This window comes from Variovorax flavidus (genome assembly GCF_030317145.1).
In the GTDB taxonomy this organism is placed as follows: Bacteria; Pseudomonadota; Gammaproteobacteria; order Burkholderiales; family Burkholderiaceae_C; genus Variovorax; species Variovorax flavidus.
The window spans coordinates 281,306-988,892 of the sequence record NZ_JASZYE010000002.1; the positions used below are offsets into that span (position 1 = coordinate 281,306).

The following is a 707,587-nucleotide window of genomic DNA, read 5'->3' on the forward strand; positions in this document are numbered from 1 at the left end:
CGCGCCCTGCTCACGCGGCTGGCCCGGGTCAAGCCCTTCGCGCTGCTCGAACCGATGCTGCCGGCCGCCGCGCTGCAGCCCGGCGCGCAGGCCGCGACCGAGCGCTACCTGGTGGCCGGCCGGCGCGAGATGCGCGCGATGGTGCTGGGCTTCCTCGCCTGGCTGCACGGTGCGCCGGCGCGTCGGGCGAGCGCGGCCGAGGCGCAGCGCCGCTTCACGATCCTGCGGCTCAAGTTCAACGCGGTGCTGACGCAGTTCGATCTCTTCAACGACGTCATCTCGCAACGCAGCGAACACGACACGGGCGTCTGGCTCTGCGGGCTCGACATCGTCGCCGCCGACGCGCTGGCGCTGCCGGGCTACTACGAGGTGCCTCCCCTCATGTGCTACCTGGACCGCGGCGTCGGCGCCGCGATCCGGCGCGCGCGCACCCGCCTGCCGGGCGGCGGCGAGAGCCCGGTGGCGGTGATCCGCGTGCCGCGCGAGCGCATGGTGGGCAGCGGCATCGCCTCGTCGCTGATCCATGAGGTCGGCCATCAGGCCTCGGCACTGCTCGACCTCGCGAACTCGCTGCGGCCGCTGCTGCAGGGCATGCAGCGCAACGGCGGCAACGCATGGCGGCTGTTCGAGCGCTGGATCGGCGAGATCCTCAGCGACTTCTGGTCCTGCGCCCGCCTGGGCATCACGGCCACGATGGGGCTGATGGGCGTAGTGAGCCTGCCACGCGCCTTCATGTTCCGGCTCAACCTGGACGATCCGCACCCCGTGCCGTGGATCCGCGTGCGGCTCTCCTGCGCGATGGGGCAGGCGATGTATCCGCATCCGCAGTGGGCGCGGTTGGCTGCGCTGTGGGATTCGTACTACCCGCTCGACGGCCTGGACGCCGGCACCCGCCGCCTGTTCGACGAACTGCTGGCGGCGATGCCGGGCTTCGTCGGCCTGCTGGTGGACCACCGCCCGCGCAGCCTGCGCGGGCGTTCGCTGAGGGAAGCGCTCGGCGTGGCCGAACACCAGCCGGCGCGGCTCTCCGCACTGTTCCAGACCTGGCGCGGCGCACCGGCGGCGATGTACCGCGCGGGGCCGACGCTGGTGTTCGCGGTGCTGGGCCAGGCCCGTGCCAATGGGCAGCTCACGCCCGAAGAAGAAAGCCACCTGTTCGCGAAGCTGCTGACGCACTGGGCGTTGCGCGGTGCGCTGCGCGACGCGAATCCGGCATGACCGTTGTTCAAGGAGAACTCACATGACTACCACCCCCTTTGCCATCGGCACCGACCGCCTCGGCACCATTCGCTTCAGCGTCCACGACAACGGCCGGCCGGTGTCCAACGCGAGTTGCAGCCTCTTCAGCGTTGGCCTCGTCTCGCAGACAGGAAAGGGCGCGAAGGCGGCGGGCTACGAGGACCACTACGTGACCACCTCCGCTACGGACGAATGCGGCCGCGGCGAGTTTCCCAAGCAGCCTCGGGGCACCTACCACGTGGTCTGCCATCACGTCCCGAAGCCGATGGAAAAGGTGTTGTCCGTGACGGTGGAACCCGACTGCGTGCACGACGTCTGCTTCGAGCTCGGACTCCGCGCCACGGCGACGCCGATGCTGCTGAATCCCGACTGCACGCCCAATGCATGCGCCCTGCCACAGGTTGGCGACGTGGTCGAGGTGCGTGTCGAGTACGACTACCCGAAAGATATCGTTCTCGACATTCAGGCGCCGGCCGGCATGCGCCCCGTCCCGGGCGTGGACAACGTCTGGCGATGGAACGTTCCTTCGCCCGGCACGCACGAGCTTCGCTTTGCGGCGTTCGTGCCCTATGTCGATGTCCCCACCACGCCCACCGGAAGGGTCAGCGCGGGTTTCGGCGTCGTGGCCGAAGTCGAGGGCAAGGGGAAGGAGCCGCAGGTGGTGTCCGGTGACGTCGGCGTCGCGTTGCAGCGCACCGCCACCGTGACGACGTCGGACCTGTCGCTCTGGCAAGGCATCCTCAACAGCACGGGCCAGTTGGCGTTCAACAACTACCAGCACTACATGGACACGCTGTTCTGCGGGGAGTCGGACTCGCCGGACCTGCCCGGTTTCGAGCACAAGCGCTTCGAGGAGAAGCGCCGGACCTTCCGCGAGGTACTGCGCCCGAAGCGGCTGTTGCCGTTCACGGACTCGGACGCCTACCGCGTGGTCAAGGCGGCGACCGAAGCCTTCGTGATGATCAACTGCGGCGTGCTGAAGACGCCACGCCCGTTCGACGAAGACCGCGACCTCGCCTACCTGAAGCGCCGCGACCTGCCCCCGCCAGCGCTCGCGACCGTGGAGAAGGTATTCACCAACCAGTACCTGGTGCCGTTCCGCGCCGGCAGCGCGTTCGACAGTACGCTGCCCTACCTGGCGGTGATCCGCTCCAAGCTGCCCGACATCGGGATCAAGCTGCAGGGGCTCGACTCCGACCTCGAAAACGTCGGCCAGTGCACCGGCATCCTGCAGGACAAGCTGGCCAACCCGTGCCTGCTCGAACTGATCTGGTCCTACTGGCATGAGGAAGGGATGCTGGTGCAGACCATGAACAGCATCGCGCGCCGCTTCCAGAACGTGCGCTCGGGCGAGCGCGACCCGCTGGTCAACCTGGAGATCGATCCGCTTCGCCCGCTCAACAACGTGCTGTGGGGCTACGTGCAGGACGAGCAGCACCGCCTGAGCATCGTGCGCCGCAACTACGAGTACGACCATCACTACGGGCTGAGGCTCGAAGGCAAGGCGGTGCAGCGCATGCAGGCGGCCGACAGCCGCTCGCGCTTCATCGAAGCCTTCCACAACCTGCTGCGTTACTGCACCAGCTTCTTCAAGCAGGACGACGACACGACGGTCAGGGCCGACGCGTTCCCGGTGCTCAACGCGTTGAAGGAAGTGCACCTGATCCTCTCGCAGGGCGCACACAACCAGTTCGGCGACCTGCCGTCGACCGCCCGCATCGAGATGCTGATGCAGCAATGGCTGCTGGCGCGGCCGGAGTTCCGCGAGTTCCTGCCGACGCGCATCATGACCGCCTACCCGGAGCCCTGGATGGACCGCGTGGATGCGATGAAGAAAGTGCAGGGCTGGACCGACACCAGCGTGCTGCACTTCCGCAACCTGGCGATCTTCGGCGAGCAGATCCTGCTGTCGATCCGCTGGGGCCACTGGAGCGATGTGCAGGACCCGCTGCAGGCCTTCAACTGGGCGCGCTTCTTCCGGCCGCAGATCCAGGGCTACAGCCACGCCTACCGCTCGGTCACCGGGGTCGAGCTGGCACTGGAGTCGCCGGATGCGAAGGTCGATGCGACCCTGCCTTCGGTGCTGCTGCAGCGGCGGCTGGCAACCCAGCAGCGTGCAGCCTGAGAGCTCTGCCGGAGCCATGCCATGGCCGACTTCACGAGCGCGCTGTACCTCGGGCTGCGGCATGCGAGCGCCGGCCTGCCGCCCTGGGCCGCCCTGACCCGCGGACAGCCGGCGGCGCTCGCGGAACCCGAAGGCGCCGAAGCCGTCGCCGCGGCGCTGGCCAGGCTGCAGGGAATGGCTGCGGCGACGCTGCTGCCATCCACGCTGCATCTGTTCTGGGACCTGCTGCGGCAACTGGCACGCGAGACGCGATCGGCGCTGCTGCTCGACGCCGGCGCCTATCCGATCCTGCACTGGAGCGCCGAGGGCGCGGCCGCGGCCGGCGCCGTGGTGCGCCGCTTCCCTCATCACGACAGTGCCGCGCTGGAACAACGGGTCCGCTGCGCAGTGCGTGACGGCCTGCGGCCGGTGGTGGTCTGCGACGGCTTCTGTCCCGGCTGCAACCGGCCGGCACCGCTCGCGGCCTATGCGCGCATCGCCGGCGAGGGTGGCGGCACGCTGGTCCTCGACGACACGCAGGCGCTCGGCGTCCTGGGCCGGGGGCCTTCGGCGGCCTGCCCCTTCGGACATGGCGGCGGAGGATCGCTCCGCTGGCAGGACGTCGGCGGCGCGCACATTGCGGTCGGTGCCTCGCTAGCCAAGGGCTTCGGCGCGCCGCTGGCGGCTATCTCGGGCAGCCAGGCGCTGGTCGAGCGCTTCGTGCGCGACAGCGAGACCCGGCTGCACTGCAGCCCGCCGTCGAGCGCATCCGTGGCCGCCGCGCGGCAGGCGCTGGTGCTCGGCGCGCACTCCGGCGACGGCTGGCGCGCCCGGCTGCTGCGGCTCGTGCTGCAGCTGCGCGAGACCTTGGCGCAGGCCGGGCTGGCGCCGGTGGGCCGGTTGCCGTTCCCGGTGCAGTCCTTCGTGTCGCGCCAGGGGCCGGAGCTGGCGCACCTGCTGTGGCGCCGGCTGCTCGCCGGTGGCGTGCGCGCCCTGCTGACCCGCGGCTGCCAGGGACTGGCGCCGCGCCTGACCTTCATCGTCACCGCCCGGCACTGCCAGGCGCAGATCGACCGCGTGGCGCAACTGCTGGCCCGGGCCGGCCATGCCGCGGCGCCCTTCGCGTCGCCGATCCACGCCATCCACTGAGGAACCGTCATGGACCACCCCGCCATCTTTGCCGAGCAGCCTTTCACCGGCATGCTCGCGGCCGGACCTTCGCAGGAAGCGTTCGAGATCCTCGATGAAGCCTTCGCCGGCGAGGTCGGCCGCGGCCGGTCGCAAGCGCGGCGCCCGCAGAGGGCCGCGCCACGCCGGCCGCCCCGGCCCGCGCCCCGGGCGGCGCAGCGCCGGCCACCGCCGCGCCCGCCGCAACGCCCGCGACCCCGCCCGAATGTGCCGCGCCCGCCGATGCCCTGGCCGCCGGCCGGCGGCGGCTACGCGGTGCCTTTTGTGGCGGAGCCCTTTGGCATGCCGCCGGGGTCCGCCACCTGGCGCTGCGTCCAGGAATGCATGCAGCGCGGGCCCGCCGCCGCGGGTGCGGCACCGCCCGAGGCCGCGCCGCCGGATGCGCCTCCCGATACCGGCGGGGGCGCACCGGCAGATGCACCGGCCGATTCGTCGGCCAGCGCGCCGGCCGACACACCCAGCGACGCTCCGGCCGAGGAATTCGAGTTCAGCCCGCCCGCCCGCGACGGCAGGCCACAGTGGGCCAGCGCGCCGGAAGGCGAACTGGCGCCGGGGACCATGAGCCTGGCGAAGGCGATCGACGATCCGCGCTCGGACGGCGCCGGCATCTACACGATCTACAAGAACGGCGAGCGGCTCTACGTCGGCCGCGCCAATTCGCTGAAGCGCCGCCTTCAGCAGCACCTGTGGTGCCTCACGCACCTGAAGCTCGGCGTCGGCCGCTTCAGCGTCAAGCTGACGCCGATGCGCGGCGCCACGCCGGCGCAACTCGGCCGCGTCGAGGCCGCGGTCATCGGCCGCTACGGACGCCGCTCCCAGGGCGGCCAGCTGGCCAACGTCAAGTCGCGCGAGTTCGAGCAGTCCTTCGAAGCCTGGGCCTGAGGCCCTTCGCGAAGCCATGAATCCAAGGAGACCACCATGCACACGCCTTCATGCCCCTGCCACACGTGCCAGTCGCGCCGCCAGCACAGCCTCGCGGCCCGCGCGCCGATCAGCGAATCCGAGGAGGTCGAACTCGCGATGGAGCTGCTCAGCGTCTCGAACGAAGCCGAGTGGGAGCAGTTCCTCGGCAAACTCTTCAAGGGCATCGGCCGCGGCCTCAAGAAAGTCGGCTCCTTCGTCGGCAGCAAGGTGCTCAAGCCGCTGGGCGGAGCGCTCAAGGGGCTGGCGAAACAGGCGCTGCCGCTGGTCGGTGGTGCGCTCGGCTCCTTCATTCCGATCCCGGGGGTCGGCACCGCGATCGGCAGTGCGCTCGGCAGCGCGGTCAGCAAGGCGCTCGAGATGGAATTCGGCGAGATGGAGGCCGAGGAAGCCGAGTTCGAGATCGCGCGGCGCTTCGTGCGGGTCGCTGCCAGCGCGGCGCAGCAGGCCGGCGCGGCGGCACCCAGCACGCCGCCTGAAGTGGCGGTGCGTCAGGCGCTGCTCGCCGCGGCCCGGGCCCACGTGCCGAGCTTCGCGGCCAACGAGGCCGAGTTGCTGGGCGAAGCCGAAGCGGAAGCCGAATACGAGGGTGAGGGTGAGGGTGAGGGTGAGGGTGAAGGCGAGGGCGGATACGGCGGCGAGTTCGAGTACGAAGGCGAAGCCGGGAGCGGCCGTCCGATGTCCGGCCGCTGGCAGCGCCGCGGCGGCCACATCGTGGTGTTCGGCGCCTGAGATGCGCCGCAACCGGAGACCGCCATGTACCGCCCATTCCCGACGCTCGCCGGCCGATCGGCCGAGTTCGAGGAGGAGTTCAGCTTCAACGGCTTTCCGAAGCCGGTGATGGATGCGCTGCGCGCCAGGAACGAGACGCTGGCGATCCAGCGTGCCGCCGGCGCCGGCTTCCGCGACGAGAACACCTTGACCGACCTGGTGTTCTTCTTCCGCCATCCGGAGCGCAACGGAGCGCCGCTGCGCAGCAGCGAACCCGGCTTCAATTCGCTCGCCACCGAATGGGTGGCGATCCGCGACCGGCTGGTGCGCGCGACGCCGCGCCCCTCGGCACCGCCGTCCGCACCGTCCGCATCGGCGACGCCGCCCCCGGGCGCGCCCGACATCGTCAACGTGCGGGGCATCCTGGTGGCGCGGCAGATCGCGGCACAGGTCGACGCCTTGCTGGCGGCCGCCCAGGCCGACGGCGTGCCGCTCGGCGGCAGCGGCTTCCGCTCGCCGGACGAGCAGATCGCGGTGCGCAGGAAGAACTGCGGCACCACGCCCTACGACATCTACGACAAGTCGCCCAGCCAGTGCACGCCGCCGACCGCCAAGCCCGGCACCTCCATGCACGAGCGCGGGCTCGCGATCGACTTCAAGTACGCAGGGCAGATCGCCGGGCAGTTCAAGGACACGCCCGGCTTCGGCTGGCTGCAGCGCAACGCGGCGCGCTTCGGACTGAAGAACTACGCGAAGGAGCCTTGGCACTGGTCCACCACCGGCACCTGAGCATCGGGTGCGAGGAGACAACCATGAACGACGAAGCCATGTTCGAAATGCTCGCGCCCGCCAGCGAGGCGGCATTCGAGTTCGAGTTCGAATCGGGGAAAGCGAAGAAGAAGCCGGCGCCGACGGTGGTGCTGCCGACGCTGACGATCCGCGACCGGCCCTTCGTGGTGCTGGACCGCTTCGCCTTCGACGGCCCCGCCGTGCCCGCGGCGCACGACGCGATCATCGACCGCATTGCGCGGCTGATCGTCGCAAGCCGAGTCTCGGGCGATCCGATCCGGACCGTGCGGCTGGTCGGCCACACCGATCCGACCGGCAAGGACAACTACAACCTCGGCCTCGCCGAACGCCGTGCGAAGGCGGTCGAGGCCAAGCTGCGCGCGGCCCTTGCAGCGCTCGGCCCCGTGCCCGCCGGCGCACTCTCGATCGTGCCCCAGACGCTCGGCGAGACGAGGCCCAAGGTGTCCAACGCGACGGCCGACGGCCGCGCCATGAACCGGCGCGTGGAGGTCTTCCTCGGCACCGGCTGCAACGCCTTCTTCGCGCAGTACGACCTGCGCTTCCTGCCGGGCGACCCGAAGTTCGGCATTCCCGCCTACCCCAACCTCAACGCGGCGCAGAAGGCGCAGCGCAGCGCCGACGTCGGCGCGCTGGTGCCCGAGCTGCTGGCGCGCCGCAACCTGCGCGCCAGCGAGGCCCTGGCCGGCCGCGTGCCGCCGGCCAAGGCGCTGCCGCCAGGGGCGCTGCGCAACAGCGCGCTGCGGCTGTCGGCGGGGCAACTCGCGCTGTTCCGCGAGTACTTCGAGGATGGCCGCGGCGGCATCGAGTTCGGTGCCTTCCAGACCTGCTTCGAGCGCTTCGCCAACGGCCAGTTGCGCAGCCCGATCGCAGCCGACCGCAGCGCCGGCGTCGGCGAGCCCAATGGCGACTTCTTCTTCCTGTTCGCGGAGTTCGCCTTCCTGTGCATCGACTCGCGCATCGAGCCTGCGCTGTGGACCCGGGCACTGCGCACCTTCGTGAAGGCGCAGGAGATCTTCATGCACGTGTACCGGCCGGCGCCGGTGTCGCCGGCGCCGGCGGTCGGAGCCGCACAGCCGGCCTGTCCGCGCGACCCGCAGGGCAAGCCGCGGGCGCGGCGCCGGCTCGACAGCTTCCGCAACGGCAACTTCAAGGCCACCGGCGCATCGCCCACCGTCGGCGTCGGCCAGTCCTCGCCGACCCGTCGCCGGGCGCTGGCCGCCAAGTACGCGGCGAAGGACCTGGCGGCGCTGCGGCGCGAAGCGCAGGCCAACCTGCAGCGGGCGCAGTGCATGCCCTGAGCTGTATTGAACGCCACGCCCCGCCATGCTCCGCATCGACTGCCATTGCCATGCCGGCCAGGGCGACGGCCTGACCGGCCCCTGGGACACCGACGCGCCGCTCGACGCCTACCTGCGGCGCGCGGCCCGCGCCGGCATCGCGCGCAGCGTGCTGCTGCCGGCCTTCCATTCGGACTATGCGCAGGCCAACCTCGCGCTGTCGCGCATCGTCGCAGCCAGGCCCGAGCGCTTCATCGGCTTCGCGATGGTGCATGCCGAGCGCGACCGCGGCCGTGTGCTGCCGATGCTGACCACTGCCGTGCAGCGCTACGGCTTCGCGGGGATCAAGGTGCACCGGCACGACGCCGCCATCAGCCGCGAGATCTGCGATGCCGCGCGCCGGCTGCGGCTGCCGGTGCTCTACGACCTGGTCGGCGAGTCCTGGGTGGTCGAGCTGCTGGCGCAGCAGTATCCGGACGTCGTCTTCATCATCCCGCACCTGGGCAGCTTCGCGGACGACTGGCGGGCCCAGCTCGCGCTCATCGACCACCTGGAGCGCCATCCGAACGTCTATGCCGACACCGCGGGCATCCGGCGCTTCGACCTGCTGCTGCAAGCTGTGCGGCGGGCCGGGGCGCACAAGATCCTCTTCGGCTCCGACGGCCCCTGGCTGCACCCGGGCCTGGAACTCGAGAAGATCCGCCTGCTGCAGTTGACGCCGGCGGACGAGGCGCTCGTGGTGGGCGGCAACCTGTCGCGGCTACTGGGCTTCAATGCAAGGGACGCTGCTGCGCCCGCCGCAGCTGCAGCGCACGGTCGGTGACGCCGAGCCGCAGCGCGGCCCGGTGCAGGTTGCCTTGCTCGCGTTCGATGGCCAGCCGGATCGCGCAGTCGGTCGCGGTCTGGCCGATTTCCTTGAGGCCGAGGCCGAGGTCGATGGCATCGCGCGCTGCCTGCTCGAAGCAGCCCTGCAGCGCATCGCGCGAGGGCTCGGCGGTTGCCGGCCGCTCGTCCTCCGGCACGTCTCCGATGGTGATCAGCCCGCCGCCCGCGTGCCGATGGCACAGCCACGAGACCACGCGCCGCAGCTCACGCACGTTGCCCGGATAGTCGCGCGCCTGCAGGTACTGGCAGACCGGCTCGTCGAAACCGTCACCACCGTCGGCGCCCTCGAAGCCCGCCTGGAAATGCGCCGCCAGTGCAAGCACGTCCTCCTTGCGCTCGGACAGCCGCGGCGTGCGGCAGACCGATCCGGCGATGCGGTAGTAGAGGTCGGCGCGGAAGCTGCCGTCGGCCACGCCCGCATCGAGGTCGCGGTGCGTCGCCGACACCAGCCTGAACTCGGTGTGCTGCCAGGCATTGCTGCCGACCCGCTTGTACTTGCCCTCCTGCACCACCCGAAGCAGTTGGGCCTGCAGGGTTGGCGGCAGTTCACCGATCTCGTCGAGGAAGAGCGTGCCGCGATGGGCCAGTGCGAACGCACCCTCGCGCGGGTTCATCGCGCCCGTGAAGGCGCCGCGCTCGTGGCCGAAGAATTCACTGCCGGAGAGTTCGGGCGTGATGGTGGTGCAGTCGACGATCACCATCGCCCCCTTGTCGGGCCGGTCGTCGAGATCATGGATCAGGCGCGCGACCAGTTCCTTGCCGGTGCCGCTCTCGCCGGTGATCAGCACCGGCCCCCTGGAGAACACGGCCACCTCCACCACCTGCCGCACCAGCGCGCGCCAGGCCGGGCTCTCGCCGACCAGCACGTCGCGCACGCGCGGGCTGTCCACCAGCGCCTGCACCGTGCGCAGGCGCGACAGCCGGGCGCACACCTGCGCGGCATCGCCCGGCAACGGAGCCCAGCGCATCACGTCGGCGGCGCCGGCACGCAGCAGGGACCAGGCGTCGGCCGCCGACAGCCTGCAGGGGGTGACCACCAGCACCAGCACCACCGCGCGGCGGCTCGCCACACGCAGCCCATCGAGGATCCGCTCGTCGACCTCGCCCAGCACCATCAGACCGTAGTCCTGCGCGTCGGCGGGCATCGGCAAGGTCCGCAATCCCGAACGTTGCAGGACCGCCAGCACCGACTCGCGCACAGCCGCGGGCAGCGGATCGAAGAAATGGATCCACGCACTCGACGACGGGTCGGCTCGATGCATGTCTCCTCCATTCGAGCGGGGAGACAGTGTGAGCATTCGCTGCGGAAGGCGAAATACGACTGAAGCCTGTGATGCGTTGCAGACGCAGTTCGCAAGATGCGTGAGCGCTTGTTACGCGCGTGCCTTTGGCGCCGGCGGATTGGGGTCCAAAGTTTTCATTTCGCCCGCGCAGCGGTGGCCTGCGCCGGAGTGCGGGGTGTTTTCCTAGTCCTCCGCGAGGGCGGAATCAAGCCCCATCGCGCGTAGCGCTCGCGGGTTTTGGCTGCGCTGCGCGCTCTGGCATTTGGTCTACGCCGTAGGTTGCCGGCGTTGCATCCGCTTCGGGGTATTGACGCGTTCCTGGTCAGGCCGACCCGCTGAAAACCGGCCGGAAGAAGCTGCGCTCATAGCTCAGGATGCAGCGAGTGTCCTCCGCATACTTGAACGCAGCCTGGCACTCCGCATCGGTTGCGGACAGGGCGCGATATTCCTCGTATGCCGCGAGACTCGGGAAGGTGAACATGGCGAGCGCAATGTTGTTCGCGCCTTCCGATGGCAGGAAGTAGCCGTGGTGCTGCCCTCCGAACTTCTCGACGAGAGGAATCCACGTCTTGCCGTAATGCTCGAACTCCTTGAGCTTGAACGGGTCGATGACATAGCGCAGGTAGCAGGTGACCATGGTGGTTCCGGGAGGCTTGGTGTTTGACATGAGGGCTGGCGTGCAACGGCGCGCCGGCTTCGGCGGCGACGTCGCACCCGCGCGTTATTCCGACTGGGCGTCCAGCGCGATCGCGCGGGTCCGCCCGCGCTCGCTGTGCAGCATGTAGAGGCCGGAACCGACGAGCAGTGCGATCCCCAGCCAGGCCCATCCGGTGGGCACCTCGTTCCATACGGCATAGCCCAGCAGCATGGCGAAGAGAACCGCCACGTAGCGGAAAGGTGCAGTGAGCGACACCTCGCCGGCGCGCATGCATTGCACCAGCAGGAAGTAGCCCGATGCCAGGAAAGCTGCCGCGACCCCCAGCAAGGCCAGATCGCCCAGCGCAAACGCCTGCCAGCCGCTCAACAGCGTCAGGCACCCGGCCAGCAAGGTGACGGCCAGTGCCGTGGCCAGGGTGATGATGATCGACGGGATGGCCGGATCGATGCGCCGTGTCATCAGATCGCGTGCGGCGTGGAACAGCGTGCCGAGCAGGCACAGCAGGGCCCATGCGTTGAGGCCGTCCGCGCTCGGCTGCACGACGCACAGCACGCCCACGAAGCCCAGCACCACGGCGGACCAGCGCGCCACGCCAGCGCGCTCGCCCAGGAAGAGCACCGCGAACACCGTCATGAACAAGGGCGCGGCGAGATTGATGGCCGTGGCATTGGCAATCGGCAACCGGAACAGCGCCAGGAGATACATCATGGTCGCGCAGGCATCGATCCCGCCCCGCAGCGCCACCCGCGGATGCAGCACCGCGCTCGCCTGGCGCAGCGCGCCCAACCGGTGCGCGACCAGCAGCACGAGCACCGAGGCCATCACCCCGCGCACGAAGATCAGCTGCGCCGAGGGCATGGATTGACTGACATGCTTGACCAGTGCGTCGTTGAGCACGAAGCAGCCCATGGCACCGATCATCGTGGCGATGGCGCGCCCGTTGGCGCGGGACGAGGGCCTTGAGAACAGGATCTGCGAGGTCATGAAGGGCGATGTGGCGAGGCATGCGCGAGGACCGCGCCGTTCGATCCTGCCACATGCGCACTGCTCTCCAGAATCAAGGCCGCCGCCTCGCTCGCGCTGACGAGCGCCGAATCAATGACAAGGCGGCCCGTGGTCCAGGCCTCGTACTCATGCCGGAGCACGGCCTCCCAGGTTGGGAGGGTGAGGCCCGGGATGTCGGCTTCCCGGCTTTCCACGCGTCTGCGATGTTCGACGGGGTCGGAGCAGACGACCTCGATCTCGAGCAGGCCCGAGGACGCGCCGGCAGCCACAGCCCGCCACGCTTCGCGGGTGACCGATAGCGGATTGACGCAGTCGGCGACCACGGTCATGCCAAGCGCCAGATTGGACTTGGCGAGTTCATACGCAAGGACGTAGCCGGCCGGCCCCACATCTCCGAGCGCGCTCATATTCATCAGCGCGGCTTCGATGGTGTCGATGCGCAGATACGCAGACGGCAAACGTGCGACGAGTTCGCGCGCCATGGCGGTCTTGCCGGTGCCAGGAAGCCCGCCGAGAACAATCAGCATCGCCATATTCATCCAGGTTCACGAAGGAAGGGCCCGATTCTGGGCCGGGGTGTACTGCAACAAAAGTTTCATCTTGCATCGTTAAGGTCAGGCTCCCGTTAGCCAAGCCCTCACGATGAAAAACCTGCCCACGCCTCCCGCTCCGAACGAGTTCATCGATCCGGACGATCTGGACAACAACTCGAGTTCGAACACCAGTCTTCACGAAATCATCGCCTCGCGCATGCACCGCCGCCATCTGCTGCGCGGCGGTGTCGGCGCGCTGACGGCCGCGACGCTCGGCCCGCTGGCGCTGAGCGCCTGCGGCGGTGGCAGCGACGGGAACTTCCCCGTCACGCCGCCGGCACCCGCACCTGCCCCGGCGCCCGCGCCGGCTTCGGCTCCCAAGCTCGGCTTCTCCGCCGTCGGCAAGGATCTCGCGGACCGCATCACCGTGCCTGCCGGCTACACGGCCACCGTGATCTACGCGACGGGCGATTCGATCGACCCGGCCATCACCGACTACAAGAACGACGGCACCGACGACACCTTCAGCCGCCGCAGCGGCGACCAGCATGACGGCATGCACTACTTCGGCCTGACCCCCGACAGCAAGCCGTCGCTCAGCAGCACCGAACGCGCGCTCATGTGCATCAATCACGAGGCCATCAACGCCACGGTGATCTTCATGCATCCGAACGGACAAACCAACATCAGCACCAGCGCCGGTCCGCGTCCCGAAGCCGAGGCGTTGAAGGAAGTGGAAGCGCACGGCGCTTCGGTGGTCGAGATTGCCAAGTCGGGCGGGAAGTTCGCGGTGGTCAAGAACTCGACCTTTAACCGCCGCATCACGCCGCGCACGCCGATGGAGTTCGGCGGCCCGGCACGCGGCTCCGCGCTGCTCAAGACGGCCTACTCGCCCGCCGGCACCGGCACGCGCGGCATGATCGGCAATTGCGCGTCGGGCTACACGCCCTGGGGCACCTACCTCACCTGCGAGGAGAACTTCTCCGGCTTCTTCCGCCGCGGCGCGGCCGACGACGCGAAGCGCAGCGCCAAGGAACTGGTCGCCTTCAAGCGCATCGGCCTCGCGCAAAACGCCCCCGGTGGTCAGCGCTGGGCCACCGTCGTGCCGGCCGATGGCGCCAACACCGAATACGCACGCTGGGACACGAGCAGCATCGGCGCATCGACGGACGGCACGGACGACTTCCGCAACACGGCCAACACCTTCGGCTGGGTGGTGGAGATCGACCCGTACAACCCCACGTCGACCCCCGTCAAGCACACCGCACTCGGCCGCTTCGCGCACGAAGGCGCGTGGCCGAGCAACCCGGTGGTCGGCAAGCCGCTCGCCTTCTACATGGGCGACGATTCGCGCAGCGAGTACGTCTACAAATATGTGTCCAAGGCCGTGTGGAGCGCAGCAGATGCCAACCCCGCCGATCGCCTTGCCACCGGCAGCAAGTACCTCGACGAAGGCACGCTGTACGCGGCGAAGTTCAACGCAGACGGCTCGGGCACCTGGCTCAAGCTCGACCTGAGCAACACCGCCATCTCGGGCAACAGCGCGTACGCCTTCGCCGATCTGGCCGACGTGCTGGTCAACGCGCGGCTCGCCGCCGACGCCGCCGGCGCCACCAAGTGCGACCGGCCCGAGTGGACCGCCGTGAACCCGAAGAACGGCGAGATCTACATCACGATGACGGAGAACCCGGACCGCGGCTCCTTCAACACGACCAGCAGCAACAACGTGCCGAACCCCGACGTGGAGCCGGCCTTCCCGCGCTACTGGCTCGACAACAAGGGCGTGTCGACGCAGAACGCGGCGCCGTCGGTGTCCAAGGGCAACGTGAACGGGCAGGTGATGCGCATCCGCGAAACCGACAGCGATGCATCGGCCACCACCTTCAACTGGGACATCTTCCTGTTCGGCAGCCAGGCCAAGGCGGACGCCGGCCTGGACGACGTGAACTACCAGAAGAACGTGAACCTGTCGGGCCTGTCGGACTTCAACGATTTCTCCAAGCCCGACGGCTGCTGGTTCTCGCGTGCGAGCGGCATCCTGTGGATCGAGACCGACGACAACGCCTACACCGACGTCACCAACTGCATGCTGCTGGCAGCGGTCCCGGGCGAGTACGGCGACGGCGGCGAGATCGACGTGGTCAACCAGGCCAACGGCAAGCCCGGCACTGCCGGCACCGCCCCGGTCACCGTGAGAACGCACGCGGGCAAGAAGATGAACGACACGATCTTCAAGCGCTTCCTCACGGCGCCGCTGGGCTCGGAAGTGACCGGACTGGCCGAATCACCGGACGGCAAGGCACTGTTCATCAACATCCAGCATCCGGGCGAGAACACGGCCGCGGCCAACATCGCCGACCCGTCCAAGTACGAAAGCCACTGGCCTGGCAACGGTGCAGGCGTGACGGCCTATGGTGCGGGCGGCAGCACGGCGCGCCCGCGCTCGGCGACGGTGATGATCACCAAGAACGACGGTGGTGTGATCGGGCTCTGATCCGGGCGCATCACTGACGAGCAGGAGCTGATGCGACCGCGAGGCCGCTCAGCTTCGGCTCAGCACCACGACGCCAACCAGGATGATGGCGATTCCCAGCACGCGGCCCGGAGTCAATGCCTCACCGAAGAACTGCCACGCGAGCAGCGCCGCGACGACATAGCCCATCGACAGCATGGGATAGGCGACGCTCACATCCACACGGGTCAGCGCGACGACCCACAGCCCGACGCTGATGCCATAGCAGACCAGCCCGAGCAGGATCCACGGTTGAATGGCCGCGGCCAACACCGCCGAGAACAGCGAAGTCACGCTTGCCATGGAGATCGAGCCCAGCGTCCTGGCCCCGGCCTTGAGAAGCAGTTGCGCGACGGAGTTCAGCATCACGCCGGCAAAGATGATCGAGAAGGTGCTCAGGTTCATGGCGGCATCCAGGCGTGGGGTCTATTTGGGCCAGAGCGCCCACAGCCGCAGCGGCTGGTTCATTCGTGCCGCAAAGCGCCCGGCCTCCGCGCCGGTGCCCGCAAAGTAGTCGGCCCGCACTGCGCCGACGATGGCGCTGCCGGTGTCCTGTGCGACCACCAGCTTCGCCAGCGACACGGTGGGCCCGGGCGAGGCCAGCCAGACCGGCGTGCCGTAGGGAATGCTGTCGCGGTCCACCGCGATCGAACGGCCCGCGGTAAGCGGCACGCCCTGCGCACCGACCGGCCCGGAGGACGCATCGACCTCGCTCAGCGGCTCCTCCCGAAAGAACACATAGCGCGGATTGCTCCACAGCAGGGGCTGAAGCCGCTGCGGGTTCTGCGCCACCCACTGCTTGGTGTCGTCGGGCCATAGGCTGACCTTGGTCGCGCCCTGGCTCATCAGCCATTGCTGCACGCTGCGGTAGGGCTGCTCGTTGGTGGCGGCGAAGGCCACGCGCACCATGCGCTGCGAGCCGTCGGCTTCGGTGATGCGCAGGCGCCCCGAGCCCTGGATGTGCAGCATGAGCACGTCGATGGGGTCGGCGAGCCACGCGATCTCGCGTCCGCGCAATGCGGCCTGGGCTTGCGGCAGCGTATCGATCTCCTGGCGCGTGAACCAGGGGCGCTTGGGCACGAGGCCCATGGGCGCCTGGTACAGCGGCACGGTGTTCGTCGCGGTCGGCCGGCGCGTGGCGTCGAACACCGGCTCGTAGTAGCTGGTGAGCTTGCCGTCGGTCGGCCCCGAGGGCGACTCGACCCGGTACGGCTGCAGGCGCTGCATCATCCAATCACGCTGCTCTGCCGTCTCCGCGAGCGAGAGCTGGCGCACTTCGCGGCACAGGGGTGCGAAGGCGGCGTTGGGGCGCGTGCAGTTCGACAGCATCGCGACCCAGCCTTCGTGCAAGGCGTCGTCGTTGAAGCCCGGCAGCTCGGACCATGCGACCGGCACCCAACGGCTCTTCGGATGCGCGAGCGAACCGGTGAGCGGCCCCAGCTCGCGTGAAGGGCTGGTGCCCGGTGTCGTCGGCGTGGTGGCTGGCAGGTCGGGCTGCCGTGTGCCGGTGGAGCAGGCGGCGAGCGTTGCTACGATCGCGAGCCCAACCAGCCACTGGAGTCCTTTGTTCATGGGTCTGATTTTGCTTGAAGCACTTGGCGCGGGAATCGTGTTCATCCTGATCATCTGGTGGACCATGTTCTCCGGCCGCAAGCGCGGCGAGCTGCATGACGAGGCCGATGCCGATGACGACGCGGCGGCATCCAAAGAGCCGTCGCGGCGCGATTGAATTGGCGTAGTTCGATGCCGCTTCGCGGTGTCGGTCGACGGCCTGCCTGCTATTCATTCGATAGCACGAGCGTGAGATTTCGCACGCTTTTCCAGCGTACTGCCAAAATCGAACGTTACACGCGGAAACCTCGGATCGAGGCAATTCGCCTTGAGCGCTCGGGATAATCGGCGCTCTTTGTTTTGCATAGTCGAAAGGGACTGACATGAAAAAATTCGTACTCGCCACGTGTGCCGCAGCGATCGTGCTTTCGGGCTGCGCGGGCGGCATGACCGACACGCAACGCAACACGGCCATCGGCGCTGGCGGCGGCGCACTGGCTGGCGCGGCGATCGGCGGCGTGGCTGGCGGCAAGGCCGGCACGGGTGCGGCGATCGGTGCATTGGCTGGTGCGGCGGGCGGCTACCTGTGGTCCCAGCGCATGGAGAACCAGAAGCGCCAGATGGAAGCCGCCACCAAGGGCACCGGCGTCGCCGTGACCCAGACCCCGAACAACGAACTGAAGCTCGCGATCCCGAGCGACGTCAGCTTCGACGTGGGCCGCGCCGCGATCAAGCCGAACTTCTCGCCGATCCTCGACCAGTTCGCGAGCGGCCTGCGCAACAACCCGAATGCCGACGTGCGCATCATTGGCCACACGGACAGCACTGGCACCGATGCGATCAACAACCCGCTGTCGGTGGAGCGTGCTGCGGCAACGCGTGACTATCTGGTGGCGCGTGGCGTGTCGCCGACTGCGTTCCGTATTGAAGGGCGTGGGTCGCGGGAACCGGTTGCGGACAACAACACGGATGCGGGGCGTGCGCAGAACCGGCGCGTCGAGATCTTCGTCGGCGAGCGCTCGCCGGCCTGAACGCGATTCGCCCCGGATGAGTCTTTGCACACTCCGCGTGGCTAGCCCTAGCCTAGCCTCGCGCCGGGGCCGATAGGTTCGAGTTGGGGCTCACACGCCCCGCAAGAGGTTGGCCAGTTCGACGGCCGACTTCACTTCCATCTTCTCGAACACGCGCGCACGGTGAACTTCCACCGTGCGCACGCTGATCGCGAGTTGCTCGGCGATCAGCTTGTTGGGCAACCCTTCGACCACGCAGCGCATCACGTCGCGCTCGCGCTCCGTCAGCTCGTCGATGCGGTGCTTGAGCAGTTGCCGCGTGCGCTGCGCCTCGATGGCGCGCAACGATGCGCCAAGCGCATGCTCGATGCGGTCCACCAGTGCGTTGTCGGAAAACGGCTTCTCGCAGAAGTCGAAGGCGCCGCGCTTCACCGCATCCACGGCCGTCGGCACGTCGGCATGCCCGGTCAGGAAGATGACGGGCATCGTCTCCAGCAGCCCCCGCTCCTGAAGCCGGTCGAACAGCACCAGGCCGCTCGTCCCCGGCATGCGCACGTCCAGCAGGAGGCAGTGCGGCTGATCCCGCAGCGGCTCGTCCGCGAGGCGGGCCTCGAAGGCCTCGGCGCTCGCAAAGTTCTCGCTCACCAGCCGCCGCGACCGCAGCAGCCAGGCCAGCGCCTCGCGAACGCTGGCGTCGTCGTCAACAATAAAAATCAGCGCGTCAATCAATGGTTGCATGGCATCAGTCCCCATGAGGCGCCGCAAGGCCGCCTCCGTTCGGGAAATACCGCGGGACCGGCTCCGCCGGACCGCCGGTATTGCCCCCTGCAAGGGGGCGGGCGGCCACACGAAGTGGGCAAGCCTGGGGGTGTGTCATGTTACCGGTAGCGTGAACCGGAAAATGGTGCCGCGCGGGCGCTGGGCCTCGAACATCAGCACGCCGCCGTGCTGCTCGACGACCGTGCGGCACAGGCTCAGCCCCAGGCCCATGCCATCGGGCCGCGTGGTGAAGAAGGGCGTGAAGAGCCGCTCGGCCACCTCTGCGCTGATGCCGCAACCGACATCCGCGACGGAGAACTCGAGCCAGCGGCGCGCATCGACTGCGGCTGCGCCTTCGCCGTCCCGCCCGACGCCGCCCGCACGCACGACCTTCAGGCGCAGCACACGATCCGTCAGTTCGGGCATGTCCATCGCCTGCATGCCGTTGCGCGCGAGGTTGAGCAGCACCTGCTCGACCAGCGTGCGGTCGCAGAACACCGCAGGCAGCCGGTCTTCGAGCGCCAGTTCGACACGGACGCCGAGCTTGCGCGCCTGCAAGCGCACCAGGGGCAGCACGGCATCGACCAGCGCATGCGGCGCCACGGCTTCTCGCGTGCGATCGCGCCGGCGCACGAAGTCGTGCACGCTGCGGATCACCTGGCCGGCGCGGTCGGCCTGCTCCGCGATGCGGCGCACCGCCATCGCGACCTCGTCGTGGTCGCGGCTGCGCTGCTGCGAGCGATCGGCGCCCAGCAGGTTGAGCGAACCGCTCGCATAGCTGGCGATCGCCGCCAGCGGCTGAGTGAGTTCGTGGCTGAGCAGCGATGCCATTTCGCCGACGGTCGCCAAGCGCGCGCTGGCCTGCAGGCGCTCCTGGCTGGCGCGCGAGAGTTCCTCGATGCGGCGCTGCTCGCTGATGTCGATGAAGGCGCTCATCCATCCGGTCTGCGAGCCATGCGCGTTGATCAGCGGCGCCTCGAAGATCAGCACCGGAAAACGGGTGCCGTCCTTGCGCATGAAGACCGATTCGAAGCCTTCGCGCGGCGGCACCGCTCCGGCCATGCGCACCGCCTGCCGGCGCTGGTATTCGTGCGCGAGTTCGGTCGGCCAGTAGGGTGCTTCGCCATCACTGCTCATGAGTTCGTCGGCGCCGAAGCCCACCATCTCGCAGAACGCGGGATTCACATAGGTGATGTGGCCCTGCAGGTCCCGCGCACGCAGCCCCGTGATGACGGAGTCTTCCATGGCCTTGCGAAACGCGAGGGCATCGGCCAGGTCGCGCTCGGCGCGCAGGCGCCTTCGCGTGTCGCGCGCGAGCAGCACCAGCACCGACACCAGCGCGATCGAGATCGCCGTGACCAGCGCGGTCAGCATGTTCGGGAAGAGATCGGGCACCGCGCGCCAGCCGTCGACGCGCAGCATCATGGTGGCGCCGGGCAGGTCGATGATCTGCTGGGCCGTGAACACGCGCGTGCCCACGCGGCGCGGCGCGCCGATGGCGACGAGCCGCGTGCCGTCGGCTTCGGTGAACGCGACTTCCTGCCCACGGCTGAGCGTGGGCGCCACGAGTTCGATCAGCGTGTCGCGCAACGAATAGGAGGCCACGAGGTAGCCCCCGCCTTCCACCGGCAGGCACAACTCCATCACTTCGAAGCCGGTGCCCTGGGAGAAAGGGAGGTAGTGGCTCGGCGAATACGCCGGCGCGCCCAGCTTGCGCGCGGCGGCACAGGCGAGCTGGACGTCGGGCTGGTCGGCGCCTCTGCGGGCCTCTTCGAAGGCATGCCTGCGGTAGGGCGTATCGACCGAGCCGCGCAGTTGCAGTCCCGCGTCTCGCCATTCGAGGCGCAGCCATTCGCGGTGTTCGCGCAGGAGGTCGGCGGCACGGGCTTCCCACTGCTCGCGGTCCACGCCGTAGCCCAGCGATGCGCGCAGCGTCTGCGCATTGCGCTGCAGGCCGACGCGCAGGTCGGACACGGCGTCGGCCGTGTCGCGGTCGAGCACATTCTGGGTCTGCTCGACCTCATGCCGTCCGGCCAGCCACACCACGGTGACGAGCAGCACCAGCACGAGCACGGCCAGCAGCACCCACAGGAACCAGCGCCGCCACACGGAGCGCAGGAAGCGCAGCCGCGCGAACGCGGGACGCAGAACGCGGGCGACGGGCAACGGAGGCGAGGACACCGGGTTCAGAGCACGCAGTGCGACAGCACCGGCAGTTGCGTCCGCGCACGCTCGACCTGCTGCGCATCGATGTCGAACAGCACGACGGCTTCGTCGACGGCCTGCTGCGCCACCACCGTGCCCCAGGGATCGACCACCATCGACTGGCCCCAGGTGTGGCGGCCGTTCTCGTGCGTGCCGCCTTGCGCGGGTGCGACGACCCAGGCGAGGTTCTCGATGGCACGCGCGCGCAGCAGCACTTCCCAGTGCGCGGCGCCGGTGGTGCGCGTGAAGGCGCTGGGCACGAGCATCAGGTCGGCACCCTGCCGCGCCAGCGCGCGATAGAGCTCGGGGAAGCGAAGGTCATAGCACACGCTCATGCCCACGCGCCAGCGGTGGCCGTCGCGCGAGGGCAGGTCGAAGCACACGGGCTGCGAGCCCGGCGCGATGACCCGGCGCTCGTCGTAGCGCTCGCGGCCGTTGTCGAAGTAGAACAGGTGGATCTTGTCGTAGCGCGCGACGCGGGCGCCGTCCGGCCCGTAGACCAGCGAGCTGTTGAAGACGTGGTTGTCGTCGTCCGTCTCGAGCGGCAAGGTGCCGCCGACGATCCACAGCCCGAACTCGCGTGCGGCATCGGCCAGGAAGCTCTGCACGGAACCCGCGCCGGCGGTCTCGCGCAATGCGAGCTTGTCGGTGTCGCGCGCACCCATCATGCAGAAGTACTCGGGGAGCACGGCGAGTTCGGCGCCTTGCGACGCGGCTTCGCCCAGCAGCGCATGAGCGCGCGCCAGATTGGCCTCGCGTGCGATGGCCGACACCATCTGGATCGCTGCGACTTTCATGGCGAAACTCCTTGTCCGGGTCCTGTGGGTTGTTCTAGCGCAAGGTGGGCACGGCCGGCGGCGTGCCCAGGGCCTCGGGGGTGAGCCGTCGCGGCACCCTGGTGATCTTGGGGTCGGTCCAGGTGCCGTCGATCTGGAACTCCTGCGTCGCGGCGGCGACCAACGGCCGGCTCAACACCATCTGGGCGAGGAAGGCGCCGATGCCGATGGCCGGGTTGATCGCCGTCGCGACCAATGCGGCCGTGCCGGCACTGATCTCGGGCACCACGACGACGCGGATATTCTGCGTCTCGCGCGCGAGGTCGGCGGAGCCGTCCATCAGCACGGCGGCGTTCACGCCCTTCATCTGCAGGTTGTTGGTGGACGCCACGCCCTGGTCGATCTTGACGTCGCCACGCAGGAAGTCGAAGGCGAAGCCCTGGCTGAAGATGTCGCGGAAATCCAGCGTGAGCCGCCGCGGCAGCGCCTGAAGGCTGAGCACGCCGAGCAGCTTGGCCATGCCGGGGTCGGCCTTGAGGAACTGCCCCGATTCGACGTTGATCTGCATTTGACCGCCGAGGCTCGGATAGTCCAGCGAGAAGGGCGATCCGGTCCATTGCACATCGCCTTCGAGCCGGCCGCGTCCGCGCCGCACGACGTCCTTCATGCCGAAGCGCGTGAGCAGCGCGCCCGCGTCGGCGATCTCGAGCTTGAAATCCATGCTGGTGCGACGTTGGTCGCGTCCCGCCGCCGCGGCGCTGCCCGGCGGCGCGGCCCAGGAGCCCTGCGCGGTGAAGGTGGCGTCCGGATTGATGAGGGCCAGGCGGTTGAGCCGCCATTCGCGACCGGCGCCGCCACGGTTGACCGCATCGATCTCCGCACGCCCGAGACGATGGCCCAACAGCTCGAAGTCCTCGACGGCGATGTCGAGCGCGGGCAAGGTGCTGGGCTGCTCGTCGAGCAGCGACTCGACCGCCGTGGCCTCGCTGCGCGCGATCTTGAGCCGCGCGAGCCGCGCGTATAGGCGCCCGGCCTGTGCGTGACGGTATTCCGCGTAGCCGCTGAGTTCGGTGGCGTCGACGTTGGCGCGCCAGAGCTGGCCCTCGCGCGTACCGCCGAGCACCACGTCGTGCAGCGTGCGGCCGCCGAACACGAGCTCCTGTGCGCGCAGCGCGATGATGGTGGGCAGGTAGGACAGCGCTTCGTCTCCGCCGTCCGCAGCGGCAGCCGTCTCGGCCGCCTTGCCGGTCGCCGCGCCGAAGATCGACTGCCACGCGCCCACGTCGAGCCGCGTGAAGCGCAGGTTCGCGAAAACGCCGCGTTCCGGCGGGGCCGCGGATTCCCCGGCCGCCAGGCCGATGCCGATGCCGCCGCGCAGCACGCGGGGCTGCGCGCCGGAAATGTCCCGCACATAGACCACCGACGCCACGCGGCCGAGGTCGACCGAGATCTGGTCGTGGAGCACTGAAGGCGCAGATCCGGGCCGACCCTCGCGCGCCACGATCTTCTTCTCGACACGCAGCGGCATCGATTCGTCGGCGGCCTTGGTCAGCGGCGGCGGCAGTTGCAGCGCGAGCCCTTGCAGGGTGCTGGTGACCAGGAATTCGGTCGCGCCATCGCGCACCGAGAAGTTGAGCGCGTAGGGCGTGCTGCCGGTCGCGTTGGCCGCCACGCGCGAGAGCCAGTCGACCTCGCGCACTGCGCGCAGCCCGTCGGCGCTGGCAGTGCCCTGAACGCGGAAGCTCAGGTCCTGCGAAGCACTGCCGAAGCGGCCGCTGCCTTCGACGCGCATGGCGCCGCCGAGGGCGCGGGCCTGCACGCCCGCCAGCGAGAAGCCGCTTTCGGTGAAGCTCAGCGTGCCCTTGGCCTGCGACAGCGTCGGCGCCTGCGGCGAGAGCTGGACCTCGTTGTCCAACAGTACGACGCTGGCCTGCACCTTCGATTTGTCCAGGGCCGAGAGCGGCAGTTCGAGCCGGAGCTTGTAGTCGGCATTGCCGGTCGCGCGCATGCCCGCGAGAGTCGACTCGGCCTCGCCCGTCAGGGGGGCGCCGGCGTGCAGCAGTTCGTTGAGTGGTCCCTTGGCCTGGGCGTCGACCTTGAGCAGCGGCGCATGGTGCGCCATGTCGGCGATCTGCGCCTCGGCCTTCGTCACCTCGATGCCGGGCGCGCCGGAAATGCGGCCGCGCGCATTGCGCACCAGCATGCCGGCGCGCTCGAAGACCAGCTCGCCGGACAGGCCGCTGAGCGCAGGCCAGACCACCTTGGCGCCCGGCGCGGGTGGCACGTAGGCATAGGTGACGTCGGCGACACGCGCGACGATGCGGAAGTCGCCGTGCTTCGGGTCCATGAAGGGCATGTCGTGCAGATCGCCCTTGACCTTGAAGTCGACGCTGCTCGCGGTGCCCTTGGTGACTGCATCGCGCACGTAGTCGCGCGTGTGCTTGGGAATGTGCAGCGGGAGATAGCGATGGACGCGCGTTCCGTCGGCGCGCGTGAGCTTGCCCTGCAGGTCGAGCACGCCCGGGTAGCGCCCGGCACTGCGCGACACGGCGGGGTCGCTCGTGCGCCAGCTGGCCTGTGCCTCGCCCTCGGCGTCGACGTTGGCGAAGCGCAGGTTCGCAACCTGAACCTGCACGGCCTCGCCGTCGAGCTTCCACTGCAACTGTGTGGAGAGCTGGTCGATCGGAACCACGGGCTCCTCGAACACGCCGGGCAGATCCAGCGCGCCCTTGGCGATCGACAAGGATGCGCTGCCGCCCGCCTGGTTCGCGTCGAAGTCGATGGTCGCGCCTCGCACGCCGGGCGTTCCGACGGGCACGGGCGGCGGTTCCGCCGTCGCACCGCTGGCCGGCGCGGCCGGGCGCGGAACGCTCCGGCCCGCGGCGGGCGCTTCGGCCGCGGGTGCAGGGGCATCGACGTGCTCGCCGCGCTGCGAGGCGATGCCGAAATTGCTCATGCGGCCACGCAGCTGGTATTTGTCGGGCGCACCGGCCGAGCCTTGCCAGCTGGCGTCGATGTGCTCGACCAGTCCGTGCGGCTCGTAGGACTCGATGAGCTTGCGCGTGGCATCGCCGAGCGGCAGGCGATCGGCGATCAGCGCGATCGCGGCGAGATCGAGCCGGTCCGCGCGCACCGCACCGCGCTCGGGCACGCGGTCCTTGGCCGGCGTGTGCTGGAACCACAGGTTGCCGCCCGGCCAGCGCATGCCGTCGGCAGTGTCAAACTGCAGGTTGGTGGTGGAGAACTCCAGCGTCTGGTCCGTCAGCTTGCCGGCGAGACGCCCGGTGACGCCGCGCAGGACCAGGGGTTCGAGGCCCTTGGCGAGGGAAGCGTCGATCTTCGCCAGCGCCAGATCGGCCACGGCGCCGGTCAGCTTGCCGTCGTTGACGTCGAGCCACACGCGCATGCCGCCGCTGCCTTCGCGTATCCGCGCATCGAGATCCATGTACCGGCCGAGCCGCGTGACGTCGATGTACGGCAGGTCGCCGTACAGCTGGCCGTCCCACGTGCGCCAGTTGCCGCTGCGCACCGACAGGAGCGGTTGGCGGAACTTGCCGCGCAGCGTGAAGCGCTCGCCCCACCCGGCAGGCGGTGTGGCGTCGAGGCGCATCGAATGGCTCCGGCTGCCGTTGCGGGCGACGAACTGCACGTCGGTCAGCAGCAGCGGCGTCGTCTTGCGCAGGTCATCGGTCCAGCGCACCGTGCCGCCCTGGACGACCACCTCGCGCTGGGCGAAGAACCAGTCGGCCCCGTCGCCGCCGCCGGTGGTGTCGGTGGACATGTCGAGCCCGGCCACGTGCAGCTTGCCGAGCGCATCGCGCCGCACCTCGACCTGGGGACGCTCTATATAGAGCTGCTCGAAGCTCAGGTTCCACAGCGATCGCGGGGAGACGCTGGCGACCACGCGTTCGAGCCGCAGCGCCTCCTGCTTGCGCGCGTCCTGGAGCACCACGTCCCGCAGTTCGACGGTAGGAAAGAAGCTGCCCGAGCGGGCCGAGATCGACCCGATGAGAACCGGTACGCCGATGGCGCGAGTGGCCTGCGCTTCCAGCGCGACACGGTAGTCGCCGATTCGCGGCACAATCCAAATGTGTAGGACAACGACTGACAGCGCCAGCAGGAGCCATGCACCGAGCAGCAAACCCAACAACCAGCGCGCCGTCACAGCGGTGATCTTGAGCAGACGTGAAGGGGAAGACGTCGTGTCGTTCATTGAGGATCGCGCTGTGGCAGGAATTATGACCGCCAGCTCCCACCCGGGTTCCACCGATGCCAAGGCGCATCGGTCGCCACCGGCATCCATCTCGCCAATTCCGCTCGCCGAGTACTCGCGCTTCGTGCAGCGGCTCAGGCGTCGCTATGCGGGCGAGCTTTCATTGCTGCCGCCCGGCGAACCGGTGAAGGCGCTCATCGCCGAAGCCTACGATGCCCTTCGATTGCGCGGGGACAATGTGGCGGATGCGCTGCGCACCGTGAGGCAGCTGGTGATGGAGCGGCTCATCACGCTCGATTGCGAAGCCCAGGCGCCGCTGGCCGTCGTGACCACCGCCGTGACCGAGCTGGCCGAATTCGCGCTCGACGTCGCATGCCGCGAGGCCTGCGCCGAACTCGATGCCGCGCATGGCGCACCGCTGGGCGAGCAGGGCCAGCGCGCGCAACTCTGGGTCGTGGGCATGGGCAAGCTCGGCGCGCGCGAGCTCAATGTCTCGAGCGACATCGACCTGATCTACCTGTACGACCACGACGGCGAAACCGCTGGCGATGCCGACGGCCGCGCGCGGCTGTCCAACCAGGAATACTTCGCGCGCGCAGTCAAGCGTATCTATGCGCTGGTAGGCGACACCACCGAGCACGGCTTCGTGTTCCGCGTGGACCTGGCGCTTCGCCCCAATGGCAATTCCGGGCCGAGCGTGGTGTCGCTCGATGCGCTGGAGGAGTATTTCCAGGTTCAGGGCCGGGAGTGGGAGCGTTTCGCCTGGCTCAAGAGCCGGGTCGTCGCGCCCTATTCCGTGGTGGCCGACCGCTCGGCGCAGGCGCTGCGCGGCGTGGTGCTGCCCTTCGTCTTCCGGCGCTACCTCGACTACAACGTGTTCGATTCGCTGCGCACCTTGCATCGGCAGATCCGCGAGCAGGCGGCGCGCCGCAGCGCGGGCCGGCCCGAACGCGCGAACGACGTCAAGCTGTCGCGCGGCGGCATCCGGGAGATCGAGTTCACCGTGCAGTTGCTGCAGGTGGTGCGCGGCGGACAATTCCCCGAGCTTCGCACCCGTCCCACGCTCGATGCATTGCAGCGGCTGGCACGCGCCAACCTCATGCCGCAGGAAACGGCCGACGCGTTGGCCTCGGCCTATGAATTCCTGCGCCGCGTGGAGCACCGAATCCAGTACCTGGACGACCAGCAGACCCATGTGCTGCCGGTCAACGACGACGACGTGCGCTGGATCGCGCAGACGATGGGCTACGCGGACTGCTGCGCCTTCCTGGCGCAACTGGACGCGCATCGCGAGTTCGTGGCGCAGGAGTTCGACAAACTGCTCGGCGGCAAGAAGCCCTGCACGAACTGCAATGGCAAGTCCTCGGCCGGGCCGGTGATCGACCTGGCCGACCTGATCGAGGAACTGCCGGAACCCTTCGCCGGGCGCATCAAGGCCTGGTGCGACAACCCGCGCGTGCTGGCGCTGCGCGACGAAACGCGCGCGCGCCTGCGCCAGTTGGTGCAGCGCACCGGCCAGTGGCTGCGCGAACCCGACAGCGAAGCGCCGGGCAAGGTCGGCCACCACACCGACGGCGCGCTGCGCTGGGCCGACTGGATCGAGCCCCTGCTGCGCCGCGACAGCTACATCGCTTTGCTGGTCGAGCGGCCGGCGGTGCAGGAGCGCCTGCTGCGCCTGCTGGGCTCCGCCAAGTGGCCGGCGCGCTACCTCATGCAGCACCCGGGCGTGATCGACGAGCTGGCGAGCGACGAGATGCTGTCCGGCCGCTTCGTCGCGGCCGAGTTCGAAGGCGAGCTTGAACGCCGCCACGTCTCGCTCACGCGTACCGGTGAGGCCGACGAGGAGCGCCTGCTCAACCTGCTGCGACACGCGCACCATGCCGAGCTGTTCCGCACGCTCGCACGCGACGTGGATGGGCGCATCACCGTCGAGCAGGTGGCCGACGACCTGAGCGCCCTGGCCGATTCGGTGCTGCGCGTCACGGCGCGCTGGTGCTGGCCGCACCTGCGCAACCCGCATCGGGAGCAGCCGCAGTTCGCGATCATCGGCTACGGAAAGCTCGGCGGAAAGGAACTGGGCTACGGCAGCGACCTGGACATCGTGTTTGTCTACGACGACGACGACGAGCGCGCCGGCGAGGTCTACGCGGCCTATGTGCGCAAGCTGATCAACTGGCTCACGGTGAAGACGCGCGAAGGCGACCTGTTCGAGATCGACACCGCGCTGCGCCCCAACGGCAACTCGGGCCTGCTCACGACCAGTTTCGAGGCCTACGAGAAATACCAGCTCGGCCGCGGCAGCAACACCGCATGGACCTGGGAGCACCAGGCCATGACCCGCGCGCGCTTCGTGCTGGGCGAGGCGTCGCTGGGCGATCGCTTCGACCGCATTCGCGACGCGGTGATCACCGCGCCGCGCGACCGCGACGCGCTCAAGGCCGAGATCGTCGCCATGCGCGAGAAGGTGCGCGCCGCGCGTCCGGTGAAGCCCGACCGCTTCGACGTCAAGCACAGTGCGGGCGGCATGGTGGATGCGGAGTTCGCCGTGCAGTTCCTGGTGCTGTCGGAGGCGAAGACGCATCCGGAGCTGATACCCAATCTCGGCAACATCGCCCTGCTGGTGCGTGCCGAGGCCGCCGGCCTGCTGCCCGAAGGCATCGGCCAGAACGCAGCGTCGGCCTATCGCGAGCTGCGGCGCGTCCAGCACCGGGCGCGGCTCAACGAAGAGCCCACGCAGGTGCCGATGGACTCGCTCGTGGCCGAGCGCGAGGCCATGCTGGCCTTGTGGAAGGCGGTGTTTGGCTAAGCGGAGCCTGTCTTCGCAACGCGCCCTCGCGTGCATCGCGGGTGCGACGCTTCTTTTCCTGGCTGGCTGCGCGAGCGGCCCGAAGGGTGGGCGCGATGGTGCCGACGCCAATCCGCCGTCAGGCCTCAGCCAGGTGCCGGATGCCGAGCCGCGCGTCGAGTCAATCCGCAGCAGCGGCGGCACGAGCAAGCCCTACGTCGTGCTCGGCAAGTCCTATGTGCCGATCGTCGACGACCGGCCTTTCCGCGAAAACGGCCTCGCGTCCTGGTACGGCCGCAAGTTCCACAGCCAGTCCACCGCGAGCGGCGAGCCCTACGACATGTATGCGATGACGGCCGCCCACAAGACGCTGCCGCTGCCGAGCTATGTGCGCGTGCGCAATCCGGCCAACGGGCGCGAGGTGATCGTGCGGGTCAACGACCGGGGACCCTTCCACGACGATCGCGTGATCGACCTGAGCTACACCGCGGCGCTCAAGCTGGATCTGTTGCGCGGCGTCGCGCCGGTCGAGATCGAGCGCATCACCAACGAGGACATCCGCACCGGCGCATGGCGACGCGGCAACGTGGAGGCAACGCAGTTGGCACAGCGTGCGCCGCCCGCTGCATCCGCGACCCCCATCCCACTGGCGTCCGCCGCGGACAGCGTCTCCGTCCCCGCCGCCTGGACCGCCCCGGTCGCGGCGGCCCCGCGCATCGAGACGATGGAAGTCGTCGCACTCCCGCCCATGGCACCGCTCGCGGCACCGGCAGCGGCGCCACCAAGCGCTTCACCACAGCCATCGGCCGAAGGCTTCGCCACCGCCGCACAGCCGGGATTCTGGGTACAACTCGGCGCGTTCAGCCAGCGCGATGGCGCCTCCCGATTCCAGCAGCAGGTGGCACGCGACCTACCCGCCCTGGCGCCGTCCCTGAATGTATTTACCGAGCGCGGAACGCACCGCCTGCAAGCCGGCCCCTACGCATCACGCGAACTGGCGCGCAACACAGCAGATCAAGTCCGCAACGGCCTCCAACTGACCCCCGTCATCATCGAACGCCGCTAAACACAGCCGCCCCCCATTCCAGAAACACCGCGGAACCGGCTCCGCCGGTCCGCCGGTGTTGCCCCCGGTCAGGGGGTAGGCGAAGCGACACGAAGTGCGCGAAGCCTGGGGGCGAGCCCTTTCAAGCGCCTTGGTATTCGGGCTTGGGACCGAGGGAAGCCGCCAGCTCCTTGCGGTAGCGGTTCAGTTCCTGCACGGTCTTGAAGCTCCTGTTCATCAGGAGGCTCAGGTTGTGCAGGATGCGATCGCCGACCTTGTTTTCCCAGACGGAGTCGAACTTGATCTGCTTGTCCAGCCAGTGCTCCAGCCAGTCCGGATCGGGCACGCGGCTCTGGATGGTGTCGTTCGGGAACAGCGCCTTGTTGACGTGCAGGTTGGTCGGATGCAGCGCCTGCGCAGTACGGCGCGCGCTGGCCATCAGCACACCGACCTTGGTGAAGGCCGAGCGGGCCTCGTCGCCGAACTTTTCCATCGCCCGCTTCATGTAGCGCAGGTAGGCGCCGCCGTGGCGGGCTTCGTCCTGGCTCAGCGTGGTGTAGATGTGCTTGATGACCGGCTCCGTGTGCCACTCGGCCGCACGGCGGTACCAGTGGTTGAGGCGAATCTCGCCGCAGAAGTGCAGCATCAGCGTTTCGAGCGGCGGCGCGGGATCGAAGTCGAAGCGCACCTCGTGCAGTTCCTGCTCGGTCGGTGCGTGTTCCGGGCTGAAGCGCTTGAGGTATTCCATCAGCACCAGCGAGTGCTTCTGCTCCTCGAAGAACCAGATCGACATGAAAGCGGAAAAATCGCTGTCATGGCGGTTGTCGCGCAGGAACATCTCGGTGGCCGGCAGGGCCGCCCACTCCGTGATCGCGTTCATCTTGATGGTTTTGGCCTGCTCATCGGAGAGCCGGGTCGCGTCGAAAGACTGCCACGGAATATCCTTGTCCATGTCCCAACGGACGGATTCGAGTTGTCTGAAGAGTTCCGGGTACAGCATTGGTGTCTTTCTTGAGCCGCTGGATTTTAGTCGGCTGGTTTGGCGCACCTGTGACAAGAGCGCCATGATGCGTATACGCTTGCCTTGACGGCGCGGTTTTCGCGCCCCTTTGACAGGGAAAAACCGCCATGCGAATCCCCATCCGACTGACAGTGATATTTCTCCCGGCCATCGCGATCGTGGGGGCCTTTCTGCTCCCGGCCACCGCCCGCGCGCAGGCGGCCGCACCGGGTTGCCCGGCCATCCTGCAGCACACCTTCCCGAGGCTGCAGGACGAAAAGCCGCAGGCGCTGTGCCAGTACGCGGGCAAGGTGGTGCTGGTGGTCAATACAGCGAGCTTTTGCGGATTCACCCCGCAGTACAAGGGCCTGGAGGCGCTCGACAGCAAATACCGATCGCGCGGACTGGTGGTGCTGGGATTTCCTTCGAATGATTTCGCGCAGGAGGCCGGCTCCAACAAGGAAATCGCCGAATTCTGCGAAAGTACCTTCGGCGTCAAATTTCCGATGTTTGCGAAATCCTCCGTGCGCGGCGTCGACGCGAATCCACTGTTCAAGGAACTGGCGCGGGCTTCGGGAACCACGCCGAAATGGAACTTCTACAAGTACCTGATCGATCGCGACGGCAAGGTCGTCGATTCCTATTCGAGCATGACGGCGCCGGATGATCGTTCCTTCGTCCGGGCGGTCGAAAGCGCGCTGGGCCCGAGCTGAATCCGGCGAAGACGTCACAAACGCTTACCACTGTCAAGGGAACCGGGCCGCACGGCGCGGCCTCATACGGATTCGGGCCTGGACAGCCCGGCCGTTTTCATGTTGCGAGGTCTTCCTGGCGTCCCCGCCGGGTTGAAATCCCGAGGCGATTCTTCTCCTCCTCCCTCCCTCCCTCCTTCGTCTTGGGGCGCCTCGCAACGTTTTTATTACTCGCCCCCAGGCTTGCTCACTTCGTGTAGCCGCCTACCCCCTGACCGGGGGCAACACCTGCGGCCCGGCAGAGCCGGTTCCGCGGTGTTTCACGAACTAAAAAGCCCCGCTTGCGGGGCTTTTTGTTTGGGTGCTGCGTTCAGGGTTTGGTGTCGGCGAAGCTGGGGCGCAGCATCAGCTTGTCGTAGAGACGGGCGAGATTGCTGTGGTCGCCGCGCCAGTCGATCTCGGGGAAGCGGAGGCTGATCCAGCCGATGGCGCAGCCGACCGCGATGTCGGACAGGCTGAGGTGGATGCCGCTGCAGAAAGGCTTGTCGCCGAGGCCCTTGGCCATGGCGGCGATGCCGGCCAGGACCTTGCCGCGCTGGCGGTCGATCCAGGCCTGGCTGCGCTCGCCTTCGGCGCGGTGCGCCCAGGTGGCTTCGAGGCGCCACAGCACGCCGGCGTCCATCACGCCATCGGCCAGTGCTTCCCAGGTCTTGACTTCGGCGCGTTCGCGGCTTTGTTGCGGGATCAGCTTGCCGACGGGCGACAGGGTGTCGAGGTACTCGACGATCACGCGCGAATCGAACATCGCCTCGCTGCCGTCCATGATCAGGCAGGGCACCTTGCCGAGCGGATTGGCGCTGGAGATCGTGGTGTCGGCAGACCAGACGTCTTCGATCACGAACTGGTAGTCGAGCCGCTTCTCGGCCATGACCACGCGTACCTTGCGCACGTAAGGACTGGCAGCGGATCCGATCAGTTTCATGCGAGCTTTCCCCCCATCAGGGTCATCGTTGTAGCGCTTTGATTCTAGGGGAACGTGGCAGTGCAGAATCCAGCCCCATCACCGACAAGATGGAGCGAGAGTGAATCTGGAATCCGGCGAATCCGGCGCGAGCGTTCCGCACCGCCATCCGATCGAATTCACGGCGACGGGCAGCGAATACTTTCGCATCTGGATCGTGAATCTGCTGCTGATTCTGGTCACGCTGGGGATCTATCTTCCGTGGGCCAAGGTTCGCAAGCTCAAGTATTTCTACAGCAACACCTGGGTCGACGGCGATGCGCTCGACTTCCACGGCGAGCCCCGCAAGATGCTCCGCGGCACGCTGATCGCCTCGCTGTTCCTGATCACCTATTCGGTCGGCAGCAACTTCTCCGGCTGGGCCGCGCTGCTGGCGGCGCTGGCCTTCGTGGTCTTGTGGCCGGCGCTGTTCCGCGCCGCCATGCGCTTCCGCCTGGCCAACACGAGCTGGCGCGGCCTGCGCTTTCGCTTCGCCGGCGACATGGCGGGAGCGTACGCGTGCATGATGCCGCCGCTCGCCCTGGCATTGCTGCCCGTTGCCGTCGCCGGCGCGATGGCACCGCGCGGCATGCCGCCCGCCGCATCGGGCCTGATCGGGATCGGGATGCTGGCGTTCTTCGCGGGGCTGCCCTATTTCCTCTGGCGCGTGAGGCGCTATCAGCACGGCAACTACGCCATCGGACAGTTGCAGACCCGCCTCGAAGCCGACGTGGGCGTGGTCTATGGAATCTTCATCAAGCTGATCGGCATCGCGCTGCTGGCATTGCTGTTCGTCGGCGTGCTGGTCGCCGTGTTCGTGTTCACGGGGAGACGCGGAGGAAGCTCGGGATTCATCGGGCTGTCAGTGGCGCTGGGACTTGCGGGCATCCTGCTCCTGAACATTCTTCCCAAGTCCTACCTCCAGGTGCGGCTCCAGAATCTCATCTGGTCGAAAACGGGCAACGAGGTGCTGCGATTCAAGAGCGGCCTGCTTCTGGCGGCCTACCTGCGCCTGCAATGCAAGAACTACCTGCTGATCATGCTCACGCTCGGGCTCTACTGGCCCTTCGCGGTGGTGAACACCCGCCGGGCCCAGATCGAGGCGGTCGAACTGCGCACGCGCATCTCGCTGGATGAGATCACACAAGTGGCGGGACGCGAAAACCCAAGCGCCGCGGGCGACATGGCGGCGGACCTGTTCGGCCTGGACATCGGGATGTGACCGACCTCGACGTCCGCTACTTCGACGGCTGCAGCAGCAAGCCGCATGCGGCTAGCCTGCGCGTGCAGGACGACGTGCTGACGGTCGCCCCCCGGCCCGGCGAGACTTTCCCGCCATTGACGGTCTCGCTTGCCCAGGTGCGCTGGCCCGAGCGGACCCGTCACGGCAGTCGCATCGCCCAATTGCCCCAGGGCGCCAGCGTGCAGGCGCTCGATACGTCGACGTGGGATGCGTGGGTGACGCAGTTCGGCCGCAGCGACAGCTGGGTGGTTCGCGCGCAGCAGAGCTGGCGCGGCGCGGCCATCGCCTTCGTGCTGCTGGTGTGCGCCATCGCCGCGATGTACCAATGGGGCCTGCCAAGTGTGGCGCGCGGCGTGACCGCGATGGTGCCGGAGCGCATCGACGCGTTGATCGGCGCGCAAGTCCTCGAATCGCTCGACCAGTCGCTGCTCCAGCCCAGCGCGCTCGCCCCGGCGGACCAGGAACGCATCCGCAAGGCCTTCGCGCAGATGGTGCAGACCGCCCATGCCGTCGATGCACCGGCATGGACGCTCGAATTCCGGCGCAGCCGCGAGCAGGGCCAGCGGCTGGGCCCCAATGCGCTGGCGCTGCCGGGAGGCACGATCGTGCTGACCGACGAACTGGTCGCGCTGTTGCCGGGCAACGATGACGCCGTGCTCGGCGTGCTGGCGCACGAGTTCGGCCATGTCCGCCAGCGCCACGCGATGCGGCAGCTCGTGCAGGTGTCGGCGATCGGCTTCGCGGCATCGGTCGCGATCGGCGACTACGGCACCTTGATCAGCACCGCGCCGGTTGTTCTCGCCTCGCTCGGCTATTCGCGCGATGCGGAGCGCGAAGCGGATGCCGAATCGGTGCGCCTGATGCGCGCCGCCGGCATCCCGCCGCGCGCGATGGTCGCCTTCTTCGAGGCCATCGAGCGCTGGCGCGACACGGCGCAGAAAGGTTCGCAAGGCGACGACAACATCATCGGCCTCGCCTTCTCCTCGCACCCGGCGACAACGGAGCGAATCGCCTACTTCCGGGACGCGCCGGAGGACTGAAATTGCCTCCGGCGGGGCGCAACCTAAAATTCGCCCATGAGTTTCTCCACCGTTTCCGCACTTTCCCCCCTCGACGGCCGCTACGCGGCCAAGCTCTCGGCGCTGCGTCCGCTGATGAGCGAACAGGGCTACATGCACCGGCGGGTGCAGGTCGAGGTGGCGTGGTTCATCGCGCTCTCCGACTGCGGCTTCGCCGAATTCAAGCCCCTCACCGGGGGTGCCCGCAAGTACCTGCTGGGCCTGGTCTCGAACTTCTCCGAGGCCGACGCGGTCGCGATCAAGCAGATCGAGAAGACCACCAACCACGATGTGAAAGCCGTCGAATACTGGATCAAGTCCAAGTTCGAGGCCCGTCCCGAGCTGCTCGCAGCTTCCGAGTTCGTGCATTTCGCCTGCACCAGCGAGGACATCAACAACACCAGCCATGCGCTGCAGATCCAGGCGGCCCGCGAAAAGGTCATGCTGCCCGCCATCGACGGCCTGATCGCGACCCTGCGCGACATGGCGAGCAAGTTCGCCGGCGTGTCGATGCTCTCCCGCACCCACGGACAGACTGCAAGCCCGACCACCGTGGGCAAGGAACTCGCCAACGTCGCCGTCCGCCTGGTCAAGGCGCGCGAGCAGATCGCGGCCGTGCAGTTGCTGGGCAAGATGAACGGCGCCGTCGGCAACTACAACGCCCACATGGCGGCATGGCCCGGCTTCGACTGGGAGTCCTTCAGCCGCAAGGTCGTCGAAACCCCGGCGCCGCTGGGCCTGGGACTCACCTTCCAGCCCTACAGCATCCAGATCGAGCCGCATGACTACATGGCTGAGCTGTTCGATGCGGTGGCACGAGCCAACACCATCCTGGTCGACTTCTCGCGCGACATCTGGGGCTACGTGAGCCTGGGCTATTTCAAGCAGCGGCTGAAGAAGGGCGAGATCGGCTCGTCGACGATGCCGCACAAGGTCAACCCGATCGACTTCGAGAACGCCGAAGGCAACCTGGGCCTGGCGAATGCGGTGCTGCGCCATCTCAGCGAGAAGCTGCCCGTCAGCCGCTGGCAACGCGACCTGACCGACAGCACCGTGCTGCGCAACATCGGCGTGGCCTTCGGCTACGCAACGCTCGCCTACGCCAGCCTCGCAACGGGCCTGGGCAAGCTGGAGCTCAACGAAGAGGCCCTGGCGGCGGATCTCGACGCATCATGGGAAGTGCTCGCGGAGCCCATCCAGACGGTGATGCGGCGCTTTGGCGTGCAGGGTGCCTACGAGCAGCTGAAGGAAGTCACGCGCGGCAAGACCGTGACGGCCGAGGCGCTGCACGGGCTCATCCGCTCGCTCGCCATCCCCGACGAGGAAAAAGAGCGCCTGCTGGCCATGACGCCCGCCAGCTACATCGGCAAGGCGGCCGAACTGGCCCGGCGGGTCTGATGGCGCTCAAGTCCACGATCTTCAAAGCGAACCTGGCCGTCGCCGACATCGATCACAACTACTACGCCGACCATGCACTGACGCTCGCGCGCCATCCGAGCGAAACGGACGAGCGGATGATGATCCGCCTGGCTGCGCTGGCGCTCAACGCGTACAAGCTGCAGGACGTGTGCAATGGCGACGGCACGCTGGCCTTCGGCGCCGGCCTGTCGAACCCCGACGAGCCGGACGTGTGGCTGCGCGACTTCACCGGCGAGGTGAAGCTGTGGATCGAAGTCGGACAGCCGGAAGACAAGCCCATCATCAAGGCTTGCGGCAAGGCGGATGAAGTCATCGTCTACTGCTTCAACCACGCCGCCGAGATCTGGTGGCGAGGCATCGAGAACAAGCTGACGCGGCCGCAGAACCTCAGTGTGTTCCGCGTGCCGACGGCGGCCTCGCAGTCGCTATCGGCGCTCGCGCAACGGTCGATGCAACTGCAGGCCACGATCCAGGAAGGCGCGCTGATGCTCGGCGACGGCACGCACAACATCGACATCGAGCCCGTCAAGTTCAAATAGCTCGCCCCCAGGCTTGCTCACTTCGTGTAGCCGCCTACCCCCTGCCGGGGGCAACACCGGCGGACCGGCGGAGCCGGATCCGCGGTGTTTCTGGCTTTTTCAGGGGGTTGGCATCATGGCGCCGCATTTCCAGCATTGCTCGAATCCGCCTTCGACCAGTTCGCCGCAGACGCAATGCCAGCGGCGTTGGGGACGGTGACGCAGTTCGTGCAGCAGGCGCTCGGCGAGCGCGTATTGCTCGTCGTCCTCGATCCAGATCTCGGGCAGGCACTGATCGGGCGGCAACTGGCCCGCCGCGGCGCCGAGGTATTCGCGCTGGATGGAGGCCTCGACACCGTCCTCGCGCAGCGCATGCACCCACAGCGTGGCGATGGCCAGGTTGGGAGCTTGCACGAGGCGGCGCATGGCGTGGGTCAGTCCATCAGGCCGACGGGTCCGACGCCGCTTCGGCGGCATCGTCGTCGGGCCACACATGCTCGGCCTCGCGTGCGCGCTCGGCGTACTTGTTGAAGCGCCAGGCGCTGCCCTGCACGGTGATGCGGCGCCACGTCGATCGCTTCTCGGCCGGCGACATCGCGGGCCAGTGCTGCACTTCGTCGAAGCTGCGGCCGCAGCCCTTGCATTCGTCATCGCCCTGGCTGGTGGAACAGATCGCGATGCAGGGCGTGTCGGGGGTGCCGTGGTACCAGACGAGCCACGCGGCCCAGGCTTCGGACGGAAAGCCGACTTCGTCGACCTCATCCTCGTGATGAAACACCATCAACGCGTAGACCTCGGCGAGCGCGCGCAACTCGGGCGCCAGCGTGATGCCGTCGGGTGAAGGTTTCCTGTCGCGCCAGAAGTTGATGGCGGCCTCGATGTCGGTGATGTGAATGGCGGCCATGGGGGACGAAAAAATGCGAGCGGGCATCATAGTCCGGCAAAGTCCCGCAACCGGCGAAGGAATTGATTGCTATCAAATACATAGCATCAATCGCTTTAGCGATGCGGGATTTCAGCGCGATTTTCTTAAGGAGGCAGTCGTCGCGGGTTGCCACGCGGCGGCCTTCGATGCTTTAATCGCGACCACGAAGGGGAGTAGCTCCCGTCCGCTTTCACGAGAGCGGGCATCGTCAGGTCGTCAATACGAAGCACAACACTTCCGGCCTTTCGGGCGGCCATCGCGCTGCCGAGCAAGACCTTCGATTTGAACCCATGCTGGTTTGATCGAAGCGATTGCAAGTTCCTCGAGGTTCCCCTGATCCTCAGTCAGCCGCTTCATCCGACCCGCATGGGCGGACTCGAATTGAATGGAGGACTTTATGGAACTGTTGATGACCCCCGAGTTTTGGGTCGCTGTCGGTCAGATCATCATGATCGACATCCTGCTGGGTGGCGACAACGCCGTCGTGATCGCCCTGGCCTGCCGCAAGCTGCCCCCGGCGCAACGCACCAAGGGCATTCTCTGGGGCACTGCGGGCGCGATCCTGCTTCGCGTGATCCTCATCTTCTTTGCGCTCACGCTGCTCGCCATCCCGTTCCTGAAGCTCGCCGGCGCGATTCTGCTGGTGTGGATCGGCATCAAGCTGCTCGCGCCCGAGCATGACGACGCGCACGGAAACATCACCGCGAGCGACAAGCTCTGGGCCGCCGTGAAGACCGTGATCGTGGCCGACCTCGTGATGAGCGTCGACAACGTGATCGCCATCGCTGGCGCCGCGCAAGGTGCCGGCGAAGGCCACCAGATGCCGCTCGTGATCTTCGGCCTGCTGGTGAGCATCCCGATCATCGTGTGGGGCAGCCAGCTCGTCATCAAGCTGATGGACCGCTTCCCGATCATCATCACGCTCGGCGGCATGCTGCTGGGCTGGATCGCGGGCACGATGGCCGTGTCGGACCCGGCCGTTGCCAACGCAGCGGCGTGGACGTGGGTGCCGAAGCTGCCGCAAACCGACGTGGTTCGCTACGCTGCCGGCGTACTCGGTGCGCTGCTGGTGCTCGCGATCGGCAAGTGGGTCGCGGCACGCCGCCCCAAGGCCACCGCCGCCGTGACTGTCTGATCTCCGACCCGTTGCCTCTGCCACTCCAACCAATGAAAGAAGGAGCACCTATGGAAAAGATCATTCTGTACGTCGACGATGCGGCCTATGCGCGCGAGTTCCTCGCCAAGGTCGTAGCGGACGCAGGCAGCGCCGGGCCGCGCCAGTGGGTGGTCGTGGCTTGCGCGCCGCGCATGACGCACCGCATCAGCAAATGGGTGAGTCACAGCGCGCGCGAGAACTGGCGCGCCAAATGGTTCGCCAAGGTGCAGGAGCAGGTCGTGCCGCTGCTGGCCCACGAAAACGGACAAGTCATCGCGGTTCTCGCGAAGGGTCCGCTGACCGACCTGACCAAGCGCCTGAAGCTGGAGCACGGCGCTGCGCAGGTGGTCGATGCGCGTCGGCCCAAGATCGGGGTCGACCTCGAACCCGTGGCACCCGACGTGGCCCCGCCCGGGCAATCGAGCTGGGCGTTGCCGGGCGCCGTGGTCGGCATGGGCGCACTGCTCATGCTGGCCAACGAGTTGTCGGAATAGGTCCGCGACCCGCTGAATGCGACTGCTCATCAAGTGGCTGCTCAGCGCGCTCGCGCTGCTGGCAGTCACCTACTTCTACAGCGGCGTCCAAGTCACGAGCTACACCTCGGCACTGCTGGCCGCCGCAGTGATCGGCCTGCTGAACATGTTCGTGCGGCCAGTGCTGGTGGTATTGACACTGCCGGTCTCCATCGTCACGCTGGGCCTCTTCCTGTTCGTGATCAACGCCCTGCTGTTCTGGGCCGCATCCGGACTGCTGCCGGGCTTTCACGTCGACGGCTTCCTTGCTGCGCTGATCGGATCGCTGATCTATTCGCTGCTGGGCCTGCTCATCGAATCGGCGCTGGGCGGGCTTTTCTCCAAGCGCTGACGCATGGCGTTGCGGCGCGCCGGCGCCGCACGCCCTCCCCTTTTCCTACCTGAGCGGCGGTTCGGCCGCCTGCTCCTTGAAGAGTGCCTCCACCGCGCGTGCGCGGGTGTCGATGATCGACGCCTCGTAGTGATCGATGGGCACGCCACCGGCCTGGCCTTGCGCGCTCTTGCGGATCAGGTCCTGAGCCGCCCGGAGACGATCGCGCGCACCCGGATAGTCCAGGATCGCCACATTGGCCTCGGCATCCGCGCGCACCGCGCGAACCGTGTCGTTCTGCGCCCCGTACAGGTTGGCCAGCGTGCGCCAGGCTGTCGCATCGCGTGGATGGACGGCCACCCAGTCGCGCAGCGACGGGATCATCGGCGCGGGATTCCGCATGGCGACCGCCGCCTGCGCGGCGAGCAGCATTTCGGGGCGGTCCTTGGCCTTGGGATCGAGCAGCGCCGCCGCGGCAGGCGCCGCATTGGCCGTGAGTTCGATCTCGGCGGACAGCAATCGCGCGAGGCGGGAGGACGGCGCATCGCCCGCCGTGCGCGTGACGAGCCGCTGCGCCAGCGCACGGGCCGCCTTGAAGTCGCGCAATTCGCTGGCCGCCATCGCTGCCGCGTAGAGCGTGCCGGCCTGCTGGGCGGGCGAACTCTTCGCGAACTCGCCGCTCGACGCGGAGTCGACCCATAACCGCAGCACGTCGACGCCCGGGCGCGTGAGCACCCGTGCCCGGGACGCGATCATGGCGTGGTCCATTGCAAGGGGCAGCGCGGCGGCCGCCGTTCCGGGCTTGAACTGGAAGCGTCCCTGCATGTCGGCAATGCGCTCGCTGTTGAGCGGGTGGCTGCGCAGGTACGGATAGGACCCGTTGTCGTTGAGCCGCGATGCGTACTGCAGCTTCTCGAACATCGAGGCCGCGCCTTGCGGCGCATAGCCGGCCTGCGTCATGACGCCGAAACCGACACGGTCGGCCTCGCGCTCCATGTCGCGCGAAAAGCTCAGCTGGTTCTGCACGAAGGCAGCCTGGCTGCCCAGGATCACGGCCTGCCCGGCATCGGCGCTGCGGCTCTTGCTGGCGGCGATCGCGCCGAGGATCAGCCCGGCGAGCATCAGTGGCATCTGCTTGCTCTGCTTGGACATCTGCCGCGCGATGTGACGCTGCGTGACGTGCGACAGTTCATGCCCGAGCACCGTGGCGAGTTCGTCCCGGCTGCCGACCACTGCGATCAGCCCCAGGTTGACGCCGAGATAGCCGCCCGGCAGCGCGAAGGCGTTGATGCTGCGATCGCGCCCGAGCACCACGGTCCACGCGAATCGTTCGTCGAGCTCGGGGGTCAGATCGCCCCGCGTGCGGGCGGCGGCGAGCAGCCGCTGCCAGATGTCGTCGACGTATTCGGAGAGCACCGGGTCGTCGATGTAGTCCGGATCGCGGTACAGCTCGCGCGCGATCTGGTCGCCGAGATGCCGCTCGGCACTGGCGGTCATCTCGCCGCCGTCGCCCATGCCCGGCAGGAGTTGGGCCACGGCGGGTGCCGGCAGCGCCAGTTGCGCCGCGATCACCACTGCGGCGCACGCGCTCCTCAAGAGGCGCCTGGCGGGCCGCTGCATGCCGGGGGAGTGGATAACTGGAGTCAACCGCAACATTCCTCGTCAATGGTTCGGCCTCGTATGATGCGGCACTTCGCCGATCGTTCACCCATGAGTTCCCTTACACATTTTGACGCCCAGGGCCAGGCGCACATGGTCGACGTGGCCGCCAAGCCGGCCACGCATCGCGTGGCCGTGGCGACCGGCCGCATCGAGATGCAGGCGGCCACCCTGGCGCTGATCGAATCGGGTACCGCGAAGAAGGGCGATGTGCTGGGCATTGCGCGCATCGCGGGCATTCAGGCGGCCAAGAAGACCAGCGACCTGATTCCCCTGTGCCATCCGCTCGCCCTGACCCGGGTGGCAGTGGCTTTCGCCATGTCCGAGGGCGGATTGCCCCAGGTGACTTGCACGGCCACCGTCGAAACGGTGGGGCCGACAGGCGTCGAGATGGAAGCGCTGACCGCCGTCCAGGTGGCGCTGCTGACGATCTACGACATGTGCAAGGCGGTGGACCGGGGCATGCGCATCACCGATGTCCACGTGCTCGAAAAGCACGGCGGCAAGTCGGGCAGCTATACCGCCGGCGAATCGACGCCGCGCTAGGCACCGACAGCCCGTGTCCCGCGGGCCCCGAGCGCACCTCGTCAAAAGGCGCCCGACGCCAAAAATGCAACTTCGTGCAACTGAATGTGTACGTCTGTACACGCTCAGACGGAAGGTGTGCGCTCGCTGACAAACGGTCTGGGGCTTCCGGACCTGCATTCACACAATCAGAAAAGATCGTCACTGATTGCCACCGCGCGCACCCCACTTCGAGAGTCCTCACCGTGAAAAAACTGGCTTGCTTCCACTGCGGAAGAAGCCGGCCCTCCGCCGGCGGGTTCACCCTGATCGAAGTGATGATCGTCGTCGCGGTCATCGGCATCCTGGCCGCCATCGCACTGCCCGCATACAACGACTATGTGCGTCGGGGGCAGCTCCCCGAGGCGTTCACGCTGCTGTCGGAGTACCGGGCCAAGATGGAGCAGTACTACCAGGACAGCCGCAACTACGGCACGGCCGCCAAGTGCGCTGCCGATGCCAGCGCCAGTAGCTGGAACACCTTCCCCCGGACCGCGCAGTACTTTTCGTTCGACTGCGCCACGACGAACGCCCAGCAGGGCTACACGGTGACGGCGACCGGCATCAAGGGCGCCGCCGTCGGCCACGTCTACACGATCAATCAGAACGGCGACCGCGTCACCACGAAGTTCAAGGGCAGCGACGTGAATGCCGCGTGCTGGCTCACGAAATCGGCCACCTGTTGACCAGGACCCGCCATGAAGCAGCGCGGCTTCTCGCTGATCGAACTGGTCGTCACCATGGCGGTCCTGGCGCTGGTGCTGTTCGCGACGGCGCCGAGCATCGGCGCGTGGCTGGACAACTCACGCATCCGCAACGCCGCGGAATCCCTGCAGATCGGGCTGCAGACGGCGCGCAGCGAAGCCGTGGGACGCAACCAGAGCATCTCGTTCTACCTCGTCTCCCTGGCCGACCCCGGCGTGATGGACAACAGCTGCGCGCTGTCGGCCAGCAGCGGCTCCTGGGTCGTCAGCGCGGCATCGCCGGACACGCATTGCGCCAATGCGCCGTCGACCAGCGTGGCACCCAAGATCGTGCTCAAGCGCGCCGTGGGCGATGGCGGCGGCAAGGTGAAGGTCAGCGGCCTGCAGGCGGATGGAACCACGGGCGGCACCACCGTCACGTTCAACGGCTTCGGGCGCGTGGTCAACGCGGACCCGATCGCCCGCATCGACATCACCGGGCCGAACGACGGCGCCGCCTACCGCAACCTGCAAGTGCGCATCACCAGCGCGGGCGCGATCCGCATGTGCGATCCGCATGTGCCCGCGGATTCCACCGATCCACGCAAATGCTGAGCACGGAGCGACGAGATGCACGGCTTTCACAAACATCGGCGCCCTTCGCTTCCCAGAAGAACGGGGAGCGCGCCCCGCGGCGTGGCGCTGATCGAAGTGCTGGTCGCGATGCTGATCTTCATGCTCGGCGTGCTCGGCCTGATCGGCATGCAGGGCTCGCTGACGCGCTCGCAGACGGAATCGAAGATGCGCGCCGATGCGGCCTATCTCGCCAGCGAGGTCATCGGCAGGATGTGGACCGACATCAACAATCTCACGGGCTACGCGGGCGATGACAGTTGCAGCGCCGCGGGTTGCACCGAATGGCGCAGCAAGGTCACGCAGATGCTTCCGGGCGGCGGCGCGGCCATCGCGGTCGATGAGGCGACCGGCGACGTGTCGGTCACTGTCACGTGGGCCTTGCCCAACGGCGACACGCACAAGTACGTGACGCAGACCACCATTGCGGGCAAGACGGCTGGATGACCATGCTCACCCCCAGCCTTCGCAGATCTCGCGGCTTCACGCTGGTGGAAGTCATGGTCGGGCTGCTGCTGGGCCTGCTGACCACGCTCGTCATCAGCGAAGTGCTGACCATGTCGGAAGGCAAGAAGCGCACGCTCACGATGGGCAGCGATGCGCAGACGAACGGCGCGCTGTCGCTGTACACCCTTCAGCGCGACATTCAGGCGGCGGGCTATGGCACCGCCAATGAGCCAGCCGCGCTGGGCTGTCCGATCAAGGGGGAGTTCAGGGATCCGGCCGCGCCCGCGGGGACGCCGTCGATCGCCTTCACGCCGACGCTGGCGCCGGTGGTCATCGAGGACGGCGCTGGCGGCGCGCCGGACCGGATCACCGTGCTGCAAAGCCGCACGCCGGGGTTTTCGGCGCCCGTCAGCGTCACGCACGCGCATGCGAAGACCGACGAGTTCTTCGTGGTCAAGTCGTCGCTCGGCGTGGCGGCGGGTGACTTGATGATCGTCGTGCCCGCGGGCGGCGGCTGGAGCGTCGACAACTGGTGCACGGTGTTCAGCGTCACGGACGACGGCGCCTCGCCGGCCACCAACACCACGCTCAACTTCCAGCACGTGCCGCACGTGTCGGGCGGCACCAGCAAGTGGAATCGCAGCAGCGTCTTCCCGGATGCGGGCTACCCCACGCAAAGCTACCTGCTGAACCTCGGCACGATGTCGCTCAATACCTACGAGGTCGACGCCGAGCGCAACCTGGTCCTCACCACGCGGACCGCTGGCGCGGCGTCCACCGCCTCGACGACGCTCTACCCGCAGATCGTCAATCTCCAGGCGATGTACGGCAAGGACACCACCGGCGACGGCATGGTGGACGCCTACGACACGGTCACGCCGACCACCGCCATCGGTTGGCAGCAGGTGCTGGCGATCCGCATCGCCGTGGTGGCACGCAGCAATCAGTACGAGAAGGACGAGGTCACGCAGAACGAACCGCTGTGGGACGTGGGCGCCGGCACCACCATCGCCGGCACCGTCAATTGCCACAGCGGCAGCAAGTGCCTGACGCTCGGCATCAGCGCCGTGCCCGACTGGAAGCACTATCGCTACAAGGTCTACGACACGGTGGTTCCGCTGCGCAACATGCTGTGGAACGCGGCAGGGAGCTGACGATGGACGGCCGCCACCACCCGAACCCAAGGCAGCGCGGCGTGTCGCTGCTGTTCGCGCTCCTCGCGCTGGCCGCGCTGTCGCTCGCGACGCTCGCGCTGGTGCGCTCGGTCGACACGGGCGGACTGGTGCTGGGCAACATCGGCTTCAAGCAGGACGCCACCGCTGCCGGCGACCAGGCCACGCGCCAGGCCGTGGCCTGGCTGAAAGCCAACATCACGTCTCTCCAGAACGATGCGGCCACCAATGGCTACTACGCCAGCACCAAGGAGCTGAACGTCGACAAGACGATCACGCGCGTGGACGCCACGGGACAGCAGTTTCCTGCGGACCGCACCCGCAAGCTGATCGACTGGGACAACGACAGCCGCTGCGACTACGCGAGCGCCGGCACCTTTGCCAGCTGCGCGCTGAAGACCGTGAGCGTCGACGACATCAACGGCAACAAGACGCGCTACGTGATCTTCCGGCTCTGCGCATCCTCGGGCGATGCGAACGACGACCTCAACAACAGCTGCTCCAAACCGCTGAGCGGTGGCGGCGGCTCCTCCAACAAGGGCAGCATCTCCTACGGCCGGCAGCCGATTGCCGGCGGCTCCAGCCCCTACTACCGCGTCGTCGTTCGCGTGCTCGGCGCGCGCAATACGGCCAGCTTCACCGAGTCCATCGTCAGCTTCCAATAGGGTCATCTGCCATGAAAACGCACCCCACGCCATCCTCAGGGCGCGCGTGCTTGCCCCGGCGGAATGTCCTTGCGCAATGGGCCGTCGCGCTCGGTGTCTGCGCCGCCGCATCCGTTGCCTCGCCCGCACTTTCCGCGGAAACCTTCATCCTCGACGAACCGCTGGCAACACGGCCCAACGTCAAGGCGAAGCCGAACCTGATGTTCATCCTGGACGACTCGGGAAGCATGGCTTCGGAGTTCATGCCCGATGCCATGAGCGACACCGGCACCTACGGCTATCGGTCTGCGCAATGCAATGGCGTGGCCTACGACCCCGCCGTCATCTATGCGCTGCCGCTGGATTCGACCGGCCAGCCCCTGGCGACGCCCAACTTCGCGGCGGCGTGGACCAACGGCTTCGCCCAATCGGGCAGCACGAATCTCAACGGCTCCTCCGAGACCATTACCACCATCAACACGACGAGCAGCGTCGCGACCGGTACGGGGAACAAGAACTTCGTCTTCACCGGCAGCGGGTTTTCCGCCACCACCTTCACGGTGGGCGAAACCATCACGCTCAGCGCCAGCAGCGGGAGGTCGATGACCGGCACCGTCTCGGGCTGGAGCGCCACCAACTTCAACACGAGCGGCGTCAAGACGCTGGCGGTGTCCGTCTCGTCCGTGACGGGCAGCGGCTCGTCCTCGACCTGGACCGCGACCCGGTTTCCGGGCAGCTACTACTACAGCTACACGGGCACGCAGGCCCGGATGAGCTGGGCCTACACGAGCACGGGCCCGGTGCAGAACACCTTCTACAACGAGTGCCTGAGCACCGTCGGCAACTCGCCGGGCAGCGGCGTGTTCACGAAGGTGACCGTCAAGAGCACCTCGGCCGATGCCCAGAACTACGCCAACTGGTATGCCTACTACCGCACCCGCTCGCTGTTGATGCGCACGGCGGTGGGCCGCGCATTCAAGTCGCTGGACGACGGCTATCGCGTGGGCTTTTCGACCATCAACAGCAGCACGGATGTCACGACCGGCGACGGCTTTCATCCGGTGGACGACTTCGGCACGGCGCAGCGGGCATCGATCTACACCAAGCTCTATGGCGCCGCCGCGAGCGGCGGCACACCGCTGCGAGGCGCGCTGTCGAAGGCGGGCCGCTATTTCGCGAAGGGCTATGCCGGCCAGACCGACCCGGTCCAGTATTCGTGCCAGCGCAACTATGCGCTGCTATCCACCGACGGCTACTGGAACAGCGGCGGCAGTGTCGAGAACGCCAACTACGGCCCGCGCGATCTCGGCGGCAACCTCGTGGCCAACCAGGACGGCACCGAAGAACGCCCGATGTTCGACGGCACCACCACGACGGCGGTCACGACGCGAACGCTCTACATCGTCGGCACGCTCGGTTCGTGCCGCCGCAGCGGGGTCAACCGCTACGCCGTCACGGCGCAGCCGCAGACCTTCTCCGGCGGCGCCTGGTCCAACAGCGGCGCCGGCGAGGACAGCTGCGTGGTCGGCGCGACCGTCATCGTCAACGGCAAGACCGCCGCCGACCTGGCGGGCAAGAGCGAGGCCAGCGCCCCGACCACCACGGCGGTCACCACCGGCGGCTCATCCGACACCCTGGCCGACGTCGCCGAGTACTACTACAAGACCGACCTGCGCACCGAGGGCCTCGGCAACTGCACGTCCGTGGCATCGGGCACCAGCCAGAACGTCTGCAGCAACATCCTCAAGCCCAACGGCCGGGACACGGCGCCGCACCAGCACATGACGACCTTCACCATCGGTCTGGGTGTCGGGGGCACTTTGACCTACGACAGGAACTACCTGACGCAGACCGCGGGCGACTACGTCAACCTCACGAATGGCACGGTCACCTGGCCCGTGCCGACCACCACCATCACGGGCAGTTCGGGCGACGCCCGCAATGTCGACGACCTCTGGCATGCCGCCGTCAACGGGCGCGGGCAGTACTACTCAGCCCAGAACGCGAGCCAGCTGGGCGATGCGATCAGCGGCGTCGTCAACACGATCATGGAAGAAAACGGCTCCGGCGCCGCCGCATCGACCAGCGCGCTGGAACTGGTCGCGGGCGACAACAACCAGGTCTACCGGGCCAGCTACACGACCAAGACCTGGACGGGCGACATCCAGGCCTTCACGCTGAACGGCGAAACCGGCGCCGTCGGCTCGACACCCCTGTGGTCCGCGCAGGCCAAGCTCACCTCGGGCACGACGCCGAGCGCGCGCAAGATCTACTACCGGCAACCCACCGCCACGACGACGCTGCGCGCCTTCAACTGGACCAACCTGAACGCGGACGGCTACGGCGCCTCCTTCAGCAGCCTGTGCTCGCAGACCCTGGTGGCCTCGCAGTGCGCCAGCCTCACGACAGCCGAACTCACGGCGGCCAATTCGGGCACCAATCTCGTCGACTACCTGCGCGGCGTGCGAACCTTCGAGACGGCCAGCACGGCAAACAGCACCACGCGCGGGCTGTATCGCCCGCGCACCGGCGTGCTGGGCGACATCGTCAACGGTGCGCCGGTCTTCGTCGGCAAGCCGCCCTTCACCTACGCCGATGCCGGCTACGCGGCCTTCGTCAGCGCCAAGGCGAACCGCAAGCGGGTGGTCTATGCCGCGGCGAACGACGGCATGCTGCACGCCTTCTCGGCCGCCACCGGCACCGGCAGCGACGGGGGGGCCGAACTCTGGGCCTACGTGCCGAGCGCAGTGCTGCCCAACCTGTACCGGCTGGCGGATGCCAGCTACGAATCCCGGCATCGCTATTTCGTGGACGGCCCGCCTGTCGTCGGCGACATCAAGGTCGGCACCACGTGGAAGACCATCCTCGTCGGCGGTCTCGGCAAGGGCGGCCGGAGCTACTACGCGCTCGACATCACGGACCCCGCGAGCCCCCTGCCGCTCTGGGAATTCACCGACACCAACCTGGGCCTGAGCTTCGGCAACCCCATCATCACCAAGCGCGCGGACGGGACCTGGGTGGTTGCCTTCGCATCGGGATACAACAACGTCAGCAACGGGGACGGCAAGGGCCACCTGTTCGTGCTGAACGCGAACACCGGCGCCAGGTTGCTCGACATCTCGACCACGGCCGGCAGCACGACGGATCCGAGCGGGCTCACCAAGATCAATTCGTGGGTCGACGACCCCTCGGACAACACCTCCAAGCGCTTCTACGGCGGAGACCTCCAGGGGAATCTGTGGCGTTTCGATGTCGACAACCTGGTCGCGCCCAACCAGGGCGCGCTGCAACTGGCCAAGTTCCAGCTCAGCGCCACGACGCCCCAGCCGGTGACGACCATGCCGGAAATGGCCGAAGTGGCAGGCAAGCCGGTGATCATCGTGGGCACCGGGCGCTACCTCGGCACTTCGGACATCGAGGACACGGCCCAGCAGAGCATCTACGCGGTCAAGGATTCGCTGGCAAACACCGGCGTGGGCGATGTCCGCCTGAGCAACAAGATGGTGCGCCAGACCTTCACCCTCACGGGGGACATCGCCAACATCACGAGCAATCAGGTGAACTGGGGGACGCAGGATGGGTGGTGGGTCGACCTGCCGCATTCCGGCGAGCGGGTTGCCGCAGACATGGCCCTGCAGTTCGGGACCCTTTCCATCGATACGGCCATTCCCAACGGGGACGCCTGCAGTTCGGGCGGCTCGTCCTGGCGCTATTTCCTCAATGCGGCCAACGGCAACGGGTTCGAAAACGTTGCAGCCGGCGGTCTATGGAGTGCAAACGCGCTGATCGTCGGCCAGAGCTGGGTGAAGCTGGAAAACGGCGAGACCCGCATCATCCGGCAGAGCAGCGACGGCACGATCAAGACCGAGAGGCCGCCGGGTGGCGGCGGCTCGGCCGGGGTGCCGCATCGCAACTCTTGGCGTGAGTTGGCCGATTGATTGGTGCGAAAGTACGCATTTTTGGCGCTTGTGGGTGACGAAAGGATGTGAGCCGCTGACAGGCGGCGGGCTGGCTTCGGGCATTCTGGTGACAATTTGTCACTTTCGTAATGAATCAGCCCGAGGTCCTCACAGTGCCAAACCGCCCCCAGTTCCGCGCCCGTTCGGAAGGTTTCACGCTCATCGAGGTGATGATCACCGTGGCGATCATCGGCATCCTCGCCGCGGTTGCCTATCCCAGCTACACCGACTATGTACGCCGCGGGCAGGTGGTCGAGGCCACCAATGCGCTTGCCACCATGCGAGCGAACATGGAGCGGCATTTCCAGGACAACCGCACCTACGACACGGTCGGTACCTTCACCTCGCCCTGTGAAGTCGACGCATCAGCGCGGACTTTCGGCAACTTCGTGATTTCGTGCACCGATGCGGGCGCACCCAGCGCGACCGCCTATGTGCTCACGGCCACCGGCAGCGGCCCGGTCAGTGGCGCCGCCTACACGATCAATCAGGTGAACGCGCGCGGCACGACCGGTGTACCCACCGGTTCGGGCTGGACGAGTTCCTGCACCTCCGCGTGGATCTTGAAGAAGGGACAGGCGTGCTGAAGCGCATGACGCGCCCGCGGCTCGCGGGCTTCACGCTCATCGAGATGCTCGTGACCATCGTCCTCATGAGCATCCTCATCGCGCTCGCCATGCCATCGATGAGCGCGTGGATGCGCAACGCCAGGATGCGCACGGTGAGCGATTCGCTTCAGAACGGCCTGCGGCTCGCGCAATCGGAGGCGACGCGTCGCAGCCGCCAGGTCGTGTTTTCGCTGACCAACGACAAGCCGACGGCCGTGGGCCACACGGCCGTGGAGGACGGCAGGAACTGGGCGATCAACACGGTCCCGGCCATGACGGACGCAGGTGAAACCAGCGAATTCGTCGAGGCCGGCATCATGGCCGACGCCAGCACCGGCATCCAGATCGATGGGCCTTCGGCGATCTGCTTCAGCTCCATCGGCCGAATGGTTCCCAACAGCGCGCCGGGTGTGACCGGCGCCACCTGTGCGCTCCCGACCGGGACGCCGCCCGTGCAGGCCTTCGACATCACCGTGACCGGCGCGGTCGCCGGAGTCGACCGGCGGCTGCGCGTGCTGGTGGCGCTGGGCGGACAGGTGCGCCTGTGCGACCCGGACAAGACGCTTTCCAACGATCACCCAGACGGTTGCCCCTGATGATGAAACGCGAACGACCTCCTCTTGCCAACCGTCAGGGCCAGGCGGGTGTAGCCATGCTCGAAGTGCTGGTGTCGGTGCTGCTTTTCTCCTTCGGCATTCTCGGGCTCATCGGCCTGCAGGCACGCGCGGTCAGCTTCTCGGTCGACGCCGAAGACCGCAATCGCGCGGCGCTGCTGGCGAACGAGATCGCCAGCACGATGTGGATCACGCGTTCCGTCACCGTCGACGTATCGGACGGCTCGTCCTGGCAGACCCGGATCGCGGACCCGAGCAAGGATGGCCTGCCGGGCGGCGAAATCAGCGTGACGACTGTCAGCGGCACCACCAACAGCGCCGACATCGAAATCACCTGGCAAGCGCCGTCGCGCGGCACCAATGACCCCAACAAGCTGCGCACCCGCGTGGTCCTGCCGCAATGAGGCGCCTCACCATGTCGATTCGAGCCTCCCAACGCGGGCTGACCCTGGTCGAGTTGCTGGTCGCCATGGCGATCGGTCTGGTGGTCACGCTGGCGATCACCAGCGCGCTGACCATGGGCGAATCGCACAAGCGCTCGACCACCTCCACCAACGACATGAACCAGTCCGGGGCCTACGCGGCCTATCTGCTGGACCGTGCCGTGCGCAGCGCAGGCTCCGGCTTTGCCCAATCGTGGGACCTGGGCGTGTTCGGATGCAAGCTCAATGTCTCGCGCAGCGGGACTGCCATCCTGCCGCGCTCCGGCGGTGCCTTCCCCGCGCCCTTCGCCGGCTTCCTGGGCGGCGACGGCGCGACGAACCAAGGCAATCTGCGCATGGCACCGCTGCTGATCGCCAACGATCAGTCGGCGGGCGGATCGGACGTGCTGGTCGTGATGAGCGGCAATGGATCCTCCGGCGACGTGCCCCGGCCGATCCGGGCCAGCGGCGCCACTGACGAAATCGTGCGCGTGGACAACACCGTGGGCTTCAAGGCAGCCGACATGGCGCTCGTGAGCCAGAGCGGCACCACGGACTGCCTGGTGGAGCAAGTGCAGACGGGCTTCGCGGACTCCGCCAACAACGAACTGCTGCCGTTGGCCGGCACCTACTTCACCGCCGGAACCGGCACCACGCTGGCGGGGCTGGCCACGGGCGGGTCCGCCTACCTCACGCCGCTGGGCAACGCGAATGCAGGCAACGTGCAGTTCCAGCTCTTCGGCGTCGGCGCCAACCGCACCCTGTTCAGCTACGACCTCTTGCGCAGCAACGGCACCGATGCGGCTCAGGCCATCGCCGACGGCGTCATGGAGATGCATGCGCTCTACGGGATCGACAGCGACAACAACGGCGTCTTCGACGCCTGGGTCGCGCCGGACGCCACGGGCTACGACATCGCCACCATGATGACCACGCCTGCCAAGGCGCGTCAGGTGGTCGCCGTGCGCGTGGCCCTGGTGCTTCGCAGCGCCAACATCGACTCGAAGGACGTCTCGGCCACCATCCCCGCCCTGTTCAGCGACACCACGAGCCCACGCGCGGCTGTGGCTCTGACCGGCGACGCCCGGCGCTACCGCTACCGCGTTGTCGAATTCACCATCCCCCTCCGCAACATCCTGCTGCTGCCCGTAGTGGCGCCCACGCCATGAAGAACCACACAAACCTGGCGCGACCGCGCGAGCGCGGCGTCGTGCTCCTCTTCTGCCTGATCATCCTGGTGGTGCTGCTCGCGGGCGGTGTCGCCGTCATGCGCTCGATGGACACCGCACTGTTCGGCGCCGGCAACCTCGCCTTCAAGCGCGACCTGGTGAACCAGGGCGAACAGGCCGCGCAGGAAGCATTGAAGCTCTTCAAGAACTCGGGTGCGTTGTCGGCCGCCGGAGCCGACAGCGCGAACGTGGTCGGCTCCAACTACAGCGCGGTGCAGCTTGCCACCAATGACAAGGGCATCCCCACCATCCTCCTGGACGACGACACCGCGTTCGGCAGCGTGGGCCGGGTGGCCAACGACATCACGCGCGACGGCGTGAAAGTCCGCTACGTGATCGATCGGCTGTGCAACGCGACAGGCGCGGCTTCGCCCCAGAAGTGCGTCTTCGCGCCGTCGATCACGGAAGTGCGCGGCGGCAGCGTTCAGGAATCGAAACGGCCTCCGCCGCCGGCGGCGCTCGTCTATCGCCTGAGTGTGCGCGTGGACGGTCCGCGCAAGACGCAGGTGTTCCTGCAGACCTCATTCACCAAGCCGGACTAAGAAAAAGAGCAGGCGCAGCATGAACCCTACCTCCTATCTCCCATCCCACGCCCTGCGCGCAGCGGCCGCGGCCGCGTTGATCGGCTTGCAGGGAGCCGCGGGCGCCGCGAGCCTTGCGGACCAGCCGGTGTTCGCCAGCTCCAACGTGCCTGGCAACATGGCGCTTGCCTTGTCGGTGGAATGGCCAACCGCCTCCCGGACCGCGCATACCGCCACCTACGCGAGTACCTCCATCTTTCTCGGCTACTTCGACCCGGACAAGTGCTACACCTACCAGTACAACGCCGCGCGCAACGACACCGACACTGGCGATACCAGCTACTTCGAACCGACCGGCATCGCCGCTGCGCGCCGATGCACCGGCACCAACGACGCGATGTGGAGTGGCAACTTCCTCAATTGGGCGGCGACTTCCACCATCGATCCCTTCCGCTGGGCAATGACCGGCGGTCGTCGCGTCGTGGACTCGGTGAACGAGACGATTCTTGAAAAGGCGTGGCACTCGGGCCAGGGCCTGTTCGACGATCGCAATCTGCCACAGGCGGAGATCGCAGGCGCCACTCCGTTCAACACCGCGACGAACCTGCGTATCAGCATCAATGGCAAGGGCTTTCGCATGCGCTTCAGCCTCATGCCGATGCAATCGTTCCGGGGCGAATACTTCAACAACAGGACCGTCACCGGTGGCGCTGTTGTCACGCGCACCGGCGACACCGCAGACTACGCGTGGGGCGGGAGGCCGCATGACAACACCAGCATCAACGCCGACAACTTCTCCGTCCGCTTCACAGGCACCTTCACGGCACCGACAACCGGAAACTATGTCTTCCGCACGATCTCCGACGATGGTGTGAGGCTATGGATCGACACGACGGCCTCCAACAATTTCACCAACGCCAACCGTGTCATCGACAACTGGACCGACCACGGCGCAACCGAGAACACGAGCGCGTCCGTCGCCTTGACGGCCGGGCAGAGCTATTCCGTCAAACTTGAACACTACGACCTCAATAGCAGCGCCGAGATCAGGCTGTTGTGGCAGACCCCATCCTCGCCGGGAATTTTCAAGAAGTTCGCCAATCCGCTCGACAGCACGGGCGCCACGCCTTATCAGAATGCGTTCACGAACGATGGCGTCTATGACCTCACCATGCGCAACAAGGTCTGCGACCCCAACGCACCGGGTGGCGTCGAGACCAACTGCAAGCAGTACGGAAGCAACTGGAAACCCGAAGGGCTGGTGCAGAAGTACTCCCAACGAATGCGTTTCAGCGCCTTCGGCTACCTGAACGATGCCAGCGATCAGCGTGATGGCGGCGTGCTTCGCGCAGCCCAGAAATTCGTCGGTCCCACCGAGCCGGTGCCGGGTTTGCCCGACAAGGACAACACGGTCAAGGAATGGAGCGCCACCACCGGCGTGTTCGACCCCAACCCCAACGCCGGCGATGCCACCGCGACCACGGCGGCCACCGGCATCCCGATCACCAACAGCGGCGTCATCAACTACCTGAACAAGTTCGGCCAGTTGCTGCCGGGCAACTACAAGAACTACGACCCGGTGAGCGAGATGTACTACGCAGTGCTGCGCTACTTCAAGAAGCTGGGGAACATCAGTACCTGGAGCGACATCGGAGGGCCCAGTACCGACCCCACGACCATTCAGCGGCAGACGAAGTTGCTCGATGGCTTCCCGGTCGTCACCGGCTGGAAGGACAAGGATCCGATCCAGCATTCCTGCCAGCGCAATTTCATTCTGGGTATCGGCGACATCTATACCCACGTCGACAAGAACGTGCCGGGCAACAGCAGCTCCTACCGGGACCGCGAACCGGCCTACCCGGCCTTCTCGACCGAGACCGATGTCGAGACGGTCAACGCCATCACGGCGACCAACAAGGTCGGTGAACTGCAGGGCTTGGGCAACCTCGGCAACAGCAACAGCTACAGCGGACGCGAGAACTCCGCGTACATCGCCGGTTTGGCCTACGACGCCAACACAGTCGACATCCGCCCCGACGTCAACGACAAGCAGACCGTGCAGACCTACTGGGTCGACGTGCTCGAACAATCCTTCCAGTCGAACAACCAGTTCTACCTGGCAGCAAAGTACGGCGGCCTCAAGATCCCCAAGGGGACGATCTTCGATCCGTACACTGCCACTGCCGACGCGATCCCGCTGGACTGGTGGTCGACCTCCGGAGAGACGCTGACCGATACGCGTCCCAACCCGGACACGGTGCAGCCACGCCCCGACAACTACTTCACCGCCGGACGGCCCGACACCATGGTCGACGGCCTGACGCGCGCGTTCCAGGCCATCGTCAACGAGATCAAGGCATTCACCACATCGTTCTCGCTCTCTACGCTCCAGGTCGCATCGACCGGCGCTGCCTCCTACGCCACGCAATACGACGCTGACGGATGGACGGGCGTGCTCACGGCCAGCCGGATCACGTTCAGCGACGACGGCACGCCCAGTGGGACGGCCGTGTGGTCCAGCGCCGACGGCTTCGCTTCGCAACTGGCTGGAAGCGGCTGGAACACCAGCCGTCGCGTGGTCACATGGAACGGCACCACCGGGGTGCCCTTCCGCAGCGGCAATCTCACGAGCGCCCAACTCGCCGCACTCGACACAGTCTGGGCCACCGGCGACGACAGTGCGAACTACATCAACTACCTCCGAGGCGACCGAACCAACGAAAGGAGAACGGCGATCGATACGACGCGGCCGTATCGCCTGCGTCGCTCGCTGCTCGGCGATATCGTCGACGCCAAGGTGGTGCCCGTCGGCCCCCCGACCATGACCTTCTCCGAGGCAGCGAACCCAGGTTATGCGGCTTTCAAGACCGCCAAGGCAAGCCGACCCACGATGGTCTACGTGGGCGCGAACGACGGCATGCTGCACGCCTTCAACGGCGACCTGGACGGCACGGGCACCGAGCAGTTCGCCTATGTTCCGAGCGCGCTGTTTTCCGGGCCGAGCAGTCCCGCAACCCCGCAACTCGACGGCCTGGCCCAGTTGGGCAACCCCAACTACGACCACCGCTTCTACGTCGATGCCACGCCGCAGTCCTTCGACGTCGACTTTGGCAACACGAGCGGCAACTTCTCGACCACCCGCGACTGGCGCACGATCCTGATCGGCGGCCTCGGCAAAGGCGGCAAGAGCTTCTATGCGCTCGACATCACCGACCCCGGGACCGCGACCACAGAGGCCATCGCCAAGACCAAGGTCCTCTGGGAGTTCACCGACCCAACCATGGGCTACAGCTTTGGATCGCCGATTGTCATCAAGACCAAGAAGTACGGCTGGGTCGCGGTGCTCACTTCAGGCTACAACAACAGCGACGGCAATGGCTACATCTACTTCGTGAACCCGCGCAACGGCCTGTTGCTCGAGAAAGTGCAGACCGGCACGAGTTCACGAGGCCTGGCGCAGGCCACCGCCTATATCAAGGACTTCGCTGACGGAACCGCGGACGCCGTCTATGCCGGCGACCTGGACGGCCAGCTCTGGCGCTTCGACGTCACCGCCGAGCGCAGCGCCCCGGGCGCCTATCCGGCGCCGCTCATGCTGGCGACGCTGACCAACGGCTCGGCGCAGCCGATCACTACGCAGCCGCTGGTCGAAATCGACCCCCGCAGCAAGAAGCGCTATGTGATGTTCGGCACCGGGCAATTGCTGGACACGATCGACATCAGTTCGTCGGCGCCGCAGGCCTTCTACGCCATCCTCGACGGGAACGTGAACACCTTCGGCACCAGCGCCCAGCTACCGTCAGGCGTGAGCTACCCGCTGACGCGCGACAACCTGACTGCGATTTCCAACACCAACTTGACCAGCGGCACCGCCAACGACTTTGTCGACAAGCTCGGCTGGTACGTGGACCTGGGCGTCAACGTCAATGGCGAGACGCGGGTTGGTTGGCGCATGGTCGTGAACCCGACCGCGTACAACGGGCTGGTGGCGTTCTCCAGCCTGCTGACCACCGGCAACGCGTGCAGCCCCTCGGGCCAGAGCCGCATCTACGCGATCGACTTCGCAAAGGGCAAGTCGGTGCTGACACCGGATGGCGCCGCGTTCAACTTCTACGAACACGCGATCACCGACCTGAAGTTCCTGGGCGTCGATCGACACACGCGGCTGGTAGCCGGGGACGTGGAAGGAGATCTGAAGAAGGTGGGTATTGGAGAAGGGGCCGGGAATACGTTGCGGCTGTTGAACTGGCGGGAAGTGCCGACGGTGGATTGAGGAGATATCGAATGTGCTTCCGTCGGACAAGACTTCGGTGCGGTCCGACTCCTGAACGGCGCCAGCAGTCGCTTTTTGCCGTGACCACTGGCTGACCCACGGGCGTGAAGCGATACTGAGCTCACTCGACTGTCTTCTCATGAAAATTGTTGTCTTGATGTCGACATGGCAGGGGGAGCGCCATGTGGAGGAGCAAATCCGCTCCATCTTGGCCCAGCTTCCTCCGGGTGGGAGCATCCTGGTGCGGGACGATGGCTCCTCTGACACGACAGCGCAGCGGATCGAGAGCTTTCGGGATCCACGAATCACTCTGATCCGAGGGCCGAATCTCGGCTTCGTGCGGAGCTTCTTCGCACTGCTCGATGCAGCGCCTGACGATGCGGACATCGTCATGCTCAGTGACCAGGACGATGTCTGGTTGCCCAACAAGATCGCGCGTGCCGTAGCCCATCTACGACCGCTGGGTGACCAACCGGCGCTCTATTGCTCTCGGCTACGACTGGTCGATGAGGCTCTTGAACCGCTGGGACTGTCACCGGAGTGGAAACGCGCACCGTCCTTCCGCAACGCGCTGACAGAAAACATCGTCACTGGGTGCACTTGCGCAATCAATCGTGCAGCTTTGCCGCTCGCCCAGCAGTACGGAGACCCCGACGCCATCTACTTTCATGACTGGTGGCTGTACCTCGTCATCGCGGCCTTTGGCCAAGTCATCGTCGACCGTGAACCGACGATCCTGTATCGGCAGCATGGTGGCAACGCGATCGGCATGGGATCTGGCGCCAATCGGTATCTGGCAATCCTGCGCTTTCTGCGCAGGAAGAACTGGGTTCACATCATGTTCGACCAACTCGACAACTTCCGCGTCGTCCACGGTGCACGGCTCAGCAGGAAAGACCAGCTTCTGCTCGCCAGGTATTTCGAACCTCGGCAGCCCGCTGCGATTGCGCGACTGTTGTTGTCGCCCATACGGTTTCGCCAATCGTTGATCGGCGACGCATTGCTCCGCTTGCTCGTGCTGGGAAGCTTGGTGAGCGGGCGCGGGCTTGTAGCGCACTCCGCCAAGCACACTTGAAGCTGGCGAACTATTGCGGCGCTTGCCTTGAACTCGAACACGTGCTCATGGATCCTTTCGGAGAACTGTCAAGATCGCAAATCGCCACATCGCTGCGCAGACCAGGAGTTCAGTCAACAGCAGACATTGGGCTGCGCCGAGCTCAGCGCCCAACTGAACGAATGGCCATATGGACGCAAGACTGACAGCCCCGGCCATCATCAGTACACCGTTGAATTGCTTGATCTTCTGATTGGGCAACAGGATCTGCAGCGATGCTATCGAGGACATCGACACCACGAACGGCAACGGCGACATCCATTTGAGTACGCTCGTCGCGGGCACGAAGCTTTGGCCGCCGACCAAGTTGACGATCAGTTCCGCACCGAAGAAGAGCACGATGCTTGCGGCGCCGCTGACCCCGGCAGTCGCGACGATGGACCTGCGGAGAAGGATGCGCGCACCACGACGGTCGTGCACGAAAAGGTGACTCATTCGAGGCAGGAGTGCGGTGAACGCTGGCTGCATCGCGGAGGTTGCCGCCGCGCGTGCCTTGTCGGCAACATTGAAATACGCGGCCGCAGTCGCGCTCGACAGTGCGCCCACGGCCAGCGCCGGAAGGACTGTGTAGAAGCTCACGAAGATCGTCGATACGAAGACCGGAAATCCGTCCTTCGCCGTCTGCAGGAGTTCGGTGCGACTTGGAGCACTCCACCGCACGAGGCCCTTGCGCAAGATCCACCAAGTCAGCGTCGCATTCGTTGCTGCCAATGCGCCCCCGTAGATGACGAGCGCCAACGCAACGTCTCCAGGCCCATCCACGAACACGAATAGCAGAACGAGCGCAAGCAGATTTGCGAAGCCCTGCGAAATGGCCACTGCGTTCATCCGCTCGAGTCCGAGCAGCAACCACGTCGGTGCCGCCGCACTTCCGATAACCATTGAAAAGCCAGCAATGCATAACCAGAGACTCGGTCGAAGCGCTGGAATGCAAAGCAGGAGCGTCGCGAGGAGCACCGCGACGATCGCGACCAGCAGCCATTGCAGCACCCAAGTCCTCGAAAAAATCGCGGAGACCTGAACTTCGGACGCCCTCGAGGCAGCGATTTGTCGAGTTGCACTCCATAGGAAGCCAAAGTCGACGAAAAGTATGCAGTAGCGCATCGCGGCCTGCGTCAGCACGAACTCTCCGAAACTCGAAACGCCCAGAACCCGCGCCATGAAGGGCACGCTCGCCAACGCGATCAGGTGGCTGGCTACCTGAAAGAAACCAAGCGAAGCGATGTTGCGGGTGAGAAGGGACAAGAGAATTGAAGGCCCAAAACCTATGGCCGCACCATTTGTCGAAAACAATGACCGTCCGCTTGTAGCAGGACAGTGTCAGGTGAACAACCTTGAAACGCCGGCGGTAAACCGAAGTCTGTCGCCGGAAATCGATTTTCGATAGCTCTCGAATCTTTCGGACTGATTTGAAAATTCGCCAAATACCCCGGATGCCACGCGCTTGAACTTCTGAACGAAGTCCGGAGCTGTTTCGTCGATTTTATATTCTTCCGGAATAGCGATATCAACGCTGTTTTCCGCCGCACCCTTTCTGCCGGTGATGACACAGCAGCCGGCAAGAGCAGCCTCCCTCGGGAGCCGATCGCGGCCAGGATGATGCCCGAAGTCTATGTAGAGCATCGTGGACGACAACAAGTCGTTTACCTCCGATGCCGACAATCCTGATATGGGAACAAATTGCCACTCTGGACATTGGGCGATCAGCTGTCTCGTAACCTGAGCTCCCTTTTTCGGATTATACGCGATAGCATTTATGCGCCTGCCCTCGTCCGATTTGACGGGAAGGCTGGCGTGCGCGCGATTCAGATAGTCGCCAAGAAATTCTGCATCAATTCCTCTTTCGCGCAGGTGCTCGATTGCATACTGGCTTTGCGCAAAGTGTCTGAACGGACGAAGCAATCGGAGAGGTCGCCGGACCAGTAATCCGCCAACCATTCGCGTCAGCGCATCGGGGACGAATGACAGAATATTCGGCAAAGCATAGTAATTGTCTACCGATAGCCACCAGATCGCGACGCTGGCTCTTCGGATTCTGCGGCTTATTTTCGTACCTGACTCCGGCAAAATCACGAGATTTTCGGGCTCGTCTTCAATTTTCGATTGGAGAACGTTGTACTTGCGGTACTCCGGAGGAACATCGAAGGCTTTGCCAAACGGGAAATAGCAGATATACGCATCTCGCCCGGCCTCTCTCAATTCCGACACCAATTGATGAAGCACTTCCGGCCCCCCCGTGGTGACGCCGCCGGGACACACTACATACGTCTTAGTTGGCATTGATGATTGAACTCGCAGTTTTCAGGGCGGCTGCAACGACTTGATCCATGTTGTAGTAGCGATACTGCGCCAATCTCCCGACAAAATGCACATTCTCCAACTGATCCGCAAGAGTTTCGTACTTTCCATACAAGACGCTGCTTGCAGCCGTGGGCACCGGATAGTACGGAGAACCCACGTCACTTGGATATTCGTAGACTATCGAAGTTGAATTGCTTTTCTGGCCCGTCAGGTATTTGAATTCGGTGATTCGAGTGTAGTCACCGTCTTCCAAATCAGGATAGTTGATAGTACCTGAAGGTTGAAACTCTTCAACTCCTTGCAAATGCTTGTGCTCGAAGCGAATCGATCGATAAGGCAACTTTCCAAATCGACAATCAAAATACTCGTCGATGGGGCCGGAATAAACAACCGCCGTGTATGAATCGACAAGCGCCGACTCGAAGGCGGTGTTCAAGCTCAGCGTGATCCGCGGACTATCTATCATTGCCTCGAACATTTTCGCATAGCCTTCCGCCGGCATCGACTGATAGGTATCGGTGAAGTACCGAGAATCAGTGTTTGTCCGGAAAGGCACCCTGGCGGCCACTCCGACAGCGAGTTCGCGCAAATCCCTGCCCCACTGCTTCTTCGAATAGCCGCGGAAAAATCTGTCGGCGAGGTCTCTGCCAACAGTTGAGAAGAGAAAATCCTCACTATTTTCGATGTTTCCATTTGCGATGGCGACAGACGAAAGATATTCCGCTATGCCGCGCTCGCTCAGATCCCAACCATAAAGGCTGTTTATCGTTGTCCTGTTGATCGGGATGGGATAATTCTTTCCTCCATGCCTCGCGAGAACGCGGTGCTCGTAATCTCGCCATCTCGTAAAATTGGACAAGTACTGGTATACTTTTTCGCTATTCGTATGGAAGATGTGCGGGCCGTACCGATGAACCAGGATATCTCCTTCATCTCGCTCATCGTATGCATTTCCGGCAACATGCGATCTCTGGTCAATTAGATCGACCGACCATCCATCGGCAGCCAATCGCTCCGCGCAGACGCTGCCCGCAAATCCCGCTCCCACGACGAGTGCGCTCCGGCTCTTTTTCATCTTGGCTTCTCAATGAGATCTTGGAAAAACGTCGAAATCGGATACTGACGTTCGGGATTATTTCTCAACGGGCGGCGATCGCGGGAAGGTCCGCCTCATTCGTGCGAAGGTCGAAGGCACTGCGAAGCGCCGCGAAGAAGATGGAACCCAACAGCGACTGCGTTCCCATCAGGAGCAGCGCGACGCCGGGAATGATCTGCCGCATGGCAGTTTCCGGGTCCAGCACTCCGAAGCCCGAACGACCCCATTGCCAGGTGAGGCTGGCACACAACGCAAACCCTACGAGCGCAGCCAGCGCTCCACCGGCTGGCAGCCCTGCTCCACAAGCCATGCGCAGAGCCCATTGCTCGCGCGGATGGGGGGTGTTCAGACGCGCACAGTGGCGGGCAAGCACCGCGCCCATGGCGAAAAGCATGGTTTGATAGCCCAGCACCATTCCCGCGGCGGCGAAGAGCTGCGTATGAATGCCAACTGGCCAACGACCTATCCCGGCAGGGTGGAGGTTTGTAAAGAGAAGCTGCGCGAAACCGATCACGGCAAGCGCAAGGCCTGGATACAGGAACAGCCATCGCGGCGTGAACAACAGGAGAAACTGCAGGTGCCGCCAGCCGTCACGCCAAGTACGCAGATGTGGAGGTCGGTCGCGCCCGTCCGGCGACAGGATGGTCGGGACCTCGGCGATGCGCAGACCATGCAGCGATGCCTTGACGACCATCTCGCTGGCGAATTCCATTCCGTGGCACCGCAACCCCAGTTGCAGGATCGCCTGGCGGTCGAAGCCGCGCAGACCGCAATGAAAGTCCCCGATCTTGGATTTGAAGAACAGTCGCCCTATGAAGCTCAGCACCGGATTGCCGAGATAGCGGTGCAGCGGCGGCATAGCGGCGGGCCGGATACCGCCTTGAAATCGATTGCCCATCACGAGCTGTGTTCCGCGGCGCAACTCGGCAATGAAAGGCTCCAGCGCATCGAAGTCGTAGCTGTCGTCGGCGTCACCCATGACGATGTAGCGACCCTTTGCCGCCGCAACGCCTGCGATCAGCGCTGCACCGTAGCCTCGCACAGAGACATCGATAACCCGGGCCCCACAGGCCGCAGCAATAGCCTGCGAACCATCAGTCGAACCGTTGTCAGCTACAAGTACCTCGCCCCTGACACCCGCACGCGCCAAAAATTTGGTCGCCTTCGAGATGCAGGTCATGAGCGTCCGTGCCTCATTCAAGCACGGCATGAGGATAGTCAACTCGAACAGCGATGCGCCCGACGGCGCGGAAAGATGCCCAGAGCTGATCATGGAAGTCATTGTCGAAATCAAGGCCGCACTATCCAAAGTTGAACTCCGAGTTTTCGGAAATTTACCCAAACTTGCAGCACTACTATTAAGACCGCAGGGCTCCATAAATATCAGTAGAAAAAAATCTAAAATGCCATATTGCAGTGAGAATTAATTCTCGCCGAACAGTGATTGGAAAAAAGTCCTCCTGATGCGCGTGCAATCTAAACGTATTGAATTTTCTCCAGCCTTGCGAAGCACTACAGGATTGAGTTCATTGTAGTATTTATAGGCCACCTCGCCCGATCTGTACACATAGAGTCGCATATCTGAATCCGGATAGTCGAAATATACAAGGTCAACCTTCGCCGTTGGGGCGCCTCCCCCCGGCTTGAAAAATCGAGAACATTTTGACTCAATTTCTCTTGAGACCATCATGGCTTGCGGCCATACATCTGGGACTGGCGGTGCAATTACGGAGGGATCGAATTTTGTATCACAAAGCCAAAATCCCGGTGCACCTCTGACGGTGTCCACCGGATGACTAAATTTCACGTCGAACGTCGGGCCGAACGCCCTAGCAACCACCGGCCTACACTTATCTTCGGATGCAATATTCAGATGATGTTCCGAAAGTTCATGATTGATGTTGCTGATCACATTTTTTGGGGGGTGTCCATTTGCATCGGACAACCCAAAGTAGTTGGGATAAATTGTTTTTATGTCGATTGATTCGCGAAGCAGTCTCTGAAGATTTTCGCGACTCTCACCTTCCGCACCCTTTAGAAAGCTGAGATTTACCCATCGCGAGTCCGCGGGAAACGATGGCGCAATAATTGAATAGGAAGGCGTTGCAAGAGTAAGGAATGTCGCAGTGGTTCGCTCCGCCTCCGGTAGCTCCATGGAAAATGGCGGCGCACTGTCCCAGTCGGCCAAAGCCCAAGCGCGCAAAGGCTGTGCGGTGCCAATTAACCAAATCTGAACCACCAGCACCAGCGCGAGTGCCGAGCCCTTGAGGAACATAGAGAGTGGTAACCTCCAGAGTAATGCGACACATACGGGCCCGGCAAGTACCAAGATAGGCAAATAGTATCTGCCATTTCCCGAAGTCATTAGCCACGCGACAAATGTCACGCAAAAATAAGCCAGCACGCGACCCATTAAATCTGGTTTGTTTTTAGAATTTTTTGCCTTTATACACAAATAAATCAATGCGAGCATCACGATCAATGCAAATCGGACATCTGGGGTGCGGATTTCTGCATAGATGTTAGCGTCCGGCAGTGCCATTGCGAACGGCCTCAGCAACCCATCGACGATGTCATCCGGGATGAATCGAATCATTTCAGCACCGCCCGCAGAAGTGGATAGTAGGGATCTCCAAATTGGCTCCACATTTTCCAGCCCCAGTATCCGTACGCCAGCAAATATCCACAAAGAGACCAGAGTGCTAGCAGGAAGATGCGTCGCGCGCGAAAGCTCTCGACGCAGTGAAACCAGAGGATCGGGAACGCAACGGCGATGACAATATTGCTGACCTTGAATCCGACCGAAACTCCCATCAGGAACGCGGCCGCCAATCCGAAATTTTTCTCATCGCCAATTTCGGCGCGCTGGTAGCCGATCAGTGCCAGTGCAATCGCCCACAGCATCGGCAGGCCGGCGAAAAAATCGTTAACAGTCGTCGTAAATGTTGATAGCACCAACGCGCTGGAAAATGCTAGGAATACGGCCCCAAACCTAAAGATCAACGCAGTCCAGGACCTTTCAGCGACGAGGCTGTTCGATATTAGCCATACAGCGGGAATCGCAGTCGAATTCAACGAAATTACTGCCACTCCGGCAACAGTGCCCGAAACGCCGCGACTGTAGAGCTCATAAATTGGAAGGTACAAATATGGATATTGATAAGATTGCGACGCAGCAGGCCACAGGTCCAAATGCAGCCGCGATTGATGCGCCATCCACCCAAGATAGATATGATGATTGAGAGCATCCCAGCTAAATCCGAACGCACCAAATCTAAGAAAGATCAGAACCATTAGCGCCCAAGCAAGCAGCGTGATGATTGCGACCTCGCATTTTTCGGACGGAGGCATTCGATTCTTAATTGCTAACGGCATCATCGTGCTCGATCGGCGATTCGCTCAAAAAGAGATCAGCATATAAACATGCATGCCGATAGCATTCCGGACATGCAGTTTCGCGTCAGGGAAACCGTTGTCAAGATCAAGATTTCTTCGGACTGCTGCGTTCAGAAAGGCTTCAATGCCCGATATTCAAGGCTCGAATGGTTTGTCCACAGACAAGACGATCCGGCTGGCAAGTTCACCTTAGGCACTGGCAAATTCATCAAACTGTTCCGACCTGAAGGTCTGACCTCCAAACCATGGAAAAAAAGCCGCCCGAGGGCGGCTTTCCGAGGAGCGTGAAAGCTCAGGTGGTCTTGCGGCATTCAGCCGGGACGTACTTGGACTTGATGCTACCGGCCGAACCGGTGCCGTAGGTCGAGCTCTCCGACTTGCAGTTCCACGAAATCGAGCCAGCCGACGGGATGGTTCCAGCCGTGAGGGCCGAACCAGCCGGGCCGCCGTCCGTGGGCGTCAGAATTAGGGTAGCGCCGCCGTCAATGGAAGTGTCATAGGTGATCGTAATGGCGCCGGTAGAACCAATCGCCACGGAGGCGACGTTCTTGGTAGCAGCAGGCGAGCTCCAACCGGACGCAAAGGGCAGGCCATTGGCTGCGTTCTCAGCAACAGCGGTCTTGGCGCTGGCGGCGAGCGTGAGGCCTTCAGTGACCTTGGCACGCACGGTGTAATCTTGGTAAGCAGGCAGAGCCACGGCGGCCAAAATACCAATGATCGCCACAACGATCATCAATTCGATAAGGGTGAAACCCTTTTGCACATTGCGTGCGATGGAACGACGGTTCATTCAGTTACTCCAGGTTGGTTACAGAGGGCCCGAGGTGGGCCCCCGGTGCGCTCATGTATCCGCAGCAACTGTGCCAGCATTGTTTCGTCTTCCGCAGCCCACATTGTTGCGGATTTGTTCACGTTCCGGTTACAACGTGTGACGAAAACTGTTGCCCCAAGCTGACGGCGTCTGACACTTTTGTCACCTGCCGCGCAATCATGGTCACACTTGCAGGACTTCCGCCGCCTTCAGCCACCGGATGTCCCGTCCTGGCGCGGCCAACCCGTCCGTGAGGCCGCCGATCTGGCTCATGATCTCGGTCGTCTCTGCCGGCTTGGTGTGGGTGATATAGATCGGGTAGTTCCTTCCGTCGGCAATCTGCGCCAGTTCGCCCGCCAGCGTCGCGGGCGACAGGTGCAGGCTCCGCTGTGCCAGCGCCTGTTCCCGGTTGCTGAAGGCCGTCTCGATCACCAGCACGCCGACGTCGAGCTGATTCACTCTTTGCCAGAAGGGCGCATTGCGCTCGGTGTCGCCGCTGAACACCCAATTCGGCCCGCCTTGTGCGGAACGCACGGCGAACCCGCACGCCGGCACCGTGTGGACGGCGGGCAGCACTTCGATGTGCTTGAGCTTGCTCGTCCCGATCTGCAATTGCTGCCCGACCACGAGGTCGTGAAAGCACACGAAAGGCGCCTCGCGGGTGGGAATGCTCGCGAAGTCGGGCCAGATGACGTTGTTGAACACATGCGCCCGCAGCGCCTCGATGGTCGCGCGCAGCGCATGCACGCGCAAGGTCCGCGTGCGGCGGCTGGCGACGGCATCGATCATCAAAGGGAGCGCCGCGATGTGGTCAAGATGCGAATGGGTGATCACCACGTCGTCGATGGCGGTCATCTCGTCGAGGGTCAAGTCGCCGACACCGGTGCCGGCGTCGACCAGCAGGTCGCTATCGACCAGGAACGAGGTCGTGCGGCAGTCCTTGGCGATGGCGCCTGAGCACCCCAACACACGCACCTGCATTTTCGCGAGACCCTTCATCTGGCAGCCCTAGGGGGCCGCTGTTACTTTGTTTCGAACCGGGTTGCGCCATCCCAGTTCGGATTTTTGGGCTGCAACGTCATCGAGGCTAAACGCTGTGCATATAGCTGGTAAAGGACTTTTTTGGCATCCACAGAAATGAGGGGCGCAAGCAGGGCTTGGGCTTCTTCCCAATCCTGCGCCCGGTAGGCCGAAAGGACACTATTCCAGCGTTCGAGGCTCTCATACAGGCTCCGGCTGGCGTCTGCCCGGTGGCAGACGGGCGTGAAGATCCGCGCCACGCCCACCTTGCCCTGCACCCGCACGCAATCGAGTTCCTGCCAGACGAAGCCGGAGACCAGGCGCTGAGTGGCCTGGCTGGCCACGATCTCGACGCCATAGTGCCCCCCCAGGCCCTCGATGCGCGAGGCGAGATTGACCGCATCGCCGACGACGGTGTAGCTGCGCCGGACGGCCGAGCCCATGTCGCCGACGCTCATCATCCCGGAGTTGATGCCGATGCCGATGCTGATCTCGGGGCGGCCGCTCTGGCGGTGCGCCGCATTCAGTTCCTGCACGGCCGCGGCCATCTCGACGGCGGCCCGAACGGCCAGTTCGGCATGGTTGGGCATGTCGACGGGCGCGCCCCAGAACGCCATGACGCAATCGCCCATGTACTTGTCGACGGTCCCGCGTTGCGCGCTGATGACCTCGGTCAGCCGGCTGAAAACCTCGTTCAGGAAGTCCTGCAATTCGACGGGCGCCATCTGCTCGGCCAGCTTGGTGAAGCCGCGCATGTCGCAGAACATGACAGTCAGCTCCTTGCTTTCGGCGCGCATGCTGTAGCGCTCGGGATCGGCCCGCATCTCGTTGACCAGCTCCGGCGGCACGTAGGTGCCGAACAGGTGGGCCAGGTTCCGGCTGGCGCGGGTCTCGACGAGGTAGCCCCAGCTCATGTTGAGGACGAAGGCCAGCCCGACCGCGGCGAGTGCGGACGCCAGGGGCAGCACGAGGCCCGAATGGATGAAGAGCCAGGTGTTGAGGCCGACGAGCGCCGCCGTCGTGATCACCGCAATGAGCACGGCGCGCGGCGCTGCGCTCAGCGACAGGCCGAAGGCCAGCACGAGGCCTGCAGCCAGCACCGTGACGAGTTCGTAGCCTGCCGCGTAGTCGGGCACCACGGGCATCCGTCCGTCGAGAAGCCCGGAGACGATGTTGGCATGCACTTCGACGCCCGGATAGGCCGCGCCGACCGGTGCGGAACGCAGGTCTTCCAATCCGGGCGCGGTGGAGCCGACCAGCACCACCTTGTCCTTGAGTTCGCCGGGAGGCAGCCCGCCACGGACGACGTCGACAGCCGAGATGTGGCGGAACGAGCCTCCTCGCGCGCCGCCCGGACCGCGAAACGGCACGAGGGCGCTGGCGCTCGAATCCACCGGGATCCGCAGCGACTTCGGGCCCGCCTTCAGCAGCAGGGCTGTGAGGGCCGGCGGACCGGTGCTCCCACCCGCCGGTGCAAACACGGGCGTGACGGCGTCGGCGCCGACCGCCAGCCGGTACACGACGAGTCCCAGCGATTCGTAGTAACCGGGCTGCGCGTTGGTGCCGGTGTAGCGCGCGATGAGCGGGACCGACCGCACGATGCCATCCCTCTCCGCGTCGAGCAGCACGTTGAGGAATCCGGCGGCCGGCGCCGCCTCCTCCAGCTGCGGGATGCTGCCGACGAAGCCGTTCCAGCGCGTCGCGTAGGAGCGCCCTTCGGGGAACGCTCCGGGCAGCAGGAGCGGCGCGGGCAGCACGCCTTTCGCGCGCGGTTCGAGGGTCTGGGTGAGGTAGAAGCCCAGCGCAACGCGTTGTCCGGCCAGCGCATCGGCGAAGGCCGCGTCATGGTCCAGATGGGGAGCGAGGCGCTCGATTTCCTCGGCAAGACCGGTCTGGTGCTGCAGCGGTCCGTCCGCCAGCCGCCTCAGGACGTCGAGCCCTGAACTTTCATCCGGCTCGACAAAGAGGATGTCGAAGCCCAGCACCACGGCCTGCTGGCGGTCCATGACCTCGGTCGTGAGGCGTGCCAGGTGATCCCGGCTCCAAGGCCATTGGCCGAGTTGCTGGAGGCTTGCGTCGTCGATATCGACGATGACGATGCGCGGGTCCAGGGTGCGCGGCATGGTCGCGCGCAGGCGCGCGTCGTAGATGAAATTGTCGAGGCCCTCCAGGAACGGAAGGCGCCAGAAGCCCACCACATGCGCGAGGACCAGCGCAATGGGCACAAGGGTGATGGCGATTCGCGCCCAGCGCTGGCGCAGCGCGTTCATCGCGCCCCGCACGCGCTCATCCCCGGTGGCAGTGAAGGATCAGGTGACGACGAACTGCATCCGCGTGCCGCCGAGCTCGAGCACGTCACCGTCCTGGAGCGCCACGGCTTCGCTGCCGAGAGGTTCGCCGTTGAGGGCCGTGCCGCCGTCGATCGGCGCCACCACGTAGCCGTGCAGACGTCGCGTGACTGCGGCCACGGCCACCCCGGGCTTGCCGATGGTGGTGACGACCTTCTGCAGGGACAGCTCACGTCCGGCGCCGCTGCCGGAGAGCACGCGGATGACCGCGACCCCCGCGGTGCCGCCGCCGAGCGGTGCCTGCACCGTGGGCGCAGATGAAAGGGGGATCGGGCCCGAGGGCGCCGGCGTGACGATGGTGCGTGTCGCGGTCGCGGTCGCGCTATCGGATGCGCCGGCCGCCGCCACGTAGCGGACCTTGTATTTGCCGACCTCGATGATGTCGTTCTGCTCGAGCGCCTGCTTCTTGATGGCACGTCCGTTGACGTAGGTGCCGTTGGTGCTGTTGAGATCTTCCAGGTAGACATCGCCGCCGATCATGTGCAGCACGGCATGCTCGCCGCTGATGGCCAGATTGTCGACCACGATGTCGTTGTAGGGCCGCCGCCCGAGCGTCGTGCGGTCCTTGGCGAGCGTCACCTCCTTGATGACGACACCGTCGATCGAAACGATCAATTTCGGCATGGCCGACTCCTGCATCTCTTTTTTCTATTCACAGCGGGCCCTTGCGGTGGATGGTTCCTTGACGTTGCTATCCAGGGACCTCGGGCGTCTCGCTCCCACCTGCCCGGGCCAGGACAACCGAAATGTTATCCCGGCCGCCATTGTCGTTGGCAGTTGCAACCAAAAGTGTTGCTTTCTCAGACAGGCCGATATCTTGTAACAAAAGTGTGAAAAGCTGCGCGTCCGACACCATCTCGCTCAGTCCGTCGGAACAGAGCAGGAACAGGTCGCCGGGCTTGACGCTGTGTTCGTGCATTTCCAGCTCGACGTGGCGCTCGATGCCCAGCGCACGCGTGACCAGGTTGCGGTGCGGCGACTGCACGGCCTGCTCGGGCGTGATGGCCCCGGCGTCGAGCTGCTCCTGCAGGAGCGAGTGGTCGCGGGTGAGGAGTTCGAACTTTTCGTCGCGCAGCCGGTAGCAGCGCGAATCGCCGATATGGCCAATGATGGCGCGCTGCGGACTGAAGGCGGCCAGCACCAGCGTGGTCCCCATGCCCTGGAGCTGTACGTTCGCGATGCCGGCTTCGAGGATGGCCGCATTGGCTTCGTCGGTGCCCGCCTGCAAGGCGCGCCGCACCGCCTTCGGGTTGGCGTGGGGCCCTGCGTGGGCAAGCCAGCGGCCGAAACTGGCCTGCAGCAATGCGATGGCCATGCCGCTGGCGACTTCGCCGCCGTTGTAGCCGCCCATGCCGTCGGCCAGGAGCACCAGCCCCAGCGAGGCATCGAAAGCGATCGTGTCCTCGTTGTTGGCGCGCACCCGGCCCGGATCGGTGAGCGCGGCGAAATCCCAGGTCAGCACGCCGGATTCAGTGGAAACGGGTGCGCCGGGATTTGCCATGACTCAATCAGTTGAAATGCGAACGATCAGTGCTGGGTGTGCGCACGCTTCTGCAACCAGCGGCCCACCGCCACGACGAAGACCGCGCCAGCCACTGCCGCCGCGTAGTGCAGCCAGGGGTTGGCGACCAGCACGTCGCGCAGGATCGTGTCGCTCACGATCGTCTCGCCACCGACCCAGCCGATGAGGGCGGCGCCGAGCATGACGATGATGGGGAAACGTTCCATGAGCTTGATCATGAGCGTACTGCCAAAAATGACCAAAGGAATACTGATCGCAAGGCCGAGGATCAGCAGCACCATGCTGCCCTGCGCCGCGGCGGCAACGGCGATCACGTTGTCCAGGCTCATGACCAGGTCGGCCAGGAGGATGGTCCGCACGGCCGCCATCATGCTGCCGTATTCCTTGTCCTCGCCCTCCCCGTCTTCTTCCTCGCTGAGCAACTGCGTGCCGATCCACAGCAGCAGCGCGCCGCCGACGATCTGCAGATAAGGCAGCGCCAGGAGCTTGGCCGCGACCACGGTGAGGGCGATCCGCAGGACCACCGCCGCGCCCGAGCCGAACAGCACCGCCTTGCGCTGCTGGTGCGGCGGCAGCGAGCGCGCCGCCATGGCGATGACCACGGCGTTGTCGCCGGAAAGAATGATGTTGATCCAGACGATCTTGAGCAGGCCGATCCAGAAGTCCGCAGTTTGCAAATATTCCATGTCTCTATTCCACTGTTATTGATTGAAAAAGCGCCCGCAATTGGAATTGCGGGCGCTTTCTTCTTGTGTGGTTCAGCGAGGTAGCGGGCTGATCAGAGAAGTGCCTTGAGGCGCTTGGCGAGTTCCGAGAAGTTGCGCGTCACCGTGAAGCCGCATTCTTCCATGATGGCGAGCTTGGCATCCGCAGTGTCGGCGCCGCCCGAGATCAGCGCGCCGGCATGGCCCATGCGCTTGCCGGGAGGTGCCGTCACGCCGGCGATGAAGCCGACGATCGGCTTCTTCATGTTGTCCTTGCACCAGCGGGCCGCGTCGGCTTCGTCGGGGCCGCCGATTTCGCCGATCATGATGACGGCGTCGGTGTCCGGATCGTCGTTGAACGCCTTCATCACGTCGATGTGCTTCAGGCCGTTGATCGGGTCGCCGCCGATGCCAACCGCCGACGATTGGCCGAGGCCGATCTCGGTGAGCTGCGCCACGGCTTCATAGGTCAGCGTGCCGGAGCGGCTGACCACGCCGATGCGGCCCTTGCGGTGGATGTGGCCGGGCATGATGCCGATCTTGATCTCGTCGGGCGTGATCAGGCCGGGGCAGTTCGGGCCGAGCAGCAGCGTCTTCTTGCCGCCGGCGGCTTCCTTGGCCTTCATCTTGTTGCGCACTTCGAGCATGTCGCGGACCGGAATGCCTTCGGTGATGCAGATCGCCATGTCCAGGTCGGCCTCGACGGCTTCCCAGATCGCGGCGGCAGCGCCTGCCGGCGGCACGTAGATCACCGACACGGTCGCGCCGGTCTGCGTGGCGGCTTCCTTGACGGAGCCGAAGATCGGAATGTTGAAGATCGACTCGCCGGCCTTCTTCGGGTTCACGCCGGCCACGAAGCAGTTCTTGCCGTTCGCGTATTCCTGGCACTTCTCGGTGTGGAACTGGCCGGTCTTGCCGGTGATGCCTTGCGTGATGACTTTGGTGTCTTTGTTGATGTAGATCGACATGACGTTTCCTTAGGCTTTCTTGACTGCTGCCACGACCTTCTGGGCCGCTTCCGCCATGGTGTCGGCGCTGATGATCGGCAGGCCCGAATCGGCCAGCAGCTTCTTGCCTTCGACTTCGTTGGTGCCCTTCATGCGCACGACCAGCGGCACTTGCAGGTTCACGGCCTTGCAGGCTGCGATCACGCCGGTGGCGATGGTGTCGCACTTCATGATGCCGCCGAAGATGTTGACGAGGATGGCCTCGACGTTCTTGTTCTTCAGCATGATCTTGAAGGCTTCGGTCACCTTCTCGGGGGTGGCGCCGCCGCCCACGTCGAGGAAGTTGGCAGGCTCGCCGCCGAAGAGCTTGATGGTGTCCATCGTCGCCATCGCGAGGCCGGCGCCGTTCACCAGGCAGCCGATGTTGCCGTCGAGGCTGATGTAGGCGAGGTCGAACTTGCTGGCTTCGACTTCGGCCGCGTCTTCCTCGTCGAGGTCGCGCAGGGCCACGATCTCGGGATGGCGGAACAGCGCGTTGCTGTCGAAGTTGAACTTGGCGTCCAGGGCGATGATGTTGCCCTTGCTGTCACGGTTGAGCGGGTTGATCTCGACCAGCGAGGCGTCCGTCTCCATGTAGCAGGTGTAGAGCTTCTTGAAGATGTCCACGGCCTGGGCGGTGGAGCCGGCCGGGATGCCGATGCCGTCGGCGATCTGCTTGGCTTGCGCGTCGGTCAGGCCGTCCTTCGGGTCGGCGTAGACCGTGATGATCTTCTCGGGCGTGGAATGGGCCACTTCCTCGATGTCCATGCCGCCTTCGCTCGAAGCGATGAACGCCACCTTCTGGGTGGCGCGGTCGGTCACGGCCGAGACGTAGTATTCCTTCTGGATGTCGGCGCCGTCTTCGATGTAGAGGCGGCGGACCTTCTGGCCTTCAGGGCCGGTCTGGTGCGTCTTGAGCTGCATGCCGAGGATGTCGCCGGCGAGCTTCTTGACGTCTTCGATCGACTTGGCGACCTTGACGCCGCCGCCCTTGCCGCGGCCACCCGCGTGGATCTGGGCCTTGACAACCCAGACCGGGCCGCCGAGCTTTTGAGCGGCTTCGACCGCCTCCTGCACTGTGTACGCTGGAATGCCGCGCGGCACAGGCACGCCGAACTTGGCAAGAATTTCCTTGCCTTGGTACTCGTGAATCTTCATGAGGGTGTCTCTCGGATCGAGGTTTAGAGAACGGGAGAATTTGGCTGTTGTCCACGGGCCACGGCGCCTGACGGCGGGGGCGGCGGACAGCAGGGGACTGTATCATGGTGCGCCGCACCAACGACAGACCCGTCGCTGTGGTCAATACGTACTTTCTCCAGAAGCATCCCAGAGGCTCCCCGTCATGGTCAAGGTCTTCATCGATGGCGAAGCCGGTACCACCGGCCTCCAGATCCGCGAGCGGCTCCAGAAGATGCCGCAAATCGAACTCGTCAGCATCGCGCCCGAGCTGCGCAAGGACGTCGCCGCCAAGCGTGAGCTGATGGCCGGCGTCGACCTCGTCGTGCTGTGCCTGCACGACGACGCCGCGCGTGAATCCGTCGCGCTGATCGACCAGCTCGAAGGCCGCCGCCCCAAGATCATCGATGCCTCCACCGCGCACCGCACAGCGGCCGGATGGGTGTTCGGCTTCCCCGAACTCGCGGCCGGGCAGAAGGACGCCGTGGCCAAGGCAGAGCGCGTGGCCAACCCCGGCTGCTACGCCACCGGCGCGATCGCCATCGTTCGCCCGCTGGTCGATGCCGGGCTCCTGCCGCCCGATTTTCCGATCGCCCTCCCCTCCGTCAGCGGCTATTCCGGCGGCGGGCGCACGATGATCGAGGCCTTCGAGAACGGCCAGGCGCCGCTGTTCGAGACCTATGCGCTCGGGCTCAAGCACAAGCACATCCCCGAGATCATGAAGTACACCGGCCTCACGCGCCGGCCGGTTTTCATTCCCTCGGTCGGCAACTTCAAGCAGGGCATGCTGGTCCAGTTGCCCCTGCACCTGGACGACCTGCCCGACCGCCCCAAGGCAAGCGACCTGCACGACGCACTGGCCGCGCACTACGCCAAGAGCAACACGCCGGAGCAGTTCGTGAAGGTGTTGCCGCCCACCGAGGACGGCAAGATCGATGCGCTGTCGCTCAACGACACCAATCAGCTCGACATCCGCGTGTTCCCGAACGAAGACCATCGCCATGCGGTCGTCATTGCGCGTTTGGACAACCTGGGCAAGGGCGCGAGCGGCGCAGCCGTCCAGAACCTGAAGTTGATGTTGGGGCTCTGAGCCCTCACTCGTCCGGGTCGTAGCGCAGCACGCGCGCGACCACGGCGCCGGCGAATCCGCGGGCCAGCAAGAATCGCGTCTGCTTTGCCCGCTCGGCCGCATCCTGCGGCAGCTCGCCGAAGCGGCGGCGCCAGACTTCACGTGCACGGTCGAGTTCGCTGCCCTGCAGGCTGGCGACCGCTTCGGCGACCGCCTCGGGCGCGATGCCCTTGTGCAGCAGTTCCTGGCGCACACGCGCCGCACCGTGGCGCGCCGCGCGCTGATGCAGGACGGATTGCACTACCCTCGCCTCGCTGATGAAATCCTTGGCGGCCAGTTCGTCGAGCGCACGCGCCAGTTCGCCTGACTGTTCCTCGTACTTCGCAAGCTTGCGTTCGAGTTCGGCGCGCGAATGCTCCCGCTGGCTCAGCAGTCGCAGTGCGCGCCCCTTGAGGGATGGAGCGGCAAAGGCCATGGCGTACGTTGAATCGCTGCTGCGTGTCGAAGCGCACCCGCCGCCCAAGGCGGGTGGCACGAGCCCGGTCGGCTCTTACTTCTTCTCTTTCTCGACCGGTGCCGGTGCGTCGGCCGCCTCGGCCAGGAGGAGCGGAATGCCCAGCGATTCGCGCACCTTGTTCTCGATCTCGCGCGACAGCTCGCGGTTCTCGCGCAGGAACTCGCGTGCGTTGTCGCGGCCCTGCCCGATCTTCTCGCCGTTGTAGGCGTACCAGGCGCCCGACTTGTCGACGATCTTGGCGGTCACGCCCATGTCGATGATCTCGCCCTCGCGGCTGATGCCCTCGCCGAACAGGATGTCGAACTCGGCCGTCTTGAAAGGTGGCGAGACCTTGTTCTTGACCACCTTGACCTTGGTCTCGTTGCCGATCGCCTCGTCGCCCTTCTTGATGGTGCCGATGCGGCGGATGTCCAGGCGCACCGAGGCGTAGAACTTCAGCGCGTTGCCGCCGGTGGTGGTTTCGGGCGAGCCGAACATCACGCCGATCTTCATGCGGATCTGGTTGATGAAGATGACCATGCAGTTGGTCTTCTTGATGGTGGCGGTGAGCTTGCGCAGCGCCTGGCTCATCAGGCGGGCCTGCAGGCCGGGCAGCGAGTCGCCCATTTCGCCTTCGATTTCGGCCTTGGGCGTGAGCGCGGCGACCGAGTCGACCACGATCAGGTCGACCGCGCCGGAACGCACCAGCGAATCGACGATCTCGAGCGCCTGCTCGCCGGTGTCGGGCTGGCTGATGAGCAGGTCGGACAGGTTCACACCGAGCTTCTGCGCGTACTGCACGTCCAGCGCGTGCTCGGCATCGACGAAGGCGCAGGTGCCGGCCTGGCGCTGCATCTCGGCGATGACCTGGAGCGTGAGCGTGGTCTTGCCGGACGATTCCGGGCCGTAGATCTCGATCACCCGGCCGCGCGGCAGGCCGCCGACGCCGAGCGCGATGTCGAGGCCGAGCGAGCCGGTGGAAACCACCTGGATGTCTTCCAGCGCTTCGCCTTCGCCGAGCCGCATGATCGTGCCCTTGCCGAACTGCTTTTCGATCTGGGCCAGCGCGGCTTGGAGGGCCTTGGCCTTTTCGCTGCTGGCGACCGAGATGCTTGCGCCCTTGACGACTGCGTCCATGTGGAAAACTCCTTGAATATCAACGGGTTGAGTGGGATTCATCCCGCTGCTTTTAATTACAGGCTGGATGCTTGAACAGTAGTGTAGAGGCCAATGGATGCGAGTAAACCCATTTTTTGGTCAGTTTGCTTTACTATCGGCCGGACATGGCGGACCCCGTTTTCCCGATCGATCACGATGCCTGGCGCCAGACCCACCTGGGCCGCCTGCTCGGCCATGCCATGCGCCGTTTCGACGAGCGCGTGCTCGCGCTGATGGCCCACGACGCCGAGGTGCCGCTCGCGCTCTCCAACCTCGCCGCACGCGCGCAGGTGAGCGCCGCGCACATCCACATCACGCGGCACCTCGCACGCGACGGCTCGCGCCTGACCGAACTCGCCGAGCGCGCCGGCATGACCAAGCAGGCGATGGGCGCGCTGGTCGACCAGTGCGAGGCCTGGGGCCTGGTGACGCGAGGCCCCGATCCGCTCGACGCGCGCGCGCGTCGCGTGCTGTTCACGGCCGACGGCCTGGCATGGCTGGAGGCCTTCCGCAATGCCGTCGCGCAGGCGGAAATGGAGTTCCGCGCCAGCGTGGGTGACGAGATCGCCACCGTGGTAACCATCGGTCTCGAAGCGTATGCGGCGACCTAGAATTCGCACAGGGAGTCGATAGGTAGAAGAGCGCGGCAGCCTGGGCGAGCCGCGGTCTCCGGAGGCACGGCATGCGGATACTCATTGCAGAAGATGACCAGGTGCTGGCCGATGCCCTCCTGCGCAGCCTGCGCACCTCCGGCTCGGCGGTCGACCATGTCGCGACCGGCTCGCAGGCCGATGCCGCGCTGATGACCAACAGCGAGTTCGACCTGCTGATCCTCGACCTCGGCCTGCCCAACCTGCACGGCCTCGAAATCCTCAAGCGACTGCGTGCGCGCGGCTCGCAGTTGCCGGTGCTGGTGCTGACCGCCGCCGACAGCGTGGAGGAGAGGGTCAAGGGCCTCGACTACGGCGCCGACGACTACATGGCCAAGCCCTTCTCGCTGCAGGAACTCGAGGCGCGCGTCCGTGCCCTCACCCGGCGCGGCATGGGCGCCACCAGCAACGCCATCAAGCACGGCCCGCTGGTCTACGACCAGGCCGGCCGCGTCGCGACCATCGACGGCAAGATGATCGAACTCTCCGCACGCGAACTCGGCTTGCTCGAAGTCCTGCTGCAACGCGCCGGGCGCCTCGTGAGCAAGGACCAGTTGGTTGAGCGCCTGTGCGAGTGGGGCGAGGAAGTCAGCCTCAACGCGATCGAGGTCTACATCCACCGCCTGCGCAAGAAGATCGAGAAGGGTCCGGTGCGCATCGCCACCGTGCGCGGCCTCGGCTACTGCCTTGAAAAAATCCCCTCCTGATGCCTCATGGCGTCTCGCACAACCAGCGATCCATGAACCCGCCGGCCGGCGCAGCCAGGCCCGTTCGTGAAACACCGCGGAACCGGCTTCGCCGGGCCGCTGGTGTTGCCCCCGGCAGGGGGCGGGCGGCCACACGAAGTGGGCAAGCCTGGGGGCGAGCATGAAACTTTTTCAGCGCGCCCAGCGCTCCCTCTTCGGCGAGATCCTCGACTGGATGCTCACGCCGCTGCTGCTGCTGGTGCCGGTGAGCATCGGCGTCACGTGGCTGGTGGCGCAGGGCATCGCCAACGCGCCTTTCGATCGCGCGCTGGAAGCCAACATCCAGATCCTCGCGCGGCTGGTCGACGTGGAGAACGGTCGCATCCAGTTCGTGCTGCCGCAGCCGGCGCGCGAGATCCTCGGCGGCGACGACATCGACCGCGTGTACTACCAACTGCTCGACGGGCACGGCACGCTACTCAGCGGCGAACGCGAGATTCCGGTTCCCGGCACCGACGATCCTCCGATCCCCGGCGTGGTCTACCTGAGCAACGGCCAGATACACGGCAAGGCCGTGCGCGTGGCTTCGCTCTGGATCGCCGGCACCACGCCCGATGCGCCATTGACGCTGCTGCAGGTGGCCGAGACGCGCGAGAAGCAGTCCGTGCTCGCGACCGAGATCATCAAGGGCGTGCTGCTGCCGCAGTTTGCGATCCTGCCGCTGGCGGTGCTGCTGATCTGGCTCGCGCTGGTGCGCGGCATCAAGCCGCTGTCGGTGGTGGAGGCGCGCATCCGCGAACGCCGGCCGGGCGACCTGAGCCCGCTCGACGAATCGTCCGTGCCGCTCGAAGTGGTGCCGCTGGTGCTGTCGGTCAACGACCTGCTGAACAAGCTCAACGACTCGATCGGCACGCAGAAGCGCTTCCTGGCCGATGCGGCGCACCAGCTCAAGACGCCGCTGGCCGGCCTGCGCATGCAGGCCGACCTGGCGCAGCGCGAAGGCGCCAATGCCAATGAACTGAAGCAGTCCCTCAAGCAGATCGGCCGCGCGAGCGTGCGTGCGACGCACACGGTCAACCAGCTGCTGTCGCTCGCCCGCGCGGAAGGCAGCGGCGCCAACATCGGCCGGCAACCCTGCGACCTCGCCCGGCTGACGATCGAAGTCGTGCGCGAAGCGGTGCCGCGCGCGATCGACAAGCGCATCGACCTCGGCTACGAAGGCGCCGAAGCGGGCGCGCCCGGCGTGGCCTTCGAAGGCAACCCGACGCTTCTGAAGGAGCTGGTGCGCAACCTGCTCGACAACGCTATCAACTACACGCCCTCCACGCCGGAGCGACCGGGCGTCATCACGGCACGCGTGCTGGCCGATCCCTTCGGGCGCATCGTCGTGCTGCAGGTCGAGGACAACGGCCCCGGCATCCCCGAGAGCGAGCGCGAACTGGTGTTCCAGCCCTTCTACCGGGTGCTCGGCAACGAGGCGGACGGCTCGGGCCTGGGCCTGCCGATCGTGCTGGAGATCGCGCGGCAGCACTTCGCGACGGTGCGCCTGGAAGACGCGCACCCGGGCCAGCATCCGCCCGGCACGCTCGTGAGCCTGCGTTTCGACGCGAACGAAAGCGAGCGCCACGCCACCAGGCCGCGCGGCTAGGGCTTCGGCGATTCGTCCTTGCGGATCTGCAGCATCTGCGGCCGCACCTGTTGCGTCAGGCGCTGCGGCTCGCGCTCGCTGAAACGTGCAGGCTCGGTGCCGAAGACGGCCAGCCCACCGCGCGTCCAGGCGTAGTAGCCCAGGTTCGCCAGCAGCAGCACGACGACCAGCAACCGCAACATCATGGCCGTGCGCCCACGGGCCGCACGCTGACTTCCGCGCTGATGATCGACTTCACGCCCGAAGCCGTCCGCACCAGCAGTTCGCCACCCCAGCCGACGCCTTCGCACAGGCCTTCGGTGCCATCGGTGAGGCGCACCTCCCGGCCGCGCAGGACGTCGCGAGCGGCAAAGCGGGAGGCAAAGGGCACGAAACCATCCTTGTCGAAGAGCTGGATATCGCGCACCAGCGGCAGCGCGATGTCGCGCAGCACCTCGGCCGGCGTGGCGAGCGGGCGCCATTCCTGCACCCAGGCGGGCTGGGTGCTGAGCCCGGCGCCGTCGCGCGGCCCGATGTTGATGCCGATGCCGATCACCAGGTAGCGCTCGGCGGAATCGGGTTGGAGCACGGCGGTTTCGATCAGGATGCCGACCAGCTTGCGCTCGCGGAACCACAGGTCGTTGGGCCACTTGAGCGACAGGCCCACGGTGTTGGCGGGGTCGAGGCTCTCCGCCACGCTGACGCCCACGGCCAGCGACAGCCCCGACCAGTCGCGAGGTGCCAGCGGCAGGCCCAGCGAGAAGGTCAGGGTGCTCGGTTCGCGATCGCTTTGCGCGCTCTGCCAGGGACGGCCCATCCGGCCGTGCCCGGCGGTCTGCCGCTCGGCGGCGAGCAGCACGGGCGCCCGCTGGCCATCGCGGGCACGCCGCATGAGTTCGCTGCTGGTGGAATCGATCTCGGGGACGACCTCCACGGCGAATCCAGGCACCAGGGGCGCCAGCGCGCCGGCGATCTCGTCCTCGAACCAGGGCGCGGCCATGGTCAGCGCTTGCCGGTTTTCGCCGACTTGCCGTCCTTGGCGGCCTTGGCCTTCTTCTTGGCTTCCTTGCGGGCCTCGCCGTCCTTCTTGCCGTCCTTCTTGCTGAGCTTCTTTTCGGCCTTCCTGTCGCCGTTCTTCTCGCTCTTCCGGTCCTTTTTCCTGCTCTTCTTGGCCTTGTCGGACTTCGGGGCCAGCAGGGTGCCACGGCAACCCTCGGAGCCGCACCAGCAGGGGAATTCCGCCTTCAGCTTCTTGGTGTACGGCTCGTCGATGATGAGGCCGTAGTCGTAGCTCAGCTCTTCGCCGGCCGCGATGTTGCGCAGCGCCTTGATGAAGACACGGCCGTCCTGCTCGTCGGCTTCGCAGCTGGGTTCGCAGGAATGGTTGATCCAGCGGGCCGCATTGCCATTGACGCCGCCATCGATCACACGGTCGTCATCGATGTGGAAGTAGAAGGTGTGGTTGGGCTGGGCCGGGTCGTGCGGATGGCGGCGCAGCGCCTCCTCCCAGCTGATGACCTCGCCCTTGTATTCGATGAGCGTTTCGCCCTCCGCTATATCCTGCACGGCAAAAACGCCGTTGCCATGAACGCCGGAGCGCCGCGTCTGGATGCGGCGGCCGCCGGAAACGGGGGATTTGGATGGCATCGCGGAAGTCTGTTAGTTTGAATATGTACGCATGCGCGTGCGCGTACGCACGCGAGAAGCGCCAGATTGTAAGGATGTGGCCCGCACGCTCCCGCACTGCGTGTCGTCGCTGCCCCCCGAGGGGACGCAGGCCGCCTTGGGGCGGCCCGGCGCCGGCCCGTGGCCCGGCCTCGGCGATGGTGGGTGAACAGAATTTTTAGGATGACATGTCAATGAAGACTTTGGTGATTGCAGAGAAGCCGTCGGTGGCGCAGGACATCGTCCGGGCGCTCACGCCCGTGGCCGGCAAGTTCGACAAGCACGAAGAACACTTCGAGAACGAAAAGTACGTCGTGACCAGCGCTGTCGGTCATCTGGTGGAGATCCAGGCACCCGAGGAGTTCGACGTCAAGCGCGGCAAGTGGAGCTTCGCCAACCTGCCGGTGATCCCGCCGCGCTTCGACCTCAAGCCGGTCGACAAGACCAAGACGCGCCTGAACGCGGTCGTGAAGCAGGCCAAGCGCAAGGACGTGACCCAGCTCGTGAACGCCTGCGACGCGGGCCGCGAGGGTGAGCTGATCTTCCGCCTGATCGAGCAATACGCCGGCGGCAAGTCGCCGCTGGGCAAGCCGGTCAAGCGCCTGTGGCTGCAATCGATGACGCCGCAGGCGATCCGCGACGGCTTCGACCAGTTGCGCAGCGAGCAGCAGATGCAGGGCCTGGCCGACGCCGCGCGCTCGCGTTCGGAGGCCGACTGGCTGGTCGGCATCAACGGCACGCGCGCCATGACGGCGTTCAATTCGCGCGATGGCGGCTTCTTCCTGACCACCGTGGGCCGGGTGCAGACGCCGACGCTCTCGGTCGTGGTCGAGCGCGAGGAGAAAATCCGCAAGTTCGTGAGCCGCGACTATTGGGAAGTGCACGGCAGCTTCCTGGCCGAGGCCGGCGAGTACCCCGGCAAGTGGTTCGACCCGACCTGGAAGAAGCCGCCGCCCGGCCCCGACGGCGTGGCCGACCCCGAGCAGCGCGCCGACCGCGTCTGGAACGAGCGCGAAGCCCGCGAGATCGCCGAAGCCGCGCGCGGCAAGACCGCCACGGTCACCGAGGAGAGCAAGCCCACCACGCAGGCATCGCCGCTGCTGTTCGACCTGACCTCGCTGCAACGCGAGGCCAACGGCCGATTCGGCTTCAGCGCCAAGACCACGCTGGCGCTGGCGCAGAGCCTGTATGAACGCCACAAGGCGCTGACCTACCCGCGGACCGACTCGCGCGCCCTGCCCGAGGACTACCTGCCGGTCGTCAAGCAGACCATGGGCATGCTCGCCGACAGCGGCATGAAGCACCTCGCGCCCTTCGCGCAGCAGGCCATCGACGGCAACTACGTGAAGCCCTCGAAGCGCATCTTCGACAACGCCAAGGTCAGCGATCACTTTGCGATCATCCCGACCCTGCAGGCGCCGAGCGGCCTGTCCGACGCCGAGCAGAAGCTCTACGACTTCGTGGTGCGCCGCTTCATGTCGGTGTTCTTCCCGAGCGCCGAATACCAGGTGACCACGCGCATCAGCACGGTCGAGCACGCCGGCAAGAAATACCCGTTCCGCACCGACGGCAAGGTGCTCGTCAAGCCGGGCTGGCTCGCCATCTACGGCAAGGAAGCCCAGGACGACGAGAAGGAAGACGACAAGGACGGCAAGCGCCTCGTGCCGGTGAAGCCCGGCGAGAGGGTGAAGGTCGAATTCGTCGATCCCAAGGGCCTGAAGACCCGCCCGCCCGCGCGCTATTCGGAAGCCACCTTGCTCGGCGCGATGGAAGGCGCGGGCAAGACCATCGACGACGACGAACTGCGCGAGGCGATGCAGGAGAAGGGCCTCGGCACCCCCGCCACCCGCGCGGCCATCATCGAAGGCCTTCTGGCCGAGAAATACATGCACCGCGAAGGCCGGGAACTGATTCCGACCGCCAAGGCCTTCCAGCTCATGACGCTGCTGCGCGGCCTCGGCGTGGAGGAGCTCTCGAAGGCGGAGCTCACCGGTGAATGGGAATACAAGCTCGCGCAGATGGAGCACGGCAAGCTCAGCCGCGAAGCCTTCATGCGCGAGATCGCCGAGATGACGGAGCACATCGTCAAGAAGGCCAAGGAATACGACCGCGACACCGTGCCCGGCGACTACGCCACGCTCACGACGCCATGCCCCAACTGCGGCGGCGTGGTGAAGGAAAACTACCGCCGCTACTCCTGCACCGGCAAGCCGGGCCAGGAGCCCTGCGGCTTCTCGTTCGGCAAGTCGCCCGCGGGCCGCACCTTCGAAGTGGCGGAAGCGGAGCAGTTGCTGCGCGACAAGCACATCGGGCCGCTGGAGGGTTTCCGCTCCAAGGCCGGCTGGCCCTTCACCTCGGAGATCGTCCTCAAGTTCGACGAGGAGGCCAACAACTGGAAGCTGGAGTTCGACTTCGGCGACGACAAGAACGCCGAGACCGGCGAGATCGTCGACTTCGCCGGCCAGGAATCGCTCGGCCCGTGCCCGAAATGCGCCGCGCGCGTGTTCGAGTACGGCAGCAACTACGTCTGCGAGAAGTCGGTGCCGACCGAGGCGCAGCCCACGCCGAGCTGCGACTTCAAGACCGGCAAGATCATCCTGCAGCAACCGGTGGATCGCGCACAGGTCGAGAAGCTGCTCGCCACCGGCAAGACCGACCTGCTCGACAAGTTCGTCTCGATGCGCACGCGCCGGGCGTTCAAGGCCTTCCTGGCCTGGAACAAGGAAGAGGGCAAGGTCGCCTTCGAGTTCGAGCCCCGGACCAGCAAGTTCCCGCCGCGCAAGACCTTCACCAAGGCCGCACCGGCGGCGGCGAAGAAGACCGCGGCGAAGGCACCCGCAGCCAAGAAGGTTGCGGCCAAGAAGGCAGCCGCCCCCAAGGCACCGCGCAAGCCCGGCGCCGGGCTCAAGCCCAGCGACGCGCTGGCCGCGGTGATCGGCGCGGAGCCCGTGCCGCGCACCGAGGTCATCAAGAAGCTGTGGGACTACATCAAGGCCAACGGCCTGCAGGATGCGGCCAACAAGCGCGCCATCAACGCCGACGCCAAGCTGAAGCCGGTGTTCGGCAAGGACCAGGTGACGATGTTCGAGCTGGCCGGCATCGTCGGCAAGCATCTCGGCTGAAGAGACAGGAGATTCGCATGATCAAGCAGTTCTTCGCCATCTCGTTCGCCGCAGCCCTCTGCCTGCTCGCCGGCTGCGCCGCGCCGGGCGCCAGCAGCGGCTCGGCCTCCAGCGGCAGCACTGGCAGCAGCGGCATCACCGTATTCGGCACGATCGACGCCGGCGTCAGCGGCTACAAGAACCAGAGCAGCCGCTAGTTCATCAGCAGCGCCTGCCGCAGCAGCCGCGCCGCGCGGTTCCGGATGCGTCCGGGCGCGCTGCGCAACGGGCCCCGAGGGCTGACCTTGGCCGTCGCGCAAGCCCAGAGGAAGTCCTGCAGGATGGCCGTGTCGTCGACCGTGTCGGTGGCGCCGTACTGATGGAACTCGGGGTGCCACTGGGTGGCGGCGATGTAGCTGCGGCCGCGGTCGGGTCGGCGCCGGATGGCCTCGGCCACGTGGTCGGGGATGCTCCAGGCCTCCACCTCGAAACCGGGCGCGAGATCCTTCACGCCCTGGTGATGGATGCTGTTGACGCGCGCGGTCTCCATGCCCGGGTAGAGGTGCGACAGCCGTGATCCTGGCGTGACGCGGATCTCATGGAAGTTCTGGTCGTAGGTGACCGGGTCGCGGTGCCGCTGTGCGTTGGGGTGCTGCGCCTCGATGTCCTGGTACAGCGTGCCGCCGAAGGCCACGTTGATCAGTTGCAGGCCGCGGCAGACGCCGAAGATGGGCTTGCCGGCCTGCTCGAAGGCCTCCACCAGTGCGAGGTCGTAGAGGTCGCGGATGCGGTCGCCGATCCACGCGTCCTTGAGCGGCACCTCGCCGTAGCTGCCGGGCCAGACGTCGGCGCCGCCGTGCATCACGACACCGTCGAGCCACTCGGCGTAGTGCGAGAGCTTGGTGTCGCCGCGCGCCGTTTCGCCGGTCGGGCAGGGGACCATCACCACCATCGCGCCGGCCGACATGAGCCAGTGGGCGATCGACTGCTCCACGTACTGCAGCGTCTTGTTGGTGAACAAGGAGCGCGCGGGGTCGGCGTGGGAGAAGCAGGCAGACAAGCCGATCTTCAGACGCCCGGAAACCGTTTGTGACATCGCATTCGGGGCGCCGACCTGTGCCGCTTCGCCCTCGGTTGACAGAGCACCCATTGTGAAACGTTCCGGCGCAATACGCATACGCCGCGGGGCTTCGCGGCCTGTCGGACGACGCCTCGCGTTGCGTCGACGCAAATCAGTGCATCATTTGCGCCGATTGACCAGGAGACAAGCGATGAAGACGATCAAGGGGCCGGCCATTTTTCTGGCCCAGTTCACCGGCGACACCGCGCCGTTCAACTCGCTCGACAGCATCGCCGGCTGGGCGGCGGGCCTCGGCTACAAGGGCGTGCAGATCCCGAGCTGGGACAGCCGCATCTTCGATCTCCAGAAGGCTGCCGAGAGCAGGACCTACTGCGACGAGGTCAAGGGCACGCTCGCGAAGCACGGCCTCGAGATCACCGAGCTGTCGACGCATCTTCAAGGCCAGCTGGTGGCGGTGCACCCGGCCTACGACGCCGGCTTCGATGGCTTCGCCGCGGCCGAAGTCCGCAACGACCCGGTGAAGCGCCAGAAGTGGGCGGTCGAGCAACTGCACTACGCCGCGCAGGCTTCCGCCAACCTCGGCCTCACGGCCCACGCCACCTTCTCCGGTGCGCTGGCGTGGCCGTACCTCTATTCCTGGCCGCCGCGTCCACCGGGCCTCATCGAGGAAGCCTTCGACGAACTCGCGCGGCGCTGGAAGCCGATCCTCGATCGCTTCGACGAGGTCGGCGTCGACGTCTGCTACGAGATCCACCCGGGCGAGGACCTGCACGACGGCGTGACCTACGAGATGTTCCTCGACCGCGTGAACAACCATCCGCGCGCCTGCCTGCTCTACGACCCGAGCCACTTCGTGTTGCAGCAGCTCAACTACCTCGACTACATCGACCACTATCACGAGCGCATCAAGATCTTTCACGTGAAGGACGCCGAGTTCAACCCGACCGGCAAGCAGGGCGTCTACGGCGGCTTCCAGTCGTGGCTGAACCGGGCAGGGCGCTTCCGCTCGCTGGGCGACGGGCAGGTGGACTTCGGCGCGATCTTCTCGAAGATGGCGGCCTACGACTTCCCGGGCTGGGCGGTGCTGGAGTGGGAGTGCTGCATCAAGCATCCCGAGGATGGCGCGCGTGAAGGCGCGGAGTTCATTGCGCAGCACATCATCCGCGTGGCGGACCGGGCGTTTGATGACTTCGCAGGTGGCGGGGTCAATACGGCCGCCAACAAGAAGATGCTCGGTATCACCTGAGTCGCTGGTCCAAACGGGCTCTCTCGCATCGGACTGCTCCTAGAGACTGACATTCCCGCTTCCGCTCCACTTGGGACGCGTCAATCGCGACGACCAAGGAATGGAGCAAGCAGGGATGAGTGGAGAGAGCTACACGGAAGTCGGCCGCTACGAGTTCGCGCCGAACGGCAAGGTGATCCTGAGCAAGTCGGACACGCCGATCACCTACTACAAGACGAACTGGCTGCTGTGGACCTGGGTCGCGTGCGCGGCCTCGGACAAGAAGGGCTGCGCGGCGCTGGAGCGTGCCGCCTTGTCGATGAACCGGGCGCCACCGCCCTTGCGCGGCCAGCCGAAGCCTCCACCGCCGCCGCCCAAGACGCGGGAGCAGCTTCGGCTCGAGAGAGACCAGAAGTTCGTTCGCAACCTTCTCACGGCCGCAGATGCAGTTCATCACTGGTGGACGAAGCCCACGCCATCCCTGCTGCCGCCGAGACAGCCCAAGCCGGCGACGGCGGCCGAGCGGCCCATCCCGCCCTTCGATATCCAGGAGATTCCCGACGTGATGGACAGGACCAAGCGGCCCGTGTCGGCCAGGATGATGCGGCATTGGTTTGCGGGGGAGTCCAACTACTCGCGGACGAAGGAAGACGTGACCCATGCGATCGATCACAACGGGAAGCCCTTTGCGCCGAGCATGATTGATCAAAGCATCATCAAGCTCGACTGGGTGTTGGGATTCCCTCGGGCCAAGCGGAAGTACGACGAACTGATCGGGAACGGAATATTCGCAAGAGAAGCGGAAGTCTTGATCCGAGCAGCTTTGTTGCGGTTCTTTCGAAACGGCTTGCCGACGACTCGGTATCGCGGGGACTCCATGGCGGAGTCCGGCGGCAACGTTCATCTCCTGCATCCCGCCTTCCAATTCCAGCGGGCGCCGGTCGACGAAGGCTGGTCCGACAAGTTCGCCCTGTTGCACAAGGCCAAGTACGGCATCGCCATGGGGCCTGATGACCTGACCGGCGCTCTTGGCACCTTCTCCATTTATGCGGCGATCGGCGATTTCGTCGTGGACCGCAGCCACATCGCCACGGTGGAGTCCATCTATGTCTACGTGAAGGATTCGTACTCGTTCCTGGACCCCGAAGAGGGATCCATTCCGATTCACGTGGCCGCCGCCCTGGGTGCCTCCCAATACCTCGGCCACTGGAATCGGGACGGCGTCTACCTCGCGCCATTGCCGTTTCAGGGCGAAAGCCCGGTGCTGCGGGCCATCAGCAAGCCGCTGGTGGATATCAGCAAGAGCATCTACGAGAAGGGCGCCGTGATGTACCCGGTGACGAACAAGAGCTTTCGCGATTGGCGCACGCGGCACGGCCAGGGAGGCGACTTCATCGCCTATTCGGATGTGAAGAAGGTCTGGACGCGATCGATCAAGGTGAAGCTGTGACCGCGATTCCGTTCGAGTTGTTCGGCGAGCAGTACTACCTGCGGCAGGGGTTCTGGATGTTGTGCCTTCCCGTGCTCGCGTGGCTGCTCCTCATGTCGCCCTGGACGGTCCTCAAACACGCAGAAGGCCGCATGGAGCGCGCTATCGCGCGTGCAAAGAAGATCGGTCGATTACTGGTGCTGACTGGCGCTCTCTACATCGCCCAAGGCATGCTGGACCGCGCTTTCGCGGCGAAATGCTCCGTCCGGAGCTGGTCGCCCGATGGCCTGTACGCGCTGGAAATCTGCCTCATGGGAGGTTCGGTGGATTTCGACATCGAAGGGCTTGTGCGCCTGCGCTCGACAAAGGACGGCGCCCTCCTGGCCGAGGACGAGTTTCACGACCCGTCCTTCACCAACATCTTCTGGGATGACAAACAGGTGATTGTGGGCGCCAGCAGTGGGGCGGCATTCATCGACTTGCCCCCCACATGGCTCGACCGCCTCCGCGCCAAACTGCCCTGATCGACGAACATCAGGAGGCAAGCTCTAGATTCCCTGCGGCTTCCTCAACGTCTGCATCCGATCCACCGCATGCACCTTGATCTTGCGCACCTCCGACCCCTGCTGCACGGTCAGTTCCACATCCGCATCGGCGTCCGGCCGCTTCCACAGCTGCTTGTAGAAAGCCTCCAGCGTCGTCACCTGGATGCCGTCGATTTCCAGCACCACGTCGCCGGGCTGCAGGCCGGCTTCGAGCGCCGGTCCGGAGCGGTCGACCCGCACGATCTCGACGTGGCCGCCGCGCTCCGACGATGACAGGCCGAGCCACGGCCGCACGCTCGCGCGCGTCCTGCCCGTGGACTGCATCTCCGCGAGCACCGGGCGCAGCAGGTCCACCGGCACGAACATGTTGCCGGGCAGGGTGCGCTCTGGTCCGGCGGCTTCCAGCACGAACAGGCTGCCGATCCCGAGCAATTCGCCATTGGCATTGAAGAGCGACGCGCCGCTGTGATTGGCGACCGGCGGGCTGGTAAAGATCGCCGCCTCGATGTGATATTCCCAGTAGCCAGAGAAGGGACGCGAGCCAACCAGCCGCGTGAAACCCACCTCCGTGCCGCCGCTGCTGCCCGACGCAACGAGCAGGGGCTGCCCCACCGTCAATGTGGATACGCCAGCCAGCGGAACCGGCTCGATGCCCCGCAGCGGCACCAGCGGGCGCACCAGCCCGAACCCGGTCGCGAGGTCATAGGCCACCTGCCGTGCGGGCAGGATGCGTTCGTCCTGGGTGACGACCTCGATGGTTTCGGCTTCGAGCAGCAGGTAGCCGATGGTGAGGATCAGCCCGTCGGCACCGATCACCACGCCCGAGCCCGAGCGCCGCTGGCCCAGGCTGTCGGCCGATGTCGCGCCTTCGGTTGCCGTGACGTTGAGTGCGACGACCGCATCCCCCGCGCGCTTGAGCGCCCGGATCTGCGCGTTGGAGGCCGCGCTGTCCGGCGCATTGGTCGCCGGCGAGACCGGAAAGCTCAGGAGCAATGCGCCGCCAGCGAGCAATGCGCCGACCCAGCGGGCGAGCGCGCATGACAACCAGCCGGCCCGCGAAGATCGAACAGGTGATCCTTGAACTTGCATGGCCGCGCTCCTTGGAACGATGGTCCCCCATGGTGCGCCGCAAGCCCGCGGCTCGCAAGTCCGCTTCTTGCGCGGCGATGCCCAGCCTATTGCGGCTTGAGCGCGGGCCGCGCGACAGGCGCCTCGTCCCGGGTCACCAGCCAGATGCCCGCGCAGACCAGCAGCAGCGCGAGGCCGTTCTTCCACTCCAGGAAACTCTCGTTCAGGAAGAGCGCCGACAGCAAGGTGCCGAAGACCGGCACCATGAAATTGAAGACGGCAACCATGCTCACGCGGTTGTACTTGAGCAGGGTGGTCCACAGCGAGAAGGCGGCGGACGAGAGCACGACCAGATAGCCCAGCAAGGCCAGCGCAGCGGGCGTCGGGCTGCCGAGCGTTCCGCCCATCGCGAAGCCGATCACCAACAGCGCCGCGCCGCCGATCGCCAGCTGGTAGCCCGTGAGCACCACCGAGTCGATCCGCTGCGAGAGCTTCTTGCCGTAGATGCTGGCCGCGGACAGCACCAGCGCCGCCATCACCACCGAGCCCTCGCCGAGCAGCGTGAAGTCGAACTGCATCAGGCCGCTGCCGAAGTTCACCACCATCACGCCGACAAAGCCCACCAGGCAGCCCAGCACCTTGTTGAAGCTGAGCCGGTCGTTGTGATAAATGAAGTGCGCCAGCAGCACGCTGAAGAAGGTGCCGGTGGCATTCATGATCGAACTCTTCACGCCCGTGGTGTGCGCGAGGCCGAGATAGAAGAACAGATATTGCAGGCTGGTCTGCGTGAGGCCCAGCAAGGTGACCTGGCCCATGGTGCGCCGGTCGAAAGGAAAGACGTTCTTCCGGCCGGCCGCCGCAACCCCCAGCAGCACCAGCCCCGCGAACAGGAAGCGATAGCCCGCAAAGACCAGCTGCGACGGGATGTCGCCCGGCGCGATGTGGAACAGCGCATAGCCGTTCTTGATCGCGGGATAGGCACTGCCCCACAGCAGGCAGCAGAGCGAAGCGAGAAGAAAGACGACCTTGCGGTCGGTGAAGAAGGCACGGCTGTTCATGGGCGTGCTCCCGTGGCCTCGTGGCTGGCTCTCCGTCCGGACGGTTCATTCATCGTTGTTCTCCCCTCGAAACGCGTTTTGCCGGTCATGTTGTCGTACAACAAACCCGCAATTATCGAGGAAACAACGATGTTGTATGACAACCGTTGCCGGAGCGCCAACGGTGGCGATTCCGACACAGTGGGCCGATGCCCGCCGCTGTCACGGGACTGAAATAGCAACTGTCGTGCCAGATCGGTTAGAATCTGGGGTTCGTTTCGATACCACGACGAAGCACTTCGTCACCTCGCCGGCTGGCCTGGAATTTCCAGGCCCTTTCATTCCAAGCCGGCTCATACAGTGTGTTGGAGCGCCAGACCCGGCGCCCATGATTGCCACCACTGCCTTCGTACTTGTTGAAGCGAACAGCGCGCTGTCCGCTCCGGTGGGCGCCTTTTTCCGGCCGGCCTGCGCTCGTTTTTTCAATTATTTTCAGCGTTTCGCGGCGTCGCGGAGCGCAAGGCTTTTCATGGACATCATTCAACACACAGTGGGCAAGTACCTTGTCTCACCGCTCATCAAGGATCTGGACGACGGCCGCTTTTCGGCTTCAGTGTCGATCCGTTCCGGCCGCGGCAGCGGCACGCACGACCGCGTCATGCGCTTCACGCCGCGTTTCGGCAGCCATGCCGCCGCGGTGCGCTACGCCGTCGAGCAGGGCCTGGGCTGGGTGCGCGAGCGCACGGCCCCGCCCGCGCATTGCCCCGCTTGAACAGCCACCCCGATTTCCTATCCAATCACGACAACCATTTTCAAAAGGTAATTCATGCCCAAGGAAGAACTGATCGAAATGAACGGCGCAGTGACCGAAGTCCTGCCTGACTCGCGCTACCGCGTGACGCTCGACAACGGCCACCAGCTCATCGCCTATAGCGGCGGCAAGATGCGCAAGCACCACATCCGCATCCTGGCCGGCGACAAGGTGTCGCTGGAGCTGTCGCCCTACGACCTGACCAAAGGCCGCATCACGTTCCGCCACCTGGAACGCCGTGGTCCCCCGCCCGTGAACAGCGGCGGCAACAACTCGCAGCGCCGCTGACCCTCGCAGTGACCGGTCCCGCCACCGACTTCGCCTCGCTGCCGCTTTCGCCACAGACGCTGGCGAACCTGACGCAGCTCGGCTATCTGCAGATGACGCCGATCCAGGCGGCCAGCCTGCCCGTGGCGCTGCTCGGCAAGGACCTCATCGCGCAGGCCAAGACGGGCAGCGGCAAGACCGCCGCCTTTGCCCTGGCGCTGCTGGCCAACCTCAATCCGCGTCGCTTCGCGGTGCAGGCCATGGTGCTCTGCCCCACGCGCGAACTCGCCGACCAGGTGACCACGGAAATCCGCCGTCTCGCGCGGGCCGAGGAAAACATCAAGGTCGTCACGCTCTGCGGCGGTGTCGCATTGCGCGGCCAGCTCGCCAGCCTGGAGCATGGCGCGCACATCGTGGTCGGCACGCCGGGCCGCATCATGGACCACCTCGACCGCGGCAGCCTCGTCCTCGAGGCGCTCAACACGCTGGTGCTCGACGAAGCCGACCGCATGCTCGACATGGGCTTCTTCGACGACATCGCCAAGGTCGCGCGGCTGTGCCCCAAGGAGCGCCAGACGCTGCTGTTCTCGGCCACCTACCCCGAAGGCATCGCCAAGCTCAGCGCGCAGTTCATGAAGAGCCCGCAGCAGATCACGGTGCAGGCCCAGCATGACGGCGCCAAGATCCGCCAGCGCTGGTACGAGGTGAAGGACAGCGAGCGGCTCCACACCGTGAGCCTGCTGCTGAACCACTTCCGCCCGTCCAGCACGCTCGCCTTCTGCAACACCAAGCAGCAGTGCCGCGATCTGGTCCAGGTGCTGCAGTCGCAGGGCTTCAGCGCGCTGGCGCTCTTCGGCGAGCTCGAACAGCGCGAGCGCGACCAGGTGCTGGTGCAGTTCGCGAACCGCAGCTGCTCCGTGCTGGTCGCCACCGACGTGGCGGCGCGCGGGCTCGACATTGCCCAGCTCGAGGCGGTGATCAACGTCGACGTGACGCCCGACCCCGAGATCCACATCCACCGCATCGGCCGCACCGGCCGCGGCGATGCCGAGGGCCTGGCGCTGAGCCTCGCCAGCATGGACGAGATGGGCAGCGTCGGAAAGATCGAGCAGCTGCAAGGCCGCGAATCCGAATGGCACCCCGTCAGCGAACTCGCCGGCGACCCGACCCCGATGCAGCCGCCGATGGCCACGCTGCAGATCGTCGGCGGCCGCAAGGAGAAGATCCGAGCCGGCGATGTGCTGGGTGCACTGACCGGCGAGGCCGGCTTCACCAAGGAGCAGGTCGGCAAGATCAACGTCAACGAGTTCTCCACTTACGTGGCGGTCGACCGGCGCATTGCGCGCGAGGCCGTGCGCAAGCTTTCCACCGGCCGCGTCAAGGGCAAGACCGTCAAAGTGCGGCTGCTCGACGATGTGGCTTAATTACGTCCTTCGATTTCTTTTTACCGAGCTTTCCATGCCCAAGAAAATCCGCACCGAGGCAGACCGCATTGCCACCCCCCGCCCCGTTCCTGTCGCCGGCTACAACGTTCCCAAGACGGGCGGCGGCCAGAAGGTCAGCCTGGAGCGCGGCACCGCGACCCGCAGCAAGAAGAACCCCGGCAAGCGGGCCAAGAAGGGCGGCTGATCGCATCCGTGGCGCCCAGCGCCTTGTGAGCCTCGGCTCCCGATAAAACGCGCCTCCGGGCGCGTTTTTCATTTGCACCCTTTTCCTGCCACCATGTCCGACGACTACCAGATCGACATCCCGCCTTCGTTCTTCGCGGTGTTCACCGATGCGAGGCAGCGCCTGAGCGAGCCGATCGGCGTCGTGCGCGAGCGCTACGAAGTCTGCGAGGACCTCGCCAACCATCTGGTGCAGCACGCACAGATCCTGCACCACGTGGAAGTGCCGTCCGAGGACGAGATCCTGCGGCGGATCCTCGCGGGCCTGGAATCGCCTGATGCAGGCGTGTCGGCGGCCGAAGCGCAGTGGATCGTGCGCCGGCTGGCCGAGCTGCTCGGCTGGGCCTGCCCGCCGCTCGGCGACGAATCCGTCGCCTGAGCGCGCTCAGGTCGCGGCGCGCTTCGCTTTCTTCACCGGTGCCGCCGCCTTCCTCGCGGGTGCTTTCGCCCGCGCAGCCGGCACGACATCCATCGGCGGGAAGGGCGGCAATGCCCGCTGGGCCACCTGCTTCGCGTCGGCCCAATCCATGCCGAGGCCCCGCAGCACGCAGCTCGCCACTTCACGGCCGTGCGACGCGGGAACGCCGCCCAGAGCCACGGTGCGCATCGCCTGCTGCACCGTGCCGTTGATCAGGTCCATGGCCGCCGTCTCGCTCGGAACGCGAAAGGCCTTCTGCTTCACCCCGAGCCGCAGATCGGCCAGCACGTAGTCGCGGATTTCCAGCACCATCTCCGGCGCCGCTGCCGACACCTCCAGCATCATCCGCGCCCATTCCGGGCTCTGCTCGGCCAGCCAGATGTAGCGCTGTATGCCGATCGCCATACGCTGCGCGCCTTCCGCGACGCCCTGCTGGCTGTCGGTGATGCGGCGGCACAGCGTGTGCGCCAGCAGCAGGGCGACCGCACTGGCCACCTCTTCCTTCGTCTTGAAGTGGTTGTAGACCGTGCCGGTGGTCATGCTCGCGACGCTTGCGATCTCCTGCATCGTCGCGTCGGCATAGCCCCGCGTGCTGAACACCCGGATCGCCGCCTGCACCAGCTGCAGGCGCGTGCGCTCGCGCTTGAGCAGGCCGGGCCGCGGCGCCCACACACTTTCGGCCAGGACCTCTGGCAAAAGTGATATTGACCCTGCGCCAAAATTTACGCCATCATTCATTTTTGCACGTACAGTCTATTTTTGGTCAGTCCATCCATTCGAGAGAGTTTGCCATGCGCCCTGATCTCCGCCTCGGCTATCTGGTCTTTGAAGCCCGCCGGCTTCCCCGATGGATGGCGTTCTGCGAGCACATGCTCGGGCTGCCCGCGCCGGTGAGCAACGCGGACGGCAGCCTCGGCTGGCAGCTCGACGAGGCCAGCCAGCGGCTGATCGTGCAGGAGGGTGGGGCGGACGATCTCGCGGCGCTGGGCCTGGAGTGTTCGAGCGATGACGTGCTCGACCGTCTGGTGCGCAGCCTTCGCGCCGCCGGCGTCACCGTCACCGCAGGCGATGTCGCCTTGTGCGCCGCACGCCGGGTGAAGCGCCTGCAACGCTGCGTCGATCCCTGCGGCAACGTCGTGGAACTGTTCACCGGCCTCGCGCCGGCGACCGTGCCTTTCGAATCGGCCGCCTTTCCCGAAGGTTTTCGCACGGGCGAACTCGGACTCGGCCACGCGGTGCTGGTCGCGCACGACATCGCGGCCATGGAGTCCTTCTACGTCGACCTGCTGGGCTTCGGCGTGACCGAGCGGCTCGCCACGCGCGTCGGCCCCATCGACATCCGCGGCGTGTTCCTGCACTGCAATCAGCGCCATCACTCGCTCGCGCTGTTCGACATGCCGGTGCGCAAGCGCATCCATCACTTCATGCTGCAGGCCGAGCGCCTGTGCGACATCGGCCTGGCCTTCGAGCGCGCCCGGCGCCACAAGGTGCCGCTGAGCCTGGAGCTGGGGCAGCACCCTGATCCGGACGGCACCTTCTCCTTCTACGGCGCCACGCCCTCAGGCTTCGATTTCGAGATCGGCGCGGGCACGCAGACCATCGACCCGGCCGGCTGGGAGACCCACCACACCGACGTCACCAGCACCTGGGGCCACAAGGCGAAGCTGCGGCTGCAACTGAAGATGGCCGCGGGGCTGATTGCCCAGAAGGTTTCCGGCGCGCCGCGCCAAGCGAAGGAACAGGCATGACCGCTACCACGACCTCGGCTGGCCGGCGTTGGCTGAAACGCATCGTCCTCACCCTGGTGGCACTGCTCGTACTGGCTGCGGCAGCCCTCTTCATCGGAGACCAGCTGGCGCGCCACAAGATGCAGCGCAAGGTCGACGTCGCGGTGAAAGGCCTCCCCTACCGCGACGACGCGGCCTCACTCGAACGCGGGCGCTATCTCTTTGCCTCGCGCGGCTGCGTCGACTGCCATGGCGCCAAGGGCGGCGGTGCGGTGTTCGTCGACGACGGCAAGGGCCTGCGCATCGCCGGACCCAACATCAGCCCCGGCCCCGGCAGCGTCGTCGCGGGCTACACGCCCGAGGATTGGGTGCGCTCGATCCGCCACGGCGTCAACCCGAAGGGCCACGCGCTGATGGTGATGCCCAGCGAGGACTACAACCGGCTGACCGATGACGACGTGGCATCGCTGGTCGCCTACCTCCGCCACATGGAGCCCGTGACGGGCGGCACCGCCGTGCTCGACTTGCCGCTGCCCATGCGCGCCCTCTACGGCTTTGGCCTGATACGCGACGCCGCCTCGAAGATCGACCACACGCGGCCGCCCGAGCAACCGGTGCCCGATGGCGTGAACGTGACGCATGGTGCCTACGTCGCCAACATGTGCCTCGGCTGCCATGGCCCCAAGCTCAGCGGCGGCAAGATCCCCGGCGGCCCGCCGGACTGGCCCCCAGCGGCCAACCTCACGCCGGGCGAAGGGACCGCGATGACGCGCTATGCCGACGCCGATGCCTTCGCGCTGATGTTCAAGACGGGCAAGCGGCCCGATGGCACGCCGGTGAAGGTGATGCCTTTCGGATCGCTCGGCGCGATGAGCGACGTGGATGTGCGGGCGCTCTTCCTGTACCTCAAGAGCCTGCCGGCGAGTCCGCACGGCTAGGCGCCGCAAAGCGCGTCAATCGACCTTCGCGCCGGACGCCTTCACCACTGCGCCCATCGCATCCCAATCAGCCCGCAGCAGCTTCTGGAACTCCTCGGCGCTCTGGCTGCGCGGCTCCACGCCCAGGCGCTTGAAGCGCTCCTGGATCAACGGATCGGCCAGCACCTTGTTGGTCGCGGCGTTGAGGCGGTCGACCTCGGCCTTGGGCGTGCCGGCCGGCGCGAGCAGGCCGATCCACGAGTCGAAGGCATAGCCGGGCAAGCCGCTCTCGGCGACGGTCGGCAGGCTGGGCAGGAACGGGCTGCGCTGCTGGCCCGTCGAGGCCAGAAGTTTCATGCGGGGGTCGTTCTGGAAGCCGATCACGCCGATGCTCGACGAGATCACCGCCTGCACGCGGCCCGCGAGCACCTCGTTGACTGCCTCGCCGGTCGACTTGGTCGGGATGTGCGTCATCTGCAGGCCGGCCTTGGCGAGGAACGATGCCATGGCGAGGTGCGTGGCGCTGCCGTTGCCCGCCGACGCGTAGTTGTACTTGCCGGGGTTGGCCTTGACCTCCTTGATGAAGTCGGCCGTGCTCGACACGTTGAGGCCGCTCGCCACGGCGAGCGCATAACCGGCATTGCCGATGTTGGCGACGCCGACGAAATCCTTCAGCGGGTCGTAGGGCAGCTTGCTGTACAGGAAGCCCGCGATGTGATGGCTGGCCGCGGCCAGCACCAGCGTGTTGCCATCGGCCGGCGCCTTGGCCGCGATGGCCGCGCCCACCGTGCCACCCGCGCCTGCGCGGTTCTCGACGATCACGGCGGCATTGAGCGCCGTGCCCAGTTCGTTGTTGAAAGCGCGCGCAACCGTGTCCTGCACCGCGCCCGTGCCGAAGGGCACGACGATGTGGATCACGCGCTGCTGCGCCAGAACGGGTGCCGCGGCGCCGAGGGCCAGCGCGCCGGCCGCTGCGAGAAGGGCCGAACGTCGGGTGGGGTGAGGGGTCATCGTTGAAAACGCTTTCGGGTCAGGGTGGAGGTGATGGAGATTCAGGCGCCGGCGCCGACCGGGAGCCAGCGCTCCACCAGCTTCACGAAGTAGCTGGCACCGATCGGGATGATCTCGTCGTTGAAGTCGAACGAGGTGTTGTGGATGATGCAAGGCCCGGGCCCGTGGCCGTCCAGCCGGTGGTCGCCGTCGCCATTGCCCAGGAAGGCATAGCAGCCCGGCCGCACCTGCAGCATGTGGGCGAAGTCCTCCGCGCCCATCACGGCCGGGAAGTTGTCGGTGACCATGTCCTCGCCCACCACCTCGCGCATCACGCTGGCCGCGAAGCGTGCCTCGGCCGCATGGTTGACGACCGGCGGCGAGGCGCGGTTGAAGCTAATTTCCGCGGTGCACTCGTGCGCCGCCGCCACGCCCTCGGCGACTGTGCGCAGGCGCGCCTCGATCTTGTCGAGCGCGTCGATCGAGAAGGTGCGCACGGTGCCGCCGACCGTCGCCGAATCGGGAATCACGTTGGGCGCGTCCGAACCCTGCAGTTGCGTGACGGCGAGCAGCGCGCGCTCGGTGCTCGCGATGGTGCGCGGCACGATGGTCTGCAGCTGCTGTGCCAGCGTGATGACTGCGGCCACCGGGTCGATGCCGGTGTGCGGCATCGAGGCGTGCGTGCCGCGTCCGCGCAGCGTGATCTTGTATGTGTTGCTCGACGCCATGAGCGCGCCTTCGTTGAGCGCGAAGCGCCCGACTTCGCCCACCGGGAAGTTGTGCAGCGCGAAGACCGCATCGCACGGGAAGCGGTCGAAGAGCCCGTCCTGGATCATCTTCTTCGCACCGGCCTTGCCCATCTCCTCCGCGGGCTGGAAGATGAAGTGGACCGTGCCGTCGAACTGGCTGCCCTTCTGGGCCAGGTGCCAGGCTGCCGCCAGCAGCATCGTGGTGTGGCCGTCATGGCCGCAGGCATGCATGCGGCCCGCGTGCGTGGACTTGTGGGCGAATTCGTTGGCCTCGTGCAGCGGCAGCGCGTCCATGTCGGCGCGCAGGCCGATGGTGCGCTGGCCGGTGCCGCGGCGCAGCACGCCGACGAGACCAGTGCCGGCAATGCCGCGATGAACCTCGATGCCCCATTCCTCCAGGAGCTTCGCAACCTTCTCCGAGGTGCGGTGTTCCTCGAATCCCAGTTCGGGGTGGGCGTGGATGTCGCGGCGGATCGCGACGAAACGGGTGACGTCCGCAAAGGAATCGGCAAGGTTCATGAACGTGGGCTGGAGAGAACGAGCCACGGATTCTGACGCAGCGCAGCGGCTGCGCGCATGAGTAGTTGGCTCTATCGCCCTCAGGCCCTAGGATGGCTCCATCGCCCCCGATGGAGTTTGGACATGAGCAACGAGCTGCGCAACAAGCTGCACGAGCTGCAGGAGCTATCGAACAACGCCGCCGACCCGCAGACCCGCGCGATCATCGAGGCGCTGCGGCTGCAGACCGCAATCCTCAACGAGCGCCTGTTCCGCATCGAGCTTCAGCTCGGCGAAGTGACCAAGCGCTGGGATGCCGACCCGGCCTGAGCCGCAGGCGCGGCGTCCCGCCGGCACGAGGCGAGGGCGATCAGCCCCGGTGCTCGGCGTTGCGCTTGCGTGTGGCGGCTGCCTTCTTCGCCGAAGCGGAGCGCTCGGCGGCGCTGCGCGACGCGGAGGCCGCACCGCCCAGCTTTCCACCCTTGTGGGCCGGCGCATGGTTCTCGGCCTTGCCGCGGCCGGAGCCGCTCTTCTTGCCACCGCCCGTTTCCGCGTTCACGGTCGCCCATGCGCGCCGCTCCGCTTCGCCCTTGGCGACGCCACGATGCTCATAGCCCTTTTCGATGTGCTCGGCTTGGCGCTTCTGCTTGCTCGTGTACGACGACTTGTCACCCCTTGGCATGGTGCTGCTCCTTCTGATGCTGGAGTGCCCATGTTTCGCACCCCGCGCCGGAGACGGGTAGGAAGAAATGGGCGTTGTTCGTCAGCGCACGCTTTCATGGCTTGCATGCTGGCCGTTCGGCCGCTTCCTACACGGCAATGATCCCGCTACCTTTACGCTTGGGTCATTCGACGAGGAAAGAGCGTGAACCGCCAGAAGAACATTGCAGTGATCGCCGGCCTGTCCGTGCTGGTCGGCTTTGCCGCCGCGACGGCCGGCTATGCGGTCCTCCGGCTGCGGCAATCGGCCCGGCTGGCCCACAAGGGCCACCCCTTCGACAAGCTCGCGCGGGCCGAGGGCGCGCGGCTGCTGGTGGTCGGCGACAGCACCGCCAAAGGCACCGGCGCCAGCGGGCCGGAGTGCAGCCTGCCGGGGCTGCTGTGCCGCGCCAATCCGTCGCTCACCGTGGTCAACCACGGGCAGGACGGGGCGCGTTTCGAGGACTTCCTCGCGCAGCTGGAGGCGGACGAGCGCTTCGACGCCGTGCTCATCCTCGGAGGCGGCAACGACGTGCTCCGCATGACGCGCGACGCCGCCTTGCGCGACAGCATCCGGCGTGTGGCGCAGCGCGCGCGGGTGCGGTCCGACCTGGTGGTCTTCATGCCGCCGGGCAACATCGGCAACGTGTCCTTCTTCCTTCCGCCGTGGAGCTGGTGGATGACCTACCGCTCGCGCAGGCTGCACGCCATCGTCTCGGAAGAGGCGCGGGCCAACGGCGCCCTCTACGTGTCGCTCTTCCGGGACCGCGACGACGACCCCTTCGCCCGCCACCCCAAGCGCATGAGCGCGCGCGACGGGCTGCATCCAGGCGATGCGGGCTACGAACTCTGGCAGCGCGAGTTGGAAGCGCAGGTGCAGCTGTCGGCCAAGCTGCGCAAGATCGGGCGCAGCGCGGCGGCGCGCGGCCCGGCTTTCTGAGGCCGGCTCTTCCTAGCGCTGCGCCGCGAACAGCGGCTGCACGCTCCACCACGCCGGCAGCAGCGCACGGATCTCCTGCCGCGCGAACCGGTCGTCCAGCAGGTACAGCACGCCCGCATCCGTCTCGGTGCGGATCACGCGGCCGGCCGCCTGCACCACCTTCTGCAGGCCGGGGTAGACGTAGGTGTACTCGTAGCCGTCGCCGAACAGCGCGTGCATGCGCTCGCGCATGACTTCGTTCGGTTCGTTGTACTGCGGCAGTCCCAGGCTCGCGACGAAGGCGCCGACGAGGCGGTCACCGGGCAGGTCGATGCCCTCGCCGAAGGCACCGCCCAGCACCGCGAAACCGATGCCCTGGCCGCCGGCCGTGAAGCGGGCGAGGAAGGCATCGCGATCCGCCTCGCGCATGCCGCGTGACTGCGACCACGCCGGAATCTCCGGATGCCGCTCCGCAAACGCGGCGGAGGCGCTCGCCAGGTAGTCGAAGCTGCTGAAGAAGGCGAGGTAGTTGCCCGGCTGTCCGGCGAACTGGCTCGCGATGATGTCCGTCAGCGCCGTCAATGAACGGCCGCGGTCGCGGAAGCGGGTCGAGACGTCCATGGCGACGCGCACCGTCAATTGCTCGCTGCGGAAGGGCGAACCGACGTCGAGCGTGGCCGTGTCTTCCGGCAGCCCCAGCGTGTCGCGATAGAAGGCGAAGGGTGCGAGCGTGCCGGAGAAGCAGGCGGCTGAATTGCAGTCCGCGAAGCGGCTTTCCAGGAAGGGCGCCGGCACGAGGTTGCGGATCGCCAGCGTCCGTCCGCCGTCATCGCCCACCGTGCATTCGAAGACCGAATGCTTGCCAAAGGAATCCGCGAGGCGGCTGAACTGGAGCAGGTCGAAGAAGCACTGCTGCAGCAGGCCCTGCGCGTCGTCGGGCCGTGCAGTGAAGTGCTCGGCCATCACGGCGACCACGTCCAGCAGGGCGCGCGCGAAGCGCTCCGGGATGTCGTCGCGGGCGTCGTAGGCGGCCACCTGGTCGCGTTGCAGCAGTTGCCATTCGCGTTGCAACTGGCCGAGCGCCTTCTTGATGAATGGCGGCGCCTTGCCGCGCACGGCCTCCACGGCCTGCGCCTCCAGTTGCGCCGAGTACATGCCGCGTGCGCGGTCCAGCAGGTTGTGCGCCTCGTCGACCAGCAGGGCGACGCGCCAGTCCTCCTCCTTCATCAGGCCGAAGAGGAAGGCGCTGCCGTCGAAGTAGTAGTTGTAGTCGCCGACGATCACGTCGCTCCAGCGCACGAGTTCCTGCGCGAGGAAATACGGGCAGACCTCGTGCGCGAGCGCGATGCTGCGCACGGCCGCGCGATCGAGCCACGCGGCTTGCGCCGCTTCGCTGCGCGCGGCCGGCAGCCGGTCGTAGAAGCCCCGCGCCAGCGGGCAGGCCTCGCCGTTGCAGGCACGGCCGGGGTACTCGCAGACCTTGTCGCGGGCGGCGAGTTCGAGCACGCGCAGCGGTGCGCGCTCGCGGTCCAGCGTGCGCAAGGCGTTCAGCGCGATCGACCGGCCGGAGGTCTTCGCGGTGAGGAAGTAAATCTTGTCCAGCCTGCCCCCGGGCCGCGCCTTGAGCAGCGGAAAGAGCGTCGCGACCGTCTTGCCGATGCCCGTGGGCGCCTGCGCCAGCAGGCAGCGCTGCGAGACGGCCGAGCGGTACACCGCCTGCGCCAGATCACGCTGGCCCGCACGGAATTCGCCGTGCGGGAAGTTCAGCGCGTCGAGTGCCTCGTCAAGGCTCGCGCGGTGCGCGGCTTCCTGTTCGGCCCAGGCCAGGTAGCCGCTGCAGAGCAGCTCGAAATGCTGGCGCAAGGCTTCGCGCGTGCAGGCCTCTTCGAGCACCACTTCGCGTTCGGTGCCGAGATCGAGATAGACGAGCGCCACCTCGACCTGCTCCAGCGCATCGCGCTCGCACAGCATCCAGGCGTAGGTGCGCGCCTGTGCCCAGTGCAGTGCGCGATGGTTGGCCTTGATGGCTTCGAAGTCGCCCCGGAAGGTCTTGATTTCCTCGACGCGCCTGCGATGCGTGTCGTAGCCGTCGGCGCGCCCGCGCACGTGCAGCCGCTCGTGGCACGACGCGAGGGCGATCTCGCTTTCATAGCCCGCGCCCCGCCGGGCCTGCACCAGCCGATGCCCCGCCTGCCCCTCCTGCGCGCTCGGCGCGGGGACGAAGCGCAGATCCAGGTCGCCCGCCTTCGCGCCGAAGGCGCAAAGCGTCTTGACCGAAACCGTGAACGCGGAGGATGAGGAAATGGCGGCGGCCATGAGGCTGGCTGAAAGGACGTGGGCGGTATCCCCTTGGCTCCAGCGCATCGACACTGGATGGATGTACACATGTTAGCGGCGCCGCAGCCGCTCACCACGTGTACCTGGCGCCGATCCGGATCAGGGTGTTTCTGTAGCTCTGCTGGCCCCACTGGTAGCCTAGGTTGCCCCACCCGGCCCATCCGCGCCCCAGGTCTGCATTGACGCCCAGCTTCACCTCGTAGCGGTTGCTCGGATACAGATTCCCCAGCACCACTTGGTTGAAGGCCTCGGCGTTGTCCACATCGTCGTGCCACCAGTTCAAGGTGAGGTACGGCTGCAGCTTGCGGCCGTCTTCGCGGACCCAGGTGCGGTGCACGCGCACGCCCAGCCGCGAGACCCAGCCGCTGCCCTCGCCGCCGCTGATGCGCGTGCCATTGGGCTCGGCAATGTCGTCCTCGCTGTACCTGATGTACACCAGTTGCGCCTGCGGCTCGACGACCCAGTCGGTGGCGGCGAGTTTCATCGCATAGCCTGCCTCGCCGGAGAGCGTGAGCGCCTTCGCGTCGTACTTCACCTCGGGCAGCGTGTCGCCTTCGACCTTGTTCTTGAACCAGCCGTAGGTCCCCCAGACATCGGCGTACCAGCCCAGCCGGTTCTCGTCGTTCTGATACCAGGTCCCGTAGGCACCGGCGCTCCAGCCCTCGGCTTCACCCTGCGCGTGCGCCAGGTTGCCCGCCGCGGTCGCGTCGCTGTTCGCCTTGCCGTATCCGAGCATCAAGCCCAGGTGGAAGCGGTCGGGCGAGGTCGTGTCCCTGTCCTTCACCAGCGACCAGCGTGCGATGTCGCCGCCGCCCTGAATCAGCGTGCTGTCGGTGTCGACGGCGAAATTGCCGTCGCGGCTGTCCGACTTCCCGTCCTTGCCAACGACGCGCAGCCAGCCCGAGCGGCGCTGGCCGTCGGCGTTCACGGACGCCTGTGTCTCGGTCCACTGCGGCTCGCCCAGCCGGTCATGCAGGCTGTGCAGGAACATGCCGCCGGCCTGGCGTTGATTGGAGAGATAGGCGCCGACCTCGGGGCGGTACAAGGGGGGTCGCGGACCGGGGCCGGGACCGGGAGGCAGGACGTCCGGGAGCGGCGGGGGCGGCAGCACCGGCGGCTCTGGCGGAACGGGGCCAGGGGGCGGCGGGGGCGGAGGCGGCGGCGGAACGGGCGGCAGCACCGGAGGCTGCTGCGAGCGCAGGTACCAGGCTTGCGCATTCGAGGCATCGACGCTGCTGCGATAGAGCTGGTATTCGTAAGGACCGGCGACCACGCGGCTGCCCAGCACGAAGGCGCCTGGGGCGGTGGTGCCGCCGTTGACGGCATCGACGATCTGGATGCCATTGCCCAGCGTCACGGCGCCAGGGCCGCCTGCATTGGCGATGTGAAGGCCCGTCAGCCCGGTGGCCGTTCCGCCATTGATGACCAGGCGATCGGACGGCGAACCGTCGGCACCGAGAAAGGCGTTGAGGCTGACCGTGCCACCCGCGCCCACGTAGTTGACGGCCGTCAGCGTCTTGTAGCTCGACAGCAAGTTCACGGCGCCGCGCGGCGCGCCGAAGACGATCGTGCTGGGGTCATTGACCAGGCTGGTCACGTTGGACGAGCCCGTCACGTTCCACCGCGTATTGTTCTGCAGCGTCATGTTCGAGACGTTGCCGGCATCGGTCAGCGCGGCGCCCGTGAGCGTTGCCGAGTCCGTGACGAGGTTGAGCGTGCCGGTGCGTCCGCCGGCCCCGGTCACCTGGAAGAGCGTGCCGTTGCCGCCGGTCACCTGCACGCCGTTGGAAAGAGACAGGTTCAATTGCGAGCCCGCCACCTGGACCGCCGTCGATTGCGTGCTGGCCAGGCTGCCGCCCGAGATCGACACCTTGTTCTGCCGGGTGCTGGTCGTGGTGCCGGAAAACAGGCCATAGCTTCCGGAACCATCGGCCCGTATTGCGCTGCCCTCGGCGTTGATGGTGCCTCCGGTCAGGGCCGCCAGCCCATGGGCGCCACTGCCGGTGGTGATGACGGTCGCGTTCTGCAATTGAAGCGTCGGGGCGTCGGCGACGAAGGGACTTCCGGTCGCGACGGCGCCGTGCGATGCGAGCCCGGAGGTCGAGATCGTGCCGTTGCCGAATGTCAGCGTGCCGGCGGTGGCCGGGGAGTAGACGGATATGGAAGAGTGCACGCCATAGGCGCCATCGGCGGGCACGGAGACGGAGACGCCATCGGCACGGAGACTGCCGCCGAGCGCGAACAGGCCGGCGCCCTGGCGCAGGAAGGTCGTCTGGAACGTCGCGCCACTGCGTTCGATGGTCCTGACGATCCCGCCGTTCGAATCGGAGATGGTGATGCTCGAACCGGAGATGTCGACGCTCGACAGCGTGTCGGCCACCACGCCGATCCCGGCCCCCTGGACTCTCGCGCCGCTCACCGTGATCTGCGCGCCGCGGGTCGCCGTGATGCCGGTTCCGGCGATGCCGGCGAAGTTGATGGCGACGCCATCGATCGTGCCTGCCGGGACGATGGTGTTGTCGGCGACGACGCCTGCCGAGCCGCGGTTGACCGGGGCAAGATTGGTGAGGCTCAGTGGCGCCGTCGAGGGGCCCACCCGCACCAGGCCGCCCTCCGACATGTAGATCCCGGTCACGTCATAGCCCGAGTTGGACAGGGTCGTGCCGTCCCGGGCGTCGATGACGCTGCCCGCGTCCACGGCCATCAAGGCTGCTCCGCCGGGTGCGTCCAGGCCGGTCAGCACGATGCGGCTGTTGTTCGTCAGGGTGACCGAACTGCCGGTGTCGGCGCGAACGCCGTACGCGCTCCTGGAAAAGTCGGACGTCAGATCCAGGCCAAGCGTGACCGAAGAGTTCTGAACCGCCCGCAGGCCGTAGCCGGACACGTTCGTGCCGCTCGTCGTGTTGACCAGCCGGATCGGGATGCCCGTGCCCAGGCTGCCGGGGATCACGCTGTTGGTGATGCTGACGGCAAGGAGGCCGGTGCCACTGGCGTTCACCGTGATCGGGGTGTTCGCGCCGAGAAGGACCTTTCCGCCGTTGATCATGTCGACCCCGTGCCTCGTCGTGCCGGTGGTGACGGTCGCGCCAGGCGTGAGGTCGATCACGGTGCCGGCGTTGGTGGCGGAGACGGCCGCAACGGCATTCGTGGCAGTCAGCGCCGCGCCGGGCGCCACGGCGCATGTGCCGGAGGCCAGCGAGATCTGCCCCGCCGGCGTCAGGGTGCAAGTCTGCGCCTGCACTTGCTGCAGCCCGAGCCCCAGCCCCAGCGCAGAGGCCGTGGCGCCATGCATGAGACGCGTCACCTTGCAGATCATGGAATCTCCTGACCAGAGCCCTCCAAGGCGGTCCGGGATTCTCGGAGCGCCACGCATGCGGCGTCAATGTGCGCGGAACAGTTGCGCAACGGCGCCAGATGCGGTCTGCGCCGCGGGAGATCAGCTAGGCATCGCGATCCGAGGCGGGCTCGTCCGTCAACGCTTCCAGCAGCGTCTGCTCGAGCCAGGCCTGGAACGCGTCGGGCGACCAGCCCGACTCGTGTACGAGCTTGTGATAGACCTCGCGACTGGTCAGCATCCACAGCAGCGTCGCTGCCGCTTCCTTCGTGAGGCCTTTACGGGCGCGCTTCGCCGCGAACAGCGCGTCGATGCGCTCGCGCTGCATCTCCCGCCGCAAGGCTTCGAAGGACTGGTTCGTCTTGCGAAGCTCCGGCGAGAACGCCGACGATTTCATCAACAGGCTGAGCTCGGCGCTTTCGCCCTCGTAGATCGCTCGCGCCACATGGGCGCTCATCGCGATGCGCTGCACCGGGTCGCCCAGCCCCTCCAGCTTCTGGTGGGCGTCCTTGAAGCGCGGGCCGAAGATCGCGTCATGCATCAGCGTATGCAGCAGGCCGGCCTTGGACTTCACCACCGCATAGACCGTCGGCTCCGACACGCCGGCCCGCTTGGCAATCTGGGCGATGGTGGTGGCGTCGATCCCCTTGCGGGAGAACAGGAACTTCCCGGCATCCAGGATCCTGGCGCGGGTGCGCTCCGCCGCCTCCGAGCGAGTTTCCGAGTGGTACTGCCGCTTGTCCGGAGCTTTCATATTCACTATAGTGTGCTACATCCAATAGATGACGGATGGGACTCGCGCATGACGTTCGAAGCCTACATGACCAACATCCGGACCCAGACCGGCAAGGAGCCGAAGGATTTCTTCGACCAGGCCGTTCGCGAGGGCATCCTGCGCCCGGACACCCGAACGATGGAGTTCGTCGCCTGGCTCAAGAGCAGCTCGGGGCTAGGGCACGGGCATGCCATGGCGGTCTGGGAGGCGTTCAGGCGCAATGGATGGGTCCCCTTGCCAGGCGCGCCCGCGGCGGCCGTCAAGCGGGGCAGCCCATGAAGTGGGCGCGACGCATCGGCATCGGCCTCTCGGGCCTTGCCACGCTGTTCTTCATCCTGGACGCCACGGGCAAGCTGCTCAGGATGGAGCCGGTATTGCAAAGCACGCAGGAACTCGGCTGGCCCCCCAGCGCGGTGGTGCCGCTCGGCGTGGTGCTGCTGGTGGGCGCCGTGCTGTATGCCGTGCCGCGCACGACTGTGCTCGGAGCGATCTACCTGACCGGCTTCCTGGGCGGGGCGGTGGCAACGCACTACCGTGTCGGATCGCCCCTGGCCACGCACGTGCTCTTCGGCGTCTACGTGGGGCTCGTGATGTGGGCCGGCCTCGTGCTGCGCTATCCGGGCATCTTCAAGGCCGCTTTTTCCAGACGCCCGACCTCCGGCGCAACCTTGCGCTGACACCCTGTGCAACCGGCTGGACGGCGGCGCGCAGAATGCGCACAGAGCCATCGTCGAGGCCCCATGCCGACACACGCCTTGCGCCTGAAATATGAGACCGCCGTCGCTGCGCTCGCCGATGCAGCTTCGGAAATGCTTCGTTCCGGCGCGAGCGAAGAGGACGTTGCCCGTTGGGTGGTGGTGGAGCGCAACGTCCTCAAGCAGGCGTATCGCGACCTCACGCCCGCGCCGGTCCTGGCCCGCATCGACGCCAGGATGCTGGAGCGCTATGGCAACACCATGGGCCCCGATGCCGACCAACTCAGGGCCGCCGGAAAGTCGTGGAGGGAAATCATCGATTCCGCAACTCGCCCGGGTGACCACGGTGATACCTTTTCCGCGTCGCGCAACTCACGTCCATCCATGCCCGAACACATCCTCATTCGCCCAGCCGTCGAGGTCGACTTCACTGCGTGGCTGCCTCTCTGGGATGGCTACAACGCGTTCTATGGCCGCAGCGGCGCGACGGCGCTGCCAGCCGACACCACGCGCACCACGTGGTCGCGCTTCCACGACGTCGACGAGCCCATGCATGCGCTGGTGGCCGAAGGCCCGTCGGGCCTTCTCGGCCTGGCCCACTTTCTTTTCCACCGCAGCACCATCCAGCTCGGGCCGAGCTGCTATCTGCAGGACCTGTACACCACCGAAGCGGCCAGGGGAAGGGGCGTCGCCCGCGCGCTCATCGACGAGGTCTATCGGCGGGCGAAAGCCGCCGGCGCCCCACGGGTGTACTGGCAAACGCATGAGACCAATGCCACGGCCATGATGCTCTACGACAAAGTTGCCGAGAAATCGGGATTCGTTGTCTATCGGAAGATGCTCTGACCGGATATTCTGCGGGCCATTCGAACAAACGGAGACATTTGTGACAAATGACTGCGCCGATCGCCACTCGGGCTTCGCCCCATGGGCAGTGGCCCTCCTGCTGGCCGCTGCCGCCCCAGCCCATGCGCTGGTCATCGGCGTGACCGAAGGCGTGACCTATCAGGCCAGCGACAGCCAGATCGAGGCCAAGTTCGAGCCGATCGCGGAGGCGCTGAGCAAGGCGCTGAAGCAACCGGTGACCATCAAGATCCTGAGCTCGTATCGCAACGCACGCGAGGCGCTGAAGCAGAACCAGGTCGACCTGGCCTTCGTGCATCCGGCCCATGTCGCGTTCGAGGCGACCAAGGCGGGCAACTTCAAGACGCTCGCCTGGACCGCAGGCTTTACGGACTACAAGGTGTCGTTCCTGTGCAAGGACACGCAAGCCATCTCCAACTGGAAGGAGATCGCGGGCAAGAGCCTGGTCATGCCCGACGCGGACTCCATCACCTCGGTGATCACGCGTGCGATGCTGCGTGAGCAGGGCCTGCAGGACGGCGCCGTCAAGACCACCAACACGCGCTACCAGGATGCGGTGCCTTTCTATGTGCAGAACGGTTTCGCCGCCTACGGCGCCACCGCGTCGGCCAAGGTGGTGAAGGACTGGCAGTCCACCGGCGGCAAGACCTGCGCCGAATCGCGCGCCGTTCCCATCAAGCAGTGGCTCGCCTCGAGCAAGCTCGACGCGAGCACTGTCGCGACGGCGCGCGACACCCTGCTGGGACTGGGGCAGTCCGATGCGGGCAAGCGTGCGCTCGCCACCTCGACGTACGCCGGATTCATCGCGCCCTCGCCGGAAGTCGAGAAGACGCTCATGAGCTGGCTGGGGATCTAAGCCCGGCCCAAGGCAACCAGGCTCCAGACGATCGCTGCCAGCTGCGCGATGTTGATGAGGATGGCGGTGATGTGCGTTCTGCGGAACCCCGGAATGGCGTCCATGTAGTTGGACTGGATCTGCGCTCCGAGCGCGTCCATCTTGGGAATGATCTTCTTGCGCAGGACGATGGCAATCATTGCCAGCGCCGCCGCACCCACCGCGAGCCCTGGGCGGCCCGCAATCGCATAGCTGATCGCCGTCGCAGTCGCCGTCATGAATGCGGCGACGTAGTAGATGTTGAAGAAGCCGCGCACGAAGCGGGCGTCCAGCGGTGTGTCGTGCTTCAGGATCAGCAGCGGAATCGAGCCCATGATGAAGTAGGCCGTCGTGACGAGGAGTGCCACCGTGAAGCCCAGGGCGGCGAACATGGCAGGAGACATCTTTGTTTTCCTCGATTCACGAAGCGTGACCCGGCACCCGGTAGTGATAGCGGTAGAAGTCCTCGAACCCCAGCTCAGCATACAAGCGGCGCGCGGCTTCGTTCTGCTCGCGCACCTGAAGGTAGGCAGAACTCGCACCCGTTTCGCGGCCCCAATCCATCAGCGCGCGGGTCAACGCGCGACCGTGGCCACGCCTGCGCCGGGCCGGGTCCACCACGATGTCGTACAGGCCGACCGCGCCGCGCTCCAGCACGGCCAGCCCGAATCCGATGGCTTCGCCTTGTTCGTGCAGGGTGGCGAAAGCAGCCGGCAACGCGATGGAGCGCAGGATGGCGCGGTGCAGTTCATCTTGCAGGGACGTCACGCCGAGGGCGGCGGTGATGCCCTCCAGCCAGGCTGACGTCGCCGCGGTCGAGATGCTCACCGAAGGATGCCGCGCCGCCGCGGCCAGCGACGCACGGGCCACCTGCGTCGGATCGAAGAAGGCGTAGCCCGCATCCGCCAGTTCCTTGTCCGCCTCGGGCTGCGCCAGCGGAGAAAGGCGGAACACGGCGGGAAGGCCGTGCCGCTCGTAGAAGGTCTCGGCCGCGGCGCGCACCCCCTCGAAGGTCGCGCCCGGGTCTGCGGCATTGACCGAGTTGGCTCGCTTGGTATAGCCGCCGGCCAGCCGAAACACCCAGCCGTTGAAGAACACGGTCTGCCGCGCAGGCCACGCGTTGAAGCTGCGCTCCTCCAGGGCACGGACGGTCGCGAGGTCGATGTGGGTCATGGGCAAGTCGACGTCCTTAACCATCGGCCAGCGCACGCTGAAGGAACGCCAGCATGCGGGACCACGAGTCCTGGCGGGCATGGGCCGTTCCTTCGGGCGTTCCGCCCATGTCCATGTCCTCCCCGGAAACGGGATGCTTGAACTTCAGCATCGTCGTCGGTCCGTTGGGCCAGCCGATGCTGTGGCCGGCGTTGGCGTACTTCAGGTGTTCGACGCGATGGGGAAACCCCGTCTGCGTGAAGCGTCGAACGGCGAACTCCGCCAGTTCGCTGGACGGCCACAGTTGGTCGTCGGCGCCTGAGATCAGAAGGACCGGCCCGTTGATTCGTTCCACGGGGATGGCGGCCCTGTCCGCGAAGTCGGCGTCCTCCAGGGGAACGAGGTAGCAGTCGAACTTGCCCGCCTCGATGCCGGCGGAGGACCTGCGCGATGCGTCGTACGAGAGAGTGTCTGCGTAGGGAACCTCCTTGCCGTTCAAGGTCCATGCGCCGTGACCGGTCGGCGGATAGGCCGGCCACGCGATGCCGCTGGGGACATAGGCGACGACCGCCCGGATGCCGGGGTACGTCGCACCGAGCAGCAATGCCAGCTCTCCACCTCGAGAGATGCCCACGACGGCCAGATGCTTCGCGGCGACACCCGGTTGTGCCGACATCCACTCCAGGGCCGTGCCGAAGTATTCGAGCGGAATGCGGTCGAGCGTTGGCGGCAGGCCTTCGGCGGCGAAGTACGCCAGCGCCAATGCCGCGTACCCACGGGAGGCCAGCAAGGCGGCCATTTCCTGGGACCAGGCCAACCCACCGTTCGAGCCTCCGACCACGAGCACCGCCCGATGTGGCCCCTGGTGTGCCGGCTCGAACATCCGGCCGACGAGTCCGTCGACCTTGACGTCCCGCGACACGGCGGCCGGCCCGAGGAAAACTCGCCGGATGGGGTGGGAGATCGGTGGAGCGCCGTCTTCCCCCTCGGCAGTGAGCGTTGCGGTGAAGGGGTCCGTGCTCTTGCCCTCGAAGCCCTTGGCGACATCGCCATGCACGGGTGCACGGGACCAGAAGAGTCCCATCGCATCGACGCCTCGATAGGAGCCCGACACGGGCGCCTGGCTGCCGAGGTCCACGATCCCGTTCGAATCGGCGATGAACGTGGCGCTGGACAGGAGAACCACGTCACTGAAACTGCTCCAGAGCTTCAAGGTGATTCGCGCGCCTGCGTGGAGATCCAGAACACGAATCACAAGGGTCTCGTCGACGAGACATGTCGGAGGCAGCGTGTCGAACTTCATGCGGGGGCCGGCTTCTTTCAGGAAGTGCAGGATTTCGGAGGCGACCGCATTTTGGCGCGGCCGTCAACAGGCATCCTGATGATGACCGGGTGCGGTCGGCCCCCTAAGGTGCTCGCGGGACGGACCCGAAGGAGACACCATGAAGAAGACCTTTTCAACCCCGTTCGTGCTCTTGGCGACATCCATGGCCGCGATGGGCCAGGCGCCAGGATTTCCGGCGGACACGCCGATCCCGAAATCAGCGGAGATCACGGAGTTCGTCAAGGACAAGACCTTCACCGGCACGCGAAGCGACGGCATCACGGGCAAGTTCAACTACCGCTCGGATGGCAAGTTCGAAGTCATCTATCCGCAGTTCAAGGAGTTCGGCACCTGGCGCACAGAGGACGGAAACCTTTGCGTCGACGATCCGGTCAACGGCAAGGTTTGCAACCAGGTGCGGATCCTGGGCGGCAACCTGCTCTATCGCCGCAACAAGAACGGCGAGGTGGTGACGCTGAAGTCGGATTGACGGGCGGGCGGTGCCATGGGGATTCGCCCCCATGGCAAGGCCGCCCGGTCTCGCAGACTCAGTTGGCCGGCAAGCGGAGATCGGCCAGCTTGCGGTCGAAGCGCACCAGCCAGAGGCGTGTCGGCCGCTCCTGGTCGCTGCCGCGCACCAGGCGCGCAGCCACGACGCCGGTCGGGCATCCCTTGGTGATCACGCCGGCCGCGTCCACGGTGCAGTCCTCGATGCTGCCGGCCACGCGTTGGCCATTGGCGTCGAGCAGCGTCGTGGTGAGACCGAAGTCGTTGTCGTTCACGAGGGCGAGCGTGTTCTCGTCGACCAGCGTCATGCCCTCTGCCTTCTCGGCCAGCCAGCCGAGCGCGTTGAGGTCGAGCAGTTCGGTCTTTCGCATCGGGATCACCGTGGACCAGTCCGCGCCGCCGGCCACTGCCTGCGTGATGCTGCTGACCTCGAGGTTGTAGTCCAGCGCCGCGATATCGGTCGCGTTCGCGGGGATCTCGACCAGCATCAGCTTGTTCACCACCTTGGCGTCGCTCTTGCGCGCGCCCTGTTCGATGACGATGAAACGGCCGTTGCCCAGGCTCACCATGTCGCCGAGCTTGGCGTTGCCGGTGCGGTCCTTGTCGTACTGGCTGCCGTCGATGGGGTAGGCGTACAGCTTCGAGCGCTCGGTGGCCGGGTCGAATTCGAGCCAGCGCGCGAACTTCGCGATGTGGCGCACATCGGTGCTGCTGCCGCCCGGCGGCGTGGCCTTGATCGACTTGCCGCTGCCGTCCTTCGGATCGATCGGACTTTGCAGGAAGCCGTGCAGCTTGCCGCTGGCCACGTCGAGCGCCAGCCCTTCCATGCCGCGATTGGGACGGCGCTGCGACAGCACCGCTGGCAGGTCCGCCGCACCGGCACCGGGGCCGTACTTCTTCTCGACCACGCCGGTCGCGATGTTGATGCGAACGATGAACGGACCGTACTCGTCGCTGCTCCACAGCACATTGCGGGCCTTGTCGAGCACCAGCGTCTCGGGGTCGAGGCCATTGGCGTCGAAGCCGGCCTTGGCCGCGTCGTACACGTAGGCGTCGGTCAGCGGCGTCTCGCCCGTGGACCCCACGCCCGATTGCGGCGGCAGCCCCGTGAGCTTGCGGTCGGCGTCGAGCTTGAGCGGCAAGCTCGACTGCAGCACCGCGCCGTTCTTGCCGATCGTGACGATGCCGAAGCTCGGCGCGAACGACGGCGCCGGAAACACCTTGCTGATATTGGTTCCGCTGCCGCCGGGCACCGGCGCCGTCGGCCCATCGCCATTGGGGCCGCGGTCGGTGATGGCGTAGAACTCCAGCGTGCCGTCCGCCGCCGTGCCCTTGAAAGCCAGGCCGGAGCCGTACGCCGGCAGGAAGCCCTTGGGGAACTCGGCGCGGATCTTGTCGTTGCTGCCTTCGTAGGGAACATTGAACTTCACGTCCGCCTGCATCTGGTGGCGCGTGACGCTCACGGCGATGGCGCCGAGCGCGTTGGTCTGCGTGGCCGCTTCGCTCACGGGCGCGCCGAGTTGCGACGCCAGCGTGTTCTCGAAATGCTCGCGCGCCAGCGTGCGCCGGGTGGCGTCGGAGCTTCGTGCGCTGTAGGGCACCGGCAAGGACGCGAGCAGCGCGTTGAGCGCCGTGTCGAAGGTGGCCGCCGCTGCGCTGAAATCCAGCGCTCCGGCCCGGAGCGCGGCCTTCACCGCATCGGTGATGCGGATGCCGTTCGACGGATCGCCGTCATCGTCCAGGCTTTGCAATGCGATCAGGCGATTGACCACCGCGTCGGCCTTCAGGCCGTCTGCCGTCGGCTTCTGACCGGCGAGCGAGAGCGGCGTGATCGAGGTGCCGCAGGCGGCGCTGCCGAGCACGAGGCCGCCGAGGCTGAAGGTGACCGTCTCGCCTTCCTTGCAGGCGAACTCGCCCTTGGCCGATGTGGCCGCCTTCGCGGCCGTCCCGGCCACGTAGTCGAGCCCTTCGACGGCCGCGTCGAGGAAAACCCCGGCAACGCTGCCGGGCGTCGCCGTGCCACCGCCGGCCCCGGCGCCGCCCGACCCGCCCGCGGGCAACGTGAAGTTGCCGCCACCACCGCCGCCACATGCACTCACCAACAGGCCGGCGCCCACCACCGCCAGCCATGTCACCCTCGATCGATTGTTCATTGTTGTTCCTGCTGAATCACGATTGACGCGCGCGCACCATGCGCGAGCCCGCCGGATTAGCGCGAAACTTTGTGACGCGGCCGTGAAAGGTTCGGCGCTGCGGGACGACAGCAGGCCGGGGCGGCCGCACCTCGGGCAGCTTCAGTCAAGTGAGTTACCGCTTGCATCCCGCTGTGGAAAAGAAAGAAGGCGGCGCACCAACATGGCGTGCTGCGTTGCACGGCCCCGGCGCACACAAAACGTGCCGTTCCCAATGAAGAAGGGGGATGCTGCAGCGCACCAAAACACGAAAGTCAAGGCTTTCTTTTCCCCTTGGCCGGTGCATGACTCTGTGGATAACTAAGTGGGCATCTTGCCGGACCCGCATTCCGCTTGGCTTCCATTGCGATGCTCACCGAACGGGCAGCCGCTGCCGCCGATCAGGTTTTTTGCAGGACCGGACCCGAGCCCGGAGTTTTCACGGGCCGGCCGGCGGGCTCAGCCGCAGCATCAGTGTCAGCGGATGCCCTGGAGACTCCTGAAAGCCGTAGTGCTCGTAGAACGCCTTGGCGCGATCATGAAGTGCGTGAACAAGCAAGGCGCGCACCCCAGCGTTCTGCGAAACCGTGACCGCGCGAAAGACGGCGTCCTGCAGCATCGCCGCCCCCAGCTTCACGCCCTGGACGCGACGATCGACCGCCAGGCGCCCGAGCACCATCACGGGAATCGGATCCGGCATGTTTCGCCGAACGCCGGTCGTGGCCATCTGGTGCGCGACCGCTCCTGCAGCCATCGCGTAGTAGCCGAAGACGCGCCCGTCCTTGTCCGTCACCACGAACGTCCGGCTGGCACCGCTCGCCTGATTGGCCAACGCCCTTCGTTGCAACCAGGTGTCGAGACTGGCCTCTCCCGATTCGAACTCTCCAAGGGCGTGTGCGGCGATGAGCGGTTGTGGCGCGCCGAGCTTCGGCGTCATGCCGCGTCCGTCTCCCAGGGAGCCTTCACCGCCATGAGCCGCTCCAGACCGGGATTACGGCCGACCGGCGCATCCAGCATCGCGGTGAACTGCGTGAACTTGTCGTGATCGAGGCTGAAGAAGACCTGATCCAGCATCACTGCCTGCGCGCGCTCGCAAGCGGCCTCAAGCATGAAGTCCGAACGGTTCTTTCCGACCAGCCCTGCAGCGTGATCGATGAGGTCGCGCTGCTCGGGACGGGCGCGCAGATTGATGGGGGCGTCGCGCATCAGAGACCTTGTGTATAGACAATAGATACACAATTCTCGGCCAGACGTGTATCTGTTGTCAATACATCAGGAATCGGGCGACCCGATGATCTTCGCGGCCTGCAGATCTGCGATCTCGCTGTCGTCAAAGCCGAATTCCTTCAGCACCTCCCGGGTCTGCTGCCCCACCGTCGGCGCCGCCGACCGTGCAAAGGGAGCCTCGCCATCGAAGTGAATCGGCAGGCCGAGCGAACGCATGGTGCCCCCGTTCGGGCTGTCGACGTCGACCACCATCGAGATGGCGCGCGATTGCTCGTGTTCCATCGCCTGGCCAACGTCATGCACCGGACCGACCGGAACGCCGGCGTTGTCGAAGACCTCGACCCAATGTCCGGCGGGATGGCCGGCAAGCGCTTCTGTGATGAGCCCCGCCAGCACGGCCTGATGGGCCAGCCGGTCGCGCCCCGTCGTGAAGCGTTCGTCGGTGAGCCATTCGGGGTGGCCGAGCACCTCGGCGATGCGTCGCCAGTTGGCCTGGTTGCCGCCGCCGAGCGCAATAGCGCCTTCGCCGCATCGAAAGGTCTGGTACGGCGCGATCAACGGATGCGAGGTCCCCATGGGCTTGGCCACGGTGCCGTCGTGAAAGTACGCCGCTGCAAACCAGTACATCTGCTGCAGCGATGCCTGGAGCAGCGAAGTCTCCACCTTGCTGCCGACGCCCGTGCGCAGCCGCTTGATGTACGCCGTGAGGCTGCCGAGGGCGGCCAGGATGCCGGCGTTGATGTCGGCCACCGAGTTGCCCGGCTTGGCCGTCTCGCCGTCGATGCTGCCGGTCACGCTGATCAGGCCGGAAAACGCCTGCAGCACCAGGTCGAAGCCGCCGTTGTCGCTCATGGGGCCGTTCGGGCCGTATCCGCTGATCGAGGTGTAGACCAGCTGGGGATTGACTTCGCGCAGGTGCCCGTAGCCCAGACCCAGCGCATCGAGCTTCCCGCGGCGGAAGTTCTCGGTGACGATGTCGCAACTCGCGGCGAGCCGCTTGATGATCGCCTGGCCCGCAGGCTGGCGAATGTCGACCGCGATCGAGCGCTTGCCGCGGTTCAGCATGAGAAAGCCCGGAGCAAGCCCCGGATCGCCGGGCCGCGCGTAGCCGCGAGCATCGTCGCCCGCGGGAAACTTCTCGACCTTGATGACTTCGGCGCCCATGTCGGCCAGCATCAGGCCGCAGATCGGGCCGGCCATGATCTGGGACATCTCCAGGACGCGAACGCCTGCCAGCGGCAGGTCCTTGGCTTGTGGGTTCATTGCGCTTCTTTGTCAGGTGCCAGTGAAGACCGGTGCGCGCTTCTCCGCGAACGCGGCGAGCGCCTCGCCGATGTCGCGCGTCTTCAGGCTTGCCGCATAGGCCGCATGAGCGGACGCCTCGTCGTATTCCTGCCGCGCGACTTCGTTGAGCGTGGCCTTCAGGGAGACCAGCGGGATCGGTGCCTGCGCCAGCAGGTCATCGGTCCAGCTTTTCAGCTCGGCATCGAGTTGCTCGGGCTCCACCAGCGCATCGAGATAGCCGATGCGAAGCATTTCTTCCGCCGGGATCGGCCGGGACGTCAGGAAGAGCTTCTTGGCCGCGCCGAGGCCCAGGCGCGAAACCCAGCGACGGACTCCGTGCGGGTAGTAGTGCAGGCCGAGCCGTGCCGCCGGCATGAACATCCGCATGCCGGTGACGCCGATCCGGAAGTCGCACGACAGGGCCAGGTCAGTGGAGCCGCCGTACACGGGGCCGTGCAGGCGGGCGATCGTGACGGCGCGCGCGTTCTCGATCTCGTCGGTGAAGGTCTGGAACGCGTTGTCGGTGCTGTTGGCGGCCTTGCCCAGGTGCCCCAGGTCGAAGCCGGAGCTGAAGCTCTTGCCCGTGCTCCGGAACACGATCACCCGGACCGCCTTGTTGGCATTGAGATCGGCCAGGTAGCCGCGCAGCACCGGCAGGTCCTCGGGCTCGATCTTGTTGTGGGTGGCCGGGCGGCGCAGCGTGATGGTCGCGATCGCGCCTTCGATTTCGAGCAGCGGCGAAGCAGGGGCGACGACGGGAGGCGATTCGAGAACTGTGGACATGCGGGTTCCTGGTCGATGGTGAATGGAGGGTGTCAGGGCAACGGATCAGTCGAAGTGCAGGTTCTGCTCGCGGATGACGCGGCCCCACTTCTGCAGGTCGGACTTGACCAGCTCGCTCGCCGCTTCCGGCGTGGAGGGCACGACGTCGTTGCCCTGGCTGATGAGCTTGTCGCGCAGCGCGGGCGTGTTCAGCGCCGAGTTCAGGGCCACGTTGAGCCGCTGCACGACCTCGGGCGGCATGCCCTTGGGTCCCACGAGAGCGAACCAGCCCTGTGCGTCGTACCCCGGCACGCCTTGCTCGGCGACCGTCTTGACGCCGGGGAAGGCCGGCACCGGCTTGGTGGACGTGACGGCGATGGCGCGCGCCTTGCCGCTCTTCACGATCTGGACTGCGGGTGCGATGGTCGAGAAGGAAACCTTCACTGCGCCCGCCATCAGGTCCGTCAATGCCGGCGCGGCGCCCTTGTACGGAACATGCAGCATCGTCGTCCCCGTGCTGGCGCCGAGCAGTTCGGCAGACATCTGGTGGATGGTGGCGAGGCCCGAAGTGGAATAGGAAACGCCGCCCGGATCGGCACGCACGAGCTTGAGCAGCTCGGGCAGATTCGTTGCCGGGACGGACGGATTCACCAGGATGACCATCGGCGCCTTGGAGACGACGCCGAGGTAGCTCAGGCCATTCATCGGGTCGTAGCTGACCTTCCGCGCATTCGGAATGATGGTCAGCGGCGCGACGTCGGCCAGACCGATCGTGTAGCCGTCGGCCGGCGCGCTGGCAACGGTCTCGACGCCGATCGCGCCGCCGGCGCCCGGCTTGTAGTCGACAACCACCGGCTGGCCGAGCACCTTTTCCATGGCCGGGGCCAGGTCGCGCGCCACTGCGTCGGCCGCGCCACCGGGCGTGTAGCCGAGCACGAGACGGACCGGCCGCGTCGGCGTCCACGGCTCCTGCACACTGGCAGGCAACACAGCCGCCGAAGAAACTACGATCGCCGCTGCGGCGGCCAGTTTGGGGAGTGAAAAGTGCACGGCTTGTCTCTTAAAATATTTTTGATGATTTAAAATATACCAGAACATCGGATAAATATGCACAACACCAAGATGCCAGGAGCCCCCACGGCGACACTCAGCGAGGCCGTGCGGCAATCGATCATTCGTGACTTGTCCGTCGGCGCATTGCAGCCGGGCCATCCGCTGGACGAGCGCGCGCTGAGCGAGCGCTTCGAGGTGTCGCGCACGCCGATTCGCGAGGCGATCCTTCAATTGGCCGCGCAGGGTTTTCTGGTGATCAGCCCGCGCAGCGGGGCATCGGTGCCGCGGCTGTCGATCGTGCTGCTGCGGGAGCTGCTCGAACTACTGGGCGAACTGGAGGGCATCGCCGCCACCTTCGCCGCCAAGCGCATCCGCCCGCAGGAAAAGGCCGAGCTGGCCGAAAGCATCGCGCAATGCGCGGCGGCGGCCGAGGCAGACGACGCGGCCGCGTACCAGATCGCGAACGACCGGTTTCATGGAGTTATCTACGCCGCCTCGCGCAACGGTTCACTGGTGGAGCAAATCAGGTCGCTGCGCACGCGAAGCGCGGCCTACACGGTCAATCGATTCGACTCGCCGGGCCGCATGAAGCGGTCGGCGCTGGAACACGCGGCGATCGCCAAGTGCGTGCTGGACAACGACGCCGCGGCCGCGCATGCCGCGATGCTCAACCACATCTCCATCGGCGGAAAGGACTTCGCCGAGTTCGTCAGCGGCATCCCGACGGAGCTGCTGGATGGGGGTGGATGAACGCGGTCAAGCGTCGGCGCTGGCAGATTCGGGCCGGCACACGAACGATGACTCCGAGGGATTGAGGAAAGACGAGTCTCTCAACCACGCCGCTGGATCATCTTCCACCCGTTGCCCGACGGGTCCCGAAAGCCCGCGTCCACGGTGCCGTAGCGTTCCACCGGCTCCTGCGTGAACTCCACCCCCTGGGCAAGCATCCGGTCGTACGCGGCGCGGCAGTCGTCCACGGTCAGGACGAGCGGCGGCATGGCACCCTTGGCGACGATCTCGCGCACGGTCTGCGCCGTGGCCGCGTCGAGCACCGGCGGCCCGGGAGTGAAGAGGCCGAGCTGGAACGACGGCTGGTCCGGGTGCTGCACCGTGAGCCAGCGATAGTCGCCATTTCCCACGTCCGTGTGGACGCGGAAGCCCAGCTTCTCGACGTAGAAGGCGAGCGCTTCGCCTTGATCGTGCACGTACAAACCGACCACTTCAATGCCTTGATTCATGGAATCTCCTGTTGTTCGGGCTCGGTTGTACCGTTCATTTCCTGGCGCCGCTTCTCCGAAACTGCGGTCGTGAGGTCGGGCCGGTGCGCGGCGCTGACGATGCAGACCGGCACGCGGCCGAGTTCGTGAATCGTCGCCGTCGCGCGCGCCCGGATCGCGCTCGGACTGTCGCCGGTGATGTCGCGGAAGGTGCGCCCGAAGGTGCCGAGGCTCGACCAGCCGGTCGCAAAGGCGATGTCGGTGATGGGCAGTTCGGTGTCGCGAAGCAGCGTCATCGCCCGCTCGATGCGGCGCGTGAGCAGGTACCGGTGAGGCGGGATGCCGAAGGCCTGCTTGAACGACCGCGCGAAGTGCGCCTCGGAGACACCGCTCACCTGTGCAAGCCGTTCGACAGGCCATTCCTCGTGCGATGCGGCGTCGATCCGGTCCTTCGCCCGCAGCAGTCGCCGCAACAGCGCGGGGTCCTGGTTGGCTGGGGCCCCGCTCATGACACGCTCACCTGCAGGTCGGGAAGTTCGGCATCGTTCATCTTGGAGGAATGCTAAGCGCTGTCCATCCACGGTGATGGACAGCGCCCCTCACCCCACGGATACCACCCCCAGCGCCACCGAAGCCGCCGCCATCGCGCCCGTCGCCAGCCACCCCAGCACCTTCCACTTGCGCGGGAGCACCATCTCGCGCATCACCTTCTGGCTCGACGCCGCGATCATCACGGCCGCCATCACGGGCACGGAGATGACGGCGTTGATCACCGCGGCCCAGTAGAGCGCCGAGATCGGGTTGATGCCCGACATGCTGATGGCGACGCCGATCGCCATGGCCGCGGCGAGGATGCCGTAGAAGCTGCGGCCCTGCGCCAGCGTCAGGTCCAGGCCCTTGCGCACGTGGAAGTAGCTCGCGACCGCCTCCGCCGCGGAACCTGCGAGCACGGGCAGCGCCAGCATGCCGGTGCCGATGATGCCGAGCGCGAACAGCAGGAAGGCGGCATCGCCCGCGATGGGGCGCAGCGCGGCGGCGGCCTGTGCCGTGGAGTCGATCTGGGTCTGGCCATTCGCATGCAAGGTCGCGGCCGCGGCAGTGATGACGAAGAAGGCGATCAGGTTCGAGAAGCCCATGCCCACCGCCGTGTCGATGCGCAGTCGACGCAGCTGGTGCCGTGCCTGCTCGGGTGCGACGCGCAGCGGCCGGTCTTCGGGCACGCGCTTGATGTCCTGCACTTCCTGCGAGGCCTGCCAGAAGAAGAGGTAGGGGCTGATGGTGGTGCCGAGGATGGCGACGACGGTGGTCACGTACTCCCGGCTCCATTGGAACGATGGCGCGAACACGCCTCGCATCGCCGCGCCCCAGTCCACATGGACCACGAACACCACGCCCACATACGCGAAGAGCGACAGCGTCAGCCACTTGAGCACGCGCACATGGCGTTCGTACGGCATGAAGACCTGCAGCAGCAGCGAGACGACGCCGAAGCCCAGCGCATACCAGGCTGCATGGCCGGGCAGCACGAGCGCGGCGGAGTCGCCCATGGCGCTGAGGTCGGCGCCGAGGTTGATGACGTTGGCGACCAGCAGCAGCAGCACGAGCGAGGCGACCATCCATCGCGGGCAGAAGCGCGCGAAGGTCTCGGTCAGGTTCTTGCCGGTGACGCGGCCGATGCGCGCGCTGGCGAGCTGGATGCCCATCATCAGCGGATAGGTGATGAGCAGCGTCCAGCCCACGCCGTAGCCGAACTGGGCGCCGGCCTGCGAATAGGTGGCGATGCCGCTCGGGTCGTCGTCCGCCGCGCCCGTGATGAGACCGGGCCCGAGTTTGGACCACCAGCGCTCGCTGCCCTGCCGGGTACCTTGGGGCGCGCTCGTCGAGGGGATGCTCATGGACGGCTCCGCTAGTGAAACAGGGTGGGGAAGGCGGTGGAGACGTTGCCGCACGGCGGCATCGCGCCACATAGGTGCAGGCCCCAGCGCGCTGTGGGACGTCATCGACGTCTGCGCGGGGGATGCGGCCTTGGATGACACGGCGCATCGCAGCGGCTGTCTACGGTGGGGCATTCATCCCAGGAGCAGCCATGACCTCATCCCACGACCCGTCCACTGCGGATGCTGGCGACGTCGCCGTCCAGCACCGCAAGGTGCAGCGCGAGCAGGACGCCAAGGACCGCGCCGCCGCGCCCGAGTCGAGCAGCAAGAAGCCGATGCAGGCCGGCCACCGCCCCGAGCCGGAGAACCCCATGCCCGCGCACCACCTGAAGAAGCCCGGCATCGAAGCCGACATGGACCTGCAGCCGCGCTTCATGGCATCGGGCTATCTCGGCAGCGGCAAGCTCAACGGCATGGTGGCGCTGGTCACGGGTGGCGACTCGGGCATCGGCCGCGCCGTGGCGCTGCTGTATGCCCGGGAGGGCGCCCAGGTCGCGATCGTCTATCTGAAGGAAGAGCAGGTCGACGCCGAGGAAACCAGGCGCTGCATCGAGGCCGAGGGCCAGCATTGCGTGCTGATTCCAGGCGACGTGCGCGATCCGGCGTTCTGCAGGCAAGCCGTGCAGGAGACGCTGCAGGCTTTCGGCAAGCTGGACATCCTGGTCAACAACGCCGCCTTCCAGCTGCATGCGGCGTCGATCGAGGACATCACCGACGAGCGGCTCGACCTCACGCTCCGCACCAACGTGGTCGGCTATTTCCAGATGGCGCGGGCGGCGGTGCCGCATCTGCCCAAGGGCGGCTCGATCATCAACACCGGCTCGGTGACGGGGCTGGAAGGCAGCGCGCAACTGCTCGACTACTCGACCACCAAGGGCGCGATCCATGCCTTCACGAAATCGCTGGCGAGCAACCTGCTGGACAAGGGCATCCGCGTGAACGCGGTCGCGCCCGGGCCGGTGTGGACGCCGCTGAATCCTGCCGACCGCCCCGGCGAGGAGGTGAAGGACTTCGGCAAGCACACCGACATGCGGCGACCGGCGCAGCCCGAGGAGTTGTCGCCGGCCTACGTGTTCCTGGCCGCGCCCTGCTGCGCGAGCTACATCACCGGCATCGTGCTGCCGATCACGGGGAGTGTGGGCGCGGTGTAGCGTGGGGCGGGGTCGGGATGCGATCGGTGCCGGCCTCGGCCTCTTTCGCCATCACCTTGGTGGCCGCGAGGGCCTTGGCGCCTGCGACCGAGCCGTGCTCGTTGGCATACACCTTGGTGAACTCGGCGCCCAGCAGGAAGATCTGCGCGGCGTAGTAGACCCAGGCCAGCAGCACGACAAGCGAGCCCGCAGCGGCGAAGGATTCCGTCACGCCGCTCTTGCCGAGGTAGAGGCCGATCAGCAGCTTGCCGACCTCGAACAGCACGGCCGTGACGCCAGCCCCGATCCAGACGTCGCGCCAGGTGATGGAGGCGGTCGGCATGAACTTGAAGATCATCGCGAAGAGCAGGGTGGTGATCGACAGCGACACCAGGATGTTGAGCATCTGCAGCAACAGTTCCCAGCCCGGCAGCATGCCGCCGGCCCAGGTGCCGAAGGCCGCGACACCCGCGCTCACGATCAGCGACACCATCAGCAGGAAGGCCAGTCCCAGGATCAGCCCGAAGGACAGCAGCCGCGCCCGCAGCACGGCCCAGACGCCCGTGGGCTTGTCCTTCTCCGGCACGTGCCAGATGCGGTCGAGCGCGCTCTGCAGTTCGGCGAAGACGGTCGTGGCGCCCACCACCAGCACGGCGATGCTGACCACGCCGGCGATCAGGCCGCGCTCGGGCTCGCTCGCGCTGCGCACCAGCCCCTGAACGGCGATGGCACCCTCCCGTCCGATCAGCCCGGTGAGTTGCGCGACGATCTCGCCCTGCACCGCCTCGCGGCCGAAGAGCGCGCCCGCGATCGCGATGACGATCACCAGCAGGGGCGCCAGAGAGAACATCGTGTAGTACGAGATGGCCGCGCCCATGCTCGGCGCCAGGTCGTCGACCCAGGCCATCACGGCCTTGCGACAGAGGTCGAAGAGATGCTTGGGCTTCATGGCACGCGGGCGGAGTCGAGAGCGCCAATGTCGCTCTCGCACGCGCCGCCGCCATGCGCCAAGCTTGCATGTTGGAGTAGGCGCCGGCCCACTCCTCGATGCCGCAAGAGCGGCCGCCCCGATCAGCCCAGGACGCGGATCAGCTCGTCGTAGACCAGCCGCACCCTCGCCGGCACCGGCGAGCGCTGCGACCGGTAGACGTACATGGGCCAGGGCTCTGGCGCGTCGGCGTCGAGAACCGACACCAGTTCGCCCGCCTTCAACCCCGGCTCCGCCAGCGACGCGACCAGTTGCCCGAAGCCCAGACCGGCCAGCACGGCGGCGCATTCGGCGTCGGTGTCGTCGGTGATGAAGGCCGCGGGCGGCATGGTCACCTGGCGTCCCCTGCTGAACAGCCAGGGCCACGGCCTGCCGGAGTTGCCATCGATGAGCGCGGTGGTCGGCAAGGCGGAGAGCGCGTCGATGTCCTTCGGCACGCCGACCCGTGCAATCAGCGACGGCGCGGCCACCACCGTGAGCGGCACCTTGCCCACCGGCCGCGCGACGAAGCGGCTGTCGCGCAGCGGGCCGACACGGACGCCGACGTCGATCTGCTGGTCGACCACGTCGGCAAGCTGCTCGGAGAGGCGCAGGTCCAGCGTCAGGCCCGGATGCGCCGCCAGCATCGGCGCCAGCGCCTGCGGAATCCGGCGCCGCCCGAGCACCCCGGGCGCCGTGACGCGGACGATCCCCGCGTGCTGCGAGAGCGAGCGACGGTCGATGCGATGAAACAGCTCGTCCACGCCGCCCACCGCGACCCGCGCGCGATCGGCCAGTTGGCGCCCGAAGTCGGTGAGCTGCACGCCGCGGGTGCTGCGGTGGAAGAGCGGTTCGCCCAGTTCTTCCTCCAGCTCGCGCACGGCCCGCGTCACGACTTGCGGCGAGACGGACAGCCGCACGGCGGCATCACGGAAGTTCACGGCATCGGCGGCGGTGCAGAAAACGCGAAGGGTTTCGAGGCGGTTGGACATGAGTCGGGCGCTTGGTATTCCGAAATGAGGAATTCTGAACTCGCCAGAGTTCCATTTACGGCAACGGCTGGATTTTCCACACTGACGCCATCCCTTCAACCACTTTCCAAAGGAAGCCTCATGACTGCAACCATCGACAACAACATCGCCGGCAAGGTCGCCATCGTCACCGGCGCGAGCAGCGGGCTCGGCGAATCCACGGCGCGGCACCTGGCCGCGCGCGGCGCCAAGGTCGTGCTCGCGGCGCGCCGCACCGACCGGCTCGACAAGCTCGTCGCCGAGATCCGCGAATCGGGCGGCGAAGCCGTTGCCGTGGCCACCGACGTGTCGAAGCGCGCCGACCTCGAAAAGCTGGCCGCCATGGCCGTCGAGGCCTTCGGCCGCATCGACGTGCTGGTCAACAACGCCGGCGTGATGCCGCTGTCGCCCATCGAGAAGCTCAAGGTCGACGAGTGGGACCGCACCATCGACGTCAACATCAAGGGCGTGCTCTACGGCATCGCGGCCGTGCTCCCGCGCATGACGGCGCAGGGCAGCGGCCACATCATCAACATCGCGTCGGTCGCCGGCCTGAAAGTGTTCACGCCCATCGGCACGGTGTACAGCGCGACCAAGTTCGCGGTGCGCGCGATCTCCGAAGGCTTGCGCGCCGAAGCCGGCCCCGGCATCCGCGTGACCATCGTGTCGCCGGGCGCCGTGGAGTCCGAGCTGCAACTCGGCAGCAGCGACGCCGAAAGCGCCGCGGGCGTGAAGGCCTTCTACGACGCCAACCAGATTCCGGCCGACTCGGTGGCGCGGGCGGTGGTCTACGCCGTCGAACAGCCGGCGAACGTGGACATCAACGAGATCGTGCTGCGGCCGGTGTCGCAGGAGTTCTGAGTCCACGGGCCGCCGGTGTGCCGCGCAGGGGCTCCAGGAGCCGCCCTGCGCGGCATCGCCATGCTTCCTTTATGCTGCGCGTCGATATGAAGATTCAAAAAGACTCCGTCGTCACGCTGCGCTACAAGGTCGCAGACGCCACCACCCAGAAGCTGATCGAAGAGAGCCGCGACCCCATGGTCTACCTGCATGGCGGCTACGACAACACCTTCCCCAAGATCGAGGCGGCGCTCGATGGCAAGGAAACCGGCTTCCAGACCACGTTGAACCTGCAGCCCGAGGACGCCTTCGGCCCGCGCGACGAATCGCTGGTCCGCACCATCCCGAAGAGCGACTTCCCGCCCGGCGTGAAAGTGGGCGGCCAACTCGAAGGCCGCAACGACCAGGGCGAGCCGCAGGTCTTCAACGTCATGAAGATCAAGGGGCCGCAGGTGATCCTGGACGGCAACCATCCGCTCGCGGGCAAGGCGCTGAAGTTCAGCGTGACCGTGACCGGCGTGCGTGCCGCGACCGAGGAAGAAATCGCCCATCGCCACGTGCATGGCGAGCACGGGCACCATCACTGAGTCGGAGAATCACTGCGTCAGTTCGGCGGTGCGCAGCTCTTCCGCCAGCACCACTGCGCGGCCGAACTCCGTGCGCAAGGCCTGCTCGACCAATGCAAGCCTCGCGAAGCTTTGCAGGTCGTCGTCGGAGGGGCCTGGCCCCAGTCGCTGCAATTGATCCCGGAACGCCAGCACGATCCGGTCGTGCGCCTGCTCGCGCGACCGCCTCGCGGTTGCGGCGGCAAGCTCCAGGGCGCGCACTTCCGCGTCGAATGCAAGATTCATCGTTCTCTGGGATTCAGTGGACACGGCGGCGATTGTCTGGAGCGGCGCCGAGCGCGCCTTGTAGGCGAATACGCCGCGTCGCAGGCAGTCATGCCCTTCAGGACGGAATCCCCGGAGGCGTGCACTGTTGCGTGCACAAGACGACTGCGTTCCACGGGCGGCCCTTTCGTGGCGCGCCGCCGGCCCCATATTGAATAGACGCGCCCCGTCGTATCCAACTGGGCAACTCACAGGAAAAGCCCCGCCATGACCAACGCCAGCCCCATCATCCAGATCAAAGCCCTCGGCTTCCCGTGGGAGACGATCGATCCGTTTCTGTTCTGCGCCTATCACGACGACGCCTACCCGCGCGCCAACGCCCAGATGGGGCCGGACGCCTCGCTGGCAAGCCGCGACCTGGGCCAGGATTTCAGCCGCAAGGACGGCTGGAGCATGTATCACGGCACCACCGTGCCGGGCTTTCCGGGGCATCCGCACCGCGGCTTCGAGACGGTGACCATCGTGCGCAAGGGCTTGATCGACCATTCCGACTCGCTGGGCGCGGCGGCGCGCTTCGGCGGCGGCGACGTGCAGTGGCTCACGGCCGGCAAGGGCATCGTGCATTCGGAGATGTTCCCCTTGCTGGACGCGGGCGCGCCCAACCCGTTGGAACTGTTCCAGGTCTGGCTCAACCTGCCGGCGCGCAGCAAGATGGCCGAGCCGCATTTCACGATGTTCTGGTCGGAGGACATTCCACGCTTCACCGCGACCGATGCCGCAGGCCGCAAGACGGAGGTCGCGAGCGTCGCGGGCCGGATCGGGCCGGTGGACGGCGCGCCGGGCGAAGGCGGACCGCTGGCGCCGCCGCCGGATTCGTGGGCCTCGCAGCCGGATGCCGACCTCGCGATCTGGACGCTCCGGATGGAACCCGGCGCCCGCTGGACCCTGCCGGCCGCGACGGGCGAGGGCACGCGCCGCAGCCTCTATTTCTTCAAGGGCCGCACGGTGTGCATCGCGGGCCAGGTGGTGGACGGCCATGCGGCGATCGAGCTGCGTGCCGGCGCCGCCGTGGAACTGATCAACGGCGACGAGGTGAGCGAGTTCCTCGTGCTTCAAGGCCGCCCGATCGGTGAGCCGGTGGCGCAGTACGGCCCCTTCGTGATGAACACGCAGGCCGAGATCGCCCAGACCATGGCCGACTACCGCCGCACCCAGTTCGGCGGCTGGCCGTGGCCTGACATGGCGCCGGTGCATGGGCGCGACCCTGCGCGCTTTGCGCGGCATCCGGGCGGGCGCGAGGAGCGGCCCGAGAAATAGCGCCCGGCCGCTCAGCGCTCGCGGCGCTGCGCCGCCATCTCGCGGATCAGGTTCCACACGCGCTGCGCCAGCGGCGACGGCGCACGGTTGCGCCGGTGCACGAGCATGATCGTCCGCTGCACCTTGGGCAGCAGCGGCCGCACGACCAGCGCCTGCAGGCCAGCGGGCGGCATCGCGAGCGCGGGCATGACGCTGATCCCGATGCCCTGCTCGACCATGCGGAACACCGTCGCCGGATGGCCGACCTGCTGCCGCACCTCGCAGTGCGCGCCGTGCTCAGCGAGTGCTTCGTCGATCAGCCGCCGGCTGCCGGAGGCATGGTCGAGCAGCACCAGCGGCTCGCCGTCGAGCGCCGACCAGGCCACCGTCCGCTTGCCTGCCAGGCGATGGTCCGGCGGCATCACGAGGCAGAAGGGATCGTCGAGGATCGCTTCGCCCTGCAGGTCATCGGTGGCGGGCGGCTCGACCAGCACGCCGAAATCGACCTCGCCGGCGCGCACGCTGTCGAGCGCGGTCTGCTGCATGCGGTCGAGCAGCAGGAAGTCGATGTCCGGATCGCGCCGCGCGCACTCGGCAATGCAGGCCGGGATGAGGTTGGCCGAGAGCGTCGGGCTGCTGGCCACGCGGACCTTGCCGCGCCGCGCGCCCGCCATGCCGTGGACTTCGGCGAGCGTCTGGTCGAGATCGTCGAGCACCCGGTCGAGGCGCATGGCGAGCGACTGGCCCGCATCGGTGAGCACCACTTCGCGCGTCGTGCGATCCAGCAGCTTCAGCCCCAGCTGCGATTCGAGCTCGACGATGGAACGGCTGACCGCGGGCTGGGTCAGGCCGATCTGGTCGCCCGCCCGGCTGAAATTGCGGGTCTCGGCGACGGCCTGGAAAACACGAAGCTGGCGCAGGGTGACGTTCATGCGCCCGAATCATAAAACTATCAGATAAATCCATTTCTCTTTTGAATCGGGGCGCGGTCCAATCGCATCCATGTCTCGCTCACGCTATCTCCCCGACAACTTCACGCTGTCACTGGTCGTCGTCGTCGCTCTCGCCAGCCTGTGGCCGGCCAGCGGCGGCACCGCGCATTTCTTCGAACAGCTCACGATGGTCGCGATCGGCGTGCTCTTCTTTCTGCACGGCGCCAAGCTCTCGCGCGAGGCGATCCTCGGCGGCATCACGCACTGGCGGCTGCACCTGCTGGTGTTCGCCAGCACCTTCGTGCTGTTCCCGCTCCTCGGCCTGCTGCTCAAGCCGGTGCTGACGCCGCTGGTTACGCCCGAGCTGTACACCGGCGTGCTCTTCCTGTGCGTGTTGCCGGCAACGGTGCAATCGGCCATCGCCTTCACCTCGATCGCGCGCGGCAACATCCCCGCCGCGGTGTGCAGCGCATCGGCCTCCACGCTGCTCGGTGTCTTCGTGACGCCGCTGCTGGTCAGCCTGCTGGTCGTGAAGCATGGCGACGCGGGCGCATCGCTCGGCGCGATCGGCCGCATCCTGCTGCAACTGATGGCGCCTTTCGTGGCCGGCCACCTGCTCCGGCCCTGGATCGGCGCATGGGTCAAGCGCCGCGCGTCGGTGCTCACGCTGGTCGATCGCGGCTCGATCCTGCTGGTGGTCTACACCGCCTTCAGCGCCGCCGTCATCGAGGGCCTCTGGAAGGAAATCCCGCCCTCCGCGCTGGCCGGCCTGCTGGCCGTGTGCGCGATCCTGCTCGCCCTGATGCTGGTCGTCACCACCTGGGCCGGCCGCAGCCTCGGCTTCGACAAGGCCGACGGCATCACGATCGTGTTCTGCGGCTCCAAGAAAAGCCTGGCGAGCGGCATCCCCATGGCCAAGGTCCTCTTCGCCTCGCACGCAGTCGGCGCGATCGTGATGCCCTTGATGCTGTTTCACCAAATGCAACTGATGGTCTGCGCCGTGCTGGCACAACGCTACGCCCTCCGCCAGGCAAAGACCGAGGCCTCAAGCCCCGCCTGATTCGCGAAACACCGCGGAACCGGCTCCGCCGGGCCGCCGGTGTTGCCCCCGGCAGGGGGTAGGCGGCCACACGAAGTGGGCAAGCCTGGGGGCGAGTTCAGTACCGCAAGCCTGGGGGCGAGCTTTATCTCGTTGCGTCACCCTTGCGGTATTCGGCGGTCAGGTCGTCGAGTTTTTGCTTCAGGCTCGCATCCAGCTTGTATTCGGCGGCAGCCAGTGTTGCATCCAGTTGCTCGGGCCGGCTGGCGCCGAGCAGCGGAGCGGTAATCAGCGGGTTCGCCATCACCCATGCAACGGCCAGCGTCGCCAACGGCACACCCGCCTCGTCGGCCAGCTTGTGCAGCTGCGTCACCGTGCCGAAGCTGCGCTCGTTCCAGTAGCGGTCCTGGTACATCGTGCCGGCCGTGCCGAGGGTGAAGCGCGTGTTGTCTTCCGGCTTCGCGCCAGTCTTGTACTTGCCGGTCAGCAGCCCGCCCGCGAGCGGGTTGTACGGAATCACGCCCAGGCCCTCCTCACCCGCCAGCGGCAGCAGCTCGCGCTCGATCTCGCGGAACAGCAGGCTGTAGCGCGGCTGCACCGACACCAGCCGCGTGAGCTTGTGCAGCTCGGACTTTCCGATGGCGCGCGCCAGCCGGTAGGCGAGAAAGTTCGACACGCCGATGTAGCGCGCCCGGCCGGAGCGGACGATCACGTCCAGCGCCTCGAGGCTCTCGTCCAGCGGGGTCTCACGGTCGTCCTGGTGCAGCTGGTAGAGGTCGACGTGATCGGTCTGCAGCCGCTTGAGCGACGCGTCGATGGCGTCCAGCAGATGCTTGCGCGACGCGCCCTGGTCCCAGGTGTTCGGGCCGACCTTGCCCACCGCCTTGGTCGCGACGATGTAGCGGCTGCGGCCCTTGGCGCGCAGCCAGCGGCCGATGATCTCCTCGGTGCGGCCGGTGGTCTCGACCGTGCCGCCGAGCGGGTACACGTCGGCCGTGTCAAGGAAGTTGATGCCGCCGTCGGTCGCCCTGTCGAGGATGCTGTGCGACACCGCTTCGTCGGTCTGCAGGCCGAAGGTCATGGTGCCGAGCGCGAGGCGCGACACGGTGAGGCCGGTGCGGCCGAGGCGGGTGGTGGGAATACTCATGGGAAGACTCCGATCGCTGCTGCTGGGCGGAGGGGCATCATAGTCAGCGCCGCGATGTCCGGCATGGCGTGTGGGGTACGGTTGCTCTTGCACCGCGGAAGCGCGACCATCACGCGCACCTGCTTCCTGGCAACGATTGACCCCGATGAAGACGGCCGAGGCCCCAACGGTCGATGTGTTCAGCGCCACGTCCCCATCGCGCGCGGCGCTGGAGCTTGTCGCCAACAAATGGGCGATGCTGCTCATGCCGGCGCTGCGCGACGGCCCCATGCGCAACAACGAACTGCTGCGCCGCGTCGGCGGCATCTCGCAGAAGATGCTCACGCAGACGCTGCGCGAACTGGAGCGCAACGGGCTGGTGCTGCGCACGGACCATCACAGCGTGCCGCCGCATGTGGAATACGCGCTGAGCGATGTCGGCCGGCCGCTGGGCGAGGCTTTCGTCGCGGTGGGGCGCTGGGCCGAGGCACATCACCGGGATCTGGCGGATGCGCGAAGGGCGTTCGATGGACAGGAGCGGGGCTAGCGGTACGTCGCCAGATGAATGCTCGTCTCCGTATTGCGAATGCCCTTCAGCAACCGGATGCGCTCCAGCACGTGCGACAGCTCCGTCATCGAACGAGCGCGCAGTTCGGCCAGCAGGTCCCAGCGGCCGTTGGTGTCGAACAGCGCGGCCACGCCGGGTTCGCCCAGGAGGCTGGCGATGACCAGCCGGGTCTGGTTGCCTTCGACCTGGATCGCCATCCAGGCGCGGATTTCGTCCGAGCGCTCCTCGGGCCGAAGCTGCACCGCGTAGCCGACGATGACGCCGCCGTCCTCCAGCTTGCGCAGGCGGTTCGTCACCGTGCCGCGCGAGACGCCGAGCTTCTGGGCCAGCGTCGCGGCGGGCAGGCGCGCGTCTTGCCGCAGCATGGAGATCAGTTGATGGTCGAGTTCGTCGAGGTCCATGCCGACACTGTCGGTCAGTCCCGGCGTTTTGCCAATCTCAGCCGCTGGTGGCGGCCAGGTCCACGTAGCGCAGCGACGGTTCGGAGGACAGCGCGCGGGTGACGGCCTTCGTCTCCTCCGGGCTGAGCGGCACGAGCGTCTCGACCTGCCCGGCGACGCTGGTCGCCAGCGGAATGCCGTCGCGATAGACCACGCGCGAGCCCGCGACGCGGGCGACCTTCGGCCCCGGCACGACGGTGCCGAGGAGGTTGGCCGGATCGGTGGCGGCGAGGCAGACGAGGCTCTCGTCCGGCGCCTGGCGCCGCACCTGCCGCATGAGTCCGATGGCTTCGGGCAGCGCGAACTGCTCGCCCGCCACGCCGGCGATGAACCGGCCACCGCGGATTTCTCCGCGCGCTTCGAGACGGCGATAGGCGCGCACGAGGTCGCGCCACGGGGGCAGCCACGTCGGCTCGCGCTCCAGGATGCGCCAGCACACCACGCCGTAGCGGCGCAGCAGGATGCGCGCGACCTGCTCGATGGCGTCCGGGGAAATGGCGGGCACCGGACCCGCGGCGGCAGGCGGGCGCTGGCGAACCAGCGACCACCGGCCGGCGTCCTCGATGCCGAAGAGTGCGGTGCGGCGGCGTCGACGTGCGTGCGCCGACGAACGCTTGGATGGCGGAATCAGCAACGCACGCAGCCCTGCGTAGCTGTCGCAATGCGCGCGGCCGCGCACGACGAGTTCGCTCAAAGCATCTTCGAGTTCGGTGCCCAGCAGGTGCGTGCCTTGGACGATCTCGTCGAAGAAGGAAGCGCCGTGCTCTGCGAGATAGGTGGCAACGCGCTGTGCCCGCGAGCCCAACCCCGTGTCGTCTGCGGGCGGGGGCACGAGACTGGTCCAAAGGGAGGCGGTGCGCCGCGGCAGAAGCAGCACCGGCGTCGTGCGCAGCGACGTGCCGCCACCGCCCGCACGCGCATCGCTGGCAGCGGGGCGCAGGCGCGTCCACAAGGTGCGGCCGGCCGTGCACAGGTCGTCGAGCCACGCCGGCGCATAGTCCTTCACGCGCGCCGGCAGCAGTTCGGCCTCCCAGGTGCCCGCCGGCGCCTCGTAGCCTTCGAGCTGCGTGAGGATGCCGGCGAGGGCGTCCGGACCGCTGACCCGGCCCGCGCTGCCGACGCGCTGCCACTCGAACAGGAAGCGCACGAAGTCGCGCGGCTCGACGGGCTCGATCTCGCGGCGCAGCCGCTTGAGCGTGTAGCGATGGATGCGGGCGAGCAGATGGCGCTCACACCATTCGGCGGAATCGGCGCCGGGCGTGAAGCGGCCCTGCAGCACGTAGCCTTCGGTCTGCAATGCCGACAAGGCGGCGTCGATGTCGGAACGCGGCAGGCGCAGCTGCGCCGCGAGGGCGTCTGCCGACATCGGGCCCATCCCGGTCAAGCGCGAACGCAACAGTTCGCGCAGCGTGTCTTCGGCGCTGCCTTGCGCCTGCGCGTATTCCGCGGGCGCCTCGATGACAGGCTGCATCGCCGCGCGCGGGTAGAGCGCGAGGATGGGCGTCAGGCGTTCGGCCGCCACCCACAGCCCCGCGCCGCGCGCGTCGTCCGTCGCAGGCACCAGCCGCGTCGCGCGCCCGGCCTGCGCGAGCGCCTCGAGCCACGGCAACCATTCCGCGTTGCCAGCAGCCTCCGCGTCCGTCACGACACCGAGTCCGCTCAGCGCCTCGTGCATCTCGTCGGCGTTGCGCGCACGGGGCCATGCCTCCTGCCGCACGCTCTCGATCGCATCGGCGTCGAGCTGGCCGAGATCGTCTGCGCTCTCCGGATCGATGTAGCGCCGGTTCTGCACGGCCTGGGTGCGTCGCTCTTCGAGCGGCGCATCGTCGAGGAAGGCATAGGGCCGGGCATTGAGCGCTTCCGCCGCGAGCGGCGACGGCGCGGGCAGATCGCGCGCCACCACTTCGACTTCGCCGGATTCCATCCGGCGCAGCAGCCGCAGCCAGCCTTCTGCATCCATCGCGTCATAGAGGCAGTCACGCAGCGTCTGCGCCACCAGCGGATGCTCCGGAATCTCGCGCTCGCCGGCGAGGTTCTCCGCACAGGCGACCTGGTCCGGAAAGACGCTGGCGAGCAAGTCCTCCGACTTCATGCGCTGCAACTGCGGCGCCACCTTGCGCCCGCCGACGAAGCGCGGCAATGCCAGCGCGGTGGTCGCGTTCCAGCGCCAGCGCGCGCCGAAGAGCGGCGCATCGAGCAGCGCCTGCACCAGCACGTCGAGCGCGGTCGCCGAGTGAAGGTAGCGCGCCACTTCGTCCAGCGGAAAGCTGTGGCTCGTCGAGAGCGACAGCACGATCGCGTCCTCGGTCGCCGCAGCCTGCAGCTCGAAATTGAACTTGCGGCAGAAGCGCTTGCGCAGTGCCAGTCCCCACGCGCGGTTGAGGCGGCTGCCGTAGGGCGAATGGATCACCAGCTGCATGCCGCCCGATTCGTCGAAGAAGCGCTCCATCACGATGCGCCGCTGGGTGGGCAGCGCACCGAGTGCCCTCATGGCGCGGGCGAGATGATCGGCGATCTGGCGCGCGGCCTCGGTGTCCATGCCGATGTCGCGGGCCAGCCAGTCCACCGTCGCCTGCAAGCCCCGGGCGGCCAGGCTTTCGGCGATCTCATCGCGAAGTCGCGAGACACCCAGGGAGAGTTCATCCGTGCGGCCCGGCGCCTCGCCCAGCCAGAACGGAATGTTGGGCGCGGCGCCGTGCGCATCTTCCACGCGCACGCGGCCGGGCTCGATGCGCAGGATGCGATAGCTGGTGTTGCCCAGCTGGAAGACGTCGCCCGCCAGGCTCTCGACCGCGAAGTCCTCGTTGACCGTGCCGATCTTGTGCGCCTGCGGTTCGAGCATCACCGTGTAGTCGCCGGTCTCGGGGATGGTGCCGCCGGAAGTCAGCGCGGTCAGGCGCGCGCCCTTGCGCTCGCGCAGGCGGTGATGCACGGCATCGCGGTGCACATAGCTCGCGCGCTGACCCAGCCGCGTCGTGAACCCTTCGGCGAGCATGCGCACGACGGATGCGAAGGTCTCGCGCGTCAGGCCGGCATAGGGCCATGCACGCCGCACGAGCGCGAAGAGCGCCTCCTCGTCCCATTCGCGCGAGGCGGTCTCGGCGACGATCTGCTGCGCGAGCACATCGAGCGGCGCGGGCAGCACGTGCAGCGCATCGAGTTCGCCGCGGCGCACGCAGTCCAGCAGGGCCGCGCACTCGACCAGTTCGTCGCAAGACTGCGGAAACAGGCGCGCCTTCGGCACACCGCCCACGGCATGGCCCGAGCGGCCCGCGCGCTGCAGGAAGGTGGCGATGGACCGCGGCGAACCCAGCTGGCACACCAGGTCCACATCGCCGATGTCCAGCCCCAGTTCCAGCGAGGCCGTGGCCACCAGCACCTTCAGGTCGCCGCGCTTCAGGCGCTGCTCGGCATCGAGACGCGTCTCCTTCGCGAGGCTGCCATGGTGGGCAGCGACGACCTCCTTGCCGAGGATCTCGCCAAGGTGGCGCGCGGCGCGTTCCGCCATGCGCCGCGTGTTGACGAAGACCAGCGTCGTGCGATGCGCGTGCACCAGCCCCGCGACGCGCGCATAGACCTGCTCCCACTGCTCGTTCGACATGACGACGGCGAGCGGCGTGGGCGGCAATTCCAGGGCCAGGTCGCGTTGCTTGGCGTAGCCGATATCGACGATCTCGCAATCGGCCACGCCATCCGCCACCGCGCCGGCACCGACGAGGAAGCGCGCGATCTCGTCGATCGGCTTCTGCGTGGCCGACACGCCGATGCGGGTCAGCGGCTTCGCGCACAGCGATTGCAGCCGTTCGAGCGACAGCGCCAGATGGCTGCCGCGCTTGGTGGCGACGACCGCGTGGATCTCGTCGACGATGACCGTGCGCACGGTCGAGAGCATCCGGCGCCCCGACTCGGAGCCGAGCAGCACATAGAGCGACTCGGGCGTGCTGACCAGGATGTGCGGCGGCTGCCGCAGGCTTTGCTGCCGCTCCCTGGCCGGCGTGTCGCCGGTGCGCACGGCCGTGCGGATGTCGACGTCCGGCAGCTTGAGCCTGGCGAGTTCGCGACGGATGCCGGCGAGCGGCGCCTTGAGGTTGAGGCCGATGTCGTTGGAGAGCGCCTTCAGCGGCGAGATGTAGAGGACCGAGGTCTCGTCGGGCAGGCCGCCCGGCTCCAGCCCTTGGCGCACCAGGCTGTCGAGCGCCGCAAGAAAGGCCGTCAGCGTCTTGCCCGACCCGGTGGGCGCCGCGACCAGCGTGTGGCGCCTCGCGGCGATGACCGGCCACGCGGCCGCCTGGGCCTCCGTGGGGCCCGGAAAGGTGGCGTTGAACCAGTTGGCAACGGCGGGGTGGAAGTCTTGAAGCACGACGTGACGCGGTCTTGCTGCGCAACGTGGCGCAGGGGAATGAGATCAGGCTGGCCCTGCCGATGTCAAGGCGCGCAGGCGGCCGCGATGTATCCGTTCATGACGCGCCCAGGTCGACCAGCACGCGCCCGCGCACCTCGCCGGCCAGCAGCCGCGGCGCGAGGGCGGCGACCGCGCCGAGGCCGATGGTCTCGGTGTTGGCGTCCAGCAGATCGCGCGGCAAGTCATTGGCAAGCAGCTGCCATGCCGCGAGGCGGCGCGTCTGCGGGGCATGCACGCTGTCGATGCCCGCCAGCGTGACGCCGCGCAGGATGAAGGGCGCGACGCTGGCCGGAAAGTCCATGCCCTGCGCGAGTCCGCAGGCGGCAACGGTGCCGCCGTATTTCAGGCTCGCGCAGACGTTGGCCAGCGTGTGGCTGCCCACGCTGTCCACCGCAGCGGCCCAGCGCTCTTTCTGCAGGGGCTTGCCGGGTTCGCTGAGCGTGGCGCGGTCGATGATCTCCCTGGCGCCCAGGCGCTGCAGGTGTGCGGCCTCCTGCGGCCGCCCCGTCGATGCGTGCACCTCGAACCCGAGCTTCGCGAGCAGCGCGATGGCGATGGTGCCCACGCCGCCGTTCGCGCCGGTGACGAGCACAGGGCCCGCGGCCGGCGTCACGCCGTGGTTCTGCAGCGCCATCACGCACAGCATCGCGGTGTAGCCGGCCGTGCCGATCGCCATGGCCTGCCGTGCGTCGAGGCCCGCGGGAATGGGCACCAGCCAGTCGGCCTTGACGCGGGCCTTGCGCGCAAGGCCACCCCAATGCGTTTCGCCGACGCCCCAGCCGTTGAGCACCACGGCGTCGCCGGGCCTGAAGCGCGCGTCGCTGCTCTCGACCACGCTGCCCGCGAGGTCGATGCCGGGCACCATCGGGAACTTGCGCACCACGGGCGACTTGCCGGTGATGGCGAGCGCGTCCTTGTAGTTGACGGTGGAATAAGCGACGTCGACGAGCACGTCGCCCTCGGGCAACTGGGCTTCGTCGATGGACGTGACGGCGGACCGGGTGGCGCCGTCGTCGGCCTTGGTGAGCAGCAGGGCTTCGAACATTTTCCTGGGTTTCCTTGCGATTCGGTCTCTCAATCATTGCGCACCGCGAAGGCACGCACTTCGCCGGGCTTGCGCAGCATCTTGTCGACATCGGCGGCGTGGAGCTCTTCCGCCTGGATCATCTGCCGGGCGAACTCCTCCAGCGCCACGGAGTGGCCTTCGACCAGCCGCAGCAGGTCGCGGTACAGGTCCAGCGCCTTGCCTTCCGTCGCCAGCGACTCCTGCAGGATCGCCGACATGTCGTGCTTGTGCGAATCGAGGAGCGGCCCGATGCCCAGCGACGGGTAGGCGCCGAGCGTGGTGATCCATTCGCCGACCTGCTGCGCGTGCAGCAGCGATTCGTCGGCCTGCTGGCGCAGCCACGACACGATCGGGATGCGCGAGAAGCCGAAGACGAGGAAGGAGTAGTGCGTGTAGCGCACGACGCCGGCCAGCTCCGCTTCCAGCAGACGGTTCAGGACGTCGACGACCTGGGCCTTGTCGAGTTGGGACATGGAAAGGCACCTCCGCGAGCGAAGTCGGCGCCACCATCGGCGCCTCGCAAAGACTCGCACGATCCCCGCGCCGGCGCAAGCAGCGAAGCGCGTTTGACGCCGGCGGACGATGGGCGTACGGTTGCCGCCCGGCTCGCCCGCGTACACGAGACCGGGAACCAAGGAGACACATAGATGACGGATCTGTCCACTCATCCGACGCAGATCGCCAGCGCCTGGCTGGCGGATTTCTCGTCCGCCCTGGAGCGGCAGGACATCGATGCGGCGGTCGCGCTGTTCGAGCCTGACTGTTACTGGCGCGACCTGGTCGCTTTCACCTGGAACATCCGGACACAGGAAGGCCCCGAGGCCATCCGCAAGATGCTGGAGGCACGGCTGGCCGACACGAAGCCGGGCGCCTTCGCAGTCGAGGGCGAAGCGACGGAGGCCGATGGCGTGGTGGACGCGTGGTTCACCTTCGAGACCGCCGTCGCGCGCGGACGGGGCCACCTGCGGCTGCGCAAGGGCAAGGCCTGGACGCTGCTGACGACGATGACCGAGCTGAAGGGCTTCGAGGAGCGCAAGGGCGATCGGCGCATCAAGGGCGCCGAGCACGGCGCGAACCCCGAGCGCAAGACCTGGCTCGAAAAGCGCGACGAGGAAGCGAAGACGCTGGGCTTCACCGAGCAGCCCTACGTCGTGATCGTCGGCGGCGGGCAGGGCGGCATCGCCCTCGGCGCGCGGCTGCGCAAGCTGGGCGTGCCGACCATCATCGTCGAGAAGAACGCGCGGCCCGGCGACTCCTGGCGCAAGCGCTACAAGAGCCTGTGCCTGCATGACCCGGTCTGGTACGACCACCTGCCCTACCTGCCCTTTCCCGAGGACTGGCCCGTGTTCTCGCCCAAGGACAAGATCGGCGACTGGCTGGAGATGTACACCAAGGTGATGGAGCTCAACTACTGGGGCTCCACCACCGCGAAGAAGGCGCGCTTCGACGAGGCGAAGAAGGAATGGGAGGTCACCGTCGAGCGCGACGGCAAGGAGATCACGCTGCGGCCGAAGCAGCTCGTCTTCGCGCTCGGCGTCTCGGGCTACCCGAACGTACCGAAGATCCCCGGCGCCGAGACCTTCGAGGGCGAGCAGCATCATTCCAGCGCGCATCCCGGGCCCGAGGCCTGGCGCGGCAAGAAGTGCGTGGTGCTCGGCTCCAATAACTCGGCGCACGACATCTGCGCGGCGCTGTGGGAGACCGGCGCCGACGTGACCATGATCCAGCGCAGCTCGACGCACATCGCCCCTTCGGATTCGCTCATGGAGCTGGCGCTCGGCGGGCTGTACTCCGAGTCTGCGGTGAAGGCCGGCGTGACGACCGACAAGGCAGACCTGATCTTCGCCTCGGTGCCCTACAAGATCATGGCGCCGATGCAGGTGCCGGTGTACGACGAGATGAAGAAGCGAGACGCGGACCTTTACGCGCGGCTTGAGAAGGCCGGCTTCCTGCTGGACTTCGGCGTCGACGGCTCGGGCCTCTTCATGAAGTACCTGCGGCGCGGATCGGGCTACTACATCGATGTGGGCGCCTCGGAGTTGGTGGCCAACGGCAGCATCAAGCTGCGCAGCGGCGTGACCATCGAGCACATCAACCCACGCTCGGTGACGCTGAGCGACGGCAGCGAGTTGCCGGCCGACCTGATCGTCTACGCGACCGGCTACGGCTCGATGAACGGCTGGCTGGCCGACCTGATCTCGCCGGAGCTGGCGGACAAGGTCGGCAAGGTCTGGGGACTGGGCTCCGACACGCCCAAGGACCCGGGGCCATGGGAAGGCGAGCTGCGCAACATGTGGAAGCCGACGCAGGTGCCGCAACTATGGGTCCACGGTGGCAACCTGCACCAGTCGCGGCACTACTCGCAGTTCCTCTCGCTGCAGTTGAAGGCGCGCATGGAGGGCCTGTCGACGCCGGTGTACGAACTGGCGCCGAGCCACCACCGGCGCTGAATCAGGCGGCAGCGAGTGCGGCGGGCCAGCGCAGTTCGTGGCCCGTGCGCTCGGTGAACGCCCGGAGATCCTCCGGCGTGTCGATGTCGACCCGGTAGCGGCTGTTGTCGGTGTCGAACCAGCGCACGCGCTCCGGATGGGCATCGCGCCAGCGGCGACAGGCCGCGTTCGCATCGCCGGCCAGCCACTCGTCGCGCAGGGCGGATTCGAAGATCACCGGATTGCCCGGCTCGCCCGCCACGCGCGGCACGGCCATCGAGGCATCGCCGCGCTTCTTGAAGGCGCCGATCAGCGCCGTGATGTCCTGCGCGTTGATCATCGGCTGATCGGCGAGCGCGACGATCACTGCGTCCAGCTTCGGGGACAGGGCCTGCAGGCCGATGCGCACGGACGAGGCCTGACCGTCGTCCGGCGATGGATTGCGCGCCAGGGTGACGGGGAAGTCGCGCACGGCCGCTTCGATCGCGTCGGCATGATGGCCGAGCACGACGACGACCTCGTCCACGCCAGCGCCCGAGAGTGCAATCAACTGTCGGCGGATGAGCGGCACGCCGCCGAGTTCGAGCAGCGATTTCGGCCGGCCGCCGAGCCGGCTGCCGGAACCGGCCGCGAGCAGCACCGCGCCGATCACCATGCGTGCGTAGAGGCCGCCGCCGCCTTTGAGGATGCAGCCCATGTCAGTGCCCGCAGCAGGAGGATTTCGCCGCGGCTGGAACCGCGGGCGATTCCGCCACCGTGGGGGCGGCGGGCGATGCGCGCTCGGCGCCGCGCCGGTGCGAAACGACCGCGGCCAGCACCGACAAGGCGATTTCCTCCGGCGTGGTCGCAGGCATCGGGTAGCCCGCGGGCGCGACGATCGCGGCCACCGCCTCTGCATCGGCGCCCGCTGCCATCAACGATTCCTTCAGCACCTGCGCCTTGCGCGCACTGGCAACGAAAGACACCTGCCGCGCATCCAGCGCGAGCGCCAGCCGCAGCGCCTGCACATCGCGGCGGCCCTGCGTCGCGACGACCACCCATGCGCCCGGCGCGATCTGCGCGGTGGCCGCGGCCACGTCATCACTCGCGATGACGCGCTGCGCATCCGGGTAGTCCGTCGGCTGCGCCTCGTGTGCCACCAGCGTGACCGCGAAGCCCACGCGCGGCGCGAGCTGGCTCAGGCTGGCCGCGACCGGCGACGCGCCAATCACCACCAGTTGCGCCTGCGGCAGCACCGGGTCCACGAACAGCTCCAGCGTCCCGCCCGAGTGGCAGGCCATGCCGAATTCCAGCACGTCGCCGAGGTCCTTCTCCTGCCCGTCGGCGGTCGGCGCGATGCGGATCAGCCGTGCATGCCCATCGGCCAGCACCTGCCGCACCGTGCGGACGACGGCGGGCTGGGCGCAACCGCCGCCGATCCAGCCATGGAAGTCGCCATCGGCCGTGACGACGGCCTTGTCGCCGGGGTGGGCCGATGCCGGCGCGAGCGCCTTGATCACGCTGACCAGCGCATAGGGCTTGCCGGCCCGTTGCAGCCGCTGGGCGGCATCGAAGACCGTGTCGGCGTTGTTCATGGCGACTCCTTGGCGAGCGGGAAAGGGTTGGATCACGTTGCGGTGCCGGCGTTCAGTGCAGGTGCTGCGCGATTCCGGCCAGATCGCGCAGGCTGTTGAGCCGCGCGAAACCTTCGACCAGGCCGCCGTGTTCGACGACGCCCTGCATCGCCTGCGAGGCCGGCGGGCGTTCGGACGGATGGAACCACTGGATGCGCGCACCGCGCCGACGCACGCGCGCCAGTTCTTCGGCGAGCCGCTGCGGCTCGTCGGCATCGAAGCCATCCGACAGCACCCACACGCGCGCATTGCGCGTGAGCTGCGCGCGCGCATGCACCGCATGGAAGTCGGCGAGGCTCGTGGCGATGCGGGTGCCGCCGCCGAAGCCGGCGGTGACGGCATTGACCTTCTCCTGCACTGCGGCGGAGTCGCTCCGCAGCAGCGGCGTGACTTCGGCGAGCCGCGTGTGGAAGACGAACACGCGCGCGTTCATCGCCGCCACGAAGGCACGGGCGATGCGCAGGAAGAGCTGCGCGTGGGTCTCCATCGACCGGCTCACGTCGACGAGGATGAAGAGGCGCGGCCATTCGCGCCGTGGCGCGCGCCACACGGGATGCACCGGCAGGCCACCGGTGCGCAGGCTGGCGCGCAGGGTTCGGCGCACGTCGAGGCGGCGGCCTTGCGCGCTGTCGTGCCAACGGCGGGTCAGGCGCTTGCGCAGGCGCTGCGCGATCTGCTCGGCCAGGCGTTCGAGCTGCGCCAGGTCCTGCGGCAGCCACTCCGAGAGCGCGCGGTCGTGCAGGGCGTCTGCGCGGCTCGCGCCACCTTGGGCGCGCGGCAGGCCGGCGTCGTCCGCCTGCGCGGCGGCTGCCTGCAGGGCGGTGTCCTGCGTCGATCGTGTCGACGGCCGTGCGCCGTCCAGGCTGTCGTGCAGGCTCTTCACCATTTGCCGCAAGTTGCGGCTCGGGCGCGTCTCACCGCTCGTCCGCGTCTTGCCTTTCGTGCGCGTGGGGTGCCAGTAGCGCTCGAAGAGTTCGGGCCAACGCTTCCAGTCGCGGGCGTCGTGGCAGGCGATGGAGCGCCAGGCCGCATCGAGCCGCGATGCGCGCTCGATCGGCACGCGCAGGGCGGCGCTCACCATCGCCTGCTGCTCCGCCACGCCGACCTTCAAGCCGTGGTCGCGCAGCAGGGCCGCAAAGCCGGCGATGCTGTCGAGTGGGCGTGCGGTGGTGTTCATGTGGGCTGCGGCGCCTTCTCGGCCACGCCGACAGTGCGCCGGCCCTCGATGAGCTGGCGGACGCGATCCTCGCCGAACTGGAAGCGGTCCTCGCGCGTCTTGAGCAGGCACGCCAGCGTGCCGGCGAGTGCGTGCGGGTCGTCCGGCATCGCCTTGAAATCGAGCCGGTGCAGCGCGCGCACCCAGTCGAGCGTCTCGGCCACGCCGGGTGTCTTGGCGAGGTCTTCCCGGCGCAGGCGCTGCACGAAAGCCACCGCCTGCTCGACGAGCGCGCTCTCGGCCTGCGGCAGCGTGGCGCGCACGATCGCGATCTCGCGCGCGAGCGTCGGGTATTCGAGGTAGTGGTAGAGGCAGCGGCGGCGCAGCGCATCCGACAACTCGCGCGTGCCGTTGCTGGTCAGCACGACCTGCGGCACGTGCCTGGCGTGCACGGTGCCGAGTTCGGGCACGGTGATCTGGTAGTCGGCCAGCACTTCGAGCAGGAAGGCCTCGAAGGCTTCGTCGGCACGATCGATCTCGTCGATCAGCAGCACGCAGGGCGCGTCGCTGGAGATGGCCTGCAGCAAGGGGCGTTCGAGCAGGTAGTCGCGCGAGAAGAGATCCGCCTCCTTCATGCCCTGCGGCTGTGTCTCGTGCAGGCGGATCGCGAGCAGCTGGCGGCCGTAGTTCCACTCGTAGGCCGCCTGGGAGAGGTCCAGCCCCTCGTGGCATTGCAGCCGCACGAGCGCCTGGCCGCGTGCCTGCGCCAGCGCGGCGGCCAGTGAGGTCTTGCCGACACCGGCATCGCCTTCCACCAGCAGCGGACGCTGCAATTCGCCAGCCAGCCACAGCGTGGTGGCAAGGCCTTCGTCGGCGATGTAGCCGGCGCGGTGCAGCGATTCGCGCAGCTCGGCTTCGGTCATGGCGCGTTTCAGGTGCGCTTGCCGAGCAGGCCCGCGAACCAGCCCTTGACGAGGCTCCACAGCATGGCGAGCGCGTTGATCTCGCGCGCTGGTGCGGGTGCCGCGGCGGGGGGTGGGGAGGACGACGGTGCCGCCGCCGGGTCCGCAGTCGCCGCACCCGATGCGTCCGGCGCCGGCAGCGCCGCGGCGGCTGCGCGGAAGTTGTCGACGAACTGCGCCAGCAGCATCTCGGACACCGGCACCATCAGCCGGCTGCCGAACTGCGCGAACTTGCCGCTGACGGCGACCACGGCCTGCCCCGCCAGCACCGAGGTGGCCGCCGATTCGCCGGGCTCGATGGTGGCGCTGAGGTCCATCGAGGCCGACGAGCCGCCGCGGTCCGCGCCCTTGCCGAGCATCTGCAGCTTCATCGCGGACTCGTCGAGCGCAAGCACCTCGATGTCGCCCGCAAAGGCCGCGTTCGCCGGGCCGACCTTGACCTTGACGTTGCCCTTGTAGTGCGTGTCGTCGACCTGCTCGGTAATGGCCGCGCCCGGCATGAGGCCAGCGACCGCCTTGACGTCGCGCAGCACCTGCCACGCACGGGCCGCATCCACATCGAGCGGGTAGCGCTTGTCGATCTTGACTTCCATCGTGGCCCTTTCTCGGGATGATTCAGAGCGCGACGCCGCTCTTCTTCAGTTGCTGCCACACGCGGTAAGCGCTGTGCGGCATCACCATGTGCTTCACGCCCAGGTGCGCGAAGGCATCGACCACGGCCGAGGTGAAAGTAGGGATCGAGCCGACGTGCGGGGACTCGGCCACGCCCTTGGCGCCGATCGGATGGTGCGGCGACGGCGTCACGGTATGGTCGGTTTCCCATCTGGGCGTCTCCACCGCCGTGGGCAGGAAGTAGTCCATCAGCGTGTTGCCGAGCAGGTTGCCCTGCGCATCGAAGGGCATCTGCTGGCCCATCGCCACCGCATAGCCTTCGGTCAGCCCGCCGTGGATCTGGCCTTCGATGATCATCGGGTTGATGCGCGTGCCGCAATCGTCGAGCGCGTAGAAGCGGCGCACCTTGGTCTCGCCGGTGCCGCGGTCGATGTCGACCACGCACAGGTAGATGCCGAAGGGGAAGGTGAAGTTGGGTGGGTCGTAGTAGTGCACTGCTTCCAGGCCGGGTTCGAGCCCCGGCGGCGCCTGGTGGTAGGCGGCCCAGCAGATGTCCTTCATCGACTTGAACCGGCTGTCGTCGCCCTTGACCTTGAAGCGGTCGATTTCCCAGTCGAGGTCGTTCTCGCCGACTTCGAGCAGGTGCGCGGCGATCTTGCGCGCCTTGGCGTGGATCTTCCGCGCGGCGAGCGCGATGGCAGCGCCAGCCACGGGCGTCGAGCGCGATCCGTAGGTGCCCAGGCCGTAGGGCGCGGTGGAGGTGTCGCCTTCCTCGACCTGGATGACTTCGGAGGGGATCCCGAGTTCGGTCGCGATGATCTGCGCGTAGGTGGTCTGGTGACCCTGGCCCTGCGTGATGGTGCCCATGCGCGCGATGGCGCTGCCGGTGGGGTGCACGCGGATCTCGCAGCTGTCGAACATGCCGACGCCGAGGATGTCGCACATCTTGCTCGGCCCGGCGCCGACGACTTCGGTGAAGGCGACCAGGCCGATGCCCATGAGCGTCGGGCTGTCCGGATCGGCGCGCCTGGCGGCCTGCTCGGCGCGCAGGCCCTTGTAGTCGCAGGCGTCGAGCACCTTCTGCAGTGCAGTGTGATAGTCGCCCGAGTCGTACTCGAAGCCGAAGGCCGACGTGTACGGAAACTGCTCCTTGCGGATGAAGTTCTTCGCGCGGATCTCGGCCTTGTCCATGCCCAGCTTTTGCGCGAGCACGTCCACCATGCGCTCGATCACGTAGACCGCCTCGGTCACCCGGAACGAGCAGCGGTAGGCCACGCCGCCCGGCGCCTTGTTGGTGTAGACGCCCTTCACGCTGCACCACGCGGCGGGTATGTCATACGAGCCCGAGCAGATGTGGAACAGGCCGGCCGGGTACTTGGTCGGGTCGGCGCAGGCATCGAAGGCGCCGTGGTCGGCGATGACGTTGACGCGCAGGCCGAGTATCTTGCCGTCGGCAGTGGCGGCAAGCTCGCCATCCATGTGGTAGTCGCGGGCGAAGGCCGTGCTGGAGATGTTCTCGATGCGGTCCTCGATCCACTTGACCGGCTTGCCCAGCACGATGCTCGCGACGATCGCGCACACATAGCCGGGGTAGACGCCGACCTTGTTGCCGAAGCCGCCGCCGATGTCGGGCGAGACGATGCGGATCTTCGACTCCGGCAGGCCCGACAGGAGCGAGACCACCGTGCGCACGACGTGCGGCGCCTGCGAGGTCATGTAGGTCGTCAGCTCACCGCGCACTGGATCGAAGCTCGCGACGCAGCCGCAGGTCTCCAGCGGGCAGGGGTGCACGCGCGGGTAGAAGATGCGCTCGGCCACCGTCACCGGCGCGTTCGCGAAGGCTGCATCGGCGGCGGCCTTGTCGCCGGCCTCCCAGGTGAAGATGTGGTTGGGATGGTCGCGCTTGCCGTGCGCGCCGTCGGTCTTGCCGGCGAGGTCCTCGCGCAGCACGGGCGCATTCGGCTCCAGCGCTGCGAAGGGGTCGATCACCACGGGCAGTTCCTCGTACTCGACGAGCACCGCTTCCACACCGTCGGCGGCGGCGTAGCGGTCTTCGGCGATGACGACCGCGACCTCCTGCATCTGGAAGTGCACCTTCTCGTCGGCCAGCACCGCCTGCACGTCACCCGCGAGCGTCGGCATCCAGTGCAGCTTGAGCGGCTTGAGGTCGTCGGCGGTCAGCACTGCGATCACGCCGGGCACCTTCAGCGCCTCGGTCTTGTCGATCTTCTTCACGCGCGCATGGGCGACTGGCGAGCGCACGATGTCCATGTGGAGCATGCCGGGCATCTTGATGTCGTCGACGTAGTTGCCCTTGCCCTGGATGAAGCGCGCGTCTTCCTTGCGCAGGCGGCTGTCGCCGAGGCCTTGCAGCGCGGCGCTGCGCTCGAGCAGCGCGGGGTCGATGGGGGCGTTCATGCGGCCACCTTTTCAGTCTGCTGCAGCTTGGCGGCGGCATGCAGCACCGCCTTGATGATGTTCTGGTAGCCCGTGCAGCGGCACAGGTTGCCGCTCATGCCGGTGCGGACTTCATCCTCGGTCGGGTTCGGGTTCTCCTGCAGGAAGCGGTAGGCGCGCATCAGCATGCCCGGCGTGCAGAAGCCGCATTGCAGGCCGTGCTCCTTGTAGAAGCCTTCCTGCACGGCGTGCAGCACCGCGCCTTGCGCGAGGCCCTCGACCGTCAGCACTTCCGACCCGTCGCATTGCACCGCGAGATGGGTGCAGCCCTTGACCGACTGCCCGTCGATGTCGACGGTGCAGGCGCCGCAGTGGCTGGTCTCGCAGCCGATGTGCGCGCCGGTGAGGTGGCACTCCTCGCGCAGGAAGTGCACGAGCAGCATGCGCGGCTCCACCGCCTTCTCGACGCGCCTGCCGTTGACGCTGACGCTGATGAGTTGCTTGGTCATGGGTGTCTCCGTCCTCTGGTCGTCTTGTTGTTCTTCACCGGCAGCGTGCCGCGGCCTTGGCAATGGCGCGCTTCACCATCTGGCCTGCCATCGCGGTCTTGTAGTCGCGGTCGCCGCGCAGGTCTTCGGCGGGGTCGCAGATCGCCATGGCCTTTGCGGCGGCGTCGGCAATACTTGCGTCGGTCAACGGCTTGCCGAGCAACGCGGCTTCGGCGTCGGTGGCACGCAGGGCCGTGGGCGCGACGTTGGTCAGCGCGATGCGCACGTGGCTCACGTTCCCGCCACCGTCGAGGCGCAGCACCACGGCGGCGGCTGCGGTGGCCCAGTCGCCGGTCTTGCGCTTGAGCTTCTCGTAGGCGCAGCCGGTCTTCGGCGCGAAGGCGGGCACGCGGATCTCGACGAGGATCTCGTCCTCGGCCATGTCCGTCATGTAGGGCCCCTTGAAGAAGCCGTCCGCCTGCACTTGCCTGCGGCCGTTCGGGCCTTCGAGCACCAGCAGCGCATCGAGCGCGATGGCGAGCGCCGGGTGATCGTTGCCCGGATCGCCGTGCGCGATGTCGCCGCCGATGGTGCCTCGATTGCGCACCTGCGGATCGCCGATCTGGCGCGCGGCCTCGGGCAGCAGCGGCACCTTCTCGCGCAACAAGGGGGAGTCGATGAGTTCGTTCTCGACGGTCATCGCGCCGATCACGACCGTGCCGCCGTCCTCGCGGATGCCGCGCAGCGCGTCGATGCGGTTCAGGTCGATCAGGTGCGCCGGCTGGGCGAAGCGCAGCTTCATCATCGGCAGCAGGCTGTGGCCACCGGCGAGGAGCTTGGCATCGCTGCCGAGCGTGCCGAGAAGCTGGATCGCGTCGCCGACGGAGCGGGGCGCGTGATAGTCGAATCCGGCGGGGATCATCGTATTTGTCTCCTGTCGTGCAGCAGGCCACCGGGCTCTCCGGCCCGCAGGCAATGAACTTAAGACCACGCGATCGGCCGCAGAATTCCCGCGCACGAACCACGGGGACGCGCGCACGAAATGCGCGGCCAGCCGCATGAACTGCGCGCCGCCGGGCCGTGTTGCGGGTTATCCCGGATCAGCTGCGCAGCGCGTCGATTTCAGCGATGCCGAGCTGCTCCAGAAGGCGCGGCACGCTGGTGCGCGCGACCGGAAGGGGCGTGGTTTCGCCGCGCAGCTTGAGGCTGACCTTGCCGTTGTCACGCAGGATCTGCTCGGCAAAGTCGAGGTTCGCGAGGTAGCTGCGATGGATGCGCAGGAAGGACGCGCCGTCGAGCCGTTCCGCCAGATCGCTGATGTTGAGATTGCAGAAGCTCGACCCCTGCGCGGTGCTGACCCACGTGTAGTGGCCTTCGGATCGTATGTAAGTCACCGCTTCGACATCGACGAGCACGATGCGGTTCTGCGACACCGTCGGGATCTTCTGCAACTGGCGCTTGGCCTGCGGCTTCTGCACCGCGGGCTCCTCGCCGCTCACGAGCTCGGTGATGTCGTAGAAGATCAGCGTGTAGCTCGCGGTGTCGCCACGCAGGTCCGACAGCTTGGCCACCTTGATCAGCAGCACCCGCTCGGGGATGTTGATGATCATCGTCATCGGCGGCGGATTGCTGACCGGGCACTCCGCCTGGTCGAGCAGGAACTTCACCTTGGGCTGCGAGTGCTCGGGATGGAAGGACAGCACCATCTTCTCGAAGGGCTGCTTGTCCTCCACCGGCAGCACGCGGCGCGCGAAGCTGTTCATCGCGACGACCCGCAACTCGCGGTCGAGCTGGACCACGCCGACATCCGAGCGCTCGAGCAGATACAGGGGGCTGCGGCTTTGCATTCGTGTCTCCGTCGCCCGGCCGTGGGTGCCGGAAAGCTATTGAAGCACTGTTTGCGTGGTGTTGCGCAGCGGGGCCGGCCCTAACCCGGCGGGTGGCCTACAGCCCCTTCTCCACCATATCGAGCAAGCGCTGGCCCAGCGCATCGGTCTGCTCACGCGGCATTCCGCGCAAGGGCCCGTCGATGATGAGCAGTGCCAGTCCGTGCACGGCCGACCAGGCGAGGAACTCGGCGCCGGGGCGGCGCTCGGGCGGCATCACGCCCGCATCGACCAGCCGGTCCAGTGCGGCGCCCAGCAACTCGAACGGATTCAAGCCGCTCTCGCCGCTCTTGGTCTCGGCAGGCACGTCTTCCACATCCACGGCCGTCGCGAAGGCCGTGCGGAACAGGCCCGTCTCGGCTTGCGCAAATCGCAGGTAGCCGGTGCCCACGGCGCGCACGCTGGCGCGCGCAAAGTCGGCCGGCTTGCGCGAGGGCCGCAGCGCGGACAGCTCGGCCTCCATCGCGACGGCGACGGCCGCAAGGGCCGCAGCCCGCACCGCCTGCAGCAGCGCCTGCCGGCTGGCGAAGTGCCGGTATGCGGCATTGGGAACCACGCCCGCGCGACGCGTCGCCTCGCGCAGCACGACCGCATCCGGTCCTCCCGCGCGCGCGAGTTCGACACCCGCTTCCAGTAGCGCACGCCGCAGGTCGCCATGGCGGTAGGTGCTGCGCGGAGGAGGGCTGGGGGCGATTGGCACGGGCATCGAGTCTTTCATGTGGACAGCGTCCATTATCTTTGCTATTGTCTTGTGGACGTTGTACACAACGTGACACATCTTCCTTCATTCGAGCATCCGAAGGAACCCCATCCCGTTCCCCTCACCACCTGCAAGGAGCACCTCATGGAAGTCCAGTCCTATCTCTTCTTCGACGGCCGCTGCGAAGAGGCCCTCGAGTTCTATCGCAAGGCCGTGGGCGCCGAAGTCACGATGCTGATGCGCTTCAAGGAGAACCCCGAGCCCCAGGCCGGCGAGGGATGCGCCACCGATGGCACGCCGATCCCCGGTGACAAGGTGATGCACGCGAGCTTCACCGTCGGCGGCACGACGCTCATGGCCTCCGATGGCCGCAACACCGGCAAGCCCGTGTTCCAGGGTTTTTCGCTTTCGCTGCTGGCAGAGAACGAAGCCGAAGCCAACCGGCTGTTCGCCGCGCTGGGCGAGGGCGGTCAGGTGCAGATGCCATTGGCCAAGACCTTCTTCTCGCCGGCCTTCGGCATGGTGGCGGATCGCTTCGGCGTGTCGTGGATGGTGCTGGTGAAGAGCTGAGCGGGCTTGCGGCTCACGCCTTTGGGCTCAACCCGGTCTGCGTGATCCGCCACACATGGCCGATCACCTCGCGGGCCTTGTCCAGCCCCAGGGGGCCATAAAGCCGGGGCAGCAGATCCCTCCGGATGGCTGCTTCGATGCTCTGCGGGTTCAGCGAGTGCTCGGCCTTCGCGAGTTGAACCACCTCGCTGATGGCCAGCGCATCATCGACCAGGCTCTTGCGCTGCATCGCATCGAGCGATTCCACGGCCTCGTCGCCCAGCGCCATCAGGATCGCACCGAAGTACGCCCGCGCTTGCGGATGGGCGGCGAGTTCGTCCGGCATGCCGGGCGCAGCGTGGGCTTCCACGCGATGCTCGAGTTCGCGGAGAAGGGCGTACTGCTTGCGCGGGACGTCGAACATCGCCTCGGCCTCCTCGACGGCTTTCTTCAGCAGCGCGGAAAACGCGTTCTGCGCGTAGGGATCACCGACCAGCTCCAACTCGATGGTCTTGCGCAGACGGGTCCTGAGCAAGGCCGCCTCGCTGCGCGTCTTCGCGTCAGACCACGCTTCGGTGCTCTCCGCGCCGGCCGGCTGGTGAACCAGGTAGCTGCCGCCCGGCTCCCGCACCTCGGTGCCGATCACCTGCTGGTCGACCAGCTCTCGAAGCTGCGTCTCGTACTGGCCGGGCACGACTGTTTCCATGGCGTCGCGCCGCGCGGTCCGGCGCACATCGCCGAGCAGACGCAGATCCTGCTTGTAGCGTGCGATCAGCGTTTCGGAGACTGCACCGTCGTCGAAGAAGCCGCGCGATGACAACGCGGTCTGCAGGCACGTGCCGAAAGCCGTGAGCGCAGCGGAGAAGTCATCGCGCAGCTTCTGCCGGTCGTCGTATTCGATGCGGCCGTCGCTCGCGAAGCGCGGGCTCAGCGCCTGGCGCAATTGCTCGGGGTCGTCGAGATCGGCCACGCCCGCGAAGCACGACCACATCGCCCGATGCAGCGCCGGCAGTCGCCCGTACTCGGTGCCGATCGGCGCATAGAGGCCGGCGAGGTCGGCCACGTCGAAGCCGCCCTGCGTGCGCGTCTCCAGGTCCTGGTAGGCGCGAACCGCCGTGTCCAGTTGCCTGAGGATGCCGCGGTAGTCGACCAGCAGTCCATGGCGCTTGGCGTGGTGCAGGCGGTTCACGCGGGCGACGGCCTGGATCAGGGTATGGCCTTCGAGCGGCTTGTCGATGTAGAGCACGGTGTTGCGCGGTTCGTCGAAACCCGTGAGCAGCCGGTCGACCACGATGAGCAGGTCGGGATCGCCGTCCGAAGCGAAGGCGTGCAGCACCTGTCGTTCGTAGAGCGAGGCATCGCGGCCATGGGAGCGCATGTTCTTCATCCACCAGGCCTGGACCTCGGAAATCGACTCGTCATCCGTTTCCCCCGCGCTTGCGTGGCCCTCCGGCGCGTCCGGCGGCGAGATCACGACCGCGCTGGTGACCAGCCCCGTGGCGTCCAGCGCCTTCTTGTAGCGGATCGCATCGCGCTTGCTGGCCGTCGCGATCTGGCCCTTGAGTCCCGGCGTGATCTTCCGGATGCTCTCGCTGAAATGCGTGGCGATGTCCCAGGCGATCAACTCGATGCGCCGGGCGGCGCCATGCACGGCCACGCGGCTTGCGTACTTCTTCTTGAGATCGATGCGTTGCGTGTCGGGAAGGCCGGCGGTGATCCTGTCGAACCAGCGGTCCGCCGCTGCCGCATCGACGGTCAGTCCGGGCATGCGCTCCTCGTAGAGCAGTGGCGCCACGATGCCGTCATCCACCGCACGCTGCAGCGTGTAGGTGTGCACGATCGGGCCGAACCTGCCCGCCGTCTTCTCCTTTTTCAACAGCGGTGTGCCGGTGAAGGCCACGTAGGCGGCGTGTGGCAGCGCCTTCTTCATGCGCTCGTGCATCTCGCCCCCATGGCTGCGGTGGCCCTCGTCCACGAGCACGATGACGTTGGGCGAATCGTTGCGGCACTCCGGCAGGCGCGACGCCGTGTGGAACTTCTGCACCAGTGCGAAGGTGATCCGCTCGGTGCCCCGACCGATGCGACGCGCGAGATCTCGGCCCGTCACGGCCTTGCTGCGTTCGCCTTCCTTCTGCGTGGCGATCGACGAGCCGAAGGCACCGCCGGTCATGAAGTTGCGGGCCAGCTGGCGCTCCAGGTCCAGCCGGTCGGTGACCACCACCACGCGGCATTCACTGAGGGCATCGTCCAGCAGCAGGGCCTTGGTGAGAAACACCATCGTGAAGCTCTTGCCCGAGCCAGCCGTGTGCCAGACCACGCCACCCTCGCGCGAACCATCGGGCCGCAGCAGGGCGAGGCGCTTCAGCAATGCGCGCACGGCGAAGAACTGCGCGTGGCGCGCGACGATCTTTCCGGCCTTGCGGTCGAACAGCACGAAACCGCGAAGCAGTTCCAGCAGGCGTGACGGCGTGAGCAGTCCCGCGAGCAGACGGTCCTGCGCATGGGGCGACGCGGGCAACGCCCACAGCAGCTCGAAGCGCTCGCGCAGGTCGGCAGGCTTGCCTTCAAAGAGCGCCGCATGCGTCCCGGCGGGAAGCGGCGTGTTCTTCAGGGCATGCAGGTGCGCGTCGTCGAATTCCTCTTCCCTGTTCCACTGCGCCCAGAACTCGGCCGGCGTGCGCGTGGTGGCATAGCGGCCTTCGGTCCCGCCGATGGCCAGCAGCAGCTGCGCATAGACGAAAAGATGCGGCACCTCGTCATCCCGCTGGTTGCGCAGGTGCCGGCGGATGCCCTCGCGCACCGTCGCATCGCTGTCGCTGCGCAGGCTGTCCGGCGGCGTGGCCTCGATCACCACGAGCGGCATGCCGTTGACGTAGCCCACGATGTCCGGCGCGCGATGGTGCGTGCCCTGGCTGGAGAGCACGCACAGCGCCTCGGTCACATCGAAGCGGTTCGCGGCGGTGTCGGTCCAGTCGATGAGGGCGATGGTCGGCTGGTGGCGTTTGCCGTCAGGCATGAATTCGGTGACGGTGATGCCGAAGGCGAGCTTCGCGTAGAGGCGCTCGTTGGCGGCCAGCAATCCATCGCCCAGGCCGATGGCGGCGAGTTCGCGCAGGATCTGCTCGATCGCGCTGGCGGACAGCGGATACGGCGTGCCCTTGTAGTCGAAGCGGCGCGTCTGCAGGTACTCGACGAGCCGGGGCCGGAGGATGAGTTCGTGGGTTCTCCCGCCTCTGAGTTCGAGGCACGCCGGGGTGCTGAGATAACGCCAGCCCAGGTTGCAGAGCAGACGCAGCGCAGAGATCGACGCCGGACAGGGCGGTGCGGTATTCATCTCCATGCGCCCCTGCGTGAGCGCCGACCAATGACGTCACTCATAGCCGAGCTCCTTCAGGTAGCCGGCCATCTGTTCCTCGATCCCCGCCCACTCCTCCCGGATCGCGATGCGCTCCCGCCGGACCTCCGCCATGTCGATGTCCTGCGCGACGCGCGTGGCGTCGACATAGCGACCGATGTTCAGGTTGTAGCCCTGGTTCGCGATCTCGGCGAGCGTGACGAGGCTGGCGTACCGCTCCACGGGTTGCCGCGCCGTGCAGGTTTCGAGGATCCGTTCGAGGTCGGCCCTGCGCAGCGTGTTCTGGTTCTTGCCGGGCTGGAAGTCGCGGCTGGCATCGATGAAGAGAGCCTTGTCGTCCGCCTTGTTCTTGCGAAACACCAGCACGACGGCCGGGATGCCGGTTCCGTAGAAGAGCTTTTCGGGCACGCCGATCACGGCGTCGAGCAGGTTTTCGTCGATGAGTTTCTGGCGGATGGCGCCTTCCGCGCCGCCCCGGAACAGGATTCCGTGCGGCGCGACCACGGCCATGCGGCCGGTCTCCGGCTTCAGCGTCTCGACCATGTGCAGGATGAAGGCGAAATCTCCCTTGGTGCGCGGCGGCACGCCGCGCCGGAAGCGGCCGAAGCGGTCGCTCTCGGCGCTTTCGTGGCCCCACTTCTCCAGGCTGAAGGGCGGATTCGCGATCACGACGTCGAAGCGGCGCAATCGGGTGTCGCCCTCCAGCAGCTTGGGATTGCGGAGGGTGTCGCCCCACTCGATGCGATGGTTGTCCTCGCCGTGCAGGAACATGTTCATCTTCGCGAGCGCCCAGGTGCTGCCGATGGCTTCCTGCCCGTAGAGCGCGTAGCGGCGCGCGCCGGTGCGGCTGCGTATGAGGCGGCCGCACTGGAGCAGCAGCGATCCGGAGCCGCAGGCCGGGTCGCAGATTTCCTCGCCCTCCTGCGGGTCCATCAGGCGGGCCATGAGTTCGGAGATCTCGGGCGGCGTGTAGAACTCGCCGGCCCTCTTGCCGCTGCTGGCGGCAAAGCTCTTGATGAGGTGTTCGTAGGCGTCGCCGATGACCTCGGGCGTGCCCATGCGGCTCGGGCTGAGGTCCAGCTCGGGCTTGGCGAAGGCTTCGAGCAGGTGCCGCAGGATGTCGTTCTTCTGCTGTTCGTCGCCGAGCTTGTTGGCGTTGAAGGCGATGTCCTGGAACACGTCGCGCAGCTTGGCCATGTTGGCTTCCTCGATGGCCTGCAAGGCGCGGTCGATGCGCTCGCCGTTGCCGGGCTCGAAACGCGCGGCGTGCAGCGCGCGAAAGCTGGCGCCGGGCGGCAGCACGAAGCGCTCGGCCTTCAGCAACTCCTCGACGAGGCCGGGCTCGTTGGCGTATTGCTTCCGGTAGGCGTCGTGGTGGTCCTGCCAGTGGTCGGACACGTACTTCAGGAAGAGCATGGCGAGGACGTAGTCCTTGTAGACGCCCGGATCGACGGTGCCGCGGAAGGTGTCGCAGGCGGCCCAGACGGCGGCGTTGATGCTGTCCTGGCCGATGGTGGCTTGGATCATGGTTTTCTCCCTGTGTCGCTTCTGTTGTTGTGTTCTTCGTTTCCGTCAGGCGCTGCCCTCGGCGCTCACCAGCGATTCGGCGATCGATTCGAAGAGCCGCTCGCGATTCCGGATCATCTGCTGGTGCAACTGCCTCTCCCGCCGCGCGAGGCGGGCCAGTTCGACGATGCGCTGCTGGTCGTCCCATGACGGGACGCCGATGGACAGGCCTTCCAGCACAGGGCGCCGCACGCTCAGCTGGCTGGAGCCTTCGGCCGAGCGCCGCAGTTCGCGCTGGAAGGGCGGCTGGTTGATCTGCCAGGCCAGGAAAGCGGCGACGAGGTGGCTGCCGGGCTTCACGCGCAGGTGGAAGAGATGCGGGCCGCAGACGGCGGGCCCGGGCGGCGCATCGAGGCAAGTCGCGTAGAAGCGCGTCCCGCGCGAGACGAACAGCAGGTCGTCGGCCACCAGCCAATCGGCCTGGCCACGGCCGGCGAGCCGGGTGGGCGTGACCGTGTTCCAGTTGACGCCTTCGACCGGGTCGATGTCCTTCATCTGGACGGCACGCACGGGCCCGTCGGGCAGCTTTTCGATCGAGCCCCGGAAGGGATAACCAGCCTTGATGCCGACAACCTCGCCCAACGCGACCCTAAATGCATGAATCGTCATGATGCAGATACCGTCTTGCCAATGTTGGCGAGTACTCGCTAAACTGAATTCAGCAATCTAATGCATCAACGCATGTGATGCAATAAAAAGCGTTCAGGGAGTTTTTGCGAATGGGATACGAAGTCGATCTGCTGCCCGTCAGGGCAGGCGGCGCAGCCGCATGCGTCCGATGGGGCACGCCGGATCAATACAAGGTGCTGGTCTACGACGGCGGCACGGCGGTTTCGGGCGAGCGCCTCGTCGCTCACATCGAAAGGCAGTACATGACCTCGCGCGTGGACTACGTCGTGAGTTCGCACCCGGCCGGCGACCACGTGGCCGGCCTGGCCGTGGTCTTGCGAAAGTTGAAGGTGGGCGAACTCTGGATGCAGCGGCCATGGGCCTACGCGGCCGGCCTGCGCACGGAACTGCCCGCGGCGCGCGCCCTGAAGCAGCTCGCCGACTCGAAGCGCATCCCCGTGCGCGAGCCCTTTGCCGGCGCAGGGATCGGGCCCTTCATGGTGCTGGCGCCGCAACGCGACTGGTACGTGGATCACCTGATCCCGGAATTCGGCCAGTCAGGCGCCGCGCCGCGCTCCGGCCTTGCGGCAAGGCTGGGCCGATGGACCCGATCGCAACTGAGGGCCGATGCGACCACCTCGGCCGAGAACGAATCGAGCTCCGTGCTCTACGCCGAGTTCGAGGGGCGCGGCGTGCTGTTGACCGGCCGGGCCGGCATCCGCGCGCTCGACGCGGCCGCGAGCTTTGCCGAGCAACTCGGCCTTGACCTGCCCGCCAACCTCCGTCTCCTGCAACTGCCCAACGGCGGCTGCGCGGACCATCTGTCAGCGGAGGTTCTGGACCGCATCGTCGGGCCGAGCGGCGTGCGCGGGGACGACGACCCGACGAAATCGGCCTTCATCTCGATGAGCCTTTCGGGGCAACACCCCAGTCGCGCCGTGACCAGGGCGCTGGAGCAGCGCGGCGTCGTCAGCTTCGTGACGAACGGCATGAGCCTTCACCATTGGCACCAGATGCCCGACCGCGGGTGGTATCGGGCGCAGCCGGCCTACATGCGGGCCTGAGGCCACGGTGCATGGCGCGCCTCCGACGCGACAGCGCACGGCGCGCCTTCCCCGTAAATTCGGCGGTCCAACCACAGGAGCATCTGCACATGATTCACGTCGTCGCCGTCATCACCGCCAAGCCGGGTCAACGCGAGCTGATCCTCGAGGCCTACCGCGCCAACCGGCCGGCAGTGCTCGCCGAGAAAGGCTGCATCGAATACACCGCGACCATCGACGCCGCCGGCATGCCGGCCTCGCGCGGCTCCTTCGGCGCGGACACCTTCGTGGTGGTCGAGAAGTGGGAGACGCTGGCCGACCTGCAGGCGCATGCGGCCGCGCCGCACATGGCGGCCTATGGCGCGAAGGTGAAGGACTGGACGGAGAGCCGGCTGATTCATGTGCTCGAGCCGGTGTGACAACTTGTCATTACCGAGCGGTAATTTTTATTGACACATCACCCCCTTTGCCCTCAAAATTACCGAAAGGTAACTTCATGAGGTTTTCATGGCTGACTTGGAGTCGAATTTACCGAACGGTAATTTTCCCAAGACGGGCACAGTCGTCCGTTCGACCGCAGAGTTGGGCCAACTGATCCGGCAACGCCGCCGCGCGCTCCAACTCAAGCAGCTCGACATTGCCGGACTCGGCAACACGGGCAACCGCTTCATCGTCGAACTCGAAGGCGGCAAACCGACGGTCCAGCTCCAAAAGGCGCTGGATGTCCTCGGCCTGCTGGGACTGGAGGTCGTCGTGCGGCCCCGTGACTCGGGAGGCATGTGATGTCGCGGCCCGACCGCCTCGACCTCTTCCATGGCGAGGACCGCGTGGCTTCCGTCCACGACAGTGCTCCGCTCGAATTCGAGTACACGGCCGAGTGGCTGGCCCGCGCCGAGCCGCTGCCCGTGGCGGCCATTCCTCTGGCGCCCGGCCGCCAGTCCTCGGCGGCTGTCCAGGCATTCCTGGAAAACCTGTTGCCCGAGGGCGAACTGCGCGACTACCTTGCGCAACAGAAGAAGGCATCGACGCTGTTCTCGCTGCTCTACGAGGTGGCAGGAGACACTGCCGGGGCGTTCGTCATCCTGCCGGCCGGCGAGCGTCCAGAACCGCCGTCCTACGAGGCGACGAGCTGGCAGGCGCTGGCCGGCGTTCTTGCAAGCAAGTCGGCCTCCGCCATCGATATCAAGGGGCACCATGCGCGCATTTCCCTGGCGGGGGCTCAGGACAAGGCGTCACTCGCCTTGTTCGAGGATGGCATTCCGCGGCTTCCCCGAGGCACGTCGCCTTCAACGCACATCCTCAAGCCCGACATCCGCCGCCTTGCCAAGGTGTGGCACTCGGCAGCGAACGAGGCAGCGACGATGCGCGCGGCCGCGATGTGCGGTCTACCGACCGCAGATGTGTTCTATGAGCCGAACACGCAGGCGTGCGTCGTCAAGCGCTTCGATCGCATTGAGCGGGCCGACGGCACGCTGGGCCGACTGTTGCAGTACGACCTCTGCCAACTGGCCGGCACGGTGTCGGAGAAGAAGTACGAAGTCGAGGGCGGCCCGGGTGCCGGACGTTGCGCGGAACTGATTCGCCAGTACAGCACGCAGCCCGCGGTCGACCTGAAGAACTTCGTCGCGTGGATCTTCTTCAACCTCTACTCGGGCAACAACGACAGCCATGCGAAGAACCTGTCGCTGTACCGCGTGCCGGGCACAGGGATGAAGCTCACGCCGTTCTACGACCTGATGTGCACGCGGATCTATCCGGCGTTGTCACCGCAGTTCGCCTTTTCCATCGGCGGGGAGACGATGCCCGGTGCGATATCCCGGGCGCATGCGGTGGCGCTGGCCGAAACACTCGGGATGCGCCCCGCCTTCGTGCTCGGCATCGCCGAAGAACTGGCCGGCAAGATGCCGGGCGCGATCGGCGATGCTGTAGCGTCCATTTCGCCTGACTTGTCGCCGGGCGCCAGAACGCTGGCCAGAAGACTGGAGCAGTTTGTGGTGTCGACCACGCGCCAGATATCGAGCCGGCTTCTTCAGGCCAGTTGACGCGAGGCGCTGCTTTCTCTGGAGCCGACATAAAAAACGCGCCCGAAGGCGCGTTTTTTTCGAGTGCATCGAAGGATGCTTACTTCGCGATCACGCGAACCATCTCCAGGCACTTGTTCGAGTAGCCCCACTCGTTGTCATACCAGCTCACCAGCTTGATGAAGGTGCCGTCCAGCGCGATGCCGGCTTCGGCGTCGAAGATGGAGGTGCGCGGGTCGCCGCGGAAGTCGGTGGCCACCACCTTGTCCTCGGTGTAGCCGAGCACGCCCTTGAGCGCGCCTTCGCTCTGTGCCTTCATTTCGGCGCAGATCTCGGCGTAGGTGGCTTCCTTGACCAGTTCCACCGTCAGGTCGACCACCGACACGTCGGAGGTCGGCACGCGGAAGCTCATGCCCGTGAGCTTCTTGTTCAGCTCGGGGATGACCACGCCCACGGCCTTGGCGGCACCGGTGCTCGACGGGATGATGTTTTCCAGGATGCCGCGGCCGCCGCGCCAGTCCTTGTTGCTCGGGCCGTCGACGGTCTTCTGCGTGGCGGTGGCAGCGTGCACGGTGGTCATCAGGCCGCGCTTGATGCCCCACTTGTCGTTCAGCACCTTGGCCAGCGGCGCGAGGCAGTTGGTGGTGCAGCTCGCGTTGCTGATGATGGCTTCGCCGGCGTACTTCTTGTCGTTCACGCCGTAGACGAACATGGGGGTGTCGTCCTTGCTGGGAGCGGAGAGGATGACCTTCTTCGCGCCGGCGTCGATGTGCTTCTGCGCCGTTTCCTTGGTCAGGAAGAGGCCGGTGGATTCGAGAACGATGTCCGCGCCGACGTCGCTCCACTTCAGTTGCGCGGGGTCGCGCTCCTGCGTGAGGCGGATCTTCTTGCCATTGACGATGAGGGTGTTGCCTTCGACGTTGACTTCGCCCTGGAAGCGGCCGTGAACCGAGTCGTACTGCAGCATGTAGGCCAGGTATTCAGGCTCGAGCAGGTCGTTGATGGCAACGATCTCGATGTCGTTCTTGAAGTTCTGCACCGCCGCGCGAAGCACGTTGCGACCGATGCGACCGAAGCCGTTGATGCCGAGTTTGATAGCCATGTCATTTGCTCCTGGATGGTTGAAAACTGGGTGCGATCGACTTCAGCGCTTGAGCGCCGCTTCGACCGTGGCAGCGACGTTCTCTGCCGTGAATCCGAAATGCTTGAACAGGACGCCTGCGGGCGCCGACTCGCCGTAGGTGTCGATGCCGACGACGGCCGCGACGCCGTACTTCCACCAGCCGTCGGTGGCGCCCATTTCAACCGCGATGCGTGGCGTTCCCTTGGGCAGCACGCTCTTCTTGTAGGCCACGTCCTGGCGGTCGAAGGTGGTGGTGGAAGGCATGGAGACGACGCGCACCGCGATCTTCTTCGCGGCCAGCAGCTCCTGCGCCTTGAGCGCGAGCTGCACTTCGGAACCGGTCGCGATGATGACGGCCTTGACGTTCTTGTTCTTCAGGCCGACGGCTTCGGGCTCGGACAGCACGTAGGCGCCCTTGCTGATGTCGCTCAGGTCCTTCTTGGGCGAGTAGGGCAGGTTCTGGCGCGACAGCAGCAGCGCGGTCGGGCGGCTGGTGTTCTGCAGCGCGACGGCCCAGGCCACGGCGGTTTCGGCCGTGTCGCCGGGACGCCAGACGTCGAGGTTCGGAATCAGGCGCAGCGACGCGGCGTGCTCGATCGACTGGTGCGTCGGGCCGTCTTCGCCGAGGCCGATCGAATCGTGCGTGAAGACGTGGATCACCCGCTGCTTCATCAGCGCGGCCATGCGGATGGCGTTGCGGCTGTAGTCGCTGAAGGTCAGGAAGGTGCCGCCGTAGGGGATGTAGCCGCCATGCAGCGCCACGCCGTTCATGATGGCCGCCATGCCGAACTCGCGCACGCCGTAGTTGATGTGACGGCCCGGCAGGCCGTCCGGGAACTGCTCGTTGCCTTCGCTGCGAACCACGTTGCCGTGGTTGTCGAAGCGCAGGCTCGGCGTGCTCTTGGTGTTGGTGAGGTTGGAGCCGGTCAGGTCGGCGCTGCCGCCGAGCAGTTCGGGCAATGCCGCCGTGAAGGCTTCGAGTGCCAGCTGCGAAGCCTTGCGCGAAGCCACGGTCTCACCCTTGGTGTGGGCGGCGACCACGGTGTCGAAGGCGGTCTGGTGGAAGTTCTTCGGCAGCTCGCCCTTCATGCGGCGGGTGAATTCCGCTGCGAGGTCCGGGAAGGCTTGCGTGTACGCAGCGAACTTGTCGTTCCACGCGGATTCGGCCTTGGCGCCGGCGGCCTTGGCGTCCCATTCCTCGTACACGGCCGGCGGCAGCTCGAAGGGCGCATGGGTCCACTGCAATGCGCTGCGGGTGAGTCCGATCTCGTCGGCGCCGAGCGGCTCGCCGTGGGCCTTGGCGGTGTTGGCGCGGTTCGGGCTGCCCTTGCCGATCTGCGTCTTGCAGATGATGAGCGTGGGCTGGTCGCCGTGCTTCTTCGCCTTTTCGATGGCCTTGGACACGTCCTTGACGTCGTGGCCGTCGATCGGGCCGATCACGTGCCAGCCGTAGGCCTTGAAGCGTTCTTCGGTGTTGTCGATGAACCAGGGCTTGACCGGGCCGTCGATGGAAATGCCGTTGTCGTCGTACAGCGCGATCAGCTTGCCGAGCTTCCAGGCGCCGGCGAGGGCGGCGGCTTCGTGGCTGATGCCTTCCATCAGGCAGCCATCGCCGAGGAAGGCGTAGGTGTGATGGTCGACGATGTCGTGGCCCTTGCGGTTGAACTCGGAGGCCAGCAGCTTTTCAGCGAGCGCGAAGCCAACCGCGTTGGTGATGCCCTGGCCGAGCGGGCCGGTGGTGGTTTCGACGCCGGGCGTGATGCCGGTCTCGGGGTGACCTGCCGTCTTGCTGTGCAGCTGGCGGAAGTGCTTGAGTTCTTCGATGGGCAGCGCGTAGCCCGTGAGATGCAGCACCGAGTAGATGAGCATCGAGGCGTGGCCGTTCGACAGCACGAAGCGGTCGCGGTCGAACCATTGCGGGTTGGCGGGGTTGTGCTTGAGATGCTCGCCCCACAGTGCGACAGCCATGTCGGCCATCCCCATCGGTGCGCCCGGATGCCCCGAGTTTGCGAGTTGAACGGCATCCATTGCCAACGCGCGAATCGCGTTGGCCATCAAGGCTTGGTTGGCCATCTGTGGCTTCCTGGGAGCAAGTTAGGGGGAACCCGGCATTTTAGCGGCCGTGGTGGGCAGCCCCCGAAATGGGCGCAAAGGGGCTGCTAGAGTGCCGCCCATGCATGGCCTTCACCTCACCGCCGATCTCCACGATTGCCGCTGTGCCGCGCAGTGGCTGGTGGATGCGCCAGCGCTTGGCGCGGCCTGCGCTGAAGCGGCGGAAGCGGCGGGCCTGCTGGTGGTCGGCAAGCTTGCTCACGCCTTCCCCGCAACCACGGCAGGGCCGGGCGGCGTGACCGCCACGGTGTTGCTGGCCGAGTCGCATCTGTGCGTGCACACCTGGCCCGAGCAGGGCGGCGTGACGCTCGACGTCTATGTCTGCAACTTCGGCGGAGACCATTCGGCCCAGGCCAGGGCGGTGATGGACGCGCTGGAGGCGCTGTTCATGCCCCGCCACGTGGAACGGCACACGCTGCAGCGCGGCGCGATCAGGGCCGAGGCAGCGTGAGCATCAAGGCAATGATCCTGGCCGCGGGACGCGGCGAACGCATGCGGCCGTTGACGGACGCGACCCCCAAGCCGCTGCTCGACGTGCAGGGCAAGGCACTGATGCAATGGCCGATGGAGGCGCTGGCCTCGGGCGGCTTCACCGAACTGGTGGTCAACACGGCATGGCTGGGCGAGCAGATTCCGGAGCGCTTCGGCTCGCGGCATCAGGGCGCGACGCTGGCCTATTCGCATGAGGGTCGCGACTTCGGCGGCGCACTCGAAACGGCGGGCGGCATCGTCCGCGCGCTGCCGCTTCTGGGCGACATGTTCTGGGTCGTGGCGGGCGACGTGTTCGCGCCGGACTTCGTGTTCACGCAGGACGCGGTCGATCGCTTCGCGGCGAGCGGGCGTCTGGCGCATCTCTGGCTGGTGCCGAATCCGGCGCACAACCCGAAGGGCGACTTCGGCATCGGCGCCGACGGGTCCGCATTGAACGACGCTGCGCAGAAGTACACCTTCTCGACCATCGCGCTCTATCGCGCCGAATTGTTCGCCCCGCCTTTCTGCACCATCGAGCCCGGCAATGCCCAGGGCGTGAAGGCCGCATTGGCGCCGCTGCTGCGGCTCGCCATGGATGCGGGCCGCGTCAGCGCCGCGATGTACACGGGTCGGTGGGCGGATGTCGGAACGCCCGAACGCCTGCGCGAGCTGAACGAAAAAAAACGGCCCGCGTAGGGCGGGCCGTTTCGGTCTTGGCGCTGTGCGCCCAGGTCAGGGCACGTTCGTCGTGCTGATCTGGAACGGCGTTCCCGGCACATCCATCGCGCCGCCGTACTCGATGTTGTACGTGGTGCCGTTGAAGGTGGTCGGGTTGAGTCCGCAGCCGTTGGGCTTGGGGCACGAACCACCGTCGGTGCCGAAGATCACCGGTCCGTAGCGATAGTTGCGCACGGCCTTGCCCGTGTAGTCGATCACGCTGGTCAGGTAACCCGGGTTCGAGTAGTTGTCCGCGTCTTCCACGGCGATCGGGTCGATCATGCGCGTGTCCTGCAGGGTGCGCACGATCGTGCCGCTGTTGCCGTTGGCCGCAAAGCGTACCCACGAGACCTTGCGGTCGCCGCGCGAGTTCACCAGGACCTGCTGGTTGAGCGGTTCGATGCTGCTGTTGGGCTCACCCTTGGAGGTGCCCAGCGACGTCGGGTTGCGGCCGATGCCTGTCACCGTGCCCACTTCGGCAATGACGTTCGCCGACGGAGCCGCCGAGGCCGTGCCGCCCGGCGCGAAGCCGTCGATGCTGTAGATGTGCAGCGTGCCGTCCTGCGTCGCGATCCAGGCGCGTTGCGGGCTGCCGAACACCGTCGTCTTCACCGCGGTCGGCTTGGCCGGCAGCGACACCGTCTTCACCACCGTCGGCATCTGCGACGGCGTGTTGGCGAAGGTGTACGGCCACTGGCTGTCCGCTTGGCCCAGGTTGCTCGTCTGCGTCACGTTGGCGCTGAAGTAGACGCCGTTGACGAAGTTGAACAGCGGCCGCAGGTCGATGAAGGAGGCCTTCTGCTCCGACTTGGAGATCACGACGGCCATGCCGCCCTTGGCGTAGCGGCTGGCGTGCGGGCCCGAGCCCGTGAAGTTCTGCCAGTTGCTCGTCAGCGGCGTGCTGCCATAGCCAACGAAGTCGCCGCTCACCATGGTCTGGAACTGATCCAGGCCCGTGGTCACTGCGATTTCGGTCGGCGCCGTGACACCCGGCAGATCGATGTAGCCGAGGATCTTCATGAAGGCGATGTCGCCCATGTTCGGCAGGCCCGGATAGGTCGCCATCCATTCGTTCCACCACTTGTAGTAGGCGCGCTTGCCGTTGGTGCCGTTGCTGTAGGCGTCGCAGCCATCGCACAGGCCAGCCAGCGCGATCACCGCGACCTGGCCCTTCATGGCCGTCGTGTCCCACACCGTGACCAGCGCGAATTCGCTCAGGTTGGTCATCGCGATCGCGGTCGGCACCTTGTTGGCCGGCAGCTTGACCGAGGCGGGATTGCCTGCGGTGTTGCTGCCGGACGTGGCGATCACGCCGTTCTGGTAGGCCACCAGGCTCTGCGCGCAGAAGCCGGAGCGGCCCGAGCAGCGGCCCACGGCGATGGGATCGTTGCTGACCAGGAGCTGGTCCCTGTAGTTGATCGCGTTGGCACTGTCCATGCCGCCGCCGGGGAGCGCGTTGCGCGTCCAGCTCAGCTGGGGCAACTGGGCGAAGGTGTTGAACATGTAGCCCGACACCTGGAAGTCGGCCACGCCGATGCGCTCCGCCCGGTTGTCGGCCACGAACAGCATGTTCGCCTGGTTGGTCGAGTAATTGCCCGACGTGGCGGACGGCGGACCGCCCACCTGCCAGTAGAAGGCATAGGAGGGAGCGGGCGAACCGAGCGGCGTGCGGGCATCCCGCGCAGCCAGAGTCGGCAAACCGCTGTTGCCGACGGCATACGCGCCGGCGCTGGGGCCGTAGCGGTAGTCGATGCCCGCCGCCTGGCTCAACTTCTTCGCCATATCGCGGTAGGCGGCCGCCTCGACGTTCTGGCCGTTGTCGACGATGTCCGGGGTCGTGGGGGTAGGACTGTTCGAGCCCGGCCCCGTCACGCTGGGGCTGCTGCCGCCGCCGCCGCTGCCGGCCACTGTGCCACCCGAGGTGTCCCCTGTTGCAGCGCCTGTCGTACCGCCTGCCGCGGCCAGTGCAGCCGCCGCCGCGGCTGGATCGGCACCCAGTGCACCGCCGCCGCCGCCACCACCACCGCCGCACGCTGAGAGCACACTTGCGCCAACCGCAAGCAAAATCGCGCTCTTATGTAGAACTTTCAACAAAAAACACCTCCAAAATAACAAGTTGTGGGTTTTTACGTGGGATGGGTCCTACAGCGCAAACCATCTTGCAAATCTTTTCCTTGTGTTTTTGTGCTCCCTAGGAATCAATTACAAAGGTATCGGATAGTGACGTTATGACCGCAAATCATCAAGCCCCCCGTCGATTACATCTTTCTACTTATTTAGGCTCGGACGGCATCGCCATCATTCCGACCGCTCCCGAACGCCAGCGCAACCGGGACAGCGACTTCCTGTACCGCCACGACAGCTATTTCTATTACCTGACCGGCTTCACGGAGCCCAATGCTTGGCTGGTCGTGTCGGGCGATGGCCGCTCCACCCTGTTCTGCGCACCGAAGGACCTGGAGCGCGAGATCTGGGACGGCTACCGCCTCGGCCCCGAGGCGGCGCCGGCGGCGTTGGGGGTGGACGAGGCCTATTCGATCGACGAACTCGACACCCGCCTTCCGCGGCTGCTCGAGAACAAGTCCGTGGTCTGGTATCCCTTCGCGACGCACAAGGGACTGGAGACGCGGGTGGACGGCTGGCTGTCGGCCGTGCGCGCGCGGGTGCGCTACGGCGCGCTGTGCCCCGAGGAGCAGCGCGACCTCTGCGGCCCGCTCGACGAGATGCGGCTCGTGAAGGACGCCCACGAGCAGGACGTGATGCGCCGCGCCGCGCAGATCAGCGCCCGCGCCCACATCCGCGCGATGCAGCTGTCGGCGCGCATGCTGCGCGAGGGCAAGGACGTGCGCGAGTTCCACCTCGACGCCGAGCTGCTGCACGAATTCCGCCTGGGCGGCTCGCAGTACCCGGCCTACGGCTCGATCGTGGCGGCCGGCGCCAACGCCTGCGTGCTGCACTACCGAGCCGACACCGCGCCGGTGCGCGACGGCGAGCTGGTGCTGATCGACGCCGGCTGCGAACTCGACGGCTACGCCAGCGACATCACGCGGACCTTTCCGGCCAACGGCAAGTTCACCGGACCGCAGCGTGCGCTCTATGACCTGGTTCTCGCGAGCCAGGAGGCCGCTGTCGCGGCCACCCGCGCAGGGAACCGCTTCAACGATCCGCACGAAGCGACGGTCAAGGTGTTGTCGCAGGGCATGCTCGACCTGGGCCTGCTCGACGCGAACAAGGTGGGCAGCGTGGAGGACGTGATCGAGAAGCGCGCCTACTTCCCTTTCTATATGCATCGCACCGGTCACTGGCTGGGCATGGACGTTCACGACTGCGGCAGCTACGTCGAGCCGACGCAAGTGGGCGAAGTGAGCGAGCGCAGGGATCCGCTCTCCAACGAGCTGATCAAGAACCGGCCCAGCCGCATCCTGCATCCGGGCATGGTGCTGACCATCGAGCCGGGCATCTACGTGCGTCCGGGCGAAGGCGTGCCCGAGCAGTTCCACAACATCGGCATCCGCATCGAGGACGACGCCATCGTCACCGAAAGCGGCTGCGAACTGATTTCGCGCGGCGTGCCGGTCGACGCCGACGAGATCGAAGCGCTGATGCGGAACTGAGCCCCCAGCCCACTTCCCATGCGCAAACGCTCCTGGCTACTTGTTGTCCTGGTCCTGCTGGTCTGGTCGTACTTCGCGAGGCCCTTCTACGATTTCGCGTGGATCGCCTCCGGCCGGGTCTACGACATGGCGGCGCAAAGGCTCGGTTCGCCGACGCTGAGCGTGCAGCGGCAGGCCGTGATCGACCGCCACATCGACCAGGGCGAGGAAATCCTGGCCTACCTGCGGGGGCTGCGCGCCGCGGTGCCCGAGGTCGCTGCGTCGCCTGCGCTGGATTTTTCGGGCAAGGAAGCGTTCGCCCGCTCCGCCGAAGCCGTGCGCGAGCGGCTCCGCCAGAGCCTGCGCTACCCGCCGCCAGGATTTGACGCCGCGCCGACGCAGCCGGTCGTCGAAACCGTCGTCGGGGAGGACGAGTTCGCGACCTACCGGGAGCTGAAGATCCCGGTGCTTCCCGGCGTGTTTGCCACAGGCCTCTACCTGCGTCCGAAGAGCGCCAAGCCCGACCAGAAGCTGCCCCTGGTGATCTCGGCGCACGGCCGCGGCGGCATGCCGTCGCCCACGCCCGACGACAAGTTGCAGACCGTCATGAAGAGCCACCGCGACCTGGCGTGGGACGCGCTGCGGCATGGCTATGCGGTCTGGCTGCCCACCTACGTGCACTACGGCAAGGAGGGCGACGGCTTCAGGGACCGCCTGACCGTGCGCGCCTGGGAGGCCGGAACCTCGCTCCCTGCCATCGAGATCGCCAAGACCGTCAAGGCGCTGGACGTGCTGCTGAAGCGGCCCGACATCGATCCGCAGCGCGTGGCGATGATGGGCCAGTCCTACGGCGGCTTCTACACGCTCTACACCACGGCCATCGATCCGCGCATCCGCGTGGCTGCGGTGGCCGCGTATTTCAACGATCGCGAAGCGGTGCTGGACCACAGCGAACCCTTCGGCTTCCTGGACTGGCGGTTCCCCGACTCGCTGACGCTGTGGCGCGACCCGTCGGTCGCGGCGCTGGTGGCGCCCCGGCCGTTGCTGATCGAATCCGGGAGCCAGGATCAGCTCTTTCCCATCGAGGGTGCGCGCAAGGCCGCGCCGGAAATTGCCAGGCTTTATGACCGGCTGGGCATTCCGGAGCGCTTCGAGTTCAAGGAGTTCGTCGGCCGCCATGACTTCGATGGCGAAGCCGCCATGAACTTCATCGACCAGCACATGAAGTGACCCGCACGCAGCGCGCACTTCGTGTCCATGGAAATCACATCTCAGAGCATCGCCGTACCGGCCAGGTGCCCCCGCGTGAAGGCTTCCTCGAAGATCGAATAGCCGGACCAATCGCCGTGCGCAAAGGCCAGGCGTTCCGTCCCGACCAGCCCCGGCCCGCGCGCCGATAGCGCGCCAAGCTGGCGCAGAAGCCCCGGCGCGGGAATCGCCATGGCATGGCCGTAGCGCGTGATGTCGATGCGCGTCGCGACATCCGGAAGGTCGGGATGCGGCACCGACAGTTCCGCGAGCAAGTCATCACGCCAGCCTGTCCATGGCCGGTCGAGCAATTGCCGTCGGCCGTCCGCCCCGTCGAAGGCGCTGGGACCGAGCGGCCGGTACCAGCTCAACACCGTGGCACGGGGTGTCGGGTCGAGCGCCTGGTGACGGGCATCGACATAGCCGAGTCCGCGCGTGCCGTAGACGACGTTGTCCCAACTCGGCGCGGCGCCGGGCCGGTCGGCGAGCGGCGAGCGCACATGCACGTTGGCGACGAGCCAGGGTGAATAGCGCAGATGGGCCGCAGCATGGCGCAGCACTTCGGGCGGGTTCTCGACGACGCGCGCGGCGATGAAAACCGGCATCGCGACGATGCACCGCTCAGCCTGCCAGCGCACAAGCGACCGGGTGGCGACATCGAAGGCATCGACTTCGACGCCGCCGCGCGTTTCGGCAATGCGAGTGACGGCATGGCCCGGCTTCAGGCGCTCGCCCAGCGGCTCGGCCAGCCGCCGCGTCAGCCAGCCGTTGCCTTCGGGCCAGGTCAGCACGGCGTCGCGCTCGGCGTTGTCGTCGCCCGGCGCATGAAAGCCGTGGCGGCTGGCGAAGTAGTGGATGCCGGCCCATGCCGACACGTGGGCCATGCCCGCCCCATAGTCGTCGCGGCAACAGTAGTCGAGGTACCAGCGCAGGTGCGGATCGGTGAAGCCTTCGCGGTCGAGCCATGCCTGGAAGGTCGATGCATCCAGCGCCATCAGGAGTGGTGCCGGTTCGGCCCTCAGCGTCGGGATCAGGAAGCGCGCTTCGCGACGCAATGCTTCGACCCGCTGCGAAAACCGGCGGTACTGCGCGAGGGTTGCTCCATCCACGCCCTGCACGGGCAGCAAGCCTTCCTGCCAGGCGCCCTGAAAGAAGAGGCGCTCCTGCGGGCTGTGGCACAGGTGGCGCTCGTCGTATTCCCAGCGGCCCGACACGCGCCGTCGCAACCCCAGTTCTTCGAGCAGGTCCTGCACCTCACGCGCATCGTCGCCCGGCACCGGCAGGTAGTGCGCGCCGAGTGGGCAGGCGATGCCCTCGACCACGCCGCCGCGGCTGTTGCCCCCGGCCGCGTCCTCGAGTTCAAGCAGAACGAAGTCGTCGATGCCCGCCAGGCGCAGCGCACGGGCAGCCGCGAGGCCTGCGACGCCGCCGCCGGCGATCACCACCCGCGTGCGCCTCGTTCCATCCGGCGCAGTGCCTGTGCGCAGATTCGCGTCACGCAGCGCATGGCCGCGCGCCACGTCGACGCCGGCGAACCCGCCCGCGATATCGCGCCGCGCCTCGCAGCCTGCCAGCGTGGCCGTGCCCGCAATGACGGCACCCAGGAACTCGCGGCGCTTCATGCCTAGTGTCCGGAGACCTTGCCCCATTCCTGCTCGTAGGTCGTGACGAGTGTCTGGTTCGACAGCCGGTTCACTTCGGCTGGTACGCGCGCCATGTCGCGCGGAAAGTCGAAGAGCAGAGGCAGGCCCTGCGCCGACAGGAAGCGCAAGCCATCGGGCAGCGCATCGGGCTGCCGGTACGGTCGCCGGCTCGCGATGATGTAGCCCCATTCGCCGAAGCTCGGCACGTGCGCGTGGTAGGGCGTTGCGAGCAGGCCGACGGATTCGACCGTCGCGGCCACGGTCCAGAAGCTCTTTCGCGCGACCAGCGGCGAGGTGGTCTGGATCACCGCGTAGCCGCTCGCCGCCAGTCGCTTGTCGAGCAGCGCATAGAACGAGTTGGTGTAGAGCTTGCCGATCGCGAAGTTGGTCGGATCGGGGAAGTCGACCACGATGACGTCGAACATGTCGCCCGGCTGCTGGAGCCACTGGAAGGCGTCGGTGTTGACGATGTGCACCTTCGGCGATGCCAGCGACCCGCCGTTCAACGCGGCGAGCGTTTCGTGCGTGGTGAAGAGCCGCGTCATGTTCGGGTCGAGTTCGACCAGCGTGATGCTCTCGACCGACGGGTACTTGAGGATCTCGCGCACCGCCATGCCGTCGCCGCCGCCCAGCACGGCCACTTTCTTCGGCGCGCCGTGCGCGGCCATCACCGGATGCACCAGCGCTTCGTGATAGCGGTATTCGTCGCGCTCGGCGAACTGCAGGTTGCCGTTGAGGAAGAGCCGGTGCCCGGCGCTGCCCCGCGTCACCACGATGCGCTGGTACGGCGAGGTCTCGCTGAAGACGATGCGGTCCTGGTAGAACTTGTCTTCCGCCAGCGTCGTGATGTGCTCGGCGAAGACGAAGGCGCCGACCAGTGCGAGCAAGGCCAACGCACACGCCAGTGCGTGCGCCCCGACCCTCCTCAGCTCGTGGCGGAACAGCCAGAGCGCCCATACCGCCACGGCCGCGTTCATGAGACCGAACAGCAGGCCGGTGCGGATCATGCCGAGCTGCGGCACGAGCAGCAGCGGGAAGGCGACCGACACGGCGAGCGCGCCGAGATAGTCGAAGGTCAGCACCTGCGAGACCAGGTCCTTCAGCACGATGTTGCGGCGGAGGATGCGCATGACCAGCGGAATCTCCAACCCGACCAGCGCGCCCACCACCAGCACCAGCCCGTACAGCAACAGCCGGAAGGCGCCGGGAACGTACGCGTTGGCGATGAAGAGCACGGCCGGCAGCAGGCCGCCGACCAGGGCGACCATGAGCTCGATGCGCAGGAAGTGCGCAGGCAACTGCCGCTCGAAGTAGCGCGAGAGCCACGAACCCACGCCCATCGCGAACAGGTAGGTGCCGATGATGGTGCTGAACTGCAGCACCGAATCGCCGAGCAGGTAGGAACTGAGCGCCGCCGCGCTCAGTTCATAGACCAGCCCGCAGGCCGCCACGACGAACACGCTCGCGAGCAGCGCGATCTCCACAGGCTGCGGGCCGCTGCGTGCGGCCGTGGTCGCGGACAAGGCCGCGCCCCTCAATGGATGGCTGCCGCGACGATGATGCAGATGCCGAGACTCATCGCGGCAACGACCAGCCCCAGCGCCACGTTCTGCTTCTCGACGATCTCCTGCCACAGGTCGTAGGGCGTGAGCTTGTCGATGATGAGGAAGCACAGCCAGAAGACCACCACCCCGATCAGTGCGTAGACGAGCGATCCGAGGATGACCGCCGGCTTCAACCATTCAATGCCCATGATGAGGACCTCCGGAAAAAAACATTACTTGTGGCCGCCGCCACTGGAATAGCCGCCATAGGACCCGCCCGAGCTGCGCGACCCCCCGGAGCCCGACCCGCTGCTGCAGGTGCTCAGGATGATCAGCAGGATGATGATGATCACGACGATCAGGATGATGGTGCCGCAGCCCAGGCTCGACGCCGCGCTCACGGGGAGCGCGTCGTTGCGCTTGAACATGTCCTTCTTGCCGCCCAGTTTGAAGGCCGCCGCCACCGCCGCGCTGTCGATCTTGCTGCCGGACGACCAGGTCAGCTCGTTGGCCGAGCGCTCCATCGAGAGCAGCGCGGCGCCGTTGGCGAAGTCGCGGTTGAAAGTCTTCTGCCCGCGCTGGACCTGCCAGTAGAACTCGCCCGCGACATAGCTGGTCTCGGCGTTGTAGGCGTATTGCTGCTGGTAGACCTTGCCGAGGTAGGTCGCCCGCGCCGCGCTCTCGGCCATCGTCGGCGCGCCGGTGGTGGGCTTCACCATGCTCCAGCCGTCCTCCGCATCGACCAGGAAGCTGAATCCTCGCTTCTTGTTGTAGAGCAGGTATTCGCTCCAGCCGAAGTGCTCGTCGTCGCCGGGCGCCACACCCATGCGGTGCTGGAAGCCGACCACCTGCCAGTCCGCGCCTTGCAGCTGCCCGATCGAGCCGATCGCAATCAGCGGCTGGACCGGCTCGTCCTGTATCGCGTGCCGCAACTCGCCGCCGATGCCTTGCGAGAGATCGATGATGCTGTTGCACGCGGGGCAGGTGACGCTCTTGCTGTCGACCAGGTTGACGGTGACCGGCGATCCGCAGTTCGGGCAGTTGAAGCTGCGGCCTCTCTCCTCCTTGGCCGACTCGTCGCGCAGTCCGGTGAACTGCAGGTCTTCGAGCCGCACCGCGCGGCCGAGGTAGACACCGGGCGGATTCGTGTCGTAGTCGAGGCTGAGAACCTCCCCCTTGTCGCTGCGCAGCTCGACCACCGGGAAGCGGCGGCCGAGTTCGGGCAGGCGCGGCAGCTCGCCCTGCGCCGAGACCAGCGCGACCTGCTCGTTGGACGCGACCGTGTAGTTCTGGCCATTGAAGGCGGTGGTGGCGCCGACGCGCAGATCCGCGGCCGGCGGCGCCACGCGCTGAAGCGCGAAGGGCAGGGCAAAGACGAAGGCGCCGTTGTCCTCGCTCAGGATGCCGGTGCGGTCGCCGTCGAGCGCGGCGATCCATTCGGTCCAGCGGCCACCGTCGTTGCTGTACTGCAACCGGCCGACCAGCGTGAAGGGCTTGTCATCGACCCGGCCTGCGGCAAAGAGTTGCAGCGGGCTGAAGTCGTCGAACAGCTCCGCCATCTTGCCGGTGCGCGCGAGCGTCTCGCCCTGCCGCACCACGGTGCTCTGGCAATAGGGGCAGACGGCATGCGTCGATTGGGCCGAGCGGAATTCAACCGGCGCGCCGCAGCCGGGGCAGGGCGCCCGGTAATAGCGCTGCTGGGGGGAGTCGGAGGCCAACGGGGCGGATCAGACGAGCTTTTTCAGCAGCTCCGCCTTCTTGGCGTCGAATTCTTCCTGTGTGAGGATGCCCTTGGCCTTGAGTTCACCGAGCTTTTCGAGCGTGGTCATCACGTCGGCCGGATTGACGACCGCGACCACCGGTTGTTGCGCCGGAGCGCCCGCAGCGGCCGGGTTGTTCTGGCTGAGCCCCTGCGACAGGTTCTGCGCCAGCACCTGGCCCAACGCAACGCCGGCGCCCAGACCCATCGCATCGCCCGCGATGCCGCCGCCGCTGCCGGCGCCTTCGGCAAACTTCGGAATCGCCTGCGCCGTCTGGTACTGCATGAACTTGCCCATGTCGTTGCCGACCATGCCCATGCCGATCTTCTGGTCGAGAATTTTCTGCAGCTCTTCCGGCAGCGACACGTTCTGGACGGTGATGTTCTCCAGCTTGATGCCGATCTTCGCGAATGCCGGCACCAGTTGCGTCGCCAGCGCTTCCGCGAACTGGATCTGGTTCGCCGCGAGGTCCAGGAAGGGAACGCCGCTCGAAGCGATGGCATTGCTGATGTTCTGCAGGACCAGGCCACGCAGCTGCCCGTCGAGATCCGCGACCGTATAGATGTCGCGCGTGCCCGAGATCTCGGTATGGAACAGCTTGGCATCGCCGATGCGGAAGCTGTAGTTGCCGAAGGCGCGCAGCCGCACCGCGCCGAAATCCTTGTCGCGGATGGTGATCGGCTGGGGCGTGCCCCATTTCTGATCCACCTGCTGACGCGTACTGAAGAAGTACACGTCGCTCTTGAAAGGCGACTCGAAGAGCTTGTCCCAGTTCTTGAGATAGGTCAGGACGGGCAGCGTCTGCGTCGTGAGCTTGTACATGCCCGGGCCGAACACATCGGCCACCTGGCCCTCGTTGACGAACACCGCGATTTGCGACTCGCGCACCGTGAGCGAGGCGCCGTTCTGGATCTCCATCTCCGCCATCGGGAAGCGCCAGGCCAGTGTGCCATCACCGGTCTCGGTCCACTGAATGATGTCGATGAACTGCTTCTTGATGAAATCCATCAGCGCCATGGTCGCTCCTCGTTTCGCGGGTTTGCTGTGGCGGGCATATTGCCACAGCACCCAAAGGACAACTCTGGGGATAGTTCCGGCACAACGCAACACTTGTCCACAGGCTCGACGCGTTCCGCGAAGTTGTTCGCTTTGGCGCGACAGCACCGAAGCGATGCTGCGCACAGCACTGCGGCTACGGCAAACCCTTGTCGCGAAACAGGAAAATGACCCTGTCCACAGCGAAGCGCGGCCCTTACTACTACTACTAATCTAAATAAGAAGAATAAGTAGGAGAGATAGTAAGAGCCGTGTTTTGCGAAGCGTCCCTCGTTGGCGTGGCGCACCGGCGGGGCGCGGAATCGAGGTCTACAATCGGCGCCCTTTACAAGAAGCGTCCTAGGAGGCACGGCCCAATGTCCGATTCGACTTCGCAGATCCCCACGCCCGAAGACAAGCGCGCCGAACTGCGCCGGGCGGCGCTCGAGTACCACGAGCATCCGGTCCCGGGGAAGATCTCGATCGCCGCGACCAAGCAGATGGTCAACCAGCGCGATCTGGCGCTTGCGTATTCGCCTGGCGTCGCTGCTCCGTGCGAGGAAATCGTCAAGGACCCGGTCAACGCCTTCAAGTACACGGCCCGCGGCAATCTCGTGGCGGTCATCACCAACGGCACGGCTGTGCTCGGCCTGGGCGACATCGGTCCGCTGGCTTCGAAGCCGGTGATGGAAGGCAAGGGCGTCCTGTTCAAGAAGTTCGCCGGCGTCGATGTGTTCGACATCGAGATCGACGAGAAGGACCCGGCCAGGCTGGTCGACGTGATCGCCGCGCTGGAGCCGACTTTCGGCGCCATCAACCTCGAGGACATCAAGGCACCGGACTGCTTCTACGTCGAGCGCGAGCTGCGCAAGCGCATGAAGATTCCGGTCTTCCACGACGACCAGCACGGCACCGCCATCACGGTGGCCGCGGCCATGCTGAACGGCCTGAAGGTCGTGGGCAAGGACATTTCGGAGGTGAAGCTCGTCACCTCCGGCGCGGGTGCTGCGGCGCTGGCCTGCCTGAACCTGCTGCTCAAGGTCGGGCTCAAGCGCGAGAACGTCTTCGTGACCGACCTGGCCGGCGTGGTGTACGAAGGCCGCACCGAGCTGATGGATGACGACAAGCGCCAGTACATGCAGAAGACCGAGGCGCGCACGCTGGCCGAGGTGATCGAGGGCGCCGACGTGTTCCTCGGCCTGTCCGCCGGCGGCGTGCTCAAGCCTGCAATGGTCGCGAAGATGGCGGCCAAGCCGGTGATATTTGCGCTGGCCAACCCCAACCCCGAGATCTCGCCGGAAGACGCACACGCAGTGCGCGACGACGTGGTCATGGCCACGGGCCGCACGGACTACCCGAACCAGGTCAACAACGTCCTGTGCTTCCCGTACATCTTCCGCGGCGCGCTGGATTGCGGAGCGACCACCATCACCGACGAGATGGAAGTGGCGGCGGTGTATGCGATCGCCGAGCTGGCGCAAGCCGAGCAAAGCGAACGCGTGGCGGCAGCCTACGTGGGCGAGAAGCTGAGCTTCGGCCCCGAGTACCTGATCCCGAAGCCTTTCGATCCGCGGCTCATGATGAAGATCGCGCCCGCGGTCGCCAAGGCCGCGGCCGAGAGCGGCGTCGCGCTGCGCCCAATCGCGGACCTCGACGCCTATCGCGACAAGCTGCAGACGTTCGTCTATACGTCCGGCACGACGATGAAGCCCATCTTCGATGCGGCCAAGCGTGCGTCGAAGAAGCGGGTTGCGTACTGCGAGGGCGAGGAAGAGCGCGTGCTGCGCGCCGCGCAGATCGTGGTCGACGAAGGCATTGCACGTCCCACGCTGATCGGCCGCCCGGCCATCATTGCGCAGCGCATCGAGAAGTTCGGCCTCCGTCTCAAGGAGGACCTGGACTACGACATCGTCAACGTCGAGCAGGACCGCCGCTACCGCGATTTCTGGCAGACCTACCACCGCATGACCGAGCGCAAGGGCACGACGGTGCAGACGGCCAAGATCGAGATGCGCCGGCGCCTCACGCTGATCGGCGCGATGCTGCTGCACAAGGGCGACGTGGACGGCATGATCTGCGGCACCTGGGGCACCACCGCCATCCACCTGCACTACATCGACCAGGTGATCGGCAAGCGCCCCGGCGGGTGCGCGAGCACGCCGCAGAACGTGCCGATCTATGCCTGCATGAACGGCCTGCTGCTGCCCAACCGGCAGGTGTTCCTGGTCGACACGCATGTCAACTACGACCCGACGCCCGAGGAACTGGCCGAAATCACGACCATGGCGGCCGAGGAAATGATGCGCTTCGGGCTCAAGCCCAAGGCGGCGCTGCTGTCGCACTCCAATTTCGGCAGCAGCAACCTGCCGACCGCGGTCAAGATGCGCCAGACGCTGGATCTGCTTCGCGTGCAGGCGCCCTGGCTCGAAGTCGACGGCGAAATGCACGGTGACGTTGCTTTGGACGGCAAGCAGCGCGCCAGCGTCATGCCGCACAGCGCGCTGGCGGGCGACGCCAACCTGCTCGTGTTCCCGAACATCGACTCGGCCAACATCTCCTACAACCTGCTCAAGACCGCGGCGGGCGGAAATATCGCCATTGGCCCGGTCCTTCTCGGTGCGGCCAAACCTGTGCACATCCTGACGGCCAGCGCGACGGTGCGCCGGATCGTGAATATGACGGCTCTCACCGTCGCGGACGCCAACGCCGAACGCTAGGCGCAAAAGCGACAGCGGTCGCTAACTTCGCTTTCGTGCATATCGCCTTGCACCTGCTCAAAGATTGGGCAGGCGCTTGCTATTTGCGCGCCTCTGGTGCACACTTGCGGGCTTGAATTTGCGGGTTAACCCCAAGGTTAGACCCCCAGTTCGGCCCCCCGCTCTTTTTCCTCTGGTGCCCCATGGCGGTTTACGCCTCGATCACGTCCCCGGTTTCCAAGTTTGCGCTCACTAGCTTGTTGCTGGTCGGCCTAGCGACAGGAGTCCAGGCTCGCGAATGGTTCGGCACCCGCGCTGACCAACCGGCAAAGGAAACGATCGCGTTGGCCGAATTGCCGGTGCAGGGCCAGCGTACTTATGGGGCCATTTTGAATGGTGGTCCCTTCCGATACGAAAAAGACGGCGTGGTGTTCGGCAATCGCGAACGCCTGTTGCCGCAGGAACGGCGAGGCCATTACCGAGAGTACACGGTCGAAACGCCCGGCTCGCGTGACCGTGGTGCACGGCGCATCGTCTGCGGAGGCGAGCGCACGGCGCCATCGGACTGCTGGTACACGGCAGATCACTATGCGAGCTTCAGGCGGATCGTGCCATGAGCGATGAATTGAATTGGAGCGGCGCGCCAAAGCGCCCCGAAGTAATGATGACGACAACCATGGAAAGACCAGCGGAGATGACCTTATCCCTTCGTGCCGTGCGACCTAATATCGTGCAGTCGATTCGCGCATTTCGCGTGAACGACCTGCAGGAAGCGGCGCACGCGGCGGGTCAGCACTTCCTCTATGCCAACCTGGGCAACGCCCAGACCAAGCAGGACGTGCTGGACCTGATCGCCCAGCAATTCACGTTTCCGCAGCACTTCGGCAAGAACTTCGACGCTTTGTACGACTGCATGACGGATCCCTTGCACAAATCGGGCCCGCAACCGGGCTTCGTGATCGTGCTCGAGCAGATCCCGGCCAATGCCAAGTTCGACAAGGAAGCACGCGAGCAACTGCTCGACATCTTCCGCGACGCCTCGGACTACTGGGGAGACCGGAAGATACCGTTCAGGTGCTTCTATTCTTTTCTGTAGCCCGTTCTGCACACACCAGCCAAGCAGAACGGGCGAACGAGGCTCAGCAAAACGGCGCCGAACCGGCTCCGACCGTCGAAGTCCAGAACACCGACCCGACGGCAGAAAAGATGCCGACCGACAAGTTGGTCGACGTATCCCCGCTGGCGCTGCGCATGAGCAGCCCCTTCAACGCCGGATACTGGCTCGCCGCGGCGTAACTGTTGCTCGCCCCCAGGCTTGCTCACTTCGTGTAGCCGCCTACCCCCTGCCGGGGGCAACACCAGCGGACCGGCTGAGCCGGGTCCGCGGTGTTTCACGAACAAAAGCCCGTCAGTGACGGGCTTTTTTCATTTGGGGGCCTGTTGGGCCAGGGCTACGTATTCCTCGACTGGCACTTCTTCTGCGCGGCGCTGGGTGTCGAAGGTGCCTGCGAACTGGTGCTGGTCCAGCCACTTGCCCAGGGTGTGGCGCAGCAGCTTGCGGCGCTGGCTGAAGGCCACCTGGACGATTTCTCCCAGCCTTGCGGCATCGACCTTCGGCGGCTCGGCGAAGGGCACCATGCGGACTACGGCGCTGTCGACGCGCGGGGGCGGGTCGAAGCTCTCGGGCGGCACGAAGAGCACGTTGTCCATGGCGTAGCGCCATTGCAGCATCACGCTCAGGCGGCTGTAGTCGGAAGTGGCCGGCTTGGCCACCATGCGGTCGATCACCTCTTTCTGCAGCATAAAGTGCTGGTCGGTGATCAGGTGCGCAAAGCCCAGCAGATGGAACAGGATGGGCGTGGAGATGTTGTAGGGCAGGTTGCCCACGACGCGCAGGGCCTTGCCCGGTGACGCGACCAGGTTCGCGGCGAGGGCGGCGAAGTCCACCTTCAGCACGTCGGACTCGATCACGTTGAGCTGCCCGTGGCTGCGCAGTCGCTGCGCGAGGTCGCGGTCGAGCTCGATCACCGTCAGGCGGCCCAGCCGCTCGACCAGCGGCTGCGTCAGCGCCGCGAGGCCCGGGCCGATCTCGACCATGGCATCGCCGGGCTGGGGCGCGATCTCGCGCACGATCGCATCGATGATCCCGCCATCGGACAGGAAATGCTGCCCGAAGCGCTTGCGAGGGATGTGCTGCATCAAGCGCGGGCTCGGCCGGCCATCACGATGTCGATCACGATTGCGGCGGCTCGCGCATTTCGACGTAGGCCCGTGCGCGCACTTCCTGCGCCCAGGTTTCGGTGGATTCCGCAATCCGCTTCTGGCGCAGCAACGCCCGCGCGGCTTCGCGCTGTTCGGCCTGGCTCAGCTTGGCGTCGCGGCGCCCGACCACCTGGATCAGGTGCACGCCGAAGCGCGAGACCAGCGGGTCGCTGATCTGGCCCGGAGCCAGGCGATTCATGGCTTCCTCGAACTCGGGGACGAACTGGCCGGGGCGTGCCCAGCCCAGGTCGCCGCCGTCCTTGGCGCTGCCGTCCTGGGAGTTGTCGCGCGCGAGCACGGCGAAATCGGCCGTCCCGTTCTGCAACTGCTGCTTGAACTGGTTCAGCTTGGCGATGGACTCGGCCGTCGAGCGCTTCGAGTCGTTGAGCAACAGGATGTGGCGGACCTGCGTCTGCGTCACCACCGCGTCGCTTGCGCCGGGCTGTGCCTTGGACAGCAGCTTGAGCACGTGGAAGCCGGCGTTCGAGCGCACCGGCCCTGCGATGCCGTTGACCGGCGTCGATTGCGTCGCGTCGACGAGCAGGGGCGGATAGCGGTCCGCGCTGCGCATCCCGATGGCGCCGCCCGAGGCGCGGTCGGGCGCATCGGAGAACTCCTGCACGAGCTTGGTGAAGTCCTCGCCGGCGCGCGCCCGCTGGGCGAGGCCCTGGGCACGCTGCTGCAGCTTGGCCACATCGGCCTCGCTGGCGGACTCCGGCACCGCGACCAGCAACTGCGCGATGTTGATGTTCGGGGCAATTGCCGCGTTGGAGCCGCTGCGCTGGTCGCGAATGAACTGGTCGACCTCCACGTCGGTGATCTTGATCTTGCCTTCGATCTCACGGTCCCGCAGGCGGATCAGGGTGAGCTGCTCCCGCAGTTCGCGGCGGAACTGCTCTTGAGACAGGCCTTCTTCCGCCACCCGGCGGCGCAGCTCGGTCACGCTGATCTGGTTGTTCCGCGCGACGGTCTGTTCGGCCTGGTCGATCGCGATGTCGTCGATCTTGATGCCTTGTTCCTTCGCCACCTGCATCTGCGCACGCTCGTTGATGAGGCGGTCGAGCACCAGCCGCATCAACTCCTGGCGCGAATAGCGTGATGCTTCGGGGTTGTCGCGAAGAATGCGGACCGCGCGCGCCTGCACCTCGGTGTTGGTGATCGGCTCGGAATTGACCAGTGCGACGATGTATTCCGCCGAGCGCTGGACCGTGGGCGCTGCTGGCGCGCGGGGTGCGGTCGGCGGGGCGGCCAGACGCGGGCCGGAACGCATGATGTCGGTGATGCCGGTTCCTTGCGCACCGGAGGCCGTTGCCAGGGTGGCAAGGCAGGCCAGGGTCAGGATGGAGCGGATGTGATTCATGGCGGTGCTCGGTCTCAGTCGTAATTGGTGAAGCGGCTCGGCCCTGCGAACGGCTGGCGCAGGGGGGTGTACCGCTGAATGTTCTGCGTCAACGTACGTCTCGGGCTCGACCCGATGCTGGCAAAGCCGACAAGCTCAAGCTGGAACATGATCCGCGTGCTCGCGGTGACTTGCCCGGTCGTGACGCGTTCCAGCACCACGCGCCCGATCCAGCAGCAACCGTCGTATTCAAAGCCGAGAACGCCATCGGTCAGTTTGCTGTCCTGCAGACTGTAGTTAAGGCGACCGACCGCGTACCAGCGCCCGCCGCCTTGACCACGGCCGACGCCGAGGTCCTTGCCCTTGTCGCCCCAGAGGTCGTTCAGCGGCCATTGCCAGCTGACATCGATCGACTTGTTGCCGTCCTCGGATGTCGGCGTGGAGTTGGCCTGGTAGCGATAGGCGGCGCTGATCGAGCGATAGGACCCCGGGTTGTAACGCGCGCTGATCGCCGTGCGCGTCGACGTTTGCTGATCCGGATTGTATTGGACCGTGCCGTCCACGCTCCATTTCGGGGTCCAGTTGATCTGGGCGCCCAGGAGAATGTCGCTCAGCCGGTCGGTGACCGGCGCCTGGCCGGGCAGGGTGACGAGCTGGTCCTCGAAGCGCAGGCGCTGCGCGATGCCGAAGCGGGCCGCCTCGACGCCGGTGTCGGGGTCGATGAAGCGCGTGCTCACGCCCAGGGTGAGGAGGTTGCTGTCGGAGATGCGGTCGTTGCCGGAAAACGCGTTCTCGGTGTAGATCGTCGCGAAGTTGAAGTCGTTGGACGCCGAATCGTAGTTCGGCAGGTAGTTCTGGTTGCGGAACGGCGTGTACACGTAGTAGGCGCGCGGCTCCAGGGTCTGCAAGAAGGACCGGCCGAAGAAGCTGGTGTCGCGCTCGAAGATCAGGCCGCTGTCGAGACTGAAAGTCGGCACGGTGCGCGTGGCACTGCTGGTCAGGTCAAAAAGCTGCGTGTTTCCGAAATCGAAGGTCTTGCGCACCATCGGCGCATCGAACTGGTAGGCCGTGGCATTCAGCATGACCTTCGGAATGACGAACGTGCCTGGGGTCAGGAAGGGTCGGCTCAGGCTGACGATGCCGAAAACACGCTCGCCATTGGGCTGGCACTCGACGGACGCGCTGGACGGAATCGCTGCGGCGCATTGCGTGATCGGATTTGTCTCGAACCGGGAATAGTCGGCGTTGAACGAGAAGTCGAAGCCGTTCCAGTCGTACTTGTTGTAGTTCGCCGTGATTTGCGGCATGCGGTCGTACGGCGGAACGATCGGCGAGGGCGCGTACTGCAGCGTCTGGTAGCTCAGTGCGCGCGCCATCCCGCTCCAGTCGCCCTTGCTCCAGGCGAGCGTGCCGTCGTTCGACAGCAAGCGCTGCGTCAGCGAGGGCGTGCGTGTGAAGTCGCGCCAGTAGTCGTTGTCGCTCACGCGGTTGATGTTGAGCGTGCCGACCAGCGAATCGAGGCCGAAGTACGGGGCGTCGAACCGTTGCGTATGGTTCGTCCAGATGCCCCAACGGTCGCGGTCGCGCAGGCGGTCGTCGGGCATGTAGTCGGCCCGGATCTCGCCGTGATACTTTTCTTCGAGGTAGCGGAACTCGGTGCCGAGGTTGATGCCGCGCTTCGACATCAGCGTGGGGTACAGCGTGGCATCGCGATTGGGCGCGATGTTCCAGTAGTACGGCGTGGTGATGTCGATGCCGTTGACGCTGTCGATGCCGATGACCGGCGGCAGCAGACCGCTCTTGCGATCGTTGCTGAGCGGGAAGCTCAGCGAAGGGAACGGGGGCGTGCTGACGCCCATGAAGCTCAGCCGCGCGTTGGTCGCGACGCCGACGTTTTCTTCCGTGTCGGTGGTGAGCGTCGCGGCGCTCAGCAGCCATGCCGGCATCCAGCCCGGATAGTCCTCGGCCCGGCAGGTGGTGTAGGTGGCCTGCCGCGCGACCGACACGTTGCTGTCGACGAAGTCGATGCGTTCCGCCGTTCCGTGGCCGCCGTTCACCAGGAACCTGTAGCGAACGTTGTTGAAGAAGCCTTCGAAAGTCTCGATCCGCAGCTGCAGCTCGGGGCCTTCATAGACGTTGCCGGCCTGGTTGACGTGCACGTTGCCGGTCGCCTTGGCGAGATCCTCGGGCTGGTAGTACTCCAGCCGGTCGGCTGTGATCATGGTGTCGCCGCGGCGCAGCATCGCGTTGCCTTCGACCACCGTCTCGAGGTCGGGCCGGCCGGTAATGCGGTCGCCCGTCACGAAGCTGGGCAGTTGCCCGCGCTGATCCGGCGTGATGGTTTCGGTGAGCTGCGGCGTGCGCTTGAGCACGAGCGGGCCATCGAGATCCGCATCCTGTGCCCACGCAGCGTGGGCATGCAACAGGGCGAGCGACAGCACCGCCAGCGGCAGGGGCGGGCGGGACCGGCGCCAGGCGGCTCGGTTCAGGTCAGGCATCGGGTACGGGACAAATATCGTCTGGAGGGGGATGACGGCGCCAGGGGCCGGCAGGTTGCGAGGCTCCGCAGCAGGCGGATTTGTAGAATTGATTATCCATGACAGCCTCCCAGCCAACGGCCAACGGCGCCGCGACATCTTTTCATCCCCCCGCCTGGAGCGATCCGGCCCGCGCCCAGGCGTTCAGCCAGTGGATGGAGCGCGTCGCAACGGCGCACCAGCTGCTGCCGAATACCGTTCGCCTCGCTTCGGCCGACGCGAGCTTCCGGCGCTATTTCCGCGTCGACACCCGCGACGGCGCGCTGACCCGCATCGTGATGGATGCGCCGCCCGCCCAGGAAAACAGCGCCCCCTTCGTGCAGGTCGCGAAGCTGATGGCCGACGCCGGTGTCACCGCGCCGCGCGTGCTCGAATGGGACGAAGCCAACGGCTTCCTGCTGCTGGACGACCTGGGCCTGCAGACCATGCTGGACGTGGTCGACCCCGCCCAGCCCGATGCCGCCCGCCCGCTCTACGCCCAGGCGATCGATGCGCTGATCCTCTGGCAGAAGGCCTCGCGGCCCGAGGTGCTGCCACCTTACGACCAGGCCTTGCTGGAGCGCGAACTGGCGCTGTTTCCGCAGTGGTACATCGGGCAGCACCGCGGCTTGCCCGTGGAGGGCAAGCTCCAGGAGCGCCTCGAGCGCAGCTTCAAGCTGATCGTCGCGAACAACCTCGCCGCGCCGCGCGTCTACGTGCACCGCGACTTCATGCCGCGAAACCTGATGTTCACTGGCGGCCCCACCCTGGGCGTGCTGGACTTCCAGGATGCCGTGCACGGCCCTATCACCTACGACATTGCGAGCCTGATGCGCGATGCCTTCCTGAGCTGGGACGAGGAATTCGTGCTCGACATGACGGTGCGCTACTGGCAACAGGCCCGCAAGGCCGGCCTGCCGGTGGATGAGGACTTTGGCGCCTTCTACCGCGCGGTCGAATGGATGGGCCTGCAACGCCACCTGAAGGTGGCCGGCATCTTCGCGCGGCTCACGCTGCGCGACGGCAAGCCGAAGTACCTCGCGGACACGCCGCGCTTCATTGCCTACATCCGGGCGACCGCCAGCCGCTACACCGAACTCACGCCGCTGCTGCGCGTCATCGACGAGGTCGAGGGCACCCAGGCCGTGAGCGGCTTTGCCTACGGACGGGTGTGACGGCGCGCTTTCACTGCGCCATCGCGCTGACCGCAGACAGCGCCCTGACGTTGCCGCCCGGCGCCGCGCGCCACGTGCAGGTGCTGCGGATGCAGCCGGGCGACGCGCTGACCCTGTTTGACGGCAGCGGCGGCGAATACGCCGCAACAGTCGAGCGCATGGGACGCAGCGAAGTCGCCGTCCAGGTCGGCGCGCACAGCGCCATCGAACGTGAAGCGCCGCGCGCCGTGCACCTCGCCGTCGGCATGCCTGCCAACGAGCGCATGGACTGGCTGGTCGAGAAAGCGACCGAGCTGGGCGTGGCGAGCATCCAGCCGCTCATGACCGCCCATGGCGTGTTGCGTCTCATGGGCGAGCGTGCGGACAAGAAGCGTGCGCATTGGGAAGCCGTCGCCATCGCGGCCTGCGAACAATGCGGACGCAACCGCGTGCCGGTGATCCATCCGGTGCAACCGTTGGCCGGCTGGCTGGCGAAACCCGTCGCGGATTCGGAACGCTTCATCCTGAGCCTGGCCGACGGAACCCGGCCGGTCGCCGACATCGCCCACGGTGCATCGAGCGAGCCGCGCGATGCATGGGTGCTGAGCGGGCCGGAAGGCGGCCTCAGCGCCACCGAGGAGCAGGACGCGATCGCGCGCGGCTTCGCGCCGCTCACCCTCGGGCCGCGTGTCCTGCGCGCCGAAACCGCCGCGCTGGCGGCGCTGGCGTTGCTCGCCGGCCAGTAAGCGCCGGTTCCTTCTTCTCTTTTCGTCCTCATCACTGGATCGTCATGCCGACTTGCTTCATCCCTTCGCGCCTCGCACCCATCCTGCTCGCTGCGCTGTGTGCCGCGGGCGTCGCTCACGCCCAGGGATCGGCGGTTGCGCCGACCCCCACGCAGGTGAAACCGGCCGTCGATCAGGCCTACACACAGCTTCTGGCTGCACCCTCCATCAAGCAACTGCTCGACGCGGTGCAAGCCGACCACGAACGCTCGATCGAGGACCTGAAGCTGCTCACCGAGATCGAGGCGCCGCCCTTCAAGGAGCAGAAGCGCGCCGAAGCCTTTCTCGCGCGCCTGAAGGCCCTGGGGCTGTCGGACGCCCGGATCGACAGCGAAGGCAACGTGATCGGCCTGCGCAAGGGCAGCGGCAACGGGCCGAAGCTGATGATTTCGGCCCATCTGGACACCGTGTTCCCGGCCGGTACCGACGTCAAGGTGAAGGAGCGCGACGGCAAGCTCTACGCGCCGGGCATTTCGGATGACACGCGGGGTCTCGCGGTGCTCCTGTCGTGGCTCAAGGTACTCAACGACAACAAGATCCAGACCGTGGGCGACCTGCTGTTCGTCGGCAACGTCGGCGAGGAAGAGCTGGGCAACCTGCGTGGCATGAAGGCGATCTTTCGCGACCATCTGGATATCGACGGCATGGTCGGCGTCGAACCCGCGCCCGACGGCAACGTGCTGGTGCTCGGCACGGCGAGCCATCGCTACGAGGTGACGTTCAAGGGACCGGGCGGCCACAGCTATGCGGCCTTCGGCCAGGTGCCCAGCGCAATCCACGGCATGGGCCGTGCCATTGCCAAGATCGCCGACATCAAGACGCCCAGCTTCCCGAAGACCACCTTCACCGTCGGCACGGTGGGCGGTGGCACTTCCGTCAACACCATCGCGCCGGATGCGCGTATGGCGGTCGATATCCGCTCGGACGACATGGGCGCGCTGCTCGACACCGAGAAGAAGGTGCTGGCCGCGATCGACGAAGCGGTGGCGGAAGAAAACAAGCGCTGGAATGTCACGACGCTGAGCGTCTCCAACAAATTGATCGGCGACCGGCCGGGCGGACGTACCTCGGCGGACTCGGTGATCGTCGAAGCCGCCGTGCGGTCGAACACCGCCTTCGGCCACAAGACCCTGCTGTCCGGGGCGAGCACCGATGCGAACGTGCCCATGTCGCTCGGCATCCCGGCGATCATCATCGGCGGCGGCGGCAAGACGGGCGGCTTTCACGCACTCTCGGAATGGATCGACGTGACAGACGGGTGGAAGGGCGCGCAGAATGCCCTCGTGACCGTTCTCGGGCTTGTCGGCGTACAGGGTGTGAGCGAGCCCTTGCTTACGAAGCGCGCCCCGCGCCTGAAGTAGAGTTGCACCCAAGTCAACGTTCAGGAGGCCCATCATGGGATTGCTAGATTCAGTACTCGGACAAGTGCTCGGCGGCACGCAGGCTCAACCGCAGGCGGGCGACATTGGCAGTCTCGGCGGGCTTGGCAGCCTGCTCGGCAACAACGGTGACCTCGGCGGTCTGGCCGGCGCGCTCGGTGGCCTGCTCGCCAACAACGGCGAAGTCGGCGGGCTTGGGGGTCTGGTCTCCAAGTTCAACCAGGCCGGCATGGGCGACGTGATCGGCTCCTGGGTCGGCACCGGCGAGAACGCGCCCATCTCGGGCGGTCAGCTGCAACAGGCGCTCGGCAGCGACGTCGTCTCCGGCATCGCGCAGAAGCTCGGCATCAACGCCGCGACGCTGCTGCCCCTGCTGGCCACCATGCTGCCCACGCTGATCGACCACCTGACGCCGAAGGGCCAGGTGCCGGCAGAGGGTTTGGGCAATCAGGACGACCTGCTCTCGTCGCTCAGCGGATTGCTGCAGAAGGGCTGAAGCACCTCGCTCCAGAACCATGGCGCCTCCGGGCGCCATTTTTGTGGGCGCGGCACTGCGTGATAGAACCGGCGTCCACTCGCTGCCCGCCGTCTTCACATGAATCGCAATCTCTGGCTGCTCACCGTCTGCCAAGGCCTGTTCCTGACGAACAACGTCGCCTTCATCGCCATCAACGGTCTCGTCGGCCTGGCGCTGGCGCCGCGCGGCTGGATGGCGACCTTGCCCGTGATGGGCTACGTGGTGGGCGGCGCGCTGGCGACCAGCCTCGTCGCGCGCACGCAGAAGCGCTTCGGACGGCGGCGCTCGTTCCAGATCGGGATTGCCGTGGCGCTGGGCTCGGCGCTGCTGTGCGCGCAGGCCGCGGTCTGGAAGGACTTCTGGCTGCTCTGCTTCGCGACGGTGGTGGCGGGCTACTACAACGCCAACGCCAGCCTCTACCGCTTTGCCGCGGCCGAACTCGCTGCGCCGGACTGGCGCGAGAAGGCGGTGTCGCTGGTGATGGCGGGCGGGCTGATCGGCGCGGTGGCGGGTCCGAACCTCGCCGCCGTCACGCGCAGCTGGTTCGCAGTGCCATTCGCGGGCGCCTATCTCGCGCTGGCCGCGGTCGCGCTGCTGGCGATGGTGATGATGCAGTTCATCGACTTTCCCGCGCCGCCGCCCAAGAGCAGTGCGGCAGGCGGCCGGTCGCTGGGCGAGATCGCGCGACAGCCGGCGTTCATCGTCGCGGCCGTGTCGGGCGCGCTCGGTTTCGGCGTGATGAACCTGCTGATGGCGGCGACGCCGATTGCCATGCAGGTCTGCAGCCTGCCCTTCGAGGACATTGCCTTCGTTCTCGAATGGCACGTGATCGGCATGTTCGCGCCGGGCTTCTTCACCGGCCACCTGATCCGCCGCGTCGGCGTGCTGCCGGTGATGGGCATGGGACTGGCGCTCAATTTCGGCTGCATCGCCGTGGCGCTCTCGGGCGTGGACCTGCACCAGTTCCTGATCGCGCTGTTCATGCTGGGCGTGGGCTGGAACTTCCTGTTCACGGGCAGCACCACGCTTTCGCTCGCGACCTACACGCCAGAGGAAAGGGATCGGGCCCAGGGCGCGCTCAACTTCTGCATCTTCGCGACGCTGGCGGTGAGTTCCTTCGCATCGGGCGTGCTGGTCACGACGCAGGGCTGGCGGCTGCTGAACCTGGGCTCGCTGGTGCCGGTGGTGCTGACGGGCATGGCGCTGCTGTGGCTTGCTTACCGTCGGCGCACGGCGCCGGCCGCGGCCTAGGCGGCAGGGAAGCGCTCGACGAGCCAGCGCTGGAGCGCGTCGAAGACCGGGGCGGCGTCGCGCTCGTTGAAGATCTCGTGATAGTGCGCCGGAAAGCAGGTGGTGCTGAGCACCGATGCCGGCGCGGCGGCTGCAAAGGCCCGGCTCCCGGCGGGGTTCACCAGTCGATCGTCGCCGGCGTAGATCAGCAGCGTCGGCACATGCCACGTGGGCGCCGCTGCCTGCACGACGGCGCCTTCGTCGGCGAGAAATCGCGCGAGCCGCGCACCGATGCGGTCGTGGCACAGCGGATCGCCGCGATAGGCGGGCGCGATGGCGGGGTCGTGCGACAGGTACTTCACGTCGAGCCCGTTGCCCACGCGCAGGTCGGGCGCCAGACGTGACAGCGTCGCGATGAGAAAGCGCTGGAATGCGCTCAGGCCTGCATCCAGCGCAGGCGAAGACAGCACCAGCGCATCGACCGGACGCACATCGCGCGCAACGAAGCTCGCCGCGACCAGTCCCCCGAGGCTGTGCCCGAGCAGCACGAGCGGCAATCCCGCGTAGGCGGCGCGCGTGTCGTCGACGACGAGCGCAAGGTCATCGACCAGCCGATTCGCGGTGGGCAGGCCGCCGCGTGCGCCGCTCGACGCACCGTGCCCATGGTGATCGGATGCGCGCACCGCAAATCCCCATGCGTTGAGGCGCTCGGCAACATGCGGATAGCGACCGGCGTGTTCCCCCAGGCCATGCACCAGGATGACGACGCCCCTGGCGCGGCCGGATTCCAGTGGCCAGTCGTGCAGCGCCAGCGTCTCGCCGCCCGGCGCTTGCAAGGTGTGGAGTGCCTTCAAGCCGCGACGGCGCGGGCGACCGGCAGCGCGGCGATGACCTCGGCCACTGCCGCCGTCAGCTTCTTCGCGTAGGGCACGTGCAGGAACTCGTTGGGGCCGTGGGCATTGCTCTTCGGCCCCAGCACGCCGCACACCATCATCTGGGCCTTCGGGAAGCCGACGCTGAGCATGTTCATGAGCGGGATCGTGCCGCCTTGCCCGATGTAGCCGCAGTCCGCGCCGAAGTGCGCGCGCGAGGCGGCATTGAGCGCGCGTTCGAACCACGGCGCGGTATCGGGCGCGTTCCATCCGGTGGCCCCGCCACCGCCTTCGAACGTGACCTTCGCCTGGTACGGCGCGTTGTCTTCGAGCAGCGTCTTGAGTTGCTGCACCGCCTGGTCGGCATCGACCAGCGGCGGCAGGCGCAGGGAGAGCTTGAAGGCGGTGTAGGGGCGCAGCACATTGCCTGCGTCCTTCAACGCCGGGAAGCCTTCGGCGCCGGTGACCGAGAGCGTCGGCTTCCAGGTCCGGTTGATCAGCGCCTCCACCGGATCGGTGGTGGTCGGCAGCGCGAACGTGGTCGACCCGCCGCAGTCGAAGTGCGCCCACGGAAAGCGCTTGTAGACCTCTTCGCCCAGGATCGCGGCCGTGGCTTTCGCCTGCGCGAGCCGTTCGGCGGGCACCGCGCAATGGAAGCTCTCGGGCAGCAGGCGGCCGGTCTTGCTGTCTTCGAGGCGGTCGAGCACCTGCCGCATGATGCGGAAGCTCGACGGCACGAGCCCCGAGGCATCGCCCGAGTGCACGCCTTCGGTCAGGATCTCGACCTTGAGCGTGCCGCTGGCCATGCCGCGCAGCGAGGTGGTGAGCCACAGCTGGTCGTAGTTGCCCGCACCCGAATCCAGGCAGATGACGAGCGACACATCGCCCAAGCGCGGGCGCAGTGCATCGACGTAAGGCAGCAGGTCGTAGGAGCCGGATTCCTCGCAGGTCTCGATCAGGCCCACGATGCGCGGATGCGCCGCACCTTGCGCCTTGAGTGCCTTCAGCGCGGCGACGCTGGCGTACACGGCGTAGCCGTCGTCGGCACCGCCGCGCCCGTAGAGCAGGCCGTTCTCGTACTTGGGCGTCCACGGGCCCAGGTCGTTGCGCCATCCGGTGAACTCGGGCTGCTTGTCGAGGTGGCCGTACATCAGCACGGTTTCCTTCATGTCGGTGCCGGTGGCCGCGACTTCGAAGAAGAGCACAGGGGTGCGACCTTCCAGGCGCACGATCTCCAGCTTCAGGCCCTCGACCTTCCGCGCCTCGACCCAGGCGGCGGCATTGCGCAGCACCGTCTCGAGGTAGCCGTTCTGCACCCAATCCTTGTCGAAACCCGGCGACTTCGCGGGGATCGCGATGTAGTCGGTGAGTTGCTTGACGATGTCGTTGTCCCACTGGGTCGACACATCGGACAGCGCGCGCCCGGCGTCGAGCAGACCGGCAGGCAGTTCGCGGTGGAGGGGGGCGTTCATGGAGTTCTCCGCGGGGTTGGGGGAACGATGTTAGTACGTGCCGCCGGATCATGGGCAGATGACACCCGAGCGGTGGATGCGATAAAAGGCGTGCTTCGCCAACCTTGCCGAGGGACGCCATGAATGCGCACGCCGAAGTTTCGAGCCCGGGATCGCTCGCGCGGGGAGTCCGGCCATGAGCGGCGCGAGCGAACGCATCCGGGTCGGCGTCGGCGGATGGACCTACGAGCCCTGGCGCAACAACTTCTATCCGGCCGGCCTGCCGCAAACGCAAGAGCTGAACTACGCGAGCCGGCACCTCACGGCGATCGAGGTCAATGGCACTTACTACAGCACCTTCAAGCCGACGACTTTCAGGAAGTGGCACGACGAGACGCCGGACGGTTTCATGTTCTCGCTGAAGTCATCGCGCTTCGCGACCAATCGGAAATTGCTCGCCACGGCAGGTGACTCGATCAAGCGCTTCATCGACAGCGGCATCGGCGAACTCGGCGACAAGCTGGGCCCGATCGTGTGGCAGTTCATGCCGACCAAGGTGTTCGACCCCGAGGATCTCGCGGGCTTCCTCGAACTGCTGCCGAAAAAGGAGGGCAGCCGCGCACTGCGTCACGTGCTGGATGTTCGGAACGAGAGTTTCCGCACGCCGGAGTACCTCGCGCTCGCGCGCAAGCATGGCGTGGCCACGGTCTTCACCGACTCCGAAAAATTCCCGTCGTTCGCGGACCTGACGGGTGACTTCGTCTATGCGCGGCTGATGAACAGCGACGCCAGCTTCGAGAGCGGGTATGCGCCCAAGGCGCTGGATGCGTGGGCGGAGGCCGCGAAGACATGGACCAAGGGCGGCACGCCCGCCGCGCTGCCGCACGTCGAGGACGGCAAGGCGCAGGCATCGCGCGCTCGCGATGTCTTCGTCTTCTTTATCAACGGCGCAAAAGAAAAGGCACCGGCGGCTGCCGGTGCCTTGATCAAGCGCCTGGAGTGAACCGCGTCAGGCGGCTGCTTGCAGGGCCGTGGGCGCGGTCGTGGAGGCCGCAGTCTTGCTGCCGGGAGCGGCAGCGCCGAAGCTGATCTCGCCGGAGAGCTGGCCGCCTTCCTCAACGACGATCTTGCCGTAGCGGATCTTGCCGGTGACCTTGCCGGTCGAATGGATCACGAGCTTTTCGCGCACCGTGAGATTGCCGTCGAACAGGCCGCGGATCTCGGCGATGTCGATTTCAGCAGAGCCCTTGAAGGCACCTTGCTCGGCGATCTGCATCACGCGGGAATCCATGGTCGCTTCCACGAGGCCTTCGACGACGAGCGTGTCGCAATCGGTGATCTCGACGCCCTTGAGCTTGATGTTCGGGCCGACGGTGAGTTTGCTGCCGCCTTCCTTGGCGACGCTCGCGACGGCATTGGCGGCCTGGGTCGTGAGAGTGGAAGGGCTGACGGGAGTGCCCGAAAGATTGGTGCCGGAACCCATCAATGGCGCGGGACGGGAGGTGAGATTGTCGGCTTCGCGATCACGTTTGCCGAAGAAGGGGGACTGTGTGGCCAATGGGGAACTCCTCAAAACGCGTATCGTAAGAACCCCCTTACGCCTCGCGGCACTTCATTGCGCAAGAGGCGTAACTGAATAAATCGTGCGCAATTGCAAGTTTGAACTTTCGTGCTCCATATCTCGGGTATCTGGCTTCGCCGTCGCGAATGACCTGCCGATTTTTCTCGTGGCAATCATCGCCCGCGATGACGGCACCGGAGACCGCAACGCCGCGACAGTGCGTCATTCCGGCAGCCAGGCGACGCGCCCTTGCGCAGCATCGTCGAGGCGTGCGATGAAGGCCGCGGCCGACGGTTCGGGCAATGTGAACGAGAAATGCACCATGCTGTCGTGCCGCACTTCGTGGATCGTGGCGCCGGCGCCGGCGATCTCGCGGCGAAGAAGTCCTTCGAACGCATAGGGCACCGCGCAATGCAGGCCGCGCTGCCGTACCAGGGGCACGAGCGCCGCGCCCGCCAGCGCCTGCGCGACGCTGTCGGTGTAGGCGCGCACCAGTCCGCCCGCACCGAGCTTGATGCCGCCGAAGTAGCGCACGACGGTGGCCAGCACGCTTTCGAGGTCGTGATGCCGGAGCACCTCCAGCATTGGACGCCCGGCCGTGCCGCCGGGCTCGCCATCGTCATTGGCCGCGGACTGTCCGCCTGCCATCAAGGCCCAGCAGACATGTGCCGCACCGGGGTGTTCTCTGCGCAACGCATCGACCACGGCCTGCGCTGCGGCGCGATCGACCACCGGTTGCACGCAGCCGATGAAGCGGCTCTTCTTGACGATCAGCTCGCTGTGGAGCGGCGCGGCGAGGGTGAACGGCATGACTTCAGGGCTCGCCCGCCATCGGTGGCTACCGGTCGCGTTCGAACTTGAAGACCGCGGTGCTGGCGCGTGCGTTAGGCAGCCAGCGGATTTCGCGTCCCTCCTGCAGGCCGAACGCATCGAGCACGCGCAGGCGGTTCTTGCGTGCGAGCACTTCGAAGTCCTTGAAGGTCCCGACGCGGATGTTGGGCGTGTCGTACCACTGGTAGGGCAGGCGCCGCGTCACCGGCATGCGGCCGCGCGCGATGCTGATGCGGTTCGGCCAATGCGCGAAATTGGGGAAGGCGACGATGCCGATGCGGCCCACGCGCGCGGTTTCGCGCAGCATCACTTCGGCATTGCGCAGGTGCTGCAGCGTGTCGATCTGCAGCACCACGTCGAAGGACGCGTCGTCGAACATCGCGAGGCCTTCGTCGAGGTTGAGCTGGATCACGTCGACGCCGCGCCGCACGCACTGGAGCACGTTGCCGTCGGCGATCTCGATGCCGTAGCCGGTGCAGCCGCGCTCGCGCTGCAGCAGGTCGAGCAGGGCGCCGTCGCCGCAGCCGAGGTCGAGCACTCTTGCGCCTTCGGGCACGAGGCGTGCGATGAGTTGCTGGGTGTCCTGATCGCTCATGCCGATGCGACTCCTGCGATGCGGTCGAAGTAGGAGCGCACCACGCTCATGTAGCGCACGTCGTCGAGCAGGAAGGCGTCGTGCCCATGCGGCGCGTCGATTTCGGCGTAGCTCACGTTGCGGCGGTTGTCAAGCAGTCCCTTGACGATCTCGCGGCTGCGCGCCGGGGAGAAGCGCCAGTCGGTGCTGAAGCTCACGATCAGGAACTTGGCCTTGGCCTGCGCCAGCGCTGCACGGAGGTCGCCGCCATGCCCGCGTGCGGGATCGAAGTAGTCGAGCGCGCGTGTGATGAGCAGATAGGTGTTGGCGTCGAAATACTCGCTGAACTTGTCGCCGTTGTAGCGGAGGTAGCTTTCGATCTGGAACTCGACTTCCTGCGTCGAATAGAGGAATTCCGTGTGATCGACGCTGCCCTCGACCGCGCTGCGCAACGCACGGCCGAACTTCTCGTTCATCACGTCGTCGCTCTGGTAGGTGATGTGGCCGATCATGCGGGCGATGCGCAGGCCGCGTTTGGGGATCACGCCGTGCTCGTAGAAATGGCCGCCGTTGAAGTCGGGGTCGGTGACGATCGCGCGGCGCGCCACTTCATTGAAGGCGATGTTCTGGGCCGTGAGGCTGGGCGCGCTGGCAACGACCACGGCGTGCTGCACGCGGTCGGGATATTGCATCGTCCACGAGAGCGCCTGCATGCCGCCGAGGCTGCCGCCCATCACGGCCGCGAGGGTCTGGATGCCGAGGGCGTCGAGCAGCGCAGCCTGCGCGTTGACCCAATCCTCGACCGTGACCACGGGGAAGTCCGCGCCGTAGGCATTGCCGGTCGCAGGGTTGATGTGCATCGGCCCGGTCGAGCCGAAGCAGGAGCCGAGGTTGTTGATGCCGATGACGAAGAAGCGGTCGGTGTCCACCGGCTTGCCGGGGCCGATCATGTTGTCCCACCAGCCCTCGGACTTGTCCTGCCCTGCGTACACGCCGGCGACGTGGTGCGAGGCGTTCAATGCATGGCAGACCAGCACGGCGTTGCTTCGGTCGGCATTGAGCTCGCCATAGGTCTCGAAGGCGAGCGTGTAATCGCTGATCGACGCGCCGCTGGTGAGGGCCAGCGGGCCGGCGAAATGCATCGATTGCGGAGTGACGACGAACGACATGAATGAAAAACCCGGCCTCGCCAAAAACGAGCCGGGTCGGGCATCCGTCTTTAGCTGCATTTGTTAAGCGCCCGCAAGCTGGAGCAAATCGGCGCGTCTCGGAAGTATATGCCGGTCAACCCCAGCCGATCAACGCGGCCACGCCGAGCACCAGGAAGATCACGGCGGAGATGCTGTGGACGAGCTTGATCGGCACGCGCTTCACGATGCGTTCGCCCAGCCACACGACGGGGGCGTTGGCCAGCATCATGCCGAGCGTGGTGCCGAGCACCACCCACACGTAGGCATCGACGTAACGGGCTGCGAGCATGACGGTCGCGATCTGCGTCTTGTCGCCCATTTCCGCGAGGAAGAAGGCGACGAGGGTGGTGCCGAAGACGCCGAAATGCGAGGACTTGGGCACGTCGTCGTCATCGAGCTTGTCGGGGATCAGCATCCAGAGCGCCATCGCGATGAAGGAACCTCCGAGGATCCATCGCAGGACGGTGGGCCCGAGGAAATGCGTGACCCAGTTGCCCACGGCGCCCGCGAGCGCGTGGTTCAGGACCGTGGCCGCAAAGATGCCCAGGACGATCGGCCAGGGCTTGCGGAATCGCGCGGCGAGCACGAGGGACAGCAACTGGGTCTTGTCGCCCATTTCGGCGAGCGCGACCACGCCGGTGGCAATGAAAAAAGCTTCCATGAGAAAAAGGGATTCCAACGGCCGAAGGACGCAATTGACCGCACGACACCTTCGGCCGAATCCCGAAGTCGCGCGGTCAAAGGTCTCGCCAGGCTGGACACTGTCTGCGCCATGTCTTGCACAAGGGCAAGACAAGTCTGTTGACGCAAACCCTTCTCGTGATGGAAGGCGGCTACTCCCCAATGACTCCCGGATTGTAGCGCGTCGGCGAGCGATTTAGTAAGTGGGCGCTAACGTCAACAAAATTTCAGGGGGCGGTGGGGGTGGGGGCAAATTCCTACTTGCGCTTCGCGTATTTCACCCATAATGCGCGAGCCTCCCTGCAAATTCTGGTGGGAGGTGATTCGGTGATCGGTCAGTTTCGCGCAGCTCGGCGGATTCTTCCGTAGGGCGGTGCTCTCGGGACTCCATCGCTTTTCTTGATGTGTTTATAGGAGTCCCTTGATGGGCAACAAACTGTACGTCGGTAACCTGCCTTACTCGGTACGTGACGGTGATCTCGAGCAGGCCTTCGGGCAATTCGGTGCCGTGACGAGCGCCAAGGTCATGATGGAGCGCGACACAGGTCGCTCCAAGGGCTTTGGTTTCGTCGAAATGGGCAGCGATGCGGAAGCACAAGCAGCCATCAATGGCATGAACGGCCAGCCCCTTGGCGGCCGCAGCGTGGTCGTGAATGAAGCACGTCCGATGGAAGCACGTCCCCCGCGCAGCGGTGGCGGCGGCTACGGCGGCGGCGGCGGTGGTTACGGCGGTGGTGGTGGTGGCGGCGGCTACGGCGGCGGCGGCGGTGGTCGCAGCGGCGGTGGTGGTGGCTACGGCGGCGGCGGTGGCGGCTACGGTGGTGGTGGCGGCCGCAGCGGCGGCGGTGGTGGCGACGGCGGTTTCCGCAGCCCCTACGGCGCTGGCCCGCGTGGCGGCGGCGGCGGTGGTCGCGGTGGCTACGGCGGCGGCAATGGCGGCAACAGCGGCTATTGAACCGAACGCGCGCAACAACCGAACTCACGACAAAAGGCTCCCAAGGGAGCCTTTTTTCATGGGCCGTCGATGAAGAACAGGCCCGGCGTCACTCTCCGGCTCGCCGCTTCCGGCCCCGGCCCTGGACGGCCCGGTCGAACACGGCATTGGGCAGCAAGCGCATGATCTTCGCGACCACGCCCATCTGCCAGGGAATCACGCGGTAGCTGGCTCCCGCGTCGATCGCACGAAATGCGCGGTCGGCGAAATCCGCGGGCTGCATCAGAAAGGGCATGCCGTAGCGGTTGCCCTGCGTCAGCGGCGTGTCGACATAGCCCGGGCAGATCGTCACGACCTTCACGCCGCTCGGACGCAGTTCGCCCCGCAGGCTCTCGCAGTACGAAACCACGCCTGCCTTGCTGGCGCAGTACGCACCATGACCGGGTAGCCCGCGGATGGATGCGACGCTCCCGATTCCGACCAGACGACCGCTCCCTCGGGCCGTCATGGCGCCGATGAACGGGTGGAAGGTCGCCGCCAGTCCGATGTTGTTGATTGCCAATGTCCGGGCAAGCACATCGAGATCCCCGCGCTCGGCGGTGTCCATCCCGACGCTGATGCCGGCGTTGGCGATCACCACGTCGGGCACGCCCTGTTGCCCGATGCAGGCGGTGCCGGCGGCCACGATGCTGTCGATCACGGCCACATCGGCGCTGTAGATCCGGCAACGGCCGGCATCGATCTGCCGGGACGCCGCCCATGCCTCGATCTCGGCCGTGCGCCGGGCCACCAGCGCCAGGTCGTAGCCCGCGTCGTGGAAGCGCGCCGCCAGCGCCTGGCCGATGCCGCTCGACGCGCCCGTGATGAAGGCGAGGGGCCTTGCGCGCGGATTCGCCGGAGAAGTGTCGTTGGTCAGTGCTTTGCTCCCGGCGCCGCCGCGCGCGGCATCAGCACGCCACGCACGCGGCCCTGCAGGTTGGCGACGCCCGTGCCGCTGTCGTAGTCCAGCGAATCGGCCGTGAACTGGTCCGTTCCACGTATGAGCGTCACCGGCTTGTGCGACTTCACGCGCTCCGTGTCCAGGAAGGCGTGCAGGAACTCGCCACGGAACTCCAGCCGAGGCACCAGCTTGCCATCGGGGGTCTTCGCCGCGTCGCGGACGATGATGGCATTGCCGAAGAGCTGGATCTCGCTTCCGTCGCCGTTGGACAGGCCGCGCTTGGCGGACCCGTGCGTGACCAGCCCTTCCTCTGAAATGGCGCGCCACCGCACGTCGTCGACTTCGAGGGTGTCTGTGTCCGGATAGTGCCGGCCTTCCTTGCCGAACAGTTCGCTGCTGAGTTCGCCGTTCGGAAGGAAATTCTTGACCACGAAGCTGCGCATGAAGAAGTCGGGCTCGTGCGTCGGCGCTTCCTTGGCGGCCGGCTCCAGCAGCTTGGGCGCACTGCGCACCAGCCAATAGGTGCCCAGGGCCAGCGCCGCCATCAGGATGAGCGGCAGGTACATCGTTGCGCGATCGATGCCGATGCGCAGCAGGCTCCAGGCCGACTTCATGCGGGCAGGCCCCGCGCACCGTCCAGCAACCGGCGGTAGTGGCCGCCAGCGGTCAACAGCAGATCGCAGAACTCGCGCGCGGCACCTTCGCCGCCGCGTGCGGCCGTCACATGGTGTGCGATGGCGCGCACTTCGGCGTGCGCGTTGGCGGGCGCGGCCGCAAAGCCTGCGCGCGCCAGCACGGGCAGGTCGGGCCAATCGTCGCCGATGGCCGCGGCCTGCGCCCAGTTCAGGCCCAGCAGCGCGAGCATGGCTTCGGCGGCCGGCAGCTTGTCCTCGGTGCCGTAGCGGACATGCTCGATGCCGAGCGCCTGGAGTCGCACGCGCAGCGGCTTGGAATCGCGTCCGGTGATGACGGCCGGCGTGATGCCGGCCAGGCGAAGCAGCTTGAGTCCGTAGCCGTCGAGGATGCTGAAGCGCTTGAGCGTTTCGCCGTGCTCGCTGAAATAGACACCGCCATCGGTCAGCACGCCGTCGACGTCGAAGAAGGCGACGCGCACGTCCTGCGCGGCGAGCAAGGTCTCCGCCTTGAATTCGATCGGCATCAGATGACCTTCGCGCGCATCAGGTCGTTGATGGTGAGCGCGCCGATCAGGATGCCGGCCGCGTCGACCACGAGCACGCTGGTGATGCGGTGCTTCTCCATCAGCTCGGCCGCTTCGACCGCGAGCGCTTCGGCGCGCAGGGTGCGCGGGCCGGCATGCATCACGTCGCCCGCCGTCAGGGCGCGCAGGTCGGCACCGGTCTCGACCTGACGCCGCAGGTCGCCGTCGGTGAAGATGCCGATCGCCCGGCCCTCGGGATCGACCACCGCGGTCGCGCCCAGTCCCTTGGAACTCATCTCGCGCATCAGCTCGCTGAGGCTGGCGCCGGGACCGACGCGCGGCACGTCATCGCCGGAGCGCATGACGTCGCCGACGTGCGTGAGGAGCTTGCGCCCCAGCGCGCCGCCGGGGTGCGAGCGGGCGAAGTCCTCGGTGCCGAAGCCGCGCGCGTCGAGCAATGCGACGGCGAGCGCGTCGCCGAGTGCCATCTGCGCTGTCGTGCTGGCCGTGGGTGCGAGGTTGAGGGGGCAGGCCTCCTTCTCGACGCCGCTGTCCAGCACGATGTCGGCATGGCGCGCGAGCGTGGAGTCGGCGCCGCCGGTCATCGCGATCAGGGGCACGCCCTGGCGCTTGACGACCGGGAGGATGACGGTGAGTTCCTCGACCTCGCCGCTGTTGGAGATCGCGAGCACGAGGTCGACGGCCTTGATCATGCCGAGGTCGCCATGGCTCGCTTCGGCCGGATGCACGAACATCGCCGGCGTGCCGGTCGACGCGAGGGTGGCGGCGATCTTGCGGCCCACATGCCCGCTCTTGCCCATGCCCATGACGACCACGCGCCCGCGCACGTCGAGGATCTTGCGGACGGCCTCGACGAAGCTCGGCCCGACACGCTGCTTGAGGCCGAGCACGGCCGCAGCCTCGATGTCGAAGGTGATACGCGCCCGCGCGAGCATTGCGTCGGGTTCGGCCGTCGAGGCCAGGTCAGGGCGGGAACTCATCGACGGATTTTATCGGGCGGGGCTGGAGCGCACACTCCGGGCGCAAAGCCCGGGGAACATTCAGTAGCATCGCGCATGTCCTCGCTCGATCTCACGCTGATGTATTTGCTGGCTGCGGTGATCGGCGTGGTCGTCTGCCGGTACTTCAAGCTGCCACCGATGCTGGGCTACCTGTCGGCCGGCGTACTGATCGGACCGCATGCGTTCGCCCTGGCCCAGAACTCCGAAGGCATCCAGCACCTGGGCGAGTTCGGCGTCGTCTTCCTGATGTTCGTGATCGGGCTGGAGTTCAGCCTGCCCAAGCTGCGCACCATGCGCAAGCACGTGTTCGGGCTGGGCCTGTTGCAGGTCATGCTGACCATCGCGATCGCGACGGCCGGCGCATTGTTCATCGCCCACTGGCTGCCGCCGACCTGGCGCCTGGGCTGGAAGACTGCGTTCGTGCTGTCGGGCGCGCTCACGATGAGCAGCACCGCGATCGTCGTGAAACTGATGGCCGAGCGCCTCGAACTCGACAGCGAGCACGGCAAGCGGGTGATGGGCGTGCTGCTGTTCCAGGATCTGGCGGTGGTGCCCTTGCTGGTGCTGATTCCCGCACTCGGCGCGCCGCCGGAGACCCTGCTGAAAGCGCTGGGCTTCGCCCTGCTGAAGGCCACCTTCCTGATCGCGGTGCTGCTCTATGGCGGACCGCGCGTGATGCGCTGGTGGCTCACGCTGGTCGCGCGCCGGCGCAGCGAGGAGCTGTTCATGCTCAACCTGCTGCTGGTGACGCTCGGGCTGGCGTGGCTCACCGAACTGGCGGGCCTGAGCCTGGCGCTGGGCGCCTTCGTCGCCGGCATGCTGGTGTCGGAAACCGAGTTCAAGCACCAGGTGGAGACGGACATCCGGCCCTTTCACGACGTGCTGCTCGGGCTCTTCTTCATCACGATCGGGATGTCGCTCGACTGGCACATTGTCGTGGACCGCTGGCTGCTGGTCGCCGTGCTGCTGCTGCTGCCCCTGACCTTCAAGCTCGTGCTCGTGACGGTGCTGGCGCGCTGGTTGGGCGCGACCACCGGCGTGTCGCTGCGCACCGGTCTCTACCTCGCGCAGGCGGGCGAGTTCGGCTTCGTCCTGCTGGCCCTGGCCCAGGGGAAGGACCTGCTGCCGGCGTGGCTGGTGAACCCGGTGCTGGCCTCGATGGTGCTGTCGATGCTGTCCACGCCTTTCATCATCATGTACAGCAACCGCATCGTGCGGAAGCTGGTGGCGAGCGACTGGTTGCAGCAGTCGCTGCAGATGACGACGATCGCGCGCAAGACGATCAACACCGCCCAGCACGTGATCATCTGCGGCTATGGGCGTTGCGGGCAGAACCTGGCCCGGGTGCTGGAACGCGAGGGCATCCCCTACCTGGCGCTGGACCTGGACCCGGATCGCGTCCACCAGGCGACTGCGGCCGGTGATTCCGTGGTGTTCGGCGATGCGGCGCGCCTGCAGGCGTTGATGGCGGCCGGCCTGGCGCGCGCCAGTGCGGTGGTCGTCACCTATCAGGACGTGCCGGGCGCCCTCAAGGTGCTGGCCAACACGCGCGCGCACGCGCCGCAGGTACCGGTGATCGTGCGCACGCAGGACGATCGCGATCTCGAGAAACTGCAGGCCGCCGGCGCGACGGAGGTGGTGCCCGAGGCGATCGAGGGTTCGCTGATGCTGGCGAGCCACGCCTTGGCACTGGTCGGCGTGCCAATGCGGCGCGTGATCCGGGTGGTGCAGGACCAGCGGGACGCCCGCTACAACCTGCTGCGCGGCTACTTCCACGGCGCCGATGACGACAACGCCGACGAACTCGACCACGAGCGGCTCAACACCTTCACGCTGTCCGAAGGTGCCCGCGCGATCGGCCAGCCTCTGGCGCGGCTCGCGCTCCATGCGCTGGGCGTGCGTGTCGCGAGCCTGCGCCGCCGCGATGGCAAGGCCGCCGCTGCCACCGACGACACGGTGCTGGCGGACGGCGATACGCTGGTGCTGTCAGGCAAGCCCGGCGCGCTGGCCATGGCGATCGACAAGCTGCAGAAAGGCTGATCGGCGGAATTCGCTGGTCAGTTGAGCAGCGACGGGTTCCTCTTTTCCTCGTCGATCTGCTGCTGGCGACGCACGGCTTCGCACTGGGCGTGCGACTTGTAGTCGGCCTTGGCGCACTGCGTCACCATGCACTGGGCGCGCGCAAAGAAGCTCAGGCCCGCGCAGAGCGATTGCGGACTCGCGATGGCGACAGGCTCCGGTGCGGGCGCAGGCACGGGCTCCGGGGCAGGCGCCACCGGGGCCGGTGCCGCCGTGGCCACTGCCGGCGCCGGCTTGCGGGACTTCGGCGCCGCCGCAGCGACGGGCTTCACCGGCTCGACCGGCGGTTCCGCGACCGGCGGCACCGCAGGCGCGATCTGGACCGGTTCGGCCATTTGCACCACGGGCGGCGGCGCCGCCGGCTCGACGGGAGCCTGAACCGGCGACTCCTTCGCCATGGGCGGCACGGCCGAGTTGCGGGAGTTGTAGACGTAACCCCAGCCCATCGCGACGAGAAGCACGACGGCGATGAGGACGCTCCATATGCCGAGCCGGCGCGCCAGGGATGGCGGCTTGTCGGCAGTCCTCGATGAACGGGAAGAGCGCTTCGACGCGGACCGGCGGACGCTTCGGGGCGGCAGCGGGGAGGAAGGGTACGGGGGCGGCGGCGCCTTCCGGGGGCGCGGGAGCCCCATGCCGTCGGCCGACCCGGCGACCGCCAATGCGGGGACAAAAGGATCGAAAAGGCGTTCCGAAGCGGCGTCGGCGTGATACGCCATGCGCTGCGTCGCAGGCCACTCGTCGTCGACGTTCGGCAGGGCGCCGGCAGTCATCTGGACGGCTTCGGCGATCGGCGCTGGAATAGGAACTGAGGCAGTGATGCTCAACCGCCGCCCACAACCCTTGCAGAACTTGCCGTCGTCACGGTTGGCAGTCCTGCAGTCGGCGCACACCAAGGCCATCTCGCGGACCCGTGCTCAGGTCACCGCGACCCGCTTGGGTTTGTTCACCATGCGCTTGGCGATGACGGCGCCCAGACCCAGGGTGAGTTCAAGGGCGAGATTCGGTTGGCGGTTCGACATTTCGGCAAAGCGGATGGCCGTGAGCCGCCAGACGCGGGCCGACCCGGTCGCCACCACATTGGCCGAACGTGGCAAACGGGAGAAAAAGGCGCCTTCGCCGACCACCGAGCCGGGGTTGAGGATGGCCAGTTGCATCTGGCCCCTGTCGCCGATCAGATGGACGCTGAGCGCGCCGCTTTCGATGAAGAAGAGCGTCCGGTCTTGCGCGCCCTGGTCGATCAGCACCTGACCCGCCGACAGGTCGAAGGGCTGCAGGTAGCTGGCCAGCGTTTCCCATTGCTGCGCATTGAGCGCCGGCGCAAAGGCGTCATAGCTGGTGTTTTGCGCGATGGCGCGGCAAAGATCCTGAATGCTGGATGACATCGATATAAGCCTTGCTGTGGTGCGAGTATCCGCGAAACCGCAAATGCACGGTGACACATATCACACAAATTCACATTTACGCGTCTTACTTGCCAATGCAGAAGCGGGAAAAGATCACTCCCAGCAGGTCGTCGGCACCGAACTCGCCCGTGATTTCATTGAGCGCGTTCTGCGCAAGACGGAGTTCCTCGGCAAGCAGATCCAGGGATTGGGCGCGCGCGGCCAGGTGCTCCGCCGCCACGGCAATGTGGTGGTCGACCCGCGTCAGTGCCTGCACATGGCGCGCCCTGGCGAGGTAGACGCCCTCAGGCACGGACTGCCACCCCGCCACTTCCAGCAGTCGGGTCCGCAGCGCCTCGATGCCGTAGCCGGTCCGGGCGGAAAGGCTGATCCCGCCGTCCGGGGTCGCGGCCGGAGCCGCGTCGAACTTGCTCCAGATGTCGATCACGGGGACGCTGGCCGGCAACCGGGTCGCCAGCAGGCGCGCGATCTCCTCGTCGGCCTGCGCGTAGTCGGCCGATGACGCGCGCGTCAGGTCGTGCAGGAACAACACGGCATCGGCGCCCTCGATCTGCCCCCAGGCGCGGGCAATGCCGATCTGCTCGACCTCGTCGACGCTGTCGCGCAGGCCCGCCGTGTCGACCACATGCAGGGGCACGCCGTGGATCTGGATGGTCTGCGAGACCACATCGCGCGTGGTGCCTGCGACGGAACTGACGATCGCCAGCTCGGCGCCGGCCAGCGCGTTGAGCAGGGAGCTCTTGCCCGCGTTGGGTTGTCCCGCGATCACGACCTTGATGCCTTCGCGCAACAGCGCACCCTGGCGCGCGCGCTGTTGCACCGCGTCAAGTTGCACCTTCAGATCCGCCAGCTGGCCGATGGCGTCGGCTTCCTGGAGGAAATCGATCTCCTCGTCGGGAAAGTCGAGGGTGGCTTCGACCAGCATCCGCAGGCGCACGAGCGCATCGAGCAGGGTATGGATTTCCTGCGAGAAGGCGCCCGACAGCGAGCGGCCGGCGCTGCGGGCCGCGGCCTCGGTGCTGGCGTCGATCAGGTCGGCAATCGCTTCGGCCTGGGCCAGGTCGATCTTTCCATTGAGAAAGGCGCGCTGGCTGAACTCGCCGGGCTCGGCCACGCGCAAACCGGCGAGGCGGGGCTGCCCGGTGGCGAGCTCGAGCTCCTCGGCCGCTTCCAGGCAGCGCGCCAGCAGCAGTTGCAGCACTACCGTGCCGCCGTGGGCCTGCAGCTCGAACACGTCTTCGCCGGTGAAGGAGTGCGGCGCCGGGAAGTGGATGGCCAGCCCGTGGTCGATCGGCGCGCCCAGCGCATCGCGAAAGGGCAGGTAGGTAGCCTCGCGCGGTTTCAGCGGGCGTCCGCAGATCGCGGCGATGAGCGGCGCCATCTGTACGCCGGACACCCGCACGATCCCGACGGCGCCGCGGCCTGAGGCCGTGGCGATGGCAACGATCGGATCGGTGGTGCGCGCGAGCATGAAGCGATTCTTTCAGCAAAAAGGGCCGCTTTCGCGGCCCTTGAGGTCGGTAGGGAGTGACGCCTACTTCTTGCCAAGCACGCCCAGGCGCTTGTTGATGAACCACTGCTGTGCGATCGACAGCACGTTGTTGGTGATCCAGTACAGCACCAGGCCGGCCGGGAAGAAGATGAACATCACGCTGAAGGCCAGCGGCATGATCCACATCAGCTTGGCCTGCATCGGATCCGGCGGCGTCGGGTTGAGCCAGGTCTGGAACAGCGAGGTCGCGGTCATCACGACCGGCAGGATGAACCAGGGGTCCGGTGCCGAAAGATCCTGGATCCAGAGAATCCACGGCGCGTGGCGCATCTCGACGGACGAGAGCAGCACCCAGTACAGCGCGATGAACACGGGGATCTGGATCACGATCGGGAAGCAGCCGCCCATCGGGTTGACCTTTTCCTCGCGGTAGATCCGCATCATCTCCTGCTGCATTTCCTGCGGCTTGTCCTTGAGCCGCTCGCGCATTTCCATGATCTTCGGATTGATCGCCTTCATCTTGGCCATGCTGGCGTAGGCCTTGGCGTTGAGCCAGTAGAAGGCCGCCTTCAGCAGGACCACCAGGGCCACGATCGACCAGCCCCAGTTGCCGAGGATGCCGTGCAGCTGGTTCAGCAGCCAGTACAGCGGCTTGGAGATGATCGCGAAGATGCCGTAGTCCTTGACGAGGTCGAGGCCGGGCGCGATGGCTTCCAGCTTCTTTTCTTCCTCGGGACCGGCGAACAGGTTGCTTTCGATGGTCTGCGCCGCGCCGGGGGCCAGCTTCGGCACCTGGAGCACCATCGCGACGGAGAACAGGTTGTTGCCGAGATCGGCCACGCGGAATTCGCGCTTGATGGCATCGCTGCCCGGCACGTTGAGCAGCCAGGCCGACACGAAGTAGTGCTGGACCATCGCCACCCAGCCGTCGTTGGCGGGCGCCGGCAGTTCGACCTTGCCCTTGGCGATGGCCGAGAACTCGATCTTCTGGAACTTCTTCTGCTCCGTGTAGATGGCCGGACCGGTGAAGGTGTTGGTGCCGAACATCGTGCCGGCCGCGACGGTGCCGTGGCGCACGAACTGCAGGTAGAGCTGCGCGTCGCGCGGCTGGTCGCTGACGTTGACGATCTGGTGCTTGACGTGGATCGTGTAGTCGCCGCGCTGGAACACGTAGGTCTTGACGTACTTCAGGCCGCCGACGGGTTGCGACTCGAAGGCCACTTCCAGCGTGTTCTGGCCCTCGGCCAACTGGCGCGGCCCCGGGCGCGCGGTCATCAGGGTCAGGTGATTGGGGAAACGGTCGCCGGTGTCGATGGTGTTCAACAGGCCGGTCTGGGCGACGTAGCGGGTCGCGGGCGAGCCGTTTTCCATCAGCGTGACGGGGCGCACCTCGTTTTCCGCGACGGGCAGGCCGACCAGGCGCCGGAACCATTCGACCAGCCCGTGGTTGTTGGTCTGGTCGAGGAACTTCAGCAGTTGCAGTTCCGACAGGGTGCCGCCTTCGCCGTCGATCACCGCCTTGAAGACGTCAGTGGAAACGGTCACCTTCTCGCCGATGGCCGGTGCCACGCCTTGCGCAGGCACCGCGCCGCTGGCAGGCGCAGCCGCGGCCGGAACGCCGCTGGCCGACGTTGCCGCCGGCGCGACCGGCGGATTGGCGGGCGCGGCCGTCTTGGTCGAGGGAAGGAAGGTCGGCTTGTGGCCGTTGTAGACCTGCCATTGGTCCCACAGCAGCACCAGCGAGAAACCAAAAATCACCCACAGGATGGTGCGGCGGATATCGTTCATGAAGAAGACTTCTTGTCGTCGGAAGAGAGAAAGGCGAACAGCGAACCCGCGCGCGGGCCGGAGCGCTGTGCCTTCGGGGGGACCGGATCATGGCCGCCATCGCACCAGGGCTGGCATCGGGCGATCCGGCGCAGCGTGAGATAGCTGCCGGTGGCCGCGCCGTGCTGCTCGAGCGCGGCGATGGCATAGACGGAACAGGTGGGCTCGAAACGGCAGGACTGGCCGAGCCAGGGGCTCAGCAACAGTCGGTATGCCTTGACGAGGCCGATCAGCAGGCGCTGCATCATGCGCGCGCCACGGCAGCCCGCTGCAGCAGTTGCTGCAGTTCGGCTCTGACGGCGGCCTTGAGTTTGTCGGACGTCGCGCTCACGAATTCCTTGCGATCGAAACCCGCGCGCAGGCGCACGACATGCGCGGCCTGCGGCAACGAAGCTTCGGACGCGGCTGCGCTCACGGTATAGATCTGGCGTTTGATCGCGTTGCGGGTGACCGCGCGGCGAGCCCAGCGTTTGGGAACCATGGCACCGACCCATACGTCCTGCTTTTCGAACAGGGGTGCAGCGCCGGACGGGATGTCCAGCGCGCAACGATGCAGTGCAAAGTGGGCTGTGCGCGCCACGGTAGCGCCTGCGAGTACGGCCTGGAATTGCGCGCGGGTCTTGAGCCGCTGCATGGAAGCCGACCGCAAAGCGCCGTCAGGGTGTGATGGCGGCTGCGATTCGACTGGCAACGGCGCCGGCGTGCCGTTAGACGGCGAGGCGCTTGCGGCCCTTGGCGCGGCGTGCGTTGATGACGGCACGGCCGCCGCGGGTCTTCATGCGGACCAGAAAGCCGTGGGTACGGGCGCGGCGGACTTTGGATGCTTGGTAAGTGCGTTTCATGATGGTTTTCCTGATTCACCGGCTGGCCGGCAGTTTTCCCCGGCGAGATCCGAGATACCCCGAAACACACAAAGAGGCTTTCAGGGAAACCCGCGATTATCGCAAACATTCGGGCCGCCGACAATCCCGGACAGTTTCTGCACCCTTTCGGCCTCCGTTGAAATGGTGTGGATAAGTTTTTGACAAGTTAGAATCCAGGGCGCATCGCGGGTGCGACTATCCACAACACAAACACGACAGATGGCTGAGGGACAAACCACTTTTCAGAGCACCCATGCCGGGTGACGGCGTCGGTGACAGCCTTTGGCAGGCCTGCGTCGAGCAACTCGCGCAGGAGCTGTCCGAACAGCAGTTCAACACATGGATCAAGCCGCTGACCGCGAAGGTCGCGGACGATCTTTCGCGGGTCACGGTCTTCGTGGCCAACCGCTTCAAGCTCGACTGGATCCGGGCCCAGTACGCCGGCAAGATCGCCGCCATGGCGGAGAAGCTCTACGGCCAGCCTGTACTCATTGAGTTAGCGCTCGCTCCTCGGGAAATCGTCAACCGGCCTGTATCCATGGCCGTCGTTTCCGAAACCGACGTGCCGCGCGAAATGGTCAGCACGGGCGAGGACGTGGCCGCGGCCGCGTTCAAGAACCGGCTCAATTCGGGGCTCACCTTCGACACGCTCGTGGAGGGCACCGCGAACCGCATGGCGCGCGCTGCGGCCATGCACGTGGCGGGCATGCCGGGGCATCTCTACAACCCGTTGTTCATCTACGGCGGCGTCGGCCTGGGCAAGACCCACCTGATGCACGCGGTGGGCAATCGGCTGCTGGCGGACCGGCCCGATTCCAAAGTTCTCTACATCCACGCGGAGCAATTTGTATCCGATGTGGTCAAAGCCTATCAGCGCAAGACTTTCGACGAGTTCAAGGAGCGCTACCACTCGCTCGACCTGCTGCTGATCGACGACGTCCAGTTCTTCGCCAACAAGGACCGGACGCAGGAAGAGTTCTTCAACGCCTTCGAAGCCCTGCTCGCGAAGAAGTCGCACATCGTCATGACGAGCGACACCTATCCGAAGGGCCTGGCCGACATCCACGAGCGCCTGGTGTCGCGCTTCGACTCGGGCCTGACGGTCGCGATCGAGCCGCCCGAACTCGAGATGCGCGTCGCCATCCTGATCAACAAGGCGCGCGCCGAAAGCGCCGAGATGCCCGAGGAAGTCGCCTTCTTCGTCGCGAAGAACGTGCGCTCCAACGTGCGCGAACTCGAAGGCGCGCTGCGCAAGATCCTGGCGTACTCGCGCTTCAACCAGAAGGAAATCTCGATCGCCCTGGCGCGCGAGGCGCTGCGCGACCTGCTGTCGATCCAGAACCGGCAGATCTCGGTCGAGAACATCCAAAAGACCGTCGCCGACTATTACAAGATCAAGGTCGCCGACATGTACTCGAAGAAGCGCCCGGCCTCGATCGCCCGGCCGCGCCAGATCGCGATGTACCTCGCCAAGGAGCTGACCCAGAAGAGCCTGCCGGAGATCGGCGAACTCTTCGGCGGCCGCGACCACACCACCGTCTTGCATGCGGTGCGGAAGATTTCGGGCGAGCGCCAGCAGCTCACCGAACTCAACCAGCAGCTGCACGTACTGGAGCAAACCCTCAAGGGCTGATGGATGAAGGCGCTACGCAGATTCGCCATCGGCTGTCAAAGGACAACTCTGTGAGCAGTTTTGGCACAAGGCAGGGCTTGTCCACAGGCCCGGCGCGCGATCCGAAGTTGTTCGCGCCGCCGCGACAGCTCGGAAGCGCGGCTGCGCACAGCCTGCCGGGCGCCGCAAGTGGTTGTCACGAAAGCGGAAAATCGCCATGTCCACAGGGCAGTGCGTCCCTTATCTACTACTACTAAATTGAATTAAAGAAATAAAGGAAGAGGTAAGACATGATCGTTTTGAAGGCAACACAAGACAAAGTCCTGGCGGCGCTGCAATCGGTGGCGGGCATCGTGGAGCGGCGCCACACGCTGCCCATCCTGGCCAACGTGCTCATCCGCAAGACCGGCGGGCAGCTGCAGCTCACCACCAGCGACCTTGAAATCCAGATCCGCACGCACGCCGAGCTCGGCGGTGACGACGGCAACTTCACGACGACCATCGGCGCGCGCAAGCTGATCGACATCCTGCGCACCATGCCCTCCGACCAGACGGTGAGCCTCGAATCGAGCGCGAGCAAGCTGGTGCTCAAGGGTGGCAAGAGCCGCTTCACGCTGCAATCCCTGCCGGCAGAGGACTTCCCGCTGGTGCAGGAATCGGCCAACTTCGGCCCCGTGTTCAGCGTGCCGCAGAAGACGCTCAAGGACCTGCTGGGCCAGGTGTCCTTCGCGATGGCGGTGCATGACATCCGCTACTACCTCAACGGCATCCTGTTCGTGGCCGAAGGCAAGCAGCTGAGCCTGGTGGCGACCGACGGCCACCGCCTGGCCTTTGCATCCGCCACGCTCGACGTCGAAGTGCCGCGCCAGGAAGTCATCCTGCCGCGCAAGACGGTGCTCGAAATGCAGCGCCTGCTGTCCGACGCCGAAGGCGCGATCGAGATGCAGTTCGCGAACAACCAGGCCAAGTTCAGCTTCGGCGGCATGGAATTCGTCACCAAGCTGGTCGAGGGCAAGTTCCCCGACTACAACCGCGTGATCCCCAAGAACCACAAGAACACCGTGACGCTGGGTCGCGCGCCGCTGCTGGCCAGCCTGCAGCGCACCGCGATCCTGACCAGCGAGAAGTTCAAGGGCGTGCGGCTCAACATCGAGCCGGGCACCTTGCGCATCGCGTCGAACAACGCCGAGCAGGAAGAAGCGCAAGATGAGCTCGACATCGACTACGGCGGCGACGCCATCGAGATCGGCTTCAACGTGACCTACCTGATCGACGCGCTCGCCAACATGAGCCAGGACATGGTGAAGATGGATTTCGCCGATTCCAACAGTTCGGTGCTGATGACGATTCCGGAGAACGCTTCGTTCAAGTACGTCGTCATGCCGATGAGGATTTAGCACACCCCCAGGCTTGCCCACTTCGTGTGGCCGCCCACCCCCTTGCAGGGGGCAATACCAGCCGACCGGCAGAGCCGGATCGGCGGTATTTCCCGAAAATTGCGGTAGCTGCAGCTGCCGATGAGAAAGATTCTGATGAGCGAAGACAACAAGCCGGACGTGCCGCACACCGAGCCGGTCTACACACCCGAAATCGATAGCGCGATTCCGATCGAGGTGACGCCGGCCGATACGTCCTATGGCGAAGGCTCCATCACGATCCTCGAAGGGCTGGAGGCTGTGCGCAAGCGGCCCGGCATGTACATCGGCGACACGTCGGACGGCACCGGCTTGCACCACCTGGTGTTCGAAGTGGTCGACAACTCGATCGACGAGGCGCTGGCGGGGTACTGCGACGACATCGTCGTGACGATCCACACCGACAACTCGATCTCCGTCACCGACAACGGCCGCGGCATCCCGACCGGCGTGAAGATGGACGACAAGCACGAGCCCAAGCGCTCGGCGGCGGAAATCGCGCTCACCGAACTGCACGCTGGCGGCAAGTTCAACCAGAACAGCTACAAGGTCTCGGGCGGCCTGCACGGCGTGGGCGTGAGCTGCGTGAACGCGCTCAGCAAGATGCTGCGCCTCACGGTGCGCCGCGAAGGCAAGGTGCACACGCTGGAGTTCAGCAAGGGCTTCGTGCAGAACCGCATCGTCGAGGTGGTCAACGGCGTCGAGGTGTCGCCGATGAAGGTCACCGGCGAGACCGAGAAGCGCGGCACCGAGGTGCACTTCCTGCCCGACACCGAAATCTTCAAGGAAAACGCCGATTTCCATTACGAAATCCTGAGCAAGCGCCTGCGCGAGCTGAGCTTCCTGAACAACGGCGTGCGCATCCGGCTGCTCGACGAGCGCACCGGCAAGGAAGACGACTTCTCCGGCGCCGGCGGCGTCAAGGGCTTCGTCGAGTTCATCAACAAGGGCAAGACGGTCCTTCACCCCAACGTGTTCTACGCGACCGGCGAGAAGCCGGCCGACACCTACGGCGGCATTCCCGGCACGCACATCGGCGTCGAGGTCGCGATGCAGTGGAACAGCGGCTACAACGAGCAGGTGCTGTGCTTCACCAACAACATCCCGCAGCGGGATGGCGGCACCCACCTGACCGGCCTGCGCGCCGCGATGACGCGGGTCATCAACAAGTACATCGAAGAGAACGAGCTGGCCAAGAAGGCCAAGGTCGAAGTCACCGGCGACGACATGCGCGAAGGCCTGTGCTGCGTGCTGAGCGTGAAGGTGCCCGAGCCCAAGTTCTCCAGCCAGACCAAGGACAAGCTGGTGTCGAGCGAAGTGCGCGCGCCGGTGGAAGACATCGTCGGCCGCCTGCTGACCGACTACCTGCAGGAACGGCCGAACGACGCCAAGATCATTTGCGGCAAGATCGTCGAAGCCGCCCGTGCGCGCGAAGCCGCCCGCAAGGCGCGCGAAATGACGCGCCGCAAGGGCGTGCTCGACGGCATGGGCCTGCCCGGCAAGCTGGCCGACTGCCAGGAAAAGGACCCGGCGCTGTGCGAGGTCTACCTGGTGGAGGGTGACTCCGCCGGCGGCTCCGCCAAGCAGGGCCGCGACCGGAAGTTCCAGGCCATCCTGCCGCTGCGCGGCAAGATCCTGAACGTCGAGAAGGCGCGCTACGAAAAGCTGCTGACCAGCAACGAAATCCTGACGATGATCACCGCGCTCGGCACCGGCATCGGCCGCGCCGGCGCGACGACCTCGGGCGGCGGCGCGGACGACTTCAACGTCGCCAAGCTGCGCTACCACCGCATCATCATCATGACCGACGCCGACGTGGACGGCGCGCACATCCGCACGCTGCTGCTGACCTTCTTCTACCGGCAGATGCCGGAGCTGGTCGAGCGTGGCCACATCTACATCGCGCAACCGCCGCTCTACAAGGTCAAGGTCGGCAAGGAAGAGCAGTACCTCAAGGACGGCCCGGCGCTCGACGCCTTCCTGCTGAAGGTCGCGCTGAAGGATGCGAGCGTCACGACCGGCGGCGCCAACCCGACCACGCTCACCGGCGACGCGCTCGCCGAACTGGCGCGCAAGCACCAGCTGGCCGAAGCCGTCATCGCGCGGCTGGGCGTGTTCCTGGATGCCGCGGCCCTGCGCGCGATCGCCGACGGCGTGTCGCTGGATCTCGACACCACGCCCGCGGCCGAGGCCTCGGCCGTCGCGCTGCAGAACAAGCTGCGCGAACTGAACACCACCGGCGCGCCGGCGGACGTGTCGAGCGAGTTCGATGCGCGCACCGACAAGCCGCTGCTGCGCATCAGCCGCCGCCATCACGGCAACATCAAGTCCAGCGTGCTCACGCAGGACTTCGTGCACGGCGCCGACTACGCCGCGCTGGCCGAAGCCGCCAAGACCTTCCGCGACCTGCTGGGCGAGGGCGCCGTCGTCAAGCGCGGCGAAGGCGAGCGAGCCAAGGAAGAAAAGGTCAGCGATTTCCGCGAAGCCATGCGCTGGCTCATCGGCCAGGCCGAGAACGCCACCGCACGCCAGCGCTACAAGGGCCTGGGCGAAATGAATCCCGAACAGCTCTGGGAAACGACCATGGACCCCAACGTGCGGCGCCTGCTGCGCGTGCAGATCGACGACGCGATCGAGGCCGATCGCGTGTTCACGATGCTGATGGGGGATGAGGTCGAACCGCGCCGGGAGTTCATCGAGCAGAACGCGTTGCGGGCGGCGAACATCGACGTCTAGTTTCCGGTCGGCAGGGATGTGGCCGGAACTGCGGGCAATGGGCCTGCGCCTTGTTCAAGCTGCGGCCATGGCCTCCCTGGCGTGTGCGGCCGCTGCGGCCGCTGCGGCCGACGCGCCAGCGCAGGCATTGAGCCAGGACTATGGCTGCATGTCCTGCCATGGCCTGGTCCGCAAGCAGGTCGGACCGGGCTTCGCTCAGATTGCAGAGCGCTATCGCAACGACCCGGCAGCGCCCACCCAGCTCGCCAGCAAGATCCGCAACGGCAGCGTTGGCACCTGGGGCCGCGTCATCATGCCGCGGCAATCCAGGGTCACCGATCCGGATGCCAAGGCGCTGGCCGAGTGGGTGCTTTCCCAGCCTTCACCGCCCTGACGGCGCCAGCGACACGCGGCCCGGTGCGCGGCCCAGCGCGGCAACGATCGCCGCGGCCACCAGCACGAGCGCACCACTCAGCATCATGGTGTTCGAGATGCCGTACGCATCGACGGTGACGCCGCCGAGCAGGGCGCCCGAAGCGATCGCCACCTGGAATCCGCTCACGAGCAGCGCCTGACCGGCCTCGGGCGCGTCGGGCACCGCCTCCAGCATCCAGCCGGTGAGCGCGACCGGGATCAGGCCGAAGGCCACGCCCCAGATGACGACCACCGCGCCGGCGGCCACCAGCCCGGGACCGGCCACGGTCGACAGCAAGAGCGCCGCAGCGAGCAGCACGGCGGCCAGCAGCGTCGCGGTGCGCACGCTGCGCGCCACCAGGCTTCCGCCGAGGAAGGTGCCGACGAAGCCGGCCGCCCCGTAGGTCAGCAGCAGCGCCGTCACGGCCCCCGGGCCGAGGCCGAACACTTGCTGCAGCAGCGGCTTGAGGTAGGTGTAGGCGCCGAAGTGTCCCGCGATCAGGAAGAGCACCGTCAGCAGGCCGACCTGCGCCATGCGGCGCGTGAGCGGCGTGAGCAGGTCGCGCGGCTGGATGGCGCGGGCCGGCGGCATGGCGGGCAGCAACCACATCTGAACCAGCAGCACACCGGCCGCGAGCACTCCGGTGACGCCGAAGGCTGCGCGCCATCCGGCAAGGTTGCCGACCAGGGCGCCAGCCGGTACGCCGAACACGGTGGCGACCGAGATGCCGGCCAGCACGAGCGACATGGCGCGCGCCTGCGAGGCGGCCGGCACCAGCTGGGTGGCGGCGCTGGGCGCAAAGGTCCAGAAACCACCGACGCACAGGCCGAGCAGCAGGCGGGCGACGAGCATGGTCGCGAAGTTGGGCGCGAAAGCGGCGAGCAGGTTCGACGCGACCAGCAGCGCGGTGAGCCAGACCATCACGGTGCGCCGGTCGAGCCGGCCGGAAGCGACGATCAGCGCCGGTCCCGCGAAGGCGGCGAGCACGCCGGGCATCGTGACCATCAGGCCGGCCGTGCCATCGGACACCTGGAGGCCGCTGCCGATGTCGGTCAGCAGGCCGATCGGCAGGAATTCGGTCGTGACCATCGCGAAGGTGCCGACGGCAATGGAGCCGACCGCGAGCCAGGCGGATCGCGGCGTCTCGGTGATATCGGGGGACAGCGCATCGGCGCAGGTCGTGCAGGGTGCGTTCATCGGGGATGTCCTGGAAGAGGCCGCTGGCGTCGGAGGCGCCGACGGCTTTGTGGGGGAGGCACGGAGTGTGGAGGCGGATCGGGGCCTCCGAAGGCGGCTCCAGGAACATCTCAATTTCCGCCTTGCCAACAATTGGAAAGCGACGTTCCTTATGCGTTTTTTGACACCCGCCAGTAACGGGCCGCCTCGAAAATCCGCGTAAACGCTATTCCTAGCCCGACTCTTGCTAAGCAAAATCACCCGCGGCCAGACGCCACTTTTCGAGCAAGAGGACAGCACTGCAATGAACCCGATCCGGTTTTGGGGCCCCGTGGCGGCCCTGGCGATCTTTGGCGCGCTCGCCCCAGCCCATGCGCTCACGAACCCGCCCATCCGCGTGGCCCAGGGCATCGAGTACATGTGCGGCGGCAAGACCAGCGAGGAAGCTGCCTTCATGCAGACCGTCTCGCCGCGCTGGGCCGCCACGCTCGAATTCGGCGTCAGCCGCGCCAAGCCCGGCATCACCTTCCCCTCCGAAGTGAAAGTCTCGGTGCGCGAGCGCTACACGGGCAGGCCGATCATGGAAGCCTCGACCGGCGCACGCTTCATGCTGGCCCGGCTCGACCCCGGTGCCTACGAGGTCGAGGCCTCGATGGGCGGCGTCACGCTCAGGCAGCCGCTGGTGGTGTTCAACGGGATGGCCTCCAAGGCCGTGTTCATGTGGCCGTCGAATGTCGATTTCGCGGCAGCCATGGGCGTGCCGCGGGCCGAGCAACAGGCCTCGGTCAACACAGGGGACTGAGCCGCACAGATCAGGTTCTCCTAAGACTTGCCGGGGATAGTGGTCGCGTGAAATCTTCACGGCCATTCGAGCAAAGGACACAGCGATGAGAACCCAGCGGATCTGGCAGCCCGCAGCTGCCCTCGCCATCGGCAGCGCGTCACTTCTTGGTGCCTTGGCGGCACACGCCGTCTACAACCCGCCCATTCACATGGCGAATGGCATCGAATACATGAGCGGCGGCGTGAGCAGCGACGAGGCTGAGCTGATGGAGAGCGTCGCCCCGCGATGGCCCGCCACCTTCGAGTTCTCGATCCGGAACGGCAAGCGAGCGGATTTCGCCGGCGAGGTGCTGGTGACGGTGCGAAATGCCTCCGGCGATCCGGTGCTGAGCCGGGTGGTGGCCGATGGCCCCTTCATGCTGGCGCGCCTCGATCCGGGCCGCTACGAGGTCGAAGCCACGCTTGCGGGCCAGACGCTGAAGCAACAGGTGGAGATCGTTCCGGGCAGCGGCACGCGCACGCTTTTCGTCTGGCCGGCGGGGACCAGCGTCAGCGCGCATTCCTGAGGGCCGAAAATAGCGCCCTTCAGGGTGGCATGCACCTTGAATGTCGGGCTTGTCGCTCGCACATGGTGTGTCCGGGCGCGTGCCCGTCTTCAAGGCTCCGATGCCGCTTCGTCCCCTGATTGTTCTCACCACCCTGCTGCACGTCTACCTGGGCCTGCGGCTGCTGCCCTCGCTGGCGGGCCTGGCAGGCGGCGGGTGGCTGGTGCTTCTGCTCGCGCTGCTGGTGTCGGCCGCGACCATGCCCCTGCCTTTTGTCGGCATGCGTTCCGAACGCCGGCAGTTCGCCGACGTCTGGAAGTGGATCGGCCTGCTGAGCATGGGCTGGTTCTCGTCGATGTTCGTTCTCACCCTGGTGCGCGATGCGGGACTGCTGCTGGGCTGGCTGGCTGCGCTACCGCTCGGTATGGCGATCGACTGGCCCCGCTGGCGTGTCGCCAGCGCCGCGGCGGTGCCGCTGCTGGCCACGGCGATCTCGCTGATCGGCTTCCTCAACGCGCGCCGCACCGCGGGCGTGGTGCGCGTCGACGTGCCGATCCGCAACCTGCCATCGGCGCTGGACGGCTTCACGATCGCGCAACTCAGCGACATCCACGTGGGTCCGACTATCAAGCGCGGCTACATCCAGCGCATCGTCGAGGCCGTCAACGGCCTGGGTGCCGACATGGTCGCGATCACGGGCGATCTGGTGGATGGCACGGTGAAGGAACTCCGCGAGCACATCGCGCCGCTCGAAGGGCTGCGCGCGAAGCACGGCACCTTCGTGGTGACGGGCAACCACGAGTACTACGCGGGCGCGCATGCGTGGATTGCCGAGTTGCGCCGGCTCGGCCTGCGCGTGCTGCTGAACGAACACGTGGTGCTGCAGACGCGCGACGTGAGCGGCGCGCAGACCGACGAGGAGGTGCTCGAAAGCGCCCTCGTGGTCGCAGGCGTCACCGACTACACGGCGGTGCATTTCGATGCGGCGCACGCGAGCGATCCGCACCGTGCGGTGCACGATGCCCCGCCGCTCGTGCACACGCGGGTGCTGCTGGCGCACCAGCCGCGCAGTGCCCCGGAAGCAGCCGACGCCGGCTATCACCTGCAGTTGTCGGGCCACACGCACGGCGGCCAGTTCTTTCCGTGGAACCTGTTCGTGCCGCTACAGCAGCCCTTCACGGCCGGGCTGCACAAGCTGCGCGACATGTGGGTCTACACGAGCCGGGGCACCGGCTACTGGGGCCCGCCCAAGCGCTTTGGCGCACCCTCGGAAATCACCTTGATTCGCCTGGTTCCGGCAAGCTGAGCTTCAGGCCGGCTTGATGTTGCGCGCCGTGCCGAGGAGCGTGGCGCACAGCGTTTCGCCGCCCTCGGCATCGACTGCGAACACATCGGCCGCACACACGGTCAGCAACTGGCCCGCGCTCACGACGCGCCCCCGCGCTCGCACGGCGGTGCCCACGGCAGGCGCCACCAGCTTCAGCGACGTATCGACCGTCGCGTTGCTCCAGCCTTCGGGCAGCACGCTGCCTGCCGCGGCGACGGCCGCGAAATCGGCGACCGCGAAGACAGGCGTGGCCTGTAGCTGACCCGGCCTGAACGTGAAGGCCTCGGTGATCGGCATCTCGACCTCGACCTGGCCCGGCGCCAGCTGCGTGAAGCGCAGGCCCAGCGTGCGCGCCATGGGCATGGCGAGGACGGCGGTTTCGACTCGGTGAAGCTGTGCAGTGGTCATCGCTTTTCCTTTCGGGCTGTGGACTGGGGCCAGGGCCTGGAGGTCTTTGGCCGGGCGCGCTGCCTGGCTTCCTGCGCGCGCAGCCATGACACGTGGTCGAGCACTTGCGCACGCAGGGCTTGCAGGTCGGCGATCTGCCGGTCCAGCGCCGCCGCGCGCTCGTGCAGCGCATCCGTCATGGTTTCGATGCTGAGGCGGCCGGCACGGTAGGCCGGCAGCAGTTCACCGATCGCCTGAAGCGAGAAGCCGATGCGCCGGGACATCGCGATGAACACCACCTCGCGCCGCATCGATTCGGGATAGTCGCGATAGCCCGAAGCCGTGCGCGCGGGCAGCAGCAGGCCGAGCCGTTCGTAGTGGCGCAGCGCATGCACGGTCACGCCGGCGCGTTGGGCTAGTTCGGAGATCCGCATGCGCCAAGGCTAGCAAGCCTCGCGTTACGCGAAGCTTGTGCGTCGACGATTTTTTGCGCCGTGGGCCGCGATGCGGCGTCAGGCTTGCTGCACCAGGGTGAGGCGGCGCGCGTTCGACGTCGCCTTGGCGTGAATGGGCTTGAGGCCGCGCTGCACGATGCGCGCGCCGGCGCTGCTGAGTTCGCTGACCGCGGCGGCCGAGCGCATGGCGGACCTGCCGAGCGCTTCGGCGTGCGTTGCAGCCTGCTCCGGCGTCGTGCTCGTTGCCAGGGAGAAAAGCGCCACGCCGCCGCCGAGCCAATGCCTGACCATGCGCTGGACGACCGCGAACTGGGCGGTGTGCAACTGGTTCGCCATGGCGGCGCCGGCTTCGCTCACGGCTGCGAGTTTTTCGTGACCCATGAGTTGAAATTCGGCAAGATCTGCATCACTGGGAGCAAGGCCTGCCTTGGCAATGCGCTCGGTCCGCATCTGGATGACGGAGCCGGAAGACAGCAGCATCTCGTTGGTCTTGACGGCGACGTCGACCCACAACATGAGCGGGTTGAAGAAGCGGGGGGAAGAGAAGCTGGGAGTCATGGAAGCCACTATAGGCCTCCTGGTGTGCAATTTGCTGCAGTGCAGCATCGATTGGAGAAGAAGTCCTACTTTTCGGCACGGCAAACGCAACTTTGTCCGGCGACCGAAGCTTGAGATGCTTGTTACACGTAACTATCCGCAGGCAAAAGTCGAATGTCCAACTCATCGTCCTGCTTCAAGGCGCTCGTGTTCACGGGCTGCCTGTGGCTCACCGCCGCCGCCGCGGCCCATCCGGATCAGACGCGCGGCGTCTACCTCGAAGCGGGGCAGGCCCCCCACAGCGAGGGCAACACGGATTCGATGTCGATCGGCCTTGTCGTGCCCTGGGGCCGGTGGGCGTCCGAACCCCCCGGCGCCCTGTCCTTCTACTGGGATTTCTTCGCGAGTGCTTGGCGGGCGCCCGAACCGGGCGGGGACAAGCGCAACTACGCACAGGTGGGCGTGATCGCCAACTGGCGCTGGCGCTTCAGCCAGGGCGAGTCGCCCTGGTTCGTCGATGCGGGCATCGGTGGCACCGTCATGGACAGCCTCTACCGCACCACCAGTCGCGAGTTCAGCACGGCCTTCCAGTTCACTGAACAGGTGAGCGTGGGACGCAACTTCGGCTCGCAGAGGGAGCACGAAGTGTCCCTGCGTTTCCAGCACGTCTCGAACGGCGGCATCAAGGAGCCGAATCCAGGCGAGAACTTCTGGCGAGTGCGCTACCTGTATCGCTTCTGAGCCGGGTCACTGGCTGCGCGCATCGGACGGCTGGGCCTCTGGCCGAGCCATGCGCTGGGGCACCATGGGGTCGAAGACCTGGCGGTAGCGTGCGAGCAGCGCGTCTTCGTCCATCGCGTCCGACGGCGTCAACTCGCGCCGCATGCCCAGGCCGAATTCGAGACTGTCCCCCGTCCACCGCACGCTGCGTTCCGGCGTCAGGATGGCCCATCGCAGATGCGCAAGGCGTCGTGCAAAGAAGGGCGCGACGGCCTCGGCGATGTGGTGATCGGGCTCGAACCAGCCGATGTGCAAGGGCTCGGCGCCGGCCGTTTCGTCGACGGACTTGAAGCGCATCAGCGATTTCATCTTCTGCATGTCGCGGCGCACGGCCTGGGCCATGTGCAGCGCACGCATGCGGTCGCCGTCCAGCGGATTGCGGCGCAGGGCGGGTTCATGCACCAGGCGCCAGAGCAACCGGTAGAGCAGGCCGAAGCGCGCCGGATCGCTGTGGAGGATCACCGTGTCGCACAGCGACAGGAAGGAGCGGGGAAGGAAGAGGTTCGTGGTCGCATGCGCGTCGCGCGGGCCGGACAGGGCCGCCCGGCCGCTCTTCGTCATCCAGTCCGCACCGGCGACGGTGTGCCAGTGCGTGTCCTCCGGCGGCACGAGGCCTGCCAGCAGGGCCCGCGCTTCACGGCGAAAACCTGGCAAGTCGATCTCGCCCGAGAGGGTGACGGTGTGCTGCGACATGAGCACTAACTTAGGCCGCTGCCCCCATGCAGCCTGTAGGCATTCAGGCGGAAAAGGAGGAGGCCTGCTCTGGCGCGACCTCATCCGGCAGCGGGGCGGCGTCAGGTCCGGGGCGTTGGCGCCGTCTTGCGCAGCCGCTTGGCGCGCAGCTCCGTCACCACGTAGAAGAGGCTCGCGACGATGAGCGGCAGCAGGTAGTAGATGGCGCGGTACGCCAGCAGCGCGCCCAGCAGCTTGCCCTGCGGCACGCGGTGCGCGAGCAGTGCGATGAAGACGGCTTCGAGCACGCCGAGCCCGCCCGGCACGTGCGTGATGACGCCGGCCACGGCTGCGACGAGGAACACCGCCAGGACCGTCGGATAGGGCAGTTGCTGCTGCAGCAGGAACCAGATCACCCCGCCCATCAAGGTCCAGTTGCCGCAGGACATGGCGAGCTGGAGCAGCGCGATGCGCAGCGGCGGCGTGTCCAGCTCCTGGTTGCGGATGCGCCAGGTGTGCTCGCGCGCGATCGCGCACAGGGCGAGGTACGCGACCCCCACCAGCAGCAGCGCCGCGCCGAGGATGCGCAGGCCGCCGCTGTCGATCCTCCAGTCGGGCGGCAAGGCCATCGGCCAGAAGCAGAAGGCCGCGCCCGCGACCACGAAGTAGCCGAACCAGTTGGTCAGCATGCTGAAGCCGAGCACGCGCGTGATGGTGTTGTTGCCGAGCCCGAGCCGCGAATACAGCCGATACCGGAAGGCGACGCCCCCGACCAGCGCGCCCAGGTTGAGGTTGAAGGCGTAGCTGACGAAGGTGACGCCCATCACCGTGCCGGTGCCGAGCGTGTGCCCCGTCATGCGCCGGCCGAGCAGGTCGTAGGTGCTGTAGAGCGCATGGCTGCAGGTGGCAAGGAGCAGGGCCGCCAGCAGCATCGGCAAGGGGATCGCCCGCACCGAGTCGAGCACGTCGCTCCAGTCGATGGTGCGGGCCTGCCGCACGATCAGGAAGACGACGACGGCGAAGAAGAGCCATGCCGCGATGCGCTTCACCCACTGCCACCAAGCGTGCGCGGGACGAGCCTGCGGCTGCCCTGAGCTGTCCGGCGCGGCGCTCATGGCCGACCCGCTGCGGGTGGCCATCAGGCTACGTCCGTCTGGGTTGCCCCGCCGGCGCGCGACTCGGGTGCGTCCAGCGGCTTCAGGCGCGGCGCGTGCCGGGGCAGCCAGCCCGCCCAGGACGGATACCAGCGCATCAGGTGGAAGATGAAGAAGCTGCGCACCAGCCGCCAGCCGCTCCATTCCGTCAGGTCGGCCGCTTCCACCTGCTTGCAGCTGTGCCGCATCAGGTGATCGAGCCGCTCCGACAGCACCTTGTTGAAGGCCTTGTCGCGCACGATCACGTTCGCTTCGAGGTTCAGCGACAGGCTCAGGGGGTCGAGGTTGCTCGATCCGACGGTGCTCCATCGGTCGTCCACCAGCGCCACCTTGCCGTGCAGCGGCCGTTCGCAGTACTCGTAGATGCGCACGCCCGCGTGCAGCAGGTGGTGGTACAGCATGCTGGCCGCCACCTTGACGATCGGCATGTCGGGCTCGCCTTGCAGGATCAGCCGCACGTCGACCCCGCGCCTCGCCGCGCGCCGCATCTCCTTGATCAGCCGGTAGCCGGGGAAGAAGTACGCATTGGCGATGACGATGCGATGCCGGGCGCTGCGAATGGCGGCGCGGTAGTGCCGCTCGATGTCGTTGGTGTGCCGGCGGTTGTCGCGGGTCACGAACTGGACCTCGGCCTCGCCGGCGGGCTCGTTGTGTTCGTGCGTCGCCTTCAGCCGGCGCCGGAACCAGCCCGGACCCTTGCCGCCGACTGCGATCGCATGCAGCACGAAGCGATGGATTTCCGAGACGATCGGCCCTGCAAGCTCCACGGCGTAGTCCTGCTTGGCCTTGGGGCCGAAGTCCATCAGGTGGTCGGCCGAGTAGTTGATGCCGCCCACGAAGGCGAGCGAGCCGTCGATCACCACGATCTTGCGGTGCATGCGTCGGAAGGCGTTGAGCCGCTGGCCGAAGACGCGCGTGCCCGGATCGAAGACGCGCACCTTGACGCCCGCGGAGGTCAGCCCGGCGATGAACTCCGGCGACAGGTCGGGCGAGCCGAAGCCGTCGATCATCAGGTCGACTTTGACGCCCCGCTGTGCTGCCGCGCGCATGGCCGCATGAAGCTGGGTGCCGACCTTGTCCTCGAACAGGATGAAGGTCTCGACGACCACCTCGCGCCGGGCCTGGCGAATGGCCTCGAACACGCGCGGGAAGAACTCCTCGCCGTTCTCCAGCAGATCGATGCGGTTGCCGCCGATCCAGCGCTGGTTGCCGTTGGGTATTTCAGAGATGCTCACAGCTCGATCTCCGCCACCAGGGGCGCGTGGTCCGACAGGTGCGACCAGGGCCTGCGCGGCAGCACCACCGGCGCGTGGACGCCCGCGTTGCGCACGTAGATGCGGTCCAGCGGCAGCAGCGGAAAGCGCGCCGGAAAGGTCCTGGCCGCGCTGCCGTTGGCATGCACGAAGACTTCCCGCAGCGCGGCGCCCTGTTCCAGGATGTCGTGCGCGCGGCCGCGCCAGTCGTTGAAGTCGCCTGCAACGATCAGCGGCGCATCGGTCGGCACTTCATCGCGCACGATGTGGCAGAGCAGCTCGAGCTGCTGCAGCCGGTGCACTTCCGACAGGCCCAGGTGCGCGCAGATCACGTGCACGTCGACCGGCCTGGCGGGCAGCCGCAGCACGCAGTGCAGCAGCCCGCGCTTCTCGGGGCCGGTGATGGACACATCGTGGTTCCTGTAATGGACGATGGGGAACTTTGACAACACCGCGTTCCCGTGATGCCCCTTGGGATACACGGCGTTGCGGCCGTAGGCGAACTGCGGCCACATCGTGTCGGCGAGGAATTCGTAGTGCGGCGCCTCGGGCCAGTTGTCGACGCGGCGCGAGTGGCGCGAATGGGTTCCCAGCACTTCCTGCAGGAAGACGACGTCCGCCCCCACCGTGCGCACCGCCTCCCGCAACTCCGGCAGGATGAACTTGCGGTTCAGCGCCGTGAAGCCCTTGTGGGTGTTCACGGTCATCACTTTGAGTGACCTCGGCGGGGCCGTCACGGCGGCGGAATGGGAGGAAGGCTTCACAGACAAGGTTGTAAGGCGAGGGGTTCGTGGCAGGTGTAGGAACGCGCCACCTTCTTCATTGGCCTGCGCGGCACGGCGACTGGCTCCTACAGGGATGGCTGCCCCATCCCCACATGGCGCGGCCAGATGCCCTCCTACGGTGCATTCAGAGCTTGAACGAAGGGCTCGTATTCCGATTGAAACCGACAAGGAGCCATCATCATGAAGCAAGGATTTTTAGCAACCACCGTGCTCGCCGGCCTGATGGGCGTGGCGGGTATGGCCTCGGCCCAGACCACCTCGATGCCCGCGCAGCCGGATCCGGCCGTGGCTGGACAGGCGAGCACCAAGACCCCGGCTGGCGTGGGCAACCCGACCCAGCGGCCTGACGGCACCAATCCCGCCTCGCGCGACGCAGTGAAGTCCGAAGCGCGCGTCCACAACCGCAACAACGCCAACAATCCGGTGCCCAAGGGCGAAGCGACGACGACGGTGAACCATCAGCCGAACGCCATTCCGCAGCCTACCGGCGAAATGTCGCGCACCGAAGTGAGCCAGACGGGCCGCAAGGTCAAGCCGCGCTTCGGCGAGAAGGGCGAACGCCCGGAAGTGCCGACCAACCCGAAGGACAAGACCGGGACGCCGCAGTAAATCCCCGGTCGCCATGAGGAAAAGGCCCGCAACGCCTGGGCGTTGCGGGCCTTTTCAATGGGCCGACGGGATCAGCTCTTGGCCGGCGGTGCCGGGTGGCGGTGCTGGCCGCCATGCTCCCCGCGACCGAAGCGCGCCATCGACTCGGTGTCGAAGGTCTTCTGCTGGTCCGGCGTCAGCGCCGCATAGAAGCTGCGCGTGGCGTCGGCACGCTTGGCGAACATGGCGCTGCGTTCGGCCTGGCGGGCCTGCATGCGGTCCAGGCGCTGCGGCGTGGTCAGCTTGGCGAATTCGGCACGGTCCGCACGAGCCTGCTCAGGAGAGCGTGCAGGCGGTTGCTGGGCCGTCGCGAAGCTGTTCCATGCGCCTTCCTGCGCCGGTGTGAGCTTGAGCTTTTCCTTCAGCGCCGAGAGGCGTTCCGCGCGATGCTTCTGCATGCGTTCGAGGCGCTGCGCGCGGTCCTCGCGGGCATGCTGGTGCTTGGCCTGGGGCTGTGCGCCGGGCTGTGCCTGGGTCGTCGCCGGAGCCGCAGGTGCGATCTGCGGGGCCTGCTGCTGCGCGAAGGCACCAGCCGAGGCGAAGGTGGCGGAGGCCAGGAGACCGGCCCAGAGAAGGCTTTTGCGAGACGAGATCATGAGAGTGCTTCCTTTCGAAGAAGCCCGCCACCGATGGGCAGCAGGTGAAGGGAAGTGTGGCGACGGCATGTATCGCCTCCGTGAGGCGGGAGTTAGCGCGCGTAAAGAAAAATGAAGGGCTGCGGCTCAGCCGAGCTTGCCGCTCTGGAAGTCCTGCACTGCCTCCAGCACCTGCTCGCGCGTGTTCATGACGAAGGGGCCGTACTGCGCGATGGGCTCGTGCAGCGGCTTCCCCGCGATCAGCAAGGCCCGCGCCGGGCTGTGGTTGGAGGCGGGCGCATGCAGCACGACGCCGTCGCTGCCGGGATCGTTGGCAAAGATCGCCATGCGCTTGGTCGGGATCTCGCTGTTGCCGATGTAGAGCGATTCGCGGAACACGTAGAGCAGCGCGTTGTGCGTGTGCGGCAGCCGCTGCGAGAACTCGGTGCCGGGCGGCATCGTGATGTCGAGGTAGAGCGGCTCCGTGTGCTCGCGCTGCACGGCGCCCTGCACGCCATGGCTCTCACCGGCGATGACACGCACATGCACGTTGGCCGGCGTGGTGAATTCGGGAATCTCCTCGCTCTGGATGTCGCGATACCAGGGGTCGCGCAGCTTGTCCTTGGCCGGCAGGTTGAGCCAGAGCTGGAAGCCTTCCATCAGCCCCTCTTCCTGCTCGGGCAGTTCGCTGTGGATCAGTCCCCGGCCGGCCGTCATCCATTGCACGCCGCCGTTGGAAAGCAGCCCTTCGTGGCCGGCGCTGTCGCGATGGCGCATGCGGCCGGAGATCATGTAGGTGACCGTTTCGAAGCCGCGGTGCGGATGGCTCGGAAAGCCGCCGATGTAGTCGCCCGGGTTGTCGCTGCCGAAGGCATCGAGCATCAGGTAGGGGTCGAGCCGCTGCTGCAGGGTCTGGTGCAGCACGCGCGTGAGCTTCACGCCGTCGCCGTCGCTGGTGGAGACGCCAGCGACGATCTGGTCGATGCCGCGGGGCCGGGCGAGCGCAACCGGCTCGACGCCGTGCGAGTTGTGGGCGTTGCGTGGGGTGGTCATGCGGTGCATGGTCGCACGACCGTGACGACCGCGCTGTCGGTGGGGATGCCGCTTTCGCGGTAACGGACGGCGGGGCCTCAGCCCAGCGCCTCGAGTTCCCACGAGACGTTCTGCCAGGCCACGCCGAAGGCGCGCGTCACAGGTTGCGGCGTCGCGGACCGGATGGCATCGACCGCCCACACGGCACCGGCGCTCACGCTGTCGATGAGAGGCACCGGCACGCCGGGGGCGATGTCGGCCGCCATGCCGGCGAGGCCGGCGCCGCCGAGGATGACGGCCTGTGCGTCGAAGCGCAGGGCGGCTTCGCGGCACGCTTCGGCCAGCAGCGCGCGAGCGCCCTGCGGGTCGCTGGCGAGCTGGGCGCCCGTCGGCGCCACCGTGTGGATGCCCGCAAGCGACGGCGAGTAGCCGAGCGACCACGCCAGCCGTTCGAGCATCGGCCGCCACGCCTCGCCGCCCGTCACGATGGCGAAGCGGCCGTGCTTCGCCGCTGAAAGGAACGACGCCTCCGCCAATCCGCTGACCGGCACGCCGGCGCCTGTGCGCAGCGCAAAGAGGCCCGGATCGCCGAAGCAGCCGATCAGCACCGCATCGGGTCGCCCGCCGTGCGCGTGCGTCGCGGCCCAGGCATCGAGCGTCGCGTGCTGCGCCACTGCATAGCTGGCCTCGCAGGCGATGTACGGCGCGCCGAAGCGCGCGGTCACCGCTTGCACCTGCAGCGCGTCGCCCGCCTGCGTCTGCAGATGGCGCTGCAGCAACTCGCTGACCGAAGCCGAGGTGTTGGGGTTGATGACGAGCAGGCAAGCCATCAGCGACGGCGCGTGGACCGCCTGCGCAACAGGGCAGCGGAACCGAGCGCGAGGGCCATCACGGCGAAGGACACGACGGTGGTCACCGTGCCGAGCGCGTAGATGGATGGCGTGGTCACGGTCGATGTCAGGCCCTGGAGTTCGAGGGGCAGGGTGTTGACGTCGCCGATGGCTTGCGAGGTGCGTGCGATCTCGTCCCAGCTCAGCGTGAAGCCGAACATGCCGATACCGACGATGGAAGGTCCGATCAGCGGCAGCACCACGTGGCAGAAGCTCTGCCAGGGCGTTGCGCCGAGATCGCGGGCGGCCTCTTCGTAGGCCGGGTTGAAGCGGTTGAACACCGCGAACATGATGAGCAGCCCGAAGGGCAGCGTCCACGTGAGGTGCGCGCCCAGCGCGGAGGTGAGGAGGCCGAGCGCGGTGCCGTAGTTCTCCAGCGTGCTGGTGGCATCCATCGCGGTCAGCGCGCTCTTGATGCCGCCATCGAGCAGGCGGAACTGCAGCCCGATGCCGAGCGACACGATGATCGACGGCATGATCAGGCTCGCCACCGTGATGAAGAACAGGGCGTTGCCGCCCTTGAGCCGCTTGCGGAAGGCGAGGCCCGCGAGCACCGAGAGCACGACGGTGAAGAGCATCACCACCGCCCCCAGCATGAGCGAGCGCCGGAAAGCCGCACCGATGTCGACCGTGCCCAGCCCCTCGGCAAGCTTGCGGAACCAGTGCAGCGAAACGCCGCGCAGCGGAAAGGTCAGCCCGCCTTCCGGCCCCTGGAAGCTGAGCACGAAGATCGTGATCATCGGTCCGTAGAGGAAGAGCACGAAGAGCGAGAAGACGATGGCGAGCGGCCAGAAGCCTGCTGAACGTTGCTCGCCGATCCGATTGCTCATAGTTCCTTACGGATGTCGACGAGGCGAGTCAGGCCCCAGATGATCATCAGCACCACCGCCAGCAGGATCATCGCGTTTGCCGCCGCGAGCGGGAACTGCAGGTACGAGGTCTGCACCTGGATGATCTTGCCGATGGAGGCGATCTGCTGGCCGCCCATCACGCCGATGGTGACGAAGTCGCCCATGACGATGGTGATGACGAAGATCGATCCGATCAGGATGCCGGTGCGCGAGAGCGGCACGATCACGTTCCACAGCGTCTGCCAGCCCGATGCGCCGGAGTCGCTTGCGGCTTCGAGCAGCGAGCGGTCGATGCGCATCATCGAGTTGAAGATCGGCACGATCATGAACATCGTGTACAGGTGCACGAAGGCGAGCACCACCGAGAAGTCGGAGAACAGCAGCCACTCGATGGGCGTGTCGATCAGGCCCATGCCCATCAGGCCCTGGTTCACGAGCCCGTTGCGCCCGAGCAGCGGCACCCACGAGATCATGCGGATCACGTTCGAGGTCCAGAAGGGCACGGTGCACAGAACGAAGAGCAGCGTCTGGATGCCCGGCGAACGCACGTGGAACGCGAGGAAGTAGGCCACCGCGAAGCCGATCACGAGCGTGATGGCCCACACCAGGAGGCAGAACTTGAGCGTGCTGAGGTAGGTCGACAGCGTGACGCAGAAGTCGCCGTTGTCAGTGAGGTGCGAGCACCCTTCGAAGATGCTCAGGTAGTTGCGCGGCGAGAGCGCGGGGATGAGTTCGTACTCGTTGAAGTTCCACAGGCTGACCATCGCGATCAGCGCCAGCGGGATCAGGAAGAACAGCAGGAACACCAGCGCGAACGGCGCCGCCTGCCACCACGCGCCGAGGGTGCGGGTGGGCTGCGCGGCGGCGGCGGGCAAGCTGGCGACCTGCGAGCTCATGCTATGCCGCGACGAACTCGTTCCACTTCCGGACCATGTATTCGTTCTCGTCCATCACGGCGTTCCAGCAGGCGATGCCGCCCATGCGCTGCTCGTAGCTACCGCCGTCGCGCACCGCGCCGGCCTTGGCAATCACGTCGCCCTGCGGGCTCTTGATGTCCTGCGTCGCGGCCTTGCCCTCCATCCAGTACGCCCACTCGTACGGTTCCATCTTGGCCTTGGCCGTCTCCAGCACGGCGCTGTAGTAGCCCTGGCGGTTGAGGTACGCGCCGGCCCAGCCGTCGAGGAACCAGTTGATGAACTCGTAGGCGCCGTCGAGCTTCTTGCCCGAGAGCGTGGCCGGAAGGCCGAAGCCGGAGGCCCAGGCGCGATAGCCTTCCTTCAGCGGCTGGAAGGTGCAGGCGATGCCCTTGCTGCGAACGGCCGTCACGGCCGGCGACCACATCGACTGGATCACCACCTCGCCCGAGGACATGAGGTTGACGGACTCATTGAAGTCCTTCCACAGCGCGCGGAACTGGCCGGCCTTCTTGGCCTCGATCAGCGTCTTGATCGTGAGGTCGATCTCCGCCTTGGTCATGTTGCCCTTGTCGGCGTACTTGTGGATGCCCTTGGACTCCACCACCATCGCCGCATCCATGATGCCGATCGACGGAATGTTCAGGATCGCGGCCTTGCCCTTGAACTCCGGGTTCAGCAGCTCGGCCCACGAGCCGATGGGCCGCTTGATGAGGTCGGGCCGGATGCCCAGCGTGTCGGCGTTGTAGGTGGTCGGGATCAGCGACATGAACTGCGTCGGCGACTTGGCGAAGGCCTTGCTCTTCTCGCCTTCGAGAAAGATCACCTTGATCGGCGCGGTGCCCTGGTCGCCCACCTTCTTGCCGGCGACTTCGCCCTTGGTGAAGAGCGAGGTGATCTTGTCGGCATTCTTCACGCGCTTGGTGTCGATGCCCTTGAGGTTGCCCGTGGGCACGATCTTCTTGAGCGAGAAGTACTCGGTGTCGATCAGGTCGAAGCTGTTGGGCGCGGTCACGGCGCGCTTGGTGACGTCATCGGTGGTCACGGCCACGTACTGGATCTCGATGCCGGTGTCGGCCTTGAACTTCTCGGCGATCGCCTTGTCCTGGTTGACCGCGGTGCCAAGGTAGCGCAGCACGATCTTTTCCTGCGCATGGATGGCGGGGAACACGCCCGTCGCCAGGATGCCCGCGGTGCCCTGCAGCAGCGTTCGGCGCTGCACGCCGGTGGAGGTCGATTCGGTTTTTTTGGACATGGCAGGTCTCCTGGGAGGCAGTGATGAAGAAAGGGGTGGAGGGAAAAAGCCGGGAGGACGGGGCACGCGGCGCAGGTCAGGACGCCATCGCGGCCAGTGCCGCGAGCGGCTCGTATCGCGGCGACGGCGTGCCGTTGGTGGTGCCATGGGGCCGCGTCGCGCCGGGTCCGAGCCTGCGGGCGTCGGCCTCGGCCCAGGTCAGCCGCACGCTGTCGCCGACTGCGTAGCTGCGCGTGACGAAGGCCTTTTCGGACAGCAGCACAGAGACCCCGCTGCGCTCCGGCCGCTCGCCGGTGAGCCGGAGGCCGAGCAGCACGTAGGTGCCCTGGTATTCGACGTCGGTCACATGGGCGGGGATGCCGACCTCGCCGACCGCGCCCGTGGCCGGGGCGATCTGCATGTGATCGTTGCGCACCGCGACCAGCCCGTCATGCAGGGCGAACACGTTGTGCCCGCCCATGAAGCGGGCGACGAACTCGCTGGAGGGGTGGTTGTAGACCTCGTGCGGCGAGCCGACCTGCTCGATCAGCCCGTGGTTCATCACCACCATCGTGTCGGCCAGCGCCATCGCCTCTTCCTGCGAGTGCGTGACGTGGATGAAGGTCAGGCCCAGTTCCTTCTGCCAGCGGCGCAACTCGGCACGCATCTGGATGCGCAGGAAGGGGTCGAGGGCGGAGAGCGGCTCGTCGAGCAGCAGCACGCGCGGCTCGGTGATGAGCGCGCGGGCCAGTGCCACACGCTGTTGCTGGCCGCCGGAGAGTTCGCCGGGCTTGCGCTCGGCCAGGTGCCCCATCGCCACGCGGTCGAGCAGGTTCTTCGCCCGGCGGTGGCGCTCGCTCTTCGAGGCGCCCTTCATCTTGAGGCTGAAGGCGACGTTGTCGAGCGCCGAGAGGTGCGGAAAGAGCGCGAAGCTCTGGAACATCATCGCCGTGCCGCGGGCGGCGGCCGGCAAGTTGGTGATGTTGCGGTTGTCGAGCAGGATGTCGCCGCCCGACACCGACTCGTGCCCCGCGACCATGCGCAGCGTCGTGCTCTTGCCGCAGCCGGAGGGGCCGAGCAGGCAGCAGTAGCTTCCGCTCGCGATGCGCAGGTCGATCTGGTCGACGGCGGGAGGCGCACCGGCGGCGTAGCACTTGCTCAGTGCAACGATTTCAACGGCTGCGGGCGGAAGGGCGGTGACAGCATCCATTGATGCTGCTGGTGCAAGACATGTGCCAGCGATCCGGGGGCTGGCAGGCCGGTCGATGCTCCGAATTGGTGCGTACGGGGCGCCGCGTCAGGGTGGTGCGAAATGCGCGGTCGCGACGTTCCGGAGCAAGGCGTCGCGCTGCGGCTTGGTGATGCCGCGCACGCCTTCCGCGACCGTCTTGGCCCGCGCGGCATCGATGTTCCCGTCGCGCTGCCATTTCTCGATCGCCGCGTTGGGGTTGTTCAGCATCGCGGCGAGCCAGACGGCCTGGGCCGGTTCGAGGTTGCGGGCGCCGCGCTTGAAGTAGCGGCGCGCGGCGGCTTCGGCACCGCACAGGTCGGGGCCCCAGGGGGCGTTGTCCAGGTAGAGCTGGAGGATGCGGGCCTTGCCCAGCGTCTGTTCCATCTCGACCGCGTAGAGCAGTTCGCGCAGCTTGCGGTCGGCGCTGCGCTCGCCGCCGGTCACGAGCAGCTTGGCGAGCTGCTGGGTGAGGGTGCTGGCGCCGCGCTCCACCTGGCCCGCCTTCTGGTTGCTTTCGAGCGAGGGCACGAGTTCGGCGAGGTCGTAGCCGGGATGGGTGAAGAAGCGCTGGTCTTCCGCTGCGATGACGGAGCGGGCGAGCCAGCTCTCGTTCGTGAGCCGGCTTGGTGCGCCGCAACTGCTGCGTGCATTGAGCATCGCCTCGGTGCCCAGCCCTTCGACGGTGAATTGCGAGATGCGGGGCTGCAGCGTGAAGGTGCGGGCGGGCAGCGCGACCTGGGCGTGCAGCCCGAAGGTGCCGGTGATGCGCCCGCGTTGCAGTTCGGGAAGGCCGGGCGCCAGCACGGCATACCAGCGCGTGATGGGCGCGTCCGCCGCGTTGATGTTGAGTTGCAGGGCCTTCTGCGTGAGGCGGCCGCTCCACTGCGCGCGCAGCACCCCGTCGCTCGCGCCATCCGTGGTGGCCGACATGGGCCCGGGCGGGAAGGCTTCGAGCGTCCCGCCCAGCGCACCGCCATCGCGGCGCACCGTGGCGCGCAGGCGTTCGAGCCGGATGGGCGCCTCGCCCAGCGCAGGCACCGTGGCGCTGCAGGGGGCGCATTGCAGTTCGAGGGTGCCGGTGGGTTCGCTCCAGCCGAAGCGCACCGGGCCGAAGTCGGTGTTGACGGTGCGGCCCGCGATCCAGGGGGCGAACCACGAGGAGGTGGCCAGCCGGATGGCGGTCGGCACGCCGACGTCGATGGAAACGGGACCCACCTTGACCCGGGCGGGCCACTCGTCCGGGCCGGGCGCCAGGGCCAGCCGCACGATCAGGTACGCGGCGACGCCCGCCGTCAGCACCAGGGCCAGGGTTGCGAAAAGCAGGTAAAGCAGCGCTTTTTTTAACAAGTCTCTCTCACTCGATCCGTCTCGCCAGGGTCACAGCTTGCCACGGTCCGTGCGACCGGCCGCTGGCGGCCGCCCAGTACCAGGCTGAAGTGTCGGTGAAAGCATCCCCCTGGGCGTCGACGATGCGCTCGCAGACGCGCATTTTTTGTGCGCCGTGGCGTTCAGCGACGAAACAGCGCCACATCCGGGCATGCACGTCGCGCTCCAGGCGGGCCTGCGCGATGCCGTAGCCGAGGGCGCGGTAGCAATCGGCGGCCGGGTGCAGCATACGGGTGGGTGCGTGGACCTGGCGCAGCACCAGCATCTGCTCGCCATCGGTCATGCGCGCGATCGCGCCGGGAAACTGCCTGGCGAAGCGCTGCTCCACTTCGCTGAGGGCCAGGGGACGCAGCGGCACGCCGTCCCACTCGCTCGGCCATTCCTCGAAGACGGTTGCGGCGGCGGGTGGCCGTGGCTGATGCAGCGCGGAGGCCGCCGACCAGATCACGCACAGCAGCATGACCAGGGCGAAAGCCGCCTTGTGCGCGATGCGGTTGACGAAGCGATTGGCGAGCCAGCGGTCAAGAAGCGGTATCGACACGGCGGCCTCCTGCGGAAGTGATCAGGCCCGGGATGACGGCGCTCTCCGCGCCTTGCCGGGAACCCGGGTCGTACCCCATGACGCGCGCGATGCCGCCGCACACCAGTGCGAGCAGCACGAGGCCGAATGCGTCGTGCAGCCAGGGCGCGGGTGCATGCCCTGCGGCTTCGAACGCGACCAGCACGCTGTTGCGCACGATGTTCCCGCCCAGCACCAGCAGGCCGACGACCGGCAGGCGCGCGACAAAGCCGCGATCGTTGCGGCCCGCCCAGAGCGCGACGACGCAGGCCGTGAAGTAGCCGAGCCACACCATCTGCACGCCGGAGCAGGGCGCGTCGACGATGACCAGTTGCCCGTCGACCAGCAGGCTGCTGCCTTCGCGCGACACGCTGAAGCCGGGCGCCAGCAGCCATCGGCTGGCTTCCGCCGTGATCACGCGCAACGGATAGCCGGCATAGAACTGCAGCGAGGACAGCAGCGGCAATGCGAGCACGGCCAGGCCGGCCACAGGGAGCGCGGCCACGCGCCGCGGCAGGAAGGCGAGCAGACAGCAGGCGAAGGCGAGCACCGCCAGCAGGCTCGCGGCAAGCGGTGGCAGCGAAGGCAGTGGACCGACACCCGTGCGCAGCATCGTGGCAACGAGTGTGCCGACGGTTGCCAGCGCAAGCCAACCCAGACGCGGCGCGGGGCGCAGTTCGCGCCGCAGCGTCCACGTGAGTAGCGCCAGCGCCGCGAGCGCGAGCCGGCCCAGCGGATCGTCGGAACCATCGCGCATGCGCTGGGCCATCCAGATCCACACAGGCGTCAGCGCGGCGGCCTGCAGCGCGAGCCATCCGGCAGCCGGCGCGCGGTCGAGGTGGATGCCCCAGTCGATGACCCGGGGATGCGTGCGTGCGAGGAGAGCAAGCGACATGGCGATGCGTCCTCAGGAAGTCAGGCGGCGTGGATCGTTGCGGCGTGCGCGACGGCGCAGCATCGCCAGCATCGAAAGCACAACAGCGATCGCGCCCAGCGTCTCGGGCTCCGGCGTGCTCGGCACTTCGGCGCCCAAGCTCTGGGCGACAGCCAGCTCGCTCACGCCCTTGGGCAGCGGCACCGGCTGATCCACGCCGACGCTGTTCTGCGGCGCCGCGTTGCGAACCACCTGGTCCACCGCGATGAAGCTCGTGTACTGCGTGAGCAGGCTGTAGCGCAGGCCGAGATCGGTGATGCGTTGCCTGAGCGAGTCGCCGCCCTCCAGCGCTTCCTGGTCGCTCAGGCTCGCGATGCGATGGCGTGCCCACAGGCTGCGCAGCGCGGCCGCATCCTGGAGCATGTGCGGGTCCACCTTGAGTTCCTGCCGGTAGGGGCCTTCGGCGCCGCGACCCTCGATCACGACGCGGCCCTTGGCTTCGCCGCGCCACTTGCCGAACACGATCACCGGCCGCTCGCCGAGCACGTCGGGCAGCGCCGCGGGCTCCACGTCGTACACGTCGAGGCCTTCGAAGCGCGCCTTCACGCTGGTGAGCACGGGCGATTCGATCATCCGGCGGAAGCGCGCGGCCTGCTCGGGCGCCTGCACCGGGTCGGTGATGACGAAGGGCTCGCCCATGCCGGCGCGGGCCAGGCCTTCCATGAGGTGCCGGTTGACCGAGGACCCGATGCCGAAAGCGAACACGTTGGCCTTGGAGAGGTTCTTGCGCACCAGCTCGAAGGCTTCGCGCTCCACGGTGACGTAGCCGTCGGTGACCACAACGATCGTGCGCGAGACCTCCTCGGCCTTGGGTTCGGCATAGGCGCGCTTCAGCGCCGGAATCAGCTCCGTGCTGCCGCTGCCGTTGTAGTTGCGGATCGTGGCGAGTGCCTGAGCGATGTTGGCGCGCGTGGCCGGCACCGAGTGCGGCGAGAGCATGCGGTTGCTGCCCGAGAACAGCAGCACGTTGAAGGTGTCGCTGGGTCGCAGGCCGCCGATGAGCCGCTCCAGCACGACCTTGGCCGTGTCGAGCGGAAAGCCGTGCATCGAGCCCGAGATGTCCACCACGAAGATGTAGTCGCGCGGCGAGATGGCACTCGCGGCCACCGACTTCGGCGCCTCCACCATCGCGAGGAACAAGTTCTCGGCGTTTTCGCCCTGGCCCTTGTAGAGCATCAGGCCCGACTCGATGCGCTCGCCGGCGAGCCGGTAGTCGAGCACGAAATCGCGGTTGTCCGCGGGCTCGCTGCTGCGGGCGAGCGCGATGTCGGCATGCTCGTTGCCGTCGCGCTGGCGTACGTCGATGGCGTGCGTGAGCGAGCGGACTTCCCGGATGCCGAGCGGCGTGTCCAGCGCGACCTTGAGCCTGAAGCTGGTGCCGGGCGCGACGTCGGCGCGCAGCACCGGCTGCGCCACCCAGGCGGCTTGCGCGTTCTGCGATTGCGGGCTGTTGTAGCGCGGCCCCACCACCGTCGGAAAGACGAACTGGTAGTTGCCGCCCTGCGGCACGAGCAGCTCGGTGTAGCGCAACTGCACCTTCACGTCGTCGCCCGGCAGGATGTTGGCGACGTTCATCTGGAACACGTTGGGCAGGTGCTGTTCGAGCAGCGCGGCGGTCTTGCCTTCCTTCTTCGCGTTGTCGTATTCGATGCGTGCCTGCGCCTTCTCGCGGATCTGCGCGGTGATGAGGCGGTCGGCCAGCCGCACGTTGAGGCCGCTGACCGCCGCCCTGGTCGAGCCGGGGAACACGTACCGGGCCTCGATGGCGCGCTTCCCTTCGTTGCGGTAGGTCTGCGTGACGGTGACGTCGGCGATGACGCCCGAGATCTTCACGTCCACTTCCGTGCCCTTGAGCGGCAGGCGGTCCGTGTCCGGGTCGTCGCTCTTCACGAAGAAGTAGGGGCTCTCGGTCTTCAGCCGCGGGCCCGGCGCTTCCTGCGCATGCACCGGGCGCGCGATCAGCATGAAGAAGCCGGTGGCCGCAAGGCCCAGCGTGGTGAGCCAGAGCCAGCGGCCCGGGCGGGGTATGGAGCTTTCCATGACTTGGGTCCTCTTCCCTCGAAGGGTGTCGTGCAACGGTGCACGGGAGCCAATGTCACGGGCTGCCGAGAAGGCAGTAGGAAGCCTGTTCGAAGTGGGCGGCGTTGTGTGAAGTCTGTGTGAAGTCGGGTTGTGGAAGACTTCACACTGGCTTCGGTTCGCTCCCGGAGTATTAGGGCTTCATCCCTTATGCAATTCCGGCGGGGAACTCGAGGTGGCGGTGACGCTCCTACCTGGGTCGACGACGCTATTCAATTGATAGCAAAGTATGCCCATCCGCCATGGGATTTCCTTCGTTTTTATCCCGCGTCGATCCCTCATTTGCCATGTCCAAGAAAACATCTTCCAGCGCGCCTGCGCGCCCGGACCGGTCGATCCGGCTGCGTCGCGTCGCCCTGTGGGGCGGCGCCGCCGCCGCGACGGGCGCGCTCGTCCTGCTGATTGCCGGCGGCATCGCGGCCGTCACCATCTACCCCAAGCTGCCCAGCGTCTCCGATCTCGCCGACTACCGGCCCAAGCTGCCGCTGCGGGTCTACTCGGCCGAAGGCGAGCTGATCGGCGAGTTCGGCGAGGAGCGCCGCAATCTCACGCCCTTCGCGGAGATTCCGCAGGTGATGAAGGACGCCGTGCTCGCCGTCGAGGATGCGCGCTTCTATGACCACGGTGGCGTCGACTACAAGGGCTTCGTGCGCGCTGCGCTGGCGAGCTTCAAGGGCGGAAGGCAGCAGGGCGCATCCACCATCACGATGCAGGTCGCGCGCAACGTCTTCCTGAGTTCGGAGCGCACGCTGAGCCGCAAGACCTACGAGATTCTGCTCGCCATGCGGCTCGAACAGCAGCTCACGAAGGACCAGATCCTCGAGATCTACCTGAACCAGATCTACCTGGGCAATCGCGCCTACGGCTTCGCGGCCGCCTCGGAGGCCTACTTCGGCAAGCCGCTACAGCACCTCACGATCGCGGAGGCCGCCATGCTCGCCGGGCTGCCGAAGGCGCCGGGAACCAACAACCCCGTGAGCAACCCGCGCCGGGCACGCGCGCGCCAGCTCTACGTGATCGACCGCATGGAGGAAACCGGCTTCATCACCGCCGCGCAGGCGGCCGATGCCCGGAAGGAAGAACTGCATCTGCGCGATGCCGCCGACCCGAACCGCCTGCACGCGGAGTACGTGGCCGAGACGGTGCGCCAGATGATGCATGCGCAGTACGGCGACAGCATCTACACGAGCGGCCTCAAGGTCCAGACCTCGCTGGTCGCGGCTGACCAGGCGGCGGCCTACAAGTCGCTGCGCAAGGGCATCATGGATTACGAGCGTCGGCAGGTCTATCGCGGCCCCGAGCAGGTCGTGGACCTGCCCAGCGACCCGAAGGAACTCGACGAGGCGGTGGACGACGCACTGGCCAACCACCCCGATAACGGCGACGTGATCTCGGCCGTGGTGCTCCAGGCGAGCAGCAAGGAAGTGACCGCGGTGCGCGCGAACGGCGAGACGCTGCAGATCGCTGGCGAAGGCCTGAAGCCCGCGCAGTCGGGCCTGTCAGACAAGGCGGCGCCGGCCATCAAGATCCGTCGCGGTGCGGTGATCCGCGTCGCCAGGACGCCGAAGGACACCTGGGAGATCACGCAGCTGCCCGAGGTCGAAGGCGCCTTCATCGGCATGGACCCGCGCACCGGCGCCATCAAGGCACTGGTGGGCGGCTTCGACTACGGCAAGAACAAGTTCAACCACGTCTCGCAGGCGTGGCGGCAGCCGGGTTCGAGCTTCAAGCCCTTCATCTATTCGGCGGCGCTGGAGAAGGGCTTCTCGCCGGCCACGGTCGTCAACGATGCGCCGCTGTCCTTCGAGGCGGGTGCGGGCGGGCAGCCGTGGGAGCCGAAGAACTACGACAACACCTACGAGGGACCGATCTCGCTGCGGCGCGCGCTGCAGCAATCGAAGAACACGGTCACCATCCGCGTGCTGCAGTCGATCGGCCCCTCTTATGCGCAGGACTGGATCACCCAGTTCGGCTTCGACCGCGACAAGCATCCGGCGAACCTGCCGATGGCGCTGGGCGCCGGCTCGGTCACGCCGATGCAGATGGCGGCCGCGTATTCGGTGTTCGCCAACGGTGGCTATCGCGTCAATCCCTACCTGGTCACGCGCGTCACCGACATGAAGGGCAAGGTCCTGCTGGAGACCGAACCGCCGGTGCTCGACGAATCGAGGCGCGCCATTCCGCAGCGCAACGCCTACATCATGAGTTCGCTGCTGCAGAGCGTGGTGAAGAGCGGAACGGCCGCGAAGGCACGCCAGGCGCTCAAGCGCGACGACCTCTACGGCAAGACCGGCACGACCAACGATTCGATCGACACCTGGTTCGCAGGCTTCCAGCCGACGATGGTCGGCGTCGCCTGGGTGGGCTACGACACGCCGCGCCAACTGGGCGTGCGCGGCGAGACCGGCGGCAGCCTGAGCCTGCCGATCTGGACCGGCTACATGCAGACCGCGCTGAAGGGCGTGCCCGTGAGCGAGCCCGCGGTGCCGGGTGGCGTGCTCAATGTCGAAGGCGAGTGGTACTTCGACGACTTCGGGCCGGGGCGCGGTGTCGCGACCTTGGGTGTCGACACGCCTGCACCGTTGCCGGTGGAGGCGCTGGCGGGCGCATCCGTGGGTGCGCCGGCGGAGCCTGAGGAACGCAGTCGGATTCTTGATTTCTTCAGGTAGCAGCCTTCGCGGAGGAGGGATGTCGGCAGGTATCTACACTCCACATCCCCCTCCCCGAACGCAGTCATGGAATCTCTCACCCTGATGGCGCTGATCGTCATCGGCGCCTACATGCTCAAGTCCCACGACCAGAAGCAGCGCATCGCGCTCCTGGGGCGCCATCTGGGCAACTACCAGATCGAGAAGCTGATGGAGAACCTCACCGAGGGCTACCTGCGCTGCCTCGGCGAAGACGACCCCGCACGCCGCGAGCAGATCTGGGCGCTGCTCGACACCACCGAGGCCAAGCTCTCGGCGCAGTTCGACAGCTTCACCACCGAGTTCTCCCAGGTCGCCGAATCGGAAACGCGCGTGAGCAAGTTCCCGGTGGCCATCCCCTTCGCGCACCGGCTGTTTCCGGGCGCCACTTTCGACCTGCGCAAGGCCTTCGCGATCCACGCGCGCGGCATCACGGAAGTCATGAAGAACAATGCGGGCCGCTCGGCGAAGGCCAAGGCCTTCGCCATGTCGGCCGAACTCTTTCTCATGCAGCACACCTGCCACTGGTTCTGCAAGTCGAGGACGGTCGCCTCGGCACGGCTGCTGGCGCGGCACAAGACCTCGTACCAGCAGGTGCTCGACGCGGTGAGCCCGCAGACGCGCAATGCCTACCGCGCGCTGATCGGTCAGTGATGTGAGAGCAGCGGCAGCGTGAGGGTGGCGAGCGCGCCGCCGCGCGGTGCGTTCGCCAGTTCGACGCGGCCGCGATGCAGCGTCGCGATCTCCTTCACGAAGGCGAGGCCGAGGCCCGTGCTCTTCTTCTGGTTGTGCGGGCGCGCAAGCGAATAGAACTTCTCGAACACCTTGTCCTTGGCGTAGTCCGGAATGCCCTTGCCGCGGTCGCGCACGCTGATCCGGGCCTGACGCGAACTCGTCTCCAGCGCGAGCAGCACCTCGGCGCCGGAGGGTGAGAAATCGATAGCGTTGTCGAGCAGGTTGCTCACCGCGCGGCGCAGCAGGAAGGGGTCGCCCTCGACGCGCGCTTCGTTGTGGATGACCACGTTGATGCGGATGTCGCGGGCGGCCGCAGCGGCCTGCGCGCCGGCTCCGACGTCCTGCAGCAGCGGCGCGAGCGCGACGTTCTCGCTGCGTTCCAGCGCACGTCGCGTCTCGAGCGCGGTGAGCTCCATCATGCGGTCGACGATCTCCTGGATGCGCTGCGTCTCGTGCGCGATGTTGCCGAGGAAGCGCTCGCGCTCCGCCTGCGGCATCGAAGGCTCCTGGATCAGTTCGGCCGCGCCGCGGATCGCCGACAACGGGCTCTTGATCTCGTGCGTGAAGGTCTGCACGTAGTCGGCGACGTAGTTGCGGCCGGTGAGCGCATCGCGCATCTCGTGCACGCCGCTGCGCAGCGTATCCACCGCGCGGCGCACCATGCGCGAGAGGCTCAGGTCGCGCTGGCTGCGCAGCCAGCCGAAGTAGTCGGAGATCAGCCCGAAGGGCCGCACCAGCCAGATGGACACGATGATCGCCAGCACCAGCAGAGCGAAGGCAGAGCCCACGCCCACCCACAGCGTGCGCGCGCGCGCATCCTGCACGAACTGGCCGAAGCTCTGCACCGGCTTGCCCACGCTGACCATGCCGACGATCTCGTTGTCCCAGCGAATCGGTGCGCCGACGTACATCACCGAGGTCAGCGGATCGCCCGAGATGTCGCGCGAGGTGCGCGCGCCGTACACGCCGGCGAGCGAGCGGCTCACGTCGCTGCGTTGCGAGTAGTCGGCGCCGGTGCTGCGGCCCATCGAGTCGAAGAGCACGCGGCCGTTGCGGTCGGTGACGTACACGCGCAGCTCGACGTGGCTCTTGTGCAGGTTGTAGATCTGCGCCGAGAACTGGCGCGCGTAGACGGAGCGGAACAGCGGCTCCAGCCGCGCGGTGTTGATCGCGCCGGCGATCACGTCCTGCTCGATCAGGCTGGCGAGCAGCTGCGAAGTCTCGACCAGCGATTCCTCGGCCGATTCGCGGTAGCGCGGGTCGATGTCGGCGACGACGCGGTAGAGCAGAAAGGCGATGCCCGCCGTGTAGATCAGCAGGATGCCGACGAAGATGCGGGTTCTTCGGGTCACACGCTCGGCGGCAGCTCTTCGTTGAGCGCGTAGCCGGTGCCGCGCAGCGTGCGGATCGGCTCGACCTCGGGCGCGACGGCCTTGAGCTTGGCGCGCAGTGTCTTGATGTGGGCGTCCACGGTGCGGTCGAAGCTGTCGCTCGCCTCGTCCCAGACCAGACTCAGCAGTTCGTCTCGCGTGAACACGCGGCCCGGGCGCTGGACCATCAGGCGCAGCAGCCCGTATTCGTAGCGCGAGAGTTCGAGCAGGCGGCCGTAATAGCGGATCTGCATGCGGTCGGCGTCGAGCGCGAAGGGCATCGGCGGCGGCGTGCCGGGGGCGACGGTGGGCGTCGCTGCCGGCGCCTGCCCGGTCCTTCCGCTGCGCCGCAGGATGCTCCGCACGCGGGCCACGAGTTCGCGCGGCGAGAAAGGCTTGGCGATGTAGTCGTCCGCGCCGAGTTCGAGGCCGACCACGCGATCGATCTCGTCGCTGCGTGCCGTGAGGAACAGCATCGGCACCTCGGCGCCGGACGGCAGCTTCTGCAGTCGCTTGAACAGCTCGAAGCCGTTCATGTCGGGCAGGCCCACGTCGAGGATGGCGAGTGCCGGTGGCTCGGCGGTGAACTGCGCGATCGCCTCCTCGGCGGTGGGGCACCACACGGGCACGAAGCCGTCCGTCCGCAACACGTATTGCAGGGTGTCGGCGATGCCGGATTCGTCTTCGGCGATGAGGATCCGCGGGTGGGCGAGCATGGCCCGCATGGTAGCGGGCCGGAACCTTTGCGCCGAGAAGGAAACGAACGGGGCCGAGCATTCAGGAGGAACGTGTTCAATGAGCCCATCCGAAACCCGATCCATCGTCACGCTGAGCCTGCTGGCCGCCTTCGTCGACGGCGAGAAGCACGAGCGCGAGCGCGCCGAGATCAAGCGCATTGCCGAAGGCCTCTCGCAGGCCGACGGCGTGCAGCTGCCGATGCTGTACCAGGACGTGCTGATGAAGCGTGTGGCGTTGGCCGACGTGGCTGCGCAACTCCAGAGCGAAGAGGCCCGGCAGCTCGCCTACGAGATGGCCGTGTGCGTCTGCGATGCCGACGGCACGCAGTCGGAAGCCGAGCGCACGTTCCTGGCAAAGGTGCGTACTGCGCTGCAGCTCGACACGCCGGCGGCGCATCAGTTCGGCCAGGAGGCCGAGGCCATCGCCGCCGTATCGCTGGCGTCGGCGGCCGTGCCCGCTCCGGTACCCGCGCCTGTCTCGGCGGGTAGCCCGAAGGCCGCTTCGACGGTGCCCGACGCGGAACTCGACCAGGCGATCCTCAACGCCGCCATCCTGAACGGCGCCCTCGAACTGCTGCCCGAGACGCTCTCGACCATGGCGATCATTCCGCTGCAAATGAAGCTGGTCTACCGCATCGGCCAGGCCTACGGCTATCAGCTCGACAGCGGCCACGTGAAGGACTTTCTCGCGACGGTCGGCGTGGGCCTGACCTCGCAGTACCTCGAACAGGCGGGGCGCAAGCTGCTCGGCGGGCTGCTGGGCAAGGTCGGCGGCGGTCTGCTGCGCGGCGTCGGCAAGCAGGCCGTGAGTTCGGGCATGAGCTTCGCGACCACCTATGCGCTAGGCCACGTCGCCAAGCGCTACTACGCAGGCGGCCGCACGCTGTCGACGCAGATGCTGAAGGACACCTTCGCCAACGTGACGCAGGAGGCGCAAGGGCTCCAGTCGCGCTACCTGCCTGCGATGCAGGACAAGGCGCGCTCGCTCGATGCGGGGAAGATCCTGTCGATGGTGCGCGGCGCCTGAAGCGACGCTGCAGGCTGCTCAGTGCAGATCGAAGCAGCACCCCGCATAGAACGCCTTGTCCCCGCCCTCGACGAACGGCACCTCGATCGGCTTGCCCTCGTTGCGCCAGGCATCGCGCCGCTTGTAGCCGGCCTCGGCGAGTTCGGCCAGCAGCGCGTCGTAGTGCTGGATGCGGTAGGGGCAGACCGCGAAGCCGATGCTGTTGAGCGTGTAGAGCGTCTTCTCCTCATGCACTGCCGCGGTGTTGATGACGATGCGCCGGGGCTTGATCGGCAGCGTGGCGATGATTTCGGAGATGCGCAGGGGCAGGTACTGCAGGCTGCCTGAGGCATACAGCACGTCATAGCCCGTGGCGTCGTGGAAGTCGGTGGTGAAGCCCAGTTGGTGCGTCGCGTCGCGCTGCACAGCCAGGTCCTGCCCCGTCTGCACCACGCCGGGCACGTCGCAGACGGTCCAGCGCAGGTCGTTCGGAAAGGGCAGAACGCGGCGGAACGCGTAGTACTTGATGCCGACGTGTCCGCCCAGGTCGAACACGCTGCGCATGCCTTCTTCCAGCGCGCGGCTCAGCCAGAACAGGCCCGGGTAGTCGTAGAAGTAGAGCTGATGGCTGTAGAGCGTCTTGGCCGCCTCGGCGTTGTCGTAGCCGACCGCCTTGCTCGGCGGCGCGTTGGCTTCGGCGGCGGCAAAACTCTCGTAGGAGCCCATGAAGAGGTTCTCTTCACGGTTCTCCAGAAACTTGCGGCGGTACGCCGCTTCCCGAACGGAAGAGGGCATCAGACTCGACAGCATGGGACCCCTTTGGTGTCAATGTGAATTGCCTACGCATTTTGCACTTTGAAACACAAAGTATTCAACTATTTGAATCGTTTCGCACATTCCTTCGAGTTTTAAATGCCGGGACGGCTTGCCGGAGCGCTCCTATTGCGCTTTGTAGCCGGCGTTTTCGATTGCCAGGATGATGTCCTGTCGCGGGTGTCCGCTCAGCACGTCGACGTGGCCGGTTTCGAGGTCGACCGTGACCTGCGCCTCCGGATCGATGGTGTGTACTGCCTGCTCCACCATGCTGACGCAATGGCCGCAGCTCATGCCCGTGACCTGGAACTTCTGGCTCATCGTGGTTGCTCCTTCGTATGAATGAGCCGCCAGTTTGAACCTTCTCACGATGTCAATGTCCAGCGAGGGGGCGCTGGGGCGAAAGATGGGCGTGCGTGCCTTCGACCACCTCGCACAGGCGCTGCAGGGTGATGCAGCCATGGCGCGGATCGAGCATGGCGCCGGGAATGCGAAGCCGGAAGGCGTCCTCGACGGCAAAGACCAGCTCCAGCTGGTCGAGCGGCTGCAGGCCGAGCTGATCCAGGGCCACGCTGGGCCGCAGTGCGTCTCGCGGCAGGTTGAAGTCGTTCTCCAGGATGGTCGCGATGGTGTTGAAGGTCGGCGAGTTCATGGTCTGAATCTCCTTCGGGCTGAGGGCGAATCGTGCGTTCATGTCGCGGCCTCGGAGGCCGCCACGGCGCCCGGTGCGGCTTTCGATCTCGGTGCGAACCAGGCGACGTAGAGCGCGGGCAACACCACCAGCGTGAGCAGCGTCGCGGTGAAGAGGCCGCCGATCACTACGATCGCCAGCGGCCGCTGGGTTTCCGAACCGATGTCGTGCGACAGCGCCATGGGCAGCAGGCCCAGGGCAGCGAGCAATGCGGTCATCAGCACGGTGCGCAGGCGCTGCATCGAGCCTTCGCGCGCGGCCTCGAGCACGCCAAGCCCTTCGTTGCGCAACTGCTGGAACACCGAGAGCATCACCACCCCGTTGAGCACGGACTGGCCCGAGAGCGCGATGAAGCCGATGGCGGCCGAGACCGACAGCGGAATGTCCAGCACGTAGAGCGCCACGAATCCGCCGATCAACGCGAGCGGAACGTTCAGCAGGATCAGCGAAGCCATCTTGAGTGACTTGAAGGCGTCGAAGAGCAGCACGAAGATCAACAGCAGCGAAATCGGCACGACCACCGCGAGCCGCGACATCGCGCGCTCCTGGTTCTCGAACTCGCCCGACCAGCCGACGGTGTAGCTTGCCGGCAGCTTGACGTTCTGGGCGACGCGCGCCTGCATGTCCTTCACCACCGAGCCCATGTCGCGGTCCTTGATGAAGATGCCGATGGCCATCGTGCGGCGCCCCGCCTCGCGCGCGATGTTCATGGCGCCGCTGGTCTCGCGGATGTTGGCCACTGCGCCGAGCGTGGTGTAGTTGCCGTCGGCCGTGGCGATCGGTGTGGCCCCGAGCGTCGCGATGGCGCGGCGCGCCTGCGGCAGCCGCACGGCGACCGAGAACTTGCGCTCGCCCTCCCAGAGGTAGGTGGCCGACTTGCCGGCCAGCGCGGCCTCGATCACGTCCTGCACGTCGTTCACGTTGAGTCCGTAGCGGGCGGCGCGCTCGCGGTCGATGTCGACCACCAGCTGCGGCAGGTCGCCGAGCCGGTCGATCTCGGCGCGGAACACGCCGGGGACCTGCTTGACCTCGTGCTCGATCGACTCCGTGATGCGGCGCAGGACGCCGAGGTCGTCGCCCGACACCTTGATGACGATCTGTCCGTCGATCTGGGAGATCGACTCCAGCACGTTGTCGCGGATCGGCTGCGAGAAAGAGGGCTCCATGCCGGGCAGCGCCGAGACGGCACGATCCATCTCGTCGATGAGCTGCTCCCGGGTGAGCCCCTTGCGCCATTCGTCCGTGGGTTTCACGTCGACGAAGATCTCCGCCATGCTGATGGTCTTGGGGTCGGTGCCATCCTCGGGCTGGCCGGCCTTGGAGACCGTGGTCCGCACTTCCGGCACGGTGAGCAGCGCCTTGCGCACGTTGCGCAGGATGCGCGCGGCCTCGTCGTTGGAGACGCTGGCCGGCAGCCGCAGGTTGACCCAGATGGTGCCTTCGTTGAGCTCGGGCAGGAACTCCGAGCCGAGCCGCGACGCGGCGACCAGCGCCAGCGCGAACACGCCGAGCGCGATGGCGACCACCTTCGTGCGATGGGCCAGCGCCCAGTCGAGCACCGGTGCGTAGAAGCGCTTGCTGGCCGCGACCACGCGGTTGTCGCCATGCGGCAGCTTGCGCCGCAGCATGCGGAAAGCGAGCAGCGGCACCAGGGTGAGCGAGAACACGAGCGAGCCGATCAGCGCGGTGGTGACGGACAGCGCCATCGGCTGGAAGATGCGCCCCTCGTGCCGCTGCAGCGCAAAGATGGGGATGTGCGCCGCAATGATGATCAGCATCGAGAACAGCGTGGGCCGCCCGACCTCGGTCGCTGCATCGACGATGGTGCTGCGGCGCTCGTCCTCGCTCATCGTCTCCGGCTTCTGGGAGAGGCGATGCATGATGTTCTCGATCACGATCACCGCGCCGTCCACGATGATGCCGAAATCCATCGCGCCCAGGCTCAGCAGGTTGGCCGGCACGCCCATGATCTTCAACCCCAGGAAGGTCGCGAGCAGCGCCAGCGGGATCACCGCCACTACGGCGAGGCTGGCGCGCAGGTTCGACAGGAACAGGTACAGCACCAGCGACACCAGCAGCGCGCCTTCGACCAGGTTGCGGAACACCGTCGCGAGCGTCTTGCCCATGAGCCAGGTCCGGTCGTAGAAGGGCACGATCTGCACGCCGGGCGGCATGCCGCGCTCGTTGAGCTGTGCGATCTTTTCCTTCACGCCCTTGAGCACGACGCTCGGGTTCTCGCCCTTGCGCATGACGACGATGCCGGTGACCACGTCGTCGTCGAGATCCTGGCCCACGGTGCCGAGGCGAGGCACCGCGCCGACTTCCACCCTGGCCACGTCGCGCACGAGGATCGGCGTGGCGCCGCGCGCCGACACCACGATGCGGCCGATGTCGTCCGCCGAGCGCAGCAGGCCGATGCCGCGGATCGCGTACTGCTGCGCGCCCTGTGCCACGTAGCTGCCGCCCGCGTTCGAATTGCCGCGGCCCAGCGCGTCGAGCAGGTTCTGGAAGCTGAGCTTGTACGCGCGCAGCTTGTCGAGGTCGGGCTGCACTTCGTACTGCTTGATGAAGCCGCCCATCGCCACGACGTCGGCGACGCCGGGCACCTGGCGCAACTGGCGCTCGACGGTCCAGTCCTCGATGCTGCGCAACTCCGTGGTCGAGAGGCCGTCGCCGCGCAGGCGATAGCGCATGATTTCGCCGACCGGCGTGGCGTTGGGCGCAATGTCCGCGTCTACCCCCGCAGGCAGGTCAACGCCGCGCAGGCGCTCGTTGACCTGCTGGCGCACCTCCTGCACCTTGGCCGCGTCGTCGTAGGTGACGACGGTGAACGACAGCCCGAACTGCGTGTGCGAGAACACGCGAATCGCGTTGGGCAGGCCTGAGAGCGCCACCTCGATCGGCAGGGTGACCTGCTTCTCGACCTCTTCCGCCGCGCGGCCCGGATAGAGCGCGATCACCGTGACCTGCGTGTCCGTCACGTCGGGAAAGGCTTCCACCGAGAGATTCTTGAAGGCGACCACGCCCGCCAGCGCGAACAGCAGCGTGCCCAGCACGATGAAGAGCGGCTGATGAAGCGCGTACTGGATCAGGCGCTTCATGGCTTGCCCGCACCGGCCACGTTGGCGGCGGCCGTGTCCTGCGCCTGGCGCAACTCGCGCGCAAGGAGAAGCGCGTTCTCGCTCACCACCATCTCGCCGACCTCCAGGCCGCTGGAGAGCACGATCTCCGCCGGTCCCGAATAGCCGATGCGCACTTCACGCGGCTCGAACACGCCGGGCTGCACCTGGATCAGCACCGAATGCTGGGCGCCCCGGAGGATGACGGCCGATGCCGGCACCACGACGCCGCCCGACCCCAGCATGCGCTCGAACTGCGCCGTGGCGAGCATCTCGGCCTTCAGCTTGCGCTCGGGGTTGCGCACGATGCCGCGGACCTTGATGGTGCGGCTCGAGGGATCGATGAAGTCGGCCGTCGCCGTCACGTAGCCTTCGAAGTCCTCGCCGGGCAGGGCGGCCACCTTGAGCTGGAAGACCGCGCCGGGCCGCAGCGTGGCGACCTCGGACTCGCGCGCATCGATCTGCACCCAGAGCGAGGTCGGATCGCTCACCACGAAGAGCGGCGGCACGCCGATGCCCGACTGGTCGGGCCGCAGCTCCTGGCCGGGATTGAGATTGCGTTCCACCACCGCGCCGGCGATGGCCGACTGGATGGCGAGCCGCTGGTTGACGCCGCCGCCGCCGCCGTACATCGCGGTGCGTGCACCGGCGCGCGCCACCTCGGCCTGCGAGCGGGCCGCGTCGGCTTCGGCCTGTTCGAGGTCCTTCCTCGCGACGATGCCGGCGTCGAAGAGTTCGCGTTGCCGCTGCAGGTTCTTGCGTGCGAATGCCACGTCGGCCTGCGCCTTCGCGGTGTCGGCCTGCGCGATGCCGAAATCGGGCGACGCCAGCTGGGCGAGCACCGTGCCGGGCTGCACCGGTTGGCCGATGTCGGCCTTGATCGCGGTGACCCGGCCGGCGAAGGGCGCGTAGATGCGCTGCGTGCGCTCCTCGTTCCAGATCAGGCGTGCGGGCAGCTCGGTGCGCACGCTCTTGCCGGGCGCGGCCGCCGTGAGCGTGAGCAGCTTGAGTTGCGGATGGTCGGGCGCGAAGCGGATCTGGTTGTTCTGGACGATCGGCGACGGCGGCTCGGCCTCGGCGACCGGCGCGTTGCGATCGACGCAGCCGGCAAGCGTCAACGCGGCCAGCACGGCGAGCAGCACCGGGCGCAGGGGCGAGGGGAGAAGGGCGTTCATGGCGTGGGCATGGGTTGGGTTCGCAGGCGCCAGGCCAATGCGGCCTTGGCGTGATCGACGCGCGCGGCGATCGCATCGAGCTGGGTGGCGCGCAGCGTGCGCCGCGCATCGAGGAGGTCGCTGAGCGACATCGCGCCCTTGCGGTAGGCCAGCTCGGCGTTCTCGGCGACCTGGCGTGCGCTCGCGAGGATGTCCTTCTCGAAGATCTGCAGCCGGCGCGCATTGGCCTCGGCCTCGTCGCGCAGGCGCTGGAGCTCCAGCTTCGCGTCGTAGCGCTTGCGGGCCAGCGCGTCCTGCGCCTGCGTGTAGACGGCCTGGGCGCGGCCGATCTCGCCCTCGAACTGGTAGCCCCAATGCAGCGGCACGACGGCACGTACTTCGAGCAGGCGATTGGACGTGCCCGGGTAGCGGTCGAGCGAGACGCCCCAGACGACGTCGGCGCTGCGCTGGGCCTGCGCGGCAGCCAGCGCGGCATCGGTGGACGCGACGCGTGCCTGCGCGGCGCGCACGTCGGAGCGCGCGTCGACGAGGGCATCGAGGTCGGTGTCGTCCCCCGGCAGGGCGAGCGCGGGCCAGTCCGCGCTGGCGGCCAGGCCTCGGACCGCGGCGCCCGGCCCCAGCAATTGCGTGAGGGAAATCTGCGCGCGCTCGCGGTCGAGTTCGGCCGCACGCAGTTCGACGCGGCTGCGCTGTGTCTCGATGGCGGTGCGCGCCGCTTCCTGCGCGGGCAGGTCGCCGGCCTGGACGCGCCGCGCCGCAACATCCGAGAGCTGCTGGGCGCTGCGTTCGACGGCGTTCACTTCGACGATGCGCTCCTGCGCGCCGAGCAAATCGAAGAAGGCGTTGCCCGCCGCGATCAACTGCTGCACCTGCACGTCGTCGACATCGGCAAGCGCCGCGTCGGCCGCGCGCTCGGCCGCCGTGGTGCGGGCGCTGCGCTTGCCCCCGCGCTCCCAGGTCCAGTCGATGCCGAGCGAATTGTCGACACGCTTGCGGCCGATGTCGCCGGCGCCGACGCCGTTCTGCAGGTCGATCGAACTGGATTTGGCGGTGAGCAGCGGGGGCGGCGCATGGTCGGCGGCCAGCACGTCGGCGCGAGCCGCGGCGAGGGACTGGCGCGACAGCATCACATCGGGGTTGTCGCGCGCCGCACGCAGCACCTCATCGAGCGTGAGCTGGCGTTGCGAGGCCTGCGCCCACGCCTGCGCCATCAGCACGGCGCCCATGAAAAAGGCCGCGCAAGCGGCCCGCTGTCGTATCCTCATTGGCCGTTTATCGCGGCGAAGTACTGACGGCGTGCTGACCCTCGCATGTTGTAAAAACACGTACCTTTTTTCTTGTCCAACCCATGCGAATCCTCCTGGTCGAAGACGATGCCGTGCTGCGCGGCGTGATGTTGCGCAGCCTTGGGGACGCGGGCCACCGCGTCGATGTGGCCGCGAGCGTCGAGGAAGCCGACCACCTCTGGCGCGTGCAGCGCTTCGATGCGGTGCTGCTCGACCTGAACCTGCCCGCGACGGCCAGCCCGACCAGCGGCCTCGCGAGCGGGCTGACCGCGCTGCGCCATGCACGTGCACGCGGCGACCGCACCCCCGTGCTGGTGCTGACGGCCCGCGACCGCACCGAGGAGCGCATCGCCGGCCTCGATGCCGGCGCCGACGACTACCTCGGCAAGCCCTTCGACCTGGCCGAGGTCGAGGCCCGGCTTCGCGCGCTGGTGCGGCGTGCGCAGGGCACCGAGGACATCGCGCTGCTCGGCCAACTGCGGCTCGATCGCCGGGCCCGGCGCTTCGCGATCGGCGGCGTTCCGCTCGACCTCCCTGCGCGCGAGTTCGAGGTGCTCTGGGAACTGATGAGCCCCCCGGGCCGCACGATCAGCAAGCGGGAGCTGTCGGACAAGCTGTCGACCTTCGACGAGTCGCTGGGCGACAACGCGCTGGAGGCCTTCATCTCCCGCCTGCGCAAGAAGCTGGTCGGCAGCGGCGCGGTGATCCGCACCTTGCGCGGCATCGGCTATCTGCTGGAAGCGGACGTGTGAACGCGCGCGCGACGGCGGGCGCTGCCGCCGCGCCCTCGCTGACCGCGCGCGTGCTGCGGCGCGTGCTGCTGCCGCTGGCCCTGACCTGGCTGGTGGGCACGGCGGTGGCGCTGGTGGTCGCGAACTACTTCACCGAGCAGGCCTTCGATCGCGGGATGCTGGACGATGCCTATGCCGTGTCGGCCAACGTGCAGGCGGGCGAGCGCGACATCGAGCTGCTGCTGTCGCCGCGCGAGGTCAACAGCGTGCTGTTCGACCAGTCCGAGACCGTGTTCTTCGCCGTGCTGCGGCCCGACGGATCGCTGCTCGCCGGGCATGCGGGCTTGCAGGCGCCTCAGCCGGAGGAAGGCGCGCGCTACCGCTTCTCGCGCGTCACCTACCAGGGCAAGGACTTGCGCGCCGTGGTGCTGAACCACGATGCGCCCAATGCCTACCGCGTGGTGATCGCGCAGACCACGCGGGCCCGCGCGGTGCTCGTCGAGCGCTTGCTGATCTATTCGCTGGCCCCGCAGTTCGTGCTGCTCGCGCTGCTGGCGACATGGTTGTGGCGCGGCATCCAACGCGAGCTTCAACCGCTCGGCGAACTGCGCCAGACGCTGGAACAGCGCAATGCCCACGACCTCGCGCCCGTGCCCGTGGCGCGAAGCTCGCGTGAGCTCGAACAGCTGGGCGACACCCTCAACGCGCTGCTGGAGCGGCTGGCCCAAAGCGCATCGGCGCAGCGGGAGTTCGCGGGAAACGTCGCGCACGAGCTGCGCACGCCGCTCGCCGGCATTCGTGCGCTGGCGGACTATGGACTGGCGCAGCATTCGCCTTCGGTTTGGCGCGAACAACTGGAGAGCATCGCAGTGAGCCAGGCGCGTGCGAGCCACCTGGTGGATCAACTGCTGGCGCTCGCGCTGGCCGACGAAGGGCGCACGGGCCTGCAGCGCGAGGCGCTGCGACTGGATGAGCTGGCGCAGCAGGCGGTGCTGCGGCATCTGGCGCGCGCCGATGCGCAAGGGGTGGATCTGGGGGCGCTAGGCCTCGACGAGGCCGTGACGGTGGAGGCGAACGCCGCGCTGGTCGAGGGCATCCTCGACAATCTGATCGACAACGCGTTGCGCTATGGCGGGCGCACCATCACCATCGAACTGGCGGGCCGCACGCTGGCCGTGGTCGACGACGGCCCCGGCATCCCGCCCGAGGCGCAGCGCGACCTCATGCAGCGCTGGGCGCAAGGCCCTGCCGGCCAGAAGCTCGGACAGGGCGCGGGCCTCGGACTCGCGATCGTCGCCCGCTACGCAAAGCTGCTCGACGCCGAACTAGCCTTCGCAAAGGCATCGGACGAAGGCGGCCTGAGAGTCAGCGTAGCCTTCCCCCCAGCCTGACGCAGCCGTCTTGCCGGCCTCGCCAGAAATCCCGCGGAACCGGCTCCGCCGGGCCGCCGGGATTGCCCCCGGCAGGGGGTAGGCGGCCACACGAAGTGGGCAAGCCTGGGGGCGAGTTCAGAGAACGGGGTAGTCGATGTAACCGGCCTCGCCGCCGCCGTAGAACGTGTTCTTGTCCCACTCGTTCAGCGGCGCACCTTCGCGCAGCCGGCGAACGAGGTCGGGGTTGGAGATGAAGGGCTTGCCGAAGGCCACGAGGTCATCGCCTTCCTTCAGCGCTTCCTCGGCCAGCGGCTTGTCGTAGCCGTTGTTCACCATCCATGCGGCCTTGCCGCCCGCCTGGCGGTAGGCCGCCTTGAGGGCTTCATAGTCGAAGGGGCGATCGTCGATCTCGCGCGGGCCGCCGGTGGCGCCTTCGATGATGTGGATGTAGGCGAGGTTGAGCGGCGCGAGCTGCTTGACGACGTAGTCGAACAAGGGCTGCGGGTTGTCGTCGTGCACATCGTTGGCCGGCGTCACGGGCGACAAGCGAATGCCCGTCTTGCCGCCGCCCACCGCGTCGACCACGGCGCGCGTGACTTCGAGCAGCAGGCGGGCGCGGTTCTCGATGCGGCCGCCGTAGTCGTCGGTGCGCTTGTTGCTGCCGCTCTTGAGGAACTGGTCGAGCAGGTAGCCGTTGGCACCGTGGATCTCCACGCCGTCGAAGCCCGAGGTCTCGACCGCGTTGCGTGCGGCCACTGCGTAGGCGTGCACGATGCCGGGCAGTTCGCTCGCATCGAGCGCGCGGGGCTCGGAGGTTTCCGTGAAGGTGGGGACGCCGTTCTTGATCAGCACGGTCTTGGTCTTCGCCGTGATCGCGGAGGGCGCGACCGGCTTGCCGCCGTCGGGCTGCAGTTCCACGTGCGAGACGCGGCCCACGTGCCAGAGCTGCACGACGATCTTGCCGCCCTCGGCGTGCACGGCGTCGGTGACGCGCTTCCAGGCGTCGAGCTGTTCCGACCCGTAGAGCCCGGGCACGTCCGCATAGCCCTGGCCCTGGTGGCTGATGGCGGTGGCTTCGGTGATGAGCAGGCCTGCGCTGGCGCGCTGCGCGTAGTAGGTGGCCGTGATGTCGCGCGGGACCGCGTTGGGCGAGCGGTTGCGCGTGAGGGGCGCCATGACGATGCGATTGCTCAGCTTCAGGTCACCGGCCTGCACGGGGTCGAAGAGGGTGGACATTGTTTTGTATGGCTGTTGTGAGAACGAGGGCAAGGGTAAACCCCACACTTCAACCGCGCTGTCGCGAGGTTGTCGATTTGCTGGTAGGCGTTGCCGCAGAATGACCGCGCACGCATGACGCCCACGACCGCCGCCACCCTCACGCCCGCGCAGGCCTTGCGCCTTGCGCTCGCTCTGTCCCTGGGGGCCGCGGTGTCGCTAGGCATCACTCGCTTCTCATATGGGCTGCTGTTGCCGCCGATGCGTGAGGATCTCGGCTGGAGCTACACGCTCGCGGGCGGAATGAACACCGCGAATGCGGCCGGCTACCTGCTCGGCGCGCTGACGACGCCAGCGCTGATGCGGCGCTTCGGGCCCGTTCGATTGCTGGTCGGCGGCGCGGTGTGGGCGAGCCTCTTCATGGTGGCGAGCGGCTTCTTCACCTCGGCGCCCGCGCTGCTGCTGCAGCGGCTGCTTGCCGGGTTGGCGAGTGCCTGGGTGTTCGTCGCGGGCGGCTTGCTGGCGGCGCGGCTGGGCACCTTGCAGCCGTCGCGCTCGGGCTTTCTGCTGGGGCTCTACTACGGCGGCACCGGGCTCGGCATCACGCTGTCGGCGCTGCTCGTGCCGGCGGTGCTGCAGGCCGCATCGGGCGAGCCGCACGGCTGGGCCTGGGCATGGTGGGCGCTGGCGCTGGCCAGCTTCATCTCGACGGCGGTCCTGGCGTCGGCGATGCGGGCCTTGCCCATCGAGGCGCGCGCGCCTGTGCCCGCGCCGTCCTCCGATGCCGCGCCTCACACGGCGACGCCCGTCCGCCGCTTCGGCTGGGCGCTGGCCGGCTACACGCTCTTCGGTGCCGGCTACATCGGCTACATGACCTTCGTGATCGCGCTGCTGCGCGAGCAGGGGGCGAAGCCCGCCGACATTACCGTGTTCTATGCCTTGCTCGGCGTGGCCTGCGTGGCCTCGTCGCGGCTGTGGGCGGGGCTGCTCGACCGCTTTCGCGGCGGCGGGCCTCAGGCGGTGCTCAACGCCTTGCTGGGCGTCGCGACGATGCTGCCGGTGCTGAGCCCTTCGTGGCCCGTGGCGATGGCTTCGGGGCTGCTGTTCGGCGCGGTGTTCCTGTCGGTGGTGGCGTCGACCACCGCACTGGTGCGCCACAACCTGCCGGCCGCACAGTGGGCGACCGGCATCAGCGCTTTCACGATCGCCTTCGCGCTGGGGCAGATCGTGGGGCCCACCGTGACCGGCTGGATCTCCGATGGCGAAGGCGGACTGGCCAGGGGCCTTGTCGCCTCCGCCATCACCCTGTGGGCGGGTGCGCTGCTGGCATCCCGGCAGAAAGCACTGCCTGCACTACCTGATTCGTGAAACACCGCGGAGCCGGCTTTGCCGGGCCGCGGGTGTTGCCCCCTCGAAGGGGGAAGGCGGCCACACGAAGCGGGCAAGCCTGGGGGTGGGCCTACTTGATCAGTCCTTCGGCCTTCATGGCCTCCTGCACCGCAGGGCGGGCCGCAACGCGTGCATGCCAGGCGTTCAGGTTGGGGAAAGACGCGATGTCGACACCCGTCGGCTTCGCCCAGTTGGTGACGGTGAACAAGTAGCCGTCGGCCACCGTGAAGTGCTCGCCCATCAGGTATTCCTTGCCCTCGAGTTGGCTGTCCAGCCATTCGTAGCGCGACTTGAGCTTGGTCTTGAAAGTGCTCTTGGCTTCTTCCGGCATGTTCGGGTTGAACAGCGGCGAGTAGCTCTTGTGGATCTCGGTGCCGATGAAGGTCAGCCACTCCTGCAGGCGGTAGCGCGACAGCGTGCCGTTGGCCGGTGCGAGGTTCTTGGTGGGCGCCAGGTCGGCGATGTACTGGACGATGGCGGGGCCTTCACGCAGGCGGCTTCCGTCGTCGAGTTCGAGCAGGGGCACATAGCCCAGCGGGTTGATGCCGTAGTAGTCGGTGCCATCCTGGAGCTTGTGGCTCTTGGTGCTGGCGAGCACGGGTTCGAACGCCAGGCCGGCTTCACGCATTGCGATGTGAGGGGACAGCGAGCATGCGCCCGGCGAGTAGTACAGCTTCATGCGAAAAACTCCAATGAAAAAGCGGAAAGCAGATTTGGGAGGGGAGGTCGATGCTAGCGGGTTCGCAGCCATCGCGTTTTTGTCCTACGGCCGCTTGCGCGCCGCGACTATGAGTATCGGCGCGGCGGCTTTCTAAGCTTGCGCCGCTGCGGTGGATAGGCCATCGCCAGGAGTCTCTATGTTGAAGTACGCCATTGTTTTTGCCGTGATCTCGCTGATTGCCGGTGCCCTTGGCTTTGGCGGCGTTGCCGCGGGTGCGGCCGGCATTGCCAAGGTGCTGTTCGGTCTGTTCCTGATCCTTGCGGTCGTGTTTCTCGTGCTGGCCGCGCTGGGCGTGGGTGCCGCCCGGAAGGCGCTGGACCGATGATGGGCACGTCCCCGATGCGGTGGCCGCGCGTGCGGCCCCTGGTGGTGTTGCTCCAGAGCCCGGCGCATCGCGTGATGCGTGTGCTCCACGTGACGCAGTCTCATTGGCAATTGCCTGAGCGGCGTGGCCGCTCGGGCCGTTCGCTGCGCGGCCAGTTCAGCGCCCAGTCCTGATTCATTCAAACCTGTCCGATCAAATAGGCTGTGCCGCGGGCGCAGGGAGATCATGCATTTCTCACACGTGGAAGCGGTGCTCGAATACGAGGTCTCCGCGCCCTCGCACCTGCTGCTCAACATCGAGGCTGCGCGCAGCGGCACGCAGGCCCTGATCAGCGAGGATCTGGTGATCGAGCCGCCCGTGGAGATGCAGGCCTTCTGCGATGAAGGCAATGGCAACCGCTTCATCCGCTTCGACGCGCAGCCGGGGCCGCTGAAGATCCGCTACCGGGCCAGCGTGCAGCGCTCGCACGTCGACGTGCCGACCGATCTGCCGGAGGTGCCGGTGAACGAAGTGCCCAACGAGATCCTTCACTACATGATGCCGACGCGCTATTGCGAGTCGGACCTGATGTCGCGCTGTGCGCAGCAGCTGTTCGGCGATCTGCCGCCCGGCATCGGGCGCGTGCAGGCCATCGTCGACTGGATCCACGAGAGCATCACTTACGAGCCGGGGAGCAGCGTGTCGACGACGACGGCGAGCGAGGTGTTCGTCGAACGCGCCGGCGTGTGCCGCGATTTCGCGCACTTGGGCATCACCTTCTGCCGCGCGCTGAACATCCCGGCGCGGCTTGTGGTGGGTTATGTCTGGTTCGACGAGCCGCCGCAGGATTTCCATGCGGTGTTCGAGGCCTGGCTTGGCGGGCAGTGGGTGTTGTTCGATGCGACCCGCATGGCGCCCGTCGACCGGCTCGTTCGCGTGGGCACCGGGCGCGATGCCAAGGACGTCGCGTTCTGCACGATCTTCGGCCCGGTCAGCATGACGGGGAAGACCTTGACGGTGCGGGAGTTGCAGGACGAGGGCGTTCAGGCCTCGGCAGCGCCCGAGCCCAGCGGGCTGCTCGTGGGGATCGAAAAGCCGGTGCCGGTGATGCCGCACGACCCGGCGGACCAGCGGCAGGCTGCGGCGCATGTGGTCTAGCTCGCCCCCAGGCTGCACGCACTTCGTGTCGTTTCGCCTACCCCCTACCGGGGGCAATACCGGCGGCCCGGGCAAGCCGGTTCCGCGGTGTTTCTGAACTCGCCCCCAGGCTTGCTCACTTCGTGTAGCCGCCTACCCCCTACCGGGGGCAATACCTGCGGCCCGGCAGAGCCGGTTCCGCGGTATTTCTGGACTGGCGCCCTGGAGGGCCTGTGGGGTGGTTTAGGCGGTCTTGCGGCATTCTTGGCGGTTGCTATAAAAATGATAGCAACATGTCTAGGCGGGATGCCTGAAGGACGGGGTTCGGTGTGTTGGGGCTGCATGTCCCCAGAAGTCGCACGAAGGGGCTTGGGCGATTAAAATTGGTGCCCCCTTTCCGCAGCGCACGCGACAGTGCGCCCACTCCCAATGCTGTACCCCGAAGAATTCGATGTGATCGTCGTCGGCGGCGGCCATGCCGGCACCGAAGCCGCGCTGGCCTCCGCGCGGATGGGCGCCCGCACCTTGCTGCTCACCCACAACATCGAGACGCTGGGCCAGATGAGCTGCAATCCGTCGATCGGCGGCATCGGCAAGGGGCATCTGGTGAAAGAGGTCGATGCGCTGGGCGGCGCCATGGCCATCGCGACGGACGAGGGCGGTATCCAGTTCCGCATTCTCAATTCGAGCAAGGGGCCGGCCGTGCGGGCGACGCGCGCACAGGCGGACCGCGTGCTCTACAAGGCGGCGATCCGGCGCCGGCTGGAGAACCAGCCGAACCTGTCCTTGTTCCAGCAGGCCGTGGACGACCTGATGATCGAAGGTGACCGGGTGGTCGGTGCCGTCACGCAAGTCGGCATTGCATTCCGTGCGCGTGCCGTGGTGCTGACGGCCGGGACCTTCCTGGACGGGCGCATTCACGTCGGCCTCGACAACTACCAGGCGGGACGCGCGGGCGACCCGCCGGCGGTCAGCCTCTCGGCGCGCCTGAAGGAACTGAAGCTGCCCCAAGGGCGGCTGAAGACCGGGACGCCGCCGCGCCTGGACGGGCGAAGCATCGACTTCTCGAAGTGCACCGAGCAGCCCGGCGACGGCATGCCGGGCGGTGCCGGGCCGATGCCCGTGTTCAGCTTCATGGGCCGCGCGGACATGCATCCGCAGCAGTTGCCCTGCTGGATCACGAACACCAACGCTCGCACGCACGACATCATCCGCTCCGGCTTCGACCGCAGCCCGATGTTCACCGGCAAGATCGACGGCATCGGACCGCGCTACTGCCCGAGCGTCGAAGACAAGATCAATCGCTTTGCCGACAAGGAAAGCCACCAGATCTTCCTGGAGCCGGAAGGGCTGACCACCAACGAGTACTACCCGAACGGGATCTCGACCAGCCTGCCTTTCGATATCCAGTACCAGCTGGTCCGGTCGATGGCCGGTCTGGAGAACGCGCACATCCTGCGTCCGGGCTACGCGATCGAGTACGACTACTTCGACCCACGGGAGTTGAAGAGCAGTTTCGAGACCCGGGCGATCAATGGCCTGTTCTTCGCCGGACAAATCAATGGCACGACCGGCTATGAAGAGGCGGCTGCCCAAGGTCTCTTTGCCGGGATCAATGCTGCACTGCAGTGCAGGGGGGAGGCCGCCTGGTTACCCCGTCGAGACGAAGCCTACCTGGGCGTGCTGGTCGACGACCTGATCACCAAGGGTGTGACCGAGCCTTACCGCATGTTCACCAGCCGGGCGGAGTTCCGCCTCCAACTGCGCGAAGACAACGCCGACATGCGCCTGACCGAAGCCGGCCGCAAGCTGGGTCTGGTGGATGACGCCCGCTGGGATGCTTTCTCGCGGAAGCGCGACGCTGTTTCACGTGAAACAGAGCGCCTGCGTTCGATCTGGGTCAACCCGCGGAATCTGCCGGCCGCCGAGTCGGAGCGGGTTCTGGGCAAGGCGATCGACCACGAATACAACCTGGGCGACCTGCTGCGTCGGCCCAATGTCAGCTACGAATCGCTGATGTCGCTAGACGGCGGCAAGTACAGCTCCGGCGAGCCACTGGGCGAAACGGAAATCGAGCAGATCGAGATCGCCGCCAAATACTCCGGCTACATCAATCGCCAGCACGACGAAGTCGAACGGGCAGCGCATTTCGAGAACCTGAAGTTGCCAGTCGACCTCGACTATGGCCAGGTCAAGGCGCTGAGTTTCGAAGTTCGTCAGAAATTGACCAAGCATCGCCCGGAAACTCTGGGCATTGCCTCGCGGATTTCCGGCGTGACGCCGGCTGCGATTTCGCTGCTGATGATTCACCTGCGCAAGGGCGGACATCGCGCATTCGTGCAGGACGCGGCGGTCGAGCCCCAAGCTGCGGAATGAGCCAGGAACAACTGCTGCGCGATGGCGCAGGAAAGCTCGGCATCGAATTGACGGACCGGCAGAGCGAACAGCTGCTGGGCTACGGCGCGCTCATCCTGAAATGGAACAAGGTCTACAACCTGACGGCGCTGCGAGATCCATCGACCGTCCTGACCCACCATTTGCTCGACAGTCTTTCGGTCATCCTGCCGCTTCGGCGTGAGCGGCCCACGGCGGCCAGGTTGTTGGACGTCGGCGCCGGGGCAGGGCTGCCGGGCGTCGTGATCGCAATCCTGCGGGATGACATCGACGTCACTTGCCTGGATGCGGTCGCCAAGAAGGCGGCGTTCGTTCAGCAAGTCGCATCGGAACTGGGCCTTCGCAACCTGCGCGGCCTGCATGCGCGGGTCGAGTCCCTGACCGGCAGCTACGACGTCATCAGCTCCCGCGCCTTCGCATCGTTGCCGGATTTCATCACCGGCTCAGCGCATTTGCTGGCGCCGGATGGCGTCTGGCTGGCCATGAAGGGCAGGGCGCCCGACGATGAAATCGCTCAACTTCCGCCTGAAGCGGCAGTGTTTCACGTGGAACAACTGTCGGTTCCGGGCCTCGATGCCGAGCGTTGCATCGTCTGGATGCGAAAACCGGCCGCCTGATCAGCGTCCGCCGCGTCGACCTCGCTTAGACTCGACGCTTCCCATTTGAGGCAATTTTCATGTTCGGCATCGCTGATTACGGCGCGTTCGTCGCGGCCATCATCCTTTTCCTCGCGATCCCCGGACCGGGAAATCTGGCCTTGATCACCTCGACGGGCAAGGGCGGCATCCGCGGCGGATTGGCCGCCACCATCGGCCTGATCGCCGGTGACCAGGTTCTGATGTGGGCGGCAGTGGCCGGCGTGGCCGCCCTCCTGAACGCTTACCCGGCTGCCTTCAGCGCCGTCCAGTGGCTCGGGGCCGGCTATCTGGCCTGGCTCGGGTTCAAGATGCTGCGCGCCAAGCCGGGCGCTGCGCCCATCCTCAATATTCGCGCCGGCCAGTACTTTCGTCAGGCGCTGGCGATCACGCTGCTGAACCCGAAGGCCATCGTCTTCTACATGGCGTTCTTCCCGCTGTTCGTCGATCCGGCCCGTCACCAGGGCCTCACGACTTTCGCCGTCATGGCCCTGACGATCGCGGTCCTGACCTTCATGTACGGCTTGATCGCGACGCTGCTGACCCACTTCCTGGCCGAGCGCATGCGCGCCAACCCCCGCATTTCGGGCACCCTCAACAAGCTGGCCGGTGTGTTCCTGATCGCTTTCGGCTTCAAGCTGGCGATCTCCAGGTAAGCATGACAAGTCTCCCAGCCCGCATTCCACCGCTCGACCTCCGGCAAGGCGCCTGACCCATGGCAAAGATCTTCTGCATTGCGAACCAGAAGGGCGGCGTCGGCAAGACCACGACGACCGTCAATCTTGCGGCTGGCCTGGCGAAGGTGGGGCAACGAGTCCTGATGATCGACCTCGATCCGCAGGGCAACGCCACCATGGGCTCGGGCATCGACAAGCGCCAGCTGGAAACGACCGTCTACGACGTGCTGCTCGAATCGGCCTCGGTGGCCGAGGCGCGGGTGACGGCCGAAAAGTGCGGCTACGACGTCCTGGGTGCCAACCGCGAACTGGCCGGCGCCGAGGTCGAAATGGTCGCGCTGGACCGCCGGGAGAAGCGCTTGCGGACCGCGCTGGCTGCGGTCGGTGCCGAATACGACTTCATCCTGATCGACTGCCCGCCGAGCCTGAGCCTGCTCACGCTGAACGGGCTGTGTGCCGCGCACGGCGTGATCGTGCCCATGCAATGCGAGTACTTCGCGCTGGAAGGGCTGACCGACCTGGTCAACACGATCAAGCAGGTGCACGCCAACCTCAACAAGAATCTGCAGATCATCGGCCTGCTGCGCGTGATGTTCGATCCGCGCATCACGCTGCAGCAGCAGGTCAGCGAGCAGCTCAAGGGGCACTTCGGCGACAAGGTGTTCGATACGGTGATCCCGCGCAACGTGCGGCTGGCGGAAGCGCCCAGCTACGGACTGCCGGGCGTGGTCTTCGATCCGGGCGCCAAGGGCAGCCAGGCCTTCGTGGCCTTCGCCCAGGAACTGGTCGAGAAGATGCCGCCCGCGAGCGCACTGGCGGCTGAGGCACCGGTGCCTGTCGCCCCCGTCGCGCCAGTCCCGATGGACCCGCCCACGGTGACCGACCAGGTGCCCGAAAGCCCTTGAGCTCATCCCATCCTTCTTCGCCCCAGATGACCGTCACGAAAACCCTGCTGCTGCCTGGTTGGCAGAACAGCGACCCTGACCATTGGCAAAGCCGCTGGGAGGCGATCTACGGCGACCACCGCGTCGAGCAGCACGACTGGATGCGCCCACTGCGCGGAGACTGGTCCGCCCGGCTTGAGGAAGAAGTGCTCGCGGCGCCCGGCCCGGTCGTCCTCGTGGCGCACAGCCTCGGCTGCATCCTGGTCGCAGCGTGGGCAGCGCACTCGCGCCACACCGGCAAGGTCCGCGCCGCACTGCTGGTGGCACCCGGGGACCTGGAGCGCGACGACCTCCGCCAGATGATTCCCGGCTGGGCGCCCATCGTCCGCCAGCCGCTGCCGTTTCCGTCCCTGATGGTGGCAGCGCATGACGATCCCTATTGCGATGCGGCCCGCTCCCGGGAGATGGCGCGCGACTGGCACTCTATATATAGAGACGCCGGCGCTCGCGGCCACATCAACAGCGAATCCGGCCTGGGCGACTGGCCCGAAGGCCGCGCGCTGCTGAACGACCTACTGAAAGAAGACTGACCTCCATGGCCACCAAAAAACCCAAGGGCCTCGGCCGCGGACTCGAAGCCCTGCTCGGGCCCACCTTCAACGGGCCGGACACCGCGACCGCCGATGATGTCGCACCGCCCAACCCCACGACCCTGAATCTCGACCAGATGGTCCCCGGCGTCTACCAGCCCCGGACCCGCATGGACGAGGGCGCCCTGTACGAACTGGCCGAGAGCATCAAGGCGCAGGGCATCATGCAGCCCATCCTGGTCCGTCGCCTGGACGCCGAGATGGCGCGCGCCAAGAATGCCGAGTTCGAAATCATCGCGGGCGAGCGCCGCTTCCGCGCGGCCAGCCTGGCCGGGCTCGAAAGCGTGCCCGTGCTCGTGCGCGACGTGCCGAACGAAGCCGCCGCGGCCATGTCGCTGATCGAGAACATCCAGCGCGAAGACCTCAATCCGCTGGAAGAAGCTCAAGGCCTGCAACGCCTGGTCGCTGAGTTTGGGCTCACTCACGAGTCGGCGGCCCAAGCCGTGGGCCGGTCCCGCAGCGCTGCCAGCAACCTGCTGCGCCTGCTGAACCTGGCCGAGCCGGCGCAGGCCATGCTCATGGCCGGCGACATCGACATGGGCCATGCCCGTGCCTTGCTGTCGCTCGACAAGGGCACCCAGATCACCGCAGCGAACCAGATCGCCGCCAAGAAGATGTCGGTGCGCGAGGCCGAGGCGCTGGTCAAGAAGCTGGCGGCCGAGTTCAGCCTCACGCCTTCGCCGCGCCGCGGCGCCGGCGAGAAGTCGCGGGACCTCCTGCGGGTCGAGGAAGAACTCGCCGACCTCCTGGCGGCTGAAGTCGAAGTCCGCATCAAGAAGCGCAGCAAGCGCGGCGGCCGCATCGAGGAAAGCGGCGAACTGGCCATTCACTTCGGTTCGCTCGAAGCGCTCAACGGACTGATCGACCGCATCCGCCAAACGGCATAGTTCGGCTGCGGCGGATTCCTGGCTGTCCGGGCGATTGATTCATCCGGTTACTTCAGCCTATTCTCTGGTTTCGTTTTTAACCAGAAAGTATTAAGAGGGATCCAGCCATGGACAACACGAGACTTCCGCTCGCGGCCCTTGCCTTGGGCGCGCTGTTCCTGACCGGTTGTGAAACCACGGACATGCAAATGGGCAGCCAGAGCGCGAAGACGGTGGCCACTGGCAGCGCGGCCGGCAGTGCGTCGGCCAACACCAACACGGCGCTCGAAAAGTGCGCGTCGCCGCTGGGCACGGTCTCGCTGGTCGAGAACCAGTCGGCGGGCTGGTACACCATCATCCGCAACGAATACAAGCTGCCGCCCACGGCCAACCTGCTGCGCCTGCTGGTCCAGCAATCGAACTGCTTCGTGGTGGTCGAGCGCAGCGCGGCCGGCATGAACGCCATGTCCCGCGAGCGCCAGCTCATGCAATCGGGCGAGATGCGGCAGGGCAGCAACTTCGGCGCCGGCCAGATGGTCGCCTCCGACTACGCGTTGTCGCCCGAGATCGTCTTCAGCAACCAGAACGCCGGCGGCGTGGGCGGCGCACTCGGCGGCCTGGTGGGCGGCCGCTACAGCGGCGTGCTCTCGGCCGTCGGGGGGAGCATGCAGACCAAGGAGGCCAGCGCGATGCTCACGCTGGTCGACAACCGCTCGGGCGTTCAGGTGTCCGCGTCGGAAGGCAGCGCGTCCAAGACCGATTTCGGCGCCTTCGGCTCGGTGTTCGGCGGCAGCGCCGCGGCAGGGCTCGGCGGCTACACCAACACGGCGCAAGGCAAGGTCATCAGCGCCGCCTTCATGGACGCGTTCAACCAGATGGTCGTCTCGCTGCGCAACTACAAGGCACAGACGGTCCAGGGCCAGGGGCTCGGCGGCGGCGGCCGGCTGGGCGTGGACGGTGGAGCGGCCCCTTCACAGACTTCGGCGCCGGCGGCTCCGCGCTCCGGCTCCAACACGAAAAAATAAGGCAGCGCTCAGGGTGCAAAAGCCCGGTGGCTCTTTCGAGCCCCGGGCTTTTTTCATGGCGGCTGGCATTCGCCAACCTTGTCGCAAGTGAATTTGCGATTACTTCGAATGCTGCGTTTATTTCGTTTATGCTCGGTCATTCGTGTCAGCGTGCCGGCCTGAACCTGGCTGCCCGTTGATCTGCTCGAAGGAGATAGCCGCATGACCACCGAATTGCTCGAACCCGCCACGCAGATGGAGGCCGAAATGGCCGCCGTGGCCCACCGGTGCCTCGTGACCGCGCTCGACCACTCGAAGGCAGATCACATCGACGTGACGCTCGATCTGGACGATGAGAGCCAGACGGCGCCGGTCCTGAAACTGCCGCCCAAGGCCCTGCATCTGCTCGCCCACGTGCTGCGCTCGATGGCGGCGCGCCAGCCCCTCATGCTGGTGCCGCAGCAGGCCGAATTGACCACCCAGGAGGCGGCCTCGTTCCTGAACGTCTCGCGCCCCTTTGTCATCAAGGAGATAGAGGAGGGGCGGTTGAGGCATCGCAAGGTTGGCCGCCATCGGCGCATCGCGTTCGAGGACTTGTTGGCTTATCAGGTCGCGTCGCGCCAGAAGTCGCGCGACGCGCTCGACGAGCTGGCGCGCGTGTCCCAGGAAGCCGGCTTCGAGTTCTGAGTCGATGGCGGGCTCCGCGCGGTTCACCGCGATCCTCGACGCCTGCGTGCTGTACCCGCAACTCGTGCGCGACATCCTGATGCGGCTGACCTTCGCGGGCCTGTACCACGCGCGGTGGAGCGCGACCATCGAGAACGAGTGGACGCGCAACCTGCTCGAAAAAATGCCGGGGCAGGCGAGGGCGATCGAACGCACCGTGCTCCTCATGCGCGAGGCGGTCCCGGATTGCCTCGTCGTGGGTCACGAGAGTCTCATCCCCGGCCTCGAGCTGCCCGATCCGGATGACCGCCATGTCCTGGCCGCGGCGATCGCGGGCCACGCGGACGCCATCGTGACCTACAACCTGAAGGACTTTCCCGCCGAGGTGCTCGCCGTCCACCACATCGAGGCGCAGCACCCGGACGAATTCATCATGAACCAGTTCGAACTGCATGAACTGGCGGCGCTGACCGCGATCAAGGAGATGCGCGCGACCTGGACCCACCCCGCGCGCTCTGCCGAGGAACTCGTCAAGGCGTTGGAGCTGCGCGGCCTGCCGCAGACGGCGGTCTACCTTGCCGAAGCCTCCAAGCTGATCTGAACCCGGCGCGTCGAGGCGCGCTACAGGCTGAAAATCTTCCCGGGATTCATGATGTTCTTCGGATCGAGCGCTCGCTTGATCGTCCGCATCATGTCGACCGCACCCGCGCCGGCTTCGTCCACGAGAAAGCCCATCTTGTGCAGGCCGACGCCGTGTTCGCCCGTGCAGGTGCCTTCGAGTGCGAGGGCGCGCGACACCAGCGCGTGATTCAGCTTCTCGGCCGCGACGCGCTCTTCGGGTGCGTTGGGATCGAGCAGATAGCCGAAGTGGAAATTGCCGTCGCCCACGTGGCCGACCAGGAAGTAGGGGATGCCGCTGGCGTCGGCCTCGGTCACGGATTCGAGCAGGCAATCGGCCAGGCGCGAGATCGGCACGCAGGTGTCGGTGGAAATCACCCGGCAGCCGGGACGCGACTGCACGGCCGCGAAGTAGCTGTTGTGGCGTGCGGTCCAGAGGCGCGTGCGCTCCTCGGGCGTGCTGGCCCATTCGAAGGCCTTGCCGCCGTGGCCGCTCGCCAGTTCCTGCACGGTCTCGGCCTGTTCCTTCACGCCGGCCGGCGAGCCGTGGAATTCCATCAGGAGCATCGGCTCCTCGCGCAGCCCAAGCTTGGAGTAGGCATTGACCATGCGCACGGTGTTCACGTCGATCAGTTCCACGCGCGCGATCGGCACGCCGAGCTGGATGACCTCGATGGTGGTGCGCACCGCGGCCTCGATGCTCGGGAAGGAGCAGATCGCGGCCGACACGGCTTCGGGCAGCGGGTAGATGCGCAAGGTGACTTCGGTGATCACGCCGAGCGTGCCTTCGCTGCCGACCAGCAGGCGGGTGAGGTCGTAGCCCGCCGATGACTTCTTGGCGCGCGTGCCGGTGCGGATCACTTCGCCGCTGGCCGTGACCACTTCGAGCGCCAGCACGTTCTCGCGCATGGTGCCGTAGCGCACGGCGTTCGTGCCGCTCGCGCGCGTGGCCGCCATGCCGCCGATCGAGGCATCGGCGCCGGGGTCGATCGGGAAGAAGAGGCCGGTGCTCTTGATCTCGTCATTGAGCTGCTTGCGCGTGACGCCGGGCTGCACCGTCACGGTGAGGTCGTCGGCGTTGACGGACAGCACGCGGTTCATGCGGCTCACGTCGATGCTGATGCCGCCCTGCACCGCGAGCAGGTGCCCTTCGAGCGAAGAACCGACGCCGAAGGGGATCACCGGCACGCTGTAGTCGCTCGCGAGCTTGACCGCATCGGCCACGTCCTGCGTGCTCTCGGCAAAGACCACGGCGGAAGGCGGCGGTGCGTCGAAGGAGGATTCATCGCGGCCGTGCTGCGTGCGCACCGCCAGCGCCGTGGAACAGCGGTCGCCGAAGCGGGCCTTCAGGGCCTCGATCAGCGCGTCGGGCACCTCGCGCAGCGCAATCTCCGGCGTGAGATGGGAAAGGGCGGTGGGGGCGTTCATCGAGGCGATCTCCTGAAGGGTCTAACATTCTACGAACCGCACCCTCAAAAGCCACGGAAGACACCCTCATGGGCAACCGCCTCACACAGATCGCGACGCGCACCGGCGACGACGGCACCACCGGCCTCGGCGACAACACGCGCGTGCCCAAGGACCACCTGCGCGTGCACGCGATGGGCGACGTCGACGAACTCAACTCGAACATCGGCGTGCTGCTGTGCGAGCCGATACCGGACGGGGTGCGCGAGCTGCTGGTCGACGTGCAGCACCAGCTGTTCAATCTGGGCGGAGAGCTGTCGATGCCCGGCTACACGCTGCTCAAGCCCGACGCGCTGCTGCAGCTGGACAACGCGCTCGCCGAGCACAACGCGGCGCTGCCGCGGCTGGCCGAGTTCATTCTTCCGGCGGGCACGCGCGCCGCGTCGCTCGCGCATGTGTGCCGCACCGTGGCCCGGCGGGCGGAGCGTGCCGTCGTGGCACTGGGCGCGGATGCGCAGATCAACGATACGCTGCGCCGCTATCTCAATCGATTGAGCGATCTGCTCTTCGTGCTGGCGCGCGTGCTCAACCGCGTCGACGGCGGCGATGACGTGTACTGGAAGAGCGAACGCATGGCGCGAGCCGCCGCGGACGAGCAGGCTTCCGAAACCTGAGACAAAGGAAATTCAGCAGATGTCCCCAATGAAGAGAACCCGCACCATCCTGGCCCCGGCAGCCGCATGGATCGTGCTCGGCGCACTGGTGCTTCCCGCTCACGCAGCCACCGGCAACACGCACGACAGCAAGGTGCTGGGCGGCATCGAACGCGGTGCCGACGCCACCGGCCGTGGCATCGAGCGCGCAGGCAACGCGACGAGACGGGGCGTGGACACGACGGCCGAGCGCGCGAGCGCGCCGGTTCGGCGCTGGGGCGAATCGCTGGGCCGCAAGCTCTCGCCCCATTCGGGCGCCAGGCCGTCCGCGCCGGCGATCGGTCCGCAAGGCAACACGCCGTGACGCAAGCCGGGCCTTCGCCCGGCTTTACCTTGCTTCACCTCGCGCGTACATGCACCGGGTGAGCGCGATACATGCGCATTCCACACTGGACTCCTCATCAACGCAGAAGGAGTTCCAGAATGAACAAGTCAAAGAGCATGGCAGTCGCAGCCGCAGCGCTGGCGATGTGCATGGCGGGAAGTGCCTTCGCGCAGGACGGCCGTTTCGATCGCGGACCCGATCGCCACGACGACCGCCATGACCGCTACGAGCAGCAGCAGCAACACCACCGCCAGGGCGGCCCGAACAACGGCCACTATCAGCAGCGCCCCCAGGACTTCCGTCCGGGCCCGCAGTACAGCCGCCCGGCCTATCCCAACCCGCACGTCGAATGGCGCAGGGGCGGTCGCGTGCCGAGCGAATACCGGAGCCGCAGCTACGTCGTCAATGATTGGCGCGGCCATCGCCTGCACCAGCCGCCGCGCGGCTACCAGTGGGTGGGCGTGGGTGGGGACTTCGTGCTGGCGGCGGTCGCTACCGGCCTGATCGCGCAGATCATCGTCGGCCAGTAGGCCGGCGCAGGCTCAGGCAGCGGAGGGTGCCATCTGGGCGCACACGTTGCGCCCGGTGATCGTGAGGCGCAGCCCGCCGCCGTGCCATTCGAGCCAGTTCAGTCTCACGTAGGCATCGATGTCGTTATCGTCGATCTGGTCGGCCTGGTGCTGCTGCAGGTGCCCGACCGTGGCGGGCAGGGCCTGCCGCAGTCGTTCACGGGCGGCAGCGTCGGCGGCCGCCTTGAGAGAAACGCGCGTCTGAGAATTCGATGCCATGGCTGATTCGATCTGATCGCTGAGGAGATCGCACCAATGTACGCTTCCTGTACGTTTCGTCACGGACCTTTTTCTCGTTATCGCGCAGGACAAACCCCGAGGCTTGTCCCTATGGACCTTTACTTGCGCTGCTTCAACAGCTTGCTGACCTCGTCCACGTTGTCCTGAATGCGACGGCGCACCACGTCGAAGGCTTCGGACTGCGACTTCGCCGCCATCTCCGACAGCTCGCGAATGTCGTCGAGCGCCTGCTTGAACGCCGCCTTGCCCATGGCGTCGAGCTTGGCGAGGTTTTCGCGCGGGTCCGTGCCCGCCGCCATGCCCTTCACCGTGCCCTGCCAATCCTCGATCGAGCTCTTGAGCATCTCGGTCTGGCGCTGGACCACGGCCTGGAGCCCCTGGTAGGACTTCTCGTTGGCCTGCACCAGCGCCTGCAGGTCCTTGCGCCCGCTCTCGACGATGGAGCCCGCCAGCGGAAGGCTCTGGAGCCGCTCGGCCATGCCCTTCAGCGGCTTGATGAAAGCGTCCTGGACGTCTTCCGCCGTCGGGATGCCCGCGGGGCGTGCCTTCTTTGCGCTGGTGGTGCTCGATTTGCTGGTTGCCATTGCGTAGTCTCCAGATGGGTGTTGGGGCTGCCACGATAGCCCTCCGGGCGGTTTCGTGGAAGCCCTGCCCGCTACTTCACCAGCTTCAGCGTTCCCTTCATGAGCGAAGAGTGGCCCGGGAAGGAGCAGAAATAGGTGTAGCTCTCGGTCGCGCCGAGCTTGGACGGCGAGAAGCTGACGCTGTCGCTCTCGCCACCGCCGATGATCTTCGTGTGCGCCACGACGCGGGCATCGCCGGCCTTGACATAGTCCTGCGCCGCGCCTGCCGAGATGCCGTCGGCGGCAACGGCCGCCACGTCGGCCGTCTTGCTCAGCACCCAGTTGTGGCCCATGGCCTGCTTCGGCAGCTTGCCGGTGTGCTTGAGCTTGATGGTGAATTCCTTGCAGCTCTGGCTCACCTCGATGGCGGACTTGTTGAATTGCATGGCATCGTTGCCTTCGATCTCGACCGTGCAGTCGGCGGCGAGGGCAGGGACGGAGGCGAGCGCCAGTGCGGCGATGACAGCGAGGCGAGGGTAGTGCACGGATGGGTCTCCTGAGTCGAGGTCAGGCGGACGCACCGTGCGTCCGCGATCGCCGCATTGTCGGCTGCGGCGGTCCCCCTTTCCTGATCTGGGTCAACGCCGTTGCGATCAGGCGGCCGCGGCAGCAAGCGCTGCGGCAGCGCGATCCGGCGCGAAGCGCGTGCCCCGCAGGTGCAGCGCCAGCGCCGCATCCATGGTCTGGACGTGCTTGCAGTACCAGTCCCGCAACTGCCACGCCATCTGCCGGACGTGGAGCCACTGGCCCTCGTCGGCCAGGACCATGCCTTCGCGCATCACCTCGAGCACCACGCGGTGCTGGAGGTGATGGTCCCTGCGCGATGCGTGGCCGGTCGCGTCCATCCAGCTGTCTTCGCGCGCGAAACTCTCCGAGGCGCACGCCACGAGGTCGCGCCATGCGTCGGGCAGGTTCCGGTCGTCGGCCGAGTCGGCGATCGCGAGCAGGCCCATGAAACGTCCGTGGGCCTCGTCCATGAATGGCAGGTCGAGGGAGAGCGCGTCGAGTGCAGCCGTGGCAGCCATGTGATCTCCTTGATGGAAAAGCACAAGGCTATCTGCGCACCGCGTCCGCGCATTTGATGTGGGACAAGCATTGCGCGATCCCGCCGGACGGGATCGGCCGCTGCCCCGGGGATGCGCCCTCAGCGCGCCGCGAACGCAGCGTCGGGCAATTCGATCTTGACTTCCAGCACCTCGAGATCGTCCTGCTTCTCGAGGTGGACCTTGATGTCCTCGGCCTTGATCGACACGTATTTCGAGATCACCGCGATCAGCTCGCGCTGAAGCTCCGGCAGGTAGTCGGGCCGCTTGCCGCCCAGGCTGCTGCGCTCGTGCGCAAGGATGATCTGCAGCCGCTCCTTGGCGACACTGGCCGTTTTCTTCTTTTCACCCAGCAGAAAGGAAAAGAGGGACATTGGCTACCTCGTTCCGAAGATTCGTTTGAAGAAGCCCGGCTTCTCGGCGTCGACGAAGCGCATCGGCTTGTCTTCGCCCAGGAAGCGCGCCACCACGTCGGTGTAGGCCTGCGCGACGTCGGTGTCCTTGTCGTGGATCGCAGGCACGCCCTGGTTGGACGCCTGCAGCACGCTCTCGGATTCGGGAATGACGCCGATCAGCTTGATGCGCAGGATGTCCTGAATGTCTTCCAGCGACAGCATCTGCCCGCCCGCCACGCGGTTGGGGTTGTAGCGCGTGATCAGAAGGTGTTCCTTGATCGGCTCGCCGCCTTCCTTGGCGCGCTTGGTCTTGGAGCTCAGCATGCCCAGGATGCGGTCGGAGTCGCGCACCGAGGACACCTCGGGGTTGGTCACGACCAGCGCCTCGTCGGCGAAGTGCATGGCCATCAGCGCGCCGACCTCGATGCCCGCGGGCGAGTCGCACACGATGTAGTCGAAGCCCTGGTCGGCGAGTTCCTTCAGGATCTTCTCGACGCCTTCCTGCGTCAGCGCGTCCTTGTCGCGCGTCTGCGAGGCGGCCAGCACGAACAGGTTGTCGCACTGCTTGTCCTTGATGAGCGCCTGGCTCAGGTTGGCCTCGCCCTGGATCACGTTGATGAGGTCGTACACCACGCGCCGCTCGCAGCCCATGATCAGGTCCAGGTTGCGCAGGCCCACGTCGAAGTCGATCACCGCCGTCTTCTTGCCCGCGAGGGCGAGCCCCGATGCAAAGCTCGCGCTCGTGGTCGTCTTGCCGACGCCGCCCTTGCCCGAGGTCACCACCACAATTTTGGCCATTGCCATTCCTTCTTATGTTCGTTCAGTTGTTCAGTTGATCGAGGCGCCGGATCAGGAGATCGGGTCCATCACGATCTTCTTGTCGTCCAGCCAGATCTGTGCCGCCTTGCCCGCGATCTCGGCGGGCAGGGCGACTTCGACCGTGCGATAGATGCCTGCAATGGCGACCAGCTGCGCCTCCATGCAGGTCGTGAAGATGCGCGCCTCGGTGTTGCCGCGCGCGCCGGCGATCGCCTTGCCGCGCAGTGGTGCGTACACGTGGACGTTGCCGTCGGCGATCACTTCCGCGCCAAAACTCACGACGGCGGTCACGATCACGTCGCCGCCGCGTGCATAGACCTGCTGGCCGGAGCGCAGCGGGCGGTCGATGACCAGCGTGCCGTTGGCCGGCACCTGCACTTCGCGCACGATCTGCGGCGCTTCGCTCACGGGCTCCGCCGGCGGCGCGGGCGCGCGGGGCGTGGGCGTGGGAGCGACCGGCATCGCGGTGATCGAGAGGCCGGCGGCGCGCGCCGCGATGTTCTGCGCATCGCTGCCGCCACGCACGGCCACGGGCTGCGTCTGGTGGCGCGCGAGCAGGCCGCGCAAGGCGGTGAAGTCGAGTTCGGCGTCGGCGCCGGACTCGTCGTCCTGCAATTGCGAGAGGTCGATGACCACCGGCTCCTGTTCAAAGAAGTCGGGCGAGTCTGCCAACTGGGCGTCGAGCGCCTCCGCCAGCACATCGAGATCAGCCGTCTTGAGGATGACCGCGATCAACGGCAGCGTTGCGCTCTTGAATTCAAATACCGCCTTGGTGCGCGCGGCGGAAGCATCGGCCATGGAAAACGTAGGTACGAAAAGCGTTGGAGTCTAACGGGCACTGGGCTCCAATGACCTCCAACGCCCGAATATCGACGACGGTGCACAACAGCTCTTGCACGACGTTGCACTTTCCGGGGCCGTCACGCCCCTCGTCGATCAGTTGCGGGAGCGTCCGAGCAGCGCGTAGAGCAGGATCGCACCGAAGGTCGCGGTGCCGATGCCGCCCAGGGCGAACTGGCCGAACTTCAGCGTGAAATCCCCCGTGCCGAGGATCAGCGTGATGGCCGCGACGATCAGGTTCTTGTTCTGCGAGAAGTCCACGCGGTTGTCGACCCAGATCTTCGCGCCCGCCACGGCGATCAGGCCGAACACCACGATGCTCACGCCGCCCATCACCGGCAGCGGAATCGCCTGCACCAGCGCGCCGAACTTGGGGCTGAACCCCAGCACCAGCGCGATCAGCGCCGCGACGACGAACATCGCCGTCGAATAGATCTTGGTGGCCGCCATCACGCCGATGTTCTCGGCGTAGGTCGTCACGCCCGTGCCGCCGACCGCTCCACTCACCATGGTCGCGATGCCGTCGCCGATGAAGGCGCGGCCCAGGTAGGGGTTGAGATCGCGCCCCGTCATGGCGCCGACCGCCTTCAGGTGGCCGAGGTTCTCCGCCACCAGGATCACCGCCACGGGCGCGATCAGCAGGATGGCGTTGACTTCGAACACCGGCGACGAGAACGTCGGCAGCCCGAACCACGGCGCCGCGGCCAGCGGGCCGAGGTCGATCGGCTTGCCCAGCCCGAGGCCGTTGGTCAGCACCGCGTAGATGACGCTCGCCACGATCAGGCCCATGAGGATCAGCAGGCGCTGGATCATCCCGCGCGAATACACCGCGATCAGGCCCACGCACAGGAAGGTCAGCGCCTGGATCCACGTGTCGAAGCCCGTGGGCGCCATGTTCTTGATCGGCACGCTCGCCAGGTTGAGCCCGATCACCGCCACCACCGCGCCGGTGACCACCGGCGGCATCAGCCGCTCGATCCAGTGCACCGCGACGTCCTGCTCGACTTCCTCCACCTCGATGCCCTCGAGCCCGCGCACCGGCGCGCGCTTGGTGTGGCGTTCGTTCGTGAAGTGCACCAGCACGCCGATCAGCGTGTAGACCAGGCCGCAGGCGATGATGCCGCCCAGCGCCACGCCGAGGTTGCCGTTCGGCCCCGAGCCCGCGTAGCCGCTCGCCGCGATCACCACGCCGATGAAGGCGAAGCTCGATCCCAGGTAGCTCGGAACGCGGCCGCCCGTGATGAAGAAGAAGAGCAACGTGCCGATGCCGCTCATCAGGATCGCGATGTTGGGGTTGAAGCCCATCAGGATCGGCGCCAGCACCGTGGCGCCGAACATCGCGATCACGTGCTGCACGCCCATCGCCGTGGTCTGCCCCCAGGACAGGCGTTCATCGGGCGCGACGACGGTGCCCGCGGTGGCGGCGACCTTGCGCCAGCGGGGAAGGTAGGAATCGCTCATGTCTTGTCTCCTCGGTTGTTTGTCTTGTGGGAGGTGTGCGGAGGGGCCGTATCAGCCGCCGCGCGGCGCCAGCACGGCCATCGTGATGCGCGAGACGCAGGTCAGCTCGCCCGCTTCGTTCGTCAGGTCGATCTGCCACACCTGCGTGGTGCGGCCCCGGTGCACGGGCCGCGCGGTGCCGGTCACCCAGCCGCTGGAAGCGGACTTGAGATGGTTCGCATTGATGTCCAGCCCGACCGCGCGATGGCCCTCGGGTGCCGAGTAGTGGGCGCCGCACGACCCCAGCGTTTCAGCCAGCACCACCGACACGCCGCCATGGAGGATGCCGTAGGGCTGCGTGGTGCGCTTGTCCACCGGCACGCGGGCGCGGATGAAGTCGTCGCCCACTTCGAGAAATTCGATGCCGAGGTTGGACACGGTCGTGTCGACGTGGCTGCGGGTGAGTTCTTCGATCGAAATCTCTTTTTGCCAGATGGGCATGAGGGGGGTCTCCAGGTCAGATGGTCCAAAACTATAGCGATTGGCAGCGAAAACGACGCGCCCATTGCTGACAGTGCGCCCGCGCGCTGCCCCTAAGCTGGCGGCATGACCCGCGCTCGACGATGGATTGCCGGCTCGCTCGCTGCTGCGGCGCTGCTGCTCGCCGGCCTGGCCGTGCTGGTCAGCGTGCTGCTGCCGAGCGACGAACAGCTCGCGGCCGATCTCGGCGGGCGCTTCGAGAAGGCTTCCGGCATCGGGCTGCGCATCGGTGCCGCGCACTGGGCGCTGCGGCCTTCGCCCGTCGTGGTGCTGGAGGATCTCTCGACCGCGCAGCCGCAGCCGATCACCGTGCGACGCATCGTCGTGCGGCCGCATCTGTCCGCACTGTGGACCCGCAGGATCGCCGTCGACACCGTGGAGATCGACGGCGCCGTGCTCCCGCGCACCTCCGTGCGTGCGTTCCGCGGGCGCTGGCAGGCGGACGATGCCGCCGTCGTCGTCGCGGGGGCGTGGACGCTCGCGGAGATCCCGGTCGAACACGTGCGCTTGCGCGACGTGGTGTGGATCGACCGCCGCGACATTGCCCTGGCCTACGACGCCGACGTCCGCTTCGATCCGCACTGGCGGCCGCGCGAGGGGCAGCTCAGCCGGCCGGGCGTGACGCCGCCCGCGAGCCTGCGCATCGAGCGCGAGGGCGCGAAAGACCGCTGGCGCACGCTGATCGACGTCGGCGGCGGCACGTGGAACGGCAATGCCGAACTGCAGGAACTCGACAAGGGCCGCCTGCGCCTGACGGCGCAACTGGAGCCGAAGAACGTCGACGTCGGTGCGCTGGTGCGCAGCTTCGGCCGGCACAGCGCGGTCGAAGGCAAGTTGCAGGGGCAGTCCGCGGTCGATGCAGAAGGCGACAACCTGACGGAACTGGTCGGCGCGTTGCACACGCGCACCCGTTTCAGCATCGTGCCGGCGACCCTGGCGGGCTTCGACCTCGCCAGGATGGTCAGCACCGGCAGCGGCCGAGGCGGGCAGACGAAGCTCGACTCCCTCACCGGCACGCTCGACACGCAAGCCACGGAGGATGGTGCGATCCTGCGCTACAGCGGCATGAAGGCGCGTTCCGGCGCACTGACCGCGAGCGGCAGCGCCACCGTCATCAACCGGCGCCTCGACGGCGAAGTGGCGGTCGACATCGTCGACGGCGTGGTCGGCGTGCCGCTCAAGCTCGGCGGCTCGCTCGATGCGCCGCAGCTCTCGCTGACCGGTGCCGCGCTCACGGGCGCGGCCGTGGGCACGGCGGTGTTGCCCGGCGTCGGCACCGCGATCGGCGCGCGCATCGGGCAGGAGATGGACAAGCTGCTCGGCAACGAGGACGCGAAGAAGAAGCAGAAGCCCCGCTGAGTGCTGCATCCGCCGCCGCCGCTGGCCTCGAAGACAATCCCGGTTTTCGACGATCCAGCCATCCAGAGGTGACCCGCCATGCACGTCAGCTATTCGGTCTTCACGGAAACGAGCTTCTGGCTGATGGTGGTGGTTTCCGTCGTGCTGCCCTTCGGCATCTACGGCGTGCTGATCGCCAAGCGGGCGATCTCGCGCAAGACCGTGCTCGTGCTGGGCTTCTCGCTGGTGGCGATCGCGGGTGTCGATGTCTTCTTCCTGCAGCGGCTGGCCACCATCGCGGCCATCACGCCGTCACTGGCCGATGACGCGCTCTTCGTGTCGGAGGTGCGCGTCGCGCTCTATCTGCTTCCGGCGCTGTTCGCGGGGCTGGGCATCAACGTGATCTCCCATGTCCTGACAACGCATCTGGCTGCCGCGGAGAAGCGGTTCGCCGAGCAGCAGGCGGACGAATCGGCCTCCGAGGTCTAGCGGGAAGTGGGTCCGCAGGCCAGCCCCTTGATCTGCATCAAAGCCTGATCCGGAGCAATCGCTAGCCTCGGCGGCATGGAAGCTGCGCCCTCTCTGGCCCTCGCATTGCCTGCCGCGCAGCAGCCGGCCTGGTCGCTGCTCGACGATCCCGCCGAATGGCCGTCCTTCGGCCAGGCGCCGCGCGAGGGCGACGCGGCCCAGCGCTGGGAATCGCAGGTCGCCGTCGAGGGCATGCATTGCGCCGCCTGCGCCTTCGCGGTCGAGGCCGCGCTGACGAAGGTGCCGGGCGTGATCTCGGCCGAGGTCCATGCGGCCAGCCGCCGCGCCCGGGTGGTGTGGTCTGCGGCGACGGTCAAGCCGTCGCGCTGGTTCGCCGCCTCCGAGGCGGCCGGCTACCGCCTCGTGCCGGTCGGCGACATGCAGGCGGCCCCGCGACGCCGCCGCGAATCCCGGCTCGCACTCTGGCGCTGGCTGGTTGCGGGCCTGTGCATGATGCAAGTCATGATGTACGCCTACCCGGCCTACATCGCACAGCCCGGCGACATGACGCCCGATGCCGCGCAACTCCTGCGCTGGGCCTCGTGGGTGCTGACGCTGCCGGTGATGCTCTTCTCCTGCGGTCCCTTCTTCCGCAGCGCCTGGCGCGACCTGCGGCTGCACCGCATCGGCATGGACCTCCCGGTGGCGCTCGGCATCGCCATCACCTTCGTCGTCGGCACGGCCGCTACCTTCGATCCCGCGGGACCGCTCGGGCACGAGCAGTACTTCGATTCGCTCACGATGTTCGTGTTCTTCCTGCTGACCGGGCGCTGGCTGGAATCGCGGCTGCGCGACCGCACGGCCGGCGCGCTCGACGCACTGATGAACCGCCTGCCGGACAGCGTGCTCCGGCGCAACGCCGAAGGCATCTTCGAGCGCGTCGCGGTCCGCCGGCTGGCGGTCGGCGACATCCTGCGCATCCTGCCCGGCGAGGCCTTCCCGGCCGACGGCTGCGTGACCGCCGGCGACACCTCGGCCGACGAGGCGCTTATCACGGGCGAATCGCGCCCGGTGCCGCGCCCTTGCGGGGCACGGGTGCTGGCCGGCAGCCAGAACGTCGGCGCGATGGTCGAGCTGCGCGTGGAGGCACTCGGCGCGGACACGCGCTTCGCCCAGATCGTCGCGCTGATGGAAAGCGCATCGCTGCAGAAGCCGCGGCTCGCCCGGCTGGCCGATCGTGCCGCGCGGCCTTTCCTGCTCGCGGTGCTGGTCGCGGCCGTGGGTGCCGGCGCGTGGTGGTGGCACGTGGACCCGGGCAAGGCATTGATGGTCGCGGTCTCCGTGCTGATCGTGACCTGCCCCTGTGCGCTGTCGCTGGCCACGCCGGCCGCGATGCTCGCAAGCGCCGGCACGCTGGCGCGCAGCGGCGTGCTCGTGCGCAACCTGCAAGCCCTCGAAGCACTGGCCACCGTCGACACCGTGGTGTTCGACAAGACCGGCACGCTGACCCGCGACACGCCGCGCCTCGAGCGCGTCTACAGCCGCAGCGGCGTGCGGCCCGGCGATGCCGTGGAACTGGCCGCTGCGCTGGCCGCGCAGTCGCTGCACCCGGCCTCGCGCGCTCTGGTGCGCGCCTGGGAAGCGCAGCATCGCGCGCCACCCGGCTGGACAGTGGTGCGCCTCGTCGAGCGCGCGGGCGAGGGCCTCGCGGGTTCCGTGCGCCGATCCGCCGACGGCCCGGAGCGCGCGCTGCTGCTGGGCTCGGCCGCCCTCTGCGGCATCACGCCGCTGCCCGTGGAGGCCGCGCAGACGCATCTTGCCGATGACGAGGGCTGGGTCGCCAGCTTCGTGCTGGCCGAGGACTTGCGCGAGGATGCGGCGGCCGTGGTGTCCACGCTGGGCGAGCAAGGCCAGGGGGTGTGGCTCCTGTCGGGCGACCGCGGCGCGGCGGTGAAGGAAGTGGCACAGCGCGCCGGCATCGACCTTGCGGTGGGCGATTGCACGCCCGAGAACAAGCTGCGCGTCCTCATGGACCTGCAGGGCAGTGGCCGCACGGTCGCAATGGTGGGCGACGGCCTCAACGACGGGCCGGTGCTGGCCCACGCGCATGCCTCCTTCGCCTTCGGCCGCGCGGTGCCGCTCGCACAGGCCAACGCCGACTTCGTGGTGCTCGGCGAATCGCTGCAACTCATCCCGTCCGCCATGGCGCAGGCGCGACGCACGCTGCGCGTGGTGCGTCAGAACCTCGGCTGGGCCGCTGCCTACAACGCGGTCTGCGTCCCGCTCGCGATCGCCGGCTGGCTGCCGCCATGGCTCGCAGGGCTCGGCATGGCCGCAAGCTCGCTGGTGGTGGTGCTCAACGCCGCGCGGCTGGCCGGCCAAGGCAAGGAGCACTGATGGACATCCTGTTCCTGCTGATCCCGTTCTCGGTCGTGCTGGCGCTGTTCATCATCGCCGCGCTCTGGTGGGCCGTGGACCGTGGGCAATTCGACGACGTCGAAGGCGAGGGCGAGCGCATTCTGCGAAACGATTGACTTGCATCAAACCGGCGCGCACGCCGCGCCGGGACACTGGGCCCCAATCAGATAACAAGGCTCTGCGATGCATGCTTCGAACACCCCCGCGCCGGTCTACAGCGACACCGCCGTGCGGCAATTCGCCCTCATGTCGGTCGTGTGGGGCGTGGTGGGCATGCTGGTCGGCGTCGTCATCGCCTCGCAGCTGGCCTGGCCCGATCTCAACCTCGGCATCCCCTGGCTCAGCTACGGCCGGCTGCGTCCGCTGCACACCAATGCGGTGATCTTCGCCTTCGGCGGTTGCGCGCTGATGGCCACCAGCCTGCACGTCGTGCAGCGCACCTGCCAGGTCCGGCTGTTCGCGCCGGGGCTGGCCTCCTTCGTGTTCTGGGGCTGGCAGGCGGTCATCGTCGCCGCCGCGATCAGCCTGCCGATGGGCTACACCAGCGGCAAGGAATACGCCGAGCTCGAATGGCCCATCGACATCCTGATCGCGCTCGTGTGGGTCGCCTACGCCATCGTGTTCTTCGGCACCATCGGCATCCGCAAGGTGCGCCACATCTACGTGGCGAACTGGTTCTACGGCGCCTTCATCATCGCGGTGGCGCTGCTGCACATCGTCAACAGCGCGGCCATCCCGGCCGGCGCGATGAAGAGCTACTCGGCCTACGCCGGCGTGCAGGACGCGATGGTGCAGTGGTGGTACGGCCACAACGCGGTCGGCTTCTTCCTCACGGCCGGCTTCCTCGGGATGATGTACTACTACGTGCCCAAGCAGGCGGGCCGCCCGGTGTACTCGTACCGCCTCTCGATCGTGCACTTCTGGGCGCTGATCTTCACCTACATGTGGGCCGGCCCGCACCACCTGCACTACACCGCGCTGCCCGACTGGACGCAATCGATCGGCATGGTCTTCTCGCTGATCCTGCTGGCGCCGAGCTGGGGCGGCATGATCAACGGCGTGATGACGCTCTCGGGCGCCTGGCACAAGCTGCGCACCGATCCGATCCTGCGCTTCCTCATCGTCTCGCTGTCCTTCTACGGCATGTCGACCTTCGAGGGTCCGATGATGTCGATCAAGACGGTCAACGCGCTCTCGCACTACACCGACTGGACCGTCGGCCACGTGCACTCCGGCGCCCTCGGCTGGGTCGGCCTCATCTCCATGGGCTCGCTGTATTACCTGATCCCGCGCGTGTACGGCCGCACCGAGATGTTCAGCGTGAAGGCGATCGAGCTGCACTTCTGGATGTCCACCATCGGCATCGTGTTGTACATCGCCGCGATGTGGATCGCCGGCGTCATGCAGGGCCTCATGTGGCGCGCGGTCAATGCCGACGGCACGCTCACCTACACCTTCGTCGAGAGCGTGAAGGCCACCTACCCCTACTACGTGGTGCGCGTGCTCGGCGGCGCGCTGTACCTGGGCGGCATGCTCGTGATGGCCTGGAACGTCTGGATGACGGTGATCTCCGGCTTCAGCAAGCCCTCGCCGATCCCACAGACCGCCATCGCCCACGCCTGAGGACCACGCCATGAGTTCGAACCCATCCGAGGCCGGCTTCTCGCACCAGAAGATCGAGACCAACAACTTCCTGATGATCGTGCTGATCCTGCTGGTGATCGCGGTCGGCGGCCTGGTCGAGATCGTGCCGCTCTTCTTCCAGAAGTCCACCACAGAGGCCGTGCAGGGCGTGCAGCCGCTGACGCCGCTGCAGCTCGCCGGGCGCGACATCTACGTGCGCGAGGGTTGCTACAACTGCCACTCGCAGATGATCCGCCCCTTCCGCGCCGAGACGCTGCGCTACGGCCACTACTCCGTGGCCGGCGAGTTCGTCTACGACCACCCCTTCCAGTGGGGCAGCAAGCGCACTGGCCCCGACCTGCACCGCGTGGGCGGCAAGTACAGCGACGAGTGGCATCGCATCCACCTGAACAACCCGCGCGACGTGGTGCCCGAGTCGAACATGCCGGCCTATGCCTGGCTCGAGAAGACGCCGCTGGACCCGACGCAATCGGCATCCCACATGACCGCGCTGCGCCGTGTCGGCGTGCCCTACACCGACGAGCAGATCGCCGCGTCCGCCGCCGAAGTCAAGGGCAGGACCGAGATGGACGCGATGGTGGCCTACCTGCAATCGCTCGGGCTGGCACTCAAGTAAGGACAAGCGCGATGGACAGCATCACCACTTTGCGGATCGTCGCCACGCTGGCGTCGTTCGCCACCTTCATCGGCATCCTGGCCTGGGCTTTTTCCAGCCGCCGCGCCAAGGGCTTCGAAGAGGCAGCGCGCCTGCCCTTCGAGGAGGACCCGTCATGAGCGACTTCATCAACGACTTCTGGTCGCACTTCGTCACCATCGTCGCGGTCGGCAGCATCCTGGCTTGCGGGCTGCTGCTGTGGCTCACCGCGCGTTTCCGCGGCCCCGCCAGCGATGACAACACCACAGGCCACGTCTGGGACGAAGACCTGCGCGAGATGAACAACCCGATGCCGCGCTGGTGGATGGGCCTGTTCGTGCTGACCATCGTCTTCGGCCTCGGCTACCTCGCCGTGTTCCCGGGGCTCGGCAGCTACCGCGGCACGCTGGCCTGGACGACATCCGGCGAGTACGCGAAGGAAGTGGAGCACGCCAACGCCGAGCTGGCGCCGGTCTATGCCGCCTACGCCTCGGAGCCGGCAGAGCGCCTGGCCACGGACCCCGGCGCCATGGCGATCGGCGAGCGCCTGTTCCTCAACAACTGCGCCCAGTGCCACGCCTCGGATGCGCGCGGCAGCAAGGGCTTCCCGAACCTCACCGACCGCGACTGGCTGCACGGCGGCACGCCCGAGAAGATCCGCGAGACCATCACCCATGGCCGCACGGGCGTGATGCCGCCGATGGCCGAAGCGGTGGGCACGGCCGACGACGTGAAGAACCTCGCGAACTACGTCCTGAGCCTGTCGGACAGCCCGCACGACTCGGTGCGCGCGGGCCTCGGCAAGAGCAAGTTCACGGCCTGCGCGGCCTGCCACGGCATCGGCGGCGTCGGCAACACAGCCGTCGGCGCGCCGAATCTCGCCGACAAGGTCTGGCTGCACGGCTACGGGCAGGAGGCCATCATCGCGATGATCAACGGCGGCAAGACCAACCAGATGCCGGCGCAGGAGGGGCGTCTCACCGAAGCGCAGATCCACGTGCTGACCGCCTATGTCTGGGGCCTGTCGAACAAGCCGGACGTCGCGGCGGCGCAGTGACCGGACCCATGCCATGAGCCATGCGCGCAAGGTGGTCCCCATCGTTCCGGTCCCGGCCGAAGGGAAGGGCGTCGGCCTCTACGCGGCGCACGAGAAGATCTACACGCGCAGCGTCAGCGGCGTCTTCGCGCGCTGGCGCTGGGCCATGGTGTTCGTGACCCAGCTCGTCTTCTACGGGCTGCCCTGGCTCGAATGGGGCCAGCGGCAGGCCGTGCTGTTCGACCTGGCCGATCGGCGCTTCTTCATCCTCGGGCTCGTGCTCTATCCGCAGGACCTGATCTACCTCACCGGCCTGCTGGTGATCTGCGCGCTGTCGCTGTTCCTCTTCACCGCCGTCGCGGGCCGGCTGTGGTGCGGCTACGCCTGCCCGCAGACGGTCTACACCGAGATCTACATGTGGGTGGAGCAGAAGGTCGAAGGCAGCCGCATTGCGCGCATGCGCATGGACCAGGGCGGCTTCTCGGCGGAGAAGGCGATCAGGAAGTGCCTCAAGCACGCGGTGTGGATCGCACTCGGCCTCTGGACCGGCTTCAGCTTCGTGGGCTACTTCACGCCGATCCGCGAGCTGGGCGCTTCCATGCTGCACGGCACGATGGGCTCCTGGGAGCTCTTCTGGGTGCTGTTCTACGGCTTCGCGACCTACGGGAACGCCGGCTTCATGCGCGAGCAGGTGTGCAAGTACATGTGCCCCTATGCGCGCTTCCAGAGCGCGATGTTCGACCGCGACACGCTGATCGTCAGCTACGACGCCGCCGTCGGCGAACCCCGCGGCGTGCCGGCGAAGGCGCGCGCCGACAACGCGCCCGCGCTCGGCCACTGCATCGACTGCAAGCTCTGCGTGCAGGTGTGCCCCACGGGCATCGACATCCGCAACGGCCTGCAGCACGAATGCATCGGCTGCGGCCTCTGCGTCGACGCCTGCAACATCGTGATGAAGAAGACGTCGCAGCCGCCGGGACTGATCCGCTACGCCACCCAGAACAGCATGGCCGGCCACTGGACGCCGCGCCAGATGCTGCTGCGCGTGCTGCGGCCCCGGGTGCTGGTCTACGGCGCGCTGCTCGCGGTGCTGTCCATCGGCCTGCTCGCGAGCCTCGTGACGCGCATGCCGCTCAAGGTCGACGTGGTGCGCGACCGCGCTGCGCTGGCGCGCGTCGTCGAGGGCGGCCAGGTAGAGAACGTGTACCGCCTGCAGCTCATGAACGCGACCGAGGCGCCGCAGCGCTACCGCATCGAGGCCAGCGGCCTCGATGGCCTGCAGGTGGCCTCGGAACCGGTGGCGGACGTCGCGCCCGCGGAGTCCCGCTGGGTGCCCGTGCGGCTGCGACTGCCCCATGGCGCGGCAGCGGCCGGCTCGCACGAGGTGTATTTCAACGTCCGCTCGGAGGATGGCCTGGGCCACGTCTCCGAGAAGGCCGTGTTCCTGGTTCCCCGATGAAGCAGCGCCTTTCCCGAAGGATCGACATGACCGACACCCGCATCGACGACGACGCAAGCCGTCCCTGCCCACCCTGGTGGCGCTTCCCCCTCGTCTGGATGGTGATCGGAGGCCCCGGCATCGTTGTCGTCGCGAGCTTCGTCACGCTGTGGCTCGCGCTGGGCACGCCCGACCCGGTGGTCGATGCGGACTACTACCGCAAGGGCGTGGAGATCAACCGCACGCTGGTCGACAGGAAGCTGATGCCTGCGATGGCCGGGCGCAATCACGCGGCCACGCCGGGCGCCGACGTGGCGGTGCCGAAGAAGCGGGTCAGCAGCCCGGCGGATTGACGAGGCTGCGCAGCGCCTCGGGGTCGAGGATGCGCACGTTGCGCTGCTCCACCTCGACCAGCCCGTCGGCTGCGAACTTCGACAAGGTGCGGCTCACGGTCTCCAGCTTGAGGCCGAGGTAGCTGCCGATCTCGTCGCGCGTCATGCGCAGCACCAGCTCCGAACGCGAGAAGCCGCGCGCATGCAGCCGCTGCACCAGGTTCAGCAGGAAGGCGGCGAGCCGCTCCTCCGCACGCATGCTGCCCAGCAGAAGCATCACGCCCTGTTCGCGCACGATCTCGCGGCTCATGATCTGGTGCACGTGGCGCTGCAGCGCCGTCACCTCGCGGGACAGCTCCTCGATGCGGTCGAAGGGCATCGTGCACACCTCCGAATCCTCCAGCGCCACGGCGTCGCAGGTGTGGTGGCCGTTGACGATGCCGTCCAGGCCGATGATCTCGCCCGCCATCTGGAAGCCCGTGACCTGGTCGCGTCCGTCCTCGCTGGTGAGACGGGTCTTGAACATCCCCGTGCGGATGGCGTAGAGCGAGGTGAAGTCCTCGCCGTTGTGGAAAAGTGTTTCGCGCCGCTTGACCTTGCGCCGCGTCGCGACGATCTCGTCGATGCGCTGCAGCTCCACCGGACTGAGGCCAATGGGCATGCACAGCTCACGCAGATTGCAGTTGGAGCAGGCGACCTTGATGTGTTGGGGTGTCATGGGGGCAGTCTGGGATCGTGCGGGGCATTGTGGGGCGGCGGGCAAGCGCCTTGTTTGATGCAGATCAAGGTTTGCGGGTCGCCTCCGCCGCATAGTGTCCCACTCCAGCTGTCCCACGCCGCCCGCGATGCTTCTTGCCCCCGCCCCAGCCCGCATGCCGACCGTTCCCATGCCGTCGCCCGCCGTGCTGCGGCGCTTCGACATCGCCGGCCCCCGCTACACCTCCTACCCCACGGCCGACCGCTTCGTCGATGCCTTCTCCGCCGCCGCCTATGCGCAGGCGCTCGAACACCGCGGAGGGGCCGGCGCCGGCGCGCGGGCGCTGTCGCTGTACGTGCACATCCCGTTCTGCGAATCGCTCTGCTACTACTGCGCCTGCAACAAGATCGTGACCCGCCACAAGAGCAAGGGCCGCGAGTACCTGGACTACCTGGCGCGCGAGGTGGCTCTGCAGGTCGGCAAGCTCGGCCGCGGCGCCGTGGTCCGCCAGCTGCACCTGGGCGGCGGCACGCCGACTTTTCTCGACGACGGCGGGCTGCGCGAACTCATGGCGCTGCTGCGCGACAACTTCACGCTGACGCCGGACGGCGAGCATTCGATCGAGATCGACCCGCGCACGGTCGACCGCCAGCGGCTCGCGACGCTGGCCGAACTCGGCTTCAACCGCCTGAGCTTCGGCGTGCAGGATTTCGATGCCGAGGTGCAGAAGGCGGTGCATCGCATCCAGCCCGCCGGGCAGGTGTTCGACCTGATGCTGGCGGCGCGCGGCCTCGGCTTCGACTCGGTCAACGCCGACCTGATCTACGGTCTGCCGCGCCAGACCGCCGCGTCCTTCGACCGCACGCTGGAGCAGGTCTGCGCGCTGCGGCCGGACCGCATCGCGCTCTACGCCTACGCACACCTGCCGGAACGCTTCAAGCCCCAGCGCCGCATCGCGACCGAATCCTTGCCCGACGCCGCGGCCAAGGTCGAGATGCTGTCGCGCTCGATCGCGGCTTTCACCGCGGCGGGCTACGTCTACATCGGCATGGACCACTTCGCGCTGCCGGACGATGCGCTCGCGGTCGCCAAGCGGCAGGGCCGGCTGCACCGCAATTTCCAGGGCTACAGCACGCAGCCGGACTGCGACCTGGTGGCGCTCGGCGTGTCGGCCATCGGCCGCATCGGCGCCACCTACAGCCAGAACGCGAAGACGCTGGAGGAGTACTACGACCTGATCGACCAGGGCCACCTGCCGGTGGTGCGCGGCCTGGCGCTGTCGCGAGACGACGTGCTGCGGCGCGCGGTCATCATGGCGATCATGTGCCAGGGGCGGGTCGACTTCGAGGCCATTGGCGCGGCGCACCTGATCGACTTCCGGCAGTTCTTCGCCGCCGAACTCGAAGCGCTCGACCTGCTCGCGGCCGAGGGCTTCGTGCGCACGAGCACTCGCGACATCGAGGTCACGCCGCTGGGCTGGTTCTTCGTGCGAGCGATCGCGATGGTGTTCGACCGCTACCTGCAGGCCGATCGCAGGACGCGCTTCTCGCGCATCGTCTGAGCATGCAGGCGGCGCTGCTCGCAACCGCATTCGTCATGGGGCTCGCCGGCGGGCCGCACTGCGTAGCGATGTGCGGCGCCGCTTGCGCGGGCGTGATCCGCATCGTGCGCGTCGTGCCGGCCGGCGGTGCCGCCGCCATCGAGCCCGCACGGCCTTCCGTGCCCGCCGGCGCGGTGTTCCACGTGGGGCGCGTGCTGGGCTACGCCGGCGCCGGCGCAGTTGCGGCCGTCGCAGCGCAGGGCCTGTCGCTCGCCAGCGGGCAGGTCGCCGTGCTGCGTCCCGTGTGGATGCTGCTCCATGTGTTCGTGTTCGTGTGGGGCCTGCTGCTCGCGGCCACCGGCCGGCAGCCGCTGTGGGCGAGCCGCGTCGGGCGCTGGGCCGCAGAGCGCGCGCAGCGCGTGACCGGCCGCAGCGCCCTCGGCGTGCTGGCGAGCGGCGCGGCGTGGGTCGCGATGCCCTGCGGCCTGCTGTACTCGGCACTGATGCTCGCGGCGCTGGGCAATGGCGTGCTCGCGGGCGCCGCGATCATGGCGCTGTTCGCTGCGGGCAGTGCGCTGTCGCTGGTGCTGGCGCCCTACCTGTGGCGGCGCCTGTGCTCGGGCACGGGCCGGGTGCCGCGGCAATGGGGCACGCGGCTGGCGGGTGCGCTGCTCGCCGCCGTGGCCCTGCAGGCGGTGCGCATGGACCTGCAAGCGCAGATCGCGCTCTGGTGCAGCTGAGGCGCGCGACGCAAGCTTGATCGGGGTCAACACGCGGCGGTCCCATCTGCCCAACACTGGGTTCTTCCCAACAGGAGAGCCCATCATGTTCAAGAAGATCCTCGTCGCGACCGACGGCTCCGAACTCTCGGAGAAGGCGGTCGAGAGCGCCATCGGCCTGGCCCGGCAACACGGCGCCGAACTGGTCGCCTTCACCGTGGCGCGCCGGCAGCCCAGGAGCTACATGGACGGCGCGATGAACAACGCGGCCGCCGACGACGTCGAGCGGCAGCGGCTCGAAAAGGCGCAGGCCCTGGTCGACGCCGTCGGCGAGCGTGCATCCGCGAGCGGCGTGCCCTGCCAAGCGCTGGTGGCCCATTCCAGCCAGGTGGCGGATTCGATCATCGTGGCCGCCGAGAAGCAGCACAGCGAACTGATCGTGATGGCCTCGCACGGCCGCAAGGGCGTCGGGCGCCTGCTGCTCGGCAGCGAGACGCAGCATGTGCTGACCCACTCGGCACTGCCCGTGCTCGTGCTCCGATAGCGCCGCGTGAGCAGGGCAATCGACGCGGCCGCGGACGGGGCCGAAACCGCTGCCGGCCAACTCCGGGCGCTGGCCCGGGCCTCTGGCTTGCGCAACTGGACGCTGGCCGGCCGGGAGCTGCCGCCAGTGGTGCAGGGCGGCATGGGCGTCGGCATCTCGGCCGGCGGACTGGCGGGCGCCGTGGCCGGCTTCGGCTGCGTAGGCACCGTGTCGTCGGTCGACCTGCGGCGGCTGCACCCGGACCTGTGGGCGCAGACCTCGGGCCTCGAAGGCGAGCCGGATGCCGGCGCACGCATCGACGCCGCCAACCTGGAGGCGCTGGGCCGCGAGATCGCCAAGGCGCGGCGGCTCGCCGGTGGCCGCGGCCTGGTCGCGGTCAATGTCATGAAGGCCCTCGGCGCCTACGAGGCGCAGGTGCGGCATGCCATGGCCTGCGGCGCCGACGCGCTGGTGGTCGGCGCCGGACTGCCGCTGGATCTGCCGGAACTCGCCCGCGAGCATCCCGGCGTGGCGCTGATCCCGATCCTGTCGGACGCGCGCGGGGTGCAGCTCATCGTGCGCAAGTGGGAAAAGAAGGGGCGCCTGCCCGATGCCGTCGTCATCGAGCATCCGGGCCGCGCAGGCGGCCATCTCGGCGCTGCCCGTGTCGGCGACCTGAAGGACGCGCGCTTCGACTTCGACGTGGTGCTGCCGCAGGTGCAGGCCTTCTTCCGGTCCGCAGGCATCGAAGGCCGCATTCCGCTGATCGCGGCCGGCGGCGTCGAGAGCCTGGAGGACATCCGGCGCCTGCAATCGCTGGGCGCTGCGGCGGTGCAGCTCGGCACCGCCTTCGCCGTGACCGAGGAGTGCGACGCCGACCCGACCTTCAAGCGCGTGCTCGCGGATGCAAGGCCCGAGGACATGGTCGAGTTCACCAGCGTCGCGGGGCTGCCCGCGCGCGCCGTGCGCACGCCCTGGCTGGCGAAGTACCTGCGGCTGGAGCCACGCCTGCTGGCCAAGACCCATCGCGAGGTCGAGTGCACGATGCGCTTCGACTGCCTGGCCCATTGCGGCCTGCGTGACGCGACGCCGGGCTGGGGCAAGTTCTGCATCGACAAGATGCTGGGCCATGCGCTCGCCGGGCGCGTCGAGCAGGGCCTGTTCTTCCGTGGCGCGGGACGCCTGCCTTTCGGCAGGCAGATCCGGCCGGTGGAGGATCTGATGCGGTGGCTGCTGGGCGGGCTCGCACCCGACGCCGGGCCGGGCGCGCTCGCGGGGGCTTAGAACGCTTCCCAGTCGCCGCCTGCCGGAACCGCAGCGGGTGCGGCGGGCTTGCGTGGCGCTGCCTTGGGGGTGGAGGCCGGCCGCACGGGTGCGGCCCGCTGCTTGAGCGATGCGACTGGCCCGCCATCCAGCTTGAAGACGCTCACGACTTGCGAGAGGCTGCCAGCCTGCTCCTGCAGCGATTGCGCCGCAGCCGAGGCTTCTTCCACCAGGGCCGCGTTCTGCTGCGTCACCTGGTCCATCTGCGTGATCGCCTGGTTGATCTGCTCGATGCCCGAGGTCTGCTCCTGGCTCGCAGCGGTGATCTCGCCCATGATGTCCGTCACCCGCTTCACGCTGTCGACGATCGCTTCCATCGTCCTGCCGGCTTCGGCGACCTGCTTGCTGCCTTCCTCGACCTTGCCCACCGAGTCGCCGATCAGCGTCTTGATTTCCTTGGCTGCGGCGGCGGAGCGCTGGGCGAGGTTGCGCACTTCGGATGCGACCACCGCGAAGCCACGGCCTTGCTCGCCGGCACGGGCAGCTTCGACAGCGGCGTTCAACGCCAGGATGTTGGTCTGGAAGGCGATGCCGTCAATGACGCCAATGATGTCCACGATCTTGCGCGACGAAGCGTTGATCGAGCCCATCGTGTCGACCACCTGCGAGACCACGCTGCCACCCTTGATCGCCACCTCGGACGCCGACACGGCCAACTGGTTGGCCTGGCGTGCGTTGTCTGCGTTCTGTTTCACGGTGGAGGTCAGCTCTTCCATCGACGCAGCCGTCTGCTCCAGCGAACTCGCCTGCTCCTCGGTGCGCGACGACAAGTCCTGATTGCCCGTAGCGATCTGCGTGCTGGCACTCGAAACATTCACCACCACGCCGTGCACCTGCTGCAGCGACTCCTTCAACGCGGAGCGCATCGCATCGATCGCGCGCAGAAGATTTCCCGTCTCGTCATGGGCGTAGCTCTTCTGCGGTGCGCCGGTGAGGTCCATCTCGGCAATCGCCTTGGCCATCCTCTCGGCCCGGCGCAGCGGGCGCGTGATGCTGCGCGTGAGGAACCAGGCCAGCAAGGTGCCCAGGGCCAGCGTCAGCGCCGTGCACACCATCAGCAGCGTGCTCGTCTGGGCACGCAGGTCCTGGCCGCGCCCCGCGGCGGCATCGAGTTGCGCGCGCTGCAGGTCCACCATCTGCTGGACACCCGCGAGGTAGTTGACCGATGTGGGCTCGAAGCGCGACGTGAACACCCGGTTGGCGCCGTCGAGGTCGCCCGCCAGCTTGAGCTTGCTGACCTCCTCGCGTGCCGCGAGGTATTCCTTGCGCAGTTCGCCGACCTTCTCGAACAGCTGGCGCTCCTCGGGCCTGACCATCTGGCCTTCGATGAACTTCTGCAGCTCGTTGGTGCTCTTGATGGACGCCGCGGTGGCCGGCGCGAAGTAGGCAATGAGGCTCGGGTCGCTGCTCTTGGCGATCGCCGCGGCGCGTTGCACGCCCGATGTGGTGTGGCGCAACCAGTCGGAGCCGGCGCGTTCGGTCTTGACGCTGTCGTTGACCATGCCGTCGATCTCGACACCCAGTTGCCGCAGCTTCACCACCGCAAACACACTGCTTGCCAGGAAGAGGGCGAGGATGGCGCCCAGCACAAGGGCCAGGCGCCTGCCAATCGAGATATTGCTCAAAAACATGATCGTGATTCCAGAAGAAGCGAAGAGAGAACGCTGCGGTATATCGGCAGAAAACCGACGAACTTGAGCGGACCTCCTCGCATGCTTCCCACGCATGTCGAGCGGATGCGAACCTGCGGGTTCGCGGGGACCTAGAGACTTAGAACTTGTACGTCACCGCCAGGTACGGGACGATCGGGTTGACCTTGAGGCGCGATTCGCTCGTGGCGACCGGCACGCCTGCCACCGAGGTGGTCAGGTTGGCCGTGGTCTTCAGCGGGATGTACGACACCGAGAAGGACATGCCCCAGTGCTGGTCGAACTGGTAGGCGGCGCCGAGGTTGAACACCGGTGCGAACGAGCTGTCGAGGTCTGCCGAAGTGGTCGACCGTCCGGCGGGAATGCCCACGCGGCTGGCCAGGGCGCCTTGCAGGCCGGGGGTGAGCTTCACGTCGCTGTACCAGACGTAGGTCACGCCGAGGCCGACGAAGGGACGCAGCTTGGCCTCGCCTTCGAGGAAGTAGTACTTGGCCAGCAGCGTGGGGCTCCACTGGCGGGCTTCGCCGAGTTCGCCGATCGGGCCCAGCGTGCCGGCGCCCTGCAGCTTGAACTTCGGCGGAACGCCGAGCACGCCTTCGACCGCCCAGTGGCTGTCGATGAAGTACTGGGCGCTGAGGCCCAGCGTGTCGGAGCTGTCGACGTTGGCGCCGGAGCCGGGCACGACGGCCGCGCGCGGCGCCGTGAAGGTGAGGGGTTCGCTCGAATCCTGGGGTGCGAAATGGAGCCAGCCAGCGCCGACTTGCCAGTCGCCAGCCTTCTGTGCCAATGCGCTGCCCGATCCCAACGCTGCAATGGCAGCCAGCGCAAACAGTTTGGTCTTCATCATGAAAGTCTCATCTACTCTTGGTTAAGGGAATCTTTAGGATACGGTACCGTTTAATTAGTTCGGAACGTTCTGTCACATGTGCAACAGTGGCCGTCGCGCCGATCAACGGAACCGAGCCAGTGCTCACTTTACCCCTCTGGAACCCCAAACTTGGCAAAGCCCAAGCTTCGGTCGCCCACAATCGCGGCGTGTTTCACCCCCTCATTGCCCGCCGCCCGACCATCGTTCAGCGCGTGGTGCTCGCGCTGCTCGGCGCGTTCTTCCTGGTCTGGCTGGCGCTGCTGGCGTACATCTACATCGAGTTCCGGCAGGCGCTCGCGGTGGACCAGGGCTTGAAGAAGCTGGGCAGGGCGCTCACGGCGGCGCTGGCCGAAGTCAGGGACGACGCCGAAGCCCGCGTGGTGATGGCCGCCACGGCAACCCAGTTCCAGACCCTGCGCATCAGCGGCAACCCCGGCGGCAGCGTGCTGATGGAGCTGCGCGACCGGCAGGGCGGCGTGATCCATGCATCGCCCGCGCTGGGCACCCAGACGCTGGCGGGACGCCAGGGCGAGGTGATCGACCAGCAGATCGACGGCAAGACCTACTGGGTCTACCGGAGCGACACCGCGCGCTGGTCTCTGCAGGTGGCGGAGCCGCGCATCACCGGCATGTGGATCCTCGAGCGCAATGCCCAGCGCGTGCTGCCATACCTGCTGCTGGCCTTTCCGCTGATCCTCCTGCCGGTATGGCTCGCCGTGAAGCTCGGCCTGCGGCCGCTGCAGCGGCTGGCCGATCGCATTGCCGAGCGCGGCACGGCCGACCTCTCGCCCATCGGCCTGGACCCCAAGTACGCCGAACTCAAGCCGCTCGTCACCGCGCTGGAGCGCATGCTGGCCCAACTGCGAAGCACGATGGAGCGCGAACGCGCCTTCGTGCACGACGCGGCCCACGAGCTTCGGACGCCCATGGCGGTCATTGCCGCGCAGGCGCATGCGCTGTCGGGCGCAGGCAGCACCGAAGAGCGCGAGCGCGCACAGGCGCACCTGGAGCAGGCCATCGAGCGCGCCTCACACCTGACGCAGCAGTTGCTCGAACTCGCCTCGCTGGACGACGCGCGGCAGCGGTTGCCGAAGTCCATCGACGTCGCGCAATGGGCGCGGCAGATCCTGGCCCAGGCCGCGCCCGGCGCGCTGGCGCGCGGCATCGAACTCACGCTCGACGCACCCGACAGCCTCGAAGCGCAGATCGACGTGCCCGCCTTCCAGTCGGTCCTGGAGAACCTGCTGCACAACGCGATCCGCTACGTGCACGACGGTGCGCAGGTGGTGGTCACGCTGCGCGCCGATGACGAACGCCTGACCCTGTCCGTCGAAGACGACGGCCCCGGCATCGCCGAGTCCGAGCATGAGCGCGTGTTCGAGCGCTTCCACCGCGGCGTGGGCCACGACACGCCCGGCTCCGGGCTCGGGCTGGCGATCGTCAAGCAGGCCGTCTCGCGCATGGGCGGACGGGTCGCCGTGTCGCAGGGGCTGGCGCGGCGCGGCGTCGGCTTCCATGTGTCGCTGGCCTTGGGCCGGGTCGCATAGCGCATCGGCTGCGCCCTCAATTTTTCCGCTGGTCTGTCGATATAGAGGCTGGTACTCCAGGGATCTTCTTACCAAGGATCATTCGGCCCGCTTCGTGCGGGCTTTTTTTTTGCCCGCCGCCCGATCAGGACCGCCACTCCCCCGCGCCGTGCCTGCGCAGCTCCGCATGCCGGGCCACGCTGCCTTGCCGGAAGAAGGCCGCCCAGTCGCTGCGCTCGCGCGCCTCGATGTTGATGAGTTCGTCGGCCACGGTCACCAGACGCAAGGCATCCTCGCTCGTCAGCGTGTTCGACGTGAAGAGAAAGCGCAACTGGCAATCCCCCACGCCGATCGCGTCGCCGTTCCTCAGCGCGCGCTCCACCACCCGCGCCTTGTTGACGTAGGTGCCGTTGCGGCTCGCCATGTCGCGCACGACGAAGCGATCGCCCGTCCACCGGATGGCCGCGTGATGGCGGCTCACCCCCAGGCTGTCGATGTGCACCCCGCACGTGGGGTCGCGTCCGATCGTCGTGATCGGCCCCTTGATGTTGACCTGCCGGACGCTGCCGTGCGGGGTCAGGACGATGAGTCTGGACATTTCATTTCTCGCTGCTCGAAGGTTGAAAGTGATTGCATTTCGGCGTCCCGTCTCGTTTCCTGAAGTCCGGCAGTGCGTTGGAGGCGGTAACTTTTGGCAATCCGGCGCTTCGCGCAGCGGGCGGTAACATGATTCGGGCGGCGAACCCGCCGACTGCCTGCAACCGGACTCAACACTGGAGCCAACATGATTGGAAGATTCCTTGCCGTCGTCCTTGCCACCCTGCTGGCAGCCTGCGCAAGCACCGCGACCGTCAAGACCGACTTCGACCCCAAGGCCCAGTTCGGCAGCTTCCGGACCTACAGCTGGATCCCGTCCGACAGCAGCGATGCCCTGATGCCGCAGAGCGTCGTCGCTGGCATCGATACGCGGCTGCAGGCCGCAGGCTGGAAGCGCGTCGCCGAAGGGGATGTGCATGTTGCCGCTCACGTCACCCGCGTGCAGGGCCAGAACTTCAACAACTTCTACAGCGGCATCGGCCATGACCTCAACTGGCTCGGCATTGGCAGCGGCTGGCCGGGCTACGTGACCATGTCGGTCGACAACTATGAAAAGGGCACGCTGGTGGTCGACATGTTCGACGCGCGCACCAAGCGGGCCGTCTGGCGCGGCAGCGCCAGCGGGGTGCTGCCGGACGATCCCTCGCGCGTGAACGCCGCGGTGCAATCGGCGCTCGACAGGCTGTTTGCCGGCTTCCCGCCGGGCGGCGCGTCCTCGCGCTGAGGCGCTGCCAAGCGAAAACTGCTAGCCCAATCCGCGAAGCTTCAACTCCAGAGCCAGTCCGGCTGCATTGGCGAACTCGTACGCCTGCAGCCCGGCGCGCAGCGCACCGGCCACATTGCTTTCGACATCGTCGATGAAGAAGGTCTCGCCGGGCGATACGCCCAAGGCTTCCACGCAGCGCAGATAAGCCTCGGGCGCCGGCTTCGTCGCGCCGAACTCTGCGGTGGTGTGAATGGCGTTGCCGAACAAGGCGGCCACCTCGGGGCACAGCCTGCGCATGTGCAGCGCGAGCAGGCGGCAGTTGTTGGTGAAGATCGCGATCCTGCAGCGCGTGGCAACGGCCTGCGCCATCCGCAGCACCTGCGCATCGAGTGTCATCGCCGCGCGCCGCGCCTCCAGCCATGCATCGAGCGTCACGGGGCTTCCCAGAAGCCGGCCCAGCTCGTCGAGGTAATCGTCATCGCCGATCAGGCCCGCATCGGCACGCGACTCCAGCCCGGTTCCCCAGATGGCATGGCGCACCGCCTCGGCGCTCTGGTGCGTCGACGCGGCCAGATGCTCGACCCGCGCCGACCTGTCGTAGTGGCAGAGCACCCCATCCAGGTCGAACAGCACCAGCGAGATCGATGCGTTCATGGGCCTGCCCGGCGTGGCGCCTTTTCCGGCGCTAGCCGCCGGCGACCCGGCAGGCTGCGCGGATGATGCGGTTCGTGGGATTGGGCTCGACGTCGAGGAAGCGCATCGGCCGGCGATCCGTCGAGTAGTCGGTCACCTTGTGCGGCTCCCCTTGCCAGAGCGGCACCGGGTAGAAGGCCGCGTACAGGTACTCGGCCTTGCGCGCCCGGCAGTCGAAGGCCACCTGCGATTCGTACGAGCGGTAGGGCACTTTCTCCCAGTTGAGCCTTTCCGTTGCCCGGCTCACGCGAACGTTCATGGTCTTCACGGCGCCGCTGGTCTTGATCGCCACCGGGTCGACCTCCACCGTATCCACGGACGCATCGCGCGGATTGCCTGTCACGGTGAACCAATGGGTCTGAGCCTCAGCCTGGCAGCCCACGAGGCCAAGCAACACGAGCCACCTTCTCACGTCAAAAATCCTTTTGCTGGCGATCCTTTTTTGATTCTAGCCAGCGGCCGATGCGCTCTGAGCCCTCAAGCGACGCGCACAACCTCCGGATCAGCAGGGCCATGCAGCCGCTCCACCTCCGTCGCGCGCCGCGCCAGCACGGCCCGCTGGTTGATGTAGCCCTTGTCGGTGATCTCGCCTGCGTCGATGTCCGGCGGCGCGAAAAGCACCAGTGCCCGCACGGGGCATTGCGACGAGCCGCCACCCGCGTCGCGCAGCTCCCGCATCACGCGTTGCAGCGCGGCCTGCCATTCCTCGCGCGGCCGTGATGCGGCCTGCGGGCTCGGAAACACCAGCATCCCGATCTCGTCGCGGTCGTGCCCGGTGATCACGATGTCCTGCGCCAGCGGCGCGAGCCGCGACACGAGATCGACGCGCAGCGTGCCCACCGACACCCACGTCCCGCTCGTGAGCTTGAAGTCCTCCGCCACGCGGCCGTGGAACATCACGCCGCGTTCGGGCCGCTGCGTGTCCGTGAGATAGCCCGCATCGCCGATGCGGTAGTAGCCCTCGTCGTCGAAGGCTTCCGATGTTTCACGCGGCGCGTTGCGATAGCCGGCGAACACCGACACCCCCTTGACCCGCATCTCCAGCTTGTCGCCGTTGGGCACGAACTTCAGCTCCAGCCCCGGCAAGGGCGCACCGATGCAGCCCGCGCCATCGAGCCGCCAATGCGCAGTGGTGATGGCCGGCGAGGTCTCCGTCGCGCCCCACGACGTCGTGAGCCACAGCGGCCGCGCAGGGCGCGCACGCCGTGCGACGGCTTCCAGCCGCTGCCACGTCGAAGGCGCCAGCGCCGCAGCCGCATAGAAGGCCAGCCGCAGCCGCGACATGACCTCCGCCGCGAGTCCGTCGTCCGCTTCGAGGAAGGGCAGCAGCATGTCGTAGCCGCGCGGCACGTTGAACAGCAGCGTCGGCCGCACTTCGCGCAGGTTGCGCACCGTCTTCTCGATCAGCCCCGGCGCCGGCCGGCCCTCGTCGATGTAGAGCGCGCCGCCATGGCACAGCACCATGTTGAAGTTGTGGTTCGCGCCGAAGGTGTGGCTCCAGGGCAGCCAGTCGACCAGCACCGGCTTCTCCTCGTCGAGGAAGCGCCAGGTCTGCGCCATCATCTGCTGGTTGGCGCACAGCATGCGGTGCGTGTTGATCACTACCTTCGGCTTGCCGGTCGATCCCGAGGTCAGCAGGTACTTGGCATGGTCGTCGGGAATGATCGCCTCGAAGGCCTGCATCACGGCCGGCGTCTCCTGCGCCTGCATCAAGGGCTCGAAGGGCAGGGCGCCGGGGTGCGTGTCGGCATGGCGGCTGAACACCTTCACCGCATCGACATCGCAGCCCGCCAGCGACGGCCCGTACACCTTGGCGTCCGATGCGTAGATCAACGCCGGATCGAGCGCACGCAGCATGCCGTGCAGCCGCGTCGGGTCCTTCGCCATGCGCGAGTAGGCGCTGGAGAGCGAACACGCCGTGCGGCCGATGTGCATCGTCGCGAGCATCAGCACGGCATGGTCGATTGCGTTGTCCGAGAGGATCACCACCGGCCGGTGCTTCGGGATGCCCATGTCCAGCAGGCTCTGCGCCACCGCACCTACGGCACAACGCAATGCGCGGTAGTCGAGCTTGCGCCAGCCTTCGCCGCTGTCGTCGCGCTCCGCGAGTGCCAGCGCGTCGGGTGTTTCACGTGACCAGCGCTCCAGCCATTCGCCGATGCAACGCGCATAGGGCTTGAGCGCGATGGGCGAGCGCAACGCAAAGGAACCATCGTCGAAATCGATCCGCACCGTGCGTGGCGGCGCGAGCTGGCTTTCGTCTTCGAAGAAGCCGGGAGTGGTCATGGTCTTGTCGTCTCCGTTTGGTATGGCATGGCCCCTCCAGGAACCCCGCGGAACCGGCTTTGCCGGGCCGCCGGGGTTGCCCCCGGCGGGGGTGCCCGAGTCACACGAAGTGGTCGAGGCTGGGGGCGAGCCTATTTTTTTCGCGAATCAGGTTCAACAGCAGGGTGTCCCGGGTCGCTTCGAGATCACTTGTGCGCCGCGTGCCGAGTTCCTCCGCCACACCCTCAGCCACCTGCTGCTTGAGCCCGGCCGTCATCGCCGGCGCACCGAGGTCGTGCCACCAGTCCTCGATCGGCCCGCCCAGGTGGTCGAGCAGATGCGCGATGCCGCCCGCGCCGCCCGAGAGATGCAGGTTCATGAACGGCCCCATCACCGCCCAGCGCAAGCCCGGCCCATGCGCGATGGCCGTGTCGATATCCGCTACGGACGCCACTCCCTGGTCCACCAGATGGAAGGCCTCGCGCCACAGCGCCGCCTGCAGCCGGTTCGCGATGTGGCCCTTGACCTCGCGCTTCACGTGGATCGGCCGCTTGCCGATCGCGCTGTAGAAAGCCATCGTGCGCTCGATCGCATCGGCCGACGTGTGCTCCCCGCCCACCACTTCCACCAGCGGAATCAGATGCGGCGGATTGAAGGGATGCCCCAGCACCACGCGCTCCGGATGCCGGCATTCGGACTGCACGCCCGTGATCGCCAGCCCCGACGAACTGGAGGCGAGCAGCGTGCGCGGTGATGCCGCGGCGTCCATGCGCCGGAACAGGTCGATCTTGATGTCGATGCGCTCCGGCCCGTTCTCCTGCACGAAGTCGGCCCCGGCCACCGCGTCTTCGAGCCGCTCATGAAAACGCAGCCGCTCCACCGATGCCCCTTCGGCCAGCCCGAAGCGCTCCATCGTCGGCCAATGCTGCGCCACGGCCGCACGCAGCCGCGCCTCGGCGCCCGGCGAGGGATCGGTCGCATCCACATCCAGGCCCCGCGCAAGGAAGTACGCCGCCCAGCTCGCACCGATCACCCCGGTGGCGACCACCGCCACCCGCTTCACCACCGGACCCGCCCCCGCGCCCATCACAGCCCTCGCCGCGATTCGGCAGCCGCAGGAGCGAACTCAGGCAGCGGCAAGCCACGCCGCGGCAGCCCCATCATCTCGCGCGCCTCCGCTGGCGTGGCCGGCTCCATGTCCATCTCGCGAATCACCCGCACGATGCGTTCGGTCAACTGCAGGTTGGTCGCCAGCTCGCCGTGGCGGTAGTAGAGGTTGTCCTCCAGCCCCACGCGCGCATGGCCGCCGAGCAGCAACGCGCTGATGTTCGCCTCCAACTGCGAAGGCCCGATGCCGCTCACGCAGAAGATCGCGCCCTTGGGCAGCGTGTCCACCATCATCTGCAGATGGCGCGGCGAGAAGGGCATCGCGTTCTGGAAGTTGCGATGCACGTTCATCACCAGGTTGATGAAGTAGGGCTCCTCGTCCAGCCCTTCATGGATCAGCGTCGTCGTGTCCTGCAGGATGTGCGTGGGGCTGAACACCTCCCACTCGGGCTTGATGCCGCGCGCCTTCATGCCCGCGGCCAGCTCGCGGCCCTTGCTGAGCGGCGTGTCCATCAGGATGTCGCGGCCCTCGAAGGAAAGGTTGAGCGTCGTCGCGTCCAGCGTGCACATCTCGGCGCCTGCGTCCATGCCCTTGATGCGCTCGTCCCACGCGATCTCCCAGCGGTTGCCCGGCAGCGGCTTCACCATGTCGCCGTGCACGCCGCCGCCCGTGGAGTTGTTGATCACGATGTCGCAGCCCGCCGCGCGGATGCGCGTGTTGATGTCTCGGTACACGTCCGCATTGCACGTCGCGCCATCGTCGGGCCGGCGCGCGTGGATCGCGGCCACGCTGGCCCCGGCGTTCCAGCAGCGCACCACGTCCTCGGCGATCTCGGCGGGTTGCGTGGGCAGGTGGGGGTTCTGCGATTTGTGCGCCATCCCGCCCGTGGGGGCGATGGTCACGATCACCTTGCGCTTCGACATGAGGTTTCTCCTGTGAACAGCGCGCTATTATTTTTGGCTGCCCCCGCCGAGGCAGTCATCGCGACGACATTTGAGATCAGGGTTTACGAGGCGCCGGACCGTCCATGCATCAAGACAACCAGAAAAAGCCCCTGTCCCTTTCGATCCCCACGCTGCTGGAGCTGTCCGGCTGGTTCCCCCAACTGGAACCCGAGGCGCAGGCCCGCGTGCTGGACGAGATGCGCGAGCAACACGTCGCCGCCGGCGCCGCACTGTGCCGCCGCGGAGAAACCCCGCTGCACTGGTACGGCACGCTGGAGGGCTTGCTCAAATGGTCGCTGACCTCAGACGACGGCCGCTCCGTCACCTTCGGCGGCCTCTCGGTCGGCAGCTGGTTCGGCGAGGGCACGCTGCTGCGCGCCGTGCCGCGCACCGCCGACATCATCGCGCTGCGCGACAGCCGCGTCGCGGTGCTGCCCATCGACACCTTCGAGTGGCTGCACCGCACGCAGATGAGCTTCAACCACTTCCTGCTCGTGCAGATCAACGAGCGGCTGCACTGGTTCATGGGCAACTACGCGGCGCAACGGCTGCTGGACACCGACAGCCAGGTGGCGCGGGCGCTGGCGGGGCTCTTTCATCCGTGGCTGCATCCACTGGGGCAGACGCATCTGGAGACCTCGCAGGAGGAGATCGCGAATTTGTCGGGGCTGTCGCGGCAGCGGTGCAATGCGGCTTTGAATCGGTTGAGGGAGAAGGGGTTGTTGAGGATTGAGTACGGGGGGATTACGGTGGTGGATTTGGAGGGGTTGCGGGGGGTGGGGGAGGGGGTTTAGGGGCGACGTCGATTGGAATCACCTTGCCCTTGGATAGAGACGCTGGATCAACTCCTTGTCGCTTGCTGAAAGCTGAGTCTTGCCCCCCAAAGCCAGACCGCCCGTCCAAGTCGGTGGCATTTCGATGTTCATCACTGATAACGGATCAAAATCGCGATACTCACCCAGCTTTTCGGGTGACATCTTTGCGAACTGCATATCAATCGTCTCTTTGCTCCAGTAATTTGGCGGTCCAGATAGTTCGCGGACAATTCGATCCATATCCCACTTGATGTTTGCCTTGGGGTTCTGAGGTTCCTCGATTAGACCCAGGGCATGACCCCACTCGTGCAATAGAGCGCTTCGAGTCGGGAATCCAAAGTTTGCCGTTCTCTCATGTTGCGGGACGGCGAGGGCGTCCGTCCCGAGGTACGACCAAGAACCGGCAGTGGGTTCAAACGCAACACGAATCTCGGACGAACCGGTGGTCACAAAGTTGAACTTGAGATTCGTAAATTTCCCCCACTCAAGGAGCGCCAGACGTGCGTCAGCTTGTTGCGCTGATGTCCCGCCCAGGAATTTGATTCGCAGCGTCGAACCAACCGTCCAGTACTTGCTGTTCTTCCGTCCTTCATCCGGTTCAGCCTTCTTTCGCTGCACAACTATCGCCTGCTCGGTGACTGATAGAGTCAAATTCTTCTTCATTGAAAGAAAGTAGGCAACCTCACGTGTGGCAATCACATTTTGGTTCTGGATTTCCAATAGCGTGGCCTTGGCATCTCCAAGCATCGTCTCTACTTCAGTCTTCAAGTTGGTGAGGGCAAGCTTGGCCGATTGAAATTCCGTTCGCGATTTGTTTAGTTCAGCTGTAGTTGTTTCGAAATCCTTTTGCAGGTTTTGCATCTTATCGAGCGATGCTTCGAGCTTGAATCCGTACAGATACGCACCGACTACCAGGAATACCGCCAAAACGGCGACGGCGAACTTCGCGAAACGAACAAGGTCCGTGTCAACGACGTAAGTGACTCTACGGTCTTCACCGGGACTGGCAGCCGCAGAGCCTGCGCTTGGCAGCAGACTGGACTGGCAGTATCGACACTTGATTGCGTCGTCACGAACGTCTTCCTTGCAGTACGGACATGACTTCATCAAGGGTGCCTCCGTGAACTAGCCGATGCTTTGATTGCGCAGGGGTGGCAATAGCCCTGATTTTGATCAGGGCGCGGTGTGGATTGCTATCCCGACCGATCGTGTTCTCCATCCAATTGCGGAGGTGGGCCGCAGTTCGGCTTCTCTCGCTCCTCGTCGAGGACGTCTGACGCGCAGGCTTCGAGGCGGTCGTACTCATATACTGAGTACGAATTCAAACACACAAAATGAGTACGAAAAATCAACCTCGATACGCCGAGTTAAGTAAGCAACTACTTGGCCTTAGGGAGGCGGCAGGTATTGCTACGCAGGCGGAGATTGCGAACTTGTTGGGAGTCAAGCAACAAACGGTGAGTCGCTGGGAGGCTGGTACCTCTCGACCCAAGGCATCCGAAATTCCGAAGTTGGCTGCCTTGCTAAGGGTTGACGCGATCACCCTGTCCAATTCGGCAGGATATGCCCCTGAAGTTACGACCGTCTCGTTCGATCGCCCACTACCACTTGCTGGGCTGAGCCCTGAGAGCTTCGAGTACTTTTCGCTGGATTTGCTGTCGACCATCCATCGAGGCCAAGCGGACGTTCACCTTGCAGGGAAGACCGGACACAAACAGCATGGCATCGACATCGAGGCCACATTTCCGGACGGCACGTCCCATACCTATCAATGCAAGCGCGAAGCACAGTTCGGCGCGGCTAAGGTTCGTGACGCGATCAAGGCGCAGACAACTCCTGCGAAAAAGAAAATCATCCTCCTGTCGCGGGTTGCAAGTCCTGAGGCGCGGAACGAGATCAAGAAGGCTCGGGGGTGGAGCCTATGGGACCAGACAGACATCTCGCGCATCTTTCGTACCTTGCCAAAGGCAGAGCAGGTGCGCATCGCCGACATATTCTTTCCGTCTCAGCGCTTCGCCCTTACCGGCGAAAACGCCGCAGGCCCATGGCTCTCCGTTGCAGACTTTTTTGCACCGCAGCTTGCTGAAGGGCGAATCTTCAATCAACGTTGGGACCTCGTCGGTCGCGGCGTCGAGTTGAGACTGCTTGCAAGCGCACTGGCTAACCAGAGCATCGTGGCCGTAAGTCTTGTTGGACGGGCGGGGGAAGGAAAGTCGCGTGTCCTACGCTCCGCACTTGACGCATTCGTTGCGGCTCATCCGGAGACAGCCGTTCGCATGACATCTCCAACCGAGGAAATCAATGCGAAGAGTCTGGAAGACCTGGGCATTGGCGCAAAGTTGATCGTTGTTGATGACGCGCACGATCGAAGCGACCTTGGCCAGCTAATTCGCTATGCAGCAAACGGTGCGAATCATGCGCGACTGCTGCTCGCGTACCGCCCTTACTGGAGTGAAGTGGTCGAACGCGACCTGGCCAGGATGGGCATCACTGAAACACTTGCCGTGTCGGTGACGCTGCAGAAGCCGTCAAAGGATGAGGCAATAGAGCTCGCGCCACAGGTGCTAGTCAAACACGGCGCCCCTACTCACGCAGCCTCGGCGATAGCTGACCTCGCATACGACAGCCCTCTCGCGGTTGTTGTTGGCGCTCAGATTGTGGCTAAAGAGGGAGTGCACCCTCAGTTGTTCGGGTCGAACAATGAGTTCCGTGCGACGGTCTTGAAGCACTACGAAAGGATGATCGCAGAAGGCATCGCGGTGGGGAGGGACCAGGAGAAGGTCCATGCGATGCTGGGCGTCATCGCACTCGTCCAACCGGTAGTTCCTGACGATCGCCATGTCCTGGAGCTTCTCTCAAGCATTGAGGGCATCAGCGCGCCAGACGCCACGAGACTGGCACGACAGCTCATCGATTCAGGGGTCCTCTTCAAACGCGGCTCCAGATATCGACTTTCGCCGGACCTTCTCGCCGACTCGATCATTGAGACGTCTTGCATCACCTCCAGCGGCCAATCAAACGGCTACGCCGAACGCGTTCTCGCCGCGACGATACCCGAGCACAAAGAGCACATCCTCATCAATCTTGGACGGTTGGATTGGCGCCGTAACGAGGGGGACACATCTTCAAGTCGCTTGCTCGACGGCCTGTGGGGGCAACTCGCATGGGAAGACGGCTACGACCATCCGCAAGTGAGAGCCGCCGCTTCCGCCGCGTATTACCAGCCGCGACAGGCGCTCAAACTTGCGAGACGCCTCGTCGAAGAAGGTCATGGGCGGAACGAAGATGTCTGCACGATTGTGCGTAACGCGGCATTCACGCTTGCGTTCGTGCTGGAAGCTTGCGCCCTTCTTTGGGAGGTCGGTCGTAGCGACCCGCGTGCAACAAACCCACATCCAAGTCATCCCATTCGAATCCTGACTGAGCTTGCAACGCCGGAGCCTCGGAAGCCAATCGAGTTTGTCCATCGCGTGGTCGAGTTTGCGCTTGCTCAGCTCGACGAGCCAGAGAGTTGGACTGGCACCTACACACCCTTTGATGTACTCCGTGGCGCACTCGCGACCGAGGGAGATTTCACCTCTGCGTATTCGAGTCGACAGATAACCATCTCTCAGTACGCAGTGCAGCGCGACCGAGTCAAGGATGTACGCAAGCAAGTCATCGACGAGCTTTTCGCGAGCCTCACAGGTGCAAACGAGCGGCGGGCCTTCCTCGCTGCACAAACACTGAGCGACGCGCTGCGCGGACCGATCCGCGCCCACGGAGGCAGCGACGATGCTTGGGGCGAGGAGTTCGCCGCAACACTCAGTCGTCTCGATGATTACCTAGACACAGTCAAAGTTTCTGCGCCGGTTGTTGTCCGCATCGCTGAATCGGTGAACTGGCACGCCGTATATGGGCCGGATCGCACACAAGAAGTAGCGAAGCGCATCGTCGGTCGTCTCGATCGCGATATCGAGACTCGAACGGTTCGCGCCCTGATGGACGCTTGGGGCACCAACACCCGGCTCATTAAAGCCGGGGCAGGTCGTAGCCAGCACGAAACTGCAACCGATGCGGTCGTCCGAGAACTCAATGGTCGCTTCGCGGTTCCTGCCGAACTGACCAGTTTCCTCAATGGTCGCCTTTCCGACATCCGACAAGCGACAGGCAACGTCAACCTTGGACCAGCGCAGATCTTCATCGGTCGTGTCCTATCGTCAAATCTGGAACTTTCACGGCATGTCGTGGACGCTGGGCTAGTTGGCGACGCGTCTCCCATGGCGGCACATGCAGGGCGCGCACTCGGAGCGCTCTTAACGGCGAGCCACGATGAAGGGAATTGCGTCGTTGAGAAGATGCTCGGCGTCGGCGATACGCACCTACTTCTGATAGCTGAGGGCTACATGTTGTCAAGCCATCCGGTCACGTACTCGGAAACCGACCTGACAGCGTTGCGACGCATTTTCAGTTCGGAGGATGGCCTCGTGCTGCGCCACACGACAAACATAGCGATGGAGGTCGCACGCCGCGACAAGTCACTTGCGGTTGATCTGCTCAGCAGTGCGAACATCGAACTGGCGATGCTTTCTGCGCGGGACTACTTCATGTGGCTCTCGCACGAGGAAACGATTCCATTCGCCCAGATTCGGGACGATCAGTTGCGCAAACTCATCGACGGACTTCGTAACGTCCCCCGCCTTGATGATCACTGGGTAAACGGATTCCTCAAGAAGGCAATACAACGGGTGCCCGAAGCGGTGGTTGATCTCGCGAAGGCACGGATCGATGCTTCGATCGCCAACGAAGACTGGAACATGCAGCCGCTAGGTAGCGTGCTCCGAGAGCATGATGCACTCAACTTGCTTGCTCTTCCCGATGGGCCACGGCTGTTGCGTGGCCTGCTTGAATGGGCGCTAGGCCGTGTGGGGGACTACCAGTTCAGCTATCGTTTTGCAGAGTTGGTTCAGTCACTTTGCAGCCCGTACGACACGACATGTGTTGCGACGATAGAAGATTGGCTTACGGCCGGAGGAACAGCGGATCATTTCAAGGCCGTCACCGTCATCGTTAGAGATGCGGGACCATCATTCATCTTCGACCACGAAGCGTTCGTCGGACGTGCGCTGCGCGCAGCGCGAACGGTCGGTCGGAAGGACCACCGGGACCTTTCCTCAGCGCTCTTCGCCTCTTCGGTGAGCGGGGTTCGCACCGGGATTCCAGGACAACCATTTGAGGTCGATGTGCGACTCAAGGAACTCGCGGAAGAGCGGCTTGCACGGATTGCCCGCTCGGATGCGGCGTACGACTTGTATGTCACTCTTAGGGACCATGCGGGTCGCGACATCGAGCGACAGATCGCTGAAGGGCGCCGCATGGACGAGGAGGACTCCGATACATAGAGAGGTTCGATGCTGGCGGGCAGTGCGGTGCTTGGCTCCTTGGGAAGTACATTGTTCTCCCCTTCCGGTCGAATGGACGCCTACCGATCATGCGGCCGGTAGTCTTCTAAGCGCACTGTGCAACCGCGAGTCGGTGAGCGCGCACGCCTGTCCAGCGCAGGAGGCCAACGCCGGGCCAACCAGCATCATCAACTCGCATCCGTTGGCCCCTATAGCTATACTTTCCCGATCACGCCCAACCCGGCGTGATCGGGTTTAGCAGCCCGACCAAGCACCCCTGCGACGAAAGCCGCAGTGACCTCCGCAGGACCTGCGGCTTTTTCGTCCGCGCCATTTTTGGCGGCTCGGATGGGAGGGCTCACGCCCTGCCGGTTCTCGCAAGGGGTGCCCGGTCTGCTAACCCGTTCGAGTCGCCGCCATCGTTTAGCAGCGAGGGCGGCGGTTGTAGCAAACCGCACCCTTTGGAGGCCATTGATGGCACACCCTACTTGCGCGCTCGCGCGCCCCCCGGACTTTCCCTTCGCTGAAGACGACCCCGGCTATTCCGGCTCACTTGCCGCCGAACTCGTCGGCCATATCAATGCCTTGAAGGAGATGCACGAGGCCACCGTATGCCTTCGTGGCCTTGTCGATTCATGGCGAGCGGCGGGCGGCCGCGACTCCGGGGTCAGTCCCAAGGAGGTGCAAGCCTTGTTGAAGATGGTCCATGCGGAATACGACCGCCGCCTCAAGGCCTCCTTGGTCGTCACCGATGCCTTCTTGAACCGGTAGCTTCCGGTCCGAGCCGACTCACGCCAACTCGAACACCACGTCCTGCGCGCCTTCCCACAGCACCTTGTTCCCAAGCGCGCGCAGGTTCTCCTTCCCTTCCACGATCGTCAGGAAGTGGTTGCCGGCGAGCTGGCCCATCTTGCTCGCGAAGCTGCAGGCGCCGTAGGCCAGGATGATCTCGGTCTCGCTGTAGCCGCCTGGGTAGAACAGGATGTCGCCCACCGACGGGTGGCTGGTGTGGTTCTCGAAGCCGACGCCGAGCTGGAACTCGCCCAGCGGCACCCAGCAGCCTTCGCCGCTCCAGCGCACGTGGATGAGCCGTTGCCGGTAGGGCAGCAGCTTGGAGAACGCCGCCACGGTGAGCGGTGCGTCGGGATGCGTGACGGCGACGAAGTCGAAGCCGCCGGCGGTGATCTTGATGCGGGTCATGTCTCGGTGTTTCCTGGGGGTCAGCCGCAACAGCCGCCCATGCGGCCGTCGCGATAAAAGGGGGCAAGGTCCTGCGCGAGCGCGTTCACGGTGGCGCGCCAGCCGCCGTGCGCGGCGTCGGCGGCCAGGGCGGCGCGCATGCGTGCGAGCAATTCGGTGCGCAGCGCGGCCTCGTCGATGCCGGTCACGCGGCCTGCCTCGACCACGGTGCGGCCGCCGACGATCACGTCCGCAATGTGCGTGCCGTTGCCGCGCGCCAGCAGCAGGTCGAGCGGGTCCGTGTCGGCGAAGAGGGCGTCGTCGTCGAGCGCGTCCCAGTCCAGCAGCACGATGTCGGCCGGTGCGCCGGGCGCGATGCGGCCGCTCGACGCCGCGGAGGAGCCCGACACGCTGCGTGGGCCGTGGCGCGACGCAAAGCCCCAGAGCTGCCCCGGCGTCATGGTGGTGTCGAAGCCCCATCCACGGTGCAGCGCGTAGGCCAGGCGCGCCTCGCGCAGCGCGTCGTCGTCCTCGTCGAAGGCCATGCCGTCGAGTCCCATGGCTACGCGGCAGCCTTGCCGGAGCATCTCGGGCAGCGGAGCGATGCCGGACTTCAGGCCCAGGTTCGAACTCGTGTTGACCGCGATGGCCGCGCCGCGTTCGGCAATCAGGGCCAGCTCATCCGGTCGCGCCCAGGCGCAATGCGCGAGCGTGAGGCGCGGGCTGAGCAGTCCGATGCTGTCGAGGAATTTCACGATGCCGTCCGGATGCACCCGGTCGGCCCATTGGCGCTGGTACTGGGTCTCCAGCAAGTGCATGTGCACCGGCCGGCCGGTGTCGGCCGAAGCCCGCGCGATGGCTTCGAGCAGCGGCGTGCTGCACCACTGCACGGCCGTGGGGCCGTACTGCACGGTGACGTGGTCGCTGCAGCCGTCTTCCTGCACCATCGCGGCGACCTCGTCGACCAGCGCGAGTTGCTGCGCGGGCGCGACCGGTTGCACGCCGAGCCGTTTCGCGACTGCGTCGCGGATGCCGGGGCGCAGCGCCGTCAACACCGCGGCATCGTCGCAGTAGGCGATGCCGTTGCGGTCGCGCATCGCCACGGCGAAGCCGATGCGCACGCCGACATCTCGCGCGGCACGTGCCACGGCGCGCGCCTCGTCCACGTAGGGCATGCCGCCCTGCACGCGGGTGTAGTGAACCATCAGGTGCGCGACGCCGTTGCGCACCGAGCGTGCGAAGGATGTCGCGGCGCAGAGGTAGGGGTCCATGCCCGGCACCACGCCCAGAAAGGGCAGCCAGCTTTCCAGCGGCTGGTTGAACGCACCCAGCGTGGCGCTGCGAAATGTGCGCGCATGGTCGTGCGCGTTGGCGAGCGCCGGCAGTGCCAGCCTGCGACGGCCGCTGCCCGCGCCCGGCTGTGCCTCGATGGAAGCCACGCGCCCTCCCGCCAGGCCGATACGCACATCGCGGCGCGCAGCCTCCTCGCCCGGGTCGGCCAGCAGCCAGGCGCAGTCGAGAAAGGTGGCGTCCGCCGCGGGCGTCGTCATGGGGCCGCCACCTTGCGTTCGGCCAGCGGCGGCAGGAAGCGGCGGTCGAAGACCTCGGCAGCGGTCGGCACGCGGGGCAGCTCGAATGCCTCCTGCACCTGGATGAGCGAGCGCGCGAAGCGCGCATCGCTCACGTCGCCCAGGCCGATGGCGGCGGCTTCGGGTGTGAGCATCACGGTCTTCAGCGTGTACATGAGTCGGCGCTTCTCCAGGTCCTTGTTCAGCAGCGGCTCGCGCTTCATGAGGGCGGCGATGGCGGCGTCGGGGTTGGCGATGGTATCGCGCAGGCCCTTGTGGATGGCACGCACCAGCCCCGCGACGGCCTGCGGGTTGTCCTTGATGAGCTTCTGCGACACCAGCACGCCATTGCCGTACAGCTCGACGCCGAGGTCGCCGTAGTGGAACCAGCGGATGTCCTTGTCGGGGTCGATGCCCTGCGCCACCAGGTTCATGTAGCTGGTGACCGAGAACACCGCCGAGCCGTCGACGTGGTCCTTCAGCATCATCTGCTCCTGCAGGTTCGGCGCCACGTTGGTCCACTTGACCTTGCCCGCATCGACGCCGCCCTTGCCCGCGATCACCGGGAACATCCGCGAGGCCGCGCCGCCGGCCACGGTGCCGAGCGTCTTGCCTCCGAGGTCCTTCAGCGTCCTGATCGGGCTGGTCGACTTCACGATCAGCGCGAAGGGCGCGCGGTTGTAGATCATGTAGACCATCACCGGCGCCGTGCCTGGCTTGGCGACGGCGTTCTGGATGATCGCGTTGACGTCGCCGAAACCGGCCTGGTAGGCACCGGCCATCACCTTGGTCACGGCAGCGGCCGAGCCGTCGCCCTGGTCGATGGTGACGGCCAGCTTCTCCTGCGCGAAGTAGCCCTTGTCCTCGGCCAGGTAGTACCAGGCGTGGATGCCCTGCAGCTTCCAGTCGAGCACGAACTTGATGGGCGTGACGGACTGCGCAACGGCCGGGCCGGCCGGCAGCCATGCGGCGAGCGAAGCCAGTGCGGCGAAGGCGATGGCCGCGGACCGGCGCGAGAGTCGATGGTGCATGGTGGCTCCAGGGTGGGATGAAGAGGGAAATGAAGAGGGAAATGAAGTGCGAAGAGGCCGCGGCGTGCTCATGCCATCGCCATGTCGGTCTTGCGCTGCGCCCAGCCGGTCATGCGCTGTTCGACCAGCGAGGACACGGCGTAGAGCGCCACGCCCATCGCGGCCAGCAGGAAGAGTCCCGCGAACACCATCGGCACGTCGAAGTTGCCGCTGGCGATCATCATCACGGTGCCGATGCCCTTGTTCGACGCCACGGTCTCGGCCAGCACGGTGCCGACGAAGGACAGCGTGATCGCGATCTTGAGCGACGCGAACAGGTAGGGCAGCGTGCGCGGCAGGCCGACGTTCCAGAGGATGTCGCGCTTGCGCGCGCCGAGCACGCGCAGCACGTCCTCCAGCTCGGGCTCGGTGCTGGCGAGCCCGGTCGCGACGTTGACCACCACCGGGAAGATGCTGATCACCATCGAGGTCAGGATCGCCGGAACCGTGCCGGCGCCGAACCACACCACGAAGAGCGGCACCACCGCCACCTTGGGGATGCTGGAGAAGCCGACCAGCAGCGGATAGGTCACGTCGTAGGCAAGCTTCGACGAGCCGATGACGACACCGATGACGATGCCCGCCAGCACGCCGAGCACGAAGCCGGCGAAGGTGGTGTAGAGCGTCTGCACCGCGTGCGGCCACAGCAGCGACATCTTCTCGATGAGCACGCTCGCGATCTGGCTCGGCCGCGGCAGGATCAGGTCGGACACGCCGAAGGCCAGGCAGACCAGCTCCCACAGCACGAAGAAGCCGATGAGCGCGCCGGCGGACAGCAGGCGCTGACGGGTTCGAGGGGAGAGGTTCATGCCGTCACCTCTTCCAGCGTGGCGGTCGCCGTCGTGGTCGCGGCCGCAGCGGGTGGCGTCGCATCGCCGTCGCGCCGTGCATCGGCGATGCGCATGCGCAGTTGCTGCACCAGCGTGGCGAACTCGGGCGCGTAGCTGCTCTCCAGCGTGCGCGGCCGGGCGAAGCCGACCTCGCGCGTCTCCAGGATGCGGCCGGGCCGCGAGCTCATCACGCAGATGCGGTTGGCGAGATAGGCGGACTCGCGCAGGTCATGCGTCACCAGCAGCACCGTGGGGCGTCGGTCCATCCACAGCTTCTGCATGATGTCCCACAGCTCTTCGCGCGTGAACTGGTCGAGCGCGCCGAAGGGCTCGTCCAGCAGCAGGAGTTCGGGGTCGTGCACCAGCGCGCGGCACAGCGACGCGCGCTGCAGCATGCCGCCCGAGAGTTGCCAGGGCCGCTTGTCGCCAAAGCCCTTGAGGCCGACCTGCGCCAGCAAGGCCTCGACGCGGTCCTTGTACTCGCCATGCTTCTTCTTGCCGAAGTGCTGGCGGAAGGGCTCGACGATCTTGAGCGGGATCATCACGTTGTCGCGGATGGTGAGCCACGGCAGCATGGTCGGGTTCTGGAACGCGAGGCCGATGCGCAGCCGCGGCGCCTGCGACGCATGCGTGCCGCCACCGGGCTGCGTGCCGGCCGCGCCGACCTCGCGGCCGCCCGCGATCACGGCGCCCGCGCTGGGCCGCAGGAGGCCGGCCACGAGTTTCAGGATGGTCGACTTGCCGCAGCCGCTCGGGCCGACGAGCGCCACGAAGTCGCCCTCGTCGATGCCGAGCGTCGTGTGGTCCAGTGCGATGGTGCCGCCGCCGTAGCGCAGCATCACGTCGGAGAGTTGGATGTAGGCATTGCTCATGGCAGCTTTCAGAGGGATGGAATGGCGAAGATGGCTGCGACTGGCCCGCCGCCGGGCGGCCCCTGGTGCTCGGCACCGCCCGACACGTAGAGCGCCGTGGACCCGACCACCGAAGCCAGCACGCCGCCGACCGCCGCACGCGCGTGGCGCGTGGAGTTGATGTCGGAGTCGTTGAGCATGGTGTGGCGTGCCTCGCGCACGAGTCCGCCGGGGCTCGCCTCGGCCTTGGCCAGCAGGTTGACCAGCCGCGACGCGATGACATCCGCATCGCCCTCGGGGTCGAGCCCGAAGCGCTCGCGCAGCATGCGGCGCACGCTGTTGCCGTCGATCGCGTCCTGCATCACCGTGTGCGCGATGCGGAAGCGGGAGGCACTGCCGGCCGCCTCGCCGAGCACGATGACGACGTTGCCGTCTAGCTCGATGCCGGCCGAGGCCGAGGCCCGCGCCGAGAACAGCGCGCCGTCATGCAGGATCGCCGCGTCGTCGACGGCCTCGAACTCGCCCAGTGCAAGGCCGACGCCCAGCGCGGAGGCACCGCGCGACCAGCCCATCGACTCGTAGGTGTCGCGCGTGACGGTGGCCGCGCCGCGCTCCTGCGCCGCGCGGATCTTGGCCGACGTGAGCAACGGGCACTTGACCTGCACGAAGTGCACGTCCGCCGCGTCGTCGATGCCGGCGTCGCGCATCGCGGCCTTCACCGCCTCCGCGGTGGCCTCGACCTGCGCCATGCGCCCGAGTTCCTCCGCGGCGAAGTCGCGCGTGTGCGCGATGCCGACCACGAGGCGCTTCTCGTCCGTCACATCCGCCGCATGGGCGGGGCCGCGCGCGAACACCGTGAAGTGCGGCGACAGCACGCCTTCGGTGCCGCCGGACATCACGAGCGCCACGCGCTCATGCACCTGCGCGGCCGTGCAGTCGAGGTGAGGCGCCAGGAAGTGGCACCAGGCCGTGGCCGCGAAATCGCGCGTGTGGTCGTTGACGCAGCCGTTGCCTTCGGTCTTTCCCATCACGGCGACGATCTGCCGGGGGTCGAGGCGCTTCGCATCGACGAGCGCCTGCACGCCTGACAGGTCGGCCGGCCCGTCGCATGGCACGCGGAACACGTCGACTTTCTGTGGGGCGCTCACAGGGCGTCCACCAGCGGCACGGCGTTCGCCGGGATGCCCGCGGGCGCGTCGACGATGGCGCTGCTGTAGTGCTCCATGTTGCGCGGCTTCGGGGTCGGCATCTTCTGGATGCCCTTGACGGAACGGCCCCAGCCCGCCGCGTCGGCGACGAGCTTGCCGTCGCGCATCACGAAGCGCCCGCGCAGCAGCGTGTGCAGCGGATAGCCTTGCACGGCCCGCCCGTTCCACGGCGAGATCTTGCTGATGCTCTGCAGCTTGTTCTGCGACAGCGTGCCGGCGCGCGTCATGTCGACGAAGGCGATGTCGGCATGCGCACCGGGTGCGATCACGCCCTTGGTGCCATACAGCCCCCAGGCCCGGGCCGGCGCCACCGAACTCCACCGCACGTAGTCCATCAGCGAAGCCCGGCCGCGATTCACCTCGGTCAGCATCAGCGGCATCTGCGTTTCCACGCCCGGAAAGCCGCAGTCGCATTCCCAGATGCTCTCGCGCGTCTTCTCCTCGGGCGTGTGCGGCGCGTGGTCGGTTGCGATCATGTCCAGCGTGCCGTCCATCAGCGCATCCCACAACGGCTGGTTGTGGCGGGCTTCGCGGATCGGCGGGTTCACGCGCATCACGCCGCCGAGCTTCAGCATGTGGTCGGTGTTGAGCAGCAGGTATTGCGGGCAGGTCTCTGCCGTGACGTCGACGCCGCGGCGCTTGAACTCGCGCAGCAGGTAGAGCGAATCCGCTGCGCTGTGGTGCGCGATGTGCACGCGCGCGCCGGTCCACTCGGCGAGCGTCAGCACGCGGTTGATGGCCTCGATCTCGGCCACCGCCGGCCGCGCCGCCAGGTGCGCCATCGAGTCGATGCGCCCGGCGTTCTGCAGGTGCTTCTGGCGACGGAAGAGGATCGACGAGTTCTCCGCATGCACCACCGTGCGGATGCCCAGCGGCGCGAGGATCTCGAAGCCTTCGAGCAGCGCGCCGTCGGTCGGCGCGGGCAGGTTGCCGAAGGTGTTGCCGACGAAAGCCTTGAAGCTCGTCACGCCGGCATCGAGCAGCGCTTCGAGCTGGTCGATGCTCTCGTCGCCCAGCAGGCCGTGGATGCCGAAGTCGCAGTACGACGATTCGGCCGCCTTCAGCTTGATCCGGAGCGCCTCCACCGTGCCGGTCGGCGGGTTGGTGTTGGGCATCTCGAAGACCGTGGTCACGCCGCCCATCGCGGCAGCGGCGGACCCGGTCTTCCAGGTCTCCTTGTTCGGATAGCCGGGATCGCGGAAGTGGACGTGGCTGTCGATGGCGCCGGGCAGCAGGTAGAGGCCGTCGGCGCGCATCTCGGCGCGGGCGGGCGGCATCGTGTCGTCGTGGCCGACGGCGACGATGTGCTCGCCGGCGATGGCCACCGAGGCTTCGATGATCTGGTCCGGCGACACCACGCGGGCGCCACGGATGACGAGGTCGACTTCTCTGGTCATGGGATGTCCTCGCGCGTTCAGAGTGCGGCCCAGCCGCCGTCGACGGGCAGGTCGACGCCGGTGATCTGGCGCGACACCTCGCTCGCCATGAACAGGCAGGCGTTGGCGATGTCGGCATCGGTGGAGACGCGCTTGAGCGCGTAGTCGGCGGCGTGGCGCGTCATCGCTTCTTCGAGCGTGATGCCCAGCTTCTCGGCCATATTGGCGCACACCTTCTCGCGAAAGCGAGGGCCGTCGACCATGCCGGGCGCGACGTTGTTGACGTTGATGTTGTAGGGGCCGGCTTCGAGCGCAAAGCTCTTGGTGATGCCGCGCAGGCCCCACTTGGAAGCCGAATACGCCAGCCGCCCGGCGCGCCCGCGCAGGCCGAAGGTGCCGCCGACGTTGACGATCTTGCCGCTGCGGCGCGCGATCATCGACGGCAGGATGGCGTGGATGGTGTTGAAGCAGCCGGTCATGTTGAGCTGCACGATCTCGTTGAATTCCTCGGTGGTGGTTTCCCAGCCGGTCTTGCCGATCGGGCCCGAGCCGCCGGCCACGTTGACCAGCACGTCCACATGGCCGAAGACTTCGAGCGCATGCGCAGCCAGCGCCTCGGTCTGTGCGGCCACGGTCAGGTCGCAGGGCACCACGATGGCCTGCACGCCGAGCGCACGCGCCTCGGCGGCCACGGGTTCGATGGCGGCGGTGTCGCGGCCGGCCAGCACCAGCCTGGCGCCTTCGCGCGCGAAGGCCAGCGTCACGGCGGCGCCCATGCCCTTGGCGGGGCCGGTGATGAGGGTTACCTTGTCTTTCAGTTGCAAGTCCATGTGCAGGTCTCCTGTGCGGGTTCAGTTCGTGGTGGTGTTAGAAGGGCGATCGGCGCGTGCCGGCAGGAAGCTGCGGTCGAAGATCTCGCCCGGCTCGGGCGTGCGCGGCAGCGCGTTGGCTTCGACGACGATCGCGATGTCCTTGCGCAGGCGCGCGTCGTCGACGTCGCCCAGGCCGATGCGCGCGATCTCGGGGTGGCTCATGTCGTTCTTGAGCGTGGCGAGCAGCTTTTCCTTCTCGACCTCACGCTTGAGCAGGGGCTCGCGCTTGATCGCGAAGTCGACGCCGGCATCCGGGTTCGCGATGACTTCCTTCACCGCGCGGTTGAGAGCCTTCACGAAGCCGGCCACGGCCTTCGGGTTCTCCTTCACGAAGCTCTTCGAGAAGAACACCGTGTTGGAGTAAAGGTCCATGCCGTAGTCGCCGTAGCGGATGAAGCGCAGGTCCTTCGCCGGGTCGAGCCCCATGCCCTTGGCGCTGAAGCTCACGGTGGTCACGTAGCCGAAGCCGGCGTCGATCTGGCCGCGCGAGAGCATCTGCTCGCGCAGGTTGGGCGCCATGTTGGTGATGTTCACCTTGGCGGCGTCGATCCTGGCGATCTTGGCGAAGGCCGGGAACAGCTTCAGCGCGCCGTCGTTGGCAGGGCCGCCGACCGTCTTGCCTTCGAGGTCCTTCGGCGTCCTGATCGGGCTGTCGCTCTTCACCACGAGCGTGAACGGCGGCGTGTTGTAGAGCATGTAGACGCCGACCGGCGCGTCGGCCGGGCGCCGGGACGCGAGGTCGACCAGCGCATTGATGTCGCCGAAGCCGGCCTGGTAGGCGCCGGCGGCCACCTTCGGGATCGACGCGGCCGAGCCTTCGCCTTGGTCGATCGTGACGTCGAGCCCTTCTTCCTTGAAGTAGCCCTTGTCCTGCGCCAGGAAGAACCACGACTGCGGGCCTTCGTACTTCCAGTTGAGCACCACCTTGATCGGCACCTGAGCGGCGGCGGGCATCGCGGTCAGCGCCAGCGCGAGGCCGCAGGCGGACAGCAGGGCGTGCGGGAAAGGGAATTTCATGGTCAGGACTCCTTGGGTCTGGAAGAGATGGAAGAGGTGGAAGACGAGGCGGAAGAAGCAGGTGGAAGGGCGCGCAGCAACGACGCGGCACTCGCAACGAAGCCGTGCAGCAACTGCACGATGTAGAGCACGCCCTTGGTCACGTAGGCCGGCGACGGCGTGCTGCAGGCGTCCTGCAGCAGCACGCAGTCGTAGCCGAGGAAGTTGGCGTCCTGCAGCGTCGAGAACACGCAGCGGTCGGTGTTGATGCCGGTGAAGAGCAGCGTGGTGATGCCCTGCTGGCGCAGCAGCGTGTCGAGCTCGTTGTCCCAGAAGCCGCTGAGGCGATGCTTGTGCACGCTGATGTCCGAAGGCGCGACCTCAAGCGCGTCGATGACCTGCGCGCCCCACGAGCCTTGCACCAGCGAGGGGCCATGGTCGAGCGGCGAGTGCTCGGCATAGCCCACGCCATCGGCCGTGCGCTTGCCCTTGAACTGGACCGTGGGGCCGAGGTTGCGCTTGTCGGCGCGAATGCCCCAGTTGAGCCACACCACCGCGCCGCCCGCATTGCGCCAGGCCGGCAACAGCGCCTGCAGCATCGGGATCGGCTTGCGCGCGGCCTTGGTGCCCAGGCCTTTCTGCGCGAACCAGCCTTCGGGATGGCAGAAGTCGTTCTGCATGTCGACGACGAGCAGGGCGGTGCGCGCCAGGTCGATCTCGACGGCCTGCGGTGCGGCGTCGGAGATCAGCAGCGGCCGCGGCTTGCGCGCCTTGCGCACGAAGCTCACGCGGCTTCCGTCCTGCAGGTGCCAGGCGTTGTGCGCGGCCGGGCCGAACGATGCCCTCGAAGGGGGCGGCGTAGGCGCCAACCTGGGGCGTGAGGGACGCGATGGGGCTTTCATGCCCGATGCCATGCACGCGACGTGCCCGACAGTGCTCTGCTCCGACGCTTTATCGCGCTTGCTGCGTTGCCGAAACGGCAACGCTCGTTCGAGGCACGATCGTTGCAAGATGCGCCGCATGAACCATCTGCGTCTTCTGCGCTACGTCGACGAAGTGGCCCGCGTGGGCTCGATACGCCAGGCCGCCGAGCGGCTGCACGTCGCGCCCTCCGCGGTGAACCGCCGCATCCAGGACATCGAGGACGAACTCGGCACGCCGGTCTTCGAGCGCCTGCCGCGCGGCATGCGGCTGACCGCGGCCGGCGAGCTGTTCGTGCGCTACATCCGCGGCCGCGCCGCCGACCTGGAGCGCGTGCGCTCGGAGATCGAGGAGCTGCAGGGCCTGCGCCGCGGAAGCGTGTGGCTGGTGGCGAGCCAGGCGCTGGCGCCGAGGTTCCTGCCGGGGGTGATCGGCGAATTCCGCAAGACGCATCCGCTGGTCGCCTTCGACATCCACATCGGCGACCACGTGCAGGCCGCACGCGCGCTGCGCAGCTTCGAGACCGATCTGGCGCTGGTGTTCAACCTGGCGCCGGAGGCCGACATCCAGCGCGCGATCGTGGTCGAGCAGAAGCTCATGGCGATCCTGCATGCCAGGCATCCGCTCGCGGCGGGCAGCGCTTCGTCACTGCGCCTGCGCGACTGCGCCGAGTACCCGGTGGTGCTGCCCAACCGCGACACCGGCGGGCGCCAGCTGCTGGAGCGTTTTCTCGCGCGCAGCTCGACCAAGCTGAACGGCATGGTGGAAAGCAACAGCTTCGAGTTCCTGCGCGGTTGCCTGGAAGACCGCCGTTCGATCTCTTTCCAGATGGCCATCGGCGCCGCCCTGGACAGCCACATCGTGGCGCGCGACATCGAGGATCGCGGCTTTCCCAGAGGGGAGCTGGTGCTGGCGAGCCTGCAGGGGCGGCAGCTTCCGGTGATTGCCTATGCGTTTGCGGAGTTCCTGAAGAAGAGCCTGGCGAACCTCGGGCCTTAGCCAGGTCGTGGTCTCTGTGAGAGGATGGCAGCCGGTGCGTTGATGGGGTCGCGTGATGCTGAATCCATGGAAGCGTCGCTTCAAGTTGTTCATCCAGCGCTTCTGGCAGCCGACCAGCGCGTGCATGACCTGCATGCCCGGCAGCCTCGGCAACCTCCTGAGCATTCCTCACTGGACGCTCGCCTTGCAGACCGGCCTGTTCACCGGCCTGCTCGCGCTGCTCCTGACCTTCACGCCGGCCGCAAGGCTCTTCGGGAATCGCTATGGCAACGCGCTCCTCGTCGGCCTCCTCACGATGATCGGCGACACCTTCTCGCATCCGGGGCACTACGGCTTTCCCCGGCTGGAAGCGATCGTGACGGGCATCGTCTCCGGGATCTTCGCGCTGGCCGGCTCATATCTGTTCGAGGACCGCGCCCGGAGGCTGCGGGCGCTATGGGCGCGGGTCCGTGGGCGTCATCAGCAGATTCGCTGAACGCTCACTGGATCGGCACACTCACATCGAGGCTCGCGTCCTCGGAGGCGAGCACAGGCTTTCCGGCAACGGTGGTCGGTATCAGCCACGGCACCCATTGCGCCGGCCTCTGATTGAGCACGACGCTGGACGCCAGCCCCGGATAAGTCACCTTCTGCACGACCCGGCTCAGATAGAACGTGTTGTCGCCGCCGGAGGAGCGCGACAGCCACAGGGCGCGATCGGCGCCTGAGCCCGTCACGGTGAAGTCGAGCACCACGCCTTCGTTGGCGACGGCGGGCAGGATGGTCGGCGTCACCGCCTTGAAGTCATTGCTGCCGGGATTGAGCAGCAGCGCCGTCGACGAGCCGTTCGACCACTCGTGTCCTCCGACGAGCAGGTCGAGCTTGCCGTCTTCGTTCACGTCGATCAGCTCGACCGAGTAGTACTGCTTGAACCCCAGCGAGGCCGGGAAGCGTGCCGTGGCTTCGCGCTCGAACACGCCACCGCCCTTGTTGATGAACGCATAGATCGTCGCGGCATCGGCGGAATTCGCGACCACGACGTCAGGCAGGCCGTCGCCGTTCAGGTCGGCTGCCGTCGCGCCGTGAAAGAACCCCACGTCCTGGGCGGGCTCGACGATGTCGTACTTGCCGCCGGGTTTGCTCAGCACCAGCTTGTTCCTTTCGCCGGGGAAGGGAGCGGCGTCGAATCCGTGGCACGCGACAAAGACATCGGGGCGGCCATCCCCATTGAAATCCGCAACCACGGCCTTGCGCGGATGGATGCAGCCCGCCGAGGAGGTGAGCAGGGTCGTGTCCTTGACGTACGAACCGTCCGCCTGCCTGGTCCAGAACGCAAAGACGCTCGGCGATGCCGTCTGCGGCGTTTGCGTGGTCGGGGAGTAGGTCAGCGCAGCCGTGAACACATCCAGGCGACCGCTCTGCGAAAAGTCGCCAACGCCGCGGATGACGCCGACACCGGCAGCGCCGTTGGGCATCGTCTGAGGCGTCAGTCCCACTGTCTTGAAGTTCTCGTAGGAGCTTGCCTTGACCTTGAGCGGTGCAGCGGGCGCGGCCGGTGCGGGTGCGGGCGCTGGGGCCGGCGCAGCAGGAGCCGGCGCGAACGCCGGTGAACCGCCGCCCCCACCGCCACAAGCGGTGAGCGAAACCACGATGGCGAGCCACGCCAAGGTTCCGGCACGGTGCGTACTTGCCTGTTGCATTTGCTCTCTCCGTTGAATACGGGGAGAGTGCCGATCAAGCTGGCAGCTGCAAATATCTGTCTTGATCTTGACGACCGGGCCGGATTGTGATCGGCCTGTGGCCTCGGGCCGCTATGGACAGGCGTTCCCCAGCGCCTGAAGGTTGGAGAGTTTTGTGTAGCCTGTACTCGTGGACGTCAGCGTTCAGTCATGGACCTGCGGCACAGTGAAAACTGCTCAACCTTGGGAAGGAAGCAAATGCCTCACAGGAGAAAAGCACCTACTGACCGCATCGAGGTCACGGATCAGGTCGGCAAGCGGCACGTTGTCGTGCGTTATGCCGAATCCGTCGAAGCGAGCCCCGACGATACCGTTGCCGCCGACGACACGAGCATTCCACGCGAAGTCGCTACCGAGTACCGCCTGGAGACAGGCAAGAGCGTCGTCAAGACCGGCGACGACACGTTCCAGACCGATGACGGGATGCTGCAACTCAAGGTGCTGTAGGCGCGATGGGCGCAGCCTATGAGAACGGCAGTACCTTGAGATCGAAGGTCCGCTCCATGAACCAGACCGAGGCGATGAGGACCGCTGCGGTGGAGCCGCCGTGCAGCAGCACCGGCTCGTAGCGACGCCAGTGACGCATCGCCAGCAAGACGCCGAGCGCCACGAACACGACGACGAGTTGACCCGCCTCCACGCCGAGGTTGAATTGCAGCAGCGCCAGCGCGAACCCTCGCGTCGGAAGCTCCATCTCGGCCAGCGCGCCGGCGAATCCGAAGCCATGGATGAGGCCGAACAGGAAGCTGAACAGCTTGCGCCGTCCGCGCAGCAGCGGGTAGATGTTGTCGAGTGCGGCGAGCACGATGGTGATCGCGATGGCCGGTTCGATCACTCGCGGCGAGATGTTCACGATCTTCAGCGCCGCCAGCGCCAGCGTGATCGAGTGCGCAATGGTGAACATCGTGACGATGCCGAGCATCGGCAACACCGCCTCGCGCCAGGTCACCACGGGTTTCCACGCGCCGGCGCGACGGTGCAGCACGGCGGGCAGCAGCAAGCAGAGCAGGAACAGGATGTGGTCGTAGCCGATCAGGATGTGATGGACGCCATCGCGAAACAGGCTCGCGTTGGGCCACGCAGCATCCGCCGGAATCGCAGCTGGCCCGCCGTCGCGCGATGCGGAAGGCCCACGGACTTCGACCGGGCCGCCGGCCGGGTCCAGTGAACGCACCAGCGGATCATTGCCGGCCTGCGCCGCGACGCGCAACAGGCCGCGGTGCGTGGGGTCGACCTCGCGGAACAACTGGTAGTCGATCGACAGCGCCGTCGCGGCATCGCACCGGGCCTGGAACTGGAAGACGAGATAGGCACCGTCGATGCGATCGTCCACGGCCGGTGGCGCAGTCTGGGTCAAGGCGCAGCGCTCCTGCTGCAGCCGCAGGCGCGCGAGCGCATAGGCGCGGATCTCGTCCATGCGCCCCTTGACCTCGCCCCAGCTCAGTCGGCGGTCGCCGTTGCGGTCGAGGTCGAGCACTGCATCGAGGTCGCGCAACGCGATGTCCCAGCGCAGGTCCACCGCATCGCCGGCGATCTGCATCTGCAGGTAGGCGTCGCTGGCCTTGTGCGCGTGCGCCGTGCGCGGTGCGGCCGCGAACAGCGTGAGCAGCAAGACCACTGTGCATGCGCTCATCCAGCGCGTCAGGTGCGTGGACACGAGAGTCATGTCAAAGGACGGCGTCGATTCGCGCATCGCGAAGTCCCGTGCGTTGCATCAGCGCCCTGAGTTCACTGCGCGCTTCGTCGTCGTCGGCCGCGGCGGCTGCGCGTGCGAGCAGCAGCAGGTCGATCGGCTCGCGCTGCAGGCGCACGTTGGCGCGGGCGAGCTCGAGCGCTCGCCTGGTGTCGCCCTCGACGTCGAGCGCGAACAAGGCGCCTTCGCGGGCATGCGCTTCGGTATTTCCCGGCCTCAGCGCCGCTGCGTCGAAGCGGGCCTGCAGTTCCTCCGAGTCCTTGCGGGCGATGATCGCGCTGTCGGTGCGACGTGCGGCAATGGCCAAGCGCAGCAACACGGCATCGCTGCGAGGCTCCCTGGCGAGCAGCGAAGGCACTTCGGCCGGTCGCTTCTGGCGCAACAGGAAGTCGCTGTAGGCGATCAGGAGATAGCCCGAGCGCTCGGCCTGCAGCGCCTGTCTGTAGAAGGCTTCAGCCGCAGCCGGGCGACCCGCGAGTTCCTCGATTTCAGCCAGGCTGGTGAGCAGCCATTGGCGCGTGCGCGCCTGCTGCGCGCCCTGCAGGACCGGATCGCCGAGCAAGCTGCGCAGGGTGTCGCGTGCCGACGCATGGTCGCCGCGCAGACCGGCGTTCTCGGCGAGGCAGGCCAGTCCATAGAGTGCAGGCCCGGCGCGGCCGAGCGCCCTGCATGCGGCGTCCGACTCGGCATAGCGACCACGCACGCGCAGGATGGTGGCGAGCGTGATCCAGGCCTGCGCGTTGCCGGGCTGTACGGCCAGCGCCGACTTCAACGTGGCTTCGGCCGCATCGAAGTCATGCAGGAACTGCGCGACCGTGGCCCGCATCACCAGCACGGCGGGCGGCGTCTGCGCGGCCGCTGCCGCGTCCCAGGCCTGCAGGGCGCCCATGGCGTAGCCCGCATAGCGCGCATCGCCCTGCGTTCGCGCCAACTCCAGGTAGGCCTGGGCCGCAGCGAGCGCAGTGGCTTCGTCACGCGGATGTCGTGCCAACGCCTGCCGCAGACGTCGCGCTTCGAGCGACCAACCCGCGATGGCGGGCAGCGTCTCGACGATCGCGTCGTCGCTGGCCGGCACGCGCGGCGCAGCGCCGAGCGGCGCGCTGGCCGCGAACAGCAGCGCTGCTGCCAGCAGGCCGCATCGCACGAGGCCCGCCCTTGAACCATGCAGCGCGCGCATCACTGCGTGGCGAAGGGTTCCCGGGTCTCCGTGGTCGTCGGCGGATCGAAAGCCGTCACGTCGGCAGGTTCCGCCGTGTCCAGCGCGGTCGCGACGAGCGTCTTCACGTAGGCCAGGAACGCATCGAGGGTGTCGGTGTCCGCGGGCGGCGTCGTGCCGCCGACGGGCGGAAAGAAGCCGCCGCCCCCACCACCACCACCGCCGCAGGCGGCAACCACGAGCGCAGCAACCAGCGGCAGGCCGATTCGAATGATCAAGCGGTTCATGTCGTGCTCCTTACTGCGAGCCCGGAAGGGGCGTGTTCAGGTAGGGAAACGCATCCGGGAACTGCGCCGGGCTCTGCAGCGCGCCATCGGTCAACGCGGCACCGCCTGCAGGTGCATCGCCGGGCTTGCAGCCGACCTTCAACGTATCGAGCGCACCGGTCGCCACGCAAAGCGCACCCATCGCGACGCGCAACTCGGCGTCCACCACGTCGTCGCCGGGCCGGCGGCCATTGGGGAAGCCCGCGTTGTCCCCGGCCAGCACGCCGAGACCGTTCTGCTGGGCCTTGGGCGTCGGCATCACCGAGGTGTTGAGTCGCAGCATTTCCGAGGGCTTGCCATTGAAAGGCTTGTTGACGCCGTCCACGCCGGTGAGGAAGGCAGCGACCAGGTCGGTGCGCGGGAAATTCGTCGGCGCCGCGGCGCTCGGGAACAGGATCTGGATCAGGGCCGGCAGTGTCGGATTGGTCACGTAGTCGGCGAACTGGCCATCGTCTTTGGGCTTGGAACTGTTGAACTTGTCCTTGTCCTTCAGTCCGATCACGACCTCGTTGACCAGCGGCATGCCCAGGCGGGAGATCTGTGCCCATGGGCCACCGTTCAGCGTCGTCGTGCCATGGCCGCTCTTCGGCGGGCTGGCAATGAGCCGGCCCTGGCGCACGCTCGCAGTGGTCCATCCGCCGACGATGGGGCTGGCCGCGGTGGTGACGCAGGAGATCGGAATTTCCAGCGCCATCGTGGTCACGTTCCTGCCGGCGAGCGCGTCGGGATTGGCGTTCGTCGAGCCGAGCGGATTGAGATTGATCAGGTCGAACACCTGGCCCAGCGCGATGGTGAACGGGTCCTTCCGCTGTCCGACGAACACACGGCCGGGCGTGCTGCAGCCGGGGATGTTGACTGCATAGAGATGCTGGTTCGCATAGCTTGCATAGCCGGTCGGGCCGCCGAAAGTCTTGTTGCCGATGTTGTCCGTCGGCTTGTCGAACACCATGCCGCCGCCGGCCATCGAGACCGGCTCGACCCTGCCCGTGCGGCGATCGCCGCGCACGATGTCCAGCGTGTAGGTCTCGCGCAGGTTGCTCGTTGCTTGGTTGGGCGCGGAGATGGTGCCGGCCTGCACCAGCGGAATGGACACCTTCTTGTCGGCGACGGGCAGCTGGATGTCGCGCAGCGTGTGGGTGAACTTGAAGCGGAAGGTGATGTTCTCCACCGCGTCGCCGTCGGTGTCGAGATGGATCTCGTAGAGCGCATTCGAGTCCATCGTGAAGTAGTTCGGCCCGCCGTACGGGCCCTGATCGGGCTGGTAGTTGGCGATGAGCGTCACGAAGCCCTCGCGGCCCGCTTCATAGCTGCGAAACATGTAGAAGTCGGTGGCATCGACCTTCGGCATGCCCGTGATCGAGGGCGCTTCGCGGTGACTTGACGCCAATGCGCCGGCGGCGGCGATGGCGCAGGTGGCCAGCACACCGAGCTGGATGGACGGCTTCGAGAATCTCATGGCATCACCTCAACAGGTTGTCTGGGAAGGGGATGGCGAGGGGCCATCGGGTGCTTGGAGACAAGTACCCGACTCTTCTACGCAGCGGCGGCGCCGTTGGATGTGTAAACAAGTGCAAGACCACCGCGCGTCGCGCACGCGGACGGCCGCGAGCGGATCTCAGCGGCTCACTGTCACGCGCCGGATGCTGAACTGGGAATGCGCAGGGCCGTCCGCATAGAGGCAGAAGTTGAAGCCGAACATGCCGACGAAGCGGGCATTGGGCACGGTCCACGTCTTCTCGTGGAATCGGGTTCCGACGACGCGGTACCAGCCCTCGCTGGACGGCACGAGGCCATTGACGTCGCCCGAGGCGATCGGTGCGTCCGATTCGTACAGGAGATTGAAGCCGGGGTCGCCGTGCCCGTGGCCGCGCAGCACGGCGGTGATGCGAATCGGCGTGGTGGCATACAGGGGCAGGAAGGTCGGGTCCACTGCAAAGCAGGCGCCGGTCGTGCCTTCGAGGTTGAACTCGGCCACGTTGTTCACCACGGTGGCGGCGGGTGCGTCCTTCATGAACACGCCCTCGGGCGTCGCGCCTGCCGTCAACTGCACGGACGCCGAAGCGCTGTGGTCGCCATTCCACGGAAAGGGCTTGCCGCTGCTGGCGGCAGCGTCGCTCAGCCACTGCTGGGCCTGTGCCGAGCCAGCCGGCGCGATCCATATCGCCGGGGCTTCGGTGAGCGTCGGTGTGCGGCTCGTGGTGGTTGCGCCGGTGCGCGGGTCGACCACCGTGACGTCGGAGGCCAGCGTCAGCACCGTCGATTGACCGGGCCGCGACCATGCCGAGAGCACCACGCCTTGCGGGCCCGTGAAGACGAAGCCGTAGTACGCGTTGCCGGGTTGTGTCCAGCCGGCGTAGCGGGGCCGCGCGCCCAGGTACGTGTTCAGGCTGCGCAGCGCATGCCACGCCGGACGCTTCGTGCCATCGGCCGTCGTCAGTCCCATCGTCAGGCCTTCGCTGTCGCTCGGGTCGAACCAGTAGGTGCGCGCCACGCCCTGCGCGAAGGCCATCGTGTAGATCCTGACCAGCATGTCGGCCTGTCGCAGCGGGCCTTCGCCGCTCGCGGCGGGCGACGCGGCGTTGAAGCCGATCTCGGTGAACCACAGCGGTACCGCGGCCTTCGCGGGGTCCTTGTCTTGCAGCATGCGGCGCACGCGCGGCACGATGGCCATGAACTGTCCTTCCCAGCCCTGGGGAAGCAAGGAAGCCACTTCGTAAGGGTGCAGCGTCACGAAGTCGTACTTGCCAGCCGCACCGGCCGCGATGGTCTCGGCAAGGTAGTTGACGTGGTTGCTCTTGGCGGCAAGGCCGAGTTGCACGGTCGGATCGACGGCCTTCGCGGCATCGAAGGCCGCGGCCACCACCTTGGCGTAGGACACGGGCGACTGGTCGGCCGTGAAGTTGGGCGGCTCGTTCCACACTTCCCAGTACTTCACCCGGCCCTTGTAGCGCCTGACCTGCGCAGCGACGTAGCGCTGCCAGCCGGAAAGATCGTTCACCGGCAACGTGTGGACGGGGCCGGAACTCCATTGCAGGATGCCCACGGCCGACATGCCGGCAGCGGCGATCGGCGCCCAGCCGTTGGCGTTGGGCGCCGCATGGAAGCCGCGCACGCTCGTGATGCCGGCATCGGCCATCGCAGGCAGCCAGGGCCCGGGGTTGTACGACAGTGCTGCCGACGGCGCCGCGCCCCAGGCGTCGTCGCGGCTCGCGAGTGCAGCCAGGCTGTCGGGCGACCAGAGGGAAGCCGCGCCCATGCTCGACGCGAACGCCACCAGCGCAGCGTTGCGCGCGTTGGCCAGTGCACCGGGCTGCGCCTTGTCCAGCATGTCTTCCTTGTCCAGTGCGTCCGCCTTGGAAACGGCGTCGCCGGAGGACGCAGCCGCCGAGGCGCCCATCGCGCCCGATGACGACGACGCGTCGCCCCCGCCGCCGCAGCCTGGCGACGACAGCAGCCACACGAGCAACAACCCCACAGCGGCGAGATGGCGGCGTGGCGCCAGGAGATCGAGGTCCATAGTGTGGAGACTCCTGTTTCGACGTCGGCCGCAGGCTGAACGTGAAGATGCTAGCGGGGAAGTTCGCAACACAACGCATGCCACTCGTGAGAAGAAGTAAAGCATGCGGCCCTTGACGACCAATCCAGCACAAATGGAACGATTTCTGCAAGCATGGTCGGGATGCGCCAATCCCCCATTGCCTCCATGCCCGGTGCGCCCCAGCGCGTGCTTGCGGCTTCCGGTCCAGATACCGTCATGATCGATACAGAAGACGAGCCGCGCCTGTCCGAGTACAGGGACATCATGATCGACCACAAGTGGCTGATCGTCGGCACCGTCGTGTCGGCCCTGCTGGCCGGCCTGATCTACGTGACACTGGCCACGCCGGTCTATCGCGCGAACCTCTTGTTGCAGATCGAAGACTCCGTGCCTGACAGCAAGAGCAAGGGTTCGGTCACCGAGACGTCCGGCCTGTTCGAAGTCAAGACGCCCGCCACCGGCGAGATCCAGGTTCTTGCATCCCGCATGGTGCTGAACGCGGCGGCGGAGCAGACGGACTTGCAGATCAGCGCCCAGCCGCGTCACCTGCCCGGAATCGGGCGTTGGCTCTCGCGCCGCGCCACCGGGCTGTCCGACCCCGGCTTCCTGGGGCTTGGCGGCTTCGTGACGGGGACCGAGCGCATCGAGGTCGCACGCTTCGACGTGCCGCCTTCGCTCGAGGACACCGAGCCCTTCACCATCACCGCGCAGGGCGATGGTCGCTACACCGTGCGCCACGAGTTGCTCGATGCACCGCTGGACGGCGTGGTCGGGCAGCCGCTGCGCAAGGCGCTGCCCGATGGCGTGCTGGAGATCCAGCTGAGCGAACTCGCCGGCAAGCCTGGCGCCGAATTCACCGTCGCGGTGGCATCGCGGCTCCGCGCCATCGAGCGCCTGCAGGAGCGCCTGCAACTGAGCGAGCAGGGCCGGCAGTCGAACGTCATCGGTGTCACCCTCGAAGACAGCGACCGCATTCGCCTGGCCCGCGTCCTCAATGCCATCGGCGAGCAGTACGTGCGGCAGAACATGGAGCGCAAGTCGGCGGAGGCCGAGCGAACCCTCGCCTTCCTCAACACGCAGTTGCCGATCTTCCAGCGCCAACTCCAGGGTGCGGAGGATGTGTTCGCGCGCTTTCGCAACAGGAACGGCACCGTGGACTTCGACGAGGAAGCCAAGGTCTGGCTGAAGAGGACCTCCGACCTGCAGAGCAGCCTGCTGGAGCTGCAGCAGCGCCGTCGGGACGCGGATGTCGCCTTCACCGAGCAGAGCCCGCGCATCCAGCTGCTGAACAGGCAGATCGGTGCCGTGCAGGCCGAACTCAACACGCTCAACACGCGGATTGCCGGCATGCCGAACCTGCAGCGCGACGCATTGAGGCTGGAGCGCGACGTGCGCGTCAACAGCACGCTCTACCAGGCGATGCAGAACAACATCCTGCAGATGCAATTGATCAAGGAAGGAAAGATCGGCAACGTGCGCCTGCTGGACAAGGCCGTGGTGTCCAAGGTGCCGGTCAAGCCCCAGAAGACGCTCGTGCTGGCCTTTGCGCTGTTGCTGGGCGCGCTGCTGGGTCCGGCGCTCGCGATCCTGCGCACGCGCTTCAGGCCCGGCATTCATAACCCGGACGAGATAGAGGCCCACACGGGCCTGGATGTGCATGCCGTCGTGCCCCTCAGTGCCGAGCAGGTGCTGCTCGATCGGCGCGCCGACAGGAGCACATCCGGCACGCTGCTGGCCGATGCCAATCCGCACAGCCCTTCCATCGAGGCGCTGCGCACCCTGCGTGTCGGCCTCAAGCTCACCATGGCGGAGGCATCCAACAACCGCATCCTCATCACAGGTGCTACGCCCGGTGTCGGCAAGAGCTTCATCGCGAGCAACTTCGCGACGCTGCTGGCGCAGGCCGGCAAGCGGGTGCTGCTGATCGATGCCGACCTTCGCAAGGGCCATCTCGACAACGTGTTCGGCCTGCCGCGCGAGGGCGGGTTGTCCGAATTGATCACCGGCGAGATCGGCGCGCAACAGGCCGTGCATGCCCAGGTGCGCCCCCATCTGGACGTGATGACCACCGGCAAGCTGCCGGACATGCCCGCGGACCTGCTGGAGTCGCAGGCCTTTACCCAGGCGCTGGACGCGCTCTCAGAGCCCTACGACGTGGTGGTCATCGATGCCACGCCGGTGCTGGTGGCGGCCGATGCCGCGGCGGTGGCATCGGCGTGCGGCGTCGTGCTGCTCGTGGCGAGATCCGGCAAGAGCAAGCTGGGAGAAGTGAACGAGAGCATCCGGCGACTGGGGCAGGCCGGCGCGGCGGTCAGCGGGGTGCTGTTCAACGGGATGGACTTCAGCCGCCGGTACAACGGCAGCCACGGGTACCGCCATGGCGGCTACCGGCACGAGGAATACAAGCACGCGTAGCAGCTACTTGCGGGACCCGAGGCAGACGCCCGTGTAGCCCTCGGCCCTGCCGATGGCGACATTCAGGTAATAGATTCCGCGGTTGATGTTCCCCTTCAGGAGGGACAGGCAGGCACCTCCCACGGGCCTGACGAGGTAGTTCGTCAGGTACAGGATGCCGTAGCTGTGCTTTCGGATGACGTGCCCCATGCCCCTCGCGTAGCGGCGCCCCTTGGCCCGCATCGCATCGTCCGGATCGCGCGTATTGAGCTCCGGATGATGGGCGTACAGGTCCGGGTCGTAATAGACCTTGAATCCGGCCTGGATGGCCCGGATCGTGATGTCCGGGCCTTCGCATGATTGCCAGGGCGTCGACGCGCCCACACCGATGTCTTCGTCGAAGCCGTCGAGTTGCTCGAACACCTCGCGCTTGAAGAAGACAAGCCATTCGATCTGGGTGGTGAACACGTTGCGGAGATCGACCCGCTGCGCACTCGTCTCGAACCGGCCGTTGATGGAGCGGCCATCCGGTGCGGCGGCTCGCCCGCAGACGATGTCCGAACCCGTTTCATCGAATCGTCCCAGCACCTTCTTGATCAATGAAGGCGGGTACACGCAGTCGTCATCCGGAAAGCAGACGATCTCCCCGCTCGCTTTCGCGACGCCGATGTTCCTGCCGCGACTGGCGCCCTTGGCATCCGGGCTTCGGAGGTAGTGAACCGGAAAATCGACGCTGATGGCGCTGCAGGCCGTTTGCAGACGCTCATCGGCGTTCTGGTCGACGATGATCAATTCGAAGTCGTTGTGGTCGACCTGCTTCAGCGCGACGATGAACTCGACGACTTCGTCGATCCTGCCGAGGGTGGACATGACGAGTGACACTTTCATGGGGCTCATTCCTCAGAAGCGAAGAATGCGCTCGGGGTCGACGCGCCCCCGAACCCAGTCCCACACGGCCAGCGCGTTTCCTGCCAATCGGCCGCGCCTGTCGACCCAGGGCTCCGGCCTCCAGCTGCGCAACAGATTGGTGCCGATGTTCCTCAGGTTCCCGGTGAGGGCCTGGAGGGGCGACATGTGGCCCTTGCGCATGATGTAGATGCGGTTGGCCACTTGCGAGTAGCCGAGGCGCTTGCCCGGGCTGCGTCCCGAGCGCTTCGTGCCCAGGTGCACGCCTCTCAGGCTCGTCGCCTGCACGATGTCGCCATGGGGGGCCAGCTGCCTTGAGAAATCCACGTCCTCCAGCCAACCGTACAGGGGCAGCCGCTCGTCGAAGCGGATGCCGTGCAGTCGCACCGGTGCAAGCCGCACTGCCATGTTGCAGCCATAGGCGTTGAAGGTCGGCGAGAGCGACGGCGGGTCCGGGTCGGGGCTTGGGTTCGCCAGGAAGCGCACCCCTTCCTCGTGCGTGAACCCCGGCCCGAGGATGCCGTCCGCAAGCACCTTGCCGGTTGCGACGACGACCTTGGGGTGGTCGGCGAAGAGGCGCCCGGTTTCGAGCACGAAGTCTTCGGCTGGCAAGTAGTCGTCGTCGAAGAAGACCATCACATCCGCATCGGAAGCGTCGATGAGCGCATTGCGCTGCGCGGAGCTTCCGATCGGGCCGGAGACCACGCGGACGGGGCAGGGAAAGCCTTCCAGGCAAGCAGGGTCGACATCCTCCGGCCGGGCCGGGCAGATGAGCAGTTCGTCCGGCTGGCGCGTCTGCCGCGCCAGGAAGCGGATGGCGTCGGCCAGCACTTCGCGCCGGCCGGCAGTGGCAATGGCGACAGCGATCTTCAGGCTCATGGATCAGTACGCCGGAAGCTTGTCGGTGCCCACGACGCGCGTGGCGGGTTCGCGTGCCGGCGGCGTGAGGCTGTCGTTCAATGCGGCCAGCTCGCGGTCGTTCCATGAGGCTGCCGTCCGGAAGGCGGCTCGCCCTCGCTCGATGCGCTCCTGCCTGTCCCTGTAGAGCCGCAGCACGGCGTCGGCAAAGGCGGGTGCATCGCCGTCCGGCGTGACCAGCACCCCCTGCAGGTCCGAAGGCCGGATGCCATCGACACCCAGTTGCGTGCTGACCGCCGGAACCCCGTGCCCGAAGGCCTCCAGCAGCTTGATCTTGACGCCCGTGCCCCGCGTGATGCTGTTGACGAGGATCGGACCCTCGCGGAACGCATCGCGAACGCGCGGCACGACGCCGTACTTGACCACGCCCGGCGCGTCTGCGAGTTGGCGGCAGATCGTGCCCGAGACGAACAAGCGGAAGTCCGGCTCCTGCTGCCGCACAAGCGGCAGCACGTTGTCGACGAACCACGCGAGCGACTGGTTGTTCTGCAGGAAGTCCGACCCGATGAAGGCCGCTCCCGCGCATTCCGACAGGTCCAGGGGCTCGCCGATGTCGATGATGTGGCTCACCACCGAGACCGTGTTCGCAGAGGGCGGCAGCATGCGACGGAAATACTCGGCTTCCTGATCCTGGATCGCGAGCACCCTGTGCGCGCGCAAGAGCCCTCGACGCTCCTGTGCCATCGGTATGCCGCCGGCAAAGCTGTCCTGCGTGTCGATGATCCGGAACGCGCGCGGCCCGAATGCATCGAAGGCGCGCGTGAAGGTCACGTACTGCGCAATCACGGCATCGAAGCCGTGCTGACGTTCGAGCTTCCTGAGCTGCGACGTGAAGCCGGAAAAATAGGTCTCGTCGATATCGCTTTGCAGGTATCGGCTGCGGGTCAGCTTGCGCCAGGCCTTCCAGAGGGCCCGGCCGGCCAGGTAGGCCGCGTCCGCCACCTGCCCGCGTTCGAGGCAATGGAAGTTCGCGGGCCCGAGAAGCGCGACATGCGCTTGCGGGTCGAAGTCCCCCATCTGCCGCGATGGCAGGAACACGAAGTGCACTTCATGGCCGCGCTCCTTGCATGTCTTGACCATGTGCAAGGTCCTGACCCGGTTGCCGCCGGTTGCGGGATAGAGCGGGAATGGTGAGACGAAGACGATCTTCATTGGGCTCCTATGCCTTCGCTCAGAAGCGAAGAATGCGCTGTGGGTCGAGCTGGCCGCGCACGCAGTCCCACATGGCAAGGCAATTTCCGGCCAAGCGGCCGCGACGGTCGACCCAGGGCTCCGGCGAGAGGCTGCGCATTGAATTGGCCAGCAGGTTCTTGGCCATGTGTTTGAGCGCGAGGGACCAGCGCATCGTCCCCTTGCGCGCGAGGTAGAGCGGGTTGGCCACCTGCGAGTAGCCGAGGCGGCGGCCCGGGCTGCGGCCCGATCCCTTCGCGCCAAGGTGAACGCCGCGCAGGCGCGCCGCCTGGACCACGCTGCCATGCGACGCGAGCTGCCGCGAAAAGTCCACGTCTTCCAGCCACGCGTACAGCGGCAAGCGTTCATCGAAGCGGACGCCGTGCTGGCGCACGGCCTGCATCCGGATGGCCATGTTGCATCCGTAGCCGTTGTAGGTCGAGGTCAACGATCGCTGTTCGATGTTCGGCCCGGCCTGCGCGAGGATTCGCAAGCCCTCCGCGTGGACGAGGCCGGGGCCGAGGATGCCGTCGGCGAGCAACTTGCCCGTTGCGACGACCACCTCGGGGCACGTGGTGAACAGCATCTCGACTTCCGCGACGTAGTCGGACGAAGGCAGGAAGTCGTCGTCGAAGAAGATCACCACATCGGCGTCGGTCGCGTCGAGCAGCACGTTCCGCTGCATCGGCAAGCCGACCGGGCCGCGCAGCACGCGGACCTCGCCCGCATAGTCCCGCAGGCACGACGGATCGAAGTCCTCGTCCCTTGCCGGGCAGATCAGCAGTTCGTCCGCCATGCGGGACTGGTGGGCGAGCAGGCCGACCGTCTCGGCAACCATGTCCCGTCGTCCCGCCGTGGCAATGGCTATCGCGATCTTGAGGCGTGCTGACTTCATCAGGACGCAGGCTTCTTCGCCGACCGGGGATGGACGGGAGACCGGGTCCGTCGCAGGCACCGCCTGCATGAGACCGGTGTCGGCGAGCGCCTGGCCGAGCACGGTTTCGAGCAGTCGGCGTGCAGCCCTGTCCCAGGTGAATTGCGCGGCGTGCGTCCGTCCGCGGCTGCGCAGGTCGTCGCGCAGGTCATGGTCGTCGCACAGCCGGACGATCTGCGCGGCCCATTGGGTCGGGTCGTGCGGACCGGCCCACAGCACCGCGTCGCCGCAGACTTCGGGCAGCGAGCCGCAGGGTGCGGCGATCACCGGGCAGCCGAGCAGCATCGCCTCCAGCGGCGGAAGGCCGAAGCCCTCCGTGGTGGATGGAAAGGCCAGCGCAACGGCTTCCCGCAGAAGGCCTGCCAGTTGCTCGTCGCTGATGAACCCCAGGAACTGGACGTTGGGCGGCACCGCGTGACCCTGGCGCTCGAAGTCCTCGCGCGTCGCGGGGCCGAAGAGCGCAAGCGTCACTTCGCGCAGCGCGGGCGCATGGAAGGCCTTCAGCAGCATCGCGATGTTCTTGTGCGGCTGGACGTTGGCGAGCGCGACGACGTAGCGCTTGCCCGACAGGCCGGACGACTCGACCTTCGCGGCATCCGGCACGAGCCGCAGGACGTGGTCGCAGCCGTTGTGGATCACGCGGATGCGCGCTGCATCGGCCACGCCGAAATGCGCCAGCTGTGTGCGCGAGTACCCGGACACGGTCAGCAGGGCCTTGTTGCGCTTGCCGAGCCGCGGCAGCACCAGCCGGTACCAGGTCCTGAAGGCGCGGGAGTAGGAATCAGGCGCGCTGTAGACCTGCGCGTCGTGGACCATGGTGAACGCATTGCGATACGAGACCGGCGCGATGTTGCACAGGCTGATCAGCGTGTCGCCCTGGGTGCGCCGTGGCAGCACCATCTGTTCCCACAGCGCCCCGTGCAGCCGATCCATCAACGGCCCTCGTTCGCCCTGCCGGCGGTCGCTCTCCACGCGAATGCAACGAAGCCGCAAGCTGGCGTCCGGCTCGCCCGGCACGATCAGGCGGCAAGGCATGGCCGCGGCCAGCGCGGGGTTGTGGGCGAGCAATGTGTCCAAGCCCACCAGCAGTTCGCGGGCCACGCGATAGACGCCCGAGCGGCTGGTCGAGCGCTGCAGGAACTTGCCGTTGATGACGAGGCGGGGCATGGCCGGGCCCTGGGTGCGCGGCGTGGGGTCAATGGGGTTGCTTGGCATGGGCCTCCATTGCGTCAGTCGGGCTCGCTCGCGTGCGTGCGGCCGATGGGGAGCGGCGAGTGCGCGCCCGGGTGAACCGGGTGCGGATGGTGTCGAGCAAATACTGTTCCAGTCCCGCGGGCCGGCCCGCCAGCTGCCACGCCAGCAGGACGCCGAGTGCATAGACCAGCAGGTACAGCAGGCCGAGAGGCACTGCCCGCACCAGCAGTTCGGTCAGGCCCGGGGCTGCCATCACCTCGGCCTTCGTCAGCCACAGGAGAGCACCTGCGGGCAGCATCGCGATCAGCGGCCGCCAGAGAGTCATGAGCTGGGGCACCAGGCGGGTCGCGATCAGGCGCCGCACGATGAACAGCGCAGCGATCGTCCCGGCGGCCGTGGCGATCGCACTGCCCGCGATCGCGCCCGGAATGCCGAAGTGCACGGCGCCGAGCCAGACCAGCGGCAGCCTGACCAGCAACTCGACCAGCGTGCGGATGGCCACCCAACGCGTGCGGTCCAGCGTCATGGCCAGCGGGCCCATCAGCATGGCGGGAAGACCCAGCAAGGCGGCCGCGCTGATCCAGCGAAACCATTCCGCAGCCGGAGCCCATGCAGGCCCCAGCGCCACGCGAACCAGCACCTCGGGCCACAGCAGGGCCAAGCCCATGACGGGAGCCATCAACAGCGCAACGGCGCGGGACAACTGCAGATAGCGCGACCCACGCGCATCGCCGGCCGATGCCAGGGCCTGCATGACGGGGCGGCTCAGCGGCTGGATCAGGGCCTGCATGGGGATTTCCGACATCTGCTTGCCCATGGCGTATTCGCCGAACGCGGTGGCGGTCGTCAGTCGCGGCAGCAGCAATCGATCGATCTGCCAGTTGAGTGCCATCCCCAACTGCGATACGAAGTTCCACCCGATCAGGCTGGAGAAACGCGCCCAGTGGACGAAGGTCAGCCGAGGCCGCAGCGGCACGATGCAGTACGACAGGAGCGTCGCCACCAGCGGCGCGCATACGGTTGCGGCTGCAATGGCCCAGTAGCTGCGCGTGGTGACGGCAACGATGATCGATACGACGAGCGCGACGGTCTTGCCCGACAGTTCGAGCACCGCGTCGGGACGGAAGTCCAGCGCACGCGCGTACTCGACCATGCGGGGGTTGACCAGGCCGCGCATCACCGGCGCCAGCGCCAGCACCGCCAGCAGGGCGATCAGCCGTGGCTCGGCGTTGAAGGCGGCGAGCGGCCATGCAACCGCCAGCAGCAGCAGCCCGACGACGAGCCCGCGCAGCAGGCTGAGCGTGAAGGCCGTGTGGAGCATGTCGGGCGTCAGGGCAGGCACGCGGATCAGCGCGGCTGCCATGGGCAAGTCGAACAGCGCTTCGACGATGAACACCGCCGCCATCGCCATCGCCACCAGTCCGAACTCGGCCGGCCCCAGGAAACGCGCCAGGCACAGCAGCATCGCGAGGTCGATCAACTTGGCGGCCAGCCGCGTACCCACCGTCCACGCGCCGGCCCCGAGCGCCCGGCTGGCCATGCTGGTGTGTTCAGTGGCTGCCACGCGCGCTCCGCTCGATGGCCAGGCGGGCCGGCCTGTGGCGCCATGCATCGTTGATCGCGCCCTGTGCTCCCTTGCGCGCAATCGCCACGGCGATCCCGTAGAGGAACGCGTTGAACAGGCCGAAGTCCGGCGTGGTCCCGATCATCAGGCTCGTGAAGAACGGCGGCAGATAGGACCAGCGCACGGCCGAGAGCAGGGCATGGCCTTCCGCATCGCCCTGCGGTGCGCGCCGGACGAGCAGGGTCTGGAGCACGAACAGCGCGTAGAACGCCGCGCCGAGCACCCCTGCATTGCTGGCCAGTGCGACCGCGAAGTTGGAGGCGCGCGTGCCGCCGAGCCCGACGCCCAGGCCATGGGTCGCGAACAGCGCATGCAGGGAGACCCTCGTCCACATGCTGCGTTCCTCGAAGGAGTCGGTGGTGGACTTCTGCAGCACCATCACATCGAACATCTCGCGCATCGGGTTGAACACATGCGGCACCGCGATGACGATCAGGATCAGTGCGCACATCGCCGTGGCGCCCAGCCAGAACTCGCCGACGAGGCCGCGCTGGAGCAGCGGGTTGCGGCCTGCGGCGACCAGCCGCCAGAACCACTCCGCCGCCGCCGCTGCACCGAAGAGGCCCAGGCCTAGGTAGGCGGCCGACGAGGTCGACAACCACACCAGGAGCAGCAGCAAGCCCATCAGGACCGGAACCACGCGATTGCGCAGGCGGCCCGAAGGCATCGCGCGCCGGAAGAAGTACAGCGACGCCAGGAAGGTCAGCGCCAGTCCGCCGAAGGCCGATGCCTCCGGCATCAGCCCGACCACGCGCTTGCTGGTCAGCACTTCCACATCGGTGAGCAAGGCGTAGCTGGCGGTGCGAAAGAGTTCCAGCATCGGCTGCAGCGGCAGGTACTGCGAAGCCAGGTCGAGGCCGCCGGTGAGCACGGTCATGGCCGCACCCAGGCACAGCGCGGCCAGTGCATGCCGCCGCATGGATGGCGCGCGCAGCATGCGCGAGATGCTGAAGACGGTGAACACCGAAATGCTGATGTAGACGAACTGGGAGATGTTCTGCGTGGTGGGCACCAGCGTTGCGGTGTCCGACAACGCGCCGGCCCGAACCGGCACGATGTCGACCGCACCGGCGAAGAACCTCGGCATGAACAGGGTGACGATGCCGGCCGCAACCCAGAAGAGAAACAGCAGGAGCAGTCCGGAGGACTTCAGTGCGGTGTCGAGCGCGTAGCTGAGGCCGCGCACGCTGCCCAGCTGCCGCACGATCAGGAGGATGGCGACGATCGGCGCCGGCGTGAGCGTGAGGCCGCCGGTCAGTTCCGTGGGAACCGCCGCGAACGAACCGAAGGGCATGGCGGCGAAGAACAGGTACATCAGCGCCTGCTTCTGCCGGAAGATGGTCCAGACCGCGATGGTCCAGAAGACTGCGATGGGGATGGCTTCCATGGGCCTCCCGGGTCAGGTCACGGGGCTCGTATGACCGGCCACCAGCGAGTCGATGAGTTCGGCCATGCGCGTCCTGAACACGGCGGTATCGAAGGTGCGCGCGTGCGCCTGCATCACGTCCGGGCAGAAGGCGTCCTTCATGGCCTCGAAGCGCTCGATCGCCCCGATCAGTCCCTCTGCCGACTGATCGTCGAAGAAGATTCCGGTGCTGCCGTCGACCACCGTTTCAAGTGCGCCGCCCTTGCCGAAGGCGATGACCGGCCGGCCGCTTGCCATCGCCTCCAGCGGCACGATGCCGAAATCCTCCACACCCGGGTACAGCAAGGCCTTGCAATGCGCGAAGTGGTGCGCCATGGTCTCGTCGTCGACCGCACCGAGGAACTCGACGGTGGGACCCGCGAGGCGCCGCAGCGCAGGGTCGGCACCCGCACCGATGACGACCAGCCGCCTGCCCATGCGGGAGCAGGCCTCGACGGCGATGTCGACCTTCTTGTAGGGCGTGATCTGGCCCGCGCAGAGGTAGTAGTCGCCCGTCTCGGCCACGGGGGCGAAGCGCGGCAGGTTCACCGGCGGATGCACGACGTGCGAAGTGCGGCGGTAGTAGCGCTCGATGCGCCGCGCCACGTAGGCCGAATTGGCGATGAAGTGGTCGACGCGATGCGAAGTGCTCACGTCCCATTGGCGCAGGGAGGGCGCCGTCAGCGACATCACTGCGCGCGCAATGGGGCCGGACGCCGCACGGTACTGGGGATACAGGTCCCACACGTAGCGCATCGGCGAATTGCAATAGCAGATGTGGATGGCGTCGGGGCCGGGGATGATGCCCTTCGCGGGGCCGGACTCCACGGAAATGATCAGGTCGTAGCCGCTCAGGTCGAAGGACTCCAGCGCAAAGGGCATCAGCGGGAGCATCTTCTTGTAGTGGCGGACGCCGCCGATCCCTTGCAGGAACGAGGTCGTGATGCGATGGCGCCGGAGCTTTTCCGAGATGACATCGCGATCGCACACCAGCGTGAAGATGTCCGCATCGGGGTACAGGTCGGACAGCACTTCGAGAACCTTCTCGCCCCCGCGCATGCTGACCAGCCAGTAGTGGACCAGTGCGACCTTCATGAGAGACCCTTCGTTCGATGCAGCATGGCGATGTCAGTAGGCGTTCTTGTTGACGAAGCCCTTGACCAGCGTCAAGGCGATGATCTGCAAGTCGAACTTGAGGGACCAGTTCTCGATGTAGTAGATGTCGTACTCGATGCGCTTGGACAGGTCGGTGGAGCCTCTCCAGCCGTTGACCTGGGCCCATCCTGTGATGCCCGCCTTGACCATGTGCTTCTTCATGTAGTCGGGGATCTGGTGCTTGAACTGCTCCACGAAGACCGGCCTCTCGGGCCGCGGCCCGACGATGGACATGTCGCCGAACAGGACGTTGATGAACTGCGGCAGTTCGTCGAAGCTCGTCTTGCGCAGGAAGGCGCCGACGCGCGTGGATCGGGATTCGCCCGGCTTGGCCCAGACCGCGCCGCTCGTCTTCTCGGCGTCCACCGGCATCGACCTGAACTTGTACATCCAGAACGTTTTGTTGTTCCAGCTCACACGTTCTTGCCGATAGAAGACGGGTCCCGGCGAACTGAGCTTGACCGCAATGGAGATCGCGAGCATCAAGGGCGATATCAGCACGAGGATCAGCGCCGACAGCATCACGTCCTCGGCGGACTTGATCAGGCGCGCCGCGCCCTGCAATGGCGTCTGTTGCAGCGTGATGACCGGCAGGCCGGCGATTTCCTCCACCGAGTGGTTCAAAAGGTGGAGGCCGAACAGGTCGGGCACCAGCTTCACGTCCGCGGTGGAGTGCTTGAGCTGGCTGAGTGCGTAGGAAATCCGTGCCTGGTCGCGCATGGGCAATGCCAGCCAGACCAGGTCGACACCCCGGGACTCGACATAGCGGCCGAGCTTGTCGATTCCGCCGAGCATCGGCGAGCCGGTCAATTCGCTGCGGTCCGCATGCGTGGCGAACCAGCCGCCGACTTCGATGCCGCACGAATCGTCGCGGCGGATGGCATCGACCAGCCGTTGCGCATCGGGATTGGCGCCGACCACCACCGAGATGCGCTTGTCGATCCCCTGCGCGCTGGTCCAGCGCGCGATGGCGCGCACCACCACGCGCAGAAGCATCGCGCCGCTGATGCCGAGCCCGAGCCAGCCGCCCCACCACAAGCGGGATGTCTCGTGGCCATCTCTCATGGCCAGTGCATACACCGCCATGACGCAGAACATGAGCAGCCACAGCGTTGCGAGCTTGACGAACTCCGATGCGAGCGGGCGGCTGCGCCAGCGCCGGTACAGCGAACTGCCGTTGAGGACGATCACTGCAAACAGCACGCCCCGACTCAGAGCATGCACATAGTCGGTGCCCAGTTCGAACGAGCCGAAGCGCAGTGCGAAGGCCAGCATGCCGCTGATCACGAGAACGGCCAGGTCACCCAACCTCAAGGCCACATCCAGCACGGGATTGAATTTTCCCAATGCTGACAACGGAGTTTCGCGGAAGCCAGTTGCAGAGCCAGACAGCATCAGACGTTCTCCGGAGCTTTGGGTGGACGAGCGATGTAACCGACCGTGATCGGGCTTGGGTGTCTCCTTCCGTTCTTATGGCTTCAAAGGTGCACACCATCGGTGCGGGCCTCTGTTCGCGTTCATCCTACAACGCACAACATGACAGAAGTCCGATGTCTGAACGCAAGAATTGCAACGACGATGAGTGCTTCGCGATGTTTCCTCGCGATTGGAAGTCGCAATATCGGTGCCACAAAGTGGGCCGCGCGCCCTTCGCCTACAACATGTTCGAATGTGTCCTACAAGGCGCGACAGGCCATGCGCCCGATCCGGCAATTGGCACTACGATGAGCCCTTCAGCGACGATTCGCCATGCTCATCCGCATCGACGAGGACATTACCTTTCGCAAGCTCGAGATACTCCTGGCCTTCATGGAGACGGGCAATCTCGCGCGGGCCGCGGAGCGCCTCGACATCAGCACCGTGAGCGTGCATCGTGCACTTCACTCGCTCGAGACGGGCATGCGATGCGCACTGTTCCGCCACGAGGGCCGCAACCTGCATCCCACCGATGCCGCACGCTCGCTGGCCGAAACGGCGCGCGACGTGTTGCGCACCATGTCCGACGGCATCCGTGCCACGCGCGAGGTGGCCGGCTATTCGGCCGACCGCATCCGCATCGGATCGCTCTATTCGCTGACGAGCCACACCGTGCCGACGATCGTGATGGGCATGAAGGTGCGCAAGCCCGAACTGCACGTGGAACTGGTGCTCGGCTCCAATGCGGACCTGCTCCAGCGGCTGCGCGATGGCGTGATCGACGCGGCGCTGCTCGGCCGGCCCGAAGGCGCGGCCGATGTGGAATCGGAACTGCTGTTCGAGGACGACATCTTCTTTGCCGCGCCGACGGGCTCGCCTTACGGCGAGATGCAGGAGGTCGACCTCGGCGCCTGCGCCAACGAGCGCTTCGTGAGCCTGGGCGAAGGCTTCGTGACCTACACCGGCTTCCAGGACTCGTTTCGCATCGCCGGCTTCACGCCCAACGTGGTGATGGAGACGGGCGACATCTTCTCGCTGATGAACCTCGTGAGCGGCGGCATCGGCTACACCCTGCTGCCGGGCCGCGTGCGCGGCGTGATGCCGCAGCGCGTGCAGTTGATTCCGCTGCAGAAGCGCTATCTCATGCGCCAGAAGATCGGCGTCAGCTTCCTGCGCACGCGCGAGCGCGACCCGAACCTGCTCGCGCTGCTGGCCGTGTGCCGGATGGCGCGCGCAGAGCTGGCTTGACCGCAGGCGAGCCCTTCTCGGCCGTTGAGGGTTAACCCTCGATCGTTTCACTCCGCGCGTTCTGGCGCGCGGGTGGTTAATTGATCGCATCGGGGGCCCCCGATACCTTTCGTCTCCAGGGAACGTCGTTGTTTGTTCCTCCGGACCGCGCAGTCGCACGGGCCGAACACAGGAGACCCACCCATGATCATCTACGGCACCGCGCTGCTGGCCATCTGCCATCTGCTCGGCATCTTCATCGGCGACCTGCTCGGGCAGGCACTGGGCGTCAAGACCAACGTGGGTGGCGTCGGCATCGCGATGCTGCTGCTGATCTTCGCCCGCATCTACATGCAGAAGAAGAACATGCTGCCCAAGCTCACCGAGCTGGGCGTGGAGTACTGGGGCGCGATGTACATCCCGGTCGTCGTCGCCATGGCGGCGCAGCAGGACATGGTGTCGGCCCTGCGCGGCGGCCCCGTGGCGCTGCTGTCGGCGCTCGGAGCCGTGGCTGTCTGCGCCGTCGTCATCTCGGTGATCAATCGCACCGAGCGCCCGGAGCACGAGCCCGAGCCGGCTCCGATGCTGCACGACAACCCCTTGCTTGCCGAAGCGGAGTGAACGCCATGCTCGAAATCCTTGAAAAAGCCGCGGCCTACAACGGCCTCGTCACCGCCTTCGCCATCGTCGGCTTCGTTGTTCTCGTGTCGGGGCAGATCTCTCGCCGGCTGACCTTCGGCCGCGTGCATGGTTCGGCGATTGCCATCGTGATCGGCCTGGGGCTCGCCTACTGGGGCGGCACGCAGACCGGCGGCCACAAGGGCCTGGCCGACATGTCGCTCTTCGGCGGCATCGGCCTGATGGGCGGCGCGATGCTGCGCGACTTCGCCATCGTCGCCACCGCCTTCGAGGTGCAGGCGACCGAGGCACGCAAGGCGGGGTTGATCGGCGTCGTTGCACTGCTGCTGGGCACGGTGCTGCCTTTCATCGTCGGCGCCGCCATGGCCTGGAGCTTCGGCTACTCGGACGCGGTGAGCATGACGACCATCGGCGCCGGTGCGGTGACCTACATCGTCGGCCCGGTCACCGGCGCGGCCATCGGCGCCAGCCCCGACGTGATGGCGCTGAGCATCGCCACCGGGCTGGTGAAGGCGATCATCGTGATGGTCGGCACGCCGATCGCGGCGAAGTTCCTTGCGCTGAAGACGCCGCGCTCCGCGATGGTGTTCGGCGGCCTGGCCGGCACGGTGAGCGGTGTGTCGGCGGGCCTGGCCGCCACCGATCGCAAGCTGGTGCCCTACGGCGCACTGGTCGCGACCTTCCACACCGGCCTCGGTTGCCTGCTGGGCCCGTCGCTGCTGTTCTTCGCCGTCAAGGCCATGGTGCATTGAGGACATCACGATGGACCGCATGAACTGGAACACCAAGACCGCCAACCGCTCGGCGCGGCTGGCGAGGGTCTCGCAGGCGCTCGGCACGAAGCGCGCAGGCAAGGTGGTGGCCACCGAAGCCATCGCCTCGCTGCTCGAAGCGGTGCTCGAACCCGGCGACCGCGTCTGCCTCGAAGGCAACAACCAGAAGCAGGCCGACTTCCTGGCGAAGGCACTGGTGGGGCTCGACCCGCAGCGTGTGCATGGCCTGCACATGGTGCAGTCGGTGCTGGCGCTGCCGGAGCACCTGGACATCTTCGAGAACGGCATCGCCTCTCGCCTCGACTTCAGCTTCTCAGGGCCGCAGGGCGCGCGGCTGGCCAAGCTGGTGCAGGCAGGGCGCATCGAGATCGGCGCGATCCACACCTACCTCGAACTGTTCGCACGCTATTTCGTCGATCTCACGCCCAAGGTGGCGCTGGTGGCGGCGCAGGCGGCCGATGCCGAGGGCAACCTCTACACCGGCCCCAACACCGAGGACACGCCGGCCATCGTGGAGGCGACGGCGTTCTCGGGCGGCATCGTCATCGCGCAGGTCAACGAGCTGGTCGACGGCAGCACGACCACGTTGCCGCGCATCGACATCCCGGCCGACTGGGTCAGCTACGTGGTGAAGGCGCCGCGCCCGAACTTCATCGAGCCGCTGTTCACGCGCGACCCCGCGCAGATCAGCGAGATCCAGGTGCTGATGGCCATGATGGCGATCAAGGGCATCTACGGCGAGTACGGCGTGCAGCGCCTGAACCACGGCATCGGCTTCGACACGGCGGCCATCGAGCTGCTGCTGCCGACCTACGGCGAATCGCTGGGCCTCAAGGGAAAGATCGCGAAGCACTGGGCGCTGAATCCGCACCCGGCGCTGATCCCGGCGATCGAGGCGGGATGGGTCGAGTCGGTGCACTCCTTCGGCTCGGAGCTGGGCATGGAGGACTACATCCGTGCGCGATCCGACGTGTTCTTCACCGGCCCCGATGGCAGCCTGCGAAGCAACCGCGCCTTCTGCCAGGCCGCAGGACATTACGCCTGCGACCTGTTCATTGGCTCGACCTTGCAGATGGACCTCGACGGCAACAGCTCGACCGCGACGCTGGGCCGCATCGCCGGCTTCGGCGGGGCGCCCAACATGGGGGCCGACGCGCGGGGCCGGCGCCACTCCAGTCCCGCGTGGCTGAAGGCCGGCCGCGAGGCACGCGCCGGACGCAGCGGCGCCGCCGGCACGCCGAGAGGACAGAAGCTGGTGGTGCAGATGGTCGAGACCTTCCGCGAGCACATGCAGCCGGCCTTCGTCGACAGGCTCGATGCGTGGACGCTGCAGGAGCAGGCCGGCATGGAGCTGCCGCCGATCATGATCTACGGCGACGACGTGACGCACATCCTCACCGAGGAAGGCATCGCCAACCTGCTGCTGTGCCGCAGCGATGCCGAGCGCGAGCAGGCGATCCGCGGCGTGGCCGGCTACACGGCGGTGGGGCTCGGGCGCGACAAGCGTGCGGTGGAGAACCTGCGCGACCGCGGCGTGATCCGCCGTCCGCATGACCTCGGCATCGACCCGCGCGACGCCACGCGCAACCTGCTCGCCGCGCGCAGCATGCGCGACCTCGTGCGCGCATCCGGCGGGCTCTACCAGCCGCCCAAGCGCTTCCGCAACTGGTAAAGAGGCAAACCAACATGAGCGACATTCCCGTGGGGATCGAAACCCTGGACTTCTCCTTTTCAGGTGGCCGCCGTGTCGGCAACTTCGCACCGGTGCTCGTAGGCGTGGTGGGCTCGGGCAATCTCGAAGTGATGCTCGAAGCCGCCGCCGGCGATGACTGCGCGTTGCGTGTCGAGACCTCTGCACGTGGCTTCGGCCCGATCTGGCAGGCGGTGGCCGACGACTTCTTCGCGCGCCATCCGATCGGCGGCGTGCGCGTCTCGATCAACGACATGGGCGCCACGCCCGCGGTGGTGAGCCTGCGGCTGGACCAGGCCGTGGCCGAACTTCCCCCACAGCCCGAAGGAGTCTCCGCATGATCAGCTTCGCCGAATGCTCTGCGCGCGAGCGCCTCGCCTTGCTGCTTGATGCGGGCAGCTTTCACGAATGGATTCCGCCATCCGAGCGGCTGACGAGTCCGCACCTGGCGCAACTGGGCGTGCCCTCGGCCTTCGACGACGGCGTGGCCATCGGCCGCGCGAAGCTCGACGGGCATGAGGTCTTCGTCGCCGCGCAGGAAGGTGCCTTCATGGGCGGCGGCGTCGGCGAGGTGCATGGCGCCAAGCTGGTCGGCCTGCTCCAGCGGGCCTTGCGCGACCGGCCCGAGGCCGTGGTGCTGCTGGCGGAGTCCGGCGGCGTGCGCCTGCACGAAGCCAACGCCGGATTGATCGCGGTGTCCGAAGTGATGCGCGCGGTGCTCGACGTGCGCGCCGCCGGCATCCCGGTGGTGGTGCTCATCGGCGGCGCGAACGGCTGCTTCGGCGGCATGGGCATCGTCGCCCGCTGCGCCGACTTCATCGTGATGAGCGATGTCGGACGGCTCGCGATGTCGGGGCCCGAGGTCATCGAAGCCTCACACGGCGTGGAGGAATACGACTCGCGCGACCGGGCACTCGTGTGGCGCACTAGCGGCGGCAAGCATCGATGGCTGACCGGGGATTGCGATGCGCTCGTCGAGGACGACGTGCAGGCCTTCCGCACAGCGGCGATCGCCGCGATCGGACGGTCGCGGCCGGTCACGCTCGAATCGCTGGAAGCGGAGCACGCGCTGCTCGAAACGCGCCTGCATCTGCTTCCGCTGGAAACGGACGGCGCCGATGCGGCGACGTGGCTGTGGCGCGAACTCGGCATCAAGAAGGCCGAGCGCGTGCCCGAACTGGACGTGGACGCGGTGCGCGCATTGCGCACGGCATGACAAGGCGAACGAACATGAACTGGAACCAACTCGTCACGCGGCTCTTCGGCTCCTATCACGGCATGCGCGCAGCAGGCGACTTCCTGCAAGGCGACGTGATGTTCGAAGGCCAGCCCCTCACGGTCGTCGGGACTACCCATCACGCACCGATCGGCGTCGCATTGGCGCTGGCGCAGGCCCGCGTGATCCTCGACACGATCGCGCAGCATCCGGGCCGGCCCATCCTGCTGTTGATCGACACGCAGGGCCAGCAGTTGCGCCGGCGTGACGAAACCCTGGGCATCAATCGCGCGATGGCGCATCTGGGCATGTCCATCGACCTGGCGCGGCGGCGCGGCCATCCGGTGATCGGGCTGGTGTACGACCAGGCCTTGTCGGGTGGCTTCATCACCTCGGGGCTGATCGCGGATGGCTGCTATGCCTTGCCCGAAGCCGAGATCCGCGTGATGCGCATTCCGGCGATGGCGCGGGTGACCAAGCTGTCGGAAGAAGTGCTCACGGCCTTGTCGCAATCGAATCCGGTGTTTGCGCCGGGCGTGGGCAACTACGTGGCGATGGGCGGCGTTCGCGCCTTGTGGGAGGGCGACCTGGCCGCAGCACTGCGCGATGCGCTGGCGAACACGCCCGTCGAGGACACGCGCGCGCAAGACGGTGCCGAGCGCGGCGGGCGCAAGCTCGCGGCATCGGTGGTGCAGCGCGTGCTGGCCGCGGCATGACAGCAAGGGCCGGCATCATGGAAGCGCTTCGCAGGCATCGGCTGGTCCGCCTGACCCGCGAGGGCTGGGCCACCGTGCTGGCCCGGCCATGGGACGCGCCGGCGCGCGGCTGTCTGGCGCATTGGGCAGAGCACGGATTGCCGCTGGTCGTGACGCGGCAATCGCCCGAGGCGGGCGACCTGATCGCCCTTGGCTTGCCCGCGCCGACTCGCTGGGAGCGGCGGCGCATTGCGGTGCACGTTTCGCGCAGCGCACTGCTGTGCTTCGAAGATTTTCCCGGACTGGCCGAAGTGCTGCCCTTGCTGCCGGCAGCGGCCCGAACCTCAGTTTGCGATCTGCAGGATGGCCTGAAGGCCCGCGGCGCAAGTGCGCGTGTCCATGGCAGCTACGGCTGGCAAGTGCTCAGCGGTCTGGATCACGTTCGGGCCGATTCCGACCTGGATGTGTGCGTGCAGGTCGAAGACGCCGCGCATGCGGATGGCGTCGCGCATCAACTGGGCCTTCATGCGATGGCCCGACCGCGCCTGGACGGGGAACTCATGTTCCCCGACGGCGCCGCAGTCGCGTGGCGCGAATGGTCCGACTGGCGCGCGGCTCGCACGCGCGCCGTGATGGTCAAGCGGCTGACGGGCGCGGTGCTGTGGCGCGACGCCACGTCCCTTGCGGCGCTTGCAGCATGAACGCGGCCGCCTTTCCGCTCAGGCGCGAAGCGCCGCTCACGCCCGCAGCGATCGGCCGCGCCGCGACTCTGGCGTTGCACGACGAACTGGCGCTGGCACCCAAGCCCGGGTTGGTCACTCCGCTCGACAACGGCAGTCACGACGACATGGACGCACACACCTTCATGCGAAGCCTGTTCGCGTTGCGCGGCTACTTCGTACGGATCGCCGAGGCGGGGCATGCGGGCGCGGCCTTTGGCGAACTGGAGCGCTGCGGCATCGCTGCCGAAGCACGCATGCTGGCCGCGACCCAGGGCGTCAACACGCATCGCGGCGCGATCTTCATGCTCGGCCTGCTGTGTGCGGCAGCCGGCGCCGTGGTGCGCGAACGCGATGGCACGATGCAACCGGCGCAACTGTGCGAAGCATTGCGCACGCATTGGGGCGCTGCGTTGACCGCACGCAGCCTGCGGGTGCCGACGCTGCCCGGCGGCATCGCCACGCGGCGGCTGGGTTTGCGCGGCGCGTCGGAAGAAGCGGCATTGGGCTTTCCGGTGCTGTTCGAGGTCGCGGTGCCGACGTTGGCGAGAGGGCTGGCAAGCGGCCTGTCGCCACAGCTCGCACGGCTCGACACCTTGTTCCACGTGATGGCCGTCCTCGACGACAGCAATCTCGTGCATCGCGGCGGCCTGGCCGGGTTGCGCCATGCGCAAGCCGCTGCACGACGGTTCATCGACGACGGAGGCGCTGCCAGGGCCGGTGCGCTCGCGCAGGCCCGGGCGATGGCCGATGACTTCGTCGCCCGGCGGCTGTCGCCCGGCGGCGCCGCGGACACGCTCGCTGCGGCGTGCTGTGTCGTGCGCATGGGTGCGACCGCATGAGCTTCGCGCTGATCTTCTCCGGCCAGGGCACGCAGCACGCGGCCATGATGCCCTGGCTCGCCGAAGACGAGGGCGTGGCCGAGATGCGTGCGCGCCTCGGCGTGGACGATTGGCGACGCAGCCTCCAAGACCCCGCATGGGCCGCCCACAACGCCAACGCGCAGACGCTATTGACGGGCCTCGCGCTGGCAGCATGGCGCCAGCTTTCGCCGATGGTCCCGTCTCCCACGGCGGTGGCGGGCTACAGCGTGGGCGAACTCGCGGCGTTCAGTGCGGCAGGCGTGTTTGACAGCGCGACCGCGACAGCGCTGGCACCTCAGCGCGCTGCAGCCATGGACAAGAGCGCCGCGCAGGTGCCGGGCGGCCTGCTCGCCATCAACGGCCTCGCGGAAGCCGCGCTGGAACAGGTGCGCGCCGACACCGGCCTGGCCCTTGCCATCCGCAACGGCATCGAGAGCGTCGTGCTCGGCGGTCCGACGGCCGCGTTGGAGCAGGCGCAACGCATGGCCGCGGAGGAGGGCGGTCAATGCACCCGCCTGAAGATCAACGTCGCATCCCACACGCCATGGATGCGCGAGGCGGCGGAACGCTTTGCGCAAGCGCTGGCGGACTTGCCTTTCGAGTCTCCGCGCATCCTGCTGTTCAGCAACGCAGGCGATCGCATCCGCGATGCCAACGCCGCAAGAGCGGCGCTCGCGGCCCAGATCGCGCAGACCGTGCGCTGGGACGAGTGCATGGAAAACATTGCCGCGCGCCAGGTGCGTTGCGTGCTCGAACTCGGGCCCGGACAGGCGCTCACGCGCATGTGGAACCAGCGCTACCCGGCCATTCCCGCACGCGCCTGCGACGACTTCCGGAGCGCCGCTGCCATCGCAAGCTGGCTGCGAACGCATTCGGATGACTGAGATTTCCCCTTCACCCTTCATTGAACCGAAACCAAGGACCCAGACCATGAGCAACGTCGAAGCCATCGCCCGCCCCGCGCCTGAAGCCGAAGCGGAGGACCCCCACGTCAACGGCATGGCCGCCTACGACGCACTGGTGGCCGAGGCGGAGGCCGACTACGCCGGCTACTGGGCCCGCCTGGCGCGCGAGTTCGTGACCTGGAAGACACCCTTCACGCGCTCGCTCGACGACAGCAACGCACCCTTCTTCAAGTGGTTCGAGGACGGCACGCTGAACGTCTCGTACAACTGCCTGGACCGCAACGTCGAGCGCGGGCTGGGCAACAAGGTCGCGATCGTGTTCGAGGCCGACGACGGCCAGGTCACCCGCGTTACCTACAGCGACCTGCTGGCGCGCACCTGCCGGCTGGCCAATGCGCTGAAGGCGCGCGGCGTCAGGAAGGGCGACCGCGTGGTCATCTACATGGCGATGAGCGTCGAGGGCGTGGTCGCGATGCAGGCCTGCGCGCGCATCGGCGCCACCCACTCGGTGGTGTTCGGCGGCTTTTCGGCGCAGAGCCTTCGGGATCGCATCGAAGGCGCCGGGGCGGTGATGGTGATCACGGCCGACGAGCAGGCGCGCGGCGGCAAGCACCTGCCGCTCAAGGCCATCGTCGACGACGCCATCGCGCTCGGCGGCTGCGAGTCGGTGAAGGATGTCATCGTCTATCGCCGGACCGGCGGCCCGATCGACTGGCAACCGTCGCGCGACCACTGGATGCACGAGGAGACGGAGGGCCAGCCGGAAGTCTGCGAGCCCGAATGGGTGGGCGCCGAGCATCCGCTCTTCCTGCTCTACACCTCGGGGTCGACCGGCAAGCCCAAGGGTGTGCAGCACTCCACGGGCGGCTACCTGCTGCATGCCGCGCTCACGACGAAGTGGACCTTCGACCTGAAGGACGACGACGTCTTCTGGTGCACGGCCGACATCGGCTGGGTCACGGGCCACACCTACATCGCCTATGGCCCGCTGGCGCTGGGCGCGACGGAGGTGGTGTTCGAAGGCGTGCCGAGCTATCCGGATGCGGGGCGCTTCTGGCAGATGATCCAGGACCACCAGGTCAGCGTGTTCTACACGGCGCCCACCGCGATCCGCTCGCTGATCAAGCTGGCCGAGGGCGACGCAGCCGTGCATCCGGCGCGCTACGACCTGTCGAGCCTGCGCATCCTCGGCTCCGTGGGCGAGCCGATCAACCCCGCAGCGTGGGAGTGGTATCACCGGCATGTGGGCGGCGGCCGCTGCCCGATCGTCGACACCTTCTGGCAGACCGAGACCGGCGGCCACATGATCACGCCGCTGCCCGGCGCGACGCCTCTGGTGCCCGGGTCGTGCACGCTGCCTTTCCCGGGCATCGCGGCGGCCATCGTCGACGAGACCGGCAACGACGTGCCCCACGGGCAGGGCGGCATCCTGGTGGTGAAGAAGCCATGGCCCAGCATGATCCGCACCATCTGGGGCGAGGCCGAGCGCTTCAGGAGCAGCTACTTCCCGCCGGAGCTCAAGGGCTACTACCTCGCGGGCGACGGCGCGATCCGCGACGCCGAGACCCGCTACTTCACCATCACAGGCCGCATCGACGACGTGCTGAACGTGTCGGGCCACCGCATGGGCACGATGGAGATCGAGTCGGCGCTGGTCGCCTGCACCGACCTGGTGGCCGAGGCCGCCGTGGTCGGCCGCCCGGACGACACGACGGGCGAGGCGATCTGCGCCTTCGTCGTGCTGAAGCGTGCACGGCCGACGGGCGACGAGGCGAAGAAGATCGCCACGGAACTGCGCAACTGGGTCGGCCGCGAGATCGGGCCGATCGCCAAGCCGAAAGAGATCCGCTTCGGCGACAACCTGCCCAAGACGCGCAGCGGAAAGATCATGCGGCGCCTGCTGCGATCGCTCGCCAGGGACGAGGCGATCACGCAGGACACCTCGACGCTGGAAAACCCCGCCGTCCTTGCGCAGCTCGCGGAAAAGAACTGACGGGGCTGTCCGGGGGCGCGATGCCGGCCGGCAGCTGCTATTGCGTCGCGCCGGCCTTGAGGAAGGCGTCGCGTGACGCCACTGCCAGGTCCGCGTAGTTGCTGAACATGCCGTCCATGCCCATGTCGAGATACTTCTTGTACTCGGCTGCTGCTGCGGTGGCGTCTGCCTTCGCGAAGGTCCAGCCATGGACCTTCAACCCGGCAGCGTGAGCCTGGGTGATGAAGTCCTTGGTGATGGGATAGCCGTAGCTGTCGTAGTTGATGGCGGGTGCGATGCCGTCGGCGAAGGCCTTGACCTGCGCCAGCGTGAGCGTGCCCAGCGACCCGCTGATGACCTTGAATTTCGCGGTGCCGTCCGGATCCGTGAGTGCCACGCCCAGCAGGATCAGGGGCATTTCGGTCTTCTGTGCCAGCTGCTTGGTGTGCAGGCTGCTGATGGTCGTGTCGCTGAACGACTGGATGAAGACCTTGCTCGACGCCGCGCCGTAGCCGTTCGCCACCAGCGTCGACAGGATCTTGTCCTCCATCGCGACGTCGGACTGCTTGGCTTCCGGGTAGATGCCGACCTTGCGCTTGGCGGTGGTGCTGAGCGACTTGGCCAGCGTGATCACCTCCTGGAAGGTGGGCACGCGATAGGGGTCGGCACTCGAAGGCGTGAAGCCCGGGTACGTGGTGGCGGCGGTTCCGGTCGGTACGACGGTCAAGGTCTTGATCTCGGCGAGCGTGAAGTCGGAAACCTTGTAGCCGCCGTTGCGGGCCGCGAAGAGGGTCGCCACGTTGGTGGTGCGATTGAGCGTGTCGTCGTGCATGGCGACCAGCTCGCCGTCCTGCGTGAACTGGAGATCCGGCTCGATGTAGTCGGCGCCCAGTTTGACCGCCAGTTCATAGCCGCCGAAGGTGTGTTCGGGCAGGTAGCCCGTCGAGCCGCGATGAGCGATCACCAGGACGGACGGCGTCGTGTCGGCCGGCGCCTCGCCGCCATCGGTGGGCGCCGGGTCGGTGTTGCCGCTGCCTGCCTGGGGTGCCGTCGCGCCCTGGGTCGGGCTGGTTCTGCCGGCAGCGGAGAGGGCCGCGAGCGCGGCCGAATTGTCCGAGCCGCCACCGCCGCAGGCAGTCAATGCCAGGGCGCTGAAGAGGACCGAGAGAAGAGTCTTGATTGTTGTTGTGTTGCGCATGGATAGATCGAAGGCCAATAGGAGCGGCGACGATAGGTAGCCCCCATGACATCGATATGACGCGAACCGGCTTCACCCGGTGTGTGGCTGGAGCGTCGACAACCGACGCCGCGCCGCGACAACGTACGACCCGACAAAACGAAGGGCCCTCCGGAGACTGTCGTTCTTCCGGAGGGCCCTCGCGGCTTCGGAGTACCACAAGGGTTTTGCCGAGACCGTGAAAGGAATATCGCGCAAGCGATGGCGCAGGGCGTTCAGCGGGGGACTGAAGGCGGAGACGGACGGGTCCTACGGGCGGGGCGATTGCGGCGCGTTTCGATTGCTGGAGACGACCCGGCGTCCATCAGCGGCCAGGGCCGCCACCGCCGCCGGGTCCACCGCCGCCCGGTCCACCACCGCCCGGTCCACCACCGCCGGGCCCGCCACCGCCCGGTCCACCACCGCCCGGTCCACCACCGCCCGGTCCACCACCGCCCGGTCCACCACCGCCGGGTCCACCACCGCCGGGTCCGCCACCGCCCGGTCCACCACCGCCGGGTCCGCCACCGCCCGGTCCGCCACCGCCCGGTCCGCCGCCGCCAGGTCCACCACCGCCTGCACCGGCACCACCGCCTGCACCGGCACCACCGCCCGCACCAGCACCAGCACCAGCACCAGCACCGGCACCGCCGCCGCCGCCGCCGCCGCCACCACCGCCGGCACCACCGCCGGCACCACCGCCCGCACCACCGCCCGCACCGCCGCCGCCACCGGCACCACCACCGGCACCACCGCCCGCACCACCGCCCGCACCGCCGCCACCAGCACCGCCAGCACCAGCACCAGCACCAGCACCAGCAGCACCACCGCTAGCACCCGCACCACCAACTCCACCACTTGCGCCGGACCCACCACCGGCTCCACTGCCTGCACCGGTGCCGCTCCCGCCCGGATCGGCCGGGCTATTGGCGATCGCGAAACCGCCGAACGGGCTCGCGCCCTTGGACGCCGAAATCCCAGTCGCGGGTTGGCCCGACGATGTGCCCGGGACCGCCGCGACGGAAGAAGAAGCCGCCCCTTGCGTCCCCGGCGCCGGAGGGGTCACGCAGATGACTTCGCCGAAGGGGTTGTAGCGATCGCAGCGTGACGTGCTGCCCGCGATGCGAGCCGTGCCGGCTTGAATCGGCGCGGCCGTGCGCGTCACCGGCGCAGGGCTGTCGATGCGTGGCAGTTCCGTTCGGATCGAACGCTGAACATCGCTGACCACCGGCGCCGGCGCCAGTGCCTTCTGGCGAACGCCCGTGGCGGTGCGCGACGCGACCATGGTCCTCGTCGCGCGCCTGTCGGCCGGCGGCGCGCTCGCGCGAGCCCGCTGCGGCGTTGCCAGCGCTTGCCCCGACGGCTCCTGAACAACCGGCGCGTCCGTAACGATGGACTCCGCAGCTTGGGGTGCATCCGAAGTCTGTGGCGCTTCGGGGGCTCGTTCTTCCGACGCGACGACCTGCGGCTGCTCCTGCGGCTGCTCGACTGGAACGGGCGCGACGGCCTGTGCTTCAGGCCGAGGCTCCTGCGGCGGCGCGATCGGCTCGATCTTCTGCTCGACGACCGGTGCGACCGCGACCGGCGCATCCTGCAATCCGGGCGCCTGCCAATGGATCGCTGCCGCCTCCCGGGGCGGGGCCACGCTGCGCTCCACTGTGCGGTTCCAGTACCAGAAGACGAACGCGGCGATCAGCAGGAAGACCACCATCAGCAACAGCACGACCGGCACGTCGAGGCCGCCGGGGAGAACAGGCCTCCTGGCCGGTTCCCGCTTCTCGGTGCTGCGCGACACGACGAACAGATCGTTCGCCATCGCCGCCGGCATGCGCGCGGGTGCCATCATCGGCACGGGCATTGCGACCCGGGGCACTCGCGAAACCCGCTGAGGCCTTCCTTCAGGCACGGACCCCGCGGAGACATTGGCTGCCGTGCGAATCCCCGTGAACCTGCCCGCGCATCCCCGGCAGTACCTGGCGCGATCCCTGTTGGCAGTGTGGCAGGACTCGCAGAATTTCGTCATGGCGCTGGAGCGAGGCCCGGAGGCTCACGGAATCGGTATCGACGCGGTGATCACCACGAGCAGGTTGATCACCACCGCGAAGGCCGCGAAGTCCATCATGGACGCCCGGTCCGGCATGCCCAGCGAGTGCCACGGAAACACCGCGTCACGCACGCTCGAGCCCTTCGTGTTGTCCTTGGTGGCCGCATAGAACGCCGGCAGCTTGTGCGAGCAGCATTTGCAGTAGCGGGCCGACCCGATGTTGATGGTGTTGCATGCGTCGCAGATCTCGGCGGACGGCGTGCCCACTTGCAGCCTCGCGAGATCGACAAGACTTCCGAATGCGACGGCTCGCGGCGTGCCCGCAGGCTCGCCAAGGGGGAGGGCGGCGGCGTTCATGCGCGCTCTCCCCGATCCGGGGGGGCTGCGCCATTCGACGGGGCCGGAGCGCCGACGCAAGGCCACAGCACCTTGGCACGGCCAACGCCACGCTTCAATCGCCGCTCGGCGACGGCGAGTTTTGCAAACAGCAGCAGGTCGAGTTCCGTCGGCCCGGGTCCGACGCCCGTGATGCCGCGCCCGAACGCGCCGACGATGCGCGACTGCATCGCCTCCCTCGCGCGCATTGCGGCAACCCATGCCTTGCGTGCGCTCATGGCGTGAGGAGGCAGCGACATGCGCTGCGCCGCGCATCTCTGTCGAAAGTCGAGGACCGCGGCCCTCCCTCTGCGACTCGCCGTTTCCTCAGTTCGCTTCGTGGGTCTGGACATCGCACTCCCCTTGGGAAAAAGGAGATGTGAAACTTTCACATCTGTAGTGCTGTTGTCTTATAGTCAACGCGAAGAGCATGTAAGACAGAGGCTGATGTCGCTGTCCCCTTGGTAACCGATGGTTAATGCTGCCGTCTTCCACAAGGCCATGGCCTCGAAACACACTGGATCCAAAAACGTCAAGCACGATCGGGGCCGGCGGATGCTTCGGCAGAGCATGGCGCAAGGCCGGGAAGGCCAGTTGGCGTGGGTCATCGGCGCTTGCGCCCGCGTGCTGCGTCCGCTGGTGCGGCTCGCGCTCTCCTACGGCGTCAAGCACGCGCACCTGGAGGAACTGCTCCGTGACATCCTGGTCGACGAAGCACGGCGCGCGTGGATCGAGCAAGGCACCGAACCCAACATCAGCCAGTTGTCGGTGACCACCGGACTGAACCGCAAGGTCGTGACCACGAGGGTGCGCGAAGAGGCCGCCGCATTGCCCCGGACGGAAATGTCGGCGGAAGCCAAGACCCTGACGTTGTGGCTTCAGATGTACGCAGACAACCCGGCCCACCGCTCGCTGCCCATCGTGTCCGAAGATGAATCGGCGCCTTCCTTCGAGGCCGTCGCGCGACGCGCCAGCCGGGGCAACGTGCACCACCGCGTCATCCTCGACGAACTGGTGCGTCTCCACATGGCGACCGAAGGCAATGGCACGACCGAACTGGCCGTGGGCGGTTTCGTGCCGGCGAGCGACTTGAAGGGCATGCTCTCGTTCCTGGGCGACAACTCCCGCGATCACCTGCTGGCGGGCGTGTCCAATACCCTCGGCGCACGGCCTCCGATGCTCGAGCGATCGGTGTTTGCGGCGGGCATATCGCTCGAGGAGTGCGAGCGCATCCACCAGTTGGCGCGCGAACGCTGGGGCGGCCTTCATCACGAGCTCACGCGCGAGATGCGACGCGCCTACGAGGCAGCGGACAAGAAGGCTTCGGGCCGCATCCGGGTCGGCATCTATACCTACTACGAAGACGCAGCGGACGACAGCGCTGTCGCGCCTTCGAAGTCATCAGGGAGAAAAGCATGACGAGAAACCTGCTACGCAATGTGCTGCTGTCGCTGTCGGCCGCCTTGCTCCTGTCCTGCGGGGGCGGCGGTGGGGGAGGCGGCGCCTTCGCACCGGTCGGTGGCTCGGCATTCGGGAGTTCGGGTGCCGCCGGCCCGGTCGGCGATACGAGCGCGAGCGGTGCGAGCGACGGGAGCAGCGGTAGCGGGGGCATCGGCGGCATCGCGGCCGACGACGGAAGCTCGACGACGGCCGCGAGCGGCGATGACGGGTCGGGCGTGGGCTCCGGCGGCACCGGCGTGAGCACCGCGGATGCGACCGGCGTCGGCGCTGTCGATGGCGCGGGAAGCATCATCGTCAACGGTCTGCGCTACGACACGGCAACCGCTGTCGGCAACGTCCAGGATGCGCCCACGGGGCTGCAACTGGGCATGAGCGTGAAAGTCACCGGGCCCGTGAATGCCGACTTCACGAGCGGCATCGCCCGCCGGGTCGATTCCGCCGCCGACCTTCGCGGCCCGGTGGGATCGATCGACCTGTCGCAAGGCAGCTTCGTCATCCTCGGCACGACCGTGACGACAGACGAAGCCACTGTCTGGGCCGATGCACCGGGCCTCGCCGCGATTCAACCCGGACGCACCTTGCAGGTCTGGGGATTGCCGGCCGCGCCCGGGGTGCTGCGCGCGACGCGTGTGGAGCAGCGCGACGTGTCCACGCCGATCCTCACGGGCACGGTGCAGAACCTCGATGTCGTGGCGCACACCTTCACGCTCGGCGGCCTGGTGGTCGACTACAGCGCCGCGGTCCTGAGCGGAAGCCTGGACGGCCGGCCTCTCGCCAACGGCACCATCGTGCGGGTGCGCGCAAACGCCGTCTCGCCGGGCCGGCTCGTGGCCGTGCTGGTGGAGTGGTGGTATCCGCTCCCGACGGCCAACGGCACGACGGCGCAGTTTGCAGGCATCGTCACCGACTTCGCGGGGCTGGGCTCGCTGCGGGTGCTCGGGTTCGCGGTCGACGCGAGCGCCGCGCAGATCACCGGCGGGCCTTCGCGCTCAGTGGGCAATGGCGTGAAGGTGGAAGTCGGCGGCACCGTGTCCGGCGGCGTGCTCAAGGCGACGAAGCTCAAGATCCGGCACGTGCCGGGCACCGGCGGTCCGGCGTCGTTCGATCTGATCGGCACCGTGGGCGCCTTCAGGTCGGCGTCCGACTTCCGCGTGAAGGGGCAGCCCATCTATGCCGGCGGCCCCGGCGTCGTGTTCACCAACGGCACCGCGGCGAGGCTCGGCAACGGCGTGAGGGTGCACATTCACGGTACGCAGGTCATCAACGGCGTGCTGACGGCACAGACCGTCACCTTCGAATGACCGGATGATGGAAAAACCAAGACGCAAGCTCCTCGGGCCGCTGTCGCCGGACTCGGAGTTCGAGTACCGGGGATGGCTGGTGCGCGTCGAGACCACCCTCACGGACGAGGTCTATGCGGGACATGCGGATCTGCTCTGCGAAGGCGTGCACAAATGCAGGGTCGTGCTGGCGACTTCCCGCCTGGACCTTCCGAGCGCCCAACTCGCGCTGTGCTCGAAGGCCCGGGATTTCATCGACGACTGGTGCCAGCGCGATCACTCGGGCACCACGTCCTTCCAGCAGCTTTGATGCGCTACTGCTGAGGCGACCGGCGCCGTCCGGGTGCTTCCGTCTTCCCCTATCCTGACGGCCATGCAAAGTACGCAGGCGCCCATCGTCCCGTCCGCCGCCAACCCGTGGCGGCATTCCCACGTCTTCGAGGAGGGGAACCCCCTCGCTGAACGCAACACCCGATGGGCGGTCGCGTTGACGGCGGCGATGATGGTCGTCGAGATCGTCGGCGGCTGGATGCTCAACTCCATGGCGCTTCTCGCCGACGGATGGCACATGAGCTCGCACGCCCTGGCGCTCGGGTTGTCGGTCATGGCCTATGTCGCGGCCCGGCGCTTCGCCCATGACGCCCGCTTTGCATTCGGAACCTGGAAGATCGAGGTGCTGGGCGGATACACCAGCGCCGTGCTGCTGATGTTCGTGGCTGGCGTGATGGTCTTTCAATCGGTCGAGCGCCTGATCTCGCCCGCCGCCATCCGGTATGACGAAGCGATGGCCATCGGCGCGCTGGGGCTGCTGGTGAACATCGCTTGCGCCTGGCTGCTGCGGGGTGGCCACCAGCACGGCCATGGACACGGCGGCCACGATCACGACCACGGTCACGGTCATGGCGGGCATGCCCACCACGGCGACCTGAACCTTCGTGCCGCATACATGCACGTGGTCGCCGATGCCGCGACCTCGGTTCTGGCGCTTGCCGCGCTCGCGTGCGGCAAGCTGTGGGGCGCCGGATGGCTAGACCCCGCGGTCGGCATCGTCGGCGCCGGGCTCGTGGCCTGGTGGGCCATCGGTCTCCTGCGGGATTCCGGGCGCGTGCTGCTCGATGCCGAGATGGATGCGCCTGTCGTGGCCGAGATCAGGGAGGCCATCGACGCCAGCCCGGTCAAGGCGACCATCTGCGACCTGCACGTCTGGCGCGTCGGCAAGGGCAAGTACGCCTGCATCGTCTCGCTGGCCACGCGAACGGACGTGGGCCCCGACTACTTCAAGCAGCAGCTAGGCATTCACGAGGAACTCGTCCACATCTCCGTCGAGGTGAACCGCCTCGACGCGTAGCGGCCGATCGCGGCCCGAAGGCCGGTGCATCAGACCGGCATGTCCGGCTCGACCAGCTGGGCCAGCCCGACAAGCGACTCCTGCCAGCCGAGATAGCACATCTCCACAGGAATCTGCTCGGGGATGCCTTCCTGCACGACGGAGATGTCGGTGCCACAGGACACGGCGGTCAGCGTCACGGTGGTCTTCATGGTGCCCGGCAGGTTGGGGTCGTCGAAGGTCGCGTCGTAGGCAATGCGCTGGCCGGGGACCAGCTCCAGGTACTTCCCGCCGAACGAGTGGCTGTGGCCTGTGCCGAAGTTGGTGAAGGACATGCGCCAGACGCCCCCGACCACGGGCTCCATGCTGTGGACCTTGCCGATGAAGCCGAAGGGCGGAAGCCAGCGCTCGAACGCGCCGGGTTCGACGAAGGCGCGGTAGAGGCGATCGGGCGGGGTGCGCAGCACGCGGTGCAGGCGGACGGTGTTGGTAGCCATGGCGGTGTTCTCCTGAAGTGCAGAGGGCGATCCCTCCACTGACACGTCGAAGGAGCCTGCGGAAAATCGACATGCCGCAGATGAGGGGAAACCCGGGCCGCAGGATTGCAGTCGACGGACGGCTCAGACGCGCGTCCCGAGGTCGAATCGCCGGCGGTTCGTCCAGAGATTGACCAGCGCGTCGAGTTCCGTCGCATAGATCTCCGCATGCGGAGGACCGAAGCTGCCGTCGCTTCGGACGCTGGTCCGCATGGTCGCGTGCCACAAGCCATCCGAAAGCTGCCTGTACTGGGCCAGGAATTCGCAGCCCAGCGGCGCGGCAAGCGAAAAGGCGCAGCGGCGGATCAGCATGCCGTCACTCTTCGATCCCTCCACGCCTCTCGTCGACACGAGCATGTGCACCCCGTCGTCCTGGAGGACGCTTTCCTTCGGGATCTGCGTGAGCAGCCCCGGCGACCGGTTTGAATGTGGCTTGTCCATAAGTACTCATTTATCGGCAGCCACAAGGCAAGTTGTAGGCAACTTGTCATGAAAAATGTGCAGCGTCGTTAATTTGCGAAGCGCCTTCGGTAGTCGACGAGGCTCACACCCAGCCGCCGGGCGAACGCCCGCCGGAAGCCGTCGACGTTCGCGTAGCCCACGGCATCGGCCAGACGCTTGGCGGGCAGGTCCGACTCCTCGGCCAGGCGGCGAGCGGCGTCGATCCGGGCGTTCTCGACGAACTCGGCGGGCGTTGTCCCGGTCTCGCTGCGGAAGATCCGCGCGAAGCTCCGCTCGCTCATGCCGGCACGCGAGGCGAGGGCGGGCACGGACAGGTCGTCCTTCAGGTTCGCGAGCACATGGTCCTGCACCTCGCGCACGCTGGAACGCTCGGCCGTCTGCGCCGCCAGGTGGGCGCTGAACTGGCTCTGCCCGCCTGGGCGCTTGAGGAACATCACCAGCTCGCGCGCCACGCGCAGCGCCAGCTCGCGGCCGTGGTCTTCTTCCACCATCGCGAGGGCGAGGTCCATGCCGGCCGTCACGCCGGCGGAGGTGAAGAGCTTGCCGTCCTTCACATAGATGGCGTCCGCTTCGACGCACGTCCGGGGGTAGGCCGCCGCGAGACGGGCCGCGGAATTCCAATGGGTCGCGACGCGCTTGCCGTCGAGCAGCCCGGCCGCTGCCAGCACGAAGGCGCCGCTGCAGACCGAGCCGAAGCGCCGCACCGCGCGGGATTGGCGCCGCAGCCAGTCCTGCAACTGCGGATCGCTCGCCATGTCCTCGAGGATGGGGCTGCCGGCGACGAGCAAGGTGTCGATCGGCCCGCGACGGGCCTGGCGCTGGCGTGGCGGCTGGCGCACGGCAGCCTGGGTGCGCCGGCCTTCGTGGGCGAGGCCATCGGGGCCTTCGCCTTCGGTGTCTTCTTGCTCATCGCAGGGGGCTACCTGGCGAAACTCGCGAAGCATCCGGAGGCCGTGCATGCCGAGTTCCATCACCCGGTCGCCGGCAACTTCTTCGGCACCATCGTGATCTCGCTTCTACTGCTGTCTGCCGTTGCGGAGCCATACAGCGCAGCCGCTGCGCGTGCGATCTGGATGGTGGGCGTGCTGGCGACCTTTGCGCTCAGCTTCGTCGTCGTCTCCCGCCTCCTCAAAGGCCAGGTGGACTCCTCGCATGCCGTGCCCGCGTGGCTGATTCCGGGTGTCGCCACCCTCGACATCGCCGTGACCGGCGGACACATGCCCATGGCCTGGGCGACGGAAATCAACCTGTTCGCCGGCGCGGTCGGCGCGATGATGGCGCTGGTGCTTTTCGCGATGATCGTCAGCCGGCTCGTGCATCGGGACCCACTCGCATCCGCCATGACGCCGTCGCTGATGATCCTGGTGGCGCCCTTCGCCGTGGGCTTCCTCGCGTACACCAACATCGTCGGCGGCATCGACCGCTTCGCCGCGCTGCTCTTCTACTTTGCGCTCTTCATGTTCGCGGTGGTCGCGCCGAAGGTGTTCCGACCCAGCATCAGCTTTTCTGCGGCCTGGTGGACCATCGGCTTCCCGATGGCTGCACTGGTCAACGCGGCGCTGAAGTACGCGGAGTTCCGAGCGAGCGGGCCGCTGTGGTTGCTGGCCGCGGTGCTCCTCGGTGCGCTGAGTCTGGCCCTGGCCGTTCTCACGGTGCGCACCGTGCGGATCGCGCTCAACGGGAAGCTGTTCTCATGAGCCGGGGACTCGCCTGGGTGCTGGTGATTGCGGCGGGATTGCTCGAGATCCTCTTTGCCGTCGGGCTCAAGCAATCGAACGGCCTCGAGCGGCCGTGGATCGCACTGGGAACCGGCGCCGCCCTGATCGGCAGCCTCGCCTTGCTGTCGATGGGGCTGCGTCAACTGCCGGTAGGGACTGCCTACGCCGTGTGGACCGGCATCGGGGCCTCGGGCACCGCACTCATCGGCATTGCGTTGCTGGGCGATCCGGTTTCGGCGGCGAGGCTGGCGTCCATTGCGGCGATCGTTGGGGGCGTTGTCGGTCTGCGGCTGGCGCAGTGATGTCCGGCGAATCAGTCTGAATCCCGGCACGGGTGCCGCCCCGCAGACCTGCCCGGCGGGGTCCGCCAAGCAAATCAGCGGCGTCCGACACCTGGCGTGCGCACCGAAGGAGAAGCTGGCTTCATTCATCCTTCGCAAGGGGAAGCCACCATGATCCGAAAGCTGGCATCCGGGCAATACCGCCTCTACTCGCGCAAGGTCGACCCCAAGACCGGCCGACGGCGCAACCTGGGCACCTTCGACACGCGCGGGCAGGCCGAGCAGCACGAGCGCGAGGTGCAGTACTTCAAGCGGCACGGCTGATCGCGACGAGGTCGATTGCCATGTCCACGCTCTCATTCTTCCGACGACTCGCGGCGCTGACGTTCGCCGCATGCCTTGTCTCCGGCTGCGCATTTGCTCCCTCGCAGCGTGACCAGGTTGCGCCAGCCCCTGATGCGGCTTCGACGGTGCCGCCGAGTTCGCCGCAATCGACCGCCACACCGGCCCCCAAACCGTCCGCCGCAACGAAGCCCGGACTCGACCGCAGCGGCAAGAAGCAGGTTGGCAAGGCGTCCTTCTACGCTGACAAGTTCACCGGCCGGAAGATGGCGGACGGCAACCGCATGGACCCGCACGACGACAACGCCGCCAGCAAGACGCTGCCTCTCGGGACCACCGCCCGCGTGACCAACGTCGAGACGGGACGCAGTGCGGTGGTGACCATCCAGGATCGGGGTCCGTATGTGAAGGGCCGCATCGTCGACCTGTCGCCTGCCACGGCGCGCGAGATCGGCCTTTCGCGACAGGACGGCCTGGCGCAGGTCGAAGTCACCCCGCTGTCGATCCCTCAGGCGGATTGAATAGAGGCCTCGCGGGGCAACGAGTTCAGCGCCTGACCCTGGCTTCGAGCAGGTCGCCCATGCCAATGCGCTTCGCGAACTCGATGCGCACGCGCTCCGACACCTCAAACACCTCGCCCGCGCCGTCGCCCACGAAGTCGATCAGCGAGCGCATGGGCCGTGTGCCGGCGGGCAGGCCCACGATGCGGACGATCTCGTCGGCCACGGCCTGCGGGTCGGCATCGTCGGGCGTCAGTGCCGAGAGGCGCTCGCCGATCTGGTCCATCACTCCGTCGTAGCGGCTGTACGCGGCGGCGGTGGCTGCATCGGCCGGCTTGCCGGCGCTCGGGAAGTGGTCGGTGCCGCGGGTGAACGCGCCCGGCACGACGATGGAGGTCTCGATGCCGAAGCGCGCGATCTCGTAGGCCAACGTCACGGCCAGCGAGTCCATCGCCGCCTTGGCCGCGCCGTACGGCCCCATGAACGGCGGAAAGCCGCCCTTGGTGGTCGTGCTGCTGATCCACAGCATCAACCCCGACTCCTGCCGTCGAAGGTACGGCAGCACCGCGCGGTTCACGCGCTGGGCGCCGAGCACGTTGGTGTCGAACACCTTCGTGATCTCCTCCGGGCTGAACGCCTCGGTCGGCCCGACCACGAGGTGGCCCGCGTTCTGCATCACGACGTCGAGGTGCCCCTGCTCGCGGACGATGGTCGCTGCGGCCGCATCGGCGGACGCCTGCGAGAGCACGTCGAGTTCGAGCGGGTGCAGTTGCAGCCCCTTGGCCGCCGCCAGTGCACGCAGTTCGGCGGCGCGTCCGTTGTTGCGCCCGGCGATGTCGCGCATCGATGCATAGACGATGTGGCCCGCTTCGGCGAGGGACTGGGCGCTGAGCTTGCCGATGCCGGTGCCGGCGCCCGTGACGAGGATGACGGATTGCATGTCGAACTCCTTGGATGAGCGAATGAATGAACTCAGGCCACGCCGCCGTTGGCGCGCAGGATCTGGCCGTTGACCCAACCCGCATCCGGGCCGGCGAGGAAGGACACCACCGAGGCGATGTCCTCGGGCTGGCCGAGCCGCTGCAGCGGCGGCATCTTCGCGAAGGCCTGGATCTGCTCTTCGGTCTTGCCGTCGAGGAAGAGGGATGTCGCGATCGGGCCGGGGGCCACGGCGTTCACCGTGACGTTGCGGCCGCGCAGTTCCTTGGCGAACACGTGCGTGAAGGCCTCGACCGCCGCCTTGGTGGCGTTGTAGATCGCGTAGCCGGGCATGTTCAGCGCGAGCGTGGTGCTGGAGAAGTTGACGATGCGCCCGCCTTCGTTGAGCCGGGTGGCGGCTTCGCGCAGCGTGTTGAAGGTGCCGCGCACGTTGATGTCGAAGGTCTGGTCGTAGAGGGCGTCGCTGTGCTCGGCCAGCGGCACGGTCTTCAGCACGCCGGCGTTGTTGACCAGCACGTCGACCCGGCCGAGTTGCGCCTCGACGGTGTCGAACATGCGGCGCACTTCGTCGGCGTTCGCCACGTCGGCCTGGACCGCGATGGCCTTGCCACCGGCGGCCACGAGTTCGGCGACCAGCGCATCGGCCTGCGTCGAGCCGGAGGCGTAGTTGACGGCGACGGCAAAGCCGTCCCTGGCAAGCCGCTGTGCGACGGCGGCGCCGATGCCGCGCGATGCGCCGGTGACGATGGCGACCTGGGTGTGGCGAGGGGTGTTCATGGTGCGATTCCTTGCGTGTGGTGAGTGGGTGGACGAATGGTCGACCATTCACGCCAAAAGATAATCAGCCGACAATCGCCAACACAATTCCATTTACTCAAACAATAGGCTGGGGATCGACATGGACCGCTTCCAGGAAATGCAGGCCTTCGTGCGCATCGCCGAGCGCCAGAGCTTCACGCAGGCCGCGGAAGACCTGCAGATTCCGCGCGCCACCATCACCACGCTGATCCAGCGCATGGAAGAGCGGATCGGCACGCGGCTGCTGGAGCGCACCACCCGCACCGTGCGGCTCACGCAGGACGGCGAGGCCCACTACCGCCGCTGCGTGCGGCTGCTGGCGGACGTGGAAGAGGCCGAGGGCTCGTTCAGGAACGCGGTGCCCAAGGGCTTGCTGCGCGTGAACCTCCAAGGGACGCTGGCGCGGCACTTCGTGGTGCCGGCGCTGCCCGGCTTTCTTGCGCGCTATCCGGAGCTGGAACTGCACATCGGCGAGGACGACCGGCTGGTCGACCTCGTGCGCGAGGGCGTGGATTGCGTGCTGCGCGCGGGCACGCTGCACGACTCGTCGATGGTCGGCCGGCGCGTGGCGCTGCTGCCGCAGGTCACCGTCGCAAGCCCGGCCTATCTCGCGCAGCACGACGAGCCCGCGAGCGTGACCGCGCTCGGTGCGCACCGGGCCGTCAACTACATCTCCAGCGCGACGGGGAAGGCGGTGCCGCTCGAATTCACGGTCGATGGGCGCGTCACGACCGTGCCGCTCGGCGGCATCGTCTCGGTGACGGGTGCCGATCTGTACACGGGCGCAGCCGTCGCGGGGCTCGGGCTGGCCCAGGTGCCGCGCTATCGCGTGGCAAGCGAACTGGCGGACGGCCGCCTGCAGGTGCTCCTGGCGGGTTTCGCGCCACCGCCCATGCCGGTGTCGGTGCTCTACTCGCAGAACCGGCAGTTGTCATCGCGCGTGCGCGTGTTCACGCAATGGCTGCGCGACATCTTCGAGGCTGCGCCGGACGCAGCCGCGTGAGCTCCTAGTGCGGCTTCGCGCCCTTCTTGTCGGCGGGTGTCTCGGTGTGCATCACGCATCGCCAACCTTGATCGGTGCGAATCCAGGTCGAAGAATCGAACATCTCCTGCGTCGCGCTTTCTGATTGGCCTCGCATCGCCATGCGTTGCTTCACGCCGTAGGTCACGATGGCGGTGTCCTCGCTGGGGAAGACCACTTGCGTGTCGCTCAGTTCGAACGACGTCAGGACCATCGAATCCTGATCCGCCATTTTTCGATAGTCGGCATGGTCGAACTTCATGGTTCCGTGCGAGCTCACCATCAGCGCGGGCTCGCTGAGCATGGCGACGGCGGTGTCCGTGTCGTGGTCGACCATGGATTGCCAGAACTTCTTTTCGAGATCAATCAACGTCTTGCTTGGGGTCGGCATTCATCGCTCCTTCAGCTTTGGGAGTTCTCATCTTGAGATGCCACGCCGCACCCCATATCAGACGCCGAATGGTCAGTGTGTAAGGAAGCCCCTACTTGGAGCGACACGATGCGGAGGAATCGAATTCCTGGCCTGACGCCGGATTCGCGGGTTCCAATACGGATATGTCGCAACCTCTCATCGCATGAACCCGCACCCCGAGAAGACCCATCAGCGCCCGGCACGCACCGAGCGCGAAGTCCGCGTCGACCTTGCAGCGGCCTACCGCATGGCCGCGCAGAACGGCTGGGACGACACCGTCTACACCCACCTGTCGGCCAGCGTCCCCGGCGAGCCGGGCCACTACCTGCTGAACCCGTTCGGCGCGACCTTCGACGAGATCACTGCATCGAGCCTCGTCAAGGTCAACGTGCGCGGGGAGGTGGTCGATGATTCCGGCGCCCGCGTGAACCCGAGCGGCTTCGCGATCCACGGCGCGGTGCATGCCGCGCGACCGGAGGTCGAATGCGTGATCCACCTGCACACGCCCTGGGGCGTGGCGTTGTCGATGCTGCCGAACGGCCTGCAGCCGACCTCGCAATACGCGATGCGCCTGCACCGGCGGCTCGGGCGCCATGCCTACGAAGGGCTGGCGCTCGGTGCCGATGAGCAGCAGAGGCTCGTCGCGGACCTCGGTGCGCTCGATGGCCTGATCCTCGACAACCACGGCACACTCGTCGTCGGCCGCACCGTGGCCGAAGCCTGGATGCTGATGCACCTGCTGGAACGCGCGGCCCAGGCGCAACTGCGTGCCATGGCCGCCACCGGCGGCGAAGTCCGCGTGGTCAGCGACGAACTCGCTGCACGCACCCATGGCGAATGGGTCGGCGACGGCAGCGAATGGGACGGCGACATCGAATGGCCGGCCCTGCTGCGCCGGCTCGACCGCACCGCGCCCGGCTACCGCGATTGACCCACCAACCATTGATCTGGAGAACTCACATGCCCACCATCCGCGTCGAACTGTTCGAAGGCCGTACCGTCGAGCAGAAGCGCGCCCTCGCGCAGGCCCTGACCGAGGCCACCGTGCGCACACTGGGCGGATCGCCCGAAGCCGTCGACATCCTGTTCTACGACATCGCGAAGCACGACTGGGCCACGGGCGGCAAGCTCTGGAGCGACCCTGCGCCGCCATGAGTTCACGCCTGCTGCCGGTCGGGGTCGACGCCAGCGCGTTGCCCCTGCTCATCGCCAGGGCGCTGAGGGCCTTCGGCGACGGCTACATGGCCGTGCTCCTGCCTGCCTATCTGCTCTCGATCGGACTCGGCACCCTGGAGGTCGGCATCGTGAGCACGGCGACGATGCTCGGGTCCGCGGCAGCGACGCTCGCTGTCGGCGCGTGGGGCTACCGCTTCGCGGGCATGAAGCTGTTGCGCGGCGCGGCCATGTTGATGGCCGCCACGGGCCTGGGGTTCGCGAGCCTGTCCTCGTTCTGGCCTTTGCTGATCGTGGCGCTCGTCGGCACGCTCAACCCGAGTTCGGGCGACGTGAGTGTCTTTCTGCCGCTGGAGCACGCCCGGCTGGCCGGGGCGGCGCAAGGCCATGCGCGAACCGCGCTGTTCGCGCGCTACAGCCTGGTTGGCGCACTGTGCGCCGCTCTGGGGGCGCTCGCGGCTGCCGTGCCCGACTGGCTGGTCAGGCACGCCGGGCTCCCGCGCCTGGATGCGTTGCGCGGCATGTTTCTGGTCTACGCCGCGATCGGCCTGGCCGTCTTCTGGCTCTATCGGAATCCGCCGGCGCGCGAGGGCGCGGCCGATGCGGCCGACGCGCCCGCGGCTCCCGTCGCGCCGGCACCGCTGGGTGCTTCGCGCGGTGTCGTGGTTCGATTGGCGGCCCTCTTCAGCGTCGACGCCTTCGCCGGCGGGCTGACGGTCAACGCGCTGATGTCGCTGTGGCTGCTGGAGCGCTTCGGCCTCTCGCTGGCGCAGGCCGGCGTGTTCTTCTTCTGGACCGGCTTGCTCGGCGCGGCGTCCCAGCTCGCTGCGCCGCCAGTCGCCCGGCGCATCGGACTGCTGAACACGATGGTCTTCACGCACCTGCCGGCGAACATCTGCCTGGTGCTGGCCGCCCTCGCGCCCAGCTTGCCGGTCGCCCTTGGGTTGCTCATGGTCCGCAGCGCCCTGTCGTCGATGGACGTGCCCACGCGCACCGCCTATGTCATGGCCGTCGTCACGCCCGCGGAGCGCAGCGCCGCCGCGAGCTTCACGGCAGTGCCGCGAAGCCTGGCGGCCGCGATCAGCCCGACGCTGAGCGGAGCGATGTTCGCGGCCGGCTGGATCTCGCTGCCGCTCATCGCATGCGGCCTCCTCAAGATCGCCTATGACCTGACGCTGTGGCGTGCCATGCGGCGCAGCCGGGTCGAGGGACTGTAGGCGGCGGTCCTGCCGGCGTGTGTGGCACGCTCGATGCTTTGAAGAACTACCGCATGCCGGAATCCGCGAGGGCGGACAGGCTGCGCGAACTCGATGCTGCAAACACTGGCCATCACGGGCCCCATCTACCTCGTCATTGCGCTCGGCTTCCTGGCCGGGCGTGCCGGCATCTTCAGCAAGCTGGACATGCGGGTGCTCGGCACCTACGTGGTCAGGTTTGCGCTGCCCGCGCTGGTGTTCACGGCGCTCTCCCAGCGCCCCGTCGGCGAGGTCATGAACGGGCGCTATGTGCTGGGCTATGCCGTCGGTTCGCTCGTCGTGATGATGGCCGCCTTCGGCTGGGCGTGGCGCTGGCAGGGCAAGAGCTTCACGCTGAGCGCCCTGTGCGGGCTCGGTTGTGCGAGCTCGAACAGCGGCTTCATCGGCTACCCCATCGCCATACTCGTCGCCGGGCCGTCTTCCGCCGCGGTCGGCCTGGCGATGTGCATGCTGGTCGAGAACCTGTTGATGATCCCGCTCACGCTGGTGATGGCGGACAGCGGCCACGTGGGCGCGGGCAAGTGGCACCGCGTTCTCATGCAGTCGATCACCCAGCTCTCCCGGAACCCGGTCATCCTGGCGATCGTGGGCGGCCTCGCCGTCTCGTTGATCGGAATCCCGATCACCGGCGTGCTGGCGCGCACCATCAACATGCTGGCCATGTCCTCGGCGGCGGTGTCCCTCTTCGTGATCGGAGGCACATTGGTCGGATTGAGAACCAAGGGCATGCGGCGGGACGTGACCGCCATCGCCGCCGGCAAGCTCCTGCTGCACCCGATGGCGGTGGGACTCATGATGTGGCTCGTGCCGCCGAGCGACCCGACGCTGCGGGCCGCGGCCGTGGTCTTCGCCGCCACGCCGATGCTCAGCATCTACCCCATCCTGGCGCAGAAGTACGGCTTCGAGGAAATGTGCGCCGCAGCCCTGCTGCTGGCGACCGTGTTGTCGTTCGTGACGATCAGCATCGCGCTGTGGTTGCTCGGGCCGGTCCTCGGATGGGCCGTGTAGTGCGATCGAAGTGAGCGGATCTATCGGCGCCCGATCAGCCCGCAGGAGCCAGGATGTTCGTGCAGTTCGTGGTGAGCGGGTCGAGTGTCATCGCGAGCTGCCCGATCAGCCGGTCGCTGTAGTTCTTGTTGGGATGCACGAAGTCGACCAGATCCCAGGCGCCATAGAACGGCACCCTTCCCCAGTCGGCAAAGGCTGTGTTCGTGTTGATGGCGATCGCCTGAACGATCGTGTCGTAAAAGTCCCGCCGCAGGAGATCGAAGTAATCAAGTTGTCCGCCCAGGGCCTGGTGGGAGAAACCGGTCAACACCGGAATGCGGCCCTCATCCCGCACTCTCTGGATGATGGCGTAGTACTCGTTGATCACCGTGTTGATGTTTTTCCCTTGCCACGCGTCGATGACACCGTTTTCGATGATCACGAAGTGTGCGCTGCGCGGCAGGCCGGGAAAGACAGGTGCCAGGTCGGCAAGCCTCATGCCTGCGACCGAATGATCGGCCAGCACCAGCAGGTTGGGCCTGACGAGCTGCAGCATCATGGAAGGGACGACCGCAGTCCCGTTGAAGGCCATGATCGAGTCGCCATAAATCTCGACCGTGCACAGCGATGGATCTTCGGCAGGCTTGCGGAGAGTCGCGCCATCTTCCGCCTTCTGGGAATCCGCCGCAGGCGTTGCGGCCGACTGGCCGACGGTGGCGAGTGCGGCAGTCCCCGCGCCCCCATCGCCCCCTCCTCCACAGCTGGCAAGGAATCCTGCCAGCAACACGGCAGCAAGCACGGGAATCATGGTCGTCTCCTCAACGCGGTGCGATCGCTCCCTGTGTGCCGGCAGGACATTGGCATCGTTTGATCGGAATGGCGAGAGTCATCAAGTCAACGACATCGTCAAAAAGGTTATCCGTCACGATGCCCGAGCGCTGGGCCTTCGCCCTTCGGTTCAAACTCTATGTGGCCGACGCATACTTGAATCCCGCTTCGTTCCTGAAGCGCAGTCGTATCCAAGCCGACCGGAGATTGCATGCCAACACAAGAAGCGTTGTCTGTCTGGAGTTCCGGGGTTTACCTGCGCCAATCCATCCTGAATCGGAAGCACTCCTTGTTCCGATTGGTAGGCAAATACGTATTGGCGGGGGGAGCCCTCGCATCTGTTCTGACAGGGACCGTGTCCGGTTTGCTGGCTGGCGAGTCCGGAAAGCCCACCATTGTCGAGATGCTGATCGGCAAGTTGAGTGCCGCTGTATCGGTCGAGTATGTCGTCAAGGTGCTTCTGATCCTGGCGCTGCTGTTCTCGATGGACGTCATCAGATGCATGTCGCGACTTGCCTCGGACAGAGACAAGGAGGCGGAAGAGATCATCAAGAACAGGGATGCGCAGATCGACGCAAAAGACCTGCTCATCACCGATCAGAGATTGAAGGCCAGGCTGGATCTGATCACGCGCATACCCAATGAAATCGCGTTGATCGATGCGAAGAGCGCAGTCGTCCGGCAAGGACGAGTCCTGATCATGATCGACCTTGTCGGCTTTGGCGCATTCAACAAGTCGCATTCCAGCCACGCCGGAAATGCCGTCTTGAGAGAGTTTGCGCAGTTCATGTTCCTGCGCTCACGGCGAGTCGAGCACGTATATCACCTGATCGCCGAGAGCGACAGTGGATCAAGAGCGATCGAGTACAACAACACAGTGTTCCGCCTTCATCGAAAGGGGGATGAGTTTCTTGTGGTGCTCGAGGGCGGAGAAGTCGAGGCGTTGGGTTTCCTCAATCGCCTCCGCGAGGCCACGGAGCAGAAGGACTCTGCGATATCTTTGGCCGGTGGGCGCGGCGTACTGTTCTACGCTGGCATATTTGCCATTGACGCCGATCTGGAGCCCAACGAATGCCTGCACAAGGTCGATCAGGTCCTGGCACATGCAAGACAGCGCCCGGAGCTGGGTCGGGTCAAATGGGGTTCCGAGACAGACCACAACAGCTTGAGCCGCGATGCGGACGAGAACGAACGCGCTTTTGAATTCAAGCGGGGGCTGTACAGGGCGTTCCAGACGGACCCGTACTGGACGGGAACGGAATATCTTTCCGACAGGTAGATGCCAAATCGATGCGATCGATGACGAGCGGGCAGGCTCAGGGCCTACAGCCGACGCTCAGCTCTTTGTCGCCAGCTTCCGCTTGGGACGAGGGCTGACATTGGCTTCGGCGTGCTCCGTCGGCTGGTTCGGGACAGCCGCAGGCATGGGCTGACGTTGAGCGCTCGATCCCGATCTCTTTGGACTGGCTTTCAGGCCCGAGAAGATCGGGCCTTCCACCGCGCCTGGAATCTCGAGCGGCATGAAGGCAATGCGTTCGGCTTCCGCTGGCGCAAGACCAAAGCCGACCAGAACGCTTTGCAGGATGAGCTCCGGATGGTTCGCGCGCGTGGGCTCGGTCAGCATCGTCTCGATGCCATAGAAGATGGCGCCGAGCACGATGTCCCGTGCAACGCGCACGCTGTCGACGGTCAAGCGGTTCCTGCTCTTGGCAAGTTCCAGATCGCGCGTGAGATAGATGTCGATCAGCTGCCCACGCGTGGCGATGCGTGTTCCGACCTGCGTCATGAAGCTGCCCCACACCGGATAACGCAGTGCCATCTGCATGTAGAGGCGGGTGCCGGCTGAAAAGCGCTCGACCGGATCTTCAAGGTGAAGCACGAGGGGGTCGACGATCTGGAGAACTTCATCGCTCATTGCCGTGGCGAGCGCAAGAAGCAGTTCGTTGGTGGTCTTGAAGTGGTTGTAGAAGGTGCCGCGCGACACCCCCGCCGCAGCGATGAAGTCGTCGATGACGGCCGAATCGGGCCCCTTGTCGGTGAAGACCGCCAAGGCACTTTCGAGCAAGCGCAGGCGGGTTTTCTCGCGGCGCAGCGCGCCGACCCTGACGCGATGGTCTTCCACCTTCAATTCATTGGCTAGCTCTGTCATCGGTGTGGAGCGTACACGAGGCAAATGCCCCGAATGCTCGTAGCCGGCACCTAGGGAAATCCCTGCCATTTTGCTCTCTTTGTCATATTGACGATAACGTCAGAACGGATAAAGTTCGTTCTAGACAAACAGTCTAAATCAACACGGAAGGCAAACACCATGAAGCTGCTACGCCACGGCCCCATCGGGGCAGAAAAACCCGGAGCACTGGACGCTGACGGTCAAGTGCGAGACCTCTCGCTCCTCGTTCCTGACTTCACGCCCGATTGGATGTCGCCCGCGAAGCTCGAAGCTTTGAAGGCGATCAACCTGAGCCGCATGCCGCTGGTCCCCGCCGGCACCCGCCTCGGCGCTCCGGTCGCCGGCACGAGGCAATTCGTCGCGATCGGACTCAACTACCGAAAGCACGCAGCTGAATCCGGCCTGGAGATTCCCAAGGAGCCGGTTGTCTTTACCAAGGCGCTCACCTCACTGGCTGGACCCAACGACGACGTGGAGTTGCCGGAAGGCTCGGAAGCGGGTGATTGGGAGATCGAACTCGGGTTCGTGATCGGCACCCAGGCGAAGAAGGTCCCGGTCGCCGACGCTCTTTCGCATGTGGCCGGCTACTGCCTGGCCAACGACGTTTCAGAGCGTGACTGGCAGATCAAGCGCAACGGCCAATGGGGCAAGGGAAAGAGCTTCGACGGTTTCGGCCCGATTGGCCCATGGCTCGTCACCAGCGACGAACTGCCGGACCCGCAGAAGATCCCGCTCGAACTGGCAGTCAACGGCGAGACCCGTCAGCGCAGCAACACGTCCGACATGATCTTCCCGGTCGCGGAGATCGTCTCCTACCTCAGCCAGTTCATGACCCTCCTGCCGGGCGACGTGGTGATCACCGGCACGCCTGAAGGCGTCGGACTTGGCGTCAAGCCGAATCCTGTTTTCCTGCGGCGCGGCGATGTCATGACCCTCAGTGCCGGTCCACTCGGCACCCAGCGCCAGCAAGTGATCTGACCCACCCGGGTCGGCCGTATCCCGACGAGAACCAAGGCCGTGCTCCGCACGGTCACGGGCGGAGCTTTGCCCGATCACATGGAGATAACGATGACTCTGAACCAAGGCAAGCGCGAACCGTTGCTGGCCGTGCACTCAGTCGACGAATTCGTCTTCAGCGTGCCGGACCTGCAAGAGGCGCGGCACTTCTACTCGAGCTTCGGCCTGGACGTGCGAGAGGAGGGCGAAGAACTTGCACTCCATACCTTCGGCCACCCGCATCGCTGGGCCCGCGTCGTCCGGGGTCAGGCCAAGCGCTTGCTCTGGCTCAGCCTCGGCATCCATGCAGACGACCTTCCTCGCTTCGAGCGCCGCCTGGCGGAGCAAGGGATCGAACGCATCGCTCCGCCTGCGAACGCAGGCAAGGAGGGCATCTGGATTCAGGGGCCGGACGGGCTTCCGGTGCAACTGCGCATCGCTGCCAAGAGCTCGCCCTCGCAGCCATCCCCAAGGGACATCCCTCCGGAGAGCGCAAACGCGGGTCGCTCCCCAAGCCGCAGCAAGGCGCAGCTGACGCGACCTCTCTATCTCTCCCACATCCTGCTGTTCAGCGCTGACGTGGATGGTGCTCGCCGGTTCTATGAGGACGTGCTGGGCCTGCGGCTGTCGGACAAGTCAGGCTCCGTGATCGCCTTTCTGCACAGCCCGCACGGTAGCGACCACCACCTCATCGCGCTGGCGAAGTCCGACGGCCTGGGCTTGCACCACAGCAGCTGGTGCGTGCCGTCGATCGATGCCGTCGGCATCGGCACGCAGCAGATGGCGCAAGCCGGCTATCCGCAAGGCTGGGGCATCGGGCGACATGTGCTGGGCTCCAACTACTTCCGCTATGTGCGAGACCCGTGGGGCAGTTACGCCGAGTACTCCTACGACATCGATTTCGTTGCACCCGACAACGAGTGGCCTTCGGCGGACCACCCGGGTGAGGACTCCCTCTATGTCTGGGGCCCGGCGTTGCCCGAGGACTTCATCTTCAACCACGAACTCGCGAACCGCTGACCAGCCAGTCCAGCGACCGCACAAACCAGGAGCACATCATGACCGCACAGATTCCCCTCTACGACGTTGTCCAGATCGGCTACGGCCCGGTCAGCGAAATCATGGCCCTTGCGTTGGCGCGCCAGGGGCGCAGCGTGGCCGTGTTCGAGCGCTGGAAAGTCCGCTTCGCATTGCCTCGCGCCGTGTGCATCGACCACGAGTTGTATCGCGTGCTGTCCGCCCTGGGCATGAGCAAGGACCTGCCCGCCGTCAGCCACAAGGGGCCGATGTACCGCTGGTTCAACGCCGACTGGAAGGAACTCCTGGCCATCGATTGGGAGTCGGAGTCGATCTCCGGCGGACCAGAGGTCAACTTCGTGCACCAGCCGACGCTGGAGAAGATGTTCGAGGACGTCGTGCAAGCCTGTCCGAACGTCGAGCTCAACCTTGGCTGGGAAGCCATTGAAGCGACCCAGACGCCGGACTATGTCGAGCTGGTGGTGCGCGACTTCGAGACGGATGAACGCCGCACCGTGCGTGCCAAGTACCTGATCGGCGCCGATGGCGCGAACAGCCTGGTGCGGCAGGCGATCGGGTCGACCCAGGAAGACCGTGGATTCGAGGCCGACTGGCTCGTGATCGACGTGCTCCCCAACGAAGGCGTAACGCTCGACATTCCACCCGCTGCGCAATGGTGCAACCCGGCGCGTCCGACGACGATCGTGCCCGCTGGCGTAAAGGACGGCCGCTACTTCCGGCGCTGGGAGTTCATGCGCCTGCCGCACGAGACGCGCGAGGAACTCGAACACGAGCATGTCGCCTGGGACCTGCTTGCACCGTGGGTCAAGCCGGATCAGGCGACGATCGTGCGGCACAAGGTCTACACCTTCCGCTCGCTGCTTGCCAACACCTGGCGCAAGGGGCGGATGCTGATCGCCGGCGATGCGGCGCACGTCATGCCTCCCTTCATGGGTCAGGGCATGTGTGCCGGACTGCGCGACGACTGGAACCTGGCATGGAAGCTGAACCTGGTGCTCGACGGCAAGGCCGACGACCGCCTGCTCGACACCTACCAGCCCGAGCGTCGCCCCCATGTGAGCGATGTCATCGACCTGTCGATGTACCTCGGCAAGATCATCTGCATCCCAGACGCCGCCAAGGCCGCAGCGCGCGATCAGGCCTTCTTCGGCGGCGAGGCGCCGCCGCCGCCAGCCTTCCCGAGCCTGACCGACGGCATCCTTCGCCGAGGCGCCGACGGCGCGGTGCAGGCGCCCGCCGGATTGCTCAGCCCGCACGGCAGGGTCTCGACCGGTGATCGCGAGGGGCGCTTCGACGATGTGGCCGGGTTGGGCTTCCTGTTGGTATCGCGCAGCAACGCAGCCGAGGCGGCGCTCGGCGAAACGCAGCGTGCCTTTCTCGACAAGCTCGGAGCGAAGCGCGTGCAACTCGTGGCGCGCGGTCCCGAAGCGAGTGAGGGAGTCCTGGTCGACCTGGACGACAAGTTCATCCCCTACATGACGCAGCACGGCATCGACACCATGCTCGTGCGGCCGGACTTCTACCTGTACGGCGCCGTCGACAACGCCCAAGAAGTCAACACGCTGGTCGACGACCTCGCCGCGGACCTGCAGCGTCACGGCGTGCGGCTGGGTGGCGTGCCGACGCGGCAATCCACGCAAGCCGTCGAGCCGCTTGCCGTTCACGCCTGAAACGACGTCCGCCCTCACACCGAAGGAGACAAGCCATGCATGCAAACATCGCCGCGCAACCCCTGAGCCGCCCGGCCTCGCGGAGGAGCTCGGGCTACGAATGGAAGACCGTCACCCTGTTGTGCCTCGGTTTCGGTCTGGTCGGCATCGACCGCTTCATGATCCTGCCGCTGTTCCCGGTGATCTCGAAGGAGCTGAACCTCGACTACCAGGATCTCGGCCAGATCACCGGCGTGCTCGCCATCGCCTGGGGCGTCGCCGCGCTCTTCATGGGCAACCTCTCCGACCGTCTCGGGCATCGCAAGGTGATCATTCCTGCGATCATCGTTTTCTCGTTGCTGGCAGGGCTCAGCGGGCTCGCGACCGGCGTCGGGAGTCTGATGATCATCCGCGCGCTGATGGGTGTGGCCGAAGGCGCCTACACGCCGGCCAGCATCGTGGCGACCATCGACGCTTCCAAGCCGAGCCGCCAAGGGATGAACGTGGGGATTCAGCAGGCGGCCTTGCCACTGTTCGGCCTGGGCATCGCGCCGATCCTGGTCACGCAGCTCCTGAAGGTCGTGGAGTGGCACTGGATCTTCGCGATGGTTTCGATTCCGGGCCTCGTTGTTGCATACCTGCTGCACCGCGGACTCCGCGATCCCGATCCGAAGTCTGCCGCAGCGCATACCGCGACCCAGGATGCGGCAACCCATCCGTGGAGCGACGTCTTCAAGTACCGCAACATCCCGCTCAACATGATCGGCATGCTGTGCTGGTTGACCAACCTCGTGGTGCTCAGTGCACTGCTGCCCAGCTACCTGATCGACTACCTGCACCTGACGCTCGAACAGATGGGCTATGTGCTTTCAGCCATCGGCTTCGGCGGCACGCTCGGCACGTTGGTGATGCCGGCCTTGTCCGATCGACTCGGCCGGAAGCCAGTGATGATCATCTCGGTCGTCGGTGCCGGCATCGGCCTGTACTTCCTCATGCATGCCGGGCCCGAGCCATTCGCACTCTTCACGAGTCTGGCGGCCACGCTCTTCTTCATCTTCAGCATGATCTGCCTGACCGTGGGGCCGATCAGCGCCGAATCGGTACCGGCCACGCTCATGTCGACAGCCTCGGGCATCGTGATTGGCACCGGCGAGATTTTTGGTGGAGGCATAGCACCTGTGATCGCCGGCTATGTGGCCCACCACTACGGCATCCAATACATCATGCATCTCGCCGCGATAGCGCTCGTGGTCGGATTGGTGGTTGCTCTGTTCCTCAAGGAGACTGCGCCCGCTCGGCGCCGTTGATGTCTTTCCCCACCCTGAGCACCTTGCAAGCATGAACATGACCGACCTTTCCACACGCTTTTCTCATGTCAAGCCCACCGACACGTCATTCGTCTCCGGAGGGTTGCGCGACTTCTTCACGTATCGTGACCTGGGCGTCGCCCACGCGACCGGAGGGCGCGTCGTCGCACAGTTGGTGCGTGCCAATGAAGAGCCAGAGAAGGGCACCGGATGGCACGTTCACGAAGCACAGTTCCACATCGTGTACATGTTGAAGGGTTGGGCACGCTTCATGTACGAGGATCGCAACACGCTGGTGGAAGCGGGGGACTGCGTTCATCAGGCACCGGGCATCCGCCATTTCCTGTTCGACTATTCCCCTGACATGGAATACCTCGAGGTCGTCGGCCCCGCCGATTTCGGAAGTACCGAGGCCACCGGACCTTGTACCGTACCGGCCCCGACACCATGGACATCGCCGGTGAAGCCATGAACCACGACTCGGAGAACCTGTCGCGACGTACGGCGCTTGGCAGGATCGCATCTTCCGCAGCGCTAGGTATGGGTGGTGCAGCGGGCTGCGGCGCTTCTGTCGCAGCCAGCGAGTTGAGCCCATCGGATCCCATGCCGCCGGCTGTCGTCGCCGCCGGCCGCGATCGCACCAGCCCAACAGGAAGCCGCTGCGGATGCGGGCTCATTGACGCGCATTCGCACTACTTGCCTCCGACGTATGCGCAGGCCCTGGCTGACGAAGGGCTGGTGACGCTTGACGGAGGCTTCCCCGTGCCGCAGTGGTCCGAAGAAAAGGCACTCGCGCACATGGATCGGCATGGCATCGAGGCGTCGATGTTGTCGGTCTCCTCCCCGACGGTTGGATTCCTGAAGGATCCTGTGGCGCGTCGGCGGCTGGCACGCGAGGTCAACGAGTTCGCGGCCGCCTTGGTGAAAAACAAACCCAACCGGTTTGGCGGCTTCGCAACTTTGCCGCTGCCGGACGTTCAGGCCTCGCTGGATGAAATCGGATACGCACTGGAGGTGCTTCGTCTTGACGGCGTCGTCATGGAAACGAATGTTCATGGGGTCTATCTAGGCGATGCGCGGCTGGATCCGATCTTTGCGGACCTCAACCGGCGGCGCGCCACCGTGTTCCTGCATCCGACATCGCCCCCATGCCTGGAAAGTGTGGGACTGGGAAGGCCCGCGCCCATCCTTGAATTCCCGATGGACACTGCGCGCACTGTCACCGACCTGATCTTTGCCGGCACACTCACCCGCTACCCGGACATCCGCATGATCATTCCGCACGCGGGCGGCGCGCTGACCGCGGTGGCCGAGCGAATCGCAGCGTTCTCGTCACTGCCATTCCTGAACCAGCGGCCAGCCGGCGGTGCAGCGGAGGTCAACCGTGTGCTCGCTTCGCTCTATTACGACTTGGCTGGATCAGCGAGCGATGCTGCAATTGAGCGGCTGCGGCGGCTGACATCGATGACCCACATCCTGTTTGGCAGCGATTTCCCGTTCACCCCCGCGGCAGGCATCGAAGCCAATGTCGAGAGCTTTCGCACGCTCACCGGCTTGACGAAGTCCGAGCACGAGGCAATTGCGAAGGGAAATGCGATCCAGCTTTTTCCTCGACTCGCTCGCACCCGCGGATCTGAGCGTCGAAGCTGATTACGCGAAGGACCGCTCCCGAAGTAGCCCGCTGGTTCAGGGGCCGGTTGTGGCCGAACTCAGTCGTCGAGGCACCAGATGCTGTCAGGCGCCTGGCTGGCTCGCAGTGAAAACCGCCAGCTGATCGTTGAAAGCACGCTGGTAAGCCGGTCGCGCTTCGCCGCGGGCGACATAGGCGCGGAGGTTCGGAAACTCCTCCAGCAGACTCGATCCACCCAACCGACGCAGCACGCTCACCATCAGCAGGTCGCCAGCGCTGAACGCAGCGTCGAGCCAGTCGGCGTTGCCGAGCCGACCGGAAAGCTCGCCCAGCCGCACACGCACGCGATCCTCGAGGATCGGCAAGCGCTCCGTGTGCCAGCTCTTGTCGCGCTCGGTCAGCTTGGCCATTTCGCGATCGATGATGGGTGGCTCCACGGTATTCAGCGCCGAGAACATCCACGTGATCGCGCAGGCCCGGGCTTTCGCATCGTCCGGCAGCAAGCCAGGGCGGGTCTCGGCGACATGCAACACGATGGCGCCTGACTCGAACAGCACAAGGTCGCCTTCTTCATAGGTCGGGATCTGCCCGAAAGGATGGCGCGCAAGATGCGCAGGCGCCTTCATCTCGGCGAACGAAACGAGACGGACGTCGTAGGGTTGGCCCACTTCTTCGAGGGCCCAGCGAACGCGCATGTCCCGCGCCAATCCCCTGCCGCGATCGGGCGACCGTGCAAAGGCGGTGATGGTGGGGGTCATTGGAACTGCGCAACGCCGTCGTCAGAATCGGTACGAAGCGAAGACGCCGTAGGTGGTTTGAGTCTTGTCTTCCGTGATCGGACTGCGCTCGGCGTCGCCTTGCAGCCAGGCGACGGCGACGTTCGCGCCAATGCCCCACTGGGCATTCAATTGATATTGGGCGCCGACGGAGAAGCGGACCGTGTTGACGCCGCTTCCCGCCTGGTACGGGGGAACTCCGGCAATCAGGCTTTGCTGCGCGTTGATTCCATAGAAGGTCTGGGTGTACCTGCCGTTGGCCCAGGTGACGCCGGGTCCCGCGGTCAGAACGAGCCTTTCGTTGACCACGTACTTTCCCTCGACGTCGACGGCGATTCGGGTGCCTTGATCGTTGCCCCCTATGTCGGAAACGAGGAAGCCCCGGACGGTCAGCCATTCGTGAGTGTAGGTAGCGAACACGCTCCCAAGGGCCGTCTCGGGAATATCGCCCCAGCCAAAGAGGATCGGCGCATCGGACGCCTTCCGCGGCTTGGTCAGTTCCCCACCCAAGGCCACTCCGAAGCGCCAGGTGTCGTCCTGGATGATGTTGAAGCCCACACCGAATGGAAAGCCAGCCCCCGGCGTGCCCCCGATGAAATAGCGTCCGTAGTTGGCGGTGACGAGCGGCACCGCCACGACCTGGGTGTCGCTGCTGCCCGGATACCTGGGGCGGCTGAAGACCCCGAGCCCCGCCGAAAAGCGCCAGCTGTCATCTGCGGCTTGTTCCAGTCGTGCCTGGGCCAGCGCGTCTTGCGCAGTGAGCGCAGCGGCGAGCGTCGCGCCCAACAGAATGATGTGAGTGGTGCTTTTGCGTCGGCTATGGGTCATTGGGTGTTCTGGATAGGACGTTGAGGTGTCGATGCACTTCAAACAGCGTAGGGTGCATTTCGATCTTTGTCACGTGGCGCGCCTACGGCTTCGACGCCGCGGCCTCCTCGACGAACGGCGTCACGGCCGCTGGCTTCGACTCATCGATGGCACTGGCGGGATCTGACGTCGACGGCGTCATGAGCTGCTCTGTCACATGAATGCGGCGAACGACAAGTTCGTCAATCAGCAGCCGTCGGATTCGAACCCGGCCAATCAGGAGCCGGCCGATGGACAAGGCACCGATCGCCAAGGCACCGACGGCGACGGCGCCCACCGCGATGGAGCCCAATGCGACGGTGCCGATGGCGTGCGCGCCCGTCGCGGCTGCTGGCGTTTTCCGAGTGAGTGCGGACAACGATGGCATCAGTTTCATTGCAACTCCTGCATGGGCGTGTGCTTGGGGGCGGCTCCGCGCTAGCGGAATATCCGCGTGGACAAGGCCGTTTCGCGCGCCAGGTTCTGGAAGCCCTGCGCGAGTTGGCTCTCCGGCGCTTTCAGCATGCTGGGCGGCGATGTGCCGAAGATCGCCTTCGCCTCGCGATTCAGGTGGGACTGGTCGTAGTAGCCGCATTCGAGCGCGAAGTCGGACCAGCGATCCGGCGGCTCCGGCGCCGTGAGCGCGGCCTGCAGGCGCATCACCCGCGCAAAGAGCTTGGGCGGCACGCCGATCGCGCGGCGGAAGCGGCGCTCCAGCGTGCGCTCGGTGGCGCCGAACTCGCGCGCCATCTGCGCGATGCTCATGTCGTCCCTGCGGTCGCACAGGTGCATCACGGTTCGCTCGACGAGCCGGTCGGCCTCCCGTGCCCGCAACTGCGCCAGCAGGAAGCGCTCCACCTGCCTGACCCGCGCCAACGGGGTCGCGAGTTCGGACAGTTGTGATTCGAGGTCTTCGATCTCGCCGCGTGCAAAGACGTCGCGGCAGTCGACGCGACGCTCGGCCGCCTCTTCGAGCGAAGGCGGAAAGAAGCGTGCAAGGCTCCAGGGCCTGAAGCGGACGGTGATGCCGGCCGCATAGCCATCGCAGGAGACCTGCACGGGCCGGGCTTGAAACCCGCACACCGCGCTGCGCGTCGTGAAGGCCTGTCGCCCGTCGGAGGCCGTGAGCGGGTGGCCGTACACGAAGCACATCGTGGGATGCCCGTCGGGCAGCAGCGTCAACGCGCCGCCCTCCGAACGCGCCAGCTCGGACGGAATCTCCCACACCCACAGGTCGGTGACGCAGGACGCGAGCGCAGGCGAAGGCTTGTAGGCCTCCATCAACGGTACGGGCTGTGGAGTGGGCGTGGTCATGGCGCAGCGGGTGGCGGATCTTAGGCAGTCGTGGCCTCCGCTGGCAACAGCGTCGGCACGCCGAGTTGGCGCTGCAGCCCGAGCATGTCTTCCTCGCGCCAGTATTCGGCGACGCGCCCGCCGGCCAGGCGGACGATGCAGATGCCTTCGATGCGAAAGCGCCGTCCGGTCGCCGCAATGCCGAAAAGGTCACCGACATGGCGCGCGGCATACGTATAGCGCAGCGCCACACGGTCTCCGTCGATGAGGGGGTCGGCCAACTCGGCGCTCGCTTCGTCGAAGGCATTGCCGAACCACGGGACCACCACCTCCAGCGCTGCCGGTCCTGGCGGCAGCCCGAAGGCCGCCCATGGATGCGCGACGAAATCCGGCGTCACGCACTGCGCCGCCGCTCTGGCGTCGAAGCGGACAAAGGCCGCGTCGATGAAGCGCTGGACGATCGCCAGCGGCTCGGCCTGCGGTGCAGGCACAGGCAGGCCGAGTTCGGCCGCCAGCCGGCGTTGCCGCTGCGGCGGGAGATGCGCACCCACCATCGCGGCAACGCTCGCGAACACGTCCGGCGGCATCGACGCCTGCAGGCCGCGCATCAGCGCCGCGAGTTCCGACGGCCTCAGGTGCGGCGTGATCCAGCGCACATCCACGGCCAGTTGCGAGGGCGAGGTCGCAGCGACGATGGCCGCGTGCAGTTCGGCCAGTTCGGCCAGTTCGACGTCGGCGTAGCCCGCCCACAGGATCGCGTTGTTCACGGATTCCTCTGTCTCCATGTGCGCCAGGTTGTCGGCGACGAACACGGCCAACTGCCGGTAGAGCCGGGTCGCCGCGGCTTCACGCGCCGCGCCGCCGGCCCGGCTCAGTCGATCGATGGATTCACGCAGCTGCGCGATGGATGCTTCATGGTGCGCATGCTCTTCGGCCATCCGCGAGCAGGCGGCGGGGTTGCGCGCCTCGATGGCGGGATGCACGAACTGGTTCTCCTTCTGCAGGTGGCCGGCGCACCAGTCGAGCAATTGGTCGAGGTTGTCGAGCATGCATTTGACCGACGGGTCGTCGCTGGAGTCCATGCGGCCCGTCTCGACGAGCGAGGCGGCCATGCAGGCGCGCAAGCCCTTGTGGACTTGCGCGTAGATGTCGAAGCGGGCAGGGGGCGCGGCGAGTGCCGTGCCGGTGGTGGAGGCCGGGTTCATCATGGTCTTTCCTTGCAAATGGGGCTGGTGCCGGGTGCCCTGGACGGGCTGTGGCGGGGCTTTGAAGGTTAGGGATGGGCCGCTCTGCGTTCTAGGAAATTCCCGACAGAATCGGGCTCCCCTCAACCGAATGAACAGCACCCCGATGCGCATCGAGCACATTGCCCTTTGGACCGACGACCTTGAACGCTTCAAGCAGTTCTACGTGCGGTACTTCGGCGCCGTGGCCGGCAGCGGCTACATCAACGCGTCCAAAGGCTTCGAGTCCTGCTTCCTGAGCTTCGGGGATGGCGCGCGGATCGAAGCCATGAAGACCACTTCACTGAATCCTGTCGCCATCGAGCCGGGCGCCCAGCGCATGGGCCTGACGCATTTCGCGGTGTCGCTGGGCTCGGAGGCGCTCGTCGACGAACTCACGCGGCGCTTGAAGGACGACGGGTACCCGGTGCTCGACGGCCCCCGGAGAACCGGAGACGGCTACTACGAGAGCGTCGTCCTCGACCCGGATGGCAACCGGGTCGAGATCACCGCGTGACGCTCCCGATCGCTCCCCACCCGGTCTTCGATCAACGGTCGCCGGCGGATGAGCGCTTCTGCGCAGCCGCGAAGAGCCGGGTTCGAATCAGTTGCAGGGCCTGGCCTCGGCGGTGCGCCTCCGCGGACACGGTGGAGGTGGTCGCGACCACCATGTCCAGGCCCGGGTAGACCCACACGTACTGGCCGCTGTATCCGCTGGCCATGAATGTCAGCCTTTGCGCCTTGGACGGCACGATCCACCACATGAAGCCGTAGGGCAGCGTCCCCGGCGGCCCGCCGGCATTCCGGACGGTGGTGGCTTCGGCGACGAAGGAAGGCGCGATCAGTTGCCTGTCGCCCCACGCGCCGTTCTGAAGGAACAGCTGTCCGAGCTTCGCCATGTCTTCGGTGCGCATGCGCAAGCCGCGCTGATACGACGGCTCGTGCATTCCGAGGGGCACGACCAACTGCTCCCGGGCGTAGTCGGCCAGAGGCATTCCGGTCACCTTTCGGAGGACCTCCACCAGGATGACCGGGGCCGTGTTGTCGTACGCGAATGTCTGTCCAGGCGCGCTTGTCATGGGCCGCGCCCAGCCGTCGCTGGCCCGGCCGGCGGCGGCCGTTCCGGAAGGGTCGTTGACCTGGAAGCCGGCCGTCATCGTCAGCAGGTGCCGCAGCGTGATGTCCCGCGACCGCGGGTCCGCGTTCAGCGGCGCCAGTTCGGGCACCAACTCCACCACGGGCTGGTCCAGGCTGGCGATGCGCCCCTGTCGCAACGCGACCCCGATCAATGTCGATGCGGCGCTCTTGGCGACGGACTGGACATCCCTCAGGCCGTCCGGTGCGCCATCGCGGAAGTACTGGAAGGCCACGCGGCCGCGCAAGGCGACGAAGACGCTCTGCACGTCCGGAAGGCTCTCGGCAATGACTTGCTCGATGCCCTGGAAGGCCGTCGCATCCAGCGCCTGCTCCTGTGGCGTGGGAGTTCGCCATTGGGCCAGTGCCGCCATCGGCGCCAGCAACACGAGGATCGAGAGGGCCGCATCCCTCCACAGCCTGGCCCTGAATTGGATCAGCGTCATCCGATGCACTCCTTGTCAGCAAGTTCGCGCGAGCCCGTGAAACCAAACGGCGTCGTCCGTTTTGGCGATGCTACAGTCCGCCGCTCTTTCCAATGACTTCCCACGATTTCGACGTCCTCATTGTTGGCAGCGGCCTGGCCGGTCTCAGCGCCGCGATGCACCTGGCCGACACGCACCGCGTGGCCGTGCTCACCAAGCGCGCACTGAGCGATGGCGCAAGCCAGTGGGCCCAGGGCGGCATTGCCGCGGTGCTCAGCGAAACCGATTCCATCCAGTCGCACGTCGATGACACGCTGGTCGCCGGCGCCGGCTTTTGCGATCTGGCCGCCACGCGCCTCGTGGTGGAGCGTGCGCCCGAGGCCATCGCGTGGCTGCGCGCGCTGGGCGTGCCCTTCTCGGAGGAAGACGGCGCGCTGCACCTGACGCGCGAAGGCGGCCACAGCCAGCGCCGCGTGGCGCACGTCACCGATGCCACCGGCGCGGCCGTGCAGCGCTGTCTCATCGACGCGGTGCGACGCACGCCCAACATCACGCTGTTCGAAGGCCACGCGCTGGTCGACCTGATCACCGGCGCAAGGCTGGGCCTGCCCGACGCGGGATGCCAGGGCCTGTACGCGCTGGACATCGCGACGGACGAGGTGCGCACCTTCCGGGCGCCGCACGTCATCCTGGCGACGGGTGGTGCGGGCAAGGTCTACCTCTACACGACCAACCCCGACACGGCCACGGGCGATGGCATCGCGGCGGCATGGCGCGCAGGCTGCCGCGTCTCGAACATGGAGTTCATCCAGTTCCATCCGACCTGTCTCTATCACCCCTTCGCCAAGTCCTTCCTGATCAGCGAAGCCGTGCGCGGAGAGGGCGGCCAGCTCAAGCTCCCCGCATCGGCTGGCGGCACCCGCTTCATGCCCGCCCATGACGAGCGCGCCGAACTGGCGCCGCGCGACGTGGTGGCCCGCGCCATCGATTTCGAGATGAAGAAGCACGGGCTGGACTGTGTGTACCTCGACATCTCGCACCAGCCGCCGGCGTTCCTCCAGGAGCACTTCCCGAACATCCTGGCGCGCTGCGCCGAGCTGGGCATCGACATCACGCGCGAACCCATCCCGGTGGTGCCCGCCGCGCACTACACCTGCGGCGGCGTGGTCACCGACCTGAGCGGCCGCACCGACCTCGCGGGCCTCTACGCCATCGGCGAGACCGCCTGCACCGGCCTCCATGGTGCCAATCGCCTGGCCAGCAACTCGCTGGTCGAGTGCATGGTGTTCGCACGCGCCGCGGCAGAAGCCATCCGCGCCGCACCGGCACGCCCGTTGGCCGACCTGCCGCCGTGGGACCCGAGCCGCGTCACCGACGCCGACGAGATCGTGGTCCTCTCGCACAACTGGGACGAGCTTCGGCGCTTCATGTGGGACTACGTGGGCATCGTGCGCACCGACAAGCGCCTGGAGCGTGCGGCGCACCGCATCGCACTGCTGGGCAGCGAGATCGACGAGTTCTACGGGCAGTTCCGCATCACGCCGGACCTGCTCGAACTGCGCAACCTCGTGCAAGTCGCAGCGCTGATCGTGCGGTCGGCGCAGTCGCGCCACGAGAGCCGCGGACTGCATTTCAGTCGCGACCATCCGACGCTCGCCGCATCTGCGGTGCCGACGGTCCTGGTGCCGGCTTCAGGCTGACTTTTCGCTGGCCCGCGCCGCGCGGGACATTCACGCCGCCCTGAATCGGGAGTACCGTCACGCCCTGGCGACCCATCCGGTCGTCGCTCCGCCACGCAAAGGAGAGGCGCATGGTCACGAATTCGCAGTCGGGCACCAACGTGCAGGAAATCGCGACGGGCATATTCCGCATCAATACGCCGGTGCCGCTGCCCGACGGCAACCTGTTCAGCTTCAACCAGTATCTCGTGGTGGACGACGAGCCGCTGCTGTTCCACTCGGGGCTGCGCCAGCTCTTTCCGCTGGTGAGCGAGGCCATCGCGAGCGTGATGCCCCTCGAGCGCCTGCGCTACGTTGCGTTCTCGCATGTCGAGGCCGACGAGTGCGGCGCCATCAACCTGTTCCTGGCGGCAGCGCCGCAGGCGGTGCCCGTGTGCAGCAGCGTCGCGGCCATGGTCTCGATGGGCGATCTGGCCGACCGGCCGCCCAGGGCGCTTGCGGACGGCGAGGAGCTTTCGCTCGGCCACCACACGATGCGCTGGTTCGACACACCCCATCTTCCGCACGGCTGGGAATGCGGGCTGATGATGGACACGCGCACGCGCACATTCTTCTGCGGCGACCTCTTCACGCAGCCGGGCAACGGCGAGAGGGCGCTGACCGATGCGGACATCCTGGGCCCGAGCGAAGCGTTCCGGCACCAGATGGATTACTACGCGCATGCACCCCGCACGGCCGCTTTGCTGGCCGGGCTTGCGCAGCAGGAACCCCGCACGCTCGCATGCATGCACGGCAGCGCATGGCAGGGCGATGGGGCGTCGCTATTGCGCCAGCTTTCCGACGCGTTGTCGGAAGCGCACTGAGCCAGACGCACAACCCGACCGGAGATACACGCAATGACCAGCAAGAACACGATCTGCCTGTGGTACGACGGCGCCGCCCTTGAAGCCGCGAACTTCTATGCGAAGACATTCCCCGACAGCGCCGTCGGCGCCGTCCAGCGCGCACCGGGCGACTATCCCGACGGGCAGGAGGGCGATGTCCTGGTGGTCGAGTTCACCGTCGCCGGCATTCCCTGCATCGGGCTGAACGGCGGGCCGCGTTTCAAGCACAACGAGTCCTTCTCCTTCCAGATCGCGACCGATGACCAGGCCGAAACCGACCGCCTGTGGAATGCGATCGTCGGCAATGGCGGCGAGGAAAGCGCCTGCGGCTGGTGCAAGGACCGGTGGGGGCTGTCATGGCAGATCACCCCGCGCGTCCTCACGGCGGCGATCGCCGACCCCGATCGCGCGGTGGCCAAGCGCGTGTTCGAGGCGATGATGAACATGGGAAAGATCGACATCGCCGCGATCGAAGCGGCGCGGCAGGGGCGATAGCGGAGGCGGGTATCGGCCGGGGCAGGCCCCGGTAGCCAATCCGCCGCGATCTCGATACGATATGACAACGTTATCATCCTGAGATCGCATGCCTCGTCGTGTTCGAGGACGAGCCCCTGAGCCTATTCATGCAACCCACTGAACCCATTGGACGGCCCCGGTCGGAAAGACTGAGCGCAGGGGTCGTCGACGAGTTGAGCAAGCGGATGCGAATCGGCCCGCTGCGGGCGGGCGACAGGTTGCCGACCGAGGCCGCGATCATGGAAGAGTTCGGCGTCAGCCGCACCGTGGTCAGGGAGGCGCTGTCGAAATTGCAGGCCGCCGGCATGGTGCAGACGCGGCAGGGCATCGGCACCTTCGTGGTGGGCGCCACGCGGGCCAAGCCATTCCAGGTCGAGAGCAGTCCGGACGACAGCCTGGCCCAGGCGCTGGCGCTGATCGAGTTGCGCATCGGCCTGGAGACCGAGGCGGCCGCGCTGGCAGCGCAGCGCCGCGTGTCCGACGACCTCGATGCGATGCAAGCCGCTCTCCATGCGTTCAACGTCGCGATGGAGCAGGGCATGGACACGGCGGTGCCCGATTTCCAGTTCCACCTGGAGATTGCGCGCGCGTCGCACAGCCCGCATTTCGCGGCGGTGCTGGAGGCGCTGGGTCCCACCTGCGTGCCGACGTCGTTCCTGCAAGCCGCCGCCGGCAAAGACATGGGCGCGATATGGACGAGCCATGCCCGGAACGAGCATCGCAGCATCTTCGACGCCATCGCGCAGCAGGACGTCGATGCGGCGCGCGCCGCGATGCGAACCCACCTGGTGAACGGGCGGGAGCGGCGGCGTGCCTCCGAGCTACCCCAGCGGCACGCGCGGCCCTAGCTGGCGGACGACTGCCGCTCGACCATGCGGAACCCGACGTCGATGACGGGTTGCGCCACGGATTCACCCCGGCAGCGGGCAACGATCAATCGTGCGGCGAGGCGGCCGATCTCGGCGCCATCCACGTGCACCGTGGAGATCGAGGGGACGGTGTGCGCTCCGAAATCCGCATTGCCGAATCCGCAGATCGCCAGATCCTGCGGAACGCGCAGGCCGCGTGCGAGCGCTTCCACCATCACGCCCTGCGCCAACTGGTCCGAACTGCAGCAGACGGCTTCGAGGTGCGGGTCCTTCTCCAGCAATTCGGCGAGAGCCCGCCGGCCCAGTTCGAGGCTGCTGGGGGCCGGGACGAAGGCCGTCGGCACCTCGCGGCCGAGCGTGGTCTGGAACCCGTCGCGCCGCATGCGAGCACGATGATCGTCACCCGTGGCGATGCCGACGCGCTTCCATCCCTTGCTCAGGAAGTAACCCCCGACCGCGCCACCGACCTTCACGTGGGAGAAGCCCACCAGCATGTCGACCGGACGATCGCTGAGGTCCCAGGTCTCGACGACCGGAATGCCGGAGCGGCGCAGCCGGTCCCTGGCCTTCTGCGACTGCACCAGGCCGGTCATGACGATGCCATCGGGCTGCCGGCCGATCATCGTGTTGAGCACCGATTCTTCCTGCTCCGCGTCGTAGGAGGTCTGACCGAGGATCAGTTGATAGCCCGCCGATGCCAGTTCGGTCGTCAGCGCCTGCACGGTTGGCAGGAACTGTGACACCGAGAGCGCCGGCACGATGCCGCCCACCATCAGGCTGCGCTTGGACTTGAGGCCTCCGGCGAGCAGGTTCGGGATATAGCCGGTCGAGTCGACCGCCGCCTGCACCTTCTCGATGGTCTTCTTGGAAACCACGCCCGGGTTGCTCAGCGCACGCGATGCGGTGATCAGCGAAACGCCAGCGGCCTTGGCCACGTCATGGAGCGTGGCCGCCTTGAAGGGAGATACGGCATTCATTCGGGAGAGGACGATGGTGAATATGACAACGTTAGCAGAAGCGGGACGTCGATGCCAGGACGGGCGCAGGAGACGGGCGAATGAGAGCGCACGCAAGCGAATGTCATGAAGAGCGCGGCACGCCATTGCGCGGGAAAACCCTGACAAAAAGCCGATTGACCGTCAAAAATGACAACGATATCATTTGCCGCACATCGCCAGATCCTGCAACGGCAGCACGACAGGGACTTGAAGACGGCGGACGATGACGCCGGGCTCCCCAAAACAAAGCCGTAAATGACAACGTTACCATTTACAACTGGAGTCAACATGCAGACCGCACACTTCCCCCGTCGCCGAATTCTTCAACTGGCCGCGCTGGGCGCCATGGCCGTCGCGGCGGCCGGGGTCTCGGCGCCGAGCCGTGCGGCCGACCCGGCCGACGCGTTTGCCGGCAAGACGATCAAGATCATCGTGCCGTTCACGGCGGGCGGCTCCTCCGACATCATTGCCCGCGCCATCTCGACGCCGCTCGCCGAGGCGCTCAAGGCGACGGTGGTCGTCGACAACAAGGTGGGCGCCAACGGCAACATCGGCGCGGACTTCGTCGCCAAGTCGGCCCCCAACGGGCTCACGCTCCTGCTGTGCGACGTACGCGCACTGGCCATCAGCCCGTCGCTGTACACACAGCTGCCCTTCGATCCCTCGAAGAACCTGCAGCCGGTGGCGATGCTGGCCTACTCGCCGCACCTGCTGGTCGTCCATCCCTCCGTGCCGGCGAACACGCTGCCTGAACTGGTCGAGCTCTCGAAGAAGAAGCCCATCTCCTTTGCGGTGACCGCGCTGGCCAGCGCCCCGCACCTGGCCGGCATCCAGCTCCAGGAGAAGACCGGCGCCAAGTGGGAGTACATCCCCTACAAGGGCGGCTCGCAGGCCATCAACGACACCATCGCGGGGCAGGCCGAAGTGCTGATGAACGGCATGCTGGCGACGCTGCCTTTCGTGCAGTCCAAGCGGCTCAAGGTGATCGCGGTCTCATCGCCCAAGCCGATGGCGCAACTCCCGGGTGTCCCGACCATCGGCGACACCGTCAAGGGCTTCGAGTCGGGCACCTGGCAAGGGGTGATGGCGCCTGCCGGGCTGCCGGCTCCGCAGCTGGAGCGGCTGTCGGCCGAGCTGCTTCGCATCATCCATCTGCCGGCCGTGCGCGAGCAGCTGATCGCGCAGGGCGCCGACATCTCCACGATGCCGCCCGCCGAAATGGGCCGCTTCTTCGAGAAAGAGCGCAAGGGCTGGGCGGCCGTCGTCGCCAAGGCCGGACTGAAGCTCGACTGACATCCCCATCCACATCCAGAGACAACCCATGAAGAAATACCTGACCGTGATCGCGCTCGGCCTCGCGGCCCTTGCTGCCAATGCACAGACCTGGCCCGACAAGACCGTGACCCTCGTCGTGCCCTTCCCGCCGGGCGGCTCGACCGACCAGGTGGCGCGCGCCATCGCGCCGCGGCTCACCGACAAGTTCAAGCAGTCCTTCCTCGTCGACAACAAGGCCGGGGCCACCGGCACCATCGGTGCGACCTTCGTCAAGCGCGCGGCGCCCGATGGCGCAACCTTCCTCGTCACCTCGCTCGGTCCGCTCGTCATCGTTCCGCATCTGGTCAAGGGCCTCCAGTACGACGCGCTGAAGGACTTCGATCTCATCACGGTGGCCGTGGCCTCGCCGAACGTGCTGGTGGTGCCCGCGAACTCGCCGCACAAGAGCGTGGCCGATGTGATCGCGTTCCAGAAGGCCAATCCCGGCAAGATGACTTTCGCCTCGGCCGGCAATGGCTCCAGCGACCACCTGACGGCCGAGCTGTTCTGGCAGCAGACCGGCACCATGGGCATCCACGTGCCCTACAAGGGCGGCTCGCCGGCGCACACGGACCTGATGGGCGGCCAGGTGAACGCGTCCTTCCAGAACATCAACTCGGTCGTGCAGTACATCAAGGGCGGCAAGATGCGCGCGCTCGCCGTCACCAGCCCGAAGCGCTCGCCCGTGCTGCCTGACGTGCCGACGCTGGCGGAGGCCGGTGTCAAGAACGTCGAGGTCGCTTCCTGGCAGGCCATCGTCGCGCCCAAGGGCCTGTCGCCCGCCGTGAAGGAAAAGGCGCACGCGGCCTTCGTCGAGGCCCTCAACGACCCGAAGGTCAAGGAGCAGTTCACCTCGATCGGCTTCGAGATGGTCGCCAACACGCCGGCGCAGTTCGCCGAGTTCCAGCAGAAGGAATACGCGCGCTGGAAGAACGTGATCGAGACCGGAAAGATCACGATCGACTGAGCACTGCACGAATCTCCTGAAAGCCACCCACCATGACCGCCACCACTCCATCTTCCGCCAGCGACAGCATCGCCTGGATCCGCGTCTCTTCGTGCTACCTGCCGCTGGCCAATCCGATCAGCGATGCCAAGGTGCTGACCGGCCGCCAGAAGCCGATGACCGAGATCGCGATGCTGTTCGCCGAGATCGAGACTCGCGACGGTCACAGGGGCCTGGGCTTCAGCTACTCCAAGCGGGCCGGTGGTCCGGGCCAGTTCGCGCACGCCAAGGAAATCGCCCCGGCGCTGATCGGCGAGGACCCGAGCGACATCTCCAAGCTGTGGACCAAGCTGTGCTGGGCGGGTGCGTCGGTGGGGCGCAGCGGCATGGCGGTGCAGGCGATCGGCGCTTTCGACGTGGCGCTCTATGACCTGAAGGCGCGGCGTGCCGGCCTCTCACTGTCCAAGCTGCTCGGGTCGCAGCGCGATTCGGTCCAGTGCTACAACACCTCGGGCGGCTTCCTGCACACGCCGCTGGATCAACTGCTGGTCAATGCCGCGGCATCGCGCGAGCGCGGCATCGGCGGCATCAAGCTCAAGGTCGGCCAGCCCGATCGCGCGCTCGACATTGGCCGCGTCGAGGCGGTTCGCAAGCACCTGGGCGACGACATGCCGCTCATGGTCGATGCCAACCAGCAGTGGGACCGCCCGACCGCGCAGCGCATGTGCCGCATCTTCGAGCAGTTCAACCTGATCTGGATCGAAGAGCCGCTGGATGCCTACGACTTCGAAGGACACGCCGCGCTCGCGTCGCAGTTCGATACGCCGATCGCGACCGGCGAGATGCTGACCAGCGCGGCCGAGCACGGCGAGCTGATCCGCCACCGCGCCGCCGACTACCTGATGCCCGATGCGCCCCGCGTCGGCGGCATCACGCCCTTCCTGAAGATCGCGGCCCAGGCCGAACAGGCGGGCCTGAGCCTGGGGCCGCACTTCGCGATGGAACTGCACGTGCACCTCGGCGCCGTCTACCAGACCGAGCCGTGGGTGGAGCACTTCGACTGGCTCGAGCCGCTCTTCAACGAGCGCCTCGAAATCAGCAACGGCCGGATGCTGGTGCCGACGCGGCCCGGCCTCGGCCTCAGCCTCAGCGAGCAGGCCAGGGCCTGGACCCGCGAGGAAGTCGAAGTGGGCAAGCGCGCCTGAACCGGCGCTCCGGAGTACCCATGATTGCTGAAACGCTCCCCCTCCCGCCGCTGTGCATCAGCATGGATGAACGCGACAACGTCGCGATCGTGGCCAACGACGGCGGCCTGCCCGCGGGCACCGTGTTCCCCTCGGGCCTGACGCTGGTGGACAAGGTCCCGCAGGCGCACAAGGTGGCGCTGGTGGACATCCCCGAAGGCGGGGAGGTGCGCCGCTACAACGTCGTGATCGGCTATGCGCTCAAGGCGATTCCCGCCGGCAGCTGGGTGCATGAGCGCTTGCTCAAGATGCCCGCGGCGCGCGAACTCGTCGGCCTGCCGATCGCCACCGTCAAGCCCGAGCCGCAGCCTGCGCTGGAGGGCTACACCTTCGAGGGCTACCGCAACCCGGATGGCTCGGTGGGCACCCGCAACATCCTGGCGATCACGCAGACCGTGCAATGCGTGGCGGGCGTCACCGACTTCGCCGTGAAGCGCATCAAGTCCGAGCTGCTGCCGAGATTCCCCCACGTCGATGACGTCGTGGCGCTCGAACACGGCTACGGCTGCGGCGTCGCCATCGACGCGCCGGACGCCATCATCCCGATCCGCACCCTGCGCAACATCAGCCTCAACCCCAACTTCGGCGGCGAGGTCATGGTGGTGAGCCTGGGCTGCGAGAAGCTCCAGCCCGAGCGCCTGATGCCCCCGGGCACCATCCCGCTGATCGACGAACGCAACGTGGCCGATGTCGGCGACAGCGCGGAGAGCAAGCTCGATGTCGTGTGCCTGCAGGACGACGCGCACGTGGGCTTCATGTCGATGGTCGATTCGATCATGCGGCAGGCCGAGGAGCACCTGGAGCGCCTCAACGCCCGGCGCCGCGAGACCGTGCCGGCCAGCGAGCTGGTGGTCGGCGTGCAGTGCGGCGGCAGCGATGCCTTCTCGGGCGTCACGGCCAATCCGGCGGTCGGCTTCTGCACCGACCTGCTGGTGCGTGCCGGCGCGACGGTGATGTTCTCGGAAGTCACCGAGGTGCGCGACGGCATCGACCAGCTCACCTCGCGCGCCACCACGCCCGAAGTGGCCGACGCGATGATCCGCGAGATGGCCTGGTACGACGCCTACCTGGACAAGGGGCGGGTCGACCGCAGCGCCAACACCACCCCCGGCAACAAGAAGGGCGGGCTGTCCAACATCGTGGAGAAGGCGATGGGCTCGATCGTGAAGTCGGGCAAGTCGCCCATCTCGGGCGTGATATCGCCGGGCGAGAAGGTCCGGCAGAAGGGGCTGATCTACGCAGCCACGCCCGCATCGGACTTCATCTGCGGCACGCTTCAACTCGCCGCGGGGATGAACCTGCACGTTTTCACCACCGGCCGCGGCACACCGTACGGGCTGGCCGAAGTGCCCGTCATCAAGGTCGCGACGCGCGCCGACCTGGCCCGCCGCTGGCACGACCTGATGGACATCAACGCCGGGACGATCGCCACTGGCGAGAAGACCATCGCCGACGTGGGCTGGGAGATGTTCCAGCTGATGCTCGACGTCGCGAGCGGCCGCAGGAAGACCTGGGCCGAGCACTGGAAGCTGCACAACGCGCTGGTGCTGTTCAATCCCGCCCCGGTGACCTGAGTTGCCGCCCGTGCCCGCCATCCGTTCCACCCCTCACGTTTCCCCGTCCAGAGAGAACTCCCCGTGAATCCGCAAGAACTCAAGACCATCATGGGCTCCGGCCTGCTTTCGTTTCCGCTGACCGACTTCGACGGCAACGGCGACTTCCACAAGAAGGGCTACGAGAAGCGCCTGGAATGGCTGGCACCCTTTGGCGCCACGGCGCTGTTCGCCGCCGGCGGCACGGGCGAGTTCTTCTCCCTGACGGGTGACGAATATCCCGGGATCATCAAGACGGCCGTCGATACCTGCCGTGGCGTGGTGCCGATCATCGCGGGCGCGGGTGGCCCGACGCGCTTCGCCATCCAGTGCGCACAGGCGGCAGAGAAGGCCGGCGCGCACGGCATCCTGCTGTTGCCCCACTACCTGACCGAGGCGGGCCAGGAAGGTCTCGCAGCGCACGTCGATGCGGTGTGCAAGAGCGTCGACTTCGGTGTCGTCGTCTACAACCGTGGCGGCGCCACCCGCTTCAAGCCGGACACGCTGGCCGCCCTGGCCGATCGCAACCCGAACCTCGTCGGCTTCAAGGACGGCGTCGGCGACATCGAAGCCATGGTGGCGGTCTATCAGAAGATGGGCGATCGATTCGCCTACCTGGGCGGCCTGCCGACCGCCGAGGTCTATGCCGCTGCCTACAAGGCCATGGGCACGCCGGTGTACTCGTCGGCCGTCTTCAACTTCATCCCCAGGACCGCGATGGATTTCTATCGCGCGGTCGCCGCCGACGACCTGAAGACGCAGCACCGGCTGCTGAAGGACTTCTTCATGCCGTACCTGGAGATCCGCAACCGCATGCAGGGCTACGCGGTGAGCATCGTCAAGGCCGGCGCCAGGATCGTCGGACACGACGCGGGCCCCGTCCGCGCACCGCTGACCGACCTGAAGCCCGACGAAATGGAAGCGCTGAAGGTGCTCATCGACAAGCTGGGCCCCCAGGGCCTCTGAACGCGCGCCGAGGCTATTGAGGCACCAGGCCGGCGGCTTTCACCAGGTCGGCATGGATGCGGGTTTCCTCGGCGATGACTTGCCCGAGAGGCTTGGCGTCGTCGGTCGCCGGCTCCATCCCTACCTCCAGCAGCCTGGCCTTGGCGTCGCCCCGAAGCAGCGCCTTCACGGACTTGTCGAGGCGGTCCAGGATCGGCTGAGGGGTCTTGGCCGGTGCCAGCAACCCGATCCATGCCGACAGCACCACGTTGTTGACGCCGCCTTCGCGCAGCGTCGGGATGTCCGGCGCCGAAGCCGATCGCTTGTCGCTCAGCACGCCCACCGGATGCAGCTTGCCGGCCTTGATGTGCGGCAGGGCCTCCGGCAGCGGCGCGAACACCATGTCGACGACGCCGCCCATCAGGTCGGTGATCGCCGGCGCGCCGCCCTTGTACGGGATGTGCATCAGCCGGGCGCCGGTGCGGCTCTCGAACATGAGCCCCGCCAGGTGCTGCGGGCTCCCGTCGCCCGAGGAAGCGTAGGTGAGCTTGCCGGGGTTGGCCTTCGCCGCCGCCAGCACGTCGCCCACGGTGCCGAAGCGGGCCTTGTCGCGCACGACCAGCACCATCGCCTGGTTGACCAGCTTGGTCACCGGGGCGAAATCGGTCTCCGCGTTGTACGGCAGCGTCTTGAAGATGCTCCGGTTGGTGGTCAGGAAGGAGGCTGGCGACACCATGATCGTGTAGCCGTCCGGCGCCGCCCGCGACACCAGCGGCGTGCCGATCTGGCCGGAGGCGCCGGCCTTGTTGTCGACCACGAAGGGCTGGCCCAGGTCGGCCGCCAGCTGCTGGCTGACCAGCCGCGCCACCATGTCGACGCTGCCGCCGGCCGGCAGCGCGACGATGACCTTGACCGGGCGGCTCGGATAGCTGTCCTGCGCCAGGGAGGTGGCGACCGGAATCAGGGTGAGCGCGGCGCCGAGCGCCACGAAAAGGGATCGAGCAAGGGCCATGAGTGACGGGTCGCTTTCATGCTGGGGAGTGAGACGCCTTGCAGATTCTGTGCCGTCCGGTCGCCAGATGGTACGAATGTCAAAAGATGTGACGTTTGGTTCGAGTGTGAATTTGTCACTTTCCATTCGCCTCGCTGGAGGGTTCAATCCCTACCTTCGCATAACCCAGGAGCGGCCGCGATGAACAAGGAACTGCAACTGATCGTTGACCAACCCAGCGCAGGGCATTTCTATTGGACGATCGTCTACCTGGGCGAACATGGCGAGGATCACTCCGTCGTCGACTACTCGCGCGGCCCGCTGCCCACCCGCAGCTCGGCGATGAATGCCGGCATGGCCGCCCTCGTCGGGCATCAGCGCGCAGGCAGCCCGTGGCTGGGACAGGCGTCGGGCGCCCGGTTCGGCTGGAACACCGATACGGTCCCCGGGGTGCTCCTGCAGGGCTAGCGGGCGACTTGCCGGCAACTAGCTACCAGGTGCGCTTGCCCCCGATCCTCAGCGTGACGGCGCTGTAGCCCTGGCTCCCCCATTGGTAGCCCAGGTTCCCCCAGTAGGTCCAACCCTTGCCCCGCTCGGCATTGACGCCGACCTTCACTTCATAGCGGTCCTTCGGATACAGATCCCTCAGCGCAACCTGGTTGAACGCGAGCGTGTTGTCCGAGCTGTCGTGCCACCAGTTCAGCGTGAGATAGGGCTGCGTGCGCTTGCCGTCATCGCCGATCCACGTGCGATGCGTGCGCAGCCCCAGCCGTGAGATCCAGCCGCTGCCGTTGCTGCCGTCGATGCGCGTGCCGTTGGGCTCGGTGATGTCGTCGTCGCTGTACTTGAGGTAGATCAGCTGTGCCTGGGGCTCCACGATCCAGTCGCTGTCCTCGCGCACGCGAGTCGCATAGCCGGTTTCCCCGGAAAGCGTGAGCACCCGGGAGTCGTACTTGACCTCGGGCAGCAGGCTGCCCTGCACGCTGTTGCTGAACCAGCCGTAGGTGCCCCAGACGTCGGCGTACCAGCCAAGCTTCTTCTCGTCGTTCTCGTACCAGGTGCCGTAGGCGCCCAGGTTCCAACCCTCGGTCTTGCCGCGGGCGGTGGCGGGGTTTCCGGCGGCCGTCGCGTCGCTGTTGGACCAGCCGTAGCCGAGCATCGCACCCAGGTGCAGGCGATCCGGCGGGCTCTTGTCCTTGTCCTTGAACACCGACCAGCTGGCGATGTCGCCGCCGCCATGGATCAGCCAGTCGCGCGAGCCGACATCGAAGTTGCCGTCGCGCGAGGTCGCGTCGATGTCCTTGCCGACGACACGCAGCCAGCCCGAGCGGCGCTTGTCGTCCGGCTCGTCGAAGGTCTGGTATTCGATCCACTGGGGCTCGCCCAGGCGATCGTGGAGGCTGTGCAGGAAGAGTCCGCCCGCCGAGCGCTGGTTCGCGAGATAGGCGCCGACCTCCGGGCGATACAGCGGAACCTTGATCGAAGGCGGGATCGGCAGGATGTCCGGCGTGGGAGGCGGCGGAGGCACGGGTGGTCCCGGCGGCGAAGGCGTTGGCGGGGCAGGAGGCGGTGGGGCGGGAGGCGGCGGCGGAACAGGCCCGATCGAGCGCTCCGAGCGCAGATACCAGGCCTGCGGGTTGGACGCATCCACGCTGCTGCGGTAGAGCTGGTATTCGTAGGGGCCGGCCACCGCGCGCCCGTTCAGCACGAAGGCGCCGGGCTGGGTCACGCCGCCGTTGGCCGTGTCGACCACCATGATCCCGTTGGCGAGCGTCAGGGCGCCGGGCCCTCCTGCATTGGTGATGCGCAAGCCGGTGAGGCCCGTTGCGCTCCCGCCGTCGATCACCAGGCGATCCGAGGGCGATCCATCGCCACCGAGAAACGTGTGGAGGCCGATGACCCCGGATTGCCCGACGTAGTTGACCACCGTCAGCGTCTTGAACACCCCGGCCGATGGCGGCGAGAACAGGATCTGGCTGGAGTCGTTGCCCAGGCTGGTGAGATTCGAATTGCCGGTCATGTTCCAGACCGTGCCGTTGCGCAGGGTCACGTTCGACACGCTGCCCGGCGCCGTGGTCGCGAAGCCGTTCAGGGTCGAGCCGCTGGCATCGATGCTGGCCAGGCCGGGCTTGCCCGCAAGCAGCGACGCGGAACGCGGCGCGTTCGCCGGCTTGGCAAGGGCGACGGCGTCCGGATCGGGCAGGTCGGGCACGCCACCCAGCCCGGGATCGGGCGCGCCCAGGAGAGGGAAGTCATCGACCGTGCCGACATGGAGCCATTGCCCGCTCCCCGACACCACGGTGTTGACCAGCGACACATTGCCTGCGCCCGCGACACCGATGGTCGGTCCCGTCCGATTGGCCAATGAACTGCCGGTGAAATCGGCGCTGGGCGCCGGACCGTTTTCTCCGGCGACGAACAGCGCGGCAGCATTCGCGCCCAGCGCATTGACGGTGGCGACATTGCCGCTGACCCGCGCGCCCTCCTGCACCACCACGCCATGCGCCGCGCTGCCGTCTGCCGTCACTTGCGTCTGGTTCAAGGTCACCGCGCTGAACAGCGAACCCTGCGCGTCGCGCGCCAGCACGCCGTGGGCCGAGACGCCGTGGGTTGCCACGGTCGTGTTGCTCGCGACCACCGATCCGCCCGTCCGGGCGCGGAGTCCCACCGCGCCTTCACCTTGCGTCGTGATGGACACACGGTCGAGCGCGATGGTGGCCGGCGCCTCCAGGAAGTTGCGCTCCGCGTCGGCGCCGTAGCCCTTGAGCCCTGATGTGACGACCCGGGTGCCGGCCGCACCGATGTGCGCCGCAAATTGCGACCCCGCCTGTTCCACGACGGAAAACATCCCGAGCCCCAGCGTGCCTTGCGTCGTGATGGACCCGTCGACCAGCGTCACCGTGCCCCCGTCGTCGGCCACCGCGCCGATGGCCTGGCCGTCGGCGCCCAAGGTCAGGACATCCACGCGCGTCGCCGTCAGGGTGGCGCCGGGATTGCGCGCGACCAGGCCATGGGGCTTGGTGTCCGCTCCCCTTACGCGCCGGCCCGAGGTCGTGACGCTCGAGTCGGTCAGGATGACCGTGCCACCCACGTCCGCCACGGCGCCCATCGAGGTGTCGTCCCCGGTGGTGGAGACGGTCACGCGGCTGGCCGTGAGGGTCGCCCCGCTGGCCGCGTTCAGCGCAGTGGCATCGGCGCCGGCCGTCGCCACCGATGCATCCGACAGGGTGGCGGTGGCCCCGAGGGTCGCGCGCACACCGATGCCGTTCTTCCTGTCGGTCGAGATGCTGCTCTGGTTCTTCATCTCGAAGACGGAGCCGTTTCCCGCCACCTCTGCGCCGAGAAGCCCGAAATTGGTGACGGTCATCCGCGTGTTGCTCACGCTCACCTGGCCGCCGCCGAACACATCGATGGCCCGCGAGCGGTCACCGCTCACCGTGAGCGTGGCATCGGACACCGATGCCGTGGCATTCGCGGCGCGCACGGACACCGCATGGTCCCTGACGCCCGACGCGGTGATCGCACCGCCGCTCATGTCGAAGGCGCCGCCAGCGCCCACCAACGCGCCCGCAGCGGGCGCCGTGTCGGTCTGCCCGTTGCTGGATGTGGTGATGGAACTGCCGGTCAGGCTCACGCTGGCACCGGAGTCCACCTGCACGCCGTTCGACCTCGCGCCCGACACGGTCACGCCGATGCCTGTGCCGACGATGCGGCTGCCTGCCCCGGTGGCCTGCAGGCCGTGGCTTCCGATCGCGGCGTTGAGCACGGTCGGGCCGGTGGTCGTGATCGAGGTCGCGCCGCCAAGCAGGATCGTTGCGCCATCCAGTGCGAGGGCGCCGGTGTCGTTGCTGCCGGTCGTTCGGACCACGACCCCGTTGGCGGTGATCTGTGCGGCCGAGCCTGTCCCGCGAAGAGCGGAAACGTTGGCCGCTGCCACGGTGATGGTCGAGGCCGGCGTCACGACGCACGATGTGTTCGTGACCGACACCGGCCCCGGAAGGCATGCGGTCTGCCCCCATGCGGTTCCGGCGAGGCTCACTGCCGAGAGCGCGAACGAGCAGCAGTGCCATCGACAAACCGTCCGCTCGGCAGACGAATGGTTGGAAGCCGTGCGCCTCCCATCGCTTCGGGTGGGCTGGACCGACATGGCGTGCATGGTCGAAGTCTCCTGTGCCGATGCCCCGGAGCGGTTCGGCGCAGTCGCGACGCACCGCCCGTTTGACACGCGCCGTCGTCCGGGTCGTGCGGCATGTTCCTCGCCTGGGCGCGCATTTTCAGACGGGATCTGTGGGCCTGTCTATTGACCTCCGATGCAGGGAGGATTGCCCCCGAGGGCAACTTCACGCTCAGAAGCCGCGGATCTACCGGGCCCCGTACATGCTCTCGAAAATGGCGCGCTGGGCCCACCAGTTCCAGCAGGCGCCCGCCGCCATCAGCAGGCAGGTCGCGAGGAAGACGGTCGGCATGCCGAAATGACCGCCCACGAACCCGCCCAGCAGCGGTCCAACCACCTGCCCGGTGTATTGCGCCGAGATCGAATAACCCAGCATGCTGCCGGCCACGCCCTCCGGCACGCTGTGGCGGATCACGCTCGCGATGCAAGGCAGCAGCCCGCCGAGCGACAGGCCCATCAGGAAGCGCAGCAGCACCAACTGCCAGCCGGCGGTCACGAAGGCCTGCGGCACCAGCAGCACGGCCGAGATCGCCAGGCAGCCGATGATCACGTTCCAGTGGCCGACCCGGTCGGCCAGCCGGCCCAGATGCGCGGCCGAAAGCACGCTGCCGAGCGCCGCTGCCGACATCACCAGGCCGGCCACCACCGTCACCCGCGCCGGATCGGCGACCAGCTGGGCGACGTAGACGGTGATGATCGGCTCGATCGACATGTTGGCCAGCATCAGCAGCATGCCGGTGAGCAGCATGGCGGCCACCGGGCGCTTGTCCGGCACGCCGGCCCAGCCACCGGGCGGCCTCCCGGCCTTGGCCACGCGCAGGGGCCGACGCTCCTCGCGCACCAGCACGAGCGTCGCGAGGAAGGCGATGAAGATCACTGCGCCGGCGCCGAAGAAGGTCCAGCGGATACCGATCAGTGGCGGCAGCACGCCGCCGATCAGCGGTCCGACCAGGCTGCCGGCCATGATCGCGGACGACAACGTGCCGAGCGCCCAGCCGGATCGATCCTTCGGCGTCTGGGTGGCGATCAGCACCGTCGAGCCCGAGGCGTAGCCGCCCAGCAGACCGGCAAGAAGACGCAGCCCGACCAGTTGCCAGACGTCCTGTGCCAGGCCGATCAGGGCCATCGCCAACGCCATGCCGAGGCTGGCGCGGATCAGCATCAGCTTGCGCCCGTAGCGATCGGCGAGCCGTCCCCACAGCGGCGCCACCAGCGCTGCGCTCAGGAAGGTGGCGCCGTAGGCCGCGCCTGACCATTGCACGATCGCGGCGTGATCGTGGACGCCGAGCTGCTCTACATAGAGCGGCAGGAAGGGCAGCAGCAGCGTCATCGCCACGATGGTGGTGAAGGAGCCGAACATGCACACGGCCAGGTTGCGCCGCCAGTGTTCGGGAGCCGCATCGGGGTGCGGGCGGATGGCTTGCGTCGGATCGGCGGACGGGGTTGCTGACATGAGCCCCGGATTGTCCCGCCGTCACCTCCGGTGCTTGCATGCCATGTCGCGATGGCAGCCATCGCGGGTTCATGGCCTCCGGCGTGGAGTGCGTGCGTAGCCGTTAATTCATAACCAGATATCGTTTATCGAAAAGCGTCTAAAGCGGAGAAGTTTGTCGGGTGATCATCGTTAGATGAAAAATCAACAGACCCGCACGAAGTGGCGTGCCCGTGGTCAGGTGTTGTGCCTCGCGTCTTCGCTGACGCTCGTCGCCGCACAGGCTCAACAGACACTGCCGTCTCAGGTTCCTGCGAACACCAAGCTTGTCGTTGCCGACCAGAACGAAAACCTGCAGACGCTCATGCGCGCTTCCGGTGAGCAACAGAAGTTGGCATCGACGGTCAGCTACGCCAACTTCCAGGGTGGCCCGGCGATCTTCGAGGCGTTTCGAGCCGGCGCGCTGGACCTGGCCATCGTCGGCAACACACCGCCGATCCAGGCCCACGCCGCCGGTCAGGTGCTGCCGATCGTTGCGGTCCGCACCACCGATGCGCCCGACTACTTCCTGGCCGTTCGCCCCGGCCTGCAGATCGAAAGACTGACCGATCTCAAGGGCCGCAAGATTGCCTACGCCGAGGGCACCGGTCGCCAGCCGTACGTGCTGAGCGCATTGAAGATTGCCGGCCTGCGTCCGAACGACGTCAAGCTCGTGCCCTTGCGCGCCGGCGAATTTCCAACGGCCGTACAGACTGGCCAGGTGGACGTGGCGGCGCTGACCGAACCTCACTTCAGCCGCTACCTGCGCACCTATGCCGACCAGAAGGCCAGTGCGCTTCCGAAGAGCGAGCATGCGAAGTTGCCGACGAACACGAGCTACCTCTATGCAAGCCCCGCAGCGCTGGCCAACCCCGCCAAGGCCGCGGCCATACGCGACGTTGTGCGGCACTGGGTGGCGGCCAGCGATTGGGCCCAGCGCAGGCTCGCCGGCGATCGGATGAACTCAATGCGCTGACCGATGCCGAAGTCGGGCGCGCGCGACTATCCAACCGCTTCGGCGGCTACGACTTCTCGCACCTGCCGCTGGACCGCGTGCTGTCGGTCGACGACTTTCCTGATCCTTCCAAAGTCGAAGCGGCACGAAGCAGGGCGTCGGTCATCACTTCCCTGGTCGCGCGCGAACGGCCAACGCTGCGCCAGCTGCTTCAAAAGCTGGCCGGTGCACGCGGCCACTTCTCGATCGTCGGCACGCCGGAACAGGTGGCGGATGCGATCGAGGATTGGGTGACGCATCAGGCCGCCGATGGATTCAACCTGATGCCGCCCGTGCTGCCGGCGGTGCTGGACGACTTCGTCGAGCAGGTGATTCCGCTGCTGCAGCGGCGCGGACTGTTCCGCACGGCGTACGAGGGCGACACGCTGCGCGAGCACTTCGGCCTGAACCGGCCGCCCAACCCCTACTTCGAGCCATCCCGGCAGGAACAGGCCGTCATGGAAGAAGGCTGACTTCAGGCTTCGTGGTGATCACTCCTCGTACTCTGTTGAACAGGAAAACGGCAGAGTAGGTTGAACGTCCCGACTGAGGTTCGGGTCGGCGCACCCCTCATGAGTGCATCGGATTTCGATCGGCGCCAACGGCGCTGGCAGAATTCCCTTGACTCAATGAGCAACCTGGCCCACTTCGAAATCAAGTCTGCGCTGTCCGCAACGGCGCGATGGCTGGCTGCGGCGGCGCTTGCCGGCCTGCTGGCCGCATGTGCGCTACCGCCGCTGGAGGGACGCAGCGAGTCGGAGGCGCTGCCAACAGCCGAAATGCGCGATACGCCGCTTGGCAGCGCGGTCGGCGTCCTCGCGAAGGAGCATCCGGGACTGACGGGCATCCATACGCTGGAAGACCCGCGCGAAGCGTTCGCGGCGCGGGTGCAGATGGCGCAGCACGCCCAGCGCACACTGGATGTGCAGTACTACATCTGGCGCAACGACACGACCGGCCATCTGCTGCTGGAGGCCTTGCACTCGGCCGCCGATCGTGGGGTGCGCGTGCGCTTGCTGCTGGACGACCTCGGTCATTCGGGGCTCGATGAAGAGTTGGCTGCTCTGGACGCGCATCCCCAAGTGGAGGTGCGCCTGTTCAATCCGTTCCTGTTCCGTCCGTTCAAGCCGCTGGGCTTCGTGACTGACTTCTCGCGCGCGAACCGGCGGATGCACAACAAGAGCTTCACGGCTGACAATGCGATCACCGTCGTGGGCGGCCGCAACGTCGGCGACGAGTACTTCGGCGCCACCGATGGCGTCCTGTTTGCCGACCTCGACGTGTTGGCGATCGGGCCGGCAGTCGAGCAGATCTCGAGTTCGTTCGACGCCTATTGGGCCAGCGCATCGGCTTATCCGATAGCTTCGCTGGTGACGCCGCCCTCCGCTGAAGCCCTGACTGCCTTCCGGGACCGAAATGCCCTGGTGGAGCGGTCCGAGCTGGCTGCCTCCTACAAGCAGGCCGTGCGTGAGATGCCTTTCTACGGAAGCCTGATCCGGAAGGACTATTCGCTCGTCTGGGCGCCTGCGCACCTGGTGGTCGACGATCCGTCCAAGGGGCTGGCACTGGCCGAACCGGAGCAATTGCTGTTGCATCACATGACGGAGGCCGTCGGTGTGCCCACGCGCAGTGTCGATCTGGTGTCGCCGTACTTCGTGCCGACCGATGCCGGCACCGACTACTTCGTAGGCCTCGCCCTGCGCGGCGTGCGCGTGCGCATCCTCACCAATTCGTTGGCCGCCACCGACGTCCTCGCGGTGCATTCGGGTTACGCACGCCATCGGCAACGTCTGTTGGCCGCTGGTGTGGCGCTGTATGAGCTCAAGCCCGACCCGACGGGTCCGGCCAGCAGTGCCGCGCGGAAGGAAGAGGGTCATCGCATGCCGGGCAGTTCCGGCAGTTCGGGCACCAGCCTGCATGCCAAGACTTTCGGCGTGGACATGGAACGCGCCTTCGTCGGCTCATTCAACTTCGATCCACGCTCGGCGCGGCTCAACACCGAGCTGGGACTCATCATCGACAGCCCGCAGCTGGCAGCCGCGATCGCGCAAGCCTTCGACGTGCGCGTTCCGGTGAGCAGTTGGAAGCTGCAACTCGATCCCGAGAGCGGTGGGCTGCTTTGGATCGACGGCGCCCACCCACCCCTGTCGATCGAGCCCATGACGACCTGGTGGCAGCGCTTTGTCGTGCGCCTGCTGGAGCCGCTGCCGATCGACTGGATGCTCTGACAAGAGCGCAGCCTGCGCGGCGGATGCCCCGTCCGCCGCATTGAGGATGACGGCCTGAACACGCGCTGGTACACCGTATAGCCTGCAATCGGCATTCGCAGGTCGCGTGTCTACCGAAGGGAGTTCATCCATGGCAACGTCAACCACTCGTCAGGCCCTGAAGGTCGAGGCGCCGCTTCCACCCTTCGACGACATCAGCATCGGCAATCGCGAACTCATCCGGCTCAACCTGAAACGTCGCCTCGACGTCTTTCGAACGCCAGAGCTGTTCTACCCGTGGTGGCGTCGCTGCACCGTCAAGGCGCTGATCGTGACCGATGGCTCGCTCAACTTCGGCGAAGGCGATTTTGGTTTGTCGACGTTCGTGCGGACCCTGAGGGACGAGGCGCCCGGCCGTGTGCACTTCGAGCTGACGCTGGCGCATATTCGCAATGTCACCGATGCCGAGATGCTTGCCTCGGAGACAGGCATCGCGAACCGCATCAAGTCGTTCCGATTCGACAACGTGGCCCACTTCACGGCGGATATGTACGACCAGATCTGGCTGTTCGGAATCGAAACCAGCTATGCCGGAATGACAGGGCGTGGAACCTTCCTCGCCCCCGCGGAAATCGACGCCATCCATGCGCACATGCAACGCGGCGGCGGCGTGTTCGCGACGGGGGATCACGGCTTTCTTGGCCAGGCGCTTAGCGGGGGCCTGCCACGCGTTCGCAACATGCGCTACTGGGGCGACTTCCCAAGCTCCACCAACGACCAGAACCAGGTCAGCATGACCGGACCGCGCCGCAATGACTCGAACCAGGAAGGGCACGATACGGGAACGTCCTTCAGCGACCAGAGCGACGATGTTCCGCAGCCACTCGACCTGCTGCTCTACAGCTCCTACGCAGGCTTCCTGCGCGCTGCGCGCTACCCTCATCCGGTGATGTGTGGCCGCATGGGGCGCATTGATGCCTTCCCCGACCACCCGCACGAGGGCGAGTGCCGCGAGCCGCCCGACGTGACGCTACCCTTCGGCGGTGCCGACGAGTACCCGGTCGACAGTGGCGGCAGCCGGATCGTGCCCGAGGTCGTCGCCTGGGGGCGTGTGCGTGCGGGCAATACGACCCGGTCGACGGGGCCGAACGGAATGAAGATCCCGACCGTTGCGCAAACCTTCGGCGTGGTGTCCGCCTATGACGGTCATCGCGCAAGCGGCAAAGGGCGCGTTGTCTGTGACTCGACCTGGCACCACTTCGTCAACGTGAACCTGATCGGTGTGCTGGAGGGAGGGGGCTTCGACGAGTTCTCGTCTGCTGGCGAGGACCCGAGCAAGCACAACGGCTTCCTGAGTTCGGCATCCGGGTTGGCGGCGCTGAGCAAGATCAAGAACTACTACACCAACATCGGCGTCTGGATCTCCCCGCCTCCGAGGCACGCGTGCTTCCATCGTCTGATCTGGTGGGAAGTGATCTTCAGCGACCGACTCATCGAGGCGACCCTCACCAGCCCGGATATTGCGCTGGACCGCATCCCTGCCTCCACGTTGATGCACATCGGCATTCATGCACGCGATGTGTTTGCGCGGCGGGCCGGCCAGTGTCAGACACTTGAATGGTTGATCGACTGGTCAAGGCAGTTCATCGAGGTCGTCTGGCTCGACCCGTGGGATCCGATCACCCGCATTCAGTTGGAGAAGGGCGACCCGCCGCTGCCCGCGGTGGACCCGATGCCCGTGGTCGACGTTGCGCTCGGCGCTGCCCTGGTCTCGATGAGGCAGCAGTTTCCATTTCCGCCCGCGAAGATCACTGAAAAGCACGATGGCATCGCATTGAAAGCCATCACGAAAGGGGCAACCTACGGGATGGACCTCGCTGCGAAGCTGACTCTGGAGCAGTGCAAGTCGTTCGCGACCGTGTTGCGACGCCAGTAGCCGGCACTCAACGCACTGCAGTCCACAGCAGCGCGATGCCGGACGTCAACATCAATGCATCCAGCATCCTGTTGAACACATGGATTTCCATCCGCTTGAGGATGGCCTTGCCTCCGTAGGTGCCCAGCATGAGCGAAGCGCCCACGATGCTTCCTTGAAGCAGGATCTCCAGCGGGGCGGCTCCCAGCTGCCTGAACGTGGCGACCTTGCTGACGTAGAGCACCAGCGCGCTGGCGGCTTCGGTCGCAATGAAGGCCCCGGAAGACAGGCCATACGCCGTGAACACCGGCACGCTGAGCGGCCCGGTCGACAGAACCAGGCCGGTGAGGAAGCCAATCAACGCGCCCGCAACGGCCAGGTGCCACAGGGCCGGACGCCATGCGAGCCTCGCCTGCAGGCGCCGGAGCGGAATCATCGCGAGGAAGAAGACGCCGAGCATGGCCTCCACGACGGAGGAGGGAAGTGCCAGCATCGTGCTCGCGCCCAGAGCGGCCGCCGGTGCGCCCGGAATTGAATAGGCCGCCACGGCCTTCCAGTCGATCCGACTCCACCAGGCCGTCACGCGCGCCATGTTTCCCATCACCGCCGCGACCGCCATGATGGGCACCGCATGCTTGGGCCCGAACACGTACACAAGAATCGGAAGGAGCAACAGGGACGAACCCGTTCCGATGATGCCGCTCACGCATCCGGCGAACAGGCCGACGACCAGGACGAAGAAGTAGGAAAGCAAACTCGGGAAGAAGGGAGAGGGAAGAGGCCGGAAGCAAGGCGGCGCCACTCACAGACACCACCACTCCTGGCCGATTGTGGCCGGGGCTCTGGTCAGTGTGCACGCGCTCTGGATGACGTCGTTGCGGCCCGGCGACGTCTTCTTCTTCGGCGGCGGTGCCTTGCCTAGACCATTCGATGCACGCAGCGGCGCCTGTGTTCGTGCCATATTGGCCTCCTCTGCCATATCCAAACCGAGGAGGTCTTCCGATGATGCGACGCGTCCTGGCTTCGAGCCGCTACATCATGATCATTCCCGTGATCGGGACCTTTCTGGGTTCCGTGGCGCTGATCCTGTACGAGTCGATCGCCTTGTGCTTGACCTTCATGGAGGCGATCCGTGGTGGAACGGTGTCAGCCAAGGCGGTCAAGATCTTCGCGGTGGGCATTGTCGAAGCGGTGGACGTCTTCCTCATCGGCATTGCGGTCTACCTGATCAGCATCGGCCTCTATTCGCTGTTCATCGATGACAAGCTGCCGCTGCCGAAATGGCTCGAAGTCCACAACCTCGAGGACCTCAAGGGCAACCTGGTGAGCGTCGTCATTGCCGTTCTGTCGGTCCTGTTCCTGCGCGAGGTCGTCGCCTGGGAGGGCTCCAGCGACATCGCCGCGTTCGGCGTGGGGCTGGCGCTCGTCGTGACGGCGCTGACCTTCTTCCTGATGAAGAACAACGCGCGACGGCAATAGGGTGTCTTGCGCAGCCGGCGCCAAAGGTGCAGGCTCCCGCCATGAAACGACGCACGGTCCTGGGCACCGCGTTCGCCCTTGCGTTGATGCAGAACAGTTCGCGGACCGTCGCAGCCGACAAGGTGCTGCGCCTCGGGTGGGTCAGCGCACAGGAGGCGGCGAGCCTCACGCCGATGGTCGCCGCCTTGCGCGCCTCGCTGGCCAGGCTGGGCTATGTCGAGGGCCGCAATCTCGCCATCGAGTTCAGGTATGGCGACAACTCGGTCGAGCGTGTCCCTGAACTGGTCGCGGAACTCCAGCGCGTGCCGGTCGACATCCTGCTGGCGCAGGGAGGTCCGGCAGTCAACGTGGTGGGCGGTCTTCCGGTGGGCGTGCCGGTGGCTTACGTCTTCAGCGGCGACCCGGTTTCGGCCGGCTTCGCGAAGAGCCTCGCGCACCCCGACTCGAACATGACCGGCCTGACGCTGCTGGCCGCCGAGATGAACGGCAAGCTGCTGGAGATCCTGCGCGAGATGGTGCCGTCGCTGCGCGACGTGGCCATCATCGTCAATCCCCAGCACCCCGGCTCGCACATAGAACGCGACTACACAGACGGGGCGGCCAGGCAACTCGGCCTGCGCACCGAATACTTTCCCGCGCGGACGCGCGACGAGCTGGCGTCCTCGCTGGAGGCCATGGCCGCTTCGCCGGCGCGTGCGGTGTCGATCTTCAGCGACAGCTTCGCGGTGGCCAACCGGCGTCAGATCCTCGATTTCGCCATCGCGCGCAGGATGCCCGTCATGTCGGGCTGGCCGATCTTCGCGGACAGCGGCGCGCTCTGCACCTATGGGCCGCGCCTCGTCGACTCCTATGCGCGGCTCGCCTCGTATGTCGATCGCATGGCCAAGGGCGCGAGGCCCGCGGAACTGCCGATCGAGCGGCCCACCACCTTCGAACTGGTGCTGAACCTGAAGACCGCCGATGCGATCGGGCTCAAGCTGCCGCAGTCGCTGCTGGTGCGTGCCGACCGGCTCATCAGCTAGCAGGCTGCCACGTCCCGCAGGTCTATCTGGCCTGCAGCGTCAGCGCCCGAAGGTATTCCGAGCGATCCAGCGTGCCATCGTTGTCGGGATTGGCCTCGTTGAAGATGGTCTTGCTCTTGATGCCAGCCTTCGCGGCTTCCTTGCGATCGAGCGTCCCGTCGTTGTCGGGATTGGCCTTGTCGAACTGATAGGTGATGGCGGCCTGGAACTCCTTGATGTCGAGGGTGCCGTCCTTGTCAGGATTCGCATGCTCGAAAGCCTCCTTGAGGATGCCGAAATTTGCAGCTTCGGCCCACCTGACCGTGCCACCGTTATCGCGATCGGCTTTCTTGAATGCCGCAGCGATCTCTGCCTCCGACGGCTGCCCGCCGGCTGCAAGGGCTGCGAACGAGATCCAGGCGGTCGCGACTGCGGTGATGAGTGCCTTCATTGAACACCTCGTTGTTTGCAACTTCAGCGTAGGTGCGCCCCAGTCGGTCCGGTGTCGGCCATGGGCGCCCGATGTCGTCGGAGGCCGCGTCCGCCAGAGACACCTCGCCACAGTTGGATATAAGGGTTAACCCTACAATGGAGCTTGCCTTCTTCTCCAAGGAACCCTCATGTTTACCGCTCTGACCTGCGTCGGTCTTCTGGCAATCGTTGTCGGCAACGCAGTGATCTATTCGCAAGAAATGGACACGATGCTGGGCCTGCGCTGACCCGCGTATAGGCCTCTCACACCGCCTGCGCGGCCTTCATGGCCTGCTGCCAGGCAAGTTCCGCCACCTGTTCGAAATGCGATGACAGGTCCGCCGCCTCGGCGCTCGCCGCCGTCCCGCGAATGAGGCGCCCGCGAATGCCGTGCAGGATCGCGGCGAAGCGGAACATGTTGAACGCCACGTAGTAGTCCAGCGCGGGCAGGGCCGCCCGCCCGGTGCGCCGGCAATAGGCGGCGACGTAGGCCGCTTCATCGGGCAATCCTCCGGCCGCGAGGTCCACGCCCCGGATGCCGCCGATGATCTCGGGCGGCATCCTGAACATCATCGCGTGATAGGCGAAATCGGCCAGCGGATGGCCGAGCGTGGACAACTCCCAGTCCAGCACCGCCACCACCCTCGGCTCGCTCGGGTGGTAGATCAGGTTGTCGACGCGGTAGTCCCCATGCACGATCGACGTCTCGTCGTCCGCCGGCACGTTCCGCGCGAGCCATTCGACCAGCCTGTCCATGTCGGCGTTGCGGCCCGCGGCCTCGTCCTCGACATACTGCTTCGACCAGCGGCGCACCTGGCGCTCCACATAGCCGCCGACGCGGCCGTAGTCCTCCAGTCCGATCGCCCGGAAGTCGACCTGGTGCAATTGCGCGAGCGTCGCGTTCATGGCATCGAAGCAGGCGCCGCGCTCGGCCACGGGCAGCACTGAAAAGGCGGAGTCCCAGAAGATCCGTCCCTCCACCATCTCCATCACGTAGAACCAGCTGCCGATCACCGCGTCGTCCATGCACAGGCCATGCAGCGCCGGCACCGGAAACCCGACCTGGCGCAGCGCACCGATCACGCGTGCCTCGCGCTCGACCGCGTGCGCGCCCTTGAGCAGCACCCCCGACGGCTTGCGGCGCAGGACATAGGAGCGCCCGGGCGTCTTGAGCTGGTAGGTCGGGTTCGACTGCCCGCCGGCAAAGCGCTCGGCCCGGATCGGCCCGGCAAAGCCGGGCACGTGGACCTTCATCCAGTCGCCGAGGCGCTCGTCGTCCCAGTCGCCGCCGCTCACGCCTTGCCCCCGCCGAGGGCGTTACGCTTGATCTTCTTGGCCAGCGACCACTTGTGGACCTCGGTCGGCCCGTCGTAGATGCGGAAGGCGCGGACCTCGCGGAACACCTGCTCGACGATGGTGTCCTGCGTCACGCCGGTGCCGCCCATGACCTGCACGCAGCGGTCGGCCACCCTGAAGAGCGCGTCGGCGACGGCGACCTTGGTCATCGAGCTTTCGGTGGTGCCCAGGGAGCCGGTGTCCAGCACCGTGGCGCACCAGTCGATCATGAGCTCGGCCTGCTTCAGGTCGATCAGGTTGTCGGCCAGCATGAAGCCCACGCCCTCGTGGTCGATCAGCAGCTTGCCGAAGGCCTTGCGCCGCGTGGCATAGGCAGTGGCGATCTCCTGGGCGCGGGTGGCCGCGCCGTGCCAGCGCATGCAGTGCGACAGGCGCGCCGGCGAGAGCCGGATCTGCGCATAGCGGAAGCCTTCATCCACCTCGCCGAGCACCTGGTCGTCGCCGACTTCGAGGCCCTCGATGCCGACGATCGCGTGGCCGCCCGGCATCGAGCTGTCGATGGTGTCCAGCACCCGTTCGATGCGGATCGCGGGATGCGGCAGGTCGACCAGAAACATCGTCGCGCGCGTTGTCTCGGTGCTGCCGGTGCGCGCCATGACGATCCCGACCGAGGCGCCCTCGGCACCGGTGATGAAGGCCTTGCGCCCGTCGATGCGCCATCCGCCGCCCTGGCGCTTCGCCACGGTCTGCAGCATCGACGGATCGGAGCCCGCGCCGCCTTCCTCCGCAGGCTCGGTCATGAAGAAGGCGGAGCGCGCCTCGCCGCGCACCAGCGGCGCGAGGAAGCGCTCCTTCTGGACCGGCGTGCCGATCTTGCCGAGCAGGTACATGTTGCCTTCGTCGGGGGCCGCGGTGTTCACTGCCACCGGACCCAGTGGCGAGAGCCCGCTGCGCTGGAGCACCAGCGCCGTTTCGAGCTGGGACAGGTGGCCGCCATCGGCCAGGATGTGCGGCGTCAGCACGCCGGCTGCGCGCGCCTTGGCCCGCAGCTCGCGCACGAGCGCTTCGTCCGGCCCGTGGCGCGTGCGGCGCGGGTCGCGCTCGTACGGAATCACGACCTCGCGGACGAACGCCTCCACGCGCCCGGCGATGTCCTGGCTTCTTTCAGTGGGCACATGGCTGCCGCTGGGCGGGTTCATCTAGTTGCGCTCCCTCAGCCACTTGGCGATCGATGGCGCGAGCACCTTCTGCGCCTTGCCGCCGACGAAGGTGCCGATGTGTCCGCCGGGTACCGACAGCTCGCTGTAGTCGTCGGTGCCGAACCGGTCCTCCATGCCCTGCGAGCAGGAGACTGGGATGATCACGTCCCCCGTCGCATACACGTTCAGCACCGGCATGCGGATCTGGTCGAGATCGACGCGGCGGTTGCCGAGCATCAGCTCGCTCTTCACCAGCTTGTTGGCCTGGTAGAGGTCCTTGAACCATTGGCGCATGACCTCGCCGGGATGGCCGGGCCGGTCGGCGATCCATCGCTCCATGCGCAGGAAGCCCAGCATCTTCGATTCGTCGTCGAGCATGTCCACCAGCTCGGTCGTGTACTTCGTGGCGTTGCCCACGGGGTTCATCATCAGGAACGAGAAGCCGACCATCGCGCCGGGCGCGGTGCCCATGGTGTCGACCATCATGTCGATGTCCTCGGGCTTCAGCGAGCGGGCCCACAGGTTCATGTAACCGGCACCCGGCTCCGGATGGTCCATGTCGCCATGGAAGTCGAGCGGCGTCACCGTGAGCACGAGGTTCCTGATCTTCTGCGGGAACAGCGCCGCATAGCAGGTAGCGAACACGCCGCCCTGGCAGACGCCGAGCAGGTTGATCTTGTCGACGCCGTGCCGCTCGCGAATCAGGTCGACGCAATCGTCGAGATAGCCCGAGACGTAGTCGTCGATCGTGAGCCAGCGCTGGGCGCGCGTCGGCAGGCCCCAGTCGATGACATACACGTCCAGCCCCTCGGCCAGCAGCTTGCGCACGAAGGAGCGGTCGGGTTCCAGGTCGATCATCTGGTAGCGCCCGACCAGCGCGTAGGCCAGCAGCACGGGCACGCGCGCAGGTTTCTCCACGGTGGGCCGGTAGCGGTAGAGGCGCACCATGTCCTGTCGCCAGACTTCGTCCTTGGGCGTGGTGGCGATGGCCAGTTGGTCCTCGGTGTAGGCCGAGAGGCGCTGGCTGCCGCGCGTGAGCTTCTCGCTCACCTGTTGCATCTCGCGCAGGAGCGACTCGGGGGTGATGCGGATCGGCAGGGCTGCAGCGGGTTCGGTCATGATGCGGTGGCCTTCGTGCTGGTCTTGCGCTTTGCAGCGGGGGCGCGCTTGGCGGCGGCGCGCGTTGGCGAAGGCGTGCGCGCGATCCGGGCCGACGTGGCCGCTTCCGGCAGGGCGTCCATCGACGCGGCAACCCCGATGGATTTGCGCAGGCGCCGCATCTCGCGCTTGAGTTCCTGGATCTCGCGGTAGGCGTCGTCGACCTCGGCGCGCGTCGGCATGTTGAGCGCCTCGCTCGCGATGGCGACCACGCGTTGCTGTTGCTGGCGCGATTGCGTCGAAGCGCGCACCAGCCGGGCCGCAGCCTCCAGCGCCTTCGGCGACTGCATCGCTGCGTGCATGGCCTCGTCGGCCGAGCGGCTCCAGAGCCGCACCAGGCCCAGCAAGGACTCGACGGTTTCTCCCTTCTGGCCCATCTCGGCCAGGCGCGACAGCAATCCCTCGCTGCCCTTGGCCATCGCCGCGACGATGAGGCTCAGGTACTCCGATTGCGCCTGTTTCTTGGCCAGCGCCGCTGTCGCGAGGCCGCGCGCGGCGGCTTGCAGCTCGCGCGAGGGCGCGAGCCCGAAGGCATCGGCGAGGCCGCCGTAGGCACGTTCGAGGTTGAGCGACAGCGGCTCCAGCGCCTGCCCGAACATCGCCATCGGCTGGCCCATCAGGTTCCAGCCTGCGGCCGACGTGCCGCCCGACGACAGCGACTGGCCGGCGCCGGCCAGCGCTTCGGAGAGCTTCTGCAATTGACCCCGCATCTGTTCCTGGAAGGCGACGAAGGCCTCCTCTGGCTTCGGGTGCTGGAGCAGGGACTGGAAGTAGCCCTGGAACATCGGCCCCGTCAACTGCTGCATCATCGTCAGCGCCTGCGACACCTGGGGCAGGGGAAACGGCAGCGGTGCCGCATCGTCGGCGGGCTGCGCGGGCATGGGCGAACCCGCGCCGAAGAGGATCGGCAGCAGGTCGAGCCACCAGTCGTAGAGAGGCCCGGAAGCCTGTGTCGCGTCGAGATCGTCCTGGTCACTGGGCATGGGGGTTTCCTTGTCGCGGCTCACAGCGAGCTCACCAGATGCCCGCCGTCGACTGCGAGCACCGATCCCGTCATGTGCCGGCCGGCATCGCTCGCCAGCAGCAGCAGCGGGCCGTCCAGGTTCTCGAGCCGGCCAAAGCGGCGCGTCGGGATGCGCGAGCGCAGCTTCTCGCCCGCTTCGCTTTCGAGGAAGTCGCGGTTCAGGTCGGTGACGATGTAGCCCGGAAGAATCGCGTTGACGCGGATGTCGTAGCGCGAGAGTTCGAGCGCCATCGCCTTGGTCGCCTGCACCAGCCCGGCCTTCGAGACCGCGTAGGGGGCCACGCCGCCCGCCACGCGCTCGCCGAGGATCGATGCGATGTTGATGATGCTGCCGCCCTTCTTCGCGGCCACCAGCCGGCGCGCCGCCTCCTGCGCGACCATCCAGCCGCCCTTCAGGTTGGTGCCGACCACCGAGTCCCAGTCTTCCTCGGTGTGCTGCAACAGCGGCTTGGTGACGGTCACGCCCGCGTTGTTGACCACGATGTCGGCGGGCCCGCCAGCCGAGCGCTCGATCTCGTCGAAGCAGGCCTGCACGCTCGCCGCGCTGGTCACGTCGAGACTCACCGCGAGGCACTTGCCGCCGAGGCTGCCGATCTCCTCGACCAGCCCGCCTAGCTTGTCGGCGCGCCGCGCGACGACGATCAGTTCGGCACCCGCCAGCGCCAGGGTGCGCGCGAAGCGGCGGCCGAGCCCGCTGGAGGCGCCGGTCACCAGCGCGCGCCGGCCGTCGACCCTGAACATGCTTTCGATTCGGTCTGCCATGTGCTTGCTCCAGCTGGCTCAGAGGGACTTGGCCTGCTCGCGCAGCAGGAACTTCTGGATCTTGCCGGTCGAGGTCTTCGGCAGTTCGCCGAACACCACGTGCTTCGGGCACTTGAAGCTCGCCAGGTTGGCGCGGCACCACTTGATGATCTCCTCGGCCGTGGCAGGGCCGGCGTCGGGCTTGAGCGCGACGAAGGCGCAGGGCGTCTCGCCCCATTTCTCGTCGGGCCTGGCGACCACGGCGGCTTCCATCACCTTCGGATGTCGGTAGAGCACCTCTTCGACTTCGAGCGAGGAGATGTTCTCCCCGCCGGAAATGATGACGTCCTTGAGCCGGTCCTTGATCTCGATGTAGCCGTCCGGATGCATCACCGCCAGGTCGCCGGAGCGGAACCAGCCGTCCTTGAAAGCCTCCTCGGTGCCCTGCGGATTGCGCAGGTAGCCCTTCATCACGGTGTTGCCGCGGATCGCGATCTCGCCGACCGTCGCACCGTCGGCCGGCACCCGTTCGCCGGTCTCGGCATCGAGCACTGTGACTTCCTGCTGCGTCGGCATGGCCACGCCCTGGCGCGCCATCTTGCCCGCGCGCCCTGCGAGATCGAGGCCGTCCCAGTCGTGCTGCCAGGCGCACAGCGTGGCGGGGCCGTAGGTCTCGGTCAGTCCGTAGAGGTGCGTGACCTTGAAGCCCAGTTGCTCCATCTGCTCGATCACCGCGCTCGGCGGCGCGGCGCCGCCGGTCGCGACCTCGACCACGTGCGCGTAGCGCGCGGAGGGCTTGGCTGGCGAATGGATCATCATGTTCAGCACGATGGGCGCGGCGCAGAAGTGCGTCACGCGCTCGCTGCCGATCAGCTCGAAGATGCGCGCCGGCTCGACCTGGCGCAGGCAGACATGCGTGCCGCCGACCAGCGTCACGGCCCAGGTGTAGGTCCAGCCATTGCAGTGGAACATCGGCAGCGTCCACAGGTAGGCGGTGTCGGGCGTCAGGCCGAAGGCGAGCGCATTGCCCATGGCGTTGAGGTAGGCGCCGCGATGGTGATAGACCACGCCCTTGGGATCGCCGGTCGTGCCCGAGGTGTAGTTCAGCGCGATCGACTGCCACTCGTCCGCCGGCAGTTGCCACGCGAAGTCGGGGTCGCCCTGCGCGAGGAAGGCCTCGTAGTCGAGCTTGCCGACCGCCATCGCGTCCGGATGGCCGTTCTTGCCCGCGGGGTCGACGATGTCGATCACGAGCGGCGGCACCTCGACTTCCTTGAGCGCCACGCGCACCACTTCGGCGAAGTCGCGGTCCGCGATGAGCACCTTGGCCGCGCCATGCTTCAGGCCGAAGCCGATGGCCGGTCCGTCGAGCCGCGTGTTGATCGTGTTGAGAACCCCGCCGACCATCGGCACGCCGTAGTGCGCCTCCAGCATGGCGGGCACGTTGGGCGCCATGATCGCGACCGTGTCGCCGAGGCCGACACCGGCCCGGCTCAGGGCCGAAGCCAAGCGCTTGCAGCGCTCGTACAGCTCGGCATAGCTGATGCGCCGGTCGTCGTGGACCACCGCCACCTTCTGCGGATAGACCTTCGCGGCATGTTCCAGAAAGGTCAGGGGCGAGAGCGGCACATGGTTCGCCGCGCGGCGTTCCAGGCCTTCATCGTCGCGTGCTGGCGTGTCGGCGGCCATGGTGTCATTCCCCCGCGGCGTCGATGCCGAGCACGACCAGGAAGCGCGAGACCATGTTGTAGCCGGCGATGGTGCCCATCAGCTCCACCAGCTGCTGCTCGCCGAAGAGCACCCGTGCCCGCTCGATGATCTCGGGCCGCACGGCCACCTGGCGCGTCATGTCGAGCGTCAGGCGCAGCGCGGCGCGCTCGCGGTCGTCGAACAGCTCGGTGTCGTAGCAGGCCGAAGTGACGTCGTCGAGCGCGTCGAGCTGCGCCTGCGTGCCCTTGGCCGCGAGGAATTCCGGCGCATGCTGCAGCCACTCGTAGTCGGCGTGGTTGAGCCGCGCGACGGCGCAGATCGCCAGCTCGTTGATGTGGCGCGGCACCTGCATCTGGTTGCGGATGGCCGCGAACATCGAGTTCCACCCGCGTGCGAACTCGGGGCTGTGTAGCAGCATGCGGTCGAGATTGAGCAGCTTGCCGCTCGATCGTCGCGCGCGGATCGTCGCGACGAGCTCCGCCAGTTCGGGGTCGTCGGTGTTGCGATAGGCGATGTTGGGCATGGCGCGTCTCCTCGCGGGTTGTTGTCGGTTTCGGAGCGTTGCAGCGCGCGGGGCGCTTCGTTCAGATGTCGAAGAACACCGTCTCTCCCTCGCCCTGCAGGCGAATGTCGAAGCGGTAGACCACCGAGTCCCCGCGCGTCTCGCGCTGCGCGATCAGGGTCTTGCGGCGCACTTCCCACTCGATCAGGTTGAGCACCGGGTCCTTGGCGTTGGCCTCGGCTTCGTCGCTGAAGTACAGCCGCGTGTTGAGGCCCAGGTTGATGCCGCGTGCCACGATCCACAGCAAGATGTGCGGCGCCATCGGGCGTCCCTTGCGACCCTGCACGACGCCGGGCTTGATGGTCTCGAAGCTGTAGAGCCCGGTGTCGAAGTCGCTGCAGGCGCGGCCCCAGCCGCGGAAGGCCGGATCGATCTTCTTGCCCGGTTGCCGGTCGCCCGGATGGTTGTACTTGCCTTCGGCGTTGGCCTGCCAGCACTCGATCAGCACGTCGCGCACCGGCGTGTTCGAGCCGTCGAACACCGTGCCCTCGATGCGGATGCGCTCACCCTTCGTCTTCTGCGTGACCAGCACGTTGCCGAAGTTGTTCTCGAAGATGTCGAAGCCGGCCTGGTTCGGCGCGAGGCCGATGTGCACGTAGGGGCCCGCCGTCTGCGACGCGGTCTCGCGAAGTACGCCCGTCATTGCGCTTCTCCCTGAACGAGGTTCTCGAAGAGCGTGGCGCGCCGGCCTCGCAGCACGATGTCGAAGCGATAGGCCCGGCTGTCCAGCGGCACGAAGGCGCTCGTGTCCTGCATCGCGATCAGCCCGCGGATCTGCTCCTCGCTCGGCACGATGCGCAGGATGGGGCAACTGGCGATCAGCGGATCGCCCTCGAAGTACATCTGCGTGATGAGCCGCTGCACCCAGCCATCGCCGGAGATTGCGTAGTGGATGTGCGCCGGTCGCCAGTCGTTGACGCGGTTGCGCCACGGGTAGGGGCCCGGGCGGATCGTGCGATAGGCGTAGTAGCCGTTCGCGTCGGTCAGCATGCGGCCGCAGCCGCCGAAGTTCGGATCGAGCGCGCCGATGTACTGGTCCTTCTTGTGCCGGTAGCGGCCGCTGGCGTTGGCCTGCCAGACTTCCACCAGCGCATTGGCCACCGGCCTTTCATACTGGTCGCGCACGAAGCCGTGCACGATGATGCGTTCGCCGACCGGCATGCCGTCCTTTGCGGCATTCATGATCAGGTCGTTGTCGCGCGGGCCCAGCTCCTCGGCGCTGAACACCGGCGCGGTCACTTCCGACAGCGACTGCTGCAGCGAGATCAACGCGTTGCGCGGGCTGCGCAGCACGCTGGTCTTGTAGGCCGGCGCATAGGCCGGCGGGTGCGACGTGGTGTCGCGCATCGTGAATTCGTCGCCGGCGACGGGTGCTCTGGACATCGCTCGCTCCTCCACCGGGCTAGGCAGCCACGTTGGTCATCTTCGGCTTCTCGCCGAGGGCCTTTTCCCGGATACGGGCGTACTCGTCCTTGGGCACAGGCACCGCGGTCTTGTTGCCGAGATCGTTCAGGTGCACGCGGTAGGTTTCGCGTGCGGTCCAGGCCGAGATGGCCGCCACGACGCAGATGGCGAGCGTGATGAGGCCGATGGTCATCGGGATGTTGACGGCCCCCGGAGGTGCGACCGTCACGAACAGCACCGGCAGCAGGGCCGTCACTGCCGTGCCCAGGTTCTGCGAGATGGCCATGCCGGAGACGCGGGTGCGCGTCGGGAACATCTCCGGATAGAAGCTCGGATACACGGCGTTGTAGCCCTGGTAGACCACGCCCCACATCAGCAGCGACATGACGATCGCCATCGGCACGTTGTGGATGCTGATCGCGTAGAGGTAGGCGAAGGACAGCAGACCCGAGGCCAGCGCGCCGATGATGATCGGCGGCCTGCGGCCGATCTTGTCCGACAGGTTGCCCACGAAGGGGATCACCAGCACGGCGACGATGTTGCCCATCACCGGGATCCAGAGGTACACGTCCTTTTCGAAGCGGATGCCGTAGCCCGGCTGCACCGCGTAGGCGGCGCCGAAGATGGTGGCGACCACCGGGATCACGTTCATCAGCGAGCAGAGCATCACGCGCAGCATGTCGCGCCAGCTTTCGGTGACCGCCTGGATCACAGGTGCCTTGGGCACGCCGCCCTCGGCGCTTTCTTCGGCAAAGGCCGGTGTCTCCTCGACTTCGCGCCGGATGATGTAGCCGGCCACGATGACGATGAAGCTCATCAGGAACGGAATGCGCCAGCCCCAGGAGTTGAAGGCCTCCGCCGGCATGTAGTGCGCCAGCGGCAGGAACACCGCCGCGGCCATGATCTGGCCGGCCTGCACGCCTTGCAGCGTGAAGCTGGCGTAGTAGCCTCGCCGGCCGAAGGGCGCGTGCTCCAGGATCATCGAGCTTGCGCCGGAGATCTCGCCGGCCACCGCAAAGCCCTGGATCAGCCGCAGCACCACCAGCATCGCCGGCGCCCACAGGCCGACCTGGGCGTAGGTCGGCAGCAGGCCGACGGCCACGGTCGAGAAGCCCATCAGGAACATGCAGATGACCAGCACCATCTTGCGCCCGTGCGTGTCGCCCCAGTGGCCGAGGAAGAAGGCGCCGATGGGCCGCGCCACGTAGCCGACGCCGTAGGTCGCCAGCGACGCGATGATCGCGACCTTGGGGTCCGAACTCGGAAAGAACACCTGCGGGAAGATCAGCGCGGCGGCGGTCGCATAGATGAAGAAGTCGTAGTACTCCAGCGCCGAGCCTATCCAGCCGCTGGCTGTGGCCTTCTTCGTCTGATGCGTGCCGTGCGGCTCGTGGTCAGTTGCACTTGTCATTCGATGTCTCCAAGGTCGACTTGCCGATTGGGAATTTCGGGCTGCCGACCGGCATACGGCAGCCTGCATGACAGAGCAGGGGTCCAGTGGACGTTAGTCCTGATGCGGGGCCACCGCAATACAGGTCATGCGCTCCACGCTCGCCCTGCGGACAACCTGTCCGGTGATCGCTTCAATCAAGGGTGATCCCTCATGGGGAGCCCGGCGCGGCGATCAGCCCGCGCCGGCCTGCTGCGCTTGCGATGCCATGCGTGCCGGTGCGTTCAGTGCGCCGTAGGCGTCGTACGCGCCGGCGCGCTGGACGATCTCGAAGAAGAACCGGTCGCCGAAGCTTTCCGTGTAGATGTGGAAGTAGTCGCCATCGGGCGTGCGGTCGAAGAGGATGCCGAGCGCGCGCATCCGTTCGAGCACCGGCGCTGCGATGTCGAAGCGCGTGGCCAGGTCGTCGTAGTAGTTGGCGGAGATCGGCACGAAGGGTGTCCCGCGCTGGCGCATCCGCTCGACGGCGGCAAAGATGTCCGCCGAGCCGAAGGCGATGTGGTGGACGCTCCCGCCGCTGCCGCTGGACGCCACGGTGCGCGCCGTGCGCGTGCGCTGGCTCAGCGAGACGTTGAGCACGAAGCGCAGCGTGCGGTCCGCATTGGCCAGGCCGCTGCTGCGGATCAGGCCGAAGGGGTCGGCCAGCTCCAGGCTGTCGCCTGGCGACAGTCCCAGCACGGCGCGGCAGAACAGCACCCAGCTGTCGAGCTGGTCCTGGGCGAGCCCGAGCGCCAGGTGGTCCACGCATTGCAGAAGCGGTTCGCCTTCGCCGGCATCGGCGTCGGGGATGAAGTCGACCTGGTCGAAGCCGACGGGGGACGGGTCCGGCACGAAGTGGATCACCGTGCCGCCGGGCGCCACGATGGCCGGCAGGCGCATCTCGTGCTGTCCGATCGGGCTGTCGAAGCGTGCCGAGAGCAAGGCCGCGGCGCGGCTGGCCGCCAGCTCCGCATCGGCCGTCCCGAGCCCCAGCGCGTAGACCGACGGACCCTGTTGATCGAAGCGCTGCCGCGCCAGCGAATCGGGCTGCGCATTGACCACCAGGCGGATGTCGCCCTGCGCATACAGGGTGGCCTGCTTGCTGCGATGCCGGCCGGCGCGCCGGAACCCCATCTGTTCGAGCACGGTGCCGAGCGCGGCCGCAGCAGCCTCGTCCACCGCGAACTCCAGGAAGCGGAAGCCCGTCAGCCGCGGCATGGCGGGCGGATCGAACAACTCGACGCGCGCCGCCGGCGTGGCCTTCGCCGGCGCGGACGCCAGACGCGACCGGACTTCGCTTTCCAGCAGGAGCAGCGAGCGCATCGCGTCGGTCGCGGTGCGGCGGTTCGGCGTCTCACGGAAGATGTCGTTGAAGATCTCCAGCGACAGCGGGCCCGTGTAGCCGGCGCGCAGCACGACCTCCAGGAAGCCCACCATGTCGAACTGCCCCTGGCCGGGGAAGTTGCGGAAATGCCGTGCCCACTGCAGCACGTCCATCGCCAGCCGGGGCGCATCGGCCATCTGCAGGAAGGCGATCTTGTCGCCCGGGATGTCCGCGATGCCGGACGGATCGTCATTCAGCGACAGCGTGTGGAAGCTGTCGAGGATCAGGCCGAGGTTCGGATGGTCGGCCCGCCGCACCCGCTCCCAGGCCTGGCCGAAGCGGTTGACGTGGCGGCCCCAGGCGAGCGCTTCGTAGCCGATGCGCAGGTTGCGCCGCGCTGCGCGCTCGGCCAGCTCGCGCAGCTGCTCGGCGGCGAGATCGGCCTCGCCGAGCGACAGGGGCGACGTGTTCGAGCACACCAGCACCAGCGGCGCGCCGAGTGCTTCCATCAGGTCGAACTTGCGCTCGGCCCGGTCCAGGCTGCGCTCGAACTGGGCCGGCGGCATGCCCTCGAAATCCCGGAACGGCTGGTACAGGTCGAGGCTGAGGCCCAGGTCGGACAGCATCGTCCGCAACTCGCTGGCGCCGCCGGAGAACTGGACGAAATCGGGCTCGAACAGCTCGATGCCATCGAAGCCCGCGGCCGCGATGGCTTCGAGCTTCTGGCGCAGCGTGCCGCTCAGCGAGACCGTGGCGATGGAGCGGTGCATGTCGATTCCCTTGGTAGAAGTCCGGAGGACCCGAAGCGGAGGACAAGCGTAACGAGCATGCCATTCCGGCACAATGACTGCGCCTTGCGCACTGACCGCTTGGCGGCCGCACCCGTCCGATCAACGTTCGTTTAGATGGTTTCTACGGATGTCCGCACATGCTTCCTCGACGAGTTCGACCGATGCTTTCCCGATCGAACCGGAAGACCACATCGAAGGCCTGGCCCGCGGCCTCTCGGTGATCGAGGCCTTCGATGCAGCGCATTCGCGCATGAGCGCCTCCGAGGTGGCCGCGCGCACGGGACTGTCGCGCACCGCGGCGCGCCGCCATCTGCTGACGCTGTGCCATCACGGCTATGCCAACACCGACGGCAAGCTGTTCTGGCTGACGGCGCGGGTGCTGCGGCTCGGTGAGAGCTTCCTCGATGCGGCGCGGGTGCCGCGGCTGGTCCAGCCCGCGATCGAACACCTCTCGGCCCGCACCAGCGAGACCGTCAACGTGAGCGTGCTGGAAGGCCACGACGTGGTCTATATCTCGCGCAGCAACAGCCCGCGGCTGGTGTCGGTCGGCTTCTACCCCGGCTTGCGCGTCGCGGCCCACGTGGTGACGCCGGGGGTCGCGCTGCTCGCAACGCTCGACGACAGCAAGCTGCAGCGCTGGGTCGGCGAGCATGTGTTCACGGCTTACACGTCGAAGACGGTGACCGATCCGGCGGTCTTCCTGCAGCACGTCCGTGCGGCCCGGGAGCTCGGGTACTGGATCATCGAGGAACACCTCGACCCCGCCCTGCTCGGCGTCGCCATGGCCGTGCGCGACCGGCGCGGCGTGGCCGTCGCCGCGATCAGCATGACGCTGCAGATGCACTCGTGGTCGCGCGAGCAGGTCATCGCGAGGCTGGTGCCGGTCCTGAGCGAAACCGCACAGTCCCTGCGGCCTCTGCTCTAGGGGCCGAACAGCGCGCGAACGCCCGACAGGTCCGCGGCGACCTCCCGGGAAATACCCTCCATGCCGAAGAACGAAAGATATTCGGGCACTTGCTGGATCAGCATCTCGAAGCCTGTATAGGCCCGGATGCCGCGTGCCTCGCACGCGCGCAGCAGTGGCGTGGGCTGGTTCTTCATCAGGATGTCGACCACGCTGGCACCGGCGTCCAGCCGCGCGACGTCGAAGGCCAGCGGATCGCCGGGGTCGAGCCCGAGCGGCGTGGCGTTGATGACCAGGTCGTAGCCGGCAGGATCGGGCGTCGCGACCGACACCACCTCGCATCCGAAGCGCTCTTGCAAGCGTCCAGCCACTTCGATCGCCGGGCCGGGATTCCTCGCGGAGAGCGCGACGCATCCGGCGCGGCGTGCCGCCAGCGAGGCTGCGATCGCGACGCCGGCGCCGCCCACGCCCACCACGAGAATGCGCCGTCCTTCGATCGGAATCGCCCAGTGGTCCAGGGCCTTGGTGAAGCCCACCCCATCGAACAGGGCGCCTTCGATCGACCCGTCGGCGTTGCGCCGCGCCGCGTTGACTGCGCCGGCTGCAAGCCCCAGGGCATCGCAATGGTCCAGCAGCGGGATGATGCTGCTCTTGTGCGGAATCGTGAGCCACAGGCCGTCGATGTTGTGCGCCTTCAAGGCCTGCGTCACGAAGGCGGCGAAGTCGGCCGGCGACACATGGGCAGGGACCAGCACCGCGTCCACGCCGTGTTCACGGAAGAGGTGGTTGAAGGCCTGCGGAGCCTTGACCTGCGCCACGGGGTCGCCCAGGATGAGGAAGACGCGTGTGCTGCCTGAGATGTTCATGGGCCGGCCCCGAGGTGAAGGTGGTCGGCGGCAGATTAGCCGGCGCGAGGGTGCGAAACAAGAAGACCGGGCCCGCGCTGCACGATGACCGCTGGAAGTGCGCGCCCTGCGCTCGAATCGAGGGTATCCACCAACGCAACGCTGACCTACCATCGGCCCTTCGCATGTCCCCAGGGAGCGCCGGATGAATGCACCAGAGCCTTCGAGCGATGTTCCGCTGGACCTCCTCATCATCGGTGCGGGCATCGGCGGGGTGATGAGCCTCTACTACGCGCGCAAGGCGGGCTTGAACGCGTTGCTGGTCGAGCGCCAGAACGTGGTCGGGGGTCTCTGGGCCACGCTCCCGCCGTGGCAGGACATCCAGTTTGGCCGTTGCGACTGGACCTTGGGCGATCTGCCGATTGCCGGCGAGGACCAGGCCAGCATCCGCGACAACATCCAGGCATGGGTCGAGCGCTTTGGCCTGGCCAGCTCGATGCGGCTCGGCATCGAGGTCACGCGCGCCAGCCGCATCGGTGACGAATGGGTCGTCGAGACGGCGGAAAGCACCTTCCGCGCGAAACATCTGATCAGCGCGACCGGCGCTCACAACCGACCGTTCATCCCCGAGCCCGAGCGGGAGTCCGTCACGCTGCGTGAACTGCATTCATCGCAGTTGCGCGAAGCGTCGGATCTTCGAGGACGCGACGTGGTCGTGGTCGGCGGCGGTGCGTCCGCCTATGACTTGCTCGACCTGTGCTTCGAGCACGAGGCGCGCCGCGTGATCTGGGTCTACCGGAACCCGCGCTGGATGATGCCGAGTCTCAAGCCCAAGAACGAGGCGGGCAGCCCGCGCAGGATGGCCAAGGCCCAGATGGAGGGTGCCAGCGTCGACCAGCTCAGCGTTGGGTTTCATGCGGAGCTCGTCGCCCGCTATGCCAAGTTCGGACTCCAGGACATCCAGCCCGAGGACGCATTCGATCTGGGGCGTCATCAACTGATCCCGGCGCGCTGGCGAATGATCGGGAACTTCCCGAAGATCGAGCGCCACCGTGCCGAAGTGGCGCGAATCCAGGGCCGCACCGTGACGCTCTCGACGGGCGAGACGGTGGATGCCGATCTGCTGCTCTGGGGCACGGGCTACGAGATCGACCTCAGCTTCTTCGCGAACGAAGCGCTGTCCGGCATCCGCCGGCATGAGGAACTGGTCGCGCAATGCGGCTGCGGTGTCCTCGCGATGTCGGAGCCTGGCCTCTACTTTCTGGCCGCGGGGCTCGAATCGACCGGCGTCGCGCCCTGGTCCTACGCGATGCTGGCCCGCACGCTCATGTCGCACCTGCGCGGCGAGGCCACGCTGGAGCCCGTGCCGCTCACGCGCAAGATCAACCACTTCCACTACGTGCCGTTTCTGGCCGCACGCGATCCCGTGAATTTTCCGGCGGGGCGATGGGAGGAGGAGTTTCGCCAACTGGCACTGCTGCATCCGCCGTTCGAGCCGCTGCCGATCCCGGACTGGACGAGATGAATCTGGAAGCAGTGGCTCCTGCAGTAACAAAAACCTCATATCGTTACTTGCGGCCGCCTAGGCGTCGAGCAGGTAAACGCAGTACAGGTAGATCACCGGGAATTCTCGTTGCCGGAGCTCATCTCTTTCTCTCCCGCATGCCGGTCCAGCAGGAACATGGCGAGCAGCCTGCGTTCGCCCAACGCTTCAGACAGCATCTGGAAGGCGAAGTAGGGGATGAGCACCAGCACGAGGATGAGGATGCCGGCCAGCGTCTCGGCCAGACGCGCGCCGAACAGTTCGCTCAGGGAGTCGCCGATGGTGCGGTGGTGGAACCAGCCCACGATGATCTCCTCGATGAGCGTCAGGACGCACAACAGCAGCGCGAAGGCCAGCGCCTTCTGCAGCGTCGGCCAGATCAGCGGGCCTCGGGTGTTGTGCTCCCCGATCTTCAGCGCCTTGCCCACCAGCATGAATTTGGCGAGCAACAGGGCCTTCACGATGGCAACGCCCCAGTACGCCAGGTCGATGCCGTGATCGCGAAGTACGGCGGCCTTCATCACGTTCACCGTGGCGATGACGACGAAGAGGTAGGCCGTGATGATCGCGACCTCCTTGAGTTCGTTGATCGCCCGCTGCCGCGACGAGGCCTTGGGCTGGATGGCGGATCCCATGGACGTCTCAGGTGCCGCTGCCGCGACTTCCTGCCTGCAGGAGTTGTAGTGCCTTTTCCACGCTCAGCGAGCCCGACACCTGGCTTGGCGGGTAGTCCCTGAAGGTGCCGAGGAACTGCCCGACGATGCCGACCGCGGGAATCATCGTCCAGAGCTTTTCGCCCCACCAGCGGCCATACAGAAGGCTTTCGCTCTGGTAACGCTCCCACGGGTCCTGGCGCAGATTGGTCACCAGCGGAACGTTCGTCGAATCCGGCTTGCCGTTGAAGAGATTGCCCTCGATGGTCTTGAAGCTCACCTTCCAGGCCTGGTAGCGCACCGCCATCAGGTCGGCGTTGTCACTGAAGTAGAAGAACTCGTGACGCGGTCCCGGCGCTTCACCCTTGAAGAAGGGCATGAAGTTGTAGCCGTCGAGATGGTTCCTGAAGCTTTTCTCGCCCGCCTTGTAGCCGGTGAGGAGCTTCTCCTTGACCGCGGGCTCGCCGGCGGCGGCCACCAGGGTCGGCAGCCAGTCCTCGGCCGCCATGATGTCGTTGACGATGGTGCCGGGCTTGATGACGCCGGGCCACCTCGCCAGCATGGGGACGCGGAATCCGCCTTCGAACACCGTGCCCTTCTCGCCGCGGAAGGGATGGTTTCCGCCATCCGGCCAACTGAAGATCTCTGCGCCGTTGTCGCTGGTGAACATGACGACGGTGTTGTCCGCGATGCCTTCGTCGTCGAGCTTGCGAAGAATCTCGCCGACGGCCCAGTCCAGTTCCATCATGGCGTCGGCGTACAGGCCGAAGCCGCTCTTGTCCTTCCACTTGTCCGACAGGTGCGTCCAGACGTGGCAGCGCGTGGAGTTGTGCCAGAGGAAGAACGGCTTGCCGGCCTTCACCGAGCGGTCGATGAAATCGACTGAACGCCGTACGAGTTCCGCGTCGACGTCCTCCATGTTGAACCTCGCCGCCGGGTCCATGCCCGGATGCGGAGGCAGCGGCCCGGCATCGTTGATCTTCTGCTTGCCGACTCTTCCCCAGCGCGGCTCTTCGGTGGGGTCATCCACGTCGGTGGCGAAGGATTCGATGACGTTGCGCGGGCCGAACTGCTCGTGGAAGCCCGGCATCTTCGGGTACTCGCCGTCGTAGGGTTCTTCCATGGCATTCAGGTGATAGAGGATGCCGTAGAACTCATCGAAGCCGTGGACCGTGGGCAGGTATTCGTTGCGATCGCCCAGATGGTTCTTCCCGATCTGCGCCGTGGCGTAGCCGAGGGGCTTGAGCAGTTCGGCGATCGTCGGGTCCTTGTCCTGCAGGCCTTGCCTGGCGGCGGGCATGCCGACCTTCAACAGGCCGGTTCGAAACGGCGTCTGACCCAGGATGAAGGCAGCCCGCCCCGCGGTGCAGGACTGCTGACCGTAGTAGTCGGTGAACAGCGCGCCTTCGTCCGCGATGCGGTCGATGTTCGGGGTGCGGCCGCCCATCATTCCGCGGTGATAGGCACTGAGATTCCAGATGCCGACATCGTCGGCCATGATCATGACGATGTTCGGGAGCCTGTTAGCCATGGTCTCTCCAGTTGGTGCGGATGCGCGCCAGCGCATGCTGACAGAACAATGCGCGCTTGGATATGGCCCCAGGGGCCATGGACGCAGGCCACGCAAGCATGCATAGTGGCGGCAGAACTCCTCCTGAACGACATGCCTTCCATCCCCCCTCCCGTGCCTGCCGCGCCCAGGGAGAAGACATCCAACGAGTTGGCCCAGGAGCGCACCGACCTGGCGGTCGACCGCACGCTGATGGCCGCCGACCGCTCGCTGATGGCCTGGGTCCGCACCGGCCTGTCGATGATCAGCTTCGGTTTCACCATCTACAAGATCATCGAAGGATTCCAGGAGCAGGGCGGCCACGCGCACAACGTCAACATGGCGCGCAACGTCGGACTCTTCCTGACGGGTCTGGGCACGGTGGCAATCCTGATCGGCACCATCGAGTACTGGTACCGGCTCAAGGGCCTGCGCCAGAGCAAGGTGTTCCGGCTCTGGCAGCCCTCGTTCGTGATCGCCGTGGTCATGTCGGTCGCGGGCCTGCTCATGTTCCTCGGCATCGTCTTCCAGTTCCTTTGAGCGGTGCGCCTGCGCGCGAAGCGCGGGCTCCTGTGGCGCTCCGACGGCGTTCCGAGTAGGCTTCGAAGTTCCCCCGAAAGGCGGCACTCGAGGGGGAGGCATAACGGTTCGGGGAGCGCGCTGGCGATGTGCATCTGCTCCACCGATTCAACCGAGGAGAAGCTCGTGAGCAATCCAGCCAAGCCGAAGCCCCGCGCTTCGGACGATGGGAAGATCCGCACCCATCTCCCGATCCGCAACACATCGAGACCCGGGCTCGTCACCTACGACGCGAAAGACCCGGACACCCGGTTTCCGCCGATCGACCAGCTGCGTCCGCCCAAGGGGGCGCCCAATGTGCTGATCGTGCTCATCGACGATGCGGGCTTCGGGTCGTCCAGTGCGTTCGGCGGTCCTTGCCAGACGCCGAATGCCGAGAGGCTGGCAGCGGGCGGCCTGAAGTTCAACCGCTTTCACACCACCGCGCTCTGCTCGCCGACCCGGCAGGCCCTGTTGACCGGCCGCAACCACCACTCCTGCGGCATGGGCGGGATCACGGAGATTGCCACCGGCGCGCCGGGCTACAGCTCGGTGTTGCCCAACTCCATGTCGCCGCTGGCGCGGACGCTGAAGCTCAATGGCTACTCCACCGCGCAGTTCGGCAAGTGCCACGAGGTGCCGGTATGGGAGACGAGTTCGGTCGGGCCCTTTGATGCGTGGCCGACCGGGGGCGGAGGCTTCGAGTACTTCTACGGCTTCATCGGCGGCGAAGCCAACCAGTGGTACCCGTCGCTGTACGAGGGCACCTCGCCGGTCGAAGCGAAGAAGACGCCCGAGCAGGGCTACCACCTGATGGAAGACATGACCGACAAGGCCATCGCCTGGATCGCGCAGCAAAAGGCGCTCGCACCGGACAAGCCGTTCTTCACCTACTTCGCGCCCGGCGCCACCCATGCACCCCACCACGTGCCCAAGGAGTGGGCGGACAAGTACAAGGGCAAGTTCGACCAGGGCTGGGACAAGCTGCGCGAGGAGACGTGGGCGCGCCAGAAGGCGCGGGGCGTCATACCGCCAGACTGCGAACTGACCGCGCGCCACGAGGAGATCCCGGCGTGGGACGCCATGCCCGACGCGCTCAAGCCCATCCTGCGCCGGCAGATGGAGGTCTATGCGGGGTTCATGGAGTTCACCGACCATCACGTGGGCCGGCTACTGGACTACCTCCGGAAGCTCGACATCCTCGACGAGACACTCGTCTACTACATCGTCGGCGACAACGGGGCGTCCGCCGAGGGCACGCTGAACGGCGCCTACAACGAGATGGCCAACTTCAACGGGCTGGCGGCACTGGAGACGCCGGAGTTCCTCATGGAGCGGTACGACAAGCTGGGCGGTCCGGAGTCGTACAACCACTATGCGGTGGGCTGGGCGCATGCGATGAACACGCCCTATCAGTGGACCAAGCAGGTCGCTTCCCATTGGGGCGGGACGCGCAACGGCACCATCGTCCATTGGCCGAACGGGATCGACGCCAAGGGCGAGTTGCGCTCGCAGTTCCATCACGTGATCGACATCGCGCCGACGATTCTCGAAGCGGCGGGCCTGCCGGAGCCTGTCGCCGTGAATGGCGTGCCGCAGGACCCGCTCGAAGGCGTCAGCATGCTCTATGCGTTCAACGACGCGAAGGCCGGCGAACGGCACGAGACCCAGTACTTCGAGATGTTCGGCAACCGCGGCATCTATCACAAGGGCTGGACCGCGGTCACCAAGCACGGCACGCCGTGGGTCCTGGTGGGCCGCAAGACCGTTCCGTTCGACGACGATGTCTGGGAGCTCTACGACACGACGACGGACTGGAGCCAGGCCAGGGATCTGTCGAAGCAGATGCCGGACAAGCTCCACGCGCTGCAGCGCCTGTGGCTCATCGAGGCGGCGCGCTACAAGGTCCTGCCGCTGGACGACCGGGTCGTCGAGAAGATGAACCCCGACACCGCCGGGCGGCCGGTGCTGATCAGGGGCAACAACCAGCTCCTGTTCGGCGGCATGGGCCGCCTGTCGGAGAACTGCGTTATCAACGTCAAGAACAAGTCCCATTCGGTCACCGCCGAGATCGAGGTGCCGGATACAGGGGCGCAAGGCGTGATCATTGCGCAAGGCGCCAACATCGGCGGCTGGAGCTTCTACGCGAACAAGGGCAAGCTCAAGTATTGCTACAACGTGGCGGGCGTGAACCACTACTTCGTCGAGTCCGCTGAAGCACTCCCGGCCGGGAGGCACCAGGTGCGCATGGAATTCGCCTACGCGGGCGGCGGGCTCGGCAAGGGGGGACAGGCGACGCTCTTCGTCGATGGCAAGAAGGTCGGCGAAGGGGCGATCCCCATGACCCAGTCCATGGTCTTCTCCGCTGACGACGGCTGCGACGTAGGCGAGGACAGCGGCGCCCCCGTCTCACCGGACTATGGCCCTCAGGGCAATGCCTTCAACGGGCGCGTCATGGGGGTGCAGCTCGACATTGCCGAGGCCGCCGAAAGCGTGGATCACTTGATCTCGCCGGAAGAGGCCATCCGCATCGCGATGGCGCGGCAGTAGGGGAGCGTTGGCGATCCTGCGGACCGGCGGACCTTCGCGGTGCCGCTCGCCTGCGTGGCCGGTGCCGCGAGCCGTCGGTTGATTTGGCTATATGCAGCTGACTTAACGGTCGTTCCACTTCCGCATGGCGCTCCTGAAAATCGCGGCCGTCTCCATTGCCGATTCCAGGACTTTCATGCTTTCTCTTTCGACCTCCGCCCGGCGATCGTTGCGCGACCTCGCGCTCAGCGCGCTGCTCGTTGGTGCCGCCGCGCTGCTGGCCGGCCTGCTCGCCGCGACGCCGGCCCATGCGCAAGCCGGCAAGGGCGAGCTTCGCATCGGCTATCAGAAGTCGGCCAGTCTCTTCGTGCTCCAGAAGGCGCAAGGCTCGCTGGAGAAGAAACTCGCGCCGCTCGGCTTCGGCGTGAAGTGGGTCGAGTTCCCGGCCGGCCCGCAACTGCTCGAAGGCCTCAACGTCGGTGCGGTCGACGTCGGCTATGTGGGCGAGGCGCCCCCCATCTTTGCGCAAGCAGCGGGCGCGCGCTTCGTCTACTTCGGCTACGACCCGGCCGCGCCGCGCGCCGAGGCCATCCTCGTCACCAAGGACTCCCCGATCAGGTCGGTGGCCGACCTCAAGGGCAAGAAGGTGGCGCTCAACAAGGGCAGCAACGTGCACTACCTGCTCGTGAAGCAACTCGAGAAGAACGGCCTGAAGCTCAGCGACATCCAGCCCGTGTACCTGGCGCCGGCCGATGGCCGTGCCGCCTTCGAGAGCAAGAACGTCGATGCCTGGGTCATCTGGGATCCGTTCCAGGCCGCCGCCGAGAAGGCCACCAGCGCCCGCGTGCTCGCCGACGGCGCGCCCGACGTGGTCAACAACTACCAGTACTACCTGGGCGAGCGCGGCTTCGTCACGAAGAACCCGAAGGTCATCGAGGCGCTGTTCGAGGACTCCGTCGCGCAAGGCATCTGGCTCAAGAAGAACCTGCGCCAGGCGGCAGAGCTCATTGCGCCGCTGCAGGGCCTGCCGGTCGATGTGGTCGAGCTCGCGCTGCGCCGCTATGAATTCAACGTCAAGCCGATCACCGCAGCCGTCGCGGCCGACCAGCAGAAGATCGCCGACACCTTCTTCGAGCTGAAGCTCATCCCGAAGGCGATCAAGATCAGCGACGCGGTCGTGGTGGAAAAGCCATGAGCACGCCGCCCCGCACCACGGAGCCGCATCCGACGCCTGGCCTTCAAGCCCGATGAGCGCGACGCAAAGGCGGATGCACCTCGGCGCCTTCTTCTTCGGCGTCGGTCATCATCTCGCGGCATGGCGTCATCCGGATGTCGATCCGGGCGCGGCCAGCCGCATCGAGTCGCTGAAGGAGTGGACGCGCATCGCGGAAGAGGCCCGGTTCGACGCCATCTTCTTCGCCGACAACGTGGGCCTGCCGGGGCCGCCGGATGCCGTGGTGGCGAAGAACGCGCTGTGGTATCCGCTCGACCCGCTGATCACGCTTGCGGCGCTGTCGCAGTCCACCACGCACATCGGGCTGGTGGCGACCGTGTCGTCCACCTACCTGCCGCCCTTTCACCTGGCGCGCAAGTACGCGTCGCTCGACCAGGTCAGCCACGGCCGCAGCGGCTGGAACCTGGTGACTTCCGGCAGCGATTTCGAGGCGCGCAGCTTCGGCCTGGACCAGCAACTCGGCCATGCGCACCGCTATGCGCGTGCCCACGAGTACGTGAAGATCGTCAAAGGCCTGTGGGACAGCTGGGAAGACGATGCCTTCATCCACGACAAGGCGGCCAACCGCTTCTTCGACACCGCCAGACTGCATCGCGTCGCACACGAGGGCGAGCACTACAAGGTGCATGGCGCGCTGCAGACGCCGCGCGCGCCCCAGGGCTATCCGGTGCTGGTGCAGGCCGGCTCTTCCGGCGACGGGCAGGAACTCGCAGCGGCGACTGCCGAGGTGGTGTTCACGGCCCAGCAGAGCGCGCAGGAGGCGAGGGCGTTCTACAGCGGCCTCAAGGCGCGGCTGGCGGCCCACGGCCGCACGCCCGATCAGCTGAAGATCCTGCCGGGCATCTCGCCCTTCGTGGGGCGCAGCCAGCAGGAGGCGCAGGACAAGTTCGACCAGCTCCAGGCGCTGATCGACCCGGTGCTCGGCGTCGGCCTGCTGTCCACCTTCCTCGGCAATGTCGATCTCACGGGCTACGACATCGACGGACCGTTTCCGCAGGACCTGCCGGTGACCGAGGGCTGGAGGAGCCGCCAGGAACTGTTCGCGGGGATGGCGAAGCGGGACCAGCTGTCGATCCGCCAGCTCTACGAAAAGGTCGCGGGCGCACGCGGGCACTGGACCCTCGTCGGCACCGCGGAGTCGATCGCGGACCAGCTCGAACACTGGTTCACCACTGGCGCGGCCGACGGCTTCAATGTGCTGGCGCCCACGCTGCCGCACGGCCTGAAGGACTTCGCCGATCTCGTGATTCCCGAACTCCGGCGGCGGGGACTGTTCCGCACCGAATACGAGGGCACGACCCTGCGCGAACACCTCGGGCTTGCGCGTCCCGTTCATCGAAAAGGCCATTGACATGCGTTCATCCATCCTTGCGCGCGCGCTCGCCGTGTGCGCTGCTGCCTTTCTGGGCCAGGCACCGCTGGCCGCCCATGCCGAGGGCAAGATCAGCATCGCCCAGCAGTTCGGCATCGGCTACCTGATCCTCGACGTGGCGCGGGACCAGCAACTGATCGAGAAGCACGGCAGGCAGCAGGGCATCGACATCCAGGTCGAATGGGCCAGCATCTCGGGCTCCACCGGCATGAACGAGGCGCTGCTCGCCGGCTCGCTCGACGTGGTGTCGGCAGGCGTGCCGCCGATGCTCACGCTCTGGGACCGGACGCGAGGCAGGCAGAACGTCAAGGCCGTGGCGGCATTGGGCTCGCTGCCCAACTACCTGTTGTCGAACAGTCCCGCCGTGAAGACGATCAAGGACCTCGGCGAGAAGGACCGGATCGCGGTGCCGGCGGCGGGTGTCGGCTTTCAGTCGCGCACCCTGCAGATCGAGACTGCGCGCGTCTTCGGCAAGGACGACTACAAGCGCTTCGACAACATCTCGGTGAGCCTGCCGCATCCCGAGGCCACCGCGGCGCTGATCGCGGGCGGCTCGGAGATCAACACGCATTTCTCGAGCGCGCCGTTCTACTACCAGGCACTGGCGGCCAACAAGAACGTCCACAAGCTGATCAGCTCCTACGACATCCTCGGCGGGCCGGCCACCTTCAACGTGCTCTACACCACGCAGAAGTTCCACGATGAGAACCCCAAGACCTACAAGGCGTTCTACGCGGCGCTGGTCGAGGCCTCGGAGATCATCAAGGCCGACAAGGCCAAGGCCGCGGACATCTTCATCCGCGTGCAGAAATCCAGGCTCGCGCCAGAGCTCGTGCGACGCATCGTCGAAGATCCGGAGAACGATTTCACCGTGTCGCCTCACCGCACCTTCGTCTATGCCGAAGAGCTGCAGAAGCTGGGCGTCGTGAGGAACAAGGCGAACTCGTGGAAGGACTACTTCTTCGAGGAAGCGTACGCGCAGCCGGGGTCGTGACGACGGCAGGGGCCGTCACTGCGGACCGCGGTGCCAGCTCAGGCAGTACTCGAAGAATTCTTCGAGCTCCGTGGACTTGTCGAACACGCGGTCTGCGCCGGCATCCTTGCATGCAATGCGTGTGGCCTGTGTCGGATAGTTGGTGAGCACGACCACGCGCTGATTGGGCTCGCGCCCGTTGCACCACTGGACGACGCCGACGCCGGTGCCCTGCTTCAGGAAGAAGTCGACGACGGCGAGATCCCATTGGCCCTTGTGCTTTGCCAGCCAGCGGATCGCTTCGTCTTCGGATTCCGCGGTGGCCATGACGCTCGCGGAGCCGAGATCCGCGAGAGCGGGGATCAGGTTGTCGCGGATCTTCTGGTTGTCTTCGACGAGGAAAACGGAGAGGGGCATGACGAATCCCTATTCTTGTTGGCCTCAGGCTAGTTCCCCGATCAAGAGAAGGCCGTGGGCGCCGAAGCCCCATCCGGGTAGGAGGGTTTCGACGCGGACCGAATCTCAGTTGCGAAACTGCCTGGACACGAAGCCCCACACCATGCGCGATGCATCGGGGCCACGGCCGTCGCTGAAAGGCTGCTTCGCAGCGCCGCCGCTCCAGGCGTGCCCCAGCCGGGCAATCTCGACCAGCGTGGCGACTGTGCTGCCCTTGCGCTTGAAGTCCGTCACGGTCGTCGGATAGCGGCTGCCGCGCTGCACGCTGCGCCCGGTGCCGGCCGTTGCGCCGGCGGCATCGGCCCATGCCTGCGCGGCCGCTTGGCCATTGCTGGCGGCGACGATGCGATCCAGTCCGCCGTGGATGACCATCAACGGAGGCCAGGACATGGCCATGGCTGCAGGGGTGGCGAGCAACGGCTTCGTGGCCCGATGGCCATGCATGGCGCCCAGCGCGGACAGCGGCGAATGCGCAGTGCCGGGCGGGATGCCCGAATGCATCACGACGGCCCTGAAGCGCTCCGGATGCCGGCTGACCACCAGCGCCGCCATGCTGGCGCCGGCCGAGAGGCCCGCGACCGCCACGCGCGTGCGGTCCACCGGGTACATCAGGCAGACCTGGTCGATGGCCTTCATGATGAGCGCCACTTCGCCGTAGGCGCGTCCGGCAGTGGTGTCGAACCAGTTCCAGCAGCCCTGGGCGTTCGACATGCGATCCTGCTCCGGGTACAGCACGAGGAATCGCTCGCGCGCCGCCACGCGGTTCATGCGCGTGCTGGTCGCGAAGCTCTTCGCATCCTGCGAGCAGCCATGCAGCATCACCATCAGCGGCACGCGTTCGCCGAAGCGGATGCCGGGCGGCCGGTAGAGCCGGAAGCGCCGCACCCCGGCTGCACCCATCGCAACGCCGGAAATCCATTGCCCCGCACCCGCAGGCGGGCGCTGCTTGTCGAGCGCCGGCTTGACGACCTCCTGGAGGGCTCGCGAGTTCGCGCGCAGGGTGTTGCGCGTGATCGCCGCAACGCTGCGGGCGAAGATTCCGGCCCACGCGGCTTTCTTGCGTCGGGGCATTCAGCGGCGCGTTCTTTTCCTGGCGGGTGCCTTCGCGGGTTTGCCGCTCCAGAAATCCACGATCTGCTTCATCGCATCGGCTTGCGTTGCCGCGGCCTGGCGCTTGGCAGCGCCGGTCGCCTGGGCGCGAGCCGAGCCGATCACCCGGTTGGCCGAACTGAGCCACATGCTCATCAACGGGTTCTTCCTGGTCCAAGGATTGCTCACGGGAATCTCCTGTCGACCAATGGCCGCATGCGCAGCTTGACTGCCGGCCTCGATGCGGCGCCGCAGCATTTGGCTCGAAGGGCAGTGGCCGGCGTCCTACGCTGTGTTGTCGGAGCCGGCAGGGCTCAGGGCTTCGCGCCCGGCTGTTCGTTCCGGAACGCCGCCTCGCCGGCGTCCGACACCTCGACCCACTTCTTGTCCGGCGCTGCCTCGGCGGCGTAGTTGTCGTGCCAGTTCCACCACTTGTAGGTCGGCGTCTGGGGATAGCCCTCCGGCGAGTCTTCCCAGACCTCCTGCCGGCCCAGCGGTGTGATGTCGAGGTAGTTCCAGGTGCCTCCCATCTGCTCGTCGCCGCGGTTGTTGATGAAGTAGGTGCGGAACACGCGGTCGCCGTCCCGGTAGAACACGTTCGTGCCATGCCACTCGTCCACGCCGAAGTCGGCGTCGAAGCGGTCAGTGAGCGTGAACCACGGCATCTCCCAGCCCATCCGCGCCTTCAGCCTTGCGATGTCCGGCTGGGACGCACGCGAGACGAAGACAAGGGTCGTGTCGCGGGCGTTCAGGTGTGCGACGTGAGCGACCTGGTCGGCCACCATGGAGCAGCCGCGGCAGGCGTGCTCGGGCCAGCCGAACGCGCCCGGCTCGAAGAAGGCGCGGTAGACGATCAACTGTCGCCGGCCGTCGAACAGGTCATGCAGGCTGGCCTTGCCCGCAGGCCCCTCGAATGCATAGGCCGACTCCACGGCCATCCATGGCATCCGCCGTCGCTCGGCGGCCAAGGCATCACGCGCGCGGGTCTGGGCCTTTTCCTTCACGAGCAATTGCTCGCGGGCCGCCTCCCACGCCTGCGGCGACACGACGGTAGGTGTTGGCATCCCGGTGGATGAGGTCATGGCTGAAATCTCCTGATGAGTGGGGTCCGGGCCTCGTCGCCGGAGCCTGATGCCATGGGCTGCGCATCGCTCGCGGTGGGCCGTGGAGACAGTTTGGCCCCGGGACTCGAAAGAGGGGAGTAACAAATGTGGCGGCATTGGCCCAATGCCGGCCCGGTCTCAAACTTCTTGTGCGACTTCTGCCGAATGCCCATACTCTCGCCAACCCACTGGGCGAGGACATGGCAAATTCGGACGAAGAAGCTCTGGATGCAATCGATGGCCCGCTCGCCCTGAACCGGCGATTGGCGGCGGTCGCGTTCGCCGATGTCGCAGGCTATTCCCGCCTCATTGCCGCCAACGACGTTGACGCGGTCCGACGCTGGAAGACCTTGCGGATGGAAGTCATCGAGCCACTGATGCTGCGGCACGGGGGCCGCATCGCGGAAATCGCGGGCGACGCAGTGCTGATTGAATTCGCGAGCGCCGTCAACGCCGTCAGGTGGGCGGCCCAGACGCAGCGAGTGCAGCAGGCCATCCACTCCACGGACCCTTCGGCCTTGAAGCTGCGCGTGGGCATCAACGTCGACGATCTCATCGACGACGACGGAATCCTCCAGGGCGATGGCGTGAACATCGCCGCGCGGATCCATCAAGCCGGAGCCCCAGGTCAAATCGTCGTGACGGCCCGGGTCCGCGACCTTGTCTTGAACCGGCTTCCCGTGAAGTTTCGCGACCTGGGCACGCCCGCGATGAAGAACATCTCCTCGCCGGTACGGGCGTTCGAGATCGACTGGCTCGATGGCGCGAAGACTCTTCTGCCCCAGCCGCATCTTCAGTGGTTGTCCCGTCCCACGCTGGCTGTCCTGCCGTTTCGCACCGTGAATGGGAATGCGGAGGACGCCTACTTCGGCGAAGGCATCACCGATGAGGTGATCACCGGGCTGTCCCGGAGCCGGACCATGTACGTCATCGCGCGCAACTCGACGCTGCGCTACGCGGATCGCGGCAGCAACTCGGACCTGCGACAGATCGCCGCGGAACTCGACGTCCGCTACCTGCTCGACGGCAGCGTGTGGCGCCAGAGCGAGAAGCTGCGCATCAAGGTGGATCTTCTGGATGTGACGGGAAACCGTGTCGTGTGGACCCAGCGCTTCGATGGCAGCAACGATGAAGTGTTCGATTTCCAGGATCGCATCGCTGCCAGCGTGATCGGCTCGCTGGAGCCCAGGCTGCAGGCGGTGGAGGCCGCGCGCGCGGGCGAGAGACCCACCGAGAGCCTCGACGCGTACGACTGCCTCCTGAAGGCGATGTCGAGGCTCTACAAGTTCACCGACGACAGCTTCCGTGAGACCGGCGAGTTGATCGAGCGCTCCATCGCACTCGATCCCGGCTATGCCCAGGCCTATGCCTACAAGGCGTGGCGCCTCAATTTCGTCCTCGGGGAGTCCCGCTCGCTGGATCCTCAGGCAGATCGCAAGCTTGCGGTCGCCGCTTCCGAGCGCGCGCTCGAACTCGATCCGGATGACCCCTTTGTGATCTGCGTCGCAGCGCAGCTCCAGGCCTTCATGCTGAAGAACCTCGACTACGCGAACGACCTCTTCGATCGGGCCCTTGCGCTGGACGAGAACTCGGCGTTCGCCTGGGGACTGAGTGCGTTGACGCGCGCCTATCTGGGCGATCCCGACGATGCACTCGAGCGTCTGCAGAACCACTGGCGGCTCAACCCCTACGACCCGCTGAACTTCTACTTCTGGATCGTTGCCGGGATTTCGGAGTTCGTTGCTGCCCGCTATACCGAGGCGATTGCATGGACCCGCAAGGCCAGCCGTGCCAACCCGAATTTCAGGCCAGCCTTGCGCATCCTCACGGCGAGCCTCGCACTCTCTGGCGATGAAGAGGGCGCACGCGCTGTCGCCGCCCAGCTGCTTGCGATCGAGCCGACGTTCCAAGTTGGAAAGTTTCTTGACTGGTATCCGTTGCGTCGCCCGGAGGACCTCATCCGCATGGGTGAGGGCCTGCGGGCTGCGGGCTTGCCGGGTTGAATACAAAAGTGGTATTACTCGTTCCTCAATAAAAAACCAAGGAGTGCGCCATGGGTGCAGCGACTGGGGCAGGAGCGGGGGCTGGTGCTGGTGCAGGTGCCGGAGCTGGCGCCGGGGCGGGAGCAGGAGCAGGAGCGGGTGCTGGTGCTGGTGCTGGTGCTGGTGCTGGTGCGGGAGCGGGAGCGGGAGCGGGAGCGGGAGCGGGAGCGGGTGCGGGTGCCGGGGCCGGGGCGGGCGCAGGTGCCGGGGCGGGTGCAGGTGCAGGTGCAGGTGCAGGCATCGGCGTCTACCGAAGCTACTACGCAACCCCCCTTAATCTTGGCTTCAGACCCTGGTCGCTGGACATCACGCCGAATGACGCCGGCGAACCCTCGTTCCCGCCTTACATCGTCAATCCGTATCCCGGTGGCGGCACTCCTGATCTCGAGTGGACGACCGACGACTGGGATCCCGCTCTTCGATTCTGGACATTGCCCTTCGATCCGCAACTCGGCGAATGGCTCAAGACGGTCGACTACCCGCTCAAGCCATCGATCCTTGCCGCCAGGGAGTTCGCATCGCAATGCGGCAAGTGGGACGCGAGCCCGACGAGGGCAACGCTGCTCGCCAACAAATGGCTTGAAGACGGCGATCTGAAGTGGATGTCCGACAAGGTCGGCACCGCGGCGATCCTGCCGGAACTCGAACAGATGCGGCAGTACATGCAGGACGACCGCGAACGCTATCTCGCCGAGATCGAAGCGCAGGCCGATGGGCTGCCGGCATACATCCTGGCGTTCATCGGCGCTTCGCAGGACCGGTATCCATGGACGGTGGAGCTGATCAACTGCGCCATGGCCATCAGCAACGTGGCCTACATGCGATGGAAGAGCGTCTTCAAGCGGGTCCGGCCATCGGTTCTTGCTCCGGGGCTTCTTCCGCCATTCGGGCCTCCGGCGCATCCCGCTTTTCCCAGTGGCCATGCCACGCTCGGGCATCTGGCTGCGCTCTTTCTGCTCGAGATCAAGCCGCTGTACCAGCGCTATGGCATCTTCACGCCGACGGCCAGCGGTTCTTCCCCCACAGCACAAATAGGGACGTTTGTTCCCTACGTCGCGGGCGCCAATCCGCTGGCCGGCACGACACCGGTCGAGTCGCCCTTGCTCTGGCTTGCCGATCGCGTCGCAAAGAACCGCGAACGCCTCGGCGTGCACTATCCCTCCGATTCATCGGCGGGACGCCACCTGGCTGCCGGCATGGCGAAGGCGATGCTTCATCCTTCGGGTGATATCCAGATCAATTGCCCCAGCCTCAATGCGGTGCTCCGGCACGCGGCCTCCGAGTGGGCTCCCTTCGCGCCATGAGGCTTTCGACCTGATCAGCTTCGAAGCATCGGAGGCAACCCATGGCCAAGGACGGCGAGGACGACGATCGAACACCCGAGGACTCCAAGTGGAATCCTCCACCCGAGTCGGTCGAGAGCCAGAGATGGGAAACCGGGGATGACGGACCCGTCGTTGTCCTCCTGAGTCATCCCGCCGCACCCTATTTCGAGTCGGTCACCCACATCGACGAGGACGTGCTGCGCGAAGTCGCCTATCACTATATCGTTGCCGCCACCGAACTCGACATCGAACCGGGATTCGAGCTCGAGGCGGGTTGGACGGATGCGCTGGCGCCAGGGAGGCACAACAGCGAGATTCACTTCGGCTGGATGGACCTGGAGGCCCGCGGAAAGGACGCGATCCACCTGCCCCTGCGTTCGCTTGACGCTTCCGTCAAAAATGATCACCTGGTCATCCTGTTCGCCGCCGAGCGCATCGGGCCCGAGGGTTTCATCGGCTCGGAGTTCGGCTTGCGCGTGGCCCTTCGCTGGCGCGAGGTCGAAGGCCGGTTCCTGGTTTCCATCATCGGGCTGACCGCGACGCTGCCCTTCGGGCGATACAGCTCCGATCCTTTGCGGATCGAAGCGATCGATATCGAGCGGACGCGGCGTTTCCTGTTCAGTGCCGAGCTTGCCGACAGGATGGCCGTGCTCGCGGGCCTGGACGAAGGTTCGGTCCGGCTGCGCGGGGTCCGCATCGCGAACCTCGACGGCGGCCTGGTCCAGGTGGAGCGACAGGGGATCGGGGTGCGGCGCGGCCTGGATGGCGTCGAGATTCCGTACGCGGTCTCTGCCGTGAGCATCGGGGAGCTTTACGACCTGCAAAGCACCGATGCGCTTATCTTCCAGAGCCCCCTCATCGCAGATGCCGCCGGCGATGCGCGCCTGTTCGAGCACGTTCCACCGCCCGAGCGCGACTGCCGGCCGAGAAGAGACGAACCGGCACTCGACGCCCATCGAACCGATGCATTCAAGGGCGGGACTGCAAAGCCGCCGCTGGAGTTCGGCACCCATCTCCGGGTCTTGCCGTCCCAGCGTTTCGTGAGGGCGGACTTCGGCCTCGCGCCTCCGTTGAAAGTCGACTTGCCTGGCGGTGGCCCGCCGATCCGCAGCAACGTGGCCTCCGCGGTCCAGGGCTTCTGGCATGGGCGGGAGCTCCTGAGGCGGATGCTCGCGTATGGGCTCGATCCCACGACCTACTTCCAGCTCATCAACCAGAGGGTCGACATCGCCTACCGCTCCGGCGTCTCGCCGGGGCCGGGAAAGGATGGACAGTCCGTCAATGCGCGCGTCCTGCCGCTGGGTTGGCCGCCCGAGGTCATCGGGCGCGTGGACACGAGCAGTCTCCCGATCGTGCAACTGCATCTGTCCCTGGCCGACGCTGCCCATAGGGAAAGGGCGCTCTGGAAGCAGGGCGACAAGCGATCGCCGGCACTGCCGATGGGCATCGGCTCGGACGAGCGCTGGATGTGGCACGAGTTCGGCCACGTGCTCACGCTGGCTTCCACCGGCGAGCTGGAACTGCGCTTCGCGCACAGCCCCGGTGACGCACTGGCGGCGATCGTCGGCGATCCGGAGCTGGCGGACGACACGGCCGCTTCGCCATGGCGCGGAGCGACCTTCCCCTGGGTATTCCTGCCCCGCAGGCACGACCGGTGCGTTCTCAACGGGTGGAGCTGGTACGGCGCGATGCACAAGGGCCTTGCCCTGGTGCCTGCAAGCCGGCATCCCAGGCGCAAGGGCTACTGGAGCGAGCAGATCCTGTCGTCGTCGCTCTTCAGGCTCTACCGGTGCCTCGGCGGCGATACCGTGTTGAACAACGATCTCACGAAGCCGGACAAGGAGGCGCGCCTGCGGGCGTCGCACTATGCATGCTTTCTCATCATGCAGGCGCTGCACATCCTCGGGGACGTGAAGGTCGTTCCGGCCATGAAGCCGGACCAGCTGGAGAAGGCACTCATCGACGCGGATCGCTTTCCTTCCACATGGAGCGCCACCTATCCCGCAGGCCATCCGCAGCCGTACACGCGTGTCGGCGGCTGCACCACCAAGGCCATTCGCTGGGCCTTCGAAGCGCAGGGCCTGCATGCCATCGGATCACCGCCGGCGTATGACAGCAATGCGCCGGGAGCCCCCGACCCGGTCGACATTTACATCAAGAGCCGGAGGCTCGACACCGATGTGGGTTTTCCGAGCGCCGTGAATTTCGGTCCCGGCAGCTACGTGCCGACCTCCCTTCACTGGCAGCGCAATTCCGCGGATGAGAAGCCGAAATGGCAGGCCGACCCGGACCACGGCATCAAGTGGCGCAAGAACGTCGGCAAGATCGATGTCGAGGTCGGCAATCGCGGCCAGTTGCCCGCGATGAACGTCCGGGTCGGCGTGTGGTTCGCCGAGTGGCCTGCCGCCCAGCCGGTTCCGCCGAACTGGAAGATTGGCGCAGCGGCCTGGACACCGTGCCTACCCTCGCCATCCGCGGCGAAGAACATCCCGGCCCAGACGTCGGTCGTCTTCAAGGACTTCGGCTTTGTTGCAAGTCCTGGCCATCGCTATGTCATCCTGGCGATGGCCCACTGCCTGACGGACCCCGCGCACATCGCCATGACGGATCACGCATGCTCGTACATGGTCACTCCATTGGTTGATATTGTTGCGGGCGACAACAACATGGGCTTGCTCGTCGTCGACGCCTGAGCCCTCATCGATCCGGGTCCGACGGACTGCCTTCCGGCATGTTTCCGCCGCCTCTTCTATTGCTCGCTCAGCAGCGCATCCAGGTCGATCGATTGCGCCATGGCGCGGGCGCCGACGTCGCCGGGATGGAGGTGGTCCCCCGCGTCGTAGGCGGGAAGCATCCTCGTCGGGCGGGCGGGGTCACGCAGCACCGCGTCGAAATCCGCGACCCCGTCGAACTCCCCGCTCTTGCGGATCCACTGGTTGACCGCTTCGCGCACCTTGTTCTTGGCGACGCTGTGGTGGGCTTCGATCGGCGTGCCTGCAGCCACTCCCTCGTTGGGCGCGATGGTGCCGCCGATGATGCGCACGTTGTGCGCATGCGCCAGGGCGATGAGTTGGCGCAGCCCGTCGATCATCTCCTGCGCCGTCACCTGCGCTTCATGGGGCGCGAAGGGGCCGCCCGGGTAGCCGATGTCGTTGGTGCCGAGCTTGACGATCACTGCGCGCACGCCAGGTTGGGCGAGCACGTCCCGCTGGACTCGTGCCAGACCGCTGGGGCCCATGCCATCGCGCAGCAGCCGGCCGCCGGCGATGCCGGCGTTCAACACCGCGACGCCCCGCCCGCTGAGCCGCTCCGCCAGGAAGTCCGGCCAGCGGTGGTCCGTGTCGGGTGTCGTGCCGTTGCCGTCCGTGAGGGAGTCTCCGAGCGTGACCACGGCGACCGGAGGCTCGGGCCTGTCCACCAGCAACGCGCTCAGGAAGACGCGAGTACCGAGTTTCGCAGCAGTGGCCGGCATCGCCGGTGCAGCGGTCAGATCGCCGTCCGCCAGATAGGCGGTCTGGTTGGCATTCCAGTGGAAGGTCGAAGGCGCGGTCGGCCGCGGCAGATACATCGACACCGCGACCCGGCTCAATGCCGGCACGGCCAGGTCGACCGGGTCGCTCACTGCCCGTGCGCCGGGGGCCAGCACCAGCTGGCTCCGTCCGCCGAAGTACAGCACGCGCTCGGTGCCGCTCACCACTGCAGAGCCCTCCTGATGGCGGGCAATGCGGAGTGCGTCGATGTGCAATGGCTGGGTTCCGAATTCATTGCTCACCTCCACCCGCAGCCGCGAGCCGCCGACGCTGAGCCGCGCGACCTGGCGCACGGTCTGCCGGTTGAACTGGAAAGGGACGTTGGTCGGCAGCACGAACTCGCCGCCCCAGAGGGGTTGGGGCGAAGCCGTCCAGCTGCTGCTCCAGTAGCTGGCCAGCGGTGCGCCCGCGGCCGCGACCTGGGTGCCCAGTGTCAGCGTCGCGGCCAATGCGGCGGCGGCAGCGGCCTTGTGCCAGACGCCATGGTTTCTTGCTCTTGCTTGCATATCGATGCTCCTGAGTGGTGTGGATGTGCAGTGACTGTCGAATATTCCCGAATCATTGAGAAGATGGCAAAATGGAATCCAGTCAATTCCAAAATCGAATGCATGGACACCCTCCGCGCCATCCGGGCCTTTCTGAACAGCGTGGAACTGGGCAGCCTGTCCGGCGCCGCGCGGGCCATGGACACCACGCAGCCGACCATCAGCAAGCTGCTGGCTTCACTAGAGCACGAACTCGGAGCGCGGCTTCTGCAGCGAGCCTCGTCGCGCCTTGCGCTGACCGATGAAGGGCTGCGCTTTCACGAGCGGGCGCAACGCCTGGTGGAGGACTACGACGAAGCCCTGGCCGACGTGCATGCACAGACGCACACGCCGCGCGGCCTCCTGAGGCTGAGCGCGCCGCGCGCGATGGGCGAGGGCCGTGTCAACGCGATGGCAATGGCATTTCTCGATATGCATCCCGCGATAGAGCTCGAGCTTCTCCTGGATGACCGCTTCGTCGATCCACTCGAAGAGCGCATCGACGTGTCCCTGCGCCTCGGCGGACCGCTGCCGCCGAACCTGGTCGCGCGCTACGTCGGAAGCTGGCCACGATGGCTGGTGGCCGCGCCGCGCTACGTCGCGCTTCACGGAATGCCACGCAAGCCGGACGAGTTGGCGAACCATGCCTACATCCGCTACGCGCCCGGGGCAGACGACGGCCTGGTTCTCCATCACGATCGCAACGGCCGCAGCGTCCAGGTCACGGTGCGAAGCCGCTACCGCCTCAACAGCGCCGTGGCCATGCTCGACTGCGTGCGGCAAGGCGCCGGCATCTCGCTGCAGCCCTCCTGGGCGGTGGCCGACCTCGTCGCGGCAGGCGAGTTGGTGCGTGTGCTGCCGCCCTACAGCGGGCCGGCGCAGCATGCCCATCTGCTTTATGCCCCGCGCCGGCAGCAACCGCTGCGCGTCCGGATGCTGGTCGAGTTCCTGACCGAAAGGCTGGAGGCGCTGCCGGGGCGACGGCTTGTCGAGCCAAAGGCTATGGCGCTACAGGCAACGCGTTGATGGAACGCAGAACGCTGCGTGTGATGCTCTGCCGCTTCGCAAGGTCGCCGAGCCTGTTCGGGGTATCCATGTTCAGGGCGAAGAAGACGGGGCCGCTGGGCCACTCCACCCAACCGACCCACCAGCCGATCTTTCCGGTCCATCCTGTCTTTGCGCGCAGTATCCAGTCGGGGCCCGCTTCATTGATCATCACGTCCTTCACGAGCCTCTGGTGTTCGATCTGGAAGGGCAGCTGATTGCGGTAGAGCCGCTGCAGGAAGTCAATCTGCTCGAAGGATGAGATGGCGAGGTCGCCGTCAACCCAGAATGGCTTGTCGCCCGTGGCGACCGCATTGCCGTAGCCGATCTTTCGCATGTAGGCCGTCTCGCGCGCATCGCCGAGTTCCTTGGCGAAGCGCTCATACACCCAGACCGTGGAGTTCCTCATCGCGGAGCGAAGATTCTGGTCCTCGTTCCAGGCGGGCTGGGACCGCTTCACGCCGTCCCACGGGATGACCTGGAATTCGTCGCGCAGCAGTCCGGCATCGAGCGCAAAAAGACTGTGTGGAATCTTGAAGGTCGATGCCGGCGAATAGCGCCGCTCGGCACGCGCCACGTTGTAGACGTGGGTCGTTTCAGACTTGCCTCGGGCGTCGAGCACGACGATGCTGCCTCGTGCATCGGCTTCTGTGAAGAAGCGAGACCACTCGGTCTTTTCCTGGCGTTGCGGGCCGGCCGCCGCCACTTGAACGAACCCTGCGGCCAGGGCGGATAACACGAGATTGCGTCGATTCATGCGGATAGTTTAGAAGTCGAAGCGGCTCGTTCCTGGGGTATGTCGGCGCCTCTCACCGTCGACGGACGGAACCGTGCGACGCGAACACTTCCACCGTCCAGTCGATGAAGGCCCGCAGCTTGGCGCTCAGGTGCCGGCTGGACGGGTAGGCGATCGACACGGGCATCGGCGGCGGCTCCCAGTCGGCCAGCAACTCGACCAGCGTCCCGCTCTCGACGTGCGGCTGCGCCATGAAGGCAAAGGTCTGCGCCACGCCGAGCCCGGTCAGCAGCGCGGTCAGGTGGGCCGTGCTTTCGTTGACCGAGACGACGGCATGTCCCTTGATCTCGATGTGCTCGTCGCCGCGCTCGTAGCGCGGCGGAAGGTAGCGCCCCGTGCGCGACGAGAAGTAGCTCACCACCCGGTGACCGTCGAGCAGGTCGGCCGGCGTCACCGGCACGCCGTGGCGCTTCAGGTAATCGGGCGTCGCGCAGGTCATGTAGGGCATCTGCGCGATGCGGCGCGCCACCAGCGACGGGTCACTCAGCACGCCGCCGCGGAGCACGCAATCCACCCCTTCACCGATCAGGTGGACAGGCCGGTCGCTCACGCCGAGCTCGAGCACGATCTCAGGGTAGCGCGCGTGGAACGCCGGAAGCAGGGGAATCAGGATTCGGTTGGCCAGCGAGGAGCCAATGTCCACACGCAAGCGGCCTCTCGGGCTGGCCTGTGCATTCGTGACATCGGCTTCTATGTCGTCGATCTCGTCCAGCACCCGCGAGATGCGCTCGTAGTAGGCCGCGCCCTCCGGCGTCACCGTGACACGTCGCGTCGTACGCTGCAGCAGCCTCACACCCAAGTGGCTCTCCAGTTGCTGGACCAGCTTGGTCACGCTGGGCTTTGGCATCTGCAGCAAATCGGCCGCCCGCGTGAAGGTTCCGGCTTCGACGACCCGGGCGAACACACGCATGGCTGCGATCTGGTCCATCGCCGGATTATTGGCGAACTGGAAATAAACATGTCCCGCCCACCATCTTGGTCAACGCAGGGTCCGATCCGACACTTCATGCCATCGCCACTCACCCCTGACTCTCCGCTCCCTTCCATCCCGTTCCCGGCAAGCGATCCACGCCCAATCGCGATGCCAATGGCGCACGGCGCATCCATACAAGCGTCCCGCGCTCCGAATACAGGGCCAACCTAACCGAAAAGGAATCCGAAATGACCACCAAGATCCAAACCGTGCTGCTGACGGGCAAGACCCATACGACGCCAAGCCACCGTGAGGGCGCCCCGCGCGGCGATGAGCGCGTCGACATCCGGATGTCGATTCCCGGCAAGGCCGACAATGAAATCGTGCTCCAGGCGATCCAGTTGCATCCGACCGCGGAGCAGTTGTTCGCCGGAGCCTGGTCGGCCTGCTACACCGGCGCACTGGGCGTCGCAGCCAAGGCGAAGAAGGTGGCGCTGCCCGCCGACATGGCCGTCGACATCGAAGTCGACCTCGGGCAGACCGGCGGTGCGTACTTTCTTCAGGCCCGGATCGATGTGCGCATGCCCGGCGTCGCACTCGACGTGGCTGAGGCCATCGCGCATGCGGCGCATCAGATGTGCCCTTATTCGAAGGCCGTCCACGGCAACATCGACGTCGCCACGAACATCGTTGCCGCCGACGCGCTGGCCGCGTAATACCCGGCCTCATCAGAAACCGAAGCTCGCTGTCAACGCGACAGCGAGCGCAACAAGATCTCGGAGAACAGCATGTCCAAGCCCCACGCCAACAAAGTCGCCCTTGTCACCGGCGGTTCACGCGGCATCGGTGCCGCCATCGCGCGCCGCTTGGCGCACGACGGCGCCGATGTCGCCATCAGCTATTCGGCCTCCGCCGACCGCGCCAAGGCGCTGGTCAAGGAACTGGAGGGTCTGGGCGTGCGCGCCGCAGCCTTTCGGGCCGACCAGGCCGACCCACTGCAGGTCGAAGCGCTGGTGAACAATGCCGCACGCCATTTCGGCAAGCTCGACATCCTCGTCAACAACGCCGGCGTGTTCGTGGTCGGCCAGGTCGGCGCGCCCGACAGCGACGTCGCCGCCTTTGAACGCCAGTTTGCTGTCAACGTCGGCGGCGTGGCCGCTGCCGTGCGCGCAGCAGTGCCGCTCATCAGCGACCACGGCCGCATCATCTCGATTGGCTCCGGCGCCGCCGATCGCACGCCCTGGCCGGGCGTGGCCGACTACTCGGCGACGAAGGCGGCAGTGTCCGCCTACACCCGCGGATGGGCGCGCGACCTCGCCCCGCGCGGCATCACCGTCAACACCGTGCAGCCAGGCTCGATCGACACGGAGATGAACCCGCAGAACGGCGACTTCGCCGCCGTGCAAAAGGCAGCCATTCCGCTCGGCCGCTATGGCCGGCCCGAAGAGATCGCGGCTGCCGTAGCCTTCCTCGCAAGCCCTGACGCCAGCTTCATCACGGGCATCTCGCTCGACGTCGACGGAGGAGCTGCGGCCTGATCGCCAAACTCGGCAACGTCAAGAGAGCATGAACTGGCGGCTGTCCGGCACCCTTGCGCCCTCGGTTGCAGCGAGCGAAAGACAGGACTAGCATGTTGCCGACCCCCCGGAGGTGTCTCACATCATGAGTGACCGGCGCATCCTCATCGTGGCGCATCGGACCGCTGCGTCGCCCAAGCTGCTTGCCGCCGTCGCCGAGCGGGCCGCACGCGGGCCGTGCAAGTTCACGCTCCTGGTTCCCCGGCCGTATTGGGACCCCGACACCGAGGAGGCGGCGATCACGCTCGAACTCGCGATTCCGTTGCTCGACGCGGCCGCGGGCTCGCATGTGCAAGGGATCGTCGGGGCCACCGATCCGTACGAGGCCGTGCAGCAGACGCTCGAGCGCGAGAAGTACGACGAGGTCATCGTCTCGACGCTACCGGAGCGGATCTCCCGTTGGTTGCGCCTCGACCTCGCCCATCGCATCGAGCGGTTCGGCGTGCCCGTGAGCGTCGTGACCGCGGAGCAATCCGAGCGCACCCTCTCGCCAGGAGGCGGGTCGAACTGATCAACGCAACAGCGCTGGAGAAAGCGATGACGACCACCCTGGCCCTGGCGGATCAGCAGATCAGCGATGCCTACATCTACCTGCTGGGCCGCCTGCTCGTGCTTCGGCAGCAACAGTTGGACTTCAAGGAAGGCTTTCAATGGAACCGCCTCGTCCACCGCAAGCCCGGCGAGGTTGCCTGGCCTAATCCGAATCTCGATGTGGCCTATTCAGAGGCCTGGGTCTCCGTGGACGAGACGAGCTGCGCATTGGTGTCGGTGCCGGAGATCACCGGCCGCTACTACACGGTTCAGTTCCTCAACGGCTGGGGCGAGACGGTCGCCAACCTCAATGAGCGCGTGTTCGGCCAACATCCGAGCGGCAAGTTCGCGGTGTGCTTGAAGGGAAGCAGCGTCGAGGTGCCCGCCGACGCGCAAAGAGTGGACGTGCCGGTCAAGGCCATGCGTGTGTTGTCGCGTGTCGAGCTCGGCGCGAACTGGGACGACGCGGTCGCTCTGCAGCAGCAATTCGACATCCGCTCGATCGGTCAACCGGCCACCCCTGCGGTGCCGAAGACAGTCATGTTCGAGATCGATGCATTGCCGGGCGTCGAGGCATTCGATTCGGCTGAACTGGCGCTCGACAGCGAGGCGGACATCAATCCTGGCATGGAGACGCTGCAGGCTCATGTGCGGGCCATCGCAAAGGCCGTCGAGCAGCCAGACGAGCGCAAGCGCGTTGACGAAGCGATCCGAACCAAGGCCTTCGCCGACATCAAGAAGGCGATGCCCAACCTCGGGCACGGGACGGTTCGCAACGCCTGGGCGCTGCCCTCAACCTCCGGGGTTTACGGAGAAGACTGGTTGGTGCGTACCCTCATCAACTACGGCGGCATCTGGGCCAATACTCCCGAGGAAGTCATCTATTACAAGGCCTTCACGGACACGGCGGGCAAGCCGCTGTCGGGGGACCGTGCCTACACAATTCACTTCCCGAAAGACGAGCTGCCGGCTCAGTACGCCACGCACTTCTGGTCCGTGATCGCCGTCGACGCAGTCCAGCGGCGCGTGTTGCCGAATCCGTTGAAGCGCTACTTGCTCAACAAGGAATCCAAGCTGGAATATGGCGCGGATGGATCGCTGACGTTGTACTTCGCCGATGCGCAACCGAAGGAGGCCCCGAACGGCAACTGGCTACCGACACCCAAGGGCCAGGCGTACAGCCTGACGTTCCGGTTCTATCGCCCCAGGGGTGATGTGGCAGCGCGCACGTTTTTCCCGCCGCCGCTCGCTGTCCAATGAGTCTGCACCTTCCAGCACCCGATGCTCAAGCCAACCCTGCTCCCTATCGTTGTATTGGCCTTCACGGGCTCCGCGAGTGCCGCCAGCAACTGCGATGACCTACTGGCGCAGATCGACGCGAAGATTCGCAGCGCGGGCGTGATGCGCTTCACGCTCACCACCGTGACTGCCGATGCCACGGTCAGCGGCAAGATCGTCGGCATCTGCGAACGCGGCAGCAAGAAGATCGTCTACGAAGCAGAAGCCACTCCCCCTTCGCCCGCTTCATCTCCGGCCCTCCGGCGCGGCAATGACGGCATCCTGACCGAATGCAAGGACGGTTCGGTATCGGTCGGCGGCGACTGCAGGAAGTGAGCCTGATGGGACGGAGCCCTTCGCCCGGACGATCGACGCGGCAAGGAAGAAGGTAGTCGGCACTGAGGTTTCTCGCATCCTTGGTGTCTGCGAGGCAACAGCGTGATGCGCCCTGGCCACCTACCGGCTCGCGGGTCGCGTCACTAGCATCGACGGCGGCGAGTCAGTGTTCGACCATTGCCTCCATCTTTTTGCCGCCAGCACCCGGAACCATTCATGCCTCACCTCCAACACCGTCTCCCTCACCGGGCACGGCTCGTCGGCTTCGTCGCCGGCTGCCCGAGTGCCTTCGCAACGCGGCCAAGTGCGCCTCGTGAACAAGGACAGCCATGATCGGCACGCGAGAAACCACGCGCGTCAACGGCGTGCGCTTGCACTACACGGTTGCCGGCCAAGGCGAACCCGTGCTGCTCTGGCATGGCTTTCCGGGCACCTCCCAGTCCTGGCACAAGGTGTTGCCCCTTCTCGCCCGGACCCACACCGTGATCGTGCCCGACATGCGCGGCTTCGGTGATTCGGACAAGCCGGCCCAAGGCTATGACGCACGCACGCTGGTCGCGGACTTCCGCGCGCTCTTGCGGCATCTCGGCGTCGGACCCCTTCACATCGTGGCCCATGACATGGGCGCGCCGGCGGCGCTGGTCTGGGCCGGCGAACATCCTGAGGAAGTGCGCACGCTGGCCTACCTGGACGAGCCCATCATCACCGGTGAGTGCCTCGGGCGACTGATGCAGTTCACGCCACAAGGCACCGTCAGGGGTGGCCTGTGGTGGTGGCCGCTTGCGTTCGCGCCCGGCCTCGCGGAAACACTGTTTGCCGGACACGAACGAGAGGTGCTTGCCTGGTTCTACGAGAACTACTGCGCCAACCCCAGCGCGATCGGGCAGGAGGCTTTCGAAGAAACCATGCGCACGTTTGCCGCGCCGGGTGGTGTGAGCGGCGTGCTTGGCGTCTACCGTGCGATCTTCGACACGCAGTCACAGACGGAGCCCTTCGTGCACGACAAGGTCCGTGTCCCGGTGCTCGCCCTGGGGGGTGACGCGAGCTTCGGTGACAAGACCCGCGAGCTGCTGACGACCGTTGTCGAGAGCGTTCAGGGCGGCGTGGTTGCCAACTGCGGGCACTTCATCCCCGAGGAACAGCCCGATGAACTGGTGCGCCTTCTGTCGGAATTTTGGGCAGAGACTGCGCGCCAGCGTTCCATGCGGCCCTGACGTCAGCGCGCAAGACTGTCGACACAGAATAGCGGTCCAAGGCGGACCGTGGCTGGCGCTCAGCGGATGACTTCGCTGGCGCCCGCGAGCATTCCGCGAGGGATCTTCAGCCCAAAGTCCTCCGCTGCCTTGAGGTTCACGACCATCTCGAACTTTGTGGCGCGTTCAACAGGTAGGTTGCTGGGCTTCGCACCTCTCAGAATCCTGTCGACGTATCGAGCGGACTTGCGCGCCAGGTCGTTGTAGTCGATGCCGTACGCGACTAGCAAACCGGCATCTGCGTAGCGGCGGCCATCACCGATCGCGGGCAAACGATGCTGGACGACAAGTGCGCCCACGCGTTTCACATGGACATAGAAGGTCGATGTGCTGTCAATCACAAGCGCATCCATCCGTCGACGGGTCATGTCTGAAAAAGCAGCTTCAAGATCGTCGATGGAGTCGACGACAAAGAAGTGAGGTTCGACGCCAAACGTCTGTGCCGCCGCAGAAAGAGTATCCCGATAGGCTTCGATGTGTCTTGTGAACGGGGATGGCCGGAGGGTCAGAAAGGCGACATGGCGAGGGCTGCCGAGGATTTCCACAATGATTTGCAGCCGCTTGATGAGGAGGTCAAGCCCGAAATTTGCGTTGCCTGTGATGTTTCCGCCTGGGTGGCTCAAACTTGCGATGAGGTTGTCGCGTACTGGCTCGCCCGCGGTCAACATGACGATCGGGATCGTGGAAGTGGCCGATTTCGCAGCCTGCACGCCCGAGGTACCCGCAGCGACGTAGAGCACATCGATGTTGAGGCCGACGAGTTCAACCGCAGCGGATTCGATGCTGCGCCCGTTCTTTCCGGCAAAACCTGGAACGACTGTCAGATTACGGCCTTCCACGTAGCCGAGCGCGGCCATTTCCATGATGAAGGCTACCCAGATTGGATCCCGGGGGTTGTCGTCGAACGAGAGCACGCCAACGCGAAAGTTCTTGTTGGCTTGCGTGAAAGCAATGCTCGGAAGTGCCAGAAGCACGCCTGTCGCGACAATCAGGTTTCTGCGTTGATATGTCATCGCGAACCTCCTCGCCAACGTCAAGTATTCGGAGCACTTTGTTGGCCCCAATCTACTCTGCTTTGACTACAAGGCAAGGCCCTGAATCGTTGACACGGGCTCGCGCCGCGGTCAGATGTGCATCGCCGCCAGAGCGCCAATGACCAAGCCGACCCCGGCAACTGCAAGCATGCCCCATTCCAGCCACTTTCTCCTTGTCAGCAACGCCATGGCAGCCAAGGCGATGGAGACTTGCAGTGCCGTAGTCGCTTGCGCCCAGCGATGATGCTGGTGCATCTGCGCCTCCGATCGTTGGTCCCAGTCCGTTGCGTCCGCCTCGAGCTTCTGAGCGACGAGCAGGATCTCGCCTTTTTCTTGCTCGTACCGCGAAACCTTCTTCTGCCACTCTTGCCTGCGCTCCTCGGGCGACGTGTCTCGGGCAAATTCGGCCAGCGCCTGCTTCGTGCTTTTCGATTGAAAGTAGTTCCACTGGTTGGAGGCCTCGGTCTTCTTCATGCCGGCGTTGTTCTTGTAGAGCCCCGCGTTGGCTTGAGTCAGCCCTCCCATGTACGCAAAGATTGCTCCCACCGTGGCGATGACGGCGGTACATACGGCGATCTGGCTGGTCATGCTCCTGCGACCATGCTCGCTGGAAGCGGGGCCTGAATCAGCCTCGCCGTGCGCACCTGCGTGCTCGAGTTCGTGGTCGTGCGGGCCGTGCACGTGAAAACCGCCTGCTGACATGGAAATCCTTGCTGTGGTGGGAAGGCAAGTATGGCGAAGCCCGCGGGCTTCAGCGCATTCCGGAGACACGCAGGCGATTGGGTTGTCGCTTTAATGCAAACCACATCGCACGGCATTCAACCGCTCTTCAAGGCGCTCCTGTCCAGATGTTCGACGCAGAACGCATGGATGGGCTCGATTCGTCCGCGCAGCGCCAGCGCACCAAGGTCGTGGGTACGGATTTCGGGCGACGGACCCAGCGAGGCGAGCGCTTCCGCCGATGCGATGAACAAGCACCCGACTTCGCGGGTCGCCTGCTCGAGGCGACCGGTCGTGTTCATGACGTCGCCGTGGAAGACGATCGCACGGCGCACCTGGCCAACCTCGCCGGTGATGACCTCGCCCAGATGCAGGGCTGCGCGCAGTTCCGGTGGCACGCCAAAGCGTTGGACAAACCGGTTCGCGTCCGCGGCAAGCGCCGCGCGCATCGCGAAGAAGCAGCGCAGCGCCCGCGCGTCGGGAACGCCGTCCGCCTCGACCCAGGTGATGACGATCTCGTCACCGACGTATTGGTAGATTTCACCGCGGCACAGCTCGATCGGTTCGGCGACTGCCGAAAAAACCGCGGCGAGGAAGCGATGCGCCTCCAGGGCCCCGAGCCGCTCGGCAATTGCGGTCGAGCCCACCACGTCGGCGAAGAGGAAGAAGCGTCGCTCGGCATAGGGCCGGCGATACTTTCCAAGCAGAAGAGCCACAAAGGTGCGGTAGCCGACGAGGCCCGCGGCCTGAAACATCATCACCACGACAGCCACGGGTACGAGCGAGAGGAAAACCGCAATCAGCCAGGTGCGTGCGTCATAGACGCTGACGACGCCGAACAGGCGCTCCCCCGGCTGGCCGGCGAGGACCGCCCCTGCAATCGCGCCGTAGACAAGCGTCTTCAGCACAAACACCGCAGCGAACGGCATCGCGTCGAGCCATCGCATCGAGGCGCGAGTCAGCAGGAAGATCTCAATGCCGGCGATACATGAAGCCGTGAGCACGGCGTCGATGACACCAATCGGTATGGAGATCAGCATGGAACCGAGCAGCGAGCGAGCGCCCGGTCCTGCAATCGCGCCGGCGTAGAGCGCACCGACGCCCGCACCGATGACCGCGGCCATGCGAATGATGCGCATGAAGCGCCGCAGTCGTTCGCGCGTGACGGCGGATAGCGTGGCGATCATCTGCCCAAGTCTAGGGCCCGCGCGCCTTGTGAAGGTCTGGAAATGGCCGACCGCCGAACTCAGGAGGCGACGACGTAGAAACCCTGGTCCGAGCGCACGCCCGCGTTCTTCGTGAACGCCACGGGGTCGAAGCCCTCGTCCGCGAACTTCTTCTTCACGACCACGGTGGCAGAGGCCACGGCCTCCTCGTTCGCCCACTCTACCAACGTCAGCACGTTGAACTCGCCAGTGCCGCCGGTCTGGTCGAGAACGTGTGTGCGCAGGCAGCCCGGCAAGGTGCGCAGGATGTCCTGGACGCGCTGCATTTGGGCAATGAACGCCGGGCGCACATCGGTGGGCACGACGAACTTGTCGATGCGGAAAACGGGAGTGGACGAGAGAGCGGCGGAATCGTTCGACATGGATGGTTCCTTGGGTCAATGCACACAGGGTCTGCGCGCGGCCTGAATTGTCAAACCTCAAGTAAAGTTGAGGTCAAGAGGTTTTTTCCGATGAATGACGCACTGCAGAAAGCCGGCATTTCCCCCACGCTCACCGTCGGCGAGGTCGCGCGACGCAGTGGCGTCACGGTATCTGCGCTGCACTTCTACGAAACCCAGGGCTTGATTCACAGCACCCGCACGGCGGGCAATCAGCGGCGCTACGCGCGCACCATGCTGCGGCGTGTGGCCTTCGTGCGGGTGGCGCAACGAGTCGGCATCTCGCTGGCCGAAATCGGCAACGCATTGGCCGCGCTGCCGTCGGACGCTTCGCCGAGCCGGGAGGATTGGTCCCGGCTCTCGATGTCGTGGCGCGCCGAACTGGACGAGCGCATTGCGCAGTTGAAGAAGTTGCGCGACACGCTGGACGACTGCATCGGCTGCGGCTGCCTGTCAATCGACCGGTGCAAGCTGCGCAACCCTCTGGACCGTCTGGGAGCGGAGGGCCAGGGGCCGCAACGGTTGCTGGTCAGGCGCGTCGACTAGTAACGGGTCTCGGCGACCCGATTGCATGCTGTCCTGTCGACGCGGAGATTGCCATGGAGCCTGAAGGTAGTCATCAGGTGGCGAGCCGGGAGGGCCGGTCGTGGGAAGCAGTGCAATCTGAAGCTGTTGACTTGGGCAGGGCTCCGTACTAACTTTCCCGTCCCATCACATCCAAGGAGCATCCCATGGTGTCTATTGCTCGCATTGCATCGGTTGCCTTCATCTTGGGAAGCACGCTTGCTGCCTCGAATTCATTTGCACAGGCCAGCCGAGAAGCTGGGGCTGCTGCTGAGGCCAAGCGCCAGGGCCAGCTCAACACCAAGGGCGAGGAGCAGTATCAGAAAAACGCGCTGGCGCGCTGCCAGCGCCAGCCGGAGGGGACTGCACGCGAGGCGTGCGAAAAGCGCGTCCTGGGCACCGGCGACACCACGACGCGCGGCAGCGTCGAAGGCGGTGGCAAGCTGCGGAGCAACACGATGCAGGTGCCCGCGAAGTAGACGGTTCGCAGGCAGCGCCTAGGTTCGCCGCGCACGACCCCGCGGCTTCGCAAGGATCGGAAACGACGCCTGCAGGTCTGTCACCATCCCCGTCTGCTCGTTCGCCTGATAGCCGGCCAGCCGATTCACCGTCGCCTTGAAGTCGTCGCCCCGGATGATGGTCAGCATCTCGCGTACGGCAGGCGCATCGAGCGCCTTTTCCTCGCACAACAGGAAATAGCGCTCCGTCTGTATCGGCACGAAGTCGAGCTTGAAGTGCCGCGCCGGCGTCTCCACGCCGAAGCCGACATCGGCCATGCCGCTGGCCACGTATGCCGCCACCGCCGCATGCGTGAGTTCGCACTGCTCGTAGCCATGCACCTTCGCGGGGTCCACGCCATCCTTGCGCAGCAGGAGGTCGAGCAGGAAGCGCGTGCCCGAACCCGACTGGCGGTTGATGAAGCGGATGTCGGGCCGCGCCAGATCCCGGATGCCATAGACCTTCTTGGGATCACCGTTCGCCACCATGAGCCCGAGGCGCCGCGTCGCGACGCCGATCAGCTTTTGCGTGGCGGGCTTGAGCCACGGCGCGTAGTGCGCCACCGACTCGGCTTCGAACTCGCCGACCGGCACATGAAAGCCGGCGACCTCGCAGCCCCCCATGTCCAGCGACGCCACGGCCTCGGTGCTGCCGCAGTAGCGCAACTCGGTCTCGATGCCGGCACGCCCCAGTGCATCGTGCAGGGCTTCGATCGCGAAGCCGTGGCTCGCGTGCATGCGCAGCAGCGGCGCCACGGTCATCATCACGCGGTCGATCTCGACCTGCAACTCCGACGCAAGCGAGTCCAGCGTTGGTGAAAGCCGCGCGGCGATGCGCCGGTCGGCCCACACCAGCTTCTCCGCCAGCGGGCTCAGCGCGGAACCCTTGCCGCGCTCCATGTGCAGCAGCGGCGCGCCGAGCAGGGCTTCGCCCTGACGGATCAACTGCCAGGCATGCCGGTACGACACCTGCATCGCCTGGCAGGCCTTGAGCAGGCTCCCGTGCTCGGCCACGCTGACCAGCAGCGCCACGGTGCGCTCCGCAAGAGGTGCGCCGCCGGGCCCGCTGATCGTCCACTGGGGCTTGATGCTGACTTGGTGCACGGGTTATTCCTTATGCCTTGTAACGCCTATGGGATTGGCCGATTCCATCATATTGCGGGATAGGAGGAGCCTGCCTACATTGGCCGGGTACAGAGTCACCCTTATGCCGGCAAGAGCTTATATGGAGACGAGAAGAATGAGCCCCACCCCCGAAGATGTAACCCAGGCCGCGCTGGCACGGCACGCTGACGAGCCCGGCGCCTTGTTGCCCATCCTCCATGACGTGCAGGAAGCGCTCGGCCATATCCCGTCCGAGGTCGTTCCGCAGATTGCGGACGGGCTCAATCTCTCTCGCGCCGAGGTGCATGGCGTCGTCACCTACTACCACCACTTCCGCAGCGAGCCGCCGGGCCGCACCGTCGTGCAGGTGTGCCGCGCCGAGGCTTGCCAGGCGATGGGCGCCGACGCACTGATGGCCCATGCAGAGCACACGCTGGGCTGCAAGACGCACGGCGGACACGGCAACACCAGCGCCGATGGCCGCTTCACCCTGAACCCGGTCTTTTGCTTGGGGCTCTGTGCCTCGTCGCCCGCGGTGGTCGTGAACGACAAGCTGCTTGCGCGCATGACGCCGGCGCGCTTCGACCGCGTGATCAAGCAGTTGGCGGAGCCGGCATGAGCACGGTGGCTGGCATCACCGTCTACGTGCCGCGCGACTCCGCCGCAGTGGCGGTCGGCGCCGACGAGGTCGCGTCGACCCTGCAGGCGGAATGCGCGCGCCGCGGCGTCGCCTTGAACCTCGTGCGCAACGGTTCGCGCGGCCTGTTCTGGCTGGAGCCGCTGGTCGAGGTCGCGACGGCCGAAGGGCGCATCGCCTATGGCCCGGTCACGCCGGAAGACATTCCTGCGCTGCTGGACGCCGGCATGCTCGCCGGCAGCGAACACGCGCTGTGCCACGGGCCGACCGCGCAGATTCCGTATCTGGCGAAGCAGCAGCGCCTGACCTTCGCGCGCATGGGCGTCACCGACCCGCTGTCGATCGCCGACTACGAAGCGCACGAAGGCTATGCCGGCCTGCGCGCGGCGCTGGGCATGGCGTCGGACGCCATCGTCCAGCAGGTGCTCGGCGCCGGCCTGCGTGGCCGGGGCGGCGCGGCCTTTCCCACGGGCATCAAGTGGGCGACGGTGGCCTCCGCGCAGGCAGAGCAGAAGTACGTCGTGTGCAATGCCGACGAAGGCGACTCGGGCACCTTCTCCGACCGCATGACGATGGAGGGCGACCCGTACATGCTGATCGAGGGCATGACCATCGCGGGCCTCGCCGTGGGCGCCACGCGCGGGTACGTGTACATCCGCTCCGAGTACCCGGATGCGATCGCCACGATGAACGAGGCCGTCCGGCGCGCGACCGAGGCAGGCTACCTGGGCGCAGACATCCTCGGCTCCGGCCGTGCGTTCCACCTCGTCATCCGCAAGGCCGCCGGCGCCTACGTGTGCGGCGAAGAGACGGCGATGCTGGAGAGCCTCGAAGGCAAGCGCGGCATCGTGCGCGCCAAGCCGCCGCTGCCGGCCATCGAGGGCCTGTTCGGCCAGCCGACCGTCATCAACAACGTCATCAGTTTCGCCAGCGTGCCGGTGATCCTCTCGCGCGGCGCCAACCTGTATCGCGAGCATGGCGTGGGCCGCTCGCGCGGCACGCTGCCCATGCAGCTGGCCGGCAACATCAAGCACGGCGGCCTGGTCGAGATCGCTTTCGGCGTGACGTTGCGCGAGCTGATGTTCGACTTCGGCGGCGGCAGTGCTTCGGGCCGGCCGATCAAGACTGTGCAGGTCGGCGGCCCGCTGGGTGCCTATGTGCCCGAGTCGCAGTGGGACATTCCGATGGACTACGAAGCCTACGCAGCCGTCGGCGCGGTCCTCGGCCATGGCGGCATCGTCGTGCATGACGACAGCGCCGACATGTCGAAGCTCGCACGCTACGCGATGGAGTTCTGCGCCATCGAATCCTGCGGCAAGTGCACGCCCTGCCGGATCGGCTCGACGCGCGGCGTGGAAGTCATCGACAGGATCGTTGCGCCGCCCTCGACGAAGCACAACAAGCCCCAGCAGGTGCAGCTGCTGCGCGACCTGTGCGACACGATGGTTCACGGCAGCCTCTGCGCCATGGGCAGCATGACGCCGCTCCCGGTGCTCTCGGCACTGAACCACTACCCGCAGGATTTCGGCATCGCCGCACCGGACCGCGAAGCGGCCTAGGAGAACACCCATGCTCGACCACCTCAAAGAGACCGACTACGGCACCCCACGGCGCGAATCCGAAGCGGAAGTGACGCTGGAGATCGACGGCAACGAAGTCACCGTGCCCAAGGGCACCTCGCTGATGCGCGCCGCCGTGGACGCCGGCATCAAGGTGCCCAAGCTCTGCGCGACCGACAGCCTGGAGCCCTTCGGCTCCTGCCGCCTGTGCCTGGTCGAGATCGACGGCCGGAAGGGCTACCCGGCCTCGTGCACCACGCCCGCCGAAGCCGGCATGAAGGTACGCACCCAGTCGCCCAAGCTGCAGGAACTGCGCAAGGGCGTGATGGAGCTCTACATCTCGGACCACCCGCTCGACTGCCTGACCTGCAGCGCGAACGGCAATTGCGAGTTGCAGGACATGGCCGGCGTGACCGGCCTGCGCAACGTGCGCTACGGCTTCGACGGGGCCAATCACCTCGACGCCGCCAAGGACGAGTCGAACCCGTACTTCACCTACGACGCCTCGAAGTGCATCGTGTGCAACCGCTGCGTCAGGGCCTGCGAGGAAACGCAAGGCACCTTCGCGCTGACGATCTCCGGGCGCGGTTTCGAATCGCGCGTGTCGCCGGGCATGGACGAGCCTTTCATGGAGTCGGAGTGCGTGAGCTGCGGCGCCTGCGTCGAGGCCTGCCCGACCGCCACCTTGCAGGAGAAGTCGGTCATCTGGCTCGGCCAGCCCGAGCACAGCGCGATCACGACCTGTGCCTACTGCGGCGTCGGCTGCGGCTTCAAGGCCGAGATGAAAGGCAACGAGGTCGTGCGCATGGTGCCGTGGAAGGACGGCCAGGCCAACGAAGGCCATAGCTGCGTGAAAGGCCGCTTCGCCTGGGGCTATGCGACGCACAAGGACCGCATCACCACCCCGATGATCCGCAAGAAGATCACCGACCCGTGGCAGGCGGTGAGCTGGGAAGAGGCGATCGGCTATGCCGCGTCCGAGTTCAAGCGCATCCAGGCCGAGCACGGGCGCGATTCGATCGGCGGCATCGTCTCGTCGCGCTGCACGAACGAAGAAGGCTACCTGGTGCAGAAGCTGGTGCGCGCGGCCTTCGGCAACAACAACGTCGACACCTGCGCCCGCGTGTGCCACTCGCCGACCGGCTACGGCCTGAAGCAGACGCTGGGCGAATCGGCCGGCACGCAGACCTTCAAGTCGGTCGAGAAGGCCGACGTGATCCTGGTCATGGGTGCGAACCCGACGGACGGCCACCCGGTGTTTGCGTCGCGCATGAAGAAGCGCCTGCGCCAGGGCGCGAAGCTGATCGTGATCGACCCGCGGCGCATCGACATCGTCAAGTCGCCGCACATCCGCGCGGCCCATCACCTGCAGTTGCGCCCCGGCACGAACGTGGCGGTCGTCACGGCCCTGGCGCATGTGATCGTCACCGAGTCGCTGACCGCGAAGGACTTCATCGCCCAGCGCTGCGACGACAAGTCCTTCAGCGACTGGTGCGACTTCGTGTCCCGTCCCGAGAACTCGCCGGAGGCTACCGAGTCCGTGACCGGCGTGTCCGCGAGCGAGCTTCGCGCCGCCGCGCGCCTCTATGCGACGGGCGGCAACGCCGCCATCTACTACGGCCTCGGCGTGACCGAGCACAGCCAGGGCTCCACCACCGTGATGGGCATCGCCAACCTCGCGATGGCCACCGGCAACGTCGGACGCGAAGGCGTGGGCGTCAACCCGCTGCGCGGCCAGAACAACGTGCAGGGTTCGTGCGACATCGGCTCCTTCCCGCACGAGCTGCCCGGCTATCGGCACGTGTCGGACAGCACCGTGCGCAGCGAGTTCGAAGCCGCGTGGGGCGTGTCGCTGCAAAGCGAGCCGGGCCTGCGCATTCCGAACATGTTCGACGCAGCACTCGACGGCAGCTTCAAGGGCCTGTACTGCGAAGGCGAGGACATCGTGCAGTCGGACCCCGACACGCAGCACGTCGCGCATGCACTCGAAGCGATGGAGTGCATCGTGGTGCAGGACCTGTTCCTGAACGAGACCGCCAAGTACGCCCACGTCTTCCTGCCGGGCTCGTCCTTCCTGGAGAAGGACGGCACCTTCACGAACGCAGAGCGTCGCATCTCGCGCGTGCGCAAGGTGATGCCGCCGAAGGCGAAGTACGCCGACTGGGAAGTGACGATGCTGCTGTCGAACGCGCTCGGCTACCCGATGAACTACAGGCACCCCGAGGAAATCATGGCGGAGATCGCCGCGCTGACGCCGACCTTCTCGGGTGTCAGCTACGAGTTGCTCGAACGTCTCGGCAGCGTGCAGTGGCCGTGCAACGCCGCCGCGCCGGAAGGAACGCCGACGATGCACATCGACAAGTTCGTGCGCGGCAAGGGCAAGTTCATCATCACGAAGTACGTCGCCACCGACGAGAAGGTCACGCGCAAGTTCCCGCTGCTGCTCACCACCGGCCGCATCCTGTCGCAGTACAACGTCGGCGCGCAGACGCGGCGCACCGAGAACAACCAGTGGCACAGCGAGGACCGGCTGGAGATCCATCCGCACGATGCGGAGGACCGCGGCATCAACGATGGCGACTGGGTCGGCATCCAGAGCCGCGCCGGGGACACGGTGCTGCGCGCGGTCATCAGCGAGCGGATGCAGCCGGGCGTGGTCTACACGACCTTCCACTTCCCGGAGTCCGGCGCGAACGTCATCACGACCGACAGCTCCGACTGGGCCACCAACTGCCCCGAGTACAAGGTGACGGCCGTGCAGGTCATGCCGGTGACGCAGCCCTCCGAATGGCAGCGCGAGCAAAGCCGCTTCGACAAGGTGCAGGCCGAGTTGCTCGAACGGCGCTTCGCGAACGAGACGGTGGCCGCCAAATGAAGCGGGACGACTTCGCTGCGATGTCGCCCGAGGGCGCGCGCCTGGCGCCGGTGGTGCGCTGGCGCGACGGCCAGCGCAGCGAGTTGGACGACTGGCTCACCGAGGAAGTACCGGTCGCGCTCGAATTCAACGGCATCTCGCATGCGGTCATGCTGGCCACACCGGCGGACCTCGGAGACTTCGCGCTCGGCTTCGGACTGAGCGAAGGCATCTTCGCGACCGCTGCGGACCTGTACGGCTGCGAAGTGAGCCATTCGCCGCAGGGCATCACCGTGCACATGGAAGTGTCGGCCCGAAGCTTCGCCGGCCTGAAGGACCGGCGCCGCACGCTCGCTGGCCGCACCGGCTGCGGCGTTTGCGGCACCGAGAGTCTGGACCAGGTGCTGCGTCCGATACCGGCCGTGACCTCATCCGCTGCGGTGCGCGCCAGCGCGGTCGCACGCGCGATGCGGGAGATGCAGGCACGCCAGGCGCTGTGCGGAGCCACCGGTGCGGTGCACGCGGCCGCCTGGTGTTCGGCGGATGGGGCGGTTCACATCGTGCGCGAGGACGTGGGTCGCCACAACGCGCTCGACAAGCTGGTGGGCGCGATGGCCACGGCCTCGGTCGACGGCGGCGCCGGCTTCATCGCCGTGACCAGCCGGGCCAGCGTCGAGATGGTGCAGAAGGCGGCCGCGGCCGGTGCGCCGATGCTGGCTGCTGTCTCGGCGCCGACCCTGCTGGCCGTCCACTCGGCGCAGGCGGCAGGCATGAGCCTGATCGGCCTCGCGCGGCACGGCAACCTGGTGGTGTATTCGCACGCTGATCGCGTCGTGCTCGACTGAAGAGATCATCGAAGATGAAGATCGACAACCTCATCCGCATGGCCAATCGCATCGGCGCCTTCTTCGAGGCGATGCCCGACCGCCCGCAGGCCATTGCCGACATCGCGCTGCACATCCAGCGCTTCTGGGAACCCCGCATGCGCCGGCAGTTGCTTGCCCATGTCGAAGAACATCAAGGCGAAGGCATCGAGCCACTGGTGCTCGACGCACTGAAGCAACTGCCCGGAACCGCAACCGGGAGCGAACCGCATCCAGCCAGCGCAGGCGTCAGCGGCTGAGCCCGCATTCGGGCCGCGCGACGACGGTCGTGGCGGTCATCCCTGCCTTCTGCGCTGGCGTATCGCGCTCCGCTCCCGGGCCAGCTCCGCTGCGGAGGGGCGAGTCAAGCGGCGCCACAGTGCGCCCACGATGGCCAGGACCACCAGGCTCACAACAAGGTAGACCACGAACTCCAGCAGCCATGGAAACAGCTCTTCGCCATAGCCATGGCCGCCGCCTCGTCGGCGCGCATGGACCGATGGGGTCATCAGGATCAACAAGGCCATGGAGCTCAGAGGTCTGAGCGCTCGGAGGGACAGCATTTTTTGTGGAGTTCTTCGTTCCGTGGGCGAGGGGCCCGGGAGATTGTTGATGCACTCGTGGTTAGTGCACACGCGCTCACGTTGCAGCTGGAGCCCGGGAGTTGTGCGACAACCACGAAAAGACCGGATGGACGATCGCCCGCTCGCGCACGAAAATGCGAGCCATCCATGGAAACCAACCTGGCCGACGTCACTGTGCGCATGCACGACATGCCAACCTGTGATTCGCGGCAATGCTGATTCTTCGTCGATCGATCATCGCGTGCGCCTGGCTCGTGCTTGCCGCCTGCAGCAGCACGCCGTCACCGACGGGCCGCAGCGCCAGGCCGTCGCTGATTTCGGCGGAGCAATCCCGCGATGTGGCGATCCATGCCATGGGACTGGTGGGCACGCCGTACCGCTATGGGGGCAACACCGTCAATGGCGGGTTCGACTGCAGCGGGCTCATCGCCTTTGTCTACCGTGAAAGCGCAGGACTGGCCACGCCGCGCACAGTGGCCCAGCTCGCCGGCTTCGGTGATCCGGTGTCGCGCGAGGAACGGCGCACCGGCGACCTGGTGATCTTCGGCGGCGGCAGGCCGACGCACGCCGGCATCTATGTGGGCGAAGACCGCTTCGTTCACGCGCCTTCCACCGGCGGAGAAGTCCGGCTCGATCGCATCGACGGGCCCTACTGGTCACGCCAGAAGATGGACGTCAGGCGTCCTTGATGGGGGCAATAATGCGGGTCGGCTGGTGCTGTCCAAGGAGTCTTCCATGACCGTTCGCCGTCGTTCCACAGTCGCCCTTGCCCTCTGCGCCATCGCAAGTGGCTGCGCCAACTACCAGCCCCCGGCGGTGTTCGCCGGCTTCTCGTCGCCACAGGTGTCGCGCAACAGTTGCGTCGATGCCGTCGCCCGCGAGTTCAAGGTGCCGAGGGAAAGCGTGAAGCCGACCAGCGACGCGAGCACCATGAGGGACGGCATCTATGTCGTCACGCTCAGCCTGGGCGCCGGACAGCCGGCGATCAACTGCACCGTGAACGAGAACGGGGTCGTCTCCGACGTGATTCGCGCTCGCTGAGCAACGGACCGTGACCGCGATCGATGTGCCGGGTATCGGATGCGTTGCCGAGCAGTGCTGAGCCTCAGTGCCAGGCGCCCCGCCAATGCGGGTCGATCGCGATCCATCCCGCGGCATCGACGTCGCCGTGAGCCCATCCCACGATCCTGAGCTCGAACGCAGCGCCTTCCGCGATGCGGTCCACCGGAGCCGTCGCGGCGGCGGGTGCCGGCCCGCCCTTCGATGCAGCGGTGGCGAGGGCAACGAAGGGAGCGAGCGCGCTTCCGGCGACAGCGCCGCTGCCGAGCATGAAGGTCCTGCGGTCAATGGGCATGGTCGGACTCCGGACGAAGCGGTGTGGCGGCCAGCGGCGACTGCCTGAAGGCGGGCGCCGACTCCCAGCGCCGACGGGCCGCGGCTAGGATGCTCGCGGCTTCCAGCGCCTCGCCGGCCTCGAGCGCCGCGGCATGGGCCTTCTCGAAGGCCCGCAGTGTCGGACGATTCGCGAGGTCGATGCCGGTCAACTCGAAAGCGCGGCGCGCGTCGTTGCCGCTGCCCGCATAGAACTCCGCCGCGTGGTCTGCGAAGGCGAGCGGATGCTTTGCCAGCAAGCGCTCGAAGCCGCTGCGCGCCGCCTCCGACAGCGTGTGCGCCTCGCCGGGCCGGCCCTGTGCGATCGCCACATCTGAAAGACGCCAGCTGACCTCGGGGTCGCCGCTCGCGAGGGCCGGGGCCAACAGCGCCCGGGCCTGCGCGCTGCGGCCTTCGGCCGAGCGAATTTCGGCCAGGTGCACGCGCGCCTTGACGTACCCGGGAAGGCAGTCGATGGCCTTGGCGTACCACCGGGCCGCGCGTTCGTACTTAGGCTCCGCCACGCGTTCGCCCCATACCGTGCCGAGAAGAAAGCAGACCCAGGCCACGGCGAATGGCGAGACATCGCGGTACGCGCCCAGGGCGCGGCAATAGGCACGCTCCGCCTCGTCGAAATCACCCAGGTCGGCCAGCAATGAACCCAGCGGCACCCAGTCTTCGAGCCGGCCCGACTGCCTGACGAGGCGCAGCCTCCGTCCCAGAAGATCCTCCAGCGACTCGCCGCAGGCCTGGTCGATGCTCATCTCCAGCCGTTCCGCGGCGAGCGCGGGGCAGCCTCGATCCCTGGCCCGCGAAAGGCATGCCCTCGCGTCGGCGAAGCGATGGGTCGAGGCCGCGACCTGCCCATCGACGAGCGCCGAGCGCGCGGAGTCGGGGTCCATCCGCAGCAGGTGCCCTGCCAGTTGCTCCAGCCGGCCATAGGCATCGAGGTCGCCCAGGAACTGCGCATGGAGCTGCTCCTGTTCGATGACGCACTCGGCGATGCCCGGCCGCAGCGGCGCCTGCCAGAAGCGGTTCCATGACTGCGCGAGCGTGCTGCGCAGGTTGATGGCGGCGATGACGCCGTCGGTGGCCTGCACGCAGCCGGTTGCGAGATCGGGCCCGGTGATCATCAGGGGACACCGAATCGGGGCTTCAGGCTGTCGAGTCCGGCCTTCAGCAAGGTCGAGCTGATGGTCTTCACGATGATGTCGGGCTGGCCGCCCGGCATGTACTGCACACGCCATTCGACCGAACTGCCGCTGCCCTTGGGCTTGACGTCCAGCATGCCGGTGTAGTCGGTGGCCGGAATGCCGGCGATCGACGTTTAGCGGTAGCTGCGTTGCGCATCGTCCATGGCGTCGAGCCGTTCGATGATCTGCTTGCCGTCGACGGTCTCGATCGTGCGCAGCTGGCCGACCCCGTTGCCGGTCAGCCGGATGCTCGCGATCAGCGGATGCCACTGCCCGCCGAAGCCACCGATCAAGGCCCAGACCTGATCGGGCGGCGCGGCCAGATCCACGGAGAAGGCCACGTTCTGGAGTTCGGCGTTGGGAGAGGCCAGGTACGGAAAGGTCGATGTGCCGGGCTTGGTCGCCTGGGTCGAGCCGCCCTGCAGGAACTCCCGGTCGTGGTTCACCATCCACGTGAGCAGGATGTCGATGACGTTGGCATTCACGGTCCGGCCGCCGCCGGTCTGGTGCGGGCGGCCCGCGAGGGTGCTTTTCTCGATCTCCAGGTTGCTGGTGTCCGACGTGGGCCGTGCCACGTCGATGACCATGAAGTCGTCGAGGAACATGGTGGCGTTGGCCGCCAGCGCTGCCGGTGCCCAGTCGGCCTTGCCGTCGCGCAGGTCCCAGTTCTTCAGGCTGTCGACCATGCGCTTGCGGAACAGCGGCATGAGTTCCTCGGAAATCGCGAAGGGCGTCTGCTGGTTCCAGAGGTCGCGCACATCGTCGGAGCCCTCTATCCCGTTGTTGTTCAGCCGCATGTTGGTCTGTTCGGGGCGGCCGACCCAGTCGATGCGCGGCGGCTCGTGTCCGATGAAGCCGCCCGGCTTCGGAATGGGGATCGTCTCGGCGATGACGCCGAACAGCGAACCCTTCGCCGGATCGAGCACGCGGCGCGTATCGAGCTCGACGAGAAAGCTCAGCACGTTGTCGTGCTGCAGCAGGTTGGGAAACTTCTTCAGGTCCTTCACGATCCAGGCCAGGTAGAAGGGATCGGAGCGCAGGCCAGCGAACACGCGGTAGGTGCCGTCGGCCGATGCCGACCCCTTTTCATCGTCGACGACGAAGCGGATCGTCTGTCCGCCGGGGACCGTGCAGATGCCGCGCTGCACGGGCCGCTGGCCTGCGGCGGCGCGCTCCAGCACATCGAAGCGGAACGAGAAGCGAAGCTCCGGATCGCCCGGCTTGAAACGGGTCTGCTCGCCCGTGCCCGCGATCGTCAGCCGGCGCGCGACGATGGCGTGGTCGATCGCATTCGAGAACATCGCCTGCGTGCCGGCGGAGGGGAACACGTTGGCCGCAAGCACGGTGCGGTTCGGATCCGACGGGCTGGTGAAGGCGAAGAGATCGGTCAGGTCGGCCGAGGGGTCGCCGATCTGCCGTGGGCCGTCGACGTGGTCGGACATGGTTCGGGGCCGTTCACTTCCGCGACCACGGGCTCGTGCCCGTGACCGCATTCGGCGGTCCGCCGAAGGGCGTCGCGCGGCCCGGCTCCTCGGGGATCGACTTCAGGTACTCCACCAGTTCCCAGCGCTGCGAATCCGTCAGCAGTGGGCCGATGATGCCGTTGCCGAGCGGTCCGTTCTCGAACGAGTGGCCTGCGTTCGAGTTCCCGCGCAGCGACGTGTCGAGCAGGAAGCTGCCGCTCTTGCCGCTGGTGTCCAGCCCGACCTTGACCGGGTCGAACTCGCGCCCGACATAGAACTGCCTGGTGCGCTCCTTCGCCGGGAGCAGCATCTCGTACAGGTTGGGCACCGATCCGTTGTGCAGGAAGGGCGGCGTGGCCCAGACGCCGTCGCGCGGAGCCGCCTTGTATGCATCTTCCGTCTGGCGGGGCGGCGGCAGTTCGCGGTAGCCGTGCAGGTTGATGGTCTGCTGTTCGTCGAGCTTGATCTGCGACAGCGCCCTGTCCAGTACCAGCTTCTGTGTGATCAGGTACAGCGCGCCCGTCGGAATGATCTGCTTGTCCTTGAAGGGCTCGGGAAGGTAGGGCGCGAGGTGTCCCGTGATGGCGTAGGGCCGCAGGTTGTCGAACTGACCCGGGTCCGTGCCCACGTACTTCTGCGGGACCACGCCGACCTCCAGGAAGCGCTTGCCGTACTTGTTCGGCGCGGTCCATGTGTAGGGCCACGCGTTGTGGCAACTCGCGCAATGGGTCGCGAACAGCGCCTTGCCGGCCGCCGCCTTCTGGCGGTCGATCCGGCCGAAGATCTCCTCCGGCCACTTGGGCGGGGCCAGTCGCGTCAACTGGTTCTCGACCTGTTGCAGGTTGAGCAGCGCCGCATTCGAATCGAAGAGTCCTTCCTGCGGCGTCCTGGAATGCAGGTTCATCGGCAGGTAGACGCCCATGGATTCGACGAGATTGCGATTGATCGGATCCTGCTGCGATGCGCGCCACTGCGTCCACGAACCATGGGGTGCGTTCCACAGGAAGGGCGGCTTGGTCGGCGCGAGCGGCGTCGACGTGTTCTGCGGGATGTTGGTTTCGATGGCCAGCAACCGGTTGACGATGGCGGAGATGGCGTCGATCCGGGACGGCCCCCAGGCGGTGGGCGTCGCGAGCGTGCGCGTGCGGTAGTCGTGGATCGGAACGGCTTCGCGCTCGAAGCGCTTGCCCAGTTCGGTCCTGGCCCCGGCGCTCATCGCGCCGAGCCTCGTCGCAAGGCGGTCGAACTTCTGCTTGTCCGCCAGCGTGGCCTGCATCGCGTCGTCCAGCGCATTCACGTAGCCCATCATGTCGAAGGTGTTGGCCGCGCCGCCGTCGATGCGGATGCGCTTGCCCTGGTAGTTCAGCTGCGCGTTGTGGCAAGCGGCGCAAGTCAGGCCCACCTGCACTTCGTCCACGCCGCTGCCTCTCTTGACGATCGTCTTGCTCAGTCCGATCGGCAGCGCATCGGGATTGTTCTGCGGATCGGCGGCCTGGGTGACCAGGCCGAAGCGGTCGCTGTTGGCATCGGAGCGGAAGAGCTCCTGGCTCCCGGCCACCTCGAGGTTGAGGAACAGGTCGTAGGACATCACGGCCGAACCTTGCGAGAACTGGTAGTACCAGGCCCGCTCGGCGGGCGTCCAGCCCTGGTCGAGAAAGACCACGGGTGAGGGACTGGCCGCGGGTTGCGCCCCGGCGCCTGGCAGCGCCAGCCCCAGGGCGAGGGCGCATGCGGGGGCAAGTGGAGCAGAGGCCTTGATGCCAGGAAGTCGCTTGCGATGCATGGAGACTCTCCAGAAAACGGCCGCGCGCGTGGCCCGGTCGGCATTCTGGAACCCGCGATCTGGGCGGCCTATCCCGGCGGCTACTTAGGCCACGTACGTGGACGCGGGACGAGGGCGAGGCAACGGAGATCTAGTCGGCGTGAAAGCCCGATGCCTTGACGATCGGCGCCCAGCGGGCGATGTCGGCGGCCATGATGGCGGAAAGCTCTTCCGGCGTGGTGCCGGTCGTATCCACTCCGAGGTCGATGAGCTTCTGTCGCGTTTCCGGCGAACGAATGGCCGCCAACAGGGCGGCCGACCATTCATCGATGACGGAGCGGGGCGTTCTGGCTGGCGCGAAGAAGCCGACCCAGCCGCTTGCCTGCACTGTCGGATAGCCCTGCTCGACGAAAGTCGGTACCTCCGGCAATTGGGACTCGCGCTTCGCGCCCGTTGTCGCCAAAATCCTGACTCGACCCGCGCGGTGCATGTCGATCAGATCCGCGATCGCAGAAATGCCGGCGGGAACGGTGCCGCCGATGAGGTCCACCGACATGGGGCCGAATCCCTTGTAGGCCACCTGGGTCATGTCGATGTCGATCGCCTTGGCGATGAGCACGCCCACGAAGTGAGGAAGGCTTCCTGCCGCAGGCGAACCATAGAACGCTTGCGACGGATGGGATTTCAGCCAGACGACGAATTCGGAAAACGATTGCGCAGGGTGGTTCGACGCAACCGCAAACGCAAAGCGGTAAGTGCCGATTTGCGAGATGGGGGAAAAGTCATGCATCGGGTCGTAATGCACGTCCTTGTAAGTCATGGGCGACAGCACCGGCACCGCAATGGGAAGCATCGCCACGGTGGTTCCGTCCGGTGTCGCGTTCTTGAGAGCCAGTGCGCCGACGCGCCCGCCGCCGCCCGGTCTTTCCTCCACGAACACAGGCCGCTTGAGGGGCTCGCGCAATCGTTCGGCCAGGTGCAGCGCCACGCCCCTTGCCGAGCCGCCCTCGAAGGCCAGCAGGATCCTGGCGGGGGGACCGTCCGCGGCCTGGGCCCACACACGCTGGCCCACTGTGCTCGAGACGATGGCCGCTAGCAGCCAAGGCAATGTTCGGATCAGACGCATAGAGGCCCTTCTCCTGAAGACACCGTGCACGAGGACACACCGCATTATCCGTTCCGACGGACCACGACGGAGCCGATCGCTTCGGCATCGGCGCGCGCTTCGCTGCAGGAAACTATGGGCTTCGAGCGCTTGTTGTCGGACCTGTCGGCCGCGTTCATCGCCGTGCCCATTCAGGAGATCGACCAGGCGATCGAACTGGGCCTTGCGCGAATCGTGGCGGCGCTGGGCATCGATCGTTCGACCCTGAACCGCGTCTTTCCGCTGACCGGCCGGGCGGAGGTCACCCACTCCTTCGCCGTGGAGGGGGTGGAGCCGGTGCCGAAGCGACTGGGCCCTGCGCGGGATTCGAATCCGTGGGCCCTCGCGAAGGCGACCGCCAACGAGCCGATCGTTTTTTCCTGCCTGGATGACCTTCCGCCGGAGGCGAGTATCGACAAGGAGAACTGGCGCAGCATCGGACTGAAATCCCACGTCATGATGCCCATCGTCGTCGCGGGGCAACTGCATGGGAGCCTCAACTTCGGCTGTGTCCGCAGCGAGCGCACCTGGCCGGCCGATCTCGTCGCTCGCATGCGCCTGCTGGCGGAGATTTTCGGAAGCGCCCTGGCACGCAAGCGCGCACAGGAGGAGCTTGATCTGGCGGTCGGCGTCGAGCGGCTCGCGAGCAGCATCCTCGCGTCACTCGTGCTGTCGCGGCACGGCGAAAAGAATCGGGCGATTGCGCTCGGCCTTCGGCAGATCGGCGAGTTCGTGGGCGCCGAGCGGGTGGCGCTCTGGCACACCCGCACCGGCATTCCATTCGGTGTGACCCAGGAGTGGCACGCGGACGGCTTTGCAGGGCCGGCTGCGGAGGGCAAGACGGTCGAACTGCCGTGGATCTACGCGTTGCTCGGCAGCGGCAGCGTCGTACGCATCTCTCACCTGGCGGACCTTCCGCCAGAGGCCCGGGCCGATGCGGACACACTGCGCCGGATCGGCGTGCGCTCGCTGCTCGCCGTGCCCATCGCAGTGGAAGGCAGCAGCGCTGGCGCGCTCACCCTGGCGAGCATCGAGCGGGAGCACGAATGGCCCGACGTCCTCACGCCGGGCGTGAGCCTGCTGGCCGAAGTGTTTGCCAATCTGCATGCCCGCGAGGCCGCGGAGCGTCGCAAGCTGGCGGCCGAGGTCGAGGCCGCGCATTGGCGGGAGCGGCTGGCCCACCTCGTGCGCGTTCACACGGCCGGCGAAATGTCCGCGGCGCTGGCGCACGAGATCACCCAGCCGCTCGGCGCGATCGAGAACTACGCGCTGGCCGCACGTCGGCGTGCCGCCGAGGCGGTGCCCGACATGGGTCATCTGCTCGACCTGATCGACAAGGTCATCGGACAGGCCACGCGGGCGGGCGATGTGGTGACACGCATGCGCGGCATGGTCCAGCGGCATGAACTGGAGCCCAAGCTGATCGACCTCGAACGGGCGGTGAACGAGTGCGTGGGCATGGTGAAGATGGACTGCGAGCTGCGCGAAATGCACATCGGACTGGCATCCGAGGATTCGCCAGTGGCGGTGGTGGTCGACGAGATCCATTTGCAGCAGGTCATCCTGAACCTGCTGCGAAATGCCATGGAGGCCATCGAGGGCGCCCCGCCCGGTGGCGCGCGGGAGATCATCGTCGCCCTCCGCCTGAACGGGCGCGAAGAGGTTCTGGTGGAAGTCGCCGACCGCGGCGCCGGCATCGCCGAAGGCGACCTCGAACGGATCTTCGAATCGTTCTATTCGACCAAGTCCAATGGCCTGGGCGTCGGTCTCGCGATCTGCCGCAAGCTGATCGAGGCGCACGGAGGCAAGCTCTGGGCCTCGCATCGCGACGGAGGTGGCGCCATATTCAGTTTCACACTCCCCATGGCTACTTCGGTAGACTGACCCAATGGCTGAGGCGACCGTATTCATCATCGATGACGACGAGGCCTACCGCGATTCGGTGCGGGAACTGGTGAGCTCCGTGGGGCTCGCGACCGAGGCGTACAGCTCGGCGCTCGACTTCCTGGCAGCCTTCGACGCGACGCGCCCCGGCTGCCTGGTGCTGGACGTGCGCATGGCGCGGATGAGCGGCCTGGCGCTCCAGGAGCGCCTTGTCGCGATGGGCGCAAGTATTCCCATCGTCTTCATCAGCGGTCACGGCGACATCGCCATGGCGGTCAAGGCCGTCAAGGAAGGGGCGGTCGACTTCGTCCAGAAGCCCTACCGGGAGCAGCAACTGCTGGACGCCATCGACGAGGCCTTGCGCCGTGACGCGAACATGCGCGACCCGCCGAGCGCCGAGCGGAGCAGGCTCCTCGACAAGCAGATCGCAGCGCTGACGCAGCGCGAGCGCGAGGTGATGGAACTGGCGCTCAAGGGCTTGCCGAGCAAGGTCATTGCCAAGGACCTGGACATCAGCTACCGAACCGTCGAGCAGCACCGCAGCCGGTTGCTGGAGAAGCTGGGCGTGAGTTCGATCACCGAGTTGATGCGGCTCCACTCCGGACGGTCAGGCGACTAGGGGGCGCCTCCCGCCGCTTCGCCACGTACGTGGAATGCGCGTGTCTCCGGACAGGCCTTCGCCGGTCCTGTGCGGACGCCCGGCCGTTGCGCAAAGCCTCCCGGCAGCGCTACAACCACGTACGTGGGGTACGTGGCCGCCCGTCTGGTTTCGCCACACCGCCGCTTCAACAATGCATGCGCCACGCCGTCGTGCATGCAGAGGACCGGCGCAAGGCAAGGTCTCGACGCCTGGGAAACGACTTCATGGCAGAGAGACTTCGATCCATCTACCGAGGGAAACGCAATGAGCAAACTTCTCGCAGCCATGATCGCCGGCCTGTTCGCCGCTGGCGCCTACGCGCAGAACCCGCCGGGTACGACGTCGCAGGAACAGGTCATCACCAACACCAAGCCGCAGCAGCGCGCGCAGGACAGGGCTGACGCCAGGCCGCAAGGCGAGGTGAAGAAGCCGACGGGTGACACGGCAGCGTCGGCCCAGAGCGACGCCATCGGCACCGGCAAGGCCGCCACCGCCGGCCAGGCACGCGTCGAGACACGGGATGAGCGCCATCCCAACAGGAAGCAATCGAAGCAGGGCGGCACGCCCGACATGCCCGGGGCCAAGTAAGCCCGGATGAAGGGCGGCGCGCGGCACTGATTCCATGGCTCCAGCAACTCGGGACATCACCATGAAGCATCTGCCTGATCTGTTGAAGAAAGTCGCCGTTGTCGCGTTGCTCGCATCGGCTGCGGGCTGTGCCAGCACCGATGCGCTCAACAACGACAACCTGGCCATCGCCGCCGGCTTCAAGGTCATCACGCCCAAGAAGGCGGACCAGCAGGCGATCCTCGCAAAGCTGCCCAAGGACAAGGTCACCCGTGTGAACTACCAGGGTTCTACCTACTACGTCCTGCCCGACTCACTGAACAACCTGGCCTACGTGGGCGGCTCGCCCCAATACCAGGAGTACCAGCGGCTGCGCGTTGCCAAGCAATTGAGCAACAACAACCTCGAGGCGGCACAGATGAACGAGATGGATTCCATGGACTGGGGCGGCTGGGGCGGGTGGGGCGGTCCCGCGTTCGTCGGGTTCCGTCGATAGCCGCCAGGACAAGACGAAGAAGCGCGACCCAGGAGGTATCCGTGAAGCGTCGATATCAACTCTTCGCCAAGGCGATGTTGCTTGCCGCGAGCGTGGCGTTCGTCGCCGGGGCGAATGCCCAGGGCGCGCCCGCCAAGGCTTCCGCGACCCGGGCCAAGGCAGTCAGGCCCGCGCCGGAGCTGGAAGCCAAGGCGATGGACCTGCTGCGAGCGATGGGCAGCGCCCTCACTGCATCGTCATCGATGGCATTCACCGCCATCGCGACCTATGAAAGCCCCAGCAGCGTCGGCCCGCCGCTGGCCTTCACGACGACCTCCGAAGTCCTGGTGCAGCGGCCGGACAAGCTGCGCGTGATCACGGGCGGCGACGGCCGGCGTTCGGAGTACTACTACGACGGCAGGACGTTCGCGGCTTTCGCGCCGTCCGAGAACCTTGTCGCCGTCGCGCCCGCGCCGCCCACCATCGACGCCATGCTCGAAGGGGCATTCAAGGACGCGGCGATCTACTTTCCGTTCGCCGACGTGCTGGGCGCCGATCCCTTCAGGAACATCACCGAGGGCCTGACCAAGGCCTTCTACGTCGGCCAGTCGACGTCGGTCGGCGGGACGGCGACCGACGTGGTCGCGGTGGCCAGCGACGAACTGTTCATGCAGATCTGGATCGGCGCGGACGACAGGCTGCCGCGCAGGTTGCGTGCGACCTACAGGGGCGATCCACTGCTGCTGCGCCACCAGGTGGACCTGTCGAACTGGAAGCTCGATCCCGTGATCGCCGCGGAGGCCTTTGCCTCGGTCAACGCGGCCAATGCGAAGAAGATTTCGTTCGCCGCGCCGCATGTGCCTCCGGCAGCAGCCAAGGCACGCAGCGGCAAGTCGGGCAAGGCGCCTTGAGGCACGCGGAAGGACTCTCGACATGACACCGATGAAAGCCATCCTTCCCTTGCTCGCCGCGGCGCTTCTGGCGGCGGGGTTCCATACGTCCGCCTCGGCCTGGGCGCGGGCGAACGCATGGGGCGGCCGCACGGTGGGCGGATACGGCGGCTTCACCCACGACAACGCCTTCGGCGGCAGCACCACGCACAGCTGGTACGGCGGAACCAGCCACACCAACCGCTACGGGGGAACCACCACCGGGGCCTACGGCGTGGGCGCCGTGCACACCACGGCCGGCGGCTTCACCACCTACCACCCGCCGGCCTATGGGTATGGAGGCTACGCGCCGTACTACAGGCCAGTGGCCGTGCCGTACTACCACCCGGGCTGCTACTACGACTGCGGTGCCGCCGTCGCCGCGGGAGCTGCCGTCGGACTGGCGGCGGGAGCGGTTGCCGGCGCAGCGGTAGTGCGGGCCAACACGATTCCCGCCTACCCGCTGGGCGCCAGCTTCGCCACGCTGCCGGCAGGCGCGGTCTATGTCGATCGCGCTGGGGTCACCTACTACCAGGCCGGCAACGCCTGGTTCAGGCCTTCCTTCGGTGCCAACGGCGTGTACTACAGCGTCGTGGCGGCGCCTTGAACATTCACGGGGAAGCCATGCCCAAGTCGAAACATCCATGCGCGGTCCTGAAGGCTGCCGGCCTGGCCACGACGCTCGCGTGCGCGTCCGCCGCAGCGCAGGGCGTCCCCCCGGCCGATGCATGGCAGTTCGAATTCATTCCCTATCTCTGGGCTCCCGGCATTTCATCGGACCTCCGGCTCGGGCCCTTGCCCGGAAGCACCTTCAGCGTGAACTCCACGGGCGTCCTGAGCGCACTCGACTTCGGAGCGATGGGCACGCTCGAAGCGCGCAAGGGCCCCTGGGGTGCGCTGCTCGACATGCAATACGTGAAGCTCGGCGTATCGCGGCAGGTGATCTTCGGCGCCCCCGTGGGCCTGGACGTCGACTACGAGCAGCAGATCTACACACTGGCCGGCCTCTACCGGGTCTTCGACAGCTCCGTCGCGGTCGATGTCCTCGCGGGCGGGCGCTACGTGAACGCCAAGACCGACGTGGACTTTGCGCCGAACCTGCCGGGACCGGGCCGGCACGAGTCGGTCGGCTGGTGGAACGGCATCGTCGGCGCACGCGTGATCGCGCCGGTCAACGACAAGTGGTCGCTGCTGGGCTACCTCGACGCGGGCTGGGGAAATTCGACGTCGAGCTGGGAGGCCATCGCCGGCGCCAGCTACCAGTACTCGCCGACCCTCTCGTTCAAGTTCGGCTATCGCTACCTGAGCTTCAAGCGCGACGAAGGGCTCCTCAGCAAGGTGGCGCTCGGTGGCCTGTTCGCGGGCGCCGGATTCAAGTTCTGACCCCGGCGGCGCGCGGACATCATGGACGTGATGCTCGACATCTGGTCCCGGATCCGGGGCGCAACTGGAGGCATCCCCATGCGCCATCGCCGCCACACCCCGATCCAGGCGTTCGCCCTCTCCGGCATGACCACGGTGCTGTGCGCCGCACTCCCGGCGAGCGCGGAGATGAGCGCCGACGAACTCGCCAAGCTTGCACAGAACCCGGTCGGCAACCTCATCAGCCTGCCGTTCCAGAACGACACCAATCTGAACTACGGGCCGGAGAAGGGCACGCAGAACATCCTGAACATCCAGCCCGTGATCCCCATCTCCGTGAACAAGGACTGGAACATCATCACGCGCACGATCGTGCCCGTCATCTGGATGCCGTCGATGGGCCCGGGCATCGACAGCACCAGCGGCGTCGGCGACACCGTGCTCACCGCCTTCCTTTCGCCGGCGAATCCCGGCAAGTGGATCTGGGGCGCCGGCCCGGTGATGCAGATTCCCACCCACAGTAATTCGGAACTGGGGAACAAGAACGGGGGCCTGGGCCCATCCGCCGTGGTGCTGCACCTGGACCACGACAGCCCGTGGGTCTATGGCGCGCTGTTCAACAACATCTGGTCGGTGAGCAGCAGCGGGCAGGGTGGCTCCTACAACAACTTCCTGCTCCAGCCCTTCATCAACTACAACTTCCCGGGCGGTCTCTATCTCACCACCGCCCCCATCATCACGGCCGACTGGAAGGCCGACAGCAGCCAGCGGTGGACGGTGCCTCTCGGCGGCGGCGTCGGCAAGATCTTCCATCTCGGCAAGCTGCCGGTGAACACGCAGCTCTCTGCGTACTACAACGTGGTCAAGCCCGACAACGGGGCCAACTGGCAGATCCGCGTGCAGGCGCAGTTCATGTTTCCCAAGTGACCAGGGTTCACCGCGGGGTTGTCGGCGTCCGCGACGGCGTCGCATCTGCCGTTCCGTCGCGGTTCGCGCTCCCGGCCATTCCCGGCGCAAATCGCTGCACCAGTAGTGGCCCGAGGACGGATGTGACCAGCACCATGATCAGGACGCCGTTGAACATGCGGGTGTCGAGCAATGCCTGACCGGCGGCATTGAATGTCTTGGTCGCGACCAGGGCGGCCGCGAGCGTCGCGGCGACCTGGGGCAGGGTCAGGGACCACATCGTCATGCGCGCGGCCGGCCCGTACCCGAAGGCCCGGCCGCAGGACTCTGCCGCGATCCACTTGCCGAGCAGCAGCGCGGCGATGATGCCGATGGCGAGCATCGCGTCCCCGGACAGGCTGCGCGCCAGTGCGAGCGGGTCGATCAGGAAGCCGGTGACGACGAAGAAGACCGGAATGAACAGCGTGGTGCCCATGAATTCCAGCTTGGACTTGGCCGGCTTGTCCTTCACGGCCGCGTTGACCGCGAGGCCCGCCATGAACGTGCCGACGATGCCGGGCAGGTTGATGTACTGCGCGAGCAGTGCGGTCACCGCCAGGATGCCGAGCATCAGGACGAAATACGTCTCCTCGTCGTGCTCCACCTTGCGCAGGACGTAGCCGGCCGCGCGACTTAGGCCGGCCAGCACGAAGACGACAAACGCGACGATCTCGGCGACCTGGATGACGAGGGCCGATGCCGAGAAGCCGCTGACGTACATCGGCACGCAGATGGCGAATACGAGCAGCGACAAGGTGTCGGACATCATGGTCGCGCCAATCGCGACCACGATGGCTTCCTGGCGTTGCACGCCCAGCGCGGTGACGATCGGCAAGGCCAGGAGCGTGTGCGAGGCGAGGAGCGACCCGACCACGATCGCCGGCAGCATGGCATAGCCGAGCCAGTGCGCTGCCAGCGTCCCGAGAAGCAGCGGAATCGCGGTCGTGGCCACGCCGAACACGATCGAGCGGACGATCTTCTGGCGGAACAGCTCCAGGTCGATCTCCCAGCCCGCAAAGAACATGAGCAGCAGCATGCCGAGATCGGAGAAGAATTCGGCGACGGGGTGCTCGCGCGGGAAGACATCGAGCACGTGCGGTCCGAGCAGGACGCCGCTCAGGAGCAATCCCACGACCACCGGAATGCGAAGGGCGCGCGCGATGCGGGGAATGGCCAGGATCAGCGCCAGCATGATCGCGAGCCGCGCGAGCGCGGGGAGGAGTTCCACGGCCCGCTGCACGAATTCGATGAACGACATGACACGGTCTCCGGTGGCAAGTGCGGCCAGCACGCGTCGATTGAATCGCTGTTTGGCGCCGGGCGGGGCCTGAACGGCCACGTACGTGCTCGGTCGGGTCCGACGGGCGCGGTCGCGCTGGCGCTTCGCACCACGTACGTGGTGCTGCGTGGCTGCCGGGATAGGCGCATCGCACGCCAGAGCCCACCATTCATGGCCGGTTCGGCAAGCGTGGATGGAGAACCGGCCTCGCTGCGCCGGTCGCGATCGCCGGAAGCACGATGCAACAGGAGATCCGACACACCCTCAATGCCTCGCGAGACGCCTGAAGCCATGCTCACCATCGTCCACATCGTCGGTTTCAAGCCGGATGAGCGCGCATGGATGGAGTCGGCATTCGGGCGCAGCGTCGCGTCGGTGGTCTTCGTCGACGACGATGAGGCATTGCTCGCCAGCGTGCCGAGCGGTCCGGGCCACTGCCTGATAGCGTCCGCCGATGTCGACGGGGCTGCCACGCTGAGGCTGGTGCGCGAACTGAGGAAGCGGGGCGTGACGCTGCCGGTGATCGTGCTGGGGCCGCACACCGCCTTTCGCACCGCCATCGATATCGCCCGGCTCGAGGCGACCGACTTCCTGGAGCGGCCGGTGAGCGTGCGCCAATTGCGTGCGGCCGTGCATCGCGCGTGCATGGATTCCAGGTGAGGAAACGGCAGAAGCTCGACGTTTTCGCGCATGATGCAGGCCCCAACCCAAGCAAGAAGGGACCGCGAATGAGGACGCTCCTGCTCTCGGCTTTTGCCGCCATCGCTCTCTGGGGCTGCACGACGACCTCCTCGGATGTCGTGTTGCTGAAGACGCTGGTCGGACCGGCGCATTGCTCCGCACCGGCCGCCGGCGCGTGCGCGAGCTGCGAGACGGCCTGCCCGGCGCTCAAGCAGGCGCTGTGCATCGGTGGCTCCAGCGTGCTGGCAACCGAGACGGCGGCGGCCTCATGCGTCCAACCCGCCTCGTGCTCCTGCCAATGACACCCGCAAACCGCCGCCGGTCGGGCGGCCGTCACAAAACGGGGTGGCCGAACGTCTAGGCACCATGAACGATACGACCGACATATTCACGCGCCTTCGCCCCCGCTTGCAGGGCATTGCCTATCGCATGCTGGGCTCCTACGCGGAGGCAGAGGAAGTCGTGCAGGACGCCTGGCTGCGCTGGCACGAAGCGGAGCACGAGCGGCTGGACAGCAGCGAAGCCTGGCTGGTCGCCGTCACCACGCGGCTGGCGATCGACCGGCTTCGCTCCGCGAAAGTCCAGCGCGAGCACTACATCGGCACCTGGCTGCCGGAACCCCTGCTGTCCGACTCGCCGAGCACGCCAGAGCAGATGCTGGAGCGTGCCGACGACATCTCCATCGCCTTCCTCGCCGTGCTGGAGCGGCTCGCGCCCGAGGCCCGCGCGGCCTTCCTGCTGCGGGAGGTGTTCGATGCGGACTACGGCGAAGTGGCCGCGACTCTCGGCAAAAGCGAGAGCGCGTGCAGGCAGCTCGTGCATCGGGCCAAGGAACAGCTGCAGGACAAGCGGCCCCGCCACGTCGTCCCGCGCGACACCCAGCTCCGGCTCCTGCAGGGCTTTGCGGACGCCGCCACGCGCGGCGAGTTTTCCGCGCTGAAAGCCATGCTGGCCGACGACGCGCAGCTCATCGGCGATGGCGGCGGCAAGGTGCCGAGCTTCGGCGTACCGCTGGTGGGCGGCCAGCGCATCGCCCAGCTGTACTTCGCGACGAGCCTGCGGCACCACGATGCAGTGCACTTCGAGGTCGTCATGCTCAACGGCGAGTGGGGCCTGCTGCGCTTCATCAACGGCGAGCTGGAATCCGCACAGGCCATCGAGACCGATGGCGAGCGCATCCTGCGCATCCATTCGCAGCGCAATCCCGACAAGCTGGCGCGCATCGTCGCCGCGCTCGGCGCGGATGACGCCGACGCGAGCCGGCCCCACTGAAAGAAATTTCGCCGATCGGTCACAACCAGCCTTCGCCGCACGTCTTGCAGGTATGGATGGTCGCCATGTGCAGCGGTCCTCCATCTCTCAACGTACTGAAGGAGCTGGCATGAAAGTCGTGATCATCGGAGGCAGCGGCCTCATCGGAAGGAAACTGTCGACCCTGCTGCGCCACGCCGGCCATGAGGTGGCGTCGGCGTCGCCCTCGTCGGGCGTCAACACCGTCACCGGGGAAGGGCTGGACCAGGCGCTGGTGGGGGCGCAGGTGGTCGTGGACGTCAGCAACTCGCCTTCGTTCGCGGATGAGCAGGTCATGCAGTTCTTCCAGGACTCGACCCGGAACCTGCTGGCCGCCAGCGCCAAGGCAGGCGTGGGTCACTTCATCGCGCTGTCGGTGGTCGGGGCGGATCGCGCTCCCGCCAGCGGCTATCTGCGGGCCAAGGTGGCGCAGGAATCGGCGATCGGGAACGGGAGCGTGCCCTACACCATCGTGCGCGCGACGCAGTTCTTCGAGTTCCTGATGCCCATCGCCCACGCCAACACCAGCGGCCAGACGGTGCGGCTGCCGACCGGCCCGCTCCAGCCCATGGCCGCGTCCGACGTGGCAGCGGCCCTTGCCGAAGTGGTGGGCCACGAGCCGCTGAACGGCATCAGCGATATTGCAGGCCCCGAGGCCATCCCGCTGGATGACTTGATCCGTCACGTGCTGAAAACCGAAAAGGATGCGCGGGAGGTCGTGACGGACCACCACGCCACCTACTTCGGCGCGCCGCTGACCGACGGCTCGCTGATCCCGGCAGGCAAGCACTGGACGGGCAGGACGTCCCTCGACCACTGGCTGGCGGCCGAAGCGGAAGCGCGCTGAGCGCGGCGGCTGCTAAAGCCGCGCCAGATCCGGGCCGCTTCTCGGACCGAACCATGCACGCTCATAGGCCCCTTTGGCCGCCCGTTCGGCCGATGCGTCGCCCCGCTTGCGCTCCACTTCCACCAGCCCCGCGAGCGCCCATCCGTTGTTGCGCACGTGGACCAGCGAATCGCGAAACGCCTGCTGCGCCTCGTCGAGCTTGCCCTGGCGCAGCTTCACCGAGCCCAGCGATTGCCGCACCGGGTAGTACCAGAAGGGCGGCTCGGTGTAGGGGATGGTGTCCTCGATCTTGACGGCGTCCGAATAGAACCTGGCCGCGCCGTCGAGGTCGCCGTTCGCATCGGCGAGGCGTCCCGCTGCCACGAGGCCGGCAGTGCGGATGATCTCCCGGGCCGGCAGGGCCCACGCCTCGAAGGCCTTGTAGTCGGCCGTGCGCTCGATCTTCTCGATGGCGTCGATCTCCTTCTGCGCGCCAGCCTTGTCCTTCTGCGATGCGTAGGCGACGGCGCGCGCGTAGTGGTACATGGTCGAGACCAGCGCGGCATCGTCGCTCGGCGGCGGGAGCTTGAGGATGGTGTCCGCATCGCTGAAGCGCGCATGCGCCGCGAAGGGCGCGGACTTGATCGGCTGAAGGATCGGGAACGCCTTGACCAGTTCCATCGGCACCGAGGCGTCGAGCTTCTTCGCGGATTCGACGGCGGTCTTGCCATCGCCGCCCATCTGCGCCGACACCAGCACGAAGTGGATGTTGTGCGGGTAGTAGGCGGTCTTGTAGATCGGGTCCGACGGCGAGGTCTTGAAGTAGTTCTCGTCGACCTGTGTCGCCTTGCGGTTGAGCGTCATCGAGTCGCGGTACAGGCCGACGCGGTAGTAGATGTGCGCGGGCATGTGGACGATGTGGCCGGCGCCCGGCATCAGCGCCGCGAGGCGGTTGGCATAGGGCATCGCCTTCTCGGGCTGCGTGGACGCTTCCATCGCGTGGATGTAGAGATGGATGGCGCCGGCATGCGCCGGGTCGCGCTTGAGCACTGTCTCCAGCGTGCCGACGATGTCCGCGCCGCGGCCCTTCGGCCGGGCACCGCCGGCTTCCCAGTAGTCCCAAGGTTGCGTGTCCATCGCGGCTTCGGCGTAGAGCGTCTGCACCGTGTTGTCGGCGGGGAATGCGGTCGCGACGGCTTTCATCGCATCGGCATAGGCCGCATCGAGCGGTGCGCGGTCGGGCGGTGGGTTGGCGGCGTAGCGCTTTTCGAGCGCGCCGATCAGCGCCTGCTCCTTCAGGCTGGCGCCGCCCCTGAGAGCGACCGCCTTGCCCAAGGCCACCATGGCGGGTGCGTTGGCCTCCGGCATCATCGGCACGTTGATGTTGCTGCCGAGCACATAGGCCTCGCCCCAGAAGCACATCGCGCATTGAGGGTCGAGCCTTTGCGCGGCCTGGAAGGCCCGCTGCGCCTCGGCGTGGTTGAAGCCGAAGGCCAGCCGCAAGCCCTGGTTGAAGTAGGCCTGCGCCTGCGCGCTGCGGGTCGTGATGCGGAACTGCAGCGAGCCCAGGTTCTTGTAGAGCGGCGGGTCGCTGGTGGCCGCGTCCGCTGGCGGTGGGGTCTGGGTCGCGACGCGAACCAGCGCCTTCAGCAACGCGGGCTGCCCGGACACCACCGGTCCGCAGACTCTGCCGGATGGCGACAGCAGCGGATCGAAACTGCCGGACGCGCGCCCGGCGCTGACGCCGTCCGCCACCAGCAAGCCGGTTGAAGCGAGGATGCAGGCCGATGCCGCGTAGACGCGCCGACGCGGCAGAGGAGATCGATGCGATGGCATGGCGTTCCTCCTTGGGAGCGCCGAATTTTGGCACTCGGCGTGGTGCTCCGCAATCGAGCGCCGCGCGAGGCGGGCTACACGCCGAGCAGTTCCTCCAGCACATCCGGCGCAGCCACCAGATCCGCCGACGCGCCGTGCCGCACGATGCGGCCCTTCTCCATCACCACGGCCCGGTCGGTATGCGCGAGCACCTTGCGCCAGTCGCGATCGACGATCAGTGTCGCGATGCCGGTCTCGCGAATGGCGCCGATCACGCGCCAGATCTCGGCCACGATCAGCGGCGCGAGGCCTTCGGTCGCTTCGTCGAGGATCATGAGGCGCGGGTTGGTCATCAGCGCGCGGCCGATGGAGAGCATCTGCTGCTCGCCGCCCGACAGTTGCTGGCCGCCATGCGAGAGCCGTTCCGTCAGGCGCGGGAAGGTCGCCATCACGCGGTCGAAGGTCCAGTCGCGCTTGCCGTCGATGCCGGCGCGCGCGCTCATCACGAGGTTCTCGCGCACCGAGAGGTTCGGGAAGATGCCCCGGCCTTCGGGCACGTAGCCGATGCCGCGGCGCGCCATCTTCTCGGGCACCCAGCCGGTGACTTCCTGGGCGTCGAGCCGTACGTGCCCGGAGGCCGGGCGCACATAGCCCATCAGCGAGCGGATCAGCGTGGTCTTGCCCATGCCGTTGCGGCCCAGCAGGCCGACGGACGTGGCCGCGGGAATCTCGACATCCACGCCGCGCAGGATGTGGCTGTCGCCGTAGTAGGTGTTGAGGTCTTGGATCTGGAGCATGTCAGTGGTCCTCGCCCAGATACGCGGTGCGGACCTCGGGATTGGTGCGGATCGACGCGGGATCACCCGTCGCGATCACCGTGCCGTTGACCATCACCGTGATGCGATCGGCAATGCGGAACACCGCATCCATGTCGTGCTCGACCAGAAGGATCGCGTGCGAAGCCTTGAGGCTCGCCAGCAGCCCGAGCATGCGCTCCGTCTCTTCCGCGCCCATGCCGGCCAGCGGCTCGTCGAGCAGCAGCACGCGCGGCTTGGTCGCCAGGCACATCGCGACTTCGAGCTGGCGCTTGGCGCCGTGGCTCAGCGTGCCGGCGATGCGATCCGCGACGGCTTCGAGGCCGGCGGCCGATAGGGACTCGCGTGCGGCGGCATTGCTCTCGGCGCACTGCTTCGACGACTGCCAGATGGCCCACGGCCGCGGCGTCGCGGCCTGAGCGGCGAGCCGGCAGTTTTCGAGCACGGTGAACTCCGGGAAGATCGTCGTGCGCTGGTAGCTGCGCCCCACGCCCGCCAGCGCACGGCGGAACTGTGCGCGCTGCGTGATGTCCTCGCCGTCGAGCGAGATGCGGCCATCGGACGCACTGATCTCGCCCGAGAGCATGTTGATCAGCGTGGACTTGCCGGCGCCGTTGGTGCCGATCACGGCATGCACTTCGCCACGGCGCAGGTCCAGCGTCACGGCATTGACGGCGACCAGGCCACCGAAGCGGCGCGTCAACGTATCGACCGCAAGAAGGGTGCTCATGCGGCTCCCTTCGGCGAGATACGCGACGCAATCCCGATGATGCCCTTGGGCAGCAAGGCGACGAAGGCAATGATGGCGAGGCCCAGCGTCAATTGCCAGTGGTCGGCCAGCGGCCCGACGATGGCATGCGTGGACAGCAGTTCCTTCAGCAGCGTGAAGGCGACGGCGCCGATCACCGCGCCGCGCAGGTGGCCGAGGCCGCCCAGGATGATCATCAGCAGCACCTCGCCCGAGTTGTGCCATGCGAGCAGTTCGGGGTTGACCACGCCATCGCGCGACGCCACGAGAAAGCCCGCCAGACCGGCCAGCGCGCCCGCGATCACGAAGGCCGCGAGCTTGTAGCCGTACACCGGGAAGCCGGCCGCGCGCATGCGCTGCTCGTTGACGCGGATGCCGGCCAGCGCGGCGCCGAAGCGCGAGCGCCGGATCAGCGCGAGAAAGCCGTAGGTGCCCGCGAGCGCAGCCAGCACGAAGTAGAACTGAACGAAGCGGTTCTCCATGTCGAGCGCGCCCAGGGCAGGGCGGATGTACATGTAGATGCCGTCGCTGCCGCCACCCAGTGCGGTGTCGTGGAACACGAAGAACGCCATCTGCGCGAAAGCCAGCGTGACCATGATGAAGTACACGCCGCGCGTGCGCAGGCTCAGCGCGCCGACGACGAGGGCATAGGCCGCCGCGCAGCCCATCGCCAGCGGCAGCAGGAAGGCTATCGAGCCGCCTTCCTTGCCCGAGCCGAGCACCGTCGCATAGGCGCCGATGCCGTAGAAGGCCGCGTGGCCGAGGCTCACGAGGCCGGTCATGCCGACCAGCAGTTCGAGGCTCAGCGCGAAGATCGAAAGGATCATCACCTTCACGACCAGGTCCGAGAGATAGGGGCTCAGCATCGGGCCGAGCAAGCCGAGCGCGATGGCGCAGAGGAGGGGGATGAAATGCGAGATGCGTTGCATGTTCAGACCTTGCGTCCCATCAAGCCTTCGGGGCGCCAAATCAACACGATCGCCATCAGCACATAAACCCCCATGCCGCTGAGTTCAGCGAAGAACACCTTGCCGAAGGTATCGACGAAGCCCACCAGCAGCGACGCCACCAGCGCACCGGTGATCGAGCCGATGCCGCCGATCACCACCACGACGAAGCAGATGATCAGCACGCTCGCACCCATGCCTGGGTAGACCGAGGACATCGGCGCTGCGATCATGCCGGCCAGTGCCGCGAGCGCCACGCCGGCCGCGAACACGATGCGATAGAGGCGCCGGATGTCGATGCCCAGCCCGCGCACCATGTCGCGGTTGCTCGCACCGGCGCGGATCATCATGCCCAGCCGCGTGCGATTGACCACGTAATACAGCGCGACCGCCAGCACCACGCACGCCGCCGAGGCGAAGAGCCGATACCAGGGATAGCTCATGAGATCGCCCAGCGCGAAGCTGCCTTCGAGCCAGGGCGGCGCCTTCACGCCGTGCACGTCGTTGCCCACCAGCAGCGAGCGCAGTTCCTCGAAGACCAGGATCAGCCCGTAGGTCATCAGCACCTGCTGCAGGTGGTCCCGCTGGTAGAGGTAGCTGAAGAAGGCCCACTCCAGCACATAGCCGAAGACGGCGGCGAGCACCACGCCCGCCACCAGCATCACGATGAACTGGTCGCCGAAGAGCGGCGACAGCGCGAACGCCATGTAGGCGCCGATCATGTAGAAGCTGCCGTGGGCGAGATTGATCACGCCCATGATCCCGAAGATCAGCGTCAGCCCGGAGGCGACGAGGAACAGCAGCAGCCCGTACTGCACGGAGTTCAGGCACTGAACGAGAAAGGTACCGAAGTCCATGCAGTCTCTTCGTTGACGATTACAGCTTGCAGCCGCGGGCCGGGTCGGCCAGATTCTTCACGGCGATGTTGACGAGCTTGTTCTCGTTGCCCTCGACCTTGCGCAGGTAGATGTCCTGCACCGGGTTGTGCGCCTTGTTCATCGTGAAGGCGCCGCGCGGGCTGTCGATCTTGGCCTTCTCGATGGCGGAGGCGAACTCGGCCTTCTTCGAGATGTCGCCCTTCACGGCGCTGAGGCCGACCGCGAGCATCTGCGCTGCGTCGTAGCCCTGGACCGCATACACGTCGGGCTGCAGCTTGAAGGACTTGGCATAGGCGGTGCGGAAGGCCGTGTCGCGCGGCGTGTTCAGGCCGTCGGCATAGTGCAGGGTGGTTTCCATGCCCTGCGCGGCGGCGCCTTGCGCTTCGAGCGTGCCGTCGGTCAGGAAGCCGGGGCCGACGAGCGGGATGGTCTTGTTGAGGCCGGCTGCCGCGTAGTCCTTGACGAACTTGACCGCGCCGCCGCCCGCGAAGAAGGCGTAGACCACATCCGGCTTGGCCGCCGCGATCTCGGTCAGCAGCGCCTGGAACTCGACGTTCGGGAAGGGCACGGTGAGCTGCTTGTCGACCTTGCCGCCCGCCTTCTCGAAGCCTTCCTTGAAGCCCGCCACCGATTCGTCGCCCGCCGCGTACTTCCAGGTGATGGTCATCGCCTTCTTCTTGCCCTGCTTGCCGGCGACTTCGCCCATCGCGTAGGCCGGCTGCCAGTTCGAGAACGAGCTGCGGAAGATGTTCTGCGCGCACATCGGGCCGGTGACGGCGTCCGCGCCGGCGTTGGGCACGATCAGCACGGTGCCGCTTTCCTTCGCGGCCTTGGCCATCGCCATCGCGACGCCGGAATGCACGGTGCCGATGATGACGTCGACGTTGTCGCGCTTGATCAGCTTGTTGACGTTGTCCGTGGCCTTGGCCGGATCGGATTCGTCGTCGACCTTGACGAACTCGATCTCGCGGCCGCCGAGCTTGCCGCCCTGCTCGTCGATGCGCAGCTTGAAGCCGTTTTCAATGGCCACGCCGAGTGCCGCGTAAGTGCCGCTGAACGGAAGCATCAGGCCCACCTTCAGCTTGCCCTGCTGGGCATGGCCCAGCGTGGCGATACAGGCCAGCGCGAGGGCTGTCAGCGTGGTGCGTGCGATGCGGGTGCTCATGGATAGGACTCCTTGTTGAAAAAAACGGAAGGTTGCGACCGCGGACGGTTCGGAAATCCAGGGACATCCGCCAATGCACGAGAGGTCAATACTTTATAGCTAAACTATTTATCTCTCAATTAAGCGTTTTCCCGAGGTTTCGCCGAAGGGTCTTTCACGAAAGAAACGGTCGCAACTATCGCTGTTTCGGGCTGGTCGCGATGCGGGGAATGCCCGCAGTCCGGGATCTCCACGAGCCGCGTCTGCGGCGCCCGCTCGGCGATGCCGCGAATCTGGCGAAGGGTGCCGTATTCGTCGTCGATTCCCTGCATAGCAAGAACCGGGCAACGGATCGTGTCGAGTTCGCTTTCGATGTTCCATTGCCGGAAGGGCGGGTGCAGCCAGATGCGGTTCCAGCCCCAGAAGGCGGAGTCCACGTCGTCGTGGTAGCGGCCGAGCTTCTTCGGCATGTCGGTCTGGATGTAGGCCTGGCGCGCCAGCTCGATGTTGGCGACGGTCACGTCCTCCACGAAGATGTGCGGCGCCAGCACGACGAGGCCGGAGACCCTGTCCGGAAAGCGCGAGGCATAGAGCAGCGAGATCGATCCGCCGTCGCTGTGGCCGAAGAGCCAGGGCTTTTCTTCGAGGCCGATCGCGTCGAAGAAGGCGGGCAGCACCTCGTGCGCCTGGCGGTGCATGAAGTCCACGTCCCACACCTCGTCGGCGTCCCGCGGGGTCGAGCGGCCGTAGCCGGGGCGCGAGAACACCAGGCCGCGGAAACCGCCGGCTTCGCACAGCCGCTCGGGGAAATCCTTCCACATCGCGATCGAGCCGAGGCCTTCGTGCAGGAAGACAAGGAGGGGCGCGCCTGTGCGTTCCGGTGCGATGCGCACGTATTCGATGCGCACGTCCCTTCCCCGCCAGCGGATGGCGGCGAATTCGGAATCGGGGCTCATGGTTTCGCCGCCGAGCCGGCCTTCTCGCGGTCGCGAAGGCGGAAGCGCTGGATCTTTCCTGTCGCGGTCTTCGGGAGTTCGTCGACGAACTCGATGAAGCGCGGGTATTTGTAGGGCGCGAGGCGTTCCTTGACGAAGGCTTTCAGTTCGTCCTCCTCGACCGACTGGCCGTCCTTGCGCACCACGTATGCCTTGGTCTTGGTCAGGCCGTCCGCGTCTTCCTTGCCGATCACCGCGGCTTCGAGCACGGCGGGATGCTGCATCAGCGTGGCCTCGACCTCGAAGGGCGAGACGTAGATGCCGCTGACCTTCAGCATGTCGTCGCTGCGGCCCGCGTAGGTGTAGTAGCCGTCCGCATCGCGCGAGTACTTGTCGCCGCTCTTGGTCCAGCCGTCGCGGAAGGTATCGGCGCTCTTTTCGGGGTTGGCCCAGTACATCAGCGCGGTGCTCGGTCCCTTGATATAGAGGTCGCCGACCTCGCCGACGCCGACGGCCTGGCCGTCCTCCCCGCGCAGTTCGATCTCGTAGCCTTCCACCGGCTTGCCGGTGGTGCCGTAGCGGATGTCGCCGGGCCGGTTGGAGATGAAGATGTGCAGCATCTCGGTCGAGCCGATGCCGTCGACGATCTCGCAGCCGAAGTGCTGCTTGAAGCGCTGCGCGATCTCGCCCGGCAGGGCCTCGCCGGCCGACGAGCACATGCGCAGTGCGACAGCTTCGCGGGCGGGCAGCTTGGGCGACGCGAGCATGCCGGCGAAACCCGTGGGAGCACCGAAGAAGACCGTCGGCTTGTGCGCACCGGTCCAGCGCTTGAAGGTGGCATCCGGCGTCGGCCGCTCGGCCATGAGCAGCACGGTCGCGCCGACCGAGAGCGGAAAGGTCAGCGCATTGCCGAGCCCGTACGCGAAGTACATCTTGGCGGCGGAGAAGCAGACGTCGTTCTCCGTCAGGCCCAGCACCGGCTTGCCATACAGCTCAGCCGTCCACCACGGATTGGCGTGCGTGTGCACCGTGCCCTTGGGCTTGCCGGTCGAGCCGGACGAGTAGAGCCAGAAGGCGTGATCCTGCGGGGCTGTGGGGGCAGGCTCGGCAAGCGGCGCGTGTGCGGCGATGGCCGAGTCGAGGTTGTGTGCGCCGTCGGGCAGCGGTGCGGCCGGTTGCGAGACGAACAGCGTCCGGATCGCGTTCGGCCCCTTCGCCATCGCCTCCTGCAGCACCGGCAGCAACGCACCGGAGACCAGCGCCGCGGTCGCGCCGCTGTGGCTCAGCATGTAGGCGTAGTCGTCCGCGGTGAGCAGGGTGTTGACCGCCACCGGCACGACGCCGGCATAGAGGCTGCCGAGAAAGCTGACGGGCCAGTCGCTGCCGTCGAGCATCAGCAGCAGCACGCGATCCTCGCAGCGCACGCCTTCGTCGAGCAGGGCGGCTGCGAGACGGCGCGAGCGGTCTTCCAACTGGCCGTAGCCGAGTGCGCCGCGGTCGTCCACATAGGCCGTCTTCTGGGCGCGGCCACGGTTGAGCGCGAACAGGTGCTCCGCGAAGTTGAAGGGGTTGGGCAGGCTCATCGTGTGTCTCCTCGGGTCCGTCTGATGGGTGATGCGGGCTGCTGCTACTGAAGCCCTAGCTGCGCCAGCACGCCGGGGCTGGCCTGCACCGCGCTGCGGCGGTGATAGAAGTCCAGCGCCCGCAGTCCGCCGAGTTCGGCGCCGCCGCCCGCGCGGCCGGGGCCGCCATGCAGCGACATGGGCATCACGTTGCCGTGGCCGGTCTGGGCTTGTGCGACTTCGGGCGTGATGACGTGCACGCGCCCATGGCTGGCGGCGAGCTGCACGGCCGCCTGGCCGAGCGCGGCATCGTCGGCGCCGTAGAGCGAGGTCACCAGCGAGCCCTGGCCGCGGTGCGCGAGCGCGATGGCGTGGCCGAGATCGCGGTAGGGCAGCAGCGTGGCGACCGGGCCGAACACCTCGACGTCGTGCACGCGGTCGGCCGCGTCGGCATCGCGTGCGCCCAGCAGCACCGGCCCGATGCAGGCGGCGATGGCCGGGTCGGCATCGACCAGCGCCTTCTGGCTGCCGTCGTGCAGCACCGTGGCCTGCGCCTTGAGCGATTCCAGTCCTTCGCGCACTGCGTCGAGCTGGGCGCGGCTCACCAGCGAGCCCATGCGCACGCTCTCGTTGCGCGGGTTGCCGACCGTGATGCCGGCGAGCTTGGCGCCGATGGCCTCGGCCGCCGCGTCGTAGACCGACGCGGGCACCAGGATGCGGCGGATTGCCGTGCACTTCTGGCCCGACTTCACCGTCATCTCGCGCACGACCTCGCGCACCAGCAGGTTGAAGGCGTCCGAACCCGGTGCGGCATCCGGCAGGAGCAGGGCGGAGTTCAGGCTGTCGGCCTCGATGTTCACGCGCACGGAGCGCTTCGCCACGGCGGGATGCGAGCGGATCACCGCGCCGGTCTCGGCCGAGCCGGTGAAGGAGACCACGTCGAAAGCTTCGAGCTGGTCCATCAATCCGTTGGAGCTGCCGCAGATCACCGACAGCGCGCCGGCCGGCAGCACGCCGGCCTCGACCACGTCCCTGACCATGCGCTGCGTGAGCCAGGCGGTGGAGGTCGCGGGCTTCACGATCACCGGCACGCCGGAGAGCAGGGCGGGCGCGGCCTTTTCCCACAGGCCCCATGACGGGAAGTTGAAGGCGTTGATGAAGAGCGCGACGCCGCGCGTCGGCACCTGCAGGTGCTGCGACATGAAGACAGGCTCCTTGCCGAGCTTGGCCGCATCGCCATCGCGCAGCGCGCGCACGTCGCCGAGCGCATCGCCCCACTTGGCGTACTGGCCGAGGGTGAAGATCGCGCCGTCGATGTCGACGGCCGAATCGTTCTTCACCGTGCCTGAATTCGCCGTGGCGATCTCGTAGTAGCTGTCGCGATTCGCCTGCAGCACCTTCACGATGGCGGCCAGAAGGCCTGCGCGCTGCCGGTAGGTGAGGGCACGCAACGCGGCACCGCCGGTTTCACGTGCAAAGCGGAAGGCCTCCGGCAGATCGAGCCCGGTGGCATCGACCCGGCCCAGTTCGGTGCCGAGCACCGGATCGAACAGCGGCGTTCCGGCGCCGGTGCCGGCCTGCCAGCGGCCGGCGACATGGTTGGAGAGAAGTTCGGTCATCGGGTGAATTGAATTTGCCCTTCGGGCAGCAGGTACAGGACCAGCGCGCGGCCTTGCGCGACGGTGGGGTGATGGGCGCTGCCCGGCGGGTAGACGCACCAGCCCGCAGGCCGGCCGTCGAAAGTGGCGTCGCCTTCCAGCGGCATGATCAAATCGATCTCCCCGCCGGGATGCGAGTGGTGCGGCCCGGCGATGTCGCGCATGTCGACCACATCGACCGAGAAGCGGCTGAGCGCGTCTTCGGCCTTGAAGACCCGCCCGTAGCGGATGCCGCCGCCTTCGCGGTCGCAGAGCCAGCCTTCGGCCACGCCGTCGATGCAGGCCTGTTTCAGTTGGCTGAAGGTCGGCGTGCCGGCGCCGTGGTGGGTGTTGAGCCAGCGGTCGAGGTCGGCATCGAGCGGCCGGCCGGCGATCTGTGTCGCCACGTCGGCGACGAGCTGATGGAAGGCTTGCTTGGACATGGCGCTTTCTTCGTGCGTGGGGAACAACTTGCGGCAATCGCCTGTGTGCAGTATCTTGCCTGTGCACGAACCATAAGCATGCAGTCAATAGGTGTCAAGCAATATAGTGCATGCACCCGTGTTAACCCTGACTGCAGCCATCGAGGACAGCGAAAGAGATTCATGAACGAGCGAGCCGACGACGCGGTACTGACCGTGCCCACCGACGCGAACACCCCGGCCGAGGAGGCCAAGAACCCGCTGCTCGTGGCGCTGGGCGAGCGCGTGCGCAACCTGCGTGCGCGCCGCGGCCTCACCCGCAAGGCGGTGGCGCAGGCGGCCAACGTGTCGGAGCGCCACCTGGCCAACCTCGAATACGGCATCGGCAACGCGTCGATCCTGGTGCTGCAGCAGGTGTCGACCGCCCTGCAGTGCTCCCTGGCCGAACTGGTGGGCGACGTGACGACCCTCTCGCCCGAATGGCTGCTCATCCGGGAACTGCTGGAGCATCGCGGCGAAGCCGACCTGCGCCGCGCCCGCATCGCACTGGGCGAACTGCTCGGCACCGCGGCCGGCGACCCGGCCCGGCACCGCCGCATTGCGCTGATCGGCCTGCGCGGCGCGGGCAAATCCACCCTCGGCCAGATGCTGGCGGACGACCTCGAAGTGCCCTTCATCGAGCTGAGCCGCGAGATCGAGAAGTTCGCCGGCTGCAGCGTGCGCGAGATCCACGACCTCTACGGCACCAATGCCTACCGCCGCTACGAGCGCCGCGCGCTCGAGGAAACCGTGCAGATCTACAGCGAGGTGGTGATCGCCACGCCCGGCGGCATCGTCTCCGATCCGGCCACCTTCAACCAGCTCCTGGCCCACTGCACCACCGTGTGGCTGCAGGCCGCGCCAGAGGAACACATGGGTCGCGTCGCGGCCCAGGGTGACACCCGCCCGATGGCCGCCAGCAAGGAAGCCATGGACGACTTGCGCCGCATCCTGAGCGGCCGCGCCGCCTTCTATTCAAAGGCCGACGTCAGCGTGGACACGACCGGCCACGACCTGCCCGAGAGCTTCGAGCTGCTGCGCACGGCGGTGCGCGAGACGATGAGCCGCAACGGCTGAACGAACCTCCCCGGGAGCTGTAAAAAATTCATTCCAGGGTTGACGCGCCCCAAAACATGCAGCATGATGCATGTTCCGGCGATCGACAAGTGCACTATTGTTCCTCGCCACCGAACCTTCAAGGAGACTTCGACATGGCCGAAACCGCTGTTCACCCCGCCCGCGTGGACTACCGCACCGACCCCACGCAATACCGCCACTGGAAACTGAGCGTCGAGGGCCCGGTCGCGCGCCTGTCGCTGGACATCGCGGAAGACGGCGGCATCCGCCCCGGCTACAAGCTCAAGCTCAACAGCTATGACCTGGGCGTGGACATCGAGCTCAACGACGCGCTGAACCGCGTGCGTTTCGAGCACCCGGAGGTGCGTTCGGTCATCGTCACCAGCGCCAAGGACCGCATCTTCTGCTCGGGCGCCAACATCTTCATGCTGGGTGTCTCCAGCCACGCCTGGAAGGTGAACTTCTGCAAGTTCACCAACGAGACCCGCAACGGCATCGAGGACACGTCGAAGCACTCGGGCCTGAAGTTCATCGCGGCCGTGAACGGCGCCTGCGCCGGCGGCGGCTACGAGCTGGCCCTGGCCTGCGACGAGATCGTGCTGGTCGACGACCGCTCTTCTTCCGTCTCGCTGCCCGAAGTGCCGCTGCTCGGCGTGCTGCCCGGCACCGGCGGCCTGACGCGCGTGACCGACAAGCGCCATGTGCGCCACGACCTCGCCGACATCTTCTGCACGAGCGTCGAAGGCGTGCGCGGCCAGCGTGCCGTCGACTGGCGCCTGGTCGATGCCATCGCCAAGCCGGCCCAGTTCGGTGCCGCCGTGCAGGAACGTGCCGCCAAGCTCGCCGAAGGCAGCGACCGCCCGGCCAACGGCAAGGGCGTGAGCCTGACCCGCCTCGATCGCGAGGACGGCGCCGACAGCCTGCGCTACGAACACGTCACGGTCGAGATCGACCGCGCGCGCCGGACCGCGACCTTCACCGTCAAGGCGCCGAAGGGCGCGCAGCCGGGCGACATCGCCGCCATCGAAGCCGCGGGCGCCGCATGGTGGCCGCTCGCCATGGCCCGCCAGCTCGACGACGCCATCCTCAACATGCGCACCAACGAGCTGGACATCGGCACCTGGCTGCTCAAGACCGAAGGCGACGCGCAAGCCGTGCTCGCGAGCGACGCCACGCTGCTCGCGCACAAGGACCACTGGCTGGTGCGCGAAACCATCGGCGCGCTGCGCCGCACGCTGGCACGGCTGGATGTGTCGTCGCGCAGCCTCTTCGCGCTGATCGATTCGGGCTCGTGCTTTGCCGGCACCCTGGCAGAGATCGCGTTCGCGGCCGACCGCGCCTACATGCTCGCGCTGCCCGACGACGCCGAGCGCGCACCGAAGATCACGCTCGACGAGTTCAACTTCGGCTTCTTCCCGATGGTCAACGACCAGAGCCGCCTGCAGCGCCGCTTCTATGAAGAGACCGCGCCGATGGAGGCCGCGCGTGCCGCTGCCGGCAAGCCGCTCGATGCGGACGCGGCGATGGCGCTCGGCCTCGTGACGATGGCGCCGGACGACATCGACTGGGACGACGAGATCCGCATCGCCATCGAAGAGCGCGCCGCCATGTCGCCCGATGCCCTCACCGGCCTGGAAGCCAACCTGCGCTTCGCCAGCAAGGAAAACATGGCCACCCGGATCTTCGGCCGCCTGACTGCGTGGCAGAACTGGATCTTCAACCGCCCCAACGCCGTCGGCGAAAAGGGCGCGCTGAAGGTCTACGGCACCGGCCAGAAAGCCGGCTTCGACTTGAATCGGGTATGACCCCCAGGCTCGCGCACTTCGTGTCGCTCTCCACCCCCTTCCAGGGGGCAACACCCACGGCCCGGCAAAGCCGGTTCCGCGGTGTTCCCCGAATCGCTCTTCAACCGTCATTTCATCGTTAAAGGTCCCGTCATGAGCACGATCAACTACAGCGAGAAGATCCCCAACAACGTCAACCTCGGCGAGGACCGCACGCTGCAGCGCGCGCTCGAAGGCTGGCAGCCGAACTTCGTCAACTGGTGGGACGACGTCGGGCCGGACGGCTCGACCAACTACGACGTCTACCTGCGCACCGCCGTGAGCGTCGATCCGCAGGGCTGGGCGCAGTTCGGCCACGTGAAGATGCGCGACTACCGCTGGGGCATCTTCCTGAATCCGGGCGATGCCAACCGCGAGATCCACTTCGGCGACCACAAGGGCGAAAAGGCCTGGCAGGACGTGCCCGGCGAGCACCGCGCCAACCTGCGCCGCATCATCGTCACGCAGGGCGACACCGAGCCGGCATCGGTGGAGCAGCAGCGCCACCTGGGCCTCACCGCGCCGAGCATGTACGACCTGCGCAACCTCTACCAGATCAACGTGGAGGAAGGCCGTCACCTGTGGGCCATGGTCTATCTGCTGCACAAGCATTTCGGCCGCGATGGACGCGAAGAAGGCGAGGCGCTGCTGCAGCGCCAGTCCGGCGATGCCAACAACCCGCGCATCCTGGGCGCCTTCAACGAGAAGACGCCCGACTGGCTCGCCTTCTTCATGTTCACGTACTTCACGGACCGCGACGGCAAGTTCCAGTTGTCGGCCCTGGCCGAGAGCGCCTTCGATCCGCTGGCGCGCACCACCAAGTTCATGCTGACCGAGGAAGCGCACCATATGTTCGTGGGCGAGAGCGGCGTGTCGCGCGTGCTGCAACGCACCGCGCAGGTGATGAACGAGCTGAAGACGGACGATCCGCAGAAAGTGCGCGCCGCGGGCGCCATCGACCTCGGCACCATCCAGCGCTACCTGAACTTCCACTACAGCGTGACCATCGACCTCTTCGGCGCCGACCAGTCGAGCAACGCCGCCACCTTCTACAGCTCCGGCCTCAAGGGCCGCTATGAAGAAGGCAAGCGCACCGACGACCACGTGCTCAAGGGCCAGACCTACAAGGTGCTCGAAGTGGTGAACGGCCAGCTCGTCGAGAAGGACGTGCCGATGCTCAATGCGCTCAACGAAGTGCTGCGCGACGACTTCATCAAGGACTCGGTGGCCGGCGTCGGCCGCTGGAACAAGGTGCTCGAGAAGGCCGGCATCCCGACCCGCCTGACCGTGCCGCACAAGGCCTTCAACCGCCAGATCGGCGCCTTGGCCGGCATCAAGATGTCGCCCGAAGGCCGCGTGGTCAACGAGCAGGAATGGGCCGCCAAGAAGGGCGAGTGGCTGCCGACGCCCGATGACTTCGCATTCGTGGCATCGTTGATGGGCCGCGTGGTGGACCCGGGCAAGTTTGCCGGCTGGATTGCGCCGCCGGTGATGGGCATCAACCGCCAGCCTGTAGATTTCGAATACGTGAGATTTGGCTAACCCCCAGGCTACGCGCACTTCGTGTCGCTTCGCCTACCCCCTTGCAGGGGGCAACACCTGCGGCCCGGCAAAGCCGGTTCCGCGGTGTTAGGCGAACGGATCGAAGAAGCAGAAATGTCGAGTGAGGACTGAGGTCTGTCGCTCGCTTACAAGGAGAACACGATGGACATGGCTGTCGACGTCGCGGTCATCAAGCAGCACCTGATCGACCCCGAGATCTGCATCCGCTGCAACACCTGCGAGGCGACCTGCCCGGTCAATGCCATCACGCACGACGACCGCAACTACGTGGTGCGTGCCGATGTGTGCAACGGCTGCATGGCCTGCATCTCGCCGTGTCCGACGGGCTCGATCGACAACTGGCGCACCATGCCCTTGGCACGCGCCTACTCGATCGAAGAGCAACTCACCTGGGACGAACTGCCCGCCGAACTCACGCCCGAGCAGCTCGAAGCCGAGGGCGTGGCCGCGCCCGGTGAAGCGCTGGTGCAGGTGGCTTCCGCCGCGCCGCAGCCGCCCACTGCACCCGGCGAAGTGGCTTTCAATTCCGCGCAGTACGGCGCCACCGTGCCGCCGTGGTCGGCCGCCCATGCGTACACCAATCTCTTCCCGCCGAAGAGCCCGACCACCGCCACCGTGGTCGGCAACTTCAACTGCACCGAAGCGGGTTACGAGAACCAGACGCACCACATCGTGCTCGACTTTGGCAGCATGCCCTTCCCGGTGCTCGAAGGCCAGTCGATCGCGATCATCCCGCCTGGGCTGGACGCCAACGGCAAGGCGCACTTCGCACGTCAGTACTCGATCGCCAGCCCGCGCAACGGCGAGCGGCCCGGCTACAACAACGTCTCGCTGACGGTGAAGCGCGTGCTGGAAGACCATCAAGGCAATCCCGTGCGCGGCGTGTGCAGCAACTACGTGTGCGACCTGAAGGTCGGCGACAAGGTGCAGGTCATCGGGCCCTTCGGCACGTCCTTCCTGATGCCGAACCATCCCAAGTCGCACATCGTGATGATCTGCACCGGCACCGGCAGCGCGCCCATGCGCGCGATGACCGAATGGCGCCGGCGCCTGCGCAAGAGCGGCAAGTTCGAAGGCGGCAAGCTCATGCTCTTCTTCGGCGCGCGCACGCAGCAGGAGCTGCCGTACTTCGGCCCGCTGCAGACGTTGCCCAAGGATTTCATCGACATCAACTTCGCCTTCTCGCGCACGCAGGGCCAGCCCAAGCGCTACGTGCAGGACATGATGCGCGAACGCGCCGCGGACCTCGTCGAGCTGCTGAAGGACGGCCAGAGCCATTTCTACGTGTGCGGCCTGAAGAGCATGGAAGAGGGCGTCGTCCTCGCGCTACGCGACGTGGCGACCGAAGCCGGCCTCGACTGGGACACGGTCGGCGAGAGCCTCAAGCGCGAGGGGCGCCTGCACCTCGAAACGTATTGATGACAATGCCCTGATGAAATTCGCCGACTTCCACACGGGCCAGATCATCGAAGCGGGCCCGTACCTCGTGACGGAGGCGGAAGTCGTGCAGTTCGCGCGGGCCTACGACCCGCAGTGGTTCCACACCGATGCCGATGCGGCGGCGGACGGGCCTTTCGGGGGGCTCATCGCGAGCGGCTGGCACACGAGCGCGATCGCGATGCGGCTCGTCACCGATGCCGCGCTGGTCGGCTCCGAGTCCTTCGCGTCGCCCGGTCTCCAGTACCTGAAGTGGCCCAACCCGGTGCGTCCCGGCGACAGCCTGCGGCTCGTGGCCGATGTGGTCGAGGTGCGGCGTTCGGAGAAGCGTTCGACGCTGGGCATCCTGCGCTGGCGCTGGCGGCTGTTCAACCAGAAGGAATTGCCGGTGCTGGATCTGGAGGCGACGAGTCTGTTCAGGCTTGAAGCGCCGGACTGAATCGCACGGCGCCTGACCGCCTCACTGCTTGACCCAGCCCGAGGCCGAGATGATCGGCGCCCAGTACTTCGTTTCCGCCGCCATGCGCTCGGTGAGTTCGGCCGGCGTCGACGCCTTCGGCTCGAACACGAGGCCGGCCATGCGTTCGCGCACCTTGGCCGTTGCCAGGGCCTTGTTCAATGATTGGTTGAGCCGCTCCACGGCGGCCTTCGGCGTGCCGGCGGGGGCGAACATGCCGACCCAGAAGTCGGTCTGCATTGCGTAGCCGAGTTCCTTGGCCGTCGGAACGTCCGGCAGCAGCGGAGAGCGCCGGTCGCCGACCATGGCCACGACCTTGAGCTTGCCGGCGCGGTGGAACTCCAGGAAGTCGCCGAGCGCCGTGATGCCCGCGCTCAGGTGTCCGCCGGCGAGGTCCTGCACCATCGGCACGGAGCCGCGGTAGGGCACCGAGTTCAGGGTGGTCTGCTGCTGTTTCGAGAGCGCGCCCAGATCGAACTGCGGCTTGCTGCCCGCCGCCGCGACACCCACGTTGGCGGCCGCCGGCTGCGTCTTCGATGCGGCGATGAGGCCCGGTAGATCCTTGATGCCGCTGGCCTGGCTCACGGCCAGCGCACCGGCGTAGTTGGCGACGAGTCCGACGGGCGCGAAATCGGTCGTCATGCTGAAGCCGGGATTCGCCAGTGTCAGCGGGATGATCACGGCCGTGTGGTCGGGCGCGACCATCAGGGTGCGTCCGTCGGGCGCCGCACGCTTGAGCGCCTGCGCCGCGAGTTGGCCGCCCGCGCCGGTCGGGTTCTCGACGGTGACCGGTACGCCCAGGTCCTCGCGCATCTGCTCGGCCACCTGGCGCGTGACCACGTCGATCGTCCCGCCAGCCGGAAAGCCCACCAGGATGCGCACCGGTCCGCCGGGAAAGCCGTCGCTGGCCCGTGCATCGGGTAGGGCCGTCGCCAGAGTCAATGCGCAGGCGGCGATGCCGAGCAGTTGGCGGCGGGTAGGGGTGATGGTTTTCATGGCACCTTCCTTCGAGGATGAAAAATCAGCGCGGCAAGAGCAGTTCGCGTGACACCCGTCGCGCGTCGATCTCGATCTCGATGTCCTTGACCGGCGGTCGTACCCAGTGCCATGCGAGGCCGCCCGCCAGTGCGCCGCGGTGCGCGAGTTCCTGCTCGATGGCGTGGTGCAGGTCATGCACGGTGTACAGGCTCATGCTCGTCACGTCGGTCCAGCGGACGCCCATGAGATCGAGCCGCGAGCCCAGATCGCCGATGGCGAAGCGCAGCTTGTCGGCCAGTGCATCGGGCGAGGTCTCGCCCAGCCGCACGATGTGGTCGCGATAGCCGGGGCGGTCCGGGCACTCGGCCGCGCCCGAGGTCGTGAAGTCGGGCACTTCGCGCGTGGAAGCAAGCGGCACGGTGTAGCTGAAGGCATGAAAGCCCGCCTCGGCCGGCGGTGCCACCGCGGGAACCAGGTTGCAGCGCGCCACCGGATTGATGTCGTCCCTGAACAGCCCCCACTCAGCGAGCGGCCGCACATAGGCGCGATTGAAGGCCACGAAGTCCGGCTCGCTCATCGGCGCGGGCGAGCGCAGTTCGCAGGCGCACAGCGCGGTCAATGGCCGCCCTTGCGACTGCAGGTGCGCGCGGATGCGCTCGAAGCCTTCGGCCAGGGGCACCGGGCGGTCGAAGCGGGCGCGCTCGATGGCATGGCCGGCATCCGCGATCACGGCGGCCGAATACTGGAAGCCGCCCGGGAGATAGCGGTAGTTGCCGGCGGGGAAGGGGAGGAGCATCGTCATGGGCTTTTCGATCAATTGCTACGTATTCGTAGTATTTGATCGCAGTCTGGAGCCGGACGAATTGGGGTTTACACGGAAGGAGCCCGCGACGGACTTCAGCCGTCGAAGCCCAGCAGCTTGCGCAGCAGTGCGACCAGTTGCTCGCGCTCCGCCTTGCTCAGGCGTGCCGCCACGGCGTTCTGGTATTCGGTGGCCTTGGCTGTCGTGTCTTCCAGCAACTGGCTGCCTTCGTCAGTGAGAAGAAGACTGAAGCTTCGCGCGTCCTCGGCCGATCGCTCGCGGCGCAGCAGGCCCTTGCGCACCGTGCGCAGGACCAGGTCGCTGCAGGTATTGAGGTCGAGCCCGATGTCCTGCGCCACCTGGCTCTGCGATGCGCCGGGCCGCTGGCGAACCGCCACCAGCAAGGCGAGTTGCCGCGAGGTCACTGCCTCGCCGTAGATCTGCGCGAACAGCGCGTCGCTCTCGAAATGGGCGCGGCGCAACAGGTGCGGCAGATGGTGCAGCAGGCGGAATCTGGACATGGGCATCGAATGTAGCGCCGAGGCCAGTCACGCCTCGGCGATGTACCCCCGCTGCACTGCCGAGGCCTGATCCTCGAAGATCGCCATCGCAGTCTTCATCCGCCCGAATCCGAACTTGCGATAGAAGTCTTCCTTGCCGGGCACGGCGTACAGGATGATCTTCCGGTGTCCTCTCGACAGTGCAACGAGCCGCGCGACGATCTCCTTGCCCAGCCCCGTGCCCTGATGGCTTGGCAACACGGCGACGTCGCAGATGTACGAGCAATCGACCCCATCCGCCAGCGCCCGCCCCACGCCGACGAGCTTGCCGTCTTCGTAGGCAAGGCATCGGAACATGCTGTTCGTGAACGCAGTCTTCAGGCCCTCGGGGCTCTTGTTGCCAAGTGGCGCCGCCCGGTAGAGCGCGCACAGCTCATCCCAATCGAGCGTCTCCAGCGAGTCGGACCAGGCAATCGGCATGGCGGGTTTCCTGATGAAACCCGGCATCTTAGATTCACGGCCTGGTTGCCGTTGTGAGCACGGCTGGCATGGGCACTTCGTAGCTGCGGCCGTTCCGGCAAGGCTCCAGCGCCGTCAGGATCGCGTCGTCGATCGCGTCCAGCGACTCGATGTGCTGGCGCTGCAGGGTGCCGCGCATGCGCACGGTGCCCGTCTTGACGGTGAGCAGGATCTGCTCGCTCGACGATGGCCGCCAGGTCTGCGGCACCTGGGTCACGGTCGCATCCTTGAAGCCCGCCGAGGCCATGGCCGCCTCGCTCGTCGATGCATCGGCATAGAGAAACATGTTGGGTCCGCCCGGCAAGCCCACGTCCATGGAGCCGTGGACATCGATCGCGCCGAGCACGGCGCCGAACAGCCTCGCTTCCTGCGGCGTGCCCCACACCGTGAAGGCCAGCCGGCCACCGCTCTTGAGCACGCGGAACGCTTCGCGAAAGAAGCGCTCGGGCTCCGGGAAATGAAGCACGCCGTAATTGGCGACGACGGCATCGAACACCGCGCTGGCGAAAGGCAGGTTGCCGGCATCGCCTTCCACGAAGCTCGCTGACGGAAAGCGCTGCTTGGCCATGCGCACCTGCTCGGCCGAGAAGTCGATACCCGTGACTTGCGCGCCACGCGCCAGGGCCGCGCCGGCTGCGTAGCCGGCACCTGTCGCCACGTCGAGCACGACGCTTCCCGTCTTCACGCCGGCGGCGTCGAGCAGCGGGCCGATCGATTGGGTCGTGAGGCTCGACAGAAGATCGTCGTAGCTCACGCAGACGTGAGGGTCGGCCCAGCCGTCGTGCTCGAAGTCGCGGAACGATTCGGTCATGGGCTTCTCCTGGAGAGCGACTTCCGGACCCGAAAAATGGTGCGCCGACCTGAGGGCAGTGTCAATCGACCCGCGCATTACCCCACTGCGGTGGCTGCGGGATTTCACCAAGGATTTGATTCGCCCCGGGCGGCGCATACTGCGGGCAGACCCGCCATGGCTCTTCCCCACGAGCCCCCGGGCGAGCAGCCAGGAGACAAGCCTTGCAGCGAACCAACATCGCCAACCCGGCCTACTTTCACAAGGTCGTGGATTGCCAGTACGCCTGTCCGGCGCACACCCCCGTACCCGAATACATCCGCTTGATCGCGCAGCGCCGCTATGGCGATGCCTACATGGTCAACTGGGTTTCCAACGTCTTTCCCGGCATCCTCGGGCGCACCTGCGACCGGCCCTGCGAGCCGGCCTGCAGGCGAGGGCGCGTCGAGGAAAGTAATGCGAAAGACCCAGAGCCGGTCGCGATCTGCCGGCTCAAACGCGTGGCCGCCGACATGAAGGAGGACGTGCGTTCACGCATGCCCACGGTCGCGCCCAGGAACGGCAAGCGCATCGCCTGCGTGGGCGCCGGGCCGGCCTCGCTCACCGTCGCGCGCGACCTCGCGCCGCTCGGCTATGAAGTGACGGTGTTCGACGGCGAGGCCAAGGCCGGCGGCTTCATCCGCACGCAGATCCCGCGCTTCCGGCTGCCCGAGTCGGTGATTGACGAGGAGACGGGCTACATCCTCGACCTGGGTGTGGAGTTCCGCAGCGGCGAGCGCATCGAATCGATGAAGGCGCTGATGGCGCAGGACTGGGACGCGATCTTCGTCGGCTGCGGCGCGCCCCGCGGGCGCGACCTCGACGTGCCGGGCCGGAAGGAAGCGGCGGAGAGCATCCACATCGGCATCGACTGGCTCAACTCGGTCTCCTTCGGCCACGTGACGAGCATCGGCCAGCGCGTGATCGTGCTGGGCGGTGGCAACACGGCGATGGACTGCTGCAGGTCGGCGCGACGTCTCGGCGGCACCGATGTGAAGGTGATCGTTCGCAGCGGCTTCGAGGAGATGAAGGCCTCGCCCTGGGAGAAGGAAGACGCCCAGCACGAAGGCATCCCGATCATCAACTTCCATGTGCCCAAGGCCTTCGTGCACGAGGACGGCAAGCTGAAGGGCATGCGCTTCGAGATCGTGCGCGCGGAGTACGACGCGCAGGGCAGCCGCTCGCTGGTGCCGACGGGCGAGCCCGATGCCTTCTTCGAATGCGATGAGGTGCTGGTGGCCGTGGGGCAGGAAAACGCCTTCCCGTGGATCGAGCGCGATTGCGGCATCGCATTCGACAAATGGGGCTTGCCCAGGCTCGACGAGACGACCTTCCAGTCCTCGGTGCCGACGGTGTTCTTCGGCGGCGACGCGGCCTTCGGCCCCAAGAACATCATCACGGCAGTGGCCCATGGCCATGAGGCGGCCGTGTCGATCGACCAGTTGCTGCACGACGAGCCGGTCCATGTTCGCCCACCGCCCATGACCAACCTGGTGTCGCAGAAGATGGGCATCCACGAGTGGAGCTACGACAACGACACCTCCAACGACCTTCGCTACAAGGTGCCCTGGGCCAAGGCCGAGAAGGCGCTGGCCAGCATCCGTGTCGAGGTGGAACTCGGCTTCGACGCTGCCACCGCCTTCAAGGAAGCCGAGCGCTGCCTGAACTGCGATGTGCAGACCGTGTTCACGGAGACCGCCTGCATCGAATGCGATGCCTGCGTGGACATCTGCCCGATGGACTGCATCAGCTTCACCGAGAACGGCGATGAAGCGGACTTGCGCGGCCGCCTGAAAGCGCCCGCGCTCAACCTGGCGCAGGACCTGTACGTATCCGGCGGACTCAAGACCGGCCGCGTGATGGTGAAGGACGAGGACGTCTGCCTGCACTGCGGCCTGTGCGCCGAGCGCTGTCCGACAGGCGCCTGGGACATGCAGAAGTTCCTGCTGAAGATGACGCCGGCCGGCGTCGTGCGCCAGACAGAGGAGGTCCCGGCATGAGCGCGGCGCGTCCGATCGAAGCGGTCAACGATTTCGTCATCAAGTTCGCCAACGTCAACGGCTCGGGTTCGGCCTCGGCCAACGAGCTGTTCGCCAAGGCCATCCTGCGCATGGGCGTGCCGGTGAGCCCGCGCAACATCTTCCCGAGCAACATCCAGGGCCTGCCGACCTGGTACGAGGTGCGAGTGACCGAAAAGGGCCACCTGGGACGACGCGGCGGCACCGACATGATGGTCGCGATGAACCCGCAGACCTGGGATGCCGACGTGGCCGAGCTGGAGCCGGGCGGCTACCTGTTCTACGACAGCACGCGGCCGCTGCCGCCATCGAAGTTCCGCGACGACATCCGCGTGATCGGCATGCCGCTGACCGAGATCTGCAATGCCGTCTATCACGACCCGCGCCAGCGCCAGTTGTTCAAGAACATCGTTTACGTGGGCGCGCTGGCGATCCTGCTGGGCATCGAGCCGGAGGTGGTCGAGAAGCTCTTCGGCGAGCAGTACAAGGGCAAGGAAAAGCTGCTGGCTTCCAACGTGCAGGCACTGAATCTCGGCTGCGACTTCGCCCGCGAGAACCTGCGCGAGCCGGTGGGGCTGCGGGTGCGGCGTGCCGATCGCGTGGGCGACCGGATCTTCGTCGACGGCAACAGCGCCGTCGCGCTGGGCTGCGTCTACGGCGGCGCGACGGTCGCGGCCTGGTATCCGATCACGCCATCGTCGTCGGTGGCTGAAGCCTTCCAGCGGTACTGCGCGAAGTTCCGCGTCGACCCGCACACCGGGCAGAACCGCTTCGCCATCGTGCAGGCCGAGGACGAGCTCGCCTCCATCGGCATGGTGGTCGGCGCAGGATGGAATGGTGCACGCGCCTTCACCCCGACCTCGGGGCCGGGCATCTCGCTGATGAGCGAGTTCATCGGGCTGGCGTACTTCGCGGAGATCCCCGTCACGCTCGTCAACGTGCAGCGCGGCGGGCCTTCGACCGGCATGCCGACGCGCACGCAGCAGGCCGACATCCTCTCGTGCGCGTACGCATCGCACGGCGACACCAAGCACGTGCTGCTGTTCCCCGAGGACCCGCACGAATGCTTCGAGCACGCGGCGGCGGCGCTGGATCTGGCGGACCGCCTGCAGACGCCGGTGTTCCTGATGACCGATCTCGACATCGGCATGAACCAGCGCCTGTGCAAGCCTTTCGCGTGGGACGACAGCCAGGCCTACGACCGTGGCAAGGTCATGACCGCCGAGGAGCTGGAGGCCGGCCGCGACTTCGGCCGCTACAAGGACGTGGACGGCGACGGCATCCCCTGGCGCACGCTGCCGGGCACGCACCCGACCAAGGGCAGCTTCTTCACCCGCGGCACCACGCGCGATGCCTATGCGCGCTATTCGGAACGCGGGCCCGACTACATCTACAACATGGAGCGGTTGCTGAAGAAGTTCGCGACCGCGGCCACGCTGGTGCCGCAGCCGGCGCTGCGGCTCGCTGCGGAGAAGACGGATCTCGGCGTGATCTATTTCGGATCGACCAGCCCGTCCATGCACGAGGCGCTGGAGGTGCTGGAGGAGATGGGCATCCAGCTCGACGCCTTGCGGCTGCGCGCCTTTCCGTTCCCGGACAGCGTGGTGCGCTTCCTCGCGCAGCACACGCAGGTGTTCGTGGTGGAGCAGAACCGCGACGCGCAGATGCGCAGCCTGCTCGTCAACGAACTCGGCATCGATCCGGCCCGGCTCGTGCCGGTGCTGCATTTCGACGGCACACCCATCACGGCGCGCTTCATCGCGGAGGCCATCAGCCGCGCCATCGAGACCAAGGAACCCGCATGACCTATCTCGCGAAGCCCCGGCTGCGCCATCCGACCCTTGCCACCAACAAGGTCGGCTACACGCGTCGCGACTACGAGGGCAAGATATCCACGCTGTGCGCCGGCTGCGGGCATGACTCCATTTCCGCCGCCATCATCGAGGCCTGCTGGGAGCTGGACATCGAGCCGCACCGAGTCGCCAAGCTCTCGGGCATCGGCTGCAGCTCCAAGACGCCGGACTACTTCCTGGGTGCCTCGCACGGCTTCAACACCGTGCATGGCCGCATGCCCAGCGTGCTGACCGGCGCCAACCTCGCCAACCGCGACCTGCTGTACCTCGGCGTCTCGGGCGACGGCGACTCCGCTTCCATCGGACTGGGCCAGTTCGCCCACGCGATGCGGCGTGGCGTGCGCATGGCCTACATCGTCGAGAACAACGGCGTCTACGGGCTGACCAAGGGCCAGTTCTCGGCCACCGCCGACCAGGGCTCCAAGAGCAAGAAGGGTGTCGTCAACACCGACAGCCCGGTCGATCTCGTCGCCATGGCGCTGCAGCTCGGTGCCAGCTACGTCGGGCGTGGGTTCTCGGGCAACAAGGCGCAACTGGTGCCGCTGATCAAGGGCGCGATCAGCCATGGCGGCTCCGCCTTCATCGACGTGATCAGCCCCTGCGTGGCCTTCAACAACCACCCCGGCAGCACCAAGAGCTACGACTACGTGCGCGAGCACAACGAGGCGGTGAGCCGCATCGACTTCATCAGCGGGCGCGAGGAGATCTCGGTGGACATGGCGCCGGGCGAAGTGCTGGACGTGCGCCAGCACGACGGCACCCTGCTGCGCCTGCGCAGCCTGCACCCCGACTACAACCCCGGCGACCGCTACGCCGCCATGGCCCACATGCAGCGGCACCAGGAGATGGGCGAGGTGGTGACGGGGCTGCTCTACGTCGACCCGCTGGCGACCGACCTGCACACGGCGCTCAACACCAGCGACCGGCCGCTCAACACGCTGGGGCCGGCGCAGCTCTGCCCCGGCGCCAAGGCACTGGAGCGGCTCAACGACGCCTTGCGCTGAAGGCGGGCAAAGCGCACCATTGCCGATTCTTCGGGGGACGGACCATGGCCGAACGCACTGTATTCCAGTCGATCTCGCGCAAGCATGTGACCAGCCTGGGCCCACAGGCCAGCGTGCGCGACGCCGCATGCGTGATGACACGCGCCAACTGCGGCAGCGTGCTGATCATGGAACCGCCGGACATCCTGCTGGGCATCCTGACCGAGCGCGACCTGATGACCCGCGTGCTCGCGCGAGGCCTCGACCCCGAGCACACGACGGCGCGCGAGGTCATGACGCCCAACCCGATCTGCGTGCCGCCCGAAACACCGGTGTCCGACGCCATCGTGCTGATGCTGGAGCGCGGCTTCCGCCATCTGCCGCTGCTGTCGGGCAAGAAGATCCTGGGCGTGTTCTCGGTGCGCGACGCGCTGCCGAGGGAACTCGGCGCGGCGCTCAGCCAGGCGGAGTTCAACGAGCAGGTGAACGACGTTCTGGGGTAGGGCCGCTTGCGCGGCCCCGGTCATCCAGCCACCTGAGCCCTCTGCGGGCGTCCCTTGCATCCATCGCCCGGTGCCCATGCGGCGCCAGCTTCGCCCTTACCTGACTACTTTGTAAGTCATACGTTGTCATATGACAAGTGCGGGCGCCTGTCACAAGTTCTTGCACTTGTTCGCCTTGACGCTCTCGTGAGCCGGCTTCAATAATCGCCGCCCCAAGGCCATAAGACAACCGATGTTGTACGACATCTGATGACTTTGGGTTCGCCAGTTCGAATCCTCAACCAGAAAAAGGAATTCCATGAAACGCAGACAGTTTGCAATTTCGGTCCTGTCTCCCGTCGCGCTGGCCGCCTGTGGCGGCGGCGGCGACCACGTTTTCCTCCCCCCTGCCGCTGCGCCGGCGCCTGCTCCGGCACCGGGGCCCCAGGCGCCCGCCCTGGTGGCGCTCAAGAGCGCCACGAGCTACATGGACGAAGTCGTCTCGTACAAGGGCGGCTACGTGTGGTCGTATTCACCGGACCTCACGCAGACCTTCGGCGAAATGGAGGCCAAGCGCACCATGCTCTGGCTGCAGCCGCCGGGCACGTCCTCCATCGGCCACATCTACCTCGATGCCTACCATGCGACCGGCGATGAGCGCTTCTACCAGGCGGCCGACCGCACGGCCAAGGCCGTCGCCTCCGCGCAGCAGAGCTCGGGCGGCTGGAACTACATCTACGACTTCGCCGGCGAGGACTCGCTGAAGCACTGGTACGAGACGGTGGGCAAGAACGGCTGGCGCCTCGAAGAGTTCCAGCACTACTACGGCAATGCGACCTTCGACGACGCCACCACCGCGGTGGCCTCGCAACTGATGCTGCGCATGTACCTGGAGAAGCAGGACCCGGTCTACCAGACCGCCACCAACAACGCCATCAAGTTCATCACCGATGCGCAGTTCGGCCCCCAGTTCGGTGTCGCCGACGGCGGCTGGCCGCAGCGCTTTCCGCACAACCCGAACGCGGTCAGCGTCATGCCCTTGCCCAACCCCACGCAGTTGCCGGCGGGCGCGCGTGCCGGCATGGAAGACGGCGACTACACGCTGCACGTGACCTTCAACGACGACGTCATGGGCGAGAACATCAAGTTCCTCACGATGTGCGTGATGGCGCTCGGCCGCTCCGACCTGGTGGCCAACGTCACCCGCGCCATGGACTGCATGCAGCGGATGCAATGGACGTCCCCGACGCAGCCCCTGCAGTCGGGCTGGAGCCTGCAGCACCTGTCGCGCGACACCGGCGGCCGGCTCGCAGGCTCTCCGGCCGCGGCGCGTTCGTACGAGCCACGCTCGCTGGCCACGCACACGACGCAGACCAACATCCAGCAGCTCCTGGGCTACTTCACGCTGACCGGCGACAGGAAGTACCTGTCGCAGCTGCAGAAGGCGATCGACTGGCTGAAGTCCGCCTCGATCCAGCTCCCCGCCAACGTCGCGACCCTCAACCCGCTGCTCGCGGGCCGCAACGTGGCGACCTTCATCGAGCTCGACACGAACGAGCCGCTCTACATCCACCGCTACGGCTCCAACATCAATAACGGCGCGTACTTCTTCGACAAGGACATCACCAACACGATCAGCCACTACTCGTCGGGCCGCTCGGTCGATACCGCCGCGCTTCAAAAGCGCCTGGACGAACTCAATGCGATGACGCAGGCGCAGATCGACGCCATGGTCGCCAAGTCGCCGCTGAAGGCCACCAAGGCGCGCACCCTGCCGAAGTATTTCGCCGCCATCCGCGAAGTGGATTTCCCGGACCTGTTCGAGGGCGCCGTGATGAAGACGCCGGTGGTGCCCGAATCCGAAGTGCAGACGATCATTGCGGCGCTGGTGGACGGCAAGTACTGGACCGCGCCAGTGCCCGAGATCGTGAACCCGTATCGCGGCGATGGTCCGGCCACGCCGTACACCGGCACGGCCTATCGCAGCCGCCACGTGGGCGATGTGTACGACACCTCTCCCTATCCGGCCGATACGCCGCCGGACATCGCGCCCTACGTGAAGCGCGACAAGCCGCAATTCATCATCACGTCGAACTTCATCGCCCGGATGGGGCGGCTGATCTCGTTCGTCGGGCCCGTGGCCTGAAATGGATGACGGCGCGCCGCTCAGGCGACGCGCCCGAACCAGAGCAGCGACAGCGTGGCTGCCGCCATCGCGACCAGGGCGGAGATCAGCGCGAAGATGCCGGTGAGTTCGGTTTCCCTCGCCTGCACCTGCAGGCGCGAGCCGAGCTTTTCGTAGACGCTGCGCAGCATTTCCGCCGTGCCTGCGTGGTGGTACTCGCCGCCGGTCATGCGCGCCACTTCGCGCAGCGTCGGTTCATCCAGCTTCATGTAGATGGCAATGCCCTCGGGCATGGCGGCATCGCCATCGACCGTCCCCAATCCCACCACGTAGATGCGCACGCCTCGGTCGGCGGCCATCTTCGCTGCCTGCAGGGTGTCGATGCCGGTGGTGCGGCGGCCATCGCTCAGCAGAATGATCGCGGCCGAGTCGAAGGAGCCCGGGGCCACCGGCGCGATCTGCTTCGGCGGCGGCTTCGCCTTCTCGTCCAGGCTGCGGCCGAGCCGCATGCTGCCGAAGGTCATGTCGCCGAGTTCGATGCCCTGTTCCGGGAACAGCTCCGCCAGGCACAGCACGATCGCATTGCCCACCGCCGTTCCCATCTGCATCTGAAATGCATCGATGCTTGCAACGAGGGACTCGCGATCCAGCGTCGCGCGTTGGGCGACCTGGCTGCTGCCGGCAAACGTGACGAGCCCGACCTCGATGTTCTTGGGCAGTTCGCGCAGAAAAGACTTGGCCGCGTCCTGCGCGGCGACGAGCCGGTTCGGCTTGACGTCCGTGACGCGCATGCTGAGCGACACGTCCATGGCCAGCATGATCGAGGACCGCGCCCAGGGCAGCGGCACTCGCGCCACCGGGCGAGCCGCTGCAAGCAGCAGGCCCGAGCAGGCCAGCAGGAACAACGCCGGAGGCAAGTGCCGCCGCCATGACTGGCCCGCCGCCGCTGCGCGGACGATGCCAAGGCTGCTGTAGCGCAGGGCCGCCTTGTTTCGGCGACGTTGCAGCCAGACATACGCCGCCGGCACTAGCAGCAGCCCCGGCAAGAGCCAGAGGAAATCAGGCCAGAGAAAGGACATCGGCGGCGCGTTGCGTTGATCCTGCAGCCCGGCAATGTCGCCGCAACCCCGGCAGGCGGGTGCACGCGCCGATTGGCGGTGCACCGATATCGTGCCTTCGAAGGGCCCGTTTCGCAACCGGGAGCCGTGCCGTCAGCGCTCCAGTTCGGGCGCCTGCATCGATTTCCTGTCCCGGGTGTCCGGGCGATCGGCGCGCACCGGCCACAGCACCGAGGCGATGGCCACCATCATCAGCGCGACGGCGGTCCAGTCCTGCCAGTACACCGTCTCGCCCAACCACAGCGCGCCGCTGAACACGCCGAGCACGGGGATCAGCATGACGCTCAGCGTGGAGGCCACCGGCGGCAGCCCGCGCGCGAGATAGAACCAGGCCGCATGCGCGAAGCCGAAGATGAGCACGGCGTTGTAGGCGATCGCGGCCCAGGCGGCATTGCCGGGAGGCCGCCATTGCGAGCGCTCGAAGAGCAGCGACAGCACGGTCATCACGACGGCGGTCAGCGCGGTCATCCAGAACGAGAGCGTGAGCGTGGGCAACCCGATGCGCGTGCGCCGCAGCAACTGCGTGCCCAGCGCCCAGGTGGCCGCCGCCACCAAGGCGAGCGCGACGTAGCCGGGGCGCCCCGCGAGATGGGTGAACTCGTGCCACAGCAGCAGCCCCACGCCGAGTGCGCATGCACTCACGCCCAGCCAGCCGCGGCGCGTGAGCATTGCCGAGAACAGCACGGCGCCGATCACGGCCGAGAACACTGGCATCGTGTAGCCCAGGATCGCCGCGCGTCCGCTGGACAGCGCCTTCACCGCCAGGATGATGCAGGCGTGCCACACGAACATGTTGGTGGCCGCCAGCCAGAGCAGTTCGGGCCAGTGGCGCCGCGGCACCTTGAATGGCGTCTTCATCACCACCAGCGCGAGGCCGAGGATGGGCAGGCCGAGCCATAGCGAGAGGGTGCGAAACGCCAGCGGCGGGTAGTCGGCCACGCCCAGCTTCATCACCGGCCAGTTGAGGCCCCACACCAGCGTGAGCGGAACGAGCAGGGCGAACTGGCGCAGCGAGAGGGTTTGCATGGATGGGCATTGTGGCCCGTCCTTTCGAGCCTCCGCGGCCATCGCGACGCGGCACCGGAAAGGGGCCGAAGTCGCCGCATCCCGGATTCGCCATGAGTCGGGGCGCACTTCCGTGCAGATCCCGTGAAGTAATGCACACCCACTAGTCCATCCAGTCGATGGCGTGGGCCATGAAGGGGACCTAAGGTTGCCTTGTTGTGCCGCGCACTTTCAGGCGCGGCTCAAGACTGACGGCGCGAACCGGACGCTTCGCCCGTCAACCCCTTCTGGCTGGTTAGAAAGGCGGAGGCGCTCATTGCGCGCGGACCGCCACCAGCCAGCCTTTTCCCTTGCTGGCGACCATCGAGGTCATCGCGGCCGGCCGAAGACCGTGACGCCGTAGTCCGCCATGTCGAAGCCTTGTTCCTGCGCGATGGCAAGGAGTCTCGCCTCGATCTGCGAGTCGAAGAATTCGCGCACCGATCCGTCGACCAGCGACACCAGGTGCCCATGGTGTCGCTTGCCGTCGTTGAGCTCGTAGACGGTCCGGGCACCATCGATCCGGGTCTTCTTGAGCAGGCCGGCCCGCTCGAATTGCGGCAGCACGCGGTAGACCGTCGCGCGGCCGACGTCCATGCCGAGCCGCACCATCTGCCGGTACACCTCCTCGGCCGCCAGGTGGCGCTGCTCGCTTTGCTGGAACAGTTCGAGCACCTTCACCCGCGGCAAGGTGGCTTTCAGGCCGGTGTGCCTGAGCCTGTCCACTTGCTCCATGCGTCCGGCCTGCGGCAGTCGATGACGACGGTCAGAAGGCGAAGTTGGCCGTCAGGCGCGCCGACCGCGGAATCCCCGGCGTGTAGCGGTAGCCGCTCTTGTTGATCGCGGCCACGTACTCCTCGTCGAACAGGTTGAAGATGTTCAGCTGAAGTTCGACGTTCTTGCTGACGCGGTAGGACGCCATCGCGTCGAACACCCAGTAGGACTCGGCGTAGGCCGGGGTGCCGACGGCGCCGTCGGTGCCGCGGCTGAGCTTGCCGTTGTAGCGCGCGCCGCCGCCGATCGTCAGGCCGAACGGGAACTGGTAGGTCGACCAGAGCGTGAAGGCGTTCTTCGGCGTGTAGGTCAGCACGTTCTCGCCGCTGGCGGTGATGACCGGACCGCTGAGCACTTCGGTGTCCATGGTCGTGAAGCCGGCGCTGATGCCCCAGTTGTCGGTGATCGCGCCAGCCGCGCCGAGCTCGATGCCCTGCACGCGCTTCTTGCCGGTCTGGTAGTACAGCAGCGAGGTCGGGTCCTGCACCACTTCGTTCTTGACTTCGGTGCGATAGACCGCGGCCGTCAGCGCGAGCTTCTTGTTCAGCACGTCCCACTTGGTGCCGATCTCATAGGTCTTGGCTTCTTGCGGCTCGAAGTCGATGCGGGAGGCGCTGTTGCCCGTGCCGCCGGCGGCCAGCGCGAAGTTGGCGCCGCCCGGGGGCTGCGCGGAGGTGCCGTAGGCGGCGTAGATGCTGCCGTTCTCGGCGGGCTTGTAGACGACGCCGAATTTGCCGGACCACAGGCCGTCGGAAGTCGACAAGGACGTCGGCACCAGCGTGCCGACCGGCAGCCGCGGATTGGCGGCGGCAGTCGACAGCGTCGAGGCGCGGTAGTCGGTGCTGTAGTGGTCGTAGCGCAGGCCGCCCGTCAACTGCCATTGTTCGTTCAGCTTCGCGGTGTCGAACACGTAGACGCCGACGGTGTCGGTGGAGCCCACGCTGTCCGCGCCGCTGGGCGTGCGCCGGAAGCCTGCGACGTACGGATTGGGGTTGTAGAGATTGGCGGCGGGCCAGGCGCCGGTGTTGAAGGGCGCACCCGTGGCAGGCGTCGCGCCGGGGCCGAAGAAGCCGGCGCTGGTCTGCTCTTCGCGGATCAGTTCCAGGCCGGCGTTCATCGTGTGGCCGACCGAGCCCGTGTTGAACTTGGAGCTGACGTTCGTCTGGTTGGTGAACAGTTCGTTGGTCTGGTCCTTGTTCGTGGGATTGCTCCGCGCGATGGTCCAGGTGTTCGGGTTGGCGATGACCGGCGTCACGATGTTCGCCGACGTGCCCATGAACGAGGTCAGCATGTAGTCCTGCGACGTCTTGCCGTAGCGGGTCGTGTTGCGCAGCGTGATGTTCGGCGTGATGTCGTGTTCGACGCGTGCCGTGAACATGTCCGCGCTCACGTTGTTGAAGTCCGAACTCGTGCCGTAGAAGTTCGACGGGTCCACGGGCGCGGCAACGCCGAGGTACGGGCGATTGGCTGCGGGGCTGGAGTAGCCCGGCAGGCCGATGGTCGGCACGCCGCCATCCGGCACGCTGTTCTGGTCCACGTGCAGGTAGTTGAAATAGAAGCGCGTGGGCGTGTTGAGGCCGATGGCGAGCGACGGTGCGATCGCCCAGCGATTGTTGTTCACCTGATCGCGGCCGGCCACGCCGGAATCGTCGATGACGGCATTGAGGCGGAACGCTGCCCCCGAGCCGTCGGCATTGGTGATGACCTTGTTCCAGTCCACCGTGCCGCGCTTGTAGCTGCCGCTGCCGAAGCCGACGGAACCCGAGAAGGCGTCCTCCATCTTGGGCTGCTTGCTGATCAGGTTGATGAACCCGGTCGGCGAGGTGCGGCCCACGTCGGTGCCGGACGGCCCCTTGACGACTTCGATCTGCTCGATGTTGAACGTGTCGCGCGTGATCGAGCCGAGGTCGCGGATGCCGTCGACGAAGATGCTGCCCGAGGCGTCGAAACCGCGCATGTAGATCGCATCGCCGGTGCTCGTGTTGCCGTTCTCGCCGAGGTAGAAGGCGCCGACGCCGGGGCTGTTGCGCAGCGCTTCGGTCAGGGTCGTGGCGCCTTGTTCGCGCATCAGCGTTTCCGGAATGATCTGGATCGTCTGCGGCGTGTTGACCAGCGGCGCGGTGAATTTCGGGTTGGCCGAGTTGTCGACCTTGAAGTCGACGGAGGCGTCTTCGACGCGAACCTCCCGGAGGGTGTTCGCGGACGTCTGTGCTCCGGCGGGTAGCGACAGCGCGAGAAGCGTAGCGGCGGCAGCACTGCCGAAGGGGGGCAGCGCGCGCGCGACAGCGTGCTTGCGGCTCTTGATGTAGGCCATGAAAGGGATTCCCAGGTGAAAGACGAAGCCGAGAGCTCGACTGGCTGGGTCCGGCGCGGCCTCGGAGAACGAGGGGCGGATTGGCTGGCAGGAGCTGATTCGCGAAAGGCGCGAAGTCAGCGAATGATAATGAATCGCATTACTACCGTTAACCTGGCGTTCATATTTCCACAGATTTCAGATACATTCGGCCCGAATTCGTTGCATTCATGCAACGTTTTGCCCATCCTGCGTCAGGAAAGGTACTTTCTTCTGGACAGAAGCTGCCTCCGTTCACATAAGCGCGCACTTGAGTTCCGGCTGAAACGGAGAGGGCGTTGCCGTCGGCTATCCTGCTCGTTTGTTTTAAGAGAAGGAACCCCCGTTTTGAACAAGACCGAACTCATCGCCGCGATCGCCGCAGACACCGACCTCAGCAAGGCCGACGCCGGCCGCGTGCTCGAATCCACCCTCGACAACCTGACCCGCGCCCTCGCACGCGGAGAAGCCGTGCAGCTCATCGGCTTCGGCAACTTCACCGTGGCAAGCCGTGCCGAACGCACCGGCCGCAATCCGTCCACCGGTGAGCAGATGACGATCAAGGCAAGCAAGGCGCCGAAGTTCACGGCAGGCAAGGCATTGAAGGACGCCGTCAACACGACGGCCTGATGGCGATGGCGGGCCGGTGCGCCGGCGCCGCCCTCATTCGCACCGCGCGGTTCCCGATCGCACGCAATCGAGGAACTGCAGGACCCGGCTCAACGCCGGATTCCGATAGCTGTCCTTTTCGATCAGCACCGCGTGTTGCGCTTCCGGAATCGTTCTGCCGACGCAGTAGCCGCTTCCGTGCGCCTTGTTGAGGCTGTCGCAGAACTCCTTCTGCGCCGACGGCTTCACGGCCTTGTCGTTTTCTCCCTGGAGCAGCAATACCGGCACCTTGATGTTCGCAGCGGATTCGCCGCGGGCCTGCTCGGAGGCGTTGCAGGACTGATTGAACCAGCGATAGGAAGCGCCGCCCACCTTCGCGTGGGTCGATCCGCAGTCCGCGCCGCTGCATTCCGCCGTCTTGCGCGTCTCCCAGTTGCGTTCGTAGCGCACGCGGCTCTGGCTGATGCCGTTTTCCTTGTCGGGGGCCGCCACGTGGAACTCGTCATATTGCTTGTCGAACTCCGTGCCTTGCGCGTAGACCGTTGAAAGCAAGGTGAACATGCCGATCTTGCGACTGAAGCTGTCGCAGAAGGCGTCGGCGAGCTTCGCCACGATGCTCGGGCTCGGGTCCCCCGCTGCCCAGGGTTCCATCATCGGCGTCACCAGCGCCGCAGCCTTGATGCTGCTGTCCGGCGTCCCTTCCAGGTACAGGGCAGTGACCGCGCCGCCCATCGAATGCGCCACGAGGAAGAGCGGCTTGTCGCCGCTACTGCGTGCGTTGCGGACCGGACCGTTGATGAAGGCCGAGAGATCCTTGACGTAGTTGTCGAAGTCGTCGATGTACCCCATCGTCGGATCCGACGAGACCAGCCGCTGTGAAAATCCCTGGCCACGGTGGTCGTGGATGTACACCGAGTAGCCATTGCGAACCAGGTCGTAGATAATCTCCTGGTAGAGCGGCAGGCCCTCCGTCCGGCCCGACACGATGACGATGCCGCCTCGCGTTTCGGCGCGATTCCTGTACACGCGATAGTGGATCTTCTTGCCCTCGGCGCCCGTGAACGATCCGCGATCCATGTCTGCCAGCTGCCGGGTGCGGGATTCGAGATCGGTCCACTTCGGGAACGCTGCCAGATCGGCCTCCGAACCCAGAAGGTAGGTCGGAGATCCCTGCGCCGCCGGCTCGAGCAGCACAAACGAGCGCGTCTGCGCCATCAGTCCACCGGGCGCAAGCGATGCCAGGGCGATGGCCAACGCGCCGGCACACCGCTTCGCAAAAGTGCCCGTGTTCATCGCAAACCTCCCATCGTCATGGACGCGTACGCTCGCGCACCGTCCATGATTCCTGCGTTCGCCGCGGTTCGCATCACCAAAACTGTCTAGCGCGCTAGAACCCGCTCTCCCGCAGCAGCACCGCGAACACGCGCGTCAGGCCATCGGCCAGCAGGCTGCGGCGAGCCGCCTCGATCTGCACGTGGCCGCGTGTTTCCTTCAAGCCGGGCACGGCCTCGTCGAGCTGCACCAGCACGTGAAACAACGCCGGCGCGGGCACCAGCGCCTCGCCGTGCGGCACGGTGTTCAGCGGGCCGCCGAAGCGCGACGACAGCGATGGATGCTCGAGCTGGTTCACGCGGGTGGTCCCGATGGCGATCACGTGTCCGTGCATCGGCACGGGCTGTCCTTCGGCATAAAAGCGCACGCCCTTGCCAACGCTCAGGCGCTGCACTTCGTCCTGCTTGACGTAGGCGTCGACTTGCCAGCGCGAGGGATCGACCAGCACGCCGATCAACTCGCGGCTGCCGATCCATTGGCCGCTGTTCCACTCGGGATTGACGTCCAGCCACTGGCCCGCGAAGGGCGCCTGCAGCTTCAGCCGCGCCATCTCCGTGCGCGCGGCGCGAACCTGCTCGAACTGCGCGTTGAGCCGCTGGCGCGTGGCGGCTTCCTGCGCCAGGCCGGAAGGGTCGGCCATCAACCCGGCGAGGCGCTCCTGATAGCCGCGGATGCTGGCTTCGTTGCCCTGGCTGCGCGCCGCGATGTCGGGCTCGTCGAGCACGGCCAGCGTGTCGCCGGCCTTCACCTGGCCTGCCGCGTGAATCTGCTGCAGCAAGGACGGGTAGGGCGCGTAGACCCGCAGTTGCTGCTCGGCTCGCGCCACGCCGCGCGCATGCACCTGCGTGCGCCAGGGCACGGCCAGCACGAGCACCAGCGCGATCAGCACCATCGCCAGCACGATGCGGCGCCCGCGCACGACGTCCTGGCGCCGCGCCCACCAATGCTTCAGCTCGCGCCACACCGGCATCACGATGAACCACGCGATCTCGACCGCGAAGAGCACGATCCCCAGCAGCTTGAAGAAGAACAGGTACACCGCCACCGCGATGCCGAGGAACAGCACCAGCCGATAGAGCCAGGTCGCGATCGCGAAAGCGACCAGCATCCTTCGGCGCGCGGGGCTGAAGGGCTCGGGCCAGGGTTCGTCGAGGCCGAGCACCGTTCGCCGCAGCGCCACCCTGGCCAGCGCGCCCGAGCGCTCGTGCAGGTTCGGAAAGTCCAGCAGGTCCGAGAGGATGAAGTAGCCGTCGAAGCGCATGAACGGACTCGCGTTCAGCGCCAGCGACAGCACCCAGCTCGTGGTCGCGAGGTACAGCAGCGCGTTGCGCAATGGGCCGGGATCGCTCAGTGCCCACCCCAGTGTCGAAAGCCCGGCGAGCCCCAGTTCGGTGAGGATGCCCGCGGACGCGATCGCCAGGCGCTGCCGCGCGCTGCGCAGCTTCCAGCTCTCGCCCGTGTCGGTGTAGAGCATCGGCCACATCACGACGAACGCGATGCCCATGTGCGCCACGCGCAAGCCCAGGCGTGTCGCGACCAGCGCGTGGCCCAGCTCGTGCAGCGTCTTCGCGACGATCAAGGCCAGCGCAAAGCTCAGCAATCCCTCGGTCGAGAAGGACTCCACCACGGCCGTCGCGAAGGTGTCCCACTGGTGCAGCACCATCACGATGCCCGTCAGGCCGAGCAGGATGACGAGCCAGCCGGTGACCGGGCTGAACAGCCAGCCCAGGTGCCGCGAGACCCGCGCCAGATGCACCTGCGGCCGCAGCAGCGGAATGCGGAAGAACAGGTAGTGATGCAGCCACCAGCGCCAGCTCATCCACGCGTTGCCCTGGCTTCGGCCCAGCAGGCGCGCGACGGCTTCGGGGCCGGGGCGCAGCAACTGGTGCTGCTCCAGGAAACGGCGGAAGTCCAGCACCTGGCGCACATCGGGTTTGAGCGCGGTCTGCTCTGCGATCTGCTCGCTGATGCGGCGCGGCGATTGTCCCCAGCGCAGCAGGCATTCGAATTCGAGCCAGCCGATCCGGTAGAAGCGGTTGACCACCGTGTCCTGGATCACCCACGCGGGATCGCCGCGCTGGCCCGGGCCGGCCTCGCTCAGTCGCAGATCCTCGCGCAACGGCGGGGTGGGCTGGTCGGCAGGGTCGTCGTTCACAGTCCGGTCCACGCGCGCACGGCGGCCAACGGCCGGCGCAGGAGGTAGTAGCCGAGGATCACGCGCTCGCCGTAGAGCTTGGCCGTTCCGTGCAGGCCGAGGCGGGCGTGCGCGGGCGCGTCCTCGATGCTGGCGAGCAGCCGGTACGACGACACGCCTTCCTCGCTCGGCTTGGCCTGGTAGCTCGTCTCCAGAATCTGCCCCTGCAGCGGATCGAGCGGGTACGCCGTGAGAAACAGCGTGACCTTGGCGCCGGGCTCGAGCGCGATGGCATCCGCCACTGGCAACTGCACGCGCATGGCCGGTTGCGTGGGGTCGGCCACGTGCAGGATGCGCTCGCCGGTGACCACCGGCTTGCCCAGCCAGTCGTTCGGGTCGCTGAACACCGCCACGCCTGCGCGCGGCGACAGCACCTGCGTGCGCTTGAGCTGCGTCTCCACGGCGGCCAGTTCCGCCCGCCTTTGCCGCGCATGGGCGTTGAGGAGCGTCAGTTCGTTCTTGCTCTGCGGATTGTCGAAAGCGCGCTGGCTGGCGGCCATGAATTCCGCATCGGCCACGGCGACCTCCTTGCCGAGCACTTCGGCGCGGCTGCGCAGCGTGGTCTCGTCCAGCGTGAAGAGCGGCGTGCCAATCTCCACCGCCTGGTTGGGCCGCACCTGCATGCGCTCGATCACGCCATCGATCGGCGAGCTGATGACCTGCGCGTTCAGCGACACCACCTCGGCGGGCGCGAGCACCGTCTGGCGCACCGGCAGCAGCATCAGTGCCGCGAGCACGACGAGCACGATCAGTGCGTGTCGCCGGCTTGGCCGCCAGCGCGGCAGGCGCCGCCGGGAATCGAAGGCCGCCCAGCAGTGCGCCCATGTCTGCCAGACGCCCTGCAGCATCGGCTGGAGCTGCTCGGACGGCGGCTGGTCGAGCAGGTAGAGCAGCACGCCCAGGCGCTTGCCGTCGCGGTCGTTCAGCGGAATGCACCACAAGCCGGCGGGCCACCATTCGGCCCAGCCCTCGGCGATGTCGGCAGGCGGGTCGACCGCATCGCGGGCCAGCCACCGGGGCTTGCCATCGCGAAGCTGCGTCACGAGCCAGCGGCCCGCGCGGCGCAGCCACACGAGGTAGGGCGAATCCTCGCTGGGCCGGGCGAGGCCCGAGACGCACAGAAGTTCGAGCCGGTCGCCGTGCTGCGCCATCACCAGCGCCTGCCGGTACTGCAGCAGCGGATAGAGATCGTTGGCCATCGAGAAGGCCAGCGCATCCAGCGACGGCGCTGCCAGCGCCCTGTCGCGCAGCGCATTGAGGCTGAGCAGCAGTTGCGCGGCGGGCGGTGGTCGCTCAGTCACGGTCCGTGGGGAACCGGGCGATGCCGCTCATGCCGGGGATCAGCTCGGGATGCTCGCTGTTGAGGCGCGCCTCGAGTTCCACGGTCTGCGCCACCGCATCTACACGGGAATTGATCGCGCTCACCTGCGCCGGATAGCTCTTGCCCGTCTCGTGGATGGTCACGACCAGCGGCGCGCCCGGCTTGAGCCGCGACAGCAGCGTGGAGGGCACGTTGAGCCGCACCTTGAGCGCGCCATCGCTCACCAGGTCGAACAGCGGCGTACCGGCGCTCACCGTCTGGTGCGGCTTGGCCAGCACCTTGGCGATGCGTCCGCTGAAGGGCGCGCGCACCTGGCAGTAGCCGCTTTGCGTACGGGCGAGCGTGAGCGCGCCTTCGGTCTTGTCGACCTCGGTGGTTGCCATCAGCACTTCGAGGTCGCCCGCGGCGTTGAGCTTCTGCAGGTTGCGCTTGGCGTCCAGGTTCTGGCGCGCCATGTTCAGTTCGGCGGCAGCCACCTTCACGCGCGCCTGCGTCTCGGTGCAGATGAACTGCGCCAGCAGCGCGTTCTTCGCCACCTTCTGGCCCAGCTCGGCGTGCAGGTCGCCGAGCGTGCCGTTCATCTGGCTCGACAGCGTGGTTTCGAGCCGCGAAGCCAGCAGCACGCGGATCGCGCCGGGGTCGTCCATGGCGGGGTTCGGCTTGCGCGCGTCCGGCGCGGCCCACGACGCGGGAAGTGCCACGGCCAGGATGGCCGCGAGAAGGGCGCGCTCAACGCGGGGTTGTCGCATTGGCCTTCTCCTCGCTGCTCGCCAGCAGGCCGCGCTGGCCGCTGATGGTGCGTTCGATCTCCTGCGCCACCGCCTGCACGTCGTTCTTCTCGAGCGCCTCGGGCAGGACGTCGAAGCCGACCGAGTTGTACAACCGGCCCTGGGCGGCCTGCGCGCTGGAGTACGCGGCCTCGCGCTGGTAGCGCGACAGCAGCAGCCGGCCTTCGGCACGGATCAGCTCCAGTTCGGTGCCGACCGAGGCCGTGCGCGCGGACTGCGCATAGTCGAGCAGGCGCCGGTCCACGCGCAGGCTCTCGTCGGCGAAATCGACCTCCTGCCGCGCGAGCTGGTAGCGCAGGTAGCCGACGCGCACCTGCGTCAGCACCGCCATCGACAGGGCCACGCGCCGCGCCTCGGCGGTCTGGGTCTGGCTTTGCTGGGTGGCGTTCAACGAGGGAAGCTGCAGCAGCTTCAGCAGGTTGAACGAGATGGTCGCCGCGCCGGCGTTCCATGAGTTGTTGTAGAGAAAGATGTTCGAGTCGTACTGGTGGCCGAAGTTGAGCGTGATGTTCGGCCACAACTGCGCCTTGGCGATCTGGATGTCGTAGTCGTCGACCCGCGCGCGATACCACTCCTCCATGATCTCGGGACGGCTCTCGAGCGAGAGCTGTTCGAGGCGATCGATGTCTTTCGTGAGCTCGGGCATCGGCGGCTCGGGCGTGTCGGCCAGCAACATCTTGGAGCCGGGCGGCAGCGACATCAGCGCGGCGAGTTCGGCCTGTGCGAACTCCAGGTCCTGGCGCCGCACGGTCAGCAGGTAGACCGAATCGAGCAGGGCGCGCTGGTAGGCCAGGATGTCCTGGCGCGGCAGCAGGCCCTTGGCCTCCGCCTCGCGCGCAGCGGCCAGCGCCTTGTGCGTGCGCGCCAGCAGGCCGTCGACCTCCGGCAGCAGGCGCTGCGCACCGAGCGCCCGCCAGTAGGCATTGCGCACGTCCTGCAGCACGTTCTGCGCGACCTTGCGGCGGCGCTCGTTCGCCATCAGGATCTGGTCGGACTTCTGCTGCGTGCGGTAGTAGGCCATGCCGAAGTCGAGCAGGCTCCAGCTCAGTCCCAGGCCGTAGAGATCGCGATCGCGCTGCTCGGAGGTGGATGCCCGCAAGCTCACCTGCCGGTCCTCGATGCCGATCGACGTGCCGCCGGAGTCGTTGTTGCGCCCGACGTAGCCAGCGGATGCCACCAGGCGCGGCAGCATCTCGTAGCTCGCGACATCGCGCAGGTTGGAAGCGAGTGCGCCTTCCATCAGCTTCAGGCGGTAGTCCAGGTTGTACTTGAGCGCACGCGCCGCCGCCTCGTAGAACGTGATCGGAATGGTGACGGGCTCCTGGTCGGCATACATGCGCACCTTGTCCTCGGAGACGCGCTTGCGCAAATCGTCCTGCGTGTAGGGCTTGGGTTCGAGGGAACTGCAGGCGCTCAGCAGCAGTGCCGAACCCATGGCGACGCTCAGAATCTTGAAGGGATGCCCGGGCATGTTCGTCCTTGTTCTTCAGATGCGTGTCGATTCGGGAGCAGGAATGCCTGCCCGGTCGAGTGGATGGAGCCGCTGCGCCGCCTCGCGCAGCTGTTCCCTGAAACCGAGAGCGGTCTGCGGATCGGGCGGCGCAGCGTCCACCGCGAGGTCGTCGGCGTCGACGGTGAAAAGCGACGGGTTCGCGAGCAGCCCGTCGGCGCTGAGGCTGACCCTGCCTTCACGGCCGAGGATCCAGGCCAGGTCGAACTCGCTCTGCTGCCGGCTGACGGCGACGGAGCGCGCGACGTACTGTCCCGCCACTTCGCCGAGGCCGGCGCCCAATGAGGTGCTGCGGATTTCGGGCGTCAGCTGCCAGGCCATCTGGCTGCCGTCGCTGCCCCAGGCGGAAAGCGTCAGGGCGGCGTCGATCTGTTCCACGACGGGGGCGATGTAGATCGCAGGCCGCACGTCGGGGAGCGTCACGTCCGAATAGGTGCGGTCCTGGAGGTAGGAGAAATAGTTGTCGGACGGCGGCGCCACGTAGGGTGCCGGAATGTCGAGGTTGATCAGCAGTTGTGCCGTGTCGGTCGCGCCCGAGCGGTCGCTGATCGTGTAGGTGAACGCATCCTGCAGCACCCGGCCCAGCCCGGCCGAGGCGAGCACGTCGGAGTTGGTCTGGTCGATGGTGTAGGTGTAGCTGCCATCGGCGTTGATGACCAGCGTGCCGTAGCGGCCGACGATGCTCTGGCCCACCGTGCCGGCGGTGCCGCTGCCTGTCTCCGTGCCGGTGCGGATGGCGACCACCTGCAGGTCGTCGCCGCCATCGATGTCGGCGTCGTTCGGCAGCACGTTGCCGGTGGCCTGCGGGGCGGGCGTCTCGTTGGGCGCGACATTGCTGTCGTCCGTCGCGACCGGCGCATCGTTGGCGCCCCGGATCAGCACGTTCAACCGCGCATCGGAAGTTGCGCCAGTGGTGTCGCGCATCCGGTAGGTGAAGCTCTCGCTCAGCGTCTCGCCCGCGGTGCGCAGCGCCTGCACGGTGGGGTTGGCGTTGTCGAGCACGTAGGTGTAGCTGCCATCGGCATTGAGCGTGAGCTGGCCGTAGAGACCCATCAGCACCTGGCCGGCGCCGGCCGATTGCCCCGCCCAGTTGCTCACGGCGAGCACCTGCCGGGTCTCGCCATTGGCCACGCTGTCGACGTCGCTGTCGTTGGCCAGCACATTGCCCGCGGGATCCACGCCCGGAATCTGGTTGGCGATGCCGCCCGCCTCGACGGAGATCGTCGCGTCGTCCCGCGCGATCGGCGTGTCGTTGCGGCCGTCGATCGTGATGCGCAGCTCGGCCGAGGAGGGCGCATCCCAGATGTCGGCCAGCGCGTAGGTGAAGGTGTCCGTCAGCGTCTGCCCGCTCGTGCGCAGGGCTTCGACCTCGGGGAGGCTGTTGTCGAGCACGTAGGTGTAGCTGCCATCGGTGTTGAGCGTCAGGTCGCCGTACAGGCCGCGCAGCGAGGTCCCGAGCGTGCCGGCCGTTCCGCTGCCTGCCGAGGTGCCCGTGCGGAAGCCGGTCACGACCAGCGTGTCGCCCTCGACGTCGGTGTCGTTGGTCAGCACGTTCCCCGTCGGGTTCACGCCCGCCTGCGCGTTGTTCAGTCCGGCCGCCTCGACGGCGGTGGCGGCGTCCGCGACGCCCTTCGGCGGATCGTTGAGGCCCACGACGATGATGTGGATCTGGGCCAGGTCGTCGAGCCCGCCCAGGTCCGTCGCCCGGTAGGTGAAGTACTCGTCGGCGAACTGCAGCAGGCCCAGTGCCTGCACGGCGGGGTTGTTGACGTCGACGAAGTAGGTGGCCGTGCCGTCGCTGCCGATGTTCAGGCGGCCGTAGAGGCCGTCGATCGCCGTGCCGTCGAGGTTGCTCGTGCCCGGCGCGACGTTCACCAGCGCACCGCCCGCCGCTTCGGTGCCCACGCGGACGCCGGACACGCGCAGCACGTCGCCCACGTCGACATCGGTGTCGTTGTTCAGCACGTTGCGCGTCGGGTTGAAGACGCGCCCGGCGCCGTTGTTGGCGAGCGCCACCGCCACGTCGTTGACCGCCACCGGCGCGTCGTAGGCGCCCCGGATGACGATGTTCAGCTGCGCGATGTCCGTCGCGCCAGCGAGGTCGCGCATGCTGTAGGTGAACACTTCGTTCAACGTCTCGCCCGCTCGCAGCGCCTGCACCGCCGCCGCGCTGTTGTCGAGCTGGTAGGTATAGCCGGTGCCGTTCGCGGCCGTCGTGAGGGTGCCGTAGCGTCCGATGACGTTCAGGGTCGGGGCCACCGCCGTGAACGCGCCGCCAGCGGCTTCGGTGCCGGCACGGATGCCGGTGACGGTCCGGGTGTCGCCGGCATCGACGTCGGTGTCGTTGGCCACCAGGTCGATCTGCGGGTTGAGGCCCGGCGTGCCGTTGAAGGTGCCGCCGGCCTCCACCGCGATGGCGGCATCGTCCACTGCCACCGGGTTGTCGTTGCGACCCTGGATGATGACGGTGAGCGGTGCCGAGCTGGTGGCGCCGGCCCGGTCGCGGACCTGGTAGGTGAAGTTTTCCGTCAGCGTGTCGGAACTGGTGCGCAACGCCTGGACGGCCGGGTTGTCGTTGTCCAGCGTGTAGCTGAGCGTGCCATCGATGTTCAGGAGGATCGAGCCGTACAGGCCGGGGAAGGGGGTACCGATGACGCCGTTGATGATGCCGCGCGCGATGTCGACCGCGATCACGAGTTCCCCCGAGCCATCGACATCGTCGATCAGGTCGACCACGTTTCCGGTCGGATCGACCCCAGGGATGTTGTTGCTCTGTCCGCCGGCCTCGACCGCGACGACCACCACCGGGTGGGCCACCGGCGTGTCGTTGGCGCCATGGATGGTCACGTTCAGCGTGGCGCGGTCCTGGGTGCCGGCCGCGTCGATCACGGTGTAGCTGAAGCTGTCGGTGAGCGTGTCGACGTCGAGGCGCAGGGCTTCCACGGCGGGGTCGTCGTTGTCCACGCGATAGGTGTACGAGCCGTCGGCATTCAAGGTCAGCCAGCCGTAGGCGCCGCGCAACTCGGTGCCGAGCACGCCCGCGGTGCCGGTGCCTGCTTCGGTGCCGGTGCGCACGGACGACACGGCCCGTGTCTCGCCGTAGTTCACCGGGTCCGTCGGGACCTCGCCGCCGTCCACGTCGGCATCGTTGGCAAGCACATTGCCGGTCGGTTCGACCCCGGGCTGGTCGTTGTGCAGGCCGCCCGCCTCGAGCGCGGAAGCGGCATCGTCGGCCGCCACCGGGTTGTCGTTCTGGCCGCGGATCAGCGCGATGACTTCGCCCTGGTCGGTTTCGCCGTTGCCGTCGTCGACGGTGAAGGTGAAGCGTTCGATCAGGACATCGGAGATCAGGCGCAGGGCCTGTACCGCGGCGTTGTTGTTGTTGACCGCGTAGGTGTAGGCGCCACTGGCCTGCAAGGTGAGCGTGCCGTACTGGCCGACAACGACCGCGCCCGTCGCCCCGACCGGCGTGTCGATGCCGCCCGCGCCCTCGGCGCCGGCACGGACGAAGGTCACGGTCAACGGATCGCCGTCCGGATCGAAGGACGCGCTCGTGGCATCGCCGGTCGGGTCGACGCCCGGCGTGGCGTTGGCGATGCCGCCGCGTTCGGTGGCCAGCGCCACGACGTTCTGCGCCACCGGCGGGTCGTTTACCCCACGCACGGTGATCACGAGCTGCGCCAGGTCGGTGAGGCCGCTGGTGTCGGTGAGCTGGTAGGTGTAGATGACGTCGACCGTCTGCCCCGCCTGCAGTGACTGGAGCGTGAGGTTGTCGCTGTTGACGTCGAAGGTGAAGGCGCCATCGGCCCCGATCACCAGCGTGCCGAAATCTCCCGCCACCGGCACGCCGGCCTGCAGTGCGTAGGTGCCGGCGATCGAGGTGCCGTTGGCCAGGCTGGTGCCGGGCGCCACGCCGGACAGCACCACGCCCGGCCCTTCGGGCCCGGTGCCGATGCCGGTCACGACCAGCACCGAGTTTGGGTTGTCGGTGCGGTCCACGTCGAGATCCACGCCATTGCCTCCCGGCTGCTCGATGGTGCCCGGGCGACTCGGGAAGCGGATGACGTTGCCGGCCGGATTGCTTTCCTGCGCATTGCCGTTGGTGGAGGCAGCCTGCGCGTCCGCATGGTCGTCGCTTGCCACCGGGTTGTCGTTGGCGCCGGAGATGATGATGCGCAGCTCGGTCAGGTCGTCGAGTCCGGCGGCATCCGTGACCCGGTAGCTGAAGATGTCGTCCAGTACGTCGCCGGGCACCATGCGCTGCACGGTCGGGTCGTTGTCGAAGACGACGTAGGTGTAGGTCCCGTCCGCGCCGATGGTCAGGGTCCCGTAGCGGCCGATCACAGCCGTGCCGGTGCCGCTGGATGTGCCGGGCGTCACCACGGAAATCGGCCCCTGTGCCAGCGGCCCCACATTGCGGACCCCCGTGACCTGCTGCGTCTCGCCATTGGCGACGCTGTCGACATCGCTGTCGTTCGCCAGCACATTGCCCGTGGCGTTGCTGCCCGGGGTGGTGTTGTTCACGCCGCCGGCCTCGACGGCGTTGCCCACATCGAAGACGGCCACCGGCGTGTCGTTGGCGCCGTGGATGGTGACGGTCAGCACCGCCGTGTCGCGAAGGCCCTCGATGTCAGAGAGCGTGTAGGTGAAGCGTTCGACCAGGGTCTGGCCTGAAAGCCGCAGGGCCTGGACCGTCGGGTCGTCGTTGTTGACGACGTACTGGTAGCCGCCGTTGGCGCCTACGGTCAGCGTGCCGTAGAGGCCGGCGACCGAGTTGGCGCCGATCGAGGGCAAGCCGAACTGCGGGCCGCCTTCGCGGCCGAAGGTGATCACGCGCAGCCGATCGGCGTTGGTGGCGATGTCCACGTCCGTGTCGTTGTCGAGCAGGTTGCCGGTCGGGTCGACCCCGATGAGCCGGTTGTCCGTGCCGCCGGCTTCGGTTGCGTCCGCCGCGTCGTCGACCGCAACGGGCTGGTCGTTCACGGGCGCGAGCACGATCTGCAGGGTGTCCCGGTCGCTCAGGGCGTCGGCGGGGTTCTGGGTCGGATTGCCGTCGCCGTTCGCGTCGCCGGTGTTGCCGCGGTCGTTGGTCAGGATGGTGAGCGTGTCGGTGCCGTTGTAGTCGGGGTTGCCCAGGTACTGCAGGTTGGCCAGCGCGAGGTTCAGCGCGGCGAGATTGCCGCTGACTCCCAGCGTGCCCGTCGCGGAGCCGGTCACCGTCACGCCGGGCGGAACGCTCGAGAGCGACAGCGTGCCGTGCAGCACCGAGAGCGTGATGTCGAGCGTGCCGCCGGCCGCATCGACGTCGGTCACCGACAGGCCGGCGATGGGCAGCGTCACGTCTTCGAGGCCGCTCGGCGGCACGGCGGGCAGGTGGTTCTCGGGTGCGTCGTTCTGCTCCACGTAGCCAGCGTTCGCGGCGGCCGTCGCACTTTCGCCGAGGGTCACGACGACCTGGCCGAGCGGGCTGGCGGCGTCGGTGTCGATGCGCACGCGCAGGTCGCCCAGCGGCTGCGGATAGCTGATGGTCCCGCTCGGCGTGTCGATGCGGAACACGCCGGCAGGCAGCACGCCGAAGCGGTACTGCCCGTTGACATCGGTCGTCGTCGTGAACACGCGGTTGTCGGCCGCAGTGGCAAGGTTGCCGTCTACGCCGCCCCAGGTCAGGCTCACGGTCTGCCCGGCAAGCGGCGGGCCGTCAGGCGCTGCGCTGGTGGTGGCGCTGGCCGTGTCGTCCCACAGCGTGCCCTGGATGATGCCGAGGCCTGCGCCTTCCGCGAGCACGTAGGTGTTCGGCGTGCCGCCGATGCCGGTGCGTTCGCCGTTGACGGTGCCATCGACGCCCACGGGCGTGCCACCCCACGTGGTGAAGGTTTCCGGAAGGCTGGACCACGTCAGCACCGCGTTGCTGCTGGCAATGGCGGCCGCGTTCGGCAGCGTGACCTGGTAGACCACCTGGACTTGCGCGCCGGGGTCCAGACGGTCGAAGTCGACCGTCAGCCCGCCGACGGTGCCGACGGCAATCCCAGCCGGGAGATTGGCCGCCGTATAGACCGTGCCGTTCAGCGTGAGGCTGACGAAGGTGTAGGCGCTGCCGACCGGGAACGAGTCGGCGAGATGCGTGTTGAATGCGGGCAGCGTCCCGTTCTCGGTGAAGCTCACCGCCACGGTGGCCGTGCCGGTGGCGCCGGCCGGATTCGGGTTGAAGTCGATCACGCGCTTGTCGACGCCGTTGAAGGCCGGTTCGACGATCCGCTCGCTCACGATGTTGCTATCCGCGCGCGGCCCGCCGCCGACGAGTTCGCGGGCCGACACGTTCAACACAGCGCCCGCCGTGTTGGACGCCTGGTTGAGCACGCGGGCGTTGAACTCCAGCGAGATCCCCTCCAGGTCGGGATCGTTGGGGAGGCCGTTGACCATGTTGCCGAAGTCGAAGGTGATCGTCTGGCTGCCGTCGGGGTTGACGACCACGTGGATGAGCGCCGGATTGAACACGCCCGTCGGTGCCGCGCCGGTGAGCGTGGGCGTGATGTCCTGGGCTTCCGGGCTGTTCTCGTTGCCGTTGATGAGCAGCGTGCCGCTGAGGGCGAGGTTGGCGTCGGTCGTCAGCTCGTTCTGCGAGATGAGGGCGACGCGCACCGCGTTCTGGAGCGCATCGGGCGCGATGAAGCCGAGGCCGCTGGGCAGCGTGACCTGCACGTGATAGTCGGGGTTGTTGCCCTCGGGCACCAGCACCAGCACCCGGTAGCGGATCACTTCGCCGATGGTGACCTGCTCCAGCGGCGCGGATGTGGGCGACACGGCCGGCGTGTCCGGAAGGCCGCCGACACGCGAGATCCGGATGCCCTGGGCCACCTCGAAAGTCAGCACGTTACTGCGCCGATAGTCATTGAGCACGCCGGTGTTGAGCAATCCGTCGACACCGGTCCGTTCGCCGGCCGGGTCGGCCGTGCCGGCGGTGCTGCCGTTGAGGCTGGTCCACTGCACCTGCGCCGTGTTGGTGAACAGGGGCTCGGACGCTGCCGAAGCGTTGACGACCCCGGTGATGCGCAACACGATGCTGCCGCCCCTGCCGATGTCGATGTTGGCGCCGGCGGCCGTGCGCAACTGGCCGCCGACGATCTCGAACCCGGCGCCGCCGTTGTTGGTCGCGGCGCCCTGATAGGTCACGCCCGCCAGCGTCAGGTTGTCCAGTTCGGTGGGCAGGCTGTCGAGCAGGCTGATGTCGAAGGCGTCGAAGTCGCCGCTGCCGCTGCCGTTGCTGATCGTGATGGTGAATTCGACCGGGTCGCCATTGTCGAAGCCCAGGCTCGGATTGGTGATGAGCGCCTGCGCGATCTGCAGCGTCGGTTCCCGCACCGTCACGATGGGCGCGCCGCCAGTCAGCGCCACGTTGCGGTCGACGGGCACGGTGCCGTTGGGCGTGTCGGTGTCCGGGTCGCTGTAGATGATCTGCGCGCTGTTCTGCAGGGCCCGGTTCGCCTGGTTGCCGCTGACGTTGCTCGCCACCAGCCGCACCCGCACGACGAAGCTGTTGTTGTTGATGACGTTGTCCGCCGTGGCGCCCGCGGCGGTGAAGGCCAGCCGGGCGCCGGCGCCGTCGTCGCCAATGGTGCCCGAGGTGGCGCCGATCGCGCCGGGCGTGACCGTGCCGTTGAAGTTCGCACCCAGTGCCGCGCTGCCCGCCGTCGTCGTGATGAGCTCGTAGCCGAGCCCGCCGTTGAAGCCGGTGTCCAGGCGCAGGCCGGCCGGAATCAGGTCGTCCAGCCGCAAGGACTGCGTGGTGCCTTCGGGCAGCGTCACGACGATGTCGTAGAGCATGCTTTCGCCGACCACGAGGTCGCTGCCCGTGGTGTGCGTGGCGCTCGAATCGTTGTTGTCCAGGCTGCCGCCCGCGAAGTTCTTGATGACTGCGGGCGCGGCGACCTGCTGGTTCGCCAGCTCGGTGATATCGACCGGCGCGAAGTCGGAGCCCCCATTGACGCTGGCGTAGCGGGTCAGCGCGGCGGTGCTCTGCAGCGTGCGGGCCGCGTCGATGGTGGCGCTGGCTACCACGTCGTAGGTGATGACCACCATGTTGGCGCCGCTCGCATCGGCGGCCGTGCCCGGACGGCCGGGTGCCAGCGTGGCGACCGCGCCGGCATCGAGAAAGGTGATCTCGTTGCCGGACACGCTGTAGTCGGTGCCGGCCACGAGCAGGCTGCCGTCGCCACGGTAGATCCGCAGGTTCGCAGCCGCCAGGCTGTTGCCGACGAAGCTCAGGCCGGCCGGCAGGGTGACGGTGGTCTGCACGTCGAACGCACCGCCGCCGCCGCGGTTTTCGATGGCGGTGGCCAGGCGCAAGGTGTCGCCCGCGTCGATGCCGGTGACGTCGCCGTTGACCGCCGCAAGCTCGGTCACGCTGCCCTGGAAAGGCACGCCCGCGGTTCCGGGCGCGTTCCATATGCCGGTCGTGCCCGTCACCGTGCCGTGGCTCGTGGACACCACGCCGTGGCGGATGTCCAGCACCGGCTCGGCCACCGAGGTGATCACCGCCACGTCGGACGAGACCAGATGGTTCTTCACGATCGTCGTCTGCTGGTCGGACTGCGCCAGCACGTCGAGCTCGCGCTGGTCGGCGAAGGGCTGGTCGCCCACGCGCAGGGTGAACTGCACTTCGATCCGGCTGCCGTTGACGGTGGGATTGACGTAGTTGCCGAAGTCGAAGACGACCGAGTTGCCGGGCCCGGTGGTGACCGAGTCGATGCCGTCGGGGTTCGTGTTTCCCGGGCCCAGCGTCCACTGGCCGATGCCGGCGCCCTGGCTCCAGGTGACGCCTGCAAGATTGAGCAGCGGCTGCGGCATGTAGGCGGTGAGCCGGAAGCTCTCGTAGTCGCCGGTCACCAGGTCGTAGCTCATGCGGAAAGTGACCACGTCGCCCGGATGCAGCTCGGGCGTGGCCGCCGGCAAGCCGCCGTTGACCGACACCAGCTGGATGTCGACCTGGCGCGTGGGAATCGTGCTCGTGGTCGCGGACCCATCGGACTCGTCGAAGCCCGTCAGGTTGAAACCATCGACCAGCAAGGTTCCAGCTACGGTGGCGTTGTTGCCGAGCGCGTCGCCTTCGTTGATCTCGCTGTGCGGCGGATGCGGCGTCGTGTAGCTCTGCGCGACGGTGGCGCCATAGCTGATCACCGCCGTGGTGGCCCCGTCTCGGAAGTCCTCGAAGGCCAGGTCGCCGATGAGTGCGCCGAGCGTCACGAGGCCGCCGCTCGGTGCCGTCCGCAGCGATTCGGCGAGATCGAAGACCAGCGTCGTCGTGCCGTCGGCGTTCGGCGTGCTCGTGACGATGAGCGGAATGGCCTGCGTGACGCCGCCGCGCGTCACGCTGAGGGTGGCGGGGCCGTTGAAGGTCTGGCCGTCGGCCAGCGTGTCGGTGATCGTGAAGCTGCCGTCGCCGAAGAAGTTCTCGCCGACGGCGAAGAAGTCCGAGATCGCCACGTTCAGCGTGTAGCGCAGCGTGTCGCCGGGGCTGAGGCCCGCCGTGCCCACGTCCGCCTGCACGGTGGCCTGCTTGATGAGGCTCAGGGACTTCGCGACGAAGCTGGCGCCGGCGCCACTGCCGGTGTTCGAGAAGCCGACGTCGGTGGCCGGAGGGACGACATCCCGTGGGTCCACCGGCGTCCATCTGCCGCTGACGGTCGGCGAGCCGAAGGTGATGGTGGTGTCGTCGCCGGTGATCGGGTCGACGACTGCCGTGCCGTCCGCGCCCGCTTCGGGCACGTAGAAGTTGACCACGGTGTTGGTCGGCGCGCTCAGCGTGGCGTAGGTGATCGTGTAGGCGCTGAGGAACACGGCGTCGCTGCCGATGGCCACCGCGATGGCCGTGGGATCGGTGATCACGGTGCCGTCGCGCAGCGTGATCGACGTCAGCGTGCCGCCCGCACCGGGCACGATCGAGTTGACCTGGATGTCGCCGGGCAACTGCTGCGTGACCGACACGTTGGTCAGCGTCTGGCCGGGCGCGGGCGTGACGGTGACCGTCTGCGAGTGCGGATAGTTCGGGCCGGTAACGGTCTCGCCCTCGGGCATGTTGATGGACTGGTCGATCGTGACGAGCGTCGGGTGCACGACGAAGTCGTGGAGCGAGCCCTCGATCAGGCTGGGGTCGACCGTCGGGTTGTCGAGCGCATCGTTGCCGAACTCGAAGCCGCCGCGCGCCCGGATGGTGAGATTCGGCGCGCCGTTGGACAGGTCGGTGTCGGCCAGGTTGCTGAGCTGGGCCGTGACCTGCACGGCGACCGTCGGCTGGTCCTGCGACAGGCTGCCGTAAGGCAGCTGCAGCACCACCATCTGGTCGCCGGGGCGCATGCCGACGCTGGCTGCGTTGATGATCACGGGGTTGCCGCTCGAATCGCGCGCCAGCGGATGCGTGGCATTGCCGGCCGGATCGAAAGTCAGCACGAAGGACTTGACCGGCTGCCCGAGGTAGGTGGCCGAGATAAAGGTGGCGCCGTCGTTGCCGTCCTTCCCGGTCGCTGGCATGAAGATGTCGACGAACGGGCCATAGCCGTCGTCCGCCGAGGTGTTGCTCATGTTGACCGTGAAGCTGAACTGGCCGCCGAGCAGTGCATCGGTTCCGCCCGTCGTCAGGCCGACGCTCGGGCCGGCGGCCAGCAATCCCTGGAAGCTGGCGAGCGAACTAGCGCTGAGCGCGATTGCCTTGTCGACGTCGCCGCTGCGGACCTCCAGCGTCCAGTTGCCGCCAGCGGCCGTGCTGCCGGTGTTGTCGCTGGATGCGCCCACGTCCGCGCCGGTCCAGTGTGCGAGTTCGTTCACCAGGGCCTGTCCCGCCGCGCCCGCGCCGACGTTGCAGCCATAGAGCTGGATGTCCGCGCCCGGCGCCAGTTCGTTGCGCCAGTGGCCGAGCACGCCGCTGGCCTCGTCGATGTTGTCGCTGGTCAGCGTGCGGTTGCCGAGCGTGAACTGCCCCGAGGCCCCGTGCGAGAAGATCTGGATCGAATCCACCGGCCCCATCTCGGCCAGCGCAGCGGTGATGGCGGCGAGCCCATCGGTGCGGCTGTCGACCACCAGCAGCCTGGTGTCGGCGGGGAGCTGGGCGGCAAGCTGCTCGCGGTTCTCGACGCGGCTGTCGATCACCACCAGTTGATGGGACGCGGGGAGTGCCGGTGCGGAAGGTGGCGGCCCCTCGGACGCTGGACGCGCCGCGGCAGTGTCGATGGGGGCCGCCGTGGCGGCGTGCGCCGCATCGGCATGGTGCTGCTGCTCGACAGCCGACGCGGCAGCGCCGTCGAACAGGATGCGCGGCTCCAGGGCCAGCGCATGCGTGTGGGGTCTGAGCCAGTCGAAAGAGGCGGAAGCGGACGTTGCACGCGAATTCATGAGGACTCCATCGAAGGTGCCTCGCGTTGGTTCAGCCGCAGGGGCCGCATCCACGAAGCCGACCTCGTTGAATGTTGCGGAGCCAGTTTGCCATCCGTGCAAGGCAATGAGCCTGCAAAGGCACTGCCCTTAAGGGCAGGCTTGTTAAAAAATGTAGTGCTCCTATCGAACCAGAATCGTCAGCAGATACAGCGCCGCCAGCATGATGGAAAGGGACAGTGCGACCTGCATCACCCCCAGCACCGCCCCCAGGACCTGTAGCACCGCGACCACGGCGGGCCGCATGATGCTGCGCACGAAAATCATGGCGAGAAGGTTCAGCATCATCACCATTGCCAGCATGGCGAAGGTGACCTCGGTGCGTTCCGCGTCGCCGCTCAAGGTGAGCAGCAGGATCACCGCGGCGATGCCATAGGGCGTCACCAGCATCGGAAACGCGATCTTCATCGGACCCGGCGGCGTCACCGGCGATGCATCGGTCGGGCGAGGCGGCGGCGCCTCGTACTGCGCCAGCACGCCCCGCAGCGCCACCAGGAAGAAGATCAACCCCGCGGTGAACTGCAGCACGCCGACGGGCACCATCCACTTCACCGCGAGCGCGCGTCCGATGAAGCCGCCGGCGGCCAGCGCGACGATGCCGATGGCCGCAGCCTTCAGCGCCAGCATGCGCAATGCGCGCGAGTCCATCGTGCCCGTGGCCTGCGCGAAAGGACCCAGCAGCTTGAGCGGTCCGAGCGTGATGAAGAACAGGGTGAAGAGTTGTCCGGCATCGAGGAGGTAGCCGCCGGCATGCGCCGGCGCGGCCATCGCGGCTGCCGGCAGCGCGAGGGCGGCGCTCGCGGCGCCGGCCTTGGCAATGGAGTGAAAGAGCGTCATGGCCGTTCCCCTTGCCGGGCAGCGGCCAGCTCCGCGTTCTCGCGCACGATCCTGCGGGCGGCTTCGAGGTCGCGTCCGAGGAAGAAGCCGAGCACGGTCCGGATGGCCGCGATGGTGGCCAGGCGCCCCAGTTCGTCCCAGCTCGGCGACACCACGGTCGACACCAGGTCGGCGGCCAGCAGGAACTCCAGGCCCACCATCATCCAGCGCGACAGCCCTTGCCAGACCTCCAGCGCGACCTCGTTGGGCGGACGGCGCGCGAACAGGCCGGCAAGCAGTTTGCCGAAGGCCATTCCTGCGCCGAGGGCGAGCAGCAGGAGCGTCGCGGCCTCGAGCAGACGAGACAGGAGGTGCGCCGAGTTGTGAAGCAGTTCTTCCATGAGGGCTCCGGGCTGCTTGCCCCTTCAGGGCGCAAGCCGAACTCGTGAGCGTTGTACCGTCATGCCCTGGCCCCCGGAACTAGTCTTTGGTTTAAGGGCTGGCGTCCTTGCCCGACAGCGCAGTGCCGATGGCTGCCAGCAGTTCGTCGCTGGAGAAGGGCTTGCGCAGCAGGCGCGACGCATTCGCGTCAAACGCCATGCGGCCGAGCGCGAGATCGTCGCTTGCCGTGATGAAGACCACCGGGATGTCGAGGCTCGCCGCGCGCATGCGCATCTGCACCTCGAAGCCCGAGAGGCCGGCCAGGTGGATGTCGAGGATCGCGCACGAGGGCAGTTGTGCCGGCTGCGAGGACAGCGAGGCCAGGAACTCTTCGCCTGAGGCGAACGCGGCCACCCGGTAGTCGGCCAATCGCAGCACGCGGCCCAGCATCGTCCGCATGGGCGATTCATCATCCACCACGGCAATGAGCGGATCGGCGCTGGCCACGGCCGAACGGTAGCGCTTTGGCGCGGCACCGGGGACTGGACTTTGGTTCAGTCTCCGGTCGATTCAATGCCCAGTCTGGCCGCGACGTGCATCAGTTCGGCGACGGTGTGTACCTGCATGCGCTCCATGATCCGTGCGCGATGGAACTTGACGGTCTGCTCCACGATGCCGAGGTCGCCGGCGATCTGCTTGTTGAGGCGCCCCCGGACCACGGCGGCCAGCACCTCGCGCTCGCGCACGGTCAGCGAGGCGAGCCGCTGCTTCGATGCGGCGATCTCGTCCCCGGCGCGGCGCCTTGCCGCATCCTCGGTGATGGCGGCGCGCACCGCGGCGAGCAATGCGTCGGCCGTGACCGGCTTGGTGAGGAAGTCCGCCGCGCCGGCCTTGATCGCCTGCACCGACATCGGGATGTCGCCATGGCCGGTGAGGAACACGATCGGCAGCGTCTGCCCCAGGTCGAAGAGCCGGCGCTGCAACGCCAGCCCGTCCAGGCCCGGCATCGTCACGTCGAGGACGAGGCAGCCGGGCAATGCCGGGCCGCTCCGCGCCAGGAAGGCTTCGGCGGAGTCGAAGGTCTCCACGCTGCATCCCTCTTCGCGCAGCACCCGCGCCAGCGACTTGCGCACTGCGGGATCGTCGTCGACCAGGTAGATGGTTTCCATGTCGGACATCCGGGCCTCATCCATTCTGCTGCCGCACCGGCCACGTGGCGCAGAAGGTCGCGCCGCCCTGGGGATTGTTGAAGGCCGTGAGCGTGCCGCGATGGGCCGTGACGATGGACTGGCAGATGGCAAGCCCGATCCCCGTGCCGCCGGACTTGGTGCTCCAGAAGGCGCTGAAGACGTTCTTGATGTCCGCGGGCGCGATGCCGCTGCCCTGGTCGGTCACGAGGAGGCGAACCTTTGCGCCATCGAGATCGGTGCGGATCTCCAGCCGTCGTCGCGCCGGGTCGATGTCGTTCATGGCGTCGGCCGCATTCAGGATGAGATTGAGCAGCACCTGCTGCAGCTGCACCCGGCCGCCATCGACCAGCGGCAAGGGAGCGAGTTCGGTGGCGGGCGTGACGTGTCGGGTCATCAGTTCGGAGCGCGCGAGCTCGAGCGTCTCCGTCACCAGTTCGTTCAGGTCCATCGGCGCCAGCTGCAGCTCGCCGCGCCGGAAGAGCGCGCCCAGGCGGCGGATGACCTCCGCCGCGCGCAGGTCCTCGGTGATGATGTCGTCGCAGATGTCCTTGAGTTCGGCAAGGTCGGGGTGCTCGCGGCCGAGCATCTTGCGCGCTGCCTCGGCGTTGCCGAGGATCGCCGCCAGCGGCTGGTTCAGCTGGTGCGCGATGGCGGCGGAGAGCTGGCCCATCATCGACACGCGGGTCATGTGGGTCAGTGCGGCGCGGTCCTTCTCGGCCTGCAGATCCGCCTGCTTGCGCTCCAAGGCGGTCCGGCGGCGCAATCGCCGCTCGACGAGCAACGCGGCGATCAGCGCCGCCTGGATCAGCATCACCGCGAGGATGAGCAGCAACTGGCCGCGGTGCGCTTCCCAGAAGGTGGGCTCCCTGAAGTGAACGATGGCATCGGGCGGAATGTCGGCAATGCCCCAACGCCGCGTCTGCCGCCAGTCGACCTGCGGCACCGACGGCGAGCTTGCGGGCAGGCCCAGGGCGGCGGGCGGCGTGCCGTCGAGCAGCTTGTCGACCGCGATCGCCGCCTGTCGCCCCATCTCCACGTAGCCCGCCATGCGACCGCCGACCACGCCCGTGCCGATGAAGGTGCTGAAAGGGCCGTAGACCGGTGCACCGGCCGCCGCGGTGGCGATGAGCGCAGCCGCTTCGCGGGGCGAGAACTCGCGGCTCGCGCCGTCCCGGAAATAGCCCGGCGTGAACACGACGTCCTCTTTCGACAGTGCGCCGAGCCTTGCCTTCAGCGCATCGGTCGGCAGGCCCGGGAGGAATTCGACGGGCACGCGAATGCCGAGGCGGGCGATGTCGGCGCGGATCTGGGATTCCCAGATGAGGTCCCGGGCGCTCGAACCCGTGACCACCACCAGCCGCTGCGCACCCGGATGCCAGTGCAAGGCTTGCGCGATGGTGCCGCCAAAGTCGTAGTCGACCGGCACGCCGACGACACCGGCGGGCAGCGGCGCGACGGACTGCAGGTACCTCTTGTCGACGGCCAGGTGGACCACCGGCACCTCCGGAAACAGCCCGTCGCGATGGCGCAGCATGAATTCGAGCGCGGGCTCGCCAGCCACGACGATGGCGGCCGGCGGCCGCGTGGCGTACTTCTCCCGCAGGTAGGTGTTGAGGGTCTGGTCGAATGCCGGCCCCGAGAAGGTCGGCCGGTCCAGGAATTCCTCGAAGAGGTCGACGTGCCGCTGCGCTGTGTTCGCGATCCCTTCGCGCAATCCGCGATCGACCTCGACATTGGCCGGGAGCAGGCGGTTGTTCGAGAAAAGCACCAGCACGTTCCGCGTCTCCGCTGCCGTCGCAGGCGGCGAGGCCGCAAGGCAGAAGGCAATCAGCAACAGGGCGAGGCGCATCGTTCCGAGAATGGAATTGCCCATGCCTGTTGCCCATTGGACCAAGGTGCAGTCGCGATTGCCCCTTGGGGCAGTCCAGGGCCGGCACGGGCTGCGGCTGTTTGCCATCGGGCGGCATTCCGCTAGCATTTGGCGCGCCCCTCGGAACCCCGGGGACCACAGGATTGGCACCGCATGCAGGTCTCGTTCAACAGGCATGGTCCGTTCTATCGCTTGCAGCGCCGTCTCGGGCTGGTGACTGACACCGATCTCGCGGTAGGCCGCCGCGCCGTGCTGTTCGTGGCGCTGGCGTGGATCCCTGCCGTGGTGCTTGCCGCGTTCGATGGCCTGGCGCTGGGCCCGGACCACGAGCGGGCCATTCTTCTCGACTTCCGCGCCTATGCATTTGCCATCGCCATTGCGGCCTTCGTGCTCATGGAGGAGATCTCCGACCGGCGCATGGTGAAGCTGGTCGGGCAATTCGAGGCCCGCGACATCGTGCCGCAGGCGTCGCGCGGCTGCATGGCGGCGGCGCGGTCCAACATGGAGCGGCGCACCGGATCGTGGCTGGCGGAGGCCGTCATCCTCGTGCTGGCCTACGTGCTCTCGTACCTCTGGCTCATGCGGGCGCCGATGGGTGCCGATGGGGGCACCTGGCATGGGCGCCTGGTCGATGGCTCGCTCCAGCCGACGCTGCCGGGCTGGTGGGCGATGCTCGTGTCGCTGCCGCTCTACTGGTTCTTCCTCGGCCGCTGGCTGTGGCGGTTCGGGACCTGGGGGCTCATGCTGTACGACATCGCGCGCTGCGACCTGCGCCTGGTCGCCACGCATCCCGACCGCTGCGGCGGCCTGGCCTTCATGGGGCAGTACCCGCAGACCTATGTGCTGTTCGTCCTTGCGGAGAGCACGGTGGTCTCCGCGACGGTGCTCAAGCTGGTCGTGCATGGCGATGCGAGCCTGATGGGCTTCAAGTTCGCGCTGCTGGGGATGATCGCCTTCTTCGCCATTGCGTTCGTCCTGCCGTTGCTGGTCTTCACGCCGCGTCTGCTGTCGCTCAAGCGCGAAGGGCTGGCGCACTACGGTTCGCTCGCCAGCCGCCACAACATCGCCTTCGAGACCAAATGGGTCTCCGCGCGTGAAGTGGAGCCGGCCGAGGAGATGCTGGGAGCGCCCGACCCGTCCTCGCTGGCGGACCTCGCGGCAGGCTACGACCTGGTCAAGCGCATGCTCCCCGTGCCGATCTCGCTGGAGAGCGTCGGGCCGATCGTGCTGGCCGCGCTGGTGCCGCTGGTTTGCGTGGCGGCGACCCAGGTGCCGTTTGAGCAGATCGTCGACACGATCAAGACCTTGCTGCCTCTTTGAAGCGCGCTCAGCCCGACACGGCTTGCGGGGTGGCTGCCGCCTTGGGCGGCTGCGGCTTGGGCTCGCAGCCCGCGAGTGCGACCAGGGCCGCGCAGACGCAAAGAAACGTGAGATTGCGGTAGTTCATGTCCGTCTCCTTCGGCATCGGGGCCTCAGGGCTCCTTGCCGGTCTTCAGCGGGTAACCCGCCTCCCTCCATGCCTTCATTCCGCCGTCGAGCGCCACGGCGCGCAGGAAGCCCATGGATCGCAGGGTCGCGGCGGCGAGCGTCGAGATGTAGCCCAGTTCGCAGCAGGCCAGGATGCGCCGCGTGGGGTCGGGCAGGTCCTGGTTCACGCGCAGTTCGAGCTGGCCGCGCGGCAGCAGCCGGGCGCCGGGGATGTGGCCGCCCTCGTAGGCGTCACGCTCGCGCACGTCGAGCACGATGAGGTCGTCCTCGGCGGCTTCGACCCTCGACCTGAGTTCGGCCAGCGACATGAACGGAACGGTCGATGTCGCCTCGGCCAGCAGGCTCGCCACGGTCTTGCCGCCGCTCATGTTCGTGCGCAGGGCCTCGGTGATGTGCGTGGGCATCGTGAGGTTGAGGCTGCGCATCATCTCCACGAACTCGGCGCGGTCGCGTTTTTGCAGGCGCGGGTTGGTCGCGATCTCGTCCGCGATGGTCGAGTGGCTGCGCCCCTTGTAGTCGTGCGCCGGGTACACCTGCAGCGAAGGGTCGAGGTGCAGCAGCCGGTTGAAGAGACTGTCGTAGAGCGCCTCGGGGTCGCCGCTGGGCAGGTCGGTGCGGCCGGTGCCGCCGATGAGCAGCGTGTCGCCGGTGAAGACGCGGTCCTCGACCTGCAGGCACATCGAGTCGGCCGTGTGGCCCGGCGTGTGCAGGGCCTGCAGCCGCAGCTTGCCGAGCACGACCATCTCGCCGTCGCCGATGCGCATGTCGACGAAGGGCGCCGGGCTCGCGCGGTGCATGACCACGGGCACGTCGAGCCGCCGCGCCAGTTCCCTGGTGGCGGAGAAATGGTCGGCGTGCGTGTGCGTGTCGATGAGATAGCGGATGCGCACGCCGTCGCGCGTGGCCAGCGCGAGGTAGTGATCGATCTGGCTCAGCTCCGGATCGATGAGCGCAGCCACGCAGGTCTGGTCGCAACCGATGAGATAGGACTGGCAACCGCCGGTGGCGACCTGCTCGAAGACCATGGCGCGCTCGGAGATCAGCCCGGTTGCTTGACCACCCGCAGGTAGGGCTTCGGTGCCTTCCAGCCGTCGGGGAAGAGCTTCTTCGCGTCGTCGTCCGAGACCGAGCCGGCAATGATCACGTCCTCGCCGTTCTTCCAGTTGGCCGGCGTCGCGACCTTGTGTGCGGCGGTGAGCTGCATCGAATCGAGCACGCGCAGGATCTCGTCGAAGTTGCGGCCGGTGGTCATCGGGTAGGTGAGCATCAGCTTGATGCGCTTGTCCGGCCCGATGACGAAGACCGAGCGCACCGTGGCATTGGTTGCGGCGGTGCGGCCTTCGGAGGTGCCGGGTTCCTCGGCGGGCAGCATGTTGTAGAGCTTGGCCACGGCCAGGTCGGTGTCGCCGATCATGGGGTACTTCGGCAGGTGGCCCTGCGTTTCCTCGATGTCCTTGGCCCAGCGCTCGTGCGCGTCGACCGGGTCGATGCTCAGGCCGATCAGCTTGGCGTTGCGCTTGGTGAACTCGGGCTCGATCTTCGCCATGTAGCCCAGCTCGGTCGTGCACACCGGCGTGAAGTCCTTCGGGTGTGAGAACAGCACGGCCCACTTGTCGCCGATCCAGTCGTGGAACTTGATCGGTCCCTGGGTGGTGTTGGCAGTGAAATCGGGGGTGACGTCGTTGATGCGCAGTGACATGTCCGCTCCTTTGAAGTGTGTGGTGGCAGGCCTGCGGCCGGGGCAACGGGATGCTGGATCGCCAGCCTCAGCGGTCGCCGCAGGGTCAGAAGAAAGTACACCACGATCCGATGACCCGTACAAGCGTACAAGTACAGAACCTGTGCTTTCCCCGATTGAGCCGGCGCGGCGCGGCGCGTTAGGCTTCGCAGGTGAATCACATCTCTGCTCCTGCCCTTTCCAAGGTCCCCCAGGTCCCCCAGATCCGTCTCTACCAGGATTGGCTGCGCGACAAGCGCGGGATCTCCTTCGATTCGTACGACGCGCTGTGGCGCTGGTCCGTCACCGATCTGCCCGCCTTCTGGCAGAGCATCTGGGATTTCTTCGACATGAAGTCCCCGACGCCGGCCAGCACCGTGCTGGTCGACGCGCACATGCCCGGCACGCGCTGGTTTCCCGGCGCACAGGTCAACTACGCGCGCGAAGTGCTGCGCCATGCGGATGCGGCGCACGCGGCCGGCATGCCGGCGATCATCAGCGACAACGAACTCGGCGAAGTGCGCGAGATGTCCTGGCCCGAATTGCGCCGCCAGATCGCGGCCTTTGCGCTGACCTTGCGCGACCTCGGCGTGGTGCGCGGCGACCGTGTCGCGGCCTACCTGCCCAACGTGCCCGAGACGCTGGTCGCCTTCCTCGCGTGCTCGAGCATCGGCGCGGTGTGGAGCGTATGCGCGCCGGACATGGGCACCGCCGCGGTGGTCGACCGCTTTCGCCAGATCGAGCCCAAGGTGCTGATCGCGGCCGATGGCGTGCATTACGGCGGCAAGGCGCTGGACCGCGGCGCCGTCGTGCAGGAGCTTCGTGCGGCCCTGCCCAGCGTGAAGCAGCTCGTGCTGGTGAGGACACCCTTCGCCGCGCAGCAGATTCCCGCGGAAGCCGAGTGGACGAGCGCCGTCGCGCGCAACGACGAAGCGACCGCTGCCTTCGAGCCCGAATGGCTGCCCTTCGACCACCCGGTCTGGATCGTCTATTCGAGCGGCACCACCGGCCTGCCCAAGCCGATCGTGCACGGGCAGGGCGGCATCGTCATCAACATGTATGCGTGCGGCCTGCACCATGACCTGGGGCCGAGCTACAGCGCCAACAATTTCGGCGAGCGCTATCACTGGTACAGCTCCACCGGCTGGGTCATGTGGAACTCGCAGCTCTCGGGGCTGGCGTTCGGGTCGACCATCTGCATCTACGACGGCAACCCGGCCGGCAGCAAGGAGAAGCCCGACTGGGGCGTGCTGTGGCGCTTCGTGGCGCGGCACAAGGTGACCTTCTTCGGGGCCGGCGCGGCCTACTTCAGCAACTGCATGAAGGCGGGGCTCGAAGTGAAGGACTGCGGTGATCTCTCCCGCGTTCGCGCACTCGGCAGCACCGGCTCGCCCTTGCCCGAAGAGGTGCAGCGCTGGGGCACGGCGCAGGTGCTCGCAGCCGGCTCGCCGGCCGTGTGGTGGTACAACATTTCGGGCGGCACCGACTTCTGCGGCGGCTTTGTCGGCGGCAACCGCGAGCTGCCCGAAGTGCCGGGACAGATGCAATGCCGCTACCTCGGCGCATCGGTCGAGGCATGGAACGAATCCGGCCAGCCGGTGATCGGCGAAGTCGGCGAGCTGGTCTGCACCCAACCCATCCCCTCGATGCCGCTCTACCTCTGGGGCGATGAAGGCAACGCGCGCTATCTCTCCAGCTACTTCGACACCTACCCCGGCGTCTGGCGTCACGGCGACTGGATCAGGATCGGCGAGGACGGCGGCTGCATCATCTACGGCCGCAGCGACGCCACCATCAACCGCCAGGGCCTGCGCATGGGCACCAGCGAGATCTACAGCGCCGTCGAGGGCCTGCCCGAAGTGCTCGATTCCATGGTGGTCGATCTCGAATACCTGGGCCGCGAAAGCTACATGCCGCTGTTCGTGGTGCTGCGGCCGGGCGTGGCGCTCGACGATGCCATGCGCGCGAAGATCAACAACGCGATCAAGACCTCGCTGTCGCCGCGCTTCGTGCCCAACGACATCTTCCAGGTCGCGGAGATTCCGCGCACGCTTTCGGGCAAGAAGCAGGAGCTGCCCATCAAGAAGCTCTTGCTCGGCCAGCCGATCGAGAAGGTGGTGAACCGCGAGGCGATGGCCAATCCGGGCAGCCTGGACTGGTACGTGGCTTTCGCGGAGCGCCATGCGCAAGCGCACAAGGCGGCCGCATGAACAAGCGCACGGCCCTCCTTGCACTCGCTGCCGCCGCCAGCCTTCCGTTGCTGGTGGCGTGCGCATCGTCGATGAGCAACGTCGCCTCGGCCGACAAGGCGCCACCACTGCGCGTGACAGGCTCCGTCACCTTCCGCGAACGCATCGCGCTCGACCCTTCGGCCGAGATCGTGGTGCAGCTCCTCGACGTGTCGCGCATGGACGTGGCCGCAGTCGTGCTGGCCGAGCAGCGCATCCGTGCGAACGGCAAGCAGGTGCCTTTCAGCTTCGCATTGAGCGTGGACCCTGCGCGCATCGATCCGCGCATGCGCTACAACGTCTCGGCGCGCATTCTCGAAGGTGACAAGCTGCTCTTCATCAGCGACACGGCCTATCCGGTGCTGACGCAGGGGCGGGGCAATACCGCGGATCTGATGCTGGTGCGCGCCAGCCGCTGATCTGCCTTCGCGAAGGCTGGAACGAGACCCTGTCGCGGTCGTTTCCTTGTTGGCTAAGATCGAAAACGCGTCACGGCGATTTGCAAGCAACGTACTTGCATGGCCGGTGAATCGATCTTTCAGGGAGGAAACATGGATCAATTTGCGCGAAGTTGCGTCCGAGAAGGCGACACCACGACAACAGGCGGGCGGGTAGAAGCACGCCCTCAACAATGGCCCGTGACTTACGGGAATGACCGCAAGCACGCCACCTTCGAAGGCGATCCGGTCTGGTGTCCTGCCTGCGAGAGCTACGGGGTGACCCAGTGTGTTCCGCCATACCGTCGCAATACAGGGCCTGATGGCAGGCAGAAGAACCTGGACGGCGATCTGTGCCTATGCAGGTGTCCGTCGCCGCCGCGGCTGATCGCCAAATTCAACAATGTGCGCACCTCCTTCTCGGTCGAAGAGGTGCTCAGCATGCCCGGCTCCGGCGCATGGCTGGAATTCGCCGGGCATTCATTGGCTGGCATCAGCAAGCATGCTGCGCACGACGAACAGGTGCTCCTGGAATGGGAGGAAGTCGAAGGCGTGCCGTACCGCATCGAGGTAAACGATGGGCGCGTGCTGACCGGTGTGGTCGGACCGGATGGATTGCTCCCGCGCGTCCAGACATTGAGCGAGGCCGAGTACACGGTGTACTGGGGCGACGAAGCCCTCGCCAGAGCCATGGGAGCGGCGTCATGACAGCCAGCCTTGCTCAACATGCCCGTGTGCGTACCAACACCACCAAGGACTCGGTTTGCAGGATCGACGTTCAGGCTGTGAAGTTTGCCGAGCTCTGGGCGGCTTACCCCAGTACGGACCCTTGCGTTGCGAAGGACAAGGACGGCAGCAAGCTGTTCGCGAATCAATGCGCCATCAGAGTGAGCCATGCCCTGAAGAAGGTCGGCGTCACGTTCAAGTCCTATCCTGCCAAGCGAAAGTGCTGGATTCATCCCAGCGACGACCACTGCCTGGCCGCCAAGGAACTTGCTGATTGGCTGGAGCTGCAGCCCTTTGTCGGTTGCTCGAAATCCCAAGGCATCACCGGGGAAGACTGGCGAGACAAGATCACTGATCGCACCGGGATCGTGTGCTTCGAAGACTACTACCCGCCGTCACAGGGCTCGGGCGGCGATCACATCGATCTCTGGAACGGCAGTCGAATGACTCCGGTGTCTTCCTGGTTGCGAACCCGGTTCGGGCTGGTTCTGCCGAACTGGTCGGACTTGAGATTGGCGAAGAGGATTCGCTTTTTTCCAATTGCCTGACCATGAAGTACATCAAATACCCGGCCTGCTTCGTTCTCGGGCTGGTCATCTCGACGGCGATCTTCTATGGAGGCCTGGCGGCCTGGGCTTCCTTGTTCCTCGATCCCAACGACAGTTATTTCGACCGTGAACCCCGCGTTGCCGACGCAGTATTCATGTCGTGGCTGATCTGGACGCTTCTTGGCGGATTCTTCGGCGCCTGGTTGGCGCGACGAAAGTCATGATGCATACCTGATTCGAAAGGCTGGCGGACCGGCCGCCACCTCGCCGCGCGGCCGCTACAACCACTTCCCTTCCGAAGGCATCTGGATCCGCGTTTCCGGCGTGCCGCCATCGACCAGCGCACCCACGAAGATGCTCAGCAGCGAGATGAAGATGCTCGCGAACAGCGCCGTCCAGAAGCCGGACACCTTGAAGCCCTTCACCAGCGCCGACACCAGCAGGATCATCAGCGCGTTGATGACGAGGATGAAGAGCCCGAAGGTCAGCAGCGTCAGCGGCAAGGTCAGGATGATGAGCAGCGGCCGGACGATGGCGTTCGCAAAGCCGAGCAGCAGCGCCGACACCACGAGCGCCGAGGCGCTTTCGAAGCTGATCCCCTTGAAGATGTGGCTGGCCACCCATAGCGAAAAGGCAGTGATGGCCCAGGTGATCAGGAAGGGAGCCAGGGAATTCAGCATGTCGGTCGCTCTCGTCGTTGGTATGACCGGCGCATCATATCGGCGAGCGCCGTGAATCCGTCACGGACGCGCGGCTGCAAACATGTACGTGAACGTACACGTTGATGTAGAATCGACCCATGGCCCATGTTCCCGACACCATCACCGTCCGAGAGGCTGCAGAGCGTCTCGGCGTCACGCCGCGCACCCTCAAGTACTACGAGGAACTCGGCATCGTGGTGCCGGTGCGCAGCGAGGGCCGCTACCGCCTCTATCAGGCGGCCGATCTCGAAAAGCTCTCGCGCGTGCTGCGCATGCGCTCGCTCGGCTTTTCGCTCACCACCATCACGGCAATGATCCAGAAGCCCTTCGAGCCTTCCGAAGACGGCGGCCGGCCGCGGCTGTCCAATGCGTCGCTGAAGGAACTGAAGGAAACGCTGGTCAAGCAACTCGACGCGCTCGACACCCGTGTCGCGCAGGTCCGCCGCGAGCTGAAGGATGCCGCCACGATGCAGGCGCAGCTGCGGCGCGACATCGACTACGTGGAGCGCCGGCTGACCGGCGAATCGCTCGAGTCGGTCCTCGAGGAACGCCGGCGCGAGCAGCCTGCGAAGGCCGTCCTGCCCGCCACGCGCAAGAGGCCGGAAAAATGACCGGGTCGGCCTCGGCGCCTTTAGGCCGCGGCATCGACGTCACCGCGTTGGCGCCATGGGTCATCGGCCTGGTGACCGGCATCGATTATTTCGACAACGCGCTGTTCGCCTTCTTCGCGAGCTACATCGCCGGCGGCGTGAACGCCTCGGCCGATGAACTCGTCTGGGCATCGAGCGCTTACGCGCTGGGCGCCGTGCTCGGCATCCTGAACCAGCACGCCTGGGTCGAGCGACTCGGCTATCGGCGTTATCTCGCGATCTGCATGTTCGCCTTCGCAGTCGGCGGTGTGTGCGCCGCGCTGGGCGAGAACTCGGTGCAGCTCATGCTGGCGCGCGGCTTCCAGGGCTACTTCGTCGGGCCGATGCTGGGCGCCTGCCGCATCCTGATCCAGATCGGCATCCCGCCGCAGCGGCGCGCCAAGGCGCTCAAGTCCTTCATGGTGCTGATCGTGTTCAGCGGCGCGCTGGCGCCCATCGTCGGCGCCTGGCTCGTCACGCACTTCGAGTGGCGTTCGCTGTTCTTCTCCACGGCGCCGATGGCGGCACTGGCGGGCTTGATGGCCTGGTGGACGCTGCCGGACATCGGCGACGTCGCGCCGCACGAGCGCACCGCGCCGCACTATGCGGCCTACGTCGTGTTCGCGCTGGCGCAGGCGGCGTTGCAGGTGGTGCTCACGCGCGTGCACTTCGAGCTGTTCTCCGGCTCGCCGGCGCTCATCGGGCTGGCCATCGCCGGCGTCGCGGGCCTTGGCTGGTTCGTGTACCACCAGTGGCAGCACCCGGCGCCGCTCGTCCGGCTCGACGCATTGCGGCAATCGACCTTCCAGGTCGGGCTTGCGCTCTACGTGGTCTATTACTACCTGTCGACCGGCTTCAGCTACCTGCTGCCGCGTCTGATGGAAGGCGGTCTTGGCTTCACGGTCGGCGACACGGGCTATTTCACGGGTGCGACCTCGCTGGTGTCGGGCATGCTGCTCTTCGTGTACCTCAAGTACTCGGGGCGCATCACGCACAAGAAGTGGTTGATCGTCACGGGCTTCGGCATCACGGCGCTGGCGGCGTGGCTCTTTGCGCGCATGTCGCCCGAGGTTGGCCGCCTGCAGCTCGCGGGGCCGCTGCTGCTGCGCGGGCTGATGATGCTGTTCGTCGTGCTGCCGGTCGCGAACGTCACCTTCCGCGCCTTTGCGGCGGAGGACTTCGCGCACGGCTACCGGCTCAAGAACCTGGTGCGGCAGCTCGCGATCTCGTTCGCCACCGCGAGCGTCATCGCACTGCAGCAGCACCGCGTGGCGTTGCACCAGACGCGGCTCGCCGAATCGGCCAGCCCGTCCAACGCCACCTTCACGCAAACGCTCGACATGCTGACGCGCGGCTTCACGGCCAGCGGCCATGCGATCGGCGAGGCGCATGCGATGGCGCTGGCTTCGCTGTCGCGCGTGCTCGAGCAGCAGGCCACCTTCATGGCCTCGCTCGACGGCTTCCAGGTGATGGCGGTGATCGCGCTGGTGTGCGGCGTGTTCGCTGCCTGGCAGCGCGAGATCGACTGAGCCTGGCGACGGGCCGCGGCGGGCCCGGACCGTCGGGCGCGCCGCGGCCGGCCGGTGAGCCACCGGCCGGCGTTCGCGCTCACTCGCTGATGCTGGTCCGCTTCAGCGCCGGGTCGCCGGTGATCTCGGCTTCCGAGAACGGCACCTTGTGCCACTCGCCCGCGCTGTAGGCGCGCGTGTAGTCGCCGTTGTGCGCCGAGGCCGGATCGTCCGACAGCGAGAAGGTCAGGAAGGTATGGGCCTCCACGCCGCCTTCGGGAAAGCGCACCACCTGCATGTAGCTGTTGCCGTTCGGGTCGTTGTCCATGGTGTAGCCACCCTGGTCCAGCCGGTTGTCCGAGCAGGTCACGGTGAAGTAGCCCTGACCGCCGCAGCCGCCGAACAGCGGCACCTTCTGGCCGCCGCGCGTGGCGTAGAGGTAGTCGCCGCGCTGCGCATCCAGCGCGTAGCCACTGGCCTGAACTCGCAGCACCGCGGCACCCAGCGCCTGCCGCAGCGTGGCGGAGAGGCCGGCGTCGGTCTTCAGGTCACGCGGGGTGTGGATCGGGTCGCTCGCGCTGAAGGGCACCTGGTACAGCGTCGCGGCCGAGACCCTGGACGCCCGTGTCCAGAACTCGTCCCACAGGTGCGCGCCGCGCGAGGTCCGGGTGCCTGTGTTGTCCCAGGCTCCCAGTACCGCGCAGGCCTCGGCCGGGTCCACCGTCTTGGGCGTGGCGAAGGTCTCGCCGGTCGCTGTGTCGCCGATGACCGAGATCGGCGTGGGCGCACACACCAGCGCGATCGCCTGGTCCTTGAACAGCTCGGCCGTGTGAACGCGACTGTTGAGCACCATCTTCCGCACGGTGTCGCTGGTCGCGTTCTTGCCGGCGTAGCCGTCGGTGGCGGCCAGCCGCCCCTGGGCCAGCAGGTTGCCCAGGCGGGTGCGGAAACTCACCGCCTCGCTGCCGGCCGGTCCGAGGATGGTCGGGTAGCCGGTCAGCGGCTCGGCCGGGTTGGCCAGCCAGTAGCTGTCGTTCATGTTGGCGACATAGTCGTCGCGCATCAGGCTGGGCAGGCGTGCCGGGCCGATGGCGCCCTTCTGCACCGAATCGGCATCGCTCTGCCAGTCGCAGGCGCTCCGGGAGCCGTCCATCACAGGCACGCGCGGCAGCGAGGGGCCGAGCGCCGCGCCCAGCGGGGTGCCGCAGCTGGCCAGCTGGGCCGGCGGCACGTTGGGGATCGCGCCGATGTCCGCGTACCAGGCCTTGGCGCTTCCGCGGCCCACTGCCACGGTGTTGACCCACGGAATGGCCGCCTCTTCGCGCTGGATGGTGCTGAACTCGTCCAGCGACTTGGCCTGGTTCCAGCGCTGCCAGTTGCGGAACAGGCGGAAGTTGTCGCCGTTCACGTCGCGGATCGCGAAGGCGGTGGTCTGGCTCCAGCCCAGCGCCGGGTTGAGCACGCCGAGGTTGACCAGGGGGCCGTACTCGGACTCGTACAGCGTGCGGGTCACCGGCGACACGCCGCCGCCGTCCAGGCGCACCTGCACCGTGATGCTGCGCGCCTTCATCTTCACGGCCTGGCCGTCGCGCATGTAGCTGGTCGGGTCGCCCGAGGCCAGCGTGAGCTGGAAGAAGCCGAAGCGGCGCGCGGTCGAGACCGTGTGGCTCCAGGCGACGTTGTCGTTGAAGCCGATCAGGATGACCGGGATGCCGAGGAAGGAGGTGCCGCTGACGTTGAGCTGGCCGGGGATGGTCAGCTGCGCCTGGTAGAAGCGGTCCGGACCGCGCCAGTACCAGTGCGGATTGCCGAACAGCAGCGGGCTCGCGTCGCCGGTGGCGGCGGTGCCGAAGCCGATCATGTTGCTGCCCACGCCTTCATGGCCGCCGACCTGGAACTCGGGCAGCTTTGCGGGCGCGATGGCCAGTTGCGTGGCCTGCGCGGCGCGGCGGGTCATCGCCGCGGTGGGCGTGGCGGCGGCCGGGGCGATGGCGTTGGCGATGTTGGGCAGGAAGTTGCTGTAGCCGCCGGCGAAGTTGGCCGCGTACATGCGGCGGAAGACGTCCTCGCTGGTCACCGGTGCGACCCAGGCTTCGCTGCGGCAGGCGGCATGCGCGCCCGTGTCGCCGCCGGCCTTGATATCGCGCACGTAGCGGTTGTAGCCGGCCGCGAAGCCCGCGACCAGCGACTTCAGCGTGTCGGGCTGCGCAGCGATCATGGACTTGACGACGTCGTCATTGAGCACGTGGCGGTGGAAGAAGTCGGAGTCGATGTTCTTCGGCCGGCCAATGGTGCTGGAGAAGGGGATCAGCGCGTCGGCGCCGAAATGCTTCGAGCGCTCGCCCCGGTATGTGAGGAAGGAATTGGCCATGGTGCACAGGTCGTCCTGCGCCTGCGCGTAGCCGTAGCCGTAGCCCGCGCCGCCCCAGTTGTCGGCCTTGATGTGCGGGATGCCCATGGCAGTGCGGCGGATCTCGGCCTTGTAGGTGGCCTCGGGGGCAGCGGGATTGCCGGGGGTGGCCGGCGAGGTCGGGAAGAAGCCGCCGCCTCCGCCGCCGCCGCAGGCGGTGACCAGCGCCGCCGTGGCGAGCGCGAGCGCGGACAGCGGCACCCGGCCGCGAGAAAGGGAAAGTCGCATGTTGTCTCCAGTGGAATGCTCGAACCGGCTCTCTTGGCGGAGCCTCGGGCAGCATAGGCAGCGCGCGAGGTGCTGGCTTGTACAGAGCCGCTATGCGGCGGCCAGATCGTGGCCCCAGGCGTGCGACTGCGCGTCGGTGATCACCGAGACCTGGCTGGCCAGGAAGGACGGCGGCAGTCCGAAGTAGTTCTGGAAGGTGCGGCTCATGTGGGCCGCGTCGGTGAAGCCGCCGTCCAGCGCGGCGTCGGTCAGGCGCCGGCCGCCGCTGAACTGCTGCACCGAGCGCCGCACCTTGCTCCACAGCGCATAGCGCTTGATCGACACGCCGACCTGCTGCGCGAACAGGTGGGTCAGGCGGTCCGGCGACAGGCAGGCGATGGCCGACAGCCGCGCCAGCGACTGCGGCTCGGCGCTCTCGCGGATGGCGCGCAGCACCCGGTCCACCCGTGGGTCCAGCGCGCTGTCGCGCTCGGGACCGCCGGCCACCGCTTCGATCAGGCCGGCGCTGAGCGTGCGCAGCTGCCGCGCCGTGAGCGCGCCCTCCAGCGCCGGCTGGAAGGCCTCGCGCAGCTTGCCGAAGCATTGCGCGTCCAGCACCTGGATGCCCTGGCCGCCCGTGCGCCGCGCCAGCATGCGGTAGGCGATCGAGGCCGGGTCGACGTTGAGCGACAGCAGTCCGCCGCCGTCCACGTCCAGCCGGCGCGGCACGTGCGGGGGCACGAGCGCGGCCTCGCAGCGCACGCAGGTGCCGTCCAGCGCCTCCAGCCGGAACGGCCGGCCGACGGCCGACACCAGCAGCGTGGCGGACGAACGCGCGGTCAGGCCGGAGTGGATCTCCGGCGTGAGGTAGAGGAACCTGTCATCCCAGAGATGCAGGAAGTTGTGTTGGCCCATCGGGTCGCGCCCCTCTTCTTGTTTGTGTCTCCGGCGGCCATTGTGGGCTGGCTGAAGCGCGCGGGCATTGGGGAGGACGCGGAGATGAACGCACACGGCGCATATGCGGAATTGCGATGTAGAAAGTACAAGACCTTCGTTGGGCCGGCCCGCGCAGATCCGGACAATCGCGAGTCCTTTTCCTTCGATCTTTCTGGAGTCTTCATGGCGACCCTGCGACTCGGCGACACCGCCCCCAACTTCACCCAGGCGTCCAGCGATGGCCCGATCGATTTCCATGCGTGGGCCGGCGATTCATGGGTGGTCTTCTTCTCGCACCCGGCCGATTTCACGCCGGTCTGCACCACCGAGCTGGGCAAGACGGCTGCGCTGTCGGGCGAGTTCGCGAAGCGCGGCGTCAAGCCGATCGCGATCAGCGTCGATCCGGTCGACAAGCACAAGGAATGGATCGCCGACATCAACGACACGCAGGACACGACGGTCAACTTCCCGATCCTGGCCGACGCCGATCGCAAGGTGGCAAGCCTCTATGACCTGATCCACCCGAACGCCTCCACCACGGCGACGGTGCGCAGCGTCTTCATCATCGACCCGAAGAAGGTGATCCGCACCACCATCACCTACCCGGCGAGCACCGGGCGCAACTTCGACGAGATCCTTCGAGTGATCGACTCGCTGCAACTCACCGACAGCCACAAGGTCGCAACGCCGGTGAACTGGAAGGACGGCGACGACGTCGTCATCATCCCGAGCCTGCAGGATCCGGCCGAGATCGCCGAGCGCTTTCCCAAGGGCTACAAGGCCGTCCGCCCCTACCTGCGCCTGACGCCGCAGCCGAACAAGTGAAGGCGTAGCCTGGCGCGGGGACGCCTCAGGCCGGCACGCGCCGGTTCGACAGCTTGGTCATGAGTTCGTCGGCGACGTCGAACGCGCGGTGCGCCATCACGGCCACGGGGTAGCTGCCGATCCGCATGCGGTCGTAGATGACGGTGGCGTAGTTGAATTCAGATCCGAGCACGGCCGCCGCGTCCTGCAGGCATTCGGCCACGGAGGCCAGGCCTTCGCGTGCGTAGCGGCGGCTTCCGTCGCCGATGCCGACATATGCGTTGAAGTGCTTCTCCCCCCGTTTCGTGATCTCGACCTCAGGCTGCATGACACTGACTCTTCCAGATAGCTTTGTTCGTCCATCCGCCGGAGCGGAACCCACGACGATACAAAGAGAAGGCCGATTGCGCCATCACGGAAAACCGTGAGTGGCGTCTAGAGGTCGGCGAAGCCCGTGTTGCCGGAGTGATCCCTCGACTGCCACTCGGCCAGCCAGAATTCGACGCGCGTGGCGACGCGGTCCAGCGCGGCCTTGCGGTCGCCGTCCAGGTTGGACAGGAGCATCCGGCAACGCAGCACCCCGCCTTCGCGCAACTCGGCCACGCCGCCGTGCAACTGGTCTTCGCCCCGCGTGAGCTGGAGGTCGAAGGTCCAGCCTTCCGGCAGGTTCAGGGAAATTTCGAGGCTGGCGTCGGGGTGATTCATGGCAGCCTGCCAGCATACCCGCCGCGCCTGACCGGGCACCCCTCAATCCAAATGAGGGCGGCGGGTCTTTTCATACAGCGTGCGCGCCAGATCGCGGTGCCGGGCGAGCAGTGGTTCGAGTTCCAGGTCGGTGAAGCGGCCATCCCGTATGCGCACGCGGCCGTTGATCACGTTCAGGGCCGCGGCGCCCGGCTGGCAGAACACCAGCGCGGCCACCGGATCGTGCCCCGCGCCGGCGTGCGCCACCCCGCGCAGGTCGAAAGCCACGATGTCGGCGGACATGCCCGGCGCGAGCGCGCCGATGTCGTCGCGGCCGAGGACCTGCGCGCCGCCCAGCGTCGCGATCTCCAGTGCCTCGCGCGCCGTCATCGCCGCCGGCCCGAAGCCCACGCGCTGCAGCAGCATCGCCTGGCGCGCCTCGCCGAGCATGTGGGCGCCGTCGTTCGATGCGCTGCCGTCCACGCCGAGCCCCACCGGCACGCCCGCGCGGCGCATCGCACCGATGGGCGCGATGCCCGAGGCCAGCCGCATGTTGGAGCAGGGGCAGTGCGCCACGCCGGTGCCGGTGCGGCCGAAGAGGGCGATGCCGGCTTCGTCGAGCTTGACGCAGTGCGCGTGCCACACGTCGCGGCCGACCCAGCCCAGGTCCTCCGCGTACTCGGCCGGCGTCATGCCGAACTTCTCGCGGGAGTAGGCGATGTCGTTGTCGTTCTCCGCCAGGTGCGTGTGCAGCGAGACGCCGCGCTCGCGCGCCAGCTCCGCCGACAGCCGCATCAGGTCGCGCGAGACCGAGAAGGGCGAGCAGGGCGCGAGCACGATGCGGCGCATCGCGTGCCGCGAGGCATCGTGCCAGCGGCCGATGAGCCGCTCGCTGTCGCGCAGGATGGCGTCCTCGGTCTCGACCACTTCGTCGGGCGGCAGGCCGCCGAGGCTGCGGCCCACGCTCATGCTGCCGCGTGAGGCATGGAAGCGCATGCCCATCGTGTCGGCGGCCTCGATCGAGTCGTCCAGCCGCGCGCCGTTCGGAAAAAGATAGAGGTGATCGCTGGTGGTGGTGCAGCCCGAGAGCATCAGCTCGGCCATCGCGGTTTGCGTCGACACGCGGATCATCTCGGGCGTGATGCGTGCCCACAGCAGGTAGAGGTTCGTGAGCCAACCGAAGAGTTCGGCGTCCTGCGCCTCGGGCACGGCGCGCGTGAGGCTCTGGTACATGTGGTGGTGCGTGTTGACCAACCCCGGCATCACGACATGGCCGCGCATGTCGATCGACTCGGCCTGTCCGTTGCGGAGTGCCTCGGCGTAGACCACCGGCAGCTCGGCCGTGGGGCCAGTCCAGGCGATGGCCGGGCCGTCCGTGACGACTGCTCCGTCCGGTATCTCGCGTCGTGCTGCGTCCATGGTGACCAGCACGTCGGCGTGCTGGAGGATGAGCGGGCGATGGGGTGTGGAAGGTGCGGCCATGGGGCGGAATTCTGCGCCGGCGCTCCAAAAAAATCGCCCACCCCCTGTTCTCCGGCCGTCCTCCTGCCGATAGAACGGAGTGACCCCAACCCGACATGGCGATGCCAGCTACCGAATCCTGATGCGCGAAGGGTGCAGGCTCGTCTATGGGCACATGCCGCTGCCGGAGTTCCTGGACCTCATGCGGCAGGCGCATGACAGCGAGGTGCTGCACCCCGGACTTGCGCGCATGCTGGACGCGACGGCCGTCATCGGGCGGCCCGAGGCGCTCGCGCGCATCCGGCGGCAGGAGACGCCTGCCGCCGTCGAACGCATGCGCGCGCAACTGGGCCGGGCCGCGCTGCGGCTCGATTCGCATTCGCTGCGCTGGCTCGCGGCCGGGGAGCAGGGGCCGTCGAGTCTCGCCCTGTTCGTGCTGTTGACGGGTGTCAGGCCCCGGTACTACCGGGGAACGACGATGCGGGATCTCCCCCGCGAGGCAAATGCCTTCCGGCGCTGCCGCCTGCTGATCGAGCAGGTGCCCGCGTTGCGGCGCGCGTTGCCGGTGCTCGCGCAGCGCGTGGCCGAGCCGGGCATTGCGGAGTGGGCGGCCATCGCCGAGGCCTGGGACGATCTCTGCGTGCAGATGGACCACGAGGCGCCCGACTGGCGCCACGGGCAGATCAAGGCCCGGGGCGTGACGGCGATGCTCAAGTGCTTCCGCGAGCTGGAAACCGCCTGAGCTTCAACGCCGCGGCCTGCGGCCGCCGGCGGCGCGTGCCCGTTGCGCGAGGAAGCGGCGCAGCCAGGAGTTCGCACGCGGCGCCTTGCCCGTCAGCGCGGCGGCTTCACGCTCCCTGAAGCCGGCCCATTCGGCCTGAGTGGCCGCGTTGAGCGCCGTCAGGTTGGCCACGTTGTATTGCCAGAACGCGGCCACCACGAAGTGACCCGCGCGTTCGCCCTTCGGCTTGGGCGTGATCACGATGTGCTCCGCGCCGATGCTTTGCAGCAGCGCCGATCGCGACCCCGCCAGCCGGATGCCGTTGCCGTAGCCCTCGATGTCCCGGTTCAGGATGAAGCTGATCACCGACACGCTGGAGAAGTGCGTCGCCATGAACGCCACCAGCTCCAGGAGCAGCACGCGGCCGATGCGCAGCTTCTGCAAGTCGCGGCTGCCCGCGTCGGTCGATGGCGTGTAGTACTGGATGCGGACCTCGGTGCCGCCGCGGCTCACGGGCACCGGGTCCAGCGTGCCGATGTGGATCTCGCCGTAGTACGCGAAGATGGGCGCGCCCAGCACGCAGGGGCCCGAATCGGCTCCTGTGAACCGCAGTGCGTTGATGATCATGTGTAGCTGGCGCTCCCCTTGTTCTGTCTTGGTCATCGGCATCGCGCGCATGCGTCCCGTGCCGCTGTCGCGCCAATTTTCCCGCCCATCGTCGAGATTCAATGGGTCGAACAGCGGGGTGTTTCACCGCGATGTTCGCGCGGCTACTTCGTCGCGGCCGGCACGCGCGAACCGATGCGGCTACAGTCCCCGGCGGCTCGCGCCCGCTTCCGAATCCCCAAGAACAAAGACAGCCATGCCTTCTTCAGCCCGAGCCCCCGGCTCACTCGCGGCTCCCGCACTCGCCTCCGCATCCGCATCCGCTACTCCTTCGACTCCGACGCGCGCACGCCAGGTGCTGCTGGGTCTCAGCCTGATCCTGATCGCGTTCAACCTGCGACCGGTGTTCGGCAGCCTCTCCGTCCTGCTGCCCGAGGTCATGAAGGACACCGGCCTCTCGGCATCGGGCGCGAGCCTGCTGACCACGCTGCCGCTGCTTTGCCTCGGCCTCTTCGCCGCGCCCGCACCGGCGCTGGCCCGGCGCTTCGGCCCCGAGCGCACGCTGCTGGGCGCGCTGCTCTTCATCTGCATCGGCACGCTGTTGCGCGGGACGGGCAGCCTGCCGATGCTGTTCTTCTCGTCGGCGCTGGCCGGCGCAGGCATCGCGGTCTCCAATGTGCTGCTGCCGGGCCTGGTCAAGCGCGACTTCAGCAGCCACGCCGCGATGATGACCGGCTTCTACACGCTGGCCGTGTGCGCGGGTGCGTCGAGTTCGGCGGCATTCACCGTCCCGCTGGAACATGCCTTCGGCGGGTCCTGGACGGCCGCGTTGGCCTTCTGGGCGCTGCCCGCCGGCGTCGTCATGCTGCTGTGGGCGCCGCAGGCGCTGGCCGCACGTGCGCGGCAGGCCCACGCCAGCGCGCACACCGGCAGCCTGTGGCGCGACCGGCTCGCGTGGCAGGTGACCTGCTTCATGGGGCTGCAATCCTCGCTGGCCTACATCGTCATGGGATGGCTGGCGCCGATGCTGCGCGAACGCGGCCTGGACAGCGCGACCGCCGGCTACGTGCTGGGCGTGTCGATCCTCGTGCAGCTCGCGACCTGCCTCGTGACGCCCTCGATCGCCGCGCGCTGCCGCAACCAGCGCGGGCTGGCGCTCGGCCTCACGGTCATCATCCTGCTGTCGATGCTGGCCTTCCTATTCGCGCCGCTGGGCGGCGTCTGGTTCTGGGCCGTGCTGCTCGGCTGCGGCCAAGGCGGATCGTTCGCGCTGGCACTGAGCCTGATCGTGATGCGCTCGCCCGACGCGAGCGTGACCGCGCAACTGTCGGCCATGGCGCAGGGCTGGGGCTACGTGCTGGCCGCCACCGGCCCGCTCATTGCAGGCTTGCTGCGCGGCTGGACCGGCGGTTTCCAGTCCTCCGCCGCATTGATGGTCGTCATCGCCGCCGGCATGGCCTGGAGCGGCTGGGGCGCCGGCCGCCGTCTGCACGTGCGGCCGGGCGGCACTCGCTGAGTCAGAGCGCCGGACTCAGCAGGGGCCGTCCCGCGAAGAAGGCCGCGAGGTTGTCTTCCACCCGCTGCCCCATCGCGGCGCGCGTTTCGTGCGTGTTGCTCGCCAGGTGCGGCAGCAGCACCACGTTGTCGAGCGCCATCAGCGCCTCGGGCACCTGGGGCTCGTTCTCGAAGACGTCGAGGCCGGCGCCTGCGATGCGGTGGTTCTGCAAGGCTTCGACGAGCGCTGTCTCGTCCACCACGGTGCCGCGCGAGATGTTGACGAGGAAGCCCTCGGGCCCGAGCGCATCGAGGATCTCGCGCGAGACCAGGCCGCGCGTCTCGGCGCCGCCCGCACTCGCAATGACGAGGAAGTCGCACCACGCCGCCAGCTCTTCGAGCGTCGACGCGTAGCCGTGGTCGACGTCGGCGAGCGGCCGACGGTTGTGATAGCGCACCTCCATGTCGAAGCCGCTGGCGCGACGCGCGATCACGCGACCGATGCGCCCCATGCCGAGAATGCCGAGCCGCTTGCCCGACACCCTGGTCGCGAGCGGGAACTGGCCTTTGAGCCAATCACCGCGCCGCACGAAGCGGTCGGATGCGCTGATGCGGCGCGCCACGTCCAGCACGAGCGCGAAGGCCGTGTCCGCGACGCAATCGTTGAGCACGTCCGGCGTGTAGCCGACGGCGATGCCGCGCTCGCGTGCGGCGTTCAGGTCGATCGCGTCGAGCCCGACGCCGAAGCTGGAGATGATCTTGAGCGACGGCATCGCGGCGATCAGCGCCGCATCCGCGCCGAATCGCGCGGTGGTGGCGAGGCCGACGAACTCGCCGCCATGCGCCTTCAGGAAGGCTTGCGGATCGGCTTCCTGCCAGAGTGGATGAAGGTCGTATTGCGCGGCGAGGCGGGATTCGACGGCGGGCAGGAGCCGGCCGTGCTGCAGTACACGATGTCGCATGGTGGGTGGTGTGTGGAGTGGCGGGGGAGAAGGGGTCATTCGGGCTGGATGCCGGCGTCCTTGGCGACCTTGGCCCACTTGACCATCTCGGCGCCGATGAAGTCGGTGAACTGCTGCGGCGAGCCGCCGCCGGGTTCGATGCCGTTGTCCAGCAAGGTCTTGCGCACCTCCGGCATCGCGAGGATCTTGTTGACCTCGGCGTTGAGTCTGGCGACCGTGGCCTTCGGCGTGCCGGCCGGCGCGAGCAGCCCGCCCCAGGTGCTGGTCTCGTAGCCGGCCAGGCCGGCCTCCTGCATCGTGGGCACGTCCGGCAGGATCGACGAGCGCTTGAGCGTCGTCACGGCCAGCGGCTTCAGCCGGTTGGCCTTGACCTGCACATTGACCGCCGCGACGGTGTCGAACATGAGCGAGGTGCGTCCGCTGATGAGGTCGGGGTGCGCCAGCGTGCTGCCCTTGTAGGGGATGTGCGTCATGTCGATGGCGGTCATGCTCTTGAACAGCTCGCCCGAGAAGTGCGGCGCGCCGCCGCTGCCGCTGGAGGCGAAGCTCAGCTTGCCCGGGTTGGCCTTGCCGTAGGCGATCAGCTCCTTGAGCGAATTCACAGGCACGGTGGGCGACACCACCAGCACGAGCGGCACGACGTGCGTCAGCACCACCGGCTCGAAGCCCTTGACCGTGTCGAAGGGCAGCTTCTTCACCATGCTGGGGTTGATCGCATGGCTGCTCGCGACCAGGGCCAGCATGTGGCCGTCCGGCGGGCTCTTGGCCACGAGATCGGTGCCGATGATGCCGGTCGCGCCCGCTCGGTTGTCGATCACCACCGACTGGCCCCACGCCTCGGTGAGCTTCTGTCCGATGAGACGTGCCGTCAGGTCGATGGCGCCGCCCGGCGAGGCGGGCACGACGATGGTGATGGGCTTGCTCGGAAACTGCTGTGCCGCTGCGGGCACGGCACACGCGAGGGCGAGGAGTGCCGCGGCGGCGAGAGTTCTGCGTTGCATGGTGACTCCGTGTCCGGTTCAGCCCGCGTTCTTGCGCGTGGCCTCGTACGCAGCACGCGTCTCGGCATTCGGCGGATAGGTTCCCGCGAGCTTCGCGCCGCCTTCGATGCGCGCGAGGATGAAGGCCTCCATCTTTTCCTGCTCGGTGGCGTCGCGTGCCACTTCTTCGGCGAGGTGCTGCGGAATGACGACCACGCCTTCGTCGTCGCCGACCACCACGTCGCCGGGGTACACGGCCACGCCGCCGCAACCGATCGGCACGTTGAGGTCGATCGCATGGTGGTGGATCAGGTTGAGCGGCGCACTGCCGCCCGCGCAGAAGACGGGGAAGTCCATCTGCGAGATCGGGCCGCTGTCGCGCACCGGCCCGTCGGACACCAGCCCCGCCGCGCCGCGCACCTTGAGGCGCGTGGTGAGGATCTGGCCGCCCGATGCCACGCGCGTCTCTCCGCGGCAATCGATGACGAGGACGTGGCCGGGCGGCACGCTCTCGATGCCCTTGCGCTGCGGATGGTTCGGGTCGTCGAAGGCGCTGATCTGGTCGAGGTCCTCGCGCGCCGGGATGTTGCGCATCGTGAAGGCCGGGCCGACGAGGTTGCCGCCCGAAGGCTTCGTCAGTCGGCCGACGCCTTGCAGGTACACGTTGCGGAAGCCGCGCTTGAAGAGCTGCGTGCAGAGCGTGGCGACGCTCACATGGCGGAGCAGTTCGCGGGATGCGTCGGAGAGGGGAGTAGGTGCGGTGGTTTCAGTCATGGTCAGTCAGCGAATAAATGGAAGTGGGCGAGCCTGGGGGTTAGTTCGGTGAAGCGCCGGATTTGCGGACCAGTTCGCCCCAGCGCGGGATTTCCTTCTGCATCAGCGCAGCAAGCTGCGCGGGAGAACCGGCCACGACCTCCATGCCCAACTGATTCGTGAGCTTGTCCTTCACGTCGGGCATCTGCAGGATCCTGGCGATCTCGGTCGAGAGCCGTTGCGCGATCGGCTTGGGCAGGTCCTTCGGCGCATAGACGGCCTGCCACGAGGCCATCTCGAATCCGGGCACGCCGGCTTCGGCCATCGTCGGCAACTGCGGCGCCAGCGCCATGCGCTTGGCCGTGGTGACCGCGAGCAACTTGAGCTTGCCGGCCTGCACCAGCGGCAGCGCCGCAGTGATCTGGTCGAACATGAAGGTGACCTGGCCCGACGAGACATCGAGCATCGCGGGCGGCGTGCCCTTGTACGGGATGTGCGTGAGCTTCACGCCGATCATGTCGCCCAGCATCTCGCCCGCGAGGTGGGTGGAGGTGCCGGCGCCCGACGAGGCGAAGGTGCGCTTCGACGGATCTTTCTTGAGCAGCGCGATCAGCTCCGGCACCGTGTTCACACCGAGGTTCGGATCGACGATCAGCACGTTGGGCAGGAAGGCGACGAGCGAGATCGGCTCGAAGTCCTTCACCGGGTCATAGGGCAGGTTCTTGTAGAGGCTTGCGTTGATGGCGTGCGTGCTGATGGTGCCGCCGAAGAGCGTGTAGCCGTCGGGCTTGGCCTTCGCGACGTAGCTCGCGCCGACTGCGCCCGCCGCGCCCGGCTTGTTGTCGACCACCACCGGCTGGCCGAGGGCTTCGCCGAGTTTCTGCGCGATCACGCGGCCGATCACGTCGGTCGAGCCGCCGGGCGTGAAGGGGACGACGTAGGTGATCGGACGGCTGGGCCATGCATCGGCCTGGGCCACGGCGATGCCGGGGAGAGCCGAGGCGATGCCGAGGGCGCCGAGGGTCTGGAGTGCCGCGCGGCGGCTGCCGGAAGTCTGGTTCATGGGCTTGTCTCGTGGTTCGGATACGGCGCTCAATCGACGCCGATGTTCTTGTCGCGAATCACGCGGCCGTAGCGCGCGCGGTCGGTGTCGATCAGTGCCTTGAGTTCGGCCGGGCCGGTGCCGCGCGGGACCGCGCCCTGTTCCACGAGGGTCTGCCGCGTCTCGGCCACCGAGAGCACGCTCTTCACGTCGGCCGCCAGCTTGTCGACGATCGCCTGCGGCGTGCCTGCCGGCGCGAGCAGCCCGATCCATGAGCCCGATTCGGCGTTGGGCACGCCCGCTTCGGCAAGCGTCGGCACGTCGGGCAAGGTGGGCGACCGGGCGCTGCCCGTGACCGCCAGGCCGCGCAGCTTGCCCGCCTTGATGTAGCTCGCGGATTCGAGGATGGAGGCGAACAGCACATCGACATGGCCGCCCATCAGGTCGGTCATCGCGGGCGTGCCACCCTTGTAAGGCACGTGCGTCATGCGCACGCCGGCTGCCGCCGCGAAGATCTCGCCGGTCAGGTGCGGCGAGCCGCCGCTGCCGGAACTGGCGAACATCAGCTTGTCGGGCGAGGCCTTGGCGAGCGTGACGAACTCCTTCACGTTCTTCGCCTGCACGCTGGGGCCGACCATCATCACGAACGGGAGTTCGGCCACCAGCGACACGGGCGCGAAGGCGCGGTCCGTGTCGTAGGGCATCTTCTTGTAGAGCGAGGGGTTGATGGACTGCGTGCCGACGTTGCCGATGAGCAGCGTGTAGCCGTCGGGCTTGGCCTTGGCGACCATCTCGGCGCCGACCAGCCCGGCCGCGCCTGCGCGGTTGTCGACCACCACGCCCTGGCCCCATTTCTGCGCGAGCTTCTGCGCCAGCAGCCGCGCGCCGAGATCGGTGCCGCCACCCGCGGGGAAGGGCACGACGATGGTGACCGTGCGGTTCGGGTAGCCCTCTGTCGCTGGCGCTGCTGGTGGCGTCTGCGCGTGGACGGCTGCGGCGCAGGCCAGCAGAAGGGGAAGGGCGCCAAGGCGCCGCAGGGAATGGCTCATGTCTGTCTCGCTCCAGGTTTGAGGGATGCGGGCCGGCGGGCTGGTCAGTGGATCTCGGGCTCGCCCTCTGTCGGGGCGTTGCCTGTGTCCTCGCGGTAGTCCGGCGCCAGGAAGTCGAAGTCGCAGCCGGTGTCGGCCTGCTGCACGTGCTTGAGGTACATCACGCCGTAACCCCGGCTGAACTTGGGGATCGGCTTTTGCCACTCGGCGCGGCGGCGGGCGATCTCCTCGTCGCTCACCTGCATGTCGATGCGGCGAGCGTCAATGTCGAGCGTGACGAGGTCGCCGTCGCGCACCAGCGCCAGCGGGCCCCCCACATGCGATTCGGGCGTGACGTGCAGCACGCAGGCGCCGTAGCTGGTGCCGCTCATGCGCGCATCGCTGATGCGGACCATGTCGCGCACGCCTTCCTTCAGCAGCTTCTGCGGGATCGGCAACTGGCCCCATTCGGGCATGCCGGGCGCGCCCTGCGGGCCGGCGCTCTGCAGCACGATCACGCTGTCCTTCGTCACGGGCAGGGCAGGGTCGTCGATGCGCGCGGCGAGGTCGTCGTAGTTCCTGAAGACGACGGCCGGGCCGGTGTGGCGGCGCAGGTGGGCTTCCATCGCGGCGGGCTTGATCACCGCGCCGTCGGGGGCGAGGTTGCCGTGCAGCACGGCGAGGCCGCCGCTTTCGAGCAGGGCTTCGGCGCGGGGGCGGATCACGTCGGCGTTGTAGGTGCGCGCGTCCCCGATGTTCTCGGCCAGCGTGCGGCCGTTGCAGGTGCGCTGGCTCCCGTCGATCAGGTCGCCCATCTCGCGCAGGAAGGCGCGCAGGCCGCCGGCGTAGAAGAAGTCTTCCATCAGGTACTTGCCGCCGGGGCGCAGGTTCGCGATGACCGGGGTGCTGCGCGCGAGTTCGTCGAAGCGCGCCAGGTCGAGCGCCACGCCGGCACGTCGCGCCATCGCGATCAGGTGGACGATGGCATTGGTCGAGCCGCCCAGGCCCAGCACCGCGGTGACCGCGTTGTCGAAGGACGCCGGCGTCAGGAAGTCGAGCGGCTTCAGGTCCTCCCACACCATCTCGACGATGCGCCGGCCGGTGTGCGTGGCCATCATCGCGTGGCGCGAATCCGGCGCCGGGATCGACGAGGCGCCGGGCAATGTCAGGCCCAGCACTTCGGCCGCGCTGGTCATGGTGCTGGCCGTGCCCATGGTCATGCAGGTACCGGGGGAGCGCGCGATGCCGTCCTCCACGTCCTGCCAGTCCTGCTCGCTGATGTTGCCGGCGCGCAGCTCGGCCCAGTACTTCCAGGTGTCGGAGCCGGAGCCGAGGAACTGGCCCTTGTAGTCGCCCCGCAGCATCGGCCCGGCGGGGACGAAGATGGTCGGCAGGTTCATGGCCAGCGCGCCCATCACCAGGCCCGGCGTGGTCTTGTCGCAGCCGCCCATCAGCACGCAGCCGTCGGCGGGGTAGGAGCGCAGCAGCTCCTCGGCCTCCATCGCGAGCAGGTTGCGGTAGAGCATCGTCGTCGGCTTCTGGAAGGCCTCGCCCAGGCTCATCGCCGGGATCTCCACCGGAAAGCCGCCCGCCTGCCACACACCACGCTTCACTTCCTCCGCACGCTGGCGGAAATGTGTGTGGCAGGAGTTCATGTCGCTCCAGGTGTTGAGGATGGCGATCACCGGCTTGCCCAGGTAGTCGTCGCGGGAGAGCCCCATCTGCGCCGTGCGCGAACGGTGGCCGAAGCTGCGCAGATCCTTAACGCCGTACCAGCGGTGGGAGCGGAGGTCCTCGGGCCTCTTGCGTTGCGCGGCGGACGAGGGTGTCGGGGTCGAGGTCGGGGAAAGCGGGTCGGTCATGGGTTTGTCTCTCCGCGCCTTCCGGCTGGATGCCGGGATAAAATGTTAGCGCTGTCATTTCATCATAAGACCGATTCCGGCATGCGGTCAACAGGGTATTCGCGGCCGGTCCGGCGCGCGACCGTCAGGCGCTGGCGCGCTCGACGAGCGAGAAGCCGAGGTCGACGACCTTCTGTTCGACGGGCCGGCCCTCGGCGCGATCGATGATGAACCGGGCGGCCTGCCGGCCGATGGCGGTGCCGTCGATGCGCACGGTCGATATGGCGGGATGCGCGTGCTGCGCGAACCCGAGATCGCCGAAACCCATCGCGGCGATGTCCTGCGGCACGCGTATTCCGCGCGCCTGCGCCTCGGTGATGACGCCGTGGGCGAGCGCGTCCGAACTGCAGACCACCACATCGATATCGGGAAGCTCGGCGAGCAGTTCCGCCAATGCCGCCCGGCCGCTCCCGAGCGTGGTGGGCGCCGGGACGCTGCAGATCCGGGGCTGCCGGCCGCCCAGCGCCGTCCAGGCCTGCTCGAATCCTGCGCGGCGCAGATTCGCCCGCTGGTCGTCCCCGGTGATCACCGCGGGGCGGCGGTATCCCTTGTCATAAAGGAATTTGGCGATGTCAGTGCCTACTTTCTCATGGGAAAAGCCCACGAGCATGTCCACCGGTGTGGGCGTCAGATCCCAGGTCTCGACCACCGGGATGCCCGATGCCAAGAGCCGCCGCCGCCCTTCGGCCGAACGCATGATCCCGGTCAGCACGATCCCGTCGGGGCGTCGGCCGACGATGGCGTCGATCAGCGCGTCCTCCCGGGAGTTGTGATAGCCGGCCTGTCCCAGCATCAGCTGGTAGCCGGACTCGGCCAGCGCCTCGGTCAACGCCTGGATCGTCTCCAGGAACACCGGCCCCGCGATGGTCGGCACCAGCGCGGCCACCAGCCGGCTGCGGTTGGAAGCCAGCCCGCCCGCCAGCAGATTGGGCACGTAGCCCGTGCGCTCGACGGCCAGGCGCACCTTCTCGCGCGTCTTCGGCGACACGAGATCCGGCGAATTGAGCGCCCGCGACACGGTGATCGCGGACACCCCCGCGAGCTTGGACACGTCGTCGAGGGTGATGCCGCCGCTGCTGCGGCGCGTCGGGCGGGGAGAGGAATCTTGGGTCACGACATTCAAAATGTCGGCGCTAACATCAGCGCCGATCGCTGGATTATGGGCGAGCCTAGAGGTCCAGGTCGCTCAGTCCTGGATGGTCGTCCGGCCGCCGTCCCAGGGGCCAGAAGAACTTGCGCTCGCTCTCCTTGATCGGCAGGTCATTGATGCTCGCGTGGCGACGCACCATCAACCCCGCCTCGTTGAATTCCCAGTTCTCGTTGCCGTAGCTGCGGAACCAGTGGCCCGAGTCGTCGTGCCATTCGTACGCGAAGCGCACCGCGATGCGCGGGCCGCCGAAGGTCCAGAGTTCCTTGATGAGCCGGTAGTCCAGTTCGCGTGCCCACTTGCGTTCGAGGAATGCCTGCGCCGCGGCCCGGCCGACCAGGAACTCCGCGCGATTGCGCCAGCGCGTGTCTTCGCTGTAGGCGAGCGCCACGCGAGCCGGCTCGCGCGAGTTCCAGCCGTCTTCGGCCAGGCGCACTTTCTGCACGGCGGTTTCGTGGGTGAAGGGAGGAAGCGGAGGGCGGGTGTCCATGGCGAATCCTTGTGCGGGTCGGTTGGAAAGATGGAGTGGTCGGGCCTGTCCACGGCTGCTCGAGGCGCGGCAGCGTGGTGCCGCGTTCAGCCCAGATCGAACTCGGCGGTGAAGGCCACGCAAAACTCCGGCGTGCCGCTGATCGACAGCGTGACTGTGTGCCGCGGCGTCGCCGGCGGGCTCGTCCGCACGCGCACGCGGAGCGTTTCCTCGTCGAACTCGATCGTCTCGGGCACGGCGATCTCCTGCATGCCCTGCAGGTCGTAGTCCCAGTCGCCGCCGTCGCCCACCGGGCCCCTGCGTCCGGCAAAGGCTGCGTGCGCCCATTCCAGCACCTGCCCGATCTCGGCATGCACGGCTGCGACATGCTGGGGACCGGTGGTGGCCATGGCATCGAACACGCCGATGCCCTCGGAGTCCTCGCTGTAGTCGAAATCCAGATATTTCAATGTCATCCGGCCGAAGCTACATCAAATCGGGGCGGGGCCGGAATCGCTGCGATGGCCCCCGCCGCCGCATGGGACGGCGCTTATACATCTTTTGCATGCAGGAACCTGAGAGGGAGAATGGTTGCAGACTTCGGCGGGCGATTCTGCGAACCTTGGGCCCATGAACACCGAAGCCCTTCCCCTGCCCCTGTCGAAGTTCATCGCCTCGTGGTTTGCCTCTGCATGCGTCGAGCCGGGGCCGGGAACGCACCGTCACATCGATATTCCGTCGGCGTTTTCGGCAGCGCAGGCCGCCGCGGTGCTCGATCTCGAATCGATGGCCTTGCAGGACGGCGCCGCGGCCGAGCGCCGGCTGCGCGAATGGACTCCTTCGGTCTTCAGCCGTGCCCAGGCCCGGTGCGTTCATGAGCTTCTGTCCCTGGACCCCCGGGAATTGCGCGCCACGCTCGTCGACGCGATGGAGCCATGTGAACTGCGGGATCGCTTGGTGATCGCGTAGGCCGCCTCAACGCTCCTTGTCTTCCCAGTCCACCCATTCCACCGGATGGGTCTCGAGGTAATGGCCCACGGCGGCACCGATGGTCGGAAAGAACGCCGCCTCCCCCAGTCGCGCGAAGAGTCCGAAGCGCTTCAGCTTGTCCTTGACGGGGTCCTTCATCTCGGCGATGCACAGCTGGATGCCCGCCGCGTGCAAGGCCTGGTCGAGTTCGGCCAGCATGTCGGCCGAGGTCACGTCCACGCTCGTGACCGGCTCCGCCGCAACGACTAGCCAGCGCACTGGCGTCGGCGATGCAGCCACCGCATTGAGCACCCGGTCCTGGAAGAGTTCGGCGTTGGCGAAGAACAAGGGCGCATCCCAGCGGAACAGCACCAGGCCCGGAATCAGCCGCGCATCGGGATAACGCGTGATGTCGTGGTAGCCCTTGACGCGGTCGGCGCGCCCCAGGACCGCCGAGTAGGGGCGCCACGCATCCCAGAGGAATTCGACGACGGCGACCACGATGGCCAGGCCGATGCCCTGGATCGCGCCCAGCACGGCCACACCCGCCGTGCAGACGATCGACAGCCAGAACTCCCAGCGCTGGATGCGATAGATCCGCCGCAGATCCGCGATCTCGATCAGCCCGATCGCAGACGCGATCACTACGGCGGCCAGCGCGCTGGAGGGCAGGTTCTTCAGCAGGTCCGGCGCCACCACCAGCAGCAGGGCAACGGCCAGCGCGCCGACGACGCCGGTCAGCTGGGTCCTGGCGCCTGCGGCCTCTGCCACGGGCGTCCGCGACGAACTGCTGCTGACCGGAAAGCCCTGGAAGAAGCCCGCGGCCAGGTTGGCAGCGCCGAGCGCCACCATTTCCTGGTTCGGGTCGACATAGGTCCGCGTCCGCGCCGCATAGACACGCGACAGGACGCTGGTGTCGGCGAACGAGACGAGCGCCACGGCGCAGCCGCCGATCAGGACGGGGGCGATGTCCGCCCGCGTGATCCACGGGATGGTGAACGACGGCAGGCCCTGGGGCAGGGCGCCGAGCACGGACACGCCGGCGCGTGAAGCAAGGTCCAGCACGGCCACGGCGATGGTCGCGGCCACCACGGCGATCAGGATTCCCGGCAGCCGCTTGCTGCGCTTGAGCAGCAGGATGAGCGCGAGCGTGCCTGCGCCGACCGCGAAGGCGGCCCAGTTGATCTTTCCATCCGTCACGGCGGCGGCGATGGACTGCAGGTTCCGCAACGGCCCGTCGCCGTCGATCGAGAAGCCCAGCAGCTTGGGCAACTGGCTGATCAACACCGTCAACGCGATGCCGTTCATGTAGCCGTAGCGGATCGGCTTGGACAGAAGCTCGGTGACGAAGCCCAGTCGCGCGATGCCGGCGAGGATGCACACGGCGCCCGACACGATCGCCATCATGGCCGCGAGGGCGATCGCGCGCCGCGGGTCGCCGCCGGAAAGCGGCAGCACGACGGCGAGGATGACGGCGGCCAGTGACGAATCCGGGCCCAGCACCAGGATCCGGCTGGGGCCGAACAGCGCGTAGGCGATCAGCGGAACGATGGTCGCGTACAACCCGTAGATGCCGGGGACGCCCGACGCCACCGCGTAGGCAATGCCGACGGGCACCAGCATCGTGGTCAGCACCAGTCCGGCCACGATGTCGTGCCGCAGCCAGGCCATCTGGTAGGCGCGCAGCGTGCCGAGTCCCGGAAGCCATCGCGACCAGCCGCTCTGGTCGGCGGCCTTCGCCCGCCGCGCAATCCGGCCCGGCTCCGGGAGGGGGGACGGAAGATCCGGCTTGCTCATCCGCTAGCGCGCGTCGACCTCGATCACCTGCGTCTCTATCGGCGTCGTCTCCCAGCGCCGCTTGAGCTGGAATGAAAGCTCGAAATGCCCGGCGGCGGAGGCGCGCAGGTGAAAGACCTGCGTGCCCCCGTCACCGATGGCGGCCGTTGCCGGCTGCCTGAAGTCGCTCCCCAGGAGCTGCACTCCGTCGGGAGGCGACGGCAGTTCCCAGATGTAGCCGGTCGACGGCGTGGCGCCCAGTTCCACGTCGAACGGGGTGCCCACCGCGACCGTCAACTTCCGGGAAGTGCTCATTCAGGCATACCACTTGTGATACATCGCGGAGTCGGTGCCCTCGACGAAGCAGTCGAGCCGGCCCGATGCCCACGAACTCACGCCGACACCCGAGGACAGCAGTCCGCCGAGATCTTCTTCACCGCTCCACGCGGAACCGTTCCACCACTTGTGCATCATGCGGAAGTTGACGCCTGGATAGAAGACGTCGATTCGATTGGGTCCCCATGATTCTGCGCCCGGATCACCGCCCACGTAGCCCTGCAGGTTCTCCCAGCCATGCCAGCCGGTGCCGTCCCACCAGCGGTGATAGAGATGGCTGTCAGTGCCCTTGGCGAAGCAGTCGAGCCGGTTTGCGGCCCACGACGACACGGCCGGCGCGGAGTCGATGACGCCGCCGAGGCTCTCCCAGCCGTGCCAGCTGACGCCGTCCCACCACAGGTGCCACATCGCCGAATCCATGCCGCGTGCGAACACGTCGATCCGGTTCGGGCCCCACGACACCGCACAGGGGGCGGACGACAGCGTCCCGCCCAGGCTCTCCCAGCCGCTCCAGCCGCCCTGGAACCACTTGTGATACAGCTTGTGGTCCGTGCCCACGGCGAAGATGTCGAGCCGGCCCGAGGCCCACGAGCAGATGGCGGGCGCGTCGTGGATGACGCCACCCAGGCTCTCCCACCCGCGCCATGCGACGCCGTCCCACCAGCGGTGCCAGACCGCCGAGTCGGTGCCCCGTGCGACGACGTCGATGCGATTGGCCGCCCATGAGACCGCGCTGGGCTTGGAGGTGATGACGCCGCCCAGGCTTTCGTAGCCGTGCCATCCGGGCGGTGCCGCCGGAAGCACGACACCTTGCGCGGTGGCGAAGGGGTAGGCGTCGAACTTGCACTCGCCATAGCCGATCTTGAAGAAGCCCGCGTTGCCCCAGCCCGTGCCCCAGGAGTTCTTGCAGATCCAGCATTGCTCGGCTTCGGAATAGCCGATGACCTCGACGCAATGCCCGCCGACGTAGTTGCCCGTCAGGTGGTGATACACGCCGCTGGCGTAGGAATAGAAATCGTCGTACACGTCGAAGGACGCGGAGCAGGGGCCGACGTTGCTCAGGTAGTTCTTGCGGTCGGTGATGTTGCTCAGGCTGCCGTGCGAGGTGATCTTCACCGCGGAGGACCGGTTCTGGACGTTGACGCAATGAGGGATCCACAAGTGCGTCGCAGGGTCGGTCTTGGGCGGACTGTCGAAGGCCGTCATGTACGGGAAAGCGGCATCGGGCAGGACGCCTCGCGACTGGATCTGCGCCAGGCAGTCATCGGCGTACCAGCCGCCGCAACTCGCGCCGTGCGAGGAACAGAAGTGCGAATCGGCTTCGGACAGGTCGAGCAGTTGGCCCTTCTCGATCGAAGCCATCGACTCGACCAGCGCGGTGCAGCAGAACGACACGCAGGAGCCGCACTGCTTCTGGTCTTTCACCGAAGTCACGTGATTCCCGTTGTGGCTTCGCCAGTCCACCGCGGGGGCGAAGGCCGGCGCTGCAGCGGCCTGCAGGCTCGGGGCCGCCGCGGCGGCCATCACGGAAGGCGGAATGATGTTGCCGAGCAATGCCTTCTTCTGGTCATCGCTCAGGAGCGAGTGCGGCGTTTGTCGGGCCTGCCATCGCGCCTTCGATTGAGTGATGTTCGCGGAGAGTGTCTTGATGTCGATAGTTGGCATAGGGACTCCATGGATTGGTTGCAATCGTCACGTCGAGTCCGTGCCCTCCGCCATGGATGCGGCACGGAAGTTGGAGGCCCCCGCCCGTCATCCTCAGCCTCCCATCAGGGATGCTAGGTATGTTTGTACTTGCGAACATCCTCCGGAGAAGGGACGCTGTCCCTCCGCCGGTAGAGCGCCGCGTGGTCTTCCGTGTAGATGCCCAAGGGCCCGGCGCGAACCTCTTCCGCGCGAAGCAGATCCGGATTCTTCAGATAGACGAATGCCTCGACGGCATCGGCGGAAGGTGCCTGGGCCTCTTGCACCCTCACGCGAACGCGTTCGTAGCCGTCGGGCTTGCCAACGCGCTCCAGCGCATCCATCCGCTCCAGTCCCGCGTCGGTCACTTCGAACAGTTGTCCCTCGACGCGCAGCCCTTGCCCCGGACTGTTGATCATCCACGGCGAATGGCGCTCGCCGACGAGATGGAAGGGATAGCGGTCTTCGGTGACGAAGTTGCCGGCGATGCGAACGCCGGTGTTCACCGCGCTGTTGGGGAATCCCTCCTTGAGGGTGCCGAAGACGAAAACGAGATGCACGTGGACTCCGAAGCTGGACCTGGCGAAAAGCATACATTCGATGCGCAGAACGGCGAGGCGCCGAATACTTTTCTTCGTGGATAAGCGCGACTAGGATGAAGCGATGAAGACCCAGTACTACACCGCCTGCAGCCTGGATGGCTTCATCGCCACGGAGGACCATTCACTGGAATGGCTGTTCCCGCTTGGCGATATCAACGACACCAGCTATCCCCGCTTCATCCAGGGCGTGGGTGCTCTCGCGATGGGCTCGTCGACGTACGAGTGGATGCTGCGTCACGTCGTCAAGCCGGGGACGAAGGATCAGAAGGCGTGGCCCTACGCGCAGCCCACATGGGTGTTCAGCAGTCGCGAACTTCCCGCCGTGCCCTCGGCGGCTATCCACTTCGTTCGAGGTGACGTCAAGCAGGTGCACGAGGCAATGGTGCTGGCCGCCGGAGGCAAGAACGTCTGGATCGTCGGCGGTGGCGACCTGGTCGGTCAATTCCATGACGCCGGGTTGCTCGACGAGATCATGGTTCAGGTCGGGTCCGTGACCCTGGGCTCGGGCAGGCCATTGCTTCCCCGTCGCATCGTGTCGCCGTCCCTGCAACTCACGGATGCAAGGCGTGTCGGGCCGGGCTTTGCCGAACTCACCTACTCGGTGCCAACGAAGCGGTAGCCAGGTCGGAATCGGCGAGCTATCGGCCCACGGTCGACATCACCGTCGCCCTGCACCTCGGCTGCTCGGCGGGAGGCAGCACGCTGCAATTGGCAAGGGCGCGTCGCTGCATGTCGCTCAGCCGGGGCTGATTGCGGCGCGGGGGAGGGGGCTGATTCCAGTGACGCGGCGGAGGGCTGTTCCAGTGGTGCTGAGGAGGGGGGCGATGCCAGTTCTGGTTGTGATTCCACCGGCGACCGTGGCCGCGCTGCCAACCCCTGTCCCACATGCAGCGCTCGAAATTCACGCCACGCCGGTCGCACGCCCTGAGGTCGCGATCGAACTGGGGACTGTTGTGCCACTGGGCAAAGGCGGACCCCGCAGACATGAGCCCTGCGACCGCCAGGAGGATGGTCAGGATCAGCTTCTTCATGGCGTCGAATATTGCACCCGCATGCCGATTGCGCAAGGCGGGCCGACAGGCGCGGGTATGACCTCGCTGTTGCCCATGCACCGATCGGAGTAAGGTCGCTCGCCGGTTCATTCTCGATTGGAGCCTGCCATGGCACACCTGCCAGAAATCGGCATCCGCAGCCACGACGACGTGGCGCGCGTCGAGTCGGAGATGACGCTCGACGAACGCCTGCCCGAACGCAGCATCCTGGACGTCTTCGTTTCCGCCGCCGCCCGCCAGCCCGAGCGCACCGCGCTCACGATGCTGATGACCGGGGCGCCCGACGAGCAGGCACGCCGCGTCAGCTATCTCGAACTCCTCGGACTGATCCGGCGCGCCGCCAACCTGTTCGCGACGCTGGGCGGCCCGCGCCCCGGTGTGGCCTACATGCTGCCCAGCCTGGTCGAAACCCATGCGACGCTGTGGGGCGCCGAGACCGCGGGCTACGCGGTGCCCATCAACTTCCTGCTGCAGCCCGCGCACATCGCCGGCTTGCTGAAAGCCTCCGGCGCTCGCGTGCTGGTCGCGCTGGGCCCGCATCCGGTGCTGGACATCTGGCAGAAGGCTCTGGCCCTGCGCGAGGAACTCCCGGGGCTCAAGCTGCTGCGCGTGTCGCCGCCTGGCACGCCTCTCGAAGATGGCGTGATCGACTTTCATGCGGCGCTGATGGCCCAGCCCGACGATCGGCTGGTGTTCGGCGCGCCGGGCCGCGATGGCGACGTGGCAGCCTACTTCCACACCGGCGGCACAACGGGCGCGCCCAAGCTGGTGTCGCACACGCACCGCAGCCAACTGGTGGCCGCATTGGGCGGTGCCATCCTCGGCGACATGCGGCCGACCGACACCCTCACGGCCACGCTGCCGTTGTTCCACGTCGGCGGCACCATCTTCTGCGGCCTGAGCGCTTTCATGGCCGGCATGGGGCTGCTGGTGATGTCGCCCGGCGGGCTGCGCAATCCGGCGATGGTGCAGGGCTTCTGGCGCCTCGCGGCCCAGTACCGCGCCACGCTGGTGGGAGGCGTGCCCACTTCGGTGGGTGCCCTGCTGGACGTGCCGCTGGCGGACGCCGACATCAGTGCCGTCCGCGCCGGCTTCTGCGGTGCCGCGTCGCTGCCGACCGCGGTGGGCGAGCGCTTCAGGCAGGTCACCGGCCGCGGCCTGTTCGAGGTGTACGGCATGACCGAGGCCTCGGGCCTGATCGCCATCGACTCGGTGGCCGGCACTGGCGGCATCGGCTCAGTCGGCTGGGCATTGCCCTATACGCGCGTCGTCGTGCGGCGGCTGGAGGCTGGCGGCGGGCTGGGGCCGGCTTGCGAGACCGGCGAGGTCGGCGTGATTACCGTCTCCGGTCCTCATGTGTCGCCCGGCTACCGCAATCCGGAACATGACGCCGGCGTCTTCGAAGACGGTGTGCTCAACAGCGGCGACCTGGGCTACACCGATGCGGCCGGACGCATCCACATCGCCGGCCGCGCGAAGGATCTGATCATCCGCAGCGGCCACAACATCGATCCGCTGATGATCGAGAACGCCATGGCTTCCCATCCCGCGGTGATGCTCGCCGCGGCGGTGGGCGTGCCCTGCGCCTACGCCGGCGAGCTGCCGGTGTGCTACGTGGCGCTTCGTCCTGGCGCCAGTGCCACCGAGGCGGAACTGCGCGAGCATGCGGAGCGCACGATCGGCGAGCGCCCGGCGTGGCCGAAGCAGATCCATGTCGTCGAGGCCATCCCGCTCACCTCGGTGGGCAAGATCTACAAGCCCCAGTTGCGCTGCGATGCCGCGGCACGCCTGGTCGCAAGCTTGGTGCGCGAACAACTCCGGCTGCCCGATGCGGAGGTGCAGGTGATCGAAGGCGGCCGCCGCGGGATGATGGTCAGCGTGACCCTGCCGGCGACTGCCCGGGCGTCGGCGCCCCTGGTCGCGAAGGCCCTGGCGGACTACCTGTTCGAGGCGCGCGTCGCAGTGGGCTGAGGATCACGGCGACTAGCGGACATTGACGAAATACTGGATCGTGAAGGTGACCCCGTCCGGGCAGGGATTGCCCAGCACGTCGCACCATGGCGGCAATGCGTCGCCGGTCACGCTGGCCGAAATCTCGATTACGTGCTGGCCTCTTTTCAGGGGTCTCACGAAAGCGGCCGAAGTCAGGTAGCCGGTGCCACCGCCATCGGGCAGAGGCGGCACCTTCACCGCCACGATGTAGCGCTCGTCGAGCGGGAAATCGTGCCCGTCGATGGTGATGGTCGAAAACTTCAGGCCGAGCTGCCTGTGCGAGAAAACATAGCGCAGCACGGATTCACGGTCGCTCACGTTGGGGAACGTCCCGATCACCGGCGGCGAGTTGTCGCTGAGGAACACCGGCACATAGAGGATCGTGTTTCTCGTCACGTTGAATGTGTTGGTGGAAGTGCCGAACAACATCTGGAACTTGGACGATCCATCCACCAGCGCCGGTGGCGGCCCCGAGTGATCCGTCACGTTGAAGGCGGCAGTGATCCTGGCGAGATCCTCCAGCGAATAGCCGAAAGGCTCTGCCCTGGCAGGCAAGACGCCGGAGCCACCGAAATCGGGTTTCGCGTTGCGGAACTGATCCATGTTCCCCGCCATCGCCGGCAGCAGACCGTGGAGTGCGCCAACAAGCATCACCAGCAATGCCGACCGCCAGTGGCGGCGTAGAGACGAATATGTGTTCATGAGGAAATCTCCAGAGCGTGACAAGGCGCACGCAAGCCCACCCGGTGCGGATGAAGTCGACCTTCAATGATTTCCCTCGGATTGCTTCTTGAACTTCGAGCGCGTCGATTCGCCGGCAGGCGATCACGCTGTCACGCGCTCATCGCGCCACCGGTGCCGGTAGCGCGCGCCGCGCGCCGATTGCCAGCGGCTTGATCGGCCGCTTCGTTCGAGTGGCTTGGCGGACAGATCCCACGTTGTTCTTGCGTTGTCTTCGTTGCCCCACCCACCCTGTGCGCGCAGTCAATTTAGGCGCCGGTCAATGGGCTGTCAATGTCTCAGTGCGGTGACAGGTAAGGGCCCCAAACCAGTGCTTCGCACCACTCCTCATTGAATGGACGCTTGCACCTTCGCCCTTGGCTTGGAGCTCCGTGCGGGCGCCAGATGAAGCGTCGCGCAAAGTTCGGCCGCTAGCCCACCGCGCCGAACATCGCTTCGGGCAGGCCCTTCACGCCGACGTCCACCGCCAGCAGCGCGCCTGCCAGCGGCTCGTTGGCGAGCACCTCTGGCGCGATCATCTTCGTTGCCGTGGTGATGTAGAGCGTGCTCAGGTCCGGGCCGCCAAGACACACGCAGGTGGGGTTGGTCACCGGAAGCTCGATCACGCGGTCGACCTTGCCGGCAGGCGTGTAGCGGATCACGCGATGGCCTGCGAACACTGCATTCCAGACGCATCCGTCGCTGTCCACGCAGGCGCCGTCCGGCCTTCCTTTTTCGTTCGAGTAGTCGGCGAACACCCGGCGATTGGACAGGGCGCCATCGTCGGGGTCGAGGTCGAAGGCCCAGATCTTGAAGCGCCGCGTGTCCGACATGTACAGCGTCCGGTCGTCGGGCGAAATCGTGACCGAATTGGTCACGATGATGTCGTTGAAAAGCCAGTGCGCGACGCCCGACGGCTCCACGCGATAGAAGCTGCCGAGCGGCTCCCGGATGGCCGCATCCATGGTGCCGATCCACAGTCGACCGCGCCGGTCGCATCGGCCATCGTTGAGTCGCGTGCCCTTGTCGGCGGATTCCACGTCGACGATGCGCTGCACCCCCGAAGTCGGCGGGTCGAAGCGGTAGAGGCTGTTGTCGAGCCCGACGACGAACCCGCCTTCGCGATGCAGCGCGAGGCTCCCCGCGAAGGTGCTGTCGAACGGATGCACCTCATGCTTGCCGGTGCGCTCGTCGAAGGACTGGAGCCTGGGCCGCTCGATGTCGATCCACCAGATCTTCTCGCTGCGCGGGCACCACAAGGGTGTCTCGCCCAACTGGTCTCGGGCGTTGATGAGGACGCGTACGTTGCTTGGCATGGAGCGGATGGTCCCATAGCTGGCGAAATCCGGCAGCAGTGCACAGCAAGCGGTGCGCGCGCATGAGCGGCGAGCCTCGTTCGCGCCCGTAACAATCTCGAACGCCTCCCACCCCTCGATTCATGCGACGCTGCGTGCGTCGGGCTGGCGACGACGCCAGGAGGTGATTCGATGGTGACCATGGCTTGGAGTCGACGTCGCGTGCTGGAACTTGCTGCCCTGGCTGCTCCCTTGGGCGCGTCGTCGGCACAGACGGCCAGGGCCGGTTCACGGCGCATCGGCGTGCTGTGGTTGGGCGGCGAGTCGACAGTCTTCGGGCCTGTTTCGAGGCAAGGTTTCTTTCGCGATGGCCTTCGCCGGTATGGATGGATCGAAGGGCAGAACCTGACGATCGAATCGCGCTACGTCGGTACGGGCCTGAATCTGTCCACGCCCGTGGAGCAGCTTCTCTCGGCGAAAGTCGATGTGATCGTCGCCATGGCGTCGCCGATCGCGCTGGCCGCCAAGGACATGACCGCGTCGGTCCCCATCGTGTTCGTGGTCTTCGGTGATCCGGTGGAGTTCGGACTGATCGACAGCCTGGCACACCCAGGCGGCAATCTGACAGGCATCTACATGCCCACGGCCGAGCACGCCGGAAAGCGGCTGGGCCTGCTGCATGAGGCCGTGCCCGGCAGCACGCGGATCGCAGTGCTCAAGTTTCCCAACTCACGGGCTCGCCTCGAGACCCGAATCACCGAAGCAGCGGCGGGAAAGCTGGGGGTCGAGCTGGTAGACGTGAAGGTCGATGCCATCTCGGAACTCGAGCCGGCGCTCATCGCGTGCAAGAAGTCCGGCGCAACGGCAGTCACCATCCTTGCGGAGCCGCGCGCAAGCGTCAATCTGGGACGGATCGCGGAAGTGTCTCTTGCGCAAGGGCTGCCGTCCATCGCGGGCTACGCCGGCTTCGCGTGGCTCGGTGGCTTCATGGCGTACGGTGCCGATGGTCACGAAGGCTTCATTCGCGCGGCCTACTTCGTCGCCAGGATCCTGCAGGGCGAGCGGCCCGCGGACCTGCCGGTGGAGCAGAGTACCAAGTACGTTCTGGCCCTGAACAAGAAGACCGCCAGAACGCTTCGCATGCGCTTCCCCAAATCCCTGATTCAATACGCGGACTTCGTCATTCCGTAAAGAAGGAAAAATGAAATCCACCCCCGAACAAGAGATCCTGCGCATCGGCATCCTGGGCTGCGCGAACATTGCGAGGCAGTTCACGCGTGACGTCGCGTCCAGCACCATGGTGCGTGTGGTCGCGGCGGCCAGCCGGAACGCGGAGACCGCCGCCGCATTCGCGAAGGCCCAAGACATCGGCCGCCATCATGGAAGCTACGAGGCATTGCTTGCCGATCCGGATGTCGATGCGATCTACGTCCCGCTTCCCAACAGCCTCCACGCCGAATGGGCGATCAAGGCAGCGGAGGCGGGCAAGCACGTGCTGTGCGAGAAGCCGCTGGCGCTGGGCGTGGACGAAGCCAGGGCCATGTTCGACGCAGCGCGGCGTCACAAGGTGATGCTGCTGGAGGCCTATCCCTACTATTTCCAGCCGCAGACCGGCGCGATGCTCCAGCTCATCCGGGATGGCGCGATCGGCAGCGTGCGATCCGTTCAGGCCAGCTTCGGATTCCTGTTGGCCAATGCCCAGACCAATATCCGGATGAAGCCCGAACTCGGCGGCGGCGCCTTGCTGGACGCGGGGAGCTATCCGCTGAGCCTGATCCGGCTCGTCATGGGCTGCGCGCCCGTCCGGGTCCAGGCTGATGCGAGCTGGGCGGAGAGTGGCGTGGACATCAGCATGATGGCGACGCTGCACTATGCCGATGGCCGGCGTGCTCAACTCTCGTGTGCCATGGACGTCGCCAACATGCGGCACGCGACCATCGCCGGCTCCGCCGGCACGCTCGAAACCGAATTCCTGAATCACACCAGTGCGTCCGCGACGGGCGACGCATTCGGGTACTTGACGAGCCAGTTGCGCCTGCGCCGCGGCACGGCCAATTCCGTCCCGTTCGAGACCATCAAGGCAGGCGCCGGAAGCGGCTTCCGGTTTGCGGCCGAAGCCTTTGCGGACGTCGTGGGTCGCCTGGACTACGACGCGATCGAGCGAGCCGCAGCAGCCAGCGTCGACAACGCCGCGACCCTCGAGGCATTGCTCCGGAGCGCCCGAAGCAACCAGGTTGTCGAAGTGCCTTCTACGAGTCGTTGACGGTCTCGTGGTCAGCGGGCAGGAGGATTTCGAGCAACTCGCAGTCCTCCGACCAGCCGACGACGGTGTGGCGAATGCCGGGCGGCTGGACCCAGCTCGAACCGGCGACCAGTCGCTGTGGTCCGATGCCCTCGAAGTCCGTCTCGAACCACCCCTTTAGGCAGTAGACCATCTGGAACTGCACGTTGTGATGATGCCGCTGGCTGAGCTCTGGCCGGAAGGGCGCGGTCATGCGGATCACATGGGCTTCAGCCAACCCGTTCGTCGCAGCAGCGACCCCCAGATCGCGATAGGACGAGTAGTCCCGCAAGCCACCGGTCCTGAAGTCCGCCTCGGTGTGGTGGCTGATGACAAAGCGCTGCGGCGCATCGCGAAGCGGAAGGTCCATCTGGTTCTCCGAAATCATCGTGGAACCGTAATTTGATCGCCAATGCGATGCGGCGCAAGAGCGCAGAGCGTGGCGAGCACCAGCAGGCCTTCAAGGAAGATCACGACCCTCCGCTCACGAACTTCCCGTGACATCGCCCGCCCCACCCAACGCCTTCGATACAGCCACCAGCCCCAACGCCAGCCGGCTCGTGCTCTCTGCGTAGTCCCTCTGCGCCTGCAGCCACGTCCGCTGCGCGTCCAGCTGAACCAGAAAGTCCGTGAGCCCGTGGTCATACCGCACGCGCGCCAGTTGCAGCGCGTCCCGGCTGCTGCGCTCCCTCACCGCGAGTTGGGCATTGCGGCGCCGCTCCGCCGTGTAGACGTTCAACGCGTCGTCAATCTCGTGCCATGCCTTCAGCACGGTCTGCTGGTAGGCCACGGCGGCCTCCTGTTGCTGCAGTTCGCGCAGGTTCACAGTCGCGCGGCGGCGGCCGCCGTCGAAGATGGGCAGTTGCAGGTTCGGGCCGATGGCCCACTTGCGGCTGCCCCAGTCGCCGAAGCTGCCGCTGTTCACCGATTCAAAGCCGAAGTTCGCGCCCAGCGTGATGCGCGGATACAGGTCGGCCACGGCCACGCCGATGCTCGCGGTGGCAGCGTGCAGTTGCGCCTGTGCCATCTGGATGTCGGGCCGGCGCAGCGCCATCTCCGAAGGCAGGCCCAGCGACAGATCGGGCAGCGCGGCCGCCGCGGACGTGTCGGGCGGCGGCGCCAGTTGCGCCTGCAGCGCACCGGGCCGTTCGGCGACGAGCAGGGTGATCTGGTTGATGGCCTGCGCCTCCTGCACCAGCAGCTGCGGCAAGCGTGCACGGAGGTCGGCGGCCTGCGCGCTCTGGCGCGTGACGTCGAGGTCGGTGGTGAGTCCGCCGTCGGCTCGGGCCTTGACCAGGTCCAGTGTCTCCTCGGCGGCCGTGATGTCCTCGCGTGCGAGGCGGATCTGCCGCTGCACGGCGCGTAACTCGAAGTAGTGCCGCGCCACTTCGGCCTGCACGCTGAGCTGCACCTGCGCGAGCAGGGCCTTCGATGCGGCGACGTTGGCATCGGCGGCCTCGACGGAGCGACGCACGCGGCCCCAGAGGTCGATTTCCCACGAGGCATCGAAGCCGGCCTGATAGAAGTTGTGCGGCTCGCTCAGCACCTTGACCAACTCGTCGCGGTTCGCCGGGTTCAGCGCGCCGAGCAGCCGCGTCATCTCGCCGTCCTCGCTCTCGCGCAGCCGCGTCGCGCCTGCGCTGGCATTGACCTGGATGCTCTTCTGCGAATTGACCACCGCGAGCTGCGCGCGGCTCTGCGCAAAGCGCAGCGCGGCGGTCTGCAGATCCTGGTTGGCGGCGAGGGCCTTGGCCTCCAGCGCATCGAGCACCGGGTCGCCGAACATCGACCAGTTCTGCGGCGCCGTGGCGGCGGCCGGTGCGGTGCGTTGCGGGTCGAGCAGTTCCGGCGAGCCGCCATGCCATGCAGCGAAATTGGCAGGCGCCTCTGGCACCTGGGGTTTGAAATCGGGCCCGACGGCGCAGCCGGAAAGCCATGCAGCAGCCAGCACGCCGGCAAGACACGCCGTGGTGCGGAGAGGGTGGGCCGAAGTCTTCATGATTTGCCTTTCAGCTGGGCGGTCATACAAGCCTATGGCGGAAGAGCCAGGCGGCGAGCGGCAGCGTGACGGCCGCGATGATGAAAAGGGGAATGAGGTTGTGCCAGACGGTCAGCAGCCCCACGCCTTCGAGATACACGCGCTGCACGAGGTCGATCGCAAAGCGCAGCGGATTGGCCATCGTCGCGATCTGCAACGCGCGCGGCATGTTGCTCACCGGCGTGGTCAGGCCCGACAGCAGCATCATCGGCATGATCAGCACGAAGGTGTAGAGCATGGCCTGCTGCATGTTGGCCGACACCGCCGAGATCGAGAGCCCGATGCCCACGCTCGCGATGGTGAAGAACGACAGTCCGATGTAGAGCGTGACGAAGGAGCCCGCCATCGGCACCCTGAACCACAGCAGCGTGATGAGCAGCACCAGCGTGGATTGCACCAGCCCGATCATCACTGGCGGAATGGCCTTGCCGATCATGATCTCGGTGGGTGACAGCGGGGTCACGAGCAGTTGGTCGAAGGTGCCTTGCTCGCGCTCGCGCGCCACGGAGAGCGCGGTCAGCAGCAGGGTCTGGATCATGCTGAGCGCGGCGATCATGCCGGGCATGAAGTTCCAGCGCGTCTCCAGGTTGGGGTTGAACCACGCGCGCGATTCGATGGAGACAGGCGCCTTGAGGCCGCCGTGCTTCAGCCGCCATTCGTCGTTGAAGGCTGTCACGACGGAATTGACGAAGCCCGCCGCCGAGCCCGCGGTGTTGGAGTTGCGCGCATCGAGGATGACCTGGATCGGCGCCGACTCGCCCGCGTTGAGCTGCTGCTCGAACTGCGGACCGATCTGGATCACGACCAGCGCGTCCTGCGAATTGACGATGGGCGCGATCTCGTTCGGCGACGTCAGGGTCGCGGCGCGGCGGAAGACGCCGGTGCCGTCGAGCTTGGCGATGAGCGCGGTCGACGCGCCGCTGCGGCTCTGGTCGAGCAGGGCGTAGTCGACCCGGCTCAGGTCGTAGGTGGCGGCATAGCCGAAGAGCAGGCTCTGCATCAGCGCCGGCACGATCAGGATGACGCGGCTGGACGGGTCCTTGAGGATCGCCAGCAGCTCCTTGCGGCAGAGGTTGGCGACGCGCCGCACGAAGTCGAGGAATGAGCCGGTCATGATCTTCAGTCGAGGTTCTTGCGCGTGACGAATCGCGCGACGCAGAGCAGCACGACCGCATACAGCATCAGGATCGCGCAGTTCCTGAAGATCAGCGGCCAGACGTTGCCTGCGAGGAAGAGGGTGCGCACCAGCTCCATGAAGTAGGTCGCCGGCAGCGCCTGCCCCACGACGCGGACGACGGTCGGCACGTTGCGCAGGTCGAACAGAAAGCCCGACAGCATCAGCGACGGCAGGAAGCTCGAGATCAGCGCCACCTGGCTCGCAAGGAACTGATTGCGCGTGACGGAGGAGATGACCAGCCCCACGCCCACCGCGACCAGCAGGTAGAGCATCGCGCTGACGACAATGACGGCGAGCGATCCGTACATCGGCACCTCGAACAGGAAGCGTGCCGCGACGAGGCACAGCAGCAGACCGACCATGCCGATGCCGAAGTAGGGAATGATCTTCGCCAGCAGGATCTCCACCGGCCGCACGGGCGTGACGAACAGCGCCTCCAGCGTGCCGCGCTCCCATTCGCGCGCCATCACGAGCGCGGTGAGGAAGGCGCCGACCAGCGTCATGATGAGCACGATGAGACCCGGCACCAGATACCAGGTGCTGGTGTTGGCGGTGTTGAACCACAGCCGCTGCTCGATGGTGACCGAGCCGACGCCGGCGGCGGTGCCGGCACCCTGGTCGGCCATCCGCAAGGGGTTCTGCGCGAGGGCGCCGCTCGCGTAGCGCAGCACGATGCCGGCCTTGTTCGCATCCGCGCCATGCACGATCACCTGGATGCTGGCATTGCCGGCCGCGAGCCGGCGAGAGAAGTCGCCCGGCACGCGCACGATGCCATCGACCTTGCGCTGGTGCATGAGCGTCTCGGCCTCGCGCATCGAGGTCAGCATCACGGGCGAGATGTAGGGCGCGAGCTGCAGGCCCGAGACGGCCTGCACGGCGGTGGGCGAAGTGTCTTCGAGCACGACGGCCATCGGCGCGTTCTTCACGTCGAGCGAGAGCCCGTAGCCGAAGATGAGGATCAGGATGATCGGCAGCAGGATGCCGATCGCCATGCTGCTCGGATCGCGCAGCAGTTGGCGCGTCTCCTTGCGCGTGAGGGCGATCAGCCGGGGCCAGAAGCGGCTGAGCGTTGCGGGAGCCTGTGCGGGCGTGTTCATGCGGCCGCTCCGGGCGCCGGGGCGTGGGCGGCATCGCGCGCCTGCGTGACGATGTCGATGAAGGCCTCTTCCATGCTAAGCCGGCTGTCCGGCGCGCTGCCGGCCTGTACGCGCACCTGCTGCGGCGTTCCGATGGCAAGCAGCTTGCCCGCATCCTGGATCACGATGCGGTCGCAATACTCCGCCTCTTCCATGAAGTGCGTGGTGATGATCACCGTCACGCCCGCCGCGGCCAGCGCGGTGATGCGCCGCCAGAACTCGCGCCGCGCCAGCGGGTCGGTGCCGCTGGTGGGTTCGTCGAGAAAGAGGATCTCCGGCTCGTGCAGCAGGCCGGTCGCCATCGCAAGCCGCTGCTTGAAGCCGCCGGGTAGCTGGCCGCTGGTGGCGTTCTCCTGGCCGAGCAGGTCGAATTGCTGAAGCACGGTCTGCATGCGGTCGCGAAGGCGCTGCCCGCGCAGGCCATAGGCGCCGCCGAAGAACTGCAGGTTCTCGGTGACGGAGAGGTTGCCGTAGAGCGCGAACTTCTGCGAGACGTAGCCGATGCGGGCGCGCGCCTGTGCGCGGGCGGTGCGCAGGTTGACGCCGGCCACCTGCAGAAAGCCGCTGCTGGCCGGCAGCAGTCCGCAGAGCATGCGGAAGGTGGTGGTCTTGCCGGCGCCGTTGGGGCCGAGCAGGCCGAAGATCTCACCGCGCCGCACGTCGAAGCTGGTGCTCGCGACGGCGGTGAAGTCGCCGAACTTGCGCACGAGGTCTTTCACCTGGATCACGACTTCGTCCGGGTCGTCGGCGGTCGGCGTGGCTTGGGGCGGTGGAGTGGCGGCGCTGGCCTTCGCGGCGGATTGCCTGGCGCGCAGCAGCACCATGAAGCCGTCCTCCAGCCGCGCCGGCACAGGCTCGGCGGGTGCGCCGCCGAGCAGGCCGTTGATGGAGGCCGCGTCCGCCGCGGGCCGGCGGATGAAGCGCACTTCACCGCCTTGCGGCACCGCGTCGATGATCGCCTCGGGCGCGTCGAGCAGACGGGCCTGCAAGGTGCGCGGCGCCACGCCTTGCGGTGGCGTCGTGACGAAGCAGAGATCCTTCGCGTTGTCGCGGATCTCGCCGGGCGCGCCTTGCGCGATCAGCTTGCCGCCATGCAGCACGAAGACCTGCGCGCAGCGCTCGGCCTCGTCCAGGTAGGCCGTGCTGACGATCACCGACAGGTGCTCTTCGTCGACGAGCTGCTGCACGATTTCCCACAGCTCGCGCCGCGACAGCGGATCGACGCCGACCGTCGGCTCATCGAGCAGCAGCAGCGCCGGCGAGCGAACGAGCGTGCAGGCGAGGCCCAGCTTCTGCTTCATGCCGCCGGAGAGCTTGCCCGCAGGCCGCGAGGTGAAGCGGCCCAGGTCGGTCATCTCCATCAGCCGTGCATAGCGCTCGCGCCGCTCGGCCTTGCCCACGCCATGCAGGTCGGCGTAGAGGTCCAGGTTCTCTTGCACGCTCAGGTCTTCGTAGAGGCCGAAGCGCTGCGGCATGTAGCTGATGCGGTCCTGCACGGCCTGGGGGTCTTTCGCGACGTCGATGCCCAGCACCGTCAGCGTGCCCTGGTCGGCGCGCATCAGGCCTGCGGCCAGGCGCAGCAGCGTGGTCTTGCCGGCGCCGTCGGGGCCGACCAGCGCGGTGAGCATGCCGGAAGGGACTTCGAGCGACACGTCGTCGAGTGCACGAACCACGTCCGCCGCACCCTTGACCTGAAAGCGCTTGTGCAGGCCGCGGCCCGTGAGCGCCGGGGCGGGCGTGTCCATCAGGGCTTGCTCCCCGCTGCAGTAGCGTTGCCGTCGAGCGCGAGCCGCACCGTCACGGGCATGCCGAGGCGCAGCCGGTCCTCAGAGTCGTCGGCCAGCACGCGGATCTCGTAGACCAGGCTGCTGCGCAACTCCTCGGTCTGCACGGTCTTGGGCGTGAACTCCGCGACCGATGAGATGTAGCCGACCTTGCCTTGCAAGGGCTGCCCCGGATGGCTGTCGGTGCTCAGCGTCGCGGCCATGCCGGGCCTGACGCGGCCGAGGTCGGCTTCCGTCACGTAGGCGCGAACCCATTTGGGATCGGTGATCGCGAGCGTGAAGACGGGCCGCTGCGGCGAGGCCATGTCGCCCGGCTCCATCAGCCGGGCGCGCACCACCGCATCGATGGGCGCCTTGAGCTGCGCCTCCTGCAACTGGTGCCTGAGCACGGCCAGTGCCGCCACCGCGACGTCGAGTTGCGCCTGCGCCTGTGCGATGTCTTCCTTGCGCGGCCCCGTCACCACGAGTTGCTGGGCCTTGCGCACGTTCTCGAGCTGCGCCTGCGCCACCTTCTGGCGCGCCTGCGCGGCGTCGATGTCCTGTTGGCTGACGGCCCGGCCGACGGTGGTCTGGCGGATGGATTGCAGGCGCTCCAGTTGCTGGCGCGCCAGCTCGGCATCGGCCGCTGCGGCGGCGACCTGGGCGCGCGATTGCGCGACTTCCTCTGGCCGGCTGCCGCTCTTCAGGCGTTGCAGCGCCTGCGTCTGCACGGCGATTTGCGCCTCGGCCTGCGCGGCCTGCAGTTGCAGGGTGCGGGTGTCGAGTTCGCCGAGCACCTGGCCGGCTTTCACGCGGTCGCCTTCCTGCACGTGGAGCTTGCCGATGCGCTCGCTGCCGTTGAAGGCGAGGGACACCTGCCGCAGGTCGACGTTGCCGTACAGCACGAGGCTGTGTGCATCGACGGGTTGCCGGTTGAAATACCAGGCCGCGAAGGCGGCACCCGCCAGGAGAACGATGGCGCCCAGGATGATCGGCTTCTTGTTCATGGTCTCTTGTGGCGCCGGGATGACGCTGCGTTGTCGATGAAGTAGACTGATGATATCGAATTTGAATTTAAATTCAAACTGCCACTTTGTTTCCAGGGTTTACAGATGCCAGCGACCGCGAAGAAGAAATCCACCGTACCCGCCAGGCGCGCCTCGCGCCCCGACGGCGATGCCACGCGGCTGACTCTGATCGAGACGGCGGGTCAGGTCTTTGCCGAGCGCGGCTATGCCGAGGCGACGAGCAAGGAAATCTGCGAGCGCGCCGGCATGCCGCTGGCGTCGGTCAACTACCACTTCGGTAGCCGCGACGGTTTGTACGAGGCCGTGCTCATCGCCGCGCACCAGCAGGTGGTGGGCCTCGAAGACCTGATGGCACTGGCGGAAGGCGTCGAGGACCCCGTGCTGAAGCTGCGTACGGTGCTGACGCAACTCGTGCGGCTGGCAACGCGCGCAGGCGCGCCGTGGGGGTTCCGCGTGGTGCTGCGCGAGGTGATGACGCCCTCGGCCGCGATGCCCACCCTGATCGAGAAGGCGATCCGCCCGAAGGCGCAATTCATGCTCGGTCTCGTGAGCGGCGCGATGGGGCTGCCGCCGGAGCACCCCACCGTTCAGCGTGGGCTGGTCTTCGCGCTGTTGCCCTGCCTGGCGATCATGGTCGTGCCGAAGGACGTGCCGGCCAAGCTGCTGCCGGCCATCTCGCGGGACAGCGAGGGGTTGGCGGAGGAACTCATGCGCTACGTGATGGCGGGGCTGGACGCGATAGCGAGCGTGCAGCGGCCGGAGAAGAAGGAAGCGAAGACAGGGAAGAAGCGGGCGAGCCCGGAGCGCCCGCCTGCGCCAGAAGCCAGGCGCGAAAAAGCGTAAGGGCCGGACGCTCGTCGTGCGTGGCGGGCGTCACCAGGAAATAGCTTCGCTCGCCCCGCAGCGGCCGGTCGCAGGCAATGACGAGTTCGCCCCGCGCCAGTTCCGCCTCGATCAGCATGCTGGGCATCAAGGCCACGCCGAGGCCGTGCGCCGCCGCGATCGCCAGCATCGAGAACAGCTCGTAGCGCGGCCCGCTGTGGGCGCGTGCCGAATCCACGCGTTGCGCATCGAACCATTGGCGCCAACCATCGGGGCGCGTGCTTTGCTGCAATAGCGGCATGCGCGCCACTGCGGCGGGCGACAGCGGCTTGCGGCCGGCGAGCAGGGCGGGGCTGCACACGGGCACCACGTCTTCATTGAGCAGCACCGTCGATTGCGTGCCGGCCCAGTTGGCCGTCTGCGCGGCGGTGCCGGCATAGAGCGCGGCGTCGAAGGTCGTGTCGTTGAACAGGAAGGGCCGCGTCCGCGTCTCGATGTGCACCGTGATGTCCGGGTGCTTCGCCGCAAAATCCGGTAGTCGCGGGATCAGCCAGCGTGTCGCGAAGGTCGGCACTGCCGCGAGCTGGAGCGAGCCGCCCTGGCCCTGCCGCGCCATCGCGTCGAGCGTGTCGCGCTCCATGGTGTCGAGCTGCCGTGCGATCTGCCGTGCGTAGTCGGCGCCGGCCGGCGTCAGTGCCACGCCGTGGCGCGTGCGGCGGAACAGCGCCATGCCGAGGAAGTCTTCCAGCGCGGTGATCTGGCGCGACACGGCGCTCTGCGTCAGCGCCAGTTCCTGCGCGGCGCGCGTGTAGCTTTCGTGGCGTGCGGCGGCCTCGAAGCAGATCAGGGCCTGGGTGGAAGGGATCTTGCGGCGCATGGTATGCAAAGCCTACATAGTTGACGGGAGGAGTTCATCTATGGAACGGCGAGCCCGCATTGTGCTTTGACGTGAGAAAAATGCATAACTGGGTGTCGAATCCTCGTTTGCGCTCATCACCCCGCGCGCTTACGATCACGCCCAACCTCAGCACTTCCACCCTCGGAGACTTCACATGGCCAAGCACGCCGCATTTCATTGGGACGACCCCCTTCTCCTCGACCAGCAGCTCACCGACGACGAGCGCATGGTGCGCGATGCCGCCAATGCCTACTGCCAGGAGCGTCTCGCCCCCCGCGTGCTCGAAGGCTTCCGCAACGGCGAAACCGATCCGGGCATCTTCCGCGAGATGGGCGCACTCGGCCTCCTCGGCCCGACCATCCCCGAGCAATACGGCGGCCCCGGCCTCAACTACGTCTGCTACGGCCTGATCGCGCGCGAAGTCGAGCGCGTCGACTCCGGCTATCGCTCCATGGCCAGCGTGCAAAGCTCGCTCGTGATGGTTCCCATCTTCGAGTTCGGCTCCGAAGCGCAAAAGCAGAAGTTCCTGCCCAAGCTTGCCACCGGCGAGTGGATCGGCTGCTTCGGCCTCACCGAGCCCGATCACGGCTCCGACCCCGGCAGCATGGTCACGCGCGCCAAGAAGGTGCCCGGCGGCTACTCGCTCACCGGCGCCAAGATGTGGATCAGCAACAGCCCGATCGCCGACGTGTTCGTCGTCTGGGCCAAGGAAGTCAGCGAGAGCGGCGCCGTCGGCCCGATCCGCGGCTTCGTGCTGGAGAAGGGCGCCAAGGGCCTGAGCGCGCCCGCCATCCACGGCAAGGTCGGCTTGCGTGCCTCGATCACCGGCGAGATCGTCATGGACAACGTGTTCTGCCCCGAGGAAAACGCCTTCCCCGAAGTGCAGGGCCTCAAGGGTCCGTTCACCTGCCTCAACAGCGCCCGCTACGGCATCTCCTGGGGCGCACTCGGCGCCGCCGAGGACTGCTGGCACCGCGCACGCCAGTACACGCTGGACCGCAAGCAGTTCGGCCGCCCGCTCGCAGCCAACCAGCTGATCCAGAAGAAGCTGGCCGACATGCAGACCGAGATCACGCTGGGCCTGCAAGGTTGCCTGCGCCTCGGCCGCATGAAGGACGAAGGCACGGCATCGGTCGAAGTGACCTCCCTGCTCAAGCGCAATTCCTGCGGCAAGGCGCTGGACATTGCACGCCTGGCCCGCGACATGATGGGCGGCAACGGCATCAGCGACGAGTTCGGCGTGGCGCGGCATCTGGTCAACCTCGAAGTCGTGAACACCTACGAAGGCACGCACGACATCCATGCGCTGATCCTCGGTCGTGCCCAGACAGGCATCGCCGCCTTTGCCAACTGACATGGCTGCGCCGAAGGAAGGCGCCCTCGCGGGCCTGAAGGTTCTGGACCTCTCCCGCGTGCTCGCGGGCCCGTGGTGCACGCAGATCCTGGCGGACCTGGGCGCGGACGTCGTCAAGATCGAACGTCCCGGCGTCGGCGACGACACGCGCACCTGGGGCCCGCCCTTCCTGAAGGACGCCGAAGGGCGGGACACCAACCAGGCGACCTACTTCACCGCCTGCAATCGCAACAAGCGCTCCGTGACCATCGACATGGCCACGGGCGAAGGGCAGGCGCTGCTGAAGCAGATGGCCGCACAGAGCGACATCCTGGTCGAGAACTTCAAGACCGGCGGGCTCAGGCAATACGGGCTCGACTACGAATCCCTGCGCGCGGCCAATCCGCGCCTCATCTATTGCAGCGTGACCGGCTTCGGCCACGACGGCCCGCACGCCTCGCGCGCCGGCTACGACCTGATGATCCAGGCCACCAGCGGCATGATGAGCATCACCGGCCGTCCCGATGACGCGCCCGGCGGCGGACCGCTGCGCGTGGGTGTGGCGCTGACCGACCTGTTCACCGGCGTCTATGCGAGCACCGCGATCCTCGCCGCGCTCGAAGTGCGGCACCGCACCGGCGAGGGCCAGCACATCGACATGGCGCTGCTCGACGTCGGCATGGCGATCCTCGCCAACCAGGCCAGTGCCTTCCTCAACACCGGCGTGGCGCCGCAGCGGCAGGGCAACAGCCATCCGAGCCTCGCGCCCTACCAGGACTTCCGCACCAAGGACGGAGCGATGCTGCTGGCCATCGGCAACAACGGTCAGTTCGCCCGCTTCTGCGAAGCCGCCGGCCATGCGGAGTGGGCCAGTGATCCGCGCTTTGCCACCAACACGCTGCGCGTGAAGCACCGGGAAGTGCTGATTCCCCCGATGGAAGAGGTGACTCGCACCCGCACGACCGCCGAGTGGATCGCGCTGCTCGAAGACAAGGCCGTGCCCTGCGGCCCGATCAACGACATCGCGCAGGCTTTCGATGACGACCAGGTCAAGGCGCGCGGACTCGCCGTGAGCCTGCCGCGCGATGCGGGCGATGGCATCGAACAGATCGTCGGCGTCGCAAGCCCGCTGCGCCTGCAGGCCACCCCGCCGGTGCTGCGTCACGCGCCGCCCGCATTGGGGCAGCACACCGATGAGGTGTTGGCCGAACTGGGTATCGACGAAAAGCGGCGCACCGCGCTGCGCGAGGCGGGCGTGGTGTGAGCCACGTGGGCACGGCCGGCACGCAGCGCTCCACGCGCGCGGCCGCCGCGCCTGCCCCGGACACGCTGACGCCGGCCGACCGCTACGAAGAACTCTTCATCGCGGTCCAGTCGAACCACGTCTTCTCGGACAGCAAGAGCTTCGTCGACTGTGCGCCGCGCATCGAGCCGGCGGACATCCTGGCGGCCTACCGCGCGCAATCGCCGCAACCCGGCTTCGATCTCGCGGCTTTCGTGCACGCGCATTTCGACGTCCTGGAGCAGGCGCCTTCCGACTATGTGTCGGTGCCCGGCCAGCCCATCGCAGCGCACATCGACGATCTGTGGAACGTGCTCACGCGGCATCCGCAAGCCCATCCGCCGCAGTCGTCGCTGCTGCAACTGCCGCATCCATACATCGTGCCGGGCGGACGCTTTCGCGAGCTGTACTACTGGGACTCGTACTTCACCCTGCTGGGCCTGCACGGCGACGGCTATGCGCAACTCATGCGCGACATGCTGGAGAACTTCGCCTATCTGATCGACACCTACGGCCATGTGCCGAACGGCACCCGCATCTACTACCTGAGCCGCTCGCAGCCGCCGGTGTTTGCGTTGATGGTCGAACTATTGCAGCAGCGCGGCGTGGCGAACGAACTCGACTTCCTGCCGCAGCTTCGCAAGGAGCATGCGTTCTGGATGCAGGGCAGCGACGGCCTGGCGGATGGACAGGCCGCACGCCGCGTGGTGCGTTTGCCCGGCGGCGCCTTGCTCAATCGCTATTGGGACGAGCGTGACACGCCGCGCGAGGAGTCGTGGATCGAGGACGTGACGACGGCGCAATCCTGTCAGCGCGACCCCGCCGAGATCTACCGCGACATCCGCGCGGCCTGTGAATCGGGTTGGGATTTCAGTACCCGCTGGCTGCGGTCGCCGCCGCCGCACAGCGGGCAGCGGACTCTTCCCCACGTGCGCGCAGGCACAGCGCCATCGCTGTCGAGCATCTGCACCACCGAGATCCTGCCGGTGGACCTCAATGCGTTCCTCTACAAGCTGGAATCGAAGATCGCTGCGCTTGCACAGCAAGCCGGCGACGCCACTGCCGCACGAGAATTCGCCGCGCGTGCCGACGAGCGCAAGGCGGCGATTCACCAATATTTCTGGGACCCGAGGCACAACGCCTATTTCGACTACGACTGGCGCCGCGGCGAACTGCGCGATTGCCTCACCGCGGCCTGTGTGGTGCCACTCTTCGTGGGCGTCGCCGAACCGGCGCAGGCAAAGGCGTTGGCGGACACCGTGTCACGGCGACTGCTGGCGCACGGCGGCCTGTCGACCACCGAATGCGGCAGCGACCAGCAATGGGACCAGCCCAACGGCTGGGCGGCGCTGCAATGGATGGCGATTCGCGGCCTCGCCGACTATGGTCACGAGGCTCTTGCGGGCACCATTGCCAGGCGCTGGCTCGCGACCGTGGCGGCGGTCTACGAGCGCGAGGGCAAGCTGGTCGAGAAGTACGCCCTGCGGCACGTGGAGCACGATGACACCGAAGGCGGCAGCGGCGGCGAATACCCGCTGCAGGATGGCTTCGGCTGGACCAACGGCGTCACGGCCGCGCTGCTCGCCCAGCAGCCCCGGCATACCGCGCATGACTGCGTAGCCCACTCCCCGGCGCCACAGCATCGCTGACCCGCGCGCAGCCGATCGCTGCGCTTTCCTGAAGCAGTCCGGGAATCTCGCTGCGGCCGACGCCGAGATCGCTCAATTCGCGTTCGCTCATCGCTCGCAGCAGGCGTTGATCCTGGAGAGTTCGGCGCACGTTGCGAATCCTCTCCGCGATGGCGACAAAGAGGGCGGACTTGGGCGATGGCATGAGAGGCTCCTTGGACGGGATGCCATGGTGCAAGTTCGCGTGCTATTGTGGAAGTTGAGATTTCTGTAGCAACCGATCAGATTTACTGATGAGACAGCTCAACCTCGACCAGCTCCGTACCCTTGTGTCCATCGTGGACCTCGGCACTTTCTCGGCCGCCTCGCGGGCGCTGCACCTCGCGCAGCCCACCGTCAGCCTGCACATTAGCGAACTCGAATCGCGACTCGGCGCCCGGCTGGTCGTGCGGGGCAGCCGCCGCGTCACACCCACCGCGGCGGGCGTGGCACTGGTGGAGCGCGCGCGGCGCCTGCTGCGCGATGCGGACGATGCGGTGGACGCCGTGCGACGTCAGGCCGAGGGCCGCGTAGGCCGCGTGCGTCTGGGCACATCGACAGGCGTAGTCGTCGAGCTTCTGCCGCAGGTGCTCGAGGCGTTGAAGCGTGACCATGCCGGTATCGATGTCGAGGTCAGTATCCTTGGCTCGGGCGAGGCCATGGCGCGCCTTGCGATGGGCACGCTGGACATCGGGCTCGTGGCGATCCCGCAGCCTCCGACACGCGACCTGACGATCACGCGCTGGCGCAGCCAGCCGATGATGGCTTTCCTGCCGAAGAAGTGGGAGGCGCCGAAGCGCATCACACCGCCATGGCTGGCCGAGAGGCCCCTGATCATCAATGACGCGACCACGCACATGTACCGGCTCACGATGGAATGGTTCGCGACGGCCGGCGAGTCACCGCGCCCGCGCCTCGAACTCAACTACGACGCGGCGATGCTCGCTCTGGTCGCCGCCGGTTACGGCGCGGCGGTGCTGCCGGTGCATCAACCGGTGGGTGCGGACTTCAATGAGCGACTGCAAGTGCTGCCGCTGAGCCCGAAGCTCACGCGGCATCTGGGCATCGCGCACCGCCCGCGCGCGTCGCTCGACGGCGCCGCCGAAAGCGTGCTCCAGATACTGGAAAGCTTCGGCCAGCGATAGCGCGTCCGCTCAGACGGATCGACCGATCACCGCGAAAGCGAACACCAGCACGCCCAGCGCCAGATTCACCGCGACCAGCTTGCGAATCACATTGAGGTTGGCGGCAGCCACCGGCCATTCGCGAGCCGCGACGGCGCGCTGCAGACGCGGATAGGGCGCAAAGCGAATGTGCAGGAACAGCGCCATCATCACCAGTCCGACCGTGAGCATGGCGTGCACGCTCCAGTGAACACGCGCAAACCCGCCCGACATCCAGACCATCAGCAACCCGCTCGCGAGCACCACGACGATGGCCGCGCAGACGCCGACGAAGAAGCGCGAGAGCGTCGCCGCCAGCAAGGGCAGCCGCATCGGCGGCTCCAGCGTCGCCACGGCGGCCGGTCGAACGGCGAAGTGCATCACGGCCATGCCGCCGACCCAGAAGGCGGCAGCGAGCAGGTGCAGGAAGAGGAGGGTGGTGTGGAGCAGCAACATGCCGAAGCGTAGACCATAAACGCGCGGACCAAGTCATCCGGGCTTCGGCCGATTCGCCGAAGTCATTGGTTCTGGCACGGACACTCATGCGGACATGCAGGGAGCAGGGTCACCTCGACGCGCTTCACGTCATTGCGAGCGCCAGGACCCAACGCTCCAGCCGGAAGCACATGCACTTCACCGCCGGTTGATTTCTCCGCCGCGGTGAAATCCAGATCGTCAATCAAATCTTCGATCACTCGCTTGCGAAGCTCACCCAGCGCCGCTCCGCCGCGCTCTCCTTTCTCCACGTTCGCAGCAATGGAAATCAGTTGACGGCTGGGATATTGCGCACGGAGAGTCGCTGTCCATTCAGCAAGACGCAGACCCTGGGCCACCGACACGGCCGCCGAACCCTTGGAAAAGAAGATGTCGATCGACTTGATCGGGCTGCATGCAAACACTGAAGGCGTGGCCAGGAAGGCAATCAAGAGGGCGCAGCCATTCAGGGCGCAACCGGCAAGGCGGCTCGCGTTGCCAAATGCGGCATGTGGCTTGGAATCCGTCAGTTCGAGCCTCTGATCATTCAAACTTTTCGCTATCCGCCGAGTGACGAGTGCCCGTTGTTCACCATTGTCGTGCGCTTCATTTGATCGAGAGCCAAGGACGAGAGCTGAACGCGTCAAGGCTCTAGACCGTCTGGAAGGCTGGGATTGCAATCCGGCAACTTCGACGATTGGAGATCGGGATAGAGCTGAATCGCTACGAATTCGTTGTTCTGAGGATCTGGGACTTGCCTTTCCCGAAATGCATGCGCGAACTTCTGAACAGGGATGGGAGGCGCGGGGAATAGGATCTCCAGCGCACCAGCTACCTTGTCGGCGCGCATTTGCGCGAGTCGTACAGCTTCGTCCCAAGTCCTTCCTGGTGTTTTAACGGTCGCACCAGCTTCAACGCTTGCGGATTTGTATCTTGAGAAAAGTGCCTCCGCCTCATCGATCCACTGCTTCAACCTCACTATCTGGGTGCGATCGAGGTCGGCGGATTCTGTCGAAAATGCGAACGTAGTCTGAACAATGCGCTGGCACGCTGCTGCGTCGCAGGGAAACCATGTGAGCACGAACAAAGCCAAAAGCCAGTTAGCTCGCATGAAACACCTCGCCCCAAACGACGTATCCCGCAATACTGTCCGCGTTGACTTTCACCATTCTCGGATTCAGTTTTGCCTCGGACCGAGACTGGGCTAAATAGTAGATGGCATCCAAGCTACCGAAGGTGTCATTGAAGTGTGTTACTTCGTGAATGAGAGTTGACAACTTCGAGTCCAGGCTCGAAGAAGTTGAACGGATCTCACAAAAAGATGTATTGAAGGCAATTGTGTGTGTTTCGACGTCCGGCTTGCAAACCATCGCGACAGTCTCCTGCCCGTGGCTTGGAATGACGCAGCTCAGAAGCTTGCCACTGCTGGTTAGGCGGATGAAATTCCTGCAGTCCAGTCCTTTTAGCACCGACTCGCAAGCCGAAAGTCCGTTCCGTAGATAGTCTCGTATCGACAAGTCGGCAACCCCGAACCATTCCCTCACCCTGGCTTGATCGACTTCGCCCCAGCGCCTCAATTCGGGAAGTCGCTTCTTCGATATGAGCGAGACGGCCTTGTCGCGCAAGTCCAGCATCATTGTGCAGAACTCCTTGTTGGTCATGTTGGGGCAGATGTTTTCCGTCTGCTCCGCCTCGGGCGGATGAATCACCTCTGAATCAACCAACTTCTTGCTCGCTGCGATGCTCGTGGCGTCATGGCGAAACCATCCCGGTCCAACCATGCTCAGGTCGAAAGTGCCACTGCCCCCTGCCATGTCCTCATAGGTCGCCCTGTGCTGCAACGTCGCGATGAGGGCCTGTGGAGTCGGGCAATGGCAGAGGACGACATCGCCTTCCAGAGCAACTTCCGAAATGAACTGCATTCGTCTCGGCCCGCCCGCCTTGGCGATGACGCCGACACTGTTGCAGCCCTCGCAGTGGACACGTCCTCCGATAAGGGCGACTTGGTGGCCGTGGATCGTGAACTTTCGGCCGGCATGGGGAAGCGCGCAGCCTCCCGGGGCCGGCGGATCGCCGACCACAATGAACTTTCGTTCCATTTTTCTTACTTTCCCTGACTGACTTTTTTACGAGCCTCGCAGCTCTTCGGATGCCCAGTGACATGGGCTCACAAAGCGTACATCAAGAAAAAGCCCGCCGAAGCGGGCCATTCGGATGCGGGCGGCTGCCCCTCAGTCCACCTTGATCCCCGCCGCCTTCACCACCTGCTGCGCCTTGGCCGTCTCGTCCACGAGGAACTTGTCGAACTGCGCCGAAGGCATGGTGAAGGGCTCAGCGCCGAGCTTGTCGAGCCGGTCCTTGAGGTCCGGCGCGACCATGATCTTCGCGACCTCGGCCTGCAGGCGATCGACGACGGGCTTCGGCGTCTTGGCGGGCGCGAAGAGTCCCACCCAGAAGAGGTATTCGGAACCGGGCACGCCGGCCTCGACGGTGGTCGGGATCTGTGGCATCACGGCCGAGCGCTTGTCGGTGCCGACGGCCAGGGCCTTGAGGCGGCCGTCCTTGATCAGCGGCAGCGCGGACACCATGGGCGCAAAGAACCAGTCGATGCGCCCGCCCATCACCTCCGTCATCGCTTCCGGCGTGCCGCGGAAGGGCACGTGCTGGGCCTGCAGGCCGGCAGCGAGGCGGAAGACCTCGGCGTTCATGTGCGTGGCGGAGCCATTGCCCGCCGAGCCATAGTTGAAGCTGCCAGGCTTGGCCTTGACCTGCGCGACCAGGTCCTTTTCATCGACAAACTTGTTGGGCGAGGTGACGAGCACGTTGGGCAGGCTCGCCAGCGGCGTGACGCCGGCGAAGTCCTTCAACGTGTCATAGGAGAGGTTCGGATAGATCGACGGGTTCACCAGATGCCCGGCCGAATGGATGAGCAGCGTGTAGCCATCGGCCGGTGCCTTGGCGACCTGCGCCGCACCGAGCGTGCCGCCTGCGCCGGGCTTGTTGTCGATGATCACGCTGGTGCCCAGCGCGGGCCCGAGCTTTTCCGCCATCAGCCGCGCCACGATGTCGGTGCCGCTGCCCGCGGTGAACGGCACCACGATGCGGACCGTCTGGCCGCGTGGCCAGTCGCCTTGGGCGTGGGCGCCAGCCACGGCGCACAAGGCGAGGGCGGCGGTGAGAAGCTGTCGGCGGCCTGGGAAGAATGTCGTCATGGTGTGTCTCCGTTGGAATCGTTGAATCGCGGGGGGATGGATTTCGACGTGGGCGGGATGCGCTTCCGCTCAGGCGGGCGGCGGCGCGTTCGCCATCACCAGCGCCACCAGCACCGGGCGGTTGGTGCGGTTGGCGAGTTGTCGCTTCTCGCCGGGCGCGAAGCGGCAGCTGTCATAGGGGCCGAGTTCCTGCTCGTCCTGCCGGCCGTCGAGTTCGGAGACGACGGTCAGCCTGCCTTCGAGCACGAGGTAGAGCTTTTCGATCGGCGAGCCGTCGAGCGTGGTGTGACCGCCGGGCAGGATCTGGCTCATGCCCATCCACATCTGCGTCGAAGGGCCGGCGTCCTTGCCTTGCAGGCGCAGGCATCGCATGTCGAAGTGGTTGGGCGCCTCGTAGGCCGGCGCCGAATCGAATCGGGTGACGTGCATGGCTTGCTTCTCCTCAGGGTCGCAGCACGACGCGGTCGGTGCTGCCCGACAGCACCAGGCGGTAGGCATCGAGCGCCTCGTCGAGCGCGAAGGCACGCGCCACGGGGAAGGGCTTCAGCGTGCCGCGCTCGAAGCCTTCGCGCATCGCGTCGAGCTGCGCGGTCGAGGCGATGCAGTCCATCGCGAGCGAATCGATGCCGACATAGGTGTGCATGCCGCGGTAGAACGCGAAGATGTCGAAGGGCACCGCGCGGTCCTGCGTGGAGATCAGGATCTGCGTCGCGCCCTTGGCCATCGACTTGTTCGCGGCATCGAAGTAGGCGCTGCCGACGGTGTTGTAGGCGATGTCCACGCCGCGCCCGTTCGTCAGCTCGCGCACGCGGGCAGCGATGTCGCCCTGCGTGGCATCGACCACGTCGACCGGCGAACTCGCGAAGCCCTCGAAAGCGCCGGCACGCCGCTGCACCGCGATCACGCGCGCGCCGCCTTGCGCAGCGAGCTGCACTGCAGCCTGGCCGACCTTGCCATTGGCACCGAGCACCAGCACCGTCTGCCCCGATTGCGGCATGCCGCTGCGGCGAAAGCCTTCGTAGGCCGTGACGAAGGGCACGCCGACGGCGCCGGCCTCGTCCATCGAGATGCTGCGCGGCCGGTCGCGCAGGGCCGCCACCGGGAGCACCAGGAAGCGCGCATGCGAGCCGTCACGCGTGATGCCGACGTCGCCGCCCGAACCGTAGACCTCGCGGCCGATCCAGTCGCTCGGACCGTCCACCACCACGCCGGCAAAGTCGCGGCCCGGTGTACGCGGCCACACGGCTTGCGGCATCAGGCCCAGCGCCGCCTTCACATCGCTGGGGTTGACGGCCGCGGCGCCGACCTTGACCACCGCGAAGCCGGGCTTGGCGACGGGTTGGGGTTGTGGTGCTGCTTCGAGTCGAAGGGCGTCCAGGTTCGCCGCCTTCTGGCTCACGCGCAATGCGCGGGCGCTGTCATTGATCACCGCGCTCATGCCCGGCCCTCCCGCAGTCCCAGCATCGAACGCGCCTCGCGCGCATTCGCGACTTCGCCGCCCAGGCTCTGGATGATGTCGCGCGCCTTCGCGACGAGCTGCGCATTGCTTTGCGCGAGCACGCCCTTTTCAAGATAGATGTTGTCCTCCATGCCGACACGCACATGGCCGCCGAGCAGCCATGCCTGCGCGACGATCGGGAACTCCATGCGGCCGATGCCGAAGGCGCTCCAGAAGGCCCCGCGCGGCAGCATGTCGCGGGCGTAGAGCACGGTCTGCGGCGTCGGCATGAAGCCGTACTTCACGCCGAGCACCAGCGTCCACATGGCGGGCCCTTCGAGCGTGCCGTCGGCGATGAGGTCGAGCGCCATGTGGATGTCGCCCGAGTCGAAGATCTCCAGCTCGGGCTTCACGCCGGCGTCGCGAATCACCTTCGCCATGCGGCGCACGTTCTTCGGCGTGTTCATGACGACGTCGGGCCCGGAGTTCATCGTATTGAGGTCGAGCGAGCAGACGTCGGGCTTGATCAGTGCGATGTGCTCGACGCGCTTTTCCGGCGGCAGCAGCGTGCTGCCCGGCGCCGCCACCTTGGGGTCGTCCTCGCTCGGGATGAAGCGGCCGCCGGGCCCGGTGGTGAGATTGATGATCAGCTCGCGGTTGACGCGGCGGATGCGGTCCACGACGTCGCGGTACAGCTCGACCTGCATCGAGGGGCGGCCCGTCTCGGGATCTCGCACGTGGATGTGGACCTGGCCGGCACCGGCTTCCGCAGCGGCGAGACATTCGTCCGCGATCTGCGCAGGGGTGATCGGCAGGTGCGGCGTCTGCTCCGGCTTCACGAGGTTGCCCGTGACGGCGCAGGTGATGAGGGTCTTCGTGCTCACAGGTGTCTCCCTCCATCGACCACGATGCGCGTGCCGGTGACGAAGCGCAGCGTCGTCGCGAGCGCCTCCACTGTGGCGGCTACGTCTTCAGGCAGTCCGATACGCCCCAGCGGCGTCGTGCTGGCCATCTTGGCCTTGAAGTCGTCGCCGCGTCCCGGCACGAAGGCGGATTCGACCGCGCCCGGCGATACCGACACCACGCGCACGGCCGGCGCCAGTGCCTTGGCGAGCGCGTCGCCCACCACGTCCAGCCCGGCCTTGGCCGCGACGTAGGCGAGATTGCTGCCAACGCCGGTGAATCCGGCGATAGAGGAGATGTTGACCACCAGCCCGTCACCGCTTGCCTTGAGCAGCGGCGCAAAGGCGCGGATGGTGGCGAACACGCCGCGGAAGTTGGCGCGCAGTAGCTCGTCGATGAGTTCGTCCGTCAGCGCGTCGAGATCGGCCGCGGGCACCGGCCGCGTGTGGCCGGCGCTGTTCACGAGGATGTCGCCGCGACCATAGGTGGATTGCACTTCGGATGCCGCGCGTTGCAGGCTGGGCGTGTCGACGATGTCGGCGCGGATCGCCGAATGACGCTGGCCGGCGGCGCTGGGCAGAGCGGCAGCGCGGGCGTCAGCGTCCTCGCCCTTGCGATGCAGCAGCACGCAGGTCGCACCGAGCGCTGCGAGCCGGCGGGCGCTCGCGTAGCCGATCGCGCCGAGGCCGCCGGTGATGACGGCCACCTTGCCGTCGAGTCGGGTTGCGGGGTCAAAGCTCATGAATTTTCCAAGTTGAAGTCGCGTTGAAGGGGCGTCCGGGGGCTGCCGCGGACCCGGCTTCGCCAGTCCGCCAGCAGCGCCCCCTGCAAGGGGGTAGGCGGCCACACGAACTGGGCAAGCCTGGGGGTGCTCAAGGTATCGGTGGGCGAGGGAACTTCATCTCCCCCGGTTCCAGAACGAAGTCGTGCTGCAGGGTCGCGCGCTGTCCGCCTTGCTCAAGCGCATAGCGCCCGATCAGCTTGCGCGTCACGCCGAACACTGGATCGCTTTCGAGGTTCTCGTCGTCGTCCGCGAACACCTGCGTGATCAGCACCTTGTGCCCCGGCTTGCTGACCATGAAGTGCAGGTGCGCCGGACGGTTCGGATGCCGAAGCTGCGCACGCAGCAGGTCACCGCAAGGTCCATCGGTCGGCACCGGATAGCCGGCCGGCCGCACGCTGCGGAAGTGGAAGCGTCCCTCGGCATCGGTCTGGAAGCGGCCGCGGAGATTCATGTCTTCCTGCGCCGCATCCTGGTTCTCGTAGAGGCCCACGGGCGAGGCCTGCCAGACATCGACGGTGGCGCCGGCCACCGGCTGTCCGTCGGCGGTGCGGACGCTGCCCGACACCTCAAGCGGTACGCCGCCCGGCGTCTCGGAGCGCGCGATGTTCTCGCCCGCATCGCACACGGGCGCGTTGGCGCGCCAGAAGGGCCCCAGCAGCGCGGCGGGCGATTCGCCTTGCGGGTCCTGGTTGTTGAGCAGCGCAACCAGCGTCGACACGCCGAGCAAATCGGCCGCCAGTACAACCTCGTTCTTGGTGTCGCCGCTGGCCTGGCCGATGGCGACCAGGAAGCCGAGCGCGTGCTCGAACTCGTCCTCGGTCAGCTTCACTTCATGCACGAAGGCATGGAGATGGCGGGTCAGCGCGGCCATCACGGTCCGCAGGCGCGGGTCGGGTGTGCGCTCCATGGCGTGAAGCGCCATCTGCAGCACGGAGTCGGGGGTGGTGACGATGTTCATGGTGGGCTGGGGTTTATGCAAACGTTTGCAAATTAAACTCCGGTTTGGCCCGAACGTAAAATCAGGGTATCCCCTTGACCCTTATGAAAACCGGGTCAAACAGGCAGATTCCTCAAGTTCAATCGTTTGCACTCATGAACCCTCCCGCCTCCTCCACCGTCACCATTCGCGACGTCGCGCAGGCCGCGGGCGTGCATGTGTCGACGGTGTCCCGCGCCCTCAATCCCGACAAGCGCGGGCTCATCAGCGCGGAGGTGCTTCGCGTGGTCGAGGAGGCGGCGCTGAAGCTCGGCTACCGGCCCAACCGGGCGGCTTCGGCGTTGCGCACGGGGCGCACGCACACCATCGGCGTGCTGGTGCCGGACATCACCAATCCGGTCTTTCCGCCGATCCTGCAAGGCATCGAGGCCAGCGCCGCGGCGCGCGGCTACTTCGTCTTCGTGACCAACGTGGTGGACCACGCGTTGGCCCGGCCAATCGTCGAACGCATGCTGGCGCAGCGGGTCGACGGGCTGGTGATGGCGACCGCCACGCGCGACGATCCGCTGGTCGACTACATCGCCAAGGCCGGCATGCATGCCGTGCTCGTCAACCGCGCCGACGAGACCGGGCGCCTCCCCGCCGTGGTGAGCGATGACCGGCTGGCGATGAAGCTCGCGGTCGACCACCTGGTGTCAGCAGGCCACCGGCGCATCGGCCACCTGGCCGGCCCGCAGAACATTCCGACCGGTGTCGGCCGACGGCAGGGCGTGGAACAGGCGCTACGCGACCGCGGCCTGGAGCTGGCCTGCGTGGCCGAGTGCGAAAGCTACAGCCGCGAAGCCGGCCGGGCCGCGATGCAGCAATTGCTTGCTGCCCCCACGCGACCCGAGGCCGTGGTGTGCTGCAACGACCTCGTGGCACTCGGGGCGTACGACGTGCTGCGCGAGCAGGGCATCCGCGTGCCGGAGGACATCTCGATCACCGGCCACAACGACATGCCGCTGGTCGACATGGTGAATCCGCCGCTCACCACCATCCGCCTGCCGCACCGCGAACTGGGATGGCGTGCGGCGGAAATGCTCTTCGATGAAATCGAGGGCAAGGCGCTGTCGGCATCGACGGTGGTACTGCGGCCCGAACTCGTCGTGCGCGAATCGACGCGCGACCGGGCCGCGGCCGGCTGATCAGCGCGGCTTCTGGAAGCCGCCTTCGATCCAGGCCTCCGCGCTCGCGGTGTTGAGCTTGAAGTCGGGCCTCACCCGTGCCTCGGCCAGCGTTTCCCCGGCTTCGTCGTGCGCCCGGAGCACGGCATGCGGGTTGTCCTCGTCGGGCACGATCTGCAGCGACACGCGGATGCGCTCCGAGCCCGCGCCGATGCTCAGGTGCTTGTTGAGCTGTGCGTGCAACTGCTGCTCGTGCCGGCGCAGCACTTCGGAGGCGGTCTTCACCAGCGTGTGGAAGGCCGGCGCGTCGAGCGGCTTGGGGTTCTTCTTGTCGCGGCCCATGGTCCACGGACCGACCAGCGCGGGCTCGGGGTCGCCGTGGCGCGTCATCGAGACGGCCCAGCCGTCGTCGTCCTCGTTCTTGATGACTTTCGCGGTCCAGAGCTCGTCGCTCCAGAGGGTGGCTTCCTGAATGGGGGTTGCGGTTTCTTCTGTCATGGGGGGCGCGTGTCGCGCGAATCAAAAAATGGAAAGGCCGGTGCGCGCAACGAAGAGTTCGAGCGCCTTCATGCCCAGCAACGAATTGCCCGTGGCATCGAGCGCGGGCGACCAGACGCACAGCGTGAGCTGGTCCGGCACCACGGCGACGATGCCGCCGCCTACGCCGCTCTTGCAGGGCAGGCCGATGGAGAAGGCCACGTCGCCGGCTGCGTCATAGGTGCCGCAGGTCAGCATCAGTGCGTTGATGCGGTGGGTGTGGCGCTCGGTCGTGATCTCCGGCTCGCCATCGAAGGGGTGCGCGCCGTCGCGGCACAGGAAGCACGCCGCGCGGGCCAACTGCAGGCAGTTCATGCGGATCGCGCACTGGTGGAAGTACATGTCCAGTACTTCGCTGACGGCGTTGTCGATCTTGCCGAAGCTCTTCATGAAGTTGGCGAGCGCGATGTTGCGGTAGCCGGTGGCTGCCTCGGACGCGGCGACCTCTTCGTCGTAGCGGACCGTTTCGCCGCACAGGCTCGACATCAGCGCGAGCACGTCGGGCTTGGCATGGCCCCGGCTCACGAGCCGGTCCGCCACCGCGATCGCGCCCGCATTGATGAAGGGGTTGCGCGGCTTGCCGTGTTCGTTCTCGAGTTGCACCAGCGAGTTGAACGGGTTGCCCGAGGGCTCGCGGCCGATGCGTTCCCACAGCGCATCGCCCATGCACCGCATGGCGAGCGTGAGCGTGAAGAGCTTGGAGATGCTCTGGATCGAAAAGGGTGTGGCCGCATCGCCCGCCGAAGCCTCGACGCCATCACGCGTCCGCAGGGCGATGCCGAACTGGTTCGCGGGTACGCGCGCCAGCGCGGGGATGTAGCTGGCCACCGCGCCGCCGGCGCCGAGCAGCGGGCGCATCTCGGCGTTGATCTGGTCGAGGACGGGCTGGAAGTTCATGGCTTCAGGGCGGGCCGCCGGTTCACCAGCACGATCCCGAGTGCCACACCGGCGAGTGCCAGCACGAGTTGCAGGGTGAGAGATTCGGACAGTAGCACCACGCCGAACACCAGCGCAAACAGCGGCGTCAGAAAGGTGAAGGACGAGATGCGCGTCGCGGGGTAGTGCCGCAGCAGCCACATCCAGGCCAGGTAGCTCGCGAAGGCGCCGATGGCCGTCTGCAGCGCGATCGAGAACCACGCGTAGGTCGAATACGAGAAACCCCAGCGCTCGCCCAGCAGCAGCGACAGCACCGGAGAAACCGCCGCCGTGACTGCGATTTGATAGAAGAGCGTCTTCTCGGCGCTGGCCGTGGCGAGCTTCGTGGTGCGGATCGCCATGGTCGTGAGTCCCCACAGCACGCCGGCCGTGAGCGCGAGCGCATCGCCGTGCAACTGGCTCGACGTGCTGTGCCCGAAGCTTTCGCTGAAGGCCAGCACCACGCCCGCGAAGGCCAGCGCCAACCCGACCCATTGCATGCCGTGCAGCCGCTCCGAGGGCACGACGCGCGGCAGCAGCACGGCGACCACGAAGGGCGCCGTGTAGAGAAACACCGTGAGCCGGGAAGCCGAGGTGTGCTGCAGCCCGATGTAGATGCAGACGAACTCGCCCGCGAACAGCGCGCCGGCCAGCAGTCCGCCCGGCAGCGTGCCGTCGCGCTCGAACAGGGGCACGCCGCGCGACCTGCACCACAGCCACAGCAGGACGACGGCACCGGTCATGCGGATCGACGCCTGCCAGAGCGGTGGCACTTCGGTGACGGTCGTCTTGATGAGGATCTGCTGCAGGCCCCAGAACGCGCAGCAGGCGATCAGGATGGTGGTGGCGCGGGAGTCGAGGTGGTCCTTGCGGTCGATCATTCTTTGTCTTTTTCTTGAGTCGTGGCGAGCGGATAGGGCGGCTTGCCGCGCGTGCCGGTCATGAGGTCGGGTACCACGGTCTCGACATCGGGCACGGCCTTTGCCGCGCGTTCGAGTCGCCGCGCGAGGTCCCGTGTCGGCACGCAGCCTTGCAGGTAGATCCAGCGCCGCTGTACCGTGACCCATACGCTGCTGCGGCGCAGGCCCGGCACCGCGTCCAGCGCCTCGCGGATTTCGGGGGCGATGGTCTTGTCATAGCGGTAGGCATTGCTGTCGTTGCAGCGGCCGGCCAGCCAGCAACTGGTGCCGCGTTCGAGGCGGCCGTGCATTTGCGAGCGCACTTCGGCGGGCGTGTAGAGCGGCCCCAATGGCACGGGGCAGTCCTTCAGGCCCGACGACACCTGGAAGAAAGGGTCGTCGAAGAAGTTGGTCCGAGCCTCGCTGTCGGCGGCATGGGCTGCCGGCGCGGCGGTCACGCCTGCGAGCAGCAGCACGGCGACCGATGGCACGCAGGCATGCGCCCGGCGGGAACTCGACCCGGCCATCAGAGCGGATGCTCGGTGTAGAAGCGTCCGCCGTGAAACAGGAGCGGCGAAGCCCCGGTGCTGTGCGTGCAGCGCTCCACTTCGCCGACGAAGATCACGTGATCGCCTTCGTCGTACCGGCTGCGGTTGAAGCACTCGAAGCTCGCCGCCGCGCCCACCAGCACCGGCGCGCCGCCGACCCCGTCGGTGAAGGCGACATCGGCCCAGCGGTCGACGTCCTTCTTCGCGAAGCGTTCCGCCAGGTTTTTCTGGCTGGCGGCCAGGATGTTGATCGCGTAGTGCGACCCCGTGCTGAGCGCGGCCATCGAGGCCGCACTGCGCGCCAGGCTCCACAGCACCAGCGGCGGTTCGAGCGACACGGAGTTGAAGGAGTTGGCCGTGAGGCCGACCAATGCGCCATTGCCGGACCGCGCGGTGACGATCGTCACGCCGGTCGCGAACATGCCGAGGGCTGCGCGGAACTCGTCAGTCGAGAAGGAAGGCGGTTGCGCCTGGGCGGGAGCGGTCACGGGGAAGCGGGAGGGAGAGTGAGGGGCTATTCTGGCCGATCCCGCCACGGCACGTTCGCGGGCCAGCCTGGGGGCGAGCTCTATCTATCCGAAGAACCAATAACCCACACAGACCGCGGCTACCACGCCGGCCAACTCGGCAAGCAATGCGCAGCCCACCGCATGCCGCGCGCGCTGGATGCCGACCGCACCGAAGTACACGGCGAGCACGTAGAACGTGGTCTCGGTGCTGCCCTGGATCACGGCTGCGACCAGCGCAGGGAAGCTGTCGACGCCGTGGGTCTTCATGGTCTCGATCAGCATCGCGCGCGCGGCGCTGCCGGAAAAAGGCTTGACCAGCGCCGTCGGCAGTGCATCGACGAAGCGTGTGTCCCACCCGGTCCACGCGACCAGCCACCGGATGCCTTCCAGCGCCAGGTCGAGCGCACCCGAAGCACGCAGCACGCCCACTGCGCACAGCATCGCGACCAGGTAGGGCAGCAGGTTCTTCGCGACGTCGAAGCCTTCCTTCGCGCCCTCGACGAAGCATTCGTACACCTTGACCCGCCGGATCGCGCCCACCAGCAGGAAGGCGACGATCAGGCCGAAGAGCGTGAGGTTGCCGAGCAGCGACGACAACGATGCCAGGGCCGCAGCTGACAGCGTCGCGAGCAACGCCATGAAGCCGCCGAGCAGCAGCGCACCGGGCAGCAGGTAGGCGAGCACCACCGGGTCCCACAGCTTCAGCCGTTGCATGACCGCCACCGACAGCAGCCCCACCAGCGTCGACGCGCTGGTCGCGAGCAGGATCGGCAGGAAGACCATCGTCGGATCGGCCGCGCCCAGCTGCGCGCGGTACATGAAGATCGTGACCGGCAGCAGCGTCAGCGACGACGCGTTGAGCACGAGGAACAGGATCTGCGCGTTGCTCGCCGTCGTCGCGCTCGGGTTGAGCGTCTGCAGCTCGCGCATGGCTTTCAGCCCGATCGGCGTCGCGGCGTTGTCCAGGCCGAGGGCGTTGGCCGCGAAGTTGAGCGTGATGAGGCCGAGCGCCGGATGGCCCGGCGGCACCTCGGGCATCAGCCGGCGAAACAGCGGTCCGAGCAGGCGCGCAAGCCGGTCCACGATGCCGGCCGCCTCGGCGATGCGAAGAAATCCGAGCCACAGCGTGAGCGTGCCGAAGAGCAGCACCATCACCTCGACGGACAGCTTGGCCATCGCGAACAGGCTCTCGACCACGGCCGCGAACACGGTGGCGTCGCCGCCGACGAGCCAGCGCGCGAGCGCAGCCACCGCTGCCGTCAAAAAGAAGCCAAGCCACAAACCGTTGAGCACGCGAATCCTTGCTGCGAATGCGCGCCGATCATAGGGGGCTCGTCAGCGAGTGCCGGCAGCGCGCTACATTCGCGGCCATGAATTTCAGCCGCAGAGAATTGAACCGGGCCGCGCTGTGGCTGGCATTGGGAAACTGGGCTGCGCCGTTGCGCGCAGAAGTGCTGCCGGCGCCGCGCTGGTCTTCGAACCCGTTCACGCTCGGCGTCGCGAGCGGCCAGCCTCGTCCGGACAGCGTCGTGCTGTGGACACGGCTCGCGCCCGGCGGCGAGGAAGATGCGGCGCGCCACGCGAAGACCGCGTGCGCCGTCCAATACGAGATCTATTCGGATGCGGCCTTGCGTCGCTCGGTCGCCCGCGGCGAGGTGGTGACCGATGCGTCGCGAGCCCTCAGCGTGCACGTCCACGCGCGGGGCCTGCAGCCGCAGCGCGACTACTGGTATCGCTTCAGGTGCGGCAACGCGACCAGCCCGGTCGGCCATACGCGCACTGCGCCGGCGCCCGATGCGGACGTGCGGCGCCTGCGCTTCGCGCTCGCTTCCTGCCAGCACTACGAGCAGGGCTACTTCAAGTCGCATCGGGAAATCGCCGGGCGCGAACTGGACTTCGTGCTCTTCGTCGGCGACTACATCTACGAAGGCAGCAGCCCCGCCTACGAAGTGCGCAAGCACGGCACCCGCACGCCGTACACGCTGAACGCCTACCGCGACCGCCATGCGCTCTACAAGGGCGATGCCGACCTGCAGGCCGCCCACGCTGCGCATCCATGGATATTGACCTGGGACGACCACGAAGTCGTCAACGACTATGCCGGCGACCGCGAGCCGGCCCGCGACGATCCGGAGCGCTTCCTGCGCCGACGCGCGGCCGCCTACCAGGCTTATTTCGAGCACATGCCGCTGCTGGTTCCGCCGCAGGGCAGCGCGATGCGCATCCATGACCGCTACACCTGGGGCCGGCTGGCCGAACTGTGGACGCTCGACTGCCGCCAGTACCGCAGCCGCCATGCGTGCCCCGATCCCGAGCGTGACGTCGGCCGCACGGTCATCGGATGCGCGGACCTCGCCGAGCCCGCCCGCACGATGCTGGGAGCCGAGCAGGAACGCTGGCTCGCACAAGGCCTGGCCTCTTCGACGCGGCAGTGGAAGCTGCTCGGCCAGTCTTCGCAGATCAGCGCCACCGGGATCGACACGCCCGAGGGCCGCAAGGTCTGGACCGATGGATGGGACGGCTACCCCGAGGCTCGCCGCCGGCTGCTGCAAGGCGCTCACCGGGCCGGCGTACGCAACCTCGTGGCGTTGGGCGGCGACGTGCACCGTCATGCGGCGGCCGACCTTCGCGTGGTGCCGAACGACAGCGCCTCGCCCATCGTCGCGACCGAATTTGTCGGTGGATCGGTCACTTCGAAGGGGGCCGGCATGGCGGCCATGGCGCGCATGCGACGCGACAACCCCGACGTGGCCCATGCGCGGGGCGACCAGCGCGGCCATGCGTTCATCGACATCACGCCGCAACAGCTGCAGTGCGAGTTCCGCGCGACCGCGCATCCGGTGGTGGCCGATGCGGCATTCGACACGCAGGCCCGCTTCGTGGTCGAGGCGGGCCACGCGGGCCTTCAATCAGCCTGAGGCCTGCGTGCGCATGGCCTGGGCCTCGTTGCGGAACTGCCGTGGCGTGACGCCGGTCCACTGCCGGAACCGCCGGCCGAAGTAGACGGCGTCGCCGAAGCCGCATCGGTGCGCGACATCGCCGATGCGGTCGCTGGAGGTCAGCAGCAGTTCCTTCGCGTGTTCCAGCCGCCGCTCCGTCACCAGTTCGGTGAAGGTGCGGTCGGTCTGCTTCTTCAGCAGGTGGGCGAGGTAGTTGGGCGACAGCATGGCCGCGGCCGCTGCGTCGTTGAGCGACATCTCCTCGCGCAGGTGTTCGCGCACGTAGCGCATCACGCGCTGCAGCGCGTCGTGCCGCGAACTGCGGCCGCTGTGGCGCGCCGCATGTCCGAGCAACTGCGCCTCCTGCCGCTGGCAGGCCAATCCGAGCAGTTGCAGCAGGATGCCGCGAATCGCGCCCTGGGTGCCGAAGGAGCGCGTCTGGTTCAGCACGGTCAACTCGTCCAGCCAGCCGAGGATGCGTGCGGAGTCCGCGTCGCCGAAATGGAAGTCGACGTACTCCTGGAAGAGAAACGGCGCGAGTTCCGGCAGGCGGGCGATGGAGACTTCCTCAAGGTCCAGCGCTTCCACGTCGAGTTCCGGCCAGAGAAAGCCCTGGTCGAAATTGATGATGGCGTAGCGGGAGTCGGGCGGATGCGGAACGACGTGCACCCGATAGGGCAGGACGAAGCTCACATGGCCCGTGCCGAAGGGCCGCACCGCACCGCCGATCACTTGCTGCGTGCCCCCCTGGACGCTCACCTGAATCTGAAAGTACTCATGCCGGTGCGGTCGCGCGAGAACATCGCGGGCACCTTCGAAACGGATGTCGAAATCGAGGTGGTTCGCGCGCTCTTGCATGCCGTAGAGGCGGAGGCTGGAATGGCGGGACGGGGTCGGCATCGGGCGATCGTAAGGGGGCATCGGGCGGGCTCCGCACGGGTGTGTGGGTTGTGTCCTTGTTCAGCGTAAATACGTGCGGCATCGCAGGGGCATACGGGTCCAGAATGAATCTTTTCAGAGCACCCTTAGGAGACAAGACATGCCCAGTTCACGTCGCGGCCTGCTGGCGACATCCGCCGCCATGGCCAGCGGAGCCCTCGTCGGTTGCGCATTGCCGGCCGGCGCCGCGCGCTCCCCGAGCACGCCTTTCGAAGTGTCGTCGTCGACGATTCCGATCGTCGGCAGCGAGCAGGTCTTTCCGGTTCGCCGCATCTATTGCATCGGACGCAACTACGCCGCACACGCGCGCGAGATGGGTTCCGACCCGACCCGCGAGCCGCCCTTCTTCTTCCAGAAGCCGGCGGACGCGATCCAGGTCGTCATGCCCGGCACCGTGCCCAACCATCCCTATCCCAGCCTGACGAAGAACTACCACTACGAGGCCGAACTGGTCGTCGCGCTGTCCAAGGGCGGCACCAACATCCCGATCGAGAACGCGCTGTCCCATGTGTACGGCTACTCGCTGGGCCTGGACATGACGCGCCGGGACCTGCAGCGCGAGATGGGCGACCAGAAGAAGCCATGGGAAATCGGCAAGAGCTTCGACAGCTCGGCGCCGATCGGCCCGATCCATCCGGTTGCGAAGGTGGGTCATTTCACCGACGGCGCGATCTGGCTCAAGGTCAACGGCCAGACCAAGCAGAGCGCGACGCTCAAGCACATGATCTGGTCGGTGGCCGAGCAGATCAGCCGGCTGTCGCAGGCCTTCGAACTGATGCCCGGAGACATCATCTATTCGGGTACGCCGGAGAACGTCGGGCCGGTGGTGCGCGGTGACCTGATCGAGATGCACATCGACGGATTGCCGAACCTCTCGGTTCGAGTGGTCTGATCCCGGAAGCTCAGAGGCGGGCTTCGGCCCGCCCGATGCCCGGGAACTCGACGACCACCGTGTCTCCCTGGCGAATCGGCAGCACGCCCACCCACGAGCCCGTGGTCACCACGGTGCCGGCCGGCACGGTCGCGCCGTTGCGCGTCACATGCCGCAGCCAGATCGGCAGCAGCCAGGCGGGGTCGCCCATCGAATGCGCACCCTTGCGCAGATCGGGTGGGTTGGTGCCGATCCGTGTCTCGCAGGTTTGCGCTGCCCAGTCGCGCGCGGCATAGGGCACCCAGGCGCCCAGCACCAGCGCACCATGCGATTGCTGGTCCGCGAGGCGCAGAAGGGCCGAAGCATTCGCCGGGTCTTCCCAACGTGAATCGACGATCTCGATCGAAACGGTCATGGCATCGATCACGGCCGCCGCAGTCTCCGGCGTGAGCGCAGCGGCGCGTTCGGGCGTCACGGCTTCGCCGAGACGCAGCGCGATCTCGGATTCGATGCCGGGCGCATTGAAGTGCATGTTGCCGTAGTTCGCCGGGCTGGCGCGCACGCCATCCGGTGGCAGCGGTGCATGCGTGAGCACTGCGTCACGCGAGGGACCGCCTGATTTCCAGTGGCCGGGGACGGCGGCCGTGCCGAACCATCCCATCGCTCCCGCCACACGGTCCTGCACTTCATAGGCCTGCGCGGCATCTGCGACGCTGTCACGCCACGCCGCCGCATCCATCGCGCGACCTTCGCGCCATGCCGATGCCAGGGATGCCGCCAGATCCGTCATGCGTCCACCTTCACCTTGCCGTCCTTGACGACGCGGGCCCACTTGTCGATCTCGCTCGAGATGAACTTGGAGAACTTCTCGCGCGAGCCGCCGCCGTCCTCGGCGCCGTAGGTGTCGAGCCGCTCCTGCACATCGGGCATCGCCAGCACCGTGTTGACGTCGCGGTTGATCTTGTCGGCGATGCCAGCCGGCAGCTTGCCGGGGCCGGCGAGTCCGTACCAGGTGGTGGCCTCGAAGCCGTCGAAGCCCTGCTCCTGCATGGTCGGAATGGTCGGGTGACCCTTGGCGCGCTTGAGCCGCGTCTGGGCGACGCCGATCACCTTGCCGCTCTTCACGTGCGGGGTGGCGGCGGTCATCGTCTCGAAGCTGTACTGGATCTGGCTTCCCATCAGGTCGGCCAGCAAGGGCCCGCTGCCCTTGTAGGGCACATGCATCGCATCGACCTTGGCCTGCAGCTTGAACATCTCCAGCGCCAGATGCTGCGCGGAACCGGAGCCGGCGGAGCCGAAGCTCACCTTGCCGGGCTCGGCAGCGCACAGGGCCACGATGTCCTTCACCGTCACGGCCTTCTGCGTGGGGCTCGCGATCAGCAGGTTGGGCGTCACGCCGACCAGCACGATCGGCACGAAGTCGCGCTCCACGTTGTAGCGCAGCTTGGGCTGCAGGCTGGGCGCGAGCGCGTGGCTGTTGATGTGCGCCATCAGCAGCGTGCTGCCGTCGCTCGGCTGCGTCGCCACGTACTCAGCCGCCAGCACGCCAGCCACGCCGCCCTTGTTTTCGACGATGACGGTCTGGTTCCACATCACGGCCAGCTTCTGCGCGACCACGCGGGCCAGTGCGTCAGTGCCGCCTCCCGGCGGAAAGCCCACCACGATGCGCACGGGGCCCGAAGGCCAGTCCTGCGCGAACACGCTGGGCACGCCGAGGGTGGCGGCCGCCGCCGCGCCTGCGGCCTGGATGAAGGAACGTCGTTGCATGGTGTCTCCGTTTTCTTGAGTGAACGCGTGGGCGCTCAGGCCGCCTTTTGCAGGGCGGCCGGCGCGACATGGCCGGCGAAGTAATCCATCGTGGCCTGCACGCCGCTGCCGGCGAGCTTGACGCCGGAGAGCTTCAGTCCCATCTCGACGCCGGCGACCATCGCGACGAGCGTCAGGTCGTTGCTGTCGCCGAGGTGGCCCATGCGGAACATGCGGCCCTTGAGCTTGCCCAGCCCCGTGCCCAGCGACAGGTCGAAGCGCTGGTGGATGAGGCGGCGCACGGCGTCCGCGTCGACGCCTTCAGGCGTGATCACGCCGGTGAGCACCGGCGAGTACACGGCCGGGTCGGCGCACTGGATCGGCAGGCCCCACGCGTTCACCGCGGCGCGCACGCCGGCGGCCCAGCGCTGGTGGCGCGCGAAGACGTTGTCCAGGCCCTCGCCGAGGATCATGTCCAGCGCTTCCGAGAGGCCATAGAGCAGGTTGGTGTTCGGCGTGTAGGGCCAGTAGCCGTCCTTGTTCATCTCGACGATCTCGTCCCAGGCCCAGAACGAGCGGGGCAGCTTGGCGCTCTTCATGGCTTCGAGGGCGCGCGGCGAGATGGCGTTGAAACTGATGCCCGGCGGCAGCATCAGGCCCTTTTGCGAGCCGCTGATGGTGACGTCCACGCCCCATTCGTCGTGGCGGAAGTCGGCGCTGGCCAGGCCGGAGATGCTGTCCACCATCAGCAGCGCGGGGTGGCCTGCCGCATCGATGGCGCGGCGCACCGAGGCGATGTCGGAGGTGACGCCGGTCGAGGTCTCGTTGTGCACCACGCACACGGCCTTGATCTTCTTCTCCGTGTCCTTGCGCAGGCGCGCCTCGATCAGGTCCGCCTGGACGCCACGGCGCCAGCCGGCCGCCTGCGGCAGGTGTTCGTCGGTGCCGTTGAAGGCCAGGAACTCGGTCGAGATGCCAAGCCGCGTCGCCATCTTCTGCCAGAGGGATGCGAAGTGACCCGTCTCGTACATCAGCACGTGATCGCCGGGGCTCAGGGTGTTCGACAGCGCGGCCTCCCAGGCGCCGGTGCCGGAAGCCGGATAGATGATGACCGGGTGCTGCGTCTTGAAGATCTTGCGGATGCCCGTGAGCACTTGTCGGCCGAGCGTGCCGAATTCGGGCCCGCGATGGTCGATCGTGGGCAGGCTCATCGCGCGCAGGATGCGGTCGGGCACCGGGCTCGGGCCCGGGATCTGCAGGAAGTGCCTGCCGGTGGGATGGGAGTCGAGTTGAAGCATTGGAGCCGTCCTTTCGCCGTCAGTTTTGCATTCAAAAGACAAATGTGGATGATGGTTATCCCCTAGGTCAAGGGGTTGAGGCATAAAAAATTTGCATTCAAAATGCAAGTCAAGGAAATGAACCCATGGCGGAAGTGATCGAAATCTCGCGTCTCGCGCTGCATGACCAGGTGGCGTCGCGTCTGCGCACGATGCTCATCGAAGGCCAGATCGCGCCGGGCGCCAAGCTCAACGAGCGTGAGCTGTGCGAGCAGTTGCGCGTCTCGCGCACGCCGCTGCGCGAGGCCATCAAGCTGCTGGCGGCGGAGGGTCTGGTCGACCTGCTGCCCAACCGGGGCGCGGTGGCCGTCAAACTGACGGAAGCCGACGTGGTCAATACCTTCGAGTTGCTCTCGATGCTCGAAGCCATGTCCGGCGAACTGGCGGCGCAGCGCATCTCCGACGAGGAGCTGGCCGAGTTGCGGGCGCTGCACTACGAAATGATGGCGTGCTTCGCGCGCCGGGACCTCTCCGGCTACTACCGCGTCAACGCGCGCATCCACGCCGCCATCAACGACGCGGCCAAGAACCCGGTGCTGACGAGCACCTACCGCTCCATCAATGCGCGCGTGCAGTCGCTGCGCTTTCGCACCAACCAGAACGAAGCCAAGTGGGCGGGTGCGGTCGCGGAGCACGAACGAATGATCGAAGCCCTGAGCGCGCGCGATCCCGTCGCGATGCGTCAGGTGCTGATCGAGCACCTGAACCGGAAGCGCGACACCGTGCTGGAGCTGCTGCGCGCCGGCGAAATCTATCCACGGTCCAACGCGGCCAAGTCCTGAAGCCTCACCCCATGCGCATCGAGCCCGCGAGCCATCTCCAGCCAGCCGGTACCGTCCTGCCCCCCAACGAGACCTGCGAGGCGCTCGCGAGGCGGCTCGCGGCCGAGACGCAGGGCGAGGTGCTGTTCGACGACGCGTCGCGCGGCCGCTATGCGACCGATGCGTCGATCTACCAGATCATGCCGGTCGGCGTGCTGGTGCCGAAGACCGAACGCGACATCGCGACCGCCATCGACGTGGCGCGAGATCTCAAGGTGCCGGTGCTGGCGCGTGGCGGCGGCACCAGCCAGTGCGGCCAGACCACGGGCGCGGCGCTGGTCATCGACAACAGCAAGCATTTCCGGCGCGTGCTGGACCTGGATCTCGAACGCCGCACCGTCACGGTGGAGCCGGGCATCGTGCTCGATCACCTCAATGCGCAGCTCAAGCCGCACGGGCTCTGGTATCCGGTCGACGTGTCCACCAGCGCACAGGCCACGCTCGGCGGCATGGCGGGCAACAACTCCTGCGGCTCGCGCTCCATCGCCTACGGCAACATGGTGCACAACGTGGCCGGTGCGAGTGCGTGGCTGTCCGACGGCGAACTGGTCGACTTCGGCCCGGTGTCGAACCTGGGCGCACGCGCGAGCGACATCGCGCTGCACGTGCGGCAACTGGTGGCGCAGCACCGCAGCCAGATCCAGGCGAACTGGCCCAAGGTGCTGCGCCGCGTCGCGGGCTACAACCTCGACATCTTCGACAACCAGAACGAGAAGCCCTACACGACGGACGGCAGCGTCAACCTCGCCCACCTGCTGATCGGCGCCGAAGGCACGCTGGCCTATACGCGCAGCCTGACGCTGAAGCTTTCCGAACTGCCGCGCGCCAAGGTGCTGGGCATCGTGAACTTCCCGACCTTCCGTGCCGCCATGGATTCGGCGCAGCACATCGTGAAGCTCGGGCCCACCGCGGTGGAGCTGGTCGATCGCACGATGATCGAGCTGAGCCTTGCCAATCCGGCGTTCAAGCCCACCGTCGAGACCGCGTTGATCGGCCGGCCCGCCGCGATCCTGCTGGTCGAGTTCTCGGGCAGCGACAAGGCATCGCTGCTGCCGAAGCTCAAGGACCTGGTCGATTTGATGGGCGAACTCGGCCTGCCGGGCAGCGTGGTCGAGATGCGCGACGACGCTCCGCAGAAGAACCTGTGGGACGTGCGCAAGGCCGGGCTCAACATCATGATGAGCCTCAAGGGCGACGGCAAGCCGGTGAGCTTCATCGAGGATTGCGCGGTGCCGCTGGAGCATCTGGCGGACTACACCGACGGCCTCACTGAAGTCTTCGCCAAGTACGGCAGCCGGGGCACCTGGTACGCGCACGCGTCGGTGGGCACGTTGCACGTGCGGCCGATCCTGGACATGCGCACCGACGGCGCGGCCAAGATGCGGGCGATCGCCGAGGAGGCGAGCGCGCTGGTGCGCAAGTACAAGGGCGCCTTCAGCGGCGAACACGGCGACGGCCTGTGCCGCGGCGAATGGATCGAGTGGCAATTCGGCCCGGCTCTCAACGAAGCCTTCCGCTCCATCAAGCAGAAGCTCGACCCGGTCAACCTCTTCAACCCCGGCAAGATCATCGATCCGCCGAAGATGGACGACAGCAGCCTGTTCCGCTTTGCGCCCGAAACCGCGCCCAAGCCGTACCGGCGCATTCCGCTGACGCCTGTCCTCGACTGGTCCGCCTGGAACGTGCAGGCCGACCCGGTGACGGAAGTGACCACCGCGCCGGGCACCGGCGGCGACATCACCGGCGGCTTCGCCAAGGCCGTGGAGATGTGCAACAACAACGGCCACTGCCGCAAGTTCGACGCCGGCACGATGTGCCCGAGCTATCGCGTGACGCGCGACGAGCAGCATCTGACGCGCGGCCGCGCCAACACGCTGCGGCTCGCTGTCTCCGGCCAGTTGGGGCCCGACGCTTTCACGAGCGAGGCCATGCACGAGACGATGGATCTGTGCGTCGGCTGCAAGGGCTGCAAGCGCGATTGCCCGACGGGCGTCGACATGGCGAAGATGAAGATCGAGTTCCTGTCGCACTACAAGAAGAAGCACGGGCACACGCTCAAGGACAAGCTGATCGCCCGGCTGCCGGACTATGCCCATGCGGCCAGCCGCGTGGCGTGGCTGCTCAATCTGCGCAATACCGTGCCGGGTGCGCGCTGGCTCGGGGAAAAGGTGCTGGGGCTTTCTGCGAAGCGCTCGCTGCCGGAGTGGCGCAGCGACACTTTCTGGCGCGCCAGCGATCCTTCGATGTTTGCGAGCCGCGAACAGGCGATCGCCGCCGCGGGTGTGGGGCGCAAGGTCGCGGTGCTCTTCGTCGACACCTTCAACGGCACCTTCGAAAGCGAGAACGCACTGGCTGCCGTGCGCGTGCTCAAGGCTGCGGGCTACCTGCTGCACACGGTGCAAAAGGACGGTGGCCACCATTGCTGCGGCCGGACCTATCTCGCCAATGGCATGGTGGACGAGGCCAAGGCCAAAGCCGGCGCGCTGATCGATGCGCTGCTGCCGTTTGCCACCGCGGGCATCGCGATCGTGGGGCTCGAACCCTCGTGCCTGCTGACGCTGCGCGACGAGACACTGGTGATGGGGCTGGGCGCGAAGGCCCAGACGGTCGCCGGCCAGGCGCTGCTGTTCGAGGAATTCATTGCGCGCGAGGCGAAGGCGGGGCGTTTCGAGTTGAAGCTCAAGGCGGTCGACAAGCCGATCCTGTTGCACGGGCACTGCCACCAGAAGGCTTTTGGCGCGGTCAGCCCGATCCTCGATGTGCTCAAGCTGATCCCCGGCGCCAAGCCGGAACTGATCGAGAGCTCATGTTGCGGCATGGCGGGCAGCTTCGGCTACGAGGCCTCCCACTACGAGGTCTCGATGCAGATGGCGGAAGCCAGCCTGCTGCCCGCGGTGCGCCAGAACCCGGATGCCATCGTCGTGGCCGACGGCACCAGCTGCCGGCACCAGATCGCCGACGGCGCGCAGCGCGAAGCAGTTCACGTCGCGCGGCTGCTCGAAGCTCAACTCGGATGAACCCCCCGCAGCCGAGCCCAGGGATCCCGCGGAACCGGCTTTGCCGGGCCGCAGGGGTCGCCCCCGGAAGGGGGTGGGCGGCCACACGAAGTGGGCAAGCCTGGGGGAGAGCCTTTCAGCTCACGTCGATCAGCAGGTCGGGTCGGAAGTTTTCCTGCTCGCCCTTGCCGACGTAGCCCAGCGGATTCGCGATCACGCGGCAGCCGTCCTTCACGTAGTCGAACTGGCAGTGCAGGTGGCCGTGCAGCCAGAGGTCGGCCTGGGGCAGCAACTCGTCCAGGGAATTGCAGAAGCCTGCCGTGCCGGGGCTCAGCCCGTAGCGCGGGTCGGCGCTCGCCAGGGTCGGCGCGAAATGGGTGATGGCGACGGTGGTGCCGTCGAAGTCTTCGGCCAAGGCATTGCGGAGCCAAGCCTGACACGTCAGTGAGTGCTCCCTCAAGGCTTCTGCGAGGAAGATTTCACCATTGCGGAGGGTGGCCGCCTTTTGCAGATAGAAGTTGGCGGCACGCATGGCCTTGCCGCGCTTCTTGAGGACTTCGGACAGGGTGTCGGTCGGCTCCGCCAGCGCGTCGAAGTCGGCCCAGAGCGTGGTGCCGATGAAGCGCACGCCGTCGATGACGCGGGTTTCGCGCTCCAGCCATCCGATGTCCAGCGCATCGCAGGTTTCGCGAAGCCGGCTGTGAATCTCGTCGAAATCCGCGTTGTCGTATTCATGGTTGCCCGGCACATACAGCACCGGCGCCGGCCATCCGTGGCGCGGGGAAAAGCGGGCCAGGCCGAAATCGGGCTCGACCAGGCTGGAGCCGGCCTGGTACGAGCCGATGTCACCGGCGAGCACCAGCAGATCGACGCCCGGTGCCGGCGCAATCTGGAGATGCGGATGGACCTCGATGTGCAGGTCCGAGAGCAGCTGGAGCTTCATGAATGCAGTCTAGGTGATGGTTCCATGCATGGATCGCATAACGTTGTCCTTGCAATATTGGGGAAAACCCTTAATCTTGAATCATCTTCAACACAGGAGCGCGCCAAGGTCGCGCACCATCATGTTCAGCTTGATCGCCCAAGTGGCCCGTTTTCTCCGTCCGACCCGTGAAATGACTCCGTCCAGCCCGGCAGCGATGCTGATGGAAAGCGCAGGCAGCCGTGCCGGTCTGGATGCCCACGAAGCTCAGGAACTGCGCGTCGCCGCCAGCGCCTGGCTGAGCGTCGTGCGCTGATCGCAACGCTTCTCCAATTCGTCAGTCGTCCCGCGGCGCCAGTTCGTCCGGCGTGCCGGCAAAGGCCGCGGCAGCCGAACGCAGCAGCGCCTTCCGCAGCCATTCGTGCGAATGCCCGTGCTGCGCGCGCCGATGCCAGACCGCATCCACGTGCACCAGCGGCTGGTCGAAGGGAAGGTCGCGCAGGACCAGTTGGTCGTCGATGCCTGTCACCCGGACGAAATGCCGCGGCAGGACGGTCAGCAAATCCGAATTCGCCACCACCCGGCCGGCCGTGAAAAACTGGTTCACCGTGACCACGATGCGCCGCTCCCGCCCCAGCGCGCCCAGCGTCTGGTCGATGAATCCGTAGGGACGGCCCGAAAAGCTCACCAGCAAGTGGCGCGCGGCGCAGTAGGCGTCGAGCGTCAGGGGCTCCGCCGCCAGCGGGTGGCCCCGGCGCATCACGCAGACGTACTGGCCGACATAGAGCCGCTGGGTTTCGAAGGGCACGCCCACGCCGGATTGCCCCCGTGCCGCGAGGCTGGCGATCACGGCGGGAAAGTAGCCGATCGCCATGTCGACCTCTTCGTTCTCCAGCATGGGTCGCGGGTCGCGTGTCGTCAGTGGCAGCACGCGAAGCGAGACGGCGCGGGCTTCCCGCTCGACGATTCCCACCAGGCCCGGCATGAGTTCGGCGGCGGTGGCGTCGGCCATGGCGAGCAAGAAGGTCGTGTCGGCGATCCCCGCATCGAATTCGCCGGGGGCCAGGGTGTGCTGCAACTGCCTGAGGGCGTCCCGGACGGTGGGCCACAGCGCCAGCGCGCGCGGGGTCGGCTCCACGCCGGCACCGGAGCGGCGCACGAGCTCGTCACCCAGAACCTCGCGCAGCCGCCGCAGCGCATTGCTGACGGCGGGCTGCGTGATCGACAGATTCCGTGCCGCGCGCGTCAGGTTGCGCTCCGCCATCACTTCGTCGAAGACGCGAAGCAGGTTCAGGTCGAGCGTGCGAAAGTTGACGTCCATCAGTGGTGTGAATGATAAACATCAGAAAGATAAAGTGGCAAAACACTAGGGTAACCCCTAATATCACCCCATCGGCTCCCGCCCTTCGTTCTTTAGGAGGAACGCATCATGACCAGTTTCGTACACGTTGACACCCCCGCAACCCACCCCGGCGTCGTTCGCGCCGAGGAAGTGATCGAGCGCATCCGCAGCGCCCGTCGTGGCTTCGACGGCGCACGTGGCCTGGCCGCGTTGCTGCTGGCAGCCATCGTCTCGTCGCTGCTGGTGGTCGCCGACCGCCTGATGTCCACCTCGGAAGAGGGCGGCCTGCTGGTCGCCTGGGTCGTGCTCTGGGGCGTGGCATTCGTGGCCATCGCGCTCTTCGCCGGCACGGCCCGCGCACTGGCGACCCGCGCGATCGCATCGGCCCGTGGCGCCGCCCGCCGCCGCGCCGCAGCGCGCGCCGACGAGCAGTTCATGGCCTATGCCCAGCACGACCCGCGCATCCTGCGCGACCTGCAGGCCATCAGCAGCCGCCAGGAAGTGGCAGGTGTTGCAGCTCCCGTCTCCACCAGGGAGCAAGCCCTCGAAGTGGTCGCCAAGCGTTCCGCCAACGTCCGCACGCCGACCCTGCACGAAGCGATGCGCCGCGTGAACCTCGGCCAGTACTACTGATCCGACCCCGCCGAGCCAGACGGCTCAAACAAAAAAGCCCCGCCAAGCGGGGCTTTTTCGTTGGTGAAGCACCGCGGATCCGGCTCAGCCGGTCCGCCGGTGTTGCCCCCCGGCAGGGGGGTAGGCGGCCACACGAAGTGGGCAAGCCTGGGGGGCGAGCTCAAGCCCTCAGGCGCTGCTCGATGGCCGCCTTGGTGGCCGGCAGTTCCTTCGGCAGGTGGTGCGCCAGTTGCTCGAACAGTTCCGTGTGCAGCTTCAGTTCGGCCTGCCATGCCGCCTTGTCGATGCTGGTGACGGTATTGAACTGCTCGGCGCTGAAATCCAGGCCGGTCCAGTTCAGGTCTTCATAGCGGGGGCTGACGCCGAAGACGTGGTCGTTGCCGTTGCCTTGGCCCTCGATGCGGTCGATCATCCACTTCAGCACGCGCATGTTCTCGCCGTAGCCGGGCCAGACGAACTTGCCGTCCGCACCCTTGCGGAACCAGTTGGTCGTGTAGATCTTCGGCACCTTGGCGCCGGCAGCCTCGAGCTTCTTGCCCAGGTCCAGCCAGTGCTGGAAATAGTCGCTCATGTTGTAGCCGGCGAAGGGCAGCATCGCGAACGGATCGCGGCGCACCACGCCTTGCTGGCCTGCGGCTGCGGCAGTGGTTTCGGAGCCCATGGTCGCGGCCATGTAGACGCCTTCGACCCAGTTGCGGGCTTCGGTCACCAGCGGCACGGTGGTCGAGCGGCGGCCGCCGAAGATGAAAGCGTCGATCGCGACGCCCTTCGGGTCGTCCCAGGCATCGTCGAGCGCCGGGTTGTTGGTGGCAGCGACGGTGAAGCGGGCGTTCGGGTGCGCGGCCTTGGCGCCGGTTTCCCTTGCGATGGCCGGCGTCCAGTCCTTGCCTTGCCAGTCGATGGCGTGCGCGGGCGCATCCCCCATGCCTTCCCACCAGACGTCGCCGTCATCGGTCAGGGCCACGTTCGTGAAGATCACGTCGCGGTCGAGGCTGGCCATGCAGTTCGGGTTGGTCTGCATGTTGGTGCCGGGCGCGACGCCGAAGTAGCCGGCCTCGGGGTTGATGGCGTGCAGCTTGCCGTCGGCGCCGGGCTTGATCCAGGCGATGTCGTCGCCGATGGTCGTGACTTTCCAGCCGTCGAAGCCGGCCGGAGGGATCAGCATCGCGAAGTTGGTCTTGCCGCAGGCGCTCGGGAAGGCGGCGGCCACGTGGTACTTCTTGCCCTGGGGATTGGTCACGCCGAGGATCAGCATGTGCTCGGCGAGCCAACCTTCGTCGCGGCCCATGTTCGATGCGATGCGCAGCGCGAAGCACTTCTTGCCGAGCAGTGCGTTGCCGCCGTAGCCCGAGCCGTAGCTCCAGATTTCGCGCGTCTCGGGGTAGTGGACGATGTACTTCGTCTTGTTGCAGGGCCAGGCCACGTCTTTCTGGCCCGCTTCGAGCGGCGCGCCCACGGTGTGGACGCAGGGCACGAACTCGCCGTTCACGCCGAGCACGTCGTACACGGCCTTGCCCATGCGGGTCATGATCTTCATGTTGACGGCCACATAGGGGCTGTCGGACAACTCGATGCCGATGTGCGCGATCGGCGAGCCGAGCGGGCCCATGCTGAAGGGCACGACGTACATCGTGCGGCCCGCCATGCAGCCGTCGAACAGCGGCTGAAGCGTGGCGCGCATTTCCGCCGGGGCCATCCAGTTGTTGGTGGGGCCGGCGTCTTCCTTGTTGGCGGAGCAGATGAAGGTGCGGTCCTCGACGCGCGCGACGTCGCTCGGATCGGAAGTCGCGAGGAAGGAGTTGGGCCGCTTGGCCGGATTGAGCTTTTTGAAAGTGCCGGCATCGACCATCAACTGGCAGAGGCGGTCGTACTCTTCGGTGCTGCCGTCGCACCAGTGGATGTTGGCGGGCTTGCACAGCGCGGCCATATCGGCCACCCAGGCGATCAGCTTCGCGTTCTTGACGTAGGAGGGTGCCTGCATGGCAAGACCCTTCAGCGGTGCGTTCATCGTCTATCTCCTAAGTTGAAAATCGTCTTTTCGAACGGGACTCGCGTGCCTTGGCGGCGAGATCCGTTGGAAAAAACGCTTCCGTCTCGGGAGAGCGGCTGGATGGCAGCCGGTACGGACCGGAGAGCAGCGGCCGGCGACGGTGCCGACCCGGGCTGGCCTGTGACGCTCGGGCGCAGCGAGGGCATCCAGTGCCCACGCGGCGGCCGGGATCAGGCCACGAAGATCGCGATCGATGCCAGAAGGAGCATCAGCACCCCGCCGACCAATGGCAGCACCAGGGGCATGAGATGAACGATCGACTCGACTGCGTCTTTTTCGACGGCGGCTGCGTGGCCGGGTTCGACAGGGGTGGGGTTGGACATTGGAGTTCCTTGGGTTCTCGAGACTGAAACCATTTTACCGACTGGTCCGGCGGTCGCGGTCTAGGGGGTTCCCAGACCCCCGCGTGCCGCCTCAGCGCTGCTCCATGGCCTCGAAACCGGCCGCGCGCAATGCGTCCAGCACGGCCGACAGGTGCTCGCGGCCGCGCGTCTGCAGGACCAGTTCGATGTCGACGTTCTGGGCCGCCAGCATGGTGAACGCGCGCTGGTGGTGCACCTCGTCGATGTTGGCGCCTGCTTCGGCCACGGTGGCGGTGATATGGGCCAGGGAGCCGGGCACGTCGCGCGCACTCACCCGCACCCGCGCCAGCCGCCCGGCCCGGACCATGCCGCGTTCGATGATGGCGGCCAGCAACAGCGGATCGATGTTGCCGCCCGACAGCACGAGACCGACCCGCTTGCCCTTGAAACGCTCCGGATGCCGGATCAGCGCGGCCAGTCCGGCGGCGCCGGCGCCTTCGACCAGTGTCTTCTCGATTTCCAGCAGCATCAGGACGGCCTGCTCGATGTCGCCCTCGTCGACCAGCAGCAGATCGTCGACCTGGCTGGCGATGATGTCGCGCGTCAGCACGCCGGGAGTACCCACCGCGATGCCTTCGGCGATCGTGCTGGAGCCTTGCGGATGGTGCGTGCCCTGTACGGCGTTGACCATTGCCGGAAAGCGCGTCGTCTGGACGCCCACGATCTCGATGCCGGGCTTGCGGGCGCGTGCGGCGATCGCCATGCCGGCGATCAGCCCGCCGCCGCCGACCGACACCACCAGCGCGTCGAGATCAGGCACCACGTCCAGCATTTCCAGCGCCACGGTGCCCTGGCCGGCGATGATGGCTTCGTCGTCGTAGGGGTGGACGAAAGTCAGGTCTTCGCGTTCCGCCAGGGCCATGGCATGGGCACGTGCGGCATCGAGCGTGTCGCCGTGCAGCACGACTTCGGCGCCAAAACCGCGCGTGCGCTCGATCTTCACGCCCGGCGTGAAGCGCGGCATCACGATCAGCGCGCGCAGCCCCAGGCGCTGTGCGTGATACGCCACGCCCTGCGCATGATTGCCGGCCGACATGGCGATCACCCCACGTGTGCCGCCCTCCGAGAGATCGACCAGCTTGTTACATGCGCCGCGTTCCTTGAACGATGCAGTGAACTGCAGGTTCTCGAATTTGAGGAAAACCTGCGCTCCGACGATTTCCGAGAGCGTGCGCGATTCGACGCAGGGAGTGTCCAGCACCTGCCCGTGCAGGCGACGCGCGGCGCGTTCAATGTCTTCGATTCCAACCATCGGCGGAATTGTGGCCGGAATTGCAACTTCCGCGCTGTTACCCGTCGTGAGGCTTCCCCAAGCCAAAACTCTGCGTTATGGTCGCGCTCAGATTCAGTTTCCGCTCAATGGGGGTTTCCCGATGGTCAAGCGTTCCGGCGTCGATGTCCTGGCTGCGGTTCCCCGCGGCCATGCATTGCCATCGCCCGGACTCAAGGAAGCACCGGTGCTCGAACTCATGTGTTCGCACTTCGTGCTCACGCTGGCGGCCAAGCAGGGACCGCGCTTCAACGTGCGCCGCGACCTCAACGGACTGCTTTCGCTGACCGGGCGCCATCTTGTCTGGCCCCTGCCGGTGCTGCAGCGCTTGCGCGAGTTCCTGGGGCGCCGGTGTGCCGGCAACGAGATATGGAAGGGTGTCGAGGACTACGACGGCCGCACGCTGCTCGAACGCCATGGCGTCTGGCGCGGCCCTTACGAAGAAGGCACGCTGTTCTTCTATCTGGATGAATACGCCAAGGACCAGCCGAAGGACCTTCTGTCGGTGCTGTCCGTCACGCGCGACTGGCTCACGCATGCGCTGCGCAAGCAGTCCACACTGGTCGAAAAGAACATCGATGCGCTCGCCGGGCTGCTGCAGCTCAACAAGGCCGAGCGGGCGCTGCTGCTCTACGGCACGCTTGCGCGCTACCAGCGCGACCTGCGCTCGCTGCTGGTCGAGTTCAAGGTCAACAATGCGCCGGAGGCGTACGCGGCGATCGCGGAGGTCGCTGGCGTCAACGCCAGCGAGGTCGGCGAGGCGTTGCGCGCCGGCTCGCGCCTGGAGCGCATCGGCCTGGTCGAGAACCTGATCTCCGAGCACAACATCACCGACCTCGCCGACCTCATGAAGGTCAGCGAGAAGCTCCCTCCGGTCTTGATGCGCGAGTACCGCGACCGCAACGAGCTGATGGCCGTGTTCACGCGCCCCTCCGCCAAGAGCGCACTGTCGGTGCACGACTTTTCCTTTGTCGAGGACGATGCGCAGATGCTCGTCACCCTCCTGCGCGCGGCAGTGGCACGGAAGGAGCCTGGCGTGAACGTGCTGCTCTACGGCCCGCCCGGCACCGGCAAGACCGAGCTGGCCAAGGTCGTCGCGCAGGCCGCGGGGCTGGAGCTGTTCGAGGTCGAATACGCCGACCGCGACGGCAACTCGCTGTCCGGCCGCGACCGCTACCGCTCGCTGCAGATCGCGCAGGTGTTCCTCAAGGGCAGCGAGCAGGCCGCGCTGCTCTTCGACGAAGTGGAAGACGTCTTCCCGCCGATCAGCACCGAGGCCGCGCAGATCATGGCGCGCGCCGAGCAGGTCCCGTCGCCGACCAGCGGCAGCGTCAGCGGCAAGGCCTGGGTCAACCAGATCCTCGAATCGAATGCCGTGCCGACGTTGTGGGTCACCAACCGCATCGAGCAGATCGATCCGGCATTCCGTCGCCGTTTCGCCTACCACCTCGAACTGAAGTCCCCGCCGCCCGGCGCGCGAGAGCAACTGGTGCGCAAGACGCTCGAAGGCGTTTCGGTCTCGGACGCCTTCACCGCCAAGCTGGCCGGGCGCAAGGGCCTGACCCCCGCGCAGATCCGCACGGCGGTGCGCTTCGCCGAGCTGGCGATGACCGAGGGCAGCTCGGTCGAGATCCTGATCGAGCGCCAGCTCAAGAACGCCGACCTGGCGCTGGGCACGCTCGACACCCTGGGTGCGCGCCGCAGCGTCACCACCTACGACCTCGAGATGCTGAACGTCGAGACCCGGTTCGAGATCCCGCGCATCGTCGAGGCGCTCAAGGCGCGGGGCCATGGAACGCTGTGCTTCTACGGCGCGCCCGGCACCGGCAAGACCGCGCTCGCAGAGCACATCGCCAAGGCCATCGGCCGGCCGCTGATCGTCAAGCAGGCGAGCGACCTGATGAGCAAGTACGTCGGCGAGACCGAGCAGAACATGGCGGCGATGTTCAAGGAAGCGGAGGCCGAGAAGGCGATCCTGCTGCTCGACGAGGCCGACAGCTTTCTGCAGGACCGCCGGGGTGCGCAGCGCACCTACGAGGTCACCGAGGTCAACGAGATGCTGCAGGGCATGGAGCGTTTCGACGGCATCTTCGTCTGCACCACCAACCTGCTCGACCGCATCGACCAGGCCGCGTTGCGCCGCTTCACCTTCAAGATCAAGTTCATGCCGCTCACGGGCGAGCAACGCGAGCGCATGTTCGTCACCGAGGCCCTCGACGGCGATTCGATGCGCCTCACGAGCGAGATCAAGCTTCGCCTGGCCAAGCTCCCGCAGCTTTGCCCGGGTGACTTCGCCGCCGTGAAACGGCAAACAGATATCCTTGCGGTTTCGTTCTCGGCCAGCGAATTTCTCGACCAGCTGGACGCCGAACACCGGATCAAGCCCGAAGTGCGCGAATCCCGCGGCATCGGCTTCGTCCAATAAGACCAACACGACGGCAGCGCCGGACCCGGCGCGCGCGAGGGAGTCAATGAATGAAGGGTTACCGGACCATGGGCCCGGCGCGTAGCGCTGCGGCCGTTGCCATGCTGGCGGTCGTTGCAGTGCTCGCCGGATGCGGCGGAGGTGGCGGAGGCGGTGCGGCCTTGCCGCTGACCCTGGCGGCGAACGGAGGGACGACGCTTGCGTCGTCCAGCGCGGCGGGCCAATGCGCCGCACCGCGCTTCGGCGTCGATCCCGACACGGGTGCCGCGTTCCCCGACCAGCCCGGCTCGGTCGCGACCGAGAAGAGCTGGGTCCGCGCATGGATCGATGAAACCTACCTGTGGTTCGACGAGGTGCCGCCCCTGCAGGCCGCCGACTTCGCAACGCCCATCGACTACTTTGGCGCACTGAAAACGCCCAGGCTGACCGCGAGCGGGCTCCCCAAGGACCGCTTTCACTTCACTCAGGACACGGCGGACTACCGCGCCTTCTCGCAAGGCGGCATCGAGGTCGGCTATGGGATGGAACTCGCCCTCCTGAGCGCCGTGCCGCCGCGCGACGTTCGCGTGGCCTACACCGAACCCGGCACGCCAGCGTCGCAGGCGGCGATCGGCCGCGGCGAGAAGGTGATCGCCATCGACGGCATCGACGTCGTCGCGGGCGCGGATGTGGCCGGGCTCAATGCGGGGCTCGTCCCGGCGCGCGAAGGCGAGGCGCACAGCTTCAGGCTGCGGGCGACCGATGGCAGCGAGCGCACCGTCAGCCTGATGTCCGCGCGCATCACGCGCACGCCGGTCCAGAACGCGACGACGCTCACCACGCCCAGCGGGTCCGTTGGCTACCTGCTCTTCAACGATCACACGGCCACCGCGGAGGCGCTGCTCATCGCAGCCGTCAACCAGTTCAAGCGCGACAACATCGTCGACCTGGTGATCGACATGCGCTACAACGGCGGCGGCCTGCTCGACATCGCGAGCGAGCTGGCCTACATGGTCGGCTCACCCGCCGCGACGACCGGCACGGTGTTCGAGCGACTGCAGTTCAACAGCAAGAACCCGTTCCGTCTCACGGCAGCGCAGATGACCATGCCCTTCCGTTCGACCTCGCGCGGTCTGTCTTCGCCGGCGGGGCAGCCCCTGCCGCAACTCGGGCTGTCGCGCGTCACGGTGCTGGCAGGGCGGGACACCTGTTCCGCCAGCGAGTCGGTGGTCAACAGCCTGCGAGGCGTGGGCGTCACGGTCAACCTGATCGGCGACACCACCTGCGGCAAGCCGTACGGCTTCTTCCCGGAAGACAATTGCGGCACCACCTATTTCGCGATCCAGTTCCAGGGCGTCAACCAGCAGGGCTTCGGCGACTACGGCGACGGCTTCGCACCCACCTGCGCGGTGGCCGACGACTTCGGCCATGCGCTGGGCGATCCCGCCGAAGCGCGCCTTGCTGCCGCACTCAGCTTCCGCGCCACCGGCGCCTGCCCCGTCCAGAGGACAAGCAAGGCCGACGCGGGGCGCACCAAGGCCGAGACGGGCGACATGCCGTATCTGATCCGGCCGCCGGCGCGAGAGAACCGCATCATCACGCGCCCATAAGACGCCCGCCGCGAGCGTGACCCTTCCAGAAAATACCGCGGCTCCGGCTTTGCCGGTCCGCTGGTATTGCCCCCGGCAGGGGGTGGGCGGCCACACGAAGTGGGCAAGCCTGGGGGCGAGTCAAAAACTAGCGCAGACGCGCAGGACGTCGGCGCCATAGGCTTCCAGCTTCTTGCTGCCGATGCCGCTGATTCCTTGCAGGTCTTCCAGCGTGGCCGGTGCGCGCTCGGCGATGGCGGCCAGCGTCGCGTCATGGAAGATCACGTAGGCCGGCAGGTTGTGCTCGCGAGCCACTTCGCCACGCCAGGCCTTCAGGGCTGCGAAGCGAGCCTGGCCCGAAGCGTCGAGCGATGCCGCGGCGGGCGAAGGCGCACCGCGCGCCGTCTTCTCGCGCCGTGGCTTGCGCTCCGCCGGCGACGAGACCGATTCGCGCAGCGTCACCGGCGTCTCGCCCTTGAGCACCGCGCGCGAGCCTTCCGTGAGTTGCAGCGTGTTGAAGGCCTGCGCATCGACGGACAACGCGCCTGTCGCGATCAGCTGGCGCAGCACGCCGCGCAACTGGGGCTCGCTGAACTCGCTGCCGATGCCGAAGGTACTCACCCTTTCATGCCCGAACTGCTTGACCTTCTCGGTCTCCTTGCCGCGCAGGATGTCCATGATGTGGCCGGCGCCGAAGCTGATGCCGCTTTGCTGCTGCACGCGGTAGATGGTGGAGAGCAGCTTGCGCGCCGCATCCGTGCCGTCCCACACCTGCGGAGGGTTCAGGCAGTTGTCGCAATTCCCGCAGGGCGTGCTTTTCTCGCCGAAGTAGCCGAGCAGCCGCACGCGCCGGCAGTCGCTGGCTTCGGCGAGCGACAGCAAGGCATCGAGCTTGCCGCGCATCACCTGCTTGAACTCCTCGCCGGCGGGGCTCTCGTCGATCATGCGGCGCTGGTTCACCACGTCCTGCAGGCCGTAGGCCATCCAGGCGTCGGCGGGCGCGCCGTCGCGACCGGCCCGGCCGGTCTCCTGGTAATAGCCCTCGATGTTCTTCGGCATGTCCAGGTGCGCGACGAAGCGCACGTCGGGCTTGTCGATGCCCATGCCGAAGGCGATGGTCGCGACCATCACGATGCCTTCGTCGCGCAGGAAGCGATCCTGGTGCTTCTGGCGCAGCGCCGCGTCCAGCCCCGCGTGATAGGGCAGGGCGTTGATGCCCGCATCGCACAGCGTCTGCGCCACGTCTTCGACCCGCTTGCGCGACTGGCAATAGACGACACCCGCATCGCCTTCATGCTCGCGCTCGATGAAGCGCAGGAGCTGCGTCGTGGCTTCCTTCTTCTCGACGATGGCGTAGCGGATGTTGGGCCGGTCGAAGCTGGAGACGAACTGGCGCGCCTCTTCGAGCTGCAGCCGCTCGACGATGTCGGCGCGGGTCAGCGCATCGGCCGTGGCGGTGAGCGCGATGCGAGGCACGCCGGCATAGCGCTCGTGCAGCACCGTCAGCGCGCGGTACTCGGGCCGGAAGTCGTGCCCCCACTGGCTCACGCAATGCGCTTCGTCGATCGCAAAGAGCGCCAGCTTGCCGCGCTCCTTGAGCGAGTCGAGCTGCGACAGGAAGCGCGGCGTCGTCACGCGCTCGGGCGCGGCGTAAAGCAGCGTGATCTCGCCCCGCAGCATGCGGCGCTCGACGTCCTGCGTCTGCTCCCAGTCGAGCGTGGAGTTGAGGAAGGCCGCGCTCACGCCGGCTTCGTGCAGCGCGCCGACCTGGTCGTGCATCAGCGCGATCAGCGGCGACACCACCACCGTCACGCCCTGGCCCGCACGCTGGCGCGCGATGGCGGGGATCTGATAGCACAGCGACTTGCCACCGCCCGTGGGCATCAGCACCAGCGCATCGCCGCCGGCTGTGACGTGATCGACGATCGGCGCCTGCGGACCGCGGAAGGCCGCATAGCCGAACACCTCCTGAAGGATCTGCAGGGGCTCGGGCGAGGAAGCTGTGAGTGGCAAGGCAGACAAGATGCTATGGTTCTGATAGCTGCTCGCGCCCGCACGGCGCGGGGATTGAAGCCCGGGTGGGCTCCGAACAGCACGCGTCCTCCCGGACCGCGCGGCACCGATTGTCTCAGCCTTGCCCGCAGTTCGCCGGTGCCGCGCCGGATCAGCGGATCGCCACCGGATTGATCATCGATTGCACCGCGCCCTGGTACTTGTTCTGGCCGAGCACGAACATGAACTCGTAGGCCTTGTCCTTGGCGAGTTCGGCGGTGTTGATGTTCTCCAGGATGTAGGTGCCACCCATTGGCAACAGGATCTGGTGCACGCCGAAGATGCCGCCTTCCTTGTCGCCGTCCTTCTCGAATGGAATGACCTCCACGGCCCAAGTGTCCGCGCCGACCGCGACCACGCCCTTCGACACCAGGTAGCGCGCGCCTTCGCGGCCGATGCCCGGTTCCACCGAGCCGAAGCGCTTGGGGTCCTTGTCGATCAGGCTGAGCCAGCCGGTGTGGAAGATCACCACGTCGCCCTGCCGGATCTCCAGGCCCTGCTTCTTCGCGACTGCGTCGATCTCGGCCTGGTTGAACGCCGTGCCTTCCTTGACCACTTCGACGCCGTAGTGCGCCGCCATGTCGAGCATCACGCCGCGCGCCACCATGGGCGGGATCTTCTCGATGCCCAGCTTCTTCAGGCCGCCGATGGTCGCGAACTCGCCCCACTTGGCGCCGTTGTAGTAGCGGTCGCCGACGCCGATGTGGCCCAGGCCGTCGAGTTGCGTACCGATGCCGGTCCAGCAGTTGAGGATGTCGTCGTTGTAGGTGGTGTGCGTGGGGCCCAGTCCATCCGCGGTGCCGGTCTGGCCGGGCTGCACGATGTAGATGGAGCAGGTGCGCGGCGGGAAGGCCGGCGTCGTCGTGCTCACCGTGATGCCGAGCGAGTAGACCTTGCCCGTCTTGATGAGTTTCGCGGCCTGCAAGGCCGTGGCCGGTGTCATGTAGTTGGCGGCGCCGATCTCGTCGTTCGGGCCCCATTTGCTGGGGTACCAGTTCGTCTGCGCCATGGCTGCGAAACCCAAGCCCAGCGCTGCCGCGCCGATCAATCCCATCCGTATCCGCTTCATGCTCTTCTCCTGGTAGGTGTGAAAACCACTCCCTGATCAAGCAAAGCCGTGAACAACCGAATTCAGATCCTCGCGCGCAGCAAGCGCTTCAGCACCTTGCCGTTGGGGTTGCGCGGCAGCGGCTCGGGGCTCCAGGTGACGCTCTCGGGCACCTTGTAGTCGGCGAGCCTTTCCGCGCAGTGCTTCCGCAGCGCGTCGTCGTCGATGTCGATGTCGGGCGCATGGACGAAGGCGTGAACCCGCTCGCCGAGCACCGGGCAGGGCTTGCCGATGACCGCCGCCTCGATCACGCCGGGCCAGGCCATGAGCACGTTCTCCACCTCGACAGAGTAGACCTTGTAGCCGCCGCGATTGAGCATGTCCTTCTTGCGATCGAAGATGCGCACGAAGCCCTCCGCATCGACCGAGCCCAGGTCGCCCGAGTGCCAGAAGCCGGCGGTGAACGAATCGGCCGTGGCCTGCGGATTGGCCCAGTAGCCGGGCACCACCATCGGCCCGCCGATCCAGAGTTCGCCGGTTTCGCCGGGCGCGACTTCGCGGCCCTCGTCGTCCATCACGCGGATCTGCGCCGCTGGCAGCGCCACGCCGACCGAATCGATGTGCGTGCGCGTCTGGCCGGCGGGCATCATCGTCACCGGCGACGTGGTCTCGGTGGCGCCGTAGGCATTCAACAGCGCGAGGCCGGGCAAGCGCTCAGCAAGCGCGTCGATGGTCGCGACCGGCATCGGCGCGCCGCCGAAGCCGCCGATGCGCCAGCTCGACAGGTCCTCGCGGGCGAAGGACTCGCTCAGCAGGCACAGCTTGTACATCGCCGGCACCATCAGCGTGTGTGTGACGCGCTCGCGCGCCACCAGTTGCACGAAGGCATCGGCCTTGAACTCGGGCACGACGATCACCGCCCCGCCGACTTGCCACATCGACGCGATGATCGCGATCAGCCCCGTCACGTGGCTGGCCGGTACCGCCAGCGCCGAGCGGTCGTCGGCCCGCAGGCCCATGCACGACTGGAAATGCAGCGCGGAGTGCGCGATCGACAAGTGTGTGAGGAGGGCGCCCTTGGGATGGCCCGTGGTGCCGGAGGTGTAGAGGATCACCGCGACGTCGGTCTCGCGCGTTGCCGGCGCGGGCGGTGGCGTTGGCGCGGATGCGGCCAGCGCCGCCAGGCCCGATGCAGCAAGGCGCAAGGTCAGTGCCGGCGCCTCGACAGCATCGGGCAGCCGTTCGCCGAGTTCGTCATCGAAGGCAATGGCCTTCGCGCCGCACTGGACGGCAATGTAGGCCAGGCCGGGCCGCTGCTCGCGAACGCCCACCGGCACCGTGATCGCGCCCAGCCGCTGCAGGGCCAGCAGCACCAGCAGGAATTCCGGGCGGTTGCCCATGAGCATCAGCACCCGCTCGCCGGCCTCGATGCCTTGTGCCGCGAAGGCTGCCGCCAGGCGGTCGGCCGCGTCGCCTGTCTCGGCATAGCTCCATCGGCGGCCCTCGAAGACCATCGCGTCGTGCTGCGGTCGCATGGCGCGTGCGCGCTCGAACATCGCATGCAGGCTGGCCGGTCGCTCGGCGAAGCAACGCACGATGCGGTCGCCGTACAGCGCCTCATGCCGCATCGCCGGCACCGGGAAGTCGCGCCAGTGGGTCATGCCGCCACCTTCGCCAGGTTGGCGCCCCGCTCGATGACGACTTCGCTGTCGACGATGCGCCGCGAGTGGTTGAGGTCGCTCTGGGCCATCAGCACGGAAATTTCGCTGCCCTTCAGTCCGGCGATCACTTCACCCAGCCGCTTGGAAAGCACCGGCGCCACACCCTCGAAAGGCTCGTCGAGCAGCAGAAGGCGCGTGCCGACCGCGAGCGCGCGGGCCAGCGCCACCAGCTTCTGCTGGCCGCCGGACAGCAGCAGCGCGCGGCGCGTCCGCATCTCCAGCAGCTCCGGCAGCACGCGGTACACCAGCGCCAGCCGCTCGGATTCGACCAGGGCCTTGTTGACCCACACCGGCACCAGGATGTTCTCTTCCACCGTGAGTTCGGGCACCAGCCCGCGGTCCTCCGGCATGTAGCCGATGCCGAGCGCGGCGCGCGCGTGGGGCGGAAGTTCCGTCAGGTCGCGGCCGTGAAAGAGGATGCGGCCGCGCGCGGGCTTGAGATGACCCATCACGGCGCGCATCAGCGTCGTCTTGCCCGCGCCGTTGCGCCCGACCAGCCCGACCATGCGGCCCCTGCCGACCGAAAGCGACAGCCCGCGCAGGGCTTCGACCGACTGGATCGAGACATGCAAGGATTCGATCTGCAGCATCGCTTGCCTACTCCTGCAGTATTTCGCCGGTGACATAGCGGCGCACGTCGTCGGTGGCGAGCGCCACCTCCGGCGTGTCGTCCGCGATGATGCGCCCGCTGTAGAAGGCCACCACGCGGCTGGCATAGCGCTCGACGATGTCCATGTCGTGCTCGACGAAGAGCACCGTCATCGCCTCCTGCCCGAGCGCCGCCATGATGGTTTCCATCATCGGGAACTTCTCTTCGGCCGACACGCCGCTCGTGGGCTCGTCGAGCAGCAGCAGCTTGGGCGCAGCGGTCAGCGCCATCGCGATGTCCAGCAGCTTGCGCACACCGCCGGGCAGCTCGGCGACACGGCGCTGCCGGTGCTCCACGAGCCGGAAGCGCTCCAGCAGCGCATCGGCGCGGTCGAGCGCCTCGCTGCGCCGTGCCGGCTGCCAGAAGCTCAGGCGCTGGTCGTGGCAGGCATTGGCGACGAGCATGTTGTCCAGCGCCGTGAGGTCGGCGTAGAGCTGCGGGATCTGGAAGGAGCGCGCCACGCCCAGCCGCGTGATCGCGCGCGGCGCCAGCGCCGTGACGTCCTGGCCGTCGAGCACGATGCGTCCCTCGTCGGGCTTCAGGTAGCCGGTGATCATGTTGACGAAGGTGGTCTTGCCGGCGCCGTTGCTGCCGATCAGGCTCACGCGCTCGCCCGCGGCGATGGCGATGCGGATGTCCGCCGCAGCCACCACTGCGCCGAATCGCTTGCTGACGCCATGCGCTTCCAGCAACGCGCTCATGAGTTGCCCTTCATCCACAGCGAGCCCAGACCCTTCGGCAGGAAGCGGATCACGAACAGCAGGAACAGCCCCAGCGCGAGCTGCCAGGTGTTGGGAAAGTAGGCGCTGGAGAAGGAGCGCACCACTTCGAGCACCGTGCTCGCCAGGAACACCGCGGCCACGCTCTGCCAGCCGGCCAGGATGGCGACGAAGACGAATTCGCCCGAGGTGGTCCAGAAGCTGAAGTTGGGCTCGACGTGTCCCAGCGACATCACGGCCAGCGCACCGCCCAGCCCGCCGCAGAAGGCCGCGAGGATGAAGTTGATGGTCATCGCCTGCCGCACCGAGCCGCCCAGGTACTCGACGCGCAACTCGTTTTCGCGCACGGCGAGCGTCACGAGTCCGCGTGTGCTGTCGAAGTAGACGCGCGCCAGCAGCGCCATCGCGGTGGCGATGCCGATGGTCACGAGATAGAGGATGTAGCCCACGCGCGCATCGGGCAGCTTCTGGCCCAGCAGAGTGGGGCGGCCCATGTTGAAGCCATCGGAGCCGCCCAGTGCGTCCAGCTTCATCAGCAGGCCGTAGGTCACCATCGACAGGGCCAATGTCAGCATCGCGAAGAAGATGCCGCGGTAGCGCGACAGAAGCGGCGCAAAGGGGGCGGCGATGAGCACCGCGGCGATGCCGCCGGCCAGCGCCAACCCGAGTGCGTCGGTGAACCCGAGCTTGTTGTAGGCCAACGCCGCCGTGTAGCCGCCGGCCGCGAAGAGCATGCCCTGGCCGAAGGGCACCACGCCGCCGCGCATCAGGCAGACGATGCCCAGCGAGACAAGTCCATTGGCCGCCGACATGGTGACGAGGAAGGTCAGCCAGCGCGGGCTGAACCACCCCGCGACGGCCAGTACGGCAAAGGCCCCGACGCCGAGCGCCGCGCCGCGCCAGCCGCCCGCCGAGGCGCGGCGCAACGGCGCAATGGCGGACGGATTCGGAATCGCTGCCACGGCCTCAGATCCTCCGCGCCTGCGTGCGCTGGAACAACCCCTCGGGCCGGAACATCAGCACCACGGCCATCACGATGTAGATGGAGAACAACTCGGCCACCGGCACCACGTGCACCGCGAAGGACCGGGCCAGCCCGACGATCAGCGCGCCGACCGCGGCGCCCTCGATGCTGCCCAGCCCGCCGATGATGACCACCGCGAAGGACACGATGATCACGCCCACCGACACCCCCGGTTGCACCGAGATCATCGGCGCGGTGAAGGCCCCGCCCAGCGCCGCGAGGAAGATGCCGACCGTGAAAGCCAGCATGTAGACGCGTGACACGTTCACGCCCATGCTCGACGCGACCTCCGCGCTGTGGATCACCGCCAGCATGATCTTGCCCTGCCGCGTGCGGTTCAGCCCCCACCACACCGCCACGCCGACCACCACGGCCAGCGCCACCAGCGCGAAGTCGTAGCCCACCCAGCTCTGCACGCCCAGGTCGAGGTTGCCGAACAGGCCGTAGGGCTCCGACACATAGTACGGATTGGCGCCCCAGATCAGCTTGGTCAGGTCTTCCATGATCAGGAACATCGCGTAGGTGACCAGCACCAGGAGCACCTCGTCGCGCCCATAGAAGAAGCGCAGCAGCCCGCGCTCGGTGAGCGGCGCCAGCACCACGGCCACGGCCACGGCCGCCAGCAGCATCGCCACCAGTGACAGCGCGGGAGCCCATTTCAGGCTCGCGCCCCAGCCGACGAAGCTGGCCGCCGCATAGGCGCCCACCGCATAGAAGCTGCCGTGCGCGATGTTGAGGATCTTGAGCACGCCGAACACCAGCGTGAGCCCCAGTGCGACGATGAACAGCCATGACGCGTAGGTCAGGCCGTCGATCAGGATCGTGGCGGCGGTGTGCACGTCAGGCGCCGCGTGTCAGGGGCAGCCCTTGGCGCCGGGAAAGCCGGCCTTGATCCACTCCTCGGATTTCATGTTGGCCGGCGGATTCACGCACTCGGCCGGAAAGCGCTGGATGTCTTCCAGCACCACCATCTTCTTGGCCGCGTCGTAGCGCGTCTTGCCGATCGCGGTCTCCTGCACGGCCTGGTGGCCGTCGCCCAGCACCATGCGGATGCGGCCCGCGGGCGAATCCCACTCCAGCCCCTTGAGCGCGGCGGCGAGCTGCTCGGAGGTGGGCTTCTTGCCGCCGTTGGCCGCCATCGCCTTCTCGGCCGCGAGCTTCAGGCCCAGCAGCGACTGCGCCATGCGGTAGGGCGCCTGCACCGGGTAGACGTTGTAGGCCTTGGAATACAGATCCCACCACCAGTCGTTGAGCGCCGACTTCGGCGACATCAGCCCGTAGGCGCCGCGCGCCCCGAGGATGGTGCCGTCGGGCATCTTCTCGCCCAGGCCGGGCAGCACGTGGTCGGCCGCTGACAGCACCACCTGCGTGCGCTTGAAGAGCCCGCGCGGACCCGCCTGCAGGATGAAGGCCTGCAGATCGCCACCCCACAGGCTGGAATGCGTGACGTCGGCCGGCTTGGCCATCAGCGCCGAAATCTCGGTGCCGTACTGGCCTGCGCCGAATTTCGGCAACTGGTCCTCGCCCACCTTGGCGTTCGGATAGAGCTTCTCCATCGACAGGGTGAAGTCCTTCTTCGAGTCCTGGCCCCAGGCGTAGTCCTGGTTGATCAGGTTGAAGGAGTCGGCCTTCACGTTGCGCGCCTTGAGATAACGCGCCAGCGCGACGTTGTCCATCGCCCCGTGCGAGGCAGTGCGGAACACGTACTCGAGCTTGTTGTCCTCGAAGATGCGCGGTGTGCCGCAGTCGTAGAGCACGAGGAACCTCTTCATCTCCTCGGCCGCCGGCGCCACGGCGAGGCAGTCGCCGGAACCAACGTAGCCGACCACCGCATCGACCTTCTCGCGATCGTAGAGGTTGCGAAGCTCCTGCACCTGCTTGGTGGCGCCGCCGTTCTCGTCGACGTACACCGCCTCGATCTTCATGCCGCCGAAACCGGTCTTGTTGTAGGGCGCCGGTGCAGCGCCCTTGTTGAAGGCATCCACCAGGACCTTCGCGCCATTGACCGCCGGAATGCCGAAGCTCTCCGCCGCCTGGCCGGACAGGAAGCTCACGATGCCGATCTTGAAGGTCTCCTGTGCCTGCGCACCGGTGGCACAAAGAATGCCGGCCATGCCTACCGCGGACAACGCCGCCGCACGATGCAGATACCGCTTCACGCCAAGGGCCTGGGTCATGTCGTGTCTCCTGTGGAAGGAACGCGATCTTTAACCGGCAGGCGGGCCGACGAATCCGCGATAACCCGCACTGGGGCGGCCTCTCCGCCTCAACCCTTCGACCGACTCGAATGCCACGCCCTGACGAGTTGGTTGAAAAGAACATTCGCCCGATCCGAGGGACATTTCGCGCGCCGACCCATACCCCGTCTGTCCTGCAGCTTCGCTAGCCTTGTGAGGTCACACATCATCGATAGGGCAGGCAGACATGGCGACAGAGACGCGCTCCGGTTTTGAAAAGTGGAAGGATGGCATCGACAAGGCCGATGCAGATTGGGACGGGTACGACAAGCTGATTCGCGAGACGGTCCGGGACTACAACTGGCATCTTCGGAAGACACCGGGATACAGGGAGCTGAACTGGCAATTGGTGAAGGCGATGATCTGGACCGAGACTGGAGCGGGACACAGGGAATGGAACGTCCGGCCGATCCGAATAGGCGTGTTGGGTGACAAGGGACTGCCCGCGTTGCTGAGTCGTCGCGAAGGAAGCGAACTCGTTGTCCCGTATAGCCTGGTCGGGCGAGAGGTGCAAACCGTCCCGCGCGAGAACATCAGGGCTGGTGTGGGCTACATGCTCATGCGAATGGCCGAGTACGGCTTCGCATCGATTCCCGATAGAGACCACAGGATCTTCGAGGTGACCGTAGGCCCAGGCGACCACGGCCTGGAGCGGGTCGCACGGAGGTGTGGCAGCACAAGCGAAATCCTGATGAAGCTCAACCCGGCTGTGAGAGCTGTGAACCCTGGACAGGTCTTGAAATGCCAGAAGGCTACGGTCCAGAAGGTCATCACCGGATGGAGATCCTTCGACTACACCACGATTGCGCTTCGCTACAACGGCAACGGCGATCCCAACTATGCAAGCAAGCTGGAGTATTCGTTCAATGTGATCAGGAGTCGGGCCCAATGATGAATGCCATACGGATCGCGGCAACGGTCGCGTCGGCGTTCGCCCTGGGTTCGCAAGCGACACCGGCCATGGCAGATGCGCCTTGCGATGGTGTGTATCGCAGCTGGGGTCGAGTCTGTCAGGGCGCTCTTTCCATTCGAAGCAAGACCATTGAATGGAATTCGCCGAATATCGTTTGCAAGCCTAGCCCCTACGAGGTGATTGATAGCAGACTGGGCGGCGACGAGCCATACGCCGCGTATCGCCTCAAGAAGCGTAGCAAGGCGTGCCTCATCGAGGTCGTTGAGGTCTACAGGTTCGGAGCCGGGCGATGGGGCATGCGCGGCTTTCCAAGCGTAGAGGCATACGAAAAGCGCGACGATCTGGAATGGCAACGCGCCGCCGACAACCGAATTCCGCTCACATGCGATGCGGACGACATGCCGGAGGAGCGATGCAATCTCGACTTCGCGCGCAAGAAGAAGTAGCCCCGAAGGCCGCGGCCTGAATCTGCTTCGGATAGAGCCCGGCCGCCTTGGCACGCCGCTTGCGATCTTCACCGCCATTCGCTGCTTTGATTTCCTGTCTAGACAGCTTTTGGTGCATGAAACCGCTTCCACGCACTGCGCAAGTGCAAAGCGGTACTTGATCCCATGGGTAGTTTCGGGTTAACCTGTATATACAGGTGCATCACAGCGAATGAAACTCGGCTTCCCTGCTGGCATCCGCCCGTTCGCGGGCCCGGCGAGCCGAACTTTTTGAAACGCAACAGGAGAACCTTGATGGTCATGACGGTCGGAAAAATCGCCTCGCTGGTGGCGGCAGGTGCGTGCATCGCGGGCATGGCGGCGAGCGCCCATGCCGATGAAACCAAGATCACCCTCGGCATGTCCGGCTGGACCGGCTTCGCGCCGCTCACGCTGGCCGACAAGGCCGGCATCTTCAAGAAGAACGGCCTGGACGTCGAACTGCGCATGATTCCGCAGAAGGACCGCCACCTCGCGCTGGCCTCGGGCGCCATCCAGTGCGCCGCGACCACGGTCGAGACGCACGTCGCATGGAACGCCAACGGCGTGCCGATCGTGCAGATCTTCCAGATGGACAAGTCCTACGGCGCCGACGGCCTGGCCGTGCGCAACGACGTCAAGAGCTTCGCCGACCTCAAGGGCAAGGCGATCGGCGTCAGCGCGCCGGGCACTGCGCCCTACTTCGGCCTCGCCTGGATGCTCAACAAGAACGGCATGACCATGAAGGACGTCAAGCTGGTCTCGCTCGAACCCCAGCCCGCCGCCCAGGCCTTCGTCTCCGGCCAGAACGACGCCGCGATGACCTACGAGCCTTACCTCTCGACGGTGCGCGCCAACCCGACCGCCGGCAAGATCCTCGCGACCACGCTCGACTACCCGATGGTGATGGACACGGTCGGCTGCGCGCCGACCTGGCTCAAGACCAACGCCAAGGCCGCGCAGGCGCTGGCCAATTCGTACTTCGAAGCCGTCGAGATGATCAAGACCGATCCGGCCAAGTCCAACGAGATCATGGGTGCCGCCGTCAAGCAGACCGGCGAGCAGTTCGCCAAGTCCTCGGCCTACCTGCGCTGGTCGGACAAGGCGGCCAACCAGAAGTTCTTCGCCAACGACATCACGCCCTTCATGAAGGACGCTCAAGCCATCCTGCTGGAAGCCGGCGTGATCCGCAAGGTGCCCGACGACCTGGCCGTCACCTTCGACACCAGCTACATCAAGTAAGAGACCGCCATGGACGCGACGCCTGTCATGAACTCTCCCAAGCCGGTGGTCTCCGCCGGGCCGGTCGCGTCGTCATCGGCGCCGCGCCGGCGCCGTGCGCTGGCCCCGCTCGAACCCGTCAGCGCGCGTACGCGCTGGCTGCTCGGGCTGGGCTTCTTCGTGCTCTTCGTGGTGGTCTGGGCCTTCTTCACGCTCGGCGGCTTCGTGTCGCCGACCTTCCTGGCCAGCCCGATCACGATGGTGAAGGAGGGCGTGCTCCTCTTCACCCAGTACAACTTCATCCACGACATCGGCATGACGGTGTGGCGCGTGTTCGGCGGCTTCGTGCTGGCGACCGTGATCGCCGTGCCGCTGGGCATCGCGATGGGCACCTGGAAGAGCGTCGAAGCCTTCTTCGAGCCCTTCGTGTCCTTCTGCCGCTACCTGCCGGCGTCGGCTTTCATTCCGCTGCTGATCCTGTGGGCCGGCATCGGCGAGGCGCAGAAGCTGCTGGTGATCTTCATCGGCTCGGTGTTCCAGATCACGCTGATGGTGGCCGTCACCGTCGGCAGCGCCCGCCGCGACCTGGTCGAGGCGGCCTACACGCTGGGCGCCAACAGCCGCGGCATCGTCATGCGGGTGCTGATCCCGGGCGCCGCACCGGGCATCGCCGAGACGCTGCGCCTGGTGCTGGGCTGGGCGTGGACCTACGTCATCGTGGCCGAGCTGATCGGCTCGTCTTCCGGCATCGGCCACATGATCACCGACAGCCAGGCGCTGCTGAACACCGGGCAGATCATCTTCGGGATCATCGTCATCGGCGTGATCGGTCTGATCTCCGACTTCGCATTCAAGGCTCTGAACCGCCGCCTCTTCGCCTGGAGCACCATCTGATGAACCAGCTTTCCGTTCGCGGCGTGTCCCGCACCTTCACCGGCACGCGCGGCCAGACCACGCAGGCGCTGCTGCCGATCGATTTCGAAGTGCGCGAGAACGACTTCGTCACCATCCTCGGCCCCTCGGGTTGCGGCAAGTCCACTTTGTTGCGCATCGTCGCCGGCCTCGACTACCCGACCGAAGGCCGCGTGCTGCTCGACGGCCAGACCATCGAAGGCCCGGGAGCCGACCGCGGCGTGGTGTTCCAGAGCTACACGCTGTTCCCCTGGCTGACCATTGCGCAGAACATCCGCTTCGGCCTGCGCGAGCGCGGAATGAGCGAGGCCGAGCAGAAGGAGCGCAGCGACTTCTTCATCGCCAAGGTCGGCCTGCGCGGCTTCGAGAGCCACTTTCCCAAGCAGCTCTCTGGCGGCATGCAGCAGCGCACCGCGATCGCACGCGCGCTGGCCAATGACCCCAAGATCCTGCTGCTCGACGAGCCCTTCGGCGCACTCGACAACCAGACCCGCGTGCTGATGCAGGAACTGCTGCTCGGCATCTGGGAGTCGGCCCGCAAGACGGTGCTCTTCGTCACGCACGACATCGACGAGGCGATCTTCATGGCGAACCGCGTCGCGGTGTTCAGCGCGCGGCCGGGCCGCATCAAGACCGAGATCGCGGTGGACTTCCCGCATCCGCGCCATTACACGATCAAGACCTCGCCCGAGTTCATGGAAATCAAGGCCCGCCTCACTGAAGAGATCCGCGCCGAATCCATGGCCGCCGCCGAACACTGAACCGCCTCGCCAGAAAGACCGCATGACCGCAGCCAGCCTTCGCAAAGCCAACGACGGACGCCAGCCCGCGCGCAAATCCGCAGGCGCGGAATCGCGAGAGGCGGCCAACTCGGCGTTGCCAGCGCTGGCGCTGTACGAGCAGGTGAAGGCTTTCATCACGCACAAGATCCAGGACGGCTCTTGGCAGGCCGGCCATCGCCTGCCGTCGGAGAGCGAACTGGTCGCGCAGTTCGGCGTCGCTCGCATGACGGTCAACCGCGCTTTGCGCGAGCTGGTGGAGCAGGGCCGCATCGTGCGTGTCGCGGGCGTGGGCAGCTTCGTTGCTGAGGACAAGCCGCAATCGACGCTGCTGCAGATCGCCAACATCGCGAGCGAGATCCGCGCACGCGGCCATGACTACCGTTGCGAATTCCTGGTGGCCGAGCGCATTGCTGCATCGCCCGACGTCGCGGTGTGGCTCGACCTGCGGCCCGGCGAGTCGGTTTTCCACACCGTCTGCCTGCATCTGGAGAACGACATCCCGGTGCAGCTCGAAGACCGCCATGTCAACCCGCGCGTGGTGCCGAACTTCCTCGAACAGGATTTCTCGCTCATCCCGCCAAGCGAATACCTGGTGCGCAACGTGCCCTTCGACCAGATCGAACACGTGGTCGATGCCGTGCTGCCGACGCCCGAACAGGCGGAGCGCCTCGACATGCCGGTGACGGACCCGTGCCTGCTGCTCACGCGCCGCACCTGGACGCGCACCACGCCGGTGACGATGGTGCGCTGCCTGCATCCCGCGTCGCGTTACCGGCTCGGCAGCCGGTTCCGCGCCGACGGCAATCCTTCCTTCGGCTGAACGGGGACGAACGCATCTTCTTGGCCTCGTGCCGCAACTACTTGTATAGACAGGGGAGCCCTTCATGACCCACAACACATCACTCACCGCTGCAGCGCCGATCGTGCTCACGCCTGGTGAAGTCGACCTGGCCACGCTGCGCCGCGTGCATGCCGGCGGCGTGCAGCTTGCGCTCGATCCATCGGCGCGCGCCGGCCTGCTGGCTGCGCAGGCCACGGTGCGCAAGATCGTCGAGTCCGGCGATGTGGTCTACGGCATCAACACCGGCTTCGGCAAGCTCGCGCAGACCATCATCCCGACGGAACGCCTTGCAGAACTGCAACGCAACCTCGTGCTCTCGCACAGCGCCGGCACCGGCGAGCCGCTGGCCGCGGGCGTGGTGCGCCTGGTGCTTGCGACCAAGGCCGTGAGCCTCGCACGCGGCCACTCGGGCGTGCGGCCCGAAATCGTCGACGCGCTGCTCGGCCTGTGCAATGCGGGACTGTTGCCGCGCATTCCTTCCAAGGGTTCGGTCGGCGCGTCGGGCGACCTGGCGCCGCTGGCGCACCTGGCCTGCGTGCTGATCGGCGAGGGCGAGGTCACGACGCCGCAAGGCGAGGTGATCGGCGGTACCGAGGCCCTGCGCCTCATCGGCATGACGCCCTTCGTGCTCGGCCCCAAGGAAGGGCTGGCGCTGCTGAACGGCACGCAGGTGTCGACGGCGCTCGCTCTGGCCGGCCTCTTCGGCACCGAGGATGTGTTCGCTGCGGGCCTGATGGCCGGCGCGCTGTCGCTCGAAGCCATCCAGGGTTCGATCAAGCCTTTCGACGCACGCATCCACGCCGCGCGCGGACAGCCGGGACAGATCGCCGTGGCGGGCGCAGTGCGCGCCCTGCTCGACGGCAGCGAGATCGTTCCGTCTCACGCCGACTGCGGTCGCGTGCAGGACCCGTATTCCATCCGCTGCGTACCCCAGGTGATGGGCGCTTGCCTCGACAACCTCGGCCATGCCGCACGCGTGCTGCGCACCGAAGCCAACGCGGCATCGGACAACCCGCTGGTCTTCGACAACGGCGACGTGATCTCCGGCGGCAACTTCCACGCCGAACCGGTCGCCTTCGCGGCCGACATCATCGCGCTGTCGATCAGCGAGATCGGCGCGATCTCCGAACGCCGCATGGCGCTGCTGCTCGACAGCGGCCTCTCGGGGCTGCCGCCCTTCCTGGTGCGCGACGGTGGCGTCAACTCCGGCTTCATGATCGCGCAGGTCACGGCCGCGGCGCTGGCGTCGGAGAACAAGTCGCTCGCGCACCCGGCCAGCGTCGACAGCCTGCCGACTTCCGCCAACCAGGAAGACCACGTCTCGATGGCGACCTTCGCTGGCCGTCGTCTGGCCGACATGGTCGAGAACACGGCAGTCGTCGTAGGCATCGAGGCCATGGCCGCAGTGCAGGGCATCGAACTCAAACGCGGCCCCAAGAGCTCGCCGCTGGTCGAGGCCGAATTCGCCGCCATCCGCGAGCGTGTTCCATTCATCGACCAGGACATCTTCTTCGCACCGACCATCGAAGCCATGCGCACGTGGGCGCGTCAAGACCAGTGGCCCGAAGCCGTGCGATCCATCCTCCCCAGCCACGCCTGAACCAACGATCAAGTTCCGACACCGAAAGGACACTTCGCCATGAACGCACCCGACAAATTCCTCGCCGCCAAGGCGAACGACCCCCGCCATGACGCGAGCCGCGTGATCCGTTCGCCGCGTGGCAGCACGCTCAGCTGCAAGAGCTGGCTCACCGAGGCGCCGTTCCGCATGCTGCAGAACAACCTCGACCCCGAGGTGGCGGAGCGTCCGCAGGATCTCGTGGTCTACGGCGGCATCGGCCGTGCGGCGCGCGACTGGGCCTGCTTCGACCAGATCCTCGCATCGCTCAAGGAACTCAACGACGACGAGACGCTGCTCATCCAGTCGGGCAAGCCCGTGGGCGTTTTCAAGACGCACGAGAACGCGCCGCGCGTGCTGCTCGCGAACTCGAATCTCGTGCCGAAGTGGGCGACCTGGGAGCACTTCAGCGAACTCGATCGCAAGGGCCTGATGATGTACGGCCAGATGACGGCGGGCAGCTGGATCTACATCGGCAGCCAAGGCATCGTGCAAGGCACCTTCGAGACCTTCGTCGAAGCCGGCCGCCAGCACTACGACAACGACCTCGCGGGCAAGTGGATCCTCACGGCCGGCCTCGGCGGCATGGGCGGCGCACAGCCGCTGGCTGCCACGCTCGCCGGCGCGGTGTCGCTGAACATCGAATGCCAGCAGGCCAGAATCGACTTCCGCCTGCGCACGCGCTACCTCGACAAGCAGGCGAAGGACATCGACGACGCGATCGCGCTCATCCAGCAGCACACGGCCGCGAAGGAAGCGGTGTCGATCGGCCTGCTGGGCAATGCGGCCGAGATCCTGCCCGAGCTGGTGAAGCGCGCAAAGGCCGGCGGCATCAAGCCCGACCTCGTGACCGACCAGACCTCCGCGCACGACCTCGCCAGCGGCTACCTGCCGATCGGCTGGACGCTTGCGCAGTGGGAAGCCGCCAAGGCCGACACGACCCAGCACCCGACATTGCGCAAGGCGGCGGCCAAGTCCTGCGCGGTACACGTGCAGGCCATGCTCGACTTCCAGGCGATGGGCATCCCGACCGTTGACTACGGCAACAACATCCGCCAGGTCGCCTTCGACGAAGGCGTGAAGAACGCCTTCGACTTCCCCGGCTTCGTGCCGGCCTACATCCGCCCGCTGTTCTGCGAGGGCAAGGGTCCGTTCCGCTGGGTGGCGCTCTCGGGCGACCCCGAGGACATCTACAAGACCGACGCCAAGATCAAGGAGCTGTTCCCCGAGAACAAGCACACGCACCGCTGGCTCGACATGGCGCGCGAGCGCATTGCCTTCCAGGGCCTGCCGGCGCGCATCTGCTGGCTGGGCCTCGGCGAGCGCCACAAGGCCGGCCTCGCGTTCAACGAGATGGTGAAGAACGGTGAGTTGAAAGGCCCGATCGTGATCGGCCGCGACCATTTGGACACCGGCTCGGTCGCCAGCCCCAACCGCGAGACCGAATCGATGAAGGACGGCACCGATGCCGTCTCCGACTGGCCGCTGCTCAATGCACTGCTCAATACCGCCGGCGGCGCGACCTGGGTCAGCCTGCACCATGGCGGCGGCGTGGGGATGGGCTACTCGCAGCACTCCGGCGTGGTGATCGTCTGCGACGGCACCGATGCGGCGGCCAAGCGCGTCGAGCGCGTGCTGTGGAACGACCCGGCCACGGGCGTGATGCGCCACGCGGATGCCGGCTACGACATCGCCATCGCGACTGCGAAGAAGCAGGGCCTGAACCTGCCGATGGTCAAGTAGGCCGCAGTGCAGCGCTTCGACATCGCCTCGTTGTCCGCGACGCCGTGGAAGAACGGCGGCGGCGTGACGCGCGAGATCGTCTGCTCTCCAGCGGGCGCGGGCATGGAGGGCTTCGACTGGCGCGTGAGCATCGCGACCATCGACAAGCCCGGGCCGTTCTCGGCTTTCGCCGGGGTGGACCGCGTGATCATGCTGCTGGACGGTGCGGGCGTTCGGCTTCGCTCGCACGACGGGCGCATCGACCACCGGCTGGAAGTTCCGCATGCACCCTTCGCCTTCGGCGGCGACGTGGCGCTGGATTGCGAACTGCTGGGCGGCGCCTCGACCGACTTCAACGTGATGTCGCGCCGTGGCCGCCTGCATGCGAAGGTCCGCGTGCTGCGCGAGGGCGGGGACGTGGCACCCGTCGGACGCGGTCTCCTGCTGGCGCTGGCCGGGCGGTGGCGATTCAACGATATCGATTGCGAGCCGGGCTCGGGCGTCTGGTGGGACGGCGAGATCCGGCAATGGCAAGCAACAACAAGCGACGCCGATGCCGCCATGGTCGCGGTACGGCTCGAACCCACGGCAACACCATGACCCATTCCGAATTGCCTTCCGCCGACGGCGTCTGGGACCACATCCGGATCGCTCCCGGCGCGCTGGCCGAAGAGCAGGCGATCGATGCCGATGCGGCCATGGTCGTGTCCGGCGGAAAGATCGCCTGGATCGGCGCCAGCGCCGCATTGCCTGGCGAGTTCGCCAAGCTGCCGCGCTTCGACGGCCACGATGCGCTGGTGACGCCCGGTCTCATCGATTGCCACACGCATCTGGTCTACGGCGGTCAACGCGCGAACGAGTTCGCGATGCGCCTGGCCGGCGCGACCTATGAAGAGGTCGCGAAGGCCGGCGGCGGCATCGTCTCCTCGGTACGCGCGACGCGCGAAGCCGACGAGGACACGCTGTACGCGCAGGCGGCGAAGCGGCTGGATCAATTGCTCGCCGATGGCGTGTGCGCCATCGAGATCAAGTCGGGCTATGGACTCGCGCTGGAACACGAGCGCAAGCAACTGCGCGTGGCGCGGCGGCTGGGTGAAGCCCATGGTGTCACCGTGCGAACGACCTTCCTCGGCGCGCACGCGCTGCCGCCTGAATACGCGGGCCGTAGCGGCGACTACATCGATCTCGTCTGCAACGAGATGTTGCCCGCGCTGGCCGCCGAAGGGCTGGTCGATGCGGTGGACGTGTTCTGCGAGCGCATCGCCTTCTCGCTGGCCGAGACGGAGCGCGTATTCCAGGCGGCCAAGGCGCTGGGCTTGCCGGTCAAGTTACACGCCGAGCAACTCTCGGACATGGGCGGCGCCGCGCTGGCGGCACGCTACGGCGCGCTTTCCTGCGACCACATCGAGCACCTGTCGGCCGAAGGCATCGCCGCGATGCGCGAGGCCGGCACCGTGGCCGTGCTGCTTCCTGGCGCCTACTACACGCTGCGCGACACGCACCTGCCGCCTATCGACGCGCTTCGTGCCGCAGGCGTTCCGATGGCTGTCTCCACCGACCACAACCCCGGCACCTCGCCGGCGCTGAGCCTGCTGCTGATGGTCAACATGGCCTGCACCCTGTTCCGCCTGACGGTGCCCGAGGCGCTGGCCGGCGTCACCCGCCACGCCGCGCGCGCGCTGGGCCTGCAGGACACGCACGGTGCGCTGGCCGTCGGCCGGCCCGCCAATTTCGTGCTCTGGCAGCTTCGCGAGAGTGCCGAGCTGGCGTACTGGTTCGGCCAGCAGCCGGTGCGAACCATCGTGCGGCAAGGGCGCATCGCGTCCGTATCTCGAGCGACCCAACGTTGAGCCGCGACCGCCATGCCCTTGCCTGAAATCCATCGCTCCCTGTTCGCCGCCGATGCCTTGCTGCCCCACGGCTGGGCGCGCAACGTGCTGCTCGAATGGGATGCAGACGGCCAACTCTCGGCCGTCACGCCCGACAGCACGCCAGCCGGTCGCACGCCGCGCGCTGCCGGCCCGGTGCTGCCCGGCATGCCCAACCTGCATTCGCACGCCTTCCAGCGCGCCTTCGGTGGCCTGACGGAATTCCGTGGCGCGGCGCAGGACAGCTTCTGGAGTTGGCGCACGCTGATGTACCGCTTCGCCGCGAAGATCTCGCCCGAACAGGTCGAGGCGATCGCGACCTGGCTCTATGTCGAGATGCTCGAAGCCGGCTACACCTCGGTGTGCGAGTTCCACTACCTGCACCACGACGCCGACGGGAACGCGTACGCCGATGACGCGGAACTCGCGTTGGCGTTGTTGCGCGCAGCGCGGCGAGCAGGCATCGGGATCACGTTGCTGCCCGTGCTCTACCAGACCAGCGGATTCGGCGCGCTGCCGCCGAGCGAGGGCCAGCGGCGCTTCATCCGGTCGACCGATTCGATGCTGCGCCTGCTGGAGCGGCTGCATCCGCTGTGCAAGTCGCAGGGCGCACGGCTCGGCCTCGCGCCGCATTCACTGCGGGCGGTTCCGCCCGATGCGCTCGGCGACGCCATCGCGGGCCTGAACGCCATCGACGCGACGGCGCCCATCCACATCCACATCGCCGAGCAGACGGGCGAGGTCGATGCCTGCCTCGCATGGAGCGGCCAGCGGCCGGTCGCATGGCTGCTCGACCACGCGGCGGTCGATGCGCGCTGGTGCCTCGTGCATGCGACGCACATGGACCCGGACGAGTACCGGCGCGCGGCGGCCAGTGGCGCCATCGCCGGCCTGTGCCCGACGACGGAAGCCAACCTGGGCGATGGCATCTTCGATTTCAACGCGTGGCGCGCGGCGGGTGGGCGCTGGGGCATCGGCTCCGACAGCCACGCCTGCGTCAATGCGGCCGAGGAACTGCTGATGCTGGAATACGGCCAGCGCCTCGCGACGCGGCAGCGCAACGTGGGGGCCGATGCCGCGCATCGCGAGGTGGCGACCGCGCTCACGCTGAGTGCAGTGCAGGGCGGCGCACAGGCCGCAGGCCGCGCCATCGCCGGTCTTGCTGCCGGCCAGCAAGCCGATTTCGTCGTGCTCGACCCTTCGCACGTTGCGCTGCAAGGCCTTGCAGCGCCGGAGATGCTGTCGTCGCACGTGTTCGCGAGCCACCGCACCTCCGCCGTCCATGGCGTGTGGGTCGCCGGGCAGGCGCGCGTCTCGGCCACCCGCCACGATTTGCACGACGAGTCCGCGGCGGCCTTCGTCGCCGCGCGCAACCAACTTCTAGCCAAGGATTGAGCCCCTATGCCTTTCACAACCACCGAGCCTCCCTTCCGCTTTCGCCAGGGCACGCGCCCCTTGCTGATCTCGATGCCGCACGTCGGCACCTACGTCCCACCGCAATTGGCGGCCCGCCTCAGTGACGAGGCACGCCACGTGCCCGACACCGACTGGCATCTGGAGCGCCTGTACGACTTCGCCGATGAACTCGGCGCTTCGGTGCTGGTCGCGACGCACTCGCGTTATGTGGTCGACCTCAACCGTCCGCCCGATGGCGCGAGCCTGTATCCGGGGCAGAGCGTCACCGGCCTGTGTCCGGTCGATACCTTCGACGACACGCCGCTCTATCCCGCTGGCGACGTGCCGGACGATGCCGAGATCGCCGAGCGTCGCGAGGCCATCTGGCAGCCCTACCACCGGCAGCTTGCCGACGAGCTGGCGCGCATCAAGGCGCAGCACGGCATCGCCGCGCTGTGGGACGCGCATTCGATCCGCTCGGTGCTGCCGCGCTTCTTCGAGGGCAAGCTGACCGACCTCAACCTGGGCACGGCCCAGGGCGCGAGCTGCGATCCGGCGCTCGCGCAGACCCTTCTGGGCATTGCCAAGGAAGCGTCCGGATTCACCAGCGTGCTCAACGGCCGCTTCACCGGCGGCTACATCACGCGCCATCATGGGCAGCCCGCGCAAGGCGTGCACGCGGTGCAGCTCGAGATGACCCAGTGCAGCTACATGCAGGAGGCTTTGCCCTTCGACTACCTGCCCGTAGTGGCAGCGCGCGTGCAGCCGCATGTGCGGCGCATGCTCGCTGCGGTGCTGGACTTCGTCGAATCTCGCCGCGGCTGATCCATGAACGCATCCGCCATCCGCGAACTCGTGCGCCCCGAGGTGCCCGCGCTGCCGCCCTACAACGCAGGTCTGTCGTCGGAGGCCGTGCGTTCGCGCTACGGCGTCGAGCACATCGCGCGCCTGGCGAGCAACGAGAACCCCTTCGGCGCGAGTCCGAAAGTCGGGCGCGCGCTGGCGGATCTGGCGTTGCGCGTGGGCACGTACCCGGATGCGAACTGCACGGCATTGCGGGCCGCCATTGCCGAGCGCACCGGCGCCAGCGCGGAGCAGGTCGTGATCGGCAACGGCTCCGAGTCCATTCTCCAGATGTTGTGCCAGGCCTTTCTCTCGCCCGGCGACCGCGTGCTCACGCAGCGGCCGGCCTTCGGCCTGCACGAGATCTACCCGCGCATGATGGGTGCCCAGGTCGAGCTGCTGGCGCTCACGCCGACGCTTGAATTCGACCTCGATGCCTGGTGCGAAGCGCTGGCACGCGGGCCGAAGATCGCGATGCTCGCGAACCCGTCGAACCCCGTGGGCTGCATGTTCGACGCGCAGGCCTTCGCGCGATTGCTCGACGCGACGCCGGCCGGAACGCTGCTGGTGATCGACGAGGCCTACTACGAATACGCACGGCTCGCGCGCGGCTTCCCCGATGCGCTGGCCGCGCTGCGTGCGCAGCAGCGTCCATGGATCGTGCTGCGCACCTTCTCGAAGGCCTGGGGGCTGGCGGGTCTGCGCGTCGGCTACGGTATCGCGTCGGATGCCTCGCTGATCCAGTGGCTGGACCGCGTGCGCACGCCCTTCAACGTCAATGAGGCCGCGCAGGCGGCGGCGCTGGCCGCCTGGAGCGACGAGCCTTTCATGGCGAAGACGGTCGAGGACACGGTGCAGCAACGCGAGCGGGTCGTGCAGCAGTTGCGCGCCATGGACCTGCCCGGCCTGCGCGTCGCGCCGTCCGCGGCCAACTTCCTGTTCATCGACCTGGCGCGGCCGAACGGCCCGGTCAATGAAGCGCTGCTCGCGCGGGGCATCATCGTCAAGCCATGGAAGGAGCCGGGCTTCGAGAGCTTCATCCGCGTGTCGATCGGCACTGCGGATGACAACGCGCGCTTCCTGCGCGCACTGGGCGAGATCGTCGGGGCATCGCCGGCGTAGGGCGTCACAAGACCCGCCACCGCGGCGGGACGCAGGGCGCTTTCTACAATCGGCCCCATGAAGCCCATCGCCTACACCCGCGCGCAGCAGCTGCCCGCCATCCTCGCCCAACGCATCGCCATCCTCGACGGCGCCATGGGCACGATGATCCAGCGCTTCAAGCTCACCGAAGAGCAATACCGCGGCGAGCGGTTCAAGGACTTTCCGCGCGACGTGAAGGGCAACAACGAGCTGCTCTCGCTCACCCGGCCCGACGTGATCCGCGACATCCATGAAGGCTACCTCGCGGCCGGCGCCGATCTGATCGAGACCAACACCTTCGGCGCGACCCGCATCGCGCAGGAGGACTACAAGATGGCCGATCTCGCACGCGAGATGAACCTGGAATCCGCCAGGCTCGCACGCGCCGCCTGCGACAAGTTCAGCACGCCCGACAAGCCCCGCTTCGTCGCCGGCGCCCTCGGCCCGACGCCCAAGACCGCCAGCATCAGCCCCGACGTGAACGACCCGGGCGCGCGCAACGTGAGCTTCGAGGAACTGCGCGCTTCCTATTACGAGCAGGTCGAGGCGCTGGTCGAAGGCGGCGCCGACGTGATCCTGGTCGAGACCATCTTCGACACGCTGAACGCCAAGGCCGCGCTGTTCGCGGTCGACGAATACTTCGAGGCCAGTGGCGAACGGCTGCCGCTGATCATCAGCGGCACCGTGACCGACGCCTCGGGCCGCATCCTCAGCGGCCAGACCGTCACCGCCTTCTGGCACAGCGTGCGCCACGCTCGGCCGCTGGCCATCGGCCTCAACTGCGCGCTCGGCGCGGCGCTGATGCGTCCCTACATCCAGGAGCTGGCGCGCGTGGCGGACGACACCTTCATCAGCTGCTATCCCAACGCCGGCCTGCCCAATCCGATGAGCGAGACCGGCTTTGACGAGACGCCCGACGTCACTTCGCGGCTCCTGCACGAATTCGCGTCCGAGGGGCTGGTCAACATCGTGGGCGGCTGCTGCGGCACCACGCCGGAGCACATCGCGGCCATCGGCCAGGCGGTTGCGCCGATCGCTGGACGCGGCCTGCATCGCGCGGCCTTCTACAGCGAAGCGGCCTGAGCGCCCGGCATCCCGGCGGGCATGTGAAGCCGGGATGAAGAAGCTCTCCAAACGTTGGATCGGTCCACGTGACGGCAAGTCTTGCCGTTGTCGGGGTAGGCCGTGGCTGATTGACAACAGCTCTGCAGCCCACCTACCCTGATCCGCAAAGGAAATCGCACATGCACATGTTCAATCGGCGCTGGATCGGCATCGGCGCCATCGCCCTGGCGCTTCCACTGGCTGCAACGGCGCAGCAGGCGTTCACCCGGGGCGGCGTCAACCTGCGCGCCGGTCCCGGCGACAACTATCCGCTGGTGGCGTCGCTAGCGCCCGGACAGCCACTGGAGGTGATGGGCTGCACTTCCGGCTATGGCTGGTGCGACGTGGTGCTGCCGGACGGCCTTCGCGGCTGGTCCTATGCCGCGAGCCTCGAGTTCGCCTATCAGGAACAGCGGGTGCCGCTCGCGACCTATGGCGCGGTGATCGGCGTGCCGCTCGTGACCTTCGCGATCGGCAGCTACTGGAACAACTACTACCGCGACCGCCCCTGGTACCGCGAGCCGCGCTGGTGGGGCGGACGCCCGCCACCGCCCCCCGGTCCGGGCTGGCGCCCGCCGCCGCCGCCCGCGCCGGGCTGGCGCCCCAATCCGTGGCCGGGCTATTCGCCGCATCCGCCCGGATTCAGGCCGCCACCGGCGCCGGGCTTCCGTCCGCCGTCTTCACCAGGGTTCCGCCCGCCACCGCCAAACGGCATCCGTCCGCCTCCGCCCTCGGGCGTTCGTCCTCCGCACGGCGGTGGTCCCCGGCCTCCGGGTCCGCCGCCGGGCGTGCGCCCGCCGGGCCAGGGCTTCCAGACTGGCGGAAGGCCGCCGGGACAGGGGGGCGGAGGTGGTGGACACGGCGGTGGGCATGGTGGCGGCCACGGCGGTGGCCAGGGTGGCGGAGGCCACGGAGGCGGGCATGGCGGTGGCCACGGGGGTGGCCAAGGCGGCGGCCGCCAATAGGGGCCGTTCCTCAGTCCTTCTTCCGGGCGATCAGCGCGACAAAGCGCTGCGCGCCCAGCCCCAGCGGCCGTTCGCGCGACCACACCACGTCGACCCACAGGTCCAGCCCGTTCGAGAGGTTCTCGAACGGGATCTCCACCAGCGCGCCCGCCGCTACGTGCGGCCGCGCGAAGTTGCGCGGCAGCCATCCCCACCCGAGGCCGGCGGTGATCAGGCTCAGCGCCGCCAGCGCGTTGTCGGTGCGCCAGACGTGCCGGGCGAAGACGAAGCGCGGATCGCTGGTCGCCAGATCGCGCCCCGCCACCACGATCTGCCGTGTCGTCGTCAGGTGTTCTTCGCGCAGGCGGCCGCCGGCGGCTGCCAGCACGGGATGGTCGGGCGCCATGACGGCCACCATGGTGTCGCTCGCCACTTCCTGAAAACCTTCGCGCCCGTCGAGGCTCGGCCGCTCGAACACCAGCGCCAGTTGCGCCCGCCCGCTGTGGAGCAGCGCCAGTGCATCGGCTTGCGGCGCGGCGAGCACCTCCACCTCCAGCAGCGGGTATTCCTGCGCCAGCGCGGCCAGCGGACCGCTCCACGGCGCTGCCAGCAGTTCCGGCGCGATCGCGAGGGTGAGCCGGTTTTCCAGCCCCTGCGTCAGCGCGAGCGCCTGCACCTGCAACTGCTTGAGCTGCGCCGCCAGCAGGCGGGCCTGCGGCTCCAGCGATCGCGCGGCCGCTGTCGGCTGCGGCTCCCGGCCGCTGCGGTCGAAGAGCTGGAGATCGAGTTCGGCTTCCAGGTTGGCGATGGCCATGCTGACGGCCGAGGGCACCCGGCTCAAGGCGCGAGCGGCGGCCGAGAAGGAGCCGTGATCGATCACGGCGAGGAGAACCTCCACGTTGTCGCTGGAAAGACTCATGGCGCCAACCTGTCAATTGAATTGATAGAAGATGACTTTATATATCAGATGAACGCACATAAAGTCCACCTCGTCAGCAACCATTCCAGGATTGATTTCATGCAAGGGCTCAAGCGCCGCGTCGTCTATATCTCGCTCTACGAAGGCATTGCCATCGTCGCGGCAAGTGCCGGGCTGGCGCTGATGTCGGGTCAGGGGCTGGGCCATTCGGGCGTGCTGGCCGTCATCGCGTCCGTCATCGCAGTGCTCTGGAACCTCAGCTTCAACGCCTTGTTCGAGCGCTGGGAATCCCGCCAGGCCGTGCGCGGCCGGAGCGTGAAGCGCCGGGTGGCCCATGCCATCGGCTTCGAGGGCGGCCTCGTCGCCTTCCTCGTGCCGGTCTTCGCCTGGTGGCTGGGCGTGAGCCTTTGGGAAGCGCTGGTGATGGACCTGGGACTGGTCGTGTTCTTCCTGATCTACACCTTCGTCTTCAACTGGGCCTTCGACATGCTCTTCGGCCTGCCCGCATCGGCCACCGGCGCAGCGCAGCCGGCGTAAAATCCGCGGCTCCCAAGGAGCGTTGCAGCGCCGCCGTCTTCCCAAACGAAGCGGCTGCGTCAGGCTTGGGCTATCTCCCGTCTTGCGAAGCACACAGCGCGCGAGCCCAGAGATACCGCAGAACTGGCTTTGCCAGGCTGCAGGTATCGCCCCCTTGCAGGGGGTGGGCGAAGCGACACGCAGTGCGCGGAGCCTGGGGGTGAGCAGTTTTGCAACGACGCTCGCCTGATCCGACGTTCCGCAGGTGAGTCATGTCTTCTGAGCCCCAATCCATCCACGTTCCCCCGATGAAGCTGTCCGGCCTGGAGCCGGTGCAGATCGGCGAGGGCGCGCTCTTCGTCAACATCGGCGAGCGCACCAACGTCACCGGCTCCAAGGCCTTCGCGCGGATGATCCTCAACGGCCAGTTCGAGGAGGCGCTCGCGGTCGCGCGCCAGCAGGTCGAGAACGGCGCGCAGGTCATCGACATCAACATGGACGAGGCCATGCTCGACAGCAAGGCCGCGATGGTTCGCTTCCTGAACCTGATCGCCAGCGAGCCCGACATCGCGCGCGTGCCGATCATGGTCGACAGCTCCAAGTGGGAGGTGATCGAGGCCGGCCTGCGCTGCATCCAGGGCAAGGGCATCGTCAACTCGATCAGCATGAAGGAGGGCGAGGACCAGTTCCGCCACCATGCCCGGCTGCTGCGCCGCTACGGCGCGGCGGCGGTCGTCATGGCCTTCGACGAGAAGGGCCAGGCCGACACCTACGAACGCAAGATCGAGATCTGCGAGCGCGCCTACCGCATCCTGGTCGACGAGATCGGATTCCCGCCCGAAGACATCATCTTCGACCCGAACATCTTCGCGATCGCCACCGGCATCGAGGAGCACAACAACTACGCGGTCGACTTCATCAACGCCACGCGCTGGATCAAGCAGAACCTGCCGGGCGCGAAGGTGTCGGGCGGCGTCTCCAACGTGAGCTTCAGCTTCCGCGGCAACGACCCGGTGCGCGAAGCCATCCACACCGTGTTCCTGTACCACGCCATCAAGGCGGGCATGGACATGGGCATCGTCAACGCCGGCATGGTGGGCGTCTACGACGACCTCGAGCCCGAGCTGCGCGAGCGCGTGGAGGACGTGGTGCTGAACCGCCGCCCCGATGCCGGCGAGCGTCTCGTCGAAGTGGCCGAGACCGCGAAGAGCGGCGCCAAGGACGAGAGCAAGAAGCTCGAATGGCGCGGCACGCCGGACCATCCGGTGACGGTCGAGCAGCGGCTGTCGCACGCCATGGTGCACGGCATCACCGACTTCATCGTCGAGGACACCGAGGAGGCCTACCAGGCCATCCTGGCCAAGGGCGGCCGCCCGCTGCACGTGATCGAAGGCCCGCTGATGGACGGCATGAACATCGTGGGCGACCTGTTCGGCCAGGGCAAGATGTTCCTGCCGCAGGTGGTGAAGTCGGCGCGCGTGATGAAGTCGGCCGTGGCCCACCTCATCCCCTACATCGAGGAAGAAAAACGCCAGGACGAGGCCGCGGGCCGCGACGTGCGGACCAAGGGCAAGATCGTCATCGCCACCGTCAAGGGCGACGTGCACGACATCGGCAAGAACATCGTCACCGTCGTGCTCCAGTGCAACAACTTCGAAGTGGTGAACATGGGCGTGATGGTCCCGTGCCACGAGATCCTGGCGCGCGCCAAGGTCGAGGGCGCCGACATCGTGGGGCTCTCCGGCCTCATCACGCCGAGCCTGGAAGAGATGCAGTACGTCGCCGGCGAGATGCAGAAGGACGAGCATTTCCGCATCAAGAAGATCCCGTTGCTCATTGGCGGCGCGACCACCAGCCGCGTGCACACGGCCGTCAAGATCGCGCCGCACTACGAGGGGCCGGTGGTCTACGTGCCCGATGCCTCGCGCAGCGTGAGCGTGGCGCAATCGCTGCTGTCGGAGCAGGCGACGAACTACATCAGCGAGATCAACGCCGATTACGACAAGGTGCGCCTCCAGCACGCCAACAAGAAGCAGGTGCCGCTGTGGCCGCTCGCCAAGGCGCGCGCCAACAAGACGCCGGTCGACTGGTCGAGCTACCTGCCGCCCGTGCCGAAGTTCATCGGCCGCCGCGTGTTCCGCAACTTCGACCTGACGGAACTCGCCAAGTACATCGACTGGGGGCCGTTCTTCCAGACCTGGGACCTGGCGGGCGCCTTTCCGGCCATCCTGAAGGACGAGGTGGTGGGCACCGAGGCCGTGCGCGTGTATGCCGATGGCCAGCGCATGCTCAAGCGGCTGATCGAAGGCCGGTGGCTGTCGGCCAGCGGCGTCATCGGCTTCTGGCCGGCCAACACCGTGAACGACGATGACATCGTGCTCTACACGGACGAGTCGCGCACCGACGCCGCGCTGACCTGGTACGGCATGCGCCAGCAGACGGAGAAGCAGATGATCGAAGGCGTGATGCGGCCGAGCCGCTGCCTCGCCGACTTCGTCGCGCCGCGGGAGAGCGGGCTGAAGGACTACGTGGGCATGTTCGCCGTCACCGCGGGCCTCGGCGTCGAGAAGAAGGAGAAGTACTTCGTCGACGACCTCGACGACTACTCGGCCATCATGCTCAAGGCGCTGGCCGACCGGCTGGCCGAGGCTTTCGCGGAGGCGCTGCACCATCGCGTGCGCACCGACCTCTGGGGCTACGCATCCGACGAGACGCTGAGCAACGAGGACATGATCGGCGAGAAATACCGCGGCATCCGGCCCGCGCCAGGCTACCCGGCCTGCCCGGACCACAGCGTCAAGCGGCCGATGTTCGACCTTCTGAACTGCACGGATATCGGCATGACCCTGACGGAGAGCCTCGCTATGATGCCCGCGGCCAGCGTCAGCGGCTTCTATCTGAGCCATCCCGATTCGACCTACTTCAATGTCGGCAAGATCGGGCACGATCAGCTGCAGGATCAGGCCGCACGTCGCCATGAGAGCGAAGCGGATCTCGAGCGGCTGCTGGCGCCGAATCTTTGACACGGCCGGCCGGTGCAACCATGACCGGCGCAGGGGAGCTGTTATTCAAAAATTGATGTTTGCAGCCGCGCACTACGCGGCGCTCGCGGTGTTCGTGGTCAGCTGTTGGGGTATCGGGCGGATGCTGCTGACGCGCATCGGCGTGCCGATGCGCCGCGATGTCTGGCTTGAAGCGGCGATGGCGGTGGCCACCGGCATCGGTGTCGTCATCTGCGTCTTCCAGGCCATTGCCATTGCCGGCCGGTTCAATGGGGCCGCTGTTCTGCTGGTGGTCGCGGCAGGCATCGTGGCGGCGCTTGCGCAGTTGCGCGCCTGGCTGCGCGAGGTGCGGGTGCGCGAAGTGGCTGCAGCCTTGTCCTGGCTCGAGAAGCTGGGCATGGTCGTGCTGGCCATCGTCGCGGTGCCGGCGCTGGTCGCGCCATTGGCGCCGCCGATCGCGTTCGACGAGCTGATGTACCACCTTCCCTATGCGCGCGAGGTGGCGCACAGCGGCTCGCTCGGCATCTACGAGTGGCTTCGCTACCCCTGGTTTCCCTACAACTACAACCTGCTCTATGCGGCCGCATTGATGGTCGGCGACGACGTGCTGCCGCACTTCGCGAACGCGCTCGCCGGCTGGCTGTCGGTGTGGATCGTCTACCGCCTGGGCGTGGTGCACGTGAACCGCGTGGTCGCCTGCATCGGCGCCGCGATCTGGCTGGGGCTTGGCGACTATTCCAACGCGCTGATCGACATCAGCGTCGCGCTCTTCGTGCTCGCCGCTTGCGTGGCGTTGTGGTGGTGGCGCGAGTCGCCGCGCGAAGGCGCAGGCTGGCTGGCGCTCGCGGCCTTCTTTCTGGGCGTCGCGGCCGGGTCGAAATACCAGGCCCTGACCGTCACGCCGCTGGTCGCGGTGTTCGTGCTGCTGCACGAGCGCCGCCCGCGCGTGCTGGCCGTCGCGCTGGTGAGCTTCCTGATCCCGTGCTTGTACTGGTATGCGCGCAATGCCGTCATGACCGGCGACCCGTTCAATCCGATCGGCGCGCGCGTGTTCGGCTTCACCAACTGGAACGCGCAGGACTACCTCATGCAGTTCCAGGACGTGCGCGACCATGCGTCCTTGCCGAGCCCGCTCATCTGGGCGGTGCTGGCCGTGCCCTTCAGCGCCTACTGGTGGCGTTCGGCCGCGTTGCGCGCCGCTTTCGTGTTCTGCGTCTACTCGCTGTTCGTCTGGAGCCTGACCTCGCGTTATCCGCGCTATCTGACGGCCGCCTTTCCGATCCTCGCGCTCACCGCGGGCGTCGGATGGCAGACCATCTTCGGTGCCGTCGCGCTCAGGCTGCGCCGGGCAATGCCTAACCTGGATTCCGGCGGCGGACTCGACCGGGCAGGGCGATGGCTGGGCGTGGCGCTGCTGGCGGTGCTGGTGGGCTTTGGCGTTCACCAGAGCCGGAAGAAGCTGGTGATGGTCGCCACGACACCCGCCGAGCGTGAAGCCGTGCTGCGAAAGCACGTGCCCGGTTATGCGGTCATGGACTACCTGCGCGAGCACGCGACCGGGCGTGTCTATCAGATCGCGCTGAGCGAGGCGACCTACTACGGGCCCGCCCCGGTCTGGGGCGATGCGATCGGGCCGTGGCGCTACACGGACTTCATCGTCCTCCCGCCCGCCGAATTCGCAGGCAAGCTTGCCGGCCTGGGCTTCGAGGCGATTGCCGTTGCCGGGGGCGGTGCGCACCTGCTGGAGGCACAGCCGGGCTTCCTTGACCAATTCGCCTTGATGTACGAAAAAGACGGCGCCAAGGCCTATCGCAACCTCCAATACAAGAATGACCGGAAGCCCTGACCCACGCGCCCTGCGCGTCGCCGCCGTGATCCCGTGCTTCAACGAGGCACTGTCGATTGCCCAGGTGGTGGACGAATTCCGCGCGGCGCTGCCCGAGGCGGAAATCCACGTCTTCGACAACAACTCGACCGACGGCACCGCCGATGTCGCAAGGGCCTGCGGTGCGACGGTCACGCACGTGGCGCTGCGAGGCAAGGGCAACGTGGCGCGCCGCATGTTCGCGGACGTCGAGGCCGATGTCTACGTGATGGTCGACGGCGATGCCACCTACGACGTGCGCGACATTCGCCGGCACATCGATCTCCTGGTGCAGGACAACCTCGACATGATCGTCGGCTCGCGCATCGACGACGGCGAGGATGCGCAGACCTACCGGCGCGGGCATCGTTTCGGCAACCGGTTGCTCACCGGCGCAGTGGCCAGCCTCTTCGGCGGGCACCTGACCGACATGCTGTCGGGCTATCGCGTGTTCTCCCGGCGCTATGCCAAGTCCTTTCCGGCCGTGTCGGAGGGCTTCGAGATCGAGACCGAGCTGACAGTGCACGCCCTTGAATTGCGCATGCCTTTTGCCGAGGCGCCGGTGCTCTACCGCTCGCGCCCCGAAGGCTCGGAGAGCAAGCTGTCGACCTATCGCGACGGCTGGCGCATCCTGAAGACCATCTGCAAGCTCTTCGTCAGCGAGCGGCCCCTGCTGTTCTTCAGCGGCGTCGCGGGGCTGCTCGCGCTCGTGTCGGTCGTCCTGGCCGAGCCGCTGCTGGTCACCTACCTGCGCACCGGCCTCGTCCCCCGTCTGCCGACGGCCGTGTTCGTGACCGGCACCATGCTGGTCGCGATGCTGGCCTTCGTGTGCGGCGTGGTGCTGCACACCGTGACGATCGGCCGGCAGGAGGCCAAGCGGCTGCGCTACCTGGCCATTCCGGGCGTGCGGCACCGCGGCTCTCCATGAAGGCAGGGCGGGAGTTCCTGTCCTTTGCGGCCGTCGGGGTGGTCGGGTTCGGGGTCGATCTGGGCGTGCTCTACCTCGTTGCACCCTTCATGGGGTGGTACGGGGCACGGGTGGTGTCCTTCATCGCGGCGGCCACCGCCACGTGGGCGCTGAACCGGCGCTACACGTTCACGAGCCCGCGCCCGGGCGCATCGCTGGCGCGCGAGTACGCGCACTACCTGCTGACCATGCTGGCCGGGGCGATGGTGAACTACACGGTCTACGTGCTGACGCTGCATTGGGTCAGCGGCCCCTTGGCACCGGCGCTCGGCGTGGCGCTCGGGAGTTGCGCGGGGCTGGCGGTCAATTTCCTGTCGGCGCGACACCTGGTCTTCAAGTCCGCGCGCAAGCATTGAACGACTTCCTCCCCCAAGGGGGAGAGCCGCCTGTCAGTGGGCGGCTGAAACCACCACGGGAATCTCGGTCGCCGGCGGCGTATTGCGGCTGCGGCCGCAGCGCACGATGCCGTCGATCATGACCATCCCCACGCCCGGAATGTCGCCGAGCTGCACGCTTTCGAGCAGGGTCTTGCCGGCCGTGTGCTGCGCACGGTCCATGAAGACGAAGTCGGCGTCGCGTCCGACCTCGACCAGCCCGCAGTTGAGCTTGCGGATGCGCGCCGTGTTGCCCGTCGCAAAGCAGAACACCAGCTCGGCCGGGATGCCCGCGATCGACGACAGCATCGACACCATGCGCAGGATGCCCAGCGGCTGCACGCCCGAGCCGGCCGGCCCGTCGGTGCCGAGGATCACGCGGTGCGGGCACTTGAGATCGAGTGCCGCCTTCGCCGCCGCGATCGCGACGCGCTCGTTGCCGTTGTGCACGATCTCGATCGCGCGCGACGACTTCTCGCACAGCTCGCACACATGCGCCTCGGGCAGCGAGGTATGGCCACCGTTGATGTGACCGATGACGTCCGCGTCGGCTTCGAGCACCACGTCCTTGTCGATCAGGCCAGAGCCGGGGATCGACGGCCCGCCCGTGTGGATCGTGCTCTGGATGCCGTACTTGCGCGCCCAGGCCACCATCTCCTTGGCCTCGTAGCCGGCCTTGACCGAGCCGAGGCCCACCTCGCCGAGCAGGCCCACGCCGGCTTCCGCCAGCTCCTTGAAGTCGCTCTCGACCATGCCCTTCTCGATGACCGGAGCGCCGGCCAGCACTTTCACGCCGCCGGGACGGAAGTTGTCGAAGGCGCGCTGCGCGGTGATGGCCAGCGCCTTCAGGCCGACGATGTCCTTTGGGCGGCCGGGCAGGTGCACCTCGCCGGCGGAAATCATGGTGGTCACGCCGCCGTTCATCGTCGAATCGATCCAGCCGATCTGGCCCTGGCGCGGCGTCCAGTCGCCGAAGACGGGGTGTACGTGGCTGTCGATCAGGCCGGGCGCGACGCAGGTCTTCCTGCAGTCGATGACGGTCTGCGCGCCTTCGAGGTCGCAGTCCTTTTCCTTGCCGATCGCGACGATCAGGCCGTCGTTCACGACGATGGTGTCGGCGTCGAGGATGGGCTTGTCGATGTCGCCCGAGAGCAGCAGGCCTATGTTCCGGATGACGACCTTGCCCGACTTGGCGCCGGTTGCGACTTCTGCCATGTCAGGCCTCCCGCCGGGCCGCCCCAAGGGAGGCCTGCGCCCCCTTGGGGGGCAGCGAACGAATGTGAGCTTTGGGGGTCATATTGTCCTGTTCGTGGGGTGGGGATGTTGCTTCTTCGGAAGCCCCCGCATCGACCGTGCGCAGCACCGTCTCGATCACGAAGTCTTCCCAGTGCGCGACGGCCTCCGACGTTTCCAGCGGTTCACCGAGGAACGCAGTCAGCGTGTGGCGGTTCGACGTGTAGAAGTAGCCGGTGGACGCGATCAGCAGGTACAGGTCGCGCGCCGCCACGTCCTTGCGGAACAGGCCCTGCGCGACGCCGCTCGCCACGATCTCATGGATGATCGAGATCGCCCGCGACGAATACTCGCGCGCCCGCAGCGACTTTGCGATGTGCCGGCCCTTGTGCAGGTTCTCGGTATTGAGCAGCGTGACGAACTCGGGGTTCTTGCGGTAGTAGCCCAGCACGAAGCGGATCACCGCCGTGAGCGACTCCACCGGGCGCGTCGCGTCGAGATCGATCGCGGCCTCCGCGTCGTCCATGCGCCGGTAGATGCCTTCGAGCACCGCGATGAAGAGGCCTTCCTTGCTGCCGAAGTAGTAATAGATCATGCGGTCGTACGACTTCGCGGCCTTCGAGATCTTCTCGACGCTGCCGCCGTCGTAGCCGTACTTCGCGAACACCTTTGTCGCTGCGCGCAGGATGCTCTCGCGCGTGGCCTGCGCAGCAGCTTCACGCACGCCGGTGCGGCGCGTCGCGGCCTTGGGGGCGCCCTTGCGGGCGGCTGCCTTCGCTTCGGCCATCACGGACTTCGTTTCTACTTTTCGGCGAAGGCGCGCTCTACGACGAAGTCGCCGGGCGTGGACGTATTGCCTTCCTTGAAACCGCGTGCTTCAAGAATGTGCTTGAGGTCGACCAGCAGGCCGGGGCTGCCGCACAGCATCACGCGGTCTTCCGCGGCGTTGAGCGGCGGCAGGCCCAGGTCGTCGGTGAGCTTGTTGCTCTCGATCAGCTCGGTGATCCGGCCCATGTTGCGGAACTCCTCGCGCGTGACCGTCGGGTAGTAGAGCAACTGCTTCTCGATCATCTCGCCCAGGAATTCATGCTTGGGCAGGTGGTCGGTCACGAGGTCGTGATAGGCCAGCTCGTCGATCTGCCGCACGCCGTGCACCAGGATGACCTGCTCGAACTTCTCGTAGGTCTCGGGGTCGCGGATGATGCTCATGAACGGTGCCAGGCCGGTGCCGGTGCCGAACAGGTAGAGCCGCTTGCCGGGGAGCGTGTAGTCGATCAGCAGCGTGCCGGTGGGCTTGCGGCCCACGATGATGGTGTCGCCTACCTGGATGTGCTGGAGCTTCGAGGTCAGGGGGCCTTCTTCCACCTTGATGCTCAGGAACTCCAGGTGTTCCTCGTAGTTGGGGCTGACGATGCTGTAGGCGCGCAGGAGCGGCTTGTTGTTGACCTTCAGGCCGATCATCGTGAAGTGGCCGTTGGAAAAACGCAGGGCCGGATCGCGCGTGGTGGTGAAGGTGAACAGGCGGTCGGTCCAGTGGTGGACGCTCAACACACGTTCTTCGCTGAATGCACTCATAAGGGTCAGGAATGGTTATGAACGAAAAAGGGAACCCCCGATTGTCGGCGACGTCCACGAAAACACCATTGCAAGCATCGGGCCCGTTTGCTACATTGATCTTCAATGTAGTGTTTGCCACATGAAAGTGTAGGGAATGCTACACAAACGTCACTTCCAGCACAAGCGCCAGTGCAAGAGGGTCAAAGGCACAGATGTTGCACGGCCCGTTGCCTGATTCCCACGAGACGCCCGCGATGACCGAACACACGAAGACAGACGGATTGCCCGGCATGGACATGCCGGTCTTGCCCGAGGCCACCGGCCGCGCGCCGCTGCGCAACGAGAAGATGAGCGCCAGCAAGGTCGAATGCAACGCCTGCCCGGTGCTGTGCCAGATCTCCGATGGGCGCACGGGCGCCTGCGACCGCTATGCCAATCGCGACGGCGTGCTGGTGCGGGTCGATCCGGTGGTGTTGCTGCGCCGCGAACTCGCGACCGAATCCCCCGCGCTCGTGCCCTTCGCCCGGGTGAACGCCGAACTCGACGAGGTGGAGCGCAGCGCCGAACCGGTCGTCGACCTCGACTGGAACGGCGATCTCCTTCGTGCCGACGAGGTCTTTGTGACCGGCGTGGGCTCGTCCACCACCTACCCAGACTACAAGCCCGCGCCCTTCATCGTGGCTTCGAAGGCGCAGGGCGTGGACATGGTGACGGTCGTGACCGAAGGCATCTTCAGCTACTGCAGCTTCAAGGTGAAGATCGACACCGACCGCTTCCTCGGCGCCGAGCAGGCCAATGTGCGCTATCGCGGCGAGGTCGTGGGTCACGTCACCACCGCCGAATACGGCTCGCAGATGCTGTCGCTCGGCGGCGTGCACCACCTCACCGGTGGCAGCAAGAAGGAAGGGCGCATGACGGTCGAGCTGATGCAACTGCTCGGCAACAAGAAGCCGGTCGAATGCGTGATCGACGGCGGCGCCAGCATGGTGATCCAGGCCGGCAAGGCGCCGATCGTCAATGGCGTGGAAGAGCAGCGCATGCGCGTAGGCTGCGGCTCGGCGGCGGTCGGCATCTTCGCGCGCCAGCTGTTCGGCCATGCCGACGAGGTGGTGGTGGTCGACGACCACATCACCGGCGTGCTGACCGAGCACCAGGCCGGGCGCTGCCTCGACATGCCGGCTTCGGGCATCCAGATGCGCGGGCGCAAGTCGACGCCGGGACGCTACTTCCAGGTCGCGAACCCGGGCAATGGCTGGGGCGGCACGGATATCGACGATCCGCTCTCCATCATCGAAGGCTGGGAAGAGGGCGTGGCGCGCCCCGGCTTGCGCCTGCTGATGACTTCGACCACCGGCGAGCATGCGCAGTGGTATGTGCTCGACGAGCAATTGCGCCCGGTCGAGCAGGAGATGCCGGCCGAGGTGCGCCGCATCGTGGAGCGCATCGGCGAGAACTGCGAACCCTCGCTGTGCACGGTGCTGTTCCTCGGTGGCGCGGGCGGCAGCCTGCGCGCTGGCGTGACGGAGAACCCGGTGCTGCTCACCCGCGCCATCAAGCGCGCGCTGGTCAACGTGACCTGCGGCGGTGCACCGGCCTACGTGTGGCCCGGCGGCGGCATCACGGTGATGGCCGATGTGCTGCGCATGCCCGACAACAGCTTCGGCACGGTGCCCACGCCCGCGATCGTCGCGCCCATCGAATTCAGCATGCGGCGCGAGGACTACGCGGCGCTCGGCGGCCACATGGAGCACGTGTTTTCGCTCGAACAGGCGCTTGCTCGGGGCGCCTGGCAGGACGACGGTGCGCCGCTGGCGCGCCAATGGCTGCGCATGGATGCAGCCAATCCCTGGCCCTTGGGCCAGCCCCCGATGCTCGGCTAGAAATGACAGCCCCCCGGCTTGCCACTGCGTGTGCTTCGCCACCCCCCGAGGGGGAGGCGCGGCTCGCCTTGGGGCGGCCCGGCGGCGGCCGCATCACCATTTCAGAGAGGTCGGCGCCATGACTGCCCAACGCACAGCGCTCGACGGCGGCCGCTGGCATCTCAACCACGGCCCCATCGACATCATTGCCGAGGCGCATGGCGATGCAGTGGAGGTCGCGGTGGCGCACGAGCACGTGTGGCGACGCTTCAGCACCCTGCTCGACGAACTCGTGGCCGAGTTGCCTTTGCTGCGCCAGCCCGTGGGCAGCGACTGCGCGTTGCGCGGCCCCATTGCGCAGCGCATGTGGAATGCGTGCGTGCCGTTCCGCGCCGGCTTCATCACGCCGATGGCGGCTGTCGCCGGCTCCGTCGCGCAGGAACTCATCGCCTGCTTTCACCGTCCCGGCATCGAGCGCGCGTGGGTCAACAACGGCGGCGACATCGCGCTGCATCTTGCGCCCGGGCATTCCGCGCGGGTCGGCCTGTTTGCCGATCTCGCGCGCTTCGACTTGCGCGACCAGGGGCCGGTCACGACAGATGGTCAATTCGAGATCATTGCGGACATGCCGGTGCGAGGCGTCGCCACCAGCGGCTGGCGCGGCCGCAGTTTTTCGCTCGGCATCGCCGACAGTGTCACCGTGCTCGCCGCGACCGCGGCCGAAGCGGACGCCGCGGCCACCGTGGTTGCCAACGCCGTCGATGTCGACGACCCGGGTATTCATCGCGTTCCCGCGAGCGAGTGCAAGGACGACAGCGACCTCGGCGACATCCCCGTGACGACGAACGTCGACGCCCTGGCGCCCGCGCAGGTGCGCCGCGCACTGGATGCGGGCGTTGCCCGTGCGGACGCCCTGCAGCGCCTCGGGCTCATCTGGTCGGCCGTGCTCGTTTGCCAGGACCAATGGCGGGTCGTCCAACCCTTAAGCTCGCAGACCTCGGCGACATCGCGGCGAATTGCGGGCGACGGTGCCGGCAGTGCAGTTGGTTCAGTATTTGCTTAACGAAAAGCAGGACTTCTTTTCATGATCGATATACGCCGTGTCTTTACCCAGGTCGAGCACATCCACCACGAATTCGGACCGCGCGCCGCAACGCCGCTGGTGCGCGGCGCCATCGGCGCGGTGCTGACCAATCCCTTCGCGGGCCGCTACGAGCCCGACATCCTGCCGATGATGAAACTGCTCGATCCCGTCGGCGTCGACATGGCGCACCGGTTGCGCGCCGCGATGGACGTGCCGGTCGAGCGCATCGCCACTTACGGCAAGGGCGCCATCGTCGGTGCGGCCGGCGAACTGGAGCATGGCGCCCTGTGGCACGTGCCCGGCGGCTACGCGATGCGCGAGCTGCTCGGGTGGAAGGGCGATCGCGATGCCTATCGCCAAGGCAAGGCCGAGGAGAAGACGGGCCAGCCGGGCAACGCGCTGTCGATCGTCCCCTCGACCAAGAAGGTCGGGCCACCCGGAGCGGCGCTCGACGTGCCGCTCACCAACATCAATGCGAGCTATGTGCGCGGGCAGTTCGATGCGATCGAAGTACGGGTGCCCGGTGCGCCGGCGGCCGACGAGATCGTTTTCATACTGGCGATGACCACCGGCTACCGAATTCACGATCGCGTAGGCGGCCTTCGCGCCGAAGACATCAGCAAATGGGATGGCCTGAGATGACTACCCCCCAGTCTTCGCGCACTTCGTGTCGCTTCGCCAACCCCCCTGCAGGGGGGCAACACCAGCGGCCCGGCCAAGCCGGTTCCGCGGTGTTTCCCGAAAGACGGCCGGACCTCGCCAACACAAAGGACAAGCAATGACAGCAAATATCCGCAAGCTCGTGATCCAGGTCGACGAGACCCGCAAGGAAATGGGCAAAACCGTCGAGCCGCCGACGCGCCGTGCCGTTGCCATCGCCGTCATCGAGAACCCCTACGCGGGCCGCTACAGCGAATCGCTCGATGACTTGATCGCCATCGGCGAAGAACTCGGCGCGCTGCTCGGGCAGAAGGCCGTCGCGGCGCTCGGCATCGAGCCGGGCCAGGCGCAGAGCTACGGCAAGGCCGCGATCGTCGGCGAGGCCGGTGAACTCGAACACGCGGCCGCCATCCTGCATCCCAAGCTCGGCGCACCGCTGCGGGTGGCGGTCGAGAAGGGCGCGGCGCTGGTGCCCTCCGCCAAGAAGCGCGGCACGCTGGGCACGGCGATCGACGTGCCGCTCGGCCACAAGGATGCGGCCTTCGTGCGCAGCCACTTCGACGCCGTCGAAGCCCGCGTGTCGGACGCACCGCGCGCCAACGAGATCGTCGTCGCCGTCGCGGTCACCGACAGCGGCCGCCCCCTGCCGCGCATCGGTGGCCTGCAGGTTTCCGAGATCAAGGGCGAAGACGGCCTTCGCTGAGCCGCTCGCCGCATCATTTATTTTTGTGTTCGTACCCAAGGAGCTTTCGATGAATCCCCTGCGTCTTGCCTTCAGCGCGGCCGCCGTCGCCACGCTAGCCACTGCCCTCGTCCCCGCGCACGCCCAGGGCGTGATCAAGATCGGCGAGATCAACAGCTACAAGGCGCAGCCCGCCTTCCTCGAGCCCTACAAGAAGGGCATGGAACTCGCCGTCGATGAGATCAACGCCGCGGGCGGCGTCAACGGCAAGAAGATCGAACTGATCAGCCGCGACGACAACGCGAACCCCGGCGACGCCGTGCGCGTGGCCGAAGAGCTGGTCTCGCGCGAGAAGGTCGACATCCTGGCAGGCACCTTCCTGTCCAACACCGGACTCGCCGTCACCGACTTCGCGAAGCAGAAGAAGTTCTTCTTCCTCGCCGGCGAACCGTTGACCGACAAGATCACCTGGCAGGGCGGCAACCAGTACACCTTCCGCCTGCGCCCCGGCACCTACATGCAGGCTGCGATGCTGGTGCCCGAAGCGGCCAAGCTCAAGAAGAAGCGCTGGGCGGTGGTCTACCCCAACTACGAATACGGTCAGTCGGCGGTCGCTGCGTTCAAGCAGTTGCTGAAGGCTGCGCAGCCCGACGTGGAGTTCGTCGCAGAGCAGGCCACGCCGCTGGGCAAGGTCGACGCTGGCAGCGTGGTGCAGGCGCTGGCCGATGCCAAGCCCGATGCGATCTTCAACGTGCTCTTCGGCGCCGACCTGTCGAAGTTCGTTCGTGAAGGCAACACGCGCGGCCTGTTCAAGGATCGCGAAGTCGTGAGCGTGCTGACCGGCGAACCCGAGTACATGGACCCGCTGAAGGACGAAGCGCCCAACGGCTGGATCGTGACCGGCTATCCGTGGTACGGCATCACCACGCCCGCGCACAAGGCCTTCGAACAGGCCTACCAGGCGAAGTTCAAGGACTACCCGCGTCTCGGCTCGGTGGTGGGCTACAGCATGATCAAGTCGGCCGCAGCCGGCATCGCCAAGGCGAAGAGCACCGATCCGGAGAAGCTGGTCGCCGCCTTCAAGGGCCTGCAGGTCGACACACCCTTCGGCAAGATCACCTATCGCCCCGAGGACAACCAGTCCACCATGGGCGCGTTCGTGGGCCGCACCAAGAACGACGGCGGCAAGGGTGTGATGGTCGACTACGTGTACCTCGACGGCGCCGATGCGAAGTACCAGCCTTCCGCCGCCGAAGTGAAAAAGTCGCGCGCAGCGGACTGATCGAGGGACGAGCGAGTCATGAGCTTTTCCGGTTTCATCGTCCAGCTCCTCAACGGGCTGGCGAGCGCGTCGTCGCTGTTTCTCGTCGCGGCAGGTCTGTCGCTGATCTTCGGCGTCACGCGGATCGTGAATTTCGCGCATGGCTCGTTCTTCATGGTGGGCATCTATGTGGCCTACACCCTGGTCGATCGGCTGGGCACCGGCATGGGCTTCTGGCCCGCGCTGGTGATGGCGGCACTGGCGGTCGGCGTGCTGGGCGCGCTGATCGAGGTGGTGCTGCTGCGGCGCATCTACAAGGCGCCTGAACTCTTCCAATTGCTCGCGACCTTCGCGCTGGTGCTGGTCATCAAGGATGCGGTGCTGTGGCTGTGGGGGCCTGACGAGTTGCTCGGGCCACGCGCGCCGGGGCTCTCGGGTTCCGTCACCATCCTCGGGCGGCAGTTTCCTTCGTATGACCTCTTCCTGATCGTCGTCGGGCCCGTGGTGCTCGGGCTGGTCTGGATGCTCCTCACCCGCACGCGATTCGGCACGCTGGTGCGCGCAGCGACGCAGGACCGCGAGATGGTCAGCGCGCTTGGCGTCAACCAGGCATGGCTCTTCACCGCGGTGTTCGCGCTCGGCGCGCTGCTGGCGGGGCTTGGGGGCGCGTTGCAGCTGCCGCGCGAGCCCGCGACGCTGGAGATGGACCTCAACACCATCGGCGCGGCCTTCGTGGTCGTGGTGGTGGGCGGCATGGGTTCGATCCCGGGCGCCTACGCTGCCGCGCTGCTCATCGCCGAGATCAAGGCGATCTGCATCTGGCTTGGCGTGGTCGACATTTTCGGCATCAGCGTCTCCTTCTCGAAGCTCACGCTGGTGGTCGACTTTCTCGTGATGGCCGTCGTGCTCGTGTGGAGGCCCTGGGGCCTGTTCGGCCGGCCGCAGGCGCCGAGCCGCTACGTGGGCATGCAGGAAGAGCCTCTGCGCCGCCCCAGCAAGGTCTACCTGATCGCCGCCGCAGTGTTCGGTCTCGTGCTCGCCGCCATGCCATTCCTCACGGCAGGTTCTCCCTACACGACGGTGCTGATGATCGACCTCATGATCGCCGCGCTGTTCGCAACCAGCCTGCACTTCATCATGGGGCCGGCGGGCATGCACTCCTTCGGCCATGCCGCGTACTTCGGGCTCGGGGCCTACGGTGCCGCGCTGCTGGTGCGCGCGAGCGGCATGCCGATGGAACTGGCATTGGTCGTCGCGCCGCTGGTCGCCGCGGCCGGCGCCTTCGTCTACGGATGGTTCGCGGTGCGGCTGTCGGGCGTGTACCTGGCGATGCTCACGCTCGCTTTCGCGCAGATCACCTGGGCCATCACTTATCAATGGGACAGCTTCACCGGCGGCAGCAACGGCCTCACCGGCGTCTGGCCGTCCGCATGGCTCTCCGACAAACGCGCCTACTACTGGCTCACGCTCGTGCTGGTGGCCCTCGGGGTGCTGTGGCTGCGACGCGTTCTGTTCTCGCCCTTCGGCTATGCGCTGCGCGCCGGCCGCGATTCGGCGCTGCGCGCGGATGCCATCGGCATCGACGTCAAGCGCATGCAGTGGGCCGCCTTCGTGATCGCGGGCACTGCGGCGGGGCTGGCCGGTGCGCTCTATGCGTTCTCCAAGGGCAGCATCTCGCCGGAATCACTGAGCGTCGGCAAGTCGGTCGACGGGCTGGTGATGGTGCTGCTCGGCGGCATCCAGACGCTCGCGGGCCCGGTGGTCGGGGCCGTCACCTTCACCTGGCTCCACGACACCGTGGCGCGCAATACCGATTACTGGAGAGCCATGCTGGGCGGGATCATCCTGTTGCTCGTGCTGCTGTTCCCGCAGGGGATCGCCGGCTTTGCCAAGCAGTTGTTCGATCGCCGGCGCCACGCAGCGGAAGCCGGCGCGGACCTGAAGGAGGCGAAGGCATGAGCCTCCTCAAAGTCAACGAACTCGGCAAATCCTTCGGCGGCGTGAAGGCCGTCGACGGCATCAGCTTCGAGCTGGCGCCCGGCGAACTGCTGGCGCTGATCGGACCCAACGGCGCCGGCAAGTCGACCACCTTCAACATGGTGAACGGCCAGTTGAAGGCGGACCGCGGTTCGATCCTGCTCGACGGCCAGGAACTCGTGGGCCGCAAGCCGCGCGAGATCTGGCGCATGGGCGTCGGGCGCACCTTCCAGATCGCAGAGACCTTCGCATCGCTCACGGTGGTCGAGAACGTGCAGATGGCCCTGCTCTCGCATGACCACAAGCTGTTCTCGACATGGCGCCGCGCGGCCGACTACAAGCGCGACGAGGCGCTGACCCTTCTGGACCAGGTCGGCATGAAGGCACAGGCGGATCGCCCCTGCAGCGTGCTCGCCTACGGCGACGTGAAGCGCGTGGAACTCGCGATCGCGATGGCCAACAGTCCCAAGCTGCTGCTGATGGACGAGCCCACCGCCGGCATGGCGCCCAAGGAACGCAATTCGCTCATGGCATTGACCAAGCAACTCGTCATCGACCGCGGCATGGCGGTGCTTTTCACCGAGCACAGCATGGACGTGGTGTTCGCTTATGCCGACCGGATGATCGTGCTCGCGCGCGGGCGTCTCATTGCGCAAGGCAAGCCGCTGGAGATCCGCGACCATCCGAAGGTGCAGGAGGTCTACTTCGGTAGCGGCAAGACCTTCGAGAAGATCGCCGAGAAGGCCGCAGCGGTGAATGCGGCGGTGGGAGAGCACGCATGAGTTCGCATGAAGTGTTGCTCGAAGCGAAGGCCTTGTGCGCCTGGTATGGCGCCGCGCAGATCCTCTACGACGTCGACCTGGACGTGCGTCGCGGCGAAGTCGTCGCGCTCATGGGGCGCAACGGTGCGGGCAAGTCGACCACGCTCAAGGCGCTGATCGGCATGCTTGCCAAGCGTCGCGGGGCGGTGCGCTTTCTCGGGCACGACATCTCGAAGAGCGAGCCGCACCATGCGGCGCGCATGGGCCTGGGCTTCGTGCCAGAGGACCGCCGCGTGTTCACCGACCTCAGCGTGATGGAGAACCTCGAAGTCGGCAAGCAGCCCGCGCGCCGCTGGGCCGACGGCACCGATGCGCCGCTGTGGACGCCCGAGCGCCTGTTCAAGCTTTTCCCCAATCTCGGCGAGATGCCGAACCGTCCCGGTGGCCGCATGAGCGGCGGCGAGCAGCAGATGCTCACCGTGGCGCGCACGCTGATGGGCAATCCGTACCTGGTGCTGCTGGACGAGCCTTCCGAAGGCGTGGCGCCGGTCATCGTCGAGCAGATGGCGAACATGATCCTCGAACTCAAGGCGCAGGGCGTGAGCATCCTGCTGTCGGAGCAGAACATGCACTTTGCGGAGCTGGTCTCCGACCGTGCGTACGTGCTGGAGAAGGGCCAGATCCGCTATCAGGCGTCGATGGCGGACCTGGCGGCCAATGACGAGGTAAGACGCGCCTATCTCAGCGTATGAGCCGGCCCACAGTTTCTTAAACCGAGGAGTGACCACCATGCACGACACGCAACGCAGATCCCTCTTGAAAGCGGCCGCAGCCTTCGGGCTTGTCGGCGGGCTGGGCGCCACGACGCCGTTCTTCGCGGCGGCAGCCGCAAAGATCAAGCCGGCGGCCAACTCGGCGCTCATCGTGGTCGACGTGCAGAACTGCTTCATCGACGGCGGCACGCTGCCGGTGAAGGGCGGTGCGGAGGTGGTGCCCGTCATCAACAAGCTCGCGGGCGCGTTCGAGAACATCGTCGTCACGCAGGACTGGCACACGGCCGGCCACGCGTCGTTCGCGAGCACGCATTCCGGCAAGAAGCCCTTCGAGAGCACCAAGCTGAGCTACGGCACGCAGGTGCTGTGGCCCGATCACTGCGTGCAGGGCACGGAGGACGCGGCACTCAACAAGGACCTGAAGCTGCCCACGGCGCAGCTCATCATCCGCAAGGGCCACCATAAGGACATGGACAGCTACTCCGCATTCGAGGAGGCCGACCACAAGACGGTGACCGGACTGGGCGGCTACCTGAAGGCGCGGGGCATCAAGACGGTGTTCGTCACCGGCCTTGCCACCGACTTCTGCGTGGCATGGACCGCGATGGATGCGCGCAAGGCCGGCTTCGAGGTCTACGTGATCGAGGACGCGACGCGCGCCATCGACCTCAACGGATCGCTCGCGGCCGCATGGAAGCAGATGGCCGCCAAGGGCGTGAAGCGCATCCAGTCTTCCGACATCGTGTGATGCGTCCCGCTGGGTTCGGACTGAAGGTCAACGGACGCAGTGTCGAACTCGCAGCGTCGCACGAGGCGACGCTTCTCCATGTCTTGCGCAACGACCTGGGCCTGAACGGGCCCAAGTTCGGCTGCGGGCTCGGGCAGTGCGGTGCCTGCACCGTGTGGGTCGATGGCGTGGCGGCGCGTGCCTGCGTGATTCCGGCGCACGGGGTGGCCGGCCGCGAGATCACGACGCTCGAAGGTCTGGGCTCGCGTGAGCGCTGGCACCCTGTTCAGCAAGGCTTCGAGGACGCACAGGCCGCGCAATGCGGCTATTGCCTCAACGGCATGGTGATGCAGGCCGCCGCCTTGCTCGCGCGCGAGCCAAACCCGAGCGAGGCGCGCATCCGCAGCGAACTCTCCGGCAATCTCTGCCGTTGCGGCACGCACGTCGAGATCGTGACCGCGGTGCAGCGCGCCGCGATGCGGATGGCGAAGGGCGCCGACACGTGACACGGCGCGCCGACCAGCCTCGCACGCGCAGCGAATTCCTCCATGCCGATGGCGTGCTCGTGATCGTGCGCGAGACGCCGCCCGCGCCGCCGCCGGCCAAGGGGCAGCCGGCGCTGGTCGCGGGCAATCCGGCCGAAGGGCCGGAGGTGCTGCTGGCGATCTGGGACGACGGCAGCGTCACGGCGCTCAACGGCCACGTCGATCTCGGTACGGGCATCCAGACCGCGCTGTCGCAGATCGTGGCGGAAGAACTGGATCTGCCGATGGCGCAGGTCCGCATGATGCTGGGCGACACGGCGCGCGTGCCGAACCAGGGGGCGACGATTGCAAGCGCCTCGATCCAGATCCATGCCGGTCCGTTGCGCCATGCGGCTGCGCAGGCGCGGGCCTGGCTGGTGGCGCAAGCCTCCGAGCACTTTGGCGTGCAGCCTGAATTGCTCCAGGTGCGCGAGGGGCGCCTCCATGCGGGCGACGATCCCGCCTTCAGCATCGGCTTTGGCGAGCTGGTGGCGGGCGGGCGCACGGTGCTGCAGCTCGACACGCTCTCGCGCCTGAAGAATCCGTCGGACTACCGCATCGTCGGCAGCTCGGTGCCGCGCGTCGACATCCCGGCCAAGCTGGCGGGCGAACTGGTCTTCGTGCACGACATGCGCGTGCCCGGCATGCTGCATGGCCGCGTGGTGCGGCCGCCGTATGCCGGTGCGGACCATGGCGACTACATCGGCAACACGCTGGAGTCGGTCGACGAATCGTCCATCGCGCATATTCCCGGCATTCGCGGCGTCGTCGTCATCCGCGATTTCGTGGGCATCGTGGCGGAACGAGAGGAACATGCCGAGCAGGCGTTGCGCGAACTGCGCGTGACGTGGAAGGCGTGGCCCGGCCTGCCGTCGCTCGATGACCTCGAAGCCGCGCTGCGCGCCAATCCCGCCACGCAGCGGCTGCTGGTGGACGAAGGCGACGTGGACGGCGCTCTCGCGGCCGCTGCCGAGCCGATGCCGCGCACCTACGTGTGGCCCTACCAGATGCATGCGTCGATCGGCCCGTCGTGCGCGCTCGCGCACTGGGAGCCGGGTGGCGGCGACGGCTTCAGGTTGCGCGTGTGGGCCGGTTCGCAGAACCCGCATGTGCTGCGTGCCGATCTCGCCAAACTGACGGGCCTGGACGACCTGGAGGTGGATGTCGTGCGCATGGAAGCGGCCGGCTGCTACGGCCGCAACGGCGCGGACGACGTCGCGGCCGATGCAGCGCTGCTGGCGCGCGCGGTCGGCGCGCCGGTGCGCGTGCAGCTCACGCGCGAGCAGGAACACGCGTGGGAGCCCAAGGGCGCTGCGCAACTGATGCAGATCCAGGGCGGGCTCGATGCGGATGGCCATGTCGCGGCCTACGACTTCGAGACGTCCTATCCGTCGAACGGCGCGCCCACGCTCGCGCTGCTGCTGACCCGCACCATCGAACCCGTGGCGCAGGCTTTCGAGATGGGCGACCGGACGGCACGGCCTCCGTACGCCTACGGCAATCTGCGCGTGAAGGTCAACGACATGGCGCCGATCGTGCGCGCCTCATGGCTGCGCGGCGTGTCGGCATTGCCGAATTCGTTCGCGCACGAGTCCTATGTCGACGAACTGGCGACGGCGGCGGGCGTCGATCCGGTCGCCTTCCGGCTGCGGCATCTGCACGATCCGCGCGCCGCCGAGCTGGTACGCGAGACGGCGCAGAAGGCCGGCTGGCGCATGCGCACCGGACCGCAGGAAAACGCGGATGGTGGCCTCGGACCCGGCGGCGACATCCTGTTCGGCCAGGGCTTTGCCTATGCGCGCTACGTGCATAGCAAGTGGCCGGGCTTCGGCGCGGCATGGTCGGCGTGGGTCGCGGATGTCGAGGTCAATCGCAAGACGGGCGAGGTGCACGTGCGCCGCGTGGTGGTCGGGCACGACGCGGGGCTGATGGTCAATCCGGCCGGGGTCGAGCACCAGATCCACGGCAACGTGATCCAGGCCACGAGCCGTGCGTTGAAGGAGCGTGTGCAGTTCGCGCCGCAGTCGGCACCGGATGTCGAGTCGCTTCCTGGCGTGCGGCCTTCGGGCGTGGTGGCGAGCCGCGAGTGGGGCAGCTATCCGATCATCAATTTCCGCGAAGTGCCGGTGATCGAGGTCATGCACATGCAGCGCCCCGGCGAGCCGCCGCTCGGGGCGGGGGAATCGTCGTCGGTGCCGGGAACGGCGGCGATCGCGAATGCGATCTTCGATGCGACGGGCGTGCGCTTCCGGGCGCCGCCGTTCACCCCCGAGGTGGTCCGTGCCGCCCTGAATCCGCTCCCCGCCGCCGTCGCACCCCCAACCCAGCCTTCCAGAGGGGAAAGGAGCGAGCTGCCTGCCTCCGCGCCTTGGCCGCGTCGCAAGGGGCTCTGGGTGGGCGCCGGCGCAATCGTCGTTGGAGCGATCGGCGTGGTCGCAGGCCTGCTCGGCTGGCGCTCTGCGATTGCGCCGGTTTCGCTCAGCGCACCCGTCTACAGCGAAGCCACCATCGAGCGCGGACGCACGCTCGCCGCGCTCGGCGACTGCGCTGTCTGCCACACCGCATCCGGGGGCACGCCCAACGCCGGCGGCCGACCGATGGACACGCCCTTCGGCACCATCTACACGACCAACCTCACCCCCGATGCCGACACCGGCCTCGGGCGCTGGTCCTTCAGCGCCTTCCAGCGCGCGATGCGGGAGGGCATCTCGCGCGATGGCCATCACCTCTACCCCGCCTTTCCCTACACCGCCTTCGCGAAGACCAGCGACGACGACCTGCAGGCGCTCTACGCGTACTTCATGTCGCTGCCGGCCGTGAGCGCCGAGACGCCGAAGGCGCAACTGACGTTTCCTTTCGGTCTGCGCCCGCTCATGGCGGGATGGAACGCGCTTTTCCATGACCCGTCGCCGCTTCGACCCGTGGCCACACAGAGCGCCGAATGGAATCGCGGCGCCTATCTGGTCAACGGCCTGGGCCATTGCGGCGCCTGCCATACGCCGCGCAACGCGCTGGGGGCGGAGCAGGGTGGCAAGGCCTTGCTGTCCGGCGCGATGGTGGACGGCTGGGAGGCGCCGGCGCTGACCTCGCTGTCGACCGCGGCGGTGCCCTGGAGCGCCGAGGCCCTCTACGGCTATTTGCGCAACGGCCATGCGCGCGACCACGGCATTGCCGGCGGCCCGATGGCGGAGGTGGTGCGCGAACTCGCCGCCGTGCCGGACGCGGATATCCGCGCGATGGCGACCTACCTCGCCTCTTTCCAGCCCGCGGCAGCCGAAGGAGCCGACGCCGCACAGGCACAACGCGCCATCGCCTCGGCCGCCAGCAGCCAAGGCCAACTGCTCGGCCCGGCCCAGCGCATGTTCGACAGCGCCTGCGCCGCCTGCCATCACGACGGCGACGGGCCCACGCTGCTCGGCGTCAACACGCCGCTCGCGCTCAACAGCAACCTGACGAGCGCGCGGCCGGACAACCTGCTGCGCACCATCCTCGACGGCGTGCGAGAGCCGGCCTCGCGCGACATCGGCTTCATGCCTGCTTTCCGCGAGGCGCTCGACGACGCCCAGATCGCCGAGCTGGCCGGCTACATGCGTGCGCGCTTCGCGCCGCAAGAGCCGGCGTGGGCCGATCTGCCGCAAAGCGTCGCACGCGTTCGCGCGACGGCACGCTGACAGTCCCGTACGATCCGGGGCGACCGGCCGAATCACCGGCCCATTCATCTGGAGACCCCTCGCATGACCTCGATGCTTTCGACCGCCCAGTACCTGCCTCGCGACGCCGATCGCGCCACCCTGATTGGCCGGCTCTGGCTGCCGGACGTCGGCCCGGTGCTGGTCGCGGTGCACGAGGGCGGCTTGCACGATCTCTCGCGCATCGCACCGACCGCGAGCCAGCTGCTCGAACTCGATGACCCGGTGGGCGCGGTGCGGCAGGGCTTGCGCGACGACAGGACCGTCCGCGTCGCGTCGCTCGAAGCCGCGCTCGCCAACAGCGACGAGTCAGGTCGCGACCCGCAGCATCCGTGGCTGCTCGCGCCCTGCGACCTGCAGGCCGTGAAGGCCAGCGGCGTGACCTTCATCTCCAGCCTGCTCGAACGGGTGATCGAGGAGCAGGCTCGCGGCGATGCCTCCAAGGCCGAATCCATCCGTGCCGCGCTGGGCGGTGTGCTGGGCGACAACCTCGCCGGCATCGTGCCCGGCTCGCCGCAGGCCGCCAAAGTGAAGGACGTGCTGATCGCGCAGGGCGCGTGGTCGCAGTACCTGGAAGTGGGCATCGGTCCCGACGCCGAAATCTTCACCAAGGCGCCCGTGCTGTCCGCGGTCGGCGCCGGCGCCGATGTGGGCATCCATTCGGGGTCGGTCTGGAACAACCCCGAGCCCGAGGTCGTGCTTGCCGTCAACAGCCGCGGCCAGACGCTCGGCGCGGCGCTGGGCAACGACGTCAACCTGCGCGACTTCGAAGGCCGCAGCGCGCTGCTGCTCGGCAAGGCCAAGGACAACAACGCGTCCTGTGCGATCGGGCCCTTCATCCGCCTCTTCGACGAGCATTTCGGCATCGACGACGTGCGCCGCATCACGGTGGCGCTGCGCGTCGTGGGGCCGGAGGGATTCACGCTCGAAGGATCGAGCTCGCTGTCGAAGATCAGCCGCGACCCGCTGGACATCGTGTCGCAGGCGATCGGCCCGCACCACGCCTATCCCGACGGCCTGATGCTCTTCCTGGGCACGATGTTCGCGCCCACCCAGGACCGGCACGGCCCCGGCCAGGGCTTCACGCACGTGGTGGGCGACCGGGTGACCATTTCGGCACCCGAACTCGGCGCGCTCGAGAACCGGGTCGTGCATTCGGACCAGGCGGCGCGCTGGTCCTTCGGCATCGTTGCGCTGATGCGCAATCTGGCGGGGCGCGGGCTTATTTGATCTCCCCCAGGCTCGCGCACTTCGTGTCGCTCTCCACCCCCTTCCGGGGGCTAAGCCGGTGGACCGGCGGAACCGGGTCCACGGCTTTTCTGGGCTTGGGTCGGCGCTAGTTGCGGTGTTGGGCGGCTCGCAGGGCCAGGACTGCCACGACGCTTGCTGCCAGCAGGATCCACAGGCCGGCGGTGTAGCCGCCGGCCGGCGTCCACAGCAGGCCGAGCAGCAGTGGGGCGACGGCGCGGGCGATGGCGCTTGGCAGGCCGAGTGCGCCATTGAGCGTGGCGACGTGCTCGCGGTCGACGTACTGCGCGATGGCCGTGCCCTTGACGATGGTCAGCATCCCGTTGCCCATGCCGTAGAACAGCACGAAGCACAAGGCAGCCACCGGGTGGCCGGCGCCCGCCAGCAGCATCACGAGGCCGAGCGGGATCAGGCAGGGGATCAAACGGTTTGCGAGATGCAGGTCGAAATGGTGTTCGAAGAAGTAGAGCAGGGCGCGTCCGAACACCTGCATGATGCCGACGCTCGCCGGGACCGCGATGGCCCAGGCTTCCGGCAATCCCGCGCCGCGCAGCAGGCTGACCATGTGGGGCGGCAGGGCGGCGGTCACCGCCATGAGCAGGACGGTGAATACGCCGATCAGTAGGAAGGGCGCGCTGCGCAGGTGGTGCGCGACGGAACGGCGATCGGAGGACGGGCGCCCGCCTGCGGGCGGCTCGGCGCGGCGCCCCGGTGCGTTTCGCAGGATGCGGAAGTGCAGCGGGACGCACACGAAAAGATGGATCGCGGCCAGCACCCACAGCGCGTGCCGCCAGCCGAGCTGTGCGATCAGCCAGGCATCCAGCGGGATGAAGACGGTGCTCGCGAGGCCGCCCAGAAAGGTCAAGGTGATGATCGCGCGCCGGAAATCATTCGGAAAGCGGCGCGTGACGATCGAGAAGGCCGGGCTGTAGAGGGTTGCCGACAAGCCGGCGCCGAGCAGGAGCCACACGCCGTAGAAGCCTGCCGCGCTGTGCACGAAGCTGTGGAACATCAGGCCCACTGCGATCAGCAATGAGCCGCCCGTCATCACGGCGCGCTCGTGGCCCCGATCGATCCAGCGGCCCACGGGCCAGGCCATCGCGCCTTCGGCCAGCAAGGCGAGGCTGAAGGCCAGCGAGGACTGCGCGCGGTTCAGGCCGAGCTCGCGTTCCACCGGCTCCATCAGCAAGGCGAAGGTGTAGAAGACGCTGCCCCAGGTGATGAGTTGGCCGACGGAGAGCCAGGCGACGAGGCGGCGGTTGTAGGGGGTGGGTGGGGACAGCGGGGAGTGCTGCGGTGCGGTAGATCCCATGGCCGTGAACTCTACCGGCCGCCGATCAACCGGCAGCCCGCAGCGCCCGCCGGTATTGCACGGCCTCCGCGACGTGCGCCACCTCCACCGACCCCGCGTCCGCCAGGTCAGCGATCGTCCGCGCCACCTTCAGCGCCCGGTGTGTGCTGCGGGCCGACCAGCCCAGCTTCGCCGCCGCCGTGTGCATGAACTTCAGCGCATCCGGTGCCAGCGAGGCGTGGCGGTCGATCTCTGCGCCTTGCAGCGATTGATTCGTCGTGCCCTGTCGCGCCAGCGCCCGCTTGCGGGCCTCGCCCGCGCGGCCACGGATCGCATCGGTCGCCTCGCCGGGGGGCGCATCCAGCAATTGCTCGGCCGACACCGCGGGCACTTCGATGTGGATATCGATGCGGTCCAGCAGCGGGCCGCTGAGCTTTCCCTGGTAGCGCGATACCTGATCGGGCGTGCACCGGCAGGCCTTGAGTGTCGAGCCGAGATAGCCGCAAGGGCAGGGATTCATCGCCGCGATCAATTGGAAGCGCGCCGGGAACTCGGCGCGGCGGGCCGCGCGGGCGATCGTGATCGTCCCGGTTTCCAGCGGCTCACGCAGCGCCTCCAGCGAGGCCCTGCCGAACTCGGGAAACTCATCCAGGAAGAGCACGCCGTGATGCGCCAGCGAAATCTCACCCGGCTGAGTTCGTTCAAAGTTAGGCCGGATTTCCATCAAATTTAGGACCTAATTTTGACAACAGCGCTCCTAAGTGATTGATTTTTAAGGAAAATCCCTTAGAGAGCGCGTTCAGGCCCCGATGACCCTTTGGTGCTCATGGCATCGTGGGGTCGCGGCTCCTTCTCCTCACTCGAGAGGCGCCCGGCTAGCACCTGCTGCAAATGGCACCAAGAGACTCGACCGCATCGAGCGCGCGGGGGCATTGCGATAGCGCCGCGCTACATGCGCCATCGCATCGCAAGAGGGGATTCGCCATGTTAGTTAAAACTCACTTTCTGTCTGGTTTCTACGACGTATCTTGACGAGGGCCGACTTCAGCGGGCATGCCTCCCCACAGGCGGGCCGTGCGCCCAACCCAGGTCTTGAATCTCGAAGACCGATCACCAAACGGACACCGGTTCGGCGCGGCCGGTCGCAACTGTGTGCCAAGCTCTGGCACCCGAGCGCGCACGCCCCGATCGTCTGAGTAGAACTTCTCGGTCTCTACGTAACAGCGCTTGCGACTCCGCATAGACCTGTCACACTTTGTTCTTACATGGGAGGGGTCATGGGACTTGACAAGCTTGCACCGGAACTTATCGAAATGGCGAAAGGTACTCCTGACGGAGCCGCCGCTCTCGAACAAGCGATTTCTCAGTACGGTCCCTTCGGGCTGGATAGAAACAGAAATCCTCGAATTCCGGTGATCCTAAAGTGTGACGGAAGATCCGAAATACCTGATGTCAGCGGGGCCGTCGTTTTTGGTGACCGTGGTAAAAATCGAACGGCATTGGCCAGTGCTGAGGGGCTTCGCTCCTTGAGTGAAGAGCAATCAATCCTTCGCATAAAGTCGCCCCGAATTTTTCATCCGCTAAATGACGTGGCGGGCACTAAAACGGCGTTAAATGCTTTTCGAGCAAATCGCCCAGGACTGTCGGGCAAAGGCGTGATTATAGGGGTCGTTGACACCGGCATCGATTCAACTTTGAACTGGTTTTCAGATCGAATTTTGGCCATTTGGGATCACAGCATGGAGGGCCGCGGTTGGCGCAAGGATGACGATGACTACGGCAAGGTACTACGAGGTGGCGCGATGGGTGCTAGTAGTGATATTCGCGGGCATGGCACGCATGTTGCGGGGATCGCAGCAGGTACACACGGCACGTACAGCGGCGTGGCACCTGGCTCAAACATCATTGCTGTCAAGACAAACTTTTCTGAAAATAGCATCATGGATGCTATCGAGTTCATCTTTTATGAAGCCGATCAGCGTGGAATGCCTGCCGTAATTAATTTAAGTTTGGGCGGCCACGATGATCCTCATGATGGGACTGATGCTCTTTCCGAACGAATCATGGACTATTCCGGACCGGGACGCATCGTTGTGGCCGCTGCCGGAAACGATGGCGAACGCGATGTTCACGGGGAAATCACTATTCCGCCTTTCGGGGTCGGCGTTCTGAAACTTCAAGTGTGGCCGGGATCATCTCTTAACCTGTTGCTAGCTTGTTGGTATGACGGGCAAACGGAGTTGGAGGTGTCCGTCAAAGGGCCTAGTGGTTCCTCGTCCCGCTTTCTTGGTCCATCGCGCGTCAAGCCTGCCGCAGTGGAGTCGACGGTGCTCGATGGTTCAGCGGTGAAGATCGAAGCAGGACCGCGATCGGACGACAACGGTGATCACGAGGTCAGAATCGAGATCCAAGGAGGACCACTCAAGCCTTCTGTTGCAGAAGGAGTTTGGGAAGTTTCTTTTCGCAACGCGCAAAATGCGACGGTGATCGTGCAAGCTTGGTCGCATCGGAACCGAGGTGCGAAGAGCGCGGCCTTCTTGCCTCCTCACAACGTCAACCGCATGAAAATCGGATCGCCAGGCTGTGCTCCGCACGCGATAACCGTGGGTTCGTATACGACACGTCATGAGTGGATGGATTTCGGGGGCACTCGCCAGCAGTGCAGTCACCCCGTCGACGCACTCACGCCGTTCAGTAGCCCTGGACCAAACCGTGATGGGGGCCTTAAGCCAGACTTGGCGGCGCCCGGCGCGATGGTCGTATCGGCGCTTTCGAGTGACCATATCGCGGACCCGGCCTACATCATTGGTCCTGATGCGGTTGTCAAATCAGGTACCTCGATGGCGGCGCCCTACGTGAGCGGCCTAGTCGCGCTGTTGTTAGAACGCGACAGTAGCCTTAACCCTGCGCAAGCGAAAGCTCTCCTACGGCAGAACTGTTCCATTCCTTTCCAACCAAACAGCGGACATGACCTACGATGGGGTTTCGGGTTGATCAACGCGGCTGCGCTCTGAGTAGGAAGTTTTATGAACTATCAAAAACTTGACAACGCTCTATCCGCCCGTTTGGATCTCCAGGGCGGCGCCGCAGCACCAGCCGTTGAAGTGGCGGTCCGAACGCACGAACAGCCAAGCGATACTCAATGGGTAGAGTTGAAAAAATTTGGCGTCAGAGGCGTGAGGCCGACGGGTCGCGTCTTCACGGCTTCTCTTTCGCCCCGGGCAGTGGCTGAGTTGTCGGACAAGAGTTGGGTGCGTCTACTTTCACTGTCACGGCAGCTTCACCACTTTTGAGCGAGTCCCGCCACTCTCAACACGGTCAACACGGCGACTACCACGGGCATGCGACTCTCCGGACGCCACAACCCCGGGCGCAGAAGTCCGCCGCGTTTCTTCCGACGATTCGCTCGAACGTACCGGTCACGTCCGAATTGCGTATTGCGCCGACAGAGCCCTCAAAGAACCTGCAGATGAAGTCGAACGTGGACCGCAAGAACTCGTCGCGGTCCTTTTCGGAAAACTCCTTCTTCAGTCAAAGGTTGCTCGAGCGCGGGTTGGCCGCGTCGGCGCTCGATGCAGCGATGGCTGCGCTACGTGGCTGCACGGCGCCTGCCGGCGCTGCACCACCGCCAACCGATTTGACGGCTTTTGCCACCTCCGCCGCGACTTGCGCCATCGCCTCGTCTCTGTCCGGCCAAGATGCGATGGGCCTGCCGTCCAATGGCACAGCCATCAGCTTCCCGAAAGGGGCGTCATGCCACATGCAGTGACGAAGAATGACGGGTATGACCCGCGCCTGGCCTGCTTCGTGTCGTTCCATGGCTCTGGCCATCTCGCGCGAGTAGCAATATGAGGAACTGATGAAGTCCGAGCTGACGAGTAGCAGGATGATGTCTGCCGCCTCGAGCTTGCCGAAGATCGCGGCGTCGACTTCTTCACCAGCTGTGATGCGGCGGTCATGCCAAGCGTCAATCAAGCCTTGGAGCGCGAGGTGCGACTCCAATTGGTCGCGGAAAGCCTCGTCCTTATGGCTGTACGGGAAGAAAACACTAGCCACCTGATGCTCCTGCTGTGTTGGGTGTCTCCCGCATTCTCGGTGAGGTCTGCATAACCGGCGATGGGATTGGGCCCAAGGCCCATGCAGTCGCCTTCTACGGGGCTTTGGTGCTCTGGGAGCCCGTCATCTGCTCCCACGTCAGCGCCACTGAAGCAACTCCTGCCCCTAGACTAAGGGCGCTCAGAACGATGGCGACGATCACCAGGGCATGGGTACCGCGAATCGCGTTCCAGCCACCTTCCGTGAGCCTGTAGTGCGTTTTCCGGTGTGCAGGTCCTGAGACCGGTTGCCCCTTGACAAAGTGAAGTTCGGCAGAAGGAAGGCCTTCGTGGAGAACTTCGACCCATCCGCGGATGCGACAAGTTTGCACAGCTACTTCGAACCATTCCGTCGAGATTGGGCTTTTCTCAATCACCAAGATGTTGTGCGGCTGCACGATCATCGTGACGCGTTGCCCCGCGATGATCTTCAGTGCCTTCCGTATTTGACGCTCGCGTGGTGAGAAGTAGTCGAACAAGAATGGCTCCAAGGCTGTTGGGGCCGCCATTCTGAACGACGGATCGAAGCGCCAAAGCACCTTCGGTGAGAACAGTCAAGCGACGCCTCGCGCGAGTGCGCCTCCGACCACCAAAGCTTTCGGAACGAGCGCTCGCGAGGGACAGCTTTGAGCGGCGCGCCCAACGTTGTTCCGCTGCGAAAGCGCCAACGGACTTCGCGCTCGATGTCTTGGGGTGGTATGTGAGCTTCCACGTTCGAAGTGGTGCGCTCGTCCAGAAGGCCCTCGTCGGAGGCTTGCCAGGCCCAGTCATCACACGACGCGATTTCGCCTCGGCACGATCCATATCGGTCGGTCGATCGCAGCAGTCTCGTTGACTGTCCGGCCCGTTGCGCAAACAAGGACATATCCACCTGCGGCTTTCGCTAAATTTGCCTCACGAACTCGCATAAGTCAGATAGCTTCAGGCGCGAATTAGTTCGCGCTTAAGTATTCGCACAAACGCTAAAAGAAAAGTGAAAAATAGTGAAATCGAAGGCCAAAAAACGCGACGTTGATTCAACCTCATCGCGGCTAAAAACCTTCGTAAGACCCGGATGGCGACAGGTGAATTGTCTGCCCTCTTGACAGCAAAGTTCCGGATCGTTATCACCCGCACTCCTGCCGCGCCAAAACGCGCTGACCCGAAAGATAGTAGATCGCTTTCGGCACATCCCTCGATGAATCGAATGGGTTCTTCGAGCGAGTAACGACTGCCGCCGGCCGTCTGGTCGGCCGCACAAGTCTCGATTTAAGTCACCTCGGCCGTTAATAGCGCGTTGGAGGGCAAGATGAACTCGTCCCTATCGTCTGAACGTGAGAGAGTGCTTACTAACCAAGTTAAGTTCATCCCCATTGATGTCTGCGTCGAAATGCTTCCCGCGGCTCCCATTGCTCTCTTCGAAAACGGCGATTTAGATCGGCAATTCGGCACAGCAAATTGGATGAAGAAGGTTTTTCAATCTGCGCCTGCGGGTGACGGTTGGTCGCGCTCAAGAATGACTCATCGTCATCAGGTTTGTATCGACGACAGATTTATTCACATTGAAGGTTACGAAAATCTTGCGACCTATATCCTCAACCACTTCAGGCTCACGTCGGGGATTGCGTTTTGGAAGCCTCAGCCATTTCAATGGCAAATCGAAGGGGACGGGCCGCTGCGAATTCCCGATTTTGCTGTCGAGCTTCTGCCGCCCGCGTCGACAAAAGTTATCGTGCAGGTCAAGGCTTCGAAGTTCTTGACCGCAGAGGTTCTAGCCGAGTTTGAAAAGGAGCGAATTCTCGCGAATCGGTTTGGTGTTGAACACGTCGTCTGGACGGATAAGCAGCCATTAGGAATTCAAGCCAGAAATCTTTTTTTTCGGCTGCGACGGGCCAGACACGACCCCTATTCGCAACCTGACCTCGACGCGCTCGTGTCGGAGGTTTCGTCGATCGGCAGCTGCACGGCTTTGCAGTTGGTGGAGCGAGGTCACGACCCGACCTTGCTGCCGATCGCAGTTCAACAGGGTCGTCTGTTCATAGACCTCAAAGGAGCCTTCAATGAACAAACCATCGTCTCATCCCGTCCCGTCACTGATGCGCGAGAGTTTCTGCTTAACCACTGGTCTGATCCTCAGGCGTGGTGGAACAGTCTGCCGAGTGGAGAAGATTGACGGCGACCGCGTGCACCTGATGCATCGGGAGACCAGGGCCATCCGCATCGAGAAGCTCTCGGTCCTGGAGAAGTGGCAGCCAGGCATCGACTTCCAGGTTGTGCACCCCAACTGCCTCGAGGAGATGATCGACATCCTGGCCCGCAGCGATGCTGAGCGGAAGATGCTTCGCAAGCTGCCAACGGAGGGCGTGACGGCCGCGGTCATGTCTGAGTTCCTCGTGCGCAAGAGGTGGCTGAACGTGCTGCACTCCCGGGGATACGAGCGGTTCGCCCGGTCGGACCTGGACATGCTCGAGGTCCGATATCTGGCGAAACAGCACGAGCTTCCGGTGCGCACACCCGAGTCGCTCGCGCAGTATGAGAGTGCCGGCATGGAGGAGGGCGCCTTCCTGCTGCCGGGCTACGGATCCAGAGGAGGAAAAGGGCTAGTTCGAGGAACGCCCCAAATGGAGGAAATGATCGCGCAGGTGATCGTCAAAGCGCGGGATGGAAAGATCCGCCTGACGGTGTCAGGCGTCAAAAAGGAACTCGAAGAACAGATTGCCGAGGTCGAGCCATCGAAGGCGAAGCACCTCGTCCTTCCCAGCTACAGCACCTTGCGCCGGCGTCTTCTGGACCAGGCGTCTCCGTATGAGCGCGCGGTGTTCAAGCACGGCAAGAAGCGAGCAGATCGCCTGTTCAATCCGACAGGAGCAAGGGCCAAGGTCACTGAACCTGGTTTGGTCTACGAATATGACGATACCGATACCCGTGTCTTTTGCCTGGAACCGAGGACCGGACTTCCCTGGGGAAGGCCGTGGATAACGAATGGTGTTTGCCAGCATTCCGGATTTCCGGTGGGCACCGCCATGGACACCATCCCTCTGTCCACACAATCGGCCTTGAGCGCGCTCGTGAATTCCATTGAGGTCAAGGATCTCACGGAGCTGAATTCGACACACGGATCGCCCCACGTCTATACATGGGAAGCATCGGGTTATCCGACGCAGGGCTTGTTCGACAACGCGCTTTACAACAGCCCACGCATCCTGTCTTTGAATGCAGACGTGGCTGATGCCAGCTGGGCCCGGCCTTACACCCCTACAGACAAGCGCGAGATTGAGTATTTCAACGGCCGCGCGAAAACTTATTTCAACACACTGCCGGGATTCCGTGGTCCGAGCAACGACATGGATGCGCTCAAGGAGGGGCTCGGCACCGCGGTTCTGTCGGTCAGCAACCTGCGACTGGGCTACCTGAAGTGGATGCTCGGAGATGAAACCAACCGTCCCGGAGAGGACGGGCTGACCTCGCGCCAGCGATACCTCGAAACGAATCGAGTGTTGAAGCTAAATCGGCGGACTCCTCCGGATACGCGGCGCCTGCGCATGCTGCGCATGCAACCCCTTGCGAAGCCAGTGACCTGGAACCGGTATGGGATCACCGTTATGGGGGGATTACTGTATCAGGACGAAGACTTGTTCAAGCGCTGGATCAACCGCTCCGGCGGCTCCATGAAGGTCAACGTCCGGATCGATCCGGATGACCTCACGGCGATCTACGTGATCGTGCCCAACACCGACATCGTTCTGGTGGTGGGTACCTGCTACCCGGAGTACGTCGAGGGCATGACGCTGTACACGCACAGGCTGGTCCTGAAGATGTGCAAGCAGAAGAAGATCAGCAATCCCTCTATCCGCGACCTGTGGGCAACGCGGATCGAGTTGAAGGAGTTGGTGGCGCAGTGGGTGAAGGACGCCAAGGTATTCATCCGCAAGCGCGCGATCGCCGCGAGGAACGCCAAAGCCCTAAGGGAGAGGAAGAAGCAGGAGGAGTTTGCGACGACCGCTCTCGAGCAGGCCTGCGATGAACTCAATCGGACCGAGATGGATGCGGAGGAAGAGGGCTGGGGCATCCCGGCCGAACAAGCATAAAGCGCGCGAACAGTCATTGAAGATCGCGATCGACCTTCAACCTGATATGTGCCAAGCCGCCTGAGCCTACGCGATTCGCCTTTCGCCTTCTTGCGTGCTTGAGCATACGGGGGCACGCACTGCCTACGTTTGTGCCTCTCGCTGTTCCCAGTTGACCGGGAATGACCCAATGCTGGTAATCGGAGATGGAGAACGAAGATGGATGTCTCAGTACACCACATGACGCGCAGGCGCTGGAAGGATGCGCCGATCATGGAGCGCCACGAGGGCTTCAATCAAATCGAGATCGTGCATCCACAGTTTGCGAGGGCCGTCGCGCTCTTGGATACTCGCATGCGCATGCGCAAGTACAAAGCGGCTGCCATGGGCTTCCTCCTGGTGTGTCCGCCTAACGGAGGAAAGACCTCGTTCTTAAACTACCTGAGGCGCAGGTACCCGCCCGTCGAAGCGGAAGACATAAGCCTGCATCCGCTAATCGGCTTCTCGATTCCCAATCCGTGCAATCCCCTTGGGCTGTCCAACGCGATCCTCGAAGACATGGGAGACCCAGATGCGGGAGGAAGTGGTGCGCGCACGCAGATCCGACGAGCAAACAGGATGATCGAGAAGGTCAAGGTGAAGATCCTCGCGGTCGACAACATGCAGGACGTGCCTGAGCGGCGGGGGACGAAAGGTGTGCAGATCGTCGGAAACTTCTTTCGAGACGTGATCGACTGCAATGTCGTCCCCGTTCTCTTGGGAACGCAAGAAGCCAACGTTGTCGTTCGCTCCAACGATCAATTGCGCCGGCGCGTGCCGTCAACGCTCTCATTAGGAATCTACGACATCATGACGCCCAAAGGACTGAGCACCTGTCTCAGGATCGTCGATCGCTTCGATGACGAATGCCCCTTGGAGCGCAAGTCGTCCGTTGCGCGGACGTGGATCGGCAAGGCCATCGTCTATGGTTCTAACGGCACTCTGGGCGGCATCAGCGGTCTGTTTCGGTATGCGATGACCGCGTGCGTCGACGAAGGGCTCGAGCTCCTACAACTCAGACATTGGCACACAGCATTCAACCAGCTGTACGCCGGATTCGAGGATTACAACCCTTTCGTCGAGGGTGAGCGCAAATGGCGCCGACTTGATCAACCGGGCGAGCCCTTCTTCCTCGTCAAATCCTGACGGAGGAAGGCCATGTCCGAGGCGTCGTCTTATCTTGTTCGAGTGCGACCGAAGGCGGAGCAGTCGCTCTCATCCTGGCGACAGGATGCGGCTGTCGCGAATGGGTATGAGCTCTACCCCGTTCCTCGTGGGGCATTGAGACGCGTCGATCCGGATGCTGGGGGCAACGCTGCTGAACTGGAATGGCTCGCGAGGACGCACCGCATGACCTTGGAGGAGATCGAACCGTTGACGCTGCGCGCCTTTGAGGGGAAGGTGTTCCGCTATGCAAGTGTGCGCTGCCATCCAACCTGGCTGCTGAGAACCAGGTACACGCGGGAGAGTCCTATTCCTGGCCCTCAGTACTGCCCTCATTGCCTTGCTCAAAGCGGCGGCGGGTACTTCAGGACGGTGTGGCGCCTCGGATTCGTCACGGTGTGTCCCATCCACCTCTGTGAGCTGCTCGATCGTTGCCCCGCATGTGGGGCGGGCGTTTGGCCCGTTGGTGCGACAGTGCCACGCCTGTTCGAAGTCGATCATCCTTCCGACTACCTGCACTGCGCGCGATGCGGATTTCAGCTCAGCAGAGCTCCCGCCGATCTGGCACCTGAAGCCGAGGACACAGCTCGGTGGATCACGTCGTTGATCGCCGGGATGCAACAGGACCTCACCCCTAATCTACAGGTCGAAAGCGTGGACTATCTCCAGGCCTTGGATGCGATCTGTCATTTGTGCATCCGCAATCGGCCGCGTGCGCAGATCCTTGCCAGTTCCACGGATTGGGCGGACGCCGTGCGCAGTCTGGTGCTTGAGCCCGGTACCAACCAGGTCGAGCTCTTACGAATCGAAGATCGCCGAAAGCTGATCCACCTCGCACGACCGATGTTGAGCAACTGGCCGGACGCCTTTGTCGACTTCGCTCGCCAGACAGGTTTGAGCCAGGAGCACTTCAGTGGATCCGAGCACTTGATGCCCGGCTGGATGAGGACCGCCGTGTATGAAAAGCTCCGCAAGCAAAAAAGGCTATCTGTGCAGGTTGTCTCCGCGGAAATTAAGGCGATGCGATCTGCGGGCTTGGAAGTCACCAAGCAAGCGCTGCGCGAACGCCTGGGAAGTGATGCGAAAGCGATCGACGTGCTGCTTCCTTGCCGGCTCAAGGCGAATCGGTGGGAACTCGCGCGCTTTGCGAGGAGGACGACGAGCAAGCGCCAACGCTTTCGAAGGCGTCAGACCGTGGCGCTCGTGAGGAGCCGACTTCACCTGGTACTTGCAGCGCTCTCCGGCAAGACGCTGGAGGCCGTCGCGTCGATGACCGTTCGAGAGGTTCAAGAGTTCGTGGATCTCAGGATCGAATGGGCGTCAGCTACGGAACGCTACCTCGCCGAGTCGATGCGAAAGCATTGGGAGCGGTTGTCGACTCGTACTGAGACCTGGGGCGACCCGTCTTGCCCATTTCGAACCTCGAGCAACACCGACCCCGCTCGGTTCGCTCGTCAAACGCTCCTCAAAACAATGTCCGGCATGAAGTCAGATCTGCGGCGCGACATCAGTGTTTTCTGGCGACGGGGGAGGGCCGCATCAGGTCTAGAGCTTTGCCACCGAAGATAGGGCAGCTGCCCGAGGGAAGTCGGTTCGTCGTCCGGCCCGCGCCGCACGACGGCCAATCGTGGCCCGGGTGGCTCATGGCGTTGGCGAGCGAGAATCACTTCGATGGAGTTCCAAAACTGGCCGCTCTTTACGGTGTCAAACCGCTGCAGCTTATTCAGCTCGATCCCAGCTATGGTTGGGAGGCGATTCGTAGTGGCGAACCTATCGATGTTCAATCGGCGGTCGGGCGGGCGGGGAGTGGGTGCTCAAGCTTCTGTCGCGTCTGTGGGCCATGCTTCGCCATCGACGAGAAGCCATATCACCGAGCGGAGTGGGATCTGCCGCTGAGCCTCGTTTGCAGGATCCACTCGACGCTGCTCATAGACACTTGCAGTGCCTGTGGGGAACCCATCGACTATCTTCGTAGGGAGGTGACCCGCTGTTCGTGCGGGGCTTCATTTCTGGCTACCGGCAAGGTGGCACCGCCATGGCTGACCACGATGATGAAGTTCTTCATCAATCCCGACGACACGTCGAGACGGGTGAGGTTCGCGTTGTCGAGTGATGACGAGATGCAGGCAGGCCGAGCGCTCATACGGATTGCGGACCATCAGGCTGGGCGAACGACGCTGCTTGCGAGTGGAAAGCGTGTCGTTGCGTCGATGGTCCGACAGGAACATCTCGTGGACCTGAGGCCTTGGTTCGAGCAGGGTGAAACATCGTTCCTTGCTCGCATGAGAGAACTCGGGGGAGAAGCGGAGGGGTGGATGCGGTACCGCATCAGTTTGAAGCTCTACAGATTCCCGGCGCTGTCGGGCGTGCTTTCCCGCGCCATCAAGGAAAAGCCGCTCCGAGTCCGAAGGGCGGCACGGAGCAATGGAGGTCAGGCCGAAGTGTTCTATCGCGCGAACGATCTGCGTTTGACCTTCCATATGAACCCAGAGGCGCTTGACTACTGGGTCTCTGTTGGCATTCTTCCCGCGGACGCGTTCCCGTCTGGGCAGCGAAGTCGCATCTCCTCGGAAGCATTCGAGAATGTCAAGAAGCTGTTCGACGGCAGTTGCTCGCAGACGGAGGCTTCAAATCGCCTCGGGTGTGCGAATCACGTCGTGCGCAAGCTGATCCAGTTTGGGGCGCTCAAGCGTTCGCACCTACTACCCACCGTCGCCCGCGACCGCGTGGAACTGAGTTCGCTGCACCACTTGATTCGAACCTTCCTGTCCCGCTTCGCGGCTGGACGCATGCAAGTGCAGTGCATCTCGTTCGAAGAGGCGATCGATGCTATCCAGACAGCGCAGGACTGGGAGGTCTTTCGATCACACATTGAATTGGGGACCAGCGTCTATTGGGTGGAGGAGGGGAATCCGCGTTTGGGCGACGTGCGGTTCCCTTTCGACGAGATGGTTCGAGTGGGACTCCTCGGGATCGCTCGGCTTCGTCACCGTGGCGCGCACCGGCGGGGGTAGCGGGCGCCAGCCCTTGCAGCGCGGCGCCGAAGGTGACAAGGACTGGCTTCCAAACCGCAGCTTGCTCGCGACGATTGCGCATCATCTCTGTCGTCCTCGCAAACTGCTTCCATGTTCGTCGGACCGTCGGACCGTCAGCAGACGTGGCTGATGCGGCACCGCGCTGCCGCACCCTGGCGGCGTCTTTCGTCAATGCAGAGCATGCCGCGAATCACTCGGGTCCGAATCTTCGGGCAAATCTGCCAGCGTTAGATGCCGCCTGCCGGCGGCAACCGCTCGTGCGACCGCATCTTGCACCACCTGGAAAATCTCTCTGGCCGTGAGATGGGCCACGTGATGGCACAGCGCTGGCTCCGGCATCGCGAAGCCGCGAACGTTCAGTTGGCGCACGGCCGCTAAGGTCACGACGTGCGCAGCCTGCAGCGCCTGAGCGCCGGTCGGCGCAAGAACATGAAACTCGCGAAAGCGAGACCGCAGCGATTCTTGCACCTTGCCGGGATCGTTAGACGTTGCGATGTAGGTCGCTAGGCTAGCGTCGAATTCGATGTCAAGGGACGCGTCTCGTATCCTGCATGCTGTGACGGGTTCCAGCAGCGAATGGAGTGGCGCCAGCGGGTCGTACTGAGATCCCTTCGGAGCCTTGTCAAGTTCATCGATGAGGAACACCGGATTGGCGACGGTGCCCAGGCAGATCTGGTCAAAGATCAACCCTTGACTGGCCGTGCTCCAGTGGCGTTCCGTGCCGAGGAGGAGCGAAGTCGTTTGGGCGTTTTCCATTGAATGCCGGCGAAGCGGCGCGCCGAGGCCCTGCGCCAAGTCGTTTGCGTAGTGGGTCTTGCCGAGGCCTGGCTCGCCCCACAGGTGGAGCGGAGGGAGCGTAAGAGGATGTCGACTGTGTGTCGAAAGTGCAACTCGGCGGGCCACGAATTCGGTCACTTCTCCAAAGTGAGGATGCGCCGAGCGCAGATACTCGAGGGCCGTTGCCCACCTGACAGGCCGGAAGGCCGGGTTTACGATCTCACGCAGGGCTCCGGCCCGCTCCAGCCTCTTCGTGAGCTCCAGTTCGCGCTTCTGATTGTCCTTGTCGCGAAGCGTGCTGATACGTTCCATGACGCGCAGCAGTTCCTCGGCCTGAAGCACGGGATGGCGGCGGTTGCGACGGTAATGTGCTAACCCGCGCTCGAACGCCCTGATGAACGCAACGCGATCGAGCGAATTTGCTATCGGGGAGGGCGCGACCGGATTGGCTCGGGCCGCAGCCTCTTCGCGGCGCCGCTCCTCTCTCACCCGATACTCGGCCTCAATCGCATTCGCCCTTTGTTCCCGCTCTTCGCGCAGCTCGGCCGCAAGTGGAACAGGCAACAAGACCTCCAAGCCACTATCCGAAACGGATCGGGGGCTTAGTACGTAGGAGGAGAAACCTGGGAAGTCGGCTTCGACTCGTCTTGTAGACACGATGGGCTCCAGATGCGGAGCCCGTGAATTCAGACTCCAGGGATTGAACTACCAGCGGCAAAAGTGTTGCGGGTCATCGGCCAAGTCGAGGTCCGTACTTGAGCAGACGAAACCCGCGAGCGCACGTTTCCACAGACGCCATTGATGGCGTCGATGGTGTGCGCGTCGAATAGGTGCGGCATGGCGTTCATTCGTGTCCTGCTGTGAATGGTACCGACGGTAGGGCCCGGCGTCAAAGGTTGGCGCTCAGACTGGGCAGGATTGATTCGCTGCAGATATGCCGTCACCCGGATCTCCCGGACAAAGGATCTGGTCTTGGGCTCCGGTCGCCGATTGGGCAACCCTACAGGTGGACTTTTCCGATGCCCAGAGATGTCTATGAAACGGCCACCACGACTGCAGCCTTGGTGCGAGAAGAACGCCAGCACCTGCGCGACCGTATCCGCGTGGCGAAGGTCTACTGACGAAGGATGGATCGCAGGAACTCAGCTTCCTGGAGACTCCGGCTCCTGCGCTGGACTGCCTGACGCCTCGAGTAGCGCTCGAAAGGGGCATTCTCTTGGAGAGCCGTCCTATGCGGAAGCAACTCGCCGATTGAATAAACGCCCAGTCCCGGGGCGCCGACAAGCGACTTAGGGAACCACAGCTGCGATACGGGGCCTAGAGGCCCCGGGGATCCTAGATTTCTGCGGATGCCGCCTTCGCTAATTCCACAAATTGTTCCAGGACGGCAGGCTCGTTCAGCTCTAGATAGCGGCGTACGTGCTTGTTATCGATTAGCTTCATGATGTAGCCGCGCGCGAGCACCAAATTTAGCGTGTCTTCACCATACGTTTGCTCGGCGATCTTGTACTGGTCTTGGAGGTTGGTCATCTCTCTCTGCATCCGGCCAATCTGCTCTTGACTGACGCTTCTGGGCCGAGGCGGCTTTTTCGGATTCACGAGCCATTCTGGCGGCGTTCCTGCCAGCAACGAGCGCGCATACCCCACCGTCACATTGTTCGCCGAGATCATCAGTTCAACGCTTTCGATCTGACGGTTGGGCTTCATCCGGCGTAACGCAGCACAGACCTCGACGGAGAACTGCCGGTCTTTCAACAGATCCGCCGCCTCAGGGCAGATCCCCACGAGGAGATTCATCGTCTTCACAATCAGATCGGGTTCAACGCACAGCGCTTTGGCTAGCCGCTCCGTCGAGAGTCCCCGTTCGGCCGCGCGACAAATCATGAAATGCTCTTGGATAGTAGATAGCCTGTTGATGCGATTGTTGTACGTGTAGGACTCATCGTCTGTCGCCACCAAACACGGGACCTCCGGACGACCCAGTTCCTTCAAAATCATGAGCCTGATGTGGCCATCCAAGAGCATGTGTTGTCCAGAACGTCGGTCGAGTGCCGTCACCGATAGTGGCTCAATGACATCTACCTCCTCGATCGAAGCGCGGATTTGTTTGTACTTCCGCGTTTCCGCAAGACCAAAGGTCATCTTGCGCGACGGTAGGATGTTGCCCACAGCCACCAGAATAGGCTTTGGGAGAAAACCAATTGCCACAGACGTCATGTCGCCTGTCCCACTGTGACGATGCGTTCCGCCAAATACTTTGGAATGGTGTCAAGGCCTTCCGCTCGCAGGAGGTTCGTGAAGTTTTCATCCCCGATTAACCGGCGAAGCGCACCTGCGATGAAAAGAAGCTTCTCCTGTGCGATGGTGGCTCGACGAACCATCACCTGCTGCCGTGTGACTTCCTTTTGGTAGGTTCTCACCAAGCTGCTCGTCGTGAGGCTGGACGGTTGGCGCGACATCGCTCGTGACGTAGACTTTCCTAACTGTTGCCGGCGCAAAATCAGACGCCGCACCTCGATAAGATGCCGGCCCCGAAGGCTCCCAGACTCGTAGGCCTCTTGCAACGCGTTCTGGATTTGCTTTTCGTCGTCGCCAGCTCCCATGATGCTAAGCGCTGCGTTCAACGGCATCTGACCGCGCTGCACCGCAACGAGCAAACGCTCCTCGCCTTTGTCGAAGAGGACGAGTATGTCTCGAATGTAAGAGACGCCCAGCCCGATCTTTTCCGCGATTTCCTTTGCGGAGTAGCCCTTGTCTCTCAAGAGGCTGATTCCACTTAGCAATTCAAGCGCGCGGTACTTCCGTCGCGCGATGTTCTCGGACAGACCCATGAGATGCGCGTCTTCGTCACTTGCCTCGACCACAAGCGCCGGGATCCGAGTCTCGCCGAGGGTTCGGAATGCGGCGAGGCGACCCTCACCACAGACCAGCACATAGCGCTCTGCGCCATCGCTGCCGGGGCGCGGCGTGACGGTGATTGGCTTCTTCAAGCCTATCGCGCGAATGTTCTCGACGATTCTCGCAAAGATCTCTGGATTGCGCTCTCGTGGATTCAGCACGTCGATGCGATCGAGAGGGACCATCTTCAAATCCGGAGCGGAAGGCGCTGGAGTCATGCAGCTCTTTCCATGCGGATCTGTGCCGCCATGCCGTACAGGTAGTCAAGCGTCTCAAATCGGAAGCTCTCGACCTCGATCGCATTCTGTTCCGCCAAGCTAAGCCGCATGCTGGCGAACTCGCTCCACGGAAGCAAATAGTAGTCCATGGCCTTTTCGTTGGACGGGTCGAGCCGCACCGCTACTGTGATGTCCGGAGCCAATCCTGTCTCAAAGCGAATCTTCCATCTGCAGGCGTCGGCGACTGTGCGCTGGCACCGTGCAAGGACTATCGAGACGGTGAACTCGCGATTGACGTCAATAAGGTCCGTACCCGGATCTCGGTGGATTCGCCCTCCAAGGTCGGCCACGCGGCGCTCAACCTCGCCGAGAATCTGTGGGTGCAGCCGCCTCAGGAATCGGTTGAGCTCCAAATATTGGTAGTCTCGTGCGGGCGTATAGCCGACGAGTTGGTACGCGCGCAGGAGGCTTCCGAATCGATATGTATAGGCCGAAGACGAAGGCATGCCTTCAGCCTCGTCGATCACCACGCCCGACAGGAAGCCACGGTGGCGATACAAGCCTCTCAGCCGCTCGATCAGTTCTTCCTCACTGTACCGCTGAGCGCGCGCTCGAATGAAGCCTTGGGCGGTATAAAAGACGTCCCTATCTACTAGCGGTTCAAAGGCGTTGTCTTTGCGAATCCACATTTCCGACGGGTTGACCACGCGCAGCTTTTTGAGCTTGAAGGAGATCCGGTTGTAGACATTGCTGCCGATGTACTTTTCGTTGGTCAGCACTTCGTGCACAGTGGCCCGCGTCCACTCCCGTCCAAGCTCCGATCTCACCGGCATGGCGTTGAGCCGCCTAGCGATTTCCGATTCGACCAGCCCCTCCTCGATGAACCATCGATATATCTGGCGGACCACCCGAATTTCGCTTTCGGGGCCTGGCCGAAGAATCACTCGATCCGTTTGCAAGCTCTTCTGCTGGCCATGCTCGAGAATCGCCTTCATCTCGCCCGATTGATCCACGAGCACCCGGCGAAGCCCAAAGCCCGCAAGCCCGCCTTGACGAAACCCCATTTCGATCAACCTGCACTGCCCTGCAAAGACCTTCGTAGACAGCTCGCGACTGTATTCTCCGGCCATGGCGCGCTTGACCCCCTTCACGATGGTCGACACTGGCGACCCGTCGTTCTCGAACTGTTCTGCGCAATAGGCGACCTGGATGCCAGCGCGACGGCAGATGTACTCGTAGTAAGCGCTCTCGTCGGCGTCCTGAAATCGCCCCCAGCGGCTGACGTCGTAGACCAGGATGACGGAGAAGTCGGCCGTCTTCTCTTGCACATCTCGGATCAAGTTTTGAAGGGCGGCACGTCCATCAATCCTCAGGCCACTCTTGCCTTCATCGGCGTACGTTTTGACGATCTCGAGCCCTCGCTGCCTTGCGTACTCGCGAATCTTGTCGTTCTGATTGCGGGTCGAGTACTGCTGGTGCTCTGTGGACATGCGAACGTACTCGGCTGCGCGAAGCAAGGGGCGTTCGATGGCGTCGCCGGTGCTGTCTCTTCCTTGATCCATCTGAGTACCTCGCCGATTTGCCAGTCGCGCCGGGAAGGGGTGCGAGGCCGGAGCCGGCCAAAACACCAAGGTAGCAGGTCGTCCGCCCGGCATCGATCAAGTCCTCTCTTTGCAATCAGACGGCAGTTGCCGGAGGTCCCGAGCCGCGCGAAAGCACAGTGATGGCAACAATCCAAGAGGCCATGTTTGCGTTCACCTCGCAACCAATACGGCGTAGCTCGTAGGTTCCGGTGTCGAGGGATAGGGCGTCAGCCGAGGGGGCCATCTTTGCAACCCCCTCTAGCTTGCGGAGGTCGTTCCTCTCGCGTTGCTGATCGCGATTGCGTTCTACATAGGCCGGATGCTGTTGCCGGTAACGTTTCCAATAGTCTTGGTTTCTAGCAGCCCAGTCCTTCTGCGCTTGTGTCTGATTCATCAGATAGTCTGGGTCGCTCCGGCGCTTGGCCAACTGCCATATGCGTCTTCGCTCGCGGCGGCATTCGGGCTTCGTGCAGTACGCCTGTCGAGGAGCCTGTGGGCGCGGCAAGTACGAACAACCGCAGGCACTGCACCACCGGTTCTCCATGGCAATCTCCTTTGTCCTGACACCATATTGGCGTCGATCGTTCGCGTGTCTTGTTTCGGCCTATCCCATGCCATTTCCGATCCCGTGCGACCAGGCTCACCTTCCAGCTTCGACACTTTCACCCTTCCACGTCCAACATTCGCGCTTCTGAGGCCAACCGGCGGCACAATTTGCGTATGACATTTGAAGAGCTATGCGCCGAAGCGAAGGACCTGCCGCCTCGGGCGGCGAACATGGCGTCAGTGATGCTTCCGATGGTGGGCCCAATGTCTTCCGTCTGGCACGCCGCGCTTGCTCAGGTGTTAACGCATGCTGCCCGCAACGGCGTCTCACTGACGCCAATCGAGATGCAGGAGGTCATTCACGCCGCTATTCACCCTGACGAACGTGCCGATTGGCTCCTCCACTGCGATGATTTCTTCCGCGCGCATCGACTTGTAGTCAATGTTCATCTGGCGGCAGAAAAATGGAAGCTAGTCGTCATGGCGTTTCTCGACGAAGACGACACTCAACATTGATCGCAAAGCCGAAGCGGATGAGATGGCACGGCCGAGGCTCTTTCCTAGTGCAGATGCCCTTCGAACAGCTCCCCGAAGCGCGTGCACACCCGCCCAGCGTAGGGCAGGATGCGGCCAACTGCGGACGTTGGCGCATGCCTCTCAATCAGCGAAAGCCACGTGCCAAAATCGCCGCGCCGAGCCTGTGTCACGACCTCTTTGAGCCGCCATGAAGATTCATCTCACTCGCGATAGCGTATGTGCCGGGGACGATGTGGATGCGCCGCATACCCGAACGATGTCGTTCGCCGCCGAAACGCCGCTCGACTCCGTCATCGAAGACCTGACGGTCGACCGCAATGCAGAAATTCGGCTAGAACCGCTCGTTCTCACACTTAGCTGTGGCCCAAGCCGGTCACATGCTCCACTTCGGAGGCGCATTAACGCATCTTGCGAAAGTCCCAAGGCGGAATTGGCGAGGGGTCTTGCCATAGCCCGCGATGCGCGCGCCGAGCATCTGTCTCAACCTGAGCATAAAGCACTCGGTCGACCGGGGACTGTTCTCGCTCGTAGGCCTTGTAATGCCAAGCCATGCCGCGCTTGACTTGTTCCAAGCTCGCGTCGACGCTATTTACTAGCACCTTGCCGACAATGCGGCCGTAGCGGTCTGTCTTGGTGTATTCGACCTTGACGGGCTTCTGAAAGACCAACTCCGATAGGCTCTGGCGCGAGCGGGTTCCGAAGTCCTGCTTCTTCTCAGGCGCATCGATGCCGGCGAGCCGAATTCGATGCTGAGTGCTGGAGGCGTCGAGGACGGTAACGGTGTCACCATCGGCCAGGCCGACGACGGTTCCAAGTAGCGTGTCACTTTGTGCCGGGGAGCTGGCGAGGAGGCCAAGCGTGACGACGAGGGCAAGGGGAAAGCTGGCGGTACGCAGGCGCATTGGGTCCACTATCGACGGGCTTCGTTCTTGTAAAAGTAGTTTTCCACCGTCAAGCGTGCACGGTCGGAGGCGGCTGCTTCAACGATGGAGCTCTTAAGGTACACGTAGTGCCGGCACTGCGGGTCCGCAGTCTTGCTGGCATTGAAAATGCCCTGAACGTTTCGCACGAATGTCTCCATGGGAACTGGTGACTGAAGGGCGTCGTCCATCCCCGGCAGCGCCTTGGCATCGGCCTCTCGGCTCGCAGGCCAGCTTGGCTTCACCTGGACGCCGGCAGGCGTCAGCTCAACGGAGAACAGATATTCCGGTGAGCCTGTTTCTGTTGCCCAACAGGGCGGATAGTCCCGGCCGCCACGGGCTTCGAGGCGACGCTTGAAGAACGCGACCTGTCCGCGAAGGTCGGAGTTCTCCTTCATGGCGGTTTCGAGGTTCGTGCCCTTCTTTGCTGAATCTGCCTGGGCCTTGGCCGCGGCGACGACAGAGTCGACGGTCTGCGCCTCTTTTCCGGGCGTCAGGTCTTGGTCGAGCTGCTTTTTTAAAGCGACGCGTAGGAGGCCGGTCGTGGTAATGGCGTGCTGCACCTGGTCCAGCGCCTTCTTGTGCTGCTCGCGCCGGGCTTGGGCGTCCGCGCCGGGCTTGGCGCCAACCTTCTCCCCAGTTCCTTGACCGCCGGTCTCCATCTTCACCAGCACTTCGCGTACCTTCTGTTGAAGCTTCAATGCTTCCACCAGGTCGTCGGGCTCGACGTTCTGCTTGTCGCCCGCTGCCTCCAACAGCTTCTTGACTTCAGCCATAGCCGAGAGCTGCGCATCGAGGTCTTCAACCTGTTTCCTGAGCCGCTCGGCCTCGGCCTTGGCGCCCTGAGAGGCTGTCAGCCGCGAAATGACCTCGTCCATGCTTGGCGCATTCTGCCCCGCCCCAGCACCGGCCAGTGCTTTCACGAGCTCGGCCCTTGCTGCTTCCATCGACCTTGCGGACGCCTCAACACCCTTGGTCTTGGCCAAAGCCGCTAGCGCACCTTCCTTTTCTGTCTGCTCACGGACGACCAGGTACCCCAGCAGGAGCAGCAGGATGAAGATGAGGGTGAAGGCGATTTCGGTCAGGGAGAGCTGAAAGACCTGGTCATTTCGTCGAGACACGCACTCTCCTTATACCTGCCCCGCCGGCGGCGTGTGCTCAGAACCGGCAATCGGGTAGCGCGTCTCCCGGAGTGCGCTACCGCCAAAGACGATTGGGGCTGCGTCGAGGCCCGTGCCCAAAACCACAGTGCCTTCGGTGCCTGGGCTGTCGCTGGGAGCCGCAGGGGTAGGAGAAAGTGCCCGGAAGCTCGGCTGGCCGAACGTCATGTGACTTGCCACGGTGGCGCCGGCGCTGACCCCCGGTGACGTTGCAGAGGAAGGGTTGTGCGCCACAGGTGGCGTAGCGCTGGCCAGCACGGTGGCGGTTGACGAAGGGGGCATCGCACCACCGTGGGGGACACTGATGTGCCCCATGGCGGAACCTGCGCCGTCACCATGGCTTCGCAACGACTTGCTCAGGTCGCCCACGTGGCGGACGACGTCTTGAAGCGCCTGCACGGCCTCCCCAATCTTGGCCAACGACTTGTCAGCTCGGTCGCCGATAGTGGCGAGTAGTTTGGACGAGGCCTTTCCTGCGTCGGCTGAGGTCTGGTCGTACTTGGCAGTCAATTGAACGGACATGGCCGCCGATTCACGCAGATGATTGGCGACGGCCACTTGCGACTCCGCGGCGTCCTCGATGCTTGCTGCAACACGCTCTGACGACGAGATGGTCGTGGCCATCTGCTCGACAAGCTGCGCGGCGGCCTCCCGGTATTCGGCGAGTTCTGCAGTAACGCCGGTAAGGGAGCGCTCAATTGCTTGACGGCCTTCCACCGATTCTGTTGCCAGCTTGGCAACCTGGGTGGTCAGGGCTTCAGTGGTCGTATTGTTCACTGCGAGCTCCGCCATCGTTTTTCCCAGCAACCGGTCGAAGGCGGTCAGATGTTCCGCCACCTTTTCGAGCGTGCCCAACTGGCCCTGGGCTGTTTCCAGGATGAGGTGCTGCTGCCCAGCCAGCCGCAGAATGGAGTCCATCGACTGTTCGGCTTCTCCGGACTTGGCTTGGACCTTTTGGAGCGACGTGCCCAGCGCTTTGGTCGTCTTGGAGATTTCCTGGCAGGCAGTGTTGACTTGCTGGGCAATGCCCGAAGCCGCAGATTCGAGTTGCGCCATCGGCGCCTGCAGTTGGCGCGCGAAGTAGTCGTCCGGAAAAGTGGTGTTTTGAAGGCGCGTCGTCACTGCCGTTGCGAACAAGGTCACCTTCTCCTCGATGCTTGCAAGGTTGCCCTTCATGCCAGCTGAGTATCGGTCGACCGAGAAGGCGAGGCGAACGCTCGCGTTCTTGACCTCTTCTAGGGCCGTGGTGAAGGCTTCCTGGTTGCGCGTGGTCAGGTCGGCGAAGAATGCTGTGAGCTTGTCCGCATGGTTCCTTGAGAGGCTTTCCACCTGCATGTTGACGCGCTCGACGCTTGCCCTGGCGGCGAGGTCAACGCGTGACTCGAAATCCTGCAGACGCTCAAGCGCCATCGTGAGTCGCTCCGTGAACGTCTGGGTGGCTCCGAGGAGTGCGTCCTCCGCATTGCGCATGGCGTCGGCGACGTCCGCGCGGAAGCTGACCAGGTAGACCCGAACGAACAGCCCGAACACGGTGGATACCATGGCAGCACCGAAGCGGACGGCAATGTCCTGGATGCGCGTGCCAATGTTCGGCAAGTCGAACAGGCTGAAGATGATGGACGTGATGGTGAACATGAAACCCAGGTAGTACGCTGAGTCTGCAAACTTCTCGTCGGAGATGTCGGTGTCTCGTCGATGGAGGCCAAGCCAGATGTAGCCAGCCATGATTGCAAGAGGCACGGCTAGCCCGAGAATCCATGGGGACTGAAAATACCAGCCGAGGGCCGACGAAGCGACCTTCAGCGCCAGCGTGATGGCAAACAGCTTCTGGATGCGGATATCAAAAATGCTCAAGGCTTAGCCCTCCAATGGGCGCACCTCGACGAGGCGTGCTCCCGATTTGTCGAAGTACTCTTCCCAGAACTTCTGATTGCGGCGCGTCTGGAACTGAGGGGTGTTGATGAGGTAGTACAGCTCGACCTCCACGTCTCGCAGGTCAGCGCGCGTCTTGCGGCCGTAGTCGGTATCCGCGAACGACGAGTAGTCTGGTGCAGCCCGGTACATGGAATACGAGCCGTTGTTGTGCAGCATGTCGGACATCAGGAAGAGCCGGCGCTCGCCCTTCACGTCGTGTCGACGGAAGCCGTTGATGGCCACGAGCTGAAGCATCTCGAAGATGGGCGAAGCCTTAGCAGGCTTGCTTCCCTGAAGTGCCTCCGCCTGCTGCATCAGGGGTTTAATGAACTTTTGTTCATAGTCGCGGCGTGCCCAGTCCACATTGCTAGTCAGCACGCTCTTGTTCTCGCCCGAGCCCGGGTTGCACAGTTCGACCAGAGGCTCAGCGGTCGCCTTGAAATCTTCCCCCAGCACGAACACTGAAAGCAGGTAGCCTTCCGGAAGGCGCTTTCGGACGAGGTCGTCGAGAAGCACGGAAAACGCCTGCTTCTGGGTGAAGTTCAGCGGGTCGGTCTTGTCGACGAGCAGGACGTAATGACCCTTAGGCCCCTTTGCTGGACAGAGCGTCACCTTGTCGGGTCCAGATTCCCTCGCGAGAAAGTGGTATCCGGCAGCGCCCAGGATGGCCAGGACGAATGTCAAACCAAGGATGCCGAAGAGGATGTGTTGGGTTTGACGGCGCTTTGCCCGTCGTCCTCGCGCTGCCATCAGTGTGCCTCCGGAGCTCGGTAGTGAGTCCCCAGCGGCTTGAGGAGGTCGTACTGGTGATTGAACGCCTCTTGAATGCGGGCTCGAATGATTTGAACTTCGTCGAGCAGCTGCTGGACGAGTGACTTATGCGTGCTCAGCGCCGCTCGGTCTGCCGCTGTCGAGAAATCCGGGAAGGGGAGCTCGCGCAGCGTCGGCTTCTGGTCGAAGTACCTTGGGCGCATCAAGCCATCTCGGTGGAGCTCGTTCTCGCTGCGAAATTCGCTCAGGAGGGCCGCCATTGAGTTGTCGGCGTCTTGCAGGGCAGTCTGCAGGCGAAGGGACGCGGCGTCCTTGTCCTCGATGCGCGATTCGTACACGGCAATCGTGGCTTGCGCATCTTTCAAGGCCTTGTCGAGCCGGTCCAGTTCTTCTTGCTTGAGCTCCTCCAGCTCTGCGCGCAGGTGGTCCAGTTCTGCGTCATAGTCCTCGACCACCTCCTGCGTACGCCGGGAAATTCGCCCGTAGCCTGGGTACGGGTCGTCTGTCGCATACCCGTCGAAGAGGGCGATGAGACCGAAGACGCAGCTGAGGGCGAACAACCCCCAGGAAATGAGGTCATGAGGGAAGGCGCCACTGCGCAAAGCCTCGTAGGCTGTCTTGGCCGGCTCTGCTGCTTCCGACGTCAGTGCATCCCGGAAGTGGGCGATTCCAAAACCGACGGTAACGATGAGAGCCAACGCGACGAACGTGGCAAGCATGCCCAGTGCTTTGATGCCCGGGTTTCGATGATGGACGTAGCGGATGAGGAACTTGCCCATCAAGAACGCGACGAGCACGTTGACAGCGGCCGAGGCTATTGCGATGAGAAATCCCCCGATAAGGCCGGAGTCCAGCCCATGGGAAAAGAAGCCAGCGTTCAGAACTCCCTCTACCGCCATGACCACAGCCACGACGGAATACATCATGAAGAGCTTGGTGCCGTTGGGCCAGCGGGCTTCGCGGTCCAGGCGGTGAGCTGCGCGGAACCTGTCAAGCTCGGCTTGGGCGTTGTGCGCAGAGTTGGCCAGGGCTCGAAGGTCGCCGTCCCGCTCGCTGAGGGTCGTTTCGGCGAGGCGTCTGAATTCCTGGTCGGCGTTCAGGGCGCGGTTGACGTCAGATGCGACGCGAAGCTTGCCCAGGTCCAGGCTCAACAGGTTCAGACGGGCGACGGCCCAGTCAAAGTAGCCTTGACGGTATGTCTCAACCTTTTGGACGACGGCCGCCTCCGGACCAGATAGGCTCTGAGCGTCGGCCGCCGGAATCCCGCCGGCTCCCAGTCGCCGGGCTTGCTCCTTGAGCTTGAGCTCCTCAGACAGCTTGGCGACATTGATGCGGTGTAGGTCTGGGTGTCGAGGTGCGGGAGCCGACTGATTTGATGATGTTGCCCAGCGTTTAAGGCGGTCAAAAAGCCACATTCGTATCCTGCGCTCGCACTTTGGAGATTGGGGCGCAGTGTTACGCCTGTAACAGTATTCTGCCCTGTAAACTGACAAAGTGAGCACCTTTGGTTACAGTTTCTGGAAGAAGCGTGATATTGGACCGGGCACGTCGCGGTCGGGTGTGCTGTCTGTGGCACACAGTCCAACTAACGTCTGCGGCGGTTCGCGCGTGGGCTGAGTTCGGCCAAGAGCGGTCGGTGGACGAGATCGTCTGATTCCAGCTAGGCTGCTACGTGACTTCGCGGCTACAGTCGGCCGCAATCTATGAAATCAAGTTTTAAGAACGACTTTTCCCTTTTCTGGTCTTGGTGCCTGTGTTCACTTTCTTCCTTGTCGGAGCTTTGCTTGCTTTGCTGCTTTTGGCGAGAGGAAGCGGCAAACCGTGGTTGATGCTGCTTTGGGGAACGGTAGGTACGGTGATGTTTGGGCACGCCATGCTCGCGAAAAGACATGAGGGTGACCGCGCCCGGGAAAGCGGATCCCCCGGACTATGAGACGGCTGCCGGCCAGAAGCGGACTTTTGAGCTTGCCGTCCAATCTCAGAATGAAATCTGTGAAGTCAGCTTCGTTGAGCGTCCGGGCCTGGTGTGACGGACGCGTGGTCGGTCCCTACTACGCCGCTGCCGTCAACTGCTTCTTCATGAAGTAGCGCGAGAACCCCGTCGGGTAGCCAGGAAGCTCGCCAAAGCACACATACCCAATACGTTCGTAGAACGTGCGCGCTTGAAATTCGAAGGTGTCGAGCCATGCGGAATGACAGTCACGCGCCATCGACTCTGCCTCGGCAAGTTGCAGGAGCTTGGTTCCAATCCCTTGGCCACGCAAACTGGCCGGGACAACGAGAAGTTGCGTGAAGAGCCAACCGTAGCCTGTGTAACCCCATAGGCCGCCGATGACCGCCCCTGCCTCATCCTTTATCTCTACCACGAGAGGACGACCCTTGCTAGGGCCCGCTTGGCTGTCGTTGTATGCAACGAGGGGAGCAAGAATGGATTTGCGAGTCTCCTCGTCTGCAACGTCCGTAAGGGCTAGTGTGTATTCCATGCTTCTGAGAACAGAGGTCGATTTGTGTGGCGCGCCCGTTCAAGAATGTGCAACCTCATCACGCGGCGCGGTCGCCGGCATCGTATCAGCGGCCTCGGGCATGGTTGCAGCTATGGCAGGATGCGGCCATGACCGGACGTTCACAGGCACCTCAGAATTCGCGGGAAAGCGGACCTTCGCGGCGCGCGCACAACGGTTCGGTTGAACGTCGAGCGCGCCTGTTCTGAAGCGGGTGCACACAAACTCGCCGTCATGAAAATAGGCCGAGATGAATACCCGAGAGCATCTTTCACAGGCAGAGTACGGAGACTTCCAGTCGCGCCGGAGGCGAGTAGTAGCTGGGTTTTGCGCAATCATCTCGTATGCCGTCTTGTTGGCTGTTCTGAAGCACGTATTGCACGCTGAACCAAATCTTGCGCTCCTGCTGGCATGCGGATTTGCAATCGGCATATGGGCGTTGTTTCAATTGTTCGGCTTTAAGTGCCCGCGGTGCGGGACGATACCGATGATGACGAGGACATCGTTTGGCACGGGGAGCGTGTCGGCGACAAGCTTTGTTGCTCTTCATCCGAAGAGGTGCCTGAAGTGCGGTGTGCGTTTTGCCCGTCCTCAGGAAGGCGAGCAGCCGTAGAGCCTCTTGCGGCCAGAAGCGGTCATCCAGCCTCGGCACAGAAATTCTCGCACACTGCTCTCCAGCCAACACCGCTTGGCTGCTGGGAACCGTAGTTCAACAGGCGCGAAAATCACCTCTATGCGAACTCGTTCTTGCCTCGTTCTTTCGGTCTTCGTCCTCTGCGGTTTTGCGGCAGCACAGTCAACGATGAATCTGCCAGTTGCCTCAAAGCGACTGGAATGCACGCCTCGCTACCCCGCAGAGGCAAAACGAAACGGCCTGGAAGGGGAAGTTCTCACGAAAGTTCTGGTCGAGCCAACGGGCAAGGTGTCAAAGGTCGAGCTAATCCAAAGCAGCGGCTTTGCGGTCTTGGACCGTGCCGCGATGGAAACTACCAAATGCTTGGTTTATGAGCCCGGGACGATTGACGGTGTACCCACCTCTATGTGGACGGATTTTCCGTTGAACTATCGACTCGAAAAGTGATTGTCTACAGCCGGCGTCGGCCAGGAGCAAACAGTCGGGGCTCCGCCAGAATTCCGGCTCTACCATCCACGTCCAGACTCGACCAATGCGCCGTGTGCTCTTTATCTGCAGTAGGAATAGGCTCCGCAGCCCCACCGCCGAGAGCATGTTCGCGGCCCCCGGCATCGAGACGGACTCCGCTGGTCTCGCGCCCGACGCAGACTGCGTACTGAGCGCCGAACAGGTTCAATGGGCGGACCTGATTTTCGTGATGGAGAAGCAGCACCGAGTGAAGCTCAGGCAGAGGTTCGCAGCGTCCTTGCAGGGAAAGAAAGTCGTGTGCCTGGATGTTCCCGACCGCTTCCAGTTCATGCAGCCTGAACTCGTCACGCTACTGCAGCAGAAGGTCGGCCAACACTTGCGTTAGCGAGATTCCGAGGCGTAATCGAGCGGCAAATGCAGTCAGAACCGGTCTGCAGCCATACCCTCAAACAACAGGAGCGAACGTGGTCTTCCTCGCAATCACCCCCAATGGCCTGAAGGAAGCGTTGCGTCTAGCGGCGGATTCGGGTCCTCCGATCTGGTGCGGCTCGGATGCCATTTCAGAGCAAGCCTACGGCGCTCAGAAGGCGAAAGGCCTGTCGCGCTTCATCTATCCGCTGGGAGCGCGCGACCCGCTCGTCTTGGAGGGCGCGCTCGATACCATCGACCAGCATCACCCCGGTGAGGTCGTTTGGGTTGAAGCCCCAGCGTCGGCGGACTGACCGTGCCCGGCCGGCTAACTGCCGCCACCGGCCAGATGCGGACCTTCGATGCTGCCGCCCGTTTGTTAGTCCGAGGCCCCGATGCGGCTTGCTGAAGTCACTTGGCACAATCAGACGTCAGCGCCATCAAATAGATGCACCTTCGTGCGCTCAAAGGAATCGTTTGGACAGTTCGTTGTTGACACGCCTGCTCGCGGCCGAATCCTTGATGGAAGCAATCTCGAAGAACGCCGACCTCGCCGGCGCTCAGCTGCTTTCCGCGACCGCGAGACCCATCGACGCCCCCGGCTACCTTTCCGACTTGGTCGGCGTGACGCTGGCGTGGAATGCAACGACCAGCCTTCCTACGCAAGCTGTATTGAAGGCCTCACATGTCGGATTTGGGCGGGAGGAACTGCCGTTCTACCAGACCATCTCGGGACGGCTGAACTGCCCCGTCGTTCCCCAGTACTTCGCCGGCGGGACCGATGAACTGACAGGGCGAACGTGGCTGTTGATGGAGGATTTGTCCGGCTCGCACGAACGCCCCAGCGAAGCCCCATTGCCGCCGACTTTTGCGCGAAGCACAAAGCTGGTCGAAGCGTTGGCACAGTTTCACGCCGCTGGATGGAACAATGTCGCCTGGCACGACGCCGGCCCCACGCTTTGGCAAAGACTTCGGGCGTCAGAGTGGCTGGAACCGGCTTCAGAGCGCTTGTTCAACCAGGCAGGTGATGCTCTGGATAGCCGAGCAAGGGGCGTGTACGCACGATTCCTGAGTGACTTCGCGACGCTGGTGGAGCGCTCCGAACAACTGCAAGGGAAAACCTTGGTCCACGGCGACGCACATGTCTGGAACTGGATGCTGCCGCGAGATGCCGCGCTTGGCATACCGAAGCTCATTGACTGGGACGGCTGGCATGTCGGTGTCGGCGTCTGGGACCTTGCCTACATGATGGCTCTGCAATGGGACCGAGAGGTTCGTCAGCGCTTCGAGAATCACCTGCTCGACCGCTACCACGCGGCGCTGGCGGCTTCAGGCGTGAGCGGGTACTCGCGCGAGGCGCTTCAGGAAGACTATCGGCTCGCGGTGCTTCTTCACCTGCGCACGCCTATCGCCCGATTTGCCAGGAAGATGTCGGCCTACGTCTGGTGGCCTCAGCTTGTTCGGATTCAGCATGCGGTGGAAGACCTCGGCTGCATTGAGATGTTGAGCTGAGCGCGAGCACTTTGCGGCACAAGCCGGCGAGAAGCGGAACGGTCGGACGAAGCGCGTGCGCACTGACCACGTAGCAGGCAACAATCGGCCAAAAGCAGCCGGTCGGTACAGTGCCATGATTGGCCGACACACCGAGACCACAAGCCGCACCTGGAGCTTCCATGCCTGTTTTTAAGTACCCCGTGCCTCGCTTGGCGGCGCAGGCCGTGAGTGACTGGTCAGAAGAGCTTGGCGCTCACTTGGGCTGCCCTGCCGTCGAGGTGCGCGAGCGCTCCGAAGCGGTCATGAGATTTCCCTTGGAGACGGTTCGCATGGAGCTGATGGACGGTTCCTCGGTGGAGTTCAGGTGTGCGTTCTTTATCGTGAGCGATACGAAGAAAGCGGTCGCCGTGTTTACGGAACACTGCGGCCATCACGTTTTCCCGTATCACGAGGCCAAGGTCTTCATCGACGGCCGGCTCGTTTATGAGCAGTAGCTGCGGCGAGGCTACGACGGCACCCGGCCAACACCGGACGTTCGGAGCCAAGGCAGAATTCGCCCGCAACCGGACCTTCAACCAAGAATGAACGCAGCCCAATTTGTCGAGAACTGGAACGACCTCAAGAAGGAAATGCTTGAGGCGTACATGGGAGACAGCGGCACTACCGTGGTCGCAGGTCAAATCGAGGCCATGGGCCTGTCGGGCGAACAGCGCAACCAACTGCGCGCTGTACTAGACGGTGTGCTGCGGGACACGATGTACACGTTGCTGCTTGGCCTAGACGGTGCTGCCAGCATTGGCCGAGACCAGCAGAGATTCACGATTGTTGATGAAGGCGGCAACGTTGTCGGTCCCATTGAAGAGGAAGCATGGAAATGCTTCCATGGCACCGCAAGTTCTTAGAACGGCCAAGACCGGCTGTTCAGCCTCAGGGCAGAATTCGCCCGATAGCAGTCATGCAAGGCGGCGCGATGGGCGACGCCGATACACGAGGAGAGCCGATGGCAGTCGGAGTGACGGTGGGTTCAATCACGGACGAGCTCGGTGCGCCGTCGTTCGTGCATTCGTTCTTCTCAACCATCAGCGCGCATTGCGAACCCACTGGCTGGGGCAGCCGCTTCCCCCACCTGATGAACGAGCTCTACCAAGGCCGTTTGCCGCACGTG

Annotated in this window: 664 protein-coding genes, 2 pseudogenes and 1 riboswitch (1 of these 667 only partly in view); of the genes and pseudogenes, 315 read left to right on the forward strand and 351 right to left on the reverse strand. The window is 66.5% G+C overall.

All coding sequences use genetic code 11. The annotated features are described in order from the left end of the window. The 8 genes in view from QTH90_RS11965 to QTH90_RS12000 are tightly spaced (at most 36 nt apart) and all read left to right on the forward strand, a layout consistent with a single transcriptional unit that may run on beyond the window. On the forward strand, nt 1-1,218 hold the 3' portion of the coding sequence (locus QTH90_RS11965; RefSeq protein WP_286664768.1) for a hypothetical protein. 45 nt of this gene lie to the left of the window's left edge; only the last 1,218 of its 1,263 coding nucleotides appear in the window; its start codon lies beyond the left edge, outside the window; its stop codon occupies nt 1,216-1,218. A gap of 22 nt (nt 1,219-1,240) precedes the next feature. Further along, nucleotides 1,241-3,364 (forward strand): 8-amino-7-oxononanoate synthase, encoded by a 2,124-nt coding sequence (locus QTH90_RS11970; protein ID WP_286664769.1) that lies wholly within the window; start codon nt 1,241-1,243, stop codon nt 3,362-3,364. Nucleotides 3,365-3,385: 21 nt separating this feature from the next. After that, nucleotides 3,386-4,492 (forward strand): hypothetical protein, encoded by a 1,107-nt coding sequence (locus tag QTH90_RS11975; protein WP_286664770.1) that lies wholly within the window; start codon nt 3,386-3,388, stop codon nt 4,490-4,492. 9 nt (nt 4,493-4,501) lie between these two features. Then, on the forward strand, nt 4,502-5,413 hold the full coding sequence (locus QTH90_RS11980; RefSeq protein ID WP_286664771.1) for a GIY-YIG nuclease family protein: 912 nt from the start codon (nt 4,502-4,504) through the stop codon (nt 5,411-5,413). 36 nt (nt 5,414-5,449) lie between these two features. Then, entirely contained in the window at nt 5,450-6,184 is a 735-nt protein-coding gene (locus QTH90_RS11985) for a hypothetical protein (RefSeq protein WP_286664772.1), read from the forward strand. A 24-nt stretch (nt 6,185-6,208) separates the two neighbouring features. Next, nucleotides 6,209-6,952 (forward strand): M15 family metallopeptidase, encoded by a 744-nt coding sequence (locus QTH90_RS11990; RefSeq protein WP_286664773.1) that lies wholly within the window; start codon nt 6,209-6,211, stop codon nt 6,950-6,952. Between the two features lie 23 nt (nt 6,953-6,975). Then, entirely contained in the window at nt 6,976-8,271 is a 1,296-nt protein-coding gene (locus QTH90_RS11995; protein ID WP_286664774.1) for an OmpA family protein, read from the forward strand. Nucleotides 8,272-8,296: 25 nt separating this feature from the next. Continuing rightward, nucleotides 8,297-9,073 carry an amidohydrolase family protein gene (locus tag QTH90_RS12000; protein ID WP_286664775.1) on the forward strand — a complete coding sequence of 259 codons (777 nt, stop codon included), beginning with the start codon at nt 8,297-8,299 and terminating at the stop codon, nt 9,071-9,073. Here QTH90_RS12000 and QTH90_RS12005 read toward each other — a convergent pair. The 4 genes from QTH90_RS12005 to QTH90_RS12020 form a co-directional block, all read right to left on the reverse strand. After that, nucleotides 9,021-10,397: a sigma 54-interacting transcriptional regulator gene (locus tag QTH90_RS12005; protein WP_286664776.1), complete on the reverse strand. Its 1,377-nt coding sequence runs from the start codon at nt 10,395-10,397 to the stop codon at nt 9,021-9,023. The genes QTH90_RS12000 and QTH90_RS12005 overlap by 53 nt on opposite strands. A 343-nt stretch (nt 10,398-10,740) precedes the next feature. Then, complete coding sequence (locus QTH90_RS12010; RefSeq protein WP_286664777.1) at nt 10,741-11,055, reverse strand: NIPSNAP family protein; 315 nt, start codon at nt 11,053-11,055, stop codon at nt 10,741-10,743. Nucleotides 11,056-11,139: 84 nt separating this feature from the next. After that, a complete protein-coding gene (locus QTH90_RS12015) occupies nt 11,140-12,060 on the reverse strand; it encodes a DMT family transporter (protein ID WP_286664778.1) in 921 nt (306 codons plus the stop codon). Further along, nucleotides 12,057-12,608, reverse strand: coding sequence for a P-loop nucleotide/nucleoside kinase family protein (locus QTH90_RS12020; protein WP_286664779.1), 552 nt, complete (start codon nt 12,606-12,608; stop codon nt 12,057-12,059). The genes QTH90_RS12015 and QTH90_RS12020 overlap by 4 nt, the downstream gene beginning before the upstream one ends. A 115-nt stretch (nt 12,609-12,723) precedes the next feature. On the opposite strand from QTH90_RS12020, the gene QTH90_RS12025 reads away from it, so the two are divergent. Beyond that, nucleotides 12,724-15,108 (forward strand): PhoX family protein, encoded by a 2,385-nt coding sequence (locus tag QTH90_RS12025; RefSeq protein ID WP_286664780.1) that lies wholly within the window; start codon nt 12,724-12,726, stop codon nt 15,106-15,108. 48 nt (nt 15,109-15,156) lie between these two features. On the opposite strand, the gene QTH90_RS12030 is transcribed toward QTH90_RS12025, so the two are convergent. Both QTH90_RS12030 and mltA read right to left on the reverse strand, forming a co-directional pair. Further along, nucleotides 15,157-15,531 (reverse strand): SMR family transporter, encoded by a 375-nt coding sequence (locus QTH90_RS12030; RefSeq protein ID WP_286664781.1) that lies wholly within the window; start codon nt 15,529-15,531, stop codon nt 15,157-15,159. Between the two features lie 21 nt (nt 15,532-15,552). Further along, nucleotides 15,553-16,698 (reverse strand): murein transglycosylase A, encoded by a 1,146-nt coding sequence (gene mltA / locus QTH90_RS12035; protein ID WP_286664782.1) that lies wholly within the window; start codon nt 16,696-16,698, stop codon nt 15,553-15,555. On the opposite strand from mltA, the gene QTH90_RS12040 reads away from it, so the two are divergent. Together QTH90_RS12040 and QTH90_RS12045 are read left to right on the forward strand one after the other, a co-directional pair. Further along, a complete protein-coding gene (locus tag QTH90_RS12040; RefSeq protein WP_286664783.1) occupies nt 16,697-16,855 on the forward strand; it encodes a hypothetical protein in 159 nt (52 codons plus the stop codon). The two genes, mltA and QTH90_RS12040, sit on opposite strands and share 2 nt — an antisense overlap. A gap of 205 nt (nt 16,856-17,060) precedes the next feature. Beyond that, complete coding sequence (locus tag QTH90_RS12045) at nt 17,061-17,708, forward strand: YiaD family glycine zipper/OmpA-like lipoprotein (RefSeq protein ID WP_286664784.1); 648 nt, start codon at nt 17,061-17,063, stop codon at nt 17,706-17,708. Between the two features lie 90 nt (nt 17,709-17,798). Here the strand turns inward: QTH90_RS12045 and QTH90_RS12050 are convergent, their stop codons facing one another. From QTH90_RS12050 to QTH90_RS12065, 4 genes are all read right to left on the reverse strand, one after another. Next, nucleotides 17,799-18,425 carry a response regulator transcription factor gene (locus tag QTH90_RS12050; protein ID WP_286664785.1) on the reverse strand — a complete coding sequence of 209 codons (627 nt, stop codon included), beginning with the start codon at nt 18,423-18,425 and terminating at the stop codon, nt 17,799-17,801. Between the two features lie 135 nt (nt 18,426-18,560). Next, nucleotides 18,561-20,612 carry a two-component system sensor histidine kinase NtrB gene (locus tag QTH90_RS12055; RefSeq protein WP_286664786.1) on the reverse strand — a complete coding sequence of 684 codons (2,052 nt, stop codon included), beginning with the start codon at nt 20,610-20,612 and terminating at the stop codon, nt 18,561-18,563. Nucleotides 20,613-20,632: 20 nt separating this feature from the next. Beyond that, nucleotides 20,633-21,448, reverse strand: a complete 816-nt coding sequence (locus QTH90_RS12060) for a carbon-nitrogen hydrolase family protein (protein ID WP_286664787.1) — start codon at nt 21,446-21,448, stop codon at nt 20,633-20,635. 34 nt (nt 21,449-21,482) lie between these two features. After that, a complete protein-coding gene (locus QTH90_RS12065; RefSeq protein WP_286664788.1) occupies nt 21,483-25,640 on the reverse strand; it encodes a YhdP family protein in 4,158 nt (1,385 codons plus the stop codon). Between the two features lie 25 nt (nt 25,641-25,665). Between QTH90_RS12065 and glnE the strand changes: the two genes are divergently transcribed. Together glnE and QTH90_RS12075 are read left to right on the forward strand one after the other, a co-directional pair. After that, entirely contained in the window at nt 25,666-28,446 is a 2,781-nt protein-coding gene (gene glnE, locus QTH90_RS12070) for a bifunctional [glutamate--ammonia ligase]-adenylyl-L-tyrosine phosphorylase/[glutamate--ammonia-ligase] adenylyltransferase (protein ID WP_286664789.1), read from the forward strand. Continuing rightward, nucleotides 28,439-29,491, forward strand: coding sequence for a septal ring lytic transglycosylase RlpA family protein (locus tag QTH90_RS12075; RefSeq protein ID WP_286664790.1), 1,053 nt, complete (start codon nt 28,439-28,441; stop codon nt 29,489-29,491). Before glnE ends, QTH90_RS12075 begins: the two co-directional genes overlap by 8 nt. Nucleotides 29,492-29,612: 121 nt before the next feature. Here QTH90_RS12075 and QTH90_RS12080 read toward each other — a convergent pair whose 3' ends face one another. Next, the gene (locus QTH90_RS12080) at nt 29,613-30,470 is read right to left on the reverse strand and encodes a ferritin family protein (RefSeq protein WP_286664791.1); all 858 of its coding nucleotides are present in this window, start codon (nt 30,468-30,470) and stop codon (nt 29,613-29,615) included. 128 nt (nt 30,471-30,598) lie between these two features. On the opposite strand from QTH90_RS12080, the gene QTH90_RS12085 reads away from it, so the two are divergent. After that, on the forward strand, nt 30,599-31,183 hold the full coding sequence (locus QTH90_RS12085) for a glutathione peroxidase (protein WP_286664792.1): 585 nt from the start codon (nt 30,599-30,601) through the stop codon (nt 31,181-31,183). A 349-nt stretch (nt 31,184-31,532) separates the two neighbouring features. Here the strand turns inward: QTH90_RS12085 and QTH90_RS12090 are convergent, their stop codons facing one another. After that, nucleotides 31,533-32,144: a glutathione S-transferase N-terminal domain-containing protein gene (locus QTH90_RS12090; protein WP_286664793.1), complete on the reverse strand. Its 612-nt coding sequence runs from the start codon at nt 32,142-32,144 to the stop codon at nt 31,533-31,535. Nucleotides 32,145-32,244: 100 nt separating this feature from the next. Between QTH90_RS12090 and QTH90_RS12095 the strand changes: the two genes are divergently transcribed. The 4 genes from QTH90_RS12095 to QTH90_RS12110 are packed head-to-tail and all read left to right on the forward strand — an operon-like array spanning nt 32,245 to nt 36,421. Further along, the gene (locus tag QTH90_RS12095) at nt 32,245-33,384 is read left to right on the forward strand and encodes a YjgN family protein (protein ID WP_286664794.1); all 1,140 of its coding nucleotides are present in this window, start codon (nt 32,245-32,247) and stop codon (nt 33,382-33,384) included. Beyond that, on the forward strand, nt 33,381-34,445 hold the full coding sequence (locus QTH90_RS12100) for a M48 family metallopeptidase (protein WP_286664795.1): 1,065 nt from the start codon (nt 33,381-33,383) through the stop codon (nt 34,443-34,445). Before QTH90_RS12095 ends, QTH90_RS12100 begins: the two co-directional genes overlap by 4 nt. Before the next feature lie 36 nt (nt 34,446-34,481). Continuing rightward, entirely contained in the window at nt 34,482-35,861 is a 1,380-nt protein-coding gene (gene purB / locus QTH90_RS12105; RefSeq protein ID WP_286664796.1) for an adenylosuccinate lyase, read from the forward strand. Next, the gene (locus QTH90_RS12110) at nt 35,861-36,421 is read left to right on the forward strand and encodes a YaeQ family protein (RefSeq protein ID WP_286664797.1); all 561 of its coding nucleotides are present in this window, start codon (nt 35,861-35,863) and stop codon (nt 36,419-36,421) included. Before purB ends, QTH90_RS12110 begins: the two co-directional genes overlap by 1 nt. Nucleotides 36,422-36,520: 99 nt before the next feature. Here the strand turns inward: QTH90_RS12110 and QTH90_RS12115 are convergent, their stop codons facing one another. Both QTH90_RS12115 and QTH90_RS12120 read right to left on the reverse strand, forming a co-directional pair. Next, nucleotides 36,521-36,826 carry a putative signal transducing protein gene (locus QTH90_RS12115; protein WP_286664798.1) on the reverse strand — a complete coding sequence of 102 codons (306 nt, stop codon included), beginning with the start codon at nt 36,824-36,826 and terminating at the stop codon, nt 36,521-36,523. Between the two features lie 16 nt (nt 36,827-36,842). After that, nucleotides 36,843-37,304 carry a DUF3717 domain-containing protein gene (locus QTH90_RS12120; RefSeq protein WP_286664799.1) on the reverse strand — a complete coding sequence of 154 codons (462 nt, stop codon included), beginning with the start codon at nt 37,302-37,304 and terminating at the stop codon, nt 36,843-36,845. Nucleotides 37,305-37,722: 418 nt separating this feature from the next. On the opposite strand from QTH90_RS12120, the gene QTH90_RS12125 reads away from it, so the two are divergent. From QTH90_RS12125 to QTH90_RS12135, 3 genes are read left to right on the forward strand one after another with little or no spacing between them, the layout of a single operon-like run. Next, entirely contained in the window at nt 37,723-38,460 is a 738-nt protein-coding gene (locus QTH90_RS12125; protein ID WP_286664800.1) for a TerC family protein, read from the forward strand. Between the two features lie 50 nt (nt 38,461-38,510). Next, on the forward strand, nt 38,511-38,975 hold the full coding sequence (locus QTH90_RS12130; protein WP_286664801.1) for a hypothetical protein: 465 nt from the start codon (nt 38,511-38,513) through the stop codon (nt 38,973-38,975). Nucleotides 38,976-38,991: 16 nt separating this feature from the next. Then, nucleotides 38,992-39,345, forward strand: coding sequence for a phage holin family protein (locus QTH90_RS12135; protein WP_286664802.1), 354 nt, complete (start codon nt 38,992-38,994; stop codon nt 39,343-39,345). A 45-nt stretch (nt 39,346-39,390) separates the two neighbouring features. Here the strand turns inward: QTH90_RS12135 and QTH90_RS12140 are convergent, their stop codons facing one another. Continuing rightward, the gene (locus QTH90_RS12140; protein WP_286664803.1) at nt 39,391-40,980 is read right to left on the reverse strand and encodes a M48 family metalloprotease; all 1,590 of its coding nucleotides are present in this window, start codon (nt 40,978-40,980) and stop codon (nt 39,391-39,393) included. Nucleotides 40,981-41,034: 54 nt separating this feature from the next. Between QTH90_RS12140 and moaC the strand changes: the two genes are divergently transcribed. The 14 genes from moaC (at nt 41,035) to QTH90_RS12210 (ending at nt 57,827) form a co-directional block, all read left to right on the forward strand. Then, nucleotides 41,035-41,529: a cyclic pyranopterin monophosphate synthase MoaC gene (gene moaC / locus QTH90_RS12145; RefSeq protein ID WP_286664804.1), complete on the forward strand. Its 495-nt coding sequence runs from the start codon at nt 41,035-41,037 to the stop codon at nt 41,527-41,529. A gap of 224 nt (nt 41,530-41,753) precedes the next feature. Next, complete coding sequence (locus QTH90_RS12150; protein ID WP_286664805.1) at nt 41,754-42,233, forward strand: type IV pilin protein; 480 nt, start codon at nt 41,754-41,756, stop codon at nt 42,231-42,233. Between the two features lie 12 nt (nt 42,234-42,245). Next, nucleotides 42,246-42,845, forward strand: a complete 600-nt coding sequence (locus QTH90_RS12155) for a GspH/FimT family pseudopilin (RefSeq protein ID WP_286664806.1) — start codon at nt 42,246-42,248, stop codon at nt 42,843-42,845. A gap of 81 nt (nt 42,846-42,926) precedes the next feature. Next, nucleotides 42,927-43,310 carry a type IV pilus modification PilV family protein gene (locus QTH90_RS12160; protein WP_286664807.1) on the forward strand — a complete coding sequence of 128 codons (384 nt, stop codon included), beginning with the start codon at nt 42,927-42,929 and terminating at the stop codon, nt 43,308-43,310. Continuing rightward, entirely contained in the window at nt 43,307-44,464 is a 1,158-nt protein-coding gene (locus QTH90_RS12165; protein ID WP_286664808.1) for a PilW family protein, read from the forward strand. Before QTH90_RS12160 ends, QTH90_RS12165 begins: the two co-directional genes overlap by 4 nt. A 2-nt stretch (nt 44,465-44,466) precedes the next feature. Then, nucleotides 44,467-45,147 (forward strand): pilus assembly protein PilX, encoded by a 681-nt coding sequence (locus tag QTH90_RS12170; protein ID WP_286664809.1) that lies wholly within the window; start codon nt 44,467-44,469, stop codon nt 45,145-45,147. 50 nt (nt 45,148-45,197) lie between these two features. Further along, the gene (locus QTH90_RS12175) at nt 45,198-49,064 is read left to right on the forward strand and encodes a pilus assembly protein (protein ID WP_286664810.1); all 3,867 of its coding nucleotides are present in this window, start codon (nt 45,198-45,200) and stop codon (nt 49,062-49,064) included. Nucleotides 49,065-49,198: 134 nt separating this feature from the next. Continuing rightward, on the forward strand, nt 49,199-49,672 hold the full coding sequence (locus tag QTH90_RS12180; RefSeq protein ID WP_286664811.1) for a type IV pilin protein: 474 nt from the start codon (nt 49,199-49,201) through the stop codon (nt 49,670-49,672). After that, nucleotides 49,666-50,289: a prepilin-type N-terminal cleavage/methylation domain-containing protein gene (locus QTH90_RS12185; RefSeq protein WP_286664812.1), complete on the forward strand. Its 624-nt coding sequence runs from the start codon at nt 49,666-49,668 to the stop codon at nt 50,287-50,289. The genes QTH90_RS12180 and QTH90_RS12185 overlap by 7 nt, the downstream gene beginning before the upstream one ends. Beyond that, entirely contained in the window at nt 50,289-50,711 is a 423-nt protein-coding gene (gene pilV, locus QTH90_RS12190; RefSeq protein WP_286664813.1) for a type IV pilus modification protein PilV, read from the forward strand. The genes QTH90_RS12185 and pilV overlap by 1 nt, the downstream gene beginning before the upstream one ends. An 11-nt stretch (nt 50,712-50,722) precedes the next feature. Next, a complete protein-coding gene (locus tag QTH90_RS12195; protein ID WP_286664814.1) occupies nt 50,723-51,898 on the forward strand; it encodes a PilW family protein in 1,176 nt (391 codons plus the stop codon). Continuing rightward, nucleotides 51,895-52,500, forward strand: a complete 606-nt coding sequence (locus QTH90_RS12200) for a pilus assembly PilX family protein (RefSeq protein ID WP_286664815.1) — start codon at nt 51,895-51,897, stop codon at nt 52,498-52,500. The genes QTH90_RS12195 and QTH90_RS12200 overlap by 4 nt, the downstream gene beginning before the upstream one ends. A 19-nt stretch (nt 52,501-52,519) precedes the next feature. Next, nucleotides 52,520-56,752 (forward strand): PilC/PilY family type IV pilus protein, encoded by a 4,233-nt coding sequence (locus QTH90_RS12205; RefSeq protein WP_286664816.1) that lies wholly within the window; start codon nt 52,520-52,522, stop codon nt 56,750-56,752. Nucleotides 56,753-56,891: 139 nt separating this feature from the next. Beyond that, nucleotides 56,892-57,827 (forward strand): glycosyltransferase family 2 protein, encoded by a 936-nt coding sequence (locus tag QTH90_RS12210; protein WP_286664817.1) that lies wholly within the window; start codon nt 56,892-56,894, stop codon nt 57,825-57,827. Between the two features lie 45 nt (nt 57,828-57,872). On the opposite strand, the gene QTH90_RS12215 is transcribed toward QTH90_RS12210, so the two are convergent. The 6 genes from QTH90_RS12215 to QTH90_RS12240 form a co-directional block, all read right to left on the reverse strand. Next, nucleotides 57,873-59,111 (reverse strand): oligosaccharide flippase family protein, encoded by a 1,239-nt coding sequence (locus tag QTH90_RS12215; protein ID WP_286664818.1) that lies wholly within the window; start codon nt 59,109-59,111, stop codon nt 57,873-57,875. Between the two features lie 75 nt (nt 59,112-59,186). Beyond that, nucleotides 59,187-60,146 (reverse strand): hypothetical protein, encoded by a 960-nt coding sequence (locus QTH90_RS12220; RefSeq protein ID WP_286664819.1) that lies wholly within the window; start codon nt 60,144-60,146, stop codon nt 59,187-59,189. After that, nucleotides 60,136-61,242, reverse strand: a complete 1,107-nt coding sequence (glf, locus tag QTH90_RS12225) for a UDP-galactopyranose mutase (protein WP_286664820.1) — start codon at nt 61,240-61,242, stop codon at nt 60,136-60,138. Before glf ends, QTH90_RS12220 begins: the two co-directional genes overlap by 11 nt. 64 nt (nt 61,243-61,306) lie before the next feature. Further along, nucleotides 61,307-62,545, reverse strand: coding sequence for a glycosyltransferase family 2 protein (locus QTH90_RS12230; RefSeq protein ID WP_286664821.1), 1,239 nt, complete (start codon nt 62,543-62,545; stop codon nt 61,307-61,309). A 141-nt stretch (nt 62,546-62,686) separates the two neighbouring features. Next, nucleotides 62,687-63,859, reverse strand: a complete 1,173-nt coding sequence (locus QTH90_RS12235) for a hypothetical protein (protein WP_286664822.1) — start codon at nt 63,857-63,859, stop codon at nt 62,687-62,689. Continuing rightward, entirely contained in the window at nt 63,856-64,614 is a 759-nt protein-coding gene (locus QTH90_RS12240) for a hypothetical protein (RefSeq protein WP_286664823.1), read from the reverse strand. The genes QTH90_RS12235 and QTH90_RS12240 overlap by 4 nt, the downstream gene beginning before the upstream one ends. Before the next feature lie 72 nt (nt 64,615-64,686). On the opposite strand from QTH90_RS12240, the gene QTH90_RS12245 reads away from it, so the two are divergent. Continuing rightward, on the forward strand, nt 64,687-64,947 hold the full coding sequence (locus tag QTH90_RS12245) for a hypothetical protein (protein WP_286664824.1): 261 nt from the start codon (nt 64,687-64,689) through the stop codon (nt 64,945-64,947). A gap of 4 nt (nt 64,948-64,951) precedes the next feature. On the opposite strand, the gene QTH90_RS12250 is transcribed toward QTH90_RS12245, so the two are convergent. The 8 genes from QTH90_RS12250 to sucC all read right to left on the reverse strand — a co-directional run bounded on the left by QTH90_RS12250 (nt 64,952) and on the right by sucC (nt 73,208). After that, nucleotides 64,952-65,449 carry a pilin gene (locus QTH90_RS12250; RefSeq protein ID WP_286664825.1) on the reverse strand — a complete coding sequence of 166 codons (498 nt, stop codon included), beginning with the start codon at nt 65,447-65,449 and terminating at the stop codon, nt 64,952-64,954. Nucleotides 65,450-65,653: 204 nt separating this feature from the next. Continuing rightward, nucleotides 65,654-66,451 carry a 3',5'-cyclic-nucleotide phosphodiesterase gene (locus QTH90_RS12255; protein ID WP_286665406.1) on the reverse strand — a complete coding sequence of 266 codons (798 nt, stop codon included), beginning with the start codon at nt 66,449-66,451 and terminating at the stop codon, nt 65,654-65,656. 41 nt (nt 66,452-66,492) lie between these two features. Then, nucleotides 66,493-68,760 (reverse strand): CHASE2 domain-containing protein, encoded by a 2,268-nt coding sequence (locus QTH90_RS12260; RefSeq protein WP_286664826.1) that lies wholly within the window; start codon nt 68,758-68,760, stop codon nt 66,493-66,495. A 39-nt stretch (nt 68,761-68,799) separates the two neighbouring features. Beyond that, nucleotides 68,800-69,462 carry an FHA domain-containing protein gene (locus QTH90_RS12265; protein ID WP_286664827.1) on the reverse strand — a complete coding sequence of 221 codons (663 nt, stop codon included), beginning with the start codon at nt 69,460-69,462 and terminating at the stop codon, nt 68,800-68,802. Between the two features lie 67 nt (nt 69,463-69,529). Further along, nucleotides 69,530-70,339 carry a Stp1/IreP family PP2C-type Ser/Thr phosphatase gene (locus QTH90_RS12270; protein ID WP_286664828.1) on the reverse strand — a complete coding sequence of 270 codons (810 nt, stop codon included), beginning with the start codon at nt 70,337-70,339 and terminating at the stop codon, nt 69,530-69,532. 26 nt (nt 70,340-70,365) lie between these two features. Then, the gene (locus QTH90_RS12275) at nt 70,366-71,046 is read right to left on the reverse strand and encodes a TerC family protein (RefSeq protein WP_286664829.1); all 681 of its coding nucleotides are present in this window, start codon (nt 71,044-71,046) and stop codon (nt 70,366-70,368) included. Between the two features lie 92 nt (nt 71,047-71,138). After that, a complete protein-coding gene (gene sucD / locus QTH90_RS12280; RefSeq protein WP_286618227.1) occupies nt 71,139-72,032 on the reverse strand; it encodes a succinate--CoA ligase subunit alpha in 894 nt (297 codons plus the stop codon). Between the two features lie 9 nt (nt 72,033-72,041). Then, nucleotides 72,042-73,208 (reverse strand): ADP-forming succinate--CoA ligase subunit beta, encoded by a 1,167-nt coding sequence (gene sucC / locus QTH90_RS12285; RefSeq protein ID WP_286664830.1) that lies wholly within the window; start codon nt 73,206-73,208, stop codon nt 72,042-72,044. A 184-nt stretch (nt 73,209-73,392) separates the two neighbouring features. On the opposite strand from sucC, the gene argC reads away from it, so the two are divergent. Further along, on the forward strand, nt 73,393-74,316 hold the full coding sequence (gene argC / locus QTH90_RS12290) for an N-acetyl-gamma-glutamyl-phosphate reductase (protein WP_286664831.1): 924 nt from the start codon (nt 73,393-73,395) through the stop codon (nt 74,314-74,316). Nucleotides 74,317-74,320: 4 nt separating this feature from the next. Here argC and recX read toward each other — a convergent pair whose 3' ends face one another. Together recX and recA are read right to left on the reverse strand one after the other, a co-directional pair. Next, nucleotides 74,321-74,770 (reverse strand): recombination regulator RecX, encoded by a 450-nt coding sequence (recX, locus tag QTH90_RS12295; RefSeq protein ID WP_286664832.1) that lies wholly within the window; start codon nt 74,768-74,770, stop codon nt 74,321-74,323. A gap of 75 nt (nt 74,771-74,845) precedes the next feature. After that, nucleotides 74,846-75,928, reverse strand: coding sequence for a recombinase RecA (gene recA / locus QTH90_RS12300; protein WP_286568759.1), 1,083 nt, complete (start codon nt 75,926-75,928; stop codon nt 74,846-74,848). Nucleotides 75,929-76,074: 146 nt separating this feature from the next. On the opposite strand from recA, the gene QTH90_RS12305 reads away from it, so the two are divergent. The 3 genes from QTH90_RS12305 to QTH90_RS12315 all read left to right on the forward strand — a co-directional run bounded on the left by QTH90_RS12305 (nt 76,075) and on the right by QTH90_RS12315 (nt 78,933). After that, entirely contained in the window at nt 76,075-76,560 is a 486-nt protein-coding gene (locus QTH90_RS12305; RefSeq protein ID WP_286664833.1) for a MarR family winged helix-turn-helix transcriptional regulator, read from the forward strand. A 71-nt stretch (nt 76,561-76,631) separates the two neighbouring features. Further along, on the forward strand, nt 76,632-77,306 hold the full coding sequence (locus tag QTH90_RS12310) for a response regulator (protein WP_286600318.1): 675 nt from the start codon (nt 76,632-76,634) through the stop codon (nt 77,304-77,306). Between the two features lie 160 nt (nt 77,307-77,466). Beyond that, nucleotides 77,467-78,933, forward strand: coding sequence for a sensor histidine kinase (locus QTH90_RS12315; protein ID WP_286664834.1), 1,467 nt, complete (start codon nt 77,467-77,469; stop codon nt 78,931-78,933). On the opposite strand, the gene QTH90_RS12320 is transcribed toward QTH90_RS12315, so the two are convergent. From QTH90_RS12320 to QTH90_RS12330, 3 genes are read right to left on the reverse strand one after another with little or no spacing between them, the layout of a single operon-like run. Further along, on the reverse strand, nt 78,930-79,118 hold the full coding sequence (locus QTH90_RS12320) for a sporulation protein (RefSeq protein WP_286664835.1): 189 nt from the start codon (nt 79,116-79,118) through the stop codon (nt 78,930-78,932). The two genes, QTH90_RS12315 and QTH90_RS12320, sit on opposite strands and share 4 nt — an antisense overlap. Then, on the reverse strand, nt 79,115-79,912 hold the full coding sequence (locus tag QTH90_RS12325) for a biotin--[acetyl-CoA-carboxylase] ligase (RefSeq protein WP_286664836.1): 798 nt from the start codon (nt 79,910-79,912) through the stop codon (nt 79,115-79,117). The genes QTH90_RS12320 and QTH90_RS12325 overlap by 4 nt, the downstream gene beginning before the upstream one ends. Before the next feature lie 2 nt (nt 79,913-79,914). Further along, entirely contained in the window at nt 79,915-80,559 is a 645-nt protein-coding gene (locus QTH90_RS12330) for an SET domain-containing protein (protein ID WP_286664837.1), read from the reverse strand. A 212-nt stretch (nt 80,560-80,771) separates the two neighbouring features. Here QTH90_RS12330 and QTH90_RS12335 point away from each other — a divergent pair, with 212 nt between their 5' ends. Together QTH90_RS12335 and QTH90_RS12340 are read left to right on the forward strand one after the other, a co-directional pair. Further along, nucleotides 80,772-83,699 (forward strand): DNA topoisomerase III, encoded by a 2,928-nt coding sequence (locus QTH90_RS12335; protein WP_286664838.1) that lies wholly within the window; start codon nt 80,772-80,774, stop codon nt 83,697-83,699. A 17-nt stretch (nt 83,700-83,716) separates the two neighbouring features. Next, on the forward strand, nt 83,717-83,896 hold the full coding sequence (locus tag QTH90_RS12340) for a hypothetical protein (protein ID WP_286664839.1): 180 nt from the start codon (nt 83,717-83,719) through the stop codon (nt 83,894-83,896). Here the strand turns inward: QTH90_RS12340 and QTH90_RS12345 are convergent. Beyond that, nucleotides 83,893-84,774: a gamma-glutamyl-gamma-aminobutyrate hydrolase family protein gene (locus QTH90_RS12345; RefSeq protein ID WP_286664840.1), complete on the reverse strand. Its 882-nt coding sequence runs from the start codon at nt 84,772-84,774 to the stop codon at nt 83,893-83,895. The two genes, QTH90_RS12340 and QTH90_RS12345, sit on opposite strands and share 4 nt — an antisense overlap. A 175-nt stretch (nt 84,775-84,949) precedes the next feature. Between QTH90_RS12345 and QTH90_RS12350 the strand changes: the two genes are divergently transcribed. The 3 genes from QTH90_RS12350 to QTH90_RS12360 all read left to right on the forward strand — a co-directional run bounded on the left by QTH90_RS12350 (nt 84,950) and on the right by QTH90_RS12360 (nt 87,937). Next, nucleotides 84,950-86,005: a sugar phosphate isomerase/epimerase family protein gene (locus tag QTH90_RS12350; protein ID WP_286664841.1), complete on the forward strand. Its 1,056-nt coding sequence runs from the start codon at nt 84,950-84,952 to the stop codon at nt 86,003-86,005. Between the two features lie 115 nt (nt 86,006-86,120). Beyond that, entirely contained in the window at nt 86,121-87,434 is a 1,314-nt protein-coding gene (locus QTH90_RS12355) for a DUF6402 family protein (RefSeq protein WP_286664842.1), read from the forward strand. Then, the gene (locus QTH90_RS12360; RefSeq protein WP_286664843.1) at nt 87,431-87,937 is read left to right on the forward strand and encodes a hypothetical protein; all 507 of its coding nucleotides are present in this window, start codon (nt 87,431-87,433) and stop codon (nt 87,935-87,937) included. The genes QTH90_RS12355 and QTH90_RS12360 overlap by 4 nt, the downstream gene beginning before the upstream one ends. 24 nt (nt 87,938-87,961) lie before the next feature. Here the strand turns inward: QTH90_RS12360 and QTH90_RS12365 are convergent, their stop codons facing one another. Beyond that, the gene (locus QTH90_RS12365) at nt 87,962-89,047 is read right to left on the reverse strand and encodes a S1C family serine protease (RefSeq protein ID WP_286664844.1); all 1,086 of its coding nucleotides are present in this window, start codon (nt 89,045-89,047) and stop codon (nt 87,962-87,964) included. Between the two features lie 86 nt (nt 89,048-89,133). Beyond that, nucleotides 89,134-90,084, reverse strand: coding sequence for a DMT family transporter (locus tag QTH90_RS12370; RefSeq protein ID WP_286664845.1), 951 nt, complete (start codon nt 90,082-90,084; stop codon nt 89,134-89,136). Between the two features lie 508 nt (nt 90,085-90,592). Between QTH90_RS12370 and QTH90_RS12375 the strand changes: the two genes are divergently transcribed. The 5 genes from QTH90_RS12375 to QTH90_RS12395 all read left to right on the forward strand — a co-directional run bounded on the left by QTH90_RS12375 (nt 90,593) and on the right by QTH90_RS12395 (nt 93,187). Next, nucleotides 90,593-90,835 (forward strand): hypothetical protein, encoded by a 243-nt coding sequence (locus tag QTH90_RS12375; protein ID WP_286665407.1) that lies wholly within the window; start codon nt 90,593-90,595, stop codon nt 90,833-90,835. Between the two features lie 54 nt (nt 90,836-90,889). Continuing rightward, entirely contained in the window at nt 90,890-91,162 is a 273-nt protein-coding gene (gene infA, locus QTH90_RS12380) for a translation initiation factor IF-1 (protein WP_286519699.1), read from the forward strand. 8 nt (nt 91,163-91,170) lie between these two features. Next, a complete protein-coding gene (dbpA, locus tag QTH90_RS12385) occupies nt 91,171-92,565 on the forward strand; it encodes an ATP-dependent RNA helicase DbpA (protein ID WP_286664846.1) in 1,395 nt (464 codons plus the stop codon). Nucleotides 92,566-92,599: 34 nt separating this feature from the next. Next, nucleotides 92,600-92,770, forward strand: a complete 171-nt coding sequence (locus tag QTH90_RS12390) for a hypothetical protein (RefSeq protein ID WP_286572777.1) — start codon at nt 92,600-92,602, stop codon at nt 92,768-92,770. A gap of 93 nt (nt 92,771-92,863) precedes the next feature. Beyond that, nucleotides 92,864-93,187 carry a hypothetical protein gene (locus QTH90_RS12395; protein ID WP_286664847.1) on the forward strand — a complete coding sequence of 108 codons (324 nt, stop codon included), beginning with the start codon at nt 92,864-92,866 and terminating at the stop codon, nt 93,185-93,187. 6 nt (nt 93,188-93,193) lie between these two features. On the opposite strand, the gene QTH90_RS12400 is transcribed toward QTH90_RS12395, so the two are convergent. Beyond that, nucleotides 93,194-93,922, reverse strand: a complete 729-nt coding sequence (locus tag QTH90_RS12400; protein WP_286664848.1) for a TetR/AcrR family transcriptional regulator — start codon at nt 93,920-93,922, stop codon at nt 93,194-93,196. Nucleotides 93,923-94,017: 95 nt separating this feature from the next. Between QTH90_RS12400 and QTH90_RS12405 the strand changes: the two genes are divergently transcribed. Further along, on the forward strand, nt 94,018-94,974 hold the full coding sequence (locus QTH90_RS12405; RefSeq protein WP_286664849.1) for a VOC family protein: 957 nt from the start codon (nt 94,018-94,020) through the stop codon (nt 94,972-94,974). Continuing rightward, complete coding sequence (locus QTH90_RS12410) at nt 94,971-95,891, forward strand: c-type cytochrome (protein WP_286664850.1); 921 nt, start codon at nt 94,971-94,973, stop codon at nt 95,889-95,891. The genes QTH90_RS12405 and QTH90_RS12410 overlap by 4 nt, the downstream gene beginning before the upstream one ends. A gap of 15 nt (nt 95,892-95,906) precedes the next feature. On the opposite strand, the gene QTH90_RS12415 is transcribed toward QTH90_RS12410, so the two are convergent. Both QTH90_RS12415 and QTH90_RS12420 read right to left on the reverse strand, forming a co-directional pair. Beyond that, nucleotides 95,907-96,881, reverse strand: a complete 975-nt coding sequence (locus QTH90_RS12415; RefSeq protein WP_286664851.1) for a tripartite tricarboxylate transporter substrate-binding protein — start codon at nt 96,879-96,881, stop codon at nt 95,907-95,909. Nucleotides 96,882-96,922: 41 nt separating this feature from the next. Beyond that, the gene (locus tag QTH90_RS12420; protein ID WP_286664852.1) at nt 96,923-98,128 is read right to left on the reverse strand and encodes a M20 aminoacylase family protein; all 1,206 of its coding nucleotides are present in this window, start codon (nt 98,126-98,128) and stop codon (nt 96,923-96,925) included. A gap of 123 nt (nt 98,129-98,251) precedes the next feature. Between QTH90_RS12420 and QTH90_RS12425 the strand changes: the two genes are divergently transcribed. Beyond that, nucleotides 98,252-98,437, forward strand: coding sequence for a hypothetical protein (locus tag QTH90_RS12425; RefSeq protein ID WP_286664853.1), 186 nt, complete (start codon nt 98,252-98,254; stop codon nt 98,435-98,437). Nucleotides 98,438-98,477: 40 nt separating this feature from the next. Here QTH90_RS12425 and QTH90_RS12430 read toward each other — a convergent pair whose 3' ends face one another. Next, a complete protein-coding gene (locus tag QTH90_RS12430; RefSeq protein WP_286664854.1) occupies nt 98,478-98,789 on the reverse strand; it encodes a plasmid stabilization protein in 312 nt (103 codons plus the stop codon). A gap of 183 nt (nt 98,790-98,972) precedes the next feature. Here QTH90_RS12430 and QTH90_RS12435 point away from each other — a divergent pair, with 183 nt between their 5' ends. After that, nucleotides 98,973-99,746, forward strand: coding sequence for an SGNH/GDSL hydrolase family protein (locus QTH90_RS12435; protein WP_286664855.1), 774 nt, complete (start codon nt 98,973-98,975; stop codon nt 99,744-99,746). A gap of 12 nt (nt 99,747-99,758) precedes the next feature. On the opposite strand, the gene QTH90_RS12440 is transcribed toward QTH90_RS12435, so the two are convergent. The 3 genes from QTH90_RS12440 to QTH90_RS12450 all read right to left on the reverse strand — a co-directional run bounded on the left by QTH90_RS12440 (nt 99,759) and on the right by QTH90_RS12450 (nt 106,150). Continuing rightward, a complete protein-coding gene (locus QTH90_RS12440) occupies nt 99,759-102,041 on the reverse strand; it encodes a helicase C-terminal domain-containing protein (RefSeq protein ID WP_286664856.1) in 2,283 nt (760 codons plus the stop codon). A 91-nt stretch (nt 102,042-102,132) separates the two neighbouring features. After that, on the reverse strand, nt 102,133-105,378 hold the full coding sequence (locus QTH90_RS12445; protein WP_286664857.1) for an autotransporter family protein: 3,246 nt from the start codon (nt 105,376-105,378) through the stop codon (nt 102,133-102,135). 124 nt (nt 105,379-105,502) lie between these two features. Then, a complete protein-coding gene (locus QTH90_RS12450; RefSeq protein WP_286665408.1) occupies nt 105,503-106,150 on the reverse strand; it encodes a TetR/AcrR family transcriptional regulator in 648 nt (215 codons plus the stop codon). Nucleotides 106,151-106,198: 48 nt separating this feature from the next. Here QTH90_RS12450 and QTH90_RS12455 point away from each other — a divergent pair, with 48 nt between their 5' ends. The 4 genes from QTH90_RS12455 to QTH90_RS12470 all read left to right on the forward strand — a co-directional run bounded on the left by QTH90_RS12455 (nt 106,199) and on the right by QTH90_RS12470 (nt 108,586). After that, entirely contained in the window at nt 106,199-106,450 is a 252-nt protein-coding gene (locus QTH90_RS12455; protein ID WP_286664858.1) for a DUF4287 domain-containing protein, read from the forward strand. Continuing rightward, nucleotides 106,447-106,848, forward strand: a complete 402-nt coding sequence (locus QTH90_RS12460) for a DoxX family protein (RefSeq protein ID WP_286664859.1) — start codon at nt 106,447-106,449, stop codon at nt 106,846-106,848. Before QTH90_RS12455 ends, QTH90_RS12460 begins: the two co-directional genes overlap by 4 nt. A 402-nt stretch (nt 106,849-107,250) precedes the next feature. Further along, nucleotides 107,251-107,712, forward strand: a complete 462-nt coding sequence (locus tag QTH90_RS12465) for a GNAT family N-acetyltransferase (RefSeq protein WP_286665409.1) — start codon at nt 107,251-107,253, stop codon at nt 107,710-107,712. A gap of 40 nt (nt 107,713-107,752) precedes the next feature. Then, nucleotides 107,753-108,586 (forward strand): phosphate/phosphite/phosphonate ABC transporter substrate-binding protein, encoded by an 834-nt coding sequence (locus QTH90_RS12470; RefSeq protein WP_286664860.1) that lies wholly within the window; start codon nt 107,753-107,755, stop codon nt 108,584-108,586. On the opposite strand, the gene QTH90_RS12475 is transcribed toward QTH90_RS12470, so the two are convergent. From QTH90_RS12475 to QTH90_RS12485, 3 genes are read right to left on the reverse strand one after another with little or no spacing between them, the layout of a single operon-like run. Continuing rightward, on the reverse strand, nt 108,583-109,008 hold the full coding sequence (locus QTH90_RS12475) for a hypothetical protein (RefSeq protein ID WP_286664861.1): 426 nt from the start codon (nt 109,006-109,008) through the stop codon (nt 108,583-108,585). The genes QTH90_RS12470 and QTH90_RS12475 overlap by 4 nt on opposite strands. A gap of 16 nt (nt 109,009-109,024) precedes the next feature. Further along, a complete protein-coding gene (locus QTH90_RS12480) occupies nt 109,025-109,777 on the reverse strand; it encodes a GNAT family N-acetyltransferase (RefSeq protein ID WP_286664862.1) in 753 nt (250 codons plus the stop codon). A gap of 16 nt (nt 109,778-109,793) precedes the next feature. Continuing rightward, the gene (locus QTH90_RS12485; RefSeq protein WP_286664863.1) at nt 109,794-111,059 is read right to left on the reverse strand and encodes an acyl-CoA thioesterase/bile acid-CoA:amino acid N-acyltransferase family protein; all 1,266 of its coding nucleotides are present in this window, start codon (nt 111,057-111,059) and stop codon (nt 109,794-109,796) included. 139 nt (nt 111,060-111,198) lie between these two features. Here QTH90_RS12485 and QTH90_RS12490 point away from each other — a divergent pair, with 139 nt between their 5' ends. After that, nucleotides 111,199-111,570: a hypothetical protein gene (locus tag QTH90_RS12490; RefSeq protein WP_286664864.1), complete on the forward strand. Its 372-nt coding sequence runs from the start codon at nt 111,199-111,201 to the stop codon at nt 111,568-111,570. A gap of 58 nt (nt 111,571-111,628) precedes the next feature. Here the strand turns inward: QTH90_RS12490 and QTH90_RS12495 are convergent, their stop codons facing one another. The 6 genes from QTH90_RS12495 to QTH90_RS12520 all read right to left on the reverse strand — a co-directional run bounded on the left by QTH90_RS12495 (nt 111,629) and on the right by QTH90_RS12520 (nt 118,081). After that, entirely contained in the window at nt 111,629-113,740 is a 2,112-nt protein-coding gene (locus QTH90_RS12495) for an esterase-like activity of phytase family protein (RefSeq protein ID WP_286664865.1), read from the reverse strand. A 457-nt stretch (nt 113,741-114,197) separates the two neighbouring features. Continuing rightward, a complete protein-coding gene (locus QTH90_RS12500) occupies nt 114,198-114,695 on the reverse strand; it encodes a GNAT family N-acetyltransferase (RefSeq protein ID WP_286664866.1) in 498 nt (165 codons plus the stop codon). Beyond that, entirely contained in the window at nt 114,692-114,964 is a 273-nt protein-coding gene (locus QTH90_RS12505; protein WP_286664867.1) for a type II toxin-antitoxin system TacA family antitoxin, read from the reverse strand. Before QTH90_RS12505 ends, QTH90_RS12500 begins: the two co-directional genes overlap by 4 nt. A 66-nt stretch (nt 114,965-115,030) precedes the next feature. Beyond that, entirely contained in the window at nt 115,031-116,248 is a 1,218-nt protein-coding gene (locus QTH90_RS12510; protein ID WP_286664868.1) for a CaiB/BaiF CoA transferase family protein, read from the reverse strand. 12 nt (nt 116,249-116,260) lie between these two features. After that, the gene (locus QTH90_RS12515; protein WP_286664869.1) at nt 116,261-117,052 is read right to left on the reverse strand and encodes an enoyl-CoA hydratase/isomerase family protein; all 792 of its coding nucleotides are present in this window, start codon (nt 117,050-117,052) and stop codon (nt 116,261-116,263) included. 45 nt (nt 117,053-117,097) lie between these two features. Further along, entirely contained in the window at nt 117,098-118,081 is a 984-nt protein-coding gene (locus tag QTH90_RS12520; protein WP_286664870.1) for a Bug family tripartite tricarboxylate transporter substrate binding protein, read from the reverse strand. A gap of 57 nt (nt 118,082-118,138) precedes the next feature. Here QTH90_RS12520 and QTH90_RS12525 point away from each other — a divergent pair, with 57 nt between their 5' ends. Continuing rightward, nucleotides 118,139-118,834, forward strand: a complete 696-nt coding sequence (locus tag QTH90_RS12525) for a GntR family transcriptional regulator (RefSeq protein ID WP_286664871.1) — start codon at nt 118,139-118,141, stop codon at nt 118,832-118,834. Between the two features lie 80 nt (nt 118,835-118,914). On the opposite strand, the gene QTH90_RS12530 is transcribed toward QTH90_RS12525, so the two are convergent. The 3 genes from QTH90_RS12530 to QTH90_RS12540 all read right to left on the reverse strand — a co-directional run bounded on the left by QTH90_RS12530 (nt 118,915) and on the right by QTH90_RS12540 (nt 121,196). After that, nucleotides 118,915-119,322: a VOC family protein gene (locus tag QTH90_RS12530; protein ID WP_286664872.1), complete on the reverse strand. Its 408-nt coding sequence runs from the start codon at nt 119,320-119,322 to the stop codon at nt 118,915-118,917. Further along, entirely contained in the window at nt 119,319-119,810 is a 492-nt protein-coding gene (locus QTH90_RS12535) for a helix-turn-helix transcriptional regulator (RefSeq protein ID WP_286664873.1), read from the reverse strand. The genes QTH90_RS12530 and QTH90_RS12535 overlap by 4 nt, the downstream gene beginning before the upstream one ends. Nucleotides 119,811-119,900: 90 nt before the next feature. Continuing rightward, nucleotides 119,901-121,196, reverse strand: a complete 1,296-nt coding sequence (locus QTH90_RS12540) for an Nramp family divalent metal transporter (protein WP_286664874.1) — start codon at nt 121,194-121,196, stop codon at nt 119,901-119,903. A gap of 191 nt (nt 121,197-121,387) precedes the next feature. On the opposite strand from QTH90_RS12540, the gene QTH90_RS12545 reads away from it, so the two are divergent. Further along, on the forward strand, nt 121,388-122,389 hold the full coding sequence (locus QTH90_RS12545) for an SDR family oxidoreductase (RefSeq protein WP_286664875.1): 1,002 nt from the start codon (nt 121,388-121,390) through the stop codon (nt 122,387-122,389). Here the strand turns inward: QTH90_RS12545 and QTH90_RS12550 are convergent. Together QTH90_RS12550 and QTH90_RS12555 are read right to left on the reverse strand one after the other, a co-directional pair. Next, the gene (locus QTH90_RS12550; protein WP_286664876.1) at nt 122,364-123,317 is read right to left on the reverse strand and encodes a YihY/virulence factor BrkB family protein; all 954 of its coding nucleotides are present in this window, start codon (nt 123,315-123,317) and stop codon (nt 122,364-122,366) included. The genes QTH90_RS12545 and QTH90_RS12550 overlap by 26 nt on opposite strands. Nucleotides 123,318-123,439: 122 nt before the next feature. After that, entirely contained in the window at nt 123,440-124,327 is an 888-nt protein-coding gene (locus QTH90_RS12555; RefSeq protein WP_286664877.1) for a LysR family transcriptional regulator, read from the reverse strand. Between the two features lie 120 nt (nt 124,328-124,447). Between QTH90_RS12555 and QTH90_RS12560 the strand changes: the two genes are divergently transcribed. Next, the gene (locus QTH90_RS12560) at nt 124,448-125,206 is read left to right on the forward strand and encodes an SDR family oxidoreductase (protein ID WP_286664878.1); all 759 of its coding nucleotides are present in this window, start codon (nt 124,448-124,450) and stop codon (nt 125,204-125,206) included. An 86-nt stretch (nt 125,207-125,292) separates the two neighbouring features. Next, a complete protein-coding gene (locus tag QTH90_RS12565) occupies nt 125,293-125,772 on the forward strand; it encodes an FKBP-type peptidyl-prolyl cis-trans isomerase (RefSeq protein ID WP_286664879.1) in 480 nt (159 codons plus the stop codon). A gap of 9 nt (nt 125,773-125,781) precedes the next feature. Here QTH90_RS12565 and QTH90_RS12570 read toward each other — a convergent pair whose 3' ends face one another. Then, nucleotides 125,782-126,036 (reverse strand): hypothetical protein, encoded by a 255-nt coding sequence (locus QTH90_RS12570; RefSeq protein WP_286664880.1) that lies wholly within the window; start codon nt 126,034-126,036, stop codon nt 125,782-125,784. A 246-nt stretch (nt 126,037-126,282) separates the two neighbouring features. On the opposite strand from QTH90_RS12570, the gene QTH90_RS12575 reads away from it, so the two are divergent. Further along, complete coding sequence (locus tag QTH90_RS12575) at nt 126,283-127,332, forward strand: pirin family protein (protein WP_286664881.1); 1,050 nt, start codon at nt 126,283-126,285, stop codon at nt 127,330-127,332. Between the two features lie 11 nt (nt 127,333-127,343). Here the strand turns inward: QTH90_RS12575 and QTH90_RS12580 are convergent, their stop codons facing one another. Then, complete coding sequence (locus QTH90_RS12580; protein WP_286664882.1) at nt 127,344-128,243, reverse strand: LysR family transcriptional regulator; 900 nt, start codon at nt 128,241-128,243, stop codon at nt 127,344-127,346. 70 nt (nt 128,244-128,313) lie between these two features. On the opposite strand from QTH90_RS12580, the gene QTH90_RS12585 reads away from it, so the two are divergent. Further along, entirely contained in the window at nt 128,314-129,303 is a 990-nt protein-coding gene (locus QTH90_RS12585; RefSeq protein WP_286664883.1) for a bile acid:sodium symporter family protein, read from the forward strand. Nucleotides 129,304-129,427: 124 nt separating this feature from the next. Here QTH90_RS12585 and QTH90_RS12590 read toward each other — a convergent pair whose 3' ends face one another. Further along, nucleotides 129,428-130,429 (reverse strand): aldo/keto reductase, encoded by a 1,002-nt coding sequence (locus tag QTH90_RS12590; RefSeq protein ID WP_286664884.1) that lies wholly within the window; start codon nt 130,427-130,429, stop codon nt 129,428-129,430. Between the two features lie 145 nt (nt 130,430-130,574). Between QTH90_RS12590 and QTH90_RS12595 the strand changes: the two genes are divergently transcribed. Then, the gene (locus tag QTH90_RS12595) at nt 130,575-130,955 is read left to right on the forward strand and encodes a winged helix-turn-helix transcriptional regulator (RefSeq protein WP_286664885.1); all 381 of its coding nucleotides are present in this window, start codon (nt 130,575-130,577) and stop codon (nt 130,953-130,955) included. Here the strand turns inward: QTH90_RS12595 and QTH90_RS12600 are convergent. The 4 genes from QTH90_RS12600 to QTH90_RS12615 all read right to left on the reverse strand — a co-directional run bounded on the left by QTH90_RS12600 (nt 130,952) and on the right by QTH90_RS12615 (nt 137,357). Then, nucleotides 130,952-131,377 (reverse strand): Lrp/AsnC family transcriptional regulator, encoded by a 426-nt coding sequence (locus tag QTH90_RS12600; RefSeq protein WP_286664886.1) that lies wholly within the window; start codon nt 131,375-131,377, stop codon nt 130,952-130,954. The two genes, QTH90_RS12595 and QTH90_RS12600, sit on opposite strands and share 4 nt — an antisense overlap. 37 nt (nt 131,378-131,414) lie before the next feature. Further along, on the reverse strand, nt 131,415-135,776 hold the full coding sequence (locus QTH90_RS12605) for a DEAD/DEAH box helicase (RefSeq protein WP_286664887.1): 4,362 nt from the start codon (nt 135,774-135,776) through the stop codon (nt 131,415-131,417). Nucleotides 135,777-135,873: 97 nt separating this feature from the next. Further along, on the reverse strand, nt 135,874-136,863 hold the full coding sequence (acuI, locus tag QTH90_RS12610) for an acrylyl-CoA reductase (NADPH) (RefSeq protein WP_286664888.1): 990 nt from the start codon (nt 136,861-136,863) through the stop codon (nt 135,874-135,876). A gap of 29 nt (nt 136,864-136,892) precedes the next feature. Continuing rightward, entirely contained in the window at nt 136,893-137,357 is a 465-nt protein-coding gene (locus QTH90_RS12615; RefSeq protein ID WP_286664889.1) for a ferritin-like domain-containing protein, read from the reverse strand. 174 nt (nt 137,358-137,531) lie between these two features. Here QTH90_RS12615 and QTH90_RS12620 point away from each other — a divergent pair, with 174 nt between their 5' ends. Then, nucleotides 137,532-139,334: an NAD(P)/FAD-dependent oxidoreductase gene (locus tag QTH90_RS12620; RefSeq protein ID WP_286664890.1), complete on the forward strand. Its 1,803-nt coding sequence runs from the start codon at nt 137,532-137,534 to the stop codon at nt 139,332-139,334. A gap of 1 nt (nt 139,335) precedes the next feature. Here the strand turns inward: QTH90_RS12620 and QTH90_RS12625 are convergent, their stop codons facing one another. The 10 genes from QTH90_RS12625 to QTH90_RS12670 form a co-directional block, all read right to left on the reverse strand. Further along, nucleotides 139,336-140,010: a nucleotidyltransferase family protein gene (locus QTH90_RS12625; protein WP_286664891.1), complete on the reverse strand. Its 675-nt coding sequence runs from the start codon at nt 140,008-140,010 to the stop codon at nt 139,336-139,338. Nucleotide 140,011: 1 nt separating this feature from the next. Then, nucleotides 140,012-140,887 carry an XdhC family protein gene (locus tag QTH90_RS12630; protein WP_286664892.1) on the reverse strand — a complete coding sequence of 292 codons (876 nt, stop codon included), beginning with the start codon at nt 140,885-140,887 and terminating at the stop codon, nt 140,012-140,014. Nucleotides 140,888-140,939: 52 nt separating this feature from the next. Then, nucleotides 140,940-142,103, reverse strand: a complete 1,164-nt coding sequence (locus QTH90_RS12635) for a vWA domain-containing protein (RefSeq protein WP_286664893.1) — start codon at nt 142,101-142,103, stop codon at nt 140,940-140,942. Continuing rightward, nucleotides 142,100-143,005: an AAA family ATPase gene (locus tag QTH90_RS12640; RefSeq protein ID WP_286664894.1), complete on the reverse strand. Its 906-nt coding sequence runs from the start codon at nt 143,003-143,005 to the stop codon at nt 142,100-142,102. The genes QTH90_RS12635 and QTH90_RS12640 overlap by 4 nt, the downstream gene beginning before the upstream one ends. A gap of 8 nt (nt 143,006-143,013) precedes the next feature. Beyond that, complete coding sequence (locus QTH90_RS12645; RefSeq protein WP_286664895.1) at nt 143,014-143,637, reverse strand: SRPBCC family protein; 624 nt, start codon at nt 143,635-143,637, stop codon at nt 143,014-143,016. Between the two features lie 22 nt (nt 143,638-143,659). Next, entirely contained in the window at nt 143,660-146,074 is a 2,415-nt protein-coding gene (locus QTH90_RS12650) for an aerobic carbon-monoxide dehydrogenase large subunit (RefSeq protein WP_286664896.1), read from the reverse strand. After that, entirely contained in the window at nt 146,071-146,562 is a 492-nt protein-coding gene (locus QTH90_RS12655) for a (2Fe-2S)-binding protein (RefSeq protein ID WP_286664897.1), read from the reverse strand. Before QTH90_RS12655 ends, QTH90_RS12650 begins: the two co-directional genes overlap by 4 nt. Before the next feature lie 34 nt (nt 146,563-146,596). Next, on the reverse strand, nt 146,597-147,463 hold the full coding sequence (locus tag QTH90_RS12660) for an FAD binding domain-containing protein (RefSeq protein ID WP_286664898.1): 867 nt from the start codon (nt 147,461-147,463) through the stop codon (nt 146,597-146,599). A gap of 178 nt (nt 147,464-147,641) precedes the next feature. Then, the gene (locus QTH90_RS12665) at nt 147,642-148,388 is read right to left on the reverse strand and encodes a PAS domain-containing transcriptional regulator (RefSeq protein ID WP_286570505.1); all 747 of its coding nucleotides are present in this window, start codon (nt 148,386-148,388) and stop codon (nt 147,642-147,644) included. Nucleotides 148,389-148,485: 97 nt separating this feature from the next. Further along, nucleotides 148,486-149,133, reverse strand: coding sequence for a TetR/AcrR family transcriptional regulator (locus tag QTH90_RS12670; protein WP_286664899.1), 648 nt, complete (start codon nt 149,131-149,133; stop codon nt 148,486-148,488). Between the two features lie 138 nt (nt 149,134-149,271). On the opposite strand from QTH90_RS12670, the gene QTH90_RS12675 reads away from it, so the two are divergent. Next, nucleotides 149,272-149,697, forward strand: a complete 426-nt coding sequence (locus QTH90_RS12675; RefSeq protein ID WP_286664900.1) for a VOC family protein — start codon at nt 149,272-149,274, stop codon at nt 149,695-149,697. A 13-nt stretch (nt 149,698-149,710) separates the two neighbouring features. Here QTH90_RS12675 and QTH90_RS12680 read toward each other — a convergent pair whose 3' ends face one another. Genes QTH90_RS12680 through QTH90_RS12690 form a run of 3 tightly spaced genes read right to left on the reverse strand, consistent with a single transcriptional unit; the run spans nt 149,711 to nt 155,206 of the window. Further along, on the reverse strand, nt 149,711-153,016 hold the full coding sequence (locus QTH90_RS12680) for a type I restriction endonuclease subunit R (RefSeq protein WP_286664901.1): 3,306 nt from the start codon (nt 153,014-153,016) through the stop codon (nt 149,711-149,713). A gap of 30 nt (nt 153,017-153,046) precedes the next feature. Beyond that, nucleotides 153,047-154,558, reverse strand: a complete 1,512-nt coding sequence (locus QTH90_RS12685; protein ID WP_286664902.1) for a type I restriction-modification system subunit M — start codon at nt 154,556-154,558, stop codon at nt 153,047-153,049. A gap of 45 nt (nt 154,559-154,603) precedes the next feature. After that, nucleotides 154,604-155,206 (reverse strand): restriction endonuclease subunit S, encoded by a 603-nt coding sequence (locus tag QTH90_RS12690; RefSeq protein ID WP_286664903.1) that lies wholly within the window; start codon nt 155,204-155,206, stop codon nt 154,604-154,606. Between the two features lie 110 nt (nt 155,207-155,316). Between QTH90_RS12690 and QTH90_RS12695 the strand changes: the two genes are divergently transcribed. The 4 genes from QTH90_RS12695 to QTH90_RS12710 all read left to right on the forward strand — a co-directional run bounded on the left by QTH90_RS12695 (nt 155,317) and on the right by QTH90_RS12710 (nt 158,291). After that, nucleotides 155,317-156,270 (forward strand): MBL fold metallo-hydrolase, encoded by a 954-nt coding sequence (locus tag QTH90_RS12695; protein WP_286664904.1) that lies wholly within the window; start codon nt 155,317-155,319, stop codon nt 156,268-156,270. Between the two features lie 89 nt (nt 156,271-156,359). Then, the gene (locus tag QTH90_RS12700) at nt 156,360-156,668 is read left to right on the forward strand and encodes a putative quinol monooxygenase (RefSeq protein ID WP_286664905.1); all 309 of its coding nucleotides are present in this window, start codon (nt 156,360-156,362) and stop codon (nt 156,666-156,668) included. Between the two features lie 88 nt (nt 156,669-156,756). Continuing rightward, nucleotides 156,757-157,032 carry a helix-turn-helix domain-containing protein gene (locus QTH90_RS12705; protein ID WP_286664906.1) on the forward strand — a complete coding sequence of 92 codons (276 nt, stop codon included), beginning with the start codon at nt 156,757-156,759 and terminating at the stop codon, nt 157,030-157,032. Continuing rightward, complete coding sequence (locus QTH90_RS12710; RefSeq protein ID WP_286664907.1) at nt 157,032-158,291, forward strand: type II toxin-antitoxin system HipA family toxin; 1,260 nt, start codon at nt 157,032-157,034, stop codon at nt 158,289-158,291. The genes QTH90_RS12705 and QTH90_RS12710 overlap by 1 nt, the downstream gene beginning before the upstream one ends. A gap of 79 nt (nt 158,292-158,370) precedes the next feature. Here QTH90_RS12710 and gap read toward each other — a convergent pair whose 3' ends face one another. Next, nucleotides 158,371-159,372: a type I glyceraldehyde-3-phosphate dehydrogenase gene (gene gap / locus QTH90_RS12715; protein ID WP_028249889.1), complete on the reverse strand. Its 1,002-nt coding sequence runs from the start codon at nt 159,370-159,372 to the stop codon at nt 158,371-158,373. Nucleotides 159,373-159,414: 42 nt separating this feature from the next. Continuing rightward, the gene (tkt, locus tag QTH90_RS12720) at nt 159,415-161,466 is read right to left on the reverse strand and encodes a transketolase (protein WP_286664908.1); all 2,052 of its coding nucleotides are present in this window, start codon (nt 161,464-161,466) and stop codon (nt 159,415-159,417) included. A gap of 100 nt (nt 161,467-161,566) precedes the next feature. Between tkt and speD the strand changes: the two genes are divergently transcribed. Both speD and QTH90_RS12730 read left to right on the forward strand, forming a co-directional pair. Further along, nucleotides 161,567-161,956, forward strand: a complete 390-nt coding sequence (gene speD, locus QTH90_RS12725; RefSeq protein WP_286664909.1) for an adenosylmethionine decarboxylase — start codon at nt 161,567-161,569, stop codon at nt 161,954-161,956. Nucleotides 161,957-161,967: 11 nt separating this feature from the next. Continuing rightward, a complete protein-coding gene (locus QTH90_RS12730; RefSeq protein ID WP_286665410.1) occupies nt 161,968-162,672 on the forward strand; it encodes a nucleotidyltransferase family protein in 705 nt (234 codons plus the stop codon). A 36-nt stretch (nt 162,673-162,708) separates the two neighbouring features. On the opposite strand, the gene QTH90_RS12735 is transcribed toward QTH90_RS12730, so the two are convergent. Beyond that, nucleotides 162,709-164,736, reverse strand: a complete 2,028-nt coding sequence (locus QTH90_RS12735; RefSeq protein ID WP_286664910.1) for a hypothetical protein — start codon at nt 164,734-164,736, stop codon at nt 162,709-162,711. A gap of 185 nt (nt 164,737-164,921) precedes the next feature. Between QTH90_RS12735 and QTH90_RS12740 the strand changes: the two genes are divergently transcribed. Next, on the forward strand, nt 164,922-166,307 hold the full coding sequence (locus QTH90_RS12740; protein WP_286664911.1) for an aminopeptidase P N-terminal domain-containing protein: 1,386 nt from the start codon (nt 164,922-164,924) through the stop codon (nt 166,305-166,307). Between the two features lie 18 nt (nt 166,308-166,325). Next, nucleotides 166,326-167,516, forward strand: a complete 1,191-nt coding sequence (locus QTH90_RS12745; RefSeq protein ID WP_286664912.1) for an alpha/beta hydrolase family protein — start codon at nt 166,326-166,328, stop codon at nt 167,514-167,516. Between the two features lie 41 nt (nt 167,517-167,557). Here QTH90_RS12745 and QTH90_RS12750 read toward each other — a convergent pair whose 3' ends face one another. From QTH90_RS12750 to QTH90_RS12770, 5 genes are read right to left on the reverse strand one after another with little or no spacing between them, the layout of a single operon-like run. Then, entirely contained in the window at nt 167,558-169,156 is a 1,599-nt protein-coding gene (locus QTH90_RS12750; protein WP_286664913.1) for an FAD-dependent oxidoreductase, read from the reverse strand. Between the two features lie 2 nt (nt 169,157-169,158). Then, nucleotides 169,159-170,700, reverse strand: coding sequence for a polyamine aminopropyltransferase (locus QTH90_RS12755; RefSeq protein ID WP_286664914.1), 1,542 nt, complete (start codon nt 170,698-170,700; stop codon nt 169,159-169,161). An 11-nt stretch (nt 170,701-170,711) separates the two neighbouring features. Then, complete coding sequence (locus QTH90_RS12760) at nt 170,712-170,930, reverse strand: DUF350 domain-containing protein (RefSeq protein WP_286664915.1); 219 nt, start codon at nt 170,928-170,930, stop codon at nt 170,712-170,714. A 24-nt stretch (nt 170,931-170,954) separates the two neighbouring features. After that, nucleotides 170,955-172,439, reverse strand: a complete 1,485-nt coding sequence (locus tag QTH90_RS12765) for a DUF4178 domain-containing protein (protein ID WP_286664916.1) — start codon at nt 172,437-172,439, stop codon at nt 170,955-170,957. 9 nt (nt 172,440-172,448) lie between these two features. Further along, on the reverse strand, nt 172,449-173,498 hold the full coding sequence (locus tag QTH90_RS12770; RefSeq protein WP_286664917.1) for an SPFH domain-containing protein: 1,050 nt from the start codon (nt 173,496-173,498) through the stop codon (nt 172,449-172,451). 395 nt (nt 173,499-173,893) lie between these two features. Between QTH90_RS12770 and QTH90_RS12775 the strand changes: the two genes are divergently transcribed. The 4 genes from QTH90_RS12775 (at nt 173,894) to QTH90_RS12790 (ending at nt 177,508) form a co-directional block, all read left to right on the forward strand. Continuing rightward, nucleotides 173,894-176,233 (forward strand): NADP-dependent malic enzyme, encoded by a 2,340-nt coding sequence (locus tag QTH90_RS12775; RefSeq protein ID WP_286664918.1) that lies wholly within the window; start codon nt 173,894-173,896, stop codon nt 176,231-176,233. A gap of 182 nt (nt 176,234-176,415) precedes the next feature. Then, a complete protein-coding gene (locus QTH90_RS12780) occupies nt 176,416-176,829 on the forward strand; it encodes a guanyl-specific ribonuclease (protein ID WP_286664919.1) in 414 nt (137 codons plus the stop codon). Nucleotides 176,830-176,876: 47 nt separating this feature from the next. Then, a complete protein-coding gene (locus tag QTH90_RS12785; protein ID WP_286570543.1) occupies nt 176,877-177,308 on the forward strand; it encodes a barstar family protein in 432 nt (143 codons plus the stop codon). Next, the gene (locus tag QTH90_RS12790; protein ID WP_286664920.1) at nt 177,287-177,508 is read left to right on the forward strand and encodes a hypothetical protein; all 222 of its coding nucleotides are present in this window, start codon (nt 177,287-177,289) and stop codon (nt 177,506-177,508) included. Before QTH90_RS12785 ends, QTH90_RS12790 begins: the two co-directional genes overlap by 22 nt. Before the next feature lie 129 nt (nt 177,509-177,637). On the opposite strand, the gene rsmA is transcribed toward QTH90_RS12790, so the two are convergent. Genes rsmA through QTH90_RS12805 form a run of 3 tightly spaced genes read right to left on the reverse strand, consistent with a single transcriptional unit; the run spans nt 177,638 to nt 182,311 of the window. After that, nucleotides 177,638-178,411 (reverse strand): 16S rRNA (adenine(1518)-N(6)/adenine(1519)-N(6))-dimethyltransferase RsmA, encoded by a 774-nt coding sequence (gene rsmA / locus QTH90_RS12795; RefSeq protein ID WP_286664921.1) that lies wholly within the window; start codon nt 178,409-178,411, stop codon nt 177,638-177,640. Between the two features lie 34 nt (nt 178,412-178,445). Further along, entirely contained in the window at nt 178,446-179,834 is a 1,389-nt protein-coding gene (locus QTH90_RS12800) for a peptidylprolyl isomerase (protein WP_286664922.1), read from the reverse strand. A gap of 14 nt (nt 179,835-179,848) precedes the next feature. Further along, complete coding sequence (locus QTH90_RS12805) at nt 179,849-182,311, reverse strand: LPS-assembly protein LptD (RefSeq protein ID WP_286664923.1); 2,463 nt, start codon at nt 182,309-182,311, stop codon at nt 179,849-179,851. Between the two features lie 98 nt (nt 182,312-182,409). Between QTH90_RS12805 and QTH90_RS12810 the strand changes: the two genes are divergently transcribed. The 5 genes from QTH90_RS12810 (at nt 182,410) to QTH90_RS12830 (ending at nt 187,415) form a co-directional block, all read left to right on the forward strand. Then, nucleotides 182,410-183,504 carry an aminoglycoside phosphotransferase family protein gene (locus QTH90_RS12810; protein ID WP_286664924.1) on the forward strand — a complete coding sequence of 365 codons (1,095 nt, stop codon included), beginning with the start codon at nt 182,410-182,412 and terminating at the stop codon, nt 183,502-183,504. Further along, nucleotides 183,501-184,229, forward strand: coding sequence for a 16S rRNA (uracil(1498)-N(3))-methyltransferase (locus tag QTH90_RS12815; protein WP_286664925.1), 729 nt, complete (start codon nt 183,501-183,503; stop codon nt 184,227-184,229). The genes QTH90_RS12810 and QTH90_RS12815 overlap by 4 nt, the downstream gene beginning before the upstream one ends. 44 nt (nt 184,230-184,273) lie before the next feature. Next, nucleotides 184,274-185,629, forward strand: coding sequence for a M20/M25/M40 family metallo-hydrolase (locus QTH90_RS12820; RefSeq protein ID WP_286664926.1), 1,356 nt, complete (start codon nt 184,274-184,276; stop codon nt 185,627-185,629). Nucleotides 185,630-185,663: 34 nt separating this feature from the next. After that, entirely contained in the window at nt 185,664-186,143 is a 480-nt protein-coding gene (locus QTH90_RS12825) for a YidB family protein (RefSeq protein WP_286664927.1), read from the forward strand. 99 nt (nt 186,144-186,242) lie between these two features. Then, nucleotides 186,243-187,415 carry an MFS transporter gene (locus tag QTH90_RS12830; RefSeq protein WP_286664928.1) on the forward strand — a complete coding sequence of 391 codons (1,173 nt, stop codon included), beginning with the start codon at nt 186,243-186,245 and terminating at the stop codon, nt 187,413-187,415. Here QTH90_RS12830 and QTH90_RS12835 read toward each other — a convergent pair. Beyond that, complete coding sequence (locus QTH90_RS12835; protein WP_286664929.1) at nt 187,412-188,248, reverse strand: alpha/beta hydrolase; 837 nt, start codon at nt 188,246-188,248, stop codon at nt 187,412-187,414. The two genes, QTH90_RS12830 and QTH90_RS12835, sit on opposite strands and share 4 nt — an antisense overlap. Further along, nucleotides 188,245-189,738, reverse strand: coding sequence for a M20 family metallopeptidase (locus tag QTH90_RS12840; protein ID WP_286664930.1), 1,494 nt, complete (start codon nt 189,736-189,738; stop codon nt 188,245-188,247). Before QTH90_RS12840 ends, QTH90_RS12835 begins: the two co-directional genes overlap by 4 nt. Nucleotides 189,739-189,913: 175 nt before the next feature. On the opposite strand from QTH90_RS12840, the gene QTH90_RS12845 reads away from it, so the two are divergent. Next, the gene (locus tag QTH90_RS12845; RefSeq protein ID WP_286664931.1) at nt 189,914-190,720 is read left to right on the forward strand and encodes a DUF72 domain-containing protein; all 807 of its coding nucleotides are present in this window, start codon (nt 189,914-189,916) and stop codon (nt 190,718-190,720) included. Nucleotides 190,721-190,726: 6 nt separating this feature from the next. Here the strand turns inward: QTH90_RS12845 and QTH90_RS12850 are convergent, their stop codons facing one another. The 5 genes from QTH90_RS12850 to QTH90_RS12870 all read right to left on the reverse strand — a co-directional run bounded on the left by QTH90_RS12850 (nt 190,727) and on the right by QTH90_RS12870 (nt 194,534). Beyond that, nucleotides 190,727-191,275 carry a bactofilin family protein gene (locus QTH90_RS12850; protein WP_286664932.1) on the reverse strand — a complete coding sequence of 183 codons (549 nt, stop codon included), beginning with the start codon at nt 191,273-191,275 and terminating at the stop codon, nt 190,727-190,729. Nucleotides 191,276-191,500: 225 nt separating this feature from the next. Next, on the reverse strand, nt 191,501-192,088 hold the full coding sequence (locus QTH90_RS12855) for an IMPACT family protein (protein ID WP_286664933.1): 588 nt from the start codon (nt 192,086-192,088) through the stop codon (nt 191,501-191,503). A 28-nt stretch (nt 192,089-192,116) separates the two neighbouring features. Next, complete coding sequence (gene metW, locus QTH90_RS12860) at nt 192,117-192,704, reverse strand: methionine biosynthesis protein MetW (protein WP_286664934.1); 588 nt, start codon at nt 192,702-192,704, stop codon at nt 192,117-192,119. Further along, complete coding sequence (gene metX / locus QTH90_RS12865; RefSeq protein ID WP_286664935.1) at nt 192,701-193,852, reverse strand: homoserine O-succinyltransferase MetX; 1,152 nt, start codon at nt 193,850-193,852, stop codon at nt 192,701-192,703. Before metX ends, metW begins: the two co-directional genes overlap by 4 nt. Before the next feature lie 115 nt (nt 193,853-193,967). Continuing rightward, nucleotides 193,968-194,534 carry a TMEM165/GDT1 family protein gene (locus QTH90_RS12870; protein ID WP_286664936.1) on the reverse strand — a complete coding sequence of 189 codons (567 nt, stop codon included), beginning with the start codon at nt 194,532-194,534 and terminating at the stop codon, nt 193,968-193,970. 9 nt (nt 194,535-194,543) lie between these two features. Then, nucleotides 194,544-194,727: riboswitch (yybP-ykoY riboswitch) on the reverse strand. 251 nt (nt 194,728-194,978) lie between these two features. Between QTH90_RS12870 and rbp the strand changes: the two genes are divergently transcribed. Then, on the forward strand, nt 194,979-195,509 hold the full coding sequence (gene rbp / locus QTH90_RS12875; protein ID WP_286664937.1) for an RNA-binding regulator: 531 nt from the start codon (nt 194,979-194,981) through the stop codon (nt 195,507-195,509). Nucleotides 195,510-195,597: 88 nt separating this feature from the next. Here the strand turns inward: rbp and QTH90_RS12880 are convergent, their stop codons facing one another. The 4 genes from QTH90_RS12880 to QTH90_RS12895 are packed head-to-tail and all read right to left on the reverse strand — an operon-like array spanning nt 195,598 to nt 198,588. Beyond that, entirely contained in the window at nt 195,598-196,404 is an 807-nt protein-coding gene (locus tag QTH90_RS12880) for an SDR family oxidoreductase (RefSeq protein ID WP_286665411.1), read from the reverse strand. Then, nucleotides 196,401-197,042, reverse strand: coding sequence for an LPS export ABC transporter periplasmic protein LptC (gene lptC / locus QTH90_RS12885; protein ID WP_286664938.1), 642 nt, complete (start codon nt 197,040-197,042; stop codon nt 196,401-196,403). The genes QTH90_RS12880 and lptC overlap by 4 nt, the downstream gene beginning before the upstream one ends. Next, nucleotides 197,039-197,587 (reverse strand): KdsC family phosphatase, encoded by a 549-nt coding sequence (locus QTH90_RS12890; protein ID WP_286664939.1) that lies wholly within the window; start codon nt 197,585-197,587, stop codon nt 197,039-197,041. The genes lptC and QTH90_RS12890 overlap by 4 nt, the downstream gene beginning before the upstream one ends. Continuing rightward, nucleotides 197,587-198,588: a KpsF/GutQ family sugar-phosphate isomerase gene (locus QTH90_RS12895; RefSeq protein ID WP_286664940.1), complete on the reverse strand. Its 1,002-nt coding sequence runs from the start codon at nt 198,586-198,588 to the stop codon at nt 197,587-197,589. Before QTH90_RS12895 ends, QTH90_RS12890 begins: the two co-directional genes overlap by 1 nt. Nucleotides 198,589-198,663: 75 nt before the next feature. Here QTH90_RS12895 and QTH90_RS12900 point away from each other — a divergent pair, with 75 nt between their 5' ends. Next, nucleotides 198,664-200,649 carry a monovalent cation:proton antiporter family protein gene (locus QTH90_RS12900; protein WP_286664941.1) on the forward strand — a complete coding sequence of 662 codons (1,986 nt, stop codon included), beginning with the start codon at nt 198,664-198,666 and terminating at the stop codon, nt 200,647-200,649. 17 nt (nt 200,650-200,666) lie between these two features. Here QTH90_RS12900 and QTH90_RS12905 read toward each other — a convergent pair whose 3' ends face one another. From QTH90_RS12905 to rpmH, 7 genes are all read right to left on the reverse strand, one after another. Beyond that, entirely contained in the window at nt 200,667-201,461 is a 795-nt protein-coding gene (locus QTH90_RS12905) for a hypothetical protein (RefSeq protein ID WP_286664942.1), read from the reverse strand. Between the two features lie 144 nt (nt 201,462-201,605). After that, a complete protein-coding gene (locus QTH90_RS12910; RefSeq protein ID WP_286664943.1) occupies nt 201,606-202,073 on the reverse strand; it encodes a cyclic nucleotide-binding domain-containing protein in 468 nt (155 codons plus the stop codon). Nucleotides 202,074-202,158: 85 nt separating this feature from the next. Next, the gene (gene mnmE / locus QTH90_RS12915; RefSeq protein WP_286664944.1) at nt 202,159-203,565 is read right to left on the reverse strand and encodes a tRNA uridine-5-carboxymethylaminomethyl(34) synthesis GTPase MnmE; all 1,407 of its coding nucleotides are present in this window, start codon (nt 203,563-203,565) and stop codon (nt 202,159-202,161) included. 63 nt (nt 203,566-203,628) lie between these two features. Beyond that, nucleotides 203,629-205,374 (reverse strand): membrane protein insertase YidC, encoded by a 1,746-nt coding sequence (yidC, locus tag QTH90_RS12920; protein ID WP_286664945.1) that lies wholly within the window; start codon nt 205,372-205,374, stop codon nt 203,629-203,631. Next, a complete protein-coding gene (gene yidD / locus QTH90_RS12925) occupies nt 205,371-205,661 on the reverse strand; it encodes a membrane protein insertion efficiency factor YidD (RefSeq protein WP_286664946.1) in 291 nt (96 codons plus the stop codon). Before yidD ends, yidC begins: the two co-directional genes overlap by 4 nt. Continuing rightward, on the reverse strand, nt 205,658-206,047 hold the full coding sequence (locus QTH90_RS12930; protein ID WP_286664947.1) for a ribonuclease P protein component: 390 nt from the start codon (nt 206,045-206,047) through the stop codon (nt 205,658-205,660). The genes yidD and QTH90_RS12930 overlap by 4 nt, the downstream gene beginning before the upstream one ends. Before the next feature lie 73 nt (nt 206,048-206,120). After that, nucleotides 206,121-206,255 (reverse strand): 50S ribosomal protein L34, encoded by a 135-nt coding sequence (gene rpmH / locus QTH90_RS12935; RefSeq protein WP_007834827.1) that lies wholly within the window; start codon nt 206,253-206,255, stop codon nt 206,121-206,123. 274 nt (nt 206,256-206,529) lie between these two features. On the opposite strand from rpmH, the gene dnaA reads away from it, so the two are divergent. The 4 genes from dnaA to QTH90_RS12955 all read left to right on the forward strand — a co-directional run bounded on the left by dnaA (nt 206,530) and on the right by QTH90_RS12955 (nt 212,412). Next, nucleotides 206,530-207,909 (forward strand): chromosomal replication initiator protein DnaA, encoded by a 1,380-nt coding sequence (dnaA, locus tag QTH90_RS12940; RefSeq protein ID WP_286664948.1) that lies wholly within the window; start codon nt 206,530-206,532, stop codon nt 207,907-207,909. Nucleotides 207,910-208,178: 269 nt separating this feature from the next. Beyond that, entirely contained in the window at nt 208,179-209,285 is a 1,107-nt protein-coding gene (dnaN, locus tag QTH90_RS12945; protein ID WP_286664949.1) for a DNA polymerase III subunit beta, read from the forward strand. A gap of 135 nt (nt 209,286-209,420) precedes the next feature. Then, entirely contained in the window at nt 209,421-212,039 is a 2,619-nt protein-coding gene (gene gyrB / locus QTH90_RS12950) for a DNA topoisomerase (ATP-hydrolyzing) subunit B (RefSeq protein ID WP_286664950.1), read from the forward strand. Nucleotides 212,040-212,106: 67 nt separating this feature from the next. Next, on the forward strand, nt 212,107-212,412 hold the full coding sequence (locus tag QTH90_RS12955) for a c-type cytochrome (protein ID WP_286664951.1): 306 nt from the start codon (nt 212,107-212,109) through the stop codon (nt 212,410-212,412). Here the strand turns inward: QTH90_RS12955 and QTH90_RS12960 are convergent. After that, nucleotides 212,401-213,630, reverse strand: a complete 1,230-nt coding sequence (locus QTH90_RS12960; RefSeq protein ID WP_286664952.1) for an MFS transporter — start codon at nt 213,628-213,630, stop codon at nt 212,401-212,403. The genes QTH90_RS12955 and QTH90_RS12960 overlap by 12 nt on opposite strands. Nucleotides 213,631-213,913: 283 nt before the next feature. Here QTH90_RS12960 and QTH90_RS12965 point away from each other — a divergent pair, with 283 nt between their 5' ends. The 3 genes from QTH90_RS12965 (at nt 213,914) to QTH90_RS12975 (ending at nt 216,243) form a co-directional block, all read left to right on the forward strand. Beyond that, nucleotides 213,914-214,411, forward strand: a complete 498-nt coding sequence (locus tag QTH90_RS12965) for a hypothetical protein (RefSeq protein ID WP_286664953.1) — start codon at nt 213,914-213,916, stop codon at nt 214,409-214,411. A gap of 85 nt (nt 214,412-214,496) precedes the next feature. Further along, complete coding sequence (locus QTH90_RS12970) at nt 214,497-214,958, forward strand: hypothetical protein (protein WP_286664954.1); 462 nt, start codon at nt 214,497-214,499, stop codon at nt 214,956-214,958. Nucleotides 214,959-215,058: 100 nt separating this feature from the next. Further along, nucleotides 215,059-216,243, forward strand: a complete 1,185-nt coding sequence (locus QTH90_RS12975) for a metallophosphoesterase (RefSeq protein WP_286664955.1) — start codon at nt 215,059-215,061, stop codon at nt 216,241-216,243. A 3-nt stretch (nt 216,244-216,246) separates the two neighbouring features. Here the strand turns inward: QTH90_RS12975 and QTH90_RS12980 are convergent, their stop codons facing one another. From QTH90_RS12980 to QTH90_RS12990, 3 genes are all read right to left on the reverse strand, one after another. Further along, nucleotides 216,247-216,672 (reverse strand): PaaI family thioesterase, encoded by a 426-nt coding sequence (locus tag QTH90_RS12980; protein WP_286664956.1) that lies wholly within the window; start codon nt 216,670-216,672, stop codon nt 216,247-216,249. Beyond that, entirely contained in the window at nt 216,669-217,085 is a 417-nt protein-coding gene (locus QTH90_RS12985; protein ID WP_286664957.1) for a MerR family transcriptional regulator, read from the reverse strand. The genes QTH90_RS12980 and QTH90_RS12985 overlap by 4 nt, the downstream gene beginning before the upstream one ends. A gap of 78 nt (nt 217,086-217,163) precedes the next feature. Beyond that, nucleotides 217,164-217,664 carry a polyhydroxyalkanoate granule-associated phasin gene (locus QTH90_RS12990; RefSeq protein ID WP_286665412.1) on the reverse strand — a complete coding sequence of 167 codons (501 nt, stop codon included), beginning with the start codon at nt 217,662-217,664 and terminating at the stop codon, nt 217,164-217,166. Between the two features lie 153 nt (nt 217,665-217,817). Between QTH90_RS12990 and QTH90_RS12995 the strand changes: the two genes are divergently transcribed. After that, entirely contained in the window at nt 217,818-218,384 is a 567-nt protein-coding gene (locus QTH90_RS12995) for an acyloxyacyl hydrolase (RefSeq protein ID WP_286664958.1), read from the forward strand. Between the two features lie 6 nt (nt 218,385-218,390). On the opposite strand, the gene QTH90_RS13000 is transcribed toward QTH90_RS12995, so the two are convergent. From QTH90_RS13000 to QTH90_RS13015, 4 genes are all read right to left on the reverse strand, one after another. Further along, entirely contained in the window at nt 218,391-219,116 is a 726-nt protein-coding gene (locus QTH90_RS13000; RefSeq protein ID WP_286664959.1) for a DUF4130 domain-containing protein, read from the reverse strand. A 101-nt stretch (nt 219,117-219,217) separates the two neighbouring features. Continuing rightward, on the reverse strand, nt 219,218-220,234 hold the full coding sequence (locus tag QTH90_RS13005; protein ID WP_444814717.1) for a lysylphosphatidylglycerol synthase domain-containing protein: 1,017 nt from the start codon (nt 220,232-220,234) through the stop codon (nt 219,218-219,220). Further along, nucleotides 220,234-221,484 carry a cardiolipin synthase ClsB gene (clsB, locus tag QTH90_RS13010; protein WP_286664960.1) on the reverse strand — a complete coding sequence of 417 codons (1,251 nt, stop codon included), beginning with the start codon at nt 221,482-221,484 and terminating at the stop codon, nt 220,234-220,236. Before clsB ends, QTH90_RS13005 begins: the two co-directional genes overlap by 1 nt. After that, a complete protein-coding gene (locus QTH90_RS13015) occupies nt 221,481-222,209 on the reverse strand; it encodes an endonuclease/exonuclease/phosphatase family protein (protein ID WP_286664961.1) in 729 nt (242 codons plus the stop codon). Before QTH90_RS13015 ends, clsB begins: the two co-directional genes overlap by 4 nt. 258 nt (nt 222,210-222,467) lie before the next feature. On the opposite strand from QTH90_RS13015, the gene QTH90_RS13020 reads away from it, so the two are divergent. Beyond that, nucleotides 222,468-222,896 (forward strand): serine/threonine protein kinase, encoded by a 429-nt coding sequence (locus tag QTH90_RS13020; RefSeq protein ID WP_286664962.1) that lies wholly within the window; start codon nt 222,468-222,470, stop codon nt 222,894-222,896. Nucleotides 222,897-222,967: 71 nt separating this feature from the next. On the opposite strand, the gene QTH90_RS13025 is transcribed toward QTH90_RS13020, so the two are convergent. The 11 genes from QTH90_RS13025 to QTH90_RS13075 form a co-directional block, all read right to left on the reverse strand. Further along, complete coding sequence (locus QTH90_RS13025; protein WP_286664963.1) at nt 222,968-223,531, reverse strand: Spy/CpxP family protein refolding chaperone; 564 nt, start codon at nt 223,529-223,531, stop codon at nt 222,968-222,970. A 126-nt stretch (nt 223,532-223,657) separates the two neighbouring features. After that, a complete protein-coding gene (locus tag QTH90_RS13030) occupies nt 223,658-224,563 on the reverse strand; it encodes a pirin family protein (RefSeq protein ID WP_444814718.1) in 906 nt (301 codons plus the stop codon). Nucleotides 224,564-224,640: 77 nt separating this feature from the next. Next, nucleotides 224,641-225,372, reverse strand: coding sequence for an aspartate/glutamate racemase family protein (locus QTH90_RS13035; protein WP_286664965.1), 732 nt, complete (start codon nt 225,370-225,372; stop codon nt 224,641-224,643). After that, nucleotides 225,372-226,262 (reverse strand): ABC transporter permease, encoded by an 891-nt coding sequence (locus tag QTH90_RS13040; RefSeq protein ID WP_286664966.1) that lies wholly within the window; start codon nt 226,260-226,262, stop codon nt 225,372-225,374. Before QTH90_RS13040 ends, QTH90_RS13035 begins: the two co-directional genes overlap by 1 nt. Continuing rightward, complete coding sequence (locus QTH90_RS13045) at nt 226,259-227,179, reverse strand: ABC transporter permease (RefSeq protein WP_286664967.1); 921 nt, start codon at nt 227,177-227,179, stop codon at nt 226,259-226,261. Before QTH90_RS13045 ends, QTH90_RS13040 begins: the two co-directional genes overlap by 4 nt. A gap of 1 nt (nt 227,180) precedes the next feature. Continuing rightward, nucleotides 227,181-228,452, reverse strand: coding sequence for an ABC transporter substrate-binding protein (locus QTH90_RS13050; RefSeq protein ID WP_286664968.1), 1,272 nt, complete (start codon nt 228,450-228,452; stop codon nt 227,181-227,183). Between the two features lie 76 nt (nt 228,453-228,528). Further along, on the reverse strand, nt 228,529-229,641 hold the full coding sequence (locus QTH90_RS13055) for an ABC transporter ATP-binding protein (RefSeq protein ID WP_286664969.1): 1,113 nt from the start codon (nt 229,639-229,641) through the stop codon (nt 228,529-228,531). An 87-nt stretch (nt 229,642-229,728) separates the two neighbouring features. Continuing rightward, nucleotides 229,729-231,009 (reverse strand): biosynthetic peptidoglycan transglycosylase, encoded by a 1,281-nt coding sequence (locus QTH90_RS13060; protein ID WP_286664970.1) that lies wholly within the window; start codon nt 231,007-231,009, stop codon nt 229,729-229,731. 7 nt (nt 231,010-231,016) lie between these two features. Further along, nucleotides 231,017-231,589 (reverse strand): exosortase Q subunit 2, encoded by a 573-nt coding sequence (xrtQb, locus tag QTH90_RS13065; RefSeq protein ID WP_286664971.1) that lies wholly within the window; start codon nt 231,587-231,589, stop codon nt 231,017-231,019. Further along, the gene (gene xrtQa / locus QTH90_RS13070) at nt 231,570-232,502 is read right to left on the reverse strand and encodes an exosortase Q (protein ID WP_286664972.1); all 933 of its coding nucleotides are present in this window, start codon (nt 232,500-232,502) and stop codon (nt 231,570-231,572) included. The genes xrtQb and xrtQa overlap by 20 nt, the downstream gene beginning before the upstream one ends. A 12-nt stretch (nt 232,503-232,514) precedes the next feature. Further along, a complete protein-coding gene (locus QTH90_RS13075) occupies nt 232,515-234,581 on the reverse strand; it encodes a VIT and vWA domain-containing protein (RefSeq protein WP_286664973.1) in 2,067 nt (688 codons plus the stop codon). A 326-nt stretch (nt 234,582-234,907) separates the two neighbouring features. Here QTH90_RS13075 and QTH90_RS13080 point away from each other — a divergent pair, with 326 nt between their 5' ends. Both QTH90_RS13080 and QTH90_RS13085 read left to right on the forward strand, forming a co-directional pair. After that, the gene (locus tag QTH90_RS13080) at nt 234,908-237,289 is read left to right on the forward strand and encodes a penicillin-binding protein 1A (protein WP_286664974.1); all 2,382 of its coding nucleotides are present in this window, start codon (nt 234,908-234,910) and stop codon (nt 237,287-237,289) included. A gap of 66 nt (nt 237,290-237,355) precedes the next feature. Continuing rightward, nucleotides 237,356-237,961, forward strand: a complete 606-nt coding sequence (locus QTH90_RS13085) for a hypothetical protein (protein WP_286664975.1) — start codon at nt 237,356-237,358, stop codon at nt 237,959-237,961. On the opposite strand, the gene creC is transcribed toward QTH90_RS13085, so the two are convergent. Together creC and creB are read right to left on the reverse strand one after the other, a co-directional pair. Next, on the reverse strand, nt 237,955-239,394 hold the full coding sequence (gene creC / locus QTH90_RS13090; RefSeq protein WP_286664976.1) for a two-component system sensor histidine kinase CreC: 1,440 nt from the start codon (nt 239,392-239,394) through the stop codon (nt 237,955-237,957). The two genes, QTH90_RS13085 and creC, sit on opposite strands and share 7 nt — an antisense overlap. Beyond that, a complete protein-coding gene (gene creB / locus QTH90_RS13095; protein ID WP_286664977.1) occupies nt 239,391-240,128 on the reverse strand; it encodes a two-component system response regulator CreB in 738 nt (245 codons plus the stop codon). Before creB ends, creC begins: the two co-directional genes overlap by 4 nt. Between creB and QTH90_RS13100 the strand changes: the two genes are divergently transcribed. Continuing rightward, the gene (locus QTH90_RS13100) at nt 240,022-241,176 is read left to right on the forward strand and encodes a YcjF family protein (protein ID WP_286664978.1); all 1,155 of its coding nucleotides are present in this window, start codon (nt 240,022-240,024) and stop codon (nt 241,174-241,176) included. The genes creB and QTH90_RS13100 overlap by 107 nt on opposite strands. An 18-nt stretch (nt 241,177-241,194) precedes the next feature. Here the strand turns inward: QTH90_RS13100 and QTH90_RS13105 are convergent, their stop codons facing one another. The 6 genes from QTH90_RS13105 to QTH90_RS13130 all read right to left on the reverse strand — a co-directional run bounded on the left by QTH90_RS13105 (nt 241,195) and on the right by QTH90_RS13130 (nt 248,218). Further along, the gene (locus QTH90_RS13105) at nt 241,195-241,950 is read right to left on the reverse strand and encodes a TIGR04325 family methyltransferase (protein WP_286664979.1); all 756 of its coding nucleotides are present in this window, start codon (nt 241,948-241,950) and stop codon (nt 241,195-241,197) included. Between the two features lie 144 nt (nt 241,951-242,094). Further along, complete coding sequence (locus QTH90_RS13110) at nt 242,095-242,289, reverse strand: heavy-metal-associated domain-containing protein (RefSeq protein WP_286570423.1); 195 nt, start codon at nt 242,287-242,289, stop codon at nt 242,095-242,097. A gap of 52 nt (nt 242,290-242,341) precedes the next feature. Beyond that, nucleotides 242,342-242,620 (reverse strand): acyl carrier protein, encoded by a 279-nt coding sequence (locus QTH90_RS13115; protein ID WP_286664980.1) that lies wholly within the window; start codon nt 242,618-242,620, stop codon nt 242,342-242,344. Nucleotides 242,621-242,658: 38 nt separating this feature from the next. After that, entirely contained in the window at nt 242,659-245,760 is a 3,102-nt protein-coding gene (locus tag QTH90_RS13120) for an efflux RND transporter permease subunit (RefSeq protein WP_286664981.1), read from the reverse strand. Further along, complete coding sequence (locus QTH90_RS13125; protein ID WP_286664982.1) at nt 245,757-246,953, reverse strand: efflux RND transporter periplasmic adaptor subunit; 1,197 nt, start codon at nt 246,951-246,953, stop codon at nt 245,757-245,759. The genes QTH90_RS13120 and QTH90_RS13125 overlap by 4 nt, the downstream gene beginning before the upstream one ends. Beyond that, a complete protein-coding gene (locus QTH90_RS13130) occupies nt 246,950-248,218 on the reverse strand; it encodes a TolC family protein (protein ID WP_286664983.1) in 1,269 nt (422 codons plus the stop codon). Before QTH90_RS13130 ends, QTH90_RS13125 begins: the two co-directional genes overlap by 4 nt. 83 nt (nt 248,219-248,301) lie before the next feature. On the opposite strand from QTH90_RS13130, the gene QTH90_RS13135 reads away from it, so the two are divergent. Beyond that, nucleotides 248,302-248,991, forward strand: a complete 690-nt coding sequence (locus QTH90_RS13135; protein WP_286664984.1) for a response regulator transcription factor — start codon at nt 248,302-248,304, stop codon at nt 248,989-248,991. Then, nucleotides 248,988-250,361: a sensor histidine kinase gene (locus QTH90_RS13140; RefSeq protein WP_286664985.1), complete on the forward strand. Its 1,374-nt coding sequence runs from the start codon at nt 248,988-248,990 to the stop codon at nt 250,359-250,361. The genes QTH90_RS13135 and QTH90_RS13140 overlap by 4 nt, the downstream gene beginning before the upstream one ends. 117 nt (nt 250,362-250,478) lie before the next feature. Here the strand turns inward: QTH90_RS13140 and QTH90_RS13145 are convergent, their stop codons facing one another. Beyond that, nucleotides 250,479-251,579: an alkene reductase gene (locus QTH90_RS13145; RefSeq protein ID WP_286664986.1), complete on the reverse strand. Its 1,101-nt coding sequence runs from the start codon at nt 251,577-251,579 to the stop codon at nt 250,479-250,481. 114 nt (nt 251,580-251,693) lie between these two features. Between QTH90_RS13145 and QTH90_RS13150 the strand changes: the two genes are divergently transcribed. Further along, on the forward strand, nt 251,694-252,926 hold the full coding sequence (locus QTH90_RS13150) for a YbfB/YjiJ family MFS transporter (RefSeq protein ID WP_286664987.1): 1,233 nt from the start codon (nt 251,694-251,696) through the stop codon (nt 252,924-252,926). Nucleotides 252,927-253,017: 91 nt separating this feature from the next. On the opposite strand, the gene gstA is transcribed toward QTH90_RS13150, so the two are convergent. Beyond that, the gene (gene gstA, locus QTH90_RS13155) at nt 253,018-253,626 is read right to left on the reverse strand and encodes a glutathione transferase GstA (protein WP_286664988.1); all 609 of its coding nucleotides are present in this window, start codon (nt 253,624-253,626) and stop codon (nt 253,018-253,020) included. Nucleotides 253,627-253,804: 178 nt separating this feature from the next. On the opposite strand from gstA, the gene QTH90_RS13160 reads away from it, so the two are divergent. From QTH90_RS13160 to QTH90_RS13215, 12 genes are all read left to right on the forward strand, one after another. Next, nucleotides 253,805-253,993, forward strand: coding sequence for a DUF1328 family protein (locus QTH90_RS13160; RefSeq protein ID WP_286570413.1), 189 nt, complete (start codon nt 253,805-253,807; stop codon nt 253,991-253,993). Continuing rightward, nucleotides 253,990-254,166 carry a hypothetical protein gene (locus QTH90_RS13165; protein ID WP_286664989.1) on the forward strand — a complete coding sequence of 59 codons (177 nt, stop codon included), beginning with the start codon at nt 253,990-253,992 and terminating at the stop codon, nt 254,164-254,166. The genes QTH90_RS13160 and QTH90_RS13165 overlap by 4 nt, the downstream gene beginning before the upstream one ends. A 52-nt stretch (nt 254,167-254,218) precedes the next feature. Further along, on the forward strand, nt 254,219-255,130 hold the full coding sequence (locus QTH90_RS13170) for a transglutaminase-like domain-containing protein (protein WP_286664990.1): 912 nt from the start codon (nt 254,219-254,221) through the stop codon (nt 255,128-255,130). Between the two features lie 408 nt (nt 255,131-255,538). Then, nucleotides 255,539-257,485 carry a tRNA uridine-5-carboxymethylaminomethyl(34) synthesis enzyme MnmG gene (gene mnmG, locus QTH90_RS13175; RefSeq protein ID WP_286664991.1) on the forward strand — a complete coding sequence of 649 codons (1,947 nt, stop codon included), beginning with the start codon at nt 255,539-255,541 and terminating at the stop codon, nt 257,483-257,485. After that, nucleotides 257,482-258,120 carry a 16S rRNA (guanine(527)-N(7))-methyltransferase RsmG gene (gene rsmG / locus QTH90_RS13180; RefSeq protein ID WP_286664992.1) on the forward strand — a complete coding sequence of 213 codons (639 nt, stop codon included), beginning with the start codon at nt 257,482-257,484 and terminating at the stop codon, nt 258,118-258,120. Before mnmG ends, rsmG begins: the two co-directional genes overlap by 4 nt. Before the next feature lie 59 nt (nt 258,121-258,179). Then, nucleotides 258,180-258,794 carry a LysE family transporter gene (locus QTH90_RS13185; protein WP_286664993.1) on the forward strand — a complete coding sequence of 205 codons (615 nt, stop codon included), beginning with the start codon at nt 258,180-258,182 and terminating at the stop codon, nt 258,792-258,794. Nucleotides 258,795-258,853: 59 nt separating this feature from the next. Next, nucleotides 258,854-259,720 (forward strand): ParA family protein, encoded by an 867-nt coding sequence (locus tag QTH90_RS13190; protein ID WP_286664994.1) that lies wholly within the window; start codon nt 258,854-258,856, stop codon nt 259,718-259,720. Nucleotides 259,721-259,746: 26 nt separating this feature from the next. Next, nucleotides 259,747-260,289 (forward strand): RBBP9/YdeN family alpha/beta hydrolase, encoded by a 543-nt coding sequence (locus QTH90_RS13195; RefSeq protein WP_353506613.1) that lies wholly within the window; start codon nt 259,747-259,749, stop codon nt 260,287-260,289. A 5-nt stretch (nt 260,290-260,294) separates the two neighbouring features. After that, nucleotides 260,295-261,236: a ParB/RepB/Spo0J family partition protein gene (locus tag QTH90_RS13200; protein WP_286664996.1), complete on the forward strand. Its 942-nt coding sequence runs from the start codon at nt 260,295-260,297 to the stop codon at nt 261,234-261,236. A gap of 107 nt (nt 261,237-261,343) precedes the next feature. Beyond that, a complete protein-coding gene (locus QTH90_RS13205; protein WP_286664997.1) occupies nt 261,344-262,240 on the forward strand; it encodes a CsgG/HfaB family protein in 897 nt (298 codons plus the stop codon). A gap of 201 nt (nt 262,241-262,441) precedes the next feature. Then, nucleotides 262,442-262,906, forward strand: a complete 465-nt coding sequence (locus tag QTH90_RS13210; RefSeq protein ID WP_286664998.1) for a helix-turn-helix domain-containing protein — start codon at nt 262,442-262,444, stop codon at nt 262,904-262,906. A 4-nt stretch (nt 262,907-262,910) separates the two neighbouring features. After that, a complete protein-coding gene (locus QTH90_RS13215; protein ID WP_286664999.1) occupies nt 262,911-263,486 on the forward strand; it encodes a VapC50 family PIN domain-containing toxin in 576 nt (191 codons plus the stop codon). A 20-nt stretch (nt 263,487-263,506) separates the two neighbouring features. Here the strand turns inward: QTH90_RS13215 and QTH90_RS13220 are convergent, their stop codons facing one another. Beyond that, complete coding sequence (locus QTH90_RS13220) at nt 263,507-264,931, reverse strand: FAD-binding oxidoreductase (RefSeq protein WP_286665000.1); 1,425 nt, start codon at nt 264,929-264,931, stop codon at nt 263,507-263,509. A 68-nt stretch (nt 264,932-264,999) separates the two neighbouring features. Between QTH90_RS13220 and QTH90_RS13225 the strand changes: the two genes are divergently transcribed. From QTH90_RS13225 to QTH90_RS13235, 3 genes are all read left to right on the forward strand, one after another. Beyond that, complete coding sequence (locus tag QTH90_RS13225) at nt 265,000-265,584, forward strand: cob(I)yrinic acid a,c-diamide adenosyltransferase (protein ID WP_286665001.1); 585 nt, start codon at nt 265,000-265,002, stop codon at nt 265,582-265,584. A 28-nt stretch (nt 265,585-265,612) separates the two neighbouring features. After that, nucleotides 265,613-265,927, forward strand: coding sequence for a hypothetical protein (locus QTH90_RS13230; RefSeq protein ID WP_286665002.1), 315 nt, complete (start codon nt 265,613-265,615; stop codon nt 265,925-265,927). Between the two features lie 119 nt (nt 265,928-266,046). After that, entirely contained in the window at nt 266,047-266,478 is a 432-nt protein-coding gene (locus QTH90_RS13235; protein ID WP_286665003.1) for an RcnB family protein, read from the forward strand. A 12-nt stretch (nt 266,479-266,490) separates the two neighbouring features. Here QTH90_RS13235 and QTH90_RS13240 read toward each other — a convergent pair whose 3' ends face one another. The 9 genes from QTH90_RS13240 to QTH90_RS13280 form a co-directional block, all read right to left on the reverse strand. Next, nucleotides 266,491-266,736, reverse strand: a complete 246-nt coding sequence (locus QTH90_RS13240) for a hypothetical protein (protein ID WP_286665004.1) — start codon at nt 266,734-266,736, stop codon at nt 266,491-266,493. A 119-nt stretch (nt 266,737-266,855) separates the two neighbouring features. Next, nucleotides 266,856-267,341 (reverse strand): TIGR01841 family phasin, encoded by a 486-nt coding sequence (phaP, locus tag QTH90_RS13245; protein ID WP_286665005.1) that lies wholly within the window; start codon nt 267,339-267,341, stop codon nt 266,856-266,858. A gap of 71 nt (nt 267,342-267,412) precedes the next feature. Beyond that, complete coding sequence (gene azu / locus QTH90_RS13250) at nt 267,413-267,865, reverse strand: azurin (RefSeq protein ID WP_286665006.1); 453 nt, start codon at nt 267,863-267,865, stop codon at nt 267,413-267,415. A gap of 108 nt (nt 267,866-267,973) precedes the next feature. Then, nucleotides 267,974-268,405 carry a bacteriohemerythrin gene (locus QTH90_RS13255; RefSeq protein ID WP_286665007.1) on the reverse strand — a complete coding sequence of 144 codons (432 nt, stop codon included), beginning with the start codon at nt 268,403-268,405 and terminating at the stop codon, nt 267,974-267,976. A 119-nt stretch (nt 268,406-268,524) separates the two neighbouring features. Next, complete coding sequence (gene minE, locus QTH90_RS13260; RefSeq protein WP_286665008.1) at nt 268,525-268,797, reverse strand: cell division topological specificity factor MinE; 273 nt, start codon at nt 268,795-268,797, stop codon at nt 268,525-268,527. 3 nt (nt 268,798-268,800) lie between these two features. Continuing rightward, the gene (gene minD / locus QTH90_RS13265) at nt 268,801-269,616 is read right to left on the reverse strand and encodes a septum site-determining protein MinD (protein ID WP_286570396.1); all 816 of its coding nucleotides are present in this window, start codon (nt 269,614-269,616) and stop codon (nt 268,801-268,803) included. 51 nt (nt 269,617-269,667) lie between these two features. Further along, a complete protein-coding gene (gene minC / locus QTH90_RS13270) occupies nt 269,668-270,435 on the reverse strand; it encodes a septum site-determining protein MinC (protein ID WP_286665009.1) in 768 nt (255 codons plus the stop codon). A gap of 138 nt (nt 270,436-270,573) precedes the next feature. After that, nucleotides 270,574-271,938 carry a solute carrier family 23 protein gene (locus tag QTH90_RS13275; protein ID WP_286665010.1) on the reverse strand — a complete coding sequence of 455 codons (1,365 nt, stop codon included), beginning with the start codon at nt 271,936-271,938 and terminating at the stop codon, nt 270,574-270,576. A 51-nt stretch (nt 271,939-271,989) separates the two neighbouring features. After that, entirely contained in the window at nt 271,990-272,418 is a 429-nt protein-coding gene (locus QTH90_RS13280) for a hotdog fold thioesterase (protein WP_286665011.1), read from the reverse strand. 105 nt (nt 272,419-272,523) lie between these two features. Between QTH90_RS13280 and QTH90_RS13285 the strand changes: the two genes are divergently transcribed. From QTH90_RS13285 to QTH90_RS13330, 10 genes are all read left to right on the forward strand, one after another. Then, the gene (locus QTH90_RS13285) at nt 272,524-273,816 is read left to right on the forward strand and encodes an AsmA family protein (protein WP_286665012.1); all 1,293 of its coding nucleotides are present in this window, start codon (nt 272,524-272,526) and stop codon (nt 273,814-273,816) included. 78 nt (nt 273,817-273,894) lie between these two features. Further along, complete coding sequence (locus QTH90_RS13290) at nt 273,895-274,284, forward strand: hypothetical protein (protein WP_286665013.1); 390 nt, start codon at nt 273,895-273,897, stop codon at nt 274,282-274,284. Nucleotides 274,285-274,359: 75 nt separating this feature from the next. Next, a complete protein-coding gene (locus QTH90_RS13295; protein ID WP_286665014.1) occupies nt 274,360-276,660 on the forward strand; it encodes a heavy metal translocating P-type ATPase in 2,301 nt (766 codons plus the stop codon). Then, nucleotides 276,660-276,797 (forward strand): cbb3-type cytochrome oxidase assembly protein CcoS, encoded by a 138-nt coding sequence (gene ccoS, locus QTH90_RS13300; RefSeq protein WP_286665015.1) that lies wholly within the window; start codon nt 276,660-276,662, stop codon nt 276,795-276,797. Before QTH90_RS13295 ends, ccoS begins: the two co-directional genes overlap by 1 nt. A 67-nt stretch (nt 276,798-276,864) precedes the next feature. After that, a complete protein-coding gene (gene ccoN, locus QTH90_RS13305) occupies nt 276,865-278,304 on the forward strand; it encodes a cytochrome-c oxidase, cbb3-type subunit I (RefSeq protein WP_286665016.1) in 1,440 nt (479 codons plus the stop codon). A 10-nt stretch (nt 278,305-278,314) separates the two neighbouring features. After that, entirely contained in the window at nt 278,315-278,941 is a 627-nt protein-coding gene (ccoO, locus tag QTH90_RS13310) for a cytochrome-c oxidase, cbb3-type subunit II (protein ID WP_286665017.1), read from the forward strand. Between the two features lie 11 nt (nt 278,942-278,952). Then, complete coding sequence (locus QTH90_RS13315; RefSeq protein WP_286665018.1) at nt 278,953-279,099, forward strand: cbb3-type cytochrome oxidase subunit 3; 147 nt, start codon at nt 278,953-278,955, stop codon at nt 279,097-279,099. Continuing rightward, complete coding sequence (ccoP, locus tag QTH90_RS13320) at nt 279,096-280,016, forward strand: cytochrome-c oxidase, cbb3-type subunit III (RefSeq protein WP_286665019.1); 921 nt, start codon at nt 279,096-279,098, stop codon at nt 280,014-280,016. Before QTH90_RS13315 ends, ccoP begins: the two co-directional genes overlap by 4 nt. A gap of 13 nt (nt 280,017-280,029) precedes the next feature. Beyond that, a complete protein-coding gene (gene ccoG / locus QTH90_RS13325) occupies nt 280,030-281,454 on the forward strand; it encodes a cytochrome c oxidase accessory protein CcoG (protein ID WP_286665020.1) in 1,425 nt (474 codons plus the stop codon). Nucleotides 281,455-281,480: 26 nt separating this feature from the next. Then, nucleotides 281,481-281,786 carry a FixH family protein gene (locus QTH90_RS13330; protein ID WP_286665021.1) on the forward strand — a complete coding sequence of 102 codons (306 nt, stop codon included), beginning with the start codon at nt 281,481-281,483 and terminating at the stop codon, nt 281,784-281,786. Here QTH90_RS13330 and fnr read toward each other — a convergent pair. Beyond that, nucleotides 281,767-282,483 (reverse strand): fumarate/nitrate reduction transcriptional regulator Fnr, encoded by a 717-nt coding sequence (gene fnr, locus QTH90_RS13335; protein ID WP_286665022.1) that lies wholly within the window; start codon nt 282,481-282,483, stop codon nt 281,767-281,769. The genes QTH90_RS13330 and fnr overlap by 20 nt on opposite strands. A 154-nt stretch (nt 282,484-282,637) precedes the next feature. On the opposite strand from fnr, the gene hemN reads away from it, so the two are divergent. The 4 genes from hemN to QTH90_RS13355 all read left to right on the forward strand — a co-directional run bounded on the left by hemN (nt 282,638) and on the right by QTH90_RS13355 (nt 286,528). After that, nucleotides 282,638-284,023 carry an oxygen-independent coproporphyrinogen III oxidase gene (hemN, locus tag QTH90_RS13340; protein WP_286665023.1) on the forward strand — a complete coding sequence of 462 codons (1,386 nt, stop codon included), beginning with the start codon at nt 282,638-282,640 and terminating at the stop codon, nt 284,021-284,023. Between the two features lie 2 nt (nt 284,024-284,025). After that, on the forward strand, nt 284,026-284,742 hold the full coding sequence (locus QTH90_RS13345; protein ID WP_286665024.1) for a sulfite exporter TauE/SafE family protein: 717 nt from the start codon (nt 284,026-284,028) through the stop codon (nt 284,740-284,742). An 85-nt stretch (nt 284,743-284,827) separates the two neighbouring features. Beyond that, a complete protein-coding gene (locus QTH90_RS13350; RefSeq protein ID WP_286665025.1) occupies nt 284,828-285,265 on the forward strand; it encodes a universal stress protein in 438 nt (145 codons plus the stop codon). A gap of 6 nt (nt 285,266-285,271) precedes the next feature. Further along, the gene (locus tag QTH90_RS13355; protein WP_286665026.1) at nt 285,272-286,528 is read left to right on the forward strand and encodes an NAD(P)H-dependent flavin oxidoreductase; all 1,257 of its coding nucleotides are present in this window, start codon (nt 285,272-285,274) and stop codon (nt 286,526-286,528) included. Here the strand turns inward: QTH90_RS13355 and QTH90_RS13360 are convergent. Together QTH90_RS13360 and QTH90_RS13365 are read right to left on the reverse strand one after the other, a co-directional pair. Then, nucleotides 286,525-288,198 carry a methyl-accepting chemotaxis protein gene (locus QTH90_RS13360; protein WP_286665027.1) on the reverse strand — a complete coding sequence of 558 codons (1,674 nt, stop codon included), beginning with the start codon at nt 288,196-288,198 and terminating at the stop codon, nt 286,525-286,527. The genes QTH90_RS13355 and QTH90_RS13360 overlap by 4 nt on opposite strands. A 139-nt stretch (nt 288,199-288,337) precedes the next feature. Then, the gene (locus QTH90_RS13365; protein WP_444814719.1) at nt 288,338-289,063 is read right to left on the reverse strand and encodes an OmpW/AlkL family protein; all 726 of its coding nucleotides are present in this window, start codon (nt 289,061-289,063) and stop codon (nt 288,338-288,340) included. Nucleotides 289,064-289,251: 188 nt separating this feature from the next. Between QTH90_RS13365 and QTH90_RS13370 the strand changes: the two genes are divergently transcribed. Next, on the forward strand, nt 289,252-290,631 hold the full coding sequence (locus QTH90_RS13370; RefSeq protein ID WP_286665028.1) for a sensor histidine kinase: 1,380 nt from the start codon (nt 289,252-289,254) through the stop codon (nt 290,629-290,631). Between the two features lie 124 nt (nt 290,632-290,755). On the opposite strand, the gene QTH90_RS13375 is transcribed toward QTH90_RS13370, so the two are convergent. Next, nucleotides 290,756-291,208, reverse strand: coding sequence for an FHA domain-containing protein (locus tag QTH90_RS13375; RefSeq protein ID WP_286665029.1), 453 nt, complete (start codon nt 291,206-291,208; stop codon nt 290,756-290,758). A 186-nt stretch (nt 291,209-291,394) separates the two neighbouring features. On the opposite strand from QTH90_RS13375, the gene QTH90_RS13380 reads away from it, so the two are divergent. Next, complete coding sequence (locus QTH90_RS13380) at nt 291,395-291,931, forward strand: DUF4136 domain-containing protein (RefSeq protein ID WP_286665030.1); 537 nt, start codon at nt 291,395-291,397, stop codon at nt 291,929-291,931. A gap of 21 nt (nt 291,932-291,952) precedes the next feature. Here QTH90_RS13380 and QTH90_RS13385 read toward each other — a convergent pair whose 3' ends face one another. The 5 genes from QTH90_RS13385 to QTH90_RS13405 all read right to left on the reverse strand — a co-directional run bounded on the left by QTH90_RS13385 (nt 291,953) and on the right by QTH90_RS13405 (nt 296,902). After that, the gene (locus QTH90_RS13385; protein WP_286665031.1) at nt 291,953-292,567 is read right to left on the reverse strand and encodes an HAD family hydrolase; all 615 of its coding nucleotides are present in this window, start codon (nt 292,565-292,567) and stop codon (nt 291,953-291,955) included. 31 nt (nt 292,568-292,598) lie between these two features. After that, nucleotides 292,599-293,018: a surface-adhesin E family protein gene (locus tag QTH90_RS13390; protein WP_286665032.1), complete on the reverse strand. Its 420-nt coding sequence runs from the start codon at nt 293,016-293,018 to the stop codon at nt 292,599-292,601. Between the two features lie 65 nt (nt 293,019-293,083). Next, nucleotides 293,084-294,892, reverse strand: a complete 1,809-nt coding sequence (locus tag QTH90_RS13395; protein WP_286665033.1) for a feruloyl-CoA synthase — start codon at nt 294,890-294,892, stop codon at nt 293,084-293,086. Nucleotides 294,893-294,992: 100 nt separating this feature from the next. After that, on the reverse strand, nt 294,993-295,958 hold the full coding sequence (locus QTH90_RS13400; RefSeq protein ID WP_286665034.1) for a 3-hydroxyacyl-CoA dehydrogenase NAD-binding domain-containing protein: 966 nt from the start codon (nt 295,956-295,958) through the stop codon (nt 294,993-294,995). Beyond that, entirely contained in the window at nt 295,958-296,902 is a 945-nt protein-coding gene (locus QTH90_RS13405) for a beta-keto acid cleavage family enzyme (RefSeq protein ID WP_286665035.1), read from the reverse strand. Before QTH90_RS13405 ends, QTH90_RS13400 begins: the two co-directional genes overlap by 1 nt. Before the next feature lie 104 nt (nt 296,903-297,006). Here QTH90_RS13405 and QTH90_RS13410 point away from each other — a divergent pair, with 104 nt between their 5' ends. Then, nucleotides 297,007-297,717, forward strand: a complete 711-nt coding sequence (locus QTH90_RS13410) for a Crp/Fnr family transcriptional regulator (protein WP_286665036.1) — start codon at nt 297,007-297,009, stop codon at nt 297,715-297,717. 18 nt (nt 297,718-297,735) lie between these two features. Here QTH90_RS13410 and QTH90_RS13415 read toward each other — a convergent pair whose 3' ends face one another. Further along, nucleotides 297,736-298,845, reverse strand: coding sequence for a zinc ribbon domain-containing protein (locus tag QTH90_RS13415; RefSeq protein WP_286665415.1), 1,110 nt, complete (start codon nt 298,843-298,845; stop codon nt 297,736-297,738). 227 nt (nt 298,846-299,072) lie between these two features. On the opposite strand from QTH90_RS13415, the gene QTH90_RS13420 reads away from it, so the two are divergent. Both QTH90_RS13420 and QTH90_RS13425 read left to right on the forward strand, forming a co-directional pair. Then, complete coding sequence (locus QTH90_RS13420) at nt 299,073-303,119, forward strand: helix-turn-helix domain-containing protein (RefSeq protein ID WP_286665037.1); 4,047 nt, start codon at nt 299,073-299,075, stop codon at nt 303,117-303,119. Nucleotides 303,120-303,593: 474 nt separating this feature from the next. Then, complete coding sequence (locus QTH90_RS13425) at nt 303,594-303,890, forward strand: hypothetical protein (protein ID WP_286665038.1); 297 nt, start codon at nt 303,594-303,596, stop codon at nt 303,888-303,890. Nucleotides 303,891-303,908: 18 nt separating this feature from the next. Here QTH90_RS13425 and QTH90_RS13430 read toward each other — a convergent pair whose 3' ends face one another. The 10 genes from QTH90_RS13430 to QTH90_RS13475 form a co-directional block, all read right to left on the reverse strand. Further along, nucleotides 303,909-304,319 (reverse strand): DUF3830 family protein, encoded by a 411-nt coding sequence (locus QTH90_RS13430; RefSeq protein ID WP_286570359.1) that lies wholly within the window; start codon nt 304,317-304,319, stop codon nt 303,909-303,911. Between the two features lie 20 nt (nt 304,320-304,339). Next, nucleotides 304,340-305,848: an amidohydrolase family protein gene (locus tag QTH90_RS13435; protein ID WP_286665039.1), complete on the reverse strand. Its 1,509-nt coding sequence runs from the start codon at nt 305,846-305,848 to the stop codon at nt 304,340-304,342. Further along, nucleotides 305,845-306,897, reverse strand: coding sequence for an ABC transporter substrate-binding protein (locus QTH90_RS13440; protein ID WP_286665040.1), 1,053 nt, complete (start codon nt 306,895-306,897; stop codon nt 305,845-305,847). The genes QTH90_RS13435 and QTH90_RS13440 overlap by 4 nt, the downstream gene beginning before the upstream one ends. A 68-nt stretch (nt 306,898-306,965) precedes the next feature. Continuing rightward, nucleotides 306,966-307,745 (reverse strand): ABC transporter permease, encoded by a 780-nt coding sequence (locus QTH90_RS13445; protein WP_286665041.1) that lies wholly within the window; start codon nt 307,743-307,745, stop codon nt 306,966-306,968. Then, nucleotides 307,742-308,638, reverse strand: a complete 897-nt coding sequence (locus QTH90_RS13450) for an ABC transporter ATP-binding protein (protein ID WP_286570355.1) — start codon at nt 308,636-308,638, stop codon at nt 307,742-307,744. Before QTH90_RS13450 ends, QTH90_RS13445 begins: the two co-directional genes overlap by 4 nt. 8 nt (nt 308,639-308,646) lie before the next feature. Next, nucleotides 308,647-309,765, reverse strand: coding sequence for a cyanuric acid amidohydrolase (gene atzD, locus QTH90_RS13455; protein ID WP_286665042.1), 1,119 nt, complete (start codon nt 309,763-309,765; stop codon nt 308,647-308,649). Next, a complete protein-coding gene (gene allB, locus QTH90_RS13460; RefSeq protein WP_286665043.1) occupies nt 309,762-311,222 on the reverse strand; it encodes an allantoinase AllB in 1,461 nt (486 codons plus the stop codon). The genes atzD and allB overlap by 4 nt, the downstream gene beginning before the upstream one ends. A 17-nt stretch (nt 311,223-311,239) precedes the next feature. Further along, nucleotides 311,240-312,031 (reverse strand): SDR family NAD(P)-dependent oxidoreductase, encoded by a 792-nt coding sequence (locus tag QTH90_RS13465; protein WP_286665044.1) that lies wholly within the window; start codon nt 312,029-312,031, stop codon nt 311,240-311,242. Between the two features lie 21 nt (nt 312,032-312,052). Next, a complete protein-coding gene (locus QTH90_RS13470; RefSeq protein ID WP_286665045.1) occupies nt 312,053-313,090 on the reverse strand; it encodes an ABC transporter substrate-binding protein in 1,038 nt (345 codons plus the stop codon). Between the two features lie 2 nt (nt 313,091-313,092). Further along, entirely contained in the window at nt 313,093-313,971 is an 879-nt protein-coding gene (locus tag QTH90_RS13475) for a cysteine hydrolase family protein (RefSeq protein WP_286665046.1), read from the reverse strand. Nucleotides 313,972-314,089: 118 nt separating this feature from the next. Here QTH90_RS13475 and QTH90_RS13480 point away from each other — a divergent pair, with 118 nt between their 5' ends. Both QTH90_RS13480 and QTH90_RS13485 read left to right on the forward strand, forming a co-directional pair. Beyond that, a complete protein-coding gene (locus QTH90_RS13480) occupies nt 314,090-314,989 on the forward strand; it encodes a LysR family transcriptional regulator (RefSeq protein ID WP_286665047.1) in 900 nt (299 codons plus the stop codon). 55 nt (nt 314,990-315,044) lie between these two features. Further along, nucleotides 315,045-315,464, forward strand: coding sequence for a hypothetical protein (locus tag QTH90_RS13485; RefSeq protein ID WP_286665048.1), 420 nt, complete (start codon nt 315,045-315,047; stop codon nt 315,462-315,464). A gap of 4 nt (nt 315,465-315,468) precedes the next feature. On the opposite strand, the gene QTH90_RS13490 is transcribed toward QTH90_RS13485, so the two are convergent. Then, nucleotides 315,469-316,668, reverse strand: a complete 1,200-nt coding sequence (locus QTH90_RS13490; protein WP_286665049.1) for an FG-GAP repeat domain-containing protein — start codon at nt 316,666-316,668, stop codon at nt 315,469-315,471. 237 nt (nt 316,669-316,905) lie between these two features. Between QTH90_RS13490 and QTH90_RS13495 the strand changes: the two genes are divergently transcribed. After that, the gene (locus tag QTH90_RS13495) at nt 316,906-317,154 is read left to right on the forward strand and encodes a hypothetical protein (protein ID WP_286665050.1); all 249 of its coding nucleotides are present in this window, start codon (nt 316,906-316,908) and stop codon (nt 317,152-317,154) included. Between the two features lie 16 nt (nt 317,155-317,170). On the opposite strand, the gene QTH90_RS13500 is transcribed toward QTH90_RS13495, so the two are convergent. From QTH90_RS13500 to QTH90_RS13520, 5 genes are all read right to left on the reverse strand, one after another. Next, on the reverse strand, nt 317,171-318,373 hold the full coding sequence (locus QTH90_RS13500; protein WP_286665051.1) for a HupE/UreJ family protein: 1,203 nt from the start codon (nt 318,371-318,373) through the stop codon (nt 317,171-317,173). A 1-nt stretch (nt 318,374) separates the two neighbouring features. Then, nucleotides 318,375-319,577 (reverse strand): tetratricopeptide repeat protein, encoded by a 1,203-nt coding sequence (locus QTH90_RS13505; RefSeq protein ID WP_286665052.1) that lies wholly within the window; start codon nt 319,575-319,577, stop codon nt 318,375-318,377. Next, entirely contained in the window at nt 319,577-319,843 is a 267-nt protein-coding gene (locus QTH90_RS13510; protein WP_286665053.1) for a hypothetical protein, read from the reverse strand. The genes QTH90_RS13505 and QTH90_RS13510 overlap by 1 nt, the downstream gene beginning before the upstream one ends. A 10-nt stretch (nt 319,844-319,853) precedes the next feature. Continuing rightward, a complete protein-coding gene (locus tag QTH90_RS13515) occupies nt 319,854-321,338 on the reverse strand; it encodes a DUF4331 domain-containing protein (RefSeq protein ID WP_286665054.1) in 1,485 nt (494 codons plus the stop codon). Nucleotides 321,339-321,497: 159 nt separating this feature from the next. Continuing rightward, on the reverse strand, nt 321,498-323,399 hold the full coding sequence (locus tag QTH90_RS13520; RefSeq protein ID WP_286665055.1) for a glycoside hydrolase family protein: 1,902 nt from the start codon (nt 323,397-323,399) through the stop codon (nt 321,498-321,500). A gap of 237 nt (nt 323,400-323,636) precedes the next feature. Here QTH90_RS13520 and QTH90_RS13525 point away from each other — a divergent pair, with 237 nt between their 5' ends. Continuing rightward, the gene (locus QTH90_RS13525; RefSeq protein WP_286665056.1) at nt 323,637-325,835 is read left to right on the forward strand and encodes a polysaccharide biosynthesis tyrosine autokinase; all 2,199 of its coding nucleotides are present in this window, start codon (nt 323,637-323,639) and stop codon (nt 325,833-325,835) included. A 3-nt stretch (nt 325,836-325,838) separates the two neighbouring features. Here the strand turns inward: QTH90_RS13525 and QTH90_RS13530 are convergent, their stop codons facing one another. From QTH90_RS13530 to QTH90_RS13565, 8 genes are read right to left on the reverse strand one after another with little or no spacing between them, the layout of a single operon-like run. Then, nucleotides 325,839-326,702: a glycosyltransferase family 2 protein gene (locus QTH90_RS13530; RefSeq protein ID WP_286665057.1), complete on the reverse strand. Its 864-nt coding sequence runs from the start codon at nt 326,700-326,702 to the stop codon at nt 325,839-325,841. Nucleotides 326,703-326,714: 12 nt separating this feature from the next. Next, nucleotides 326,715-327,599 carry a glycosyltransferase family 2 protein gene (locus tag QTH90_RS13535; protein WP_286665058.1) on the reverse strand — a complete coding sequence of 295 codons (885 nt, stop codon included), beginning with the start codon at nt 327,597-327,599 and terminating at the stop codon, nt 326,715-326,717. Between the two features lie 3 nt (nt 327,600-327,602). Next, nucleotides 327,603-328,790 (reverse strand): glycosyltransferase family 4 protein, encoded by a 1,188-nt coding sequence (locus QTH90_RS13540; protein ID WP_286665059.1) that lies wholly within the window; start codon nt 328,788-328,790, stop codon nt 327,603-327,605. 19 nt (nt 328,791-328,809) lie between these two features. Next, a complete protein-coding gene (locus QTH90_RS13545; protein WP_286665060.1) occupies nt 328,810-330,957 on the reverse strand; it encodes a glycosyltransferase in 2,148 nt (715 codons plus the stop codon). Further along, on the reverse strand, nt 330,938-332,500 hold the full coding sequence (locus QTH90_RS13550) for an oligosaccharide flippase family protein (protein ID WP_286665061.1): 1,563 nt from the start codon (nt 332,498-332,500) through the stop codon (nt 330,938-330,940). Before QTH90_RS13550 ends, QTH90_RS13545 begins: the two co-directional genes overlap by 20 nt. Continuing rightward, a complete protein-coding gene (locus QTH90_RS13555; RefSeq protein ID WP_286665062.1) occupies nt 332,487-333,947 on the reverse strand; it encodes a hypothetical protein in 1,461 nt (486 codons plus the stop codon). Before QTH90_RS13555 ends, QTH90_RS13550 begins: the two co-directional genes overlap by 14 nt. Before the next feature lie 12 nt (nt 333,948-333,959). Next, nucleotides 333,960-335,060: a glycosyltransferase gene (locus QTH90_RS13560; RefSeq protein WP_286665063.1), complete on the reverse strand. Its 1,101-nt coding sequence runs from the start codon at nt 335,058-335,060 to the stop codon at nt 333,960-333,962. A 33-nt stretch (nt 335,061-335,093) separates the two neighbouring features. Continuing rightward, entirely contained in the window at nt 335,094-336,434 is a 1,341-nt protein-coding gene (locus tag QTH90_RS13565) for an undecaprenyl-phosphate glucose phosphotransferase (protein WP_286665064.1), read from the reverse strand. Nucleotides 336,435-336,869: 435 nt separating this feature from the next. On the opposite strand from QTH90_RS13565, the gene QTH90_RS13570 reads away from it, so the two are divergent. The 11 genes from QTH90_RS13570 (at nt 336,870) to acs (ending at nt 347,256) form a co-directional block, all read left to right on the forward strand. Then, complete coding sequence (locus tag QTH90_RS13570; RefSeq protein WP_286665065.1) at nt 336,870-337,784, forward strand: LysR family transcriptional regulator; 915 nt, start codon at nt 336,870-336,872, stop codon at nt 337,782-337,784. Nucleotides 337,785-337,967: 183 nt separating this feature from the next. Further along, nucleotides 337,968-338,384 carry a malonate transporter subunit MadL gene (gene madL / locus QTH90_RS13575; RefSeq protein WP_286665066.1) on the forward strand — a complete coding sequence of 139 codons (417 nt, stop codon included), beginning with the start codon at nt 337,968-337,970 and terminating at the stop codon, nt 338,382-338,384. A 5-nt stretch (nt 338,385-338,389) separates the two neighbouring features. Further along, nucleotides 338,390-339,154, forward strand: a complete 765-nt coding sequence (madM, locus tag QTH90_RS13580) for a malonate transporter subunit MadM (RefSeq protein ID WP_286665067.1) — start codon at nt 338,390-338,392, stop codon at nt 339,152-339,154. Between the two features lie 10 nt (nt 339,155-339,164). Then, nucleotides 339,165-340,847: a malonate decarboxylase subunit alpha gene (gene mdcA / locus QTH90_RS13585; protein ID WP_286665068.1), complete on the forward strand. Its 1,683-nt coding sequence runs from the start codon at nt 339,165-339,167 to the stop codon at nt 340,845-340,847. A 14-nt stretch (nt 340,848-340,861) separates the two neighbouring features. Continuing rightward, a complete protein-coding gene (mdcC, locus tag QTH90_RS13590) occupies nt 340,862-341,206 on the forward strand; it encodes a malonate decarboxylase acyl carrier protein (RefSeq protein ID WP_286665069.1) in 345 nt (114 codons plus the stop codon). Continuing rightward, complete coding sequence (locus tag QTH90_RS13595; RefSeq protein WP_286665070.1) at nt 341,203-342,081, forward strand: biotin-independent malonate decarboxylase subunit beta; 879 nt, start codon at nt 341,203-341,205, stop codon at nt 342,079-342,081. The genes mdcC and QTH90_RS13595 overlap by 4 nt, the downstream gene beginning before the upstream one ends. Before the next feature lie 14 nt (nt 342,082-342,095). Continuing rightward, nucleotides 342,096-342,797, forward strand: a complete 702-nt coding sequence (locus tag QTH90_RS13600) for a biotin-independent malonate decarboxylase subunit gamma (RefSeq protein ID WP_286665071.1) — start codon at nt 342,096-342,098, stop codon at nt 342,795-342,797. Continuing rightward, nucleotides 342,794-343,477 carry a malonate decarboxylase holo-[acyl-carrier-protein] synthase gene (gene mdcG / locus QTH90_RS13605; protein ID WP_286665072.1) on the forward strand — a complete coding sequence of 228 codons (684 nt, stop codon included), beginning with the start codon at nt 342,794-342,796 and terminating at the stop codon, nt 343,475-343,477. The genes QTH90_RS13600 and mdcG overlap by 4 nt, the downstream gene beginning before the upstream one ends. Beyond that, nucleotides 343,474-344,337 (forward strand): triphosphoribosyl-dephospho-CoA synthase, encoded by an 864-nt coding sequence (locus tag QTH90_RS13610; RefSeq protein ID WP_286665073.1) that lies wholly within the window; start codon nt 343,474-343,476, stop codon nt 344,335-344,337. The genes mdcG and QTH90_RS13610 overlap by 4 nt, the downstream gene beginning before the upstream one ends. Then, a complete protein-coding gene (locus QTH90_RS13615) occupies nt 344,334-345,242 on the forward strand; it encodes an ACP S-malonyltransferase (RefSeq protein ID WP_286665074.1) in 909 nt (302 codons plus the stop codon). Before QTH90_RS13610 ends, QTH90_RS13615 begins: the two co-directional genes overlap by 4 nt. 46 nt (nt 345,243-345,288) lie before the next feature. Beyond that, a complete protein-coding gene (acs, locus tag QTH90_RS13620; RefSeq protein WP_286665075.1) occupies nt 345,289-347,256 on the forward strand; it encodes an acetate--CoA ligase in 1,968 nt (655 codons plus the stop codon). A gap of 37 nt (nt 347,257-347,293) precedes the next feature. Here the strand turns inward: acs and QTH90_RS13625 are convergent, their stop codons facing one another. Beyond that, a complete protein-coding gene (locus QTH90_RS13625) occupies nt 347,294-348,433 on the reverse strand; it encodes a glycerophosphodiester phosphodiesterase family protein (protein WP_286665076.1) in 1,140 nt (379 codons plus the stop codon). A gap of 288 nt (nt 348,434-348,721) precedes the next feature. After that, the gene (locus tag QTH90_RS13630; RefSeq protein WP_286665077.1) at nt 348,722-349,345 is read right to left on the reverse strand and encodes a hypothetical protein; all 624 of its coding nucleotides are present in this window, start codon (nt 349,343-349,345) and stop codon (nt 348,722-348,724) included. A gap of 497 nt (nt 349,346-349,842) precedes the next feature. Here QTH90_RS13630 and QTH90_RS13635 point away from each other — a divergent pair, with 497 nt between their 5' ends. Then, entirely contained in the window at nt 349,843-350,340 is a 498-nt protein-coding gene (locus QTH90_RS13635) for a hypothetical protein (RefSeq protein ID WP_286665078.1), read from the forward strand. A gap of 158 nt (nt 350,341-350,498) precedes the next feature. On the opposite strand, the gene QTH90_RS13640 is transcribed toward QTH90_RS13635, so the two are convergent. Both QTH90_RS13640 and QTH90_RS13645 read right to left on the reverse strand, forming a co-directional pair. Further along, on the reverse strand, nt 350,499-350,852 hold the full coding sequence (locus QTH90_RS13640) for a hypothetical protein (protein ID WP_286665079.1): 354 nt from the start codon (nt 350,850-350,852) through the stop codon (nt 350,499-350,501). Then, entirely contained in the window at nt 350,849-351,130 is a 282-nt protein-coding gene (locus QTH90_RS13645; protein ID WP_286665080.1) for a hypothetical protein, read from the reverse strand. Before QTH90_RS13645 ends, QTH90_RS13640 begins: the two co-directional genes overlap by 4 nt. A 295-nt stretch (nt 351,131-351,425) precedes the next feature. On the opposite strand from QTH90_RS13645, the gene QTH90_RS13650 reads away from it, so the two are divergent. From QTH90_RS13650 to dmeF, 4 genes are all read left to right on the forward strand, one after another. Continuing rightward, nucleotides 351,426-352,289 carry a DUF6502 family protein gene (locus QTH90_RS13650; RefSeq protein ID WP_286665081.1) on the forward strand — a complete coding sequence of 288 codons (864 nt, stop codon included), beginning with the start codon at nt 351,426-351,428 and terminating at the stop codon, nt 352,287-352,289. Then, on the forward strand, nt 352,286-353,632 hold the full coding sequence (locus QTH90_RS13655; protein ID WP_286665082.1) for a DUF5666 domain-containing protein: 1,347 nt from the start codon (nt 352,286-352,288) through the stop codon (nt 353,630-353,632). The genes QTH90_RS13650 and QTH90_RS13655 overlap by 4 nt, the downstream gene beginning before the upstream one ends. A gap of 7 nt (nt 353,633-353,639) precedes the next feature. Continuing rightward, nucleotides 353,640-353,921 carry a hypothetical protein gene (locus QTH90_RS13660; RefSeq protein WP_286665083.1) on the forward strand — a complete coding sequence of 94 codons (282 nt, stop codon included), beginning with the start codon at nt 353,640-353,642 and terminating at the stop codon, nt 353,919-353,921. A gap of 63 nt (nt 353,922-353,984) precedes the next feature. Then, nucleotides 353,985-354,959, forward strand: a complete 975-nt coding sequence (dmeF, locus tag QTH90_RS13665) for a CDF family Co(II)/Ni(II) efflux transporter DmeF (RefSeq protein ID WP_286665084.1) — start codon at nt 353,985-353,987, stop codon at nt 354,957-354,959. 29 nt (nt 354,960-354,988) lie between these two features. On the opposite strand, the gene QTH90_RS13670 is transcribed toward dmeF, so the two are convergent. From QTH90_RS13670 to QTH90_RS13680, 3 genes are all read right to left on the reverse strand, one after another. Beyond that, nucleotides 354,989-355,435 (reverse strand): SRPBCC family protein, encoded by a 447-nt coding sequence (locus tag QTH90_RS13670; RefSeq protein ID WP_286665085.1) that lies wholly within the window; start codon nt 355,433-355,435, stop codon nt 354,989-354,991. A 123-nt stretch (nt 355,436-355,558) separates the two neighbouring features. Continuing rightward, a complete protein-coding gene (locus QTH90_RS13675) occupies nt 355,559-355,915 on the reverse strand; it encodes a hypothetical protein (RefSeq protein WP_286665086.1) in 357 nt (118 codons plus the stop codon). Between the two features lie 68 nt (nt 355,916-355,983). Beyond that, on the reverse strand, nt 355,984-356,895 hold the full coding sequence (locus QTH90_RS13680; RefSeq protein WP_286665087.1) for a GlxA family transcriptional regulator: 912 nt from the start codon (nt 356,893-356,895) through the stop codon (nt 355,984-355,986). Here QTH90_RS13680 and QTH90_RS13685 point away from each other — a divergent pair. From QTH90_RS13685 to QTH90_RS13700, 4 genes are all read left to right on the forward strand, one after another. Continuing rightward, nucleotides 356,800-357,633 (forward strand): SLAC1 anion channel family protein, encoded by an 834-nt coding sequence (locus QTH90_RS13685; RefSeq protein ID WP_286665088.1) that lies wholly within the window; start codon nt 356,800-356,802, stop codon nt 357,631-357,633. The genes QTH90_RS13680 and QTH90_RS13685 overlap by 96 nt on opposite strands. Further along, nucleotides 357,630-357,956 (forward strand): DMT family transporter, encoded by a 327-nt coding sequence (locus QTH90_RS13690; RefSeq protein ID WP_286665089.1) that lies wholly within the window; start codon nt 357,630-357,632, stop codon nt 357,954-357,956. The genes QTH90_RS13685 and QTH90_RS13690 overlap by 4 nt, the downstream gene beginning before the upstream one ends. A 150-nt stretch (nt 357,957-358,106) precedes the next feature. Continuing rightward, nucleotides 358,107-358,259, forward strand: a complete 153-nt coding sequence (locus QTH90_RS13695) for a hypothetical protein (RefSeq protein WP_286665090.1) — start codon at nt 358,107-358,109, stop codon at nt 358,257-358,259. A gap of 20 nt (nt 358,260-358,279) precedes the next feature. Then, nucleotides 358,280-358,798 (forward strand): septal ring lytic transglycosylase RlpA family protein, encoded by a 519-nt coding sequence (locus QTH90_RS13700; protein ID WP_286665091.1) that lies wholly within the window; start codon nt 358,280-358,282, stop codon nt 358,796-358,798. Between the two features lie 25 nt (nt 358,799-358,823). Here the strand turns inward: QTH90_RS13700 and QTH90_RS13705 are convergent, their stop codons facing one another. Together QTH90_RS13705 and QTH90_RS13710 are read right to left on the reverse strand one after the other, a co-directional pair. Next, nucleotides 358,824-359,717, reverse strand: coding sequence for an SDR family NAD(P)-dependent oxidoreductase (locus QTH90_RS13705; RefSeq protein ID WP_286665092.1), 894 nt, complete (start codon nt 359,715-359,717; stop codon nt 358,824-358,826). A gap of 32 nt (nt 359,718-359,749) precedes the next feature. Beyond that, complete coding sequence (locus QTH90_RS13710) at nt 359,750-360,493, reverse strand: SDR family oxidoreductase (RefSeq protein ID WP_286665093.1); 744 nt, start codon at nt 360,491-360,493, stop codon at nt 359,750-359,752. A 121-nt stretch (nt 360,494-360,614) separates the two neighbouring features. Between QTH90_RS13710 and QTH90_RS13715 the strand changes: the two genes are divergently transcribed. Beyond that, nucleotides 360,615-361,517, forward strand: a complete 903-nt coding sequence (locus tag QTH90_RS13715) for a LysR family transcriptional regulator (protein WP_286665094.1) — start codon at nt 360,615-360,617, stop codon at nt 361,515-361,517. 4 nt (nt 361,518-361,521) lie between these two features. Here QTH90_RS13715 and QTH90_RS13720 read toward each other — a convergent pair whose 3' ends face one another. Continuing rightward, complete coding sequence (locus QTH90_RS13720) at nt 361,522-361,926, reverse strand: nuclear transport factor 2 family protein (RefSeq protein ID WP_286665095.1); 405 nt, start codon at nt 361,924-361,926, stop codon at nt 361,522-361,524. Nucleotides 361,927-362,110: 184 nt separating this feature from the next. On the opposite strand from QTH90_RS13720, the gene QTH90_RS13725 reads away from it, so the two are divergent. From QTH90_RS13725 to QTH90_RS13740, 4 genes are all read left to right on the forward strand, one after another. Next, entirely contained in the window at nt 362,111-362,878 is a 768-nt protein-coding gene (locus QTH90_RS13725; RefSeq protein ID WP_286665096.1) for a class II aldolase/adducin family protein, read from the forward strand. A gap of 29 nt (nt 362,879-362,907) precedes the next feature. Further along, nucleotides 362,908-363,102: a 4-oxalocrotonate tautomerase gene (locus QTH90_RS13730; RefSeq protein ID WP_286665097.1), complete on the forward strand. Its 195-nt coding sequence runs from the start codon at nt 362,908-362,910 to the stop codon at nt 363,100-363,102. After that, nucleotides 363,099-364,337: an MFS transporter gene (locus QTH90_RS13735; RefSeq protein ID WP_286665098.1), complete on the forward strand. Its 1,239-nt coding sequence runs from the start codon at nt 363,099-363,101 to the stop codon at nt 364,335-364,337. The genes QTH90_RS13730 and QTH90_RS13735 overlap by 4 nt, the downstream gene beginning before the upstream one ends. A 93-nt stretch (nt 364,338-364,430) precedes the next feature. After that, a complete protein-coding gene (locus tag QTH90_RS13740) occupies nt 364,431-365,384 on the forward strand; it encodes an AEC family transporter (protein WP_286665099.1) in 954 nt (317 codons plus the stop codon). 34 nt (nt 365,385-365,418) lie between these two features. On the opposite strand, the gene QTH90_RS13745 is transcribed toward QTH90_RS13740, so the two are convergent. Further along, entirely contained in the window at nt 365,419-366,171 is a 753-nt protein-coding gene (locus tag QTH90_RS13745; protein WP_286665100.1) for an SGNH/GDSL hydrolase family protein, read from the reverse strand. 231 nt (nt 366,172-366,402) lie between these two features. Between QTH90_RS13745 and QTH90_RS13750 the strand changes: the two genes are divergently transcribed. Beyond that, a complete protein-coding gene (locus QTH90_RS13750; RefSeq protein ID WP_286665101.1) occupies nt 366,403-367,470 on the forward strand; it encodes a nucleotidyl cyclase domain-containing protein in 1,068 nt (355 codons plus the stop codon). A gap of 57 nt (nt 367,471-367,527) precedes the next feature. Here QTH90_RS13750 and QTH90_RS13755 read toward each other — a convergent pair whose 3' ends face one another. Then, nucleotides 367,528-368,313 carry a TetR/AcrR family transcriptional regulator gene (locus tag QTH90_RS13755; protein ID WP_286665102.1) on the reverse strand — a complete coding sequence of 262 codons (786 nt, stop codon included), beginning with the start codon at nt 368,311-368,313 and terminating at the stop codon, nt 367,528-367,530. A 186-nt stretch (nt 368,314-368,499) separates the two neighbouring features. Between QTH90_RS13755 and QTH90_RS13760 the strand changes: the two genes are divergently transcribed. From QTH90_RS13760 to QTH90_RS13785, 6 genes are all read left to right on the forward strand, one after another. Continuing rightward, nucleotides 368,500-369,339 carry a fumarylacetoacetate hydrolase family protein gene (locus QTH90_RS13760; protein ID WP_286665103.1) on the forward strand — a complete coding sequence of 280 codons (840 nt, stop codon included), beginning with the start codon at nt 368,500-368,502 and terminating at the stop codon, nt 369,337-369,339. Between the two features lie 90 nt (nt 369,340-369,429). After that, nucleotides 369,430-370,377 (forward strand): VOC family protein, encoded by a 948-nt coding sequence (locus QTH90_RS13765; protein WP_286665104.1) that lies wholly within the window; start codon nt 369,430-369,432, stop codon nt 370,375-370,377. 38 nt (nt 370,378-370,415) lie between these two features. Then, the gene (gene mhpA, locus QTH90_RS13770) at nt 370,416-372,065 is read left to right on the forward strand and encodes a bifunctional 3-(3-hydroxy-phenyl)propionate/3-hydroxycinnamic acid hydroxylase MhpA (RefSeq protein ID WP_286665105.1); all 1,650 of its coding nucleotides are present in this window, start codon (nt 370,416-370,418) and stop codon (nt 372,063-372,065) included. A 35-nt stretch (nt 372,066-372,100) separates the two neighbouring features. Then, on the forward strand, nt 372,101-373,351 hold the full coding sequence (locus tag QTH90_RS13775) for an MFS transporter (protein ID WP_286665106.1): 1,251 nt from the start codon (nt 372,101-372,103) through the stop codon (nt 373,349-373,351). Between the two features lie 31 nt (nt 373,352-373,382). Continuing rightward, complete coding sequence (locus QTH90_RS13780; RefSeq protein ID WP_286665107.1) at nt 373,383-373,823, forward strand: cupin domain-containing protein; 441 nt, start codon at nt 373,383-373,385, stop codon at nt 373,821-373,823. Then, a complete protein-coding gene (locus QTH90_RS13785) occupies nt 373,799-375,001 on the forward strand; it encodes an amidohydrolase family protein (protein ID WP_286665108.1) in 1,203 nt (400 codons plus the stop codon). The genes QTH90_RS13780 and QTH90_RS13785 overlap by 25 nt, the downstream gene beginning before the upstream one ends. Nucleotides 375,002-375,085: 84 nt before the next feature. On the opposite strand, the gene QTH90_RS13790 is transcribed toward QTH90_RS13785, so the two are convergent. The 5 genes from QTH90_RS13790 to QTH90_RS13810 form a co-directional block, all read right to left on the reverse strand. Then, the gene (locus QTH90_RS13790) at nt 375,086-375,739 is read right to left on the reverse strand and encodes a glutathione S-transferase family protein (protein WP_286665109.1); all 654 of its coding nucleotides are present in this window, start codon (nt 375,737-375,739) and stop codon (nt 375,086-375,088) included. Between the two features lie 21 nt (nt 375,740-375,760). Next, a complete protein-coding gene (locus QTH90_RS13795; RefSeq protein ID WP_286665110.1) occupies nt 375,761-376,585 on the reverse strand; it encodes a MipA/OmpV family protein in 825 nt (274 codons plus the stop codon). A gap of 82 nt (nt 376,586-376,667) precedes the next feature. Continuing rightward, nucleotides 376,668-377,000, reverse strand: a complete 333-nt coding sequence (locus QTH90_RS13800) for a hypothetical protein (RefSeq protein WP_286665111.1) — start codon at nt 376,998-377,000, stop codon at nt 376,668-376,670. 41 nt (nt 377,001-377,041) lie between these two features. After that, nucleotides 377,042-377,917, reverse strand: coding sequence for a helix-turn-helix domain-containing protein (locus QTH90_RS13805; protein ID WP_286665112.1), 876 nt, complete (start codon nt 377,915-377,917; stop codon nt 377,042-377,044). Nucleotides 377,918-377,937: 20 nt separating this feature from the next. Then, nucleotides 377,938-379,104 (reverse strand): ester cyclase, encoded by a 1,167-nt coding sequence (locus tag QTH90_RS13810; protein WP_286665113.1) that lies wholly within the window; start codon nt 379,102-379,104, stop codon nt 377,938-377,940. A gap of 127 nt (nt 379,105-379,231) precedes the next feature. On the opposite strand from QTH90_RS13810, the gene QTH90_RS13815 reads away from it, so the two are divergent. Next, nucleotides 379,232-379,636, forward strand: coding sequence for a VOC family protein (locus QTH90_RS13815; RefSeq protein WP_286665114.1), 405 nt, complete (start codon nt 379,232-379,234; stop codon nt 379,634-379,636). A 31-nt stretch (nt 379,637-379,667) separates the two neighbouring features. Here the strand turns inward: QTH90_RS13815 and QTH90_RS13820 are convergent, their stop codons facing one another. After that, entirely contained in the window at nt 379,668-380,699 is a 1,032-nt protein-coding gene (locus QTH90_RS13820) for a serine hydrolase domain-containing protein (protein WP_286665115.1), read from the reverse strand. A 92-nt stretch (nt 380,700-380,791) separates the two neighbouring features. Between QTH90_RS13820 and nadB the strand changes: the two genes are divergently transcribed. The 4 genes from nadB (at nt 380,792) to QTH90_RS13840 (ending at nt 384,605) form a co-directional block, all read left to right on the forward strand. After that, on the forward strand, nt 380,792-382,378 hold the full coding sequence (gene nadB / locus QTH90_RS13825) for an L-aspartate oxidase (RefSeq protein WP_286665116.1): 1,587 nt from the start codon (nt 380,792-380,794) through the stop codon (nt 382,376-382,378). A 110-nt stretch (nt 382,379-382,488) separates the two neighbouring features. After that, nucleotides 382,489-383,220 carry an oxygen-binding di-iron domain-containing protein gene (locus tag QTH90_RS13830; RefSeq protein WP_286665117.1) on the forward strand — a complete coding sequence of 244 codons (732 nt, stop codon included), beginning with the start codon at nt 382,489-382,491 and terminating at the stop codon, nt 383,218-383,220. 33 nt (nt 383,221-383,253) lie between these two features. Then, the gene (locus tag QTH90_RS13835; RefSeq protein WP_286665118.1) at nt 383,254-383,736 is read left to right on the forward strand and encodes a VOC family protein; all 483 of its coding nucleotides are present in this window, start codon (nt 383,254-383,256) and stop codon (nt 383,734-383,736) included. A gap of 128 nt (nt 383,737-383,864) precedes the next feature. Beyond that, nucleotides 383,865-384,605 (forward strand): FadR/GntR family transcriptional regulator, encoded by a 741-nt coding sequence (locus QTH90_RS13840; protein WP_286665119.1) that lies wholly within the window; start codon nt 383,865-383,867, stop codon nt 384,603-384,605. Here QTH90_RS13840 and QTH90_RS13845 read toward each other — a convergent pair. Continuing rightward, nucleotides 384,602-385,603 carry a LacI family DNA-binding transcriptional regulator gene (locus QTH90_RS13845; RefSeq protein ID WP_286665120.1) on the reverse strand — a complete coding sequence of 334 codons (1,002 nt, stop codon included), beginning with the start codon at nt 385,601-385,603 and terminating at the stop codon, nt 384,602-384,604. The two genes, QTH90_RS13840 and QTH90_RS13845, sit on opposite strands and share 4 nt — an antisense overlap. Nucleotides 385,604-385,912: 309 nt before the next feature. On the opposite strand from QTH90_RS13845, the gene QTH90_RS13850 reads away from it, so the two are divergent. The 5 genes from QTH90_RS13850 (at nt 385,913) to kdgD (ending at nt 391,686) form a co-directional block, all read left to right on the forward strand. Further along, on the forward strand, nt 385,913-386,917 hold the full coding sequence (locus QTH90_RS13850) for a Bug family tripartite tricarboxylate transporter substrate binding protein (protein WP_286665121.1): 1,005 nt from the start codon (nt 385,913-385,915) through the stop codon (nt 386,915-386,917). A gap of 28 nt (nt 386,918-386,945) precedes the next feature. Next, nucleotides 386,946-387,905 (forward strand): Bug family tripartite tricarboxylate transporter substrate binding protein, encoded by a 960-nt coding sequence (locus tag QTH90_RS13855; RefSeq protein WP_286665122.1) that lies wholly within the window; start codon nt 386,946-386,948, stop codon nt 387,903-387,905. 32 nt (nt 387,906-387,937) lie between these two features. Beyond that, nucleotides 387,938-389,089: an L-talarate/galactarate dehydratase gene (locus tag QTH90_RS13860; RefSeq protein WP_286665123.1), complete on the forward strand. Its 1,152-nt coding sequence runs from the start codon at nt 387,938-387,940 to the stop codon at nt 389,087-389,089. 20 nt (nt 389,090-389,109) lie between these two features. Next, nucleotides 389,110-390,702, forward strand: a complete 1,593-nt coding sequence (garD, locus tag QTH90_RS13865; RefSeq protein WP_286665124.1) for a galactarate dehydratase — start codon at nt 389,110-389,112, stop codon at nt 390,700-390,702. 63 nt (nt 390,703-390,765) lie between these two features. Further along, the gene (kdgD, locus tag QTH90_RS13870) at nt 390,766-391,686 is read left to right on the forward strand and encodes a 5-dehydro-4-deoxyglucarate dehydratase (RefSeq protein WP_286665125.1); all 921 of its coding nucleotides are present in this window, start codon (nt 390,766-390,768) and stop codon (nt 391,684-391,686) included. Between the two features lie 13 nt (nt 391,687-391,699). On the opposite strand, the gene QTH90_RS13875 is transcribed toward kdgD, so the two are convergent. Continuing rightward, on the reverse strand, nt 391,700-392,677 hold the full coding sequence (locus QTH90_RS13875) for a Bug family tripartite tricarboxylate transporter substrate binding protein (RefSeq protein ID WP_286665126.1): 978 nt from the start codon (nt 392,675-392,677) through the stop codon (nt 391,700-391,702). Between the two features lie 180 nt (nt 392,678-392,857). Between QTH90_RS13875 and QTH90_RS13880 the strand changes: the two genes are divergently transcribed. Then, nucleotides 392,858-393,124, forward strand: a complete 267-nt coding sequence (locus QTH90_RS13880) for a hypothetical protein (RefSeq protein ID WP_286665127.1) — start codon at nt 392,858-392,860, stop codon at nt 393,122-393,124. A 22-nt stretch (nt 393,125-393,146) separates the two neighbouring features. Here QTH90_RS13880 and QTH90_RS13885 read toward each other — a convergent pair whose 3' ends face one another. Next, complete coding sequence (locus QTH90_RS13885) at nt 393,147-396,695, reverse strand: autotransporter outer membrane beta-barrel domain-containing protein (protein WP_286665128.1); 3,549 nt, start codon at nt 396,693-396,695, stop codon at nt 393,147-393,149. 322 nt (nt 396,696-397,017) lie between these two features. Continuing rightward, complete coding sequence (locus QTH90_RS13890; RefSeq protein WP_444814720.1) at nt 397,018-398,283, reverse strand: MFS transporter; 1,266 nt, start codon at nt 398,281-398,283, stop codon at nt 397,018-397,020. Nucleotides 398,284-398,458: 175 nt separating this feature from the next. On the opposite strand from QTH90_RS13890, the gene QTH90_RS13895 reads away from it, so the two are divergent. The 4 genes from QTH90_RS13895 to QTH90_RS13910 all read left to right on the forward strand — a co-directional run bounded on the left by QTH90_RS13895 (nt 398,459) and on the right by QTH90_RS13910 (nt 403,438). After that, a complete protein-coding gene (locus tag QTH90_RS13895) occupies nt 398,459-399,277 on the forward strand; it encodes an ABC transporter substrate-binding protein (protein WP_286665129.1) in 819 nt (272 codons plus the stop codon). After that, the gene (locus QTH90_RS13900; protein WP_286665130.1) at nt 399,229-399,768 is read left to right on the forward strand and encodes an LLM class oxidoreductase; all 540 of its coding nucleotides are present in this window, start codon (nt 399,229-399,231) and stop codon (nt 399,766-399,768) included. Before QTH90_RS13895 ends, QTH90_RS13900 begins: the two co-directional genes overlap by 49 nt. A gap of 156 nt (nt 399,769-399,924) precedes the next feature. Continuing rightward, complete coding sequence (locus QTH90_RS13905) at nt 399,925-401,523, forward strand: phospholipase D family protein (RefSeq protein ID WP_286665131.1); 1,599 nt, start codon at nt 399,925-399,927, stop codon at nt 401,521-401,523. A 130-nt stretch (nt 401,524-401,653) separates the two neighbouring features. Continuing rightward, nucleotides 401,654-403,438, forward strand: coding sequence for a hypothetical protein (locus tag QTH90_RS13910; RefSeq protein ID WP_286665132.1), 1,785 nt, complete (start codon nt 401,654-401,656; stop codon nt 403,436-403,438). Between the two features lie 7 nt (nt 403,439-403,445). Here QTH90_RS13910 and QTH90_RS13915 read toward each other — a convergent pair whose 3' ends face one another. Beyond that, nucleotides 403,446-404,171, reverse strand: coding sequence for a sulfite exporter TauE/SafE family protein (locus tag QTH90_RS13915; RefSeq protein ID WP_286665133.1), 726 nt, complete (start codon nt 404,169-404,171; stop codon nt 403,446-403,448). 248 nt (nt 404,172-404,419) lie between these two features. Here QTH90_RS13915 and QTH90_RS13920 point away from each other — a divergent pair, with 248 nt between their 5' ends. Next, complete coding sequence (locus tag QTH90_RS13920) at nt 404,420-404,896, forward strand: YqhA family protein (RefSeq protein ID WP_286665134.1); 477 nt, start codon at nt 404,420-404,422, stop codon at nt 404,894-404,896. Between the two features lie 41 nt (nt 404,897-404,937). Then, a complete protein-coding gene (locus tag QTH90_RS13925) occupies nt 404,938-405,918 on the forward strand; it encodes an ABC transporter substrate-binding protein (RefSeq protein WP_286665135.1) in 981 nt (326 codons plus the stop codon). Nucleotides 405,919-405,940: 22 nt separating this feature from the next. Here the strand turns inward: QTH90_RS13925 and QTH90_RS13930 are convergent, their stop codons facing one another. The 12 genes from QTH90_RS13930 to QTH90_RS13985 all read right to left on the reverse strand — a co-directional run bounded on the left by QTH90_RS13930 (nt 405,941) and on the right by QTH90_RS13985 (nt 418,985). Beyond that, on the reverse strand, nt 405,941-406,348 hold the full coding sequence (locus QTH90_RS13930; RefSeq protein ID WP_286665136.1) for an EF-hand domain-containing protein: 408 nt from the start codon (nt 406,346-406,348) through the stop codon (nt 405,941-405,943). Nucleotides 406,349-406,632: 284 nt separating this feature from the next. Continuing rightward, nucleotides 406,633-407,622, reverse strand: coding sequence for a phosphotransferase family protein (locus QTH90_RS13935; protein ID WP_444814724.1), 990 nt, complete (start codon nt 407,620-407,622; stop codon nt 406,633-406,635). Nucleotides 407,623-407,660: 38 nt separating this feature from the next. Next, complete coding sequence (locus QTH90_RS13940) at nt 407,661-408,863, reverse strand: acyl-CoA dehydrogenase family protein (protein WP_286665138.1); 1,203 nt, start codon at nt 408,861-408,863, stop codon at nt 407,661-407,663. Next, nucleotides 408,864-409,982 (reverse strand): class III poly(R)-hydroxyalkanoic acid synthase subunit PhaC, encoded by a 1,119-nt coding sequence (gene phaC, locus QTH90_RS13945; RefSeq protein WP_286665139.1) that lies wholly within the window; start codon nt 409,980-409,982, stop codon nt 408,864-408,866. Beyond that, the gene (locus QTH90_RS13950) at nt 409,979-411,004 is read right to left on the reverse strand and encodes a poly(R)-hydroxyalkanoic acid synthase subunit PhaE (protein ID WP_286665140.1); all 1,026 of its coding nucleotides are present in this window, start codon (nt 411,002-411,004) and stop codon (nt 409,979-409,981) included. Before QTH90_RS13950 ends, phaC begins: the two co-directional genes overlap by 4 nt. Before the next feature lie 20 nt (nt 411,005-411,024). Then, on the reverse strand, nt 411,025-411,807 hold the full coding sequence (locus QTH90_RS13955) for an SDR family NAD(P)-dependent oxidoreductase (RefSeq protein ID WP_286665141.1): 783 nt from the start codon (nt 411,805-411,807) through the stop codon (nt 411,025-411,027). Between the two features lie 18 nt (nt 411,808-411,825). Continuing rightward, on the reverse strand, nt 411,826-413,475 hold the full coding sequence (locus tag QTH90_RS13960; RefSeq protein ID WP_286665142.1) for an acyl-CoA synthetase: 1,650 nt from the start codon (nt 413,473-413,475) through the stop codon (nt 411,826-411,828). 4 nt (nt 413,476-413,479) lie between these two features. After that, a complete protein-coding gene (locus tag QTH90_RS13965; protein WP_286665143.1) occupies nt 413,480-414,019 on the reverse strand; it encodes a carboxymuconolactone decarboxylase family protein in 540 nt (179 codons plus the stop codon). A 61-nt stretch (nt 414,020-414,080) separates the two neighbouring features. Beyond that, entirely contained in the window at nt 414,081-414,701 is a 621-nt protein-coding gene (pcaG, locus tag QTH90_RS13970; RefSeq protein WP_286665144.1) for a protocatechuate 3,4-dioxygenase subunit alpha, read from the reverse strand. Continuing rightward, on the reverse strand, nt 414,698-415,441 hold the full coding sequence (pcaH, locus tag QTH90_RS13975; protein ID WP_286665145.1) for a protocatechuate 3,4-dioxygenase subunit beta: 744 nt from the start codon (nt 415,439-415,441) through the stop codon (nt 414,698-414,700). The genes pcaG and pcaH overlap by 4 nt, the downstream gene beginning before the upstream one ends. Before the next feature lie 19 nt (nt 415,442-415,460). After that, nucleotides 415,461-416,873 (reverse strand): MFS transporter, encoded by a 1,413-nt coding sequence (locus tag QTH90_RS13980; RefSeq protein WP_286665146.1) that lies wholly within the window; start codon nt 416,871-416,873, stop codon nt 415,461-415,463. A gap of 213 nt (nt 416,874-417,086) precedes the next feature. After that, on the reverse strand, nt 417,087-418,985 hold the full coding sequence (locus QTH90_RS13985; RefSeq protein WP_286665147.1) for a bifunctional sugar phosphate isomerase/epimerase/4-hydroxyphenylpyruvate dioxygenase family protein: 1,899 nt from the start codon (nt 418,983-418,985) through the stop codon (nt 417,087-417,089). Between the two features lie 148 nt (nt 418,986-419,133). On the opposite strand from QTH90_RS13985, the gene QTH90_RS13990 reads away from it, so the two are divergent. Beyond that, nucleotides 419,134-419,931 (forward strand): IclR family transcriptional regulator domain-containing protein, encoded by a 798-nt coding sequence (locus QTH90_RS13990; RefSeq protein ID WP_286665148.1) that lies wholly within the window; start codon nt 419,134-419,136, stop codon nt 419,929-419,931. On the opposite strand, the gene QTH90_RS13995 is transcribed toward QTH90_RS13990, so the two are convergent. Continuing rightward, on the reverse strand, nt 419,928-420,776 hold the full coding sequence (locus QTH90_RS13995; protein WP_286665149.1) for a shikimate dehydrogenase family protein: 849 nt from the start codon (nt 420,774-420,776) through the stop codon (nt 419,928-419,930). The genes QTH90_RS13990 and QTH90_RS13995 overlap by 4 nt on opposite strands. Nucleotides 420,777-420,960: 184 nt before the next feature. Between QTH90_RS13995 and QTH90_RS14000 the strand changes: the two genes are divergently transcribed. After that, complete coding sequence (locus tag QTH90_RS14000; RefSeq protein WP_286665150.1) at nt 420,961-422,280, forward strand: FAD-dependent oxidoreductase; 1,320 nt, start codon at nt 420,961-420,963, stop codon at nt 422,278-422,280. 92 nt (nt 422,281-422,372) lie between these two features. Here QTH90_RS14000 and QTH90_RS14005 read toward each other — a convergent pair whose 3' ends face one another. Both QTH90_RS14005 and QTH90_RS14010 read right to left on the reverse strand, forming a co-directional pair. Further along, complete coding sequence (locus QTH90_RS14005) at nt 422,373-422,933, reverse strand: hypothetical protein (RefSeq protein WP_286665151.1); 561 nt, start codon at nt 422,931-422,933, stop codon at nt 422,373-422,375. 7 nt (nt 422,934-422,940) lie between these two features. Next, nucleotides 422,941-424,482 carry an arylsulfatase gene (locus tag QTH90_RS14010; protein ID WP_286665152.1) on the reverse strand — a complete coding sequence of 514 codons (1,542 nt, stop codon included), beginning with the start codon at nt 424,480-424,482 and terminating at the stop codon, nt 422,941-422,943. 132 nt (nt 424,483-424,614) lie between these two features. Between QTH90_RS14010 and QTH90_RS14015 the strand changes: the two genes are divergently transcribed. From QTH90_RS14015 to QTH90_RS14035, 5 genes are all read left to right on the forward strand, one after another. After that, nucleotides 424,615-425,040 carry a YidH family protein gene (locus QTH90_RS14015; protein WP_286665153.1) on the forward strand — a complete coding sequence of 142 codons (426 nt, stop codon included), beginning with the start codon at nt 424,615-424,617 and terminating at the stop codon, nt 425,038-425,040. A gap of 165 nt (nt 425,041-425,205) precedes the next feature. After that, entirely contained in the window at nt 425,206-427,608 is a 2,403-nt protein-coding gene (locus tag QTH90_RS14020; protein ID WP_286665154.1) for an arylsulfatase, read from the forward strand. Between the two features lie 175 nt (nt 427,609-427,783). Beyond that, nucleotides 427,784-428,782, forward strand: a complete 999-nt coding sequence (locus tag QTH90_RS14025) for a sulfonate ABC transporter substrate-binding protein (RefSeq protein ID WP_286665417.1) — start codon at nt 427,784-427,786, stop codon at nt 428,780-428,782. Between the two features lie 52 nt (nt 428,783-428,834). After that, the gene (locus QTH90_RS14030) at nt 428,835-430,172 is read left to right on the forward strand and encodes an LLM class flavin-dependent oxidoreductase (RefSeq protein WP_286665155.1); all 1,338 of its coding nucleotides are present in this window, start codon (nt 428,835-428,837) and stop codon (nt 430,170-430,172) included. 1 nt (nt 430,173) lies between these two features. Next, complete coding sequence (locus QTH90_RS14035) at nt 430,174-431,187, forward strand: ABC transporter substrate-binding protein (protein ID WP_286665156.1); 1,014 nt, start codon at nt 430,174-430,176, stop codon at nt 431,185-431,187. 15 nt (nt 431,188-431,202) lie between these two features. Here QTH90_RS14035 and QTH90_RS14040 read toward each other — a convergent pair whose 3' ends face one another. The 4 genes from QTH90_RS14040 to QTH90_RS14055 all read right to left on the reverse strand — a co-directional run bounded on the left by QTH90_RS14040 (nt 431,203) and on the right by QTH90_RS14055 (nt 433,793). Continuing rightward, a complete protein-coding gene (locus QTH90_RS14040; protein ID WP_286665157.1) occupies nt 431,203-431,583 on the reverse strand; it encodes a response regulator in 381 nt (126 codons plus the stop codon). Between the two features lie 105 nt (nt 431,584-431,688). Next, on the reverse strand, nt 431,689-432,693 hold the full coding sequence (locus QTH90_RS14045) for an extracellular catalytic domain type 1 short-chain-length polyhydroxyalkanoate depolymerase (protein ID WP_286665158.1): 1,005 nt from the start codon (nt 432,691-432,693) through the stop codon (nt 431,689-431,691). Next, nucleotides 432,694-432,900, reverse strand: a complete 207-nt coding sequence (locus tag QTH90_RS14050; RefSeq protein WP_286665159.1) for a hypothetical protein — start codon at nt 432,898-432,900, stop codon at nt 432,694-432,696. A 125-nt stretch (nt 432,901-433,025) separates the two neighbouring features. Further along, entirely contained in the window at nt 433,026-433,793 is a 768-nt protein-coding gene (locus tag QTH90_RS14055) for a DUF899 domain-containing protein (RefSeq protein ID WP_286665160.1), read from the reverse strand. Between the two features lie 221 nt (nt 433,794-434,014). Here QTH90_RS14055 and QTH90_RS14060 point away from each other — a divergent pair, with 221 nt between their 5' ends. From QTH90_RS14060 to QTH90_RS14070, 3 genes are all read left to right on the forward strand, one after another. Beyond that, nucleotides 434,015-435,817, forward strand: a complete 1,803-nt coding sequence (locus QTH90_RS14060) for an adenylate/guanylate cyclase domain-containing protein (protein WP_286665161.1) — start codon at nt 434,015-434,017, stop codon at nt 435,815-435,817. 470 nt (nt 435,818-436,287) lie between these two features. Continuing rightward, complete coding sequence (locus QTH90_RS14065; RefSeq protein ID WP_286665162.1) at nt 436,288-437,160, forward strand: phosphatase PAP2 family protein; 873 nt, start codon at nt 436,288-436,290, stop codon at nt 437,158-437,160. Nucleotides 437,161-437,201: 41 nt separating this feature from the next. Continuing rightward, nucleotides 437,202-439,874 carry a hypothetical protein gene (locus QTH90_RS14070; RefSeq protein WP_286665163.1) on the forward strand — a complete coding sequence of 891 codons (2,673 nt, stop codon included), beginning with the start codon at nt 437,202-437,204 and terminating at the stop codon, nt 439,872-439,874. 56 nt (nt 439,875-439,930) lie between these two features. Here the strand turns inward: QTH90_RS14070 and QTH90_RS14075 are convergent, their stop codons facing one another. Continuing rightward, a complete protein-coding gene (locus tag QTH90_RS14075) occupies nt 439,931-441,217 on the reverse strand; it encodes an SGNH/GDSL hydrolase family protein (protein ID WP_286665164.1) in 1,287 nt (428 codons plus the stop codon). A 102-nt stretch (nt 441,218-441,319) separates the two neighbouring features. Here QTH90_RS14075 and QTH90_RS14080 point away from each other — a divergent pair, with 102 nt between their 5' ends. Then, the gene (locus QTH90_RS14080; protein ID WP_286665165.1) at nt 441,320-442,261 is read left to right on the forward strand and encodes a LysR family transcriptional regulator; all 942 of its coding nucleotides are present in this window, start codon (nt 441,320-441,322) and stop codon (nt 442,259-442,261) included. Here QTH90_RS14080 and blaOXA read toward each other — a convergent pair. Next, on the reverse strand, nt 442,236-443,036 hold the full coding sequence (gene blaOXA / locus QTH90_RS14085; RefSeq protein WP_286665166.1) for a class D beta-lactamase: 801 nt from the start codon (nt 443,034-443,036) through the stop codon (nt 442,236-442,238). The genes QTH90_RS14080 and blaOXA overlap by 26 nt on opposite strands. A 52-nt stretch (nt 443,037-443,088) precedes the next feature. Further along, nucleotides 443,089-444,003, reverse strand: coding sequence for a LysR family transcriptional regulator (locus QTH90_RS14090; protein WP_286665167.1), 915 nt, complete (start codon nt 444,001-444,003; stop codon nt 443,089-443,091). 233 nt (nt 444,004-444,236) lie between these two features. Between QTH90_RS14090 and QTH90_RS14095 the strand changes: the two genes are divergently transcribed. The 6 genes from QTH90_RS14095 (at nt 444,237) to QTH90_RS14120 (ending at nt 448,924) form a co-directional block, all read left to right on the forward strand. Continuing rightward, a complete protein-coding gene (locus tag QTH90_RS14095) occupies nt 444,237-444,704 on the forward strand; it encodes an Ohr family peroxiredoxin (RefSeq protein WP_286665168.1) in 468 nt (155 codons plus the stop codon). Nucleotides 444,705-444,776: 72 nt separating this feature from the next. Beyond that, nucleotides 444,777-445,526 (forward strand): SDR family NAD(P)-dependent oxidoreductase, encoded by a 750-nt coding sequence (locus QTH90_RS14100; protein WP_286665169.1) that lies wholly within the window; start codon nt 444,777-444,779, stop codon nt 445,524-445,526. A 124-nt stretch (nt 445,527-445,650) separates the two neighbouring features. Further along, a complete protein-coding gene (locus QTH90_RS14105) occupies nt 445,651-446,076 on the forward strand; it encodes a hypothetical protein (RefSeq protein ID WP_286665170.1) in 426 nt (141 codons plus the stop codon). 26 nt (nt 446,077-446,102) lie between these two features. After that, nucleotides 446,103-447,356, forward strand: coding sequence for a DUF1214 domain-containing protein (locus QTH90_RS14110; protein ID WP_286665171.1), 1,254 nt, complete (start codon nt 446,103-446,105; stop codon nt 447,354-447,356). A gap of 21 nt (nt 447,357-447,377) precedes the next feature. Next, nucleotides 447,378-447,710 carry a DUF1161 domain-containing protein gene (locus QTH90_RS14115; protein ID WP_286665172.1) on the forward strand — a complete coding sequence of 111 codons (333 nt, stop codon included), beginning with the start codon at nt 447,378-447,380 and terminating at the stop codon, nt 447,708-447,710. A 329-nt stretch (nt 447,711-448,039) separates the two neighbouring features. After that, nucleotides 448,040-448,924, forward strand: coding sequence for an alpha/beta fold hydrolase (locus tag QTH90_RS14120; RefSeq protein WP_286665173.1), 885 nt, complete (start codon nt 448,040-448,042; stop codon nt 448,922-448,924). Nucleotides 448,925-448,983: 59 nt separating this feature from the next. Here the strand turns inward: QTH90_RS14120 and QTH90_RS14125 are convergent, their stop codons facing one another. The 4 genes from QTH90_RS14125 to QTH90_RS14140 all read right to left on the reverse strand — a co-directional run bounded on the left by QTH90_RS14125 (nt 448,984) and on the right by QTH90_RS14140 (nt 452,305). Further along, the gene (locus tag QTH90_RS14125; RefSeq protein WP_286665174.1) at nt 448,984-449,976 is read right to left on the reverse strand and encodes an ABC transporter substrate-binding protein; all 993 of its coding nucleotides are present in this window, start codon (nt 449,974-449,976) and stop codon (nt 448,984-448,986) included. A gap of 111 nt (nt 449,977-450,087) precedes the next feature. Further along, the gene (locus QTH90_RS14130; RefSeq protein WP_286665175.1) at nt 450,088-450,699 is read right to left on the reverse strand and encodes a DUF4337 domain-containing protein; all 612 of its coding nucleotides are present in this window, start codon (nt 450,697-450,699) and stop codon (nt 450,088-450,090) included. 116 nt (nt 450,700-450,815) lie between these two features. Then, on the reverse strand, nt 450,816-451,904 hold the full coding sequence (locus QTH90_RS14135) for an adenylate/guanylate cyclase domain-containing protein (protein ID WP_286665176.1): 1,089 nt from the start codon (nt 451,902-451,904) through the stop codon (nt 450,816-450,818). A gap of 59 nt (nt 451,905-451,963) precedes the next feature. Continuing rightward, nucleotides 451,964-452,305 (reverse strand): antibiotic biosynthesis monooxygenase, encoded by a 342-nt coding sequence (locus QTH90_RS14140; protein WP_286665177.1) that lies wholly within the window; start codon nt 452,303-452,305, stop codon nt 451,964-451,966. A 90-nt stretch (nt 452,306-452,395) separates the two neighbouring features. On the opposite strand from QTH90_RS14140, the gene soxR reads away from it, so the two are divergent. Continuing rightward, the gene (gene soxR, locus QTH90_RS14145; RefSeq protein ID WP_286665178.1) at nt 452,396-452,869 is read left to right on the forward strand and encodes a redox-sensitive transcriptional activator SoxR; all 474 of its coding nucleotides are present in this window, start codon (nt 452,396-452,398) and stop codon (nt 452,867-452,869) included. A 185-nt stretch (nt 452,870-453,054) separates the two neighbouring features. After that, entirely contained in the window at nt 453,055-453,366 is a 312-nt protein-coding gene (locus tag QTH90_RS14150) for a hypothetical protein (RefSeq protein ID WP_286665179.1), read from the forward strand. A gap of 18 nt (nt 453,367-453,384) precedes the next feature. On the opposite strand, the gene QTH90_RS14155 is transcribed toward QTH90_RS14150, so the two are convergent. Then, complete coding sequence (locus tag QTH90_RS14155; protein ID WP_286665180.1) at nt 453,385-454,488, reverse strand: substrate-binding domain-containing protein; 1,104 nt, start codon at nt 454,486-454,488, stop codon at nt 453,385-453,387. A 136-nt stretch (nt 454,489-454,624) separates the two neighbouring features. On the opposite strand from QTH90_RS14155, the gene QTH90_RS14160 reads away from it, so the two are divergent. Genes QTH90_RS14160 through QTH90_RS14180 form a run of 5 tightly spaced genes read left to right on the forward strand, consistent with a single transcriptional unit; the run spans nt 454,625 to nt 460,661 of the window. Beyond that, nucleotides 454,625-455,107: a formate dehydrogenase subunit gamma gene (locus QTH90_RS14160; RefSeq protein WP_286665181.1), complete on the forward strand. Its 483-nt coding sequence runs from the start codon at nt 454,625-454,627 to the stop codon at nt 455,105-455,107. Next, on the forward strand, nt 455,104-456,684 hold the full coding sequence (locus QTH90_RS14165) for a formate dehydrogenase beta subunit (RefSeq protein WP_286665182.1): 1,581 nt from the start codon (nt 455,104-455,106) through the stop codon (nt 456,682-456,684). The genes QTH90_RS14160 and QTH90_RS14165 overlap by 4 nt, the downstream gene beginning before the upstream one ends. 10 nt (nt 456,685-456,694) lie before the next feature. Continuing rightward, a complete protein-coding gene (gene fdhF / locus QTH90_RS14170; protein ID WP_286665183.1) occupies nt 456,695-459,559 on the forward strand; it encodes a formate dehydrogenase subunit alpha in 2,865 nt (954 codons plus the stop codon). Next, on the forward strand, nt 459,556-460,383 hold the full coding sequence (gene fdhD / locus QTH90_RS14175; RefSeq protein ID WP_286665184.1) for a formate dehydrogenase accessory sulfurtransferase FdhD: 828 nt from the start codon (nt 459,556-459,558) through the stop codon (nt 460,381-460,383). The genes fdhF and fdhD overlap by 4 nt, the downstream gene beginning before the upstream one ends. Nucleotides 460,384-460,397: 14 nt before the next feature. Next, nucleotides 460,398-460,661, forward strand: coding sequence for a formate dehydrogenase subunit delta (locus tag QTH90_RS14180; RefSeq protein ID WP_286665185.1), 264 nt, complete (start codon nt 460,398-460,400; stop codon nt 460,659-460,661). Between the two features lie 36 nt (nt 460,662-460,697). Here QTH90_RS14180 and QTH90_RS14185 read toward each other — a convergent pair whose 3' ends face one another. Beyond that, complete coding sequence (locus QTH90_RS14185) at nt 460,698-460,928, reverse strand: hypothetical protein (protein ID WP_286665186.1); 231 nt, start codon at nt 460,926-460,928, stop codon at nt 460,698-460,700. Nucleotides 460,929-461,197: 269 nt separating this feature from the next. Between QTH90_RS14185 and QTH90_RS14190 the strand changes: the two genes are divergently transcribed. Together QTH90_RS14190 and QTH90_RS14195 are read left to right on the forward strand one after the other, a co-directional pair. Then, complete coding sequence (locus QTH90_RS14190) at nt 461,198-461,674, forward strand: C40 family peptidase (RefSeq protein ID WP_286665187.1); 477 nt, start codon at nt 461,198-461,200, stop codon at nt 461,672-461,674. Nucleotides 461,675-461,720: 46 nt separating this feature from the next. After that, the gene (locus QTH90_RS14195) at nt 461,721-462,026 is read left to right on the forward strand and encodes a hypothetical protein (RefSeq protein ID WP_286665188.1); all 306 of its coding nucleotides are present in this window, start codon (nt 461,721-461,723) and stop codon (nt 462,024-462,026) included. Nucleotides 462,027-462,090: 64 nt separating this feature from the next. Here QTH90_RS14195 and QTH90_RS14200 read toward each other — a convergent pair whose 3' ends face one another. The 6 genes from QTH90_RS14200 to QTH90_RS14225 all read right to left on the reverse strand — a co-directional run bounded on the left by QTH90_RS14200 (nt 462,091) and on the right by QTH90_RS14225 (nt 467,900). Next, nucleotides 462,091-462,339, reverse strand: coding sequence for a hypothetical protein (locus tag QTH90_RS14200; RefSeq protein ID WP_286665189.1), 249 nt, complete (start codon nt 462,337-462,339; stop codon nt 462,091-462,093). Then, nucleotides 462,329-463,489 (reverse strand): tetratricopeptide repeat protein, encoded by a 1,161-nt coding sequence (locus QTH90_RS14205; protein ID WP_286665190.1) that lies wholly within the window; start codon nt 463,487-463,489, stop codon nt 462,329-462,331. The genes QTH90_RS14200 and QTH90_RS14205 overlap by 11 nt, the downstream gene beginning before the upstream one ends. After that, on the reverse strand, nt 463,489-463,644 hold the full coding sequence (locus tag QTH90_RS14210) for a hypothetical protein (protein WP_286665191.1): 156 nt from the start codon (nt 463,642-463,644) through the stop codon (nt 463,489-463,491). The genes QTH90_RS14205 and QTH90_RS14210 overlap by 1 nt, the downstream gene beginning before the upstream one ends. Before the next feature lie 39 nt (nt 463,645-463,683). Continuing rightward, a complete protein-coding gene (locus QTH90_RS14215) occupies nt 463,684-464,991 on the reverse strand; it encodes a DUF4331 family protein (protein ID WP_286665192.1) in 1,308 nt (435 codons plus the stop codon). A 13-nt stretch (nt 464,992-465,004) separates the two neighbouring features. Further along, nucleotides 465,005-466,795 carry a di-heme-cytochrome C peroxidase gene (locus QTH90_RS14220; protein ID WP_286665193.1) on the reverse strand — a complete coding sequence of 597 codons (1,791 nt, stop codon included), beginning with the start codon at nt 466,793-466,795 and terminating at the stop codon, nt 465,005-465,007. Between the two features lie 130 nt (nt 466,796-466,925). Next, complete coding sequence (locus tag QTH90_RS14225) at nt 466,926-467,900, reverse strand: tripartite tricarboxylate transporter substrate-binding protein (RefSeq protein WP_286665194.1); 975 nt, start codon at nt 467,898-467,900, stop codon at nt 466,926-466,928. Nucleotides 467,901-467,924: 24 nt separating this feature from the next. Between QTH90_RS14225 and QTH90_RS14230 the strand changes: the two genes are divergently transcribed. The 8 genes from QTH90_RS14230 (at nt 467,925) to QTH90_RS14265 (ending at nt 474,702) form a co-directional block, all read left to right on the forward strand. After that, nucleotides 467,925-469,802, forward strand: a complete 1,878-nt coding sequence (locus QTH90_RS14230; protein WP_286665195.1) for an ATP-binding protein — start codon at nt 467,925-467,927, stop codon at nt 469,800-469,802. A gap of 4 nt (nt 469,803-469,806) precedes the next feature. Continuing rightward, nucleotides 469,807-470,421, forward strand: a complete 615-nt coding sequence (locus QTH90_RS14235; protein WP_286665196.1) for a response regulator transcription factor — start codon at nt 469,807-469,809, stop codon at nt 470,419-470,421. A 285-nt stretch (nt 470,422-470,706) separates the two neighbouring features. After that, the gene (locus QTH90_RS14240; RefSeq protein WP_286665197.1) at nt 470,707-471,030 is read left to right on the forward strand and encodes a cell envelope biogenesis protein TolA; all 324 of its coding nucleotides are present in this window, start codon (nt 470,707-470,709) and stop codon (nt 471,028-471,030) included. Nucleotides 471,031-471,091: 61 nt separating this feature from the next. Further along, the gene (locus QTH90_RS14245; protein ID WP_286665198.1) at nt 471,092-471,505 is read left to right on the forward strand and encodes a hypothetical protein; all 414 of its coding nucleotides are present in this window, start codon (nt 471,092-471,094) and stop codon (nt 471,503-471,505) included. A gap of 41 nt (nt 471,506-471,546) precedes the next feature. Next, nucleotides 471,547-472,395, forward strand: coding sequence for a DUF2092 domain-containing protein (locus tag QTH90_RS14250; RefSeq protein ID WP_286665199.1), 849 nt, complete (start codon nt 471,547-471,549; stop codon nt 472,393-472,395). A gap of 22 nt (nt 472,396-472,417) precedes the next feature. Continuing rightward, on the forward strand, nt 472,418-473,020 hold the full coding sequence (locus QTH90_RS14255; protein WP_286665200.1) for a hypothetical protein: 603 nt from the start codon (nt 472,418-472,420) through the stop codon (nt 473,018-473,020). Between the two features lie 17 nt (nt 473,021-473,037). After that, nucleotides 473,038-473,796 (forward strand): hypothetical protein, encoded by a 759-nt coding sequence (locus tag QTH90_RS14260; RefSeq protein WP_286665201.1) that lies wholly within the window; start codon nt 473,038-473,040, stop codon nt 473,794-473,796. Nucleotides 473,797-473,874: 78 nt separating this feature from the next. After that, on the forward strand, nt 473,875-474,702 hold the full coding sequence (locus QTH90_RS14265) for a hypothetical protein (RefSeq protein WP_286665202.1): 828 nt from the start codon (nt 473,875-473,877) through the stop codon (nt 474,700-474,702). Between the two features lie 7 nt (nt 474,703-474,709). Here QTH90_RS14265 and QTH90_RS14270 read toward each other — a convergent pair whose 3' ends face one another. Then, the gene (locus tag QTH90_RS14270) at nt 474,710-475,978 is read right to left on the reverse strand and encodes a cation:proton antiporter (RefSeq protein WP_286665203.1); all 1,269 of its coding nucleotides are present in this window, start codon (nt 475,976-475,978) and stop codon (nt 474,710-474,712) included. Nucleotides 475,979-476,290: 312 nt separating this feature from the next. Between QTH90_RS14270 and QTH90_RS14275 the strand changes: the two genes are divergently transcribed. From QTH90_RS14275 to QTH90_RS14290, 4 genes are all read left to right on the forward strand, one after another. Next, a complete protein-coding gene (locus tag QTH90_RS14275) occupies nt 476,291-476,659 on the forward strand; it encodes a response regulator (protein WP_286665204.1) in 369 nt (122 codons plus the stop codon). Between the two features lie 68 nt (nt 476,660-476,727). Next, complete coding sequence (locus tag QTH90_RS14280; protein WP_286665205.1) at nt 476,728-476,982, forward strand: hypothetical protein; 255 nt, start codon at nt 476,728-476,730, stop codon at nt 476,980-476,982. A gap of 64 nt (nt 476,983-477,046) precedes the next feature. Beyond that, nucleotides 477,047-477,952, forward strand: a complete 906-nt coding sequence (locus tag QTH90_RS14285) for an RNA polymerase sigma-70 factor (protein WP_286665206.1) — start codon at nt 477,047-477,049, stop codon at nt 477,950-477,952. A 109-nt stretch (nt 477,953-478,061) separates the two neighbouring features. Next, entirely contained in the window at nt 478,062-478,817 is a 756-nt protein-coding gene (locus QTH90_RS14290; protein ID WP_286665207.1) for an SDR family oxidoreductase, read from the forward strand. A 12-nt stretch (nt 478,818-478,829) separates the two neighbouring features. Here QTH90_RS14290 and QTH90_RS14295 read toward each other — a convergent pair whose 3' ends face one another. The 10 genes from QTH90_RS14295 to QTH90_RS14340 form a co-directional block, all read right to left on the reverse strand. Next, nucleotides 478,830-480,632, reverse strand: coding sequence for a tetratricopeptide repeat protein (locus QTH90_RS14295; RefSeq protein ID WP_286665208.1), 1,803 nt, complete (start codon nt 480,630-480,632; stop codon nt 478,830-478,832). Nucleotides 480,633-480,706: 74 nt separating this feature from the next. After that, a complete protein-coding gene (locus QTH90_RS14300) occupies nt 480,707-481,408 on the reverse strand; it encodes an ABC transporter ATP-binding protein (protein WP_286665209.1) in 702 nt (233 codons plus the stop codon). Between the two features lies 1 nt (nt 481,409). Continuing rightward, nucleotides 481,410-482,156 carry an ABC transporter ATP-binding protein gene (locus QTH90_RS14305; protein ID WP_286665210.1) on the reverse strand — a complete coding sequence of 249 codons (747 nt, stop codon included), beginning with the start codon at nt 482,154-482,156 and terminating at the stop codon, nt 481,410-481,412. Next, a complete protein-coding gene (locus tag QTH90_RS14310; RefSeq protein WP_286665211.1) occupies nt 482,153-483,103 on the reverse strand; it encodes a branched-chain amino acid ABC transporter permease in 951 nt (316 codons plus the stop codon). The genes QTH90_RS14305 and QTH90_RS14310 overlap by 4 nt, the downstream gene beginning before the upstream one ends. 2 nt (nt 483,104-483,105) lie before the next feature. Beyond that, nucleotides 483,106-483,978, reverse strand: a complete 873-nt coding sequence (locus tag QTH90_RS14315) for a branched-chain amino acid ABC transporter permease (protein WP_286665212.1) — start codon at nt 483,976-483,978, stop codon at nt 483,106-483,108. 19 nt (nt 483,979-483,997) lie between these two features. Further along, on the reverse strand, nt 483,998-485,164 hold the full coding sequence (locus tag QTH90_RS14320; protein WP_286665213.1) for an ABC transporter substrate-binding protein: 1,167 nt from the start codon (nt 485,162-485,164) through the stop codon (nt 483,998-484,000). Between the two features lie 119 nt (nt 485,165-485,283). Continuing rightward, a complete protein-coding gene (locus QTH90_RS14325; RefSeq protein ID WP_286665214.1) occupies nt 485,284-486,099 on the reverse strand; it encodes an alpha/beta fold hydrolase in 816 nt (271 codons plus the stop codon). Then, nucleotides 486,096-487,661 (reverse strand): benzoate-CoA ligase family protein, encoded by a 1,566-nt coding sequence (locus tag QTH90_RS14330; RefSeq protein ID WP_286665215.1) that lies wholly within the window; start codon nt 487,659-487,661, stop codon nt 486,096-486,098. The genes QTH90_RS14325 and QTH90_RS14330 overlap by 4 nt, the downstream gene beginning before the upstream one ends. Before the next feature lie 44 nt (nt 487,662-487,705). Next, complete coding sequence (locus QTH90_RS14335) at nt 487,706-489,259, reverse strand: 3,4-dehydroadipyl-CoA semialdehyde dehydrogenase (protein ID WP_286665216.1); 1,554 nt, start codon at nt 489,257-489,259, stop codon at nt 487,706-487,708. Beyond that, a complete protein-coding gene (locus tag QTH90_RS14340) occupies nt 489,256-489,720 on the reverse strand; it encodes a 4-hydroxylaminobenzoate lyase (protein ID WP_286665217.1) in 465 nt (154 codons plus the stop codon). Before QTH90_RS14340 ends, QTH90_RS14335 begins: the two co-directional genes overlap by 4 nt. Before the next feature lie 162 nt (nt 489,721-489,882). Here QTH90_RS14340 and QTH90_RS14345 point away from each other — a divergent pair, with 162 nt between their 5' ends. The 5 genes from QTH90_RS14345 to QTH90_RS14365 all read left to right on the forward strand — a co-directional run bounded on the left by QTH90_RS14345 (nt 489,883) and on the right by QTH90_RS14365 (nt 496,077). Beyond that, nucleotides 489,883-490,815: a helix-turn-helix transcriptional regulator gene (locus QTH90_RS14345; RefSeq protein ID WP_286665218.1), complete on the forward strand. Its 933-nt coding sequence runs from the start codon at nt 489,883-489,885 to the stop codon at nt 490,813-490,815. Between the two features lie 134 nt (nt 490,816-490,949). Continuing rightward, entirely contained in the window at nt 490,950-492,620 is a 1,671-nt protein-coding gene (boxC, locus tag QTH90_RS14350; protein ID WP_286665219.1) for a 2,3-epoxybenzoyl-CoA dihydrolase, read from the forward strand. 132 nt (nt 492,621-492,752) lie between these two features. Beyond that, nucleotides 492,753-494,180, forward strand: coding sequence for a benzoyl-CoA 2,3-epoxidase subunit BoxB (boxB, locus tag QTH90_RS14355; protein ID WP_286570937.1), 1,428 nt, complete (start codon nt 492,753-492,755; stop codon nt 494,178-494,180). 162 nt (nt 494,181-494,342) lie between these two features. Then, nucleotides 494,343-495,620, forward strand: a complete 1,278-nt coding sequence (gene boxA / locus QTH90_RS14360; protein ID WP_286665220.1) for a benzoyl-CoA 2,3-epoxidase subunit BoxA — start codon at nt 494,343-494,345, stop codon at nt 495,618-495,620. Nucleotides 495,621-495,633: 13 nt separating this feature from the next. Continuing rightward, nucleotides 495,634-496,077, forward strand: coding sequence for a MaoC family dehydratase (locus QTH90_RS14365; RefSeq protein WP_286665221.1), 444 nt, complete (start codon nt 495,634-495,636; stop codon nt 496,075-496,077). Nucleotides 496,078-496,098: 21 nt separating this feature from the next. Here the strand turns inward: QTH90_RS14365 and QTH90_RS14370 are convergent, their stop codons facing one another. From QTH90_RS14370 to QTH90_RS14390, 5 genes are all read right to left on the reverse strand, one after another. Continuing rightward, nucleotides 496,099-497,091 (reverse strand): tripartite tricarboxylate transporter substrate-binding protein, encoded by a 993-nt coding sequence (locus QTH90_RS14370; RefSeq protein ID WP_286665222.1) that lies wholly within the window; start codon nt 497,089-497,091, stop codon nt 496,099-496,101. Nucleotides 497,092-497,116: 25 nt separating this feature from the next. Continuing rightward, the gene (gene cnbZ, locus QTH90_RS14375; protein WP_286665223.1) at nt 497,117-497,875 is read right to left on the reverse strand and encodes a 2-amino-5-chloromuconate deaminase CnbZ; all 759 of its coding nucleotides are present in this window, start codon (nt 497,873-497,875) and stop codon (nt 497,117-497,119) included. Nucleotides 497,876-497,970: 95 nt separating this feature from the next. After that, the gene (locus QTH90_RS14380; protein WP_286665224.1) at nt 497,971-498,396 is read right to left on the reverse strand and encodes a MarR family winged helix-turn-helix transcriptional regulator; all 426 of its coding nucleotides are present in this window, start codon (nt 498,394-498,396) and stop codon (nt 497,971-497,973) included. A 27-nt stretch (nt 498,397-498,423) separates the two neighbouring features. Next, complete coding sequence (locus QTH90_RS14385; RefSeq protein WP_286665225.1) at nt 498,424-498,855, reverse strand: GNAT family N-acetyltransferase; 432 nt, start codon at nt 498,853-498,855, stop codon at nt 498,424-498,426. 34 nt (nt 498,856-498,889) lie between these two features. Next, a complete protein-coding gene (locus QTH90_RS14390; RefSeq protein WP_286665226.1) occupies nt 498,890-499,705 on the reverse strand; it encodes a class I SAM-dependent methyltransferase in 816 nt (271 codons plus the stop codon). Nucleotides 499,706-499,908: 203 nt separating this feature from the next. On the opposite strand from QTH90_RS14390, the gene QTH90_RS14395 reads away from it, so the two are divergent. The 5 genes from QTH90_RS14395 (at nt 499,909) to QTH90_RS14415 (ending at nt 507,205) form a co-directional block, all read left to right on the forward strand. Next, entirely contained in the window at nt 499,909-501,723 is a 1,815-nt protein-coding gene (locus QTH90_RS14395; RefSeq protein WP_286665227.1) for an FAD-dependent oxidoreductase, read from the forward strand. Beyond that, nucleotides 501,720-503,546 (forward strand): 2-oxoacid:acceptor oxidoreductase subunit alpha, encoded by a 1,827-nt coding sequence (locus tag QTH90_RS14400; RefSeq protein WP_286665228.1) that lies wholly within the window; start codon nt 501,720-501,722, stop codon nt 503,544-503,546. Before QTH90_RS14395 ends, QTH90_RS14400 begins: the two co-directional genes overlap by 4 nt. Further along, nucleotides 503,543-504,598: a 2-oxoacid:ferredoxin oxidoreductase subunit beta gene (locus tag QTH90_RS14405; RefSeq protein WP_286665229.1), complete on the forward strand. Its 1,056-nt coding sequence runs from the start codon at nt 503,543-503,545 to the stop codon at nt 504,596-504,598. Before QTH90_RS14400 ends, QTH90_RS14405 begins: the two co-directional genes overlap by 4 nt. A 44-nt stretch (nt 504,599-504,642) precedes the next feature. Then, on the forward strand, nt 504,643-505,080 hold the full coding sequence (locus QTH90_RS14410; RefSeq protein WP_286665230.1) for a CBS domain-containing protein: 438 nt from the start codon (nt 504,643-504,645) through the stop codon (nt 505,078-505,080). Between the two features lie 298 nt (nt 505,081-505,378). After that, on the forward strand, nt 505,379-507,205 hold the full coding sequence (locus tag QTH90_RS14415) for a pectate lyase (protein ID WP_286665231.1): 1,827 nt from the start codon (nt 505,379-505,381) through the stop codon (nt 507,203-507,205). A gap of 20 nt (nt 507,206-507,225) precedes the next feature. Here QTH90_RS14415 and QTH90_RS14420 read toward each other — a convergent pair whose 3' ends face one another. The 4 genes from QTH90_RS14420 to QTH90_RS14435 form a co-directional block, all read right to left on the reverse strand. Further along, a complete protein-coding gene (locus tag QTH90_RS14420; RefSeq protein WP_286665418.1) occupies nt 507,226-508,263 on the reverse strand; it encodes a VWA domain-containing protein in 1,038 nt (345 codons plus the stop codon). A gap of 132 nt (nt 508,264-508,395) precedes the next feature. Beyond that, complete coding sequence (locus QTH90_RS14425) at nt 508,396-509,328, reverse strand: DMT family transporter (RefSeq protein WP_286665232.1); 933 nt, start codon at nt 509,326-509,328, stop codon at nt 508,396-508,398. Nucleotides 509,329-509,676: 348 nt separating this feature from the next. After that, the gene (locus QTH90_RS14430; RefSeq protein WP_286665233.1) at nt 509,677-510,081 is read right to left on the reverse strand and encodes a ferric uptake regulation protein; all 405 of its coding nucleotides are present in this window, start codon (nt 510,079-510,081) and stop codon (nt 509,677-509,679) included. A gap of 31 nt (nt 510,082-510,112) precedes the next feature. Further along, nucleotides 510,113-512,434: a catecholate siderophore receptor Fiu gene (locus tag QTH90_RS14435; RefSeq protein WP_286665234.1), complete on the reverse strand. Its 2,322-nt coding sequence runs from the start codon at nt 512,432-512,434 to the stop codon at nt 510,113-510,115. Between the two features lie 366 nt (nt 512,435-512,800). On the opposite strand from QTH90_RS14435, the gene QTH90_RS14440 reads away from it, so the two are divergent. Beyond that, nucleotides 512,801-513,082, forward strand: a complete 282-nt coding sequence (locus tag QTH90_RS14440) for an HU family DNA-binding protein (protein ID WP_286665235.1) — start codon at nt 512,801-512,803, stop codon at nt 513,080-513,082. 33 nt (nt 513,083-513,115) lie between these two features. Here QTH90_RS14440 and QTH90_RS14445 read toward each other — a convergent pair whose 3' ends face one another. The 11 genes from QTH90_RS14445 to QTH90_RS14495 all read right to left on the reverse strand — a co-directional run bounded on the left by QTH90_RS14445 (nt 513,116) and on the right by QTH90_RS14495 (nt 535,887). Beyond that, complete coding sequence (locus QTH90_RS14445; RefSeq protein WP_286665236.1) at nt 513,116-514,354, reverse strand: alpha/beta fold hydrolase; 1,239 nt, start codon at nt 514,352-514,354, stop codon at nt 513,116-513,118. A 94-nt stretch (nt 514,355-514,448) separates the two neighbouring features. After that, nucleotides 514,449-516,548 (reverse strand): site-2 protease family protein, encoded by a 2,100-nt coding sequence (locus QTH90_RS14450; protein ID WP_286665237.1) that lies wholly within the window; start codon nt 516,546-516,548, stop codon nt 514,449-514,451. Next, nucleotides 516,545-517,888 carry an efflux RND transporter periplasmic adaptor subunit gene (locus QTH90_RS14455; protein ID WP_286665238.1) on the reverse strand — a complete coding sequence of 448 codons (1,344 nt, stop codon included), beginning with the start codon at nt 517,886-517,888 and terminating at the stop codon, nt 516,545-516,547. The genes QTH90_RS14450 and QTH90_RS14455 overlap by 4 nt, the downstream gene beginning before the upstream one ends. Further along, the gene (locus QTH90_RS14460; RefSeq protein WP_286665239.1) at nt 517,881-518,657 is read right to left on the reverse strand and encodes an efflux RND transporter periplasmic adaptor subunit; all 777 of its coding nucleotides are present in this window, start codon (nt 518,655-518,657) and stop codon (nt 517,881-517,883) included. The genes QTH90_RS14455 and QTH90_RS14460 overlap by 8 nt, the downstream gene beginning before the upstream one ends. Continuing rightward, nucleotides 518,638-520,167 carry a TolC family protein gene (locus tag QTH90_RS14465; protein ID WP_286665240.1) on the reverse strand — a complete coding sequence of 510 codons (1,530 nt, stop codon included), beginning with the start codon at nt 520,165-520,167 and terminating at the stop codon, nt 518,638-518,640. Before QTH90_RS14465 ends, QTH90_RS14460 begins: the two co-directional genes overlap by 20 nt. 15 nt (nt 520,168-520,182) lie before the next feature. After that, nucleotides 520,183-531,588 carry a cadherin-like domain-containing protein gene (locus tag QTH90_RS14470; protein ID WP_286665241.1) on the reverse strand — a complete coding sequence of 3,802 codons (11,406 nt, stop codon included), beginning with the start codon at nt 531,586-531,588 and terminating at the stop codon, nt 520,183-520,185. Between the two features lie 162 nt (nt 531,589-531,750). Then, a complete protein-coding gene (locus tag QTH90_RS14475; RefSeq protein ID WP_286665242.1) occupies nt 531,751-532,464 on the reverse strand; it encodes a MarC family protein in 714 nt (237 codons plus the stop codon). After that, nucleotides 532,461-532,844, reverse strand: coding sequence for a DUF1622 domain-containing protein (locus QTH90_RS14480; RefSeq protein ID WP_286665243.1), 384 nt, complete (start codon nt 532,842-532,844; stop codon nt 532,461-532,463). The genes QTH90_RS14475 and QTH90_RS14480 overlap by 4 nt, the downstream gene beginning before the upstream one ends. A gap of 91 nt (nt 532,845-532,935) precedes the next feature. Continuing rightward, on the reverse strand, nt 532,936-533,331 hold the full coding sequence (locus QTH90_RS14485) for a response regulator transcription factor (RefSeq protein WP_353506614.1): 396 nt from the start codon (nt 533,329-533,331) through the stop codon (nt 532,936-532,938). Nucleotides 533,332-533,378: 47 nt separating this feature from the next. Next, nucleotides 533,379-533,993, reverse strand: coding sequence for a response regulator transcription factor (locus QTH90_RS14490; protein ID WP_286665244.1), 615 nt, complete (start codon nt 533,991-533,993; stop codon nt 533,379-533,381). Between the two features lie 16 nt (nt 533,994-534,009). After that, nucleotides 534,010-535,887 (reverse strand): sensor histidine kinase, encoded by a 1,878-nt coding sequence (locus QTH90_RS14495; protein WP_286665245.1) that lies wholly within the window; start codon nt 535,885-535,887, stop codon nt 534,010-534,012. Nucleotides 535,888-536,037: 150 nt separating this feature from the next. Between QTH90_RS14495 and QTH90_RS14500 the strand changes: the two genes are divergently transcribed. Further along, nucleotides 536,038-537,204, forward strand: a complete 1,167-nt coding sequence (locus QTH90_RS14500) for a hypothetical protein (RefSeq protein ID WP_286665246.1) — start codon at nt 536,038-536,040, stop codon at nt 537,202-537,204. A 152-nt stretch (nt 537,205-537,356) separates the two neighbouring features. Here QTH90_RS14500 and QTH90_RS14505 read toward each other — a convergent pair whose 3' ends face one another. Together QTH90_RS14505 and QTH90_RS14510 are read right to left on the reverse strand one after the other, a co-directional pair. Then, entirely contained in the window at nt 537,357-538,397 is a 1,041-nt protein-coding gene (locus QTH90_RS14505) for an MBL fold metallo-hydrolase (protein ID WP_286665247.1), read from the reverse strand. Between the two features lie 14 nt (nt 538,398-538,411). Further along, nucleotides 538,412-539,071 (reverse strand): peroxiredoxin, encoded by a 660-nt coding sequence (locus QTH90_RS14510; protein ID WP_286665248.1) that lies wholly within the window; start codon nt 539,069-539,071, stop codon nt 538,412-538,414. 191 nt (nt 539,072-539,262) lie between these two features. Between QTH90_RS14510 and QTH90_RS14515 the strand changes: the two genes are divergently transcribed. The 5 genes from QTH90_RS14515 to QTH90_RS14535 all read left to right on the forward strand — a co-directional run bounded on the left by QTH90_RS14515 (nt 539,263) and on the right by QTH90_RS14535 (nt 543,252). Then, nucleotides 539,263-541,299 carry an acetoacetate--CoA ligase gene (locus QTH90_RS14515; protein ID WP_286665249.1) on the forward strand — a complete coding sequence of 679 codons (2,037 nt, stop codon included), beginning with the start codon at nt 539,263-539,265 and terminating at the stop codon, nt 541,297-541,299. Next, nucleotides 541,296-541,736, forward strand: a complete 441-nt coding sequence (locus tag QTH90_RS14520) for a YbaY family lipoprotein (RefSeq protein WP_286665250.1) — start codon at nt 541,296-541,298, stop codon at nt 541,734-541,736. The genes QTH90_RS14515 and QTH90_RS14520 overlap by 4 nt, the downstream gene beginning before the upstream one ends. A 99-nt stretch (nt 541,737-541,835) precedes the next feature. Continuing rightward, a complete protein-coding gene (locus QTH90_RS14525; protein WP_286665251.1) occupies nt 541,836-542,462 on the forward strand; it encodes a PAAR domain-containing protein in 627 nt (208 codons plus the stop codon). Further along, nucleotides 542,459-543,028, forward strand: a complete 570-nt coding sequence (locus QTH90_RS14530; RefSeq protein ID WP_286665252.1) for a type VI secretion system amidase effector protein Tae4 — start codon at nt 542,459-542,461, stop codon at nt 543,026-543,028. Before QTH90_RS14525 ends, QTH90_RS14530 begins: the two co-directional genes overlap by 4 nt. Nucleotides 543,029-543,030: 2 nt before the next feature. Beyond that, complete coding sequence (locus tag QTH90_RS14535) at nt 543,031-543,252, forward strand: hypothetical protein (protein ID WP_286665253.1); 222 nt, start codon at nt 543,031-543,033, stop codon at nt 543,250-543,252. A gap of 54 nt (nt 543,253-543,306) precedes the next feature. Here the strand turns inward: QTH90_RS14535 and QTH90_RS14540 are convergent, their stop codons facing one another. Then, nucleotides 543,307-543,708 (reverse strand): phage holin family protein, encoded by a 402-nt coding sequence (locus QTH90_RS14540; RefSeq protein ID WP_286665254.1) that lies wholly within the window; start codon nt 543,706-543,708, stop codon nt 543,307-543,309. A 119-nt stretch (nt 543,709-543,827) separates the two neighbouring features. Between QTH90_RS14540 and QTH90_RS14545 the strand changes: the two genes are divergently transcribed. Together QTH90_RS14545 and QTH90_RS14550 are read left to right on the forward strand one after the other, a co-directional pair. Further along, the gene (locus tag QTH90_RS14545; RefSeq protein ID WP_286665255.1) at nt 543,828-544,340 is read left to right on the forward strand and encodes a MerR family transcriptional regulator; all 513 of its coding nucleotides are present in this window, start codon (nt 543,828-543,830) and stop codon (nt 544,338-544,340) included. Continuing rightward, nucleotides 544,337-545,887: an MFS transporter gene (locus tag QTH90_RS14550; protein ID WP_286665256.1), complete on the forward strand. Its 1,551-nt coding sequence runs from the start codon at nt 544,337-544,339 to the stop codon at nt 545,885-545,887. Before QTH90_RS14545 ends, QTH90_RS14550 begins: the two co-directional genes overlap by 4 nt. 79 nt (nt 545,888-545,966) lie before the next feature. Here the strand turns inward: QTH90_RS14550 and QTH90_RS14555 are convergent, their stop codons facing one another. Further along, nucleotides 545,967-548,504, reverse strand: coding sequence for a penicillin acylase family protein (locus QTH90_RS14555; RefSeq protein WP_286665257.1), 2,538 nt, complete (start codon nt 548,502-548,504; stop codon nt 545,967-545,969). Nucleotides 548,505-548,594: 90 nt separating this feature from the next. Then, entirely contained in the window at nt 548,595-549,398 is an 804-nt protein-coding gene (locus QTH90_RS14560; RefSeq protein WP_286665258.1) for a helix-turn-helix domain-containing protein, read from the reverse strand. A 204-nt stretch (nt 549,399-549,602) separates the two neighbouring features. On the opposite strand from QTH90_RS14560, the gene QTH90_RS14565 reads away from it, so the two are divergent. After that, nucleotides 549,603-550,244: a peroxiredoxin gene (locus QTH90_RS14565; protein WP_286665259.1), complete on the forward strand. Its 642-nt coding sequence runs from the start codon at nt 549,603-549,605 to the stop codon at nt 550,242-550,244. A 25-nt stretch (nt 550,245-550,269) separates the two neighbouring features. On the opposite strand, the gene QTH90_RS14570 is transcribed toward QTH90_RS14565, so the two are convergent. The 3 genes from QTH90_RS14570 to QTH90_RS14580 all read right to left on the reverse strand — a co-directional run bounded on the left by QTH90_RS14570 (nt 550,270) and on the right by QTH90_RS14580 (nt 552,389). After that, nucleotides 550,270-550,551 (reverse strand): hypothetical protein, encoded by a 282-nt coding sequence (locus tag QTH90_RS14570; RefSeq protein WP_286665260.1) that lies wholly within the window; start codon nt 550,549-550,551, stop codon nt 550,270-550,272. A 107-nt stretch (nt 550,552-550,658) separates the two neighbouring features. After that, a complete protein-coding gene (locus QTH90_RS14575; protein ID WP_286665261.1) occupies nt 550,659-550,928 on the reverse strand; it encodes a hypothetical protein in 270 nt (89 codons plus the stop codon). Between the two features lie 42 nt (nt 550,929-550,970). Next, the gene (locus tag QTH90_RS14580) at nt 550,971-552,389 is read right to left on the reverse strand and encodes an 8-oxoguanine deaminase (RefSeq protein ID WP_286665262.1); all 1,419 of its coding nucleotides are present in this window, start codon (nt 552,387-552,389) and stop codon (nt 550,971-550,973) included. A gap of 79 nt (nt 552,390-552,468) precedes the next feature. Here QTH90_RS14580 and QTH90_RS14585 point away from each other — a divergent pair, with 79 nt between their 5' ends. Then, on the forward strand, nt 552,469-553,110 hold the full coding sequence (locus QTH90_RS14585) for a hypothetical protein (RefSeq protein WP_286665263.1): 642 nt from the start codon (nt 552,469-552,471) through the stop codon (nt 553,108-553,110). A 3-nt stretch (nt 553,111-553,113) separates the two neighbouring features. Here QTH90_RS14585 and QTH90_RS14590 read toward each other — a convergent pair whose 3' ends face one another. Next, nucleotides 553,114-553,716, reverse strand: coding sequence for a hypothetical protein (locus QTH90_RS14590; RefSeq protein WP_286665264.1), 603 nt, complete (start codon nt 553,714-553,716; stop codon nt 553,114-553,116). A 235-nt stretch (nt 553,717-553,951) separates the two neighbouring features. Here QTH90_RS14590 and QTH90_RS14595 point away from each other — a divergent pair, with 235 nt between their 5' ends. Then, complete coding sequence (locus QTH90_RS14595) at nt 553,952-555,211, forward strand: CynX/NimT family MFS transporter (RefSeq protein WP_286665265.1); 1,260 nt, start codon at nt 553,952-553,954, stop codon at nt 555,209-555,211. 1 nt (nt 555,212) lies between these two features. On the opposite strand, the gene QTH90_RS14600 is transcribed toward QTH90_RS14595, so the two are convergent. The 9 genes from QTH90_RS14600 to QTH90_RS14640 form a co-directional block, all read right to left on the reverse strand. Continuing rightward, nucleotides 555,213-556,151, reverse strand: coding sequence for a 2-hydroxyacid dehydrogenase (locus QTH90_RS14600; protein WP_286665266.1), 939 nt, complete (start codon nt 556,149-556,151; stop codon nt 555,213-555,215). Between the two features lie 35 nt (nt 556,152-556,186). Continuing rightward, nucleotides 556,187-557,152 carry a tripartite tricarboxylate transporter substrate binding protein gene (locus QTH90_RS14605; protein ID WP_286665267.1) on the reverse strand — a complete coding sequence of 322 codons (966 nt, stop codon included), beginning with the start codon at nt 557,150-557,152 and terminating at the stop codon, nt 556,187-556,189. Between the two features lie 18 nt (nt 557,153-557,170). Then, nucleotides 557,171-557,905, reverse strand: a complete 735-nt coding sequence (locus QTH90_RS14610; RefSeq protein ID WP_286665268.1) for a ribonuclease activity regulator RraA — start codon at nt 557,903-557,905, stop codon at nt 557,171-557,173. 40 nt (nt 557,906-557,945) lie between these two features. Beyond that, the gene (locus QTH90_RS14615) at nt 557,946-558,947 is read right to left on the reverse strand and encodes a Bug family tripartite tricarboxylate transporter substrate binding protein (protein WP_286665269.1); all 1,002 of its coding nucleotides are present in this window, start codon (nt 558,945-558,947) and stop codon (nt 557,946-557,948) included. Nucleotides 558,948-558,976: 29 nt separating this feature from the next. Further along, nucleotides 558,977-559,975 (reverse strand): Bug family tripartite tricarboxylate transporter substrate binding protein, encoded by a 999-nt coding sequence (locus QTH90_RS14620; RefSeq protein WP_286665270.1) that lies wholly within the window; start codon nt 559,973-559,975, stop codon nt 558,977-558,979. A 44-nt stretch (nt 559,976-560,019) separates the two neighbouring features. Further along, entirely contained in the window at nt 560,020-561,816 is a 1,797-nt protein-coding gene (gene araD, locus QTH90_RS14625) for an L-arabinonate dehydratase (RefSeq protein ID WP_286665271.1), read from the reverse strand. A gap of 124 nt (nt 561,817-561,940) precedes the next feature. Beyond that, the gene (locus QTH90_RS14630; RefSeq protein WP_286665272.1) at nt 561,941-562,969 is read right to left on the reverse strand and encodes a LacI family DNA-binding transcriptional regulator; all 1,029 of its coding nucleotides are present in this window, start codon (nt 562,967-562,969) and stop codon (nt 561,941-561,943) included. Nucleotides 562,970-563,024: 55 nt separating this feature from the next. Further along, nucleotides 563,025-563,492: a nuclear transport factor 2 family protein gene (locus QTH90_RS14635; RefSeq protein ID WP_286665273.1), complete on the reverse strand. Its 468-nt coding sequence runs from the start codon at nt 563,490-563,492 to the stop codon at nt 563,025-563,027. 86 nt (nt 563,493-563,578) lie between these two features. Continuing rightward, the gene (locus tag QTH90_RS14640; protein ID WP_286665274.1) at nt 563,579-563,947 is read right to left on the reverse strand and encodes a hypothetical protein; all 369 of its coding nucleotides are present in this window, start codon (nt 563,945-563,947) and stop codon (nt 563,579-563,581) included. Nucleotides 563,948-564,101: 154 nt separating this feature from the next. Between QTH90_RS14640 and QTH90_RS14645 the strand changes: the two genes are divergently transcribed. After that, nucleotides 564,102-564,440 carry a hypothetical protein gene (locus QTH90_RS14645; RefSeq protein WP_286665275.1) on the forward strand — a complete coding sequence of 113 codons (339 nt, stop codon included), beginning with the start codon at nt 564,102-564,104 and terminating at the stop codon, nt 564,438-564,440. 6 nt (nt 564,441-564,446) lie between these two features. Here QTH90_RS14645 and QTH90_RS14650 read toward each other — a convergent pair whose 3' ends face one another. The 4 genes from QTH90_RS14650 to QTH90_RS14665 form a co-directional block, all read right to left on the reverse strand. Beyond that, complete coding sequence (locus QTH90_RS14650) at nt 564,447-566,237, reverse strand: SulP family inorganic anion transporter (RefSeq protein WP_286665276.1); 1,791 nt, start codon at nt 566,235-566,237, stop codon at nt 564,447-564,449. A 3-nt stretch (nt 566,238-566,240) separates the two neighbouring features. Further along, nucleotides 566,241-566,531, reverse strand: a complete 291-nt coding sequence (locus QTH90_RS14655) for a protease inhibitor I42 family protein (RefSeq protein WP_286665277.1) — start codon at nt 566,529-566,531, stop codon at nt 566,241-566,243. Then, on the reverse strand, nt 566,532-568,217 hold the full coding sequence (locus tag QTH90_RS14660) for a DUF8189 domain-containing protein (RefSeq protein ID WP_286665278.1): 1,686 nt from the start codon (nt 568,215-568,217) through the stop codon (nt 566,532-566,534). It abuts the gene before it with no gap. Between the two features lie 113 nt (nt 568,218-568,330). Continuing rightward, the gene (locus QTH90_RS14665; protein WP_286665279.1) at nt 568,331-568,795 is read right to left on the reverse strand and encodes a gamma-glutamylcyclotransferase family protein; all 465 of its coding nucleotides are present in this window, start codon (nt 568,793-568,795) and stop codon (nt 568,331-568,333) included. 103 nt (nt 568,796-568,898) lie between these two features. Between QTH90_RS14665 and QTH90_RS14670 the strand changes: the two genes are divergently transcribed. Both QTH90_RS14670 and QTH90_RS14675 read left to right on the forward strand, forming a co-directional pair. Beyond that, entirely contained in the window at nt 568,899-569,456 is a 558-nt protein-coding gene (locus QTH90_RS14670) for a dihydrofolate reductase family protein (RefSeq protein ID WP_286665280.1), read from the forward strand. A 541-nt stretch (nt 569,457-569,997) separates the two neighbouring features. Continuing rightward, nucleotides 569,998-571,860: an AMP-binding protein gene (locus QTH90_RS14675; protein WP_286665281.1), complete on the forward strand. Its 1,863-nt coding sequence runs from the start codon at nt 569,998-570,000 to the stop codon at nt 571,858-571,860. Nucleotides 571,861-571,872: 12 nt separating this feature from the next. Here QTH90_RS14675 and QTH90_RS14680 read toward each other — a convergent pair whose 3' ends face one another. Beyond that, entirely contained in the window at nt 571,873-572,583 is a 711-nt protein-coding gene (locus QTH90_RS14680) for a hypothetical protein (protein WP_286665282.1), read from the reverse strand. Nucleotides 572,584-573,032: 449 nt separating this feature from the next. Continuing rightward, nucleotides 573,033-573,917, reverse strand: coding sequence for an SMP-30/gluconolactonase/LRE family protein (locus tag QTH90_RS14685; RefSeq protein WP_286665283.1), 885 nt, complete (start codon nt 573,915-573,917; stop codon nt 573,033-573,035). A 171-nt stretch (nt 573,918-574,088) separates the two neighbouring features. On the opposite strand from QTH90_RS14685, the gene QTH90_RS14690 reads away from it, so the two are divergent. Together QTH90_RS14690 and QTH90_RS14695 are read left to right on the forward strand one after the other, a co-directional pair. Beyond that, nucleotides 574,089-575,087, forward strand: a complete 999-nt coding sequence (locus QTH90_RS14690; protein WP_286665284.1) for an ABC transporter substrate-binding protein — start codon at nt 574,089-574,091, stop codon at nt 575,085-575,087. Nucleotides 575,088-575,097: 10 nt separating this feature from the next. After that, complete coding sequence (locus QTH90_RS14695; RefSeq protein WP_286665285.1) at nt 575,098-576,159, forward strand: Gfo/Idh/MocA family protein; 1,062 nt, start codon at nt 575,098-575,100, stop codon at nt 576,157-576,159. On the opposite strand, the gene QTH90_RS14700 is transcribed toward QTH90_RS14695, so the two are convergent. From QTH90_RS14700 to QTH90_RS14725, 6 genes are all read right to left on the reverse strand, one after another. Then, a complete protein-coding gene (locus QTH90_RS14700) occupies nt 576,146-576,547 on the reverse strand; it encodes a cupin domain-containing protein (protein WP_286665286.1) in 402 nt (133 codons plus the stop codon). The two genes, QTH90_RS14695 and QTH90_RS14700, sit on opposite strands and share 14 nt — an antisense overlap. 114 nt (nt 576,548-576,661) lie before the next feature. Continuing rightward, a complete protein-coding gene (locus QTH90_RS14705; protein WP_286665287.1) occupies nt 576,662-578,176 on the reverse strand; it encodes an efflux transporter outer membrane subunit in 1,515 nt (504 codons plus the stop codon). Nucleotides 578,177-578,198: 22 nt separating this feature from the next. Continuing rightward, a complete protein-coding gene (locus QTH90_RS14710) occupies nt 578,199-579,329 on the reverse strand; it encodes an ABC transporter permease (protein WP_286665288.1) in 1,131 nt (376 codons plus the stop codon). Nucleotides 579,330-579,334: 5 nt separating this feature from the next. After that, the gene (locus QTH90_RS14715; RefSeq protein ID WP_286665289.1) at nt 579,335-580,489 is read right to left on the reverse strand and encodes an ABC transporter permease; all 1,155 of its coding nucleotides are present in this window, start codon (nt 580,487-580,489) and stop codon (nt 579,335-579,337) included. Next, complete coding sequence (locus tag QTH90_RS14720) at nt 580,486-582,273, reverse strand: ATP-binding cassette domain-containing protein (RefSeq protein WP_286665290.1); 1,788 nt, start codon at nt 582,271-582,273, stop codon at nt 580,486-580,488. The genes QTH90_RS14715 and QTH90_RS14720 overlap by 4 nt, the downstream gene beginning before the upstream one ends. After that, nucleotides 582,273-583,298 carry an HlyD family secretion protein gene (locus QTH90_RS14725; protein ID WP_286665291.1) on the reverse strand — a complete coding sequence of 342 codons (1,026 nt, stop codon included), beginning with the start codon at nt 583,296-583,298 and terminating at the stop codon, nt 582,273-582,275. Before QTH90_RS14725 ends, QTH90_RS14720 begins: the two co-directional genes overlap by 1 nt. A gap of 105 nt (nt 583,299-583,403) precedes the next feature. Here QTH90_RS14725 and QTH90_RS14730 point away from each other — a divergent pair. Beyond that, nucleotides 583,404-583,997, forward strand: a pseudogene (locus tag QTH90_RS14730) (TetR/AcrR family transcriptional regulator); the annotation flags it as partial. Between the two features lie 28 nt (nt 583,998-584,025). On the opposite strand, the gene QTH90_RS14735 reads toward QTH90_RS14730, so the two are convergent. Beyond that, nucleotides 584,026-585,018, reverse strand: coding sequence for a LysR substrate-binding domain-containing protein (locus tag QTH90_RS14735; RefSeq protein ID WP_286665292.1), 993 nt, complete (start codon nt 585,016-585,018; stop codon nt 584,026-584,028). Between the two features lie 175 nt (nt 585,019-585,193). Between QTH90_RS14735 and QTH90_RS14740 the strand changes: the two genes are divergently transcribed. The 3 genes from QTH90_RS14740 to treF are packed head-to-tail and all read left to right on the forward strand — an operon-like array spanning nt 585,194 to nt 589,303. Next, complete coding sequence (locus QTH90_RS14740) at nt 585,194-586,393, forward strand: acyl-CoA dehydrogenase (RefSeq protein WP_286665293.1); 1,200 nt, start codon at nt 585,194-585,196, stop codon at nt 586,391-586,393. Between the two features lies 1 nt (nt 586,394). Continuing rightward, nucleotides 586,395-587,636: a CaiB/BaiF CoA transferase family protein gene (locus QTH90_RS14745; RefSeq protein ID WP_286665294.1), complete on the forward strand. Its 1,242-nt coding sequence runs from the start codon at nt 586,395-586,397 to the stop codon at nt 587,634-587,636. Further along, nucleotides 587,633-589,303 carry an alpha,alpha-trehalase TreF gene (gene treF / locus QTH90_RS14750; protein ID WP_286665295.1) on the forward strand — a complete coding sequence of 557 codons (1,671 nt, stop codon included), beginning with the start codon at nt 587,633-587,635 and terminating at the stop codon, nt 589,301-589,303. Before QTH90_RS14745 ends, treF begins: the two co-directional genes overlap by 4 nt. On the opposite strand, the gene QTH90_RS31525 is transcribed toward treF, so the two are convergent. Then, nucleotides 589,221-589,487, reverse strand: coding sequence for a YjiS-like domain-containing protein (locus QTH90_RS31525; protein ID WP_353506615.1), 267 nt, complete (start codon nt 589,485-589,487; stop codon nt 589,221-589,223). The genes treF and QTH90_RS31525 overlap by 83 nt on opposite strands. A gap of 88 nt (nt 589,488-589,575) precedes the next feature. On the opposite strand from QTH90_RS31525, the gene QTH90_RS14755 reads away from it, so the two are divergent. Next, nucleotides 589,576-590,466 carry a LysR family transcriptional regulator gene (locus tag QTH90_RS14755; protein WP_286665296.1) on the forward strand — a complete coding sequence of 297 codons (891 nt, stop codon included), beginning with the start codon at nt 589,576-589,578 and terminating at the stop codon, nt 590,464-590,466. Between the two features lie 9 nt (nt 590,467-590,475). Here the strand turns inward: QTH90_RS14755 and QTH90_RS14760 are convergent, their stop codons facing one another. The 9 genes from QTH90_RS14760 to QTH90_RS14800 form a co-directional block, all read right to left on the reverse strand. Further along, entirely contained in the window at nt 590,476-590,940 is a 465-nt protein-coding gene (locus tag QTH90_RS14760; protein ID WP_286665297.1) for a CopD family protein, read from the reverse strand. A gap of 62 nt (nt 590,941-591,002) precedes the next feature. Beyond that, entirely contained in the window at nt 591,003-591,605 is a 603-nt protein-coding gene (locus QTH90_RS14765; protein ID WP_286665298.1) for a hypothetical protein, read from the reverse strand. A gap of 453 nt (nt 591,606-592,058) precedes the next feature. Beyond that, nucleotides 592,059-593,057 (reverse strand): M35 family metalloendopeptidase, encoded by a 999-nt coding sequence (locus QTH90_RS14770; RefSeq protein ID WP_286665299.1) that lies wholly within the window; start codon nt 593,055-593,057, stop codon nt 592,059-592,061. A 132-nt stretch (nt 593,058-593,189) separates the two neighbouring features. Then, a complete protein-coding gene (locus QTH90_RS14775; RefSeq protein ID WP_286665300.1) occupies nt 593,190-594,170 on the reverse strand; it encodes a tripartite tricarboxylate transporter substrate binding protein in 981 nt (326 codons plus the stop codon). Between the two features lie 69 nt (nt 594,171-594,239). Further along, nucleotides 594,240-594,599 carry a cupin domain-containing protein gene (locus QTH90_RS14780; RefSeq protein ID WP_286665301.1) on the reverse strand — a complete coding sequence of 120 codons (360 nt, stop codon included), beginning with the start codon at nt 594,597-594,599 and terminating at the stop codon, nt 594,240-594,242. 13 nt (nt 594,600-594,612) lie between these two features. Next, nucleotides 594,613-595,608 carry a quinone oxidoreductase family protein gene (locus QTH90_RS14785; RefSeq protein WP_286665302.1) on the reverse strand — a complete coding sequence of 332 codons (996 nt, stop codon included), beginning with the start codon at nt 595,606-595,608 and terminating at the stop codon, nt 594,613-594,615. Beyond that, nucleotides 595,605-596,492: a beta-keto acid cleavage family enzyme gene (locus tag QTH90_RS14790; protein WP_286665303.1), complete on the reverse strand. Its 888-nt coding sequence runs from the start codon at nt 596,490-596,492 to the stop codon at nt 595,605-595,607. Before QTH90_RS14790 ends, QTH90_RS14785 begins: the two co-directional genes overlap by 4 nt. Continuing rightward, the gene (locus tag QTH90_RS14795) at nt 596,489-597,253 is read right to left on the reverse strand and encodes an SDR family NAD(P)-dependent oxidoreductase (protein ID WP_286665304.1); all 765 of its coding nucleotides are present in this window, start codon (nt 597,251-597,253) and stop codon (nt 596,489-596,491) included. The genes QTH90_RS14790 and QTH90_RS14795 overlap by 4 nt, the downstream gene beginning before the upstream one ends. A gap of 130 nt (nt 597,254-597,383) precedes the next feature. Beyond that, nucleotides 597,384-598,253 (reverse strand): dioxygenase family protein, encoded by an 870-nt coding sequence (locus tag QTH90_RS14800; RefSeq protein ID WP_286665305.1) that lies wholly within the window; start codon nt 598,251-598,253, stop codon nt 597,384-597,386. 134 nt (nt 598,254-598,387) lie between these two features. Between QTH90_RS14800 and QTH90_RS14805 the strand changes: the two genes are divergently transcribed. Continuing rightward, nucleotides 598,388-599,419: a LacI family DNA-binding transcriptional regulator gene (locus tag QTH90_RS14805; protein WP_286665306.1), complete on the forward strand. Its 1,032-nt coding sequence runs from the start codon at nt 598,388-598,390 to the stop codon at nt 599,417-599,419. On the opposite strand, the gene QTH90_RS14810 is transcribed toward QTH90_RS14805, so the two are convergent. The 6 genes from QTH90_RS14810 to QTH90_RS14835 form a co-directional block, all read right to left on the reverse strand. Further along, entirely contained in the window at nt 599,420-599,896 is a 477-nt protein-coding gene (locus QTH90_RS14810; RefSeq protein WP_286665307.1) for a hypothetical protein, read from the reverse strand. A 21-nt stretch (nt 599,897-599,917) separates the two neighbouring features. Continuing rightward, entirely contained in the window at nt 599,918-600,832 is a 915-nt protein-coding gene (locus QTH90_RS14815) for a glutaminase (protein ID WP_286665308.1), read from the reverse strand. After that, entirely contained in the window at nt 600,829-601,731 is a 903-nt protein-coding gene (locus QTH90_RS14820) for a DMT family transporter (protein WP_286665309.1), read from the reverse strand. Before QTH90_RS14820 ends, QTH90_RS14815 begins: the two co-directional genes overlap by 4 nt. Next, on the reverse strand, nt 601,728-602,276 hold the full coding sequence (locus tag QTH90_RS14825; protein WP_286665310.1) for a BON domain-containing protein: 549 nt from the start codon (nt 602,274-602,276) through the stop codon (nt 601,728-601,730). Before QTH90_RS14825 ends, QTH90_RS14820 begins: the two co-directional genes overlap by 4 nt. Then, nucleotides 602,276-602,719, reverse strand: a complete 444-nt coding sequence (locus QTH90_RS14830; RefSeq protein WP_444814725.1) for a flavin reductase family protein — start codon at nt 602,717-602,719, stop codon at nt 602,276-602,278. The genes QTH90_RS14825 and QTH90_RS14830 overlap by 1 nt, the downstream gene beginning before the upstream one ends. 150 nt (nt 602,720-602,869) lie before the next feature. Continuing rightward, the gene (locus QTH90_RS14835; RefSeq protein ID WP_286665312.1) at nt 602,870-604,099 is read right to left on the reverse strand and encodes a spore maturation protein; all 1,230 of its coding nucleotides are present in this window, start codon (nt 604,097-604,099) and stop codon (nt 602,870-602,872) included. A gap of 77 nt (nt 604,100-604,176) precedes the next feature. On the opposite strand from QTH90_RS14835, the gene QTH90_RS14840 reads away from it, so the two are divergent. Next, nucleotides 604,177-605,724 (forward strand): alkaline phosphatase D family protein, encoded by a 1,548-nt coding sequence (locus tag QTH90_RS14840; protein WP_286665313.1) that lies wholly within the window; start codon nt 604,177-604,179, stop codon nt 605,722-605,724. Here QTH90_RS14840 and QTH90_RS14845 read toward each other — a convergent pair. Beyond that, a complete protein-coding gene (locus QTH90_RS14845) occupies nt 605,716-606,645 on the reverse strand; it encodes a helix-turn-helix domain-containing protein (protein ID WP_286665314.1) in 930 nt (309 codons plus the stop codon). The two genes, QTH90_RS14840 and QTH90_RS14845, sit on opposite strands and share 9 nt — an antisense overlap. A 139-nt stretch (nt 606,646-606,784) precedes the next feature. Here QTH90_RS14845 and QTH90_RS14850 point away from each other — a divergent pair, with 139 nt between their 5' ends. Beyond that, nucleotides 606,785-607,576: a fumarylacetoacetate hydrolase family protein gene (locus tag QTH90_RS14850; RefSeq protein WP_286665315.1), complete on the forward strand. Its 792-nt coding sequence runs from the start codon at nt 606,785-606,787 to the stop codon at nt 607,574-607,576. A 10-nt stretch (nt 607,577-607,586) separates the two neighbouring features. Here the strand turns inward: QTH90_RS14850 and QTH90_RS14855 are convergent, their stop codons facing one another. From QTH90_RS14855 to QTH90_RS14865, 3 genes are read right to left on the reverse strand one after another with little or no spacing between them, the layout of a single operon-like run. Further along, nucleotides 607,587-608,345 (reverse strand): fumarylacetoacetate hydrolase family protein, encoded by a 759-nt coding sequence (locus QTH90_RS14855; RefSeq protein WP_286665316.1) that lies wholly within the window; start codon nt 608,343-608,345, stop codon nt 607,587-607,589. Next, the gene (locus tag QTH90_RS14860; protein WP_286665317.1) at nt 608,342-609,322 is read right to left on the reverse strand and encodes a Bug family tripartite tricarboxylate transporter substrate binding protein; all 981 of its coding nucleotides are present in this window, start codon (nt 609,320-609,322) and stop codon (nt 608,342-608,344) included. Before QTH90_RS14860 ends, QTH90_RS14855 begins: the two co-directional genes overlap by 4 nt. A 35-nt stretch (nt 609,323-609,357) precedes the next feature. Beyond that, nucleotides 609,358-610,599, reverse strand: coding sequence for a pyridoxal-phosphate-dependent aminotransferase family protein (locus QTH90_RS14865; RefSeq protein WP_286665318.1), 1,242 nt, complete (start codon nt 610,597-610,599; stop codon nt 609,358-609,360). Between the two features lie 125 nt (nt 610,600-610,724). Here QTH90_RS14865 and QTH90_RS14870 point away from each other — a divergent pair, with 125 nt between their 5' ends. Together QTH90_RS14870 and QTH90_RS14875 are read left to right on the forward strand one after the other, a co-directional pair. Next, nucleotides 610,725-611,420: a GntR family transcriptional regulator gene (locus QTH90_RS14870; protein ID WP_286665319.1), complete on the forward strand. Its 696-nt coding sequence runs from the start codon at nt 610,725-610,727 to the stop codon at nt 611,418-611,420. Nucleotides 611,421-611,431: 11 nt separating this feature from the next. Then, the gene (locus QTH90_RS14875; RefSeq protein ID WP_286665320.1) at nt 611,432-614,476 is read left to right on the forward strand and encodes an FAD-binding and (Fe-S)-binding domain-containing protein; all 3,045 of its coding nucleotides are present in this window, start codon (nt 611,432-611,434) and stop codon (nt 614,474-614,476) included. A gap of 115 nt (nt 614,477-614,591) precedes the next feature. Here QTH90_RS14875 and QTH90_RS14880 read toward each other — a convergent pair whose 3' ends face one another. Then, nucleotides 614,592-615,398, reverse strand: coding sequence for a metallophosphoesterase (locus QTH90_RS14880; protein WP_286665321.1), 807 nt, complete (start codon nt 615,396-615,398; stop codon nt 614,592-614,594). Nucleotides 615,399-615,519: 121 nt separating this feature from the next. Between QTH90_RS14880 and QTH90_RS14885 the strand changes: the two genes are divergently transcribed. After that, nucleotides 615,520-615,693 (forward strand): hypothetical protein, encoded by a 174-nt coding sequence (locus QTH90_RS14885; RefSeq protein ID WP_286665322.1) that lies wholly within the window; start codon nt 615,520-615,522, stop codon nt 615,691-615,693. A gap of 21 nt (nt 615,694-615,714) precedes the next feature. On the opposite strand, the gene QTH90_RS14890 is transcribed toward QTH90_RS14885, so the two are convergent. Continuing rightward, nucleotides 615,715-616,698, reverse strand: coding sequence for a LysR family transcriptional regulator (locus QTH90_RS14890; RefSeq protein ID WP_286665323.1), 984 nt, complete (start codon nt 616,696-616,698; stop codon nt 615,715-615,717). Nucleotides 616,699-616,806: 108 nt separating this feature from the next. Between QTH90_RS14890 and QTH90_RS14895 the strand changes: the two genes are divergently transcribed. Then, nucleotides 616,807-617,352, forward strand: a complete 546-nt coding sequence (locus QTH90_RS14895; RefSeq protein ID WP_286665324.1) for a hypothetical protein — start codon at nt 616,807-616,809, stop codon at nt 617,350-617,352. 160 nt (nt 617,353-617,512) lie between these two features. Here QTH90_RS14895 and QTH90_RS14900 read toward each other — a convergent pair whose 3' ends face one another. From QTH90_RS14900 to QTH90_RS14910, 3 genes are all read right to left on the reverse strand, one after another. Beyond that, on the reverse strand, nt 617,513-619,360 hold the full coding sequence (locus QTH90_RS14900; RefSeq protein WP_286665325.1) for a phosphoenolpyruvate carboxykinase (GTP): 1,848 nt from the start codon (nt 619,358-619,360) through the stop codon (nt 617,513-617,515). A gap of 212 nt (nt 619,361-619,572) precedes the next feature. Beyond that, nucleotides 619,573-619,725, reverse strand: coding sequence for a hypothetical protein (locus tag QTH90_RS14905; RefSeq protein ID WP_286665326.1), 153 nt, complete (start codon nt 619,723-619,725; stop codon nt 619,573-619,575). 91 nt (nt 619,726-619,816) lie between these two features. After that, entirely contained in the window at nt 619,817-621,016 is a 1,200-nt protein-coding gene (locus QTH90_RS14910; RefSeq protein ID WP_286665327.1) for a threonine ammonia-lyase, read from the reverse strand. 121 nt (nt 621,017-621,137) lie between these two features. Between QTH90_RS14910 and QTH90_RS14915 the strand changes: the two genes are divergently transcribed. Continuing rightward, nucleotides 621,138-623,459, forward strand: coding sequence for an ATP-binding protein (locus QTH90_RS14915; RefSeq protein WP_286665328.1), 2,322 nt, complete (start codon nt 621,138-621,140; stop codon nt 623,457-623,459). A 50-nt stretch (nt 623,460-623,509) separates the two neighbouring features. Then, on the forward strand, nt 623,510-625,048 hold the full coding sequence (locus tag QTH90_RS14920; protein ID WP_286665329.1) for a S41 family peptidase: 1,539 nt from the start codon (nt 623,510-623,512) through the stop codon (nt 625,046-625,048). Between the two features lie 120 nt (nt 625,049-625,168). Here QTH90_RS14920 and recQ read toward each other — a convergent pair whose 3' ends face one another. The 8 genes from recQ to QTH90_RS14960 all read right to left on the reverse strand — a co-directional run bounded on the left by recQ (nt 625,169) and on the right by QTH90_RS14960 (nt 634,417). Beyond that, nucleotides 625,169-627,040, reverse strand: a complete 1,872-nt coding sequence (recQ, locus tag QTH90_RS14925) for a DNA helicase RecQ (protein WP_286665330.1) — start codon at nt 627,038-627,040, stop codon at nt 625,169-625,171. A gap of 151 nt (nt 627,041-627,191) precedes the next feature. Then, nucleotides 627,192-628,148 (reverse strand): cyclase family protein, encoded by a 957-nt coding sequence (locus QTH90_RS14930; protein ID WP_286665331.1) that lies wholly within the window; start codon nt 628,146-628,148, stop codon nt 627,192-627,194. Nucleotides 628,149-628,210: 62 nt separating this feature from the next. After that, nucleotides 628,211-629,788 carry a class I adenylate-forming enzyme family protein gene (locus QTH90_RS14935; protein WP_286665332.1) on the reverse strand — a complete coding sequence of 526 codons (1,578 nt, stop codon included), beginning with the start codon at nt 629,786-629,788 and terminating at the stop codon, nt 628,211-628,213. Next, nucleotides 629,785-630,438 (reverse strand): ABC transporter ATP-binding protein, encoded by a 654-nt coding sequence (locus QTH90_RS14940; protein ID WP_286665333.1) that lies wholly within the window; start codon nt 630,436-630,438, stop codon nt 629,785-629,787. The genes QTH90_RS14935 and QTH90_RS14940 overlap by 4 nt, the downstream gene beginning before the upstream one ends. A 7-nt stretch (nt 630,439-630,445) precedes the next feature. After that, the gene (locus QTH90_RS14945; RefSeq protein WP_286665334.1) at nt 630,446-631,198 is read right to left on the reverse strand and encodes an ABC transporter ATP-binding protein; all 753 of its coding nucleotides are present in this window, start codon (nt 631,196-631,198) and stop codon (nt 630,446-630,448) included. Continuing rightward, entirely contained in the window at nt 631,195-632,178 is a 984-nt protein-coding gene (locus QTH90_RS14950; RefSeq protein WP_286665335.1) for a branched-chain amino acid ABC transporter permease, read from the reverse strand. The genes QTH90_RS14945 and QTH90_RS14950 overlap by 4 nt, the downstream gene beginning before the upstream one ends. 4 nt (nt 632,179-632,182) lie before the next feature. After that, entirely contained in the window at nt 632,183-633,079 is an 897-nt protein-coding gene (locus tag QTH90_RS14955) for a branched-chain amino acid ABC transporter permease (RefSeq protein WP_286570191.1), read from the reverse strand. A 15-nt stretch (nt 633,080-633,094) separates the two neighbouring features. Beyond that, the gene (locus QTH90_RS14960; protein WP_286665336.1) at nt 633,095-634,417 is read right to left on the reverse strand and encodes an ABC transporter substrate-binding protein; all 1,323 of its coding nucleotides are present in this window, start codon (nt 634,415-634,417) and stop codon (nt 633,095-633,097) included. Between the two features lie 247 nt (nt 634,418-634,664). On the opposite strand from QTH90_RS14960, the gene QTH90_RS14965 reads away from it, so the two are divergent. The 15 genes from QTH90_RS14965 (at nt 634,665) to QTH90_RS15035 (ending at nt 650,268) form a co-directional block, all read left to right on the forward strand. Further along, nucleotides 634,665-635,369 (forward strand): LysM peptidoglycan-binding domain-containing protein, encoded by a 705-nt coding sequence (locus QTH90_RS14965; RefSeq protein ID WP_286665337.1) that lies wholly within the window; start codon nt 634,665-634,667, stop codon nt 635,367-635,369. Next, a complete protein-coding gene (locus QTH90_RS14970; protein ID WP_286665338.1) occupies nt 635,366-635,836 on the forward strand; it encodes a hypothetical protein in 471 nt (156 codons plus the stop codon). Before QTH90_RS14965 ends, QTH90_RS14970 begins: the two co-directional genes overlap by 4 nt. Before the next feature lie 294 nt (nt 635,837-636,130). Beyond that, entirely contained in the window at nt 636,131-637,096 is a 966-nt protein-coding gene (locus QTH90_RS14975) for an ABC transporter substrate-binding protein (RefSeq protein WP_286665339.1), read from the forward strand. 27 nt (nt 637,097-637,123) lie between these two features. Continuing rightward, on the forward strand, nt 637,124-637,969 hold the full coding sequence (locus QTH90_RS14980; protein WP_286665420.1) for an ABC transporter permease: 846 nt from the start codon (nt 637,124-637,126) through the stop codon (nt 637,967-637,969). Then, on the forward strand, nt 637,969-638,748 hold the full coding sequence (locus QTH90_RS14985; protein WP_286665340.1) for an ABC transporter ATP-binding protein: 780 nt from the start codon (nt 637,969-637,971) through the stop codon (nt 638,746-638,748). The genes QTH90_RS14980 and QTH90_RS14985 overlap by 1 nt, the downstream gene beginning before the upstream one ends. Nucleotides 638,749-638,770: 22 nt before the next feature. Continuing rightward, nucleotides 638,771-639,589, forward strand: a complete 819-nt coding sequence (hutC, locus tag QTH90_RS14990; protein ID WP_286665341.1) for a histidine utilization transcriptional repressor HutC — start codon at nt 638,771-638,773, stop codon at nt 639,587-639,589. Between the two features lie 64 nt (nt 639,590-639,653). Continuing rightward, the gene (gene hutH, locus QTH90_RS14995; protein WP_286665342.1) at nt 639,654-641,210 is read left to right on the forward strand and encodes a histidine ammonia-lyase; all 1,557 of its coding nucleotides are present in this window, start codon (nt 639,654-639,656) and stop codon (nt 641,208-641,210) included. A 39-nt stretch (nt 641,211-641,249) separates the two neighbouring features. Then, nucleotides 641,250-642,971 (forward strand): urocanate hydratase, encoded by a 1,722-nt coding sequence (hutU, locus tag QTH90_RS15000; RefSeq protein ID WP_286665343.1) that lies wholly within the window; start codon nt 641,250-641,252, stop codon nt 642,969-642,971. A gap of 6 nt (nt 642,972-642,977) precedes the next feature. After that, on the forward strand, nt 642,978-643,550 hold the full coding sequence (locus tag QTH90_RS15005; protein ID WP_286665344.1) for a HutD/Ves family protein: 573 nt from the start codon (nt 642,978-642,980) through the stop codon (nt 643,548-643,550). Continuing rightward, nucleotides 643,547-644,800: an imidazolonepropionase gene (gene hutI / locus QTH90_RS15010; protein ID WP_286665345.1), complete on the forward strand. Its 1,254-nt coding sequence runs from the start codon at nt 643,547-643,549 to the stop codon at nt 644,798-644,800. Before QTH90_RS15005 ends, hutI begins: the two co-directional genes overlap by 4 nt. Before the next feature lie 12 nt (nt 644,801-644,812). Further along, nucleotides 644,813-646,213, forward strand: a complete 1,401-nt coding sequence (locus QTH90_RS15015; RefSeq protein ID WP_286665346.1) for a formimidoylglutamate deiminase — start codon at nt 644,813-644,815, stop codon at nt 646,211-646,213. Nucleotides 646,214-646,219: 6 nt separating this feature from the next. Continuing rightward, nucleotides 646,220-647,038, forward strand: coding sequence for an N-formylglutamate deformylase (gene hutG, locus QTH90_RS15020; RefSeq protein ID WP_286665347.1), 819 nt, complete (start codon nt 646,220-646,222; stop codon nt 647,036-647,038). 3 nt (nt 647,039-647,041) lie between these two features. After that, nucleotides 647,042-648,178, forward strand: a complete 1,137-nt coding sequence (locus tag QTH90_RS15025) for a histidinol-phosphate transaminase (RefSeq protein ID WP_286665348.1) — start codon at nt 647,042-647,044, stop codon at nt 648,176-648,178. A gap of 57 nt (nt 648,179-648,235) precedes the next feature. Continuing rightward, entirely contained in the window at nt 648,236-649,282 is a 1,047-nt protein-coding gene (locus QTH90_RS15030) for a homocysteine S-methyltransferase family protein (RefSeq protein WP_286665349.1), read from the forward strand. Between the two features lie 161 nt (nt 649,283-649,443). After that, nucleotides 649,444-650,268, forward strand: coding sequence for an SH3 domain-containing protein (locus tag QTH90_RS15035; RefSeq protein ID WP_353506616.1), 825 nt, complete (start codon nt 649,444-649,446; stop codon nt 650,266-650,268). 10 nt (nt 650,269-650,278) lie between these two features. On the opposite strand, the gene QTH90_RS15040 is transcribed toward QTH90_RS15035, so the two are convergent. Next, nucleotides 650,279-651,166: a LysR family transcriptional regulator gene (locus QTH90_RS15040; protein WP_286665350.1), complete on the reverse strand. Its 888-nt coding sequence runs from the start codon at nt 651,164-651,166 to the stop codon at nt 650,279-650,281. A 99-nt stretch (nt 651,167-651,265) separates the two neighbouring features. Here QTH90_RS15040 and QTH90_RS15045 point away from each other — a divergent pair, with 99 nt between their 5' ends. The 5 genes from QTH90_RS15045 to QTH90_RS15065 all read left to right on the forward strand — a co-directional run bounded on the left by QTH90_RS15045 (nt 651,266) and on the right by QTH90_RS15065 (nt 657,871). Next, complete coding sequence (locus QTH90_RS15045; protein WP_286665351.1) at nt 651,266-651,703, forward strand: PACE efflux transporter; 438 nt, start codon at nt 651,266-651,268, stop codon at nt 651,701-651,703. 287 nt (nt 651,704-651,990) lie between these two features. Then, entirely contained in the window at nt 651,991-654,705 is a 2,715-nt protein-coding gene (gene metH / locus QTH90_RS15050; RefSeq protein ID WP_444814726.1) for a methionine synthase, read from the forward strand. Between the two features lie 55 nt (nt 654,706-654,760). Further along, entirely contained in the window at nt 654,761-656,530 is a 1,770-nt protein-coding gene (locus QTH90_RS15055) for an ArnT family glycosyltransferase (RefSeq protein ID WP_286665353.1), read from the forward strand. Continuing rightward, nucleotides 656,514-657,476 carry a glycosyltransferase family 2 protein gene (locus tag QTH90_RS15060; RefSeq protein ID WP_286665354.1) on the forward strand — a complete coding sequence of 321 codons (963 nt, stop codon included), beginning with the start codon at nt 656,514-656,516 and terminating at the stop codon, nt 657,474-657,476. The genes QTH90_RS15055 and QTH90_RS15060 overlap by 17 nt, the downstream gene beginning before the upstream one ends. After that, complete coding sequence (locus QTH90_RS15065) at nt 657,473-657,871, forward strand: GtrA family protein (RefSeq protein WP_286665355.1); 399 nt, start codon at nt 657,473-657,475, stop codon at nt 657,869-657,871. Before QTH90_RS15060 ends, QTH90_RS15065 begins: the two co-directional genes overlap by 4 nt. 33 nt (nt 657,872-657,904) lie before the next feature. Here the strand turns inward: QTH90_RS15065 and QTH90_RS15070 are convergent, their stop codons facing one another. The 3 genes from QTH90_RS15070 to QTH90_RS15080 are packed head-to-tail and all read right to left on the reverse strand — an operon-like array spanning nt 657,905 to nt 660,697. Then, nucleotides 657,905-659,104, reverse strand: coding sequence for an amidohydrolase family protein (locus tag QTH90_RS15070; RefSeq protein ID WP_286665356.1), 1,200 nt, complete (start codon nt 659,102-659,104; stop codon nt 657,905-657,907). Between the two features lies 1 nt (nt 659,105). Continuing rightward, entirely contained in the window at nt 659,106-659,909 is an 804-nt protein-coding gene (locus tag QTH90_RS15075; RefSeq protein WP_286665357.1) for a TetR/AcrR family transcriptional regulator, read from the reverse strand. A 14-nt stretch (nt 659,910-659,923) separates the two neighbouring features. After that, on the reverse strand, nt 659,924-660,697 hold the full coding sequence (locus tag QTH90_RS15080; protein WP_286665358.1) for a ferredoxin--NADP reductase: 774 nt from the start codon (nt 660,695-660,697) through the stop codon (nt 659,924-659,926). Between the two features lie 236 nt (nt 660,698-660,933). On the opposite strand from QTH90_RS15080, the gene QTH90_RS15085 reads away from it, so the two are divergent. The 12 genes from QTH90_RS15085 (at nt 660,934) to QTH90_RS15140 (ending at nt 675,906) form a co-directional block, all read left to right on the forward strand. After that, nucleotides 660,934-662,559 carry a 6-hydroxynicotinate reductase gene (locus QTH90_RS15085; RefSeq protein WP_286665359.1) on the forward strand — a complete coding sequence of 542 codons (1,626 nt, stop codon included), beginning with the start codon at nt 660,934-660,936 and terminating at the stop codon, nt 662,557-662,559. A 118-nt stretch (nt 662,560-662,677) separates the two neighbouring features. Continuing rightward, nucleotides 662,678-663,601 (forward strand): UPF0280 family protein, encoded by a 924-nt coding sequence (locus QTH90_RS15090; RefSeq protein WP_286665360.1) that lies wholly within the window; start codon nt 662,678-662,680, stop codon nt 663,599-663,601. Nucleotides 663,602-663,622: 21 nt separating this feature from the next. After that, a complete protein-coding gene (locus QTH90_RS15095) occupies nt 663,623-664,264 on the forward strand; it encodes an amino acid synthesis family protein (RefSeq protein ID WP_286665361.1) in 642 nt (213 codons plus the stop codon). A 136-nt stretch (nt 664,265-664,400) separates the two neighbouring features. Then, on the forward strand, nt 664,401-664,985 hold the full coding sequence (locus tag QTH90_RS15100; RefSeq protein ID WP_286665362.1) for an amino acid synthesis family protein: 585 nt from the start codon (nt 664,401-664,403) through the stop codon (nt 664,983-664,985). A gap of 49 nt (nt 664,986-665,034) precedes the next feature. Then, nucleotides 665,035-666,246, forward strand: coding sequence for an ABC transporter substrate-binding protein (locus QTH90_RS15105; protein WP_286665363.1), 1,212 nt, complete (start codon nt 665,035-665,037; stop codon nt 666,244-666,246). An 18-nt stretch (nt 666,247-666,264) separates the two neighbouring features. Next, complete coding sequence (locus QTH90_RS15110) at nt 666,265-668,184, forward strand: ABC transporter permease (RefSeq protein WP_286665364.1); 1,920 nt, start codon at nt 666,265-666,267, stop codon at nt 668,182-668,184. Beyond that, the gene (locus QTH90_RS15115; RefSeq protein ID WP_286665365.1) at nt 668,181-668,984 is read left to right on the forward strand and encodes an ABC transporter ATP-binding protein; all 804 of its coding nucleotides are present in this window, start codon (nt 668,181-668,183) and stop codon (nt 668,982-668,984) included. Before QTH90_RS15110 ends, QTH90_RS15115 begins: the two co-directional genes overlap by 4 nt. Then, nucleotides 668,981-669,715 carry an ABC transporter ATP-binding protein gene (locus tag QTH90_RS15120; protein ID WP_286665366.1) on the forward strand — a complete coding sequence of 245 codons (735 nt, stop codon included), beginning with the start codon at nt 668,981-668,983 and terminating at the stop codon, nt 669,713-669,715. Before QTH90_RS15115 ends, QTH90_RS15120 begins: the two co-directional genes overlap by 4 nt. Nucleotides 669,716-669,752: 37 nt before the next feature. Beyond that, nucleotides 669,753-670,484 (forward strand): bifunctional nicotinamidase/pyrazinamidase, encoded by a 732-nt coding sequence (gene pncA, locus QTH90_RS15125; RefSeq protein ID WP_286665367.1) that lies wholly within the window; start codon nt 669,753-669,755, stop codon nt 670,482-670,484. Further along, nucleotides 670,484-670,969: a (2Fe-2S)-binding protein gene (locus QTH90_RS15130; RefSeq protein ID WP_286665368.1), complete on the forward strand. Its 486-nt coding sequence runs from the start codon at nt 670,484-670,486 to the stop codon at nt 670,967-670,969. The genes pncA and QTH90_RS15130 overlap by 1 nt, the downstream gene beginning before the upstream one ends. Beyond that, entirely contained in the window at nt 670,966-674,658 is a 3,693-nt protein-coding gene (locus QTH90_RS15135) for a molybdopterin cofactor-binding domain-containing protein (protein ID WP_286665369.1), read from the forward strand. Before QTH90_RS15130 ends, QTH90_RS15135 begins: the two co-directional genes overlap by 4 nt. 63 nt (nt 674,659-674,721) lie before the next feature. Further along, nucleotides 674,722-675,906, forward strand: coding sequence for a fumarylacetoacetate hydrolase family protein (locus QTH90_RS15140; RefSeq protein ID WP_286665370.1), 1,185 nt, complete (start codon nt 674,722-674,724; stop codon nt 675,904-675,906). 106 nt (nt 675,907-676,012) lie between these two features. Here the strand turns inward: QTH90_RS15140 and QTH90_RS15145 are convergent, their stop codons facing one another. After that, nucleotides 676,013-677,236 (reverse strand): MFS transporter, encoded by a 1,224-nt coding sequence (locus QTH90_RS15145; RefSeq protein ID WP_286665371.1) that lies wholly within the window; start codon nt 677,234-677,236, stop codon nt 676,013-676,015. 25 nt (nt 677,237-677,261) lie between these two features. Next, nucleotides 677,262-677,909: pseudogene (locus QTH90_RS15150) on the reverse strand (ATP-binding protein); the annotation flags it as partial. 583 nt (nt 677,910-678,492) lie between these two features. Here QTH90_RS15150 and QTH90_RS15155 point away from each other — a divergent pair. Next, nucleotides 678,493-680,229, forward strand: coding sequence for a S8 family serine peptidase (locus QTH90_RS15155; RefSeq protein WP_286665372.1), 1,737 nt, complete (start codon nt 678,493-678,495; stop codon nt 680,227-680,229). Nucleotides 680,230-680,746: 517 nt separating this feature from the next. Here QTH90_RS15155 and QTH90_RS15160 read toward each other — a convergent pair. Beyond that, nucleotides 680,747-681,271, reverse strand: coding sequence for a toll/interleukin-1 receptor domain-containing protein (locus tag QTH90_RS15160; RefSeq protein WP_286665373.1), 525 nt, complete (start codon nt 681,269-681,271; stop codon nt 680,747-680,749). A gap of 94 nt (nt 681,272-681,365) precedes the next feature. Then, nucleotides 681,366-681,788: a hypothetical protein gene (locus QTH90_RS15165; protein WP_286665374.1), complete on the reverse strand. Its 423-nt coding sequence runs from the start codon at nt 681,786-681,788 to the stop codon at nt 681,366-681,368. Nucleotides 681,789-682,597: 809 nt separating this feature from the next. Between QTH90_RS15165 and QTH90_RS15170 the strand changes: the two genes are divergently transcribed. The 5 genes from QTH90_RS15170 to QTH90_RS15190 all read left to right on the forward strand — a co-directional run bounded on the left by QTH90_RS15170 (nt 682,598) and on the right by QTH90_RS15190 (nt 689,572). Further along, nucleotides 682,598-683,461 (forward strand): hypothetical protein, encoded by an 864-nt coding sequence (locus QTH90_RS15170; protein ID WP_286665375.1) that lies wholly within the window; start codon nt 682,598-682,600, stop codon nt 683,459-683,461. Beyond that, nucleotides 683,349-685,376 (forward strand): TnsB C-terminal domain-containing protein, encoded by a 2,028-nt coding sequence (locus tag QTH90_RS15175; protein ID WP_286665376.1) that lies wholly within the window; start codon nt 683,349-683,351, stop codon nt 685,374-685,376. Before QTH90_RS15170 ends, QTH90_RS15175 begins: the two co-directional genes overlap by 113 nt. Nucleotides 685,377-685,574: 198 nt before the next feature. After that, nucleotides 685,575-686,540, forward strand: coding sequence for a TniB family NTP-binding protein (locus QTH90_RS15180; protein WP_286665377.1), 966 nt, complete (start codon nt 685,575-685,577; stop codon nt 686,538-686,540). A gap of 12 nt (nt 686,541-686,552) precedes the next feature. Continuing rightward, complete coding sequence (locus QTH90_RS15185; RefSeq protein WP_286665378.1) at nt 686,553-688,127, forward strand: TniQ family protein; 1,575 nt, start codon at nt 686,553-686,555, stop codon at nt 688,125-688,127. A 479-nt stretch (nt 688,128-688,606) separates the two neighbouring features. Continuing rightward, nucleotides 688,607-689,572 carry a hypothetical protein gene (locus tag QTH90_RS15190; protein ID WP_286665379.1) on the forward strand — a complete coding sequence of 322 codons (966 nt, stop codon included), beginning with the start codon at nt 688,607-688,609 and terminating at the stop codon, nt 689,570-689,572. Between the two features lie 189 nt (nt 689,573-689,761). On the opposite strand, the gene QTH90_RS15195 is transcribed toward QTH90_RS15190, so the two are convergent. The 5 genes from QTH90_RS15195 to QTH90_RS15215 form a co-directional block, all read right to left on the reverse strand. Continuing rightward, complete coding sequence (locus QTH90_RS15195; RefSeq protein WP_286665380.1) at nt 689,762-690,946, reverse strand: AAA family ATPase; 1,185 nt, start codon at nt 690,944-690,946, stop codon at nt 689,762-689,764. Between the two features lie 759 nt (nt 690,947-691,705). After that, nucleotides 691,706-692,587, reverse strand: a complete 882-nt coding sequence (locus tag QTH90_RS15200) for a plasmid partitioning protein RepB C-terminal domain-containing protein (protein ID WP_286665381.1) — start codon at nt 692,585-692,587, stop codon at nt 691,706-691,708. Beyond that, nucleotides 692,584-693,486, reverse strand: a complete 903-nt coding sequence (locus tag QTH90_RS15205; RefSeq protein ID WP_286665382.1) for a ParB/RepB/Spo0J family partition protein — start codon at nt 693,484-693,486, stop codon at nt 692,584-692,586. Before QTH90_RS15205 ends, QTH90_RS15200 begins: the two co-directional genes overlap by 4 nt. Continuing rightward, complete coding sequence (locus QTH90_RS15210; RefSeq protein WP_286665383.1) at nt 693,483-695,048, reverse strand: recombinase family protein; 1,566 nt, start codon at nt 695,046-695,048, stop codon at nt 693,483-693,485. Before QTH90_RS15210 ends, QTH90_RS15205 begins: the two co-directional genes overlap by 4 nt. Before the next feature lie 115 nt (nt 695,049-695,163). Continuing rightward, a complete protein-coding gene (locus tag QTH90_RS15215; RefSeq protein ID WP_286665384.1) occupies nt 695,164-695,463 on the reverse strand; it encodes a hypothetical protein in 300 nt (99 codons plus the stop codon). Between the two features lie 326 nt (nt 695,464-695,789). On the opposite strand from QTH90_RS15215, the gene QTH90_RS15220 reads away from it, so the two are divergent. Beyond that, nucleotides 695,790-696,131 carry a hypothetical protein gene (locus QTH90_RS15220; protein WP_286665385.1) on the forward strand — a complete coding sequence of 114 codons (342 nt, stop codon included), beginning with the start codon at nt 695,790-695,792 and terminating at the stop codon, nt 696,129-696,131. A 419-nt stretch (nt 696,132-696,550) separates the two neighbouring features. Here the strand turns inward: QTH90_RS15220 and QTH90_RS15225 are convergent, their stop codons facing one another. From QTH90_RS15225 to QTH90_RS15250, 6 genes are all read right to left on the reverse strand, one after another. After that, nucleotides 696,551-697,054 carry a thermonuclease family protein gene (locus tag QTH90_RS15225; protein ID WP_286665386.1) on the reverse strand — a complete coding sequence of 168 codons (504 nt, stop codon included), beginning with the start codon at nt 697,052-697,054 and terminating at the stop codon, nt 696,551-696,553. Between the two features lie 8 nt (nt 697,055-697,062). Continuing rightward, the gene (locus tag QTH90_RS15230; RefSeq protein ID WP_286665387.1) at nt 697,063-698,193 is read right to left on the reverse strand and encodes a hypothetical protein; all 1,131 of its coding nucleotides are present in this window, start codon (nt 698,191-698,193) and stop codon (nt 697,063-697,065) included. Between the two features lie 9 nt (nt 698,194-698,202). Further along, nucleotides 698,203-700,086, reverse strand: a complete 1,884-nt coding sequence (locus QTH90_RS15235; protein ID WP_286665388.1) for a coiled-coil domain-containing protein — start codon at nt 700,084-700,086, stop codon at nt 698,203-698,205. Between the two features lie 3 nt (nt 700,087-700,089). Continuing rightward, nucleotides 700,090-700,896 carry a hypothetical protein gene (locus QTH90_RS15240; protein ID WP_286665389.1) on the reverse strand — a complete coding sequence of 269 codons (807 nt, stop codon included), beginning with the start codon at nt 700,894-700,896 and terminating at the stop codon, nt 700,090-700,092. Beyond that, nucleotides 700,896-702,332, reverse strand: coding sequence for a polysaccharide biosynthesis protein (locus tag QTH90_RS15245; protein WP_286665390.1), 1,437 nt, complete (start codon nt 702,330-702,332; stop codon nt 700,896-700,898). The genes QTH90_RS15240 and QTH90_RS15245 overlap by 1 nt, the downstream gene beginning before the upstream one ends. Nucleotides 702,333-702,968: 636 nt before the next feature. Next, nucleotides 702,969-703,400 carry a GNAT family N-acetyltransferase gene (locus tag QTH90_RS15250; RefSeq protein ID WP_286665391.1) on the reverse strand — a complete coding sequence of 144 codons (432 nt, stop codon included), beginning with the start codon at nt 703,398-703,400 and terminating at the stop codon, nt 702,969-702,971. 820 nt (nt 703,401-704,220) lie between these two features. Here QTH90_RS15250 and QTH90_RS31530 point away from each other — a divergent pair. The 7 genes from QTH90_RS31530 to QTH90_RS15280 all read left to right on the forward strand — a co-directional run. Then, the gene (locus QTH90_RS31530) at nt 704,221-704,499 is read left to right on the forward strand and encodes an energy transducer TonB (RefSeq protein ID WP_353506617.1); all 279 of its coding nucleotides are present in this window, start codon (nt 704,221-704,223) and stop codon (nt 704,497-704,499) included. A gap of 85 nt (nt 704,500-704,584) precedes the next feature. Continuing rightward, a complete protein-coding gene (locus tag QTH90_RS15255; protein ID WP_286665392.1) occupies nt 704,585-704,905 on the forward strand; it encodes a low molecular weight protein tyrosine phosphatase family protein in 321 nt (106 codons plus the stop codon). Nucleotides 704,906-704,984: 79 nt separating this feature from the next. Beyond that, nucleotides 704,985-705,242 carry a hypothetical protein gene (locus QTH90_RS15260; RefSeq protein WP_286665393.1) on the forward strand — a complete coding sequence of 86 codons (258 nt, stop codon included), beginning with the start codon at nt 704,985-704,987 and terminating at the stop codon, nt 705,240-705,242. 163 nt (nt 705,243-705,405) lie between these two features. Further along, complete coding sequence (locus QTH90_RS15265) at nt 705,406-706,440, forward strand: phosphotransferase family protein (protein WP_286665394.1); 1,035 nt, start codon at nt 705,406-705,408, stop codon at nt 706,438-706,440. Nucleotides 706,441-706,601: 161 nt separating this feature from the next. Further along, nucleotides 706,602-706,916, forward strand: a complete 315-nt coding sequence (locus tag QTH90_RS15270) for a hypothetical protein (RefSeq protein WP_286665395.1) — start codon at nt 706,602-706,604, stop codon at nt 706,914-706,916. An 87-nt stretch (nt 706,917-707,003) separates the two neighbouring features. Further along, nucleotides 707,004-707,324 (forward strand): hypothetical protein, encoded by a 321-nt coding sequence (locus tag QTH90_RS15275; RefSeq protein ID WP_286665396.1) that lies wholly within the window; start codon nt 707,004-707,006, stop codon nt 707,322-707,324. A 68-nt stretch (nt 707,325-707,392) separates the two neighbouring features. Continuing rightward, the coding region (locus QTH90_RS15280; protein ID WP_286665397.1) for an Imm70 family immunity protein at nt 707,393-707,587 on the forward strand (195 nt) is incomplete at its 3' end.

Excerpts from the sequence above, each read along its gene's own strand:
- QTH90_RS12255 (WP_286665406.1), bottom strand. The coding sequence starts at position 66,451 with ATGCAGGTGCGTGTGTTGGGGTGCTCAGGCGCCATCGCCAAGGACTGC.
- QTH90_RS12495 (WP_286664865.1), bottom strand. The coding sequence starts at position 113,740 with ATGAACAATCGATCGAGGGTGACATGGCTGGCGGTGGTGGGCGCCGGC.
- QTH90_RS14495 (WP_286665245.1), bottom strand. The coding sequence starts at position 535,887 with ATGGGCAATTCCATTCTCGGAACGATGCGCCTCGCCCTGTTGCTGATT.
- QTH90_RS12910 (WP_286664943.1), bottom strand. The coding sequence starts at position 202,073 with ATGTCATCCAGCATTCAGGATCTTTGCCGCGCCATCGCGCAAAACACC.
- QTH90_RS14095 (WP_286665168.1), top strand. The coding sequence starts at position 444,237 with ATGACCACCAAGATCCAAACCGTGCTGCTGACGGGCAAGACCCATACG.
- boxA (WP_286665220.1), top strand. The coding sequence starts at position 494,343 with ATGGACATGGCTGTCGACGTCGCGGTCATCAAGCAGCACCTGATCGAC.
- QTH90_RS15185 (WP_286665378.1), top strand. The coding sequence starts at position 686,553 with ATGTCCGAGGCGTCGTCTTATCTTGTTCGAGTGCGACCGAAGGCGGAG.
- QTH90_RS13330 (WP_286665021.1), top strand. The coding sequence starts at position 281,481 with ATGACCGACACCCGCATCGACGACGACGCAAGCCGTCCCTGCCCACCC.
- QTH90_RS12210 (WP_286664817.1), top strand. The coding sequence starts at position 56,892 with ATGAAAATTGTTGTCTTGATGTCGACATGGCAGGGGGAGCGCCATGTG.
- mltA (WP_286664782.1), bottom strand. The coding sequence starts at position 16,698 with ATGAACAAAGGACTCCAGTGGCTGGTTGGGCTCGCGATCGTAGCAACG.
- QTH90_RS12200 (WP_286664815.1), top strand. The coding sequence starts at position 51,895 with ATGAAGAACCACACAAACCTGGCGCGACCGCGCGAGCGCGGCGTCGTG.
- QTH90_RS15205 (WP_286665382.1), bottom strand. The coding sequence starts at position 693,486 with ATGACTCCAGCGCCTTCCGCTCCGGATTTGAAGATGGTCCCTCTCGAT.
- creB (WP_286664977.1), bottom strand. The coding sequence starts at position 240,128 with ATGCTCGCCCACCCGCGGATCCTCATCGCCGAAGACGAATCCGGCATC.
- infA (WP_286519699.1), top strand. The coding sequence starts at position 90,890 with ATGCCCAAGGAAGAACTGATCGAAATGAACGGCGCAGTGACCGAAGTC.
- dnaA (WP_286664948.1), top strand. The coding sequence starts at position 206,530 with ATGCCGGGTGACGGCGTCGGTGACAGCCTTTGGCAGGCCTGCGTCGAG.
- QTH90_RS14340 (WP_286665217.1), bottom strand. The coding sequence starts at position 489,720 with ATGTCCAAGCAAGCCTTCCATCAGCTCGTCGCCGACGTGGCGACACAG.
- QTH90_RS13735 (WP_286665098.1), top strand. The coding sequence starts at position 363,099 with ATGAGTTCACGCCTGCTGCCGGTCGGGGTCGACGCCAGCGCGTTGCCC.
- fdhD (WP_286665184.1), top strand. The coding sequence starts at position 459,556 with ATGAAGCGGGACGACTTCGCTGCGATGTCGCCCGAGGGCGCGCGCCTG.
- QTH90_RS13745 (WP_286665100.1), bottom strand. The coding sequence starts at position 366,171 with ATGATTCCCGTGCTTGCTGCCGTGTTGCTGGCAGGATTCCTTGCCAGC.
- QTH90_RS14770 (WP_286665299.1), bottom strand. The coding sequence starts at position 593,057 with ATGGAACGAAAGTTCATTGTGGTCGGCGATCCGCCGGCCCCGGGAGGC.
- QTH90_RS14740 (WP_286665293.1), top strand. The coding sequence starts at position 585,194 with ATGGCCAAGCACGCCGCATTTCATTGGGACGACCCCCTTCTCCTCGAC.
- QTH90_RS13445 (WP_286665041.1), bottom strand. The coding sequence starts at position 307,745 with ATGAACCTCTCCCCTCGAACCCGTCAGCGCCTGCTGTCCGCCGGCGCG.
- QTH90_RS14680 (WP_286665282.1), bottom strand. The coding sequence starts at position 572,583 with ATGAACACATATTCGTCTCTACGCCGCCACTGGCGGTCGGCATTGCTG.
- QTH90_RS13595 (WP_286665070.1), top strand. The coding sequence starts at position 341,203 with ATGATCAGCTTCGCCGAATGCTCTGCGCGCGAGCGCCTCGCCTTGCTG.
- QTH90_RS13715 (WP_286665094.1), top strand. The coding sequence starts at position 360,615 with ATGGACCGCTTCCAGGAAATGCAGGCCTTCGTGCGCATCGCCGAGCGC.
- ccoP (WP_286665019.1), top strand. The coding sequence starts at position 279,096 with ATGAGCGACTTCATCAACGACTTCTGGTCGCACTTCGTCACCATCGTC.
- QTH90_RS12560 (WP_286664878.1), top strand. The coding sequence starts at position 124,448 with ATGACTGCAACCATCGACAACAACATCGCCGGCAAGGTCGCCATCGTC.
- QTH90_RS15110 (WP_286665364.1), top strand. The coding sequence starts at position 666,265 with ATGAGCTTTTCCGGTTTCATCGTCCAGCTCCTCAACGGGCTGGCGAGC.
- QTH90_RS14530 (WP_286665252.1), top strand. The coding sequence starts at position 542,459 with ATGACAGCCAGCCTTGCTCAACATGCCCGTGTGCGTACCAACACCACC.
- QTH90_RS14000 (WP_286665150.1), top strand. The coding sequence starts at position 420,961 with ATGAATGCACCAGAGCCTTCGAGCGATGTTCCGCTGGACCTCCTCATC.
- QTH90_RS14240 (WP_286665197.1), top strand. The coding sequence starts at position 470,707 with ATGAGCAAACTTCTCGCAGCCATGATCGCCGGCCTGTTCGCCGCTGGC.
- QTH90_RS12265 (WP_286664827.1), bottom strand. The coding sequence starts at position 69,462 with ATGCCGAAATTGATCGTTTCGATCGACGGTGTCGTCATCAAGGAGGTG.
- QTH90_RS15215 (WP_286665384.1), bottom strand. The coding sequence starts at position 695,463 with ATGAATCAGACACAAGCGCAGAAGGACTGGGCTGCTAGAAACCAAGAC.
- QTH90_RS13725 (WP_286665096.1), top strand. The coding sequence starts at position 362,111 with ATGAACCCGCACCCCGAGAAGACCCATCAGCGCCCGGCACGCACCGAG.
- QTH90_RS13660 (WP_286665083.1), top strand. The coding sequence starts at position 353,640 with ATGGAAAAACCAAGACGCAAGCTCCTCGGGCCGCTGTCGCCGGACTCG.
- QTH90_RS15220 (WP_286665385.1), top strand. The coding sequence starts at position 695,790 with ATGACATTTGAAGAGCTATGCGCCGAAGCGAAGGACCTGCCGCCTCGG.
- QTH90_RS14975 (WP_286665339.1), top strand. The coding sequence starts at position 636,131 with ATGGTCATGACGGTCGGAAAAATCGCCTCGCTGGTGGCGGCAGGTGCG.
- QTH90_RS14865 (WP_286665318.1), bottom strand. The coding sequence starts at position 610,599 with ATGCTTCAACTCGACTCCCATCCCACCGGCAGGCACTTCCTGCAGATC.
- QTH90_RS14295 (WP_286665208.1), bottom strand. The coding sequence starts at position 480,632 with ATGCCATCGCATCGATCTCCTCTGCCGCGTCGGCGCGTCTACGCGGCA.
- QTH90_RS14915 (WP_286665328.1), top strand. The coding sequence starts at position 621,138 with ATGGTCAAGCGTTCCGGCGTCGATGTCCTGGCTGCGGTTCCCCGCGGC.
- QTH90_RS12555 (WP_286664877.1), bottom strand. The coding sequence starts at position 124,327 with ATGTCCAACCGCCTCGAAACCCTTCGCGTTTTCTGCACCGCCGCCGAT.
- QTH90_RS13705 (WP_286665092.1), bottom strand. The coding sequence starts at position 359,717 with ATGCAATCCGTCATCCTCGTCACGGGCGCCGGCACCGGCATCGGCAAG.
- QTH90_RS14815 (WP_286665308.1), bottom strand. The coding sequence starts at position 600,832 with ATGAACTTCCAGCCCGTCCTCGACCAGATCAACGCCGAGATGCGCCCG.
- QTH90_RS14620 (WP_286665270.1), bottom strand. The coding sequence starts at position 559,975 with ATGAGCCATTCCCTGCGGCGCCTTGGCGCCCTTCCCCTTCTGCTGGCC.
- QTH90_RS12390 (WP_286572777.1), top strand. The coding sequence starts at position 92,600 with ATGCCCAAGAAAATCCGCACCGAGGCAGACCGCATTGCCACCCCCCGC.
- speD (WP_286664909.1), top strand. The coding sequence starts at position 161,567 with ATGCATGGCCTTCACCTCACCGCCGATCTCCACGATTGCCGCTGTGCC.
- QTH90_RS11985 (WP_286664772.1), top strand. The coding sequence starts at position 5,450 with ATGCACACGCCTTCATGCCCCTGCCACACGTGCCAGTCGCGCCGCCAG.
- QTH90_RS12205 (WP_286664816.1), top strand. The coding sequence starts at position 52,520 with ATGAACCCTACCTCCTATCTCCCATCCCACGCCCTGCGCGCAGCGGCC.
- QTH90_RS13080 (WP_286664974.1), top strand. The coding sequence starts at position 234,908 with ATGTCCAAGAAAACATCTTCCAGCGCGCCTGCGCGCCCGGACCGGTCG.
- QTH90_RS14470 (WP_286665241.1), bottom strand. The coding sequence starts at position 531,588 with ATGAATTCGCGTGCAACGTCCGCTTCCGCCTCTTTCGACTGGCTCAGA.
- QTH90_RS12485 (WP_286664863.1), bottom strand. The coding sequence starts at position 111,059 with ATGAAGTTCGACACGCTGCCTCCGACATGTCTCGTCGACGAGACCCTT.
- rsmG (WP_286664992.1), top strand. The coding sequence starts at position 257,482 with ATGAGCCAGGAACAACTGCTGCGCGATGGCGCAGGAAAGCTCGGCATC.
- QTH90_RS13535 (WP_286665058.1), bottom strand. The coding sequence starts at position 327,599 with ATGAGCCTGAAGATCGCTGTCGCCATTGCCACTGCCGGCCGGCGCGAA.
- QTH90_RS13235 (WP_286665003.1), top strand. The coding sequence starts at position 266,047 with ATGAACAAGTCAAAGAGCATGGCAGTCGCAGCCGCAGCGCTGGCGATG.
- QTH90_RS14410 (WP_286665230.1), top strand. The coding sequence starts at position 504,643 with ATGGCCGAACGCACTGTATTCCAGTCGATCTCGCGCAAGCATGTGACC.
- QTH90_RS15245 (WP_286665390.1), bottom strand. The coding sequence starts at position 702,332 with ATGTGGCTTTTTGACCGCCTTAAACGCTGGGCAACATCATCAAATCAG.
- QTH90_RS15180 (WP_286665377.1), top strand. The coding sequence starts at position 685,575 with ATGGATGTCTCAGTACACCACATGACGCGCAGGCGCTGGAAGGATGCG.
- QTH90_RS14700 (WP_286665286.1), bottom strand. The coding sequence starts at position 576,547 with ATGGACCTTCCGCTTCGCGATGCGCCGCAGCGCTTTGTCATCAGCCAC.
- QTH90_RS11995 (WP_286664774.1), top strand. The coding sequence starts at position 6,976 with ATGAACGACGAAGCCATGTTCGAAATGCTCGCGCCCGCCAGCGAGGCG.
- QTH90_RS13820 (WP_286665115.1), bottom strand. The coding sequence starts at position 380,699 with ATGACGCTGATCCAATTCAGGGCCAGGCTGTGGAGGGATGCGGCCCTC.
- QTH90_RS13985 (WP_286665147.1), bottom strand. The coding sequence starts at position 418,985 with ATGCACCGCTCCATCGCCACGGTCTCGCTGAGCGGCACGCTGCGCCAG.
- QTH90_RS13675 (WP_286665086.1), bottom strand. The coding sequence starts at position 355,915 with ATGGACAAGCCACATTCAAACCGGTCGCCGGGGCTGCTCACGCAGATC.
- QTH90_RS14510 (WP_286665248.1), bottom strand. The coding sequence starts at position 539,071 with ATGTCACTGCGCATCAACGACGTCACCCCCGATTTCACTGCCAACACC.
- QTH90_RS13930 (WP_286665136.1), bottom strand. The coding sequence starts at position 406,348 with ATGAAGGCACTCATCACCGCAGTCGCGACCGCCTGGATCTCGTTCGCA.
- QTH90_RS14970 (WP_286665338.1), top strand. The coding sequence starts at position 635,366 with ATGATGAATGCCATACGGATCGCGGCAACGGTCGCGTCGGCGTTCGCC.
- QTH90_RS14040 (WP_286665157.1), bottom strand. The coding sequence starts at position 431,583 with ATGCCCCTCTCCGTTTTCCTCGTCGAAGACAACCAGAAGATCCGCGAC.
- QTH90_RS12620 (WP_286664890.1), top strand. The coding sequence starts at position 137,532 with ATGACGGATCTGTCCACTCATCCGACGCAGATCGCCAGCGCCTGGCTG.
- QTH90_RS13115 (WP_286664980.1), bottom strand. The coding sequence starts at position 242,620 with ATGAACTCGCCGACCTTCAACACCATCGCGACCATCCTGGAGAACGAC.
- QTH90_RS13830 (WP_286665117.1), top strand. The coding sequence starts at position 382,489 with ATGGTCACGAATTCGCAGTCGGGCACCAACGTGCAGGAAATCGCGACG.
- QTH90_RS13635 (WP_286665078.1), top strand. The coding sequence starts at position 349,843 with ATGGACTCCGCAGCTTGGGGTGCATCCGAAGTCTGTGGCGCTTCGGGG.
- QTH90_RS12450 (WP_286665408.1), bottom strand. The coding sequence starts at position 106,150 with ATGAAAGCTCCGGACAAGCGGCAGTACCACTCGGAAACTCGCTCGGAG.
- QTH90_RS14885 (WP_286665322.1), top strand. The coding sequence starts at position 615,520 with ATGTTCAGCTTGATCGCCCAAGTGGCCCGTTTTCTCCGTCCGACCCGT.
- metH (WP_444814726.1), top strand. The coding sequence starts at position 651,991 with ATGAAGCTGTCCGGCCTGGAGCCGGTGCAGATCGGCGAGGGCGCGCTC.
- QTH90_RS13150 (WP_286664987.1), top strand. The coding sequence starts at position 251,694 with ATGACGCCCACGACCGCCGCCACCCTCACGCCCGCGCAGGCCTTGCGC.
- QTH90_RS13520 (WP_286665055.1), bottom strand. The coding sequence starts at position 323,399 with ATGGACCTCGATCTCCTGGCGCCACGCCGCCATCTCGCCGCTGTGGGG.
- QTH90_RS14520 (WP_286665250.1), top strand. The coding sequence starts at position 541,296 with ATGAACAAGCGCACGGCCCTCCTTGCACTCGCTGCCGCCGCCAGCCTT.
- allB (WP_286665043.1), bottom strand. The coding sequence starts at position 311,222 with ATGACCAGAGAAGTCGACCTCGTCATCCGTGGCGCCCGCGTGGTGTCG.
- QTH90_RS13720 (WP_286665095.1), bottom strand. The coding sequence starts at position 361,926 with ATGCCGACCCCAAGCAAGACGTTGATTGATCTCGAAAAGAAGTTCTGG.
- QTH90_RS13030 (WP_444814718.1), bottom strand. The coding sequence starts at position 224,563 with ATGACCACCCCACGCAACGCCCACAACTCGCACGGCGTCGAGCCGGTT.
- QTH90_RS14070 (WP_286665163.1), top strand. The coding sequence starts at position 437,202 with ATGGCCAAGGACGGCGAGGACGACGATCGAACACCCGAGGACTCCAAG.
- QTH90_RS14205 (WP_286665190.1), bottom strand. The coding sequence starts at position 463,489 with ATGATCACCGGGCCCGATCTCGCAACCGGCTGCGTGCAGGCCACCGAC.
- QTH90_RS13075 (WP_286664973.1), bottom strand. The coding sequence starts at position 234,581 with ATGGAAAGCTCCATACCCCGCCCGGGCCGCTGGCTCTGGCTCACCACG.
- QTH90_RS13280 (WP_286665011.1), bottom strand. The coding sequence starts at position 272,418 with ATGCCCATCTGGCAAAAAGAGATTTCGATCGAAGAACTCACCCGCAGC.
- QTH90_RS14080 (WP_286665165.1), top strand. The coding sequence starts at position 441,320 with ATGGACACCCTCCGCGCCATCCGGGCCTTTCTGAACAGCGTGGAACTG.
- QTH90_RS12165 (WP_286664808.1), top strand. The coding sequence starts at position 43,307 with ATGACCATGCTCACCCCCAGCCTTCGCAGATCTCGCGGCTTCACGCTG.
- QTH90_RS12310 (WP_286600318.1), top strand. The coding sequence starts at position 76,632 with ATGCGGATACTCATTGCAGAAGATGACCAGGTGCTGGCCGATGCCCTC.
- QTH90_RS13255 (WP_286665007.1), bottom strand. The coding sequence starts at position 268,405 with ATGGCTGCCACGGCTGCACTCGACGCGCTCTCCCTCGACCTGCCATTC.
- QTH90_RS12575 (WP_286664881.1), top strand. The coding sequence starts at position 126,283 with ATGACCAACGCCAGCCCCATCATCCAGATCAAAGCCCTCGGCTTCCCG.
- QTH90_RS12820 (WP_286664926.1), top strand. The coding sequence starts at position 184,274 with ATGCCGACTTGCTTCATCCCTTCGCGCCTCGCACCCATCCTGCTCGCT.
- QTH90_RS13145 (WP_286664986.1), bottom strand. The coding sequence starts at position 251,579 with ATGTCCACCCTCTTCGACCCCGTGCAGGCCGGTGACCTGAAGCTGAGC.
- minC (WP_286665009.1), bottom strand. The coding sequence starts at position 270,435 with ATGGCCGATGCTTCCGCCGCGCGCACCAAGGCGGTATTTGAATTCAAG.
- QTH90_RS14910 (WP_286665327.1), bottom strand. The coding sequence starts at position 621,016 with ATGGTTGGAATCGAAGACATTGAACGCGCCGCGCGTCGCCTGCACGGG.
- QTH90_RS12890 (WP_286664939.1), bottom strand. The coding sequence starts at position 197,587 with ATGCCGATCGAATTCAAGGCGGAGACCTTGCTCGCCGCGCAGGACGTG.
- QTH90_RS12680 (WP_286664901.1), bottom strand. The coding sequence starts at position 153,016 with ATGGAGATGAATACCGCACCGCCCTGTCCGGCGTCGATCTCTGCGCTG.
- QTH90_RS14265 (WP_286665202.1), top strand. The coding sequence starts at position 473,875 with ATGCGCCATCGCCGCCACACCCCGATCCAGGCGTTCGCCCTCTCCGGC.
- QTH90_RS13925 (WP_286665135.1), top strand. The coding sequence starts at position 404,938 with ATGAAACGACGCACGGTCCTGGGCACCGCGTTCGCCCTTGCGTTGATG.
- recX (WP_286664832.1), bottom strand. The coding sequence starts at position 74,770 with ATGGCCTTTGCCGCTCCATCCCTCAAGGGGCGCGCACTGCGACTGCTG.
- QTH90_RS14315 (WP_286665212.1), bottom strand. The coding sequence starts at position 483,978 with ATGGACTTCGGTACCTTTCTCGTTCAGTGCCTGAACTCCGTGCAGTAC.
- gstA (WP_286664988.1), bottom strand. The coding sequence starts at position 253,626 with ATGAAGCTGTACTACTCGCCGGGCGCATGCTCGCTGTCCCCTCACATC.
- QTH90_RS12230 (WP_286664821.1), bottom strand. The coding sequence starts at position 62,545 with ATGACTTCCATGATCAGCTCTGGGCATCTTTCCGCGCCGTCGGGCGCA.
- QTH90_RS14705 (WP_286665287.1), bottom strand. The coding sequence starts at position 578,176 with ATGAAGACTTCGGCCCACCCTCTCCGCACCACGGCGTGTCTTGCCGGC.
- QTH90_RS14225 (WP_286665194.1), bottom strand. The coding sequence starts at position 467,900 with ATGCGTCTGATCCGAACATTGCCTTGGCTGCTAGCGGCCATCGTCTCG.
- QTH90_RS13850 (WP_286665121.1), top strand. The coding sequence starts at position 385,913 with ATGCAGACCGCACACTTCCCCCGTCGCCGAATTCTTCAACTGGCCGCG.
- QTH90_RS13750 (WP_286665101.1), top strand. The coding sequence starts at position 366,403 with ATGCCAACACAAGAAGCGTTGTCTGTCTGGAGTTCCGGGGTTTACCTG.
- QTH90_RS14160 (WP_286665181.1), top strand. The coding sequence starts at position 454,625 with ATGAGCCCCACCCCCGAAGATGTAACCCAGGCCGCGCTGGCACGGCAC.
- QTH90_RS13530 (WP_286665057.1), bottom strand. The coding sequence starts at position 326,702 with ATGAAAGTGTCACTCGTCATGTCCACCCTCGGCAGGATCGACGAAGTC.
- QTH90_RS14610 (WP_286665268.1), bottom strand. The coding sequence starts at position 557,905 with ATGACTGAAACCACCGCACCTACTCCCCTCTCCGACGCATCCCGCGAA.
- QTH90_RS12270 (WP_286664828.1), bottom strand. The coding sequence starts at position 70,339 with ATGGCAAATCCCGGCGCACCCGTTTCCACTGAATCCGGCGTGCTGACC.
- QTH90_RS14500 (WP_286665246.1), top strand. The coding sequence starts at position 536,038 with ATGCAGGTCTCGTTCAACAGGCATGGTCCGTTCTATCGCTTGCAGCGC.
- QTH90_RS12515 (WP_286664869.1), bottom strand. The coding sequence starts at position 117,052 with ATGTCCACAGTTCTCGAATCGCCTCCCGTCGTCGCCCCTGCTTCGCCG.
- QTH90_RS13375 (WP_286665029.1), bottom strand. The coding sequence starts at position 291,208 with ATGTCCAGACTCATCGTCCTGACCCCGCACGGCAGCGTCCGGCAGGTC.
- QTH90_RS12800 (WP_286664922.1), bottom strand. The coding sequence starts at position 179,834 with ATGAATCACATCCGCTCCATCCTGACCCTGGCCTGCCTTGCCACCCTG.
- QTH90_RS13645 (WP_286665080.1), bottom strand. The coding sequence starts at position 351,130 with ATGTCGCTGCCTCCTCACGCCATGAGCGCACGCAAGGCATGGGTTGCC.
- QTH90_RS15090 (WP_286665360.1), top strand. The coding sequence starts at position 662,678 with ATGACTGCCCAACGCACAGCGCTCGACGGCGGCCGCTGGCATCTCAAC.
- dnaN (WP_286664949.1), top strand. The coding sequence starts at position 208,179 with ATGATCGTTTTGAAGGCAACACAAGACAAAGTCCTGGCGGCGCTGCAA.
- QTH90_RS14720 (WP_286665290.1), bottom strand. The coding sequence starts at position 582,273 with ATGGACACGCCCGCCCCGGCGCTCACGGGCCGCGGCCTGCACAAGCGC.
- QTH90_RS14180 (WP_286665185.1), top strand. The coding sequence starts at position 460,398 with ATGAAGATCGACAACCTCATCCGCATGGCCAATCGCATCGGCGCCTTC.
- nadB (WP_286665116.1), top strand. The coding sequence starts at position 380,792 with ATGACTTCCCACGATTTCGACGTCCTCATTGTTGGCAGCGGCCTGGCC.
- QTH90_RS12345 (WP_286664840.1), bottom strand. The coding sequence starts at position 84,774 with ATGTCACAAACGGTTTCCGGGCGTCTGAAGATCGGCTTGTCTGCCTGC.
- QTH90_RS13170 (WP_286664990.1), top strand. The coding sequence starts at position 254,219 with ATGCATTTCTCACACGTGGAAGCGGTGCTCGAATACGAGGTCTCCGCG.
- QTH90_RS14135 (WP_286665176.1), bottom strand. The coding sequence starts at position 451,904 with ATGATCGCCACGCTATCCGCCGTCACGCGCGAACGACTGCGGCGCTTC.
- hutH (WP_286665342.1), top strand. The coding sequence starts at position 639,654 with ATGACCCACAACACATCACTCACCGCTGCAGCGCCGATCGTGCTCACG.
- QTH90_RS12585 (WP_286664883.1), top strand. The coding sequence starts at position 128,314 with ATGTCTCGCTCACGCTATCTCCCCGACAACTTCACGCTGTCACTGGTC.
- QTH90_RS13015 (WP_286664961.1), bottom strand. The coding sequence starts at position 222,209 with ATGACCGTGAACACCCACAAGGGCTTCACGGCGCTGAACCGCAAGTTC.
- QTH90_RS14580 (WP_286665262.1), bottom strand. The coding sequence starts at position 552,389 with ATGGCCGCACCTTCCACACCCCATCGCCCGCTCATCCTCCAGCACGCC.
- QTH90_RS13490 (WP_286665049.1), bottom strand. The coding sequence starts at position 316,668 with ATGCAACAGGCAAGTACGCACCGTGCCGGAACCTTGGCGTGGCTCGCC.
- ccoG (WP_286665020.1), top strand. The coding sequence starts at position 280,030 with ATGAGCCATGCGCGCAAGGTGGTCCCCATCGTTCCGGTCCCGGCCGAA.
- QTH90_RS14245 (WP_286665198.1), top strand. The coding sequence starts at position 471,092 with ATGAAGCATCTGCCTGATCTGTTGAAGAAAGTCGCCGTTGTCGCGTTG.
- QTH90_RS14870 (WP_286665319.1), top strand. The coding sequence starts at position 610,725 with ATGGCGGAAGTGATCGAAATCTCGCGTCTCGCGCTGCATGACCAGGTG.
- QTH90_RS14365 (WP_286665221.1), top strand. The coding sequence starts at position 495,634 with ATGAAATTCGCCGACTTCCACACGGGCCAGATCATCGAAGCGGGCCCG.
- QTH90_RS12350 (WP_286664841.1), top strand. The coding sequence starts at position 84,950 with ATGAAGACGATCAAGGGGCCGGCCATTTTTCTGGCCCAGTTCACCGGC.
- QTH90_RS14505 (WP_286665247.1), bottom strand. The coding sequence starts at position 538,397 with ATGGTCTTCGAGCAGGTCGCCACCGGCGGTTGCCAGTCCTATCTCATC.
- QTH90_RS13185 (WP_286664993.1), top strand. The coding sequence starts at position 258,180 with ATGTTCGGCATCGCTGATTACGGCGCGTTCGTCGCGGCCATCATCCTT.
- QTH90_RS12655 (WP_286664897.1), bottom strand. The coding sequence starts at position 146,562 with ATGACCAAGCAACTCATCAGCGTCAGCGTCAACGGCAGGCGCGTCGAG.
- QTH90_RS13205 (WP_286664997.1), top strand. The coding sequence starts at position 261,344 with ATGGACAACACGAGACTTCCGCTCGCGGCCCTTGCCTTGGGCGCGCTG.
- QTH90_RS13815 (WP_286665114.1), top strand. The coding sequence starts at position 379,232 with ATGAACAGCACCCCGATGCGCATCGAGCACATTGCCCTTTGGACCGAC.
- QTH90_RS13780 (WP_286665107.1), top strand. The coding sequence starts at position 373,383 with ATGAACATGACCGACCTTTCCACACGCTTTTCTCATGTCAAGCCCACC.
- sucC (WP_286664830.1), bottom strand. The coding sequence starts at position 73,208 with ATGAAGATTCACGAGTACCAAGGCAAGGAAATTCTTGCCAAGTTCGGC.
- QTH90_RS13795 (WP_286665110.1), bottom strand. The coding sequence starts at position 376,585 with ATGACCCATAGCCGACGCAAAAGCACCACTCACATCATTCTGTTGGGC.
- QTH90_RS14675 (WP_286665281.1), top strand. The coding sequence starts at position 569,998 with ATGGCACACCTGCCAGAAATCGGCATCCGCAGCCACGACGACGTGGCG.
- QTH90_RS14310 (WP_286665211.1), bottom strand. The coding sequence starts at position 483,103 with ATGCAACGCATCTCGCATTTCATCCCCCTCCTCTGCGCCATCGCGCTC.
- QTH90_RS14695 (WP_286665285.1), top strand. The coding sequence starts at position 575,098 with ATGAAATCCACCCCCGAACAAGAGATCCTGCGCATCGGCATCCTGGGC.
- QTH90_RS13955 (WP_286665141.1), bottom strand. The coding sequence starts at position 411,807 with ATGGCAGACCGAATCGAAAGCATGTTCAGGGTCGACGGCCGGCGCGCG.
- QTH90_RS12580 (WP_286664882.1), bottom strand. The coding sequence starts at position 128,243 with ATGAACGTCACCCTGCGCCAGCTTCGTGTTTTCCAGGCCGTCGCCGAG.
- QTH90_RS12990 (WP_286665412.1), bottom strand. The coding sequence starts at position 217,664 with ATGACTCCCAGCTTCTCTTCCCCCCGCTTCTTCAACCCGCTCATGTTG.
- QTH90_RS12505 (WP_286664867.1), bottom strand. The coding sequence starts at position 114,964 with ATGCGCGACGCCCCCATCAATCTGCGCGCCCGTCCCGAGCAGCGCGAC.
- QTH90_RS12930 (WP_286664947.1), bottom strand. The coding sequence starts at position 206,047 with ATGCAGCGGCTCAAGACCCGCGCGCAATTCCAGGCCGTACTCGCAGGC.
- QTH90_RS14965 (WP_286665337.1), top strand. The coding sequence starts at position 634,665 with ATGGCGACAGAGACGCGCTCCGGTTTTGAAAAGTGGAAGGATGGCATC.
- yidC (WP_286664945.1), bottom strand. The coding sequence starts at position 205,374 with ATGAACGATATCCGCCGCACCATCCTGTGGGTGATTTTTGGTTTCTCG.
- QTH90_RS14540 (WP_286665254.1), bottom strand. The coding sequence starts at position 543,708 with ATGCTGAATTCCCTGGCTCCCTTCCTGATCACCTGGGCCATCACTGCC.
- QTH90_RS15210 (WP_286665383.1), bottom strand. The coding sequence starts at position 695,048 with ATGGATCAAGGAAGAGACAGCACCGGCGACGCCATCGAACGCCCCTTG.
- QTH90_RS14685 (WP_286665283.1), bottom strand. The coding sequence starts at position 573,917 with ATGCCAAGCAACGTACGCGTCCTCATCAACGCCCGAGACCAGTTGGGC.
- QTH90_RS14900 (WP_286665325.1), bottom strand. The coding sequence starts at position 619,360 with ATGAACGCACCGCTGAAGGGTCTTGCCATGCAGGCACCCTCCTACGTC.
- glf (WP_286664820.1), bottom strand. The coding sequence starts at position 61,242 with ATGAAAAAGAGCCGGAGCGCACTCGTCGTGGGAGCGGGATTTGCGGGC.
- QTH90_RS13430 (WP_286570359.1), bottom strand. The coding sequence starts at position 304,319 with ATGACCCGCATCAAGATCACCGCCGGCGGCTTCGACTTCGTCGCCGTC.
- QTH90_RS12750 (WP_286664913.1), bottom strand. The coding sequence starts at position 169,156 with ATGAAGCGCCGCGAGTTCCTGGGTGCCGTCATTGCGGGCACGGCCACG.
- QTH90_RS12445 (WP_286664857.1), bottom strand. The coding sequence starts at position 105,378 with ATGATCTGCAAGGTGACGCGTCTCATGCATGGCGCCACGGCCTCTGCG.
- QTH90_RS14035 (WP_286665156.1), top strand. The coding sequence starts at position 430,174 with ATGCGTTCATCCATCCTTGCGCGCGCGCTCGCCGTGTGCGCTGCTGCC.
- QTH90_RS13760 (WP_286665103.1), top strand. The coding sequence starts at position 368,500 with ATGAAGCTGCTACGCCACGGCCCCATCGGGGCAGAAAAACCCGGAGCA.
- QTH90_RS13020 (WP_286664962.1), top strand. The coding sequence starts at position 222,468 with ATGAAGCAAGGATTTTTAGCAACCACCGTGCTCGCCGGCCTGATGGGC.
- QTH90_RS15175 (WP_286665376.1), top strand. The coding sequence starts at position 683,349 with ATGAACAAACCATCGTCTCATCCCGTCCCGTCACTGATGCGCGAGAGT.
- QTH90_RS15085 (WP_286665359.1), top strand. The coding sequence starts at position 660,934 with ATGACCGAACACACGAAGACAGACGGATTGCCCGGCATGGACATGCCG.
- glnE (WP_286664789.1), top strand. The coding sequence starts at position 25,666 with ATGACCGCCAGCTCCCACCCGGGTTCCACCGATGCCAAGGCGCATCGG.
- QTH90_RS12330 (WP_286664837.1), bottom strand. The coding sequence starts at position 80,559 with ATGCCATCCAAATCCCCCGTTTCCGGCGGCCGCCGCATCCAGACGCGG.
- QTH90_RS12020 (WP_286664779.1), bottom strand. The coding sequence starts at position 12,608 with ATGCTGATTGTTCTCGGCGGGCTTCCTGGCACCGGCAAGACCGCCATG.
- boxC (WP_286665219.1), top strand. The coding sequence starts at position 490,950 with ATGGCCGAAACCGCTGTTCACCCCGCCCGCGTGGACTACCGCACCGAC.
- QTH90_RS13220 (WP_286665000.1), bottom strand. The coding sequence starts at position 264,931 with ATGAACGCCCCCACCGCCCTTTCCCATCTCACGCCGGAGATTGCGCTG.
- QTH90_RS14285 (WP_286665206.1), top strand. The coding sequence starts at position 477,047 with ATGAACGATACGACCGACATATTCACGCGCCTTCGCCCCCGCTTGCAG.
- QTH90_RS13785 (WP_286665108.1), top strand. The coding sequence starts at position 373,799 with ATGGACATCGCCGGTGAAGCCATGAACCACGACTCGGAGAACCTGTCG.
- garD (WP_286665124.1), top strand. The coding sequence starts at position 389,110 with ATGATTGCTGAAACGCTCCCCCTCCCGCCGCTGTGCATCAGCATGGAT.
- QTH90_RS11975 (WP_286664770.1), top strand. The coding sequence starts at position 3,386 with ATGGCCGACTTCACGAGCGCGCTGTACCTCGGGCTGCGGCATGCGAGC.
- QTH90_RS12060 (WP_286664787.1), bottom strand. The coding sequence starts at position 21,448 with ATGAAAGTCGCAGCGATCCAGATGGTGTCGGCCATCGCACGCGAGGCC.
- QTH90_RS14560 (WP_286665258.1), bottom strand. The coding sequence starts at position 549,398 with ATGGGCCAACACAACTTCCTGCATCTCTGGGATGACAGGTTCCTCTAC.
- QTH90_RS14525 (WP_286665251.1), top strand. The coding sequence starts at position 541,836 with ATGGCCGGTGAATCGATCTTTCAGGGAGGAAACATGGATCAATTTGCG.
- QTH90_RS13940 (WP_286665138.1), bottom strand. The coding sequence starts at position 408,863 with ATGAACCCGCCCAGCGGCAGCCATGTGCCCACTGAAAGAAGCCAGGAC.
- QTH90_RS13920 (WP_286665134.1), top strand. The coding sequence starts at position 404,420 with ATGATGCGACGCGTCCTGGCTTCGAGCCGCTACATCATGATCATTCCC.
- QTH90_RS12675 (WP_286664900.1), top strand. The coding sequence starts at position 149,272 with ATGGAAGTCCAGTCCTATCTCTTCTTCGACGGCCGCTGCGAAGAGGCC.
- QTH90_RS13810 (WP_286665113.1), bottom strand. The coding sequence starts at position 379,104 with ATGATGAACCCGGCCTCCACCACCGGCACGGCACTCGCCGCGCCCCCT.
- gyrB (WP_286664950.1), top strand. The coding sequence starts at position 209,421 with ATGAGCGAAGACAACAAGCCGGACGTGCCGCACACCGAGCCGGTCTAC.
- QTH90_RS13990 (WP_286665148.1), top strand. The coding sequence starts at position 419,134 with ATGTCCGCACATGCTTCCTCGACGAGTTCGACCGATGCTTTCCCGATC.
- QTH90_RS14590 (WP_286665264.1), bottom strand. The coding sequence starts at position 553,716 with ATGATCATCAACGCACTGCGGTTCACAGGAGCCGATTCGGGCCCCTGC.
- QTH90_RS12510 (WP_286664868.1), bottom strand. The coding sequence starts at position 116,248 with ATGAACCCACAAGCCAAGGACCTGCCGCTGGCAGGCGTTCGCGTCCTG.
- hutG (WP_286665347.1), top strand. The coding sequence starts at position 646,220 with ATGCCTTTCACAACCACCGAGCCTCCCTTCCGCTTTCGCCAGGGCACG.
- QTH90_RS14655 (WP_286665277.1), bottom strand. The coding sequence starts at position 566,531 with ATGAGCACTTCCCGGAAGTTGACGGTCGCGGTGGGCACCCCGTTCGAC.
- QTH90_RS11970 (WP_286664769.1), top strand. The coding sequence starts at position 1,241 with ATGACTACCACCCCCTTTGCCATCGGCACCGACCGCCTCGGCACCATT.
- QTH90_RS13695 (WP_286665090.1), top strand. The coding sequence starts at position 358,107 with ATGATCCGAAAGCTGGCATCCGGGCAATACCGCCTCTACTCGCGCAAG.
- QTH90_RS14405 (WP_286665229.1), top strand. The coding sequence starts at position 503,543 with ATGACCTATCTCGCGAAGCCCCGGCTGCGCCATCCGACCCTTGCCACC.
- QTH90_RS14645 (WP_286665275.1), top strand. The coding sequence starts at position 564,102 with ATGAACACCGAAGCCCTTCCCCTGCCCCTGTCGAAGTTCATCGCCTCG.
- QTH90_RS14305 (WP_286665210.1), bottom strand. The coding sequence starts at position 482,156 with ATGAGCACCCTTCTTGCGGTCGATACGTTGACGCGCCGCTTCGGTGGC.
- QTH90_RS14635 (WP_286665273.1), bottom strand. The coding sequence starts at position 563,492 with ATGGACACCCGCCCTCCGCTTCCTCCCTTCACCCACGAAACCGCCGTG.
- QTH90_RS12305 (WP_286664833.1), top strand. The coding sequence starts at position 76,075 with ATGGCGGACCCCGTTTTCCCGATCGATCACGATGCCTGGCGCCAGACC.
- QTH90_RS12320 (WP_286664835.1), bottom strand. The coding sequence starts at position 79,118 with ATGATGTTGCGGTTGCTGGTCGTCGTGCTGCTGCTGGCGAACCTGGGC.
- QTH90_RS12985 (WP_286664957.1), bottom strand. The coding sequence starts at position 217,085 with ATGCGGATCTCCGAACTAGCCCAACGCGCCGGCGTGACCGTGCATGCG.
- QTH90_RS13615 (WP_286665074.1), top strand. The coding sequence starts at position 344,334 with ATGAGCTTCGCGCTGATCTTCTCCGGCCAGGGCACGCAGCACGCGGCC.
- hutC (WP_286665341.1), top strand. The coding sequence starts at position 638,771 with ATGACCGCAGCCAGCCTTCGCAAAGCCAACGACGGACGCCAGCCCGCG.
- QTH90_RS13700 (WP_286665091.1), top strand. The coding sequence starts at position 358,280 with ATGTCCACGCTCTCATTCTTCCGACGACTCGCGGCGCTGACGTTCGCC.
- QTH90_RS31525 (WP_353506615.1), bottom strand. The coding sequence starts at position 589,487 with ATGCCATCGCCCAAGTCCGCCCTCTTTGTCGCCATCGCGGAGAGGATT.
- QTH90_RS15095 (WP_286665361.1), top strand. The coding sequence starts at position 663,623 with ATGATCGATATACGCCGTGTCTTTACCCAGGTCGAGCACATCCACCAC.
- QTH90_RS14715 (WP_286665289.1), bottom strand. The coding sequence starts at position 580,489 with ATGAACACGCCCGCACAGGCTCCCGCAACGCTCAGCCGCTTCTGGCCC.
- QTH90_RS14380 (WP_286665224.1), bottom strand. The coding sequence starts at position 498,396 with ATGTCCAGATTCCGCCTGCTGCACCATCTGCCGCACCTGTTGCGCCGC.
- QTH90_RS13960 (WP_286665142.1), bottom strand. The coding sequence starts at position 413,475 with ATGGCCGCCGACACGCCAGCACGCGACGATGAAGGCCTGGAACGCCGC.
- QTH90_RS12140 (WP_286664803.1), bottom strand. The coding sequence starts at position 40,980 with ATGTTGCGGTTGACTCCAGTTATCCACTCCCCCGGCATGCAGCGGCCC.
- QTH90_RS14445 (WP_286665236.1), bottom strand. The coding sequence starts at position 514,354 with ATGAACACGGGCACTTTTGCGAAGCGGTGTGCCGGCGCGTTGGCCATC.
- QTH90_RS12525 (WP_286664871.1), top strand. The coding sequence starts at position 118,139 with ATGCACAACACCAAGATGCCAGGAGCCCCCACGGCGACACTCAGCGAG.
- QTH90_RS14055 (WP_286665160.1), bottom strand. The coding sequence starts at position 433,793 with ATGACCTCATCCACCGGGATGCCAACACCTACCGTCGTGTCGCCGCAG.
- QTH90_RS14010 (WP_286665152.1), bottom strand. The coding sequence starts at position 424,482 with ATGGCTAACAGGCTCCCGAACATCGTCATGATCATGGCCGACGATGTC.
- QTH90_RS12155 (WP_286664806.1), top strand. The coding sequence starts at position 42,246 with ATGAAGCAGCGCGGCTTCTCGCTGATCGAACTGGTCGTCACCATGGCG.
- QTH90_RS14760 (WP_286665297.1), bottom strand. The coding sequence starts at position 590,940 with ATGTTGCTGCTCCACACCACCCTCCTCTTCCTGCACCTGCTCGCTGCC.
- QTH90_RS13840 (WP_286665119.1), top strand. The coding sequence starts at position 383,865 with ATGCAACCCACTGAACCCATTGGACGGCCCCGGTCGGAAAGACTGAGC.
- QTH90_RS13110 (WP_286570423.1), bottom strand. The coding sequence starts at position 242,289 with ATGAGCCAGAAGTTCCAGGTCACGGGCATGAGCTGCGGCCATTGCGTC.
- QTH90_RS14880 (WP_286665321.1), bottom strand. The coding sequence starts at position 615,398 with ATGAAGCTCCAGCTGCTCTCGGACCTGCACATCGAGGTCCATCCGCAT.
- cnbZ (WP_286665223.1), bottom strand. The coding sequence starts at position 497,875 with ATGACGATGCTCCTCCCCTTCCCCGCCGGCAACTACCGCTATCTCCCG.
- QTH90_RS14490 (WP_286665244.1), bottom strand. The coding sequence starts at position 533,993 with ATGGAAACCATCTACCTGGTCGACGACGATCCCGCAGTGCGCAAGTCG.
- minD (WP_286570396.1), bottom strand. The coding sequence starts at position 269,616 with ATGGCCAAAATTGTGGTGGTGACCTCGGGCAAGGGCGGCGTCGGCAAG.
- QTH90_RS13555 (WP_286665062.1), bottom strand. The coding sequence starts at position 333,947 with ATGGAAGCCATCCCCATCGCAGTCTTCTGGACCATCGCGGTCTGGACC.
- QTH90_RS14550 (WP_286665256.1), top strand. The coding sequence starts at position 544,337 with ATGACCGGGTCGGCCTCGGCGCCTTTAGGCCGCGGCATCGACGTCACC.
- QTH90_RS12335 (WP_286664838.1), top strand. The coding sequence starts at position 80,772 with ATGAAGACTTTGGTGATTGCAGAGAAGCCGTCGGTGGCGCAGGACATC.
- QTH90_RS12760 (WP_286664915.1), bottom strand. The coding sequence starts at position 170,930 with ATGGGCATTGAATGGTTGAAGCCGGCGGTCATCCTCGGATCGCTCGTC.
- QTH90_RS14825 (WP_286665310.1), bottom strand. The coding sequence starts at position 602,276 with ATGGCCGGGTCGAGTTCCCGCCGGGCGCATGCCTGCGTGCCATCGGTC.
- QTH90_RS13135 (WP_286664984.1), top strand. The coding sequence starts at position 248,302 with ATGCGAATCCTCCTGGTCGAAGACGATGCCGTGCTGCGCGGCGTGATG.
- QTH90_RS12980 (WP_286664956.1), bottom strand. The coding sequence starts at position 216,672 with ATGACCACTGCACAGCTTCACCGAGTCGAAACCGCCGTCCTCGCCATG.
- soxR (WP_286665178.1), top strand. The coding sequence starts at position 452,396 with ATGAATGACGCACTGCAGAAAGCCGGCATTTCCCCCACGCTCACCGTC.
- QTH90_RS14300 (WP_286665209.1), bottom strand. The coding sequence starts at position 481,408 with ATGCTCCAGATCCAAGACCTCAACACCTACTACGGCGACAGCCACATC.
- QTH90_RS14555 (WP_286665257.1), bottom strand. The coding sequence starts at position 548,504 with ATGCGACTTTCCCTTTCTCGCGGCCGGGTGCCGCTGTCCGCGCTCGCG.
- QTH90_RS12530 (WP_286664872.1), bottom strand. The coding sequence starts at position 119,322 with ATGAATCAAGGCATTGAAGTGGTCGGTTTGTACGTGCACGATCAAGGC.
- QTH90_RS15100 (WP_286665362.1), top strand. The coding sequence starts at position 664,401 with ATGACAGCAAATATCCGCAAGCTCGTGATCCAGGTCGACGAGACCCGC.
- QTH90_RS14660 (WP_286665278.1), bottom strand. The coding sequence starts at position 568,217 with ATGCCAACTATCGACATCAAGACACTCTCCGCGAACATCACTCAATCG.
- QTH90_RS14185 (WP_286665186.1), bottom strand. The coding sequence starts at position 460,928 with ATGGCCTTGTTGATCCTGATGACCCCATCGGTCCATGCGCGCCGACGA.
- yidD (WP_286664946.1), bottom strand. The coding sequence starts at position 205,661 with ATGATGCAGCGCCTGCTGATCGGCCTCGTCAAGGCATACCGACTGTTG.
- QTH90_RS12480 (WP_286664862.1), bottom strand. The coding sequence starts at position 109,777 with ATGACCCACATCGACCTCGCGACCGTCCGTGCCCTGGAGGAGCGCAGC.
- QTH90_RS12645 (WP_286664895.1), bottom strand. The coding sequence starts at position 143,637 with ATGGAAGTCAAGATCGACAAGCGCTACCCGCTCGATGTGGATGCGGCC.
- QTH90_RS13835 (WP_286665118.1), top strand. The coding sequence starts at position 383,254 with ATGACCAGCAAGAACACGATCTGCCTGTGGTACGACGGCGCCGCCCTT.
- QTH90_RS12810 (WP_286664924.1), top strand. The coding sequence starts at position 182,410 with ATGACAGCCTCCCAGCCAACGGCCAACGGCGCCGCGACATCTTTTCAT.
- QTH90_RS14775 (WP_286665300.1), bottom strand. The coding sequence starts at position 594,170 with ATGACGACATTCTTCCCAGGCCGCCGACAGCTTCTCACCGCCGCCCTC.
- hemN (WP_286665023.1), top strand. The coding sequence starts at position 282,638 with ATGCCGACCGTTCCCATGCCGTCGCCCGCCGTGCTGCGGCGCTTCGAC.
- QTH90_RS14735 (WP_286665292.1), bottom strand. The coding sequence starts at position 585,018 with ATGCGCCGCAAGATCCCTTCCACCCAGGCCCTGATCTGCTTCGAGGCC.
- QTH90_RS14575 (WP_286665261.1), bottom strand. The coding sequence starts at position 550,928 with ATGAATCACCCCGACGCCAGCCTCGAAATTTCCCTGAACCTGCCGGAA.
- QTH90_RS13655 (WP_286665082.1), top strand. The coding sequence starts at position 352,286 with ATGACGAGAAACCTGCTACGCAATGTGCTGCTGTCGCTGTCGGCCGCC.
- madL (WP_286665066.1), top strand. The coding sequence starts at position 337,968 with ATGATCATCTACGGCACCGCGCTGCTGGCCATCTGCCATCTGCTCGGC.
- recA (WP_286568759.1), bottom strand. The coding sequence starts at position 75,928 with ATGGACGCAGTCGTCAAGGGCGCAAGCATCTCGGTCGCCAGCAGCGAA.
- QTH90_RS14460 (WP_286665239.1), bottom strand. The coding sequence starts at position 518,657 with ATGCGACAACCCCGCGTTGAGCGCGCCCTTCTCGCGGCCATCCTGGCC.
- QTH90_RS14110 (WP_286665171.1), top strand. The coding sequence starts at position 446,103 with ATGACGACCACCCTGGCCCTGGCGGATCAGCAGATCAGCGATGCCTAC.
- QTH90_RS13240 (WP_286665004.1), bottom strand. The coding sequence starts at position 266,736 with ATGGCATCGAATTCTCAGACGCGCGTTTCTCTCAAGGCGGCCGCCGAC.
- QTH90_RS13160 (WP_286570413.1), top strand. The coding sequence starts at position 253,805 with ATGTTGAAGTACGCCATTGTTTTTGCCGTGATCTCGCTGATTGCCGGT.
- QTH90_RS15015 (WP_286665346.1), top strand. The coding sequence starts at position 644,813 with ATGCCCTTGCCTGAAATCCATCGCTCCCTGTTCGCCGCCGATGCCTTG.
- mnmG (WP_286664991.1), top strand. The coding sequence starts at position 255,539 with ATGCTGTACCCCGAAGAATTCGATGTGATCGTCGTCGGCGGCGGCCAT.
- QTH90_RS14210 (WP_286665191.1), bottom strand. The coding sequence starts at position 463,644 with ATGCTGGACGTCAAGCCCAAGGGCAGCGGCAGTTCGGTCGAATGGCGT.
- QTH90_RS14475 (WP_286665242.1), bottom strand. The coding sequence starts at position 532,464 with ATGACGCTCTTTCACTCCATTGCCAAGGCCGGCGCCGCGAGCGCCGCC.
- QTH90_RS13385 (WP_286665031.1), bottom strand. The coding sequence starts at position 292,567 with ATGAACGCATCGATCTCGCTGGTGCTGTTCGACCTGGATGGGGTGCTC.
- QTH90_RS13195 (WP_353506613.1), top strand. The coding sequence starts at position 259,747 with ATGACCGTCACGAAAACCCTGCTGCTGCCTGGTTGGCAGAACAGCGAC.
- QTH90_RS14985 (WP_286665340.1), top strand. The coding sequence starts at position 637,969 with ATGAACCAGCTTTCCGTTCGCGGCGTGTCCCGCACCTTCACCGGCACG.
- QTH90_RS12040 (WP_286664783.1), top strand. The coding sequence starts at position 16,697 with ATGGGTCTGATTTTGCTTGAAGCACTTGGCGCGGGAATCGTGTTCATC.
- QTH90_RS13560 (WP_286665063.1), bottom strand. The coding sequence starts at position 335,060 with ATGAAGGTCGCACTGGTCCACTACTGGCTGGTCAGCATGCGCGGGGGC.
- QTH90_RS14420 (WP_286665418.1), bottom strand. The coding sequence starts at position 508,263 with ATGTCCTTTCTCTGGCCTGATTTCCTCTGGCTCTTGCCGGGGCTGCTG.
- blaOXA (WP_286665166.1), bottom strand. The coding sequence starts at position 443,036 with ATGAATCGACGCAATCTCGTGTTATCCGCCCTGGCCGCAGGGTTCGTT.
- QTH90_RS12500 (WP_286664866.1), bottom strand. The coding sequence starts at position 114,695 with ATGACGCCGAAGCTCGGCGCGCCACAACCGCTCATCGCCGCACACGCC.
- QTH90_RS14600 (WP_286665266.1), bottom strand. The coding sequence starts at position 556,151 with ATGCGACATCGTGTACTGCAGCACGGCCGGCTCCTGCCCGCCGTCGAA.
- boxB (WP_286570937.1), top strand. The coding sequence starts at position 492,753 with ATGAGCACGATCAACTACAGCGAGAAGATCCCCAACAACGTCAACCTC.
- QTH90_RS13890 (WP_444814720.1), bottom strand. The coding sequence starts at position 398,283 with ATGTCAGCAACCCCGTCCGCCGATCCGACGCAAGCCATCCGCCCGCAC.
- sucD (WP_286618227.1), bottom strand. The coding sequence starts at position 72,032 with ATGTCGATCTACATCAACAAAGACACCAAAGTCATCACGCAAGGCATC.
- QTH90_RS13540 (WP_286665059.1), bottom strand. The coding sequence starts at position 328,790 with ATGAAGATCGTCTTCGTCTCACCATTCCCGCTCTATCCCGCAACCGGC.
- hutI (WP_286665345.1), top strand. The coding sequence starts at position 643,547 with ATGACCCATTCCGAATTGCCTTCCGCCGACGGCGTCTGGGACCACATC.
- QTH90_RS12415 (WP_286664851.1), bottom strand. The coding sequence starts at position 96,881 with ATGACCCCTCACCCCACCCGACGTTCGGCCCTTCTCGCAGCGGCCGGC.
- QTH90_RS14605 (WP_286665267.1), bottom strand. The coding sequence starts at position 557,152 with ATGCAACGCAGAACTCTCGCCGCCGCGGCACTCCTCGCCCTCGCGTGT.
- QTH90_RS14275 (WP_286665204.1), top strand. The coding sequence starts at position 476,291 with ATGCTCACCATCGTCCACATCGTCGGTTTCAAGCCGGATGAGCGCGCA.
- QTH90_RS14650 (WP_286665276.1), bottom strand. The coding sequence starts at position 566,237 with ATGAGCAAGCCGGATCTTCCGTCCCCCCTCCCGGAGCCGGGCCGGATT.
- araD (WP_286665271.1), bottom strand. The coding sequence starts at position 561,816 with ATGACCGACCCGCTTTCCCCGACCTCGACCCCGACACCCTCGTCCGCC.
- QTH90_RS15275 (WP_286665396.1), top strand. The coding sequence starts at position 707,004 with ATGAACGCAGCCCAATTTGTCGAGAACTGGAACGACCTCAAGAAGGAA.
- QTH90_RS12110 (WP_286664797.1), top strand. The coding sequence starts at position 35,861 with ATGGCGCTCAAGTCCACGATCTTCAAAGCGAACCTGGCCGTCGCCGAC.
- QTH90_RS15130 (WP_286665368.1), top strand. The coding sequence starts at position 670,484 with ATGCGTCCCGCTGGGTTCGGACTGAAGGTCAACGGACGCAGTGTCGAA.
- QTH90_RS14895 (WP_286665324.1), top strand. The coding sequence starts at position 616,807 with ATGACCAGTTTCGTACACGTTGACACCCCCGCAACCCACCCCGGCGTC.
- QTH90_RS13360 (WP_286665027.1), bottom strand. The coding sequence starts at position 288,198 with ATGTTTTTGAGCAATATCTCGATTGGCAGGCGCCTGGCCCTTGTGCTG.
- QTH90_RS13905 (WP_286665131.1), top strand. The coding sequence starts at position 399,925 with ATGAGCAACCTGGCCCACTTCGAAATCAAGTCTGCGCTGTCCGCAACG.
- QTH90_RS12465 (WP_286665409.1), top strand. The coding sequence starts at position 107,251 with ATGCCCGAACACATCCTCATTCGCCCAGCCGTCGAGGTCGACTTCACT.
- QTH90_RS14290 (WP_286665207.1), top strand. The coding sequence starts at position 478,062 with ATGAAAGTCGTGATCATCGGAGGCAGCGGCCTCATCGGAAGGAAACTG.
- pilV (WP_286664813.1), top strand. The coding sequence starts at position 50,289 with ATGATGAAACGCGAACGACCTCCTCTTGCCAACCGTCAGGGCCAGGCG.
- QTH90_RS12090 (WP_286664793.1), bottom strand. The coding sequence starts at position 32,144 with ATGAAACTGATCGGATCCGCTGCCAGTCCTTACGTGCGCAAGGTACGC.
- QTH90_RS12635 (WP_286664893.1), bottom strand. The coding sequence starts at position 142,103 with ATGAACACCACCGCACGCCCACTCGACAGCATCGCCGGCTTTGCGGCC.
- rsmA (WP_286664921.1), bottom strand. The coding sequence starts at position 178,411 with ATGCAGCACATCCCTCGCAAGCGCTTCGGGCAGCATTTCCTGTCCGAT.
- acs (WP_286665075.1), top strand. The coding sequence starts at position 345,289 with ATGAGCAACGTCGAAGCCATCGCCCGCCCCGCGCCTGAAGCCGAAGCG.
- QTH90_RS13765 (WP_286665104.1), top strand. The coding sequence starts at position 369,430 with ATGACTCTGAACCAAGGCAAGCGCGAACCGTTGCTGGCCGTGCACTCA.
- QTH90_RS12125 (WP_286664800.1), top strand. The coding sequence starts at position 37,723 with ATGGAACTGTTGATGACCCCCGAGTTTTGGGTCGCTGTCGGTCAGATC.
- phaC (WP_286665139.1), bottom strand. The coding sequence starts at position 409,982 with ATGACCGAACCCGCTGCAGCCCTGCCGATCCGCATCACCCCCGAGTCG.
- QTH90_RS15140 (WP_286665370.1), top strand. The coding sequence starts at position 674,722 with ATGACCTCGATGCTTTCGACCGCCCAGTACCTGCCTCGCGACGCCGAT.
- QTH90_RS12995 (WP_286664958.1), top strand. The coding sequence starts at position 217,818 with ATGTCCAACTCATCGTCCTGCTTCAAGGCGCTCGTGTTCACGGGCTGC.
- QTH90_RS13740 (WP_286665099.1), top strand. The coding sequence starts at position 364,431 with ATGCTGCAAACACTGGCCATCACGGGCCCCATCTACCTCGTCATTGCG.
- QTH90_RS12970 (WP_286664954.1), top strand. The coding sequence starts at position 214,497 with ATGAGAACCCAGCGGATCTGGCAGCCCGCAGCTGCCCTCGCCATCGGC.
- QTH90_RS13805 (WP_286665112.1), bottom strand. The coding sequence starts at position 377,917 with ATGACCACGCCCACTCCACAGCCCGTACCGTTGATGGAGGCCTACAAG.
- QTH90_RS13505 (WP_286665052.1), bottom strand. The coding sequence starts at position 319,577 with ATGCGCGCGCTGCATGGTTCAAGGGCGGGCCTCGTGCGATGCGGCCTG.
- QTH90_RS12130 (WP_286664801.1), top strand. The coding sequence starts at position 38,511 with ATGGAAAAGATCATTCTGTACGTCGACGATGCGGCCTATGCGCGCGAG.
- QTH90_RS12170 (WP_286664809.1), top strand. The coding sequence starts at position 44,467 with ATGGACGGCCGCCACCACCCGAACCCAAGGCAGCGCGGCGTGTCGCTG.
- QTH90_RS13845 (WP_286665120.1), bottom strand. The coding sequence starts at position 385,603 with ATGAATGCCGTATCTCCCTTCAAGGCGGCCACGCTCCATGACGTGGCC.
- QTH90_RS13410 (WP_286665036.1), top strand. The coding sequence starts at position 297,007 with ATGCATCAAGACAACCAGAAAAAGCCCCTGTCCCTTTCGATCCCCACG.
- QTH90_RS13625 (WP_286665076.1), bottom strand. The coding sequence starts at position 348,433 with ATGCGCAACACAACAACAATCAAGACTCTTCTCTCGGTCCTCTTCAGC.
- QTH90_RS14920 (WP_286665329.1), top strand. The coding sequence starts at position 623,510 with ATGAAGGGTTACCGGACCATGGGCCCGGCGCGTAGCGCTGCGGCCGTT.
- QTH90_RS14130 (WP_286665175.1), bottom strand. The coding sequence starts at position 450,699 with ATGTCAGCAGGCGGTTTTCACGTGCACGGCCCGCACGACCACGAACTC.
- QTH90_RS15030 (WP_286665349.1), top strand. The coding sequence starts at position 648,236 with ATGAAGCCCATCGCCTACACCCGCGCGCAGCAGCTGCCCGCCATCCTC.
- fdhF (WP_286665183.1), top strand. The coding sequence starts at position 456,695 with ATGCTCGACCACCTCAAAGAGACCGACTACGGCACCCCACGGCGCGAA.
- QTH90_RS12630 (WP_286664892.1), bottom strand. The coding sequence starts at position 140,887 with ATGAACAACGCCGACACGGTCTTCGATGCCGCCCAGCGGCTGCAACGG.
- fnr (WP_286665022.1), bottom strand. The coding sequence starts at position 282,483 with ATGACACCCCAACACATCAAGGTCGCCTGCTCCAACTGCAATCTGCGT.
- QTH90_RS13380 (WP_286665030.1), top strand. The coding sequence starts at position 291,395 with ATGATTGGAAGATTCCTTGCCGTCGTCCTTGCCACCCTGCTGGCAGCC.
- QTH90_RS13510 (WP_286665053.1), bottom strand. The coding sequence starts at position 319,843 with ATGAACCGCTTGATCATTCGAATCGGCCTGCCGCTGGTTGCTGCGCTC.
- QTH90_RS13290 (WP_286665013.1), top strand. The coding sequence starts at position 273,895 with ATGCACGTCAGCTATTCGGTCTTCACGGAAACGAGCTTCTGGCTGATG.
- QTH90_RS12440 (WP_286664856.1), bottom strand. The coding sequence starts at position 102,041 with ATGGCCGCCGCCATTTCCTCATCCTCCGCGTTCACGGTTTCGGTCAAG.
- QTH90_RS14030 (WP_286665155.1), top strand. The coding sequence starts at position 428,835 with ATGAGCGCGACGCAAAGGCGGATGCACCTCGGCGCCTTCTTCTTCGGC.
- QTH90_RS12745 (WP_286664912.1), top strand. The coding sequence starts at position 166,326 with ATGCGCAAACGCTCCTGGCTACTTGTTGTCCTGGTCCTGCTGGTCTGG.
- QTH90_RS12740 (WP_286664911.1), top strand. The coding sequence starts at position 164,922 with ATGACCGCAAATCATCAAGCCCCCCGTCGATTACATCTTTCTACTTAT.
- QTH90_RS14165 (WP_286665182.1), top strand. The coding sequence starts at position 455,104 with ATGAGCACGGTGGCTGGCATCACCGTCTACGTGCCGCGCGACTCCGCC.
- QTH90_RS14545 (WP_286665255.1), top strand. The coding sequence starts at position 543,828 with ATGGCCCATGTTCCCGACACCATCACCGTCCGAGAGGCTGCAGAGCGT.
- QTH90_RS15270 (WP_286665395.1), top strand. The coding sequence starts at position 706,602 with ATGCCTGTTTTTAAGTACCCCGTGCCTCGCTTGGCGGCGCAGGCCGTG.
- QTH90_RS15075 (WP_286665357.1), bottom strand. The coding sequence starts at position 659,909 with ATGGCCGAAGCGAAGGCAGCCGCCCGCAAGGGCGCCCCCAAGGCCGCG.
- QTH90_RS13315 (WP_286665018.1), top strand. The coding sequence starts at position 278,953 with ATGGACAGCATCACCACTTTGCGGATCGTCGCCACGCTGGCGTCGTTC.
- QTH90_RS14830 (WP_444814725.1), bottom strand. The coding sequence starts at position 602,719 with ATGTTCGCGACCGGCGTGACGATCGTCACCGCGCGGTCCGGCAATGGC.
- mdcC (WP_286665069.1), top strand. The coding sequence starts at position 340,862 with ATGAGCGACATTCCCGTGGGGATCGAAACCCTGGACTTCTCCTTTTCA.
- QTH90_RS14595 (WP_286665265.1), top strand. The coding sequence starts at position 553,952 with ATGCCTTCTTCAGCCCGAGCCCCCGGCTCACTCGCGGCTCCCGCACTC.
- QTH90_RS14795 (WP_286665304.1), bottom strand. The coding sequence starts at position 597,253 with ATGAGCTTTGACCCCGCAACCCGACTCGACGGCAAGGTGGCCGTCATC.
- QTH90_RS14325 (WP_286665214.1), bottom strand. The coding sequence starts at position 486,099 with ATGAGCCCCGATTCCGAATTCGCCGCCATCCGCTGGCGGGGAAGGGAC.
- QTH90_RS14370 (WP_286665222.1), bottom strand. The coding sequence starts at position 497,091 with ATGAAAACCATCACCCCTACCCGCCGCCAACTGCTCGGCATCGCCGCC.
- QTH90_RS14060 (WP_286665161.1), top strand. The coding sequence starts at position 434,015 with ATGGCAAATTCGGACGAAGAAGCTCTGGATGCAATCGATGGCCCGCTC.
- QTH90_RS13465 (WP_286665044.1), bottom strand. The coding sequence starts at position 312,031 with ATGGACTTGCAACTGAAAGACAAGGTAACCCTCATCACCGGCCCCGCC.
- QTH90_RS12015 (WP_286664778.1), bottom strand. The coding sequence starts at position 12,060 with ATGACCTCGCAGATCCTGTTCTCAAGGCCCTCGTCCCGCGCCAACGGG.
- QTH90_RS12830 (WP_286664928.1), top strand. The coding sequence starts at position 186,243 with ATGAATCGCAATCTCTGGCTGCTCACCGTCTGCCAAGGCCTGTTCCTG.
- phaP (WP_286665005.1), bottom strand. The coding sequence starts at position 267,341 with ATGGCAACCAGCAAATCGAGCACCACCAGCGCAAAGAAGGCACGCCCC.
- QTH90_RS13495 (WP_286665050.1), top strand. The coding sequence starts at position 316,906 with ATGCCTCACAGGAGAAAAGCACCTACTGACCGCATCGAGGTCACGGAT.
- QTH90_RS15105 (WP_286665363.1), top strand. The coding sequence starts at position 665,035 with ATGAATCCCCTGCGTCTTGCCTTCAGCGCGGCCGCCGTCGCCACGCTA.
- QTH90_RS14025 (WP_286665417.1), top strand. The coding sequence starts at position 427,784 with ATGCTTTCTCTTTCGACCTCCGCCCGGCGATCGTTGCGCGACCTCGCG.
- QTH90_RS12065 (WP_286664788.1), bottom strand. The coding sequence starts at position 25,640 with ATGAACGACACGACGTCTTCCCCTTCACGTCTGCTCAAGATCACCGCT.
- QTH90_RS11990 (WP_286664773.1), top strand. The coding sequence starts at position 6,209 with ATGTACCGCCCATTCCCGACGCTCGCCGGCCGATCGGCCGAGTTCGAG.
- QTH90_RS14270 (WP_286665203.1), bottom strand. The coding sequence starts at position 475,978 with ATGTCGTTCATCGAATTCGTGCAGCGGGCCGTGGAACTCCTCCCCGCG.
- QTH90_RS13860 (WP_286665123.1), top strand. The coding sequence starts at position 387,938 with ATGACCGCCACCACTCCATCTTCCGCCAGCGACAGCATCGCCTGGATC.
- QTH90_RS13470 (WP_286665045.1), bottom strand. The coding sequence starts at position 313,090 with ATGAAATTCCCTTTCCCGCACGCCCTGCTGTCCGCCTGCGGCCTCGCG.
- QTH90_RS14115 (WP_286665172.1), top strand. The coding sequence starts at position 447,378 with ATGCTCAAGCCAACCCTGCTCCCTATCGTTGTATTGGCCTTCACGGGC.
- QTH90_RS12565 (WP_286664879.1), top strand. The coding sequence starts at position 125,293 with ATGAAGATTCAAAAAGACTCCGTCGTCACGCTGCGCTACAAGGTCGCA.
- QTH90_RS13105 (WP_286664979.1), bottom strand. The coding sequence starts at position 241,950 with ATGCCCTCTTCCGTTCGGGAAGCGGCGTACCGCCGCAAGTTTCTGGAG.
- QTH90_RS13425 (WP_286665038.1), top strand. The coding sequence starts at position 303,594 with ATGGCACACCCTACTTGCGCGCTCGCGCGCCCCCCGGACTTTCCCTTC.
- QTH90_RS13935 (WP_444814724.1), bottom strand. The coding sequence starts at position 407,622 with ATGAAGGTCCACGTGCCCGGCTTTGCCGGGCCGATCCGGGCCGAGCGC.
- tkt (WP_286664908.1), bottom strand. The coding sequence starts at position 161,466 with ATGGCCAACCAAGCCTTGATGGCCAACGCGATTCGCGCGTTGGCAATG.
- QTH90_RS13435 (WP_286665039.1), bottom strand. The coding sequence starts at position 305,848 with ATGACGACGCCCGCGGCGGACGCCACCTTTCTCGACTGCGCCTGGCTG.
- QTH90_RS12475 (WP_286664861.1), bottom strand. The coding sequence starts at position 109,008 with ATGTCTCCTGCCATGTTCGCCGCCCTGGGCTTCACGGTGGCACTCCTC.
- QTH90_RS12455 (WP_286664858.1), top strand. The coding sequence starts at position 106,199 with ATGACGTTCGAAGCCTACATGACCAACATCCGGACCCAGACCGGCAAG.
- QTH90_RS15190 (WP_286665379.1), top strand. The coding sequence starts at position 688,607 with ATGATGAAGTTCTTCATCAATCCCGACGACACGTCGAGACGGGTGAGG.
- QTH90_RS12780 (WP_286664919.1), top strand. The coding sequence starts at position 176,416 with ATGGCGGTTTACGCCTCGATCACGTCCCCGGTTTCCAAGTTTGCGCTC.
- QTH90_RS12235 (WP_286664822.1), bottom strand. The coding sequence starts at position 63,859 with ATGATTCGATTCATCCCGGATGACATCGTCGATGGGTTGCTGAGGCCG.
- QTH90_RS13515 (WP_286665054.1), bottom strand. The coding sequence starts at position 321,338 with ATGAGATTCTCGAAGCCGTCCATCCAGCTCGGTGTGCTGGCCACCTGC.
- QTH90_RS12420 (WP_286664852.1), bottom strand. The coding sequence starts at position 98,128 with ATGAACCTTGCCGATTCCTTTGCGGACGTCACCCGTTTCGTCGCGATC.
- moaC (WP_286664804.1), top strand. The coding sequence starts at position 41,035 with ATGAGTTCCCTTACACATTTTGACGCCCAGGGCCAGGCGCACATGGTC.
- QTH90_RS12045 (WP_286664784.1), top strand. The coding sequence starts at position 17,061 with ATGAAAAAATTCGTACTCGCCACGTGTGCCGCAGCGATCGTGCTTTCG.
- QTH90_RS12365 (WP_286664844.1), bottom strand. The coding sequence starts at position 89,047 with ATGCAAGTTCAAGGATCACCTGTTCGATCTTCGCGGGCCGGCTGGTTG.
- QTH90_RS12640 (WP_286664894.1), bottom strand. The coding sequence starts at position 143,005 with ATGACCGAAGCCGAGCTGCGCGAATCGCTGCACCGCGCCGGCTACATC.
- QTH90_RS13395 (WP_286665033.1), bottom strand. The coding sequence starts at position 294,892 with ATGACCACTCCCGGCTTCTTCGAAGACGAAAGCCAGCTCGCGCCGCCA.
- QTH90_RS12490 (WP_286664864.1), top strand. The coding sequence starts at position 111,199 with ATGAAGAAGACCTTTTCAACCCCGTTCGTGCTCTTGGCGACATCCATG.
- QTH90_RS12615 (WP_286664889.1), bottom strand. The coding sequence starts at position 137,357 with ATGTCCCAACTCGACAAGGCCCAGGTCGTCGACGTCCTGAACCGTCTG.
- QTH90_RS13500 (WP_286665051.1), bottom strand. The coding sequence starts at position 318,373 with ATGACTCTCGTGTCCACGCACCTGACGCGCTGGATGAGCGCATGCACA.
- QTH90_RS13000 (WP_286664959.1), bottom strand. The coding sequence starts at position 219,116 with ATGTCGCAGCACACCGTCACCCTCTCGGGCGAGATCGACTTGCCAGGT.
- QTH90_RS13035 (WP_286664965.1), bottom strand. The coding sequence starts at position 225,372 with ATGGCTTGCCTGCTCGTCATCAACCCCAACACCTCGGCTTCGGTCAGC.
- QTH90_RS12425 (WP_286664853.1), top strand. The coding sequence starts at position 98,252 with ATGAGCAACGAGCTGCGCAACAAGCTGCACGAGCTGCAGGAGCTATCG.
- QTH90_RS13790 (WP_286665109.1), bottom strand. The coding sequence starts at position 375,739 with ATGACCCCCACCATCACCGCCTTTGCACGGTCGCCCGATCGCGGCAGG.
- QTH90_RS12965 (WP_286664953.1), top strand. The coding sequence starts at position 213,914 with ATGAACCCGATCCGGTTTTGGGGCCCCGTGGCGGCCCTGGCGATCTTT.
- QTH90_RS13775 (WP_286665106.1), top strand. The coding sequence starts at position 372,101 with ATGCATGCAAACATCGCCGCGCAACCCCTGAGCCGCCCGGCCTCGCGG.
- mnmE (WP_286664944.1), bottom strand. The coding sequence starts at position 203,565 with ATGCTCGCGCGCACCACCGATCCGATCGTTGCCATCGCCACGGCCTCA.
- QTH90_RS12855 (WP_286664933.1), bottom strand. The coding sequence starts at position 192,088 with ATGCCGTTCACCCTCGCCGCGCCGCTCCACAGCGAGCTGATCGTCAAG.
- QTH90_RS14875 (WP_286665320.1), top strand. The coding sequence starts at position 611,432 with ATGCGCATCGAGCCCGCGAGCCATCTCCAGCCAGCCGGTACCGTCCTG.
- QTH90_RS12245 (WP_286664824.1), top strand. The coding sequence starts at position 64,687 with ATGCATGCCGATAGCATTCCGGACATGCAGTTTCGCGTCAGGGAAACC.
- QTH90_RS12785 (WP_286570543.1), top strand. The coding sequence starts at position 176,877 with ATGACGACAACCATGGAAAGACCAGCGGAGATGACCTTATCCCTTCGT.
- QTH90_RS15200 (WP_286665381.1), bottom strand. The coding sequence starts at position 692,587 with ATGACGTCTGTGGCAATTGGTTTTCTCCCAAAGCCTATTCTGGTGGCT.
- QTH90_RS15120 (WP_286665366.1), top strand. The coding sequence starts at position 668,981 with ATGAGTTCGCATGAAGTGTTGCTCGAAGCGAAGGCCTTGTGCGCCTGG.
- QTH90_RS12650 (WP_286664896.1), bottom strand. The coding sequence starts at position 146,074 with ATGAACGCCCCCATCGACCCCGCGCTGCTCGAGCGCAGCGCCGCGCTG.
- ccoO (WP_286665017.1), top strand. The coding sequence starts at position 278,315 with ATGAGTTCGAACCCATCCGAGGCCGGCTTCTCGCACCAGAAGATCGAG.
- QTH90_RS12665 (WP_286570505.1), bottom strand. The coding sequence starts at position 148,388 with ATGCAAAGCCGCAGCCCCCTGTATCTGCTCGAGCGCTCGGATGTCGGC.
- QTH90_RS14905 (WP_286665326.1), bottom strand. The coding sequence starts at position 619,725 with ATGTCCAACCCCACCCCTGTCGAACCCGGCCACGCAGCCGCCGTCGAA.
- QTH90_RS31530 (WP_353506617.1), top strand. The coding sequence starts at position 704,221 with ATGAATCTGCCAGTTGCCTCAAAGCGACTGGAATGCACGCCTCGCTAC.
- QTH90_RS14150 (WP_286665179.1), top strand. The coding sequence starts at position 453,055 with ATGGTGTCTATTGCTCGCATTGCATCGGTTGCCTTCATCTTGGGAAGC.
- QTH90_RS14855 (WP_286665316.1), bottom strand. The coding sequence starts at position 608,345 with ATGACGGATCTGGCGGCATCCCTGGCATCGGCATGGCGCGAAGGTCGC.
- QTH90_RS12120 (WP_286664799.1), bottom strand. The coding sequence starts at position 37,304 with ATGGCCGCCATTCACATCACCGACATCGAGGCCGCCATCAACTTCTGG.
- rpmH (WP_007834827.1), bottom strand. The coding sequence starts at position 206,255 with ATGAAACGCACTTACCAAGCATCCAAAGTCCGCCGCGCCCGTACCCAC.
- QTH90_RS14565 (WP_286665259.1), top strand. The coding sequence starts at position 549,603 with ATGGCGACCCTGCGACTCGGCGACACCGCCCCCAACTTCACCCAGGCG.
- mhpA (WP_286665105.1), top strand. The coding sequence starts at position 370,416 with ATGACCGCACAGATTCCCCTCTACGACGTTGTCCAGATCGGCTACGGC.
- QTH90_RS14935 (WP_286665332.1), bottom strand. The coding sequence starts at position 629,788 with ATGACCCACTGGCGCGACTTCCCGGTGCCGGCGATGCGGCATGAGGCG.
- QTH90_RS14390 (WP_286665226.1), bottom strand. The coding sequence starts at position 499,705 with ATGACCGAATCGTTCCGCGACTTCGAGCACGACGGCTGGGCCGACCCT.
- QTH90_RS12805 (WP_286664923.1), bottom strand. The coding sequence starts at position 182,311 with ATGCCTGACCTGAACCGAGCCGCCTGGCGCCGGTCCCGCCCGCCCCTG.
- QTH90_RS15115 (WP_286665365.1), top strand. The coding sequence starts at position 668,181 with ATGAGCCTCCTCAAAGTCAACGAACTCGGCAAATCCTTCGGCGGCGTG.
- QTH90_RS14120 (WP_286665173.1), top strand. The coding sequence starts at position 448,040 with ATGATCGGCACGCGAGAAACCACGCGCGTCAACGGCGTGCGCTTGCAC.
- QTH90_RS12410 (WP_286664850.1), top strand. The coding sequence starts at position 94,971 with ATGACCGCTACCACGACCTCGGCTGGCCGGCGTTGGCTGAAACGCATC.
- QTH90_RS15060 (WP_286665354.1), top strand. The coding sequence starts at position 656,514 with ATGACCGGAAGCCCTGACCCACGCGCCCTGCGCGTCGCCGCCGTGATC.
- QTH90_RS15065 (WP_286665355.1), top strand. The coding sequence starts at position 657,473 with ATGAAGGCAGGGCGGGAGTTCCTGTCCTTTGCGGCCGTCGGGGTGGTC.
- QTH90_RS13450 (WP_286570355.1), bottom strand. The coding sequence starts at position 308,638 with ATGAGCAATGCCTACATCCAACTCTCCGACGTGATGCTGCGCTACGGC.
- mdcA (WP_286665068.1), top strand. The coding sequence starts at position 339,165 with ATGGACCGCATGAACTGGAACACCAAGACCGCCAACCGCTCGGCGCGG.
- xrtQa (WP_286664972.1), bottom strand. The coding sequence starts at position 232,502 with ATGTCGCTTGCTCTCCTCGCACGCACGCATCCCCGGGTCATCGACTGG.
- QTH90_RS14105 (WP_286665170.1), top strand. The coding sequence starts at position 445,651 with ATGAGTGACCGGCGCATCCTCATCGTGGCGCATCGGACCGCTGCGTCG.
- QTH90_RS15225 (WP_286665386.1), bottom strand. The coding sequence starts at position 697,054 with ATGCGCCTGCGTACCGCCAGCTTTCCCCTTGCCCTCGTCGTCACGCTT.
- QTH90_RS13880 (WP_286665127.1), top strand. The coding sequence starts at position 392,858 with ATGAACAAGGAACTGCAACTGATCGTTGACCAACCCAGCGCAGGGCAT.
- QTH90_RS12710 (WP_286664907.1), top strand. The coding sequence starts at position 157,032 with ATGTCGCGGCCCGACCGCCTCGACCTCTTCCATGGCGAGGACCGCGTG.
- QTH90_RS12900 (WP_286664941.1), top strand. The coding sequence starts at position 198,664 with ATGTCCTCGCTCGATCTCACGCTGATGTATTTGCTGGCTGCGGTGATC.
- QTH90_RS14710 (WP_286665288.1), bottom strand. The coding sequence starts at position 579,329 with ATGACCGGCTCATTCCTCGACTTCGTGCGGCGCGTCGCCAACCTCTGC.
- QTH90_RS14235 (WP_286665196.1), top strand. The coding sequence starts at position 469,807 with ATGGCTGAGGCGACCGTATTCATCATCGATGACGACGAGGCCTACCGC.
- QTH90_RS13230 (WP_286665002.1), top strand. The coding sequence starts at position 265,613 with ATGAAGAGAACCCGCACCATCCTGGCCCCGGCAGCCGCATGGATCGTG.
- QTH90_RS13275 (WP_286665010.1), bottom strand. The coding sequence starts at position 271,938 with ATGAGCGATTCCTACCTTCCCCGCTGGCGCAAGGTCGCCGCCACCGCG.
- QTH90_RS12010 (WP_286664777.1), bottom strand. The coding sequence starts at position 11,055 with ATGGTCACCTGCTACCTGCGCTATGTCATCGACCCGTTCAAGCTCAAG.
- QTH90_RS12825 (WP_286664927.1), top strand. The coding sequence starts at position 185,664 with ATGGGATTGCTAGATTCAGTACTCGGACAAGTGCTCGGCGGCACGCAG.
- QTH90_RS14725 (WP_286665291.1), bottom strand. The coding sequence starts at position 583,298 with ATGAACAAGAAGCCGATCATCCTGGGCGCCATCGTTCTCCTGGCGGGT.
- QTH90_RS12220 (WP_286664819.1), bottom strand. The coding sequence starts at position 60,146 with ATGCCAACTAAGACGTATGTAGTGTGTCCCGGCGGCGTCACCACGGGG.
- QTH90_RS13200 (WP_286664996.1), top strand. The coding sequence starts at position 260,295 with ATGGCCACCAAAAAACCCAAGGGCCTCGGCCGCGGACTCGAAGCCCTG.
- QTH90_RS14690 (WP_286665284.1), top strand. The coding sequence starts at position 574,089 with ATGGTGACCATGGCTTGGAGTCGACGTCGCGTGCTGGAACTTGCTGCC.
- QTH90_RS13045 (WP_286664967.1), bottom strand. The coding sequence starts at position 227,179 with ATGAGCTCGCAGGTCGCCAGCTTGCCCGCCGCCGCCGCGCAGCCCACC.
- metW (WP_286664934.1), bottom strand. The coding sequence starts at position 192,704 with ATGAGCGATCAGGACACCCAGCAACTCATCGCACGCCTCGTGCCCGAA.
- QTH90_RS13365 (WP_444814719.1), bottom strand. The coding sequence starts at position 289,063 with ATGATGAAGACCAAACTGTTTGCGCTGGCTGCCATTGCAGCGTTGGGA.
- QTH90_RS12550 (WP_286664876.1), bottom strand. The coding sequence starts at position 123,317 with ATGAAGCCCAAGCATCTCTTCGACCTCTGTCGCAAGGCCGTGATGGCC.
- ccoN (WP_286665016.1), top strand. The coding sequence starts at position 276,865 with ATGCATGCTTCGAACACCCCCGCGCCGGTCTACAGCGACACCGCCGTG.
- QTH90_RS13965 (WP_286665143.1), bottom strand. The coding sequence starts at position 414,019 with ATGCCCAACATCGCCTATCGCAACACCGACGACCCCGAACTGGCGGAG.
- QTH90_RS12260 (WP_286664826.1), bottom strand. The coding sequence starts at position 68,760 with ATGAACGCGCTGCGCCAGCGCTGGGCGCGAATCGCCATCACCCTTGTG.
- QTH90_RS13165 (WP_286664989.1), top strand. The coding sequence starts at position 253,990 with ATGATGGGCACGTCCCCGATGCGGTGGCCGCGCGTGCGGCCCCTGGTG.
- QTH90_RS13710 (WP_286665093.1), bottom strand. The coding sequence starts at position 360,493 with ATGAACACCCCTCGCCACACCCAGGTCGCCATCGTCACCGGCGCATCG.
- QTH90_RS13670 (WP_286665085.1), bottom strand. The coding sequence starts at position 355,435 with ATGGCTACCAACACCGTCCGCCTGCACCGCGTGCTGCGCACCCCGCCC.
- QTH90_RS12050 (WP_286664785.1), bottom strand. The coding sequence starts at position 18,425 with ATGCAACCATTGATTGACGCGCTGATTTTTATTGTTGACGACGACGCC.
- QTH90_RS14805 (WP_286665306.1), top strand. The coding sequence starts at position 598,388 with ATGAACCCTCCCGCCTCCTCCACCGTCACCATTCGCGACGTCGCGCAG.
- QTH90_RS14255 (WP_286665200.1), top strand. The coding sequence starts at position 472,418 with ATGACACCGATGAAAGCCATCCTTCCCTTGCTCGCCGCGGCGCTTCTG.
- QTH90_RS12685 (WP_286664902.1), bottom strand. The coding sequence starts at position 154,558 with ATGATCCAAGCCACCATCGGCCAGGACAGCATCAACGCCGCCGTCTGG.
- QTH90_RS12005 (WP_286664776.1), bottom strand. The coding sequence starts at position 10,397 with ATGCATCGAGCCGACCCGTCGTCGAGTGCGTGGATCCATTTCTTCGAT.
- QTH90_RS12030 (WP_286664781.1), bottom strand. The coding sequence starts at position 15,531 with ATGAACCTGAGCACCTTCTCGATCATCTTTGCCGGCGTGATGCTGAAC.
- QTH90_RS12430 (WP_286664854.1), bottom strand. The coding sequence starts at position 98,789 with ATGCCAAGGGGTGACAAGTCGTCGTACACGAGCAAGCAGAAGCGCCAA.
- QTH90_RS15035 (WP_353506616.1), top strand. The coding sequence starts at position 649,444 with ATGCACATGTTCAATCGGCGCTGGATCGGCATCGGCGCCATCGCCCTG.
- QTH90_RS13120 (WP_286664981.1), bottom strand. The coding sequence starts at position 245,760 with ATGAAGCGCCTGATCCAGTACGCGCTTCATCAGCCGCTCTTCATCGTG.
- QTH90_RS12370 (WP_286664845.1), bottom strand. The coding sequence starts at position 90,084 with ATGAACAGCCGTGCCTTCTTCACCGACCGCAAGGTCGTCTTTCTTCTC.
- rbp (WP_286664937.1), top strand. The coding sequence starts at position 194,979 with ATGGGCAACAAACTGTACGTCGGTAACCTGCCTTACTCGGTACGTGAC.
- QTH90_RS14640 (WP_286665274.1), bottom strand. The coding sequence starts at position 563,947 with ATGACATTGAAATATCTGGATTTCGACTACAGCGAGGACTCCGAGGGC.
- QTH90_RS12000 (WP_286664775.1), top strand. The coding sequence starts at position 8,297 with ATGCTCCGCATCGACTGCCATTGCCATGCCGGCCAGGGCGACGGCCTG.
- QTH90_RS13130 (WP_286664983.1), bottom strand. The coding sequence starts at position 248,218 with ATGAGGATACGACAGCGGGCCGCTTGCGCGGCCTTTTTCATGGGCGCC.
- QTH90_RS14850 (WP_286665315.1), top strand. The coding sequence starts at position 606,785 with ATGCCCAGTTCACGTCGCGGCCTGCTGGCGACATCCGCCGCCATGGCC.
- QTH90_RS15240 (WP_286665389.1), bottom strand. The coding sequence starts at position 700,896 with ATGGCAGCGCGAGGACGACGGGCAAAGCGCCGTCAAACCCAACACATC.
- QTH90_RS12325 (WP_286664836.1), bottom strand. The coding sequence starts at position 79,912 with ATGGCCGCGCCCTGGTTCGAGGACGAGATCGCCGGCGCGCTGGCGCCC.
- QTH90_RS12195 (WP_286664814.1), top strand. The coding sequence starts at position 50,723 with ATGTCGATTCGAGCCTCCCAACGCGGGCTGACCCTGGTCGAGTTGCTG.
- QTH90_RS14090 (WP_286665167.1), bottom strand. The coding sequence starts at position 444,003 with ATGGACCAGATCGCAGCCATGCGTGTGTTCGCCCGGGTCGTCGAAGCC.
- QTH90_RS14960 (WP_286665336.1), bottom strand. The coding sequence starts at position 634,417 with ATGACCCAGGCCCTTGGCGTGAAGCGGTATCTGCATCGTGCGGCGGCG.
- gap (WP_028249889.1), bottom strand. The coding sequence starts at position 159,372 with ATGGCTATCAAACTCGGCATCAACGGCTTCGGTCGCATCGGTCGCAAC.
- QTH90_RS12700 (WP_286664905.1), top strand. The coding sequence starts at position 156,360 with ATGATTCACGTCGTCGCCGTCATCACCGCCAAGCCGGGTCAACGCGAG.
- QTH90_RS12775 (WP_286664918.1), top strand. The coding sequence starts at position 173,894 with ATGTCCGATTCGACTTCGCAGATCCCCACGCCCGAAGACAAGCGCGCC.
- QTH90_RS14330 (WP_286665215.1), bottom strand. The coding sequence starts at position 487,661 with ATGAGCCTGCCCAACCCCTTCAACTTCGCGGAGCACCTGTTCGCGCTC.
- QTH90_RS14930 (WP_286665331.1), bottom strand. The coding sequence starts at position 628,148 with ATGAAGCGGATACGGATGGGATTGATCGGCGCGGCAGCGCTGGGCTTG.
- QTH90_RS14890 (WP_286665323.1), bottom strand. The coding sequence starts at position 616,698 with ATGGACGTCAACTTTCGCACGCTCGACCTGAACCTGCTTCGCGTCTTC.
- QTH90_RS13405 (WP_286665035.1), bottom strand. The coding sequence starts at position 296,902 with ATGTCGAAGCGCAAGGTGATCGTGACCATCGCCCCCACGGGCGGGATG.
- QTH90_RS12705 (WP_286664906.1), top strand. The coding sequence starts at position 156,757 with ATGGCTGACTTGGAGTCGAATTTACCGAACGGTAATTTTCCCAAGACG.
- QTH90_RS13950 (WP_286665140.1), bottom strand. The coding sequence starts at position 411,004 with ATGCCCAGTGACCAGGACGATCTCGACGCGACACAGGCTTCCGGGCCT.
- QTH90_RS13190 (WP_286664994.1), top strand. The coding sequence starts at position 258,854 with ATGGCAAAGATCTTCTGCATTGCGAACCAGAAGGGCGGCGTCGGCAAG.
- QTH90_RS13980 (WP_286665146.1), bottom strand. The coding sequence starts at position 416,873 with ATGACAAGTGCAACTGACCACGAGCCGCACGGCACGCATCAGACGAAG.
- QTH90_RS12405 (WP_286664849.1), top strand. The coding sequence starts at position 94,018 with ATGCGCCCTGATCTCCGCCTCGGCTATCTGGTCTTTGAAGCCCGCCGG.
- QTH90_RS12085 (WP_286664792.1), top strand. The coding sequence starts at position 30,599 with ATGCGAATCCCCATCCGACTGACAGTGATATTTCTCCCGGCCATCGCG.
- QTH90_RS12870 (WP_286664936.1), bottom strand. The coding sequence starts at position 194,534 with ATGGAAGCTTTTTTCATTGCCACCGGCGTGGTCGCGCTCGCCGAAATG.
- QTH90_RS14075 (WP_286665164.1), bottom strand. The coding sequence starts at position 441,217 with ATGCAAGCAAGAGCAAGAAACCATGGCGTCTGGCACAAGGCCGCTGCC.
- QTH90_RS14615 (WP_286665269.1), bottom strand. The coding sequence starts at position 558,947 with ATGAACCAGACTTCCGGCAGCCGCCGCGCGGCACTCCAGACCCTCGGC.
- QTH90_RS11980 (WP_286664771.1), top strand. The coding sequence starts at position 4,502 with ATGGACCACCCCGCCATCTTTGCCGAGCAGCCTTTCACCGGCATGCTC.
- QTH90_RS12460 (WP_286664859.1), top strand. The coding sequence starts at position 106,447 with ATGAAGTGGGCGCGACGCATCGGCATCGGCCTCTCGGGCCTTGCCACG.
- QTH90_RS12135 (WP_286664802.1), top strand. The coding sequence starts at position 38,992 with ATGCGACTGCTCATCAAGTGGCTGCTCAGCGCGCTCGCGCTGCTGGCA.
- QTH90_RS13005 (WP_444814717.1), bottom strand. The coding sequence starts at position 220,234 with ATGGCCACCCGCAGCGGGTCGGCCATGAGCGCCGCGCCGGACAGCTCA.
- QTH90_RS14005 (WP_286665151.1), bottom strand. The coding sequence starts at position 422,933 with ATGGGATCCGCCATCCAGCCCAAGGCCTCGTCGCGGCAGCGGGCGATC.
- QTH90_RS12905 (WP_286664942.1), bottom strand. The coding sequence starts at position 201,461 with ATGACTGCCGGCGCCCTGCCGAACGTCGACGACGAGTGGCCTGCGACG.
- QTH90_RS13040 (WP_286664966.1), bottom strand. The coding sequence starts at position 226,262 with ATGAGCAATCGGATCGGCGAGCAACGTTCAGCAGGCTTCTGGCCGCTC.
- QTH90_RS13295 (WP_286665014.1), top strand. The coding sequence starts at position 274,360 with ATGGAAGCTGCGCCCTCTCTGGCCCTCGCATTGCCTGCCGCGCAGCAG.
- QTH90_RS12600 (WP_286664886.1), bottom strand. The coding sequence starts at position 131,377 with ATGGACCTCGACGAACTCGACCATCAACTGATCTCCATGCTGCGGCAA.
- QTH90_RS15250 (WP_286665391.1), bottom strand. The coding sequence starts at position 703,400 with ATGGAATACACACTAGCCCTTACGGACGTTGCAGACGAGGAGACTCGC.
- QTH90_RS14260 (WP_286665201.1), top strand. The coding sequence starts at position 473,038 with ATGCCCAAGTCGAAACATCCATGCGCGGTCCTGAAGGCTGCCGGCCTG.
- hutU (WP_286665343.1), top strand. The coding sequence starts at position 641,250 with ATGAACGCACCCGACAAATTCCTCGCCGCCAAGGCGAACGACCCCCGC.
- QTH90_RS13995 (WP_286665149.1), bottom strand. The coding sequence starts at position 420,776 with ATGAACATCTCAGGCAGCACACGCGTCTTCCTCATCCTGGGCGACCCC.
- lptC (WP_286664938.1), bottom strand. The coding sequence starts at position 197,042 with ATGAAGTCGGCCTGGAGCCTGCTGCGCATCGGCATCGATCGCGCAACG.
- QTH90_RS12540 (WP_286664874.1), bottom strand. The coding sequence starts at position 121,196 with ATGAGCATCCCCTCGACGAGCGCGCCCCAAGGTACCCGGCAGGGCAGC.
- QTH90_RS14785 (WP_286665302.1), bottom strand. The coding sequence starts at position 595,608 with ATGAGCGCGGTGATCAATGACAGCGCCCGCGCATTGCGCGTGAGCCAG.
- QTH90_RS13485 (WP_286665048.1), top strand. The coding sequence starts at position 315,045 with ATGCTGAATCCATGGAAGCGTCGCTTCAAGTTGTTCATCCAGCGCTTC.
- QTH90_RS13215 (WP_286664999.1), top strand. The coding sequence starts at position 262,911 with ATGGCGGGCTCCGCGCGGTTCACCGCGATCCTCGACGCCTGCGTGCTG.
- QTH90_RS12570 (WP_286664880.1), bottom strand. The coding sequence starts at position 126,036 with ATGAATCTTGCATTCGACGCGGAAGTGCGCGCCCTGGAGCTTGCCGCC.
- QTH90_RS12690 (WP_286664903.1), bottom strand. The coding sequence starts at position 155,206 with ATGACGATTCATGCATTTAGGGTCGCGTTGGGCGAGGTTGTCGGCATC.
- QTH90_RS14280 (WP_286665205.1), top strand. The coding sequence starts at position 476,728 with ATGAGGACGCTCCTGCTCTCGGCTTTTGCCGCCATCGCTCTCTGGGGC.
- QTH90_RS14940 (WP_286665333.1), bottom strand. The coding sequence starts at position 630,438 with ATGCTGCAGATCGAATCCTTGCATGTCTCGATCCAGTCGGTCGAAGCC.
- QTH90_RS14425 (WP_286665232.1), bottom strand. The coding sequence starts at position 509,328 with ATGCAAACCCTCTCGCTGCGCCAGTTCGCCCTGCTCGTTCCGCTCACG.
- QTH90_RS14385 (WP_286665225.1), bottom strand. The coding sequence starts at position 498,855 with ATGCCGATTGCCTGGTCCGACTCGCTGGAGACGCTCGATTGGGATGAG.
- QTH90_RS13225 (WP_286665001.1), top strand. The coding sequence starts at position 265,000 with ATGGGCAACCGCCTCACACAGATCGCGACGCGCACCGGCGACGACGGC.
- QTH90_RS14780 (WP_286665301.1), bottom strand. The coding sequence starts at position 594,599 with ATGCACGTCACCCGATTCGATTCGGCGCCGGCCTACGAGGCGCCCAAC.
- QTH90_RS12340 (WP_286664839.1), top strand. The coding sequence starts at position 83,717 with ATGATCAAGCAGTTCTTCGCCATCTCGTTCGCCGCAGCCCTCTGCCTG.
- QTH90_RS12770 (WP_286664917.1), bottom strand. The coding sequence starts at position 173,498 with ATGGCGCTGATGGATTTCATCAAGAAGCAGTTCATCGACATCATTCAG.
- QTH90_RS14195 (WP_286665188.1), top strand. The coding sequence starts at position 461,721 with ATGACCGTTCGCCGTCGTTCCACAGTCGCCCTTGCCCTCTGCGCCATC.
- QTH90_RS13210 (WP_286664998.1), top strand. The coding sequence starts at position 262,442 with ATGACCACCGAATTGCTCGAACCCGCCACGCAGATGGAGGCCGAAATG.
- QTH90_RS13400 (WP_286665034.1), bottom strand. The coding sequence starts at position 295,958 with ATGGGCGCGGGGGCGGGTCCGGTGGTGAAGCGGGTGGCGGTGGTCGCC.
- QTH90_RS12955 (WP_286664951.1), top strand. The coding sequence starts at position 212,107 with ATGGCCTCCCTGGCGTGTGCGGCCGCTGCGGCCGCTGCGGCCGACGCG.
- QTH90_RS14800 (WP_286665305.1), bottom strand. The coding sequence starts at position 598,253 with ATGAACATCGTCACCACCCCCGACTCCGTGCTGCAGATGGCGCTTCAC.
- QTH90_RS13650 (WP_286665081.1), top strand. The coding sequence starts at position 351,426 with ATGCTTCGGCAGAGCATGGCGCAAGGCCGGGAAGGCCAGTTGGCGTGG.
- QTH90_RS14430 (WP_286665233.1), bottom strand. The coding sequence starts at position 510,081 with ATGGAGCAAGTGGACAGGCTCAGGCACACCGGCCTGAAAGCCACCTTG.
- QTH90_RS12315 (WP_286664834.1), top strand. The coding sequence starts at position 77,467 with ATGAAACTTTTTCAGCGCGCCCAGCGCTCCCTCTTCGGCGAGATCCTC.
- QTH90_RS13800 (WP_286665111.1), bottom strand. The coding sequence starts at position 377,000 with ATGAAACTGATGCCATCGTTGTCCGCACTCACTCGGAAAACGCCAGCA.
- QTH90_RS12115 (WP_286664798.1), bottom strand. The coding sequence starts at position 36,826 with ATGCGCCGCCTCGTGCAAGCTCCCAACCTGGCCATCGCCACGCTGTGG.
- QTH90_RS14945 (WP_286665334.1), bottom strand. The coding sequence starts at position 631,198 with ATGAGCGCGTTGCTGGAAGCGCATGGCGTCAGCAAGCGATTCGGCGCA.
- QTH90_RS12895 (WP_286664940.1), bottom strand. The coding sequence starts at position 198,588 with ATGAGTTCCCGCCCTGACCTGGCCTCGACGGCCGAACCCGACGCAATG.
- QTH90_RS14200 (WP_286665189.1), bottom strand. The coding sequence starts at position 462,339 with ATGCCCATTGACCGCAGGACCTTCATGCTCGGCAGCGGCGCTGTCGCC.
- QTH90_RS12840 (WP_286664930.1), bottom strand. The coding sequence starts at position 189,738 with ATGAACGCCCCCCTCCACCGCGAACTGCCTGCCGGTCTGCTCGACGCC.
- QTH90_RS15070 (WP_286665356.1), bottom strand. The coding sequence starts at position 659,104 with ATGGCAGAAGTCGCAACCGGCGCCAAGTCGGGCAAGGTCGTCATCCGG.
- QTH90_RS14480 (WP_286665243.1), bottom strand. The coding sequence starts at position 532,844 with ATGGAAGAACTGCTTCACAACTCGGCGCACCTCCTGTCTCGTCTGCTC.
- QTH90_RS15155 (WP_286665372.1), top strand. The coding sequence starts at position 678,493 with ATGGGACTTGACAAGCTTGCACCGGAACTTATCGAAATGGCGAAAGGT.
- QTH90_RS12660 (WP_286664898.1), bottom strand. The coding sequence starts at position 147,463 with ATGATCCCCGCCGGATTCGACTATCACGCGCCCCGCTCCGTCGGCGAC.
- QTH90_RS12975 (WP_286664955.1), top strand. The coding sequence starts at position 215,059 with ATGCCGCTTCGTCCCCTGATTGTTCTCACCACCCTGCTGCACGTCTAC.
- QTH90_RS15255 (WP_286665392.1), top strand. The coding sequence starts at position 704,585 with ATGCGCCGTGTGCTCTTTATCTGCAGTAGGAATAGGCTCCGCAGCCCC.
- QTH90_RS13475 (WP_286665046.1), bottom strand. The coding sequence starts at position 313,971 with ATGAAAGCCCCATCGCGTCCCTCACGCCCCAGGTTGGCGCCTACGCCG.
- minE (WP_286665008.1), bottom strand. The coding sequence starts at position 268,797 with ATGTCCCTCTTTTCCTTTCTGCTGGGTGAAAAGAAGAAAACGGCCAGT.
- QTH90_RS12240 (WP_286664823.1), bottom strand. The coding sequence starts at position 64,614 with ATGCCTCCGTCCGAAAAATGCGAGGTCGCAATCATCACGCTGCTTGCT.
- QTH90_RS14435 (WP_286665234.1), bottom strand. The coding sequence starts at position 512,434 with ATGGCCTACATCAAGAGCCGCAAGCACGCTGTCGCGCGCGCGCTGCCC.
- QTH90_RS13415 (WP_286665415.1), bottom strand. The coding sequence starts at position 298,845 with ATGAAGTCATGTCCGTACTGCAAGGAAGACGTTCGTGACGACGCAATC.
- QTH90_RS14190 (WP_286665187.1), top strand. The coding sequence starts at position 461,198 with ATGCTGATTCTTCGTCGATCGATCATCGCGTGCGCCTGGCTCGTGCTT.
- pcaH (WP_286665145.1), bottom strand. The coding sequence starts at position 415,441 with ATGTCCAGAGCACCCGTCGCCGGCGACGAATTCACGATGCGCGACACC.
- QTH90_RS13025 (WP_286664963.1), bottom strand. The coding sequence starts at position 223,531 with ATGATCTCGTCTCGCAAAAGCCTTCTCTGGGCCGGTCTCCTGGCCTCC.
- QTH90_RS13050 (WP_286664968.1), bottom strand. The coding sequence starts at position 228,452 with ATGTCCAAAAAAACCGAATCGACCTCCACCGGCGTGCAGCGCCGAACG.
- QTH90_RS13910 (WP_286665132.1), top strand. The coding sequence starts at position 401,654 with ATGGCAACGTCAACCACTCGTCAGGCCCTGAAGGTCGAGGCGCCGCTT.
- QTH90_RS14670 (WP_286665280.1), top strand. The coding sequence starts at position 568,899 with ATGAAGACCCAGTACTACACCGCCTGCAGCCTGGATGGCTTCATCGCC.
- QTH90_RS12535 (WP_286664873.1), bottom strand. The coding sequence starts at position 119,810 with ATGAGCGGGGCCCCAGCCAACCAGGACCCCGCGCTGTTGCGGCGACTG.
- purB (WP_286664796.1), top strand. The coding sequence starts at position 34,482 with ATGAGTTTCTCCACCGTTTCCGCACTTTCCCCCCTCGACGGCCGCTAC.
- QTH90_RS14820 (WP_286665309.1), bottom strand. The coding sequence starts at position 601,731 with ATGATCGACCGCAAGGACCACCTCGACTCCCGCGCCACCACCATCCTG.
- QTH90_RS14570 (WP_286665260.1), bottom strand. The coding sequence starts at position 550,551 with ATGCAGCCTGAGGTCGAGATCACGAAACGGGGGGAGAAGCACTTCAAC.
- QTH90_RS14535 (WP_286665253.1), top strand. The coding sequence starts at position 543,031 with ATGAAGTACATCAAATACCCGGCCTGCTTCGTTCTCGGGCTGGTCATC.
- QTH90_RS13730 (WP_286665097.1), top strand. The coding sequence starts at position 362,908 with ATGCCCACCATCCGCGTCGAACTGTTCGAAGGCCGTACCGTCGAGCAG.
- QTH90_RS15055 (WP_286665353.1), top strand. The coding sequence starts at position 654,761 with ATGTTTGCAGCCGCGCACTACGCGGCGCTCGCGGTGTTCGTGGTCAGC.
- QTH90_RS12250 (WP_286664825.1), bottom strand. The coding sequence starts at position 65,449 with ATGAACCGTCGTTCCATCGCACGCAATGTGCAAAAGGGTTTCACCCTT.
- QTH90_RS13525 (WP_286665056.1), top strand. The coding sequence starts at position 323,637 with ATGATCGATACAGAAGACGAGCCGCGCCTGTCCGAGTACAGGGACATC.
- QTH90_RS14745 (WP_286665294.1), top strand. The coding sequence starts at position 586,395 with ATGGCTGCGCCGAAGGAAGGCGCCCTCGCGGGCCTGAAGGTTCTGGAC.
- metX (WP_286664935.1), bottom strand. The coding sequence starts at position 193,852 with ATGTCGTTCGTCGTCACTCCGCAATCGATGCATTTCGCCGGCCCGCTG.
- QTH90_RS13480 (WP_286665047.1), top strand. The coding sequence starts at position 314,090 with ATGAACCATCTGCGTCTTCTGCGCTACGTCGACGAAGTGGCCCGCGTG.
- QTH90_RS15145 (WP_286665371.1), bottom strand. The coding sequence starts at position 677,236 with ATGGGATCTACCGCACCGCAGCACTCCCCGCTGTCCCCACCCACCCCC.
- QTH90_RS14345 (WP_286665218.1), top strand. The coding sequence starts at position 489,883 with ATGAACGAGCGAGCCGACGACGCGGTACTGACCGTGCCCACCGACGCG.
- QTH90_RS12025 (WP_286664780.1), top strand. The coding sequence starts at position 12,724 with ATGAAAAACCTGCCCACGCCTCCCGCTCCGAACGAGTTCATCGATCCG.
- QTH90_RS14015 (WP_286665153.1), top strand. The coding sequence starts at position 424,615 with ATGCCTTCCATCCCCCCTCCCGTGCCTGCCGCGCCCAGGGAGAAGACA.
- QTH90_RS13610 (WP_286665073.1), top strand. The coding sequence starts at position 343,474 with ATGAACGCGGCCGCCTTTCCGCTCAGGCGCGAAGCGCCGCTCACGCCC.
- QTH90_RS14220 (WP_286665193.1), bottom strand. The coding sequence starts at position 466,795 with ATGCATCGCAAGCGACTTCCTGGCATCAAGGCCTCTGCTCCACTTGCC.
- QTH90_RS13680 (WP_286665087.1), bottom strand. The coding sequence starts at position 356,895 with ATGCACGGCCTCCGGATGCTTCGCGAGTTTCGCCAGGTAGCCCCCTGC.
- dmeF (WP_286665084.1), top strand. The coding sequence starts at position 353,985 with ATGCAAAGTACGCAGGCGCCCATCGTCCCGTCCGCCGCCAACCCGTGG.
- QTH90_RS14100 (WP_286665169.1), top strand. The coding sequence starts at position 444,777 with ATGTCCAAGCCCCACGCCAACAAAGTCGCCCTTGTCACCGGCGGTTCA.
- QTH90_RS12595 (WP_286664885.1), top strand. The coding sequence starts at position 130,575 with ATGAAGACGGCCGAGGCCCCAACGGTCGATGTGTTCAGCGCCACGTCC.
- QTH90_RS12670 (WP_286664899.1), bottom strand. The coding sequence starts at position 149,133 with ATGCCCGTGCCAATCGCCCCCAGCCCTCCTCCGCGCAGCACCTACCGC.
- QTH90_RS13420 (WP_286665037.1), top strand. The coding sequence starts at position 299,073 with ATGAGTACGAAAAATCAACCTCGATACGCCGAGTTAAGTAAGCAACTA.
- QTH90_RS13440 (WP_286665040.1), bottom strand. The coding sequence starts at position 306,897 with ATGCACCATCGACTCTCGCGCCGGTCCGCGGCCATCGCCTTCGCCGCA.
- QTH90_RS13875 (WP_286665126.1), bottom strand. The coding sequence starts at position 392,677 with ATGGCCCTTGCTCGATCCCTTTTCGTGGCGCTCGGCGCCGCGCTCACC.
- QTH90_RS12395 (WP_286664847.1), top strand. The coding sequence starts at position 92,864 with ATGTCCGACGACTACCAGATCGACATCCCGCCTTCGTTCTTCGCGGTG.
- QTH90_RS14140 (WP_286665177.1), bottom strand. The coding sequence starts at position 452,305 with ATGTCGAACGATTCCGCCGCTCTCTCGTCCACTCCCGTTTTCCGCATC.
- QTH90_RS15040 (WP_286665350.1), bottom strand. The coding sequence starts at position 651,166 with ATGAGTCTTTCCAGCGACAACGTGGAGGTTCTCCTCGCCGTGATCGAT.
- madM (WP_286665067.1), top strand. The coding sequence starts at position 338,390 with ATGCTCGAAATCCTTGAAAAAGCCGCGGCCTACAACGGCCTCGTCACC.
- QTH90_RS13085 (WP_286664975.1), top strand. The coding sequence starts at position 237,356 with ATGGAATCTCTCACCCTGATGGCGCTGATCGTCATCGGCGCCTACATG.
- QTH90_RS14840 (WP_286665313.1), top strand. The coding sequence starts at position 604,177 with ATGAATTTCAGCCGCAGAGAATTGAACCGGGCCGCGCTGTGGCTGGCA.
- QTH90_RS13855 (WP_286665122.1), top strand. The coding sequence starts at position 386,946 with ATGAAGAAATACCTGACCGTGATCGCGCTCGGCCTCGCGGCCCTTGCT.
- QTH90_RS12625 (WP_286664891.1), bottom strand. The coding sequence starts at position 140,010 with ATGGGCTGCATCCTCAAAGGCGGCGGCGGCCTCTACGCACGCATGGTG.
- QTH90_RS12275 (WP_286664829.1), bottom strand. The coding sequence starts at position 71,046 with ATGGAATATTTGCAAACTGCGGACTTCTGGATCGGCCTGCTCAAGATC.
- QTH90_RS12590 (WP_286664884.1), bottom strand. The coding sequence starts at position 130,429 with ATGAGTATTCCCACCACCCGCCTCGGCCGCACCGGCCTCACCGTGTCG.
- QTH90_RS14755 (WP_286665296.1), top strand. The coding sequence starts at position 589,576 with ATGAGACAGCTCAACCTCGACCAGCTCCGTACCCTTGTGTCCATCGTG.
- QTH90_RS12845 (WP_286664931.1), top strand. The coding sequence starts at position 189,914 with ATGAGCGGCGCGAGCGAACGCATCCGGGTCGGCGTCGGCGGATGGACC.
- QTH90_RS12960 (WP_286664952.1), bottom strand. The coding sequence starts at position 213,630 with ATGAACGCACCCTGCACGACCTGCGCCGATGCGCTGTCCCCCGATATC.
- QTH90_RS12080 (WP_286664791.1), bottom strand. The coding sequence starts at position 30,470 with ATGCTGTACCCGGAACTCTTCAGACAACTCGAATCCGTCCGTTGGGAC.
- argC (WP_286664831.1), top strand. The coding sequence starts at position 73,393 with ATGGTCAAGGTCTTCATCGATGGCGAAGCCGGTACCACCGGCCTCCAG.
- QTH90_RS15025 (WP_286665348.1), top strand. The coding sequence starts at position 647,042 with ATGAACGCATCCGCCATCCGCGAACTCGTGCGCCCCGAGGTGCCCGCG.
- QTH90_RS13895 (WP_286665129.1), top strand. The coding sequence starts at position 398,459 with ATGAAAAATCAACAGACCCGCACGAAGTGGCGTGCCCGTGGTCAGGTG.
- QTH90_RS13640 (WP_286665079.1), bottom strand. The coding sequence starts at position 350,852 with ATGAACGCCGCCGCCCTCCCCCTTGGCGAGCCTGCGGGCACGCCGCGA.
- QTH90_RS15045 (WP_286665351.1), top strand. The coding sequence starts at position 651,266 with ATGCAAGGGCTCAAGCGCCGCGTCGTCTATATCTCGCTCTACGAAGGC.
- QTH90_RS13350 (WP_286665025.1), top strand. The coding sequence starts at position 284,828 with ATGTTCAAGAAGATCCTCGTCGCGACCGACGGCTCCGAACTCTCGGAG.
- QTH90_RS13600 (WP_286665071.1), top strand. The coding sequence starts at position 342,096 with ATGAACTGGAACCAACTCGTCACGCGGCTCTTCGGCTCCTATCACGGC.
- pcaG (WP_286665144.1), bottom strand. The coding sequence starts at position 414,701 with ATGACGGGCGTACTTCGCGAGACCGCGTCGCAGACGGCGGGCCCCTAC.
- QTH90_RS13570 (WP_286665065.1), top strand. The coding sequence starts at position 336,870 with ATGCTCATCCGCATCGACGAGGACATTACCTTTCGCAAGCTCGAGATA.
- QTH90_RS13345 (WP_286665024.1), top strand. The coding sequence starts at position 284,026 with ATGCAGGCGGCGCTGCTCGCAACCGCATTCGTCATGGGGCTCGCCGGC.
- QTH90_RS14980 (WP_286665420.1), top strand. The coding sequence starts at position 637,124 with ATGAACTCTCCCAAGCCGGTGGTCTCCGCCGGGCCGGTCGCGTCGTCA.
- QTH90_RS13055 (WP_286664969.1), bottom strand. The coding sequence starts at position 229,641 with ATGGATGCTGTCACCGCCCTTCCGCCCGCAGCCGTTGAAATCGTTGCA.
- QTH90_RS13285 (WP_286665012.1), top strand. The coding sequence starts at position 272,524 with ATGACCCGCGCTCGACGATGGATTGCCGGCTCGCTCGCTGCTGCGGCG.
- QTH90_RS12695 (WP_286664904.1), top strand. The coding sequence starts at position 155,317 with ATGGGATACGAAGTCGATCTGCTGCCCGTCAGGGCAGGCGGCGCAGCC.
- QTH90_RS14465 (WP_286665240.1), bottom strand. The coding sequence starts at position 520,167 with ATGCCCGGGCATCCCTTCAAGATTCTGAGCGTCGCCATGGGTTCGGCA.
- QTH90_RS14215 (WP_286665192.1), bottom strand. The coding sequence starts at position 464,991 with ATGTCCGACCACGTCGACGGCCCACGGCAGATCGGCGACCCCTCGGCC.
- QTH90_RS12730 (WP_286665410.1), top strand. The coding sequence starts at position 161,968 with ATGATCCTGGCCGCGGGACGCGGCGAACGCATGCGGCCGTTGACGGAC.
- QTH90_RS14045 (WP_286665158.1), bottom strand. The coding sequence starts at position 432,693 with ATGCCCCGACGCAAGAAAGCCGCGTGGGCCGGAATCTTCGCCCGCAGC.
- QTH90_RS15080 (WP_286665358.1), bottom strand. The coding sequence starts at position 660,697 with ATGAGTGCATTCAGCGAAGAACGTGTGTTGAGCGTCCACCACTGGACC.
- ccoS (WP_286665015.1), top strand. The coding sequence starts at position 276,660 with ATGGACATCCTGTTCCTGCTGATCCCGTTCTCGGTCGTGCTGGCGCTG.
- QTH90_RS14400 (WP_286665228.1), top strand. The coding sequence starts at position 501,720 with ATGAGCGCGGCGCGTCCGATCGAAGCGGTCAACGATTTCGTCATCAAG.
- QTH90_RS12355 (WP_286664842.1), top strand. The coding sequence starts at position 86,121 with ATGAGTGGAGAGAGCTACACGGAAGTCGGCCGCTACGAGTTCGCGCCG.
- QTH90_RS13125 (WP_286664982.1), bottom strand. The coding sequence starts at position 246,953 with ATGAACGCCCTTCTCCCCTCGCCCCTGCGCCCGGTGCTGCTCGCCGTG.
- QTH90_RS14860 (WP_286665317.1), bottom strand. The coding sequence starts at position 609,322 with ATGCAACGACGTTCCTTCATCCAGGCCGCAGGCGCGGCGGCGGCCGCC.
- QTH90_RS14415 (WP_286665231.1), top strand. The coding sequence starts at position 505,379 with ATGAAACGCAGACAGTTTGCAATTTCGGTCCTGTCTCCCGTCGCGCTG.
- QTH90_RS14320 (WP_286665213.1), bottom strand. The coding sequence starts at position 485,164 with ATGAGCACCCGCATCGCACGCACCACGCTGACAGCCCTCGCGCTGGCC.
- QTH90_RS13545 (WP_286665060.1), bottom strand. The coding sequence starts at position 330,957 with ATGCCAAGCAACCCCATTGACCCCACGCCGCGCACCCAGGGCCCGGCC.
- QTH90_RS14125 (WP_286665174.1), bottom strand. The coding sequence starts at position 449,976 with ATGACATATCAACGCAGAAACCTGATTGTCGCGACAGGCGTGCTTCTG.
- pncA (WP_286665367.1), top strand. The coding sequence starts at position 669,753 with ATGCACGACACGCAACGCAGATCCCTCTTGAAAGCGGCCGCAGCCTTC.
- QTH90_RS14845 (WP_286665314.1), bottom strand. The coding sequence starts at position 606,645 with ATGCCGACCCCGTCCCGCCATTCCAGCCTCCGCCTCTACGGCATGCAA.
- QTH90_RS14810 (WP_286665307.1), bottom strand. The coding sequence starts at position 599,896 with ATGACAGAAGAAACCGCAACCCCCATTCAGGAAGCCACCCTCTGGAGC.
- QTH90_RS15170 (WP_286665375.1), top strand. The coding sequence starts at position 682,598 with ATGAACTCGTCCCTATCGTCTGAACGTGAGAGAGTGCTTACTAACCAA.
- acuI (WP_286664888.1), bottom strand. The coding sequence starts at position 136,863 with ATGTTCGAAGCCCTGCTGCTCACCAAGGCCGACGACGGCGCCACCCGG.
- QTH90_RS12545 (WP_286664875.1), top strand. The coding sequence starts at position 121,388 with ATGACCTCATCCCACGACCCGTCCACTGCGGATGCTGGCGACGTCGCC.
- QTH90_RS12375 (WP_286665407.1), top strand. The coding sequence starts at position 90,593 with ATGGACATCATTCAACACACAGTGGGCAAGTACCTTGTCTCACCGCTC.
- QTH90_RS14335 (WP_286665216.1), bottom strand. The coding sequence starts at position 489,259 with ATGACCGAACTTCTCTCCAACCATGTCGCCGGCCGCTGGCAGGCCGGC.
- mdcG (WP_286665072.1), top strand. The coding sequence starts at position 342,794 with ATGACAGCAAGGGCCGGCATCATGGAAGCGCTTCGCAGGCATCGGCTG.
- QTH90_RS13690 (WP_286665089.1), top strand. The coding sequence starts at position 357,630 with ATGAGCCGGGGACTCGCCTGGGTGCTGGTGATTGCGGCGGGATTGCTC.